This window comes from Enterobacter sp. WP_7_1, assembly GCF_003688535.1.
Classification (GTDB): domain Bacteria; phylum Pseudomonadota; class Gammaproteobacteria; order Enterobacterales; family Enterobacteriaceae; genus Enterobacter; species Enterobacter asburiae.
This window is the reverse complement of sequence record NZ_REFK01000001.1, coordinates 56,484-979,229: the sequence shown is the minus strand read 5'-3', so window position 1 is coordinate 979,229 and position 922,746 is coordinate 56,484. Positions and strand designations below refer to the sequence as shown.

General features: G+C 56.2%; 867 protein-coding genes, 17 tRNA genes, 1 other RNA gene, 7 pseudogenes, 2 riboswitches and 1 other annotated feature (2 of these 895 running past the window's edge). Of the genes and pseudogenes, 418 read left to right on the top strand and 474 right to left on the bottom strand.

The window, feature by feature from the left end:
- Positions 1–440, bottom strand: partial view of a threonine--tRNA ligase gene (gene thrS / locus BJ885_RS04870; protein ID WP_008500657.1) — the 5' portion only. Its footprint begins 1,489 nt before the window's first position; the window shows 440 of its 1,929 coding nt (coding positions 1–440); the start codon lies at positions 438–440; its stop codon lies beyond the left edge, outside the window.
- 321 nt (positions 441–761) lie between these two features.
- Here thrS and yncL point away from each other — a divergent pair, with 321 nt between their 5' ends.
- The gene (yncL, locus tag BJ885_RS04865) at positions 762–854 is read left to right on the top strand and encodes a stress response membrane protein YncL (RefSeq protein ID WP_071886547.1); all 93 of its coding nucleotides are present in this window, start codon (positions 762–764) and stop codon (positions 852–854) included.
- Positions 855–952: 98 nt separating this feature from the next.
- Positions 953–1,060, top strand: a complete 108-nt coding sequence (gene yniD / locus BJ885_RS04860; RefSeq protein ID WP_008500658.1) for a small membrane protein YniD — start codon at positions 953–955, stop codon at positions 1,058–1,060.
- Between the two features lie 80 nt (positions 1,061–1,140).
- Here yniD and BJ885_RS04855 read toward each other — a convergent pair whose 3' ends face one another.
- Positions 1,141–1,899: a YdiY family protein gene (locus tag BJ885_RS04855; RefSeq protein ID WP_029740435.1), complete on the bottom strand. Its 759-nt coding sequence runs from the start codon at positions 1,897–1,899 to the stop codon at positions 1,141–1,143.
- A gap of 295 nt (positions 1,900–2,194) precedes the next feature.
- Between BJ885_RS04855 and pfkB the strand changes: the two genes are divergently transcribed.
- The 3 genes from pfkB (at position 2,195) to BJ885_RS04840 (ending at position 4,490) form a co-directional block, all read left to right on the top strand.
- Entirely contained in the window at positions 2,195–3,127 is a 933-nt protein-coding gene (gene pfkB, locus BJ885_RS04850; RefSeq protein ID WP_047648043.1) for a 6-phosphofructokinase II, read from the top strand.
- Between the two features lie 106 nt (positions 3,128–3,233).
- Positions 3,234–3,524 carry a type V toxin-antitoxin system endoribonuclease antitoxin GhoS gene (ghoS, locus tag BJ885_RS04845; protein ID WP_033145271.1) on the top strand — a complete coding sequence of 97 codons (291 nt, stop codon included), beginning with the start codon at positions 3,234–3,236 and terminating at the stop codon, positions 3,522–3,524.
- Between the two features lie 105 nt (positions 3,525–3,629).
- Positions 3,630–4,490, top strand: a complete 861-nt coding sequence (locus BJ885_RS04840) for a fructosamine kinase family protein (protein ID WP_024909435.1) — start codon at positions 3,630–3,632, stop codon at positions 4,488–4,490.
- 35 nt (positions 4,491–4,525) lie between these two features.
- Here BJ885_RS04840 and BJ885_RS04835 read toward each other — a convergent pair whose 3' ends face one another.
- Complete coding sequence (locus BJ885_RS04835; RefSeq protein ID WP_121931303.1) at positions 4,526–5,062, bottom strand: YniB family protein; 537 nt, start codon at positions 5,060–5,062, stop codon at positions 4,526–4,528.
- Positions 5,063–5,210: 148 nt separating this feature from the next.
- Between BJ885_RS04835 and hxpB the strand changes: the two genes are divergently transcribed.
- The 3 genes from hxpB (at position 5,211) to BJ885_RS04820 (ending at position 8,093) form a co-directional block, all read left to right on the top strand.
- Complete coding sequence (gene hxpB / locus BJ885_RS04830; RefSeq protein WP_121931302.1) at positions 5,211–5,882, top strand: hexitol phosphatase HxpB; 672 nt, start codon at positions 5,211–5,213, stop codon at positions 5,880–5,882.
- A gap of 101 nt (positions 5,883–5,983) precedes the next feature.
- Positions 5,984–6,574: a metal-dependent hydrolase gene (locus tag BJ885_RS04825; RefSeq protein ID WP_014883483.1), complete on the top strand. Its 591-nt coding sequence runs from the start codon at positions 5,984–5,986 to the stop codon at positions 6,572–6,574.
- Positions 6,575–6,701: 127 nt separating this feature from the next.
- The gene (locus tag BJ885_RS04820; protein WP_029740442.1) at positions 6,702–8,093 is read left to right on the top strand and encodes an L-cystine transporter; all 1,392 of its coding nucleotides are present in this window, start codon (positions 6,702–6,704) and stop codon (positions 8,091–8,093) included.
- Between the two features lie 48 nt (positions 8,094–8,141).
- Here BJ885_RS04820 and cedA read toward each other — a convergent pair whose 3' ends face one another.
- The gene (cedA, locus tag BJ885_RS04815; RefSeq protein ID WP_074399117.1) at positions 8,142–8,498 is read right to left on the bottom strand and encodes a cell division activator CedA; all 357 of its coding nucleotides are present in this window, start codon (positions 8,496–8,498) and stop codon (positions 8,142–8,144) included.
- 86 nt (positions 8,499–8,584) lie between these two features.
- On the opposite strand from cedA, the gene katE reads away from it, so the two are divergent.
- Positions 8,585–10,834, top strand: a complete 2,250-nt coding sequence (gene katE, locus BJ885_RS04810) for a catalase HPII (protein WP_121931301.1) — start codon at positions 8,585–8,587, stop codon at positions 10,832–10,834.
- Between the two features lie 61 nt (positions 10,835–10,895).
- Here katE and chbG read toward each other — a convergent pair whose 3' ends face one another.
- From chbG to osmE, 7 genes are all read right to left on the bottom strand, one after another.
- Complete coding sequence (gene chbG, locus BJ885_RS04805; RefSeq protein ID WP_121931300.1) at positions 10,896–11,645, bottom strand: chitin disaccharide deacetylase; 750 nt, start codon at positions 11,643–11,645, stop codon at positions 10,896–10,898.
- A gap of 11 nt (positions 11,646–11,656) precedes the next feature.
- A complete protein-coding gene (locus BJ885_RS04800; protein ID WP_121931299.1) occupies positions 11,657–13,012 on the bottom strand; it encodes a 6-phospho-beta-glucosidase in 1,356 nt (451 codons plus the stop codon).
- 109 nt (positions 13,013–13,121) lie between these two features.
- Positions 13,122–13,940, bottom strand: a complete 819-nt coding sequence (gene chbR / locus BJ885_RS04795; RefSeq protein ID WP_047648049.1) for a transcriptional regulator ChbR — start codon at positions 13,938–13,940, stop codon at positions 13,122–13,124.
- Positions 13,941–13,969: 29 nt separating this feature from the next.
- A complete protein-coding gene (gene chbA / locus BJ885_RS04790) occupies positions 13,970–14,317 on the bottom strand; it encodes a PTS N,N'-diacetylchitobiose transporter subunit IIA (protein ID WP_121931298.1) in 348 nt (115 codons plus the stop codon).
- A gap of 47 nt (positions 14,318–14,364) precedes the next feature.
- Positions 14,365–15,723: a PTS N,N'-diacetylchitobiose transporter subunit IIC gene (chbC, locus tag BJ885_RS04785; protein ID WP_063142894.1), complete on the bottom strand. Its 1,359-nt coding sequence runs from the start codon at positions 15,721–15,723 to the stop codon at positions 14,365–14,367.
- 79 nt (positions 15,724–15,802) lie between these two features.
- Complete coding sequence (gene chbB, locus BJ885_RS04780; protein ID WP_008500676.1) at positions 15,803–16,120, bottom strand: PTS N,N'-diacetylchitobiose transporter subunit IIB; 318 nt, start codon at positions 16,118–16,120, stop codon at positions 15,803–15,805.
- Between the two features lie 281 nt (positions 16,121–16,401).
- Complete coding sequence (osmE, locus tag BJ885_RS04775) at positions 16,402–16,746, bottom strand: osmotically-inducible lipoprotein OsmE (RefSeq protein WP_010430142.1); 345 nt, start codon at positions 16,744–16,746, stop codon at positions 16,402–16,404.
- A 232-nt stretch (positions 16,747–16,978) separates the two neighbouring features.
- Between osmE and nadE the strand changes: the two genes are divergently transcribed.
- Positions 16,979–17,803 carry an ammonia-dependent NAD(+) synthetase gene (gene nadE, locus BJ885_RS04770; RefSeq protein WP_059346538.1) on the top strand — a complete coding sequence of 275 codons (825 nt, stop codon included), beginning with the start codon at positions 16,979–16,981 and terminating at the stop codon, positions 17,801–17,803.
- A gap of 117 nt (positions 17,804–17,920) precedes the next feature.
- Positions 17,921–18,799, top strand: a complete 879-nt coding sequence (gene cho / locus BJ885_RS04765) for an excinuclease Cho (RefSeq protein WP_121931787.1) — start codon at positions 17,921–17,923, stop codon at positions 18,797–18,799.
- On the opposite strand, the gene ves is transcribed toward cho, so the two are convergent.
- From ves to BJ885_RS04730, 7 genes are all read right to left on the bottom strand, one after another.
- Positions 18,777–19,334 (bottom strand): environmental stress-induced protein Ves, encoded by a 558-nt coding sequence (ves, locus tag BJ885_RS04760; protein WP_029740449.1) that lies wholly within the window; start codon positions 19,332–19,334, stop codon positions 18,777–18,779. The genes cho and ves overlap by 23 nt on opposite strands.
- 297 nt (positions 19,335–19,631) lie before the next feature.
- Complete coding sequence (gene spy / locus BJ885_RS04755) at positions 19,632–20,126, bottom strand: ATP-independent periplasmic protein-refolding chaperone Spy (protein ID WP_023311279.1); 495 nt, start codon at positions 20,124–20,126, stop codon at positions 19,632–19,634.
- A gap of 338 nt (positions 20,127–20,464) precedes the next feature.
- Positions 20,465–21,430 carry a succinylglutamate desuccinylase gene (gene astE / locus BJ885_RS04750; RefSeq protein WP_121931297.1) on the bottom strand — a complete coding sequence of 322 codons (966 nt, stop codon included), beginning with the start codon at positions 21,428–21,430 and terminating at the stop codon, positions 20,465–20,467.
- Positions 21,431–21,440: 10 nt separating this feature from the next.
- Positions 21,441–22,766 carry an N-succinylarginine dihydrolase gene (gene astB / locus BJ885_RS04745; protein WP_121931296.1) on the bottom strand — a complete coding sequence of 442 codons (1,326 nt, stop codon included), beginning with the start codon at positions 22,764–22,766 and terminating at the stop codon, positions 21,441–21,443.
- Complete coding sequence (gene astD / locus BJ885_RS04740) at positions 22,753–24,240, bottom strand: succinylglutamate-semialdehyde dehydrogenase (RefSeq protein WP_121931295.1); 1,488 nt, start codon at positions 24,238–24,240, stop codon at positions 22,753–22,755. The genes astB and astD overlap by 14 nt, the downstream gene beginning before the upstream one ends.
- On the bottom strand, positions 24,237–25,271 hold the full coding sequence (astA, locus tag BJ885_RS04735) for an arginine N-succinyltransferase (RefSeq protein ID WP_121931294.1): 1,035 nt from the start codon (positions 25,269–25,271) through the stop codon (positions 24,237–24,239). Before astA ends, astD begins: the two co-directional genes overlap by 4 nt.
- Positions 25,268–26,488, bottom strand: coding sequence for an aspartate aminotransferase family protein (locus BJ885_RS04730; protein WP_121931293.1), 1,221 nt, complete (start codon positions 26,486–26,488; stop codon positions 25,268–25,270). Before BJ885_RS04730 ends, astA begins: the two co-directional genes overlap by 4 nt.
- A 433-nt stretch (positions 26,489–26,921) precedes the next feature.
- Here BJ885_RS04730 and xthA point away from each other — a divergent pair, with 433 nt between their 5' ends.
- The 6 genes from xthA (at position 26,922) to BJ885_RS04700 (ending at position 33,097) form a co-directional block, all read left to right on the top strand.
- Positions 26,922–27,728 (top strand): exodeoxyribonuclease III, encoded by an 807-nt coding sequence (gene xthA / locus BJ885_RS04725; protein WP_023311273.1) that lies wholly within the window; start codon positions 26,922–26,924, stop codon positions 27,726–27,728.
- Positions 27,729–27,734: 6 nt separating this feature from the next.
- A complete protein-coding gene (locus tag BJ885_RS04720) occupies positions 27,735–28,418 on the top strand; it encodes a TVP38/TMEM64 family protein (protein ID WP_121931292.1) in 684 nt (227 codons plus the stop codon).
- A gap of 15 nt (positions 28,419–28,433) precedes the next feature.
- The gene (locus tag BJ885_RS04715) at positions 28,434–29,594 is read left to right on the top strand and encodes an ABC transporter substrate-binding protein (protein ID WP_375714062.1); all 1,161 of its coding nucleotides are present in this window, start codon (positions 28,434–28,436) and stop codon (positions 29,592–29,594) included.
- The gene (locus BJ885_RS04710; RefSeq protein WP_121931290.1) at positions 29,567–31,096 is read left to right on the top strand and encodes a thiamine ABC transporter permease; all 1,530 of its coding nucleotides are present in this window, start codon (positions 29,567–29,569) and stop codon (positions 31,094–31,096) included. The genes BJ885_RS04715 and BJ885_RS04710 overlap by 28 nt, the downstream gene beginning before the upstream one ends.
- Positions 31,096–31,716, top strand: coding sequence for an ATP-binding cassette domain-containing protein (locus tag BJ885_RS04705; protein WP_121931289.1), 621 nt, complete (start codon positions 31,096–31,098; stop codon positions 31,714–31,716). Before BJ885_RS04710 ends, BJ885_RS04705 begins: the two co-directional genes overlap by 1 nt.
- Before the next feature lie 73 nt (positions 31,717–31,789).
- Positions 31,790–33,097 carry a sulfurtransferase gene (locus tag BJ885_RS04700; protein ID WP_121931288.1) on the top strand — a complete coding sequence of 436 codons (1,308 nt, stop codon included), beginning with the start codon at positions 31,790–31,792 and terminating at the stop codon, positions 33,095–33,097.
- Here BJ885_RS04700 and BJ885_RS04695 read toward each other — a convergent pair.
- Positions 33,094–33,711, bottom strand: a complete 618-nt coding sequence (locus BJ885_RS04695; RefSeq protein WP_121931287.1) for a CDP-alcohol phosphatidyltransferase family protein — start codon at positions 33,709–33,711, stop codon at positions 33,094–33,096. The genes BJ885_RS04700 and BJ885_RS04695 overlap by 4 nt on opposite strands.
- On the bottom strand, positions 33,704–34,273 hold the full coding sequence (locus BJ885_RS04690; RefSeq protein ID WP_121931286.1) for a carboxymuconolactone decarboxylase family protein: 570 nt from the start codon (positions 34,271–34,273) through the stop codon (positions 33,704–33,706). Before BJ885_RS04690 ends, BJ885_RS04695 begins: the two co-directional genes overlap by 8 nt.
- Before the next feature lie 75 nt (positions 34,274–34,348).
- On the opposite strand from BJ885_RS04690, the gene BJ885_RS04685 reads away from it, so the two are divergent.
- Positions 34,349–34,765 (top strand): pyrimidine (deoxy)nucleoside triphosphate diphosphatase, encoded by a 417-nt coding sequence (locus tag BJ885_RS04685; protein WP_032657918.1) that lies wholly within the window; start codon positions 34,349–34,351, stop codon positions 34,763–34,765.
- On the opposite strand, the gene BJ885_RS04680 is transcribed toward BJ885_RS04685, so the two are convergent.
- The gene (locus tag BJ885_RS04680) at positions 34,725–35,003 is read right to left on the bottom strand and encodes a DUF1496 domain-containing protein (protein ID WP_029742006.1); all 279 of its coding nucleotides are present in this window, start codon (positions 35,001–35,003) and stop codon (positions 34,725–34,727) included. The genes BJ885_RS04685 and BJ885_RS04680 overlap by 41 nt on opposite strands.
- A 228-nt stretch (positions 35,004–35,231) precedes the next feature.
- Between BJ885_RS04680 and gdhA the strand changes: the two genes are divergently transcribed.
- Positions 35,232–36,575 (top strand): NADP-specific glutamate dehydrogenase, encoded by a 1,344-nt coding sequence (gene gdhA / locus BJ885_RS04675; protein ID WP_121931285.1) that lies wholly within the window; start codon positions 35,232–35,234, stop codon positions 36,573–36,575.
- A 71-nt stretch (positions 36,576–36,646) separates the two neighbouring features.
- Here the strand turns inward: gdhA and BJ885_RS04670 are convergent, their stop codons facing one another.
- The 3 genes from BJ885_RS04670 to BJ885_RS04660 form a co-directional block, all read right to left on the bottom strand.
- Positions 36,647–38,554: a DNA topoisomerase III gene (locus tag BJ885_RS04670; RefSeq protein WP_121931284.1), complete on the bottom strand. Its 1,908-nt coding sequence runs from the start codon at positions 38,552–38,554 to the stop codon at positions 36,647–36,649.
- Between the two features lie 4 nt (positions 38,555–38,558).
- Positions 38,559–39,602, bottom strand: a complete 1,044-nt coding sequence (selD, locus tag BJ885_RS04665) for a selenide, water dikinase SelD (RefSeq protein ID WP_121931283.1) — start codon at positions 39,600–39,602, stop codon at positions 38,559–38,561.
- 116 nt (positions 39,603–39,718) lie between these two features.
- Positions 39,719–40,270, bottom strand: a complete 552-nt coding sequence (locus BJ885_RS04660; RefSeq protein ID WP_047648067.1) for an NAD(P)H nitroreductase — start codon at positions 40,268–40,270, stop codon at positions 39,719–39,721.
- A 167-nt stretch (positions 40,271–40,437) separates the two neighbouring features.
- Here BJ885_RS04660 and sppA point away from each other — a divergent pair, with 167 nt between their 5' ends.
- The 3 genes from sppA to pncA all read left to right on the top strand — a co-directional run bounded on the left by sppA (position 40,438) and on the right by pncA (position 44,025).
- Positions 40,438–42,294 (top strand): signal peptide peptidase SppA, encoded by a 1,857-nt coding sequence (sppA, locus tag BJ885_RS04650; protein ID WP_121931282.1) that lies wholly within the window; start codon positions 40,438–40,440, stop codon positions 42,292–42,294.
- A gap of 63 nt (positions 42,295–42,357) precedes the next feature.
- On the top strand, positions 42,358–43,374 hold the full coding sequence (ansA, locus tag BJ885_RS04645) for an asparaginase (RefSeq protein ID WP_008500705.1): 1,017 nt from the start codon (positions 42,358–42,360) through the stop codon (positions 43,372–43,374).
- A gap of 9 nt (positions 43,375–43,383) precedes the next feature.
- Positions 43,384–44,025: a bifunctional nicotinamidase/pyrazinamidase gene (gene pncA / locus BJ885_RS04640; RefSeq protein ID WP_121931281.1), complete on the top strand. Its 642-nt coding sequence runs from the start codon at positions 43,384–43,386 to the stop codon at positions 44,023–44,025.
- A gap of 45 nt (positions 44,026–44,070) precedes the next feature.
- Here pncA and BJ885_RS04635 read toward each other — a convergent pair whose 3' ends face one another.
- Together BJ885_RS04635 and msrB are read right to left on the bottom strand one after the other, a co-directional pair.
- Complete coding sequence (locus BJ885_RS04635) at positions 44,071–44,334, bottom strand: YeaC family protein (protein ID WP_196239757.1); 264 nt, start codon at positions 44,332–44,334, stop codon at positions 44,071–44,073.
- A gap of 56 nt (positions 44,335–44,390) precedes the next feature.
- The gene (gene msrB, locus BJ885_RS04630) at positions 44,391–44,804 is read right to left on the bottom strand and encodes a peptide-methionine (R)-S-oxide reductase MsrB (RefSeq protein WP_029739831.1); all 414 of its coding nucleotides are present in this window, start codon (positions 44,802–44,804) and stop codon (positions 44,391–44,393) included.
- A 340-nt stretch (positions 44,805–45,144) separates the two neighbouring features.
- On the opposite strand from msrB, the gene gapA reads away from it, so the two are divergent.
- On the top strand, positions 45,145–46,140 hold the full coding sequence (gene gapA / locus BJ885_RS04625) for a glyceraldehyde-3-phosphate dehydrogenase (RefSeq protein ID WP_023311257.1): 996 nt from the start codon (positions 45,145–45,147) through the stop codon (positions 46,138–46,140).
- A 73-nt stretch (positions 46,141–46,213) separates the two neighbouring features.
- Positions 46,214–47,098 carry a D-hexose-6-phosphate mutarotase gene (locus BJ885_RS04620; protein ID WP_121931280.1) on the top strand — a complete coding sequence of 295 codons (885 nt, stop codon included), beginning with the start codon at positions 46,214–46,216 and terminating at the stop codon, positions 47,096–47,098.
- 78 nt (positions 47,099–47,176) lie between these two features.
- Here BJ885_RS04620 and BJ885_RS04615 read toward each other — a convergent pair whose 3' ends face one another.
- Positions 47,177–47,923, bottom strand: a complete 747-nt coding sequence (locus tag BJ885_RS04615) for a MipA/OmpV family protein (RefSeq protein WP_121931279.1) — start codon at positions 47,921–47,923, stop codon at positions 47,177–47,179.
- Between the two features lie 431 nt (positions 47,924–48,354).
- Between BJ885_RS04615 and yeaG the strand changes: the two genes are divergently transcribed.
- From yeaG to BJ885_RS04600, 3 genes are all read left to right on the top strand, one after another.
- Positions 48,355–50,289 (top strand): protein kinase YeaG, encoded by a 1,935-nt coding sequence (yeaG, locus tag BJ885_RS04610; protein ID WP_008500713.1) that lies wholly within the window; start codon positions 48,355–48,357, stop codon positions 50,287–50,289.
- Positions 50,290–50,364: 75 nt separating this feature from the next.
- Positions 50,365–51,648 carry a YeaH/YhbH family protein gene (locus BJ885_RS04605; protein ID WP_047648072.1) on the top strand — a complete coding sequence of 428 codons (1,284 nt, stop codon included), beginning with the start codon at positions 50,365–50,367 and terminating at the stop codon, positions 51,646–51,648.
- A 98-nt stretch (positions 51,649–51,746) separates the two neighbouring features.
- A complete protein-coding gene (locus tag BJ885_RS04600) occupies positions 51,747–52,247 on the top strand; it encodes a YbaK/prolyl-tRNA synthetase associated domain-containing protein (protein WP_029739834.1) in 501 nt (166 codons plus the stop codon).
- Between the two features lie 21 nt (positions 52,248–52,268).
- Here the strand turns inward: BJ885_RS04600 and yoaI are convergent, their stop codons facing one another.
- On the bottom strand, positions 52,269–52,373 hold the full coding sequence (yoaI, locus tag BJ885_RS04595; protein WP_010430055.1) for a small membrane protein YoaI: 105 nt from the start codon (positions 52,371–52,373) through the stop codon (positions 52,269–52,271).
- 145 nt (positions 52,374–52,518) lie between these two features.
- Here yoaI and BJ885_RS04590 point away from each other — a divergent pair, with 145 nt between their 5' ends.
- Positions 52,519–52,965: a DUF441 domain-containing protein gene (locus BJ885_RS04590; protein ID WP_059346515.1), complete on the top strand. Its 447-nt coding sequence runs from the start codon at positions 52,519–52,521 to the stop codon at positions 52,963–52,965.
- On the opposite strand, the gene BJ885_RS04585 is transcribed toward BJ885_RS04590, so the two are convergent.
- Positions 52,949–53,740: a helix-turn-helix domain-containing protein gene (locus BJ885_RS04585; RefSeq protein ID WP_121931278.1), complete on the bottom strand. Its 792-nt coding sequence runs from the start codon at positions 53,738–53,740 to the stop codon at positions 52,949–52,951. The genes BJ885_RS04590 and BJ885_RS04585 overlap by 17 nt on opposite strands.
- A gap of 99 nt (positions 53,741–53,839) precedes the next feature.
- On the opposite strand from BJ885_RS04585, the gene BJ885_RS04580 reads away from it, so the two are divergent.
- Positions 53,840–55,027, top strand: coding sequence for a CynX/NimT family MFS transporter (locus BJ885_RS04580; RefSeq protein WP_121931277.1), 1,188 nt, complete (start codon positions 53,840–53,842; stop codon positions 55,025–55,027).
- A gap of 32 nt (positions 55,028–55,059) precedes the next feature.
- On the opposite strand, the gene BJ885_RS04575 is transcribed toward BJ885_RS04580, so the two are convergent.
- Entirely contained in the window at positions 55,060–55,767 is a 708-nt protein-coding gene (locus BJ885_RS04575) for a CTP synthase (protein WP_121931276.1), read from the bottom strand.
- 101 nt (positions 55,768–55,868) lie between these two features.
- Here BJ885_RS04575 and BJ885_RS04570 point away from each other — a divergent pair, with 101 nt between their 5' ends.
- A complete protein-coding gene (locus tag BJ885_RS04570) occupies positions 55,869–56,213 on the top strand; it encodes a DUF488 domain-containing protein (protein WP_121931275.1) in 345 nt (114 codons plus the stop codon).
- On the opposite strand, the gene BJ885_RS04565 is transcribed toward BJ885_RS04570, so the two are convergent.
- Together BJ885_RS04565 and BJ885_RS04560 are read right to left on the bottom strand one after the other, a co-directional pair.
- Positions 56,214–56,519, bottom strand: coding sequence for a hypothetical protein (locus BJ885_RS04565; RefSeq protein WP_023311247.1), 306 nt, complete (start codon positions 56,517–56,519; stop codon positions 56,214–56,216).
- Positions 56,520–56,599: 80 nt separating this feature from the next.
- Entirely contained in the window at positions 56,600–56,854 is a 255-nt protein-coding gene (locus BJ885_RS04560; RefSeq protein WP_121931274.1) for a DUF333 domain-containing protein, read from the bottom strand.
- 310 nt (positions 56,855–57,164) lie between these two features.
- Here BJ885_RS04560 and BJ885_RS04555 point away from each other — a divergent pair, with 310 nt between their 5' ends.
- Together BJ885_RS04555 and BJ885_RS04550 are read left to right on the top strand one after the other, a co-directional pair.
- Positions 57,165–58,193, top strand: a complete 1,029-nt coding sequence (locus BJ885_RS04555; RefSeq protein WP_121931786.1) for a sensor domain-containing diguanylate cyclase — start codon at positions 57,165–57,167, stop codon at positions 58,191–58,193.
- A gap of 45 nt (positions 58,194–58,238) precedes the next feature.
- Complete coding sequence (locus BJ885_RS04550) at positions 58,239–58,337, top strand: YoaK family small membrane protein (protein WP_029739841.1); 99 nt, start codon at positions 58,239–58,241, stop codon at positions 58,335–58,337.
- A 130-nt stretch (positions 58,338–58,467) separates the two neighbouring features.
- Here the strand turns inward: BJ885_RS04550 and BJ885_RS04545 are convergent, their stop codons facing one another.
- The 3 genes from BJ885_RS04545 to BJ885_RS04535 all read right to left on the bottom strand — a co-directional run bounded on the left by BJ885_RS04545 (position 58,468) and on the right by BJ885_RS04535 (position 62,149).
- Positions 58,468–58,716: a GlsB/YeaQ/YmgE family stress response membrane protein gene (locus tag BJ885_RS04545; RefSeq protein ID WP_006174788.1), complete on the bottom strand. Its 249-nt coding sequence runs from the start codon at positions 58,714–58,716 to the stop codon at positions 58,468–58,470.
- 284 nt (positions 58,717–59,000) lie between these two features.
- Positions 59,001–60,485, bottom strand: coding sequence for a diguanylate cyclase (locus BJ885_RS04540; protein WP_375714059.1), 1,485 nt, complete (start codon positions 60,483–60,485; stop codon positions 59,001–59,003).
- 113 nt (positions 60,486–60,598) lie between these two features.
- Positions 60,599–62,149 carry a cyclic diguanylate phosphodiesterase gene (locus tag BJ885_RS04535; RefSeq protein WP_259467189.1) on the bottom strand — a complete coding sequence of 517 codons (1,551 nt, stop codon included), beginning with the start codon at positions 62,147–62,149 and terminating at the stop codon, positions 60,599–60,601.
- A 205-nt stretch (positions 62,150–62,354) separates the two neighbouring features.
- Between BJ885_RS04535 and BJ885_RS04530 the strand changes: the two genes are divergently transcribed.
- The gene (locus tag BJ885_RS04530) at positions 62,355–63,854 is read left to right on the top strand and encodes a cyclic diguanylate phosphodiesterase (RefSeq protein ID WP_121931273.1); all 1,500 of its coding nucleotides are present in this window, start codon (positions 62,355–62,357) and stop codon (positions 63,852–63,854) included.
- Between the two features lie 289 nt (positions 63,855–64,143).
- On the opposite strand, the gene BJ885_RS04525 is transcribed toward BJ885_RS04530, so the two are convergent.
- The 3 genes from BJ885_RS04525 to icd form a co-directional block, all read right to left on the bottom strand.
- Positions 64,144–64,389: a YmjA family protein gene (locus tag BJ885_RS04525; protein WP_121931272.1), complete on the bottom strand. Its 246-nt coding sequence runs from the start codon at positions 64,387–64,389 to the stop codon at positions 64,144–64,146.
- A gap of 74 nt (positions 64,390–64,463) precedes the next feature.
- Complete coding sequence (locus BJ885_RS04520) at positions 64,464–64,811, bottom strand: DUF1304 domain-containing protein (protein WP_121931271.1); 348 nt, start codon at positions 64,809–64,811, stop codon at positions 64,464–64,466.
- An 83-nt stretch (positions 64,812–64,894) separates the two neighbouring features.
- Positions 64,895–66,145, bottom strand: a complete 1,251-nt coding sequence (gene icd, locus BJ885_RS04515) for an NADP-dependent isocitrate dehydrogenase (protein WP_032657958.1) — start codon at positions 66,143–66,145, stop codon at positions 64,895–64,897.
- Positions 66,146–66,262: 117 nt separating this feature from the next.
- Here icd and rluE point away from each other — a divergent pair, with 117 nt between their 5' ends.
- From rluE to BJ885_RS04475, 8 genes are all read left to right on the top strand, one after another.
- Positions 66,263–66,916, top strand: a complete 654-nt coding sequence (gene rluE / locus BJ885_RS04510) for a 23S rRNA pseudouridine(2457) synthase RluE (RefSeq protein ID WP_121931270.1) — start codon at positions 66,263–66,265, stop codon at positions 66,914–66,916.
- A 9-nt stretch (positions 66,917–66,925) separates the two neighbouring features.
- Positions 66,926–67,399, top strand: coding sequence for an NUDIX hydrolase (locus tag BJ885_RS04505; protein WP_033145233.1), 474 nt, complete (start codon positions 66,926–66,928; stop codon positions 67,397–67,399).
- Positions 67,400–67,439: 40 nt separating this feature from the next.
- Positions 67,440–68,552 carry a tRNA 2-thiouridine(34) synthase MnmA gene (gene mnmA / locus BJ885_RS04500; protein ID WP_121931269.1) on the top strand — a complete coding sequence of 371 codons (1,113 nt, stop codon included), beginning with the start codon at positions 67,440–67,442 and terminating at the stop codon, positions 68,550–68,552.
- Between the two features lie 26 nt (positions 68,553–68,578).
- Positions 68,579–69,208 (top strand): high frequency lysogenization protein HflD, encoded by a 630-nt coding sequence (gene hflD / locus BJ885_RS04495; protein WP_023311236.1) that lies wholly within the window; start codon positions 68,579–68,581, stop codon positions 69,206–69,208.
- 19 nt (positions 69,209–69,227) lie between these two features.
- The gene (gene purB / locus BJ885_RS04490) at positions 69,228–70,598 is read left to right on the top strand and encodes an adenylosuccinate lyase (protein ID WP_008500757.1); all 1,371 of its coding nucleotides are present in this window, start codon (positions 69,228–69,230) and stop codon (positions 70,596–70,598) included.
- 123 nt (positions 70,599–70,721) lie between these two features.
- On the top strand, positions 70,722–71,393 hold the full coding sequence (gene phoP / locus BJ885_RS04485) for a two-component system response regulator PhoP (RefSeq protein WP_028019015.1): 672 nt from the start codon (positions 70,722–70,724) through the stop codon (positions 71,391–71,393).
- Positions 71,394–72,857 (top strand): two-component system sensor histidine kinase PhoQ, encoded by a 1,464-nt coding sequence (gene phoQ / locus BJ885_RS04480; protein WP_029739851.1) that lies wholly within the window; start codon positions 71,394–71,396, stop codon positions 72,855–72,857.
- Between the two features lie 92 nt (positions 72,858–72,949).
- On the top strand, positions 72,950–74,071 hold the full coding sequence (locus BJ885_RS04475) for a cupin domain-containing protein (RefSeq protein ID WP_023311180.1): 1,122 nt from the start codon (positions 72,950–72,952) through the stop codon (positions 74,069–74,071).
- Between the two features lie 42 nt (positions 74,072–74,113).
- On the opposite strand, the gene pepT is transcribed toward BJ885_RS04475, so the two are convergent.
- The gene (gene pepT / locus BJ885_RS04470) at positions 74,114–75,337 is read right to left on the bottom strand and encodes a peptidase T (protein WP_121931268.1); all 1,224 of its coding nucleotides are present in this window, start codon (positions 75,335–75,337) and stop codon (positions 74,114–74,116) included.
- A 237-nt stretch (positions 75,338–75,574) separates the two neighbouring features.
- On the opposite strand from pepT, the gene potA reads away from it, so the two are divergent.
- Genes potA through potD form a run of 4 tightly spaced genes read left to right on the top strand, consistent with a single transcriptional unit; the run spans position 75,575 to position 79,383 of the window.
- Complete coding sequence (gene potA, locus BJ885_RS04465; protein ID WP_176600594.1) at positions 75,575–76,723, top strand: spermidine/putrescine ABC transporter ATP-binding protein PotA; 1,149 nt, start codon at positions 75,575–75,577, stop codon at positions 76,721–76,723.
- Positions 76,707–77,564, top strand: coding sequence for a spermidine/putrescine ABC transporter permease PotB (gene potB / locus BJ885_RS04460; RefSeq protein ID WP_023311177.1), 858 nt, complete (start codon positions 76,707–76,709; stop codon positions 77,562–77,564). The genes potA and potB overlap by 17 nt, the downstream gene beginning before the upstream one ends.
- Entirely contained in the window at positions 77,561–78,352 is a 792-nt protein-coding gene (potC, locus tag BJ885_RS04455) for a spermidine/putrescine ABC transporter permease PotC (protein WP_121931267.1), read from the top strand. The genes potB and potC overlap by 4 nt, the downstream gene beginning before the upstream one ends.
- Positions 78,349–79,383, top strand: coding sequence for a spermidine/putrescine ABC transporter substrate-binding protein PotD (gene potD, locus BJ885_RS04450; RefSeq protein WP_121931266.1), 1,035 nt, complete (start codon positions 78,349–78,351; stop codon positions 79,381–79,383). Before potC ends, potD begins: the two co-directional genes overlap by 4 nt.
- A gap of 46 nt (positions 79,384–79,429) precedes the next feature.
- On the opposite strand, the gene BJ885_RS04445 is transcribed toward potD, so the two are convergent.
- Complete coding sequence (locus BJ885_RS04445; RefSeq protein WP_047648084.1) at positions 79,430–80,659, bottom strand: EAL and HDOD domain-containing protein; 1,230 nt, start codon at positions 80,657–80,659, stop codon at positions 79,430–79,432.
- Positions 80,660–80,895: 236 nt separating this feature from the next.
- Here BJ885_RS04445 and BJ885_RS04440 point away from each other — a divergent pair, with 236 nt between their 5' ends.
- On the top strand, positions 80,896–82,827 hold the full coding sequence (locus BJ885_RS04440) for a methyl-accepting chemotaxis protein (RefSeq protein WP_047648085.1): 1,932 nt from the start codon (positions 80,896–80,898) through the stop codon (positions 82,825–82,827).
- 45 nt (positions 82,828–82,872) lie between these two features.
- Here BJ885_RS04440 and cobB read toward each other — a convergent pair whose 3' ends face one another.
- Genes cobB through lolC form a run of 5 tightly spaced genes read right to left on the bottom strand, consistent with a single transcriptional unit; the run spans position 82,873 to position 87,811 of the window.
- A complete protein-coding gene (gene cobB / locus BJ885_RS04435) occupies positions 82,873–83,694 on the bottom strand; it encodes a Sir2 family NAD+-dependent deacetylase (RefSeq protein WP_047648086.1) in 822 nt (273 codons plus the stop codon).
- A gap of 14 nt (positions 83,695–83,708) precedes the next feature.
- Positions 83,709–84,620, bottom strand: coding sequence for an N-acetylglucosamine kinase (gene nagK / locus BJ885_RS04430; RefSeq protein WP_047648087.1), 912 nt, complete (start codon positions 84,618–84,620; stop codon positions 83,709–83,711).
- A gap of 53 nt (positions 84,621–84,673) precedes the next feature.
- Positions 84,674–85,918, bottom strand: coding sequence for a lipoprotein-releasing ABC transporter permease subunit LolE (gene lolE, locus BJ885_RS04425; protein WP_121931265.1), 1,245 nt, complete (start codon positions 85,916–85,918; stop codon positions 84,674–84,676).
- Positions 85,918–86,619, bottom strand: coding sequence for a lipoprotein-releasing ABC transporter ATP-binding protein LolD (lolD, locus tag BJ885_RS04420; RefSeq protein WP_010429765.1), 702 nt, complete (start codon positions 86,617–86,619; stop codon positions 85,918–85,920). The genes lolE and lolD overlap by 1 nt, the downstream gene beginning before the upstream one ends.
- The gene (lolC, locus tag BJ885_RS04415) at positions 86,612–87,811 is read right to left on the bottom strand and encodes a lipoprotein-releasing ABC transporter permease subunit LolC (protein ID WP_032657987.1); all 1,200 of its coding nucleotides are present in this window, start codon (positions 87,809–87,811) and stop codon (positions 86,612–86,614) included. The genes lolD and lolC overlap by 8 nt, the downstream gene beginning before the upstream one ends.
- Positions 87,812–88,067: 256 nt before the next feature.
- Here lolC and BJ885_RS04410 point away from each other — a divergent pair, with 256 nt between their 5' ends.
- The 3 genes from BJ885_RS04410 (at position 88,068) to BJ885_RS04400 (ending at position 93,851) form a co-directional block, all read left to right on the top strand.
- Positions 88,068–89,141: an acyltransferase family protein gene (locus BJ885_RS04410; protein ID WP_121931264.1), complete on the top strand. Its 1,074-nt coding sequence runs from the start codon at positions 88,068–88,070 to the stop codon at positions 89,139–89,141.
- A 149-nt stretch (positions 89,142–89,290) separates the two neighbouring features.
- Positions 89,291–92,737 (top strand): transcription-repair coupling factor, encoded by a 3,447-nt coding sequence (gene mfd / locus BJ885_RS04405; protein WP_121931263.1) that lies wholly within the window; start codon positions 89,291–89,293, stop codon positions 92,735–92,737.
- Positions 92,738–92,885: 148 nt separating this feature from the next.
- Positions 92,886–93,851, top strand: coding sequence for a L,D-transpeptidase family protein (locus tag BJ885_RS04400; protein WP_121931262.1), 966 nt, complete (start codon positions 92,886–92,888; stop codon positions 93,849–93,851).
- 75 nt (positions 93,852–93,926) lie between these two features.
- Here BJ885_RS04400 and bhsA read toward each other — a convergent pair whose 3' ends face one another.
- Positions 93,927–94,184 (bottom strand): multiple stress resistance protein BhsA, encoded by a 258-nt coding sequence (gene bhsA, locus BJ885_RS04395; protein WP_008500777.1) that lies wholly within the window; start codon positions 94,182–94,184, stop codon positions 93,927–93,929.
- A 244-nt stretch (positions 94,185–94,428) separates the two neighbouring features.
- On the opposite strand from bhsA, the gene BJ885_RS04390 reads away from it, so the two are divergent.
- A complete protein-coding gene (locus BJ885_RS04390) occupies positions 94,429–95,064 on the top strand; it encodes a TetR/AcrR family transcriptional regulator (RefSeq protein WP_029739866.1) in 636 nt (211 codons plus the stop codon).
- A gap of 59 nt (positions 95,065–95,123) precedes the next feature.
- On the opposite strand, the gene BJ885_RS04385 is transcribed toward BJ885_RS04390, so the two are convergent.
- The 22 genes from BJ885_RS04385 to yceD all read right to left on the bottom strand — a co-directional run bounded on the left by BJ885_RS04385 (position 95,124) and on the right by yceD (position 113,785).
- Positions 95,124–95,663: a glycine zipper 2TM domain-containing protein gene (locus BJ885_RS04385; protein ID WP_008500779.1), complete on the bottom strand. Its 540-nt coding sequence runs from the start codon at positions 95,661–95,663 to the stop codon at positions 95,124–95,126.
- 193 nt (positions 95,664–95,856) lie between these two features.
- Positions 95,857–97,161: an NAD(P)/FAD-dependent oxidoreductase gene (locus BJ885_RS04380; protein WP_024909038.1), complete on the bottom strand. Its 1,305-nt coding sequence runs from the start codon at positions 97,159–97,161 to the stop codon at positions 95,857–95,859.
- 238 nt (positions 97,162–97,399) lie between these two features.
- Positions 97,400–97,942, bottom strand: coding sequence for an alpha/beta hydrolase YcfP (ycfP, locus tag BJ885_RS04375; protein ID WP_008500781.1), 543 nt, complete (start codon positions 97,940–97,942; stop codon positions 97,400–97,402).
- Between the two features lie 34 nt (positions 97,943–97,976).
- A complete protein-coding gene (nagZ, locus tag BJ885_RS04370) occupies positions 97,977–99,002 on the bottom strand; it encodes a beta-N-acetylhexosaminidase (protein WP_054829825.1) in 1,026 nt (341 codons plus the stop codon).
- Positions 99,003–99,013: 11 nt separating this feature from the next.
- Positions 99,014–99,838, bottom strand: coding sequence for a thiamine kinase (thiK, locus tag BJ885_RS04365; protein ID WP_121931261.1), 825 nt, complete (start codon positions 99,836–99,838; stop codon positions 99,014–99,016).
- Complete coding sequence (lpoB, locus tag BJ885_RS04360) at positions 99,819–100,466, bottom strand: penicillin-binding protein activator LpoB (protein ID WP_023311160.1); 648 nt, start codon at positions 100,464–100,466, stop codon at positions 99,819–99,821. Before lpoB ends, thiK begins: the two co-directional genes overlap by 20 nt.
- Before the next feature lie 10 nt (positions 100,467–100,476).
- On the bottom strand, positions 100,477–100,851 hold the full coding sequence (locus BJ885_RS04355; RefSeq protein WP_023311159.1) for a YcfL family protein: 375 nt from the start codon (positions 100,849–100,851) through the stop codon (positions 100,477–100,479).
- Between the two features lies 1 nt (position 100,852).
- Positions 100,853–101,212 carry a purine nucleoside phosphoramidase gene (hinT, locus tag BJ885_RS04350; RefSeq protein ID WP_006809243.1) on the bottom strand — a complete coding sequence of 120 codons (360 nt, stop codon included), beginning with the start codon at positions 101,210–101,212 and terminating at the stop codon, positions 100,853–100,855.
- Positions 101,213–101,459: 247 nt separating this feature from the next.
- Complete coding sequence (gene ptsG, locus BJ885_RS04345; protein ID WP_023311158.1) at positions 101,460–102,893, bottom strand: PTS glucose transporter subunit IIBC; 1,434 nt, start codon at positions 102,891–102,893, stop codon at positions 101,460–101,462.
- A gap of 297 nt (positions 102,894–103,190) precedes the next feature.
- Complete coding sequence (locus BJ885_RS04340; RefSeq protein ID WP_121931260.1) at positions 103,191–103,985, bottom strand: metal-dependent hydrolase; 795 nt, start codon at positions 103,983–103,985, stop codon at positions 103,191–103,193.
- Positions 103,986–103,995: 10 nt separating this feature from the next.
- Positions 103,996–105,000, bottom strand: coding sequence for a DNA polymerase III subunit delta' (gene holB, locus BJ885_RS04335; RefSeq protein ID WP_121931259.1), 1,005 nt, complete (start codon positions 104,998–105,000; stop codon positions 103,996–103,998).
- The gene (gene tmk, locus BJ885_RS04330) at positions 104,997–105,638 is read right to left on the bottom strand and encodes a dTMP kinase (RefSeq protein ID WP_029739872.1); all 642 of its coding nucleotides are present in this window, start codon (positions 105,636–105,638) and stop codon (positions 104,997–104,999) included. The genes holB and tmk overlap by 4 nt, the downstream gene beginning before the upstream one ends.
- Positions 105,628–106,650, bottom strand: coding sequence for a cell division protein YceG (gene yceG / locus BJ885_RS04325; RefSeq protein ID WP_121931258.1), 1,023 nt, complete (start codon positions 106,648–106,650; stop codon positions 105,628–105,630). The genes tmk and yceG overlap by 11 nt, the downstream gene beginning before the upstream one ends.
- Positions 106,651–106,652: 2 nt before the next feature.
- A complete protein-coding gene (gene pabC, locus BJ885_RS04320) occupies positions 106,653–107,462 on the bottom strand; it encodes an aminodeoxychorismate lyase (protein WP_121931257.1) in 810 nt (269 codons plus the stop codon).
- Between the two features lie 120 nt (positions 107,463–107,582).
- A complete protein-coding gene (fabF, locus tag BJ885_RS04315) occupies positions 107,583–108,824 on the bottom strand; it encodes a beta-ketoacyl-ACP synthase II (RefSeq protein ID WP_023335279.1) in 1,242 nt (413 codons plus the stop codon).
- A 91-nt stretch (positions 108,825–108,915) separates the two neighbouring features.
- The gene (gene acpP, locus BJ885_RS04310; RefSeq protein ID WP_003857954.1) at positions 108,916–109,152 is read right to left on the bottom strand and encodes an acyl carrier protein; all 237 of its coding nucleotides are present in this window, start codon (positions 109,150–109,152) and stop codon (positions 108,916–108,918) included.
- A gap of 154 nt (positions 109,153–109,306) precedes the next feature.
- Positions 109,307–110,041: a 3-oxoacyl-ACP reductase FabG gene (gene fabG, locus BJ885_RS04305; RefSeq protein WP_008500795.1), complete on the bottom strand. Its 735-nt coding sequence runs from the start codon at positions 110,039–110,041 to the stop codon at positions 109,307–109,309.
- 12 nt (positions 110,042–110,053) lie between these two features.
- Positions 110,054–110,983: an ACP S-malonyltransferase gene (fabD, locus tag BJ885_RS04300; protein ID WP_047348993.1), complete on the bottom strand. Its 930-nt coding sequence runs from the start codon at positions 110,981–110,983 to the stop codon at positions 110,054–110,056.
- A 15-nt stretch (positions 110,984–110,998) separates the two neighbouring features.
- Entirely contained in the window at positions 110,999–111,952 is a 954-nt protein-coding gene (locus tag BJ885_RS04295) for a beta-ketoacyl-ACP synthase III (protein ID WP_008500797.1), read from the bottom strand.
- A 6-nt stretch (positions 111,953–111,958) separates the two neighbouring features.
- Positions 111,959–112,993 carry a phosphate acyltransferase PlsX gene (plsX, locus tag BJ885_RS04290; protein ID WP_059290957.1) on the bottom strand — a complete coding sequence of 345 codons (1,035 nt, stop codon included), beginning with the start codon at positions 112,991–112,993 and terminating at the stop codon, positions 111,959–111,961.
- Between the two features lie 80 nt (positions 112,994–113,073).
- Entirely contained in the window at positions 113,074–113,247 is a 174-nt protein-coding gene (gene rpmF / locus BJ885_RS04285) for a 50S ribosomal protein L32 (protein WP_003857964.1), read from the bottom strand.
- A 16-nt stretch (positions 113,248–113,263) separates the two neighbouring features.
- Positions 113,264–113,785, bottom strand: a complete 522-nt coding sequence (yceD, locus tag BJ885_RS04280; RefSeq protein WP_014883375.1) for a 23S rRNA accumulation protein YceD — start codon at positions 113,783–113,785, stop codon at positions 113,264–113,266.
- A gap of 140 nt (positions 113,786–113,925) precedes the next feature.
- Between yceD and BJ885_RS04275 the strand changes: the two genes are divergently transcribed.
- Entirely contained in the window at positions 113,926–114,510 is a 585-nt protein-coding gene (locus BJ885_RS04275; protein WP_121931256.1) for a nucleoside triphosphate pyrophosphatase, read from the top strand.
- A 66-nt stretch (positions 114,511–114,576) separates the two neighbouring features.
- On the opposite strand, the gene rluC is transcribed toward BJ885_RS04275, so the two are convergent.
- Positions 114,577–115,524 (bottom strand): 23S rRNA pseudouridine(955/2504/2580) synthase RluC, encoded by a 948-nt coding sequence (gene rluC, locus BJ885_RS04270; protein WP_024909023.1) that lies wholly within the window; start codon positions 115,522–115,524, stop codon positions 114,577–114,579.
- Positions 115,525–116,096: 572 nt separating this feature from the next.
- On the opposite strand from rluC, the gene rne reads away from it, so the two are divergent.
- Positions 116,097–119,225, top strand: coding sequence for a ribonuclease E (gene rne, locus BJ885_RS04260; RefSeq protein WP_121931255.1), 3,129 nt, complete (start codon positions 116,097–116,099; stop codon positions 119,223–119,225).
- A 41-nt stretch (positions 119,226–119,266) separates the two neighbouring features.
- Here the strand turns inward: rne and BJ885_RS04255 are convergent, their stop codons facing one another.
- Complete coding sequence (locus BJ885_RS04255) at positions 119,267–120,169, bottom strand: LysR family transcriptional regulator (protein WP_375714058.1); 903 nt, start codon at positions 120,167–120,169, stop codon at positions 119,267–119,269.
- A 145-nt stretch (positions 120,170–120,314) separates the two neighbouring features.
- Between BJ885_RS04255 and BJ885_RS04250 the strand changes: the two genes are divergently transcribed.
- Positions 120,315–121,529 carry an MFS transporter gene (locus BJ885_RS04250; RefSeq protein WP_121931253.1) on the top strand — a complete coding sequence of 405 codons (1,215 nt, stop codon included), beginning with the start codon at positions 120,315–120,317 and terminating at the stop codon, positions 121,527–121,529.
- Positions 121,530–121,604: 75 nt separating this feature from the next.
- Here BJ885_RS04250 and flgL read toward each other — a convergent pair whose 3' ends face one another.
- The 11 genes from flgL to flgB all read right to left on the bottom strand — a co-directional run bounded on the left by flgL (position 121,605) and on the right by flgB (position 131,501).
- The gene (flgL, locus tag BJ885_RS04245) at positions 121,605–122,558 is read right to left on the bottom strand and encodes a flagellar hook-associated protein FlgL (RefSeq protein WP_023311143.1); all 954 of its coding nucleotides are present in this window, start codon (positions 122,556–122,558) and stop codon (positions 121,605–121,607) included.
- A gap of 14 nt (positions 122,559–122,572) precedes the next feature.
- Entirely contained in the window at positions 122,573–124,213 is a 1,641-nt protein-coding gene (gene flgK, locus BJ885_RS04240; RefSeq protein ID WP_029740344.1) for a flagellar hook-associated protein FlgK, read from the bottom strand.
- 75 nt (positions 124,214–124,288) lie between these two features.
- The gene (gene flgJ / locus BJ885_RS04235) at positions 124,289–125,242 is read right to left on the bottom strand and encodes a flagellar assembly peptidoglycan hydrolase FlgJ (protein WP_121931252.1); all 954 of its coding nucleotides are present in this window, start codon (positions 125,240–125,242) and stop codon (positions 124,289–124,291) included.
- Positions 125,242–126,339 (bottom strand): flagellar basal body P-ring protein FlgI, encoded by a 1,098-nt coding sequence (locus BJ885_RS04230; protein WP_029740346.1) that lies wholly within the window; start codon positions 126,337–126,339, stop codon positions 125,242–125,244. Before BJ885_RS04230 ends, flgJ begins: the two co-directional genes overlap by 1 nt.
- 12 nt (positions 126,340–126,351) lie before the next feature.
- Entirely contained in the window at positions 126,352–127,050 is a 699-nt protein-coding gene (flgH, locus tag BJ885_RS04225) for a flagellar basal body L-ring protein FlgH (RefSeq protein ID WP_024909015.1), read from the bottom strand.
- Positions 127,051–127,107: 57 nt separating this feature from the next.
- Positions 127,108–127,890: a flagellar basal-body rod protein FlgG gene (flgG, locus tag BJ885_RS04220; protein ID WP_008500810.1), complete on the bottom strand. Its 783-nt coding sequence runs from the start codon at positions 127,888–127,890 to the stop codon at positions 127,108–127,110.
- 11 nt (positions 127,891–127,901) lie between these two features.
- Positions 127,902–128,657 carry a flagellar basal body rod protein FlgF gene (locus BJ885_RS04215; RefSeq protein WP_023311138.1) on the bottom strand — a complete coding sequence of 252 codons (756 nt, stop codon included), beginning with the start codon at positions 128,655–128,657 and terminating at the stop codon, positions 127,902–127,904.
- 20 nt (positions 128,658–128,677) lie between these two features.
- Positions 128,678–129,928, bottom strand: coding sequence for a flagellar hook protein FlgE (flgE, locus tag BJ885_RS04210; RefSeq protein WP_029740348.1), 1,251 nt, complete (start codon positions 129,926–129,928; stop codon positions 128,678–128,680).
- A gap of 26 nt (positions 129,929–129,954) precedes the next feature.
- Positions 129,955–130,665 carry a flagellar hook assembly protein FlgD gene (gene flgD, locus BJ885_RS04205; protein ID WP_029740349.1) on the bottom strand — a complete coding sequence of 237 codons (711 nt, stop codon included), beginning with the start codon at positions 130,663–130,665 and terminating at the stop codon, positions 129,955–129,957.
- Positions 130,666–130,676: 11 nt separating this feature from the next.
- On the bottom strand, positions 130,677–131,081 hold the full coding sequence (flgC, locus tag BJ885_RS04200; RefSeq protein WP_008500814.1) for a flagellar basal body rod protein FlgC: 405 nt from the start codon (positions 131,079–131,081) through the stop codon (positions 130,677–130,679).
- A gap of 3 nt (positions 131,082–131,084) precedes the next feature.
- Positions 131,085–131,501, bottom strand: a complete 417-nt coding sequence (flgB, locus tag BJ885_RS04195; protein ID WP_023311135.1) for a flagellar basal body rod protein FlgB — start codon at positions 131,499–131,501, stop codon at positions 131,085–131,087.
- 157 nt (positions 131,502–131,658) lie between these two features.
- Between flgB and flgA the strand changes: the two genes are divergently transcribed.
- The 3 genes from flgA to flgN all read left to right on the top strand — a co-directional run bounded on the left by flgA (position 131,659) and on the right by flgN (position 133,135).
- Positions 131,659–132,318, top strand: a complete 660-nt coding sequence (flgA, locus tag BJ885_RS04185) for a flagellar basal body P-ring formation chaperone FlgA (RefSeq protein WP_121931251.1) — start codon at positions 131,659–131,661, stop codon at positions 132,316–132,318.
- Positions 132,319–132,411: 93 nt separating this feature from the next.
- The gene (gene flgM, locus BJ885_RS04180; protein ID WP_023311133.1) at positions 132,412–132,705 is read left to right on the top strand and encodes a flagellar biosynthesis anti-sigma factor FlgM; all 294 of its coding nucleotides are present in this window, start codon (positions 132,412–132,414) and stop codon (positions 132,703–132,705) included.
- A 4-nt stretch (positions 132,706–132,709) separates the two neighbouring features.
- A complete protein-coding gene (gene flgN, locus BJ885_RS04175) occupies positions 132,710–133,135 on the top strand; it encodes a flagella biosynthesis chaperone FlgN (protein WP_025755834.1) in 426 nt (141 codons plus the stop codon).
- A 58-nt stretch (positions 133,136–133,193) separates the two neighbouring features.
- On the opposite strand, the gene murJ is transcribed toward flgN, so the two are convergent.
- From murJ to rimJ, 4 genes are all read right to left on the bottom strand, one after another.
- Complete coding sequence (gene murJ, locus BJ885_RS04170; protein WP_059346480.1) at positions 133,194–134,729, bottom strand: murein biosynthesis integral membrane protein MurJ; 1,536 nt, start codon at positions 134,727–134,729, stop codon at positions 133,194–133,196.
- Positions 134,730–134,858: 129 nt separating this feature from the next.
- Positions 134,859–135,782, bottom strand: coding sequence for a Gfo/Idh/MocA family protein (locus tag BJ885_RS04165; protein WP_121931250.1), 924 nt, complete (start codon positions 135,780–135,782; stop codon positions 134,859–134,861).
- Between the two features lie 2 nt (positions 135,783–135,784).
- Positions 135,785–136,441 carry a YceH family protein gene (locus BJ885_RS04160; RefSeq protein WP_059346478.1) on the bottom strand — a complete coding sequence of 219 codons (657 nt, stop codon included), beginning with the start codon at positions 136,439–136,441 and terminating at the stop codon, positions 135,785–135,787.
- A 9-nt stretch (positions 136,442–136,450) separates the two neighbouring features.
- Positions 136,451–137,035, bottom strand: a complete 585-nt coding sequence (rimJ, locus tag BJ885_RS04155; RefSeq protein WP_008500822.1) for a ribosomal protein S5-alanine N-acetyltransferase — start codon at positions 137,033–137,035, stop codon at positions 136,451–136,453.
- Between the two features lie 236 nt (positions 137,036–137,271).
- Between rimJ and mdtH the strand changes: the two genes are divergently transcribed.
- From mdtH to BJ885_RS04105, 9 genes are all read left to right on the top strand, one after another.
- A complete protein-coding gene (gene mdtH, locus BJ885_RS04150) occupies positions 137,272–138,480 on the top strand; it encodes a multidrug efflux MFS transporter MdtH (RefSeq protein ID WP_029740354.1) in 1,209 nt (402 codons plus the stop codon).
- 123 nt (positions 138,481–138,603) lie between these two features.
- Positions 138,604–139,164 (top strand): lipoprotein, encoded by a 561-nt coding sequence (locus BJ885_RS04145; RefSeq protein ID WP_121931249.1) that lies wholly within the window; start codon positions 138,604–138,606, stop codon positions 139,162–139,164.
- Positions 139,165–139,290: 126 nt separating this feature from the next.
- Positions 139,291–140,337, top strand: a complete 1,047-nt coding sequence (gene pyrC, locus BJ885_RS04135) for a dihydroorotase (RefSeq protein WP_121931247.1) — start codon at positions 139,291–139,293, stop codon at positions 140,335–140,337.
- Between the two features lie 74 nt (positions 140,338–140,411).
- Positions 140,412–140,657 (top strand): DNA damage-inducible protein I, encoded by a 246-nt coding sequence (gene dinI / locus BJ885_RS04130; protein ID WP_008500826.1) that lies wholly within the window; start codon positions 140,412–140,414, stop codon positions 140,655–140,657.
- A gap of 275 nt (positions 140,658–140,932) precedes the next feature.
- On the top strand, positions 140,933–141,187 hold the full coding sequence (bssS, locus tag BJ885_RS04125; protein WP_008500827.1) for a biofilm formation regulator BssS: 255 nt from the start codon (positions 140,933–140,935) through the stop codon (positions 141,185–141,187).
- 116 nt (positions 141,188–141,303) lie between these two features.
- On the top strand, positions 141,304–142,422 hold the full coding sequence (gene solA / locus BJ885_RS04120; RefSeq protein ID WP_121931246.1) for an N-methyl-L-tryptophan oxidase: 1,119 nt from the start codon (positions 141,304–141,306) through the stop codon (positions 142,420–142,422).
- A gap of 59 nt (positions 142,423–142,481) precedes the next feature.
- Positions 142,482–142,595 (top strand): YceO family protein, encoded by a 114-nt coding sequence (locus BJ885_RS04115; RefSeq protein ID WP_032638658.1) that lies wholly within the window; start codon positions 142,482–142,484, stop codon positions 142,593–142,595.
- 207 nt (positions 142,596–142,802) lie between these two features.
- The gene (locus tag BJ885_RS04110; RefSeq protein WP_121931783.1) at positions 142,803–143,369 is read left to right on the top strand and encodes a cytochrome b; all 567 of its coding nucleotides are present in this window, start codon (positions 142,803–142,805) and stop codon (positions 143,367–143,369) included.
- 1 nt (position 143,370) lies between these two features.
- Entirely contained in the window at positions 143,371–143,949 is a 579-nt protein-coding gene (locus BJ885_RS04105) for a YceI family protein (protein WP_033145193.1), read from the top strand.
- A gap of 41 nt (positions 143,950–143,990) precedes the next feature.
- Here BJ885_RS04105 and BJ885_RS04100 read toward each other — a convergent pair whose 3' ends face one another.
- Positions 143,991–145,040, bottom strand: a complete 1,050-nt coding sequence (locus tag BJ885_RS04100) for a rhodanese-related sulfurtransferase (protein ID WP_121931245.1) — start codon at positions 145,038–145,040, stop codon at positions 143,991–143,993.
- Between the two features lie 221 nt (positions 145,041–145,261).
- Between BJ885_RS04100 and BJ885_RS04095 the strand changes: the two genes are divergently transcribed.
- The 3 genes from BJ885_RS04095 to BJ885_RS04085 all read left to right on the top strand — a co-directional run bounded on the left by BJ885_RS04095 (position 145,262) and on the right by BJ885_RS04085 (position 148,018).
- Positions 145,262–146,188, top strand: a complete 927-nt coding sequence (locus BJ885_RS04095; protein ID WP_023311120.1) for a Kdo(2)-lipid IV(A) acyltransferase — start codon at positions 145,262–145,264, stop codon at positions 146,186–146,188.
- 140 nt (positions 146,189–146,328) lie between these two features.
- Positions 146,329–147,546: a multidrug efflux MFS transporter MdtG gene (mdtG, locus tag BJ885_RS04090; protein ID WP_121931244.1), complete on the top strand. Its 1,218-nt coding sequence runs from the start codon at positions 146,329–146,331 to the stop codon at positions 147,544–147,546.
- Positions 147,547–147,643: 97 nt separating this feature from the next.
- Complete coding sequence (locus BJ885_RS04085; RefSeq protein WP_023311118.1) at positions 147,644–148,018, top strand: MysB family protein; 375 nt, start codon at positions 147,644–147,646, stop codon at positions 148,016–148,018.
- 6 nt (positions 148,019–148,024) lie between these two features.
- Here BJ885_RS04085 and BJ885_RS04080 read toward each other — a convergent pair whose 3' ends face one another.
- From BJ885_RS04080 to mdoG, 3 genes are all read right to left on the bottom strand, one after another.
- Complete coding sequence (locus tag BJ885_RS04080) at positions 148,025–148,252, bottom strand: YceK/YidQ family lipoprotein (RefSeq protein WP_029740363.1); 228 nt, start codon at positions 148,250–148,252, stop codon at positions 148,025–148,027.
- An 85-nt stretch (positions 148,253–148,337) separates the two neighbouring features.
- Entirely contained in the window at positions 148,338–150,866 is a 2,529-nt protein-coding gene (gene mdoH / locus BJ885_RS04075) for a glucans biosynthesis glucosyltransferase MdoH (RefSeq protein ID WP_023311116.1), read from the bottom strand.
- Positions 150,859–152,412: a glucans biosynthesis protein MdoG gene (gene mdoG, locus BJ885_RS04070; protein WP_021240787.1), complete on the bottom strand. Its 1,554-nt coding sequence runs from the start codon at positions 152,410–152,412 to the stop codon at positions 150,859–150,861. The genes mdoH and mdoG overlap by 8 nt, the downstream gene beginning before the upstream one ends.
- A 254-nt stretch (positions 152,413–152,666) precedes the next feature.
- On the opposite strand from mdoG, the gene mdoC reads away from it, so the two are divergent.
- A complete protein-coding gene (gene mdoC / locus BJ885_RS04060) occupies positions 152,667–153,806 on the top strand; it encodes a glucans biosynthesis protein MdoC (protein ID WP_121931243.1) in 1,140 nt (379 codons plus the stop codon).
- A gap of 33 nt (positions 153,807–153,839) precedes the next feature.
- Here the strand turns inward: mdoC and ymdB are convergent, their stop codons facing one another.
- The 5 genes from ymdB to csgB form a co-directional block, all read right to left on the bottom strand.
- Complete coding sequence (gene ymdB / locus BJ885_RS04055; protein ID WP_023311113.1) at positions 153,840–154,382, bottom strand: O-acetyl-ADP-ribose deacetylase; 543 nt, start codon at positions 154,380–154,382, stop codon at positions 153,840–153,842.
- A gap of 106 nt (positions 154,383–154,488) precedes the next feature.
- Positions 154,489–154,809 carry a type 1 fimbrial protein gene (locus BJ885_RS04050; protein WP_047648111.1) on the bottom strand — a complete coding sequence of 107 codons (321 nt, stop codon included), beginning with the start codon at positions 154,807–154,809 and terminating at the stop codon, positions 154,489–154,491.
- A gap of 164 nt (positions 154,810–154,973) precedes the next feature.
- Positions 154,974–155,306 carry a curli assembly chaperone CsgC gene (csgC, locus tag BJ885_RS04045; protein ID WP_029739997.1) on the bottom strand — a complete coding sequence of 111 codons (333 nt, stop codon included), beginning with the start codon at positions 155,304–155,306 and terminating at the stop codon, positions 154,974–154,976.
- A 61-nt stretch (positions 155,307–155,367) separates the two neighbouring features.
- Complete coding sequence (csgA, locus tag BJ885_RS04040; RefSeq protein WP_029739998.1) at positions 155,368–155,820, bottom strand: curli major subunit CsgA; 453 nt, start codon at positions 155,818–155,820, stop codon at positions 155,368–155,370.
- A gap of 41 nt (positions 155,821–155,861) precedes the next feature.
- Positions 155,862–156,317 (bottom strand): curli minor subunit CsgB, encoded by a 456-nt coding sequence (csgB, locus tag BJ885_RS04035; RefSeq protein ID WP_029739999.1) that lies wholly within the window; start codon positions 156,315–156,317, stop codon positions 155,862–155,864.
- 762 nt (positions 156,318–157,079) lie between these two features.
- Here csgB and csgD point away from each other — a divergent pair.
- From csgD to csgG, 4 genes are read left to right on the top strand one after another with little or no spacing between them, the layout of a single operon-like run.
- Positions 157,080–157,730: a biofilm master transcriptional regulator CsgD gene (gene csgD, locus BJ885_RS04030; RefSeq protein WP_021240790.1), complete on the top strand. Its 651-nt coding sequence runs from the start codon at positions 157,080–157,082 to the stop codon at positions 157,728–157,730.
- 4 nt (positions 157,731–157,734) lie between these two features.
- Entirely contained in the window at positions 157,735–158,124 is a 390-nt protein-coding gene (gene csgE, locus BJ885_RS04025) for a curli production assembly/transport protein CsgE (protein WP_047648113.1), read from the top strand.
- Positions 158,125–158,147: 23 nt separating this feature from the next.
- A complete protein-coding gene (csgF, locus tag BJ885_RS04020; RefSeq protein ID WP_023311106.1) occupies positions 158,148–158,561 on the top strand; it encodes a curli production assembly/transport protein CsgF in 414 nt (137 codons plus the stop codon).
- A 26-nt stretch (positions 158,562–158,587) separates the two neighbouring features.
- The gene (gene csgG / locus BJ885_RS04015) at positions 158,588–159,421 is read left to right on the top strand and encodes a curli production assembly/transport protein CsgG (protein WP_024908984.1); all 834 of its coding nucleotides are present in this window, start codon (positions 158,588–158,590) and stop codon (positions 159,419–159,421) included.
- Positions 159,422–159,464: 43 nt separating this feature from the next.
- On the opposite strand, the gene BJ885_RS04010 is transcribed toward csgG, so the two are convergent.
- From BJ885_RS04010 to ghrA, 4 genes are all read right to left on the bottom strand, one after another.
- Positions 159,465–159,947: a DUF1097 domain-containing protein gene (locus BJ885_RS04010; protein ID WP_133550280.1), complete on the bottom strand. Its 483-nt coding sequence runs from the start codon at positions 159,945–159,947 to the stop codon at positions 159,465–159,467.
- 96 nt (positions 159,948–160,043) lie between these two features.
- The gene (locus tag BJ885_RS04005) at positions 160,044–160,598 is read right to left on the bottom strand and encodes a molecular chaperone (protein ID WP_059346472.1); all 555 of its coding nucleotides are present in this window, start codon (positions 160,596–160,598) and stop codon (positions 160,044–160,046) included.
- A 21-nt stretch (positions 160,599–160,619) separates the two neighbouring features.
- Positions 160,620–161,357 carry a phosphatase gene (locus BJ885_RS04000; RefSeq protein ID WP_054830150.1) on the bottom strand — a complete coding sequence of 246 codons (738 nt, stop codon included), beginning with the start codon at positions 161,355–161,357 and terminating at the stop codon, positions 160,620–160,622.
- Between the two features lie 84 nt (positions 161,358–161,441).
- Complete coding sequence (gene ghrA / locus BJ885_RS03995; RefSeq protein WP_121931242.1) at positions 161,442–162,380, bottom strand: glyoxylate/hydroxypyruvate reductase GhrA; 939 nt, start codon at positions 162,378–162,380, stop codon at positions 161,442–161,444.
- A 232-nt stretch (positions 162,381–162,612) separates the two neighbouring features.
- Here ghrA and BJ885_RS03990 point away from each other — a divergent pair.
- Positions 162,613–162,700: transfer RNA gene (locus BJ885_RS03990), tRNA-Ser, on the top strand.
- A gap of 231 nt (positions 162,701–162,931) precedes the next feature.
- Here the strand turns inward: BJ885_RS03990 and BJ885_RS03980 are convergent.
- Entirely contained in the window at positions 162,932–163,837 is a 906-nt protein-coding gene (locus BJ885_RS03980) for a LysR family transcriptional regulator (protein ID WP_121931241.1), read from the bottom strand.
- A gap of 109 nt (positions 163,838–163,946) precedes the next feature.
- On the opposite strand from BJ885_RS03980, the gene BJ885_RS03975 reads away from it, so the two are divergent.
- From BJ885_RS03975 to BJ885_RS03965, 3 genes are all read left to right on the top strand, one after another.
- Positions 163,947–164,807 (top strand): pirin family protein, encoded by an 861-nt coding sequence (locus BJ885_RS03975; RefSeq protein WP_121931240.1) that lies wholly within the window; start codon positions 163,947–163,949, stop codon positions 164,805–164,807.
- A 20-nt stretch (positions 164,808–164,827) separates the two neighbouring features.
- On the top strand, positions 164,828–165,505 hold the full coding sequence (locus BJ885_RS03970; protein WP_025755865.1) for an isochorismatase family protein: 678 nt from the start codon (positions 164,828–164,830) through the stop codon (positions 165,503–165,505).
- A 147-nt stretch (positions 165,506–165,652) separates the two neighbouring features.
- Positions 165,653–165,740, top strand: a tRNA-Ser gene (locus BJ885_RS03965).
- 244 nt (positions 165,741–165,984) lie between these two features.
- On the opposite strand, the gene BJ885_RS03960 is transcribed toward BJ885_RS03965, so the two are convergent.
- The 5 genes from BJ885_RS03960 to efeU all read right to left on the bottom strand — a co-directional run bounded on the left by BJ885_RS03960 (position 165,985) and on the right by efeU (position 172,468).
- A complete protein-coding gene (locus BJ885_RS03960; RefSeq protein ID WP_045354582.1) occupies positions 165,985–167,490 on the bottom strand; it encodes a sodium:alanine symporter family protein in 1,506 nt (501 codons plus the stop codon).
- A 395-nt stretch (positions 167,491–167,885) separates the two neighbouring features.
- Positions 167,886–168,677 (bottom strand): phosphate starvation-inducible protein PhoH, encoded by a 792-nt coding sequence (gene phoH, locus BJ885_RS03955; RefSeq protein WP_029740192.1) that lies wholly within the window; start codon positions 168,675–168,677, stop codon positions 167,886–167,888.
- A 500-nt stretch (positions 168,678–169,177) separates the two neighbouring features.
- Positions 169,178–170,461 (bottom strand): iron uptake transporter deferrochelatase/peroxidase subunit, encoded by a 1,284-nt coding sequence (gene efeB / locus BJ885_RS03950; protein ID WP_121931238.1) that lies wholly within the window; start codon positions 170,459–170,461, stop codon positions 169,178–169,180.
- 5 nt (positions 170,462–170,466) lie between these two features.
- A complete protein-coding gene (efeO, locus tag BJ885_RS03945) occupies positions 170,467–171,594 on the bottom strand; it encodes an iron uptake system protein EfeO (RefSeq protein WP_121931237.1) in 1,128 nt (375 codons plus the stop codon).
- Between the two features lie 40 nt (positions 171,595–171,634).
- Positions 171,635–172,468 carry an iron uptake transporter permease EfeU gene (gene efeU, locus BJ885_RS03940; protein WP_121931236.1) on the bottom strand — a complete coding sequence of 278 codons (834 nt, stop codon included), beginning with the start codon at positions 172,466–172,468 and terminating at the stop codon, positions 171,635–171,637.
- A 251-nt stretch (positions 172,469–172,719) separates the two neighbouring features.
- Between efeU and BJ885_RS03935 the strand changes: the two genes are divergently transcribed.
- Positions 172,720–173,904, top strand: a complete 1,185-nt coding sequence (locus BJ885_RS03935) for a NupC/NupG family nucleoside CNT transporter (RefSeq protein ID WP_032638697.1) — start codon at positions 172,720–172,722, stop codon at positions 173,902–173,904.
- An 81-nt stretch (positions 173,905–173,985) separates the two neighbouring features.
- On the opposite strand, the gene BJ885_RS03930 is transcribed toward BJ885_RS03935, so the two are convergent.
- Both BJ885_RS03930 and putP read right to left on the bottom strand, forming a co-directional pair.
- Complete coding sequence (locus BJ885_RS03930; protein WP_121931235.1) at positions 173,986–174,405, bottom strand: DUF3574 domain-containing protein; 420 nt, start codon at positions 174,403–174,405, stop codon at positions 173,986–173,988.
- A 116-nt stretch (positions 174,406–174,521) separates the two neighbouring features.
- The gene (putP, locus tag BJ885_RS03925) at positions 174,522–176,030 is read right to left on the bottom strand and encodes a sodium/proline symporter PutP (protein WP_029742086.1); all 1,509 of its coding nucleotides are present in this window, start codon (positions 176,028–176,030) and stop codon (positions 174,522–174,524) included.
- Between the two features lie 422 nt (positions 176,031–176,452).
- Here putP and putA point away from each other — a divergent pair, with 422 nt between their 5' ends.
- Both putA and BJ885_RS03915 read left to right on the top strand, forming a co-directional pair.
- Complete coding sequence (putA, locus tag BJ885_RS03920; protein ID WP_121931234.1) at positions 176,453–180,415, top strand: trifunctional transcriptional regulator/proline dehydrogenase/L-glutamate gamma-semialdehyde dehydrogenase; 3,963 nt, start codon at positions 176,453–176,455, stop codon at positions 180,413–180,415.
- 51 nt (positions 180,416–180,466) lie between these two features.
- Positions 180,467–180,862: a lysozyme inhibitor LprI family protein gene (locus tag BJ885_RS03915; protein ID WP_121931233.1), complete on the top strand. Its 396-nt coding sequence runs from the start codon at positions 180,467–180,469 to the stop codon at positions 180,860–180,862.
- On the opposite strand, the gene rutR is transcribed toward BJ885_RS03915, so the two are convergent.
- Positions 180,859–181,497: an HTH-type transcriptional regulator RutR gene (gene rutR / locus BJ885_RS03910; RefSeq protein WP_029742089.1), complete on the bottom strand. Its 639-nt coding sequence runs from the start codon at positions 181,495–181,497 to the stop codon at positions 180,859–180,861. The two genes, BJ885_RS03915 and rutR, sit on opposite strands and share 4 nt — an antisense overlap.
- Before the next feature lie 245 nt (positions 181,498–181,742).
- Here rutR and rutA point away from each other — a divergent pair, with 245 nt between their 5' ends.
- From rutA to rutG, 7 genes are read left to right on the top strand one after another with little or no spacing between them, the layout of a single operon-like run.
- A complete protein-coding gene (rutA, locus tag BJ885_RS03905; RefSeq protein WP_121931232.1) occupies positions 181,743–182,834 on the top strand; it encodes a pyrimidine utilization protein A in 1,092 nt (363 codons plus the stop codon).
- Complete coding sequence (rutB, locus tag BJ885_RS03900) at positions 182,834–183,523, top strand: pyrimidine utilization protein B (protein ID WP_028012657.1); 690 nt, start codon at positions 182,834–182,836, stop codon at positions 183,521–183,523. Before rutA ends, rutB begins: the two co-directional genes overlap by 1 nt.
- 11 nt (positions 183,524–183,534) lie before the next feature.
- Positions 183,535–183,921, top strand: a complete 387-nt coding sequence (rutC, locus tag BJ885_RS03895) for a pyrimidine utilization protein C (RefSeq protein WP_010429508.1) — start codon at positions 183,535–183,537, stop codon at positions 183,919–183,921.
- A 7-nt stretch (positions 183,922–183,928) separates the two neighbouring features.
- A complete protein-coding gene (rutD, locus tag BJ885_RS03890) occupies positions 183,929–184,729 on the top strand; it encodes a pyrimidine utilization protein D (RefSeq protein ID WP_121931231.1) in 801 nt (266 codons plus the stop codon).
- Between the two features lie 9 nt (positions 184,730–184,738).
- Positions 184,739–185,329, top strand: coding sequence for a malonic semialdehyde reductase (locus tag BJ885_RS03885; RefSeq protein WP_121931230.1), 591 nt, complete (start codon positions 184,739–184,741; stop codon positions 185,327–185,329).
- Between the two features lie 9 nt (positions 185,330–185,338).
- Complete coding sequence (rutF, locus tag BJ885_RS03880; protein WP_121931229.1) at positions 185,339–185,833, top strand: NADH-dependent FMN reductase RutF; 495 nt, start codon at positions 185,339–185,341, stop codon at positions 185,831–185,833.
- A 21-nt stretch (positions 185,834–185,854) separates the two neighbouring features.
- The gene (rutG, locus tag BJ885_RS03875) at positions 185,855–187,177 is read left to right on the top strand and encodes a pyrimidine utilization transport protein G (RefSeq protein ID WP_023311081.1); all 1,323 of its coding nucleotides are present in this window, start codon (positions 185,855–185,857) and stop codon (positions 187,175–187,177) included.
- On the opposite strand, the gene BJ885_RS03870 is transcribed toward rutG, so the two are convergent.
- Both BJ885_RS03870 and BJ885_RS03865 read right to left on the bottom strand, forming a co-directional pair.
- The gene (locus tag BJ885_RS03870) at positions 187,165–188,088 is read right to left on the bottom strand and encodes a DMT family transporter (protein WP_121931228.1); all 924 of its coding nucleotides are present in this window, start codon (positions 188,086–188,088) and stop codon (positions 187,165–187,167) included. The two genes, rutG and BJ885_RS03870, sit on opposite strands and share 13 nt — an antisense overlap.
- 117 nt (positions 188,089–188,205) lie before the next feature.
- Positions 188,206–188,376: a general stress protein gene (locus tag BJ885_RS03865; RefSeq protein WP_023311077.1), complete on the bottom strand. Its 171-nt coding sequence runs from the start codon at positions 188,374–188,376 to the stop codon at positions 188,206–188,208.
- Between the two features lie 390 nt (positions 188,377–188,766).
- Between BJ885_RS03865 and wrbA the strand changes: the two genes are divergently transcribed.
- Both wrbA and BJ885_RS03855 read left to right on the top strand, forming a co-directional pair.
- The gene (gene wrbA / locus BJ885_RS03860; RefSeq protein ID WP_023311076.1) at positions 188,767–189,363 is read left to right on the top strand and encodes an NAD(P)H:quinone oxidoreductase; all 597 of its coding nucleotides are present in this window, start codon (positions 188,767–188,769) and stop codon (positions 189,361–189,363) included.
- A gap of 20 nt (positions 189,364–189,383) precedes the next feature.
- Positions 189,384–189,611 (top strand): YccJ family protein, encoded by a 228-nt coding sequence (locus BJ885_RS03855; protein ID WP_008499832.1) that lies wholly within the window; start codon positions 189,384–189,386, stop codon positions 189,609–189,611.
- A 33-nt stretch (positions 189,612–189,644) separates the two neighbouring features.
- On the opposite strand, the gene agp is transcribed toward BJ885_RS03855, so the two are convergent.
- Positions 189,645–190,886 carry a bifunctional glucose-1-phosphatase/inositol phosphatase gene (agp, locus tag BJ885_RS03850; protein WP_063439636.1) on the bottom strand — a complete coding sequence of 414 codons (1,242 nt, stop codon included), beginning with the start codon at positions 190,884–190,886 and terminating at the stop codon, positions 189,645–189,647.
- 152 nt (positions 190,887–191,038) lie between these two features.
- Between agp and BJ885_RS03845 the strand changes: the two genes are divergently transcribed.
- Entirely contained in the window at positions 191,039–191,482 is a 444-nt protein-coding gene (locus tag BJ885_RS03845) for a helix-turn-helix domain-containing protein (protein ID WP_121931227.1), read from the top strand.
- A gap of 125 nt (positions 191,483–191,607) precedes the next feature.
- A complete protein-coding gene (locus tag BJ885_RS03840) occupies positions 191,608–192,402 on the top strand; it encodes an SDR family oxidoreductase (RefSeq protein ID WP_121931226.1) in 795 nt (264 codons plus the stop codon).
- A gap of 1 nt (position 192,403) precedes the next feature.
- Here the strand turns inward: BJ885_RS03840 and BJ885_RS03835 are convergent, their stop codons facing one another.
- Positions 192,404–192,763 (bottom strand): helix-turn-helix domain-containing protein, encoded by a 360-nt coding sequence (locus tag BJ885_RS03835; protein ID WP_121425836.1) that lies wholly within the window; start codon positions 192,761–192,763, stop codon positions 192,404–192,406.
- A gap of 100 nt (positions 192,764–192,863) precedes the next feature.
- On the opposite strand from BJ885_RS03835, the gene BJ885_RS03830 reads away from it, so the two are divergent.
- A complete protein-coding gene (locus BJ885_RS03830) occupies positions 192,864–193,613 on the top strand; it encodes an SDR family oxidoreductase (protein WP_121931225.1) in 750 nt (249 codons plus the stop codon).
- A gap of 1 nt (position 193,614) precedes the next feature.
- Here the strand turns inward: BJ885_RS03830 and BJ885_RS03825 are convergent, their stop codons facing one another.
- Positions 193,615–194,118, bottom strand: coding sequence for a DedA family protein (locus BJ885_RS03825; RefSeq protein ID WP_121931224.1), 504 nt, complete (start codon positions 194,116–194,118; stop codon positions 193,615–193,617).
- A gap of 159 nt (positions 194,119–194,277) precedes the next feature.
- Positions 194,278–194,447: riboswitch (M-box (ykoK) riboswitch) on the top strand.
- A 60-nt stretch (positions 194,448–194,507) separates the two neighbouring features.
- On the opposite strand from BJ885_RS03825, the gene BJ885_RS03820 reads away from it, so the two are divergent.
- The gene (locus BJ885_RS03820) at positions 194,508–195,509 is read left to right on the top strand and encodes a magnesium transporter (RefSeq protein WP_029741838.1); all 1,002 of its coding nucleotides are present in this window, start codon (positions 194,508–194,510) and stop codon (positions 195,507–195,509) included.
- 43 nt (positions 195,510–195,552) lie between these two features.
- Here the strand turns inward: BJ885_RS03820 and hpxK are convergent, their stop codons facing one another.
- The 7 genes from hpxK to hpxU form a co-directional block, all read right to left on the bottom strand.
- The gene (hpxK, locus tag BJ885_RS03815; RefSeq protein WP_121931223.1) at positions 195,553–196,791 is read right to left on the bottom strand and encodes an allantoate amidohydrolase; all 1,239 of its coding nucleotides are present in this window, start codon (positions 196,789–196,791) and stop codon (positions 195,553–195,555) included.
- Positions 196,788–198,029, bottom strand: coding sequence for an alanine--glyoxylate aminotransferase family protein (locus BJ885_RS03810; protein WP_121931222.1), 1,242 nt, complete (start codon positions 198,027–198,029; stop codon positions 196,788–196,790). The genes hpxK and BJ885_RS03810 overlap by 4 nt, the downstream gene beginning before the upstream one ends.
- A gap of 13 nt (positions 198,030–198,042) precedes the next feature.
- Entirely contained in the window at positions 198,043–198,780 is a 738-nt protein-coding gene (locus BJ885_RS03805) for an amino acid ABC transporter ATP-binding protein (RefSeq protein ID WP_121931221.1), read from the bottom strand.
- A complete protein-coding gene (locus BJ885_RS03800; RefSeq protein WP_072034229.1) occupies positions 198,761–199,417 on the bottom strand; it encodes an amino acid ABC transporter permease in 657 nt (218 codons plus the stop codon). The genes BJ885_RS03805 and BJ885_RS03800 overlap by 20 nt, the downstream gene beginning before the upstream one ends.
- Positions 199,417–200,082, bottom strand: a complete 666-nt coding sequence (locus BJ885_RS03795) for an amino acid ABC transporter permease (RefSeq protein WP_045401934.1) — start codon at positions 200,080–200,082, stop codon at positions 199,417–199,419. The genes BJ885_RS03800 and BJ885_RS03795 overlap by 1 nt, the downstream gene beginning before the upstream one ends.
- 4 nt (positions 200,083–200,086) lie before the next feature.
- A complete protein-coding gene (locus BJ885_RS03790) occupies positions 200,087–200,869 on the bottom strand; it encodes a transporter substrate-binding domain-containing protein (protein ID WP_023311064.1) in 783 nt (260 codons plus the stop codon).
- Positions 200,870–201,060: 191 nt separating this feature from the next.
- A complete protein-coding gene (gene hpxU / locus BJ885_RS03785; RefSeq protein WP_121931220.1) occupies positions 201,061–201,900 on the bottom strand; it encodes a MurR/RpiR family transcriptional regulator HpxU in 840 nt (279 codons plus the stop codon).
- A 142-nt stretch (positions 201,901–202,042) separates the two neighbouring features.
- Here hpxU and hpxW point away from each other — a divergent pair, with 142 nt between their 5' ends.
- From hpxW to hpxZ, 4 genes are read left to right on the top strand one after another with little or no spacing between them, the layout of a single operon-like run.
- Entirely contained in the window at positions 202,043–203,626 is a 1,584-nt protein-coding gene (gene hpxW / locus BJ885_RS03780) for an oxamate amidohydrolase (protein ID WP_121931219.1), read from the top strand.
- A 10-nt stretch (positions 203,627–203,636) separates the two neighbouring features.
- Complete coding sequence (gene hpxX / locus BJ885_RS03775; protein WP_121931218.1) at positions 203,637–203,825, top strand: oxalurate catabolism protein HpxX; 189 nt, start codon at positions 203,637–203,639, stop codon at positions 203,823–203,825.
- The gene (locus BJ885_RS03770) at positions 203,822–205,219 is read left to right on the top strand and encodes an AtzE family amidohydrolase (RefSeq protein ID WP_121931217.1); all 1,398 of its coding nucleotides are present in this window, start codon (positions 203,822–203,824) and stop codon (positions 205,217–205,219) included. Before hpxX ends, BJ885_RS03770 begins: the two co-directional genes overlap by 4 nt.
- Entirely contained in the window at positions 205,216–205,602 is a 387-nt protein-coding gene (gene hpxZ, locus BJ885_RS03765; protein WP_121931216.1) for an oxalurate catabolism protein HpxZ, read from the top strand. The genes BJ885_RS03770 and hpxZ overlap by 4 nt, the downstream gene beginning before the upstream one ends.
- Before the next feature lie 48 nt (positions 205,603–205,650).
- Here hpxZ and puuE read toward each other — a convergent pair whose 3' ends face one another.
- From puuE to BJ885_RS03750, 3 genes and pseudogenes are all read right to left on the bottom strand, one after another.
- Positions 205,651–206,550, bottom strand: coding sequence for an allantoinase PuuE (gene puuE, locus BJ885_RS03760; protein WP_259467204.1), 900 nt, complete (start codon positions 206,548–206,550; stop codon positions 205,651–205,653).
- Positions 206,468–207,342 (bottom strand): annotated as a pseudogene (gene hpxA / locus BJ885_RS03755) (allantoin racemase). The gene puuE and the pseudogene hpxA overlap by 83 nt, the downstream one beginning before the upstream one ends.
- Positions 207,342–208,058 carry a GntR family transcriptional regulator gene (locus BJ885_RS03750; protein ID WP_010429412.1) on the bottom strand — a complete coding sequence of 239 codons (717 nt, stop codon included), beginning with the start codon at positions 208,056–208,058 and terminating at the stop codon, positions 207,342–207,344. The pseudogene hpxA and the gene BJ885_RS03750 overlap by 1 nt, the downstream one beginning before the upstream one ends.
- A gap of 144 nt (positions 208,059–208,202) precedes the next feature.
- Between BJ885_RS03750 and BJ885_RS03745 the strand changes: the two genes are divergently transcribed.
- Together BJ885_RS03745 and guaD are read left to right on the top strand one after the other, a co-directional pair.
- Complete coding sequence (locus BJ885_RS03745; RefSeq protein ID WP_121931213.1) at positions 208,203–209,699, top strand: NCS1 family nucleobase:cation symporter-1; 1,497 nt, start codon at positions 208,203–208,205, stop codon at positions 209,697–209,699.
- Positions 209,700–209,798: 99 nt separating this feature from the next.
- Positions 209,799–211,118 (top strand): guanine deaminase, encoded by a 1,320-nt coding sequence (gene guaD / locus BJ885_RS03740; protein WP_121931212.1) that lies wholly within the window; start codon positions 209,799–209,801, stop codon positions 211,116–211,118.
- Here guaD and uraH read toward each other — a convergent pair.
- Entirely contained in the window at positions 211,098–211,421 is a 324-nt protein-coding gene (uraH, locus tag BJ885_RS03735) for a hydroxyisourate hydrolase (protein ID WP_121931211.1), read from the bottom strand. The genes guaD and uraH overlap by 21 nt on opposite strands.
- On the bottom strand, positions 211,418–211,918 hold the full coding sequence (gene uraD / locus BJ885_RS03730; protein ID WP_121931210.1) for a 2-oxo-4-hydroxy-4-carboxy-5-ureidoimidazoline decarboxylase: 501 nt from the start codon (positions 211,916–211,918) through the stop codon (positions 211,418–211,420). The genes uraH and uraD overlap by 4 nt, the downstream gene beginning before the upstream one ends.
- Before the next feature lie 239 nt (positions 211,919–212,157).
- Here uraD and hpxO point away from each other — a divergent pair, with 239 nt between their 5' ends.
- Genes hpxO through BJ885_RS03715 form a run of 3 tightly spaced genes read left to right on the top strand, consistent with a single transcriptional unit; the run spans position 212,158 to position 215,311 of the window.
- On the top strand, positions 212,158–213,312 hold the full coding sequence (gene hpxO, locus BJ885_RS03725; protein ID WP_121931209.1) for an FAD-dependent urate hydroxylase HpxO: 1,155 nt from the start codon (positions 212,158–212,160) through the stop codon (positions 213,310–213,312).
- A 17-nt stretch (positions 213,313–213,329) separates the two neighbouring features.
- Positions 213,330–214,364 (top strand): molybdenum cofactor-independent xanthine hydroxylase subunit HpxD, encoded by a 1,035-nt coding sequence (gene hpxD, locus BJ885_RS03720; protein WP_121931208.1) that lies wholly within the window; start codon positions 213,330–213,332, stop codon positions 214,362–214,364.
- Between the two features lie 11 nt (positions 214,365–214,375).
- Positions 214,376–215,311 carry a PDR/VanB family oxidoreductase gene (locus BJ885_RS03715; RefSeq protein WP_121931207.1) on the top strand — a complete coding sequence of 312 codons (936 nt, stop codon included), beginning with the start codon at positions 214,376–214,378 and terminating at the stop codon, positions 215,309–215,311.
- A 43-nt stretch (positions 215,312–215,354) separates the two neighbouring features.
- Here BJ885_RS03715 and BJ885_RS03710 read toward each other — a convergent pair.
- Positions 215,355–215,442 (bottom strand) — tRNA-Ser (locus tag BJ885_RS03710).
- 276 nt (positions 215,443–215,718) lie between these two features.
- On the opposite strand from BJ885_RS03710, the gene BJ885_RS03705 reads away from it, so the two are divergent.
- The 6 genes from BJ885_RS03705 (at position 215,719) to BJ885_RS03685 (ending at position 220,856) form a co-directional block, all read left to right on the top strand.
- Complete coding sequence (locus tag BJ885_RS03705) at positions 215,719–216,855, top strand: D-alanyl-lipoteichoic acid biosynthesis protein DltD (protein WP_121931206.1); 1,137 nt, start codon at positions 215,719–215,721, stop codon at positions 216,853–216,855.
- Entirely contained in the window at positions 216,852–216,974 is a 123-nt protein-coding gene (locus BJ885_RS23410) for a hypothetical protein (RefSeq protein WP_023335174.1), read from the top strand. The genes BJ885_RS03705 and BJ885_RS23410 overlap by 4 nt, the downstream gene beginning before the upstream one ends.
- Positions 216,975–216,983: 9 nt before the next feature.
- A complete protein-coding gene (locus BJ885_RS03700) occupies positions 216,984–218,102 on the top strand; it encodes an MBOAT family O-acyltransferase (RefSeq protein WP_029739922.1) in 1,119 nt (372 codons plus the stop codon).
- Entirely contained in the window at positions 218,099–219,532 is a 1,434-nt protein-coding gene (locus BJ885_RS03695) for an AMP-binding protein (RefSeq protein WP_047061520.1), read from the top strand. The genes BJ885_RS03700 and BJ885_RS03695 overlap by 4 nt, the downstream gene beginning before the upstream one ends.
- Positions 219,533–219,549: 17 nt before the next feature.
- Positions 219,550–219,768 carry an acyl carrier protein gene (locus tag BJ885_RS03690; RefSeq protein WP_008499867.1) on the top strand — a complete coding sequence of 73 codons (219 nt, stop codon included), beginning with the start codon at positions 219,550–219,552 and terminating at the stop codon, positions 219,766–219,768.
- A 251-nt stretch (positions 219,769–220,019) separates the two neighbouring features.
- Positions 220,020–220,856: an alpha/beta fold hydrolase gene (locus BJ885_RS03685; protein ID WP_054830320.1), complete on the top strand. Its 837-nt coding sequence runs from the start codon at positions 220,020–220,022 to the stop codon at positions 220,854–220,856.
- A gap of 125 nt (positions 220,857–220,981) precedes the next feature.
- On the opposite strand, the gene BJ885_RS03680 is transcribed toward BJ885_RS03685, so the two are convergent.
- The 3 genes from BJ885_RS03680 to BJ885_RS03670 form a co-directional block, all read right to left on the bottom strand.
- On the bottom strand, positions 220,982–221,239 hold the full coding sequence (locus tag BJ885_RS03680; RefSeq protein ID WP_021240841.1) for a YjhX family toxin: 258 nt from the start codon (positions 221,237–221,239) through the stop codon (positions 220,982–220,984).
- Positions 221,240–221,530: 291 nt separating this feature from the next.
- A tRNA-Ser gene (locus BJ885_RS03675) sits at positions 221,531–221,618 on the bottom strand.
- Positions 221,619–221,748: 130 nt separating this feature from the next.
- Entirely contained in the window at positions 221,749–223,377 is a 1,629-nt protein-coding gene (locus tag BJ885_RS03670; protein WP_029739918.1) for an ABC transporter substrate-binding protein, read from the bottom strand.
- A gap of 269 nt (positions 223,378–223,646) precedes the next feature.
- Between BJ885_RS03670 and yccA the strand changes: the two genes are divergently transcribed.
- Positions 223,647–224,306 (top strand): FtsH protease modulator YccA, encoded by a 660-nt coding sequence (gene yccA / locus BJ885_RS03660; protein WP_023335168.1) that lies wholly within the window; start codon positions 223,647–223,649, stop codon positions 224,304–224,306.
- Positions 224,307–224,360: 54 nt separating this feature from the next.
- On the opposite strand, the gene BJ885_RS03655 is transcribed toward yccA, so the two are convergent.
- Both BJ885_RS03655 and BJ885_RS03650 read right to left on the bottom strand, forming a co-directional pair.
- A complete protein-coding gene (locus BJ885_RS03655; RefSeq protein ID WP_029739917.1) occupies positions 224,361–224,837 on the bottom strand; it encodes a hypothetical protein in 477 nt (158 codons plus the stop codon).
- Positions 224,834–225,589 carry a winged helix-turn-helix domain-containing protein gene (locus BJ885_RS03650; RefSeq protein ID WP_029739916.1) on the bottom strand — a complete coding sequence of 252 codons (756 nt, stop codon included), beginning with the start codon at positions 225,587–225,589 and terminating at the stop codon, positions 224,834–224,836. Before BJ885_RS03650 ends, BJ885_RS03655 begins: the two co-directional genes overlap by 4 nt.
- A gap of 308 nt (positions 225,590–225,897) precedes the next feature.
- Here BJ885_RS03650 and BJ885_RS03645 point away from each other — a divergent pair, with 308 nt between their 5' ends.
- The 6 genes from BJ885_RS03645 (at position 225,898) to tusE (ending at position 232,134) form a co-directional block, all read left to right on the top strand.
- Entirely contained in the window at positions 225,898–226,641 is a 744-nt protein-coding gene (locus BJ885_RS03645) for a fimbrial protein (protein WP_166642355.1), read from the top strand.
- Positions 226,642–226,717: 76 nt separating this feature from the next.
- Positions 226,718–227,224 (top strand): CS1 type fimbrial major subunit, encoded by a 507-nt coding sequence (locus tag BJ885_RS03640; protein ID WP_021240847.1) that lies wholly within the window; start codon positions 226,718–226,720, stop codon positions 227,222–227,224.
- A 72-nt stretch (positions 227,225–227,296) separates the two neighbouring features.
- Positions 227,297–230,014: a TcfC E-set like domain-containing protein gene (locus BJ885_RS03635; RefSeq protein ID WP_121931203.1), complete on the top strand. Its 2,718-nt coding sequence runs from the start codon at positions 227,297–227,299 to the stop codon at positions 230,012–230,014.
- Between the two features lies 1 nt (position 230,015).
- A complete protein-coding gene (locus BJ885_RS03630) occupies positions 230,016–231,173 on the top strand; it encodes a CfaE/CblD family pilus tip adhesin (protein ID WP_121931202.1) in 1,158 nt (385 codons plus the stop codon).
- Positions 231,174–231,183: 10 nt separating this feature from the next.
- Entirely contained in the window at positions 231,184–231,735 is a 552-nt protein-coding gene (locus BJ885_RS03625; protein WP_029739911.1) for a LuxR C-terminal-related transcriptional regulator, read from the top strand.
- A 69-nt stretch (positions 231,736–231,804) separates the two neighbouring features.
- Positions 231,805–232,134, top strand: a complete 330-nt coding sequence (gene tusE / locus BJ885_RS03620; protein ID WP_045334759.1) for a sulfurtransferase TusE — start codon at positions 231,805–231,807, stop codon at positions 232,132–232,134.
- Here the strand turns inward: tusE and yccX are convergent.
- From yccX to BJ885_RS03605, 3 genes are read right to left on the bottom strand one after another with little or no spacing between them, the layout of a single operon-like run.
- On the bottom strand, positions 232,131–232,412 hold the full coding sequence (gene yccX, locus BJ885_RS03615; RefSeq protein ID WP_029739909.1) for an acylphosphatase: 282 nt from the start codon (positions 232,410–232,412) through the stop codon (positions 232,131–232,133). The two genes, tusE and yccX, sit on opposite strands and share 4 nt — an antisense overlap.
- Before the next feature lie 11 nt (positions 232,413–232,423).
- Positions 232,424–233,212 carry an AraC family transcriptional regulator gene (locus BJ885_RS03610; protein WP_121931201.1) on the bottom strand — a complete coding sequence of 263 codons (789 nt, stop codon included), beginning with the start codon at positions 233,210–233,212 and terminating at the stop codon, positions 232,424–232,426.
- A 10-nt stretch (positions 233,213–233,222) separates the two neighbouring features.
- Positions 233,223–233,780 carry a kinase inhibitor gene (locus tag BJ885_RS03605; RefSeq protein WP_121931200.1) on the bottom strand — a complete coding sequence of 186 codons (558 nt, stop codon included), beginning with the start codon at positions 233,778–233,780 and terminating at the stop codon, positions 233,223–233,225.
- 173 nt (positions 233,781–233,953) lie between these two features.
- On the opposite strand from BJ885_RS03605, the gene rlmI reads away from it, so the two are divergent.
- Together rlmI and hspQ are read left to right on the top strand one after the other, a co-directional pair.
- Positions 233,954–235,144 carry a 23S rRNA (cytosine(1962)-C(5))-methyltransferase RlmI gene (gene rlmI / locus BJ885_RS03600; protein ID WP_096150520.1) on the top strand — a complete coding sequence of 397 codons (1,191 nt, stop codon included), beginning with the start codon at positions 233,954–233,956 and terminating at the stop codon, positions 235,142–235,144.
- Positions 235,145–235,204: 60 nt separating this feature from the next.
- Complete coding sequence (gene hspQ, locus BJ885_RS03595) at positions 235,205–235,522, top strand: heat shock protein HspQ (protein ID WP_008499919.1); 318 nt, start codon at positions 235,205–235,207, stop codon at positions 235,520–235,522.
- 34 nt (positions 235,523–235,556) lie between these two features.
- Here the strand turns inward: hspQ and BJ885_RS03590 are convergent, their stop codons facing one another.
- Positions 235,557–235,970 carry a CoA-binding protein gene (locus BJ885_RS03590; RefSeq protein ID WP_028012609.1) on the bottom strand — a complete coding sequence of 138 codons (414 nt, stop codon included), beginning with the start codon at positions 235,968–235,970 and terminating at the stop codon, positions 235,557–235,559.
- Positions 235,971–236,143: 173 nt separating this feature from the next.
- On the opposite strand from BJ885_RS03590, the gene BJ885_RS03585 reads away from it, so the two are divergent.
- Positions 236,144–236,806, top strand: a complete 663-nt coding sequence (locus BJ885_RS03585) for a curli synthesis inhibitor (protein ID WP_023311035.1) — start codon at positions 236,144–236,146, stop codon at positions 236,804–236,806.
- Between the two features lie 80 nt (positions 236,807–236,886).
- Positions 236,887–237,345 carry a methylglyoxal synthase gene (gene mgsA / locus BJ885_RS03580; RefSeq protein ID WP_023311034.1) on the top strand — a complete coding sequence of 153 codons (459 nt, stop codon included), beginning with the start codon at positions 236,887–236,889 and terminating at the stop codon, positions 237,343–237,345.
- A 58-nt stretch (positions 237,346–237,403) separates the two neighbouring features.
- On the opposite strand, the gene helD is transcribed toward mgsA, so the two are convergent.
- Entirely contained in the window at positions 237,404–239,458 is a 2,055-nt protein-coding gene (gene helD / locus BJ885_RS03575; RefSeq protein WP_121931199.1) for a DNA helicase IV, read from the bottom strand.
- 123 nt (positions 239,459–239,581) lie between these two features.
- On the opposite strand from helD, the gene BJ885_RS03570 reads away from it, so the two are divergent.
- Both BJ885_RS03570 and yccS read left to right on the top strand, forming a co-directional pair.
- The gene (locus tag BJ885_RS03570; RefSeq protein ID WP_038417558.1) at positions 239,582–240,028 is read left to right on the top strand and encodes a YccF domain-containing protein; all 447 of its coding nucleotides are present in this window, start codon (positions 239,582–239,584) and stop codon (positions 240,026–240,028) included.
- A gap of 19 nt (positions 240,029–240,047) precedes the next feature.
- Entirely contained in the window at positions 240,048–242,210 is a 2,163-nt protein-coding gene (gene yccS, locus BJ885_RS03565; RefSeq protein WP_038417559.1) for a YccS family putative transporter, read from the top strand.
- On the opposite strand, the gene BJ885_RS03560 is transcribed toward yccS, so the two are convergent.
- Positions 242,167–242,793: a TfoX/Sxy family DNA transformation protein gene (locus BJ885_RS03560; RefSeq protein WP_023311030.1), complete on the bottom strand. Its 627-nt coding sequence runs from the start codon at positions 242,791–242,793 to the stop codon at positions 242,167–242,169. The genes yccS and BJ885_RS03560 overlap by 44 nt on opposite strands.
- Positions 242,794–243,010: 217 nt before the next feature.
- Between BJ885_RS03560 and sulA the strand changes: the two genes are divergently transcribed.
- Both sulA and ompA read left to right on the top strand, forming a co-directional pair.
- Positions 243,011–243,520, top strand: coding sequence for an SOS-induced cell division inhibitor SulA (gene sulA, locus BJ885_RS03555; protein ID WP_038417560.1), 510 nt, complete (start codon positions 243,011–243,013; stop codon positions 243,518–243,520).
- A 354-nt stretch (positions 243,521–243,874) separates the two neighbouring features.
- A complete protein-coding gene (ompA, locus tag BJ885_RS03550) occupies positions 243,875–244,930 on the top strand; it encodes a porin OmpA (protein WP_115504044.1) in 1,056 nt (351 codons plus the stop codon).
- Positions 244,931–244,992: 62 nt separating this feature from the next.
- Here the strand turns inward: ompA and matP are convergent, their stop codons facing one another.
- Complete coding sequence (gene matP / locus BJ885_RS03545; RefSeq protein ID WP_038417562.1) at positions 244,993–245,445, bottom strand: macrodomain Ter protein MatP; 453 nt, start codon at positions 245,443–245,445, stop codon at positions 244,993–244,995.
- Positions 245,446–245,631: 186 nt separating this feature from the next.
- Here matP and BJ885_RS03540 point away from each other — a divergent pair, with 186 nt between their 5' ends.
- Together BJ885_RS03540 and fabA are read left to right on the top strand one after the other, a co-directional pair.
- Entirely contained in the window at positions 245,632–247,392 is a 1,761-nt protein-coding gene (locus BJ885_RS03540) for a Lon protease family protein (protein WP_023311027.1), read from the top strand.
- 68 nt (positions 247,393–247,460) lie between these two features.
- On the top strand, positions 247,461–247,979 hold the full coding sequence (fabA, locus tag BJ885_RS03535) for a 3-hydroxyacyl-[acyl-carrier-protein] dehydratase FabA (RefSeq protein ID WP_008499931.1): 519 nt from the start codon (positions 247,461–247,463) through the stop codon (positions 247,977–247,979).
- Between the two features lie 72 nt (positions 247,980–248,051).
- On the opposite strand, the gene rmf is transcribed toward fabA, so the two are convergent.
- The 6 genes from rmf to rlmKL all read right to left on the bottom strand — a co-directional run bounded on the left by rmf (position 248,052) and on the right by rlmKL (position 255,978).
- Positions 248,052–248,219: a ribosome modulation factor gene (rmf, locus tag BJ885_RS03530; protein ID WP_013097261.1), complete on the bottom strand. Its 168-nt coding sequence runs from the start codon at positions 248,217–248,219 to the stop codon at positions 248,052–248,054.
- A gap of 255 nt (positions 248,220–248,474) precedes the next feature.
- Positions 248,475–249,041 (bottom strand): membrane integrity-associated transporter subunit PqiC, encoded by a 567-nt coding sequence (gene pqiC / locus BJ885_RS03525; protein WP_121931198.1) that lies wholly within the window; start codon positions 249,039–249,041, stop codon positions 248,475–248,477.
- Positions 249,038–250,678 carry an intermembrane transport protein PqiB gene (pqiB, locus tag BJ885_RS03520; protein ID WP_023311025.1) on the bottom strand — a complete coding sequence of 547 codons (1,641 nt, stop codon included), beginning with the start codon at positions 250,676–250,678 and terminating at the stop codon, positions 249,038–249,040. The genes pqiC and pqiB overlap by 4 nt, the downstream gene beginning before the upstream one ends.
- 4 nt (positions 250,679–250,682) lie before the next feature.
- A complete protein-coding gene (gene pqiA / locus BJ885_RS03515) occupies positions 250,683–251,936 on the bottom strand; it encodes a membrane integrity-associated transporter subunit PqiA (protein WP_121931197.1) in 1,254 nt (417 codons plus the stop codon).
- A gap of 13 nt (positions 251,937–251,949) precedes the next feature.
- A complete protein-coding gene (locus tag BJ885_RS03510) occupies positions 251,950–253,857 on the bottom strand; it encodes an ABC transporter ATP-binding protein (RefSeq protein WP_121931196.1) in 1,908 nt (635 codons plus the stop codon).
- Positions 253,858–253,869: 12 nt separating this feature from the next.
- Positions 253,870–255,978, bottom strand: coding sequence for a bifunctional 23S rRNA (guanine(2069)-N(7))-methyltransferase RlmK/23S rRNA (guanine(2445)-N(2))-methyltransferase RlmL (rlmKL, locus tag BJ885_RS03505; RefSeq protein ID WP_121931195.1), 2,109 nt, complete (start codon positions 255,976–255,978; stop codon positions 253,870–253,872).
- Positions 255,979–256,076: 98 nt separating this feature from the next.
- Here rlmKL and BJ885_RS03500 point away from each other — a divergent pair, with 98 nt between their 5' ends.
- On the top strand, positions 256,077–257,186 hold the full coding sequence (locus BJ885_RS03500) for a YcbX family protein (protein WP_047648160.1): 1,110 nt from the start codon (positions 256,077–256,079) through the stop codon (positions 257,184–257,186).
- Here the strand turns inward: BJ885_RS03500 and zapC are convergent.
- Positions 257,183–257,725 (bottom strand): cell division protein ZapC, encoded by a 543-nt coding sequence (zapC, locus tag BJ885_RS03495; protein WP_023311020.1) that lies wholly within the window; start codon positions 257,723–257,725, stop codon positions 257,183–257,185. The genes BJ885_RS03500 and zapC overlap by 4 nt on opposite strands.
- A 165-nt stretch (positions 257,726–257,890) precedes the next feature.
- The gene (gene pyrD, locus BJ885_RS03490) at positions 257,891–258,901 is read right to left on the bottom strand and encodes a quinone-dependent dihydroorotate dehydrogenase (protein ID WP_023311019.1); all 1,011 of its coding nucleotides are present in this window, start codon (positions 258,899–258,901) and stop codon (positions 257,891–257,893) included.
- Between the two features lie 248 nt (positions 258,902–259,149).
- Between pyrD and ssuE the strand changes: the two genes are divergently transcribed.
- Genes ssuE through ssuB form a run of 5 tightly spaced genes read left to right on the top strand, consistent with a single transcriptional unit; the run spans position 259,150 to position 263,390 of the window.
- A complete protein-coding gene (ssuE, locus tag BJ885_RS03480; protein WP_008499940.1) occupies positions 259,150–259,725 on the top strand; it encodes an NADPH-dependent FMN reductase in 576 nt (191 codons plus the stop codon).
- Positions 259,718–260,680: a sulfonate ABC transporter substrate-binding protein gene (locus BJ885_RS03475; RefSeq protein WP_121931194.1), complete on the top strand. Its 963-nt coding sequence runs from the start codon at positions 259,718–259,720 to the stop codon at positions 260,678–260,680. Before ssuE ends, BJ885_RS03475 begins: the two co-directional genes overlap by 8 nt.
- Positions 260,677–261,822 carry an FMNH2-dependent alkanesulfonate monooxygenase gene (gene ssuD, locus BJ885_RS03470; RefSeq protein WP_121931193.1) on the top strand — a complete coding sequence of 382 codons (1,146 nt, stop codon included), beginning with the start codon at positions 260,677–260,679 and terminating at the stop codon, positions 261,820–261,822. The genes BJ885_RS03475 and ssuD overlap by 4 nt, the downstream gene beginning before the upstream one ends.
- A gap of 9 nt (positions 261,823–261,831) precedes the next feature.
- Positions 261,832–262,623, top strand: a complete 792-nt coding sequence (gene ssuC, locus BJ885_RS03465) for an aliphatic sulfonate ABC transporter permease SsuC (protein ID WP_121931192.1) — start codon at positions 261,832–261,834, stop codon at positions 262,621–262,623.
- Entirely contained in the window at positions 262,620–263,390 is a 771-nt protein-coding gene (gene ssuB / locus BJ885_RS03460; protein WP_023311015.1) for an aliphatic sulfonates ABC transporter ATP-binding protein, read from the top strand. The genes ssuC and ssuB overlap by 4 nt, the downstream gene beginning before the upstream one ends.
- Before the next feature lie 51 nt (positions 263,391–263,441).
- On the opposite strand, the gene pepN is transcribed toward ssuB, so the two are convergent.
- Complete coding sequence (gene pepN, locus BJ885_RS03455) at positions 263,442–266,054, bottom strand: aminopeptidase N (RefSeq protein ID WP_121931191.1); 2,613 nt, start codon at positions 266,052–266,054, stop codon at positions 263,442–263,444.
- 254 nt (positions 266,055–266,308) lie between these two features.
- On the opposite strand from pepN, the gene pncB reads away from it, so the two are divergent.
- The 4 genes from pncB to BJ885_RS03430 all read left to right on the top strand — a co-directional run bounded on the left by pncB (position 266,309) and on the right by BJ885_RS03430 (position 272,166).
- On the top strand, positions 266,309–267,511 hold the full coding sequence (gene pncB / locus BJ885_RS03450; protein ID WP_121931190.1) for a nicotinate phosphoribosyltransferase: 1,203 nt from the start codon (positions 266,309–266,311) through the stop codon (positions 267,509–267,511).
- Between the two features lie 166 nt (positions 267,512–267,677).
- Positions 267,678–269,078, top strand: coding sequence for an asparagine--tRNA ligase (asnS, locus tag BJ885_RS03445; RefSeq protein ID WP_029739509.1), 1,401 nt, complete (start codon positions 267,678–267,680; stop codon positions 269,076–269,078).
- Between the two features lie 606 nt (positions 269,079–269,684).
- A complete protein-coding gene (locus BJ885_RS03435; RefSeq protein WP_029739508.1) occupies positions 269,685–270,791 on the top strand; it encodes a porin in 1,107 nt (368 codons plus the stop codon).
- Positions 270,792–270,975: 184 nt separating this feature from the next.
- Positions 270,976–272,166 (top strand): amino acid aminotransferase, encoded by a 1,191-nt coding sequence (locus BJ885_RS03430; RefSeq protein WP_029739507.1) that lies wholly within the window; start codon positions 270,976–270,978, stop codon positions 272,164–272,166.
- A 48-nt stretch (positions 272,167–272,214) separates the two neighbouring features.
- On the opposite strand, the gene BJ885_RS03425 is transcribed toward BJ885_RS03430, so the two are convergent.
- The 7 genes from BJ885_RS03425 to cmoM form a co-directional block, all read right to left on the bottom strand.
- Positions 272,215–272,862 (bottom strand): MBL fold metallo-hydrolase, encoded by a 648-nt coding sequence (locus tag BJ885_RS03425; RefSeq protein WP_023311009.1) that lies wholly within the window; start codon positions 272,860–272,862, stop codon positions 272,215–272,217.
- A 20-nt stretch (positions 272,863–272,882) separates the two neighbouring features.
- Positions 272,883–273,434 carry a YcbK family protein gene (locus BJ885_RS03420; protein ID WP_023335137.1) on the bottom strand — a complete coding sequence of 184 codons (552 nt, stop codon included), beginning with the start codon at positions 273,432–273,434 and terminating at the stop codon, positions 272,883–272,885.
- A gap of 174 nt (positions 273,435–273,608) precedes the next feature.
- Positions 273,609–275,432 (bottom strand): L,D-transpeptidase, encoded by a 1,824-nt coding sequence (gene ldtD / locus BJ885_RS03410; protein ID WP_121931189.1) that lies wholly within the window; start codon positions 275,430–275,432, stop codon positions 273,609–273,611.
- A 177-nt stretch (positions 275,433–275,609) separates the two neighbouring features.
- Positions 275,610–280,061 carry a chromosome partition protein MukB gene (mukB, locus tag BJ885_RS03405; RefSeq protein WP_121931188.1) on the bottom strand — a complete coding sequence of 1,484 codons (4,452 nt, stop codon included), beginning with the start codon at positions 280,059–280,061 and terminating at the stop codon, positions 275,610–275,612.
- The gene (mukE, locus tag BJ885_RS03400; RefSeq protein ID WP_121931187.1) at positions 280,061–280,765 is read right to left on the bottom strand and encodes a chromosome partition protein MukE; all 705 of its coding nucleotides are present in this window, start codon (positions 280,763–280,765) and stop codon (positions 280,061–280,063) included. The genes mukB and mukE overlap by 1 nt, the downstream gene beginning before the upstream one ends.
- Entirely contained in the window at positions 280,746–282,068 is a 1,323-nt protein-coding gene (mukF, locus tag BJ885_RS03395; RefSeq protein ID WP_023311005.1) for a chromosome partition protein MukF, read from the bottom strand. Before mukF ends, mukE begins: the two co-directional genes overlap by 20 nt.
- A 3-nt stretch (positions 282,069–282,071) precedes the next feature.
- A complete protein-coding gene (cmoM, locus tag BJ885_RS03390; protein ID WP_047648169.1) occupies positions 282,072–282,851 on the bottom strand; it encodes a tRNA uridine 5-oxyacetic acid(34) methyltransferase CmoM in 780 nt (259 codons plus the stop codon).
- Between the two features lie 124 nt (positions 282,852–282,975).
- Here cmoM and elyC point away from each other — a divergent pair, with 124 nt between their 5' ends.
- The gene (gene elyC / locus BJ885_RS03385) at positions 282,976–283,755 is read left to right on the top strand and encodes an envelope biogenesis factor ElyC (RefSeq protein WP_121931186.1); all 780 of its coding nucleotides are present in this window, start codon (positions 282,976–282,978) and stop codon (positions 283,753–283,755) included.
- On the opposite strand, the gene BJ885_RS03380 is transcribed toward elyC, so the two are convergent.
- From BJ885_RS03380 to BJ885_RS03320, 13 genes are all read right to left on the bottom strand, one after another.
- Complete coding sequence (locus tag BJ885_RS03380) at positions 283,732–284,625, bottom strand: YcbJ family phosphotransferase (RefSeq protein ID WP_029739503.1); 894 nt, start codon at positions 284,623–284,625, stop codon at positions 283,732–283,734. The genes elyC and BJ885_RS03380 overlap by 24 nt on opposite strands.
- 141 nt (positions 284,626–284,766) lie before the next feature.
- Positions 284,767–285,513, bottom strand: coding sequence for a 3-deoxy-manno-octulosonate cytidylyltransferase (gene kdsB, locus BJ885_RS03375; protein ID WP_121931185.1), 747 nt, complete (start codon positions 285,511–285,513; stop codon positions 284,767–284,769).
- The gene (gene ycaR, locus BJ885_RS03370; protein ID WP_006174474.1) at positions 285,510–285,692 is read right to left on the bottom strand and encodes a protein YcaR; all 183 of its coding nucleotides are present in this window, start codon (positions 285,690–285,692) and stop codon (positions 285,510–285,512) included. Before ycaR ends, kdsB begins: the two co-directional genes overlap by 4 nt.
- Positions 285,693–285,737: 45 nt before the next feature.
- On the bottom strand, positions 285,738–286,967 hold the full coding sequence (locus BJ885_RS03365; RefSeq protein ID WP_121931184.1) for a winged helix-turn-helix domain-containing protein: 1,230 nt from the start codon (positions 286,965–286,967) through the stop codon (positions 285,738–285,740).
- Positions 286,968–287,011: 44 nt separating this feature from the next.
- On the bottom strand, positions 287,012–287,989 hold the full coding sequence (lpxK, locus tag BJ885_RS03360; RefSeq protein WP_047648173.1) for a tetraacyldisaccharide 4'-kinase: 978 nt from the start codon (positions 287,987–287,989) through the stop codon (positions 287,012–287,014).
- Positions 287,986–289,737: a lipid A ABC transporter ATP-binding protein/permease MsbA gene (gene msbA / locus BJ885_RS03355; RefSeq protein ID WP_023335128.1), complete on the bottom strand. Its 1,752-nt coding sequence runs from the start codon at positions 289,735–289,737 to the stop codon at positions 287,986–287,988. Before msbA ends, lpxK begins: the two co-directional genes overlap by 4 nt.
- Positions 289,738–289,773: 36 nt before the next feature.
- Positions 289,774–292,038 carry a ComEC family protein gene (locus BJ885_RS03350; RefSeq protein ID WP_121931183.1) on the bottom strand — a complete coding sequence of 755 codons (2,265 nt, stop codon included), beginning with the start codon at positions 292,036–292,038 and terminating at the stop codon, positions 289,774–289,776.
- A 214-nt stretch (positions 292,039–292,252) separates the two neighbouring features.
- A complete protein-coding gene (ihfB, locus tag BJ885_RS03345; RefSeq protein WP_008499965.1) occupies positions 292,253–292,540 on the bottom strand; it encodes an integration host factor subunit beta in 288 nt (95 codons plus the stop codon).
- Positions 292,541–292,710: 170 nt separating this feature from the next.
- A complete protein-coding gene (rpsA, locus tag BJ885_RS03340; protein ID WP_014169387.1) occupies positions 292,711–294,384 on the bottom strand; it encodes a 30S ribosomal protein S1 in 1,674 nt (557 codons plus the stop codon).
- Between the two features lie 111 nt (positions 294,385–294,495).
- Positions 294,496–295,179, bottom strand: a complete 684-nt coding sequence (gene cmk, locus BJ885_RS03335; protein ID WP_013097305.1) for a (d)CMP kinase — start codon at positions 295,177–295,179, stop codon at positions 294,496–294,498.
- Positions 295,180–295,364: 185 nt separating this feature from the next.
- Complete coding sequence (gene aroA, locus BJ885_RS03330; RefSeq protein WP_121931182.1) at positions 295,365–296,648, bottom strand: 3-phosphoshikimate 1-carboxyvinyltransferase; 1,284 nt, start codon at positions 296,646–296,648, stop codon at positions 295,365–295,367.
- A gap of 69 nt (positions 296,649–296,717) precedes the next feature.
- Positions 296,718–297,806: a 3-phosphoserine/phosphohydroxythreonine transaminase gene (gene serC / locus BJ885_RS03325; RefSeq protein ID WP_029739497.1), complete on the bottom strand. Its 1,089-nt coding sequence runs from the start codon at positions 297,804–297,806 to the stop codon at positions 296,718–296,720.
- Between the two features lie 162 nt (positions 297,807–297,968).
- Positions 297,969–298,661 carry a DUF421 domain-containing protein gene (locus BJ885_RS03320; protein ID WP_047648177.1) on the bottom strand — a complete coding sequence of 231 codons (693 nt, stop codon included), beginning with the start codon at positions 298,659–298,661 and terminating at the stop codon, positions 297,969–297,971.
- A gap of 127 nt (positions 298,662–298,788) precedes the next feature.
- Between BJ885_RS03320 and ycaO the strand changes: the two genes are divergently transcribed.
- From ycaO to pflA, 4 genes are all read left to right on the top strand, one after another.
- Positions 298,789–300,549, top strand: a complete 1,761-nt coding sequence (ycaO, locus tag BJ885_RS03315) for a 30S ribosomal protein S12 methylthiotransferase accessory factor YcaO (protein WP_183128605.1) — start codon at positions 298,789–298,791, stop codon at positions 300,547–300,549.
- A 406-nt stretch (positions 300,550–300,955) separates the two neighbouring features.
- Positions 300,956–301,813 (top strand): formate transporter FocA, encoded by an 858-nt coding sequence (gene focA / locus BJ885_RS03310; RefSeq protein ID WP_008499974.1) that lies wholly within the window; start codon positions 300,956–300,958, stop codon positions 301,811–301,813.
- 51 nt (positions 301,814–301,864) lie between these two features.
- Positions 301,865–304,147, top strand: coding sequence for a formate C-acetyltransferase (gene pflB / locus BJ885_RS03305; RefSeq protein WP_029739495.1), 2,283 nt, complete (start codon positions 301,865–301,867; stop codon positions 304,145–304,147).
- Positions 304,148–304,351: 204 nt separating this feature from the next.
- The gene (pflA, locus tag BJ885_RS03300; RefSeq protein ID WP_023310991.1) at positions 304,352–305,092 is read left to right on the top strand and encodes a pyruvate formate lyase 1-activating protein; all 741 of its coding nucleotides are present in this window, start codon (positions 304,352–304,354) and stop codon (positions 305,090–305,092) included.
- A 36-nt stretch (positions 305,093–305,128) separates the two neighbouring features.
- Here pflA and BJ885_RS03295 read toward each other — a convergent pair whose 3' ends face one another.
- The 10 genes from BJ885_RS03295 to lrp all read right to left on the bottom strand — a co-directional run bounded on the left by BJ885_RS03295 (position 305,129) and on the right by lrp (position 319,159).
- Positions 305,129–305,650 (bottom strand): anti-virulence regulator CigR family protein, encoded by a 522-nt coding sequence (locus BJ885_RS03295; protein WP_054829900.1) that lies wholly within the window; start codon positions 305,648–305,650, stop codon positions 305,129–305,131.
- A gap of 123 nt (positions 305,651–305,773) precedes the next feature.
- The gene (locus tag BJ885_RS03290; RefSeq protein ID WP_023335120.1) at positions 305,774–306,922 is read right to left on the bottom strand and encodes an MFS transporter; all 1,149 of its coding nucleotides are present in this window, start codon (positions 306,920–306,922) and stop codon (positions 305,774–305,776) included.
- Positions 306,923–307,197: 275 nt separating this feature from the next.
- Positions 307,198–308,061 carry a dimethyl sulfoxide reductase anchor subunit family protein gene (locus BJ885_RS03280; RefSeq protein ID WP_121931179.1) on the bottom strand — a complete coding sequence of 288 codons (864 nt, stop codon included), beginning with the start codon at positions 308,059–308,061 and terminating at the stop codon, positions 307,198–307,200.
- A 1-nt stretch (position 308,062) separates the two neighbouring features.
- Entirely contained in the window at positions 308,063–308,680 is a 618-nt protein-coding gene (locus tag BJ885_RS03275; RefSeq protein WP_021240882.1) for a DMSO/selenate family reductase complex B subunit, read from the bottom strand.
- A gap of 10 nt (positions 308,681–308,690) precedes the next feature.
- On the bottom strand, positions 308,691–311,135 hold the full coding sequence (dmsA, locus tag BJ885_RS03270; protein WP_029739491.1) for a dimethylsulfoxide reductase subunit A: 2,445 nt from the start codon (positions 311,133–311,135) through the stop codon (positions 308,691–308,693).
- Between the two features lie 211 nt (positions 311,136–311,346).
- Positions 311,347–312,639, bottom strand: a complete 1,293-nt coding sequence (serS, locus tag BJ885_RS03265) for a serine--tRNA ligase (protein ID WP_008499983.1) — start codon at positions 312,637–312,639, stop codon at positions 311,347–311,349.
- 92 nt (positions 312,640–312,731) lie between these two features.
- On the bottom strand, positions 312,732–314,075 hold the full coding sequence (rarA, locus tag BJ885_RS03260) for a replication-associated recombination protein RarA (protein WP_029739490.1): 1,344 nt from the start codon (positions 314,073–314,075) through the stop codon (positions 312,732–312,734).
- 9 nt (positions 314,076–314,084) lie between these two features.
- Positions 314,085–314,699, bottom strand: a complete 615-nt coding sequence (gene lolA, locus BJ885_RS03255; RefSeq protein ID WP_023310983.1) for an outer membrane lipoprotein chaperone LolA — start codon at positions 314,697–314,699, stop codon at positions 314,085–314,087.
- A 128-nt stretch (positions 314,700–314,827) separates the two neighbouring features.
- Complete coding sequence (locus tag BJ885_RS03250; RefSeq protein WP_121931178.1) at positions 314,828–318,529, bottom strand: DNA translocase FtsK 4TM domain-containing protein; 3,702 nt, start codon at positions 318,527–318,529, stop codon at positions 314,828–314,830.
- Between the two features lie 135 nt (positions 318,530–318,664).
- Entirely contained in the window at positions 318,665–319,159 is a 495-nt protein-coding gene (gene lrp, locus BJ885_RS03245; protein WP_000228469.1) for a leucine-responsive transcriptional regulator Lrp, read from the bottom strand.
- A gap of 544 nt (positions 319,160–319,703) precedes the next feature.
- Here lrp and trxB point away from each other — a divergent pair.
- The 5 genes from trxB to infA all read left to right on the top strand — a co-directional run bounded on the left by trxB (position 319,704) and on the right by infA (position 325,527).
- Positions 319,704–320,672, top strand: a complete 969-nt coding sequence (gene trxB / locus BJ885_RS03235; protein WP_023616696.1) for a thioredoxin-disulfide reductase — start codon at positions 319,704–319,706, stop codon at positions 320,670–320,672.
- 114 nt (positions 320,673–320,786) lie between these two features.
- The gene (locus BJ885_RS03230) at positions 320,787–322,553 is read left to right on the top strand and encodes a heme ABC transporter permease/ATP-binding protein CydD (protein WP_032658216.1); all 1,767 of its coding nucleotides are present in this window, start codon (positions 320,787–320,789) and stop codon (positions 322,551–322,553) included.
- Positions 322,553–324,274, top strand: coding sequence for a heme ABC transporter ATP-binding protein/permease CydC (locus BJ885_RS03225; RefSeq protein WP_121931176.1), 1,722 nt, complete (start codon positions 322,553–322,555; stop codon positions 324,272–324,274). Before BJ885_RS03230 ends, BJ885_RS03225 begins: the two co-directional genes overlap by 1 nt.
- Before the next feature lie 45 nt (positions 324,275–324,319).
- Positions 324,320–325,024 carry a leucyl/phenylalanyl-tRNA--protein transferase gene (gene aat / locus BJ885_RS03220; RefSeq protein WP_029739486.1) on the top strand — a complete coding sequence of 235 codons (705 nt, stop codon included), beginning with the start codon at positions 324,320–324,322 and terminating at the stop codon, positions 325,022–325,024.
- Positions 325,025–325,308: 284 nt separating this feature from the next.
- A complete protein-coding gene (gene infA / locus BJ885_RS03215) occupies positions 325,309–325,527 on the top strand; it encodes a translation initiation factor IF-1 (protein WP_002211347.1) in 219 nt (72 codons plus the stop codon).
- Between the two features lie 208 nt (positions 325,528–325,735).
- On the opposite strand, the gene BJ885_RS03210 is transcribed toward infA, so the two are convergent.
- Both BJ885_RS03210 and BJ885_RS03205 read right to left on the bottom strand, forming a co-directional pair.
- Positions 325,736–327,262, bottom strand: coding sequence for an aryl-sulfate sulfotransferase (locus BJ885_RS03210; protein ID WP_121931175.1), 1,527 nt, complete (start codon positions 327,260–327,262; stop codon positions 325,736–325,738).
- A gap of 22 nt (positions 327,263–327,284) precedes the next feature.
- A complete protein-coding gene (locus tag BJ885_RS03205; protein ID WP_121931174.1) occupies positions 327,285–328,838 on the bottom strand; it encodes a bifunctional UDP-sugar hydrolase/5'-nucleotidase in 1,554 nt (517 codons plus the stop codon).
- A gap of 131 nt (positions 328,839–328,969) precedes the next feature.
- Here BJ885_RS03205 and BJ885_RS23155 point away from each other — a divergent pair, with 131 nt between their 5' ends.
- A complete protein-coding gene (locus tag BJ885_RS23155; protein WP_147449207.1) occupies positions 328,970–330,235 on the top strand; it encodes a hypothetical protein in 1,266 nt (421 codons plus the stop codon).
- 144 nt (positions 330,236–330,379) lie between these two features.
- On the opposite strand, the gene BJ885_RS03185 is transcribed toward BJ885_RS23155, so the two are convergent.
- The 3 genes from BJ885_RS03185 to clpS form a co-directional block, all read right to left on the bottom strand.
- Entirely contained in the window at positions 330,380–330,817 is a 438-nt protein-coding gene (locus BJ885_RS03185; RefSeq protein ID WP_121931171.1) for a hypothetical protein, read from the bottom strand.
- A 523-nt stretch (positions 330,818–331,340) separates the two neighbouring features.
- The gene (gene clpA / locus BJ885_RS03180; protein ID WP_023335109.1) at positions 331,341–333,620 is read right to left on the bottom strand and encodes an ATP-dependent Clp protease ATP-binding subunit ClpA; all 2,280 of its coding nucleotides are present in this window, start codon (positions 333,618–333,620) and stop codon (positions 331,341–331,343) included.
- Between the two features lie 27 nt (positions 333,621–333,647).
- Positions 333,648–333,968, bottom strand: a complete 321-nt coding sequence (gene clpS, locus BJ885_RS03175; RefSeq protein WP_006174393.1) for an ATP-dependent Clp protease adapter ClpS — start codon at positions 333,966–333,968, stop codon at positions 333,648–333,650.
- Positions 333,969–334,235: 267 nt separating this feature from the next.
- On the opposite strand from clpS, the gene cspD reads away from it, so the two are divergent.
- Positions 334,236–334,457 carry a cold shock-like protein CspD gene (cspD, locus tag BJ885_RS03170; RefSeq protein ID WP_006809408.1) on the top strand — a complete coding sequence of 74 codons (222 nt, stop codon included), beginning with the start codon at positions 334,236–334,238 and terminating at the stop codon, positions 334,455–334,457.
- A gap of 70 nt (positions 334,458–334,527) precedes the next feature.
- On the opposite strand, the gene macB is transcribed toward cspD, so the two are convergent.
- A complete protein-coding gene (gene macB, locus BJ885_RS03165) occupies positions 334,528–336,468 on the bottom strand; it encodes a macrolide ABC transporter ATP-binding protein/permease MacB (protein WP_109846005.1) in 1,941 nt (646 codons plus the stop codon).
- Positions 336,465–337,580, bottom strand: a complete 1,116-nt coding sequence (macA, locus tag BJ885_RS03160; protein ID WP_032658226.1) for a macrolide transporter subunit MacA — start codon at positions 337,578–337,580, stop codon at positions 336,465–336,467. Before macA ends, macB begins: the two co-directional genes overlap by 4 nt.
- 159 nt (positions 337,581–337,739) lie before the next feature.
- Here macA and BJ885_RS03155 point away from each other — a divergent pair, with 159 nt between their 5' ends.
- Entirely contained in the window at positions 337,740–338,696 is a 957-nt protein-coding gene (locus BJ885_RS03155) for a VirK/YbjX family protein (protein ID WP_121931170.1), read from the top strand.
- Here BJ885_RS03155 and BJ885_RS03150 read toward each other — a convergent pair.
- A complete protein-coding gene (locus BJ885_RS03150) occupies positions 338,693–340,351 on the bottom strand; it encodes an ATP-dependent endonuclease (protein WP_121931169.1) in 1,659 nt (552 codons plus the stop codon). The two genes, BJ885_RS03155 and BJ885_RS03150, sit on opposite strands and share 4 nt — an antisense overlap.
- 372 nt (positions 340,352–340,723) lie before the next feature.
- On the opposite strand from BJ885_RS03150, the gene aqpZ reads away from it, so the two are divergent.
- The 4 genes from aqpZ to hcr all read left to right on the top strand — a co-directional run bounded on the left by aqpZ (position 340,724) and on the right by hcr (position 345,276).
- A complete protein-coding gene (gene aqpZ / locus BJ885_RS03145) occupies positions 340,724–341,419 on the top strand; it encodes an aquaporin Z (RefSeq protein WP_014883193.1) in 696 nt (231 codons plus the stop codon).
- 181 nt (positions 341,420–341,600) lie between these two features.
- The gene (locus BJ885_RS03140; RefSeq protein WP_121931168.1) at positions 341,601–342,500 is read left to right on the top strand and encodes a lysine exporter LysO family protein; all 900 of its coding nucleotides are present in this window, start codon (positions 341,601–341,603) and stop codon (positions 342,498–342,500) included.
- 144 nt (positions 342,501–342,644) lie between these two features.
- Entirely contained in the window at positions 342,645–344,297 is a 1,653-nt protein-coding gene (gene hcp, locus BJ885_RS03135) for a hydroxylamine reductase (RefSeq protein WP_121931167.1), read from the top strand.
- A 10-nt stretch (positions 344,298–344,307) separates the two neighbouring features.
- A complete protein-coding gene (gene hcr, locus BJ885_RS03130) occupies positions 344,308–345,276 on the top strand; it encodes an NADH oxidoreductase (protein WP_121931166.1) in 969 nt (322 codons plus the stop codon).
- A gap of 90 nt (positions 345,277–345,366) precedes the next feature.
- Here the strand turns inward: hcr and BJ885_RS03125 are convergent, their stop codons facing one another.
- Positions 345,367–345,801, bottom strand: coding sequence for a DoxX family protein (locus tag BJ885_RS03125; protein ID WP_029739477.1), 435 nt, complete (start codon positions 345,799–345,801; stop codon positions 345,367–345,369).
- 150 nt (positions 345,802–345,951) lie between these two features.
- On the opposite strand from BJ885_RS03125, the gene poxB reads away from it, so the two are divergent.
- The 4 genes from poxB (at position 345,952) to BJ885_RS03105 (ending at position 351,263) form a co-directional block, all read left to right on the top strand.
- A complete protein-coding gene (gene poxB, locus BJ885_RS03120) occupies positions 345,952–347,670 on the top strand; it encodes a ubiquinone-dependent pyruvate dehydrogenase (RefSeq protein WP_121931165.1) in 1,719 nt (572 codons plus the stop codon).
- 38 nt (positions 347,671–347,708) lie between these two features.
- On the top strand, positions 347,709–348,710 hold the full coding sequence (gene ltaE, locus BJ885_RS03115; protein WP_047648197.1) for a low-specificity L-threonine aldolase: 1,002 nt from the start codon (positions 347,709–347,711) through the stop codon (positions 348,708–348,710).
- Between the two features lie 10 nt (positions 348,711–348,720).
- Positions 348,721–350,157 (top strand): SDR family oxidoreductase, encoded by a 1,437-nt coding sequence (locus BJ885_RS03110; protein WP_121931164.1) that lies wholly within the window; start codon positions 348,721–348,723, stop codon positions 350,155–350,157.
- Positions 350,158–350,249: 92 nt separating this feature from the next.
- On the top strand, positions 350,250–351,263 hold the full coding sequence (locus BJ885_RS03105; protein ID WP_121931781.1) for an NAD(P)-dependent oxidoreductase: 1,014 nt from the start codon (positions 350,250–350,252) through the stop codon (positions 351,261–351,263).
- A gap of 70 nt (positions 351,264–351,333) precedes the next feature.
- Here the strand turns inward: BJ885_RS03105 and BJ885_RS03100 are convergent, their stop codons facing one another.
- The 15 genes from BJ885_RS03100 to gspC form a co-directional block, all read right to left on the bottom strand.
- Positions 351,334–353,163, bottom strand: coding sequence for a chitinase (locus tag BJ885_RS03100; RefSeq protein WP_029739472.1), 1,830 nt, complete (start codon positions 353,161–353,163; stop codon positions 351,334–351,336).
- A gap of 142 nt (positions 353,164–353,305) precedes the next feature.
- Positions 353,306–353,758: a type III secretion system invasion protein IagB gene (gene iagB, locus BJ885_RS03095; protein ID WP_029739471.1), complete on the bottom strand. Its 453-nt coding sequence runs from the start codon at positions 353,756–353,758 to the stop codon at positions 353,306–353,308.
- A gap of 133 nt (positions 353,759–353,891) precedes the next feature.
- Positions 353,892–356,660 carry a glycosyl hydrolase family 18 protein gene (locus tag BJ885_RS03090; protein WP_121931163.1) on the bottom strand — a complete coding sequence of 923 codons (2,769 nt, stop codon included), beginning with the start codon at positions 356,658–356,660 and terminating at the stop codon, positions 353,892–353,894.
- A gap of 260 nt (positions 356,661–356,920) precedes the next feature.
- Positions 356,921–357,718, bottom strand: coding sequence for an A24 family peptidase (locus BJ885_RS03085; RefSeq protein ID WP_121931162.1), 798 nt, complete (start codon positions 357,716–357,718; stop codon positions 356,921–356,923).
- Complete coding sequence (gspM, locus tag BJ885_RS03080; protein WP_029739468.1) at positions 357,715–358,200, bottom strand: type II secretion system protein GspM; 486 nt, start codon at positions 358,198–358,200, stop codon at positions 357,715–357,717. The genes BJ885_RS03085 and gspM overlap by 4 nt, the downstream gene beginning before the upstream one ends.
- Positions 358,197–359,342 (bottom strand): type II secretion system protein GspL, encoded by a 1,146-nt coding sequence (gene gspL / locus BJ885_RS03075; RefSeq protein ID WP_121931780.1) that lies wholly within the window; start codon positions 359,340–359,342, stop codon positions 358,197–358,199. Before gspL ends, gspM begins: the two co-directional genes overlap by 4 nt.
- 10 nt (positions 359,343–359,352) lie before the next feature.
- A complete protein-coding gene (gspK, locus tag BJ885_RS03070; RefSeq protein WP_121931161.1) occupies positions 359,353–360,372 on the bottom strand; it encodes a type II secretion system minor pseudopilin GspK in 1,020 nt (339 codons plus the stop codon).
- Positions 360,369–361,049 carry a type II secretion system minor pseudopilin GspJ gene (gspJ, locus tag BJ885_RS03065; protein ID WP_121931160.1) on the bottom strand — a complete coding sequence of 227 codons (681 nt, stop codon included), beginning with the start codon at positions 361,047–361,049 and terminating at the stop codon, positions 360,369–360,371. The genes gspK and gspJ overlap by 4 nt, the downstream gene beginning before the upstream one ends.
- Positions 361,042–361,425: a type II secretion system minor pseudopilin GspI gene (gspI, locus tag BJ885_RS03060; RefSeq protein ID WP_121931159.1), complete on the bottom strand. Its 384-nt coding sequence runs from the start codon at positions 361,423–361,425 to the stop codon at positions 361,042–361,044. The genes gspJ and gspI overlap by 8 nt, the downstream gene beginning before the upstream one ends.
- Complete coding sequence (gene gspH, locus BJ885_RS03055) at positions 361,418–361,903, bottom strand: type II secretion system minor pseudopilin GspH (RefSeq protein WP_047648210.1); 486 nt, start codon at positions 361,901–361,903, stop codon at positions 361,418–361,420. Before gspH ends, gspI begins: the two co-directional genes overlap by 8 nt.
- Positions 361,903–362,352 (bottom strand): type II secretion system major pseudopilin GspG, encoded by a 450-nt coding sequence (gene gspG / locus BJ885_RS03050; protein ID WP_029739462.1) that lies wholly within the window; start codon positions 362,350–362,352, stop codon positions 361,903–361,905. The genes gspH and gspG overlap by 1 nt, the downstream gene beginning before the upstream one ends.
- A gap of 2 nt (positions 362,353–362,354) precedes the next feature.
- Complete coding sequence (gspF, locus tag BJ885_RS03045; RefSeq protein ID WP_121931158.1) at positions 362,355–363,563, bottom strand: type II secretion system inner membrane protein GspF; 1,209 nt, start codon at positions 363,561–363,563, stop codon at positions 362,355–362,357.
- A complete protein-coding gene (gene gspE, locus BJ885_RS03040; protein WP_121931157.1) occupies positions 363,563–365,041 on the bottom strand; it encodes a type II secretion system ATPase GspE in 1,479 nt (492 codons plus the stop codon). The genes gspF and gspE overlap by 1 nt, the downstream gene beginning before the upstream one ends.
- Positions 365,042–365,053: 12 nt before the next feature.
- On the bottom strand, positions 365,054–366,979 hold the full coding sequence (gspD, locus tag BJ885_RS03035; protein WP_121931156.1) for a type II secretion system secretin GspD: 1,926 nt from the start codon (positions 366,977–366,979) through the stop codon (positions 365,054–365,056).
- A gap of 13 nt (positions 366,980–366,992) precedes the next feature.
- Positions 366,993–367,724 (bottom strand): type II secretion system protein GspC, encoded by a 732-nt coding sequence (gspC, locus tag BJ885_RS03030; protein WP_121931779.1) that lies wholly within the window; start codon positions 367,722–367,724, stop codon positions 366,993–366,995.
- Between the two features lie 300 nt (positions 367,725–368,024).
- Between gspC and BJ885_RS03025 the strand changes: the two genes are divergently transcribed.
- Positions 368,025–369,599, top strand: a complete 1,575-nt coding sequence (locus BJ885_RS03025) for an ExeA family protein (protein ID WP_121931155.1) — start codon at positions 368,025–368,027, stop codon at positions 369,597–369,599.
- Positions 369,599–370,213 (top strand): hypothetical protein, encoded by a 615-nt coding sequence (locus BJ885_RS03020; RefSeq protein ID WP_047648213.1) that lies wholly within the window; start codon positions 369,599–369,601, stop codon positions 370,211–370,213. Before BJ885_RS03025 ends, BJ885_RS03020 begins: the two co-directional genes overlap by 1 nt.
- Before the next feature lie 17 nt (positions 370,214–370,230).
- Here the strand turns inward: BJ885_RS03020 and BJ885_RS03015 are convergent, their stop codons facing one another.
- The 3 genes from BJ885_RS03015 to BJ885_RS03005 form a co-directional block, all read right to left on the bottom strand.
- The gene (locus BJ885_RS03015) at positions 370,231–370,854 is read right to left on the bottom strand and encodes a helix-turn-helix domain-containing protein (RefSeq protein ID WP_029739455.1); all 624 of its coding nucleotides are present in this window, start codon (positions 370,852–370,854) and stop codon (positions 370,231–370,233) included.
- A 258-nt stretch (positions 370,855–371,112) separates the two neighbouring features.
- Complete coding sequence (locus BJ885_RS03010) at positions 371,113–371,943, bottom strand: N-acetylmuramoyl-L-alanine amidase (protein ID WP_121931154.1); 831 nt, start codon at positions 371,941–371,943, stop codon at positions 371,113–371,115.
- Entirely contained in the window at positions 371,940–372,263 is a 324-nt protein-coding gene (locus BJ885_RS03005; RefSeq protein WP_023310944.1) for a heavy metal-binding domain-containing protein, read from the bottom strand. Before BJ885_RS03005 ends, BJ885_RS03010 begins: the two co-directional genes overlap by 4 nt.
- Before the next feature lie 97 nt (positions 372,264–372,360).
- Here BJ885_RS03005 and BJ885_RS03000 point away from each other — a divergent pair, with 97 nt between their 5' ends.
- The 6 genes from BJ885_RS03000 (at position 372,361) to artJ (ending at position 376,881) form a co-directional block, all read left to right on the top strand.
- On the top strand, positions 372,361–372,879 hold the full coding sequence (locus BJ885_RS03000; protein ID WP_029739453.1) for a lipoprotein: 519 nt from the start codon (positions 372,361–372,363) through the stop codon (positions 372,877–372,879).
- 226 nt (positions 372,880–373,105) lie between these two features.
- Positions 373,106–373,834, top strand: a complete 729-nt coding sequence (artP, locus tag BJ885_RS02995) for an arginine ABC transporter ATP-binding protein ArtP (RefSeq protein ID WP_047648219.1) — start codon at positions 373,106–373,108, stop codon at positions 373,832–373,834.
- A 19-nt stretch (positions 373,835–373,853) separates the two neighbouring features.
- The gene (gene artI / locus BJ885_RS02990; protein ID WP_008500032.1) at positions 373,854–374,585 is read left to right on the top strand and encodes an arginine ABC transporter substrate-binding protein ArtI; all 732 of its coding nucleotides are present in this window, start codon (positions 373,854–373,856) and stop codon (positions 374,583–374,585) included.
- Between the two features lie 6 nt (positions 374,586–374,591).
- Positions 374,592–375,308: an arginine ABC transporter permease ArtQ gene (artQ, locus tag BJ885_RS02985; RefSeq protein ID WP_023310941.1), complete on the top strand. Its 717-nt coding sequence runs from the start codon at positions 374,592–374,594 to the stop codon at positions 375,306–375,308.
- A complete protein-coding gene (gene artM / locus BJ885_RS02980; protein WP_029739452.1) occupies positions 375,308–375,976 on the top strand; it encodes an arginine ABC transporter permease ArtM in 669 nt (222 codons plus the stop codon). The genes artQ and artM overlap by 1 nt, the downstream gene beginning before the upstream one ends.
- 173 nt (positions 375,977–376,149) lie before the next feature.
- Positions 376,150–376,881, top strand: a complete 732-nt coding sequence (artJ, locus tag BJ885_RS02970; RefSeq protein WP_021240923.1) for an arginine ABC transporter substrate-binding protein ArtJ — start codon at positions 376,150–376,152, stop codon at positions 376,879–376,881.
- 81 nt (positions 376,882–376,962) lie between these two features.
- Here the strand turns inward: artJ and BJ885_RS02965 are convergent, their stop codons facing one another.
- The 11 genes from BJ885_RS02965 to nfsA all read right to left on the bottom strand — a co-directional run bounded on the left by BJ885_RS02965 (position 376,963) and on the right by nfsA (position 387,726).
- A complete protein-coding gene (locus tag BJ885_RS02965) occupies positions 376,963–378,432 on the bottom strand; it encodes an ATP-binding protein (protein WP_121931152.1) in 1,470 nt (489 codons plus the stop codon).
- Positions 378,416–379,123 carry a response regulator transcription factor gene (locus BJ885_RS02960; RefSeq protein ID WP_121931151.1) on the bottom strand — a complete coding sequence of 236 codons (708 nt, stop codon included), beginning with the start codon at positions 379,121–379,123 and terminating at the stop codon, positions 378,416–378,418. Before BJ885_RS02960 ends, BJ885_RS02965 begins: the two co-directional genes overlap by 17 nt.
- Before the next feature lie 111 nt (positions 379,124–379,234).
- The gene (gene rlmC, locus BJ885_RS02955) at positions 379,235–380,365 is read right to left on the bottom strand and encodes a 23S rRNA (uracil(747)-C(5))-methyltransferase RlmC (RefSeq protein WP_121931150.1); all 1,131 of its coding nucleotides are present in this window, start codon (positions 380,363–380,365) and stop codon (positions 379,235–379,237) included.
- Positions 380,366–380,405: 40 nt separating this feature from the next.
- Positions 380,406–380,879 (bottom strand): YbjO family protein, encoded by a 474-nt coding sequence (locus BJ885_RS02950; protein WP_029739448.1) that lies wholly within the window; start codon positions 380,877–380,879, stop codon positions 380,406–380,408.
- Positions 380,880–380,944: 65 nt separating this feature from the next.
- Entirely contained in the window at positions 380,945–381,790 is an 846-nt protein-coding gene (potI, locus tag BJ885_RS02945) for a putrescine ABC transporter permease PotI (protein WP_029739447.1), read from the bottom strand.
- Complete coding sequence (potH, locus tag BJ885_RS02940; protein ID WP_029739446.1) at positions 381,787–382,740, bottom strand: putrescine ABC transporter permease PotH; 954 nt, start codon at positions 382,738–382,740, stop codon at positions 381,787–381,789. The genes potI and potH overlap by 4 nt, the downstream gene beginning before the upstream one ends.
- A 10-nt stretch (positions 382,741–382,750) precedes the next feature.
- Positions 382,751–383,884, bottom strand: a complete 1,134-nt coding sequence (potG, locus tag BJ885_RS02935) for a putrescine ABC transporter ATP-binding subunit PotG (RefSeq protein ID WP_183128604.1) — start codon at positions 383,882–383,884, stop codon at positions 382,751–382,753.
- Between the two features lie 143 nt (positions 383,885–384,027).
- Positions 384,028–385,140 (bottom strand): spermidine/putrescine ABC transporter substrate-binding protein PotF, encoded by a 1,113-nt coding sequence (gene potF, locus BJ885_RS02930; RefSeq protein ID WP_023335062.1) that lies wholly within the window; start codon positions 385,138–385,140, stop codon positions 384,028–384,030.
- Between the two features lie 351 nt (positions 385,141–385,491).
- Positions 385,492–385,968 (bottom strand): YbjN domain-containing protein, encoded by a 477-nt coding sequence (locus tag BJ885_RS02920; protein WP_121931147.1) that lies wholly within the window; start codon positions 385,966–385,968, stop codon positions 385,492–385,494.
- 63 nt (positions 385,969–386,031) lie between these two features.
- On the bottom strand, positions 386,032–386,934 hold the full coding sequence (rimK, locus tag BJ885_RS02915) for a 30S ribosomal protein S6--L-glutamate ligase (RefSeq protein ID WP_024907857.1): 903 nt from the start codon (positions 386,932–386,934) through the stop codon (positions 386,032–386,034).
- Positions 386,935–387,003: 69 nt separating this feature from the next.
- Positions 387,004–387,726, bottom strand: a complete 723-nt coding sequence (nfsA, locus tag BJ885_RS02910; protein WP_121931146.1) for a nitroreductase NfsA — start codon at positions 387,724–387,726, stop codon at positions 387,004–387,006.
- Between the two features lie 184 nt (positions 387,727–387,910).
- On the opposite strand from nfsA, the gene BJ885_RS02905 reads away from it, so the two are divergent.
- Positions 387,911–388,180 (top strand): GrxA family glutaredoxin, encoded by a 270-nt coding sequence (locus tag BJ885_RS02905; RefSeq protein WP_006809455.1) that lies wholly within the window; start codon positions 387,911–387,913, stop codon positions 388,178–388,180.
- 30 nt (positions 388,181–388,210) lie between these two features.
- Here BJ885_RS02905 and BJ885_RS02900 read toward each other — a convergent pair whose 3' ends face one another.
- Positions 388,211–388,585 carry an inner membrane protein YbjM gene (locus BJ885_RS02900; protein ID WP_121425695.1) on the bottom strand — a complete coding sequence of 125 codons (375 nt, stop codon included), beginning with the start codon at positions 388,583–388,585 and terminating at the stop codon, positions 388,211–388,213.
- Positions 388,586–388,858: 273 nt separating this feature from the next.
- On the opposite strand from BJ885_RS02900, the gene BJ885_RS02895 reads away from it, so the two are divergent.
- The 5 genes from BJ885_RS02895 to BJ885_RS02875 all read left to right on the top strand — a co-directional run bounded on the left by BJ885_RS02895 (position 388,859) and on the right by BJ885_RS02875 (position 393,782).
- On the top strand, positions 388,859–390,544 hold the full coding sequence (locus tag BJ885_RS02895) for an aspartate:alanine antiporter (RefSeq protein ID WP_121931145.1): 1,686 nt from the start codon (positions 388,859–388,861) through the stop codon (positions 390,542–390,544).
- Positions 390,545–390,798: 254 nt separating this feature from the next.
- Positions 390,799–391,119, top strand: coding sequence for a metalloregulator ArsR/SmtB family transcription factor (locus BJ885_RS02890; RefSeq protein WP_121931144.1), 321 nt, complete (start codon positions 390,799–390,801; stop codon positions 391,117–391,119).
- Between the two features lie 40 nt (positions 391,120–391,159).
- Complete coding sequence (locus BJ885_RS02885) at positions 391,160–392,449, top strand: arsenic transporter (RefSeq protein ID WP_059346400.1); 1,290 nt, start codon at positions 391,160–391,162, stop codon at positions 392,447–392,449.
- Positions 392,450–392,461: 12 nt separating this feature from the next.
- Positions 392,462–392,893, top strand: a complete 432-nt coding sequence (gene arsC, locus BJ885_RS02880) for a glutaredoxin-dependent arsenate reductase (protein WP_121931143.1) — start codon at positions 392,462–392,464, stop codon at positions 392,891–392,893.
- A 118-nt stretch (positions 392,894–393,011) separates the two neighbouring features.
- Positions 393,012–393,782 carry an SDR family NAD(P)-dependent oxidoreductase gene (locus BJ885_RS02875; protein ID WP_121931142.1) on the top strand — a complete coding sequence of 257 codons (771 nt, stop codon included), beginning with the start codon at positions 393,012–393,014 and terminating at the stop codon, positions 393,780–393,782.
- Here BJ885_RS02875 and BJ885_RS02870 read toward each other — a convergent pair.
- Entirely contained in the window at positions 393,779–394,330 is a 552-nt protein-coding gene (locus BJ885_RS02870; RefSeq protein WP_121931141.1) for a TetR/AcrR family transcriptional regulator, read from the bottom strand. The two genes, BJ885_RS02875 and BJ885_RS02870, sit on opposite strands and share 4 nt — an antisense overlap.
- 81 nt (positions 394,331–394,411) lie before the next feature.
- On the opposite strand from BJ885_RS02870, the gene BJ885_RS02865 reads away from it, so the two are divergent.
- Both BJ885_RS02865 and BJ885_RS02860 read left to right on the top strand, forming a co-directional pair.
- Positions 394,412–395,626, top strand: coding sequence for an MFS transporter (locus tag BJ885_RS02865; protein WP_121931140.1), 1,215 nt, complete (start codon positions 394,412–394,414; stop codon positions 395,624–395,626).
- Positions 395,616–396,428 (top strand): Cof-type HAD-IIB family hydrolase, encoded by an 813-nt coding sequence (locus BJ885_RS02860; protein ID WP_029739436.1) that lies wholly within the window; start codon positions 395,616–395,618, stop codon positions 396,426–396,428. The genes BJ885_RS02865 and BJ885_RS02860 overlap by 11 nt, the downstream gene beginning before the upstream one ends.
- Before the next feature lie 89 nt (positions 396,429–396,517).
- Here BJ885_RS02860 and BJ885_RS02855 read toward each other — a convergent pair whose 3' ends face one another.
- Positions 396,518–397,750: an MFS transporter gene (locus BJ885_RS02855; protein ID WP_029739435.1), complete on the bottom strand. Its 1,233-nt coding sequence runs from the start codon at positions 397,748–397,750 to the stop codon at positions 396,518–396,520.
- 168 nt (positions 397,751–397,918) lie between these two features.
- Between BJ885_RS02855 and BJ885_RS02850 the strand changes: the two genes are divergently transcribed.
- The 3 genes from BJ885_RS02850 (at position 397,919) to deoR (ending at position 400,089) form a co-directional block, all read left to right on the top strand.
- On the top strand, positions 397,919–398,647 hold the full coding sequence (locus tag BJ885_RS02850) for a phosphatase PAP2 family protein (protein WP_121931139.1): 729 nt from the start codon (positions 397,919–397,921) through the stop codon (positions 398,645–398,647).
- 7 nt (positions 398,648–398,654) lie between these two features.
- On the top strand, positions 398,655–399,263 hold the full coding sequence (gene ybjG, locus BJ885_RS02845) for an undecaprenyl-diphosphate phosphatase (protein WP_029739928.1): 609 nt from the start codon (positions 398,655–398,657) through the stop codon (positions 399,261–399,263).
- A gap of 67 nt (positions 399,264–399,330) precedes the next feature.
- Positions 399,331–400,089 (top strand): DNA-binding transcriptional repressor DeoR, encoded by a 759-nt coding sequence (gene deoR, locus BJ885_RS02840; RefSeq protein ID WP_029739929.1) that lies wholly within the window; start codon positions 399,331–399,333, stop codon positions 400,087–400,089.
- 67 nt (positions 400,090–400,156) lie between these two features.
- Here the strand turns inward: deoR and dacC are convergent, their stop codons facing one another.
- Complete coding sequence (dacC, locus tag BJ885_RS02835; protein WP_032661393.1) at positions 400,157–401,362, bottom strand: serine-type D-Ala-D-Ala carboxypeptidase; 1,206 nt, start codon at positions 401,360–401,362, stop codon at positions 400,157–400,159.
- A gap of 240 nt (positions 401,363–401,602) precedes the next feature.
- On the opposite strand from dacC, the gene BJ885_RS02830 reads away from it, so the two are divergent.
- Positions 401,603–402,229 carry a glutathione S-transferase family protein gene (locus BJ885_RS02830; protein WP_054830335.1) on the top strand — a complete coding sequence of 209 codons (627 nt, stop codon included), beginning with the start codon at positions 401,603–401,605 and terminating at the stop codon, positions 402,227–402,229.
- Here BJ885_RS02830 and BJ885_RS02825 read toward each other — a convergent pair whose 3' ends face one another.
- A complete protein-coding gene (locus BJ885_RS02825) occupies positions 402,230–403,348 on the bottom strand; it encodes a PQQ-dependent sugar dehydrogenase (RefSeq protein ID WP_121931138.1) in 1,119 nt (372 codons plus the stop codon). It abuts the gene before it with no gap.
- 107 nt (positions 403,349–403,455) lie between these two features.
- The gene (bssR, locus tag BJ885_RS02820) at positions 403,456–403,839 is read right to left on the bottom strand and encodes a biofilm formation regulator BssR (protein ID WP_023310914.1); all 384 of its coding nucleotides are present in this window, start codon (positions 403,837–403,839) and stop codon (positions 403,456–403,458) included.
- 216 nt (positions 403,840–404,055) lie between these two features.
- Here bssR and rimO point away from each other — a divergent pair, with 216 nt between their 5' ends.
- Positions 404,056–405,381 carry a 30S ribosomal protein S12 methylthiotransferase RimO gene (rimO, locus tag BJ885_RS02815; protein WP_023310913.1) on the top strand — a complete coding sequence of 442 codons (1,326 nt, stop codon included), beginning with the start codon at positions 404,056–404,058 and terminating at the stop codon, positions 405,379–405,381.
- 108 nt (positions 405,382–405,489) lie between these two features.
- Here the strand turns inward: rimO and gsiD are convergent, their stop codons facing one another.
- The 5 genes from gsiD to iaaA are packed head-to-tail and all read right to left on the bottom strand — an operon-like array spanning position 405,490 to position 411,712.
- Positions 405,490–406,401 (bottom strand): glutathione ABC transporter permease GsiD, encoded by a 912-nt coding sequence (gsiD, locus tag BJ885_RS02810; RefSeq protein WP_024908682.1) that lies wholly within the window; start codon positions 406,399–406,401, stop codon positions 405,490–405,492.
- A 1-nt stretch (position 406,402) separates the two neighbouring features.
- A complete protein-coding gene (gene gsiC / locus BJ885_RS02805) occupies positions 406,403–407,323 on the bottom strand; it encodes a glutathione ABC transporter permease GsiC (RefSeq protein WP_023310911.1) in 921 nt (306 codons plus the stop codon).
- Between the two features lie 5 nt (positions 407,324–407,328).
- Positions 407,329–408,867, bottom strand: a complete 1,539-nt coding sequence (gsiB, locus tag BJ885_RS02800) for a glutathione ABC transporter substrate-binding protein GsiB (RefSeq protein ID WP_121931137.1) — start codon at positions 408,865–408,867, stop codon at positions 407,329–407,331.
- A gap of 23 nt (positions 408,868–408,890) precedes the next feature.
- On the bottom strand, positions 408,891–410,762 hold the full coding sequence (gene gsiA / locus BJ885_RS02795; RefSeq protein WP_121931136.1) for a glutathione ABC transporter ATP-binding protein GsiA: 1,872 nt from the start codon (positions 410,760–410,762) through the stop codon (positions 408,891–408,893).
- An 11-nt stretch (positions 410,763–410,773) separates the two neighbouring features.
- Positions 410,774–411,712, bottom strand: coding sequence for a beta-aspartyl-peptidase (iaaA, locus tag BJ885_RS02790; protein WP_121931135.1), 939 nt, complete (start codon positions 411,710–411,712; stop codon positions 410,774–410,776).
- Between the two features lie 188 nt (positions 411,713–411,900).
- Between iaaA and moeA the strand changes: the two genes are divergently transcribed.
- Both moeA and moeB read left to right on the top strand, forming a co-directional pair.
- Positions 411,901–413,133, top strand: a complete 1,233-nt coding sequence (moeA, locus tag BJ885_RS02785; protein WP_121931134.1) for a molybdopterin molybdotransferase MoeA — start codon at positions 411,901–411,903, stop codon at positions 413,131–413,133.
- 1 nt (position 413,134) lies between these two features.
- Positions 413,135–413,887 (top strand): molybdopterin-synthase adenylyltransferase MoeB, encoded by a 753-nt coding sequence (gene moeB, locus BJ885_RS02780; RefSeq protein ID WP_121931133.1) that lies wholly within the window; start codon positions 413,135–413,137, stop codon positions 413,885–413,887.
- A gap of 89 nt (positions 413,888–413,976) precedes the next feature.
- Here the strand turns inward: moeB and fsa are convergent, their stop codons facing one another.
- Positions 413,977–414,639 carry a fructose-6-phosphate aldolase gene (gene fsa, locus BJ885_RS02775; protein WP_121931132.1) on the bottom strand — a complete coding sequence of 221 codons (663 nt, stop codon included), beginning with the start codon at positions 414,637–414,639 and terminating at the stop codon, positions 413,977–413,979.
- A 128-nt stretch (positions 414,640–414,767) separates the two neighbouring features.
- Between fsa and BJ885_RS02770 the strand changes: the two genes are divergently transcribed.
- From BJ885_RS02770 to BJ885_RS02755, 4 genes are all read left to right on the top strand, one after another.
- Positions 414,768–415,667, top strand: coding sequence for a glycyl-radical enzyme activating protein (locus BJ885_RS02770; protein WP_121931131.1), 900 nt, complete (start codon positions 414,768–414,770; stop codon positions 415,665–415,667).
- 4 nt (positions 415,668–415,671) lie between these two features.
- Positions 415,672–418,104 (top strand): formate C-acetyltransferase/glycerol dehydratase family glycyl radical enzyme, encoded by a 2,433-nt coding sequence (locus tag BJ885_RS02765; protein WP_121931130.1) that lies wholly within the window; start codon positions 415,672–415,674, stop codon positions 418,102–418,104.
- Positions 418,105–418,297: 193 nt separating this feature from the next.
- Positions 418,298–419,113 carry a Cof-type HAD-IIB family hydrolase gene (locus BJ885_RS02760; RefSeq protein WP_121931129.1) on the top strand — a complete coding sequence of 272 codons (816 nt, stop codon included), beginning with the start codon at positions 418,298–418,300 and terminating at the stop codon, positions 419,111–419,113.
- Between the two features lie 149 nt (positions 419,114–419,262).
- Positions 419,263–420,519 (top strand): DUF1479 domain-containing protein, encoded by a 1,257-nt coding sequence (locus BJ885_RS02755; RefSeq protein ID WP_121931128.1) that lies wholly within the window; start codon positions 419,263–419,265, stop codon positions 420,517–420,519.
- Here BJ885_RS02755 and BJ885_RS02750 read toward each other — a convergent pair.
- The gene (locus tag BJ885_RS02750) at positions 420,516–421,589 is read right to left on the bottom strand and encodes a LacI family DNA-binding transcriptional regulator (RefSeq protein WP_121931127.1); all 1,074 of its coding nucleotides are present in this window, start codon (positions 421,587–421,589) and stop codon (positions 420,516–420,518) included. The genes BJ885_RS02755 and BJ885_RS02750 overlap by 4 nt on opposite strands.
- Before the next feature lie 288 nt (positions 421,590–421,877).
- Between BJ885_RS02750 and BJ885_RS02745 the strand changes: the two genes are divergently transcribed.
- Both BJ885_RS02745 and BJ885_RS02740 read left to right on the top strand, forming a co-directional pair.
- Positions 421,878–423,179: an MFS transporter gene (locus tag BJ885_RS02745; protein ID WP_121931126.1), complete on the top strand. Its 1,302-nt coding sequence runs from the start codon at positions 421,878–421,880 to the stop codon at positions 423,177–423,179.
- 17 nt (positions 423,180–423,196) lie between these two features.
- Positions 423,197–425,560 (top strand): glycoside hydrolase family 31 protein, encoded by a 2,364-nt coding sequence (locus BJ885_RS02740; RefSeq protein ID WP_147449206.1) that lies wholly within the window; start codon positions 423,197–423,199, stop codon positions 425,558–425,560.
- Between the two features lie 90 nt (positions 425,561–425,650).
- Here the strand turns inward: BJ885_RS02740 and BJ885_RS02735 are convergent, their stop codons facing one another.
- The gene (locus BJ885_RS02735) at positions 425,651–427,246 is read right to left on the bottom strand and encodes an ABC-F family ATPase (RefSeq protein ID WP_029740603.1); all 1,596 of its coding nucleotides are present in this window, start codon (positions 427,244–427,246) and stop codon (positions 425,651–425,653) included.
- Positions 427,247–427,468: 222 nt separating this feature from the next.
- On the opposite strand from BJ885_RS02735, the gene ldtB reads away from it, so the two are divergent.
- Positions 427,469–428,389, top strand: a complete 921-nt coding sequence (gene ldtB, locus BJ885_RS02730) for a L,D-transpeptidase (RefSeq protein ID WP_029740604.1) — start codon at positions 427,469–427,471, stop codon at positions 428,387–428,389.
- Positions 428,390–428,431: 42 nt separating this feature from the next.
- Here the strand turns inward: ldtB and BJ885_RS02725 are convergent, their stop codons facing one another.
- From BJ885_RS02725 to BJ885_RS02665, 13 genes are all read right to left on the bottom strand, one after another.
- The gene (locus BJ885_RS02725) at positions 428,432–429,148 is read right to left on the bottom strand and encodes a GntR family transcriptional regulator (RefSeq protein ID WP_054830296.1); all 717 of its coding nucleotides are present in this window, start codon (positions 429,146–429,148) and stop codon (positions 428,432–428,434) included.
- A gap of 15 nt (positions 429,149–429,163) precedes the next feature.
- The gene (locus BJ885_RS02720; protein WP_029740606.1) at positions 429,164–430,486 is read right to left on the bottom strand and encodes a PTS sugar transporter subunit IIC; all 1,323 of its coding nucleotides are present in this window, start codon (positions 430,484–430,486) and stop codon (positions 429,164–429,166) included.
- 51 nt (positions 430,487–430,537) lie between these two features.
- Positions 430,538–431,914: a glycoside hydrolase family 1 protein gene (locus BJ885_RS02715; RefSeq protein WP_121931124.1), complete on the bottom strand. Its 1,377-nt coding sequence runs from the start codon at positions 431,912–431,914 to the stop codon at positions 430,538–430,540.
- Between the two features lie 226 nt (positions 431,915–432,140).
- A complete protein-coding gene (locus tag BJ885_RS02710) occupies positions 432,141–432,740 on the bottom strand; it encodes a helix-turn-helix transcriptional regulator (RefSeq protein ID WP_121931123.1) in 600 nt (199 codons plus the stop codon).
- 86 nt (positions 432,741–432,826) lie between these two features.
- Entirely contained in the window at positions 432,827–433,609 is a 783-nt protein-coding gene (locus BJ885_RS23150) for a hypothetical protein (protein WP_147449205.1), read from the bottom strand.
- Between the two features lie 12 nt (positions 433,610–433,621).
- Complete coding sequence (locus BJ885_RS02700; protein WP_121931121.1) at positions 433,622–434,149, bottom strand: fimbrial protein; 528 nt, start codon at positions 434,147–434,149, stop codon at positions 433,622–433,624.
- 9 nt (positions 434,150–434,158) lie between these two features.
- Complete coding sequence (locus BJ885_RS02695; protein WP_121931120.1) at positions 434,159–434,602, bottom strand: fimbrial protein; 444 nt, start codon at positions 434,600–434,602, stop codon at positions 434,159–434,161.
- 35 nt (positions 434,603–434,637) lie between these two features.
- Positions 434,638–435,129 (bottom strand): fimbrial protein, encoded by a 492-nt coding sequence (locus BJ885_RS02690; protein WP_121931119.1) that lies wholly within the window; start codon positions 435,127–435,129, stop codon positions 434,638–434,640.
- Positions 435,130–435,138: 9 nt separating this feature from the next.
- Positions 435,139–435,711 carry a fimbrial protein gene (locus tag BJ885_RS02685; RefSeq protein WP_375714057.1) on the bottom strand — a complete coding sequence of 191 codons (573 nt, stop codon included), beginning with the start codon at positions 435,709–435,711 and terminating at the stop codon, positions 435,139–435,141.
- Positions 435,712–435,743: 32 nt separating this feature from the next.
- Positions 435,744–436,499, bottom strand: coding sequence for a fimbria/pilus periplasmic chaperone (locus BJ885_RS02680; RefSeq protein ID WP_121931778.1), 756 nt, complete (start codon positions 436,497–436,499; stop codon positions 435,744–435,746).
- A 42-nt stretch (positions 436,500–436,541) separates the two neighbouring features.
- On the bottom strand, positions 436,542–439,049 hold the full coding sequence (locus BJ885_RS02675) for an outer membrane usher protein (RefSeq protein WP_310886294.1): 2,508 nt from the start codon (positions 439,047–439,049) through the stop codon (positions 436,542–436,544).
- A gap of 62 nt (positions 439,050–439,111) precedes the next feature.
- Positions 439,112–439,672: a fimbrial protein gene (locus tag BJ885_RS02670; RefSeq protein WP_121931116.1), complete on the bottom strand. Its 561-nt coding sequence runs from the start codon at positions 439,670–439,672 to the stop codon at positions 439,112–439,114.
- 67 nt (positions 439,673–439,739) lie between these two features.
- Complete coding sequence (locus tag BJ885_RS02665) at positions 439,740–440,261, bottom strand: fimbrial protein (RefSeq protein ID WP_121931115.1); 522 nt, start codon at positions 440,259–440,261, stop codon at positions 439,740–439,742.
- 728 nt (positions 440,262–440,989) lie between these two features.
- On the opposite strand from BJ885_RS02665, the gene BJ885_RS02655 reads away from it, so the two are divergent.
- Positions 440,990–441,571, top strand: coding sequence for a helix-turn-helix domain-containing protein (locus BJ885_RS02655; RefSeq protein ID WP_183128603.1), 582 nt, complete (start codon positions 440,990–440,992; stop codon positions 441,569–441,571).
- 210 nt (positions 441,572–441,781) lie between these two features.
- On the opposite strand, the gene BJ885_RS02650 is transcribed toward BJ885_RS02655, so the two are convergent.
- The 6 genes from BJ885_RS02650 to mntR form a co-directional block, all read right to left on the bottom strand.
- Complete coding sequence (locus BJ885_RS02650) at positions 441,782–442,822, bottom strand: aldo/keto reductase (RefSeq protein WP_121931112.1); 1,041 nt, start codon at positions 442,820–442,822, stop codon at positions 441,782–441,784.
- Positions 442,823–442,924: 102 nt separating this feature from the next.
- Entirely contained in the window at positions 442,925–444,448 is a 1,524-nt protein-coding gene (locus BJ885_RS02645) for an efflux transporter outer membrane subunit (RefSeq protein WP_048979640.1), read from the bottom strand.
- Complete coding sequence (locus BJ885_RS02640; protein ID WP_033145003.1) at positions 444,448–446,019, bottom strand: DHA2 family efflux MFS transporter permease subunit; 1,572 nt, start codon at positions 446,017–446,019, stop codon at positions 444,448–444,450. The genes BJ885_RS02645 and BJ885_RS02640 overlap by 1 nt, the downstream gene beginning before the upstream one ends.
- Entirely contained in the window at positions 446,016–447,110 is a 1,095-nt protein-coding gene (locus BJ885_RS02635; protein WP_032661279.1) for an HlyD family secretion protein, read from the bottom strand. Before BJ885_RS02635 ends, BJ885_RS02640 begins: the two co-directional genes overlap by 4 nt.
- 101 nt (positions 447,111–447,211) lie before the next feature.
- Positions 447,212–448,321, bottom strand: a complete 1,110-nt coding sequence (locus BJ885_RS02630) for an anion transporter (RefSeq protein ID WP_047648302.1) — start codon at positions 448,319–448,321, stop codon at positions 447,212–447,214.
- Positions 448,318–448,791 carry a manganese-binding transcriptional regulator MntR gene (gene mntR, locus BJ885_RS02625; RefSeq protein WP_029740613.1) on the bottom strand — a complete coding sequence of 158 codons (474 nt, stop codon included), beginning with the start codon at positions 448,789–448,791 and terminating at the stop codon, positions 448,318–448,320. The genes BJ885_RS02630 and mntR overlap by 4 nt, the downstream gene beginning before the upstream one ends.
- A gap of 183 nt (positions 448,792–448,974) precedes the next feature.
- On the opposite strand from mntR, the gene mntS reads away from it, so the two are divergent.
- Both mntS and BJ885_RS02615 read left to right on the top strand, forming a co-directional pair.
- Complete coding sequence (gene mntS / locus BJ885_RS02620) at positions 448,975–449,103, top strand: manganase accumulation protein MntS (protein WP_014831181.1); 129 nt, start codon at positions 448,975–448,977, stop codon at positions 449,101–449,103.
- A gap of 283 nt (positions 449,104–449,386) precedes the next feature.
- Entirely contained in the window at positions 449,387–450,970 is a 1,584-nt protein-coding gene (locus BJ885_RS02615; protein ID WP_047648303.1) for a phosphoethanolamine transferase, read from the top strand.
- A 100-nt stretch (positions 450,971–451,070) separates the two neighbouring features.
- Here the strand turns inward: BJ885_RS02615 and ompX are convergent, their stop codons facing one another.
- Complete coding sequence (ompX, locus tag BJ885_RS02610; protein ID WP_023310884.1) at positions 451,071–451,589, bottom strand: outer membrane protein OmpX; 519 nt, start codon at positions 451,587–451,589, stop codon at positions 451,071–451,073.
- Positions 451,590–451,943: 354 nt separating this feature from the next.
- On the opposite strand from ompX, the gene rhtA reads away from it, so the two are divergent.
- Positions 451,944–452,831: a threonine/homoserine exporter RhtA gene (rhtA, locus tag BJ885_RS02605; protein WP_023334998.1), complete on the top strand. Its 888-nt coding sequence runs from the start codon at positions 451,944–451,946 to the stop codon at positions 452,829–452,831.
- 299 nt (positions 452,832–453,130) lie between these two features.
- Positions 453,131–453,634 (top strand): DNA starvation/stationary phase protection protein Dps, encoded by a 504-nt coding sequence (dps, locus tag BJ885_RS02600; RefSeq protein ID WP_010428924.1) that lies wholly within the window; start codon positions 453,131–453,133, stop codon positions 453,632–453,634.
- A 45-nt stretch (positions 453,635–453,679) separates the two neighbouring features.
- On the opposite strand, the pseudogene BJ885_RS02595 reads toward dps, so the two are convergent.
- Positions 453,680–453,849: pseudogene (locus BJ885_RS02595) on the bottom strand (IS4 family transposase); the annotation flags it as partial.
- Between the two features lie 236 nt (positions 453,850–454,085).
- Entirely contained in the window at positions 454,086–454,817 is a 732-nt protein-coding gene (locus tag BJ885_RS02590; RefSeq protein ID WP_029740616.1) for a hypothetical protein, read from the bottom strand.
- Positions 454,818–455,143: 326 nt separating this feature from the next.
- Here BJ885_RS02590 and BJ885_RS02585 point away from each other — a divergent pair, with 326 nt between their 5' ends.
- From BJ885_RS02585 to ybiO, 5 genes are all read left to right on the top strand, one after another.
- The gene (locus BJ885_RS02585) at positions 455,144–455,644 is read left to right on the top strand and encodes an SHOCT domain-containing protein (RefSeq protein ID WP_029740617.1); all 501 of its coding nucleotides are present in this window, start codon (positions 455,144–455,146) and stop codon (positions 455,642–455,644) included.
- Positions 455,645–456,253: 609 nt separating this feature from the next.
- Positions 456,254–456,997, top strand: coding sequence for a glutamine ABC transporter substrate-binding protein GlnH (gene glnH / locus BJ885_RS02580; protein WP_023310880.1), 744 nt, complete (start codon positions 456,254–456,256; stop codon positions 456,995–456,997).
- 84 nt (positions 456,998–457,081) lie between these two features.
- Positions 457,082–457,741 carry a glutamine ABC transporter permease GlnP gene (gene glnP, locus BJ885_RS02575; RefSeq protein ID WP_121931111.1) on the top strand — a complete coding sequence of 220 codons (660 nt, stop codon included), beginning with the start codon at positions 457,082–457,084 and terminating at the stop codon, positions 457,739–457,741.
- Complete coding sequence (gene glnQ, locus BJ885_RS02570; RefSeq protein WP_121931110.1) at positions 457,738–458,460, top strand: glutamine ABC transporter ATP-binding protein GlnQ; 723 nt, start codon at positions 457,738–457,740, stop codon at positions 458,458–458,460. Before glnP ends, glnQ begins: the two co-directional genes overlap by 4 nt.
- A gap of 126 nt (positions 458,461–458,586) precedes the next feature.
- Positions 458,587–460,800 (top strand): mechanosensitive channel protein, encoded by a 2,214-nt coding sequence (gene ybiO, locus BJ885_RS02565; protein WP_121931109.1) that lies wholly within the window; start codon positions 458,587–458,589, stop codon positions 460,798–460,800.
- Between the two features lie 48 nt (positions 460,801–460,848).
- Here ybiO and rlmF read toward each other — a convergent pair whose 3' ends face one another.
- On the bottom strand, positions 460,849–461,760 hold the full coding sequence (gene rlmF / locus BJ885_RS02560) for a 23S rRNA (adenine(1618)-N(6))-methyltransferase RlmF (RefSeq protein WP_029739808.1): 912 nt from the start codon (positions 461,758–461,760) through the stop codon (positions 460,849–460,851).
- A 243-nt stretch (positions 461,761–462,003) separates the two neighbouring features.
- On the opposite strand from rlmF, the gene mcbA reads away from it, so the two are divergent.
- From mcbA to ybiJ, 3 genes are all read left to right on the top strand, one after another.
- The gene (gene mcbA / locus BJ885_RS02555; protein WP_029739809.1) at positions 462,004–462,270 is read left to right on the top strand and encodes a DUF1471 family periplasmic protein McbA; all 267 of its coding nucleotides are present in this window, start codon (positions 462,004–462,006) and stop codon (positions 462,268–462,270) included.
- Positions 462,271–462,392: 122 nt separating this feature from the next.
- A complete protein-coding gene (locus tag BJ885_RS02550) occupies positions 462,393–462,659 on the top strand; it encodes a DksA/TraR family C4-type zinc finger protein (RefSeq protein WP_121931108.1) in 267 nt (88 codons plus the stop codon).
- Positions 462,660–462,944: 285 nt separating this feature from the next.
- Positions 462,945–463,205, top strand: a complete 261-nt coding sequence (gene ybiJ / locus BJ885_RS02545; RefSeq protein WP_023310874.1) for a DUF1471 family protein YbiJ — start codon at positions 462,945–462,947, stop codon at positions 463,203–463,205.
- Positions 463,206–463,322: 117 nt separating this feature from the next.
- On the opposite strand, the gene ybiB is transcribed toward ybiJ, so the two are convergent.
- Positions 463,323–464,285, bottom strand: a complete 963-nt coding sequence (ybiB, locus tag BJ885_RS02540) for a DNA-binding protein YbiB (RefSeq protein WP_121931107.1) — start codon at positions 464,283–464,285, stop codon at positions 463,323–463,325.
- Positions 464,286–464,550: 265 nt separating this feature from the next.
- Here ybiB and BJ885_RS02535 point away from each other — a divergent pair, with 265 nt between their 5' ends.
- The 5 genes from BJ885_RS02535 to BJ885_RS02515 all read left to right on the top strand — a co-directional run bounded on the left by BJ885_RS02535 (position 464,551) and on the right by BJ885_RS02515 (position 469,912).
- Positions 464,551–465,087: a fimbrial protein gene (locus BJ885_RS02535; protein ID WP_121931106.1), complete on the top strand. Its 537-nt coding sequence runs from the start codon at positions 464,551–464,553 to the stop codon at positions 465,085–465,087.
- Positions 465,088–465,155: 68 nt separating this feature from the next.
- The gene (locus tag BJ885_RS02530; RefSeq protein ID WP_047648315.1) at positions 465,156–465,830 is read left to right on the top strand and encodes a molecular chaperone; all 675 of its coding nucleotides are present in this window, start codon (positions 465,156–465,158) and stop codon (positions 465,828–465,830) included.
- Between the two features lie 25 nt (positions 465,831–465,855).
- Positions 465,856–468,399: a fimbria/pilus outer membrane usher protein gene (locus BJ885_RS02525; protein ID WP_121931105.1), complete on the top strand. Its 2,544-nt coding sequence runs from the start codon at positions 465,856–465,858 to the stop codon at positions 468,397–468,399.
- A gap of 17 nt (positions 468,400–468,416) precedes the next feature.
- Entirely contained in the window at positions 468,417–469,412 is a 996-nt protein-coding gene (locus tag BJ885_RS02520; RefSeq protein WP_310886293.1) for a fimbrial protein, read from the top strand.
- Positions 469,409–469,912, top strand: a complete 504-nt coding sequence (locus BJ885_RS02515) for a fimbrial protein (protein WP_029739816.1) — start codon at positions 469,409–469,411, stop codon at positions 469,910–469,912. The genes BJ885_RS02520 and BJ885_RS02515 overlap by 4 nt, the downstream gene beginning before the upstream one ends.
- On the opposite strand, the gene dinG is transcribed toward BJ885_RS02515, so the two are convergent.
- Together dinG and rhlE are read right to left on the bottom strand one after the other, a co-directional pair.
- Positions 469,899–472,076: an ATP-dependent DNA helicase DinG gene (gene dinG, locus BJ885_RS02510; RefSeq protein ID WP_121931104.1), complete on the bottom strand. Its 2,178-nt coding sequence runs from the start codon at positions 472,074–472,076 to the stop codon at positions 469,899–469,901. The two genes, BJ885_RS02515 and dinG, sit on opposite strands and share 14 nt — an antisense overlap.
- A 97-nt stretch (positions 472,077–472,173) precedes the next feature.
- The gene (gene rhlE / locus BJ885_RS02505; protein WP_121931103.1) at positions 472,174–473,538 is read right to left on the bottom strand and encodes an ATP-dependent RNA helicase RhlE; all 1,365 of its coding nucleotides are present in this window, start codon (positions 473,536–473,538) and stop codon (positions 472,174–472,176) included.
- A gap of 207 nt (positions 473,539–473,745) precedes the next feature.
- Here rhlE and cecR point away from each other — a divergent pair, with 207 nt between their 5' ends.
- The 5 genes from cecR to BJ885_RS02480 are packed head-to-tail and all read left to right on the top strand — an operon-like array spanning position 473,746 to position 479,386.
- Positions 473,746–474,423: a transcriptional regulator CecR gene (cecR, locus tag BJ885_RS02500; RefSeq protein ID WP_029739819.1), complete on the top strand. Its 678-nt coding sequence runs from the start codon at positions 473,746–473,748 to the stop codon at positions 474,421–474,423.
- On the top strand, positions 474,420–475,415 hold the full coding sequence (gene hlyD / locus BJ885_RS02495; protein ID WP_121931102.1) for a secretion protein HlyD: 996 nt from the start codon (positions 474,420–474,422) through the stop codon (positions 475,413–475,415). Before cecR ends, hlyD begins: the two co-directional genes overlap by 4 nt.
- Positions 475,408–477,147, top strand: coding sequence for an ATP-binding cassette domain-containing protein (locus BJ885_RS02490; protein WP_121931101.1), 1,740 nt, complete (start codon positions 475,408–475,410; stop codon positions 477,145–477,147). The genes hlyD and BJ885_RS02490 overlap by 8 nt, the downstream gene beginning before the upstream one ends.
- Complete coding sequence (locus tag BJ885_RS02485; RefSeq protein WP_121931100.1) at positions 477,137–478,270, top strand: ABC transporter permease; 1,134 nt, start codon at positions 477,137–477,139, stop codon at positions 478,268–478,270. Before BJ885_RS02490 ends, BJ885_RS02485 begins: the two co-directional genes overlap by 11 nt.
- Positions 478,271–478,279: 9 nt before the next feature.
- On the top strand, positions 478,280–479,386 hold the full coding sequence (locus BJ885_RS02480) for an ABC transporter permease (RefSeq protein WP_023310860.1): 1,107 nt from the start codon (positions 478,280–478,282) through the stop codon (positions 479,384–479,386).
- Here the strand turns inward: BJ885_RS02480 and BJ885_RS02475 are convergent.
- Positions 479,348–479,758, bottom strand: a complete 411-nt coding sequence (locus BJ885_RS02475; protein WP_014883088.1) for a YbhQ family protein — start codon at positions 479,756–479,758, stop codon at positions 479,348–479,350. The two genes, BJ885_RS02480 and BJ885_RS02475, sit on opposite strands and share 39 nt — an antisense overlap.
- A 133-nt stretch (positions 479,759–479,891) precedes the next feature.
- On the opposite strand from BJ885_RS02475, the gene BJ885_RS02470 reads away from it, so the two are divergent.
- From BJ885_RS02470 to BJ885_RS02460, 3 genes are read left to right on the top strand one after another with little or no spacing between them, the layout of a single operon-like run.
- Complete coding sequence (locus tag BJ885_RS02470; RefSeq protein WP_121931099.1) at positions 479,892–480,653, top strand: endonuclease/exonuclease/phosphatase family protein; 762 nt, start codon at positions 479,892–479,894, stop codon at positions 480,651–480,653.
- Positions 480,650–481,888, top strand: a complete 1,239-nt coding sequence (gene clsB / locus BJ885_RS02465) for a cardiolipin synthase ClsB (RefSeq protein WP_121931098.1) — start codon at positions 480,650–480,652, stop codon at positions 481,886–481,888. Before BJ885_RS02470 ends, clsB begins: the two co-directional genes overlap by 4 nt.
- Complete coding sequence (locus BJ885_RS02460) at positions 481,888–482,850, top strand: YbhN family protein (protein ID WP_023310857.1); 963 nt, start codon at positions 481,888–481,890, stop codon at positions 482,848–482,850. Before clsB ends, BJ885_RS02460 begins: the two co-directional genes overlap by 1 nt.
- A gap of 105 nt (positions 482,851–482,955) precedes the next feature.
- On the opposite strand, the gene BJ885_RS02455 is transcribed toward BJ885_RS02460, so the two are convergent.
- The 6 genes from BJ885_RS02455 to moaA all read right to left on the bottom strand — a co-directional run bounded on the left by BJ885_RS02455 (position 482,956) and on the right by moaA (position 486,435).
- Positions 482,956–483,663, bottom strand: coding sequence for a Bax inhibitor-1/YccA family protein (locus tag BJ885_RS02455; RefSeq protein ID WP_029742164.1), 708 nt, complete (start codon positions 483,661–483,663; stop codon positions 482,956–482,958).
- 64 nt (positions 483,664–483,727) lie between these two features.
- Entirely contained in the window at positions 483,728–484,180 is a 453-nt protein-coding gene (gene moaE, locus BJ885_RS02450) for a molybdopterin synthase catalytic subunit MoaE (RefSeq protein WP_121931097.1), read from the bottom strand.
- Between the two features lies 1 nt (position 484,181).
- A complete protein-coding gene (gene moaD, locus BJ885_RS02445) occupies positions 484,182–484,427 on the bottom strand; it encodes a molybdopterin synthase sulfur carrier subunit (RefSeq protein WP_023334974.1) in 246 nt (81 codons plus the stop codon).
- Positions 484,420–484,905: a cyclic pyranopterin monophosphate synthase MoaC gene (gene moaC, locus BJ885_RS02440; protein WP_008501142.1), complete on the bottom strand. Its 486-nt coding sequence runs from the start codon at positions 484,903–484,905 to the stop codon at positions 484,420–484,422. Before moaC ends, moaD begins: the two co-directional genes overlap by 8 nt.
- A 3-nt stretch (positions 484,906–484,908) precedes the next feature.
- Complete coding sequence (moaB, locus tag BJ885_RS02435; RefSeq protein WP_024908761.1) at positions 484,909–485,421, bottom strand: molybdenum cofactor biosynthesis protein B; 513 nt, start codon at positions 485,419–485,421, stop codon at positions 484,909–484,911.
- Positions 485,422–485,445: 24 nt separating this feature from the next.
- A complete protein-coding gene (gene moaA, locus BJ885_RS02430) occupies positions 485,446–486,435 on the bottom strand; it encodes a GTP 3',8-cyclase MoaA (RefSeq protein WP_047648329.1) in 990 nt (329 codons plus the stop codon).
- Positions 486,423–486,556, bottom strand: a riboswitch (molybdenum cofactor riboswitch). It overlaps the preceding gene by 13 nt.
- A 225-nt stretch (positions 486,557–486,781) precedes the next feature.
- On the opposite strand from moaA, the gene yvcK reads away from it, so the two are divergent.
- Complete coding sequence (gene yvcK, locus BJ885_RS02425; protein WP_121931096.1) at positions 486,782–487,690, top strand: uridine diphosphate-N-acetylglucosamine-binding protein YvcK; 909 nt, start codon at positions 486,782–486,784, stop codon at positions 487,688–487,690.
- Between the two features lie 72 nt (positions 487,691–487,762).
- Here yvcK and uvrB read toward each other — a convergent pair whose 3' ends face one another.
- Entirely contained in the window at positions 487,763–489,778 is a 2,016-nt protein-coding gene (gene uvrB, locus BJ885_RS02420) for an excinuclease ABC subunit UvrB (protein ID WP_029742168.1), read from the bottom strand.
- 752 nt (positions 489,779–490,530) lie between these two features.
- On the opposite strand from uvrB, the gene BJ885_RS02415 reads away from it, so the two are divergent.
- Positions 490,531–491,253 carry an ABC transporter ATP-binding protein gene (locus tag BJ885_RS02415; RefSeq protein WP_029742169.1) on the top strand — a complete coding sequence of 241 codons (723 nt, stop codon included), beginning with the start codon at positions 490,531–490,533 and terminating at the stop codon, positions 491,251–491,253.
- On the opposite strand, the gene bioD is transcribed toward BJ885_RS02415, so the two are convergent.
- From bioD to bioB, 4 genes are read right to left on the bottom strand one after another with little or no spacing between them, the layout of a single operon-like run.
- Entirely contained in the window at positions 491,216–491,917 is a 702-nt protein-coding gene (gene bioD / locus BJ885_RS02410) for a dethiobiotin synthase (protein ID WP_183128602.1), read from the bottom strand. The two genes, BJ885_RS02415 and bioD, sit on opposite strands and share 38 nt — an antisense overlap.
- On the bottom strand, positions 491,910–492,665 hold the full coding sequence (gene bioC / locus BJ885_RS02405; protein ID WP_121931094.1) for a malonyl-ACP O-methyltransferase BioC: 756 nt from the start codon (positions 492,663–492,665) through the stop codon (positions 491,910–491,912). The genes bioD and bioC overlap by 8 nt, the downstream gene beginning before the upstream one ends.
- Complete coding sequence (bioF, locus tag BJ885_RS02400) at positions 492,649–493,806, bottom strand: 8-amino-7-oxononanoate synthase (RefSeq protein WP_121931093.1); 1,158 nt, start codon at positions 493,804–493,806, stop codon at positions 492,649–492,651. The genes bioC and bioF overlap by 17 nt, the downstream gene beginning before the upstream one ends.
- The gene (bioB, locus tag BJ885_RS02395) at positions 493,803–494,843 is read right to left on the bottom strand and encodes a biotin synthase BioB (protein WP_121425411.1); all 1,041 of its coding nucleotides are present in this window, start codon (positions 494,841–494,843) and stop codon (positions 493,803–493,805) included. Before bioB ends, bioF begins: the two co-directional genes overlap by 4 nt.
- Positions 494,844–494,929: 86 nt before the next feature.
- Between bioB and bioA the strand changes: the two genes are divergently transcribed.
- Both bioA and BJ885_RS02385 read left to right on the top strand, forming a co-directional pair.
- On the top strand, positions 494,930–496,219 hold the full coding sequence (gene bioA, locus BJ885_RS02390; RefSeq protein WP_375714056.1) for an adenosylmethionine--8-amino-7-oxononanoate transaminase: 1,290 nt from the start codon (positions 494,930–494,932) through the stop codon (positions 496,217–496,219).
- Positions 496,220–496,267: 48 nt separating this feature from the next.
- Positions 496,268–496,744, top strand: coding sequence for a kinase inhibitor (locus tag BJ885_RS02385; protein WP_029742175.1), 477 nt, complete (start codon positions 496,268–496,270; stop codon positions 496,742–496,744).
- A gap of 103 nt (positions 496,745–496,847) precedes the next feature.
- On the opposite strand, the gene hutH is transcribed toward BJ885_RS02385, so the two are convergent.
- The 5 genes from hutH to hutI form a co-directional block, all read right to left on the bottom strand.
- The gene (gene hutH / locus BJ885_RS02380) at positions 496,848–498,368 is read right to left on the bottom strand and encodes a histidine ammonia-lyase (protein ID WP_059346367.1); all 1,521 of its coding nucleotides are present in this window, start codon (positions 498,366–498,368) and stop codon (positions 496,848–496,850) included.
- On the bottom strand, positions 498,368–500,053 hold the full coding sequence (gene hutU / locus BJ885_RS02375) for a urocanate hydratase (protein ID WP_029741916.1): 1,686 nt from the start codon (positions 500,051–500,053) through the stop codon (positions 498,368–498,370). Before hutU ends, hutH begins: the two co-directional genes overlap by 1 nt.
- Positions 500,054–500,180: 127 nt before the next feature.
- Positions 500,181–500,915: a histidine utilization repressor gene (locus tag BJ885_RS02370; RefSeq protein ID WP_121931091.1), complete on the bottom strand. Its 735-nt coding sequence runs from the start codon at positions 500,913–500,915 to the stop codon at positions 500,181–500,183.
- A gap of 19 nt (positions 500,916–500,934) precedes the next feature.
- Positions 500,935–501,873 (bottom strand): formimidoylglutamase, encoded by a 939-nt coding sequence (gene hutG, locus BJ885_RS02365; RefSeq protein WP_121931090.1) that lies wholly within the window; start codon positions 501,871–501,873, stop codon positions 500,935–500,937.
- Positions 501,870–503,093 (bottom strand): imidazolonepropionase, encoded by a 1,224-nt coding sequence (gene hutI / locus BJ885_RS02360; protein WP_121931089.1) that lies wholly within the window; start codon positions 503,091–503,093, stop codon positions 501,870–501,872. Before hutI ends, hutG begins: the two co-directional genes overlap by 4 nt.
- Positions 503,094–503,319: 226 nt before the next feature.
- Here hutI and BJ885_RS02355 point away from each other — a divergent pair, with 226 nt between their 5' ends.
- Complete coding sequence (locus tag BJ885_RS02355) at positions 503,320–504,603, top strand: putative acyl-CoA thioester hydrolase (RefSeq protein ID WP_121931088.1); 1,284 nt, start codon at positions 503,320–503,322, stop codon at positions 504,601–504,603.
- A gap of 87 nt (positions 504,604–504,690) precedes the next feature.
- Here BJ885_RS02355 and pgl read toward each other — a convergent pair whose 3' ends face one another.
- Positions 504,691–505,686: a 6-phosphogluconolactonase gene (pgl, locus tag BJ885_RS02350; RefSeq protein WP_121931087.1), complete on the bottom strand. Its 996-nt coding sequence runs from the start codon at positions 505,684–505,686 to the stop codon at positions 504,691–504,693.
- Positions 505,687–505,826: 140 nt separating this feature from the next.
- Here pgl and BJ885_RS02345 point away from each other — a divergent pair, with 140 nt between their 5' ends.
- Together BJ885_RS02345 and BJ885_RS02340 are read left to right on the top strand one after the other, a co-directional pair.
- Positions 505,827–506,045, top strand: a complete 219-nt coding sequence (locus BJ885_RS02345; protein ID WP_404851358.1) for an HAD-IIB family hydrolase — start codon at positions 505,827–505,829, stop codon at positions 506,043–506,045.
- Positions 506,046–506,201: 156 nt separating this feature from the next.
- Positions 506,202–507,017: a pyridoxal phosphatase gene (locus BJ885_RS02340; RefSeq protein ID WP_121931086.1), complete on the top strand. Its 816-nt coding sequence runs from the start codon at positions 506,202–506,204 to the stop codon at positions 507,015–507,017.
- 1,224 nt (positions 507,018–508,241) lie between these two features.
- On the opposite strand, the gene BJ885_RS23240 is transcribed toward BJ885_RS02340, so the two are convergent.
- Positions 508,242–508,400, bottom strand: coding sequence for a hypothetical protein (locus BJ885_RS23240; protein ID WP_155279748.1), 159 nt, complete (start codon positions 508,398–508,400; stop codon positions 508,242–508,244).
- 105 nt (positions 508,401–508,505) lie between these two features.
- Here BJ885_RS23240 and BJ885_RS02330 point away from each other — a divergent pair.
- A pseudogene (locus BJ885_RS02330) lies at positions 508,506–508,856 on the top strand (HAD hydrolase family protein); the annotation flags it as partial.
- On the opposite strand, the gene modC reads toward BJ885_RS02330, so the two are convergent.
- The 4 genes from modC to BJ885_RS02310 all read right to left on the bottom strand — a co-directional run bounded on the left by modC (position 508,857) and on the right by BJ885_RS02310 (position 511,708).
- Complete coding sequence (gene modC, locus BJ885_RS02325) at positions 508,857–509,915, bottom strand: molybdenum ABC transporter ATP-binding protein ModC (protein ID WP_029742082.1); 1,059 nt, start codon at positions 509,913–509,915, stop codon at positions 508,857–508,859. It lies immediately after the preceding pseudogene.
- 2 nt (positions 509,916–509,917) lie between these two features.
- Entirely contained in the window at positions 509,918–510,607 is a 690-nt protein-coding gene (gene modB / locus BJ885_RS02320; RefSeq protein WP_033144966.1) for a molybdate ABC transporter permease subunit, read from the bottom strand.
- Complete coding sequence (gene modA, locus BJ885_RS02315; RefSeq protein ID WP_121931084.1) at positions 510,607–511,380, bottom strand: molybdate ABC transporter substrate-binding protein; 774 nt, start codon at positions 511,378–511,380, stop codon at positions 510,607–510,609. Before modA ends, modB begins: the two co-directional genes overlap by 1 nt.
- 178 nt (positions 511,381–511,558) lie before the next feature.
- On the bottom strand, positions 511,559–511,708 hold the full coding sequence (locus BJ885_RS02310) for an AcrZ family multidrug efflux pump-associated protein (protein WP_023310811.1): 150 nt from the start codon (positions 511,706–511,708) through the stop codon (positions 511,559–511,561).
- Between the two features lie 127 nt (positions 511,709–511,835).
- On the opposite strand from BJ885_RS02310, the gene modE reads away from it, so the two are divergent.
- The 7 genes from modE (at position 511,836) to gpmA (ending at position 519,583) form a co-directional block, all read left to right on the top strand.
- The gene (gene modE / locus BJ885_RS02305; RefSeq protein WP_121931083.1) at positions 511,836–512,624 is read left to right on the top strand and encodes a molybdenum-dependent transcriptional regulator; all 789 of its coding nucleotides are present in this window, start codon (positions 511,836–511,838) and stop codon (positions 512,622–512,624) included.
- Positions 512,625–512,691: 67 nt separating this feature from the next.
- Positions 512,692–514,164, top strand: a complete 1,473-nt coding sequence (gene modF, locus BJ885_RS02300; RefSeq protein WP_121931082.1) for a molybdate ABC transporter ATP-binding protein ModF — start codon at positions 512,692–512,694, stop codon at positions 514,162–514,164.
- A gap of 201 nt (positions 514,165–514,365) precedes the next feature.
- Positions 514,366–515,382: a UDP-glucose 4-epimerase GalE gene (gene galE, locus BJ885_RS02295; RefSeq protein WP_024908784.1), complete on the top strand. Its 1,017-nt coding sequence runs from the start codon at positions 514,366–514,368 to the stop codon at positions 515,380–515,382.
- 9 nt (positions 515,383–515,391) lie between these two features.
- A complete protein-coding gene (gene galT / locus BJ885_RS02290) occupies positions 515,392–516,438 on the top strand; it encodes a galactose-1-phosphate uridylyltransferase (protein ID WP_121931081.1) in 1,047 nt (348 codons plus the stop codon).
- 3 nt (positions 516,439–516,441) lie between these two features.
- Positions 516,442–517,590 (top strand): galactokinase, encoded by a 1,149-nt coding sequence (galK, locus tag BJ885_RS02285; RefSeq protein WP_121931080.1) that lies wholly within the window; start codon positions 516,442–516,444, stop codon positions 517,588–517,590.
- Positions 517,584–518,624 carry a galactose-1-epimerase gene (galM, locus tag BJ885_RS02280; protein WP_121931079.1) on the top strand — a complete coding sequence of 347 codons (1,041 nt, stop codon included), beginning with the start codon at positions 517,584–517,586 and terminating at the stop codon, positions 518,622–518,624. The genes galK and galM overlap by 7 nt, the downstream gene beginning before the upstream one ends.
- A 206-nt stretch (positions 518,625–518,830) precedes the next feature.
- Positions 518,831–519,583, top strand: a complete 753-nt coding sequence (gene gpmA, locus BJ885_RS02275) for a 2,3-diphosphoglycerate-dependent phosphoglycerate mutase (RefSeq protein ID WP_023310804.1) — start codon at positions 518,831–518,833, stop codon at positions 519,581–519,583.
- 61 nt (positions 519,584–519,644) lie between these two features.
- On the opposite strand, the gene aroG is transcribed toward gpmA, so the two are convergent.
- Complete coding sequence (aroG, locus tag BJ885_RS02270; protein WP_024908788.1) at positions 519,645–520,697, bottom strand: 3-deoxy-7-phosphoheptulonate synthase AroG; 1,053 nt, start codon at positions 520,695–520,697, stop codon at positions 519,645–519,647.
- 304 nt (positions 520,698–521,001) lie between these two features.
- Here aroG and BJ885_RS02265 point away from each other — a divergent pair, with 304 nt between their 5' ends.
- Both BJ885_RS02265 and zitB read left to right on the top strand, forming a co-directional pair.
- Complete coding sequence (locus tag BJ885_RS02265) at positions 521,002–521,382, top strand: protein YbgS (protein ID WP_024908789.1); 381 nt, start codon at positions 521,002–521,004, stop codon at positions 521,380–521,382.
- Positions 521,383–521,487: 105 nt separating this feature from the next.
- Positions 521,488–522,426, top strand: a complete 939-nt coding sequence (gene zitB, locus BJ885_RS02260) for a CDF family zinc transporter ZitB (RefSeq protein ID WP_121931078.1) — start codon at positions 521,488–521,490, stop codon at positions 522,424–522,426.
- Here the strand turns inward: zitB and pnuC are convergent.
- The 26 genes from pnuC to sdhC form a co-directional block, all read right to left on the bottom strand.
- Positions 522,423–523,142: a nicotinamide riboside transporter PnuC gene (gene pnuC / locus BJ885_RS02255; protein WP_121931077.1), complete on the bottom strand. Its 720-nt coding sequence runs from the start codon at positions 523,140–523,142 to the stop codon at positions 522,423–522,425. The two genes, zitB and pnuC, sit on opposite strands and share 4 nt — an antisense overlap.
- A gap of 22 nt (positions 523,143–523,164) precedes the next feature.
- Positions 523,165–524,208, bottom strand: a complete 1,044-nt coding sequence (gene nadA, locus BJ885_RS02250; protein ID WP_121931076.1) for a quinolinate synthase NadA — start codon at positions 524,206–524,208, stop codon at positions 523,165–523,167.
- Between the two features lie 222 nt (positions 524,209–524,430).
- Positions 524,431–524,506, bottom strand: a tRNA-Lys gene (locus BJ885_RS02245).
- A gap of 31 nt (positions 524,507–524,537) precedes the next feature.
- Positions 524,538–524,613 (bottom strand) — tRNA-Lys (locus tag BJ885_RS02240).
- A 41-nt stretch (positions 524,614–524,654) separates the two neighbouring features.
- Positions 524,655–524,730 (bottom strand) — tRNA-Lys (locus BJ885_RS02235).
- Positions 524,731–524,733: 3 nt separating this feature from the next.
- Positions 524,734–524,809 (bottom strand) — tRNA-Val (locus tag BJ885_RS02230).
- Between the two features lie 26 nt (positions 524,810–524,835).
- Positions 524,836–524,911 (bottom strand) — tRNA-Lys (locus tag BJ885_RS02225).
- A 161-nt stretch (positions 524,912–525,072) separates the two neighbouring features.
- A complete protein-coding gene (gene cpoB, locus BJ885_RS02220) occupies positions 525,073–525,867 on the bottom strand; it encodes a cell division protein CpoB (RefSeq protein WP_047648368.1) in 795 nt (264 codons plus the stop codon).
- A gap of 9 nt (positions 525,868–525,876) precedes the next feature.
- The gene (gene pal / locus BJ885_RS02215) at positions 525,877–526,398 is read right to left on the bottom strand and encodes a peptidoglycan-associated lipoprotein Pal (RefSeq protein ID WP_003858578.1); all 522 of its coding nucleotides are present in this window, start codon (positions 526,396–526,398) and stop codon (positions 525,877–525,879) included.
- Positions 526,399–526,433: 35 nt separating this feature from the next.
- Positions 526,434–527,726 carry a Tol-Pal system beta propeller repeat protein TolB gene (tolB, locus tag BJ885_RS02210; protein WP_008501103.1) on the bottom strand — a complete coding sequence of 431 codons (1,293 nt, stop codon included), beginning with the start codon at positions 527,724–527,726 and terminating at the stop codon, positions 526,434–526,436.
- Positions 527,727–527,860: 134 nt separating this feature from the next.
- Complete coding sequence (gene tolA / locus BJ885_RS02205; protein WP_045887703.1) at positions 527,861–529,099, bottom strand: cell envelope integrity protein TolA; 1,239 nt, start codon at positions 529,097–529,099, stop codon at positions 527,861–527,863.
- 28 nt (positions 529,100–529,127) lie between these two features.
- Positions 529,128–529,556 (bottom strand): colicin uptake protein TolR, encoded by a 429-nt coding sequence (gene tolR / locus BJ885_RS02200; protein WP_003858589.1) that lies wholly within the window; start codon positions 529,554–529,556, stop codon positions 529,128–529,130.
- A gap of 3 nt (positions 529,557–529,559) precedes the next feature.
- On the bottom strand, positions 529,560–530,252 hold the full coding sequence (gene tolQ, locus BJ885_RS02195) for a Tol-Pal system protein TolQ (RefSeq protein ID WP_008501101.1): 693 nt from the start codon (positions 530,250–530,252) through the stop codon (positions 529,560–529,562).
- The gene (gene ybgC / locus BJ885_RS02190) at positions 530,249–530,653 is read right to left on the bottom strand and encodes a tol-pal system-associated acyl-CoA thioesterase (RefSeq protein WP_003858593.1); all 405 of its coding nucleotides are present in this window, start codon (positions 530,651–530,653) and stop codon (positions 530,249–530,251) included. The genes tolQ and ybgC overlap by 4 nt, the downstream gene beginning before the upstream one ends.
- Positions 530,654–530,801: 148 nt before the next feature.
- Entirely contained in the window at positions 530,802–531,092 is a 291-nt protein-coding gene (ybgE, locus tag BJ885_RS02185; protein ID WP_010428735.1) for a cyd operon protein YbgE, read from the bottom strand.
- A complete protein-coding gene (gene cydX / locus BJ885_RS02180) occupies positions 531,092–531,205 on the bottom strand; it encodes a cytochrome bd-I oxidase subunit CydX (protein WP_003858598.1) in 114 nt (37 codons plus the stop codon). The genes ybgE and cydX overlap by 1 nt, the downstream gene beginning before the upstream one ends.
- A gap of 14 nt (positions 531,206–531,219) precedes the next feature.
- Positions 531,220–532,359 carry a cytochrome d ubiquinol oxidase subunit II gene (gene cydB / locus BJ885_RS02175; RefSeq protein WP_023334940.1) on the bottom strand — a complete coding sequence of 380 codons (1,140 nt, stop codon included), beginning with the start codon at positions 532,357–532,359 and terminating at the stop codon, positions 531,220–531,222.
- Between the two features lie 15 nt (positions 532,360–532,374).
- Positions 532,375–533,943 (bottom strand): cytochrome ubiquinol oxidase subunit I, encoded by a 1,569-nt coding sequence (gene cydA, locus BJ885_RS02170; RefSeq protein ID WP_029741599.1) that lies wholly within the window; start codon positions 533,941–533,943, stop codon positions 532,375–532,377.
- Positions 533,944–534,673: 730 nt separating this feature from the next.
- Positions 534,674–535,543, bottom strand: a complete 870-nt coding sequence (gene sucD, locus BJ885_RS02165; protein WP_008501094.1) for a succinate--CoA ligase subunit alpha — start codon at positions 535,541–535,543, stop codon at positions 534,674–534,676.
- Positions 535,543–536,709, bottom strand: a complete 1,167-nt coding sequence (gene sucC, locus BJ885_RS02160) for an ADP-forming succinate--CoA ligase subunit beta (RefSeq protein WP_023310791.1) — start codon at positions 536,707–536,709, stop codon at positions 535,543–535,545. The genes sucD and sucC overlap by 1 nt, the downstream gene beginning before the upstream one ends.
- Before the next feature lie 83 nt (positions 536,710–536,792).
- Positions 536,793–538,013 (bottom strand): 2-oxoglutarate dehydrogenase complex dihydrolipoyllysine-residue succinyltransferase, encoded by a 1,221-nt coding sequence (odhB, locus tag BJ885_RS02155; protein WP_008501093.1) that lies wholly within the window; start codon positions 538,011–538,013, stop codon positions 536,793–536,795.
- Positions 538,014–538,027: 14 nt separating this feature from the next.
- On the bottom strand, positions 538,028–540,835 hold the full coding sequence (gene sucA, locus BJ885_RS02150; RefSeq protein ID WP_029741595.1) for a 2-oxoglutarate dehydrogenase E1 component: 2,808 nt from the start codon (positions 540,833–540,835) through the stop codon (positions 538,028–538,030).
- Between the two features lie 219 nt (positions 540,836–541,054).
- On the bottom strand, positions 541,055–541,771 hold the full coding sequence (gene sdhB / locus BJ885_RS02145; RefSeq protein ID WP_008501090.1) for a succinate dehydrogenase iron-sulfur subunit SdhB: 717 nt from the start codon (positions 541,769–541,771) through the stop codon (positions 541,055–541,057).
- Positions 541,772–541,786: 15 nt separating this feature from the next.
- Positions 541,787–543,553, bottom strand: coding sequence for a succinate dehydrogenase flavoprotein subunit (sdhA, locus tag BJ885_RS02140; RefSeq protein ID WP_014883036.1), 1,767 nt, complete (start codon positions 543,551–543,553; stop codon positions 541,787–541,789).
- Positions 543,553–543,900 carry a succinate dehydrogenase membrane anchor subunit gene (sdhD, locus tag BJ885_RS02135; protein ID WP_008501088.1) on the bottom strand — a complete coding sequence of 116 codons (348 nt, stop codon included), beginning with the start codon at positions 543,898–543,900 and terminating at the stop codon, positions 543,553–543,555. Before sdhD ends, sdhA begins: the two co-directional genes overlap by 1 nt.
- Complete coding sequence (gene sdhC, locus BJ885_RS02130; protein WP_020684965.1) at positions 543,894–544,298, bottom strand: succinate dehydrogenase cytochrome b556 subunit; 405 nt, start codon at positions 544,296–544,298, stop codon at positions 543,894–543,896. The genes sdhD and sdhC overlap by 7 nt, the downstream gene beginning before the upstream one ends.
- A gap of 639 nt (positions 544,299–544,937) precedes the next feature.
- On the opposite strand from sdhC, the gene BJ885_RS02125 reads away from it, so the two are divergent.
- Positions 544,938–546,221 (top strand): citrate synthase, encoded by a 1,284-nt coding sequence (locus BJ885_RS02125; protein WP_023334930.1) that lies wholly within the window; start codon positions 544,938–544,940, stop codon positions 546,219–546,221.
- 97 nt (positions 546,222–546,318) lie between these two features.
- On the opposite strand, the gene nei is transcribed toward BJ885_RS02125, so the two are convergent.
- The 7 genes from nei to BJ885_RS02090 form a co-directional block, all read right to left on the bottom strand.
- Positions 546,319–547,110: an endonuclease VIII gene (gene nei, locus BJ885_RS02120; protein ID WP_029741594.1), complete on the bottom strand. Its 792-nt coding sequence runs from the start codon at positions 547,108–547,110 to the stop codon at positions 546,319–546,321.
- A gap of 19 nt (positions 547,111–547,129) precedes the next feature.
- Entirely contained in the window at positions 547,130–547,870 is a 741-nt protein-coding gene (gene pxpA, locus BJ885_RS02115) for a 5-oxoprolinase subunit PxpA (RefSeq protein WP_121931075.1), read from the bottom strand.
- The gene (gene pxpC, locus BJ885_RS02110; protein WP_047648380.1) at positions 547,857–548,789 is read right to left on the bottom strand and encodes a 5-oxoprolinase subunit PxpC; all 933 of its coding nucleotides are present in this window, start codon (positions 548,787–548,789) and stop codon (positions 547,857–547,859) included. Before pxpC ends, pxpA begins: the two co-directional genes overlap by 14 nt.
- Positions 548,783–549,439, bottom strand: a complete 657-nt coding sequence (gene pxpB, locus BJ885_RS02105; RefSeq protein ID WP_029741173.1) for a 5-oxoprolinase subunit PxpB — start codon at positions 549,437–549,439, stop codon at positions 548,783–548,785. The genes pxpC and pxpB overlap by 7 nt, the downstream gene beginning before the upstream one ends.
- Positions 549,440–549,453: 14 nt before the next feature.
- Positions 549,454–550,197, bottom strand: a complete 744-nt coding sequence (locus BJ885_RS02100; RefSeq protein ID WP_023310783.1) for a type 2 GTP cyclohydrolase I — start codon at positions 550,195–550,197, stop codon at positions 549,454–549,456.
- 10 nt (positions 550,198–550,207) lie between these two features.
- The gene (phrB, locus tag BJ885_RS02095) at positions 550,208–551,620 is read right to left on the bottom strand and encodes a deoxyribodipyrimidine photo-lyase (protein WP_059346355.1); all 1,413 of its coding nucleotides are present in this window, start codon (positions 551,618–551,620) and stop codon (positions 550,208–550,210) included.
- Between the two features lie 390 nt (positions 551,621–552,010).
- Positions 552,011–552,217, bottom strand: a complete 207-nt coding sequence (locus BJ885_RS02090; RefSeq protein WP_023310781.1) for a YbfA family protein — start codon at positions 552,215–552,217, stop codon at positions 552,011–552,013.
- Positions 552,218–552,526: 309 nt separating this feature from the next.
- On the opposite strand from BJ885_RS02090, the gene kdpF reads away from it, so the two are divergent.
- The 9 genes from kdpF (at position 552,527) to potE (ending at position 564,459) form a co-directional block, all read left to right on the top strand.
- Positions 552,527–552,616 carry a K(+)-transporting ATPase subunit F gene (kdpF, locus tag BJ885_RS02085; RefSeq protein ID WP_014069365.1) on the top strand — a complete coding sequence of 30 codons (90 nt, stop codon included), beginning with the start codon at positions 552,527–552,529 and terminating at the stop codon, positions 552,614–552,616.
- Positions 552,616–554,295 carry a potassium-transporting ATPase subunit KdpA gene (gene kdpA / locus BJ885_RS02080; protein WP_121931074.1) on the top strand — a complete coding sequence of 560 codons (1,680 nt, stop codon included), beginning with the start codon at positions 552,616–552,618 and terminating at the stop codon, positions 554,293–554,295. The genes kdpF and kdpA overlap by 1 nt, the downstream gene beginning before the upstream one ends.
- Positions 554,296–554,313: 18 nt before the next feature.
- The gene (gene kdpB / locus BJ885_RS02075; protein WP_029741177.1) at positions 554,314–556,362 is read left to right on the top strand and encodes a potassium-transporting ATPase subunit KdpB; all 2,049 of its coding nucleotides are present in this window, start codon (positions 554,314–554,316) and stop codon (positions 556,360–556,362) included.
- Between the two features lie 12 nt (positions 556,363–556,374).
- Positions 556,375–556,950 (top strand): potassium-transporting ATPase subunit KdpC, encoded by a 576-nt coding sequence (gene kdpC, locus BJ885_RS02070; protein ID WP_059346352.1) that lies wholly within the window; start codon positions 556,375–556,377, stop codon positions 556,948–556,950.
- The gene (gene kdpD, locus BJ885_RS02065; RefSeq protein WP_121931073.1) at positions 556,951–559,638 is read left to right on the top strand and encodes a two-component system sensor histidine kinase KdpD; all 2,688 of its coding nucleotides are present in this window, start codon (positions 556,951–556,953) and stop codon (positions 559,636–559,638) included. It begins immediately after the preceding gene.
- Complete coding sequence (kdpE, locus tag BJ885_RS02060; protein ID WP_121931072.1) at positions 559,635–560,312, top strand: two-component system response regulator KdpE; 678 nt, start codon at positions 559,635–559,637, stop codon at positions 560,310–560,312. The genes kdpD and kdpE overlap by 4 nt, the downstream gene beginning before the upstream one ends.
- 279 nt (positions 560,313–560,591) lie before the next feature.
- Positions 560,592–560,696: a leader peptide SpeFL gene (speFL, locus tag BJ885_RS02055; RefSeq protein WP_003858645.1), complete on the top strand. Its 105-nt coding sequence runs from the start codon at positions 560,592–560,594 to the stop codon at positions 560,694–560,696.
- Positions 560,697–560,950: 254 nt separating this feature from the next.
- Positions 560,951–563,149, top strand: a complete 2,199-nt coding sequence (gene speF / locus BJ885_RS02050) for an ornithine decarboxylase SpeF (RefSeq protein WP_121931071.1) — start codon at positions 560,951–560,953, stop codon at positions 563,147–563,149.
- Positions 563,146–564,459 (top strand): putrescine-ornithine antiporter, encoded by a 1,314-nt coding sequence (gene potE, locus BJ885_RS02045; RefSeq protein WP_014831099.1) that lies wholly within the window; start codon positions 563,146–563,148, stop codon positions 564,457–564,459. Before speF ends, potE begins: the two co-directional genes overlap by 4 nt.
- 103 nt (positions 564,460–564,562) lie before the next feature.
- Here potE and pgm read toward each other — a convergent pair whose 3' ends face one another.
- Together pgm and seqA are read right to left on the bottom strand one after the other, a co-directional pair.
- Positions 564,563–566,203 (bottom strand): phosphoglucomutase (alpha-D-glucose-1,6-bisphosphate-dependent), encoded by a 1,641-nt coding sequence (gene pgm, locus BJ885_RS02040; protein ID WP_032649535.1) that lies wholly within the window; start codon positions 566,201–566,203, stop codon positions 564,563–564,565.
- A 24-nt stretch (positions 566,204–566,227) separates the two neighbouring features.
- Positions 566,228–566,776 carry a replication initiation negative regulator SeqA gene (seqA, locus tag BJ885_RS02035; RefSeq protein WP_029741182.1) on the bottom strand — a complete coding sequence of 183 codons (549 nt, stop codon included), beginning with the start codon at positions 566,774–566,776 and terminating at the stop codon, positions 566,228–566,230.
- A gap of 183 nt (positions 566,777–566,959) precedes the next feature.
- On the opposite strand from seqA, the gene ybfF reads away from it, so the two are divergent.
- The 4 genes from ybfF to fur all read left to right on the top strand — a co-directional run bounded on the left by ybfF (position 566,960) and on the right by fur (position 569,573).
- Positions 566,960–567,733 (top strand): esterase, encoded by a 774-nt coding sequence (gene ybfF, locus BJ885_RS02030; protein ID WP_047648393.1) that lies wholly within the window; start codon positions 566,960–566,962, stop codon positions 567,731–567,733.
- Positions 567,734–567,861: 128 nt separating this feature from the next.
- Complete coding sequence (gene ybfE / locus BJ885_RS02025) at positions 567,862–568,149, top strand: LexA regulated protein (RefSeq protein ID WP_023334913.1); 288 nt, start codon at positions 567,862–567,864, stop codon at positions 568,147–568,149.
- Between the two features lie 155 nt (positions 568,150–568,304).
- The gene (gene fldA / locus BJ885_RS02020) at positions 568,305–568,835 is read left to right on the top strand and encodes a flavodoxin FldA (protein ID WP_029741184.1); all 531 of its coding nucleotides are present in this window, start codon (positions 568,305–568,307) and stop codon (positions 568,833–568,835) included.
- A gap of 291 nt (positions 568,836–569,126) precedes the next feature.
- On the top strand, positions 569,127–569,573 hold the full coding sequence (fur, locus tag BJ885_RS02010) for a ferric iron uptake transcriptional regulator (protein ID WP_023310771.1): 447 nt from the start codon (positions 569,127–569,129) through the stop codon (positions 569,571–569,573).
- A 90-nt stretch (positions 569,574–569,663) separates the two neighbouring features.
- Here fur and chiQ read toward each other — a convergent pair whose 3' ends face one another.
- The 4 genes from chiQ to nagE form a co-directional block, all read right to left on the bottom strand.
- Positions 569,664–569,990: a ChiQ/YbfN family lipoprotein gene (gene chiQ, locus BJ885_RS02005; protein WP_032661388.1), complete on the bottom strand. Its 327-nt coding sequence runs from the start codon at positions 569,988–569,990 to the stop codon at positions 569,664–569,666.
- Positions 569,991–570,037: 47 nt separating this feature from the next.
- Positions 570,038–571,435: a chitoporin ChiP gene (gene chiP / locus BJ885_RS02000; RefSeq protein WP_032661118.1), complete on the bottom strand. Its 1,398-nt coding sequence runs from the start codon at positions 571,433–571,435 to the stop codon at positions 570,038–570,040.
- A 446-nt stretch (positions 571,436–571,881) separates the two neighbouring features.
- Positions 571,882–573,549, bottom strand: a complete 1,668-nt coding sequence (glnS, locus tag BJ885_RS01995) for a glutamine--tRNA ligase (RefSeq protein WP_121931069.1) — start codon at positions 573,547–573,549, stop codon at positions 571,882–571,884.
- A 168-nt stretch (positions 573,550–573,717) separates the two neighbouring features.
- Positions 573,718–575,739: an N-acetylglucosamine-specific PTS transporter subunit IIBC gene (gene nagE / locus BJ885_RS01990; RefSeq protein ID WP_071886541.1), complete on the bottom strand. Its 2,022-nt coding sequence runs from the start codon at positions 575,737–575,739 to the stop codon at positions 573,718–573,720.
- Between the two features lie 328 nt (positions 575,740–576,067).
- On the opposite strand from nagE, the gene nagB reads away from it, so the two are divergent.
- From nagB to BJ885_RS01925, 12 genes are all read left to right on the top strand, one after another.
- Positions 576,068–576,868 carry a glucosamine-6-phosphate deaminase gene (gene nagB / locus BJ885_RS01985; RefSeq protein WP_023310765.1) on the top strand — a complete coding sequence of 267 codons (801 nt, stop codon included), beginning with the start codon at positions 576,068–576,070 and terminating at the stop codon, positions 576,866–576,868.
- Positions 576,869–576,923: 55 nt separating this feature from the next.
- Positions 576,924–578,072, top strand: a complete 1,149-nt coding sequence (nagA, locus tag BJ885_RS01980; RefSeq protein WP_121931068.1) for an N-acetylglucosamine-6-phosphate deacetylase — start codon at positions 576,924–576,926, stop codon at positions 578,070–578,072.
- A gap of 8 nt (positions 578,073–578,080) precedes the next feature.
- Entirely contained in the window at positions 578,081–579,301 is a 1,221-nt protein-coding gene (locus tag BJ885_RS01975; RefSeq protein ID WP_021242995.1) for an N-acetylglucosamine repressor, read from the top strand.
- Between the two features lie 45 nt (positions 579,302–579,346).
- Positions 579,347–580,099, top strand: a complete 753-nt coding sequence (nagD, locus tag BJ885_RS01970) for a ribonucleotide monophosphatase NagD (RefSeq protein WP_029740145.1) — start codon at positions 579,347–579,349, stop codon at positions 580,097–580,099.
- Positions 580,100–580,348: 249 nt separating this feature from the next.
- Positions 580,349–582,013: an asparagine synthase B gene (gene asnB / locus BJ885_RS01965; RefSeq protein ID WP_023310762.1), complete on the top strand. Its 1,665-nt coding sequence runs from the start codon at positions 580,349–580,351 to the stop codon at positions 582,011–582,013.
- Between the two features lie 226 nt (positions 582,014–582,239).
- Positions 582,240–582,316 (top strand) — tRNA-Met (locus BJ885_RS01955).
- 8 nt (positions 582,317–582,324) lie between these two features.
- A tRNA-Leu gene (locus tag BJ885_RS01950) sits at positions 582,325–582,409 on the top strand.
- 23 nt (positions 582,410–582,432) lie between these two features.
- Positions 582,433–582,507: transfer RNA gene (locus BJ885_RS01945), tRNA-Gln, on the top strand.
- A 32-nt stretch (positions 582,508–582,539) separates the two neighbouring features.
- A tRNA-Gln gene (locus tag BJ885_RS01940) sits at positions 582,540–582,614 on the top strand.
- Between the two features lie 17 nt (positions 582,615–582,631).
- Positions 582,632–582,708 (top strand) — tRNA-Met (locus tag BJ885_RS01935).
- Between the two features lie 40 nt (positions 582,709–582,748).
- Positions 582,749–582,823: transfer RNA gene (locus BJ885_RS01930), tRNA-Gln, on the top strand.
- Positions 582,824–582,859: 36 nt separating this feature from the next.
- Positions 582,860–582,934: transfer RNA gene (locus BJ885_RS01925), tRNA-Gln, on the top strand.
- Between the two features lie 109 nt (positions 582,935–583,043).
- Here BJ885_RS01925 and ubiF read toward each other — a convergent pair.
- Positions 583,044–584,219 carry a 3-demethoxyubiquinol 3-hydroxylase gene (gene ubiF / locus BJ885_RS01920; protein ID WP_121931067.1) on the bottom strand — a complete coding sequence of 392 codons (1,176 nt, stop codon included), beginning with the start codon at positions 584,217–584,219 and terminating at the stop codon, positions 583,044–583,046.
- A 135-nt stretch (positions 584,220–584,354) separates the two neighbouring features.
- On the opposite strand from ubiF, the gene miaB reads away from it, so the two are divergent.
- The 10 genes from miaB to rihA all read left to right on the top strand — a co-directional run bounded on the left by miaB (position 584,355) and on the right by rihA (position 594,630).
- A complete protein-coding gene (gene miaB / locus BJ885_RS01915) occupies positions 584,355–585,779 on the top strand; it encodes a tRNA (N6-isopentenyl adenosine(37)-C2)-methylthiotransferase MiaB (RefSeq protein WP_032641703.1) in 1,425 nt (474 codons plus the stop codon).
- A gap of 163 nt (positions 585,780–585,942) precedes the next feature.
- A complete protein-coding gene (locus BJ885_RS01910; RefSeq protein ID WP_008501053.1) occupies positions 585,943–586,989 on the top strand; it encodes a PhoH family protein in 1,047 nt (348 codons plus the stop codon).
- Positions 586,986–587,453, top strand: a complete 468-nt coding sequence (ybeY, locus tag BJ885_RS01905; protein ID WP_008501052.1) for an rRNA maturation RNase YbeY — start codon at positions 586,986–586,988, stop codon at positions 587,451–587,453. Before BJ885_RS01910 ends, ybeY begins: the two co-directional genes overlap by 4 nt.
- Before the next feature lie 89 nt (positions 587,454–587,542).
- Positions 587,543–588,421, top strand: coding sequence for a CNNM family magnesium/cobalt transport protein CorC (gene corC / locus BJ885_RS01900; protein ID WP_021242574.1), 879 nt, complete (start codon positions 587,543–587,545; stop codon positions 588,419–588,421).
- A gap of 5 nt (positions 588,422–588,426) precedes the next feature.
- Positions 588,427–589,965, top strand: a complete 1,539-nt coding sequence (gene lnt, locus BJ885_RS01895) for an apolipoprotein N-acyltransferase (protein WP_121931066.1) — start codon at positions 588,427–588,429, stop codon at positions 589,963–589,965.
- A gap of 402 nt (positions 589,966–590,367) precedes the next feature.
- Positions 590,368–591,273, top strand: a complete 906-nt coding sequence (locus BJ885_RS01885; protein ID WP_008501049.1) for an amino acid ABC transporter substrate-binding protein — start codon at positions 590,368–590,370, stop codon at positions 591,271–591,273.
- Positions 591,274–591,428: 155 nt separating this feature from the next.
- Entirely contained in the window at positions 591,429–592,169 is a 741-nt protein-coding gene (locus BJ885_RS01880; protein WP_023310756.1) for an amino acid ABC transporter permease, read from the top strand.
- Complete coding sequence (gene gltK, locus BJ885_RS01875; protein WP_023334900.1) at positions 592,169–592,843, top strand: glutamate/aspartate ABC transporter permease GltK; 675 nt, start codon at positions 592,169–592,171, stop codon at positions 592,841–592,843. The genes BJ885_RS01880 and gltK overlap by 1 nt, the downstream gene beginning before the upstream one ends.
- Entirely contained in the window at positions 592,843–593,568 is a 726-nt protein-coding gene (locus BJ885_RS01870) for an amino acid ABC transporter ATP-binding protein (protein ID WP_029740140.1), read from the top strand. The genes gltK and BJ885_RS01870 overlap by 1 nt, the downstream gene beginning before the upstream one ends.
- A 120-nt stretch (positions 593,569–593,688) precedes the next feature.
- Positions 593,689–594,630, top strand: a complete 942-nt coding sequence (gene rihA, locus BJ885_RS01865; protein ID WP_029740139.1) for a pyrimidine-specific ribonucleoside hydrolase RihA — start codon at positions 593,689–593,691, stop codon at positions 594,628–594,630.
- 54 nt (positions 594,631–594,684) lie between these two features.
- Here rihA and BJ885_RS01860 read toward each other — a convergent pair whose 3' ends face one another.
- Positions 594,685–595,167 carry a zinc ribbon-containing protein gene (locus tag BJ885_RS01860; protein ID WP_029740138.1) on the bottom strand — a complete coding sequence of 161 codons (483 nt, stop codon included), beginning with the start codon at positions 595,165–595,167 and terminating at the stop codon, positions 594,685–594,687.
- A 214-nt stretch (positions 595,168–595,381) separates the two neighbouring features.
- Between BJ885_RS01860 and leuS the strand changes: the two genes are divergently transcribed.
- The 14 genes from leuS (at position 595,382) to lipA (ending at position 610,344) form a co-directional block, all read left to right on the top strand.
- Positions 595,382–597,964: a leucine--tRNA ligase gene (gene leuS / locus BJ885_RS01855; RefSeq protein ID WP_147449203.1), complete on the top strand. Its 2,583-nt coding sequence runs from the start codon at positions 595,382–595,384 to the stop codon at positions 597,962–597,964.
- Positions 597,965–597,978: 14 nt separating this feature from the next.
- A complete protein-coding gene (gene lptE / locus BJ885_RS01850) occupies positions 597,979–598,548 on the top strand; it encodes an LPS assembly lipoprotein LptE (RefSeq protein ID WP_029740136.1) in 570 nt (189 codons plus the stop codon).
- Positions 598,548–599,579, top strand: a complete 1,032-nt coding sequence (holA, locus tag BJ885_RS01845) for a DNA polymerase III subunit delta (protein WP_121931063.1) — start codon at positions 598,548–598,550, stop codon at positions 599,577–599,579. Before lptE ends, holA begins: the two co-directional genes overlap by 1 nt.
- A complete protein-coding gene (nadD, locus tag BJ885_RS01840; RefSeq protein WP_029740134.1) occupies positions 599,572–600,237 on the top strand; it encodes a nicotinate-nucleotide adenylyltransferase in 666 nt (221 codons plus the stop codon). The genes holA and nadD overlap by 8 nt, the downstream gene beginning before the upstream one ends.
- Before the next feature lie 269 nt (positions 600,238–600,506).
- On the top strand, positions 600,507–600,824 hold the full coding sequence (rsfS, locus tag BJ885_RS01835) for a ribosome silencing factor (protein WP_023334893.1): 318 nt from the start codon (positions 600,507–600,509) through the stop codon (positions 600,822–600,824).
- Between the two features lie 3 nt (positions 600,825–600,827).
- The gene (rlmH, locus tag BJ885_RS01830) at positions 600,828–601,295 is read left to right on the top strand and encodes a 23S rRNA (pseudouridine(1915)-N(3))-methyltransferase RlmH (RefSeq protein WP_023310748.1); all 468 of its coding nucleotides are present in this window, start codon (positions 600,828–600,830) and stop codon (positions 601,293–601,295) included.
- Positions 601,296–601,323: 28 nt separating this feature from the next.
- On the top strand, positions 601,324–603,225 hold the full coding sequence (mrdA, locus tag BJ885_RS01825) for a peptidoglycan DD-transpeptidase MrdA (RefSeq protein WP_023310747.1): 1,902 nt from the start codon (positions 601,324–601,326) through the stop codon (positions 603,223–603,225).
- Positions 603,226–603,227: 2 nt separating this feature from the next.
- On the top strand, positions 603,228–604,340 hold the full coding sequence (mrdB, locus tag BJ885_RS01820) for a peptidoglycan glycosyltransferase MrdB (RefSeq protein WP_023310746.1): 1,113 nt from the start codon (positions 603,228–603,230) through the stop codon (positions 604,338–604,340).
- A gap of 16 nt (positions 604,341–604,356) precedes the next feature.
- The gene (rlpA, locus tag BJ885_RS01815) at positions 604,357–605,469 is read left to right on the top strand and encodes an endolytic peptidoglycan transglycosylase RlpA (RefSeq protein ID WP_023310745.1); all 1,113 of its coding nucleotides are present in this window, start codon (positions 604,357–604,359) and stop codon (positions 605,467–605,469) included.
- A 139-nt stretch (positions 605,470–605,608) separates the two neighbouring features.
- Complete coding sequence (gene dacA, locus BJ885_RS01810; RefSeq protein ID WP_014069323.1) at positions 605,609–606,820, top strand: D-alanyl-D-alanine carboxypeptidase DacA; 1,212 nt, start codon at positions 605,609–605,611, stop codon at positions 606,818–606,820.
- 106 nt (positions 606,821–606,926) lie between these two features.
- Positions 606,927–607,190 (top strand): DUF493 family protein YbeD, encoded by a 264-nt coding sequence (ybeD, locus tag BJ885_RS01805; RefSeq protein WP_006177135.1) that lies wholly within the window; start codon positions 606,927–606,929, stop codon positions 607,188–607,190.
- A 94-nt stretch (positions 607,191–607,284) separates the two neighbouring features.
- A complete protein-coding gene (gene lipB, locus BJ885_RS01800; RefSeq protein ID WP_059346342.1) occupies positions 607,285–607,926 on the top strand; it encodes a lipoyl(octanoyl) transferase LipB in 642 nt (213 codons plus the stop codon).
- 291 nt (positions 607,927–608,217) lie between these two features.
- Positions 608,218–609,171 carry a YbeF family transcriptional regulator gene (locus tag BJ885_RS01795; protein ID WP_032665064.1) on the top strand — a complete coding sequence of 318 codons (954 nt, stop codon included), beginning with the start codon at positions 608,218–608,220 and terminating at the stop codon, positions 609,169–609,171.
- A 207-nt stretch (positions 609,172–609,378) separates the two neighbouring features.
- The gene (gene lipA, locus BJ885_RS01790) at positions 609,379–610,344 is read left to right on the top strand and encodes a lipoyl synthase (RefSeq protein ID WP_013097595.1); all 966 of its coding nucleotides are present in this window, start codon (positions 609,379–609,381) and stop codon (positions 610,342–610,344) included.
- An 81-nt stretch (positions 610,345–610,425) separates the two neighbouring features.
- Here lipA and tatE read toward each other — a convergent pair whose 3' ends face one another.
- Positions 610,426–610,629 (bottom strand): twin-arginine translocase subunit TatE, encoded by a 204-nt coding sequence (gene tatE, locus BJ885_RS01785; protein ID WP_023310742.1) that lies wholly within the window; start codon positions 610,627–610,629, stop codon positions 610,426–610,428.
- A gap of 125 nt (positions 610,630–610,754) precedes the next feature.
- Complete coding sequence (locus BJ885_RS01780) at positions 610,755–611,543, bottom strand: deaminated glutathione amidase (RefSeq protein WP_121931061.1); 789 nt, start codon at positions 611,541–611,543, stop codon at positions 610,755–610,757.
- A gap of 67 nt (positions 611,544–611,610) precedes the next feature.
- Here BJ885_RS01780 and crcB point away from each other — a divergent pair, with 67 nt between their 5' ends.
- The gene (gene crcB / locus BJ885_RS01775; RefSeq protein ID WP_023310740.1) at positions 611,611–611,994 is read left to right on the top strand and encodes a fluoride efflux transporter CrcB; all 384 of its coding nucleotides are present in this window, start codon (positions 611,611–611,613) and stop codon (positions 611,992–611,994) included.
- A gap of 219 nt (positions 611,995–612,213) precedes the next feature.
- On the opposite strand, the gene cspE is transcribed toward crcB, so the two are convergent.
- Together cspE and pagP are read right to left on the bottom strand one after the other, a co-directional pair.
- Complete coding sequence (cspE, locus tag BJ885_RS01770) at positions 612,214–612,423, bottom strand: transcription antiterminator/RNA stability regulator CspE (RefSeq protein ID WP_002439184.1); 210 nt, start codon at positions 612,421–612,423, stop codon at positions 612,214–612,216.
- Between the two features lie 190 nt (positions 612,424–612,613).
- Complete coding sequence (gene pagP, locus BJ885_RS01765; protein WP_121931060.1) at positions 612,614–613,231, bottom strand: lipid IV(A) palmitoyltransferase PagP; 618 nt, start codon at positions 613,229–613,231, stop codon at positions 612,614–612,616.
- Positions 613,232–613,625: 394 nt separating this feature from the next.
- Here pagP and dcuC point away from each other — a divergent pair, with 394 nt between their 5' ends.
- Both dcuC and rna read left to right on the top strand, forming a co-directional pair.
- The gene (gene dcuC / locus BJ885_RS01760; RefSeq protein ID WP_023310737.1) at positions 613,626–614,993 is read left to right on the top strand and encodes an anaerobic C4-dicarboxylate transporter DcuC; all 1,368 of its coding nucleotides are present in this window, start codon (positions 613,626–613,628) and stop codon (positions 614,991–614,993) included.
- Positions 614,994–615,087: 94 nt separating this feature from the next.
- Entirely contained in the window at positions 615,088–615,897 is an 810-nt protein-coding gene (gene rna / locus BJ885_RS01755; RefSeq protein WP_121931059.1) for a ribonuclease I, read from the top strand.
- Here rna and BJ885_RS01750 read toward each other — a convergent pair.
- A complete protein-coding gene (locus BJ885_RS01750) occupies positions 615,891–616,508 on the bottom strand; it encodes a flavin reductase family protein (RefSeq protein WP_023310735.1) in 618 nt (205 codons plus the stop codon). The genes rna and BJ885_RS01750 overlap by 7 nt on opposite strands.
- 267 nt (positions 616,509–616,775) lie before the next feature.
- On the opposite strand from BJ885_RS01750, the gene rnk reads away from it, so the two are divergent.
- Positions 616,776–617,186, top strand: a complete 411-nt coding sequence (gene rnk / locus BJ885_RS01745; RefSeq protein ID WP_121931058.1) for a nucleoside diphosphate kinase regulator — start codon at positions 616,776–616,778, stop codon at positions 617,184–617,186.
- Positions 617,187–617,325: 139 nt separating this feature from the next.
- Positions 617,326–617,415 carry a small membrane protein YldA gene (yldA, locus tag BJ885_RS23535; protein WP_274518173.1) on the top strand — a complete coding sequence of 30 codons (90 nt, stop codon included), beginning with the start codon at positions 617,326–617,328 and terminating at the stop codon, positions 617,413–617,415.
- Positions 617,416–617,423: 8 nt separating this feature from the next.
- Here yldA and BJ885_RS01740 read toward each other — a convergent pair whose 3' ends face one another.
- Positions 617,424–618,662, bottom strand: a complete 1,239-nt coding sequence (locus tag BJ885_RS01740; RefSeq protein WP_121931057.1) for a zinc-dependent alcohol dehydrogenase — start codon at positions 618,660–618,662, stop codon at positions 617,424–617,426.
- A gap of 180 nt (positions 618,663–618,842) precedes the next feature.
- Between BJ885_RS01740 and uspG the strand changes: the two genes are divergently transcribed.
- A complete protein-coding gene (gene uspG, locus BJ885_RS01735; RefSeq protein WP_023310731.1) occupies positions 618,843–619,271 on the top strand; it encodes a universal stress protein UspG in 429 nt (142 codons plus the stop codon).
- Between the two features lie 60 nt (positions 619,272–619,331).
- Here uspG and ahpF read toward each other — a convergent pair whose 3' ends face one another.
- Together ahpF and ahpC are read right to left on the bottom strand one after the other, a co-directional pair.
- On the bottom strand, positions 619,332–620,897 hold the full coding sequence (ahpF, locus tag BJ885_RS01730) for an alkyl hydroperoxide reductase subunit F (RefSeq protein WP_058841803.1): 1,566 nt from the start codon (positions 620,895–620,897) through the stop codon (positions 619,332–619,334).
- A 128-nt stretch (positions 620,898–621,025) separates the two neighbouring features.
- A complete protein-coding gene (ahpC, locus tag BJ885_RS01725) occupies positions 621,026–621,589 on the bottom strand; it encodes an alkyl hydroperoxide reductase subunit C (protein WP_008501015.1) in 564 nt (187 codons plus the stop codon).
- A 623-nt stretch (positions 621,590–622,212) separates the two neighbouring features.
- On the opposite strand from ahpC, the gene BJ885_RS01720 reads away from it, so the two are divergent.
- Positions 622,213–623,112 (top strand): DNA-binding transcriptional repressor CitR, encoded by a 900-nt coding sequence (locus BJ885_RS01720; protein WP_029740124.1) that lies wholly within the window; start codon positions 622,213–622,215, stop codon positions 623,110–623,112.
- Positions 623,113–623,382: 270 nt separating this feature from the next.
- Here BJ885_RS01720 and BJ885_RS01715 read toward each other — a convergent pair whose 3' ends face one another.
- Positions 623,383–624,543, bottom strand: coding sequence for a pyridoxal phosphate-dependent aminotransferase (locus tag BJ885_RS01715; RefSeq protein ID WP_121931056.1), 1,161 nt, complete (start codon positions 624,541–624,543; stop codon positions 623,383–623,385).
- A 122-nt stretch (positions 624,544–624,665) separates the two neighbouring features.
- Here BJ885_RS01715 and BJ885_RS01710 point away from each other — a divergent pair, with 122 nt between their 5' ends.
- From BJ885_RS01710 to BJ885_RS01700, 3 genes are read left to right on the top strand one after another with little or no spacing between them, the layout of a single operon-like run.
- Positions 624,666–625,280, top strand: coding sequence for a methylthioribulose 1-phosphate dehydratase (locus BJ885_RS01710; RefSeq protein WP_121931055.1), 615 nt, complete (start codon positions 624,666–624,668; stop codon positions 625,278–625,280).
- Positions 625,277–625,966, top strand: a complete 690-nt coding sequence (mtnC, locus tag BJ885_RS01705; protein ID WP_121931054.1) for an acireductone synthase — start codon at positions 625,277–625,279, stop codon at positions 625,964–625,966. Before BJ885_RS01710 ends, mtnC begins: the two co-directional genes overlap by 4 nt.
- A complete protein-coding gene (locus BJ885_RS01700) occupies positions 625,963–626,505 on the top strand; it encodes an acireductone dioxygenase (RefSeq protein WP_023315605.1) in 543 nt (180 codons plus the stop codon). The genes mtnC and BJ885_RS01700 overlap by 4 nt, the downstream gene beginning before the upstream one ends.
- A 59-nt stretch (positions 626,506–626,564) precedes the next feature.
- On the opposite strand, the gene BJ885_RS01695 is transcribed toward BJ885_RS01700, so the two are convergent.
- Both BJ885_RS01695 and mtnA read right to left on the bottom strand, forming a co-directional pair.
- Positions 626,565–627,035, bottom strand: a complete 471-nt coding sequence (locus BJ885_RS01695; protein WP_029740120.1) for an SRPBCC family protein — start codon at positions 627,033–627,035, stop codon at positions 626,565–626,567.
- Positions 627,036–627,077: 42 nt separating this feature from the next.
- Positions 627,078–628,094 (bottom strand): S-methyl-5-thioribose-1-phosphate isomerase, encoded by a 1,017-nt coding sequence (gene mtnA / locus BJ885_RS01690; RefSeq protein ID WP_121931053.1) that lies wholly within the window; start codon positions 628,092–628,094, stop codon positions 627,078–627,080.
- A gap of 104 nt (positions 628,095–628,198) precedes the next feature.
- Here mtnA and mtnK point away from each other — a divergent pair, with 104 nt between their 5' ends.
- The gene (gene mtnK / locus BJ885_RS01685) at positions 628,199–629,398 is read left to right on the top strand and encodes an S-methyl-5-thioribose kinase (RefSeq protein WP_121931052.1); all 1,200 of its coding nucleotides are present in this window, start codon (positions 628,199–628,201) and stop codon (positions 629,396–629,398) included.
- A gap of 62 nt (positions 629,399–629,460) precedes the next feature.
- On the opposite strand, the gene BJ885_RS01680 is transcribed toward mtnK, so the two are convergent.
- The 4 genes from BJ885_RS01680 to BJ885_RS01665 all read right to left on the bottom strand — a co-directional run bounded on the left by BJ885_RS01680 (position 629,461) and on the right by BJ885_RS01665 (position 634,370).
- Positions 629,461–630,702 (bottom strand): LVIVD repeat-containing protein, encoded by a 1,242-nt coding sequence (locus BJ885_RS01680; protein WP_183128601.1) that lies wholly within the window; start codon positions 630,700–630,702, stop codon positions 629,461–629,463.
- 89 nt (positions 630,703–630,791) lie between these two features.
- Positions 630,792–631,856 carry a sugar ABC transporter substrate-binding protein gene (locus BJ885_RS01675; protein WP_121931050.1) on the bottom strand — a complete coding sequence of 355 codons (1,065 nt, stop codon included), beginning with the start codon at positions 631,854–631,856 and terminating at the stop codon, positions 630,792–630,794.
- Positions 631,857–631,875: 19 nt separating this feature from the next.
- Positions 631,876–632,871 (bottom strand): ABC transporter permease, encoded by a 996-nt coding sequence (locus BJ885_RS01670; protein WP_023334863.1) that lies wholly within the window; start codon positions 632,869–632,871, stop codon positions 631,876–631,878.
- Positions 632,868–634,370, bottom strand: coding sequence for a sugar ABC transporter ATP-binding protein (locus BJ885_RS01665; RefSeq protein ID WP_121931049.1), 1,503 nt, complete (start codon positions 634,368–634,370; stop codon positions 632,868–632,870). Before BJ885_RS01665 ends, BJ885_RS01670 begins: the two co-directional genes overlap by 4 nt.
- Before the next feature lie 159 nt (positions 634,371–634,529).
- On the opposite strand from BJ885_RS01665, the gene BJ885_RS01660 reads away from it, so the two are divergent.
- The 4 genes from BJ885_RS01660 to BJ885_RS01645 all read left to right on the top strand — a co-directional run bounded on the left by BJ885_RS01660 (position 634,530) and on the right by BJ885_RS01645 (position 637,284).
- Positions 634,530–635,618: an oxidoreductase gene (locus BJ885_RS01660; protein WP_121931048.1), complete on the top strand. Its 1,089-nt coding sequence runs from the start codon at positions 634,530–634,532 to the stop codon at positions 635,616–635,618.
- A 57-nt stretch (positions 635,619–635,675) separates the two neighbouring features.
- Positions 635,676–636,419: an SDR family NAD(P)-dependent oxidoreductase gene (locus BJ885_RS01655; RefSeq protein ID WP_121931047.1), complete on the top strand. Its 744-nt coding sequence runs from the start codon at positions 635,676–635,678 to the stop codon at positions 636,417–636,419.
- 183 nt (positions 636,420–636,602) lie between these two features.
- Positions 636,603–636,899 (top strand): type II toxin-antitoxin system RelE/ParE family toxin, encoded by a 297-nt coding sequence (locus BJ885_RS01650; protein ID WP_054830389.1) that lies wholly within the window; start codon positions 636,603–636,605, stop codon positions 636,897–636,899.
- Positions 636,880–637,284, top strand: a complete 405-nt coding sequence (locus BJ885_RS01645) for a helix-turn-helix domain-containing protein (RefSeq protein ID WP_121931046.1) — start codon at positions 636,880–636,882, stop codon at positions 637,282–637,284. The genes BJ885_RS01650 and BJ885_RS01645 overlap by 20 nt, the downstream gene beginning before the upstream one ends.
- Here BJ885_RS01645 and BJ885_RS01640 read toward each other — a convergent pair.
- The 7 genes from BJ885_RS01640 to entC all read right to left on the bottom strand — a co-directional run bounded on the left by BJ885_RS01640 (position 637,281) and on the right by entC (position 644,620).
- Positions 637,281–637,478, bottom strand: a complete 198-nt coding sequence (locus BJ885_RS01640; protein WP_006809671.1) for a YbdD/YjiX family protein — start codon at positions 637,476–637,478, stop codon at positions 637,281–637,283. The genes BJ885_RS01645 and BJ885_RS01640 overlap by 4 nt on opposite strands.
- A gap of 59 nt (positions 637,479–637,537) precedes the next feature.
- Entirely contained in the window at positions 637,538–639,643 is a 2,106-nt protein-coding gene (gene cstA, locus BJ885_RS01635; protein ID WP_029740112.1) for a pyruvate/proton symporter CstA, read from the bottom strand.
- 149 nt (positions 639,644–639,792) lie between these two features.
- The gene (gene entH, locus BJ885_RS01630) at positions 639,793–640,206 is read right to left on the bottom strand and encodes a proofreading thioesterase EntH (RefSeq protein WP_121931045.1); all 414 of its coding nucleotides are present in this window, start codon (positions 640,204–640,206) and stop codon (positions 639,793–639,795) included.
- 1 nt (position 640,207) lies between these two features.
- Complete coding sequence (gene entA / locus BJ885_RS01625; protein WP_121931044.1) at positions 640,208–640,963, bottom strand: 2,3-dihydro-2,3-dihydroxybenzoate dehydrogenase EntA; 756 nt, start codon at positions 640,961–640,963, stop codon at positions 640,208–640,210.
- The gene (locus tag BJ885_RS01620; protein WP_121931043.1) at positions 640,960–641,814 is read right to left on the bottom strand and encodes an isochorismatase; all 855 of its coding nucleotides are present in this window, start codon (positions 641,812–641,814) and stop codon (positions 640,960–640,962) included. The genes entA and BJ885_RS01620 overlap by 4 nt, the downstream gene beginning before the upstream one ends.
- 10 nt (positions 641,815–641,824) lie before the next feature.
- A complete protein-coding gene (gene entE / locus BJ885_RS01615; RefSeq protein WP_121931042.1) occupies positions 641,825–643,435 on the bottom strand; it encodes a (2,3-dihydroxybenzoyl)adenylate synthase EntE in 1,611 nt (536 codons plus the stop codon).
- A gap of 9 nt (positions 643,436–643,444) precedes the next feature.
- Entirely contained in the window at positions 643,445–644,620 is a 1,176-nt protein-coding gene (gene entC, locus BJ885_RS01610; protein WP_121931041.1) for an isochorismate synthase EntC, read from the bottom strand.
- A gap of 188 nt (positions 644,621–644,808) precedes the next feature.
- On the opposite strand from entC, the gene fepB reads away from it, so the two are divergent.
- Positions 644,809–645,768, top strand: coding sequence for a Fe2+-enterobactin ABC transporter substrate-binding protein (fepB, locus tag BJ885_RS01605; protein WP_121931040.1), 960 nt, complete (start codon positions 644,809–644,811; stop codon positions 645,766–645,768).
- A gap of 46 nt (positions 645,769–645,814) precedes the next feature.
- On the opposite strand, the gene entS is transcribed toward fepB, so the two are convergent.
- Complete coding sequence (entS, locus tag BJ885_RS01600) at positions 645,815–647,062, bottom strand: enterobactin transporter EntS (RefSeq protein ID WP_121931039.1); 1,248 nt, start codon at positions 647,060–647,062, stop codon at positions 645,815–645,817.
- A gap of 108 nt (positions 647,063–647,170) precedes the next feature.
- On the opposite strand from entS, the gene fepD reads away from it, so the two are divergent.
- From fepD to fepC, 3 genes are read left to right on the top strand one after another with little or no spacing between them, the layout of a single operon-like run.
- Positions 647,171–648,175 carry a Fe(3+)-siderophore ABC transporter permease gene (gene fepD / locus BJ885_RS01595; RefSeq protein WP_121931038.1) on the top strand — a complete coding sequence of 335 codons (1,005 nt, stop codon included), beginning with the start codon at positions 647,171–647,173 and terminating at the stop codon, positions 648,173–648,175.
- Positions 648,175–649,164 carry an iron-enterobactin ABC transporter permease gene (gene fepG / locus BJ885_RS01590; RefSeq protein ID WP_121931777.1) on the top strand — a complete coding sequence of 330 codons (990 nt, stop codon included), beginning with the start codon at positions 648,175–648,177 and terminating at the stop codon, positions 649,162–649,164. Before fepD ends, fepG begins: the two co-directional genes overlap by 1 nt.
- The gene (gene fepC, locus BJ885_RS01585) at positions 649,161–649,961 is read left to right on the top strand and encodes an iron-enterobactin ABC transporter ATP-binding protein (RefSeq protein WP_121931037.1); all 801 of its coding nucleotides are present in this window, start codon (positions 649,161–649,163) and stop codon (positions 649,959–649,961) included. Before fepG ends, fepC begins: the two co-directional genes overlap by 4 nt.
- Before the next feature lie 88 nt (positions 649,962–650,049).
- Here fepC and entF read toward each other — a convergent pair whose 3' ends face one another.
- Genes entF through fes form a run of 3 tightly spaced genes read right to left on the bottom strand, consistent with a single transcriptional unit; the run spans position 650,050 to position 655,323 of the window.
- On the bottom strand, positions 650,050–653,907 hold the full coding sequence (entF, locus tag BJ885_RS01580; RefSeq protein ID WP_121931036.1) for an enterobactin non-ribosomal peptide synthetase EntF: 3,858 nt from the start codon (positions 653,905–653,907) through the stop codon (positions 650,050–650,052).
- Positions 653,904–654,116: an MbtH family protein gene (locus BJ885_RS01575; protein ID WP_032662857.1), complete on the bottom strand. Its 213-nt coding sequence runs from the start codon at positions 654,114–654,116 to the stop codon at positions 653,904–653,906. Before BJ885_RS01575 ends, entF begins: the two co-directional genes overlap by 4 nt.
- A 10-nt stretch (positions 654,117–654,126) precedes the next feature.
- The gene (gene fes, locus BJ885_RS01570; RefSeq protein WP_121931035.1) at positions 654,127–655,323 is read right to left on the bottom strand and encodes an enterochelin esterase; all 1,197 of its coding nucleotides are present in this window, start codon (positions 655,321–655,323) and stop codon (positions 654,127–654,129) included.
- A gap of 146 nt (positions 655,324–655,469) precedes the next feature.
- On the opposite strand from fes, the gene BJ885_RS01565 reads away from it, so the two are divergent.
- A complete protein-coding gene (locus BJ885_RS01565) occupies positions 655,470–657,710 on the top strand; it encodes a TonB-dependent siderophore receptor (protein WP_121931034.1) in 2,241 nt (746 codons plus the stop codon).
- An 84-nt stretch (positions 657,711–657,794) separates the two neighbouring features.
- Positions 657,795–658,442: an enterobactin synthase subunit EntD gene (gene entD, locus BJ885_RS01560; protein ID WP_121931033.1), complete on the top strand. Its 648-nt coding sequence runs from the start codon at positions 657,795–657,797 to the stop codon at positions 658,440–658,442.
- A 114-nt stretch (positions 658,443–658,556) separates the two neighbouring features.
- Here entD and betT read toward each other — a convergent pair whose 3' ends face one another.
- Positions 658,557–660,590, bottom strand: a complete 2,034-nt coding sequence (gene betT / locus BJ885_RS01555; RefSeq protein ID WP_121931032.1) for a choline BCCT transporter BetT — start codon at positions 660,588–660,590, stop codon at positions 658,557–658,559.
- A gap of 128 nt (positions 660,591–660,718) precedes the next feature.
- Between betT and betI the strand changes: the two genes are divergently transcribed.
- The 8 genes from betI (at position 660,719) to BJ885_RS01515 (ending at position 669,659) form a co-directional block, all read left to right on the top strand.
- Entirely contained in the window at positions 660,719–661,306 is a 588-nt protein-coding gene (gene betI / locus BJ885_RS01550; RefSeq protein ID WP_059346312.1) for a transcriptional regulator BetI, read from the top strand.
- A gap of 13 nt (positions 661,307–661,319) precedes the next feature.
- On the top strand, positions 661,320–662,792 hold the full coding sequence (gene betB, locus BJ885_RS01545) for a betaine-aldehyde dehydrogenase (RefSeq protein ID WP_121931031.1): 1,473 nt from the start codon (positions 661,320–661,322) through the stop codon (positions 662,790–662,792).
- 13 nt (positions 662,793–662,805) lie between these two features.
- Positions 662,806–664,470, top strand: a complete 1,665-nt coding sequence (betA, locus tag BJ885_RS01540; protein WP_121931030.1) for a choline dehydrogenase — start codon at positions 662,806–662,808, stop codon at positions 664,468–664,470.
- Between the two features lie 585 nt (positions 664,471–665,055).
- Positions 665,056–665,619: a fasciclin domain-containing protein gene (locus BJ885_RS01535; protein ID WP_023334833.1), complete on the top strand. Its 564-nt coding sequence runs from the start codon at positions 665,056–665,058 to the stop codon at positions 665,617–665,619.
- A gap of 43 nt (positions 665,620–665,662) precedes the next feature.
- Positions 665,663–666,217 (top strand): RNA polymerase sigma factor, encoded by a 555-nt coding sequence (locus tag BJ885_RS01530; protein ID WP_121931029.1) that lies wholly within the window; start codon positions 665,663–665,665, stop codon positions 666,215–666,217.
- Positions 666,214–666,861: an anti-sigma factor domain-containing protein gene (locus BJ885_RS01525; protein WP_121931028.1), complete on the top strand. Its 648-nt coding sequence runs from the start codon at positions 666,214–666,216 to the stop codon at positions 666,859–666,861. Before BJ885_RS01530 ends, BJ885_RS01525 begins: the two co-directional genes overlap by 4 nt.
- Positions 666,862–667,190: 329 nt before the next feature.
- Positions 667,191–667,931, top strand: coding sequence for an SDR family oxidoreductase (locus tag BJ885_RS01520; RefSeq protein WP_047648462.1), 741 nt, complete (start codon positions 667,191–667,193; stop codon positions 667,929–667,931).
- Between the two features lie 33 nt (positions 667,932–667,964).
- A complete protein-coding gene (locus BJ885_RS01515; protein ID WP_121931027.1) occupies positions 667,965–669,659 on the top strand; it encodes a thiamine pyrophosphate-binding protein in 1,695 nt (564 codons plus the stop codon).
- A gap of 33 nt (positions 669,660–669,692) precedes the next feature.
- Here the strand turns inward: BJ885_RS01515 and BJ885_RS01510 are convergent, their stop codons facing one another.
- Entirely contained in the window at positions 669,693–670,391 is a 699-nt protein-coding gene (locus BJ885_RS01510; protein ID WP_047648788.1) for a GNAT family N-acetyltransferase, read from the bottom strand.
- A 201-nt stretch (positions 670,392–670,592) separates the two neighbouring features.
- On the opposite strand from BJ885_RS01510, the gene BJ885_RS01505 reads away from it, so the two are divergent.
- The 5 genes from BJ885_RS01505 to BJ885_RS01485 all read left to right on the top strand — a co-directional run bounded on the left by BJ885_RS01505 (position 670,593) and on the right by BJ885_RS01485 (position 675,598).
- Positions 670,593–672,161: an ABC transporter substrate-binding protein gene (locus BJ885_RS01505; RefSeq protein ID WP_029741642.1), complete on the top strand. Its 1,569-nt coding sequence runs from the start codon at positions 670,593–670,595 to the stop codon at positions 672,159–672,161.
- Positions 672,162–672,231: 70 nt separating this feature from the next.
- A complete protein-coding gene (locus tag BJ885_RS01500; RefSeq protein WP_121931026.1) occupies positions 672,232–673,245 on the top strand; it encodes an ABC transporter permease in 1,014 nt (337 codons plus the stop codon).
- Positions 673,245–674,078: an ABC transporter permease gene (locus tag BJ885_RS01495; protein ID WP_121931025.1), complete on the top strand. Its 834-nt coding sequence runs from the start codon at positions 673,245–673,247 to the stop codon at positions 674,076–674,078. Before BJ885_RS01500 ends, BJ885_RS01495 begins: the two co-directional genes overlap by 1 nt.
- A complete protein-coding gene (locus tag BJ885_RS01490; RefSeq protein ID WP_121931024.1) occupies positions 674,071–674,907 on the top strand; it encodes an ABC transporter ATP-binding protein in 837 nt (278 codons plus the stop codon). The genes BJ885_RS01495 and BJ885_RS01490 overlap by 8 nt, the downstream gene beginning before the upstream one ends.
- The gene (locus BJ885_RS01485; protein ID WP_121931023.1) at positions 674,894–675,598 is read left to right on the top strand and encodes an ABC transporter ATP-binding protein; all 705 of its coding nucleotides are present in this window, start codon (positions 674,894–674,896) and stop codon (positions 675,596–675,598) included. Before BJ885_RS01490 ends, BJ885_RS01485 begins: the two co-directional genes overlap by 14 nt.
- A gap of 68 nt (positions 675,599–675,666) precedes the next feature.
- Here BJ885_RS01485 and BJ885_RS01480 read toward each other — a convergent pair whose 3' ends face one another.
- The 4 genes from BJ885_RS01480 to budA all read right to left on the bottom strand — a co-directional run bounded on the left by BJ885_RS01480 (position 675,667) and on the right by budA (position 679,535).
- Entirely contained in the window at positions 675,667–676,140 is a 474-nt protein-coding gene (locus BJ885_RS01480; protein ID WP_029741637.1) for a cold-shock protein, read from the bottom strand.
- 131 nt (positions 676,141–676,271) lie between these two features.
- Complete coding sequence (locus tag BJ885_RS01475; RefSeq protein ID WP_024906954.1) at positions 676,272–677,042, bottom strand: (S)-acetoin forming diacetyl reductase; 771 nt, start codon at positions 677,040–677,042, stop codon at positions 676,272–676,274.
- 20 nt (positions 677,043–677,062) lie between these two features.
- Positions 677,063–678,784: an acetolactate synthase AlsS gene (gene alsS, locus BJ885_RS01470; RefSeq protein ID WP_265096575.1), complete on the bottom strand. Its 1,722-nt coding sequence runs from the start codon at positions 678,782–678,784 to the stop codon at positions 677,063–677,065.
- Entirely contained in the window at positions 678,756–679,535 is a 780-nt protein-coding gene (budA, locus tag BJ885_RS01465; protein WP_023310680.1) for an acetolactate decarboxylase, read from the bottom strand. Before budA ends, alsS begins: the two co-directional genes overlap by 29 nt.
- 105 nt (positions 679,536–679,640) lie before the next feature.
- On the opposite strand from budA, the gene BJ885_RS01460 reads away from it, so the two are divergent.
- Positions 679,641–680,522, top strand: coding sequence for a LysR family transcriptional regulator (locus BJ885_RS01460; protein ID WP_121931022.1), 882 nt, complete (start codon positions 679,641–679,643; stop codon positions 680,520–680,522).
- 74 nt (positions 680,523–680,596) lie between these two features.
- Here the strand turns inward: BJ885_RS01460 and BJ885_RS01455 are convergent, their stop codons facing one another.
- Both BJ885_RS01455 and BJ885_RS01450 read right to left on the bottom strand, forming a co-directional pair.
- Positions 680,597–680,959 carry a cupin domain-containing protein gene (locus tag BJ885_RS01455; RefSeq protein ID WP_047648474.1) on the bottom strand — a complete coding sequence of 121 codons (363 nt, stop codon included), beginning with the start codon at positions 680,957–680,959 and terminating at the stop codon, positions 680,597–680,599.
- 75 nt (positions 680,960–681,034) lie between these two features.
- Positions 681,035–681,853, bottom strand: coding sequence for an AraC family transcriptional regulator (locus BJ885_RS01450; protein ID WP_183128600.1), 819 nt, complete (start codon positions 681,851–681,853; stop codon positions 681,035–681,037).
- 205 nt (positions 681,854–682,058) lie between these two features.
- On the opposite strand from BJ885_RS01450, the gene BJ885_RS01445 reads away from it, so the two are divergent.
- Entirely contained in the window at positions 682,059–682,649 is a 591-nt protein-coding gene (locus BJ885_RS01445) for a hypothetical protein (RefSeq protein WP_121931020.1), read from the top strand.
- A 309-nt stretch (positions 682,650–682,958) separates the two neighbouring features.
- Here the strand turns inward: BJ885_RS01445 and cspA are convergent, their stop codons facing one another.
- Positions 682,959–683,171 carry an RNA chaperone/antiterminator CspA gene (gene cspA / locus BJ885_RS01440; RefSeq protein WP_022647355.1) on the bottom strand — a complete coding sequence of 71 codons (213 nt, stop codon included), beginning with the start codon at positions 683,169–683,171 and terminating at the stop codon, positions 682,959–682,961.
- A 641-nt stretch (positions 683,172–683,812) separates the two neighbouring features.
- Here cspA and BJ885_RS01435 point away from each other — a divergent pair.
- Entirely contained in the window at positions 683,813–684,268 is a 456-nt protein-coding gene (locus BJ885_RS01435; protein ID WP_047648477.1) for a hypothetical protein, read from the top strand.
- Between the two features lie 167 nt (positions 684,269–684,435).
- Here BJ885_RS01435 and BJ885_RS23235 read toward each other — a convergent pair whose 3' ends face one another.
- The 4 genes from BJ885_RS23235 to BJ885_RS01415 form a co-directional block, all read right to left on the bottom strand.
- On the bottom strand, positions 684,436–684,819 hold the full coding sequence (locus BJ885_RS23235; protein WP_166642351.1) for a SecDF P1 head subdomain-containing protein: 384 nt from the start codon (positions 684,817–684,819) through the stop codon (positions 684,436–684,438).
- Between the two features lie 112 nt (positions 684,820–684,931).
- Positions 684,932–685,795 carry an HlyD family secretion protein gene (locus BJ885_RS01425; protein ID WP_121931018.1) on the bottom strand — a complete coding sequence of 288 codons (864 nt, stop codon included), beginning with the start codon at positions 685,793–685,795 and terminating at the stop codon, positions 684,932–684,934.
- Positions 685,792–686,007, bottom strand: a complete 216-nt coding sequence (locus tag BJ885_RS01420) for a DUF1656 domain-containing protein (protein WP_048976666.1) — start codon at positions 686,005–686,007, stop codon at positions 685,792–685,794. Before BJ885_RS01420 ends, BJ885_RS01425 begins: the two co-directional genes overlap by 4 nt.
- Positions 686,000–687,982, bottom strand: coding sequence for an FUSC family protein (locus tag BJ885_RS01415; protein WP_121931017.1), 1,983 nt, complete (start codon positions 687,980–687,982; stop codon positions 686,000–686,002). The genes BJ885_RS01420 and BJ885_RS01415 overlap by 8 nt, the downstream gene beginning before the upstream one ends.
- A gap of 76 nt (positions 687,983–688,058) precedes the next feature.
- Between BJ885_RS01415 and BJ885_RS01410 the strand changes: the two genes are divergently transcribed.
- On the top strand, positions 688,059–688,853 hold the full coding sequence (locus BJ885_RS01410) for a helix-turn-helix domain-containing protein (RefSeq protein WP_121931016.1): 795 nt from the start codon (positions 688,059–688,061) through the stop codon (positions 688,851–688,853).
- Here the strand turns inward: BJ885_RS01410 and BJ885_RS01405 are convergent.
- The gene (locus BJ885_RS01405; RefSeq protein WP_121931015.1) at positions 688,850–689,740 is read right to left on the bottom strand and encodes an oxidoreductase; all 891 of its coding nucleotides are present in this window, start codon (positions 689,738–689,740) and stop codon (positions 688,850–688,852) included. The genes BJ885_RS01410 and BJ885_RS01405 overlap by 4 nt on opposite strands.
- 105 nt (positions 689,741–689,845) lie before the next feature.
- Here BJ885_RS01405 and BJ885_RS01400 point away from each other — a divergent pair, with 105 nt between their 5' ends.
- The gene (locus BJ885_RS01400) at positions 689,846–690,967 is read left to right on the top strand and encodes a YbdK family carboxylate-amine ligase (protein WP_029741715.1); all 1,122 of its coding nucleotides are present in this window, start codon (positions 689,846–689,848) and stop codon (positions 690,965–690,967) included.
- Here the strand turns inward: BJ885_RS01400 and BJ885_RS01395 are convergent.
- The 3 genes from BJ885_RS01395 to BJ885_RS01385 form a co-directional block, all read right to left on the bottom strand.
- The gene (locus tag BJ885_RS01395; RefSeq protein ID WP_121931014.1) at positions 690,897–694,052 is read right to left on the bottom strand and encodes an efflux RND transporter permease subunit; all 3,156 of its coding nucleotides are present in this window, start codon (positions 694,050–694,052) and stop codon (positions 690,897–690,899) included. The two genes, BJ885_RS01400 and BJ885_RS01395, sit on opposite strands and share 71 nt — an antisense overlap.
- 9 nt (positions 694,053–694,061) lie before the next feature.
- Complete coding sequence (locus BJ885_RS01390) at positions 694,062–695,126, bottom strand: efflux RND transporter periplasmic adaptor subunit (RefSeq protein WP_121931013.1); 1,065 nt, start codon at positions 695,124–695,126, stop codon at positions 694,062–694,064.
- 105 nt (positions 695,127–695,231) lie between these two features.
- Positions 695,232–697,940, bottom strand: a complete 2,709-nt coding sequence (locus BJ885_RS01385) for a cation-transporting P-type ATPase (protein WP_121931012.1) — start codon at positions 697,938–697,940, stop codon at positions 695,232–695,234.
- Positions 697,941–698,418: 478 nt separating this feature from the next.
- On the opposite strand from BJ885_RS01385, the gene BJ885_RS01380 reads away from it, so the two are divergent.
- Positions 698,419–698,667 (top strand): DUF1158 domain-containing protein, encoded by a 249-nt coding sequence (locus BJ885_RS01380; RefSeq protein WP_121931011.1) that lies wholly within the window; start codon positions 698,419–698,421, stop codon positions 698,665–698,667.
- An 82-nt stretch (positions 698,668–698,749) separates the two neighbouring features.
- Here BJ885_RS01380 and BJ885_RS01375 read toward each other — a convergent pair whose 3' ends face one another.
- Positions 698,750–699,091, bottom strand: coding sequence for a RamA family antibiotic efflux transcriptional regulator (locus tag BJ885_RS01375; protein WP_010428317.1), 342 nt, complete (start codon positions 699,089–699,091; stop codon positions 698,750–698,752).
- A 32-nt stretch (positions 699,092–699,123) separates the two neighbouring features.
- Positions 699,124–700,227 (bottom strand): MBL fold metallo-hydrolase, encoded by a 1,104-nt coding sequence (locus BJ885_RS01370; protein WP_121931010.1) that lies wholly within the window; start codon positions 700,225–700,227, stop codon positions 699,124–699,126.
- Between the two features lie 190 nt (positions 700,228–700,417).
- Here BJ885_RS01370 and BJ885_RS01365 point away from each other — a divergent pair, with 190 nt between their 5' ends.
- The 5 genes from BJ885_RS01365 to BJ885_RS01345 all read left to right on the top strand — a co-directional run bounded on the left by BJ885_RS01365 (position 700,418) and on the right by BJ885_RS01345 (position 706,934).
- Positions 700,418–701,008, top strand: coding sequence for a TetR/AcrR family transcriptional regulator (locus BJ885_RS01365; RefSeq protein ID WP_039264021.1), 591 nt, complete (start codon positions 700,418–700,420; stop codon positions 701,006–701,008).
- Complete coding sequence (locus tag BJ885_RS01360) at positions 700,998–701,366, top strand: MmcQ/YjbR family DNA-binding protein (RefSeq protein ID WP_032662927.1); 369 nt, start codon at positions 700,998–701,000, stop codon at positions 701,364–701,366. Before BJ885_RS01365 ends, BJ885_RS01360 begins: the two co-directional genes overlap by 11 nt.
- Positions 701,367–701,486: 120 nt before the next feature.
- Positions 701,487–702,140: an oxygen-insensitive NAD(P)H nitroreductase gene (gene nfsB / locus BJ885_RS01355; RefSeq protein WP_024906901.1), complete on the top strand. Its 654-nt coding sequence runs from the start codon at positions 701,487–701,489 to the stop codon at positions 702,138–702,140.
- Positions 702,141–702,543: 403 nt separating this feature from the next.
- Positions 702,544–705,177, top strand: a complete 2,634-nt coding sequence (locus BJ885_RS01350; protein ID WP_121931009.1) for a filamentous hemagglutinin N-terminal domain-containing protein — start codon at positions 702,544–702,546, stop codon at positions 705,175–705,177.
- Between the two features lie 143 nt (positions 705,178–705,320).
- Entirely contained in the window at positions 705,321–706,934 is a 1,614-nt protein-coding gene (locus BJ885_RS01345; protein ID WP_259467183.1) for a ShlB/FhaC/HecB family hemolysin secretion/activation protein, read from the top strand.
- A gap of 38 nt (positions 706,935–706,972) precedes the next feature.
- Here BJ885_RS01345 and BJ885_RS01340 read toward each other — a convergent pair whose 3' ends face one another.
- Entirely contained in the window at positions 706,973–707,845 is an 873-nt protein-coding gene (locus tag BJ885_RS01340) for a helix-turn-helix transcriptional regulator (RefSeq protein WP_063440701.1), read from the bottom strand.
- A 107-nt stretch (positions 707,846–707,952) separates the two neighbouring features.
- Between BJ885_RS01340 and BJ885_RS01335 the strand changes: the two genes are divergently transcribed.
- Both BJ885_RS01335 and BJ885_RS01330 read left to right on the top strand, forming a co-directional pair.
- A complete protein-coding gene (locus tag BJ885_RS01335; RefSeq protein WP_109844926.1) occupies positions 707,953–709,389 on the top strand; it encodes an MFS transporter in 1,437 nt (478 codons plus the stop codon).
- 65 nt (positions 709,390–709,454) lie between these two features.
- Positions 709,455–710,699: a mechanosensitive ion channel family protein gene (locus BJ885_RS01330; RefSeq protein WP_121931007.1), complete on the top strand. Its 1,245-nt coding sequence runs from the start codon at positions 709,455–709,457 to the stop codon at positions 710,697–710,699.
- Between the two features lie 108 nt (positions 710,700–710,807).
- Here BJ885_RS01330 and pheP read toward each other — a convergent pair whose 3' ends face one another.
- The 8 genes from pheP to BJ885_RS01290 all read right to left on the bottom strand — a co-directional run bounded on the left by pheP (position 710,808) and on the right by BJ885_RS01290 (position 720,106).
- On the bottom strand, positions 710,808–712,196 hold the full coding sequence (pheP, locus tag BJ885_RS01325; protein WP_121931006.1) for a phenylalanine transporter: 1,389 nt from the start codon (positions 712,194–712,196) through the stop codon (positions 710,808–710,810).
- A 103-nt stretch (positions 712,197–712,299) separates the two neighbouring features.
- Complete coding sequence (locus BJ885_RS01320; RefSeq protein ID WP_121931005.1) at positions 712,300–714,483, bottom strand: TonB-dependent siderophore receptor; 2,184 nt, start codon at positions 714,481–714,483, stop codon at positions 712,300–712,302.
- Between the two features lie 185 nt (positions 714,484–714,668).
- The gene (yahO, locus tag BJ885_RS01315) at positions 714,669–714,944 is read right to left on the bottom strand and encodes a DUF1471 family periplasmic protein YahO (RefSeq protein ID WP_023310654.1); all 276 of its coding nucleotides are present in this window, start codon (positions 714,942–714,944) and stop codon (positions 714,669–714,671) included.
- Positions 714,945–715,093: 149 nt separating this feature from the next.
- Positions 715,094–716,125: an ABC transporter ATP-binding protein gene (locus tag BJ885_RS01310; RefSeq protein ID WP_121931004.1), complete on the bottom strand. Its 1,032-nt coding sequence runs from the start codon at positions 716,123–716,125 to the stop codon at positions 715,094–715,096.
- Position 716,126: 1 nt separating this feature from the next.
- Positions 716,127–717,701, bottom strand: coding sequence for an iron ABC transporter permease (locus BJ885_RS01305; RefSeq protein WP_047648503.1), 1,575 nt, complete (start codon positions 717,699–717,701; stop codon positions 716,127–716,129).
- A 24-nt stretch (positions 717,702–717,725) separates the two neighbouring features.
- Positions 717,726–718,742, bottom strand: coding sequence for an iron ABC transporter substrate-binding protein (locus BJ885_RS01300; RefSeq protein WP_029741061.1), 1,017 nt, complete (start codon positions 718,740–718,742; stop codon positions 717,726–717,728).
- Between the two features lie 356 nt (positions 718,743–719,098).
- On the bottom strand, positions 719,099–719,929 hold the full coding sequence (locus BJ885_RS01295) for a CPBP family intramembrane glutamic endopeptidase (protein WP_121931002.1): 831 nt from the start codon (positions 719,927–719,929) through the stop codon (positions 719,099–719,101).
- A gap of 100 nt (positions 719,930–720,029) precedes the next feature.
- Positions 720,030–720,106, bottom strand: a tRNA-Arg gene (locus tag BJ885_RS01290).
- A 278-nt stretch (positions 720,107–720,384) separates the two neighbouring features.
- Here BJ885_RS01290 and BJ885_RS01285 point away from each other — a divergent pair.
- The 3 genes from BJ885_RS01285 to fimZ all read left to right on the top strand — a co-directional run bounded on the left by BJ885_RS01285 (position 720,385) and on the right by fimZ (position 723,269).
- A complete protein-coding gene (locus BJ885_RS01285) occupies positions 720,385–721,083 on the top strand; it encodes an EAL domain-containing protein (RefSeq protein ID WP_029741059.1) in 699 nt (232 codons plus the stop codon).
- A gap of 24 nt (positions 721,084–721,107) precedes the next feature.
- Positions 721,108–721,836: a response regulator transcription factor gene (locus BJ885_RS01280; RefSeq protein WP_047648506.1), complete on the top strand. Its 729-nt coding sequence runs from the start codon at positions 721,108–721,110 to the stop codon at positions 721,834–721,836.
- 800 nt (positions 721,837–722,636) lie between these two features.
- Positions 722,637–723,269, top strand: a complete 633-nt coding sequence (fimZ, locus tag BJ885_RS01270) for a fimbria biosynthesis transcriptional regulator FimZ (RefSeq protein WP_023310647.1) — start codon at positions 722,637–722,639, stop codon at positions 723,267–723,269.
- Between the two features lie 51 nt (positions 723,270–723,320).
- Here the strand turns inward: fimZ and sfmF are convergent, their stop codons facing one another.
- The 6 genes from sfmF to fimA all read right to left on the bottom strand — a co-directional run bounded on the left by sfmF (position 723,321) and on the right by fimA (position 729,332).
- A complete protein-coding gene (gene sfmF / locus BJ885_RS01265) occupies positions 723,321–723,842 on the bottom strand; it encodes a fimbria assembly protein (RefSeq protein ID WP_121931001.1) in 522 nt (173 codons plus the stop codon).
- A 9-nt stretch (positions 723,843–723,851) separates the two neighbouring features.
- Entirely contained in the window at positions 723,852–724,859 is a 1,008-nt protein-coding gene (gene fimH, locus BJ885_RS01260) for a type 1 fimbria D-mannose specific adhesin FimH (protein ID WP_121931000.1), read from the bottom strand.
- Positions 724,852–727,413 (bottom strand): fimbrial biogenesis usher protein, encoded by a 2,562-nt coding sequence (locus tag BJ885_RS01255; RefSeq protein ID WP_121930999.1) that lies wholly within the window; start codon positions 727,411–727,413, stop codon positions 724,852–724,854. Before BJ885_RS01255 ends, fimH begins: the two co-directional genes overlap by 8 nt.
- Positions 727,414–727,427: 14 nt before the next feature.
- Positions 727,428–728,120 (bottom strand): type 1 fimbria chaperone FimC, encoded by a 693-nt coding sequence (gene fimC, locus BJ885_RS01250; protein WP_121930998.1) that lies wholly within the window; start codon positions 728,118–728,120, stop codon positions 727,428–727,430.
- Between the two features lie 34 nt (positions 728,121–728,154).
- Positions 728,155–728,700, bottom strand: coding sequence for a type 1 fimbrial protein subunit FimI (fimI, locus tag BJ885_RS01245; protein WP_023310642.1), 546 nt, complete (start codon positions 728,698–728,700; stop codon positions 728,155–728,157).
- A gap of 68 nt (positions 728,701–728,768) precedes the next feature.
- Positions 728,769–729,332, bottom strand: a complete 564-nt coding sequence (gene fimA, locus BJ885_RS01240; protein ID WP_023310641.1) for a type 1 fimbrial major subunit FimA — start codon at positions 729,330–729,332, stop codon at positions 728,769–728,771.
- Positions 729,333–729,643: 311 nt separating this feature from the next.
- Between fimA and folD the strand changes: the two genes are divergently transcribed.
- From folD to BJ885_RS01215, 5 genes are all read left to right on the top strand, one after another.
- Positions 729,644–730,510 carry a bifunctional methylenetetrahydrofolate dehydrogenase/methenyltetrahydrofolate cyclohydrolase FolD gene (folD, locus tag BJ885_RS01235; RefSeq protein ID WP_121930997.1) on the top strand — a complete coding sequence of 289 codons (867 nt, stop codon included), beginning with the start codon at positions 729,644–729,646 and terminating at the stop codon, positions 730,508–730,510.
- A gap of 1 nt (position 730,511) precedes the next feature.
- Positions 730,512–730,724 (top strand): ribosome-associated protein YbcJ, encoded by a 213-nt coding sequence (gene ybcJ, locus BJ885_RS01230; protein ID WP_023334767.1) that lies wholly within the window; start codon positions 730,512–730,514, stop codon positions 730,722–730,724.
- 234 nt (positions 730,725–730,958) lie between these two features.
- Positions 730,959–732,458 (top strand): PTS transporter subunit EIIC, encoded by a 1,500-nt coding sequence (locus BJ885_RS01225; protein ID WP_029741054.1) that lies wholly within the window; start codon positions 730,959–730,961, stop codon positions 732,456–732,458.
- Positions 732,459–732,544: 86 nt separating this feature from the next.
- Positions 732,545–733,561: a Mal regulon transcriptional regulator MalI gene (gene malI / locus BJ885_RS01220; RefSeq protein ID WP_121930996.1), complete on the top strand. Its 1,017-nt coding sequence runs from the start codon at positions 732,545–732,547 to the stop codon at positions 733,559–733,561.
- Positions 733,562–733,635: 74 nt separating this feature from the next.
- Entirely contained in the window at positions 733,636–734,163 is a 528-nt protein-coding gene (locus BJ885_RS01215) for a metal-dependent hydrolase (RefSeq protein WP_121930995.1), read from the top strand.
- Between the two features lie 89 nt (positions 734,164–734,252).
- Here BJ885_RS01215 and cysS read toward each other — a convergent pair whose 3' ends face one another.
- Positions 734,253–735,638, bottom strand: coding sequence for a cysteine--tRNA ligase (gene cysS, locus BJ885_RS01210; protein WP_029741052.1), 1,386 nt, complete (start codon positions 735,636–735,638; stop codon positions 734,253–734,255).
- Positions 735,639–735,812: 174 nt separating this feature from the next.
- Here cysS and ppiB point away from each other — a divergent pair, with 174 nt between their 5' ends.
- The 7 genes from ppiB to mnmH all read left to right on the top strand — a co-directional run bounded on the left by ppiB (position 735,813) and on the right by mnmH (position 740,524).
- Positions 735,813–736,307: a peptidylprolyl isomerase B gene (gene ppiB / locus BJ885_RS01205; RefSeq protein WP_010428247.1), complete on the top strand. Its 495-nt coding sequence runs from the start codon at positions 735,813–735,815 to the stop codon at positions 736,305–736,307.
- Positions 736,308–736,310: 3 nt separating this feature from the next.
- Positions 736,311–737,033, top strand: a complete 723-nt coding sequence (gene lpxH, locus BJ885_RS01200; protein ID WP_121930994.1) for a UDP-2,3-diacylglucosamine diphosphatase — start codon at positions 736,311–736,313, stop codon at positions 737,031–737,033.
- Between the two features lie 137 nt (positions 737,034–737,170).
- Complete coding sequence (locus BJ885_RS01195; protein ID WP_023310633.1) at positions 737,171–737,380, top strand: YdgH/BhsA/McbA-like domain containing protein; 210 nt, start codon at positions 737,171–737,173, stop codon at positions 737,378–737,380.
- Between the two features lie 68 nt (positions 737,381–737,448).
- Positions 737,449–737,634 (top strand): hypothetical protein, encoded by a 186-nt coding sequence (locus BJ885_RS01190; protein ID WP_029741050.1) that lies wholly within the window; start codon positions 737,449–737,451, stop codon positions 737,632–737,634.
- Positions 737,635–737,795: 161 nt separating this feature from the next.
- Positions 737,796–738,305: a 5-(carboxyamino)imidazole ribonucleotide mutase gene (gene purE / locus BJ885_RS01185; protein WP_121930993.1), complete on the top strand. Its 510-nt coding sequence runs from the start codon at positions 737,796–737,798 to the stop codon at positions 738,303–738,305.
- Complete coding sequence (gene purK / locus BJ885_RS01180; protein WP_059346279.1) at positions 738,302–739,369, top strand: 5-(carboxyamino)imidazole ribonucleotide synthase; 1,068 nt, start codon at positions 738,302–738,304, stop codon at positions 739,367–739,369. The genes purE and purK overlap by 4 nt, the downstream gene beginning before the upstream one ends.
- Before the next feature lie 84 nt (positions 739,370–739,453).
- A complete protein-coding gene (gene mnmH / locus BJ885_RS01175) occupies positions 739,454–740,524 on the top strand; it encodes a tRNA 2-selenouridine(34) synthase MnmH (RefSeq protein ID WP_121930992.1) in 1,071 nt (356 codons plus the stop codon).
- Positions 740,525–740,649: 125 nt separating this feature from the next.
- Here the strand turns inward: mnmH and BJ885_RS01170 are convergent, their stop codons facing one another.
- From BJ885_RS01170 to ybbA, 3 genes are all read right to left on the bottom strand, one after another.
- Positions 740,650–741,795 (bottom strand): porin, encoded by a 1,146-nt coding sequence (locus tag BJ885_RS01170; RefSeq protein WP_023310628.1) that lies wholly within the window; start codon positions 741,793–741,795, stop codon positions 740,650–740,652.
- Positions 741,796–741,978: 183 nt separating this feature from the next.
- Entirely contained in the window at positions 741,979–744,393 is a 2,415-nt protein-coding gene (gene ybbP / locus BJ885_RS01165) for a putative ABC transporter permease subunit YbbP (protein WP_121930991.1), read from the bottom strand.
- Positions 744,390–745,076: a putative ABC transporter ATP-binding protein YbbA gene (gene ybbA, locus BJ885_RS01160; RefSeq protein ID WP_121930990.1), complete on the bottom strand. Its 687-nt coding sequence runs from the start codon at positions 745,074–745,076 to the stop codon at positions 744,390–744,392. The genes ybbP and ybbA overlap by 4 nt, the downstream gene beginning before the upstream one ends.
- Between ybbA and tesA the strand changes: the two genes are divergently transcribed.
- The 3 genes from tesA to BJ885_RS01145 are packed head-to-tail and all read left to right on the top strand — an operon-like array spanning position 745,047 to position 747,382.
- A complete protein-coding gene (gene tesA, locus BJ885_RS01155) occupies positions 745,047–745,670 on the top strand; it encodes a multifunctional acyl-CoA thioesterase I/protease I/lysophospholipase L1 (protein WP_047650472.1) in 624 nt (207 codons plus the stop codon). The genes ybbA and tesA overlap by 30 nt on opposite strands.
- A gap of 28 nt (positions 745,671–745,698) precedes the next feature.
- On the top strand, positions 745,699–746,469 hold the full coding sequence (locus BJ885_RS01150; protein WP_014882827.1) for an SDR family oxidoreductase: 771 nt from the start codon (positions 745,699–745,701) through the stop codon (positions 746,467–746,469).
- Between the two features lie 58 nt (positions 746,470–746,527).
- Positions 746,528–747,382: a co-chaperone YbbN gene (locus tag BJ885_RS01145; RefSeq protein WP_024906867.1), complete on the top strand. Its 855-nt coding sequence runs from the start codon at positions 746,528–746,530 to the stop codon at positions 747,380–747,382.
- 49 nt (positions 747,383–747,431) lie between these two features.
- Here BJ885_RS01145 and fetB read toward each other — a convergent pair whose 3' ends face one another.
- Together fetB and fetA are read right to left on the bottom strand one after the other, a co-directional pair.
- Positions 747,432–748,214 (bottom strand): iron efflux ABC transporter permease subunit FetB, encoded by a 783-nt coding sequence (gene fetB, locus BJ885_RS01140; protein WP_023310623.1) that lies wholly within the window; start codon positions 748,212–748,214, stop codon positions 747,432–747,434.
- A complete protein-coding gene (gene fetA / locus BJ885_RS01135) occupies positions 748,207–748,878 on the bottom strand; it encodes an iron efflux ABC transporter ATP-binding subunit FetA (protein ID WP_029741041.1) in 672 nt (223 codons plus the stop codon). The genes fetB and fetA overlap by 8 nt, the downstream gene beginning before the upstream one ends.
- A 143-nt stretch (positions 748,879–749,021) precedes the next feature.
- Between fetA and BJ885_RS01130 the strand changes: the two genes are divergently transcribed.
- From BJ885_RS01130 to BJ885_RS01120, 3 genes are read left to right on the top strand one after another with little or no spacing between them, the layout of a single operon-like run.
- Complete coding sequence (locus BJ885_RS01130) at positions 749,022–749,873, top strand: hypothetical protein (RefSeq protein ID WP_121930989.1); 852 nt, start codon at positions 749,022–749,024, stop codon at positions 749,871–749,873.
- Between the two features lie 44 nt (positions 749,874–749,917).
- Positions 749,918–750,832, top strand: a complete 915-nt coding sequence (locus tag BJ885_RS01125) for an SPFH domain-containing protein (RefSeq protein ID WP_023310620.1) — start codon at positions 749,918–749,920, stop codon at positions 750,830–750,832.
- Entirely contained in the window at positions 750,829–751,281 is a 453-nt protein-coding gene (locus tag BJ885_RS01120; protein ID WP_023310619.1) for an NfeD family protein, read from the top strand. Before BJ885_RS01125 ends, BJ885_RS01120 begins: the two co-directional genes overlap by 4 nt.
- On the opposite strand, the gene cueR is transcribed toward BJ885_RS01120, so the two are convergent.
- The gene (gene cueR, locus BJ885_RS01115; protein WP_029741038.1) at positions 751,278–751,688 is read right to left on the bottom strand and encodes a Cu(I)-responsive transcriptional regulator; all 411 of its coding nucleotides are present in this window, start codon (positions 751,686–751,688) and stop codon (positions 751,278–751,280) included. The two genes, BJ885_RS01120 and cueR, sit on opposite strands and share 4 nt — an antisense overlap.
- A gap of 108 nt (positions 751,689–751,796) precedes the next feature.
- Here cueR and copA point away from each other — a divergent pair, with 108 nt between their 5' ends.
- The 3 genes from copA (at position 751,797) to ybaK (ending at position 755,819) form a co-directional block, all read left to right on the top strand.
- Positions 751,797–754,295: a copper-exporting P-type ATPase CopA gene (copA, locus tag BJ885_RS01110; protein WP_121930988.1), complete on the top strand. Its 2,499-nt coding sequence runs from the start codon at positions 751,797–751,799 to the stop codon at positions 754,293–754,295.
- A 50-nt stretch (positions 754,296–754,345) separates the two neighbouring features.
- Positions 754,346–755,140 carry a TraB/GumN family protein gene (locus tag BJ885_RS01105; protein ID WP_029741036.1) on the top strand — a complete coding sequence of 265 codons (795 nt, stop codon included), beginning with the start codon at positions 754,346–754,348 and terminating at the stop codon, positions 755,138–755,140.
- 199 nt (positions 755,141–755,339) lie between these two features.
- Entirely contained in the window at positions 755,340–755,819 is a 480-nt protein-coding gene (ybaK, locus tag BJ885_RS01100; protein ID WP_023343509.1) for a Cys-tRNA(Pro)/Cys-tRNA(Cys) deacylase YbaK, read from the top strand.
- Between the two features lie 121 nt (positions 755,820–755,940).
- Here the strand turns inward: ybaK and ushA are convergent, their stop codons facing one another.
- Positions 755,941–757,593 (bottom strand): bifunctional UDP-sugar hydrolase/5'-nucleotidase UshA, encoded by a 1,653-nt coding sequence (gene ushA, locus BJ885_RS01095; protein ID WP_121930987.1) that lies wholly within the window; start codon positions 757,591–757,593, stop codon positions 755,941–755,943.
- Between the two features lie 169 nt (positions 757,594–757,762).
- Between ushA and BJ885_RS01090 the strand changes: the two genes are divergently transcribed.
- Positions 757,763–758,971 (top strand): MFS transporter, encoded by a 1,209-nt coding sequence (locus BJ885_RS01090; protein ID WP_121930986.1) that lies wholly within the window; start codon positions 757,763–757,765, stop codon positions 758,969–758,971.
- Positions 758,972–759,200: 229 nt separating this feature from the next.
- On the top strand, positions 759,201–760,877 hold the full coding sequence (gene ybaL, locus BJ885_RS01085) for a YbaL family putative K(+) efflux transporter (protein ID WP_121930985.1): 1,677 nt from the start codon (positions 759,201–759,203) through the stop codon (positions 760,875–760,877).
- 92 nt (positions 760,878–760,969) lie between these two features.
- On the opposite strand, the gene BJ885_RS01080 is transcribed toward ybaL, so the two are convergent.
- From BJ885_RS01080 to BJ885_RS01040, 9 genes are all read right to left on the bottom strand, one after another.
- Positions 760,970–762,274: an inosine/guanosine kinase gene (locus BJ885_RS01080; RefSeq protein WP_069303753.1), complete on the bottom strand. Its 1,305-nt coding sequence runs from the start codon at positions 762,272–762,274 to the stop codon at positions 760,970–760,972.
- Positions 762,275–762,336: 62 nt separating this feature from the next.
- Complete coding sequence (gene hemH / locus BJ885_RS01075; protein ID WP_121930984.1) at positions 762,337–763,299, bottom strand: ferrochelatase; 963 nt, start codon at positions 763,297–763,299, stop codon at positions 762,337–762,339.
- A gap of 124 nt (positions 763,300–763,423) precedes the next feature.
- The gene (gene adk, locus BJ885_RS01070; RefSeq protein WP_006809841.1) at positions 763,424–764,068 is read right to left on the bottom strand and encodes an adenylate kinase; all 645 of its coding nucleotides are present in this window, start codon (positions 764,066–764,068) and stop codon (positions 763,424–763,426) included.
- Positions 764,069–764,262: 194 nt separating this feature from the next.
- On the bottom strand, positions 764,263–766,137 hold the full coding sequence (htpG, locus tag BJ885_RS01065; protein ID WP_033144796.1) for a molecular chaperone HtpG: 1,875 nt from the start codon (positions 766,135–766,137) through the stop codon (positions 764,263–764,265).
- A gap of 110 nt (positions 766,138–766,247) precedes the next feature.
- Positions 766,248–766,853, bottom strand: a complete 606-nt coding sequence (recR, locus tag BJ885_RS01060; RefSeq protein ID WP_008499298.1) for a recombination mediator RecR — start codon at positions 766,851–766,853, stop codon at positions 766,248–766,250.
- Positions 766,853–767,185: a YbaB/EbfC family nucleoid-associated protein gene (locus BJ885_RS01055; protein ID WP_003858972.1), complete on the bottom strand. Its 333-nt coding sequence runs from the start codon at positions 767,183–767,185 to the stop codon at positions 766,853–766,855. The genes recR and BJ885_RS01055 overlap by 1 nt, the downstream gene beginning before the upstream one ends.
- A gap of 54 nt (positions 767,186–767,239) precedes the next feature.
- Positions 767,240–769,168, bottom strand: a complete 1,929-nt coding sequence (gene dnaX, locus BJ885_RS01050; RefSeq protein ID WP_121930983.1) for a DNA polymerase III subunit gamma/tau — start codon at positions 769,166–769,168, stop codon at positions 767,240–767,242.
- Positions 767,846–767,910 (bottom strand) — a sequence feature (DnaX frameshifting element). Its footprint overlaps the gene before it by 65 nt.
- 88 nt (positions 769,169–769,256) lie before the next feature.
- Positions 769,257–769,808, bottom strand: a complete 552-nt coding sequence (gene apt / locus BJ885_RS01045) for an adenine phosphoribosyltransferase (RefSeq protein WP_000127359.1) — start codon at positions 769,806–769,808, stop codon at positions 769,257–769,259.
- Positions 769,809–769,958: 150 nt separating this feature from the next.
- Complete coding sequence (locus BJ885_RS01040) at positions 769,959–770,336, bottom strand: DUF454 family protein (RefSeq protein WP_029741960.1); 378 nt, start codon at positions 770,334–770,336, stop codon at positions 769,959–769,961.
- Positions 770,337–770,386: 50 nt separating this feature from the next.
- On the opposite strand from BJ885_RS01040, the gene priC reads away from it, so the two are divergent.
- Together priC and rsmS are read left to right on the top strand one after the other, a co-directional pair.
- Positions 770,387–770,914, top strand: a complete 528-nt coding sequence (gene priC / locus BJ885_RS01035) for a primosomal replication protein N'' (protein WP_047648533.1) — start codon at positions 770,387–770,389, stop codon at positions 770,912–770,914.
- A gap of 14 nt (positions 770,915–770,928) precedes the next feature.
- Positions 770,929–771,097 (top strand): annotated as a pseudogene (gene rsmS, locus BJ885_RS01030) (pleiotropic regulatory protein RsmS); the annotation flags it as partial.
- Positions 771,098–771,141: 44 nt separating this feature from the next.
- Here the strand turns inward: rsmS and mscK are convergent.
- Positions 771,142–774,489: a mechanosensitive channel MscK gene (gene mscK, locus BJ885_RS01025; protein WP_121930982.1), complete on the bottom strand. Its 3,348-nt coding sequence runs from the start codon at positions 774,487–774,489 to the stop codon at positions 771,142–771,144.
- A 113-nt stretch (positions 774,490–774,602) separates the two neighbouring features.
- Entirely contained in the window at positions 774,603–775,256 is a 654-nt protein-coding gene (gene acrR / locus BJ885_RS01020) for a multidrug efflux transporter transcriptional repressor AcrR (RefSeq protein ID WP_023310602.1), read from the bottom strand.
- A 141-nt stretch (positions 775,257–775,397) separates the two neighbouring features.
- Here acrR and acrA point away from each other — a divergent pair, with 141 nt between their 5' ends.
- The 6 genes from acrA (at position 775,398) to BJ885_RS00990 (ending at position 782,233) form a co-directional block, all read left to right on the top strand.
- Complete coding sequence (gene acrA, locus BJ885_RS01015) at positions 775,398–776,591, top strand: multidrug efflux RND transporter periplasmic adaptor subunit AcrA (RefSeq protein WP_029741963.1); 1,194 nt, start codon at positions 775,398–775,400, stop codon at positions 776,589–776,591.
- Positions 776,592–776,613: 22 nt separating this feature from the next.
- Complete coding sequence (gene acrB / locus BJ885_RS01010) at positions 776,614–779,760, top strand: multidrug efflux RND transporter permease subunit AcrB (RefSeq protein WP_029741964.1); 3,147 nt, start codon at positions 776,614–776,616, stop codon at positions 779,758–779,760.
- 510 nt (positions 779,761–780,270) lie between these two features.
- Positions 780,271–780,645: an Hha toxicity modulator TomB gene (gene tomB / locus BJ885_RS01005; protein WP_008499288.1), complete on the top strand. Its 375-nt coding sequence runs from the start codon at positions 780,271–780,273 to the stop codon at positions 780,643–780,645.
- A 27-nt stretch (positions 780,646–780,672) separates the two neighbouring features.
- Positions 780,673–780,891, top strand: coding sequence for an HHA domain-containing protein (locus BJ885_RS01000; RefSeq protein WP_008499287.1), 219 nt, complete (start codon positions 780,673–780,675; stop codon positions 780,889–780,891).
- Between the two features lie 205 nt (positions 780,892–781,096).
- Entirely contained in the window at positions 781,097–781,648 is a 552-nt protein-coding gene (gene maa / locus BJ885_RS00995) for a maltose O-acetyltransferase (protein WP_023310599.1), read from the top strand.
- A 117-nt stretch (positions 781,649–781,765) separates the two neighbouring features.
- Positions 781,766–782,233: a YlaC family protein gene (locus tag BJ885_RS00990; protein ID WP_029741965.1), complete on the top strand. Its 468-nt coding sequence runs from the start codon at positions 781,766–781,768 to the stop codon at positions 782,231–782,233.
- On the opposite strand, the gene BJ885_RS00985 is transcribed toward BJ885_RS00990, so the two are convergent.
- Positions 782,205–783,665: a PLP-dependent aminotransferase family protein gene (locus BJ885_RS00985; RefSeq protein WP_047648537.1), complete on the bottom strand. Its 1,461-nt coding sequence runs from the start codon at positions 783,663–783,665 to the stop codon at positions 782,205–782,207. The genes BJ885_RS00990 and BJ885_RS00985 overlap by 29 nt on opposite strands.
- A 101-nt stretch (positions 783,666–783,766) precedes the next feature.
- On the opposite strand from BJ885_RS00985, the gene BJ885_RS00980 reads away from it, so the two are divergent.
- The gene (locus BJ885_RS00980) at positions 783,767–784,477 is read left to right on the top strand and encodes a GNAT family N-acetyltransferase (RefSeq protein ID WP_121930981.1); all 711 of its coding nucleotides are present in this window, start codon (positions 783,767–783,769) and stop codon (positions 784,475–784,477) included.
- Here the strand turns inward: BJ885_RS00980 and ykgO are convergent.
- Positions 784,474–784,614, bottom strand: coding sequence for a type B 50S ribosomal protein L36 (gene ykgO / locus BJ885_RS00975; protein ID WP_003859006.1), 141 nt, complete (start codon positions 784,612–784,614; stop codon positions 784,474–784,476). The two genes, BJ885_RS00980 and ykgO, sit on opposite strands and share 4 nt — an antisense overlap.
- A 2-nt stretch (positions 784,615–784,616) precedes the next feature.
- Positions 784,617–784,877 carry a type B 50S ribosomal protein L31 gene (locus BJ885_RS00970; protein WP_010428154.1) on the bottom strand — a complete coding sequence of 87 codons (261 nt, stop codon included), beginning with the start codon at positions 784,875–784,877 and terminating at the stop codon, positions 784,617–784,619.
- 218 nt (positions 784,878–785,095) lie between these two features.
- Between BJ885_RS00970 and BJ885_RS00965 the strand changes: the two genes are divergently transcribed.
- Positions 785,096–786,661: an EAL domain-containing protein gene (locus tag BJ885_RS00965; RefSeq protein WP_121930980.1), complete on the top strand. Its 1,566-nt coding sequence runs from the start codon at positions 785,096–785,098 to the stop codon at positions 786,659–786,661.
- On the opposite strand, the gene BJ885_RS00960 is transcribed toward BJ885_RS00965, so the two are convergent.
- On the bottom strand, positions 786,654–786,926 hold the full coding sequence (locus tag BJ885_RS00960) for a metal-sensing transcriptional repressor (RefSeq protein ID WP_029741968.1): 273 nt from the start codon (positions 786,924–786,926) through the stop codon (positions 786,654–786,656). The two genes, BJ885_RS00965 and BJ885_RS00960, sit on opposite strands and share 8 nt — an antisense overlap.
- A gap of 134 nt (positions 786,927–787,060) precedes the next feature.
- On the opposite strand from BJ885_RS00960, the gene BJ885_RS00955 reads away from it, so the two are divergent.
- The gene (locus BJ885_RS00955) at positions 787,061–787,888 is read left to right on the top strand and encodes a nickel/cobalt efflux protein RcnA (protein ID WP_121930979.1); all 828 of its coding nucleotides are present in this window, start codon (positions 787,061–787,063) and stop codon (positions 787,886–787,888) included.
- 39 nt (positions 787,889–787,927) lie between these two features.
- Here BJ885_RS00955 and BJ885_RS00950 read toward each other — a convergent pair whose 3' ends face one another.
- The 3 genes from BJ885_RS00950 to BJ885_RS00940 form a co-directional block, all read right to left on the bottom strand.
- A complete protein-coding gene (locus BJ885_RS00950) occupies positions 787,928–791,017 on the bottom strand; it encodes a beta-galactosidase (protein WP_121930978.1) in 3,090 nt (1,029 codons plus the stop codon).
- 102 nt (positions 791,018–791,119) lie between these two features.
- A complete protein-coding gene (locus BJ885_RS00945) occupies positions 791,120–792,190 on the bottom strand; it encodes a LacI family DNA-binding transcriptional regulator (RefSeq protein WP_121930977.1) in 1,071 nt (356 codons plus the stop codon).
- Between the two features lie 77 nt (positions 792,191–792,267).
- Complete coding sequence (locus tag BJ885_RS00940; RefSeq protein WP_121930976.1) at positions 792,268–792,879, bottom strand: YitT family protein; 612 nt, start codon at positions 792,877–792,879, stop codon at positions 792,268–792,270.
- Positions 792,880–792,965: 86 nt separating this feature from the next.
- Between BJ885_RS00940 and BJ885_RS00935 the strand changes: the two genes are divergently transcribed.
- Positions 792,966–794,387, top strand: a complete 1,422-nt coding sequence (locus BJ885_RS00935; RefSeq protein WP_059346259.1) for a PLP-dependent aminotransferase family protein — start codon at positions 792,966–792,968, stop codon at positions 794,385–794,387.
- A gap of 81 nt (positions 794,388–794,468) precedes the next feature.
- Here the strand turns inward: BJ885_RS00935 and BJ885_RS00930 are convergent, their stop codons facing one another.
- The 3 genes from BJ885_RS00930 to ffs all read right to left on the bottom strand — a co-directional run bounded on the left by BJ885_RS00930 (position 794,469) and on the right by ffs (position 795,290).
- A complete protein-coding gene (locus BJ885_RS00930) occupies positions 794,469–794,684 on the bottom strand; it encodes a hypothetical protein (protein WP_023310588.1) in 216 nt (71 codons plus the stop codon).
- Entirely contained in the window at positions 794,681–794,932 is a 252-nt protein-coding gene (locus tag BJ885_RS00925; RefSeq protein WP_029741630.1) for a hypothetical protein, read from the bottom strand. The genes BJ885_RS00930 and BJ885_RS00925 overlap by 4 nt, the downstream gene beginning before the upstream one ends.
- A gap of 261 nt (positions 794,933–795,193) precedes the next feature.
- Positions 795,194–795,290: signal recognition particle sRNA small type (gene ffs / locus BJ885_RS00920), an RNA gene on the bottom strand.
- Positions 795,291–795,460: 170 nt separating this feature from the next.
- On the opposite strand from ffs, the gene BJ885_RS00915 reads away from it, so the two are divergent.
- Positions 795,461–795,772: an MGMT family protein gene (locus BJ885_RS00915; RefSeq protein WP_029741631.1), complete on the top strand. Its 312-nt coding sequence runs from the start codon at positions 795,461–795,463 to the stop codon at positions 795,770–795,772.
- Between the two features lie 33 nt (positions 795,773–795,805).
- Here BJ885_RS00915 and BJ885_RS00910 read toward each other — a convergent pair whose 3' ends face one another.
- Positions 795,806–796,333 carry a YbaY family lipoprotein gene (locus BJ885_RS00910; protein ID WP_029741632.1) on the bottom strand — a complete coding sequence of 176 codons (528 nt, stop codon included), beginning with the start codon at positions 796,331–796,333 and terminating at the stop codon, positions 795,806–795,808.
- 200 nt (positions 796,334–796,533) lie between these two features.
- On the opposite strand from BJ885_RS00910, the gene tesB reads away from it, so the two are divergent.
- A complete protein-coding gene (gene tesB, locus BJ885_RS00905) occupies positions 796,534–797,394 on the top strand; it encodes an acyl-CoA thioesterase II (RefSeq protein ID WP_059346258.1) in 861 nt (286 codons plus the stop codon).
- Positions 797,395–797,489: 95 nt separating this feature from the next.
- On the opposite strand, the gene amtB is transcribed toward tesB, so the two are convergent.
- From amtB to BJ885_RS00880, 5 genes are all read right to left on the bottom strand, one after another.
- Positions 797,490–798,779, bottom strand: coding sequence for an ammonium transporter AmtB (gene amtB, locus BJ885_RS00900; protein ID WP_023310584.1), 1,290 nt, complete (start codon positions 798,777–798,779; stop codon positions 797,490–797,492).
- Positions 798,780–798,814: 35 nt separating this feature from the next.
- Entirely contained in the window at positions 798,815–799,153 is a 339-nt protein-coding gene (gene glnK, locus BJ885_RS00895; RefSeq protein ID WP_008503304.1) for a P-II family nitrogen regulator, read from the bottom strand.
- 220 nt (positions 799,154–799,373) lie between these two features.
- Positions 799,374–801,155, bottom strand: a complete 1,782-nt coding sequence (locus BJ885_RS00890; protein ID WP_038417620.1) for a SmdB family multidrug efflux ABC transporter permease/ATP-binding protein — start codon at positions 801,153–801,155, stop codon at positions 799,374–799,376.
- On the bottom strand, positions 801,148–802,920 hold the full coding sequence (locus BJ885_RS00885) for a SmdA family multidrug ABC transporter permease/ATP-binding protein (RefSeq protein ID WP_064673447.1): 1,773 nt from the start codon (positions 802,918–802,920) through the stop codon (positions 801,148–801,150). The genes BJ885_RS00890 and BJ885_RS00885 overlap by 8 nt, the downstream gene beginning before the upstream one ends.
- A 30-nt stretch (positions 802,921–802,950) precedes the next feature.
- Complete coding sequence (locus tag BJ885_RS00880; protein WP_023310581.1) at positions 802,951–803,409, bottom strand: Lrp/AsnC family transcriptional regulator; 459 nt, start codon at positions 803,407–803,409, stop codon at positions 802,951–802,953.
- Positions 803,410–803,521: 112 nt separating this feature from the next.
- Here BJ885_RS00880 and BJ885_RS00875 point away from each other — a divergent pair, with 112 nt between their 5' ends.
- Positions 803,522–804,571, top strand: coding sequence for a PLP-dependent cysteine synthase family protein (locus BJ885_RS00875; RefSeq protein WP_220683620.1), 1,050 nt, complete (start codon positions 803,522–803,524; stop codon positions 804,569–804,571).
- 40 nt (positions 804,572–804,611) lie between these two features.
- Here BJ885_RS00875 and cof read toward each other — a convergent pair whose 3' ends face one another.
- On the bottom strand, positions 804,612–805,430 hold the full coding sequence (gene cof / locus BJ885_RS00870; RefSeq protein ID WP_029739899.1) for an HMP-PP phosphatase: 819 nt from the start codon (positions 805,428–805,430) through the stop codon (positions 804,612–804,614).
- Between the two features lie 101 nt (positions 805,431–805,531).
- Between cof and BJ885_RS00865 the strand changes: the two genes are divergently transcribed.
- Together BJ885_RS00865 and queC are read left to right on the top strand one after the other, a co-directional pair.
- Complete coding sequence (locus BJ885_RS00865; protein ID WP_121930975.1) at positions 805,532–807,232, top strand: SgrR family transcriptional regulator; 1,701 nt, start codon at positions 805,532–805,534, stop codon at positions 807,230–807,232.
- Positions 807,233–807,298: 66 nt separating this feature from the next.
- Positions 807,299–807,994, top strand: a complete 696-nt coding sequence (gene queC, locus BJ885_RS00860; protein WP_029739901.1) for a 7-cyano-7-deazaguanine synthase QueC — start codon at positions 807,299–807,301, stop codon at positions 807,992–807,994.
- 60 nt (positions 807,995–808,054) lie between these two features.
- Here queC and BJ885_RS00855 read toward each other — a convergent pair whose 3' ends face one another.
- From BJ885_RS00855 to bolA, 9 genes are all read right to left on the bottom strand, one after another.
- A complete protein-coding gene (locus BJ885_RS00855; RefSeq protein WP_121930974.1) occupies positions 808,055–808,453 on the bottom strand; it encodes a YbgC/FadM family acyl-CoA thioesterase in 399 nt (132 codons plus the stop codon).
- A gap of 99 nt (positions 808,454–808,552) precedes the next feature.
- Positions 808,553–808,933 (bottom strand): helix-hairpin-helix domain-containing protein, encoded by a 381-nt coding sequence (locus tag BJ885_RS00850; RefSeq protein ID WP_121930973.1) that lies wholly within the window; start codon positions 808,931–808,933, stop codon positions 808,553–808,555.
- A 148-nt stretch (positions 808,934–809,081) separates the two neighbouring features.
- Positions 809,082–810,953 (bottom strand): peptidylprolyl isomerase, encoded by a 1,872-nt coding sequence (ppiD, locus tag BJ885_RS00845; RefSeq protein WP_121930972.1) that lies wholly within the window; start codon positions 810,951–810,953, stop codon positions 809,082–809,084.
- A 212-nt stretch (positions 810,954–811,165) separates the two neighbouring features.
- Positions 811,166–811,438 carry a nucleoid-associated protein HU-beta gene (gene hupB, locus BJ885_RS00840; protein WP_002444653.1) on the bottom strand — a complete coding sequence of 91 codons (273 nt, stop codon included), beginning with the start codon at positions 811,436–811,438 and terminating at the stop codon, positions 811,166–811,168.
- Positions 811,439–811,648: 210 nt separating this feature from the next.
- The gene (gene lon, locus BJ885_RS00835; protein WP_023334706.1) at positions 811,649–814,003 is read right to left on the bottom strand and encodes an endopeptidase La; all 2,355 of its coding nucleotides are present in this window, start codon (positions 814,001–814,003) and stop codon (positions 811,649–811,651) included.
- A gap of 182 nt (positions 814,004–814,185) precedes the next feature.
- Positions 814,186–815,460 (bottom strand): ATP-dependent protease ATP-binding subunit ClpX, encoded by a 1,275-nt coding sequence (clpX, locus tag BJ885_RS00830; protein WP_023310570.1) that lies wholly within the window; start codon positions 815,458–815,460, stop codon positions 814,186–814,188.
- 126 nt (positions 815,461–815,586) lie between these two features.
- Entirely contained in the window at positions 815,587–816,210 is a 624-nt protein-coding gene (gene clpP, locus BJ885_RS00825) for an ATP-dependent Clp endopeptidase proteolytic subunit ClpP (protein WP_010428105.1), read from the bottom strand.
- 260 nt (positions 816,211–816,470) lie between these two features.
- Complete coding sequence (gene tig, locus BJ885_RS00820) at positions 816,471–817,769, bottom strand: trigger factor (protein WP_023310569.1); 1,299 nt, start codon at positions 817,767–817,769, stop codon at positions 816,471–816,473.
- Positions 817,770–818,104: 335 nt separating this feature from the next.
- Positions 818,105–818,422, bottom strand: a complete 318-nt coding sequence (gene bolA / locus BJ885_RS00815) for a transcriptional regulator BolA (RefSeq protein WP_021241655.1) — start codon at positions 818,420–818,422, stop codon at positions 818,105–818,107.
- A gap of 305 nt (positions 818,423–818,727) precedes the next feature.
- On the opposite strand from bolA, the gene BJ885_RS00810 reads away from it, so the two are divergent.
- From BJ885_RS00810 to BJ885_RS00775, 8 genes are all read left to right on the top strand, one after another.
- Entirely contained in the window at positions 818,728–819,306 is a 579-nt protein-coding gene (locus tag BJ885_RS00810) for a lipoprotein (protein ID WP_023310568.1), read from the top strand.
- A gap of 46 nt (positions 819,307–819,352) precedes the next feature.
- Positions 819,353–820,828 carry a muropeptide MFS transporter AmpG gene (gene ampG / locus BJ885_RS00805; RefSeq protein WP_121930971.1) on the top strand — a complete coding sequence of 492 codons (1,476 nt, stop codon included), beginning with the start codon at positions 819,353–819,355 and terminating at the stop codon, positions 820,826–820,828.
- Positions 820,829–821,305: 477 nt separating this feature from the next.
- Positions 821,306–822,253 carry a cytochrome o ubiquinol oxidase subunit II gene (cyoA, locus tag BJ885_RS00800; RefSeq protein WP_014882770.1) on the top strand — a complete coding sequence of 316 codons (948 nt, stop codon included), beginning with the start codon at positions 821,306–821,308 and terminating at the stop codon, positions 822,251–822,253.
- A 16-nt stretch (positions 822,254–822,269) separates the two neighbouring features.
- Positions 822,270–824,261 carry a cytochrome o ubiquinol oxidase subunit I gene (gene cyoB / locus BJ885_RS00795; protein WP_014168864.1) on the top strand — a complete coding sequence of 664 codons (1,992 nt, stop codon included), beginning with the start codon at positions 822,270–822,272 and terminating at the stop codon, positions 824,259–824,261.
- Positions 824,251–824,865, top strand: a complete 615-nt coding sequence (locus tag BJ885_RS00790; RefSeq protein WP_023334703.1) for a cytochrome o ubiquinol oxidase subunit III — start codon at positions 824,251–824,253, stop codon at positions 824,863–824,865. Before cyoB ends, BJ885_RS00790 begins: the two co-directional genes overlap by 11 nt.
- Complete coding sequence (locus BJ885_RS00785; protein ID WP_006176899.1) at positions 824,865–825,191, top strand: cytochrome o ubiquinol oxidase subunit IV; 327 nt, start codon at positions 824,865–824,867, stop codon at positions 825,189–825,191. Before BJ885_RS00790 ends, BJ885_RS00785 begins: the two co-directional genes overlap by 1 nt.
- Before the next feature lie 11 nt (positions 825,192–825,202).
- Complete coding sequence (gene cyoE, locus BJ885_RS00780) at positions 825,203–826,090, top strand: heme o synthase (RefSeq protein WP_013095848.1); 888 nt, start codon at positions 825,203–825,205, stop codon at positions 826,088–826,090.
- A 149-nt stretch (positions 826,091–826,239) separates the two neighbouring features.
- The gene (locus BJ885_RS00775; protein WP_023310566.1) at positions 826,240–827,601 is read left to right on the top strand and encodes an MFS transporter; all 1,362 of its coding nucleotides are present in this window, start codon (positions 826,240–826,242) and stop codon (positions 827,599–827,601) included.
- Positions 827,602–827,633: 32 nt separating this feature from the next.
- Here BJ885_RS00775 and BJ885_RS00770 read toward each other — a convergent pair whose 3' ends face one another.
- Entirely contained in the window at positions 827,634–828,125 is a 492-nt protein-coding gene (locus tag BJ885_RS00770) for a YajQ family cyclic di-GMP-binding protein (RefSeq protein ID WP_023334701.1), read from the bottom strand.
- Between the two features lie 121 nt (positions 828,126–828,246).
- Between BJ885_RS00770 and panE the strand changes: the two genes are divergently transcribed.
- Positions 828,247–829,158, top strand: coding sequence for a 2-dehydropantoate 2-reductase (panE, locus tag BJ885_RS00765; protein WP_121930970.1), 912 nt, complete (start codon positions 828,247–828,249; stop codon positions 829,156–829,158).
- Positions 829,121–829,711, top strand: a complete 591-nt coding sequence (gene yajL, locus BJ885_RS00760; protein ID WP_023310563.1) for a protein deglycase YajL — start codon at positions 829,121–829,123, stop codon at positions 829,709–829,711. The genes panE and yajL overlap by 38 nt, the downstream gene beginning before the upstream one ends.
- 67 nt (positions 829,712–829,778) lie before the next feature.
- Here the strand turns inward: yajL and thiI are convergent, their stop codons facing one another.
- Positions 829,779–831,227 (bottom strand): tRNA uracil 4-sulfurtransferase ThiI, encoded by a 1,449-nt coding sequence (thiI, locus tag BJ885_RS00755; RefSeq protein WP_045887927.1) that lies wholly within the window; start codon positions 831,225–831,227, stop codon positions 829,779–829,781.
- A 191-nt stretch (positions 831,228–831,418) separates the two neighbouring features.
- On the opposite strand from thiI, the gene xseB reads away from it, so the two are divergent.
- From xseB to BJ885_RS00735, 4 genes are all read left to right on the top strand, one after another.
- A complete protein-coding gene (gene xseB, locus BJ885_RS00750) occupies positions 831,419–831,661 on the top strand; it encodes an exodeoxyribonuclease VII small subunit (RefSeq protein WP_045328337.1) in 243 nt (80 codons plus the stop codon).
- The gene (gene ispA, locus BJ885_RS00745) at positions 831,662–832,561 is read left to right on the top strand and encodes a (2E,6E)-farnesyl diphosphate synthase (RefSeq protein ID WP_029741669.1); all 900 of its coding nucleotides are present in this window, start codon (positions 831,662–831,664) and stop codon (positions 832,559–832,561) included.
- A gap of 24 nt (positions 832,562–832,585) precedes the next feature.
- Complete coding sequence (gene dxs, locus BJ885_RS00740; protein ID WP_029741670.1) at positions 832,586–834,448, top strand: 1-deoxy-D-xylulose-5-phosphate synthase; 1,863 nt, start codon at positions 832,586–832,588, stop codon at positions 834,446–834,448.
- Positions 834,449–834,511: 63 nt separating this feature from the next.
- Positions 834,512–835,486 carry an aldo/keto reductase gene (locus tag BJ885_RS00735; RefSeq protein ID WP_121930969.1) on the top strand — a complete coding sequence of 325 codons (975 nt, stop codon included), beginning with the start codon at positions 834,512–834,514 and terminating at the stop codon, positions 835,484–835,486.
- Positions 835,487–835,548: 62 nt separating this feature from the next.
- On the opposite strand, the gene thiL is transcribed toward BJ885_RS00735, so the two are convergent.
- The 5 genes from thiL to nrdR all read right to left on the bottom strand — a co-directional run bounded on the left by thiL (position 835,549) and on the right by nrdR (position 839,154).
- Positions 835,549–836,520, bottom strand: coding sequence for a thiamine-phosphate kinase (thiL, locus tag BJ885_RS00730; protein WP_121930968.1), 972 nt, complete (start codon positions 836,518–836,520; stop codon positions 835,549–835,551).
- 77 nt (positions 836,521–836,597) lie between these two features.
- Positions 836,598–837,017 (bottom strand): transcription antitermination factor NusB, encoded by a 420-nt coding sequence (gene nusB, locus BJ885_RS00725; RefSeq protein ID WP_006809908.1) that lies wholly within the window; start codon positions 837,015–837,017, stop codon positions 836,598–836,600.
- Positions 837,018–837,038: 21 nt separating this feature from the next.
- The gene (ribE, locus tag BJ885_RS00720; RefSeq protein WP_006176874.1) at positions 837,039–837,509 is read right to left on the bottom strand and encodes a 6,7-dimethyl-8-ribityllumazine synthase; all 471 of its coding nucleotides are present in this window, start codon (positions 837,507–837,509) and stop codon (positions 837,039–837,041) included.
- Positions 837,510–837,596: 87 nt separating this feature from the next.
- Entirely contained in the window at positions 837,597–838,700 is a 1,104-nt protein-coding gene (gene ribD / locus BJ885_RS00715) for a bifunctional diaminohydroxyphosphoribosylaminopyrimidine deaminase/5-amino-6-(5-phosphoribosylamino)uracil reductase RibD (protein ID WP_121930967.1), read from the bottom strand.
- A gap of 4 nt (positions 838,701–838,704) precedes the next feature.
- Positions 838,705–839,154, bottom strand: a complete 450-nt coding sequence (gene nrdR, locus BJ885_RS00710) for a transcriptional regulator NrdR (protein WP_008503337.1) — start codon at positions 839,152–839,154, stop codon at positions 838,705–838,707.
- A 152-nt stretch (positions 839,155–839,306) separates the two neighbouring features.
- On the opposite strand from nrdR, the gene BJ885_RS00705 reads away from it, so the two are divergent.
- Entirely contained in the window at positions 839,307–839,846 is a 540-nt protein-coding gene (locus tag BJ885_RS00705; RefSeq protein WP_032661748.1) for a DUF3251 domain-containing protein, read from the top strand.
- 268 nt (positions 839,847–840,114) lie between these two features.
- Entirely contained in the window at positions 840,115–840,999 is an 885-nt protein-coding gene (locus BJ885_RS00700; protein WP_025756198.1) for a nucleoside-specific channel-forming protein Tsx, read from the top strand.
- A gap of 120 nt (positions 841,000–841,119) precedes the next feature.
- Here the strand turns inward: BJ885_RS00700 and BJ885_RS00695 are convergent, their stop codons facing one another.
- From BJ885_RS00695 to queA, 7 genes are all read right to left on the bottom strand, one after another.
- Positions 841,120–841,800, bottom strand: a complete 681-nt coding sequence (locus BJ885_RS00695; protein ID WP_047648575.1) for a YafY family protein — start codon at positions 841,798–841,800, stop codon at positions 841,120–841,122.
- A gap of 14 nt (positions 841,801–841,814) precedes the next feature.
- Positions 841,815–842,180 carry a VOC family protein gene (locus BJ885_RS00690; RefSeq protein ID WP_111963427.1) on the bottom strand — a complete coding sequence of 122 codons (366 nt, stop codon included), beginning with the start codon at positions 842,178–842,180 and terminating at the stop codon, positions 841,815–841,817.
- Positions 842,181–842,322: 142 nt separating this feature from the next.
- Complete coding sequence (secF, locus tag BJ885_RS00685) at positions 842,323–843,294, bottom strand: protein translocase subunit SecF (protein WP_023334689.1); 972 nt, start codon at positions 843,292–843,294, stop codon at positions 842,323–842,325.
- Positions 843,295–843,304: 10 nt separating this feature from the next.
- Entirely contained in the window at positions 843,305–845,152 is a 1,848-nt protein-coding gene (gene secD, locus BJ885_RS00680; protein ID WP_071789390.1) for a protein translocase subunit SecD, read from the bottom strand.
- Positions 845,153–845,179: 27 nt separating this feature from the next.
- On the bottom strand, positions 845,180–845,512 hold the full coding sequence (gene yajC / locus BJ885_RS00675) for a preprotein translocase subunit YajC (protein WP_003859109.1): 333 nt from the start codon (positions 845,510–845,512) through the stop codon (positions 845,180–845,182).
- Positions 845,513–845,534: 22 nt separating this feature from the next.
- A complete protein-coding gene (gene tgt, locus BJ885_RS00670) occupies positions 845,535–846,662 on the bottom strand; it encodes a tRNA guanosine(34) transglycosylase Tgt (RefSeq protein WP_003859110.1) in 1,128 nt (375 codons plus the stop codon).
- Between the two features lie 53 nt (positions 846,663–846,715).
- Positions 846,716–847,786, bottom strand: a complete 1,071-nt coding sequence (gene queA, locus BJ885_RS00665) for a tRNA preQ1(34) S-adenosylmethionine ribosyltransferase-isomerase QueA (protein ID WP_121930966.1) — start codon at positions 847,784–847,786, stop codon at positions 846,716–846,718.
- Positions 847,787–847,878: 92 nt separating this feature from the next.
- On the opposite strand from queA, the gene acpH reads away from it, so the two are divergent.
- Together acpH and BJ885_RS00655 are read left to right on the top strand one after the other, a co-directional pair.
- Positions 847,879–848,460 (top strand): ACP phosphodiesterase, encoded by a 582-nt coding sequence (gene acpH, locus BJ885_RS00660; RefSeq protein ID WP_033144757.1) that lies wholly within the window; start codon positions 847,879–847,881, stop codon positions 848,458–848,460.
- Between the two features lie 127 nt (positions 848,461–848,587).
- Positions 848,588–849,190, top strand: coding sequence for a peroxiredoxin (locus tag BJ885_RS00655; protein ID WP_014168840.1), 603 nt, complete (start codon positions 848,588–848,590; stop codon positions 849,188–849,190).
- A gap of 43 nt (positions 849,191–849,233) precedes the next feature.
- Here the strand turns inward: BJ885_RS00655 and BJ885_RS00650 are convergent, their stop codons facing one another.
- From BJ885_RS00650 to phoB, 7 genes are all read right to left on the bottom strand, one after another.
- Positions 849,234–850,619, bottom strand: coding sequence for a DUF3999 domain-containing protein (locus BJ885_RS00650; RefSeq protein ID WP_121930965.1), 1,386 nt, complete (start codon positions 850,617–850,619; stop codon positions 849,234–849,236).
- Positions 850,616–853,231 carry a DUF2339 domain-containing protein gene (locus tag BJ885_RS00645; RefSeq protein WP_121930964.1) on the bottom strand — a complete coding sequence of 872 codons (2,616 nt, stop codon included), beginning with the start codon at positions 853,229–853,231 and terminating at the stop codon, positions 850,616–850,618. The genes BJ885_RS00650 and BJ885_RS00645 overlap by 4 nt, the downstream gene beginning before the upstream one ends.
- A gap of 88 nt (positions 853,232–853,319) precedes the next feature.
- Complete coding sequence (malZ, locus tag BJ885_RS00640) at positions 853,320–855,137, bottom strand: maltodextrin glucosidase (RefSeq protein WP_121930963.1); 1,818 nt, start codon at positions 855,135–855,137, stop codon at positions 853,320–853,322.
- Positions 855,138–855,276: 139 nt separating this feature from the next.
- Positions 855,277–856,650, bottom strand: coding sequence for a proline-specific permease ProY (gene proY, locus BJ885_RS00635; protein ID WP_063429228.1), 1,374 nt, complete (start codon positions 856,648–856,650; stop codon positions 855,277–855,279).
- 81 nt (positions 856,651–856,731) lie between these two features.
- Entirely contained in the window at positions 856,732–858,051 is a 1,320-nt protein-coding gene (brnQ, locus tag BJ885_RS00630; RefSeq protein WP_023310545.1) for a branched-chain amino acid transporter carrier protein BrnQ, read from the bottom strand.
- 409 nt (positions 858,052–858,460) lie between these two features.
- A complete protein-coding gene (gene phoR / locus BJ885_RS00625; RefSeq protein ID WP_029739757.1) occupies positions 858,461–859,756 on the bottom strand; it encodes a phosphate regulon sensor histidine kinase PhoR in 1,296 nt (431 codons plus the stop codon).
- 21 nt (positions 859,757–859,777) lie between these two features.
- Positions 859,778–860,467: a phosphate response regulator transcription factor PhoB gene (gene phoB / locus BJ885_RS00620; protein ID WP_008503265.1), complete on the bottom strand. Its 690-nt coding sequence runs from the start codon at positions 860,465–860,467 to the stop codon at positions 859,778–859,780.
- Positions 860,468–860,654: 187 nt separating this feature from the next.
- Between phoB and sbcD the strand changes: the two genes are divergently transcribed.
- Positions 860,655–861,860, top strand: coding sequence for an exonuclease subunit SbcD (gene sbcD / locus BJ885_RS00615; RefSeq protein WP_121930962.1), 1,206 nt, complete (start codon positions 860,655–860,657; stop codon positions 861,858–861,860).
- Complete coding sequence (sbcC, locus tag BJ885_RS00610; protein ID WP_121930961.1) at positions 861,857–864,988, top strand: exonuclease subunit SbcC; 3,132 nt, start codon at positions 861,857–861,859, stop codon at positions 864,986–864,988. The genes sbcD and sbcC overlap by 4 nt, the downstream gene beginning before the upstream one ends.
- A 75-nt stretch (positions 864,989–865,063) precedes the next feature.
- Here the strand turns inward: sbcC and mak are convergent, their stop codons facing one another.
- Complete coding sequence (gene mak, locus BJ885_RS00605) at positions 865,064–865,969, bottom strand: fructokinase (protein WP_029739754.1); 906 nt, start codon at positions 865,967–865,969, stop codon at positions 865,064–865,066.
- A 123-nt stretch (positions 865,970–866,092) separates the two neighbouring features.
- Between mak and rdgC the strand changes: the two genes are divergently transcribed.
- Entirely contained in the window at positions 866,093–867,007 is a 915-nt protein-coding gene (gene rdgC, locus BJ885_RS00600; RefSeq protein WP_023310540.1) for a recombination-associated protein RdgC, read from the top strand.
- A 48-nt stretch (positions 867,008–867,055) separates the two neighbouring features.
- Here rdgC and ppnP read toward each other — a convergent pair whose 3' ends face one another.
- The 5 genes from ppnP to BJ885_RS00575 form a co-directional block, all read right to left on the bottom strand.
- A complete protein-coding gene (gene ppnP / locus BJ885_RS00595) occupies positions 867,056–867,343 on the bottom strand; it encodes a pyrimidine/purine nucleoside phosphorylase (protein WP_008503270.1) in 288 nt (95 codons plus the stop codon).
- 71 nt (positions 867,344–867,414) lie between these two features.
- Complete coding sequence (locus tag BJ885_RS00590; RefSeq protein ID WP_047648590.1) at positions 867,415–868,092, bottom strand: AroM family protein; 678 nt, start codon at positions 868,090–868,092, stop codon at positions 867,415–867,417.
- Between the two features lie 237 nt (positions 868,093–868,329).
- Positions 868,330–868,521, bottom strand: a complete 192-nt coding sequence (gene yaiA / locus BJ885_RS00585) for a protein YaiA (RefSeq protein WP_029739753.1) — start codon at positions 868,519–868,521, stop codon at positions 868,330–868,332.
- A 44-nt stretch (positions 868,522–868,565) separates the two neighbouring features.
- Positions 868,566–869,090, bottom strand: a complete 525-nt coding sequence (gene aroL / locus BJ885_RS00580; protein ID WP_121930960.1) for a shikimate kinase AroL — start codon at positions 869,088–869,090, stop codon at positions 868,566–868,568.
- Between the two features lie 143 nt (positions 869,091–869,233).
- The gene (locus BJ885_RS00575) at positions 869,234–869,692 is read right to left on the bottom strand and encodes a YaiI/YqxD family protein (protein ID WP_010428006.1); all 459 of its coding nucleotides are present in this window, start codon (positions 869,690–869,692) and stop codon (positions 869,234–869,236) included.
- 97 nt (positions 869,693–869,789) lie between these two features.
- Here BJ885_RS00575 and proC point away from each other — a divergent pair, with 97 nt between their 5' ends.
- On the top strand, positions 869,790–870,599 hold the full coding sequence (proC, locus tag BJ885_RS00570) for a pyrroline-5-carboxylate reductase (RefSeq protein ID WP_024906789.1): 810 nt from the start codon (positions 869,790–869,792) through the stop codon (positions 870,597–870,599).
- A gap of 14 nt (positions 870,600–870,613) precedes the next feature.
- On the opposite strand, the gene adrA is transcribed toward proC, so the two are convergent.
- The 6 genes from adrA to BJ885_RS00540 all read right to left on the bottom strand — a co-directional run bounded on the left by adrA (position 870,614) and on the right by BJ885_RS00540 (position 876,282).
- Positions 870,614–871,717, bottom strand: a complete 1,104-nt coding sequence (adrA, locus tag BJ885_RS00565; RefSeq protein ID WP_045356394.1) for a diguanylate cyclase AdrA — start codon at positions 871,715–871,717, stop codon at positions 870,614–870,616.
- Positions 871,718–871,819: 102 nt separating this feature from the next.
- Positions 871,820–872,140 carry a phosphate starvation-inducible protein PsiF gene (gene psiF / locus BJ885_RS00560; protein ID WP_023310534.1) on the bottom strand — a complete coding sequence of 107 codons (321 nt, stop codon included), beginning with the start codon at positions 872,138–872,140 and terminating at the stop codon, positions 871,820–871,822.
- An 89-nt stretch (positions 872,141–872,229) separates the two neighbouring features.
- The gene (gene phoA, locus BJ885_RS00555) at positions 872,230–873,645 is read right to left on the bottom strand and encodes an alkaline phosphatase (protein ID WP_121930959.1); all 1,416 of its coding nucleotides are present in this window, start codon (positions 873,643–873,645) and stop codon (positions 872,230–872,232) included.
- Positions 873,646–873,744: 99 nt separating this feature from the next.
- Complete coding sequence (gene iraP, locus BJ885_RS00550; protein ID WP_023310532.1) at positions 873,745–874,005, bottom strand: anti-adapter protein IraP; 261 nt, start codon at positions 874,003–874,005, stop codon at positions 873,745–873,747.
- Positions 874,006–874,215: 210 nt separating this feature from the next.
- Positions 874,216–875,430 carry a multidrug efflux MFS transporter gene (locus BJ885_RS00545; protein ID WP_023310531.1) on the bottom strand — a complete coding sequence of 405 codons (1,215 nt, stop codon included), beginning with the start codon at positions 875,428–875,430 and terminating at the stop codon, positions 874,216–874,218.
- 168 nt (positions 875,431–875,598) lie between these two features.
- Positions 875,599–876,282: an extensin family protein gene (locus BJ885_RS00540; RefSeq protein WP_121930958.1), complete on the bottom strand. Its 684-nt coding sequence runs from the start codon at positions 876,280–876,282 to the stop codon at positions 875,599–875,601.
- Positions 876,283–876,385: 103 nt separating this feature from the next.
- On the opposite strand from BJ885_RS00540, the gene ddlA reads away from it, so the two are divergent.
- Positions 876,386–877,486 carry a D-alanine--D-alanine ligase gene (gene ddlA / locus BJ885_RS00535; protein ID WP_121930957.1) on the top strand — a complete coding sequence of 367 codons (1,101 nt, stop codon included), beginning with the start codon at positions 876,386–876,388 and terminating at the stop codon, positions 877,484–877,486.
- Here ddlA and BJ885_RS00530 read toward each other — a convergent pair.
- Positions 877,483–877,710 (bottom strand): DUF2754 domain-containing protein, encoded by a 228-nt coding sequence (locus tag BJ885_RS00530; protein ID WP_023310528.1) that lies wholly within the window; start codon positions 877,708–877,710, stop codon positions 877,483–877,485. The two genes, ddlA and BJ885_RS00530, sit on opposite strands and share 4 nt — an antisense overlap.
- Positions 877,711–877,959: 249 nt before the next feature.
- On the opposite strand from BJ885_RS00530, the gene BJ885_RS00525 reads away from it, so the two are divergent.
- On the top strand, positions 877,960–878,259 hold the full coding sequence (locus BJ885_RS00525; RefSeq protein ID WP_008503287.1) for a DUF2755 family protein: 300 nt from the start codon (positions 877,960–877,962) through the stop codon (positions 878,257–878,259).
- Here BJ885_RS00525 and BJ885_RS00520 read toward each other — a convergent pair.
- From BJ885_RS00520 to BJ885_RS00510, 3 genes are all read right to left on the bottom strand, one after another.
- Positions 878,256–879,353 (bottom strand): DUF1615 domain-containing protein, encoded by a 1,098-nt coding sequence (locus BJ885_RS00520; RefSeq protein WP_047648598.1) that lies wholly within the window; start codon positions 879,351–879,353, stop codon positions 878,256–878,258. The genes BJ885_RS00525 and BJ885_RS00520 overlap by 4 nt on opposite strands.
- 14 nt (positions 879,354–879,367) lie before the next feature.
- Positions 879,368–880,588, bottom strand: a complete 1,221-nt coding sequence (sbmA, locus tag BJ885_RS00515; protein ID WP_029739744.1) for a peptide antibiotic transporter SbmA — start codon at positions 880,586–880,588, stop codon at positions 879,368–879,370.
- 115 nt (positions 880,589–880,703) lie between these two features.
- Entirely contained in the window at positions 880,704–881,237 is a 534-nt protein-coding gene (locus BJ885_RS00510) for an isochorismatase family protein (RefSeq protein ID WP_023310525.1), read from the bottom strand.
- 204 nt (positions 881,238–881,441) lie between these two features.
- Between BJ885_RS00510 and ampH the strand changes: the two genes are divergently transcribed.
- The gene (ampH, locus tag BJ885_RS00505; RefSeq protein WP_121930956.1) at positions 881,442–882,602 is read left to right on the top strand and encodes a D-alanyl-D-alanine-carboxypeptidase/endopeptidase AmpH; all 1,161 of its coding nucleotides are present in this window, start codon (positions 881,442–881,444) and stop codon (positions 882,600–882,602) included.
- Positions 882,603–882,604: 2 nt separating this feature from the next.
- Here the strand turns inward: ampH and BJ885_RS00500 are convergent, their stop codons facing one another.
- Complete coding sequence (locus BJ885_RS00500) at positions 882,605–883,228, bottom strand: helix-turn-helix domain-containing protein (protein WP_054830101.1); 624 nt, start codon at positions 883,226–883,228, stop codon at positions 882,605–882,607.
- Between the two features lie 91 nt (positions 883,229–883,319).
- Positions 883,320–886,083: pseudogene (locus BJ885_RS00495) on the bottom strand (autotransporter outer membrane beta-barrel domain-containing protein).
- A gap of 451 nt (positions 886,084–886,534) precedes the next feature.
- On the opposite strand from BJ885_RS00495, the gene hemB reads away from it, so the two are divergent.
- Positions 886,535–887,509 (top strand): porphobilinogen synthase, encoded by a 975-nt coding sequence (gene hemB / locus BJ885_RS00490; RefSeq protein ID WP_121930955.1) that lies wholly within the window; start codon positions 886,535–886,537, stop codon positions 887,507–887,509.
- Positions 887,510–887,636: 127 nt separating this feature from the next.
- On the top strand, positions 887,637–889,361 hold the full coding sequence (locus BJ885_RS00485) for a lysophospholipid acyltransferase family protein (protein ID WP_121930954.1): 1,725 nt from the start codon (positions 887,637–887,639) through the stop codon (positions 889,359–889,361).
- A gap of 67 nt (positions 889,362–889,428) precedes the next feature.
- On the opposite strand, the gene tauD is transcribed toward BJ885_RS00485, so the two are convergent.
- The 6 genes from tauD to mmuP form a co-directional block, all read right to left on the bottom strand.
- Entirely contained in the window at positions 889,429–890,280 is an 852-nt protein-coding gene (gene tauD / locus BJ885_RS00480; RefSeq protein ID WP_121930953.1) for a taurine dioxygenase, read from the bottom strand.
- Positions 890,277–891,104 (bottom strand): taurine ABC transporter permease TauC, encoded by an 828-nt coding sequence (tauC, locus tag BJ885_RS00475; RefSeq protein ID WP_010427972.1) that lies wholly within the window; start codon positions 891,102–891,104, stop codon positions 890,277–890,279. The genes tauD and tauC overlap by 4 nt, the downstream gene beginning before the upstream one ends.
- Complete coding sequence (gene tauB, locus BJ885_RS00470) at positions 891,101–891,868, bottom strand: taurine ABC transporter ATP-binding subunit (RefSeq protein WP_121930952.1); 768 nt, start codon at positions 891,866–891,868, stop codon at positions 891,101–891,103. The genes tauC and tauB overlap by 4 nt, the downstream gene beginning before the upstream one ends.
- Before the next feature lie 10 nt (positions 891,869–891,878).
- Complete coding sequence (tauA, locus tag BJ885_RS00465; RefSeq protein ID WP_121930951.1) at positions 891,879–892,841, bottom strand: taurine ABC transporter substrate-binding protein; 963 nt, start codon at positions 892,839–892,841, stop codon at positions 891,879–891,881.
- Between the two features lie 239 nt (positions 892,842–893,080).
- The gene (gene mmuM / locus BJ885_RS00460; protein ID WP_121930950.1) at positions 893,081–894,013 is read right to left on the bottom strand and encodes a homocysteine S-methyltransferase; all 933 of its coding nucleotides are present in this window, start codon (positions 894,011–894,013) and stop codon (positions 893,081–893,083) included.
- Positions 894,000–895,400, bottom strand: a complete 1,401-nt coding sequence (mmuP, locus tag BJ885_RS00455) for an S-methylmethionine permease (RefSeq protein WP_023334652.1) — start codon at positions 895,398–895,400, stop codon at positions 894,000–894,002. The genes mmuM and mmuP overlap by 14 nt, the downstream gene beginning before the upstream one ends.
- 363 nt (positions 895,401–895,763) lie before the next feature.
- Here mmuP and BJ885_RS00450 point away from each other — a divergent pair, with 363 nt between their 5' ends.
- Positions 895,764–896,873 carry an AI-2E family transporter gene (locus BJ885_RS00450; RefSeq protein ID WP_029739734.1) on the top strand — a complete coding sequence of 370 codons (1,110 nt, stop codon included), beginning with the start codon at positions 895,764–895,766 and terminating at the stop codon, positions 896,871–896,873.
- Between the two features lie 120 nt (positions 896,874–896,993).
- Complete coding sequence (locus tag BJ885_RS00445; RefSeq protein ID WP_121930949.1) at positions 896,994–898,778, top strand: sensor domain-containing diguanylate cyclase; 1,785 nt, start codon at positions 896,994–896,996, stop codon at positions 898,776–898,778.
- A gap of 30 nt (positions 898,779–898,808) precedes the next feature.
- Here the strand turns inward: BJ885_RS00445 and BJ885_RS00440 are convergent, their stop codons facing one another.
- Complete coding sequence (locus BJ885_RS00440; RefSeq protein ID WP_121930948.1) at positions 898,809–899,318, bottom strand: hypothetical protein; 510 nt, start codon at positions 899,316–899,318, stop codon at positions 898,809–898,811.
- On the opposite strand from BJ885_RS00440, the gene BJ885_RS00435 reads away from it, so the two are divergent.
- A complete protein-coding gene (locus tag BJ885_RS00435; RefSeq protein ID WP_310886297.1) occupies positions 899,301–899,711 on the top strand; it encodes an L-dopachrome tautomerase-related protein in 411 nt (136 codons plus the stop codon). The two genes, BJ885_RS00440 and BJ885_RS00435, sit on opposite strands and share 18 nt — an antisense overlap.
- Here BJ885_RS00435 and BJ885_RS00430 read toward each other — a convergent pair.
- Together BJ885_RS00430 and BJ885_RS00425 are read right to left on the bottom strand one after the other, a co-directional pair.
- Entirely contained in the window at positions 899,708–900,112 is a 405-nt protein-coding gene (locus tag BJ885_RS00430) for a helix-turn-helix domain-containing protein (protein ID WP_121930947.1), read from the bottom strand. The two genes, BJ885_RS00435 and BJ885_RS00430, sit on opposite strands and share 4 nt — an antisense overlap.
- A 123-nt stretch (positions 900,113–900,235) precedes the next feature.
- Positions 900,236–900,880 carry a TetR/AcrR family transcriptional regulator gene (locus tag BJ885_RS00425; protein ID WP_048975098.1) on the bottom strand — a complete coding sequence of 215 codons (645 nt, stop codon included), beginning with the start codon at positions 900,878–900,880 and terminating at the stop codon, positions 900,236–900,238.
- 179 nt (positions 900,881–901,059) lie between these two features.
- Between BJ885_RS00425 and BJ885_RS00420 the strand changes: the two genes are divergently transcribed.
- From BJ885_RS00420 to catA, 8 genes are all read left to right on the top strand, one after another.
- Positions 901,060–902,556 carry an efflux transporter outer membrane subunit gene (locus BJ885_RS00420; RefSeq protein ID WP_121930946.1) on the top strand — a complete coding sequence of 499 codons (1,497 nt, stop codon included), beginning with the start codon at positions 901,060–901,062 and terminating at the stop codon, positions 902,554–902,556.
- Between the two features lie 49 nt (positions 902,557–902,605).
- Positions 902,606–903,748, top strand: a complete 1,143-nt coding sequence (locus tag BJ885_RS00415) for an HlyD family efflux transporter periplasmic adaptor subunit (protein ID WP_047648609.1) — start codon at positions 902,606–902,608, stop codon at positions 903,746–903,748.
- Positions 903,749–903,761: 13 nt separating this feature from the next.
- Positions 903,762–905,306, top strand: coding sequence for a DHA2 family efflux MFS transporter permease subunit (locus BJ885_RS00410; RefSeq protein ID WP_047742743.1), 1,545 nt, complete (start codon positions 903,762–903,764; stop codon positions 905,304–905,306).
- Between the two features lie 49 nt (positions 905,307–905,355).
- Positions 905,356–905,652: a hypothetical protein gene (locus BJ885_RS00405; protein ID WP_029739727.1), complete on the top strand. Its 297-nt coding sequence runs from the start codon at positions 905,356–905,358 to the stop codon at positions 905,650–905,652.
- A 99-nt stretch (positions 905,653–905,751) separates the two neighbouring features.
- A complete protein-coding gene (locus BJ885_RS00400; protein ID WP_029739726.1) occupies positions 905,752–906,447 on the top strand; it encodes a potassium channel family protein in 696 nt (231 codons plus the stop codon).
- A gap of 665 nt (positions 906,448–907,112) precedes the next feature.
- The gene (locus tag BJ885_RS00395; RefSeq protein WP_045356353.1) at positions 907,113–907,607 is read left to right on the top strand and encodes a molybdopterin-dependent oxidoreductase; all 495 of its coding nucleotides are present in this window, start codon (positions 907,113–907,115) and stop codon (positions 907,605–907,607) included.
- Positions 907,608–907,624: 17 nt separating this feature from the next.
- A complete protein-coding gene (locus BJ885_RS00390; protein WP_121930945.1) occupies positions 907,625–909,556 on the top strand; it encodes a bifunctional diguanylate cyclase/phosphodiesterase in 1,932 nt (643 codons plus the stop codon).
- 63 nt (positions 909,557–909,619) lie between these two features.
- Entirely contained in the window at positions 909,620–910,297 is a 678-nt protein-coding gene (gene catA, locus BJ885_RS00385) for a type A chloramphenicol O-acetyltransferase (RefSeq protein ID WP_121930944.1), read from the top strand.
- A gap of 428 nt (positions 910,298–910,725) precedes the next feature.
- On the opposite strand, the pseudogene BJ885_RS23550 reads toward catA, so the two are convergent.
- Positions 910,726–910,881, bottom strand: a pseudogene (locus BJ885_RS23550) (HNH endonuclease); the annotation flags it as partial.
- Between the two features lie 262 nt (positions 910,882–911,143).
- Between BJ885_RS23550 and BJ885_RS00375 the strand changes: the two are divergent.
- Positions 911,144–911,290: pseudogene (locus BJ885_RS00375) on the top strand (phage polarity suppression protein); the annotation flags it as partial.
- Positions 911,291–911,709: 419 nt separating this feature from the next.
- Positions 911,710–912,135 (top strand): zincin-like metallopeptidase domain-containing protein, encoded by a 426-nt coding sequence (locus tag BJ885_RS00370; protein WP_121930942.1) that lies wholly within the window; start codon positions 911,710–911,712, stop codon positions 912,133–912,135.
- Between the two features lie 121 nt (positions 912,136–912,256).
- On the opposite strand, the gene BJ885_RS00365 is transcribed toward BJ885_RS00370, so the two are convergent.
- Complete coding sequence (locus BJ885_RS00365) at positions 912,257–913,528, bottom strand: hypothetical protein (RefSeq protein ID WP_050583705.1); 1,272 nt, start codon at positions 913,526–913,528, stop codon at positions 912,257–912,259.
- Positions 913,529–913,925: 397 nt separating this feature from the next.
- Between BJ885_RS00365 and BJ885_RS00360 the strand changes: the two genes are divergently transcribed.
- The 9 genes in view from BJ885_RS00360 to BJ885_RS00320 are tightly spaced (at most 23 nt apart) and all read left to right on the top strand, a layout consistent with a single transcriptional unit that may run on beyond the window.
- Positions 913,926–914,981 carry a phosphotransferase family protein gene (locus BJ885_RS00360; protein WP_121930941.1) on the top strand — a complete coding sequence of 352 codons (1,056 nt, stop codon included), beginning with the start codon at positions 913,926–913,928 and terminating at the stop codon, positions 914,979–914,981.
- A 23-nt stretch (positions 914,982–915,004) separates the two neighbouring features.
- The gene (locus tag BJ885_RS00355; protein ID WP_196760027.1) at positions 915,005–915,943 is read left to right on the top strand and encodes a U32 family peptidase; all 939 of its coding nucleotides are present in this window, start codon (positions 915,005–915,007) and stop codon (positions 915,941–915,943) included.
- A gap of 13 nt (positions 915,944–915,956) precedes the next feature.
- The gene (locus BJ885_RS00350; protein WP_029739717.1) at positions 915,957–916,733 is read left to right on the top strand and encodes a hypothetical protein; all 777 of its coding nucleotides are present in this window, start codon (positions 915,957–915,959) and stop codon (positions 916,731–916,733) included.
- A gap of 17 nt (positions 916,734–916,750) precedes the next feature.
- Complete coding sequence (locus BJ885_RS00345) at positions 916,751–917,722, top strand: NAD(P)-dependent oxidoreductase (RefSeq protein WP_183128599.1); 972 nt, start codon at positions 916,751–916,753, stop codon at positions 917,720–917,722.
- Positions 917,719–918,870 (top strand): pyridoxal phosphate-dependent aminotransferase, encoded by a 1,152-nt coding sequence (locus tag BJ885_RS00340; protein WP_211138397.1) that lies wholly within the window; start codon positions 917,719–917,721, stop codon positions 918,868–918,870. Before BJ885_RS00345 ends, BJ885_RS00340 begins: the two co-directional genes overlap by 4 nt.
- Before the next feature lie 12 nt (positions 918,871–918,882).
- On the top strand, positions 918,883–919,935 hold the full coding sequence (locus tag BJ885_RS00335; RefSeq protein ID WP_166642369.1) for a nucleoside-diphosphate kinase: 1,053 nt from the start codon (positions 918,883–918,885) through the stop codon (positions 919,933–919,935).
- Complete coding sequence (locus BJ885_RS00330) at positions 919,928–920,638, top strand: iron-containing redox enzyme family protein (RefSeq protein WP_029739713.1); 711 nt, start codon at positions 919,928–919,930, stop codon at positions 920,636–920,638. Before BJ885_RS00335 ends, BJ885_RS00330 begins: the two co-directional genes overlap by 8 nt.
- 14 nt (positions 920,639–920,652) lie before the next feature.
- Positions 920,653–921,711 (top strand): M14 family metallopeptidase, encoded by a 1,059-nt coding sequence (locus tag BJ885_RS00325; protein WP_121930940.1) that lies wholly within the window; start codon positions 920,653–920,655, stop codon positions 921,709–921,711.
- Positions 921,708–922,746 carry the 5' portion of an MFS transporter gene (locus tag BJ885_RS00320; protein WP_183128598.1) on the top strand. Its footprint extends 143 nt past the window's final position, so the window shows 1,039 of its 1,182 coding nt (coding positions 1–1,039); its start codon is at positions 921,708–921,710; the stop codon falls past the right edge of the window. Before BJ885_RS00325 ends, BJ885_RS00320 begins: the two co-directional genes overlap by 4 nt.

Genomic DNA, 922,746 nt, shown 5'->3' with positions numbered 1-922,746 from the left:
GTTTCACGCGCTTCGTGCCAGCTGACTTTCTTCTTGATGACGTCATAGTTCGTTTCGGCGAGCTCGTGCATGCGTTTTTCGAGCGCGTCGATATCTTCCTGAGTCAGGGTGTGGTCAAGGTCAACGTCATAGTAGAAACCGTTGTCGATAACCGGACCGATCGCCATTTTGGTGTTTGGCCACAGCTGTTTGATGGCATGGCCTAACAGGTGCGCGCAGGAGTGACGAATGATCTCCAGACCTTCTTCGTCTTTAGCAGTGATGATTGCAAGCGTCGCATCGTTTTCGATCAGATCGGAAGCATCCACCAGCTCACCGTTAACGCGGCCAGCGATAGTCGCTTTCGCGAGACCAGGACCGATGTCCAGGGCAACATCCATTGGGCTAACAGCACGGTCGAAATGGCGTTGACTGCCATCAGGAAGAGTAATTACAGGCATTTTATATCCTTATTTGCAGTGATGCCCCACACATAAGAGCATATACAAAGAAAATAATCGTGATTTGACAATAGATTACGACACCATCTGACCAACAATCGTCAAATTGGTTCGTCATCATTCACCTGCCGAATTCAGATTAATGCGGATTTACGGCAAGCGACGTAATGTTAACACTAACGGAAAGGAGATTGCACCCTCTGCGGCCAGATTGATGGCTGGCACTTTTGTACGAATTTGCAGGTTGCTTCTCCCCTGCGCTCGCATTTCGAAGATGCTGGGCTACTCTTGAACAGGTCTTTAAACCCAAAGGTGCATACCATGAACGTATCCAGCAGAACGGTTGTGATATTGAATGTCCTTTCCGCCACAGGTTTATTGTTGATTCTCGCCGAACGATTCCACTGGTTCTGAGCCGAACCCTGCGCTGGCATAACCCAATCGAACCTGAGAAGGGGCATATTTCGGCCCTGTTTGGTAGACTGTGGGTATCAACCAACAAGGATTAGGTTATGCCAACTAAACGATTTGCCGTAAAACACTGGAAAATGGTGCTGGTGCTGATTGCCATCTGCGGCGCAATGCTGCTACTCCGTTGGGCGGCAATGATTTGGGGCTAGTGGGGAAGACAAGTCATCAGAAGGGACGTCAAAAGACCGCAAACAATAAACGGGCCGACCTTATCATCGGCCCGCTTTTATTACATTCTATAACCCAGTGAAACCGTGGTTCTGCGGTCGGTATGATCCGGCGCAGATTCTGGTGGTGAAGAGTTCCAGGTCACGTTGTAGGCGACTTTCAGGCCAAAGTGTTCGTTGATAGCCACGTTCAGCGCCGTCTCAGAGTTCAGCGTCGTGTCGTCGGCACCAAATACAGAAACACCCTGGGTAAATTTGGTGTTGTCAGTCATCTGCCAGGCATAGGTACCGGAAGCGTAACCGAGCGGTTGGGTTTTGGTATCGCCATTGGTGTACTCGTCATAACGCACACCAGGACCGAATTCAAAACGGAGGCTGTGTACCGGACCGTTCAGGAACTGGCGACCATAACCGGCGGTGAACACATCGCGCTGGCGATAACCGTTGTAACGGTCAGTTAACCAGCTTGCCTGTCCAAACAGGTAGTCATAGTCGGTCATGTTGTAACGGCTACGTCCGCCTACCGCATATTTCTCGGAAGAACGTTCGTCATTAGCGGAAGTGTTGCTGGCATTACCCCACAGAGACCAGGCGGTGGTGTTGCCGTACCAGGTGAGCGTACTGTCCGCCGTCAGAGAAGAGCTTTTCGTGTTACCGGATTGTGCCAGGTACCCGGCGTTCAGGTTACCTTCAAACGGTTTTTTCGCGGTGGAAGGATCGTCCATGACAGTAAAAACGGTATCATCAGCGGTCGCGTTCATAGCCGCAAACACGCCACCCGCCAGCATCAGTGCAGCGGGCACTGTCTTTAAAAGCTTCATTTTATTAAGGAGTCCGTACAACAAAAAAAGAGACCACACGGTCCCGGAATCTTTCTTGAGGATCAATGACAAGGCGTCCAGAGAAAGGTAACAAATTATAAAAAGCCGCAAATAACATAGCAATGTTTTCTTATTTCATTTTTTGAATAAGAACGCTCTCAAAAAGCGTTTTATTTTATATATCCCCCGCCTCACTTTTTGTCAGTATTCATATTTAAAATCATACTGTTATTTACATTGCCTTCCTGACAAATGGTGCCAGGCTAATAAGAACCCATGCTAAAAGGAGGTAATGATGGTTTCTATTTATACTCTGACGCTCTCCCCTTCCCTGGATTCCGCCACCCTGACGCCGCAGATTTACCCGGAAGGTAAATTGCGCTGTAGCGCCCCGGTCTTTGAGCCCGGCGGCGGCGGGATCAACGTGGCGCGCGCCATTACACATCTCGGCGGCAAAGCCACGGCAATTTTCCCCGCAGGCGGTGCCACCGGTGAACACCTGGTCTCTCTACTGGCCGATGAACAGGTGGCTGTTGAAACCGTTGAGGCCAAAGACTGGACGCGGCAAAACCTGCATGTCCACGTGGGATCCAGCGGCGAGCAGTACCGTTTTGTCATGCCGGGCGCGAAACTCAGCGATGACGAGTTTCGTCAGCTTGAAGAGAAAGTGCTAACGATAGAAAGCGGCGCGCTGCTGGTGATAAGCGGCAGCCTGCCGCCCGGCGTAAGCACGGAAAAATTAACAGCGCTGATTCAGGCTGCGCAACAGCGCGGCATCCGCTGCATTGTCGACAGCAGCGGCGAGGCCCTGCAGGCGGCCCTGGTGCCGGGCAATCTGGAGCTGGTCAAACCCAACCAGAAAGAGTTAAGCGCGCTGGTCAACCGCGAACTGACGCAGCCTGATGATGTGCGCACCGCCGCGCAGGAGCTGGTGCGCAGCGGAAAAGCGCGGCGCGTAGTTGTCTCCCTTGGCCCTCAGGGGGCGCTGGCAGTCGATGAGTCTTCGTCCGTTCAGGTTGTCCCACCGCCGATGAAGAGTCAGAGCACGGTTGGCGCGGGCGATAGCATGGTGGGTGCGATGACGCTAAAACTGGCGCAGGGCGCGTCTCTGCTCGAGATGACACGCTACGGCGTGGCGGCGGGTAGCGCCGCCACCATCAACCAGGGCACGCGTCTCTGTTCGCTTGCCGATACGCAAAAAATCGTCGATTACCTGTCCCGAAATTAACGCCTTTTCCCCTTCGTCTTTACGGAGGGGAATGTCCTCTCTGGGTCGCCAAACGCAAACTATCGACTATGCTAAGAAAACTTCCATGATAACAATGAGGTGAATTATGAGCAGTGGTGACATCACACGCTACGTCGTGACCATCAACCTTCATGAAGCATCGCTGACCGAGCTGAATGAGCTCAACAATGCTTTCACCCGGGCTAATTTTCTCCTCACCCTGACGGATGACGAGGGCAATATTCATGATTTAGGCACCCTGACATTTGGTCTGATCGGCGCCCTGAGCCAGGAAGAGGTTCATGCGCTGGCCGCCAGTCTGGTGGAGAGCGTGACCGACAAGCCTGCCGAAATTGACGTGGATACCTGGGAAAGCTGGCGGAAAAAAGAACAATAAGTGCGCTGTATGAATTTAAACCGCTCAGGTGTGCGTTAGTTCGTATTTTTTTACCGCAGTTATGCGCTAACTTTATGATCTGGCAGACAACATGGGAGAGACAACATGTGGCAGGCTATCAGTCATCTTTTACGTGAGCAGCTGGGTGAAGGTGAAATTGAACTGCGTAACGAACTGCCAGGCGGTGAGATCCACGCCGCGTGGCATTTACGCTACGCAGGACGCGATCTTTTCGTTAAGTGCGATGAGCGAGAGCTGCTTCCAATATTTACCGCCGAAGCCGACCAGCTGGAGCTGTTGTCGCGCAGTAAAACGGTCACGGTCCCGCAGGTTCTGGCCGTGGGGAGCGACCGCGACTACAGCTTCCTGGTAATGGAATATCTCCCCGCCCGGCCGCTGGATGCCCATAATGCGTTCATTCTCGGCCAACAGCTAGCGCGCCTGCATCAATGGAGCGACCAGCCGCAGTTTGGTCTCGATTTTGACAACGACCTCTCCACCACGCCACAGCCCAATGCCTGGCAGCGGCGCTGGTCGACATTTTTTGCCGAGCAGCGCATTGGCTGGCAGCTTGAGCTGGCCGCCGAGAAAGGGCTGGAATTTGGCAATATTGATGCCATCGTCGAGCACGTTCAACAGCGTCTGGCATCCCACCAGCCTCAGGCGTCGCTGCTTCACGGCGATTTGTGGTCCGATAACTGCGCGCTGGGTCCCAACGGCCCGTACATCTTTGACCCGGCCTGCTACTGGGGTGACAGAGAGTGCGATCTTGCCATGCTGCCGCTTCATCCGGAACAGCCGCCGCAGATATACGACGGATACCAGTCTGTTTCCCCCCTGCCGCCCGGTTTCCTCGACCGCCAGCCGGTGTATCAGCTTTATACGCTGATGAACCGAGCCATTCTTTTTGGCGGAGAACACCTTGTTAACGCGCAGCGGGCACTCGAGCGTATGCTTGCCGCCTGAGAAGAAAAGGGTGGCCTTGCCGCCACCCCTATCGCTTACAGAAAACCGAGCAGTGTGAAGAAGAAGTATCCCGCCACAATGATAATCACGGGAAGAATATAGAGCGGGAAAATTTGCAGGAATATGGTGTGACGCGGCACAACAATGCGGGATTCAATCTGCTCCCGACTCATTCCTTCCGGGCCTTTGGCCTGCTCCAGAATCAACTGATCCTCAACGCCTTCGCGTAAAAAGCGCGTCTGGCGACTCATTCTCGCGCCAGAGGCCTGCAGTGCCAGCGCGACAAAGATCAGGGCATATATCACCCAAAAGCCGATATTCAGCTGTTGATGAAAATCCGGGGTGGGTGAGTTAAACCAGAAGACATTCAAAAATGGCGTATTAAAACGCATCATCTCAATCATGACATGAGCGAAATCAAGCATTACCGCATTGATACCCGGCTGTTTTTCGCTGTGATCGTACATAAATTTGAGTACAGAAATCAGCGTAGAAATGACGGCAGGAATAAAAATCACCCAGCCAGCAATACGTTTTAAGACCGCAATGCGTCCAGCTTGTTGATACGTCATCAGTTCCTCTTCATAAAGACGCGTTATTTGTGCCTAAGTCTACCTGCTGGTCATCAATTTCGCCCGCTCTTTAAAAGCAATATGCTAAATTGCAGATTGTGCTTAGCACGTATCGTCTGTCGAACACCCTGGATAAGGAGACGTTGTGATGTCGACACCGCGCCAAATTCTTGCCGCAATTTTTGACATGGATGGATTGCTGATCGATTCCGAACCGCTGTGGGATCGCGCCGAACTGGACGTTATGGCCAGCCTGGGCGTGGATATCAGCCGCCGTAATGAACTTCCCGATACGCTGGGCCTGCGCATCGATATGGTGGTTGACCTGTGGTTTGCCCAACAGCCGTGGGTAGGTCCCAATCGCGATGAGGTGACCGCACGCATTATCAGCCGCGCCATTTCGCTGGTGGAAGATAACAGGCCGCTGCTGCCCGGCGTACGTGAGGCCGTTGCGCTGTGTAAAGCCCAGGGACTGAAGGTTGGCCTGGCTTCCGCTTCACCGCTGCATATGCTGGAAAAAGTGCTCACGATGTTTGAACTGCGCGACAGTTTCGACGCGCTGGCGTCCGCTGAAAAATTGCCTTACAGCAAGCCGCACCCGCAGGTCTATCTGGACTGCGCCGCAAAGCTGGGCCTGGATCCCCTCAACTGCGTTGCGCTGGAAGATTCCGTTAACGGTATGGTGGCGTCGAAGGCTGCGCGGATGCGCTCCATTGTGGTGCCCGCTGAAGAAGGCCGTCACGATCCCCGGTTTGCTCTTGCCGATGTGAAGCTTAATTCACTGGCAGAACTCACGGCGCATCATCTGCACGGAGGTTAACGCCCTCCTCCGGTTTGTGACAAACAGTTACACCGTCACCTCTTCCGCCTACTGTATAAAAACCCTATACTGTATGAATTGACAGTTTTGTGGGTTTTATCATGACGGCGGAAGGCCACCTGCTTTTTTCTATTGCGTGCGCAGTATTTGCCAAAAACGCTGAACTCACCCCCGTGCTGGCACAGGGGGACTGGTGGCATATTGTCCCTTCCGCCGTATTGACCTGTCTGCTGCCCGACATTGACCATCCTAAATCTTTCCTCGGACAACGCCTGAAGTGGGTGTCGAAACCCATCGCCCGCGCGTTCGGCCACCGGGGGTTTACGCACAGCCTGCTGGCCGTGTTTGGCCTGCTGACGCTTTTTTATTTAAAAGTGCCCGAAAGCTGGATAGTCCCCGCCGATGCCATCCAGGGGATGGTGCTGGGCTATTTAAGCCATATTCTCGCCGATATGCTGACGCCTGCGGGCGTGCCGCTGCTTTGGCCCTGCCGCTGGCGCTTCCGTTTTCCCATCCTCGCACCGCAGAAAGGCAACCAGCTTGAGCGCGTATTGTGCATGGCGCTGTTTGCTTACGCCGTCTGGATGCCGCAAACATTGCCCGAAAACAGTGCAGTCCGCTGGTCATCCCAGATGATTAATTCGCTGCAATTTCAGTTCAATCGCTTTATTCATCACCAGATTGAACAGTAAACCGACAAAATCATCCCATTTGTCATAACCCATTCCATTTGGATATAAGCGCTACATCACACTTCTGCTAACCTTCCGCCAACAGGATCGGTAAAAACCGACCCAATAATAAATCAGGAGAACGGGGATGAATTTTCCACTCATCGCGAACGTCGTTGTGTTCGTTGTATTGCTATTGCTTCTCGCGCAGGCGCGCCACAAACAGTGGAGCCTGGCGAAAAAAGTGCTGGTTGGTCTGGCCATGGGTGTCGTATTTGGTCTGGCATTACAGGCAATTTATGGCTCCGATAATCCAGTTCTGAAAGACTCTATTCAGTGGTTCAACATCGTCGGTAACGGCTATGTCCAGCTGCTGCAGATGATCGTTATGCCGCTGGTGTTCGCCTCTATTCTGAGCGCCGTGGCCCGCCTGCATAACGCCACGCAGCTGGGAAAAATCAGCTTCCTGACCATTGGTACGCTGCTGTTCACCACGCTGATTGCCGCGCTGGTGGGTGTGCTGGTCACCAACCTGTTTGGCCTGACCGCAGAAGGCCTGGTTCAGGGTACCGCTGAAACGGCGCGTCTAACCGCGATTCAAACCAACTACGTTGGTAAAGTGGCTGATCTGACCGTGCCGCAGATGGTGCTCTCCTTCATTCCGAAGAACCCGTTTGCTGACCTGACCGGTGCGAGCCCAACCTCGATCATCAGCGTGGTTATTTTCGCCGCGTTCCTGGGCGTAGCGGCGCTGAAGCTGCTGAAAGACGACGCGCCAAAAGGCGAACGCGTGCTGACCGCGATTGACACCCTGCAAAGCTGGGTGATGAAGCTGGTTCGTCTGGTCATGCAGCTCACCCCTTACGGCGTGCTGGCGCTGATGACCAAAGTGGTTGCCGGCTCTAACCTGCAGGACATCATTAAGCTGGGCAGCTTCGTTGTCGCCTCTTATCTGGGCCTGGGCATTATGTTCGTGGTGCACGGCATCCTGCTGGGCGTGAACGGCGTCAGCCCGCTGAAATACTTCCGTAAAGTCTGGCCGGTACTGACCTTTGCCTTCACCAGCCGTTCCAGCGCCGCGTCTATTCCGCTGAACGTTGAAGCGCAAACCCGTCGTCTGGGCGTGCCTGAATCCATCGCCAGCTTCTCTGCCTCCTTTGGTGCCACCATTGGTCAGAACGGCTGTGCGGGTCTGTACCCGGCGATGCTGGCCGTGATGGTCGCCCCGACGGTGGGCATCAACCCGCTGGATCCGGTTTGGATTGCCACGCTGGTCGGGATTGTTACCATCAGCTCCGCAGGCGTTGCGGGCGTTGGCGGTGGCGCAACCTTCGCCGCGCTGATTGTGCTGCCAGCGCTGGGCCTGCCCGTGACGCTGGTCGCGCTGCTGATCTCCGTTGAGCCGCTGATCGACATGGGCCGTACCGCGCTGAACGTGAGCGGCTCCATGACCGCCGGTACGCTGACCAGCCAGTGGCTGAAGCAGACCGACAAAGCGATTCTGGAAAGTGAAGACGACGCCGAGCTGGCGCACCGTTAATCACGGTAGAAATAAAAAAACCGCCTGATGGCGGTTTTTTTATGGCTGTTATTCTTCAACCTCTTCATCCTGGCGGATCTGCATCGCCCACCGCTGCGCCGATTCCGGCACCGTAAACGTGGGTGAACGACGGAAGTGTTCGCCGATCAGCACAAAGGCCACATATTTCCCCCGCAGCTGCCAGACATCGCGAAAACCCTCCACTTTCAGGGCATGGTCAGGCGGCGCGGGCTCAACGCGGGGCACATAGCTAATAACCTGGCGGTTTTGTTGACGAAGAGGTTTCATAAGCGACTGGTTCACTAAAGCAAATTCTTGAAGCAGGAAAATTCTATGATAGCCGATCCTGCTGCCTTCCGTCGCGCTCCGAGTGGGTGGGATGGCTCCTTTCGCTAATGACGGCATGTGAAAACTCTTAGTTCGCGAGCCATCTCGCGACATTGTTCTATCCTTAATAGGGTTTTTAGCAATGGATAAAGGAGAAGCGTGCAATGTCGAACAAAGATAAAACACATCAATCACCGATTCATGGCACTGAGGAATCTCAACCGGGTATGGACTCTCTTGCCCCTGCTGACGGCTCTCACCGCCCCTCCCCTGGCCCTTCCGCGCCGGGCGAACAGCCTACCGCGCCGGGAAGCGTGAAATCGCCGGACACGGGAAACGAGAAGCTGAAATCGCTTGAGCCACACCGTAAAGGCGGCGAAGGTTTTGCGCTCACCACCAATCAGGGCGTGCGCATTGCTGACGATCAGAACTCCCTTCGCGCAGGCGCGCGCGGGCCAACCCTGCTGGAAGACTTCATCCTGCGGGAAAAAATCACCCATTTCGACCATGAGCGCATTCCGGAACGCATCGTTCACGCGCGCGGTTCCGCTGCGCACGGCTACTTCCAGCCATACAAGAGCCTGAAAGCGATCACCAAAGCGGATTTCCTCTCCGACCCGGATAAAATCACTCCGGTATTTGTGCGCTTCTCCACCGTACAGGGCGGCGCAGGTTCGGCAGATACGGTTCGAGATATCCGCGGCTTTGCCACCAAGTTTTATACCGAAGAGGGTATTTTCGATCTGGTGGGCAATAACACCCCAGTGTTCTTCATTCAGGACGCGCATAAATTTCCTGACTTTGTCCATGCGGTAAAACCTGAGCCCCACTGGGCCATACCGCAGGGACAAAGTGCGCACGACACCTTCTGGGACTACGTCTCCCTGCAGCCTGAAACCTTACACAACGTGATGTGGGCGATGTCAGACCGCGGCATTCCGCGCAGCTATCGCACCATGGAAGGGTTTGGCATCCACACCTTCCGTCTGATCAACGCCGAGGGTAAAGCCACGTTTGTCCGCTTCCACTGGAAGCCGGTGGCGGGTAAAGCCTCGCTGGTATGGGACGAGGCGCAGAAGCTGACCGGGCGCGATCCGGACTTCCATCGCCGCGAGCTGTGGGAATCCATTGAAGCGGGCGACTTCCCGGAATACGAACTGGGCCTGCAGCTCATACCGGAAGAGGACGAATTTAAGTTTGATTTCGATCTTCTTGACCCGACGAAGCTGATCCCGGAAGAGCTGGTGCCGGTTCAGCTGGTGGGTAAAATGGTGCTCAACCGCAACCCTGATAACTTCTTCGCTGAAAACGAACAGGTCGCGTTCCACCCTGGGCATATCGTACCGGGGCTGGATTTCACCAACGATCCGCTCTTGCAGGGACGTTTGTTCTCGTACACCGATACGCAGATCAGCCGTCTCGGCGGGCCGAACTTCCACGAAATTCCGATTAACCGCCCAACCTGCCCGTACCACAACTTCCAGCGCGACGGGATGCACCGTCAGGATATTGATACCAACCCGGCTAACTATGAGCCGAACTCCATCAACGATAACTGGCCGCGGGAAACGCCGCCGGCGCCAAAACGCGGCGGATTCGAATCGTACCAGGAGCGTATCGACGGCAACAAAATTCGCGAGCGCAGCCCGTCGTTCGGCGAGTATTACGCCCACCCTCGCCTGTTCTGGAACAGCCAGACGCCGATTGAGCAACAGCACATTATCGGCGGCTTCAGCTTTGAGCTGAGTAAAGTGGTGCGTACCTACATTCGCGAGCGGGTGGTCGATCAGCTGGCGCGCATTGATATTCAGCTCGCCCAGAGCGTTGCGGATAACCTGGGTATTACGCTGACCGATGAGCAGCGCAACCTTGCGCCGCCGAAAGAGGTTAACGGCGTGAAGAAAGATCCGTCGCTGAGCCTGTATGCCGTGCCGGGTGGCTCGATTAAAGGCCGCGTGGTCGCCATCCTGCTGAACGACAAAACTCGCGCCAGCGACGTGCTGGGGATCATGCAGGCGCTGAAAACCCAGGGCGTGCATGCGAAACTGCTTTATTCCCGCATGGGGGAAGTGACCGCCGATGACGGCTCCGTGCTGCCGGTGGCGGCGACCTTTGCCGGGGCGCCATCGCTGACCGTTGACGCGGTGATTGTGCCGTGCGGGGATATAGACAGCCTGCTGACCAACGGTGACGCCGTGTATTATCTGCTGGAAGCCTACAAGCACCTGAAACCGATCGCGCTGTCCGGCGACGCGCGACGGTTTAAGGCGCAGTTGAAGGTGGCCGATCAGGGTGAGGACGGCATTGTCGAGGGCGACAACGTTGACGATGCGTTCATGACGAAGCTGTTTGATTTGCTCGCCGCGCACAGGGTGTGGTCGCGCAGCAGCAAGATTGATCAGATCCCGGCGTAAAAAATACTCTCACCCCGGTCCTCTCCCTGAAAGGGAGAGGGTTAGGGTGAGGGGGAATTTCTCACAAATCCCCGAACGTCCCCAACCGATACCCACGCTCGGCAATCGCATACTTCAGCGACGCCGACGTCAGCACGTCAAGTTCTGCCAGGCGCGGCCAGCAGTAGGCGCTTTTCCGCACGGTGTTATCGACAAAAGCAGGATGCGCCATGACCTCCAGCGACTTTTCCCCCCGCGCTGCGGAATCATCCAGCACCTTCAGGAACAGCGCTTCGTCGATCTCGTCGCCGTAAAATGCGCTGCTGAACCCCTCCGTGGTGGTCACGGCGCAGTCGGGCACGCCGCGCGCCTCCCTGTCCACGCGCATCGCCACGCCTTTGCGCTGCGCAAACTCCGCGACAATCGGGAAAATCGCCGGGATCATATGCACGTGGTGATGGCTGTCGATGTGCGTCGGCGCCTTACCAAACGCGTCAATAAAGCGGTTGAACTGACGCTCCAGCTCGCCGGCAATCTCTTCGAGCGGCAGAGCATCCTGCTCTGCCAGTTTCCAAATCCATTTGCCCAGCTGGCCGTCGCGCGTCAGGCCCGGCATTGGCGAAAGCGGCATCCCGAGCGTCAGCACAAAATGTATGCCGACGCCCAGCTCAGGTACCTCGCGGCTCAGCTGCGCCGCGTGTTCAACCGCCTCGCCATTCACCAGTGCCGTGGTAGAGGTCACAACTCCCCGGCGACAGGCTTCAATAATGCCGTAGTTCTGGCCTTTCGAGAGGCCAAAATCATCAGCATTAACGATCAGCAGGTTTTCCATTGTGCGTCCTCTTAGTGATGTTTGAACTTCAGCTTCTCGATCGTGGCGGCAAAGTTCGGCAACCATTTTTCATGCGCCAGGATCATCTCGCCGGCCAGCTGCTCCGCATCGCGGTCGGAATGCACCAGCGGGCTGAGGTTCAGCGCCAGAAGCACGTCATTGAGCTCGCCGCTCAGCGCCGCGTTGCTTGCCGCCACTTCAAAGCCTTTGATGGTGTGGATAAGGCCCATGACCTTATCATCGAAGTGGGTGATGCGTGGATGCGGTTTAGCGCCATCGCGTCCCAGGATGCAGGTCATCTCAACCGCCCAGTCCGCCGGGATATTGTCGATATGGCCGTGGTGCGGCACGTTAACATAGTGCTCCGCCTGCTTGTCGTTGTAGATGGCGTTGATCACTTCACACGCCGCATCGGAGTAGTAGGCCCCGCCGCGCTGCTCCAACTCTTTCGGTTTGACGTTCAGGTTCGGATCTTTATACAAATCGAACAGCTGCTTCTCGACCTTCTGAACGATCTGCGCGCGCGCGCCGCCCTTATAGTACTCGCCCATTTCGATGGCCAGCATCTCTTTCTGCTTGAAGTAGTAAAGCAGGTACGAGCACGGCAGCAGGTTCAGCGAGCGGATCAGCCCTTCGCTGAACGGCAGGTCAAAGATGTTTTTCACCGATGCCGCCGTCAGGCGACCGGAAGCCACGCCGTCGAGCAGTTCGGCAAAGCGCGATTTTCCGTTCACGATAACGTCTTTAATGAACACCATGTGGTTCAGGCCGAACAGGTCGATGGAGAGATCGTCACCGTCGGTCAGCGCCAGCACGTCGCGGATAAACATCTTCATACCAATAGGAATATTGCAGACGCCGATAAAGCGTTTGAAACCGGTATGACGATAGACCGCCTCGGTCACCATCCCGGCCGGGTTGGTAAAGTTAATCACCCACGCGTTCGGACAGATCTCCTGCACGTCTTTGACGATGTCGAAAATGACCGGGATGGTACGCAGGCCTTTAAACAGGCCGCCCGCGCCGTTAGTTTCCTGCCCGAGATAGCCGTGGCTCAGCGGAATACGCTCGTCCAGCTCGCGCGCCTTCAGCTGGCCGACGCGCAGCTGGGTGGTGACGAAATCCGCATCTTTCAGCGCCAGACGGCGGTCCAGGGTTTTATGCACGGTCAGAGGCACGCCCGCTTTCTCCACCATGCGCTTGCACAGGTCGAAAATAATATTCAGCTTCTCCTGACCTTCCTCCACGTCCACCAGCCATAATTCGCTGACCGGTAATTCATGGTAACGTTTCAGAAAACCTTCAAGTAATTCCGGGGTATAGCTGCTGCCGCCACCAATGGTTACGACTTTTAATTTCTTCTGCATAATATCTCCCTTAGCGTATCAGGTTAATCGCCTGCAAGTTATAGCGTACTCTTCCCGCTATTTGGGCAAGCCATTAAAGCAATATTTGTGGCGGGTAATCCGCCGAAAGTTAATTAATTACCGTTAAATTTTTCCGGTAACTGTTCGGTGTGAATGAAGTCAATTTTTTAAAGGTCTTAATAAACAGGCTGGGACTGCTGTATCCTGACTCGTACGCAATATCGGTAACAGAGTAGTTGGTAATTTCCAGCTGTTTCTTGGCAAAATTAATGCGGATTTCATTAATAATTTGCACGGGCGTTTTACGATAATAGCGCTGCGTCGCGCGGGTCAGATATTCCTGGGATTTCCCCGACAGGGACACCATATTTTCCAGCGCATTTTCGCTGAACTGGCCTTTATCGTGCATCAGCTCAACGGTGCCGCGCAGCCATTGAGGAATATCATCCGTCACCTGCTGCTCTTCACGATGGTGGCGCAGCCGGTTCATCACGTAGAAGGTCACCGTTTCAATAAACTCATCAAATTCATTGTCGCGGAAGTTAAGCGAGGCGATAACCGTTTCAATCCAGGTCATAAACTCGTTTTTGACACGATAGACCTGGGAGGCCACGAAGCAGAACGGCACCAGCGGCAGATAGTGCTTCTCAAAGAAGCGTCTGCTGACGCCCACATTCAGAATACGGGTGGCACCAAATTCGTAAAAGCTCTGGTGATAAGACCCCATCGGCAGGAAGACAAAATCCCCTCGCTCAAGCAGGACGCGCTTACCGTTGATCTCCTGGTAGTAGCGGCCGGTCAGAACAATCGTGAATTCGTAGTAGTCATGCTGGTGCAGACCACTGGCGCTCTCCGTTTTGTTGTAGATAACCACGTGAAAATTTTTGCCGTTAAACAGCTGCTGTTCAAGTGCGGTTTTAATTTCCATCGTGCTGACCTCCTGCTACTCAGTCTGACTTAGTGCATTTTCTCGTGAAGCTCAATGAGCTCCGCCACCAGCTCACGCGCCAGCATCGAGGTCATCAGGTGATCCTGCGCGTGGACCAGCACCAGGCTGACCTTCATCTTCCCTTCGCCCTGATCGCCTTCAATCAGCTTTGTCTGCACCAGGTGCGCTTCGTTCAGGGCCGTGCGGGACTGTTCCATCATGGTTTTCGCGGCGGCGAAATCCCCCTGCTTGGCCTGCTTCAGCGCGGCATAGGCCAGGCTGCGGGCCTGTCCGGAGTTGATGATAAGCCCCATCACCACTTCTTCGAGATCGTTCTCGACGGCTTCGTCCGCGACAATACTATCCAAATCTAACATTTTTAAGCTCCTTGTGGCTGGCGCGGGCTTCCCCGCGCCGGTCAATCTTAGAATTTCAGTGAGAGGGCGATATCCTCTTCGCTCTCTTCTTCATCAATAATGGTGGCTGCTTTGTTGGCAATCGCCACAAACGGCATGTACAGCAGGGTAGCAATCCCGAGGTTGAATATCGCCAGCAGGAAGGCCGCGACGCTGCCGTTGGTGTTGAAGAAGGCGCCCAGGCCCGCCGGCATGGTCCACGGCGCAATGTTGGTGACCGGTGGAATGATGCCCAGGTAATACGCCGTCAGGGTAATGGCGGCCAGCAGCGGCTGAATCAGGATGAACGGAATGAACATTACCGGGTTCATGATGATTGGCAGACCGAACAGAATCGGTTCGTTAATCTGGAAGATGCCTGATGGCAGCGCCAGCTTCGCGACCTGACGGTAGTCAGCACGACGAGAGACAATAAAGACCGCGATGATCAGACCCAAGGTCGCCCCGGTACCGCCCAGGAAGATATAGGAGTCAAGCATCGGCTTCGCCCACACATGGAAGGTTTTACCCGCTGCCAGCGCCGCGTCAACGGAGCCGTACTGCTGGTAAAGCGCAACGTTTTCCAGTGCCCAGGGGGTCATAATCCCGCTGTCCAGCGCGGCCAGTGCCAGTGAACCATGCACGCCAAAGAACCACAGCAGAGAGGTGAAAATCACATACGCCCAACCGACCACGCCACCCATCGACGCCAGCGGCGTAGAGATAGAGTCCATGATGATCTGGTGGAAGTTTGTGCCCCAGTGGGAGAGCGCCCAGGCGATAATCCCCATGATGGAGAGAATAATGAAGCCTGGAATCAACGCGGAAAATGAACGAGATACGGAAGCCGGTACGCTATCCGGCAGGCGGATAACCCAGTTGCGACGAATAATGAAGGTGAACATTTCTGCCACCACCAGGCCGATAACAATACCGGAGATGATGTTGGCCCCACCCAGCCAGTTGGCGCCAACGGCATAGGCTTCACCCACGCTGTATGGCGTCACGGTCATAAAAGCGGCGACGGATAATAACCCGGCAGCCAGCGGATCCACTTTACGCTCTTCTGCCAGCGCCATCCCAATAAAGAAAGGCGCCATCAGCGACATAATCCCCAACGTACCGTTATAGACGTTGCCGCCGATGGCTTTAAAACCATTAAGGGTTTCAATAGTGGAAGCGTCTAACCGAATTCCTAATGAATAAAAGAAGGAACCTTCACCAAAGCTCAGAAAAACGTTGTTAATTAAAACGAACATGGCCCCGGCCAGCGTCAACGGCATTAATTTAATAAAGCCGTTTTTGATGGCGTTAACGTGAGGCTGCTTTCCTATTTTAACAGCAAAAGGAAGGAGTACCTTTTCAAGTGAAGCGATGACTTTACTCATAGGAAAATACCCTTAAATGCCGTAACGCATGTTACGGCGTATTGTGTGTGAAATAACTCTTTGACGGGAAAAATAAAAATTAATTAGCAGCTTTTTTAATTGCTGCCACAGCAGCTTTAAGAACACCTAAACCATCAATCTTGCCGTACAGCCCCGAGTCGATCACTTCGACCGGTTTATTCGGTAACAGTCGTTGAATTTCGGGCAACATATAGGCAATTTGCGGCCCCAGTAAAACGACATCGGCTGTCTGGCCTTTTTCGCCCGCCAGCGTCTCTGGAAACGCTTCAATCACCACAGGGACTTCATACTTTTCAGCCTGCGCACGCATCTTAGACACCAGAAGCGACGTAGACATGCCCGCTGAGCAGAACAGGTAGATATGTTTCTTTTCCATCGTGATTTCCCTCTTGTATGACTACCTGCCATCGCGCTATCACTCGAGTTGCTGTCCCGGCAGACAGGTAGCTTGCGTACTGTTGTTTATCGTTGGAGTGAGTATACGCAATGGTACAGACAGGGGATAATTCTGGATAGGCTCAAATTGTCTCTCATTGACCTGGCTTGTTGACTCTCTTCACATTTCGGGCAAATAATTCGCGCAAAGAAATAAGATTTTCTGATGCATAAAAAAACCGGCCCATGGGCCGGTTTGTTAACATCCTCAGGAAAGCAGGGTTACTGCGCCTTAGGTGCCTGCGGATCGGTATCATATTCAGCACAGGTCTGATAGCCGGAGTTGATCACATGACCGGTATCATCCAGGGCGACGAAGTAGGTTTCTGCCTTACCATCACGTTGACCCAGGATATAGGTCTGGCAGGTCCCCTTCGCATGAATCATGGTTACTTCAGAAGAAGGTTTACCGGCAATCGCAGCCACCTGCGAACGGGTCATCCCTTTTTTAACGTCTTTTACAACGGGCTGCGTGAACTGATCCTTGGTGCGATCGTAAGCCGTACACCCTGCCAGCATAGTAAGTACCGCCGCTGCGCTAAGAATTCCTGCTACGTTCTTGTTCATATTCCGTCCTCTTGTTTATCAGCGTGTTATCTAAGCATGGGATAAAAAGTACTATTGTTCAACTTTGTGAATTACGCCAGACGAATTTCGGAAAATTCTAATAAAACAACGATAACCTGCTAAATCGGCGCAAATTAGCGCACTCGAAACTGTGATCCTTGTCGTTTCTCGCCCAAAGGGTTAGTTTTAACAGCTAACACATTCTGTTTATGTACTGCATATGGAGGGCGTGATGGCTCTGCAACAAGAGATTATTCAGGCACTGGGCGCGAAGCCTACGGTAGATGCACATGAAGAGATCCGCCGCAGCGTGGATTTTTTAAAATCGTACTTAAAAAAGAACGCGTTCCTGAAATCCCTGGTGCTGGGCATCAGCGGCGGCCAGGACTCTACCCTGACCGGTAAACTCTGCCAGATGGCGATTTCAGAGCTTCGCGAAGAGACGGGCGATGAGAAACTGCAGTTTATCGCGGTGCGTCTTCCTTATGGCGTACAGGCGGACGAGCAGGATTGCCAGGATGCGATTACCTTTATCCAGCCTGACCGCGTGCTGACCGTGAATATTAAGGGCTCGGTGCTGGCAAGCGAGCAGGCGCTTCGCGAAGCGGGCATTGAGCTGAGCGATTTTGTTCGCGGCAACGAGAAAGCCCGCGAGCGCATGAAAGCGCAGTACAGCATCGCCGGGATGACCAAAGGCGTTGTCGTCGGCACCGACCATGCGGCAGAAGCGATCACCGGTTTCTTCACCAAATACGGCGACGGCGGCACCGACATTAACCCTATCTTCCGTCTTAACAAGCGTCAGGGTAAGCAGCTGCTGGCCGCGCTGGGCTGTCCTGAGCATCTGTATAAGAAAGCGCCAACAGCGGACCTGGAAGACGATCGCCCTTCCCTGCCGGATGAAGCGGCCCTTGGCGTCACCTATGACAACATTGATGATTATCTGGAAGGCAAAAAGCTGGATGAAGGTACCGCGAAAATCATCGAAGGCTGGTATCTGAAAACCGAGCACAAGCGCCACACGCCCATTACGGTGTTTGACGATTTTTGGAAATAATAAAGCAAAACGGTAACCCGTTTTCGTAGGCCGGGTAAGGCGTAGCCGCCACCCGGCTCTTTTTTAACCACCACACTCCTGCTACACTGTATACCTGAACAGTATATGGAGCAGTATGTGAGCAGGCGTCAATCCGCCCCGCGTCTTGAGTTTGAAGCGGCGGCTATCTACGAATATCCCGAGCACCTTCGCCCCTGGCTTGAGGCGCTGCCTAAACAGCCGGGCGTGTACATCTTTCACGGTGAAAGCGACACCCTGCCGCTCTATATCGGCAAGAGCGTTAACATTCGCAGCCGGGTGTTATCCCATCTGCGCACGCCGGACGAGGCCGCCATGCTGCGCCAGTCGCGACGCATTACCTGGTTCCAGACGGCGGGAGAAATGGGCGCGCTGCTGCTGGAGGCGCGGTTGATAAAAGAACAACAGCCGCTGTTCAATAAGCGCCTGCGCCGCAACCGTCAGCTCTGCTCCCTGCAGATCAACGATGGCAAGCCGCAGGTCGTCTACGCGCGCGACGTCGATTTTTCTCATGCCCCGAATCTCTATGGGCTTTTCGCCAATAAGCGCGCCGCGCTCCAGGCGCTGCAGACGCTGGCGGACGATTTACAGCTTTGCTACAGCCTTTTAGGTCTGGAGGCAACCACCCGCGGACGCGCCTGTTTTCGATCCGCGCTGAAGCGCTGCGCCGGTGCGTGCTGCGGGAAAGAGAGCGTTGAGGCGCATCACGCCCGGCTTCTCACCGGTCTGGCGGCCATCAGCGTGAACTGCTGGCCCTGGGAAAGCGCCGTTGCGCTAAAAGAGGTGGGCGAAGCAATGACCCAGTATCACATCGTCAACAACTGGCTCTGGCTGGGCGCTGTCGACGACATCAACGACGCGGCAACCCTGCTGCGCACGCCCGCCGGATTTGACCACGATGGCTATAAAATTCTCTGTAAACCGGTCCTGGCCGGAAAGTTTGAGATCATTGTGCTCAATGACCCGGCAGCCACGTGATTTCGCTGAACAATAAGGTGCCCTGAGCCTCCAGCAGACGCAGCGTATGGGTACCCTCCTCCCAGCTGGCCCCCTGATCGGCCGTCAGCAATTTATCGCCCAGCTGCCACGCCCCGCTTAGCACGAACACCACCCCCCCGCGTGAGCCAAAGGTGGTAAAGGTTCGGTCAGCAACGCGCACCTTCGCCCGGCAGCAGTCGCGCCGGGTCATGATGTTAAAGTCCATCGCCATCCGCCCATCACAAAGCAGCGCTTTCACCGGCAAATCGCCGGCAAAACTGTAGGGCTGATGATGCTTGAGAGTATGGGAGAACGCCTGTCCCGCATCCAGCGTCACCTCTCCCCCTTCCAGCAAGGTAATCACCCGGTCAACACCGGGAAACGAGGAGAATTCGCCGTTGCTGGCAATCGTCGCGATACTGGCACGCCAGTGAAAATCGCGCGTCGCGGGAGGGAAGCAGCAAATCTCACGCGTTTCGCCAGCACCATTGCGCCAGAGGCTGACCGGCATCTTACGGATATCAAAGAACTCCATCACCACTCCTGAATGGCACAACCCGTGCCAGGGCAAGGATATCGCTATCGTTGCTGTCTTGTTTGTTATCGTTGGGTATTCACAGAAACAGTATCGGCAGCAGAGCGGGCAGGCCTTAGCGGAACGTTAATAAAAATTCTAACGCCATGACTCTGCAAACATTCTCTGAAGCGACTACAGGAGGATACCGCGCTGGCGGCGGCAGGCAAGAGGGCAGGAAAGAAAAACCGCCGGTCCTGTCCACAGCGGTTGCGCTTTTGTGGACAGGATCCCGGCGGTCTTAAGAGTGTGAACCGATTATTCGGTTGGTGCTGGCATTTTACCTTCCATCGCCGGACGTTCTGTCAGACGCTTCTCAAAATTCGCATTAAATTGTTTTTTCTGTTCCGGGGTCAGAATGTTGTAGATCTTGTTCTGGGTTTCCATGTGAGCCAGCATGCGGGCTTTGTGCTGCTCGGCCATTTTGTCGATCTGCGCTTCGGCTTTCGCCTTATCGAAGCTATCGCTGGCGATGATGTCATGCATCGCACGGCGCTCTTCAAGCGGAGGACGTTTCATCTGGTCGCGCTCACCTTTTCTGATGTCGCGGATCTGCTGCTTCTGCGCATCCGTCAGGTTGAGATCCTTAAACATCATCATCTCGTTGTGCATACCCGGACCTTTATGATGCATCATCATTTTGCCTTCAGCAGGCGCGGCAGTCGTAGTGGTCGCAGTATCTGCGGCGAACGCCATGCTGGTAGCGCCCAGAGCCAGGGTAGAAGCAACAAACAGTGCAGTAAACTTACGCATAATTTATTTCCTTTCTTTCAGTTATTCTTCGGCGCTATGCCGTGTTGACGAGATTAACTTTACGGGGTTTATCGTCAATTAGTCAGAGCAACGGTAAAACAATGAAAGTGTAAAAAACAAATTTTCGTCAAATGTGGAGGAAATAAGGATAAAGCGTGGAGAGTTGCAACAAGAAATATTCAATGCGATGATTTTAAAGAAATTTAGCAGAAGTATAGCGAAGTGCAGATCAATAATAAAGCAATTCACCAGGAATATTCTGCAAAACAAGCGCAAGCGCTTTAATCGTTAAGAAAAGTTTTTTGCTTCCCCCTCCCTGATGATGAGAGGGGAAAGGTTCAGGATATTTTTTCCAGCATCAGCCCGGCCCGCAGGCCAAACGCGACGGTGGGGTTAGGGAATAAAACATACTCGGTGTTTTTCTGCACCTCGTAACGTTCCTCGCCATCCTCAGCCAGCAGCGCCCCTTTGCGGAACGGCGTAAAGTTCAGGGTGTGCGCGGCCATATGGAGCAGGAAAGCATCGCTGCGGCGCGTGATCTGCTGTACGACACGATAGCGCTCAACGGGCTGATGCGCGTGCTCGGGAGCCTTTCCTCCCAGCAGCGCCCGAAGGGCGAGATGCGTAGGCGCAAAGCGGGTCAGATCGTTCTGGCCGAACGGCAGCGCTTTTCCGAGCTCCAGCGTGCAGGCCAGCGCAGCGAAACGTTCACAGGTGAAATGGGTAAACGTTCCGCCCGGCGACTGATGAAATACCAGCGCCTCCAGACCGGCATCACCCAGCCAGCTCAGGAACGCTTCATCCCACGGCTGACTGCGCTGAGGCAGAACGCCGAAGCGAACGTGGTAGGACGCGCGGATTGCCGTATGCAGATCCAGATGCCAGCGCGCCGGTCCCGCGGCGGCAAAAAACGCGGTCACGACGCTCTCCAGCCACTCTGCCCGCGCCGTTTCATCGCTCTGAGGAAACTGCGACCAGCGGCCGCCGAACATGCGGTTAATGTCGCTCACCAGATACCGTTTGTTTTGCGCCAGCGCAGGTGGATTGCCGAGCACCACCAGCACGCGGCACTTCAGGGCGATCTCATTGCGATACAGCGCACGCAGCAGCAGATCAACAATCTCAACGGGTGCGGTTTCATTCCCGTGGATACCCGTGGAAAGCAGCAGAGAGAGATCGCTTTTGACGGTCGGCGTCAGTTCAAGCACCCCGCGCCCCAGCCACCGCCAGCGAAACGAGGGGCCGTCCCCCTCTTTCTGTTCCGGCGTCTCATCGGCCAGGGTCAGCGCCAGTAAATTTTCCATATCCACTCCTTTAGCGCTGGAACGGGTAAACCGATCCCAGCTGCAGGATTGTCGATAACGCGTCCAGCGCCTCGCGCCCTTCACGCAGAAGCTGCGGGTCAACCAGATCCGCCTGCGTCAGACGATCGCGATAGTAGCGATCGACCCAGTCATTCAGGCGCGTAAAGAGCGTATCGTTCATCATGACCGCCGGGTTCACCGCCTGCATTTCGTCCTGGGTCAGGACCACGCGCAGACGTAAACAGGCTGGACCGCCGCCGTTGGCCATGCTTTCGCGCAGGTCAAACACGCGCAGTTCGTCAATCGGGTTATCGGCCTTGACCAGCTCCGTCAGGTAGCGCCACACGCCTTGATGATCCCGGGACTCCTGCGGCAGCACCAGCATCATGCTGCCATCGTCACGGCTCAGCAGCTGGCTATTGAACAGATACGTTTCTACCGCGTCCTGCACGCTCACCGCCTCCGTGGGCACCTGGACTGGCGTGAAGCCGCGCACGCGCTCATGCAGCGTGGCGAGCAGCTTCTCCTGATGAGCAAACGCCTGCTCGTGGCAGAACAGCACCTGGCGGTTAGAAACGGCAATCACGTCGTTATGGAACACGCCCTGGTCAATCACATGCGGGTTTTGCTGGGCAAAAACCACCTGGGAAGGATTGACCTGGTTCAGGCGAGCAACCGCCTGGCTGGCCGCCAGCGTCTGACGAGCAGGATAACGGGTTGGCGCGGCGTGGCCCCCCTCTTCTCGCCCGTAGATAAACAGCTGCAGGCCCGGATCGCCATAGTCGCCCCCCAGGCGATTATGGTTGGCCGCGCCTTCATCGCCAAACATCGCCACCTGCGGCAGAGCCTGATGCACCTCAAAATGGGCGTCATGGTTGAAAATGGCGCGCAGCACGCGCTCGGTGGTTTCCGCTTCGGTGGCGCGGTGGAATTTATTGTTCAGGTTGGCCACCGTCAGATGGACTTTGCCATCCAGCGTGTCGGCTGACGGCGCGACGGTCGCGGCGTTTGCCACCCACATAGAGGAGGCAGAGCTTGCCGCGGAGAGCAGGTGCGGGGTCTGCGTACCCGCTTTTTCAACCACCTGCTCATCGCTGCCGGTGAAACCGAGCTGACGTAATACCGCCACGTTCGGGCGTTCCTGCGGCGGGATCACCGCCTGCGGGAAACCGGCATCCGCCAGCGCTTTCATCTTCAGCAGCCCCTGCTTCGCCGCCAGCTTCGGGTTGGAGACCTGAAAACGGTGCTTCGTCGAGGCTTCATTACCAAAAGAGAGACCGGCATAGTGGTGCGTCAGCCCCACCAGCCCGTCAAAGTTAACCTCACGCGCTTTCATGACGATCCCCTCCGGTAAAATCCAGCCCCGGATTAAGCGTCTCCGGCAGCGTCAGCGCCGGAGTTTCCAGGCTTGCCATCGGCCACGCGCAGTAATCGGCGGCATACCACGCGCTGGCGCGATGGTTGCCCGACGCGCCTACGCCGCCGAACGGCGCTGTGCTCGCGGCCCCGGTCAGCGGTTTATTCCAGTTCACAATCCCGGCGCGCGCTTCCAGCAGCAGTTGGTCAAACTTCTCGCGATGCGGTGAAATCAGACCGCTCGACAGGCCGTAGCGGGTGTTATTCGCCATCGCAATGGCCGCATCGAAATCGTCGTAACGCCAGACGCACAGCAGCGGGCCAAAGACCTCTTCATCCGGCACGTTGCTCGCGCCGCTCATTTCCACGATGCCCGGCGTCAGCAGCGAGGTACCCGGCTGAACCTGCTTCGGCTCCAGCAGGGTTTTCGCGCCGCGCGCGACGTGGTCCTGCCAGGCCTTCAGCACGTTCAGCGCAGCCTGTTCGGAAATCAGCCCGCCGATGAACGGCTGCGGGTCAGCATCCCACGCGGCAGGCACCAGACGCGCGCTCACTTCAACCAGACGCTTCAGGAAGGCATCCCCCTGCGCGCCCCGCTTCACCAGCAGACGGCGGGAACAGGTGCAGCGCTGTCCGGCGGTAATAAAGGCGGACTGAATCGCCAGGTGCACCGCGGCGTCGATATCGTCAGGGTCTTCCACAATCAGCGGGTTGTTGCCGCCCATCTCCAGCGCCAGAATTTTCTCCGGCTGCCCTGCCAGCTGGCGGTGCAGCTGATAGCCCGTACCGGCGCTGCCGGTAAACAGCAGGCCGTCGATATCGCTCAGCGCGCTCAGCGCCTGACCGGTTTCCCGCCCGCCCTGCACCAGGTTCAGCACGCCCGGCGGCAGGCCGGCCTGTTCCCACAGCTTAACCACCGCCTCGCCGGTGAGTGGCGTGAGCTCGCTCGGTTTGAAAATAACGGTATTGCCCGCCAGCAGCGCAGGCACAATGTGGCCATTCGGCAGGTGTCCCGGGAAGTTATACGGGCCAAATACCGCCAGCACGCCGTGCGGACGATGGCGCAGCGTGGCCGCGCCGTCCGGCATGTCGGTGTGCTGTTCGCCGGTACGGGTGTGGTACGCCTTGACCGAAATGGCGATTTTGTTGATCATCGCCGTCACTTCGGTTGTCGCTTCCCAGCGCGGTTTACTGGTTTCAGACGCGATGATGCGCGTCAGTTCGGCCTTGTTTGCCTCCAGCAGCCCGGCAAACTTTTCAACAATTTCCTGACGCACGGCGAAAGGCTGTTTTGCCCACGCCGGAAACGCGCGGCGCGCGGCGCGGCAGGCTTGTTCTACCTGCCCGGCGCTGGCGTCATGCCCCTTCCAGAGCACCTCTTTTCCGACCGGATTGGTCTTTACGCGCTCTTCGCCTTCGCCCGTGACCCAGTCACCGTTAATCCATAATGTCATGCTGTTTTCTCCTCAGGGCAGAGACGCACCAGGCGAATCGTATCGCCGGCGTTACATTTCAGGGCATCCAGTTCTGCAGCCGTCAGCACCAGACGTTCACATTTCGGGTTGGTACGCACCAGCATGGCGCGGAAATTGGCGTAATTTTCGTTCGACACCAGACAGGCGGGCCAGTCACCCGGCGCGGGCTGACCTTCAGAGACCTCAACCAGACGGCTTTTACGGATCGCGCGCACGCGGTCGATATCGCACTCAAGCGTTGGGCCGCCGTCAAAGATGTCGACATAGTTCCGGTAGCGGAACCCCTCTTTCTCCAGCACCGCGCGGGCGGGCGCGGTCTGCGGATGGACTTCGCCAATCACCGCCTGCGCTTCCGGGCTGAGGAAATGGGTATAGATAGGATGCTTCGGCATCAGCTCGGCAATAAAGGCTTTCTGGCCGGTGCCGCAGAGATAGTCCGCCCTGCTGAACTCCATCGAGAAGAAGCGCTCGCCCAGGCTCTCCCAGAACGGCGAGTAGCCGGTGTCGTCGATCACGCCGCGCATCTCAGCGACCACTTTTTCGTTAAAGCGATCGCGGAAGGCGGCCATAAACATAAAGCGCGATTTGGAGAGCAGATAGCCATTGCCCTCTTTGCGCCACGCCGGGTCGAGGAACAGCGTGCACAGCTCGCTGGCGCCCGTGTGGTCATTGCAGAGAAACAGCGTGGGCAGCGCGTTATAGACGTTCAGCTCTTTCGAGGCGTGAACCATGGTGCCGACGCGGTAGTTGTACCACGGGTCGTTAAGCCCGACGGCCACTTCAATGGCGCAGATCCCGGCCACGGTCCCCGTGTCGGTGTCTTCCAGCACGAACACATACCCCTGTTCGCTTTTTGGCAACGTCCCCTGCCAGGTTTGCAGGGCGCGCTCAATGCGCGCCGACAGCGTTTTTTCATCGGCGGGAAGCGAGGTCAGCCCGCCCCCCGTCTTACCGGCAAGCTGCATGAGCCCGGCGAGATCGCCGCGCTCAACGGGACGGATGACCATCATGATGACACCCCGGATTTCACTTTTTCACACGCCAGCGCAAAACGGTCCAGACCGGTTTGCACCTCTTCCTCGCTGACGATCAGCGCGGGCGCAAAACGCACCACGTTGGCACCGGCAATCAGCACCATCACGCCCACTTTTGCCGCTTCCTGTGAAATAAGTTTAGCTTTCCCGGCAAACTCAGCGGTGAGTTCGCAGCCGATTAACAGCCCCAGACCGCGAATTTCTTTAAACAGCCCCGTTTTGCCGTTGATGGCATTCAGGCGCTCGACAAACCAGTCATGACGCTGCTTAACGCCTTTCAGCACCTCAGGCGTGTTGATGATGTCGAGAACCTGGCCGGCGACGGCTGTGGCCAGCGGGTTGCCGCCGTAGGTGGTGCCATGGGTACCCACGGTCATCACGCTGGCGAATTTATCGGTGGTCAGCGTCGCCCCAATCGGGAAGCCGCCGCCCAGCGCTTTGGCGGTCGACAGCACGTCCGGCGTCACGCCGTAGTGCATATAGGCATACAGCTCGCCGGTGCGGCCCACGCCGGTCTGCACTTCGTCGAAAATCAGGACCGCGTTGTGGCGATCGCACAGCTCGCGCAGCCCCTGCAGGAAGGCTTTTTGCGCCGGAAGCACGCCGCCCTCGCCCTGCATCGGCTCGACGATCACCGCGCAGGTGGTGTCGTTAATCAGCTCGCTGGCGGACTGCAGATCGTTATAAATGCCGTGACGGATATCCGGCGGCAGCGGGGCGAAATCCTGCGAGTAGGAAGGCTGGCCGCCCGCGCTGACGGTAAAGAGCGTGCGCCCGTGGAAGGCATTTTTAAACGCCACGATGCCGCTCTTGTGGGTACCAAATTTATCGTGCGCATATTTGCGCGCCAGCTTCAGCGCCGCTTCGTTGGCTTCCGCCCCCGAGTTACAGAAAAAGACTTTTTCGGCAAACGTCGCGTCGATCAGTTTTTTGGCCAGGCACAGCGCGGGCTCGTTGGTAAAGCCGTTGCCGGTATGCCAGAACTTCGCCGCCTGGTCATTCAGCGCCTGACGCAGCGCAGGGTGCGCATGACCCAGCGCGTTGACCGCAATCCCACCTGCAAAGTCGATATACTCTTTACCCTGCTGATCCCACAGGCGCGAGCCTTCCCCACGAACCGGAATAAAAGCCGCCGGAGCGTAAACCGGCATCATCCATTCATCGAAATTTTCACGCGTAATTGACAGAGACATAGCGACCTCATCCGGTAAATAAAAAGTTATTTGAATGTTAAATAATTGGGTGTTTGCACTGTGAATGTAGATTGCAGCCTTCGTGCCAGCCAGCGATAAAAATGCATAAACGGGTTGGGGTAACAGAATATCAACAAGTTACGACATGGAGTTATTCACTATTACTGCATAAAAAGTGAATATTTTTACGACAAGCGGCGCTTTGCCGCATGAAAATCAGAAAGAGTATGCACAGGCCAAATATAATTCTGGAATTGTGATCGCTCGCGAAATTTATCGGTCATTTACGCCCTGTTTGAGGGCGAGGCGCGTCAGAATGGTGCAAATATTGCACCACCGACATTATCTGTCGCAGTTATTGGTCGAACCCGGTAACAGTTGACGCAAATTCTGCTACCATCCATGCACTATTCACCTTGCACTGGCAGCGACTATGAAATTTGTCTCTTTTAATATCAACGGCCTGCGCGCCCGCCCCCATCAGCTTGAAGCTATCGTTGAACAACATCAGCCAGATGTGATCGGCCTGCAGGAGACCAAGGTTCACGACGATATGTTCCCCCTCGAAGAGGTGGCGAAACTCGGCTACAACGTCTTCTATCATGGGCAGAAAGGCCATTACGGCGTTGCGCTGTTGACCAAAGAGACGCCAGTTTCCGTTCGCCGCGGGTTTCCCGGCGATGACGAAGAAGCACAGCGCCGCATCATCATGGCGGAGCTGCCTTCCCCGCTGGGTAACATCACCGTGATTAATGGTTACTTTCCCCAGGGCGAAAGCCGCGACCATCCGACCAAATTCCCGGCCAAAGCCAAGTTTTATCAGGATCTGCAGAACTACCTGACAACCGAACTCAACAAAGACAATCCGGTGCTGATCATGGGTGATGTGAATATCAGCCCGACCGATCTGGATATTGGCATCGGTGAAGACAGCCGCAAACGCTGGCTGCGTACCGGCAAATGCTCCTTCCTGCCGGAAGAGCGCGAGTGGATGCAGCGCCTGCTGGACTGGGGGCTGGTGGATACCTTCCGTACCGCCAACCCGGACACGCAGGATCGCTTCTCGTGGTTTGACTACCGCTCAAAAGGCTTTGACGACAACCGCGGCCTGCGTATCGACCTGCTGCTCGCCAGTTCGCCGCTGGCGGAGCGCTGCATCGAAACCGGGATCGACTATGAGATCCGCAGCATGGAAAAACCGTCTGACCACGCGCCGGTGTGGGCTAAATTCAAGCTGTAATGACGCGTGAACATTCGAAAACTCGCTTTCCTGTGCGCCCTTCTGGGCGCATTTATTCTGACGTTTGTCATGCTTCCCCCAGGCACACTCTCCCTGGAAGGGATTAAAACCCACCAGCAGGCACTCCTCTCCCATGTTGACCACGCGCCGCTGCGATGCGCGCTGATCTTTTTTGCGCTCTATGTGGCGGTCTCCGCCCTGTCGATCCCCGGCGCGGCGATCCTCACCCTGCTGGGCGGGGCGTTATTTCCCGTGTGGGCAGGCACCGTGCTGGTCTCGTTTGCCTCCACGCTCGGGGCGACGCTTGCGATGCTAGCCAGCCGATATCTGCTGCGCGAATGGGTCCAGCGTCGGTTTGCTCAGCAGATGAAAACGGTGAACGCCGGCATGGCGCATGACGGCGCGGGCTATCTTTTTGCCCTGCGCCTAATGCCGCTGTTCCCGTTTTTCCTGGTGAATTTGCTGATGGGGCTGACCCGCATTGGCGTATATCGCTACTGGTGGGTCAGCCAGGTCGCCATGCTGCCCGCGACGATTGTCTTTCTGAATGCCGGGCGCGAGCTGGGGAAAGTGGCGTCGCTGCGCGATATTTTGTCGCCGGGCATGCTAATCGCCTTTACACTACTGGGGTTATTGCCGCTGGCCACGCGCCGGCTGTTTTCCCGTTATCTCCCGTCTGTTAAAAAGTGAGGCATTATGCGCCGTGTGCGTTTTTGCGCGTTACTGACCGGTCTGCTGCTGGCAGCCCCCCTGTGTGCCGCCGAAAGCTGGCACGCTATCCAACAGCAGGCCAAAGGCCAGACCGTCTGGTTTAACGCCTGGGGCGGCGATCCGGCGGTCAACCGCTACCTTGAGTGGGTCAGCGGTGAGATGCAAACGCACTACGCCATTACCCTAAAAATCGTCCCGCTGGCGGATGCCGCCGATGCGGTAAAACGGATCCAGACGGAAGCCGCCGCGGGGCGTAAGGCCAACGGCTCGGTTGACCTGCTGTGGGTCAACGGCGAAAACTTCCGCACGTTAAAAGAGGCGAACCTGCTGAAAACCGGATGGGCGCAGACGTTGCCAAACTGGTGCTATGTCGATACCCGTAAACCCGTCACGGAAGATTTTGCTATTCCCACCGACGGGGCGGAATCCCCATGGGGCGGCGCGCAGCTGACCTTTATCGCCCGCAAAGCCAGCATGCCGACGCCGCCGGAGGATCCTCAGGCGCTGTTGGCTTACGCGCAGCAGCACCCGGGCAAGGTCAGCTATCCCCGCCCGCCCGATTTTACCGGCACGGCATTTCTTGAGCAGCTGCTTCTGACGCTCACCGATCGCCCTGAGGCTTTACAAAAAGCGCCCGATGCAACGTTTGATCAGGTTACGGCGCCGCTGTGGACCTACCTCGATAAGCTGCATCCGCTGCTGTGGCGCGAAGGAAAAGATTTCCCTCCCTCGCCTGCGCGGATGGATGCCCTGCTTGCCAGCGGCAGTCTGAACCTGTCGCTGACCTTTAACCCGGCGCATGCGCAGCAGAAAGTGGCGAGCGGCGAACTGCCTGCCGACAGCTACAGCTTTGGTTTCCATAGCGGGATGCTCGGCAACGTCCATTTTGTGGCTATCCCGGCCAATGCCGGCGCGAGCGCGGGTGCAAAAGTGGTCGCCAATTTCCTGCTGACGCCGCAGGCGCAAATCCGCAAGGCCGACCCGGCCATCTGGGGAGATCCGAGCGTACTGGATGCGAAAACGCTGCCCGAAGGTGACGCGAAACAGCTGCTGGACCATACGCCTCAGAGGCTGCCGCAGGTGCTTGCAGAGCCGCAGTCCGCCTGGGTGAACGCGCTGGAGCAGGAATGGTTGCGTCGTTACGGCACCCGCTGAGCGGGCTTGTCTGGCTGGCGATGGCGGTGATTTATCTGCCGATCCTGCCCGCTGGCGTGATGCTGTTCGCACCGGCGCTTTCTGCGACAAACTGGCAGCGGCTGCTGAACGATCCGCAGCTGCCTCAGGCGACCGTCGCCACGCTGGTCTCAACGCTCATCGCCACGCTGGGGGCGTTGCTGATTGCCCTTTTCTTCGTCTGCCTTTTGTGGCCCGGTCAACGCTGGCGGCGCCTCACGACCCGACTGTCCTGGCTACTGGCGATCCCCCATGTGGCTTTCGCCACCAGCGCGTTGCTGCTGTTTGCCGAGGGCGGTCTGTTTTATCAGCTCTGTACCGTCTGTACGGCTCCGTTTGACCGCTACGGCGTCGGGCTGGGCCTGACGCTCGCGGTCAAAGAGAGCGCGTTCGTGCTGTGGGCCATTTACGCCGTACTGCCGGAACAACGGCTCGCGCAGCAGAAGATCGTCCTGCAAACCTTTGGCTACGGGCGTTATCAGACGCTCAGCTGGCTAATCCTCCCGGCGATCGCCCCTGTCCTCGGCGCGGTGATGCTGGCGGTGCTGGCATGGTCGCTCTCGGTCGTGGACGTGGCGATCGTTCTCGGGCCCGGCAACCCGCCCACCCTGGCCGTGCTGGCCTTTCAGTGGTTAAGCCAGGGCGACGTGCAGCAGCAGGCAAAAGGAACGCTGCTGTGCCTGCTTCTCCTACTACTGCTGGCCGCGCTTGCCGCCCTCGGGTACGGCCTCTGGAAAGCATGGCGTCGCACGATCCCGAACCTCGCGGGGACGCGCCCCCGTTCTCCACTCGTCCTGCCTGAGCGGGCATTCAGCGGGTTACTGCCCGCGTGCGGCATCCTGTGCGCCGCGGTACTGCTGATGCTGGCGCGAGGGGGCGACGTGGGTCTCGTGGGGACCAGCCTTTCCTTCGGCCTGCTGTCGAGCCTGATCGCCCTCATCGTCATTTTTCTCTGGCTGGAATGGGGACCGCAGCGCGGCGCAGCGTGGGTGTGGTCACCGCTCGCCCTTCCGGCGCTGCCGCTCGTCACCGGGCAATATTTTATTGCATTGCGTCTGGGGCTCGACGGGCACTATGCCGCCGTGCTCTGGAGCCATCTGCTGTGGGTGTTGCCGTGGATGCTGCTGGTTCTGCAGCCCGCCTGGCGGCGGATCGATCCCCGGCTTATCCTTACCGCCAGATCGCTCGGCTGGCGACGGGCGAAAATATTCTTACTGCTGAAATGTCCCCTGCTTGTGCGCCCTGCGCTGCTGGCCTTTGCCACCGGCTTTTCCGTCAGCATGGCGCAATACATGCCGACGCTCTGGCTTGGCGCTGGGCGTTTCGCCACGCTGACCACCGAAACCGTCGCGCTCAGCAGCGGGGGCAGCATCCCAATTCTCGCTAACCGGGCGCTGGGATTACTGCTGGTGACGGGCACGGTGTTCGGTCTTGCCGCCCTGATATCCCGGCTCGCGGGCCGCTACCGTCAAGGATTACGATAATGCTGAAGGTAAACCATCTCACCATCGAACCGCTTTTCCGCGAGGTCAATTTTTTCGTTCCCCGCGGGGAGATCGTTACCCTGATGGGGCCGTCCGGCAGCGGCAAATCGACCCTTTTTGCGTGGATGGTCGGCGCGCTGTCAGACGATTTCCAGGCGCGGGGCGAACTGTGGCTCGACGCGCGTCGCTGCGATAGCCTCCCCGTTGAATCCCGCGGGCTGGGCATACTTTTTCAGGATGCGCTGCTGTTTGAACCGTTCAGCGTCGGGCAAAATTTGCTGCTGGCCTTGCCTGAGCGGATCGTCGGGAGAGCGCGTCGGGAAGCGGTCGAGCAGGCGCTGGATTCAGCCGGGCTGAGCGGTCATTACGCCAGCGATCCGGCCACCCTCTCCGGCGGGGAGCGTGCCCGGGTCAGCCTGCTGCGCGCCCTGCTCGCAGAGCCGCAGGCGCTGCTGCTGGACGAACCGTTCAGCCGCCTCGATAAAACGCTGCGCAGAACGTTTCGGACATGGGTATTTGACGCCGTCCGCGCGCGCAATATCCCGGTGGTGCTGGTCACGCACGATGAGGACGATATTCCGCCCGGCGGCAAGTTGATTGAGATTTCTCGCTGGCAATAATGTGCTAACGCAATGTTTTCCGTTTCGGGAGAGACGACAATGCCCCCCTCTTTTACTGACGTCAGGTTATTCGATGAAACGTGTTTCTCAACTGACCGCGCTGGCCCTGCTTTGCGGCCTCGCTTCCTTTTCCTCTCTGGCGGCTGATATGCCCAACGTGATGACGCTGTCTCAGCTTCAGGCGCAGCACGGCACGCCTGTCGATACCCGTCCCAGCACGTTTTACAACGGCTGGCCGCAGACCCTCAGCGGCCCCTCCGGGCATGAACCCGCCGCACTCAACCTTGCTGCCGCCTGGCTGGGCGCAATGAGCGACGAGCAGATTGCGAGCTGGGCAAAACAGCATCAGCTTACGCCTGCAACCGCCATCGCCCTGTACGGCGACGAGAACGATAACCTGGCGGTGAAGTCCCGCCTGGAGAAAGCCGGATACCGCCAGGTCTCGCTGCTCAGCGACGCGCTGCAGACGCCCGACCGCCTTCAGCGCCTGCCCCACTTTGAACAGCTGGTTTACCCGCAGTGGATCCACCGCCTCCAGCAGGGTAAACCCGTGACCGCCGCGCCTGCTGGTGACTGGAAAGTGATTGAAGCCGCCTGGGGCGCACCGAAGTTTTACCTGCTGAACCACATTCCCGGCGCGGGCTACATCGACACCAACGAGGTGGAAAGCGAGCCGCTGTGGAATAAAGTCTCCGACGACAAGCTGAAAGCGATGCTGGCGAAGCACGGGATCCGTCACGACACCACCGTTATTTTGTATGGCCGTGACGTTTACGCCGCCGCGCGCGTGGCGCAGATAATCCTGTATGCGGGCGTGAAGGATGTGCGCATTCTCGACGGTGGCTGGAAGGCGTGGTCGGATGCAGGCCTCCCGGTTGAACGCGGCACGCCCGGCAAAGTGACGCCAGCACCCGATTTCGGCGCGCCGATCCCCGGCCAGCCGCAGCTGATGGTTGATATGGAACAGGCGCGCGGGATGCTGCACCGTCAGGATGCCTCCCTGGTCAGCATTCGTTCGTGGCCGGAGTTCATCGGCGAAACCAGCGGCTACAGCTACATCAAGCCAAAAGGTGAAATAGCCGGTGCCCGCTGGGGTCATGCGGGCAGCGACGCGACCCATATGGAAGACTTCCATAACCCGGATGGCACCATGCGCAGCGCGGACGATATCGCCGCCCAGTGGAAGCGCTGGAATATTCTGCCGGAGCAGCACGTCGCGTTTTACTGCGGCACCGGGTGGCGGGCGTCAGAAACCTTTATGTACGCCCGGGCGATGGGCTGGAAGAATGTCGCCGTCTATGACGGCGGCTGGTACGAATGGAGCAGTCACCCGCAGAACCCGGTCACCACCGGAGAGCGCGGGCCAGAAAGCGCTCTCTAAGGGTTGAGTGACTTCAGCGTCACATAGCCGCTCCAGACGCGCGTTGTGGTGGTCAGCCAGCACAGCGCGCCGAATACCCACGCGAATAGCGTAAAGTGCGCCGGAAACAGGCAGCACAGCACGAACAGCGCGATGGTCTCCGTCCCTTCCGTTAACCCACCGATGTAATAAAACGACTTGTGCGCATAGCCGGGGTTGTCGATATCGTGCTTCGCGGCCAGCGCCGCAAACGCCAGAAAGCTGCTGCCGGTACCGATAAACGCAAACAGCAGCCAGGCGGCCGCCAGCGCATTTTCTGCGGGAGCCGCGAGCGCAAAGCCAAACGGCACCAGGGCGTAGAACAGAAAATCGAGCGCGATGTCGAGAAATCCCCCCGCATCGGTCAGCCCTCTCCGGCGCGCCAGCGCGCCGTCCAGACCATCCAGCAGGCGGTTAAGCACGATGGCAGCCAGCGCAGCCGGATACCAGCCGAGGGCCAGAAACGGCAGCGCCAGCACGCCGATGGCAAACCCGGTCAGGGTCAATCCGTCGGGCGTGATGCCCGGCTTATCCATCACGGAAACCAGACGATTCAGAGCGGGCTTTACCCGCGGGTGCAGGTGACGGTCAAGCATGGGGAGTCTCGTTAAACGTGGCGCACAGCCCCTGCGCCGGAATATCCAGCGCGGCATTAAAGCGGGCGGAGAGATTCTGAAACGCAATCAGCGCCGTCATCTCGGTAATGGCATCATCCGTGAAGTGGCGTTTCAGCGCTATTCTGACTGCCTCATCCGCCCGGGGCGGCGTGGCGGTCATCGCCTCGGCGTAGGCCAGCGCCGCGCGCTCCTGCTCGGTGAACAAGACGGAATCCTGCCAGTCGCTCACGGCCTGAACCTTATCCAGCGCGCCGCAGCGCTCGGCCAGCCGCAGGCTGTTGGCATCAATACAGAAAGCGCAGTGACAGAGCTGGGATACCCGCGTCATGAGCAGCGAGCGCAGCGCGGGCGTCAGGCGCGCGTGACGACGCTCCAGAAAGCCGACAAACAGCGCCACCAGCCAGAACAGACGCGGCATTCGCCCCCACCAGCGGGTGGGATTCAGCACCGCGCCAAAATGCTTTTTTTGCATGGCGGCTATCGGTTTTAGGCTGGCGGGAAGGGATTCGAGGGGGGCAACCCAGGCGGTGGACTCTTTCACCTGATTCTCCTGTTTACTGGACTCTGAGAAAGGGCACGATAATATGTCTTTTTTCGCTATCAATTATTGACGACCATGCTGAAAACACTCGATGTCGTTGCCGCCATTATCGAAAAAGACGGCAATATTTTACTGGCGCAGCGCCCTGCCCATGCCGACCAGCCGGGAATGTGGGAATTTGCAGGCGGTAAAGTCGAGGCCGGAGAAACCCAGCCAGAAGCGCTTATCCGCGAGCTGCGTGAAGAGTTGGGCATTGACGCCCTGCCGGGGCAATACGTGGCAAGCCACCAGCGGGAAGTGTCGCAGCGGTTGATCAACCTGCATGCCTGGCACGTCCCTGCTTTTCGCGGCGAGCTTACGGCGCACTACCACAGCGCGCTCGCGTGGTGTACGCCGGAAGAGGCGTTTGGCTACGCCTTAGCCCCCGCGGATATTCCGCTGCTGGAAGCGTTTATTGTTTTACGCGACGCCAGACCAGCGGGTTCGTGCTGATGGCGCGCTCGTCGCGCTGGCACTGCAGCAGAATGCCGTCCGCTTTCACAACGGCCCCTTCCGAGTAGTTCTGATTCTGATAGATACAGCACTGGTTACAGGGCTGCACCGTTTGATTCTGGCCGCTGGAGCTAAACACTTCCGGCGGCACATTCACTTCCACGTCCGGGAGAATGGGGTTGGCCTGCACGCCTGCGGTAAAGATCAGACATAACGCGGTGAGTAGATAACGTTTCATAGACACATCTTCCAGTAGTTCCTTGATAATGACTATAACGGTAAACCAGAGCGGAACCTTTAATTTATCTCTTCATCGCTTTTCGTTATGACGCCCGCCCTCTCATTAATTTCCCTTTCGTCATAAATTTCTGCTTGCCTCACAAAGCGGTACGGGTGGTATAGTCAAAAAAACAACACAAATCGCATAAGTAATACACATAAAATACGATAAGAGGTTCTTATATCTATGGATCAGACACGCTCTCTGGAAAGTTTCCTTGCCCATGTTCAGCAGCGCGACCCGCACCAAAGCGAGTTCGCGCAGGCCGTGCGTGAAGTTATGACCACCCTGTGGCCCTTCCTTGAACAAAACCCGCGTTATCGCCAGATGTCGCTGCTTGAACGCCTTGTCGAGCCAGAGCGCGTGATCCAGTTCCGCGTGACGTGGGTTGACGATCGCAATCAGGTACAGGTTAACCGCGCGTGGCGCGTACAGTTTAACTCGGCGATTGGCCCGTTTAAGGGCGGCATGCGTTTTCATCCGTCCGTGAACCTGTCGATTCTGAAATTCCTCGGCTTCGAGCAGACCTTTAAAAACGCCCTCACCACGCTACCGATGGGCGGCGGGAAAGGCGGCAGCGATTTCGACCCGAAAGGCAAAAGCGAAGGCGAAGTCATGCGCTTCTGCCAGGCGCTGATGACCGAACTCTACCGCCACCTCGGCCCGGATACCGACGTGCCTGCAGGTGATATCGGCGTGGGCGGACGTGAAGTGGGCTTTATGGCCGGGATGATGAAAAAGCTCTCCAACAACAGCGCCTGCGTCTTTACCGGCAAGGGGCTATCGTTTGGCGGGAGTCTGATCCGCCCGGAAGCGACAGGATACGGCCTGGTTTACTTCACCGAGGCGATGCTCAAGCGTCACGGTTTAGGCTTTGAAGGCATGCGCGTCGCGGTGTCCGGCTCCGGTAACGTGGCGCAGTATGCGATTGAGAAAGCGATGCAGTTTGGCGCTCGCGTGGTGACCGCCTCTGACTCCAGCGGCACGGTGGTGGATGAAGCGGGCTTCACGGCAGAGAAGCTGGCGCGCCTGTGTGAGATCAAAGCCAGCCGCGACGGCCGCGTGGCGGATTATGCCCGGGAGTTTGGCCTGACCTACCTGGAAGGGAAACAGCCGTGGGGCGTGCCGGTGGATATCGCCCTGCCGTGCGCAACGCAGAACGAGCTGGATGCGGACGCCGCGCGTACCCTGATTAGCAACGGCGTAAAAGCGGTGGCCGAAGGGGCGAATATGCCGACCACCATCGACGCGACGAACCTGTTCCTGGAAGCGGGCGTGCTGTTTGCGCCGGGCAAGGCCGCTAACGCGGGCGGCGTGGCGACCTCCGGCCTCGAGATGGCGCAAAACGCCGCGCGTCTCGGCTGGAAGGCGGAGAAAGTGGATGCGCGCCTGCACCACATCATGCTCGATATTCACCATGCCTGCGTGGAGTACGGCGGCGAGGCGTCGCAAACCAACTACGTGCGCGGGGCGAATATCGCCGGGTTCGTGAAGGTGGCGGATGCGATGATTGGTCAAGGCGTGATTTAAGGTTTATCGCGTGCGGCCGGATGCCCTCACCCCGGCCCTCTCCCACAGGGAGAGGGAGAAAACCGGGCGTATCAGGCCGCGCTCTTTTTCTTCTTGAACGGTTTCTTCGCGCCGCTACCGGGGGCAACCATCCCTCTGAACGTTTTCACCGGCGTGCTGCGCGCCTGATCGATCAGCTGGTAAAGCGTCCCGACCAGCGGCTGCATAAAGTCCTGGTAGCGGCACTGCTTCTCGCTGATCTGCGTCAGCACCGATTCCCAGTGTGCGGTCATGTCCGGCCTGGCGGCCAGCTCCGGCAGAGAGTGGATTAGCGCCCGGCCCGGTTCCGTTGAGTGGATGTAGCGTCCCTTTTTCTCCAGGAAGCCGCGCTTAAAGAGCAGCTCGATGATCCCCGCGCGGGTTGCTTCCGTCCCCAGACCGTCGGTGGCGCGCAGGATCTTCTTCAGATCTTTATCCTGTACAAACCGGGCGATCCCGGTCATCGCCGACAGCAGCGTCGCATCGGTGAAATGGCGCGGAGGCTGGGTCTGACGTTCAACCACTTCGCCCTTCTCGCACAGCAGTTCGTCATCTTTAGCGACCACCGGCAGCGGCGTGCCGTCGTTCTCTTCGTCGCGCTCTTTGTTACCGAGCAGCGTGCGCCAGCCCGCTTCTGCGAGGAAACGCGCTTTGGCGATAAACTTACCTTTGGCAATCTCAAGCTCAATCACGCACTTACGGAATACCGCGTCCGGGCAGAACTGCATCAGGTACTGACGGGCGATCAGGTTATAGACCTTCGCTTCGTTGTCGGTAAGGTTGACGCTGCTGGCGCGGGCCGTCGGGATAATCGCGTGGTGGGCATCCACCTTTTTATCATCCCAGCAGCGGTTATGGGTGTCCGGGTTTACCGCCGGTTGCGGGAGCAGATCCGGCGCGTGCACGCCGATGGCGTTCATCACCGAGTGGCGTCCGGCAAAGTGCTCTTCCGGCAGATAGCGGCTGTCCGAACGCGGATAGGTGATGAGCTTATGGGTTTCGTAGAGCTTCTGGCAGATATCCAGAACGTTCTGCGCGCTCAGGCCAAACTTTTTTGCCGCCTCAATCTGAAGTGCAGAAAGCGAAAACGGCAGCGGCGCGGGTTCTGATTCCCGTTTATCGTTATAGCTGGTAACAATAGCCGGCTGGCCGGTAATGCGGTTAACCACATGATCCGCCAGCGGACGGTGCAGCAAGCGCCCCTCTTCATCCTGGTACGATTCGCAGGCATCGCTCGGCTGCCAGACGGCGGTAAAGCGCTCGTCTTTAGGCGTGACGATATGCGCTTTCACTTCGAAAAAATCTTTGGCGACGAAGTTCTCAATCTCTTCATCACGACGCACCACCAGCCCCAGCACAGGCGTCTGCACGCGCCCCACGGAAAGCACTCCCTGATAGCCCGCGTTGCGCCCAAGAATGGTGTAGGCGCGGGTCATGTTGATGCCGTACAGCCAGTCGGCACGCGCACGCGCCAGCGCGGAAACGCACAGCGGAATAAACTCGCTGTTGGCGCGCAGGCGCGAAATCGCCCGCTCGACGGCCTGCGGGTTGAGGTCGTTGATCAGGCAGCGTTGCACCTGCTGGCGCTTTTCCGGCGCCAGCTCCAGGTAGTCCAGCACCTCATCCACCAGCAGCTGTCCTTCCCTGTCCGGGTCACCCGCGTGAACGATTTCAGCGGCTTCATGCAGGAAGCGCTTGATCACGTTGAGCTGTTTGGTGACCGAAGGTCGGGGCTGCAGGCGCCATTTTTCCGGCACGATGGGCAGATCGTTTAAATTCCAGCGGGCGTAGCGGCTGTCGTAGACGTCCGGCTGCGCCTGCTCAAGCAGGTGACCAATACACCAGGTGACCACCTGCCCGTTACCGCATTCGATAAAGCCGTCACCTTTGCGATGCGGCTTAGGCAGCACGTCGGCAATGGCGCGGGCCAGGCTCGGCTTTTCGGCAATAAACAACCGCATCGAATTAACGGATCTCAATCATCGGTCGGCCACCGCGCGCGGTCACCAGCTCGCCGATCGCCGTCAGGGTGATGCCGAACTCGGCGGCAGTGGCCTGAACCTCGGCTTCGGATTCCGGCGTGACCGCCAGCAGCAGGCCGCCGGAAGTTTGCGGATCGCACAGCAGGTTGCGCCACTCCTCAGGCATTTCGCCCATCAGGTGACCGTAGCTGGCGAAGTTGCGCTGGGTACCGCCCGGGACCGCGCCCTGAGCAATATACTCCTCCACGCCCGGCAGCTTCGGCACGTCCTGATACCAGACCTGCGCCTGCACGCCCGCGCCCTGACACACTTCAGAGAGGTGTCCCAGCAGGCCAAAACCGGTGACGTCGGTCATCGCCTTCACGCCGTCGATATTGGCAAACGCCGCACCGGCGAGGTTCAACTGGCACATGACTTCCGTTGCCAGACCTTTGTGCTCCGGTTTCAGCAGGGATTTTTTCTCGGCGGTAGTCAGCACGCCAATGCCCAGCGGCTTGGTAAGGAAGAGTTTGCAGCCCGCCTGGGCGGTGCTGTTGCGCTTCACGCGTTCGGTCGGCACCACGCCGGTAACGGCCAGGCCGAAGATCGGTTCGGGCGCATCAATAGAGTGACCACCGGCCAGCGCAATCCCCGCCTGCTGGCAGGCAAAACGACCGCCATCAATCACTTCACGGGCCACTTCCGGCGGGATGGTGTTGATCGGCCAGCCCAGAATGGCAATCGCCATGATCGGCTTACCGCCCATCGCGAAGATATCGCTGATGGCGTTGGTGGCCGCAATGCGACCGAAGTCGAACGGGTTGTCGACAATCGGCATAAAGAAGTCGGTGGTGCTGATAATGCTGGTGCCGTTACCTAAGTCATAAACTGCAGCATCGTCACGCGTTTCGTTGCCGACAAGCAGGTTCGGGTCGACAAACTTCGCCTGTTCACTGTGCAGGATGGTCTCCAGCACTTTCGGGGAAATTTTACAACCGCAACCGGCTCCGTGGCTGTACTGCGTTAAACGAATGGTTTGCTCGCTCATGGACGTCTCCTGTCATCTCAATCGCGCTATGGTAGCGCTCATTCCATAAAGAGGTAAGTATGACTGTCTGAATTCTGCGGCAGATGCTCAGAATCCAGACAGTTTAGCGTGCGTGATCAGAAACGGCTGACGAAAGGCGTGGTGTCCGGCACGCTGATGGTGCTCGAGGCTTTAAGCTGCGGGGTGCCGAGATAGAGGAAACCGACAATTTTGTCATGCTCGCCGCAGCCAAAACCGTCACGGACCGCCGGGCTTTCGGTCAGCGCACCGGTACGCCAGATACCGTTAAAGCCCTGCGCGACGGCGGCCATTTGCATCGCCATGACCGCACAGCCTGCGGACATTTCCTGTTCCCAGACCGGCACCTTATGGTCAGCCTGGCATTTCGCCACGACGGCGATAATCATCGGGGCGCGGAACGGGGCATTGCGCGCCTTGTCGATACCTTTCTCATCCTGCCCGGCGGCAACCGCGCCCTGCTCCAGCAGCTGGCTGAAACGATCGCGGCCTTCGCCTTCAATAACAAAGAAGTGCCACGGCTGCAGCGTGCCGTGATCGGGGGCACGCATGCCGGCACGCAGAATGTTCTCCAGCTGCTCGCCTGCCGGGGCAGGTTCGGCCAGACGGGAAGCGCTACGGCGGTTAACAAGCAGTTCGAGTGCGTCCATTGGTTAACTCCTTTCTTGAAATTTACTCACAAAATTAACACGACGGCAGATTTTGTTACAGCCTGGCAGGCGATTCCTGCTGACAAGTGGCGGTTGGGTCATTACGATAACCCAACATTACCGTCCAGTAGCGACGGAAACAGTCATTTTCTGGTTAGGGAGAATACATGCGAACCCTTTGGCGAATCATTGCCGGTTTCTTTAAATGGACGTGGAGACTGCTCAACTTCGTCCGCAACCTGGTGATGAACATCTTCTTCATCTTCCTGGTTCTGGTTTGCGCGGGCATCTGGATGCATATCAGCAATGCGAATCAGGCGCAGCATTCAACGCGCGGCGCGCTATTACTCGATATCACCGGCGTCATCGTTGATAAGCCGTCCACCAGCAGTCGCCTGAGCGTGATTGGTCGCCAGCTGTTTGGCGCAACCTCAGATCGTCTGCAGGAAAACTCCCTGTTCGATATCGTCGATACCATCCGCCAGGCCAAAGACGACCGTAACATCACCGGGATCGTGCTGGATCTGAAAGATTTTGCCGGAGGCGATCAGCCTTCAATGCAGTACATCGGTAAAGCGCTGCGCGAATTCCGCGACAGCGGCAAGCCGGTGATTGCCGTGGGCGACAGCTACAGCCAGGGACAATATTATCTGGCGAGCTTCGCCAATAAAATCTGGCTCTCCCCGCAGGGGACGGTGGATCTGCACGGCTTTGCCACCAACGGCCTGTACTACAAATCCCTGCTCGACAAGCTGAAGGTCACCACCCACGTCTTCCGCGTCGGCACGTATAAATCAGCCGTCGAGCCGTTTATCCGCGACGATATGTCTCCTGCCGCCCGTGAAGCGGACAGCCGCTGGATTGGCGAGCTGTGGCAGAACTATCTGGGCACCGTTGCCGCTAACCGCCAGATTACGCCTGAGCAGGCGTTCCCCGGCGCGCAGGGCGTGCTGGATGGCCTGCGTAAGGTTGACGGTGATACCGCGAAATATGCGCTGGATAACAAACTGGTTGATGCCCTGGGCACCAGCGCCGAGATTGAAAAATCCCTGAGCAAGCAGTTTGGCTGGAGCAAAGAGGATAAAAATTACAGCGCCATCAGCATGTATGATTACTCGACGAAAAAACCGGATGACAGCGGTGACAGCGTCGCGGTGGTGTTTGCCAACGGCGCCATCATGGACGGCCAGGAGACTCCGGGGAACGTGGGCGGCGATACTACCGCGTCACAAATCCGCGATGCTCGCCTGGATCCAAAAGTGAAAGCGATCGTCCTGCGGGTGAACAGCCCTGGCGGCAGCGTCAGCGCCTCCGAGGTGATCCGCGCTGAACTGGCCGCGGCGCGTGCCGCCGGCAAGCCGGTCGTCGTATCCATGGGCGGAATGGCCGCCTCCGGGGGTTACTGGATCTCAACGCCAGCCAACTACATCGTAGCCAACCCAAGCACGCTGACCGGTTCGATTGGCATCTTCGGGGTGATCAACACCGTGGAGAACAGCCTTGATTCTCTGGGCGTGCATACCGATGGCGTGGCCACCTCTCCGCTGGCGGATGTGTCGGTGACCAAATCCCTGCCGCCGGAAGTCTCTGAGATGATGCAGCTCAGCATTGAGAACGGCTATAAACGCTTTATCACCCTGGTCGCAGACTCGCGTAAAAAGACGCCTGAGCAGATCGACCAGATCGCACAGGGCCACGTCTGGACCGGCCAGGATGCGAAGAGCAACGGTCTGGTGGACAGCCTGGGCGACTTCGATGACGCGGTGAAGAAAGCCGCCGAGCTGGCGAAGCTCAAGCAGTGGCATATCGAGTATTACCAGGACGAGCCGTCGTTCTTCGATATGGTCATGGACAGCATGTCCGGCTCGGTACGCGCCATGCTGCCGGAGGCAATGCAGGCTTACCTGCCTGCGCCGGTCGCCACGGCAGCGAAAGCGATGAAGGCGGAAAGCGACAAGCTCGCGGCCTTTAACGATCCACAGAGTCGTTACGCGTTTTGCCTGACCTGCGCTAACGTCCGTTAAAAACCGTCCCCTCTTCCCGCGAAGAGGGGATTTTTTTCTTTTGAAGAACAAGAACTCACTACCATGCAGAAGAAATCGATTTATGTAGCCTACACTGGCGGTACCATCGGTATGCAGCGCTCTGAAAACGGCTATATCCCTGTCTCCGGCCACCTTCAGCGTCAGCTTGCGCTGATGCCAGAATTCCACCGTCCGGAAATGCCTGACTTCACCATCCACGAATACGAGCCGCTGATGGACTCCTCCGACATGACGCCGGAAGACTGGCAGCACATCGCGGATGACATTAAAGCCCATTACGACCAGTACGACGGCTTCGTGATCCTGCACGGCACCGACACCATGGCGTTTACCGCCTCGGCGCTCTCCTTCATGCTGGAGAACCTGAGCAAGCCGGTTATCGTCACCGGGTCGCAAATCCCGCTGGCGGAGCTGCGCTCGGACGGGCAGATCAACCTGCTTAACTCCCTGTACGTGGCGGCGAATTACCCGATTAACGAAGTGTCGCTGTTCTTTAATAACCGTCTGTATCGCGGCAACCGCACCACCAAAGCCCATGCCGACGGTTTTGACGCCTTCGCCTCCCCTAACCTGCAGCCGCTGCTGGAGGCCGGGATTCATATTCGTCGTCTGGGCACGCCGCCTGCGCCGAACACCGCCGGCGAACTGATCGTGCATCCGATCACTCCGCAACCGATTGGCGTGGTCACTATCTACCCGGGTATCTCTGCCGACGTGGTGCGTAACTTCCTGCGTCAGCCGGTGAAAGCGCTGATTCTGCGCTCCTATGGCGTAGGTAATGCCCCGCAGAACGGCGAGTTCCTGAAAGAGCTCCAGGAAGCCAGCGAGCGCGGAATTGTGGTCGTGAACCTGACCCAGTGTATGTCCGGAAAGGTCAACATGGGCGGCTATGCCACCGGCAACGCGCTGGCGCATGCGGGAGTCATCAGCGGCTTCGATATGACCGTTGAGGCAACGCTGACTAAACTTCACTATTTACTGAGTCAGGATCTGGACATTCAGTCCATTCGCAGCGCGATGATGCAAAACCTGCGCGGCGAGCTGACCCCGGACGAATAAGGAGTACTCATGAAGCAACGCGCCCTGCTACTGGTCGATTTGCAAAATGATTTCTGCGCGGGCGGTGCGCTGGCCGTCGCCGAAGGTGACAGCACCGTTGACGTGGCAAACTCGCTGATTGACTGGTGCAAAGCCCGCGGCGAAGCGGTTGTCGCAAGCCAGGACTGGCACCCGACGAACCACGGCAGCTTTGCCAGCCAGCACAACGTTGAGCCGTTCACTCAGGGGGAACTCGACGGGCTGGCGCAAACCTTCTGGCCGGATCACTGCGTACAGCAGACTGAAGGCGCGGAGCTGCATCCGCTCCTGAACCAGAAAGCCATCGACGCGGTGTTCCATAAAGGTGAAAACCCGGCTATCGACAGCTATAGCGCGTTTTTTGATAACGGGCATCGCCAGAAAACGGCGCTGGACGCATGGTTACGTCACCATGAAATCACGGAGCTGATCGTGCTGGGCCTGGCGACGGACTACTGCGTTAAGTTTACCGTGCTGGACGCGCTCCAGTTAGGTTATACCGTCAGCGTCATCACCGACGGCTGCCGCGGGGTGAACATTAACCCGCAGGACAGCGCTCAGGCGTTTATGGATATGGCTGCGGAAGGCGCAACGCTGTATACGCTCGAAGACTGGCTGGAAACGCAGGCGTAGCCTTTTACGCCCTCTCCCTGTGGGAGAGGGTATCAACCCGCACCGTTATTGCATTTTCATCGTCGCAATCGGCTTCGGCGTGATGCCGAAGTCTTCTTTCAGCTCGCGCTTGCTTTTCATCACCATCTGGCCCTGGGTGTCGATAGTCATGTGCTGCGCGTCGGTGTTATTGCGCGCCTGCCACAGCATCACCAGCTGCAGGCTGTTCTCTTTTTGCTCCGGCGTCAGCGCGACGCCGTCGGGCCATTTTCCCAGTTCTACGGCGGTCACCAGACGCTGATAAATTTCCGGCGTCATGCCGCTAATCATGTCATCAATATTCACACTCGCGCCCTTTCAAAGGAATAATTTGCTGAATCGTTTTTTCAACCCTTCACCTGGTCGCCGTTTTCGTCGTCAGTGAAGCTCATTGAGGCTGAGTTTACGCAGAAACGCTCGCCCGTAGGCTGTGGGCCATCCGGGAAAACGTGCCCAAGGTGCGCATCGCAGTTGCCGCAGCGAATTTCCGTGCGCACCATGCCGTGCGACGAGTCGGTCAGGTAGCGGATAGCCTCATCGCTCACCGGCTCGTAGAAACTCGGCCAGCCGCAGCCAGAATCAAATTTCGTTTGTGAATTGAACAGCGGGGCATCACAGACCAGACAGTGGTAGACGCCGTCTCGCTTATTGTGCAGTAAACGCCCGGTGAACGGCGGTTCCGTCCCGTGATTCTGCGTCACGTAAAACTGCATTTCTGTGAGGTTTTTTTTCAAATCGTCAGGGTTACGTTGGTTCGACATATGCTTACATCTCGCTGTAGAAACAGACATCTTTCAACCCGGATTCTAACAAAACATTAACACCCTTGCGTGCACTTTTGATCTAAACTTATGTGTCGCGAATAAGCGGTCAGGCAATTGTGATCATGTTCACATTTTTATCCTGCGAGGACTTTAAAATCCCGGCTCAGCCCCCATATGGGTGCAAGCTCAAAGGGAAAGTGAGGCGAGTCAGTCGCACAAACGTTAGTCACAGGATTGATTTGTCGCAATGATTGACACGATTCCGCTTGACGCTGCGTAAGGTTTTTGTAATTTTACAGGCAACCTTTTATTCACTAACAAATAGCTGGTGGAATATATGACTATCAAAGTAGGTATCAACGGTTTTGGCCGTATCGGCCGTATTGTTTTCCGTGCTGCTCAGAAACGTTCTGACATCGAAATCGTTGGTATCAACGATCTCCTGGACGCTGAATACATGGCGTACATGCTGAAGTACGACTCAACTCACGGTCGTTTCGACGGCACCGTTGAAGTGAAAGACGGCCACCTGGTTGTTAATGGCAAAACCATCCGCGTTACTGCTGAAAAAGACCCAGCTAACCTGAAATGGAACGAAATCGGTGTTGACGTTGTTGCTGAAGCAACCGGTATCTTCCTGACCGACGAAACTGCACGTAAACACATCACTGCGGGTGCGAAGAAAGTTGTTCTGACTGGTCCTTCCAAAGACAACACCCCAATGTTTGTTCGTGGTGCAAACTTCGAAACTTACGCTGGCCAGGATATCGTGTCTAACGCATCCTGCACCACCAACTGCCTGGCACCGCTGGCTAAAGTTATCAACGACAACTTCGGCATCATCGAAGGTCTGATGACTACCGTTCACGCAACCACCGCTACTCAGAAAACCGTTGATGGCCCGTCTCACAAAGACTGGCGCGGCGGCCGTGGCGCGGCTCAGAACATCATCCCATCCTCTACCGGTGCTGCTAAAGCTGTAGGTAAAGTACTGCCAGAACTGAATGGCAAACTGACTGGTATGGCGTTCCGCGTTCCAACTCCTAACGTATCCGTTGTTGACCTGACCGTTCGTCTGGAAAAAGCTGCTTCTTATGAAGAAATTAAGAAAGCAATCAAAGCTGCTTCCGAAGGCGCAATGAAAGGCGTTCTGGGCTACACCGAAGACGACGTTGTATCTACCGATTTCAACGGCGAAATCTGCACTTCCGTGTTCGATGCTAAAGCAGGTATCGCACTGAACGACAACTTCGTGAAACTGGTTTCCTGGTACGACAACGAAACTGGCTACTCTAACAAAGTACTGGACCTGATCGCTCACATCTCTAAATAAGTTGAGATGAGTGCTTGATCCAAAAAGGCGACTTCGGTCGCCTTTTTTTATTTATAAGACAGAGGATTGCTTAATGATTAATAAAATTTTTGCACTTCCGGTAGTCGAACAACTTACCCCTGTGCTCTCACGCCGTCAGATTGACGGTGCCGACGTTATCGTCGTTGACCATCCGCGCGTCAAAGCGTCCGTGGCGCTGAACGGCGCGCACCTGCTCTCCTGGAAACCGGAAGGCGAAGCTGAAGGCTTATGGCTGAGCGATGCGACCTCCTTCAAAAAAGGGGCCGCAATCCGCGGTGGCGTACCGATCTGCTGGCCGTGGTTCGGCCCGTCCGCACAGCCGGGTTTGCCGTCTCACGGTTTTGCCCGCAACCAGCAGTGGACGCTGAAAGCGCATAACGAAGATGACAACGGCGCAGTGCTGACCTTTGAGCTGCAGGCTAATGATGAAACCCGCGCCCTCTGGCCGCACGATTTCACCCTGTATGCCCGCTTCAAGCTGGGTAAAACCTGTGAAATCGAACTGGAAGCTCACGGCGAGTTCGAAACCACCTCTGCCCTGCACACCTATTTCAACGTGGGTGATATCAGCGCAGTGAAGGTGAGCGGCCTGGGCGATACCTATATCGATAAAGTGGATAACGCGAAAGAAGGCAAACTGAGCGACGGCGTTCAGGCATTCCCTGACCGTACCGATCGCGTTTACCTGCACCCGGAAGCGTGCAGCGTGATCCACGACGGCGCCCTGAACCGCGGCATTGAAGTGGTCCATCATCATCACAGCGACGTGGTGGGCTGGAACCCGGGTCCTGCGCTGTCCGTCAGCATGGCCGACATGACGGATGATGGATATAAAACGTTTGTCTGCGTGGAGACGGCTCGCGTGACCAACCCGCAGAAAGCGAGTGAAGAAAAACCGTCTCGTTTAGGGCAGACGATTCGGATTGTTAAGCGATAAATTCACTGCACCACATTAAAGCAAACGGGGCGCAAGCGCCCCGTTTTGATGCATAGATTGCACTGAATTAATGCACAATCAGAACTTGTAGCTCACACCCACAGAGAAGATGCCTGCCCAGGACTTATCAACCATCGGGCTATCCTTCACTTCGTCGCTCAGACGCTCATAGCGGCCGGTACCGTACACGCTCCAGTCGCCAAGGAAGTTGTAGCTCGCGGTCAGCTCCAGGTAAGGATCCCAGCCGTCATCTGCACTGTAGCTTTTCAGACCACTGCGGCGGGACTCGTTTTTAGAGACGCCGTAGTAGTAGTCGTTGTAGTTCTCGCTGTTGTACTGCACACCGATACCCGGCGTCAGGGTGAGCCCGCCGTTGGTGTAGCGGTACAACCACGCCAGATCCCAGATAAAGCCGTTGCTGTTGTCCAGCGTGTCACCCGCCAGGGCCGTGCGCAGGAAGCCATACTCGGTGTTATGTACATACGAGAGCCCGGCCATCATGGTGCTTTTACGCTTGTCGAGCTGGCGAAGCGCATGGCTGTCGCTGTCACCCGGCTTGAAGTGCGTTGGATCGTAGTAGGCCATGATGGAGAGCTTATCGGCCTTATCGTTCCAGAAATAGTAGCCGCCGCCGAGCCCGCGGAACCAGACGTTGTCGCCTTCATAGGTGATAACGGGAACAGGATAAACATCACGGTCATACTGTTTATACGGGCTGTTAATGACGCCAACACCCGCGCCAACCGTCCACTGACTTTCCGCCTGTGCGGTGTTCACTGCGGTCGCGGCAAAGATGCCTAATGCCAGAAGTTTGAGTTTGGTCACAATCCATTCTTTCCTGTAGTCAAATAATCAGCGGATGAAGTGTAACCGCCATTCCCGTACATCCCAAAATTTTTTGCCTGCTAATCAGTCTGATTAACCCGTTATTTTTAACTTTTCAGATGACAACCCGCTTTCATTTATATGACCACTGAATGAAAAACGTGCATTTGTCTTATAACGACAGTGGAAATTTTTGGATGAGTTATTGATATGTCATTGAAAGTAGATTTTCTGGGCATGCAAGTTTTGCAAATGCCATCTACGCTTTAATTTAAGAAGAGTTTTCCTGAACACCCTGCGGTTCTTAGCGTCTGACCTGGCACACAGGTTGCTGCTCTGGCAGTGAGGTGCGAGAGATTCTCTTCCGGGAGCCTCCACTACTCATACGAACGGCTCTTATCCTGTGCTAAAAAACGAAAGGACGGCATGCCATGAATATATTCGATCACTATCGCCAGCGCTATGAAGCTGCCAAGGACGAAGAGTTCACACTGCAGGAGTTTCTTACCATCTGTCGGCAAGATCGCAGTGCCTATGCCAATGCGGCAGAACGGCTATTGATGGCTATTGGTGAGCCAAACATGGTTGACACTGCCCTGGAGCCTCGGCTTTCCCGTCTCTTTTCGAATCGGGTGGTCGCCCGATACCCGGCGTTTGAAGAGTTCTATGGTATGGAAGATGCCATTGAACAGATTGTCTCCTATCTGAAGCATGCCGCTCAGGGTCTGGAAGAGAAGAAACAGATCCTCTATTTACTCGGCCCGGTGGGTGGCGGTAAATCCTCGCTGGCTGAACGCCTGAAGTCGCTGATGCAGCGCGTCCCTATCTATGTGCTGAGCGCCAACGGTGAACGCAGCCCGGTGAACGACCATCCGCTGTGCCTGTTCAATCCGCAGGAAGATGCGCAGATTCTGGATAAAGAATATGGCATCCCGCGTCGCTACCTCGGCACCATCATGTCGCCATGGGCGGCAAAACGCCTGCACGAGTTTGGTGGCGACATCACCAAGTTCCGCGTGGTGAAGGTCTGGCCATCTATCCTTGAACAGATCGCCATCGCCAAAACAGAACCCGGTGATGAGAACAACCAGGATATCTCGGCTCTGGTGGGTAAAGTCGATATCCGTAAGCTGGAAAACTTCGCGCAAAACGATCCGGATGCCTATGGTTACTCAGGCGCGCTGTGCCGCGCGAACCAGGGGATTATGGAATTCGTCGAGATGTTTAAAGCACCGATTAAAGTGCTGCATCCTCTGCTGACGGCTACCCAGGAAGGCAACTACAACGGGACGGAAGGTATCTCCGCCCTGCCGTTTAACGGGATTATTCTCGCCCACTCGAACGAATCTGAATGGGTGACCTTCCGTAATAACAAAAACAATGAGGCCTTCCTTGACCGCGTGTACATCGTCAAGGTGCCTTATTGCCTGCGGATCTCCGAAGAGATCAAAATTTACGAGAAACTGCTTAACCACAGCGAGCTGGTGCACGCCCCTTGCGCGCCCGGCACGCTGGAAACGCTGTCACGCTTCTCCATCCTTTCGCGTCTGAAAGAGCCGGAAAACTCCAGCATCTATTCCAAAATGCGCGTCTATGACGGTGAAAGCCTGAAAGATACCGACCCGAAAGCGAAGTCGTATCAGGAATATCGCGACTATGCCGGGGTTGATGAAGGGATGAACGGTCTGTCCACGCGTTTCGCGTTTAAGATCCTCTCCCGCGTCTTTAACTTCGACCACGCGGAAGTGGCGGCCAACCCGGTTCATCTGTTCTACGTGCTGGAGCAGCAAATCGAACGCGAGCAGTTCCCGCAGGAGCAGGCTGAACGCTACCTTGAGTTCCTCAAAGGCTACCTGATCCCGAAATACGCCGAGTTCATTGGCAAAGAGATCCAGACGGCCTACCTGGAATCCTATTCAGAATACGGGCAGAACATTTTCGACCGTTATGTCACCTATGCTGACTTCTGGATCCAGGATCAGGAGTACCGCGACCCGGATACCGGCCAGCTGTTTGACCGTGAATCCCTGAACGCGGAGCTGGAAAAAATCGAGAAGCCTGCCGGGATCAGCAACCCGAAAGACTTCCGTAACGAGATTGTGAACTTCGTCCTGCGCGCCAGAGCGCATAACAACGGGCGCAATCCGAACTGGACCAGCTACGAGAAGCTGCGCACGGTCATTGAGAAGAAAATGTTCTCCAATACCGAAGAGCTGCTGCCGGTGATCTCGTTTAACGCCAAAACCTCAACCGATGAGCAGAAAAAGCACGACGATTTTGTCGACCGTATGATGGAAAAAGGCTACACCCGCAAGCAGGTCCGCCTGCTCTGCGAATGGTATCTGCGCGTGCGTAAATCGTCTTAAAAACAAGTGCCCGGTGGCGGTTAGCGCATACCGGGCCTACAAAATGCAAGTTGGCAAATGCAGTACGGGGGGTATATGACCTGGTTTATTGACCGGCGTCTTAACGGCAAAAACAAGAGCACGGTGAACCGCCAGCGCTTCTTGCGTCGTTATAAAGCGCAAATTAAACAGTCTATCTCCGAGGCCATCAATAAACGCTCGGTGACCGACGTCGACAGCGGCGAATCTGTCTCCATCCCCACCGATGACATCAGCGAACCGATGTTTCATCAGGGGCGAGGCGGCCTGCGCCATCGCGTACACCCAGGTAATGACCACTTCGTTCAGAACGACAGAATTGAGCGTCCTCAGGGCGGCGGCGGTGGTTCAGGAAGCGGTCAGGGACAGGCCAGCCAGGACGGTGAAGGTCAGGACGAATTTGTCTTCCAGATTTCGAAAGACGAATATCTCGACCTGCTGTTTGAAGATCTGGCGCTGCCGAATCTGAAAAAGAATCAGCATCGTCAGCTTAATGAATATAAAACCCATCGCGCGGGCTACACCGCCAACGGCGTGCCCGCCAATATCAGCGTCGTGCGTTCGTTGCAGAATTCACTGGCGCGACGAACGGCCATGACGGCGGGCAAACGGCGCGAACTGCGCGAGCTGGAGAGCAGCCTGAAGGTCGTGGAGAACACGGAACCGGCGCAACTGCTGGAAGAAGAGCGCCTGCGTAAAGAGATTGCGGAACTTAGAGCGAAGATTGAACGGGTACCGTTTATCGATACCTTCGACCTGCGCTACAAGAATTACGAAAAACGCCCTGAGCCCTCCAGCCAGGCGGTAATGTTCTGTCTGATGGACGTTTCCGGATCGATGGACCAGGCCACGAAGGATATGGCGAAGCGTTTTTATATTCTGCTCTACCTGTTCCTGAGCAGAACCTATAAGAACGTGGAGGTGGTTTATATTCGTCACCATACTCAGGCGAAAGAAGTAGATGAACATGAGTTCTTCTACTCGCAAGAGACCGGCGGGACCATCGTATCAAGCGCCCTGAAGCTGATGGATGAAGTGGTGAAAGAGCGTTACGACCCGTCGCAGTGGAACATTTATGCCGCGCAGGCGTCCGATGGCGACAACTGGGCCGACGACTCACCGCTGTGTCACGAGATTCTGGCGAAGAAAATTCTGCCGGTGGTGCGTTACTACAGCTATATCGAAATAACCCGTCGCGCGCACCAGACCCTGTGGCGGGAGTATGAACATCTGCAAGCAATGTTCGATAATTTTGCCATGCAGCATATCCGTGACCAGGATGATATTTATCCGGTGTTCAGGGAGCTGTTCCACAAGCAATCTGCTACCAGCAACGCATAATCCAACAGCCAGCGAACGCGCTGGCTGTTTTCTTTCGACCCCGCCCATCCCGTGCTAATGTAGAACCCTGCATACAGGATTATCACCGGGAAATCGTTATGACTGACGACGTTATTGGGGCAGGAACCCACCAGCAGCTGATTACCTTACTCACCGAGCAGGGCGCGCGGTTTCGCGTCATGGAGCACGAGGCGGTCGGGAAATGTGAAGCGGTAAGTGAAATTCGCGGGACCGATCTGCGGCAAGGCGCAAAGGCCCTGGTCTGCAAGGTGAAGGGAAACGGCGTAAAAAAACACGTTCTGGCGATCCTCGCCGCCGACCTGCAGGCCGACCTGAGCCAGCTTGCCAGCCATTTTGGCGGGCTGAAGGCCTCCCTCGCCAGCCCGGCCGAGGTCGATACCCTGACCGCCTGCGTTTTCGGCGCTATCCCGCCCTTTAGCTTCCATCCTGATTTGGCGCTGGTTGCCGACCCGCTGCTGTTCGAGCGTTTTGACGAAATCGCGTTTAATGCCGGCCTGCTGGAGAAATCCGTGATTATGGATACCCAGGATTACCTGCGCATCGCCCGTCCTGAGCTTGTGAATTTCCATAAAGCGTAACCGCTATGGCTGGCGACCCTGTCAGCCTTTTCTTTCCAGGAACAGCACGGAGGCGACGAGAATAACGGCAATAGCGAAAAACGATGAGGAGATAATCAGCGTTTCAACAAACATGTGATCGTTCATGATGGCGACCCCTTTTGCGATATCTGCCTCCGTTTTAATCCGCGTAAATGACAAGGTTATGACAACAATAAAATCTTTTTAAAACTGTCCTGCGTCGCGTTTGCGCGTACTGTAAGCAGGTTAATTATTTTGGCAAGGATTCCCTATGTTTGACCCTACTCTGCTCATTCTTCTGGCACTCGCCGCGCTCGGCTTTGTCAGCCATAACACCACCGTCGCCATCTCGATTCTGGTGCTGATTATTATTCGCGTGACCCCGTTAAATACCTTTTTCCCGTGGATAGAAAAACAAGGCCTCACCATTGGAATCATCATTTTAACCATCGGGGTAATGGCGCCCATCGCCAGCGGCACGCTTCCCGCCTCAACCCTGCTGCACTCGTTTGTAAACTGGAAATCACTGGTGGCGATCGCGGTGGGGATTTTTGTTTCGTGGCTGGGCGGGCGCGGCGTTACGCTGATGAGCAGCCAGCCCTCGCTGGTGGCGGGTCTGCTGGTGGGCACCGTGCTGGGGGTGGCGCTCTTTCGCGGCGTTCCGGTGGGGCCGCTGATTGCGGCGGGCCTTGTCTCTCTGTTTATTGGGAAGTCGTAGTCAGGCTGGCCATATAGCGCGCCGGCGTCTGGCCCAGACCCTTCCTGAACATGGTGATAAACGCGGTGGTAGAGTCATAGCCGAGTGACTGTGCCACCTGCTGTACCGATTTCCCACCGATCAAATGCTGTAACGCCACGATCAGCTGCAGCTGGTGGCGCCAGCGGCGAAAGCTTAAGCCGGTCTCTTTCACCACCAGCCGCGCCAGGCTGCGTTCGCTCATGGCAAAGTGGCTCGCCCACTGCGTCAGCGTCTGCCATGCGGCAGGCTCTTCCGCCATTTTCTCGCTCATCAGCCGAATTTTTGGATGGGGGGAGACGGGCAGCTGCAGATGCTCCTGACGCTGGAGCGGCAGCTCGTCAAACAGAACGTGCACCAGGCGCGATGTGGCCGTAAGAGAGAGCTGTTCACGCGATTTTTCCGCCAGGGATAAAATCAGCTCCCGCACCAGAGGGGAGATTTTTAGGGTGCAGCAGCGGTCGGGCAAGCTTGCCGCACCCGGTTCAATGAACAAAAAGCAGAGCTGCGCGCCCGGCGTGGCCCTGTTGCTGTGCGGCATTTGGCCAGGGATCCAGACGGCGTACTGGGGTGGAACCATCAGCATGGCATTTTCCACTTCGCAGGTGATCGCGCCGCCGAGGGCGAGAATGAGCTGCCCCTTACGGTGATGATGTCGGGGAATATACTGTTCCTCCGCCACCACGCGGATGCGAAACGCGACGGCCGCATCGTGCTGGCTATCGGGATCATAGCCGTCCAGTCCCAGACCAATCATCCGTTTGTCCGATTTTAGCGATAAACTGTCATTTTAGCCTGATTTAAACCGCCGGGAAAATCGGTATTGTGTGCGCTCGCTTGAACGTATGAGAACATAATGACTACTGTTATTCGCACCTCAGGAAAACACGGCGCGCTGTTGATTGCAGGCATCCTGATGATTGCCACTACGCTTCGCGTCACCTTTACCGGCGCAGCTCCGCTGCTCGACACTATTCGTCTTGATTATGGCTTAAGCACGGCGCAAACCGGTCTGCTGACCACCCTGCCCCTGCTGGCTTTCGCCCTTGTCTCACCCCTCGCCGCAGGCGTTGCCCGACGTATCGGCATGGAGCGCAGCCTGTTTGTCGCCCTGCTGCTGATTTGCGCCGGAATTGCGGTTCGCTCGCTGCCTTCCGCCGCGCTGCTGTTCATCGGAACCGCGGTTATCGGCTGCGGGATTGCGCTCGGGAATGTGCTGTTACCCGGATTAATCAAACGTGACTTCCCGGGCCAGGTGGCCCGACTCACCGGGGCCTATTCCCTGACCATGGGCGTCTCGGCGGCGTTTGGCTCAGCGATGATTGTTCCCCTGGCGCAGGGTAATGCGGGCTGGCATGGCGCACTGCTGATGCTGATGGCGTTTCCGCTGGTCGCGCTGCTGCTCTGGCTGCCCCAGTGGCGTCAGAAACACGTTGCAACGGTAACGGGCGCTGGCGCGCTGCATAATCGCGCCATCTGGCGCTCGGCCCTCGCCTGGCAGGTGACGCTCTTTTTGGGGATTAACTCGCTGATTTACTACGTCATCATCGGCTGGCTGCCGGCGATATTGCTTAGCCACGGCTACAGCGAAGCGCAGGCCGGCTCGGTGCACGGGCTGCTGCAGCTGGCCACGGCCGTGCCGGGGCTTGCCGTGCCGCTGGTCCTCCACCGTCTGAAAGATCAGCGGGCCATTGCAGGCGCAGTGGCGCTGCTGTGCGCGGTAAGCGCAGCGGGGCTATGGTTTATGCCTGACATGGCGGTGATGTGGACGCTGGTGTTTGGCTTTGGCTCCGGAGCAACGATGATCCTCGGCCTGACGTTCATCGGGCTACGTGCCAGCTCCGCGCACCAGGCCGCGGCGCTCTCCGGCATGGCGCAGTCGATTGGCTATCTGCTCGCCGCCTGCGGCCCTCCGCTGATGGGGAAAATACACGATAGCGCGGGAGACTGGCAAATTCCGCTTCTGGGCTGCGCCCTGGCCGCCGTGATAATGGCACTCTGCGGCGTGCTTGCCGGGCGAGACCGGGAGATCGCGCCCCGTTAAATGGTGTGGCAGACCATTGGGCCTGCCTTTTCTTACCCGCGCGCCGCGCGCAGCATCGCCTGCACCAGCACGACCGGGCGGCCTTCCAGCGCAGCACGCTCATGCTGGAATAAGGTGATCACGAAGAACGGATGCGTAACCAGCTCTGCGGCGCGAATTTCCCCCTGTTCGTCCCAGCCCGTAACGTGCATATCACCGCTTTCCAGCGCCTGGGAAAACGCCGGCGACACGCCATAGTTACAGTGATAACCCTCTTCAATTTCCGGCTTGCCGTACGCTTTCGCGATCAGCGTATTTTTGCGCAGCTCAATGGCATCGGTTTTTTCCACCAGCGAGCAGGCCAGCGGCGCAATCACCATGGTGCCTTCTGTATCCGTCTCGGCATGTGCCGCATCGGCCCAGCCCAACACATTGCGGGCATACTCAATCAGCGCGTGCTGGAATCCGCCGCAGGTGCCAAGGAATGGAATGCCGTTTTCACGGGCGTAGCGCGCGGCGATAAAGGCCGCCGCGGTGTTTTTATAGGGGCTGGCAGGCACCAGCCAGATGGCATCGTAGCCCACCAGATCTTCAGGGCTCGTCAGCTCAGTGGTGGCAAGCCAGTCGTAATCGGCGGTGAGGTCAAGGACTGCGGCGGCGTCATCAATGGCCAGCGGGATCGCCTGATGCGCAATAACGTTGGGATTGTAATCGCCAACCAGCGCAATGCGCAGCGTCGTTTTAACCGGGAGGTGTTCCATGAAAGGTTCCTTATGCCAGAGTATTATCAGATAACATAAGGAACCTCAGACTACCGATCTTCTGCAATTATCACAATACCTTAAATTGGGAGGGTGGAATTATGATTCAATGCAAACGCGTATACGAGCAGGCTGGCCTGGACGACGGCTATCGGGTGCTGGTGGACAAGCTGTGGCCGCGCGGGATTAAAAAAACGGACCTTGCCTATGATGAATGGTGTAAAGCACTCACGCCCTCGAATGAATTACGTAAGGCCTTTCATAGCGAAACCATTGATTTCGCCGCCTTCAGTAAGGCCTATAGGGAAGAGCTGGCGCAGCATGCTGACGAGGGAATGCGTCTGGCGACGCTGGCGAACAGGCAGACTGTCACCCTGCTCTTTGCTGCAAAAGACACAAAGCAGAATCACGCCCTGGTATTAGCCGACTGGCTGCGCCATCTCTGATCAGCCGATCGCCAGCTCGTCAAGCATTTGCGGCGCTTCATCGGGGGTGAGTGGCATCAGATGTTCGGCGCGGACAAAGGCAAAGCCGTGCTGATTGTCAAAGGCGTAAACATCGCCAGTCACCAGCCAAAGCGCGCGATCGGCGGTAGCGGGTAATTGCGTCATCACGCCGTTGACCGGGTTAACGAAACGCAGGCCGGGCTGACACAGGCCAAACAGCTCAACAGATTTACCAATATTGCGACGGCCTGACGCCGTGCGGGCACCGATGATCATTGCCATGCTGCCCGGTTTAAGCTGAAACATACTTCTCTCACGGTAACGGTAGCCAGGGGCTGGCTAAGAATAATCCTAAAGAGAAGTGTATCGCAGGCAATATACGTCTGTCACCTGGCGGGTTGCGGATGATCGCGACGGTAGAGCGTCCATTCATCAATCACTTCGCCCCCCGGTAGTTTGCACTCCGTGCGTACGCCCTGCGGGCTTTGAACCGGGATCTGTTCCCCGCCTTTCTCCAGGCAGTACACGGAGGCCGGGTTCGCCATACCGATAGCGTGCGGCGGTTTCGGCGCATCGGGTGGGGTTGTTTTCGCGGTGCAGGCAGCCAGGGGAAGCGCCAGCGCCAGAAGAAGAAATCTCATCTCATTGATCCTTGTGACATCATGACAGTCTAAGGGTAACGGGTCATCGCCGCTTTCTCCATGATTTCTCCATTTTAACTGCACTTTTCAACACTATAGTGTTGCATGTTCTCGATATGACCAGAGAACATCATTCCGTAATCAAGATGTCTTTGCCCCGGTCTCAACAACGGGGCTTTTTTTTCTCTGCTGCTGCCCCCTCCCTGCATATATTAAATTTTTTATATTCATGTTTTACTATGCCAGAAGTCTAAAAACTCAGCATAACATGCAGATGCAGACGTCTTCTGCCTGGGAGTCATTCTACGTCATGTCGGATATTATCCTTGCCCGTGTTTCAGAAACCCTCGCCACTGAACAATCCCTTGAAGGTCTCGTTCGTCAGCTGCTGGAGATGCTGGAGATTGTGACTGACATGGAGTCGACTTACCTCACCAAGGTAGATATCGAAGCCCGACTGCAGCATATCCTCTACGCCCGCAACAGCAAGCAGATGACAATCCCTGAGGGGCTGAGCGTCCCGTGGGATGAAACACTGTGTAAGCGCGCGCTGGATAGCGATACCGTATTCAGCAACGACGTTCCCGAACGCTGGCCGGAGTGCGAGGCGGCGAAAGCGCTCGGCATTACGACCTACATGAGTATTCCTGTCCATCTTGCGGATGGTTCACTCTACGGAACGCTCTGTGCCACCAGCACGGCCAGAAAGCCGCTTAGCGAGCGCGGTGAACAGGTTCTGAAGTTATTCGCCGGGCTGATTGCCCAGTCCATTCAGAAAGAGTCGCTGGTAACCCAGCTTCGCGAAGCCAATGCGGCCCTCATCGCCCACTCTTACACGGATGCCCTTACCGGTTTACCCAACCGTCGCGCCATTTTTGAAGATCTGACCACGCTGTTTTCCCTGGCGCGGCACCTTAAACGTAACACCGTCATCGCGTTCATCGATCTGGATGATTTCAAGCTGATTAACGATCGCTACGGACACGAGGCTGGCGACCAGTTCCTGATTGAAGTGGGCAAGCGTCTGACGGAAGAAAAACAGCAGGACGATATCATTGGCCGACTGGGCGGCGATGAGTTTCTGGTCGCGTCATTGAGCACATCCCACAGCGAAGGAGATAACGCGCAGGTCACTCTGGTCAAAACGCGCCTCAGCGCCTGTATTGCCGGTGAATACTGGCTGGGTAGCGTCAACCTCATTTACCCCGGGGCCAGCGTCGGCGTTATCGAAGTGGACCCTCGGGTAACCGATCCGGACAGCGCATTACGCGACGCGGATGTCGCGATGTATCAGGATAAGAAAGGAAAAAGCAAAACACGCTTTCTCACTATGGATTAACCCCGTACACTCTACGGCGTTACAAGAACCGAAACAGGTGATGATATGAGAATAGGGATCCTCTTCCCGGTCGTTATTTTTATAACGGCGGTGATTTTTTTAGCATGGTTTTTTGTCGGTGGTTACGCGGCGCCTGGGGCATAAATGAGAAAAACGACCCTCATTATGCTGATCGTTGCCATCGCGGCGTTTGCCGGCGCGCAGCTTGGCTGGTGGTAAACCTACCACGTAAAAAAGGCCGCCATCTGGCAGCCTTTTTTAACGCTTTTAAGCCTTAGCTTTTGATTTTTCTGTAGATAAACAGAACAACCAGCGCACCGATGACCGCGACGGCAAAGCTGCCGAAGTTAAAACCATCGACCTTGCCAAAACCGAACAGCGTACTGATCCAGCCGCCGACTACCGCGCCGATAATACCCAGTATTACGGTGACGATAAAACCACCGCCATCTTTGCCCGGCATAATCCACTTCGCCAGAATACCCGCAATAAGCCCAAAGATAATCCAGGATAAAATTCCCATAACTTTCCTCTCTGTATGGTTTTTGTCATTAAATCAACGACACAAAAAAGAATAGCACAGGATTTCAGAAAGGAAATTTGTGATAGGCATCACAATGAGAGAGTGCGCAATTATTCACCAACAAAAAGAGCCTGCCGCATAAACTGTGGGGTTGCATCTTTTGTTGAGAAAGATTATCTTTCTCAACACTGAATAGTTGAGCGTAACACTCAGGTATTCAGTACGACATTGCTCACATTGCTTCCAGTATTTTTTGCCCACTCCTGAGTGGGCTTTTTTTCTGTTCATACCCCAACAAACGCGTACCGGTTACGTCCTGCGCGTTTTGCCTGGTAGAGCGCCTGGTCAGCGGCAATAATGATATTCTGCTGGCTGCCCGCGATGTCGACCGCACGCGCGGTGGAAATCCCGACGCTTACCGTCACCCGTCCGAAGGGGCTAAAAGCATGCGCGATTTGCAGGGAAAACACGTTGCGAATAATCGTCTGCGCCAGTCGAAGCGCCTCCTGGATATCCGTATCAGGTAATATCAGCGCAAACTCCTCTCCGCCGTAGCGCGCCACAATCTGATTATCACGGATAAGGCTCTCCCGGAGACTGTTTCCCAGCAGCGCCAGACACCGGTCCCCTTCCGGATGGCCGTAGTTATCGTTGTATTTTTTGAAGTAGTCCACGTCCACAATCAGTATCGAAATCGCTGCGTCATGTGCGGCACACGTCGCGATTTCAGAGAGGATTCTTTCATCAAAAATGCGACGATTGTACAGCCCGGTCAACGCATCCTCGGAAGCGATAATCTTCAACGCCTTATTATCTCTGGTTTTTCTGGATAAGTCGGAATACAGGAAGTACGACGCGACGATAAGTATCGCAGTGAAAACGAAAATGAGTAGCGCCAGCTGAATAGCCTGCTTGCGCCACGGTGCGAGGGCTTCATCAATGCTGACGGCCACGGTGGTCACCAGCCCGTAGCGTCGGTTTTTTTCATAGGCGTAAATGCGTTCGATTTTATCAAACCGCGAAACGGAACTGGCTATCCCGGTATTTTGTACCTTTAGGTATTTCCTGAAGAGGGGTGAATCAGAAAAAATCGTGCCGACGTAGGTATTTTTAAAGGGGTGACGGACCAGCAGCACGCCGGATTGCGTCGTTAAGCCAATGACGCCCAGGTGACCAATATTAATCTGCCCGTAAAGCGCGAGGAAATTCTCGATACCCAGCGTCACCACCACGACACCGTTAAATGCCCCGGAGTGGGTTTCAAGGCGACGACTAATGGTAATGACCCATTTGCCATTGGTTCTGCTTACCACGGGCTCACCAATAAAAATCTGCTGATTTTTATTTTCCTTGTGATAGATAAAAAATGACCTGTCCGATCCTTTGCGTGGGCCTGTAAAAGTTTCGTGCAACGCGGTAAAGATATCGCCCTGAGCGTCGTAAACAACCACATTATTAATCTGGGTAAGAAGATTATCCTGATCATTTATCATCCGCTGAATATTGGTCGCCTGTTGCGGCGTCATGCCATAAATTTCGATTATGTCGGAAACGGTAGTAATTAACATTTCGCTTTGGCGCATGATCCCCTCGGTGTAGACATCAAGGGTATGGCTCAGGTTAGCAACGCTGGTATTAATTTGCTGAATTGACTGCTGTCTGGACGTGGCAATTTGGACGGCAAGCGACAGCGAGATGATCAATGAGACAATGATGACGGTAATGGTTGTTGTGTAAAAAGTATTTTTCACATGCACGAGCTTTTCCACCTTATCACGCCTGACATCCCTGGCTGACAACTCTTGTCACTGTAACAAAGCTCGGGATAAGAGGAAAATGAATTGCACTTAAGCATACAACTGAAGCTCGTCTTTATTTCGTTTTACAAACTAACAGTCTCCCTGGGTTTAGATAAAATGACTTTAATAAAATCGATATAGGAGACGGGCTTACCAAAATAATATCCCTGTAACAGTGTTATCTCATTACGGTTGAGATACTCCAGTTGCTCTTTTGTTTCTACGCCTTCAGCAACAATACGCAATGAGAGTTTTTTCGCCAGGTCAATGACGCAGTCCAGCAGGATCGTTGAGTCCTTTTCCTCTGAAACCCGATTCACAAAACTCTTATCAATTTTAATATAATCAATGGCCAGCGCATTAAGGCATGACAGCCCGGAATAACCCGTACCAAAATCATCCAGGGCAATAACAAAGCCGGCGTTATGCAGCATGTTGAGGTTTTCCACGAGGTGGGGATTATCGATCAGCGGTTCACGCTCGGTCACCTCGAGAACCAGTTTGACCTCTTTACCCTGAAACCCCTTCCCGAAGACGCGGCAGTCACCTATAAATGAAGGCGCATTAATATGTCTGGCGCTGATGTTCACCCCGATATGAAACCCGTCCGGTAGCTTATGCAAAAGCGGCTTAAGCTGGGTCACCACTTTTGCCATCAACCCTTTGGTCAGCGGTATAATCAACCCGCTACGTTCGGCAATCGGAATAAAGACATCCGGCGGGATAAAGCCTGACTTTGGATGCTTCCATCTTGCCAGGACCTCAACGCCGTATAACCCGCCGGTATCGCCGTTCACGATCGGCTGGTAATAAGGCACGATCTCCCCTTGCAAAATGGCCTTACGTAAGTCGTCTTCAAATGAGGTACTTTTCCCCTTGTATCGGCGGATCAAAATACCCACCGCCACCGATAGCGCAAGAATAAGCAATATCAGGCTCCATCCCTGTTGCAAAAGCCGCGTCAGGCTGAAAAAGGCAGGAGGTTGCCAGGCGAGGCTAAAGGGAAATTGCGTTGATGCCGTAAGCGCCCCCGTCCAGGAAGCCGCTTTCCAGCCCCTCACGGCACCGTTGCGAACAAGCATGCTTTCGCCGACAACCAGTCCCAGATCCATGCTGTTCGATGCGCTTGCAATGACGTCCTGCAAATGCGCGTCACTGATGCTGATGATGACGCGCCCTCCCGCGATGGGCATCTGAAAGACAAGCACCGGAATGCCGTTCACCAGTCGACTGCCCGGTAACAGCATCAATTTTTCGGCAGGTAACGTCTCAGGATGAATAATCAACACGCCATTCCCGGGAAGGGAAGTACAGATGATTTTACCCTGCTGCTCGATCATGATGGCGCGCAGATGCGGTTTTAGCGCTGCCTCTGTCCCCAGCGCCAGCTGTCCGCTACTGGTACACCCTTCGGCCGCAACGCGCTTTGCCGTGCTGGCCGCACTGACTGCTTCAGCCAGAATGTTTTCTATTTTTTGGGTGCTGGCCGTGGCGGTATGACTATTACTCAGCTTCGCCATCTGCCATAGCTGCCAGTTAATAATCAAAATGCCGCTCAGAAAAAGAAACAGAGCGCTAAGAATAGGGATCATCACGTTGCGCACGATGTTTTCCTTAATAGAAAAATCAAGCATGGATGTTCTGGTTGAAGAGCCTGTGCTAACCCGGTATTGCTTATAACAATGAAAATAGCTTAGCTGAGAATTGTCTTAAAAAACTGATACTTTCGTATGAGTTCATCTGCCGACATTTACTCACATGACGTGACTATCAGGCTTGTTCCTTGCCCTGGCTGTGTTAAGATTTGTGAAATCAGGGAGCGGACTGGATATCTGGAAAATGAAAAAGCTCATTGCCGTTGCTATTGTTTCAACGCTTCTGGTCTTCCTGTCTCTTTATGCGGTCAATGCTGTAATCATCGGTCAGCAGAAGAGCAAACAGCTTGAAATATCCCGTACCCTTTTACATTATTCAGAAGACGTGTCCCAAAGCGTGGCGCTGGGTCTCAAAAGCATCACGGCGCAGGGATGTGACAAAACCAGCCTCGATCGCTACAGACAAATTAAGCTTAATAATCTTTATTTTGCCGATATCGGCTTTATTGATAAGGGAAAAATTGTCTGTACCGCTTTTTGGGGAAAACTCGCGACGCCCGTTGCACTTCCTGCAGAACTGCATAAAACGCCGAGGGGCTTTCTCCTGGCCCAGTTCTCGAGAAAAGACTTTTTCACGGGCAATGCGGCAATTTATAATAATATTATTATCTTCACCTCCCGCTATGCTTACGATAAATTCACCCCGGTTACCGCAAGCTATTCGCTCAGTGCTACCACCAAAGATTTCGGCAGAGTCTTTTTTTCGGCCGCCACGGAGCTAAATCAGCAGAGCTGGCTGCATTCGACGTTGTTTACCCTGACTCTGACACAGTGCAGCACCTTCTGGGACCTGTGCGTCATCGTGAAGCATCACGATGCCGGGCTGGCCTCGCTACCTCCGTTTATCTTTGCGCTTCTCGCGGTCATTCTCTGTTTTATCTGGATTGCGATAACGTTATTCATCTTCCGTATCTATGAAGACCGTTTTTCTCTGGAACGTACGCTGATAAAAGCCGTCATCACGAATACCATCAGCGTTAACTATCAGCCCATTATTCGCATTCACGATCAAAAAATCGTGGGCGTCGAAGTTCTGTCGAGATGGCGCGATCAAAAGCATGGGGACGTCTCTCCGGAGCTGTTTATCCCATTAATTAAGAAGATCGGCCTGTATAAAAAATATTACAGTAATATTATCGAAAAATCCCTTTCCGAAATTGCCCCTCTGGCGATAAAACACCAGCTGATAGTCTCAATAAACGTTGGGCACAAGGAAATTGAAGATGGACAGTTCATTACTATTTTGCGTCGTGCGTGTTTTGCCAATCACCTTCCCCTTTCCCTGATGAAGGTCGAACTCTCTGAGAAAGCCGTTTCCACGGCAGATATTCTCGAGGGATTCTGTCAGGAGCTGAAATCGCTCGGCGTTAAAATATCAATAGATGATTTTGGCGTGCAAAACTCGAATCTCGCCCGCCTGTCGCTGCTTGAATATGATGAAATCAAAATCGATAAGTCGCTGGTGGACGGCATCAGCGAGCATTATAAGCAAAACATCTTTGTAATCTTCAGCGATGCCCTTGCAAGATTGAATAAAACGCTTGTTTTCGAGGGCGTGGAAAATGAAATTCAATATCGCTTTATTGCAAGCAGATATCCCGATGCGCTGATTCAGGGATGGTATTTTTCAAAAGCACTCACCCGAAGCGAGCTGGCGAAGCGACTCACCGGGGTTGCACCGTAACCCGAAGCCTTGCGCGTCCGTTTTTTCCAGTCAGGCATTTCTATTTTTTACGCAAAAACATATAGTCGTCACATTCAGACGGTAGATTACCCTGAAGCACACTCATATTTTGGTTAAAAACGTGAAATTATCCTTACTATTACCAGTGGTACTCTTTTGTCTGACCGTTATTTTCGCGCTGTTTATCGACGCCCCCGCTTCGCATATTCTGCGGAAAAAATGCATGTGGTCCGATAGCGTGATGCTGAGCTGTATTGCTAAGCATCAGCATAACGGTTTTTAAAGCAGACTATTCATTTCCCCACTGATTGAGGAAATTCGCAATATCATCAATGCGACCCGCACGGATCCCGGCCTCAGCGGCCATCTCCTGCTGAGCCTCCTCGCTGATTTCCTCATTATTCGATAAACGGGTGAGCAGCAGCTGGAAATAATGCGCCAGCGCGTCGCGCTCTGACTCAGCGACCGGCTCAGCGGCTTCCGTCGCGTACTCATCGGCAATGTCATAATATTTCAGTGGGATATCGTTGTTCATAACTGTCTCGTCGCTAATCTTTACGGGTAAAGCCATCAGTATATCGGACGCCTTATCTCAACCAAAGCATTGCTTCAGATGAGTAACGCAAGCAGCGCTGCGAGAGCGGGCGCGGCCTGTACATACAAAATTTTTCGGCTGGTGGTGGCTGCGCCAAAGAGCCCTGCGAGCAATACGCAGGTCAGGAAGAAGATGGCCACCTGAATCCCCTTTTCGCCAAGCCAGAGGCTCCAGAGCAGACCAGCCGCCAGAAAACCGTTATACAACCCCTGGTTTGCGGCCAGCACGCGGGTGTCGCGCGCAAAATCAGGACGCAGATTAAAGGCCTTGTGGCCTGTTTTCGTATCCCACAGGAACATTTCCAGCACAAGAATGTAGAGATGGATGAATGCAACGACAGCGATAAGGACAGTGGCTAACATCGTGTTGTCTCCCACAGGCAGAGGCAGAGGCAAAAAAAACGGGAACCATCAGGCCCCCGCTCTTGTTTAACCCAGAATCTGGATTACATGTTCGCGATAATCGCGTCGCCAAACTCTGAGCATTTCAGCAGTTTAGCGCCTTCCATCAGACGTTCGAAATCGTAAGTTACGGTTTTCGCGTTGATCGCGCCTTCCATACCTTTAACGATCAGGTCTGCGGCTTCGAACCATTCCATGTGGCGCAGCATCATCTCTGCGGACAGGATGATAGAGCCTGGGTTCACTTTGTCCTGACCCGCGTATTTTGGTGCAGTACCGTGGGTCGCTTCGAACAGGGCGCACTCGTCACCGATGTTCGCGCCAGGGGCGATACCGATACCGCCAACCTGTGCTGCCAGGGCGTCAGAGATGTAGTCACCGTTCAGGTTCATACAGGCAATCACGTCGTATTCTGCAGGACGCAGCAGGATCTGCTGCAGGAACGCATCGGCGATCACATCTTTAATGATGATCTCTTTGCCGGTGTTCGGGTTCTTGATCTTCTGCCATGGGCCACCGTCGATCAGCTCACCCCCAAACTCTTCTTTCGCCAACTGGTAGCCCCAGTCTTTGAACGCACCTTCGGTGAACTTCATGATGTTGCCTTTGTGAACCAGGGTCACAGAGTCACGGTCGTTGGTGATCGCGTATTCGATGGCCGCACGCACCAGACGTTTAGTACCGTCTTCAGAGCACGGCTTGATGCCGATACCGCAATGCTCAGGGAAGCGAATTTTCTTCACGCCCATCTCTTCGCGCAGGAATTTAATCACTTTTTCTGCGTCAGCAGAGTCCGCTTTCCATTCGATACCCGCGTAGATGTCTTCTGAGTTTTCGCGGAAGATAACCATATCGGTCAGTTCAGGATGCTTAACCGGGCTTGGGGTGCCCTGATAGTAACGAACCGGACGCAGACACACGTACAGGTCCAGCTCCTGACGCAGTGCCACGTTCAGGGAACGAATACCGCCGCCAACTGGCGTCGTCAGTGGGCCTTTAATAGCAACACGGTAGTCGCGGATCAGGTCCAGCGTTTCTGCTGGCAGCCAGACGTCCTGGCCATAAACTTGAGTAGATTTCTCACCGGTGTAAATTTCCATCCAGGAAATTTTACGCTCGCCTTTGTAGGCTTTCTCAACAGCGGCATCAACCACTTTCAGCATCGCCGGGGTAACGTCTACACCGATACCGTCACCTTCAATGAACGGGATAATCGGATTGTGAGGAACGTTAATCTTGCCGTTTTGCAGGGTGATCTTTTTACCTTCCGCCGGAACAACTACTTTGCTTTCCATTAACCTCTCCTTCGAGCGCTTCTGGTTGTTACTGATCTTATGTTAATAAATTGTAATGAGCCCTTCGATAGTACCTGATTGTCCTGCGCCATGAAAGGTCTTCGTTATTAGGCTATAATGCGGCAATTGATAACGCCTGAAAATACCATGAAGAAAACTTCTTTTACAAAACACCGGCTTGAGCGATTCAGCTCGCGACAAGCCGCCAGAAGACCGCAGGAACCCCAGCCGAAGCGGGTTATTTTGTTCAATAAACCCTACGATGTTTTGCCGCAGTTTACCGATGAAGCCGGGCGCAGCACGCTGAAGGACTACATCCCCGTGCAGGGCGTCTACGCAGCCGGGCGTCTGGACCGCGACAGCGAAGGCCTTCTGGTCTTAACCAACGACGGCGTGTTGCAGGCGAAGCTCACGCAGCCGGGCAAACGCACCGGGAAAATTTACTTCGTCCAGGTGGAAGGCGAGCCGGATGACGCGACGCTGGCAGCGTTACGCAGCGGCGTGACGTTGAACGACGGCCCAACCCTGCCCGCAGGTATTGAACGCGTGAATGAACCGGAGTGGCTGTGGCCGCGCAACCCGCCGATTCGCGAACGCAAATCCATTCCGACAAGCTGGCTCAAAATTACCCTTTATGAAGGCCGCAACCGCCAGGTTCGCCGCATGACCGCACACGTCGGCTTCCCTACCCTGCGTCTGATTCGCTACGCCATGGGCAGCTACACCCTGGAAACGCTGGCAAACGGTGAATGGCGCGACATCACCCCTTAAGGAGTCACTATGTTTAAACCTCATGTCACGGTTGCCTGCGTGGTCCACGCCAGGGGTAAATTCCTTGTTGTCGAAGAGAGCATTAACGGCAAAGCGCTGTGGAACCAGCCTGCCGGACACCTTGAAGCTAATGAGACCCTGCTGCAGGCAGCAAAACGCGAGCTCTGGGAAGAGACCGGGATTCACGCTGAGCCCCAGCACTTCATCCGCATGCATCAGTGGATCGCACCTGACCACACGCCCTTTCTGCGCTTTTTATTCGCCGTTGAGCTTAGCGAAACGTGCGCCACAGAGCCGCAGGATGACGATATCGACCGCTGTCTGTGGGTCACTGCCGACGAGATCCTGAACGCGCCAAACCTGCGCTCGCCGCTGGTTGCGGAAAGCATTCGCTGCTGGCAGTCTGCTGGCCGCTTACCGCTGGATGTTATCGGCGCATTTAACTGGCCGTTTACAGAGGGTGTCAACGGTGGGGGGGCGTGATAGAATACGCCGCCTTGAAGTTCAATGTCGTGAGTATTCCATGTCAGATAACAGCCAGAAAAAAGTGATCGTCGGCATGTCCGGCGGTGTCGATTCCTCCGTTTCCGCCTACCTGTTACAGCAACAGGGCTATAAGGTGGAGGGCCTGTTCATGAAGAACTGGGAGGAAGATGATGGCGAGGAATACTGCACCGCCGCAGCGGATCTCGCCGACGCGCAGGCCGTATGCGATAAGCTCGGCATTGAACTGCACACCGTTAACTTTGCCGCAGAATACTGGGACAACGTTTTTGAACTCTTCCTTGAAGAGTACAAAGCGGGCCGCACGCCGAACCCGGATATTTTGTGCAACAAAGAGATCAAATTTAAGGCCTTCCTGGAATTCGCCGCAGAAGATTTGGGCGCTGACTACATCGCGACCGGTCACTACGTGCGTCGCGCAGATTTGAATGGCAAAAGCCAGCTGCTGCGCGGTCTGGACGGCAACAAAGATCAAAGCTACTTCCTCTATACGCTGAGCCACGAGCAAATCGCCCAGAGCCTGTTCCCGGTCGGCGAGCTGGAAAAGCCGCAGGTGCGTAAAATCGCCGAAGAGCTGGACCTGATCACCGCGAAGAAAAAAGACTCTACCGGCATCTGCTTCATCGGCGAGCGCAAATTCCGCGATTTCCTGGGGCGTTACCTGCCTGCTCAGCCGGGTAAAATTGTCACCGTCGACGGGGAAGAGATTGGCCAGCATCAGGGGCTGATGTACCACACGCTCGGCCAGCGTAAAGGCCTGGGTATTGGCGGGACCAAAGAAGGTAGCGAAGATCCATGGTATGTTGTCGACAAAGACGTCGAAAACAATATTCTGGTTGTTGCCCAGGGTCACGATCATCCGCGTCTGATGTCCGTTGGCCTTATTGCACAGCAGCTGCACTGGGTCGATCGTGAGCCGCTGAAAGGCACGCTGCGCTGCACGGTAAAAACACGCTACCGTCAGACCGATATTCCTTGCACCATTACCGCGCTCGATGACGATCGCATTGACGTGCGTTTCGACGAGCCGGTCGCCGCCGTCACCCCGGGTCAGTCTGCTGTCTTCTACAGCGGCGAAATCTGTCTGGGCGGCGGGATCATTGAACAGCGCCTGCCGCTGCCTGCTGTTTAATACGATTCACACATAAAGGAGACCGTGTGGCGAAGAACTACTATGACATCACCCTGGCGCTGGCGGGAATTTGCCAGTCAGCCCGTCTGGTGCAACAGCTGGCGCATCAGGGTCACTGCGACGCAGATGCCCTGCACGTTTCACTGAACAGCGTTATCGATCTCAACCCCGGCTCGACACTGGGCGTGTTCGGCGGCAGTGAAACCAATCTTCGTCTCGGTCTTGAAACCCTGCTCGGCGTGCTTAACGCCAGCAGCCGTCAGGGATTAAACGCGGAGCTGACCCGCTACACGTTAAGCCTGATGGTGCTGGAACGTAAGCTGAACGCCGCAAAAGGCGCAATGAATACGCTGGGCGATCGCATTGCCGGGCTGCAGCGTCAGCTCGATCATTTTGACCTGCAGTCGGAAACGCTGCTGAGCGCAATGGCGGGGATTTATGTCGACGTCATCAGCCCGCTGGGCCCGCGTATTCAGGTCACCGGATCCCCTGCCGTGCTGCAAAGTCCGCAGGTACAGGCAAAAGTGCGCGCGTCCCTGCTGGCAGGGATCCGCGCCGCCGTGCTGTGGCACCAGGTTGGCGGTGGCCGCCTGCAGTTAATGTTTTCTCGTAATCGCCTGACCACTCAGGCAAAACAAATTCTTGCTCATTGTTAACCTCCCGGAGTTGCGAATTATGGAATTATCCTCACTGACCGCCGTATCCCCTGTCGATGGACGCTACGGCGATAAAGTCAGCGCGCTGCGCGGGATCTTCAGCGAATATGGTTTGCTGAAGTTCCGTGTTCAGGTTGAAGTACGCTGGCTGCAAAAGCTGGCCGCCCAGGCAGCAATCAAGGAAGTTCCTGCTTTTGACGAAAAGGCAAACGATTACCTTGATAAAATCGTTGCCGAGTTCAGCGAACAAGACGCCGCGCGCATTAAAACCATCGAACGCACCACCAACCACGACGTGAAAGCGGTTGAGTACTTCCTGAAAGAGAAAGTGGAAAGCGTTCCTGCCCTGCACGCCGTGTCTGAGTTCATTCACTTCGCCTGTACCTCTGAAGACATCAACAACCTGTCTCATGCGCTGATGCTCTCCACCGCGCGCAAAGAGGTCGTGCTTCCTTACTGGCGTAAAATCATCGACGCGGTAAAAGCGCTGTCCGTGGAATACCGCGACATTCCGCTGCTCTCCCGTACCCACGGTCAGCCAGCCACCCCATCCACGATGGGTAAAGAGATGGCGAACGTCGCGTACCGTATGGAGCGCCAGTACCGTCAGCTGGAGCAGGTTGAGATCCTCGGCAAAATCAACGGCGCGGTCGGTAACTATAACGCCCACATCGCCGCTTATCCGGAAGTTGACTGGCACCAGTTCAGCGAAGAGTTCGTGACCTCTCTGGGCATTCAGTGGAACCCGTACACCACCCAGATTGAGCCGCACGACTATATCGCCGAACTGTTTGACTGCATCGCGCGCTTCAACACCATCCTGATCGACTTCGATCGTGACGTGTGGGGCTACATCGCCCTGAACCACTTCAAGCAGAAAACCATCGCCGGTGAAATCGGCTCTTCCACCATGCCGCACAAAGTAAACCCAATCGACTTCGAAAACTCCGAAGGTAACCTGGGCCTTGCGAACGCCGTGCTGCAGCATATGGCGAGCAAACTGCCGGTATCCCGCTGGCAGCGCGACCTGACCGACTCCACCGTACTGCGTAACCTGGGCGTGGGCATTGGCTACGCGCTGATCGCGTATCAGTCCACCCTGAAAGGCGTGAGCAAACTGGAAGTGAACCGTGACCGTCTGCTGGACGAGCTGGACCACAACTGGGAAGTGCTGGCGGAGCCAATCCAGACCGTGATGCGCCGTTACGGTATCGAAAAACCGTACGAGAAGCTGAAAGAGCTGACCCGCGGCAAACGCGTTGACGCCGAAGGCATGAAGCAGTTTATCGACGGTCTGGCGCTGCCGGAAGAAGAGAAAACGCGCCTGAAGGCGATGACCCCGGCGAACTACATTGGTCGCGCCATCACCATGGTCGACGAGCTGAAGTAACGCCCCTCTCCCCCTTTTCGCCCGAAAAGGGGGATGCTTTTCCCCGGTTTACTCAATGTTTATCCCCACAACAACATAATCAGCGTTAAACTATTCATACCAATTATTTAGGGAGAAGAGATGATGCGCGTACTGGTTGTTGAGGATAACGCATTGCTACGCCATCACCTGAAGGTTCAGCTTCAGGAGATGGGACATCAGGTGGACGATGCTGAAGATGCAAAAGAAGCCGATTATTATCTCAATGAACACCTGCCGGATATCGCCATTGTCGATTTAGGGTTGCCTGACGAAGACGGTCTGTCGTTAATTCGCCGCTGGCGCAGCCACGATGTCTCCCTGCCGGTTCTGGTTCTGACCGCCCGTGAAGGCTGGCAGGATAAGGTCGAAGTGCTCAGCGCGGGTGCCGACGATTACGTCACCAAGCCGTTTCATATTGAAGAGGTGGCGGCGCGCATGCAGGCGCTGTTACGCCGCAACAGCGGGCTGGCGTCACAGGTTATTTCCATCCCGCCATTCCAGGTCGATCTCTCCCGCCGGGAATTAGCGATCAATGATGAAGTGATTAAGCTCACCGCCTTCGAATACACCATCATGGAAACGCTGATCCGTAACAATGGCAAAGTGGTGAGCAAAGATTCCTTAATGCTTCAGCTTTACCCTGATGCTGAACTGCGCGAGAGCCATACCATTGACGTGCTGATGGGACGCTTGCGTAAGAAAATTCAGGCGCAGTATCCGCAGGATGTGATTACCACCGTCCGTGGCCAGGGCTACCTGTTCGAATTACGCTAAATGAGACGGATTTTGCGCCACATTCTGCCCCTCTCGCTGCGGGTTCGTTTCTTACTGGCAACAGCCGCCGTCGTGCTGGTGCTGTCGCTCTCCTACGGCATGGTCGCCCTGGTGGGCTACAGCGTCAGCTTTGATAAAACCACCTTTCGACTGTTGCGCGGCGAAAGCAATCTGTTTTATACCCTGGCGAAGTGGGAAAACAACCGAATCACCGTCGAAATGCCGGAAAACCTCAACCAGCAGAGTCCAACGCTGGCACTGATTTATAATGAAAAAGGGAAATTACTGTGGGCGCAGCGTGATATCCCCTGGCTGGTTAAAAGCATTCGTCCGGACTGGCTCAAAACCAACGGGTTTCATGAAATTGAAGCCGATCTCAACACTACCAGCTCGCTGATCCGTGAAGATCGCTCCCTGCAGCAAAAGCTGAACGAGATCCGCGCCGACAACGCCGAAACGGAGATGACGCACTCCGTCGCGATTAACCTCTATCCGGCGACGCTGAATATGCCGCAGCTGACCATCGTGGTGATCGACACCATTCCGGTCGAGCTGAAGCGTTCTTATATGGTCTGGAGCTGGTTCATCTACGTTCTGGCTGCGAATCTCCTGCTGGTGATCCCGCTGCTGTGGGTAGCGGCGTGGTGGAGCTTGCGCCCCATTGAGTCACTGGCGAAAGAGGTTCGTGAGCTGGAAGAACATCATCGCGAGAAGCTGAACCCGGAAACCACCCGCGAGCTCACCAGCCTGGTGCGTAACCTTAACCGCCTGCTGAAAAGTGAACGCGAACGCTACGATAAATACCGTACCACCCTTACCGATCTGACCCACAGTCTGAAAACACCGCTGGCCGTCATGCAAAGTACCCTGCGTTCAATGCGCAGTTCGAAGCTGAGCGTCGATGATGCCGAGCCGGTGATGCTGGAACAGATCAGCCGTATTTCCCAGCAAATTGGCTATTACCTGCACCGCGCCAGCATGCGTTCGGGAAGCGCGCTTCTGAGCCGCGAGCTGCACCCGGTAGCCCCGCTTTTGGATAACCTCACGTCCGCCCTCAACAAGGTGTATCAGCGTAAAGGGGTGAACATCAGCCTCGACATCTCGCCAGAGATAAGCTTTGTGGGTGAAAAAAATGATTTCATGGAAGTGATGGGTAACCTGCTGGATAACGCCTGCAAATACTGTCTGGAGTTCGTGGAAGTGTCAGCGCGTCAGACGGAAACAGAACTGCATATTATCGTTGAGGATGATGGCCCGGGGATCCCGCGCAATAAGCGTGACGTGGTGTTCGATCGCGGTCAGCGCGCCGATACGCTACGTCCTGGCCAGGGCGTAGGATTGGCCGTCGCCCGTGAGATTGTTGACCAGTACGACGGGAAAATAGAAACCAGTGAAAGCCTGCTGGGCGGCGCCAGAATGGAGGTTATTTTTGGTCGCCAGCAGCCCACATTGAACGATAGTTAACCCGTTATGTGAAAAATGCGAGGATCTCGCAGCCGGGGGGCTGAGCTTCCGTTATAATCCGAGTCAGTAAGAGCCTGCGGAATAAAAAAATTATGGATTATCACTTAACGCTTAACTGGCCCGAGTTTATTGAACGCTACTGGCAAAAACGCCCGGTGGTTCTGAAGCGCGGATTCAGCAATTTTGTCGACCCTATCTCGCCTGACGAGCTGGCCGGTCTGGCCATGGAAAACGAAGTCGACAGCCGTCTGGTCAGCCACCAGGACGGGAAATGGCAGGTTAGCCACGGTCCTTTCGAAAGCTACGATCACCTCGGTGAAAACAACTGGTCGCTGCTGGTGCAGGCGGTCAACCACTGGCATGAGCCCACTGCCGCATTAATGCGCCCGTTCCGCGCCCTGCCCGACTGGCGCATGGACGATCTGATGATCTCCTTCTCCGTACCTGGCGGCGGCGTGGGTCCGCATCTGGACCAGTACGACGTGTTTATCATTCAGGGTACGGGCCGCCGCCGCTGGCGCGTGGGCGAAAAAGTGCCGATGAAGCAGCATTGCCCTCATCCGGATCTGCTCCAGGTTGACCCGTTTGAAGGGATTATCGACGAAGAGCTGGAGCCGGGTGATATTCTCTACATTCCGCCGGGATTCCCTCACGAAGGCTACTCCCTGGAAAATTCACTCAACTACTCCGTGGGATTCCGCGCGCCAAGCGGCCGCGAGATGATCAGCGGATTTGCCGACTACGTTCTGCAACGCGAGCTGGGCAGCTATCGTTACAGCGACCCTGATGTGCCTGCGCGCGAACATCCTGCGGATATTCTGCCAGAAGAACTCGATAAGCTGCGCGGCATGATGCTGGATCTGATTAACGAGCCGGAGCACTTTAAACAGTGGTTTGGTGAGTTTATCAGCCAGTCTCGTCACGAGCTGGACGTTGCGCCGCCGGAGCCGCCTTATCAGGCTGACGAGATTTACGATGCGCTTCAGCAGGGCGACAAGCTGACGCGTCTGGGCGGGTTGCGCGTGCTGCGCATTGGTGAGGAGGTGTTCGTCAACGGCGAGAAGCTGGACTCTCCGCACCGTCCGGCGCTCGAAGCCATTGCCAGCCATCTGGTGTTGACTGCCGACACCTTTGGCGATGCGCTGGAAGACCCGTCATTCCTCGCGATGCTTGCCGCGCTGGTCAACAGCGGGTACTGGTTCTTTGAGGACTGAGTCTCTGTAATGCCCGGTGGCGCTTCGCCACCGGGCATTTTCTTACCGCTTCGCGGTCAACTCAGCTATCCGCACAATCACCTTCACCGCTTTTTCCATCCCTTCCAGCGTCACAAACTCATGCTTGCCATGATAGTTGTAGCCGCCGGTAAACAGGTTCGGGCACGGCAGCCCCATAAACGACAGCTGAGAACCGTCGGTGCCGCCGCGAATCGGCTTCAGCTGCGGTTCAATGTCGCAGTCGCGCATCGCCTGCTGGGCGATATCGAGAATGTGCGGATGCGCCATCACCTTCTCGCGCATGTTGTAATAGCTGTCTTCAATGATCAGCTCAATATAGCAGTCAGGGTGTAACCCTTTACCCACCTTCTTGGCGATCTCCATCATCTTACGCTTGCGCGCCTCAAAGGCTTTGCGGTCGAAATCGCGAATGATGTAGTGCATCTGCGCGCTGTCCACGGTGCCTTTGATGCTGGTCAGGTGATAGAACCCTTCATACCCTTCGGTCTGTTCAGGGCTCTCTTCCGCCGGGACTTCCGCATGAATGCGTGACGCCAGCGACAGCGCGTTCACCATGACGCCTTTCGCCGAACCGGGGTGAACGTTGTTGCCGACAATTTTGATCGTGACGGACGCGGCGTTGAAGTTTTCATACTCCAGTTCACCGACGCCGCCGCCGTCGACGGTATAGGCCCACTGCGCGTTAAAGGCCTCCACGTCGAAGTGCTTCGCGCCCTTGCCAACCTCTTCGTCCGGCGTAAAGGCCACGCGGATATCCCCGTGCGGGATATTTTTCTCTTTCAGCACCGCCAGCGCGGTCATGATCTCCGCAATGCCCGCCTTGTCATCCGCGCCCAGCAGCGTTTTGCCGTCGGTGGTGATCAGCGTCTGGCCCAGCAGCTGGTGCAGCACCGGGAACATCACGGGCGAGAGCACTTCGTCGCCAATACCCAGCGCAATGTCGCCGCCGCGGTAGTTTTCCACAATCTGCGGGTTCACATGTTTACCGCTAAAATCCGGAGAGGTGTCGACATGGGAGATAAAGCCAATCGCCGGAATATCGCCCTGCACATTTGCCGGCAGCGTTCCCATCACAGTGCCTTTCTCGCTTAAGGTGACGTTGACCAGCCCCATGGCGTCAAGCTGCTCTTTAAGCAGGTTTAACAACTTCCACTGGCCTTCGGTGCTCGGCACCTGGCGAACACCCGGCTTAGATTGGGTATCCAGCGAAACGTACTGTAAAAAACGCTCAAGTAATTTATCCATGCAGTCACCCTCACTTTTTGTGACAACATTATCAATAAGCATCAAAACGCAAATATTGCGTCAGGTCACTTTTATCCCGCAAACGAGAATATTTTCCGTTTATATCGTTATGCGTTAATAAATGTAGCTTATGAATCAGTGACAAGGATTGGCGATCGCAGGGGATTGCCGTAGAATGTCCGCCCTCATTACGAGTCACCAAGGTGGTTACACACAAACCCCGCTTCAGTCTGCTGCCTGAGGCGTCTATATGGGACAGCGCAAAAATTGAATACACAATCCCGTTCACGTTCACCGCTGGTGCAACTGGAACGAATTCGTAAAAGCTTTGATGGCAAAGATGTCATTTCCGACCTCACGCTCACCATCAATGACGGTGAGTTTCTGACGCTGCTTGGCCCTTCTGGCTGCGGCAAAACAACCGTACTGCGCCTTATCGCCGGGCTGGAAAGCGTCGATAACGGCCATATCCATCTTGAGAACCAGGATATCACCCGGGTTCCCGCCGAAGATCGCCACGTCAATACCGTCTTTCAGAGCTATGCCCTATTCCCGCACATGACCGTGTTTGAAAACGTGGCGTTTGGTCTGCGGATGCAAAAAACGCCGGCGAACGAGATCGAACCGCGCGTCACCGACGCCCTGCGCATGGTGCAGCTTGAGACGTTTGCCCAGCGTAAACCCCATCAGCTTTCCGGCGGCCAGCAGCAGCGCGTGGCCATCGCCCGCGCCGTGGTCAACAAGCCGCGTCTGCTCCTGCTGGATGAATCCCTCTCCGCGCTGGATTACAAGCTGCGCAAGCAGATGCAGAACGAGCTTAAAGCCCTGCAGCGCAAGCTTGGCATTACCTTTGTCTTCGTCACCCACGATCAGGAAGAGGCCCTGACCATGTCCGACCGTATCGTGGTGATGCGCGACGGCAAAATCGAGCAGGACGGCACGCCGCGCGAAATCTACGAAGAGCCGAAGAATCTGTTTGTCGCCAGCTTCATTGGCGAGATCAATATCTTCGACGCCACGGTGATTGAGCGTCTGGACGACCAGCGCGTGCGCGCCAGCGTCGAAGGACGCGAGTGCAATATCACGGTGACTTTCCCCGTCGAAAAGGGACAAAAGCTCAACGTTCTGCTGCGCCCGGAAGATCTGCGCGTTGATGAAATTCACGGCAATACCGAGGCCGAAGGGTTAATTGGCTATATCCGCGAGCGCAACTACAAAGGGATGACGCTGGAGTCCGTTGTCGAGCTGGAGAACGGCAAGATGGTAATGGTCAGCGAATTCTTTAACGAAGACGACCCTGACTTCGACCACTCTCTCGACCAGAAAATGGTTATCAACTGGGTAGAAAGCTGGGAGGTTGTGCTGGCTGATGAAGAACACAAGTAAATTCCAGAATGTGGTGATTGCCACGATCGTCGGTTGGCTTGTGCTGTTTGTCTTTTTGCCCAACCTGATGATCGTTGCCACCAGCTTTCTGACCCGCGACGACGCTAGCTTCGTTTCGCTGGTCTTTACGCTGGACAACTACGCGCGCCTTCTCGATCCGCTCTATTTTGACGTGCTGCTGCACTCGCTCAATATGGCGCTAATTGCTACCCTCGCCTGTCTGGTGCTGGGTTATCCCTTCGCATGGTTCCTCGCGGGCCTGCCGCAAAAGGTGCGGCCCCTGCTGCTGTTTTTACTGATTGTTCCCTTCTGGACCAACTCGTTAATCCGCATCTACGGGCTGAAGATCTTCCTCAGCACTAAAGGCTATCTCAACGAGTTTCTGCTGTGGCTGGGAGTGATTGATACGCCGATCCGCATCATGTTTACCCCGAGCGCGGTGATTGTCGGCCTGGTCTATATCCTGCTGCCGTTTATGGTGATGCCGCTCTACTCCAGCATCGAGAAGCTGGATAAACCGCTGCTGGAGGCGGCGAAAGATCTGGGCGCTAACAAGCTGCAGACCTTCATCCGCATTATTATCCCGCTGACCATGCCCGGCATTATTGCGGGCTGTCTGCTGGTAATGCTCCCGGCGATGGGCTTGTTCTACGTGTCGGATCTGATGGGCGGCGCGAAAAACCTGCTGATCGGTAACGTCATCAAGAGCCAGTTCCTGAACATCCGCGACTGGCCGTTCGGATCCGCCACCAGCATTACGCTGACGGTGGTCATGGGCCTGATGCTGCTGGTCTACTGGCGCGCCTCACGCTTGCTGAATAAAAAGGTGGAACTCGAATGATCGGTCGACTGCTTCGCGGCGGTTTTATGACCGCCATTTATGCCTATCTCTATATCCCGATCGTTATTTTGATCGTGAACTCGTTTAACAGTTCACGCTTCGGGATTAACTGGCAGGGCTTTACCACCAGCTGGTACAGCCTGCTGATGAACAACGACAGCCTGCTGCAGGCCGCTCAGCACTCGCTGACGATGGCGATCTTCTCCGCCACCTTCGCGACGCTAATTGGCTCGCTCACCGCCGTGGCGCTGTACCGCTATCGCTTTCGCGGCAAACCGTTCGTCAGCGGCATGCTGTTTGTGGTGATGATGTCGCCGGACATCGTGATGGCCATTTCGCTGCTGGTGCTGTTTATGCTGCTGGGCGTACAGCTTGGCTTCTGGTCGCTGCTGTTCTCGCACATCACCTTCTGCCTGCCGTTTGTGGTGGTGACCGTCTTCGCGCGCCTGAAAGGGTTCGACGTGCGCATGCTGGAGGCGGCGAAAGATCTGGGTGCCAGCGAGATGATCATCCTGCGCAAAATCATCCTACCGCTGGCGATGCCCGCCGTGGCGGCCGGATGGCTGCTTAGCTTCACCCTGTCGATGGATGACGTGGTCGTGTCCTCCTTCGTCACCGGTCCGAGCTATGAAATTCTGCCGTTGAAGATCTATTCCATGGTGAAAGTCGGCGTCTCACCGGAGGTGAACGCGCTGGCGACCATTCTGCTGTTGTTTTCGCTGGTTCTGGTGATTGCCAGCCAGGTTATTGCTCGTGATAAAACAAAATCTCAGGGGACAATGAAATGAAAAAAATGCTCGCCGCTGCGGCGCTGGTGCTTGGCATGGGTGCCGCGCACGCTGATGACAGCAAAACGCTCTACTTCTACAACTGGACCGAATACGTGCCGCCGGGCCTGCTGGAACAGTTCACAAAGGAGACGGGCATCAAGGTTATCTACTCGACCTACGAGTCGAATGAAACCATGTACGCCAAGCTGAAAACCTACAAAGACGGCGCGTACGATCTGGTCGTTCCTTCCACCTACTTTGTCGACAAAATGCGCAAAGAGGGCATGATCCAGAAGATCGACAAAACGAAGCTAACCCATTTTTCAAACCTCGATCCTGAGATGCTCAACAAGCCGTTCGACCCAAATAACGACTACTCCATTCCGTACATCTGGGGAGCAACCGCGATTGGCGTGAACAGCGAGGCCGTCGATCCAAAAACGGTGACAAGCTGGGCCGATCTCTGGAAACCGGAATACAAAGGGAGCCTGCTGTTAACCGACGACGCGCGTGAAGTGTTCCAGGTCGCGCTGCGCAAGCTGGGCTACTCGGGCAACACGACGGATCCCAAAGAGATCGAAGCGGCATATGCCGAGCTGAAGAAGCTGATGCCTAACGTGGCGGCGTTCAACTCTGATAATCCGGCAAACCCGTATATGGAAGGCGAAGTGAATCTGGGGATGGTGTGGAACGGCTCCGCGTATGTCGCCCGCCAGGCCGGGACGCCGCTTGAGGTGGTCTGGCCGAAAGAAGGCGGGATCTTCTGGATGGACAGCCTTGCGATCCCCGCCAACGCGAAAAACGTTGAAGGGGCGCACAAGCTGATTAACTTCCTGCTGCGCCCGGACGTGGCGAAACAGGTTGCCGAGACGATTGGCTACCCGACGCCAAACCTTGCCGCACGCAAACTGCTGAAGCCGGAAGTGGCTAACGATAAATCGCTCTACCCGGATGCCGAAACCATCAGCAAGGGTGAATGGCAGAACGATGTCGGTGACGCCAGCCGTCTCTACGAAGAGTATTATCAGAAATTAAAAGCAGGCCGGTAACTGTATCGCATTCTTCCTCACGCCGCCCGTACGGCGTGAGGAAGGATTAACTGACCGCATTCTCCCCTGCCCAGATTGTCGCCTTTCTCATCGCCTCAACCACATCCTCATCCGACAGACACAGCGCCTCACGAACCCTAGTCGCCTCGTCCCACTGCTGCCGTTCATAGTAACGGCACAGGCTCACCATATCGGCTAACCGTCCCTCCTGATGGCACAGCGCATTGCTCACGCTCTGCGGGACCGCAATTTGCTTCATCAACTCGGCCATCGGCTGTTCGAGAAGGGTATCGAGCAGAGAAAACAGGCCGCACATGAAGGCATTTTCAGCCAGCGTCGGTTCGTTCATCGTCTCGGCTATCAGTTCGCAGAACTTGCCGCGCATCATGCTCAGCGGGTAAAGTTCGCTGACGGTGTCATTTCCCGCACTGGCGAGGACCACGACGGCAACAAACCGCCTCAGCTGGTTTTCCCCGAGGTATCTCAGCACTTCGCTCAGGGTTAACTTACTGAAATTACAGGCACCGATATGTTTAAATGCGGTGTGCTTCATGTAGCGCATAATCTTATAGGACAGGGTGAGATCGGTTTTAATCAACGACTCGACGATCCGAAAATCGGGTTTATTGCGTCCGACCTCCATTTGCAGCCGAAAAATCGCCAGCTGATTTTGCGATAGCCGTTTATATTTAATGACCTCCGGACGGCAGAAAAAATAGCCCTGAAACAGCGAGAATCCCTCTTCCCGGTATTGGCTGAATTCCTCTTTAGTCTCAATTTTTTCAGCGAGATATTTAATATGCCCGGTTAAATGTTTACGCTCTTTCAGATACTGTTTAATTTGCGCTAAGGTATAATTTCTGACGTCAAATTTCAGTATTGAAATATAGGGTAAAAAAACATCCCATTCTGGCGCAAGCGTGAAATCATCAAGCGCAAACTGATAACCATGCGCGTTCATCTCCCTGACGGCCTGCAGCAGCTCCGCTCCCGGCACAGCATCTTCCAGGATCTCAATGACCACGCTTTCTTTATCCAGCGCTTCTCCACTGCGGTCTATGACCATTCGCGACGGGAAATTAATAAACGACGTATGTGCCCCGGCGATGCGCTGGGACGGCACGCATAAAAACTGATCTGAGATCATCCTGGAGGTGGCATATTCCGCCGACACATCCGGAAAACGGTTTGTCATCCCATCTCTGAAGAGCAGCTCGTAGGCCACCGTCTTCATCTCAGGGTTAAAAATGGGTTGTCGCGCAATAAATCCGTACATATCCCATCCTCCTCTACAACTTTATATTTATTAGCATCCTCTTTCTACACGACGATAACGAGCTTTATCGAGCACTATTTTGATTGAATGCACAAAATAAAAGCATCCACACTAATTAACTGGATTTACAAATCAAAATTTAAATTAAATATCCCTGGCGCTCTACAGAAAGAGGAGAAAATATCCGATAAGGAATATGTGCCTGCCCGACATGCACGATATTACGGGAGATGAGAATGAAAGACGCCATGGTCCGAAGAAAAAAAATAAGCGTCAAGACGTTGATGCTGTTGTCCATTTTCCTCACCGTAACGGTGGGCTTTACGGCAACGATCGGTTTTATGATGTGGCAGTGGATGGCGCAGCAGGAGGTTCTGGCCAAAAAACATATCCGCCAGATTGCCGAGGTGCAATCGTTGCAGGTCAGTAAACAGCTGGATTCTGCCCTGACTGCCGCCCGGGATATGGGCAACAGCGCCCTGGCGCTGCGCGAGGCGGGCGTATCCGAACGCCAGAGCCTGAACCAGCTGCTCATCCACTACCTTTCGGCTCACCCGCAGTTTCTCTCCATGTCGATGGCCTTTGAGCCTAACGCGTTCGACGATAAAGATGCCGTCTGGGCCGGTCAAAGCGGTGAAGATCCTGCCGGGCGCTACGCCCGCTACGTCGACCGGGACGCCACCGGCAAACCGGCATTACACCTGCTGACGGACATCGAAACGCCCGGCAGCGGTGATTATTATCTGTTGCCGAAACAACGGCATAAAGATGTGATCATCGAGCCCTATATTTATCCCTACAACGGCGTGGACGTGATGCTCACCTCGATTGCCGCCCCCATCATGCGTGACGGTCAGTTTCTGGGCTCGGTCACCTCGGACTTCTCCCTCGCCACGCTGCAATCGACGATCGGCGCGATTAAACCCTGGAACGGCACAGGCTACGCCCTGCTCCTCTCCGCGGGTAATAACGTGGTGTCCAGCCCGGACAAGCGCGCGGCAGGCAAGCCTTACGCCGGTCAGATTACCGGTCATGACGTCACCCGGGTAAGCGATCCGCTGCTGAAGGAGGACGTGTTCATCACCTGGCAGGACATTGCCGTCGGTAATAGCCAGACGCCTTGGAAACTCGCCATTATCACGCCGGTCAGCGAAGTGATGGCCGAAGCGCGCGCATTTTTACTGAAAGCCATCATCATGATGGTGTTAAGCATCGTGGCGGTTAGCCTGGTCATGGCGCAGATCTTCACACGCAAAGTTGACCGTCCGGTTGGGGGCGAACCTTCGGAAGCCGCCGGGATCGCCCTGGCCGTTGCCCGGGGGGATCTGAACAACACCATCCCGGTGCGTTCCGGGGATACCCACAGCATTTTTTATGCACTGCACACCATGCAGATGCAGCTCAAGCGCATCGTCGACAATATCAGCGAAGCCAGCCACTCCGTGCACGGCGGCACCAGCGAAATTTCGGCGGGCAACCTTGACCTCGCCTCGCGAACCGAGGAACAGGCGGCTGCAATTGTTGAAACGGCAGCCAGCATGGAAGAGATTTCGGTCACGGTGAAAAATAATGCCGACAACGCCCACAAGGCGACCACGCTGACCGATCGCGCCGCGAGCCTCGCCGGGCATGGCGAAACGCTGGTGAACGACGTGGTCGTGGTGATTGGGGAGATTGACGAAAGCGCGCGTAAGATCGGCGAGATTAACAGCATTGTCGACGGCATCGCCTTCCAGACCAATATCCTGGCGCTGAATGCTGCCGTTGAAGCGGCACGGGCAGGCGAACAGGGGCGCGGCTTCGCGGTCGTCGCAGGGGAAGTGCGCAATCTTGCCCAGCGAAGCGCCAACGCGGCAAAAGAGATCTCTCAGCTGATTGCCGAGTCCTCGGGCCGCGTAAGCAAAGGCGTTGAGCTGGTCAATGAAACCGGGGTGATGATGAAACAGGTGATTGAAGCGGTGTCGCATGTGCATCTGGTCATCAACGATATCGTTCAGGCGCTGGACGAGCAGAATCGCGGGATTAGCCAGGTCAGCACCGCCGTTAACCAGATGGACAGTACAACCCAGCAGAACGCCTCGCTGGTTCAGCAGATCTCAGCGGCGGCGCTCTCGCTGGATGAGCAGGCTAAATCGCTCGAGAAGACGCTGGCGTTCTTCCATTCATAAATAAAAAGGCACCCGCTGGACGGGTGCCTTTTCAGGCGATTGCCGCTACAGCCCTTTCAGCAGCTTGTCGACAAACTCCGGTACGACCGTACTTGCCAGACCGTAGTGTTTCTCTTCAAACTCGCTGCCCACCTGGCTTGGCTCAAGGTTGAGTTCAACCGTATGCGCACCGTGCAGTCGCGCTTCGTGGACAAACCCCGCCGCCGGGTAAACATGACCGGATGTGCCGATGGCAATAAACACGTCGGCCATCGCCAGCGCGCTGTAGATCTCATCCATGCCCAGCGGCATTTCGCCGAACCAGACCACGTGCGGACGCAGGCGCGACGGGAACTGGCAGCAGTGGCACTTATCCTCAGGCAGTACGTCCTCTTGCCAGTCCAGCACCTGACCGCTCCAGGCGCAGCGAACCTTGAGCAGCTCGCCGTGCATGTGGATGATGTTCTTGTTACCGGCCCGCTCGTGCAGGTTGTCGATATTCTGCGTCACCAGCAGAAAACGATCGCCCAGCGCCTCTTCCAGCTTCGCCAGCGCCAGATGGGCCGCATTCGGCGCGACTTCAGGCTGCTGAAGCTGGCGGCGGCGGGCGTTGTAAAACGCCTGCACGAGATCCGGATCGCGGGCAAAGCCTTCCGGCGTGGCCACATCCTCCACGCGGTGCTCTTCCCACAGCCCGTCCGCCGCGCGGAAGGTTCGAATTCCTGACTCGGCGGAGATCCCCGCTCCGGTCAGCACCACCACTCTGGGTTTATCCATCGCTTCTGGCATCATTCTGTCTCTGAAAAAGATCCGCTGGCGCAAGCGCTCACGCAAGCGGCGTTTGTTTTTGCGAAAACGGCTGAGTCGACCCTGGCGACGCGACAGCATAGAAACCTCGTAAACTAATCGGTGAGATGAAGGAATGCGGCTCCGCGCATGCCTCCTGCGTCCCCGTGTCGCGCGCGTTCAATACGCGGCACGCGGGCAACCGGCAATAAATGTCGGGGCAAACGCCCGGACAACCGTTCCGTAATCGCGGTAAAGTTTGACAGCCCTCCCCCGATCACCAGCAGATCCGGGTCGACGATGGTGAGAATATTTCCCAGACACACCGCCAGCAGATCCAGATAACGCTCGACGTGCTCGCACGCCTGCGCATCCCCTTGCTCCCACAGGGTAATGATTTGAGGGGCCTCAAGTTTCTGATGATAGAAGTGTTCGTAAAGCCATGCAAACCCGCGGCCGGAGAGGTAGTTCTCAATACAGCCGTGCTGGCCGCAGCCGCAGCGGGTCAGCGGGAAATCGCGCCCCACGACTTCCAGGGCATCCACCGGCAGACGGATATGACCAAATTCGCCGGTGATGTAGCTTCGCCCGGTGATTGGCTTCCCGTTGATCACAATCCCCCCGCCGACGCCGGTCCCGAGGATCAGCCCCATCACCAGCGGATATTGGCGGAATTCATCATCCCAGGCTTCGGAGAGCGCAAAGCAGTTAGCATCATTGTCTAAACGCACGTCGCGTTCAAGAAGGGCAGAGAGATCGGCGCGGAGCGGTTTACCGCTGGCGGCAGGCACGTTGGCGGCATACAGCGTGCCGTCGTCGGTTTCGGGCATCCCCGGAATGCCGATGCCGACGCTGCCTTTCACGCCAAAGCGTTCATCAGCCTGCGCCACCAGCGCGGCAATCGCGGTTAAAAATTCGTCGTAGCTTTCTCGCGGCGTGGGTACGCGGGTTTCCCACTGTAGCCTGAGATCTTTATCAAACACGCCGAGCGCAATCTTGGTGCCGCCAATATCAAATCCGTAATACATAACGCATTCCTCTTTTAACCTGGCGGCCCGAAAGCCGCTAGATCATGACGTAATTACTGGCCACTTAATACCCTCGCCGGATCAATTCGGCTTGCGCGACGCGCCGGATACCAGCTTGCCAGCAGACTCAGTAAAAGTGCTGTAACCAGCACATAAAAAACGTCCAGCCAGTGCAGTTCAGACGGCAGGAAGTCAATAAAGTAGATATCACCCGACAGGAACTGGTGACCAATAAGCTTTTCGATCCCGTTGATAATTGGCGTCAGCTGCAGGGAAACCACCACGCCAATCACCACGCCGCACAGGCTGCCGAACAGCCCCGCCAGCAAACCGTACCAGACGAAGATGGCGCGAATAAGACCGTCTTTCGCCCCCAGCGTACGCAGCACGGCGATGTCGCCGCTCTTGTCCTTGACCGCCATCACCAGCGTGGAGACGATATTAAAGCACGCCACACCAATCACCAGCACCATCGCCAGATACATGATGGCGCGGATCATCTGGATATCACGGTACATATAGCCGTAAGTGCCGATCCAGCTCTTGATGTAGACATAGTTATTGGTCACGCTGCCCGCGTCGCGGACCAGCTTGTTGGCGTTAAAGACGTCGTTCACCTTAATAGCAATGCCCGTCACGCTGTCGCCCATATCGAGATACTGGCGCGCATCTTCCATCGGCACCATCGCAAAGCTGTGATCGAGCTGACCGCTCAGCTGAAGAATACCGGTGACGTGCAGGCGCACGCGCTTAGGCTGCTGCAGCTTGTGGTCGGCGCTGGCGTTCGGGATCATGATTGATACCCAGTCGCCCTGCTTCACCTTCAGGGCATCGGCCACGCCTTTACCCATGATGATCTGCTGCTCGCCGGCCTTAAAGTTGGCCCACGCGCCGTTCTGCACATAGTCTGGCAGCGCGCTGAGACGCGCTTCCTGGGCGGGATTGACCCCTTTCACCTGAATGGCGCGCAGGTTTACCCCGCTCTCCACCAGCCCGGTAAAGTTAATGTAGGGCGCGGCCGCGGCAATGCCCGGCACTTTTTCGACTTTGGTGAGCGCATCGCTCCAGTTAGTCCACGGCTGGTTAACCGGCTCGATCTCCCCGTGCGGCACTACCGCCAGAATGCGGTTATTCAGCTCGCGCTCAAAGCCGTTCATGGCGCTTAAGCCCACAATCAGCACCGCCACGCCCAGCGCAATACCGATGGTCGAGATGACGGAGATCAGCGACACCATGCCGCCGCGACGGCGGCCGCGGCTAAAACGTAAACCGATGAGTAAGGATAACGGTGACGCCATTACTCTGCTCCCATCAGGGTGAGTTCCGCGTTCAGATGGCCGTCGCGCATCTCAAGCTGACGCCCCATGCGTTTTGCCAGCTGCAGATCGTGGGTTACGACCAGAAACGCGGTGCCCTGCGAGGCGTTCAGCTCGCCCAGAAGCTGGAAAATACTGTCCGCATTGCGGGCATCCAGGTTACCGGTAGGCTCATCCGCCAGCACCAGACGCGGGTTGTTGACCAGCGCACGGGCAATCGCCACGCGCTGGCGCTCGCCGCCCGAAAGCTCAGAGGGACGATGGTTACCGCGATGGCCCAGCCCTACCGCTTTCAGCATGTCGCTGGCGCGAGCGTTAATTTCTGCCGGTTTCTTTTTACCAATCAGCAGCGGCATCGCCACGTTTTCCAGCGCCGTGAAATCCGGCAGCAGATGGTGGAACTGGTAGATAAAGCCCAGCTCGCGGTTGCGCAGCTCGGCCTTCGCCGCGGAGGACATTTTGCTCATCGGCTGGCCGGAGAAAATCACGTCGCCTTCGGTTGGCGTATCCAGCCCGCCCAGCAGATGCAGCAGCGTACTTTTGCCCGAGCCGGAGCTGCCGACAATCGCCATCATCTCGCCTTCACCCACGCTAAAGCTCACATTGTGCAGCACGTCGGTTTGCACAGTGCCTTCCTGATAGCGTTTGGACAGGTTGTCGCATTGCAACAGGATCTTATTCATAACGTAAAGCCTCAGCGGGTTGAGTGGCGGCAGCGCGCCAGGAAGGATAAAGCGTAGAAAGCAGCGCAATGGCCATTGCGGCCAGCGCAATACCGACCACCTGCAGCGGCTCGATAGCCACCGGCAGCGCCGCGCCGTCGAGCAGGGCGCCGATGATCGGCATTAAGTTATTAAGCTGGCTGGCAAGCAAGGCCCCCAGCACGGCGCCGAGCAGCGCGCCGATGATGCCTGCGCTGGCCCCCTGCACCATAAACACCGCCATGATCTGGCGCGGCGTGAGCCCCTGGGTTTGCAGAATGGCGACTTCGCCCTGCTTCTCCATCACCATCAGGCCAAGCGAGGTAATGATGTTAAATGCGGCCACGGCCACGATCAGGCTCAGCAGCAGCCCCATCATATTTTTTTCCATCCGCACGGCCTGGAACAGTTCGCCTTTACGCTCGCGCCAGTCCTGCCATTTGGTGCCGTCCGGCAGTTTTTGCTGGCTGAGGGTATCGACCTTCAGCGGCGCGTCGAGCCACAGGCGCCAGCCGGTGATGTTCCCTGCCGGGTAGCGCATCAGGCGTGAAGCGTCCTGGATGTTAACCAGCATCTGGTAGCCATCGACTTCGCTGTTGGCGGCAAAGGTACCAATCACGTTGAACAGACGCTGGCTTGGCAGGCGCCCCATCGGCGTAAACTGGCTGGCAGAAGGCACCATCACGCGCAGCTGATCGCCGCGGTTGACGCCAAGCTGGCCGGCAAGCTGTTCACCCAGAATCACGTTGTATTTTCCGGCTTCCAGATCGGACTGCTTCACGTTAACCAGATACGGCGTCAGCGGATCGTTTTGCGCCGGGTCGATACCCAGCATCACGCCGACCGCCACGCTGCGGGCGCTTTGCAGCACCACGTCGCCGGTCGTCAACGGCGCGACGCGCGTGACGCCCTGTAACTTCGCCGCGCTTTCCGGCAGCTGTTGCGGGTTAACCGAACCGTTGGATGATGAGAGAACGGCCTGCGGCATCAGCCCCAGGATATTGTTTTGCAGCTCGCGCTCAAAGCCATTCATGACGGAAAGCACCGTCACCAGTGCCATCACGCCAAGCGTAATGCCAATAGTCGAAAGCCAGGAGACAAAACGACCGAAGCGGTCCGCGGCGCGCCCACGCATGTAACGTAAGCCTATGAAGAGTGCGACAGGTTGATACATGAAATCCGTCTGTTTGCTGATAGCAGACCCACGAGTATATAAGCGAATCCGTTAAGCGTAAATGACTGAAACAGTAAGCTTTGGTAATCATTCTTCCGAAAAATTCAGATAAATCAGGGTGCTATTGTCTGATTGCTCGCCTCGCAACCTCCACCTTTTCCGAAAAACCACCGGATACAGACTGTTACCCATTACATCCCGGCTTCGTTTTACAACAATTGCTCGTTCGTTTATGGCAATAAGGTAGTGGCGAACAATGAAGCAAAAAGCATTATGGATTAACCAGATAAAAGGGCTGTGTATCTGCCTGGTGGTTATCTATCATTCGGTTATCACGTTTTATCCGCATCTGATCGGGCTACAACATCCGCTCTCCGGCCTTCTCGCCAAATGCTGGGTCTATTTTAACCTCTATCTCGCACCGTTCCGTATGCCGGTCTTCTTCTTTATCTCCGGCTATCTGATCCGTCGTTATATTGACGAGGTGGACTGGCGAACCAGTCTCGACAAGCGGATCTGGAGCATTGTCTGGGTCCTGGCGCTGTGGGGCGTCCTGCAATGGCAGGCGTTGACCCACCTGAACGCCTGGCTGGCGCCCGAGCGTGAGCTTGCCACCTCGTCGAACGCGGCCTACGCCGACTCGTTCTCAGGCTTTGTGCTGGGGATGATCACCGCCAGCACCAGCCTGTGGTATCTGTATGCTCTGGTGGTCTACTTCACGCTGTGTAAACTGCTGAGCCGCTGGAAGCTGCCGGTACTGGGACTGCTGGCGCTGGCAAGCATCGCGATTAACTTCCTGCCGCTGCCGTGGTGGGGAATGAACAGCGTGGTACGCAACATGATCTACTACAGCCTCGGGGCGTGGTATGGCGCAGAGCTGATGGCGTGGATGAAAAGCGTCAACCTGCGCCGCATCTGGCTGGCAACCGGGGCTTTCGCCGCCGTCTCCGTGGTGCTGTGGTTTGCTAACGTTCCGCTGCTGCTTTCATTGCTGTCGATTGTGCTGATCATGAAGCTGTTCTACAGCCTTGAGCAGCGCTATGCCGTTCATCCGAACAATCTGCTGAACGTGATTGGCTCAAACACCATTGCGATTTATACCACCCACCGCATCCTTATTGAGGCCTTTAGCCTGTTCCTGATTGGCGAAATGAATGCCGCCTCGTGGCCGGTCTGGGCAGAGCTCACCCTGGTGCTGGTCTACCCGTTTGCCAGCCTGCTTATCTGTACCCTTGCCGGGCTCGGAGTGCGTAAAATCTCCACCGCGCTGTTTGGGGACGTGTTCTTCTCTCCTCCGTCTACGCTGACCCTGTCACCTTCGACGCGTTAACGCCCTCTCCGCCCCCGTTTCGGGGGCGTTTAGCCCTGCCGTGCGGTTACGATTTGCTTATGTAAAACGATCGAGGATAATAAAGACATTGCGTATCAGTGATATGCCCCAATACTGTTGGTATATCCATAAGAGACTCTGACATAGCCATGCCTGAACACTATCGTTATTCCTTGCCTGTCAAAGCGGGCGACCAGCGCCAGCTGGGTGAACTCACGGGCGCGGCGTGCGCCACGCTGGTGGCGGAAATCGCCGAGCGTCATCCAGGCCCGGTGATTCTGGTTGCCCCGGATATGCAAAACGCCCTGCGCCTGCACGATGAAATTCGCCAGTTCACCGATAGCCTGGTGTTCAGCCTGGCCGACTGGGAGACGCTGCCGTATGACAGCTTCTCTCCGCATCAGGAGATTATCTCCTCGCGCCTGTCGACGCTCTATCAGCTGCCGACCATGCAGCGCGGCGTGCTGATTGTGCCGGTGAATACCCTGATGCAGCGCGTCTGTCCGCACAGCTATCTGCACGGTCACGCGCTGGTGATGAAAAAAGGCCAGCGCCTCTCCCGAGATGCCCTGCGCGCGCAGCTTGACGGTGCCGGCTATCGCCACGTCGACCAGGTGATGGAGCACGGGGAATACGCGACCCGCGGCGCGCTGCTTGACCTTTACCCGATGGGCAGCGACCAGCCGTATCGTCTGGACTTTTTTGATGATGAAATCGACAGCCTGCGCGTATTCGACGCCGACACGCAGCGCACGCTGGAGGAAGTAGAGTCCATCAATTTACTGCCCGCGCATGAGTTCCCCACGGACAAAACCGCTATCGAGCTGTTCCGCAGCCAGTGGCGCGATAAGTTCGAGGTGAAGCGCGACGCGGAACATATTTATCAGCAGGTCAGTAAAGGCACGCTTCCTGCCGGGATCGAATACTGGCAGCCGCTGTTCTTCAACGAGCCGCTGCCTGCCCTGTTCAGCTACTTCCCGGCGAATACGCTGATTGTCAACACCGGGGATATCGACGCCAGCGCCAGCCGCTTTGAAAGCGAAACCCGCGCCCGTTTTGAAAACCGTGGCGTTGACCCAATGCGTCCGCTGCTGCCGCCGGAAGCGCTGTGGCTGCGCACCGACGAGCTCAACGCCGAGCTGAAGCGCTGGCCGCGCATGCAGCTGAAAACCGATTCGCTTGCCGATAAGGCCGCCAACACCAACCTCGCCTTCCGGACGCTGCCGGACCTGGCCGTTCAGGCGCAGCAGAAATCCCCGCTGGAAAATCTGCGCAAGTTCCTGGAGTCCTTTACCGGCCCGGTGGTGTTCTCCGTTGAGAGTGAAGGCCGCCGAGAAGCTTTAGGTGAACTGCTGGGACGCATTAAGGTGGCGCCGAAGCGTATCCTGCGTCTGAGCGAAGCGACCGGAAACGGTCGTTACCTGATGATTGGTGCCGCCGAGCACGGGTTCATCGACACGCTCAACAACCTGGCGCTGATTTGCGAAAGCGACCTGTTGGGTGAGCGCGTCGCGCGTCGCCGTCAGGACAGCCGTCGGACCATCAACCCGGACACGCTGATCCGTAACCTGGCCGAGCTGCACCCGGGCCAGCCGATTGTTCACCTGGAACACGGCGTTGGGCGCTATCAGGGGATGACCACGCTGGAAGCGGGCGGCATCAAAGGTGAATACCTGATGCTGACCTACGCTAACGACGCCAAACTGTATGTCCCGGTCTCCTCCCTGCATCTGATCAGCCGCTACGCGGGCGGCGCCGAAGAGAATGCGCCGCTGCACAAGCTGGGCGGCGATGCCTGGGCGCGCGCGCGCCAGAAGGCGGCGGAAAAAGTACGCGACGTGGCCGCCGAGCTGCTGGATATCTACGCCCAGCGCGCGGCTAAACAGGGCTTCGCCTTTAAGCATGATAAAGAACAGTACCAGCTGTTCTGCGACAGCTTCCCGTTTGAAACCACGCCGGATCAGGCCCAGGCCATCAACGCCGTGCTGAGCGATATGTGTCAGCCGCTGGCTATGGACCGCTTAGTCTGTGGCGACGTCGGCTTCGGAAAAACCGAAGTGGCGATGCGCGCCGCCTTCCTTGCGGTGGAAAACAATAAGCAGGTGGCGGTGCTGGTACCGACCACCCTGCTCGCACAGCAGCACTTCGACAACTTCCGCGACCGTTTCGCCAACTGGCCGGTACGTATCGAGATGCTCTCGCGTTTTCGCAGCACCAAAGAACAGACGCAGATCCTCGAACAGGCAAGCGAAGGCAAAATCGATATTCTGATCGGCACCCACAAGCTGCTGCAAAGCGATGTGAAGTGGAAAGATCTGGGGCTGCTGATCGTCGACGAAGAGCACCGCTTCGGGGTGCGTCATAAAGAGCGCATCAAAGCGATGCGCGCCGACGTCGATATCCTGACCCTGACCGCAACGCCAATCCCGCGAACCCTCAACATGGCGATGAGCGGCATGCGCGATCTGTCGATTATCGCCACGCCGCCGGCGCGCCGTCTGGCGGTGAAAACCTTTGTCCGCGAGTACGATAATCTGGTGGTGCGGGAGGCTATTCTGCGTGAGGTGCTGCGCGGAGGTCAGGTCTACTATCTCTACAATGACGTGGAAAACATTCAGAAAGCGGCTGACAGGCTGGCGGAGCTGGTGCCGGAAGCGCGCATCGCTATCGGTCACGGGCAGATGCGCGAGCGCGAGCTGGAACGGGTAATGAACGACTTCCACCACCAGCGCTTTAACGTGCTGGTGTGCACCACCATCATTGAGACCGGGATCGACATTCCGACGGCGAACACCATCATCATTGAGCGTGCGGATCACTTTGGCCTGGCACAGCTTCACCAGCTGCGCGGCCGCGTCGGGCGTTCGCACCATCAGGCCTACGCCTGGCTGCTGACGCCGCATCCGAAAGCGATGACCACCGACGCGCAAAAGCGTCTGGAAGCCATCGCCTCGCTGGAAGACCTGGGCGCAGGCTTTGCGCTGGCGACGCACGATCTCGAGATCCGCGGTGCCGGCGAGCTGCTGGGTGAAGACCAGAGCGGCTCCATGGAGACCATCGGCTTCTCGCTCTATATGGAGCTGCTGGAAAACGCGGTTGATGCCCTGAAGGCCGGACGCGAGCCGTCGCTGGAAGATCTCACCAGCCAGCAGACCGAGGTCGAGCTGCGTATGCCTTCCCTGCTGCCGGACGATTTTATTCCGGACGTGAATACCCGACTGTCGTTCTACAAGCGCATCGCCAGCGCGAAGAAGGAGAACGAGCTGGAAGAGATCAAGGTTGAGCTGATTGACCGATTTGGTTTGCTGCCCGATCCGGCGAGAAATTTGCTGGATATCGCGAGACTGCGCCAGCAGGCGCAAAAGCTTGGGATCCGCAAGCTCGAAGGCAATGAAAAAGGCGGCGTGATTGAATTCGCCGAGAAGAATCACGTCAACCCGATGTGGCTGATCGGCCTGCTGCAAAAACAGCCGCAGCATTTCCGTCTGGATGGTCCAACCCGTCTGAAATTTACCCAGGAGCTGACGGAGCGCAAAACCCGTATGGACTGGGTGCGTAACTTCATGCGTCAGCTGGAAGAGAACGCGATCGCATAACCTTCCTTCCCCCTGTTAGCCCGGCGCTACGGGGGGACAATTTACAAACTCTTTGCACTTCACCCGATCTTCCCGACACACCCATTCGCCATAATTATGTTTAACGCCTTATAAAACAATAACCTTATCATTTATATGGATTATGGTGATGATGACCTCTTCGCGTTTTACTCGCTGGATGATCCTGTTTGCGCTGGCAGCCACCGTCGCGGTTGCGCTTCCCGCTCGGGCAAACACCTGGCCCCTTCCCCCTCCCGGCAGCAAGGTCGTGGGTGAAAACCGCTTTCATGTGGTTGAAAATAATGGTGGTTCACTGGAAGCGATTGCCAAAAAATATAACGTCGGTTTTCTGGCCCTGCTGCAGGCGAACCCCGGCGTCGACCCGTATGTCCCGCGCGCGGGCAGCGTACTGACCATCCCGTTACAGACCATCCTGCCGGACGCCCCGCGCGAGGGGATGGTGATAAACCTCGCCGAGCTGCGCCTGTACTATTACCCGCCGGGTAAAAATGAAGTCACCGTCTACCCTATCGGTATTGGCCAACTGGGCGGCGACACGCTGACGCCGACGATGGTCACCACCGTCTCGGATAAACGCGCGAATCCAACCTGGACCCCGACGGCCAACATTCGTGCCCGCTATAAGGCCCAGGGGATCGATCTTCCTGCCGTGGTGCCGGCTGGTCCGGATAACCCGATGGGGCACCACGCAATACGCCTCGCGGCATACGGCGGCGTCTACCTGCTGCACGGAACGAATGCGGACTTTGGCATCGGCATGCGCGTCAGCTCCGGCTGTATTCGTCTGCGCGATGACGATATCAAAACGCTGTTCAACGTCGTTACGCCGGGAACCAAAGTGAATATTATCAATACGCCGATTAAAGTTTCAGAGGAGCCCGGCGGCGTGCGGCTGGTTGAGATTCATCAGCCGTTATCGAAAAACATTGGCGACGATCCGCAGACGCTGCCCATTAACCTGAATGCCGCGATGGTAAGCTTCAAAACGAATGCGAATACCAACAGCGTGGTGATGGAGCGTGCGATGGAAGCCCGGTCAGGTATGCCGACCGATGTCACCCGGCATCACGATGTCGTCCAGCAGCCGATGTAAATCAGAAATAAAAAAACGCCCTGCTAAGCAGGGCGTTTTTTATTGCAGTGGCATAAATGAGGGTTTATGCCCGGCTTATTTGTAGATGACCGCAGTGCCGTGCAGGGTGTTAGGACCAGTCACGGAGGTGATGCGGTAAGATTTTGCACCCATCTCTTGCGCTTTCTGCGCCAGCTGATCTTCCAGGGAACCCAGGTTAGTACCGGCAGAGGCAGAGATTGTCCCGACTTTATGCTGATCAACAGGCGTAGATTGCACCTGTACAGCAGCAAAGCTTGCGAAAGAGAGTGAACTCAGGACAGCGGCAGCGATGAGAGTTTTTACGTTTTTCATGATGTTTACCTTTAGCAGATGAATTTGGAGGTCGTTAATCATTTAGTTAACGATCGATAGGTAAATCATAAATGTGATCCAGGTCACGCGTCAACATAATTTTATAACGAGCGTTAATTTAATTTTAAAATTGTTATTTTTCATACATATATGATTAATTTATTTTTAAGCATTCTGCACTGGTGGTGGGTTGCGTTTATTTTTATAATGGTCATTCACCAAACCAACAGAGGACCAACGGCAAATGACAACCGATGTCACGAGTTGTGCGAAGAAAAGCCGTGGCCGACCAAAAGTGTTTGACAGGGATGCAGCGCTTGATAAGGCCATGACTCTCTTCTGGCAACATGGGTATGAAGCAACCTCGCTTTCCGATCTGGTAGAAGCCACCGGAGCCAAAGCGCCGACGCTGTATGCCGAATTTACCAATAAAGAGGGGCTGTTCAGGGCGGTGCTGGACAGATACATTTCGCGCTTTGCGGCGAAACACGAAGCCCAGCTGTTCTGTGAAGAGAAAAGCGTTGAACAGGCGCTTCGCGACTATTTCACCGCCGTCGCGACCTGCTTCACCAGTAAAGAGACGCCTGCGGGCTGCTTTATGATTAACACCTCTGCCACTCTTGCGGCGTCATCCAAAGAGATTGCCAATACGGTGAAATCGCGGCATGCCATGCAGGAAGAGACGCTCAGCGCCTTTCTGGCTCAGCGCCAGCAGCGCGGTGAAATCCCCGCGCAATGCAACCCTCAGCTGCTGGCACAATACCTGAGCTGTATTTTGCAGGGGATGTCGATCAGCGCCCGCGAAGGGGCCACGCTGGAAAAACTGCAGCATATTAGCGAAACCACGCTGCGGCTGTGGCCTGAGCTACTGAAAATCTGAAGCAAAAAAAAGCTCCTCAGCCTGAGCGCATGAGGAGCTAAATTCAGAGAACATCTTTTTTACACTTTGTTATTCAGAACCAGCTGGCCGTTTCCATCCAGTGGAATTTGCGTGCCAGGGTCTTTGTCCATGCGGATTTTGCCCTGCTGATCGCCAATTTTGTACGTCACGTCATAGCCCAGCATTTTTTCCGACTTGTCATAGACGGTTTTGCAGCGTTGCTGAGTCGTGGTGTAGGTATCATTATCCTGCATCGCGCCCTGCACCTGGTTACCGGCATAGCCGCCACCCAGCGCGCCGACCACGGTCGCTACGTCTTTACCCCGGCCGCCGCCAAACTGGTGACCAATCACGCCACCCGCTACCGCACCCAGAACAGAACCGGCAATGCGGTTTTCATCCTGCACCGGACGACGGTGCGTCACGGAGACGTTACGGCACTCCTGACGAGGGGTTTTCACGGTTTCTTTAATCGGTGTAGCAGAAACCACCTGTGCATACTGCGGGCCGCGATCTAATACGTTGAGACTGGCAACGGCAGCCACACCTAACGCAGCCGCGACGCCAATCCCTATACCCGCCAACATTGATTTATTCACGGGACTTCCTCCTTTGTTGCTATTGGTAACAATTTTGCAATGGAGGCCGCGCTTCGCCAATCAGATAAAGGATCAAAAAAAGGGCGTTGAGAGGAGATATATTGTATTTAGGAGAACTCTTAAGCAGTCAAACTGTGATCTACAGCATGAAATGCTAAAAACTCCCTCCGGAGGGCCCGGAGGGAGTGAAAGATTAGTGCAGCTTCAGACGCGGACGGATCACGCGGTTGATTCTGCCCACCAGCATCATCAGCCCGGTTTTGAAGTAGCCGTGCAGCGCAATCTGGTGCATGCGGTACAGGGAGATATACACGAAGCGGGCAATGCGCCCTTCTACCATCATTGAGCCGCGCATCAGGTTGCCCATCAGGCTGCCGACGGTAGAGAAGTTTGACAGCGACACCAGTGAACCGTGGTCTTTGTAGACATAGGCTTTCATTGGCTTGCCCTTGTACTGCGCCAGAATGTTGTGCAGCACCAGGCTTGCCATCTGGTGAGCGGCCTGCGCGCGCGGCGGCACGAATCCACCTTCAGGACGCGCACAGGAGGCACAGTCACCGATGGCAAAGATTTCAGGATCGCGCGTGGTTTGCAGCGTTGGCTCGGTTACCAGCTGGTTAATGCGGTTCGTTTCCAGACCGCCGATCTCTTTCATAAAGTCAGGCGCTTTGATACCTGCCGCCCAGACCATCAGATCCGCTTTGATATATTCGCCGTCTTTGGTGTGCAGGCCGCCTTCGTCGGCGCTGGTCACCATGGTTTGCGTCAGCACCCGCACGCCCAGCTTGGTGAGCTCATTGTGCGCCGCACCGGAAATTCGCGGAGGCAGCGCGGGCAGGATGCGTTCACCGGCTTCAACCAGCGTGACGTTCAGCGCTTCGTTAGTTAACCCTTTGTAACCGTAGCTGTGCAGCTGTTTCACCGCATTGTGCAGCTCCGCAGACAGCTCAACGCCCGTCGCGCCGCCGCCGACAATAGCGATATTAACCTTACCGTTCGCACCCATATTACTGGTGTACTTCAGGAACAGGTTCAGCATTTCCTGATGGAAACGACGCGCCTGGTGCGGGTTATCGAGGAAGATACAGTGCTCTTTCACGCCCGGCGTGTTGAAATCGTTGGAGGTACTGCCCAGAGCCATGACCAGCGTGTCATACGGCAGTTTACGCTCGGGAACTAGCAGCTCCCCTTTTTCATCGCGCAGCTCTGCCAGGGTGATGGTTTTGCTTTCACGGTTGATGTCCACCACCGAGCCCAGCTGGAACTGGAAATGATGGTTGCGCGCGTGCGCCAGATAGCTGAGCGCGTCCACGCCCTCATCCAGAGAGCCTGTCGCTACTTCGTGCAGCAGCGGTTTCCACAGGTGGCTGTGGTTACGATCCACCAGCGTAATTTTGGCTTTTTTACCGCGACCCAGCTTCTTGCCCAGCTGTGTAGCCAGCTCCAGCCCGCCAGCACCACCGCCTACAATCACTATCTTTTTCAATGGCGTAGTCAACGTGACCCCCTCAAATTATTAACCAATTGTTAATTAAAAGTTATAAAAATAACCCTTAATTAACAACAGGTTACAGCACTGAAACCATTCAGGTGCATTGAGAATACCACGTCAGGCGCATTGGTCATACCAAAATTGATATGCATCAAGTTTTGATGGCTTAAAAGTAGACAATTCTGGTCAAAAAGAAAGCCCGGAACGCTTTCGCGGCCGGGCTTTGATGCCTGCGGGTATAGGGTTAACCCAGCGTTTTAAACGCTTTGATGCGCTGCAGATGCGGGGAGATGTTTTTGAACTTGTGGGTCTGTTCTTCGTCCCAGACGATCTCATAGTAATGATGCAGGAGCTCTGCTGCCCGATGGCTGTTGAGCGCTTCATCATTACGTGAAAGGATCACCAGGCAGCGGTCGCGGTTTTTCTCACGAAAATTGCTGACGCACTTGGTCGCAATATCGACATACTCTTCCGGACGGTCAATTTTGCCTTCCATGTTCTCGTTCGGGAACAGGTTGGGATTAAACACCACCTGGCGAATGTCGCACAGGAAGCCAATCCGCTCCGCCCAGTAGCCGCCCAGCCCCACGCCGCAAATCAACGGGCGATCGTCGACGTTGAGTTGCAACATCTTGTCCACCTCTTTGAGCAGATGCTGCATATCATGCTTCGGATGGCGCGTGCTGTAGCTGATCAACCGTACATCCGGATCGATAAACTGCAGCTGCAGCACCTTCTCATGATTACCAGGACTGTTTGAGTCAAAACCGTGTAAATAGATGATCATCGTCTTCTCACCACGCTACGCCTTCCGGGAGGGTTTACAGGCTGGCTTTATGTGCCTGCCAGCGCTCATTCAGGTCTTCAAGCCGGGCGTTGACCGTCTTCCAGCGCGCCGAATCCATTAGCTCCTGACGGCTAAATGAACCTTTATGATACAATTGTGTAACACGCTCTGCATTGATCGGCGACAGGTTATCCAGCACGCTAACGGCACCTTTACGATTATTGCAGACCAGGATCATATCGCAACCCGCATCCAGCGATGCCTGACCGCGTTCAGCGTAGCTGCCCATGATCGCGGCCCCTTCCATCGACAAATCGTCAGAGAAAATCACGCCGTTGAAACCGAGTTCCTGACGCAGAACGGTTTTCAGCCAATGCGGAGAACCGCTGGCAGGACGCGGGTCGACGTCGCTGTAAATCACGTGCGCGGGCATAATGGCATCCAGCTTTTTGTCGGTGATAAGCGACTGGAAAACCGACATATCTTTGGCGCGAATCTCCGCTTCCGGACGCGGATCGCGCGGGGTCTCTTTGTGAGAATCCGCCGTCACCGCCCCGTGCCCCGGGAAGTGTTTCCCGGTGGTTTTCATTCCGGCATCGTGCATGCCGTCGATGAACCGGGTCGCCATTGCCAGCGCAATACGCGGATCTTCATGGTATGAACGCTCTCCGATAGCAGCGCTGATATGCCCTACATCCAGCACCGGGGCAAAGCTGATGTCGATATCCATGGCAATCATTTCGCTGGCCATCAGCCAGCCGGCCTCCTGCGCCAGTTTTCCACCCTCTTCCGTGCCGAGCAGCGCGGCAAAAGACTGGGCGGCGGGCAGGCGGGTAAACCCGTCGCGAAAACGCTGCACGCGCCCGCCTTCCTGATCGACGGCCACCACCAGATGGTTACGCGACGCGGCGCGGATCTGACGCACCAGCTCACGCAGCTGCGCCGGATCGTGATAGTTGCGGGTAAACAGGATCAGGCCACCCACCAGCGGATGCGCCAGAATTTCACGCTCCTCCGCATCCAGCTCAAACCCTTCTACATCCAACATGACTGGACCCACATCCACCTCTCTTATCCTTTAGTTTGTAACTGACGCCAGGCATCGTCTGCCAGCGCAATAAATTGTTTGTCTCTGGACTGCCGATAGCGCATTTCAAACCAGCCAGCCATTAACATGATGACCCAGGGTCGCCAGCGTCTGACCTGACGCCTCAGCGCGTCGGGGTCAATATGCGCTACCCGGGCGTAGTCCCTGATGAGCATCTGCCGCGCGGCTTCACTCTCCGTCCAGACTGCCGCCAGCTCCAGTGCCACATCGCCATCTCCGGCATACTCCCAGTCGATAAGCCTGATGCCCGCTGGCGTATGAACAATATTCCCGGCATGAACATCCATATGCAGCGGCGCGAGCCGAATCGGCTGCGGCTCGCCCGTTTTACGCAGCCGCTTGAGATTTGCCAGCCATACTGTCGTACGCCTGTCAGGCAGGGCTTGCTGCCAGTAATGTTCCAGCAGAGGGAATAACGTCGTTCGCCATCCCAGACGTGGCTGCCGGTGCAGATGATACAGCATCGAGGCGAGCGCCGGCGTGTCCGGCAGCGCGCTTTTAACTTCACCGTCCAGATATTCCACGGCCATCCAGCCCTGTCTGAAAAAACGAGGGGCAGGCACGAGATCTGACGGAAGACGTCTCAGGGCACGAAACTGACGACGGAAATGGGAGGCAGGCGCGTCGGGGTCGTGATTTTGCCGCAAGACCAGACGTCGTTCGCCCTGCTCTATAATGCAACTCGCGCCGCCAAGCCCGGAATGGGCCTGCGGCGCGATAAGGCGGTACTGAGGAAAATAGCGCGTCAGAATCTCTTCACGCGTGCTGTCATTGTTGCGTAACCGCACCTTTACCTGACCAGATAATTTCGCCTGTCTGAACCAGCATCAGCTGCATCTGCAGGGCTGGGGTATTCACGTTACCGGTGGCGTTAGAGTACAGCACATACTGTGCGCCAACGTTACGGGCAATGCCGATCGCCTTGCTGCGGGTACCGAGGCTATCCTGCGGCGACAGGCCCAGTTGCTGTTTGGCGACCGCGAGCTGCTGAGCCGAAACCAGCGTAAACTTGCCGTTGTTAGCCAGAGCATTACGCAGGGTTTCCGTCGCTTCACCCGCGTTCAGCGAACCGTTGGTACGGTTGTTGACGCTGTCGACCAGCAACACGCTGCCCGCCGTCACGCCCTGCGCCTGCAGCATTTTGCCTACCATCGGCTGCATAGCCCCGTTCCAGTCGTAATGGCGCACGCGCGGCGTGGGCTGTGACGTCTGGTCCGGATGTTCAATCGGGCCTGGCTGCGCCGGAATAGACGGTACAGACGGCACGGTTGGCTGCTGCTGCGTTGGCGGCGTCGGCTGTTCAGTACCCGGTTTAGCCTCTTCCACAGGCGCAGGCTGTTCAGTTCGGGTCACACACCCTGCAAGAAACAGAGCGAAAGCTGTCACGAGCGCATAGCGGCTCAAATTTTTAATCAAGGTTCACCCCTCAGAGATAAAGATAAAGTCTCACCTTATGCGCACCCAGATAGTTGGCGCTGCCATAGAGCGTTACCGACGACCTGGCCGGAATGGTGACGCTGCGCGGCGCCTCCAGCGGATGCATTTCAAGACCTCTTACGTCATACCAGAAAAAACGGTAGTGGACCGTCACAGGTTCATGTCTTTCATTAAAGAGCGTAGAGGAGGCAGATGAGTTGATTTCACTGATAGTCAACGCGGGCTGTTGCGCCGTGATGCCCGCGGCAAGCACGGAAGATTCCATGACCAGCGTCTGTTCATCATTCACGGGGATCGCCGGACGCGAGCTGCACCCCACAATCATCATCGCCATTACCAGCGCTGCAATACGCCCTTTCAGCATGTCAAAGACCTTTATGTGCCAGCATCGGCCCCAGAGGACGTCCACCCAGCAGATGCATGTGAATATGATAAACTTCCTGGCCACCATGGCGGTTGCAGTTCATGATCAGACGGTAACCGTCTTCTGCAATCCCTTCCTGTTCAGCGATTTTGGCTGCCACCGTCAGCATACGACCTAACGCCACTTCATGCTCGGTTTTTACGTCGTTTACAGTCGGAATCAGAATATTGGGAATGATAAGGATGTGCGTCGGAGCCTGAGGGGAAATGTCCCGGAAAGCCGTCACCAGTTCATCCTGATAGACGATATCTGACGGAATTTCGCGGCGGATAATTTTACTGAAAATCGTTTCTTCAGCCATGACCTTTTCCTTTTTTGTTTAATCTGGCGCAATGCGTCCGCTGTAAACACACTCCCGGGATCGGTGTGTGACACAATCCAAGAGTATGAGCGAGTTTCTCCTGTCCTTTCAACCTCCTCCCTCGATTTCTTTCCTGAATGTTCATCAGCTGACTGAAGAGTGACCGCTCTCGCGTCTCAGTGGCGTTTTTTAAGACACAAATAAAAAAGGCAGCCATTCGGCTGCCTTAGTCTCCCCAGGTCACAACTTAGTTGCTGCGGATGTACTCATCCATTTCGGTTTTCAGGTTATCGGATTTGGTACCGAAGATTGCCTGTACACCAGAACCTGCAACAACTACGCCCGCTGCGCCCAGTTTTTTCAGACCCGGCTGGTCTACTTTCGCTACGTCGGCAACGCTCACACGCAGACGAGTGATGCACGCGTCCAGGTTAGTGATGTTCTCTTTACCGCCGAACGCTGCGACCAGTGCCGGAGCCATTTCGCTGGTAGCGCCAGCTTTGCTGTCTTCTGTCGCATCTTCACGACCCGGAGTTTTCAGGTCCAGTGCTTTAATCAGCACGCGGAAGATGGTGTAGTAAACAACGGCATAGCACGCACCCACGATTGGGAACAGCCACAGTTTGCTGCTGTTACCGGACAGAACGATGAAGTCGATCAGACCGTGAGAGAAGGATGTACCGTCACGCATACCCAGCAGGATACAGATTGGGAACGCCAGGCCCGCCAGAATCGCGTGGATAACGTACAGGATCGGCGCAACGAACATGAAGGAGAACTCGATCGGCTCGGTGATACCGGTCAGGAACGAGGTCAGCGCTGCGGAGATCATGATACCGCCCACTTTTGCACGGTTCTCTGGCTTAGCAGAGTGCCAGATAGCAATCGCCGCTGCCGGCAGACCGTACATTTTGAACAGGAAGCCACCAGACAGTTTACCTGCAGTTGGGTCGCCCGCCATATAACGTGGGATATCGCCGTGGAATACCTGGCCTGCTGCGTTGGTGAATTCACCAATCTGCATCTGGAATGGAACGTTCCAGATGTGGTGCAGACCGAATGGCACCAGGCAACGCTCGATGAAGCCGTAGATACCAAACGCCACAACCGGGTTCTGGTAAGCAGCCCACTGAGAGAAGGTCTGGATAGCAGAGCCGATTGGTGGCCAGATGAAGGACAGGATCACGCCAGTGAAAATCGCTGCCAGACCAGAGATGATCGGAACGAAACGCTTGCCCGCGAAGAAGCCCAGATACTCAGGCAGCTTGATGCGATAGAAGCGGTTAAACATATACGCTGCAATCGCACCGGAGATGATACCGCCCAGAACACCGGTGTCCGCCAGGTGTTTCGCGGCGATCTCTTCTGCCGGTAAATGCAGAACCAGCGGCGCAACCACAGCCATGGTTTTCACCATGATGCCGTAGGCAACCACTGCAGCCAGCGCAGAAACGCCGTCGTTATTGGTGAAGCCCAGAGCCACACCGATCGCGAAGATCAGTGGCATGTTAGCAAAGACAGAACCGCCTGCTTCGGCCATCACGTGGGACACTACGGCTGGCAGCCAGCTGAAGTTAGCAGAACCGACACCCAGCAGGATACCTGCGATAGGCAGTACGGATACTGGCAGCATCAGCGATTTACCGACCTTTTGCAGGTTAGCAAATGCATTCTTAAACATAATTGAGAGTGCTCCTGAGTATTTGTGCTTTTTTTACGCTTTCACGCATTGGCCCGGGGGGAGTACCGTGCCGTGGACAGGACATCTAAGCGCCCTTTATTTATTACACAGAGTAAAATAATTCCCTCTGAGTTTGTTTGACGGCTATCACGTTTCAGCTTAAGGCGGTCGAAAAACTTTCAGTTATTTACAAAAAGCATGTCCGGATGTGTCTAAATACACACTCACCGCCCCAAATGAGGCGGTGAACTTTACTCGCTTTACTTATTAATTACGAGCCTAAAAAAAACAGGTGTATCAGACAGATTGCAGGCGGGCGGGGTCGATATGGAACAGCGTGGAGAAGTTTTCCGTCGTCACACGGGCCAGCTCATCGATGCTGACGCCCTTCAGTACGGCCATGTACTCAGCCACGTCTCTCGTCATAGCGGGCTGGTTCTCTTTACCGCGATGCGGTACCGGTGCCAGATACGGAGAATCCGTTTCAACCAGAATGCGATCGAGCGGAACATAACGTGCAGCATCACGCAGCTGCTCAGCGTTACGGAACGTCACGATCCCCGAAAACGAGATATAAAACCCCAAATCAAGCAGCTTACCCGCCGTTTCTCTGTCTTCTGTGAAACAGTGTAGTACGCCACCGCAATCCGTCACGTTTTCTTCCCGGAGGATTGCCAGGGTATCCGCGCGCGCGTCGCGGGTGTGGACGATAACCGGCTTGTTCAGCTCCCGGCCAATGCGAATATGGTTGCGGAAGGACTCCTGTTGGCGCGATTTGGTTTCCGGCGTGTAAAAGTAGTCCAGCCCGGTCTCGCCCATCGCCACCACGCCCTCTTCTGCTGCCAGTCGGCGCAGATCCTCAACGTCGTACGCCTCGTCCTGATTCAACGGGTGCACGCCGCAGGAGAACACCACGTTATCGCGAACGCCCACCAGCTCACGCATGGAGCGGTAGCCCGGCAGCGTGGTTGCTACCGCAAGACAGAATTTCACATCGCGGGCAGCGGCTTTTGCCAGCACGTCATCCACGTTTTTATGCAGGGATTGATAATCCAGGCCATCAAGATGGCAGTGTGAGTCGACTAAAAACATAATGTCTCTCTCAGAGATGGGAAACAGGCGGTGTGACGCCGGGTTGCAGGTAATGTTCGATGCGCAATAACTGGTCGGTCAGTAAAAGCTCGCGATTAAGACCCGTCACGGTTAAAAGCTGTTCACGGCTCTGGCAAATTTCATGGAGCATCGCGTGAAGAATCTTTCCCGAGAGGCGGTTCGCCAGCGTATTCACCAGCGGCCACGCGTCCGGGTTGGTCAGCAGCGTTGCCCCTTGCTGGATTTTGAGCGCATCCAGCAGTAAGGAGGCCAGCCAGTGCAGACGCTCAACGGCCCGATCGCTGTTAAGCGCAGGCAGTAAACTTAGCCAGTCGTGACTGTTCAGCGACGTATCCACGGCCCGGCAGAGCGTTTCTCGCTCTGACCAGACGTCAGGCTGCAGTAATGCCAGCGCCGCAGCAGGCGCGCCGCTGCTCAGGCGCAAGGCGGTCAGCGCGCTCTCAGGTGACGTTGTCACCTCTCGTTCAAGCCAGCTCAGCGCCCACGATTCCTGAGGAACAGCAAGGTGATGAAGACGACAACGGCTGCGCAACGTCGCCAGCAATCGTCCCGGGTCACGGCATGAGAGGAAAAACCACGTTTTAACCGGCGGCTCTTCCATGGTTTTAAGCAGGGCGTTAGCCGCAGCCTCGGTAAGCAGCGTGGCGTCTTTAAGCCAGACCACTTTTGCACCGCCCAGTCGCGCATGTTCATACAGTTTTTCACTAACTTCACGCACGGCATCAATACCGAGCGCGCTTTTGCCCTTCTCAGGCTCAAGGGTGTAGTAGTCAGGATGCGTGCCCGCCTGCATCAGCTTGCAGCCACGGCATTTACCACAGCTCTTGTGCCCTTCCGGCTGCTGACACATCAGAAAACGGGTGATGGCATAAATCAACGCATCATCACCCATTCCTGGCAATGCCTGAATCAGTAACGCATGATGCCCCCGACCCGCCTGATAGCTGCCGATCAGCTGTTCAAAGTGTGGGCGCAACCATGGATACCATTTCATGCCTGCTGCTCCTGCACCCACTGCGTAATGGTGTGCTGAATGTCGCGCGTGACGTCGTCAAGGGACTGCGTCGCATCGATGGTACAAATTGAGCTGTCCTGTGCGGCCAGCTCAAGATAGCGCGCACGGGTGCGATTAAAGAAATCAAACGACTCTTGTTCAATGCGGTCCAGCTCGCCGCGCGCGCGGGCACGTTTGAGCCCCACTTCCGGCGTCACATCCAGATAGAGCGTCAGGTCGGGGCGAAAATCCCCCAGTACGGCATTACGCAGCGTTGCGAGCATTGTCTGGTCGATGCCGCGTCCTCCGCCCTGATACGCCTGAGTCGACAGATCGTGACGGTCGCCGATCACCCACTTACCCTCGGCCAGGGCAGGTTTGATAATCGTCTCAACCAGCTGAACGCGCGCCGCGTAGAACATCAGCACTTCGGCTTTGTCAGTGATAACTTCGTCGCCGACGGATTTGATATCCAGCACCAGACTGCGCAGCTTTTCAGCCAGCTGCGTGCCGCCCGGCTCGCGGGTAAATACCATGTCCGCCACGCCAAGCGCTTTGAGCGTATCCACCACCACGTTGCGGGCGGTGGTTTTACCCGCCCCTTCGAGTCCCTCAATGACAATGTATTTACTGCGCATTTTTTTCCTTAAGTGCCTTCAGATAGTCCTGAACAGAGCGATTGTGGCTGGCAAGGTTGGTGTTAAAGGTATGCCCCCCTTTTCCATCAGCCACAAAATAGAGATACGGTGTTTTAGCCGGATGCGCGGCGGCTTTGAGCGACGCTTCGCTCGGCGTGGCGATCGGGCCCGGCGGTAAACCGCTAATCACGTAGGTATTATACGCCGTCGGCGTCTCCAGATCTTTTCTTGAGATCTTGCCGGTATAGCTCTCACCCATGCCGTAGATTACGGTAGGGTCGGTTTGCAGACGCATGCCGATGCGCAGACGGTTGATGAATACTGACGCCACCCGATCGCGCTCGGCAGCGACGGCCGTCTCTTTCTCAACGATCGAGGCCATGGTCACGAACTGGTTCGGATCGCTGTAAGGCAATCCTTCCATCCGCCCTTCCCAGGCGGCATCTACGGCGGCAACCATTTTTTTGTGCGCCCGCTTCAGGATAGCCACATCGGTCGTGCCTGCCGTGTACATCCAGGTGTCTGGCCAGAACCAGCCTTCCACCCATTCCTGATGTTCAAGCTTCAGTGCGTCAGCCACCGTCTGATAGCTATCGTCTTTTAACGTATGTTTGATATACGGCGCGTCACGCAGCTGTTTGAGATAATCGCTCAGGCGCATCCCTTCCACAAACCGCAGGGGAAACAGGGCTTCTTTGCCGCTTTCCAGCAGCTGCAGCATCTCTCTGACGGTCATTCCCGGCGTAAAGCGATAGGTGCCGGCTTTGAAATGTGACAGCTCAGGCTCCACGCGCAACAGCCACTGGAATACCCTTGGACGATTAATAATCTTGTCGCCATAGAGCTGTTCCCCAAGCGCCTGACGGCCGGTTCCCGCTTTCAGGGTAAAGATCGTTTCGTCTTTAACCAGGATCTTGCTGTCCGCCAGCTGGCGAACTTTCCATACGCCAGCTCCGCCAGCGACGCCCAGCGCAACGATGAGGATAAGGACAAAGCGCAACATTTTTTTCATGACTATCTGGTTTGCTCACATATCGGGGCTAAAAACTGAAACAGTTCGCGCGAAGACCAGCGTTGTTGGCCATACGCACGGACGGGTACAACAGGCATCAGCGCATTGCAGATGATGACTTCATCGGCAGTCTGTAGCGCGGCTTCTCCTGCGCTAACTTCGACAACGCGAAAGCCAGAGCGTGCCAGCTGTTGCAGACAAAACTGGCGCATTAACCCATTTACGCCAGCGTGCTCCAGCGACGGAGTGAACACATCTTCCCCCTGCAGCCAAAGTAAATTAGCCGCACAGCATTCCGTAATGAACCCTTCGCTGTCAAGAACCAGCGCCTCTTCGGCGTCCGTCTGTTCAAGATGAGTACGAATGAGCACCTGCTCGAGGCGGTTGAGATGCTTAAGCCCGGCCAGCATCGGGTTTCGTCCCAGTCGTACCGGGCTCAGAGTCAGCGTGACGCCGTCTTCTCGCCAGCGAGAATAATGTGCGGGATAAGCAGAAACGGAGAGGATACGCGTTGGGTTGAGGCACGATGCAGCGCTGTAACCCCGGCCACCACTGCCGCGGCTGATGATGACTTTGAGTACGCCGCTGGCCTTCCCGGTTGCCAGCTGGCACATTTCCTGGCACAGCGTGTCCCAGTGCGTAAAGGGGATCATGAGCTTTTCACAGCCATGCTGCAGGCGTCGAATGTGCGCCTCCAGCAGGCAGACATCACCGTCCAGAATGCGCGCCGTCGTAAAGCAACCATCACCGAACTGTATCGCCCTGTCGCTGGCAGGCAGCGTGTCCTGCTCAAGGCCATTGATTAAAAACATGGTGGCTCCTTATGCGTGGGCAATTAGTCTGGCAGGATGTCATGCAACCGACAAGAAGATTAGGCTTAATAAAAAAGGCCCGGCAAGCGGACCTTTTTAAACGCTATCGGGACTTCAGGATCAGATCTTTTTGAAGATCAGAGAGCCGTTGGTACCGCCGAAGCCGAAGGAGTTACACAGGGTATACTCCATACCGCTAACCTGACGCGCTTCGTGAGGAACGAAGTCCAGATCGCAACCTTCATCCGGGTTATCCAGGTTGATGGTTGGCGGAACAGCCTGATCGCGCAGCGCAAGGATGGAGTAGATTGACTCTACCGCACCCGCCGCACCCAGCAGGTGACCGGTCATGGACTTGGTGGAGCTCACCATTACGCGGCTGGCAGATTCGCCGAAGATAGACTTAACCGCCTGAGCTTCAGCTTTATCGCCTGCAGGCGTAGAAGTGCCGTGCGCGTTCACGTAGCCAATTTGTGCTGGAGTAATACCCGCATCACGAATCGCGTTTTCCATCGCCAGCGCAGCACCCGCGCCGTTCTCAGGAGGAGACGTCATGTGGTAAGCATCGCTGCTCATGCCGAAACCAACGATTTCAGCATAAATTTTCGCGCCGCGCTTTTTCGCGTGCTCGTACTCTTCCAGTACGATCATGCCCGCCCCGTCGCCCAGCACGAAGCCGTCACGGTCTTTATCCCACGGACGGCTCGCCGCCTGCGGGTTATCATTACGGGTAGACAGCGCACGCGCCGCACCGAAACCGCCAACACCCAGTGGAGTACTGGCTTTTTCAGCACCGCCTGCAACCATAGCATCTGCATCGCCGTACGCAATAATGCGCGCGGCCTGGCCGATGTTATGTACGCCAGACGTACAGGCAGTCGCGATAGAAATGCTTGGCCCACGCAGGCCGAACATGATGGTCAGGTGACCCGCCACCATGTTAACAATCGTGGACGGAACGAAGAACGGGCTGATCTTACGCGGGCCGCCATTCATCAGAGATGTATGGTTTTCCTCGATCAGGCCAAGACCGCCAATCCCGGAGCCGATAGCGGCGCCGATACGGGTTGCGTTCTCTTCCGTAATCTCAAGGCCAGAATCCTGCATGGCCTGAACGCCAGCGACAATTCCATATTGAATGAAGGCATCCATCTTGCGCTGTTCTTTGCGCGAGATGATCTCTTCACAGTTAAAATCCTTTACTAAGCCAGCAAATTTCGTTGCATAGGCGCTAGTATCGAAATGGTCGATTAGGCTGATGCCGCTCTGACCGGCAAGGAGAGCTTTCCAGGTGGACTCTACGGTATTGCCGACAGGAGACAACATGCCAAGTCCGGTCACAACTACACGACGCTTAGACACGTTTGTCCTCCAGGGAGGGATAAAAAAAGAGATTCGTGGGAATAAAAAAGATAAAACTCAGGCGGTCGAATGACCGCCTGGAGATGTTCACTTACGCCTGGTGACCGTTGATGTAATCAATGGCAGCCTGAACGGTGGTGATCTTCTCAGCTTCTTCGTCCGGAATCTCAGTATCAAACTCTTCTTCCAGAGCCATTACCAGCTCAACGGTGTCAAGAGAATCTGCGCCCAGGTCTTCAACGAAGGAAGCGGAGTTCACAACTTCTTCCTGCTTAACGCCCAGCTGTTCGCCGATAATTTTCTTAACGCGTTCTTCGATAGTGCTCATACTCTTAAATTTCCTATCAAAACTCGCTTTCGCGATGGTTTTCGTAGTGTATAAAATGTTGAAAAATTTGCAACTAAATCCCGGCAGTTCTTACCACGATTTTACGTTATTTTGAGGCCATTCGCCCTAATAACGCAAATATTTTTCATCGTGGTTAAACCATATACATCCCGCCGTTGACGTGGAGGGTCTCACCAGTGATGTAACCCGCTTCGTCAGAGGCTAAAAATGCAACCGCACTGGCGATTTCTTTAGGGTCGCCAAGACGACCCGCCGGAACTGCCGCCAGCGTACCCGCACGCTGCTCATCAGTCAGCGCACGCGTCATGTCCGTTTCAATAAAGCCCGGAGCAACAACGTTTACCGTAATACCGCGGGACGCAACTTCACGCGCCAGCGACTTACTGAAACCAATCAGACCTGCTTTCGCCGCAGCGTAGTTAGCCTGACCAGCATTTCCCATGGTACCAACCACAGAACCGACAGTGATAATACGACCGTGACGCTTTTTCATCATAGCGCGCATTACCGCTTTTGACAGACGGAATACAGATGACAGGTTGGTTTCGATGATATCGTTCCACTCGTCGTCTTTCATTCGCATTAACAGGTTATCGCGAGTGATCCCGGCATTGTTTACCAGAATATCCACTTCACCAAACTCTGCGCGAATATTTTCCAGAACAGATTCGATAGATGCAGGTTCGGTCACATTCAGTACCAGACCTTTACCGTTTGCACCCAGATACTCGCTGATGGCCTGAGCGCCATTCTCGCTGGTTGCTGTACCAATCACCTTCGCGCCGCGCGCAACCAGTGTTTCAGCAATTGCACGCCCGATACCGCGGCTTGCGCCAGTGACCAGGGCGATTTTTCCTTCAAAACTCATGGTATTCCTCTTTTATTGCGAGAGTGCCGCTGACATCGCTTCCGGCTCGTTAATCGCCGAGGCTGTCAGGGTGTCAACAATACGTTTTGTCAGACCGGTGAGGACTTTACCTGGGCCGACTTCATACAAATGCTCAACGCCCTGAGCGGCCATAAACTCAACGGTTTTGGTCCACTGTACCGGGCTGTAGAGCTGGCGAACCAGTGCGTCACGGATAGCTTCCGGCGTGGTTTCGCATTTCACATCGACGTTGTTCACAACGGAAATCGTCGGTGCGTTAAACGTAATTTTTTCCAGCTCAACCGCCAGTTTCTCGGCAGCAGGCTTCATCAGTGCACAGTGAGACGGCACGCTGACCGGCAGCGGCAGCGCACGCTTAGCACCGGCTGCTTTACAGGCCGCACCCGCACGTTCAACCGCTTCTTTATGACCGGCAATAACCACCTGGCCCGGGGAGTTGAAGTTTACCGGAGAGACAACCTGGCCTTCAGCAGATTCTTCACACGCTTTTGCAATTGCAGCGTCATCCAGACCGATGATGGCAGACATGCCGCCCGTGCCTTCCGGCACCGCTTCCTGCATGAATTTACCGCGCAGTTCAACCAGACGTACCGCGTCAGCAAACGCGATCACGCCAGCACACACCAGCGCAGAGTATTCACCCAGGCTATGACCCGCGAGCAGCGCTGGCGCTTTACCGCCCTGCTGCTGCCAGACACGCCACAGCGCAACGGACGCAGTCAGCAGCGCTGGCTGGGTCTGCCAGGTTTTGTTCAGTTCTTCGGCCGGACCCTGCTGGGTCAGCGCCCATAAATCATAACCCAGTGCATCAGAAGCTTCACGGAAAGTCTCTTCAATTACCGGGTAGTTTGCTGCCATTTCAGACAACATCCCAACGGTTTGAGAGCCCTGGCCCGGGAACACAAAAGCAAATTGCGTCATTTTTTATTCCTTATACTAGAAACGAACCAGCGCGGAACCCCAGGTGAACCCGCCACCGAAGGCTTCAAGCAAGACCAGTTGGCCCCGTTTGATTCGTCCATCGCGTACCGCTTCATCAAATGCGCACGGTACCGACGCCGCAGAGGTGTTGCCGTGACGATCCAGCGTCACCACAACGTTATCCATCGACATGCCGAGCTTTTTAGCGGTCGCGCTGATGATACGCAGGTTCGCCTGATGCGGCACCAGCCAGTCGAGCGCGGAACGCTCAAGGTTATTCGCTTCCAGCGTTTCATCAACGATGTGCGCAAGCTCAGTCACCGCCACCTTGAACACCTCGTTCCCTGCCATGGTCAGGTAAATCGAGTTGTCCGGATTAACGCGATCGGCGTTAGGCAGAGTCAACAGTTCGCCGTAGCTGCCATCAGCATGCAGATGCGTCGAGATGATACCCGGCTCTTCGGACTGCCCCAGCAGCACCGCGCCCGCACCATCACCAAAAATAATGATCGTTCCACGATCGGTTGGATCGCAGGTGCGCGCCAGCACGTCAGCACCGATCACCAGCGCATATTTAACGGCACCGGATTTCACGTACTGGTCGGCAACGCTCAGCGCATAGGTGAAGCCAGCGCATGCGGCAGCGACGTCAAACGCCGGACAGCCTTTAATGCCGAGCATGTTTTGCACCTGGCACGCCGCGCTTGGGAAAGCATGCGTGGCAGACGTGGTGGCGACCACGATCAAACCAATCTGTTCTTTATCAATGCCGGCCATTTCGATTGCACGCTGTGCGGCTTCGTAACCCATGGTCGACACGGTTTCGTCTGGCGCGGCAATACGACGTTCACGGATACCTGTGCGCGTGACAATCCACTCGTCAGACGTATCTACCATTTTTTCCAGATCGGCGTTGGTACGCACTTGTTTTGGCAGGTAGCTGCCGGTACCTAAAATCTTCGTATACATGTACGCTCAGTCACTTTTAGCTAATACAGATTCCAGGCGAGCGGCAATCCGCTGAGGGACTTGTCGCTGCACCGCCTGCACTGCCTGTTCAATCGCGACAGCAAATGCTCGCTGATTGGCGGCGCCATGACTCTTAATCACGATGCCGCGCAATCCTAACAGACAGGCGCCATTATACTGGTCGGGGTTGAGGTGACTGAATCGCCGCGTCAGGCTCTTTTGTAACCAACGCTTCAATAAAATTAGCCACCAGGCGCTTTTTTTGCCTTCTCCCTGAGATTTCAGCAGAGAAAGAAACATGCGCACGACCCCTTCCATGGTCTTCAACGTGACGTTTCCGGTGAAGCCATCGCACACCAGAACATCCGTTTTACCCGTCAACAACTCATTGGCTTCGAGATAACCAATATAGTTGATGGAGGGAACCTGTTTGAGCAATTCAGCCGCTTCGCGAATGCTGTCCAGGCCTTTGGTCTCTTCTTCACCAATGTTCAGTAACGCAACACGGGGAGTGTTGATCCCGACGACTTCTTCTGCCAGCACCGATCCCATCACGGCAAACTGAGCCAGCATAGTACTATCACAGTCGACGTTAGCGCCCAAATCGAGCACCACCGTCTTGCCCTTCTGCTGATGCGGTAACACCGTTACCAGCGCCGGGCGCTCAATACCTTCAATAGGTTTGAGCAGCAATTTCGAAAGGCCCATCAGCGCGCCGGTATTTCCCGCGCTGACGCAAGCCTGAGCTCGCCCTTCTTTCACCAGCTCCAGCGCTATCCGCATAGAGCTGCCACGACTATTGCGAATCGCCTGCGAGGGTCGGGCATCACTGGCAATAACTGACTGCGCAGGAATAATCTGCAGACGCGAACGTTGTTCAAAGTCAGCTTTTGCGAGTAATGGCGTGATTGTGTCGGGATTGCCGACTAAAAGAAGTGTGAGTTGCGAATTAGAATTCAGTGCCTGCAATGCTGCAGGCACTGTCACGGAAGGGCCAAAATCTCCCCCCATGACATCTAACGCCAGGGTTAGACGTGTCAAGGTATCGTCGCAGCCTGGTTCGGTAAATTCCCCGTTTGCACGGGGAAATCCTCACTAAGCCTAATCACGCTTGCGCGTGATTACTTAGTGATAACCTTGCGGCCGCGGTAGAAACCGTCAGCGGTGATGTGGTGACGCAGGTGTTTCTCACCAGAAGTCTTGTCTACAGACAGGCTGGTAACTGCAGTCAGCGCGTCATGGGAACGACGCATGCCACGTTTGGAACGGGTTGGTTTATTCTGTTGTACGGCCATGGACCTTACTCCTCAATTACTTACGCTTTAAGCTGGCTAATACGGCAAATGGGTTTGGTTTTTGCGCTTCATCAGGCAGTTCCCCAAAGACCATGTCCGCCTCGGACACTTCACAGTGTTCAGAATCATGCACCGGAACCACTGGCAAGGTGAGGATGATTTCATCTTCAACCAGAGCCAGAAGATCGATTTCACCGAATTCGTTAACCTCAATCGGCTCATACGCTTCCGGGAGTGCTTCAGCCTGTTCGTCAGAACGAACCGGACTGAAACAATACGTTGTGTGAACATGCTGTACAAACGGTTTCCCGCAACGCTGACATTCGAGCGTTACCGTCACCTTTGCATCACCGGTTAAAACGGCGAGACGCTGGTTGTCGATAGCGAACGACATGGAGCATTCTACATCACTGTCCACACTGACTACGGATTCGGCAATACGCTCAGCCTGATCGGAAGTATAGATACCTTCGTAATCGAGGCGTTTTTGAGCCGTACGAACCGGATCAAGAGTCAGGGGTAATTTTACCTTTTGCATAGGGCGCGCATATTAACTTTGTAACGTCATAGAGTCAAAGAAAAAGGCAACCAGAGCTGCCTTTTGCCAATTATTCGCACACATTGCGGCCTGTAGTTTAAAATGGCTGGCATCGATACGCTATATCTGGTGATAAAAATATGCAAAATCTCGTCCTTGCTTCCACATCGCCCTACCGCCGAATGCTGCTGGAAAAGCTCGGGCTCCCGTTTGAATGCGCCGCGCCAGAGGTGGATGAGACGCCACAGCCGGGCGAATCACCGCGTCATCTGGTGATGCGTCTTGCTAAGGAGAAAGCGCAGTCGCTGGCCGCACGTTACCCCGCACATTTGATTATAGGCTCAGACCAGGTTTGCGTGCTGGACGGCGAAATCACCGGCAAGCCCCATACGGAGGAGAACGCCTGTCAGCAGCTTCTGCGTGCGCGAGGCACTATCGTGACCTTTTATACGGGCCTGGCGCTCTATAACTCCGCCACCGGCCATCTGCAAACGGAGTGTGAGCCGTTCGACGTACACTTCCGCCATCTCAGCGAGCAAGAGATCGTGGATTATGTGCGCCGGGAACGTCCGCTGAACTGTGCGGGGAGCTTTAAAAGTGAAGGATTGGGGATTGCGCTGTTCGACAAGCTGGACGGACGCGATCCCAACACGCTGGTGGGGTTACCGCTAATTGCTTTGTGTCAGATGTTAAGACGAGAAGAGTGTAATCCACTGACCATGTGACTGAAACGTTGCGGCCTGATGCCCTTACCCCGGCCCTCTCCCACAGGGAGAGGGAGGAAAGCAAACTCAGCCGCGCAGAACCTTAAGACAGCGTTTCAGCTGCTCATCTAGCGGCGCTTCAATACGGATGACTTCACCTGTATTAGGATGGGTAAACTTCAGCGCTGCCGCATGCAGGAACAGACGCGACAGTCCCGTCCCCGCCAGCTGCTTATCAAACTCGCGGTCGCCATAGCGGTCATCAAAGGCAATTGGGTGCCCTGCAAACTGCGTATGCACGCGGATCTGGTGGGTACGACCGGTCACCGGACTGCAGCGCACCAGCGTGGCAAACTCATAGCGCTCTTCAACCTTAAAGCGCGTCTCAGACGGTTTTCCTTCCTGGCTCACGCGGACAATACGTTCGCCGCTTTGCAGAATGTTCTTCAGCAGCGGCGCCTGCACCACTTTTACATGGGACTGCCACTGACCGCGCACCAGCGCCAGGTAGTCTTTCTGCATTCCTTTTTCACGCAGCTGTTCATGCAGAGAACGCAGCGCAGAACGCTTTTTCGCCACCAGCAGTACGCCAGAGGTATCACGGTCAAGACGGTGCACCAGTTCAAGGAAGCGCGCTTCCGGGCGCAGGGCTCGCAGTCCTTCAATCACGCCGAAGCTCAGACCGCTACCGCCATGGACAGCCGTTCCTGACGGTTTATTGAGCACCAGAATGTGGTCATCTTCGTAAAGGATCACATCGCTCAGGGCCGCCACTTTCTGTAGCTTCGGTGAAACGGTCTCTTCTTCACGTTCCGCAACGCGCACCGGCGGAATACGCACTTCATCGCCCGCCTCGAGTTTGTACTCGGGCTTCACGCGTTTTTTGTTAACCCGCACCTCGCCCTTACGCAGGATGCGGTAAATCATGCTCTTTGGCACACCTTTCAACTGGGTGCGCAAAAAGTTATCGATACGTTGCCCCGCGTCATCTTCGGCGATGGCAACCATTTTTACGGCTGGAGTCTCTGTTTTCATGGTTGGCGATTCTAAATATCGTCAGCCATTAGCGCCACTCATTTTTCTATGCTTATATTTACTTTTATCCGGCCAGCTCCCGGTTTCGCGCAACCGATTTGGTGGTTATTAAACCAATTGCCATTCTGAAGTGAAGAAACTGTGAGTAACCGGGTGATAATTGGTAAAAGTCATCTTGCTATAACCCGGCGAGCAGTGGAATAATGAGGCTGTTTTCCGTGTTAAATCCTGGTTAAGTAAGGATGTTGACGGAATGACCAATTTTGTCTGACCGATCATCCACGCAGCAATGGCGTAAGACGTATTGATCTTTCAGGCAGTTAGCGGGCTGCGGGTTGCAGTACTTCCCGGTATAAGGATTGTTCTCTGGAGAGTTCTACCCAGGCAATTCCCCTGATAATTGCGCTGTGTTTCCGTATGAAACACAGGCAACCGACACTCTGCGCCTCTTAAGCGAGCGACAACCGTGAGGTTGGCGACGTGAACAGACACGAGGCCATCGGTTCATACCCCGGAAAGCGTCACCTTGCCCGCAGCTTTGTCGTCAATGTAAGAATAACGAGTAAGTTACGATGAAAAGAATGTTAATCAACGCAACTCAGCAAGAAGAGTTGCGTGTCGCCCTTGTGGATGGGCAGCGCCTGTACGATCTGGATATCGAAAGTCCTGGACACGAACAGAAAAAAGCGAACATTTACAAAGGTAAAATCACCCGCATTGAACCAAGCCTTGAAGCTGCATTTGTCGATTACGGTGCTGAGCGTCATGGTTTCCTCCCTCTGAAAGAAATCGCCCGCGAATATTTCCCTGCAAACTACAACGCCCATGGCCGCCCAAACATCAAAGATGTTCTGCGTGAAGGTCAGGAAGTTATCGTTCAGATTGATAAAGAAGAGCGTGGCAACAAAGGTGCCGCACTGACCACCTTTATCAGCCTGGCAGGGAGCTATCTGGTTCTGATGCCTAACAACCCGCGTGCGGGTGGCATCTCTCGCCGTATCGAAGGTGATGACCGTACCGAGCTGAAAGAAGCGCTGGCAAGCCTCGAACTGCCTGATGGCATGGGGCTTATCGTGCGTACCGCAGGCGTTGGCAAATCAGCCGAAGCGCTGCAGTGGGACCTGAGCTTCCGTCTGAAGCACTGGGAAGCCATTCAGAAAGCAGCTGAAAGCCGCCCTGCTCCGTTCCTGATCCACCAGGAAAGCAACGTCATCGTGCGTGCCTTCCGTGATTACCTGCGTCAGGACATCGGTGAGATTCTGATCGATAACCCGAAAGTGCTTGAGCTGGCGCGCCAGCACATCGCCGCGCTGGGGCGTCCGGATTTCACCAGCAAAATTAAACTGTACACCGGTGAAATCCCGCTGTTCAGCCACTATCAGATCGAATCCCAGATTGAGTCCGCCTTCCAGCGTGAAGTGCGTCTGCCTTCCGGCGGTTCTATCGTTATCGATACCACTGAAGCGCTGACCGCTATCGACATCAACTCCGCGCGTGCTACACGCGGCGGTGATATCGAAGAGACCGCCTACAACACTAACCTCGAAGCCGCTGATGAAATTGCCCGCCAGCTCCGCCTGCGCGACCTGGGTGGTCTGATTGTTATCGACTTCATCGACATGACCCCTGTACGCCACCAGCGTGCGGTTGAAAACCGTCTGCGCGAAGCGGTGCGTCAGGACAGGGCGCGTATCCAGATTAGCCATATCTCACGCTTTGGCCTGCTGGAGATGTCCCGTCAGCGTCTGAGCCCGTCTCTCGGCGAGTCCAGCCATCACGTTTGTCCGCGCTGCTCAGGCACCGGTACCGTGCGTGATAACGAATCTCTGTCCCTCTCCATTCTGCGTCTGATTGAAGAAGAAGCGCTGAAAGAGAACACCAAAGAGGTTCACGCCATTGTGCCGGTGCCCGTTGCCTCTTACCTGCTTAACGAAAAACGTGCAGCGGTAAGTGCGATTGAAGCGCGTCAGGGTGGCGTTCGCTGCATCATCGTGCCAAACGATCAGATGCAGACCCCACACTATCACGTGCTGCGCGTGCGTAAGGGCGAAGAGACGACCACCCTCAGCTACCTGCTGCCGAAGCTGCATGAAGAAGAGATGGCTCTGCCATCCGATGAAGAGCCTGCCGAGCGCAAACTGCCAGAGCAGCCTGCGTTAGCGACCTTCATCATGCCAGAAGCGCCACCGGAAGCAGCTCTGGAAAAACCTGCTGCCAAACCTGAAGCGCAGAAACCAGAAGCAGCTGCAGCGAAGGCCCAGCCAGCACAGCCGGGTCTGCTGAGCCGCTTCTTTGGCGCGCTGAAGAAGATGTTTGCTGAAGAAGAAGTTCAGCCAGAACAGCCGAAAGAAGAGCCTAAAGCGGCCAAACCAGAGCGTCAGCAGGACCGCCGTAAGCGTCAGAACAACCGCCGCGATCGTAACGACCGCAGCGACCGTAATGACCGTAATGACCGCAGCGAGCGTCGTGACAACCGTGACAACCGCTCTGAGAATGGCGAAGGCCGTGAGCAACGCGAAGACAACCGCCGCAACCGTCGCGAGAAACAACAGCCGAACGTTGAAGATCGTGAAATTCGCCAGCAGGCGGGCGATGAGTCTGAGAAGAGCAAACAGCGTGACGACCAGCAGCCGCGCCGTGAACGCAGCCGTCGCCGTAACGACGAGAAGCGTCAGGCACAGCAGGAAGTCAAAAACCTGAACCGCGAAGAGCCTGTTGAACAGCAGGACGGCGAGCAGGAAGAACGCACTCAGGTAATGCCGCGTCGTAAGCAGCGCCAGCTTTCTCAGAAAGTTCGCTTCGCCTCTGAAGCAACCGAAGAGTCAGGCGCTATCGCGGTTGAAACCAGCGAGATCGCAACCGGTACGCAGCTGGCGAAAGTTGATCTGCCAGCGGTCGTTGAAAACAACGTTGAGCAGGATGATAACGGTGAAAACCGTGATAACGCCGGTATGCCGCGTCGTTCACGTCGTTCTCCACGTCATCTGCGCGTCAGCGGCCAGCGCCGTCGTCGCTATCGTGACGAGCGTTACCCAACTCAGTCGCCAATGCCGCTGACCATTGCCTGTGCTTCACCAGAAATGGCCTCCGGTAAAGTCTGGATCCGCTACCCGGTTGCTCGCCCGGAGCAGGTTGTTGAAGAACAGCCTGTAACCGAAGAGGTGATTGCACTCGCAGCCGCGGTAGAAGCTGTCGTGACTGAAGCGGCAACCGTGGTTGAACCTCAGGTTGTTGAAGCTGAAGCACCTCACGCAGTGGAAGTTGAAACCACCCATCCAGAAGTGATTGCCGCGCCGGTTGATGCCGCACCGCAGCTTATCGCCGAAGAAGATGCCGTGGTGGCTGAGGAAGTCGCTGAAGAGGCTGAACCTGTAGCCGCAGTGGAAGACACCGCAGAAACCCTCGTTGAAACCACCGCTGAAGAAGTCGTTCAGGACGTTGAGATTCAGGTTGAACCGGTTGTCGAAGAAGCGAAAGCGCCTGAGGTGAAACCTGAGCCGGTTGTTTCTGCACCAGCCGCAGCCCACGTGGCGACAGCACCAATGACGCGCGCCCCGGCGCCGGATTACGTGCCAGAAGCCCCGCGCCACAGCGACTGGGTACGCCCGGCGTTCAGCTTCGACGGTAAAGGCGCTGCAGGCGGCCACAGTGCAACGCATCAGGCGACTGCACCGGCGACGCGTCCGCAGTCTGTCGAATAACGACGCTGAAAGTAAAAAGCCGACCTTAGGGTCGGCTTTTTTTATGGCTGCTGCACGGGCTTTCTCATCCCGGTCACCTCTGGCATGACCTGCCGCATCAACTCCAGAAAACGCCGCAAGCGTGCCGGATAATAGCGGGACCAGGGATAAACCAGATGCACCGGTAACGCCGCTGGCTGCCAGTCTGGAAGCAAATGCACCAGCCGACCTTCCCGAATATCATCCTGTACCGTCCAGCTGGATACCACCGCCACGCCAAGGCCGGTGAGCGCCGTATTGCGTGCGACATACAGGCTGTCGGTGCTCAGCCGTGGCGTAATAGCAATCCGCGCGGTGGCAGGTGATGCATCGTGAAAAAGCTCCACGTGGCGCTGGTAGAATGAGCTAATCGCTATCCAGGGAAACTGCTGCAAATCCTCCGGCGTGTTGACCGTCGGAAAACGGGCCAGCAGTGCCGGTGAAGCCACTACCGAGCGCGGCACTTCGGCCAGCAGCACGGACACGGTCGCAGGATCGACTTCCACGCCCACCCGAATCGCACAGTCAAGGTTATCGCCGAGGAAGTCCGCCGACCGATCGTTAAGCATCCACTCAATGGAAAGCTGCGGATAGCGTTGCAAAAACTCGGTTACGGGTTTCAGAAGCTGGTCCTGACCAAACGCGTGCGGAGCGCGCACCCGCAGAACGCCTACAGGCTCATCTTCCGTCTGCCCCACCTCATCTTCCAGCGCCAGCCAGCTGTCAATCACCCGACGGGCGTGCTGATAGCAGCGCTCGCCGTCATCCGTCAGCCGCGTCGTGTGGGTGGTGCGCAATATCAGGCGCACGCCCAGCATGGTCTCAAGCGACTGCAACCGTCTGCTTACCGTGGCCTGGGTAGTGGCCAGCTGCCGTGCCGCCACTGAGAGGGAACCGGCCTCCACAATACGAACAAACGTCCGCATTAACTCCACCCTGTCTATACGCTCAGCTCTTTTCATCGCATTTTCATTTATACGTTCAACGTATAAGCGTTTTACCACCGGGCCCGCTACCGTCGCAAGGCGTACTGATAAAAAATAGCCTCACACGACGAATGAGGAACATCTTATGAACACAACAACCGCCGCCCATGCGGTGAGCCGCTGGGTAATCTTAATGCTGGCGATCGGTGCAGGTTTCAGCGTGGCATCTATCTATTATGCCCAGCCTCTGCTGCCGCTGATGGGCGCAGACCTTCACCTGAGTATCGAAGGAATGGGCCTGGTCCCGACGCTCACCCAGGCGGGATATGCCCTGGGGATCCTGTTCCTGCTGCCGCTCGGCGATCGCCACGACCGCAGGACGTTAATCCTGATAAAGAGTGCGGCGCTGGCGCTGTTTCTTCTCGGCTGTAGCCTGACCGGGCAGATCCATTCTCTGCTGCTGGCAAGCCTGCTCATCGGCATGGCCGCCACCATGGCACAGGATATCGTCCCTGCCGCGGCCATCCTTGCACCGGAAGGTAAACAGGGGAAAACCGTGGGCACGGTAATGACCGGGCTGCTGATGGGTATCTTATTATCCAGAACCGTGAGCGGCGTGGTGGGCGAAGCGTTTGGCTGGCGCGTCATGTACCAGCTGGCGGCGGCGAGCATTGCGTTCATCGGGGTGATGATGTGGTTTGTGCTTCCCCGTTTTGCCATTCACTCCACGCTGAGCTACCCCGCGCTGATGCGCTCAATGGAACATCTCTGGCGTCGCTATCCGGCGTTGCGCCGTGCGGCGCTGGCTCAGGGCTTTCTGTCGATTGCTTTTAGCGCCTTCTGGTCTACGCTTGCGGTCATGCTGCTGGAACGCTATCACCTCGGGAGTGCCGTAGCGGGTGGTTTTGGTATTGCAGGTGCCGCCGGTGCGTTAGCTGCCCCGCTGGCAGGGGGTCTGGCAGACAAACTGGGCGCAGGAAAAGTCACGCAGCTTGGTGCCGTTCTTGTGACCGTCTCATTCGCCCTGATGTTCCTGATGCCCGCGTTGGGCGTTCATGGACAGCTGATTCTGATCGCCATCTCCGCCGTCGGGTTCGACCTGGGCCTGCAGTCCAGCCTGGTCGCTCACCAGAACCTGGTTTACAGCCTTGAACCGCAGGCGCGGGGTCGTCTCAACGCCCTGCTCTTTACGGTGGTCTTTATCGGGATGGCGCTGGGTTCCGCGTTAGGCAGCAATATCTACTCGCTGGCCGGCTGGACGGGCGTGGTCGCGCTGGCGACAGTCTGTGGCGTCATTGCGCTGGCAATCCGTCTGATAGAAAGCGCACGTGTCGCCTCTGCACCGGCGGAAATTGCATAAAAAAAATGCCCAATCCAGACGGATTGGGCAGTAAAACATGCCCAGTTTCAAGACATGTTCCAAGAGGTCAAGATGTTATTTGTTCAGCTGGAACAGAGACATTCCCTGCATATCGCTAAACGCTTTATAAGACGCCTGCAAGGCCGCCTGCTGCATGGTGTAAGAGGAAATCGCTTCGTTCCAGTCAACATCAACCAGGTCACTCATCTGCTTGGTCTGACCCAGCGCGCGGTCATCGCCCAGCGTGTCGAGTTTTTCCAGCTCGTTCATCTTGGTTCCCACATCCGCAACGACCGTGAGGATATTGTTCTGGGAGTTTTTGATGCCGATTTGCGCATTGGCAATCACCTGGCTTTGCGCCGTTGCAGCAGCCGGATCGTTCTCAATCGGTGTCTTCAGCGAGGCAATAGCAGAGTCCAGGATTTTGAACATGTTGGTCTGGCCATATCCACCGCCCGGCAGCTGTTCCGCATTACTGGTAATGCTTTCGAAAATTTGCTGTCCGGTATGGCTAATGGTCATATTTCGCGCCGTATCAACCTGCTGCGTGATGGCCTCAGCGCCGCCGTTGTAATCTCCGGTCGCGGCATCAAACGGTGCGCTCTCGGTTTTGTATCCCGCAAAGATAAAGCGACCATTACCATCCGTCGTGTTGGCCAGGTTCATCAGCTGATCGCGGATCCCCTGAATATCGGTCGCCAGAGAAAGACGGTCGTCATCGCTTAATGTGCCGTTTGAGGCATAAACGAGCTTCTCGCGGACGCTTGAGATGGCGGTGTTAACCTGGGTTAACACGTTATCTTCCAGCGAAACCTTCTGCGTTGCAAAGGTACGCGCGAGCGCAAACTGGCTGTTTTGCGACTGAGACTGTGACAGAACGATGGCCTGCGACGCGGCGATAGGATCGTCCGAAGGACGATTGACGCGCTTGCCGGTGGACATCTGCTCACCGTAGCTCAGCCATCTGCTCTGGGAATCGGTGATCCCACGCATGTTCTGCTCGTACATCATCTGGGTGCTAATACGCATTGTTCACCTCAACCTTAACGAATGTTGATAATTGCATCGAAGAGCGTACTGGCAGTTTGTAAAACCTGGGCATTGGCCAGGTAATACTGCTGATAACGCTGCAAATTGCCATACTCTTCGTCGAGGTTTACCCCAGAGATGGTCTGCTGCTGCTTGATTAACTGCGTTTCCACATTGGCTTTCGTCTGGCTGCTCACCTTCAGTGACGCCGTTGAGCTACCGACGGTACTGACGAGAGAGGCATACGCATCGTTGAAGGTTTTGTTCCCACCCACCACTTTGCCGTTTTGCAGATCCAGCAGTTTCTGGCCGTTACGGTTGTCGCTTTCGCCGCCGTTTTGCACCGACGCCATCGCCAGTTTGGACTCGTCGCTGATCGCGAGATCCATGTTCATGATGACGTTGGAAACTGGCTTCACGGTAAAGCTGTCTTTGGTATTTGCCGTGCCGCTCACGTTGACGTTAAGGCCATCAAACGACAGATTACCGCTGGCATCCGGGCTCATCGTAAAGCTGGTTTTGTCTGACGTGCGGGTGACCGTCCAGTCAGTGCCGTTAAACTGCAGCTTATAGTCTGTCGCCTGGACCTGTTTGCTGTCCGTCACAGAAGCCGTAACAACGGCAGAGCCGCCGTTCTTGCTGTTGGACAGGACCGCCGGAGAACCGAAGTTGAACAGCTTACCGCCCGCATCACCGTTCGCATCAAAACCGGCTTCATGCTGCGTGTTCATCGCATCGGCAAAGGCCAGCGCCATCTGGTTCAGGCTGTTACGGGCTTTATCCAGATCTTCAGCACGGAATGTCAGTAAACCGCCTAAAGAACCGGTGGTGATAAGTTTCTCCGGGATCTCAATATTGCCCGCCACGTCATCGACATAGGCGATAGTGGTTCGAGCCGGATCGGCGCTGGACTTTACGGCCGCCAGCTGGCTGGCTTTGCTGCCCTGTACCAGGCTGTAACCGTTACCGAGAGAGATATTAAACGTGCCGCTATCCTGCACGGAGACTTCCACACCCACGATTTTGTTCAGTTCAGTCACGAGCTGATCGCGCTGGTCAAGAAGATCGTTAGGTGACGCGCCCGCGCCAACGCCGGTCAGACGGGAGATCTGATCGTTCAGGTTCGCAATCTGCGCCGCGTAGTTGTTGATCTGAGACACGCTGCTTGAGATGGCGGTATTCACCTGCGCATCCTGGTCACGGAGATACTGATCGTTGGTTTTAAACTGATTGACCAGACCACTCGCTTTACCCAGCACCGTCTGACGTGCAGCCGGGTCTTCCGCGTTGCTCACCAGGGTTTGCAGGCTTTTGAAGAAGTCCTGCAGGGTGGTGGAGAGCGAGTTGGTGGTATCGGAGAGCACATCATCGATTTTTGACATCTGCTGATAGCGCGTCGTCAGACCGCTGCTCTGCGTCTGCGCGGCGCGCAGCTGGTTGGTGATGAAGGCGTCATACTCACGCTGGACACCGGAGACATAAACCCCGTTACCCACCCAGCCACCGCCGGTCAGCGTGCTGTTAGATGCGCCCAGCACCGTGGTCTGGCGGGTGTAACCTGCCACGTTATAGCTTGAAATATTATTACTGACGGTATTGAGTGCCGACTGCGCGGCACTGAGGCCACTCATGGCGCTGTTAATCAAACTGGACATGGGGGTTCCTTTTATACGTTCAGACACGAGTCCTGATGAAGGTTATCGGCAACCTCCACCGGGACTTGAGAACTTTCAGAACAGATTTTCAATATCTGTGCTATAGGCTTTGCTGACCTTCTCGCCCATGGATTTCAGCTGCTGGATCATGCTGGTGAGCTTGCGTGCATAGTTCGGGTCAGTCGCGTAGCCCGCGTTTTGTAAGGCCTGAGCGCCCTGCTCCGCCGTCGCCGCCTGCGTAACGGCGGTATAACGCGGATTTCGGCTCAGCAGGCCAACGTAGTCGGACAATGCTTCCAGATAGGAGCTGTAGACGCGGAATTTTGCTTTGACCTTCACCGCCGCACCGTTCTCGTATTCGGTGGTCGTGATCTCCGTTGTTGGCCCCTTCCAACTGGAGGTGGCCTTCACGCCGAAGATGTTGAAGCTCGGCTCGCCGTTTTCCTTGCGGATCTGACGCTGGCCCCAGCCCGACTCCAGCGCGGCCTGCGCCAGAATCAGGTGATGCGGCACGCCGCTCTGTTCGCTGGCAAGACGCGCAGGCAGAGAAAGCTGCGCCAGGAAGTCTTTGCTGTCACCGGGCAGCGGCTCATCGCCGCTGCCCGTGGCTTTTGGCATCGCTTTACGCACCATTTGCGTCAGAGCCTGGTTCTGATAACTGGTCACCGTTTCCAGGTCGAACTTCATCGGTACCTGCTGCGTCTGATCCTGAGGCTGAACGCCCTGCGCGGCTTCGGTCTGTTTCACAATCATGTCAGCCAGACCGAGGCCTTTACCGGCGGTCATCTGCTGCGCAATCTGCTGGTCATACATGCTGGTGTAGAGACGCGTTGAATCACTGCTGAACATCCCGTCTTTCGGCAGGGTTTCGCGCATGCTTTTCAGCATCATCTGTACAAACATCCCTTCCACCTGGCGGGCAACCGGGCGGATGTTCGCCGCCGGGTCTTTGCCTGCTTTGGTTTTCAGTTCGTTGAGCGACTGGGCGTCCCAGGCTGCACTGGTCAACAGTTTGCTATCGGTCAGCATTAGATGATTTCCAGTTTGGCGCGCAGGCAGCCCGCGCTTTGCATGGATTGCAGGATGGACATCAGATCCATCGGCGTTGCGCCCAGGGCGTTCAGGGCACGCACCACGCTGTTCAGGTTAGCGCTGGAGCGAACGCTCTGCAGCGACCCGCCGCTCTGACGCATATCAATCTGCGTTTGCGGCGTCACCACCGTCTGACCGCCACCAAATGGCGTATTCGGCTGGCTCACGTTCGCGGAGCGGTTTACCGTCACGGAGAGGTTCCCCTGCGCCACGGCGCAGCTGTCCAGCGACACTTCCCGGTTCATCACCACCGAGCCGGTACGGGAGTTGATGATCACTTTCGCATCCTGGACCGGAACGTTCACTTCCATATTCTGGATATCCGCCAGCATGCGCACCTGGTTGCTGCTGCCGGTGGAGGTGCGGATCTGCACGGTGCGCGCATCGAGTGCCGTTGCATTACCGTAGCCGCGGCTGCGGTTGATGGTATCGGCAATTTGCTGCGCCATCGTGAAGTCTTCATTATTGAGCTGCAGGTTGATGGTGTTGCCCGCGCCAAACTGGGTCGGCAGTTCACGCTCAATGATCGCACCGTTGGTGATACGTCCACCGTTCAGCTGGTTCACCTGCACGCTGCTTCCGCCTGCGGATGCACCCGCACCGCCAACCAGAATGTTCCCCTGCGCCAGCGCATAGACCTGGCTATCAACGCCTTTCAGCGGGGTCATCAGCAGCGTACCGCCGCGCAGGCTTTTGGCATTACCCATTGAGGAGACCACCACATCAATGGTCTGTCCCTGACGCGCAAACGCCGGGTAGGACGCGGTGACCATTACCGCGGCCACGTTTTTCAGCTGCATGTTGGTTCCCGCCGGCACGGTAATGCCGAGCTGGGAAAGCATGTTGTTCAGGCTTTGGGTGGTGAACGGCGTCTGTGTCGTCTGGTCACCGGTACCATCCAGACCCACCACCAGGCCGTAGCCAATCAGGGAGTTTTCACGGACGCCCTGAACGCTGGTGAGGTCGCGAATACGGTCAGCCTGGGCAAACGTGGCCACCAGCGCAAGCGCCACGGCGAAGATCGATTTAAACATGGGTCACCTCGCTTACATCGGCGATAAATTAAGGAAGAAGCGCTGCAGCCAACCCATATTTTGCGCTTCATTGATATAGCCGTTACCGACGTACTCAATGCGCGCATCCGCCACCTGGGTGGACGGAACGGTGTTGGTGCCGCTGATGGTGCGAGGGTTAACCACGCCCGAGAAGCGAATGAATTCAGTGCCCTGGTTGATGGCGATCTGTTTTTCACCCACAACGTGTAAGTTGCCGTTAACCAGGACCTGGTCAACCGTGACCGTCAGCGTACCGCTGAAGGTGTTGCTGGCGTTCGCGCCGCCTTTGCCGTTAAAGGTGTTGCCGCCGGACGCGTTCACATCAGCACGCGCGTTGCCGAACAGCCCTTCGAGATAGCGTGGCACGGTATCGAAGCCAAAATTGGTTTTGCCATCGCGGCTGGCGTTCGCCGACGAGCTCTTGCTCGCGCTGACGTTTTCCTGCAGCACAATGGTCAATGTATCGCCGACGTTACGCGGGCGGCGATCTTCAAACAGCGGCTGATAGCCGTAATTAATCGGCTGCGCGGTCTGGAAAATGGAGCCGTTTACCACTGGCGCTGGGCCAGGAACGGGTTGGGCAGTCGTCGCACCCTGGACCAATGGTTTAGACGGGATCAAAGCACACCCGCTGAGGGTGACAGCCAGAACAGTCAGTATCGGATAACGAAACGCCGCGTTTTTTTGCATTGCCTTCATCTTCGAAAACAGGGAGCCGGTGCGGCGTTTACCGCACCGGGCTACACCTTAGAGTTGCGTCAGTTTCTGCAGCATCTGGTCGGTCGTCGACACTGCTTTACTGTTAATTTCATACGCGCGCTGGACCTGGATCATATTCACCAGCTCTTCCGCCACGTTCACGTTGGACGTTTCAACATAGCCCTGGTACAGCAGGCCCGCACCGTTCAGGCCCGGGGTGCTCTCATTCGGCGTACCGGAGGATTGCGTTTCGGTGTAGAGGTTCTCACCAATGCTTTCCAGACCGGTATCGTTCATGAAGGTGGTCAGGTTAAGCTGCCCGACCTGAACCGGCGCGGCCTGTCCCTGCTGGGTTACGCTGACCACACCGTCACGTCCGATGGTGATGCTCAGGGCGTTCGCCGGGATGGTGATCGCAGGCTGAACCTGGAAACCGCCCGCCGTCACCAGCTGGCCGTTCTGATCGACCTGGAACGAACCGTCGCGGGTATAGGCAGAGGTCCCGTCAGGCAGCTGCACCTGGAAGAAGCCCTGGCCTTTGATTGCCACGTCTTTACTGTTGTTGGTCTGTGACAGGTTGCCCTGGCTGTGCAGACGCTCGGTAGCCACCGGGCGAACGCCGGTACCAATCTGCAGGCCCGACGGCAGCGTCGTCTGTTCAGAAGACTGCGCGCCCGGCTGACGGATGGTTTGATAAAGCAAATCTTCGAAAACGGCACGCTGACGCTTGAAACCATTGGTGCTCACGTTTGCCAGGTTGTTGGCAATCACGTCCATATTGGTTTGCTGGGCGTCCAGGCCTGTTTTCGCGATCCATAAAGAACTGATCATAAGGAGTCCTGTTAACTCATAGCCAGAAGTTGGTTAGCTTTGCCCGCGTTTTCATCCACGCTGCTGATGATCTTCATCTGCATTTCAAAACGACGGGCGCTGGCAATCATGTCGCTCATGGCGGCTACCGGCTTGACGTTGCTGCCTTCCAGAACGCCGGACATCACGCGGATGCTCGGATCGGCCTGTAACGTGGCACCACGCGTCGCCTGCGCCGCCTGGGTCAGACGGAACATGCCGTCATCGCCGCGCTGCACCTCTTTGCCTTCCGCCTTAACCAGCTTCAGACGTCCGACGGGTGCAACGGTGTTGGCCGGGTCGCCCGGGTTCAGCGCCGAAATGGTGCCGTCCGCGGCGATAGTCAGCTCAGAGCCTTCCGGCACGGTCAGCGGACCCGCTTCCCCCATCACCGGATGACCCTGAATCGTCAGCTGGCCCGTCGCGCTCACCTGGATATTGCCGTTACGGGTATAGCCTTCGCTGCCGTCGGCAGTTTGCACCGCCAGCCAGCCGTCCTGCTGCAGGGCAACGTCCAGCGGGCGCGAGGTGTAGTCCATCTGCCCTGGCGTCATATCTGCGCCAGGGGTTGATGCCGTCACCAGCGTACGGGTCGGCAGGGAGAGCCCTTCAACCGGCACCGCGCGCAGCGCATTAAGCTGCGCACGAAAGCCCGGCGTAGAGGCGTTTGCCAGGTTGCTGGCGGTAACGGCCTGCTGATTGAGCGTCTGACTTGCCGCGCCCATCGCGGTATATATTGCGTGATCCATTGCGCTTTCCTGTTAGCCGCTTAACGCAGGTTAACCAGCGTGTTGAGGATCTGGTCCTGGGTTTTGATGGTCTGCGCGTTCGACTGATAGTTACGCTGCGCGACGATCATGTTCACCAGTTCTTTACTCATATCCACGTTGGAGGCTTCCAGCGCGCCGTTGGTCAGCTTGCCGAAGTTACCGGTGCCTGCGGTACCCAGCAGCGCCACGCCGGAGGACTGGGAGGCAGACCAGACGTTGTCACCTTCCGATTTCAGGCCTTCGTTGTTGGCGAAGTTTGCCAGCACGATCTGACCCAGAACCTGAGACTGTTCGTTAGAGTAGCTTCCCACCACGGTGCCATCGTCGTTGATCTGGTAGCTCACCAGGTCGCCAGGCTTGTAGCCGTTCTGATTGGTTGCCACAACGCTGTTTGCACCGGTGTTCTGCTGCATGGAGTTCTGGAAACTCAGGGAGAAGGTCGCCGCCGTCGCACCGCTGACAGAACCCGTGGTGATGTTAATGGCCGGCGTGGCGTTTGGCGTTGCGCTCAGTACACCCGCAGCGTCGTAGTTATAAACACCCGCCAGGTTACCGTTCGCATCAAAGTTCATCTGCGCCGCTTTTGCCGCTGTAGAACCGGCAACGCTGCCGTCCTGAGTGTAAAGATCCCATTTGTTGTCGGCCGTCTTCACGTAGTAGACGTACATGTTATGGGCGTTACCCTGGCTATCGAATACGGTCACGGTACCTTTTTTGTTATAGGTATCCGGGTTGGTCGCATCGAATGGGGCAGTTTGAACAGGGTCGGTTGAGTTCAGGTTGATCTGCTGCGTCGCGGTGGTGGTTGATTTCGCCGCCATCAGGGTATTCGGGATAGTAATCGCCTGAGGGTTCGCACCGGTCTGAACGGTTGGAGGCGTTCCAGCTACCGGGTAGCCCGTCAGCTGCATGCCCTGCATGTTAACCAGCGTACGGTTTTCGTCCAGCTTGAACTGACCGTTACGGCTGTAGAACACAGAGCCGTTGGAATCGACCATACGGAAGAAACCGTTCTGGCTGATGGCAACGTCCAGACCACGACCGGTGTTGGTAGTGGTGCCGTCGGTAAAGTCCTGAGTGATGCCCGCAACTTTCACGCCCAGGCCGACTTTGGAACCGGCAAACATGTCTGCAAATGAAGCAGAACCGGATTTAAAACCATAGGTCGCGGAGTTGGCGATGTTGTTGCCAATGACGTCCAGGTTGGTGGCCGCAGCATTCAGGCCGCTGACCGCTTGAGAAAAGGCCATGACTTACTCCTGATAAGTGTTAAGGCTTAGATAATCTGCCGAACTTCGTCGAGTGTGGTGGAACCAGAGGTTCCCAAATCCAGTTTGTTGCCGTCGCTTCCTTTAATCACGCCCTGGACCAGCGCGAACTGCAGCGGCTGCGCCACCAGCTGGGTCGTCCCGTTGCTGGCGCTGATCGCTACTTTGTAAGAACCGTTTGGTGCTTTAGTGCCGTCGGTCAGGCTGCCATCCCACGTAAAGGTGTGAACGCCCGCCTTCAGCTCACCGATATCAATAGTGCGAACCACCACGTTATTGGCATCCATGATTGTTGCAGTGACCTTCTCAGCCGCCTGCTGGAGCTCAACGCCAAACGGCGTGGTGGTCGTTGTGGTGTTGCCTTCGGTGGTGCTGGTGCCCGCCAGAATCGTGGTGCCCGGGATCATTACCCCGTGGCCAATCAGGCTTGCCGCCTGCAAAGACTGGGCACTGTTAATCTGCCCGGAGACGGAGCCGAGGGTGGTGTTAAGTTTCTCAATGCCGCTCACGGTGCTGATCTGCGCAAGCTGCGTGGTCAGTTCGTTGTTCTGCATTGGGTTGGTGGGATCCTGGTTCTTAAGCTGCGCCACCAGCAGCGTCAGAAAGCTGCCCTGAAGATCGGAGGCATTGCTCCCGGTGAGGGAGTTAGAACCCGTCGTACTCTTCGTGTTATTAACACCCGAGTTCGTAGGATCATTCACATTTACGGCGATGGACATGCATGTCTCCTTTACTGGCCGAGAGTGAGCGTTTTGAGCATCATGCTCTTCACGGTATTAAGCACTTCGACGTTGGCCTGGTAGCTACGGGAAGCCGACATGGAGTTCACCATCTCACCTACCACATCCACGTTTGGCATTTTTACGTATCCGCTGGCATCCGCGAGCGGGTTACCCGGCTCATACACCAGCCTGTCCGGCGCCTGGCTCTCTACCACATCAGACACCTTCACGCCGCCCGTCGCCGCGCCCGGCGCAGCATCGACCTGAAAGACAACCTGTTTGGCACGATAAGGCTGGCCGTCTGGTCCGGTTACGCTGTCGGCGTTCGCCAGGTTACTGGCAGCCACGTTCAGGCGTTTGGACTGCGCGGTTAACGCCGAACCGGCAATATCAAAAATATTCAACAAGGCCATCTATCAGTTCCCCCCCTGCAGGACGTTCATCATGCCTTTGATTTGTCCGCCGAGTACGGTCAGGCCCGTCTGGTATTTCAGGCTGTTATCGGCAAACTGGGTACGCTCCCGGTCCATATCCACGGTGTTACCGTCGAGTGAGGGCTGATCGGGAATGCGGTAAAGTAAATCGGTCGCTGGTGCGGTCATCGCCTGAGCAGGAATATGGCGAGAGGATGTCATGGCAAGTGCAACACCCGTTCCTTCGGCACGTCCACGCTCCATCACCTTTTTGAGTTCACTGGAAAAATCAATATCGCGCGCCTGAAACCCTGGGGTATCGGCGTTAGCGATGTTGGCGGCTAAAATCTCCTGCCGCTGGGCGCGTAAATTGAGCGCTTCCTGCTGAAAACGTAACGCGGCGTCGAGTTTATCGAGCATGTCTCCTCCGCTGATGGCAAAATTTCAGTTCACAGCTTAAATCTCACCCGGTCTCCCCTATCGACGGAATAAGCGCAAAATGCGTCGCTATTTATTGCGTTGATGCAAAACCACTGCAGGTAGAATTCATTCAACTCTGGAAACGGTGGAACTTGCGATGCAAACGTTAAAACGTGCCCTGACGGCAACTTTCTTGCTGTTTAGCCCACTGGTGCAGGCTGAAGGCTTACAGGATCAGCTGACGGCTTTTTTTGCTGAAAAGCTGGCGGGCTTTAGCGATGAGGTTAACGTTACCGTGCGCACTCCACCGAATCTGTACCCGACCTGTAACCAACCGTCATTCAGCGTGACGGGAACCACCCGGCTGTGGGGAAATGTGAACGTGCTGGCACGCTGCGCGAACGAAAAACGCTATTTACAGGTTGCAGTTCAGGCGACGGGCAATTATGTTGTCGCCGCCGTGCCCATTGCGCGCGGCAGCGTGCTGCAGACGAACAGCGTGACGTTAAAGCGCGGCCGTCTGGATCAGCTGCCTCCACGCACCATGCTGGAAATGAACCAGGCACAGGACGCCGTCAGCCTGCGCGATGTCGCCCCCGGCCAGCCGATACAGCTCTCAATGCTGCGTCAGTCATGGCGGGTCAAAGCGGGTCAACAGGTGATGGTGGTGGCCAACGGAGATGGCTTTAGCATCAACAGTGAAGGGAAAGCGTTAAACAATGCCGCGGTGGCGCAAAACGCCCGCGTCAGAATGTCCTCAGGCCAGGTGGTGAGCGGAACCGTCGATTCTGATGGGAATATTCTGATTAACCTATAATCTTTTTAAAGATTTCGCGGCGCGTGCCGATAAATATTCCACTAATGATGATGTCAGGCGCAAACGCCGCGAACCCTCGATGAGGACAACACTATGAGCATTGATCGTACATCAGCCCTGAAGCCGGTAAGCGCTGTACAACCTCGCGAAACGAATGACGCTCCTGCGCAGAAAACGCGTCTGGAAAAACCGTCAACGTCCAACAGCACCAGCGTAACCCTGAGCGACGCGCAGGCAAAACTGATGCAGCCAGGCAGCAACGATATCAATATGGAACGTGTTGAAGCGCTGAAAACGGCTATTCGTAACGGTGAGCTGAAAATGGACACCAGCAAGATTGCTGACGCCCTGATTCAGGAAGCACAGAGTTTCTTACAGAGTAACTAACCGTATGAGTCGACTGTCAGAAATACTGGATCAAATGACGGTTGTTCTTAACGACCTGAAAACGGTAATGGACGCTGAACAGCAGCATCTCTCTTCCGGTCATATCAACGGCAGCGCGCTGCAGCGTATTACTGAAGATAAAAGTTCGCTACTGGCGACGCTGGATTATCTGGAGCAGCAGCGCCGCGCTGAGCAGGATCCTAAGCGCAGCGCCAATGACGATATTGTTGAGCGCTGGCAAACCATTACCGAAAAAACCCAGCACCTGCGCGACCTTAACCAGCACAACGGCTGGCTACTGGAAGGTCAGATTGAGCGTAATCAGCAGGCGCTTGAGGTATTGAAACCGCATAAAGAAACCGGACTGTACGGTGCGGATGGTCAAACAGCGACTGCGCGTATTGCGGGAGTTAAAAAGATTTCGATTTGACGCCTGGCGACAAATCATGCAGCGGGGAGCACCATAAGGTGAACTCCCCTTTTGGCGTTTATGCCGTACGGCGGGCAAACTCTTTCACTTTGAAGCCCAGCACCGCGAGCGTGGCAAAGTAAGCCACCACCCCGACGCCTACCACGGCCATCAGCCGCATCAGACGATAAGGCATGGTGCCCAGGGACCACTCCGGCATCACGTACATCATGCCGAGCAGCGCGGCTGACATCACCAGTACCGCAATAATCAGACGCACCAGGAAACTTCCCCAGCCCGGCTGCGGCGTAAAGATATCCTGCTTGCGCAGCTGCCAGTACAGCAGCCCGGCATTCAGACAGGCCGCCAGACCAATAGACAGCGACAGGCCGGCATGCTTCAGCGGACCAATAAACGCCAGGTTCATCAGCTGGGTCATAATCAGCGTCACGATGGCAATTTTCACCGGCGTTTTGATATCCTGACGCGAGTAGAACCCGGGCGCCAGCACCTTGACGACAATCAGCCCCATCAAGCCGACCGAGTAGGCAATCAGCGCGCGCTGGGTCATCGCGGCATCAAAGGCGGTGAATTTCCCGTACTGGAAGAGCGACACCGTTAGCGGTTTAGCCAGAATACCCAGCGCCACCGCGCTCGGCAGGGCCAGCAGGAAGCAGAGACGTAAACCCCAGTCCATCAGGCGGCAATACTCATCATGGTTGCCGCTGGCAAAGCTTTTCGACAGCGACGGCAGCAGGATGGTCCCCAGCGCCACGCCCAGCACCCCGGACGGGAACTCCATCAGACGGTCGGCGTAGTACATCCAGGAAACCGAGCCGGACACGAGGAAAGAGGCAAAGATGGTGTTGATGATAAGCGAGATCTGGCTGACGGAGACGCCGAGAATGGCGGGCCCCATCTGCTTGATCACGCGCATCGCCCCGGCATCTTTGAGATTGATGCGCGGCAGCACCAGCATGCCGATTTTTTTCAGATGCGGCAGCTGGTACGCCAGCTGCAGCACGCCGCCGACGGTAACCGCCCAGGCCAGCGCCAGCACCGGCGGGTTAAAGTGCGGCGCGGCGAACAGGGCAAAACCGATCATGCTGACGTTGAGAAACGTCGGCGCAAACGCCGGGACAGAGAAGCGGTTCCAGGTGTTCAGGATCGCCCCCACCAGCGAGGCCAGCGAGATGAGCAGAATATAGGGGAAAGTGATGCGCAGCAGCTGCGAGGTCAGCGCAAATTTGTCAGCCGTATCGGCAAAACCGGGCGCGGTCACCATAATCACCCACGGCGCGGCCAGCATCCCGAGTACGGTCACCACCGCCAAAGCCAGCGTCAGCAGCCCGGAGACATAAGAAACAAAGACGCGCGTCGCGTCTTCACCCTGCTTGCTTTTATATTCCGCCAGAATGGGCACGAATGCCTGGGAAAACGCCCCTTCAGCAAAAATACGACGCAGCAGGTTCGGCAATTTGAACGCGACGAAAAAGGCGTCCGTGGCCATCCCTGCACCAAATACCCTTGCCACAATGGCGTCGCGCGCAAAACCCAGCACGCGGGAAAACATGGTCATCGAGCTGACGGCCGCCAGCGATTTTAATAAGTTCATTAACGTGAATTTCCAGAACCATACGGATTTGTAGACCGGATTAGCGTAAGCGCCACCCGGCAAAGCCAACAAGCGGCGCTTAGTCTAACCGGATTTCAACGAATTACTATCCGCAGATGTTACAGCGAGTTATTCGCTCATGGCATCGCGCCAGAGCCTTTCCACAATGCGCTGCGCCAGAATGGCCTGCTCGCCGGACGTTTCAGGAACCGTCTGATTTTGCACGCAGGTGATAAAGTGGCGGGCGCATCCTGCGAAACCGCGCTGCTCGAGGGTGCTCTGCCAGCCTGGCGCCGGGAGCGTCACCACGCCGTTGCCCTTCTCTTCCCGCCACTCGCGCATGTCCGTAATGTCGTACAGCGCGCCCTCGGTCACCGCCTGCACGGATTCACGCTGGCTTCCCGCCCGACGGTGCATGCTGGTGGTAATCTGAAGATGCTCAACGGCGAAGTGGTGCTCCGCGTAGACCATCTGCCCCTCGTCATTCGTTAACAGGGTACCGCTCTTCAGCTGCGCATTACCGTTGCTCAGCCACAGCGCCGTATCCACAACGTGCAGATAATCATCCAGAAGGGTGAAGCGCAGATCGTTTGGCCCAATGCTGTCGGTGCGGTGCTTATCCATCCGCAGCGAGGCGAGCGTGCCCGACTGCGCCTTCAGCTGCTGATAAAGCGGCGCAAAGCGGCGGTTGAAGCCCACCATCAGCGTCAGTTTTTTGCGCGCGGCCAGCTCAATCAGCCGTTCGGCATCCTGAACATTTTCCGCCAGCGGCTTATCCACGCAGACGTGAACCCCCGCATTGAGCAGCTCGCTCACCACCTGATAGTGGGTTGCCGTTGAGGTATGCACAAAAACCGCATCACACTCGCGGGCCAGATCCAGCAGAGAGGCAGCATACGGAATGCGCCAGGTTTCGCAGATACGTTCTGCCTTTTCTCGGGTGGGCGACCATGCCCCTTGCAGGGTCCAGTCCGTCGCCGCACCTAAAACAGGCAGCCAGGCTTTTTGCGCGATACCGCCCAGCCCCACCACGCCTACGCGTAATTTTTTCACCGTCAGTCTCCCAAATGTGCCAGCAACGCATCCAGACGCTGTTTCAGCCCGGCGACCTCTTCTTCCAGCGCCTCTACGCGCGCGGCAAGAGTGTCATTGCTTGCTGAGGATCCCGCGTCGCTCTCCGCGGTAGCGGTAGCGACATCGACGTCGCCGCTGAACAGGTGCATATAGCGGCTTTCACGTTTGCCCGGCTCGCGCGCCAGACGCACCACGTATGGGCCGTCTTCGCGAGAAGCCAGCCCTTCCAGGGTCTGCTCAACTTCCTGCATATCGCTGAACTCATGCATACGGGAAGCGCGCGTGCGCAGCTCTCCCGGCGTCTGCGCCCCGCGCAGCAACAGCGTGGTGATGACCGCCACTTCCGCACTGCTCAGCTTCAGGTCGCCAAATTCGGAGTTACAGAAGCGCTGTTCGTATTTGGTCACGCGGTTGCCGAAGCCGCTGACGGTGCGCAGATAGTGGCGTTTAACCAACGCATCCAGCACGTCCTGAACCTCATGCTCGCTGAGGTTCATCACCGGCTCGCGGTTGGTCTTCTGGTTGCAGGCCATGGTTACGGCGTTGACGGAGAGCGGATACTGCTCCGGCGTGGTGACCTGTTTTTCGAGTAAGCACCCAATCACGCGCGCTTCTGTACCGTTTAGCTGATACTTCATCTTTTCTCCTTAACGACCTGCAGTCCAGTCCCGGGTGGTTAACGCCGTCAGAACGTGGTCGCGCCACTCTCCGTCTATCAGCAGATAGTCTTTGGCGTAACCCTCTTTCTCGAACCCTAAACGCGCCAGCAAATTGCCGCTGCGCTGATTATGCGGCATATAGTTCGCCATGATGCGATGGATATGCTGCGTGCGTTGCATATAGCGGATCGCCACCGTTAACGCCTCGTACATCAGCCCCTGCCCCTGCCATTTCTGGCCGATGGAGTAGCCGAGGTAGCAGGCGTGAAACGACCCGCGCACCACGTTTGAAAAATTGGCGATCCCGATAATCTCTTTTTCTTCAGGATCCAGCAGCGCGAAATAGAACGCGCTGCCCTGCTTGTGAAATTCCGTAATCATGCTGAGGCGCGCCTGCCAGCCGGAAGGGTAACAATGGCTCTCATCCCGAACGGGTTCCCAGGGTTTTAAAAACTGGCGATTCTCGGCGTAATAATCCGCCAGACGCCAGGCATCACGCTCATGCACCAGACGAACGACCAGCCTGTCCGTTGTCAGACGCACTTTTGGCACATTACTGCGATAGCCAAACATCGATACCACTCCTTCCCGTCACTTCTGCTTACCCATTAGCTTTACTATACCTGCGCCTGCGCCGTCTGTGAAAACAGTGACATACCATTTTGCCCTCTTTTCATTATTTTCGATGAGAACTCTCTATCAAAGCACCCTTTTGATAAAAAAATATTGTCACGCCCAGGGGTGGGAAAAAACGCGGCGACACCGCAGAATGTTAGCGTGCTCACCTTCTTATTTTCCCTGGAGGGAAAATGTCCCGCGTATCACAGGCCAGGAGCCTGGGTAAATATTTCCTGCTCGTCGATAACATGCTGGTCGTGCTCGGCTTTTTTGTCGTTTTTCCATTGATATCGATCCGCTTTGTCGATCAGATGGGCTGGGCGGCATTAATGGTTGGCATTGCCCTGGGGTTACGCCAGTTTGTCCAGCAGGGTCTGGGGGTCTTTGGCGGGGCCATTGCCGACCGCTTTGGCGCTAAACCGATGATCGTTACCGGTATGCTGCTGCGCGCGGCAGGCTTTGCCACGATGGCGATCGCCCAGGAGCCCTGGCTGCTCTGGTTCTCCTGTTTCCTCTCCGGTATCGGCGGCACGCTGTTCGATCCGCCGCGCACCGCGCTGGTGGTGAAGCTTATTCGCCCTCAGCACCGCGGCCGTTTCTTCTCGATTCTGATGATGCAGGACAGTGCCGGGGCGGTTATCGGCGCCCTGCTGGGAAGCTGGCTGCTGCAGTATGACTTCCGTCTGGTCTGCGCGGCGGGCGCGGTGCTCTTTATTCTGTGCGCGCTGTTTAATGGCCTGTTCCTGCCCGCCTGGAAACTGTCGACGGTCAAAGCGCCGGTCCGGGAAGGGCTTGGCCGCGTCCTGCGCGACAGGCGTTTTGTCACCTATGTGCTGACCCTGACGGGATACTACATGCTGGCTGTGCAGGTCATGCTGATGCTGCCGATCATGGTTAACGACATTGCTGGCACGCCAGCTGCCGTTAAATGGATGTACGCCATTGAAGCCGCACTTTCCCTGACGCTGCTCTATCCGATAGCTCGCTGGAGCGAGCGGCGTTTTCGTCTGGAGCATCGCCTGATGGCCGGGCTGTTCCTGATGACGCTGAGCATGATGCCGATCGGCCTGGTGAACTCTCTCCAGCAGCTGTTTACGCTGATTTGCACGTTCTATATTGGCTCCATCATCGCCGAGCCTGCCCGTGAAACGCTGAGCGCCTCGCTTGCGGATGCGCGTGCGCGCGGCAGCTATATGGGTTTCAGCCGGCTGGGGCTGGCGCTTGGCGGTGCATTAGGTTACGCCGGTGGCGGCTGGTTGTTTGATGCCGGCAAAGCGTTTAACCAGCCCGAACTCCCGTGGATGATGCTCGGCGCGGTGGGCTTTATGACGCTCCTTGCCCTGTGGTGGCAGTTCAGCCAGAAACGCAGCGCGAGCGGCATGCTCGAGCCTGGCGCGTAGCCTTTCCCTCGGGCGGGAGCCACTCCCGCCCCACTTCTCAGTTTTTTCTGCTGGTTTCTGCCAATTCACACTGACATACTGGCGTAACAGGACAGAAGCGCCGATTTTTCGTTGAGGAACACTATGAAGAAAATTGTCTTTGCCGCGGCATTAGTTGTCAGCGGCCCGCTGGTTGGCTGTAACCAGCTCACGCAATATACCGTCAGTGAACAGGAAATTAATCAGGCGCTGGAAAAACATAACAATTTCTCTAAAGATATTGGCGTGCCGGGACTGGCGGACGCGCATATCGTGCTCACGAACCTGACCAGCCAGATCGGTCGTGAAGAGCCAAACAAAGTTACCCTGGCCGGTGACGCGGCTCTCGATATGTCATCCCTCTTTGGCAATCAGAAGGCCAACATCAAGCTCAAGCTGAAGGCCCTGCCCGTTTTCAACAAAGAGAAAGGGGCAATTTTCCTGCAGGAGATGGAAGTCGTCGATGCGCAGGTGTCGCCGGACAAGATGGCACCGGTTCTGCAAACCCTGATGCCCTATCTCAACCAGTCGCTGCGAAATTACTTTAACCAGCAGCCCGCGTACGTCTTAAGCGAAGACAAAAGCAAGGGTGAAGCTCTGGCGAAAAAATATGCAAAAGGGATAGAGGTGAAACCGGGAGAAATTATCATTCCTTTCACCGATTAACCTGAAGGGCGCTGCGGCGCCCTTTTTTTTACGGAAAAGTGTGCAAACGAAAACGTTTCCGCTTATGATTTGTGTCCGGCAAAAACAGCCATCCTTATGACTGATTCCTGACAAGCCGGAGCTTCCATGACTGCACAACCCCAGGTTCTTAAAATCCGCCGCCCTGACGACTGGCATATCCATCTGCGTGATGGCGATATGCTGAAAACCGTCGTGCCTTATACCAGCGAAATTTATGGCCGCGCGATTGTCATGCCTAACCTGGTTCCACCAGTCACCACCGTCGATGCCGCGATGGCCTATCGCCAGCGCATCCTGGATGCCGTCCCTGCGGGACACGATTTTACCCCGCTGATGACCTGCTATCTGACCGACTCGCTGGATCCGAACGAAGTGGAGCGCGGGTTTAACGAAGGCGTATTTACGGCGGCGAAACTCTACCCGGCAAATGCAACCACCAACTCCAGCCACGGCGTCACCAGCATTGATGCCATCATGCCGGTTCTGGAACGCATGCAGAAACTGGGCATGCCGCTGCTGGTCCATGGTGAAGTCACGCATGCCGAGATTGACATCTTCGACCGTGAAGCCCGCTTTATCGAGACCGTGATGGAGCCTCTGCGCCAGCGCCTGCCCGCGCTTAAAGTGGTCTTTGAGCATATCACCACCAAAGACGCGGCAGAGTATGTGCGTGACGGCAACGATCTTATCGCCGCGACCATTACGCCACAGCACCTGATGTTTAACCGTAACCACATGCTGGTGGGCGGGGTGCGTCCTCACCTGTACTGTCTGCCTATTCTCAAGCGCAACATCCACCAGCAGGCGCTGCGCGAGCTGGTCGCCAGCGGGTTCTCCCGCGCGTTCCTCGGCACCGATTCCGCACCTCACGCCCGCCACCGCAAAGAGGCGAGCTGCGGCTGTGCAGGCTGCTTCAACGCCCCAACGGCACTGGCCAGCTACGCGACCGTCTTTGAAGAGATGAACGCGCTCGAACATTTTGAAGCGTTCTGCTCCCTTAACGGCCCGCGCTTCTACGGCCTGCCGGTCAACGACACCTCCATCGAACTGGAGCGTAAAGCGATCCACGTTGAGGAGTCCATTGCGCTGACGGATGACACGCTGATTCCATTCCTGGCGGGCGAAACCGTTAACTGGACGGTAAAACGTTAAAAAATCAATGCCCCTTGTTGTCAAACCGATAATATACCTGTATAAATAAACAGTATATTACACAGGGGGCATTTATGCGTATTGAAGTCACCATAGCCAAAACTACTGTTCTGCCTGCCGGCGCGCTTGATGCACTGGCAGGCGAATTATCCCGCCGTATTAACAACACCTTTCCCGATAACGCGGGTGCCGTAACGGTGCGTTACGCCGCGGCGAACAACCTCTCCGTCATTGGTGCTGCGAAAGAAGATAAAGATCGCATCAGCGAAATCCTGCAGGAAACGTGGGAAAGCGCAGACGACTGGTTTATCACAGATTAACACTGCTCCCTCATTGTGTTTTTTTGCCGGGTCGCCCCGGCTTTTTTTTCGTCTAAAAATCCTGCAAGTTCAAATTAATTCGGCATCTTCTTTAAAAATCGTGAACGAGATGGTGTTTTATTGTTCGAACAATCCTAAAAAGCAGAAAAATGTGTTGCCACCTGTTTATTTTTCCCGTTGGAACCCTTATTACTTGGTATACTGAAGATGCTTTCAGAAAAACATGCATTGAACCTCAGAGCCGTTGTCTTCTAACACGCATTAAGGGGGTTATAATGGAAAAGAATAGTGAAGTGATCCAGACCCATCCACTTGTTGGCTGGGATATCAGTACCGTAGATAGCTACGATGCGCTGATGCTGCGTTTGCACTACCAGACCCCGAATCAACTCAACCGTGAAGAAGCGGAAGTTGGACAGACGCTGTGGCTAACAACAGACGTCGCCCGTCAGTTTATTTCTATTTTAGAGGCAGGTATTGCAAAAATAGAATCTGGCGACTATCAGGAAAATGAGTATAAACGGCACTAAGCTTATGCCCACTTTTCTCTCTACAGGCACCCTCGCGGTGCCTTATTTATTTCTCCCTTGTCTAACCCCGCGTTGTTAATTACTCTGCTAACAAAACATCAGTTTACGAGATGCATATGAGATACGACTTAATCATTATTGGTAGCGGCTCCGTGGGTTCCGCCGCCGGTTATTACGCAACACAGGCAGGTCTGAAGGTCCTGATGATCGATGCCCACCTTCCTCCTCATTCGGAGGGCAGCCATCACGGCGATACCCGCCTCATGCGCCATGCGTATGGAGAAGGCGAGCGCTATGTACCGCTGGTGCTTCGCGCCCAGACGCTGTGGGATGAACTGGCGACACAGACCGAAGAGCGTATTTTCGAGCGTACCGGCGTCATCAACCTTGGCCCCGCTCATTCTGATTTTCTCGCCAGCGTCGAACGCAGTGCAAAAGCCTTTAATCTTGATGTCGAGAAGCTGGACGCGACGGGCATTACCGCGCGCTGGCCTGAAATTACCGTCCCGGACGATTACATCGGCCTCTTTGAAGCCCACTCCGGCGTGCTGCATTGTGAAGCGGCGATCAAAACCTGGATCGATCTTGCCGCGAAAGCCGGCTGTGCGCAGCTGTTTAACTGTCCGGTGGAGGCCATCACCCATGACGAGAATGGCGTCACGGTAACGACTCTTGACGGCGACTATTCAGCGTCCCGCCTGCTCGTCAGCGCAGGAACCTGGGTCACTCGCCTGCTGCCGGAACTGCCGATCCAGCCGGTGCGCAAGGTCTTCTCCTGGTTCCAGTCGGATGGTCGCTACAGCGCACAGAATAAATTCCCGGCCTTCACCGGCGAATTGCCGAATGGCGATCAGTTCTACGGTTTCCCTTCCGAGAAAGACGCGCTGAAAATCGGTAAACACAACGGTGGCCAGGCGATCGCCTCCCCTGAAGAGCGTAAGCCTTTTGGCGCCTTCCCACAGGATGGTTCGGAAGCCTTCTCGTTCCTGCGTACGATTCTTCCGGGCGTCGGTGGCTTGCTGTATGGCGCGGCCTGTACCTACGACAACACGCCGGATGAAGACTTCATCATTGATACGCTGCCCGGGCATGACAACACTCTGCTTATCACCGGGCTGAGCGGCCACGGCTTTAAGTTCGCTTCCGTGCTGGGTGAAATCGCCGCGCAGTTTGCCCAGGGCATCACGCCGCAGTTTGATCTGACGCCCTTCTCGCTCTCGCGTTTTAACGGATAATCCGCACGGGCTCCGGACGTTCCGGGGCCCGTTTCATTCACACTGCATTACGGGGCGTTATGCGCAGGATCGTTAGCTTTCTGATGAATAATATTCGCGAGCACTTCATGCTCTATATCTTATTGTGGGCGCTGCTGGCTATTATTGATTTTGTTTACATTGTATTTTATTGAAAACCCTGACTGACAATAATTGACATTTATTTAGCTTTATTGAAACTCTCTATTTTACTTGCACGAAGACATTGAATTACTCTTATCGATCCTGTTCAAAAGCGCTGAAATAAATAAAATAAAAATCAATAGACAATTATTTCAGTTGCAATGTCACATCTTCCCGTTCATTTTTACCCTTCGGTTAATATGAAAATGGACATTCTGATGCAACTGCGTAACACCTCCCGGCGCTACGGAATAATATCCATAGGTTTGCACTGGATATTTGCTGTTGCCGTCTACGGTATGTTTGGACTTGGACTCTGGATGGTCACGCTCAGCTATTACGACGGCTGGTATCATCAGGCACCGGAGTTACATAAAAGCATTGGCGTCCTCCTGATGCTGGGGCTGGTTTTTCGCGTGGTCTGGCGACATATTTCCCCGCCGCCCGCCGCGCCGAAGACCCACGGCAAAATGACCCGCCTGGGTGCAGTTGCCGCGCACATCGCGCTCTATGCCCTGCTCTTCGCCATTCTGATTAGCGGCTACCTTATCTCAACGGCGGACGGTAAGCCGATTAGCGTCTTTGGCCTTTTTGACGTCCCGGCAACGCTCAGCGATGCGGGCGCTCAGGCTGACACCGCCGGGGTCGTTCACCTCTGGCTTGCGTGGAGCGTCGTGATCCTGTCCGTGCTGCACGGGCTTGCCGCCCTCAAACACCATTTTATTGATAAAGACGATACGCTAAAGCGCATGCTTGGCCGCTCGTCAGTTGACTCTGGAGCATAAAATGAAAAAACACCTGCTGGGTATCGCCCTGGGATCTCTGTTATTCACCGCCGGTTCCGCCGTGGCGGCTGATTATAAAATTGATAAAGAGGGCCAGCACGCTTTCGTCAATTTCCGTATTCAGCACCTGGGATACAGCTGGCTGTACGGTACCTTTAAGGATTTTGACGGGACATTCACCTTTGACGAGAAAAATCCTGCCGCCGACAAGGTCAACGTGACCATTAATACGAACAGCGTGGATACCAATCATGCTGAACGTGATAAACATCTGCGCAGCGGAGAATTCCTCAATGTCGGGAAATACCCACAGGCTACCTTCACCTCTACGGAAGTGAAAAAAGAGGGTGATAAGCTGAATATTACCGGCAACCTGACGCTTAACGGCGTAACAAAACCGGTCACGCTTGATGCTAAATTACTGGGTCAGGGTGACGATCCGTGGGGCGGTAAACGCGCAGGTTTTGAAGCGGCGGGTAAAATTCACCTGAAAGATTTTAATATCACAACGGATTTAGGCCCGGCGTCTCAGGACGTTGAGCTGATTATTTCCGTTGAAGGTGTACAGCAGAAATCATAATAGATTCGCCCGGCAGGCTTTCGCCGTGCCGGGCGTTATTATCATTCCGGGTCAGGGATACCCAGTTTGGTATTCAGACGGCCGCGTGATTTATTGAAAATCTTGTTGCCGTTTTCACGTCCTGCGCGACGGCGACGCTGCTCTTCTTCCGGCAGGATGCTCTCTTCGCTGCACAGTTCGCTACAGCAACCGTTAAACTTCTCGGCACAGGCCGGGCACTGAATGAACAGCAGATGACACCCGTCGTTTTTGCAGTTGGTGTGGGTATCGCACGGTGCGCCGCACTGGTGGCACTGGGCAATAACGTCTTCCGAGATACGCTCACCCATACGCTCGTCAAAGACAAAGTTTTTCCCGATAAAGCGCACCGGTAAACCCTGCTCGCGGGCACGGCGGGCGTACTCGATAATGCCGCCTTCAATATGCCAGACCTTATTAAAGCCGTTGTGTTTCATCCACGCGCTGGCTTTCTCACAGCGGATACCGCCGGTGCAGTACATAACGATCTTTTTATCTTTATGTTCCTGCATCATCTCAACCGCTTTGGGCAGCTGCTCGCGGAAGGTATCGGCCGGGATTTCCATCGCGTTCTCGAAATGCCCCACTTCGTATTCATAGTGGTTACGCATATCAATGAACACGGCATCCGGATCGTCCAGCATCGCATTCACTTCCGCAGCCTTCAGATATTCACCGACATCCGCCGCGTTAAACGCAGGATCGTCGATACCGTCCGCCACGATGCGTTCACGCACCTTCATGCGCAGCACCCAGAAGGATTTCCCGTCATCGTCCAGGGCAATGTTCAGGCGCAAGCCGTCGAGGGCCGGATCGAAGTGATAAAGAGCGTCGCGGAAGGCGCTGACTTTGCTTTCCGGTACGCTAATTTGCGCGTTGATACCTTCACGGGCAAGGTAGACGCGGCCGAAGACGTTCAGGGCCGTGAACGCCTGATAAAGCGCATCGCGGGTCGCCTGCGGATCGTCGATCGTGAAGTATTTATAGAAAGAGATAGTTGTGCGCGGTTCGGTTTCAGCCAACATGCGCGCTTTCAACATCTCATTCGACACGCGGTTGTGTAACACTGGCATGGTGTACAGTCCTGGAATCGTTAGAGAGAATTAAAAATCGGTCGGCATCATATAGCAAACAAAACCAATTTACATCCCCACAATTTACGCTACATTTCACACACCCTGATTAATCAGGCTTAACAATTGCTGTATTCGTGCACGCTTCGAAAGCAGATATTTTGGCTATGTCTCAAAAAATGAGACACTAGCAAAACAGGACGTTTGAAAACAGGAAAGACATGACCCAGTTACCAAAATTTACTGCCGCCCTTTTGCATCCCCGTTATTGGTTGACCTGGCTTGGCATCGGCTTTTTATGGCTTCTGGTACAGCTTCCCTACCCTGTTATTTTTCGGTTGGGTAAATTTCTGGGCCGTTTCGCGCAACTGTTTATGAAGCGTCGCGCCAGAATCGCGTACCGCAATCTTGAGCTGTGTTTTCCGCAAATGAGCGAGCCAGAGCGTCACGATATGGTCGCGAAGAATTTCGAATCCGTCGGGATGGGGCTTATGGAGACCGGCATGGCGTGGTTCTGGCCGGACAAACGCATGGCCCGCTGGAGCGAGGTGACGGGAACCGGCATGGAGCCGGTGCATACGCTTCAGGCCAACCAGACGGGCGTTTTGCTGATCGGCGTCCATTTCCTGACGCTGGAAATCGGGGCGCGCATGTTCGGCATGCAGGCGCCTGGCATTGGCGTTTATCGTCCTAACGATAATCCGGTCATCGATTTAATCCAGACCAACGGCCGCATGCGCTCCAACAAAAGCATGATCGACCGTAAGGATCTGAAGGGGATGATCCGCGCGCTGAAGTCCGGCGAAGTGGTCTGGTATGCCCCCGACCACGACTATGGCCCACAGGCCAGCGTATTTGTCCCCTTCTTCGCCGTTGAAGAGGCCGCAACAACGACCGGTACCTGGATGCTGGCGCGCATGTCCAAAGCCGCCATCGTGCCTTTTGTTCCCCGCCGTAAGCCGGATGGTTCAGGCTATGAACTGATGATGCTGGAGCCGGAACTCGCGCCGCCGCTCGACGATGCGGAAACCACCGCGCGCTGGATGAACAGCGTTGTGGAGAAGTGCATCATGCTGGCGCCCGAGCAGTATATGTGGCTGCACCGCCGTTTTAAAACGCGTCCACAAGGCACGCCGTCCCGCTATTAATCCTCATGCGGTCCTCAGGGCCGCATGCCGTTTTAGCTTTAAAAGCTCCTCCTCATTGCGGCAATCATAACCCAGGCGCATAATTAGCAGGCTTATTACTTTATGCTTCAGGTGCTCTGCACCTCATTATGCGGATAGTTATGTCACCCTCAGATGCCCCCATAAACTGGAAACGTAACCTCACGGTTGCGTGGCTTGGCTGTTTTCTTACCGGCGCGGCCTTTAGCCTGGTTATGCCCTTCCTGCCGCTCTACGTCGAACAGCTTGGCGTGACGGGCCACAGCGCGCTCAATATGTGGTCCGGTCTGGTATTCAGCATCACGTTTCTCTTTTCCGCGATGGCCTCACCGTTCTGGGGCGGCCTTGCCGACCGCAAGGGACGTAAAATCATGCTGCTTCGCTCGGCGCTGGGGATGGCCATTATCATGGCGCTGATGGGCGTGGCGCAGAACGTCTGGCAGTTTCTAGTCCTGCGCGCGCTGCTGGGCCTGCTGGGGGGATTTATTCCCAACGCGAATGCCCTGATTGCCACGCAAATTCCTCGCCATAAAAGCGGCTGGGCGCTGGGCACGCTCTCAACCGGCGGCGTGAGCGGTGCCCTGCTGGGACCGCTGGCCGGTGGACTCCTGGCCGATAACTATGGCCTGCGGCCAGTTTTCTTTATCACCGCCAGCGTGTTGTTCCTTTGCTTTATCGTCACCCTGCTCTGTATTCGTGAAAACTTCACGCCTGTCGCCAAAAAAGAGATGCTCCACGCCAGGGAAGTGCTGACCTCGCTTAAAAATCCCAGACTGGTGCTGAGCCTGTTCGTGACGACAATGATTATCCAGGTGGCTACCGGGTCGATTGCCCCTATTCTGACGCTGTACGTTCGCGACCTGGCGGGTAACGTCAGCAATATTGCGTTCATCAGCGGGCTGATTGCCTCCGTACCCGGCGTGGCGGCGCTGCTGAGCGCCCCGAGGCTCGGAAAACTGGGGGACCGGGTGGGTCCCGAGAAAATCCTGATCTGCGCGCTGGTGATTTCCGTCCTGCTGCTTATCCCGATGTCGATGGTGCAAACGCCATGGCAGCTGGGCGTCCTGCGCTTTTTGCTGGGAGCCGCCGACGGCGCATTGCTGCCCGCCGTACAGACCCTGCTGGTCTACAACTCCACGAACCAGATCGCCGGGCGTATTTTCAGCTACAACCAGTCATTCCGCGATATCGGTAACGTCACCGGACCGCTGCTCGGAGCCGGGATCTCAGCCAGCTTCGGTTTTCGCGCCGTCTTTATCGTGACGGCGGGCGTCGTATTGTTCAATGCCATTTATTCATGGTTCAGTTTATCCCGCGCGCTGCGGCCCGTGACGGAATAAGACGAACGCCTGATAGCTTATTTTCGCATTCATACTTGCAGAATCTTATATTCAGCTATTCTTTCCCTGAAACCTTCTGGAAAACAGGGAGACACCAATGACCATGTACGCCACGCTGGAAGAAGCTATTGATGCCGCTCGTGAAGAGTTCCTCGCCGACAATCCCGGCGTTGAAGAAGAAGATGCTGACGTGCAACAGCTTAATATCCAAAAATACGTTCTGCAGGATGGGGATATTATGTGGCAGGCCGAATTCTTTGCCGATGAAGGTGAAGAAGGAGAATGTTTACCGATATTAAGCGGTGAAGGTGCGCAGGCCGTCTTTGATGGCGACTATGACGAAATCGAACTTCGGCAGGAATGGCTGGAAGAGAACACCCTGCACGAGTGGGATGAGGGTGAGTTTCAGCTCGAGCCGCCGCTGGATACGGAAGAAGGTCAAACCGCTGCCGATGAGTGGGACGAGCGTTAATTTACGCTATTCGTAAGGGCCGTGGCTGGCATCGATCGGCAGCAACAGCGTGTCGAAAATCAGCGAGAACGGCAGATCGAGCACGGTCAGGTAGCGCCATGTGGAATCACGAAGATCCCATTTCACGCCCGGGTAATACTGATTTCCGTGGCCTTGCCCTGGAATGGTGCGACTGATGATACTGCCGCAGCCGCTGAGCAGGCATGCCATCATAACGACGATGATTATTCTCATCTTTAACCTCTAAAAAAATACCGGCGATTAAGCCGGTATTTTATCTGGCGGGTGGCGATTCGCTTACCCGCCTCTTCTTAACAACTTACTTCGCCTTCAGGGCGAGCGGGTTCAGCTTCACGTCCTTATAGTAGTTCACCCACGAAGAGTATTTCTCCGGAGCGGACCACACGCGGTAGTGAAGACGCGCCATTGTCACCGGGTCGCTCAACAGCACCAGACGACGGTCGCGGTTGAGTTTTTCCGGGGTCTCGTTAAGCGCCTGCTCAACGTGACGATCGCGGGCAATCTCCAGCACCTGGCTGGCGCGGTGACGCGCCGTCGCCATTGCCGTCGCCAGGGCGTTAAATGACGGGTTAAACACGGCGTGCATGAAGCCGTCATCCAGCGAGCGACTGCGGTTCTGTTCCAGGTAACGATCGGTATCCACCAGCACCTGCGGCGGGGAATACTCTTCCGGGATCAGGAACAGCTTCCAGCGTTTGGTTCGCAGCCCCACCGTTGAACGGCTGGAAATCACGGACACAAACGGCGACAGGATCAGCGAGAAGACAATCGGCGCCAGCCAGAACAGGAAGCGCAGATCCAGCCAGGCCATCCCGGCCGCCCACACCAGACCCAGCAGCAGCTGAGAACCGTGGCGCATAAAGGCTTCACCCCACGGCGTGGAGTCGTCGTCACGCTGCGGTGAGTTCCAGACCACTTCCCAGCCCAGGAACGCACTGACCACAAACACGGTGTGGAACAGCATACGTACCGGCGCCAGCAGGACGGAGAACAGCACTTCCAGCAGCAGCGAAAGGGTCACGCGGAAGAAACCGCCGTACTCTTTCGAGCCTTTGCACCAGATCAGGATGATGCTGAGCAGCTTAGGCAGGAACAGCAGCACCATGGTGGAGGCAAATAGCGCAATCGCCAGCTCCGGACGCCACTGCGGCCACACCGGGAACAGCTGCCGCGGTTGCAGGAAGTATTGCGGCTCCGTCAGGGCATGAACCACCTGTAAGGCAGTCGACAGCGCCAGGAACATAAACCACAGCGGTGCAGAGAGATAGGACATCACGCCGGTCAGGAATACCGCACGGTGAACCGGGTGCATCCCTTTTACCAGGAACAGGCGGAAGTTCATCAGGTTACCGTGACACCAGCGGCGGTCACGTTTGAGCTCGTCCAGCAGGTTTGGAGGCAGCTCTTCGTACGATCCCGGCAGGTCGTAGGCAATCCAGACGCCCCAGCCAGCACGACGCATCAGCGCCGCTTCTACGAAGTCGTGCGACAGAATAGAACCGGCAAACGAACCCTCGCCCGGCAGCGGCGCCAGCGCACAGTGCTCAATGAACGGCTTCACGCGGATAATGGCGTTGTGGCCCCAGTAGTGCGATTCACCCAGCTGCCAGAAGTGCAAACCGGCCGTAAACAGCGGCCCGTAAACACGGGTGGCGAACTGCTGGCAGCGCGCATACAGCGTGTCCATACCGGACGCTTTTGGCGAAGACTGAATGATACCCGCGTTAGGGTTGGCTTCCATCAGACGCACCAGACCGCTCAGGCAGTCTCCGCTCATGACGGAGTCAGCATCCAGCACCACCATGTAGCTGTACTGGTTACCCCAGCGACGGCAGAAGTCATCGATGTTACCGCTTTTACGCTTCACGCGGCGGCGGCGGCGGCGGTAGAAGATCTGGCCTTCACCCTGCACTTCTGCAATCAGCTCCATCCACGCCTTTTGTTCCGCAACGCAGATATCCGGGTTGTAGCTGTCGCTCAGGATGTAAACGTCGAAATGCTCCGCGTTGCCGGTCGCCTTCACGGACTCCCAGGTCGCACGCAGGCCCGCAAATACGCGGTCAACGTCTTCGTTACAGATAGGCATAATCAGCGCGGTACGGTGCTCGGGATTGAGGGGTTCATCCCCGACCGTTGACGCTGAAATGCTGTATTTGTCACGCCCCATGAGCAGCTGCAGGAAGCCCATCAGCGCGGTCCAGAAACCGGCCGAGACCCAGCAGAAGAGAACCGCGAACAGCAGGAGAATGCCGCTCTGCAGGATATACGGCAGCAGCTGCATGAAGGAGACCCAGAGATCCTGGCCCATCATGTCCGTCGGATTGATAAACGCCCAGCCCTGGTAAGGCAGGATGGTTTTCATATACCAGGTCGCGACGACGGTCTGCGCCAGCGTCAGAAGCAGCAGGATATAGCGACGGATTGTCCCGACGGTACGCCATTTCTGTTCGGAAGCCTGCTCTTCTTTCGTCAGGCGCGACAGATAGCGCGGCGTCACATCACGTCCGCGCAGGCGATCCCAAAAGCGACCCACCGGGTTGGTGCGCCATGGATCGGGGAACATTGAGGAACGCGTAGCCTTCGGCATCGCCTGAAGCTGATCGCGTCCTTCATCGTCTTTAATCAACTGCCCTTCCGCCAGCGAGTCCGGCCAGGCCTGCTCCAGACGCGCCTTGACTGACCCGAGCGGCGTATCATCATCACGGGAAAACGTATGATGTTCACCATCCAGCGCGGTGTGAACCGCGCGGATGTCGCTCTTTGGCAGTGCCGCTTTTTCGATATCCGTCAGCGGCATGGCATCAATATATTCAGATGTATTATTCATTGGCAGGTAGCTGATAGCTCCAGGTTTCACTCAGCGGCTGATCGTTACTGACCAGCGCAGCACGCATTTCAGTGGTCTGTTTCGGATCTTTCACTTTCACGCGCAGGGTCAGTCGCCAGCCTTTGGTTACCGGGTTGTAACGCACGGTATTCTCAACGATTTCACCGTTATCACCGATGCTGGCCTGAGCGGCAACGGCGGTGTCCGGTGACAGTTTCTTCATATCCTGGCCTGTGAAGTCCACGACAAACGCCACGGTACCGTCAGGCTGACGGATAAGATTAGACTGCTTCACATCACCCGTTGAGCGGCGAGTCTGCATTACATACGCGTTATCCGGCGCATGCAGCTTATCTTCGTCGCGGCTGAAGGTAATGGTGTACTTGAAGTTCATCTCTTTACCGGCTTCCGGCAGCTGATCCGGCGTCCAGTAAGCGACGATGTTATCGTTGGTTTCGTCGTTGGTTGGAATTTCTACCAGCTCGACCTTGCCTTTACCCCAGTCACCGTTTGGCGTGACCCAGGCGCTTGGACGCTGGTCATAGCGATCGTCCAAATCTTCAAAGCGGGAGAACTGACGACCACGCTGCAGCAGGCCAAAACCTTGCGGGTTTTCCATTGCGAAGCTGCTAACCGCCAGATGTTTGGGGTTATTCAGCGGACGCCAGATCCACTCACCGTTGCCGGCATGAATAGACAGACCGTTGGAGTCGTGCAGTTCCGGGCGGAAGTTGGTAGCCGGAGACGGCTGATTCGGCCCAAACAGGAACATACTGGTCAACGGCGCAACGCCCAGTTTGCCTACTTTATCACGCAGGTAAACCTTGGACTGCACGTCAACTACCGTGTCACGACCCGGCATAATCACAAAGCGATAGGCCCCGGTTGCACGCGGGGAATCCAGCAGCGCATAAATGGTCAGACGCTTATCCGTTGGTTTTGGACGTTCAATCCAGAACTCACGGAAACGTGGGAACTCTTCACCTGATGGCAGCGCGGTATCAATAGCCAGACCACGCGCAGAAAGCCCGTACACCTGCCCCGCGCCAATGACGCGGAAATAGCTGGCTCCAAGCATGCTGACGATTTCGTCGTTTTTATCTTTGCTGTTGATCGGGTAAAGCACCTTAAAGCCTGCGAAGCCCAAGTCTTTCACCGTATCTTTGTCGTGTTGCACATTGCCAAAATTGAAGTAATCCGGACTGTACTTGATCTTACGTACCGCGGTTGCCGTCACTTCATTGATGGCAACAGGCGTGTCGAAGTACATACCCTGATGATAAAATTCAAGCTTGAACGGGGTTTTAATATTGCTCCAGTACGCTTTGTCGTGATTGAACTGGATCTGCTGATAGTCCGCATACTTCATGTCGCGGAAAACGGAGGGCAAGTTACTTTTCGGCGCTTCGTAGCTCTTGCCTGCCATCGATTTTGCCTGTTTTGCGACATCGTCGATGTTAAAGGCCAGTGCCGATGAGGTATACAGTGATAACACCACTGCAGCACCCAACCAACGCATTTTCATCATCTGTGGTTTATGTTTCATAATAAGTAAGCACTTCCCCCTTTGTGTGCTTATATCGATCCGATCCATTTTAATGGAAACTCAGGCAATCCGACAACATTATCACTGCTTTGTTCAGCTGCTGGCTCATGGATTAAGCAAATGAAAGAACCCGCTATTCACTTTGCGTGCTTATCCTGGAGACAGGGTGTCGGTCTTGGTGTAGGGTTGGCTTCGAATGTAACCATTATGAGTCTTAGGGATAAGACGAAAAGTCTGAGAATGCACAACGTTATATGAGCACAACACCAACAGAACGTGAATATTTCCTCGACTCGATCAGGGCCTGGCTGATGCTATTGGGGATCCCCTTTCACATTTCACTGATTTACTCCAGCCACACCTGGCATGTGAATAGCCAGATGCCCTCCTGGTGGCTGACGCTGTTTAATGACTTTATTCACGCCTTCCGTATGCAGGTGTTCTTCGTCATATCCGGCTATTTTTCTTACATGCTGTTTCTGCGATACCCGCTCAAGCGCTGGTGGAAAGTGCGTGTAGAACGCGTGGGGATCCCCATGCTGACCGCAATTCCACTGCTGACGCTGCCTCAGTTCATTATGTTGCAATACGTCAAAGGCAAAGCGGAGAACTGGCCGAATCTGTCGCTGTATGAAAAGTACAATACGCTGGTCTGGGAGCTGGTGTCTCACCTGTGGTTCCTGCTGGTCCTGGTGGTGCTCACAACGGTGAGCCTGTTGATTTTCAGCCGCCTGCGCCGCCATCTGAGTACAAAAGCCGACACTTTCTTCGCCAACGTTACGATGGACAAACTGTCAGTGCTCTTCTTGCTGTTGGGTATTGCCTATGCCGCCGTGCGACGGACGCTGCTTATCGTCTACCCGCCGATTCTGAGCGACGGGTTATTTAATTTTGTGGTGATGCAGTCCCTGTTCTACATTCCGTTCTTTTTAATCGGCGCGCTGGCCTTTATTCATCCGAAGCTTAAATCGCTGTTTGTCACCCCGTCACCGTGGTGCGCGCTGGGGGCCACCCTCGCATTCGCGGCCTATCTGCTGAATCAGCGCTACGGCAGCGGCGATGCATGGATGTATGAAACGGAAAGCGTCATCACTATGCTGCTGGGGCTGTGGATGGTGAACGTGGTATTCGCGCTGGGCCATCGCTTGCTGAACTTTAAGTCCAGTCGCGTGACCTACTTCGTTAATGCGTCACTGTTTATCTATCTGGTGCATCACCCGTTAACGCTTTTCTTCGGGGCTTACATCACACCGCACATCGCCTCCAACACGCTGGGCTTCTTTACCGGGCTGGTGTTTGTTGTAGGGGTGGCGATCGTACTCTACGAAATCCATCTGCGGATCCCGCTCCTGCGCTTCCTCTTTTCAGGAAAACCGCAGGCAAAAGCCTCATAAACCACGCGGCGCACCCGATGCGCCGCGTTTGCTTCAGCTCTCCAGCTCTTGTCTGCGCTGAGTCAGAAGCCGCTGATAAAGATGCGTGGTGTCGTCGTCAAAACAGACAAAAATGACCTTCTCTGGCAGCGGTTTTAACGACAAATAGCGGTAAACCGTTTCTACGGCGATCGTTGCAGCAGCGGCCTTAGGATAACCATACACGCCGGTGCTGATGGCCGGAAACGCCATCGTTTTATAACCGTTGTCGGCGGCCAGCCGCAGACAGTTCCGGTACGCCTCTTCCAGAATACTCGCTTCGTGCTGATCCCCGCCATGCCAGACCGGCCCTACGGCATGAATTACCGCTCTCGCAGGCAGATTGCCCGCCAGCGTAATCACCGCGTGACCGGGAGGACATTCGCCCTGCTGTTGGCGCACGGTTTTACAGGCTTCCAGCAGCTGCGGTCCGGCAGCCCGGTGGATAGCCCCGTCCACGCCGCCCCCTCCCATCAGGGATGGATTGGCCGCATTGACGATGACGTCGACGTGTACTGTCGTAATATCGCCATGAATAATTTCAATTTGCGGTTTCATAAAGCCCCTCTGCAACCCGCCATTTTCTTAAGTGTATCGCAGAGGAGACCGGGAGAAAAAACTATCAGAAAAAATCCTCTTTCACCCCTGGGCGGGAGAGCGCGCATTAGCGATACTGGATTTCGACAACCGCGAGCGTTTTTTCAGGATTAAGATATTTCATATTGAGCGTTGCCACGTTTGAGTCGCTCACTTTCCCGTTAAGCGCCTCTTCATAGCTGACCATACGCGTTTGCATACGGTTATTATCTGGACATGACATGGCAAACTGTTGCTTCTGGGGAGTGACTTCACAGGGGTCGGCGACAATGGCACCGCGAAAATGAATGACACCGCCGTCAACAACCGTGGCCGAATAAGCCGGGATACTCAAAGCAGAAACGACCAGACCCAGACCTGCCACGAGTCGAGCAAAATAGTTGTTCATAATAGGTACTCCTCAATGAAAATCGTCCATGAGGGGTAAACGCGCTTCATTTATTAGGGCAAACGAAGTTTCACGTTACGGAACATAACGACCTGGTCCCTGATATCAGCATAGCTCAACGGCCCAGACCCGCCACATTCACAACCTATTGATTTAATGGGTTTTCATAGAGAACGTTCCGCTGGCGACCACTGTTGTGATAAATGTAGCGATTTACCGTCTGAAACGGTGACAACGATTTTTACCGTGTCTCCCGCATTAATATTTAAACTCAGACGCATTAAATCAATCGTCTGATTAGCGGGTATAAAAAGTGTGTTTTGCTGCCGGGAAGAACTTTGCCCCCCCTGCCCTTCTCGTAAAGAAATAATCTGAACCTGACAATCGCACGACTGCGCCAGAGTGACCTGAGGAATAATGGTGGTCATATTTTCCTGCTGTGACGTTTTGAAGGTGATCTGGCTGGAAAGCGCGGCAAGGAGAATTAAGGTATTCATGATGAACTCCCGAAAAAAAACAGGGCATCAGCCCTGTTTTTTTGTAGCACAGATTTCAGTATCAGTACTGATGAGCTGTCGCGTGGTTACCAAAGCCGATCTGGGTCACGTTAACAGTCGAGTTGGAAGCAGTCTGATCTACGAGTGCACCGTTAAAGCCGCCGGTCTGGCTAACATTCATAACGGATTTTTTACTGTTCCACTGATCAAGTGTCGCACTGTTGCCAAAACCTTTCTGGGACAGGTTGATTTTACTATCATCAGAACCCTGACCAACGTCAGCGCCGTTACCGCCACCTTTCTGGCTAATATTCAGGACAGAATTTCTGGCGTCTGTCTGCAGAGCTACCGCTGAGTTACCGCCACCGTCCTGATAAATATTCAGGGTGGAATTTGGGCCACTGTATCCGCCATGACCATGTCCATGACCCCAGCCGCCCTGATTAATAGAACCCGCCATAGCACTACCAGAAACTACGATTGCTGCAAGCGCTGCCACTTTGAGAAATTTCATGGTAAACCCCCATCGGATTGATTAAAGTCGTCGCCAACGCGCTAATGTTGAATAACGTTAATCGCCATTTGCGACTGTTTCTGCACTACAACTGCGGTTTTCTGCGTACCGTACTGCGTAATATTTGCTCTATTACCCGACCCTTTCTGGATAATTTTCGCGCTATTACCGTATCCATCTTGCGTAATACCTGCATCATTCGCGTTACCGCTCTGATCGATCCAGGCAATATTGTAACCCCCTGATTGATCAACTCTCGCTCTGTTACCTACCCCATCCTGGGATACAATGGATAAGAGTCTTGAACCGTCCTGGCTAACCTCAGCGTTATTGAAAACGCCCCGTTGACCAATAATGGCTGCCTGATTTAGTGATGAAAGACTTAATTCGTTAACCGCAAAGTTATATTCAGAATTTGCCAAATCTGAATTCGCTGCGGTTACAAATCCAGGCGCACCCAGTAATGTAAACATCATAATTAACGATGCGTTTTTCATGTTGTCACCCTGGACCTGGCTATTTAATCGTTCCATAACCCTTTAACAATGTTACTTGTTAAAACGACTCGTACTGTGTTAACGCGTCGTTACGGTGAAGAGTATGTCCGCTGAAACATTTTAAATATCTCACCCGCGCGGCTTATTTTTATTTATCGGCTCACCACAAAGTCGTAATTTACATCAAAAATCACTTTAATCAGGCCAGCTTATATTTTTTATTAAAGGCGTTTTGCGAAAGTGTTGTACATCGAGACGAAGGCTGTCCACGCTTCATCCCGCGTTGCTTAAACGTAACGGCTGGGGATCATTTTTTCATCGCGTGACACGAAGCCTGTTTTCTTAAGCCAGACAGCAGCTCATTCGCGGGCTTAGAAATAATCGGTAACTCATACTTAATTACATCGATACAAAAATAATAAATAATTATAAAAATCAAATAGATGAAAATATTTGTATGATTTTTAAAATCTGTGCACTTCTATTTACGTGTACAACTTTCTCATCAATTATCGCGATTCACGACAAGTGATTTTAACAAATTAATATTGATTTTTACATTATGTTACACGTTTAACACTTGCTTTAAACTTCGTAAAAGCTAGATTGAAATTAGATGTACGAAATTGGTTTTATATTTACCTCCCTGTGGAGGTTATGGTCTGATTCTACACACAGCAGTGCAACATCTGTCAGTACTTCTGGTGTCCTCTTTTAAACAGGAGGACAGCTGCCAGGTGCCAAAAAAAGTGGGGTTTCATCATGTATAATGAAGTCCATAGTTTACATGGTCATACATTACTGTTGATCACAAAACCTTCTTTGCAAGCGACAGCTTTATTACAACATTTAAAGCAATCTTTATCATTGAACGGGAAATTGCATAATATTCAACGTTCTTTTGATGATATTGCACCTGGCAGCATCATTCTTTTCGATATGATGGAAGCTGATAAAAAGCTTATCCATTACTGGCAGGATATTTTAAGCAGGAAAAACAATAATATCCGCGTGCTATTGTTGAATACGCCTGATGAATATCCTTTCAGGGATATTGAAAGCTGGCCGCATATCAATGGCGTGTTCTACGTCACGGAAGAAGAAGACCGGGTGGTAGAGGGGCTGCAAGGTATATTGCGCGGAGAATGTTATTTTTCGCAAAAGCTTGCCAGCTATCTCATCACGCACTCCGGAAATTATCGCTATAACAGCTCAGAGTCAGCCCTGCTCACGCACCGTGAGAAAGAGATCCTGAACAAGTTACGCATTGGTGCTTCAAATATTGAAATCGCCCGTTCGTTATTTATCAGCGAAAATACGGTAAAGACGCACCTTTATAATCTTTTCAAGAAGATAGCTGTGAAAAACCGAACTCAGGCTGTTTCGTGGGCAAACGATAACCTCAGGCGTTAATCACATGAAGCGCACGTTGAGTTGGATCGCCGCAGCGAGTTTCCTGCTCGCTGCCGGGAATCTGAAGGCCGTCGAGGTCGAAGTTCCCGGATTGTTAACAGACCACACTGTCTCATCGGTCGGGCACAGTTTTTACCGTGCCTTCAGTGACAAATGGGACAGTACCTATACGGGTAATATAACAATCAACGAGCGGCCCAGTGCACGATGGGGAAGTTGGATAACAATAACGGCTAATCAGAACGTTATTTATCAAACGTTTTTATTCCCGACCAAAATAGACTTCGATAAAAACGTCGTCTTAGCACTGGAACAATCAGAAGACGCTATTAATCGCCTGCAAATAGATAAAGCCCTATTAAGCACCAGCGATTTAGCAAAAGACGAGTTCTAGCGAACCGATATGCGGAGGCTGTCATGCGTATTGCATATGCAGTTGTTTCGATAATGCTGATAACACCCATCAGCTGGGCCGGAAACATGACGTTTCAGTTCCGTAACCCTAACTTTGGCGGTAACCCTAATAACGGCGCGTTCCTGCTGAACGAAGCCCAGGCGCAAAACTCCTATAAGGATCCGAGCTTAAAGGATTTTAGCATTGATACCCCGTCCGCACTGGACAACTTCACTCAGGCTATCCAGTCGCAGATTTTAGGCGGGTTACTGACCAACATTAATACCGGTAAACCAGGCCGGATGGTGACCAACGACTTTATCGTTGATATCGCCAACACGGACGGACAGCTTCAGTTGAACGTGACCGATCGTAAAACCGGAAGAATCTCCACCATTCAGGTTTCCGGTCTACAAAGTAATTCAACTGACTTTTAAACAATAGCTAAATAAGGACAACGATCATGCAGCGCTTCCTGATATTTGTTGCAGTGTGCTTATTGAGCGGTTGTTTAACTGCTCCACCTAAAGAAGCTGCAAAACCTACATTAATGCCTCGGGCCCAGAGTTATCGTGATTTAACGCATTTACCTGCTCCAACGGGGAAAATATTTGTCTCCGTATACAACATTCAGGATGAAACCGGGCAATTTAAACCTTACCCGGCAAGTAACTTCTCCACGGCCGTGCCGCAAAGCGCCACCGCGATGCTGGTTACCGCGCTCAAGGATTCGCACTGGTTTATTCCGCTGGAACGTCAGGGTCTCCAGAACCTGTTGAATGAACGGAAAATCATTCGCGCCGCACAGGAAAATGGTACCGTCGCGGCCAATAACCGAACGCCTCTGGAATCTCTGGCAGCAGCGAACGTGATGATTGAAGGATCGATTATTGGCTACGAAAGTAACGTTAAATCGGGTGGTGCGGGAGCACGTTACTTCGGTATCGGTGCGGATACCCAGTATCAGCTCGACCAAATCGCCGTTAACCTGCGTGTGGTTAACGTCAGTACAGGCGAAGTGCTCTCTTCGGTGAACACCAGCAAAACCATTCTGTCTTATGAAGTTCAGGCTGGGGTATTCCGCTTCATCGATTACCAGCGTTTGCTGGAAGGTGAAATCGGCTACACCTCTAACGAACCGGTGATGATGTGTCTGATGTCAGCCATTGAAACCGGCGTGATCTACTTAATTAACGACGGTATAGACCGCGGGCTGTGGGATCTGCAAAACAAAGCAGACGTGCAGAACCCGATCCTGGTGAAATACCGCGATATGTCAGTCCCTCCGGAATCCTGACAGGAAGCGCATAAAAAAGGCGAGATGATTATCTCGCCTTTTTTTATTCGCTCACTGCCGTGATGTTTTGCGCTTTTTCCCGCCGCGACGCCAGCCATAGTCCGCTGTTTTTCATGGCATAGCCAAACAGCAACCCCAGCGCCAGCGAAGGGACTACCTGCTTCCAGTCACCCTGCCCTGCAAAGGTCGCACATGCCCCCATAAAGGTTCCCGGCACAAATGAAAGCAGAAGATGCCTGGCCTGGATGCACATTAAAAAGGCGACGACACCCGTCATGACGTATCCCAGGATTTCCAGATGCGGCGCCAGCGCGCTGCCTTTCACGATCACCAGCGCCCAGATAACACCGCTCATCAGCGTGCAGCCAGAGATAAACAGCCCTTTGACGCCCCCCTGCGGACAGGCGAAATAGGCGGTACAGCCGAGGAACCCGGCCCAGCTGAGCAATCCGAGAGACACGGCCACCCATCCCCAGAGCCCGGAGAGAATACCTGTCGTTATTGCGATACAAAGTAATATGTTCATGGCGCGCATCATAGCAGAAGCGCACCATAGAAATGAGATCGACAGCACATTACGTGCAAGTTTGAATGTTGAGTTGCAGAATTTATGTGATTTGAATCACTCTTCGTTCTCTTCTTCCAGCTCATCCCACATCGCCGCGATAGCATCGCGGGTCAGCGGGGCAAGCGTTCTCCAGAATGGCGAGGTGGCATGCGCTTCGACTTTGCCCAGGAATGTCCCGACCCACGGCAGCAGGTACGTTTCGAACAGGATTTCGATGGCTTCGTTCTCATCATCACCGGCGTTGTCTTCGATCCAGGATGCCGCCAGCAGCAGCGTACCGATATGATCGGCTGGCGTATCGCTCAGCGGCATACCGCGCGTGGAGAGGAACGCGCGGACTTCCGCTTCCGTAGCCCCTTCCTGCCAGGCTGAACGGTATGGCGAAACGCGGCACTCATCGCCAACGAACAGCGCATTGTAGTCCGTCGCGATCTGCTGCATGTCGCAGCTTTTTTGCAGACGTTCCAGTAAATCATCCTGTTCCAGCGGCCAGTTCTGCGCCAGTTTGCCTTCGCGAATTAACGTAAAGAGCGGAACCAACAGCGGGTCTTGCGGCTGGCGATAATAGAGCGTACCCAGCACGCGGCAGAGGATGGAAAACTCGTTCATTTTTATGATTCCATTACACAGTTAAAGATCGGCAAATTCGGCAATCGGCTCCACTCCGCGCGACTCGAGGAAATCGAGCATGCGGCGTGGGGTCACGTTCAGGATTTGCGCTTCCGGGAAGTTAACATCATTCAGCACTTTCAGGCACTCGCTGAAATCACCCAGCGTAAACGCGGTATGAGAATCGGACCCCAGCGCCACCATCCCGCCCGCGTCACGCACGGCGGCCGCCACTTCGCGACAGTTGGCTTCGCTGCCCTTACGCGAGTGAACAAAGGAGGAGTTATTAATCTCCAGCGCCACGCGGTGCTTCGCTGCCGCCTGCGCGACAGCCTGAATATCAATCGGGTACCTCGGGTTGCCGGGGTGGCTGATAATGTGCACATTGCCGCTGGCAATGGTGGCAATCATCGCCGCGGTGTTGGTGTCTTTATCCTGAGGCGGGAAAACCGGCTCATGGAAACCGGCGAGAATAAGATCAAGTGAGGTCAGCATCGGGCCGGTGCAGTCGATCTCACCGTCGGTATTTTTGATGTTCGCCTCAATGCCGCGCAGTATCCCAATGCCGTCCACCAGGCGTGGCCAGATCCGCATATTCACAAAATGCCAGTAGTGCGGCGCATCCGCCATGTCCGGGCCATGATCGGTGATCGCGAACAGCTTGATGCCTTTAAGCTTCGCCTGGGCGATATAATCATGGAGGTTGCTATACGCGTGGGTGCTGGCGACGGTGTGCATATGCAGGTCAACGGGATACATCTCTCTCTCCTCTGCGGTTTTTCCAAAGGATAGCAGTTATCAGCGGCGAATATTAGCAAAAACCCGGCAAACGCCGGGTTTCTCTCAGTAGCCGCGCTGTCTGTCGACCTGTCCGGTGACCGCGTTACCCTTTTCCATTTCGCTGATGGTATGGGAGATATACGCCACCGCTTCTGCCGGACGCGTCACGGCAGCCACGTGCGGGGTCATCGCGACGCGCGGGTGCGCCCACAGCGGGCTTTCCACCGGCAGCGGCTCACGGCTATAGACATCCAGCATGGCGCCTTTGAGCTTTCCGCTATCCAGCGCCTTCAGCAGATCGCCTTCCACGACATGGACCCCGCGCGCGAGGTTCATCAGGTAGCTCTGGTCGAGGAGCTGGTTGAGCAGGGCTTCATTGATGATCCCTACCGTTTCCGCCGTGTTTGGCAGCAGGTTAATAAGCACGCGCGTGCCTTTCAGAAAGGTCGGAAGCTCATCCGTTCCGGCAAAGCTCTCTACGCCCGGATAATCCTTGCGGCTGCGGCTCCAGCAGCGCAGCGGGAAGCCCCACGGGGCGAGCGCTTCGGCCACTTTTGAGCCCAGCACGCCCGCACCGAGGATGCCGATCGTAAAGTCTTCGCGACGGTAATCCGGAAGCGGTTCCCAGTGGGCCCGCTGTTTAAATAGCTGATAATCATCGAAGCGGCGGAACCAGTGCAGTACCTGGCTCACGGCATACTCCTGCATCTGCTGGCCCATTCCGGTATCTTCCAGGCGGAAAAGGGGGACGTCTTCCGGCAGCATTTCAGGATGTGCCTTCAGTTTGCTCAGAATGGAATCCACGCCGGCTCCCAGGGCAAAAACGGCCTTCAGCGTGCGGCCCTGGAGCATTTCTACCGGAGGATGCCAGACCAGCGCATAGTCAGCATGTTCATTATCGCCACGCTTCCACTCGCGAACGCGTGCGCCGGGTAACGCCGCCGAAAGCGCCTTGATCCAGTATGCCGTATCAAACGTGGGGTGATAGAAAAGTATATCCATAGTCATTCCTGCCTTTTATTGCGCTGATTTATTTTGCTTTTTCACTGGATTGTCAGCATAACAAATTTATAGCGCGACTGTGCTGCTGATAAAAAAGACGCTTTCAGCACATTTAAGAATCATGTTGCCTGAAGTTTGTCTAAACGCGCTAAATTACTGAAAAAGTGAGTTGACGGCAGTTCGGCTTTTCCTTACATTAGCGCCCGTCCCGGCAACAACGGGATGACAATATGGTGAGGTGTCCGAGTGGCTGAAGGAGCACGCCTGGAAAGTGTGTATACGGCAACGTATCGGGGGTTCGAATCCCCCCCTCACCGCCATATTTAAAGAAGAGCTCGCATGAAAATGCGGGCTTTTTTTTTCGCATGTTGCACGCCTCTGGGGGGATGAGAATCCCCGACCGGGGTTCGACAACTGGCGACAGCCAGTTGGACAGACTGAGAGCGTAGCGAACAGGCTGCCCGTAGGGCGAGCGAAGCGAGTCAATCCCCCCCGGTGCTATATGCAACTCGGTGCGGCCTGAGCCCCTCTCCCCAGGGGAGAGGGAAGTGTTACTCTTCCACCATCCGCGCATACTCTTCGGTCAGAAAATCCACCAGCGTCCTGACCGACGGCAGCAGGCCGCGCCGCGAAGGATAAACCGCGTGAATCACTTCCCGTCGGGGTTCCCATGCGTCGAGCACCCGTACCAGTTTCCCTGACGCCAGCTGGTCCTTGACCATCAAAATCGGCAGCTGCACCACGCCGATGCCTGCCATGGCAGCTTCACGTAGCGCCAGCATGTCGGTGGTAATCAATCGAGGGTGGTAATGGATCTCCGCTTTGGCACCTCCGGGGCCGGACAGCTCCCATTTATGAATATGTTTCCCCTCGTTCATGCTTAACCCGGGCCAGGCACTGAGTTCAGATGGCACGACGGGTTCGCCCATGCGTTGAATTAAGGCCGGACCGGCGACCAGACAATGCCCCCTGTCAGCCAGCACCCTTAATACCAGGTCGCTGTCATCAAACGGACGCGGGCGTACGCGGATAGCGATATCAACCCCCTCACCCCCCAGGTCTACCCGCCGGTTGGTCGCCTCAAGCTGAAGATTGATCCCGGGGTAGCGCGCCATAAATCTGGCCAGCATCGGACCCACGTGGACATGCAACAGAGTTATCGGGCACGTAATTCTGACAACACCGCGCGGTTCAGCCTGCAGCGCCGCAACGGCTTCCTCCGCGGCCTCGGCCTCCACCATCATCGCTTTACAGTGCTGGTAGAAGGTCTGCCCGACCTCGGTCACCGTAAACTGTCGGGTTGTTCGGTGGATAAGCCGCACGCCAAGGCGTTCTTCCAGCTGCGCTATCCGGCGGCTTAGCCTGGACTTTGGCAGATCAAGCGCCCTTCCCGCCGCGGCAAAGCCACCGTAGTCCACCACCTTCACAAACCAGACGAAGTCATTGAGATCCTGCATAAATCCTCATCGTTCCATTTTCAGAACAGTGAATGCCATTTTCACTATCTACCGGGATATTAACTCTGAATATAAGCTAATTACATCAACAGAACATCAGGAGTTAATCATGAAAAACGTAACAGGCGTTTATACCGCTCCCCGCCAGCACTGGGTTGGCGATGGTTTCCCGGTCCGTTCAATGTTCTCTTATCAGACGCACGGCGAGCCGCTGAGCCCGTTCCTGCTGCTGGACTACGCGGGCCCGTACACCTTTCCGGCAGATGGGGCGAAACGCGGCGTAGGCCAACACCCTCACCGGGGTTTTGAAACGGTCACCATCGTCTATTCCGGTGAAGTGGAGCATCGCGATTCTACGGGCAAAGGTGGCGTCATTGGCCCCGGCGACGTGCAGTGGATGACGGCAGGTGCAGGCATTTTGCACGAGGAGTTCCACTCCAGCGCGTTCTCGCAGAAAGGCGGAGAACTGAAAATGATGCAGCTTTGGGTCAACCTGCCGGCCAAAGACAAGATGGCGGCACCGGGCTACCAGAGCATTACGAAGAATGCGATCCCGACCGTGACGCTACCGGACAACAGCGGTTCGCTGCGGGTCATTGCCGGTCGCTACGAGGCTGTAACCGGCCCGGCGCACACCTTCTCACCGCTCAACGTCTGGGATATTGCGCTGAACCAGGGAAGCCACCTGACGCTCAATCTGCCCGAAGGCTGGAGCACCGCGCTGGTCGTGCTTGAAGGCAATATCAAGGTGAACGGTACAACGCAGGCGGGTGAAGCTCAGCTGGTCGTATTGAGTCAGGAAGGCGACAAACTGCACATGGAGGCGAACAGCGATGCCAAAGTACTGCTGATGGCCGGCGAGCCGCTGAATGAACCCATCGTGGGCTATGGCCCGTTTGTGATGAACAGTAAAAGCGAAATCAACGAAGCCATTCGTGATTTTAACTCCGGCCGCTTCGGCCAGATCTGAACGTTATAAAGGAGAAGATAATGTCTACACCTGCGAATTTTAATGGCGCACGTCCGGTTATTGATGTGAACGATGCGGTGATGTTGCTTATCGATCACCAGAGCGGTCTGTTCCAGACCGTTGGGGATATGCCAATGCCGGAACTGCGCGCCCGTGCGGCTGCGCTGGCAAAAATCGCTACCCTGGCGAAGATCCCGGTGATCACCACCGCGTCCGTTCCACAGGGACCGAACGGACCGCTTATCCCGGAGATCCACGCCAACGCGCCGCATGCGCAGTATGTTGCCCGTAAAGGGGAGATCAACGCCTGGGATAACCCGGAGTTTGTTGCGGCGGTGAAAGCGACAGGGCGTAAGACGTTGATTATCGCGGGCACAATCACCAGCGTCTGCATGGCTTTCCCGTCAATCAGCGCGGTGGCGGACGGCTATAAAGTGTTTGCGGTGATTGATGCCTCCGGTACCTACAGCAAGATGGCGCAGGAGATCACCCTGGCGCGCGTGGTGCAGGCCGGCGTGGTTCCGATGGATACGGCGGCGGTGGCCTCCGAGATCCAGAGAACCTGGAACCGTGAGGACGCGGCTGAGTGGGCTGAGGTGTATACCCACATCTTCCCGGCTTACCAGCTGTTGATCGAAAGCTACGGCAAAGCGCAGGAAGTGGTTAAAAACAGCGAAGTGCTCGATTCACAGCGTTAATCCCCTGCTCCACGACCTAAAAACCGTGGAGCTGATTAATGCTTAACCGAACAGGCACTAAAGCTGAAAATCTGCTTGACCGTGTTAGCGCAACTCCCTATAGTAGCGCCCCGTTGCCCCCCAAGCGGTCAGGCAGCAAAACAATATGGTGAGGTGTCCGAGTGGCTGAAGGAGCACGCCTGGAAAGTGTGTATACGGCAACGTATCGGGGGTTCGAATCCCCCCCTCACCGCCATATTTAAGATGAGAGCTCGTACGAAAGTACGGGCTTTTTTCTTTTATATTCTCCGAAAAGGGGGGGATGAGAACCCCCGACCGGGGTTCGACAACTGGCGACAGCCAGTTGGACAGACTGAGAGCGCAGCGAACAGGCTGCCCGTAGGGCGAGCGAAGCGAGTCAATCCCCCCCGGTGCGGACTGAGCCGCCTCAGCTATATAAAAAAGCCCGAACTAATGCCCGGGCTTTTTTATTCGATTCCTCAGCTATTCAACTTTGCTGCCGGCTGCTTTCTTTCAAGCGATGAAACCTGCTCAGGCTGAACACCATCCTCATCCTTACGCCCATCAAGCCAGTAATCCGCGTTTTTAATCCCCAGCCGAACTGGGTCAAACTGTGGATCCAGCCCCTGCGCATTCTGGATTTCATAATCCTTAAGGCTGGCAAACGCTTTTTTATGCAACAGAACAATGGCAATAATATTGAGCCACGCCATCAGCCCTACCCCAATATCCCCCAGTCCCCATGCCAGGTCCGCGGTGCGAACCGTGCCATATACCGTGGAGGCCATCAGACATAGCTTGAGCAGGAATGTCAGCCACGGACGGTGAATTTTACGGTTAATGAAGGCGATATTAGTTTCGGCAATATAGTAGTAGGCAATAATCGTCGTGAAAGCAAAGAAGAACAGCGCAATGGCAACAAAGTAATTACCAAAGCCTGGCATCATACTTTCCATCGCCGTCTGCACATAGCCAGGACCCGCGGCCACGCCAGCAATGCCGGTATAAAGCGCTGCGCCGTCGACGCCCTGGACGTTATACAGCCCGGTGATCAGCAGCATAAACCCGGTCGCGGAGCAGACAAACAGCGTGTCGATGTAGACCGAGAATGCCTGAACCAGCCCCTGCTTCACCGGATGGCTTACTGCCGCCGCAGATGATGCATGCGGCCCGGTCCCCTGCGCGGCCTCGTTGGAATAGACGCCGCGCTTAACGCCCCACATGATGGCCTGACCCAGGATGGCACCGAAACCTGCTTCAAGGCCGAACGCACTTTTCCAGATCAGCAGAATAACCGAAGGGAGCTGGTTAATATTAATGGCGATAATCACGCAGGCGACAATAATATACCCCAGCGCCATAAATGGAACGACCATGCTGCTAAAGCTGGCGATCCTTTTCACACCACCGAAAATAATAAAACTTAACAGCACAGCAAGTAATGCCGCCGTAACGTTCGGACTCAGACCAAAAGCAATATCCAGGCTCGCCCCAATCGAGTTTGCCTGCACGCCCGGAAGTAATAATCCGCAGGAAAAAATAGTCACAATAGCAAATAACCATGCGTACCACTTAACGCCTAAACCTTTTTCAATATAAAAGGCAGGACCGCCGCGATATTCACCGTTAATTTTTTCTTTATAAACTTGTCCCAGGGTGGATTCGACAAATGCGGAGCTGGCACCTAAAAAAGCGACTATCCACATCCAGAAAAGCGCGCCCGGACCTCCGAAGGTAATTGCCGTGGCTACACCGGCGATATTCCCTGTCCCCACGCGGCCTGCCAGCGTCATCGTCAGCGCCTGAAAAGACGATACGCCTGCATCGGTAGGACGCCCCTGGAACATCAGGGTAATCATATGTTTGATATGCCGTAATTGCAGGAAGCGACTACGCAGCGAGAAATAGAGGCCGACCCCCAGACATAAAAATATTAACGCAGGGCTCCAGATTACACCATTAATAGCACCAACCAGTTCGTTCATGTATGACCCTCAGCGTGATGTTTCAGGGAAAAGGCTCCCCTGTTGTGTTTCTTCTTAGAATTTTGTTCGAACAAGTACGAAACATAGATAACTCACCTGAAGACACCAACTTAATTTTTACTTCGTAGTAATGTTCTGTGACAACATTCACGTTTAATTTTTAACTAACAATTAGCGCGCTCATTATATTCACAGGTATTTTGTGGGTATTATCACTTCATATAACACTTCTTCAAAAAAAGAATAAAAACATCCACCCATTTAATAATCGAAATTATTGATACAGCAATACGGTGGATAAATAAGGGGGATTTTCTGCGGAGTATATACGATGCTTCCCGGCATTACGCCGGGAAGACATTACAGGAAAGAGGTAAAACGATAATGCTTTACCTTTAGTCGGAATAGACTTGCAGCGTGCGCTGACAGAGCGCGGAACGCACACAGTCCTCTTTGGTGAAGCGTACCACCCCAATCATCTCATCTTCCTCAAAACGTGACATGGCGTCGCTCAGCCCGGATTTCACGCCGGATGGCAGGTCACACTGGGTAATATCGCCGTTAACGATAACCGTCACGTTCTCCCCGAGGCGCGTTAAAAACATCTTCATTTGCGCAGCGGTCACGTTCTGAGCCTCGTCAAGAATGACGACCGCATTTTCAAATGTACGTCCGCGCATATAGGCGAACGGCGCGATTTCCACCTTGCCAATCTCTGGTCGCAGGCAGTACTGCATAAAGGATGCGCCCAGTCGCTTCACCAGCACGTCATAGACGGGCCTGAAGTACGGAGCAAACTTCTCCGAAATATCTCCGGGCAGGAAGCCGAGATCTTCATCAGCCTGCAGTACAGGACGGGTAACAATAATACGCTCCACGTCCTTATGGATCAGCGCCTCCGCCGCTTTGGCTGCACTGATCCAGGTTTTCCCGCATCCGGCTTCACCGGTTGCAAAGATGAGCTGTTTACTCTCGATAGCATTCAGGTAGTGCGCCTGAGCCTCATTGCGCGCCACAATTGGAGAATTATCACGGCTGTCTCGGGCCATGCCAATTGCTTCTACGCCACTCATCTGCACAAGCGAGGTGACCGATTCTTCTTCACGCTGTTTATGGCTACGTGAATCCCGTCTCAGCACACGTTTTGCTTCGCGACGAGCTTTGATCACTGCTTTTTGTCTTCCCATGGATAGCACCTTGAGTTGTTGGTATTCATCACACGCGCCAGATTCGGCACGATTATGCGCACGAACATCAGAGGGTTGGCTTCCTTGTAAGCCATTGCTTGCTTTATCGGATAACGATACGGAACAGCTACGCGCACCGTTCTGCACGTCGGTCGAATCAGATTCTTGAGGAAGGGGGGAGAATTTAGTGGTGAGGAAATCGCTGCCGGAGTCTGAGCCTCCGCGCCGGGTGCTGCGGTTGTTATGTTTACCTTGTCCAGTACAGGACGCAACCATTCGCGATCTCCATAGTGATTCAGCATCACTGCCGGGAACTACCGCTGTCTTATCTTAAGTACATCAGGAGTTATCATAAATGCAACATTTATTTTACCTGAATGCAACTTTTAAGACTGTCCCTACAGGTGAAATCAGTCTCATATAGAAATATTACAGAAATATAACAGGAGGATAGTCATATGAAAAAATAATGTCCCCGCGAACGGTTGCGGGGAAAATTATCAGGCTTCAATAAGACCTTGAGCGAGGTACGCGTTCCGATCGCGCACGCCCGGCAGGGCAAAGAAATAGCCGCCGCCGATAGGCTTAATGTACTCTTCCAGCGCTTCGCCGTTGAGCCGCTTCTGCACGGTCAGGAAGCCTTTTTCCAGATCGTGCTGATAGCAGACGAACAGCAGGCCCATATCAAGCTGGCCGGCGTTGGTCACGCCAAGCGAATAGCTGTAGCCACGACGCATCATCAGGCTGGACTGCGTCTCTTTGGTGCGCGGATTGGCCAGACGAATGTGGCTGTCCAGCGCGATGGTATCGCCATTGGGATCGCTGGCGTAGTCGGGCACGTCGTGCTCGTTCTTCATGCCGAGCGGCGCGCCGCTTTGCTTATCGCGACCAAAGATCGTCTGCTGTTCTTTCAGCGGCGTGCGGTCCCAGAACTCCACGTGGAACTGAATAATCCGTACCGCCTGATAGCTGCCGCCCACCGCCCACGCCGGTTCGCCCTGATCCGCCGTCACCCATACCACGTCTTTCATCAACGCCGTATCGCTGCTGTCCGGGTTGGCCGTACCGTCCTTAAAGCCCAGCAGGTTCACCGGCGTCTCTTTCCCTTTACTGCGGGCGGCGTGGTCCGAGATAAACCCTTCCCGCTTCCAGCGCACGCTCAGCAGATCCGGCGTGTGCTTGATGATATCGCGCAGGGCGTGGATCACCGTGTCCTGAGTATTGGCACAAATCTGCAGGAGCAGGTCGCCATGACACAGCGCCGCGTCCAGGGAGTCGTTCGGGAAACGCGTCATTTTCTGCAGCGCTTTCGGCTTCTGTTTTGCCAGCCCATAGCGCGCATCAAACAGCGACTCACCGAGCGAAACGGTAATGGTCAGGTTATCCGGGGCGATAAACGGCCCCAGAATGCCGGAGTCCATAGGCGGCAGACGCGGGTTCGGCGTATCGGGCGCCGGTCCGCCCGCGGTGAGAAACGCGATGCGCGTCGTCAGCAGGCGGAACAGACGCTCCAGATCGGCTTTATCGCTGGCCAGCGAATCAAAGGCCACCAGCATCATGGACGCCTGCTGCGGCGTCAGGATGCCCGACTGATGCTCGCCATAAAATGGCTGCGTCTCCATGCGGGCATTGGGTGACAGCGTGCCGGGCGCGCTTTGCGGTTTCACCGCATGCGCTACCGGACAGCCACCGGCCAGAGCAAGAGCGCCCCCCAGCGCCCCCACCCCTTTTAACAATCGACGACGTGAAGGCTCAACCACATCGTTCTCGCTATGCTTATTCATCGTGCTTAGTCCAGACCCAGTACGCCGCGCAGCAGAGAGAGATCTTCCGCCAGAGCGGTAATCGGGCCTTTCAGCGCGTTACGGTCGGCATCGGTCAGCTTGTCGTAGGTTTCAAACCCGTCTTTAGTCCGGTACTTCGCCAGAATGGTGTCGACTTTTTTGAAGTTGGCATCCACTTTGGCCAGCAGTTCGCCGTTCTCTTTCTGCAGCTGAGGACGCAGGAGGTTAACAATTTTCTGCGCGCCGTCGACGTTGGCCTGGAAGTCCCACAGATCGGTATGGCTGTAGCGGTCTTCTTCGCCGCTGATTTTGCTCGCGGCCACTTCTTCAATCAGGCCGGCCGCGCCGCCCACCACTTTTGACGGCGGGAAGGCCAGCTCGCTGATGCGCTTTTGCAGCTCCAGCACGTCGCCGTTCAGCTGCTCGGCGTATTTCTCCATCCCTTTGGTAGAGTTGTCGCCAAACAGGGCTTTTTCCAGACGGTGGAAACCGGTGAATTTCGGATCGGCGGCTTTCTGCTCGAAATCATCTTCGCGGGCATCAATGCTGCCATCAAGGTCAGAGAACAGTTCGGCAATCGGCTCGATGCGCTCGTAGTGCTGACGGGTTGGCGCATACAGGGTTTTCGCTTTTTCGATGTCACCGGCCTTCACCGCATCGGTAAAGGCTTTGGTTGCCGCCGCCAGGTCCGCCGTCTCTTTCGTGACATAGGCTTTATACGCCGTAATCGCGTCACCCAGGCTCAGCACCGCAGCGCCTTTCGCCGCATCGGCCGTCGCTTCACCTTTGACAATAAGCTTCCCTTTAGGGTTGGTCAGCAGGCCGCAGGTCATCTCATACTCGCCCGGCTGCAGGTTGGCGGTCATCTTCTGGCTGAAGCCAGGGGCGATGTTTTCGCGCTCCTCCACCACCAGAACTCCTTTCAGGATCTCCCACTCCAGCGCCTTCTGGCTGTGGTTCTGAATAATGAACTGGGTTTTGCCGCTGTTCACCGTGAGGGTCATCGGCTCACACTGCTTGTCATTAACGGTGACTTTAACCTGAGGTACATCCGCGCCCCAGGCGGAGAATGCAGAAGCGAACAGCGCGGCAATGCCTGCGCATAACGCACTACGACGGAACTGAATTGCCATGACTCTTCCCTTTAAAAGTATGATGTAACTAAAACAAAAATTATGGCGTAACGCGTGACGCCTGCGTGCCGGTACGCGGCGGCATTGCGAACAGCACCAGCGCCGGAACCAGATAAATAAAGTACATCGCCACTTCGCTGACGCTCGGCGTTTCCTGATAGCCGAAGATACCTTCGAGCAGGGTGCCGGTCAGTGAATGGGTGGAGAGCACGTTGCTGAGGTCAAACGCCACGTCCTGGAAATGGTTCCACAGGCCCGCCTCGTGGAAGGCGCGTATTGCCCCCGCCGCCAGCCCTGCTGCCACCAGCAGAATAAACAGGCTGGTCCACTTGAAGAAGGCGCCCAGGTTCAGGCGAATTCCGCCCCAGTAGAGCAGGAACCCGAGCACCACGGCCGTAGCAAGACCCAGCACGGCCCCCAGAGGCGGCCAGATCCCCACGTCCTGCTGAAACGCCGCCAGCAGGAAGAAAACGGACTCCAGGCCTTCACGCGCGACGGCGAAAAAGACCATCATAATGAGCGCCCAGCCGTGGTTATTGCCCTTTTGCAGCGCGTTATCCACCGCCTGCTCCAGCTGCACCTTCACGTTACGGGAGACTTTACGCATCCAGAACACCATCCAGGTAAGGATCGCCACCGCAATTACGGCGACGATCCCCTCAAACAGTTCCTGCTCTTTCTGCGGGAACTCCCCGGTGGTTTCGTTGATGAGGATACCGAGGCCCAGACAGAGCGCCGCGGCAAGGAATACCCCGACCCACATGACGCCAATCCAGCGTCCGCGCTGGGTTCGCTTCAGATAACTGGCGATGAGGCTCACGATGAGGGCAGCTTCGAGCCCTTCACGTAACATAATGAGAAATGGAACAAACATGCCGACACCTTAAATGTTTATCGCGGTCAACTGATGCAAAGAAAGGTAAATTCTTGTGATAGTGATTATCATTACGGCGAAAAGAAACACAAGCGAAATGTGTGGTGTTTTGATGACGAGTTGTAAACGCAAAGCCTGTTAATAGTTGCCAGCGTTACCGTTAAGTTTATAAGTTATAATAAAATTGCCCATTTACGGTTAACCAGCGCTGTGGCTAAATATCCTCCTCAAAAACCAACTGAAAATAAACCATGTTTAAGATTGTCCATTTCCTGCTGGCGCTGGTGATTATTCTTGCGCTCGCCTGGCTGGTGAGTTTCGACCGCCGAAAAATTCGCATTCGTTTTGTTTTACAGCTGATTGTCATTGAAATAGCGCTGGCGTTCTTTTTCTTGCACGCCGAAAGCGGGTTATTCCTGATTAAATACGTCTCGGGATTTTTTGAGTCGCTGCTTAAATTTGCCGGCGAAGGCACTAATTTCGTCTTTGGCGGAATGGGGGAAAAAGGGCTGGCGTTCATTTTCCTCGGCGTGCTTTGCCCGATTATTTTTATTTCCGCGCTGATTGGTATTCTTCAGCACTGGCGGATCCTGCCGATTTTTATTCGGGTCATCGGAACGCTGCTGTCAAAACTGAACGGTATGGGCAAGCTGGAATCCTTTAACGCGGTGAGTTCACTGATCCTCGGCCAGTCGGAAAACTTCATTGCTTATAAGGGCGTGCTGGGCGATCTCTCCTCTCGTCGTCTCTTCACCATGGCGGCCACGGCGATGTCGACGGTCTCCCTGTCGATTGTCGGCGCCTATATGACCATGCTCGACGCCAAATTTGTCGTCGCGGCGCTGATTCTGAACATGTTCAGCACCTTTATTATTCTCTCCGTCATCAACCCGGCGCGCCCGGAAGCGGAGCCGGATATCAGGCTGGAAAAACTGCATGAATCGCAGAGCTTCTTCGAAATGCTCGGCGAGTATATTCTGGCCGGTTTTAAAGTGGCGATGATTATTCTGGCCATGCTGATTGGCTTTATCGCGCTTATTAGCGCCGTTAACGCCCTCTTCTCCAGCGTATTTGGCATGAGCTTCCAGCAGATCCTGGGCTATGTATTTTATCCGCTGGCGTGGCTGGTGGGTATTCCGCTGAGCGATGCCCTGAACGCGGGCAGTATTATGGCGACCAAGCTGGTGGCGAATGAATTTGTGGCGATGATTGAGCTGCAAAAAATCGCGCATCAGATGTCCCCTCGCGGGCTGGGTATTTTGTCCGTCTTCCTGGTGTCCTTCGCGAACTTCGCGTCCATCGGCATTGTGGCCGGGGCGATTAAGGGCCTGAACGAGCAGCAGGGGAACGTGGTATCGCGGTTTGGTCTGCGTCTGGTGTACGGCGCGACGCTGGTGAGCCTGCTGTCGGCGAGCTTTGCGGGGCTGGTGCTGTAAGTTTTGTGCGGTTAATGCCCGGCGGCGCTTCGCTTGCGCGGGCCTACGATACAACAACGGCGGGATTTCCCGCCGTTTTTATTAGAACTGTACGCACACCGGCTGGTCGACGCGCATCACCGACTCCTGCGCGAAGCGTGATTTATAAATCCCGCGTAACGCTTCGATGTTCTTCTCGCTCTGCGCATCTTTACCGTGGATCAGCATCAGCGCTTTGCTCGGCTCACGCGCCACTTTTCCGTCGTTCCCCAGCCACTGCCCGCGCGCATCAAATACCGTTAAGCCATCGCGAAAGCGCGGCGTCACGTCCTGGTCAACAAACTGCTGCCACTCGTTGCCGGCGATCTGCGCCCCGGCAGGACGATTTAAGCCGAAATAGAGCGTGGTTTGCTGCATCTGGTTATCCGCTTTGCAGGTCTCTACCGCCGCATGTTGCGACGGCGCCGTGCAGCCAGCGAGCATCAATAATGCCGCCGCCATTACCCCTGTTTTGATTGTCATGCTTCGCTATCCTCATTGTTATAAGCACATGGATATCACAGGAAATTACGGATTTTGGCAAGAAAAAAGCCGGGTGCGCTTGCGCTCACCCGGCCTGGATTGTGCAGCGAGAATAATTATTCTGCCTGGAGCTTAGACGGCGGCGCAGTATGGTAATGCGCGTCGGCTTCCGCAAAGCGTTTCTGCATGGAGGCAGACGGGGCTTTACCCAGCAGGCTGAACACCACGATGCCGATGCTGCCGAAGATAAAGCCCGGAATGATTTCGTACAGGCCCAGCCACGCGAACTGTTTCCAGACGATAACGGTCACTGCACCGATGATCATCCCCGCCAGCGCGCCGTTGCGGGTCATGCGTGACCACAGTACGGAGAACAGCACCACCGGACCAAACGCGGCACCGAAGCCCGCCCACGCGTAGCTCACCAGGCCCAGCACGCGGTTATTCGGGTTGGCCGCCAGCGCGATGGCAATCAGCGCCACCACCAGCACCATAAAGCGCCCTACCCACACCAGCTCTTTCTGGCTCGCGTTTTTACGCAGGAAGGCTTTGTAGAGGTCTTCGGTGATCGCACTGGAGCAAACCAGCAGCTGGCAGCTCAGGGTAGACATCACCGCCGCCAGGATTGCGGAGAGCAGGATACCGGCAATCCACGGGTTGAACAGAATTTGCGCCAGCTCGATGAAAACGCGCTCGGCGTTCTGGTTCACCGCGCCCGCCTGCGCCGGGTTGTTGTTGAAGTACGCGATGCCGAAGAAGCCGACCGCACAAGCGCCTGCCAGACACAGGATCATCCACGTCATACTGATGCGACGGGCATGAACGATGGTGTGGTGAGAATCCGCCGCCATAAAGCGCGCCAGGATATGCGGCTGACCGAAGTAGCCCAGGCCCCATCCCATCAGGGAGACGATGGCCACGAAGTTCAGCCCTTTCAGCATGTCGACGTTTTCAATGCTCTTCTGCTTGATCACTTCCAGCGATTCGCCAAAGCCGCCAACGGTGAAAATTACAATCACCGGGGTCAGGATCAGGGCGAAGATCATCAGGCTCGCCTGCACGGTGTCGGTCCAGCTCACCGCCAGGAAACCGCCCACGAAGGTATAGAGAATAGTCGCCGCCGCACCGGCCCACAGGGCGGTTTCATAGCTCATGCCGAAAGTGCTTTCGAACAGACGCGCGCCGGCCACGATGCCGGAGGCGCAGTAGATGGTGAAGAACAGCAGAATAACCACCGCGGAGATAATGCGCAGGATGCGGCTGTTATCTTCAAAACGTCCGGTGAAGTAATCCGGCAGCGTCAGGGCGTTGTTGTTGGCCTCGGTATGCACGCGCAGACGGCCTGCCACCAGCTTCCAGTTGATCCACGCGCCGAGAGTCAGGCCGATGGCGATCCAGCTTTCCGAGATACCGGAGATGAAAATCGCGCCCGGCAGCCCCATCAGCAGCCAGCCGCTCATGTCGGATGCGCCCGCAGAGAGTGCGGTCACCATTGGGCCTAAACTGCGTCCGCCCAGAATGTAGTCGTCAAAGTTCTTTGTAGAACGCCACGCCAAAAACCCTATCAGGATCATGCCAAAAATATAAACGAGAAATGTCACCAGCATCGGTGTGCTAATAGCCATTCAAATTCTCCAAAATGTCGAGCGACAACCATCCGGGCTGCCTTGTTATATGATCACCGGAACGAGGTGAATGTATCTTGTGTTTCGGTTGGGCGCGCTATCCTGCCGTATGCGCCTTCCGCTGACAAACGATTTAACACTGCATTTACATCAATTTCATCCCCGGTTTGATACCAGTTTCCTATAGGTTGCACTCGCTCACGCTTTTACGGGTTGCACCTTTGAAAAGTGTTAACTGCCGCATAAAACCAGGCTTCCCGCACAAAAGCCAGCGCGTTTTTCCAGCTAACCATTCGTTAACAATCCATTCATTTTCCGGGTTGCAAACCAGGTCACATTTAACACGGTTGCACAAAGTTGCAACATGGGGGATATTTCACGCTATCTACAGAACGCTATTACAGAACAACAGGAGCTTTGGCATGGGTATGACCACCATGGGGGTTAAGCTGGATGACGCAACCCGCGAACGGATTAAGACCGCAGCAACCCGCATTGACCGCACGCCGCACTGGTTAATTAAGCAGGCGATTTTTAACTATCTCGAAAGACTCGAGAGCGATGAGGGCCTGCCGGAGCTGCCTGCCCTGCTGGCCGGCGCGGCGAACGAAAGCGAGGAGGCTCCGGCCGCTGGCGACGAGAACCATCAGCCGTTCCTCGAATTCGCCGAGCAGATCCTGCCGCAGTCCGTCAGCCGTGCCGCCATTACCGGCGCCTACCGCCGTGCCGAAACCGACGCCGTGCCGATGCTGCTGGAGCAGGCTCGCCTGCCGGAAGCCATTGCCGCACAGGCGCACAGCCTGGCGTATCAGTTAGCCGACAAGCTGCGCAACCAGAAAACCGCCACCGGCCGCGCCGGGATGGTTCAGGGTCTGCTGCAGGAGTTTTCCCTTTCGTCTCAGGAAGGCGTGGCGCTGATGTGCCTCGCGGAAGCGCTGCTGCGTATTCCGGATAAAGCTACCCGCGACGCGCTGATCCGCGACAAGATCAGCAACGGCAACTGGCACTCCCACATTGGCCGCAGCCCGTCGCTGTTCGTCAACGCGGCAACCTGGGGCCTGCTGTTTACCGGCAAACTGGTTTCCACCCATAACGAAGCCAACCTCTCCCGCTCCCTTAACCGCATCATCGGTAAGAGCGGCGAGCCGCTGATCCGCAAGGGCGTGGACATGGCGATGCGCCTGATGGGCGAGCAGTTCGTCACCGGGGAAACCATTGCCGAAGCGCTGGCGAACGCCCGCAAGCTGGAAGATAAAGGTTTCCGCTACTCGTACGACATGTTGGGCGAAGCGGCCCTGACCGCCGCCGACGCGCAGGCCTACATGGTCTCATACCAGCAGGCGATCCACGCCATCGGTAAAGCGTCCAACGGTCGCGGTATTTATGAAGGCCCGGGCATCTCCATTAAGCTTTCCGCCCTGCACCCGCGCTACAGCCGCGCGCAGTATGACCGGGTGATGGAAGAGCTCTACCCGCGCCTGAAGTCCCTGACCCTGCTGGCCCGCCAGTATGACATCGGCATTAACATCGACGCCGAAGAGGCCGACCGTCTGGAGATCTCCCTCGATCTGCTGGAAAAACTGTGCTTCGAGCCGGAGCTGGCAGGCTGGAACGGCATCGGCTTCGTTATCCAGGCCTACCAGAAGCGCTGCCCGTTCGTCATTGATTACCTGATTGACCTGGCAAGCCGCAGCCGCCGTCGCCTGATGATCCGTCTGGTGAAAGGCGCCTACTGGGACAGCGAAATCAAACGCGCCCAGATGGAAGGGCTGGAAGGCTATCCGGTCTATACCCGCAAGGTTTACACCGACGTCTCTTACCTCGCCTGTGCGAAAAAACTGCTCGGCGTGCCGAACCTGATCTATCCGCAGTTCGCTACCCACAACGCCCACACCCTCGCGGCAATCTACAGCCTGGCCGGGCAGAACTACTATCCGGGCCAGTACGAGTTCCAGTGCCTGCACGGCATGGGTGAACCGCTGTACGAGCAGGTCACCGGTAAAGTGGCGGACGGCAAGCTGAACCGCCCGTGCCGAATCTATGCTCCGGTGGGAACGCACGAAACCCTGCTGGCGTACCTGGTGCGTCGTCTGCTGGAAAACGGCGCGAACACCTCCTTCGTTAACCGCATCGCCGACACCACTCTGCCGCTGGACGAGCTGGTGGCCGACCCGGTGGAGGCCGTTGAGAAGATGGCGGCACAGGAAGGCCAGGTTGGCCTGCCGCATCCGAAGATTGCCCTGCCGCGCGAGCTGTACGGCAAAGGCCGCGTCAACTCGGCGGGTCTGGATCTCGCCAACGAACACCGTCTGGCGTCCCTCTCCTCTGCCCTGCTCAACAGCGCGCTGCAGAAGTGGCAGGCCAAACCGATGCTGGAGCAGCCCGCTGCTGACGGCGAAATGCAGCCGGTGATCAACCCGGCCGAGCCGAAGGATATCGTCGGCTACGCGCGTGAAGCGACCGAAGCGGAAGTGGATCAGGCGCTGGACAGCGCGGTGAACAACGCCCCTATCTGGTTCGCCACGCCGCCGCAGGAGCGCGCCGCGATTCTGGAGCGTGCAGCGGTGCTGATGGAAGATCAGATGCAGTCGCTCATCGGCATTCTGGTGCGCGAGGCGGGTAAAACCTTCAGCAACGCGATTGCCGAAGTGCGCGAGGCCGTCGACTTCCTGCACTACTACGCCGGTCAGGTGCGCGATGATTTCGATAACGAAACCCACCGTCCGCTGGGTCCGGTCGTCTGTATCAGCCCGTGGAACTTCCCGCTGGCGATCTTCAGCGGCCAGATTGCCGCCGCGCTGGCCGCAGGCAACAGCGTGCTGGCAAAACCGGCAGAACAGACCCCGCTGATTGCCGCGCAGGGCATCAGCATTCTTCTGGAAGCCGGCGTGCCGGCGGGCGTGGTTCAGCTGCTGCCGGGCCGCGGTGAAACCGTCGGCGCCAAACTGACCTCCGACAACCGCGTGCGCGGCGTGATGTTTACCGGCTCGACCGAAGTGGCGTCGCTGCTGCAGCGCAACATTGCCACCCGTCTGGATGCGCAGGGTCGCCCTACGCCGCTCATCGCGGAAACCGGCGGGATGAACGCCATGATCGTTGACTCCTCTGCCCTTACTGAGCAGGTGGTGGTCGACGTGCTGGCCTCCGCCTTCGACAGCGCCGGTCAGCGCTGCTCCGCTCTGCGCGTGCTGTGCCTGCAGGACGACGTGGCGGACCACACGCTGAAGATGCTGCGCGGCGCGATGGCCGAATGCCGCATGGGCAACCCGGGCCGTCTCACCACCGACATCGGGCCGGTGATCGACGCGGAAGCCAAAGCCAACATCGAAAACCACATTCAGACCATGCGCGCGAAAGGCCGTCCGGTGTTTCAGGCGGTGCGTGAGAACAGCGAAGATACCCGCGAATGGCGGACCGGCACCTTTGTGCCGCCAACGCTGATTGAGCTGGCAAGCTTCGACGAGCTGAAAAAAGAGGTCTTCGGCCCGGTGCTGCACGTGGTGCGCTACAACCGTAACAACCTGAACGAGCTGGTTGAGCAGATCAACGCCTCCGGCTATGGCCTGACGCTCGGCGTGCATACCCGTATCGACGAGACTATCGCGCAGGTGACCGGCAGCGCCAAAGTGGGCAACCTGTACGTCAATCGCAACATGGTTGGCGCGGTCGTGGGCGTACAGCCGTTCGGTGGTGAAGGTCTCTCCGGCACCGGTCCGAAAGCGGGCGGTCCGCTTTACCTGTACCGTCTGCTGGCAAACCGTCCGGAGAACGCCCTGGGCGTCACCCTGGCACGCCAGGATGCGGACTATCCGGTGGATGCGCAGCTGAAAGCCGTTCTGACGCAGCCGCTGGAGGCGCTCATCTCATGGGCGGAAAAACGTCCTGAGCTGCGTGCCGTCGCCCAGCAGTACGGCGAGCTGGCGCAGGCGGGCACGCAGCGTCTGCTGCCGGGTCCAACCGGCGAGCGCAACACCTGGACGCTGATGCCGCGCGAGCGCGTGCTGTGCGTGGCCGATAACGAGCAGGACGCGCTGGTGCAGCTGGCCGCCGCGATGGCTACCGGCTGTGAAGTGCTGTGGCCGGAAGATGCCCTGCATCGCGATCTCGCCAAACAGCTGCCGAAGGCGGTCTCGGCCCGCATTCGCTTCGCGAAAGCCGACAACCTGCTGACCCAGCCGTTTGATGCGGTGATCTACCACGGTGATTCCGATCAGCTGCGCGAACTGTGCGAGCAGGTTGCTGCCCGCAGCGGTGCCATCGTTTCGGTACAGGGCTTCGCCCGCGGGGAAACCAACCTGCTGCTGGAGCGTCTGTACGTGGAGCGCTCGCTCAGCGTCAACACCGCGGCGGCAGGCGGTAACGCCAGCCTGATGACAATAGGCTAACGCTGTGCTAATAAGGCTCCGGAGACGGAGCCTTATTTTATTGGGGAGTATATGAAACGATATCTTATCGCCAGTGCAGCACTGCTAATAAGCGCCAGCGCGCTGGCCGACGAGCGCGACAAAGCGACCACCCAGCTTGAGCTGAATACCTGTAGCGCGCAGCAGTACCAGGCTGCCGATAAAAAACTCAACCAGACCTATCAGGCCGCCGTTAAGCGTGCAGCGGCACCCCAGCGCGACCTGCTGAAAAAAGCGCAGCAGGCGTGGATTACCCTGCGCGATGCGGACTGCGCGTTTATCGGTTCGGGGACGGAAGGCGGGAGCGTCCAGCCAATGATTGTTAACCAGTGCCTGGCGGAAAAAACCGTGGAGCGTGAAGCGTTTCTGGCCTCGCTGATGCAGTGTGAAGAGGGCGACTTAAGCTGCCCTCTCCCGCCGGGAAACTAGCGCAGGCGGATCCCTTCGATAATCATCCGCTGCACGTTTTCCAGCGTGCTGTGGAAAAACGCCTCGTCCTGCAGCGTTTTACCGGTCACCGCCTCAACCTGGGCCGCAAAGTCAGCGTAATGCTGGGTGGAGGCCCAAATCATAAAGATCAGATGATGCGGGTCGACCGGAGCCAGCTTTCCGCTGGCGACCCACCCGGCAATAATGGCCGACTTATCGTCCACCAGCTGTTTTAAATCTCCGGTGAGTTCCGCCTGCAACAGCGGCGCGCCCTGCAGCATCTCAAGACAAAACAGTCGCGACGCCTGCGGGTAATCGCGCGACACCTCCAGCTTCAGGCGAATGTACTCTTTGATCGCCACCAGCGGGGCCAGCTCTGCGCGGAAGGCCTTCAGCGGCGCCAGCCAGATATCGAGGATCTGCTGCATCACCGCGATATAGAGCGCCTCTTTCGACGGGTAGTAGTAGAGCAGATTGGTTTTGGATACGCCGGACTGCTCCGCCACCTGCTCCAGGCGCGTGCCGTGAATACCAAACTGCGAAAAAGTCTCCAGCGCCGCGCTGAGGATCGCCTGCTTCTTAGCGCTCACCGCCTGCGAACGTTTACCTGGTGTTTTCACTGCGCCTTGTGTCATTCCCGCTCTCCTTATTCTGCGTTGCCCTCAGCATAGCAAAACCCCCGTCTCGCCACGACATCCTGCACTCCGATCGCGCATGAATGCCTGTTTTCTGTGCAAAGTTTTTGACCAGTTAGTCCACATTTAGCCGCATCAATCCACCAACTTCTGATTAACACATTAATAACACAGCCATTTTCAAAACTGGCACTGCCTTTGCAAAAACACCGTTACACCTGCGACGTAATGAAGAGAGGTTCGTGATGAAAATTGGCGTATTTGTACCCATCGGCAACAACGGCTGGCTTATCTCGACCGCTGCACCGCAGTACATGCCGGCCTTTGAGCTCAATAAAGCCATCGTGCAGAAAGCGGAACACTACCATTTCGACTTTGCGCTTTCGATGATCAAGCTGCGCGGCTTTGGCGGCAAAACCGAATTCTGGGACCACAACCTGGAGTCCTTTACCCTGATGGCCGGGCTGGCCGCGGTCACCTCGCGGATCCAAATCTACGCTACCGCCGCCACGCTCACCCTGCCCCCGGCGATCGTCGCGCGCATGGCCTCCACCATCGACTCCATCTCCGGCGGGCGCTTTGGCGTCAACCTGGTCACCGGCTGGCAAAAACCCGAGTACGAGCAGATGGGGCTCTGGCCGGGTGACGACTACTTCTCGCGTCGCTACGACTACCTGACCGAATACGTCCAGGTGCTGCGCGACCTGTGGGGTACCGGCAAAAGCGACTTCAAGGGTGACTTCTTCACCATGAACGACTGCCGCGTCAGCCCGCAGCCGTCGGTGCCGATGAAGGTGATTTGCGCCGGACAGAGCGACGCGGGGATGGAATTTTCCGCCAAATACGCCGACTTTAACTTCTGCTTCGGTAAAGGCGTCAACACGCCTGCCGCCTTTGCCCCGACCGCCGCGCGGATGAAAGAGGCCGCCGACAGGACGGGACGCGACGTGGGCTCCTACGTGCTGTTCATGGTGATCGCCGATGAAACCGACGACGCCGCGCGCGCGAAATGGGAGCGCTATAAGGACGGCGCCGACGAGGAGGCCCTGAGCTGGCTCACCGAACAGAGCCAGAAGGATACCCGCTCCGGCGCGGATACCAACGTCCGCCAGATGGCCGACCCGACCTCTGCGGTCAATATCAACATGGGCACCCTGGTCGGCTCGTACGCCAGCGTCGCCAGAATGCTTGACGAAGTGGCGGCCGTCCCCGGCGCGGAAGGCGTCCTGCTGACCTTCGATGATTTCCTCACCGGCGTGGAAACCTTCGGCGAGCGCATCCAGCCGCTGATGCAGTGCCGCGCCCACATCCCTGCCGTCACGAAGGAGGTGGCGTAATGACGACCCTTAACGCACGCCCGGAAGCCATCACCTTCGCGCCACAGCAGAGCGCGCTGATCGTGGTGGACATGCAAAACGCCTACGCCAGCCAGGGCGGTTATCTGGATCTGGCGGGGTTCGACGTCTCCGCCACCCGGCCGGTGATTGAGAACATTAAAACCGCCGTCGCCGCCGCGCGCGCCGCGGGCATGCTCATCATCTGGTTCCAGAACGGCTGGGATGACCAGTACGTCGAGGCCGGCGGCCCCGGCTCGCCCAACTTCCACAAGTCGAACGCCCTTAAAACCATGCGTAAACGGCCCGAACTGCAGGGCAAGCTGCTGGCGAAAGGCGGCTGGGACTATCAGCTGGTGGATGAGCTGGTACCGCAGGCGGGCGATATTGTCCTGCCCAAACCGCGCTACAGCGGCTTTTTCAACACCCCGCTCGACAGCCTGCTGCGCAGCCGGGGCATTCGCCATCTGGTGTTCACCGGCATCGCCACCAACGTCTGCGTGGAGTCGACCCTGCGCGACGGCTTTTTCCTCGAATATTTTGGCGTGGTGCTGGAAGACGCGACCCATCAGGCCGGGCCGGAATTCGCCCAGAAGGCGGCCCTGTTCAATATTGAAACCTTTTTTGGCTGGGTCAGTAACGTTGCAGATTTCTGCGACGCCCTGAATCCCCCGCTCGCCCGTATCGCCTGAGGAGACACCTGATGCCGAAATCCGTAATCATCCCGCCGGGTACCAGCACGCCGATTGCCCCATTTGTTCCCGGCACCCTCGCCGACGGCGTGGTGTATGTCTCCGGCACGCTGCCGTTTGATAAAGACAACAACGTGGTGTTTATCAACGACCCAAAGGCGCAAACCCGCCACGTGCTCGAGACGATCAAAACCGTGATCGAAACGGCGGGTGGCACGATGGAGGATGTGACCTTCAACAGCATCTTTATCACCGACTGGAAAAACTACGCCGCGATTAACGAGATTTACGCCGAGTTCTTCCCCGGCGATAAACCGGCGCGATTCTGCATTCAGTGCGGGCTGGTGAAGCCAGAGGCGCTGGTTGAAATCGCCACCGTTGCTCACATCGCGAAGTGAGGCAGGTATGAAACTTTACGTCTCGCCGCCGCCGTATGAGGGCGCGCCCGTGGTGGTCTTTATTTCCGGTCTCGGCGGCAGCGGCAGTTACTGGCTGCCCCAGCTGGCCGCGCTGGAGCCGGAGTATCAGGTGGTGTGCTATGACCAGCGGGGAACGGGCAATAACCCTGACACCCTGCCGGAAGGGTACAGCCTTGCGCAGATGGCGGACGAGCTGGCCCAGGCGCTGGCGGATGCCGGGATTGCCCGCTACTGCGTCGTGGGTCACGCGCTGGGGGCGCTGGTCGGCCTGCAGCTGGCCCTCGACAGGCCAGACGCCCTCACCGCGCTGGTGTGCGTCAACGGCTGGCTGACCCTCAACGCCCACACCCGCCGCTGCTTTCAGATCCGCGAGCGCCTGCTGCATTACGGCGGCGCGCAGGCGTGGGTCGAGGCGCAGCCGCTGTTTCTCTACCCGGCGGACTGGATGGCCGCCCGCGCCCCTCGCCTGGAGGCAGAAGAGGCGCTGGCGCTGGCCCATTTCCAGGGCAAATCCAACCTGCTGCACAGGCTCAGCGCCCTGAAAAAGGCCGACTTCAGCCGCCATGCCGCGCGCATTCGCTGCCCGGTACAGATTATCTGTTCCGCCGACGACATGCTGGTGCCCTCCGTCTGCTCGTCGGAACTGCAGGCGGCGATCCCGCACAGCCGCAGCGCGGTGATGCGCCAGGGCGGGCATGCCTGCAACGTCACCGAGCCGGATACCTTTAACACCCTGTTGCTGAACGGGCTTGCCAGCCTGCTGCACAGCCCGGAACCCGCTTTATAAGGAGCTTTAATGAGCGAAGCCATTACCCCCGCCGCGCTGGAAACGCTGTTCACCGGCGCCCGCACCCACAACGGCTGGCTGGATATGCCCGTCAGCGACGAAACGCTGCGCGAAATCTACAACCTGATGAAATGGGGGCCAACGTCCGCCAACTGCTCCCCGGCGCGGATTGTGTTTGTGCGAAGCGCGGAGGGGAAAGAGAAGCTGCGCCCGGCGCTCTCCAGCGGCAACCTCGAGAAAACGCTCACCGCCCCGGTCACGGCGATTGTCGCCTGGGACAGTGAGTTCTACGAGCGCCTGCCCGAGCTGTTCCCGCACGGCGATGCAAAGAGCTGGTTTACCACCAGCCCCGCGCATGCGGAAGAGACCGCCTTTCGCAACAGCTCAATGCAGGCCGCCTACCTGATTTTCGCCTGTCGCGCCCTGGGGCTGGACACCGGCCCGATGTCGGGATTTGACCGCCAGAAGGTCGACGAGGCCTTTTTCACCGGCACGACGCTTAAAAGCAATCTGCTGATCAACATTGGCTATGGCGATACCCGCAAACTTTACGGGCGCCTGCCGCGTCTGGACTTCGACGATGCCTGCGGGCTGGCGTAAGGAGCGATTATGACGACACCGGATAAACAAACCTTTCGCGACGCCATGGCCTGCGTTGGCGCGGCGGTCAACATCATCACCACCGACGGCCCGGCGGGGATGGCAGGCTTCACCGCCAGCGCGGTGTGCAGCGTCACGGATTCACCGCCCACCCTGCTGGTGTGCCTGAACCGCGGCGCGTCCGTCTGGTCAACCTTTAGCGAAAACCGCACCCTTTGCGTGAATACCCTGAGCGCCGGACAGGAGCCTTTATCTAACCTGTTTGGCGGGAAAACGCCGATGGCAGAACGCTTTGCCGCCGCCCGCTGGCAGACGGGCGACACGGGCTGTCCGCGCCTGGAAGATGCGCTGGCCTCGTTTGACTGCCGCATCAGCCAGGTGGTAAGCGTCGGCACCCACGACATTCTGTTTTGCGACATTATTTCGATTATTCGCCACCCCGCGCCGCAAGGGCTGGTGTGGTTTGACCGCGGCTACCACGCGCTTATGCGCCCCGCCTGTTAACCCGCCTTAAGGAGACAGACCATGTTCGGATTTCCCCACTGGCAGTTGAAATCGACCTCCACAGAAGCAGGCGTGGTCGCGCCGGATGAACGCCTCCCGCTCGGGCAGACGATGGTGATGGGCGTTCAGCACGCGGTCGCCATGTTTGGCGCCACCGTGCTGATGCCGATGCTGATGGGACTGGATCCCAACCTCTCTATTTTGATGTCGGGTATCGGTACCCTGCTGTTCTTTTTCGTCACCGGCGGGCGCGTGCCCAGCTATCTCGGCTCCAGCGCCGCCTTTGTCGGGGTGGTCATCGCCACCACCGGATTTAACGGCCAGGGGATCAACCCCAACCTGAGCGTGGCCCTCGGCGGCATCATCGCCTGCGGTCTGGTGTACACACTGATTGGTCTGGTGGTGATGAAAATCGGCACGCGCTGGATCGAGCGAATGATGCCCCCGGTCGTGACGGGCGCCGTGGTGATGGCGATAGGCCTGAACCTCGCCCCGATTGCGGTCAGGAGCGTCTCCGCCTCGCCGTTTGAAAGCTGGATGGCGGTGATCACCGTGCTGTGCATCGGCCTGGTGGCGGTGTTCACGCGCGGCATGATCCAGCGGCTACTGATCCTGGTTGGGCTGATTGTCGCCTGTCTGGTCTACGCCCTGCTGGCCAACGTTTTCGGTCTGGGAAAGCCGGTTGATTTTACCCTACTGCATCAGGCCGCCTGGTTTGGCCTGCCGAAGGTGACCTCGCCCACCTTTAACACCCAGGCGATGATGCTTATCGCACCGGTGGCGGTGATCCTGGTGGCAGAGAACTTAGGCCACCTGAAGGCGGTTGCGGGAATGACCGGGCGCAGCATGGATCCGTACATGGGCCGCGCGTTCGTCGGTGACGGTCTGGCGACCATGCTCTCCGGTTCCGTAGGCGGCAGCGGCGTCACCACCTATGCTGAAAACATCGGCGTGATGGCGGTGACCAAGGTCTACTCGACGCTGGTCTTCGTGGCGGCGGCGGTGATGGCGATGCTGCTCGGCTTCTCGCCGAAGTTCGGCGCGCTGATCCACACCATTCCGTCACCGGTTATCGGCGGGGCATCGATTGTGGTGTTTGGGCTGATCGCCGTGGCCGGGGCGCGCATCTGGGTGCAGCATCGCGTCGATCTCAGCCAGAACGGCAACCTGATTATGGTAGCGGTCACGCTGGTGCTGGGCGCGGGCGATTTTGCCCTGACGCTGGGCGGGTTTACGATTGGCGGGATTGGTACGGCGACCTTCGGCGCGATCCTGCTTAACGCCCTGCTGAGCCGCCGGATGGCCGCCGCGCCGCAGGGCGCCGTCGTGCATCAGGATTCGTGATTTAACGCCGCGCTGTCATTTTCTGGCAGCGCGTTCTTCTTCCGTTTGAGTTTTAACTCGCTCACCAGCACCCCGGCGACAATAAATGCCGCGCCCACCAGCGCCAGAAGCGGCAAGCGCTCACCAGCAATGCGTCCGAAAATTCCCGCCCAGACCGGTTCGCCGGTATAAATCACCGTCGCGCGGGTTGGCGATACGCTGCGCTGCGCCCAGTTCATGGTGACCTGAATAATGGCGCTGAAGATACCCAGCCCCAGTGCGACCACCACCAGGCCGGTGGACATCGGCGGCACGGATTCACCTGCCGGAACCATCGTCGCAAACGCCACCAGCGACGCCGTGGCGAGCTGCACCACCGTCACCCGTTTGACGTCGACCTTGCCCGCCCAGGCGCTAATCAGAATAATTTCCGCAGCAATGGCAATCGCCCCAATCAGGGTGATGATTTCGCCCGGCCCCAGCGCAAGCAGGTTGTTTTCCGGGCCGGCCAGTAGGATCAGGCCGATAAACGCCAGCACGATGCCAATACATGACATCAGACCCGGAATTCTGCCGAGACAGAGCCACTGCAATAGCGGCACCAGCGGCACATACATCGCTGTGATAAACGCGGATTTGCTGCTGGAGATGGTCTGCAATCCCCACGTTTGCAGGCTGTAGCCCATCGCTATCGCCACCCCAATCGCCACGCCGGCCTTAAGCTCTGTAAGCGTCAGCCCCCGCAGCGTTTTAAGTGAAATCAGCCCTACGGCAAGCGCCGCCGTCGCAAAGCGCAGGCCAACAAAAAAGAACGGGTCGCTGAGGGTCACCGCGTACTGAACGGCCAGAAACGTCCCGCCCCAGAACATAGTGATGAGGATGAGGATGGCTTCCTGCGGTTTAACGGAGAATTTGAAGCGTGAGACAGACATGCGGCACTCGCGGTTAAGATCAATTCTCTAGTGTGCGTTGCCTTTGGTTACAGTTCAATGTTGCAGAAATAAAAAAACCGCCGGGAGATCCCGGCGGCAGGGGTTCAACCCGGCGTGTTACTTACTGCTGCCGTGGCTGTTTTTGCCCCCTTTCTTGCCAGCTTCAGATGCGCGCTGCGGGTCATTCTTGAAGTTGCCCCCGCTATGCTGGCCACCTTTACGGCCTGCTTCTGATGCTCTTTCACGGTCTTCTGCGAAATTACCTGAACCACCACGATGGTTTGCCATCTCTAACCTCCAGAATGTGAAACATTAGACATCATATTGCATTCAGTAAAAGAGGATTCTTTCACCTCGCAACACAAGGACAGTGCCTTTATCTGTGCCGCGTGAAACTAAGCTTAGTGGAATGCCGCTATCCGGCAAGCCGCAGGTAATATTCTGCAACATGAACTCAGCCTTTCGGGTGAGATGACGCGACGGTGATTCATAAACCTTTCTTATCATTTCAAAAATCCGCCGCCAAAAAGTTGTTTCATTTTGCTACAAAGCCTTTTTGTAACCATATTGTTATAAATCAAAGAAATGCCGTTCATTTTTGCAGTCTGGCTGTGATGGCATATCTTTAAAAGAACGCAGCGATCCGCTGTCAGAAAAACCAACGAGGAGTGATGCAAAATGGCAAAAGTTCTGGTGCTCTATTATTCCATGTATGGACACATTGAAACCATGGCTCACGCGGTAGCAGAAGGTGCGAACAGGGTTGATGGCGTTGAGGTTGTGGTGAAACGCGTACCGGAAACCATGCAGGCGGAAGCCTTCCTGAAAGCCGGGGGGAAAACGCAAAACGCTCCGGTCGCCACCCCGCAGGAGCTGGCGGACTATGATGCCATTATCTTCGGCACACCGACCCGCTTCGGCAATATGTCAGGCCAGATGCGCACCTTCCTCGATCAAACCGGCGGGCTTTGGGCATCCGGGGCGCTCTACGGCAAACTCGCCAGCGTATTCAGCTCAACCGGCACCGGCGGCGGTCAGGAGCAGACGATTACCTCAACCTGGACTACCCTTGCTCATCACGGGATGGTGATTGTGCCGATTGGCTACGGCGCCCAGGAGCTGTTTGATATTTCCCAGGTGCGTGGCGGTACGCCGTACGGCGCAACCACCATTGCCGGTGGGGATGGCTCACGTCAGCCAAGCAATGAAGAACTGTCTATCGCCCGCTATCAGGGTGAATACGTCGCGGGTCTGGCCAAAAAACTGAACGGCTAATACCCAACAGGAGGACAAGCATGCCAACTCAAGAATCCAAAGCTCACCACGTGGGCGAATGGGCAAGTTTACGCAACACCTCTCCGGAGATTGCCGAAGCTATCTTTGAAGTCGCGAAGTACGATGAAAAGCTGGCCGAGCAGATTTGGGAGGAAGGTAACGATGAGGTGCTGGTGCGCGCCTTCGAAAAAACGGATAAAGACTCGCTCTTCTGGGGCGAGCAAACCATCGAACGTAAAAACGTCTAAGCGTTTCCCCCCGCCGCAGCGGGGGGTTCTCCTTTACTTCGCCGCGTTATTCATTACCGCATTGAATTTATCGACAGGACAGAAGCCGTTCGCATCCACCGGGCAGCCTTTCAGCTCCAGCGTCACGCGCTGCGCGGGCGACTGAAGCGAAAGCACGCTGGCGTTACGCAGCTGCTCTGAACTCTGGTAGACATACTCAATTTTCATCAGCTCCTGATTGGCGTTTTTGTCATGCCAGCGCTGGAAGACAATCTTGCCGCCAATGGGGGTGCGCTCCTGCTGGTCGTGCAGCTGATACGGTTTGAAATCCAGGGCCGTCAGCAGGGAAGCAATGTTCGAGTCATGCCCCACCAGCAGGGTGATTTTCGGCGCTTTTGCCTGTTCGGTGACCAGCGTTTTATCAATGTACTTCACCAGCGGCTTCGCCACGTTTTGCGCCACCTCGGTAGAGGTAAACAGCGAGTCCTGATAGCCGTTCTTCAGCTTCGACAGCACGCGCCACTGCTGGTCGGTTTTGATTTCGCCCCAGGCTACCTGGTCGGCCGGGAAGCCTTCGTAATACTGCAGCGTGAACGCGTCCACCAGCGAGTTACCCACCTTCAGCGGCCCGGATACGCCAGGCTCTTTTTCATAGTCGGCGCTGAAGGTATCTTTCGCATCCGCCAGCGAGCAGACCTTTTTCTCTTTGCAGGACGGAGAATCGGCGTAGTTCGTCATCTGCTCCAGCAGCTTATAGCTTTCGGTAAGCTGCATTTTCTGCCGCTCGGACTCCATTGCCTTGAGCGCTTTTTCGCGGAATTCCGGCGAGTTATCGGTAATCACCGGATTGAAGGTCGGATCCATGGTGCCCATTTTTTCCTGATGGTGCACGGGAACGTCGCAGCCCGGGAACGCGCCGGTGATAAAGAACTGCGCGGTGGCGACGGTCCGCTGCAGGCTGTTAGCGTAAGCATAAACGCTATCCGCCGCTGGACATTCTCCCGTCTTGACCATGCCCTGCTGCGCCAGCCACTCGCGCATGTAATGGCCCATATAGACTTCCAGCACGCCGCCCTTGGTGGTGAGCTGACCGCCCGGCACCTCCCACTCCGGCCACTGCTTCGGCGTGGACTGCTCCAGCACGCTGCCGTTATTGGCGAGCGGTGCGCGCAGGTTATGGCGACTCATGATTAAAACTTGCTCCAGCTGATACCCTTCCGGCGTCTCTTGCGCCTGCACGCCAAACGTTGCTGAAATGGAACCGGCGACCGCCAGCGCGAGTAGTGCTTTTCTCATCCCAAATTCCTCACTCGTTTTAAAATGTCGCGTTCAGTGTGACAGATTCGTGACAATTTTCCGGGAAGCATTTCTCAAACTGATGATTAACGTGCTTACGGTGTGTACCAATAAGTTTTATAATAAAACTACACACCACCGGAGAATTGACCGTGAAACGTACCCGCCTCGAAGAGAGCACCTGCCCCGTCGCCCGTTCGCTGGATATCATCGGCGACTGGTGGTCGCTGCTGATTGTTCGCGACGCGCTGCGCGGGATTAAACGCTTCGGCGAGTTCCAGAAAAGTCTCGGCATTGCGAAAAACATGCTGACCACGCGGCTGAAACTGCTGGTCGACGAAGGCATCCTCCGGCTTCAGCCCGCGTCCGACGGCAGCGCCTGGCAGGAATACGTCCTGACAGACAAGGGGCGTGCCCTGCAAACGGTGCTGGTTGCCCTCTCCCAGTGGGGCAATGAATTTTTGTTTGCGGATAACGAATGCGGCACCGTGCTGGTCGATGCTGAACAGCGCAAACCCCTGCGCAAGCTGGCGCTTATCGCCGACGATGGGCGCGAACTGACGCCTGAAGAGATCGTGGCAAAACTTCCCTCATGATCGTAACCGACGGCAAAAGCACAAAATGCTCAGCAAAATGGTTGCATTATAAAACCAAATGACAGAGAGTTTATTCAGTTTCATCTTGAAACCAAATAACCCACTTTGCCTTGAGGTAACACACGATGACTACGCAAATCACCACCGCCCTGATTACGGGTGCCTCTTCCGGGATTGGTGCCGTTTATGCCGATCGCCTTGCCGCGCGCGGCGCTAACCTGGTGCTGGTCGCTCGTCGCGAAGATCGCCTGAAAACCCTCGCTGCCGACCTGCGCGCGCGCTATGGCGTGGCCGTCGATATTCTGGTCGCCGATCTTACCGACGAGACCGGGATCCGCGCCGTGGAAGAAGAACTGCGCAGCAATACCGCCATTGATACGCTGGTTAACAACGCGGGCACCGCGCAGATGGCACCTTTTCTCGCGGGCGAGGTGGCGCAGCATCAGGCTATTAACACCCTGAACACCACGGCGCTGATGCGTCTGACCTACGCCATCCTGCCCCGCCTGGAGCAGAACAATCGCGGCACGCTGATCAATATCGCGTCCGTGCTGGCCCTGCACGTGCGGGCGGGCAGCGCCCTCTACAGCGCCACTAAGGCGTGGGTGCTGAGCTTTACCCGTGGGTTACAGGAAGAGTTTGCCGACAGCAGCGTGCGCATTCAGGCCGTGCTGCCCGCCGCGACGGCGACCGAAATCTGGAGCCATTCGGGCGTCACGGTGAACGATCTGCCGGAAGGATCGGTGATGACCACCGACGATATGGTGGATGCGTCGCTGGCAGGCCTGGATCAGGGTGAACCGATCACCATCCCGCCGATGCACGACGCCGGCCTGTGGGATCGCTACGAAGCGGCGCGACTTGAGCTATTCAACAGCGCGCGCACCGGCATTCCGGCACCGCGCTACGTAAAACAGTAGCCTAACGCTCCAGCTGGTCACCGTACTCGCTCATCCAGGCGGCCAGCGGCGAGAGTGCGTCCTGCAGGGTTAGCCCCAGCCCGGTGATCTGATACTCCACGCGCGGCGGGATCTCCGGGTAGACCGTCCGCGTCACCAGCCCGCGCTGCTCAAACAGGCGCAGCTGCTTCGTCAGCTCTTTCTGGGTGATGGGGGCAGCGGCCCGCAGCAGATCGCCAAAGCGTACGGGCGTGTTGAACACAATCAGGCGGTAGAGAATGGGGATCGCCCACTTACCGGATATCAGGTTGACAAACTGCGTCATCGGGCAGGTATACGCCTCAGATTTTTTTTCGCAGCACACCTCCAGCATTTCTGCCATAGCACACCTCTTGCCTCTTTAGTATCCATTTGGTACCTGGTTTCCTTTCGATACTAACGTTTCTATAGTGCTTTCTCCAGTGACATTTCAGGAGAAGAACATGGGTCGTTTAACAGATAAATATACGCTGATTACCGGCGGCACCAGCGGCATCGGCCTCGCCACCGCGCAGGCGTTTATCGCCGAAGGCGCGCGCGTCGCCGTGACCGGACGCAATCCGGACACCCTCGCCGAAGCAGAACGTATTCTTGGCGATAAGGCCTGGGTGATCCCGACCGATGCGGGCGATATCACGTCGCAAAAAGCGCTGGCGGAAACCCTCGCCGCCCGCTGGCCACGCCTCGACGCGGTGTTTCTCAACGCCGGTGACGTGACGCACGCGCCGCTGGAAGCCTGGCAGGAGGATGCCTGGGACCGCCTGATGGGCATCAACCTGAAGGGACCGTTCTTTTTAATTCAGGCGCTGCTGCCGCTGCTGAATAACCCGTCGTCGGTGATCCTCTGCGGCTCCGTGAGCGCACGCATCGGCCTGCCCACCAGCAGCGTGTATGCCGCGAGCAAGGCCGCCCTGCTGTCGCTGGCGCGCACGCTGTCGGCGGAGCTGCTGCCGCGCGGGATCCGCGTCAACGGTCTGAGCCCCGGTCCGGTGGAAACCCCGGCGTTTACGAAGACGGGCTTAAGCGACGAGGCGCTTAACGCGATGATGGCAGAGGTCATCAAGCTGGTGCCGCTCGGCAGAATGGGCTCGACGACGGAGCTGGCAAAAGCCGCGCTCTATCTGGCCTCCGACGAGTCGAGCTACACGGTGGGAACGGAGCTGCTGGTGGACGGCGGAATGGGGAGTTTGTAACTCAAAAGGCGCTGATGCCGGTGACGATGCCGACATACAGCGCCGCCCATGCGCAGGCGGAAAGCAGGCTGACGGCGTAAACCTTGACTGCATTCAGCCTGAGCATCCCCGCCGCCAGCGGCACGATGTAGCGCAACACCGCCAGAAAGCGCGACGTAAACAGCACGATGACGCCGTTCTTTTGCAGCTGATGCTGTACCCGCAAAAACTTATCGGGATGCTTTGTGGTAAAACGCGTGACCAACCGGGTGTGCCCCATCAGCTGGCCGATATGGTAATTCAGCACCGAACCCGCCGCTGCCCCCAACACCACGGCCAGCCACGCCTGCGCAGGATGCATGCTCGCCTGGCTGACGGTAATGCCCGCCAGCAGCATCACCGAGGCGGGCGGCAGCACGGAGGAGACTAGCACCGTCGATTTACTCAGCGCCATCACAAATAACAGCGCAAAAAGATGTGCCGGATACAGCGCAAAATGATTCAGCAGATTATCAAACCACGCCATTATCCTCTCCTCCGTTGGTTATTTAATCCTCCATTAGAAATGAATTAACTTAAATAAATCCTCAACATTTTATTAATAAAAATCGGCTAAACCGTTCTTAAACATTATTTAATTTTCTGAGCGGTAAATTTAAATAAGCGTATTATTCCTCTCGTTTTACAACGATCTCGTTATGGCGAGGCTCCTGTACAAATACACGTTATCGCTCTGGTAGGTTCGAGAGAATCGACACAGGGTAAAACAGGCACTGTCGAATCAAGGCTTTGTCAGTATAACTTCCCTCGCGGGATACGGTGTACAGTGCTGAACCCAGGACGTGGGGATCTCCTCTTCGACATGCCCTGTCTTGCTCGCCCCTGAGAGATGTTATTATTCAAAGGGAATTCACTATGTCTTACGCTATTCACAACCAGAACCTGGCATTCAATGACAGCGCCATCGCGCAATATATGAATACCGATTTTATTGTCCTCGATATTTCATTATGCGTGGCGCTGGCGCGCGAGCAATTCTTCGAAAAATTAAAAGACGACGATATTCCGTCTCATATTTTTATTGAAGACAATGGCCGCCTGGCGGGCATGATTGCCGTACGTAAATTGCTGCAAACCGCCGATACGGTACAGCCGGTGAAATCGCTGATGATTTCGCAGTTTTTGCAGGTCAAACCGGAGGATGAACGTGCCGACGTTGCCGGACTGCTGGCGCACGGCGGCGCGGACGTGGTGCCAGTGGTCACCCACGGCAAGCTCGTCGGCTGCCTGACCGAGCGCGAAATCGCCCATCTGCTGGAAGATGACGTCACCGAAGACGCCCAGCTTCAGGGGGCAACGCTGCCGCTGGAGAAGCCCTATCTGGACACCAGCCCGTACAGCCTGTGGAAGAAACGCTCCGTCTGGCTGCTGCTGCTGTTTGTCGCGGAGGCCTATACCAGCTCGGTGATCCAGCATTTTGAAGAGGCGCTGGAGTCCGCTATCGCGCTGGCGTTCTTTATTCCGCTGCTGATCGGCACGGGCGGCAACAGCGGGACGCAGATCACCTCCACGCTGGTACGCGCCATGGCGCTGGGGGAAGTCCGTCTGCGCGACGTGGGCCGCGTGCTGCGTAAAGAGATGACCACCTCGCTGATGATTGCCGCCACGCTCGGTATCGCAGGGTGCATTCGCGCCTGGATGATGGGGATTGGGCTGGAAATCACGCTTATCGTCAGCCTGACGCTGGTGTGCATAACGCTCTGGAGCGCGATCGTGTCGTCCGTCATTCCGATGGTGCTCAAGCGCTGCGGCATTGACCCGGCGGTCGTCTCCGCGCCGTTTATCGCGACGCTTATCGACGGCACCGGGCTGATTATCTACTTTAAGATCGCGCAATATACGCTGGGGCTGGAGTAACGCTGACCTTGCCGGGTGGCGCTGCGCTTACCCGGCCTACAATTTAACACGGGCCACTGTCGGCCAGCGTTCTTACCGCCAGCCCAAACGCCTCAATCGCCAGGGCGACATCTTCAGCCATCACCGATTCCGCCGGATGATGGCTGACGCCTTCTTTGCAGCGCACAAACAGCATGCCGACCGGCCAGCGTTCCGCGATGGCAATCGCGTCGTGGCCCGCACCGCTGGGCAGCGATAGCGAGCGACCCTGTACCGATGTGACGGCCTCCCCCAGCACGTTTTGCAGGTGGATATCGCACGGCGTGGCGGCAATGCGGTAAAACTCCTCGGCGCTGAAGTCCAGACCGCGGCGCGAGGCGATCGCCTGCGCATGTTCCAGCAGGTCGTTAAGCAACCGATCCAGCGGCGCATCCTGCGGCCCGCGAATATCCAGCGAGAGCTGAACCTCTCCGGGGATCACGTTCACCGCCCCCGGCAGGCAGCGCAGCTCGCCAACCGTCGCCACCAGGTTGCCGCCCTGCTGTCGGGTAGCGTTTTCAATAATAACCATCCACTCGGCGGCGGCGGCCAGCGCGTCCCTGCGGTGGTGCATCGGCACGGTTCCCGCGTGACCGGCCTCGCCGGTGAAGCGGCAGTTCAGACGACGCGCGCCGTTAATGGCTTCCACCACGCCAAGGGCGAGCGCCTCCTGCTCAAGGCATGGCCCCTGCTCAATATGCAGCTCCAGATAGGCGCTGAAATCCTCCTGACGGCGCGCGGCATGCAGCACGCGGGCAGGATCGAGCCCCACCAGGGTCATCGCCTGCGCCACGCTGATTCCGCTGGCGTCGGCTTTTTCCAGCCAGCCCTGCGGCCAGGTGCCCGTCAGCCCCCGGCTGCCTAACAGCGTAATGCCGAAGCGGGTCCCCTCTTCGTCGCAAAAGCCGACAATCTCGATGGCCTGCGCCAGATGCACACCCTGCTGGTGCAGGCTGTCCACCACCTCAATGGCGGCAAGCACGCCGAGCATACCGTCGTAGCGCCCGGCGTTGCGCACGGTATCCAGATGCGAGCCGAGCAGCACCGCCTGCGCCCCTTCCTGCGCGCCCTCATAGCGTCCACAGATGTTGCCCACGCTGTCCTGCCAGACGGTCATTCCCGCCTGGCTCATCCACTGCCCCACCAGCTGGTTGGCCTGCAGATGCTGGGTTGAGAGATAAACCCTCGTCAGCGCATCCGGGGTTTCGCTGATGGCGGCCAGCGCGTCGGCGCGCGCCATCACCCGTTCAGCCGCCGGGCTCATTGCGGCGTCTCGCGGCGATAGTGGTCCCACGCGGCCTGCATGGCGGCCCCCTGCGTGGTGGTGAATTTCAGGTAGTTCAGCACCGACTCCAGCGCGCTCAGGGTGGTCATCACGCAGTCTTTGCGCGCATTGTAGCCCATGGTGCCAATGCGCCACACTTTGCCGTGCAGCGGACCAAACGAGGTGCCGATTTCAATCCCGAAATCCTCCAGCATCAGCTTGCGCACCTGGTCGCCGTTGACGCCCTGTGGGATAACCACGCCCAGCACGTTGTTCATCTTGTGCTTCAGGTCGCCGAAGGTCTCCAGCCCCATCGCCTGAATGCCCTTCAACAGCGCATCGCCGTGCAGCTTATGGCGCGCGATGCCGTTATCCAGCCCTTCCTGCAGGATCAGACGCGCGCATTCGCGGGCGCCAAACAGCGCGGTGGTGGCTTCGGTATGGTGGTTCAGCCGCTCCGGCCCCCAGTAGTCCATCACCATGCCGAGATCGAAATAGTTGGAGTAGATCATCTCCTCGTCGCCGTCGCGGTGGGCGTCGGTGCGTATGCCCTCCTCAACGCATTTGCGGCGGCGGATCGCCTCCTCCATGCGCGCGCTCAGGGTGATCGGCGAGGTGCCCGACGGGCCGCCGAGGCACTTCTGCATCCCGGCCGAGACGGCGTCCAGCCCCCAGGCATCGGTCTCCAGCGCGTTGCCGCCGAGCGACGCGGTGGCGTCGGTGTAAAACAGCACGTCGTAGCGGCGGCAGATGGCGCCGAGCTCGGCGAGGGGCTGCAGCATGGTGGTGGAGGTGTCGCCCTGCACGGTCAGCAGCAGGCGCGGGTGAATACGCTTAATCGCATCCTCTACCTGGTCCGGGGTGAACACCTCGCCCCACGGCACCTCGATGGTATGCACCTCGGCGCGGCAGCGGCGGGCAATTTCGCACAGCAGGTGACCAAAACGGCCAAAGACCGGCACCAGCACCTTATCTCCCGGGCGAATGGCGGAGACCAGAATGGCTTCAATTCCCGCGCGGGAGGTGCCGTCCACCAGCATCGTCCAGCGGTTCTCGGTGCGGAACACCCCGCGATAGAGCGCCATCACCTCGTTCATGTAGTGGGTCATGGCCGGGTCGTACTGGCCGATCAGCTGGCTCGACATGGCGCGCAGCACGCGCGGGTCGGCGTTGATCGGGCCCGGCCCCATCAGCAGGCGCTGGGGCGGGTTGATTTGCGGAAAGCGTGCGATATCCATTGTTAAGTCCTTATCAGTTGAGGCCGCGCACGGAGGAGATGAACTGCTTCAGTTCCGTGGTCTGCGGGTTGGCGAACAGCGTTTTGCTGTCGCCCTGCTCCCAGACTTTCCCCTGGTGCATAAACACCACGCGGTCGCCCACTTCGCGGGCAAAATTCATTTCATGGGTAACCAGTATGAGCGTCATCCCCTCGGCCGCCAGCTGCTCCAGCACCTTGAGCACTTCGCCCACCAGCTCCGGGTCCAGCGCGGAGGTGATCTCGTCACAGAGTAAAACTTTCGGCGACATCGCCAGCGCCCGGGCAATCGCCACGCGCTGCTGCTGGCCGCCGGAGAGGCTCGACGGGTAAAAATCCAGACGATCGCCTAGGCCCACTTTCTCCAGCATGCGCTGCGCCAGCGCCCGGCATTCGGCGGCGCTTTTCTTCAGCACCCGACGCGGGGCGAGCATCACATTTTCCAGCGCCGTCATGTGCGGGAACAGGTTAAAGCTCTGGAACACCATCCCGACCGAGCGGCTGATTTCCCGCGCCTGAGAATCCCGGTCGGTAATGGTCATGCCGCCCAGCTTGATGCTGCCGTCCTGATAGCCTTCCAGTCCGTTGATGCAGCGCAGCAGCGTGCTTTTGCCCGATCCGCTGCGTCCGATAATGGAGATCACCTGGCCCATGTCGATATCCAGATCGACGCCCTTGAGCACGTGGTTATCGCCGTAGTATTTCTGCACCTGATTAATGGTGATGAGAGGCATTGAATTTCGTCTCCAGATAGCGGCTGTAGCGCGACAGCGGATAACACAGAATAAAGTAGCCGAGCGCCACCAGCGCAAAGACCTTAAACGGCTGATAGGTCACGTTGGTCAGCATGGTCCCGGCCTTGGTCAGCTCGATAAAGCCGATGATCGACGCCAGCGCGGTGCCCTTGATCACCTGCACGGCAAATCCGACCGTCGGGGCGATGCCGATGCGCAGCGCCTGCGGGGCGACGACGCGAAACAGGGTCTGGCCAAAGGTCAGTCCCAGACAGCGCGAGGCTTCCCACTGCCCTTTCGGCAGCGCGCGAATGCTGCCGTTCCAGATATCGAGCAGAAACGCGCTGGTGTAGAAGGTTAACGCCAGCGAGGCGGCGGTCCACGGCGAGACGTCGATGCCGAACAGCGCCACGCCAAAGAAGGCCAGAAACAGCTGCATCAGCAGCGGCGTGCCCTGAAACAGCTCAATATAGCCGCGGATGATGCGCTTCACCGTGCGACCGCCCGTGAGGCGCAGCAGCAGGAGCGGCAGCGTCACCGCCGCCCCGCCGACAAACGCCACCAGCGACAGCAGCACCGTCCAGCGTCCGGCCAGCAGCAGGTTGCGAATAATGTCCCAGTCGGTAAAGGTGGTCATCATGCCTGCACCCCCAGCCATTTGCGTCCTGCCGCCATCATCAGCTGGCGCAGGGTAATCGACAGCGCTAAGTAAATGCCGGTTGTCACCAGATAGACCTCAAAGCTCAGAAACGTTCTGGACTGGATCAGGTTGGCGGCGAAGGTCAGCTCTTCATACGAGACCTGCGACACCACCGACGAGCCGAGCATCACGATAATGCACTGGCTCACCAGCGCCGGGTAAATGCGCTGCAGCGCGGGCGGCAGCACCACGCGAATAAAGGTCTGCAGGCGGGTCAGCCCCAGCACGCGTCCGGCTTCCCACTGCCCTTTCGGCGTGACCTGTATGCCCGCGCGGATAATTTCGGTGCTGTACGCCCCCAGGTTCACCACCATGGCCAGCAGCGCCGCTTCCCCCGCCGTCATCTTCAGCCCGAGATTCGGCAGGCCGAAGACGATGAAAAACAGCTGCACCACAAACGGCGTGTTGCGGATAATTTCCACGTACGCGCCCCAGATCCGGCTGAACCAGGTGGTGCGTCCGCTGCGGATCGCCGCCCCGAAAATACCTATCGCCAGCCCGCCGACGGTCGCCATCACCGTCAGCTGAACGGTGACCCACAGCCCCGCCAGCAGCTCCGGCCAGTGCGGCCAGAGCGCGGAGAAATGAAGTTGCTCCGTCATCGGCTCAGGCGCCAAGGTTTGCCGGCAGCGGAGCCTTCAGCCATTGCTCGGACAGGCCGTTCAGCGTGCCGTCCTTGATGCCCTGCTCAATCAGCGCATCCACTTTTGCCTTCAGGGCCGGTTCGTTTTTCTTCAGGCCAATAAAGCACGGCGAATCTTTCAGCATAAAGCTCGGCACCGGGGCTTTATCCGCGTTCTGGCGCGAAATAGCCGCCACCACGAGGTTGCCGGTTGCCACGTACTGCACCTGTCCGGAGAGGTAGGCGGAGAGCGTGGTGTTGTTGTCTTCGTAGCGCTTCACGTCCGCGTCTTTCGGCGCCAGGCCGGTCAGCACCATGTCCTCCACCGCCCCGCGCGTCACGCCGATGGTTTTTCCGCTCAGCGCGGCGGCGTCCTTCAGCTCGGCCCCTTTCGGACCAAACACGCCGAGGAAGAACGGCGCGTAGGCGCGGCTGAAGTCGATCACCTTCTCGCGCTCCGGGTTTTTACCGAGGCTGGAAATGACCAGATCCACCTTATCGGTTTGCAGGTACGGCACGCGGTTGGCGCTGGTCACCGGCACCAGCTGCAGCTTGAGCTTCATCTGTTTGGCCAGATAGCGCGCCATGTCGATGTCATAGCCCTGCGGCTGCAGGTCGGTCCCCACCGAGCCAAACGGCGGGAAGTCCTGCGGAACGGCAATGCGAATGGTGCCGCGCTTCTCGATATCCTGAAGCTGGTCAGCCTTTGCCGGCAGCTGTGTGAAGAGGCATGCGGCCCCGGCCAGTGCAATCAACAATTTTTTCATGGTGCTTCCCCGTAACGTTAACATGAAACAAAAGATTCTTTGAATGTGATTTTGCAACTAATGTGCCAGATAGGGCGAAGCGGGGAATATTCTTTCGAAGCCCGATAAAACGCGGACGGATCGAAAAAACGTATGTTTTCCCGACCCGTCAGACGCACCATTTTAATGCAAAGCACCAGCCTGATGCCCCATTATCGCTGTTCGAGTTCATCCAGCTGCTGGTAGAGGGAGGCAATCTCGTGAATGCGCGGACGGCCTTTATCGAGAATTTCATGCAGGAAGGCGTTAGCCAGCAGGTTAATCAGACTGTTGACCGAGGAATAGCTGTCATACGCGGAGACGCTGTCAAGCGGGGCGCAGAGCTGCCAGCTCGCCAGCGGAAACAGGCTGTGCGCCTGCGGCTCGCACATCAGCAGCACAGGAATACCGCTGCTCTGAAGCTGCTGCATCAGCGGGCGGATAATGCGCGGGCGGCGGCGAAAGGCCATCATGACCACCAGATCGTCCGACGTTAAATCCACCAGCTCTTCGCTCAGGCTCTGCCCCGGCTGCGGCAGGACCAGCACCTGACCGCGCGCCTGCAGCAGCTGCTGGCGCAGGTGCAGCGCCGCCGGATAGGCGTTACGCATGCCGATAATGACGATGCGCCGCGCCTTCACCATGCAGGCCATCGCGTCGGCAAACTGCTGCGCGTCGAGGGCATTAACCCACTGGGTCAGGTTCGCCATCTCCTGCTTATAGTGGCGCGCCAGCAGCGTATTGCCCTGCACCGCGTCGCGGTTATCGGTGAGCGGCATCCCGCTCTGGCGCAGGGTGCGCAGCTCGTCGCGCATGTCTTTATATTTCTCATAGCCCAGACGCTTAAACAGACGGCTGACCGTGGCTTTCGACACCCCACTCAGCTGCGCCAGCTCGGCGCTGTTGTAGCTAATCAGATCGTCAAAATGATCGAAAATAAAATCCGCCACCCGCTGCTCCTGCGGCGACAGCGACGGGTACTGTGCTTTCAGACGTTCATCCAGTTGTTCCATAGCGCCTCTGTAACTTTTGTTTCATCACATTTTGCCTTTCATTCTACCTTTCATTATACGTGCCAGTTTACTGAAACTTTTCTTTCAGAACTGGAACAGCTTTTGCAGCACCTTGTGACTTTCAGGGTTACGAGGACGCTTTATGCAAAGTAATGTCTCCACGCACGGCATGGCCGTTGCGCCCCACCATCTTGCCAGCCAGAGCGCGCTGGCGGTGCTGCGCGAAGGCGGCAGCGCGATAGAGGCAATGGTCGCCGCGGCGGCCACCATTGCCGTGGTTTATCCGCACATGAACGGCCTGGGCGGCGATGGCTTCTGGCTTATCGTGCCGCCGGAAGGCGAACCTGTCGCCATTGATGCCAGCGGCGCGGCGGGATCGCGCGCAACGCTCGCCGCCTACGACGGGCTGGCGCATATTCCCCACCGCGGCCCCCGCGCGGCGCTGACCGTCGCCGGCACGGTGAGCGGCTGGGACGAGGCGCTGAAGGTCTCGCGCGAGATGACCGGCAAGGCGCTGCCGCTGGCTCGTCTGCTGGCCGACGCCATTGAGTATGCGCAGAACGGCACGCCGGTCACGGCCTCTCAGGCCCACGCCACGGCCAGCAAATTCGACGAGCTGAAGGACGTCCCCGGCTTCGCGGAAACCTGGCTGGTGGACGGTAAGCCGCCGCAGGTCGGCAGCCGCTTTTACCAGCCCGCCATGGCCACGACCCTGACGCGCCTGGCGGAGGACGGTCTGGACAGCTTTTACCGCGGCCCGCTGGCGGACGTGCTGGCGCACGGCATGGAGACGCTGGGCCTGCCCGTGACGCTGGCCGATTTACACGCCCACGCTGCCCGGCGCACCGCGCCGCTGAGGCTGCAGCATCAGCAGGGGGAGATCTTTAACCACGCCCCGCCGACGCAGGGGCTGGTCTCGCTGGCGATACTCGGCATCACCGACCGCCTGAATATGGCGGAGGCCGACGACGCCGACACCCTTCACCGCATCGTTGAAGCCACCAAGCTGGCCTTTGGCCTGCGCGATGCCCACATCACCGACCCGCGCGAGCTGAAAACCGATATCCAGAGCCTGCTGGACCCCGCATCCCTTCAGGCGCTTGCCGACAGGGTTGACGACGGCCGCGCCGCGCCGTGGGGAATCGGAAAAGGCCCCGGCGATACGGTGTGGATGGGGGTAATGGATAACAGCGGGCTCGCCGTGTCGTTTATCCAGAGTATCTATCACGAGTTCGGCAGCGGCGTGGTGCTGCCCGACACCGGCATCGTCTGGCAGAACCGGGGCGCATCGTTCAGCCTCGATCCGAATCATCTTCTGGCCCTCGCGCCGGGCAAGCAGCCCTTCCATACCCTGAACCCGGCGGCGGCGCGTCTTAAGGACGGGCGCGTAATGGTCTACGGCTCCATGGGCGGCGACGGCCAGCCGCAAACCCAGGCCGCGCTCTTTACCCGCTACGCGATTCAGGGCGTGCCTTTACAGGAAAGCATTTCCCGCCCGCGCTGGCTGCTGGGCCGTACCTGGGGACAAACCTCGGACACGTTAAAGCTTGAAGGACGCTTTAGCGCTGAGACGGTCTCGCAGCTCCGCGCGCGGGGACATGAGGTGGAAATATTCCCTGACTTCAGCGAAGCAATGGGCCACGCGGGCGCGATTGTTCGCCACCCCAACGGGCTGTTCGAAGGGGCATTTGACCCGCGCAGCAACGGCGCGGCCGCCGGATTCTGAGGAGAAAACAATGACGACACCACAACCCGACTGGCAGGCGTATCTTGCGCAAATGGAGTCCGTTCTCGGCGTAGAGCTGGACGATGTCCGCCGCGCCGAGCTGCAATTGCAGTTCAGCCGCATTGCCACCCTGGCCGCCCCGCTGATGGCGCTGCCGCTCGACGACCGTCTGGAGATCGCAGGAGTGTATAAAGCATGAGGCTACACGAGATGAGTATCAGCGCGATCCAGCATGCGCTGAGCGCGGGCGAGCTGAGCGCTCGCGAGATTGCCCGCCAGACGCTGGAGGCGATTGCGCGCGTGAACCCGCAGATCGGCGCCTGGACCGCCGTGACGGAAGCGCGCATGCTCGCCGAGGCCGAGAGCATCGACACCCTGCGCCGCGAAAAGCGCCCCCTGCCCCCGCTGGCGGGCGTGCCCTACGCGGTAAAAAACCTGTTCGACGTTGCCGGCCACACCACTCTCGCAGGGGCAGAGCTGTTCAGCCAGCGCCCTGCCGCGGCCGCTGACAGCTTCGCGGTGCGCCAGCTGCGCAGCGCGGGCGGGCTGCTGACCGGGATGGTGAATATGGACGCCTACGCCTACGGCTTCACAACCGAAAACAGCCACTACGGCACCACGCGTAATCCGCACGATCTGGCGCGTATTGCGGGCGGGTCGTCCGGCGGCTCGGCCGCCGCCGTGGCCGCCGGGCTGGTGCACTTTTCGCTCGGCACCGACACCAACGGCTCGATTCGCGTTCCGGCCTCCCTGTGCGGCATCTATGGTCTGAAGCCCACATTTGGCCGCCTGTCGCGATCCGGCAGCCATCCGTTTGTCGCGAGCCTCGATCATATCGGCCCCTTTGCCCGCCGCGTGTGCGACCTGGCGTCCGTGTACGACGCGTTGCAGGGGCGGGACGGCAGCGACGGTTTTCAGGCGGAGAGCACGCGCGAGCAGACGCGTCCCCTGCTCGATCGCGGGCTTGACGGCCTGCGCTGCGCGGTGCTCGGCGGCTACTTCACCACCTGGTGCGATGCGGATGCCAGAGACGCCGTGGCGCGGGTGGCGAAGGCGCTCGACGTGCAGGATGAGCTGCAGTTCCCGGACGCCGAGCTGGCGCGCTCCGCGGCGTTTATCATCAGCGCCTCCGAAGGGGGAAATCAGTACCTGCCCGCGCTTCGCCGCGAGCCCGAGCGTTTTGAACCGCATTCCCGCGAACGCCTGCTTGCCGGGGCGATGATCCCCTCAGCCTGGTACATTCAGGCCCAGCGGTTTCGCGCGCACGCCCGGCAGGCGTTTAAAACCCTGTTCGCGCAGGCCGACGTGCTGATCGCCCCGGCAACGCCGCGCAGCGCGACGCTCGCGGGTGAGCAGACCATGGAGATTAACGGCCTGCCGCTCCCCATTCGCGCCAGCATGGGGATGCTGACCCAGCCGATTTCATTTCTGGGCCTGCCCGTGACCACCGTTCCGCTGCGCACCGCCCAGGGTGCGCCGATTGGCCTGCAGCTGATTGCCGCGCCGTTTAACGAGCAGGCCTGCCTTCGCGTCGCGCGCGTGCTGGAGGAGAGTGGCATCACCGATGCCCGTCCGGCGGAGGTGGCCGCATGATGAATCACGATGACATTAACCTGCCGTGGGTGGTTGCCGAGGTGACCGCCGCGTTTTACCGCTATGAAGACGCGCTGGTCAGCAACAACGTTGCGGTGCTGGACGAGCTGTTCTGGCACGACAAAAACACGGTGCGTCTGGGGGCGGGTGAAAACCTGTACGGGATTGATGAAATCCGCGCCTTTCGCGCGGCGCGCCCGTCAGCCGGGTTACAGCGGACGTTGCGCCACACCGTCATCACCACCTTCGGGGAGGATTATGCCGTGTGCAGCACCGAGTTTACCCGGGAGGGCACGGAACGCACTGGCCGCCAGCAGCAGACGTGGGTGCGGTTTGCCTACGGGTGGCGGATCGTGGCGGCACAGGTGAGTTTGATGTCGTAGTCGTAGGCCGGGTAAGGCGCAGCCGCCACCCGGCTAAATACGGCACACTTACTTCTGAAACGGATGCACCTCCCGCCAGTGGTCCGCAATCTGCTGGCGGGTACAGACCCACACCCGGTCGTGCTGCTGAATATAATCCAGGAACCGCTGCAGCGCGCGAAAACGCCCCGGCCGACCCAGCAGGCGGCAGTGCATGCCGATGGACATCATCTTCGGCGCGCTTTCCCCCTCTTCGTACAGCACGTCAAAACTGTCTTTCAGATAGGTATAAAACTGCTCGGCGGTGTTAAACCCCTGCGCGGTCGCGAAGCGCATGTCGTTCGCATCCAGCGTATACGGCACGATCAGGTGCGGTTTACGGGAGCCGTCGCCGCAGGCCACTTCCGTCCAGAAGGGCAGATCGTCGCCGTAGTAGTCGCTGTCGTAGTCGAAGCCGCCGTGCTCCACCACCAGCTGGCGGGTGTTGGGGCTGTCGCGCCCGGTGTACCAGCCCGTCGGCGGCTTGCCGAACAGGTCGGTCAGCACCTGCACCGCCTTGTGCAGGTGTTCGCGCTCCTGTTGGATATCCATGTGCTGATAGTGGATCCAGCGCCAGCCGTGGCTCACCACGTCGTAATCCGCCGCCCTGATTGCCTCGACGATCTCCGGGTGACGCGCCAGCGCCATCGCCACGCCAAAGACCGTCAGCGGCAGGCCGCGCTTTTGAAATTCACCGTGGATCCGCCAGAACCCGGCGCGGCTGCCGTATTCGTAGAGGGAGTCCATCGACATGTGTTTATCCGGATAGCTGGCCGCGCCGATGATGTCCGACAGGAACTGCTCGGATCCGGCATCGCCGTGCAGAACGTGGTTTTCCGCCCCTTCCTCATAGTTGAGCACAAACTGCACGGCGACGCGCGCCTGATTCGGCCACCGCGCGTGCGGCGGGTTGCCCGCGTAGCCGCGCAGATCCCGCGGGTAATTCTGTTCAAAAAGCCCCATTGCCACCCCCAAAAATTAAAATGGATTCAGTGCCTGAAAATGTCCGCTTAACGCTTTTTTCTCCGGGAAGGCCAGATCCCCGTGCTTGCTGGTCGATAGCCCCAGCGCCACCAGCGATTCCACCATCTTCACCGCCGCGCTGACGCCGTCGATGACCGGCACGCGCAGCTCGCGGGTCAGCTCCTGCGCCAGGGTCGCCATGCCGCCGCAGCCGAGCACGATGGCGCCGCAGCCATCCTCCTTCAGCGCCTGTATACAGCGCGCGCGCACCTTCTCCTGCGCCAGACCGCTGCCGTCTTCCAGCGCCAGCACCGGGAGATCGATAGCGTGCAGCGCCGCGCAGCGATCGTGAAAGCCATACTGGTGCAGCAGATGACGGGCAATAATCAACGTGCGCGGCAGCGTGGTCACCACCGAAAAGCGCGTCGCCACCAGCGTCGCCATATGCATGGCGGCTTCCGCAATGCCCACCACCGGCCCCTGCGCAAGCTCGCGCGCCGCCAGCAGGCCCGGATCGCCAAAGCAGGCGATGACGTGACCGTCCACGCCCTGCTCTCTGCCGAGCTTGACCTGTTCGAGAACCCCCACGGCGGCGATGGCTTCATCAAAGTGTCCCTCGATAGACGGCACGCCCGCGCTCGGGCAGACCGCGAGGATCTCCGTACCCGGCGCCGCCACCGCGCGGGCCGCCGCGCCGATGGTTTCCGTCATCGCGAGGCTGGTGTTGGGGTTAATCACTTGTATACAGACAGAGGACATTACGACTCCTTGTGGCCGGCAAACAGCCGGGCAAAATCAGGCAGGCACTCGCCCGCCCGCTCGAAGCAGAGGCTAGCGACGATATGTTCAAAATGGTGCATTAAGGCATCGCTGAGCGGCTGGAGCGCCTTCTGGCGCAGCAGATCCACCAGCTGTTCGTGATCGTTGCAGCGACACCCCTGACGCCACGGCGCGCCCCAGGTGGCAATCACCAGCGAGGAGCGCTGGCTCAGGCCGGTCACCATCTCCGTCAGCACCTGGTTGCCGGAGATGGCCTGGAGCTGGATGTGGAAATTGGCGGAGTGGCGAATTGCCGCCGGGCCGTCGTACGCCTCGTGCGCCTGCTGCTCCTGGCGAATGATGGCCTCCAGCGCGGCAAGGTGCGGCGGCTGGCAGCGGGCCAGCACGTCCGGCAGGTTGGCGACCTCCAGCAGGGCGCGGGTGCGGAAGATGTGCTGCGCCTCTTCCACCGTCGGGCTGGCAACGTGTGCACCACGCTTGGGCGTTAAGGTGACCATTTGCACAGCCGCGAGTCGTTGAAGCACCTTGCGGATACCCGTGCGGCTTACGCCAAACACCTCGGCCAGCGCCTCTTCCGGCAGTTTGCTGCCCGGCAGCAGCTGATGTTCGACAATCGCGGTCATCAGCGCCTGAAAGATCGATTCATCTTTGTCATGCAGGTCTGGCGCGGTCTGCAGGGCGTTTATGTTGTTCATTCACCACTCCGTCTTTTACTCTTCGTTATCGAATCGTATACATAAAAATAAAATATTGCATACAAGATTTATTATTTTGGCCTGGATCCTGCAACACCGTCTGTACTCCCACTCAACGGGTTTTCATTCACAGGAGCAGGTTTCATGCCAAACAGTCAAAACGCGCAGCAGGGTACGGCCGCTGATTCCGGTGCGGTTTACAGCCCACGTCTTTGCAATGAGGATCTGGCACCGACGCGTGACCAGAACTGGAGCTGGTACAACATCTTTTCGTTCTGGATGTCGGACGTTCACAGCATGGGGGGTTATGTTGTCGCCGCGAGCTTTTTTACGCTCGGGCTGGCAAGCTGGCAGGTGCTGCTCTGCCTGCTGGTGGGGATTTGTATCGTGCAATTGTGCGCCAACCTGGTGGCCAAACCGAGCCAGATGGCGGGCGTGCCCTACGCGGTGATCAGCCGTCAGGCGTTTGGCGTCTTCGGGGCCAATATTCCGGCGGTGATCCGCGGGCTGATTGCCTTCGCGTGGTACGGTATTCAGACCTACCTGGCCGCCAACGCCCTGATGCTGGTGGCGCTGAAGTTCTGGCCGTCGCTCTCTTCGCTTACAACAGGCGCGTTCCTGGGCCTGTCGCATCTCGGCTGGATCTGCTTTGCCATTATGTGGGTACTGCAGGCGATGGTTTTCTGGCACGGCATGAGCGCCATCAAGCGCTTTATTGATATCGCCGGTCCGGCGGTCTACGTGGTCATGCTGGCCCTCGCAGGCTGGATTGTATACAAGACCGGTTTTAACGGCATTTCCTTCACTCTCGCCAGCAAATCCCTGAGCGCGGGCGAGCAGACCTGGCAGATGATCACCGCGACCGCGCTGGTGGTGTCTTACTTCTCCGGCCCGCTGCTCAACTTCGGTGACTTCTCCCGCTACGGCAAAAGCATGGGCGAGATCCGCCGCGGCAACCGCTGGGGCCTGCCGTTTAACTTCCTGCTGTTCTCCATCGTCACCGTGGTGATTGTCTCCGGCACCCAGTCGCTGTTTGGCCGCATGATCACCGACCCGATCGAAACCGTCAGCCGCGTGGGCAACGATCTGGCCGTGGCGATTGGCCTGCTGACGATGATCACCGCCACCATCGGGATCAACATCGTCGCGAACTTTGTCTCCCCGGCGTTTGATTTCTCTAACTGCTCGCCGCAGAAAATCAGCTTCCGCACCGGGGGCATGATTGCCGCCGTCGGCTCGATCCTGCTCACCCCGTGGAACCTGTTCAACTCGCCGGAGCTTATCCACTACACCCTGGACGTGCTCGGGGCGTTCATCGGCCCGCTGTTCGGCATTCTGATTGCCGACTTCTACCTGATTAAGCGCGGCAAGGTGTCGGTCGACGATCTGTTCGACGACACGCCAAAGGGCAAATACTGGTACCGCAACGGCTTCAACCCGAAAGCCATTGGCGCGCTGATCCCGTCCGTTGCCGTAGGCCTGGTGATTAGCTTTATCCCGGCCCTGCATGAAGTGGCGAACTTCAGCTGGTTTATCGGCGTCTTCCTCGGCGGCGTGACCTACCGCTGGCTGGCGCGGGAAGACCGCGAGACGGCGGGCGCGACGTCGTTCAGCTCCCGCGTGGCGACGCAAAAAGAGTAACCCTCTCCTTCCGGCCGCAGCGCGTCTGCGGCCCGTTCATTCTGGCACCGTTCTTGCTGCGCCTTATCACCCCGCTACGCAAACACTAAGGCAGGAACCATGATGGATTACCAGACAGCGATCCGCGGCGCATTTTTTGATATTGCCCAGGTCTGCGACAGCGCAGACGCGATTGCCCAACACGCGCGCTACCTTGAGGACGGGCTGCTGTTTATACAGAGCGGGAAAATTCTGGCGCACATGCCGTGGCAGGAGGGCGAGCAGTATCTTGACCCCCACAAGGGCTACACCGACCTGCGCGGCAGGCTGCTGCTGCCCGGTTTTGTCGACACCCACGTCCATTATCCGCAAACGGAGATGATCGGCGCCTTTGGCGAACAGCTGCTGGAGTGGCTGACCACCTACACCTTCCCGGTGGAGAGCCAGTTTGCCGATGAAGCCTACGCGAAAGAGATCGCCGAATTTTTCATTCACCAGCTGGTGAGCAACGGCACCACCACCGCGCTGGTGTTTTGCACGCTGCATCCGGAATCGGTCGAGGCGCTGTTTACCGAAGCCCTGCGCCTGAACATGCGCCTTATCGCCGGAAAGGTGATGATGGACAGACACGCGCCGGACTACCTGAGCGAAGACGCGAAGCAGAGCTACCGGCAGACGCGGGCGCTGATCCAGCGCTGGCACCACCGGGGACGGCTGGGCTATGCCATTACCCCGCGCTTTGCCCCGACCTCATCCCCCGAGCTGCTTGCCGCGGTCAGCCTGCTCAGAGAGGAGTTCCCGGATACCTGGATGCAGACCCACCTGAGCGAAAACCCCAACGAAGTGGCCTGGGTGAGCGACCTCTGGCCGGAGCACGAGCGCTATCTGGACGTGTATCACCACTACGGCCTGACCGGCGAGCGCAGCGTGTTTGCCCACGCGATTCATCTTCACCACAGCGAGTGGCAGTGCCTGCACGACACCGGCTCGGCGGTGGCGTTTTGCCCCACCTCAAACCTGTTTCTCGGCAGCGGGCTGTTTCGCCTGCCCGCCTGCTGGCAGCACAGGGTGCGGATGGGCATCGGCACCGACGTCGGTGCGGGCACCACCTTCAGCATGCTGCGCACCCTGGGGGAAGCCTACAAGGTCGGCCAGCTTCAGAGCTACCGCCTGCGCGCCAGCGAGGCGTTTTACCACGCCACGCTGGGCGGCGCGCACACCCTCAGGCTCGACGATAAGATTGGCAACTTCGCGCCCGGCAAAGAGGCGGATTTCGTGGTGATCGACCCTGACGTGACGCCGCTGCAGCGCCTGCGCAATCGCCGCTGTCAGGATATCTACGAGCAGCTTTTCGTGCTGATGACCCTGGGCGACGAGCGCAACATCAGCGAGACCTGGGTCAACGGCGAGCGGGTATGGTCAACTGCCCCGGTAGGTTGACCACCCGCCGGGCGCAATCACAAACGGCAGGTGGAAGTGCTCGCCTGCTGCTTCTCCCGTCACAAAATCAATCTGCGCACAGGGGTAGAGCGTGTCGCGACCGGTTTCGCTAAACCACGCGCCGATCTCCGCCACCAGCCGATAGCGGCCTTTCGGCAGGAAAGGGACAAATTCGGTGATGCGACCATTTGCGTTGGTCACGCCCGTCGCCATGATTTCGCCCTCCCGTTCGAGATGAACCGTCACGCCCGCTGCGGGTTTGCCCGTCGAGATATCCAGAATATGGGTGCTGAGTGTGCTCATTCGCTAATGACTCCTTCCAGCCGTAGCAGCGTAATTTCCCGCAGCTGTTCCAGCGCGGCACGGACTTCCTGCGCGTCGCTGTTCTCCAGCCGCGCGTGCAGCGCCTGTAAAATCTCCTCGCCGCTGCGGCCCTTCGCGCGGATCAGAAACACGCGTCCGAAGCGGGCCTCGTAGCGGGCATTGCCCTCGCGCAGCGCCTGGGCAAGGGCAGCATCGCGATCGTTCACCGCGCCCTGCTCCTGGCGCGACAGCGCCGCCTCCGCCTGTGAACCTGCGGGTTTTTCCCCGATGCGCGGATGGGCGCTCAGGGCCTGCGCCAGCGCCGCTTCGTCCCAGTCTTGCGTCAGCGCGTTTGCCGTACTGAACAATTCGTCCCGGCTGGCGTAGGGCCGCCCCAGAGCCAGCGCATCGGCCCACTCAGGGAGCGCCACGCAGGGATGAATCAGCGCTAAGGCCTTTTCGTGGGGAAGATGATTGAAGTCGTGCAGTGCGATCATAGTGTCTCCTTTATTGTCTTCTTCCTGGTTGTTGCACAAACCACGCCACTCTGAGCGCGGGCGTGAAACAGTCGATTCCGTATAGCTCAACTGGAAATTTTTGATTCAAAAAAAGGCACGTTCACCGCGTTTGCGCACCTTAGCAGTGCAAACGTCACCCTCACAACGCCGTTTTCGCCACTCTGCAGCCTGGTACGCAAATTGCTGAATACCGTTACACCCTGCAAAAGGAGAGAAGCATGAGAGCAATCGTCATTGGCGCGGGTATTGGCGGCCTGAGCGCCGCCGTCGCGCTGAAGAAAGCGGGCATCGACTGTACCGTGTTTGAAGCCGTCAAAGAGATCCGGCCCGTCGGGGCGGCCATTTCCATCTGGCCTAACGGCGTGAAATGCATGCAGCACCTCGGCATGGGCGACATCATCGAGACCTACGGCGGGCCGATGCGTTTTATGGCCTACAAGGATTACCGGCGCGGCGAGACCCTGACCCGCTTCAGCCTTGCCCCGCTGGTTGAGCGTACCGGCGGGCGTCCCTGCCCCGTCTCGCGCGCTGAACTTCAGCGCGAAATGCTGGACTTCTGGGGGCGCGACAGGGTGCAGTTCGGCAAGCGCGTCGAACGCGTAAGCGAAGACGACGCGGGCGTGAGCGTGACCTTTACCGACGGCACCACGGCATCCGGCGATTTTCTGATTGCCGCCGACGGCAGCCACTCGGCAGTTCGCCCGTATGTGCTGGGATACACCCCGGAGCGCCGCTACGCCGGGTACGTGAACTGGAACGGGCTGGTGAAGATTGACGAAGAGATCGCCCCGGCGCACCAGTGGACCACCTTCGTTGGCGAAGGCAAACGCGTGTCGCTGATGCCCGTCTCCGGCGGTCGTTTCTACTTCTTTTTTGACGTGCCGCTGCCCGCAGGCCTGGCGGAGGATCGCACCACCCTGCGCGCCGATCTCTCGGGCTACTTCCGCGGCTGGGCGCCGCCGGTGCAGAAGCTTATCGCGGCGCTGGATCCTGAAACCACCAACCGCATTGAAATCCACGACATTGAGCCGTTCGACAGCCTGGTGCGCGGCAACGTCGCGCTGCTCGGCGACGCCGCGCACAGCACCACGCCGGATATCGGCCAGGGCGGCTGTGCGGCGATGGAAGACGCCGTCGTGCTGGGGGAGTGCCTGCGTGAAAACCACAGCATTACGCTGGCGCTGCGGCAGTACGAAGCGCTGCGCTGCGACCGGGTGCGCGACCTGGTGCTGAAGGCGCGTAAACGCTGCGACGTCACCCACGGGAAAGACATGGCGTTGACGCAGGCCTGGTACCAGGAGCTCAAAGAGGAAACCGGCGAGCGCATCATCAACGGTCTGTGCGAGACCATTCAGGGCGGCCCGTTAGGCTGAAGGCAAGAGGGACAACGATGAAAAGAGAACCGACTCCACCCGCCCACTGCACGTTTGAGCCAGAGGACTGGCTGCGCCTGGCGAAATGCTGGCACCCGGTCGCGCGCGCCTGCGACGTCGGCCCGGCACCGCTCAAGGCGACCCTGCTGGATGAACAGCTGGTGATTTACCGGATTAACGACCAGGTCGTGGTCGCCCGTGACGTCTGCCCGCACCGCGGCGTGCCGCTGACGCTCGGCTTTCACGACGAGCACGGGATTATCTGCCCCTACCACGGCCTCCGCTTCGGGGAGGACGGGCGCTGCAACCGTATTCCGTCCAGCCCCGACCAGCCCGTTCCGGCGAAGCTGAACCTGATTAACTACGCCGTGGAGGAGCGCTTCGGCCTGATCTGGACCTGCCTGGCGTTTGACCCGGAAAATCCCGCGCCGCTGCCCACCATGCCGCACTGGGACGACGACGGATTTCAGCAGATCAACTGCCCGGCGTTTGAGGTGAACGGTTTCGCCGGACGACAGGTGGAGGGGTTTCTGGACGTGGCGCACTTTGCGTGGATCCACACCGATACCTTTGCCGATCCCAATAATCAGCTTGTGCCCGCCTATCAGCCGCAGGAGACCGAATTTGGCTTTGTTGCCGATTACTGGAGCTCCGTGAGCAACTATTCCGCCGGTTCACCCGTGCAGGCGCCAGAAGGGTTCCAGTGGCTGCGCCATTTTGAAATGCATCTGCCGTTTACCGCCACCCTGACGATTCATTTTCCGGGAGAGTCGAGGCTGGTCATCATGAACGCCGCGTCGCCGGTGTCATCGCGCGTGACCCGCATGTTCGCCCCTATTGCGCGCAACCTTGACCTGCATATTCCGGTGGAGGACGTGCATGCCTTTAACCTGCGCATCTTCGAAGAAGATCGCCTGATGGTGGAAACCCAGCGCCCGGAAAGCCTGCCGCTGGATCTGACGCTGGAAGCCCATATTCCCGCCGATAAAAGCTCAATTGCCTACCGTCGGGGACTGAAAAAAATGGGCTTTGGCGAATTTTTCCTGGTATGACGGAGGCCGATATGCTGAGCGTAATTGTTGACGGGCTGTGGCGCGAGGGCGACAAAAGCCTCGCCGTCAGGCTGGTGGCTGAAGAGGGCGAAGCGCTGCCGCCGTGGCAGCCCGGCGCGCATATTGACGTCCACCTGCCCTGCGGCGTGGTGCGCCAGTATTCCCTGACCGGGGCATGTCAGGACGAGAGCTATCTTATCTGCGTGGGGCGGGAAACCGCCTCGCGCGGCGGATCGCGCTACGTTCACGAGACGCTGCGACCCGGGCAGAAATTAGCGATCTCTGCCCCGCGCAATCTGTTTCCGCTGCATCAGGCTGAGCGGGTGTTGCTGCTGGCGGCGGGCATTGGCATTACGCCGCTGTATGCGATGGCCCTGCAGCTGAAGGCGGCCGGAACGCCGTTTACGCTGCACTATTACGTCAAACGCCGCGAAAGCGCGGCGTTTGCGCGCGAACTCTCCCGGTTCGGTGAGTGCCACATTCATACCGCCAGACCGCGCACGGCGCTGGCAGAACATCTCCCGGCGGCTGAGGCGGGGCTTCACGCCTGGATCTGCGGCCCGGCAGGGTTTATGGAAAAAGTGCGAGACGTGGCGACGGCAAGGGGATGGGATGATGGCCATCTTCACAGCGAGGCGTTTCAGCCCGCGACCCCTGCCGCACGCGGTGACGCGGGCGAGATCTTTACGGTCAAACTCGCCTCGACCGGGGAGCGCTGGCCGGTGCCCGCGGATAAGACCATCGCTCAGGTATTACAGGAAAACGGCGTAGACGTGCCGCTGTCATGCGAAATGGGGATTTGCGGGGCGTGCCTGACGCCGGTGATTGACGGCGTGGTGGATCATCGGGATAGCGTGCAGTCGGAGGCGGAAAAAGGCGGGACGGACCAGCAGGTCGCGCTGTGCTGTTCGCGGAGCCATTCCGGGGAGCTGGTGATTGCCCTGTAAAACGAAAAAACCCTGCGATATTGCTATCGCAGGGTTTCGAATTTGGCGGAAGCGTAGAGATTCGAACTCTAGAACCCTTTCGGGTCGCCGGTTTTCAAGACCGGTGCCTTCAACCGCTCGGCCACGCTTCCAAAGTGAGGCGCACTATAAACATCTATTAGCACCTTGTAAAGCAGGAATTTTTCTATTTTTACCCACCGGCGTTTGACTGCGCAAAAATCACCCAGACGCTTGCCGCGCATCGGTCACAGCCCCCTTGTACATACCGTTACACAGCAACGCTCATCCTTTTAAATCGCTCTGGTATAGAATGCCACAAAAATAAACGGTCATTTGTTGTGTAATTGTTATAAATCTGCGTACCCACAGATTTAGAAATTACTGCCATGCAGTGTTACTGGTTGATGATGAAAATCAAAAATACGCTTTGCTTACATATCCTGATGGCGACCCTGGCCATTTTGTTCCTCTGTGTTCACCCGCTGGTGACGAGCTTCAATCCGCCCCTCACCTTCCAGCCGCTGATTAAATCAATGGCGGGCACGCCTAAAGAACAAGCGGAAAAAATTGCGACTATTTCCCATGCCTTAGAAGGGAATGCTATTTTCTTCATTGGCGCGTCTGAGGTTGCCACCTCAGAAGATGAACATTACGCTGTATATAATTACTTTAATAAGCAATTGCACAAACCCGTCGTGGCGTATGGCGATGCGTTCGTCGATGATGAAACGCAATTTTTACTGTTCTCACGTTTTAAAAATAGCCTTAACGCAAACAGTAAAGTTGTTTTGCTTCTGGCACCTGACAGCTTTTACTCAAAAGGGCTGCCACCGGCTATCTATGCCGATAATTTCCCCGGCTCTATTTTTAATCCGCTGATGAAGGATCCGCAGGCACGCCCGCTGCTGGTTAATTATTTAAAGCATATTGATAGCAAAGAAATAAGCCATTTAACCTTTGGCCAAATGCGCGTCTTTGGCTGGCAACCCGATCTGATGTGGGACGAGCTGAGCTTCCAGTTTGCCAACGTCTGCACCCTGATAAAAAACGACTGGCTGGCGCTGCTCAACATCACGCCCCAGACGGTACAGCCCTGGCCGCAGCAGCCAACAACCCACATTGCCCCCGACTGGGATAAAGAGCTGGCGAATGCGCGCGAGTTAAATAAAAAACGCCAGCAGAGCGCGGCTACGCTGTGGATGGACAAAACGATTTACGACGAGGACGGTAAGCCGCAGCAGTGGGACGACACGCCGGTTGTGCCTGCGCAAATCGCCGCTTTCAGTAAAACCGTTCAGCTGTTGAAAGAACGTCACGTGCAGGTGATTGCTATCGTCGACCCGGTTAACCCCTGGGCGCTTTACAATACCGATACCTTCCGTCCGGTTGATAAACAAATAAAAACCATTCTGGAAAAAAACCAGATCCCTTATTTAGATATGTACGCCATGCCTTATCAGAATGGCTGGAACTGGGATCGTTTACACCCTTCCGAACTGGCCTGGGTTCCTATGATTCGCTTTATTGCACAGAGTTTTAAATGATGAAAATCGCGATCCGTCTTTTTTTCCTTTATCTCCTGCTGGCGATCACCATCGTCGCGTGGACCTCTGTCGATGACAGCATGAGTATGCAGCTGCATTTTGAATATCAAAAGTTCTGAGGCCGAATGATGTACAGCTCAGGAATGTTTTTTGTTTATTTGTTTTCATCCGCGCTGGCGTTTGCGCTGGTTAATCGCGTATTACGCCATCGTCTGACCTGGTTATCTGCGCTATCGGTGCTGACGGCGCTGGGATGGGGATATATATTTCAGGGCGATTATATTGTCCCCGTCGCCGTTTTTTTCAGCTTTTATGTTTTTGCCACGCTAAAAGAGAAGGGATGGTTAAAAACGTGGCAGGCGGTCGTTCTGACATTATTGCCGCTGCTGCTGGTGAAATTACATTTAAATAACCACTGGGGCATGATCGGCCTCTCTTTTATGACGTTCCGCGCGCTGGACGTGCTGCTCTATCGCAGTAAAAAAGAAGGTCAGAATTTCCTGCACTATTTCTGTTATCTGTTTATGCCCTTTATTATCCTGGCCGGCCCAATGTACCGCTGGCGGACATGGATGAGTGACGTCAGCAAGCCCGTATTTGCCCTTAACCGCGAACAGTTTTTAGTCGCGTTAGAGCAAATCATTACCGGCATTGTCCAGAAGTTCCTGTTTGCCATGCTGATTGATTCGCTGGTCGTGCAGCCCTGGAGCCATAAGCCGTTTACGCTGACCGTGGGCGTGGTGATGTCGATTGCCTACAGCACCTACCTGTACTTTGATTTTGCGGGCTACAGCAATATGGCCATCGGCGCAGGCCGCCTGTTTGGACTCAATATTCCGGCAAACTTCAACATGCCGCTTCTGGCAAAGAACCCGCAGGATTTCTGGCGCCGCTTCCACATCAGCTTGTCTGAATGGCTGCGCGATGTGGTGTTTATGCCCGTTTATATGAACCTGATGAAATTCAATTTTTTCCGTCAGAACAAAACGCTGGCGCAAAATATCGGTATTTTTTGCACCTTATTCTGCATGGGGGCATGGAATGGCCTGGAACGCCATTACGTCATCAGCGGCGCGCTGTTTGGCGCGATTTCCGTCGCTCACAATATGCTGCTGTGGTCAGCCAAACGCAGCCCGGCATTGCACCGCGGCTTGCAGTATCCGGCCGTTGCGTTTTTAGGGCGAATTCTGACGCTGGGAAGCGCCGCGGGATCCCTTTACATCTTTAGTGGAATGTCACCTCTATGAAAAATCACTCCGATCTTCAGGAACTGCAGGATTTCTTACGTGCGGCATTATGCGATCCCGCCTCCCCGCAGCAGCTGGCCATCAGCGGCAGCGACGAAGCCTTAAGCTGGCTACAGCTTTCCGCTGCCGTGACGGACTGGGCGCAGCGCTATCAGCGCTGCCAGCCTGTTGCCGGTACGCCGGTCGTATTGTACGGACACCAGCAGGCCGAGTTCGCCGTGGCGATTTATAGCTGCCTGCTGCACAACATTCCGTACATCCCGGTGGACTGCATTTACCCGCAGGAGCGCCTTCGGGAGATCTGCCATCTGGCCAGCGCCCCTTACTATTACGACGTCGCGACCCGGCAGTTCATCGCCACCGGGGAACCGGGCAAGGTACTGGAGGAGCAGGATCTGGCCTACATCATGTTTACTTCAGGCAGCACCGGCAAACCTAAAGGCGTGCAGATTGGGCGTGAAAGCGTATGGCACTTCATGAAATGGGTCAGCCAGGACTTTTCACTGCCGGAAAAACCGGTCCTGATGAACCACGCGGTATTCAGCTTTGACCTCTCCCTGATCCCTTTGCTGGCGAATCTGGCGATGGGCGGACACATCGTGCTGAACGCCAAAGAAGACATTCAGAAAGAGAACTGGCTGGAGCGACTGAAAAGCAACGCGGTCTCCGCCTGGGTTTCAACCCCCTCTTTTGCTTACCAGCAGCTGCTTTCCCCGCAGTTCAACAGCGAGTATTTGCCTGCGCTCAACGTCTTTATCTTCATTGGTGAAGTGCTCAATAAGGCGCTGGTTAAACAGCTTCGCCGCCGCTTCCCGCAGGCCAAAATCATTAACTCCTATGGTCCAACGGAAGCGACGATTGCGACGACCGTGGTTGAAATCACGGATGCGATCCTGAACAGCGACAGCGCCGTGCTGCCGGTGGGGGTCATGATGCCTGAGAGCAAAATGGAAATTTCCGCCGACGGCGAGCTGATTATCTGGGGTAAAAACGTCATGCGCGGCTATCTCGGCCTGCCGCAGGAGAACGCGGCGAAATTACTCCGTCGGGAAGATGAAGCGTTTCGCGGCTACCGTACCGGCGATCTGGGCTATGAAGCGGGGCTGATCTACTGCCAGGGCCGCAACGACAGCCAGGTCAAACTGAACGGTTACCGTATTGAAATCAACGAGATCGAGAACCGCCTGCTGGCCATGTCCGGCATCAACGAAGCGGTGGTCCTGCCGCTGATGAAATCCTGCGGCAGCGTGCTGCGCATTGCCGCGTTCTGCGTGACGGATATGGCGCCGGACACCATCAAAACATCGCTTTCGAAGGTCGTTCCGCACTATATGGTGCCTTCACAAATTATCGTAAAAGACGCTTTGCCGCTGAATCCTAACGGCAAAATTGACCGCAAGCTGCTGGACGCTTACGCCCGCACAAATTAATGACTCCAGGAAAAATTATGGAACAAGAAATTCTCGCCCTGTTCGAAAAAGTGTTATCCCGTAAGGTGGGCTTTCACGATGAACTGATTGAATCCGACATTCTCGACTCCATCCTGGCGGTCGATATGGTGCTGGAAGTGCAGGACGTTTACGGCTGCATGATCCCGCCAACTGACGTGGCGACGGTGCTAAAAACCCCGGCGGACCTGGCCCGCTATATTGAAGAAAACCGCTAAACGCCCCTGCGGTTAATGCTGCCCTGAAGGCTCTGGAGGATCGCTCCAGAGCCTTCTTTCGTTCCCCCTCCCCCTGAACGCTGTCCTGCTCCCTTTCATAGGAATGAAACCGACTGCTTTTACTATTTCTCCTACACTTTAGGAGTACTGTCGGTACGGGAAACAGAAAAAAGCCAACTTAATTAAGGCATTAATGATTCGCTGTGCGCTCAGCCGGGGAACGTTTTGCCTTTAACAGAGGAGTCTGCGGTATGGCATTCGTAACAACGAAAGATGGCGTCAATATTTACTACAAAGACTGGGGCCCAAAAGAGGCTCAACCCATTGTTTTCCACCACGGCTGGCCGCTGAGTGCCGATGACTGGGATAACCAGATGCTCTTCTTCCTCGCTGAAGGCTATCGCGTTATCGCTATCGATCGTCGCGGTCACGGGCGTTCGGACCAGGTGAGTGAAGGACACGATATGGATCATTATGCGGCCGACGCGTCAGCCGTGGTGGAAAGCCTGGATCTGCGCAATGCCGTGCACGTCGGTCACTCCACCGGCGGCGGACAGGTCGCCCGCTATGTTGCGCAGTATGGGCAACCGCAGGGGCGCGTCGCCAAAGCGGTGCTCGTCAGCGCCGTGCCGCCGCTGATGGTCAAAACGGACGGTAACCCCGGCGGAACGCCCATCGAGGTTTTCGACGGCTTCCGCAAAGCGCTGGCGGCTAACCGCGCCCAGTTTTACCTCGACGTCGCCAGCGGTCCGTTCTACGGCTTTAATCGGGATGGCGCGGACGTTTCACAGGGGACGATCCAGAACTGGTGGCGTCAGGGAATGATCGGCAGCGCAAAGGCCCACTACGAGGGGATTAAGGCGTTTTCAGAGACCGACCAGACGGAAGATTTAAAAACCATCACGGTTCCCGTTCTGGTGTTGCAGGGCGACGACGATCAGGTCGTGCCGTATAAGAATGCTGCCCTGCTGCAGGACAAGCTGCTGGCGAACAGCGTACTGAAAATTTACCCGGGCTTCCCGCACGGGATGCATACCACGCACGCGGATACCATCAACGCGGACATTCTGGCCTTTATCCGCTCTTAAACATCGCCTTTATTGCCGGGTAGCGCTGCGCTTACCCGGCCTACATTCCTGCATCCGCAACGATATCCCTGCATTGCACCGTTTAATGCATGAACGCCACCCGCGGGTGGCGTTGTTTATTCCGCTTAGCGATTATCCAGCTGGGCGCGAACGTTGTTCAGCCCGGTGGTGTTGATGCGGTAAGGCTGCCCGTTCACGGATCGGATCAGCTTTTTGGTGCGGAGTTTTTTAAAGACGCTAAGCGTGCAGTCGCTCAGCACCAGCCCTTCACGGGTATAGCACTCAACGGAAGTGACGCGGCCAGAGCTGTCGCGGACGTGCACAATACGTCCACCTTTGGCGAGAACGTGTAAGGTACGTTGTTCCTGACGGGATAAATTCATACTGGAAAACCTGTGTAATCATCATGCGTAAAAACGAGCCCACACCCGCAGGTGCGCGCGTAAGGTTTAAGCGCAGCGATAACCAGTCCGTCCTGAAAAGGGCGGGAGACTGATTATCTGATGAAAACATTCTCCAGCATCAAAGCCTCGGTAAGAGATAGCAATATATTTACGGGATGAATGATAACGCCTGTTTTTTGCAGGGAAATGGCAGGGACTTAAAAGTGTGAGGCGGATCGGCAAATCCAAAAAGAAAAACCCCAGGTTAACGAGTAACCTGGGGCTTATATCTGGCGGAAGCGTAGAGATTCGAACTCTAGAACCCTTTCGGGTCGCCGGTTTTCAAGACCGGTGCCTTCAACCGCTCGGCCACGCTTCCTAAGTGAGGCGAACTATAAACACCTCACCGCGTGCTGTAAAGAGTGGCTGCACTCGTTCGCTGTAAAAATAGTCAAAACGTGTTTAATCGGTTGAACTGACGACACATCGACGATTTTATCAGCACAGGCTTAGTGTTTTTTGATGTACATGTCTTTCGTGAAATAGTACCCCAGCTTATCCGGCGTAAATCCGCCTACCCACGGTTTCACCAGGTGCGTACGGACGTAGTGATAAACCGGAATGGCCGGTACATCACGCCCCAGCAGATCTTCCGCCTGCTGGTAGAACTTACCCCGCTCTTCCGCTGATTTGGCTTTTGCGGCGTTGAGCAGCGCGCGATCGTAGTCCGGATTGCTGTACTGGCTGGTGTTTTCGCTGTCGCCCGTGCGGAAGTTGTTCAGGAAGGTCGCCGCATCGTCGTAATCGGCAATCCACGCGTACCGCACCGCGTCAAAGTTGTGGGTGTGCATGGTATCCAGCATGGTTTTCCACTCCTGGTTTTGCAGCTTTGCCTCCACGCCAAGGTTTTTCTTCCACATGGAGCTGGCCGCAATCGCGATACGCTGGTGCGATTCAGAGGTGTTATAGAGCAGGTTGAAGCTCAGAGGGTGGCTGGCGTTATATCCGGCCTCGTTCAGCAGCTTTTTCGCCTCGGCGATGCGCTTGTCCAGCGGCCAACTGGCGTAATCCGGGTTCTGTAGCTTCACGCCGCCGATATCCGGCTGGCTGATGAGCCACGCCGGGCGCTGCCCCTGCCCTAATACTTTCCCGGCAATGATGTCTTTATCCAGCGCCATGTTCAGCGCCTTGCGCACGCGCGCGTCGTTGAACGGCGGCCGGGTGGTATTGAATTCGTAGTAATAGGTCGCCAGCTGAGGTGAAACGTCCAGCTCGCTGCCCAGGGTTTTCTTGAGCTGGGCAAACTGGTTAATCGGCACCGTGTACACGATGTCAATTTCGCCCGCCTTATAGCGGTTCACATCCGAGGCCTCGGACGTGATGGGCAGGTAGGTGACTTTGTTAATCACGGTATGCGCGTTATCCCAGTAGCGCGGGTTGCGCTCCGCCACGATGCGTTCGTTGACCACCCACTGCGACAGCTTATACGCCCCGCTGCTGACGAAATGCTCCGGTTTGGTCCACTTATCGCCGAAGCGGCCAATCAGCACTTTATCCACCGGCACCAGCGACGGGTGCGCCAGCATCGCGAGGAAGGCCGCGTTTGGCTGCGTGAGGGTCACTTCCAGCGTGGTGTCGTTAATCGCTTTTACGCCCAGCGTATCGGGCGCTTTTTTCCCCTGAGCAATATCGGCCGCGTTGACGATATGCATGTTGCCCGGATAGCTCGCATAAGGCGAAGCCGTTTTCGGATCGATCAGGCGCTGCCAGCTCCAGACCACATCCTCAGCGGTAATCGCCGTGCCGTCGCTCCAGGTGATGCCCGGACGCAAATGGAACGTCCAGACGGTGTTGTCCTTGTTCTCCCATTTTTCCGCCAGTCGGGGTTGGACTTCGCCTGTCGGGGAGACGCTTACCAGTCCTTCGAATAAATCGCTGATAATATTGAATTCGACATCGCTTTCGACTTTATGCGGGTCGAGCGAAGCCGGTTCACTGCCGTTGTTTCTGACCAGTTCCTGTTTGTCGGCCAGCGCGGTTCCTGCCGGCACGTTAGCCGCCCAGGCTGCCGTGCTGGCGCACAGGATCCCTGCGGTTAACAAAGAGAGCGTAAAGTGAGTGCGTGTTTGTGGTTTCATTTCCTTCGCCTTATAGTCTGTTTTATGACGATCCGGAAATAACTCTTAGCGTTCGAATGGTAATAACGCAATATTTTTCAGTGACCTATAAGAGCTTGATCTGGTAAATTGTCGCAAACCGCTGTTCATACTGGCGAAACGGATTTCTGCAGAAGAAATCACCACCTCCAGCGCTAACGTGCTGAGTAAAGATGGGTAAAACCACTTTGAGACTGGCGTGTCGTTTCCTATTCTTTCCGCTAATTACATCTGTCATAAGAGAGTGACTCATGGATCGTATAATTACTTCTTCACGCGACCGCACATCGCTACTCAGCACCCACAAGGTGCTGCGCAATACCTATTTCATGCTCAGCCTGACGCTGGCATTCTCAGCGATCACCGCAACCGCCAGCACCGTGCTGATGCTGCCATCTCCGGGGCTGATCCTGACGCTGGTGGGTATGTATGGTCTGATGTTCCTGACCTACAAAACCGCTGACAAGCCCGTCGGTATTCTGTCCGCGTTTGCCTTCACTGGCTTCCTGGGCTACATCCTGGGGCCGATGCTGAATGCGTATCTGTCTGCCGGTATGGGTGACCTTATCGGCATGGCGCTGGGCGGCACCGCGCTGGTATTCTTCTGCTGCTCGGCCTACGTGCTGACCACCCGTAAGGACATGTCCTTCCTCGGCGGTATGCTGATGGCGGGTGTTGTGGTAGTGCTGGTGGGCATGGTGGCAAACATCTTCCTGCAGCTGCCTGCCCTGCATCTGGCAATCAGCGCAGTGTTTATTCTGATCTCTTCAGGCGCGATCCTGTTTGAAACCAGCAACATCATTCGCGGCGGTGAGACGAACTATATCCGCGCAACCGTGAGCCTGTATGTGTCGCTGTACAACATCTTCGTCAGCCTGTTGAGCATCCTGGGCTTCGCCAGCCGCGATTAAGCACAACGGATTCGAAAAAGGAGAATGCCTCTGGCATTCTCCTTTTTTTATGCCCTACTCACCCCGGCAAATATAGGTGGGGTAACGCCGGTCCTGAATCAGCCACACGGAAGGCGCGAGTTCAGAGATCGTCAGATAGTAGCGTGCGGTTGGGTTGGCGAAACTCCCCCACTGAGCATCAGGCGTATTGTCATTGTGCCGACGCCAGGTTTTGGTGTAGCTCAACACAATCACGTTATCATCGTCCCGCTGCTGCCAGGTAAAGTCCACATCCCTGTCAACGATCAAATTTTGCCCGCCAGCCCTTGCCGCGCCTTTATAGGTGGTCAACCCGGTTCCGTCCCGATGAAAATAGAACTGGGCAACGGCATTGACCTTCACTTCACTGGCTTTTCCTTCATTGCGCGTAAAGTTAAATTCAGTGCTGCAGGCCAGCACATCCTTTTTAACCGCACAGCCGGAATAGTAAAACAGCGCCAGGGCGCTGCCGACCACTGCACCACCCAGCCCAAAAAGAAGTTTTATTTTCATTTTTGAGCCCCGCTTTTATAACGTATGGTTTTGCACAGGCTGGTTTTGCTGGCCGGGCAGGCACCAATGAACACCTCATCTGCATCGGAAATAGAAAAACGGGCGCTGAAATAATAAATGTCATACTCCTCGCGTTCGCACGCCACGCTATTGGCCTCCAGCCGTTCCGCTAATTTCGATAGCACCAGCGGCCTTCCGTGATCGTTGATAATCCAGAGGCTGCAACGCGCGATTTTTTCCTTAAGCGGCTTGAGCTTCGCCGGAACGATGATCCCCTGCGGTCGGCTGAAGTAGAAGCTCGTCACCAGCGCAGCGACGATCAATACGGCCACAATTACCCATTTTTTCCCGGATGCGCGCTGAGGCTTCACCTCTTGAGTTGCGGAAGAAGGCTGCGGATCGGCGGATGGAATATTCTCTCCGGGCTGAAAAATCACATCAGCCTCAAAACGAAACCCGTAACGGGGCACGGTCACGATAAACTCGTGCCCCTCTCCCAGAGACTGGAAGCTTTTACGTAATTCGCTAACCGCTTTATTGAGATTATTTCCCGATGGCGTAAAGCCAAATTCCTCCCACACGCGAGTGATTAATTCCTCCCGACTCAGGTCGCATCCTTTGTGTTTAATAAATTCCTGCAAAAGCCGCACGGCTGGCGCCGAAAGCGTTAATACAGATTCTGGTTGTCCAACAAGACTTATTGCATGTGCTTCAGGATCGAATAACAACGAATTATTGCATATAAAAAACATCTTTTATTCTCGGCTGTTACCGCATGCTTTTTTATCCCTGGTACATCGACATGAAAACCGCCTCCTGACCTGCTTATTTTTTCATCAGAAGGAATTTTCTTCCTATCCCTGGTCGCGGTATTTTCGCTTAACTATACAACCTTAAAGCCAGAAAAGCAGGATAAAAACCTATATTTAGCGAGTTAATTAATACAAATTTTCACAAACCGCTGTTCTGGTTAAAGTTTCCCTGCCCTGAAGCAATACGAAAGCAGACGGTGTCCTGGTGTTAACGCGCCGCCGATGAACTCAGAGCAGGCAGACTGAATGTGAAACAGAAAAATAGAGTGAACATGACAACCGCCTTTTATGTCGCCGCGCTGTCATTGCCATTTTTCTCAGAAATGGCAATGGCCAATATGAGCGTGTACCCGATGGAATTGAATATGGACAAGTCCGGTGCGGCACAAATTAAGGTAGCGTCGAAAACGGATGATATTCAGTTCATTCGAGTGAGGCAAAAGAAAATTCTTAATCCCGGCACGGCCCAGGAAAAAGAAATTGATGTGGCCTCGTGGAAAGAAGGCGGCGTTGTTGTCACGCCCGAAAAATTTGCCCTCGCGGCAGGCGCAATGCGCGTGGTTCGTCTGGTATCGCTTACGCCACCGGAAAAAGAGACCACCTGGCGCGTCTATTTTGAAGGGGTAAAGCAGCCTGACAGCATTATTCCCGGCAAGGCAGAAAGCCCTGCTGCGACGGCGACATTGGGCGTCAATGTGATCTGGGGCGCCCTGATCCACCTCGCCCCGGAAAAAAGTGTGGTTTCACTCTCGATTGACCCTCGCAGGGGCACGTTAAAAAACAACGGTACGCTGCGCGTGCCGCTGAGAGAGATCGGTATTTGTGACGCAGATTCGTCGTGTAAATGGATTAAAGAAGACGCGACGATTTATCCGGACACTGAACGGAAATTAAAAACGCTCACAAAGACGCAAGGCCAGAAATATAAATTCCGCTACTTCAACTGGGTGAATAAAACCGCTGAAGAAGCTGATTTACCCGTCGTGCAATAACACGACGTTACCGTAAAGCCCCCTAAAGGGTTTGTTTAAAGAGCCAGGGTGCTCATTTATAAATATGGAGATATCAATGCGTAAGTACTTTAAACCTCTGATGATTGTTGCCGCGATGACCACGTCCGTTAGCGCGCTGGCGATCCAAAAAGATATTACCGTCAATGCCAGCGTTGATTCACAGCTGGACATGACCCAGGCCGATAACACGCCACTGCCAGCAAGCATCGATATGCAGTACCTGCCTGGCCGCGGTCTGGAAAGCTACCGCCTGAATACCAAGGTATGGTCTAACTCCGCCACCAGCAATGTGAAAGTGCGTCTGGTGAGCGCCGCGAAGCTGGCAAATGCCGACGGTGCTGAGACCATCCCAATGACGGTGAAGCTGGGCGATAAAACCCTCTCTACCGCCGATGTTGAATATACCGGTACTGAACTGTTCCCGGGGAGCATCGAAAACGGTTCAGCGGTACTGCCGCTGACCATTTCTCAGACTACTAAAGGCATTCTGAAAACCGGTCAGTACAGCGGCGTTGTCAGCCTGATGCTGACGCAGGCGACTACCACGGAAGGCGGTGCGTAACACCACAGCACCTAAGGAATAACGTCAGAGGGTGCCCGCCCTCTGACGTCAGGATGATGTCGAGGCTCGTTCATGGCGTTTCACAGAAATACTCTCCTCTTTGTTGCTTTGTTACCCGCATCCATCCAACTCGCCTGCGCCGGGATGGCCGTCCCGGCAGGTTTTGAAGATCTGGCGAAAACGCAGCGCCTGTGGACAGAGGTCAACCTCTACGGCGAGTCACTTGGACTTTTTGAAACGGATATCACGCTTGAAACGGTCAGTTTTGTCGCACCTGAAACCGTTGTAGCGGCCATCAAACGACGGTTTAACGACGACCCTGCTCTCGTTGGCACCGTGTCTGCCGCGCTGGCCGTTCCGCTTGCCCGTAACGGCAACCTGGCCTGCAGCAGCAACGGCTCCGCAACGGGCTGCGATTACATTAATACCGACCGCGCGGCCATTATCTTTGACGAGAATAACGCCCGTATTAGCCTGTTTTTGGACAAGAAATTTCTGCCTAAAGCCACCGCGGAAAATCAGTGGTATCAGCCCACGCAGGACACCGAAAATGCGCTGATCCATCAGCAGAATATTAATTTTGTTGCCGACAGGGATTATCAGTCAGCCACCGTGCAGGGCAATGGCGCGCTGGCGCTCACGCAGGACGGCTATGTTAACCTCGACTGGACCTGGCTGGGACAACGTTCACGGCGTCAGCAGCAGCAGGAGATAACCGTCAACAACGCCTGGTTCCGCCAGGATATCTTGCGTCAGTACTATGTCCAGCTGGGCGAGATGGATACCCGCGATCTGTTCAGTAATGCCGGCGGAAATATCAACCTCAGCCAGCTGCCGCTGGGCAAAATTCGCGGTCTGCGCACGGGTTCAACACGGGCATGGATGAATCCGGTTCAGCGGTCAAAGGGAACCCCTGTCACCGTGCTGCTTTCCCATGACGCGCGTATCGACGCCCGCCGTGGCAATCAGCTGCTGGCCAGCTTTTACCTGAATGCCGGGGCGCAAACCCTGGACACGCGATCGTTTCCGGACGGGAGCTACACCGTCACGCTGTCGGTCTATGAAAATAACCGGCTGACGCGTACCGAGCAGGTGCCGTTTACCCGAACCGGCATTACGCCATTTGACCGCGTCGAGTGGTTCCTGCAGGCGGGTGAAACCGACAATAGCGATCAAAACGAAGAACGCAGCGCGGTTGCGCAGGCGGGCGTACGCCTGCCCGTCACCCCGACCTTAGCGCTTACCAGCGGAGCAACGATAAAGAAAAACCAGCGCTTCCTGGAAAATGCGCTCGACTGGAGCCGGGGCTTCAACGCGGGCCCGATCGACGGCGTGCTGAGTACCCGGTTTAGCTACCTTTATGGCAGCGAAGGCCAGCGCGGCAATATTCAGCAAATCAGCTACAACGACGGTTTTTCACTGAGCCTCTATCGCAACGCGCTATCAGCGGAAAACTGCAACACCCGAAGCGCGGGGTTTGACGCCGTGAACGGCTGTTATCGCACCCTCTCGGTGATGTTTTCCGTCCCTGTCGGCGCCTGGTATGCGAGCCTCGGGTATTCGGATAACCGTAACGAAGGACGGTACGTTTCACGTCGGGAGCTGCCGGATAGCGACGATCGCCACGATGCGGGTTTGCCGTGGGAATCGGTTTATATGACCCGCTCGCGCTCGCGGGCCTGGCAGGGAGGCCTGAGCAATGCCTTTAGCACCCGAGGCCTCAACATTAACAGCAGCATTAACCTGTTCATGCGTAACGATGACGCCCGCGACGGCAGGGACAAAGGCGGCTACCTGAGCGTGAGCCTGTCCATGGCGCATAACCGTCAGGGTGATGCGTCGAGCTATACCTCTATGGGCGCGACCTGGCAGCATCAGCAGCGTGAAAAAAATCAGCTGAGCTACAACGTGGCGCATAACTGGTACGCCGATGCACGCGGTGAAAACGAGTACGGTCTGAGCGCGTCGGGCATTAACAGCGACTCGCTGAATACCTCAGCCTATACGCGCCAGGGCGGGCGATACGGCAACGGCAGTCTGACCGTCAGCGACGCCTGGGATCGTCAGGACAGGCGCCATACGCTGAGCAGCAGCGGCAACTACAGCTCGACCCTTGCGCTGTCGCGTTCTGGCCTGTGGCTCGGCCGCTGGAGCGACGGTCGTCCTGCTTCCGCCGTCGCGGTTAACGTTGCCACACCGGAAGATACCCAGGCTCCGAGCGTTGCCGTGTCGCTGGATAACAGCGGGAGTGCAGACATTCCGGGCAATAGCCGCGCCCTCTTCGCAGTGCCGGGCTACCAGCAGACAACGTTGACGATTAACGAATCGCTGGACGTATCCCGGGGGGCCAGCAGTGAGATCACGCAAGGTTCAGGCAGCAGAACGCTGTTTATGGTGCCGGGCAAACTGCTGCGTCGGGATGTGCAAACCACCGCAAGCTACACCTGGCTCGGCCAGTTGACCGACGAGCGTCATTCGCCGTTTATCGGTGGCGTGCCGCTGAACGTTAACGGCTGGAGCGATCTCGGCAACGGCGGATTCAGCGCCCAGAGCGATGCCCTGCTGCATAACCTCTACCTGGTGCGACAGCAGCAGTTTTATCAGTGCGAACTCAACGTGAAAAGTATGCGCGACGTGGTGCGCTATGTCGGCTCAATTCCTTGCCGGGAATTAACCTTCTCCGCCCTGCCGGATGCCGTCCAGCAGCAGGCACAGCTGATGCTGGCCGGACGAACGACCCCAGTCAGCCCGACCACCATGAACGCCGACAACCTCACTAAAGGGAAATGATGTGATTAAGTGCTTCTTTATTTTACTGTTCTTAAGCCTGTGGACAGGCCAGACGCTGGCGGGCGCCCCTGCGGGACGCAACACCAGCGTTGGGATCAGCTTCGATCGCACGGCACCGCCTGCACGTTTCGATATCTGGTTTCATGAATCGGGCGGCTTTGACGTCGCCGACCCGCAAAAGTGGGGACGTAATACCCTGACCTGTCAGTCCCGGACTGACGCAACGTACGGGGCCTGCATGAACTCTCCGGTCTGGTTCTCGGGTAACCCGGCCGCGCCCTATGCCATCAATTTACGTTTCACGCATGCCCTCACCAGCAAGACGGTGGATATCAAGGTGTATGGCGATCACTACATGTTTATCAACAATAAAGTGTTTATCTTTGCCAGCTTTGTGACAGGGGGAACGGCCACAATTGCTGACTGGAACAGAGAGCCCTACTTCGATTTCTATATTGTGAAAAGCGAACTGGATAAGCTCGCCCTGCCGGGGATCTGGACCGCAACGCTTAAGCAGAACCTGCGTCAATGGGGGAGCGCCGACTGTGGCGGGAACTTCAATGACGTAAACGTCGGATGCCCTGGCTATCTCACTATCGCCAGGTGGCAGGCCAACATTCGCATTGAGGTGGTCGATCCGGGTAATCAGCAAATTTATCTGCCGGCATTTCCGCACTCAACGCCCATCGTTAACCTCAACCTGACCAACTTCCCGGGGCGGCCGGGTGGCAGTGAGATCCAGGGTGAAAACTCGCTGGATATGTGCCTGTATGACGGTAATAACAGCACCAGCACCCGCGCCTACCTTCGGTTTGAAGACGACGGAGTCACGTCTGCGGACCGTGCCGAAGGCGCGTTTTCTATCAGGCGACGCGGCGGTAGCCAGACCGATACGCGGGATCGTCTCGATTATCGGGTCTCCGTCACCAATCCAATAACAGGCGCAACCGAAACCGTCTCGAACGGTAAAACCCTGGTCTGGCAAGGTACAAACGATCCGCAGTATCTGCGTCAGGTCGTGCTGCCCGGCGGACGCGAGAGCGTACTGTGCATCCCTGCCCCTATTATCCTTAAAACCCCCGCGTTTGCCGCCAGCAGCAAAAACGCGGGCGACTATACCGGCACGCTGCGCGTTATCTATACGCCCAGCACGTTATAACGAGGTCACCGTGAGTTACGCCATTCTCGATAATAATCGATTTTACGCCGAAGGGTTGCGCTACGCGCTGCTGCGTCGGGGCGTTCAGCCAGAGGTCCAAAGCGACACCGTGCAATGGCAGCCAGCGCTGCTTAGCCGCCGCGTGCTTGTTGTGCGCTGCCGTTTTTCCGTGGCCGCCACGCATCAGGCGCTGATAAACATTTTGCTCAGACTGGAAGCAGCCCGCTGGCAAGGCAGCCTGTATCTGGTTTGCAATGAAAAGGGGTGGGCGCTGGCGACGCATTTACGCAAGCGTTTCAGTACGTTAACCCTTTATATCATCGATGACCGGATCGCCGTCGCAGATGCGGCATATCTGCTGGCAAAAGAGCCTCGCCGCGTCCGAAGCCTTGACTGCTGTCTTACCGGTCTTGAATTCAACGTGCTCGATCTGATGCTTACCGGGTTGCCGGTACGCCACATTGCCATCGTGACGCGTATGTCTGAGAAACAGGTTTCGACCCATAAATGCAACGCGCTGAAAAAGCTCAACGCCAACAATCTGCTGCAGCTGCTCCTGTAGGTCACGGTTTATCCTGCGGCGGCTTTTTTGCTACACTGTCGCCGTTTTTTTCACAGACGACAGAAGATTATGTTCATTTTTGCAGGCCAGGAAATTGAGACCGATAGCGAAGGCTATCTGAAAGATACGACGCTCTGGAGCGAACCGCTGGCGGAGAAAATTGCGGAAAACGAAGGGATTACCCTCTCCACCGAACACTGGGAAGTGGTGCGTTTTGTTCGCGAGTTCTATCTTGAATTCAACACCTCTCCGGCGATCCGCATGCTGGTCAAAGCCATGGCCAATAAGTTCGGCGAAGAGAAAGGCAACAGCCGCTATCTGTATCGTCTGTTCCCGAAAGGCCCGGCAAAACAGGCCACCAAAATTGCCGGCCTGCCTAAGCCGGTAAAGTGTATTTAATACCGAATCCCGAAGTTTACGTATTCGCGCCCGGGTTGATGCGGTTCCGTTAACACCTTATCAACCCGTGCGCTGCGCGGCCCGCCCGCTTTCAGCCACGCCACCAGCTTGTCGACCTGCTCCGCTTCGCCGCAGGCGACCACCTCAACGCTGCCGTCGTCCATATTTCGCGCGTATCCCGTTAGCCCAAGCTCAACCGCTTCGCGCTGGGTGCTGTAGCGGAACCCCACGCCCTGAACAACGCCGTGAACCCAGGCAATGGTGCAGACTTTTGACATTTTTTTTCTCCTTAACGTAGCGTTTTCGGCAAACAGCCATAGTGCTGCCGGAAACGGGCGGTGAAACGAGAGCTGGAAAGATACCCACATTGTAATGCGATTTCGCCAATTGGTAATCGGGTTGACTGGAGCTGTGACAAAGCAACGGCCATCCTCACATCCTCCACGATCTGGCGAAAACTCTGCGACTCTTCACGTAAGCGTCTGCGCAGCGTCGGCACGCTTAAGGCCAGACGGCTGGCGACGTCCTGCGCGGTCCAGGCTCTGGCAGGCGACAGCATAATGAACTGCCGCACCTGCTCCGTCAGGTTACTGTTTCGCTCAATAAGCAGCGGACCCGCCACACCATCATGCAGCAGGGCCAGCAAAAGGCCGAAGGCCTGATGCTTTTGTAGCGCCTCCGGTAAATCCTGACGGACGGCGTGCAGCAGGTTGTCCCACATAAACGCCAGCCCCTCACTCAGCGGGGCGCAGAGCGAATGCAGCGTCGTGCGCGGCCAGGATTTCAGGTAATGCGCCTTAAACTCGGCGACGATCTCCGGGGATAACATCAGCAAATCCGAGTGAAACAGACCGTTTACAGGCTGATTGATAATCTCCATCGCCGTATTGGCCGGGATAATAATGAGCTCATCCCGTGTCGCCTCCAGGCGGTTATCATCCTGAACTATCACCTTAGTGCCGTGAGTGATATGACAAATAGCAGGAAAAAACAGTTTAACCTGGTGCAGGCGATGCATTTTGCTGGCAGTCACTTCACCCGCCGTAAGATGGTTATGTCGAAAATGGAACTCCTGCACCCTGTCATCCTTATCTGCTGTAGGTTGCCGTTAACTGAGCCTTTGCCAGAACGTGACTATTGAGCATAAAACCGACCAGCGCGCCGCTGGCATTGTTGTCGACGGGCAGTTTATCCACGTCCAGAGCCCAGACGGTAATCTGATAGCGATGAGGCTTGTCCCCTTCGGGTGGACATGCGCCGCCGAATCCAGAATAGCCGAAATCATTACGCCCCTGCACAACGCCGGCAGGTAATTTCTCGCCGTTCGGATTACCGGCATCAGCGGGCAGCGTCATTGTCTTCGCCGGGATATTGGCTACGGTCCAGTGCCACCAGCCGCTGCCGGTGGGCGCATCCGGGTCATATACCGTGACGGCAAAACTTTTCGTACCGGCGGGCGGATTTTTCCATGCCAGCTGTGGAGAAATATTCCCACCGTGGCAGCCAAACCCCTCAAATACCTGCTGTTGCGCCAGCCGCTTTTCGCCGGAAATATCCCGGCTGGTGACGCCGAAAGGCGTTGTTGCTAAAGCCTGAAAACTCATCGCCGCCAGAGCGGCTATGGCTATTACACTGCGCTTTTTCATGGGTGCTCCCTTTGCTGTACCGGAAGCCCCACTCTACAGCCAGCTGCAATATCGTAATGTGCCTAAGCGATTTGATTTTGTGCCGAAACGCTCAACGGCATCCGCAGATGATTGCGCCTTGCTGAATGTGGTAATCTACGCGCCATTTCCTGAAATCGACAGAACAGCAAATTATGAGTGTACGTTTAGTGTTAGCCAAAGGGCGCGAGAAATCATTACTGCGCCGTCATCCCTGGGTCTTTTCCGGCGCGGTTGCCCGTATGGAAGGCAAAGCCAGCCTCGGTGAAACCATTGATATCGTTGACCATCAGGGGAAATGGTTAGCGCGAGGCGCCTACTCGCCAGCGTCCCAGATCCGTGCTCGCGTCTGGACGTTTGATAAAGATGAAACCATCGACATCGACTTCTTCGTTCGCCGTCTGCAGCAGGCGCAGCAGTGGCGCGACTGGCTGGCAAAACGTGACGGGCTGGACAGCTACCGCCTGATCGCCGGTGAGTCCGATGGCCTGCCGGGCGTGACCATCGATCGCTTCGGTGACTTCCTGGTGCTGCAGCTCCTGAGCGCCGGAGCGGAATACCAGCGTGCCGCGCTGATCAGCGCGCTGCAAACGCTGTTCCCGGAATGCGCCATTTACGACCGCAGCGATGTGGCGGTGCGCAAAAAAGAAGGCATGGAGCTGACTCAGGGGCCCGTAACGGGCGAACTGCCACCGGCCCTGCTGCCGATTGAAGAGCACGGCATGAAGCTGCTGGTGGATATTCAGGGCGGGCACAAAACCGGTTACTACCTCGACCAGCGTGACAGCCGTCTGGCTACGCGTCAGTACGTTGCCGACAAACGCGTGCTGAACTGCTTCTCCTATACCGGCGGTTTTGCCGTTTCGGCGCTGATGGGCGGCTGTGCCCAGGTAGTGAGCGTGGACACCTCCCAGGAAGCGCTGGACGTGGCAAAACAGAACGTCGAGCTCAACAAGCTGGACTTGAGCAAAGCGGAGTTTGTACGCGATGACGTCTTCAAGCTGCTGCGTAAATATCGCGACCAGGGCGAGAAGTTCGACGTCATCGTGATGGATCCACCAAAGTTTGTGGAAAACAAAAGCCAGCTGATGGGCGCGTGCCGTGGGTATAAAGATATCAACATGCTGGCTATCCAGCTTCTGAACCCGGGCGGGGTTCTGCTCACCTTCTCCTGCTCCGGCCTGATGACCACAGATTTATTTCAGAAAATCATCGCCGATGCCGCAATAGATGCTGGCCGTGATGTACAATTTATAGAGCAGTTCCGTCAGGCAGCCGATCACCCCGTGATTGCTACCTACCCGGAAGGACTGTATCTGAAAGGGTTTGCCTGTCGCGTCATGTAACTTGAAAAGAGAAATATTGCCCGCACATAACGTGTAAGTAGTGTTTCCCGGGAGGTGACTATGATTGCCAGCAAATTCGGTATCGGCCAGCAGGTCCGCCACACTTTGCTAGGGTATTTGGGTGTGGTCGTGGATATCGACCCGGAGTATTCCCTTGATGAACCGTCAGCAGACGAGCTGGCGGTGAACGCAGAGCTTCGCGCCGCGCCCTGGTACCACGTGGTTATGGAAGGTGATGATGGACAACCCGTTCACACCTATCTGGCCGAAGCGCAGCTGAGTAGCGAGCTGCAGGAAGAACATCCGGAGCAACCCACAATGGATGAACTTGCTCAGACTATCCGCAAACAGTTACAGGCTCCACGCCTGCGGAACTAAGCGTGTAAAAAAAGCCCGATGAACGGGCTTTTTTTTACTTCGCCAGCCCCAGACGGGGGATGTCGATCGCCGGGCAGCGGTCCATGACAACCTTCAACCCCGCATCCCGCGCCAGCACGGCGGCCTGCTCGTTAATCACGCCCAGCTGCATCCACAGCGTTTTTGCGCCTACGGCGATAGCGTCCTGCGCCACTTCCCACGCCGCCTCGGAATTACGGAAGACATCGACCATATCAATTTTTTCCGGCACGTCAGCGAGCGTGGCGTAACCCTGCTGGCCCAGCAATGTTTTCCCCGCCACTTTTGGCGAGACCGGGATAACGTGATAGCCCTGATCGAGAAGGTATTTCATCACCCGATAGCTTGGACGATCGGGTTTATCGCTCGCGCCCACCAGCGCAATGGTACGCGTGGATGTCAGAATCTCGGCAATATCGTTCTCTTTCATGGTTTTTCTCCTGGCTTTTTTGAAAGTGTACGCCAAACCGCACATCTCAACCATCCATCCCATACAGATGCATGAGGGCAAAACGGCGAAATATGTCTATATGTTAGTAAACGTGATTCTCGAAAAATTTAGATACATTAATGCGGCGACAGGATTTCTGACGGGAGCCTTCTATGAAAACCGGTATTGCCACTGCTCTGATTGCGTTAGTGATGCCGGTCTGCGTTTTTGCTACCACGCTCCGGCTCTCTACCGACATTGATCTCCTTGTACTGGACGGAAAAAAGGTCTCCAGCTCGTTATTGCGCGGTGCAGACAGCATCGAGTTAGATAACGGGCCGCATCAACTGGTCTTCCGGGTAGAAAAGCCGATCGGTCTGGCTAATCACGAGCAACGGATGTACATCTCCCCGCCGCTGATCGTCAGCTTTAATACCCGACAAATCAGTCAGGTGAATATCACCCTGCCTCGCCTTGAAACGGAGAAGGAATCTGCGGCCTTCGACGCGTCACCCCGCGTTGAACTGCTGGACGGGGATGCGATGCCGATTCCGGTGAAGCTGGATATTCTGGCGTTAACCACCTCACCGAAAGGCCCGGATTACGAGGCTGCGACCCAGACCTATAATAAAGCGGGAAAACGCGCCTCGCTTCCGCAGTTTGCCACCATGATGGCGGACGACAGTACGCTTTTATCCGGCGTCTCTGAACTGGACGTTATTCCTCCCCAGTCCCAGACCCTGACGGAACAGCGCCTTAAATTCTGGTTCCAACAGGCCGATCCTGACACGCGGGCCCGATTTTTACAGTGGGCAAAACAACAACCTTCATCATAAGCCACATTTTTTACGCCTTTCTCTTGCAGCGTCAGACGGTTCCCGTCATCGTGTAGTCAGTTAACCTGATGGATATGATTATGGAATTGACAACACGCACGCTGCCTGAGCGCAAACACATTGCTCTTGTGGCGCACGATCACTGTAAACAAATGCTGCTTAACTGGGTTCGCCGCCATCAGTCTTCGCTGGAAAAGCACGCCCTGTCGGCGACAGGCACCACCGGTAACCTGATCCAGCGCGAAACGGGTCTGCAGGTGAATGCCATGCTGAGCGGTCCGATGGGCGGCGATCAGCAGGTCGGCGCGCAGATTTCCGAAGGGAAAATTGATGTGCTGATCTTCTTCTGGGACCCGCTGAACGCGGTTCCGCACGATCCGGATGTCAAAGCGCTGCTGCGCCTGGCGACGGTGTGGAATATTCCGGTGGCGACGAACCTGTCGACGGCGGATTTCATCATCGAATCGCCGCAGTTTAACTCGCCGGTTGATATCCTTATTCCGGACTATCAGCGTTATCTTTCCGACAGACTGAAGTAGCTTTTTTGCCGGGTGGCGGCTACGCCTTACCCGGCCTTGAAAATCTTGCCTGACATCTTTATGGTTTACGCGCTACCGGCACATCAATACTCTTCAGGATATCGACAAACACGGATGGCTCCTCTTTATTAAACAGCAGCCACACGCGATGCCGCGCGCGGGTGAGGGCCACATACAGCAAACGCCGCTCTTCAGCATCCGGGAAGTCTTCCGGCACCGGAAGCAGGGCCTCTTCCATCACCGACTCGCGGGCCGGGGCCGGGAAACCGTCGCTCCCCTCTTTCAGCCCCACCACAATCACATAATCGGCCTGCTGCCCTTTGCTCGCGTGAATGGTCATAAATTCAAGCTGCAGTTTCGGCCAGCGGGTGGCGGCTTTTTCCAGCGCCGCGGGCTTAAGGTGATGGTAGCGGGCCAGCACCAGAATACGTTCATCATGCTTTGCATAGCCGCTGAGCTTGTCCAGCAGCGGCTCCAGCTGGTCATCCGCCAGCAGGGTGACGGCTTTTTTATCCCCTGGGCGCAGGCTGTTGAGCGGCTTGGCCAGCTGATGCGGGTTCTGCTGGATAAAGCGGTTGGCGATCTCACCAATGCGTGAATTGAAGCGGTAGGTGGTGTCCAGATCGCTGCGATCCCCTTCGCCAAAATAGTGGTGGAACGCGGTCGTCAGGGAGAGCTGCGCCCCGCTGAAGCGATAGATGGCCTGCCAGTCGTCCCCCACCGCAAACAGCGACGTATGTTTATTTTGCGCCCGAAGCGCCGAGAGCAGTGCAGCACGCTGCGGCGAGATGTCCTGGAACTCATCCACCAGAATATGTTTCCACGGGCTGACAAAACGACCCTTCTCAAGAATGATGATGGCCTGATGGATCAGACCGGAGAAATCGACGGCATTTTCCTCTTTCAGCGCGGTTTTCCAGGCTTTCAGCAGCGGAGCCATCAACTTGACCCGCTTCGAAAACAGATCGCGGATCGCCTCAGGCGCGCTTTCAATCATCTCTGCCTGCGTTCCACCGTGCATTCGCATCAGGCTGACCCAGCGGTCAAGTCGCGAACCCAGACGACGCGCCAGCTTATCGTCCTGCCAGAAGCTGCCCTCTGGCACCTCCCAGCTGAGCTCCTCCTCCAGCCACTGACGCCACCCTTTCGCCTGCGCCTTTTTCTCTCTGCACTGCTGGCGCCACGTTTTGATGAACAGCGCCTGACGCGCCTGCGCGTCGTTTTCCAGCTTACTGATGGAAGGCACTTTTTTACTGCCCTGCTGAATAATATGCAGCGCAAGGGCATGGAAGGTTCTGGCCGTGATGTCCCGGGTATGCAGGCGCTCCTGGATACGTTCGTCCATCTCCTGGGCAGCCCTGCGGCCAAAGGCCAGAAGCAGAATTTGATCGGCGACCGCTTCTCCGGTCGTCAGCAGCCAGCCAGCACGCGCCACCAGCACCGACGTTTTACCGCTACCGGCCCCCGCCAGCACCAGCAGCGACTGCTCGCCGTTGACCACCGCGCGCGCCTGGGCCGGATTGAGCGGTGAAGATTCCACCGTACTAAAAAAGTCGGCGTATTGGGTGAGCATGGCGTCCGTCCAGGCCTGGTTATGGGCGAGACGGCTTTTATCCTTATCATTCAGCCAGGCCTGACACTGGTGCCAGGCGTCGCGACAGTTGTCAAACTCGTCGAGACGCGTCACGGAGAGCGGCAGCGCCGAGAGTGCCTGTCGGATCTTTTGCTGCAGCCCGGCGGTCTGCTGACGGGTCAGCCACGCGTGTTGCGCGTTGCTCTGAGCGATATCGTCCAGCACCTGCTGGAGCACCTGGGCAGCAATCACGCTCATATCCTGGCTCCACTGCTGCCAGAGCGCGTTCAGGTGATGATGGAAACGCTGGGTTTCAGCCCACTCGGTGCCGTGAAGACGCACGACTTTATCGTCAGGCAGTACGAACTCCAGCTCGCCCCACACCAGCCCGCGTTTGCAGTGGATAGCCAGAAGCTGATTAAACGGAATAAGGTATTCGTGGCGTTCCCCGGAGACTTTCACCCCGGCATTAAGGAGAACCACCCTGTCGTAAGGGTGTTGCGCCAGGCGTTTGCCTAACGAGGTTGCTTTCAGTTCCATGTTCCGCCAAATCCACGAAGAGATAATTTACCTGACAGTTTAACTGCCAGTTTTAAGGTGCTCCAGCCTAAAAAAACGTTACAATCATTGGGCGTTAATTTTATCGAAAGGAAGTGAGGGTTTATGCGTACCGTTCTGAATGTGTTGAATTTTGTGCTGGGCGGTTTTGCCACCACCCTTTCCTGGCTTTTTGCCACGCTGGTGAGCATTGTCCTGATTTTCACGCTTCCCCTGACCCGTTCCTGCTGGGAAATCACAAAGCTCTCCTTAATTCCCTATGGGAATGAAGCCATCCACGTTAACGAGCTGAATCCGGAGAGCAAAAACGCCCTGATGAATACGGGCGGAACCCTGCTGAACATTCTGTGGCTGATTTTCTTCGGCTGGTGGCTGTGCATCATGCATATTTTTGCCGGTATTGCACAGTGCATCACGATTATTGGTATTCCGGTGGGGATAGCGAACTTTAAGATCGCCGCCATCGCCCTTTGGCCCGTCGGTCGCAGGGTTGTTCCGGTAGAAGTGGCCCAGGCGGCGCGTGAAGCAAACGCTCGTCGTCGTTTTCAGTAAATAAGGACCGGCCGCGTTTATGCTAAGCCCACTGCTTCGCCGTTATACCTGGAACAGCACCTGGCTATACAACGTCAGGATATTTATCGCGCTTTGCGGCACGGTTGCCCTGCCCTGGTGGCTGAATGATGTCAAGCTCACCATTCCGCTCACGCTGGGGGTGGTGGCCGGGGCGCTGGCGGACCTGGACGATCGTCTGGCCGGGCGTTTACGTAACCTGGTCATTACGCTTGTCTGCTTTTTCATTGCGTCAGCGTCCGTTGAGCTGCTTTTCCCGTGGCCCTGGCTGTTTGCCCTGGGCCTTACGCTCTCAACCAGCGGGTTTATTTTGCTGGGCGGCCTTGGACAGCGCTATGCCACCATCGCTTTTGGTGCATTGCTGATCGCCATCTACACCATGCTGGGCGTTTCCCTGTACGACCAGTGGTACCAGCAGCCGGTTCTCCTTCTGCTGGGCGCCATCTGGTATAACCTGCTGACGCTAACCGGTCATCTGATCTTCCCGGTTCGCCCTTTGCAGGATAACCTTGCCCGCAGCTTTGAGCAGCTAGCCCACTATCTGGAACTGAAATCCCGGCTGTTCGACCCGGATATCGAGGAAGAAAGCCAGGCTCCGCTCTACGATCTGGCGCTGGCAAACGGCCAGCTGGTCGCCACCCTTAACCAGACAAAAGCCTCTCTGCTTACCCGTCTGCGCGGCGATCGCGGTCAGCGCGGAACGCGAAGGACCTTACACTACTATTTTGCCGCTCAGGACATCCATGAACGCGCCAGTTCCTCGCACGTTCAGTATGCTGCCCTGCGCGAGAAGTTCCGCTACAGCGACGTGATGTTCCGCTTCCAGCGCCTGCTGTCCATGCAGTCCCAGGCCTGCCAGCAGCTCTCGCGCTCCATTCTGCTGCGTACGCCCTATCAGCATGACCCCCGCTTTGAACGCGTATTCAGCCATCTTGATGCGGCGCTCGACCGCGTTCAGGCCAGCGGAACGTCACCGGAGCACATCAAAGCGCTGGGCTTTCTGCTGAACAACCTGCGGGCAATTGATGCTCAGCTGGCAACAATTGAGTCCGAACAGGCGATGGCGCTGCCGGGCAGTGAGGTGGAAAATCAGCTTGCTGATGACAGCGTGCACAGCGTTAGCGATATGTGGCTACGGCTGAGCCGTAACTTTACGCCAGAGTCGGCTCTCTTTCGTCACGCGGTGAGAATGTCGCTGGTGCTGTGCGTGGGGTATGCCTTTATCCAGATAACCGGGCTGCACCACGGCTACTGGATCCTGCTGACCAGCCTGTTCGTCTGCCAGCCGAACTATAACGCCACCCGACACCGTCTTGCGCTGCGTATTATCGGCACGCTGGTCGGCGTCGCGATCGGCCTTCCGGTGCTCTATTTCGTGCCCTCCGTTGAAGGTCAATTGATTCTGATCGTGATCACCGGCGTGTTGTTCTTCGCATTTCGCAACGTGCAGTATGCCCACGCCACCATGTTCATTACGCTGCTGGTGCTGCTCTGCTTTAACTTGCTGGGTGAAGGGTTTGAAGTTGCACTGCCCCGCGTGATCGATACCCTGATTGGCTGTGCGATTGCCTGGGCCGCGGTCAGCTTTATCTGGCCGGACTGGCGTTTCCGCAATTTGCCGCGCGTGGTGGACAGGGCGATGAACGCCAACTGCAGATACCTTGACGCAATACTGGAGCAGTACCACCAGGGGCGTGATAACCGCCTGGCTTACCGGATAGCCCGTCGCGACGCGCATAACAGTGACGCTGAACTGGCCTCCGTTGTCTCAAACATGTCAACGGAGCCTCGCGCCACGGCGGAGATTCGTGAGACTGCGTTCCGCCTGCTCTGCCTCAACCATACGTTCACCAGCTATATTTCGACGCTCGGTGCCCACCGTGAGAAACTCACCAACCCGGGCATTCTCAACCTGCTTGATGACGCCGTCTGTTATGTCGATGACGCGCTTCATCACCGACCAGCCGATGAGCCGCGCGTTCAACAGGCGCTGAATGAACTGGCTCAACGCATTGCGCATCTTGATCCTGGAAACGACAGCAAAGCGCCGCTGGTACTTCAGCAGATAGGCCTGCTTATCGCTCTGCTGCCTGAAATTTGCCGGCTGCAACAGCAAATCGCTACCTGGAGGAGTGATTCTCCTGTGGCTCAGGCAGCGCATTAAACCACTCCGTTAGCTCCCGGCGAATGCCTGCCGGGAGTGCCGCCTCATGCAGCCCCTCGATAGCCCCTTCCAGCGCGAAGAGAACTTTAATACTGAGCGCTTTGTTTTTTGCCCGCATCTTTAGCCAGCTCGCTCTTGCACCCAGCGCCCGCAGCGTTTCCTCATTGGTAATGCCAGCTTCAAACAGCAAAACCTCAAGCTGAAAGGTCAGGTTTGGCAGATCCTTAAGTCGGTTTCGTTGATGGCGCTGATAGCGTTCTTTTCTTGCCGCACTGAGCGCAAACGAGGAGAGCTGAAGCAACCGCTCCCTGTCCTGCCATAATCCGTCATCCACACGATAATAGTTGAGCAGCACCGGGCGGCCTCGCTTCATCAACGTCAAAAAAGATGAGGCATTTTTTACACAGTATTTCGCACTCTCCTCACAGGCGCGGAGATAAAGCTCGCCGTCTGACACCATGGCAAAAACCGCATCATCCACCGCCAGGGTATAGCCTCCAAACAGCGCGCGGTGATGAATCTCGCCCAACGGGGAGAGGTATTCCTGAGATTTATAAATCCGTTCATAAGATATCTTTTTCATGATATTTCCCTTCAAAATCATAAAGTAACAGCGAAAATTCTTACTAGCGGATCCGTTAGCAGGAAAATAGGCAACTTATCGCCGATGAGCAAGATGATTTTTCGAGGGACATCAACATTGAATGAATTTTGCGAGTCGCTTTCCGAAAATGAGGTTGATCTTTATGCATACAGGGGTTACTGTATATCCATACAGTAACTACAGGGCTGGAATGAATATGCACACTTCAGGCTATGCAAATCGCTCAACCTCTCTCTCTTCTACCGCAGGCAATGTCGCGCAGAATTCCGTCGAGCGTGTTTCCACGGGGCTAATCAGTGAAGTGGTTTATCGTGAAGACCAGCCCCTGTTGACGCAACTTCTGTTGTTGCCGTTATTACAACAGCTTGGTCAGCAATCGCGCTGGCAGCTTTGGCTCACGCCTCAGCAAAAACTGAGCCGTGAGTGGGTTCAGTCCGCAGGCCTTCCGCTTACCAAGGTCATGCAAATTAATCAGCTCCCGCCGTGCGATACCGTTGAGTCGATGATCCGCGCGTTACGCACCGGAAATTACAGCGTGGTGATTGGATGGTTACCAGAAGAATTGACGGAAGAGGAACATTTCCGTCTGACTGAAGCAGCCGAAGAAGGAAGTGCGATCGGGTTCATTATGCGTCCGGTTCGATCGGATTCTTACCGCAGAGGACAACTTTCTGGGCTAAAAATTCACTCAAATTTATATCATTGAGTGAAATTAAGATTTTTCCTGGAATTTTTTTTGACCACAAGATGGCATTAAAGTTCCTGGCCTGAAAATCGCGGCAAGGCTTGTCTGGTGCGGTTCTCCTTAATTTTATTGCACAAAATTCGTTCGAAAAATGTTAAATAATCGGTATACGGAACTTTTTTTTTCATATGCCTGACGGACTTCACACTTGTAAGTTTTCAGCTACGTTGTAGACTTTACATCGCCAGGGGTGCTCGGCCTAAGCCGAAGATATCGGTAGATTTATATTTGACCACGCCCCCCGGTGAAGGATTTAACCGTGATTCTCTCCTGAGACTTTCATGGCGAATTTTGGATGATAACGAGGCGCAAAAAATGAAAAAGACAGCTATCGCGATTGCAGTGGCACTGGCTGGCTTCGCTACCGTAGCGCAGGCCGCTCCGAAAGATAATACCTGGTATGCAGGTGGTAAACTGGGCTGGTCTCAGTTCCATGACACCGGCTGGTACAACAGCAGCCTGAACAATGATGGCCCAACTCACGAGAGCCAGCTTGGTGCAGGTGCGTTCGGTGGCTATCAGGTTAACCCGTATGTTGGTTTTGAAATGGGTTACGACTGGTTAGGTCGTATGCCATACAAAGGCGACACCATCAACGGCGCTTTCAAAGCACAGGGCGTTCAGCTGACCGCTAAACTGGGCTACCCAATCACTGACGATCTGGACGTGTACACCCGTCTGGGCGGCATGGTATGGCGCGCAGATTCCAGCAATAACATCTCTGGTGACAACCATGACACCGGTGTTTCCCCAGTATTCGCTGGTGGCGTTGAGTGGGCTATGACCCGTGACATCGCTACCCGTCTGGAATACCAGTGGGTTAACAACATCGGCGACGGCAACACCGTTGGTGTTCGTCCAGACAACGGCATGCTGAGCGTAGGTGTTTCCTACCGTTTCGGCCAGCAGGAAGAAGCAGCTCCAGTTGTTGCTCCAGCGCCGGCTCCAGCTCCAGAAGTACAGACCAAGCACTTCACTCTGAAGTCTGACGTTCTGTTCAACTTCAACAAAGCGACTCTGAAACCAGAAGGCCAGCAGGCACTGGATCAGCTGTACTCTCAGCTGAGCAACCTGGATCCTAAAGACGGTTCCGTAGTGGTTCTGGGCTTCACCGACCGTATCGGTTCTGACGCTTACAACCAGAAACTGTCTGAGAAACGTGCTCAGTCTGTTGTTGATTACCTGATCTCTAAAGGTATCCCAGCTAACAAGATCTCCCCACGTGGTATGGGCGAATCTAACCCAGTTACTGGCAACACCTGTGACAACGTGAAAGCTCGCGCTGCACTGATCGACTGCCTGGCTCCAGATCGTCGCGTAGAGATCGAAGTTAAAGGCATCAAAGACGTTGTAACTCAGCCAGCGGCATAAGTTATCGTCTTATAAAAAAACCCCGCCATGCGGGGTTTTTTATTGTCTGAAGAAAAAAAAATCTATTTTTTACCCAACAGAGCCTGAAGGTCGTTCTTCAGCGTCGACATCTGGTTGGCGTACTTCTCTTTATGTTCGGCATCCTCAATCAGCTGCACGATGGTTTCCGAAAGCGTTTTGCCCCGTCGTTGTGCCAGACCAGCCAGGCGTTGCCAGACAACGAACTCCAGGTCGATTGATTTTTTGCGAGTGTGCTGATGCTCAGCATTAAAATGCCGTTTGCGTCGCGCGCGGATAGTTTGCTTCATCCGGTTTAACAACGCGGGATTGATGTGTTTCTCAATCCAGCTGTTAACCTGTACCGGTTCATTTTCGAGGGTCAGCAAAATATCCACGGCTTCTTGCGCAGCGCTGGCTTCGACGTAGCAGGTGATCAGCTCCCCTTCACGGTGCTTTTTGACCAGGTACTTCCATTTCCAGCCGCTTTCGAGATTTTCCAGTTGTTGATATTTCATTGCGATCTCAGTGTTACCACGTAACTCTGTTCAGAATATCAGTTTTTTAGCAATCTGCTGAAAAGAAATCATATCCTGCGAGTGAATGCATCCAATCGCCCTGTCGAAATCCCCAATCCTGCTTGGGTACAGCCCCCCGCTTACGGTATACTCCACGCTTTTACATCTGACTAAAAAACATCAACTTTGACCATTACGAAACTTGCATGGCGTGACCTTGTTCCGGATACCGAAAGTTACCAGGAACTGTTTGCACAGCCCGAACTCGCAAAAGAACACGAATTCATCCTTAGCGATACGCAGCCTCGTTTGCATTATGCGCTGGAGCAGGTGTTAAGCCCATGGGCAACAGCGCCCTTCATGCTGCTCAAGGCCCCGGAAGAAGCGGAATACCTGACGCTGCTCGGTGATGCCGTGCGCCAGCTGAAGCCGGAAGCGAACGCAGTTTTTGGCGGCCAGTATCGTATTGCGGGACATGATGTCACTTTCGAACCGGCGGCGCAGGCCGATGGCCGTTTTGCCGCTAAGGGCGAAGTGATTACCGCTAACTGGGTCGAGGCGGAACAACTCTTTGGTTGTCTGCGCCAGTTTAATGGCGAACTTTCGCTGCAGCCGGGGCTGGTACATCGCGCAAATGGCGGTGTTCTCATCATCTCACTGCGTACCCTGCTCTCGCAGCCGCTGCTGTGGATGCGTCTGAAAACCATCGTCCACCAGCAGCGTTTCGACTGGGTCGGCTACGATGAGTCTCGTCCTCTGCCTGTCTCTGTTCCGTCTATGCCGCTGTCGCTGACCGTCGTGCTGACGGGCGACCGTGAATCGCTGGCGGACTTCCAGGAAATGGAGCCAGAACTCGCTGAGCAGGCGGTGTATAGCGAATACGAAGACAACACCCAGATTGCTGACGCCGACGATATGGCGCAGTGGTGCCAGTGGGTTATGGCCGTTGCTGAACGTTTTGCGCTGCCAACCCCTGCGGCTGACGCGTGGCCGGGCTTAATCCGTGAAGCGGTACGTTACACCGGTGACCAGGAAACGCTGCCGCTTTGCCCGCTCTGGATCGGCAAACAGCTGCGTGAAGTGGGTGTGATCAGCGGTAACGGGGCGTTCACCGGCGAACAGCTCACTCAGATGCTGGCTCAGCGTGAGTGGCGAGAAGGCTATCTTGCCGACCGTATGCAGGATGAAATTCTGCTGGAACAAATTCTGGTGGAAACCGAAGGCGAACGCGTCGGGCAGATCAACGCCCTGTCGGTGATTGAATTTCCTGGCCATCCGCGCGCATTCGGGGAACCGTCCCGTATCAGCTGCGTTGTGCACATTGGCGATGGCGAGTTCACCGATATTGAACGAAAAGCAGAGCTGGGCGGCAACATTCACGCGAAAGGCATGATGATCATGCAGGCGTTTTTGATGTCAGAGTTGCAGCTTGAGCAACAGATCCCCTTCTCCGCCTCGCTGACGTTTGAGCAGTCCTACAGCGAAGTAGATGGCGATAGCGCCTCTATGGCCGAGCTGTGCGCCTTAATCAGCGCCCTGGCGGAAGTGCCCATCAATCAGAACATCGCGATCACCGGTTCGGTGGATCAGTTCGGTCGTGCACAGCCAGTGGGAGGCCTCAACGAAAAAATTGAAGGCTTCTTCTCTATCTGTCAGCAGCGCGGTTTAAACGGCAAACAGGGTGTGATTATTCCTGCTCCCAACGCGCGCCATTTGAGCCTCAGTCAGGATATTCTGGATGCGGTTGAGCAAGAGCAATTCGCCATCTGGGCCATCGAAGGGATTGAGGATGCGCTACCCTTACTGACAAATCTGGTTTGGGATGGCGAAGGGCAAACTACCCTGATGCAGACTATCCAGGAGCGCATAGCTCAGGCGACACAGCAGGATGCTCGCCATCGTTATCCATGGCCGTTACGCTGGCTGGGCTGGTTTAGTTCGAACTGATCGGACTTGTTCAGCGTACACGTGTTAGCTATCCTGCGTCCTTCACTAAAATAAGGCTTACTGAGAACATGGTAGATAAACGCGAATCCTATACAAAAGAAGATCTTCTTGCCTCTGGTCGCGGTGAACTGTTTGGCGCTAAAGGCCCACAGTTACCGGCCCCGAACATGCTGATGATGGACCGTGTCGTGAAAATGACCGAAACCGGCGGCAACTTTGATAAGGGTTACGTAGAAGCAGAACTCGATATCAACCCGGACCTGTGGTTCTTCGGTTGCCACTTTATTGGCGATCCGGTAATGCCTGGCTGTCTGGGCCTGGATGCCATGTGGCAGCTGGTTGGCTTCTATCTGGGCTGGCTGGGCGGCGAAGGTAAAGGCCGCGCGCTGGGCGTGGGCGAAGTAAAATTTACTGGCCAGGTACTGCCTACGGCGAAGAAAGTGACCTATCGTATTCACTTCAAGCGCATCGTTAACCGCCGCCTGATTATGGGCCTGGCAGATGGCGAAGTGCTGGTCGACGGTCGTCTGATCTATAGCGCAAGCGACCTGAAAGTTGGCCTGTTCCAGGATACTTCAGCTTTCTGATCGTGCTTTTGGCACCCCCCAGAAAGGCGAAACCTCCGCATTGCGGAGGTTTCTTTTTTGAAAGAGACGTTATCAGGCTATGAGTGCCCTGTCGCCGATGGCTTCTCGCCAGCCTCCAAGCCATTGTGACCTTTGATTTATCGTCTGATAAGGACACATTTCTTTAGAACGTCCAGCGATGCCGGCCTGATAACCACGTTGATGAGCCCGTTCCAGGCGATCTCGTTTCTGTCTCTTCATGCCTCGTTTCCCTCATTCTTTTGTCTGGTGGAAAGAAAACAGTGTCTGAACTAAATGCACAGGCACAGATAACGAATACCCCGAATTAGTCGCATCGTCAATGTTCAAAATTCATACGGGTGTCATATTTGTGAGCTAGCTGGAAGTTCATTTGTACAAAAATTGTGACGTGGCACAAGTAACAAACTGAACTGAAAACGAAAAAAAACCGCAATCAGCAACAGGCCAACTGCGGTTTTTGATGATGAATTTTACTTATGGCAGCCGGGAAATTTCTCTCGCGATGCTGGCCGACTCCTGTGCCCAACCCTGAGCCAGAACTTTCACCATTTCGTCATAGCCATCTTTCTGCTGCTTCAGCTCCAGATGGAAAGGACGCTTAATCAGCTGCCCCTGATGGTTCAGCAACCACTCCCCGCTAATCACCACCGCACCGTCATAACGGCCGTGGAAGCCCGTTACCGTGACGTTAAGCGTATCCTGGTCGTTACCCAGCGGCTGCGACGCAACAACCCAGCCCGGAAGCTGACTGCCCAGATTGGCCACCAGCGTGTTGCGCAGCTGCTGATCCAGCGGGCTGGCCCACAGGTTGTTCGTCGCAATCACATATTTAACGTCGCTGGTCTGATAGACCACGCCGTTTCCTGCCAGATAATCCGGCACGGCAATCTGCTCAACCCACAGCTGGCGGCTTCCCTGGCTGGTCGTGCTTTGCCCACCGCTGTGGGTAGCCACAGGCAGCTGATAGTAGCTTTTATTATCTACCCCTGAACTGCACGCCGTTAACAGCAGAGCGCCAACCATCAATAGCCACTTTTTCATTCTTTTGCCCTCTTCGGCTCAGGATCCTTTTTATCTTTCGCTTCGAACACCAGCGCGTTGCTCTTCTCGTTGAGCGTTTTCAGCACCGGCTGCAGTTCACGCAAGACCTGATCAAGACGCTGCATATCTGCCACCATCTTGTTGTAGGCCGCTGAACCCGGCTGGAAGCCCTGCATACTGCGGTTCAGCTCACGCAGCGTTTTCTGCATATCCTGCGGCAGCTGCTGCATGCTCTGGCTCGCCGTGATCTTGTTGATGTTATCCAGCGTGGTTTGCAGACGACGCATCGTTGCCTGGCTTTCGCTCAGAGAGTTCGTCGCCGCTTCAATCATCGGATTCAGTGGCAGATTGTTGATCTTATCCAGCGTCTCCATCAGGCGCTGCTGGATCTGAGCCAGCCCGCTGCTCACCGTTGGGATGATCTTGTAGCCACCGAATTCACGAATACCGGTAATCGGCGGTGCTTTCGGGTAGAAGTCCATATCCACATACAGCGCCCCCGTCACCAGGTTACCCGTTTTCAGCGACCCGCGCAGACCACGGTTCATCAGTTCGTTAATATGCGCCGCGATATCCTGGTTTTCGCCAATCTGGTTCAGCAGACGCTCCGGCTCGATGCGGATCAGTACCGGAATACGATAATCATCGTCCAGCATCTGGCTCAGGCCCGGGACAAAGAACGGAACTTGTCCAACCGTACCAAGACGAATACCGCGGAACTCAACGGGCGCGCCCGGCTGCAGGCCGCGAACGGAGTCTTTAAAGAACATCAGGAAGTCAATGTGATCGGTATAGAGCGCGTCCTGAATGCTTCGCTGATCGTCAAAGAGTCTGAACGCCGTTTTCTCCGCAACCGGCTGCCCGAGATCCTGCCCTTCCGGTACATCAAAGCTCACCCCGCCGCCAAACAGCGTGGTTAATGATCCCATCTCTACGCGCATCCCCGCCGACGTAAGATCGACCGCGATCCCGCTGTCCTTCCAGAAGCGAACGTTGCTGGTCACCAGTCGATCGTTTGGCGCATTGATGAAAAGCTGATAGCTAATGGTACGCTTTTGCGCATCGAAGGTGCTGGTTTCAACGGAACCGACGCGGTAGCCGCGGAACAGTACCGGATCGCCCGCCGTGAGCTGGCCCGCTTTTTTGCTGTCGAGGATCACGCGGATACCCTTGGCATCAGGCGGCGCAAGCGGCGGTGAATCCAGAAGCTGGTATTTTCCCGGCTGGCTACCCTTCGTGCCGGGCTGCAGTTCAATATAGGCCCCGGAGAGCAGCGTCCCTAATCCGCTGATCCCTTCACGTCCCACCTGCGGTTTAACGACCCAGAAAACGGAATCGCCATGCAGCAGTTTTTCCATGCCGGCATTAAGGCGCGCCTTAATTTCCACATGGGTTAAATCGTCGGTCAGGGTTGCGCTTTCGACCACGCCCACGTCCACGCTACGGCTTTTGATGGTCGTTTTACCGCCCTCAATCCCCTCGGCATTGGTGGTTATCAGCGTGACTTCCGGTCCCTGATGGCTGTAATGATAAAACAGGATCCATGCACCGATCAGCGCGGTCACGATGGGGAAAATCCACACCGGCGACCAGTTTTTGACCTTCTGCACTTTCGCCTCTCCACTCTTATTTTCCATGCTCTTACTCTTCCTCATGGCTTGATTCAGGCTCACGATCCCACGATAAACGAGGGTCGAAGGTCATGGCCGCAAACATGGTCATAATCACGACCAGTGCAAACATTAAAGCCCCCATCGCGGGATAAATACTCATCAAACCGCCCATCCGCACCAGTGCAGAGAGAACGGCGATGACAAACACGTCAATCATTGACCAGCGTCCGACAAACTCGACCACTTCATAAATCAGGTGCATGCGTTCGCTGTCGCGTTTTCCATGCCCCTTCGCATCCCAACAGAGCCAGGCGATGGCGATCATTTTTAAGGTTGGCACCATAATACTGGCGATAAAGATCACGCCGGCGACAGGATAGGAACCTTCGCCCCACAGCAGTATCACCCCGGCCAGGATCGTCGAGGGCATTTTGTCGCCGAGCAAATCGGTGATCATGATCGGTAGAATATTGGCAGGCAGATACAGCATGATGGAGGTGACCAGCAGCGCCATCGTCCACTGCAGGCTATTTTTACGGCGTACGTGACCTTTCGTTTCGCAGCGCGGACAAACGTCGAGATCGGCGGGCAGCACGGCGGTACAGCATGGGCAGGAACGCAGCCCCTGACGAATACCGGGCACGCCGACTTTTACCGTCTGCGCAAGCGTCGGTGCCGGGGCGATATCATCCCACGCCCAGCGCCTGTCCACGCACTGGAACGCGCGCAGCTGCAGGACGCAGTACAGGCACCACGGAATAAAGCTGCTGCCGATCCCCACGTCGCCGTACGCCATGAGCTTCACGAAACTGACCAGAATGCCCGCCAGAAAGATCTCGGCCATGCCCCAGCTTTTGAGCTGAAAAAGGATACGCGCAAGCCGGATTTTCAGTGATGAGGGCATCCTGACGCGGTTGACCAGCAAAAGGATAACGACCAGGCAAAAAGCCGGGACTATCTGGACAAACAGGAGAAAAAAGGTGCCGAGGCTGGCGTAATCTTCCGAGAACATCACGCCCGGGATTTCAAGCAAATCCACCTGGCTGGTTATCCCCCCCACCTTCATATAGATGAAGGGGAAGAGGTTGGAGAGCAGCAGCATGAACAGCGCTGCAAGAGCGTAAGCAGTGGGACGCTGCCGCGGCGCGTCCCACTCTGTTGTCAACGTTGCGCCGCAACGTGGACACAGGGTTTTATGTCCGTGACCAAGCTCTGGCAACGCCACGAGCATATCGCATTGCGAGCATAAAATATGCCTGTCGGCATGGTGCTGGTCACACATATGTTATCCCTGTTTATGCGCCGTTTTTCAGAGACTCAAGGTACTCCCAGCGCTCAAATGCTTCTTCCAGGGCTTTTTCAGCCGCGGACAGTTCAGCCAGTACTTTCTGAGTATAGTCATGCGATTGGCTAAAGAATGACGCATCAGCAACCTGTTTTTGCAGATCCTCAAGCGCGGCCTCCAGCTCTTCAAGACGCTGCGGTAGCCCCTCCAGTTCGCGCTGCAGGTTATAGCTTAGTTTAGCCGAGGTTTTCTTGACAGTTTCTGCTTTTGTTACAGCAGGTTCTGAACTTATTTTGGACTTTGACTGTTTCTGCGCCAGAGACTGCGATTGCTGTCCTTTTGCATCGTGATAACCGCCTACGTATTGTCCAATTCGCCCTTCACCTTCGAAGATCCAGCACTCGGTTACGGTGTTATCCACAAACTGACGATCGTGGCTAACCAGCATCACGGTCCCCTGATAACCGTCAATCAGTTCTTCGAGTAATTCCAGCGTTTCGACATCCAGGTCGTTCGTTGGTTCATCGAGAATCAACAGGTTACTTGGTTTCAGGAACAGACGCGCCAGCAGCAGACGATTACGCTCTCCGCCAGATAACGCACGCACAGGTGTCATCGCGCGTTTCGGATGGAACAGGAAGTCCTGCAGATAGCCCAGCACGTGGCGCGGCTTGCCGTTTACCATCACCTCTTGCTTGCCTTCGGCGAGGTTGTCCATCACCGTGCGGTCCGGATCCAACTCCGCACGGTGCTGGTCAAAATAGGCCACTTCCAGCTTAGTCCCGCAGTGAACACGGCCGCTATCAGCCTGCAGCTGACCGAGCATCAGCTTGAGCAGCGTGGTTTTACCACAGCCGTTCGGGCCAATGAGGGCAATTTTATCGCCACGCTGCACCTGAGCGGAGAAGTCTTTCACCAGAACTTTTCCATCGACCTGGTAATCGACATTTTCCATTTCAAAGACAATCTTACCGGAGCGGGATGCCTCTTCGACCTGCATCTTTGCACTTCCCATCACTTCACGGCGAGCGCTGCGCTCGTTACGCATCGCCTTCAGTGCACGCACGCGGCCTTCGTTACGGGTACGGCGGGCTTTAATACCCTGACGGATCCAGACCTCTTCCTGTGCCAGCTTGCGGTCAAACTCCGCATTTTGCAGCTCTTCCACGCGCAGGTTTTCTTCTTTTTCCAGCAGATAGGTATCGTAATCGCCAGGATAGGTGACCAGCTTGCCGCGATCGAGATCGACAATACGCGTCGCCATGTTGCGGATAAACGAACGGTCGTGTGAGATGAAAATAATGGTACCGTTAAAGGTCTTCAGGAACCCTTCCAGCCAGTCAATCGCTTCGATATCCAGGTGGTTGGTCGGTTCATCCAGCAACAGCACCTTCGGGCCGCTGACCAGCGCGCGGCCAAGCGCCGCTTTACGCAGCCAGCCGCCGGAGAGCGCCGACAGCTCCATATCCGCATCCAGACCTAACTGATCCAGCACTTCGGTGATACGGCTTTCAAGCTGCCACAGACCGTGATGATCCAGAAGCTCCTGCAGGCGTGCCATCTCATTGAGATTTTTTTCACTTGGGTCGGTCATCACCAGATGTGAAATTTCGTGATAGCCCTTCAGGTATTCAGCCTGCTCAGAAATCCCTTCTGCAACGAAATCATAAACGGTACCCGCCACGTTACGAGGAGGGTCCTGCTGCAGACGGGAAACAATCAGATCCTGTTCGTAAACAATGCGCCCGTCATCCAGGCCCTGTTCACGGTTGAGGATTTTCATCAGCGTGGATTTACCCGCGCCGTTACGGCCTACAAGACAGACGCGTTCGTTGTCTTCAATATGCAGTTCAGTATCATCGAGAAGTGGCGCATCGCTAAAAGAGAGCCACGCGCCGTGCATGCTAATTAATGACATTTATTTTTCCTTTCAGACCGCGGTAATCAACCAGCAGTTATGAATTTGACGGTTACGGGCAAAGTCCTGAGACAGCGTTTTTTGGCTGATTTCTTGTGCTTTCAGTCCCAGGGCTGCTAAGCCGTCATGATCCATACGGAAGCCGCGTTTGTTGTTCGAGAACATAATGGTGCCGCCCTTGCGCAGCAGGCGCTTCAGGTCGGTCATCAGGCGCAGATGATCGCGCTGTACGTCAAAGCTGTCTTCCATACGCTTGGAGTTGGAGAAGGTCGGCGGATCGATAAAGATCAGGTCGAACTGCTCGTCGGTATCACGCAGCCAGCCCAGCACGTCGGCCTGCATCAGTCGGTGCTGACGTCCGGTCAGCCCGTTAAGACGCAGGTTGCGCTCCGCCCACTCCAGATAGGTGCGGGACATATCCACCGTGGTGGTGCTCCGCGCGCCGCCCAGACCCGCATGCACGCTCGCGCTGCCGGTATAGGAGAACAGGTTGAGGAAATCTTTGCCCTTGCTCATCTGTCCCAGCATGCGACGGGCGATACGGTGGTCAAGGAACAGGCCGGTATCCAGATAGTCGGTCAGGTTTACCCACAGGCGGGCGTTGTACTCGCCCACTTCGATAAAATCGCCCTTCTCATTCATCTTCTGGTACTGGTTTTTCCCTTTTTGGCGCTCGCGGGTTTTCAGCACCAGCTTGTTCGGCGTGATGCCGAGCACGGCGATGGTCGCCGCAATGACGTCCAGCATGCGCTGACGCGCTTTTTGCGCATCGATGGTTTTCGGTGGCGCATATTCCTGAATCACCACCCAGTCCGCGTAGCGGTCAACGGCCACGTTGTACTCCGGCAGGTCGGCGTCGTAAAGGCGGTAGCATTCAATCCCTTCCTGCTTCGCCCACTTCTCATATTTTTTCAGGTTCTTGCGCAGGCGGTTGGCGTAATCTTCCGCCACGCCGGATGGCTTACTGTCCGCCGCTTTCTCCGCCAGATGGTAGTTTTTCTGCACGCAGTCCAGCGGGCCGTTTTTCGCCTTAAACTGGCGATCGGCACGCAGCTGCAGGCAGCTCAGCAGCTCCGGCGAGGTGCTAAACAGAGACAGGTTCCAGCCGCCGAAGTAGTCCTTCATATTGCGGCCCAGCAAGCTGTGCAGGGCAATCAGTGCCGGTTCGCTGTCCAGACGCTCGCCGTATGGCGGGTTGCTGATCACGGTTCCGTACGGGCCTTTTGGCAGCGGGTTAGTCAGGTTCGCCACGTCTTTAACCTCGAAGGTGACCAGCTCGCCGATACCGGCGCGACGGGCGTTGCTGCGCGCGCGTTCAATGACGCGCGGGTCGCTGTCCGAACCGTAGAAGTGGGAGGTGTACTCCGCCAGACCTTTACGCGCGCGGGTCTGCGCGTCGTCTTTGACCTCTTTCCAGATCGCTTCGTCGTGCTGCGCCCAGCCTTTAAAGCCCCAGTGGCCGCGATGCAGCCCCGGCGCGCGGTCGGTTGCCAGCATGGCCGCTTCAATCAGCAACGTACCGGAACCACACATCGGATCGAGCAGCGGCGTGCCCGGCTGCCAGCCGGAGCGCATGACGATGGCGGCAGCCAGCGTTTCTTTAATTGGCGCCATACCGGTACGATCGCGGTAGCCGCGCAGGTGCAGGCCTGCGCCGCTCAGATCGAGAGAAATACTCGCCGTGTCGCCGTTCAGCCAGACGTTAATACGCAGATCCGGATTTTCGCGATCGACGTTCGGACGTTCCTTATTTTTACGCGTGAAGCAGTCCACAATGGCGTCTTTTACACGAAGGGCACCGTACTGGCTGTTGCGGATCTCGTCGTTCACGCCGTTGAAATGCACCGCAAAGGTGGCGTTTGGCGTGAAGATCTCTGTCCAGTCGATCATCTGTACGCCGGTATAGAGGTCCAGGTCGCTATAGACCTTGCACTCCTTCATCGGCAGCATGATGCGCGACGCCAGACGGCTCCACATCAGGCTCTGGTAAATAAGCCGCGTGTCGCCCTCAAAATGGACACCACCCTGAACCACCTGGCACTCTTGCGCGCCCAGGCTTTCCAGTTCAGTTTTTAACAGCTCTTCCAGCCCACGGGCCGTACTGGCAAACAGAGAATTCATATCGTCACTTTTACTCTTAGAAAATTGTCGCGCATTATAGCTAATATGGCGTGTATGTCATAAAGTTGAAGGCTTATTTTCATTTGTGGGAGTGTGCAGTGGCGACGTTATCCAGGCTTTTTATCCATCCGGTGAAATCCATGCGCGGCATCGGCGTCTCTCACGCGCTGGCCGACATGAGCGGATTCGCCTTCGATCGTATTTTTATGGTCACCGAGCCTGACGGCACGTTCATTACCGCACGCCAGTTCCCGCAGATGGTTCGCTTTACCCCTTCCCCGCTTCATGACGGTTTGCACCTTACCGCGCCGGACGGTTCCAGTGCGGTCATTCGCTTTGCTGATTTTGCGCCTGTCGATGCGCCAACGGAAGTGTGGGGCAATCATTTTACCGCGCGCATCGCCCCGGATGAGATTAACCGCTGGCTGAGCGGTTTCTTCTCTCGCGACGTGCAGCTGCGCTGGGTAGGTCCTGAACTGACGCGTCGCGTGAAGCGCCATGACGCCGTTCCTCTCTCCTTCGCCGATGGTTTCCCGTTCCTGCTGACTAACGAAGCCTCGCTGCGTGATTTACAAGGCCGCTGCAAGGCCAGCGTTCAGATGGAACAGTTCCGTCCGAACCTGGTGGTCACGGGCGCCGACGCCTGGGAAGAAGACACCTGGAAAGTGATCCGCATCGGTAGCGTCATCTTTGATGTCGTAAAACCCTGCAGCCGCTGCATTTTCACCACGGTGAGCCCTGAGAAAGGCCAGAAGCACCCTTCCGGCGAACCGCTTAAGACGCTGCAGTCGTTCCGCACCGCGCAGGACAACGGCGATGTGGATTTCGGCCAGAACCTGATCCCGCGCTCCAGCGGCGCAATCCGCGTCGGTGATGAGGTAGAAATTCTTGCCCGAGGGCCTGCAAAAGCGTACGGCTCAGGTCAGGAAGAAGAAATGGTCGACGTTGTGACGAATGTCGCCTCTGCGGTAGATATTCACTGGCAGGGCAACGTCATCCGTGGCAACAACCAGCAGGTATTACTGGAGCAACTGGAGCAGGCAGGTATTCGCGTACCCTACTCCTGTCGCGCAGGCATTTGCGGATGCTGCCGCATCAAGCTGGTGGATGGAGAGGTCAGTGCGCTGAAAAAATCGGCAATTGGAAATGACGGCACAATTCTGTGCTGTAGCTGCATACCGAAAACGTCCGTACAGCTGGAAGCTTAAACCGCCTGTTCAAGGCTGAAGGAATCTACGCGCAGCTGCGGCTTCAGCCTGTCGTTCATCACTTTAATGGCATCGCCAAGCTGCATCGTCCGCCCGGCAATGGTTACGCCGGGCTGTGCCAGCAGGCAGAGTGCAGCATTTTCGCCTGGCTCAACCACCAGCAGGCTCACCTCTTCTGCGGTATCGCTCAGATTGACGCTGGCCGCGTCACCCGTTGCCGGGGTCCAGCTCATACCATGCGCAAGAAAATGCCAGCTTTTTGGCATTTGTGGTTTCAGGAAGCGGATAGCCACCAGCGCATTTAATACCAGCTCGGCACGCTGCTCTTTAGATAGCACCAGATCGCGGCATTTTTCTTCAAAGGAGAAATAAAGGGCCGCATCGTCAACGCAAAAGCCCGACGGGGAAAATGCATCCGGGGTTAACATTCGGCGGGCAAAACGAGAACGAAACAACATGCCATTGGCTAAATCGAGCATCATTCGGTCATGCTCGTCGCAAAAATACCAGCGCCAGTTATCGTCAGGTTTAATTCGCATGTGTCTCTCCCGTCCCCAAACGTCCTGTACTAAAAATGTCCTGTTTGCCGCCTCGTTTATAACACCATTAATAAAAGACTATAATGACTAAATAAGCAACAGTGACGGAATATAAAACAACCAGGGCTGGAAATAAAGCCCTGGTTGTCTGATTAAGAGAAAAGATTAGATATGAGTAACGATTTCTTTAATCAGCGGCGGTCCTTTAAAAATAAAGCCGGAATAGATTTGCACCAGTGATGCACCCGCCGCCATCTTCTCGCGCGCAGCAATCACTGAGTCAATGCCGCCGACGCCAATAATTGGCAGACGTCCTTTTAATTCCGCAGACAGGGCGCGAATAATTTCGGTGCTTTTTAATTGCACCGGACGTCCACTTAACCCACCCGCTTCGTCACAGTTTTTCATTCCCTGCACGAGGGAACGATCGAGGGTGGTATTGGTCGCAATAACACCATCAATATTATGGCGAACCAAACTGTCGGCAACCTGGATCAATTCTTCAGGAGAAAGATCCGGGGCGATCTTAACCGCGACCGGAACATATTTATGGTGGATCGTCTGGAGTTCATTTTGTTTATTTTTAATGGCACTCAGAAGATCGTCCAGCGCTTCGCCATATTGTAAGGAACGCAGACCCGGGGTATTGGGTGAAGAAATATTCACCGCGATATAACCGGCATAGGCGTAGACTTTTTCCATACAAATCAGATAGTCATCTTTACCCTGCTCAACCGGCGTGTCTTTATTTTTGCCGATATTGATGCCTAATATCCCGTCAAAATGGGCTTTTTTTACGTTCTCAACAAGGTGATCAACACCGAGGTTATTAAAGCCCATGCGGTTGATCAGCCCTTCGGCTTCAACCAGGCGGAACAGGCGCGGCTTGTCATTTCCCGGCTGCGGGCGCGGCGTGACGGTACCGATTTCAATGGAGCCAAAGCCCATCGCGCCCAGGGCATCAATGCACTCGCCATTTTTGTCCAGACCCGCCGCCAGACCCAGCGGATTTTTAAAGGTCAGACCCATGCACTGCACAGGTTTTTCCGGCACATTCTGACGCACCAGAGCGGCCAGAGGCGTTCCGGTAATACGACGTAATTGCTGGAATGTAAATTCATGAGCGCGCTCAGGGTCGAGCTGGAAAAGGGCTTTACGAACGAAGGGGTAGTACATGAACTCTCCTGGATTCCCGGTGTGCAAACCGGGAGGGGATTATGGGCGATCCACGCGCGAAAGGGAATTGACCTGCGGCAAAAAATCAGCGCAAAACGCAATCGTTTACCTTCCCGTCTATTTCTTATGCACTTTTTCGCATTTTAATTGCAGATAAATCATTTAGTGGAATAACCGCGCGGTGTCACACTCCTGAAAATTGTTATGAATGTTAGATAAAAGCAAACAATTGGTTATAAGGAGGAAGTATGCGCGTCATTACCCTGGCCGGAAGTCCACGATTCCCTTCGCGCTCCAGCGCCCTGCTGGAATATGCCCGCGAAAAACTCAATGCCCTGGATGTGGAAGTGTGCCACTGGAACCTGCATAACTTCGAACCTGAAGATCTGCTCTATGCCCGTTTCGACAGCCCTGCGCTTAAAACGCTCATCGAGCAGCTTAACGGCGCTGACGGCTTAATTGTGGCTACGCCCATTTATAAAGCCTCTTTTTCCGGGGCGCTGAAAACCCTGCTCGATCTGCTTCCGGAACGCGCGCTGGACGGCAAAGTCGTGCTGCCGCTGGCAACGGGCGGTACGGTGGCCCATTTACTGGCCGTGGATTATGCCCTGAAGCCGGTGCTGAACGCGTTGAAAGCGCAGGAGATCCTCCACGGCGTTTTCGCAGATGACTCCCAGGTTATCGATTATCAACATAAACCTCATTTTACGCCGAACCTGCAAACCCGCCTCGATAACGCCCTGGAAACCTTCTGGCATGCCCTGCACCGCCGGGATATCCAGGCCCCGGCGTTTGGTCAGCCTCAAGGAGTCGCACATGTTTAAAACGTTAACCCGCATCGGCCTGGCAGGTCTGATGGCGCTTACCTCGCTGGCCCATGCCGCAGAAACGGCCCCGGAAAGTTTGCGCATTGGCTATCAGAAAGGCAGCGTCAGCATGGTGCTGGCGAAAAGCCACCAGCTTCTGGAAAAACGCTTCCCGGACACCAAATTCTCGTGGGTGGAGTTCCCGGCTGGCCCGCAGATGCTGGAGGCCCTGAACGTCGGCAGTATCGATCTCGGCAGCACGGGTGATATTCCGCCGATATTCGCCCAGGCGGCGGGAGCGGACCTCGTCTATGTTGGCGTTGAGCCGCCCAAACCGAAGGCCGAAGTGATTCTGGTGCCTGAAAACAGCGACATTAAAAGCGTCGCCGACCTTAAAGGGCATAAAGTGGCTTTCCAGAAAGGTTCCAGCTCGCACAACCTGCTGCTGCGCGCCCTGCAGGAAGACGGGCTCAAGTTCACTGACATTCAGCCTGTTTACCTGACGCCTGCCGACGCCCGCGCCGCGTTCCAGCAGAAGAACGTTGATGCCTGGGCCATCTGGGATCCGTACTACTCCGCCGCATTGCTGCAGGGCGGCGTTCGCGTGCTGAAAGACGGTACCACGCTGAAGCAGACCGGCTCGTTCTACCTGGCCGCCCGTCCTTATGCGGAAAAGAACGGCGCATTTATTCAGGGCGTACTGGATACCTTTACCCAGGCCGACGCGCTGACCCAGACCCAGCGTCAGGAGAGCATTGCCCTGCTGGCGAAAACCATGGGCTTACCTGAGCCGGTGATCGCGAGCTATCTCAACCACCGTCCGCCGACCACCATTACGCCCGTGGACGCCCACGTCGCCGCGCTTCAGCAACAAACGGCTGACCTTTTCTATCAAAACCACCTGGTGCCAAAACAGGTCACTATACGCGAACGCATCTGGCAGCCCGCAGGCAAAGAAGGAGCTAAATCATGAGTCTGAATCTTTTCTGGTTTTTACCCACCCACGGTGATGGACACTATCTTGGTACAGAAGAGGGCTCGCGCCCGGTTGACCACGGCTACCTGCAGCAGATTGCGCAGGCGGCGGACCGAATCGGTTTCACCGGGGTGCTGATCCCGACCGGACGTTCGTGCGAGGATGCGTGGCTGGTGGCCGCGTCGATGATCCCGGTCACCCAGCGTCTGAAGTTCCTGGTGGCGTTACGCCCGAGCGTTGTCTCCCCCACCGTGGCGGCGCGTCAGGCGGCAACGCTGGACAGGCTGTCCAACGGCCGCGCCCTGTTTAACCTGGTAACGGGCAGCGACCCGCAGGAGCTGGCGGGCGACGGGGTGTTCCTCGACCATACCGAGCGCTATGAAGCCTCCGCCGAGTTCACCCGCGTCTGGCGACGCCTGCTGGAAGGGGAAACCGTCACCTTCGAAGGCAAGCATATTCACGTACGTGACGCGAAACTCTACTTCCCGCCGGTGCAGCAGCCGCGCCCGCCGCTCTATTTTGGCGGATCGTCGGATGTGGCCCAGGATCTGGCGGCAGAGCAGGTCGATCTCTACCTGACCTGGGGCGAACCGCCTGAGCTGGTGAAAGAAAAAATTGCCCAGGTCCGCGCTAAGGCGGCCGCCCACGGCCGCAAGGTGCGCTTCGGCATTCGCCTGCACGTGATTGTGCGCGAAACCAATGAAGAAGCCTGGCAGGCCGCCGACCGCCTGATTTCCCACCTGGACGATGAGACCATCGCGAAGGCGCAGGCCGCGTTTACCAAAACCGACTCCGTCGGACAGCACCGAATGGCGTCCCTGCACAACGGCAAGCGCGAGAACCTGGAGATCAGCCCGAACCTGTGGGCGGGCGTTGGCCTGGTGCGCGGCGGTGCGGGCACGGCGCTGGTCGGCGACGGACCGACCGTAGCCGCCCGGATTAATGAATACGCTGACCTGGGTATCGACAGCTTTATTCTCTCCGGTTATCCGCATCTGGAAGAGGCGTACAAGGTGGGCGAGCTGTTATTCCCGCATCTGGATGTCGCCATTCCGGAAATTCCGCAGCCGCAGCGGCTTCAGCTTCAGGGCGAAGCCGTGGCGAACGAGTTTATTCCACGCAAAGCCGCCCAAAGCTAAGGAGTGACCATGTCTGCCCCCTCACAAAAATGGCTGCTGCGCGCCGCGCCGTGGTTTTTACCCGTCGGCATTGTGGCTCTCTGGCAGCTCGCGTCGTCCACCGGCTGGCTGTCGAGCCGCATTCTGCCCTCTCCGGAGGGCGTCGTAAAAGCGTTCTGGTCGCTGAGCGTGAGCGGCGAGCTGTGGCAGCATCTGGCGATCAGCTCCTGGCGCGCCGTGATTGGGTTTTCCATCGGCGGCAGCATCGGTCTGGTTCTGGGCTTGATCAGCGGCCTTTCCCGCTGGGGCGAGCGGCTGCTGGATACCTCCATTCAGATGCTGCGCAACGTGCCGCATCTGGCGCTGATCCCGCTGGTTATCCTGTGGTTTGGTATTGATGAGAGCGCCAAGATCTTCCTCGTGGCGCTGGGCACACTGTTCCCGATCTACATCAACACCTGGCACGGCATCCGCAATATCGATCGCGGTCTGGTCGAGATGGCGCGCAGCTACGGCTTATCAGGTTTTTCTCTCTTTATACACGTGATCCTGCCGGGCGCCCTGCCCTCCATTATGGTCGGGGTGCGTTTTGCGCTCGGCCTGATGTGGCTGACGCTGATTGTGGCGGAGACCATCTCGGCCAACTCAGGCATAGGCTACCTGGCAATGAACGCCCGCGAGTTCCTGCAAACGGACGTGGTGGTGGTTGCCATCATTCTGTATGCCCTGCTCGGTAAACTCGCAGACGTCAGCGCCCAGTGGCTGGAGCGCAGCTGGCTGCGCTGGAACCCGGCCTACACCCTTCAGGAGGCGAAAGCATGAATACTGCACGACTGAACCAGGGAACACCGTTACTGCTGAACGGCGTGACCAAACGCTACGGCGAAAACACCATTCTTAACGGGCTGGATCTGCATATTCCCGCCGGACAATTTGTGGCCGTTGTTGGTCGCAGCGGCGGCGGCAAGAGTACCCTGCTACGCCTTCTGGCCGGGCTGGAAGCCCCCAACGGCGGTGACATTCTGGCAGGAACGACGCCGCTTTCGAATATTCAGGACGATACCCGCATGATGTTTCAGGATGCACGCCTGCTGCCGTGGAAAACGGTTATTGACAATGTCGGGCTCGGTCTTAAGGGCAGCTGGCGGGATGAAGCCCGCCAGGCGCTGGCCGCCGTTGGGCTGGAAAATCGTGCGGGTGAATGGCCGGCAGCCCTCTCGGGTGGTCAGAAGCAGCGCGTGGCGCTGGCGCGCGCGCTGATTCACCGTCCGGGCCTGCTGTTGCTTGATGAACCGCTCGGCGCGCTTGACGCCCTGACGCGGATCGAAATGCAGGATTTGATTGGATCCCTGTGGCAGGCGCACGGCTTTACGGTACTCCTGGTGACGCATGACGTGAGCGAGGCCGTCGCGATGGCTGACCGGGTGCTGTTAATAGAGGACGGGAAAATAGGTCTGGATCTGACGGTGGATCTTCCGCGCCCTCGCCGCGTGGGCTCGGCAAGGCTGGCGGAGCTGGAAGCTGAGGTATTGGATCGGGTGATGAAGCGCGGGGGTACGGAGTTAGAACGAGCTAAGGCTAATGCCTGATGCCCTCACCCCGGCCCTCTCCCACAGGGAGAGGGAGGGTTAAGCTTTCTATCAGGCCAGTGCCTTAGCAATCTTCTCGTACAAGTCACCAGAAAGATTTTCCAGCCCTTTCAGCTGCTCAAGCGCGGCACGCATCTTCGCCTGACGCTTCGCGTCGTAACGTTTCAGACGGATCAGCGGCTCTATCAGGCGAGACGCCACCTGCGGGTTACGGCTGTTCAGCTCGGTCAGCATTTCCACCATGAACTGATAACCGCTGCCGTCTTCGGCGTGGAACGCCGCCGGGTTGCTGCTGGCAAACGCGCCAATCAGAGAACGCACGCGGTTTGGGTTGCTCAGGGTAAAGGAGCGATGCTTCAGCAGGCTGCGCACGTTGCTGAGCGCATCGGCCGCCGGGCTGGTCGCCTGCAGGATGAACCACTTGTCCATCACCAGGCCATCCTGATGCCACTTGTCGTCGTACTCCTGCATCAGCGCATCGCGGCACGGCAGTTCGGCGGCAACGCTTGCGCCCAGCGCGGCCAGCGCGTCGGTCATGTTATCCGCTTCGTGATACTGCTTGCTCACCAGGGTGTTCGCCAGCTCGGTTTCACCAAACGCCAGATAGCGCAGGCAGGTATTGCGCAGAGAACGTTTACCAATGTCCGCGTGCTCAACGCGATAAGCATCAAGCTTGTTGGTGTTATAAATGGCGAGGAACTCATCGGCCAGTTCTGCAGCCAGCGTACGGGTCAACGCTTCGCGCACCGCCACGATGGCAATCGGGTCGATGATGTCAAACAGCTCGGCGATTTCAGTCGCTGACGGCAGGGTCAGAATTTCAGCGGCCAGGGCCGGGTCAATCTTCTCATCCAGAAGGATCGCGCGGAACGCGTCAGCCACATGGACAGGCAGCGACAGCGGCTGGCCCTGCTGATGGCGGTTTACGTTGAGCTTGATGTAGGTCGCCAGAAGGCTTTGCGCCGCATCCCAGCGGGAGAAGTCGTTACGCGCGTGACGCATCAGGAACGTCAGCTGCTGATCGCTCCACTTGTATTCCAGCTTCACCGGTGCGGAGAATTCACACAGCAGCGCAGGCACCGGCTGGAAGTAGACGTTATCGAAGATAAAGGTCTGCTCGGCCTGAGTCACGTTCAGCACGTGGTGTACCGGGTGACCGCCCTTCTGGAGCGGGATGACTTTGCCTTCGTTATCGTACAGCTCAATGCTGAACGGAATATGCAGCGGATATTTCTCTTCCTGCTCCGCCGTCGGCGGCGTGCGCTGGCTGATGGTCAGGGTATACTGCTCGGTTTCCGGATTGTAATCGTCTTTGACGGTGACAACCGGCGTCCCGGCCTGGCTGTACCAGCGGCGGAAGTGAGAAAGATCGACATTAGAGGCATCCTCCATCGCCTGCACAAAATCGTCACAGGTGGCCGCGCTGCCGTCATGACGCTCGAAGTACAGCTGCATCCCTTTCTGGAAGTTCTCCTCGCCCAGCAGGGTGTGGATCATGCGGATAATTTCAGCGCCCTTCTCGTACACCGTCAGAGTGTAGAAGTTGTTCATCTCGATGACTTTATCCGGGCGGATCGGGTGCGCCATTGGGCTGGCATCTTCCGCAAACTGCAGGCCACGCATGGTGCGCACGTTGTTGATGCGGTTCACCGCGCGTGACCCCAGATCGGAGCTGAACTCCTGATCTCGGAAGACGGTCAGGCCCTCTTTCAGGCTCAGCTGGAACCAGTCGCGGCAGGTGACGCGGTTACCGGTCCAGTTGTGGAAATATTCGTGGCCGATGACGCGTTCGATATCGAGGTAGTCTTTATCCGTTGCGGTATCGGTACGCGCCAGCACGTATTTGGAGTTAAAGACGTTAAGGCCTTTATTCTCCATTGCGCCCATGTTGAAGAAATCGACGGCGACGATCATATAGATGTCGAGGTCATATTCGAGGCCAAAGCGCTCCTCGTCCCACTTCATGGAGTTGATGAGGGAGGTCATCGCCCACGGCGCGCGGTCAAGGTTGCCGCGGTCAACAAACAGCTCCAGCGCCACCTCGCGGCCTGAGCGCGTTTTGAAGGTGTCGCGCAGCACGTCGAAGTCCCCCGCCACCAGCGCAAACAGGTAGCACGGTTTCGGGAAGGGATCCTGCCACTGCACCCAGTGACGGCCATTCTCCAGCTCGCCTTCGCCTACGCGGTTACCGTTGGAGAGCAGGAAGGGATACAGGGTTTTATCGGCGATGATTTTGGTGGTGAAGCGCGCCAGGACGTCCGGACGGTCGAGATACCAGGTTATATGGCGGAACCCTTCCGCTTCACACTGGGTACACAGCGCCACGCCCGACTGGTAAAGCCCTTCCAGCGCGGTGTTGGCGGCCGGGCTGATTTCATTCACGATGCGCAGCGTAAACTGTTCCGGCAGGTTGTCGATGACCAGCTGGTTGTTTTCTTCTTTATAGTCCGACCAGGCTTCATCATTAATATGCAGGGAGACCAGCGTCAGGTCTTCACCATCCAGACGCAGCGGCACCGCAGTTGCGCTATGGCGCGTCACCTGGCTTACCGCCGTGACAACGGTTTTAGTGGCATCCAGGTCAAAAGTCAGATCGATTTCGCTAATCAGGTAATCCGGCGCACGGTAGTCGTGGCGGTATTTGGCTTGTGGCTGTTGTGTCATAGAAAACCTTATGCATCGTTTGTCGAGTAACGTTTCAATATATTCCTGTTGCGCAAATCGCGCTATGCAGAATGTTCATCTTTTCAGGGTCAAAACCTTTTTTTGCTACATTTGTATAACACGGGGCACAAAATGCCCTCGACCATAAAACGCGCTTATGTTGTGATCGGGGTTCAATAAATCACTAAACAAGGTATACTCCGGAGTTGTTTATTGTACTAAACGCTCCTGTGAGAGGATGCTACTGCGCACCTATGACTCAATTCCCTTCTCCAGTTCTGCATACGTTGCTGGATACCGACGCGTATAAACTGCATATGCAGCAAGCCGTTTTCCACCATTACTATGACGTTCACGTCGCGGCGGAATTCCGCTGTCGTGGCGACGACTTGCTCGGTATCTACGCAGACGCCATTCGTGAACAGGTCGATGCTATGCAGCATCTGACGCTGCAGGACGAGGAATATCAGTGGCTTTCTGGCCTGCCTTTCTTCAAAGCCGACTACCTGAACTGGCTGCGCGATTTCCGCTATAAGCCGGAGCAGGTCACCGTGCTTAACGATAACGGCAAGCTGGATATTCGCCTTGAAGGTCCGTGGCGGGAAGTGATCATGTGGGAAGTGCCGCTTCTGGCGGTGATCAGTGAACTGGCTCACCGCTACCGTTCGCCTGAAACAGGCGTCGAGCAGGCGGTCGCCGCGCTGGAAAATAAACTCACAGCCTTCTCTACGCTGACCGAAGGGCTGGACATGTCCCGCTTCCGCCTGATGGACTTTGGCACCCGCCGCCGTTTCTCGCGTGACGTTCAGGAGGCCATCGTTAAACGTCTGCAGCAGGAGCCGTGGTTCGTTGGCACAAGTAACTACGATCTGGCGCGTCGCCTCAGCCTGACGCCAATGGGCACCCAGGCGCACGAGTGGTTCCAGGCGCATCAGCAGATCAGCCCCGATCTGGCTAACAGCCAGCGCGCGGCACTGGCCGCATGGCTTGAGGAGTACCCGAATCAGCTCGGGATCGCCCTCACCGACTGTATTACGATGGATGCCTTCCTGCGCGACTTTGGTCCCGAGTTCGCTGAACGTTACCAGGGGTTACGCCATGACTCCGGGGATCCGGTTGAATGGGGCGAGAAGGCCATTGCCCATTACGAGAAGCTCGGAATTGATCCGATGAGCAAGGTGCTGGTCTTCTCGGATAATCTCGACCTGGCGAAAGCGGTCGACCTCTATCGTCATTTCAGCACCCGGGTGAACCTGAGCTTCGGGATCGGTACCCGTTTGACCTGCGATATTCCTCAGGTAAAACCTCTGAATATCGTCATCAAACTGGTGGAATGTAACGGCAAGCCGGTGGCGAAACTCTCCGACAGCCCGGGTAAAACCATCTGCCATGACAAAGCGTTTGTCCGCGCATTGCGTAAAGCGTTCGACCTCCCCTTGATCAAAAAAGCCAGTTAAGCGCTTACGGGAGCCTTTATGGCTCCCTTCTCCTTATTTATTTCTCAATTCTTCTCTTTTAACTGCGAAATTTACTTGTCTGATAACGGATGGCAGGTAACATAGATATCCCCCCATAAGGGTGGACAAGTGTTTATTTTTTCCGACTATTAACAGAGAGAATATTATGAGCGTTGTGCCTGTAGCCGACGTACTCCAGGGCCGTGTCGCCGTTGACCAGGAAGTCACCGTGCGCGGATGGGTGCGTACCCGCCGAGATTCTAAAGCTGGCATCTCCTTCCTTGCCGTCTATGACGGTTCCTGCTTTGATCCTGTACAGGCCGTCATTAATAATTCTCTGCCCAATTACAATGATGACGTTCTGCGCCTGACAACCGGTTGCTCCGTCATTGTTACCGGCGTGGTTGTGGCTTCACCAGGTCAGGGCCAGAGCTTCGAAATTCAGGCCTCTGCCATTGAAGTCACCGGCTGGGTTGAAGATCCGGACACCTATCCGATGGCGGCAAAACGCCACAGCATCGAATATCTGCGTGAAGTCGCCCACCTGCGTCCGCGTACCAACCTGATTGGTGCGGTGGCGCGCGTGCGTCATACGCTGGCGCAGGCGCTGCATCGTTTCTTCGACGAGCAGGGTTATTTCTGGGTATCTACCCCGCTGATCACCGCGTCCGATACGGAAGGCGCGGGTGAGATGTTCCGCGTCTCGACGCTGGACATGGAAAACCTGCCGCGCACGCCTGAAGGTAAAGTGGACTATGACAAAGACTTCTTTGGTAAAGAAGCCTTCCTGACGGTATCCGGTCAGCTCAACGGCGAAACGTACGCCTGTGCGCTGTCTAAGATCTACACCTTTGGCCCAACCTTCCGCGCCGAAAACTCCAACACCAGCCGTCACCTGGCGGAATTCTGGATGCTGGAGCCTGAAGTGGCCTTCGCCGACCTGGACGATGTTGCTGGCCTGGCGGAAGCGATGCTGAAGTATGTGTTCAAAGCGGTGCTGGAAGAGCGTCCTGACGACATGAAATTCTTCGCAGAGCGTGTAGACAGCGATGCTGTGGCGCGTCTGGAGCGTTTCGTGTCTGCCGACTTTGCGCAGGTGGACTATACCGACGCGGTGGCGATCCTCGAGAAATGCGGTGAGACGTTCGAGAACCCGGTTTACTGGGGCGTTGACCTGGCGTCTGAGCACGAACGCTATCTGGCCGAGAAGCATTTCAAAGCGCCGGTTGTCGTTAAAAACTACCCGAAAGACATTAAGGCCTTCTATATGCGCCTTAACGAAGACGGTAAAACGGTGGCAGCAATGGACGTTCTGGCGCCGGGCATTGGTGAAATCATCGGTGGCTCTCAGCGTGAAGAGCGTCTTGACGTGCTGGACGCGCGTATGGAAGAGATGGGGCTCAACCCAGCGGATTACAGCTGGTACCGCGATCTGCGTCGTTACGGTACCGTACCGCACGCCGGTTTTGGTCTGGGCTTCGAGCGTCTGATTGCCTACGTTACCGGTGTTCAGAACGTACGCGACGTGATTCCTTTCCCACGCACTCCACGTAACGCCAGCTTCTAATCGGTACAAAACTAAAATGGCCAGCTTATGCTGGCCATTATTTTATTCTGTATTGTCAGTTTTCGTCAGCGCAAAGTCAGCGTCTTTAAACCTTCACCCCGTCACAACCACTACCTGTTACGTTTTGTTTCCGCGAAATATCCAGCCACAAAAAATAAACCCCATTCTTATTGCGATTATTACATCCTCAAGCGATAGCACAAATTTCAACCACTTTTACAGCCGTCCAGAAGTCTTTTTGGGGTCATAAGAAAAACAGAGTCGTTTAACATCTGTTTATACGAATCACCTTTATCTCAATTAATCATAAGCAATTCATATATATAGGATAGGTTTTGCCGTTTAATTCGCCAGACTGGTCTGAAGTTTGAGGTGGTTCACAAAGTTCCCAAAAATACACATTTAGTTACACATAATTTCTTTTGGTTACTTAATCTTGAGAATTGTAGCACTTTCAGGCTAGCGAAACGCTTCGCCGAATGGAAAGATGCCTGTCAGATACATAAAGACACCAAACTCTCATCAATAGTTCCGGAAATATTTATTGACAGAATTTATTGACGGCAGTGGCGAGTGTCATAAAAAAACCAATGAGGGTAATAAATAATGATGAAGCGCAATATTCTGGCAGTGGTAATCCCTGCCCTGCTGGTAGCCGGTGCAGCTAACGCTGCAGAAATCTATAACAAGAACGGCAACAAACTGGACTTCTACGGTAAAGTTAACGCCGAGCACGATTTCGTGACTTCTGGTGATAACACCAACAATAACGACGCTACCTACGCGCAGATCGGTTTCAAAGGCGAAACTCAGATCAACGACCAGCTGACCGGTTATGGCCAGTGGGAATACCGTTTCCTGGCCAACCAGGCTGAAAATGGTGCTCAGACTAACAAAAACCGTCTGGCATTTGCTGGCCTGAAAGCGGGCGACGCTGGCAGCATCGACTACGGTCGTAACTACGGTATCGTTTACGACGTAGAATCTTACACCGATATGGCACCGTCCTTCTCTGGTATGACCTGGGGCGGTAACTATGTTGATAACTTTATGACCAGCCGCAGCACCGGTCTGCTGACCTACCGTAACAGCAACTTCTTCGGTCTGGTTGACGGTCTGAGCCTGGGCGTTCAGTACCAGGGCAAAAACGACCGTACTGACGTTAAAACCTCTAACGGTGACGGCGTAGGCTACTCCCTGGGCTACGATTTCGGCGAAGGCTTCGGTGCAATCGCATCTTACAGCAACGCTAACCGTACTCTGAACCAGAAAGCTGATGGGGAAGGTGATAAAGCTGAAGCATGGGGTGTTGGTCTGAAATACGACGCTAACAACATCTACCTGGCAACCACCTATGCAGAAACCCGTAACACCACTCGTACCGGTTCTAACGGTGACGCTGGCTTCGCTAACAAAACGCAGAACTTCGAAGTGGTTGCTCAGTACCAGTTCGATTTCGGCCTGCGTCCAGCCATCTCCTACGTGCAGACCAAAGGTAAAGACCTGGCTGCCGTCAATGGCTTCAGCGGTGGCGATGCAGACCTGGCTAAATTCATCCAGGTTGGTACCACTTACTACTTCAACAAGAACTTCAACGTGTGGGCTGACTACTACATCAACCTGCTGGACAAAGACTCCGACTACGCGAAAGCTGTTGGCGGTCTGAACGGCAACGACGATATGGCTGCTGTGGGCGTAACCTACCAGTTCTAATCAGTACACCACTTTGTTATATGCTTAATGAACAGGGCTTCGGCCCTGTTTTTTTATGCGTGACAGAAAATAATGGCGACTTTTGAAAAGCCGCACGCTTTTCGTCGCAAACGGTTGGCATTTTGTAAATCTACCGTTAACCTGATAGCGGATTTCACTTCTGTAATCACAATGGAACTTCGTCATGTTTGAGAACATTACCGCCGCTCCTGCCGACCCTATTCTGGGCCTGGCCGATCTGTTTCGTGCCGACGACCGCCCTGGCAAAATCAACCTGGGTATTGGTGTATATAAAGATGAAACCGGCAAAACTCCGGTACTGACCAGCGTTAAGAAAGCTGAGCAGTATCTGCTGGAAAACGAAACCACCAAAAACTACCTCGGTATTGATGGTATCCCTGAATTTGGTCGCTGCACTCAGGAACTGCTGTTCGGTAAAGGCAGCGAAATTGTGAGCAGCAAACGCGCTCGCACAGCACAAACCCCTGGCGGTACCGGCGCGCTGCGCGTTGCGGCGGATTTCCTGGCGAAAAACACCTCTGTTAAGCGCGTATGGGTAAGCAACCCAAGCTGGCCGAACCACAAGAGCGTGTTTAACTCTGCGGGTCTGGAAGTGCGTGAATACGCCTACTACGACGCGGCAAACCACTCTCTCGACTTTGACGGCCTGCTGGCGAGCCTGAGCGAAGCGCAGGCAGGTGACGTGGTACTGTTCCACGGCTGCTGCCACAACCCAACCGGTATCGATCCGACGCTTGAGCAGTGGCAACACCTGGCGAAGCTGTCCGTTGAAAAAGGCTGGCTGCCGCTGTTTGACTTTGCCTACCAGGGCTTCGCCCGCGGTCTGGAAGAAGATGCCGAAGGCCTGCGCGCGTTCGCAGCCGTGCATCAGGAGCTGATTGTCGCAAGCTCTTACTCCAAGAACTTCGGTCTGTACAATGAGCGCGTAGGTGCCTGTACGCTGGTTGCCGCTAACGAAGAGACTGTCGATCGTGCGTTCAGCCAGATGAAATCGGTTATCCGCGCTAACTACTCTAACCCACCGGCACACGGTGCGTCTGTTGTTGCCACTATCCTGAGCAACGATGCGCTGCGCGCTATCTGGGAACAAGAGCTGAACGATATGCGTCAGCGTATTCAGCGCATGCGCCTGCTGTTTGTGAATACCCTGGCTGAGAAAGGCGCGGACCGCGACTTCAGCTTTATCATCAAACAGAACGGCATGTTCTCGTTCAGCGGCCTGACCAAAGAGCAGGTTCTGCGTCTGCGTGAAGAGTTTGGCGTGTACGCAGTGGCCTCTGGCCGCGTGAACGTTGCTGGCATGACGCCTGACAACATGGCGCCACTGTGCGAAGCGATTGTCGCCGTACTGTAATTTGCGTCCATAAAAAAGCCTGCGTTATGCAGGCTTTTTTTATTCTGGTTACCAGACAGGCATCTCATCCTGAAGGAACGGATTATGGAGCCGTTCATAGCCCAACGTCGACATCGGACCGTGTCCAGGGATAAACGTAACGTCATCACCCAGCGGCAATAACTTTTGTTTAATCGACTGAATCAGCTGGCCGTGATCGCCGCGCGGAAAATCGCTGCGTCCTACGCCACCTTTGAAGATCACATCGCCGGAAATCAGCAGACGGGACTGGTCATCAAAGAAGACGATATGGCCTGGCGTATGCCCAGGACAATGCAACACCTGTAAAGTCACATTCCCTACGTTAACGCGCTCTCCTTCGTTCAGCCAGCGATCGGGCGTCAGGGGCTGACACTCATCAAGGCCAAACATGCGGCTTTGGGCGGGTAACCCCTGCAGCCAGAACTCATCTTCTTTTTCCGGGCCGATCACCGGCACACCGTAGTGTTCAGCCAGTTCAGCGGCAGCACCTACATGGTCAAGATGACCATGAGTGAGCAAAATCTGCATCAGCGTGACGCCGCTTGCTGCGACTTCCTGCTTGATTTTCTCAGCGTCACCGCCGGGATCGACAAGCGCGGCCAGTTTAGTCTGTTCGCACCAGATCAATGAACAATTCTGGGAGAACGCGGTAACCGGAATAATACGATAGTTCATACTGCTCCTGTGTTTCGTTATTACCAGTGCCGAACCGGACCGGTATCAATATGCACAAAGTTGCTGCTGGGGTAATATCCTACACCACCTGCGCGCATAGATAACGCGGCTTTGCGAATATTGGCTAACGAAACGCCTTCAATATGGAAATCCATTGCCTGGCCCTTCGTGTGATAGCTTTTTTTCGCTACCCCGCGGCTGTGGGCGCGCAGTTCATTGTTGGTATCAATCGAGCGATAGCCAGAGATGAGCTGCACCGGCTTGCTGGTGCCCAGCAGGCCCTGAAGGCGGAAAATCTGATCAAACAGTCCTGGATCGATGGCTTTTATTTTATTCGCGCGGAAATCACGGAAAAAATGGTTAAGTCTTGCTAATTCATCCTGAATATAGCCTCTGCCATCAAAAAACTCCGCTTTTAGCGACTCACCGGTATGAAGATTGTTGAGCGTTAAAACTCGCGGACGAGGTGTCGAGAGGGTGGCAAATGCTGGCGTCGGCAGGATGGCCGCTGCGCCAAGCGCAACGCCACCTAACGCCAGCAGTTTGCGGCGATTAGCGTCAAATTTGTCCATGATAATCAGGTCTACAGGTAAAAGAAATCGTAATATGCTTAGCGCACGAAGGGCACCTTAACTGGCAAAACCAGGTACGTCAAGGCGCCCAACCCCAGTGAATACGCGGCTTGCAGCGATATAGCCCCTTATTCACCATAACTTACGACAATCATTTTTCCCGAACTACTTCATTTACCTGATTAATTGTTCCGCTTTTGGCAAAATTTGTGCGCCGGATCGCGCGGTGAGATCATAATTGTAAATATCTGTACGATACTGGGTACGCCCGTCTTCGCCCACAAACGCCGTCAGATAGTAAAGATTGACCGGAATATTGTGGCGAATATTAACGTAACGCGTGTCCCCCTGTTTCAGGGCATCCGAGATGCGAGTATCGTTCCAGCCCGCATCCTGCAGCAGCATATTGGCCAGCTCCGAGGCTTTGTTCACGCGCACGCAGCCAGAACTCAGCGCGCGAGTATCTTTCTGGAACAGGTTGTGGTTCGGCGTATCGTGCAGGTAGATAGCTTCCGAACTCGGCATATTGAATTTGTAGCGCCCTAAAGAGTTGTGCGCCCCTGGAGCCTGCTGGAAACGGAATGGCAGATTCGACGCGGTGATCGTCGACCAGTCGACCATATAAGGATCGATGGCCTCTTTGCTGTTCCAGCCACGCATCACCGTATAGCCATGGCGTTGCAGATAACCCGGATCGTTCCAGACCTTCGGCAAAATATCTTTTCGCGCCAGGGTCGGCGGTACGTTCCACGGCGGGTTAACCACCACGTTATTCAGCGCGCTGCTCATCATTGGTGTTTTACGATCCGGACGCCCGACAATCACGCGCGACGCCAGTTTTTCGCTACCATCCTGATAATAGACCAGGGAATACGCTGGGATGTTTACCATAATCCCGGTAGAGAGCGTTCCCGGCAGCAAGCGCAAACGCTGGATATTGAGCGCCAGCACCCCAGCCCGCTGCGCAGGCGATACGTTCAGCCAGTCGCGCGTCGTCTGGCCAATGACGCCATCGGCCCCCAGTCCCTGAGCGGCCTGGAACTGTTTAACGGCCGCAACCAGCTCGCGATCGTAAGCCGCGGGTTTGTCGCTCAGGACAACGGCTTTCTTCTCTTTTACTGGCGCTGATGGGCTGACGGCGACGTTTTGTTGATCATCCCCCGGAAGAGCAATCTTTGGCCCACCGTCAAGAAGGCCGGAACGCGTAAGGATCTCGCGCAGGGCGGGAACATCGCTGCTCCACTGCCCCGGACGCAGCGTCGAGGTACCGCGCATTTGCGGCCATGGACGCGTGTCCCCCACCAGAGCGAGGAGCGACTGGTGCAGAGTGGCATATTGTGGGTGCGCCGGTGCGAGGCTGGCGATAAAGCGCGGCAGTTCGCCGTTATCCAGCGCTAGCTGCCACTGGTTAATCACCGACAGCGCCGGCGTCGCCAGCTTGTACGGCTTATCGCTGTACAGCCAACGGTTGCCATTGACCGGAATACCCGCCACGAACTGCAGGTAGCCCATCATGGCATCGGAAAGCACCACGTCACGCGCCTGCCCGGTGACGGCAGGATCGGTTAACAGCTCAACCCACTTTGTAAACTGCGGCTGAAACCCTGCAATCGCGACTTCCGCCAGCTGCTGCTGGAAGGCGCGCACGGCATCGCGGTTTTCCCACATCGGTTTCATATCGCGGGCGGCATAGAGGAGCGTGAGCTGATTGATATAGACAGGCGTGTAGCCTGACGGTAGCCCCGACTGCAGCTGCTGGCTGAGCGATTCCGCGTCGATGCCTTCCGGCAGCGGTTTAATTCCGGCCATGATAGCCGTCGCCGGAGACTGGTCCAGCGGCTGGGACAACGAGGTTGGCTGCGCGCCTGTCGTTGCCGAGCTGTCAGTCGGCACAATTTCAGGCTCGTCGGCCTGGGCGGTTAACAGTGGAGCAAACATCACTGCCAGGCATAAACTCAGCGCAGACAGCTGACGACCACATTCTTTCTTTAGCAACATCCCTTGCCCCCTGTTTTCACGACATGCCCATCACGTTGGGGCTTTCTTTCATTATAGGTAGACGGCTAAGCTGTTGCCTTACCTTATGTAAAGAAGTTTAAAGATAACGCAGCCCCAAGCACAAGTTAAGTTTAAAAAAAAGCGGCGCCAATGCGCCGCTTCGGGTCAGAACATGCTTCAGGAAGCGTCCGCCGTGGTTTCCGGCAATGACTCCGGCGGCTGCGGCGCAAAGCCACGCAGACCGACAACGTGAACGTGTTCGCTGTTCTGGAACACTTTACGCACCAGTTTGTAGGTGGTGCCCTTCTCGGGGCTGATGTTCTCCGGCGCCGCAATAATGAGCTGCATATCGAGACGTTCGCAAAGCTCGAACAGCGTGGCAATCGAGCGGGCATCAAGACGCGCCGCCTCATCCAGGAACAGCAGTCGGCACGGCGAGATGTCTTTGCCGCGCAGGCGGCGCGCTTCATCTTCCCAGCTCTGTACGACCATCACCAGAATTGACATCCCGGTACCGATCGCCTCACCGGTAGAGAGCGCCCCGGATTCCGCACGCAGCCAGCCGTCTGAGCCACGGTTTACCTCAACTTCCATTTCCAGGTAGTTACGGTAGTCCAGCAGCTCTTCACCGATGGTTTGCGGCGTACGTTGCCCCATATCAATCTGCGGGTTCAGGCGCTGATACAGCTTCGCCAGCGCTTCGGAGAAGGTCAGACGGTTGCTGTTGAACAGATCCTGATGCTGCTCGTGCTGCTCTGAGAGCACTTCCAGCAGCGTCGCGTGGGCTTCACGCACGTTGACGTTGAGGCGCACGCTGTTCACCTGACCAAACGACACGCTCTGCAGACCCTGGTTCAGCTGGCGGATACGGTTCTGCTCGCGCTGAATGGTTTTACGAATGATGTTCGCCACGCTGCGGGAGCTGATAGCCAGCTTCTGCTCGCGGGAGGTCAGCTCCTCCGTCAGGCGACCCAGCTCGATTTCCATCTGTTCGATGGCTTCAACCGGATCGTCGGTACGGATGATGTCCTGACGAATACGCTCGCGCAGGTGCTGGTAAACCGCCACGAAGAACTGGATTTTACGTTCCGGACGTTTCGGATCCTCCGACATGCGCAGCACGTCGCGCAGGTGTTCGTTATCCGCCACCGCCAGACGCAGCGCACCCAACGCCTTATCCGACATGGAGCGCAGCTCATCGGCAGAGAGATACGCCAGCTCGCGGCGGTGCAGACGACGCTCAACGTTATTGTCTTTCACCATGCGCATCACCGCGCACCAGCCCGCCTTGGCGGTCACGACCTGCTCGCGCATTTCGTGATAGTCGCGTTCCAGCTTGCGCAGGCGACGGGTCAGGTTATCCATTTCGGCTTCGCAGAAGGTAAGCGCTTTTTCCAGCTGATTACGACGCGCGCGGTTATTGCTGAGCTGCGAATGCAGCTCGTCACGACGAATACGCGCGCGCTCTTCTGCCCCGCTGTCGGCGCGAACGCCGATGTCCTGAAGCTCTTTCTGCAGATCGTTTAACAGCTCTTTCTTGGTATCGAAGGAGCTTTTCAGCGAGGCCAGCACCTGGTTGTACTGGTTGAGCTGAGCGGAATGGCTGCGCATTGCTTCGCGGGCGCGAGTACGTTCCGCTTCCGCCTGCTCAAGGCGCTGACGCAATTTTTCGTTCAGGTCGCTGTTACCGCTCAGCATTTCAGCCGAATCGGAGTAGCCAAAGTGCGCGCGACGCTGCACCACTTCCGTCAGGGCAAACGCCTGCTGACGCGCTTCGCGCTGCACTTGCTGCGACCAGGCATAATCTTCTTTTAACTGCTCGAACTGTTCCGGGTCGCTCTGCAGGACAGACACGACGGGCTCCAGCTTCGCAAGCTGATTGCCATGCTGCTGAACGAAACGCGCGGCTTCCTGCGCTTCATCCAGACGCTCCTGGATCTCATCCACGCGGTCAGCCAGCGTGTCATCCGCCAGCAGATTCAGGCGCGGCAGAATGCGGTTAAGGGCAGAGACGCCCTCTTTCGCCTGTTCAAACTGAACGCGACTTTGCTGGTTATCACTTTCATGACTTGCAATCGCACGTTCCAGCTCGCCACGGCGGGTATTTAGCTTGCGGATTTCGGCTTCCGGATCCGCGTCAAACGCAACGGCGAGATGGCTGCCGATAAAGCGGCTGAACGACTGATGCAGACGCTGGGTTTTCTGCACGTCAAACGACAGCGTCGCAAAACGTTCAGACAGCGTTTCACGCTCGGCGTGCAGGCTCTCGATGCGGCTTTCGCGCGCGGCGCGGCCAAACAGCGGCAGCTCAGGGAAGCGGGAGTAACGCCACTGACGGTCGGCAATTTTCACCACCACCGCTTTTTCCAGCTCGTCGACGCTGAATACGCTGTCATCGAACGACTGCGGATCCCCTTCGATCAGATAGAGATCTTCCGGGCAATCTTCCAGGCCGGCAAGCTGATCAGAAATCAGCGACAGATCCGGGACCACAATCGCGTTGCGGGATGGACCGTACAGCGCGGAGAAGTACGGGGCATCGTCAAGGCCAACATCGTCATAAATCTCGGACAGCAGCACGCCGCCAAAACGCTCGGCTAGCGCATTCAGGCGCAGATCTTCTGACCCGCCCGGCTGGCTTAAACGCTCAATTTCTTCATCGACGTCGCGCTTGCGGGCGCCCACTTCGTCACGCTCAACGATGGCTTCGCGCTCGCGCTCCAGCAGCTGCTGCAGGTATTCGGTCACTTCCTGGCCGGATTCGAACTGCTCGCCGCATTGCTCACTGAGCTGGTTCAGGCTGCTTTGAGCCGCCAGCCAGACCGGCGCTCGCTCCAGGAGCGTCTTCGAACGGGACTGAATCTGCTCCAGCTCCTGACGCAGGGTCATACGCTGTTCGCTGGCGTTTGATACGGTATCGGACAGGGCCGCAATACGCGCTTCCAGCTCCTGATGCAGGGCCTCAAGCTCGTCGAAATCGTAATTTTTTCCCTGACGCTTGCAGAATTCCGCCAGCAGACGCTCGGCTTCCTGCTGCTCGCGCAGGCGCTGCTCCAGCTCGTTCAGACGCATACGCAGCGGCTGAACCTGCTCGGCCAGATGGCGCTGGTTCACACCGTCGCGCAGCAGTTCACGGGCAACGTCCCAGGCTTCGTTACGCGCCAGCGGGCCGTTAATTGCGACCACCAGCTGATAAGCCTGTTCAAACTGGCTGTGCGCCGTTTGCGCGACGCTCATTTTCTGTTCAAGGGAGAGCAGTTTCTCGGTGGCTTCCTGCTCTTTGGCCTGGAAGGTATCCAGCCACTCGTCGGCGCTGTCCGGCGTCAGGTCAGGCAGATGGCACAGCTCTTTCGCACGCTGTAATGCCTGCAGTGCCTGAGTGTACTGAATCGCACGCGTCTGCTGCACGTCAAGTGCCTGCTGGTAATCGGCAAGCTGGCTTTTCAGCTCATCCACTTCCAGCTCGGCCGCTTCGGCGCGGGCTTCGTTCTCTTCCTGCATGTCGGCGGCTTCAGCCACCACTTCATTTTGCTCTTCGAGACGAATCTGCAGCTCATCAAGGTCCGCTTCATAGCGCTCGATTTTTTCCTGCTGACGCAGCGCGGTCTGCACCAGGTTCAGGTGATCGCTGGCGGCCTGGTAATCGGCTTCCAGGTCGCCTTCAGCACCGTTGTGCTCGCCCAGCTCGCGCGCCATTTCGACGTGCTTGTACTGCTCGGCCACCAGCTGTTTACGGGAGGTAAACAGCTCGCGGCGGTATTCTAATGCCTGATCGAGATGCACCCGGCGCTCGTTGGCGTGGCGCATGTAGTCCGCCGCCACGTAGTTGGTGGCTTCGCTGATCAGGTGTTTAAACAGGTCGCGGTCAGACTGGGTAACGCGAATCGCTTCCAGCGTCATGCGGTTTTCGCGCAGCGCCGCTTCCATATCCTGGAAGGCCTTACGCACGCCGCTGTTTTCCGGCAGCAGGTAGTCGCGCAGGGAGCGGGTAATCGCGCTGGAGATACCGCCGTACAGAGACGCTTCGATCAGGCGGTAGTATTTGCTACGGTCTGATGCGGTGCGCAGACGACGCGCCACCACGCCCAGATCGAACATCAGCGAGTGGTAGTCGGTAATCGAGTTGAACTGCTTGAACTGTACGCCTTCGATAGCTTCGAGCTTGTCCTTCAGCTCCTGCAGCGTCAGCACGCGCGCCTGACGTTCGTTCAGGGTTTCCGTCAGCAGCGCCGTCGGCTGCACGGAGGTTGGCAGCCCCTGGATCGCAAACGGTTTGATATCCACTTTACGGTCGCGACCGGCGACCTGCTGCAGCCGCACGCCCACCACCACACGCTGATGACGGGAGTTAATGACGTCCAGAACCGAATAACAGACGCCGGCCTTCAGCTTACCGTGCAAGCCTTTATCACGGGAGCCGCTTGTTGCCCCCGCTTCGGTGGTGTTACGGAAGTGAAGCAGCGTCAGATCGGGGATCAGCGCCGTAACAAAGGCCGCCATGGTGGTGGATTTACCCGCACCGTTACCGCCGGAGAGCGTCGTGACCAGCTCATCCAGATCGAACGTTCGGGCAAAGAAGCCGTTCCAGTTAATCAGCGTCAGTGAGCGAAATTTACCGCGTTCAATCATTACTCTTCCTCCCCGCTATCCGGCAGATTCTCTTCATGCTCATCATTGAGCTGCAAATGGTTTTCCACCGGCATCGCTTCACCGTCGCGGATCATGCGAAGCTGCGCTTCACGCGCGTCATCGCCCGCGCGCACGTCGGCGCCGAAGCGGAAGACAGATTCCGTGATGCGGAATTTGGTGCTGTCGTGGCCCATAAACCAGACCATCCCCAGACGACGCAGACGGTTCAGAGAAGAGCGAACCTTTTCCTGTAATTTCTGACGGTCAAGATCCGACCCCGTGGAGCGGTTGTTCACCAGCTTGAGCAGCTTGCCTTCATCTGCCAGCGTCAACAGCTCGTCGTAAAGTTCCTGCTGGGTGAAGATCCCTTCATTCGCCAGACGTTCCGGGCTGAGGTAGAGGTAGCAGAGAATTTTGCCGACCATCATATCCAGCTCGGAGAGCACGGAACGCGGGATCAGCGTCGTGGAACGCGGGCGCAGGTAGAAAAACCCTTCCGGCGCGCGGATAAGCTCCACGTTGTAGCGTGCGTAAAACTCTTCCAGGTACTCCTGAAAGTCCATCAAAAAGGCGTGATTATCCAGCTCGTCTAAGCCAATGTGACGACCGGCACGCAGCTGGCTGTCCAGCGCCGGAAATAACGGATTCGCCAGCGCCTGTGCCAGCTTAACGGGCATCACTTGTTCAATATTTGTCAATGACATGCGCCTGTACCTTGGCTCCGTAATCGTTAATTGGCTGCCACTTCGGCGGCAGTCCGGTGAAATCTGCTTGCGCGACGCCCAGGCGCACCGCCTGGTCTACCACAATGCGGGCAATGTCGAAGTGGCGCGCGCGTGGATATTGCGCCAGATAGTCGCGCACCACGAGACCAAGATCCAGCGGCACTTGTCTGGTTTTGTAGACAGCGAGCTGTTCTTCGATCATCGCCGCAAGCTGCTCGCGAATTTCGTTAAATTCTTCGTATTCCAGATCCGGCGGCAGTTCACCGGTCACCTCTTCATCGCGCAGCGCCATCTCTTCGTCGCGCATATCCAGCAGACGATCGGCATTGGCGTAGGTCAGAGCCCACGGCGCATCGAAATAGGTCTGCACCGACTGACGCAGACGCTGAGCAAAGACGCGGTTTTTATCCATATCAATCGCGGTACGGATAAATTTATGCACGTGTCGGTCGTAGCCGATCCACAGGTCGATCGACTGCTGGCCCCAGCTGATAATGCGGTCAAGCTTGCTTTGCAGGTCGAAGACCAGGCGGTCGATAAAATGCAGATCGTCATGCGCCAGCGTCGCATCCTGGATGCGCAGCAGGTTAGCCTGCAGCTTGTCCCCTGCGGCTTCCAGCGTATCCTGGAGTTCGCGCAGCGTGCCGGAGGTTTCTGACAGCAGAAGTTCACAGCTGGAGATGGCCGCTCGCCAGTCTTTATTAAGCAGCTGCGCGATATCGTCTTTCACCTGCTGCTGCTGTTCGTCCATCAGGCGCTGGGTGAGATCGATACTGTCGAAAATCTCGGCCACCGAATATTTCAGCGGCGCGTAGACGTTGCGGTGCCAGTGGAATTCGTCACCGTTTTCATCCGCCGCGTCGGCGGCGCGCTTAAGCTCACCCGCCACGATCGAGAGCTGCATGGAAAGACGCAGCGTGGAAAATTCACGCTGGCGGATGTAGTAATCGGTGATGCCGATGCCCAGCGGCGTCAGGCGATAGATGGCGTTTCCTTCCGCCTGCTCGCTGGTAAAGCGGTTCAGCAGACGTTGACGCACCATATCGTTGATCGCGTTGTTGGCACGCACGCTAATGGTTTCGCTGGTTTGCTCAAACGCATCACTGACATGGCGGAACGCATCCACCAGTTCACCCTCGCTCATTTCACCGTCCAGCCGTTCGCCGTTCAGCGTGGCAACCGCCAGCAGGAAAGAGAGTCTGTCTACCGGCAGCGAGATGGAGAAATCGTTTTTCCTGGCCCAGGCAACCAGTTCGGGGACTGTCTGGGAAAATTCACTCATAGGTTATCCTTGCATCTGCGGCTTGTGCGCGGTGACGTGAATATAGCGGCCAAGGCTGATAAAAGGCTCCTGACGGCAATACCGCGTTTCTAATTCTGTTAAGGTGTCAAAACAGTCACGCTGTTTGTGTTTTTCACGCAGATAATCATGAAACACCCTGACGCCCGTCTTCCCGACGATCTGCCAGCCAATCGCTTCCAGCCAGCCATAAACCTGCTGTGGATCGCGCGGATAGTCCGGGGAAAGCGTGCGCTTTTTCTTTTTGGGCATCCCGACCTGCACATAGTCGAAGTTTCCTGCAACCATGTTGTGCATCAGGAAGCCGTTAGCATTGTAGAACATCAGCGACAGCGTGCCGCCCGGGCGCAACATCGACCACAGGGTTTGTAACACGCTTTGCGGATCGGCAACCCACTCCAGCACCGCATGAAACAATATCAGATCAACCTGGGTTTCCAAATGCTGCGCGATGTCCTGAGCGGCGCATTGTATAAAATGCATGTTGTCGCTCACACCTTTCTCTTCTGCAGCACGCGTCGCGCGGGAGACCATTTCAGCAGAAAGATCGCAAAGCGTGACGTGATGACCGCGCTCGGCCATTTTTATCGCCGTCTGCCCTTCACCGCCACCGGCGTCCAGCACGCGCAACGTTTGCCCGCCAAAGGTAGCCAGGATGGTGTCCAGATCCTGCCAGAGGATCGTCTGACGGAGCTGCCCTTTCGTGGTGCCATAAATGTTGCGCGAAAACTTTTCCGCGATGTCATCAAAATTGCGATCCCGCATTGGGAGAGTTCCACTCGCTAACTGCAAAACCGCTATTTTGTCACACCCGCGCGGAGAATGAACCTCTCTGGTGTAATATCACGGGTAATCACCTGCTATATGGTCAAAAAAGGAACCAAAAAGGATGCTTTTTACCCTTAAGAAATACATTGGAGGGATGATGCTTCCCCTTCCGCTGCTGCTCATCATCATCGCGCTGGGGCTGGCGCTGGTGTGGTTCAGTCGCTTTCAGAAGAGTGGCAAAACGCTTATCACGCTCGGCTGGTTTGTCCTGCTGCTGTTGAGCCTGCAGCCGGTCGCGGATGGTCTGCTACGACCCATCGAAAACAAGTACCCAACATGGCAGGGAAATCAGAAAGTGGCGTACATCGTGGTGCTGGGCGGTGGATATACCTGGGATCCTGACTGGGCGCCCAGTTCAAACCTGATCAACAACAGCCTGCCACGGCTAAACGAAGGTATTCGCCTCTGGCTGGCAAATCCGGGATCAAAAATGATCTTCACCGGCGCGGCAGCCAAAACGAACCCGGTGAGTACGGCTGAAGCGGGCGCCAGGGTCGCAGAATCACTCGGCGTGCCGCGCTCCTCAATTATCACTCTGGACAGCCCAAAAGATACCGAAGAAGAGGCTGCCGCAGTGAAGCAGGCAATTGGCGATGTCCCGTTCTTACTGGTGACCTCCGCCTCACACCTGCCACGCGCAATGATTTTCTTCCAGAAGCAAGGCCTGCACCCGCTTCCCGCACCGGCAAACCAGATGGCCATCGACGCGCCGCTCACCCCTTGGGAACGGGCGATCCCCTCCCCGGCCTGGCTGATGCATAGCGATCGCGTCGGTTATGAGACGCTCGGACGCCTCTGGCAGTGGCTGAAAGGATCGTCAGGCGAGCCAGGGCAGGAGTGATTTTGTTGCCAGATCGAAGTTTGCGCGATTAAAACGTCCGGTATTCACCAGCTGCGCGACTTCGTCCCAGAGCAGGTATAGCCAGCGCCGCCAGAGAAACGCTTCTGCAACGGGCGCGCGTTGAAGGTAGTGCCACAGTAAACCTTCCGCCGCCCCGCTGTCGCTGAGCCTGAACAGCTCATATTCGCGCGGAGCCCAGAGCATGATCCCCGGCCCCAACATCGCCAGAAGCTGATCGCTACGGGAGTCTTTGAGCATGCTTCGCAGGGTGAAATTACCGTGGATCAGCACGCAGTTGTCATTAAAACCGTCGAACAGCGCCGGTAAGCACTCGCGGGTGCGAAACAGAATACGTTTGTCCTGCATGGTTAAACCGGTATTGTTGAACTGGTTAAGCGTTCCCCACAGCACTTCCACCCGCTGGCGATACCACAGCGGCCACAGGTTTTCCTGAGTGCTGTCGACCGGACCGACAAGCCCGCGGCTATCCTGACGATGCCAGGCCAGCAGCGCCTCGACAATCTGGTCTTTTAACTGCTCCCAGCGTTCCGGCGTGCGCGCGGGCGCTTCAACGGGCACGCCGCGTAAACGCTCAATCAGCAGCACGTCCGGGCCGGGATGTTCCTCGTGGGTCATCACGCCGTACACCGTCGGCATCCGGACGGTTCCCTCCCGCGCCAGCATCGACATTTTCCATGCAAGCTGCCTGGCAACGCCCGGCGAGGTGAAACTTCTGGCCATCAGCGGCATTGGGTTGCCCTGACCGTCATACAACGACCAAAGCGCGGTATCGGCCTTTTCACTCACGCATTCGATCCGACTTAATTTCTCACCCAGCAGATGGCTAAGTTCGGCACGCAGCTGTTCCATATGAGATTACCCCCATTAAGACTACTGCTTTTATAATGAGCGTCCTTAAGGGAGATGTCACCCGGAAGAGATCAATTAGGGAAAAGAAACGGGAATTAATGGGGAGAGGACATCCCCCCGTCAGGAGGGATGCAGGCGATATTAGCGCAGCTCGGCGCGGACGCGCTCAAGATCTTCCGGCGTATCAACGCCCGTTCCAGGCACTTCGCTGGCAACGGCAACGTGAATTTTTTCGCCGTACCAGAGCACGCGAAGCTGCTCCAGCATTTCGATATGCTCCAGCGGACTCGGCGCCCAGGTAACATATCGACGGATAAAACCGGCCCGATAGCCGTAGATCCCAATATGACGCAGGAAGGTATCGCCGATGGTCTCTTTAGAGAGCGCAAAGCGATCGCGATCCCACGGGATGGTGGCGCGTGAGAAATAGAGCGCATAGCCTTCGGCATCCATGACCACCTTCACCGCATTCGGATTGAATGCCTCTTCAGCGTGGTGAATAGGCACCGCGAGCGTCGCCATACCAACCTGACGCTGAGCCAGGTTTTCTGCCACCTGACGGATAATCGCCGCCGGGATCATCGGCTCGTCACCCTGCACGTTAACGATGACCGTATCATCACTGAAGCCACATTTCTCAACCACTTCCGCCAGACGCTCGGTGCCGGACTGGTGATCGGCGCGGGTCATGCATACCTCACCGCCTGCTGCCTCAACCGCACGGGCGACGTCAGGATGATCGGTAGCAACAATCACGCGATCGGCACCGGATTCACGCGCACGCTCAAGGACATGCACAATCATCGGCTTGCCGTTGATATCCACCAGCGGTTTACCCGGCAGACGCGTTGAGGCATAACGCGCAGGAATAATGACAACAAAACTCATGGTTTGCTCTCTTCTGCCACCAGGGAACGAGCTTCATTTTCCAGAAGTACCGGAATGCCGTCACGCAGCGGGAAAGCCAGGCTGTCCAGCTTGCAGATCAGCTCCTGTTTGTCCTGGCTGTAGTAGAGTTTGCCGTTGCATACCGGGCAGGCAATAATTTCAAGTAAACGGTGATCCATAGTTCCTCCGTATGGGTAATCGCTAAAGCTTAACACATTCCCTTTTCAGGGAGTGCCTGTTTCCCAGCCACTTCGACAGGATGTAAACATCCCGTCGGGTACCCGGCCCAGCGTCACGTCGCGGGCACCCTGCCAGCACGCGAATTCGCTAATGGCGGACGTTAACCCTTTTTCCAGGCTCGCCGTCACCCTGATGCCCTCTTCCAGATAAAGCGCAATGATTTCAAGCGTGCCGGTCTTGCGGTGCATTTTGGCGTCCATGCGCCCGACCAGTTGCCCCTTATGCAGCAGCGGGAGAACAAAGTAACCATACTGGCGCTTTGGGGCTGGGGTATAACATTCCAGCCGGTAGCTAAAATCGAACAGCTGCTCGGCGCGTTTTCTGTCCCAGACGACCGGGTCGAAAGGCGACAGCACCGCACTATGGGTTGCCTGAAGTTTCCCCTCCAGGGCCTGAGGCAGTAGCGGGAGGAGATCCGCATGCAGCCACATTTCGCCCAGCGTTTCCACCGTGACGGGGATGACGCGCTGTTCGCATTGCCAGATGTCCAGCAGCGGTTTCAGCGCGGGCTGGCGAAGGCGATAATAATCTGCCAGCCATTGGGTGCGGAAAATCCCCAGGCTGCGGGCGCTATTCTCCAGCATGATGGCCTCGGCCGCCTCCTGGGTAAGCAGGTCACGCTCGTCGTCCCAGTGCGGCATCACGCGATGCGTCAGGTCGTAGACGCGCTGAAAATTACGCCGCTCAATCACCATGACTTTGCCAGAGGTAAACAGCCCTTCGAGATGACGCTTATGCGGCTTCCACTCCCACCAGCCGCTGGTGCCTTTGCGCGGGTGTTCAAAATCGGCGGAGCGTACGGGACCGTTATCCTGAATATGCGCGATTAGCTGCTCAATTTCGGCCGCATGTTCCAGCATCCACGCCTGTCGGTATTTCCAGCCCATCTTTTCCGGGGCAAGCATACGGTGGCGAACCAGGGCAAAATCGCTGCGGGGCAGGAAGCAGGCTTCGTGCGCCCAGTACTCCATTAACTCCCCCTTGCTGAGCGCCTCATCCAGCCACTGCGAAGGATAATTTCCCAGGCGGCTAAACAGGACCAAGTAAGGGCTACGGGCCACAATGTTAATGGTGTCGATTTGAAGCAGCGACATGCGCTGGACGGTAGAGAGAATATCGGCAGGCTGCGCGAGGCGGCGAGGCTTTTTGAGCAGCCCCTGCGCGGCAAGATGTAAATGACGTGCGGCTGAAAGCGAGAGTTGCGGTAAAGACATGCGTTTTCCTGTCAGTCAAAGCGCCACCAGAACCGCGTAAGCCTTTACTGCACCAACGCAATCAGTTCCTGGAGCAAGTGTTCCGGCTGCTCGCCGCTGAGTTCAGCGTCAACCGGCAGATACCACCAGTTATCTTTCGCGAAGGCACGGCATTTCACCGCATCTTTTTCAGTCATGATCAGCGACTGCCCAGGTACGGTCAGGGCGTCTACCTGCCCTTCCACCAGCGCCTGGTGGTCGGCCAGCGGAACGCGTTTTTCCAGCCGGGCACCACACTGTTCCAGCGTCGCAAAGAAGCGCGGCGGATGGCCAATCCCCGCCATCGCCACCGGTGAAGGCAGCTCAGCAACCGACCGGCGTTCCCCCGTCACCAGGTTGATCGCCAGGCCCGGCTGCAGGTACATCGGGATTTCACCCGCGTTTGCCTCACCGCCGTTAACAATCACCGCATCAACGGACTTAAGACGCGAAGCGCGTTCGCGCATGGGGCCAGCCGGCAGCCACCAGCCGTTACCGAAACGGCGAACACCGTCGATGACAACAATCTCTTTATCACGCGCCAGGGCGTAATGCTGCAGGCCATCGTCAGTGATAATGATTTGTACCGCGTGTTCGGCAAGCAGTGCCTGAACCGCGTCGCTGCGCACCGGGGAGACCGCAACCGGCGCGCCGGTACGCTGGAAAATCAATACCGGTTCATCACCCGCTTCGGCGGTCGTGGTTTCCGCCGTCAGCAGCAGCGGATAACGCGCTGCTTTACCACCATATCCGCGCGATACCACCCCCGGGCGGATACCGCGTTTTTGCAATTGCTCCACCAGCCAGATCACCACCGGCGTTTTACCGTTGCCGCCCGCCGTAAGATTACCGACAACCACAACCGGAACCGGCGCGCGCCAGGCACGCTTCAGTCCCAGACGGTATAGCAGACGGATAGCGCCGCTCACCAGGCCATATAGCCAGGAGAGCGGCAAAAGCAGCAGCCACAGCGGAGATTCACCGGACCAGATGCGTGCAATCATTGTTGGCCAAACTGCATCTTATGAAGCTGAGCGTAAACGCCGCGGTGTTCCAGCAAATCGGCATGGCTTCCGCGTTCAACAATGACGCCATCCTCAACCACGACGATTTCGTCAGCCTGCTCGATAGTCGACAGACGGTGCGCAATCACCAGCGAGGTACGGTTCTTTTGCAGCTCATCCAGCGCGGACTGGATAGCGCGTTCAGATTCCGTATCCAGCGCAGAGGTCGCTTCGTCCAGGATCAGAATCGGGCTATCGCGCAGCAGCGCACGCGCAATGGCGATACGCTGTCGCTGACCGCCGGAGAGCAGTACCCCGTTCTCACCGATTATCGTATCCAGACCGTTATCCATCTTGTTGATAAAGTCCATTGCGTAGGCCATACGCGCGGCGTTCTCAATCTGTTCGCGGCTGTACTCATCAGTGCGTGCATAAGCGATGTTGTTGGCGACCGTATCGTTAAACAGATGCACGTTCTGAGAGACCAGCGCAACCTGGTTACGCAGCGACTGCAGGGTATACTCCCGTAGGTCATGACCGTCTAACAGGATCTCACCTTCGTTAATATCGTAGAAACGGGTCATCAGGCTGGCAATAGTCGATTTACCCGAGCCGGAGCGGCCCACCAGCGCAACGGTTTTACCCGCCGGAATGGACAGGTTGATATTACGCAGGGCAGGCACTTCACGGCCTGGATAGGTAAAGGTCACGTTGCGGAATTCGACGTCTCCGTTTGCACGCTCGATCACGCGCTTACCTTCATCCTTTTCCTGTTCGGAATCCAGAATGCTGAACAGTGTCTGACAGGCGGCCATCCCGCGCTGGAACTGGGCGTTCACGTTCGTCAGGGATTTTAGCGGACGCATCAGGGCGATCATAGAGGAGAAGACCACGGTGATGGTACCCGCCGTCAGCGTCTCCATGACGCTCGGGAAGCTTGCCGCATAGAGGACGAATGCCAGCGCCAGGGAGGCAATCAGCTGAATAATCGGATCAGAGATAGAAGAGGCCGAGACCATTTTCATCCCCTGAAGACGCATTTTGTTGCTGACTTTATCAAAGCGTTTGGTTTCGACGTCCTGACCGCCAAAAATCAGAACTTCTTTATGCCCTTTCAGCATCTGTTCCGCGCTGGTCGTCACCTGCCCCATCGTGTTCTGCATATTCTTACTGATATTGCGGAAGCGCTTTGAGACGACGCGGATGGCAATAGAAACTATCGGCGCCAGAACGATAAGGATGATCGACAGCTGCCAGCTGTAATAGAACATCATCGCGAACAGGCCGATGATTGACGCACCCTCACGCACAACGGTGATCAGCGCGCTTGAGGACGAGGAGGCAACCTGCTCTGAGTCGTAGGTAATACGGGACAGCAGCGTCCCGGTAGACTGCTTGTCAAAGAACGAAACCGGCATGCCCATCATGTGGCTGAACAGGCGACGGCGCATGGTCATCACCACTTTCCCTGATACCCAGGAAATACAGTAGCTGGAGATATAGCTGGTGATGCCGCGTAAGATCATCAGTCCGATAACCACCAGAGGCATCCATAGCAACACTGAGCGATCCGTTTTACCAAAACCGTCGTCCAGTAACGGTTTGAGAAGCGATAGCATAAAAGTATCGCTGGCTGCGTTGAGGATTAACGCTACTCCCGCCACGATCAGGCCTGTTTTAAAGGGCGCAATCATCGGCCAGAGTCGGCGGAAGGTTTGCCACGTGGAGAGATCTTTGTCGTTATGCATTCAAAAAACCAGCATTCGTTGAAATAGCCGCATATTCTACCCGTTATCGACGGGCGCGCCAAACCACTGATGATACCAAACGGGTAAAAATTGCTCTCGCAAGCGCCGGATTTGCCAGTGATGTTGCGAGAATGTCACCGATATTTGTCCAGAATGAGGGGTATCGTGCCAGATGTACCCCTCTTTTCGATAACGTCGAACAACTTTTGCCGACGGGAATCGCCATGCGTTATAGCGGGCCGCTGAATCCAGGGCGATCTGACCTTCCACCCGCTGCACCAGCGGCAATGAAGAAGAAGTATTGCTGCCATGATGGGGCACCTGTATGAGCGTGGACGTGAGATAACGCCAGTAATGGCTAAGCATAGCCTGTTCCGCTTGCGCTTCAATGTCCCCCGTTAGCAGAACGCTCTGCTCACCGTCATCCACCTTTACCACACAGGAATGGTTGTTCCCCTGAGCCGGGTAATTTTCAGGGGGCCAGTGGGCGGTGAAGGTAAGTCCCTGCCATCGCCATCTCTGCCCGCGAAAACAGGGGCGATGTCCCGCCTGGTGCAGGGGGCTTCTTACCCACACGTCCGGCCACGCTTTTTGCAACGATGCGAGTCCTCCCACATGGTCGAGGTGTTCATGACTGAGAATAACGCCTTCAGGCCGCAGGTGATGCCAGCGAAGCCACGGGATAATTAACCGCTGAGCGCTATCCCCGCCCGGCCAGGCAAGCCCGGTATCATAGAGAATGGCTTTCCCCTGCCGTTCAACGACCATCGCCAGCCCCTGCCCTACATCCAGCATATGCAGCGTCCAGCTCTCGTTTTTTTCCGTTCTCCAGAGAGGAAATGTGAGTAAAACACTTCCTGCAAGGCAAACGGCAGGAAGGATTTTCCAGGCACGAAAGCGCCAGCCGATGATGATAAGCCAGGGCAGTAATGTCATGTACTGCCAGCGTTGGTCGACATTTTGCCAGCCGTCAGGCAAGCGCATGAGGAGCCAGAACAGCCCCGCAAGTGACTTATTGGCTGCGAACCAGACCACGCTTTCCGGTGCCGCCAGCGGTAGGAGATGAAGCAGCATGCCGAGCAGGATCAGCGGCACGGAGACAAACGTCACCAGGGGAACGGCAAAGAGATTCGCGACCAGGGAGGAGATGCTGAAGCCATGGAAAATCAGAACCTGTAGCGGCATCAGCAGCATCAGCATACCGACCTGCAGATAGATCAGGTTCAGCAGCGGCCGTATACGTCGTGCCCGGTGCCAGCCAGGAAGAGGCAGCCACTGAAACCAGAAAATCAGCGCGGCGACAGCAAATGCAGACAAAAGCAGACTCTGCGAGAGTATGGCTAAGGGATCGCTTATCAGGATCGCTGCGATACAGCACCCCCATACCTGCCATGGAGACCATTGCCGGGCAGCGATCCGCAACATTGCAAGCACAGCAAGCGCGATGACCGTTCGTAGCGCAGGTGGTTGCAAACCGGTAAGCCAGGCGTAGAAAGCGGCAAAGCATAACCCGGCCAGAAGAGGCATTTGCCAGTGGACCCGGTGGCTGGGTAATAGAAACTGAAGCCCACGCGCGAGTAACCAGGCGAGGGATGCCGCCAGCGCGATATGCAGACCCGAAATCGCCATCAAATGTAGCGTCCCGGTTTCACGCATCAGGTCTTTTATTTCCTGGGGTACATCCAGACGTTCACCCATTCCCAGTCCGAGGATAACCGCCCCCCAGCGGTAAGCAGAAAGGCGGTTTTGCAGTGACGTCAGGTATTGCGCTCGCAGGCTGCAGCGCCCATCGACGAGTTCAGCATGGGTGAAGTGACCGCTCAGCGTTTGATGACGGGCAAAGGCGCTGCGCTGAGAATCATATCCGCCGTCGTTCAGTTCGCCATGGACAGGCCTGAGCCTGAGCGTCATGCTCCAGCGCTGACCGGCACACGCTTTCTGTGGCAGATAATTGCCATACAGCGTTACGCCGGTGGAGGCCCACCAGCGCTTGCCCTCTACGCTGAGAATGTTTCCCTGATGCAGCGTTGCGCCATCTGTGGCGGTGATCGCTACCTCAGCCTGCACAGCCCCCGTGGTTAAATGCTGCATCGGCCAGACGCTCTCCTTCGCAGCCAGAATACCCCAAACGCAACATAACAGCGTGATACCCGCATACTTCAGTCGTACGTTTCGCCGTGCGGCCAGCACGATCCCGCCAACAATCATTATCCACACGGTATGACGTGATGGCAGTTCCGGTAACCAGAGTAACGGGGCTATCGCCAGAATGGCGCAGATGCTAAGCGCGGGAATTCCCATTGCTACCTCCCTGTTTCAGAGGGGCAGTATGTAATCAGGCAGAGCGATTTGTCAGATGGGAAAAGTACATTTTACAGCGCGCGCTGTGCTGTTTTTATCGGTTTGCAGAAAACAAAACGGAAAATGCGGGGTATCTTCAGAATGAAAGCGACAGAGACAAAAAAAGCACCCGCAGGTGCTTTCTTTCGAACCCAGTTTAACCTGCTGGCTAAACTCAGTTGCCGTAAATATTGGCGCGATCGCGCAGTTCTTTACCCGGCTTAAAGTGTGGAACGTACTTGCCTTCCAGCTCGACTTTATCGCCAGTTTTCGGGTTACGCCCGGTACGTGGAGCACGATAGTGCAGAGAAAAACTACCGAAACCGCGGATTTCAATGCGCTCGCCCTGGGCAAGAGTGGAGGCCATATGCTCCAGCATCTCTTTTACGGCATCTTCCACTGCCTTGGCAGGGATATGCGGTTGCTGACTGGCAAGTCTTTCAATCAATTCTGACTTGGTCATGATTCCTCCGGTTCCTTTCAAACCAATTAGCTGAACAGCTCATTAAACAAGGGCGGCCGTAGCCGCCCTTTGTTATTGATTACAGGACGAATCCTGCAATCTGTCAAGTTTGCTCCTCATCCTTCACGCTGTAAATGCGTTACAGCGCAAATGATGCTGAGAACCTGATATTACTCGCCTTTAGCTGCTTTGAAAGCTTCAGCCATTGCGTTGTTAGAGAAGTTTGCATCTTCCTGTTTGTTAACAGTTGCGATTGCATCTTTCTCATCAGCTTCGTCTTTAGCACGAACAGACAGGCTGATTGCACGGTTCTTACGGTCAACACCGGTGAACTTAGCTTCAACGTCGTCGCCTACGTTCAGAACCAGAGTGGCATCTTCAACGCGGTCACGTGAAGCTTCAGAAGCGCGCAGGTAACCTTCAACGCCGTCAGCCAGTTCTACGGTTGCGCCTTTAGCGTCAACTGCAGTCACTTTACCGTTTACGATTGCGCCTTTCTTGTTCAGTGCAACCCAGTTGTTGAACGGATCTTCTGCGAGCTGTTTAACGCCCAGGGAGATACGCTCACGCTCTGCGTCAACCTGCAGAACAACTGCAGCGATTTCGTCGCCTTTTTTGTATTCACGAACTGCTTCTTCGCCTGCAACGTTCCAGGAGATGTCAGACAGGTGAACCAGGCCATCGATGCCGCCGTCCAGGCCGATGAAGATACCGAAGTCAGTGATAGACTTGATTTTACCTTCAACACGGTCGCCCTTGTTGTGGGTTTCCGCGAACTGCTGCCATGGGTTGTTTTTGCACTGTTTCAGGCCCAGGGAGATACGACGACGTTCTTCGTCGATATCCAGAACCATCACTTCCACTACATCACCAACGTTAACAACTTTGGATGGGTGGATGTTTTTGTTGGTCCAGTCCATTTCGGAAACGTGCACCAGACCTTCAACGCCTTCTTCGATTTCAACGAAGCAGCCGTAGTCAGTCAGGTTGGTTACGCGACCAGTCAGTTTAGTACCTTCTGGGTAACGCTTAGCGATAGCTACCCATGGATCTTCGCCCAGCTGTTTCAGGCCGAGGGATACACGAGTACGCTCGCGGTCGAACTTCAGCACTTTAACAGTGATTTCGTCGCCCACGTTCACGATTTCGCTTGGGTGCTTAACGCGTTTCCACGCCATGTCGGTGATGTGCAGCAGGCCATCAACGCCGCCCAGGTCAACGAATGCGCCGTAGTCAGTGAGGTTCTTAACGATACCTTTGACTTCCATGCCTTCCTGCAGGTTTTCCAGCAGCTGATCGCGTTCTGCGCTGTTTTCGGATTCGATAACGGCACGACGGGAAACAACAACGTTGTTACGCTTCTGGTCCAGCTTGATTACTTTGAACTCAAGCTCTTTGCCTTCCAGGTGCAGAGTGTCACGAACTGGACGAACGTCTACCAGAGAACCTGGCAGGAACGCACGAATACCATTCAGCTCAACAGTGAAGCCACCTTTAACTTTGCCGTTGATAACACCGACCACAGTTTCAGCTTCTTCGTAAGCTTTTTCCAGCGTGATCCATGCTTCGTGACGTTTAGCTTTCTCACGAGAAAGCAGGGTTTCACCGAAGCCGTCTTCTACTGCGTCCAGAGCAACGTCAACTTCGTCACCTACCTGGATTTCCAGCTCGCCCTGGGCGTTTTTGAACTGCTCTGCCGGAATGGCGGACTCAGATTTCAGACCGGCGTCAACCAGTACTACGTCTTTGTCGATAGCAACAACAACACCGCGAACGATGGAACCCGGGCGGGTTTCGATTGTTTTTAAGGATTCTTCAAACAGTTGAGCAAAAGATTCAGTCATGTTTAATCTTCAGGTTAATATTAACGTCCACCTGGCTCCGTGCCGGATGGGGTTGTTTCACATACCCGCCGTCAATCCATTGCAGCGGGGGTACTACTAAATCGGTCGCGATTACGCGAGTGCCAGTTTTTGGCGCGCATATTGTAGCGCTTTTTCAATCACTTGCTCAATAGTTAAACTGGTTGAATCCAGAACTAATGCATCTTCTGCAGGAACAAGTGGGGCGACGGCGCGGTTACGATCGCGGTCATCGCGCTCTTTTATCTCGGATAAAAGGCGATCAAAGTTAACACTAAACCCCTTTTCCTGCAACTGAAGCATGCGGCGTTGAGCACGTTCTTCCGAAGAGGCGTCGAGGAAAATTTTCACAGGCGCATCAGGGAATACCACGGTTCCCATATCGCGTCCGTCAGCGATCAGACCCGGGGCTTCACGGAACGCGCGCTGACGGCGCAGCAGCGCCTCACGAACGCGCGGGAAGGCCGCAACCTGGGAGGCTGCATTCGCCACTTCCTGAGTACGGATTTCGCCGCTCACGTCTTCCCCTTCAAGGATGACTTCCAGGTTGCCATCGGTCGACACGAAACGCACATCCAGATGCGCAGCCAGCGGAACCAGCGCCTCTTCAGACGCGACATCCACGTGATGATGCAGCGCGGCCAGCGCCAGCACGCGATAGATTGCTCCCGAATCTAAAAGATGCCATTGCAATGCTTCCGCCATCGCTTTGCACAGAGTACCTTTCCCTGCGCCACTCGGCCCATCAATGGTGATTACCGGGGCAACTGCAGTCATCTTTTTCTCCTTAAATAAGGCATACCGTTTACATGAACGCCGCGCATTATACGCGCCAACGTGCGCAACTGTTACCTTTGCGTGCAAATTACGGAATGATTGAAGCAGAGTGTAGAAGAAATGAGCGGAGGTGTTCGTAATGAAGCGTAAGCAAATGCCGCATCGGGTGATGCGGCAATACGTTATCAGGCCAGCGTACTAATGCGTGCCAGCTGTTCGAAGTAGTCCGGGAAGGTTTTCGCGGTACATTTCGGATCAAGAATGGTGACAGGCGTGTCTGACAGCGCCACCAGCGAGAAGCACATCGCCATGCGGTGATCGTTGTAGGTGCCGATTTCCGCAAACTGCAGTTTTGCCGGAGGGGTCACGCGAATGTAGTCTTCGCCCTCTTCCACCTCGGCACCGACTTTTCGCAGCTCGGTCGCCATCGCGAACAGGCGGTCCGTCTCTTTTACGCGCCAGTTGTAGATGTTACGCAGCGTGGTGGTGCCTTTGGCAAACAGCGCCGCCGTGGCAATGGTCATCGCCGCATCCGGGATATGGTTCATGTCCATGTCGATGGCGTTCAGCTCACCGTGGGTACAGGAGATGAAGTCATCGCCCCACGTGACAATGGCACCCATCTTTTCCAGCACGTCCGCAAAACGGATGTCGCCCTGCACGCTGTTACGGCCAATACCGGTCACTTTTACCGTACCGCCTTTAATCGCACCCGCGGCCAGGAAGTAGGACGCGGATGACGCATCCCCCTCAACAAGGTAGTTGCCCTGAGACTGGTACTGCTGCGCGCCGCGCACCACGAAGCGCTGATAAGACTGGTTTTCCACCTCAACGCCGAAGGTTTTCATCAGGTGCAGCGTGATATCAATGTACGGTTTGGAGACCAGTTCACCTTTAATGGTGATAACCGTATCCTGCGGTGCCAGCGGCGCGGTCATCAGCAGTGCCGTCAGGAACTGGCTGGAAACGCTGCCGTCAACCTCGACGTGACCGCCGGTAAAACCTCCGCGCAGACGCAGTGGCGGATAGTTTTCCTGCTCCAGATACTCAACCTGCGCGCCGCCCTGACGCAGGGCATCCACCAGGTGACCAATCGGACGCTCTTTCATGCGCGGCTCGCCGGTCAGCACGATGTTGTTGCTCCCCAGGCACAGGGCCGCCGCCAGCGGGCGCATCGCGGTACCCGCGTTGCCCAGAAACAGCTCAAGCTCTTCGCCCGAGCGCAGCGCGCCGCCGTTGCCGGTCACTTCGCAGCGGGTACGATCGTCAGAGAGAGTGTAATGAACGCCCAACGCTTTCAGCGCATTGAGCATATGGCGCACGTCATCGCTGTCCAGCAGGTTTGTGAGGACGGTGGTGCCGTTTGCCAGAGCTGCCAGCAGCAGAGCGCGGTTCGAGACACTTTTTGAACCAGGCAGATTAATGGTGCCATCTACCCGCGCGATAGGTTGTAACGTCAGGGATTCCATGAAAACTAAACTCTCAACTCAACATAATAAAAACCCCGCAGGGACGCTGCGGGGGTGAAAAACAGCAAATTAACCGTGACGACGTTCGAAGTCGATCATGAAATCCGTCAGGGCTTTAACGCCTTCCAGCGGCATCGCGTTATAGATGGAGGCACGCATGCCGCCAACGACACGGTGGCCTTTGAGCGCATGCAGACCTGCCGCGAAGGACTCTTCCAGGAACACTTTGTCCAGGCTGCTGTCCGCCAGCTGGAACGGCACGTTCATGCGGGAACGGTTAGCTTTCGCCACATCGTTGCGGTAGAAATCGCTCTTGTCGATCACGCCATACAGCAGTTCAGCTTTCTGCTGATTGACCTTGTCCATCTGCGCCACGCCGCCGTTTTGCTTCAGCCATTTGAAGACCAGGCCGGAGAGATACCAGGCAAACGTTGGTGGGGTGTTGAACATAGAGTCGTTATCGTTCAGCACGGTGTAATCGAGAATCGACGGGCAGGATTTATGCGCTTTACCCAGCAGGTCTTCACGCACGACGACGATAGTCAAACCAGCCGGACCGATATTTTTCTGCGCGCCCGCATAGATAACGCCGTAGCGGCTGACATCAATTGGCGCAGACAGAATGGTGGAGGAGAAGTCGGCGGCAACCACGACATCGCTGCCGAAGTTTGGCGTCTCGTCGATGGCAATCCCGTCAATGGTTTCGTTCGGGCAGTAGTGCAGATACGCTGCGTTATCAGAAAGCTGCCACTCGCTCATTGGCTTCACGGCGCGCAGACCGTCAACGGTCACTTTGGCGTCGATAACATTCGGCGTGCAGTATTTATGCGCTTCTTTAACGGCGCTTGCTGCCCAGTAACCCGCGTCAACGTAGTCAGCCGTCGTTTTGTCACCGAGAATATTCAGCGGAACGCCTGCAAACTGGCCGCGTCCACCGCCGTGGCAGAACAATACTTTGTAGTTCGAGGGAATATTCAGCAGATCGCGAAAATCCTTTTCTGCCTCTTCCGCCACCTGAATAAACTCTTTACCACGGTGGCTGATTTCCATCACCGACGTACCGAGACCGTTCCAGTCACAAAGTTCCTGTTGAGCCTGTTTAAGCACGTCTGCCGGTAACATTGCCGGACCTGAACTGAAATTAAAGACTTGAGCCATTTCCCCTCACCACGCTAAAAGCCATAAGTTATAACTGTGGATATCGGTTTTATCATTCAGTGACACGCGCCGCAATGTCTAAAACTTATGACCCGTGAAATGTGGCCCGCGTCACACAAAACAATCTGCCGCCTCGCTAAGACAAAACCGACAAAATGGCTGTCAGGTGATGCGTTTGGCCCGGCTAACCTTCGTCCATTCCGGATTTGCACAGCGGGGGCATAATTGACGATCCCCCGGCTGCATCGCGACAACATGGCTACATCTTACGCAAGCATACGCGCCTGATTCCGGTACCGTTCTGAAACGCTCAATGAGCATATCCGGCAGGATACACAGTCCCGGCTTCACCTCGTCGTCAGAATAGTAATAGACGCTGATCTGCCCGTTAGTTTCCATGATCGCCAGACGCACCTGCCCGAGCTGTTCAACGCTGTTCAGGCGTAGCTCCATAAAGAACTCAAACTCGGTCATATTGGCGCTTTGTACATTTTCCCAGGCCAGCTGTCCGTCCTCGACGATAACGACCGGCTTCCCTTCAAGCAGATCTTCCAGCTTTTCGCTTTTCGACATCAGCCACATGACAAGACGGTAAAGTAGCGCCAGTGAGACAAAAACGATAAACACCGGCACCATCGGCACGTCGTCATAAAAGGCGACGTCCCCCGCCGCAGACCCCAGCGTCAGGATGATCAACACCTCAAAGAGCGACATCTGCCGCACGCCGCGGCGGCCGGTGATTTTTAGAAACAGGAAGACGAGTACGAAGGTATACAGGCTGCGCAGCGCCACTTCGCCCAGAAATTCAGGAGGAACTTTATCAAACGCCATCCGCTGGAGATCAAATGCTTTCATTTTTCTATGCCTTAACAGTCAGTTACTGCCACTAAGCATAGCCCAGCCTTTTATTTTCGCCGAAGATAGCACCCGTCACGCAAAACCCGTATCATTGCGCGCTTTACGTACGATAAAAGTGAACGCCATGACTCAAACGTTTATCCCCGGCAAAGACGCCGCTCTGGAAGATTCCATCGCTCGCTTCCAGCAGAAACTGACCGACCTGGGTTTTAACATCGAAGAAGCCTCCTGGCTCAATCCGGTACCTCATGTCTGGTCCGTGCATATTCGCGATAAAGACTGTGCCCTGTGCTTTACCAACGGTAAAGGCGCGACAAAAAAAGCGGCACTGGCCTCTGCGCTGGGTGAGTATTTTGAGCGTCTGTCCACCAACTATTTCTTCGCTGACTTCTGGCTGGGCGAAACTATCGCTAACGGCCCGTTCGTTCACTATCCAAATGAAAAATGGTTCCCGCTGACTGAAGATGACGAGCTGCCGGAAGGTATTCTCGACGCGCGCCTGCGCGCCTTCTACGATCCAGACAGCGAACTGACCGCCAGCATGCTGATCGATCTCCAGTCCGGTAACGAGGATCGCGGTATCTGCGCCCTGCCGTTCACCCGTCAGTCTGACGAGCAGACCGTGTATATCCCGATGAACATCGTCGGCAACCTGTATGTGTCCAACGGTATGTCCGCCGGTAACACCCGCAATGAAGCGCGCGTGCAGGGTCTGTCTGAAGTCTTTGAACGCCACATTAAAAACCGCATCATCGCTGAATCCATCAGCCTGCCAGAAATTCCGGCAGACGTGCTGGCGCGCTACCCGGGCGTAGTGGAGTCCATCGCTAAGCTGGAAGCAGAAGGTTTCCCAATCTTTGCCTATGACGGCTCGCTGGGCGGCAAGTATCCGGTTATCTGCGTGGTGCTGTTTAACCCGGCCAACGGCACCTGCTTCGCCTCATTCGGTGCGCACCCTGACTTCGGCGTGGCGCTGGAGCGTACCGTTACCGAGCTGCTGCAGGGCCGTAGCCTGAAAGACCTCGACGTCTTCACTCCGCCAACGTTTGACGATGAAGAAGTGGCCGAGCATACCAACCTTGAAACCCACTTCATTGACTCCAGCGGTTTAATTTCCTGGGATATGTTCAAGCAGGACGCCGACTATCCGTTCGTGGACTGGAGCTTTGCCGGTACCACGGAAGAAGAGTTCGCCACGCTGATGGCTATCTTCAACGCGGAAGATCAGGAAGTTTATATTGCCGACTACGAACACCTTGGCGTCTACGCATGCCGCATTATTGTTCCGGGCATGTCCGACATCTACCCGGCTGAAGATCTGTGGCTGGCGAATAACAGCATGGGCGCGCACCTGCGCGAAACGCTGCTGGCTCTGCCGGGCAGCGAGTGGGAGAAAGAAGATTATCTGAACCTGATCGCCCAACTGGACGAAGAAGGCCACGATGACTTCACCCGCGTACGCGAACTGCTGGGCCTGGCGACCGGTAAAGACAACGGCTGGTATACCCTGCGCATCGGTGAGCTGAAAGCGATGCTGGCCCTGGCGGGTGGCAATTTGGATCAGGCGCTGGCCTGGACCGAGTGGACCATGGAATTCAACCAGTCTGTCTTCTCTGCCGAACGCACCAATTATTACCGCTGCCTGCAAACCCTGTTGCTGCTGGCCCAGGAAGACGATCGCGAGCCGCTGCAATACCTGAACGCTTTCGTGCGTATGTACGGAGCTGAAGCCGTTGAAGCAGCCAGCGCGGCCCTGAGCGGCGAAGCGCCGTTCTATGGCCTGCAGGCTGTTGATAGCGATCTGAAAGCCTTCCCGGCGCATCAGTCGCTGCTGAAGGCCTACGAAAAGCTGCAGAAAGCAAAAGCCGCTTACTGGTCAAAATAAGCGCAGATAACATTACCAGCAGTAGGCGTATTCAATCGTCTGGGCTATATTACGGGGCAATTTCATTGCCCCGTTTTTTATTTTCTTCGGCAATGACTGTTGATTGTAATAATAAAGTTAAACATGGGTAAATATAATAATATTTACCTGGGCTTTACTGTTACTTTTTATGGTAAATACTCCATATTAATTAACTGCGTCAGGGGTGGCCGAACGAAAAAATTCAACTCTTTTCATAACTTTTAAAATTTATTTTTATACGGATAATCAATTACTTACTCCGCATTTGTTGTAAAACCATACACACTGCGGGCCTATAAGCCAGGCGAGATATGATCTATATCAATTTCTCTTCTATAATGCTTTGTTAGTATCTCGTCGCCGACTTAATAAAGAGAGAGTTAGTGTGAAAGCTGACAACCCTTTTGATCTTTTACTCCCTGCTGCGATGGCCAAAGTTGCCGAAGAAGCGGGTGTCTATAAAGCAACGAAACACCCGATGAAGACGTTCTATCTGGCGATCACGGCTGGTGTGTTCATCTCTATCGCTTTCGTCTTCTACATCACTGCCACCACCGGTACTGCCGGAATGCCTTTTGGCATGGCCAAACTGATTGGCGGCATTTGCTTCTCACTGGGTCTGATTCTCTGCGTCATCTGCGGCGCCGACCTCTTCACCTCAACGGTGCTGATTGTCGTGGCAAAGGCCAGCGGAAGAATTACCTGGGGTCAGCTGGCACGTAACTGGCTTAACGTCTACGTGGGTAACCTGGTTGGCTGTCTGCTCTTTGTTTTGTTGATGTGGCTTTCTGGCGAGTACATGACCGCCAACGGTGGCTGGGGCCTTAACGTCCTGCAAACCGCCGACCACAAAATGCACCACACATTTATCGAAGCCGTTGCTCTCGGCATCCTCGCTAACCTGATGGTCTGCCTGGCTGTATGGATGAGCTACTCGGGTCGTAGCCTGATGGACAAAGCCTTAATTATGGTTCTGCCGGTTGCGATGTTTGTTGCCAGCGGCTTTGAGCACAGTATCGCGAATATGTTCATGATCCCAATGGGCATTGTTATCCGCGACTTTGCGAGCCCGGAGTTCTGGACCGCAGTTGGTTCATCCCCGGAAAGTTTCTCTCACCTGACTATTATGAATTTCATTACTGATAACCTGATCCCTGTGACTATCGGGAACATTATCGGTGGGGGTCTGTTAGTTGGGTTGACATACTGGGTCATTTACCTGCGTGGCGACGATCATCATTGATGGTTTTCTCAGGCAGTAAATAAAAAATCCACTTAAGAAGGTAGGTGTTACATGTCCGAGCTTAATGAAAAGTTAGCCACAGCCTGGGAAGGTTTTGCGAAAGGTGACTGGCAGAATGAAGTAAACGTACGTGACTTCATTCAGAAAAACTATACCCCGTATGAAGGTGACGAATCCTTCCTGGCTGGCGCAACTGACGCGACCACCAAGCTGTGGGACAGCGTAATGGAAGGCGTTAAACTGGAAAACCGCACTCACGCGCCAGTTGATTTTGACACCTCCGTTGCTTCCACCATCACTTCTCACGATGCTGGCTACATCAACAAAGCCCTTGAGAAAATCGTTGGTCTGCAGACTGAAGCACCACTGAAACGCGCAATCATCCCGTTCGGTGGTATCAAAATGGTTGAAGGTTCCTGCAAAGCGTATAACCGCGAGCTGGATCCAATGCTGAAAAAAATCTTCACCGAATACCGCAAAACCCACAACCAGGGCGTATTCGATGTTTACACCAAAGACATTCTGAACTGCCGTAAATCTGGCGTTCTGACTGGTCTGCCAGATGCATATGGCCGTGGCCGTATCATCGGTGACTACCGTCGCGTTGCGCTGTACGGTATCGATTTCCTGATGAAAGACAAGTACGCGCAGTTTGTTTCCCTGCAGTCCGATCTGGAAAACGGCGTAAACCTGGAAGCGACTATCCGTCTGCGTGAAGAAATCGCTGAACAGCACCGCGCGCTGGGTCAGATCAAAGAGATGGCGGCGAAATATGGCTGCGATATCTCTGGTCCTGCTACCAACGCTCAGGAAGCTATCCAGTGGACCTACTTCGGCTACCTGGCCGCGGTTAAGTCTCAGAACGGTGCAGCCATGTCCTTCGGTCGCGTATCCACCTTCCTGGATGCGTACATCGAACGCGACATCAAAGCAGGCAAAATCACCGAGCAAGACGCTCAGGAAATGATTGACCACCTGGTCATGAAACTGCGTATGGTTCGCTTCCTGCGCACCCCTGAATACGATGAGCTGTTCTCTGGTGACCCAATCTGGGCAACAGAATCAATCGGTGGTATGGGCGTTGACGGCCGTACTCTGGTAACCAAAAACAGCTTCCGCTTCCTGAACACCCTGTACACCATGGGTCCTTCTCCGGAGCCGAACATCACCGTTCTGTGGTCTGAAAAACTGCCTCTGAACTTCAAGAAATTCGCCGCTAAAGTGTCCATCGATACCTCTTCTCTGCAGTACGAGAACGATGACCTGATGCGTCCGGACTTCAACAACGACGATTACGCTATCGCTTGCTGCGTAAGCCCAATGGTTGTTGGTAAACAAATGCAGTTCTTCGGTGCGCGTGCAAACCTGGCGAAAACCATGCTGTACGCAATCAACGGCGGCGTTGATGAAAAACTGAAAATGCAGGTTGGTCCTAAGTCTGAGCCGATCAAAGGCGACGTTCTGAACTTCGACGAAGTGATGGAGCGTATGGATCACTTCATGGACTGGCTGGCTAAACAGTACGTCACTGCACTGAACGTTATCCACTACATGCACGACAAGTACAGCTACGAAGCCTCTCTGATGGCGCTGCACGACCGTGACGTTGTCCGCACCATGGCGTGTGGTATCGCTGGTCTGTCCGTTGCTGCTGACTCCCTGTCTGCAATCAAATATGCGAAAGTTAAACCAATTCGTGACGAAGACGGCCTGGCTGTAGACTTCGAAATCGAAGGTGAATATCCGCAGTTTGGTAACAACGACTCTCGCGTTGATGACATGGCGGTTGACCTGGTAGAACGTTTCATGAAGAAAATTCAGAAACTGACTACTTACCGTAACGCTATCCCGACTCAGTCTGTTCTGACCATCACCTCAAACGTTGTGTATGGTAAGAAAACCGGTAACACCCCAGACGGTCGTCGTGCTGGCGCGCCATTCGGCCCAGGTGCTAACCCAATGCACGGTCGTGACCAGAAAGGTGCGGTTGCCTCTCTGACCTCCGTTGCTAAACTGCCGTTTGCTTACGCGAAAGATGGTATCTCTTACACCTTCTCTATCGTGCCAAACGCGCTGGGTAAAGACGACGAAGTGCGTAAAACTAACCTCGCGGGTCTGATGGATGGTTACTTCCACCACGAAGCGTCCATCGAAGGTGGTCAGCACCTGAACGTGAACGTCATGAACCGTGAAATGCTGCTCGACGCGATGGAACACCCTGAGAAATATCCTCAGCTGACCATCCGCGTATCTGGCTACGCAGTACGTTTTAACTCCCTGACTAAAGAACAGCAGCAGGACGTTATCACCCGTACTTTCACTCAGTCCATGTAAGTGGAATTGACTGAAATCACGCGTTAAAAAGCGTACAATAAAGGCTCCACGTCAGTGGGGCCTTTTTAGCACCCTCTCCACCTCAGTCTCTTTTGTCCGCTATCTATACTCTATGGATATCAGCCAAAACAGACTTCAACACAGCCGGCTTTGAGCTGTGCATACTCAGGCCCCGGACGGGCCGATGCTGGAGATATCACCGCAATGTCAATTATTGGTCGCATTCACTCCTTTGAATCCTGTGGCACCGTCGATGGCCCGGGCATCCGCTTCATCACTTTTTTCCAGGGCTGCCTGATGCGCTGCCTGTACTGCCATAACCGTGACACCTGGGATACGCACGGCGGTAAAGAAGTGACAGTTGAAGACTTGATGAAAGAGGTGGTGACCTACCGCCACTTTATGAACGCATCCGGCGGCGGCGTCACCGCATCCGGGGGTGAAGCCATTCTGCAGGCTGAATTTGTCCGCGACTGGTTCCGTGCCTGCCACAAAGAAGGCATTCATACCTGCCTGGACACCAACGGCTTCGTACGCCGCTACGATCCAGTTATCGACGAGCTGCTTGAAGTGACCGATCTGGTGATGCTCGATCTCAAACAGATGAACGATGAGATCCACCAGAACCTCGTTGGCGTCTCAAACCACCGCACGCTGGAATTTGCCAAATACATTGCCGATAAAGGCATCAAAACTTGGATCCGCTACGTAGTTGTTCCCGGCTGGTCAGATGACGACGACTCCGCGCACCGCCTCGGGGAATTTACCCGCGACATGGGCAACGTCGAGAAAATCGAGCTTCTGCCCTATCACGAGCTGGGTAAACATAAATGGGTGGCGATGGGCGAAGAGTACAAACTTGATGGCGTGAAGCCGCCGAAAAAAGAGACGATGGAACGCGTCAAAGGTATTCTAGAACAGTACGGCCACAAGGTGATGTATTAAAGAAAAGGCCCGGTGAGAACCGGGCCTTTTTATATTCTATTTAAAGACGCCGTTAATAACGGACGTCACAATCGCAGTGCTCAGCGCAATTAAGACCAGGTCGTCTCCGACCACGCGCCATTCATAGCCTGGATAGGAAGGAAGCTGACCCAGCATTGAGGCCGGTACGGTTTTCTTCGCAATGCCCGGAGGCAACGGTTTACCGCGCGCCAGGTTTTTCGCGATACCCGGAGGCAGAGAGTCATAGCCCGTTAAGCCATAATTCAGCGCCAGATGGCGGGCATGATCGAAGCTCACGCGCGCGTCGACATCGTTACCGACATCTTTACTGTTTTTAAAGCTCTTGTCCGATTTTCCAGGGTTATCCTGACCGTTATTTTGCTTATTGCCATGGTTACCAGAATTCCCGTTACCATGATTGCCGCCATTACCTTGCCCGCCACCGTTTCCGTGACCACCGCCATTCCCGTTTCCAGGATTAGCCATGACCGGAGCCGTTGCAAACGTTAAAGACAACACTACGGCAAGTGCGGTAGTGGAAAAACGACGAATAGACATGATTGCTGCCTTATAGTGGTAGGACTCACATGAATTATCGCCTGGCGCAATAAACAAACAATAAGTAAAACTCTTAGTTGTGACAGGGACAAAAAAGCCTGTCATCGACAGGCTTTTAATTAATCAGGCATGAGCCACAGGCGTTGGGTGTTCGCCCACTTTGCGCAGCAGCATTAAGAGATAAATAAACGATACGCTGGCGATCATGATAAACAATAAATTATCAGAGTAATTCTGCATCAGCATCGCGGTAAACGTCGGCCCTAATAAACTGCCGATGGTATAGCTCAGTAACAGCGCCTGGTTCATTGCCACCAGCTGGTGGTGTTCAACTTTCTCACAGGCCCACGCCATCGCGACCGGATAGAGCGTAAAGCCGGCGGCCCCGAGGATAAACAGCGCAGGTGCCATCGCGGCGTTGCTGAGCATGGCAAGGCATCCCATGATGACCACGAAGACCTGAACGCGCAGCACCAGCAGACGGCCGAAACGATCCGCCAGACGGCCAATCGGCCACTGCCCGACGATGCCCGCACTCACCATGACAGCCATCCAGAAGCCAATTCCGGAATCGCTGACGCCCTGATGATTCAGATAGAGCGGCATCAGGCCGTAGAGCGAGCCTAGTACAATCCCCGAGATAATGCAGCCGTTAACGCCCAGACGCGCCTGGCGCAGTCTGAGCATTGGCCAGACGTGGGTCGCTTCCTGATGCTCGCTGTTCTGGTTCACAATGCGCGTGAAGAGCAGCGGCAGGATTGCGGCCAGCACCATGCCCGTGACCCACGGCAGAACGCTCATCAGGTCGGTTGGCAGCTTGCTGACCATCAGTTGCCCCAGCACGGTGCCGACGTAGTAAACCATCATATAGGCCGCCAGCAGGCGTCCGCGGTTGCGGGAGGTGCCGCTGCACATCAGCGCACTTTCAACCACCACCCAAATCATCGCGCAGCCTACGCCAGCGATAAAGCGCCACGCCATCCAGCTCCAGAAGCCGACCATCAGGCCCAGCCCGGCACACCCGGCGGCGAAAATCAGCGAAGCCAGATAATAGCTGCGATTAAAGCCAAAGCGCTTAATCAGGCTCCCGGTCACCAGCGTACCCAGCAGGTTGCCGGTAAAAAAGGACGAGCTGACCATACCCACCTGCCAGGTTGGTAAGTTTTCATGGGCGAGCCACAGCGGGACGAGCGTATTTAACACTGCGATCGCCAGGGTCAACAGAAGCAGGCCACAGAGCAACAGAAGCACTGGCCGGGTATAGGTGGTCATGGATTAAAAACCGTGAGGAAGTTCAGATTTCGTGCGCATCATGCCACTGGCAAAAACAAAGTCAATCCACTGACTTAGCCGCCTCGCACAATATGTTCCCTGTCGATTTAAAAAACTTATCCTGCTAATGCCACGCCTGCTATAGATATTAATTATGTATCTGTTTTTATTTATTAATGGGAAAAATTAAAACAAAACGACAGTCGAAAAATTTCATGATCGAAAAAAGAAAAAGCCGGGCACTCAGGCCCGGCTTGATATAACGAAATGCAACGTTAGCTGGCGATAGCCATACCTACGGTCATATGCAACCCGTAGAACACGCCGCGGCCAATCAGTTCACCCGCCAGGACCAGCACAAAGGCCAGTGACAGCAGCGGCAGCGCGGGCTGATAGCCTTTGAGCTGAGGAGCAATCCAGAATACCAACGCCGCGACCAGCAAAACGATGCGCCAGGCCATCAGAGAACCGTAGTCCGGCACCAGGGCAGAAGCCTGCTGAATAGAGCTGTGAATGGTTGCCAGTTCAGCCCCCTGCATCAGGGCGACCATCGCACTCACCACCAGCGCCAGCAGCGAAACAGCGGGCAGCAAACGCATTGCCCACCCGTCTACGCCCGCCACGCGCAGCAGCAGGTAGCCCAGCAGCGGTCCGCCGATAAACATCGTCAGGAAGAAGCTCATCGGCGTCCAGACGCTGTACCAGGTTGGAACGGTATCGATAGTGTTATAGACGCGCACCATCATCCACACGAACACCACGCCCAGAACCATCGTCACGATCAGCCACAGGCTGCGCAGACCCGCAGGCAATTTCTTCAAAGCGGCCAGCAGCCAGCCCAGCCCACCGACGGCAAAGAAAATTGCCCCGCTGGCAATCTCGTTACTGAGGGACGATGCCCCTACGCGGTTCAGAGAGTTAAACGCGCGCATCGGCGAACCCAGGTGCAGAGTAGAGGCGATAAAGCCAATCCCCATCAGCACCCACAGGCCAAACATGCTCAACACCAGACGCTGCTGCTGTTCGGCATTGAGTTTCCCTTTTAACAGCGCCAGCGCGAGCACAATGAAACCGCCCGCCACGCACTGACCAAAGACCGTGAAGATCATCAGCGGCCATTCATGCCATCCACTTCCCATCTCACACCTCCTTCGGATTTGCCAGGTAGCCGGTGGTGTCACCAGTAGGACGGCTGTTGGCGTTAGGTTTAATCACAATGCTCGGCTTCGTGAAGTGCGCAGACGGCAGCGGCGCCACTGCGGCAAGCTGACCGTGTTTTTGACGCAGCTCTTCAATCGGGCCGAAGTCCAGCGCGCGCAGCGGGCAGGACTCGACGCAAATCGGCTTTTTGCCATCCGCCACGCGGGTGTGGCAACCGTCGCATTTTGTCATATGACCTTTGGCGGCGTTGTACTGCGGCGCGCCGTACGGGCACGCCATGTGGCAGTACCGACAGCCGATGCAGACATCTTCATCCACCACCACAAAGCCGTCTTCACGCTTGTGCATCGCCCCGCTCGGGCAGACCTTGGTGCAGGCCGGATCTTCACAGTGGTTGCAGGCAATCGACAGGTAATAGGCAAAGACGTTCTGATGCCAGACGCCGTTATCTTCCTGCCAGTCGCCACCGGCGTATTCGTAGATGCGGCGGAAGCTGACGTCAGGAGTCAGGTCTTTGTAATCTTTACAGGCCAGCTCGCAGGTTTTGCACCCGGTGCAACGGCTGGAATCAATAAAAAATCCATACTGGGTTGTCATCGGCTACTCCTTAAACCTTTTCAACCTGGACAAGGTTTGTGTGGGATGGGTTGCCCTTCGCCAGCGGCGACGGACGCTGCGTGGTCAGCACGTTAATACTCCCCGCCTGGTCGATGCGGTTGGCATCAGGGCTGTACCAGGCCCCTTCCCCCAGCGCCACCACGCCTGGCATCATGCGCGGCGTCACTTTGGCTTCAATGTGCACCTCGCCGCGCCCGTTGAAGATACGCACGCGATCGCCATTGCTGATGCCGCGTGCTTTGGCATCCATCGGGTTGATCCACATCTCCTGACGGCAGGCGGCCTTAAGTACGTCGACGTTGCCGTAGGTGGAGTGCACGCGCGCTTTGTAGTGGAAACCGGTCAGCTGCAGCGGGAATTTCGCCGTCAGCGGATCGTTGTAGTTCTCAAAACCCGGCGTGTAGATTGGCAGCGGATCGATAACGTCCCCTTCCGGCAGCTCCCAGGTCGACGCGATTTTTGCCAGCTCTTCGGAGTAGATTTCGATTTTGCCCGACGGCGTGGTCAGCGGGTTCGCCTGCGGATCTTCACGGAACGCTTTGTACGCCACGTGATGCCCTTCCGGATCGCGCTGTTTGTACATACCCTGCTTGCGGAAGGTATCGAAATCAGGCAGGTCAGGGACTGCCTTACGGGAGAGTTCATGCAGATGGCGCATCCACCCTTCCTGTGTACGCCCCTCGGTAAACTGTTGCTCAACGCCAAGACGTTTCGCCAGTTCAGACGTCATCTCATAGATGGTTTTGCACTCGAAGCGCGGCTTGATGGCCTGATCCGTAAAAATCACGTAGGACATGTTGCCGCAGGAGGCGTCCAGCGCGAAATCCATCTGCTCAGAGGCGGTGCAGTCCGGCAGCAGGATATCGGCGTATTTCGCCGAGGAGGTCATGTGGCAGTCGATCACCACAATCATCTCGCACTTCTTATCATCCTGCAGGATTTCATGGGTGCGGTTTATTTCGGAGTGCTGGTTGATGAGACAGTTACCGGCATAGTTCCAGATCATCTTGATTGGCACGTCCAGCTTGTCCTTGCCGCGCACGCCGTCGCGCAGGGCGGTCATTTCCGGGCCGCGTTCGATCGCATCGGTCCACATAAACATGGAGATGCTGGTCTGAACAGGGTTATCCAGCGTCGGCATACGTTCAAACGGCACTTCATACGAGCCTTCACGCGCGCCGGTGTTACCGCCGTGAATACCGACGTTGCCGGTTAGAATGGAGAGCATGGAGATGGCACGGGTCGCGATTTCGCCGTTCGCATGGCGCTGCGGTCCCCAGCCCTGGCTGATGTAGGCCGGTTTGGCCGAGCCAATCTCGCGCGCCAGCTGAACGATACGCTCCACCGGAATACCGGTGATGGTGGACGCCCACTCGGGCGTTTTCGCCACGCCGTCGCTGCCCTGCCCGAGAATATAGGCCTTGTAATGGCCATTTGCAGGCGCGCTGGCTGGCAGGGTTTTCTCGTCATAGCCGACGCAGTATTTATCCAGGAAAGCCTGATCGACGAGGTTTTCTGTGATCATCACCCATGCCAGCGCTGACACTAATGCCGCATCGGTACCCGGACGGATTGGGATCCACTCGTCTTCACGTCCGGCGCCGGTGTCGGTATAGCGCGGATCGATGATGATCATGCGGGCATTGGATTTTGCGCGAGCCTGTTCCAGGTAGTAGGTTACCCCGCCGCCGCTCATGCGGGTTTCGCCCGGGTTGTTACCAAACAGCACGACCAGCTTACTGTTTTCGATATCGGACGGGCTGTTGCCGTCCGCCCAGCCGCCGTATGTGTAGTTCAGGCCAGCAGCAATCTGCGCCGATGAGTAGTCGCCGTAGTGATTAAGATAACCGCCGCAGCAGTTCATCAGGCGCGCCACCAGCGTTTTTCCCGGCGGCCAGGAGCGGGTCAGCGTGCCGCCGAGCGTCCCGGTGCCGTAGTTCAGGTAGATGGATTCGTTGCCGTACTCTTTGATAAGGCGCTGCATATTGGTGGCGATGATGTCGTAGGCTTCGTCCCAGCTAATGCGCTCGAACTTCCCTTCCCCACGCTTACCGACGCGCTTCATCGGATATTTCAGGCGGTCCGGATTATACACGCGACGACGCATGGAGCGGCCGCGCAGACAGGCGCGAACCTGATGTAACCCTTCATAGTTATCGTCCCCGGTATTGTCGGTTTCGACATATTTAATTTCGCCATCCACCACGTGCATACGCAGCGGACAACGGCTACCGCAGTTAACGGTACAGGCACTCCACACCACTTTTTCCGGAGCTGAAGCTGGGGATAATGCATCCGCCGCTGAAGCCAGTCGGGTAAAAGGGAGCGTGAAAGCGCTGCTGGCTACGGCCAGGCCGCCTATTGCCGTGGTTTTCATCAACCCACGGCGAGTGACCTCGGCAGCCATTAATGCTTCAGGCGCGTTGATTTTCATAGAGACTCACTTTGGTTGCTCACAAAGAAAAGAGTGGCGGCGCAAACCGCTATGTAGTTTTATATACAACGAATTTTTACGTAATCAGCTTTTTATGCTGACTTTCATTCGGAGGAGTATTACTACTTTAGAGGGAGGGGGTATTGCGTCGTGTCAATTCAGCGGCATAAAAAAAGCGCCTAAAGGCGCTTTTTTGTTGTGAGGCAAAGAATTAGCCGATGTACTGCTGGCCTTTCATGTACGGACGCAGCACTTCAGGGATCTCAATACGACCGTCCGCCTGCTGGTAGTTTTCCAGCACGGCAACCAGCGTACGGCCCACAGCCAGACCAGAACCGTTCAGGGTATGCACCAGACGGGTTTTCTTGTCAGATTTGCTGCGGCAGCGTGCCTGCATACGACGCGCCTGGAAATCCCAGACGTTAGAGCAGGAGGAGATTTCACGGTAGGTGTTCTGCGCAGGCACCCACACTTCCAGATCGAAGGTTTTGCAGGCGCCAAAGCCCATATCACCGGTGCACAGGGCCATACGACGGTACGGCAGGCCCAGCAGCTCCAGCACTTTCTCAGCGTGGCCGGTCATCTCTTCCAGCGCGTCCATGGACTCTTCGGGACGGACAATCTGCACCATCTCAACTTTGTCGAACTGGTGCATACGGATCAGACCGCGCGTGTCGCGACCGTAAGATCCAGCTTCAGAACGGAAGCACGGAGAGTGTGCCGTCAGCTTAATTGGCAGGTCGTCTTCATCGATGATCTCATCACGCACGAGGTTAGTCAGCGGCACTTCCGCGGTTGGGATCAGCGCGTAGTTGCTGCTGTCGGCTTCCTCGTCCAGCGGACGGGTATGGAACAGATCGCCGGCAAATTTCGGCAGCTGACCCGTACCGTACAGCGTATCGTGGTTAACCAGATACGGCACGTAGGTTTCGCTGTAGCCATGCTGCTCGGTATGCAGATCCAGCATGAACTGCGCCAGCGCGCGGTGCAGATGGGCAATCTGGCCTTTCATCACCACGAAGCGAGAACCGGTCAGCTTAACCGCTGCCGCAAAGTCCAGGCCCGCGTGCATTTCGCCCAGCGTTACGTGATCGCGCACTTCGAAGTCAAACTCACGAGGCGTACCCCAGCGTTTCACTTCAACGTTGTCGTTTTCGTCTTTGCCGACAGGCACGCTGTCGTCAGGAATATTCGGGATAGCCAGGGCAATATCACGAATCTCGGCCTGAAGAACGTCCAGCTCAGCTTTCGCCTGATCCAGTTCTTCACCCAGTTTGTTCACTTCCAGGCGTAATGGCTCAATATCTTCCCCGCGCGCTTTCGCCTGGCCGATGGATTTCGATCGAGAGTTACGCTCTGCCTGCAGATTTTCAGTTTGTACCTGCAGTACTTTACGACGCTCTTCAAGAGCGCGCAGCTTATCTACATCCAGCTTAAAGCCCCGGCGTGCCAGTTTTTCAGCGACTGCGTCTGGCTCATTACGCAGCAGATTGGGATCGAGCATGCTTATCCTGTGCTTATCGAATTAAAATAGGAAAATGTGACCACAGCCTGCGGCCACAAGGATACTATGCCAACATTACCGCAACGATTGAACTAACGGTAGCGTTTTATAGGGCTATTTTGATCCTGTCCGGCGAGCCAGGTGAGCTTTTCACCAATCTTGCCTTCAAGACCTCTGTTTGTGGGGTGATAATAGCGCGTTTGTGCCATCTCCTGCGGGAAATATTCCTCTCCGGCAGCGTAGGCGTTGGGTTCATCATGAGCGTAACGATACTCCTGCCCATACCCCATCTCTTTCATCAGTTTGGTCGGCGCGTTACGCAGATGAACCGGCACATCGTAGTCCGGGCGTTCGCGCGCGTCTGACATCGCCGCTTTGAAAGCGGTATAAACCGCATTACTTTTCGGCGCGCAGGCCAGATAGACAATCGCCTGCGCAATGGCACGTTCGCCTTCCGCCGGCCCAACGCGGGTGAAGCAGTCCCAGGCCGACAGCGCGACCTGCATGGCGCGAGGATCGGCATTGCCGACATCTTCTGACGCAATCGCCAGACAGCGACGCGCGACATATAACGGATCGCCGCCCGCAGTGATAATGCGCGCGTACCAGTAAAGCGCCGCATCCGGCGCGCTGCCGCGCACGGACTTATGCAGCGCCGAGATCAGGTCGTAAAAACGGTCGCCTTTGTTATCGAAACGCGCGCTGCGTTCACCCGCAATTTCGGTGAGCAGTTCCTGCTTCAGCACCCGCTTCCCGGCATCGTCGACTTCGGCCATATCGGCCATCATTTCCAGCGTATTCAGCGCACGACGCGCATCGCCGTTGACCAGCTCGGCAATCGCACGACGCGTGTCGTCAGGCAGAACGATATCCTGTCCGCCGTAGCCGCGCGCTTTGTCGTCCATCGCCTGGGTGAGAACCTTTTCGATATCTTCGGTGGTCAGCGATTTGAGCAGGTAAACGCGCGCGCGGGAAAGCAGCGCCGAGTTCAGTTCAAACGATGGGTTTTCGGTGGTCGCGCCGATGAAGAAGATCGTGCCGTCTTCAATATGCGGCAGGAAGGCATCCTGCTGGCTCTTGTTGAAGCGGTGGACTTCGTCCACGAAGAGGATGGTGCGACGTCCGGCATTGCGGTTCTGCCGCGCACGCTCGATCGCCTCACGGATCTCTTTCACGCCGGAGGTGACCGCCGAGATGCGTTCAACGTCCGCGTTGGCATAGCGGGCGATCACTTCTGCAAGCGTGGTCTTGCCGGTGCCAGGGGGGCCCCAGAGGATCATGGAGTGAAGATGCCCGGCCTCAATGGCGCGCGGCAATGGCTTACCGGCAGCCAGCAGGTGCTGCTGGCCGATGTACTGCGCTAAATTTTCTGGCCGCATACGAGCGGCCAGAGGTTGAAACGCGTTATCTGAAAAATCGAGCGACAGATTGCCCACTCACGCCTCTTACTTATTGCGTTGGTCGTCCACCGTTACGCCCTGCGGCGGGGTAAAGGTGAATTTCGATGCATCAACGGCGCCGTTCTGCTGAGATTTAAGCTGGTAGCTGCTGCGCTGATCGTCCTGCTCAACCGCGCCGAACTGATTAATGGTACCGTTGGTGCTTACGTTAATGGTGAACTGCTTCAGGTTGCCGTTGCTGCCTTTCGGCGTCAGGACAAACTCGTCACCCGTCTGTTTAATATTGTACTGCTGCCAGTCGCTGGACTGGTTACGGGCAATCAGCATAAACGGTGTATTGCTGGTGGCATCTTTCAGCCAGGTCGCCGTTGCCTGCTCAACGAACGGGTTGAAGAACCATAAGGTTTTACCGTCAGAGACCAGGATGCTTTCATCCGGCTGGGTCATGTGCCAGTTGAACAGATTCGGGCGTTTTACCCACAAATCTCCCTGACCTTCCTGCACCGCGTTGCCGCTGCCGTCCGTCACTTTTTGCGTGAAGCTGGCGTGGAAGCTGCTTACTTTATCCAGTCGGCTTTTAAGGTCGCTGGCTGCATCAGCCCAGACGCTGCTGGCGACAAAACTGGTGAGTAATGCACAGGCGATGGCGATTTTTTTCATTGTTATTCCTTAAAATACGTCTTCCCGATATGGGGTTTCCGTCTTCTATTCTGGACCTGCCCGAAGGCAGGCGACAGAAGAAAATGCTTAATTTTGGCTGATTTACCCTTCTTTGCAATCGCTGAAGGTTAATCAAACGGCGGCGGTGCCAGCACCTCGCGGTTACCGTTATGCCCCTGCTCGCTCACAATGCCCTGCGCTTCCATCTGCTCGATGATGCGCGCCGCGCGGTTATAGCCGATGCGGAACTGACGCTGCACGCCTGAGATGGACGCTTTGCGTTTTTCGGTAACGAAGTTAACCGCCTGATCGAATAACGGATCCAGCTCTTCGCCGCCGTCGAAGCCACCGCCGCCGCCTTCGCTTTCCGTGTCGCTGGTAATACCGTCAACGTATTGCGGACGACCGCGCGCCTTCCAGTCCTGCACAACGGCGTGTACTTCCTCATCGCGGACGAACGCACCGTGGACACGCACCGGAGAGGTGGAGTTCGGGCCGGAATAGAGCATATCCCCCATACCCAGCAGCGACTCTGCGCCGCCCTGGTCAAGAATGGTACGGGAGTCAATTTTACTGGATACGGTAAAGGCGATACGCGTCGGGATGTTCGCTTTGATAAGACCGGTGATCACGTCCACGGAAGGACGCTGGGTCGCGAGCACAAGGTGAATACCGGCCGCACGCGCTTTCTGCGCCAGACGGGCAATCAGCTCTTCCACTTTCTTACCGACGGTCATCATCAGGTCAGCAAATTCATCGACCAGCACGACGATATAAGGCAGTTTTTCCAGCACCGGATGCTGGGCATCCATACTGTCACCCGGCTTCCAGTAAGGATCCGGGATTGGACGTCCCATGCGCACAGCCTGGGCAATTTTCTCGTTATAGCCGGCCAGGTTACGCACGCCCAACGCAGACATCAGCTTGTAGCGGCGTTCCATCTCGTTGACGCTCCAGCGCAGGGCGTTGGCGGCGTCCTTCATGTCGGTGACCACTTCGGTCAGTAGATGCGGGATGCCTTCGTAGACCGACAGTTCGAGCATTTTCGGGTCGATCATGATGAAACGCACATCTTCCGGCTGCGCTTTATAAAGCATGCTGAGGATCATGGCGTTCACCCCGACAGACTTACCGGAGCCGGTGGTACCCGCAACCAGCAGGTGAGGCATTTTGGCGAGATCTGCCACCACCGGATCGCCTGCGATATCTTTACCCAGCACCACGGTCAGCGGGGACGGGTTATCGCGGAACTTGGTGTTATCCAGCACTTCACGCAGGTAGACGGTCTGACGTTTCTTGTTCGGCAGCTCAAGGCCAACGTAAGGCTTGCCCGGAATCACTTCCACCACACGTACCGCCACGGTCGACAGAGAACGCGCCAGGTCGCGTGACAGGTTGGAAATACGCGCGGCTTTAACGCCGGGCGCCAGGTTCAGTTCAAATCGTGTGATCACAGGACCCGGCGAGTAGTTCACCACGTCCGCTTTGATGCGGAAGTCAGCCAGACGCGCTTCCACCAGACGCGCCATCTGCTCCAGCGCGAAGGTATCAACCGGCTCCACTTCTGACGGCGGCGGCGTTAACAGATCCAGAGACGGCAGCGGCGTGCTTGGACGCTGCAGCGGACGGCTGTCACCGTTACGCATCAGCAGCGGGTGAATCAGACTTTCCTGCGGCTGAGGCGCAGGCTGCTGGAACTGTGGTGGCTGCTGCGGTTGCTGAACAGGTTGATGCGGCTGCGCATACGGCTGCTGAACAGGCTGCTGCGGCTGCACGTAGGCTTGTGGTGCTGGCTGCTGACGCACAGGCTCCGCTTCCGGCATCACGCTCGGGGTAAATAAAGGCTCGCTCGGGCCATCATCCACCAGATCCTTCATCGGCGAGAATTCAAAATCAGACAGCGAGAACGGATTTGCGCCAGCCGGTTGCTCACCGGAATAGCGCTGCTGCTGGGTGGCGGCAAACTGGCGCGCCAGTTCTGCTTCAGCCGCGTCCTCTTCGTCTTCCAGCACCGGTTCATCGTGCTGGTATTCTTCACCGTAGCGCTGATTCTGCTGCGCAGCGAACTGACGGGCCAGCTCGTCCTGCTGCATTTCATCGGCGTCATCTTCGTACTCAGGCTCGCGCGCTTTCTCTTCGGCCATACGCTGGGAAGGCAGCTTGATGCCATAAGAGGCAAGCTCACGGCGGGTTGGAACGCGAACGCGGTTAGGGCGAGGCAGTTGCGGACCAATCCCCTCCTTCACCTGAGGACGTGGCGTGCCCCCTGTTGCCAGGCTAAAGACAGGTGCAGCTACGGCAGCGGCAGCGGTAGCCTGCTTCACGCTTTCCGCTACGGGTGCGACTGCAGGCGTCGGGTCGATCGGTGGAACGGAAACAGAAGGCGCTTTCGTCACCGGCTCCTGCACCGGTTCAGGCACAGGCTGGTACCAGGCCGCCAGCTGCTCGCGTTCACGCGCACGACGCTCTTCAACTTCTTCAAAATAGTACATCGGTGGACGAGAGGGTTTTACCTCTTCCACGATTTCAGGTTCAGGCTCCGGCTCTACATAAGGCTGCACAGGTTCAACCGGCTCAGGCACATACCCCTGATAAGGTTGGGCCACAGGCTGTTCATAGTGCGGGTAATCTTGCGGTTCATACGCAGGCTGCGGCGGCTGATACGGCTGCTGCCACTGCTCCTGCTGTACAGGGATGTAGCTTTCAGGTTCAGGCGCGATAACGGGCTCCGGCGTGTGAACGCCCGGCGCAGTCTGCCAGTCAACCTGAGGCTGCTGAATAACGGATTCCGGTGGCGAAACCGGCGCGGATGGCGTCACGGCGTCGACAGGCGCGGCATACGCCTGCGCAGCGGTCGTCGCGGCTGCGGCGGCCGCAACCGGCTCGGTAACCGAATGGCCATTTAACAGCGGATCGTATTCGTCGAAGTCACCCGGAGTGGCCCGGCTGCCGGAGAAGAGCACATCGTCAGGATCGACGGCGACACCCGCCGCGCGATACGCTACCTGCTCGTCTTCATCCATGCGTTTACCGGAGAAGAGCGCCGCATCGGTTTTACGACCCAGCGGGTTGGCAAATTTCTCAGCAACACGCTGACGACGGGCCAGCGCGCCGCGCAGAATACGCGCACGACGAGACTCGCGACGCTGCACAGGCGCGTCATCTTCCTCTTCATCTTCGTATTCTTCTTCATCAACCCACGTATCGTCACGGCGAGTACGGTTGCTGGCGAAAGTCAGAATGGTGAGGATAAAACTTCCGATCTTCTCGGCAATGCTCACCCAGGACCAGCCGGTAAACAGCGTCAGCCCGGCCGCCCAGATACACAGCAGCGCCAGCGTGCCGCCGCTGCTGTGCAGCATCGGCTGCAGTGCAGAACTGAGTAAACTGCCGATCACCCCGCCAGAGGCGAAGTACCAGATATCATCTGCATTGATTGCCGCCAGCCCGCACGAGGTGAGGATCAGCGCCAGCGCGCCAATCAGGCGCAGCGACACGGCAAAATAGTCGATGTAATCATCGTTCTGACGATGACGCCACGCAAACCAGCATCCGCCAATGATAATGACGGGAAGGGTGTAGGCCATCACACCGAAAATGAAGAACAGCGTGTCCGCAAGCCAGGCACCGGGGACACCGCCTAAATTATGGATAGGCTCATGCCATGCAGTTTGTGACCAGCTGGGATCTGAGGGGTTGAAACTGAGTAAGGCTGCCATCAGCCAGACGGCAAAAAGGGCAATAACAATCAGCAAAGCCTCGAGGAGACGACGTCCGCTGCTTAGCTTCGATAGTGTGACTTCTTTGTCTTCAGTGTATTCCTGGCTCAAAAAAGGCTCTCCAGGTATCAGGCATATCCTGCCTTTTTGCTAAAACGGACAACAGCGCCGGGACTCCCCGGCACTGTTGCTGTATGGATTAACAGGAGTGTAATCAAACTACGCTGATTTTGCACCTGTTCCGTGTTAGCGCGTCTTAATAACCAGACGATTGCTCTGTTTGACCTCTTCCATCACCACATACGTACGGGTGTCATTCACGCCTGGCAGACGCAGCAGGGTTTCCCCCAGCAGCTTACGGTAGGCGGACATATCAGGCACACGGGTTTTCAACAGGTAGTCGAAATCACCGGATACCAGATGACACTCTTGAATTTCTTCAAGTTTTTGTACAGCGGCGTTAAATTGCTCAAACACATCCGGCGCACCACGATTCAGAGTAATCTCAACAAATACCAGAAGTGAGGCATCCAGATAATGCGGGTTCAGCAGAGCAGTATAGCCCTGAATGAAACCCTGTCTTTCCAGTCGGCGCACACGCTCAAGGCACGGCGTCGGGGAAAGTCCCACACGTTTTGAAAGCTCGACGTTGGAAATACGCCCATCCTTTTGCAATTCATTAAGAATGTTACGATCGATACGGTCGAGATCTTTGCCAGGGCGCTTCTTGCTATCTACCATTATTATTGTCTCTCTGTATTCCTTCCCTACTCCTGCCTGGACCCTGTGCACATCACTGTTCAGAGCCTGTACCCGTTAGTCATCACATCGCCTGGTTTTGTATTAGACGCGATGCGGATTCGGGTTCTGTTGGTAAGAAGACCGTTGCCCGAAGGCAGTCACCGACATCACGTATGGCGTCTGTCCACGCCATGCGTAGATTTCACTGACCCGGTAAAAATGGCATTTACGTGCATGCCTATGCGGCATACGGTTAACGCGGTTTTTTTTCTTCCTTGAATGTTTTCGCAAAAGCGCAGGGGATTGTCAAAGCAAAACATCGTTTTTTAGTACAACATGCCGGATATTCATTACGGCAGGGTATTAATCCTCATTTTATTGCCTTACAAACGACCGGTTTTCAGGCGAAAGCGTGATGTTATAGCGCGCCACTCATCGTCCGTGGCTATTACACAGATTGATATCAAAATTGCTGCGCTCTTTTTTTACGACAACAAATTCCCTACAATCCAGCCAAATGTCTGCCAACAACAATGGGGATCTCATGGGCACGGCCAAACACAGTAAGCTGCTAATCCTTGGTTCTGGACCTGCGGGATATACCGCAGCGGTCTATGCTGCACGCGCTAACCTGCACCCGGTACTCATCACCGGTATGGAAAAAGGCGGTCAGCTGACCACCACCACCGAAGTGGAAAACTGGCCAGGGGACCCGAACGACCTGACCGGGCCGCTGCTGATGGAACGTATGCACGAGCATGCCGCTAAATTCGAAACTGAAATTCTGTTCGACCACATCAATAAGGTCGATCTGCAGAACCGTCCGTTCCGCCTGACGGGCGACAGCGGCGAATACACCTGTGATGCGCTGATCGTCGCCACCGGCGCTTCTGCCCGTTACCTCGGTCTGCCATCCGAAGAAGCGTTCAAAGGCCGCGGCGTCTCTGCCTGCGCAACCTGTGACGGTTTCTTCTATCGCAACCAGAAAGTCGCGGTCATCGGCGGCGGCAACACCGCAGTGGAAGAAGCGCTCTACCTGGCGAACATTGCCTCTGAAGTGCACCTGATCCACCGTCGCGAAACCTTCCGCGCGGAGAAGATCCTGATCAAACGTCTGATGGATAAAGTGGCAAGCGGCAACATCGTGCTGCATACCAACCGTACCCTGGAAGAGGTGACGGGCGACCAGATGGGCGTTGCCGGTCTGCGTATCCGTGATACCCAGAACACCGATAACGTCGAAACGCTTGAAGTGGCGGGTCTGTTTGTGGCGATCGGCCACAGCCCGAACACCGCAATCTTCGATGGTCAGCTGGAGCTGGAAAACGGCTACATAAAAGTGCAGTCCGGCATTCACGGTAATGCGACCCAGACCAGCATCCCGGGCGTGTTCGCGGCTGGCGACGTGATGGACCACATTTATCGTCAGGCGATTACCTCTGCGGGCACCGGCTGTATGGCCGCTCTGGACGCTGAACGCTACCTCGATGGACTGGCTGAACAAGGTAAATAATCTTTACAAGTCAGTAACAAACGTAAATAAAGGCGGCGATAAGTCGCCTTTATTGTCTCCCCGTTGTAACATTGCGCTGCCCAATTTCTAATAACGTCACCTGCAAAGTACGCAATGGAAAAAACCCGTCAACAAGAGTTAACACGCTGGCTGAAACAGCAAAGCGTTATTTCCCGCCGCTGGCTTACGATTTCCCGTCTCCTGGGATTCGTTAGCGGTCTGTTGATTGTTGCCCAGGCATGGCTGCTGGCCCGCATTCTTAATCACATGATCATGGAGAACATCCCGCGCGAAGCGCTGTTGCTGCCCTTTATTGTCCTGATCCTGATTTTTATCCTGCGCGCCTGGGTGGTGTGGCTGCGTGAGCGCGTCGGTTTTCACGCCGGACAGCACATCCGCTACGAGATCCGCCGTCAGGTGCTGGATCGCCTTCAGGAAGCCGGACCCGCGTGGATCCAGGGTAAACCGGCCGGTAGCTGGGCGACGCTGATCCTTGAGCAGATTGACGATATGCACGACTACTATGCGCGCTATCTGCCGCAAATGGCCCTTGCCGTCTTCGTTCCGCTGCTGATCGTGATCGCCATCTTCCCGGTGAACTGGATGGCTGCGCTGATTCTGATGGGCACCGCCCCGCTGATCCCGCTGTTTATGGCGCTGGTCGGCATGGGGGCAGCGGATGCCAACCGCCGTAACTTCCTGGCACTGGGTCGCCTGAGCGGCCATTTCCTCGATCGTCTGCGCGGCATGGAGACGTTACGCATTTTTGGCCGCGGTGAAGCGGAAACCGAAAATATTCGCCAGGCATCGCAGGACTTCCGTCAGCGCACCATGGAAGTGCTACGCCTCGCCTTCCTGTCTTCCGGCGTACTGGAATTCTTTACCTCACTGTCGATTGCCCTCGTGGCGGTCTACTTTGGCTTCTCCTACCTTGGCGCGCTGGATTTCGGCCATTACGGCACGGCGGTGACCCTTTCTGCCGGTTTCCTGGCGCTGATCCTGGCCCCGGAGTTTTTCCAGCCGCTTCGCGATCTGGGAACCTTCTATCACGCCAAAGCGCAGGCGGTTGGCGCAGCCGATAGCCTGAAAACGTTCCTTGAAACGCCGCTGGCTCACCCGGAGCGGGGTGACGTGACGCTGAATGCTAAAGACCCCGTGACCATTGAAGCGCAGGACTTTTCTATTCTGTCACCGGAAGGCAAAGTGCTCGCGGGTCCGCTGAACTTTACCTTACCTGCCGGACAACGGGTGGTGCTCGTTGGCACCAGCGGTTCCGGTAAAAGTTCTTTGCTGAATGCGCTATCCGGCTTTATGGCCTACACGGGTTCACTGCGGATCAACAAAACCGAACTGCGCAATCTCGATCCAGACGCCTGGCGTAAACAGCTCAGCTGGGTGGGCCAAAACCCACAGCTTCCAGCCTCTACGCTGCGTGAAAACGTTCTGCTGGCGCGCCCGGACGCGCGTGAAGATGAACTGCAATCGGTGCTCGACCGCGCCTGGGTCAGCGAGTTTCTGCCGCTGCTTCCGCAGGGGGTAGATACCGTGGTCGGCGATCAATCCGCCGGGCTGTCGGTTGGACAGGCGCAGCGCGTAGCCGTTGCCCGCGCGTTGTTGAATCCTTGTCAGCTGATGCTGCTGGATGAGCCCGCCGCCAGCCTGGACGCCCACAGCGAGCAGCGCGTAATGGAGGCCCTGAACGCCGCCTCCCGGCAGCAAACCACCCTGATGGTTACCCATCAGCTGGAGGGGATTGCCGACTGGGACCAGATCTGGGTCATGGAGAACGGCCGTATTGTTGAGCAAGGCGATTACGCCTCTCTCGTTGCCGCGCAGGGACCGTTTGCCGCCCTGCTGGCGAACCGTCAGGAGGACATCTGATGCGTGCTCTGCTGCCTTATCTTGCGCTCTATAAACGCCACAAATGGATGCTGACGCTGGGGATTGTGCTGGCGATTGTCACGCTGCTCGCCAGCATTGGCCTGCTCACGCTTTCCGGCTGGTTCCTGTCGGCCTCGGCCGTCGCGGGCTTTGCCGGTTTATACAGCTTCAACTATATGCTCCCGGCTGCCGGCGTTCGCGGTACCGCCATCACGCGGACTGCCGGACGCTATTTCGAACGGCTGGTCAGCCACGACGCCACTTTCCGCGTGCTGCAGCACCTGCGCATCTACACCTTCAGCAAACTGCTGCCCCTCTCCCCTGCCGGGCTGACGCGTTTTCGTCAGGGTGAATTACTTAACCGTGTTGTTGCGGATGTCGACACGCTGGATCACCTTTACCTGCGCGTGATTTCCCCGATCGTGGGCGCGTTTGTGGTGATTGTGGTGGTCACGCTGGGGCTGTCTGTTCTGGATGTTTCCGTTGCGCTGACGCTGGGCGGGATCATGCTGCTGACGCTCATCATTCTGCCGCCGCTGTTTTACCGCGCCGGGAAATCCACCGGGGAAAACCTGACGCGCCTGCGCGGGGACTACCGCCAGCAGCTTACCTCCTGGCTTCAGGGGCAGGCAGAGCTGACGATTTTTGGCGCCAGCAAGCGCTACCGTGCGCGGATGGAAAGTACGGAGCTTAACTGGCATGAGGCCCAGCGCCGCCAGTCGGAACTGACGGCCTTCTCTCAGGCGCTGATGATGTTAATCGGCGGCGTGGCGGTGATTGCCATGCTGTGGCTGGCTTCCGGCGATGTCGGGGGAAATTCACAGCCGGGTCCTCTTATTGCCCTTTTCGTCTTCTGCGCGCTGGCGGCGTTTGAGGCGCTGGCCCCGGTGACGGGCGCCTTCCAGCATCTGGGTCAGGTGATCGCCTCTGCCCTGCGCATCACCCAGATTGCGGAGCAGGAGCCCGAAGTTACGTTCAGTGCCGGGCAAACCGCTGTACCAGAGCAGGTTGCGCTGACGCTTGAAGATGTCACCTTCGCCTACGACAAACAGGCGCAGAACGCGCTGGACGGTATCAACCTTTCAGTTAAGGCAGGACAGCGGATGGCGATCCTCGGCCGTACCGGCTGCGGTAAATCGACGCTGCTGCAGTTGCTGACCCGCGCCTGGGATCCGCAGCGCGGTCAGATTCGTTTTAATAACACGTTGCTGACCGATTTCAGCGAGCAGGCCCTGCGCGAGACGGTGAGCGTCGTTCCGCAGCGCGTGCATCTGTTTAGCGCCACCCTGCGTGATAACCTGCTGCTGGCCGCGCCAGAGGCCTCTGATGATGCGCTTCGCGCCGTGCTGGAGCAGGTCGGACTGCAAAAACTGCTTGAGGACGACGGGCTGAACAGCTGGCTGGGCGAAGGCGGCCGTCAGCTCTCCGGCGGCGAGCTGCGCCGTCTGGCCATTGCGCGCGCGCTGCTGCACAATGCGCCGCTGATGCTGCTCGACGAACCCACCGAAGGGCTGGATGCCACAACCGAAAGCCAAATCCTTGATTTACTGGCGAATGTCATGGCCGGCAAAACCGTGCTGATGGTCACACACCGCCTGCGCGGACTGGCGAGTTTTGATCAGATAATTGTGATGGACAACGGGCACATTATTGAGCAAGGTAGTCACGCAGAGCTGTTGGCGAAACAGGGTCGCTACTACCAGTTTAAACAGCGTCTGTAGACTATATTTGTAGCGTCCTTACTCGCGTACTGGAGTTTTGCTGTCATGCGCCTGGTCCAGCTTTCTCGTCATAACATCGCGTTCCCTTCTCCGGAAGGGGCGCTGCGTGAGCCCAACGGGCTGCTGGCCCTTGGTGGTGACCTCAGTCCCGCGCGGCTATTAATGGCGTACCAGCGCGGTATCTTCCCCTGGTTTTCCCCCGGCGATCCGATTTTATGGTGGTCCCCCGATCCGCGCGCCGTGCTGTGGCCAGCGCAGTTTCACGTGAGCCGCAGCATGAAGCGTTTCCATGCGAAATCACCCTATCGCGTCACCCTCAACCACGCTTTTGGTCAGGTCATTGAAGGCTGTGCAGAAGACCGCTATGAAGGAACATGGATAACCCGCGATATCATTACCGCCTACCACCAGCTCCATGAGCTTGGCTACGCCCACTCCATCGAGGTGTGGGAAGGCGGAGCACTCGTCGGCGGCATGTACGGCGTGGCGCAGGGGACGCTGTTTTGCGGCGAGTCGATGTTCTCTCGTGCGGTTAACGCCTCGAAAACCGCGCTGCTGGTCTTCTGCGAGGCGTTTGCTCAGCGCGGCGGACGCCTGATCGATTGTCAGGTGCTCAACGAGCATACGGCCTCCCTGGGTGCGGTTGAAATTCCGCGACGCCAGTATATCGAACAGCTGGATGCCAGCCGTCAGGAGAAGCTCCCGCGCGACTTCTGGATACCGGGAACGCTCTTTATGCCCAATGCCTAAATGTTTTCCGCATATTTTTTGTGAGGGTGTTATAATTATGCCGCAGAGTAGCTTCTGCCTGTTGCCCCGCCGCCGTTTGGGACCCTCGCTTCAGATAACGTCCTGACGTTTATCCTGTCGTCTCCCCTTTACGAATGCGCTTCCTGTTCGGTTGTACCGTGACGCTTGGGCAATGCGCCGAAACTGTTTTGCTGCGTTTTAATCGCGCAATTCTTTACTTAATTGATGAATTTCGGCATTATCTTGCCGGTTCAAAACTTGGTAGTGATACCCCAGAGGATTAGATGGCCAAAGAAGACAATATTGAAATGCAGGGTACCGTACTTGATACGTTGCCTAATACCATGTTTCGCGTAGAGCTGGAAAACGGTCACGTGGTAACTGCGCACATCTCCGGTAAAATGCGCAAAAACTACATCCGCATTTTAACGGGCGACAAAGTGACTGTTGAACTGACCCCGTACGACCTGAGCAAAGGCCGCATTGTCTTCCGTAGTCGCTAATTGTTTTCGCCTGTAATGGCAGATGAATATTAAATAAGGCCGGGATTTTCCCGGCCTTACTTTTTTGTGCTGCAGGCGATTATTTGAACAATTATTTAGCCGTTCGTTTCAGCGTCAGGGCTGTCTGGTCGACAGCAAGGCCAGCCACTGTAAGTGACCGACATTAGCAGCCGCAATGCCCTTTTAATGGCTGTGTCTGGCTATGCTATCAGCCGTTTGCCACCTGATAACCTTTATTTATCAAAGCATCAAGCTCGTCTTTTGCAAACAACCTTGCCCGGTAGCATTCACCAGGGAACTCTGGATAGCCATCCATCGAGCAAATCAGATCGTAGATTGTGGCAATAATATGGCCTGTTGCATCGCTGATAAAGAAAGAGCGTGCGTGGTTGGTGTAGATGCCATAGTAGTCACCATAATCTATTGCTGCTCCCATAAAATCAGTGACTTGAGGAACACGATCGGAGGGTAACTGGATAATACTACCTGCCTGGGTTGCTGTATTGGCGACGAGATCAACAGCATAGAACATGACTCTCGCAGGATCGGTTTTGTAAGAATCAGCCGTTGAATCACGTGTAATATCTCGAGTAACCGCATTGCCTACATTATCGACGCAGGAGCGATTATCAAAGAGCGAAAGAACAAATTTTCCCTCAGTCTCATTGCTTAACCCAGCAAAAGCACTATTTTTAGTGACGAACACGGTATGAGCGCCATTTTCAAAATTCTCAATACCGGAAGTATCTATCTGCGTAACGCCCTGTCCTGCTGCAAAATTACTGTTAAACCCCCCGGTATTAATACTCCATAATATCTCACCATCGGCAGGAGAAATACCAAACGTCAGGCCTGCAGAGCGAGTATGGACAACAATCGCTTCAGCATTTGCCTCGCCTGCGGGGATCCAGGAAAGCGAGTTAAGATGAGCATCGTTTGTGGGGCTATTATTCAGGATCTGAGTATTATCAAATGCACGAGTATAATTTTTTGCCCACAACATCACGCCTGTCTTTTCATCAAATTTTAAAATTGATGCGTCCTGTCTCATCGTGTTGGTCGAACGGTCCGGGTTATCATTACCAATCATGAAAAGATTATCGGCTGAATCCCAGATAAGATCGTGGGTGTTAGCGTAGCGGTTACCATCGCGGTCACGTAAATCAAACTCCAGAATCTCGTTGCCTAAAATATCGATTTTGAAAAAGCGTCGCCCATACCAGTGTTCATCTTCATCACTGCCGATATAGAAATAACCATTATGCGTTTTTAGCATCTGATTACGGTAGGGCTGAGCATAATAGCAGCGAAGGTCGCCGTTCCGGTCGTAGCCATCACAATTGGTAGTCATTACCCAACTGTTTCCCCATACGGTCGTGAAGTTAGAGGGATCCGTTTGCTCAATATCGATATGGAAAATTGTCCCATCGCGGTAGAGTTGTTCCTGTGTGCTTACCTGGATGGTTTGATTAAAAACTTCCACTCCGCTAAGGTTTTTAAAGACAACCTGCACCTGGTTAAGGTAGTTTGCATACAGTCCAATAACCGGAATTTTTATCTCTGGTAAAGAGACAATGTCATTTGAAGAATACGTAAAGTCTAAACTTGTCGTGCTAGTCGATCTTCCCAGTACCGTATAGGAATATGTTATCGCCTCATCAATTATAAACTTCAGATAGACCGCAAGCTGGTTGTTAGCAGGAGCGAGATCCATTCCAAGATAGGTAATTGCCATATTATTCACCTGTTGTTAATTATTACTGTGTAACTTCTTTTACTCGCATCTCATTCACCTGTTGGGGAATGATCTTATTTCCTTTCACCAGATAATCAATAACCGCATCGGAAAGGTTATATCCACCTTTTACCTGTTTGTTCTGGCCATCAATGAATGCAGTAAAACCATCGCCACCAGGAGCAAGGAAACTATTTGTCGCTACGCGATAGGTATCTGAGTCTACAATTGGCTTGCCATTAAGCGTAAGTAGCACAACGCGTTGCCCAACAGGTTTATGTTGGTCGTAGCGCATTTCCAGTCCTTTCGACATCTGCAAAACACCGTTAGTGAGTGATGCACTATGCTCCATAAGATTTCGTAAGGATTTCCCTTTCAAATCCATTACGGTTAGCTCATTTGGAAACGGGAACGCGCTAATAACATCGCCGAGAGTTATCGGACCGGCATTCAAATCAGCCCGCAGACCACCTGAATTAGTGAGCGCCAGTTGCGCATCGGGCGCAGCAGCAAGCATTGCATCGGTAAATAAATTGCCCAGCGAAGATGATTCCCCATAGGCGCGCGTAAGCGTAACAGGCGTCTCTCCAACTTTGTGGCGAACCGTTTCGGAGAGCTTTTTATTCCAGCTATCAATAACACTCTGAGTTGCCGGATCGGGTTTCCATTCATCAGCGTAAAGGGTTTTAAGTTCGAAGCTTTTTATTTTGTTGTGATGTTTTTTTAGATCCACATCCAGGACCAGCTTACCAATATCAATCCCACCGCTGTCAGTCGAAAGCACCAACGTGTTACCTACTCTAAGCGGCTCCGGCGTTCCAACATGCGCATGTCCGGTAATCAGAATATCCAGTCCTTTCACCTGCTTCGCCGTCTGGATATCCTTATCAAGGGCGCGTTTGACATCAGTATTACCGATACTGGACTGGCGTGCGGGGAAACCTTCATGCATGAGTGCAACGGTAATATCCACTTTTCCACGTAGGTCGTCCAGATAACGCTGGAGATATTTCACCTCGTCACGCGCTTCAATGCCCTGACGCATTGACGATGAAACGGTATCATCGAAAGCGAACACGCCATGCAACCCAATGACCCCAATTTTAACGCCATCCTTTTCGATGATGGTATACGGCTTATTCCAGAAGGGGACATTACTATTTTTATAAAACACGTTTCCTAACAGGATCGGGAATTTAGCCTGACTGAGCTGGATCAGCGTATTATCCCAACCATGGTCAAACTCATGATTGCCGACAGACGCAGCATCAAACGACATTGTATTCATGATATCTATGATTGCCCGCCCTTTTGTCAGGCTGCTAATGTACGGACCGGTAAAGTAATCTCCAGCATCGAAATAAAAAGTAGCCTTATTCTTTTGCTTTTCTTGCTTAACGTAAGTCGCAATATTTGCGAAGCCACCGACAGCTCTTTTACCTTCTGCAACATAAGGGAGTTTATAGGGCTCAACATGTGCATGCAGGTCATTGGTATAAATGACGGTAACGTCCTGCGCTGGACTTAGCGAAGCATATCCCGATAGTAATAAAAACGCGATTACTGTTTTTTTCATTTTTTAACTCTCGAATTAAAGAAAGAATTTCATTATCGATTAGCAAAAAACAGATTTTGTGAACCTTCTCACGACATATGGAAAAGGGAGACGCGAAAATTTACGACTAACAGAATCAGTTGGTGAAGCACATGGAATCCGCTCCAAAAATAGATCTCAATGTTTGTAAAAGCTGGTCATGTCCAAATCTCGGAATACCAGATGCGAGTGATTATGTTTTTCCTGTTTATCGTCTGGGCTACGCTGCTCTTGAATGTCAAAAATGTGGCAGCCTTCCTCCACTGTTTAATAAAAAAGAATGTGACGAGTGGTTCAGACAATTCATGCAGCGAAAATTAGGAAATACAGGACAAGGTTGCCCCCGCTGTTTTACCGCTCAGGTCATTCGCTATGGATACACAAAAGCCAGAAACCCACGCCTTCAGTGTTGTACCTGCCGCCATGTGTTTACTCCACACTATGACAATGCTGTATGCCTGAATAAAAATATCACCCTTCTCTCCCAGCTCGAACAAGGGGTGCACTCTGGTGAAACGACAAACCAAAGGGTCCTTGCGCAAGCGGTTAACGGGTTCGAACACGATCTGCATGTTTCACTCCCTGCGCTAACAAGGGTGTCAACGACCACAATGGTTATACCGTTTCAGGGTCATTCTGCGAGGCAGAAACTGTATGTTGTGATCAGTGCCGATGCTGACTCCGGCAAAATTATTCAAATAACAACCAACTATTGCGACTGGAAGGCAGGTGATTCGTTGCTCTATCAGGGTTCTAAGTCTTTCCCTTCTTCGATACTACCGTCGAGCAATACCGATCTTATTCGGGAGCAAGAAATGCAATTTCTTAAACGGAGTCAATTTGATGAAATTCAGTACGGTAGTGCCGAGCTTAAGCGAAACGACCGGGGAAGCATGGTCCGTCCTGTCATTACCATACACGGTCATTTCCAGCGATTAAAACGACGCTTCCCGGGTGTAACCGATCATTATCTCGCCCATGAGTGCGTTTTGCGCGGCGGGGCTATAACTGCCTGGTCAACAGAAGTCCGACTTGGAAAAACCGATCTTTGGTTTGTGTCTGAAAATACTGAAAACGCCAACCTCTCTGACAAAGCATTTTGCCTTACTGGTAGCTGGAAAATGGGATGGTGGAAAAATGTGTGGCAGCGTTGGGATAATGGCGAAATATGCAAGATGATTGGCCTACTGACCGGACAGCAAGGTACAGCGGAGCCCGCGTTAATTTCACTTGCATCCTGCACTGCATTTGCTGTCTGGCTGAAATCCCATCCATGGTCATTACAGTGCCATAACTATGGGGCACGGGTAGTGAGCCAGCATTTAGTGGGTCTTGGCTGTATTTATAACCAACATATGAAGGAAAATTCAGGTAGTTAAGGGCTTCATAACGCGAGCTGTACGGCAGCGAACTGCACTGTTTTATTGTCATCAAAAGTTATTAACGTCTTCCTGTAACACCCACTTTTCCGAAGATTTATCCATTTGGCGTCAGAGGAACTCCCCCGACGCCTCGGATCGACGTCAGGAAATAATGTGAATTACCGTTTTTGCACTTTGAGGTGCAACGACATCTGCGGCCATCGAATGCGTAATGTCATGCAGCAGTCCCGTCAGGTGCGGCAACATATCGCGGTCAAAATGCGATACCAGCAGTATATGGTTTAACGCGCGGCAGTAATCGCACTGTGTTGCGGTATCTTCCAGCAACCACTCTTTTTGTCGCGGCTGTTCCGCTTCGTCCTCAAATTCCATCACCTGAAAATCACGCATTGATTCTGTGAGGCCGGATTTCACCTCTTCCAGGTAGGCTCCGAGACAGCGGCAAACGGGCTGCGTTTGCGGGAGTGATTTGCAGTCGAGGAGGATTTCGGTGAGCAGTTTACAGCGCTCGGCCAGGGTTGGGAGATCGGGGTTGAGGGAGAGTTCGCTATAAAGCAGAGAAAGATTGTTATGTTCCATTTGATTATGACTCCGTGTGAAATGATGAGATCTCCACCCGAACGCCAACTCAGGTGGCAGACTGAACCGGTTTGGCGTACCGACCCACACGGGAAAATCGGCGCTTCAAAAGAAGCCCCGGTTCAGCCCACCATAATTGAGTCTGCGGATTATATCGCTAGCTTTCAAAAGTGTGAACGAACCTGATGATAGTTGACGTATCAATATCATTTCTCGTGTGTAATCAGGACGCCAATCCCGGCACTTGATTTTGCAGGTGCGCCGCCATTTTATTACTGTGGATTTATCCAGAAACTGACTTCGAAAGAAACTGGAAAGCGCCTCGCAAAATTCCTCTGCGGCCTGATGCCCTCACCCCAACCCTCTCCCACAGGGAGAGGGAGAAAACACTAAACACGACAACCCTGTTGCCGTTTTGCTTTTACCTTGGCCTGATGCCCTCACCCCGGCCCTCTCCCACGGGGAGAGGGAGAAAACAAAAAAAACGGCAACCGAAGTTGCCGTTTTGCTTTTATCTTACAACTCAGTGAGCCGCTTCCGGCTTGTGCTTCGCCGCACTCTGGAAATCGTACGTCAGTTCGTTCTTCGCCTGATCCAGCGCCACGGTCACCTGGCCGCCGTCCACCAGCGAGCCAAACAGCAGCTCGTTCGCCAGCGGTTTCTTCAGGTTGTCCTGAATCACGCGCGCCATCGGACGGGCACCCATCGCACGGTCGTAGCCTTTCTCGGCCAGCCAGTTGCGGGCCTCCTGGCTCACTTCCAGCGACACGCCTTTCTGATCCAGCTGAACCTGCAGTTCGACGATGAACTTGTCCACCACCTGATGGATCACGTCGGTAGACAGGTGATCGAACCAGATAATGTTGTCCAGACGGTTACGGAACTCAGGCGTGAAGATCTTCTTGATCTCCTCCATCGCATCGGTGCTGTTATCCTGGTGGATCAGGCCGATGGATTTACGCTCGGTTTCACGCACCCCGGCGTTGGTGGTCATCACCAGCACCACGTTGCGGAAGTCCGCCTTGCGCCCGTTGTTGTCGGTCAGCGTCCCGTTGTCCATCACCTGCAACAGGATGTTGAACACGTCCGGGTGCGCCTTCTCGATTTCATCGAGCAGCAGGACCGCATGCGGATGCTTGATCACCGCGTCGGTGAGCAGGCCGCCCTGGTCAAAGCCCACGTAGCCCGGAGGCGCACCAATCAAACGGCTGACGGTGTGACGCTCCATATACTCGGACATATCAAAGCGCAGCAGCTCAATGCCCAGCGCTTTGGAGAGCTGAACCGTCACCTCGGTTTTCCCTACACCGGTCGGGCCAGCAAACAGGAAGGAACCGACAGGCTTGTGGTCATGCCCAAGCCCGGCGCGGGCCATCTTGATCGCTTCGGTTAAGGCCTCAATGGCTTTATCCTGACCAAAGACCAGCATTTTCAGGCGATTGCCGAGGGTGCGCAGCGTGTCGCGGTCGCTCTGAGAAACGCTCTTCTCAGGGATACGCGCGATGCGGGCCACCACGGACTCAATATCCGCCACGTTAACGGTTTTCTTACGCTTGCTGGCCGGCATCAGACGCGCACGCGCCCCTGCCTCATCAATCACGTCAATCGCCTTATCCGGCAGATGACGGTCGTTGATGTATTTCACCGCCAGCTCCACCGCCGCACGGACCGCTTTCGCGGTGTAACGCACGTCGTGGTGCGCTTCGTACTTCGGCTTCAGGCCGTTGATGATCTGCACCGTTTCCTCGACGGACGGTTCGGTCACGTCGATTTTCTGGAAGCGGCGCGCCAGCGCACGGTCTTTCTCAAAGATGTTGCTGAACTCCTGGTAGGTCGTGGAGCCAATCACGCGGATCTTGCCGCTGGAGAGCAGCGGTTTGATCAGGTTCGCGGCATCCACCTGGCCACCGGAGGCCGCACCTGCGCCGATGATGGTGTGGATCTCATCGATAAACAGGATGCTGTTGGTGTCCTGCTCCAGCTGTTTTAACAGCGCCTTGAAGCGTTTTTCAAAATCACCGCGGTATTTGGTGCCCGCCAGCAGCGAGCCGATATCCAGCGAGTAGATGGTGCAGTCGGCAATCACTTCCGGCACGTCGCCCTGCACGATGCGCCAGGCAAGCCCTTCGGCAATCGCGGTTTTACCCACGCCTGACTCACCCACCAGCAGCGGGTTGTTCTTGCGGCGACGGCACAGCACCTGGATCGCGCGCTCCAGCTCTTTATCGCGACCAATCAGCGGGTCGATACCGCCAACGCGAGCAAGCTGGTTAAGATTGGTGGTGAAGTTTTCCATACGATCCTCCCCGCCTGCTTGCTCTTCATTGTTATTGACCTGATTGCTGGAATCCGATGCCTGGTTAGGCTCGTCTTTGCGCGTTCCGTGAGAAATAAAGTTAACCACGTCGAGGCGGCTGACTTCGTGTTTGCGCAGCAGGTAGGCAGCCTGTGACTCCTGCTCGCTGAAGATGGCGACTAAGACGTTTGCGCCAGTCACTTCGCTACGTCCGGAAGACTGGACGTGGAATACCGCGCGCTGCAGCACGCGCTGGAAGCTGAGCGTCGGCTGCGTGTCGCGCTCTTCTTCACTGGCTGGCAGCACCGGTGTGGTTTGTTCGATGAAGGCTTCGAGTTCCTGACGTAGCGCCACCAGATCCACGGAGCAGGCTTCCAGCGCTTCGCGGGCAGATGGGTTACTAAGCAGTGCGAGCAGTAAATGCTCGACGGTCATAAACTCATGTCGGTGCTCACGCGCTCTGGCGAAAGCCATGTTTAAACTGAGTTCCAGTTCTTGATTGAGCATAGGCACCTCCCCCAATTTTATGCCTTATCAGGCCTTTTCCAGCGTACACAGCAACGGATGCTCGTTCTCCCTCGCATAGTCGTTCACCATCGCTACTTTGGTTTCCGCCACTTCGGCTGTGAAGATGCCGCAGATAGCTTTGCCACGATAATGAACGGTAAGCATCAGTTGCGTTGCACGTTCTACATCATAAGAAAAGAACTTTTGTAGCACGTCAATAACAAATTCCATCGGCGTGTAATCATCGTTCATTAACATAACTTTATACATAGATGGCGGTTTTAGCGCATCGCGCACTTTATCTTCCGCCAGCTGGTCAAAATCCAGCCAATCGTTGGTCTTACCCATTATGCATAACCACTTTGAATCTACCTCAGATGTTAGATAACAATCATCTATTACTGTCATCCGCGATGTCTGTCACAAACTGTTGCAATAGCGTTAACTGCTTCAAACTTTGGTTGATTATTGTCCCATCTCCAGCGCCAAACGCTTGACGACTTCTTTCGTTTCTCTAAATTGTACAAGCGTGAGATGGCGAGGTTTTGAACAGCCCCCACTCCACCACCGGTTCATTCCATCTTAACTTATAAGATTTACGAAGGATGTCGAAGCATGGAAATGGGTACTGTTAAGTGGTTCAACAACGCCAAAGGGTTTGGCTTCATCTGCCCCGAAGGCGGCGGCGAGGATATCTTCGCTCACTATTCCACCATTCAGATGGATGGTTACAGAACGCTCAAAGCCGGGCAGTCCGTCCGGTTCGATGTACATCAGGGACCAAAAGGCAATCATGCCAGCCTAATCGTACCCGTTGAAGCAGAGACGGTTGCATAGCTCTCTGTTTTATTGTGTACATCCCGCAGTCAAAATGCCAGCCCGATCGGCTGGCATTTTTATTTTCGGGTTATTCCCGAGCCAGCGCGTCCACCGGATCCAGCCGCGCCGCGTTGCGGGCGGGCAACCAGCCAAACAAAATGCCGGTAAAGGTCGAACACAAAAACGCGGTGATAATGGCGACCGGCGAGAAACCAATCTCCCAGCCGGGTAAAAAGAGCTGGAGTGCAAACGCGATCATCATCGAGAGCGCAATGCCCATCGCCCCGCCGACCAGACACACCAGAACCGCTTCAATCAAAAACTGCTGCAGCACGTCGCTGGCCCGGGCGCCGACCGCCATGCGGATGCCGATCTCCCGGGTGCGCTCGGTTACCGACACCAGCATGATATTCATCACCCCGATGCCGCCGACGACCAGCGAGATCACCGCCACCAGCGTGAGGAACAGCTGAAGAGTACGTGTGGTCTTTTCCGCCGTTTTCAAGAGGCCGTCCATATTCCAGGTGAAGAAATCTTTCTTCCCGTGGCGCAGGGTTAACAGCCGTTCAAGCTGCTGTTCGGCCAGCGCACTGTCGTAGCCCTCCTTCACGCGCACGGTGATGGAGTTGAGCCAGGACTGCCCCATAATCCGCCCTGAGATGGTGGTGTAGGGCAGCCAGACGCGCAGGATCTTGCTGCTGCCGAACATCGACTGCTTCTCTTCCGCCACGCCGATGACCGTGGCAGGCATGTTACCGACCAGGATCACTTCGCCAACCACGCTGGCTTTATTGGGGAAGAGCTGCCTGCGCGAGTTCGCGTCCAGCACCACCACCTGCGCCCTGCCCGCCAGCTGCTCGGCGTTGAAGGTGGCGCCTTCGCTGAAGGTCATGCCGTAGACGTTGAAATAGTCTCCGCTGACGCCGTTAGCGCTGGCGGCCACGTCAACGTTGCCCACGCGCAGACGCAGGTTCTGCGAAACCGCAGGCGTGGCGGAGTTCACCCACGGCTGCTTCTGAATCGCCGCCAGATCGTCGTACTTCAGCGCCTGCTGATACTGCGGCTCGTCGTCGCCAAAGTCTTTGCCGGGATAGACGTCAATGGTATTGGTGCCGATGGCGCGGATATCGGCCAGCACCAGCTGCTTGGCCGCGTCGCCCACCACCACGATCGACACCACAGAGGCGATACCGATGATGATGCCGAGCATCGTCAGCAGGGTGCGCATTTTGTTGGCCGCCATCGCCAGCCAGGCCATGGTCAGCGCCTCGCGAAAGCCGCTGGAGAACTGTCCCCAGCCGGTTGATGCCGGTAGCGCTTCTTTCGGCGCCGCAGCCCTGGACTCACGCGGCGGCGGGTTGCTGACCAGCTCGCCGTCGTGGATCTCAATAATGCGTTCCGCCTGCGCCGCCACCTGCGGATCGTGGGTAACGATAATCACCGTGTGCCCCTGATCGCGAAGCTGATGGAGGATCGCCATCACCTCTTCGCCGGAATGGCTGTCGAGCGCGCCGGTCGGTTCATCCGCGAGGATCACCTGCCCGCCGTTCATCAGGGCGCGGGCAATACTCACGCGCTGCTGCTGGCCGCCGGACAGCTGCGAGGGCTGGTACTCCACCCGCTCCGCCAGTCCCAGACGCGTCAGCAGCATCTGCGCGCGCTCAAGGCGCTTTTTACGCTCGACGCCCGCATACACCGCAGGCACTTCCACGTTCTGGGCCGCGTTAAGGTGAGAAAGCAGGTGATAACGCTGGAAGATAAAGCCGAAGTGTTCCCGGCGCAGCTTCGCCAGCGCGTCGCCGTCCAGCGTGGAGACATCCGTCCCGGCCACGCGATAGGTCCCGCTGGTCGGTTTATCCAGGCAGCCGAGAATGTTCATCAGCGTCGATTTACCGGAACCCGACGCGCCGACAATGGCCACCATCTCGCCCGCTTCCACGCGCAGGGAGATGCCCTTCAGCACCTCCACCGGACCGTCGCCAGAAGGATAGCTGCGACGAATGTTATTTAGCTCAAGCAGCGCCGTCATTTAGCGGCTCCGGGCAGGCTTTCGCTGACAACAACCTCCTCGCCCTCTTCCAGCCCTTTCACCACAACCACGTCGGTGTCGTTGCGCGCGCCAATCACCACCTCGCGCTCGCGCGTTTCGCCGTTGCGCAGCACTTTCACTTTATAACGGCTCTCCCCGGCGGATTCACCGAGCGCAGAGAGCGGAATGGTCAGCACGTTCTTCACGCCGGTCAGCTGGATATGCACCTGTGCGGTCATGTCCAGACGCAACACGCCCTGCGGGTTGGGTACTTCGAAGCGGGCATAGTAGAAGATAGCGTCGTTCACTTTTTCCGGCGTCGGCAGAATGTCTTTCAGCACGCCTTCGTAGCGCGTCTGCGGGTCGCCAAGCACCGTAAACCAGGCGTTCTGTCCCGGCTTAAGATGGATCACATCCGCCTCTGAGACCTGGGCTTTGACCAGCATGGTGCTCATGTCAGCCAACGTCAGAATATTTGGCGCCTGCTGCGCGGCAATCACCGTCTGGCCCTGCAGCGTGGTGATCTGGGTGACTTCGCCCGCCATCGGCGCGACGATTTTGGTGTAATCGAGGTTGGTTTTTGCCGTATCCAGCGAGGCCTGATTGCGTTTGATCTGCGCGTCAATCGTGCCAATCTGCGCCTGTTTCACCGCCAGTTCAGTGGTGGCAGTATCTAAATCCTGTTTCGAAATAGCCTGGGTTTTGGCCAGCGCCTGCTGACGAGTCAGCGTCACCTGGGCCAGGTTACGTTCTGCCAGCGCCTGCGCACGCTGCGCGCGCAGCTCCATCAGCGTGGCTTCCACCTCGCGAATCTGGTTCTCAGCCTGCTCAGGATCGATAACGCCGAGCAGCTGGCCTTTTTTCACCTTGTCGCCAATCTCAACCGACAGCGTTTTCAGCTGGCCGCTGACCTGAGCGCCGACGTCAACCTTGCGCAGCGCGTCAAGCTTGCCCGTCGCGAGGACGTTTTGCTGCAGTTCGCCCGGGCGAACAATCAGCGTCTGATACTGCGGCACCGGCGCATTCAGCACCTGCCATAGCCAGTATCCACCGGCTAAAACCACGACCGCCAGCAGCAGAAACAGCGTTCTGCGTTTTCCCTTGAGGTTCATAAATATTCCAAATAAATGTTCTGGCAATGATAAGCGTTGATTCTAACTAAACGACTCTTCAACGAAAGCCCTGTTCTCCGAAATCGTCCTAATTTGTTTACGAGATGTTGACATTTCTCCTGCTGAAATAGCGATATTCCAAAAGGATCAGGATCTACCATGTCTTCTATCGTCGATACATCACTTTCAAACCTGCCGCAGCCAAAATCCGGCTGGCAGCTGTTCAAAAACCTGGCTTTCGGTGAGATCGCACCCGGGCTGGCATGGGAAAAAACCGCCTATCGACGCAAGTTCATGCTGCGTTCACTGGCGACACCGCTCAGCACTGCTCGCCTGCTGTCTGATCTTGCGAAACATCCGCACCTGATGCAAATGCTCCAGGTTCAGCCAGGGCTGCCCTGCCGCCTTCATCGCCCGTGGCTGACAGTCAATATGGATCGGCAGCGTGCGCTGGAATCGCTGTCCTGGCACTATCAGACGATGTGTCGTCAGCTCCCGGCGACGCTGACTCATGGTTACCTTTCAAAACAGGGCGTGACTCTGCTGACCTTAACCGGAAAAGATGAACAGCAATTTAGCGTCCGCCTGTGTGCCGACGCGTTTATGGATAAAGAGGGAGAAGCTACCCTCGTTTTCTGTGACGGTCAAAATACGGCGCTGGCGGAGATGACCTTTACGCTGTGCCAGTTTGAGGGAAAATCGACGCTGTTCATTGGCGGTTTGCAGGGCGCAAAAGCGCATGTTCCCCATGAGCTGATCCAGGGAGCGACGAAAGCCTGCCACGGTCTGTTCCCGAAACGTCTGCTGGTCGAGGCCGCAATGACGCTCGGCGCCGCGTTCCCGGTAGAGCAGATTGTCGCCGTCAGTAACGATACCCATATTTATCGCAGCTGGCGCTACCGCAAGAAAAAAGAGGGCAAACTGTTGGCCGATTACGACAGTTTCTGGCTCTCCATCGGCGGTGAAAAACAGGACAACGGTAATTTTATGCTGCCGCTCGTCATGCCGCGTAAACCGATGGAAGAGATCGCCAGCAAAAAACGCGCCGAATATCGCCGCCGCTACGCGCTGCTGGATAGCCTGATTCAGCAGATGAAACAGGCGACCCAACGCTAATCCGCTTTCCCGCGTGCCAGCCACAGCACGCGGGAGAACATCTTCCGCAGCAGGGTCGGTACCGCCTCCACGCCCCGCCTACCCGCTTCCGTCGCCACTTCAATGGCTAAATCCGGTTTTGACGAACGGTGAATGGCTTTGGCGATCACCCGCCGCATGTTCATCGGGACATCGACCGGCACCATGGCAATGCGGTGGAAGACGTCGTCGAACCCCTGACGATACATAAAGTGTTCCATGTCCATCGCGGGGAGCATGGTTAAATGATCGCGCTCTTCCTCGCGCTCGTTATTCAGCAGGCTCCGCACGGTCGAGGCATATTTTTTACCCGCCTCATCACCGTCTACCAGCACGTGCCACTCGATCCCCATCCGGCGGGCAAATTTTATTAGCGGCTTTAATCCCGACTGGGCGAATTCAATCACCTTAATGCCTTCCGCATCAAAATGGTGGCCGCACTGGCGCGCCAGCTCGTTGATGACCCAGGTTTCCGTTTCCCCCTCCACCAGCAGCCAGCAGCGGGCAAAGAGCGACGACGCCCGATTAAAGCGAATATGAAACGCGATGCGCCGCCCGTCTTCCGCATTCAAACCGCCCGGCCCAAGCCGGAAAGCGGAGACGCGGGAGGATTCACGCACCAGGCGACAGACGTGTTCTACCGGCGTCAGCGATAATAACTCTCCGGAATTGGTGGTCGTAATGCGCTGGAGCGGCAGCAGATTCAGCAGATGCCAGGCCACGGAGAGCATGATGGGATGCAGGCGCGTTTCCGGGTCTTCCACCAGCAGCAGCGGCCGGGCGTCCCGGTCAAGACGAACGGTGCCTTTGGCCTGCAGAAGCGTAGAAAACAGCCCCAGCAGAATCACCCGATGGGTACGACCGCCGGGCCGGTCGATCATCCGGTTAATGATGTCGAGGTAACGCCAGCTTCGCTGCTCATCATGAGAGCGGCGGCGCATCAGACGGTGGCGCGACTCCGAGGTTCCCTGCTCGGAAAAATAGTGCTCCAGGAGTTGCACCATTGCGGACAACCCCTGTCGGATTTGACCATCGGTCAGATTCTGCGGACGCGACACCAGCTCTCTGGCCAGAAAATCCAGCTCGCGGGCGGTGACCTCCACTTCCGGCATATTGGGTACGGTTCCGTTACGAATACGCCGCATAAAACGCGCATCGCGCAGGCGTAACACCGGCGTCAGGCGGATCAGGTGACGGGCAAGATCGTCGATATTGTCCAGCGGGATCGGGTTGGCTTTCTCATCGAGAAAATCACGCAGGGTGAGTACCCCCTCGTTCTCCGCCATCTCCCCTTCCAGCCGATAGAAAATCCGGTGGAAACCGTCGTCGCACGGCACCCAACAGGGTGACAGCGGGCGGAAGCGACGCACGCGGTGACGTCCGGGCTCGGATTCGCGGAACGTCAGGATGATATGCAGGTGCTTCTCGCGCTCCGTCACGTCGCCGGGCGGGAACCAGAAATCGTCGCGGACGAAGTGATACAGATCGTCTTCGGGCGAAAGCAGTAGCGTCAACGCATCCAGCAGGCTGGACTTACCCCACGCGTTCTCGCCGATCAGGACGTTGTTCTGCTCCAGCTGCAGCGACAGACGGTTAATACCGCGAAACCCGACAATTTCCACACGTTCGAGAAGCATAAATCCCCCGACAAATGATCACTTTTTCCTTCAAGTAATCAGCAGTATAGCGGGATGCATACAGGCTTGACACTGCAATCCGCCTCCATAACCTGGCGGAAGTACGAAAAATTCAGAATTTATCCATCAGGTTTCATTTGAAATAACCCTCATCTCGCAAGATACTACCGCCCGCAAATTGGACTATGCTCTATTTACCTCCAGTTTGAACAAGGATTGACATCACATTGCCTTAAATCAAATTAATCGAATTTATTTAAGTGGCGAAGGGGTGTTGTTGGTTTTTAAAATACGGGCTCTTTGAGTCGTCATCCCTTTATGGCGATATATCCCGCACGCGGGAATGCGTGCGGATAATTATTTGAGGTGGTTATGTTTAGAAAATTGGCAGCAGAATGCTTTGGTACATTCTGGCTGGTATTTGGTGGCTGCGGTAGCGCCGTTCTGGCAGCAGCATTCCCGGAATTAGGTATCGGTTTTGTCGGCGTCGCACTGGCGTTTGGTTTAACCGTATTAACCATGGCGTTTGCCGTGGGACATATTTCCGGCGGTCATTTTAACCCGGCAGTGACGTTAGGTTTATGGGCGGGCGGCCGTTTCCCGGCGAAAGACGTAATTGGCTACATTGTGGCGCAGGTAGTTGGCGGTATTATTGCGGCAGGCGTTCTGTACGTGATTGCCAGCGGTAAAGCCGGCTTCGACGCGGCGGCCAGCGGCTTTGCCTCTAACGGCTTCGGCGAACACTCTCCGGGCGGCTACTCCATGCTGTCTGCCATCGTGATTGAAATTGTGCTGACCGCTGGCTTCCTGCTGGTGATCCACGGCGCAACGGACAAACACGCACCGGCCGGTTTTGCCCCGATTGCGATTGGTCTGGCGCTGACGCTGATCCACCTGATTTCTATTCCGGTCACCAATACCTCCGTTAACCCGGCACGCAGCACCGCCGTCGCCATCTTCCAGGGCGGCTGGGCGCTTGAGCAGCTGTGGCTGTTCTGGGTAATGCCAATTATCGGCGGTATCCTGGGCGGCGTGCTGTATCGCACCCTGCTGGAAAAACGCGATTAATCTTTCCCTCCCTCTCCCCGTGGGAGAGGGCCGGGGTGAGGGCCACAGGCCGCACACCCCACATTGACACAAGCCGGGTAAGGCGCAGCCGCCACCCGGCTTTATTTTGCCGCTTTACTGAACAGCCTTTATTGGGTAGTGTCACTGGCGCTTAACCGATACTAAAAAGGACCGGCTGTTCATGTTTTCAGGACTCCTCATCATTTTGCTGCCCTTGATCGTGGGCTATCTTATTCCGCTGCATCGTGAATCCGCATTAAGGCTCATTAATCGATTCCTGAGCTGGATTGTCTACGTTATTCTTTTCTTTATGGGGATTAGCCTGGCATTTTTGGACAACCTGTCGGCGAATTTACTCTCCATCCTCCATTATTCTGTCGTCACCGTGGTGGTTATTTTGCTGTGCAATATTGCCGCGCTGCTGTGGCTGGAACGCACTATTCCATGGAAAAATCACCATCATCAGGAAAAGCTCCCTTCTCGAATTGCAATGGCGCTTGAATCATTAAAATTATGCGGCGTCGTGGTGCTCGGTTTTCTTCTTGGGCTGACCGGTTGGGCATTTTTACAGCACGCGACAGAGGCCAGTGAATATACGCTGATCTTCCTGCTGTTCCTGATTGGTATTCAGCTGCGAAATAATGGCATGACGCTGAAACAAATTGTCCTGAACCGTCGGGGAATGATGGTTGCGGTGATTGTTGTCGCCAGTTCAATGGTGGCGGGCGTCATTAATGCCTTTATTCTCGATCTGCCGCTGAAAACCGGCCTGGCGATGGCGTCAGGTTTTGGCTGGTATTCGCTCTCCGGTATTCTGCTGACTGAATCATTCGGCCCGGTGATCGGCAGCGCCGCCTTCTTTAACGATCTGGCGCGCGAGCTGATTGCCATCATGCTGATCCCAGGCCTGGTTCGCCGCAGTCGTTCTACCGCGCTGGGCCTGTGCGGCGCAACGTCGATGGACTTTACCCTGCCGGTACTCCAGCGCTCCGGGGGGCTGGAGATGGTGCCCGCGGCTATCGTGCACGGCTTTATTTTAAGTCTGCTGGTTCCGATCATGATGGCCTTCTTCTCTGCCTGATACTTCTTTGGCGGTAGGTTTCCTGCCGCCAAAATTGCGCTAAATCAATCTCCCTCTATTTTGTAGCAGAAAGCCCTTTTCTCCGTTCTGGCACAGGCATAACCTTAAACATGTATATCAAATATAACTTTAACAGGTGTGATTATGTTTTGTGTGCAATGTGAACAAACCATCCGTACCCCGGCAGGCAATGGCTGCTCTTACGCACAGGGTATGTGCGGCAAAACCGCAGAAACATCTGACCTGCAGGACCTGCTGATTGCCGCCCTGCAAGGCCTTTCCGCATGGGCGTTCAAAGCGCGCGAATACGGTATTGTCGACCACTACGTCGACAGCTTCGCCCCGCGCGCCTTTTTCTCCACGCTGACCAACGTTAACTTCGATTCCCCGCGCATTGTCGGCTATGCCCGCGAAGCTATTGCCCTGCGTGAAGCGCTGAAAGCCCAGTGCCTGAAGGCGGATGCCGGCGCGCGCGTGGAAAACCCGATGTCTGAACTGCAGCTGGTCAGCGACGATCTCGGCGAGCTTCAGCGTCAGGCGGCAGAGTTCACCCCGAATAAAGACAAAGCGGCGATTGGCGAGAACATTCTCGGCCTGCGCCTGCTGTGCCTGTACGGACTGAAAGGCGCTGCGGCCTATATGGAACACGCGCACGTTCTGGGTCAGTACGACAATGAGATTTATGCGCAGTACCACAAAATCATGGCGTGGCTGGGCACCTGGCCTGCCGATATGAACGCGCTGCTGGAATGCTCAATGGAAATCGGTCAGATGAACTTCCGCGTGATGAGCATTCTGGATGCCGGTGAAACCAGCACCTACGGCCACCCGACGCCGACTCAGGTCAACGTCAAGGCGACCGAAGGCAAGTGCATCCTGATTTCCGGTCACGACCTGAAAGATCTCTACAACCTGCTGAAGCAAACCGAAGGCACCGGCGTTAACGTCTATACCCACGGCGAAATGCTCCCGGCGCACGGCTACCCGGAGCTGCGTAAATTTAAGCATCTGATCGGTAACTACGGCAGCGGCTGGCAGAACCAGCAGGTGGAGTTTGCCCGCTTCCCTGGCCCTATCGTGATGACCTCTAACTGCATCATCGACCCTACCGTCGGCGCGTATGATGACCGCATCTGGACCCGCAGCATCGTCGGCTGGCCTGGCGTGAGCCATCTTGAAGGTGACGATTTCGGTCCGGTTATCGCCCAGGCGCAGCAGATGGCAGGCTTCCCGTACAGCGAGATCCCGCACCTCATTACCGTCGGCTTTGGTCGTGAAACCCTGCTCGGCGCCGCTGATTCGCTGATCGATCTCGTCAGCCGTGAAAAGCTGCGCCACATTTTCCTCGTCGGCGGCTGCGACGGCGCGCGCGGCGAGCGTAACTACTTCACCGATTTCGCCACCAGCGTGCCGGAAGACTGCCTGATCCTGACCCTGGCGTGCGGCAAATACCGTTTCAACAAGCTGGACTTCGGCGAGATCGAAGGTCTGCCGCGCCTGATCGATGCGGGCCAGTGTAACGATGCTTACTCGGCCATCATTCTGGCGGTCACCCTGGCGGAGAAACTGGGCTGCGGCGTGAACGACCTGCCGCTGTCGCTGGTGCTGTCATGGTTCGAGCAGAAAGCGATTGTCATCCTGCTGACCCTGCTCTCTCTCGGCGTCACTAACATCGTGACCGGCCCGACCGCGCCAGGCTTCCTGACGCCGGACCTGCTGGCGGTGCTGAACGAGAAATTCGGCCTGCGTTCCGTGACCAACGTTGAAGATGATATGAAACAGCTGCTGAGCGCGTAAGGAGTTATTCATGACCATCCCAACCTCACAATGTCCGTGGCGGATGCAGGTTCATCACATCCATCAGGAGACGCCGGATGTGTGGACGCTGTCGCTGCTGTGCCATGACTACTATCCGTACCGTGCAGGCCAGTACGCGCTGGTCAGCGTTCGCAACTCGGCGGACACCCTGCGCGCCTACACGATCTCCTCAACGCCGGGGGTGAGCGAGTACATTACGCTCACCGTCCGCCGCATTGAGGACGGCGCGGGCTCGCAGTGGCTGACGCAGGACGTGAAGCGCGGGGATTATATCTGGCTGTCTGACGCGCAGGGTGATTTCACCTGTGACGACAAAGCAGACGATAAATTCCTGCTGCTGGCGGCGGGCTGTGGCGTAACGCCGATTATGTCGATGCGCCGCTGGCTGGCGAAGAACCGCCCGCTGGCCGACGTGCAGGTTATTTTCAGCGTACGTTCCCCGGAAGACGTGATTTTTGCCGAGGAGTGGCGTGATTATCCAGTGACGCTGGTGGCGGAGCACAACGCGACCCACGGCTTTGTGCCCGGTCGCCTGAGCCGCGAGCTGCTGCAAAGCGTGCCGGATATGGCGAACCGCACCGTGATGACCTGTGGCCCGGCGCCTTACATGGATATCGTCGAGAAAGAGGTGAAAGCGCTTGGCGTGACCCGCTTCTTCAAAGAGCAGTTCTTCACGCCGGTGGCGGAAGCCGCAACCAGCGGCGTGAAGTTCACCAAGCTGCAGCCTGCGCAGACCTTCTTTGGCCGCGTAGGGACCACGCTGCTGGAGGCGCTGGAAAGCAACAAGGTGCCGGTAGCGGCGGCCTGCCGCGCGGGCGTGTGCGGCTGCTGTAAGACGAAGGTGGTTTCGGGAGAGTATACCGTCACCAGCACCATGACGCTGTCCGACGCGGAAATTGCCGAGGGTTACGTGCTGGCGTGCTCGTGCCACCCGCAGGGCGATCTGGTCCTCGCATAAGGGTTAAACGTTCGATCGTAGGCCCGGTAAGCGCTAGCGCCACCGGGCTTTTTGTCGGGTGGCGCTACGTTTACCCGACCTACAACAACCCTACCGCCATGCGGGCGCTTTACCCAGCGCAAACCGCCCTGCGCCTAAAAACGCGACCGCCAGCGAGCCGATAAAGAAGTACACCAGGCTTTCAATCGCCCATGCGCCTACCTTATCGAGGGCGAGCGTTTCACCCATTCCCACCATCAGCCACGCCACAATCATCGTAAAGGCCAGCACCAGCGCGGCCGGACGCGTAAAGAGCCCGACAATAATCAGAACCGGTGCCACCACCTCGCCAACCAACACGCCGTAGGCGATAAATCCCGGCAGCCCTTTTTCCACCAGCATGCCGCTAATAAAGCCCACGCCGCCAAAAAGCTTGTGCAAACCGTGAAAAAGCATCAGCCCGCCGACGGCAAGTCGTAACAAGAGTTTGCCAAGATCGTCGCACGATAGCTTTTCATTAACAGCAATTAACAATGATTTAACCATTTGAAATTACTCCTGTTTTCACCGAGACACCACCAGATTATGCCGAATAATTGCGCGTGAAAAGCACCTTTTAATTGGGGGGATGCGACGGGCAATACGGAGACTTTCTTCTAAGCTTGTAAGCGAAATCACAAAAGGAGACGGACAACCATGAAACAAACCGTGGCTGCATATATAGCGAAAACGCTCGAACAGGCTGGCGTGAAACGTATCTGGGGCGTAACCGGCGATTCCCTGAACGGACTTAGCGACAGCCTCAACAAGATGAAGACTATCGAATGGATGCCCACCCGCCATGAAGAGGTTGCCGCCTTCGCCGCAGGCGCTGAAGCACAGCTAACGGGGGAACTGGCCGTGTGTGCGGGCTCGTGCGGTCCCGGCAACCTGCATCTGATCAACGGGCTGTTCGACTGTCACCGCAATCACGTGCCGGTGCTGGCGATTGCCGCCCATATCCCCTCTTCCGAAATCGGCAGCGGCTATTTTCAGGAGACGCATCCGCAGGAGCTGTTCCGTGAATGCAGCCACTATTGCGAGCTGGTTTCATCCCCGGAGCAGATCCCGCAGGTGCTGGCGATCGCCATGCGCAAGGCCGTGCTGAACCGCGGCGTTTCTGTGGTCGTTATCCCGGGCGATGTGGCCCTCAAGGCCGCGCCGGAAGGGGCCAGCACCCACTGGTATCACGCCCCACAGCCCGTGGTAACGCCTGCCGAAGAGGAGCTGAAAAAGCTGGCGCAGCTGCTGCGTTACTCCAGCAATATCGCCCTGATGTGCGGCAGCGGCTGCGCGGGCGCCCACAAGGAGCTGCTTGAATTTGCCGGTAAGTTGAAATCGCCGATTGTCCACGCCCTGCGCGGTAAAGAGCACGTCGAGTACGACAACCCTTACGACGTGGGGATGACCGGGCTGATCGGTTTCTCCAGCGGCTTCCACACCATGATGAACACCGACACGCTGATCCTGCTCGGCACCCAGTTCCCGTATCGTCCGTTCTATCCGGCGGATGCCAAAATCATTCAGATTGATATCAACCCGGCCAGCATCGGCGCGCACAGCAAGGTCGATATGGCGCTGGTGGGCGACATCAAATCTACCCTTTCCGCCCTGCTGCCGCTGCTGGAAGAAAAAACGGACCGCAAGTTCCTTGATAAGGCCCTGAGCGACTATCGCGACGCCCGCAAGGGGCTGGACGACCTCGCCAAACCGAGCGACAAAGCCATTCACCCGCAGTATCTGGCGCAGCAGATCAGCCATTTCGCGGACGACGACGCCATCTTTACCTGCGACGTGGGCACGCCAACCGTCTGGGCGGCACGCTATCTGAAGATGAACGGCAAGCGCCGCCTGCTCGGCTCGTTTAACCACGGCTCGATGGCCAACGCCATGCCGCAGGCGCTGGGCGCAAAAGCGACGGCCCCGGAGCGTCAGGTGGTGGCGATGTGCGGCGACGGCGGGTTCAGCATGCTGATGGGGGATTTCCTGTCGGTGGTGCAGATGAAGCTCCCGCTGAAAATTGTGGTCTTCAACAACAGCGTGCTGGGCTTCGTGGCGATGGAGATGAAGGCCGGAGGCTACCTGACGGACGGCACCGAGCTGCACGACACCAACTTCGCGCGCATCGCCGAGGCCTGCGGCATCACCGGTATTCGCGTGGAGAAAGCCTCAGAGATGGATGAAGCCCTGCAGCGCGCGTTTTCCATCGACGGTCCGGTGCTGGTGGATGTCGTCGTCGCCAAAGAAGAGCTGGCGATCCCGCCGCAGATCAAGCTGGAACAGGCCAAAGGCTTTAGCCTGTATATGCTGCGCGCTATCATCAGCGGACGCGGCGATGAGGTGATCGAACTGGCAAAAACCAACTGGCTCAGGTAAAACATCTGGCATCGCCTTTTTAATAATAAGAACATGCCATGATCGATTTACGCAGTGATACCGTAACCCGCCCGAGCCGCGCCATGCTCGAAGAGATGATGGCCGCCCCGGTCGGGGACGACGTCTACGGCGATGACCCGACGGTCAACGAACTGCAGCGCTACGCGGCTGAACTGAGCGGCAAGGAGGCCGCCCTGTTCCTGCCAACCGGTACGCAGGCTAACCTGGTGGCGCTCCTCAGCCACTGCGAGCGCGGGGAAGAGTATATCGTCGGCCAGGGCGCGCATAACTATCTGTATGAAGCAGGCGGTGCCGCGGTGCTCGGCAGCATTCAGCCGCAGCCGATTGACGCCGCGCCGGACGGCTCCCTGCCGCTCGATAAGGTCGCGGCGAAAATCAAAGCCGACGATATTCACTTCGCCCGCACCCGGCTGCTCAGCCTCGAAAACACCCACAACGGCAAAGTGCTGCCGCGCGAATACCTGAAAGCAGCGTGGGAATTCACCCGCGAGCGCGGGCTCGGCCTGCACGTTGACGGCGCGCGTATCTTTAACGCCATCGTGGAGTATGGCTGCGAGCTGAAAGAGATTGCGCAATACTGCGACTCGTTCACCATCTGCCTCTCTAAAGGTCTGGGCACGCCGGTGGGCTCTCTGCTGGTGGGCAACGCGGACTACATCAAGCGCGCCAACCGCTGGCGCAAAATGACCGGCGGCGGCATGCGTCAGGCGGGTATTCTGGCGGCGGCCGGGCTGTATGCCCTGAAAAACAACGTGGCGCGCCTGAAGGACGATCACGACAACGCCGCGTGGATGGCTACGCAGCTGCGCGAAATTGGCGCCGACGTGATGCGCCACGACACCAACATGCTGTTTGTTCGCGTGGGCGACGATCGCGCCGCCGCGCTGGGCGAATTTATGAAATCACGTGGCGTGCTGATCAACGCCTCACCTGTCGTGCGCCTGGTTATGCATCTCGACGTGAGCCGCGAACAGCTGGCGGACGTGGTGAAACACTGGCAGGCGTTTTTACAGCGATAAGGAGCATCACGTGCCGCAACGCATTCTGGTGCTCGGCGCCAGCGGGTATATCGGTCAGCATCTCACCGCTGCGTTAAGCCAGCAGGGACACCGGGTGCTGGCAGCGGCACGCAACACCGAACGCCTGCAAAAACTCAGCTTGCCCGGCGTCACCTGCCACAGCGTTGACCTCAACTGGCCGAAGGAACTTCCCGCGCTGCTGGAAGGGGTCGACACGCTTTACTACCTGGTGCACAGCATGGGCGAAGGCGGGGATTTTATCGCCCACGAGCGTCAGGTGGCGATGAACGTCCGCGATGCCCTGCTGCAAACCCCGGTGAAGCAGGTCATTTTTTTAAGCTCGCTCCAGGCGCCTGAACACGAGCAGTCCGATCACCTGCGCGCCCGCCAGCTGACGGCTGAAACCCTGCGCGGGGCGAATATCCCCGTCACCGAACTGCGCGCCGGGATCATCGTCGGTGCAGGCTCCGCCGCCTTCGAAGTGATGCGCGATATGGTCTACAACCTGCCGGTACTCACGCCGCCGCGCTGGGTGCGCTCGCGCACCACGCCGATTGCGCTGGAGAATTTACTGCATTATCTGGTGGCCCTGCTGGATCACCCGGCGGAGCAGCACCGCGTGCTGGAGGCGGCAGGCCCTGAAGTGCTGAGCTATCAGGAGCAGTTCGAACATTTCATGCGCGTCAGCGGCCGCCGCCGCTGGCTGATCCCCATCCCCTTTCCAACCCGCTGGATTTCGGTGTGGTTTTTGAATGTGATCACCTCGGTGCCGCCGACGACCGCCAAAGCGCTGATCCAGGGGCTCAAACACGATTTACTGGCGGACGATCGCGCGCTGAGGGCACTCATTCCCCAGGACCTGATCCGCTTTGACGATGCCGTGCGCAATACGCTGAAAGAGGAAGAGCAGCTGGTGAACTCCAGCGACTGGGGCTACGACGCCCAGGCCTTTGCCCGCTGGCGCCCGGAGTACGGCTATTACCCGAAACAGGCGGGCTGCACGGTGAAAACCCACGCCAGCCTGGCCGCGCTGTGGGAAGTGGTGAACCAGATTGGCGGCAAAGACGGTTATTTCTTCGGCAATATCCTCTGGCAAACGCGCGGGGCAATGGATCTGCTGGTGGGGCACAGGCTGGCAAAAGGCCGCCCGGCACGCCCGTATCTTGAGGTGGGCGATGCGGTCGACAGCTGGAAGGTCATCATCGTCGAGCCGGAAAAGCAGCTGGCGATGCTGTTCGGCATGAAAGCCCCGGGGCTGGGCCGGCTCTGCTTTACCCTGAAAGACAAAGGCGATTGTCGTGAACTGGACGTCCGCGCCTGGTGGCATCCCCACGGAATGCCGGGTCTGTTCTACTGGCTGTTGATGATCCCCGCACACCTGTTTATCTTCCGCGGGATGGCAAAGCGGATTGCGCAACGGGCAGAACAAAAGACGGAAAAGATCTAAATAAAACTCTCTTTCTTTCACCTTTCCCATTGCATAGCGCCGTAATTCACGAAAGAATGCGCACGAAATTCTTTTCAACACAGTGGATTGATATGAAGGTACTGGTTACCGGGGCGACCAGCGGCTTAGGCCGAAATGCGGTCGAATTTCTGCGCAGCAAGGGCATCAGCGTCAGGGCTACCGGTCGCAACGAAGCGATGGGAAAACTGCTGCAAAAAATGGGCGCGGAGTTCGTCCATGCTGACCTGACGGAGCTGGTTTCCTCTCAGGCGAAAGTGATGCTCGCCGGTATCGACACGCTGTGGCACTGCTCCAGTTTCACCTCCCCGTGGGGTACCCAGGAAGCCTTCGATCTCGCCAACGTGCGGGCAACCCGCCGTCTGGGCGAATGGGCCGTCGCCTGGGGCGTGCGCAACTTTATTCATATCTCGTCACCGTCGCTCTATTTTGACTATCACCACCATCGTGACGTGCAGGAAGATTTCCGCCCGGCTCGCTTTGCCTGCGAGTTTGCCCGCAGCAAGGCGGCCAGCGAAGAGGTGATTGACCTGCTGGCACAGTCGAACCCGCATACCCGTTTTACGGTCTTACGTCCGCAGAGCCTGTTCGGGCCGCACGACAAAGTGTTTATTCCGCGCCTGGCGCAGATGATGCACCACTACGGCAGCGTGCTGCTGCCGCGCGGCGGCGATGCGCTGGTGGATATGACCTATTACGAAAACGCCGTCCACGCCATGTGGCTGGCAAGCCAGCCGGACTGCGATAAGCTGATCTCCGGTCGGGCCTACAACATCACGAACGGCGAACCCTGCACGCTGCGCAGCATTGTGCAGCGCTTAATTGACGAGCTGCAGATCGACTGCCGCATCCGTTCAGTTCCTTACCCGATGCTGGATATGATTGCCCGCAGCATGGAGCGTTTTGGCAGTAAATCGGCCAAAGAGCCTGCGCTGACGCATTACGGCGTATCAAAGCTTAACTTTGATTTCACGCTGGATATTTCGCGGGCGGAGAACGAGCTTGGGTATAAACCGGTTGTGACGCTGGATGAAGGGATTACGCGTACGGCGGCGTGGCTGCGGGATCACGGGAAGCTTCATCGGTAGATCGGGTCCTGCCTTTTTGCGATGAGAAAAAAAACGGCAACCCGAAGGTTGCCGTTTGTCATTTTGCCGATTACAGCGCAGTCCACGCGTCCTGCCATGCAATCCCTTTACCTGGCTCGTAGTAGGATGGCGCGTTATTGCACCAGCCGCTGTACGGATAAGGTTTGCACTGGAACAGCTGGCCGCGGTTGTTAACGATATCGCCTGCTTTCCATTTAGTTTTGGAAGTCCAGGTCGGGTAAGTCCCGGTCTGGCCGCCGTTGGTCTGCTTAGCCTGTACGTTCAGCGTATAGGTTGTGGTGCTGCTCAGCTCGCCGTCACTAACGGTAAGGTTGATCGGGTACTGCGTCGCCGCCGCCACTTCCGGTGCATTGAACGTAATAATCGCTTTATCATCGCCGCTTACGGTCTGGCCGTTCGGAGCCGTCCATGTATAAGTCAGGTGGTTACCGTCTTCGTCAGTCGAGCCAGACGCGTTCAGAGAAACAGATTTACCCGCTTCAACCGCCCCCACCGGACCGGCGATTTTTGCTACCGGCGCATGGTTTACCGGCGCTGGCGTATTATCCTCCGGAGCCGGGGTGTTATCGTCCGGCACCGGCGTGGTATTGCCTTCGTCCGTTGGGTCGACAGGGGTTGGCGTCGGGGCTGGCGTGACGCTACCGCCGTCGGAAGTGCCGTCTTCACCCACCACGTTGACGTTGAAGTAATGCTTCACGCATTTGGTGTAGTCACCCTCTTTAAAGGCGCTGAATGGCGTCTGGTAACCCACCAGCTGGCAAGAGTAGGTCTGGCCTGACGGGGTATCCGCGCTCCATCCCCAGTCCTGTTCCCAGTAGATCTTCAGCGCGCCGGCACCGCCTTCGTCGAACTGCTTCATGTTGGCGCAGCCCAGCACTTCGTTAGACGGAACAGGCACCTTCAGGTAGTTGGCGAACTCTTTGTAGTATTTGATACGGTTTTGAGACTGGGCGATCTCTGTCGGACCACCGCACTCCACGCCGCCGTTGATGATCTGCGTGGTTACGCCGAAGCCCGGAACCAGACCATTCGCCTTATCGTGATCGTTCGGCTGCCAGGTGCCGTCGATAACCTGCAGCATGCTCGGTTTTGGCGGCTGCGGGTAGGCGAAGAAGAAGATCGCGGAAGCAAGGTTCAGCCAGGTATCCGCCACCAGCTCAGGTTTGTCCAGCAGCACACGGACGTCGCCGTACATCGCTTCAGAGAACGGGCCGTAGTTGTAGTTATAGGAGAGCTGTTTCGCACCGCGACCAAAGTAGCTAACGAAATCACCATCTTTGTCTTTACCGCACGGCCAGGTCTGCCCCTGCCAGACATCCGGGTTACATTCGCCGTTATAGCCGCCCTTCTGACCTTCGCTCCAGCCCATCTCACGCACGTAAACTAGCGCCTGACGCCACTCGGCTTCCGGACGCCAGGACTCGTGGCCGCCGGTTTCCTGCGCGAAGTGCGCGAACATGGTTGCCAGAGACTTACGGCAGATGGCATCGCTGTTACGACCATCGGTATAGGTCTGGCACAGCGCCGGGAATTTACCGACCGCTTTCAGGAAGTTGCTGTAGGTATATTCCGGCGCACGCAGTGGGAAGAGGTATTCCCAGTCGCTGGCCTTGATAATCCCTTCCACGCGCTTGACGTTTTCCGGGTTTGTCGATTTACCCGGCTCAATTTGTTCCACCAGGCTGTTGTCCAGCGTGCGGATGGTTGACTTCACTGAAGCCATCAGCGGGAAGTTGGTCAACTCCTGCTCTTTCTTCTGCAGATCGCTGGCCTTAACGGTGTAAGGTTCGCTGCTGGCCTGCAGCTGGGTTGCCTGAGCCATAAACGGTGCAACACATGCGCCCGCAATAAGAACACTGAGTAATGTTCTTTTGTTCATGTCAATGGTCCTCTTAATTATATTAAGGGTATATAAAAGTTAATTTGTTTCGCGGTTTATTTATTAATCATTTAATAAATAAACCAGGGAGCAGTTTTCGTTTTATGAAGAACACCAGCCGGTACTCTTCAAAAAACAAAAATCAATAATAATAACGGTTACGGGTGCTACGTTTTAACTTCTGATATTTATTCCAGACCTTACGGGCATAGACCATACGCTGCGGGTAATTCTCTTTTTTCAGACCCGCGTTATAGGCGCCGACCGCCTCCCAGTTATAGCCATAAACTTTAATCATTCCGGATAATATCGATGCGCCAACCATAATCGAGGTGCAGGGCTCGGTAATTAACCGGTACTCATTAATGCCTTTTCGCTCCAGCTCGGAAAAATGTGAACTGTTAATCTGCATCAGGCCGACATCACGCGTGCCATCATTATTCTGTCCAATCGCATTGGGATTCATTCCCGATTCAACATTAGCAATGGCATACAGCAGATAAGGATCCACATGGTAATAACTGGCGGCTTTATCCCAGCAGTTGGCAAAGACGCTATGACTTATTATCAGCAACAATAAAAATAACGTTTTCATTTTCAGTCCGGCTCTTTTTCATTGTCTCCTTACGCGCTTATTGCTCTGTTTCCTGATTTACGGTCCACGTCCGTCACGGGACGTGGACCGTGATGGCGGGCAAGTTCCTTACCCGCATCGTTATGGCAGTGACTTACTGGCAGTCAGCCGCAGGGCCTTTTTTCACCCAGACATCGCTGCTACCGGGTTTATCACCCTTCGTCCACCATTTCGCGGTGTAGGTGTAACCGTTGTAGGTAGTGGTGTCGCCGCCGTTATAGACCACGTCGGAGCGCCAGTTGAATTTCACCTGACTTACCAGCTCCCATGCATCCACACCGAAGCCCGGCTGGTTGCCCTGAGTCCAGTATTTTGCTTTCCAGACCAGGTTGTCGAAGCTGACGGTATTGCCCGCGTTGTAAACCTTGCTTGCGCTCCAGGCAGCGTATTTACTGGCGTTGGCGTCAACAGGCTTATCGCAGCTATTGGTGGCAGAACCTTCGTCAGACGGCGTATTGCCTTCATCAGATGGGGTGTTACCTTCGTCAGACGGCGTGTTGCCTTCATCGGAAGGGGTGTTGCCTTCGTCAGACGGCGTGTTGCCTTCATCGGAAGGGGTATTGCCTTCGTCAGACGGCGTTTCAGCCGCTTTAGGCGTTACCGTCACCTGTACGTTGGTCTGTACGCTGGACTTGCCATCGCTTACCACCACGGTCAGCGTGTAAGTAGATTCCGCGTCCACGTCCGGCGCGGTGATGTTCAGGTTCGCGGTGTCTGCGCCTGTCGCCTGCATATTCGCAGGAACGCTCCAGGAGTAGGTCAGCGCATCGCCATCAGGATCGTTAGCCTGAGCGTGCAGAGAGTAGCTCTGGCCCGCTTCCAGCGTCACGGCTTCCATCTGGTTCACGACCGGCGCCTGGTTTGCTTTCGGTGCTTTGTTCACGACCTGGACGTCAGCGGTGCTGCTCAACCCTTTCGCGTCAGTGACCGTCAGGCGGAACGCCAGAGTCTGGTTACTGGTGACAGCGGCAACGTTGAAGGTCGCTTTCGCTTTGGTGCTGTTGGTGAGGGTCACCGACGGGCCAGAGATCTGCGTCCACTTGTAGGTGATGGCATCGCCATCCGGATCGGTGGAAGCCGAGCCGTCCAGGGTCACCGTCGCCGGACCGGTTACGCTCTGGTCAGCGGCAGTCGCCACCGGCGCATGGTTGGTCACTACCGGATCAACCGGCGCAGCGCCGCCGCCTGTCAGGCTTTCATTCATCGCGTTCAGAATGTCTCCGGTATCGGAGTCGATAGACCAGGCAAACAGACCGCCCAGGTTTTTCGCCAGCACATACTGACCTTTCGCCGTTGCGGAACGCGCATCTTCATAAGTGATCAGATCGCCGGTGGTTTTGTTAAACAGATACGGTGCTTCAGCGGTAGCGTCATAGTTGTATTCCCAACCCGCTTTGCCTTTGTACTCGTTAACGATCTGACGATAGTCAACCACGCCCGGTTCCCAGGTCCCTTTCACCATGCCCGTTGCCGTGCCGGTGAACGGGTTGTTATTGCTGTAACCGTGAACGCCGGTCCAGCCGCGACCATACATAGCCGTCCCCACGACAATTTTGCCGGGCTGTACACCCTGCGCCAGCAGCGCATTCACGCCGTTTTCGGTGGTGTAATTGGTATCCGGTTTGTTCGCCGGCGCACGCAGTGCCGCCTGGTGACCCAGATCGGTATTGCTCCAGCCGCCGTAGAAGTCGTAGCTCATCAGGAAGATGTGATCCATGTACTGCTGGGCGGTGGTGTAATCAACGTCTTCAATTTTGTCGCTGCCTGAACCGATTGCTGAGGTCAGCTCAAAGGTACGGCCGGTTTCGGCTGACAGTTCATTCATCATGGCGCGCAGTTCGCGCATCAGTGCGGTATAAGTCTCTTTATCCTGCTGCGGGTTGCCCAGCGTTTCGTTCTGACCGCCGCCGCCCGGGAATTCCCAGTCGATGTCCACACCGTCGAAGAATTTCCAGGTTTTCAGGAAATCTTTCACGGAAGCCACGAAGCGATCGCGGATCGCTTTGTCATGCATTTTGAAGAACGGATCGGAGAGGGTCCAACCGCCGATAGACGGCAGCACTTTCAGGCCTGGATTGGCTTTCTTCATTGCCATCAGCTGGCCGAAGTTGCCTTTGTAGGGATCGTCCCAGCCGCTTACGCCAGCCTGAGGCTTCTGCAGTGCGGCCCACGGGTCGTGAATCGCCACCTGGAAGTCCTGACGGCCCGCACAGGCCCGCTTCAGTGCTTCGAAGCTGTTACCGCCTTCGATAGTTTTCAGGCTGTCGTTGATGCCATCGCCGCCGCAGATTGGAATGAAGCCATACAGAATGTGGTTAAGGTTAGCCGCCGGGATTTTATCCACCGGGAAATTACGGTCATAAACGCCCCACTCAGGGAAATAGGCACCGACCACTTTATCGGTGTGCTTAGAGAGGGTTTTATTATTTTCCTGCATGGTGGTGTTGAGCGGCAGCAGATGGCTACCGTCGGTATCCGCGACGATAATCAGTTTGCTGGCGCTGGTGCTGCACCCGCTGGCGTTGCAGAGTTCAACCGTTTCCTGATAGCGACCGCCTTTGGTCACTTTAAATGTTGCCGTGCCGGACATGCTGCCTGCACCGGTCCAGACGGTTTTGCCGTCGAGCAGCACTTTCGCAGAAGTCGGCGCCGCGCCGCTCCAGACATCCCACTGCACTTTAACATCGGCGCCATCATGGACTTTGACGAGGCTGTTGTACGCAGAAGCAGACTGATCGACTTCGACAATGGCAAATTTATCATTACCGCTGGCGATAGTTGCTTTACCTGGCACGGCTGCGAACACCGGGCTCGCAGCCGCTGCAACGAAGAGTGCCAGATATTTAGGCTTCAGAAATTTCATTATTTTGATCCTGATAATACGATTTTTGAAATTAAATACCCATGCTTTTCCATTAAACATGGACGAACGTTATTTACTGATAAATTAATCGTGAACGCTTCGGGTTCGCGAAAGACCTTCTTATTATTGCGCTGTACCTTCCTCCACTCATAAAACCTTCGACAAATGTTTTATTGCGTAGAGAAGAATACAGTGGAGAATTTATTTTATCCTTTCATTCCCCCGATGAAAAAACTTCAAAAAAAACTTGACTGCATTATTTAAAAGATGAGGTGTAAAATTTGCGAGATAAATACAACCAGCCCGGAAAACGCAATATATGGACCAAAGGAAATAAGGTTATTTTTATTCTCAAAGGGCTTTAACAGGCAATGCATGATAATGCCTCCCAGCGCTGCGATCAGCACAATAGAGGGTAACGCCTGCCAGCCGCACCAGGCGCCCAGCGCCGCCAGCAGCTTAAAATCACCAAAGCCTAATCCTTCCCGCCCGGTCAGCAGGCGGAATGCCCAGTAAACCAGCCAGAGCGACAGATATCCCGCCACCGCGCCATAGATAGCGTCGGTCAGCGGTAGCGTACGGAACAGGGCATGGAACATCAGCCCCGTCCACAGCAGCGGCTGGGTCAGGCAGTCCGGCAGCAGCATATGGCGCGCGTCGATCACCACCAGCGGCAGCAGCAGACTCCACATCACCCACAGCGCGATCAGCGCCAAAAACGACGGCGCCAGCGCGGCGCTGGCGGCAAAGAAGAGAGCGCTACAGACTTCCACCAGCAGCAGTCGCAGCGGAATCGCGCTATGGCAGTGGCGGCAGCGGCCGCGCAGCGCACACCAGCTAATGATGGGAATGTTTTCCCACGCGCTCAGGGCGTGGTGGCAATCCGGGCAGTGAGAGGCGGGAAAAAGCAGATTGCCTGCCCCCTCTTCTTCCATTACCAGCGGCGGAATACGCTCCGCCACTACGCCCAGGAAACTGCCGAGGATCGCGCCCAGCGCTCCGCTCATCACGCACAGACCCGGCAGATTCGCCTGCTGCAACAGCATTAGCGGGTTCATGCGCTTTTCGCCCAGCTCAGCGTAATGTGCGCTTTCACGTCACTCTGACGATCCACCGGCGTTAACGCGAGTTTCTCCAGATGGATACCGGAAGAGACGTTCATCTCACGCAGCCAGTTTTGCAGGGCAGAAACGTTGACGCGCTCGACATCAAAGGTCAGCGACTGCTCTTGCTGACGCACGTCTGTCAACGCGACGTGCACGACTTTGGCACTTTCCTCCACCACGCTGCGCGGGTTCGGGGTATTGACGATTCTGGACTGGAGATGGTTTTTATCAATTTCCTGGCGCATCCAGTTCAGCGTCTGCTTTTGCTTAAATAACACGGCCTCGTTATTTTTTATTAAAGTATCGAGCGGCATCATCGCGCCGTAATAAACCATCGCACAGCAGAGTGCCCCGCCGCAGAGTTTAAATAAATTACGCTCGCGTGGACTGTAATTTTGCCAGCGGTTTTTTAACTGGGCTATTTGCGTTTTCATTTATAGCTCCCGGTAATAATGGCGGTATAAGGCGCCTCGCCGGAAATCGGCTGCATCGTAAATTCAAAGGTTTCGGCGCTGCGGGCGACAAAATCCTGCAGGGTCTGTTTATCCATGGATTTCACATTCAGCGTCAGCTGATTTTGCGTTTCGTCATATTCCACGTTGTTAATCTCCAGAGACGGCAATGACTGCCTGATTTGATTCAGCGCTTCGAGCTGCAGGAAGACCCCTTTCTTCGCCTTGCTGATATTTTGCCCGACGTAGTACTTCAGGTTGCTGGTCTGGCGCAGGGTCGGGAAATAGTGCTGCGCTACGGTGGTCATCTCCTGGTGGATCTCGTTTTGCTGATGAGTGAGCATCCACGCCATACCAACGCGGGGGCCGATCAGCAGGCCGACGCAAAGCAGCGCCGCCGCCGCGAGGGCCTTTTTCGCGTGGCGAAAACGCGGGCCGCTGGCGTTGCGCCCGGAAAACTCCCCGTGCAGCATGTTGATACGACAGCCCTGCCACTGGGGCTGGATCAGCACCAGCGGATGCTGCCACGCCAGCCGTTCATCCACCTGTACCTCCTGCGGCACATCGCCGTAGCAGCACACCTCACCCGCCGGGCATTTACTCAACAGCAGCGGCAGCAGAACCGTATCGGCTTCGCCAGCGCTGCCGGGGGAAAAACGCAGCCAGTAGCTCTCCTCCAGGCTCACCAGCGTAGTGCCCCCTTCGCTCACCGGCAGCAGCCAGGCATCCGGCAGCGCCTGGACCACCGTGAGCCCCGCCTGAGCGAACAGCTCAAGCCAGTGGCGCAGACGATCAGCGTCGATGGCCACGGCATCCACCTCCGGCCCCTTTTTGTTCAGCACCGTCCAGTGCAGCGTCTCCACCTCGCCGAGCAGCGTCTCTTCCGCCATCCACGAGAACTGCGCCGTCTGGGCGGAGAGCCCTTTTTTCGGCAGGGTAAAATGACGAAAGATCGTCTCGCTCGCCGGCAGCAGCAGGCACACCTGCTGAGAAAGCGGATGGCAGGAAAGTTCGCTCAGTGCGCTCCAGCCCGTCAGATATTCCACCCGATCGTTACCGGATTCACACCACCAGATTTTGCCGTCCTCACGGGTGTCGGGACGAATAAAAAGCACCTTTTTCATTATCTTCATCTTATTCAACCATTCGGTAGCGGCGTAGCCAGGTCACGACCTTGCCAGCCTCACTGTCAACGTGAAGCTGGCTGACGACGCGCAGCGTTAAATCATCGGTATTGCCGGTGGTATCCACCCGAAAATAGCGACTGTTGACCGCAACCCTGTCCTGAATCTGCGCCAGGATATCTTTGGTCTGCGGATAGTTGCTCTCCAGCACTTTGCTGAATGCCTCCAGCGACGCCCACCCCTCCTCCGGGCGTGAATCGATCAGGCGGGCAGCGTCGTCCGTGTTTAGCACGCCGGTAAAAACCGCCGCCAGCAGCGGCGCCTGTTCGCGTGTTAAGGTATTCACATTTATGGTGCCATCCGTATCCGGCAAGGCGCACAGCAGCTTGCTGACCTTCGGCCACGCAGCCTGCGGAAAGGCGGGCAGCAGTCTGATTTCGTTGATGGTGCGCATCATTTGATTCGCCGGACCGCGGGCGGGCGTCACGCTCGCCCAGGCATCGGCCTCCTGGCCCTGTTTCGCCGTCACGTCGTCGGCGTCAAGATAATCCACCAGCTGCTGGTAAATCTCTTCTGCCGCCAGCGTACCGACGCCACTTTCTGTCAGCAGTTGTTCGATAATCTGCTCTTTGACCGGTTTTTCCGGCAGCGCAGTTGGGTCGGCCGGGGCCGCTGGCGCCGCGTCACCGGCCAGCAGACTATTGACGTTAAAGCAGGTCCGGGCATCCTCCACCTGACTCATCACGGTGTAATTATCCCCCTGGGTTTTCAGCGGCTGCGCCCAGTCCCCCTGCGGCGACAGCCCCGCCCCTTCTGAACTGGCCGCTTTCTGCAATACGTTTTCCAGTACCTTCTGTTGACGTGCAATGGCCCAGCGCAGCGTCTGCTGGCTGACCTGATAATGCGTTTTTTGCAGGTGGCGGCAGAACTGCTGACTGATTTTCGCCGCCAGGGCGGACATCATCACCAGCAGGATCAGCACCACCAGCAGCGCCACGCCACGCTCTTTTCGCGCTGTTTTGCCGCTCATGAACTCACTCCTGGCTCTACTGCCGTATCGGGCTGTGGGGTTGTTACGGGCTGGGCCGCATTCTCCGCAGCCGGCTGCGCCGGGTCCGCATTCGTGTCTTTTGGCGCGGTCTGGATCTCAGGCATATCGCCGGGAGTGATAAAAACCCAGCGCCAGGTTTCCCCGTTTTCCATGGTCAGATTCAGCTCAACGCCATCAGGCTGATGGCCGATGTCGGTCCATTTTTCCTGCCAGCCTTCGTGCCAGAAGCGCCATTTCATCTCTTTCACATCGCTCAAAATCGGCACTTCTTCCGGCTGCGCGCTGGCGGGACCGTCGATAGCAGCCCAGACGTTGCGCCACAGGCGCTTGTCCTTTAACGTCCAGCGCACCCGCTCCAGCTGCACCTGGCCGCTGATGCCGTTCAGGGTTGTCATTTCCACACCATTCTGCTGCTGGACGAACACCTCGCCGCTGTTGCGCGGCGCGCGCGCCTGCTGCTGATAAAAGTCTCGCGAGAGGAGGTTGTACGTGCGCTGAAGCGCCGTCACTTTTGTCGCCGCCTCGTCGCTGGCCGTCGAGGTGCGCATCGCGCCGTCGAGAGTTTGCCAGGCGAGAATGCTGATCACCGCGAAGATGGCCAGCGCAATCATAATTTCCAGCAGGGTAAAGCCCTGCTGACGCTGCACCTTACTCACGATCCACCTCCGGTTCGGCGAGCTGAAGCACCACCACCGGTTGCGCATCGCTTGCTTCGCTGTAAACCCGTACCTCATCGGCAAAGGTATTGTCGGCGGTTTTCACCCGCTGGATATGCCAGGTCCAGGTTTGTCCGCCCATGGTTTCGGTGCCCACCTGCTCGGCGTCCGGGAAATCGGTCTGAGCCAGCTGCGCTTGCGCCAGCTGATTTTCCGCCACCCAGCCCGCCTGCAGCGTTTCCGACAGGCTGTGGGTAAAGCGCACGTTCAGGGTGACGGAGTTCATCAGTGCCAGCGCCGCGGTGGAGAAAATCACCAGCGCCACCATCACTTCCAGCAGGGTCATCCCCTGCTCTTTGGTCTTGCGTTTAGTCATCGTTTTCCACCATCACGGGAACAGAGCCCTGTGACGTCACGTGAAAGCGCTGCTTTTTATCCAGGCTTTCGAGGCTGAGCGTGAAGCGGCTAAGCTCGCCGTCAGGCAAAAAAATGATTTGCGGTTCATCGTCCAGCGTGGCCGCCAGCGTTCGCGATGAGAGGGAGACATGCATCTCCTCAGGAAACTCACCGCGGGTGGCGATCCGCCCCGACTTTAACGGTGCCCAGTGACGTTCCCCGTTATTTCCAACCTGCGTCACCAGTTCAAATTCTGACGAGGTCATCACCAGCCCGACAATATTTCCGTCCATTACCGCACGGTCAGAACCATATTCAACGAGGGATTTTAGCTGCTGACCAAATGTATCTGCGCCGCTGCGTGATGGAATGGTGGTGACCACCATCATGGCGCTCAGGGCGAATATCACCAGCGCCACGATAATTTCCAGCAGGGTAAATCCACGTTGCTTATTCATTACTTATCTTTTTTATCAAAAGACCAGTTGCTGATATCGTCGGCAGTATTAGCTTCTGCATCCGGACCGGCTGAGAAAATATCGACAGCGCCATGCTCACCCGGGCTAACCAGAATATAGTCATTGCCCCATGGATCCTGCGGCAGGCGGCGAATATAGCCATCGTCACGGTAGCCTTTCGGAATGGGCGCAATTTCAGGTTTGGTCACCAGCGCCTGCAACCCCTGCTCGGTGGTCGGATAGCGATGGTTGTCGAGTTTGTACATATCCAGCGAACCTTCCAGCGCCACAATATCGCTGGTCGCTTTCTGAATATCGGCTTTTTCTTTATTGCCCATTAAATTAGGCACGACCATACTGGCCAGCACGCCGAGAATAACGATAACTACCATTAATTCGAGCAGCGTGAACCCCGCCTGACGCTTCAGGCTATTTTTTTTCAATGACATGATTAACCCACCATATTATTAAGTTGAAGAAGCGGTTGTAATATTGAAAGAACGATAAATAAAACAACGGTCGCCATAGTTACTACCAGTGCCGGTTCAAATACCGACAGCGTTAACGTAATTCGATGCTGTAATGCAGATTCCTGGTTTTCCGCCGCACGATCCATCAACGAGCCCAGCTCGCCGCTCTCCTCCCCGGAGGCCACCATGTAGAGCATGGTGGGTGGAAAAATTCTCGCCTGTTCCAGCGCGTTGTAGAGGGATGCCCCCTGGCGCACGGTGTCCGCCGCCTGCTCAAGCACCTGCCGGGCATAGAGGTTTTCAATCCCGTCCATCGCGATGTACATCCCCTCCAGCAGCGGAACGCTGCTCGCCTGCAAAATACTCAGCGTACGGATGTAGCGCGCGCTGTTGATGGCGCAGACCAATTTTTTCAGCGGTGACTTTAGCAACAGCCACCGATGATAAACAAATCGGTTCTTTTCTACTTTTATCCAAAATTTAAAGCTCGCCGACGCCCCGAACAGGCCGCCGGCGATAACGATGCCCCAGGCCTGTAAAAAGTCGCTCACCGCAATCAGCGTGCGGGTGGTCACCGGCAGCTCTTGTTTCATGTGGGTGAACTGGTCGATGACCTGCGGTACCACGGCGACCAGCAGAATAGAGATCACCGCGATCGCCACCACCGTCAGGGTAATGGGGTAGACCATCGCCTGAGTGAGCTTGCTTTTCATCTTCTGGCGCTGCTCGTTGTACTCGGCGAGCTTTTCCAGCACGCCACCGAGATGACCGGTCTTTTCACCGGCCATCACCAGGGTGCAGTAGAGCTTGTCGAAGCTGCGCGGAAACTGGCTGAAGGCGTCGAACAGCGTGTGACCTTCCACAATCTTGTCGCGGATCTCGCTCACCATCGCCGCCAGTGTTTTATCTTCCGTCTGCTTCGCAATCGCCTTCAGCGCACTCTCCAGCGGCAGCGCGGCATTGACCAGCGTTGCGAGCTGTCGGGTAAACATCGACAGCACCGGAATCGACAGTTTTGCCCCTTTACGGGCGTTTTTTCCCGCCGACGGCTCGCTGGTCGGCGCAATGTTCACTGGCATCAGCTTCTGTTCGCGCAGCATCTGGCGCACCTGCTTGGGCCCTTCGGCCTGCAGGGTGCCGCGCTGGGTTTTCCCCGCGGCGTCCGTCGCGGACCACGCATACCAGGCCATTACGCATCCCCCCCACGCTCGGCGGTGACACGCATGACCTCTTCCAGCGAGGTCACGCCGGAGATCACCTTCAGCAGACCGTTTTCACGCAGGCTGTAGGCCTCTTTGAAAAGCTGCGTTTCGATGGACATCTCATCTTTGTCTTCATGGATCGCACGCCGCATGGCGCCGTCGACCACCAGAAATTCATGGATGCCTGCGCGTCCCTGGTAGCCGCTCTGGCGACACTGTTCACAGCCCACGGCGCGATAAATCGCTTTCGGCGGCGTTTCCATAAAGGTGAACAGCGCTTTCTCATTGTCATCCAGCGGACTGGTCGTGCGACAGTGCGGACACAGCCGACGCACCAGACGCTGGGCAATGACGCCAAGCAGCGACGAACCGATTAAAAATGACTCCAGCCCCATATCACGCAGACGGGTAATGGCGCCCGCGGCACTGTTGGTGTGCAGCGTGGACATCACCAGGTGACCGGTGAGCGAGGCCTGTACCGCGATTTGCGCGGTTTCACCGTCACGAATTTCCCCGATCATCACCACGTCCGGGTCCTGGCGCAGAATGGCGCGCAGTCCGCGCGCAAAGGTCATGTCCACGCGCGGGTTGACCTGGGTCTGCCCGACCCCTTCAAGTTCATACTCGATCGGATCTTCCACGGTCAGAATGTTGCGTTCATGGCCGTTAAGCGCCGACAGCAGCGCGTACAGGGTGGTACTTTTCCCCGAACCGGTCGGGCCGGTCACCAGGATGATGCCGTGCGGACGTTCAATCAGTCCCTTTAACTTCACCAGCTCTTCGTCAATCAGACCGAGCTTGTTGATGTCCGGCTTAAGGTTGCTTTTGTCCAGCAGACGCATCACCACGCGTTCGCCGTACTGAGACGGGATAGTGGAGACACGCACGTCAATGGCCTTACGACCAATGCGCAGCGAGATACGACCGTCCTGGGGGAGACGTTTTTCGGCGATGTCCAGTTTGGACATCACTTTGATACGCGACACCAGCAGCGGTGCGAGCTTGCGCGCCGGCTGCAGCACCGGACGCAGCACGCCGTCAACGCGAAAACGAATGCTCAGGGTGCGCTCGAAGGTCTCAATGTGAATATCGGAGGCCCCCTCTTTCACCGCTTCGCCCATAATGGCGTTGATCAGGCGGATCACCGGCGAGTTCTCGTCGTTATCCAGCAGATCTTCGTTGTCAGGGATCTCCTCGGTTAACGCCATCAGGTCAATATCGGCGTCCATGTCGTCCACCAGCTGCTGCGAGACGCCGCTGTTCTGCTGCCAGATGTTGGTCAGCAGTTCGTCAAACGCTTCCGCCGTCAAGATCGTCGGGGCATAGGAGCGCCCCAGCACGCGGCGCATCTCCAGCAGGGCATACGCCTGCGCATCCTCGCGGATATACACCTCGTCGTTATAGAACAGGACCCCGTTCTCTTTCGCCCAAGTGCTGGTACAGAGCGCATTACTCATCTCGGTCATGTCGCTTGCGCCTTATTCTTTAAACGGATTGCGGGACGACACCGGCGCACTGGCGCTCACCGGCGCGGCGCGGCTCTGGGCCGGATAGGCTGGCAGCATCGGCGAATCAGCATTCTCTACGATGCCCAGCTTGTGCTCTTCCATACGCTGCTGCTGACGCGCCTGGATCTGCTCATATTTCTCTTTCGAGGCCGCGCCGTAGTTGTCGTCGTCGCGCAGTACGGTGGTGTGGATAAACACCATCAGGTTACGCTTGGCGCTGTCCTGGGAGGTATAGCGGAACAACTGCCCCACCACCGGAATATCGCCCAACAACGGCACTTTCGAGACCGACTGTTTGGTGACGTTTTCCATCAACCCCCCCAGCACCACCGTCTGCCCGCTGTGGACCATCACTTCGTTGTTGATGGTGCGGGTGTTGAACGTTGGGCCCAGGCTGGCATCGGCCGTCGAGGTGTTATCCACGCTGGAAACTTCCTGCTCGATCTTCAGATGGATCATGTCGCCATCGTTGATCTGCGGTACGATTTTCAGCTTCGTACCGACGGTTTTACGTTCCACAGAGTTAAAGACGTTATCGCCGCTGGTGGTCTGTGAACCGGAGAGGACCGGAACATCCTGACCGACGTTGAACGACGCCTCTTTGTTATCCAGCGTGACCACGCTCGGTGTCGACAGAATGTCGTTTTTGCCGTTAGTGGACAGCGCCGTCATCAGCGCGCCAAAGTCGCCGTTAAAGAAACCGGTCGCCAGGCCCGTATAGCTGCCAATGACTTTTGACTTCTTGATTTGGCTGATCGGCAGGCCGGTCGAACCAAACTGAACCCCGCCGTGTTTACTGGTCCACTGCACGCCAAGATCCAGACCGTTACCGTCCTGAACTTCGGCGATGATCGCCTCCACCAGTACCTGCGGACGGCGGATATCCAGCTTGTCGATCACTTTTTCCAGTGAATTCATGACGTTTGGCTGGGCGGTGATCACCAGCGAATTGGTAGACTCGTCGGCGGAAATATTCAGATCGCCTGCCATCGGCGCGGCTTTGCTCTTGCCTCCGCCCGCTTTATCCTTCAATTGCTCGCCGATCCCCGTCAGCACCGGCACCACTTTGCTGGCGTTGGCGTATTTCAGGTAGAAGACGCGGGTGTTGCCCTCGTTGTTCTGCTCGCGATCGAGCTGGGAGATCAGCGTCCGGGTGCGCTGACGCGCGTCCGGGCTGCCGCTGATCACCAGGCTGTTGGTTTCATCGTCGGCGACCACTTTGGTCGCCAGCTGCGGGGCATTTTGCCCTTTCTGCTCTTCGTTGTTGAGGTTGTTCAACATGTCAGAAAGCTCTTTGGCCGAGGCAAAACGCAGTGGCACGATTTCACGGCGCTGGACGCCGCTTTGATCCACACGCTGCACCAGATCCACCAGGCGGTTAACCACCGAGGCTTTGCCGGTTAACAGCAGCACGTTTGACGGTTCAAAATGAACCACGTTGCCGATGCCGGAGGCGTCGTTCAGCTGACGCAACAGGGGGGCCAGCTCGCGTACCGGGACGTTCTCCATCCGCACCACGCGGGTGATGACTTCGTCGCCTTTGCCGGGGTTTTTGCTGTCGGCAATCGGTGCGCCCGACATGCGGGCCACCGAAGAGCGCACGACTTTCACCATCCCGTTATCCATCGGAATCACCGACAGACCATAGAGATCCAGCACGCTCAGGAAGAACTGGTAATATTCATCTTCCGTCAGTACGTTGTAGGTGCGAACCGACACCGTTCCCTGAACGGAAGGATCGACCAGAATGGTTTTATTAAGGTTACGCCCGACGGTATCGATAAATTCGCGGACATCGGTATTTTTAAAACTGGCGCTAAAGTTCGCCGCGAACAGCGAACCTGAATATAACGACAATGCGGTCAGCGCTACGCACGCCCATGGAAATTTCTTCATGTCTGTACACTTATTAATTGTTTAGAACATTGACCCGAATATTTTCAAGGTGAGCGTGACGCCGAATAACGACATCCGCCTCTTTCATTTTTGACCAGCGGGCAACGAGCTCTTTTGCCTGCGCCTCTTTAGTCATGTCCACATCGTCAACTTTTACCACTACATCACTTTTTTCCAGGCCAGCATGGCTGTAGAAAGGCGACGCATTGCGTGGATTAATGTTGTAGCCTTCCAGCTGGCCTTTTTCGATTATTGGTTTTAACACCAGATAATCATCCAGATGCAGATTATCTAACCCTGCATCTTTCTTCGATTTGGTTACCGGGGCGCTGTCAACGCCGCCTTTAAAATAGTCTGGTTTTTTAAGTGAAATAACCTGCGGCGCGCCTTCATAATTCACCACAACATTATCAGGATGAATTTCGGCAATATAGGCATTGTCAAAACCGGCGAGCATTTCGCCCTCGCGATAGCTCTTTTGTCCGGCGGGGGTTTTTATCACCGCAAAGGACAGCCAGGCTTCATCGCTGCTGAGAATACCTTCTATTTCCGCACTGAGCGGCTTTTTCACCGCCGCTGGCTGTTTCGCTGGCATCACCGCCGGCGAAAAAAGTACAAACTGGTTTTCATCGTGACTTTTTTTTTGCATATTCTTTTTTGAATCAGATAACCTGTTCGTCACTTTTTTATAATCTTTATAAACCATATACCCTTGCTGGCTGCAGAATATAAGCAGCACAAACATGACGCAGGGCATAATCAATTGAGTAACAAATGACATACGCATTTTTTAACGAGCCTTTCTGCCAGTCAGTAATTCACAGCACTGGGCTGTATGAGTGAGTGGCGTAAATACTAATGTGTTTCCTCGCCTCCGCCCATTCACACTTCCGCTAACAATAATTTAGAAAAAGGTTGATCGTTAAATAAACTCATGATAGAGGCGCAGACAGAATATTTTTATCCTGCATTCAAATTGCCCCTTCCACCTATATCCTTTACTTTTCTGGCTCCTTGTTATGAATGTAAGAGACGGTAATACGCTATGTATATGCGCCATTTTAATTTCACTACCCAGCCTTTCCGGACTATCACCCGGATGCCAGGTGATTTTTTTGTTCCGTATCATCAGGATGTGTTCGGTTTGCTGAAAGAGAAGTGCCAGACAACAGGCGTCACTGCGCTCTTAAGCGACGACAGCTATCTCGCCTCGCAGTTTTGCGAGGCGCTGAAAAAGCATGACGGCACACTGCTTGCCATTAACGCCTTCCCGAAACTCAGCGCCAGCGGCCTGCTCTATAAACTCAACACCACCACTAAAGAGAGCAAAACCCGGATCCAGGCGATTGATGCTGTGCTGCGTCAGTGGAAGGACGAGATGTTGTCCTGCAAAACCACGCGTAAAGTGCTGGTCATTTCGCATATTCAGTCAATGAAAGCGAATTGCCACGACGCTCTGTCCATGCTGTTAACCCGCGCGCAAGAGCTGGATGTGCCTCTGTCGGTTGTGCTGATGGGATCGGCCGACCAGGAAGCCGCCCTCCAGCAGTCCGGGTTGCGTGAATTTCTTCATACGCATCACACGCTCCGGCCTCTTACCTGCCGCGAGTCCCTGAGCTATGTTCAGACCCAGTGTGAAGAACATGGCAGCGACGCGACGCCGTTTACCCGGGCCCGCGTGCGCAAGATGCATGTTCTGACCAAAGGACAGACAGGCAAACTCAACGAGCTGGCGCACCTTGCAATGCTTGCCGCCTGGACCGAGCGTTCAGCGCAGGTATCGCCGCGCCATCTGCGCCTCGCCGCAGGAGAAGTTCTGCCGGCGAAACCGAAGGGCAAACGCCTTGCCGTTATGGGCCTTTTTGCCTCCGTACTGTTTGCCGCCTGCGGCTGGACATTGATGCCCACCATTACCGCCAGACTGCCGGTACAGCTGCCCGTGATGGCCAGCTGGAAACCGCAGGCACCAAAAACCGACGCCCCAGCGGTGCCGGTTATTGATAATGAAGTGGTGAATAAGCCCGATGCGATGCATCAGCTCTATACCATGTGGGGTTATGACGCCACGATGGAAGAGGCGCTCTGCCAGAACGCCGGGCAGGTCAATCTGATGTGTAAGGAGGGTAGCGCTCCGGTCGAAGAGCTGGCAAAAGAGGGTTACCCGTGGATTGGCGAGATCAAAACAGGCGATCACCTGAACTATGCCGTGGTGGCCAGAGTAGACGATAACTCGCTGGATCTGCTGATGAATAATCGCACCTGGCAGGTGAGCCGCAGTTGGTTTAACCAGCATGCAACGGGCAATTACACCCAGTTGCACCGCCTTACGCCGCAGGGGAAAGATGCCGTGAGCGCCGAAAGCAGCGCCAAAGATCTGGGCTGGATGGATCAGCAGCTTAGCCTGGCGCTGAATCTACCCGAAACCCACACAAAGGTGTGGACGGCCGAACTGATGCAACGTACCCGCGAGTTTCAGCAGAAAATGCATCTGCATGTGGACGGGATTGCGGGTGAAGATACATTGATGCAGTTAATGCGTGAAACCCGGACTACGCCAAGCGTACTTATTCAGTCCGCAAATATATCTGCGACCCCCAACGCGCAGGAGAAGCATTCATAATGTCGACGATTACTCTGGCTGCCCAGCGCAGCGCTACCCTGAATGCGCCGGTCTGGTTTTCTTACCGGCGCCCCTCGCTGAAAAAAGTGGTCTGTACCACCCTGATCTGGGTGGTGGGAATAGTGATGACGATCGCTGCGGGACTCTACGCTCATCTCTACTGGGATCTGCGTCATCCGGTACCTGAGCCAGTAAAAGCAAGCGCCGTTAAGCCAGAAACGACGCTATCGGATATGCATTATGTCTATGTCAGTAAACCGTTCCCGCAGCCTGAAGCAAAGCAAGAACCGGTGACAAAAGAGATGCCGCCGCTGCATGAGATGCCCATTGATAGCGGCGATGCCGACTGGCAGCAGGCTCCCGACGGTGAAATGCCGCATGATATTTCCCGGGATATATTGCCAGGAACAGAAGTGAAGAATTCTGCTATCCCCGAACAGGATAATTCCGGTCAGACAGTTGATGACGGGGCGATCAAGGCATTATTGATGAAGGCGTTAAAAGAACAGGAAAAAGATTATTCGCAAGGGAAAATGCCCGCGCCTCCCGTGGATGAAACCACGTCAGGAACGCAGGCAAATAATTTACTGAAACATAGCCCTCCTTTCAGTTAAAAAGGAGATAAAAGCGATTAATACTTCTCCGGCAATGCTGACAAATACATAAGACGACCTTTCTCAACCTGAATATAATTACCTTTTTTCAGGTCAGCGAGGATTTTAATAATGGTACTGCGGGCCAGGCTGGTATATTCCTGAATATAGTCATAAATATTGATATCGCGCTGATGGTGCACCATCAGTTCGTTAATTTCCAGCAAGAACTCGCGAACAATCGAGTAGGCGCTGCGGGCCACCAGCACTTCGTCACGCTTGCTGAGCAGGCAAACATACCAGGAGAGGACTTTACTCAAGGCTTCCCAAAGATTTTTTTCGCTTATCAGACGGACAAAATCATCTTTTTTAATGGTGCGCACCACGGTATTGGCACGAACCAGGCCATACATATGCGTTGAGTTGTAATAAATAGAGGAGAGACCAAAAATACATTTATTCTGTAAGGTGAACATACACAGTTCATCCGACTCGCGGCGGAATTCAACTTCACCGCTAACGATAAAATGAATATCTTCGTTGTTCTCGGTACTGATACGCTGCCATTTGCGTAAGGTTCTTTCTTCAAAACCTTCAGTTGCCGCGATAAGGGCGTCAAGTTCTGCTTGTGGACGGCTATTTTTACTGTAGATACTTAACATTGTTATACCTATTAATATTAAATTGAAAAAGGTGAACGTGTGCAATCACAGCGCATAAATGCGTAGTCCATTTAACAAATGTAAAGTAAAGCTAAGACGTTAGAACATCCGTATTTCTTATTTGTCGTGCTGATATATTGTCAACCACGTTTGCGAGTAATTTCGACTGAGGAAACTATAAAACATTTACACCGTGAATGTGATTAAAAATCAGTCCAAAAGGAGATCGTGTAAAGTGGCGTCGGGTAACCCGAAGGATTACCCCTGCCCGTAGCGCTCTAACAGCGCCTCCGCGATAGCCAGCGTTTCGCGATCGGCCACGCCGTCCCAGCGCGACGGGCGAAAATGCATCTGAAACGCGACGATCACGCGCTTCTGCTGCGCGTTCGTCATGTTATCGGTCACCTCATAGCCGTAGCGCGCCAGCAGATCGAGCAGCACCTTCGGCTCCACGAGCTCGTCGCGCGGCTTGCCGTTCAGGTAAAACGCCACCCGCGCCGGGTCGGGCCACGCGCCGATGCCCTGCATGGCGAGCGCCTGCCACGGGAACAGCGGGCCGGGATCGTCTTTACGCTGCGGAGCGATGTCCGAGTGGGCCACCACATTTTCAGGCCTGATGTTGTAGCGGGTAATAATGTCTTTGGCGAGCGGAACCAGCGCCGCAATTTGCTCAGGCTCAAACGGCGTAAAATGCTTAACGCCCGACGTTTTTTGCCAGCCGCGGTTCTCCAGCTCAATGCCGACCGAGGTATCATTAATCCGGTTGGTGCCGCGCCAGAAGCTGATGCCCGCATGCCAGGCCAGTTCGCTTTCGGGTACCAGCTGCCAGATGCGCGGCTTACCGTCCGCTGCCGGAGGTTTAGCCGGGATCAAATAGTGAGAGCTGACGTTCTTATCCGTCAGCGTGGCCAGCGAGCTGTCAAAGTCATCTGCGGTGTAGTGGATCACCAGCACCTTTATACGCGGGTAAGCCGCCTGCGCCTGATGGCGCGTGTCCAGCTCGTAGGCGCCTTTATCGATGATCCCTTTTTCAGTGGCACACCCTGCCAGCAGCAGCGCCAGCAGGAGCGTGGCAAGCGAACGCTTCATCGGAGGGTTTTCACCGCCGTACCGCTTACGCTCACCATCAGCATGCTGGCATCTTTTCCGACCGTTTCGTAGTCGATATCAATCCCCACGACCGCATCAGCGCCGAGGGCTTCCGCCTGCTCGCCAAGCTCTTTAAAGGCGATTTCACGCGCTTTGCGCAGCTCTTTTTCGTATGCGCCCGAGCGGCCGCCAACGATATCGCGGATACCGGCAAAAAAGTCGCGGAAGATATTGGCGCCGAGAATCGCTTCGCCGGTAACCACACCGCAATACTCGGTTATTGTCTGCCCTTCCAGGGTTGGCGTTGTTGAAAACTGCATGGTTTCTCTCCTTCTTTAGCGTTCAATGCCTTAGGCACAGCATTATCGGTTCGTTACGCTATGATTGAAAGGATAGTTAATAAATAAGGAAATCAACATGCGCTATTCTGCTTTAACACTTTTGGTGCCCTGCGCGCTGGTGCTCAGCGCCTGTACCACCACGGTCACGCCAGCCTTTAAGGATATTGGTACCCGCAGCGGCCCCTGCATTGAGGGCGGCCCGGACACCGTGGCGCAGCAGTTCTATGATTATCGCATTCAGCACCGCAGCAACGATCTCACCGGCCTGCGCCCGTATCTGAGCGACGGTCTGGCAAAACTGCTTAACGACGCCACCCGCGATCCTCAGCACAACACATTGCTGAAATCCGATCCGTTCTCCAGCCGTACCACGCTGCCGGACAGCGCCGAAGTGGCCAGCGCGTCAACCATCCCGAACACCGATGCCCGCAATATTCCGCTGCGCGTGAAGCTGACGCAGGGAACCCAAACCTGGCAGGATGAAGTGCTGATGATCCGTGAAGGACAGTGCTGGGCGGTAGACGACGTGCGCTACGTTGGCGGCAGCGTTCATGCCCCGGCAGGCACGCTTCGCCAGTCGATTGAGAATCGCTAAACCCGCCGATACAACCTGGTAACCCCCGTAAAATGTGCGGCATTTCATGCGGAATGCCGACATTTATACTCGCCGACCTTACCGTTCGCTATTTTGTGCTATGTTTAAGAGGAAACACGGGTTATATTTAACTTTTAACGCATAAATATTGCATAACTATTCTGTCAACGGTACTATCTGCGGCCTCAATTGCTATAGATTGCCTGGATGAGTAAAGACTGCCCCGATGAGTATTAAACTAAACGGCATTAACTGCTTCTACGGCGCACACCAGGCGCTGTTTGACATCACGCTGAACTGCCCGGAAGGCGAAACGCTGGTTTTGCTTGGCCCAAGCGGTGCAGGCAAAAGCTCCCTTCTGCGCGTCCTTAATCTGCTTGAAATGCCCCGTTCAGGTACGCTGGCAATTGCCGGTAACCATTTTGACTTCGCGAAAACGCCGTCTGATAAAGCGATTCGCGAACTGCGTCAAAACGTCGGCATGGTCTTCCAGCAATACAATCTCTGGCCGCATCTGACCGTCCTGCAAAACCTGATTGAAGCGCCGTGCCGCGTGCTGGGGTTAAGCAAGGATCAGGCGATCGCGCGTGCCGAAAAGCTGCTGGATCGTCTGCGTCTTAAGCCTTACAGCGACCGCTTTCCGCTGCACCTCTCCGGTGGTCAGCAGCAGCGCGTGGCCATTGCCCGTGCGCTGATGATGGAGCCCGCGGTACTGCTGTTTGATGAGCCAACCGCGGCGCTGGACCCGGAAATTACCGCCCAGATCGTCAGCATTATTCGCGAGCTGGCGGAAACCAATATTACGCAGGTTATCGTCACCCACGAAGTGGAAGTGGCGCGTAAAACCGCCAGCCGTGTGGTCTATATGGAAAACGGTTATATCGTTGAGCAAGGTGACGCGGGCTGCTTCGCGAACCCGCAAACCGATGCCTTCAAAAACTATTTATCTCATTGATTGTGTCAGGGGAAATATAATGAAAAAAGTATTACTTGCCGTGCTGCTTGCTGGCGTTACCCTTTCCGCTACCGCAGCCCAGACCATTCGTTTCGCCACGGAAGCCTCTTACCCTCCGTTTGAGTCGATTGATGCGAACAACAAAATTGTTGGCTTCGACGTGGACCTGGCTAACGCCCTGTGTAAAGAGATCGACGCGACCTGTACCTTCAGCAACCAGGCATTCGACAGCCTGATCCCAAGCCTGAAGTTCCGCCGTATCGACGCCGTGATGGCCGGTATGGACATCACCCCGGAGCGTGAAAAGCAGGTGCTGTTCACCACCCCTTACTACGACAACTCCGCCCTGTTCATTGGTCAGAAAGGGAAATTCACCTCTGTCGATCAGCTGAAAGGCAAAAAAGTTGGCGTGCAGAACGGCACCACGCACCAGAAATTCATCATGGATAAACATCCGGAAATCACCACCGTTCCGTATGACAGCTACCAGAACGCGAAGCTGGATCTGCAAAATGGCCGTATCGACGGCGTATTTGGTGATACCGCGGTCGTGACCGAGTGGCTGAAAGCCAACGACAAGCTGGCGCCAGTGGGCGACAAAGTGACCGATAAGGATTACTTCGGTACCGGTCTGGGGATTGCCGTTCGTCAGGGCAACACTGAGCTGCAGCAGAAATTCAACGCTGCGCTGGAAAAAGTGAAGAAAGACGGCACCTACGAAACCATCTACAAAAAATGGTTCCAGAAGTAATTCCTGATGAATGAAATTTTTCCTTTAGCAAGCGCCGCCGGGATGACCGTCGGCCTTGCCGTTTGCGCACTGATTATCGGCCTCGTGCTGGCGATGTTCTTTGCGGTGTGGGAATCCGCGAAATGGTTCCCCGTCGCCTGGACAGGCTCCGCGCTGGTCACCGTGCTGCGTGGGCTACCGGAAATTCTGGTGGTTCTGTTTATCTATTTCGGCTCCTCACAGCTGCTGCTGACGCTGTCGGACGGCTTCACGATCAATCTTGGCTTTGCGCAGATCCCGGTGCAGATGCAGATTGAAAACTTCGACGTCAGCCCGTTCCTGTGCGGCGTGATTGCCCTCTCCCTGCTCTACTCCGCGTACGCGTCGCAAACCCTGCGCGGTGCGCTGAAAGCCGTGCCGCAGGGTCAGTGGGAGTCGGGTCAGGCGTTAGGCCTGTCGAAATCAGCGATCTTCTTCCGTCTGGTCATGCCGCAGATGTGGCGCCATGCCCTGCCGGGCCTCGGCAACCAGTGGCTGGTGCTGCTGAAAGATACCGCGCTGGTGAGCCTGATAAGCGTTAACGATCTGATGCTGCAAACCAAAAGCATCGCCACCCGTACCCAGGAGCCCTTTACCTGGTACATTGTGGCGGCGGCTATCTACCTGGTAATCACGTTGCTCAGTCAGTACATCCTCAAGCGTATTGACCTGCGTGCGACGCGCTTTGAACGGAGACCAGGCTGATGCTTGAATATTTCCCCGAGCTGATGAAAGGGCTGCACACCAGCCTGACGCTGACCGTGGCGTCCATAATCGTGGCGCTGATCCTGGCCCTTATCTTCACCATCATCCTGACGCTGAAAACGCCGGTGCTGGTGTGGATTGTGCGCGGCTACATCACCCTGTTTACCGGTACGCCGCTGCTGGTGCAGATCTTCCTGATTTACTATGGCCCGGGCCAGTTCCCGTCGCTGCAGGAGTATCCGGTTATCTGGCATCTGCTCTCTGAACCGTGGCTGTGCGCCCTGATTGCCCTTTCGCTGAACAGTGCGGCCTATACCACCCAGCTGTTCTACGGGGCGATCCGCGCCATTCCTGAAGGTCAGTGGCAGTCCTGCGGGGCGCTGGGCATGAGCAAGAAAGACACGCTGGCGATCCTGCTGCCGTACGCCTTTAAGCGCGCGCTCTCCTCTTACTCCAACGAAGTGGTGCTGGTGTTCAAGAGTACCTCTCTGGCCTACACCATCACCCTGATGGAGGTGATGGGTCACGGACAGCTGCTGTACGGACGTACCTATGACGTGATGGTGTTCGGTGCGGCAGGCGTGGTTTACCTGGTGGTTAACGGTCTGTTGACGCTGATGATGCGCCTGATCGAGCGTAGAGCGCTGGCGTTTGAGCGCAGAAATTAACTACGCGAGTGCATAAAACGGTATTTATGGAGCGGGTAACCTGATGGGTTATCCGCTTTTTTTTATGATGAACATAATATTTAATCATTTTTATTGCATACAAATTCATTAACTGGCATTGTACATCCATGCCGCAGACACGGCGCATAAATAAGACAGACGGGAGCATTACAATGAAAAAGTTAGTTCTGGCCGCATTACTCGCCACCTTCGCCGCTGGCGCATCCGCAGCAGATAAAATCAATTTTGGCGTGTCCGCCACCTATCCGCCGTTTGAATCGCTGGATGCCAGCAACCAGATCGTGGGTTTCGATATCGACCTGGCGAAAGCGCTGTGCAAACAAATGCAGGCCGACTGCACCTTTACCAACCATGCCTTCGACAGCCTGATCCCGTCGCTGAAATTTAAAAAATACGACGCGGTTATCTCCGGGATGGACATCACGCCTGAGCGCAGCAAGCAGGTCGCGTTTACCGACCCGTACTACGCCAACTCTGCGGTCGTGATTGCGAAGAAAGGCGCTTATACCTCTTTCGATCAGCTGAAAGGCAAACGCATCGGGATGGAAAACGGCACCACGCACCAGAAATACCTTCAGGACAAGCATCCTGAAGTGAAAACCGTCGCCTATGACAGCTATCAGAACGCGATTATCGACCTGAAAAATGGCCGCATCGACGGCGTGTTCGGCGATACCGCCGTGGTGAACGAATGGCTGAAAACCAATCCGCAGCTGGGCACCGCAACCGAGAAAGTGACCGATCCGCAGTACTTCGGTACGGGCCTCGGCATCGCGGTACGTCCGGATAACAAGGCCCTGCTGGAAAAACTGAACGGCGCGCTGAAAGCGATTAAAGCTGACGGCACGTACCAGAAAATCAGCGAGCAGTGGTTCCCGCAGTAAGATTTTTTTGCCGGGTGGCCCGGCCTACGGGGGTGGTAGTCTGTAGGCCGGGTAAGGCGAAAGCCGCCACCCGGCAATTTCTTAAAGCGGCACAAAGAACCTGAACCGTGCCCCGCTCGCCGACTCCATCAGCCTAATCCCGCCCCCGTGCAGCTCCAGCATGCGTTTCACGATTAACAGCCCCAGCCCGCCGCGATTCTCCCGCGATGCCTGGGTATTCAACGCCGATGGACGCTGGAACAGATCGTCGCGCAGCGAGGCATCCACGCCCGTTCCGCTGTCTGCCACTTCTACCTGAAGCCGTTCATTCTCCTGCCAGACCGCCAGACGAATTTCCCCGCCAGATGGCGTATGGCGCATCGCGTTATCGAGCAGGTTGGTCACCACGCGTTCGATCATCGACACATCGGCGTTAATCAGCGGCAGCGGTCCCGGCACGTCAATATGCAGATTCACCTCGCGCGTGCGGGCGGTGAGCTCAAACTTCTGCGCCACGTCGGAAATCAGCTCCCCCATCGCGAAGCGCTCGCGCTGCGGCTTAATGCCGCCGTGCTCAAGGCGCGCCAGCTCAAACAGCTGCTGCGACAGATGACGGACCTTTTGCCCCTGACGCAGCGCGGTGGCGAGATACTGCTGGTGCTCCTGCGGCGTCAGCGTGGCGGATTTTAGCGACAGGGTTTCCAGATAGCCCAGCAGCGAGGTCAGCGGCGTACGGAGATCGTGCGAAATGTTGGCGATAAACTCCCGGCGCTGGCGATCGCTGTCGGCCAGCTGGTCCCACTGGCGGGTGATTTTGCGCGCCAGCTCGATAAAGCTGTTGCGCAGGATCGCCACTTCATCCTTTGCCGCCGCGTCCGACGGCTGTGCCGCCAGCTGCCTGATAGCGCTTATGCTGTCCTGCTCCAGCCCGGCGACTTCGACCGTCAGCTGTTTTACCGGGCGCGTAACCCAGTACCAGACCAGTAAACCTGCCAGCAGGCCAAACAGCGCAACCCACAGCAGTGACCACAGCACCGTGCTCCACAGCGCCTTGTGCCAGGCCATCTCCGCCAGCGCGTTGGACTCCTCGCCCTGCAAAATAATGTAGAGGTAGCCTTTTAGCTCGCCGTCCTGCCGCAGCGGCGTGGCGCTAAAGACCTTTTTATTTTGGCTGCGCGGATCGTCGCCCAGGATCGGTATAGCGGTACCGCTCAGGAAGGTCTGCACCGGCGCCAGGTCGATTTTTTGCCGCTGAATGTGGCCCGGCGGTGCGGCATCGGCCAGGATATCGCCGTCCGGGGAGACGACATACAGCTCAACGCTCGGATTAAAGGTCATCAGCCGGTCAAACAGCGGCTTGAGTGCCGTCCGGTCGACCCTGCCCTGCGCGTCCAGAATCGCTTCACGCTGAACGATCTGCTGCGCCAGCCCGCCCGACAGCCGCTGCACCATCGCGTTACCGTACTGCGTACTGCTGTAGAGCTGTACCGCGCAGGCGACGGTGGCGCAGAGCATCATCAGCAGGATGAACAGCAGCGTCAGGCGCTGGCTCAGGCTAAAGCGCCGCATCATGATTTGGCTCCGCAAATTTATAGCCCTTGCCCCAGACGGTGCGAATAATCTCCGGCTCGGCGGCGTCCTTCTCAATCTTGATGCGCAAGCGGTTAATATGGGTGTTAACGGTGTGCTCATAGCCTTCGTGCTGATAGCCCCAGACCTGCTCCAGCAGCGCCAGACGGGAAAACACCTCGCCGGGATGACGGGCAAAGAAGTAGAGCAGCTCGAACTCGCGCGGGGTGAGATCCACCACCTGGCCGTGAAGCAGCACGCTGCGCGCCAGCGGATCGATGGTCAGACCGTGGGCCTGAATTTGGCCGTCGGTTTGCGCCTGCCCCATCGCCTGCTGGCGGCGGAATAGCGCTTTGATGCGCGCAATTAATTCCTGCACCGAGAACGGCTTAGCCAGATAATCATCGGCGCCGGTTTCCAGCCCGGTAATGCGGTCGGTTTCGCTGCTGCGAGCGCTGATGATGATCACCGGCAGGTAGCGCGTCATCTGACGGATGCGGCGGCAAATCTCCAGACCGTCAACGTTGGGCAGCATCAGGTCGAGGATCACCGCATCCCACGGCTGCTTTTCAAGGCGCACTAAGGCGTTGCCCCCGTCGGGCTCGTGGGTGATGGCGTAGCCTTCGTCTTCTAAATTGAGTCGCAGAAGCGCCGCGATATCGTGGTCGTCTTCCACCAGCAGGATCTGCTTCATGGGTAAGCCTTCAATCATTTCTTATGACGTAAGCTTACCTGATTTCGAGCGGGGGAAGAGTTCACATTTTGTTGAACATTGTGCGGGGTTCATGCCGGGCGATGTTAAGGATTAGCGCGTTTTCACCAACAACGTCAACACTTCATAATGCGCGGTATGCGGGAACATATCGAAAAGCTGCACGCGTTCAATGCGGTAGCCCGGCAGGCTGCCGATATCCTTTGCCATGGTCTGTGCGTTACAGCTGGAATAGACGATGTACTCCGGTGCCATCTGGCTCAGGTAGTCGCACAGCGCGTTCCCGATGCCGCGACGCGGCGGGTTCACCAGCACCAGCTCCGGCACGTTGCCCTGGCCGGTCGCAAACTGCGTGGAGTCCAGCGCCTGGAAGTGCAGATTCGTTAACCCCAGCTCGGCGGCGGACTGTTTCGCGCAGGCAATCGCTTCGGCAGAGATCTCAATTCCGGTGAGCTGCATTTCTGGCGTGGCGCAGTGCAGGCCAAAGCCGCCCACGCCGCAGAAGAGATCCCACATATGCTGGATGTTTAATGCACGAACCCAGTCGCGGGCGGTGGCGTACAGGCTGCTTGCCACGGTCGGGTTAGTCTGGAAGAAGCTTTGCGGGCGGATCCACAGCGGCACGCCGTTGAAGCTTTCGGCCAGCGCGTGCTGTTCGGTGAAGAAAACCTCTTTCTCCCCTTCCATGATCGCCATATGCACCGGCTGAATATTCGCCGTAATCACCTTAAGCTGCGGAAGCTGTTCCTGCAGCCACGGCAGCGCCGCGCGCAGCTGCTCCAGTTTGGCTTCGGAGCGCAGCACAAAGCGTAGCATCATGCCGCCATCTTTCTGGCTTTCCGTCAGCAGAAGGTATTTCAGCTCGCCGCGCCTGCGGGCGACGTTGTAAGGCGTTAACCCTGCACGCGCAATAAAGGGTTTCAGTGCGGCAAAGACGGGCTCAAACGAGGCGGGATACAGCGGGCAGTCGGTTAAGTCTTCCGGCGTGCCGTCGCGGTGCAGCATCCCCAGCAGCGGTTTTTCAACGCTGCCGCTGACCACCATTTTGGCTTTATTACGAAAGCCCTGCTCCGGGCCGCTGACGGATGCGCACCACTCGCCCACCGCGTGCGCTGCGAGCAGCTGTTGCAGGTCGGCCATTTTGGCGGTGAGTTGTTGAGAGACCGGCTGTTCTATCCACTGACAGGAGCGGCAGCGTCCGGCGTCATAGAGTGCGCACTGCATATGAAAACCTTAAGAATCACGAGGGCTGCGATTATACACATTATTGCAGGCGGAAGAACCGCCGACTGGAGGCGGGGATAAAAAGCAGGAACAGAACCAGCATGTCCGGGAGTTTTTGCATAAACAGCGCGCGCAGGATCTCGCGTTTGGATTCACCGGCAATGCTGAACAGCTCCGGGTAGCCGTATCCCAGCGAGGCGGCCCACAGATAGCTGGCGGCGGTAATTTGCGTCAGCAGATAGACCCAGCGCGCCCAGTTGCGTCCTTTGACCAGCGAAAACGCGCAGTAGATCTCGATAAACACCAGCACCAGGCTGCTCAAAAAGACCAGCGTCAGATTCCACGTCTGCACGCTGCGGTGAATGAATTCACCGATGCCGCGCACGCCCAGGGTGTTCAGAATCATCAGCACGTCCAGGCAGCGGATCATAATAATGGCGAGCGCCGCCACCTGAACCAGTGCAGGTACGTTAGGACGCGCGTGCGTAGTACGTGATTTCTTTAATAATCCCAATGTTTTACTTCCCTGAAAAACAGTGCCGCGTCATGCGCGGCACATCACTGGAAATTTTAAATCCTTCAGCCGCGTCTTGCACGCTGGATATCGCGCACGCGCTGTTTTTCCGCGCGCGCCATCAAATACCAGGCGATAAATCCGACAATTCCGACCACGCCGAGGATGATGGAAGCCAGAGCGTTAATCTCCGGGTTAACCCCCATGCGCACGCTGGAGAAGACCAGCATCGGCAGCGTCGTCGCGCCCGGTCCGGAGACAAAGCTGGCGATAACCAGATCGTCCAGCGACAGCGTAAACGCCAGCAGCCAGCCGGAGATCACCGCCGGCATAATCATCGGCAGGGTAATGATGAAAAAGACCTTCAGCGGCGTCGCGCCAAGATCCATCGCCGCCTCTTCAATGGAGCGATCCAGCTCGCGCATGCGCGAGGAGATCACTACCGCCACGTAGGCCGTACAGAAGGTAACGTGCGCCAGCCAGATGGTGAGCATGCCGCGATCCGCCGGCCAGCCGATGGCGTGCGCCAGGGCCACGAACAGCAGCAGCAGCGCGAGGCCGGTGATCACGTCCGGCATAACCAGCGGCGCGGTGATCATAAAGGCGAACCCGTTTGAGCCGCGAAAACGCCCGAAGCGCACCATCACCAGCGCGGCGATCGTACCCAGAACGGACGCCATTGTCGCCGCCAGGGCGGCAATAGTCAGGCTCAGCCCCACCGCGCTCATCATCGCATCATCGTGGAACAGCTCGCTGTACCAGCGCGTCGACCAGCCTGCCCAGACCGTCACCAGCTTGGAGCTGTTGAAGGAGTAGATCACCAGCATCAGCATCGGCGCATACAGGAAGGTAAAGCCGATCACCAGGATCGCTATTCGCCACGGGGAGCGCACTACCGGTAAGTTGTTCATCCGTGATCTCCCATCTGTTTCTGCTGATGCTTGTGGAACCACATGATCGGCACGATCAGCAGCAGGAGCATAACAATCGCCACCGCAGAGGCCACCGGCCAGTCGCGGTTATTGAAGAACTCCTGCCACAGCACGCGGCCAATCATGATGCTGTCCGGGCCGCCGAGCAGTTCCGGGATCACAAACTCCCCTACCGCCGGGATAAAGACCAGCATTGATCCGGCGATAATGCCGCCTTTGGTCAGCGGGACAATGACGCTGAAGAAGGTTTTTAACGGGCGGGCGCCGAGATCGAGCGACGCTTCCACCAGCGAGTAATCAATGCGCGTCAGCGCCGTATAGATCGGCAGCACCATAAACGGCAGATAGGCGTACACAATGCCGATATAGACCGCGAGGTTGGTGTGCAGGATCGTCAGCGGCTGATCGATAACCCCGAGCCACATCAGGAAGTTATTCAGCACACCGTTGTTTTTCAGGATCCCCATCCAGGCGTAAACGCGGATCAGGAACGAGGTCCACGACGGCAGGATCACCAGCAGCAGCAGGATATTACGCGTCGACGGCTTGCTGTGCGCCACCGCCCACGCCAGCGGGTAACCCATCACCAGACAGCAGAGCGTCGAGATCGCCGCCACCTGCAGCGACTGCAGATACGCTTCGAAATAGAGCGGATCGTCGGTGAGCTGCAGGAAGTTGCCGAGATTAAGCGTCAGCGTCAGCTGCCCGTCGGCCCAGTCCAACAGGTTGGTATAGGGCGGGATCGCCCGCGCCATTTCCGCCAGGCTTATCTTGAAAACAATCAGAAACGGCAGCAGGAACAGCAGGATCAGCCACACGTACGGCATGGCGATCACCAGCTTGCGGCCGTGGTTCATCTGCATGCGCGTCAGCCACTGGGCAAAGCCGCCCGGCTTTTCTGCGCGGGCTGGAGGTTCAAGTGCACTCATTTGCCGCTCCTTATACCGTCAGCACGACGCAACTGTCAGCATCCCAGCACAGGCGCACTTCGTCACCCCATGTTGGCTGCCCCTTGCGGTAGCGATGTTCGTTCTGCAGCTGTGCGCTGAGCATCTGCCCGCTTTTCAGCCGCACGTGGTAGATAGACAGGTCGCCCAGATAGGCAATGTGCACCACTTCGCCCACGGCAAAGTTATAGCCATCCGCAGGCGGATCCTCACAGAGCATGATTTTCTCCGGACGCAGCGCGACGTAGACCGGCACGTTGTCCACCACGGAGTTATCAGAATCGACCTTAAGCGGATGCTGCAGCCCCGGCGATTCGATGACCAGCCCATCCTCCTGACGATCTTTCAGCAGCCCTTCGAAGACGTTGACCGAGCCGATAAACTCCGCGCTGTAGCGGGTGGTCGGGTGCTCATAAATCTCTTCCGGCTCGCCGATCTGCACGAACTTCCCGCGGTTCATGATCGCGATACGCCCGGCCATGGTCATCGCTTCTTCCTGGTCGTGGGTCACCATCACGCAGGTCACCCCCACGCGCTCGAGGATATCCACCACTTCGAGCTGCATACGGTCGCGCAGTTTTTTATCCAGGGCCCCCATCGGCTCATCGAGCAGCAATAATTTCGGACGTTTTGCCAGACTGCGCGCCAGGGCCACGCGCTGGCGCTGGCCGCCGGAGAGCTGGTGCGGCTTACGCTTCGCGAACTCCTGCATGTGTACCAGGCTCAGCATTTCGGCCACGCGCGCGGTTATTTCGGCCTTCGGCAGCTTGTCCTGCTTCAGGCCAAAGGCGATGTTCTGCTCCACCGTCATGTGCGGGAACAGCGCGTAAGACTGGAACATCATGTTAATCGGGCGCTGATACGGCGGCACGCTGGAGAGATCCACGCCATCGAGCATGATTTGCCCGGCGGTGGGCTGTTCAAAACCGGCCAGCATACGCAGCAGGGTCGATTTTCCGCAGCCAGAAGCCCCCAGAAGGGCAAAAATTTCGCCTTTATAGATAGTCAGGCTGACGTCGTCCACGGCATGCTGGCCATCGAAAGATTTGGTGAGGTTACGAATTTCAAGAAGCGGGGTCAGCGCTTTACGGACTTTCGCCTGCGGGCGGGGGATCGCGTCATTCACGGGGTGTTCTCCGGCATAGATCAGTACTGGTGCAAACGCACCGTCAGGGTGCGCATCGCCGGGCGGCGCTAATGCTTGCCCGGCCTACGGGTTGTACAGGCCCGGTAGGCGACAGCGCCACCGGGCAACAATACCCAACGCCGTTATTTACCGCTTTTCACCTTGGTCCACGCGCGGGTACGCACGCGGTCAATTTTTGGATCCTGAACTTTCAGGGTGAAGAGCTTGGCGAACACATCCGCCGGCGGATAGATAGCCGGGTTGTTACGGATTTCTTCGCTTACCAGCGGCACGGAGGCCTTGTTACCGTTCGCGTAGTAAACGTGGTCGCTGATGTGGGCGATCACCTCAGGACGCATCAGGTAGTTGAGGAACTGATAGGCTTCGTCTTTGTTTTTCGCATCAGCCGGCATCGCGAAGACGTCAAAGAAGGCCAGCGCCCCCTCTTTCGGAATGAAGTAAGAGACGTTCACGCCGTTCTTCGCCTCTTTCGCGCGGTTAGCCGCCTGCCACACGTCCCCTGCCCAGCCGATCGCGACGCAGATGTCGCCGTTCGCCAGGTCGTTGATGTACTGAGACGAGTGGAAGTAACGAATGTTTGGACGCAGCTTCAGCAGCAGATCGGTCGCCGGGCCGGTGTAATCATCGGCTTTACTGCTGTTCGGGTCTTTGCCCAGGTAGTTCAGCACGGTGGCGAAAATCTCTTCCGGCGCATCGAGGAAGGAGACGCCGCAGCTTTTCAGCTTCTCAAGGTTTTCCGGCTTCAGCACTACGTCCCAGCTGTCCAGCTTGACGTCCGGGCCCAGCACCGCTTTGACTTTATCAACGTTGTAGCCGATGCCGGTGGTCGCCCACAGGTAAGGCATGGCGTATTTGTTGTCCGGGTCATGCTTCGCCACCAGCTTCAGCACTTCCGGATCGAGGTTTTTCCAGTTCGGTAACTTGCTCTTGTCCAGAGGCTGGAAGACGCCTGCCGTCAGCTGGCGCTCGAGGAAGCTTGCAGAAGGCACCACGAGATCAAACCCGGTGCTGCCCGCCATCAGTTTTCCTTCCAGCACTTCGTTGGAATCGAAAACGTCGTAGACCACTTTAATGCCGGTTTCTTTTTCAAAATTCGCCACCGTGTCCGGCGCGATATAGTCAGACCAGTTGTAAACGTGCAGCGTTTTTTGTTCCGCAGCGAGCGTGCCGGCAGAGACGGCCATCAGAGCACCCGCAACCAGACCCGATAACCATTTTTTATTCAAGGCGATCATATCTTTATTCCTTCTGAAAGCTCGTTAACAAACGAACTAAAACTGTGCAATCTGAAGATATGCAATAATCATGCATAGTTTGTCGCTCTGCCCAAAATAAAAAGAAACCTCTTTACCCGGCAGTTTCCGCTCGCTTTTTTAAGCACCGCAAGAATAACTGTAGCCCGTGTCTCCGGCTATAGCCCAGACGAAAAAACGCCTTTTATCAATTTTTTATGCAGGTTATGTCTACGTGATAAGCCGAAACGGCCTTCGGGGAGGTGAAAAATTCTTTAAAGAAAGGTTAAAAGCAGCAGAAAAAATGGCCTTCTGCAGCCGCTATGGCAGCGACTGCGCAAAAGTCAGACAGGGTTAGTGAAGAAAATTGGGAGATGCATCATTATTCTCTGCATCATCTTCCGCGCTATACAGCAGATGGTGTGCATTGGCTTCCATCATGACCATGGAAATTTGCTCTTCACTCAAGCGCATAAACGCGGAGAACTGCTTGAACGACAGCCCGGCACCGGAGAATAAAGACTGGCAAACGACCAGTTTTGGCAGATTATCATCCTGTATGTCGAGAAATGCTTTCACCGTCAAAGAACTGGCGTTGATCGCCGACAGGTCGGAGGCCAGCGCCAGCAGCGCAGACGGCTTCACTTCGGCCAGCGCGGAGAAAAGGATCACGTCGTTAATGAGATCGACTTTGGCATCGAAAATGCCGTCAAAATTCTGCATATGAGGCAGATGCAGCGCCTGGCAGGAATCGCATTCGAAGAACGTAATTCCGGCATCATCAAGCCATTGACGTAACGTATCCAGTGTAGGTACGACCTGTAAATCCATCGCTGTGCAGCCTCTTCAATAAAAACTTCGCATAGATTACGCAAAAAGTGCGTTCAATACCATTTAACCGCCCGTTTTCAGACAGTAACCCGGCGTGGCATGACGCTCGATCCATGAGATCATTTTACCCGCAATATCGACACCTGTGGTTTTTTCCACGCCTTCCAGCCCCGGCGAGGCATTCACCTCCATGACCAGCGGCCCGCGCGTCGCCCGCAGAAGATCTACGCCCGCCACGTCCAGCCCCAGGGTTTGCGCCGCTTTGACGGCAATTTCCCGCTCCCGGTCGCTGATATCAGCGATTCTTGCAATGCCGCCCCGGTGAAGGTTAGAGCGGAAATCGCCCTCTTTCGCCTGGCGCTCAATGGCCGCCACCACTTCATTGCCGACCACGAAGCAGCGGATGTCGCGCCCTTTCGCCTCTTCGATGTACTCCTGCACCAGAATGTGGGCATTCAGTCCCCGAAAGGCGTCAATCACGCTCTCCGCCGCCTGGCGCGTCTCCGCCAGCACCACGCCAATGCCCTGCGTACCTTCCACCAGCTTGATGACCAGCGGCGCACCGCCCACCATGTCGATAAGATCGCTGGTGTCGTCAGGTGAATGGGCAATACCCGTGACGGGGAGATCGATCCCCTGACGGGCGAGCAGCTGCAGCGAGCGCAGCTTGTCGCGGGCGCGGGATATGGCGACAGATTCGTTGAGCGGATAGCTGCCCAGCATCTCGAACTGGCGCAGCGCGGCGGTGCCGTAATAGGTGATCTGGGAGCCGATGCGCGGGATCACCGCATCAAAGTGCGGCAGCTTGCGGCCTTTGTAGTGAATCGACGAGGCGGCCGGGTCGATGTTCATATAGCAGGACATCGGGTCGAGGATCTCAACCTGATGCCCGCGTTTCGCCGCCGCCTCACGCAGGCGTTTACATGAATAGAGCGTTCCATCCCGGGACAATATGGCAATTTTCACCCTGCACCTCTCTGAAGACATGGAAAAAGCCTGCGTATCATATACGCAGGCAAGCGCAGGAGGAATGGACTATCGCGTCGCCCATCCCTGTTTGTGGAGGTAATCAAGAATAAACGGGCGATTTTCTTTAATGATGGTGCGACGAATATGGTCAGTCCAGGTATCACGGCGGTTATTGCTGCCGCGCGTCATGTAGTAGTTCGCCAGCTCTTCATCATATTGATTCAGGACGTCCTGATCGACCGGCTGGTAGTGGTTTTCGTGCACCAGCATCGCCGCAGGAATGCGCGGCTTCAGGTCCGGGTTATCCGCAGGCCAGCCGAGGCACAGGCCGAACAGCGGCAGCACGTGTTTTGGCAGCTTCAGCAGCTCGGTCACGCTTTCGATGTTGTTACGCAGGCCGCCGATGTAGACACCGCCTAACCCCAGCGACTCCGCCGCCGTGAAGGCGTTTTGCGCCATCAGCGCGGTATCCACCACGCCCAGCAGCAGCTGCTCGGCCAGCCCCAGCTCGGCCTCCGGGCAGATCTGCAGGTGGCGGTTAAAGTCGGCGCAGAACACCCAGAACTCCGCCGCCTGAGCCACATGCTTCTGCCCGCCGGTCAGCGTGACCAGCTGCTCGCGCATGGACGGGTCGGTGATGCGGATAATGGAACTGCACTGCAGGAAGCTGGAGCTGGAGGTCGCCCTGGCGCTGTCGATAATCGCGGCACGCTGCGCCTCGGTAATCGGCTCATCGGTGAAGTGGCGAATGGAACGGTGGGAACGGAGCAGGTCAATCGTTGGTGTCATCTTGTCTCTCTTTGTCTTGCTTAAACCTTATGCCAGCCAGTATAGGCAATGATTTGCGCGGTGTAATTGGCGAAACATAGCCTGACTGTATCAAAGCGACAGGCGAAACCTTCTTTAATGGCGGCAGGTTATCGGGCACTATATGTCCTATTCGCCGTCAGGCTTGTTTTTTGAGGAGAGAGAAATGTTTGCAGTAATTTTTGGTCGTCCAGGGTGCCCTTACTGTGTGCGCGCGAAAGAGCTGGCTGAGAAACTGACCGAAGAGCGCGATGACTTCAACTTCCGCTACGTGGATATCCACGCGGAAGGCATCACCAAAGCGGATCTCGAAAAAACCGTCGGCAAGCCGGTTGAAACCGTACCGCAGATCTTCCTCGATCAGAAACACATCGGCGGCTGCACTGACTTCGAAGCTTACGCCAAAGAACATCTGGGCCTGTTTGCCGCTCAGTAATGCTAAGACGCCCTCACCCTGAGGGCGTTTTTAATTGTGGTGCCGTCGATGCTTAATCAGACTGCACACAAACAAATAGCACAGCGCGCCAAGGGCGCACCAGAAGACGCCGCTCAGCAACCACGCCAGCTCCTGCCAGAAACTTCTCGTCGACACATACAGCAAGCGCATCAGCAGCAGACACAGTGGTGCGGCCAGTATGGCGCCCAGCAGCGGTTTCGCCACCTCCCCTTTACGGGAGAGAAAACTGGCCGCGGCACCCGGCAGCGTAAAAAAGAGCAGCCCCAGCTCCGGGTGGCCCGACGCCCTGAATGCCCCTTTCACATTAAAAGCGAGCGACATGCACACGACGGTGAACAGCAAAAAGCAGCTGATCACCCCCGCCCAGTTTCGTTTAATGTTCAAACTATCCTCCTGACTTATCTCTATCAAATATACCTTCGTCGGGTAGACGCCCAGTCAGATAAAGCAGTGCGGCAATCCTTGCCAAAGTACGCACAGGGTGATGCGATAATCAGTAGCTGTCAGTAGCTAATGCGATTAAACTACACGCCAGCTAATGTTTTAGGGAATAAAGCAGGAAACAGGGAGCGTTAACGCCTTTCCCTGACCCAGAAAACAGTAGCCCAAAAAGTCCTTTCATTCAACAACTTACTGGTAAACAAGAAGTTAGCCTCCGTGAATATAAACGTCGCAGACTTGTTAAATGGGAATTACATCCTGTTATTATTTGTGGTACTGGCGCTGGGCCTTTGCCTGGGTAAATTGCGCCTGGGTTCAGTTCAACTTGGTAATTCCATTGGCGTTTTAGTCGTCTCCTTATTATTAGGCCAGCAGCACTTCAGCATTAACACGGACGCGCTCAACTTAGGCTTTATGCTGTTTATTTTTTGTGTTGGCGTGGAAGCAGGACCGAACTTTTTTTCAATTTTCTTCCGCGACGGCAAAAATTATCTGATGCTGGCGCTGGTGATGGTCGGCAGCGCGCTGCTGATCGCCTTAGGGCTGGGTAAACTGTTTGGCTGGGATATCGGGTTAACGGCCGGTATGCTGGCAGGCTCCATGACCTCTACCCCCGTGCTGGTGGGTGCCGGTGATACCCTTCGCCATTCCGGCATGGCCGGCGCGCAGCTCTCTAACGCGCTCGACCACCTGAGCCTGGGCTATGCCCTGACCTATCTGATTGGTCTGGTGAGCCTGATCGTTGGTGCACGTTACCTGCCAAAACTGCAGCACCAGGATCTGCAGACCAGCGCCCAGCAAATCGCCCGCGAGCGCGGTCTCGATACCGATTCCAAACGTAAAGTCTATCTCCCGGTGATCCGCGCCTATCGCGTCGGGCCAGAGCTGGTGGCATGGGCTGACGGCAAAAACCTGCGCGAGCTGGGGATTTACCGCCAGACGGGCTGCTATATCGAACGTATCCGCCGTAACGGCATTCTGGCGAACCCGGACGGCGACGCGGTGCTGCAGATGGGCGACGACATCGCGCTGGTGGGTTACCCGGATGCCCACGCCCGTCTCGACCCGAGCTTCCGTAACGGCAAAGAGGTGTTCGACCGCGACCTGCTCGACATGCGCATCGTCACCGAAGAGATCGTGGTGAAAAACCATAACGCCGTGGGTCGCCGTCTGGCGCAGCTGAAGCTGACCGACCACGGCTGCTTCCTCAACCGCGTGATCCGCAGCCAGATTGAGATGCCTATCGACGATAACGTCGTGCTCAACAAAGGCGACGTTCTGCAGGTCAGCGGCGACGCGCGACGCGTGAAAACCGTTGCCGACCGCATCGGCTTTATCTCCATTCACAGCCAGGTCACCGATCTGCTGGCCTTCTGCGCCTTCTTTATTGTTGGCCTGATGATCGGGATGATCACCTTCCAGTTCAGCAACTTTAGCTTCGGCATCGGTAACGCCGCCGGGCTGCTGTTTGCCGGGATCATGCTGGGCTTCCTGCGAGCGAACCACCCTACCTTCGGCTACATTCCGCAGGGCGCGCTGAACATGGTGAAAGAGTTCGGTCTGATGGTCTTTATGGCGGGCGTAGGCTTAAGCGCGGGCAGCGGTATCGGCCACAGCCTGGGCGCCGTCGGCTGGCAGATGCTGGTTTCCGGACTTATCGTTAGCCTGGTGCCGGTGGTGATCTGCTTCCTGTTCGGCGCCTACGTGCTGCGCATGAACCGCGCCCTGCTCTTCGGGGCAATGATGGGCGCGCGTACCTGTGCGCCTGCGATGGAAATCATCAGCGATACCGCACGCAGCAACATCCCGGCGCTGGGGTATGCGGGCACGTACGCTATCGCTAACGTACTGCTTACGCTGGCGGGTACGCTGATCGTTATCATCTGGCCGGGACTCGGATAACTCCTAAGTTTGCGCGCGGGGAAAATTATTTTCGTTACGCGCAGAACTTTTTTATCAGGGGGCAGTCATAACTAGTGCCACTGCTTTTCTTTGATGTCCCCAATTTGTGGAGCCCATCAACCCCGCCGTTTTGGTTCAAGGTTGATGGGTTTTTTGTTGCCTGAAGTTCCCTTACCTCTCATCTCCGCTTCTATCCTGCAATCAAAACATATATGATTAAACGCATATAAAAAACCACACCCACAGGAACTCCCATGCTCCACCCGCTCCAGCTCTTCAAAACCCTCTCCGACGAAACGCGGCTCGCCATCGTCATGCTGCTCCGTGAAGCGGGGGAGCTGTGCGTTTGCGATCTCTGTTCCGCGACCACCGAGTCGCAGCCGAAGGTCTCCCGCCACATGGCACTGCTGCGCGAGTCCGGGCTGGTTATCGATCGCCGCGAAGGGAAATGGGTCCATTACCGTCTCTCTCCCAACATGCCTGCCTGGGCGGCAACCGTTATCGACACCAGCTGGAACTGTCTGCGGGAAGAGACGCGCATGAAGCTAAAAAACCGGGTTCCGGGCTCATGCTGATTAAAACACATTCACAAAAACAGATATAACGGAGTAAAGGATGTTTCTGGCAGGGGCAATTTTTCTGTTTACGCTGGTACTGGTCATCTGGCAGCCCAAAGGGCTCAGTATCGGCTGGAGCGCCAGCATTGGCGCCGTACTGGCGCTGGCCAGCGGCGTGATTCACATTAACGATATACCGGTCGTGTGGAATATCGTCTGGAACGCCACGGCAACGTTCATCGCCGTCATCATCATCAGCCTGCTGCTGGATGAGTCCGGCTTTTTCGAGTGGGCGGCGCTGCACGTTGCCCGCTGGGGGAACGGTCGCGGGCGATTGCTGTTTACGTATATCGTGCTGCTGGGCGCAGCCGTGGCGGCGCTGTTTGCCAATGACGGTGCGGCGCTAATCCTGACGCCTATCGTCATCGCCATGCTGCTGGCGCTGGGGTTCAGCAAGCAGGCCACGCTGGCGTTTGTGATGGCGGCGGGTTTTATCGCCGATACCGCCAGCCTGCCGCTGATTGTGTCCAACCTGGTCAACATCGTGTCGGCAGACTTCTTTAAGCTGGGGTTCAGCGAATACGCCTCGGTGATGATCCCGGTAGATATCGCCGCCATTGCCGCAACGCTGATGATGCTGCATCTCTTCTTCCGCAAGGAAATTCCCCCGGAATATGACCTTGCAAAACTCCGCGAGCCCGCGCGGGCCATTCACGATCTCCCGACGTTCAGAACGGGCTGGCTCGTCCTGCTCCTTCTGCTCGTCGGTTTCTTTGTGCTTGAACCTCTCGGCATTCCGGTCAGCGCCATCGCGACCGTCGGCGCGCTGATTTTATTCGCTGTCGCAAAACGCGGACATGCGATAAACACCGGAAAAGTGCTGCGCGGCGCGCCGTGGCAGATCGTCATCTTCTCGCTGGGGATGTATCTGGTGGTGTATGGCCTGCGCAATGCCGGGCTGACGGAATATCTCTCCGGCGTACTGGATAGCCTGGCCGGACACGGGCTGTGGGCCACCACGCTGGGGACCGGATTCATCACCGCGTTCCTGTCATCCATAATGAACAATATGCCCACGGTGCTGATTGGCGCGCTCTCCATTGAAGGCAGTACGGCGACGGGACTGATCAAGGAAGCGATGATTTACGCTAACGTGATTGGCTGCGATCTGGGGCCGAAAATCACGCCTATCGGCAGCCTCGCCACCCTGCTCTGGCTCCACGTGCTGGCGCAGAAAAACATGACGATCACCTGGGGCTACTATTTTCGGACGGGCATCATCATGACGCTGCCGGTCCTGTTTGTGACGCTCGCCGCGCTGGCGCTACGTCTCTCCTTCACACTGTAATGAGCCATTGATATGAGCCACATCACCATTTACCACAACCCCGCCTGCGGCACGTCGCGCAACACGCTGGAGATGATCCGCAACAGCGGCACGGAGCCAGAGATTATCCTCTATCTGGAAACCCCGCCGTCGCGCGATGAGCTGACCACCCTGATTGCCGATATGGGCATTTCGGTGCGGGACCTGCTGCGTAAAAACGTGGAGCCCTATGAACAGCTCGGCCTTGCCGACGACAGCTTCACCGACGACCAGCTTATCGATTTTATGCTGCAGCACCCGATTCTGATTAACCGTCCGATCGTGGTGACGGCGCTGGGTACCCGCCTGTGCCGCCCGTCTGAAGTCGTCCTCGATATCCTGCCCGATGTGCAGAAAGGGGCATTTACGAAAGAAGATGGCGAAGCCGTGGTGGAAGCCAGCGGGAAAAAAATCTCGCCAAAGTAACCCGTTGATAATGGCGTAGTAAGGCCTGCCAGCCGCATACCTCACCCACCGGCCGGGTTGCATCAGCCGAAACCCGGCACATACTTCTGAGGATTAATCCTGGTGAGGGTATGCAGGTATGGGCTTGAAAAACAAAACCGCCGTCATCTTCGGGGGCAGCGGCGCCATCGGCAGCTCAGCGGCGCACGCACTGGCGCGTGAAGGGGCGGATGTGTACCTCGCCGCGCGTGACCACGTCAGGCTGGAGCAGGTCGCCAGCCGTATTCGCGCCGCCGGAGGGTCTGCCAGCACCTTTATGTTCGATGCGCTCGATGATTCCTCGCAGCTCCCGGACCTTGCCCGCATTGATGTCGTCGTCAATGCCACGGGCTTTATGCACGATCAGGGTAAACGCCTTGAGGCGTTAACGCTCGGCGAGTTCAGGCAGGGTTTCGACCCCTTCCTGGCCGCGTACTTTAACATTGCAAAAGCCGCGTCGCCCCGCATGGGCGGCGAGCATGGCGGGACCATAATTACCGTCGTCGCCCCCGCCGCCACTATGACAATGGCGGGCCATCTCGGGCATATCGTCGGCTGCGCGGGAACGGAGGCCTTGACCCGAGCCCTTGCGGCTGAGCTGGGGACACACAATATTCGCGTGCTGTGCGTGCGTTCACACGCGATAGCCGACGCGGTGCAGGCGGGTTCGTATGTGGGGACCATTTTCGCCGCGAAGGCGCAGGCGATGGGGATTACGGTTGAGCAGTTTCTCGGCGGTGCCGCGCAAAGTACCCTGACGCATAGCCTACCTACGCTGGCACAGGTGGCAGACACGATTACGTTTCTGGCCTCAGATGCGGCAGGCGCTATGACGGGAACCACCGTCAATATGACCGCGGGCGCAACCTAGCGGCCGCCCTCGCCCGCAATCCTGCCCACCATCGCCCGGATCTCTTCGCGGGTTAACGGCGCCCGGTCGGTGACATAGTGAAGCGTCATCCCTTCGATAAACGCGTCCAGCGCGCGGGTGGTGACCGGGTCGAACCACTGCTCCAGCGTGGTCTGGCTCATCTTCATCCAGTCCTGCATAACCGTTTTGAGCGCCGCGCTGCGGTGCATAAAGGCGTAGAGCTGATACATCAGCGCCATGTTGTGCGGCGTGGTCACCTGCGAGCTGTGGATCAGCGTGGTGATAGATTCGCACGCCATTTCCGGCCCGGTAACGCCGGCGAAGAAATCCCGGTACTGCTGCGACATCTGCCGGGTAAACCACGTGAAGGCCTCCTCCAGCAGCGTCTCCATGCCGTCGAAATAGTAGGTCATCGACCCAAGCGGCACGCCCGCGCAGGTGGCGATTTTACGGTGCGTGACGGCGTGAATACCGTGCTCGGCGATAGTATCGAGCGTTGCCTGCAGGATCTTTTCCCTGCGATGCGGATCGTTCGGTGGTCTGCTCATAAATTCCTCACGTGGTTTGTGTACAAATGTACACAAACTTGCTAGTGTTGTCGCTATTGTTGTACTTCTGGTGCTACCCCAATGACGCTGACCTCCCCCCGTAAAGCCCTGCAGCGACGCCTGTGGGCGCTGTTTATGTTCTTCTTTATTCCCGGACTGCTGATGGCCTCCTGGGCCACGCGCACCCCCGCTATTCGCGATATTTTGTCCGTTTCTACCGCCGAGATGGGCATCGTGCTGTTCGGCCTGTCGATAGGCTCCATGAGCGGCATCCTCTGCTCCGCGTGGCTGGTAAAGCGCTTTGGTACGCGAGCGGTGATCCGCACCACCATGTGCTTTGCCGTGTTCGGGATGGGGATACTGAGCGTGGCGCTGTGGTTTGCCTCGCCGCTGCTGTTCGCCCTTGGCCTGACGGTATTCGGCGGCAGCTTCGGTTCGGCTGAAGTTGCCATCAACGTAGAAGGGGCGGCGGTCGAACGTGAGATGAATAAAACCGTACTGCCGATGATGCACGGTTTTTACAGCCTCGGCACGCTGGCCGGAGCGGGCGTGGGGATGGCGCTGACGGCCACCGGCGTGAGCGCGAATCTGCATATCCTGCTTGCGGCGCTGGTGTGCATCATTCCTATCCTGACCGGCATCCGGGCCATCCCGGACGGCACCGGTAAGAACTCCGCTGACGAACAGCACTCGGCTGAAAAAGGGCTGCCCTTCTACCGCGATTTTCAACTGATGCTGATCGGCGTGGTGGTGCTGGCGATGGCGTTCGCCGAAGGTTCCGCCAACGACTGGCTGCCGCTGCTGATGGTCGACGGTCACGGCTTTAGCCCGACCTCCGGCTCGCTGATTTACGCCGGGTTTACGCTGGGGATGACCGTCGGGCGCTTCACCGGCGGCTGGTTTATCGACCGCTACAGCCGCGTGGCGGTGGTGCGCGCCAGCGCCCTGCTGGGCGGCCTGGGTATCGCGATGATCATCTTTGTGGATGTGGACTGGATTGCCGGCGTCTCGGTGATCCTCTGGGGACTGGGCGCGTCGCTCGGCTTCCCGCTGACCATTTCTGCCGCCAGCGATACCGGCCCGGATGCCCCGACGCGCGTCAGCGTGGTGGCGACCACGGGCTATCTCGCCTTCCTGGTCGGGCCGCCGCTGCTCGGCTTCCTCGGCGAGCACTACGGGCTGCGCAGCGCCATGCTGGTGGTGTTAGGGTTGGTCATCATCGCGGCGCTGGTGGCGCGCGCGGTGGCAAAGCCGGAAACGAATCAAACGACACTGGAGAAGGGATATGAGCGTTAAACTGATCGCCGTCGACATGGATGGTACTTTTCTGAGCGATGCCAAGACCTATAATCGCCCGCGCTTTCTGGCGCAGTATGCCCGCATGAAGGCGCAAGGCATACGCTTCGTGGTCGCCAGCGGCAACCAGTATTACCAGCTGATCTCCTTTTTCCCGGAGATTGCGCATGAGATTGCCTTCGTCGCGGAGAACGGCGGCTGGGTCGTAAGCGAAGGTGAAGATGTCTTTAACGGCGAACTGTCGAAAGCCCATTTCGAGACCGTCGCGAACGTGTTAAACGAGGTTCCAGGCATTGAGATTATCGCCTGCGGGAAAAGCAGCGCGTACACGCTGAAATGCTATGACGAGGGCTTTAAGGATATCGCGGCGAAGTATTACCACCGCCTCGAAATGGTCAGCGATTTCGACAATCTGAACGATATTTTCTTTAAGTTCGGGCTTAACGTGTCTGACGATGAAATTCCGCGTATTCAGGCGCTGCTGCATGAAAAGCTGAGTGACATCATGGTCCCCGTCACCACCGGCCACGGCAGTATCGACCTGATTATCCCCGGCGTGCATAAAGCCAACGGTCTGCGGATCCTGCAAAAGCGCTGGGGCATTGACGATAGCGAAGTGGTGGCCTTCGGCGACAGCGGCAACGACGTGGAGATGCTGCGCCAGTCCGGGTTCAGCTTTGCGATGGCGAATGCCAGACCGCATATTAAAGCGGCCGCGCGTTTTGAAGCGCCGCATAATAACGATGAAGGCGTTTTAGACGTGATTGAGAAGGTGCTGAAAGGGGAAGCGCCGTTTAATTGATACCGTGCGGTTTGATGCCCTCACCCTAGCCCTCTCCCACAGGGAGAGGGGACTGTTCCGTGCTCGCCAACAGGGAGAGGGAATAAGAATTAAGGTTGCAGGGCGTTTCCGACGCGCTTGTCTTTCAGGAACACCACCATTAAGCCAACCCACAGCACGCCGTTGGCGAGGTTAAACAGGCTGAACAGCCCGTTGCCGCCCATCGCGTAGGCATGTTTGCTCACCTCAATACCGACGGTAAAAATCAGCATCTGCAGCATCCCCATCGCTGCTGACACCGTGCCTTTACTCATCTCGCTGGCAAACAGCGTCAGGCGCACCAGCCCGGCGTTGGCCACGCCAATTCCGAAGGCATAGAGGCTGAGACCCGCCGTCATCCACAGATAGGCGTGGGATGACGCGACGGTCGCCACCGCAGCCAGAATCAGCCCTGCCGCAATCGGCCAGCCGCCCATGATAATCAGGGAACGCACGGTCCGGCGTGACGTCAAACGTGCCAGCACCAGGTTACCGATAATCAGCGCGCCAAAGATCGGCACCTGCAGCAGGCCATACTCGTAGCTGCTGAGCTTTTCACCGCTGATGATAATGACCGGCGACTGCGCGATCCACGCCAGCAGCGGCAGGCTAACGAACCCGGTCGCCAGCGCGCCCGCCACAAAGCGGCCATTCTTCAGCACCTCTTTGTAATCCCGACCCAGCTCTTTCAGCGAGAGTTTCTCGCCGATGCGGGTGGCCGTTTCCGGCATCGCCCGGTGCAGGCCAAAGAACGCGAAGGCGGCGAGAAGCGCAAAGAGCACAAACATCCCTTCCCACGGCGCAACGTGCACCCACGCGGCACCCACCAGCGGCCCGAGTAAGGGGGCGATCAGCGCCACGTTCGCCATCAGCGCGGTAATCTTGATACACACCGCCTCCTCAAACGACTCCTGAATGGCGGCATACCCCACGGCGCCGATAAAACATAGACTCACCCCCTGCAGGAAGCGCAGCAGGGTAAATTGTTCAATGTTTTGCGCCAGCAGCGTGGCGAGACAGGTGACGATAAACCACACCACGCCCGTGAGCATCACCGGACGACGGCCAATACGATCCGACAGCGGGCCTAACAGCCACTGTAAAAACATGCCGCCGGCCAGATAGGCGGTCATGGAGGTCGGTACCCACTCAATTCCCGCGTTGTACTGCGCCACAACGGCCAGCATACCGGGCTGGATCATATCGTTGCCGATATAGGTAGAGAATTCGTAGAGCACCAGACACAGAGGGAAAAGCAACGCCTGACGACCCAGACGTGAACCAGAAGAAGAACGGTTTAACATGCAATCTCTTTATAATGACAAAATCGCGACGAGTTTAATGAAATGCCGCAGCCCGAGATAGTGATTTATCGAGGATAAACAGAAATAAAGCACATATCGTCTTCGTTTAAGGTTTCCTTAAGTTGACAGTTTTATGATAGCCCGATTACTCGTCAACGATCCCAAATTATGGCACTCACCTCCAGCCGTTCAGAATTGTCTAACTTACAGACAAATAAGACAAAACGACTTTACCGCTTGCCGACCCGCTTTTATGGTTATCAGCTTTTCGTACTGATCGCCCTTGCCGTGGTGTTTACATGGCTATCGCGCAATGAAGCGCTCGACAGGTGGATCACTGGCTTTTGGTATGACGCGGCAACGCAGAGCTTCCCGCTGCAGAAGGACCACCTGCTGGATCTGCTGAACCACCGTCTGGCGAAGTACATTGCCATCGCCTTAGGCGCCGTGGCGCTGTTTTACGGCGCCTACAAGCGTAACGCAAGGCTGGTCACGGCGGCGCTGCTGATGGGCGTTGGCGCGCTGGTGGTAGGCGTGCTGAAAAGCGTGAGCCATCACAGCTGCCCGTGGGATCTGGTGGAATATGGCGGTAAGGCTATGTCTTATCCCCTGTTCAGCGCCGTCCCTGCTGACAGCGGTCCGGGGCGCTGTTTCCCCGGCGGTCATGCCTCCAGCGGCTTTATGGTGATGGGGCTGTTTTTTGCCTTCTGGCGCGAGCGTCCGCGTCTCGCCTGGTGCTTCGTCGCGCTGGGCGTGGTGTTAGGTCTGGCGATGGGCTATGGCCAGGTCATGCGCGGGGCGCATTTTTTCTCTCACAACCTGTGGGCCGGGTGGTGGGTCTGGTTTTCCCAGGTGGTTGTCTACGGACTCATTTCCACCCGGTTTGCTAAAGAGTGATAACGCTATGTTAGAGAATCTGAATTATCAGCTGTTTTATCTGATCAACGCCACGCCAGCCTCGCCTGAGTGGACGATCGATTTTGCCACCTTTCTGGCAAAAGATCTGATCAGCATCGTGCCTGCACTGGCTGCGATTCTCTGGCTGTGGGGGCCCCGCAGCCAGGTGAAGGCGCAGCGTCAGCTGGTGATTAAAGTGGCGATGGCGCTCGGGGTAAGCGTACTGCTGAGCTACATTCTGGGTCACGCCTTCCCGCACGATCGTCCTTTTGTCGATCATGTCGGCTATACCTTCCTGCACCACGCGCCGGATGACTCGTTCCCGAGCGATCACGGTACGGTAATCTTCACCTTCGCGCTGGCTTTCCTGTTCTGGCATCGCCTGTGGTCCGGTGCGGTCCTGATGGTGGCGGCCCTGGCAATCGCCTGGTCTCGCGTTTACCTGGGCGTTCACTGGCCGCTGGATATGGTGGGCGGTTTCCTGGTCGGGCTGATTGGCTGCGTGAGCGCGGCTATCCTGTGGAGCCTCTTCGGTGAAGCGCTCTACCGCACGCTGTCTTCGCTCTATCGCGCCATTTTCGCTATCCCGATCCGCAAAGGCTGGATACGTGACTAACCCCAACCTGACAGGTTACACTTGAACCCCCGCCCTGCGGGGGTTCACTTTTTTATCCCGAGGAACTATGGAAACACGTCGCGATGACCGCATTGCTCAGCTGCTACAGGCGCTGAAGCGCAGCGATAAGCTGCATCTTAAGGAAGCCGCCAACCTCCTCGGCGTCTCAGAGATGACCATTCGTCGGGATCTGAACAGCGAAAGCGCGCCCGTCGTGCTGTTGGGCGGGTATATTGTGCTTGAGCCGCGTAGCGCCAGCCATTACCTGATCAGCGACCAGAAGACGCGCCTGGTGGAAGAGAAACGCAAAGCCGCCCGGCTTGCGGCCTCACTGGTACAGCCGCACCAGACGTTGTTTTTTGACTGCGGAACCACCACGCCGTGGATTATCGAAGCCATCGACAGCAGCATCCCTTTTACCGCCGTGTGCTACTCCCTGAACACCTTTCTGGCGCTTCAGGAGAAACCCGAGTGCCGGGTTATTCTCTGCGGCGGCGAGTTTCACGCCAGCAACGCCATCTTTAAGCCGCTTAACCTGCACGACACGCTCAGCAATCTCTGCCCGGATATCGCGTTTTATTCCGCCGCAGGCGTCAACGTGCGTCAGGGTGCGACCTGCTTTAACCTGGAAGAGCTGCCGGTGAAACACTGGGCGTTAAGCGCGGCGCAGTATCATGTGCTGGTGGTCGATCACAGCAAGTTTGGCAAGGTACGTTCGGCAAGAATGGGCGAGCTGGCGCAGTTTGACGCCATCGTCAGCGACTGCCGCCCGGACGACGAGATTGTGGCCCACGCGAAGGCGCAGCAGGTGAAGTTGATGTATTAAGAGGGGTGTGGCCTGATGCCCTCACCCCGGCCCTCTCCCACAGGGAGAGGGAGAAAACCCATAAGGTTTAGCTAAACCAGCTGCCAAACCATCCGTGGAATTTCATCATCACGAAATCCCACATCCGGCTGAAGAAGCCGCCCTCTTCCACCGCTTCCATTACAATCAGCGGACGCTGTTCAATCGACTTACCGTTTAGCTGGAAATCAATCGTCCCGACCACCTGGCCTTTTTTCAGCGGCGCCGTGAGCTGCGGGTCGGTCAGAGTATAGCTGGCCTTCAGGTTTTTCAGCTGACCGCGCGGAATGGTCACCGAGCCGCCTTCACCCGCCCCGAGATTGACTTCACTCTTGTCGCCAAACCAGACGCGCTGGCTGACGAACGTGGCATCCGGTTTAATCGGCGTCACGGTTTCATAGAAGCGGAAGCCCCAGGTCAGCAGTTTTTCTGACTCATTAAAGCGAATACGGTCGGTTTTGGTGCCCAGCACCACCGAAATCAGGCGCATGTCGCCCTGGGTCGCGGAGGCCACCAGGTTATAGCCCGCGCCCGCCGTAGTGCCGGTTTTCATCCCGTCCACGTTAACGTTGCTGCTCCACAGCAGGCGGTTGCGGTTCGGCTGGCGGATTTTATTGAAGGTAAACTCTTTCTCTTTATGGATGGCGTATTCATCCGGCACGTCGTGGATCAGCGCTTTCCCAAGCAGCGCCATGTCGCGCGCGGTACTGAACTGTCCCGGCGAATCCAGACCGTGAACCGTTTTGAACGTGGTGTTGGTTAAGCCCAGTTTCTGCGCGTAGCCATTCATCAAGCCAATGAAAGAATCTTGACTGCCGGCAACGTAATCGGCCAGCGCGATGCAAGCATCATTTCCCGACTGAATAATTACCCCTTTGTTCAGATCGGAAACGGAGACCTGATCCCCCGGCTTCAGGAACATCACGGAAGAGCCCCGCAGCGCCGGGTTGCCGGTGGCCCAGGCATCCTTCCCGATGGTGACCATATCGTCCAGCTTGATCTTGCCCGCTTTCAGCGCCTGGCCGACCACGTAGCTGGTCATGATTTTGGTCAGGCTTGCCGGATCGAGTTTCTCATCCGCATTCCCTTCCGCCAGCACTTTACCGCTGGAATAATCCATCAGGATCCAGGCGCGCGCATCCACAGGCGGCGCTTCGGGTGCAGCCTGTTCAGCTGCATAGAGAGTTGGTGCAAACAGGAAAAGGAGCGCAGAGCCTGTCGCAAGGCTGCGCAGAGAAGTCATTTTACGCGTCATAAATGCCACCCGAGTGTCCATTCAAAAATTACGTCACATCACCGTGTCGCAAGAAGCGATGAGTAATAGCGCACTAAAACGGTTAAAGAAACCCAACGAGGGTAAAGTTATTAAAGTTTATGCAATAACATTCAGATACGCTTTGATTCAGACGATTTTTTTGTCTTCTGTTGCGTAATTGTTAGGTTTATCTCACCATGGCGAAAGCTGACCCGGATTCACATCTCATCAGGAGTAAATATGATTACGCTTTGGGGCAGGAACAACTCGACCAACGTTAAGAAAGTGCTCTGGACGCTCGAGGAGCTGGATTTACCGTTCAATCAAATCATGGCCGGCATGTCGTTCGGCGTGAACAAAGAGGCCGACTATCTGGCCATGAACCCGAACGGCCTGGTGCCGCTGCTGCGCGATGATGAAACCGACGCGACGCTTTGGGAGTCCAACACCATTGTCCGCTACCTCGCCGCCCAGTACGGTCAGGGCCGCCTGTGGGTAGAAAGCCCGGCCCGTCGCGCTCAGGGCGAAAAGTGGATGGACTGGGCGAACCAGACGCTTTCCCCCACCCACCGCGTGATCCTGATGGGGCTTATCCGTACGCCGGAAGCCGAACGCGACTATCCCGCCATTCATGCCGCCCAGGACGCCTGCGAAAACCTGTTTGCGATGATGGATGAAGAACTGGCGAAGCACGCCTGGTTCTCCGGTGAGGCGTTCGGCGTGGGCGATATCGCCGTGGCGCCGTTCGTCTGGAACCTGACCAATATGGGCCTGAAGTGGACGCCGCGCCCTCATCTTGAGCGCTGGCTAAAACAGCTGAGCGATCGCCCGGCGTACCGCAACGTGGTGATGATCCCGGTCACCTGATTACGCACCGGACGGGCTGACTTTTAACAGCTGCCCGTCCGTCTCGTCGGTCAGCACATATAAATAGCCGTCCGGCCCCACCCGCACATCGCGAATACGTTTATCCCGATCGCCCAGAATTCGCCCGTCCTCCGTCACCTTATTGCCGTCCACGCTCAGCACGATAACGTCCTTTTCCTTCAGCGCGCCGATAAACAGCTTGTTTTTCCACTGCGGGAAAACGTCGCTGTTGTAGAACGCCATGCCGCTCACGGCAGGTGACACTTTCCAGACGAACAGCGGTTTTTCGGTTCCCTCAACGTGCTCGCCTTTGGCTTCCGGGATTTTCAGACCGCTGTAGTTAATGCCGTGCGTCGCCAGCGGCCAGCCGTAGTTCTTTCCTTTCTCCGGGATGTTGATCTCATCCCCGCCGCGCGGGCCGTGCTCGTTCAGCCACAGCGCGTCGCTCCATGGATTCATCGCCATCCCCTGCGGATTGCGAATACCGTAGGACCAGATTTCGGGTCGCGCGCCGGGGGTATTCACAAAGGGGTTATCCGGCGGCACTTTCCCGTCTTCGGTGAGGCGCACCACTTTACCCTGCAATTTATCCAGATCCTGCGCCGTCGGACGCTGGTTGTTCTCGCCGAGTCCAATAAAGAGCGCGCCTTTGCCGTCGAACACCAGTCGCCCACCAAAATGGTTTCCGGTGGAGAGTTTCGGCATCTGGCGGAACACCACCTGGAAGGCTTCAATGCGCGTCAGATCGTCGCTCAATCGGCCATAGCCCACCGCCGTTCCGGCTTTGCCGTCACTCCCTGCTTCGGCGAAGCTCAGCCAGATGCGGCGCGATTTTTCAAAATCCGGGGCCAGGACCGCGTCCAGCAATCCTCCCTGACCGTTTGCCCAGACCTTCGGCACGCCGACAATCGGATCGGATAGCCCTTTTCCGGCCTGCCAGCGTTTGAGCTGGCCGTCCTTCAGGGTCACCAATAGGCCTTTATTGTCCGGCAGAAACGCCAGGGACCAGGGGTGATCGAGTTTATTTTGCAGCACCTCAACCTTGACCGTCTCTGGCGCGGCAAGAAGCGAAAACGGAATGAACAACGCAGGCAGGAAAATTAGCGAGGATCGAGGCATAACGCGCTCCTTTATCGGCATATGGCTTAAAGGTTAGCCACTGCATCCGGGCGCGTTACCACTTTTACAAAAGCTTAATCAGAAGGGGGAGTTGCCTCCCCCTGGGCTCAGTGCTGTTCAAGCTTCTCGTGCTCGTTCAGGCACATGATGCATAGAGAGAGCGTGGTCAGGCAGTTTTCAAGCTTCTCCGCGTTAACAGCGATAAAATTCGGGCAGTCGTGGCGTCCATTCATCAAACATACCCCAGCGATGGAGAGCACCTCAGCGGCGCGGCGCAGGGCGATCAGCTCACTTTCGCCGTATTTCGCCTTCAGGGTCGGTGCTTTTTCACGCATGAAATTGCAAAGTTCAAACAGGTTATCACGCAGATGTTCGCTTTCGCTGACTGACATATACCCTTTCGCCTTCCTCAACTGCAGGTACGCGGCGAGGTCGATTCGGGCGTTGATCAGCTTGTTAAGCAGATCGCGTTTTAGTCTGTCAACGGTCATGCTCTTTCCTCCTCTGTCAGCCATTGTGCATAGTCAGGATAAGTTCATTTTTTGTACAGTTTAATGCCTGGGATCAATTTTTATTAACTGATTAACATTATTTACAATGTTACAACGTCTGCCCGAGTCATCCGCCTTGCAAAGAGTGTATAAATCCCCCGCGATACGCTGTAAAATCCCGCCCTGATAACTCCATAATTGATGAATTTTTAACCTATGAGCAATGTTACGCACCAGCCGAAAATCGGCTTCGTTTCCCTGGGCTGCCCGAAAAACCTCGTGGATTCCGAACGCATCCTGACCGAACTGCGCACCGAGGGCTATGACGTGGTGCCAAGCTACGACAACGCCGATATGGTGATCGTGAACACCTGCGGATTTATCGACAGCGCGGTTCAGGAGTCACTGGAAGCCATCGGTGAAGCCCTGACGGAAAACGGCAAAGTGATTGTTACCGGCTGTCTGGGCGCGAAAGAAGACCAGATCCGCGAAGTGCACCCGAAGGTGCTGGAGATCACCGGCCCGCACAGCTACGAGCAGGTGCTGGAACATGTTCATCACTACGTGCCAAAACCAAAGCACAACCCGTTCCTGAGCCTGGTGCCAGAGCAGGGCGTGAAGCTGACGCCGCGCCACTATGCTTACTTAAAAATTTCCGAAGGCTGCAACCATCGCTGCACCTTCTGCATCATCCCGTCCATGCGTGGCGATCTGGTGAGCCGTCCGATTGGCGAAGTGCTGGCGGAAGCTAAACGTCTGGCCGACGCGGGCGTGAAGGAGCTCCTGGTCATCTCCCAGGACACCTCAGCTTACGGCGTGGACGTTAAGCACCGCTCCGGTTTCCACAACGGCGAGCCGGTGAAAACCAGCATGGTCGGCCTGTGCGAGCAGCTGTCCAAGCTCGGTATCTGGACGCGTCTGCACTACGTCTATCCGTACCCGCACGTTGACGATGTGATCCCGCTGATGGCGGAAGGCAAAATTCTGCCGTACCTGGATATCCCGCTGCAGCACGCCAGCCCGCGTATCCTGAAGCTGATGAAGCGTCCTGGCTCCGTTGATCGCCAGCTGGCGCGCATCAAGCAGTGGCGCGAGATCTGTCCGGATCTGACCCTGCGCTCCACCTTCATCGTCGGCTTCCCGGGTGAAACCGAAGAAGACTTCCAGATGCTGCTCGACTTCCTGAAAGAAGCGCGACTGGACCGCGTAGGCTGCTTCAAGTACAGCCCGGTAGAAGGCGCAACCGCCAACGAGCTGGCGGACCAGGTGCCGGAAGAGGTGAAAGAAGAGCGCTGGAACCGCTTCATGCAGCTGCAGCAGCAGATCTCTGCCGAGCGTCTGCAGGAAAAAGTAGGCCGCGAGATCATGGTCATCGTTGACGAAGTGGACGAAGAAGGCGCGATTGGCCGCAGCATGGCGGACGCCCCTGAGATCGACGGCGCGGTGTACCTGAACGGCGAAACCAACGTTAAGCCGGGTGATATTATTCGCGTGAAGGTTGAAAACGCGGACGAGTATGACCTGTGGGGTAGCCGGGTTTAATTACATTCCCCTCACCCCGGCCCTCATCCCAAAGGGGCGAGGGGGAAAACCGCACCGAGCAGTCCCCTCTCCCCTCCGGGGAGAGGGTTAGGGTGAGGGGCAATAAACCTACCCCTTAATCCTCGGATCCAGCGCGTCGCGCAGCCCGTCACCCAGCAGGTTAAACGCCAGCACGGTCAGAAAAATCGCCAGACTCGGGAAGATCGCCACGTGCGGCGCAATCACCATATCCGCCCTCGCCTCGTTCAGCATCGCGCCCCACTCCGGCGTTGGAGGCTGCGCCCCTAACCCCAGAAACGACAGGCTGGCCGCCGAGATAATCGACACGCCGATACGCATGGTGAAATAGACCACGATGGACGACACCGTACCCGGCAGAATATGGCTGAACAGGATGGTGGCATCGCTGGCCCCCATGCTGCGGGCGGATTCGATAAAGGTCTGCTGTTTCAGCACCAGCGTGTTGCCGCGCACCAGACGGGCAAAGGCCGGAATCGAAAAGACCGCGACCGCAATGATGACGTTCGCCATGCCGCTGCCCATGATCGCTACCACGGCAATCGCCAGCAAAATGCCGGGGAAAGCAAACAGCACGTCGCAGATGCGCATGATGATGCGATCCCACCAGCCTTCGTAATATCCGGCAACGAGGCCCAGCACGGTGCCGATGGCCGCACCAATCAGCACCGCGAACACCCCGGCGGCAAGCGAGATTTGCGCCCCGACAAGCACGCGGCTAAAGATATCGCGCCCGAGGGAGTCCACGCCGAACCAGTGCAGCATCGACGGTCCGTCGTTCAGGCGGTCGTAGTCAAAATAGTTTTCCGCATCAAACGGCGCCACCCACGGCGCAATCACCGCCACCGCAATAAGCAGCAGCACAAACAGCCCCGCGGTCATCGCGACCGGCTGGCGGCGAAAACGCCGCCAAAATTCAGACCACGGGGTGCGGACGTGGTCCGGTTTTAGCCCCGGCATCGCGTTTAAAACGGCCTGACGTCGCCAGTTTAACAATCGCATCTTACTTGTACCTGATAGCCGGGTTAATGGCGGCGTAGAGCACGTCCACCACTAAGTTGATAAGAATAAACTCCAGCGAGAAAAGCAGGACTTCCGCCTGAATCACCGGGTAGTCGCGCATCTCGACGGAATCAACAAGCAGGCGTCCCAGCCCCGGCCAGTTGAAGACCTTTTCCACGACGATCGAGCCGCCGAGCAGAAAGCCAAACTGCAGCCCCATCATCGTCACCACCGGGATCATCGCATTACGAAAGCCGTGCTTGAGAATGACCCACTTCTCGCTGACCCCTTTCGCCCGCGCGGTGCGAATATAATCTTCGCTCAGCACGTCAACGAACGAGGCGCGGGTAAAGCGGGCCATTACCGCCGAAACGGCAGCGCCCAGCGTCATGGAAGGCAGGATGTAATGCTTCCAGGTATCGGCCCCGACGGTCGGCAGCCAGCCCAGTTCGACGGAGAAGATCTGCATCAGCAGCATCCCCAGCGCGAACGCTGGGAAGGAGATGCCGGTCACCGCCAGCGCCATGCCGAGCTTGTCGGGCCAGCGGTTGCGCCAGACGGCCGCGATAATCCCGGCGCCAAGCCCAAACACGACCGCCCAGCTCATGCTGGCTATCGTTAACCAGAACGTCGGCATAAAGCGGCTGGCAATCTCCTCCGACACCGGACGGCGCGACACCATCGAGATACCAAAATCGCCTTGCAGAACGTTGCAGATATAATGGATGAACTGCATATACAGCGGCTGGTCGAGACCAAGCTGCTTACGCACCAGGTCAATGACGGTGGCATCCGCTTCAGGCCCGGCAACCAGACGCGCCGGATCGCCCGGCAGCATATGGACAAACAGAAACACCAGGACCGCCACAATCAGCAGCGTCGGAATAAGCCCCAGCAGGCGTTTACAAACATAATTCAGCATGAGGTTTATTTTAAATCCGCATCGTCAAAGCTAAAGCCGGTGTCCGGCATGATGTAGAAGCCGGTCAACGCTTTGTTATGGGCTGACACCAGTTTCTCCACCACCAGCGGCACCCACGGTGACTCTTTCCAGATAATATCCTGCGCGTCTTTGTAGAGGCGGGCCTTCTCTTCCGGTTTGGTGGTTTTCAGGGCATCGGCCAGGTCTTTGTCCACCTGCGGGTTGCTGTAAAACGCGGTGTTGAACAGGGTTGGCGGCCAGTTCTGCGAGGCAAACAGCGGCGACAGCGCCCAGTCGGCTTCACCGGTCGAAGCCGTCCAACCGGTATAGAACATCCGCACCCCGCTCTCTTTCTGCCCTTTCCCCTCCACTTCTGCCGCACGCTGTCCGGCATCCATCGCGGTCACCTGCGCCTTAATGCCGACCTGCGCCAGCTGCTGCTGGGTAAACTGCAGCACCTTCTGGGCGGTACTGTGATTATGCGAGGACCACAGAGTGGTGCTGAAACCGTTCGGGAAGCCCGCCTCTTTCAGCAGCTCGCGCGCTTTGGCCGGATCGTACGGCCACGGCTGATAGCTTTGCGCGTAGGCGATCGCCGGCGGCAGCACGCCGGTGGCCGGAGTGGCATAGCCGGCAAAGGCGACCTTCACAAGCGCCTGACGGTTAATGGCGTAGTTGATGGCTTCACGCACCTTCGGGTTATCGAACGGCTTTTGCGTGACGTTCATGCTGATGTAGCGCTGCATGATCGACGGGCTGGCGACCAGCTCCAGCTTGCTGTTTTTCTGCAAAATGGCGGCCTGCTCGTACGGGATCGGGAAGGCAAACTGCGCCTCGCCGGTTTGCAGCATCGCCGCGCGGGTGTTGTTGTCCACCACCGGGCGCCAGGTGATGGTGTCGAGCTTCGGCAGCCCCTGCTGCCAGTATCCGGCGAATTTCTTCACCTTCACAAAATCGGTCTGGTTCCAGGAGAGCAGTTCGTAAGGGCCGGTGCCAACAGGGTGGAAGCCGATCTCCTTACCGTATTTCTTCAGCGCGGCAGGGGAAATCATCGCCGTTGCCGGATGCGCCAGAATATTGATAAACGCGGAGAACGGCTCTTTCAGGGTGATTTTGACCGTCGCCGGGTCGACCACCTCGGTGCTGGCGATATTTTTATACAGGTTATAGCGCTTGAGGCTATTTTCCGGATTGCTGGCGCGGTCCAGGTTAACCTTCACCGCCTCCGCATTGAAGTCTGTCCCGTCCTGGAACTTCACGCCGGTCCTGAGCTTGATGGTATACACCAGCCCGTCCTCGGATACGGTGTACCCCTCCGCCAGCACGTTTTTGAGCTTCATCTCTTTATCGAGGCCAAACAGGCCCTGATAGAACGATTTCGCCACCGCCTGAGAGAGCGTGTCGTTGGCGTCATACGGATCGAGCGTGGTGAAATTAGAGCCGACGGCAACCACCACATCTTTGGCAGCGAACGCGGGGGCAGCGGCCAGGGCTGCCGTCACGCTCGCGGCTAACAACCATCTACGCGCTACAAATGTAACCATTGTGTTCTCCTGCCTGTTGTAAGTTATAACCGCGAAAAAGCGTTGTCCTGACGCGGGGGAGCGACGAAATGACCCGGCCCGACCTCGCGCAGCGTCACGCGCTCCACGGCCTCGCCGCGTTTATGAATATTGCTCGGCATTTCATCCTGCAGCAGCACGCGCTGGCCGTGACGATGCGCGGGATCGGCAACCGGTACCGCCGCGATAAGCTTGCGGGTGTACGGGTGCTGCGGGTTTTCAAACACCGCCCTTCGCGGCCCAATCTCCACGATCTGCCCCATAAACATCACTGCCACGCGATGGCTGATGCGCTCGACCACGGCCATATCGTGCGAGATAAACAGGAAGGCAATGCCCATATCCCGCTGTAAATCCAGCAGTAAGTTGATGATTTGCGCCCGAATAGAGACATCCAGCGCCGAAACGGACTCATCGGCAATCACCACTTTCGGGTTTAGCGCCAGCGCGCGGGCGATGCAGATACGCTGCCGCTGTCCACCGGAAAACTCGTGCGGATAACGCCAGGCGTGCTCCGGCTTCAGGCCGACGCGCTCCAGCAGCCAGGCCACGCGACGCTGTGCCGCTTCGCCGTCGAGCAGGTTATGCACCCGCAGCGGCTCCATGATCGAATACCCCACCGTATGGCGCGGATCGAGGGAGGCATACGGATCCTGGAAAATAAACTGAATATCCCGCCGCACCGCCTGCAGCCTGCTGTCCGGAAGGGTATCAATGCGCTCACCGTTAAAGGTAATGCTGCCTTCCTGTGACTCCACCAGACGGAGCAACGCGCGCCCGGTGGTGGATTTACCGCAGCCGGACTCCCCCACCAGCGCCAGCGTTTCGCCCGGCCAGAGATCGAAACTGACGTTTTCCACCGCGTGCACTTCGCGCTTAACGCGGTTCAACACTCCGCTGCGCAGCGGAAAACGGGTGACCAGATCGCGCACTTCCAGAATGGGCTTACCCGGCACCACGGTGTCCTGCTCGCGCTCATCCTCCTGCTGCTCAGACGCCTCGAGAGAAATCAGGGGGAAACGGCGCGGCAAATCGCTGCCGTTCATCGCCCCCAGGCGCGGAACCGCCGCCAGCAGCGCTTTGGTGTAAGGATGCACGGGCGCGTGAAAAATCTGCTCAACCGGGCCGGTTTCCACCGCGCTGCCCTTGTGCATCACCAGCACCCGATCGGCGATATCGGCGACCACGCCCATATCGTGGGTGATAAAAATCACCCCCATCTCCATCTCCTGCTGCAGCACTTTGATGAGCTGCAGGATCTGCGCCTGAATCGTCACGTCCAGCGCCGTCGTCGGCTCGTCGGCAATCAGCACCGCCGGACGGCAGGAGAGCGCCATGGCAATCATCACGCGCTGGCGCATGCCGCCGGAAAGCTGATGCGGGTAGCGACCCAGAATGGCCTGCGCCTCCGGAATGCGCACCAGCTCCAGCATCCGCCGGGCCTCTTTGAGCGCTTCATCGCCGCTCAGCCCCTGATGCAGGCGGATGGACTCGGCGATTTGTTCCCCGACCGGGAAAACCGGGTTCAGGGAGGTCATCGGCTCCTGGAAGATCATCGCAATGTCCGCCCCGCGCACGCCCTGCATCTGCGAACCGCTCAGCTCATTTAAATCGATGACCTGACGGTTGCGGCGGCGCAGAAGCATTTTCTCACTGCTGATTTGCCCGCCCGTCTGTTCCAGCAGGCGCATCAGCGCCAGCGCGCTGACCGATTTACCGGAGCCGGACTCGCCAACAATCGCCAGCGTCTCGCCGCGCCTGAGCGTGAACGATAAATTCTGTACTGCGGGGATGAACTGCCGCTCTTCCTGAAACGCAATATTGAGCTGATGGACAGCCAGCACTTCGCGGTTGTCCAGTTCTTCACTGTGCGGCACGCGCTGCCCCCTTATTCACGATAGATGCCCGTGCTCGGTTCATCACCGGCATAGCCCCAGGCGCGATACATGCCTTCGCTGTTGAACGGCAACGCCACGTTGCCCTCACGATCCACCGCAATGAGCCCGCCGACGCCGCCCAGGGCGGGCAGTTTCTCCATCACCACGCGCTCGCAGGCTTCGCTGAGGCTTAAGCCGCCGTAATCCATCAGCGCGGTGATGTCGTAGGCCGCGAGGGCGCGGATAAACACTTCTCCGGTTCCGGTACACGACACCGCCGCCGTCGCGTTATTGGCATAACAGCCGGCGCCCGGCAGCGGGCTATCGCCGACGCGCCCGGGCAGCTTGTTGGTCATCCCGCCCGTGGAGGTCGCCGCCGCGAGGTTCCCGGCCTTATCCAGCGCCACCGCGCCGACCGTGCCCATTTTGGTGGTTTCATCCAGCGGCGCACTGTGGTCAAGCTGCATCATGCCCGCCGAACGGGCTTCCAGCAGCTGCTGATAGCGCGATTCTGTGGAAAACAGATCCGGTGATACCGGCTCCATCCCGTGCTCGAAAGCAAACGCCTCCGCCCCGGCCCCCGTCAGCAGCACGTGCGGACTCGCTTCCATCACCAGACGCGCGGCCAGCACCGGATTGCGCAGATGACTCACGCCCGCCACGGCGCCCGCTTTCAGGGTGACGCCGTCCATCACGCAGGCATCCAGCTCGTGCGTTTCATCCCGGGTAAAGACCGAACCGATCCCCGCATTAAATAACGGGCACTCTTCCAGCAGGCGCACCGCCTCGGTGACCACGTCCAGCGCGCTTTCGCCCGCCTCCAGCATTTTCTGGCCCGTTTCCACAATGGCGTACAGCGCGTCGATATAGCGCTTTTCCTGCTCGGGACTGAGCTGTGCTCGGGTGATTGCCCCGGCGCCACCATGAATTGCGATTACCGCATTAACCATTCGCATCACCCGTTAGCCTGATTTGCGGCTTTTTCTATAAATATCATTATCGTCGATGAAACTTCAGATGATTTTTGAATATAGAAAGACGTAACTGTGATGTAAAGCGTACACCCATCGGGTCATACAGTTAGCCGCACTTTTCTGCCATAATGAGCGCTTTCGTTGTTACTCCGCAGGAGCCCACCATGGATTTTACCGCCGGACTGATGCCGCTTGAGACGGCACTCACGCAGATGCTTGACCGAGTTTCCCCGCTGCATGACGTTGAGACGCTGCCCCTCGTGCGCTGTTTTGGCCGTATTGCCGCGCGCGATATCGTCTCTCCGCTTAACGTGCCTGGGTTTGATAATTCCGCGATGGACGGTTACGCGGTACGCCTGGCGGATCTCCAGACGGGTAACGCCCTGCCGGTGGCGGGTAAAGCCTTTGCGGGCCAGCCGTTTAGCGGTGAATGGCCTGCGGGCACCTGCGTGCGCATCATGACCGGCGCGCCGGTTCCGGCCGGCTGCGACGCCGTGGTGATGCAGGAAGAGACAGAACAGACCGACGACGGCGTGCGTTTTACCGCGAACGTTAAAGCGGGCCAGAACATCCGCCGCACGGGTGAAGATATCACCCTTGGCGCAACGGTCTTTGCCGCCGGACAGAAGCTGACGGCAGGTGAACTGCCGGTGCTGGCCTCGCTCGGCGTTGCTGAAATCGACGTTATCCGTAAAGTGCGCGTCGCCGTTTTCTCCACCGGCGACGAGCTGCAGCTTCCGGGCCAGCCGCTGCAGGACGGCCAGATTTACGACACCAACCGCCTGGCGGTACACCTGATGCTGGAGCAGCTGGGCTGCGAGGTGATTAACCTCGGCATTATTCCTGACGATCCGGAAAAACTGCGCGCCGCGTTTATCGAGGCGGATAACGCCGCCGACGTGGTCATCAGCTCCGGCGGCGTCTCCGTGGGCGAAGCGGATTACACCAAAACCATCCTTGAAGAACTGGGCGAGATCGCCTTCTGGAAGCTGGCTATCAAGCCGGGCAAACCGTTCGCGTTTGGCAAGCTGCAACACAGCTGGTTCTGTGGCCTGCCGGGTAATCCGGTCTCGGCGGCACTCACCTTCTACCAGCTGGCGATCCCGCTGCTGGCGAAGCTTTCCGGCAACAGCGCCAGCCCGCTGCCTGAACGCCAGCGCGTGCGCGCCGCCACGCGCCTGAAAAAATCACCGGGCCGCCTCGATTTCCAGCGCGGCATTCTGGCGCGCAACGCGGACGGCGAGCTCGAAGTGAGCACCACCGGCCATCAGGGCTCGCACATTTTCAGCTCCTTTAGCCAGGGCAACTGCTTTATCGTCCTGGAGCGCGAGCGCGGCAATGTGGAAGCAGGCGAGTGGGTTGAGGTAGAGCGCTTTAACCACCTGTTCGGAGGCTGACATGACGGTGGAGCTGAGCGACCCGGAGATGATGCGCTACAACCGCCAGATTGTGCTGCGCGGGTTTGACTTCGAGGGCCAAGAAGCGCTTAAAGCAGCAAGCATCCTGGTTGTCGGCCTGGGCGGTCTGGGCTGCGCCGCCGCACAGTATCTTGCGGCGGCGGGCGTGGGCAGGATGACACTGCTGGATTTCGATACCGTATCGGTGTCTAACCTGCAGCGCCAGACGCTGCACAGCGACGCGACGGTTGGACAGCCTAAAGTGGACTCCGCCCGCTCGGCGCTGGCGCGCATCAACCCCAACGTTCAGTTCACCCTGATTGACGCGATGCTGGATGACGACGCGCTGTCGGCGCAGATTGCGCAGCACGACCTGGTGCTCGACTGCACCGATAACGTCGCCGTCCGTAACCAGCTTAACGCGGGCTGTTTCGCCCACAAAATCCCGCTGGTCTCCGGCGCGGCGATCCGCATGGAGGGGCAAATCAGCGTCTTCACGTACGCGGAAGGTGAACCCTGCTACCGCTGCCTGAGCCGTCTGTTCGGCGAGAACGCCCTGACCTGCGTTGAGGCGGGCGTGATGGCGCCGCTTGTCGGCGTGATTGGTTCCCTGCAGGCGATGGAAGCGATCAAAGTCCTGGCGCACTACGGCACGCCTGCCGCGGGGAAAATCGTGATGTATGACGCGATGACCTGCCAGTTCCGCGAGATGAAGCTGATGCGTAACCCGGGGTGTGAGGTTTGCGGAGGTTAAAGCAAACGGCAACCTTCAGGTTGCCGTTTTAGTGTTTGCTCCCTCTCCCTGTGGGAGAGGGTTGGGGTGAGGGCATCAGGCCGCACCCGTCAAATCGACGTCCGTCCAAACGCCCCCTGCCAGTCCTGCTCAAACTTCACGATCGCCGCATCCACGGCCGGAGAGGTAATAAATTGCTGCGCCACGTCCAGCGGCAGCGTGATGGACTCGCAGCCTGCCAGCAGGCAGTCCAGCGCCTGACGCGGCGTTTTAAAGCTCGCGGCCAGCACCTTTGACTGCGGGGCGTGCAATGCCAGCAGCTGTTGCAGTTCAACCACGGTCTGGATCCCGTCCCCGCCCTGCGCGTCCACGCGGTTAACATAAGGGGCCACATACTCCGCCCCCGCCAGCGCGGAGAGCATCCCCTGCGCGGCGCCGTACACCGCCGTGCCCAGCGTCGGGATCCCTTCCGCTTTCAGCATCTTGATTGCCGCCAGCCCTTCTGCGGTCACCGGCACTTTTACCACCAGGTCGTTAATGATGGCGCGCAGCTTACGCGCGTCCTCCACCATCCCTTCGGCGGTGGTCGCCATCACCTGAGCGAAAAGACGGCCTTTGCCGCCCAGCGCGTCGTGCAGCTCCGGCAGCAGCTCGTCCAGCGGCGTTTTACCTGCCGCCACAATGCTTGGGTTGGTGGTCACGCCCGCCAGCGGGAAGATACGCGCCAGCTTTTTGACTGCCGCAACGTCAGATGTGTCGAGATAAAGTTCCATGATGTCACCCTCAAATTTAGCCTGTACTTACCCTATCACGACAAAACCTGCTCAGTAGTTGACCTGCATCAAGATAACTTTCATTCGAAAGTAATTTAATCTTCATATGCAATATGAGAGGCGAGATCATGATCTTCAATATTCAGCGTTACTCTACCCACGATGGCCCCGGTATTCGAACCGTGGTGTTCCTGAAAGGCTGCTCGCTGGGCTGTCGCTGGTGCCAGAACCCGGAAAGCCGCTCCCGCAGCCGGGACGTGCTGTTTGATGCGCGCCTGTGCCTGGACGGCTGCGACCTGTGCCAGCAGGCGGCGCCGGGCTGCATCGAACGCGCGCTGAACGGGCTGGTCATCCATCGTGAGAAGCTTGACGAAGCCACGCTCGCTGCCCTTACCGACTGCTGCCCGACGCAGGCGCTGACCGTCTGCGGTGAAGAACAGCAGGTCGAGGAGATCATGGCGACCGTACTGCGCGACAAACCCTTCTACGACCGCAGCGGCGGCGGGATCACCCTCTCCGGCGGCGAGCCGTTTATGAACCCTGAGCTGGCGCACGCCCTGTTTAAAGCCAGCCACGAACAGGGGATCCACACCGCCGTCGAAACCTGCCTTCACGTGCCGTGGCACTACATCGAGCCGTCATTACCCTACGTCGATCTGTTCCTCGCCGACCTGAAGCACGTCGACGGTGACGTGTTCAAACAGTGGACGGACGGTTCGGCCAAGCGGATCCTGAATAACCTGAAACGCCTTGCCGCGGCCGGGAAAAAAATCACCATCCGCGTGCCGCTGATCCAGGGCTTTAACGCCGATGAAGCGTCCATAACCGCCATTACCAACTTCGCCGCCGACGAACTCGGCGTCGAGGATATTCATTTTCTGCCGTATCACACGCTGGGCATGAACAAATACACCCTGCTCGGCCAACCCTACTCTGCCCCTGACAAACCGCTGGATAACCCTGCCCTGCTGGACTTCGCGCAGCAGTACGCCTGCCAGAAAGGGTTAACCGCGACCTTACGAGGATAAACCTATGACAACCCTGAATCTCAACACCCTCAGCGAGCGCATTAAGGCGCACAAAACGGCGCTGGTGCATATTGTCAAGCCGCCGGTCTGTACCGAGCGCGCACAGCATTACACCGAAATGTACCAGCAGCACATGGACAAGCCGATCCCGGTACGCCGCGCTCTGGCGCTGGCGCATCACCTGGCGGAACGCACCATCTGGATCAAACACGACGAGCTGATTATCGGTAACCAGGCAAGCGAAGTGCGCGCCGCGCCGATTTTCCCGGAATATACCGTCTCCTGGATTGAGAAAGAGATCGACGATCTGGCGGACCGCCCGGGCGCGGGCTTTGCGGTGAGCGAAGAGAACAAGCGCGTGCTGCATGAGATCTGCCCGTGGTGGCGCGGCCAGACGGTGCAGGATCGCTGTTACGGCATGTTCACCGACGAGCAGAAAGGCCTGCTGGAAACCGGCATTATCAAAGCCGAAGGCAACATGACCTCCGGCGACGCGCACCTGGCGGTGAACTTCCCGCTGGTGCTGGAGAAAGGCCTCGACGGCCTGCGCGCCAAAGTGGCCGAGCGCCGCTCGCGCATCAACCTGACGGTGCTGGAAGACCTGCACGGCGACCAGTTCCTGAAAGCGATCGATATCGTGCTGGAAGCGGTGAGCCTGCACATCAAACGCTTTGCCGATCTGGCGCGTGAAATGGCGTCCACCGAAACCCGCGAAAGCCGCCGCGACGAGCTGCTGGCGATGGCGGAAAATTGCGACGTGATTGCCCACGAGCCGCCAAAAACCTTCTGGCAGGCGCTGCAGCTGTGCTACTTCATTCAGCTGATCCTGCAGATTGAGTCCAACGGCCACTCCGTCTCCTTCGCGCGTATGGACCAGTATCTCTATCCGTACTACCGCCGCGACGTGGAGCTGAACCAGAGCCTGGATCGCGAACACGCCATCGAGCTGCTGCACAGCTGCTGGCTGAAGCTGCTCGAAGTGAACAAGATCCGCTCCGGCTCGCACTCCAAGGCTTCCGCCGGTAGCCCGCTGTACCAGAACGTCACCATCGGCGGCCAGAAGCTGGTCAACGGTGAGCCGATGGACGCGGTGAACCCGCTCTCCTACGCGATTCTGGAATCCTGCGGTCGCCTGCGTTCCACCCAGCCGAACCTGAGCGTGCGCTACCACGCGGGCATGAGCAACGACTTCCTCGACGCCTGCGTGCAGGTGATCCGCTGCGGCTTCGGCATGCCCGCGTTCAACAACGATGAAATCGTCATTCCGGAATTCATCAAGCTCGGCGTTGAACGAGACGACGCCTACGACTACGCGGCCATCGGCTGTATCGAAACCGCGGTGGGCGGCAAGTGGGGCTACCGCTGCACAGGCATGAGCTTTATCAACTTCGCCCGCGTGATGCTGGCGGCGCTGGAAGGCGGGCGCGACGCCACCAGCGGCAATGTATTCCTGCCGCAGGAAAAAGCGCTCTCCGCCGGTAACTTCGACAACTTCGACGAAGTAATGGCGGCGTGGGACAGCCAGATCCGCTACTACACCCGCAAATCCATCGAGATTGAGTACGTGGTGGACACCATGCTGGAAGAGAACGTCCACGATATTCTCTGCTCGGCGCTGGTGGACGACTGCATCGAGCGCGCGAAAAGCATCAAGCAGGGCGGCGCGAAGTACGACTGGGTCTCCGGCCTGCAGGTGGGCATCGCCAACCTCGGCAACAGCCTGGCGGCGGTGAAGAAGCTGGTGTTCGAACAGGGCACTATTGGTCAACAGCAGCTGGCGGCGGCGCTGGCGGATGACTTCGACGGGCTGACCCACGAGCAGCTGCGCCAGCGTCTGATCAACGGCGCGCCGAAGTACGGCAACGACGACGACAGCGTGGACATGCTGCTGACGCGCGCCTATCAGACCTACATCGAAGAGCTGAAGCAGTACCACAACCCGCGCTACGGCCGCGGCCCGATTGGCGGTAACTACTACGCGGGCACCTCTTCCATCTCTGCAAACGTGCCGTTTGGTGCGGCAACGATGGCCACCCCGGACGGACGTAAGGCGCACACCCCGCTGGCGGAAGGGGCAAGCCCGGCCTCCGGTACGGACCACCTCGGCCCGACGGCGGTAATTGGCTCGGTGGGTAAACTGCCGACGGAAGCGATTCTCGGCGGCGTGCTGCTTAACCAGAAGCTGAACCCGTCGACGCTGGAAAACGACAGCGATCGCCAGAAGCTGATGGTGCTGCTGCGCACCTTCTTCGAGGTGCATAAGGGCTGGCATATTCAGTACAACATCGTCTCGCGCGAAACGCTGCTGGAAGCGAAGAAACATCCTGACCAGTATCGCGATCTCGTGGTGCGCGTGGCGGGCTACTCGGCGTTCTTCACCGCCCTGTCGCCTGATGCGCAGGACGATATTATCGCCCGTACTGAGCATACGCTGTAACGGTGTATCCCTTAAGGGGAAATGCGCACGCTGATGCCCTCACCCCGACCCTCTCCCACGGGGAGAGGGAGAAAACACTAAAAACGGCAACCCAGGTTGCCGTTTTGCTTTTACTTTCGAATGAAATTAAATTTGTGCTCCCCGTCACCTTGTTATTAGAATGTTTCAAAACGCAGTGACCCAGGAGCACAGTATGACCGTTAAAGTTATCGTCACCGATATGGACGGAACTTTCCTTGATGATGCCAAGCAGTACGATCGTGACCGTTTCCAGGCACAGTTTGATCAGCTTAAAGCCCGCGACATTGAATTCGTTGTCGCCAGCGGCAACCAGTATTACCAGCTCATCTCCTTCTTTCCGGAGCTGAAAGACCGGATCTCCTTCGTGGCGGAAAACGGCGCGCTGGTGTTCGATCGCGGCGAACAGATTTTCCACGGCGAGCTGACGCGTCATGAATCGCAGATCGTGATTGGCGAACTGCTGAAGGACAAAGGGCTGAACTTCGTGGCCTGCGGGCTGGAGAGCGCCTGGGTCAGCGACCAGGCTCCTGAAGAATTCGTGGCGCTGATGTCAAAGCACTATCACCGCTTAAAGCGCATCAGCGATTACCGCGAAATTGACGACGTGCTGTTTAAGTTCTCCCTGAACCTGCCGGACAGCGATATCCCTAATCTGGTGGATAAACTGCACGTCTCCCTGGACGGCATTATGAAGCCGGTCACCAGCGGCTTTGGTTTTGTCGATTTGATTATCCCCGGCCTGCACAAGGCCAACGCCATCAGTCGTCTGCTGAAACGCTGGAAAATCTCCCCGCAGGAGTGCGTGGCCATTGGCGACAGCGGCAACGATGCCGAGATGCTGAAGCTGGTGAAATATTCCTTTGCGATGGGCAACGCGGCAGAGAGCATCAAAGAAATCAGCCGCTACGGCACCGACGACAACAACCATCAGGGCGCGCTGAACGTCATTCAGGCCGTGCTCGACAACCATTCCCCGTTCGACCTCTGATCCTTTCCTCGCCGGAGCGTCGCTCCGGCCTCTCACTCTTTTTCCGTCCTGTGGCTTGCGTCAAGTTTTTAAACTTGCATTAACTTATTTTTAACTTAAAGTATCACTTGTAGATATTTTTACTTTCGAATGAAAGATGCGAGGCAGTTATGACCTTTACCAGTGAAACTTTGCCAGCGGATCACAAAGCGGCAATCCGTCAGTTAAAACGTGAGCTGCGCGCGCAGATCGGCGACGTGCAGGCGGTGTTTAATAATCTCAGCGACAAAATTGCCACCCGCGTGGCGGAAATCAACGCTCTTAAGAACAAAGGCGAATCCGTCTGGCCGGTGATCCCGTTTGCGGATGTGAAAAACGGCACGATTACCGACGCACAGCGCGAAGCCGTTAAACGCCGCGGCTGCGCGGTCATTAAAGGTCATTTCCCGCGCGAGCAGGCGCTGGCGTGGGATCGGTCGATGCTCGACTACCTCGATCTGAATAAGTTTGACGAGGTCTACAAAGGTCCGGGCGATAACTTCTTCGGCACCCTGACGGCCTCCCGTCCGGAGATTTACCCGATTTACTGGTCGCAGGCGCAGATGCAGGCGCGCCAGAGCGAAGAGATGGCGCAGGTGCAGTCGTTCCTGAACCGTTTATGGACATTCGAGAGCAACGGCAAGCAGTGGTTCAACCCGGACGTGAGCGTGATTTACCCGGACCGTATCCGCCGCCGTCCGCCGGGAACCACCTCGAAAGGGCTGGGTGCGCATACCGACTCCGGCGCGCTGGAGCGCTGGCTGCTTCCGGCCTATCAGCAGGTGTTTGCCCGCGTGTTCGACGGCAACGTCGATAAGTACGATCCGTGGAACGCCGCGCACCGTACCGAAGTGGAAGAGTACACCGTCGATAACACCACCAAATGCTCCGTTTTCCGGACCTTCCAGGGCTGGACGGCCCTGTCGGATATGATCCCCGGACAGGGCTTGCTGCACGTGGTGCCCATCCCGGAAGCGATGGCCTATATACTGCTGCGGCCGCTGCTGGACGACGTGCCGGAAGACGAGCTGTGCGGCGTGTCGCCGGGGCGCGTGCTGCCGGTTTCCGAGAAGTGGCACCCGCTGCTGATCGAGGCGCTGACCAGCATTCCGGCACTCGAGGCGGGCGATTCCGTGTGGTGGCACTGCGATGTGATCCACTCCGTCGCGCCGGTGGAAAATCAGCAGGGCTGGGGCAACGTGATGTACATTCCTGCCGCGCCGATGTGCGAGAAAAACCTCGCCTACGCGAAGAAGGTCAAGGAAGCGCTCGAAACCGGCGCGTCGCCGGGAGACTTCCCGCGCGAGGATTATGAAAAGCGCTGGCAGGACCGCTTTACCGTGAACGATCTCAACATCCACGGCAAGCGCGCGCTGGGTATGGTCTAACTGTCGTACAGCCCTTCCCGCTCCACGGCGGTGCGTCGTTTCCCCTGACGTATCCGCCGTACCGATTCCCGCACGGCCAGCGTGCCGTTAAGCAGTAACGTCCCCACCGGCGCGTCCGGGCGCATGAGCCGCTGCTGGAGCATATAAACCGCTTCTGTTCCCAGTTCATCGCGGGGAACATGCACGGCCGTCAGAGGCACATCCTGGATTGCCGCCAGGTTAAAGCCGTCAATGCTCATCACCGACACGTCCTGCGGCACGCGCAGGCCGTGGTTTTGTAAGGCGCTAATGGTGCCCGCCGCCATGAAGTCGCCGCCAACCAGGAACGCGGTAGGTAAATCCTTCCCCCGCACTTCACTGAGCCAGCTGCTGACCATCTGTTCCGTTTCGCGCGCGCTGAAGCTGGGCACCACCAGCAGATCGCGTTTATCGTTGAATTTCAGGTTGTGAGACTGCCACGCGTCGCGGATCCCCGCCAGGCGCAGCTCCATGGTGTAGCGGCGCAGGCACAGCACGTTCATCACCTCACGATGTCCCATTTCGAACAGATATTCCGCCGCCCGCTCGCCAATCGCGCGATGATCCGGCGCGACGGCAGGCAGACGCATGTGCCGGTCGCGGCAGTTAATCAGCATGCAGGGTTTACCGACGTCCACTGCCAGATCGTGGATATGGGGATCGTCGATGCCAAGAAGGATTGCCGCCTGGGTATCCGCTTCGTTCATGCGTGCCAGAAACAGCTGTGCGTCGCTGTCGTTCTCCTCCAGCGCGCAGTAGCGAAGGCGCACATCGTGGGACGCCAGGCCTTTACTCACGCTTTGGATCACGCGGTAGTAAAAGATGTCGGACCGCTCGTCAAACGCCCGCTGCGGGGCAAAAACCACCAGGCTGTTAAGCAGCAGGCGCCCTGCCGCCATACCATCCATCACCCCCAGCTCCCGCGCGCACGCCAGCACCTTCGCGCGTGCTTTTTCACTGGTATTCGCTTTTCCCGCCAGCACCCGCGACACGGTGCTGATCGAGAGCTGCGTCCGGGCCGCGATTTCGGTGATTTTTAGCCTTTTGTCCATTTTGTGATCTGGCTCCATTTGCGAAATGAAAAAATTTTCATAGCGTATTGGTCAGGTAATAGCTGACATAAAAGCCATCATGCCAGAGGGTTTACGTCAGTTATGAGAAATTTTGCACAAAATCCACTTTTGCCCACTCATTTTCTTCCTTAAGGTGAACTTGTCACACAACTTCCATACTAGTTGTATAGCAACTTAAGCAGTTTAAACGGATAGAAATCAAAGGCATAAAAAACCGTGTGACACCTGAACCTCCGTTCCCTTACCGTCCGTCTTGTGGAGAGTAAAATGAGTCAGGACATCAATAACACCGTAGCGACAAGCAAAACCCGTCGCGTCATCAAGAACCTGCGCTGGTACGTGCTGGTGCTGTTCTTACTTGGCGTCACCGTTAACTACATCACCCGAAACTCACTCGGGATCCTCGCCCCGGAACTGAAAGAGAGCCTCGGGATCACCACCGAGCAATACTCCTGGATCGTCGGCGCGTTCCAGATCGCCTATACCATTTTCCAGCCCCTGTGCGGCTGGCTGATTGACGTCATCGGCCTGAAGATCGGCTTTATGGTCTGCGCCGGGATCTGGGCGCTGATGTGTATCTTCCATGCGGGCGCCGGAAGCTGGCTGCACCTCGCTATTCTGCGCTTCTTTATGGGTGCCTCTGAGGCCGCTGCTACCCCGGCGAACGCCAAAACCATCGGCGAATGGTTCCCGAAATCAGAGCGACCCGTTGCCGCCGGCTGGGCGGGCGTGGGCTTCTCCATCGGCGCGATGCTGGCTCCGCCTATCATCTACTTTGCTCACGCCTCGTTCGGCTGGCAGGGCGCGTTTATGTTTACCGGCGTGCTGGCGCTGCTGTGGGTGATCCTGTGGTGGGCGTTCTACCATAACCCGGAGCAGCACCCGAACCTGAGCAAGGACGAGCTGGCGTTCATCAAGCAAGATAACGAACCGCCTGCGGTGAAACTGCCCTTCCTGACCGCGCTGAAAACCGTCTCGAAAAACAAACGCTTCTACGGTATCGCCATCCCGGCCTTTATGGCGGAACCGGCCTGGGCGGTGCTGAGCTTCTGGGTGCCGCTGTACCTCGCCAAAGAGCACGGCATGGACCTGAAGCAGATTGCGATGTTTGCCTGGCTGCCGTTCCTCGCCGCCGACCTCGGCAGCGTGGCGAGTGGCTACCTGACGCGTCTGTATACCCATCTGTTCGGCTGCTCGCGCATTAACTCGGTCGTTGCCAGCTCCGTGACGGGCGCGTTCCTGATGATCTCGCTGGGCATCGTGGCCATTACCCGCGACCCGTATATCACCATCGTGCTGATCTCCATCGGCGGCTTCGGGCACCAGATTATCTCCTGCATGCTGAGCGCCCTGGTCGTTGAGTCGTTCGACAAAGGCCAGATGGCGACCGTAAACGGCATGCGAGGCTCTGCGGCGTGGATCGCCAGCTTCCTGTTCTCGCTGTTAATCGGGGTGACCGCCGACAAAATCGGCTTTAACCCGCTCTTTATTGCCATGGGCTTCTTTGACCTGATTGGCGCTGTCTTCCTGGTAGCATTTATTGCTGAACGTCGCGCCAAGCGCGCCTGATAGTGGATGTATTGCATATGAAAACCCTGAAAAACTGGACCCTTGATACGCAGTCGGCAAACCATCTGGAACTGCTGGTCGATAACCAGCACCGCCTGTGCCTGTATGTGCTGGAAGAGAACCTGTTCCGCGTGCTGATCAAACGCAAAGGCGGGCTGGCGCTGGACCGCACCTGGAGCATCGCGCCGGAAAAAGACGTGCCGTGGGAAGGCCGCCGTCGTGACGATATAAGCGGTTTCTCCTGCCCGGCCTGGACCCTGACGCAGCAGGATGAGACGCTCACCGTGGCAACCGAACAGCTGCGCGTGACGGTCCACCAGCCGCTGTGGCTGGAGTGGCACTACCGCAATGAGGCGGGCGAGTGGCAGCCGCTGGTCAACGACCGTCCAACCAGCGCCTACCTGCTGAACGCCCACGGCGACGGCGTGGCGCACTACCTCAGCCGCCGCAAGGACGAGCGTTTCTATGGCCTTGGCGAAAAAGCGGGCGATCTGCAACGCAACGGTAAGCGCTATGAAATGCGCAACCTCGACGCCATGGGGTACAACGCGGCCAGCACCGACCCGCTCTACAAGCATATTCCGTTCACTATCGCCCGCCGCGACGATATCAGCTACGGCCTGTTCTACGACAACCTGAGCAGCTGCTGGCTGGATCTGGGCAACGAGATCGACAACTACCACACCGCCTACCGTCGCTGGCAGGCGGAAGCGGGCGACATCGATTACTACATCTTTACCGGCACGCGCGTGCTGGACGTCACCAAAGCCTTCGTGCGCCTGACCGGGAAAACGCTGTTCGGACCGAAGTGGAGCCTGGGCTACAGCGGCTCGACCATGCACTACACCGACGCGCCGGACGCGCAAAACCAGCTGATGAACTTCATCCGCCTGTGCGAAGAGCACGCCATTCCGTGCGACTCGTTCCAGCTCTCCTCCGGCTATACCTCCATCAACGGCAAGCGCTACGTATTTAACTGGAACTATGACAAGGTGCCGCAGCCGAAAGTGATGAGCCAGGCCTTCCACGACGCCGGGCTGAAGCTGGCGGCAAACATCAAGCCATGCCTGCTGCAGGACCATCCGCGCTATAACGAAGTGGCGGAGAGCGGCCTGTTCATTCGCGATTCAGAAACCGATGCACCGGAACGTTCCAGCTTCTGGGATGACGAAGGCTCGCACCTCGACTTTACCAACCCGCAGACGGTGCAGTGGTGGCAGAACGGCGTGACCACGCAGCTGCTGGAGATGGGCATCGACTCCACCTGGAACGACAACAACGAATATGAAGTGTGGGACGGAGAAGCGCGCTGCTTTGGCTTCGGCAAGGAGATCGCCATCAAGCACATTCGCCCGGTGATGCCGCTGCTGATGATGCGCGCCTCGCTGGAAGCGCAGCAGCGTTTCGCGCCGGAAAAACGTCCGTATCTCATCTCCCGCTCCGGCTGCGCCGGGATGCAGCGCTACGTTCAGACCTGGAGCGGCGACAACCGCACCAACTGGGACACCCTGCGCTATAACATCCGCATGGGGCTGGGCATGAGCCTGTCCGGCCTGTTCAACGTCGGCCATGACGTCGGCGGTTTCTCCGGCGACAAGCCTGACGCCGAGCTGTTCGTGCGCTGGGTGCAGAACGGCGTGATGCACCCGCGCTTTACCATTCACTCGTGGAACGATGACCACACCGTGAACGAGCCGTGGATGTACCCGGGCGTCACGCCAGCCATTCGCGGTGCGGTTGAGCTGCGCTACCGCCTGCTGCCGTACCTCTACACCCTGCTCTGGCAGGCGCATGCCGACGACGAGCCGATGCTGCGCCCGACCTTCCTCGACCACGAGCATGATGCGCAGACGTTTGAAGAGTGCGATGACTTCCTGCTGGGCCGCGACCTGCTGGTCGCCAGCGTCGTCGAAGCCGGGCAGCGCGAGCGCCGCGTCTGGCTGCCGGAGAACGACACCGGCTGGTACGATTTTTACACCCACGCGTGGTATGCGGGCGGCCAGTCGATCGTCCTCGACGCGCCGCTGGAAAAACTGCCGCTGCTGGTGCGCGCCGGTGCCGGTCTGCCGCTGAGCGAACGCATTACCCACGTGTCCGCTGAAAAAGACAACACCCGCGAGCTGAAGCTGTTCCCGGTGAAGGGCGTCGGGACAACCTCAGGCATGCTGTTTGAAGACGACGGCGAAAGCTGGGGCTACCAGAACGGCAATGCGCTGTGGGTGGAGTGGGAAATGGTGTGTGACGGCGCAACCATCAACCTGAAGGTCAACGCGCGCGGGGATTATCGTCCGGCGTGGAAAGCGCTTAAGGTGTCGCTACCTGTAGGGGAAAAACGTACGCTGCTGGTGAACGGAGTTGAAGGGGGCGAGTGGGTGGTCTAGTGCGGCCTAATGCCCTCACCCTAACCCTCTCCCGCAGGGAGAGGGAATAGAACGCAGGCCGGGTAAGGCGAAGCCGCCACCCGGCTTTTTTTAGTTCTCGATACCTTTACTACGCAGGTAATCTTCATAGTTACCGGTGAAGTCCACCACGCGCTCTGGCGTAATTTCGATCACGCGGGTCGCCAGCGAGCTGACGAACTCACGGTCGTGAGAGACGAAGATCAGGGTACCCTGATACATCTCCAGCGCCATGTTCAGGGATTCGATAGATTCCATGTCCAGGTGGTTAGTCGGTTCGTCCATCACCAGGATGTTTGGTTTTTCCATCATCAGCTTGCCGAACAGCATGCGGCCCTTCTCGCCACCGGAGAGCACCTTAGCCGGCTTTTTGATGTCGTCCTGGCTGAACAGCAGACGACCCAGAATGCTGCGCACCGCCTGCTCGTCGTCGCCTTCCTGCTTCCACTGGCTCATCCAGTCGAAGACGGTGAGGTCGTTTTCGAACTCGTACTCATGGTCCTGCGCGTAGTAGCCAATCTGCGCGTTTTCAGACCACTTCACGGTGCCGTTGTCCGGCTGCAGTTCGCCAACCAGGGTTTTCAGCATGGTGGATTTACCCACGCCGTTGGCACCGAGGATGGCAATCTTCTCGCCCACTTCCAGCAGCAGGTTGAATTTTTTAAACAGCGGGCCGTTCTCAAAGCCTTTTTCAAGGGCTTCCACTTCCAGCGCGTTACGGAACAGTTTCTTGTCCTGCTCGAAGCGGATGAACGGGTTCTGACGGCTGGAGGCTTTGACTTCGTCCAGCTTGATTTTGTCGATCTGACGCGCACGCGAGGTCGCCTGACGCGACTTAGAGGCGTTGGCGCTAAAGCGGCTGACGAAGGACTGCAGGTCAGCAATCTGCGCTTTCTTCTTGGCGTTATCCGCCAGCAGACGTTCACGCGCCTGGGTGGCCGCCGTCATGTACTCGTCATAGTTGCCCGGGTAAACGCGCAGCTCGCCGTAGTCCAGATCCGCCATGTGCGTACAGACCATGTTCAGGAAGTGACGGTCGTGCGAGATGATGATCATGGTGCTGTCGCGATCGTTCAGCGTCTGCTCCAGCCAGCGGATGGTGTCGATGTCCAGGTTGTTCGTCGGTTCGTCGAGCAGCAGGATGTCCGGGTTAGAGAACAGCGCCTGTGCCAGCAGCACGCGCAGCTTCCAGCCTGGTGCAACTTCGCTCATCGGGCCGTAATGCTGTTCAACCGGAATGCCCACGCCCAGCAGCAGCTCGCCCGCGCGCGCTTCCGCAGAGTAGCCGTCCATCTCGCCGTACTGCGTTTCCAGCTCGGCCACTTTATAGCCGTCTTCTTCGCTCATTTCGGCCAGCGCGTAGATGCGATCGCGCTCCTGCTTCACTTCCCACAGTTCCCCATGCCCCATGATCACGGTGTCAAGCACGGTGAACTCTTCGAAGGCGAACTGATCCTGACGCAGCTTACCGATACGCTCGTTAGGGTCGAGCGATACGTTGCCGAGCGTCGGCTCCAGGTCACCGCCGAGGATCTTCATAAAGGTGGATTTTCCGCTACCGTTGGCACCAATCAGGCCGTAACGGTTGCCGCCGCCAAATTTGACGGAAATGTTTTCGAACAGCGGCTTACTGCCAAACTGCATAGTGACGTTGCTGGTAACTAACACGGGGAGATTCCTGCGAAAAGTGTGATAAACACGGCATTATGCCACAATTCCGAATTGAGATCCCGTGTTGCGGCAATCCACTAAACTTTAACAAAATCGAAAAAAATGTGATTTCGTACACATCTGAATTCCCTGTAAGCGGGAATGCACATATAATGCGCTCCCATCACAGATTCAGACTTATCAACTCATCGCCAGAATGGCTTAGATACCTCGCACAACATGAACATGAAATTAACAACGCTTTTTGCGGCGGCGTTAGCCGTAGTAGGTTTTTGTAAGACCGCGTCTGCGGTGACGTATCCCCTGCCAACAGACGGTAGCCGTCTGGTGGGCCAGAACCAGGTTGTGACGGTACCAGAAGGTAACTCTCAGCCACTGGAGTATTTCGCTGCGCAGTACCAGCTGGGCCTGTCTAACATGCTGGAGGCGAACCCGGGCGTTGACCCGTATCTGCCGAAAGCGGGTACCGTGCTGAATATCCCTCAGCAGCTGATCCTGCCGGATACCGTTCATGAAGGTATCGTGATTAACAGCGCCGAAATGCGTCTGTATTACTACCCGAAAGGCACCAACACCGTTATCGTGCTGCCAATCGGTATCGGCCAGCTGGGTAAAGACACCCCAATGAACTGGACCACCAAAGTTGAGCGTAAGAAAGCGGGCCCAACCTGGACGCCGACTGCCAAAATGCACGCGGAATACATCGCTGCGGGCGAACCGCTGCCAGCCGTTGTGCCGGCGGGTCCGGATAACCCAATGGGTCTGTACGCGCTGTACATTGGCCGCCTGTACGCTATCCACGGTACCAACGCCAACTTCGGTATCGGCCTGCGCGTAAGCCACGGCTGCGTGCGCCTGCGTAACGACGACATCAAGTTCCTGTTCGAAAACGTGCCGGTCGGTACGCGCGTGCAGTTCATCAACGAACCGGTGAAAGCGACCTCTGAGCCAGACGGCAGCCGCTACATCGAAGTGCACAACCCGCTGTCCACCAGCGAAGACCAGATCAACAACAACGAAATCGTCCCTGTTACGCTGAACAGCGCGGTGCAGGCGGTGACTTCTCAGCCAGACGTAGAAACGGCGATTGTTGACCAGGCCGTGCAGAACCGCTCCGGTATGCCGGTGCGTTTGAACTGATAGCGAAGCATTAAAAAAGCGGGCCTCGTTGCCCGCTTTTTTTTATCCGTTATTCACGATCACGATCCCGCCGTGGTCGTACCGATAGTGGCAGTGGGCATACTCCAGCGGCGTGCCATCCTCCAGATAAATCACCTGCTCCACTTCCAGTACGGGATCGGTCTGCTCGCAGACCAGATGCTCCCTGTCCAGCGCGTTGGGCTTAAGCGCCCGCACCACCCGATACGACCCCATAATTTTCAACGCCAGCGTCTCCTGCACGTACTGGAACACTGAACCTTCAAGATGGTTTTTCGTCAGGCCGGGCACCAGATTCATCGGCATCACCGTGGAATCCAGCGACATCGGTTCGCCGTTCAGCAAACGGAGTCGAATGAAGTCATAGATCGGCGCATCGGCGTTAATCATCAGCGACGCCTGCTCTTTGTCGTTCGGGAAGCGCAGCTCGAAATGCACCACCCTGCTGGTCACCGTGCCCAGATGTTCCCAGGTTTTGGTCGCGCCGAAGTAGTCGCTGCCGGAGAGATCCCACTGCGAGAGCTGAAGAAAGTTTTTGCGGATGAACGTGCCCTGCCCCTGGCGGGTATAGACCAGACCTTCGACGATCAGCTGGCGCATCGCCTGCTGAATGGTCATCCGGCTGGAGCTGAACTCCGCCGCCAGCGCAAACTGGTCCGGCAGGGGTTCGTTGGCGGCGTACTGCTGGCTGATAATGCGTTTCTTAATTTCCCGCGCTATGGTGATGTACTTCGCCGCCATCGTCCTTCCTTTCAGTTAGTTTTCTATCCCGCTGTTTTTCAACGCCACTCTCTCGGCAATCTTGAGGAAAGGCAGGTAGAAGAATACACCAAATACGATGATTGCCAACTGCACCACCACCGCCCGCCAGTCTCCCGCCGTGGCCAGCCAGGCGCTGAGAATTGGCGGCGTGGTCCACGGGATCATCACCACGCAGCGCGACATTAACCCCAGCGTGGTACAGAGCCAGGCGAAGTAAATGCCGACGGCGGGCAGCAGCACAAACGGGATCATCAGCGGCAGGTTAAACACGATCGGCAGGCCGAAAATCACCGGCTCGTTGATGTTGAATAAACCGGGCGCCAGCGACAGACGCGCCACCTGCTTCGCCGATTTTTGTCTGGAGAAGATAAAGATGGCAATCAGCAGCGAGATCGTGCTGCCCGTGCCGCCCACCATGCCAAACGTCGGCACGAAGATGTTGTTGATGATATGCGGGATGGGCTGGCCGTTGGCGAAGGCCAGCATGTTCTCGTTGGTATTAATCAGCAGGAACGGCTCCAGCACCACGCTGTTCACCACCGACTGATGAATACCGAGCGTGAACAGGAAGTTACCGAAGCTGTAGATGAAAATCGTCCCCGGCAGGCTGGTGTTGATCAGCCGCAGCGGCTGCTGGATAAAGGTCGTAATAAGATGGATCAGGTCCGTGTGCAGTACGTTTGCCAGCACGGCAGCCAGCACCGCGAACAGGGAGAGCGTGAGGATGGTCGGGATCAGCGCGGTAAAAGATTTGCTCACCGCCGGAGGCACGTTTTCCCCGAGGGAAATGTGCAGCGCCTTCAGCCGCGAAATGGCGATAAACAGTTCCGTTGAGAGCAGCCCGATCAGCACCCCGGCGAAAATCCCGGTTGAGCCGATATTGGCGAACGTCAGCACCTGGGTGACGTTCACCGCGGCATCGCTGCCGACGGGCGTAATCTGCAGGCGCATCGGCATCATGATGATGAAGCTGCTGACGGCGATCACCACTGCCGAGACCGGATTGTCGAAATCTTTGTTGCGCGCCAGCGACCAGGCAATCATCGGGGCCAGCAGCAGCGCGGCAATGTTCAGCGTGCCGTTGATAATCGCCTCGCCCCACACCTTAAACTGCGCGAGCGTGTCGCCGTGGAAAATCCACGGAAAAACCACGTTGTTCACCAGTACCGCCAGACCGGCGAGGATGAAAATGGGCATCACCGTGGCGAAGGCGTCGCGCAGGGAGCGAAGGTGCACCTGATTAGCCAGGCGCGCCGAGAACTCAACAAATTTATCGACAAAAGACTGCATGTGCGGTGTTATTTTTGTTTCAGACATAGCGGATAGTTCCCATCAATCAGTCACAAAAACGGCCCGGCAGCGTACGGCTTACATCTCGCGTCCGTTGGTATGGATAACCTGTTTTAACCACGCGTAGCTCTTCTTCGGCACGCGCTTCAGGTCTTTCAGGTCGTGGTTTTCCCGGTTGACATAGACCACGCCGTAGCGCTTACGCATGTCGCCCTGGGAGCTGAGAATGTCGATTAATCCCCAGCCGAGGTAGCCGATCACCTCCGCCCCGTCCTCGAACATCGCCTCCTTCATGGCCTCGATATGCGCCCGGTGGTAGTCGATGCGGTAGGTGTCCTCAATAGGGTTTACGCCGTCCCAGGATTCAATCACCCCGATGCCGTTTTCGATCGGGAAGACCGGCATCCGCCAGTCGTTGGCGTAGCGGGTGATGATGGTGCGAAAGCCCAGCGGATCGATCTGCCAGTTCCACTCGGTGGCATTCAGGTACGGGTTGTTTTTCTCGCCGTGCAGCAGGTAATAGTTCACCGGCGTGCCTTCCGGGATCGCATCGCTGTCCAGCGTTTTGCTGGCGTAGTAGCTGAAGGCCATATAGTCGTTTTTAGTCCGCGCCAGCAGCGCTAAATCCTCGGCGCGGTAGATATCGCCAAAGCCCTCCTGCTCCACCACCGCCATCACCGCCGGGCTGTAGCCCTGCCCTGCGAAGACGCGCAGCAGGTTCTGGTTGAGGAACTCGTCGTACTGCTGGGCGCAGAAGATATCGCGCGGTTTGCAGGTGGCCGGGTAGATCAGCTGGTGCGCCAGCATGCCGCCCATCAGCTGGCCCGGTCTGGTCTGGTGCAGATACTCGGTCAGCGCCATGTGCGCCACCATCGTATGGTGCTGCAACTCGTAGAGTTCGCGCAGGGTTTTCTCGCCGTGCATATAGCCGGAAATGCGGAACGCTTCCGGCATATGGAAGATGTTCTGCTCGTTGAAGGTCAGCCAGTACTTCACGCGGTCGCCATAGCAGTCGATCATTTTTTTGCCGTAGCGGATAAAGGCGTCCATCACGCGGCGGTCGTTGAAGCCGTTGTACTCCTGCGCCAGCGCCAGCGGCATATCGAAATGGTACAGGCAGACCATCGGCTCGATGCCGCGGGCGATGAGATCGTCAATAAAGCGGTCGTAAAAGGCGATGCCTTCGTCGTTGAACGCGCCGTCGCCCTCCGGGCAGACGCGGCTCCAGGAGATCTGGAAGCGGTAGCAGTTCATGCCCAGATCCTGCATCAGGTCGAAATCTTCCCGGTAGCGGTGGTAGGAGTCGGTCGCGACTTTCCAGTCGGAGATGTTCTCCCCGGCTTCGCGAATGTCGTACACCGACATGCCTTTCCCGCCCTCGTTCCAGGCCCCTTCCGTCTGCATGCTGGACACCGAGTTGCCCCATAAAAAATTGGCCGGCAGCGAATTGTTCATGCTCTCTCCCTATATGACTAGTCATTTAAAATTTCATGACTAGTCATATAGGGTAAGATTGAGACGCGATCAAACGGAAGGTTCATTTTTTGTGAGCCTTGCCGGAAAAAGAGGGATACAGACGCATTCACATCGCCGTTACGCGGACCTGTTTACTATCGCGGCGGGCAATTTATCTTATGAGCAAAGACAGAGTATGGATATACATCAGAAGGAAAGAGGATAATCAGAGAAGTTTTATTTTTCGCATTAAACTTATAATATCAGTTAAGCTTTTCAAACCATACTTCCTATAAATAATATACTTATGAGAATATAAAGTCTTAATGTTAACATCCATTAGCTTTGAAATTTCCCTCATTGTTTTTCCTGCTGTGACGTATTTTAATATGTTAGTTTGCTGAACAGTAAGCTTAACGTGCTTACATTTATAACACCCAACATTAGCAAAATGCATATTTGTGAATTTCGCGTGTAGTTTCGGTAAAACAATACGCTTTAATATATTATCCAGCCCCTGCAAGCTTAAATTATAATCAACGGGAATAATATTTTTTAGACAATTCGGCAAGTCGTTCACAACAAACTCTTGTTCAATTATACCGATAGTAATATGGGCATGATTGCAATTCATTACGCCTGGGCAAGTAAATATTTCTCCACGTGCAAAGTGATGAATGCTTAGATCAGGTGAAAAATTTAACGATCCTCCCTCACCAAATTCAAATAAAACGTCCATTCCGGCATTGTGAAAAAAAATCCTTAATCTTTCTTTTAGTCCATAGGCAAAAAAAACATCAGGAATGTTGATGAGTATTTTAATCATAATCCATGATTATAGTTTGTACGATAAAAAACGAGCGCTAGACTCACCCGTTCGGGAAGGTAATCCCTTCCCGACGCGGAATCATATTAGTAAGGCATCATCACAATAACGCTGGACCCCGTATGGAAACCCTCTTTGGTCACGCCTGTCAGAAGATCTTTAACAGGGATCTGCGAATCGCCCTCTGGCAGATCGACTTTTGAGTTCAGCGGTTTACCATCAATGGTTATTTCGGATTTACCCTCATCAAGATACACATATTTATCTTTCGTAATCAGGTTGAACGTAATCGAAGAAGGTACTGTGCACATAACGTTAAGAGAGGTTGTGGCCACATTGCCTTCCGACTGCTTTAACGTCACTGTACCATGTTCAAGAACAATTTCTGGAGAGGTGATTTTACACCATTGATCAGCTGGTGGGACCGCTAAACATCCGCCCGGTACAAATACTGAGCTCCATGGTGCCGTTGTATATCTTCCATCTTGAGGATCGACAATGTAAGCCACACACTCGTGTATTGATGGAGTCTGACCACTGTGAGTTACATAAGCCTGATTTTTACCTGAACCATTATATAACTCCATTGCAAGCTGGCTAATAGTTTTATCTGATGTACCGGTATAAGACTGTATCTGAGGGGTACCAGGCACATCCATGGTCTCCGGATTATGTCGGTGATTTAATTCAATATATTGATTTTTCATCACAACATCAACAGAGGGACCAACTTCCACCGGCTTTTGCGTTATATAATAGTAATACTTACTACTGACCTGTTGAATTCTAACACTCGTTATAATAGGCCATAACCCCGCTTGCGCCGATAACGAAAAAAGCAGTGTCATAAAGAATATAAACCGTTTCATGTTTTTCTCTAGTTATTCATATGTTAAAACAAAGGTGCTAATCGCGCTAAAGCTGCCTACTGCAAGTGTTTTTGCCGTAATCGCACTGGGCCGAGCCTGAACGTAAGCGTAGAAATCAAGGTTGTTTTTGCCCTGACTCAGCTGCTTGACAGGACTGATTTTATTCACGGCCAGAGACGAACCATCCGGCATTGAAAACCCTATCGCCACGCCTTTTGCACTGCTCGCTGGGTCAAGTGCCAGCATATCCGTGAGTTCGCTGTCTGCTTGCCCTTCAAACGTGACGCCCACTGTCTTCATAAGCGACGGATCGCAGTCTTCCAGATGGAGAGTAAACGACTGGCCCTTAGTACGCTGATACTGATAAAGATACTTAACAACAACCGTACCGAAATCGACATGAATATCCGTGTCGGCATCAGGCAGCGTACAGGGCTCAGCTACTAACGCTCCCGAGAAGTGGACGTTTTCCGCAGCGCGCGACGCATTCACCGTCAGCATGCCGGCCAGCAAAGCCGGAAGGAATAGTACAAATTTCATGTTGGCTCCTCAGAGGTAATCCGCACGCAGCGTCATAGTGGCTTCAAACGCCCCTTCGGTGAGCGTAACCGCCGAGTCCTGCACCGGAACCGCCTCTATCTTCGGCGGCGACGCCGGGTCTGCTACAGCAACACGCTTAGCGAAGGTGGCCGCCACACCGTCCACGAGAATGCGAATGCCCAGGCCGGTTTTATTCGTAATTACCGCAGAACCATCAAAGGCTGCGGGCGTTGCAGTATCGATAACAATCGCCAGATTGTTACCGCTGTAGCCCGCATCGCAGTTCACGCTGTAATTCACCGGTTGCTTATAGTTGATTCCATCGATTTTATTCACCCCCAGATTAGTGCCGAAAAGCACATCAATACTCTGGCCACTGCTGATGGTGCATGGTGGCGCCACCAGCGTGCCATGGAACGACATATTTTCAGTTGCCTCAGCGGCTAGTGACATCAATCCTGCCAGGGTTAACGTTATGATTCTCTTTTTCACTGGTAGTCCACCGTCATTGTTGCCCCGGCGGTAAAAATGCCGGTCGGCAGATGCTTACCCGACTGCTGTACCAGCACCGCCTTCAGATTCGGTTTGCTGGGGGAATTAGCCAGGGCCAGTTCCGTGTTCAGCGGATAGTCGATACCGTCCGCTTTCAAGTTGATACCTAACTCTGGGATACTCGTTTTCAGAACGTCCGCGTTAAAATCAGCCCCGGTACCTTTGATACTCATTGCTAGCGCTTCATTCTGGTCTGCGTTCGTGCAGTCCAGTGTGTAGGCGATATCTTTTTCTACAACACCTTTCGCTACGTCGGTGGTGATAACGCTATCGCCAAAATCGACATCAATATTTTGATTGTTGTTAATCTTGCAGGGCGTGGCGTTGATGGTGACATTTACGGTAATTGTCGCCGTATTCTGATCGGCCCATGCTCCCAGACTCATGCTCAGCACGAACAAGGTACCCAGCCATTTCACTTTGTTCATGACCCCCTCCTACTGGTAAATCATGCTGAAGTTAATCAACGCGTGATACGGCCCGGCGACAAACGGTGCGGAAGTACGCTCCGGTTGCAGCGTAAACGTCACCTGGTTCTGCCCCGGGTTCAGCAAAATACTGTCGCTATTACGCGAGAGCATCACCGTTTCGCCTCGACTGTCGCGCAGGCGCAGGCCGATACCCGATGCGCCCATCACTTTAATCAGCGCCGGGTTGCTCTCGTCCTGTACCGCCGTAAATCTTGCCTTATAAGGCGGCTGCTGCGTGCTGAAGGTCGTCGTCATTGGCGTGATGTTGGTGCTCCAGTTAGCCAGTTCCGGGCAGTCCTGCAGATAGATATTGACCTTCACCGGGGCTGCCGCTTTACCGACCTGGTTCACGTCGGCCCGACTGGTGCTGCCGAGATCCACATCCTGCCAGGCTGAGTCCATGGTCATCCGGCAGGTGTTTTCCAGCAGATCGCCATGGACAAATAACGTGCCGGTATCTACCAGCGGCTTCTCCCCTTCTGCACGGGCTGCCCCGGATACCGCGAGCAGCAGGCTAACGGCCATAACCGTCTTCGTCATTCCGTTCATTGTTGTTATCCCTTACGTCCTGATTATTGGTTTTTCAGTAGTTTTGCCGTGCAGTTCGCGCCGCTACAGGTGAACTGAATTTGTGGACGTCCGCCATAATCATTCACGTAGGTCAGTACCGGTGAGGTGCCCAGGGTTGCGGCAGAGGCCTCAATGGTCACCTTATCTTTAGGGGCCACCATCACTGGCTGCAAGTTTACCGGGCTCCCCTTTTCTGACGTACGTCCTTCCACGATAGTCAGGAAGTACGGCGTGGGGTTGTTCAGCACGTATTTATCCCCGTTACGCGTAAGCGTCACTTTCTCCACCCAGTCCCCGGTTGCTGCCTGAGTCTTGTCCAGCGCAATGGCTGCGGGTCGGTAAAAAAGTTTGATACGCGTCTGCAGGGCAATTTGCAGCGTGTTCGGCTTGTTGCTGCGCGGCGGAATTTCGCGCAGGTTGAAGTAGAACAGCGATTCACGATCCTGCGGCAGTGCGCTCATGGCCGGTGACGTCTGCACCTTCACCTGGCTTTTAGCCCCGGCTTCCACGCGCTGCACCGGCGGCAGCACCGTCATTGGCGAGGAAACCTTGTTGCCCTGCGCATCTTCAATCCAACCCTGTGCCAGATACGGCAGATTTTTGTTCTCATTACTGATGTTCAGGCTGACGGATTTCTCGCCGCCGTTCACGATCACACGGGTGCGATCCAGCGAAATTGCAGCGTTCGCCTGCTGCGCGGCCATCAGACCACCCAGCACTACAGCCAGAACGGAAAGGGTATTTTTACGGTTTAACATCTTCATCTATTTCACTCGTTTAAAGGTTTTCTGAACCGTGGCTTACTGGCACGGCAGTAACAGATTTCCGTTCTGGTTGAGTCCTGATAATTTTTCCGGCACGGTGACGGCACACTGCACCTCACCATCCCAGCTCACATTCAGTTTCGCGCCCGGCTTGAGGCCGGAGAGATACGTCTGACCTTCATCGTTAACAATGCCGATTTCTTGTTTCTCGGCGTTCTGCACGCTGGCACCAAACGGTGGATAGCTGCTGTCAGCCAGGCGAATAACACCCATCGCTTTCTCGCCGGAAATTACATTAAATTTCCGGTAGCCAATGGCGCCTTCGGTCAACGTAGCCTGTACAACGGAGGAAGAAGCTTCAGCGTTATCAGGAAGATCGTTAATATCGATGCTCAGGTTGTTCTTGTTGTAATCGCTGACCTCGGTAATAACCGCTTTGCCAAACCGGTTGGTACGCGTGCTATCGCTGTAGCCCTGCACCGGTATATCCGCTGCATCCCCGGTATCCACCATCACTCGGGTACCTCCCAGGTTGTTCGACCGATGCAGCGCCGCACCGTGGGTGGTGGCCGTCATCCCGCCGCGAAGGGAGAGCCCGGCGGAGGTGTACTGGTTCTGCTGGTAATCGACGTTAGCCGTAATGTCGGCCACATCTGCTGTATGGTCGTAGTAACCGCTCAGGGTGCCGCCGTCGTCGCTGCCGCCCGCCGCAATGCGGTAGTTATCGCCATTTTTCAGATGGTCAAAGTACGCCAGGTTATGGCTGTTATTGTTACCGTTAACCGAGCCGTTATAGCTGAGCGACCCGGATTCACCCCATGGCACCGAAAACGACAGGTACATGCCATCATCGTTTTCACCGTTGAATTTGTTGCGATAGGCCGTCAGCGAGCCATTAATGTTTTTCCATTTGCCAATGTCGAAAAAGCGCGACAATGACAGGTTGTAACGATCCTCAGTAGGGGTATTCCAGTAGGTCTGGTGTGCATAGTTCAGGTACGCGGAAAGTCCGAGCGATTTAAACTGCTGGCTGAACGTCGCGGTGTACATCTCCTTACTCTGCATAAAGTCATCATTGTTCGTCTTGTAGTTCAGGTAGTCGTTGAAACTCATGTAATTTTTTTCAGAGAAACGGTAGCCAGCAAATGTCACCTGGCTGTCGGTTTCATCGAAACGTTTTGAGTAACTGACGCGGTATGACTGCCCGTGACGGTCCTCGTCGTCGAGCTTTGCATCTGAACGGGTGACGTCGAACGACAGGGCGCCCAGCACCATCAAATCGCGACCAATACCGGCAGCCAGAGAGAGATAGTCATTGCTGCTCACCGCCCCGCCGTAAAGCGACCAGCCATTGCTGATGCCCCAGGAAAACTCACCAGAGCCAAAAGTATCGCCTTCGGTACTGTGGTCGTAGCTTGTCGGTTTACCGGCAAACACCTTATAGCGAACACTGCCCGGACGGGTCAGATAAGGGATACTCGCGGTGCTGACCTTAAAGGTCTGTACCGAGCCATCCTGTTCTTGTACCCGAACATCCAGCATCCCGGCGACGGCATTGTTAAGGTCCTGAATCGCGAATGGGCCTGCCGCCACCTGAGTTTCATAGATCACTCGCCCCTGCTGGGAGATGGTCACTTTGGCGTTGGTTTTCGCCACACCGGTTACTTCCGGCGCATAGCCGCGCAGGTTCGGTGGCAGCATATTGTCATCGGAAACCACGCTCGCCCCGGCAAAACGGAAACTGTCGAATAAATCTGAATTCAGATAGTCCTCGCCCAGCGTCAGCTTCGCTTTGAGAGCCGTCAGCGCACGATAGAGATAGACCCGGCTCCAGCTCCACGTTTTTTGACCGGAGCCATTTTCCCCGTCAGTGCTATCGTCATAGTTTGTTTGCCAGTCTGCGCGAGCGCGCCATGCACCGAGGTTGGCGCCGAAGGTGCCGTTACCCGAGACGCTATCGTCATCGCTGCCGTGCTGGTTCTGCCGTGCCTGAGCGTTGAGGTTGTAGTCCGCCAGCAGGCCCGGCACGCCTTCATCCCACATGCTGCTCGGCACCCAATTGTCATCGGAATATTCGACGTAGGCCTGAGGGACATTGATGGTTAATACCCCGGCGCTCAAATCAGGATTCACCAGCACACCTTTCAGGGTCGTAATGTCGACGCACTGGTTGTTGTGCCAGAAAGTAAACGCCTTCTCACTGTCGGCTTTGAATCCCATCTTGCTCACGACATCGGGGGTAAAACAGACTTTTGAATCCGTGTTATCACCCTCAGCGGCATAGACGGCTATAGGTTGCTCATCCAGCTCATTCTGATTAATTTTAATTTTGAAGGTATAATCACCCGGCATAATATAGCCACGTTTTGAAAAGTGGCTTAAATCGATATTAACCTTGTCCTTAACGTCAAGCACATCGGTATTAAACTGGATATCATCAGCAGCCTTTACAGTACCGTGACAATAAATGAAAACACAGGCGGCGAGCACGGACCATTTAGCCATCCTTGCGCCGAGTTCATTTTTAATTTTCAAATTAGCCATATTCGCCATTCATCGCCTGCCAGACATATAAAGAAAGAATAAATAGTGATTCGAATTTGAGTTCAAAAATACTCAATGCGGTAGCGGATAATTGCGCTGTAATCACCCACAACTAAGTTGCGCACGGTATTTTTGAGTGTAAACCGGTAATCCAGACGATTATTTGTTACCGTTGACTGTTGCCACGGCGTGGGTTTTCCCGGGTGAATAATATTGCCCTGACTGTCCTTTAATTCCAGCGCGATGCCAGAAGCATTGCCGCTTACCCGAAACAGGCCGTCTTCATTCTGGCCGTCAAAAATAATATTGATATACTGCCAGGATGCAGGCTCTGCGGAAGAATCAAGAGCACAATGAGTGAGCTGAATGGAAAAATCTTGCGGCTCACCTTCGCCAGTACGCTTAATATGTCCGCGCGTTTCACCTGGCATGGAGATTTCCTGATAGCCATCTCCGGTATCAATATCGCAGGCACTGGAAATTATCGAGCCATCCATACTGATACGCCCGGTCAGCGCTGGATCAAATTCAGATGACGGATTTGCAGTTCCCTGAGATGCCTGTGCCGCGAAAGCCATTGCGGTAAATAAAAACGTCTGTACGGCGCGCGTTAATTTACTCATAGTTTCCGGTTCTGATAATTAAAAAATACGCCTGCTTATGCAGGCGTTTTCAGCTCAGCAGTGGGGATTACTGGTAAGCGAGAGTGAAGTCAGCAATAGCGGTGAAATCACCTGGAACTGCGTCAGCACCGTCATCGCCCTGCAGATAAGCAGAGAACAGCAGCGTGTTGTTACCGTCCTGCAGAATGTGAGCGTCGGAAGCTTTGCCTAATTCAATCTGCTTACCGTTGCCATTGGTCAGGATGATGCTGGCACCTTTTGCGGTACCCGTGATACCCAGTGAACCAGTGGTTGCACCTTTAGCACCGGTGAAAGTGGTGGTGACGGTTTTAGCGGTCACGTCGGTGCAGTTTTCCAGCTTGATTTCAAAGTCACGTGGAATGGACGTTCCGCTGTCAGCCAGGGCTGCGTTTGAAATCTGGCCGAGAGAAACGGTCTGGTCGATACTCTCCGGGCTGATAGAGCAAGGCGCATCAATAATAGAACCGGTAAAGGTAATTTTACCGTGGCCCTGATCGGCTGCATTTGCATTACCCACTAAAGCCGCAGCAACCATGGCTGCAACAAAAGCAATTTTTTTCGCGTTCATAAAAGATCTCAAAAAGTATTAAATCCATTTTGTTGATGGTTTTAAAAAAACACATCCCTATCGATAACGCTCATTAAGGGACGTTATCTACGGAAACAATTTTGCAGAAACATAAAGCTGCTTACAATTCGAATCCGATCCCAAATTAGACTACTGTTAATGTTAAGAATTTGTATATCCAAAAGCCGAAGATACCTTCAGTACAATCCAGTCCTGGATCGAATAAAGCTTGTTTACGCTAATATCAGATGGTATTCCTCAACTTTATTGTCGTTCAGATGAAGAACACGGAGGGGAAAAATGAATAAATTATCAAGCAAGAACATGCACTTAGTGACTAAAGATAATAAGCTGGTTATCTTCTATTGCTTTGAGGATTTCAGGGAATGGTATTTACAACTTCACGACTTTAGCATGTTTTCTGAAGCAGATATTCAGACTATGATCAACGAGGAAAAACCGGAATATTATCCTTGCTCACCCTTAATTATCGACGCGTATCATGGTATATATTATTTAAACACAAAGAACATCAGGATTAAATTATTATAAGTTAATTAACATAGCGTCCAATAAACAATTAATGTTTTAGCACAGACAATAATTAAATTTGACAAAAGAGAGGCTTGCGTCTACTTTTAAATATTCACTCAGATATTCATCTTAAACTCATGGCTAATATTAATATCAGGTCAACGCGAACCGAGCCAGCCCCTTTGTTGGCGTTGATGAAACAGCTTGATCCTTTTTTGCATTATCACCCTGTCGCGGTTAACACCCGCTATGTCATCTCAGCACAGCAACAATCACAATGTTATTTCGTCCGCTCGGGTGCGCTCTCAATGTACCGTCAGCCGGATGATATTCTCATTGATCTGTTTGATGCCCCTACCCTTCGCGGCGTGATTTCGCTTCCGGCAGATACACTTTCAACCTATATCATTAAAACCATCGTCCCGTCAGAAATTGCCATCCTTGAGCGGGAAAAACTGTTCGCCCTTTTGACTGAGCATAATTTGTGGGAACTCTTTTCCCGCCACCAGCTTGCTATTGGCAGCATGGTAATCGAGAAGATGTTTAAGCTGATTACCCCAACAACCTATAATGTTGTTCGTCACCAACTGTATGAGCTGATCAATATCCCGACGGAAATTCGTGAAACCATCCTGGCAGAGACCTATATCCGCAGTAAAACCCGACTCTCCCGCAGCGGCATTATGCGCATCCTTTCAGATCTGAAAGACGGAGGATATATCGTCATCGTCAAAGGTGTACTTAAAGAGGTGAAGCACCTGCCGGAAAACTATTGAGAGGCCGCGCCGCGCCGTCACTGCTGCAACGCCTTAAAGGATACGTTGTCACCCGTATTAATCACGCTCTTAAATTGATGTCCCTATCCTGAAAAGTTGAACTCCTGTTCACTCATCGACAGAAATAATGTCTAAGGGAAGCATGTTGATTCCTTTCAACACACCTCTGTCACTCCCCCGGTGAACGATGCGCCACCGGGGAAAAGTGCATTACTGTTGCGCGAGCTGATTGCGGCGATATTCACCCTGCCGCTCCAGCATCCAGCCCGGGTATTCGCGCGGCAGCGCGCTCACCGCACCAAGCTGCTTAAGCTCATCTTCGCTTAAGCGTATCCCGGTCGCGGCGATATTGTCGTCCAGCTGTTCAACGCGTTTCGCGCCAATGATGACGCTGGTCACCGCTTTCTGATGCAGCAGCCAGGCCAGCGCGATTTGCGCGACGGAGACGCCCTTGCTTTCGGCGATAGTGCGCATCACGTCTACGCAGTCGAAGGCGCGATCTTTGTTCACCGGCGGGAAGTCAAAATCCAGACGACGACCACCGGCTTCGCTCTGCCCGTCGCGGCCATATTTTCCGCTCAGCAGGCCGCCCGCCAGCGGGCTCCAGACCATCAGCCCAACGCCTTCGCTCTGCATCATCGGCACCAGCTCGCGCTCCAGGTCGCGCCCGGCAATGGTGTAATACGCCTGCAGCGACGCGAAACGCGCCAGCCCAAGACGTTCAGAAATACCGAGCGCTTTGGCAATCTGCCACGCCGCCCAGTTCGAGACGCCGATGTAGCGCACGTGGCCGTGCTGCACCAGGTTATCCAGCGCGTAGAGCATTTCTTCAATCGGCGTTGCGGGATCGAAGCCGTGAAGCTGGTAGAGATCGATATGATCGAGCTGCAGGCGGCGCAGGCTCTCCTTCACGCTGCTGACGATGTGATAGCGCGAGCTGCCGCGCGAGTTCACCCCTGCCGTTCCCGTTTCGCCGAACACTTTCGTGGCGACCACCACGTTCTCGCGCGGGATTTTCAGGTTTTTCAGCGCCTGACCGGTGATCTCCTCCGAGCGCCCTTCAGAGTAAACGTCCGCGGTGTCGATAAAGTTGATCCCGGCATCCAGCGCGCGGCCAACCAGCTGCTCGGCTTCACTTTGCTGGAGCTGGCCAATCTTGCCCCACATGCCGCCCTCACCGCCGAAGGTCATGGTGCCGAGGCACAGTTCAGAAACAAACAGACCGGTGTTGCCCAGTTTTTGATAACGCATAAGTTATTCCTCGCATGTCGATTGGGTACCCGATAGTTATACCCGCCCCTCAGCCATCGCGAATGTGGTGTTCCTGTCCGTTTCTTGCCCAATCCTCTTAATTTATCCGCGCGGGGCGTCGCCAAAGACGCTGTAGTCCGGTAATTGCACCTGCTGATACGGCTCCCAGCCTCCGCCGAGGGCCTTGTAGAGCGCCACCAGATCGAGCGCGCTCTGCACCTGCGCCTGTGCGCGCTGCTGCTGGGCCTGCGCCAGCTGACGCTGGGCGTCCAGCACGTCAATAAAGCTGGCGATCCCCTGCCGGTAGCTGTCGCTCGCTAAATCAAAGGCGTTTTGCAGGGCGTCGATTGTTTTTGCGAGACCCGCTTCACGCTGCTGGTCGGTGCGATAGCTCACCAGCGCGTTTTCCACATCGCCGAGCGCGGTCAGCACCGTCTGGCGATAGTCCAGCACCGCCGCCCCCTGCTGCGCGCGCGCCACCTTCACGCTGGAGACCAGTCGACCGCCCTGGAAGATGGGAATAGAGACCTGCGGGCCGAAGCTGTAGAAGTGGCTGCTCCAGTCGGTCAGCCAGTTGGTTTCGCTGTTGCGCAGGCCAAACTGCCCGGAGAGCGTAAAGCTCGGGAACAGCTCCGCCACCGAGACGCCGATTTGCGCCGTCGCGGCGTGGAGGTTCGCCTCCGCTTCGCGCACGTCCGGACGGCGTCGCGCCAGCGTGGACGGAATGCCCGTTTGCACAATATCCGGCAGGGCCGGCATCGGCTGCACGCTTTGCAATTCCGCATCCAGCGCCCCAGGTGGCTTGCCGAGCAGGATCGCCAGGCCGTTCATCGCCTGCCGCTCCTGCGCCTGATATTGCGGAAGCTGGGCCTCAAGGTTGCCTAACTGCGCCCGGGCGTTTTCCACATCCATCTGCGGTGACAGCCCGCCGCGCTGGCGGCTTTCGGTGAGATCCAGCGTCTGCTGCGCGCTTTTAATCTGGGTGTTCAGCGTGGCGATAATGCTCTGCGCCCCGCGCAGCTGGAGCCACGCGCGCGCCACTTCAGCCTCCAGCGACACCAGCGCGTCGTTACGCTGCTCGATGGCGGCTTTCTGCTGCGCTTCGGCGGCTTCCACCTGACGACGCACCTTGCCCCACAGGTCGATTTCCCACTGGGCGTCGAAGCTGCCCTGGTAGAGGTTAATCGGCTGCGTCAGCGGCCCCAGCGCGCCCTTCAGGTTTGGATCGATACTATCCACCTGGTCATACACGCCGTGGGATTTCAGCTCTCCTTCCAGGCCAAGCTGCTGGCGCGTCGCCTGCAGATTGCCGTTCACCGACGGATAAAACGCCCCGCCCGCCTGGTTAATCTGCTCTCGCGCCCCGGCGATGCGCAGCACCGTCTGCTGCAGCGTCAGGTTTCCGGCGATGGCGCGCTCAACCAGGCTGTCGAGCTGCGGCGAGCCGAAGGTCTTCCACCAGCGCGGGTTAGTCGCGGCGGAAGTGGTTTGCGATTTCACCGCGCTGTCGCCCTTATCGTTCCAGTGCGTAACGGCGGGCGGCGCAGGCTGCTGGTAGTCCGGCCCGACGGCGCATCCCGCCAGCAGCATCATTATCATCAGGGGGTGTAAACGTCTGTGTATCATCAATGTGCTCCTGCACTCCCCTCGCTCTTAACCGGCGAGAGCAACAAACAAAACGGAATCAGTAACAAAGCCACCGCGCTCAGAATGGTGAATACGTCGATGTAGGCCAGGAAGCGCGACTGCTCGATCATCGTCTGGTACATGCGTCCGGTGGCGATGCCGGTGGGGTCGCCCACCTGGGTAGTGAAGTTCTGGATCGCCTGGGCGCTTTCGCGTATCGCCTGCTGGAACTGCTCGTTAAGCGGCGAGGCGTGGTACGCCAGATGCGCGCTGTGCGCCTGCGCGCGTTCGGTGATGGCCGCCGTCGAAAGGGATATGCCAATCGAGCCCGCTACGTTACGGAACATGGTAAACAGCGCCGCCGCATCGGCATTCAGCCGCCTCGGTATCGAGATAAACGCAATAGTCGTGAGCGGCACAAACAGGAACCCCAGCCCAATTGACTGGGCGCTGCGGAACAGCACCAGCGTTTCGAAGTCGATATCCGGCGTCAGCGTGCGCGACCAGAAGAACGACACCGCCAGACAGGTAAAGCCAAAGGCAATAATCCAGCGCGTCTGCACCACCGGCATCAGCTTCAGCACCAGCGGAATGGTTAACACAATCAGCACCGCGCCGGGCGACAGCACCAGCCCCGACCAGGTAGCGGTGTAGCCCAGGTCCTGCTGCGCCAGCTGCGGGATCACCACCGAGCTGCCGTACAGGATCATCGCCATCCCCGCCATCAGCAGGCTGGAGATGGCAAAGTTGCGGTCCTTCATGCAGTGCAGATCCACCACCGGCTTTCTGGCATAAACCAGCCAGTAGATGGCGCCGATAATGCCGACAAGCGTCAACACGCCGAAGGTGCGGATAAAGTTCGAGTAGAACCAGTCCTCATCTTCTCCCCGGTCGAGCATCACCTGCAGACAGCCCAGCCCCAGCGCGATCAGGCCGATCCCCGTCCAGTCGATAGTCAGCTTCTCTTTTGATTTGCTCTCCCACGGCGGATCTTCCAGCAGCTGGTAGATCGCCAGCACCGTCACAATCCCCACCGGAATGTTAATAAAGAACACCCAGCGCCAGGAATAGTTGTCGGTGATCCAGCCGCCCAGCGTCGGGCCGAGCACCGGCGCAACGATAATCGCAATGGAGGACAGACCAAACGCTTTGCCCCTGTCTTCGGGTTTGAAGTAGTCGAGCAGCACCGACTGCTGCGTGGGCTGCAGCCCGCCGCCAAAGAAACCCTGCATCACGCGGAACAGGATTATCTGCCACAGCTCGGTGGCAATACCGCACAGGAACGAGCAAACGGTAAACATCACGATGCAAATCAGGAAGAACTGCTTGCGGCCAAACACCCGGCTCAGAAACGCCGAGATAGGCAGCACGATGCCGTTTGCGACCAGATAGCTGGTTAAGACCCAGGTCGATTCGTCATAGCTGGACGAGAGCGAGCCTGCCACGTGGGGGAGCGCCACGTTAACGATGGTGGTGTCCAGAATTTCCATGAATACCGCCAGGGTGACGACAATCGCCACCGCCCACGGATTGCTGGCGGGCTTCCAGCTGTCGTGGCTGTGATCCGTCATTCCACCGTCACCTTCGGTGCAACCGACAGCCCCAGCGGCAGCGGTTTGTTTGGATCCAGGCCCTTATCAATCACGATTTTGACCGGCACGCGCTGCACAATTTTGACAAAGTTACCGGTGGCATTTTCTGCCGGGAAGGCGGAGAAGCGCGAGCCGCTGCCCTGCTGGATACTGTCTACGTGCCCCTCAAGCTCCATATCCGGCCACGCGTCGACGGACACGGTGACCTTGTCGCCCGGCTTCATGCGCTCGAGCTGCGACTCTTTAAAGTTCGCGACCACCCACACGTTCGGGGAAACCAGCGAGAACAGCGCCGTTCCCGCCTGCACCAGCGTACCGGGCTGCACGTTGCGCTTGGTGACAACGCCGTCGAACGGGGCGCGGACTTCGGTGTAAGAGAGGTTAAGGTTGGCGGTTTCCAGCTGCGCTTTAGCCTGATCGACCTGACGCTCGCGCGCTTCAACGTTGGTTTCCTGCTGGCGGATTTGCAGCTGTACCTGCTCTGCCACTTCCAGCTGCGCCTGAGCGCTGGCCAGCCCTGCCTGTGCGCTACGCAGTTGAGCGTTCGCGGAATCGATGCTTTGCTGGGTGGTCGCGCGCGGGTCGACGCCGCGCTGGCGACGGTACTCTGCCTGCGCGTTCGCCAGATCGGCCTGCGCTTTCAGCACCTGCGCTTTGGCTTCGTCACGCTGGGCGGGATACTGGACTTTTGAAAGCGCCAGCTGCGCCTGGGCCTGATGCAGCTGCGCGATAGCCAGCCCAAGCTGGGCCTGAGCCTGATCGCGCTGCGCGGTGGTGTCCCGCGGATCGATAACCACCAGCAGATCGCCCTTTTTCACGCGCTGGTTATCGCGCACGCGCAGCTCGGTAACGTAGCCCGCCGTTTTGGGGGCAATCGTCACCACGTCGCCGTCGGTAAAGGCGTCGTCGGTCGTCTCTTCGTTACGGGTTAAAAACCACCAGACCAGCGCCACGACCACCATTACCACCACGACAATGCCGAGGATAATTAACGGTTTCTTGCCCGGGCGCTTACGCTCATTATTGTTTTTGTCCTGCTCGTCAGCAGGCGGGTTTTGATCTTCAGCCATAGTTCAGCAACGGTCCTGTCAGTGAGCGGCATCACACTATGCCGTTCACTAAAGCTAGGACGTTGCTATACGTTTGCCAGGAAAAACTGACAAATTGCGCACTATATGAGAAGGAATATTCCGAAACCGATCGCCGCGGCCCAAACCAGCATCGGAATCGACCAGACGTGGAAACGCCACCAGATACGACGGTCGTTGGCCATACGCAGGGCAATCAGGTTTGCCAGCGAGCCGGGCAGCAGCCCAAACCCGCCGATGTTGACCGCCCAGGCCAGAAGCGTATCGGGCGGAACATAGTTGAGCAGGAGAATGGTGGACGGTACGTTGCTGATAAACTGCGACAGGCCAATCGCCGTCAGCCACAGTCCCGGCTGAGACAGCGTGCTGACGCTGTGCAGAACGTTTTGCAGCACCGGAAGCTGGATAAGAAGATGCACATCAATAAACATCGCCATAAAGACCAGCAGCAGCGTCCAGTCCACGCTCACCAGCACGCGACGCGCCAGGACGACAAACCCCGCGGCAACGAGCAGGACGCCCGCCAGCTCATACTTCAGCTCCAGCGCGAACAGAAAGACGATGTATAACCCAAGACAGCTCCACACCAGGCGCGGCTGCCACTGCGGGCCCGTTGCGCCGCTGTGGTACTGCAGCTTTTTATCCGGAAACGCGAACCAGCACACCGCCAGCAGCGACAGCATCATCACCAGCGCCAGAGGGGCCATCTGCCAGGTAAAGGCAGCGAACGACAGCCCGGACCGTCCCCACAGAAGGATATTTTGCGGGTTGCCAATTGGCGTCAGAAGCGAGCCTGCATTGACGGCCAGCGCTTCAAAGATGATCAGCCGGCTGACCGGGATTTCGCAAAGCTTACGCAGCGTGAGCGTGAGGGGCACGATGATAAACAGCGCCACATCGTTGGTCAGAAACGTCGACAGCACCGCGGCGGAGAACACCATAAACAGGGACAGCCTGCGCTCGGTGGCAAAGCGGCGCACCATTTTGCGGCCAAGAACGTCAAAGTAGCCGCTCAGTTCGACCCCTTTGGTGAGCATCATCAGGCCGCTCAGGGTAATAATGGTGCGCCAGTCAATTGCGGCGGGCCAGGCATGTGGCGCAAACGGCACAAAGAGGCTTAACGCTGCGCCAATGATTAATAAGAGATGGAAGAAACGATCGCGTGCCAGGGCCTGTAGTCCGGGGATTTTCATTCAGCGGAGGAACCATATTTAAGGGTAAATTCGCGAAACTTCACCAGCGTCTCTTCGCTCACGTGGTGTTCCATTCCTTCCGCATCCCGGCGGGCAATCTCCGGGCTGACGCCCAGCACCAGTAAAAAATTCTCGACAAGCTGATGGCGCTCGCGGCTCTCCTGCGCGAGTTTCTCCCCTTCAGGCGTCAGAAAAACACCGCGCCAGGGGATCATTTCAATTAAGCCCACGGAGGCCAGGCGTTTTAACATTTTAGCGACAGTTGGCTGTGAAACCCCCAGCCTGGCGGCCATATCGACCTGGCGCGCTTCACCAACCTCACGGATCAGATCGGAAATGAGTTCAACATAATCATCAATCAGTTCACGCCGGTGCGCTTCACGGACCTGGCGAAAACCTTCGACATGTTCTTCAACATTCACCAGTTGCGTCGTTTTCCTTATTGTCGGATGACCTGCGCGACGGTTCATTGTACTTCCTCAGTGGGGTGACGCTTCCAGCGCCCGGTTTGGAGAGTGCACATTGTAAACCATAGCTCCGCAAGCACAAAAAATTAACGAAATAGCCGTAGCTATACAATATAGCCTGTGCTATATCTGTATGTAATGCAGTCACCCTTCACGGATCGAAGGGATCAAAACTCAGGAGGTCTTATGAATGAATTCAAGAGGTGCATGACCGTATTTACCCACTCTCCCTTTAAAGTGCGCTTAATGCTGTTGAACATGCTGTGCGATATGTTTAACAACAAACCGCATCAGGACGACAAACCTTCCCACTAAGCGGCGTTGCGGTACGCCGCTTCATTTTCCCGTCACAATCTCGCTGTAAACTGGCTTCCAGCCGCCTTATTCCCGATCTTTTTTACGGATTTGCAATCCCCTTCGCAAAACATCTGCTTAGCAACTGTTGATATTATTTAGCGCTCGCACTATCTTCTTGCAGCCCTGCACAATTTGCGGCTCGCTGAAGCGGACCCTCATTCCCTCTCCACGCACTGTCAGGCAGGTTATGACCCTTGACGCCAGGGTGAGCACATGGCGTTTTCATCCATGATAGTGACCTATGAATGTAACCCTGATAGATACCGTTGTGACCCGCAGCCGGGCCTTAAGCCCGTGGACGGGTTTTTACTTTTTGCAGTCATTACTGATTAACTTTGCGCTGGGTTATCCCTTTAGTCTGCTCTACGCGGTGGCGTTCACCTGCGTTCTGCATGTGCTGTGGCGATCCGCACCGCGCGTGCAAAAAGCGTTAATCGGGATCTGCTCGCTGGTCGCTGCACTCTATTTCCCGTTTGGCCAGGCTTACGGCGCGCCAAACTTTAATACCCTGCTGGCGCTGCACTCGACCAATATGGAAGAGTCAACGGAGATCCTGACGATCTTCCCGTGGTACAGCTACGTGGTCGGGATCTTTATCTTCGCGTTGGGCGTTATCGCCATCCGCCGTCAGCCGGGCGAGAAAAAATCCTGGGGTAAGATCGAAATACTCTGTCTGGTGTTCAGCGTTGCCGTGGCGTTTGTCGCCCCCATCCAGAATATTCCCTGGGACGGTAAGCTAAGGCTCACCAATATCGGCTATCCGGTTTTCCGCTTCGTTAAAGACGTCGTTGTTAATAATAAAGAGGTTCTCGACGAACAGGCGCGCATGGCGGAGCTTTCCAATATGAAAGACACCTGGAACGTGCTGGCCGTTAAGCCGAAGTATCACACCTATGTGGTGGTGATTGGGGAAAGTGCACGTCGCGATGCAATGGGAGCCTTCGGCGGACACTGGGATAACACACCGTTTGCCAGTTCGGTCAAAGGCACGCTGTTTACCGATTATGTCGCGGCCAGCGGCTCGACGCAGAAATCGCTCGGCCTGACGCTTAACCGGGTCGTCGACGGCAAACCTCAGTATCAGGATAATTTTGTCACCCTGGCAAACCGCGCGGGTTATCAGACCTGGTGGTTCTCCAATCAGGGGCAAATTGGCGAATATGATACGGCCATCGCCAGTATCGCCAAACGTGCCGACGAAGTGCAGTTCCTGAAGAACGGCGACTTTGAAGCCGACAAAAATACCAAAGACGAAGCGCTGTTGAAAATGACGGCACAGGTGTTCGCCACGCCGCGCACCCAGCCTCAGCTGATCGTCCTGCACCTGATGGGGTCGCACCCGCAGGCCTGCGATCGGACCGGTGGAAAGTACGCGGAGTTCGTGCAGTCCAAAGAGACGTCTTGCTATCTCTACACTATGACGCAAACCGACGACCTGCTGAGCAAGCTGTACGATCAGCTACGCAATACGGGCGACAGCTTCTCCATGGTCTATTTCTCGGATCACGGGCTGGCGTTTAAAGAGCGCGGTAAAGAGGTGCAGTACCTGGCGCACGATGACAAGTTCCAGCAGAACTTCCAGGTGCCGTTTATGGTGCTGTCGAGTGATGATAAAACGCATCGCGTGATTAAAGCGCGCCGTTCGGCAAATGATTTCCTGCAGTTCTTCTCGCAGTGGACGGGGATTAAGGCCGAGCAGATAAAAACGGCTTACCCGTTTGTCTCTAACAAGAAAGCTCCCCCAGTGTACGTTACCAACTTCAAGTTACAGAAAGTTGACTACAACCATCTGGGTACGGATATTTTCGATATTAAGAGTAAGTAGCGGTCTGATGCCCTCACCCTGACCCTCTCCCACGGGGAGAGGGAAAAGCCAAAAAAAATCCGCCACAATGGGCGGATTTTTTATTTAATCACCGGAGTGATTAGAAGCGGTAACCTACGCCCGCGATCCAGGTGCCAACATCAACGTTGCGGATACGGCTCTGCTCATAGGAGAAGTCCAGAGCAACGTCCTGGATTGGGTTGAACTGCAGGCCTGCGCCATAGGAGAAACCGTAGTCGCTGTTGCTTGCAGTGCGGCTTTCGCTCTGGTTTTCAGTCTGCTGGAATTTACCGTAGCCAACACCTACAACACCGTAGATGCTCGCCCAGTCATTCAGACGGTAAGCTGGACCAGCGGTGATGCCGTAGTACTGGCCTTTGTTGTATGCGCCGTTTTCAGAACGATCTTTCTCGGTGTAGGTGAAAGAACCGATCACGCCCAGTGGGTTGTTGTCCTGCTCGTAGCGATACTTCAGGTTGAAACCGTTAGCTTTGTTCATCACGCCCTGATAGTCGCTCTGAGCGTAACCACCAGTAACAGTAGAAGTAGCAGCTACAGCGGTACCTGCGGAAACAGCCAGTACAGCGGCCAGTGCTGAAAGACATGCAATTTTTTTCATAACCACCTCAAATGTGCTTCAAGTAAGTCCGTAAGTTTTAAATATATCAAAAAAATTTGCGAAACTCTTTGTGATTCGTGATGTCTAATGAAACCTTTCCTGTAACAGAACGTTTCCAGCATCAGCTATCTCTTTCAAATCACATGCAATTTTCACTACTAAATGCGAATATTGCGCGCAAGCGCCGTTACATTCATCCAGATTATTCCTAATCTATCAGGCGATAAATCCACCAGCGCTTAATCATTTTACGGATTTAACGCAGTTTTTTTTCAACAGCGCCTCAACCGTTGCCGCTTATTTCCTTTACACTGCAACCTTTACCTCATTTGACATAAGCTGACAGGAGAAAGGATGCCTGGGTTATCCCGCACGTCGTCGGTCTGGTTGCCGGTAGCAGTCATACTCATTGCCATGTTGTCCATTCAAAGCGGTGCTTCGCTTGCAAAATCCCTTTTTCCGCTGGTCGGTGCGCCTGGGGTGACTGCCCTGCGTATCGTGCTGGGCACGGCGATACTGGTGGTCATTTTCAAACCCTGGCGTCTGCGCTTCAAAAAGGAGCAGCGTTTACCCCTGCTGTTTTATGGACTCTCCCTTGGGGCAATGAACTATCTGTTCTATCTCTCTATTCAGACGATACCGCTGGGGATTGCCGTCGCGCTGGAGTTTACCGGCCCGCTGGCGGTGGCGCTTTTCTCCTCGCGACGTCCGGTCGATTTTATCTGGGTCGTGTTAGCCGTTCTGGGCTTATGGTTCCTGCTGCCGCTGGGCCAGAGCGTCGCTGAGATTGATCTGACGGGCGCAGCCCTGGCGCTGGGTGCTGGTGCCTGCTGGGCGGTCTATATTCTCACGGGACAGCGTGCAGGAGAAGAGCACGGTCCGGCGACCGTCGCGTTGGGGTCACTGATCGCTGCTATCGTCTTTGTGCCCATCGGCATGGCGCAGGCAACCGAATCTATCTGGCAATGGTCGGTCATGCCCATAGGACTGGCGGTCGCGATTCTCTCTACCGCACTCCCCTACTCTCTGGAGATGATTGCCCTTACGCGTCTGCCGACGCGCATATTTGGCACCCTGATGAGCATGGAACCTGCGCTAGCCGCCATTTCCGGAATGGTGTTTCTCGGCGAAACCCTCACGTTGACCCAGACGCTGGCGCTCTGCTCGATTATCGCGGCATCAATGGGCTCGACGCTCACCATGCGCCCGGAACCTAAAGTTGAGAAAGTGGATATCAGCTAAGGCCATATATTCTGCATGGCTTCCACGCCATGCAGAATAAAGGCCAGAAAGACAGACGTTATAATTTCTTACACACTTTGCGCTATTTTCGAAATATCCCTCTGCGTTTACATCCCCATCCAGCAATTAAGATTGATCTGTATCAATTTAAAAATTATCTATTAATTTCAATAATTTAAAACCTCAACCTCCTTCTCGCTATTAAACCGATAGGCACAGCCAAACCGCAGGCAAAAAATCCGGTGCTATACTTAGTTCCGTAATTACCTGGGACATAAACATCAAGAGGATATGAGATTATGAGTACCGCTAAACTGGTGAAAACGAAAGCGTCTAATCTGCTTTATACCCGTAACGATGTATCGGATAGCGACAAAAAGGCGACCATTGAGTTGCTGAATCGCCAGGTGATCCAGTTCATCGATCTTTCGCTGATCACCAAACAGGCCCACTGGAATATGCGCGGTGCAAACTTTATTGCCGTTCATGAAATGCTGGATGGCTTCCGCACAGCACTGGTTACCCACCTCGATACGATGGCTGAACGTGCCGTTCAGCTGGGCGGCGTGGCGCTGGGTACCACACAGGTGATCAACAGCAAAACGCCACTGAAGAGTTATCCGCTGGATATCCATACCGTTCAGGATCACCTGAAAGAGCTGGCGGACCGCTACGCGATTGTGGCCAATGACGTGCGCAAAGCGATTGGCGAAGCCAAAGACGAAGATACCGCAGACATTTTCACCGCCGCGTCCCGCGACCTGGATCAGTTCCTGTGGTTTATCGAATCTAACATCGAGTAATTCATATAATTGCTCTATTAAACCCTCGCCATGACGCGATGCCGTTCACATAAGCGGAGCCGCACTGTGTTTCACTGAATAAAGGGTTTTTGATATCTTAACCGCCCGCGGCCTTCATGGTCGGGGGCGTTTTATTATGAACAACGCTTCCAGATTTCCACGCAGATGTTCCTGCTTTTTCGAGATGGTTCCTGGTGACGCTCTATTTCCAGCACTAGCCTGTCCCTCGCTATAAGCAAGTACGCGATCTTGTGCAAGGTGTTAACGTCGGGTCGAGGATAAAAAAACGGCAGAGCGCATAATCGCTCTGCCGCCAAACGCTAATGCTTAATTTTTCGGCGAAAAAAGAGAGCAAGACATATGATAAAAATCATATTTTCAATGAATGTTAAAAAAGCAGCCTCGCTGTTGGCCCTTCACGCGCCCGAACAGACGAGGAAGCTTGCTGCCCTTACTGTTCAACGATCGAAATAACATTCCCGGTTCGCAGATCTACCCGCGCAGAGACAGTCTCTTTGACTATGCCACCAAAGGCGTTGGTGCCACGGAATGTGGTATCTATCGTGGCATACGGATCGTCGGTCAGAACCAGATGATACCGTGTGGAGAGGTGTTTGTAGGAAGAATCATCATGCATGTCGGCTTTGATCATGGCCTCTAACGGACGATAAGCCCCGTTCCAACCGCTAAAATTATCCTGGAATGTATCGAAGTTGATGCGTTTTGCCAGCATCTCAGGACTGGAACGGTATTCAGTGACACACCAGTTCGCTATCACGCCAAACGGTGTATCACCCTGCGTGGTGTAGCTGTTCTGGCTCACGCAGGCATAAAACCCCTCTTCTGACGCGACGGGCACCTGACGATATGCCATATAAGCAGCCACAATCTTGTGTCGCGTATCCTTACGCTCCCTACGATACTCGGTAAGGGTTTTATCGGCATATTTGAAAGGCGGCGGGGAGACATCCGCATTTTGCGGCTGATCCTGTTTTTTCACGACGGCCGGACTGCGGTCGGCCGGTAGCAGGATGGCATTGATTACGCAGAGGCCCAGAAAACCGCCCAGATAAACGGCACTGGATTGCTTACGACCGGGCATTTTGACAAGCGAGGGTTTAATCAGGCCAATAATAAAGGCCACAAACAAAATAAATGCGATTAAAGAAAGAAAAGTGCTCATCGTTATCCTTTTGACTGTATATATCCATTAAAAAACAATGCCATATTATCAGAAAATAAGATCTAATTAGGGAGTAATTCACTCTTATGCGCCAGCACCGGAAGAGACGTGGCGGTCGTCTTCATTCTGCCGGCAGGATTCTTTCTTCGCATCCGCTCGCTGACCTCTCCGCGTCTGAAGCAGATCATCCTGTAAATACCGTGTACACAATCGCCTTTCAAGAAGTGCAGTTATCCCGGGTATGCAATATGATAGATGATTCATTTTGCAGTGACTTCAATCCGATGCAGGCCAAATGCATCGGTCTTCTTAAAGGGAGTTTTTTGATGAAAGAAAATAAACACGTCAGCAAATTCGAAGCAAACCATCTCAATCCTGGTGAAGCCGTTCTGCAGTGGGGAGAAGGCTATATCGGCAAAGTGATGGGACAGGGTAAGGACAAACAGCACAACGGTGTACTGATCGTTACGGGCCAGCGAGTGGCATTCTACCGTAAAGGTTTTCTCGGCGAGGTGATTGAGACTATCCCGTTAAAATCCATTACGTCGATTGAACGCAAGTCCACGCTGGGTCACCGGGTCATTCGGATCCATACTTCCCACGACGATCTGGAATTTAAGATGTTCAGCAAGGATGCAGAACTCGCCCTGATTGAGGCGATTGAAGCTGGCCGCGGAGTGAAGACGGAAACACCAATAGCCGAACCGGCTATGACCCACCAGGATCCCTATGAGCAGCTCAAAAAGCTTTCCGAACTCAAAGAGAGCGGGATCATTTCGGAAGAAGAATTCCAGGCCAAAAAAAGCAAATTAATGGAGCTGATTTAACGTTCCTTCCTCCGGGTTAACAGGGGAAATTATTGGATTCCGCAGCCAATTCACCGGAGAACGGTTTTTGCTATCTTAATCGCCCTCGGCCTTGCTGGTCGGGGGCGTTTGTTGCCTCACGCCGTAATAGCGGTCCGCGGGAGCGATGTCAGCACCATTTTCTCCACGCCGTGCACCTCACAAGATATCCCTCGGACATATCAGTACTCTGGCAGTGAAGGTTTCTCTTTCAGTGCCTGTTTTGACACTTTCAATTTCAGCTGCCTGTCACCTGTGCCATTGGTGAGGGTTTTGCACATCTATGGTGCACAGTTTTTGCCTGCACACCTGCAAAAGTGAACAAAATGTAATAATCACCTCACACAACCGTTAACGGAAGATTGTTTTTTCGTCAGAATTTACGCTAAATATCTCCCCGTCTGTTGCGCCAAACGAAGCGCACCAAAACGGTGCTCCAGTTTGGTGCAACAAAGCCTCATTGCCCCATTAATTGTGCAATGCATGACATCATCCCCTTTGCAAAACAAGAGCTTGTAAAGTTGGCACGATTTTTTCATTGTGCCACCTGTTCTCGCAGGGGATCGCCCCGTGGATATAAAAGGAAATGCTATGAAGTCTGTATTAAAAGTTTCACTGGCTGCACTTACCCTGGCTTTTGCAGTGTCTTCTCAGGCTGCCGACAAACTGGTTGTGGCGACCGACACGGCGTTCGTTCCGTTTGAATTCAAACAGGGTGATAAATACGTTGGTTTTGATGTGGATCTGTGGGCCGCTGTCGCAAAAGAACTCAAGCTGGATTACACCCTGAAGCCTATGGACTTCAGCGGCATCATCCCGGCCCTGCAAACCAAAAACGTTGATCTGGCACTGGCAGGCATCACCATTACCGATGAACGTAAAAAAGCGATCGACTTCTCTGACGGCTACTACAAAAGCGGCCTGCTGGTCATGGTCAAAGCCGATAATAACGACGTAAAAAGCGTGAAAGATCTCGACGGCAAAGTGGTGGCAGTGAAGAGCGGCACCGGTTCTGTTGATTACGCGAAAGCAAATATCAAAACCAAAGACCTGCGTCAGTTCCCTAACATCGACAACGCGTACATGGAACTCGGCACCAACCGTGCTGACGCTGTTCTGCACGACACGCCTAACATCCTGTACTTCATCAAGACAGCCGGTAATGGCAAGTTCAAAGCCGTTGGCGAGTCTCTGGAAGCACAGCAGTACGGTATCGCCTTCCCGAAAGGCAGCGACGACCTGCGCACGAAAGTTAACGGCGCGCTGAAAACGCTGAAAGAGAACGGCACCTATAACGAAATCTACAAAAAATGGTTCGGTACCGAGCCTAAATAATAAGACGTAAAAATGACGTTCACTCGGGGGCGACCTTTCGCCCCTGCTATTTTTGAAACACGGTAACAGTAACAGGAAATTATCATGCAGTTTGACTGGAGCGCCATCTGGCCTGCCATTCCTATCTTGCTTGAAGGCGCTAAAATGACCCTGTGGATTTCGGTCCTGGGTCTGGTTGGTGGGTTGATTATCGGTCTTGTCGCCGGTTTCGCCCGCACCTACGGCGGCTGGATCGCAAACCACATCGCACTGGTTTTCATCGAAGTGATCCGCGGCACCCCTATTGTCGTGCAGGTCATGTTCATCTACTTCGCCCTGCCAATGGCGTTCAACGATCTGCGCATCGACCCGTTCAGCGCCGCCGTCGTGACCATTATGATCAACTCAGGCGCTTACATCGCGGAAATCACCCGCGGTGCGGTGCTGTCGATTCATAAAGGTTTCAGTGAAGCCGGTCTGGCGCTAGGTCTTTCTCGTCGCGAAACGATCCGCCACGTTATTCTGCCGCTGGCGCTGCGTCGCATGCTGCCGCCGCTCGGTAACCAGTGGATCATCAGCATTAAAGATACGTCGCTGTTCATTGTTATCGGCGTGGCAGAGCTGACCCGTCAGGGGCAGGAGATCATTGCTGGCAACTTCCGCGCGCTGGAAATCTGGAGTGCGGTAGCCGTTGTCTACCTGATCATTACTCTGGTTCTGAGCTTCGTTCTGCGTCGTCTTGAAAGAAGGATGAAAATCCTGTGATTGAATTTAAAAACGTTACCAAGCACTTTGGCCCAACCCAGGTGCTGCACAATATCGATCTGAATATCAAACAGGGTGAAGTTGTGGTGATTATTGGGCCATCCGGCTCCGGTAAATCCACCCTGCTGCGCTGCATCAACAAGCTGGAAGAGATCACCAGCGGCGATCTGATCGTCGACGGCCTGAAGGTAAACGACCCAAAAGTGGACGACCGTCTGATTCGTCAGGAAGCGGGCATGGTGTTCCAGCAGTTCTACCTGTTCCCGCACCTGACGGCGCTGGAAAACGTGATGTTTGGCCCACTGCGCGTGCGCGGTGCCAGCAAAGCGGCGGCGGAAGCGCTGGCAAAAGATCTGCTGGCGAAAGTTGGCCTGGCAGAACGTGCGCACCACTACCCTTCCGAGCTGTCCGGTGGTCAACAGCAGCGTGTGGCGATTGCCCGCGCCCTGGCGGTCAAACCGAAAATGATGCTGTTTGATGAGCCTACGTCCGCACTCGACCCGGAGCTGCGCCACGAGGTGCTGAAAGTCATGCAGGATCTGGCGGAAGAAGGGATGACGATGGTGATCGTGACCCACGAAATCGGCTTTGCTGAAAAAGTGGCGTCCCGCCTGATCTTTATTGATAAAGGCCGCATCGCGGAAGACGGTAACCCGCAGGAGCTGATTGCGAACCCGCCGAGCCAGCGTTTGCAGGAGTTCCTGCAGCACGTATCCTGATCGTTCGCTTCAAACGTAAGCCGGGCATGCCCGGCTTTTTTTACGCCAGATTGTTCCCAAAAATCCCCCGCCGCGCCCCGACTTCTATACTTATCATTTTGTTCGACATTTTCACCGGAGGACGCCGTGCCGTGGATCCTGCTACTGTTGATAAGCCTGTTTAGTGCGCCATCGTTCGCCGTCGCGATCCCCGGAGTGACCACCGGAAACACCGCTACCCAGCAAAGTACGCCGCCTCCGGAACCCGATGTTGAACAGAAAAAAGCCGCCTACGGTGCGCTTGCCGACGTCCTTGAAAACGACACTTCCCGACAGGAGCTCATTGGTCAGCTGCGCAAAGCCGCCGCCACGCCGCCGCAGGAGTCGGTGCCAACCCTCACCCCTCCGCAGGTTGAGGAGCAAAAGACGGTGCTGGAAAACGTCACCGACGTGAGCCGCCACTATGGGGAAGCGCTCTCCTCACGCTTCGCTCAGCTTTACCGCAACCTGATTGGCTCACCGCATAAGGCATTTAACCCGCAAACGTTCACCGCCGCCGCCACGCAGTTCCTGATGCTGGCGGGTGCAGTATTCTTTTTTTACTGGCTGGTGCGCCTGTGCGCGTGGCCGCTGTACCGCAAAATGGGGCAATGGGGACGCAGGAAGAATCAGCAGAAAAGCAGCTGGCTGCACCTGCCGTTGATGATAGCCTCAGCGTTTATCATCGATTTACTGCTGCTGGCGTTGACGCTGTTTTTAGGCCAGATGCTGGCCGACAGGCTGAATGCAGGCAACAAAACCATCGCCTTCCAGCAGTCGCTTTTCCTGAATGCCTTTGCCCTGATTGAGTTCTTCAAGGCGCTGCTGAGGTTACTCTTTTGTCCGCACGTGCCGGAGCTGCGGCCTTTCTCCATTCGGGATGCGAGCGCGAAGTACTGGGCGCTGCGTCTGAGCGTGCTCAGCGGGCTGATTGGCTACGGCCTGCTGGTTGCCGTGCCGATCATCTCCAACCAGGTGAACGTCCAGTTCGGGGCGCTGGCAAACGTGCTGATCATGATCTGCATTACCGTCTGGTCGCTGTACCTTATCTTCCACAATAAAAAAACCATTACCCAAAGCCTGCTCAATCTGGCCGATCGCTCCCTGTCGTTCTTTAGCCTCTTTATTCGCGCGTTCGCCCTGGTGTGGCACTGGCTGGCAAGCGCTTACTTCATCGTACTGTGCTTCTTTTCGCTGTTTGACCCGGGCAATAGCCTGAAATTTATGATGGGGGCGACGTTCAAAAGCCTGGCCATTATTGGCATTGCGGCCTTTGTGTCGGGGCTGCTGTCGCGCTGGATCTCGAAAACCATCACCCTGTCGCCGCAGGTGCAGCGTAATTACCCGGAACTGCAAAAGCGGGTAAACGGCTGGATGTCGGTATCGCTCAAAGTGGCGCGCATTCTCACCGTCTGCGTGGCGATTATGCTGCTTCTGAATGCGTGGAGCCTGTTTGATTTCTGGAACTGGCTGCACAACGGTGCGGGTGAAAAAACGGTCGATATCCTGATTCGCATCGCGCTGATTTTGTTCTTCTCCGCCGTCGGCTGGACGCTGCTGGCGAGCCTTATTGAGAACCGCCTGGTCTCAGATATTCACGGCAGGCCCCTGCCCAGCGCGCGGGCAAGAACGCTGTTAACCCTGTTCCGCAACGCGCTGGCGGTGATTATCAGCACCATCACCATCATGATCGTGCTGTCGGAAATCGGCGTGAATATCGCCCCGCTGCTGGCGGGTGCCGGTGCCCTGGGGCTGGCCATCTCCTTCGGTTCGCAAACGCTGGTGAAGGATATTATTACCGGCATCTTCATTCAGTTTGAAAACGGGATGAACACGGGCGATCTGGTGACCATCGGGCCTTTAACCGGCACCGTGGAGAGGATGTCCATCCGTTCGGTTGGCGTGCGTCAGGACACCGGGGCGTACCACATCATTCCCTGGTCTTCGATTACCACCTTCGCCAACTTTGTGCGCGGGATTGGTTCCGTTGTGGCGAACTACGATGTGGATCGCCACGAGGATGCAGATAAAGCGAAGCAGGCGCTGCGCGATGCGGTAGAAGAACTGATGGAGATGGAGGATATTCGCGGGCTGGTGATCGGAGAGCCGTCATTTGCCGGCATCGTCGGGCTGACGAACACGGCGTTTACCCTGCGCGTGTCGTTCACCACCCAGCCGCTGAAGCAGTGGACGGTGCGCTTTGCCCTCGACAGCATGGTGAAGAAACACTTTGATCTGGCGAACGTGCGGATGCCCGTGCAGACCTATCAGGTATTGCCGCCGCCCGCATCGCCGCTCCCTCCGCAGGAGCCGACGCTGTAACCTGGTTGCCGGGTGGCGGCTTCACCTTACCCGGCCTACGACGGAGTGCTATTTGCGACGTTTGTTGTTGTCCATAAACGTCCAGGCGATAAAGCGGCTCTGTTTCTGGCCCTGCGCCATCTCTTTTTTCACCACTTTTACGGCGCCCGCTTCGGTCAGCGCGCGGTAGAGCGGCGGCAGGTTATCCCCGCGGGAAACCAGCGTCGTGAACCACTTCACCTGACGGCCAAACTGTTTGCTTTCCGCAATCATGCGAAGGATAAACGCCACTTCGCCCCCTTCACACCAGAGCTCCTGCTGCTGACCGCCGAAGTTCAGCGCGGCGTCTTCAGCCTGGCCCAGGTTACGGCGCTTGCGCTCGCTGCCCGCACGGGCCGATGCCGCCGAATCATGGAACGGCGGATTGCACATCGTGGCGTCATAGCTTTCGTTTTTGTGAATAATGCCGTTGAAGATCGACGCCGCGTCTTTCTGACGACGCAGGCGAATGGCGCGACTTAATCCTGGGTTAGCGCTGATAATCGCCTGGGCGCTGGCAAAGGCCTCGTCACCGATTTCGCTTCCGGTAAAGCGCCACTGATATTCATGCGCGCCGATCAGCGGGTAAATCAGGTTCGCCCCGGTGCCAATATCCAGGATGGTGGCCTGCTGTGGAACGACACCCTCATTGCCTTCGGCAAGAAGGTCGGCAAGGTGATGAACGTAGTCAGCGCGGCCCGGCACAGGTGGACAGAGAAAGCCTTCCGGAATATCCCAGTGAGCCACACCGTAAAAATGCGCCAGCAGGGCTTTGTTCAGCATTTTAACCGCCTGCGGGTCAGCAAAGTTGACCGAGGGTTCACCCGCTGGGGTCTGAACAAGATAGTCCTGCAGCGGCGGGCAGCTCAGGCATAACGCGTTCATGTCGTAGCGGCTGCGGTGGCGATTTCGCGGGTGCAATCCCGGCTTTTGGGCGGTCATGGCATTCTCCTTTAAACAGCGGCGTAAGATACCCTTTGCAGGCCCAACGGTAAATCTTTCTCTGCGACGCTCAAAAACTCGCCATAAATCAAATACCTTTATGTCTATGATCCGTCAGCGAATTGCCAATCTGCATTGTTCAAAAAATAAACAGATCATCATCAAATATTTGCGCTAAGTCACACTCGTCAGGCTTCTAAACTTAAAGGGAATCACCTGTTGTTTCCTCATGAGGATGTGATTATGAAAAAGTACCTGACCCTTGCTGTTATCGCAGCCGCCCTGGCGACCGCGTCCTTCTCTGCCATGGCCGTTCAGTCACTCACCCAGAGTACCGATACGAGCCAGCTACGTCCTGCAGGCACCGTTTCGGTAAGCCGTGCCAGTAACCTTGACGATCTGCAGGCTAAGCTCGCCGAAAAAGCCCGTCAGGAAGGTGCAAAAGGATTCGTAGTGAACTCCGCTGGCGGAGATGACCATATGTACGGCACTGCGACCATCTATAAATAAGCTGTCTCTTCCGCAAGACTGCATCTGCCCAACGGGTGCAGTTCTCTTCTCCCTTCGCCTTGATTGTTCATTTTTTAACCCCATAGTAAACGTATGGCCTAAACCAATTTCAGGAGGACGCTATGGCTTCCGGCTGGGCAAATGAAGACGCTGTTAACGAACAGATCAACAGTACAATTGAAGATGCGGTTGCGCGTGCCCGCGGTGAAATTCCGCGCGGCGAAAGCTTAACGGAATGCGAAGAATGCGGAGAACCCATTCCGGAGGCGCGCCGAAAAGCCATTCCCGGCGTACGGCTTTGCATTACCTGCCAGCAGCATAAAGATTCAAAAAATTCATTACACTCGGGATATAATCGCAGAGGTTCGAAAGACAGCCAGTTACGTTGACTTTGCTTTACCAAAGCTAACCGAGCGCGCGCATTCCTTTACGCTCACGGTTTTTAGCCAGACGCGTAGCAAAACGTGCCCTTCGTATCGCTTCTGTAAAGCGCATCCGCAAGAAGTGTAAAGGGGTGCTTTGAATTTATTAATATTCAATAAGTTATTTGTCATTCAATTTTTTTGAGCAACCACGTCAATTCTCTTCGATTTTATCACTCGCAAAAAACCGTGATACTTATCACATCGACGGAACATCGTCCCCTTAACAGAAACACCTGCGAGAGATTAATTATGAAAACCATCAAATATGCTGTAGCTGCTGTTGCCCTGTCCGCTCTGTCTTTCGGCGCTTTCGCTGTCGAGCCTGTCTCTTCTACTCAGGCACAGAACATGAACAAAGTCGGTGTGGTAAGTGCTGATGGCGCAACCACTCTGGACGGCCTGGAAGCCAAACTGGCTGAGAAAGCCGCTGCAGCCGGTGCAAGCGGATACACCATTACCTCCGCTAACGGCAATAACAAGCTGAGCGGTACCGCGGTTATCTACAAATAATCGACTGAACGAATGCTGTACCCTCGCCATACCCTCTGGTGAGCTGCTCCACCCTCATTGACCCTGTTGTTGTTACCCTTGCTTGCCCGTCCGCCACTGGACGGGCTTTTTTTTTGTCTAAAACGCCTGCGCCACGCGTTCAAGCCCGGCCTGGACGGATTCCACTTCTCCGGTTGCCAGCAAACAGCAGGCCATCTGTAGCTTGATCGAATGCGGAACAGGAACATTTCCGGCAAGGCACTGCTCAATCCAGTGGGCTGTAGTATGGGGATCTTTTGCCTCAGGCAGTATCACGCCGGTATTCTCTTCCCCGCGTTCCAGAACGGCGCGCGAACCGGCAGAATCGATCAGCATCACCTGCGGGCAGCGCTGCGGGTTCGCATAAACCTCGCCCTCCGTGCCGTGCATCAGCAATGCCCTTCCGCCAATAGCCTCAAAGAATTGGCCCACTCGCGCCACGTATTCCGGGTGCGACACGCTGGAGAGACGCAGGGCGGCATCTTCGCCAAACGGCGTGGCCAGTTTCGCCAGCGTGTGCGCGCTGTTGCGCACCCCCATGCGCCAGCGCATATCGAGCTGCTTTTCCAGCGGCGGGCAGAGCGTGCCGACCGGGATATAAACAGGCTGATGGCCATCCAGCTTCGCCTGCGCCTGGCCGGCATGACGCGTAGGCTCGATGCCCAGCATCCCGAAAATGGTCTCCGTCAGAACGCGAGTGGGATCTTCGCTGACGCCGTGCACCACCACCGGGAACCCCAGCTTGTGTAACAGGATAGCGAGCAGCGGGGTTAAGTTTGCCTGCTTGCGCGCGCCGTTGTAGCTCGGGATCACGATCGGCATCGGTTTTGCCACCGGCGGCGTTAAGCGCAGCGTTTGCGTCTGCATAGCTTCATAGAAGCCGCGCATCTCCGCTTCACCTTCGCCTTTGATACGCAGCGCGATCAGAATGCCCCCCATCTCCAGGTCGGGGACGTCGCCCTCCAGCATGCGGGTATAAAGCGCACGCGCGGTTTCATGGTCCAGATCGCGGGCATGATTTTTCCCGCGCCCTACCTCTTTGATAATTTTACGATAATCCACGACATTTCTCCTTACAGCAGGTTATCAACAATATAGCCCTGATGATAACGCCGCTGTTAGTTTTTTTGCCCACCCTGCGTTTTTTATAATCAATTGTTTTGGTAAGAAAAAGTATTTTGCAAGAATTAATTGAATTATTTGTAAGCCGCGCGGGACCTTTCCCTGCCTGAGTTTTCTGATTAAATAGCCAGCGGTGAGTAGTTGAGACATAACTTCGAATAATGCGGGATGCAAAGGTCGAAAGGAGAAACATACAGGTTTAAATATGAAAAAAGTCACTTTAGGTTTATTCATTACTGCCGCTTTGGGATGCTCTGCATCTTCTTTCGCGGCATCCACCGGTGAGGGGCAAATTAACTTCACAGGTGAAATTATCGATTCCGCCTGTCAGGTGGTTAACGGCATAAGCAGTCCGCTGAATGTTGCGCTGGGCAAAGTCTCCAAAACAACATTTACTGGCGCAGGCTCTACCAGCACCTTAACGAAATTTGATATTCAGTTAAAAGACTGCCCGGAAACGGTCACGTCTGCAGCCATCAATTTCGGTGGTACGCCAGATGCGGATAATAACACCACGCTGGCCTTGACCCCGGGTGCTGCGACTGCAACTGGCGTGGCGATTCAGCTGGTTGATTCTTCCGACCAGCCAGTCAGTTTATATACGCCTTCAAAGCAGTATCCTTTAGCTGCTGGCACGACGGTAAATCATCTGGAGTTTGGCGCACGTTATATTCAGACTCAGGAATCGATCACTGCCGGCCAGGCTAACTCAGCGTCTACTTTTACAGTTATTTATAACTGATACGATCAATACGGAGATATTAACCTTCACGTGAAGGTTAATATCTCCCCTTTCTTTGAGACAGATTTATGCGACACAGTTATTTATTAAGCGCACTTTTACTGACCGCAGTAACAGCCCATGCAGGTGTGATTATTAATGGCACCCGACTGGTTTATCAGGGAGAGAAAAAAGAGTCTTCGATTGGGATTTCCAACCCGGATGAAATTAACTATCTGGTACAGTCCTGGGTGGATACCGGTTTAAAAAAAGATGATAAAGCGCCATTTCTGATTACCCCACCCCTGTTCCGTCTGAACGCTAAAGAAGATAACGTATTACGTGTGGTGCGCACCGGCGGAAATATGCCAGAAGATCGCGAGTCGTTGTACTGGTTAAATATTAAAGCCATTCCTTCTTCAAGTCATGAAGAGGGCGTTAATACATTACAGATAGCCATCAATACCCGTATTAAATTGCTGTATCGCCCTGCATCGATTAAAGGCAAACCCGAAGAAGTGGCAGATAAACTGGAATGGCACCGCGAAGGTAATGATCTGGTGGTCAACAACCCCACGCCTTTCTATATGAATTTCCAGAGCGTAACGCTGAACGGCCAAAAAGTGGCAAAAGCTACCTGGGCTGTGCCAGATACCTCTACCCGCTTTGCCCTTCCGGCAAATATGAGCGGTAACACCGTGAGCTGGTCGGTCATTAACGATTACGGAAGCATCAGTAAAACCTGGTCTGCATCCGTTCGTTAATACTCTATTCGACGCCTGGATAATCATGTACACCACAACTAAGCCGCTATTACGTCGACTGCATGAAATGCTGCCCACTTTTTGTGGGGTAGCGGTGACATGCTGCGCGCTGCAGGCCCACGCTGATGATTATTTTAACCCTGCCCTGCTGGATATTGATAATCCAGAGCAGGCAAAGACCGATCTCTCTGTTTATGAAAACGGTCCCGGTCAGGCGCCAGGCAAATATCAGGTCACGATGTTCGTCAATAACAATAAAATCGACACCCGTGACGTCCTTTTTACATTACAAAAAGATGCGCAGGGAGATGATTCTCTGCAGCCTTGCCTGAGTCTGGATGAATTAACGCATCTGGGCATCAAAACCAAAGATTATCCAAAGCTGGCGGCAAAAGGGGAATGCGCGGATCTCAGCGCGATCCCTTCGGCCTCGGCGACTTTCCGCATCAAAAACCAGCAACTACTGCTGAGTATTCCCCAGTCGGCGCTGGGCCAGGTGCCTCGCGGCTACATCGATCCGAAAGAGTATGACGAAGGGATCACCGCGGGCATCCTGAACTATAGCGTTAACGCCAGCCAAAGCCACGCCCGCCAGCATGGGAAAGCGGACAACAGCAGCCAGTTTATTAACCTGCGACCCGGTTTTAACACCGGTGCCTGGCGCGTGCGTAATTACAGCACCTGGAACCATAATTCGGATGGCGGTCAGGACGACGGCAAGCTGACCCCGGTCTATACCTATGCCCAGCGCGATATCGTGGGGCTGAAGAGCGAGCTGACCGTGGGACAGAGCAGCACCCAGGCCGACGTTTTCGACAGTGTCTCTTACACTGGCGCACAGATGGCTACCGAAAGCGACATGCTGCCCGACAGCGAGCGCGGGTATGCCCCGGTGGTACGCGGTACGGCGCACAGTAACGCCCAGGTGGTGGTTCGCCAGAATGGCTACGTTATCTATCAAAACACCGTCGCCCCCGGCGCGTTTGAGATTAACGATCTCTACCCCACCGGCAGCAGCGGCGATCTGAACGTCACGGTAAAAGAGACCGACGGCAGCGAGAGTCATTTCGTGGTGCCGTTTGCCTCCGTGCCGGTGCTGCAACGTGAAAAACACCTTAAGTACAGCATCGCTGCAGGGCGCTACCGTTCATACGATAAAGAGATTGAGAAGACCCCTTTCGCCCAGGGCAGCGCCATCTATGGTCTGTCACACGGCGTCACCGTTTACGGCGGTACGCAGCAGAGTTCGCATTACCACTCCGCCGCGCTCGGCGCAGGGAAAAATTTTGGTGACCTCGGCGCGTTCTCCTTAGACGTTACCCGCGCCAAAGCGTTACTGAAAAAGCGCAAAACCAGCAAAGGGCAATCTCTTCGTCTGCGCTACAGCAAAAATATTACCGCGACCGGCACTAACTTTTCGCTGGCGGGTTATCGCTACAACAGCAAAGGCTTTTACACCCTGCAGGACACCATGGAGTCCTGGACCAGTGCAAACGACTGGTCCGCTCCACAGCAGCGCCGCGCACGGGCGGAGGCCACCATCGACCAGACGCTTGGCGACAAGTGGGGTTCGGTGACGCTAAGCCTGGTGAAAGAGAGTTACTGGAGCCAGAGTCAGGATATGACCTCCCTGAGCGTTAACTACAACAATAGCTGGCACGGCGTGAGCTATAGCCTGAGCTACAGCGTCAATAAAAACAGCGACGACATGGACGAGGACGGTAAATCCATCAGCTATGACCGACAAATCGGCCTCAACGTGTCGGTTCCGCTCGACCGCTGGCTGCCTAACACCTGGGCAAACTACAGCCTGAACAACAGTAAAGACGGCACCACCCACAACCTGGGCCTGAATGGTACCGCGCTGGAGGGAGACAAGCTGAGCTGGAACGTTCAGCAGGGACTGGACAGCGCCAATAACAACACCTCTACCAGTATGAATGCGGATTACAAAGGCACCTACGGTGAAGTGCAAGGCGGCGTAAGCCATGACAGCCATCAGCATACCGTTAACGCCGGGATCCAGGGCGGCATCGTCGCCCACTCTGACGGCGTCACCTTTGGTCAGACCCTGGGCGAAACCGTGGTGCTGATTAAAGCGCCGGGAACACATGGCACGCACATTGCCAACCAGACGGGCGTGGAAACGGACTATCGCGGCTATACGCTGGTGCCCTTTGTCACTCCGTGGCGCCACAACCCAATTTCGCTGGATACCGAGACGCTGCCAGAAGATGCCGACGTGACACGCGCCTCGCAGACGGTAACACCAACACGCGGCGCGATAGTTCGCGCCAGCTTCGATACTCGCGTGGGCAACCGCGTCTTAATGACGCTGGCCTGGAAAGACAAACCGCTGCCCTTCGGCGCAACGGTCACCACGGAAGACAAGAGCAGTGAATTTATCGTCGGTAACGACGGCCTGGTGTATCTCACCGGACTGCCGCAGCACGGACGCCTTTTCGTTTCCTGGGGCAAGGGGGCGAGCGAACATTGCGTCGCCGATTACGCCCTGATGCAAGACAAGGATGACACCAACATTATTAACGCTGCCGCGCAGTGTCACTGATTAACACCGGACCGATCATGATGCAGATAGCAAAATCGTTTTTCTTACTTGTAGTTCTGGCGACGGCAGCACTCTTTATGCCGCATGCAAAGGCCAACTGTGTCTCACCAAATTTACCAGCGCTGCTATCGTTAGCGTCTATTTCAGTACCTACCAGCCTTCCCGTGGGAGAGACCATCCCGGGAACGGAACGTTCGGCTCACATTGCGGGGGGCTGCTATACAGCCGAAGACGCAGGTCGTCAGATCATTGCCTGTTACCACGGCCTGGGTAGAGAGACTCCCAATATCCCAGGTGTTTATGAGTCGGGTGTTGCCGGGATCGGCGTGTCGCTCCGAAATAGTAAAGGGGAACGTGTGATGGGAGCAGCAGACCAAATCTGCACAACGAAGTCTTCCGTGGGTCAAGTGTCTGATTCGACGGGTAGCGATGGTTCATTTGCGTTTAGCTTCGACGTCTCGCTGGAACTGGTGAAAACCAGCGAGGTGGTAACCGCCGGTACGCTCACTTCCAGTAATACCCAATTTGGCTTTGGTGTTGAGCAAATAGAAAGCTTGAGTTATCCAAACACCCTCTCCTACTCAGGTAACGTGGTGGTTAAAGCAGTAACCTGCACCGTATCACCCAAATCTCTGACCGTCACGCTGGGGGATTTTCCGGTGAGCCGTTTTACCGGTCCGGGAACCCTGGTCTCCCAGTCGGTATTCAATATCGACATGCTCTGCGATCAGGATGTACAGCCGGAAATGATGATCGCCAGCGCCAATGGCTATGAAACGAATTTTCCTGGCGTAATCAAATTAACGCCGGAAAACGGCGTGGCGACCGGCGTGGGGGTGAGAATGCTCTTTAACGGTCAGATACCTGTTTTCGGGCAATATATGAATACCTTTACCGCCTATGCCAATATCCGCTCGCAATATCCCTTCAGCGTCTCTTACGAACAAACCAGCTCGGAGGTGACGCCCGGAACGGCGAATGCCGTCGCAACCATTACGGTGGCCTACAAATGAAAACCTTATTAGCCCTTTTACTCCTTGGAGTGGCCAGCCAGAGCCTGGCGGAAGAGATTCAGCTCGATATTCGCGGAAACATTTACGCCAACGCCTGCCAGGTAGACAGCGCCAGCCAGAACCTGACGGTCAATCTGGGCAAAGCGAATACCGGCGATTTTAAGAATGTGGGCGATACCGGACAATGGAATTCATTCGACTTAACCCTGTCGAAATGCCCAACCACTTCCGTGCTGGCCACGGCAACCTTTCACGGTCAGCCAGACAGTATTCATCCGACGAAATTCGCCAGCACCGGAACCGCGAAAGGACTGGCGCTGGAGCTTGCCGACCCGCAGGATCAGATCTCGCTTGCCCCGGACGCCAGCTTCAGCGTGTTGATCAACCAGGACAATCACACGGCGGATTTCCCGCTGGCCGCCCGCTATTACGCCACCTCATTGCCGGTCACGGCAGGAACGTTTAGCAGCGTGGTGCAGGTGACCTTCATTTACCAGTAGGACCGCGCCCCTTAGCACGGATGCTTTTCTTACGCCCGGAAGTCAGTGTTGCCGGGCGTTTTTTTACCTCAGGCACCTCTGGCTGTTCAATCGGAAAGATCGGCAGCGCGTTCAGGAGGCGTTGGCCGTAATTTTTGGTGAGCAGACGTTTGTCATAAATCACCACCTCGCCCCAGCAGCCGTGGCTACGAATCAAGCGCCCGACCTGCTGAATCAGGTTAAACGACGCCGCAGGCAAACTCTGCACTTCAAACGGATAGCGGTTGAGGCTTTTCAGCCACTCCCCCTCGGTGATCACCACCGGGCTGTCGATAGGCGGGAAGGCGATTTTATGGATGTGCACCTGCGTCAGGTAGTCGCCTTTCAAATCCAGACCTTCAGCAAACGACTGCAACCCCACCAGCACGCTGCGCTCGCCGTTATCAATGCGCTTGCGGTGGGTTTCCACCAGCCGGTAGCGCGGCTGATCCCCCTGCACCAGCAGGAGTAAACGCAGATCGGTGACGTGTTCGAGGAAGCGCTGCATCGCCCGCCCGCTGGCAAACAGCACCAGCATACCGGGGTACTTTTTACTCTCGACCTGCTCGCGGAAGTAGGCCGCCATTTCCGCGATGTGCTGCTCCTCGTTGTCGATGAGCGGCTCAAATTTCATGCGCGGAATGACCAGCTTGCCCTGCTCGCAGTGGTTAAACGGCGAGTCCAGCGCCACGAAACGGTCGCCCGCTTTCTCTTTGAGCCCGCTCATCTCCTGCAAACGAGAAAAACTGTTCAGGGAGCGCAGCGTGGCAGAGGTGACAACCACGTGCGGCACGCTGCGCCAGATCAGCTTTTCCAGCTGATCGGCCACGCGGATGCCCACGCAGTGGAAAAAGAGGTGCACCTGCCCGTCCCGCACGTCGCGGGTCGCCCATTTGGTGACCGGCGCACCGGACGCCTGCGCCATCGAGGCCAGCCGCCAGAGCTTGCTTTGCGCTTCGAACATCCCCAGCGCGCGGTTCATCTGCAGCAGAACGCGGTGCAGACGCACCACGTCATGCGAGCCGGTTTTCTCGCTGAGATCGTTTAAAAACATCTCCGCCAGCCCGCGCAGCTTTTCCAGATGCTTCGCCAGCTGCTGGCAGATCTCCATCACCTCTTCCGGTAGCTCTCCCATCGCAAAGCGGTGTTCAGCTTCCTGGGTTGCCGGAAGATAAAGATTCAGGATGTTGTTCAGGGATGAAATGAGGCTATAGACCTCTTCACAGTGGTCGCTCAGCCGCTCCGGCACCGCCAGCGGCGGCGTGGTTTTCGGGCGGAACTGCTCCATGCAGGTCGCCACCAGCTTACAGAAGAGATCCAGCTGCAGGCGGAACCACGGAGCGGTGATTTCGGCGCTCATCTCCAGCGCGTCACGCGCCACGTCCGGCAGATGATGGCCTTCATCAAGCACCAGCAGCAGGTTTTTAGGCTCTGGCAGCACCGCTTCGCTCTCGAGCGCCGCCATCACCAGCGCGTGGTTTGCCACAACCACCTCCGCCTCCTGAATTTCGCGCCGGGCGACAAAGAACGGGCACTCGCGGTAATAGTGACAGTTGCGGTTCAGGCAGCTGGCTTTGTCGGTGCTGAGCCTGCGCCACAGGTCGTCGCTGATGGCCTGGCTGGTGTGATCCCGCAGGCCGTCCCACTTATAGCCGTCGAGCTCGGCTTTGAGTTTTGCACACTGCTCCTGCTCGGCCTTATTGTTTGGCGTTAGCTCGTCATCCAGAAACGCGAGCAGATCCTGTTGATTCGGCTCGCTGCTGGCCAGCGCCGCCAGGTTACGCGGACACACGTAACGCCCGCGCCCAAAGGCTGCCGTAAACCGCAGGTCGGGGATGATTTTGCGTAGCAGAGGTAAATCCTTGCTGAAGATCTGGTCCTGCAAGGCCACGTTGGCGGTGCTGACCACCAGCGTTTTGTCCTCTTCCCGCGCAATCGCGATGCCGGGAATGAGATACGACAGGGTTTTCCCGACGCCGGTCGGGGCTTCAATCGCCAGATGTCGCCCGTCGTCCCCGGCGAGCGTTTTTGCCACGTCAGCAATCATCTGCCGCTGCGGCGCTCGGGGGATAAAGTCGGGGATCTGCTGCTGTAGCGCCTTATACCATGCGCCAATTTGCGCCTTGAGCGCAGCGGTTAAAGCCATCGGAAAACCTGAAATACTGTATAAACAGCCACTATTGTGGCACTTTCTCTTCGCTGCCGCAAAAAGAAAAGCCCGGCTTTACGACCGGGCTTCCAGATTACTGCGGGTTAGCAGGCTTGCGCGGGCGGCGTCGACGCTGCCCTTCCCCTGCCGGTTTCCCTTCGCCGCTGCGCCACGGGTTTTCACCCGCCGGTTTGCTGTCGTTGTTACGACGCGGCGGTTTGCCGGATGATTTCGGCGCGCCGCCTTCGGCACGACGCGGCTGCTGACCGCGACCGCCGCCGCCCTGACGACCGTTCTGAATCGGCTCGGCTTTGATCGACGGATCCACTTCATAACCCGGGGTTTCGATGCGCGGGATCTCTTTCTTCAGGAGGCGCTCGATGTCGCGCAGCAGCTTGTGCTCGTCCACGCAGACCAGAGAGAGCGCTTCACCGGTTGCCTCCGCGCGGCCGGTACGGCCGATACGGTGAACGTAATCTTCCGGCACGTTTGGCAGCTCGTAGTTCACCACGTGCGGCAGCTCTTCAATGTCGAGGCCACGGGCAGCGATGTCGGTCGCCACCAGCACGCGGATGTCGCCGGATTTGAAGTCAGCCAGCGCACGGGTACGCGCGCCCTGGCTCTTGTTACCGTGAATGGCGGCGCTGCGGATGCCGTCTTTATTCAGCTGTTCCGCCAGGTGGTTGGCGCCGTGCTTGGTGCGGGTAAAGACCAGCACCTGCTGCCAGTTGCCCTGGCCGATCATCTGGGAGAGCAGTTCCCGCTTGCGCTTTTTATCCACAAAGTGAACGTGCTGCGTCACCTGCTCGGAGGCGGTGTTGCGGCGCGCTACTTCCACTTCCAGCGGGTTATGCAGCAGCTTTTCCGCCAGCGCCTTGATCTCGTCGGAGAAGGTCGCGGAGAAGAGCAGGTTCTGACGACGCGCGGGCAGCTTGGCCAGCACGCGACGAATATCGTGGATGAAGCCCATGTCGAGCATGCGGTCGGCTTCGTCCAGCACCAGAATTTCGATGCCATCGAGCTTCACCGCGTTCTGGTGTTCGAGATCCAGCAGACGGCCCGGCGTTGCTATCAGCACGTCCACGCCGCCGCGCAGCTTCATCATCTGCGGGTTGATGCTGACGCCACCGAAAACCACCAGCGAGCGAATGTTGAGATAGCGGCTATAGTCACGCACGTTCTCACCAATCTGCGCCGCCAGCTCGCGGGTTGGGGTCAGGATCAGGGCACGCACCGGACGACGGCCTTTGGCGTGCGGCTGGTTTTTTACCAGCAGCTCTAACAGCGGCAGGGTAAAGCCCGCGGTTTTGCCGGTACCGGTCTGGGCGCTCGCCATCAGGTCACGGCCCTGCAGGACGGCAGGAATAGCCTGCTGCTGGATTGGGGTTGGCTCAACGTAGCCCTGTTCTGCGATCGCGCGCAGAATTTCCGGGTTCAGGCCAAGGGAATCAAAAGACATAAAAACTCCGAACCGCCCCGACCATCACAGGTGTAGTTTTCAGGGAGATATAACGAATAGGGGAGGACAAAAACCACAATGTCGCGAAGGAGCGGAGTGTAGCAGCTTTTGTGACGTGGCGCATAAAATATCCCTCAGCGTTTCCTCGACGAAAGCAGGAATCAGGCATAATCTTAATCAATCGATTGATTAATTCTTAATGCCGCCATGAATACGACCCCCACAACAACCAAAGGTGAACAGGCCAAAAATCAGCTTATCGCCGCCGCGCTGGCGCAGTTTGGTGAGTACGGGCTGCATGCAACCACGCGCGATATTGCCGCGCTGGCCGGGCAGAACATTGCGGCGATTACCTACTATTTTGGCTCAAAAGAGGATTTATACCTCGCCTGCGCCGAGTGGATCGCCGATTTTATCGGCACGCAGTTTCACCCGCACGTTGAGGAAGCCACCGCGCTGCTCGGCCAGCCGTCGCCCGATCGCGCCGCCGTTCGCCAGCTTATTCTCAATGCCTGCCACGATATGATCCGCCTGCTGACGCACGACGATACGCTCAACCTGAGCAAGTTTATCTCCCGGGAGCAGCTCTCCCCGACCGTCGCCTACCAGCGTGTACACGATCGGGTGATTGAGCCAATGCACTCGCATCTGACCCGGCTGATCGCCGCCTATACCGGTCGGGATGCCGGTGATACCGAGACAATTTTGCATACCCACGCCCTGCTGGGTGAAATCCTTGCCTTCCGTCTGGGCAGGGAAACCATCCTGTTACGCACCGGCTGGACACAATTTGATGAGGATAAAGCCGCGCAGATTGGCCAGGTCATCGCCTGTCACGTCGATCTGATCCTGCAAGGCTTAACGCAAAGGAGCCTGAAGTCATGAAAAAACCTGTCGCCATCATTCTGGTGGTTGTTGTTTTGCTTGCTGCCGGAGTCGGTGGATGGCTGTGGTATCAGAGCCATCAGGATAAAGGCCTGACGCTGTACGGTAACGTGGATATTCGCACGGTGAACATGAGCTTCCGCGTGGGCGGACGCCTCGCCTCGCTGAGCGTTGACGAAGGCGATGCCATCAAAAGCGGGCAGACGCTGGGGATGCTGGATAAAGCGCCCTATGAGAATGCGCTGCTGCAGGCCAAAGCGGGCGTGTCCGTCGCCCAGGCGCAGTATGATCTGATGCTGGCAGGCTATCGCGACGAAGAGATCGCTCAGGCCGCCGCCGCAGTTAAGCAGGCGCAAGCCGCCTATGACTACGCGCAGAACTTCTACGCGCGCCAGCAGGGATTGTGGAAAAGCCGCACCATTTCCGCCAACGATCTGGAAAATGCGCGCTCGTCCCGCGACCAGGCGCAGGCCACGCTGAAGTCCGCGCAGGATAAATTAAGCCAGTACCACACCGGTAACCGCCCGCAGGATATCGCCCAGGCGAAGGCCAGCCTTGAACAGGCGCAGGCGCAGCTGGCCCAGGCAGAGCTTGATCTGCGCGACACCACCTTAATCGCGCCGTCTGACGGCATGCTGATGACCCGCGCCGTGGAGCCGGGCAGCATGCTCAGCGCGGGCAGCACCGTCTTAACGCTCTCCCTGACCCGCCCGGTCTGGGTACGCGCCTACGTTGATGAGCCGAATCTCGGACAGATGCAGCCGGGCCGCGAGCTGCTGCTTTATACCGACGGTCGCCCGGACAAGCCGTATCACGGCAAAGTGGGCTTTGTCTCCCCTACCGCCGAATTCACGCCGAAAACCGTTGAAACACCGGACCTGCGTACCGACCTCGTGTATCGCCTGCGCATTATCGTGACCGATGCGGACGACGCGCTGCGTCAGGGCATGCCTGTCACCGTAAAAGTAGACAGCGGGGAACGACATGAATGACGCGGTTATTCAGCTCAACAATCTTGTTAAACGCTTCGCGGGAATGGACAAACCGGCCGTCGCGCCGCTGAACTGCACTATCCAGAAAGGCTACGTGACCGGGCTGGTCGGTCCGGACGGTGCGGGGAAAACCACGCTGATGCGGATGCTGGCGGGGTTGCTCAAACCGGACGAAGGCACGGCCAGCGTGCTCGGTCTTGACCCGATCGAGGATGACGGCGCGCTCCACGCCATGCTCGGCTATATGCCGCAGAAGTTTGGCCTGTATGAAGACCTGACGGTGATGGAAAACCTGAACCTGTACGCCGACCTGCGCAGCGTCACCGGCGAAACCCGACAGAAAACCTTCGCGCGTCTGCTGGAGTTTACCTCCCTCGGCCCGTTCACCGACAGGCTGGCGGGCAAGCTCTCCGGCGGGATGAAGCAGAAGCTGGGGCTGGCCTGCACGCTGGTCGGCGAGCCGAAAGTGCTGCTGCTGGACGAGCCCGGCGTCGGCGTAGACCCCATTTCGCGCCGCGAACTGTGGCAGATGGTGCACGAGCTGGCGGGCGACGGGATGCTGATCCTCTGGAGCACCTCCTACCTCGACGAAGCGGAACAGTGCCGGGACGTGCTGCTGATGAACGAAGGCGAACTGCTTTATCAGGGCGAGCCGACGACGCTGACGCAGAGCATGGCCGGACGCAGCTTCCTGCTGCACAGCCCGCAGGAGTCCAACCGCAGGCTGCTGCAGCGGGTGCTCAGGCTGCCGCAGGTCAGCGACGGGATGATCCAGGGCCGCTCGGTACGGGTGATCCTCAAAAAAGAGGCCACCGTCGACGATATTCGCCAGGCGCAAGGCATGCCTGAGATCGAGATAGAAGAGACCGCGCCGCGCTTTGAGGACGCGTTTATCGACCTGCTGGGCGGCGCGGGTACGTCAGAGTCGCCGCTTGCCGCCATTCTGCATACGGTGGAAGGCACGCCGGGCGAAACGGTGATTGAAGCCAAATCCCTCACCAAAAAGTTCGGGGATTTCGCCGCCACCGACAACGTCAATTTCGCGGTTAAACGCGGCGAGATTTTTGGCCTGCTCGGGCCGAACGGCGCGGGAAAATCGACCACCTTCAAGATGATGTGCGGCCTGCTGGTGCCGACGTCCGGCAAGGCGCTGGTGCTGGATATGGACCTGAAGGTCAGCTCCGGCAAGGCGCGCCAGCATCTGGGGTATATGGCGCAGAAGTTTTCCCTGTACGGCAACCTGACGGTCGAGCAGAATCTGCGCTTTTTCTCCGGCGTGTACGGCCTGCGCGGGCGGGCGCAGAACGAGAAAATTCGCCGCATGAGCGACGCCTTCGCCTTAACCAACATCGCCTCCCACGCCACCGACGAGCTGCCGCTCGGCTTTAAACAGCGGCTGGCGCTGGCCTGCTCGCTGATGCACGAGCCGGATATTCTGTTTCTGGATGAACCGACTTCAGGCGTTGATCCCATTACCCGCCGCGAGTTCTGGCTGCACATCAACAGCATGGTGGAAAAAGGGGTGACCGTGATGGTTACCACCCACTTCATGGACGAGGCGGAGTACTGCGACCGCATCGGGCTGGTATATCGCGGCAAGCTGATTGCCCACGGTACCCCGGACGACCTGAAAAACCAGGCCGCCGACGCTGAGGTCCCGGACCCGACCATGGAGCAGGCGTTTATCACCCTCATCCACGACTGGGATAAGGAGAATGCCCATGCGCAGTAATGCCATTTCCTGGCGCAGGGTGCGCGCGCTGTGCGTTAAAGAGACGCGGCAGATCGTGCGTGACCCCAGCAGCTGGCTGATTGCGGTAGTGATCCCCCTGCTGCTGCTGTTTATCTTTGGCTACGGCATTAACCTGGACTCCAGCAGGCTGCGGGTCGGGATTTTGCTGGAGCAGCAGAGTGAAGATGCGCTGGACTTTACTCACGCCATGACCGGTTCACCCTACATTGACGCCACCATCAGCGATAACAGGCAGGAGTTGATCCAGAAAATGCAGGCCGGGAAAATTCGCGGTCTGATCGTCATTCCGGTGGATTTTGCCGCCAATATGGCGCGGGCGAATGCCGATGCGCCGATCCAGGTGATTACCGACGGCAGCGAGCCGAACACCGCCAACTTCGTACAGGGCTACGCGGAGGGGATCTGGCAGCTCTGGCAGATGCAGCGCGCGGAAGACCGGGGCGAGACGTTTGAACCGCTGATCGACGTGCAGACGCGCTACTGGTTTAACCCCGCCGCCATCAGCCAGCACTTTATTATCCCAGGCGCGGTGACGATTATCATGACGGTGATTGGCGCGATCCTGACCTCGCTGGTGATCGCCCGCGAGTGGGAGCGCGGGACCATGGAGGCGCTGCTCTCTACCGAAGTGACGCGCGTCGAGCTGCTGCTGTGCAAGCTCATCCCCTACTACTTCCTCGGCATGCTGGCGATGTTGCTCTGCATGCTGGTGTCAGTCTTTATCCTCGGCGTGCCGTATCGCGGCTCGCTGGTGGTGCTGTTTTTTATCACCAGCCTGTTTTTACTCAGCACGCTGGGCATGGGGCTGCTCATCTCCACCATCACCCGCAACCAGTTTAACGCCGCGCAGGTGGCCCTCAACGCCGCCTTTTTACCGTCGATTATGCTGTCCGGGTTTATCTTCCAGATAGACAGTATGCCTGCGGTGATCCGCGCCGTGACCTATGTTATTCCGGCTCGCTACTTTGTGAGCACGCTGCAAAGCCTCTTCCTGGCGGGGAATATTCCGGTGGTGCTGATCGTCAACACGCTGTTTTTAATGGCGTCAGCGGCGATGTTTATCGGGTTGACGTGGATGAAAACCAAACGGCGACTGGATTAAGGAGCGAACATGTTTCACCGATTATGGACGTTGATACGCAAAGAGCTGCAATCCCTGCTGCGCGAGCCGCAAACCCGCGCCATTCTGGTCTTGCCGGTGCTGATCCAGGTTTTACTGTTCCCGTTTGCCGCCACACTTGAGGTGACCAACGCCACCATTGCCATTTACAACGAAGACAACGGCAAGCATTCCGTCGAGCTAACGCAGCGTTTTGCCCGCGCGAAGGCCTTTACCCACATCCTGCTGCTGAAAAGCCCGCAGGAGATCCAGCCCACCATCGACACGCAAAAAGCGCTGCTGCTGGTGCGGTTCCCGGCGGATTTCTCCCGCAATCTGGATACCTTCCAGACCGCGCCGATGCAGCTGATTCTCGACGGACGTAACTCCAACAGCGCCCAGATAGCGGCCAACTATCTGCAGCAGGTGGTGAAGGATTATCAGCAGGAGCTGATGGAGGGCAAACCGAAGCCCAACAACAGCGAGCTGGTGGTGCGCAACTGGTACAACCCGAACCTGGACTACAAGTGGTTCGTGGTGCCGTCGCTGATCGCCATGATCACCACTATCGGGGTGATGATCGTGACTTCCCTTTCCGTCGCCCGCGAGCGCGAACAGGGCACGCTGGACCAGCTGCTGGTCTCCCCGCTCGCCACCTGGCAAATTTTCGTCGGCAAAGCGGTGCCGGCGCTGATTGTCGCGACGTTCCAGGCCACCATCGTGCTGGGGGTAGGCATTTGGGCCTACCAGATCCCGTTCGCCGGTTCGCTGGCGCTGTTTTACTTCACGATGGTCATTTACGGGCTGTCGCTGGTGGGGTTTGGACTGCTGATCTCGGCGCTCTGCTCGACGCAGCAGCAGGCGTTTATCGGGGTGTTCGTCTTTATGATGCCCGCGATTTTGCTCTCGGGCTATGTTTCACCCGTCGAGAACATGCCGGTGTGGCTACAGGATCTGACGTGGGTAAACCCGATTCGGCACTTTACGGACATCACCAAGCAAATCTATCTGAAGGATGCGAGTCTGGATATTGTCTGGGGAAGTTTGTGGCCGCTACTGGTGATTGCGGCCACGACGGGCTCAGTGGCGTACGCGATGTTTAGACGCAACATTGCGTAGCTTTTTCTCTTTGGTCAGCAGCGAGACGACCGCAGGCCCTGCGAGGATAGCCAGACCCGCCAGGGCCAGCAGCAGGTTGTTTTGCAGCACGCGCGACAGCAGCCAAAGCACAATCATCGCCGCACCAAAATACCATGTGGTGGTGAGCTCTTCGAGCACATCACCCACCTCGCGCCAGCGCGCTTCGTGGTGGCGCTGTAAGAACAGCATCGACAGCACGGTGACGCCATAAAGGACGCATAGCCCCAGGCCAACACGCACCAGCGTGCCGCTCATCCAGCCCATCACCAGTACGGCCACGACCAGTAAATGCAACATTATCTGCCAGCAACTCAGGCCAGTTGCGACACGAACACGTTGTTGCCACTTCATGGCTTCTCTCCTGAAGGATTTTTCTCTGCTTAATCAGACTACCGCACTTTACGGAAAATTCCGTAACGCCGCATCTTTTTGTGACGCCGACTACACTTTATTTTCATTGGGATAGTCACTCAGGAAGGAGCTTATGACTCAAAAAATGCAGCATTTCTCGCTTAAGGTGCTGACGATAAACATTCATAAGGGCTTCACAGCATTTAATCGCCGCTTCATTTTACCGGAGCTGCGCGACGCGGTTCGCACCGTCAGCGCGGATATTGTCTGCCTGCAGGAGGTGATGGGCGCACACGAAGTGCATCCGCTCCACTTTGAGAACTGGCCCGACACGCCGCACTATGAATTTCTGGCCGACACCATGTGGAGTGATTACGCCTACGGCCGCAACGCGGTCTACCCGGAAGGGCATCACGGAAACGCGGTGCTGTCCCGTTACCCCATTGAACATTACGAAAACCGCGATGTTTCCGTTGGGGAAAGCGAAAAACGCGGCCTGCTTTACTGCCGCATTACGCCGCCCGACCTCGAGCGACCTGTCCATGTCGGCTGTGTTCATCTGGGCCTTCGCGAAGCCCATCGTCAGGCGCAGCTGAAAATGCTGGCCGAATGGGCCAACGCGCTTCCCGAAGGTGAACCGGTGGTGGTGGCGGGCGATTTCAACGACTGGCGACAGCGGGCAAACCATCCGTTGAAGGTAGGTGCCGGGCTGGAGGAGATTTTTACTCGCGCCAACGGCAGGCCTGCGCGCACCTTCCCGGTCCGTTTCCCGCTGCTTCGGCTTGACCGCATCTACGTGAAAAATGCCCACGCCAGCAGCCCGACCGCCCTGGCGCTCCTTAACTGGCGACATCTTTCCGACCACGCGCCGCTCAGCGCGGAGATCCACCTATGAAATGTTCCTGGCAGGAAGGCAACCGGATCACGCTGCTGGTCAACGGGGACGAGTACTACCCGGCCGTGTTTAAGGCGATTGATAACGCGCAGCAGAAGGTGATCCTCGAGACCTTTATCTGGTTCGAAGACAATGTGGGTAAGCAGTTGCACAGCGTGCTGCTGCGCGCCGCCCGGCGCGGCGTCACAATTGAAGTGCTGCTTGATGGCTATGGCTCGCCGGATCTCAGCGATGCGTTTGTGAATGAGTTGACCTCCGCGGGCGTGGTGTTCCGCTACTACGATCCCGGCCCTCGCCTGTTCGGCATGCGTACCAATCTTTTCCGCCGGATGCACCGCAAAATTGTGGTGGTGGACGAGACGGTGGCGTTTGTCGGCGGCATTAACTATTCCGCTGAGCATATGTCCGACTACGGCCCGGAAGCGAAGCAGGACTACGCGATTCGCATTGAAGGCCCGGTGGTGCAGGACATTTTGCTGTTTGAGCTGGAGAACCTGCCGGGGAAAGAGGCCGTTCGCCGCTGGTGGAGACGCCGCCATCGCCCGGAAGAGAACCGGAAGCCCGGCGAAGCGCAGGCCCTTTTCGTCTGGCGGGATAACGGCGAGCACCGGGACGACATTGAACGTCATTATCTCAAGATGCTCGCCAACGCGAAGCGCGAGGTCATCATCGCCAACGCCTACTTTTTCCCGGGCTACCGTCTGCTGCACGCCATGCGCAATGCGGCCCGACGCGGGGTACGCGTGAAGCTGATTGTGCAGGGCGAGCCGGATATGCCGATAGTCAAAGTCGGCGCGCGGCTGCTGTATAACTATCTGGTGAAGGGCGGCGTACAGATCTACGAATATCGACGCCGACCGCTGCACGGCAAAGTGGCGCTGATGGACGATCACTGGGCAACCGTGGGTTCCAGTAATCTCGATCCGCTGAGCTTATCGCTCAATCTCGAGGCTAACCTGATCATTCACGATCGCCAGTTTAACCAGACCCTGCGGGATAACCTGCAGGCGCTAATCGTTAACGACAGCGTGCGCGTGGACGAATCCATGGTCCCTAAACGCACCTGGTGGAACCTGGGCATCAGCGTGGTGGTGTTCCACTTTCTACGCCATTTCCCGGCCATGGTCGGCTGGCTGCCAGCGCATACGCCTAAGCTTGCGCAAGTGGATCCGCCGGTACAACCGGAAATGGAAACCCAGGACCGTATTGAAGCGGAAGACGGAGGCAAACCCTGATGTCGAAATCGCATCCGCGCTGGCGGCTGGCAAAAAAGATCCTGACCTGGCTGTTTTTTATTGCGGTCGCGGTTCTGCTGGTGGTCTACGCGCAGAAAGTTGACTGGGAAGAGGTGTGGAAAGTCATCCGCAACTATAACCGGATGGTGCTGCTGGGCGCTGTGGGGCTGGTTATCGTGAGCTACCTGATGTACGGCTGCTATGATCTGCTGGGCCGCGCTTACTGCGGCCACAAGCTGGCCAAACGTCAGGTTATGCTGGTGTCGTTTATCTGCTACGCCTTTAACCTGACGCTGAGCACCTGGGTCGGCGGCATCGGCATGCGATATCGCCTTTATTCGCGGCTCGGCCTGCCGGGCGGGACTATCACGCGCATTTTCTCGTTAAGCATTACCACCAACTGGCTGGGCTATATTTTGCTCGGCGGGGTGATCTTCACCATCGGCGTAGTGCAGCTGCCCGCGCACTGGTATATCGATGAGGCCACGCTGCGCATTCTGGGCATCGTACTGCTGCTGATTATCGCCGTGTATCTGTGGGCCTGCGCCTTTGCTAAACGCCGCCATATGACCATCAAAGGGCAAAAGCTGGTATTGCCCTCATGGAAGTTTGCGGTGCTGCAGATGGCCGTCTCCAGCGCCAACTGGATGGCGATGGGGGCCATTATCTGGCTGCTGATTGGCGAGGACGTGAACTACTTCTTCGTGCTGGGCGTGCTGCTGGTGAGCAGCATTGCGGGCGTGATTGTGCATATTCCGGCGGGGATCGGCGTGCTGGAAGCGGTATTTATCGCCCTGCTGGCCGGGGAGCATGTCTCTCAGGGAACGATTATCGCGGCCCTGCTGGCATACCGGATGCTGTATTACTTCCTGCCACTGGCGCTAGCAACGGTCTGTTATCTGGTGCTGGAGAGTCGGGCGAAAAAGCTGAGAGCGAAGAACGAGAAGGCGTTAGCGAAATAAAAGCAAAACGGCAACAAGGTTGCCGTTTTTAGTGTTTGTTCCCTCTCCCGTGGGAGAGGGTCAGGGTGAGGGCACCAGACCGCACCGCCACCCGGCAAAACAACCTTAACGACGGTTGCCGAAAATCCGCAGCAGCATCAGGAACAGGTTGATGAAGTCCAGATACAGCGTCAGCGCGCCCAGAATCGCGTATTTGCGCAGGTTTGAACTGTCGCGTACGTCGATCTGCTCGCCGATGTTTTTCAGCTTCTGGGTGTCATACGCCGTCAACCCAACGAAGATCACCACCCCGATGTAGGTCACAGCCCACATCAGCGCGTCGCTCTTCAGCCACAGGTTCACCAGCGACGCCAGCACGATCCCAATCAGCCCCATAAACAGCATGCTGCCTAAACCGCTCAGATCGCGCTTCGTGGTGTAACCGTAGAGGCTCATCACGCCGAACATCCCGCCGGTCACCACAAAGGTGCTGGCGATGGAGGAGTAGGTGTAGACGATGAAAATACTGGAAAGCGTCAGCCCCGTTAGCGCCGAATAGAGCATAAACAGCGTGGTCGCCATTCCGGCGCTGAGCTTTTGCACCAGACCCGAAAGCACAAACACCAGCGCCAGCTGCGCGATAATCAGCCCAAAGAAGGTGATTTTGCTGGAGAAGATAAACATCATCAGTTCAGGCGTGTTCGCCGCATACCACGCGATAAACGCGGTAAGCAGCAGGCCAACCGTCATCCAGCCGTACACCTGAGCCATATACGTCTGCAGGCCGCTACGGGTCTGCTGTACTATTGAATCGGAACGCGGAAATCGGTCCATGATTCACTCCTGATTAAGATTAAGTAGACACACACGTTAAGATTAACACATCCACGTAAACCGACTACCAACGGCTGGCAGCTTGTTTATCGCTGTCGCGCGATTCTACCCAGCGGTCACCTTCCGGCGTGGCTTCGCGCTTCCAGAACGGCGCTTTGGTTTTGAGGTAATCCATAATGAACTCCCCTGCCGCAAACGCGCTGCCGCGGTGTGCGCTGGTCACCCCGACGAAGACAATCTCCTCGCCGGGCCACATCTCGCCGATGCGGTGAATCACCGTGACGCGTCCGAGCGGCCAGCGGCCTCGCGCCTCGACCACAATCTCCGTCAGCGATTTCTCGGTCATCCCCGGATAGTGCTCCAGCGTCAGGGCCTTCACGCTGTCGCCGAGGTTGTGGTTGCGCACTTTGCCGGTGAAGGTGACAACCGCGCCGTCTTCATCGCGTTCCGCCAGCCAGCTGTATTCTGTCCCTACGTTAAAACGCTCGGGGCTCACCAGAATTCGGGTTTCAGCCATCTTAGCCCCCCGTTACCGGCGGGAAGAAGGCCACTTCATCGCCTTCCTTCAGCGGATGAGTGAACTCCACCAGCGTCTGGTTAACGGCGGCCAGCAGCTTGCCTTCGTCCAGCGCCAGCGCCCAGCGGTCGCTTTGTGCCGCCAGATGCGCGCGCAGGGCAGCGACGTTTTCGAAGGACGCATCCAGCGTCAGGCTATCGGTATTCACCAGCTCGCGCACCTGGGCAAAAAAGAGCACCTTAATCATGGCTATCCACCTTAAAATCACCGGATTTGCCGCCGCTTTTTGCCAGCAGGCGCACCGGGCCAATCACCATATCTTTCTGCACCGCTTTGCACATGTCGTAGATAGTCAGCGCGGCAACTGAGGCCGCCGTCAGCGCCTCCATCTCCACGCCGGTTTTGCCGGTTAAGCGGCAGAGTGACTCAATGCGCACGCGATTATGCTCCGGCTGCGCCTGCAGGTTCACTTCCACCTTGCTCAGCATCAGCGGATGGCACAGCGGAATTAAGTCCCAGGTGCGCTTGGCGGCCTGAATACCCGCGATGCGCGCGGTGGCAAAGACGTCGCCCTTATGGTGGCTGCCGTCGATAATCATCGCCAGCGTTTCCGGCAGCATAGTGACAAACGCTTCCGCGCGCGCCTCGCGCACCGTTTCGGCTTTGGCGGAGACGTCCACCATATGCGCTTCACCGGCGGCGTTAATGTGGGTCAGTTGTGACATAGCTTATTTCTTTAAATGGGGATGGAAATTACACGGACGGGTACGGGCGTCCAGCTGCGGGGCGATGATGTTTTCCCACGCGGTGCGGCAGGCTTTGGTCGAGCCCGGCATGGCGAAAATCAGGGTTTTGTTAGCCACCCCGGCAACGGCGCGCGACTGCAGCGTGGAGGTACCAATCTCTTCAAAGGAGAGCATGCGGAACACTTCGCCGAAGCCTTCTACCTCGCGGTCGAACAGCGGGATCAGCGCTTCGGGGGCCTGATCGCCTGCGGTAAAGCCGGTGCCGCCGGTGATTAGCACCACCTGCACCTCATCGCTGGCGATCCACTGCGAAACCTGCGCGCGAATGGCGTAGCGGTTCTCCTTCACTATCGCTTTATCGACGATGTGATGCCCCGCGTCATGGGCAGCCTCGCGCAGCCAGTGGCCGGAGGTATCATCCTCTTCGCCACGGCGGTCGGAAACGGTAAGGATAGCAATGCGTGTCGGGATAAATTCTGCGCTTACCTGACTCATCTTCTGATTCCTTCTTAAGCCTGATTACCCGCCGATGTAGGACAGGTTCTGAGTAATACCGGTATTGCCCTGATGCAGGAAGTGGGTCTGTTTTTTATGCGTCAGCGCTTCAGAAATACGTGCTTCAAGCGCGTCCTGCTGCGCATCGTCTTCCAGCAGATCGCGTAGGTCTACGCCGCCGTCGCCGAACAGGCAAAGATGGAGCTTGCCAACGGAGGAGACGCGCAGGCGGTTGCAGCTGGCGCAGAAGTCTTTCTCATAGGGCATGATAAGCCCGATCTCACCTTCGTAATCCGGGTGGCAGAAGACCTGCGCCGGGCCGTCGCTGCGCTGGCGGATCTGGTGGATCCAGCCGCGTTTCAGCAGCTCGTCGCGCAGCACCATGCCGGAGATGTGATGGCGACGGAACAGCTCGCTGCCCTCGCCGGTTTCCATCAGCTCGATAAAACGCAGCTGAATGGGGCGGGATTTGATCCACGCCAGAAAGGTATCGAGCTGGTGATGGTTCACATCGCGCATCAGCACCGTGTTGACTTTGACCTTCTCGAAGCCCGCCGTGAACGCGGCGTCGATGCCGTCCATGACCTGCTGAAATTTATCCTGGCCGGTGATGGCGTGGAACTGGCGGGCGTCCAGGCTATCGACGCTGACGTTGATCGCCGTCAGCCCCGCATCGCGCCAGTTCGCCACGTCACGCGCCATGCGGTAACCGTTGGTGGTCACGGCAATCTGGCGGATACGTTCGTTTTCACGCACGGCGGCAATGATGTCGGGAAAATCACGGCGCAGAGAGGGTTCGCCGCCGGTCAGACGCACTTTTTCGGTGCCGAGCTCTGAGAAGGCGCGCGTAACGCGGCGCACTTCATCCACGGAGAGAAAGCCGTTATTGGTGACGCTGCCCGGTTTGTAGCCATCGGGCAGGCAGTAGGTGCAGCGGAAGTTGCACACATCGGTAATCGACAGACGTAAGTAATAAAACTTACGCGCGAAAGCATCAGTAAGTTGTGAAGCCATGTACACCTTTCCAGATCGGGAGGCACAGTCATTTCTTTCTGTACCCTGGTGGCAAATTCGCCACGGCCAGAGCGCCATATCTTTCGACACAGGCACAAGGGCTAGAGTGTATGTTTTCAATTTTGAAAACGTGGTTAGGGCGATAGTAGCGCGGAAATTCTGACGACGCCATTATCGCTTCACGCTATATAATTATCTATATAGCGAATCGATCCTGCATTTTCGCTACAGAATACCTAAAAACCGCATTTTCACATTGATATACGTCATTTTGCATCGGGTGAGGCATCGTCTTTTAGGGGTAGTTAGGTTACTGTTACGCGATCGAACGTGATAAGGAATACGTATGCGCAATCGCACTTTTGCGGATCTTGACCGAGTGGTCGCTCTTGGCGGAGGACACGGCTTAGGCCGGGTTATGTCCTCTTTGTCGTCACTCGGCTCAAGGCTGACAGGGATAGTGACCACCACCGACAACGGCGGCTCAACCGGGCGCATTCGTCGTGCCGAAGGCGGCATTGCCTGGGGAGACATGCGCAACTGCCTGAACCAGTTAATTACCGAGCCGAGCGTCGCGTCGGCGATGTTTGAGTACCGTTTTGGCGGTAATGGCGAACTTTCCGGACATAACCTCGGAAATCTGATGTTAAAGGCGCTCGATCACCTGAGCGTAAGGCCTCTGGAAGCCATCAACTTAATCCGTAATCTGCTCAAAGTGGACGCATTCCTGATCCCCATGTCCGAACAACCGGTTGACTTGATGGCAATCGATGCCGAAGGGCATGAAGTTTACGGCGAAGTGAATATTGACCAGCTCATCCTGCCGCCCACGGAGTTAATGACCTATCCAAGCGTACCCGCCACGCGAGAAGCGGTGGAGGCCATCGGGGAAGCGGATCTTATCCTGATCGGCCCGGGCAGTTTTTACACCAGCCTGATGCCCATTCTGCTGGTGAAAGAGCTGGCGCAGGCGCTGCGCCGCACCCCTGCCCCGATGGTTTACATCGGTAACCTGGGACGTGAACTGAGCCCGGCGGCGGCGAGCCTGTCGCTGGCAGACAAGCTTGAATTAATGGAGCATTACGTCGGCAAGAAAATCATCGACGGCGTCGTGGTGGGGCCGAAGGTGGATGTGTCGGGTATTGGCGACCGCGTGGTGGTGCAGGAGCCGCTGGAAGCGAGTGATATTAAATATCGCCATGACCGTCACCTGCTGCGCGAGGCGCTGGAGAAGGCGATTCAGGCGCTGGGTTAGGTTCATTTTGTGCGGCCTGTTGCTCTCACCCCGGCCCTCTCCCACAGGGAGAGGGAGAAAACATTGCTTTACTCACGATGCCGCGATGAAAAGATCCCGCAGCTGATGTAGCTGGTCGCGGATTTGCGCCGCCTCTTCGAACTCCAGATTCTGCGCGTGCTGCATCATCTGCCCTTCCAGCTCGTGGATTTTCTGCTGCAGCGCTTTCGGCGTCAGCACGACGGTATCTTCTTCCACCACTGAACGCGCCTTGCCGCGGCCTTTCGCTTTGGTTTTGGCAATGTTCTGACCCAGCGCCAGAATATCCACCACCTTCTTGTTCAGCCCCTGCGGCGTGATGCCGTGCTCTTCGTTGTAGCGCTGCTGTTTCTCGCGGCGGCGCTCCGTTTCGCCAATCGCTTTCGCCATCGACGGGGTGATTTTGTCCCCGTACAGAATCGCTTTACCGTTGACGTTACGCGCCGCACGGCCGATGGTCTGGATCAGGGAGCGTTCAGAACGCAGGAAACCCTCTTTGTCCGCATCCAGAATCGCCACCAGCGAGACTTCCGGCATATCCAGACCTTCTCGCAGCAGGTTGATCCCCACCAGCACGTCAAACTCGCCCAGACGCAGATCGCGGATAATCTCCATGCGCTCCACGGTGTCGATATCCGAATGCAGATAGCGCACCTTCTCGCCGTGCTCTTCGAGATACTCGGTGAGGTCTTCCGCCATACGCTTGGTGAGCGTGGTCACCAGCACGCGCTCGTTGATAGCGGAACGAGCGCGGATCTCTGAGAGCAGATCGTCCACCTGCGTGGCCACCGGACGAACTTCAATAATCGGGTCGAGCAACCCGGTCGGACGCACAACCTGATCGACAACGTCTTCACCGGATTTCTCCAGCTCGTAGTTGCCCGGCGTGGCCGAGACGTAGATGGTTTGCGGCGCGAGCGCCTCAAACTCTTCAAACTTCATCGGACGGTTATCCAGCGCCGACGGCAGGCGGAACCCGTACTCTACCAGCGTCTCTTTACGCGCCCGGTCGCCGCGGTACATCCCGCCGATCTGCGGGATCGTGACGTGGGATTCGTCGATTACCAGCAAACCGTCTGCCGGCAGGTAATCAAACAGCGTCGGCGGCGGCTCGCCCGGCCCGCGTCCGGAGAGGAAGCGCGAGTAGTTTTCAATGCCGGAGCAGTAGCCCAGCTCGTTCATCATCTCAAGGTCGAACTGGGTGCGCTGGCTGAGGCGCTGCTCTTCCAGCAGCTTATTGTTCGCCAGCAGCACCTTACGGCGCTCGGCCAGCTCCACTTTGATCTCTTCCATCGCCTGCACGATACGCTCGCGCGGCGTCACGTAGTGCGTTTTCGGGTAGATGGTAAAGCGCTGGATCACCGACTCAACGTGTCCGGTCAGCGGGTCGAAGAGCGACAGGCGTTCAACCTCTTCGTCAAACAGCTCGACGCGCAGCGCCATATCGTCCGATTCCGCCGGGAAGATGTCGATCACCTCACCGCGTACGCGGAAGGTGCCGCGCTGAAACGCCTGATCGTTACGGGCATACTGCAGCTCCGCCAGACGACGAACGATGGCGCGCTGGTCGATGATCATCCCCTGCGTCAGGTGCAGCATCATCTTGAGATAGAGATCCGGATCGCCCAGACCGTAGATCGCGGAAACCGACGCAACGACGACCACGTCGCGACGCTCCAGAAGCGCCTTAGTGGCTGAGAGACGCATCTGCTCGATGTGTTCGTTCACCGAGGCATCCTTCTCGATGAAGGTGTCAGAGCTCGGTACGTAGGCTTCAGGCTGGTAGTAATCGTAATAGGAGACGAAATACTCCACCGCATTTTCCGGGAAGAACTCTTTCATCTCGCCGTAAAGCTGTGCGGCCAGGGTTTTATTGGGCGCCAGCACCATCGTTGGGCGCTGGAGATCCGCAATCACGTTGGCGATGGTGAACGTTTTACCCGAGCCGGTTACCCCCAGCAGCGTCTGGTGCGCCAGCCCATCTTCCAGCCCCTCTTCCAGACGACGGATCGCCTCAGGCTGATCGCCAGATGGACGGAAAGCAGAATTCAATTTGAACGGTTTACTCATGGGCGACAACCTGATGACGTTATAAGCGGCAGGTGAGTAATTTTACTCGTTGTTGCCAGGAATGCCAGTAAAAAACACTGGATGAAAAACCAGTAGCATGTCAGGATATTTAGCATAGCACCTGAATGATTAGTGGGATAACGGCCAAAATTTGGACTGTGACAATATAAAACACCAGTCAGGTCAGGTTATCCCCAGAACTTTTTCTTTTTTAACATTTGTCAAGCCAGGTAATGATAGTTTTGTGGCAACCGGTGACACTTTCATGACGGGAATTGCTTTTATCTAAGCAATTAAATAATAAACGATATTTTCTAAAGCCGCGTTTCGCGCCAATTTGGGCGTAAGCCGCGTCTTCTCTCGCTTATCGCGTGTTTTCTAACTCTAATGCACATGGTTATCCACAGGAATAGTGGATAACTGCTTCCAGCCCATGCAGACTGGCGCTCGGCAAATTCCCGGTTTTTCCCACGAGACGGCAGTAAAAAAATTTTATAGCTATTTTTTGATGATTAACAGTTGCGTCATTCATAACCAACCGATGGGATCTTGCTCACATTTTCATCATTTTGGGTTCTGCACCACAACTCACCACCTCCAGCACCGTCGATGTGCAATCCGGTTTTTTATAAACCGCTTTCCGGTGATTTATTCCTAAAAAAGCCGTTTATTTGAACACTTTTCCGTTTCTGGCAGGGGTTTTGCAGATTCAAACACGAGCCTCACCTACACACATTTTTAAGGAGAAAAAGATGTTGAGTCTGCGTGCTGTGAATCAGTTTTACGGAAGCCAACATACGCTATGGAACGTGAATTTGGATTTTCCGCAAGGGATGTGTACTGGCGTCGTTGGCCTGCCGGGGATGGGGAAAACCACCCTCATGAATTGCATCGCCGGGAGAGTGCCCGTTGAAAGCGGCAGCATCATCTGGCACGAGGCGGGCGCGCCGCCGCGCGACTTGCTTAACCTGCCGCCAGAACAGCGCTCAGGACCGGGGATAGGCTATGTCCCACAGGACAGGCGGATCTTCTCCCAGCTAACGATTGAGGAGAATCTGCATATCGCCATGCGGGCGATGGGGAAACCCAACCCGGAGGCAAAAAGTGACGTTTACGACCTGTTTCCGGCGCTCTACGCGTTGCGGCAGGCCCGCGCCAACACGCTCTCTCCGGACGACCAGTACCAGCTGGCGCTGGCTAATGCGCTGGTGAACCGTCCGCACCTGCTGATCCTCGATGAGCCCCTGCACGGCGCAGGACACAGCTTCGCCCAGAGGCTGGGGCAGCTGCTGGTGCGCTTAAACCGGGAGTTAGGTATGACGGTGCTGCTAGCGGAACAGCAGCTGTCGTTTATCCGCCGCGTTGCGGACCGTTTCTGTATGCTCTATCGCGGGCGTAACGTGGCGCAGGGCCACGTTAACGAACTGGATGACGAGCTTATCGCGCACTGGATGTCGCGGGAAGCAAGACGCTGAGATCGAGATAACGTCCGGTGTCGGCATTTTCCGCGCCGTCTGCAAGCCAGGGAATTTCCCCGAGGCACGGGGCGGGAAGTACGCGCCTGAGCGTCGCCAGATACTCCTGGTGTCGTTTCCCCGGCGCAACCACGTCGTTGGCTATCCAGCCCGCCAGACGCAGCCCGGCCTGCTGCACGGCCTGCGCGGTCAGCATGGCGTGATTGATACAGCCCAGCCTGACGCCGACGACCAGAATGACCGGAAGCTGCTCGGCCTGCACCCAGTCGGCAAACGTCTGCGTGTCCGAAAGCGGCGTAAACCAGCCGCCTGCGCCTTCCACCAGCACCCAGTCGGCCTGGCTTTCCAGCGTCCGTAACCCGGCTGACAGCAGGGTGAAATCAATCGGACGACCTTCGTCAGCGCTGATGATGTGCGGCGAGGTCGGCTCGGCAAAGGTGTACGGATTCACCGCTGAATAGGCAAGCTCACACGTGCTGTTACGCTGGAGCGCCAGCGCGTCGGTGTTGCGTAACCCTTCCACCGTCATCTCGCTGCCGGAAGCAACCGGCTTATACCCGGCGGTGTTTTTTCCGATCAGTCGTGCCGCCTGCAGCAGCGCCGAGCTGGCCACCGTTTTGCCCACTTCCGTATCCGTTCCGGTGACAAAATAACGTTCACTCACGTTCGATAATCCCATGAAAAAGTTGATAAGAAAGCGGGAAATGTCCCCGCTGCTGCGGCCAGGCCAGCTCCAGACGCTGCAGTTGGCCCCGGGTCAGCGGTTTTTTCTCCCGTCCGGCATGCAGGTGCGTGGCCCCGATGCCCTTCAGCGAGCGCATCGCGCTGAACGCATCGCTAAAATTGAGGGTGATGGTCTGCACCGCGCTGCGGTAGCGCCAGCCTGCCAGCGCCTGCGTCACCTGGTCATGCGATAAAAAGCGGTTAGCGTGCGGCTGCTCATCCACCGCTTTCCACGCCTGATTCAGCTCCGGCAGCGAACTTTCCAGCAGGGTGGTAAAGGCCACCTTCCCGCCCGGTCGCGCCATGCGATAAAGCTCGCGTAAGGCCTGCGGCAGGCTGCTGCACCACTGGACCGCCAGATGACTCCAGACCAGATCGAACTGCGCATCCGCCAGCGGGATCGCCTCGATATCGGCCAGCAGATAATGGTCCGCGGCCTGTCGCTGACGCGCCTCGTCGAGCATCTGCTCTGAGAGGTCGATAGCCGTGACCTGGCTTCCCGCCCCGCGCCAGTAGCGGCTGTTGCTGCCGGGACCACAGCCGGCGTCCAGCACCTGCGGAAAACGGTTCTCGCCAAGCGCGGCCAGAAGCCCCTCCGCGCTCTGACGCTGCAGCTCATCGTGCTGCGAATAGCTCTGCGCGGCCCGGCCAAATGCCGCTGCAACGGCCTGTTTATTTACCGGCAACATGGAGCACCTCCAGCAGCGTCTGGATATCCCGTGCCTCATGCGCCGCCGTCAGGGTTAAGCGCAGCCGCGCTGTACCCGGCGGGACCGTTGGCGGGCGAATGGCGGTCACCCACATGCCGCGCTCGCGCAGCGCCTGTGCCAGCGCCAGCGCGCGGCCGTTTTCGCCGACAATCACCGGCTGGATGGCGCTTTGCGAATCGGGGCTGTGGAAGGGCAGCGCCGCTAGCCCCTTGCGGAAGCGGGAGATATGCTCTGCCAGCCGCTGACGACGTTCATCCCCTTCTGCGCTGCGGATCACCGCCAGCGACGCAGACAGCGCCACGGCCTGCGCCGGGGGCATGCTGGTGCTGTAAATCAGGTGTCGGGCAAACTGCAGCAGATAGTCGGCGACCGAATCGCTGCACAGCACGGCGGCGCCGCTGACGCCAAAGCCTTTGCCGAAGGTGACAATCAGCAGCTCCGGCTTCACGTTTTGCTGGTGTGCGCTGCCGCGACCTTCGTCGCCCATCACGCCAATGCCGTGGGCATCGTCAACCAGCAGCCAGGCGTTTTGCCGCTTTGCGGCCTCGTGCAGCGCGGCAAGCGGCGCGCTGTCGCCGTCCATGCTGAACACGCCTTCAGTGACCGCCAGCTGCTGTCCGTCGCAGGGTTTATCCAGCAGCGCGGCGAGCTGCCCCGCATCGTTATGGGCAAAGCGGCGCAGCTGCGCCGGGCTTAAATTTGCCGCCTCCAGCAGCGAGGCGTGGCTCAGGCGGTCAGCGACAATGCGGTCCTCTTTTCCCATCAGCGCGGTAATGACCGCCTGGTTGGCGGCAAAGCCGGAGATGAACAGCAGCGCGCGCGGGTAGCCCAGCCAGTCGGCAAGCGCTTCTTCCAGCGCCTGATGCGCCGTAGTGTATCCGCTGACGTGTCCCGAGCCGCCGCTGCCCACGCCAAACCGCTCCGCACCCTGCTGCCAGGCGCGGATGATGGCCGGATGCTGGCTCAGCCCGAGATAGTCGTTGCTGGAGAAATTACAAAACTGCCGCCCCTCGCGGGTAAGAAAACGGCCCGCGCCGTTTTCCACCACTCTGCGAACGCGAAACGCCTCTGCCGCCCGGCGTTCGTCCAGCGCGGTATTAATGCGTGCCTGCCAGGTCATACGGCTGCCGCGTTGTAGAACTGGTCGGTGTCGGCGTTGAAAATCTGCTGCTCCAGCTGCTGCTGTTGCTCGTTATCGCCCGTCAGCACCTCGGTCTGATGCGGGTTAAGCCCCAGCTTGCGGAACAGCTGAACGTCTTTGTCCTCTTCCGGGTTCGGCGTGGTCAGCAGCTTGCAGCCGTAGAAGATGGAGTTGGCTCCGGCCATAAAGCACATCGCCTGGGTCTGCTCGTTCATCTGCTCGCGACCGGCGGAGAGGCGCACGAAAGAGGTCGGCATCATGATGCGCGCCACCGCGATGGTGCGGATAAAATCAAACGCATCCACGTCGTCGTTGTCCGCCATCGGCGTGCCCTTAACCTTCACCAGCATGTTGATCGGCACGCTTTCCGGCGGGGTCGGCAGGTTCGCCAGCTGCAGCAGCAGGCCCGCGCGGTCTTTCACCGTTTCGCCTAAGCCGACAATACCGCCCGAGCAGACCTTGATCCCGGCATCGCGCACTTTATCCAGGGTATCCAGACGCTCCTGATAGGTACGGGTGGTGATGACGTTGCCGTAAAACTCCGGCGAGGTGTCGAGGTTATGGTTGTAGTAGTCCAGCCCTGCGGCGGAGAGGCGCTGCGCCTGCTCGTCGTTCAGCGTGCCGAGCGTCATACAGGCTTCGAGGCCCATCTCCTTCACGCCCTTCACCATCTGTTCCAGATACGGCATGTCGCGATCGTGCGGGTTCTTCCACGCCGCGCCCATGCAGAAGCGGGTCGAGCCGGCGTTTTTCGCCTTCCGCGCCGAGTCGAGCACCTGCTCCACCTCCATCAGCCGTTCAGATTCCAGGCCGGTTTTGTAGCGCGCGCTCTGCGGGCAATATTTGCAGTCTTCCGGACAGGCGCCGGTTTTGATCGACAGCAGCGTGCTGACCTGAACATGGCGAGGATCGAAGTGCTGACGATGCACCTGTTGGGCTTCGAACATCAGCTCAAGGAAAGGTTTGTTGAATAATTCAGTGACTTGCGACATCGTCCAGCGTGCGTGGTGAGCCATCGGGCTTCTCCAAAGGGTTTTGTTAATTTTCGGTTCGGTTTATACTCGTAAACCTAAAACTTTTCAAAATGGTTTACAAGTCGATTATGACCCAGGACGATCTCACCTTCGACAAGCAGCATATCTGGCACCCTTACACCTCCACTACCCGCCCTCTTCCCGTTTATCCGGTGGCCTCGGCCCACGGCTGCGAGCTGCACCTCGCCAGCGGCGAACAGCTCGTTGACGGGATGTCTTCGTGGTGGGCGGCCATTCACGGGTACAACCACCCGCGCCTGAATGCGGCGATGAAGGCCCAGATTGACCAGATGTCGCACGTGATGTTTGGCGGAATCACCCATCAGCCCGCGGTGGATTTATGCCGTCGTCTGGTGGCGATGACGCCTGAATCGCTGGAGTGCGTGTTCCTGGCCGATTCCGGCTCCGTGGCGGTGGAAGTGGCGATGAAAATGGCGCTGCAGTACTGGCACGCGAAGGGTGAAACGCGCCAGCGGTTCCTCACCTTCCGCAACGGCTATCACGGAGATACCTTCGGGGCGATGTCGGTGTGCGATCCGGACAACTCGATGCACAGCCTGTGGAAAGGCTATCTGCCGGAAAACCTGTTTGCCCCTGCCCCGCAGAGCCGTTTCGACGGCGAGTGGAACGAGATGGACATGGTCGGTTTCGCCCGGCTGATGGCGGCGCACCGCCATGAAATCGCCGCCGTGATCCTCGAGCCGATTGTGCAGGGCGCAGGCGGAATGCGGATGTACCATCCGGAATGGCTGAGACGTATTCGCAGGATGTGCGACCGCGAGGGCATTCTGCTGATTGCCGATGAGATCGCCACCGGCTTTGGCCGCACCGGCAGGCTGTTTGCCTGCGAGCATGCAGGCATTGCGCCGGATATTCTGTGTCTGGGCAAGGCGCTGACCGGCGGCACCATGACGCTCTCCGCCACGCTCACGACCCGTCAGGTTGCCGACACCATCAGCGACGGCGAGGCGGGCTGCTTTATGCACGGCCCGACGTTTATGGGTAATCCTCTCGCCTGCGCCGTCGCAAGCGAAAGCCTGGCCATTCTGGAGAGCGGCGAGTGGCAGACGCAGGTGGCGGCGATTGAGGCGCAGCTGAAAGAGGCGCTGAGCGCCGCCTCGGGTGCGAATTTTGTGGCGGACGTTCGCGTGCTGGGCGCCATCGGGGTGATTGAAACCACCCATCCGGTGAATATGGCGGCGCTGCAGCGCTTCTTCGTTGAGCAGGGCGTCTGGGTGCGGCCTTTCGGCAAGCTTATCTACCTGATGCCGCCGTACAGCATTACGCCGGAGCAGCTGCGTAAATTAACCGACGCGGTTGTAACAGCCGTTAACATTCCCGCGCATTTCACGATGTAACCCTATGCATTACACTTGCTGAACGAGCGATCAACGAGGGTAAACCGTATGAAAATCATCAGTAAAGATCTGCGCGACGGTGAAAAACTGCCGGAACGCCACGTATTCAACGGCATGGGGTATCAGGGAGACAATATCTCCCCACACCTGGCGTGGGACGAGGTTCCGGCCGGAACCAAAAGCTTTGTCGTGACCTGCTACGACCCGGATGCGCCTACCGGCTCCGGCTGGTGGCACTGGATTGTGGCGAACCTGCCTGCCGACACGCGCGTCCTGCCGCAGGGTTCCGGTTCAGACCTGGTTGCCCTGCCTGAAGGCGCCCTTCAGACGCGCACCGATTTTGGTAAAGCGGGCTACGGCGGCGCGGCGCCGCCAAAAGGGGAAACCCACCGCTATATCTTCACGGTGCACGCGCTGGATGTGGAGAAGATTGAGGTCGATGAAGGGGCGAGCGGCGCGATGGTCGGGTTTAACGTGCATTTCCATTCGCTGGGCAGCGCGTCGATTACGGCGATGTATTCATAATAGTGCGGGCTGATGCCCTCACCCCGGCCCTCTCCCACAGGGAGAGGGAGAAAACCGGGCAATTCCCTCTCCCTGTGGGAGAGGGTTAGGGTGAGGGTAAAAATCACAGCACCGAAGGTAACAGTCCTACAAGGCTTCCCTCTTCCAGAAGCTGCATCGCCTTATCAATATCCGGCGCAAAGAAGCGGTCGTCATCGTAGTGCGATACATGCTCGCGCAGCGCATGACGCGCCTGCTCCAGCAGCGGGCTGGATTTTAGCCCTTCACGCAGATCGACACCCTGACATGCCGCCAGCCATTCCACCGCCAGCACGCCGCGGGTGTTGGAGGCCATTTCCCACAGACGACGTCCGGCAGCCGGTGCCATCGAAACGTGATCTTCCTGGTTCGCTGACGTTGGCAGGCTGTCCACGCTGTGCGGGTGCGACAGGGCTTTGTTCTCGCTCGCCAGCGCCGCCGCGGTCACCTGGGCAATCATAAAGCCCGAGTTGACCCCGCCGTTACGCACCAGGAACGGCGGCAGCTGGGACATATGTTTATCCATCATCAGCGCAATACGGCGCTCGGACAACGCACCGACTTCGGCGATCGCCAGAGCGATATTATCCGCCGCCATTGCCACCGGCTCGGCGTGGAAGTTGCCGCCGGAGACCACCTCGTTTTCCTGGGCGAACACCAGCGGGTTGTCGGACACCGCGTTGGCCTCCACCAGCAGCACTTCTGCCGCCTGGCGCAGCTGCGTCAGGCACGCGCCCATGACCTGCGGCTGGCAGCGCAGGGAATACGGATCCTGCACCTTTTCACAGTTGTGGTGTGAATCCGCGATCTCGCTGGTGTCGGTAAGCACGTGACGGTACATCGCGGCGGCATCAATCTGCCCGCGCTGACCGCGCACCTCGTGGATGCGGGCATCGAACGGGCGACGCGAGCCCAGCACGGCTTCGGTGGTCAGCGCACCGCACACCACCGCCGAGGCAAACAGATCTTCCGCTTCAAACAGGCCGCGCAGCGCGAAAGCTGTCGATGCCTGCGTGCCGTTCAGCAGCGCCAGCCCCTCTTTCGCCGCCAGGGTGATCGGGTTTAACCCGGCTTTTTTCAGCGCCTCTTTCGCAGGAAGCCACTCGCCCTGCCAGCGCGCTTTGCCTTCGCCCAGCAGCAGCAGCGACATGTGCGCCAGCGGCGCGAGATCGCCGGATGCGCCGACGGAACCTTTCGCCGGGATCCACGGATAGACTTCCGCATTGACCAGCGCCATCAGCGCCTGAATCACGCTCAGGCGAATGCCAGAGAAGCCGCGGGCCAGGCTGTTGATTTTGAGCACCATCATCAGACGGACAATCTCATCATCCAGCGGCTGACCCACGCCCGCCGCATGTGACAGCACCAGCGAACGCTGTAAGTTTTCCAGATCGTGCGTAGCGATGCGGGTCTGCGCCAGCAGGCCAAAGCCGGTGTTAATCCCGTAGGCGGTGCGCCCTTCGGCAACGATGGCTTCGACGCAGGCGACGCTGTCGTTAATGGCGGCGTGGGCGCTTTCATCCAGCGAAAGGGTGACCGGTTTACGCCAGACGTTACGCAGCTGCTTGAGCGTCAGCGAGCCGGGAGTGAGTGTTAATGCGTTCATTAATGCTTTCCTTGTGTGGCAGGGATCATCGGCAGGTTAAGGCCCTGCTCTTTGGCACAGTCAATGGCAATTTCGTAACCCGCATCCGCGTGACGCATCACGCCGGTAGCCGGGTCGTTGTGCAGCACGCGAGCGATACGCGCGGCGGCTTCATCGGTTCCGTCGCAGACGATAACCATCCCGGAATGCTGGGAGAAGCCCATCCCCACGCCGCCGCCGTGGTGCAGCGACACCCAGGTCGCGCCGCTGGCGGTATTCAGCAGAGCGTTCAGCAATGGCCAGTCGGAGACTGCATCCGAACCGTCGCGCATGGCTTCGGTTTCGCGGTTCGGGCTGGCGACGGAGCCGGAGTCCAGGTGGTCGCGGCCAATGACGATCGGCGCGGAGACTTCACCGCTGCGCACCATTTCGTTGAAGGCGAGGCCCAGTTTTTGACGCCACTCCAGCCCTACCCAGCAGATACGCGCCGGCAGGCCCTGGAAGTTAATGCGCTCGCGGGCCATGTCCAGCCAGTGATGCAGGTGTTCGTCATCGGCGACGATCTCCTTCACTTTGGCGTCGGTTTTGTAGATATCCTCCGGGTCACCGGACAGGGCAACCCAGCGGAACGGACCGATACCGCGGCAGAACAGCGGGCGAATATAGGCAGGAACGAAGCCCGGGAAGTCGAACGCGTTATTCACGCCCATCTCTTTCGCCATCTGGCGGATGTTGTTGCCGTAGTCAAAGGTCGGAATGCCCATCTGGCTAAAGGCCAGCATGGCGGAGACGTGTTCTGCCATGGCGCGTTTCGCAGCAAGTACCGTGCCTTCCGGGTCGGTTTCCGCTTTTTGCTGATATTCTTCCCACGTCCAGCCTTTTGGCAGGTAACCGTGCAGCGGGTCATGGGCGCTGGTCTGGTCGGTGACCAGATCCGGACGCACGCCGCGGGCGACGAGCTGCGGGAGAATGTCCGCCGCGTTGCCGCACAGGGCAATCGACACCGCTTTGCCTTCGGAGGTGTATTTTTTGATGCGCGCCAGCGCATCGTCCAGATCGGTTGCCTGCTCATCGACGTAGCGAGTGCGCAGACGGAAATCAATGCGGCTCTGCTGGCACTCAATGTTCAGCGAGCACGCGCCGGCAAGCGTGGCGGCCAGCGGCTGCGCGCCGCCCATGCCGCCAAGACCCGCGGTCAATACCCAGCGGCCTTTCAGCGAGCCGTTATAGTGCTGGCGACCGGCTTCCACGAAGGTTTCATAGGTGCCCTGCACGATCCCCTGGCTGCCGATGTAGATCCAGCTACCCGCGGTCATCTGGCCATACATCGCCAGCCCTTTTGCGTCCAGTTCGTTGAAGTGTTCCCAGGTGGCCCAGTGCGGCACGAGGTTAGAGTTGGCGATCAGCACGCGCGGCGCGTTTTTGTGCGTTTTGAACACGCCCACCGGCTTGCCGGACTGCACCAGCAGGGTTTCGTCGTGTTCGAGTTCGGTCAGGGATTTTACAATTGCGTCATAGCATTCCCAGTTGCGCGCGGCGCGGCCTATGCCGCCGTAGACCACCAGCTCGTGGGGGTTTTCCGCCACCTCAGGGTCGAGGTTGTTCATCAACATGCGCAGCGGGGCTTCGGTGAGCCAGCTTTTGGCGGTAAGCGTGGTGCCGCGCGCGGCGCGGACGTCCTGCTGGCGGTATTTACCTGACGACATTGTGTGCTCCTCATAGGGGACAGATGATGCATTTAGATATACTTGTATAGACAAGCACACACAAGGTCAGATTTAACAAAAAAGATACAATTTTGTTATATTGCGTTAGCGATCACGCTTATAAAACTTATGACATGAAGTGGCCCTGCAGCCGGTAGCGATTCCCCGGGAAAAGCAGCCGGGCATGCGACACAATGTACGACGAGGACCAGGTTCGACGGCGGATCAGCAGGCACGGATCGTGCTCTTTAATGCGTAACCTTTCGCACTCCTGCGGCGTGGCGCGCACGGCCTCCACAATGTGCTCCCCTTCCGTCAGCGGTGCGACGAGCGAGAGATAAGCATGCGGCGTGGTCTGGGTGTAATCCTGGTTCAGATAGTCCGGTATCCGCTCAGCGTTAACGCAGCGATCTTCAATCTGCACCGGAATGTCGTTTTCGAAATGCACCATCACGGAGTGGAAAATGCGGCTTCCCTCCTTGACGTTAAGCTCTGTGGCCTGCTCGGCGCTGGCCTGAGTCTCTTCGAGCATCAACACCTCACAGCGGTGCTGATGATTACGCGCGGCTATCTCGTCCGCAATGCTGCGGATTTCAAACAGGGCCGACTGTCCTTTCGGTTCCGCTACAAACGTCCCCACGCCCTGCAGGCGCACCAGAAGCCCTTCGTCAGTCAGCTCGCGCAGCGCCCGGTTGACGGTCATCCGGCTAAAACCAAACTGCGCCACCAGCTCGGCCTCCGAGGGAATGCGATCGTGCGGGCGCCAGATGCCGGTGGCGATTTTTTCGCTAATTGCCTGCTTCACCTTTTCATAGAAAGGCGCGGGAGGGCTCGACTGCGACAGAGGTGAGCGTGAAAACATCGTGACTCCTTGAATAGTGTTATGCCCACCAGTGAGCAATTTGCCAGGCCAGGCGGGCGGCGAGCTTAGCGCCCTGCCCGTCCCGATCGTACTGCGGGTTAAACTCTACCAGATCGGCGGCCTGTAGCTTACCGCTACGGCAGATTTGTTCGATAACCGGGAGAAGATCCAGCGCCGGTATGCCTAACGCAGCCGGTGCGGACACGGCAGGCATTTCGCTGGCGGGCAGGACATCCAGATCGATCGTCAGATAGATACGATCGGCCTGCGCCAGCACCCTTTCCAGGGCGGATAGCGCATCGCGCCTGAAATGGAGATCTTCCACCAGCGTGACGTTCAGGCGTTCGGCCTCATCCCACAGCGCCAGCGTGTTCGCCGCCCGGCTCACGCCAAAGCAGGCATAGTGAAATTCTCGCCCGCGCTCATCGCAGTAGCGCGCCAGCTGGCGAAACGGGGTGCCGGATGTGGCCTGGTCGGCCTTGCGCAGATCGAGATGGGCATCAAGGTTGATAATGACAACCCGCTCGTTCGGGAAGGCGTCCAGCACGCCGCGACCATGCGCCCAGGCGGTTTCGTGCCCGCCGCCAAAGACCAGCGTGCGCATCCCGGACTGCTGACAGGCCGTGACGGCATCGCTTAACGCCTGCTGCGCCGCTTCCAGCTCGCCGCCTTCAACGTACACCGAGCCCATATCCGCCAGCCGGTCATGTCCCTGATGGCTTGCCATATTTGCCAGCGCTTTTCGCAGCATATCCGGTGCCTGCACGGCGCCGGGCCTGCCCTGATTGCGTTTTACCCCTTCATCACATTCAAAGCCTATCAGCGCGATGCCGGATGAAAGCGGCGTGAACTGGCCCTGCTGCTTTATCGTCTGGAAAATGCGCTTTGCACTGCTGGCCTCGGCGCTGTCATCGCGCCCCTGCCAGACGGTTTCGGCTACGGGCCGCCATAACCTCATACTGCCTCCCCACGGAAAATACGTTGATAAAGCGGGTTGCGTCCCGGCTCGTAAACCATCTCAACCGGATGGTGAGCATCCCAGACGATAAAATCGGCGACAAACCCTGCCCGCAGCTGCCCGTGGGTTGCGCCACGACCCAGCGCCTGCGCGGCATGCCGCGTGACGCCAGCCCAGGCTTCTTCCGGGGTCAGGCCAAACTGGACGCAGGCCATGTTCATCGCCAGGTGCAGGCTCGCAAACGGGCTGGTGCCGGGGTTATAGTCGGTGGCGACCGCCATCGGCACGCCCTGTTTTCTGAGCCGTTCAACCGGCGGGCGCTGGCGCTCCTGAAGAAAATAGAACGCACCCGGCAACAGGACGGCAACCGTGCCGCTTTCCGCCATCGCCTGAACGCCTGCGTCGTCGAGATATTCAATATGATCGGCGGAAAGGCCCTTGTACTGGCTGACCAGCGCCGCGCCGCCCTGATTCGACAGCTGTTCGACATGCCCTTTCACCGGGATACCCAGCGCGGCGGCGGCCTTGAAGAGGCGCTCGGTTTGCGACGGGGTAAAGCCGACGTTTTCACAAAACACGTCGACTGCTTCATATAACTCTTTTTGCCACAGCGTGGGCAGTATCTGCTCACAGACCAGCGTGAGGTAGGCATCCGGATCCTGCCGGTATTCCGGCGGAACCGCATGGGCCGCCAGCAGCGTTGGGCTGATATCGATCGGATTATTGAGGCCCAGCTGGCGGGCAACCTGCAGCATCTTCTCTTCGGCCTCGGCGTTGAGCCCGTAACCCGACTTGATTTCAACGGTCGTCACGCCTTCATTCATGAGACGCTGGAGCCGCTGCTGCGCCAGTTTCAGCAAGGTTTCGGCTGAGCTGCTGCGCGTCGCCGTCACGGTAGCGTTAATCCCGCCCCCCTGGGCGCTGATGGTTTGATAAGAGACGCCGTTCAGACGCTGCTCCCACTCCGCCGCGCGGTCGCCGCCAAATACCAGGTGGGTATGGCAGTCAATCAGGCCAGGCGTGACCAGACGTCCCTGAAGATCGACACAGTGTCGGTGTCCGGAAGGAATGTCAGATTCAGGGATCACGGCCAGAACAGTGTGGCCGCGCACGACCAGGGCGTGTTGCTCTTTCAGTCCATAAGGCGCAGGTACGTCCGGCGCCATCGTAGCCAGTCGCGCATTTCGCCATATTACATCGTCGGGATGAATCTGCTGCATAGGGCATTCCACTTGTCTTAGGTTGTATAGACATTTATTTGCATCCACCGTCTACTGTCAACCGCCTTGACTGAAAATGTTATTTATTTGTGATCACTTACCTGCCGCTGCGAGGCTAAAAATGCAAGTTTTACCCTTTTTATCTTCCCGTTTCGCTCAACTTAGTATAAAAAAGCAGGCTATTTCGTCTATCCCGTTTAAGACTTGCATACCCAGGAGCTCTACCTTGAACATTTCCAGGATTTCCCGTCTGGCGTTAGCACTCGCCTTTGGCGTGACCTTATCCGCATGCAGTTCAACACCACCGGATCAGCGTCCTTCTGAGCAGGTTGCGCCCGGTACCGCCTCCCGCCCGATTTTGTCCGCTGATGAAGCGAAGAACTTCGATCGTGCGCACTACTTCTCGGCGATGGATCCTAACGCTGCGCCGTGGACACCGTCTTCTATTAACCTGCCTAAACAGCCTGACTTCGTGGTTGGCCCGGCGGGTGCGCAGGGCGTAACGCATACCTCTATTCAGGCTGCGGTTGATGCTGCCATCACTAAACACAGCGCGTCTCGCCAGTACATCGCGATCCTGCCGGGTGAATATGAAGGCACCGTGTACGTTCCGGCGGCCCCTGGCAGCATTACGCTTTACGGTCTGGGCGAAAAAGCGATCGACGTAAAAATTGGCCTGGCGATTGATTCCGAAATCGACAGCAACACCTGGCGTCACCTGGTGAACCCGGCCGGTAAATATATGCCGGGTAAACCGGCGTGGTACATGTTCGATAACTGCCAGAGCAAGCGTTCGGCCACCATTGGCGTGATGTGCTCGGCGGTGTTCTGGTCTCAGAATAACGGTCTGCAGCTGCAGAACCTGACCATTCAGAATACCCTGGGCGACAGCGTTGATGCAGGTAACCACCAGGCCGTTGCGCTGCGTAGCGATGGCGATCAGGTGCAGGTTAACAACGTCAACATTCTGGGTCGTCAGAACACCTTCTTCGTGACCAACAGCGGTGTGCAGAATACCCTGCAGAATAACCGCCTGACCCGTACCCTGGTGACCAACAGCTACGTTGAAGGTGACGTGGATCTGGTGTCCGGTCGCGGCGCGGTGGTGTTTGATAATACCGATTTCCGCGTGGTGAACTCACGCACTCAGCAGGAAGGTTACGTGTTTGCTCCGGCAACCCAGTCTAACCTCTTCTACGGCTTCCTGGCCGTGAACAGCCGCTTTAATGCTGCCGGTGACGGCGTAGCGCAGCTGGGACGCTCCCTGGACGTGGACTCTGCGACCAACGGCCAGGTCGTGATTCGCGACAGCGTGATCAACGAAGGCTTCAACATGGCGAAGCCGTGGGCTGATGCCGCGATCTCCAAACGTCCATTCTCCGGCAATACCGGTGCGGTGGATGATAAAGGGAACGTGCAGCGCAACCTGAACGACGCTAACTTCAACCGCATGTGGGAATACAACAACCGCGGTCTGGGTAGCAAAGTGGTTGCTGAGCCGAAGCAGTAAGCTGTTTTGCCGGGTGGCGGCTTCGCCTTACCCGGCTTACAGAGATAAAAAAACCTCGCATTCGCGAGGTTTTTTATTTTTAGCCGCTTAGTGAGCGTTTACCACGACCCACATTGGCCCCTGGCCTACGGCATAACGCCCTTTCTCTTCCAGCAGCCCCTGCTCGCCTTTAATTTCATACAGCGCGATATGGTGGGATTTCTGCCCCGCCGCAATCAGGTATTTACCGCTGTGATCGATATTAAAGCCGCGCGGCTGGGTTTCCGTTGGCTGGAACCCTTCAATCGCCAGCACGCTGCCGTCTTCAGAGACGCTAAAGACGGTAATCAGGCTGGAGGTACGGTCGCAGGCGTACAGATGGCGACCATTTGGCGTTATGTGGATATCCGCCGCCCAGCGGGTATCGGAGAAGTCGGACGGCATCATGTCCAGCGTCTGCACGCACTCAATCTGACCGTTTGGATCTTTCAGCTCCCATACGTCCACAGAGCTGTTCAGCTCATTGACCACGTAGGCGTACTGCTGGTTCGGATGGAAGACCATATGGCGCGGGCCCGCGCCTTCAACGGTGGTCACTTCGGCAGGATTCTGCGCCACCAGGTGACCATCGTCGCTCAGGGTGAACAGGCAGATACGATCCTGCTTCAGCGCAGGCACCCACAGCGTGCGGTTATCCGGCGTGATATTCGCCGAGTGGCAGCCTTCAAGCCCTTCCACCACATCCACGGTTTCGACCGGAATGCCATCTTCCAGACGCGTTACGCTGACGCAGCCCGCGTTATAAGAGCCGCTGAAGACAAAGTTGCCTTTACGATCGGTCGAGATATGGGTTGGGCTGCCCGGCAGTGGTGCTTCGGCAGTGTATGTCAGCGCGCCATCGTCCGGAGAAATGCGATAGGCCAGCACGCGGAACTCCGGGCGCACACCCACGTACAAGAAACGTTTATCCGGGCTGATGACCATCGGTTGCACCTGGCCTGGCACGTCAACAACCTGAACCAGCGTGAGTGTCCCTTCGGTATTTAAACGCCAGACGTGGATCTGCTGGCTTTCAGGACTGGCGGTATAAACGGTTTGTTTCATGAATATTCACTCCTCACTGCGCATGAAAGTAGTTAACTTTTGACGGTGAATGCTGAATTGTCGACAGGAGTTTTGAAGCGTTCGCCTCTCGGTGTACCATCCCATCAAAACGTAAATTCAATATTAACCCTGGAAAACAGATGACCTCGCGTGTGATTGCTCTGGATTTAGACGGTACCTTACTGACGCCGCAAAAAACCCTTCTCCCCTCCTCCCTTGAGGCGCTTAAACGCGCGCAGGAAGTGGGATATCAACTCCTTATCGTAACGGGTCGACATCACGTTGCCATTCACCCTTTTTATCAGGCACTGGCTTTAGATACACCTGCAATTTGTTGTAATGGCACTTATTTGAAATAGTCACACCATTTACTAAAAAAAGCAAAATTCACAGCTATTTCATTAACCTATATGTCTTAACGACTTCTCCAACATCTCCATGTTACTAATTTTGAGGTACACCGCAAACGTAGTACCATCGGTATAACTCCTAACTTAAACACAGCGAAGCATGGCATGAACTATCAGGTAATCGCCCTTGATCTGGACGGCACTTTATTGACGCCAGAAAAAACTATTTTACCAGCCTCACTATCTGCCCTACAGAATGCCCGTAAATCAGGGGCAAAGGTTGCCATAGTTACCGGACGGCACTTTGTAGCCATCCATCCTTTTTATCAGGCATTAGAACTTAATACACCAGCTATATGCTGTAATGGTGCTTTATTGTACGATCACATAGAAAAAAGAGTTATTGCCTCAGACCCATTACGACCAGAACAAGCTACACAATTAGTAAACTTACTTGATAGTTACAATGTTCATAGCCTGATGTATGCCGATAATGCCATGTTCTACCAAGAACCAACGGGGCATATTATCCGTACAGAAAATTGGGCTAAATCTCTTCCAGAGTCACAACGTCCAATCTTCAAACAAGTACCCTCTCTTAGTGAAGCATCGCAAAATGTTGATGCTATCTGGAAATTCGCCCTTACTGATTCTGATACTGAAAAACTACATAGATTTGGTCAAATCGTAGAGCGTGAGCTTGGCCTTGCCTGTGAATGGTCTTGGCACGATCAAGTAGACATAGCACAAGCCGGAAACAGTAAGGGTAAACGCCTGGCACAATGGGTAGAATCACAAGGTTTATCTATGAGCCAGGTAATAGCTTTTGGAGATAATTTCAACGATCTAAGTATGTTGAAAAATGCTGGCTTGGGTGTTGCTATGGGTAACGCCGTCGCCGAGGTTAAAGAATGTGCCGATTTAGTAATAGGTAATAATACAGAATCAGGGATTGCCAAGATAGTTAACACATATTTCTAAGATACATGGCGGCATACGATCAAATGTTCGTGCCGTCATAATCCTTTACGGTATCACCCGATTTAGCGTTATATGTAGTACCAGCCATTACAATACTTTTATCTTGTTTAATAGGACCTGGAAAACCACCTTAATCTTGAGCCGTGATAATACTAATAAGTGAATGTGCTTACGTTCACTATGATATCGATGTGGGTTCTTAACTTCCTTACCACTTACGACAATTCGACCTGATACGGGATAATACTGTGTGTATTTGTATTTTATCACTACTATATATTTATCAATGAATATACGTACATTATGAATACCATCGGGAAATGTAATTTAGGCATTGATTAGTTCGTCTAGTCTATCGCTATCCTATCCGTGAGTATTCTCCATCTTCTTTAATAATTGTTGTTCCCTGGGAGTAATCTAGATAGGTAATCATTTGGCTTCCTCGCATGAAATAGTTTATGTACGGCATAGATGACATGATCAATATGTTTATAGATTAATGACTATTGAAAGTATGCGGCTTTATCCATATCAATGAATGTATCAATATTCAATTCGGTACTGAATTCGTCATAGGAATTGATCCAGAATTCAAATGAGGTTGGATTGGTATACTTCACGCCATATATCTTAATGCCTTAAGGTTCATACCAGTATTCAATGCAATTGTTTGGATAATAGAATCGTTCGTTTTCGATATGTTTAGCCTCCCCTATAGGTGTATTTAGGGGTAAGCAATAGGGTTGTGTAGGTAGAAGGGAGATAACGCCGTACAGAGCGAAACAGAGCGTTTTAGATGGAAATGGGTAGGGGTATGGACGGACGATAAAAAGCCCCGACTAGCAGGGCAATATGGTTATATTTCTTCCATGCAGGAAGACAGCTATTGGAGAACTTCCTTACACCAGCCGTACTGATCATTGGATTCATATGCCCCTTTCGCGTCGGGCCAGTGCTTATACAGTACAGTCGTATCAGAGAATATTAAACTTACTAGCTCCTTACCATTTATAAAGTAAGCGTAGCTTTCATCCCTATCTTTCAGGTCTGAGTTGCGGTACTTGTAGGGCTTCCCGTTCCATGTGAGATAGTCGAGGTTCTTTTTACCGAACGAGGCATGGTTAACCTCCCCCTTTGTACTCGTGCATTCCATCTTAACCAGCTTGACACTTTTCCCGTTCTGGCAACCAGTAAGAGCCAATGCTAACGCTACTAACACATACTTCATTTTATAACCTCCATGATTTGTTTTTCTTCAAGTGATTTCCTACCAGCACTATAAAAATTTATAACATAACTTCCATCGAAATACCCCATGTTCATACCAATCATCATAGTCCCATAGAAATTTACTTTTACTCTCTTACCCACGTTGTATTTCATGCACTTTCCCTACAGGCAAACACACCATGAGATTTACCTTTTGAATTCAACTTAACAATCCTCAATGTTTCATTGATCCATTTCAGAGTGATTGAATCATTCTGAAAATTTGCCCTGACGGATGAAGACACCGCCAAACTGAATACCTTCACAAAACACGTGGAACAAACGCTGGGTCTGGAGTGCGAATGGTCCTGGCATGACCAGGTGGACATTGCCCGCAAAGGCAACAGCAAAGGCAAGCGCCTGACGCAGTATGTGGAATCACAGGGCGGGTCGATGCGTGACGTGATCGCCTTCGGCGACAACTACAACGACATCAGCATGCTGGAAGCCGCCGGTACCGGCGTGGCGATGGGCAATGCCGACGACGCGGTCAAAGCCCGCGCCAACGTGGTGATTGGCGACAACACCACCGACAGTATCGCGCAGTACATTTATACCCACCTGCTGTAATCAGGCGGTAATCGAGACGCTCTTAATTTGCGCGTAAAGCCACAGACCGGGTTTGATCCCTAACTCATCCCTGGCCCACGGGCTGATGCGCGCCCAGAGCGTCCTGCTGCCGACTTCAAGCTTCACTTCCACCTGGCCGTTATCATCAAAACACTCCGCGACCTTGGCGCGCAGAATATTTCGAATACTGGTTTGCAGCGGCGGCTGCAGCACCAGCGAGACGTCCGACGCCTGGATGCGAATTCTCAGCGCGGACTGCAACGGTTTGTCGATCTTATTGACCCAAAGATGCTGGTCACCCAGCGCCAGGGCGGTCATCGCGTAGTGTGGATGGTGTTCCAGAACGCTCACTTTCAGGATGCTGCTCTGCTGTTCCCGGGGTAACCACGGGTGCATTACGCTACTGCCCCACACCTCTTCCAGGTTGCCGAAGGCCTTCACGCTGCCCTCTTCCAGTACCAGCACCTTGTCGGCCAGATGGAGGATCTCATCCAGCGAATGGCTGACGTAGAGCATCGGAATATTAATTTCGCGCGTCAGGCGCTGTAGATAAGGCAGAAGTTCGCGTTTACGCGGAATATCGAGCGAGGCCAGCGGTTCGTCGAGCAGCAGCAGCTCGGGGGCGGTGAGCAACGCGCGGCCAATGGCCACACGCTGTTTTTCTCCGCCGGAGAGCGACGATGGCAGCCTGTCGAGCAGAGGCTCAATGCCTAACAGAGTCACCAGCTTGTCAAACTGCCCGGCCATGCTTTTCGCCATGCCGTAACGCAGGTTGCCGCGCACGCTGTAGTGCGGGAACAGGCGCGCGTCCTGGAAAACATAGCCGATGCGACGCTTATCCGGCGAGAGGTAAATTTTGTTCTCCACGTCATTCAGGACGCGGTCATTCAGGACAATACGGCCAGACTGCGGGCGGGTCAGGCCGCTGATGGCATTAATCAGCGACGTTTTTCCCGCCCCCGACACGCCAAAGATGGCGGTGATACCGCTTGCCGGCAGCGTCTCGTTAAGCGTCAGGGTATGGTTTCCCAGCGTCTGGGTGAAATGGAGTTCCAGCATGCTTATTTCCCCATCCGCTCGCGGCTGAGCCGCGCCAGCCATTCAGACACCATCAGCGATACCAGCGCCAGCACAATTGAAATAATACACAGCCGCGCCGCCGCGCCTTCACCGCCCGGCGTTTGAATCAGGGTATACATTGCCGACGGGATGGTTCGCGTCTCGCCGGGGATGTTCGACACAAACGTGATCGTCGCGCCAAACTCGCCCAGCGAGCGGGCAAAGGCCAGCACCGTCCCGACAATAATGCCCGGTAGCGTAAGCGGGAGCGTGATGGTGAAAAAGACGCGCCAGCGCCCTGCGCCCAGCGTGCGGGCCGCCTGTTCGAGCTTCATGTCCACGCCTTCCAGCGCGAGGCGTATCGCCCTCACCATCAGCGGGAATGACATCACCGCCGCCGCCAGCACCGCACCGCGCCAGCTAAACGCAAACGTCAGCCCAAACCAGTCGTAGAGCTTCTCGCCGATAAAACCGCGTCGCCCCATCGAAATCAGCAGCAGGTAACCGACTACCACGGGCGGCAAAACGAGCGGAAGATGCAGCACGCTGTCGAGCAGCGTTTTGCCGGGAAACTGACAGCGAACCAGTAGCCAGGCAAAAAAGATCCCAAAGGGCAAACTCAGCGCAACCGCCAGGGAAGAGACTTTTAGGCTCAGCAGAACAGCCTGCCATTCAGGATCGGTCAATATCATCAGTGAGTCGTAAATCCATAACGTTTAAAGATTGCGGACGCCTCCGGCCCTTTCAGGTAATCGCGGAAGGCCGTCACGGCCGCATTTTTATGTCCATCAACAATCGCAACAGGATATTCCACTTTCTTGTGGGAGTCTTCCGGGAACGTTGCGACCACTTTTACACCCTTACTGGCAACGGCATCAGAGCCATACACAATGCCCAGCGGGGCTTCGTTGCGCTCAACCAGCGCCAGCGCGCCGCGAACGTCTTCCGCCGGGGCCAGCTTCGGTGACAATGTCTCCCATGCACCCAGCTTTTGCAGCGCTTCTTTGGCGTAAATCCCGGCCGGAACGTGCTCCGGGTCGCCCACCGCCAGACGGCCACCGTTCAGCAGGCTCGTCCAGTGGGTCTGTTTGTTGATGGTGATGTCCGCCTGCGCGCTGGCTTTTGGCGCCACGACAACCAGGCTATTCCCCAGTAGCGTTTCGCGGGTTGTCGCATCAATCGATTTCTTCTCCGCCGCGTAGTCCATCCACTTCTGGTCAGCCGAGATGAACAGATCCGCCGGTGCGCCCGCTTCTATCTGGCGCGCCAGCGTCGAGGAAGAGGCAAAAGAGGAGACCACCTCGACGTTTTTCTCTTTTTTATACGCCGCCGCGATGTCCTGCAGCGCGTTGGTCAGCGACGCCGCGGCGAAGACCGTGATTTTACCTTCGTCCGCCAGCGCGTGTCCGGTAAGTGAAAGCGTCAGCGTTGCCCCTGCGAAAAGGCGTACCCATGAACGTGCCATCTGTAACTCCTGTGAGTAGCGTTATATACATATTAATATAACGGTAACGTCAGGGAGATCCCAGCGTTTAATCGTACCGCTCAAGGGGTAAACCGGCGTGATGCGTTAAATAATATCGGCGTAAACGGGAAAATCTTGAGAGCAAAACGCCCGGACTCGCCGGGCGTTTTGTGGGGAATCAATGCTGCTTTTTAGCCTGGTCTTTGTGACCAATGTTCGAAAAGACGTTGAACACTTCACCCAGGCCGTAGATGGCACCGAGGATGATGGCCATCACTACTGGTACCATGATCACGGCGAATACCAGACTTTTCAACAACTCTAACATGGTTTTCTCCAGATATTGTGAATGGCTCATTCTACCTTTTCAAGTGAGAAAAGCATCCCCTTTTGTGCGGTACCCTTTGCGCCCTGCACCATTTGGGTCACAATACTCTTTTTGCCAGGACACTGTTATGCAGGCCGAAATTCTCCTCACTCTACGACTTCAGCAAAAGCTTTTCGCCGATCCGCGACGTATCGCCCTGCTTAAACAAATAGAACAAACGGGCTCGATTAGCCAGGGGGCGAAAAACGCGGGCATCAGCTACAAAAGTGCCTGGGACGCCATCAACGAAATGAACACCCTGAGCGAACAACCGCTGGTGGACAGAGCCACAGGCGGCAAAGGCGGCGGCGGTGCGATCGTGACGCGCTATGGCCAGCGCCTTATTCAGCTTTACGATCTGCTGGCCCAGATCCAGCAAAAGGCGTTCGATGTGCTGAGCGACGACGATAACGTTCCGCTGGACAGCTTGCTGGCCGCCATTTCCCGCTTCTCGTTACAAACCAGCGCCCGCAACCAGTGGTTTGGTACGGTGACGGCGCGCGACAATCTCCAGGTACAGCAGCATATTGAGATCCTGCTTGCCGATGGCACCACCCGTCTGAAAGCCGCAATAACGGCGCAGAGCGCAGAGCGCCTTGAGCTCGATGAAGGTAAAGAGGTGCTGGTGCTGCTGAAAGCGCCGTGGGTCAATATCACGCGCGATCCCGACGCCGCAAAGGCGGCCGATAACCAGCTACAGGGCGCAATTAGCCATATCGAACGCGGCCAGGCGCAGTGCGAAGTGCTGATGACCCTGGCTGACGGGCAACCGCTTTGCGCGACGATACCGCTTAGCGAAGCGGAAGGTTTAGAAGAAGGTTCTGTCGTTACCGCCTGGTTCAACGCAGACCGGGTGATTATCGCGACATTGTGCTGAGCGCATTGACAATCGCGCCGACAGTGCGTATCCCTGATATCTATTGCTGCAAAAACAGGGATAAATCATGTCATCATTGCATATTTCGCAAGGCACGTTTCGTCTTAGCGATACCCGAACGCTGACGATTGCTGATTTGACGATACGCGCGGGCGAAAGCTGGGCGTTTGTCGGCACTAACGGCAGCGGTAAATCCGCGCTGGCCCGCGCGCTGGCCGGCGAGCTCCCACTCCTCAAGGGCGAATACCAGAGCGACTTTACGCGCCTGACGCGCCTGTCATTTGAACAACTGCAAAAGCTGGTAAGCGACGAGTGGCAGCGCAATAACACTGATTTACTCAGCCCAGGCGAAGAAGATACCGGCCGTACGACGGCGGAAATTATTCAGGATGAGGTGAAAGATCCCGCCCGCTGTCAGCGCCTGGCAGAACGGTTCGGCATCACCGCCCTGCTGAACCGGCGCTTTAAATACCTTTCTACCGGCGAGACGCGAAAAACGCTGCTTTGTCAGGCGCTGATGAGCGAGCCCGAGCTGCTTATCCTCGACGAACCGTTTGACGGCCTTGACGTGCAGTCCCGTGCGCAGCTGGTGGCCCTGCTGGAATCGCTTAATCAGCAGGGATATACCCTGGTTTTGGTGCTTAACCGCTTCGATGAAATTCCGGACTTTATTCAGCACGCAGGCGTACTGGCTGACTGTAACCTGACCGAGACCGGTGAAAAAACAGCGCTGCTCAAGCAGGCGCTCATTGCCCAGCTCGCGCACAGTGAACAACTCGACGGAATTACCCTTCCGGAACCTGACGCCCCTTCGGCCCGCCATGCGCTCGATCCCCACCAGCCGCGCATCGTGCTGCGGGATGGGATTGTCTCTTATGACGATCGCCCGATCCTCAACCGTCTTAGCTGGACGGTCAATCCCGGCGAACACTGGCAGATTGTCGGCCCTAACGGCGCGGGAAAATCCACGCTGCTGAGCCTTATCACCGGCGATCACCCGCAGGGCTATAGCAACGATCTGACGCTGTTTGGCCGACGTCGCGGCAGCGGCGAAACCATCTGGGATATTAAAAAACATATCGGCTACGTCAGCAGCAGCCTGCATCTGGATTACCGGGTCAGTACCACGGTACGCAACGTGATCCTTTCCGGGTATTTTGATTCCATCGGTATTTATCAGGCGGTGTCGGACAAACAGCACAAGCTGGCCCAGCAGTGGCTGGATATCCTGGGCATGGACAACCGGGTCGCTGACGCGCCGTTTCATAGTCTGTCGTGGGGGCAGCAGCGCCTGGCCCTGATCGTTCGCGCGCTGGTGAAACACCCTACGCTTCTGATCCTCGACGAACCGCTGCAGGGACTCGATCCGCTGAATCGCCAGCTTATCCGCCGCTTTGTGGACGTGCTTATTAGCGAAGGTGAAACGCAGCTGCTGTTCGTTTCACACCATGCCGAAGATGCCCCCGCCTGCATCACGCATCGCCTGGAGTTTGTTCCCGACGGTGAGGGTTATCGCTACCTTCTCAGCAACGTCGATTAACCGTGGAGGGCTCTGCCCTCCTCTTTTTCAGATAACTTGCATCAATACATCGCTATCTCTTTGATCTAGAATGCTCGGAGTCATTGTAAAAGCGAGTGTGAAAACGAGTGTAAACGATTCCACTATTTTATCCCATGTCACACTTTTCGCGTCTCTGTTATGCTATGGTTATTACATACCATAAGCCCAATGGAGCGAAATATGCGAGTTCTGGTAACAGGTGGTAGCGGTTACATAGGTAGTCATACCTGCGTGCAACTGCTGCAAAACGGTCACGACGTCATCATCCTCGACAACCTGTGCAACAGTAAGCGCAGCGTGCTGCCGGTGATTGAACGCCTTGGCGGTAAACAACCGACTTTCGTGGAAGGCGACATCCGCAACGAAGCGCTGATGACCGAGATCCTTCACGACCATGCCATCGAAGCGGTGATCCACTTCGCGGGTCTGAAAGCGGTCGGTGAATCCGTTGCGAAGCCTCTTGAGTATTACGACAACAACGTCAATGGTACCCTGCGTCTCATCTCCGCCATGCGTGCGGCCAACGTCAAAAACTTTATCTTTAGCTCCTCCGCCACCGTCTACGGCGATCAGCCCAAAATCCCTTACGTTGAAAGCTTCCCGACCGGTACACCGCAAAGCCCGTACGGCAAAAGCAAGCTGATGGTGGAGCAGATCCTGACCGACCTGCAAAAAGCGCAGCCGGAGTGGAGCATCGCGCTGCTGCGCTACTTCAACCCGGTCGGCGCGCATCCTTCTGGAGACATGGGTGAAGATCCGCAGGGCATCCCGAACAACCTGATGCCGTATATCGCGCAGGTTGCAGTGGGTCGCCGCGACTCGCTGGCAATTTTTGGCAATGACTACCCTACCGAAGACGGCACCGGCGTGCGCGACTACATCCACGTGATGGATTTGGCCGACGGTCACGTTGCGGCCATGCAGCAGCTGGCCAACAAACCGGGCGTGCATATTTACAACCTCGGCGCCGGGGTCGGCAGCAGCGTGCTGGACGTGGTTAACGCCTTCAGCAAAGCCTGCGGTAAGCCGGTGAGCTACCACTTCGCGCCGCGTCGTGATGGCGATCTGCCGGCTTACTGGGCCGATGCCACCAAAGCCGACAAAGAGCTCAACTGGCGTGTGACGCGCACGCTTGATGAAATGGCACAGGATACCTGGCACTGGCAGTCACGCCACCCGCAAGGCTATCCGGACTAAGGATCCGTCATGACGCAATTTAATCCCGTCGATCATCCGCATCGTCGTTTTAACCCGTTAAGCGGGCAATGGATTTTGGTTTCTCCGCATCGCGCCAAGCGCCCCTGGCAGGGGGCGCAGGAGACGCCTGCAAAACAGACGCTGCCACAGCACGACCCGGACTGCTTCCTCTGTCCGGGCAACACGCGCGTCACCGGGGACAAAAACCCTGACTACAAAGGCACCTTCGTCTTCACCAACGATTTTGCCGCCCTGATGACCGACACGCCGGACGCGCCGGAAAGCCACGATCCGCTGATGCGCTGCGAAAGCGCGCGCGGAACCAGCCGCGTGATCTGCTTCTCGCCCGATCACAGCAAAACGCTGCCGGAGCTGAGCGTAGACGCGCTGAAAGAGGTGGTGAGCACCTGGCAGGCGCAAACCGCCGAGCTGGGGCAGAGCTATCCGTGGGTGCAGGTGTTCGAAAACAAAGGCGCGGCCATGGGCTGTTCTAACCCGCACCCGCACGGTCAGGTCTGGGCGAACAGCTTCCTGCCTAACGAAGCCGAGCGTGAAGACCGTCTGCAGAAAGCGTATTACGCGGAAAACGGTTCGCCGATGCTGGTAGATTACACCCAGCGCGAGCTGGCCGACGGCAGCCGCACCGTGGTGGAAACTGAACACTGGCTGGCCGTCGTCCCCTACTGGGCCGCCTGGCCGTTTGAAACGCTGCTGCTGCCGAAAGCGCACGTGCAGCGCATCACCGATCTTAGCGACGCGCCGCGCGACGACCTTGCCCTGGCGCTGAAAAAGCTCACCAGCCGTTACGACAACCTGTTCCAGTGCTCCTTCCCGTACTCCATGGGCTGGCACGGCGCCCCGTTTAACGGCGAAGAGAATCAACACTGGCAGCTGCACGCCCATTTCTATCCGCCGCTGCTGCGCTCTGCGACGGTACGTAAATTTATGGTGGGCTATGAAATGCTGGCGGAAACCCAGCGTGACCTGACGGCGGAACAGGCGGCAGAACGTCTGCGTGCCGTTAGCGACGTCCACTATCGCGAATCAGGAGTCTAAAAAATGAGTCTGAAAGATAAAACCCAATCCCTGTTTGCTGAGAAATTTGGCTACCCTGCCACCCACGTTATCCAGGCGCCAGGCCGCGTTAACCTGATCGGTGAACACACCGACTATAACGACGGTTTCGTGCTGCCGTGCGCCATCGATTACCAGACCGTCATCAGCTGCGCGAAGCGCGACGACCGTAAGGTCCGCGTGATTGCGGCGGATTACGGTAATGAGATGGACGAGTTTTCCCTCGATGCCCCGATTGTGAATCACGACAGCCAGCAGTGGTCTAACTACGTGCGCGGCGTGGTGAAACACCTTCAGAAGCGCAACAAGAACTTTGGCGGTGCGGATTTAGTTATCAGCGGCAACGTGCCGCAGGGTGCGGGCTTAAGCTCCTCTGCGTCTCTGGAAGTCGCCGTAGGTACCGTGTTCCAGCAGCTTTATCATCTGCCGCTGGACGGCGCGCAAATCGCCCTGAACGGTCAGGAAGCAGAAAACCAGTTCGTGGGCTGTAACTGCGGCATTATGGACCAGCTGATCTCCGCGCTGGGCAAAAAAGAGCATGCCCTGTTAATTGACTGCCGCTCGCTGGGAACCAAAGCCGTTCCCCTGCCAAAAGGCGCGGCTGTGGTGATCGTCAACAGCAACTTTAAGCGCACGCTGGTGGGCAGCGAATACAACACCCGCCGCCAGCAGTGCGAAACCGGCGCCCGCTTCTTCCAGCAGCCTGCCCTGCGCGACGTAACGCTCAATGAATTTAACAAAGTGGCGCACGAGTTGGATCCAGTCGTCGCCAAACGCGTTCGCCACGTGCTGACGGAAAATGCCCGTACCGTTGAAGCCGCGTCCGCGCTGGCGAAAGGTGACCTGAAACGCATGGGTGAGCTGATGGCGGAATCTCACGCCTCCATGCGCGATGATTTTGAAATCACCGTTCCGCAGATCGACACCCTGGTGGACATCGTTAAAGCGACCATCGGCGACAAAGGCGGCGTGCGCATGACGGGCGGCGGTTTTGGCGGCTGCATCGTTGCGCTGGTGCCAGAAGAGCTGGTCCCTGCCGTACAGGATGCCGTGGCGAAGCAGTACGAAGCAAAAACGGGCATCAAAGAAACCTTCTATGTTTGTAAAGCATCACAAGGAGCCGGACAGTGCTAAACGAAACACCTACCCTTGCACCGGATGGTCTGCCGTATCGCCTGTTAACCCTGCGCAACAGCGCGGGGATGGTCGTTACGGTGATGGACTGGGGGGCAACCCTTCTTTCTGCCCGCGTACCGATGCCGGACGGCAGCGTGCGCGAGACTCTGCTCGGCTGCGCCTCGCCTGAGCAGTACATCAATCAGTCCGCCTATCTGGGCGCGTCCGTTGGTCGCTATGCTAACCGCATCGCGAAGAGTCGTTTTGAACTCGACGGCGTGCAGTACACCCTGCTTCCAAGCCAGGGTGAGAACCAGCTGCACGGCGGTCCGGACGGATTCGATAAACGCCGCTGGAAGATTGTACGTCAAAACGATGGCGAAGTGCTGTTCTCGCTGGATTCGCCTGATGGCGATCAGGGCTTCCCGGGGAACCTTGTCGCGTCCGCGCGCTTTACGCTGACCGACGACAACCGTATCGCCATCGAATACCGTGCGACGGTCGATAAGCCGTGTCCGGTCAACCTGACCAATCACGCATATTTCAACCTGGACGGTAGCCAGTGCGACGTTCGCAACCACAAGCTTCAGATCCTGGCGGATGCGTATCTGCCGGTTGACGAGATGGGCATTCCGCATCAGGGCCTCAAAGACGTGAGCGGCACCAGCTTTGACTTCCGCAGCGCGAAGACCATCGCCCAGGATTTCATGAGTGATGACGATCAGCGCAAGGTGAAAGGCTACGATCACGCTTTCCTGCTGCAGGCCAAAGGCGATGTGAAACAGCCTGCCGCGCAGGTCTGGTCTGCGGATGAGAAACTGCAGATGACGGTTTATACCACCGCCCCTGCCCTGCAGTTTTACTCAGGCAACTACCTCGGAGGCACGACGGCGCGCGAACACGATGAGTACAGCGACTGGCAAGGCCTGGCTTTGGAGAGCGAGTTCCTGCCGGACAGCCCGAACCATCCTGAATGGCCACAGCCGGACTGCGTGCTGCGCCCGGGTGAAGAGTACGTGAGCGTGACGGAATATCATTTTATTCCGCATTAATATCCAGCCCTCCCTCCGGAGGGCTTTTTTCTGCGCGCCTTGCTGAAAATAGCGCCGATCGCAGACAAAATCATAACCATGGATTCACAAGCATCTTACACTCAGAGACTATTTTCGCTATGGTTAGGGTTAAGCGTTGCTGGTGGCACGGCCACGGCAATATAATGAGAATTGTTATCATTCTAAAAATGCTTGAGGAGTAAGAGATGGCTATTACTAAGCTGGTTCTGGTGCGTCACGGCGAAAGCCAGTGGAACAACGAAAACCGCTTTACCGGTTGGTACGACGTTGATCTGTCTGAGAAAGGCGTAAGCGAAGCAAAAGCAGCAGGTAAACTGCTGAAGGAAGAAGGCTTCAGCTTTGATTTTGCTTACACCTCTGTGCTGAAACGTGCCATCCACACCCTGTGGAACGTGCTGGACGAACTGGATCAGGCCTGGCTGCCGGTTGAGAAGTCCTGGAAACTGAACGAACGTCACTACGGTGCGCTGCAGGGCCTGAACAAAGCGGAAACCGCTGAGAAATATGGCGACGAGCAGGTTAAACAGTGGCGTCGCGGCTTCGCAATCACCCCACCAGAGCTGACCAAAGATGACGAGCGCTACCCGGGCCACGACCCGCGTTACGCGAAGCTGACCGACGCTGAGCTGCCAACCACCGAAAGCCTGGCGCTGACCATCGACCGCGTTGTGCCTTACTGGAACGAAACCATTCTGCCACGCCTGAAAAGCGGCGAGCGCGTGATCATCGCGGCTCACGGTAACTCCCTGCGCGCGCTGGTGAAATACCTGGACAACATGGGTGAAGACGAAATCCTCGAACTGAACATCCCAACTGGCGTACCGCTGGTGTATGAGTTCGACGAAAACTTCAAGCCAATCAAACACTACTATCTGGGTAACGCAGAAGAGATCGCGGCGAAAGCAGCGGCTGTAGCGAACCAGGGTAAAGCGAAGTAATTTTCGCAAGGCATAAAAAAAGCGCGGAGCCTTCCGCGCTTTTTTATTTGTGCCAGATATTTTAGCCGCGACGCGCTTTTACCGCATTCGCCAGCTGACGCAGGATGGTGTCGGTATCGTCCCAGCCAATGCAGGCATCGGTGACGCTTTTGCCATACACCAGCGGTTCGCTGCCTTCCAGGTTCTGGTTCCCTTCAACCAGATGGCTTTCGATCATCACCCCAATCACCGCCTTCTCACCGCCAGCAATCTGCTGGCAGACGTCTGCCCCAACTTCCATCTGCTTTTTAAACTGCTTGCTGGAGTTGGCATGGCTGAAATCGATCATCACCTGCGGCGGTAGCCCGGCTTTTTCCAGCCCGACCTTCACTTCTGCCACGTGTTTCGCACTGTAGTTTGGCTCTTTGCCGCCGCGCAGAATGATATGGCAATCACCGTTACCGCTGGTGTTAACGATGGCGGAATGGCCCCATTTGGTTACGGACAGGAAGCAGTGCGGCGCACCCGCTGCGTTGATGGCGTCGATAGCCACCTTAATGGTGCCGTCAGTGCCGTTTTTGAAACCCACCGGGCAAGAGAGACCGGACGCCAGCTCGCGGTGCACCTGAGATTCGGTTGTGCGGGCACCAATTGCGCCCCAGCTCATCAGGTCTGCCAGGTATTGCGGCGTAATCATGTCGAGGAATTCACCGGCCGCTGGCAGGCCGCTGTCGTTGATCTCCAGCAGCAGCTTGCGCGCAATGCGCAGACCGTCGTTAATCTGGAAGCTGTTATCCATATGCGGATCGTTAATCAGCCCTTTCCAGCCCACGGTGGTGCGCGGTTTTTCAAAATAGACGCGCATCACGATTTCCAGCTCGTCCTTCAGCTCTTCACGGAGGGTAAGCAGACGGGCTGCGTACTCTTTCGCGGCTGCAGGATCGTGAATGGAGCACGGGCCAATCACCACCAGAAGACGATCGTCATTACCTTTCAGGATCTTATGGATCGCTTTACGAGCATGAGAAACCGTATTTGCGGCATTTTCAGTGGCGGGGAATTTCTCAAGGAGCGCTACAGGAGGTAATAACTCATTGATCTCTTTAATGCGTAAATCGTCGTTCTGATAATTCATTTTCTTTCCAGCTCTGCCATATCTTTAGTAATGAAAGCAATCCTTTCAATCTATCTTGTCGACCAGGAAGTGTAAACACGGTTTTACACTTCACGCAGATAATTCCTGGAATTCGCCTAAAAATCGCCACAAAATAGCGAAATATGAGATCTAACCTAAGCTTTTTAACTGTAACAACCAATTTTATACGTTTAAACGCGATTCCCTACTGACGTAAGTCCGTAAGGCGGAATCTTTCGCCTCAGAAAAAGATGCACTGTTGGAGAATGTTATCCAGCGTAACGACAAGAACAGGAGCACCATGATGAAAATGACAAAACTGGCAACCCTCTTCCTGACCGCCACACTCACTCTGGCCAGCGGCAGCGTCCTGGCCGCGGAAACGGGCACATCAGACAGCAACGGTGATGCGAATGCCGCTGCGGCAGCAGGCCAGCCCGCACCTGATGCGAAACAGAATATCGCCCCGAATAATGTCGACAACAACCAGATCAATACCGGTAATACCAACACCGGCGGCACCATGCTGCATCCCAACGGCAGCGGTTCCGGCACCATGAATCATGACAATATGAGTTCGGACGAGGTTCATAAGAACTCAATGTGCAAGGACGGCAAATGCCCTGACCCTAATGACAAAGTAGGAAACGACGCGAATACTAAAACCGATGGCACCACCCAGTAACGGGGGTGCTCGGAAAGAAAAAGGAGAGCTCTGGCTCTCCTTTCTTTTTGGAGTAACCTATTAAAAACGCTACACTAAAAACAATAACACATCAGGAAAGCAGAAATGGCGCACTCCCATTCCCACTCACACTCTCCCGGCAACGACAACGCTAAACGACTGATGCTGGCCTTTGGCGTTACGGCAACGTTTATGGTTATCGAGGTCATTGGCGGCCTGATTTCCGGCTCTCTGGCGCTTCTGGCTGATGCCGGACACATGCTGACCGATGCCGCAGCGCTGCTCTTCGCCCTGCTGGCGGTGCAGTTTGCGCGTCGTCCTCCCAATGCGCGCCATACCTTCGGCTGGCTGAGGCTGACAACTCTCGCCGCGTTTGTTAACGCCATTGCGCTGGTGGTCATTACCGTTCTTATCGTCTGGGAGGCCGTGCAGCGCTTCAGACACCCGCAGCCTATCGCAGGGGCGACAATGATGGTGATTGCCGTGGCGGGGCTGCTGGCAAATATCCTGGCCTTCTGGATTTTGCACCGCGGCAGCGGGGAAAAGAACCTCAATGTGCGCGCTGCGGCTCTGCATGTTCTGGGTGATTTGCTCGGCTCAGTCGGGGCGATTGTCGCCGCGCTGGTGATCCTCTACACCGGCTGGACGCCTGTCGATCCGATTCTGTCCGTGCTGGTGTCGTGTCTGGTCTTGCGCAGCGGCTGGCGGCTGCTGAAGGAGAGCGTGAATGAACTGCTTGAAGGGGCACCGGCATCGATGGATATTGACGAGCTGAAGCGCAACCTGCGCCGTTCAGTCCCGGAAGTCCGCAATGTTCATCACGTGCACGTCTGGCTGGTGGGGGAAAAACCGGTCATGACGCTGCACGTCCAGGTGATCCCGCCTCACGACCACGATGCGCTGCTTGAACGCATCCAGCATTTTCTTGAACATCACTACGAAATTGGCCACGCCACCATCCAGATGGAGTATCAGCCCTGTAACGGGCCGGACTGCCACCTTAACGAGGCGCAGTCCGAACATTCAGGTCATCATCACCACTAGCTGGAAAGCGCGCGAGAACCTCGCTCACGCGCGCTCTTAATCCACATCCGGCTGCCGTTGAGCGCGATGAAGGTCAGCAGCAGATATTCCAGCGACATCGCATAGACGCCCTGCAGGGCGAAGATCGCCACGCTGATCACGTTGATGATGACCCACAGCAGCCAGTTTTCAACGTATTTACGGGTCATCAGGATCATCGCTGCAATCGACAGCACCATCATGCAGGAATCCCAGAACGGGAAGGCATCCGGCTGAAGCTCGGGCATCGTCACGTTCAGTCCGAAACCGGACATGACCGAAACGGCAACGCGGGTCAGGAACGCAAACACCGGGTTGATATAGACGGTCATTAAACCAATGGCGACCAGACAGGCGACAAGCCAGGCGATGGCTTTCGGCAAGGGCAGCCAGCGGATCTGCAGCTCTGCCTCCTGCTGGCTGTTCTGACGCGACCACGCGTACCAGCCGTAAATATTGGCGGCGAAGAAGAACAGCTGCAAAAGCAGACTGGCGTACAGCTGGATCTGGAAGAAGATAATCGCAAACAGCGTAACGTTAATCAGCCCGAACGCATAGTTGCTGATTTTCTCCAGGCTTGCCAGCCAGATACAGAGTAACCCCGCCAGCGTGCCGACGGCCTCAATCCATGACAGGTCATAGCCACCTGCGCCAATCGGTATATGAACCAGAATGTTCTGCGTGCTAAAAAAATCCATCTTTTCCCCGGGGCGTTTTGAATTAAGTACGTAGTGTAGCCGCAAAATCCAGCATGCGGTTAAGCGGAATTAACGCACCTTCACGCAGGGCGGCATCCACATGGATTTCATGTGCTGCACCGCCCGTCTCGAGCCCTTCGGCAATGGCCTTCAGGCCGTTCATCGCCATCCACGGGCAATGCGCACAGCTGCGGCACGTTGCGCCCTCGCCTGCCGTTGGCGCTTCCAGGAGCTCTTTCTCCGGCACGGCCTGCTGCATCTTGTAGAAGATACCGCGATCGGTTGCCACGATGAGCTGCCTGTTAGGCAGCGTTCTGGCCGCGTTGATAAGCTGGCTGGTTGAGCCCACGGCATCCGCCATGTCGACTATCGACTGCGGTGATTCAGGGTGAACAAGAATCGCGGCGTCAGGATAAAGTGCCTTCATGCGCGCCAGCGCCTGGGTTTTGAATTCGTCGTGCACAATGCAGGCACCCTGCCAGCAGAGAACGTCAGCCCCCGTCTGCTTCTGGACATAATTTCCAAGATGGCGGTCAGGCGCCCAGATAATTTTCTCGCCCAGGCTATCCAGATGTTCAATCAGCTCAACGGCGATGCTGGAGGTTACAACCCAGTCTGCCCGCGCTTTTACCGCCGCAGAGGTGTTGGCGTAAACCACCACGGTCCGGTCAGGGTGGGCGTCACAGAAGGCCGTGAATTCGTCAATCGGGCAGCCGAGATCCAGAGAACACTCTGCATTAAGCGTCGGCATCAGAATGGTTTTTTCAGGGCTCAGGATCTTTGCCGTTTCGCCCATAAAACGCACTCCAGCAACCAGCAGCGTGGAAGCAGGATGTTTTGCACCGAAGCGTGCCATCTCCAGTGAGTCAGAAATACAGCCCCCGGTCTCTTCCGCCAGCTGCTGAATTTCCGGGTCAGTGTAATAATGGGCCACCATCACCGCATCTCGTTCTTTAAGAAGACGTTTGATCTTCTCACGATAGAATTGCTTTTCGTCCGGGCTCAGCGGGACAGGCTTTGGCGGAAACGGATAGATTGCGGCTTCAGGATCAAACATCACACTCATTATGGCTTCTCGTTTTACTGGCTTAACAATATTGCCTTTCTTTTGCATGACATAGCAAAACGCGTGGCAATTGTGTTTTGTATACTAAACAAGATAGCGAATATGAGAGGAAAAGTCACCGGAAATAGGTGCGGATAGCATTTGTCGGCCGGCGGCTTCGTCTTGCCCGACCTGCACAGACGGCAGATAGCAAAAAGGCGCCTTTAGGGCGCCTTTCTACACTGGTGGGTCGTGCAGGATTCGAACCTGCGACCAATTGATTAAAAGTCAACTGCTCTACCAACTGAGCTAACGACCCCTTGCGGGATGTACTTCAAATTTATTCAGGCTGGTGGGTCGTGCAGGATTCGAACCTGCGACCAATTGATTAAAAGTCAACTGCTCTACCAACTGAGCTAACGACCCTTTTGGGTGTTGCCTGAATTATCACTCGGAACCAATAAAATTGGTGGGTCGTGCAGGATTCGAACCTGCGACCAATTGATTAAAAGTCAACTGCTCTACCAACTGAGCTAACGACCCGAGTGGTGGGTGATGACGGGCTCGAACCGCCGACCCCCTCCGTGTAAAGGAGATGCTCTACCAACTGAGCTAATCACCCACTCTGTACTGCTGGTGTGCGTTAAGTGGTGGGTCGTGCAGGATTCGAACCTGCGACCAATTGATTAAAAGTCAACTGCTCTACCAACTGAGCTAACGACCCACTTTTACGCTGTTTTCACGTTGTTTGATATCCCGTGGCAACGGCGGCATATATTACTGATTTAAGAATTCAGCGCAACAAAAATTTCGATGAAGATCACTTAACTGCTTACGAATCATGCTGCACGACCAGAAATAACGCGATTTCTGGTCATGCGATAATCATCCCATCGAATTCAGACGTTTTTGCGCCTGCTTGGCACCTTCGGTACCTGGGAATTTGGAGACTACCTGCTGGTAAACCGCTTTGGCTTTCGCAGTGTCGCCTTTGTCCTGCATGATGACGCCCACTTTGTACATCGCATCAGGCGCTTTTGGCGATTTCGGGTAGTTTTTTACCACGGAGGCAAAATAAAACGCCGCATCGTCCTTTTTACCCTTGTTGTAATTCAGCTGACCGAGCCAGTAATTCGCATTTGGCTGATAAGTGGAATCAGGGTATTTCTTAACAAAGTTCTGAAACGCAGCAAGCGCGTCATCCTGACGAGATTGATCCTGCACCAGGGCAATGGCCGCGTTGTAGTCCGTATTCGCGTCACCGCTCTGTACAGGCGCCCCTGTTGAAGCAGAAGCATCCGCAGCCGGAGCTGATGTCGCGGCCCCGCTCTGATCGCCCGCGGCTGGCTGTGCTTGTGCTGCTGCACCACCGCTACTCAGGCTATCTATCTGCAGCAAAATCTGCTTCTGACGTTCCACAACCTGGTTCAACTGATACTGGCTTTCCTGAATCTGGCCGCGGAGAGAGTCAATATCGTTTTGGTTATCGGAAAGTTGTTGCTGGAGTTGGGTTAAAAGCTGGCTGTGAGCGTTAGAAATACGCTCGAGTTGAGTGACCCGGTCTTCTACCGAGCCTGAGCCGACACTACTGATTGGTGCCTGAGCAAAAGCGGCCCAGGGGGCCGCTATTCCAACCAGTAACGACAGACTCAACAGATGATGTCTGAAGTTACTGCTCATGCAATTCTCTTAGTAAACCAGTACGGCACGACGGTTTTTGGAGTAAGCCGCTTCGTCGTGACCCAGTACTGCAGGTTTTTCTTTACCGTAAGAAACGATGGAGATCTGGTCAGCAGAAACGCCTTTACCCTGCAGGTACATTTTAACAGCGTTAGCACGACGTTCACCCAGGGAGATGTTGTACTCTGGAGTACCACGTTCGTCCGCGTGACCTTCTACGGTGACTTTGTAAGATGGGTTGCTACGCAGGAAGTTAGCGTGAGCATCCAGCATCGCAGCGAAGTCAGAACGGATATCGTATTTATCCAGATCGAAGTAAACGATGTTGTTCTGCTGCAGCTGCTGCATCTGAAGACGCGCTTGCTCTTCAGAAGACATGTTGCCATTGCCGTTCGCGTCCATACCGGTGCCGGCACCCATCATGCCTTCGCCGCTCTGGTCATTGCTGGCGTTCTTGTTAGAAGAACACGCTGCGATTGCCATTACAGGCAGAGCGATCATCAGCCCCTTCAGCACTTTGTTCAGTTGCATTTCTATGATTCCTTTAGTAATCAATTAATTATTATTTACAGATACGGCGACCAGGCAGGTGATTTTACCTGTCCATCAGTTGCCGGAATACGCGCTTTGAAACGCCCATCTGTAGAAACCAGATTCAGCACAGATCCCATCCCCTGAGAAGAGCTGTAGATTACCATCGTGCCGTTAGGTGCCAGACTCGGCGTTTCATCCAGGAACGTTGACGACAGAACTTGAACGCCACCCGCTACCAGATCTTGTTTGGCAATGTGCTGCTGCCCACCGTTGGAGCTCACCATTACCATAAATTTACCGTCGCTGCTCACGTCTGAGTTCTGGTTCTGAGAACCTTCCCAGGTAATACGCTGCGGAGCACCGCCGTTGATGTTGACTTTGTAGATTTGTGGACGGCCAGCCTGGTCAGAGGTAAACGCCAGGTTTTGACTGTCCGGGAACCATGAAGGTTCGGTGTTGTTGCTGCGACCGTCGGTCACCTGACGAATCTGGCCAGAGCCAATGTCCATCACGTACAGGTTCAGGCTACCGGTTTTTGACAGCGCAAACGCCAGTTTAGACCCGTCCGGAGAGAAGGAAGGCGCACCGTTGTGACGTGGGAAAGAGGCCACCTGACGAACAGCACCGTTTGCCAGCGTCTGGATAACCAGCGCTGAACGACCGCTTTCGAAGGTTACATAGGCCAGTTTAGAACCGTCTGGAGACCAGGCTGGAGACATCAGCGGCTGAGAAGAACGTTTCACCAGGAACTGGTTGTAGCCGTCGTAGTCAGATACGCGCAGCTCATACGGGAACTGACCACCGTTGGTCTGTACCACATAAGCAATACGGGTACGGAACGCTCCTTTAATGCCGGTCAGTTTTTCAAATACCGCATCGCTGGCAGCGTGTGCCGCGTAGCGCAGGTACTGCTTAGTGACCTTGTAAGAGTTCTGTGCCAGAACGGTACCCGGTGCACCGCCGGTATCCACCAGCTGCCAGGCCACGTTGTAAGAGCCGTCCGGGTTAGGCGTAACCTGACCCACAACCACGGCATCAATACCCAGTGCAGACCATGCTGCAGGCTGTACTTCCTGCGCGCTACCCGGCTGCTGAGGCAGACGAGAACGATCTAACGGATTGAATTTACCGCTGTTACGCAGGTCAGCCGCCACGATGCCGCCGGCATCTTCAGGTGCAGCGCCAGGACCGGCCCACTGGAACGGAACAACACCGATTGGGCGTGCCGAGTCCACCCCCTGGGTGATCTCGATACGTACTTCTGCGTGCAGTACTGCTGCCCACAGCATTAAAAAACTAAATGCTACACGTAATGCCTGCTTCATCATATCTCCCTTATCCGGGTAACCTTACCCACGATAATTTAGCAGAATGTTAACAAACTCAAATAGACAAAACTACCAGAACCCTGTGACTAAACCTGGTCTATTTTTCCCCGTTTGCACGGGGAAAATGTAACTTAAGGTTTGAAGTCCAGCGGCGCATTTTTGAAGACTTCATAAACTGCCTGAGACGGCGGTTTAGGCATCTTCGCCTGACGCGCTGCAGCCAGGGCCGCAGTACATAAAGCCGGGTCGCCACCTTCAGACTTAATATCCAGCAGCATGCCGTCCGGAGCCAGTTTTATACGCAACGTACACGTTTTACCGGTATAGGAAGACGCATCATAGAATCGGCTTTCAATAGCGGATTTAATCTGCGCGGCATAACCGTTGATTTCAGCCCCTGTCGCACCGTTACTCTTAGTGTTACCACTTCCCGTCGGCGCTGCGTTGTTTCCTTTCGCCCCACCGCCCGTTTTCGGTGCATTCTTACCTGAGCTCAAATCGCCCAGCAGATCGTCAACCCCTGCGGCGGCAGCTGCTTTTTCAGCGGCAGCGGCCTTTTTGGCAGCCGCTTTATCAGCTGCAGCTTTCTTATCGGCAGCGGCCTTCTCAGCTGCAGCTTTCTTATCGGCGGCAGCCTTCTCAGCAGCAGCTTTTTTATCGGCAGCGGCTTTTTCAGCAGCGGCAGCTTTTTCTGCAGCCGCTTTCTCAGCAGCAGCCGCTTTCTTCGCGGCCTCGGCAGCAGCTTTCTTCTCTGCTTCCTGAGCGGCTTTTTTCGCGGCTTCCGCTTCGGCTTTCTTCTGAGCATCAGCAGCGGCTTTCTTCGCGGCTTCCGCTTCAGCTTTCTTCTGAGCATCAGCAGCGGCTTTCTTCGCCGCTTCTGCCGCTAATTTTGCCTGGGCATCAGCCTGTGCTTTCGCGTCCGCTGCGGCTTTTGCTGCCGCCTCTTCCGCCTGCTTTTGCTGTTCCTGTGCTTTCTTCGCGGCCTCTTCGGCTTGCTTCTGCTGTTCCGCCTGCTCTTTCGCAGCTTCCTGCGCCTGCAAACGCTCTTTCTCAAGCTGCTTCAGACGCTCCTGCTCTGCGGCCTGCTTTTCACGCAGTTCTTCCGCCTGCTGTTGCGACTGTTTTTCACGCTGCTCTTCAGCCCGTTTGGCACTCGCCTTCTGCTGCTGTTCGCGATTATAGTTCTGTACTACCGCACCGGGATCCACCATCACGGCGTCAATGGAAGATCCTCCACCGCCGCCGGCTGATGCATCAATATGCTCGTCGAACGAACTCCAGATCAGCGCTGCAAAGAGAATCACGTGCAGCACTGCGGAGACGATTATCGCTCGCTTAAGCTTGTCGTTCTGTTCGGTTGCCTTTGACACTATCGGTTCCCAAAAACTACGCGGATGATCAAATAGGTTGGGTCATTAAGCCAACTGACTTAACACCCGCACTATGTAGCAAGTTCAGCGCTTTAATAATTTCATCGTAGGGTACGTCTTTCGCGCCACCGATTAAGAAGACCGTTTTCGGATTTGACTCCAGGCGACGCTGCGCTTCAGCAATCACCTGCTCAGGCGGCAGCTGATCCATACGATCTTTCTCTACCACGACGCTGTATTGCCCTACGCCGGAAACCTCAATGATTACCGGAGGATCGTCATTGGTGCTCACCGCCTGTGATTCTGTCGCATCCGGCAGATCCACTTCCACGCTCTGGGTAATGATTGGCGCTGTCGCCATGAAGATCAGCAGCAGTACCAGCAGGACGTCCAGCAGTGGAACGATATTGATTTCGGACTTGAGCTCGCGACGACCTCGTCCACGCGATCTGGCCATGGTTTACCCCTTGTTGCTCTCGGTGCTGGTAAACGCCTGACGGTGCAGAATCGCAGTGAACTCTTCCATAAAGTTGTCGTAGTTCAGTTCCAGTTTGTTCACGCGCTGGTTCAGACGGTTGTAAGCCATAACCGCAGGAATTGCCGCAAACAGACCGATAGCGGTCGCAATCAGTGCTTCAGCGATACCCGGTGCAACCATCTGCAACGTCGCCTGCTTCACCGCGCCCAGCGCGATAAAGGCGTGCATAATCCCCCACACGGTACCAAACAGGCCGATATACGGGCTGATGGAACCGACAGTGCCGAGGAATGGAATATGGGTTTCGAGATTTTCCAGCTCGCGGTTCATAGAAATGCGCATCGCACGCGAGGCACCTTCTACAACCGCTTCCGGCGCATGATTGTTTGCACGATGCAGACGGGCAAACTCTTTGAAACCGCTATAAAAAATTTGCTCGGAGCCTGTAAGGTTTTCACGGCGTCCCTGGCTTTCCTGATACAGACGAGAAAGCTCAATACCCGACCAGAACTTATCTTCAAACGCTTCGGCTTCACGGCCAGCGGCATTGAGGATACGCGTTCTCTGGATGATGATGGCCCAGGATGCGATTGAAAAACCAATCAAAATCAACATGATAAGTTTAACCAGAAGGCTTGCCTTCAGGAACAAATCAAGGATATTCATGTCAGTCACTGCTTAAACTCCGCGACAATAGACTTAGGAAGCGCACGAGGCTTCATTATGGTTGGATCAACACAAACAATCAGCACTTCAGCTGAGTTCAGTACGGTATTCTCTGCGTTGACTATCCGCTGCGTGAAAACCAGTGAGGTCCCGCGCATTGATGTAATTTCAGTTTGGACTTCGAGCATATCGTCGAGTCTGGCAGGCGCAAAATACTCAAGCGTCATCTTGCGTACCACGAAGGCAACTCGCTCAGCCAACAGCACCTGTTGACTAAAGTGATGATGGCGCAGCATCTCTGTGCGTGCCCGTTCATAAAAAGCAACGTAGCTGGCGTGGTAAACCACACCACCGGCATCGGTATCTTCGTAATAGACACGAACCGGCCATCGAAACAGCGTTGTATTCACTTTACATCCCGGTAATGCAACAAAAGTTAATGCTTTTAAACTTCGCTACTATACGCGCGGGAAAGAGGGTTGGGAATGGGAGAAAGTAAACGGAGAGTAAATTTTTATGGGCTCGGGTAAGCCCATAACGTTAACGGACATTTCTTATTCAGAAGAAGAAGAAAATCAAACCGGCGAGAAGCACCAGATCGGCAATCAGCGGGCAAAAAATTCCCTGCCAGTGAACGGCTTTCGGACGAAAGCCTACGCCGTGGATCACACCTGCACACACCGCCCACATAATGAGGAAGCCGTGCCAGATTTCAAGCTCGCTGGTTTTCGCTGCAAAGCGCGAAGGGTCCCAGAAGATACAACCTGCCAGCAGTAATGCCATCACTAAAGAAAGCGCCCGTAACGGGCGCTTGTCCATTACCGCATATAACGTTGCGATAATATTCATCAGTGTTTTTCTTCACCCGCTTTGGTCGCTTCGACGTGCTCAAGCGCCAGGGCAGTGATGACACCAAATGCACAGGCAAGAAGCGTCCCTAAAATCCATGCGAAATACCACATATTCAGCTCCTTACTTAGTACATAGAGTGGGTGTTGCTTTCGATATGTTCTTTAGTGATACGACCGAACATTTTCCAGTAACACCAGATGGTGTAGGCCAGAACAATCGGGACGAACACGCAAGCAACATACGTCATCAGGTTCAGCGTCATATGACTGGACGTTGCGTCCCACATGGTCAGGCTAGCATTCAGCATGGTGCTGGATGGCATGACGAATGGGAACATCGCGATACCCGATGTCAGGATGATGCACGCCAGGGTCAGTGATGAGAACACGAACGCCAGAGCGCCTTTCTCCAGACGAGACGTCAACACGGTCAGCAGCGGCAGCAATACGCCCAGAGCCGGGATAGCCCACAGCGCAGGGGTATTGTTAAAGTTCACCAGCCATGCACCTGCCTGACGCGCCACTTCTTTGGTCAGCGGGTTAGACGGCGCAGTATGGTTGATTGCAGACGTCACCACGTAGCCATCGATGCCGTACACCACCCATACGCCGGCCAGTGCAAAGCAGACCAGCGTGACCAGCGCAGCGACCTGAGCCGTCGCGCGAGAACGCAGGTGCAGTTCACCAACCGTACGCATCTGCAGATAGGTTGCGCCCTGAGTGATGATCATCGCCACGCTCACCACGCCTGCCAGCAGACCAAACGGATTCAGCAGCTGGAAGAAGTTACCGGTGTAGTAAAGACGCATGTATTCGTCCAGGTGGAACGGTACGCCCTGCAGCAGGTTACCGAACGCCACGCCGATCACCAGCGGTGGAACGAAGCTACCGATGAAGATGCCCCAGTCCCACATGTTGCGCCAGCGGGTGTCTTCAATCTTGGAACGGTAGTCGAAACCGACCGGACGGAAGAATAAAGAGGCCAGCACCAGAATCATCGCCACGTAGAAGCCGGAGAACGCAGCCGCGTAGACCATCGGCCAGGCAGCGAACAGCGCGCCGCCTGCGGTGATCAGCCACACCTGGTTACCGTCCCAGTGAGGGGCGATGGAGTTGATCATGATTCGACGCTCGGTGTCATTACGACCGAGGAAACGGGTGAGCATCCCCACCCCCATGTCGAAACCATCCGTGACGGCAAAACCGATCAGCAGAACGCCGATCAACAGCCACCAGATAAAACGCAATACTTCATAATCGATCATTTGATGACTCCTGTCTTAGCGTGCCGGCTGAGTAGTCGCGGTGGACTGCTCGTAGTGATAGCGACCGGTTTTCAGGCTGCTTGGGCCAAGGCGCGCGAACTTGAACATCAGGAACAGTTCAGCCACCAGGAACAGGGTGTACAGACCACAAATCAGCAGCATGGAGAAGATCAGATCGCCCGCTGTCAGGGACGAGTTCGCTACCGCCGTTGGCAGTACCTCACCAATCGCCCATGGCTGACGGCCGTACTCCGCAACAAACCAGCCGGATTCGATAGCGATCCACGGCAGTGGAATACCGTACAGCGCGGTGCGCAGCAGCCATTTTTTCTCGCCGATGCGGTTGCGAATCACGGACCAGAAGGACGCCGCAATGATCAGCAGCATGATGATGCCGCAGCCCACCATGATACGGAATGCGAAGTACAGAGGCGCAACGCGTGGAATCGAGTCTTTGGTGGCCATCTGGATCTGTGCTTCTGTCGCATCAGAAACGTTCGGGGTATAACGCTTCAGCAGCAGACCGTAACCCAGATCTTTCTTCACGTCGTTGAACTGGTCGCGAACGGCCTGGTCGGTAGAACCGGCACGCAGCTGTTCCAGCAGCGAGTAGGCTTTCATACCGTTACGGATACGCTCTTCGTGCTGAACCATCAGCTCTTTAAGACCGGTCACCTGCTTATCAACAGAACGGGTGGCGATGATACCCAGCGCGTAAGGGATCTGAATAGCGAAGCGGTTTTCCTGCGCGTCCTGATCGGGAATACCGAACAGCGTAAAGGCAGCAGGCGCCGGTTGGGTTTCCCATTCGGCTTCGATGGCGGCCAGTTTGGTTTTCTGCACGTCACCCATTTCGTAACCGGATTCATCACCCAGAACGATAACAGAGAGGATTGCAGCCATACCGAAGCTTGCAGCGATAGCAAAGGAGCGCTTAGCAAACGCGAAGTCACGACCGCGCAGCATGTAGTAAGAGCTGATACCCAGGATAAACATCGCGCCGCACACGTAGCCAGAAGCAACGGTGTGAACGAATTTAACCTGCGCAACCGGGTTCAGGACCAGCTCGGCAAAGCTGACCATCTCCATACGCATGGTTTCGAAGTTGAAATCAGACGCGATAGGGTTCTGCATCCAGCCGTTCGCCACCAGGATCCACAGCGCGGACAGGTTCGAACCTAATGCCACCAGCCAGGTCACCGCCATATGCTGGACTTTACCCAGACGGTCCCAACCGAAGAAGAACAGACCTACAAAGGTGGATTCGAGGAAGAATGCCATCAGACCTTCAATGGCCAGCGGCGCACCGAAGATATCCCCGACATAGTGGGAATAGTAAGACCAGTTAGTCCCGAACTGGAACTCCATGGTCAAACCGGTTGCCACGCCCAGCGCGAAGTTGATACCAAACAACTTGCCCCAGAACTTGGTCATATCTTTATAAATCTGTTTGCCGGAGAGAACGTATACCGTTTCCATAATGGCCAGCAGGAACGCCATACCGAGCGTCAGTGGCACAAACAGGAAGTGGTACATCGCGGTCAAGGCAAACTGTAAGCGCGACAGTTCGACTATATCTAACATCATGACTCCTTGCTCATCGCATGAAGACTCCGAGAGTGAACCCCGCCAGAGAGATCCACACGCATGCCCCAATACAAATTATTCGCATCCTTGTCGTCGTTATTACCCTGAAGGAGGATAAAAACGATGACGTGAGGTTACAAATACGTTAATAAAAAACTCAAATTGATCCCGCAAATATAATACGCTGCAAAACCCTTACAATAAACAGGTTTTTATTGAATCACATTTACGTTTTTCGACGGCGATCAATTTATAGCAAAATTACCACTTTTCGGCCATTTTGATCGGGGACAATTTACCGCCTTTTGACGGGTTTTTCCAAGGATTAAACATTGATTTAAATCAAAAACAATCCGTTGTGTTAAATGTGTTTTGATGCGGTGAACATAGTAAAAACCATGTTAAAGATATGTATATAAAATACAATTAAGGTTATCAAGTCGATTGATGAATATAAACAGAAGTGATTTTTATTAACTCAGAAGCCCGAATGCCTAATTTATTCAGGACATAAATTTTAGTGCGTTTTTCGTTTTTTTCCATCCGCTCTCTTTAAGGTAAATAAATAACAATTATTTTACTTTTATCCCCCTCTCTAATTAACACCATTCAGTGACTATTGCATGACGCCCGGCAGGCAATAAAAAAGGCCGCTTTACAGCGGCCAACCATGTCGAAACGGACATTTTTATACTTCAACGCCCCCCTTTCGGGGAGCAGAGAGGACTTACTTAATGATGGATTTCAGTGCTTCGCCGATATCCGCCAGGCTGCGAACAGTTTTCACGCCTGCGGCTTCCAGCGCTGCGAATTTCTCATCAGCCGTACCTTTACCACCGGCGATGATCGCGCCTGCGTGACCCATACGCTTGCCTTTCGGTGCGGTCACACCCGCGATGTAACCGACAACTGGCTTGGTCACGTGTTCTTTGATGTAAGCAGCGGCTTCTTCTTCCGCGCTACCACCGATCTCACCGATCATCACGATCGCTTCGGTCTGTGGATCTTCCTGGAACAGCTTCAGGATATCGATAAAGTTAGAGCCCGGGATCGGGTCACCGCCGATGCCCACGCAGGTGGACTGGCCGAAGCCGTAGTCGGTGGTCTGCTTAACGGCTTCATAGGTCAGCGTACCGGAACGGGACACGATGCCCACTTTACCCGGCTTGTGAATGTGGCCCGGCATGATGCCGATTTTGCATTCGCCCGGGGTGATAACGCCAGGGCAGTTCGGGCCGATCATGCGCACGCCTGCTTCATCCAGCTTCACCTTCACGGTCAGCATATCCAGTGTCGGGATGCCTTCAGTGATGGTAATGATCAGCTTGATGCCTGCGTCGATCGCTTCCAGAATGGAGTCTTTGCAGAACGGAGCCGGAACGTAGATTACGGTCGCGGTTGCGCCCGTCGCTTCTACGGCTTCACGCACGGTGTTGAACACCGGCAGGCCCAGGTGCGTGGTGCCGCCTTTACCTGGCGTTACGCCGCCAACCATCTGCGTGCCGTAGGCAATCGCCTGTTCGGAGTGGAAAGTCCCCTGGCTACCGGTGAAGCCCTGGCAGATAACCTTGGTATCTTTATTAATTAAAACTGACATTATTTCCCCTCCACTGCGGCAACAACCTGCTGAGCTGCATCCGTCAGACTTTTCGCTGCAATAATATTCAGGCCGCTGTCAGCCAGTTTTTTCGCGCCGAGTTCAGCGTTGTTACCTTCCAGACGCACAACAACCGGAACGTTAACACCCACTTCTTCTACCGCACCGATGATACCGTCGGCGATCAGGTCGCAACGAACGATGCCGCCGAAGATGTTAACCAGAACGGCCTTCACGTTGTCGTCAGAGAGGATGATTTTGAACGCTTCGGTTACGCGCTCTTTGGTTGCGCCACCGCCTACGTCGAGGAAGTTTGCTGGCTCACCGCCGTGCAGCTTAACGATGTCCATGGTGCCCATTGCCAGGCCCGCACCGTTAACCATACAGCCGATGTTACCGTCCAGCGCAACGTAGTTCAGCTCCCACTGTGCAGCCTGCGCTTCACGCGGGTCTTCTTGAGATTGATCGCGCATTTCGCGCAGATCGGACTGGCGGAACAGCGCGTTGCCGTCAGCGCCCAGCTTGCCGTCGAGGCAGATCAGGTCGCCCTGGGTGGTGATCACCAGCGGGTTGATCTCGATCAGCGCCAGGTCGCGCTCCAGGAAGATGTTCGCCAGACCCATGAAGATCTTAGTGAACTGCTGAACCAGCTTGCCTTCCAGTCCCAGTTTGAACGCCAGCTCGCGCCCCTGGTAAGGCATCGGGCCCGCCAGCGGATCGATTGCTACTTTGTGGATCAGGTGCGGGGTCTCTTCCGCCACTTTTTCGATTTCCACGCCGCCTTCGGTAGACGCCATGAACACCACGCGACGGGAGCTACGGTCAACAACCGCGCCCAGGTACAGTTCTTTCGCGATGTCGGTCGCCGCTTCAACCAGGATCTGGTTAACCGGCTGGCCGTTCGCATCTGTCTGGTACGTTACCAGACGCTTGCCGAGCCAATGTTCAGCAAACGCACGAATCTCTTCTTTGCTCTTAACAACCTTCACACCGCCCGCTTTACCACGGCCACCAGCGTGAACCTGACACTTAACTACCCAAGGGCCGGAACCGATTTTAGATGCGGCTTCTTCTGCTTCACGCGGGGTAGTACAGGCATAACCCACCGGAGCCGGTAAGCCATACCGGGCAAACAGCTGTTTGGCCTGATATTCATGTAAGTTCATGTGTTCTATCCATCCTTCAGGTAATCGTTAGGTCGTGCTTTTATTGGCCCGGCAGCCATACGCCGCCGGGCAAGACTGCAAAACTAGACGTCCAGCAGCAGACGGGTTGGATCTTCCAGCAGCTCTTTAATCGCGACCAGGAAGCCCACGGACTCGCGGCCATCGATCAGGCGGTGATCGTAAGAGAGCGCCAGGTACATCATTGGCAGGATCTCAACTTTACCGTCTACCGCCATAGGGCGATCTTTAATGGCATGCATACCCAGGATCGCGCTCTGCGGCGGGTTGATGATCGGGGTAGACATCAGCGAGCCGAATACGCCGCCGTTGGTAATGGTGAAGTTACCGCCGGTCAGGTCGTCTACGGTCAGCTTGCCGTCGCGGCCTTTAACAGCCAGCTCTTTAATGTTTTTCTCGATATCAGCCATACCCAGGGTATCCACATCGCGCAGAACCGGCGTTACCAGGCCGCGTGGAGTAGAAACCGCCATGCTGACGTCGAAATAGTTGTGGTAAACCACATCATCACCGTCAATAGACGCATTCACTTCCGGGTAGCGTTTCAGCGCTTCAACTACCGCTTTCACGTAGAAGGACATAAAGCCCAGACGGATACCGTGACGTTTTTCAAACGCGTCACCGTACTGCTTACGCAGGTCCATGATTGGCTTCATGTTCACTTCGTTGAAGGTGGTCAGCATCGCGGTGGAGTTTTTCGCTTCCAGCAGACGCTCGGCCACGCGCTTGCGCAGACGAGTCATTGGCACGCGTTTTTCGCTGCGGGCGCCCAGTGCAGGCTGTGCTGCCGGTGCCGCCGCAGGGGCTTTCGCTTCTGCCTGAGCAGGCGCTTTCGCCAGGTGCTTGTCGATGTCTTCACGGGTCAGACGACCGCCCACACCGGTGCCTTTGATGGCTGCCGGGTCAAGGCTGTGCTCAGCCAGCAGGCGACGGATCGCCGGGCTGAGGGCATCGTTAGACTGTTCTTCCAGAGAAGCCTGCTGGCGCTGAGCCGGGGTAGAGGCTTTCTCTTCAGATTTCGCGCTGGACTCTTTGCCCGCGCTGTTGCCTTCACGCAGGCGACCCAGGATCTGACGAGAGGTTACGGTGGTACCTTCATCTTCCAGCACCGCGTCCAGAACGCCATCCGCCGAAGCCGGTACTTCCAGTACCACTTTGTCAGTTTCGATTTCTACCAGCACTTCATCGCGCTTAACGGCATCGCCTGGTTTTTTGTGCCAGGTAGCGACGGTCGCATCTGCTACGGATTCAGGCAGGTCGGGAACAAGAATATCTACGCTACTCATTTTGTATCCTTTAATTAATCGACGTTCAGCGCGTCATTGACCAGATCTTGTTGCTGCTTCTGGTGAACGGACATATACCCTACCGCCGGAGAGGCGGAGGCCGGGCGACCTGCATAGCGCAGGGCTGACCCAAATGGAATCACTTCACGGAAATGATGCTGGCTGCAGTACCATGCGCCCTGGTTAAGCGGCTCTTCCTGGCACCAGACAAAATCATGTACGTGAGCATATTGTTTCAGCACTTCCTGCATCGCCTGATGCGGGAACGGATAAAGCTGTTCGATACGCACGATGGCGACATCTTTCTGATCGTTCTTGCGGCGCTGTTCCAGCAGGTCGTAATAAACCTTACCAGAACACATCACCACACGCTTCACGCCCTGCGGATCCAGCTCGTCAATTTCACCGATGGCTGGCAGGAAGGTTCCGTTCGCCAGTTCTTCCAGGCTCGACACCGCCAGCGGGTGACGCAGCAGGGATTTCGGCGACATCACCACCAGCGGACGGCGCATACCGCGCAGCGCCTGACGACGCAGCATGTGGTAGACCTGAGCCGGGGTGGACGGTACGCAGACCTGCATGTTCTGCTCGGCGCAAAGCTGCAGATAACGTTCCAGACGCGCGGAGGAGTGCTCCGGACCCTGACCTTCATAACCGTGCGGCAGCAGCATTACCAGGCCACACATACGGCCCCACTTCTGCTCGCCGGAGGAGATGAACTGGTCGATCACCACCTGCGCACCATTGGCGAAGTCACCGAACTGCGCTTCCCAGATGGTCAGGGTGCGCGGTTCAGCGGTGGCATAACCGTATTCGAAGGCCAGAACCGCTTCTTCAGACAGCACGGAGTCCCAGACCTTGAACTGGCCTTGACCGTTGTGCACGTGCTGCAGCGGGGTGTAGGTTGAACCGTTGGACTGGTTGTGAACAACCGCGTGACGGTGGAAGAAGGTCCCACGACCCGCATCTTCACCGGACAGACGAACAGGAATACCTTCGTCAACCAGCGTTGCGTAGGCCAGCGTTTCCGCGCCGCCCCAGTCGAACAGCTTCTCGCCTGCCGCCATGGACTGACGGTCAGCGTAGATTTTCTGCACGCGAGACTGCATCTCGATAGCGTCCGGTACGGTGCTGATGCGTTTAGCCAGCTCCTGCAGGCGCTTCATCTCAACCTTGTTCGGGTAGCTCTCATCCCACTCGTGGTTGAGGTACGGCGACCAGGTAAAGGAGTGCATGTTCATCGGGCGCAGCTCTTTGACCACGCATTCACCCGCATCCAGCGCGTCGCGGTAGAGGTTGACCATTTCGGTCGCATCTTCCAGCGTCGTCACTTTGTCGCTCTCCAGCTTGTCAGCATAGATTTTGCGCGGGGTCGGGTGTTTTTTGATTTTCTGGTACATCAACGGCTGGGTTGCACTTGGCTCGTCCGCTTCGTTGTGGCCGTGACGGCGGTAGCAGAAGAGGTCAATGAACACATCGCGTTTAAAGGTATTACGGAAATCCAGCGCCAGACGGGTAACGAAAGCAACGGCTTCCGGGTCATCCGCGTTAACGTGGAAGATTGGCGCCTGCACCATCTTACCGATGTCGGTGCAGTACGGGGTAGAACGCGCGTCAAGCGGGTTAGAGGTGGTAAAGCCCACCTGGTTGTTGATCACGATGCGAACGGTACCGCCCACTTCGTAACCACGCGCTTTCGACATGTTCAGGGTTTCCTGAACCACGCCCTGCCCTGTTACCGCCGCATCGCCGTGGATGGTAATTGGCAGAACTTTATTGCTGCTCGGCTCGTCCAGACGATCCAGACGCGCACGCACGGAACCGATAACCACCGGGCTAACGATTTCCAGGTGTGACGGGTTAAACGCCAGCGCCAGGTGAACCAGACCGCCTTCGGTTTCGATATCCGACGAGAAGCCCATGTGGTACTTCACGTCGCCGGTGCCGAGGTGTTCTTTATGTTTGCCCGCGAATTCGTCGAACAGGTCCTGAGGTTTTTTACCCAGCACGTTGACCAGCACGTTCAGACGACCACGGTGCGCCATGCCCAGTACCACTTCTCGGGTGCCGCTCTTGCCTGCGTGACGAATCAGCTCTTTCAGCATCGGCACCAGCGCGTCGCCGCCTTCCAGCGAGAAGCGTTTTGCGCCCGGGAATTTCGCGCCCAGATAGCGCTCAAGCCCTTCCGCTGCGGTCAGTTCGTTCAGGAAGCGTTTTTTCTCGTCAGCCGAGAAGGTCGCGTGGCCCGCTACGGATTCGATGCGCTGCTGGATCCAGCGTTTCTCTTCGGTAGAGGTAATGTGCATGTATTCCGCGCCGATGGAGCCGCAGTAGGTTTGCTTGAGCGCGTCAATCAGATCGCCCAGCTTCATCGTGTCTTTGCCGATGGCAAAGGAACCTACGTTAAAGCTTTCCTGGAAATCGGCCTCGGTCAGATCGTGATATGCCGGATCGAGATCGGCCACACGGTCTTGTTTCCACAGTCCCAGCGGATCGAGATTCGCATGCTGGTGACCGCGGAAGCGATAAGCGTTGATAAGCTGCAGGACTTTAACCTGCTTCGCATTGGTGTCAGGGTCGGAAATCGCAGAAGAGTAACGTGAGGCATCCTTCGCCAGACGACGGAAATAATCACGTGTTTTGGAATGGAATTGATCCGGTTTGACCCCTGTGCCAGGCAACTGCTGGAACATGGAACGCCAGTTTGCGTCCACTGAGTCAGGATCGGTTAAGAAGTCTTCATAGAGCTGTTCAATCCAGCTCTGGTTCGCACCAGAAAGGAAAGAAGAGTCCAGCCAGGCTTTCATTGCGCCGTTCTGCATCGTGATCCCTTAAGCATTTTTATGCTTACTTTCGCCGTAGAAACTACCACGCACACCACGTGTACGTGCCGGGGTTCACCTGCGAGCTCTTTGTGGCCCGCGAAGGAACCTTTAGAAACTGTCTAGACTTCAGGGCAGTTTTTAAAGGTTTCTGCACTCTGTTCCCTCTCCCTTAGGGAGAGGGTTAGGGTGAGGGGAACAGCGCTCCCCTCTCACTACTTACGCACTGCGCTGCAGCAGCATCGACTTAATATGGCCGATGGCGCGCGTCGGGTTCAGCCCCTTCGGACACACACTGACGCAGTTCATGATGCTATGGCAGCGGAATACGCTGAAAGCGTCACTCAGTCCTTCCAGACGGCTGTCGGTTTCGGTGTCGCGGCTATCGATCAGGAAGCGATAGGCAGCCAGCAGACCGGCCGGGCCGATAAACTTGTCCGGGTTCCACCAGAACGACGGGCAGGACGTTGAACAGCATGCGCAGAGAATACACTCGTACAACCCATCGAGTTTTTCACGCTGCTCAGGAGACTGTAAGTGCTCGCGAGCGGGTGGATTTTGCCCATTATTCAATAAGTAAGGCTTAATCTTCTCATATTGTGCATAGAATTGCCCCATGTCTACCACCAAATCACGCACGACCGGCAGGCCTGGCAGAGGACGGATAACAATTTTCTGACCAGGACGCTGCAGCGCTGAAATTGGCGTGATGCAGGCCAGGCCATTTTTGCCGTTCATGTTCACACCGTCAGAGCCACAAACCCCTTCACGACAGGAGCGGCGGAACGACAGCGTAGGATCTTTTTCTTTCAGCTGGATTAAGGCATCCAGCAGCATCATGTCGCGACCTTCTTCCGCTTCCAGGGTGTAGTCCTGCATACGCGGAGCGTCATCAACATCCGGGTTATAACGATAAACTGAGAATTCGAGTTTCATTATCCTGTCTCCGCATTAGTAAGTACGAATCTTCGGCGGGAACGCCGGACGCAGTTTCGGTTCCATATTGACGCTACGACGCGTCATGGATTCCGACTCTGGCAGATACAGGGAATGGCACAGCCAGTTTTCGTCATCACGATCCGGGAAGTCGAAGCGGCTATGCGCCCCACGGCTTTCGGTACGGAAGTTTGCCGACATCGCCGTCGCGAACGCGGTTTCCATCAGGTTATCCAGCTCCAGGCACTCGACGCGCTGGGTGTTGAACTCGCTGGAGGTGTCGTCCAGACGGGCATTTTTCAGACGCTCGCGGATCGCTTTCAGCTGCTCAAGACCTTTGGCCATCGCGTCGCCTTCGCGGAATACCGAGAAGTTGTGCTGCATACATTCCTGCAGCGCTTTACGGATTTCCACCGGATCTTCGCCATTGCGGTTACCGTTCCAGCGGTTGAGGCGCTCAAGAGAGGCATCAATTTCGTCGTCAGTCGCGTCACGCAGCGCGCCCTGCTCGGCAATGGACTCCTGCAGATGCAGACCCACTGCACGACCAAACACCACCAGGTCCAGCAGAGAGTTGCCGCCCAGACGGTTTGCACCGTGTACGGATACGCAGGCAATTTCGCCTACCGCGAACAGGCCAGGAATAACTACGTCTTCGCCCTGCTCGTTTACGGTCAGCGCCTGACCGGTCACTTTGGTCGGAATACCGCCCATCATGTAGTGGCAGGTTGGGATAACCGGAATCGGCTCTTTCACCGGGTCGACGTGTGCGAAGGTGCGGGACAGTTCCAGGATGCCCGGCAGACGGGATTCCAGAACTTCTTTACCCAGGTGGTCGAGCTTCAGCTTCGCGTGTGGACCCCATGGGCCGTCACAGCCGCGGCCTTCACGGATTTCGATCATGATGGAACGCGCCACCACGTCACGACCCGCCAGGTCTTTCGCATTCGGGGCATAACGCTCCATGAAGCGCTCGCCGTGTTTGTTCAGCAGGTAGCCACCTTCACCGCGGCAGCCTTCTGTTACCAGAACGCCCGCGCCGGCGATACCGGTTGGGTGGAACTGCCACATCTCCATATCCTGCACCGGCACGCCCGCGCGGATAGCCATACCGACACCGTCACCGGTGTTGATGTGGGCGTTGGTGGTGGACTGATAGATACGGCCTGCGCCGCCGGTAGCCAGCACGGTAGCGCGAGCTTTGAAGTAAACCACTTCACCTGTTTCGATACACAGTGCGGTACAGCCGACGACTGCGCCATCGGCGTTTTTCACCAGATCCAGCGCGTACCACTCGGAGAAGATGGTGGTATGGTTTTTCAGGTTCTGCTGATAGAGGGTGTGCAGCAGTGCGTGACCGGTACGGTCAGCCGCCGCTGCGGTGCGTGCCGCCTGCTCGCCGCCGAAGTTTTTCGACTGGCCGCCAAACGGACGCTGATAGATGGTGCCATTTTCCAGACGGGAGAACGGCAGACCCATATGGTCCAGCTCCAGAATCGCTTCCGGGCCGGTTTTACACATATATTCGATGGCATCCTGGTCGCCGATGTAGTCGGAACCTTTTACCGTGTCGTACATGTGCCATTCCCAGTTATCTTCATGGGAGTTACCCAGCGCAACGGTGATACCGCCCTGCGCAGACACAGTGTGGGAACGGGTCGGGAAAACTTTAGAGAGCAGCGCACAGGTCTGGCCGCTCTGGGAAATTTGCAGTGCGGCACGCATACCTGCGCCACCGGCACCAATTACAACAGCATCAAATTCTCTGACTGGCAGTTTCATTACACACCCCACACCACAACGAATCCATAAATAACGTAAACCACCAGTGCAACAACAATGGCCAGCTGCAGTGGGAGGCGAATCGCCAGCGGTTTAACGTAATCGGTCAACACCTGCCACATGCCAATCCACGCATGAATAAGGATGGAGAACAGAGCCAGCAGGGTGAACACTTTGGTGAAGGCGGATCCGAAGAACCCACTCCAGATTTCCCACGTCAGCGTGCCGCTGGTCGCGAAGAAACCGATCATATAGATGATGTAAAGAGTGAGAACGATGGCGGTAGCACGGACCAGAATGAAGTCATGTACGCCGTTGCGTCCTAATGCGGAGGCGTTGCTTACCATACGAGAACTCCTGCGAGAAGTGAGAGCACGACTGTAATCACAAATGAAATGTTAGCGGAGCGTTTCCCGGCTTCGAAAGTCTCTTCCAGGTAGCCAAAGTCCATCAGCATATGGCGAACACCCACGACGACGTGGTACGCCAGCGCGGTCAGAATGCCCCACATGATGAATTTCACGAAGAAGCTGTTCATGATGGCAGAGGCCTGGAGGAATCCTTCAGGGGAAGAGAGGCTGGTGCCCAGTAACCACAGTAAAATACCGACCGCCACAAACGTAATCACACCAGAAACACGGTGCAGAATGGACGCTATTGCTGTTACAGGGAACCGGATCGTTTTGAGATCCAGATTGACAGGTCTTTGTTTTTTCACATTTCTTATCATGAATAACGCCCACATGCTGTTCTTATTGTTTCCTTCCTCCGGACTGCGATGCGGGTCAAGCAGCGTTCCTTTTCTATAACTGCGCGTCATGCAAAACACTGCTTCCAGATGCTTAAACGACACGTTACAACGCTGGGTGGCTCGGGATTGCAGGGTGTTCCGGAGACCTGGCGGCAGTATAGGCCGTTCACAAAATCATTACAATTAACCTACATACAGTTTGTCGGGTTTTCTCTGGAACAGTGATCAGGGTCACGATAACAACATCTTTTTAATTTTTAATCATCTGATTTGACAAATGTTAAACAATATTGTTACAAACGTCATCAGAAAAGGCATATAATGCGCAAAAGTTATGAGGTCTCTCTTTCACCTGACAAATAGTTATGTAACAGTGTGATGGTATTGACCGAAGTTATCAGGACAGTTATTAGTGATATACAGGTTTGAATAATTCGGACTGCAAAAACGCTGATTTGCTGTTGTTTCACTGATATTTCATTCGTTTACCTGCAAGGCGCCATAGCTCTGTACCCTGGTTTGTCCTCGTGAGCTGAGCGGTAAGCCAAATAACAATCTGGTAACGGTGATTAACAGCTGAAAGCAAATCCGGTAAAGCGCAGTCTTAAGCATAAGGCGCTAAGGAGACCGTAAATGGCTGATACAAAGGCAACGCTCACCCTAAATGGTGACACTGCTATTGAACTGGATGTGCTAAAAGGCACGCTCGGTCAGGATGTTATTGATATCCGTACGCTGGGTTCTAAAGGTGTGTTCACCTTTGACCCTGGATTTACCTCTACCGCATCTTGCGAATCCAAAATCACCTACATTGACGGTGACGAAGGTATCCTGCTCCATCGCGGCTTCCCCATCGATCAGTTAGCCACCGAATCCAACTATCTGGAAGTGTGCTACATCCTGCTGAACGGCGAAAAACCGACGCAGGCGCAGTACGATGAATTCAAAACCACCGTGACCCGTCACACCATGATCCATGAGCAGATTACCCGTCTGTTCCATGCGTTCCGTCGTGACTCTCACCCAATGGCGGTGATGTGCGGGATTACCGGTGCGCTGGCGGCGTTCTACCACGACTCCCTTGACGTGAATAATCCTCGTCACCGTGATATCGCGGCGTTCCGCCTGCTGTCCAAAATGCCTACCATGGCGGCGATGTGCTACAAATACTCTATCGGCCAGCCGTTTGTGTATCCGCGCAACGACCTCTCCTACGCGGGTAACTTCCTTCGCATGATGTTCTCCACGCCGTGCGAAGAGTACGAAGTGAACCCGGTGCTGGAACGCGCAATGGACCGTATTCTGATCCTGCACGCTGACCACGAACAGAACGCCTCTACCTCTACTGTCCGTACCGCGGGCTCCTCAGGCGCGAACCCGTTCGCCTGTATCGCTGCGGGCATCGCCTCCCTGTGGGGACCGGCGCACGGCGGCGCGAACGAAGCGGCACTGAAGATGCTGGAAGAGATCAGCACCGTTGAGCACATTCCTGAGTTCGTGCGTCGCGCGAAAGACAAGAATGACTCCTTCCGCCTGATGGGCTTCGGTCACCGTGTTTACAAAAACTACGACCCGCGCGCTACCGTCATGCGTGAGACCTGCCACGAAGTGCTGAAAGAGCTGGGTACCAAAGATGATCTGCTGGAAGTGGCGATGGAGCTGGAACACATCGCGCTGAACGACCCGTACTTCATCGAGAAGAAACTCTACCCGAACGTCGATTTCTACTCTGGCATTATTCTGAAAGCGATGGGCATTCCGTCTTCCATGTTCACCGTGATCTTCGCTATGGCCCGTACCGTAGGCTGGATTGCGCACTGGAACGAAATGCACAGCGAAGGCATGAAAATCGCCCGTCCTCGTCAGCTGTATACCGGCTACGAGCAGCGTGATTTTAAGTCTGATATTAAGCGCTAACAGGATGGGTGCGGCCTGAAGCCCTCACCCCGCCCCTCTCCCACAGGGAGAGGGAGAAAACCTTAAAAACGGTAACCCATGGGTTACCGTTTTACTTTTATTGCTGGCAGTGTGGACACCAGTAAAAAGGTCTGGAAGAGAGCATAATCCTGTCGATAATCCCGCCGCACCGCTCGCACTTTTTCCCCGCCCGATGAAACACCTTAAACCGGAACAGCGCCCCGTGATGCGTGTTCTCATCCACCACGCCGCGCGTGTTGTACGACAGCCGCGGAATATCCAGCAGCGCGTGGGATAGCGCCTCCAGCTGTTCATCATTCAGCTGAGACGCTTTATGCTGCGCCGCCAGCCCGACTTCCCAGAGGATCTCTACCCGCAGGTAGTTACCCAGCCCGGCCAGAAAGGCCTGGTCGAGGAACAGACCGGAAAACTGTCGGTTACGAAATTTTGGGGATAGCAATCGGGCCTTAACGTCGCTCGCCGTCAGGCGCATGTCCAGCACGTCCGGCCCGACCCGCTGTAGAAACGGGTGCGTCAGCAGCTGCTCCGGCGTTAACATTTCGATATCCGACGCGCTGTAGAGCAGGATCGCCTTATCCGCCGTTTGCAGCCTGACGCGCAGCACGCGGGTGGTTTGCGGCTGCTCGTCCGCCTCCACCACCCGCCAGACGCCGTAAAGCTGGTTATGGCTATATAACGTCAGGTTATGGGAAAAGTGCGTGAGCAAGGCCTTGCCGCGCGTTTCTATATGGGTCACCGTCTGGCCCACCAGCTGTGATTCAAACGGTTTTAGCTGAGGAAAAGCAAACCAGACATCCGTCAGGGGTTTGCCCTTTATCGCCGCCTCCAGGCTATCCGCCGCGCGGCGGATCTCCGGACCTTCAGGCATTTTTGTGTCCTTATCGTCATTATTCGGCGCTGACGAGGATACCCTCTTCAGAAAACGCTGCCCGCAAGCGGCGCGCGAACTGGAGCGCATGCTCGCCGTCGCCGTGTAAACACACCGTATCGGCCTGCACGTTCGCCAATGTTCCGTCCACGGCGGTCACCCGCCCGGTGCGCACCATCTCAAGCGTCTGCGCCAGCGCTTTAGCTTCATCGGTAATCAGCGCCCCGGCCTGCGAGCGCGGTACAAGACTACCATCGGGCTGATAGCCGCGGTCGGCAAACACTTCCTGGCGGGTGGTCAGGCCCAGCCGTTCTCCGGCACGAATAAGCTCGCTGTCCGCAAGGCCTACCAGAATCAGCTGTGGATTACAGTCCCGCACCGCGCGGGCAATCGCCTCTGCCAGCGCCGGATCTTTCGCTGCCTGGTTATAGAGCATGCCGTGCGGCTTCACGTGGCGCATCACGCCGTTCTGGGCGCGCACCATCGCCTCCAGCGCGCCGATCTGGTAGAGCACCTGCGCGTAGACCGTCTCAGGCGGCAGATCCATCGCCGTGCGGCCAAAGTTTTCCCGGTCGGGGAAGCTCGGATGAGCGCCTATCGCGACGCCGTTTTTAATGGCATTACGTACGCTCTCCAGCATGGTTTGCGCATCGCCCGCGTGAAAGCCGCAGGCGATGTTGACCGAGGTGACCAGGGTCATCAGTTCCGCATCAGCGCGGCTTCCCTCCCCCAGATCGGCGTTCAAATCAATCTTTACCATCAAGCCTCCACGCCAGCTGCTCCAGATAACGCTGCTGATCCTGCCGCGCCTTAAGCGCCTCCTCCAGCGAACACTGCACGAAGTGAATCGGCTGGCCGAGGGGAATTTGCGCCAGATGGTAGCGATCCGCTTCAATGATGCAGGCAATGCGCGGATAGCCGCCGGTAGTTTGCGCATCGTTCATTAATACGATGGGCTGACCGTTTCCCGGCACCTGAATAACCCCCGGCAATAAACCGTGGGAGAGCAGTTCCCGGTCCGTCGTGCGGGTCAGCGGCTGCCCCTGAAGGCGGTAGCCCATGCGGTTACTCTGCGGGCTGATCTTCCACGGCGCACGCCAGAAGGACTCTTTAGACGCCTCGTCAAACTCATGATATTCCGGCCCCGGTAAGGCGCGGATCTGGTTTCCCCACAGCAGCTGTTTTACGCCCTGCGTGGTCGAGAAATGGCGCGCGGAGGGTTTGATTGCCAGCCGATCGCCGTCGCGCAACAAACGCCCTTCATGCCCGCCGATGCCCGCCTTCTGATCGGTACTGGATGAGCCCAGCACCTCCGGCACGTCAATGCCGCCCGCCACCGCGAGATAGCTACGCACGCCGTGCAGCGGACGTTTGAGCGTCAGGCGCTGCCCGGCTTTCGCCCGCAGCCGCCAGCCGGTCCACACCGCTTTGCCATCCAGCGTCGCCTCACACCCTGCGCCGGTTAAGGCAAACCAGGTTTCCTGACCAAACTCAATCACACACTGACCCAGCGTAATTTCTAGCGCCGCCGTGCTGCCTGGGTTGCCCACAAGCAGGTTGGCAATTTCCAGCGAAGGACGGTCAAGCGCACCGCAGTAGCTCACGCCCGACTGGCGCAGACCAAAGCGGCCGGCATCCTGTACGGAGGTGTAAAGCCCGGCGCGAATAAGCGTTAACATACCCCCTCCTTCTGCGGGATAAAGCGAAGGGTATCCCCGGGACGCAGGAGTATTGGCGTCTCCAGCCCGGGTTCAAATAACGGTGTCGCGGTATGCCCAATAAGCTGCCAGCCGCCAGGCGATGTCAGCGGATAAACGCCGGTCTGCTCGCCGCCGATAGCCACCGTACCCGCCGGCACGCTCACGCGCGGCTCGGCACGGCGTGGCGTATGCAGCCGGGGAGATAATCCGCCCAGATACGGGAATCCGGGCTGAAACCCCAGGAACCAGACCACGTAGTCAATCGAGCTGTGCAGCTCAACAACCTGCTTTTCTGTTAATCCGCAGTGATCTGCCACCACGCCAAGATCCGGCCCACCCGTACCGCCATAAACAACCGGGATCTGAATGGCGCGCGACTCCGGTTCCAGCGCCTCGCTCTCTTCCCACCAGCGCTGCAAACGTTCAATGGCATCCAGCGCCAGGGTATGCGGGCTACGCAGCACGACGGTTATGTTATTCATACCCGGAATGGTCTCAACCACTTCAGGCATGTCGGCCAGACGCTGGGTCAGCCGCCAGATACGCTTTTGCGTGGCAAGCGTCACCGGTGGTTCAAGCTCCAGAACCACTGCGGTTTCACCCAGAAGATAACAACGCGCTCGCTGCACTTAACTACCTCTCGTCAGGCTGGGTTAGGGATATCAATAAAGGTCACATCCAGATCGGTATTTTCCGTCAGCCACTCGCTGAGGGCGCGAATGCCGCCGCGCTCGGTGGCGTGATGGCCAGCCGCGTAAAAATGCAGCCCCTGTTCACGCGCCGAATGAATGGTTTGCTCGGAAACCTCGCCGGTGATAAAAGCATCGACGCCGAAACGCGCGGCGCTGTCGATAAAGCCCTGACCGCCACCGGTACACCATGCGACACGCTTCACCGTATCCGGACCGGTATCACCGCTCCACAGCGGACGACGGCCCAGGCGCGCTTCAATCCACGATGCCAGCTCCAGTCCTGGTACCGGCATCGCCAGCTCGCCCCACGGCACCAGAGGCTCAATTTCGCCCATCACGGTAATGCCCAGTAGCTGCGCCAGCTGGACGTTGTTGCCGAGCTCCGGGTGCGCATCCAGCGGCAGATGGTAGCCGTACAGGTTGATGTCATTTGCCAGCAGCGTTTTCAGGCGATTGCGCTTCATCCCGCGAATAATCGGCGATTCGTTTTTCCAGAAGTAACCGTGATGGACAATCACCGCGTCGGCATTCTGACGAACAGCCTCGTCCAGCAGCGCCTGGCTTGCCGTCACGCCGGTGATAATTTTTTGCACCGTCTCACGACCTTCGACCTGGAGCCCGTTCGGGCCGTAATCGCTGAAAGAGGTACTGTTCAGTTTTTCGTTAATCAGGCTTTCCAGTTCGCTGTTTTTCATCATCACTCTCTTATGCTTTGCGGGCAGCTTCGTACGCCGCCAGCGTGGCGACACGCGCCTGTTTATGGTCGACAATCGGACGAGGGTAATCCAGCTTTACACGCTGTTTATCCGCCCATGCCCACGGTTCGTGGATCGCTTTAGCAGGTATAGCGTTAAGTTCAGGAACCCAGCGGCGGATAAACTCGCCGTCCGCATCAAATTTTTGTCCCTGCGTGGTCGGATTGAAAATCCGGAAATAAGGCGCGGCATCGGTGCCGGTAGAGGCCGCCCACTGCCAGCCGCCGTTATTCGCCGCGAGATCGCCATCGATCAGCTGAGAGATAAAATAGCGCTCTCCGATACGCCAGTCGATAAGCAGATCCTTCACCAGAAAGCTGGCGGTAATCATCCGCAGGCGGTTGTGCATCCACCCCGTCTCATTAAGCTGACGCATGGCGGCATCGACTATCGGGTAGCCCGTCTGCCCGCTTTGCCAGGCCTTCAGCTGCTTATCATTCGATTGCCACTTTACATTATCGGTCCAGCCAATGAAGGGCCGATGCTTACACAAACCAGGATGAAAGGTCATCAGATGGCGGTAGAACTCGCGCCAGATAAGTTCATTCAGCCAGACAGACCCTGCGCCGCCCTCCAGCGCCTGCGGCTGCTCCGCCAGCAGACGATGCAAACACTGGCGCGGTGAGATCGCGCCCAGCGCCAGACAGGCCGACAGGCGGCTGGTGCCCTCGATGGCGGGAAAATCCCGACGCGCGTCGTAACTGGCTGCGTCCTGCTTGCAGAACTGGCGCAGTTGGGCGATAGCCGCTTTCTCGTCGGCGGGGAACAGCGTTTCATCAAACGGCTGCTGAGGGTAATCAAACGTCAGCTCAGGCAGCTCTTTTATGGTTTCGCCTCGCACGGCAGGCGCGGCAACGCACTCCGGCAGCGCCTCTTTCAGACGTTTGATAAAGGCATTTTTGAACGGCGTAAAAACTTTATACATTTCGTGGTTGCCGGTCATCACGCTGCCCGGTGCCAGCATCACGCTGTCATCAAACCCTTCGCAGACCACCCCTTCCAGCATCTTCTCCAGCTGACGGTCGCGCTGCTGCTCGTTGAATTCGTACTGATAGTTGTAAAAAAGATGCGTGACCTTGTGCTGCTTACAGATCTCCTGCACCGTCTGCAGCTGTGCGGCAAAATCACCCACCTCTTTATAGAGAAGCGGTATGCCTTTTCCGGCGAGCGAGTGCTGCAGGTCGGTCAGATACGCACGCAGCAAGGCCGCCTGGCGGGGAGCCATATCGTGCTGCCGCCACTGCTCGGGCGTGGCCATAAACAGAGCCAGTACGTTAGCGTCTTTGTCGCGACAGGCCGCCGCGAGTGCGATGTTGTCATGTACGCGCAGGTCCGCGCGAAACCAAACCAGATGGGTGGGCATAAAACTCCAGGCTATTGTCCATTATGTCCATAAGGGCATGCCGTAAAAGGAAAAAGCATGCATTGAACTACTTTGCCATGAAGTGTAGACGGGATGAAATAAAAAAGGCCGCCAGGGCGGCCTTACAGAGTGCTAACAAAGTGCTTGATGTGCGTTTCGCCCGGCGGCGCTACGCTTGCACGGGCCAACAATGAAACATGCAAAACTTGATATCTTTGCACTGTGTAGGCCGGGTAAGCACAGCGTCACCCGGCAAGAAAGAGGGCTAAATATATGCCTGTAACCTCTGACGAGGGCCTGAAGCCACCCAACGGACCGCGAATCCCGAGGGACAAAAAAACCGCCACATTGCTGTTGGCGGTTTTTTTATTGCTATGTGTAGTCTTCGTATCAGTAGAAATCGCAGGTCGCTTTCTCGGCCTGATCCATCCACACCGGCTTCTCGCTGGTTTTCGCCCAGACGCGGTGCAGATAGCTGTAAAAACGTGCACGATCTTTCCAGAACAGCATCACCGGCAGAGCCAGCACGCCAGCCACTACGGCGAAAGCGCGGCGCAAGAACACGATATGAGCCGGATACTCTTTATAAAGATCCATATTTTTCTCCCCTATAGTTGGCCGGAAACGTCATCCGGAAAATTCAAAATCTGTGACCTGGCTAAAATAATATCGCTTTGTTTGTAATTTTACTACTCATCCGACCACTTATTTTTGCCCATTTAGTGAATATTTACATTCTCTCCGTAATTAAGTTACAAAAAAGTTAACGATTTACTTATCAATAGTTAAATTGTGGGCTTTGGCATTTTTATACTTTTTTTACACCCGCCCTCCCCATTTTTGCGAAATCTTTGCGCCGGAAATCCTACCGTTAGTACAACAACGAAAGTCACCCGGAGGTGGATTGTGAGTGCAGGTCTTATTGCCGGCATCGTGCTGGTGTTCCTGTTATTGGGTTATCTGGTCTATGCCCTGATAAATGCGGAGGCCTTCTGATGGCTGCTCAGGCGTTTCTGCTTATTGCCAGCTTCTTAGTGGTACTGTTCATTCTGGCAAGGCCACTGGGATCGGGACTGGCACGATTAATCAACAACGTCCCCCTGCCCGGCACGGGAAGCGTTGAAAAAAGGATCTGGCGCGTACTGGGAATAGACGATCGGGAGATGAGCTGGCGTCAGTATCTGATCGCCATTTTGCTGCTGAATATCGTTGGGCTCATTGCGCTTTTTGCGATGCTGATGTTGCAGGGCATCCTGCCGCTGAATCCGCAACAGTTACCGGGCCTGTCCTGGCATCTTGCGCTGAACACGGCGGTGAGCTTTGTCACTAACACCAACTGGCAGTCCTACGCCGGTGAAACCACGCTGAGCTATTTCAGCCAGATGGTCGGGTTAACCGTGCAAAACTTCCTCTCGGCCGCCAGCGGTATCGCGGTGATCTTCGCGCTGACGCGTGCGTTTGCGCGTCAGAAAATCAATACCCTGGGTAACGCGTGGGTGGATCTGACACGCATTACGCTGTGGATCCTTCTGCCAATTGCGCTGCTGATCGCGCTGTTCTTTATCCAGCAGGGCACCCTGCAAAACCTGATGCCTTACGCGCCCTATACCTCGCTGGAAGGTGCAAAACAGCTCCTGCCAATGGGGCCAGTAGCGTCACAGGAAGCCATCAAAATGCTCGGGACGAACGGGGGTGGCTTCTTCAACGCCAACTCGTCGCATCCGTTTGAAAACCCTACCGCACTGACCAATTTTGTGCAGATGCTGGCGATTTTCCTGATCCCCGCCGCGCTCTGCTTTGCCTTTGGTGATGTGGTTAACGATCGCCGTCAGGGCCGCACCCTGCTCTGGACCATGTCGCTGATCTTTGTGGTCTGCGTGGCGCTGGTGATGTGGGCTGAATGGAACGGCAACAGCCATTTCATGCAGCTGGGGGCCAACAGCAATATCAACATGGAAGGTAAAGAGAGCCGCTTTGGCATTCTCGCCAGCAGCCTGTATGCGGTGGTCACCACGGCGGCCTCGTGCGGGGCAGTTAATGCCATGCACGATTCCTTTACGGCGCTGGGTGGCATGATCCCGATGTGGCTGATGCAGATTGGCGAAGTCGTCTTTGGCGGCGTGGGTTCGGGTCTTTACGGCATGCTGCTGTTCGTGCTGCTGGCGGTGTTTATTGCAGGTTTGATGATTGGCCGCACCCCGGAATACCTCGGTAAAAAAATCGACGTTCGCGAGATGAAATTAACCGCGCTGGCAATTCTGGTCACCCCTGCGCTTGTGCTGCTCGGCACTGCGCTGGCGCTGATGACCGAGGCCGGACGCAGCGGCATCTTTAACCCCGGCATTCACGGTTTTAGTGAAGTGCTGTATGCCGTCTCTTCTGCCGCCAACAACAACGGCAGCGCCTTTGCGGGCCTAAGCGCCAACTCACCGTTCTGGAACTGCCTGCTGGCGTTCTGCATGTTTGTGGGTCGCTTTGGGATCATTGTGCCGGTGTTAGCGATTGCCGGATCGCTGGTGAATAAAAAAATCCAACCGACCACCACCGGGACATTACCGACCCACGGCGCGCTGTTTATCGGCCTGCTGACGGGCACCGTGTTACTGGTCGGCGCCCTGACCTTTATCCCCGCCCTCGCGTTAGGCCCGGTCGCGGAATACCTCTCTTTACGCTGATTTTGCGGAGAAATTGTCATGAGTCGTAAACAACTGGCCCTGTTCGAACCGTCATTAGTTCGCCAGGCGCTCATGGATGCGGTGAAAAAGCTGAGCCCGCGCGTGCAGTGGCACAACCCGGTGATGTTTATTGTCTGGGCGGGAAGCGTGCTGACCACCGCCCTGGCGATTGCCATGGGAACGGGCCACATGCCGGGGAATGCGATGTTTACCGGCGCCATCAGCCTGTGGCTGTGGTTCACCGTGCTGTTCGCCAACTTTGCGGAAGCGCTGGCGGAAGGCCGGAGTAAAGCCCAGGCCAACAGCCTGAAAGGGGTGAAAAAAACCGCCTTCGCGCGCAAGCTACGTGAGCCGAAATACGGCGCGCAGATGGATCACGTTCCGGCGGATGAACTGCGTAAAGGCGATGTGGTGCTGGTAGAGGCCGGGGACATTATCCCTTGCGACGGTGAAGTTATCGAAGGGGGCGCCTCGGTGGATGAAAGCGCCATTACCGGGGAGTCCGCGCCGGTTATCCGTGAATCCGGCGGCGATTTCGCCTCCGTGACGGGCGGGACGCGCATTCTCTCCGACTGGCTGGTGATCCAGTGTAGCGTTAACCCGGGGGAAACCTTCCTCGACCGGATGATCGCCATGGTGGAAGGCGCCCAGCGTCGTAAAACGCCGAACGAGATTGCCCTGACCATCCTGCTGGTGGCCCTGACCATCGTCTTCCTGCTGGCAACCGCGACGCTGTGGCCGTTCTCCGCCTATGGCGGCACCGCGGTCACCATCACGGTGCTGGTGGCGCTGCTGGTCTGCCTGATCCCAACCACCATTGGTGGCCTGCTGTCAGCCATCGGCGTGGCCGGCATGAGCCGTATGCTCGGTGCCAACGTCATCGCCACCAGCGGGCGCGCGGTGGAAGCCGCCGGTGACGTGGATGTCTTACTGCTGGATAAAACCGGGACTATTACCCTCGGTAACCGCCAGGCGTCAGATTTCTTACCCGCCCCGGGCGTGGATGAAAAAACGCTGGCAGATGCCGCGCAGCTCTCTTCGCTTGCCGATGAAACCCCGGAAGGCCGCAGTATCGTGATCCTCGCCAAGCAGCGCTTTAACCTGCGCCAGCGCGACGTTCAGAGCCTGCACGCCACTTTCGTGCCCTTCACGGCGCAAACCCGCATGAGCGGCATTAACATTCAGGATCGCATGATCCGCAAAGGCTCTGTTGACGCCATCCGTCGCCACATTGAGGCCAACAACGGCCACTTCCCACCGGAAGTGGACAGCCTGGTCGAAAGCGTGGCCCGTCAGGGGGCGACGCCGCTGGTGGTGGCCGAAGGGGCACACGTGCTGGGGGTGATTGCCCTGAAGGATATCGTCAAAGGCGGCATCAAGGAGCGCTTTGCCCAGCTGCGGAAAATGGGGATCAAAACGGTGATGATCACCGGGGATAACCGTCTTACCGCCGCGGCGATTGCCGCCGAAGCGGGCGTGGATGATTTTCTTTCTGAAGCCACACCGGAAGCGAAACTGGCGCTGATTCGTCAGTATCAGGCGGAAGGCCGCCTGGTGGCGATGACGGGTGACGGTACCAACGATGCCCCTGCCCTGGCGCAGGCCGACGTGGCTGTGGCAATGAACTCCGGTACCCAGGCGGCAAAAGAGGCGGGCAACATGGTCGATCTCGACTCTAACCCGACCAAGCTGATTGAAGTGGTGCACATTGGCAAGCAGATGCTGATGACGCGCGGGTCGCTGACCACGTTCAGTATCGCCAACGACGTGGCGAAGTATTTCGCCATCATCCCGGCCGCGTTTGCTGCGACCTATCCGCAATTAAACGCCCTGAACGTGATGCACCTGCACTCCCCGTCCTCGGCCATTCTCAGCGCGGTGATCTTTAACGCCCTGATTATTGTCTTCCTGATCCCGCTGGCGCTGAAAGGCGTGAGCTATAAGCCGCTCACGGCCGCCGCCATGCTGCGCCGCAACCTGTGGATTTACGGCCTGGGCGGGCTGGTGGTGCCTTTCATCGGTATCAAGGTTATCGACCTGCTGTTGACGCTGTTCGGCCTGGTTTAAAAGGTGAATCAAATGACGATGTTACGCCCCGCTATACTTCTGTTTATTCTGCTGTCTCTCATTACCGGCGGGCTGTACCCGCTGGTGACCACCGCGCTGGGCCAGTGGTGGTTTAAGGATCGGGCCAACGGCTCGCTGATTATGCAAAACGGTGAAAACCGCGGTTCACGCCTGATTGGTCAGAACTTTACGGATGCCCGTTACTTCCAGGGACGCCCTTCCGCCACTGCCGAAAGCCCGTATAATCCGATGGCATCCGGCGGCAGCAACCTGGCGGGCAGCAACCCCGAGCTGGACAAAGCCGTTGCTGAGCGCGTGGCAGCCCTGCGCGCCGCTAATCCGCAGGCCAGCCGTGAGGTGCCCGTAGAGCTGGTGACCGCCTCGGCCAGCGGGCTGGACTACAGCCTGACGCCGGCAGCAGCGGCATGGCAAATCCCGCGCGTCGCCGCGGCCCGTCAGCTGACCATCGAACAGGTTAGCCAGCTGGTTGCAGAGCACACGCAAAAGCCGCTGGTCAGCTTTATCGGCATGCCCGTGGTGAATATTGTTGAGCTGAATCTGGCGCTGGACGCGCTAAGGAAAAACTAAATGACCGACGAGCCCATGCGCCCGGATCCGGACAGGCTGCTTGAACAGACGGCCGAAGCCCATCGCGGCAAACTGAAAATTTTCTTTGGCGCCTGCGCAGGCGTCGGGAAAACCTTCGCCATGCTGACGGAAGCCCAGCGGCTTCGGGCGCAGGGGCTCGATATATTGATAGGCGTGGTAGAAACCCACGGACGCAAAGAGACCGCATCTCTGCTGAAGGGGCTGGCCACCCAGCCGCCCCGCCGCATCAGCCACCGCGGTCGGTTAGTCACCGAATTCGATCTCGATGCCGCCCTCGCCCGCCGTCCCGCCCTTATCCTGATGGACGAACTGGCGCACAGCAATGCGCCAGGCTCACGCCATCCAAAACGCTGGCAGGATGTAGAAGAACTACTCGAAGCCGGCATCGATGTTTTCACGACGGTTAACGTTCAGCATCTTGAAAGCCTGAACGACGTGGTGAGCGGCGTCACGGGCATTCAGGTGCGCGAGACGGTGCCCGATCCCTTCTTTGATTCCGCCGATGAAGTGGTGCTGGTTGACCTGCCCCCCGATGATTTGCGCCAGCGCCTGCACGAAGGCAAAGTCTATATTGCCGGCCAGGCCGAGCGCGCCATCGAACATTTCTTCCGTAAAGGTAACCTGATTGCCCTGCGCGAGCTGGCCCTGCGTCGTACTGCCGATCGCGTCGACGATCAGATGCGCGCCTGGCGCGACCTGCAGGGCCAGGAGCGCGTCTGGCATACGCGAGATGCCATCCTGCTGTGCGTAGGGCACGGCAGCGGCAATGAAAAGCTTGTCCGCACCGCCGCGCGCCTGGCGGCTAAATTTGGCAGCGTCTGGCATGCGGTGTATGTCGAAACGCCGCAGCTGCACGCTCTGCCCGAAAACCAGCGTCGCGCGATATTGAGTTCGCTTCGCCTGGCGCAGGAGCTGGGTGCCGAAACCGCCACCCTCTCCGACCCACAGGAAGATAAAGCCATTTTGCGCTACGCCCGTGAGCACAATCTGGGGAAAATCGTGATTGGCCGTCGCCAGCATCGCCGCTGGTTTAGCCGCGAATCGTTTGCCGACAAGCTGGCCCACCGCGCACCGGATCTTGATCTGGTGATCGTGGCGCTGGATGATAAGCCCACGCAGCTACCCAGCCGCGCGCCGGACAGCCGTGCCTTCAGCGATAAATGGCGCATTCAGCTGCGCGGCTGTCTTGTCGCCGTCGTGCTCTGCGCCCTGATTACCGTGATTGCCAGCCAGTGGCTGATCGCGTTTGATGCCGCCAACCTGGTGATGATCTACCTGCTTGGCGTAGTGGTGGTGGCGCTCTTTTACGGGCGCTGGCCCTCGGTACTGGCGACGGTCATCAACGTCATCAGCTTCGATCTGTTCTTTATTGCCCCCCGCGGGACGCTCGCCGTGTCGGATGTGCAGTACATCCTCACCTTTGCGGTGATGCTCACCGTCGGGCTGGTGATCGGGAATCTGACGGCGGGCGTGCGCTACCAGGCGCGTATTGCCCGCTATCGCGAGCAGCGCACGCGCCATCTCTATGAGATGTCGAAATCGCTGGCGGTGGGACGCACGCCGCTGGATATCGTGCAGACCAGCGAGCAGTTTATTCGCTCGACGTTTCATGCCAGCAACCTGATTTTGCTCCCGGACGAACACGGCAAGCTGCGACCGCTGACGTCGGCCTCAGGCATGACTCCCTGGGACGAAGCCATCGCGCGCTGGAGCTTTGATAAAGGGTTACCTGCGGGCGCAGGGACCGACACCCTGCCCGGCGTGCCCTATCAAATTCTACCGCTGCGCAGCGCCGATAAAAATCAGGGGCTGGTGATTGTTGAGCCCTCAAACCTGCGCCAGCTGATGATCCCCGAACAGCAGCGGCTGCTGGAGACCTTTACGCTGCTGGTTGCCAGCGCCCTGGAGCGGCTGGCCCTCACCGCCAGCGAAGAGCAGGCCCGGCTGGCGAGCGAGCGGGAAAGCATTCGTAACTCGCTGCTGGCGGCGCTCTCTCACGATCTGCGAACCCCGCTCACCGTCCTGTTTGGTCAGTCAGAAATCCTGACGCTGGACCTGGCGGCGGAAGGCTCTAAACACGCTCTACAGGCCAGCGAGATCCGCCAGCATGTGCTGAATACCACGCGCCTGGTGAATAACCTGCTCGATATGGCGCGTATCCAGTCAGGCGGTTTTAACCTCAAAAAAGAGTGGCTCACGCTTGAAGAGGTAGTGGGCAGCGCCCTGAAAATGCTCGAACCCGGCCTGGGTGGGCGCCATATTGCGCTGAATATGCCCGAGCCCCTGACCTTAATTCACGTTGATGGCCCGCTGTTTGAACGGGTGCTGATCAACCTGCTGGAAAATGCCGGCAAATATGCGGGCGCCAGCGCGCAAATTGGCGTGGATGCGACGGTGGACGATGGCACGCTTCACCTTGACGTCTGGGATACAGGACCCGGCATTCCAAGCGGGCAGGAGCTGGCTATTTTCGAAAAATTCGCGCGCGGCAATAAGGAGTCGGCCATTCCGGGCGTGGGGCTGGGGCTGGCGATTTGCCAGGCGATCATTGACGTCCACGGTGGGTCCATCTCCGCAGAGAATCGTCCCGAAGGCGGCGCGCGGTTTTGTGTTACACTTCCTCTGGAAACCCCGCCAGAACTTAATGAATTACCAGAGGATTTGTGATCAACGTTCTGATTGTTGAAGATGAGATCGCCATTAGCCGTTTTCTGCGCGCTGCGCTGGAAGGGGACGGTCTGCGCGTTCATGATGCGGGTACGCTTCAGCGGGGTTTAATAGAAGCCGCCACCCGCAAGCCGGACCTGGTGATCCTCGATCTTGGCCTGCCGGACGGCGACGGTATCGATTTTATCCGGGAAGTGCGTCAGTGGAGCCAGATGCCGATCCTCGTGCTCTCCGCGCGTACGGAAGAGACGGATAAAATCGCGGCGCTGGATGCCGGGGCGGATGACTATCTGATTAAACCTTTTGGTATCGGCGAGCTACAGGCTCGCCTTCGCGTGGCGCTGCGCCGCCACAGCGCAACCACGCCCGCTGACCCAACCTACACGTTTGGAGATATCCGGGTTGACCTGGCCGCGCGACGCATTGTGCGCGGTGAAGATGAAATCCATCTCACGCCAATAGAATTTCGCCTGCTCGCCGTGCTGCTCAACAATCACGGCAAGGTACTCACCCAACGCCAGCTGTTAAGTCAGGTGTGGGGACCCAACGCTGTAGAACATAGTCATTATTTACGCATATATATGGGACATCTTCGTCAGAAACTCGAAGTTGACCCCGCTCGCCCTCGCCATTTATTAACTGAAACCGGTATCGGTTATCGGTTTATGCTTTGAATAACTATTCATTTTATTTTTAAATAAAATCTAAATACCTCAGACAATATTTCATAAATAACCCATACATTATTTTTACGGGCTATTTTTGTTCATTTAAAACATTGATAACACAATCTGTTAACGCAACGCCAACAAATCAGAATTTTGATCTGCAATATTCATCCAAAACGAATATTTATTTCTGATTTGATCGGTTAACGGTGATCTACCTCACGGTTAATCGCCTTTCTCTGGATAAAATGACCATGCTTTCAATTACTGAAAGAAAAATGAAACATGGAAAACAACAATCGCTTAATGCCCCATATAAGGCGGACAACACATATCATGATGTTTGCCCACCGAAACTGCTTTGACTTTCATCTCTTTAATGCCCGGTAGTCCTTCGACTTCTGGCGCACCCGCTTACAGGTTATCCTGAAACACCTTATTTTACAGGCTACTGCCTGTGAACTCGTGCGCTCATTCATTTTAATTCAGACTCATCCGCACCGGGCGGACTGAATTTCAATCATCAAAAAAGCAATTCACTGATTTTAATCAGCGGCCACCCTTTGCTTTTTTTCCGGTAAATTATCGATTTCTTTCTTGCAGGAAATCGAGGGACGCTTATTACCTAAAATAAAGAGAGAAAGATGAAAAGTTTAAAAATCGCAGCCAGCCGTGCATGTCCGGATTGCTTTACTACCCAGCGTGAACTGGTGGATGTCCGAGCCTCTGATTATATTGATGTTGCCGCCATTGTTCTGGCGGTCACGGATATTGCCAGCGGTATCCTGGACGAAATAGAAGCCACCGGTTTTGGCATTCCTGTTTTTGTCGCGACGCACAAAGAAGAGTTCATCCCGGCAGACTATTTATCGCGCATTCATGGCGTATTTGAGTATTCAGACACCAGCAACGACTTTTATGGACGCCAGCTGGAAGCTGCAGCCCAGAAGTATGAAACCCAGCTGCGCCCGCCGTTTTTCCGCGCGCTGGTCGACTATGTGAAGCAGGGCAACAGCGCGTTTGACTGCCCGGGGCATCAGGGTGGCCAGTTCTTCCGCCGTCATCCTGCCGGTAATCAGTTTGTCGATTTCTTTGGTGAGACGCTTTTCCGCTCCGATCTGTGCAACGCCGACGTGGCGATGGGGGATCTGCTGATCCACGAAGGCGCGCCGTGCATCGCCCAGCAGCATGCGGCAAAAGTCTTTAACGCCGATAAGACCTACTTCGTGCTGAATGGCACCTCGTCATCCAACAAAGTGGTGCTTAACGCCCTGCTCACCCCGGGTGACCTGGTGCTGTTCGACCGTAACAACCACAAATCTAACCATCACGGTGCCCTCCTCCAGGCTGGCGCAACGCCGGTCTATCTGGAGACCGCGCGCAACCCGTACGGCTTTATTGGCGGCATTGACGCCCACTGCTTTGAAGAAAGTTATCTGCGCGAGCTGGTGGCAGAGGTGGCGCCGGGCCGTGCACGCGATGCGCGTCCGTTCCGTCTGGCGGTGATCCAGCTGGGCACCTACGATGGCACCATCTATAACGCCCGTCAGGTGGTTGATAAGATTGGACACCTGTGTGATTACATCCTGTTTGACTCGGCCTGGGTGGGTTATGAGCAGTTTATTCCGATGATGGCCGACTGCTCTCCGCTGCTGCTGGAGCTGAACGAAAACGATCCGGGGATCCTGGTCACCCAGTCCGTGCATAAACAGCAGGCCGGCTTCTCGCAGACCTCGCAAATCCATAAGAAAGACAGCCATATCAAAGGGCAACAGCGCTATGTCCCGCATAAGCGGCTGAATAATGCCTTTATGATGCACGCCTCCACCAGCCCGTTTTATCCGCTGTTCGCTGCGCTGGACATTAACGCCCGTATGCATGAGGGCCAGAGCGGCCGCAACATGTGGATGGACTGCGTGGTGAACGGTATCGAAGCACGCAAGCTGATCCTGGAGAACTGCCGGAATCTGCGCCCCTTCGTGCCGGAAACGGTAGATGGCCGCCCGTGGGAAAGCTGGGACACCGCGGAAATTGCGACCGATCTGCGCTTCTTCCACTTCGTACCGGGTGAAAACTGGCACGCTTTTGAAGGCTACGCTGAGCATCAGTATTTTATCGACCCGTGCAAGCTCCTGCTGACCACGCCGGGCATCAACGCCCGCACCGGGGAGTATGACGACTTCGGCGTGCCCGCCACTATCCTTGCCAACTTCCTGCGTGAAAACGGCATCGTGCCGGAGAAATGCGATCTCAACTCGATCCTGTTCCTGCTCACGCCTGCGGAAGATATGGGCAAACTGCAGCAGCTGGTGGCGCAGCTGGTGCGCTTCGAAAAACTGCTCGAGAGCGATGTTCCGCTGAAAGACGTCCTGCCTTCTCTCTATAAACAGCATCCGGAGCGTTACGCGGATTACACCCTGCGCCAGATCTGCCAGGAAATGCACGACCTGTACGCCCGCCACAACGTGAAGCAGCTGCAGAAAGAGATGTTCCGCAAGTCTCACTTCCCGCGCGTGATGATGAACCCGCAGGACGCCAACTACGCCTATCTGCGCGGTGAGGTTGAACTGGTCTCACTGCGCGACGCGGAAGGCCGTATCGCCGCCGAAGGCGCGCTCCCTTATCCACCGGGAGTGCTGTGCGTGGTTCCAGGGGAAGTCTGGGGCGGTTCGGTGCTGCGCTACTTTGCCGCGCTGGAAGAAGGCATCAACCTGCTGCCGGGCTTCGCGCCGGAGCTGCAGGGTGTGTACGTCGAGGAGTGTGAGGGTCGCAAACAGGTTCGCTGTAACGTCATCAAACAACCCGCCGCTCAGCCCGCGCTGCTGAAAGGAGAGAAATTATGAGTAAGTCCAATAAGATGGGCGTGGTGCAGCTGACCATCCTCACCATGGTGAACATGATGGGATCCGGGATTATCATGCTGCCCACCAAACTGGCAGAGGTGGGTACCATCTCTATCATCTCCTGGCTGGTGACGGCAGTCGGTTCAATGGCGCTGGCGTGGGCGTTCGCCAAGTGCGGGATGTTCAGCCGTAAGTCAGGGGGCATGGGGGGCTATGCCGAATACGCCTTTGGCAAGTCGGGCAACTTTATGGCCAACTATACCTACGGCGTGTCGCTGCTGATCGCCAACGTGGCGATTGCCATCTCCGCGGTGGGTTACGGAACGGAGCTGTTTGGCGCGACGCTCAGCCCGGTACAAATTGGGCTGGCGACCATCGGGGTGCTGTGGATCTGCACCGTCGCTAACTTTGGCGGCGCGCGTATCACCGGACAGCTCTCCAGCATCACCGTCTGGGGCGTGATTATACCGGTTGTCGGCCTGTGCATCATCGGCTGGTTCTGGTTTAGCCCGACGCTCTACGCCAACTCCTGGAACCCGCACCATGTGCCGTTCTTTACCGCTGTTGGGTCATCCATCGCCATGACGCTGTGGGCCTTCCTGGGTCTGGAATCCGCCTGCGCGAACGCGGAAGTGGTAGAGAATCCGGAAAAGAACGTGCCGATTGCGGTCCTCGGCGGCACGCTGGGCGCGGCGGTGATCTATATCGTCTCGACTAACGTGATTGCGGGCATCGTACCGAATATGGATCTGGCTAACTCCACGGCGCCGTTCGGGCTGGCCTTCGCGCAGATGTTCACGCCTGAGGTCGGGAAAGTGATCATGGGTCTGATGGTCATGTCCTGCTGCGGTTCACTCCTCGGCTGGCAGTTCACCATCGCACAGGTGTTTAAATCCTCGGCTGATGAAGGTTACTTCCCAAAAATCTTCTCCCGCGTGACCAAAGCGGATGCGCCGGTGCAGGGGATGCTGGCAATTGTCATCTTCCAGAGCGGATTGTCGCTGATGACCATTAGCCCGTCGCTGAACAGCCAGTTCAACGTGCTGGTCAACCTGGCGGTGGTGACGAACATCATTCCGTATATTCTGTCGATGGCAGCGCTGGTGATCATCCAGAAGGTGGCGAAGGTGGATCCACGCAAAGCGCGTGCGGCCAATATCGTGGCGCTGATCGGGGCAATCTACAGCTTCTATGCGCTCTACTCATCCGGCCAGGAAGCGATGCTGTATGGCGCGATGGTGACCTTTATGGGCTGGACGCTGTACGGTCTGGTGTCACCGCGGTTTGAATTGAAGAACAAGCACAGTTAAGTAAAAGCAAAACGGCAACCCATGGGTTGCCGTTTTTAGTGTTTTCCCCCTCTCCTGTGGGAGAGGGGCGGGGTGAGGGCATCAGCCCGCCACCATACCGCACTTACGCGTTTTTCAGCACTTCGCTGACAATCTCTACCGCTTCTTTCTCAATCTGCTGACGGTGCTCAGCGCCGAGGAAGCTTTCGCAATAGATTTTGTACGCATCTTCCGTACCGGACGGACGCGCGGCGAACCAGCCGTTCTCGGTCATCACTTTCAGACCACCAATGGATGCGCCGTTGCCCGGTGCAGCCGTCAGACGAGCAGTGATCGGATCGCCCGCCAGGGTGCTTGCGCTGACCATCTCCGGAGAGAGCTTGGACAGGGCCGCTTTCTGGGCTGACGTCGCGCTAGCCTGAATACGGTTATAGCTTGGCGCACCAAAGCGTGCCGCCAGGTCGTTGTAGTGTTCCTGCGGGTTCTTACCGGTGACCGCGGTGATCTCCGCCGCCAGCAGGCACATGATGATGCCGTCTTTATCGGTTGACCATGGCGTGCCGTCGAAACGCAGGAAAGATGCGCCCGCGCTCTCTTCACCGCCGAAGCCGAAGCTGCCGTCGTGCAGACCGTCAACGAACCATTTGAAGCCCACCGGCACTTCCACCAGCTTGCGGCCCAGCGCCTCGACCACGCGGTCGATCATCGCGGAGGACACCAGTGTTTTACCGACGGCCACCTCTTTACCCCACTGCGGGCGGTGCTGGAACAGGTAGTTAATCGCGACGGCCAGATAGTGGTTCGGGTTCATCAGCCCGGCAGGGGTGACGATACCGTGACGGTCATAATCCGGGTCGTTAGCAAACGCCAGATCGAATTTATCACGCAGCGCCAGCAGACCCGCCATCGCGCACTCGGAGGAGCAGTCCATACGGATCGCGCCGTCTTTGTCCAGGTGCATAAAGCGGAAGGTCTGATCGACGTGATCGTTCACGATGGTCAGATCCAGCTTGTAATGCTCGGCGATACGTTTCCAGTATTCGATACCGGAGCCGCCCAGCGGATCCACGCCCAGCTTCAGGCCGGCTTTCTGGATAGCCGCCATATCGACGATATCCGCCAGCCCTTCCACGAAAGGCTGAACCAGATCCTGCTCTTTCACGTGACCGGACGCCATGGCAGCATCCAGAGAAATGCGCTTCACGCCTTTCAGACCATCAGCCAGCAGCGCGTTCGCACGATCTTCCACTACTTTGGTGACGTTGGTGTCGGCCGGGCCACCGTTAGGCGGGTTGTATTTGATACCACCGTCTTCCGGCGGGTTGTGGGATGGCGTGATAACGATACCGTCAGCCAGCGCGCCACCTTTTTTGTTGTGCACCAGGATGGCGTTAGAGACCGCAGGCGTTGGGGTGAAGCCGTTGTTCTCCTGAACAATCACGTCGACGCCGTTTGCCGCCAGCACTTCCACCACAGAGATGAACGCCGGTTCAGACAGGGCATGGGTATCTTTCCCCACGTAGCACGGACCGGTAACGCCGTTTTTAGCGCGCTCTTCCGCAATGGCCTGAGCAATGGCCAGAATGTGCGGTTCGTTAAAGCTGTGGCGCGCCGCGCTGCCGCGGTGACCGGATGTACCAAACTTCACTGCGTGTTCTGCGTTGCCCACGACCGGTTTCAGCACATAATACTGCGCGGTCAGCTGAGCGACGTTAATCAAATCGCTTTGTTGTGCAGGTTGGCCTGCACGGCTGTGATTTGCCATTACCGGGTCCTTCTGATGCAAGGGTTAAATTGTACCGCAAACCTTTTCAATCAATTCCGCCGGGAACTGCATGGACTGCATGATGTGTTCAATCATGCTGCACTTGCGGCCCGTATTGGTATTGGTGATCACCCAGTACGGGGTGCCAGGAACATGTTTGGGTTTGGTTTGATTGCCATTTTGCAGCAGCGTCTGCTCGTCTCCCGCGAAATAGACGCGAGTACGGCCGTGAAGCGACTCGGTCGCTTCAGCAAACGCTTTGTTATCCAGTGAGTAAAGTGTAGACAGCACCAGCATAAAGCGGTTTACCGCCTTTTTCTGCTCCGCGTATTCATCGGAGAGCAGCAGCTCGCGCATCGCGCGCACTTTATCTTTTGCCGGCGTCACGGCAGGTTTTGCTTGTGCAACAACGCTCGGCTGAGACACGACATCTTTGGTGGCTGGGGTAGCAGGCTGTGAAGCGGCGGAAATTTTAAGCATGCGCCGTAAAATGTCGGACGCGCTCTCCCCGATATGCCGCGTCTGGCTGGCAATATACTGATAGAGTTCGTCATCAACTTCGATTGTTTTCATCTTAATCCAGTGCGATATCTTATCTGAATACAAGTCATTGGGATTATAAGGTCAAATCCCAACAGCGGATAGCGTCAAACCAGGTTGGCAGCAAAAGTCAGATTAAACTGGAACCTTGCAGCCGGGCGGCAGAATGGTCAACATGATACCCTAACCTGACATACGTAAAAAAAGAACTTTGCCATGAAATTGAATACCCGAGCGCAAACTGCACAATCGCCGAACAATAATTCTCCCATCGTACTGGTTCACGGGCTTTTTGGCAGCCTGGATAACCTGGGCGTGCTGGCGCGCGATCTGGTTACCGACCACGATATTTTACAGGTCGATATGCGCAATCACGGTCTTTCCGGGCGTTCCGACGAGATGACCTACGCGGCGATGGCGCAGGATCTGCTGGATACGCTGGATGCCCACGATCTGCAAAAGGTGACCCTCATCGGGCATTCAATGGGTGGAAAAGCGGTAATGGCCCTGACGGCACTGGCCCCGGACCGTATTAGCGGCCTGGTGGTGATTGACGTCGCGCCCGTGGATTACGACGTCCGTCGTCACGACGAGATTTTTGCCGCCATTAATGCGGTCACAGAAGCGGGTGTCGCGACGCGCCAACAGGCGGCTGCCGTCATGCGTGAGCATCTTAATGAAGAAGGCGTCGTCCAGTTCCTGCTGAAGTCGTTTGTTGACGGGCAATGGCGTTTTAACGTGCCGGTGCTCTGGGAGCAGTACAACAACATCGTCGGCTGGGAAACCGTCCCCGCCTGGCCACACCCTACTCTCTTTATTCGCGGCGGCAACTCGCCTTACGTTACCGACGCGTACCGCGACACGCTGCTGACCCAATTCCCGCAGGCTCGCGCCCACGTGATTGCCGGTGCCGGGCACTGGGTGCATGCGGAAAAACCGGACGCCGTGCTGCGCGCCATTCGCCGCTATCTCGCTGATACTGCAAATTGATTAAAAAGAAAGCGACTGGAAGACTGCGGGCTTCCAGTCGTTGGCGTGCCGTTTTTGGTGATGTATGATGGCGCGCTTATCGCCCGGGCATTAGCAGGGCGGCGTGTTTCCCCCGAAGTCTCAGAATCATGGCCAAAGAACAAACGGACCGTACGACACTAGATCTGTTCGCGAATGAGCGTCGCCCGGGACGACCCAAGACGAATCCGCTTTCGCGCGATGAACAGCTGCGTATCAATAAACGCAACCAGCTTAAACGCGATAAAAATCGTGGGCTTAAGCGTGTCGAACTGAAGCTTAACGCCGACGCCGTCGATGCGCTGAACGAGCTGGCTGACGCGCGAAATATCAGCCGCAGCGAGCTCATTGAAGAGATGTTGATCGCCCAGCTTGAGACGTTACGCAGCCAGGCATAAGTCTGAAAATCCCCTTTATCACCCTTTTCATGTAGCACAGAGTGCAGTCCTGCGTGATAGCTGTTTCCGCAGGGTTGCCAGTTCTGCTATTATTGCCCTTATCCGTGGCCGAATTGCGCCACCATACTATTAAGTTTCAAGAGGTTATTTTACTCATGGCAATCATCGGCATTTTCTTTGGCAGTGATACCGGCAATACCGAAAATATCGCAAAAAACATTCAAAAACAGCTCGGTAAAGACGTTGCTGATGTGCATGACATCGCCAAGAGCAGCAAAGAAGATCTGGAAGGCTATGACATTCTGCTGCTGGGTATCCCAACCTGGTACTACGGTGAAGCCCAGTGCGACTGGGATGATTTCTTCCCGACGCTGGAAGAAGTGGACTTCAACGGTAAGCTGGTCGCCCTGTTTGGCTGTGGCGATCAGGAAGACTACGCTGAATACTTCTGTGACGCGCTGGGCACCATCCGCGATATCATTGAGCCGAATGGCGCGGTTATCGTAGGCCACTGGCCGACCGCCGGTTACCACTTTGAAGCGTCTAAAGGCCTGGCCGATGACAATCATTTCGTGGGTCTGGCCATCGACGAAGACCGTCAGCCAGAGCTGACTGCAGAGCGCGTAGAGAAATGGGTTAAGCAGATCCGTGAGGAACTGCACCTGGACGATATTCTGAACGCCTGATTTTTATCGCGGCGCAGCGGCGGCTGCGCCCGTGCTCCAGGTCAAACCGATTAAATTAATCGCTACAATCTTTTAACTTTTTCGCCCAGACCTGTACAATGTCTCCCTGATAAAATGTGGTTTTCCATTGAGCAAGTTTGTTGGTGATACCCCATTTTTATAAGCATATTTTGCCTGAGACTTGCAGTTTTCATTTAGCCATGGCAGTTCTATAATGAGACGCATTATCCCGGGTGCATTTTCTGTCACTTCCTACAGAAGTGAATCGTTTAGCAACAGGACAGATTCCGCATGACTGACAACAATACCGCATTAAAGAAGGCTGGCCTGAAAGTAACGCTTCCTCGGTTAAAAATCCTTGAAGTGCTTCAGGGTCCAGACAATCACCATGTCAGTGCGGAAGACCTTTATAAACGTCTTATTGACATGGGTGAAGAGATTGGGCTGGCTACCGTCTATCGCGTGCTGAACCAGTTTGATGACGCGGGCATTGTTACCCGTCATAATTTCGAAGGCGGTAAATCTGTTTTCGAACTGACCCAGCAGCAGCACCACGATCACCTGATCTGCCTCGATTGCGGCAAGGTCATTGAATTCAGCGATGATTCCATTGAATCACGCCAGCGTGAAATCGCGGCGCGTCATGGCATCCGCCTGACCAACCACAGCCTGTACCTTTACGGTCACTGCGCTGAAGGCGACTGCCGCGAAGACGACCACGCGCACGACGCGAAATAATCAGTATTCATACTCTGAGCCAGCCGCAAGGTTGGCTTTTTTTTGCCTAAAAAAGCCCGGTAAGCGCAGCGCTTACCGGGCGTAAAGCACTTATTTATTGTTATTGCGTATCTCGTTCCAGATCTTATCGCAACGCTTCGCCACTTCCTGATCGTTACCGGTTTTACGCGCCTGGATACAGGCCTGGTAATCCATCACGCGAACGTTCTCCTGGGTCGCGAACTGCTCGTGCGCTTTCTCTTTCTTCAGCACGTTCAGCACGCTCTGACAGGCTTCAATCTTCTCCGGCGATCCTTCCGCAGTGTTAATGCAGGCGCTATACGCCTCCTTCAGACGGGTGTCCTCTTTCGGCGCCTGCGTCTGAGCGCACGCCACCAGCCCTGATGCCAGCAGCGCGACGATTACGATTTTTTTCATCATGTGCAGTCTCCATAGCGGCGGGACTCAGCCCGCCGGTGCGTTCATCAGAAGATGGTGAATGGGGCGATAACCATGAATTTCACGTCACGTTCATCCTGGAAGATGTTGCCGTAACCGCCTGCATAGCTCGGGATATCAGAGTGGTTGTCATACTGGGTGAAGTGCAGTTTGAACATCGTGCCTTTCGCGCGGCCATCCTGCAGGGTATAGATAGCATCGAGGCTGTAGGAAGACTCTTTCAGGCGATAGTTGGGATCGTAGTATGCATCCGGCGTGGCCATATCGGCAGGTTTTGCGTCCCAGGCGTAAGCGTAAGAAGCGCCCACCGCCCAGCCAGGCAGGTTCCAGTTTTTCAGGTCATACATTGCGCCGAAGAAGACCGCTTTCTCGCCGTCGGCGTTGAAGTCTGAGCGGTTATCCCACCAGATATCAAGACGACCGTTGGAGGAGGCGTAGGTCGGGGTCATACGCTGCAGGAAGTAGCCCTGCTGCCCTTCCGCCTTCACCCATGTGCCTTCCAGACGCAAATCAACCTGACCGACCTTGTAGCCGAAGGTTAACGCCTGCAGCCACGCGGTGCCGTCATAAATGTCGTTGACGCCACCGTTGCTGACCTTGTCGCGCGTACCGTAGAACTGGTAGCTGGTGCTCAGCGGGCTACCCGCGACATCGAATTTATAGCTGGCCTTGGCAAAATACTGATCGATATAGCCCTGTGCCTGACCGAATGCCGCTTCAAGCACCAGATCGTTTTTGAAGTCGTACTTCGCGCCCAGCGAGTGCAGGTAATCGACTTTGGTTTTTTTATCGTTCTGGTAGAACTTGTCCATCTCGATGTGCCACGGCGCTTTGTACTCGTTGGTCCACATATAGGAGAAGCTCAACGCACCCGCATCACCGTAGTCAAAGTTCGCCCCGGCTTCTGCACCCTGATAGGTACCCGGCATAAAGCTCCAGTGCGGTGCTAACAGGGTCTGGCCAGTTGGCTGAATATAACCGCCGCGCGCCCAAACCGGACCGTATTTAAATTTTGCTGCGGCTTTGTAAAGGCTGATACCGCTCTTATCCCCGGACCAGTCTTCTTTATAGGCTTTATTACTGGAGGAGAAGGCAATTTCGTTCGGGTGCGCGCTGTCGCCGTTTTCCGCCATTTCAATCGCGGTAAACGCAGCAATATCCAGACCGAACATATCCGCGGCATAGCCTGACTGGAAGTCCAGGTTGGCGTTCCAGGTGGAGTGAGAAAGGTTGGTTTTGTATTTGTCTTCGGTGACGTCTTTACGGTCACGTTCACGCTGCCAGTAATAAATACCGCCCGTGAGGGTAGAATCGTCGATGAAGCCTGCCGCTTTCGCCTCTGGTGTCACCACCAGGCCCGACATTGCTGTTACACCGGCAATAGCCAGCGCCAGAGCACTACGTTTGCCACTGAACGTACGCATAGATTATTCCTCTTTGACGAATTAAAACGCCTGAAACGGCGTAAATAAAAAAGACCAAATGGTCAGGGGTAGTTTTAAATACCCTCGAATTAACTACCGTCTTTAGGTTATTTTTCGCGACGCGAATTATCAATGCTTTTTAGCGGGCAAAAGTCAGGATTATGACGAAGTGCACATAATTGGTAGTGATTTGTAACATTCGCAGAGAGACGAGCAACGGCGGGGAATTATCAGGTATTTCAGTAGCTAGACGTGGGATCTCTTTCCTTTTTTATCACCTTTTTAATTTTCGTAATGACACAAACTTTTTTTAAAAAAATAAGTAGCACCTCATTGACCTGATATTTTTATCACACCTTTTTAAGCCCTGGCTTAATACCCTGATCGTTAAATAAAAAAACGCCGCATAATGCGGCGTTTGTCTCTCATTGACCAGAGCAGCAATATTATTCGCCGATCTTCGTCCAGGTATCACGCAGGCCTACGGTACGGTTAAATACCGGTTTTTCCGCCGTGCTGTAACGGCTGTCCAGGCAGAAGTAACCTTCACGTTCAAACTGAAACGCTTTGCCCGCTTCAGCGGCTTTCAGAGAAGGCTCCGCATAACCCTGCTTGATTACCAGAGATTCCGGGTTGATGGTCGCCAGGAAGTCTTCCGCTGCACCTGGGTTAGGCACGCTAAACAGACGATCGTACAGACGAATTTCTACCGGCAGCGCGTGGGAAGCGCTCACCCAGTGAATAACGCCCTTCACTTTACGGCCGTCAGCAGGATCTTTGCTCAGAGTCTCTGCATCGTAAGAACAGAAAATGGTGGTGATATTCCCTTCCACATCTTTCTCTACGCGTTCGGCTTTGATGACGTAGGCATTACGCAGACGCACTTCTTTACCCAGCACCAGACGCTTGTACTGCTTGTTGGCTTCTTCGCGGAAGTCAGCGCGGTCAATCCAGATGTCACCGCTGAACGGCACGTCACGGCTACCCATTTCCGGTTTGTTCGGATGGTTAGGCATGGAGACCAGCTCGCTTTCACCCTGCGGATAGTTTTCGATAACCAGCTTCACCGGGTCGATAACGGCCATCGCGCGCGGAGCGTTTTCGTTGAGATCTTCGCGAATGCAGGATTCCAGGGAGGCCATCTCGATGGTGTTGTCCTGCTTGGTCACGCCGATGCGCTTGCAGAACTCACGGATAGAGGCGGCTGTGTAGCCACGACGACGCAGACCGGAGATGGTTGGCATACGCGGGTCATCCCAGCCCTCAACGTGCTTGTCGGTCACCAGCAGGTTCAGCTTACGCTTGGACATCACGGTGTATTCCAGATTCAGACGAGAGAACTCGTACTGGCGCGGATGCACAGGAATGGTGATGTTATCCAGAACCCAGTCGTACAGACGACGGTTGTCCTGGAACTCCAGCGTACACAGGGAGTGCGTAATGCCTTCCAGCGCATCGCTGATGCAGTGGGTAAAGTCGTACATCGGGTAGATGCACCACTTGTTGCCGGTCTGGTGGTGTTCTGCGAACTTGATGCGGTACAGCACCGGATCGCGCATCACGATGAAAGGAGACGCCATGTCGATTTTGGCACGCAGGCACGCTTTGCCTTCTTCGAAGCCGCCGGCACGCATTTTTTCAAACAGCGCCAGGTTCTCTTCCACGCTGCGATCGCGGAACGGGCTGTTTTTGCCCGGCGCGGTCAGCGTACCGCGATATTCACGGATTTCATCAGCAGACAGTTCGTCAACATACGCCAGACCCTTCTTGATCAGTTCAACCGCGTAGGCGTACAGCTGATCAAAATAGTCAGAGGAGTAGCAGATATCGCCAGACCAGTTGAAGCCCAGCCATTGCACGTCATTCTTGATGGACTCAACGTATTCGATGTCTTCTTTTACTGGGTTGGTGTCATCGAAACGCAGGTTGCACTGTCCCTGGTAGTCTTGCGCAATGCCAAAGTTCAGGCAGATGGACTTCGCATGCCCGATATGCAGGTAGCCGTTCGGCTCCGGCGGGAAACGGGTATGAATTGTGGTGTGCTTACCACTGGCCAGATCTTCATCGATGATCTGACGAATAAAGTTACTCGGGCGGGCTTCTGCCTCACTCATCGTGGATTCCTCAAAGCGTAAACAACGTATAACGGCATATGATCTTATAAGCCGGACGTAGTGACAACCCTTAAAACGTCTCTGAAGAAAATAATGGGGGCTTTTGCTGCAAAAAAAGCGGCGGAGGATATCCCCCGCCGCTTAAGGCATGACTCTACTCAGGAGCGATTACTTGCCTTTAATCTCATACAGCGGCGTTTGACCCGCAACAACCTGACCTTTCGCCTGAATGACCAGGCCACTGAAGTCGTCGATGTTGCTGCAAACGACCGGACTTATCATGGAGCGCGCGTTAGCGTTGAGGAAGTCCAGATCCATTTCCAGAATCGGCTGCCCGGCCACCACTTCAGCACCCTCTTCCACCAGGCGAGTAAAGCCCTGACCGTTCAGCGCAACGGTATCGATACCCATGTGGACAACGATCTCCGCGCCATTTTCGGTTTCGAGGCAGAACGCGTGGTTGGTGTTGAAGATTTTCACGATGGTACCGGCCGCCGGAGACACAACGGTTTTTTCCGTTGGTTTCACCGCCACACCGTCACCCACCGCTTTGCTGGCGAAGGCTTCGTCAGGCACCTGCTCAATCGCAATCACTTCACCGGTTACCGGTGAAACCAGCGCGGCTACCGTTTTGGCGTTCGGTACCGCCTGCGGTTTTGCAGCCGCTGGCGCGGCGGCAGGTGCGGCAGAAGCTTCTGCTGCGGCTACCGGACCGGTAGTTTTCATGGCGTTAGCAATTTTCTCTGCCACAAAGCCAACGATAATCTGTACGCTGGTTTTGTTCAGGCGAATAACACCGGAAGCACCCAGACGTTTGGCCAGCGCTTCGTTCACCAGGGAAGAGTCTTTGACGTTCAGACGCAGACGAGTGATACAGGCGTCGATACCGGTCAGGTTGTCAGAACCGCCGACAGCGGCGATGTACTGACGCGCCAGGCCTGAAACGTCCTGATCCTGAGCACCGCTTACGTTCACATCCTGACCATCCGCTTCGCTACCGGCCACGGCCAGTTCACGACCCGGGGTCATCAGGTTGAATTTGGTAATAGTGAAACGGAACACCATGTAGTAGATCGCGAAGAACACCAGACCTTGCGGGATCAGCATCCACCAGTGGGTCGCCAGCGGGTTACGGGACGACAGCACCATATCCACCAGACCGGCGCTGAAGCCGAAACCGGCAATCCAGTGCATGCTGGCAGCGATGAACACGGAGATACCGGTCAGCACGGCGTGGATAACGTACAGAACCGGCGCCACGAACATGAAGGAGAACTCCAGCGGCTCGGTGATACCGGTGAAGAAGGCCGCGAACGCCCCCGCCATCATGATACCCAGCACTTTCGCTTTATTCTCTGGACGCGCGCAGTGGTAGATAGCCAGCGCAGCACCCGGCAGACCAAACATCATGATCGGGAAGAAGCCCGCCTGGTAACGACCGGTGATACCGACAACCGCTTTACCTGCTTCGATGGACTGTGCGCCACCCAGGAAGTTAGGGATATCGTTAATACCGGCAACGTCGAACCAGAATACGGAGTTCAGCGCGTGGTGCAGACCGACCGGGATCAGCAGACGGTTGAAGAACGCGTACACGCCCGCACCGACAGAACCCAGCTTCTGGATGTGCTCACCGAAGTTCACCAGACCGTCGAAGATCATCGGCCAGACGTACATCATGATGAACGCAACAACGATCATCACAAACGAGGTCAGGATGGGGACCAGACGGCGTCCGCTAAAGAAGGAGAGCGCTTTCGGCAGCTCTACGCTGCTGAAGCGGTTATACAGTTCGGCGGAGATGATACCCACAAGGATACCGACGAACTGGTTGCTGATCTTACCGAACGCCGCCGGAACCTGGTCCGCCGGAATTTTTTGGATCATGGCCACCGCTGCAGGCGAGCAGAGGGTGGTTAACACGAGGAAACCGACAAAACCGGTCAGCGCAGCGGCGCCGTCTTTGTCTTTGGACATACCGTAAGCCACACCAATCGCGAACAACACGGACATGTTGTCGATAATGGCGGAACCTGACTTGATAAAGAACGCCGCCAGCGCGCTGGTATTACCCCAGCCGTTGGGGTCGATCCAGTAGCCGACACCCATCAGGATGGCTGCGGCAGGCAGCGTGGCGACCGGCACCATCAGTGCGCGACCAACCTTTTGTAAATAACCTAGAATACTCACTTTCTTCCCCCTATGAGACCCCGTTTAAGGCATGTTCTCAGCTCTGTTTTTTATTGTGTCACGAACGATAGATACCGTTGATGCTTCACTGGCATTGTGAGTGTGTGAAAAATTAATTCGTATCGCAAATTAAACGCGTACTTTTTGTGATTTTTGTCACCAAATATCGTTATTTACCCTCCCTCACACTGGCTAACAGCGAAAACTTATTTTATCATTCAAAAAATCAAGACGGATTGATCCGGCCTGAAAGTTTCCAGGTTACGCTTAAGTATCAGGTTCCGATAGCCATCCGCCCACTCTTCTACTTTAACTCTTGAGGTGAACAATGAGACTGATTCCCCTGGCAACTGCTGAACAAGTCGGTAAATGGGCCGCTCGCCATATCGTTAATCGTATTAACGCGTTTAAACCGACCGCCGATCGTCCTTTCGTTCTTGGTCTTCCAACCGGCGGTACCCCGCTGACCGCCTATAAGGCGCTGGTTGAGATGCATAAAGCAGGCCAGGTTAGCTTCAAACATGTTGTGACCTTCAATATGGATGAATACGTTGGCTTACCGAAAGACCACCCGGAAAGCTACCATAGCTTTATGCACCGCAATTTCTTTGATCACGTTGATATTCCATCTGAAAATATTAACCTGCTGAATGGAAACGCGCCTGATATTGACGCAGAATGCCGTCAGTATGAAGAAAAAATCCGTTCTTACGGTAAGATCCACCTGTTCATGGGTGGTGTAGGCAATGATGGTCATATCGCGTTTAACGAACCGGCGTCATCTCTGGCTTCCCGCACCCGTATTAAAACGCTGACCCATGACACGCGCGTGGCAAACTCCCGCTTCTTTGACGGCGACGTGAACCAGGTTCCAAAATACGCCCTGACCGTAGGCGTAGGCACCCTGCTGGATGCCGAAGAAGTGATGATTCTGGTGCTGGGCGGCGTGAAAGCGCAGGCGCTCCAGGCTGCCGTCGAAGGCAACGTTAACCATATGTGGACCATCAGCTGCCTGCAGCTGCATCCGAAATCAGTCATCGTCTGCGACGAACCGTCAACGATGGAGCTGAAGGTAAAAACGCTGAAATACTTCAACGAGTTAGAAGCTGAGAACATCAAAGGTCTGTAATTGAATAACCGCCTCTTCATCAAGAGGCGGCCGCTTTTTTTAACCGGGGGTCGTTATGTACGCTTTAACCCACGGTCGGATTTATACCGGCCATGAAATTCTGGATGACCATGCGATTGTTATCGCTGATGGCCTGATTGAACGTGTTTGCCCGCTGGCAGAACTGCCGCCGGAGATTGAACACCGCTCACTCAATGGAGCAGTAATCTCCCCCGGTTTCATCGACGTACAGCTCAACGGCTGCGGCGGTGTGCAATTCAATGACACCGCGGATGCGGTGACGGTCGAAACGCTGGAGATCATGCAGAAAGCCAACGAGAAATCGGGCTGCACCAGCTATTTGCCAACGCTCATCACCAGCAGTGATGATCTCATGAAGCAGGGTATCCGCGTGATGCGCGAATACCTGGCCAAACACCCTAATCAGGCGCTGGGTCTGCACCTTGAAGGGCCATGGCTGAATATGGTCAAGAAAGGAACGCATAACCCGAATTACGTGCGTAAACCTGATGCGGAGCTGGTTGACTACATGTGTGCGAACGCCGATGTGATCACCAAAGTGACGCTGGCGCCTGAAATAGCGGGAACGGATGTCATCAGCAAACTGGCTGGTGCCGGGATTATCGTTTCAGCAGGTCACTCAAACGCGACGCTGAAAGAAGCGAAAGCCGGTTTCCGCGCGGGCATTACCTTCGCAACGCACCTTTACAACGCCATGCCGTATATCACAGGCCGTGAACCGGGTCTGGTCGGGGCGATTCTGGATGAGCCAGACGTCTACTGCGGCATTATTGCTGACGGCTTACACGTCGATTACACCAACATCCGCAACGCTAAGCGGCTGAAAGGTGACAAGCTTTGTCTGGTGACGGATGCCACCGCGCCGGCAGGTGCAAATATTGAGCAGTTCATTTTTGCCGGTAAAACAATATACTACCGCAATGGACTGTGTGTGGATGAAAACGGTACGCTGAGCGGTTCCTCTTTGACCATGATTGAAGGGGTGCGTAACCTGGTTGAACATTGCGGGATTGCGCTTGATGAAGTCCTGCGTATGGCAACCCTTTATCCGGCTCGCGCAATGGGCGTAGATAAGCAGCTCGGCGGAATTGCACCAGGTATGGTTGCAAACCTGACGGCATTCACACACGATTATAAAATTATTAAGACCATCGTTAATGGTAACGAGGTCGTCACTGAGTAAGTAAAAGTATGACACCTGGCGGACAAGCTCAAATCGGTAATGTCGATCTCGTTAAACAACTTAACAGTGCGGCGGTATACCGCCTGATTGACCAGCACGGACCAATCTCGCGAATTCAGATAGCCGAACAAAGCCAGCTTGCTCCCGCCAGCGTGACAAAAATTACCCGTCAGCTCATTGAGCGCGGTCTGATCAAAGAAGTCGATCAGCAGGCCTCCACCGGGGGCCGCCGCGCCATCTCCATTATTACCGAAACCCGCAATTTTCAGGCCATTGGCGTCCGTCTGGGCCGTCATGACACCACGCTCACGCTGTACGATCTGAGCAGTAAAGCCATTGCGGAAGAGCACTACCCTCTTCCGGAGCGCACCCAGGAGACGCTGGAGCATGCGCTGCTCAATACCATCGCGCAGTTTATTGAAAGCTGTCAGCGCAAGATCCGCGAACTCATCGCCATCTCCGTGATTCTGCCCGGCCTGGTCGACCCGGAAAGCGGCGTGATCCGCTATATGCCGCACATTCAGGTTGAAAACTGGGGGCTGGTCGACGCGCTGGAAAAGCGTTTTAAAGTGACCTGCTTTGTGGGCCACGACATTCGCTCGCTGGCGCTGGCAGAGCACTACTTTGGTGCGAGCCAGGACTGCGAAGACTCTATTCTGGTGCGCGTTCACCGCGGAACGGGCGCGGGTATTATCTCTAACGGCCGTATTTTTATTGGTCGCAACGGTAACGTCGGCGAGATTGGCCACATTCAGGTTGAACCCCTCGGGGAGCGCTGCCACTGCGGCAACTTCGGTTGTCTTGAAACCATTGCCGCCAACACGGCCATCGAGCAGCGGGTTCGCCATCTCCTTGAACAGGGCTACCAAAGCCGCGTCACGCTGGACGATTGCAAAATTGGCACCATCTGCAAAGCCGCCAATAAGGGCGACGCGCTGGCCTGCGAAGTGATCGAGCAGGTAGGACGCCACCTGGGGAAAACCATCGCCATCGCCATTAACCTGTTTAACCCTCAAAAAGTGGTGATTGCCGGTGAAATTGTGGAGGCGGAAAAGGTGCTGCTCCCCGCCATTGAAGGCTGTATTAACACCCAGGCGCTGAAAGCATTCCGCCAGAACCTCCCGGTGGTTCGTTCAAAGCTTGACCATCGCTCGGCGATCGGCGCGTTCGCGCTGGTCAAACGCGCCATGCTCAACGGAATTCTGCTGCAGCATTTGCTGGAAAGTTGATCGGACCTTATAGTAACGCCTTCTTTTTTTGATGTCGGACTGTCCATGACCATTAAGAATGTAATTTGTGATATCGACGGCGTGCTGATGCACGACAACGTTGCCGTGCCGGGTGCTGCGGAGTTTCTACACCGCATCATTGACAAAGGAATGCCTCTGGTTCTGCTCACGAACTACCCTTCCCAAACCGGTCAGGATCTGGCTAACCGCTTTGCCACGGCGGGTGTCAACGTCCCGGACAGCGTGTTTTATACCTCGGCAATGGCCACGGCGGATTTTCTTAAGCGTCAGGAAGGGAAAAAAGCCTACGTGGTGGGTGAAGGTGCGCTGATACACGAGCTGTACAAAGCTGGCTTTACCATCACTGACGTGAACCCGGACTTTGTGATTGTCGGCGAGACGCGCTCCTTTAACTGGGAGATGATGCATAAGGCTGCATACTTTGTCGCCAGCGGCGCGCGCTTTATCGCCACCAACCCGGATACGCACGGCCGTGGTTTTTATCCGGCCTGCGGCGCGCTGTGCGCCGGTATCGAGAAAATCTCTGGCCGTCAGCCGTTTGTGGTCGGGAAACCAAGCCCGTGGATCATCCGTGCCGCGCTGAACAAAATGCAGGCCCACTCTGAAGAAACCGTTATTGTCGGCGACAACCTGCGCACCGATATTCTGGCTGGTTTCCAGGCGGGTCTTGAGACCATCCTGGTTCTCTCCGGCGTCTCTCAACTTGATGACATTGATTCGATGCCGTTCCGGCCAAGCTGGATTTACCCCTCCGTCGATGAAATCGACATCATCTGATACCGAACCACGCCTCAGGGCGTGGTTTTTCATTTATGGCCTACAAAAATAAAGCCTCATCTAACAAAAAGCACATTTCATTGCATAATCATCAATAAAAGAATTTATGGCGTACTCTTTTTTCACTATTCCGCAATCACTATTGCACTATTTGCGTTTTCACCCGTAAAACGCTTGCGCGCCCTGTCCCTTTGCGGCATTTTCATAAGCAAGCAACATTACAAAGCAACAGGGTTAACGGAGAAGGTTATGTGTTCAATTTTTGGCGTACTGGATATTAAAACTGACGCGGGCGAACTGCGTAAAAAAGCACTCGAACTGTCCCGCCTGATGCGCCATCGCGGCCCGGACTGGTCAGGCGTTTACGCCAGTGACAAAGCGATTCTGGCTCACGAACGTCTGTCTATTGTTGACGTCAACGCCGGTGCACAGCCGCTGTATAACGAGAAAAAAACGCACGCGCTGGCTGTCAACGGTGAAATCTACAACCACCAGGCGCTGCGCGCCGAATATGGCGACCGCTACGCGTTCCAGACCGGTTCTGACTGTGAAGTGATCCTGGCGCTGTATCAGGAGAAAGGGCCCGAGTTCCTGGACGACCTGCAGGGCATGTTTGCCTTCGCCCTGTACGACAGCGAAAAAGACGCTTACCTGATTGGCCGTGACCATATCGGCATTATCCCGCTGTACATGGGCCACGATGAGCACGGCAACTTCTACGTCGCCTCTGAAATGAAAGCCCTGGTGCCGGTATGCCGCACCATTAAAGAGTTCCCGGCGGGCAGCTATCTGTGGAGCAAAGACGGCGAGATCCGCTCCTATTACCAGCGCGACTGGTTCGACTATGATGCAGTAAAAGACAACGTCACGGACAAAGCCGAACTGCGTCAGGCACTGGAAGATTCCGTGAAAAGCCACCTGATGTCCGACGTGCCCTATGGCGTGCTGCTCTCCGGCGGTCTGGACTCCTCCGTGATCTCCGCGATCACCAAGAAATTCGCGGCCCGTCGCGTGGAAGATCAGGAGCGCTCAGAAGCCTGGTGGCCACAGCTGCACTCTTTTGCCGTTGGCCTGGAAGGCGCACCTGACCTGAAAGCCGCGCAGGAAGTGGCAAACCACCTCGGCACCGTGCACCATGAGATTCATTTCACCGTGCAGGAAGGTCTGGATGCGATCCGCGATGTGATCTATCACATTGAAACCTATGACGTGACCACCATCCGCGCCTCGACCCCGATGTACCTGATGTCGCGTAAGATCAAAGCGATGGGCATCAAAATGGTGCTCTCCGGCGAAGGTTCTGACGAAGTGTTTGGCGGCTACCTGTACTTCCATAAGGCGCCGAACGCCAAAGAGCTGCACGAAGAGACCGTGCGCAAGCTGCAGGCCCTGCATATGTTTGACTGTGCGCGTGCCAACAAAGCGATGTCCGCATGGGGCGTGGAAGCGCGCGTGCCGTTCCTGGATAAGAAATTCCTCGACGTGGCGATGCGCATCAACCCGCAGGACAAGATGTGCGGCAACGGCAAAATGGAAAAACATATCCTGCGTGAATGTTTTGAATCCTACCTGCCGGCGAGCGTAGCATGGCGTCAGAAAGAGCAGTTCTCTGATGGCGTAGGCTATAGCTGGATCGACACCCTGAAAGAGGTCGCGGCAAAACAGGTTTCTGACCAACAGCTGGAAACCGCAAGCTTCCGCTTCCCGTACAACACGCCGGGTTCGAAAGAGGCCTATCTGTACCGTGAAATTTTTGAAGAGCTGTTCCCGGTACCGAGCGCCGCGGAGTGCGTACCGGGTGGCCCGTCCGTTGCCTGCTCTTCTGCCAAAGCGATTGAATGGGATGAATCTTTCAAATCCATGAACGATCCATCAGGACGCGCGGTAGGCGTTCACCAGTCAGCCTACAAATAATCACTCAGATCGCAATCAGGCCCCTCAGGGGCCTGATTTTTTTGCCTCGTATTTCACCGCCTAAATCTGATTAATAACCAATAATTGCCGAATATTCGGTCACGCTGTTCGCAACCTAACCAAACAGTCACATTCCGGCTATTTTCGTTGAAAAAGGTGTTGACGCTGCAAGGGTCTATACGCATAATGCGCCCCGCAACGCCGATAAGGTAACGCGAAAAAAGATGGCTACGTAGCTCAGTTGGTTAGAGCACATCACTCATAATGATGGGGTCACAGGTTCGAATCCCGTCGTAGCCACCATCTTTTTTGCGGGAGTGGCGAAATTGGTAGACGCACCAGATTTAGGTTCTGGCGCCGCAAGGTGTGCGAGTTCAAGTCTCGCCTCCCGCACCATTCCCAGGTAAGCGTTGCACGGATGGGGTATCGCCAAGCGGTAAGGCACCGGTTTTTGATACCGGCATTCCCTGGTTCGAATCCAGGTACCCCAGCCATATTTCTTCGATTTTGCGGTTCTCCGCGGTATTGGGGTATCGCCAAGCGGTAAGGCACCGGTTTTTGATACCGGCATTCCCTGGTTCGAATCCAGGTACCCCAGCCATCGAAGATTGCAGTACTGGCTACGTAGCTCAGTTGGTTAGAGCACATCACTCATAATGATGGGGTCACAGGTTCGAATCCCGTCGTAGCCACCAAATTAAGATTGTCGATTTTTCGGTAATCAAGACAAATTGTTGGGGTATCGCCAAGCGGTAAGGCACCGGATTCTGATTCCGGCATTCCGAGGTTCGAATCCTCGTACCCCAGCCAATTTAAAAAGTCGTTAAGCAGCTTGTTTAACGCAATTGGGGTGTCGCCAAGCGGTAAGGCTCTGGTTTCTGATACCAGCATTCCGGGGTTCGAATCCCTGCACCCCAGCCACTTAAGTAACAAAAAAGCCCGCTCTGCGGGCTTTTTTGTTTTTGTCGTTAGTATTGTGCGGCCTGATGCCCTCACCCTGGCCCTCTCCCACTGGGAGAGGGAATAATGATTAGAGTCCTAAGGCGTATTTCAGCGCCTGACGCTTCAGACCACCGGCACGCTCCGCTGCCATCAATCCAATATTACGCAGAATACGCACCGGGGCCAGGTCATTGCTGAATCCGGCATAGAACAGATCCATCCCCGACTGCATAATAAAGTTATCCGCCATGCGTCGCGTCTGATAACGCTTCAGCACCTGATGGCTGGCCCAGTTTTCCGCGTGCCCGCGGGCGCTGCCCAGCACATCCAGTAACGCATCGACATCACGGTACCCCAGGTTCACGCCCTGCCCGGCCAGCGGATGAATGGTATGTGCCGCATCGCCCACCAGCGCCAGCCCTTCACGGGCATACTGCAAAGCATGGCGTCGCGTGAGGGGAAACGCCCCGGCAGCCACCGGCGTAACGTTGCCCAGACGGCTCGGGAAGTGCAGGCGGATTTCCCGCTGCAATTGTTCCATTGAAAGCCCCTGCAGCTGGCGAATGCGCGCCGGTTTGTCGTACCAGACCAGCGATGCCCAGTTATCAAACAGCGGTAAAAATGCATGCGGGCCATTCGGCGTAAAGTGCTGCCACGTGCTTTCTCCCGGCGCATTCTCGCACTCGACGGTAATCAGCATGCAGGACTGCTCATACTGCCAGGCATGAACGCCAATTCCCGCCATCTGTCTGACCTGCGAGTTAGCGCCGTCCGCTCCGACGACGAGCTTCACGGCCAGTTCATCGCCGCTGTCGAGCGTCAGCAAATACCCGCTCTCGTGAGGATGCAGAGCCTTAATCGACGCCGGAACGCGCAGCGTCACCTTCGGGTGCGCCTCCAGCGCCTGCCAGAGCGTCTGCTGAAGCACGTTGTTTTCCACCATATAACCCAGGCGCGGCAGCTTCAGCTCAGCGGCATCAAACGCGACGTGGGCGTTTTCCCACTCCCAGGTTTCAAGACGACTGTAAGGATGGGCGCGCATCGCCAGCACCGCCTCCCAGACGCCCAGCCCGCGCAGCAGATCGACGGATGCCGCGCTGATCGCGGAAATGCGCACATCCGGTTTGCTGGCGGGATCGAAGGCCGGCGGAGCAGCCTGTTCAATTACCGTTACCTCAAATCCCTGCTGCGCCAGCCCCAGCGCCAGCGCGCCGCCGACCATACCGCCGCCGACAACGGCAACTTCGGTGTGTAGGAGTGTCATGGTCAATTTTCCTTATTGGAGAATCCCTTAAGTTTACCGGATTTTTGCGGTCCTGAGACACATAACCTTCATACTGGTCACAACCCCACCAAAGCATTACAATACGCGGCTTGCAATCCTGAGCTGAGCAAGTCGATGACTAAAAAACTCCATATAAAAACCTGGGGCTGTCAGATGAACGAATACGATTCATCCAAGATGGCCGATCTGCTGGATTCAACCCACGGATACCAGCTGACAGAAAATGTGAAAGAAGCGGACGTACTGCTGCTGAACACCTGTTCGATTCGTGAAAAAGCGCAGGAAAAAGTCTTTCACGTGTTAGGCCGCTGGAAGCTTCTCAAACGAAAAAATCCGGACCTGATCATCGGGGTGGGTGGCTGCGTCGCGTCGCAGGAAGGTAAGCTGATCCGCCAGAGAGCCCCGTATGTGGATATTGTCTTTGGCCCTCAGACCCTTCACCGCCTGCCGGAGATGATCAATCAGGTTCGCGGCAACCGTAGTCCGGTCGTTGACGTCAGCTTCCCGGAAATCGAAAAGTTTGACCGTCTGCCGGAGCCGCGCGCAGATGGCCCGACCGCCTTCGTCTCCATCATGGAAGGCTGCAACAAATACTGCACTTACTGCGTGGTGCCTTACACCCGCGGTGAAGAAGTCAGCCGTCCGGCAGATGATATTCTGTTTGAAATTGCGCAGCTTGCCGCACAGGGCGTTCGCGAAGTGAACCTGCTGGGCCAGAACGTAAACGCCTGGCGCGGGGAAAACTACGACGGCACCACCGGCAGCTTTGCCGAGCTGCTGCGTCTGGTGGCCGCGATTGACGGTATAGACCGCATTCGCTTTACCACCAGCCATCCGATGGAGTTTACCGACGACATCATTGACGTGTATCGCGATACGCCAGAGCTGGTGAGCTTCCTGCACCTGCCGATTCAGTGTGGCTCTGACCGCGTGCTGAACCTGATGGGCCGCCCGCATACGGTGCTGGAGTACAAGTCCACCATTCGTAAGCTGCGTGAAGCGCGTCCGGATATCCAGATCAGCTCCGACTTTATCGTCGGCTTCCCTGGCGAAACCGCTGATGACTTCGAGCGCACCATGAAGCTCATCGGTGAAGTGAATTTTGACGTCAGCTACAGCTTCATCTTCTCTGCGCGTCCTGGAACACCTGCGGCCGATATGGTTGACGATGTGCCGGAAGAAGAGAAAAAGCAGCGTCTGTATATTCTGCAGGAGCGTATTAACCAGCAGGCCAACGCGTGGAGCCGCCGTATGCTCGGCACCGTTCAGCGCATTCTGGTGGAAGGCACCTCCCGCAAGAGCATTATGGAACTCTCCGGTCGTACCGAAAACAACCGCGTGGTGAACTTTGAAGGCACCCCGGATATGATCGGTAAATTCGTGGACGTCGAGATTGTCGAAGTGCTGACCAACTCGCTGCGCGCTAAGCTGGTACGCACCGAGGACGAAATGGGCCTGCGTATTGCCGAGTCACCGGAATCCGTGATCTCTCGTACCCGCAAAGAAAACGATTCTGGCGTGGGGATTTACCAGCCTTAATCCTCCTGGCCTGCCTTTCCGGCAGGCCTTGTATTTCCTCTCATCGTCCCCAATATCTTCCGCAACGCTTGCGCCTTTATTCTGTGGCGTGAATAATTTCGGTAATGACCGTTTTATTACGCCCTATCGCAATGGGTCAGTTAACCAATTAAAGAGGAACAGTTTGAATATAGATACGCGTGAAATTAGCCTTGAGCCAGCAGACAACGCTCGCCTGCTGAGCCTGTGCGGGCCGTTTGATGACAACATCAAACAACTGGAGCGACGTCTGGGTATCGAAATCAATCGTCGCGATAATCATTTCAAACTTACCGGACGCCCTATCTGCGTCAACGCCGCTGCGGACATTCTGCGTAGCCTGTATGTCGATACATCCCCCATGCGCGGCGAAATTCAGGATATCGAACCGGAACAAATTCACCTCGCCATTAAAGAGGCGCGCGTGCTTGAGCAAAGCGCGGAAAGCGTGCCGGACTACGGTAAGGCAATCAATATCAAGACCAAACGTGGCGTCATTAAGCCGCGTACGCCAAATCAGGCGCAGTACATCGCCAATATCCTCGACCACGACATCACCTTCGGGGTGGGGCCGGCGGGGACGGGTAAAACCTATCTTGCCGTTGCCGCTGCGGTAGATGCGCTGGAACGCCAGGAGATCCGTCGCATCCTGCTGACCCGCCCTGCCGTCGAAGCGGGTGAAAAACTCGGCTTCCTGCCGGGCGATCTGAGCCAGAAGGTCGACCCGTATCTGCGTCCCTTATACGATGCGCTGTTCGAAATGCTGGGCTTTGAGAAGGTCGAGAAGCTCATTGAGCGTAACGTTATTGAAGTTGCCCCGCTCGCCTACATGCGCGGTCGTACGCTGAACGATGCGTTCATCATTCTTGATGAGAGCCAGAACACCACCATCGAACAGATGAAGATGTTCCTGACGCGTATCGGCTTTAACTCGAAAGCGGTCATCACCGGTGACGTTACCCAGATCGACCTGCCGCGCAGCACCAAATCAGGCCTGCGCCACGCCATTGAGGTGCTGGCCGAGGTCGACGAAATCAGCTTTAACTTCTTCCACAGTGAAGACGTGGTACGCCACCCGGTGGTCGCGCGTATCGTCAACGCCTATGAAGCCTGGGAAGAGGCGGATCAGAAGCGTAAGGCCGAACTGGCCGCAGAACGTAAGCGCGAAGCGCAGGAGCAAGAACAGAAATGAGTCAGGTGATCCTCGATTTACAGCTGGCCTGTGAAGACAATTCCGGCATGCCAGATGAGGCACAGTTTCAGAAATGGCTGGATGCCGTTATTCCTCAGTTTCAGGAAGAATCAGAAGTGACGATTCGCCTGGTGGATGAAGCAGAAAGCCATGAGCTTAACCTGACCTATCGCGGGAAAGATAAGCCGACCAACGTGCTCTCTTTCCCATTCGAAGCGCCGCCGGGCATTGAGATGCCGCTGCTGGGCGATCTGATCATCTGCCGTCAGGTGGTTGAGCAGGAAGCTAAAGAACAGCAAAAGCCGCTTGAGGCCCACTGGGCGCATATGGTGGTACACGGCAGCCTGCATCTGCTCGGCTACGATCACATTGAAGATGACGAAGCGGAAGAGATGGAGTCCCTCGAGACAGAGATAATGCTTGCTCTGGGCTATGAGGATCCGTACATTGCCGAGAAAGAATAGTCCGTCACCTGACTGACTCACATGCCGCCACGAAAGGACATCGCGTGGCGGTAAACGTTGAACTAACAAGAGAACCCTTAACAAACGCCATGAGCGACGACAATTCACACAGTAGCGACACGACAACCAGTAAAAAGGGATTTTTCTCCCTCATTCTGAACCAGCTTTTCCACGGCGAACCCAAAAACCGTGATGAACTGCTGGAGCTGATTCGTGATTCCGGGCAGAACGACCTTATCGACGAAGATACGCGCGAAATGCTCGAAGGGGTTATGGACATCGCCGACCAGCGCGTTCGCGATATCATGATCCCCCGCTCGCAGATGATCACCCTGAAACGTAACCAGACGCTGGACGAGTGCCTCGATGTGATCATCGAATCCGCCCACTCGCGTTTCCCGGTCATCAGCGAAGACAAAGATCACATCGAAGGGATTTTGATGGCCAAAGATCTGCTGCCGTTTATGCGCAGCGATGCCGAAGCCTTCAGCATGGAAAAAGTGTTACGCCAGGCCGTGGTTGTGCCGGAGAGTAAACGTGTGGATCGGATGCTGAAAGAGTTTCGCTCTCAGCGTTACCACATGGCGATTGTTATTGATGAGTTTGGTGGCGTTTCCGGTCTGGTCACGATCGAGGATATTCTTGAGCTGATCGTGGGCGAAATCGAAGACGAGTACGACGAAGAAGAAGATATCGACTTCCGTCAGCTTAGCCGCCACACCTGGACCGTGCGTGCGCTGGCCTCGATTGAGGACTTCAACGACGCCTTCGGTACCCACTTCAGCGATGAAGAGGTCGATACCATTGGCGGGCTGGTGATGCAGGCCTTTGGTCACCTCCCGGCGCGCGGTGAGACCGTTGACATCGACGGTTACCAGTTCAAAGTGGCAATGGCCGACAGCCGACGTATCATACAGGTTCACGTCAGAACGCCGGACGACTCACCGGTGCCAAAACTGGAAGATTAATGTAAATGGCATTTGCCCCACTGCTTGAACGCCAGCGCGTCCGTTTGCTTCTGGCGCTGTTACTTGGAGCCAGCGGTACGCTGGCTTTCTCTCCTTACGATATCTGGCCCGCGGCCATTCTCTCCCTGATGGGGCTTCAGGGCCTGACCCTGAATCGTCGTCCGGTACAGGCTGCTGCCATCGGTTACTTCTGGGGGCTGGGGCTGTTTGGCTCAGGCATCAACTGGGTTTATGTCAGCATCGCCCAGTTTGGCGGTATGCCTGGCCCGGTAAACGTCTTCCTGGTGGTATTGCTCGCCGCGTATCTCTCGCTCTATACCGGCCTGTTCGCCGGCATCCTTTCTCGCCTGTGGCCAAAAACCACCTGGCTGCGCCTCGCTATTGCCGCACCGGTGGTCTGGCAAATAACCGAGTTCCTGCGAGGCTGGGTGCTGACGGGCTTCCCGTGGCTGCAGTTTGGCTACAGCCAGATTGATGGCCCCCTGAAAGGGCTGGCACCGGTAATGGGCGTTGAGGCCATCAACTTCCTGCTGATGGTGGTGAGCGGCCTGCTGGTATTAGCGCTGGTCACACGCTGCTGGAAGCCGCTGGCTGTAGCGCTGGTGCTGTTTGCCCTGCCTTTCCCGCTGCGCTATATCCAGTGGTTCACGCCTGAGCCAGAGCGCGCCATGCAGGTTTCCATGGTGCAGGGGAATATCCCGCAGTCTATGAAATGGGATGAGAAAGAGCTGCTGAATACGCTGAAGATCTACGCCAACGCCACCGAAGAGGTGATGGGTAAATCCCAGCTGATTATCTGGCCGGAATCTGCAATCCCCGATCTGGAAATTAATCAGCAGCCGTTCCTCAACATGATGAACGACCTGCTGCTGGCGCGCGGCAGCACGCTGATCACCGGGATTGTCGATGCACGTCTGAATCAGCAGAACCGCTACGACACCTACAACAGCATCATTACGCTCGGGAAAGATAGCGAGTACAGCTATCACTCCACTGACCGGTACAACAAGAATCATCTGGTGCCGTTTGGTGAATTTGTCCCGCTGGAGTCGATTCTGCGCCCGCTGGCCCCGTTCTTTGACCTGCCGATGTCCTCTTTCAGCCGCGGCCCGTACGTACAGCCTCAGCTGCACGCGCACGGCCTGGCCCTGACGGCGGCCATCTGCTACGAAATCATTCTCGGCGAGCAGGTACGCGATAACTTCCGCCCGGATACTGACTACCTGCTGACCATCTCCAACGATGCGTGGTTTGGTAAGTCAATCGGCCCGTGGCAGCACTTCCAGATGGCACGTATGCGCTCCCTGGAGCTGGCGCGTCCGCTGCTGCGCAGCACCAACAACGGCATCACCGCCGTGATTGGTCCGCAGGGCGAGATTCAGGCGATGATCCCGCAGTTTACCCGTGAGGTACTGACCACTAAAGTCACGCCAACCACGGGGCTGACGCCATACGCGCGCACCGGCAACTGGCCGCTGTGGATACTGACCGTGCTGTTCGGCTTTGGCGCAGTGCTGATGAGCCTGCGTCAGCGTCGTAAATAAAACCTTCCCTTCTGTTGCCGGGTGGCGCTGACGCTTACCCGGCCTGGTTTCCCATGCTGTAGGTCGGGTAAGGCGTTGCCGCCACCCGACAATTTTCTCCAGACTCCCATTCTGGCACGGCTATTGCTTTGTTTATTCAGGTAAACGCAGTTTGGCTTAACGTGCAACTTTGTCGCACCAGCGTAGATCATCGGTAGCACCGAAACGGTGCAACGGGAGATATTTGCCTCTGATTGGTGCGGCGCGCTTCGCAAAAATAAACAATAACGCAGCAAAATCTTTACATTAAGCCAGACTAAATGTTAACAAGCTTGCATAACACTGCACTCGCACTGCGCGAGATATAACAACATCACAATGGGTATCAAAGCGTCTCTGGCGCTGATAAAAAAGGAGTTGGGTATGCAATTACGTAAACTGGCCACAGCAATGCTGGTTATGGGAATGTCTGCAGGCGTGGTTCACGCTGAAGATGCGCCTGCAGCAGGCAGCACTCTCGACAAGATTGCCAAAAACGGCGTGATCGTGGTCGGCCACCGTGAATCTTCAGTCCCGTTCTCTTACTACGACAACACGCAAAAAGTCGTGGGCTATTCACAGGATTACTCCAACGCCATCGTTGAAGCTGTGAAGAAAAAGCTGAACAAACCTGACCTGCAGGTGAAGCTGATCCCAATCACTTCACAGAACCGTATTCCACTGCTGCAAAACGGCACCTTTGACTTCGAGTGTGGCTCCACCACCAATAACCTCGAGCGCCAGAAACAGGCTGCCTTCTCTGACACTATCTTTGTCGTGGGCACCCGTCTGCTGACGAAGAAAGGCGGTGAGATCAAAGACTTCGCTGACCTGAAAGGCAAAGCGGTTGTTGTGACCTCCGGTACCACGTCAGAAGTGCTGCTGCACAAGCTGAACGACGAGAAGAAAATGGATATGCGCATCATCAGCGCGAAAGACCATGGCGACTCCTTCCGTACCCTGGAAAGCGGTCGTGCCGTCGCGTTTATGATGGATGACGCCCTGCTGGCGGGCGAACGTGCGAAAGCGAAAAAACCAGACAACTGGGATATCGTCGGTACCGCGCAGTCCAAAGAAGCCTACGGCTGTATGCTGCGTAAAGACGATCCGCAGTTCAAAAAGCTGATCGATGACACCATCGCTCAGGTGCAGACCTCCGGCGAAGCCGAAAAATGGTTCGACAAGTGGTTCAAGAACCCGATTCCACCAAAAAACCTGAACATGAATTTTGAACTGTCTGACGACATGAAAGCGCTGTTCAAATCTCCAAATGACAAGGCTCTTAACTAATTAGAACAACAGGGGTGGGATCTCCTGCCCTCTCGATTGTCGGGAAGCATGGACAGACTATACGTTGAGTGGTCGTTCCCCACTCAGCGCGAAAAATGAGCTTCTCACCAATCTTCGAGGGTAGCGCTGCTACCCTTTTTTTTCTGGAGTTTATTATGTCAATAGACTGGAACTGGGGCATATTCCTGCAACAAGCCCCGTTCGGCAACACCACCTATCTTGGCTGGCTATGGAGCGGCTTTCAGGTCACCGTGGCATTATCGATAACGGCGTGGATCATCGCGTTTCTTGTCGGTTCTTTGTTCGGTATTCTGCGCACCGTCCCTAACCGTTTTCTTTCAACGCTTGGCACCCTGTATGTGGAACTGTTCCGTAACGTTCCGCTGATCGTGCAATTCTTTACCTGGTATCTGGTCATCCCTGAACTGCTGCCCGAAAATATTGGCATGTGGTTCAAGTCGGAACTGGATCCGAACGTGCAGTTCTTTGTCTCCTCCATGATGTGTCTGGGGCTGTTTACCGCTGCGCGCGTTTGCGAGCAGGTGCGTGCCGCCATTCAGTCATTGCCGCGTGGACAAAAAAACGCGGGCCTGGCAATGGGCCTGACGCTGCCCCAAACCTACCGCTACGTGCTGCTGCCTAACGCCTACCGCGTTATCGTTCCACCAATGACCTCTGAGATGATGAACCTGGTGAAAAACTCGGCCATCGCCTCAACCATCGGCCTGGTCGATATGGCCGCGCAGGCGGGCAAGCTGCTGGATTACTCCGCTCACGCGTGGGAATCCTTCACCGCGATCACGCTCGCGTATGTTCTGATTAACGCTTTCATCATGCTGGTGATGAACCTGGTTGAACGCAAAATCCGCCTGCCGGGTAATCTGGGGGGCAAATAATGTACGAATTTGACTGGAGTTCTATCGTTCCATCCATGCCTTACCTGCTTGATGGCCTGGTGATTACCTTAAAAATCACCGTTATCGCCATCATCATTGGTATCGTCTGGGGTACCCTGCTGGCCGTCATGCGCCTGTCGAGCTTTAAGCCGTTCGCCTGGTTTGCGACCGCCTACGTTAACGTGTTCCGCTCCATCCCGCTGGTGATGGTGCTGCTGTGGTTTTACCTGATTGTGCCCGGCTTCCTGCAGAACGTGCTGGGGCTGTCGCCGAAAACCGATATCCGTCTGATCTCCGCCATGGTGGCGTTCTCAATGTTCGAGGCCGCTTACTACTCGGAGATTATCCGAGCGGGCATTCAGAGTATTTCCCGCGGGCAATCCAGCGCTGCGCTGGCGCTGGGGATGACGCACTGGCAGTCCATGCAGCTCATTATTCTGCCGCAGGCGTTTCGCGCCATGGTTCCGCTCCTGCTGACCCAGGGCATCGTGCTGTTCCAGGATACCTCCCTGGTCTACGTTCTGAGTCTGGCAGACTTCTTCCGTACCGCGTCAACCATCGGTGAACGTGATGGTACGCAGGTCGAGATGGTGCTCTTCGCGGGTGCGGTCTATTTTGTGATTAGTTTAAGCGCGTCGCTGTTGGTCAGCTGGCTGAAGAAAAGGACGGTATAATGATTTCCCTGAAAAATGTTTCTAAATGGTATGGGCACTTTCAGGTGCTGACCGACTGCTCCACCGAAGTGAAAAAAGGTGACGTGGTGGTGGTGTGCGGGCCGTCCGGCTCCGGTAAATCGACGCTGATCAAAACCGTCAACGGACTGGAGCCGGTGCAGCAGGGTGAGATTGTCGTCAACGGCACCAGGGTCAACGACAAGAAAACCAACCTCGCTCAGCTTCGCTCTCATGTTGGCATGGTGTTCCAGCACTTTGAGCTGTTCCCTCACCTCTCCATTATTGAGAACCTGACGCTGGCGCAGGTAAAAGTGCTTAAGCGTGATAAAAAAGCGTCGCGCGAGAAAGGTCTGAAACTCCTGGAACGCGTTGGGCTTTCGGCGCATGCCGATAAGTTCCCGGCACAGCTTTCTGGCGGCCAACAGCAGCGTGTGGCGATCGCCCGCGCGCTGTGTATGGATCCGGTGGCAATGCTGTTTGATGAGCCAACGTCGGCGCTCGATCCAGAGATGATCAACGAAGTGCTGGACGTGATGGTCGAGCTGGCTCACGAAGGGATGACCATGATGGTGGTGACCCACGAAATGGGCTTCGCCCGTAAAGTGGCCAACCGCGTGATCTTTATGGACGAAGGGAAAATTGTCGAAGACTCACCGAAAGAAGAGTTCTTCGCTAACCCGAAATCCGAGCGTGCGAAAGACTTCCTCGCCAAAATCCTGCACTAATCTTCCCGGTGCGCAATCTGCGGATTGCGCACTGCTTCACGCTTTCACTCACTTCCTCTCGTCGGCGTCACATTGCAGCGTTAACCTTGTCACAAAATAACGCTACGTATGGAGAACGCTATGGGACAGCCTATTATTCTCGATTGCGATCCGGGTCATGACGACGCGATCGCGCTCGTCCTTGCACTTGCCTCCCCTGAACTCGACGTGAAAGCCGTCACCTCATCCGCCGGAAACCAGACGCCAGACAAAACCCTGCGCAACGTGCTGCGCATGCTCACGCTGCTCAAACGCACCGATATTCCTGTCGCCGGCGGGGCCGTGAAGCCGCTGATGCGCGAGCTGATTATTGCCGACAGCGTTCATGGTGAAAGCGGGCTGGACGGTCCGGCACTGCCGGAGCCGGGTTTCACGCCGCAAAACTGTACCGCCGTGGAGCTGATGGCGAAGGTGCTGCGCGAAAGCGCGGAACCGGTAACGCTGGTGGCAACCGGACCGCAAACCAACGTTGCGCTGCTGCTGAACAGCCATCCTGAGCTGCATAATAAAATTGCCCGTATTGTGATTATGGGCGGGGCCATGGGGCTGGGGAACTGGACGCCTGCGGCGGAGTTCAACATCTTTGTCGACCCGGAAGCGGCGGAAATCGTCTTCCAGTCCGGCTTGCCTATTGTGATGGCCGGACTGGACGTTACCCACCGCGCGCAGATTATGGCGGACGATATTGAGCGTTTCCGCTCGGTGGGCAACCCGGTTGCGACAACCGTGGCCGAGCTGCTCGACTTCTTTATGGAGTATCACAAAGCCGAGAAGTGGGGCTTCCACGGCGCGCCGCTGCACGACCCGTGCACCATTGCCTGGCTATTGAAGCCGGAGATGTTCACCACGGTGGACAGATGGGTTGGCGTTGAGACGCAGGGAAAATACACCCAGGGAATGACGGTGGTGGATTACTACTCGCTGACGGGGAATAAAGCGAACACCACGGTGATGGTGGACATTGATCGCGAGGCGTTTGTGGATTTGCTGGCGGAGAGACTTGCTTACTATAGTGCGGCCTGATGCCCTCACCCCAACCCTCTCCCACGGGGAGAGGGTGCAAACAGTTTTGCTTTTCTAGGGCTCAAACGGCCGGCGCTGGAACTGATCGTGGCCGCATTTCGGGCACATCGGTAGAACATCCGGTGTATACACCGCAATATGATGGTGGCAATTCTCGCACACAAGATTTCCCAAGCCGACCACCTCACCACTGTGATAAACACCGTGATGGTTCAAATCCTGAAAGACCTCGCGCCATTCCAGCTGCGTTTTATCCGTGATGTCGGCCAGCTCTTGCCACAGGCTCTCTTTAATCACTCGCATAAAAACGCTGTCCGTGACCTCCTCCTGGCTCTCCTGGTAGCTGCGCGCGAACTCTTCCAGATCGCGACGCACGGCGCGCGTCACCTCTTCCACCTCGGTTCGCGTTAACTCACCCGTTTGCGTCACGCGGGCACGCGCCTGCTCCACCAGCGCGTCGATATCTCGCTCGCCGTTACGCAGCCGTTCCGTCAGTGTCGCCACCAGTTCGCGGTAAAATTGAGCAACCTTGTTCATCATTTTGCCTCCCGGGTAAGTAACTATTTCTAATAATAGACCTTATTTCATCGCCGCTTTGTCAGGTGAAGCACAGACCCGGTAAATTCCTGCAAAGCGCATTTGTGCGAAAGGCTGTTTTGACGCGGGCGTTTGGGCTATGCTATGCGGATCTGAATTACCACATCCATTGGCTACATTTGTAGCTGTATTGAAAACAGGACCACTGGCTGCCATGCAAGAGCAATACCGCCCGGAAGAGATAGAATCAAAAGTCCAGCAACACTGGGACGAGAAGCGCACCTTTGAAGTAACCGAAGACGAGAGCAAAGAGAAGTATTACTGCCTGTCGATGCTTCCCTATCCTTCTGGTCGACTACACATGGGCCATGTGCGTAACTACACCATCGGCGATGTGATTGCACGCTACCAGCGCATGCTGGGCAAAAACGTTCTGCAGCCTATCGGCTGGGATGCGTTCGGTCTACCTGCGGAAGGCGCGGCGGTCAAAAACAACACCGCACCGGCACCTTGGACGTACGACAACATCGCGTACATGAAAAACCAGCTCAAAATGCTGGGCTTTGGCTATGACTGGAGCCGCGAGCTGGCAACCTGTACCCCGGAATACTATCGCTGGGAGCAGAAGTTCTTCACCGAGCTGTACAAAAAAGGCCTGGTATATAAGAAGACCTCTGCCGTTAACTGGTGTCCGAACGACCAGACCGTTCTCGCGAACGAACAGGTTATCGACGGCTGCTGCTGGCGCTGTGACACCAAAGTTGAGCGTAAAGAGATCCCACAGTGGTTTATCAAAATCACCGCTTACGCTGATGAGCTGCTGAACGATCTGGATAACCTGGATCACTGGCCAGATACCGTTAAGACCATGCAGCGCAACTGGATCGGCCGTTCTGAAGGCGTGGAGATTACCTTCACCGTTGAGAACTACGACCAGCCCCTGACTGTCTACACCACCCGTCCGGACACCTTCATGGGCGCGACCTACCTGGCCGTAGCCGCAGGTCACCCGCTGGCGCAGAAAGCAGCGGAAAACAATCCGGAGCTGGCCACCTTCATCGACGAGTGCCGCAACACCAAAGTGGCCGAAGCCGACATGGCGACGATGGAGAAAAAAGGGGTTGATACCGGCTTTAAAGCCATTCACCCACTGACTGGCGAAGCAATCCCTGTCTGGGCCGCCAACTTCGTTCTGATGGAATACGGCACAGGCGCCGTGATGGCTGTTCCGGGTCACGACCAGCGCGACTACGAATTTGCAACCAAATATGGCCTGTCCATCAAGCCTGTTATCCTGGCGGCTGACGGTTCAGAACCAGACCTGTCTGAACACGCGCTGACTGAAAAAGGCACCCTGTTCAACTCCGGTGAATTTAGCGGTCTCAGCTTCGAAGAGGGCTTCAACGCCATCGCCGATAAGCTGGCCTCTCTGGGCGTGGGCGAGCGTAAAGTTAACTTCCGTCTGCGCGACTGGGGCGTGTCCCGTCAGCGTTACTGGGGTGCGCCAATCCCGATGGTGACGCTGGAAGATGGCACCGTGATGCCAACCCCGGAAGATCAGCTGCCGGTGATCCTGCCGGAAGACGTGGTCATGGACGGTATCACCAGCCCGATCAAAGCCGATCCGGAGTGGGCAAAAACCACCGTCAACGGACAGCCTGCGCTGCGTGAAACCGACACCTTTGACACCTTTATGGAATCATCCTGGTACTACGCGCGCTACACCTGCCCGCAGTATCAGGACGGTATGCTCGATTCCGATGCGGCAAACTACTGGCTGCCGGTAGATATCTACATCGGTGGCATCGAACACGCCATCATGCACCTGCTCTACTTCCGCTTCTTCCACAAACTGATGCGCGATGCAGGCATGGTGAACTCTGACGAACCAGCAAAACAGCTGCTGTGTCAGGGCATGGTACTGGCAGATGCGTTCTATTACGTTGGTGCCAACGGCGAGCGTAACTGGGTTTCACCGGTTGATGCGATCGTCGAGCGTGACGAGAAGGGCCGTATCGTTAAGGCGAAAGACGCCGAAGGTCATGAACTGGTCTACACCGGCATGAGCAAGATGTCCAAGTCGAAAAACAACGGTATCGATCCGCAGGTGATGGTTGAGCGTTACGGTGCGGATACCGTGCGTCTGTTCATGATGTTTGCCTCTCCGGCGGACATGACCCTGGAATGGCAGGAGTCCGGCGTGGAAGGGGCGAACCGCTTCCTGAAACGCGTCTGGAAACTGGTTTACGAACACACTGCACTGGGCGATGCCCCGGCGCTTAACGCCGCCGCACTGACTGAAGATCAGCAGGCACTGCGTCGTGATGTTCATAAAACGATTGCGAAAGTGACCGATGATATTGGTCGTCGTCAGACCTTCAATACCGCAATTGCGGCTATTATGGAACTGATGAACAAGCTGGCGAAGGCTCCGCAGGACGGCGAGCAGGATCGTGCCTTAATGCGTGAAGCGCTGCTTGCTGTTGTTCGCATGCTGAATCCGTTCACTCCGCACGTTAGCTTTACCCTGTGGCAGGAGCTGAAAGGCGAAGGCGATATCGACAACGCGCCGTGGCCAGTGGCAGACGAATCAGCGATGGTGGAAAACACGACGCTGGTTGTGGTCCAGGTAAACGGCAAAGTCCGCGGTAAAATTACCGTGGCGGTCGATGCAACCGAAGAACAGGTTCGCGAGCGCGCGGGCCAGGAACCTCTGGTCGCAAAATATCTTGAGGGCGTTACCGTACGTAAAGTGATCTACGTACCGGGTAAACTGCTCAATCTGGTCGTTGGCTAAGCGCGGGAGGAAACGTGCGACAACTGGCAACAATACTCTTATCACTGGCGGTGCTTGTCACCGCCGGCTGTGGCTGGCACCTGCGCAATACCACGGCGGTGCCTGCTGAGATGAAAACGATGATTTTCGACTCATCAGATCCGAATGGTCCACTCAGCCGGGCAATTCGTAATCAGCTGCGTCTGAACGGCGTTGAGCTTGTTGAGAAACAAACGCTGCGCCAGGACATTCCCTCTCTGCGTGTCCTGGGGATGACTCTCGGCAAAGATACGGCATCTATCTTCCAGGATGGTCGTACCGCTGAATACCAGATGGTTATGACGGTCAATGCAGCCGTTCTGATCCCAGGCAAAGACATCTACCCAATCAGCGCTAAAGTGTACCGTTCGTTCTTCGATAACCCGCAGACGGCGCTGGCAAAAGATGCCGAACAGCAGATTATCATCAACGAAATGTACGACAAGGTGGCAGAACAGCTGATCCGCAAACTGCCAGCTATTGCAGCGTCTACCAGACAAGGCTCTGACATTGTTGAAAAACCGGTTGCCGGCACGCTTCCTGCTGCTAACTCTCTGGGTAAATGATGATCAGGCTGTATCCTGAACAACTCCGCGCGCAGCTCAAAGAAGGGCTGCGCGCGGCGTATCTGCTTCTTGGAAACGATCCGTTATTACTTCAGGAAAGCCTGGATGCCGTGCGGCATGAGGCCGCCTCTCAGGGCTTCGATGAACACCACACCGTCCAGCTGGATAACAACACCGACTGGAATGCCCTCTTCTCACTCTGTCAGGCGATGAGCCTTTTTGCGTCGCGCCAGACTATTCAGATCCTGCTGCCGGAGAACGGCCCTAACGCGGCCATCAATGAACAGCTGGCGACGCTGGTCAGCCTGCTTCACAGCGATCTGCTGCTGATTGTGCGCGGCAACAAGCTCACCAAAGCGCAGGAAAATGCGGCGTGGTTCACCCAACTCGCAGCCCACGCGGTGCAGGTCACCTGTCAGACGCCTGAACAGGCGCATCTGCCCAAATGGGTGGCAGCGAGAGCGAAGCAGAACAACCTTCAGCTGGATGATGCTGCGAATCAGCTGCTCTGCTACTGCTATGAAGGTAACCTGCTGGCCCTGGCGCAGGCGCTGGACAGACTCTCCCTGCTCTGGCCGGATGGCAAGCTGACCTTGCCGCGCGTCGAGCAGGCCGTTAACGACGCGGCGCACTTCACGCCGTTCCACTGGGTGGACGCGCTGCTGTCGGCGAAGAGCAAACGCGCCCTGCATATTCTGCAACAGCTGCGTCTCGAAGGGAGCGAACCGGTTATTCTGCTGCGTACGCTGCAGCGCGAATTGCTGCTGCTGATTACGCTCAAGCGTCAGTCTGCCCATACGCCGCTGCGTTCGCTGTTTGATAAACACCGCGTGTGGCAAAATCGCCGCGCTTTGACCACCGAGGCCGTCAACCGCCTGAGTCATGAACAGCTTCGTCAGGCTGTGCAGCTTCTGATGCGCGCTGAGCTCACGTTAAAACAATATTACGGCCAATCGGTCTGGGCGGAGCTGGAAAGCCTTTCTCTGCTGCTCTGCCACAAGGCGCTGGCAGACGTTTTTATTGATGGATAGTATGCATTCTTTACAGGCCTTATATGGCGGCACCTTCGACCCGGTACATTACGGCCATCTGAAGCCGGTTGAAATTCTGGCGAATCTGATCGGACTTCAGCGCGTCACCATCATGCCCAACAATGTCCCGCCCCATCGTCCACAGCCCGAGGCGACCAGCGAGCAGCGAAAAGAGATGCTTGCACTTGCCATCGCAGATAAACCGCTATTCCGCCTTGACGAGCGTGAGCTGCGTCGCGACACGCCCTCCTGGACGTCTCAGACGCTTCAGGAGTGGCGCGCCGAACAAGGACCAGACCAGCCGCTGGCTTTTATCATCGGCCAGGATTCCCTGCTGAATTTCCCTACGTGGCATCAGTATGAAACCATTCTGGAGAACAGCCACCTGCTCGTCTGCCGCCGTCCTGGCTATCCGCTGACCATGCGCGAAGAGCAGTACCAGCAGTGGCTGGAAGACCATCTCACCGATAATGTTGAAGATCTTCACAACCAGCCTGCCGGGAAGATCTATCTGGCGGAAACGCCGTGGTTCGATATCTCTGCAACCCTCATTCGCGAGCGTTTACAGCAGGGTTTAGCGTGTGACGATCTGCTGCCAACCCCGGTGCTGGCCTATATCCATGCGCACGGTTTGTACCAGAAAAGCGCAGATGAATAGCCGGAGAGCATAAAAAGCGGCTTATTGTTTATCCTGCCTTGACAGGGTAAGCCATACTGTTATTCTCCGCTGCCAGACTTTCCCGCCGATCGTTGCTTTACAGAAATTGTTTTACAAAAATGGCAATGCAATCTCAGGCGGAGGGTGGGATGATACCCGCCTTCAAAAGCCCGGCCGGAGACATTTGTCCCGACGCAGGCGTGAGTTCAGGTATACTGTCTGGCTACGAATTCAAAGTTTTACAATCTCATTCACCCCAGGGGGAAAACTTGCAGGGTAAAGCACTCCAGGATTTTGTTATTGACAAAATTGATGACCTGAAAGGTCAGGACATCATCGCTATCGACGTTAAGGGTAAATCCAGTATTACCGACTGCATGATCATCTGCACCGGTACATCGACGCGTCATGTTGTTTCAATTGCCGATCACGTGGTTCAGGAATCGCGTGCAGCAGGGCTGTTACCGCTGGGTGTTGAAGGTGAAGCGACGGCTGACTGGGTAGTAGTCGACCTCGGCGATGTGATTGTCCACGTCATGCAGGACGAGAGCCGTCGCCTGTATGAGCTGGAAAAACTCTGGGGTTAATGCGTGAAGTTGCAGCTGGTCGCCGTCGGCACCAAAATGCCGGACTGGGTACAAACCGGTTTTACTGAATATTTGCGTCGTTTTCCAAAAGACATGCCGTTCGAGCTGGTGGAAATTCCCGCCGGTAAGCGCGGCAAGAACGCCGATATCAAACGTATTCTCGATAAAGAGGGCGAACTGATGCTGGCTGCCGCAGGCAAAAACCGCATCGTCACCCTCGATATTCCAGGTAAACCCTGGGATACGCCGCAGCTGGCGCAAGAACTGGAGCGCTGGAAGCAGGATGGTCGTGACGTCAGTCTGTTGATTGGCGGACCAGAAGGGTTATCCCCTGCCTGCAAAGCGGCGGCTGAACAAAGTTGGTCTCTCTCCGCGCTGACGCTTCCCCACCCGCTCGTTCGGGTACTGGTGGCAGAAAGCCTGTATCGCGCGTGGAGCATTACTACCAACCACCCCTATCACCGCGAGTAATGACTGACCAGGGTAGATTAAGCAGCGGATGAAACTACAGAATTCTTTTCGCGACTATACGGCTGAGTCCGCGCTGTTTGTGCGCCGGGCGCTGGTCGCCTTTACCGGGATTTTGCTGCTTACCGGCGTGCTGATTGCCAACCTCTATAATCTGCAAATTGTCCGCTTTACCGACTACCAGACGCGTTCAAACGAAAACCGCATCAAGCTGGTGCCTATCGCACCCAGCCGCGGCATTATTTACGATCGTAACGGCACTCCGCTGGCGTTGAACCGCACCATCTATCAAATCGAGATGATGCCGGAAAAAGTCGATAATGTGCAGGATACGCTGGAAGCGCTGAAAAGCGTTGTCGACCTTAACGATGACGATATCGCGGCCTTCAAAAAAGAGCGCGCCCGCTCTCACCGCTTCACCTCGATTCCGGTTAAAACCAATCTTACGGAAGTCCAGGTAGCCCGCTTTGCGGTGAATCAGTACCGTTTCCCCGGCGTGGAAGTGAAAGGATATAAGCGTCGCTACTATCCCTACGGCTCCGCGCTAACGCATGTGATTGGCTACGTTTCCAAGATTAACGACAAAGACGTCGACCGCCTTGATAAAGACGGCAAGCTGGCCAACTACGCTGCTACGCACGATATCGGTAAGCTGGGGATCGAACGTTACTACGAAGACGTTCTGCACGGGCAAACCGGCTATGAAGAGGTTGAAGTTAACAACCGCGGCCGCGTGATCCGCCAGCTGAAAGAAGTGCCTCCTCAGGCGGGGCATGACGTCTATCTGACGCTCGATCTTAAACTTCAGCAGTATATCGAAACCCTGCTGGCGGGCAGCCGTGCAGCCGTTGTGGTCACCGATCCTCGTACCGGCGGCATCCTGGCTATGGTCTCCATGCCTAGCTATGACCCGAACCTCTTTGTTGACGGAATTTCCAGTAAAGACTATTCCGGTCTGCTGAATGACCCGAACACGCCGCTGGTGAACCGCGCGACGCAAGGGGTTTACCCGCCGGCATCAACGGTTAAACCGTACGTGGCGGTCTCTGCGCTGAGTGCCGGCGTTATCAACCGTAATACCAGCCTGTTTGACCCGGGCTGGTGGCAACTGCCGGGTTCAGACAAGCGCTATCGTGACTGGAAAAAATGGGGCCACGGTCATCTGAACGTCACCAAATCGCTGGAGGAATCTGCGGATACCTTCTTCTATCAGGTGGCGTATGACATGGGTATCGACCGCCTGTCAGAGTGGATGAGTAAATTCGGCTACGGGCATTACACCGGCGTGGACCTTTCAGAAGAACGTTCTGGCAACATGCCAACGCGTGAATGGAAGCTGAAGCGCTTTAAAAAACCGTGGTATCAGGGTGACACCATTCCGGTAGGTATCGGCCAGGGTTACTGGACGGCGACGCCGATTCAGATGAACAAAGCCATGATGATCCTCATCAATGACGGCGTGGTAAAAGTGCCTCATCTGCTGCAGAGCACGGTTGAAGACGGCAAAAAAGTGCCGTGGAACCAGCCGCACGAGGCCCCGGTGGGTGACATTCATTCCGGCTTCTGGGAAATTGCGAAAGACGGTATGTACGGCGTGGCAAACCGCCCGAACGGGACCGCGCACAAGTACTTCGCCGGTACGCCGTACAAAGTGGCCGCAAAGTCCGGTACTGCCCAGGTATTTGGTCTGAAAGCCAATGAAACCTATAACGCGCACCGCATTGCTGAACGTCTGCGTGACCATAAGCTGATGACGGCGTTTGCCCCTTATGATAACCCGCAGGTCGCGGTGGCGATGATTCTGGAGAACGGCGGTGCCGGGCCAGCAGTAGGGACCATCATGCGCCAGATCCTTGACCACATTATGCTGGGTGATAACAACACCGAACTGCCGGCTGAAAACCCGGCCGCCGCTGCGGCGGAGGACCAATAATCATGACGGATAATCCAAATAAAAAATCGCTGTGGGATAAAATCCACATCGACCCAGCCATGCTGCTGATCCTGCTGGCTCTGCTGGTGTACAGCGCCCTGGTTATCTGGAGCGCCAGCGGCCAGGACATCGGCATGATGGAGCGTAAAATCGGCCAGATCGCCATGGGTCTGATCATTATGGTGGTGATGGCGCAAATCCCGCCGCGCGTCTACGAAGGCTGGGCCCCCTACCTCTACATCTTCTGTATTATTTTGCTGGTTGCGGTAGATGCGTTTGGCGCCATTTCAAAAGGGGCGCAGCGCTGGCTGGATCTGGGCGTTGTCCGCTTCCAGCCTTCGGAAATTGCCAAAATCGCCGTTCCATTGATGGTGGCACGCTTTATCAACCGCGACGTCTGTCCGCCGTCTCTGAAAAATACCGCCATCGCGCTGGTGCTGATTTTCCTGCCGACGCTGCTGGTTGCGGCGCAGCCTGACCTCGGTACCTCAATCCTTATCGCCCTCTCCGGCCTGTTTGTCCTTTTCCTGTCGGGTCTGAGCTGGCGTCTGATTGGTATCGCGGTGGTGCTGATTGCGGCGTTCATTCCTATCCTCTGGTTCTTCCTGATGCATGATTACCAGCGTCAGCGCGTCATGATGCTGCTCGATCCGGAAACCGATCCGCTGGGCGCGGGCTATCATATTATTCAGTCCAAGATTGCGATTGGCTCCGGCGGGCTGCGCGGTAAAGGCTGGCTGCACGGCACGCAGTCGCAGCTGGAATTCTTACCGGAACGCCACACCGACTTTATCTTCGCCGTACTGGCGGAAGAGCTTGGGCTGGTGGGCATCCTGATACTCCTGGCGCTGTATGTCCTGCTGATTATGCGAGGATTGTGGATTGCAGCACGCGCACAAACCACCTTTGGTCGCGTCATGGCTGGCGGGTTGATGCTGATTTTATTCGTTTATGTCTTCGTAAATATTGGTATGGTGAGTGGTATTCTGCCGGTGGTAGGCGTACCGCTGCCGCTGGTGAGTTACGGAGGCTCGGCACTGATCGTGTTGATGGCCGGGTTTGGTATCGTGATGTCGATCCATACCCACAGAAAAATGTTGTCAAAAAGCGTATAAAAATAAGGGGATCGGAATGCGTAAGCAGTGGCTGGGGATCTGCATCGCGGCAAGTTTACTTGCGGCCTGCACAAGTGATGATGGTCAGCAACAGGCAACCGTCGCGCCGCCGCAGCCTGCGGTGTGTAATGGCCCGATCGTTGAAATCAGCGGTGCCGATCCCGTTTATGAACCGCTGAATGCCAGTGCCAATCAGGATTACGAGCGCGACGGCAAAAGCTATAAAATTGTTCAGGATCCTTCCCGTTTCAGTCAGGCGGGCTTTGCCGCCATTTATGATGCCGAGCCAGGCAGTAACCTGACGGCTTCCGGGGAAGCGTTCGACCCAATGCAGCTGACGGCAGCACACCCGACGCTGCCGATCCCGAGCTACGCCCGTATCACCAACCTGGCGAATGGCCGTATGATCGTCGTGCGGATCAACGACCGTGGTCCTTACGGAAATGACCGGGTGATTTCCCTGTCGCGCGCGTCTGCCGATCGCCTGAACACCTCGAACAACACCAAAGTCCGTATTGATCCGATTATCGTCGCACAGGATGGTTCGCTCTCCGGGCCGGGTACCGCGTGTACGACGGTGGCAAAACAGACCTATGCCCTTCCTGACCGCCCAAATCTTGACGGCGGAATGGGAAGCGTCTCGTCTCCGGCAGAGCCTGCTCAGCCGGGGGGAGAAATTCGTCCGATCAGCAATGACACGCTGCAAAGCGAGGATTCTACCGGCGCGCCGGTAAAGAGTAGCGGTTTTCTTGGCGCACCGACGACCTTAGCCTCGGGCGTTCTTGAAGGCAGTGAGCCGACTCCGGCCCCTGCTCCCGTTGCTGCGCCAGCGACCCAGCCGGCTCCCGTAACGGCGCCAGCGGCCACGCAAAGTGCGGCGGTGGCGGCTCCAGCAGCGGCCAGCGGCAGCTATGTGGTTCAGGTAGGCGCAGTGAGCGATCAGGCCCGGGCCAAACAGTATCAACAGCGTCTGAGCCAGCAGTTTGGCGTACCAGGACGCGTTGAGCAAAACGGCGCGGTCTGGCGCATTCAGATGGGGCCGTTTGCCAGCAAATCGCAGGCCGCGTCCCTGCAGCAGCGTCTGCAGAATGAAGCTCAACTTCAGTCATTTATCGCTGTTGCGAAATAATTAACCGGCGGTATCCGAATTGTCAGTTAGTGTAAAACACATTCACAAACTCATGCTTAAAGTCGGATGCCTGCCTGAATAGCATTTGCTATAGTAAGGCACTTTTTTTAATTCCATCACGGATGTCGTAGTTCTGACCATGAAGACCACTTTTTCTGCTCGTTTTGTGCAGCGCATGGCGCTGACCACGGCCCTTTGCGCTGCTGCTCTCTCTGCAGCTCACGCCGATGACCTGAATATCAAGACCATGATCCCTGGCGTTCCGCAAATCGACGCGGAATCCTACATCCTGATCGATTACAACTCTGGCAAAGTGCTGGCAGAACAGAATGCTGATGCCCGCCGTGACCCGGCCAGCCTGACCAAAATGATGACCAGCTACGTTATCGGCCAGGCGATGAAGGCAGGTAAATTCAAAGAATCAGATCTGGTCACCATCGGTAACGATGCGTGGGCAACCGGAAACCCTGTGTTCAAAGGTTCCTCTCTGATGTTCCTGAAGCCGGGTATGCAGGTTCCTGTTTCCCAGCTGATTCGTGGTATCAACCTGCAGTCTGGTAACGATGCCTGCGTGGCGATGGCCGATTTCGCCGCCGGTAGCCAGGATGCCTTTGTGGGTCTGATGAACAGCTACGTTACCGCGCTGGGTCTGAAAAACAGCCATTTCCAGACCGTACACGGCCTGGACGCAGACGGTCAGTACAGCTCCGCACGTGATATGGCCCTGATTGGTCAGGCGCTGATCCGCGATGTCCCTAATGAATACTCTATCTATAAAGAGAAAGAGTTCACCTTCAACGGCATTCGTCAGACCAACCGTAACGGCCTGCTGTGGGATAACAGCCTGAACGTTGACGGCATCAAAACTGGCCACACCGACAAAGCGGGCTACAACCTGGTGGCCTCTGCCACTGAAGGTCAGATGCGTCTGATCTCTGCCGTGATGGGCGGCCGCACCTTTAAAGGTCGTGAAACAGAAAGCAAGAAACTGCTGACCTGGGGCTTCCGCTTCTTCGAAACCGTGAACCCACTGAAAGCAGGCAAAGAATTTGCGTCTGAACCCGTCTGGTTCGGTGACAACGACCGTGCTTCACTCGGCGTTGATAAAGATCTCTACCTGACCATTCCACGCGGTCGCATGAAGGATCTGAAAGCCAGCTACGTGCTGAACAGCACCGAGCTGCATGCCCCGCTGCAGAAAAACCAGGTTGTGGGCACGATCAACTTCCAGCTGGATGGAAAAACGATCGATCAGCGTCCGCTGGTTGTCCTGCAAGAAATTCCTGAAGGCAATTTCTTCGGCAAAATCATTGATTACATTAAATTGATGTTCCACCACTGGTTTGGTTAAAAATTGAACACTTGAAAGTGTGATTTTGATCCCCATATACTAAGTATCCTGATAACTCCCACCTGACGTGGGAGTTATTATTTTTTGACGTTACGCCGGAGCTGACATGAAAACCAAACTTAACGAACTGCTTGAATTCCCTACCTCATTTACCTACAAAGTAATGGGTCTGGCGAAACCTGAGCTGGTTGATCAGGTGGTTGAAGTGGTACAGCGCCATGCGCCGGGTGACTACTCTCCGTCAGTAAAACCAAGCAGCAAGGGCAACTACCACTCTGTCTCTATTACCATCACTGCGACACACATTGAGCAGGTTGAAACGTTGTACGAAGAGCTCGGCAATATCGAAATTGTTCGTATGGTGCTGTAGTCCCTTTGCGGTTACCCGGTTTGCCGGGTAACCCCTCTCCCCGCTGTGATATACTCCCCCACACCTTTTGTCCCTCGTCTTCGGAGACGCAGTTTTGTATCAGGATAAAATTCTGGTCCGTCACCTCGGCCTGCAACCTTATGAGCCTGTCTCCCAGGCTATGCATGACTTCACCGATTCACGCGATGACAGCACCCCGGATGAAATCTGGCTGGTCGAACACCTCCCGGTATTTACGCAGGGCCAGGCGGGTAAAGCAGAACATTTGCTAATGACGGGAGATATCCCGGTTATCCAGAGCGATCGCGGCGGTCAGGTCACTTACCATGGGCCCGGACAGCAGGTGATGTACGTCATGCTCAATCTGAAACGCAGAAAGCTTGGCGTACGTGAACTGGTTACCTTACTGGAACAAACTGTCGTCAACACGCTGGCGGAATATGGTATTGACGCGCATCCACGCGCCGATGCGCCGGGCGTTTACGTTGGGGAAATGAAGATCTGCTCCCTGGGGCTGCGTATTCGTAAAGGCTGCTCATTCCATGGCCTGGCCTTGAATATTAATATGGACCTCGCGCCTTTCCAGCGCATTAACCCCTGCGGCTATGCCGGCATGGAAATGACGCAGGTACGCCATTGGGTTGAAACCGCTACGCCAGAAACTATTCGTCCAGTGCTTTTGAAGAACGTTTTAGCACTACTTAACAATCCACCACACGAATATATCTCTGCTTAATACATCATACAACAGGGCTCGATAATTTGGCGGGCCACTGTTTATTTACCGCTTTTGCACTTTACAATAATCCACAGATTCTATATTTTCGAAGCGCCCGAATATTACCGCTACATATTATTTAGCCTCCAGCAAGCACGGCAAACACGGCATAAGTAACGTGAGCAATAATCACTCAACTGTTTGCTTTTGATAAACAAGTGAAACAAAACCAACACTTTACGAATCTCTACAAGCATAATAAATAAATTCAACTATCATTCATATTGTGAATGTATACGGAGTGAAAGCGTGGAGTATAATAATTTACCAGCCAAACGACTGAATGAACCCGGTGGCGAAGACAAGCCGCAAATTTTTCGGACTTTACGTAATATTGATCTCAATTTACTGACTATTTTTGAGGCGGTATATGTCCATAAGGGTATCGTTAACGCTGCGAAAATTCTTAATCTCACGCCATCAGCAATAAGCCAGTCAATCCAAAAGCTTCGCGCTATATTTCCTGACCCATTATTTATCCGCAAGGGCCAGGGGGTAACGCCGACGGCTTATGCCACGCATCTCCATGAGTACATCAGCCAGGGGCTGGAGTCGATTCTGGGCGCACTGGATTTAACCGGGAGCTATGATAAGCAGCGAACCATCACCATCGGTTGTTCCCCTTCTGTGGGGGTGCTGGTGATGCCGGCGATCTTCCAGGCCGTGAAAGAACATGCTCCGCAGCTCCTGCTTCGCAATGTGCCTCTCAATGAACCTGACATTCAGCTTGCCCAGTTCCAGACGGACCTGATTATTGAAAGCGGCAGCTTCAGTGCCAGAGCGCTGGGGCAAAATGTGCTTTATGCGGATAATCTGGTACTGGTTTGCCGCCAGCAGCATCCTGCTCTTAGCGAGCCGTTAACCATCGAAAACCTGCGCAACTACGATCACTCATCTTTCATGACCGAAGGGCAATCTAATCATGCACTTCGTCAGCGTATTGATGAAATTTTCCCGGAACGTCAGATCAGCTTCAGCAGTTACAATATGTTTACCACCGCATCCCTGATCGGCAGCAGCGACATGCTGTGCGTTATGCCATCACGCCTGTACAGCCTGCTACAAAAATGCTGGCCGCTGGAAAGCATCCCGCTCAGTCAGCTTAATGCGGAATCTATCGAGATTTCACTGCATTACAACAAGCTGAGTTTGCGCGATCCGGTCCTGGAAAACGTCATCCGCATTATCCGTCAGGCCTTCTGACAGGTTTAGCCAGCACAAGTCCCTGCAACCCGCAGGGCAAAAGGCACAAAACAACAACTATTTTACAAATTGGCGATCTGGCAGGCTGCTTTAACGACCGTTTCAATGATATACTGCCTGTCGTTCGTTCAAAAATAGTTGATAAATACAACATTCCCTTGAATTGAAACGCTTTCCTTCGATATTCGCAACTGGAACACGCACGCTATGAGTAAACCCATTGTGATGGAACGCGGTGTTAAATACCGCGATGCCGATAAAATGGCCCTTATCCCGGTTAAAAACGTGGCTACAGAGCGCGAGGCGCTGTTAAGAAAACCGGAATGGATGAAAATCAAACTTCCGGCTGACTCTTCGCGTATCCAGGGGATCAAAGCGGCGATGCGCAAGAATGGCCTTCACTCCGTATGCGAAGAAGCCTCTTGTCCGAACCTTGCTGAATGTTTCAATCACGGTACCGCGACGTTTATGATTCTGGGTGCTATCTGCACCCGCCGCTGCCCGTTCTGCGATGTTGCGCATGGCCGTCCAGTCGCGCCTGATGCTAACGAACCCCAGAAACTGGCGCAGACCATCGCCGACATGGCGCTGCGATATGTGGTTATCACGTCAGTTGACCGTGACGATCTGCGTGACGGCGGTGCTCAGCACTTCGCCGACTGCATTACGGCTATTCGCGAGAAAAGCCCTAACATTAAAATCGAGACGCTGGTCCCTGACTTCCGCGGCCGTATGGACCGCGCGCTGGATATCCTGACCGCAACGCCGCCAGATGTGTTTAACCACAACCTGGAGAACGTGCCGCGTCTTTACCGTCAGGTCCGTCCTGGCGCTGACTATAACTGGTCCCTGAAACTGCTGGAGCGTTTCAAAGAAGCGCATCCGCATATTCCGACCAAGTCTGGTCTGATGGTGGGCCTGGGTGAAACCAATGATGAAATCATCGAGGTGATGCGCGATCTTCGCCGCCACGGTGTGACCATGTTGACCCTGGGACAATATCTGCAGCCAAGCCGCCACCACCTGCCGGTACAGCGCTACGTAAGCCCGGACGAATTCGATGAAATGAAAGCCGAAGCGATGGCGATGGGCTTCACCCATGCTGCCTGCGGCCCATTCGTTCGCTCCTCATACCATGCCGATATGCAGGCTAAAGGCGAAGAAGTTAAATAATGCTGTAATATTCATTTACAGTAATACAAAAAAACCGGCCTCTTGAGCCGGTTTTTTTTCGCAAGCCCTCAGGCGTTGCTGTCACTCTTTGTGAGAAAGCTTGTCTGCCGGGACGTCATCCTCGGCGCTTTTCTTCGCCGCTGCATCATCATCGTTCATCGCTTTCTTAAAGCCTTTGATGGCAGCCCCCAGGTCACCACCCAGCGTGCGTAACTTCTTGGTACCAAACAGCAGGACGACCAGTGCGGCAACCACCAGCAGTTTGGTAATACTAATCTCACCCATAGATACCTTCTTTACTTAAAACAGGCTGCATTCAGCGCCAAAACCTGACTGTATTAACGGTCATTTAGCGCGTGCACACAATAGCAATCTGTAACAAGGTGAATCAAGCATTGTTGAAAAAAACATCACAATAATTGCGGTGGCGCAAACCGACGATTGCGAAGAACAGGTAATTGCTGACGCGCAAGCGCAATTCTCTCTAAGTTTATCTCCGCCACCATCAAATGCGGGGCTTCAGCGGCGGCGGCGATCGTAACCCCCAACGGATCAACCACCCTGCTTTGCCCGATGTTTTTCGTGCCACATTCCCCTGCGGCAACGACATAGCAGGTTGTATCCAGCGCGCGCGCCGCAAGCAGCGTTGCCCAGTGGTGCTCTTTCAACGGCCCTCTGACCCACGCGGCAGGCAGCACCAGTACGTCCGCCCCCTGCAGCGCCAGACGGAGCGCCAGCTCGGGGAAACGCAGGTCATAGCACGTCATCAGCCCGATCTTAAATCCGTCAATCTCCAGCAGCGGGGGGATACTGTTTCCGGAGTCAACGCGACGCGACTCCTGAATGCTGAACGCATCATAGAGATGAAGCTTGGCGTAGCGTGCGACGATGGTCCCGTTACGAATCGCCACCAGCGTATTGACTGCCCGACCCGGCGTTGAGGGTATATGGATCGTTAAAATCGTCGTCATCGTATTGCCCGCGCTCTGGGCAAGCAGCAGCTGCAAAAATTCGCCGTCCAGCGGCTGCGCGGACTTCACGGATAAATCCGGGTCATTATCATCCCTGGCCAGCAGCGCCTCGGGGAGAACCAGCAGCGACGCGCCTTTCTGCCGGGCCTGCATCATCAGTTCGACGCACGTGAGCGCATTTTCACGCCAGTCAGGCGTGACCACAAATTGCCCTACCGCTACATACATATTTGTCCCCTCATCATAAACGGCGTTAAACTCGCTACTCTTACACATCAAATAGCAGGTATTTAGCGTGTTACAACTACTTTTAGCCGTTTTTATTGGTGGGGGAACGGGTAGCGTTGCGCGATGGTTTCTGAGTATGCGGTTTAACCCCCTGCATCAGGCGATTCCTATGGGGACGCTTGCCGCAAACCTGATTGGCGCCTTTATCATTGGCATGGGGCTGGCCTGGTTTAACCGAATGACGCACATCGACCCAATGTGGAAGGTATTGATTACCACCGGATTCTGCGGTGGATTAACCACCTTCTCAACCTTTTCTGCGGAAACGGTTTTTCTCTTTCAGGAAGGCCGTATCGGCTGGGCGCTGATGAATATGGCGATCAATATGTTCGGCTCGTTTGCGATGACGGGGATCGCATTTTGGCTATTTTCTTCCGCAAGCGCGCATTAACAGCCGAACCGTTAATGTTGGCTTAATTTTTCTCTGTCACTCTGGATGCAGTACTGAACGAGGGTGACAGAATGAAACAGAGTCTGATGAGCGCAGGAATGGTGTTGTTGAGCGTGCTGATCGTAGCCAGCTTCCTGAAAATGTATCTGCTTGGCTGATTCAAGACGAAAAAAACCCGCTCAGTGAGCGGGTTTTGAAATTCTTGCTGACGCGTCTGAATTACAGAGCGATTACGTTAGCAGCAGAAGGGCCTTTGGCACCGTTAGTGATTTCGAACTCTACACGCTGACCTTCAGCCAGAGTTTTGAAACCATTAGACTGGATTGCAGAGAAGTGTACGAACACGTCTTTGCTGCCATCTTCAGGAGTAATGAAACCGAATCCTTTGGACTCATTAAACCACTTAACGTTACCTTTAATCTTAGACATCAAAATTACCTTTACATTAAAAAACGACACAAATGCTGTGTCGGTTATCAGTACATCAATTGTGGGACCTTTTGTCCAGCGGATCTTTGATAAAAAGTGACTAAAGTCGCGTTAATTTTCACTGACAGATTTTTATCGCTTATGAATCAACACCTGCGCGTTTTATCACCAGCATGTAACGTTTTGTCAGTTAAAACTGAAAACGCATCCAGGCGAAGTAAACGTTACCGTTGTTGTACGTACCCGGGATGTAGGTCATCTGGAACGTTGCGGGACCATAGCCAACAGAGGCCAAAGGCAGCAGGACCGGTATCGGAATGTAGTTCCAGTTGTCACGTGCAGTGACCCCGGCGGTATAGCCCAAACCGACGTGGAAGTTCTCGTCCGCTAGCGGGCGCCAGGTTTTCTCCCAACCATACCCCCCAATCGGCTCCCATTTATTAAACGAGTCTTTGAAGGCCATCAGATAAATGCCATGCCAGTTTCCCTTTTCATCCCAGCGCGACTGGCCAAAACCCGCGCCCCACGGACGCTCGTTGTATTTATCGGTTTTCTCTTTGTCATAAGCAAAACGCGCATGCCACGTTATTGCCGGAACATAGAGATCGTAATGTTCAGGTGCCGTCCATGTCTGGGAAACATTATCCGTAAAGGTTGAGAACCAGCCTTTATCCGCCGCGTTGCCTTCTGCCTGTGCAACAGAAGAAAACGTTAACTGCCCAAAAATAAACAACAAAATAGAGAAAAATGTATTACGTACGATCACAATGCAATTACCATTCTTAGTATTCGAGGCAAAGTTTACCATAAAATAGTTGAATCAAGGCTTAACGGCATCGGCGTTATTCCTAATTATTCGGGCTTTTTCCGGGAATATTCTTAAAGAAAGCGAGAGATACGTGCAATTAAGCCCACAAGGGGTGTGACTTTTTCCATTAAGCCTTGTTAATCAGCGACATGCAAAACCACACAAAACATTAACAATTTGTTATCATTAAAGGGAAGTGTTGCGCTATTTCTGACGGTCAAGGGCCGCATGACATAAATGTATGGGCCATGGCAAAAACACGGTTGTTCAGTTCTCTAGTCGTCTGTTTATTGATTTTAATCAGCAAGAACAGGCCAATTATTCGGCACATTTTCATCCTTCTTTTTTTTATTGATTTTTTGTGCTCCATAGCAGCAGAGATACAGGGGAAATCATGCTTACATTATTCGAACTCCTTATTGGAGTCGTCGTCATTGTCGGCGTCGCACGCTACATCATTAAAGGCTACTCGGCCACGGGCGTATTATTTGTCGGCGGTTTAACGCTGCTGATTATCAGCGCAATAATGGGGCACCAGGTGTTACCTGCCAGCGCAACCAGCACCGGTTACACTGCTACAGATATCGTTGAATACATTAAAATATTGCTCATGAGCCGCGGCGGTGACCTGGGTATGATGATCATGATGCTGTGCGGTTTTGCAGCCTACATGACCCACATCGGCGCCAACGACATGGTCGTTAAGCTTGCCTCCAAACCCCTGCAATACATCAACTCGCCGTATCTGCTGATGGTCGCGGCCTATTTCCTCGCCTGCCTCATGTCGCTGGCCGTTTCGTCAGCTACCGGACTTGGCGTACTGCTCATGGCGACGCTGTTCCCGGTCATGGTGAACGTCGGTATCAGCCGTGGCGCGGCCGCGGCAATTTGCGCGTCTCCGGCAGCGATTATTCTCTCCCCAACCTCCGGCGACGTTGTGCTGGCGGCAAAGGCGGCGGAGATGTCTCTAATCGACTTCGCCTTTAAAACCACGTTACCGATCTCGATTGTTGCCATCGTGGGCATGGGGATCGCGCATTTCTTCTGGCAGCGCTATCTCGATAAGAAAGAAAACATCAGCCATGAAATGATGGACGTGAGTGAAATCACCACGACCGCTCCCGCGTTCTATGCCATTCTGCCGTTCACCCCGATCGTCGGAGTGCTGATTTTTGACGGCAAATGGGGTCCACAGCTGCACATCATCACCATTCTGGTCATCTGTATGCTGCTGGCAGCCGTGCTGGAGTTTGTGCGCGGTTTTAACACGCAAAAAGTCTTCTCGGGTCTGGAAGTTGCGTATCGCGGTATGGCGGATGCCTTCGCTGGCGTGGTGATCCTGCTGGTTGCCGCGGGCGTTTTTGCCCAGGGTCTGAGCACGATCGGCTTTATCCAGAGCCTGATTTCTATCGCCACCTCATTCGGCTCGGCCAGCATTATCCTGATGCTGGTTCTGGTGGTGCTCACCATGCTTGCGGCGATGACCACCGGTTCCGGTAATGCGCCTTTCTACGCTTTCGTTGAGATGATCCCGAAACTGGCCCACTCATCCGGTATTAACCCGGCCTACCTTTCCATTCCCATGCTGCAGGCGTCAAACCTCGGCCGTACCATTTCGCCAGTATCGGGTGTGGTCGTCGCCGTTGCCGGGATGGCGAAAATCTCGCCATTCGAAGTCGTCAAACGCACTTCAGTGCCCGTTATAGTTGGCCTGATTATCGTGATTATCGCCACGGAAGTGCTGGTACCCGGCGCGGCCTAAGCTAAATTATGGATATCCAAAAAGCGCCTCCGGGCGCTTTTTGTGCTTTAATAACTTCCAGAAATAAATCGTGCTCATTCGATCAGGAAATCATATGTTCAGGAAGGATATCGTCATCCCGTCTGGCGCAATGGCGCTTTCTCTCTGTCTCTTCTCCGCACAGGCGGAACCGCTGAAGGCAACACAGTATGGCGATTTCGATCGCTATGTGCTGGCTCTGTCCTGGCAAACCGGGTTTTGCCAGAGCATGCTCGAGCGCAACCGCAATGAACCTGACGAATGTCGCCTGCAAAAAGAGCGCGATAATAAAGCCGATTTTCTGACCGTCCACGGTCTATGGCCTGGCCTGCCAAAATCTATTGCCGCACGCGGCGTGGATGAACGTCGATGGATGCGCTTCGGCTGTGCCACGCGCCCCATTCCGAACATGCCGGAAGTGAAGGCCAGCCGCAAATGCGATGCTGCCGAAACCGGACTGTCGCTTTCCGCTGCCGCTAAGCTCAACGACGTCATGCCGGGTGCGGGCGGTAATTCCTGCCTGGAACGTTACGAATATGCCAAACATGGCGTCTGCTTTGGTTTCGATCCAGATGCCTATTTCGGCACGATGGTGCGGATGAATCAGGAAGTTAAAAGCAGCGCGGTCGGTAAATTCCTCGCCGATAACTACGGGAAACCCGTCAATCGCAGCGACTTTGACAGTGCCGTTGCCAAAAGCTGGGGCAAGGAGAACATCAAAGCGTTCAAGCTGACCTGCAACGGCAATCCGGCGTATCTGACCGAGATGCAGATTTCGCTTAAGGCGGACACCATTAACAACCCGCTTTCATCGGCGTCATTTGCACCGCAGCCACATCCGGGTAACTGCGGAAAACAGTTCGTAATTGATAAAGCCGGTTACTGATCCGCGCCCGGGCGCACCATATCAAACCGGTTTTCATCACTGATGCCATAATACGCCGTCGGCCCACCCGCACGCAGGATGGGCTGCGCTTTAGCCGTCTGGTATATCCCCTCTTCCAGCAGCGTTTCGGCAATATGGATACCGACCACCTCCCCCAGCACCAGCCACGTATCGACCGGCGTGCCGTCGGCACCGGTAAGCTGAATGCACTGCGACAGGCGGCACTCAAAGTTCACCGGGCTTTCGGCGACGCGGGGCGCATTGACCAGCTGGCTCGCCGCTGGCGTTAGCCCGGCAAAGCTAAATTCATCCCGGTCGTGGGGAAGCATTGCTGAGGTTTGGTTCATCGCCTGCGCGAGATCGCGCGTCGCCAGGTTCCAGACAAATTCCTTTGTTTCGGTAATATTACGCACGCTGTCCTTCCAGCCGTTGCTGGAAAAGCCGATGATCGGCGGGCGATAGTTAAAGCAGTTAAAGAAGCTATACGGTGCGAGGTTGAGCTGACCGGCCTTATCGCATGAGGAGATCCAGCCGATCGGACGTGGACCAATAATGGCGTTCAGCGGATCGTGCGGCAGGCCGTGACCCTGAGACGGTTGGTAGAAATACATAATTCTCTCTCGTTGGTGGGCTGGCGCGAATTGCGCTTCGCGCAACGCCCGGGTTCAGGACACTCAGCGTAACGTATTCCGCCCGGAATGAAGATTGAATAAATTTCAGCGAAAATTCATATGGACCATGAATGTGACCTTCATCACTTCAAACTTGCGCGCTCAGCCAGTATCATCGGGAGAGTTAAACCCTCGCTGCCAGACGGCGAGGGTTTTCTTTTGGATTGGTTTCTGCGTTACGCGCAGCATTAACGACATGGAGTAAAAATGTCCAGACCTAAAATTATCATCAACGAGCTCGACGCAGAACGTATCGACAGGCTGCTGGAAAAAGCAGAATTTGCCTCACTTCCCGTGGCCGACGCCCTGAATGAGGAGCTCGACCGGGCGCAGATGTGCACGCCTGAGACGATGCCGCATGACGTGGTCACCATGAACAGCCAGGTAAAATTCCGCAACCTGACCACCGGTGAAGAGCTGACCCGCACGCTGGTTTACCCGGCTCAGATGACCGACAGCAGCGCCCAGCTTTCTGTTCTTGCGCCTGTGGGTGCCGCACTGCTGGGCCTGCGCACGGGTGATACCATCCACTGGGAATTGCCGGGCGGTACCTCTGCCCATCTTGAAGTGCTGGCGTTGCTCTACCAGCCAGAAGCCGCGGGCGATTACCTGCGTTAACCACTTCTGAACAAGCGCCCACCCGCTTTGCACAGAGGATGCAGCCGCATCCTCTTTCCGTAAATTCACCCCATTTTCTTATATCGCGCAAAAAGCCCTTAATCCACGCTTAATCTGTTTTGGTGCCGTGGGGACGGTCATGAGTGAGATACTGGCTATCACACTTATTTTTCTGATTATTGCGGCGATTATCGTCATGGCCGTGCTTTATCTTGAACGCCACAGCTAGGCGAGTATTTATGCAACCCCACCGGGGAAAGCATTCACCAGGCCCTTAACTTTCTGCTCTGCGGCCTCGGGCGTTTCTGCACCAGGGACCAGAATCACCTTCCGGCACTCCTCCTCCCGTTTTTCGAATACCTTATAGGCGTGTTCCGCATCAGCAAGGGGAAGATAATGAGTCACGATCTCTTCCGGCGTAAGCAGCCCCTTTTCGATCAGCGGCAGCAGCTCGCCCAGCCAGGCATGGACGTGCGTCTGGCCCATCTTAAACGTCAGCCCCTTATCAAAGGCATCGCCAAACTGGAAGCCATGAATAAACCCGGCGTACACGCCGGGTACGCTAACCACGCCACCGCGTCGAACGGCAGCAATGCACTGCCGCAGCGCTTTGCCGCTGCTACCTTCAATTTTAAGATTGCTGAGGATCGTTTCGGTGGTGCTGCCTTTCGCTTCAAACCCTACCGCATCAATCACGGCGTCAACGCCGCGCTGGCCAGCGGTTTGCTCGATGATTTTTTCCGCTGCGTCGTTATCATCATCAAAATTGATGGGGATTGCGCCGTAACGCGCCTCGGCAAATCGCAAACGGTACGGGTGGTGATCGATAACAAAGATCTGCTCAGCCCCTAACAGCCGTGCGCAGGCAATAGTCAGTAGCCCCACCGGCCCGGCGCCGAAAACCGCTACGCTTGAGCCTTTTTCAATCTGCGCATTTTTTGCCGCCTGCCAGGCCGTGGGCAAAATATCGGACAGGAACAGCGCCTTATCATCAGAAAGGAGTTGCGGGACCTTAAACGGCCCGACGTTGCCTTTTGGCACACGGACATATTCCGCCTGTCCCCCCGGCACGCCGCCGTAGAGATGGCTGTAGCCAAACAGCGCGGCCGGCGCGGGAATTTGCTTTTTGTTCAGCGCGGCGCCCTGCCCGGCATTGGTATTCTCGCAGGCCGCGTATTGCTGCAGACGGCAGAAGAAACAGTCTCCGCAGGCAATGACAAAGGGGATCACTACGCGATCGCCTTTTTGCAAATTCTTCACCTCTGCGCCGCACTCGACGATTTCCCCCATAAACTCATGGCCAAAAATGTCGCCGTGCTGCACCTTCGGGATCTTTCCGCGATAGAGATGCAAATCGGAGCCGCAGATCGCCGTGGCCGTGACGCGCAAAATGATATCGTCGGGCTGCTCGATAATGGGATCGGGGACATTCTCGACGCGAACATGGTGCGGACCGTGATACGTAAGTGCTTTCATGCGACCTCCGAAAGGTTCCAGGTAAGTGTATAAGGGTAGCTACCCCTAAAGGTCTGCCCCGGAATATGGGCCTTTTGAGATTTATCCTGGCGAGATAAGAAAACTGACGGGGCGCTTACAGAAACCACTTTTATTTTATGGTTGAATGAGTTCAGCGTTTATAAACAAGGAGAAACGGGTATGTATCAGAGAATCATTATGCCGGTTGATGTTTTTGAGATGGAGCTGAGCGACAAGGCCGTTCGCCATGCGGAGTTCCTGGCGCAGCAGGACGGTGTTATCCATCTTTTGCACGTACTGCCGGGCTCCGCCAGCCTGAGCCTGCACCGCTTTGCCGCCGACGTGCGTCGCTTCGAGGAGCATTTGCAGCATGAAGCGGAAACTCGCCTGCAAACCATGGTCAGCCACTTCAGCATCGACCCTTCTCGCATCAAAACGCACGTCAGATTCGGCAGCGTACGCGATGCGGTAAACGAACTGGCGAACGAACTGAAAGCAGACGTGGTGGTCATCGGTTCGCGCAACCCTTCCATTACCACGCATCTGCTGGGCTCTAACGCCTCCAGCGTGATCCGCCACACCCATATACCGGTGATGGTCGTAAGATAAAAAAAGAGGCCACCTTTCGGTGGCCTCTCGCTATTGCAGGTGTAGCCTTACTTTCTTCTGTTATGCGGTTTTGGTGCGAATCAGATAGTCAAACGAACTCAGAGACGCCTTCGCCCCTTCGCCCGTGGCGATGATGATCTGTTTGTACGGCACGGTGGTGCAGTCGCCCGCCGCAAACACGCCTTTCACGCTGGTTTCACATTTCGCATCGATGATGATTTCGCCCATGCGGTTACGCTCAATCGCGCCTTCCAGCCAGGTGGTATTTGGCAGCAGACCAATCTGCACGAAGATCCCTGACAGCTGAACGCTGTGCACGTCGCCGCTCACGCGGTCGCGGTATTCCAGGCCGGTCACTTTGCTGCCGTCGCCCTTCACTTCCGTGGTCTGCGCGTTCAGTACGATGTCGACGTTTTTCAGGCTGCGAACTTTATCCTGCAGAACCTGGTCGGCCTTCATCTCTGGAGCGAACTCCAGAAGGGTAACGTGCTCAACAATCCCCGCCAGGTCGATAGCCGCTTCCACGCCGGAGTTACCGCCGCCGATCACCGCCACGCGTTTACCTTTAAACAGCGGGCCGTCGCAGTGCGGACAGTAGGTCACGCCTTTGGTACGGTACTGATCTTCACCCGGAACGTTCATGTTGCGCCATTTCGCACCGGTGGCAATGATAATGCTGCGCGCTTTCAGCACCGCACCGGACGCGGTTTCAATCTGGTGTAAACCACCCTCAACCGCTGCCGGAACCAGCTTGCTGGCGCTCTGGCTGTCGATCACGTCTACGTCATAGTCGCTGACGTGCGCCTTCAGCGCCCCCGCCAGCTTCTGGCCTTCGGTCTTCGGCACGGAAATGTAGTTTTCGATGTCCACGGTATCGAGCACCTGGCCGCCAAAGCGTTCGCCCATCAGGCCGGTACGAATACCTTTACGCGCGGAGTACACCGCTGCCGCCGCGCCGGCAGGGCCGGAACCGACGATCAGCACGTCGTAGGCATCCCGTTTGTTCAGCTCTTCCGCCGCACGTTTTTCAGCACCGGTATCCACTTTGGCAACGATTTCGGTCAGCGTCATACGGCCCTGGCCGAACTCTTTGCCGTTCATGTAGACCGCTGGAACGCCCATCACGTTGCGATCGGTGATTTCATTCTGGAAGGTACCGCCGTCAATCGCCGTGTGCTTGATGCGCGGGTTCAGGACCGACATCAGGTTCAGCGCCTGCACCACGTCCGGGCAGTTGTGGCAGGAGAGCGAGTAATAGGTTTCAAATTCGAAATCACCGTCGATATCGCGGATCTGCTCCAGCAGCGCCTGCGCCTCTTTCGACGGATGACCACCGGTCCACAGCAGCGCCAGCACCAGTGAGGTAAATTCGTGACCCAGCGGCGAGCCGGCAAAGCGCGGTCCCTGGTCGGAGCCTGGGTTGGTAATCAGGAAAGAGGGCTTACGGACCGGCAGCGCGTTATCTTCTTTGAAGGTCACTTTCGGCGACAGCTCGGCGATTTCCGCCAGCAGTTCCTTGATCTCTGCCGATTTGGCGCTGTCGTCAAGCGTAGCAATCAGCTCAACGGGTTTGGTCAGTTTCTCAAGGTAGGCCTTGAGCTGGGTTTTCATGTTAGTGTCGAGCATTGTTCTTCCCTCTCTTAAGACGTCATCATGCAAGCTGCCTTATACGGGCGGCCTGAATGCAACTTGCATCATGGTGCTGGAATGAAATGGGCGCGGGGGGCGCCCATTGATTGCCGGATGGGCAAAACTTAGATTTTACCAACCAGATCTAAGGATGGAGCCAGCGTCGCTTCGCCTTCTTTCCATTTCGCCGGGCATACTTCGCCTGGGTGAGAAGCCACGTACTGAGCAGCTTTCACTTTACGCAGCAGGTCAGAAGCATCACGGCCGATACCTTCAGCGGTAACTTCGATAGCCTGGATAATGCCCTGCGGGTCAACAACGAAGGTGGCGCGGTCTGCCAGGCCTTCATCTTCACGCATGTTGTCGAAGTTACGGGTCAGGGCGCCAGTCGGGTCGCCGATCATCGCGTATTTGATTTTCGCGATGGTTTCAGAGCTGCTGTGCCATGCTTTGTGGGTGAAGTGGGTATCGGTAGAGACAGAATAAACGTCTACGCCCAGCTTCTGCAGTTCGTCGTAATGGTCTGCAACGTCACCCAGTTCAGTCGGGCAAACGAAGGTAAAGTCAGCCGGATAGAAGAAGAAGACGCTCCAGCGGCCTTCAGTATCTTTCTCGGTAACTTCGATGAACTCACCGTTTTTGAACGCCTGGTTTTTGAAAGGTTTAATTTTGGTATTAATCAAAGACATCTGTACTTCCTCCGTGTTTTCGTTGAGATGTAAGGTAACCAACTTTATTCATCGGGGCTAATGCGTATGCTTTATCAAATCAATCAGCCAAACCTTACAACGTCGACAAGACAACAAGGTGAACCTTTTACAGGAAAGCCTGAAAGTAAAAAGGCCGCCTCAACGGGCGGCCCTGATACCTGAATTCCCCGCAGGTACATTCAGTGCCAGCCGAAACTGGCGTTGCGTTGCGCTCTACAACCCTTTATATCAAGGCGGTAACAGCCTTTTGATTACACCACCCGCGCAGGGATTGAGCAATCCATAAGAGAGGCATTCCTGCCTATGGCTGTGATAGGTTGTGTCGAACACCATTCCGTAGCGTTATAAATTTATTTTTATTATAAAACTATCACAATATATAAATGACAATTGTCATTTAATACGATCACTCCCTCTTTTAAGATAAAATTATCCTCCTCACCTTTGAAGCGCTATTTCAATAATCTGCCACCGTGATATATTAAGGTGGTTTTAATTTAAAACTAAGAGAATTAACCGAAAGAATTATAAATGGTTAGCCTCAAACTATTGTTATCAGTTATATGATAACCACAGCAAACGCAGCACCCTCAGGACGAAACATGGCAAACCTGTATGACCTTAAAAAATTCGATCTTAATCTGTTAGTCATTTTCGAGTGCATTTACCAGCACCTTAGTATCAGTAAAGCCGCCGAGACGCTGTATATCACACCCTCTGCCGTGAGCCAGTCACTGCAGCGTCTGAGAGGGCAACTCAACGATCCTCTGTTTATCCGTTCCGGTAAAGGGATCACGCCCACGACCGTCGGCGTCAATTTGCATCATCATCTGGAACAGAACCTGAACCAGCTGGAGCAGACTATCAATATCATGCACAGCAGCGGGTTAAAGAAGAATTTTGTCATTTACTGCCCGCATTTTATGAGTACGAAAGCAACGCTTGACCCTATAAAACTGCTCATGGACAACCATAACTATTCAATTGAATTACATGATGTTTTTCTTTCATCTGATTCAGCGGAAGATCTCTTAGCCTACAGAAGAGCCGACCTGATATTTTCGTTTTCGTCCTCTAACAGTCATTCCGTCGCCTGTAGCCTCTACCATAAGCTTCCTTTCGTTCTCGTTTGTCGGGAGGGCCATCCCCGCCTCAGCGAAAATCCCACGCGTGAAGAGATTCTGAATGAAAACTTTACCGCCTACCTGAACGACGAGAACAGCTTCAAAGACTATCAGGAAAAGGCCGAAAGCCTGTTAACCAAAAGAAATATTGTCTATCGTAGCGACTCTTTTATATCCCTTCTGTCGATGATCGGTTCATCCGACCTCATAGGATTAGTGCCTATGCCGGCCTTCGAAAAATATGGACCAGCCCTCAACCTGCGCAAAGTGGAAACAGATATTCAATTCCCCAGTATTGATATTTACATGATGTACAACCGTTCCGCGCTCAATAGCTCGGCATTCGCGAGTTTTATTGAAGAGATATCCTTACCGTAAGATATTGCTGTGGTTCTCGCACAAAATGAGAACCACGTCTTTAAAAAGGCATCACCGTTATAGAATTAAGCGGCATATATCCACTTAATTATTGCCTGATATCATCCTCTCTTTAATATTGGCGCTACAGTCTGGTATTTATTCCGCAGGATGAGAATAAGCAAGGCGCTGAGAATGGACGGCGATGAAGTCTTGCGCCTCAGGCAAATCAACGGTCTGCTGGAGCTGTTTGCAGACCGCCGTGACTCAGAAGCCTGGACGGTGAAATAATCAGAGCGTGTTCAGACGCTCTGCCGCCGCCAGCAGCGTCGATTCCTGCTTCGCAAAGCAAAGACGGATCAGCTTATGCGGGAAAGGATCGGCGCAGAACACCGACAGCGGAATGGCGGCCACGCCCACCTCTTTCGTCAGCCACTGGCAGAAACTCACGTCGTCCAGATCCGATATCGCGCTGTAGTCGGCGAGCAGAAAATAGGTCCCTTCTGAGGGCAAAATTTCCAGACGGCTTTTGCTTAGCGCCGCCACAAACAGATCCCGACGTTCACGATAGAAGTGCGGCAGCTCGCGATAGTGCTCCGGCTCGGCACGCAGCATATCCGCCAGCGCCAGCTGAGCCGGCGTGTTCACGGCAAAGGTCAGGTACTGATGCACCTTGCGCAGCTCAGCGCTGATAGCCGCAGGTGCAACGCAGTAGCCCACTTTCCAGCCGGTCATGTGGTAAGTCTTACCGAATGACGAGACGGCGATAGCGCGCTCGCGAAGCTGTGGATGGGCCAGCACGCTGGCGTGTCCTTCTTCTGCAAAGCAGATGTGCTCGTAGACCTCATCGCTCAGCACGTAAATTTCACGTTCCGCAATCGCCTGCCAGAGCGCGGCGAAATCGGCCTTTTGCCACACCGTCGCCGACGGGTTGTGCGGGGTATTCAGGATCACCAGCCGGGTTTTGTCGCTCAGCAGCGCGGAAAACGCCTGCCAGTCAGGGCGAAAATGCGGCGGCTGGAGCGCCACGCGCTTCACCACGCCGCCTGAGAGCTCAACCGCAGGCGCATAGCTGTCGTAGCTCGGATCAAAGCAGATGACTTCATCGCCCGCACGCACCAGCGCGGTGATGGCCGCATAGAGCGCTTCGGTCGCCCCTGCCGTCACCGTAATGTCGGTGTTCGCATCGGGCTTATGGCCGTACAGCTCCGCCGTTTTATCCGCAATGGCTTCCCGCAGCGCCTGCACGCCCGTCATCGGCGCATACTGATTCGCCCCCTGCGCCACGTGGTACGCCAGACGCTCCTGTAGGTACGCCGGGCCATCGAAATCCGGAAAGCCCTGAGAAAGGTTAATGGCGTTGTGCTGCTGCGCCAGAGCGCTCATCTGCGTAAAGATGGTAGTACCGAGATTGGGAAGTTTACTCTGCGGAATCAATGCGTTATTGCTCATTGTGTCGTGCCTGCTTGTAATACTTATGTTGCTGCCACTATAACACGATGTTAGTCTTTGGCAATCAAGACGCTTAGACGTCTAAACCATATGAATATTCCTGGCCGCGAGGGTAAAAGGAAATGACAGACAACCTGCAACTCACACATCTTGTCGACGCCTGCCGCTGGATTGGCGCCAAAGGCTGGGCCCCCGCCACCGGCGGCAATATGTCGGTGCGCCAGGACGAACGCCTCTGCTGGCTCAGCGAATCTGGCAAAGACAAGGGCAGCCTGACAACGGCGGATTTTCTGCAGGTTGAAATCGCCACCAACCGGGCGCCGTCTGGCCGTAAGCCATCAGCCGAAACGGGGCTACACACCCTTATTTATCGCCTGTTCCCGGAAGCCAACGCCGTCCTGCACGTTCATACCGTCAACGCCACGGTGCTGTCGCGTCTGGTCAAAGAAGCCGAGCTCAACATCTGCGGCTTTGAGATGCAAAAGTCCCTCTCCGGGCAGACCACGCATCTGGATACGGTGGCTATCCCGGTCTTTGATAATGACCAGGATATTGACGCCCTCGCCTCCCGAATCGCCCATTACGCACAGGAACGCCCGCTTAATTATGGTTTTCTTCTGCGCGGTCATGGCTTAACCTGCTGGGGACGCGACGTGGCCGAGGCCCGCCGTCATCTGGAAGGACTAGAATTCTTATTTGAATGCGAAATGCGTTTACGACAACTGGAGAGAGTATGATTCGCGCGATTGTGACGGATATTGAAGGGACCACCAGCGATATCCGTTTTGTCCATGACGTTTTGTTCCCCTACGCGCGTGAGCGGCTGGCGGCCTTCGTGACCGCGCAGCAGTACGCCGAGCCGGTCAAATCCATTCTGGACAACCTGCGTGATGAAATCGGTAACCCGCACGCCAGCGTCAGCGAGCTTATCGAGGCCCTTTTTGCCTTTATGGATGAGGACCGCAAATCCACGGCGCTTAAAGCCCTTCAGGGAATTATCTGGCATGACGGCTACGTGAACGGCGACTTTACCGGCCACCTCTATCCGGACGTACTGCCTGCGCTGGAAAAGTGGAAAGCGCAAGGGATTGATCTCTATGTTTATTCCTCTGGCTCCGTCGCCGCGCAGAAACTGTTATTTGGCTACAGCGACGAAGGTGATATTACTCATCTGTTCAGCGGCTATTTTGATACCCACATCGGCGCCAAGCGCGAAATGCAGTCTTATCAGAACATTGCGGCACAAACGGGCATCGCCCCGTCGCAGATCCTGTTCCTGTCCGATATTCACCAGGAGCTGGACGCGGCTGAACAGGCAGGTTTTCGCACCCTGCAGCTGATTCGCGGCGATGATGACGGCGCAAGCCATCACCATCAGGTCCACCAGTTTGACGAGATTAATCCGGAGCAGATCCCTTCATGAGCGCATTGACCATTTATTCCGATAAAGATGCCAGTCAACACCAGTGGCACAGCACCGACGCCGCCGAGATCGCCCAGCAGCTCAACGCCAAAGGCGTGCGGTTTGAACGCTGGGCTGCGGATCGCGATTTAGGCCACGATCCCGCGCCCGAAGCCGTGATCGCGGCGTATCAGCATGCGATCGACAAGCTGGTGGCAGAGAAAGGCTATCAGAGCTGGGACGTGATCAGCCTGCGCGCCGACAACCCGCAGAAAGAGGCGCTGCGCGCGAAGTTCCTGAACGAACATACCCACGGCGAAGACGAAGTGCGCTTTTTCGTGGAAGGCGCAGGGCTGTTCTGCCTGCACATTGGGGATGAGGTGTATCAGGTGCTGTGTGAGAAAAACGATCTGATTTCCGTTCCCGCGGGCACGCCGCACTGGTTTGATATGGGCTCCGAGCCGAACTTTACCGCCATTCGTATTTTCGACAATCCGGAAGGCTGGGTGGCCCAGTTTACGGGCGATGCCATCGCGGATGCGTATCCACGGTTAGCATAATCTTTTCTCCCTCTCCCTGTGGGAGAGGGCCGGGGTGAGGGCATCAGGCCGCTCGAGCTTCAACGCTTCAGTCCTTTCACATACCCCACCAGCTGATCCAGCACAATCCCCCACCCTTCGTGGAAGCCCATTTGTTCATGCTGTTCGCGGATTTCCTTCGTTGGATGACGCGCAATCGCCGTGTAGCGGGTCTTGCCCTCACCCACATCTTCCAGCAGCAGGATCGCCGTCATAAACGGCTTCTCGGCCGGTTTCCAGCCTTCGGTATAGCCGTCGGTAAAGACCAGCTTTTTACCCGGGTCGATTTCAAGAAATACGCCCCGGTTATCCATCCGCTGCCCGTCCACATCAAACACGGTGTTGAACCGCCCGCCCACGCGCAGGTCGAGGTCGCATTCGGTCACCTTATGGGGAGCAGGAATGAAGAAGTTTTTGATGTGTTCCGGCGTGGTCCAGCACAGCCACAGCAGGTCGCGCGGTGCATCCACCACGCGCTCCAGTTTTAAGTCAGTTTCAGGATCGAGCGTCACGATATTGTCCTCTTAAGGGAACCCCTTAAAGGATAGCCGGACTCAGGCGAATTTCCCGTTTGCCACCGCTTCCGGCGTGACCACGCCCGTGTCCAGCACCCAGCCGCTAATCAGCGAGGCAGGCGTAACGTCAAACGCCGGGTTATAGACCTGCGCGTTTTCCGGCGCCCACTGCACCGCGCCAAAGCTTCCCGCCACGCCCGTCACCTCGCTGGCGGCGCGCTGCTCAATCGGGATCGCGTCACCGTTCGGGCAGTCCGGATCGAGGGTCGTTTGCGGGGCGGCAACGTAGAACGGAATGCCGTGGAATTTCGCCAGCACCGCCAGAGAATAGGTGCCGATCTTGTTCGCCACGTCGCCGTTGGCGGCAATACGGTCTGCGCCCACCCACACGGCGTCTACCTGCCCTTTTGCCATCAGGCTGGCGGCCATGGAATCGGTAATCAGCTGATACGGCACGCCCAGCTCGCCTAGCTCCCATGCGGTCAGTCTGCCGCCCTGCAGCAGCGGACGGGTTTCATCCACCCAGACGCTGCTGACGTTGCCGTCATGATGCGCGCGGGCAATCACGCCCAGCGCGGTGCCGACGCCCGCCGTTGCCAGCCCGCCGGTGTTGCAGTGGGTCAGCAGACGGCTGCCGGGCTTGACCAGCGCGCTGCCGGCTTTGGCAATCGCGTCGCAAAGACGTTTGTCTTCGTCAATCAGGCGCAGCGCTTCCGCCACCAGCGCCGGAACATACTCTTCCTGCCACAGCGCAATCTTCATGCGGTCGAGATTGTTCATCAGGTTCACCGCCGTCGGGCGGGAGGCGCGCAGGGTTTCCAGCGCCGCCGCCAGCTCGTCGCGGCTTTTGCCGTTTTCCGCCAGCAGCGCCAGCAGCAGGCTTGCAGAGAGACCAATCAGCGGCGCGCCGCGTACGCGCAGGGCGTGGATATGCCCGACCAGCGCCTCGACCGTCGAGGCATCCAGCCAGCGTTTCTCCTGCGGAAGCGCCTGCTGATCGAGAATAAAGAGCTGATTATCCGCCACCCGCAGGCTGGTCGTCTGTAATGTCTGCATGTCGTTAATTCCCTGTTGCGTTGTTGTAGCACATTGTGTCAGGATGAAATCCAGATGTATAGACGTCTACATGTCTTAATTAGAAAACTCGTGAGGAGCAGGCCATGTCGCAATACCGTACCTTTACCGCTCAGGACGCCGTGGAGTATGCCAGGCAGTTTGGCGGACTTGACGATCCTTCATCGCTGGTAGAGGCGCAGGAAGTAGGCGACGGCAACCTCAATCTGGTATTCAAAATTTTCGACGGCGCGGGCGTGAGCCGCATCGTCGTTAAGCAGGCGCTGCCCTACGTGCGCTGCGTCGGCGAGTCCTGGCCGCTGACGCTGGACCGAGCCCGTCTTGAAGCGCAAACCCTGGTCGAGCACTACCAGCACAGCCCGCAGCACACCGTGAAAATCCACCACTTTGACCCGGAGCTGGCGGTGATGGTGATGGAAGATCTCTCCAGCCATCGCATCTGGCGCGGCGAGCTGATCAACAACATTTACTACCCGCAGGCGGCGCAGCAGCTGGGCGAATACCTCGCGCACGCGCTGTTCCACACCAGCGATTTCTACCTGCACCCGCACGCGAAAAAAGCGCAGGTGGCGAAATTCATCAACCCGGAGATGTGCGAGATCACCGAAGATCTGTTCTTCAACGATCCGTACCAGATCCACGAGCGCAACAGCTACCCGGCCGAGCTGGAAAATGACGTCGCGGCCCTGCGCGACGATGCTCAGCTTAAAATTGCCGTGGCCTCCCTGAAGCACCGCTTCTTCTCGCACGCCGAAGCGCTCCTGCACGGCGATATTCACAGCGGCTCGATTTTTGTGGCCGACGGCAGCCTGAAGGCCATCGACGCCGAGTTCGGCTACTTTGGCCCGATTGGCTTTGACGTCGGCACCGCCATCGGCAACCTGCTGCTAAACTTCTGCGGCCTGCCGGGGCACCTGGGCATTCGCGATGCCGCCGCTGCGCGCGAGCAGCGCCTGACCGATATTCAGGAGCTGTGGAACACCTTCGCGGAACGCTTCCAGGCGCTGGCAAACGAGAAAACGCGCGACGCCGCGCTCGGCGCACCGGGCTATGCCTCCGCGTTCCTGAAAAAGGTCTGGCATGACGCCATCGGCTTCTGCGGCACCGAGCTCATTCGCCGCAGCGTCGGGCTTTCCCACGTCGCGGATATCGACACCATTCAGGACGAGGCGATGCGCCACGAGTGCCTGCGCCACGCCATAACGCTTGGTAAAGCGCTGATTGTCATTGCCGATCGCATCGACAGCGCGGAAGATCTGGTGGCACGGGTGCGGCAGTACAGCTGATTACATTTGGTTTTCTCCCTCTCCCTGTGGGAGAGGGCCGGGGTGAGGGCATAAAACCGCACTTACCCCAAATACTCAATCACCGACAGCCCGCCGTTATAGTCCGTACTGTAAATAATCCCCTGCGCATCCACAAACACGTCGCACGACTGGATCACCTGCGGGCGATTCGGCCGCGTGTCCATCATTCTCTCCGGCGCGGCCGGCACCAGCGCACCGGTTTCCACCGGTCGATACGGATTGGAAATGTCATACGCCCGTACGCCCGCGTTCTGATAGGTCGCAAAAATCAGCGTCGAGCTGACGAAGCTCCCCGGCCGGTTCTCGTGCAGGTTATGCGGGCCAAAATGCGCCCCTTTCGCCACGTAGTCGGTTTCATCCGGCTGCGGGAAGGTCGAGATGCTGACCGGGTTCGACGGCTCGCGGATATCAAACAGCCAGATCAGCTTTTCGCCGTCCTCCTGGTTATCCAGCACCGCTTCGTCCAGCACCACCAGCAGATCGCGGTCCGGCAGCGGCAGCGCGGTGTGCGTCCCGCCGCCAAACGGCGGGCTCCAGTTGCGGTGGCTAATCAGCTTCGGCCGGGTGCGGTCCTTCACGTCCAGCAGAGTCAGGCCGCCGTCGCGCCAGCTGCCGTAGGCGGTATCGCCCGCAATAATCGCGTGGTGCAGCGCGTAGCGTTTCCCTTCCGGCCAGTTCGGCGTCTCCCCTTCCGCCTGGTTCATCCCCGGCAGCCACCAGCGCCCCGCCACTTCAGGCTTACGTGGGTCCGCCAGGTCGATGGTCAGGAAAATGTAGTCGGTAAAGCCGTCGATAAGCGCCGACACGTAGGCCCAGCGGCCGCCGACGTACCAGATGCGGTGGATGCCGATGCCGCTCAGCGACAGAAAGCCGATTTCGCGCGGCCTGTCCGGCGCGGAGATATCAAACACCCGCAGCCCGGCGCTCCAGACTTTGTCCTGCACGTCGCTGACGGTCTCCCCCACCTGGCGGGTGTAGTAGACCTTCTCGTCGGCAAAGCGGGCATCGGCAAACAGATCCCGGGCGTTAATCACCAGCAGCAGGTCATCATGCGCCTGCAGGTGCACGTTCCAGGTGCCGGGCGGCGCGGGCACGTAGCCCGCCGCTTTCGGGTTCTTCGGGTCGCGCACGTCGACAATCGAAAAGCCCTGCGACACCATATGGCCGATATAGGCGAAACCGCGATGCACCATCAGCTGCACGCCGTCCGGGCGACCGCCCTGGTCGCTATGGCCAATCAGCCGCATATTGCGGCTGTATTCTGGAAGGGGTACTTGTGTCACCGTTAGCTCCTTTGGGTTTTCCCCCTCTCCCTGTGGGAGAGGGCCGGGGTGAGGGCATCAGGCCACACCTGACGCCACCCGGCCTGGTTTTAATTGTTTTTCGCTTCCAGCGTCGCAAACCACGGCGCGATAAAATCTTCCGTCTGGCCCCAGCCCGGAATGATTTTCCCCAGAGACGCGACGTTCACCGGGCCCGGCTGGGCGGTCAGCTGCGCCTGTGGAATGGCCGCCGCTTTGAAATCGTAGGTTGCAGGCGTTGCTTCCCCGGCAATCTTGTTCGCCACCAGGCGCACGTTCGTCGCGCCAATCAGCTTCGGATCCACCGCCACGCTCACCTTCCACGCGCTGCCCGGCTCGCGCATCAGCTGCAGATCCTGGTTGGAGATGTCGATGCTGTAGAGCTTGATCTCGGTGCGGCCGTTCTCTTTCAGCGCCTTATACGCGCCCTGGCTGAAGGCGTCCCAGGTGCCCCAGATGGCGTCGATTTTGCCTTTCGGGTATTTCGCGAGGATCGCCCCCACCTTGTTGGCGGTATCACCCTGTACGTCAGAGGAGACGGCGCCGATTGACTCCAGCTCTTTGATGTCCGGATACTGCTTTTGCAGCACTTTATAGGCCGCCTGACGACGCTCCATCGGCGGGAAGCCCGCCACCCACAGCTTGACGATATTGGCCTTGCCGTTGAAATCTTTCGCCAGCTGGCCGAAGGAGAGGTTCGTCAGGGAGGCATCGTCCTGCTGGGTAACGGTCACGCCAGGGATCTCGCCGTTAACCGCCGTATCAAAGACGGAGACTTTGATCCCGGCATCCACCGCTTTCTTCACCAGCGCGGTGGAGTACGGATCGCGCCCCTGAGAGAGAATAATCCCGTCATATTTCTGGCTGATCGCCTGGTTAACGAAGTCCTGGAATTTGGCGTCGTCCCCGTTGCTTAAAAAGGTGCTGACCTTAAAGCCGAGCTTTTTTCCTTCCTGAATTGCCCCGGCAATAAACTGCGTGGTGTTGTCGTCTGAGCCAAGGTTACGGATCACCGCGATGCGGATCGGGCCGTCATGGTTCGCAATGGCAGCCGGAAGCGGCGCGGGCGTAGCCGCGAAGCCTGGCAGAGCAGTGAGCAACCCAAGTGCCACCAAAGAGAGTGCAATCTTTTTCATTTTTTATCCCGTTGTGTTGTCAGCGTTTTTGTATGTAGGTAATCGCCAGCGCTACCGCGAGCACCAGCCCTTTTATAATGTCCATGGCGTAGTACGGCACGGAGAGCATCACCAGCCCGTTCGACAGCACGCCGAGAATGACCGCTCCGACCAGGGTTCCCAGCGCGTTCGGCTTGCCTGAGCCTGCCAGCGAGAAGCCAATCCACGCCGCCGCCACCGCATCCATCAGGTAGCCGCCGCCCGCATTCACCTGCGACGAACCGATGCGCGACGCCAGCAAAATCCCGCCCAGTCCCGCCAGCAAAGAGGCAATCACGTAGGCCGCTACCTTGTAGCGCGTGGTGCGAATGCCGGAGAGACGCGCCGCTTCCGGGTTGCCGCCAATGGCGTACATCCGGCGTCCGTGAGTGGTCAACGAGAGGCCCAGCTGCGCCAGCACGGTCACCACCAGCATGACGATCACGATGGTCGGCACCTGCCCCAGCAGGCTGAACGCCGCCGGAATAGTGCCTTCCGCCATGTCGCCGCTCGGCAGCACCATGTTCTCGGTAATCGACCCGCCGTAGCTGTAGGTCATCGCCACGCCCTGAATGACAAACAGGCTGGCAAGCGTTGCGAGCATGTCCGGAATACGCAGGATGACGATCAGAAAGGCGTTAAACAGACCCACCAGCGTGCAGAGCGCGAGGGTGATCAGAATCGACTCGGTGGTACCAAAGCCGTGCCAGACGAAAAGGGAAATCACCAGCGCGTTCGCCAGCGAGGCGGTGGATCCGACAGAGAGATCGAACCCGCCGATGGTCAATGATATCGACACGCCAATGGCAATCACCGTCACGATGGCAATCGAGCGCAGAATGTTGATGATGTTGTTCGGATCGAGGAAGCTGTCCGACGCCAGGCCAAAGACGGCCACCAGCGCGACGACGGTTAACAGCATGCCCCACCTGTAGAGAAAATCGAAAATCTGCTGGCGGCCAGACGCCGCCGCGTTCACTGAAAGGGCCTTGCTCACGACGCCGTTCCTCCGGTTGAATAATAAAGTAGTGTCTCTTCGCGGGCCTCGGCCCCGGCGATTTCCGCCACGATGCGCCCGTCCCACAGGACGCAGATGCGGTCGCACAGCCCGACCAACTCGGCAAATTCGCCCGAGGCGTAAATCACCCCTTTGCCCTCGCGCGCCAGGCCGTCAATCAGCTGGAACAGATCGGTTTTGGCCTTCACGTCCACGCCTTTGGTCGGCTCGTCGAATATCAGCACGCGGGCGTCATTGCGCAGCCATTTACCGATGGCAACCTTCTGCTGGTTGCCGCCGGATAAGCGGCGCAGCACCTGCCCCGGCCCGCGCGCACGCACGCCGACGCGGGCAATCACCTCTTCCGCCCAGCGCCACGCCTGACGATGGCCAAACAGGCTCCAGCGCGAAAAGCTGTTATCGGCGCTCACTGCAAGGTTCATGCTCACCGGCTCGTCGATAAAAATGCCCTCTTTGCGGCGCTCCTCCGGCACCAGCGCCAGACCGCGCAGCACGGAGTCGGCCGGATCGCGCGGCTGCCAGGATTGATGATTCAGCTCGCCGCGCGCCACGCGGCTTTTGGTGGCGCCAAACAGCGCCTTGCAGAGTTCGGTTTTCCCCGCCCCCGCCAGCCCGGCAATCCCGAGAATTTCGCCTTTGCGCAGGTGCAGGGAGATATCTTTCAGCAGCGCGTCATCGTGAAGCCCCTCAACGCGCAGCAGCGTTTCGTCGCCGTGCGGCGGTCGCGCGGGCGGATAGATATCGCTCAGCACGTGGCCGAGCATCTTCTCGACGATCGCTTCGCCGCTAAGATCGGCCATCGGGCCGGACTCGATCAGCTTGCCGTCGCGCAGCACCGTTAGGGTGTCGCAGATGGCCTTCAGCTCGTGAATGCGGTGAGAGATAAACACCACGCCGATGCCCTGCTGCTTTAAGCGTCTCACTACCGCAAACAGGCGCTCGCTCTCATGCGCGTCCAGCGGCGCGGTGGGCTCATCAAGAATCAAAAAACGGCAGTGGTGGGACAGCGCCCGCGCCAGCAAAATCTGCTGCTTTTCGGCCAGCGAACAGCCGTCGATGGAACGGCGAACGTCCAGCGTCACGTCGAGCTGCGCCAGCGCCTGTCTCGCCTGCTGGCGGATCGCGCGCCAGCTGAAGCGATGCCCCGGCTGCGCCAGCTGGTCGAGCATGATGTTTTCGGCGATGCTTAACCCCGGGATCAGCGCCACGTCCACCTCCTGCTGCACAAGGTGGATCCCCAGCCGTTTGGCGTCAAGCGGTTCACGGATGCTCACCGGCTGGTTGTTAATGCTGATCTCGCCCTCATAGTGGTCATGCGTCCCGCACAGCACCGCCATCAGCGTCGATTTCCCCGCGCCGTTGGCGCCGGTCAGCGCGTGTACGGATCCGCCGGTTAAGGTAAAGTCCACGCGCGACAGCGCCTGAAAGCCGGAAAAGGCCAGGCTGATACCGCGCATCTCAAGGCGACTGGAAACCATCCGCGTAAATCCTTCATTACTCTTCTGATTTATCGAATTTTTCACAGCTCTGGTTGACTGACAACGACGGAAAAGGCATAACTTAAAGCGAAATATTATTAGCCATCCGGATGTCCAGACATAACATCGGGTTAGCGCTTGCTAAAAAAGGACACCATCATGAGCAACACCGATATCCGCGTCGTGCCTGGCCCGGCGAACTACTTCTCTCATCCAGGGAGCCTTGCGCATCTGGATAACTTCTTTACCCCGGAACAGCTTTCCCGCGCGGTGTGGATCTACGGCGAGCGCGCTATCGAAGGCGCGCGCCCTTTCCTGCCGGCGAGCTTTAACGCGCCGGGGGCGAAACGCCTGCTGTTTAAAGGCCACTGCAGCGAGCGCGACGTCACCCATCTGGTGAATGAATCCGGCAGCGACGCCAGCGTGGTGATTGGCGTCGGCGGCGGCGCGGTGATGGATACCGTCAAGGCCGTGGCGCGCCGCTTAGGGGTGCCGTTTGTGGGCATCCCCACCATTGCCGCCACCTGTGCGGCGTGGACCCCGCTCTCCGTCTGGTACAACGATGCCGGTCAGGCGCTGCATTTTGAGATCTTCGACGACGCCAACTTCCTGGTGCTGGTGGAGCCGCAGATCGTCCTTAACGCTCCGGCGGAATATCTGCTGGCGGGCATCGGCGATACGCTGGCGAAGTGGTACGAAGCGGTGGTATTGGCACCTGAGCCGGAGAACCTGCCGCTGACCGTGCGGCTGGGCATCAACGGCGCGCTGGCGATCCGCGACGTGCTGCTGTCGCGCAGCGAAGAGGCGCTGGCCGACCAGCAGCGCGGCGAACAGACGCAGGCCTTCCGGGACGTGGTGGATGCGATTATCGCCGGTGGCGGGATGGTCGGCGGCCTGGGCGAGCGCTATACCCGCGTGGCGGCGGCGCATGCGGTACACAACGGCTTAACCGTGCTGCCGCAGACGGAAAAATACCTGCACGGCACCAAGGTGGCCTTCGGCATTCTGGTGCAAAGCGCCCTGCTCGGCCAGGACGACGTGCTGGCGCAGCTGGTGACGGCTTACCAGCGTTTTAACCTGCCGACCACGCTTCGCGAGCTGGACGTCGACATCAATAACCGCGACGAGCTGGATAAGGTCATTGCCCACACCCTTCGCCCGGTGGAGTCGATTCACTATTTACCGGTTGCGTTAACGCCTGACGTTCTGCGCGCCGCGTTTGAGAAAGTGGAATCCTTCAGCCGTTAATCGCCCCGACAGGCTATACCTAATGATGATTCTTACCACTCTCGTAACGAGGTCATCATGCAGATCGATTTAACAGGTAAAAAGGCGCTGGTTACCGGTGCCAGCCGCGGGTTGGGTCGTGCGATTGCCCTGTCGCTGGCGCGCGCCGGTGCGGATGTGATTATTACGTATGAAAAATCTGCCGATAAAGCCCAGGCGGTCGCCGATGAGATTAAGGCGCTGGGACGACACAGCGAAGCCGTTCAGGCCGACAGCGCCAGCTCGCAGGCGATTCAGGATGCTGTCACCCATGCGGCGCGTTCTCTTGGCGGGCTGGACATTCTGGTCAACAACGCCGGGATAGCGCGCGGCGGCCCGCTGGAGTCCATGACGCTGGCGGACATTGACGCCCTAATCAACGTCAACATTCGCGGCGTGGTGATCGCCATTCAGGAAGCGCTGGTGCACATGTCCGACGGCGGGCGCATTATCAACATCGGCAGCTGTCTGGCAAACCGCGTGGCTATGCCGGGCATTGCCGTTTACTCGATGACCAAATCGGCGCTGAACTCCCTCACCCGCGGGCTGGCCCGTGATTTAGGGCCGCGCGGCATTACCGTTAATCTGGTGCACCCCGGCCCTACCAACAGCGATATGAACCCGGAAGACGGCGAACAGGCGGAAGCCCAGCGCCAGATGATTGCGCTCGGTCACTACGGTCAGCCGGAAGACATCGCGGCGGCGGTCACGTTTCTTGCCAGCCCGGCGGCCGGGCAGATCTCCGGTACCGGCCTGGACGTGGACGGCGGTTTGAACGCCTGATCGCAATCTCACTGCAAGCCTCTGTCGTCCGGCAGAGGCGTTTCCGAGCGCCCTCGACGGTTCGCGTTTTGCCGCTTTCTCCGGTTTTCGCTCCGCTCTACAGTACCCCATTAGAAATTCGGAATTTATCTAATAGCCTTATTATTTCCTTATACTTTGTGTGGGCGTACAGTGGAGGTACGGATGAAGATTGTCTGGTCAAAGAATGCAAAGAAAGAGTTTTTCAAAATCGATGGCCGATATCAGCGAAGAATCAAAGCAAAACTTGCTGAGCTGGACGATCGATCAGCTCCCCGGCCCGATATCAAAAAAATATCGGCGATAGAAAATCAATTCCGGCTACGCGTTGGCGATTACCGCATTCTGATTACACTTCGGGACGATCCCGATAACCATTGTTATGTTTTGGCCGTCAAGCGCAGAACATCAACGACCTACCTTCACGAGGAGAAAGCCCCCTATGGCTGTTCAGCTAATTAAGGACGATGACGGAAAAGCGCAGTACGTCGTTATTCCCTATGATGAATACTTTCGTATGTGCTTACAGATGGCAGAAATCGACGACGAAACCGATGATGATCTAGAGGATATTGAAGTCGAACACGATTGTTATGATGACGTAGGATTACCTGGTGAAGTATGCGACGTCATGCATAACGAGAACGTCAGCCTGCAGGCCGCGTGGCGTATCCTGCGCGGCCTGTCCCAGCAGGAGGTAGCTGAGAAACTCGGCATCACCCAGTCCGCCGTGTCACAACTGGAAGCGCTGGACTCCCGTCCGCAAAAGCGCACCCGTGAAAAGCTGGCTGCTATCTACGGCTGCAAGCAGGAACAGATCAGCCTCTATTTACCGAAAGAGGGTTAACAGCACTTCGCCCCACCCTTGCCGCCGTAGCGGGCGTCCTGGCGGTCGCGGAAAAATTCTTCGTAGGTCATGGGCGTCTGGTCCGGATGGTTGACGCGCATATGCTCGACGTAATTGTCGTAGTCCGGCACGCCAATCATCATTTTGGCGGCCTGGCCCAGGTACTTACCTGCTTTGGAAAGGGTGTCGAACATAATTCTGGTCTCACAGGAAATGTAGGCCGGGTAAGCACTAGCGCCACCCGGCACACAGGTTAATGCGCCCCTTTGGCCTGGGTGACAATCTCTTCCAGGTTTTCAGGCATCGGCTCGTACGGCGTCTCTTTCGCCGTTGGCTTATCGTTTTTCAACGCAGCCAGCGCGGTCTTGAGAGAATACAACGCCAGCACCACGACCACCACCATAAAGAAGATAGTCAGCCCGGCGTCCAGACGGTTGTTAAACACCAGCTGAGACAACTGGGACTCCGTGTACTGCGCCGGGATCTTACCGCTGTCGATCATCGCCTGGAACTTGTTGGCGATCGCCAGGAAGCCCACCTTGTTGTCCGGGCTGAAGGCCTTCTGCCAGCCCGCCGTCAGGGTACAGATCAGCAGCCACGCGGTTGGCACCAGTGCCACCCACGCGTAACGCTGGCGCTTCATCTTGAACAGCACCACCGCGCAGAGCATCAGCGCCATACCTGCCAGCATCTGGTTGGCGATACCAAACAGCGGCCACAGGGTGTTAATCCCGCCCAGCGGATCGACCACGCCCTGGTGCAGGAAGTAGCCCCACGCCAGCACGCACAGCGCCGTTGCCAGCAGGTTCGCCGGGAGCGAATCGGTACGCTTCAGGTTCGGAGAGATCACGCCAAGCAAATCCTGGAGCATAAAGCGCGCCGCACGGGTTCCCGCATCCACCGCCGTCAGGATAAACAGCGCCTCGAACAGGATGGCGAAGTGATACCAGAACGACACGTCCATCAGCCCGCCCAGCGCGCCGTGAAGAATATACGCCATGCCGACCGCCAGCGTCGGCGCCCCGCCCGCACGGGAGATAATCGACTGCTCGCCCACTTCACTGGCGATGCTCGTCAACGTATCAGGGGTAATTGCAAAGCCCCAGCCGCTCACCACCTGCGCGGCGGACGCCACCACGTCAACGGTGCCAGCCGGTGCCAGTACCGCCATAGGGCTGTTCATCGCGAAATACACGCCCGGGTCGATGATACAGGCCGAGACCAGCGCCATGATGGCCACGAAAGACTCCATCAGCATGCCGCCGTAGCCGATCAGGCAGGCCTGATTTTCATTCGCCAGCATCTTCGGCGTGGTCCCGGAAGCGATCAGCGCGTGGAAGCCCGACACCGCGCCGCAGGCAATGGTGATAAACAGGAACGGGAACAGATTGCCGGTCCAGACCGGGCCGGTACCGTCGATGAATTTGGTTAACGCAGGCATGGTCAGGGTCGGACGCATAATCAGAATACCGATCGCCAGCCCGACGATGGTGCCGATTTTCAGAAACGTAGAGAGATAGTCACGCGGAGCCAGCAGCAGCCATACCGGCAGCACCGCCGCCACAAAGCCGTAGCCCACCAGCATCCAGGTCAGCTGCACGCCGGTAAAGTCGAAGAACGGCGCCCAGGTTGGGCTTTCCGCCACCCAGCCGCCGGAGATAATGGCGAACACCAGGAATACCAGGCCAATTACCGACACCTCACCAATGCGGCCGGGGCGCAGGTAGCGAATATAAATCCCCATAAACAGCGCCAGCGGAATGGTGAAGGCAACGGTATAGGTCCCCCACGGGCTGTGGGTCAGCGCTTTCACCACGATCATCGCCAGCACCGCGAGGATGATTACCATGATCATGAAGGTCGCCACCAGCGCAATCACCCCGGCGGTTGCCCCCATCTCCTCTTTCACCAGCTCCCCCAGCGAACGTCCGTCGCGGCGGGTGGAGACGAACAACACCATAAAGTCCTGCACCGCGCCCGCCAGCACCACGCCCGCAAGGATCCAGATCATCCCCGGCAGGTAGCCCATCTGCGCCGCCAGCACCGGCCCCACCAGCGGGCCCGCCCCGGCAATCGCCGCAAAGTGGTGGCCAAACAGCACTTTTTTGTCGGTCGGCACGTAGTCCAGCCCGTCGTTATGGCGGACGGCAGGCGTCATGCGCGTCGCGTCAACGCCTAAGACGTTCTTCGCGATATAGCGGCCATAAAAACGGTACGCGATCAGATAAATGCAGACGGAGGCGACAACGATCCAGAGCGCATTGATCTGTTCCCCCCGGTTGAGGGCGATATAGCCCAGGGCAAAGGCTCCCACAACGGAGAGCCCTGCCCATATAAGGTATTTCCCTGAGTTGTTCATAGTTGTTGTCCGTTGTTGTGAAACAGTGAGATGTTACATTTTGTTTCTAGAACAACCGGAAAAATTTAACAACTTTGAAACGCAATAATGCGTGGTCAAACCAGAGATTTACACCACAGTGTTAAGCCGATCACTTTGATCTGCCTGGCTTAGCCCAACACCATCGTACTCAACCGACAGGTACAGCACCGCCGCCCCTGCTCGTCGAATACCACAATCTCCCAGCTCTGGCTCGAACGCCCCAGATGCAGCGGCTGACATACCCCGCGCACTTTGCCGTGAGAGACCGCACGATGGTGCGTGGCGTTAAGCTCCGTCCCCACCACGCTCTGCCCGTCGCGGGTCATCAGAAAACCGGCCATCGATCCCAGCGTTTCCGCCAGCGCCGCCGAAGCGCCGCCGTGCAGCAGGCCAAACGGCTGATGGGTACGCGCATCCACCGGCATCTCCGCTTCCAGCGTGTCGTCGCCGAGGCGGGTATAGACGATACCGAGATGCGCTACCAGCGTATTCAGGCTGATCGCGTTCAGCTCCTCGAGCGGTAAATGACGTTTCCAGATCATCTTACGCCCCCAGCGTGGAGCCGCCGTCCACCACGATATCCTGCAGGGTGATATGGCTGGCGGCATCGGATGCAAGGAACAGCACCGTGCTGGCTATCTCCTGCGGACGAGCGATTTTGCCCAGTGGAATGCCGAGCTTGAACTGTTCACCAAAGCCGCGAATACGCTGCTGCTCCGCGTCGTCGCTTTTCCACAGGATGCGCTGCATATCGGTATCCGTTGAGCCCGGCGACACCAGGTTACAGCGCACGCCGCTGCCCGCCAGCTCCAGCCCGACGGTCAGGGCTAGGCTTTTCAGCGCCGCCTTCGACGCACCGTAGGCGCTCATGCCGATGCGCGGCGTGTGCGCCGCGTCGGACGCCACGGTGACTATCGCCCCGCCCTGCTGACGGCGGAACTGGCCCATCGTCTGCTGGAACAGGTTGAACGCGCCGCCGACGTTGACCGCGAAGGTCTGCTGCCAGTCCTCCTGCGAAAGCTGGTCCGTCGCCCCCATGCGCAGAATGCCCGCCGCGTTGACCAGCACGTCCAGCCGTTCAAGCGACGCCAGCGCGCACCCGCACACTTCATGCACCTGCGCGGCATCCGACACATCCAGGGTTTCAGTGGCGAACGGATAATCACCCAGCGGAAACGCCAGATCGAAGCCGGTCACCTGCGCGCCCGCCTCCACAAACGCCAGCGCCGTCGCGTAGCCAATCCCCTTACCCGCGCCCGTTACCCAGACGGTTTTACCGGTGAAATCCAGAGCCATCACTTCACCTCGCGGGAAAGCAGCGCCCACCAGGCGTCGATTGTGGGATTTTTTGCCAGCATCACGAAGTCGATATCGCCGTGGACTTTGCGCCAGCGGGCGGCCAGCGCCATCATGCGCACCGAGTCCAGGCCGTAGTCGATCAGTTTTTCGTCATCCATCGGCTCGTCGGACTCGTCCAGCAGTGGCAGGATCAGCTCACGCAGCGCGGCTTTGGTCGCCGGAACGGACGGCAGCAGCTCGTCGGTCATTACCACGCGGCCCGAGCGTCCGGCCACGTAGTTCAGCGACATCAGGTGCTCGTCGCGGGTGAAATCCGCCAGCGCGTCGGCAATAAAGAACGGCTTGATGTCGCGCATAAAGGCATCGGTGGCGGTGGTCATACAGCCGATGTGGGCGTACACGCCGGTAATCAGCAGCTGGTTGCGGCCGGTTTCTTTCAGCATCTGCTCCAGCGGCGAGCGGTGAAACGCGCTGTAGCGCCACTTCACCAGCACCGTGTCCGCTTCGTCCGGCGTCAGTTCAGCGACGATACGCTGCTGCTCCGGCGAGCGGGTCAGGCCCGGCCCCCACATGTCGTTCAGCAGGGCGCGGTCTTCGTCGCTCTGCTCTTTCGGCTGGGCGGTGTAGTAGACGGGAATATTGTGCGCTTTGCAGTAAGCGCGCAGTCTGGCGATATTCGCCACCACCTGCTGCATCATCGCGCTGTTTTCGCCCCAGAAGTTCAGGAAATACTCCTGCATATCGTGGATCAACAGCGCGGCGCGCTCCGGCTCAAACGCCCAGTTCACTTTACTGGTCGGCAGCTCTGCGGCGGTCGGCAGCGCGTAAGCGGTTAATTTTGGAATGGCCATACTCTGTTCCTCAGCCCCGGGCGCGTTCAGCAAGCCACAGGCGCAACTGTTTCTTATCGACTTTACCGACCGGCGTTAACGGAAGCGCATCCACGCTCTCCACGCGGTCCGGCAGCTTGAATTCGGCAACGCCCTGCTCGCGCAGGAAGCGGCGCACTTCAACCGCGCGCAGAGGCTGTTTCACCACCAGATACGCGCAGCTTTTTTCGCCCAGCAGGCTGTCCTCCATGCTCACCAGCGCGGCGTGGATCACCGCCTCGTGGCGCAGCAGCAGGTTTTCAATCTCTTCGGCGGCAATCTTCTCGCCGCCGCGGTTGATCTGATCTTTCTCTCGCCCCTGCACGGTGATGTAGCCCTGCTCGTCGATGGCGATCAGATCGCCGGAACAGTAAAAGCCGTCGGCGTCAAAAGCGCTGGCGTTGTGTTCCGGGCTGTTGAAATAGCCGCGGAAGGTATACGGCCCGCGCGTCATCAGACGCCCGACCTCACCGCGCGGCAGCGGGTTTCCGTGCTCGTCCGCCACCCACACTTCGTCGTCCGGGCACATCGGGCGGCCCTGAGTGTTGATGATGCGCTCCGGCAAGTCGTCGAGCGCGGTGTAGTTCACCAGCCCTTCCGCCATGCCGAACACCTGCTGAAGCTGGCAGCCGATTTCCGCCGGAATGCGCGCCGCGAGCGTGGCGGAGAGGCGTGCGCCCCCCACCTGCAGCAGCCTGAGGGATTTAAGCTGCGCGTTCCCCGCGCCGTCGGCAATCGCCTGCAGCCAGAGGCTCACCGCCGGAGGAACCAGCGAGGTGACGTTAATCTGATGCCGTTCAATCAGCGGGAAGCAGAGCGTGGCGCTTGGATCGTTCGCCAGCACCACGCACCCGCCCGCGGTGAAGACGCCTAACGATCCCGGCGAGCTCATGGCGTAGTTATGCGCCGCGGGCAGCGCGTTCAGGTAGCGCGTTTCGGCGGTGATGCCGCAAATCTCGTTGCTGCGGCGAATGCTGTAGTCATAATCGTTGTGCGTGCGCGGGATCAGCTTCGGCGTGCCGGTGCTGCCGCCGGAAAGCTGGAAAAACGCCACTTCGTCGGCGGGCGTCGGGTTCGGGATGAAGTTGTCCGCCGGACGCGCAATCGCCGCTTCCAGGGCGTGTTCGTCCCTATCGCCGCGCAGCAGCACGACGCGAACCGAGCGGTGCGCATCCACAAAGGTGTTAAGAAAATCATCGCCCGCAAACAGCGCGTGGTCGCGATCGGCAATCAGCGCGGCGGGTTTGATTTGCAGGGCGTAGGCGTTCAGCTCGCTGCGCTGATGGCTAAAGAGCGCGTTCACCGGCGCGACGCCGATTTGCAGCAGCGCGAAGAAGGTGATGTAGAACTCGGCCACGTTGCCGAGCTGCACCAGCGCCGTCTCGCCGCGGTGCAGCCCCTGCGCCTGAAGGGCAGACGCCAGGTTGTTCACCGCCTGGTTAAACGCGCGGTAGGTGATGTGCCGCTCGCCGTCGATAATCGCCACGGCATCGCTGTCCGCGCGATCCGTCAGGATGTGGGTCAGCGGCAGATCCTGCCAGTAGCCTTTTTCGCGGTAGCGGCGGGCGAATTCCTCAGGCCAGCGGGTAAAAGGGATGGTCATGAGTCTTCCTTAGTGCAAACCAAACACGTTGAGCATGGTGGAGAGCTTCACGCCCGTTTCGCGCCACTCGCCCACCGGCGAAGAGGCAGGCACAATGCCCGCGCCGGCAAACAGGCGAACGGTATTTTTTTGCAGACGTGCGCAGCGGATGGTCACCACCCACTCGCCGTTGCCCTCGCTGTCGCACCAGCCGACGATGCCGCCGAACAGCTCGCGGTCGAACTGCTCCAGCTCGGCAATCAGCTCTTTCGCCGCCTCATGTGGGAAGCCGCTCAGCGCCGGGGTCGGGTGCAGCAGGCAGGCCAGCGTCAGGGCGTTTTCATTTTCACGCGCGTCACCTTCAACCGGCGTCGCCAGATGCCACAGCGTCGGCGTGGTGATGAGCTGCGGAGAAGACGGCATGCTCAGGTGGTGGCTGCGCGGTGCCAGAATGGCCTTCATTGCCTGAGTCACCAGGTCGTGCTCGTGACGGTCCTTTTCGGAGGCCAGCAGCTTATTGCCCGCTTCGCGATCCAATACGTCGTCCGGCTGACGGCGCGCCGAGCCTGCCAGCGGCAGCGAGCTAAAGTGCGCGCCCTCTTTGCGCAGCAGCAGTTCGGGGCTAGCGCCGAGCAGCACGCCGCCGTCTTCCAGCGGCACGTGGAAATTAAAGCTCGCCGGGTTCTGGGCGATCAGCCGCTCCATCAGCGCGCCGCTGTCCATGTTTTTGTCGGTCGCGATATCAATCAGGCGCGACAGCACGACCTTGTTCACCTGCGGCGTGGCGGTAAGCGACGCGGCGCGAGCGACCATCTCTTCGAACACGGGCTGCGGCGGGATCTCGGTGCGTTGTTCCACCTTCAGCGCCTGCGAACCGGAAAAATAGCGTGCGGACTGCTGACGTGCCGGGCGGGAAAAGGTCTGCCAGCGCTGCGGAATAAACAGAGAAGATGGCTTGCGGGTATCGAACGGAATAGCCCCTACCATCACCGGATGAGCGATACCGTTAGCTTTCGCATTCCGGAAAGCCTGGGCTAATTTTTGCTGGAAGTGCCCCGCCGGATCGTCGCCGCCAACGGCGGACTCAGAGAAACGGGCAAAACAGCCGGACGTGGTAAAACTGCGGTAAGGCGACATAAAGAAAAAGCTGTCTGATTGCAGCGTGGTCGCGTTGTGCTGAACTTCCTCAGCCATGGACGTGTCCATATCATCCTCCTCAAAATGATAAAAGAAGCAATAATGATTATCATTTATATTTTCGTCGGCTAACCTAATCCCACATCGCTTCGCTGTCAACCGTCGGGCAAATAACTTGTGCGACAAAAGCTTGCATCCCTTCGCGGCAGCCATGAAAATGAGAAGCATTATCTTCAAAAAAAACAGGATGTCGCGCTGTGAAATTCCCTGCCCTATTCCGTAATACCCTGCTTGTACCTGGACTTTTTGTTTTAGGACTTGCCTCAGCCGCTGCCGCCGACTGGCCGCGTCAGGTGACCGACAGCCGCGGCGTTCACACGCTTGAGAACAAACCGACGCGCATTGTCTCCACCAGCGTGACCTTAACCGGCTCCCTGTTGGCGATTGACGCACCGGTCGTCGCCAGCGGCGCGACCACGCCGAATAACCGCGTGGCGGATGGTCAGGGTTTCCTGCGCCAGTGGGGTGATATCGCGAAACAGCGTAAGGTTGCGCGGCTGTACATCGGCGAGCCGAGCGCCGAAGCAGTTGCCGCCCAGATGCCGGACCTGATTTTGATCAGCGCCACCGGTGGGGATTCCGCGCTGGCGCTGTACGATCAGCTCTCCGCCATCGCCCCAACGCTTATCATCAACTACGACGACAGGAGCTGGCAGGAACTGCTGACGCAGCTGGGCACAATAACCGGGCAGGAAAAACAGGCCGCAGAGCGCATTGCCGAGTTTGATAAACAGCTCGCGCAGGTGAAAGAGCAGATGAAGCTGCCGCCGCAGCCGGTGAACGCCATCGTCTACACCGCCGCCGCGCACAGCGCCAACCTGTGGACCGCGGAATCCGCGCAGGGCAAGCTGCTGCACCAGCTGGGCTTTACGCTGGCGGAGCTGCCCGCCGGGCTGCAGACCTCTAAAAGCCAGGGCAAACGCCACGACATTATTCAGCTGGGCGGTGAAAACCTGGCGACGGGGCTAAACGGCGAAGGGCTGTTTGTGTTTGCCGGCGACCAGAAAGACGTGGATGCGATTTACGCCAACCCGCTGCTGGCGCATTTACCGTCGGTGAAAAACAAACGGGTTTGGGCATTGGGAACCGAGACGTTCCGCCTGGATTATTACAGCGCAATGTTAGTATTAAACAGATTGAATGCGTTGTTTAAGTAGGCATTTTCCCTCCCTCTCCCTGTGGGAGAGGGCCGGGGTGAGGGCATCAGGCCGCACCGTCGTTCAACACACTCTCCTGCCTGAACCGCCGCAACTCCGCCAACGCCACTAACAAAATCCCGCCAACCATCGCTAACGCAAACCCGCCGCAGCTCGCCGAGGCCGCCGGGGTCATTATCGCCCCCAGCCCGCCGAGGATCGCCGCGCCAATCGCATCCCCCGTGACGTTCTGCGCCGTCCACAGACCGTTAATGCGCCCGAGCATGCCTTCCGGCGTCTGGGTCTGAATCAGGGTGTACTGCAAAAGCGAACTGATGGCGCTAAGCCAGCCGAAAATCACCAGACACAGCACCCCGAGCGCCCACACCGGCATCAGGCTGAAGAAGCCGATGGCGATAAACGAGGCCAGCGTGGCAAGCAGCATAATCAGCCCCGGACGCGCGCCCTGCGCCAGGTTGCTGCTGGTCAGCGCCCCGCATGCCGCGCCGAGCGGAATGGCGGCGTAGAGAATGCCAATCTCCGAGGCGCTCATCTGCCACTCTCCCGCTAATGCCGGGTAGAGCACGCGCACGGCGCTCGCCATCGTCAGCAGGCCGCCGAGCAGCGCAATGCCGCCAATCAGCGGGTTGCTGAACAGGAAACGAATCGCGGCCATCAGCGATTTCAGCGGATGCTCGCGCGGCTGCGGCGGAGGTGGCAACAGCGGCAGGCGCAGCAGCGTCAGCGTGGTGATGAAGGTCCCCGCCGCCGCCAGCCCGTAGTTCCATGCCACGTTACCGGTCGCCAGCAGCAGGCCGCCCACCATCGGCGAAATCACCGAGCCCAGACGCACGGTGAGCATGGTGATCGCTCCCGCCTGCATCAGGTTCTCGCGCCCGACCAGCGTGGGCGTCGCCGCCAGCAGCGCCGTCACGCCCAGCGAGGCGAAGAAACCGTCCCACAGCCCCAGGGCATAAATCGCGATCAGCGACGGCTCCGGCAGCATCGCGTTCAGACACAGCCCGATAAAGCCCACGCCGCAGGTGCCGCGCGCCAGCAGGATCAGCTTCTTACGCTCGTAGCGGTCCGCCAGCACGCCGCCGACCATCAGGCCGATAAACATCGCCCCGCCGGTTAAGGTGACGGATAACCCCACCAGCCAGCTGGAGTGCGTCAGGGTCTGGATCTGTACCGGCACGGCCACGCCGAGCAGCCCGAGGGACAAAATGGAGATAAAGCGAGCGATAAAAACGGCGCGATACGCCGGGTGCGTTTTCAGCAGGCTGAGGTTGAGCAGCCAGGATTTTTGATTCATGACAAAGCCTTGAGTCTATTTCTACCCATTCCATGGGCGCACATGCTAACATAGCCAAATAAGATAGATAACGATAATCACTATCATTATCAAATCATGGATGTTGCTATGTCGTTTTCCTCTTCTGCGGTGCGCGCCGTTGCCGTGCCCGTTTTACTGCTGCTCCTGATCCTTGCGGCTGCACTCAGCCTGCTGATCGGCGCGAAGCCGCTGCCCGCGTCCGTTATCGTTGATGCGCTCTCCGGCACCTGCCAGAGCGCCGACTGCGTCATCGTGCTCGACGCACGACTGCCCCGCACGCTTGCCGGACTGCTGGCCGGTGGCGCGCTCGGCCTTGCTGGTGCCCTGATGCAAACCCTCACCCGTAACCCGCTGGCGGACCCCGGCATTCTCGGCGTTAACTCCGGCGCCAGCTTTGCCATCGTGCTCGGCGCGGCGCTGTTCGGGTTGACCTCACCCTCTGAACAGCTGGTGATGGCCTTCTGCGGCGCGCTGGCCGCCTCGCTGGTCGTCGCGTTTACCGGCAGCCAGGGCGGCGGCCAGCTAAGTCCGGTCCGCCTGACGCTTGCGGGCGTAGCGCTCGCGGCGGTGCTGGAGGGCTTGTCCAACGGCATCGCCCTGCTCAACCCGGACGTTTACGACCAGCTGCGCTTCTGGCAGGCCGGCTCGCTGGATATCCGCACCCTTGAAACCCTAAAAGTGGTGGCGATCCCGGTCATCCTCGCCGCCGCCGTGGCGCTGTTTTTAAGCCGGTCGCTCAACAGCCTGACCCTCGGCAGCGACACCGCGACCGCCCTCGGCAACCGCGTGGCGCGCACGCAGCTGATTGGTCTGCTCGCCATCACCGTACTGTGCGGCAGCGCGACCGCCGTGGTCGGCCCGATTGCCTTTATTGGCCTGATGATGCCGCACATGGCGCGCTGGCTGGTGGGAGCGGATCACCGCTGGTCGCTGCCGGTGACGCTGCTGGCGACCCCTGCCCTGCTGCTGTTTGCCGACGTGCTGGGCCGCCTGCTGGTGCCCGGCGAGCTGCGCGTCTCGGTGGTCAGCGCCTTTATCGGCGCGCCGGTGCTGATTTTCCTGGTACGCCGTAAACGCGGAGGTGGCGCATGATGGCCCCGTCCCGTCGTTTAGTCACCAGCGTCTCCCTGTTGACTATCGTCATTCTTCTGCTGGCGGTCTGGAGCCTGCGCAGCGGCGCGGTGACGCTCGATTTTTCTCAGGTGTTTAACGCCCTGCTCGGCAGCGCGCCGCGCAACGTCACCATGGTAGTGACGGAGTGGCGACTACCGCGCGTGGCGATGGCAATTCTGGTCGGCGCGGCGCTCGGCGTGAGCGGTGCGATATTCCAGTCGCTGATGCGCAACCCGCTCGGCAGCCCGGACGTGATGGGCCTCAACACCGGGGCCTGGAGCGGCGTGCTGGTGGCGATGGTGCTGTTTGGTCAGCACCTGACGGCGATTACCTTTACGGCGATGGCGGGCGGCATTCTGACGTCCTTACTGATCTGGGCGCTGGCCTGGCGCAACGGCATCGACACCTTCCGCCTGATCATCATCGGGATCGGCATCCGCGCCATGCTGATGGCCTTTAACACCTGGCTTTTACTGCAGGCCTCGCTGGAAACCGCGCTCTCCGCCGGGCTGTGGTACGCCGGTTCGCTCAATGGCCTGACGTGGGGCAAAACCTGGCCCGCCGCGCCGCTGATTTTGCTGATGTTTATCGGTGCGCTGCTGCTGGTACGTCGTATGCGTCTGCTGGAGATGGGCGACGATAGCGCCTGCGCGCTGGGCGTGGGCGTCGAACGCTCGCGCCTGATGCTGATGCTGGTCGCCGTACTGCTGACCGCCGCCTCTACCGCAATCGCCGGGCCAATCTCGTTTATCGCCCTCGTGGCCCCGCACATCGCCCGCCGTCTTAGCGGCACGGCGCGCTGGGGATTAACTCAGGCGGCGCTGTGCGGCGCGCTGCTGCTGCTGGCCGCCGATCTCTGCGCCCAGCGGCTGTTTATGCCTTATCAACTGCCGGTGGGCGTGGTGACCGTCAGCCTTGGCGGGATTTACCTCATCGTCTTGCTCGTTCAGGAGTCACGCAAGAAATGACAGACACAACCACCCGCTTGCGCGGCGAAAACCTCACCCTCGGCTACGGCAAAAAAATCATTGCCCGTGGCTTATCCGTTGCCATTCCGGACGGCCACTTCACGGCAATTATCGGGCCGAACGGCTGCGGCAAATCGACCCTGCTGCGCACGCTGAGCCGCCTGATGACGCCGTCTGAAGGCAGCGTGTTCCTTGACGGAGAGCAGATCCAGCGCTTCGCCAGCAAGGAGGTGGCCAGGCGCATCGGTCTGCTGGCGCAAAACGCCACCACGCCGGGGGACATCACGGTGCAGGAGCTGGTCTCGCGCGGGCGCTATCCGCACCAGCCGCTGTTTACCCGCTGGCGCAAAGAGGACGACGAGGCGGTGAACCGCGCGATGCGGGCGACGGGGATTACCGATCTGGCCCAGCAGAGCGTGGACACCCTTTCCGGCGGGCAGCGTCAGCGGGTGTGGATCGCGATGGTGCTGGCACAGGAAACGTCGATCATGCTGCTGGACGAGCCGACGACCTGGCTTGATATCAGCCATCAGATTGACCTGCTGGAGCTGCTGAGCGAGCTGAACCGCACGCAGGGATACACCCTGGCGGCGGTGCTGCACGACTTAAACCAGGCGTGCCGCTACGCCACGCACCTGATTGCCTTGCGAGACGGTGAGATTGTGGCGCAGGGCGCGCCGAAAGAGATTGTGACGCCGGAGCTGATCGAGCGGATCTACGGCATGCGCTGCATGATTATTGACGATCCGGTGGCGGGTACGCCGCTGGTTGTGCCGCTGGGCAAGCGTGCGGTCTGATGCCCTCACCCCGGCCCTCTCCCACAGGGAGAGGGAGCAAACCATCCCCTCGCCCCGTTGGGGAGAGGGTTAGGGTGAGGGGAAATCACTACCCCAATATCTCCCTCAACACCGGTCCGATCTTCTCAAACGCCTGCGGTGAAATGATATCCACGTGGGCGCAGTCCTGGCTGTACACCTCAAGCTCCGCGACCCACGGCGCCCACGCAACCTGCGGATCCATCGTTCGCGTGCGCTCGGCGACAAACAGCGTCGCTTTGCCGTCAAAGCGCGCGCTGTGCGCCGTGGTGAGCAGCCGCACCGCGTCGGCGTAGTTGCCCTCGATAGCGTTAAACAGCTCGCTGGAGCCCTGCCCCTGCTGGGCGGCGATAAATGCCTGACGCTCGCGTTCGATTTCCGCCAGCACCTCCGGGTCGAGGCCGTTGGCCTCTTTCTCCGCCCAGCTCTGGGTTTCCGGCGGCCAGGTGTCCAGCAGGCCGAGGAACGCCACCGCTTCACCCTGCTCGCGCAGACGGGCGGCAATACCCTGCGCCAGCGTACCGCCGAGGGAATAGCCGAACAGATAGTACGGCCCCTGCGGCTGCTGCTGACGCAGCGTAGCCAGATGATGCTCAATGACCCCATCCAGATCCGCACGCTGCTGCATCGGCCCGTCCGGGCGGGGAGACTGAATGCCGACGATGGACCAGCGCGGGCTGAGGTAGCGCGCCAGCACGCTAAACTGCCAGGCAAAGCCGGACGCCGGATGGAAGCAGAACAGCGTCGGGCCGTCGCTTTCGCGCAGCGGGAGGATAGTTTCATACCCCAGCCTCTGCGCCTGCTCATCGCTCATCTGCGAGTCCAGCAGCGCGCTGAGCATACTCACCGTGGAGGCGACCATAATCTGCCCCGGCGTAACCCTGCGCTCGAGCGCGCGGCTAAGCTGTGCCGCCAGGCGCATCGCCAGCAGCGAGTGTCCGCCGAGGGCAAAGAAGTCGGCCTCAATGTCGTTGACCTCGCAGCCCAGCAGCGCGGCAAACGCCTGCGCGACGGCGGCTTCGGTTTCCGTCTCCGGCGCGCGACCGGAGGTTTTGCTGGTCAGCTCCGGCAGCGGCAGCGCCTTGCGGTCGAGCTTGCCGTTCGCACTGAGCGGCAGCGCGCTAATTTGCAGCAGCACCACCGGCACCATGTGCGGCGGCAGCTGGGCTTTGAGCGATTCCAGCAGCGCGTCGCGGTCCAGCGGTAAGCCGGATTCGGAAACCACATACCCCACCAGCTGGCGGGCATCGCCGCCGGTTGCCACCGCCTGGTTGAATACGCAGGCGTGCGCCACGGCCTGGGCCACGTCCGGCAGCGACAGCATCGCCCGGTCGATCTCGCCAAGCTCGATGCGCTGGCCGCGAATTTTTAGCTGATCGTCGCTGCGACCGAGATATTCCACCGCGCCGTTGTCCAGCCAGCGGGCAACGTCACCGGTGCGGTACATCCGCTCGCCGGGGGCAAAAGGGTCGGCAATAAAGCGGCTGGCGGTGAGGTCCGGACGGCCCAGATACCCCTGCGCCAGCTGAATGCCGGTGAGATATAGATCGCCCGCCACGCCGAACGGCACCGGGCGCATCATCGCGTCCAGAATGCGCAGCCCCGTGTTCCACACCGGGAAGCCGATCGGCACGCTGTTGCCCTCCACCGCCGCCAGCTCGGGGCCAAACGCCGGATACCAGCTCACGTCCACCGCCGCTTCGGTTGGGCCATAGAGATTGTGCAGCGGCGCATGGGTCAACTGCTCCCACTCGCGGCACAGCTCGGTCGGCAGCGCTTCGCCGCTGCAGAACACCTGCTTAAGGGTCCTGCAGCAGTCGACGTTTTCCGGCGTCAGCGACGCGACAAACGCCGCCAGCATCGACGGCACGAAGTGGGTAGTAGTCACGCCGTACCGGGCGAAGAAGCTCTGCATCGCCTGCGGATCGCGGTGCGCGTCCGGCTCGGCCATCACCAGCTTCGCCCCGGCGATAAACGGCCACCAGAACTCCCACACCGACACGTCAAAGCTGCACGGCGTTTTCTGCGCCACCACGTCCGTCGCGTCCAGCGGGTAATGATCCTGCATCCACTTCAGGCGGTTAACGATGGCGGTATGGCCGACCATCACCCCTTTTGGACGCCCCGTCGAACCGGAGGTAAAGATGATGTACGCCGTCTGCTCCGGCGTCGCCAGGCGCAGCGGTTTTGCATCCGCAGCCGGTAAAAGGGTGTTGTAACTAAACGCCGTAATCGACAGATCGCTAAAGCGCGGGAGCTGCTCGTCGGTGGTAATGAGCAGGGACGGCTTCGCGTCTTCGAGCATCATCCGCAGGCGGTCGTCCGGGTAGCCGGTATCCAGCGGCAGCCACGCGGCACCGGCCTCGACGATGCCGTGCAGCGCCAGCGTCAGGAACACCGAGCGCGGGAGTGCCACCGCCACGCTGTCGCCCGGCTCCACGCCGCGCTCGCGCAGCAGGTTTGCCAGCGCGACCACCTGCTCGCGCATCTGCCGATAGTTCAATTCGACGTTTGCATCTGCCAGCGCGGGGGCGTCCGGCGTTTTGCTCGCCTGCTCCGCCACCAGATCCGCCAGCGTGGTGGACCGCAGCGCCAGCCCGGTATCGTTGATGCGCGCCAGCTGCTGATATTCCTGCTCTGAAACGGTTTCCACTTCGCCACAGCGCAGGTCCGGGTTAGCCGCAAACTGCATCAACATCGCGTTCAGACGCGCGACGTGACGGGAAAGCGTCGCTTCGTCGTAACGCTGTTTATTGGCGAGGATCTCAATGCTCAGCCCGCCCTGCTCGTCCGGGAACAGCGCCAGCTCAAGGTCGTTCACCGGGCCGGTTGCCAGCGTGTGGGTGATGGCCTCCACGCCGTCGATATCCAGCTGATAGTCGAACACCTTGACGTTCAGCACCGGGCCAAACTGGGCTTCATCGCCTGCGGCACGCCCGCTGTCGCGCACGATCTGCTCGGCGTCGTAGCGCTGATGGCGGCGCATTTTTTTCAGCTGATTGGCCAGGCGCAGCGCCAGCGCCGGCAGGCTCTCCTGCGGGTTGATATTCACCCCCAGCGGCAGGACGTTGAGCACCGGCCCGGTCGCGGTGAGCGCGGCGGAGCCCATGCGGCGCATAAAGATAAACCCGGCGGCGTAGTCCAGCCGTCCGGTAAGGCGGCCCAGCCACAGCGCCACCAGCGCAAGCGCCAGATCGGTGCGCTGCGCCTGCCCTGCCGCCTGTGCAAGCTGGCTGAAGGCGCGACCGTCGGCGGCAATTTTCAGACGAAGGATATCGGTAGTAGCGGCGCGTCCCGGCAGCGGCGCGGAAGAGAGCGAGACCGGAGAAGGAAGCTGCCTGCGCTGCTCTGCCCAGAACGCACCGTCGCGTGCGTACGCCTCGCTGTCGCGATAGCGCTGATACTCGTCCACCACCTCGGCAAACGGCGTAAACGGGGATGCGGGCGTCGGTTCACCCTTTTTCCACGCGGCATAAATCGCGGCGATCTGGCGGGTTATTGCCGGGAAGCTGAAGCCATCCACCACCAGATGGTGATAGCGCTGATACCAGTACCAGCGGCTTTCTCCCACCTGAATCAGCTGGTGAAACGCCAGCGGCTGAGCGCTGTCGACGCGCAGGTTTTGGTTGAGATCGGCCTCCATCAGCGCCACAGCATCTTCATGAGAGGTAACGCGAACGATGGACGGTTCCGGCAGAACGTAGGTGTCATCCACCCACTGCCACACCTCGCCGTTCTCCTCGGCAAAACGCATCCGCAGGGTATCGGCCTGCGTCATGCCCTCAGCGATGGCTTTTGCCAGCAGCGGCGCGTCGATATCGCCTTTCAGTTCGGTGTAGTGCGCCACGCTCCAGGCGTTTGGCAGGGAAGAAAGCTGTTCCGCCATCCAGATACCCGGCTGGGCGGCGACGAGAGGAAGACGGTTCATGCGCTCCCCTCCGCAAAATGGGACGGTTCAAGCGTGCGCCAGTGCCCGGCCAGCCACTGCTGGCACGCCTCCTGAGACTGCGCTTCGCACACTACGCGCCACCCCGCCGGCAGTTCGCACTGCTGCGGCCACAGGCTGTACTGCCCCTGGTCGTTTTGCAAAATGGCGAACTGTCCCTGCGGATTATCGAAAGGATTGCTGAATTCCATACAGACTCCGTTATTGAATGAACGGCTGCCAGAGGGTCATCAGCCCCTGCGTCAGCCCACCGCGCCAGCAAAGCGCATCGTGTCCGCCGTCAACCTGACGCCAGGTAACCTGCTGCGCGTGTAGTTCGGCATAAATCGCCTGATTGGCATTGAAAATCAGCGGCTCGTTGCGCCCGGCCTCAAGGACGATACGCAGCCCGCTCGCGGCCAGCTCACCGGCTCTGAGCTGTTCGATGAGGCACCCTTCCTGCTGCCCACCGCGGTGCGGCCACCAGTACGAGCCGGACTGGCTCAGCACGCAGCCAAACCGCTGCGGCCAGTTGAGGCCAGCATAAAGCGAAGAGAGGCCGCCAAAGCTCTGGCCCGCCACCACGGTACGATCGGCGCGGTCGCTGAAGGGCGCGAGATGTTTTACAAGAGGGAGAAGTTCTTCCTGTACCGCCAGCCAGAAATCGGGATTACAGGGCAATTCGCGGCTGCGATGTTCCATGTCGATCGCATCGATCAATACATAGACCGCAGAGGGCAGTTTGCGCTCGGTAGTGAGCGACGCCAGAGCAGGCCAGACGGGCATGCTTTCGGCCCAGAACTGCCCGTCGAGCAGCACCGCCAGCGGGCGCTCGGGGCCGTCATCCCCGGGGGTAAAAATCCACACGCGCCGACGGTTGTTCAGACGCTCGCTGTTCCACTCAATGCAGACCGGCGGCTGATACGGCGTATTGGGACGATCCCAGCCGGGCTGAACGGGTGCGTCCGGCATCTCAAGCGCCGAGACGGCATGACCACGCCCGCCGCGCCAGCTCTGCGGATTCAGCGGGTCGGAAACCGCGTGCGGCAGCAGCTTGCGCCAGCCTTCGCGCAGCGCCAGACGGTCCGGCAGCTCGCCTTCAAACACGGTATCGGCAAAATCGTTTTCATTTACAGAAGGGATAAAACAGTAGCTCCCGCGCCACTCGGGGCTGAATTCGCCCTGCCACTGCCAGACATCGGTATCCGGGATGCGTTCGAGGGACTGCGGGCGGGCATTTTGATGGTGATCGGTCACGCCGGTAACGTAGAGCCAGACGCGTTTGACCGCTGACGTTTTCTGCGTTCCTGCCGGATCACGCCACCAGAAGGTGACGCGACAGTTCTCCTTCAGACGTTCCCATTCAGGTCCGTTTTTCGACTGCCACCACGCTTCACTTCCGGTTGTTAACGTCGTCACCCTTATAACCCCATGTTTAACAGACTTTTTTGTTCCAGGACAAATTTTATTGATAATATTATTGATAACTATTTGCATTTGCAATAGCGTAATGCCCGCGCTGTGGGAAGCGCGCTCATTAAATAACCATAAAAGCGGGACGTACAATGAATAAGAAGATTCACTCTCTGGCCTTGCTGGTCAATTTAGGGATTTATGGCGTCGCGCTGCCCGCCGTGGCAGACGACAAAACCGCCTCTGCGCAGCACGAAGATACGATGGTGATCACCGCCGCCGAGCAGAATTTACAGGCGCCGGGCGTGTCAACCATCACCGCCGATGAGATCCGCAAAAACCCGCCCGCGCGCGACGTGGCGGAAATCATCCGTACCATGCCGGGCGTTAACCTCACCGGAAACTCCACCAGCGGCCAGCGTGGCAACAACCGTCAGATTGATATCCGCGGCATGGGCCCGGAAAACACGCTGATCCTGATCGACGGCAAGCCGGTGACCAGCCGCAACTCCATCCGTCTGGGCTGGCGCGGCGAGCGCGACACCCGCGGCGATACCGGCTGGGTACCGCCAGAGATGATCGAACGCATCGAAGTGATCCGCGGCCCGGCCGCCGCGCGCTACGGCAACGGCGCGGCAGGCGGCGTGGTGAACATCATCACCAAAAAATTCGACGACCAGTGGCACGGCTCCTGGAACACCTACCTGAACGCGCCTGAACATAAAGATGAAGGCTCCACCAAGCGCACCAACTTCAGCCTGAGCGGCCCGCTGGGCGGCGACTTCAGCTTCCGCATGTTCGGTAATCTCGATAAAACCCAGGCCGACGCGTGGGACATTAACCAGGGCCACCAGTCCGATCGTACCGGTGCCTACGCCAACACCCTGCCCGCAGGCCGTGAGGGCGTGGAAAACAAGGACATCAACGGCGTGGTGCGCTGGGACTTCGCGCCCATGCAGTCCCTGGAGTTTGAGGCAGGCTATAGCCGCCAGAACAACCTCTACGCGGGCGACACGCAGAACACCAACAACGACAACGCGCTGGTGAAGAAAAACTACGGCAAAGAAACTAACCGTATTTATCGTCAGAACTTCGCGGTCACCTGGAACGGCGGCTGGGACAACGGCATCACCACCAGCAGCTGGGCGCAGTACGAACACACCCGCAACTCCCGCCTGGGCGAAGGGCTGGCGGGCGGGCTGGAAGGCCTGTTCAACAGCAATAAATTCACCGACACCGACCTGGCCGACGTGATGCTGCACAGTGAAATCAACCTGCCGATTGATTTCCTCGTCAACCAGAACCTGACGCTGGGCACCGAGTGGAACCAGCAGCGCATGAAGGACTCTACCTCCTTTACGCAAACCCAGCAGGGCGGCACCATTCCGGGCATGAGCGACGACCGCAGCCCGTACACCTCGGCGGAGATTTTCTCCCTGTTCGCGGAAAACAACATGGAGCTGACCGACAGCACCATGCTGACCCCTGCCCTGCGCTTCGATCATCACACCATCGTCGGCAACAACTGGAGCCCGTCGCTCAACCTGTCGCAGGGTCTGGGCGATGACTTTACACTGAAGATGGGGATCGCGCGCGCCTACAAAGCGCCGAGCCTGTACCAGACCAACCCGAACTACCTGCTGTACAGCAAAGGCCAGGGCTGCTACGCCAGCGGTGACGGCGTGGGCTGCTATATGATGGGCAACGACGACCTGAAAGCGGAAACCAGCATCAACAAAGAGATTGGTCTGGAGTGGAAACGCGACGGCTGGCTGGCGGGCGTGACCTGGTTCCGCAACGACTATCGCAACAAGATCGAAGCGGGCTACGCGCCGATTGGCCAGACGTCCACCGGTAAAGTCACTACCGATATTTACCAGTGGGAAAACGTGCCGAAGGCGGTGGTCGAAGGGCTGGAAGGCTCCCTGAACGTGCCGGTCAGCGACACGATTAACTGGACCAACAACATCACCTACATGTTGCAGAGCAAGAACAAGGAGACCGGCGACCGTCTGTCGATCATTCCGGAGTACACGCTGAACTCAACCCTGAGCTGGCAGGTGCATCAGGACGTGTCGCTCCAGTCGACCTTTACCTGGTACGGCAAGCAGCAGCCGAAGAAGTACAACTACAAAGGTCAGCCTGTGACCGGGTCTGAGAAAGACGAAGTCAGCCCGTACAGCATCGTTGGCCTGAGCGCGACGTGGGACATGACCAAAAACGTCAGCCTGACCGGCGGCGTGGACAACGTCTTCGACAAGCGCCAGTGGCGCGCGGGTAATGCCCAGACAACCGGAAATGCAACCACAGGTGCGTATATGTACGGTGCGGGTGCGTATACGTATAATGAACCGGGTCGCACCTGGTACATGAGCGTGAATACGCGTTTCTGATACAGGCAGTAACTCCCCCTCTCCCTGTGGGAGAGGGCCGGGGTGAGGGCATCAGGCCGCACTATTTGCTGATAGAGGAAAACCATGCACACCATCCACAGCACATTTTCTCTTGCCGGCCACACTGTCCACCACGTCACCTTCGATCCCACCACCTTCACCGACGCCGATCTCCTCTGGCTCCCTCACCACGCTGAGCTTTCAAACGCCGGACGCAAACGTAAGGCCGAGCATCTTGCCGGACGCATCGCCACCGCGCATGCCTTACCCGATCGCATCGTTCCAGGCATCGGCCCCAGCGGCGAACCGCTCTGGTCGGAAGGGGTTTCGGGCAGCATTACCCACAGCGGCACGCAGGCGATGGCGGTTGTCGTCCGTCATCAAGATGCGCTCGTAGGTATTGATTGCGAAGCCATTCTTCCAGACCACGAAGCCCGCGAAATCCAGGACGGCATCGTTGATGCGCAGGAAGCGATGTGCCTGACGCACTCGGGCTACCCTTTTGCGCTGGCATTGACGCTCGCTTTTAGCGCCAAAGAGAGTTTGTTTAAAGCCCTCTTTCCGCAGGTGAAGATTTTCATGGGTTTTGAGTGGGCGAGAGTCACAGAGGTAACGGAAAAAACAATCACGCTGGCGCTTTCGCGCCCGGCTGGACAATATCCTGAAGGTAAACGCTTCACCCTCGTCTGGCAACATGATAACGGGAACGTGTGGACGCTGCTAAATGCCTGATGGCGCTGCGCTTATCAGGCCTACAGTAAACCGGTTTTGTAGGCCGGGTAAGGCATCGCCGCCACCCGGCTTGAGGGCGACGGCGATGCCTTTATAGGTTATTCAGCTCAACTCTCAAACATCCGGGAACATCACGCTATTCCCCGGCGCTTCCCTGTGCAGATGGATAAAGTTCAGGTGCCGTTCATACTGGTCCAGAATGTCCGTAATCACCTGCTCCTTGCTGTAGTCCATCAAATCATTCCCCTGGCTCCCTTCCAGCAGGAAGGTCTCAAGCCGGTAGTAGGTCGACTTCCCGCTGCGCGCCCGGTAGGTAAAACCGGGCACCGAATACTGCTGCGGCCAGATCTGATAAACAAAGTTCTGCTCGTCGCCCATGTGCACCAGCAGGTCCAGGTGCCCCAGGGTCTCGCCATCCTCCGGCGGCAGGTTTTTCAGCTCCACGTACGCACCGCGCAGCTTCAGCTCCTGCGCCACCTCTTCCATTGCCGGGAAGCAGACCGTCTCCATCATCTGTTTGGTGTAGCGCGTGCCCGGGTAGTTCATCAGGCGCGAGAGGCGTTTCTTCCAGCTCAGCCTGTCCTGCGCACCCATCGGACGCGGCGCGGTGTCGCGGCTGGCGCTGACGCGGCGGTAGTCTTCCACCTTAAGCGATTTATACAGCCCGGCCATCACGAAGAAGATGACGAAGCTGAACGGCAGGCCCATGATCACCGTGGTGTTCTGCAGCGCCGAGATGCCGTTGGTCATCAGCATGCCGAGCGTCAGCAGGCCGATGGCGACGGACCAGAAGATGCGCAGCCAGTTCGGCGCGTCGCTGTTGATGTCCTTCAGCTTCGAGGTGAAGTTGCCCAGCACCAGCGCGCCGGAATCCGCCGAGGTGACGTAAAACAGCAGGCCGGTGATGGTCGCCACGGAGGCGCTAAAGGTGAACGCCGGGTACTGCGCCAGCAGGCTGTAGAAGCCGCGCTCCGGGTGCGCCATCGCTTCCTGCGCGAAGGTTGCATTGCCGTGGATGATCTCATGCAGCGCGCTGTTGCCGAAAATCGACAGCCACAGCAGGGTAAAGGTGAAGGGGATAATCAGCGTGCCCATCACAAACTGGCGGATGGTGCGGCCACGTGAAATACGCGCCAGGAACAGGCCGACAAACGGCGACCACGCCACCCACCACGCCCAGAAGAACAGCGTCCAGTTGTTCATCCACTCTACAGGGCGGTCGAAGGCAAAACTGTTCAGCGTCATGCCCATAAAGCGGTTGACGTAGTCGCCTACGTTGAGCACTAAGGCATTGAGCAGGAACGAGGTGTCGCCCATAAACAGCACGAACAGGATCAGGCCCAGCGCCAGCGCCACGTTCAGCTCGGACAGCACGCGGATGCCTTTATCCACGCCCGACGTCACCGAGATGGTGGCGATAATGACGGAGAGCGCAATCAGCGCCGCTTTGGCCGCCATCGAATCCGGGATATCAAACAGCACGCTCAGCCCGTAGTTGAGCTGCACCACGCCAATCCCTAGCGTCGTCGCGATACCAAAAATGGTGCCGATCACCGCCGCGATATCGACGCTATGGCCAATCGGGCCGTTAATTTTTTTACCGAAAATCGGATACAGCGCGGAGCGGATGGTGAGGGGCAAATTATAACGATAGCTAAAGTATCCGAGCGCCATGCCCATCAGGGCGTACATCGACCAGCCCGTCAGGCCGTAGTGGAACAGCGTCCAGACCATCGCCTGGCGCGCGGCCTCCATCGTCTGCCCCGCCCCTTCCGGCGGCTGCATATACTGCGTGACCGGTTCCGCCACGGAGAAGAACATCAGGTCGATGCCGATGCCCGCGGCAAACAGCATCGCGGCCCAGCTCAGCAGGCTGAACTCGGGCTTGGACTGCTCAGGCCCGAGCTTCACCGAGCCGAAGCGCGAGCAGGCGATGCAGACCACGAAGACGATATAGAGCGTCGCGGCCAGCAGATAGTACCAGCCGAAGGTCTTCGACACCCAGTTCAGGGTGCGCCCAATCCACTCGGCAGAAAAATCACGAAAGAAGATGGTCGTCAGGGAAAACAACAAAATCAGCCCGGCGGACGTATAAAAAACGACCGGGTTGATTTTGTCTTTTTCTCTGTCTTGTGAAAGGTCTGTCATCCAGTATCCCCACTGTTTTTGTAACTATTGAAATCCAAATCCGCAACAATTAAGACACATTTTATATTGAACGTCCAATCAAAAACCGCTTTAATGTATTACCAACGCTGATGAATGGAGTGGCAAAAATGCCCAAAGTGGGGATGCAGCCGATCCGGCGCAGGCAGCTTATCGACGCCACGCTGGAAGCAATAAATGAAGTGGGAATGCACGACGCGACGATCGCGCAGATCGCCCGTCGGGCGGGCGTTTCCACGGGGATCATCAGTCACTACTTCAAAGACAAAAACGGTCTGCTGGAAGCGACCATGCGCGACATCACCGGCCAGCTGCGCGACGCGGTTTTGAGCCGCTTACGCGCCCTGCCGAACGCCAGCGCGGAGCAGCGCCTGCAGGCAATTGTCGGCGGCAATTTTGATGAAACCCAGACCAGCAGTGCGGCGATGAAGGCCTGGCTGGCCTTCTGGGCGAGCAGCATGCATCAGCCGATGCTCTACCGCTTGCAGCAGGTGAGCAGCCGTCGTCTGCTGTCGAACCTGGTGTACGAGTTCCGCCGCGAGCTGCCGCGCGAACAGGCCGAAGAGGCGGGCTACGGCCTGGCGGCGCTGATCGACGGGCTGTGGCTGCGCGCCGCGCTGAGCGGCAAGCCGCTGGATAAAACCCTGGCGCAGTCGCTCACCAGCCACTTCATCAGCCAGCATTTACCGACCGAATAACCGAGGAGAAATTATGTCCCGAATGGCAGAACAGCAGCTTTATATCAATGGTGGTTATACCTCCGCCACCAGCGGTCGCACCTTCGAGACCATCAACCCGGCCAACGGTGAAGTCCTGGCGAGCGTACAGGCCGCCGGACGCGAAGACGTGGACCGCGCCGTCGAAAGCGCAAAACGCGGACAAAAAATCTGGGCGGCGATGACCGCCATGGAGCGCTCGCGCGTTCTGCGTCGCGCCGTTGATATCCTGCGCGAGCGCAACGATGAGCTGGCGAAGCTGGAAACCCTCGACACCGGTAAAGCGTATTCCGAAACCTCCACCGTCGATATCGTCACCGGCGCGGACGTGCTGGAGTACTACGCGGGGCTGATCCCGGCGCTGGAAGGCAGCCAGATCCCGCTGCGTGAGACCTCGTTCGTCTACACCCGCCGCGAGCCGCTGGGCGTGGTGGCGGGCATCGGGGCGTGGAACTACCCGATCCAGATCGCCCTGTGGAAATCCGCCCCGGCGCTGGCGGCGGGCAACGCAATGATCTTCAAGCCAAGCGAGGTCACCCCGCTCACCGCCCTGAAGCTTGCCGAGATCTACACCGAAGCGGGCCTGCCGGACGGCGTATTTAACGTCCTGCCGGGCGTGGGCGCGGAGACCGGCCAGTACCTGACCGAGCATCCGGGCATTGCCAAAGTCTCCTTCACCGGCGGCGTCGCCAGCGGCAAAAAGGTGATGGCCAACTCGGCGGCCTCGTCCCTGAAAGAGGTGACGATGGAGCTGGGCGGTAAATCCCCGCTGATTATTTTCGACGACGCCGATCTGGATCTCGCGGCAGACATCGCCATGATGGCGAACTTCTTCAGCTCCGGCCAGGTGTGCACCAACGGCACCCGCGTGTTCGTGCCCGCGAAATTCAAGGCCGCGTTTGAGCAGAAAATCGTCGAGCGCGTGGGCCGCATCCGCGCGGGCGATCTGTTCGATGAACGCACCAACTTCGGCCCGATGGTCAGCTTCCCGCACCGCGACAGCGTGCTGCGCTACATCGCCAAAGGCAAAGAGGAAGGCGCGCGCGTACTGTGCGGCGGCGACGCGCTGAGAGGCGAAGGCTTCGATAACGGCGCGTGGGTCGCCCCGACCGTGTTCACCGACTGCACCGACGAGATGACCATCGTGCGCGAAGAGATTTTCGGCCCGGTGATGTCCATCCTCACCTATGAAAGCGAAGAAGAAGCCATTCGCCGCGCCAACGACACCGACTACGGTCTGGCGGCGGGCATCGTCACTGCCGACCTGAACCGCGCGCACGGCGCCATTCATCAGCTCGAAGCGGGCATCTGCTGGATCAACACCTGGGGTGAATCCGCCGCAGAGATGCCGGTCGGCGGCTACAAACACTCCGGCATTGGCCGCGAGAACGGCGTGATGACGCTGCAGAGCTACACCCAGGTGAAGTCCATCCAGGTTGAGATGGGTAAATTCCAGTCCATATTTTAACCGGGAGGTTTATTTGCAATTTGACTACATCATTATCGGGGCCGGCTCTGCCGGCAACGTGCTGGCAACGCGACTGACTGAAGATCCGAATACGACCGTCCTGCTGCTTGAGGCGGGCGGGCCGGACTACCGCTTTGACTTCCGCACCCAGATGCCCGCCGCGCTGGCGTTTCCGCTGCAGGGCAAGCGCTACAACTGGGCGTATGAAACCGAGCCAGAGCCTTACATGAACAACCGCCGCATGGAGTGCGGACGCGGCAAAGGGCTGGGCGGCTCGTCGCTGATCAACGGCATGTGCTACATCCGCGGTAACGCGATGGACCTCGACAACTGGGCCAAAGAAACGGGCCTTGAGCACTGGAGCTACCTCAACTGCCTGCCCTACTACCGCAAGGCGGAGACGCGCGACGTGGGGCCGAACGACTACCACGGCGGCGACGGTCCGGTGAGCGTCACCACCTCGAAACCGGGCGTGAACCCGCTGTTTGAGGCGATGGTGGAGGCGGGCGTGCAGGCGGGCTACCCGCGCACCGAGGATCTCAACGGCTATCAGCAGGAAGGCTTCGGCCCGATGGACCGCACGGTCACGCCGCAGGGCCGACGCGCCAGCACCGCGCGCGGCTATCTGGACCAGGCTAAAAAGCGCCCGAACCTGACCATCCGCACTCACGCCATGACCGATCATATTATTTTTGACGGCAAGCGCGCGGTGGGCGTCGAGTGGCTGGAGGGCGAAAGCACTATCCCGTCCAGAGCGACGGCCAATAAAGAGGTGCTGTTGTGTGCGGGCGCGATTGCCTCCCCGCAGATCCTCCAGCGCTCCGGCGTGGGCAACGCGGAGCTGCTGAAGCAGTTCGATATCCCGCTGGTGCACGACCTGCCCGGCGTGGGCGAAAACCTGCAGGATCACCTGGAGATGTACCTCCAGTACGAATGCAAAGAGCCGGTCTCCCTCTACCCTGCCCTGCAGTGGTGGAACCAGCCGAAGATTGGCGCCGAGTGGCTGTTTGGCGGCACCGGCGTGGGCGCGAGCAACCACTTCGAAGCGGGCGGTTTTATCCGCAGCCGCGAAGAGTTCGAATGGCCGAACATTCAGTACCACTTCCTGCCGGTAGCGATTAACTATAACGGTTCGAACGCGGTAAAAGAGCACGGCTTCCAGTGCCACGTTGGCTCCATGCGCTCCCCGAGCCGCGGCCACGTGCGCATCAAGTCCCGCGATCCGCACCAGCATCCGGCGATCCTGTTCAACTATATGTCACACGAGCAGGACTGGCAGGAGTTCCGCGACGCTATCCGCATCACCCGCGAGATCATGCACCAGCCCGCGCTGGACAAATATCGCGGTCGCGAAATCAGCCCGGGCGTCGAGTGCCAGACCGACGAGCAGCTGGACGAATTCGTGCGTAACCACGCCGAAACGGCCTTCCACCCGTGCGGCACCTGCAAGATGGGTTACGACGAGATGGCGGTGGTCGACGGCGAAGGCCGCGTTCACGGGCTGGAAGGGCTGCGCGTGGTGGATGCGTCGATCATGCCGCAGATCATCACCGGCAACCTGAACGCCACCACCATTATGATTGGCGAGAAGATTGCCGACGCGATCCGCGGGCGCGAGCCGCTGGCGAAGAGCACGGCGGCGTATTATGTGGCGAACGGGGCGCCGGTTCGACGCTGAAAATATTTCTCTTTACACTGGCCCTCTCCCCATAGGCTGAGGGATCCCCAGTAATTTTTAGCAGCAGTAATAATGTTGTTTAAGAACGACTGAAGCCTTTCAGCGATGCCCTGGTCCGGCTGTAAATCGCTGAGGCGTTTGCCTTCCGGCCGGGGCGAGGCGCATGGATGCGCCGAGAGGGCGGGCTTTACAGGGACGTTACCTCCGCCCGTCCCCGATAAGCCGGAAGGAATACGCCGAGGGCACCGCGAAGCGGCGATTTACCGCCGGGAGCCCGGGTCGCCAGGGTGGTGGCGACTGAGCCACCCTGGCACGTTCACCGGTTACGGTGTTACAGAGTAGCAAGGAACATAAAGTGAACGGAATGACCACCACAGCTGTATGTTCCCCTCACCCTAACCCTCTCCCCGGAGGGGCGAGGGGACTGTTCCGTGCTGGCATTACTTTGTGGGGCCCCCTCAGCCCCATAGGGGATTAACCTACCCCGCCAAAAATTTATTTTCATTTGCCTGCATCCAGTTTCCCCTCTGTCCTCGTATGTGAGTATGTGAGCAACGCCTTTGCTCCTTAATCCGAGGATAAATGATGAAAAAGCTACTCAGTGTTGCATTCGTATCCAGCGCTTTACTCTTCTGTGCAGGCGCATCAGCGGCCATGACGTCAGGCTCCGTGATGGTGGGCGGAGCGGAAATGTTCCCGAGCAAAAACATTGTTGAAAACGCTGTGAACTCAAAAGATCACACCACTCTGGTGGCGGCGGTTAAAGCGGCCGGGCTGGTGGATACGCTGCAGAGCAAAGGGCCATTCACCGTCTTTGCGCCCACCGATGCGGCATTTGCAAAATTGCCTGCGGGTACGGTGGACAATCTGGTGAAGCCGGAAAATAAAGCACTGCTCACCAGTATCCTGACCTATCACGTGGTTGCGGGTAATTACGATATGAAAGCGCTGGAGCAGAAAATTAAACAGGGCGGCGGCCACGCGGAGCTGAAAACCGTTAACGGTCAACCGCTGTGGATCATGAGTAACGGCCCGCACAATATTCAGCTCAAGGATGGCAAAGGTAACGTGGCGAACATCAGCACCTATGACGTCCATCAGAAAAATGGCGTGATCGATGTGATTGATACCGTCCTGATGCCTAAGTAGTTGTCTATACTTCGGAAGTGTGACGTTGCCTTCCGGGAAAAACATGGATAACGCGCTGGCTCAACAGCAGTTGAAATTAATGCAGGCGATCGCTAACGGCGATCGCCGCGCATTTGAACAACTTTACCGACTCACATCGCCTCACCTGTTTGCCGTCGCGCTGCGCATGCTTCATCATCGCGCCTGGGCAGAAGAGATCCTTCACGACTGTTTTGTCACCGTCTGGAGTAAAGCCGAAACCTATAACGCCGCCCTGAGCTCTCCGATGACCTGGCTTACGCATATTGTTCGCAACCGCTGTATTGACTGGCTACGCAGCGGGCAAACCCGGGCTGCCGCCCGCGAGGAGTCGTATTCCGAAGAGAGTCTGCTTAGCGAAAACGATGAGCAAAACAACTGGCACGACGACGCGCAGGCAGCACGGCTCAGGCACTGTCTGGATCATCTGAGTCATGAACAGCGCCAGAGCATTGCGCTCGCCTACTATCAGGGCATGTCCCACAGCGACATTGCCGATTGGCTCCAGCAGCCCGTGGGCTCGGTAAAAAGCTGGATCCGCCGCGCGATGGATCATCTTCGGGAGTGCGTGGGCCTATGAATGACAGCGAAAAACGCGATGACATGCTGGCTGCGGAGTATGCCCTCGGTACCCTGCGCGGAGGGGCGCGGCTTCAGTTCCAGAAAAGACTTGCCGCTGAGCCCGGTCTGGCCGCCCGCGTGGCGTACTGGCAGGAGACGTTCTGCACGCTCGACAGCCATCTCGCGCCCGTTACCCCACCCGAAAGAGTATGGAAGCGGATCGCCCTCGAACTGCCGCCGAAAAAGCCTTTGCGCCAAAGCCGGCCTTATCTCGGCTGGATGGTCGCGGCCGGCATCGCCGCCGTTAGCGCGGTAGCCTGGTATACCACCCGCCCGCCGGAACTCGCACCGCTGATGGTGCTCAACGATGCCCAACAGCACGGACAGTGGGTCGTCAGTACAGACGCCCGCCGCCAGTATCTGAGCATCACCCCTCTCAGACCGAACGCTGTCGCGGCGCAAAACAGCCTGCAGCTTTGGCTTATTCCTGCCGGGAAGGCCCCGATATCCCTTGGGCTGCTGCAAAGTGATATACCGACTCATGTTGCCCTCAGGAACAACACCCTTACCCCTGACGCGATGATAGCCATAAGCCTTGAACCTGAGGGGGGATCACCCACCGGTCAACCCACCGGCCCCGTGCTGTACAGCGGCAAGATTTAATCCTCCGGCCTTGTTCGCAGGGCCGCGCGCCTCTTAATCTGCCTTCCCCGGATTTACGCCCGCGTGATAAGAAAAGAGAGATTTTTCAATACTCAATCCTGTACATAATATTGACTGTTACATATAAGAATTAAATATTAGCACCGCAATGAATTTTATTATTTGAAACTTTATTGACACTCTCCCTGCAACTCCATTAAGTTTAAATCGAATGCTATTTAATTTGATATATACAATATATTTTTAAAAAGGGTTAAAGAATTCGTCATCATTCTTTAATCCTGCTCTGCATTTTATTTTTTTGAATCACACAACAGTGAGATAAGATCATGAATAATAGTGCAAACAAAGTTGTTGTTATCACCGGTGCCAGCAGCGGTATTGGTGAGGCCATTGCCCTTCATCTGGCAAATAAACCTTTCTCTCTGGTGCTGGTTGCCCGTCGTCTGGAGAGAATTAACGCCCTGGTGGATCGCATTATTCAGCAGGGCGGCCGGGCGATTGCCGTGAAGGCGGACGTGACCCGACAGGAGGAGGTTCAGCGCGCGATTGACGCAGCCGTCGCCGCATACCAGCGCGTCGACGTGCTGATCAACAACGCGGGCTTTATGGCGATTGCCCCCCTCAGCGAGCTGAAAACCGATGAGTGGGACCGGATGATCGATACCAATATCAAAGGCGTGCTGTACGGTATCGCAGCGGCATTCCCGGTATTCCAGCGTCAGGGGAGCGGACACTTTATTAACGTGGCCTCCGTGGCGGGTATCAAGGTCCTTGCCCCCGGCGGCGTGGTGTACAGCGCCACGAAATTCGCCGTCCGCGCCCTGAGTGAAGGCTTACGTCAGGAAGCGGGGAAAACCGTTCGGACGACCCTTATTTCCCCCGGCGCCGTTGAAAGCGAGCTGCAGTTTGGCAGCTCTGATGCCCCGAGCAAACAGTTCCTGCATGAATTTTATAAGCAGGCTATTCCGGCAGAGTCGATTGCCAGAGCCGTCTTATTTGCTATCGAACAGCCTGGCGACGTTGATGTAAATGAAATAATTGTCCGTCCTACGCAGGAAGAATTTTAGCATGAGTTAAATAACGCTGAATAAGGTGTCATTATGATTAAATCATTAACGTCCACATCAGATTTAAATATGCGATCGGGTGCTGATATTCTCCTTGAAGTGCTGGAGAGTGAAGGTGTGGAATATATTTTTGGCAACCCCGGCACCACCGAACTTCCGCTCATTGATGCACTTCTTCGCCATGAAAATATTCATTATATTCTGGCACTCCAGGAGAGCAGCGTGGTCGCCATTGCCGACGGCTACGCGAAAGCCTCCGGCAAGACCGGTTTTATCAATTTGCATACCGCCAGCGGTCTTGGGCACGGCATGGGGAATCTCATTAATTCGCGGATCATGAAAACGCCGCTGGTTGTCACCGTCGGGCAACAGGACACGCGGCACTACGTGCGCGACCCGCTCCTGTACGATGACATTGTCTCCATTGGATCGCCGGTGGTGAAATGGGCGCAGGAGGTCACCAGCGCCGATCAGCTCCCGGTTCTTGTGCGCCGCGCCTTTCACGCCGCCAGCTACCCTCCCGCGGGTCCGGTGCTGCTATCCCTGCCAATGAACGTGATGGAAGAACTGAGCGACGCCGGGATACAAACGGCCTCTAAAGTGAACTACCACACCGTGGCGGGCTCGCTGGACGAACTGGCCGAAGAGTTGAGCCAGGTTACGCCCGGCAGGATCATGATTGTGGCGGGGGATGAAGTTCACTCCAGCGGCTCGACGCAGGAGATTGTCCAGCTTGCTGAAGCGCTCGGCGCCCACGTCTACGGCTCCTCCTGGCCGTTGAACCTTCCCTTTCCCACGCAGCACGCGCTCTGGCGCGGCAATATGCCCACCACCGCAAATGAAATCGCCAGCGTCGTTAATGCCTACGATGCGGTGTTTATCATCGGCGGCAGAAGCCTGATTACCATTTTGTATAGCGAGGGCGAGGCCATTCCGGAAACCTGCGCGGTGTATCAGCTCTCGGCGGATATGAACGAGCTGGGACGCACCTACGCCACCCGTCTCTCGGTGATGGGGGATATAAAACTCTCCCTGAAGGAACTGTTGCCGAAGCTTGAGCAACGCCGGGTGGCAAGCAAATTGACGCATCAGCGGCTGCTCAAAGCGGCACGCGCTGAACGTGAAAAAGAGTGGCAACTGCAGGAAGAACGCCTGGCAGCCGAGCGGCTGCGCCCGGCGATTTCGCCGATGGTCGCGGCCTACGAGGTGATAAAGTCCGTTCCGCCTGGCATAACGATTGTCGACGAGGCGATTGCAACGGCCAGACACGTTCGCCGGTTTATCTCCGACCAGCAGCACCCGCGCTATTACTTTATGCGCGGCGGCGGTCTGGGCTGGGGAATGCCTGCAGCAGTCGGTCACTCGCTGGGGCTGGGGCGCGAGCCGGTTGTGTGTCTGGTTGGCGACGGCGCCTCCCTGTACTCGCCGCAGGCGCTCTGGACGGCGGCGCACGAAAATCTGCCCGTCACCTTTATCGTGATGAATAACCTGGAATACAACATCCTGAAAAACTTCATGAAAGGACAGCCGGGCTACAGTTCGACAAAGCTGGGTCGTTTTATCGGGATGGATCTGATTAACCCGCGAATTGATTTCCAGTCGCTGGGCGCCGCGATGGGTATCCGCTGCTGCCGGGTGACCCAGGCCGCGGATATCGCCACGGCGGTGACGCAGGGGCTACAGTCCGGAAAAACCAATTTGATTGAAATTGCCATTTCCGCAGATTGATCGACCGTTTCAGATGTACCCTACATAAAACACTTATAACCGAAACGCCTCAAGCCGCTTAATCTGCCGCCCTTCCCCGTCAAAATTCTCTGCCGCCAGCCAGGCGCGCAGCTCGGCGTCTCTTTGCGGCCACTCGCGGTCAATAATAGAAAGCATATCGCTGTCGCGGTTGCGCCCTTTGCGCACCAGCTTCTGGCGCAGGCGTCCTTCCCAGACAAATCCCAGCCGCTCCGCCGCATTGCGTGACGCAATGTTCATGGAATCGCACTTCCACTCGACGCGCCGGTAGCCGTGCTCAAACGCATTTTTCAGCAGTAGCCACACCGTTTCGGTACCCATCCGGGTTCCTTTCATCTTGCGCGACCAGGTCACGTGACCAATTTCCACCGACCCCAGCAGCCGCTCGTTAGCCATATAGCTCACCAGCCCCACCGCGCGTTCAGTGCGTAAATCAATGACGGCAAACGGCACCAGCTCATCGTCCATAACCTTAGCCACGATCCAGTGCGCAGTGGCTTCCACGCTCGCTGGCTGCGTGCTGGCAAGCCACGTCCAGTCGCTGTCGTCGCCCAGCGCGTAGGCCTCATAGAGATCGGCCGCGTGGCGATCGGCATCCAGCGGCTCCAGGCGGCAATACTGGCCGAACAGCGGCGTGCGGGTTAATACGCGCGCGCCTCTCCAGTCTGGAACGATATCGTTAACGGTTTGACCATGTTGATTGATTTCGGGCACGGCGGTGACTCCCTGAAAGGTAAGGAGTTTGTTATAGCAGGTTAAAAAGCGGGCGAAAAGCAGCGTATTTTAATAGCCCAAGCGCATGCGATATTCCCGCAAGATATAAGCAAAGCTGAATTTCGACTTTGCGGAATTTAAGAGTCGACCTAACGTAGCGGAGCATAAAACAATCACAATATATTCTTCTCAGGGATCGCTATGACGAAAAAACTGTTGCCGTTACTGGTGCTGGCTGCGCTCTCAGGCGCTGTCCACGCCGCTACTCCGCCCAACACGCTGGTTGTTGCTCAGGGACTTGATGACATCGTGAGCCTCGACCCGGCCGAAGCCAACGAGCTTTCCAGCATCCAGACCGTGCCGAGCCTGTATCAGCGCCTGGTACAGCCGGACCGCGATAACCCGGAAAAAATCACCCCGATTCTGGCAGAAAGCTGGGAAGCGGACGCGGCAGCAAAAACGCTGACGATTAAACTTAAGCCCGATGCCAGATTCGCCTCCGGCAACCCGCTGCGCCCGGAAGACGTGATTTTCTCTTACACCCGCGCCGTGACGCTGAACAAATCCCCGGCATTCATCCTGAACGTGCTGGGCTGGGACGCGAGCAACATTGCCAGCCAGCTGAAAAAAGTGGACGACCATACCCTCCAGCTTCACTGGACGGCGGACGTTAGCCCGTCGGTGGCGCTGAATATTCTCTCCACGCCGATTGCCTCCATCGTCGATGAAAAGCAGGTCGCGGCAAACGTGAAGGATAATGACTTCGGTAACGCCTGGCTGAAAATGCACTCGGCGGGCAGCGGAGCGTTCAAAATGCGCGTCTATCAGCCGCATCAGGCTATCGTGCTGGAAGCCAACGACTCCGCCCCCGGCGGTGCGCCGAAGCTCAAAAGCATCATCATTAAAAACGTCCCCGACCCGGCTTCGCGCCGCCTGCTGATCCAGCAGGGTGATGCGGACGTGGCGCGCGATCTGGGTGCAGATCAGATAAGCGCCCTGGACGGCAAGCCGGGCGTTAAGGTGCTGAGCATTCCGTCCGCCGAGCAAAATTACCTGGTGTTTAACACCGGCAACAGCGCCAACCCGCTGCTGAACAACCCGGCGTTCTGGGAAGCCTCGCGCTGGCTGGTGGACTATGAGGGCATCACCAAAAATCTGCTGAAAGGCCAGTACTTTGTTCATCAGAGCTTCCTGCCGGTCGGCCTGCCGGGCGCGCTGGAAGACAACCCGTTTAAGTTTGACCCGGCAAAAGCGAAAGCCATTCTCGCCAAAGCGGGCATTAAAGACGCGCACTTCACGCTGGACGTGGAGAACAAGCCGCCGTTTATCACCATCGCCCAGTCGATGCAGGCGAGCTTTGCTCAGGGCGGCGTGAAGGTCGATCTGCTGCCTGCCGCCGGGAGCCAGGTCTATGCCCGCGTGCGCGCGAAGCAGCATCAGGCGGCGATCCGTCTGTGGATCCCGGACTACTTCGACGCGCACTCTAACGCCAGCGCCTTTGCGTGGAACGACGGCAAATCCAGCACCGTGGCCGGGCTGAACGGCTGGAAAATCCCGGAGCTGAACAAAGCCACGCTGGCGGCGGTAGCCGAGCCGGATCCGGCGAAGCGTCTGGATCTGTACAAGAAGATGCAGGAGCAGCTGCAGCAGAGTTCGCCGTATGTGTTCGTCGATCAGGGTAAAACCCAGATCGTGGTGCGCGATAACGTGAAGGGGTATCAGCAGGGGCTGAACGCGGATATGGTCTGGTACGATCGCGTAACGAAGTAGCCCTTCTCCTTCTCCCTCTTCCAGAGGGAGAGGGGGTCGTCCGTGCATATTTTCAGGATAATGTTTTCCCATGCCACATCTTTCCACCCGCGTGTTCCAGGGTCTGCTGACCCTGCTGCTCACGCTCCTCGGGCTGCTGCTCGTCACGTTTGCGCTGTCGGCGTTTTCACCTGTCGATCGCGTGCTGCAGATCGTGGGCGATCACGCCAGCCAGTCAACCTACGATCAGGTTCGCCACCAGCTTGGGCTGGATCGCCCCCTGCCCGTGCAGTTCTGGCACTACCTGCAAAACCTTGCCCACGGTGATTTAGGTACGGCCAGCGCCACCGGTCAGCCGGTGCTGCAGGACCTGCTGCACGCGTTCCCCGCCACGCTGGAGCTGGCGACGCTGGCCTTAATCATCGGTGCCGTGCTCGGCGTGATTGCCGGAGTGCTGTGCGCCCGCTACGCCGGTTCGCAGCTCGATCTCGCCATCAGAACCCTCACCCTGCTCGGCAACTCGGTGCCCATTTTCTGGCTCGGCCTGCTGATGCTGGCCCTGTTCTACGCGAAGCTGCAGTGGAGCGCGGGTCCCGGCAGGCTGGACGATATCTGGCAGTTCACCGTCGAGCCGCGCACCGGCTTTGCGCTGGTGGATACCTGGCTTTCCGGCGATCGCGAGGCGTTCCGCAACGCCCTCAGCCACCTGGTGCTGCCGGTGCTGCTGCTGGCCTATTACTCGCTGGCGAGCATCACCCGCCTGACGCGATCCGCCTGCCTGAGCGAAATGAACAAAGAGTACATCCTGCTTGCCCGCGCCAAGGGCGCCGGGGAGATGGCCATCCTGCTGCGCCACGTGCTGCCGAACATTCGCGGCACCCTGCTGACGGTGATTGCGCTCGCCTACACCAGCATGCTGGAAGGCGCGGTACTGACCGAAACCGTCTTCTCCTGGCCGGGGATCGGGCGCTATCTCACCACCGCCCTGTTCGCCGGAGACACCACCGCCGTTATGGGCGGCACGCTGCTGATTGGCGTCTGCTTTGTGCTGATCAATAACCTTACCGACCTGCTCGTGCGGGCGACCGATCCCAGGGTGCGCTGATGCCGTTTTATCTTTTCTTACGCCGCCTGCGCCGCTCCCCCGCCGCGTTTTGCGGGCTGATTGCCATCGCGCTGCTGGTGCTTATCGCCCTGTTCGCGCCGTGGCTTGCGCCGCTTGACCCGAACTGGCAGGACGCCGCCGCGCGCCTGCAGGCACCGAACAGCCAGCACTGGCTGGGCACCGACAGCTACGGGCGCGACCTGCTTTCACGCCTGATTTACGGCACCCGTCCGGCGCTCGGGCTGGTGGCGTTAGTCACCGTAATCACCCTGCCCGCCGGGCTGCTGGTGGGGATTTTGTCCGGCTACTACGGCGGCTGGATGGAGCGCATCCTGATGCGCTTTACCGACGTGGTGATGTCGATGCCGCGCCTGATCCTCGCCTTCGCGTTTGTGGCGATGCTTGGCCCGGGGCTGGTCAACGGCGCGCTGGCGCTGGCCTTAACCACCTGGCCCGCCTACGCGCGGCAGGCGCGGAGTGAGATCCAGCGTCTGCGCCACAGCGACTATCTCGCCGCCGCCGAAATGATGGGCATTCGCGGGCTGCGCCTGCTGGTCGGGCATATTCTGCCCCTGTGCCTGCCGTCCGCGATTGTACGGCTGGCGCTGGATCTGGCGGGCATTATTCTGGCGGCTGCCGGGCTGGGCTTCCTCGGCCTTGGCGCACGCCCTCCAATGGCCGAATGGGGCGCGATGATTGCCGACGGTATGCAGGTCATTTTCGACCAGTGGTGGATTGCCGCCGTTCCGGGCGGCGCGATTCTGTTTGCCAGCCTGGCCTTTAACCTGCTGGGCGATGGCCTGCGCGACGTACTGGAGCCACAGCATGACTGAACAACGCGTCATCGTCGATGCGCTGAATATCGACTACCCCGCCGCGCGCGTGGTCAACAGCCTGAGCTTCACGCTGGGCAACGAGCGGCTGGCGCTGGTGGGGGAATCCGGCTCGGGCAAATCGATGTCCGCCCGCGCCCTGATGGGGCTGGTGCGTAAGCCCGGCATCGTGAGCGCGAACCGGCTTAACGTGCTCGACAACGACCTGCTGACCCTGAGCACCCGCCGCTGGCAGGCGCTGCGCGGTAACGGGATTGCGATGGTCCTGCAGGACCCGCGCTACGCCCTTAATCCGGCGCAAAACGTCGCCGCTCAGCTTGATGAGGCGCTGACCCTGCATCAGCGCCTGCCCCGCGCTGAGCGCCTGGCGCGCATTCACGACATTATCCGCGCCGTCGGGCTCAACGAACATGTCCTCACGCGCTACTCCGGCGAACTCTCCGGCGGCATGGGCCAGCGGGTGATGATTGCCATTGCGCTGATCAACAACCCGCAGGTGCTGATTGCCGACGAACCCACCTCCGCGCTGGACGCCCGCCTGCGCAACCAGATCCTCGAACTGCTGGTGCAGCAGAGCGAAGAGCGCCAGATGGCGATGCTGTTAATCAGCCACGATCTGCCGCTGGTGGCGGAACACTGTGACCGCGTGCTGGTGATGTACCAGGGCGAGAAGGTCGATGAGATGGCGGCGAACCGGCTGCCCCAGGCGACGCACCCGTACACCCGCACCCTGTGGACCTGCCGTCCAAACGCCAACACCTTCGGCCAGATGCTGCCGACGCTGGACCGCACGCAGCCGTGGAAGGAGACCGATAATGACGCTCGTTGAGGTTAAGGATCTCCAGGTGAGCTTCGGGGAGAAAACGGCGGTGTCCGCCGCCAGCTTTGCCATCGAGAAAGGCGAAACCTTCAGCCTGATCGGCGAATCCGGCTGCGGGAAATCGACTATTCTGCGCGTGCTGGCGGGATTGCAGCGCGAGTGGAACGGCCGCATTTCGATCCTGGGAGACGCGCTACGGCCTGGGCGGCGTTTTGAAGGCGAGCTTCGCCGCAACGTGCAGATGGTGTTTCAGGATCCGTGGGCGTCGCTGCACCCGAATCACACCGTTGCGCGCACCCTGTCGGAGCCGTTACACATCCACGGCGAAACGCAGATTGCCGAAAAGGTGGCGGATGCGCTGCAGCAGGTGGGGCTTTCCGCTGAGGCGGGCAAGCGTTATCCGCATCAGCTTTCCGGCGGCCAGCGCCAGCGCGTGGCGATTGCCCGCGCGCTGCTGCTGCGCCCGCAGCTTCTGCTGCTGGACGAGCCGACCTCGGCGCTGGATATGTCGGTGCAGGCGGAGATCCTGAACCTGCTCAATCGCCTGAAGGCCGAGCACGGCATGACCTACCTGCTGGTGAGCCACGACGCGGACGTGATTGCGCATATGTCCGACCGGGCGGCGTTTATGGCGCACGGGGAGATCCAGAGGGTGTTTGACCGCGAGGCGATGTTGCGGGGCGAGCACCGGATGGGATAACCGCGTGGCGGCGAGCGCCGCGCGGGTTTCGTAGGCCGGGTAAGGCGTAGCCGCCACCCGGCAAAACGTTACTTAAGCAGCTTCACCGTGGCATCAATGTCGATCTCATCTTCGGTGAAGATCAGCGTCGTATTCTGGAAGGTGGTGATCGCCAGCTTCTTCACCGTGCGCATTTCGCCCGGCTTTTTCTCGGATTTCGGCTTGATGCTGTTCATCAGCAGTCCAACCGACAGCACCGCGTTCTCTTTGTCGATTTTGGTATCAGCCGGCTCTTCTTCGTTAAACACCACGAAGGATTTGATGGAGGTGAGCTTCACGCGCTCGCCCGCAATAAAGAGATGTTTGCTTTCGGGGATCACCTTCACCGCATAGGCGGAAAGGCCTTTGTTGTTGGTGGTTGGCTCAAAGGTCACCGCGGCATCTTTCTTAATCAGATCGGGGTTCGCGACCTTAATCACATGAAAATAGCGGTTGTCGCCGTTTTCATCTTTGATAAATCCAAAGCCTTTATCTTTAAACCACGTTGTGATTGTACCGTTCATCGCTGTTACCGCCTGTCAGATCGTAATGACTAAAGTTTTGCAGCGCGCAGTGTAATGCACAATGACGGAGGAGACAAAAAAAAGCCCCTGCACGGGTGCAGGGGAAAACTCATGTCAGAGCTTATTAGAATTTAATTAAACACCATTCCACCATCAATTAAGAGCGACTGGCCGGTCATGTAGTCGGAATCCGGGCCTGCCAGGTATGAGACGCAGGCGGCCACATCTTCCGGCTCGGACAGACGGCCAAGCGTAATGCGTTTGGCAAAGGTTTCAGTCCCGTAGCCGAGCGGTTTACCCGCCGCCTCGGAGACCTGACGGTCGATTTCCGCCCACATCGGCGTTTTGACGATACCAGGGCAGTAGGCGTTAACGGTGATCCCCAGCGGCGCGAGATCCCGTGCCGCGGTCTGGGTTAAGCCGCGCACCGCGAACTTGCTGGAACTGTAGACCGCCAGTTCAGGGTTGCCGGTGTGGCCCGCCTGGGAGCAGGCGTTGATGATCTTGCCGCCATGCCCCTCTTTGCGGAAGGCGTCAATCGCGGCCTGGATCCCCCAGATCACCCCTTTCACATTGATGTTGTAAACCTTGTCGACAATGTCCGGCGTGATGGATTCGATGGGGGTAGACGGCGCAATCCCGGCGTTATTCACGATAACGTTAAAGCCGCCCAGCGCGGTGCGCGCTTTCTCCACCGCAGCAAATACCTGTTCGCGGTCAGAGACATCGACCTTCACGGCGACGGCGTTACCGCCGTTACGGATGATTTCATCGGCGACGGCTCTTGCCGTCTCAACGTTATAGTCGGCGATGGCGACGGCAAAACCGTCTTTCACCAGGCGAAGCGCGATCGCTTTACCAATCCCCTGGCCTGAGCCTGTTACGAGAGCAACTTTTTGCATTTCTCTGTCCTTATCGTGAGTCACAAAATCTGGCTGAGATGGAGCTGGCCCATCAGCAGCGGGTTATCGCTGTAGTCGACGGGAATGGCCACCACGGCCGGGCCATCCACATCCATCGCCGCACGCAGCGTCGGCTCAAGCGCCTCGGCGCTCTCTACGGCAAAGCCTTTCGCACCGAAGGCGTCGGCATACGCTTTGAAATCGACCGGGCCGAACTCGACGCCGGAGAGGCGCTGGTATTTTTTCTCTTCCTGAATCGCCACCATGTTGTAGGCGTTATCCACCCAGATGATGTGCAGCACGTTGGCGTTGAGGCGCACCGCGGTTTCCAGCTCCATGCTCGACTGCAGGAAGCCGCCGTCGCCGGAGACCGATACCACCTTGCGGCCCGGATTCACCAGCCACGCGCCAATCGCCCACGGCAGCGCGACGCCCATGGTCTGCTGACCGTTGGAGATCATCACCTGACGCGCCCGGAAGCTGTAGAGGTAGCGGGCGATCCAGATGTGGAAGCTGCCCATGTCGACGGTGAGCGTCACGTCGTTATTCACAATGTCCTGCATGGCGCGCACGATGCGCAGCGGGTGCAGGGCAAACTGGTTGAGCGAGGCGCCGCGGCGATCGAGCAGATCGCGCTGATGCTGGCGATCGACCAGAATTTCGGAGGCCCGCTGGCTCAGCTCGAGCTTACGGTCGATACGGTTAGCGAGCAGGTTCAGCGTTTCGGCGATGTCCCCCACCAGCTCCAGATCCGGCACGTAGTTACGCTCTTCATAGGCGGGCAGCACATCGATGTGCACCAGCGTCGCGTCGCCGCTGTTCCACATGGACGGCTCGTACTCCACCGGGCTGTAGCCGATGCAGATAATCAGATCCGCCAGATGCAGCAGCCGGTCGCCCGCCTGGTTATTGAACAGACCGACGCGTCCGGCGAAGCGGGTGAAGTGCTCCTGGTTTACCGCCCCGGCGGCCTGATAGGTGCTGGTCACCGGAATGCGGCTTTTCTCCAGCAGCTTGCGCAGCGCGGCGCTGTTCGCGGGCTGGCTGGCCATCAGGCCGAGTAAGATGACCGGATTTTTGGCCTTTTCGATAAGCTTCGCCACGTCGTTGATGGCGGATTCCGGTGCCGGGCCCATCAGCGCGGGGCCGCTGGCGGGTAAAATCGCGCCCGTCGCGGGCTGGTCGACGATATCCTGCGGCAGGCTGACGAACGCGCCCCCCGGCCTGCCGTGCTCGGCAGCGCGAAACGCGTTCGATACCACCTCGGCAATCGCGTCCGGCGAACTGACCTCCACGGCGTATTTGGTAACAGGGCTGAACATGGCAACGGTGTCCATGCTCTGGTGCACCAGCTTCGCTTTATCCGCCCGCTTCACCGCCCCGCCCAGCGCCACTACCGGGTCGCCCTCGCTGTTGGCGGTAGCGATGCCGGTGATCAGGTTGGAACAGCCCGGCCCGGAAGTGACCAGCGCCACCCCGGCCTTGCCGGTCAGCCGCCCTACCGCCGCCGCCATAAACGCCGCGTTGGCCTCGTGGCGCACCGGGATAATCTCAATGGAGGAGTCCAGCAGGGAGTCAAAGACCTTGTCGATTTTCGCACCCGGGATCCCGAACACCTGCTTCACGCCCTGCGCTTCCAGCTGGCCGACAACCATATCGGCGCCGTGCGCCCACTGACGTGACTGTTTCTCACTGTTCACGGTAGTTCTCCTGTTAGTTTTCGACGGAACGGATCGCTGCATCAAGATTGCTGGGGTGAAGGTTGGCCTGTAAGAACGCGCTGTCGGCGGGCAGGTCAATCATCAGCTTGTGAATTTCACCGAAGGTGAGCACGCCGCTCTCCAGCTGGTAGTCGAGCAGATGGCCCCCGCCCTGACGGTCGTCGGTGATGAAATGCTCGTGATAGCCGGCCACGTTAATGCCCTGCATATGCTGCGGCGTGCGGAACCCGACCAGCACCCCTTCGCGCTGGTTAAAGCGGAACACCGGCTGGTCGTCCAGCACGTCGGTCATCGCGCGGTACGGCGGCTTCTGGCGCGGTACCGTGCGGGTGTGGGCGTGGCGGAAGTTGCCGTCGATGCGCAGCGCGCAGAACAGGTTGTCGGAGGGGATCTGCTGGTCGATGACGTCGTGGATCTGCTGACGGCTGACCGGTGCATCGAAGGTTTTGCGGTACTGCGGCTGGAACCAGGTCATCACCGCGAACGGCGTTTTCTGCTCCGGCTTCGCGGCCCGGGCGCTGCCGTCGGCGCGCAGCTGGTACACCTGGCTGCTGAAGGCAATCATTTCACCGTCCAGCTCGTTGAAGGTACCCAGACCAAAATCACCGTGTGCCAGCAGATCGGCGATGGTGGTCTCTCCTTCGTACACGCCGCTTAGCAGGGCGCTCATTAGCGATGTCTGATAGATCACGCTGTCAGGATGCTGGGCGGAGAATCCCCGCAGGGTCTCGCACAGGCTGGCCTCACAGTCGCAGGCAGATGAATGCATCATCGTGCTCGTCCTCTTCAACTTTATTTAGAAAGGTTAAATAAATGTTGACCCGATTCAGCAGAGAGTTCCAATATAGAAACCATGCTGGTTTGAGACGTTTTAGATATGGAACTTCGTTATCTGCGGTATTTTGTCGCGGTTGCACGCGAGCGACACTTCACCAGGGCGGCCGAAGCGCTGGGTATTTCACAGCCTCCTCTGAGTCAGCAGATCAAACGGCTCGAAGAGGAAGTGGGCACGCCGCTGTTCAGACGCCTGACGCGGGGCGTGGAGCTGACCGAAGCGGGAGAAGCCTTCTACGAAGACGCCTGCAAGATCCTGGCGCTGAGCGACGCCGCGCTGGAGAAGGCCCGCGGCATCGCGCGCGGGCTGAACGGCAATCTGTCGATTGGCATCACCAGCTCCGACGCTTTTCATCCCAAAATTTTCGCGCTGATCCGCCAGTTTCAGGTCCAGAACATGGCGGTGCAGGTTCACCAGGTGGAAGCCAATATGTCGTCGCTGACGACGATGCTGGCGGAGGGTGAACTGGATATTGCCTTCGTGCGCCTGCCGTGCGAGAGCAGCAAGGCGTTCGAGTTAAAAATCCTCGACCGGGAGCCGATGGTGGTGGCGCTGCATCGCGATCATCCGCTGGCGGCGTGCGAATCACTGGCGTTAGAGCAGCTTCGGGATACGCCGGTGGTGTTGTTTCCGCAGGAGGTCGCGCCGGGGCTGTACGAACGGGTTCACGGCTGCTGCGAGCGGGCCGGGATTGACGTACAGCACGCGCTGCAGTCGTCGCAGCTTTCCTCCTCCCTGAGCATGGTCTCCGCGGGCGGCGGGTTCGCGCTGGTACCCAAATCCATGGCGGCCATTTCACCGCCGAATGTCACCTATCACGCGCTGAGCTCGCCGGAGCTTTATACCGATATCGCGCTCTGCTGGCGGCGCTTTGAACGCTCGCGGACGGTGAAGCGGTTTTTGATGATGATGAGCGAGGGGTAGCGGCAATACAGGGGGGATGGTTTTTTGTAGGCCGGGTAAGGCGCAGACGCCACCCGGCAACATAGCCCCCGTCGTCAAATCCAGACGTCGTTCTCTGCGGTGCGCTCCCCGCCTTCGTGTCCGGTATTCAGGACCCCACAAGGTTCTATCATCATCATTTTTACCGTTGATTCAGCAGACGTTTTATGTTCAACGCCTTTCGGCACAACGTACATTTCTCCTGGATTGACGAGCACATGTCCGTCACGAAAATCAATACGTAACACGCCCTCGACCACGATGAATGCCTCATCGGTTTCAGGGTGCGCGTGCCATATAAAATCACCCGATATTTTGACGATTTTAAACTGATAGTCATTCATCTGGGCGATGACTTTCGGCTGCCAGTGCGCGTCGAAGAGAGAGAATTTATTGTCTAAATTAACAGGACTATACATTGTGACACTTCCTATGGTTGAGAAGCGTCCAGGATAGAATAAGGCCGAAGTGCCGGTCTTGAACGATCGTGCAAATCAGGCAGGATGACCTTTGATGAATTTTTGCCAGCGCCCCGGCGACATACCCAACGTTTTGATGAACTGACGAGTCATGTGACTTTGATCTGAAAACCCCGCAGTAGCGGCAGCCTCAGCAAGCGACAGGCCCGCCTGAATCAGGCGTCGACAGTATTCAAGTCGACGCATGGTCACGTAGCGATAAGGACTCGTTCCATAAAGCGCACGGAAATCCCGGCTCAGGCTCCAGCGATCTCTGCCACTGACGGCGGATAAGGTATCCAGCTTAATGTTGTGAATGAATTCAGTGTGTATATATTCGCGCGCGCGTTCTGCTGATTGATAATCCACCAGGTTTCGGCGAAAACGTTGTCCTCCGACGACGGCCAGCGTGTGGGCGAGATCGTAGAGCGCATCGTCTTCTTCCAGCGTATCGAAAGATTCTTCCGGTGCTTTTAACAGCGGTTCGGTCGCTGCAAAAAGCCGGGGATCGGATGAAATCCCGCCAGGAATAAACGGCAAAGGCTTTCCGCCCAGGATTTTTTGAATGAGCGCCGGATCGATATACAGCATCCGATACTGGAATCCGTCGTTCGTTCCCGCCTCTCCGTCATGTATTTCGTCAGGGTGCAGGACCATTGTCCCGCCCGGCAGGCTATGTTGTTTACTTCCCCGATAGTGAAAACTCTGCACCCCGGATAAGGTCCGGCCTATGGCGTAAGTGTCGTGACGATGCGGTTCATAGCCATGCCCGCTGAAATACGCCTCTATGCGCTCTATTTTCCCGGGTTGTTGCGCCAGTCTGACCCAGTCTTTGTTGGCTTTTGCCTTCGACATATATGACACCTGATGCCCTGCAAGGGTGAAACAACACCATAAACGCATCGGGTGCGGTTTGGAAAGTCGTTGCAGGCAACGCGGGGTCGGATCCAGGACTTTGCTGTTTTATTGATGCACGCTTCAGTACTACGTTTTCCTGGTAATTGTCTGCAGCATGCCATCTGTTACTCTGACAGAGTGCAAAGGATGACAAGGAAGTGAAATGCTAAACCCCGGATTCGTTACCCGCAAAGCACTTGCTCTCTGGCGGGATGTTCCTGCTTTTTTACCCCAGTTTCAGTTCCATGAGAAACATCGAGCGGTCATTCACACTTCCAGGCCTGAAAATATTCTGCCGTTGATTGCAAGCTTTGACGTCCAGCAAGACCCCGTAATTCGGCGGCTGATGTCTTTGCGGAAATTACCGCAGAAATTTCTGCTCAATCAGCAGGCTAACTCGACGGGCAACTTTGGGCTGCACAGTTTTACTCTGTTGAAAAGCTCAGCATCCGAGCTCTGCTATGGCTTAAGAGGGCAATTCTGGCGGATAGATTTCGGTCTGGAAAACGCGCCCGACGCGATTGCTTTTCAGGCACCCTCCGCACCGGGCAGCGCAAAACTGTTGCTGCGCTACCAGGTAGCGGAACTGGCGCCAGGTCAACATGAACTCTGTACTGAGACCTTCGTCTATTGTCCGGACAAACGTACTCAACTCAAAATGGCGGCCTACTGGCTGGCAATACGGGCAGGGAGCGGCTGGATCCGTAAAAGGACGCTGGAGGCTGTCAGGTCGCATGTTGAAAATCAGAAGTGAGGGATTCCTGTGAAATGCCCTGAACACTGGAGGTTTTGATGACTATACGAGTTTTCACACTTTTGCTCATACTCGGCGCATTTGCTGTAAATGCTGCTGACGGCGTTTTGAACACTCGCGAACGGTGAAGCGGATTTTGAGGCTTAATTTGAAGGGAATATGGGCAGGCTGCCATATAAAACTCAGGCACCATTACCCTTTAAAAATAAAAAACCCGCACAGGTGCGGGTTAATTTTTATCAGTACAGCTTAACTGCTCGGACTATCGTCTTCATCGCTATCGTACGCCACACTGATATTTAGCGCGGGTTACAGTGGAGAAACATTTCCAGCTGCAGGACCTTTTGCGCCATTCTCAATGGTAAAGGAAACTTTCTGACCTTCATCAAGCGTTTTGAAATTGTCGCTCTGAATAGCTGAGAAGTGTACGAATACATCTTTGCTGCCGTCGTCAGGGGTGATAAAGCCAAAACCTTTATCTGCGTTGAACCATTTTACTAAACCAGTCATTTTATTAGACATAGATAAATCCTTAATTTATGAGCCACTTAAACGCGGCGATGATGGCCTGTATTTCGAGAGTTACTTATTTGGCACTTAGGAGGAGGCTCACGAAGAAGGAGTATCTATGGATAACACCTGAACTGAGGACTGCTTTACTAAAACTGCTTTCATAAGGTCTGTATTCCAAACCGATGACGCTATTAAGACACAGCGAAATTTATTGCGCAATGATTATTATTATTTATTTTAACCATTTAAACGCCCGGATGGCTGCTCGCGGTGCCAGACATCGGTTCGGCGGGGGGACATTTTCCCTGGCGACGCAGACGTGAGTACAAAAGGTTACTCAAAATGAAAAGGTCTGCATAAGGAGTAACAGCGGTGCAAGCTGTGCCCGGCGGCGCTGCGCTTGCGCGGGCCTACGGTTCGTGTCGCGGGTAGGTTGACGGTTTTGCAGGCCGGGTAAGGCGTAGCCGCCACCCGGCAATGCCCTTCTGGAAGCCGCCTCGCAAACTTTCAAGCAACCTTATGTAACTCAGGGTTATCCCTTTCCTTCCCTTTTTCGCCGCCGTAAAGTGCCTGCGTTGCGGCACATCCGTAACCGGGCGTAGGAACCCGTTAGCATAACATGACGTTTTTTTAGACAAAGAGGATGCTAAATGGCGACTACCCCTGGATTTTCTTACGCGCTCTCTGAGGAAAGCGCAGTTCATCACCTCATCAGCACTTCAATTTCCGATTCCGCGGATCTTTTCGAGCTGGCCGACGCCTGCACTGCGTATGTAAGCGTGCTGGTGGAGACTGACGACGCAGTGACGTTTGCCACGCTCTGTACGCGATTGCTGGTTGCGCTGAAGCGGCTGCGGGAGTGCTGCGATGCCGAGCTGCCTTCGCATCTGGTTGAACAACTGATTGCGGGGGAAAAGATTGCTTCCTGCGTGCCCGACTGCTGGCAAGAGACGACGCTGCAGGTGGACTATGCCGTGGCGTTAACGCTGGCGGTGATGGGCGGGACATTGCCTGCGAGCGTGGCGAAAGAACTCACCGGGCTTGTGCATGATATAGTCTGGCTGTTGGCTGAGTTTGTGAAGGAGCCTTATATCCAGGCGCACTGAGGCGGGTGACTGAAGGCCGGAATTCTTCGAGGTTAGAAGCAGGATTTCGGCCTTACTCAAAGTACAGAGTTGTTTGTTGAATGTCCGTTAAGAGCGAAGAGCGGAAATTGTATTTATGAATGACTTTTACATTGCCAAATAAATTATTATTTGCCGCTTTTTTCTGGTTAATCACGAACACCATCATAATCATTAAGTATTTGCATTAACATTATTCTTGGTATGTCTTTTGTGGATATTCTGAAACTGGTACTCAGGCGCGAGGCAATCATAGCGGAAGTAATTTTATTATCATCGTAGGCGATGGTCATATGCTTTCCGATATTCTGTCGGGTCATGTCCGACAACCTTTTGCCACATTCATCGGAAAATCTAAATACTAAATTCTCTGCACCTGTCTCATCCTTCTCTACATAATCAATTGACTTTACACATCCAGAGTCAAACGAAGTTTTCTCATTACCGACCGAAAAAACAAAACTCCCTTTTGCTGCAGTTGATGTCAATGGAACAAGCACCACGAGTAACAACACCCCAAACTTGATTTGCATCTTCTTCTCCTTTTATTTGTTGACCTGCTCCGCATAAATTAACATATCTCAACGTTATCAACGTTCGCTTCTGGCACAACACAGACATTCATATTCACTTTTATCCCCCTCCCTATCCCCCCACCGCCACGCTCGCCGACAGCCCCGCCACCAGCTCAACGCCCTCCGGTAACCTGTCGATATGAATGCGCACCGGCACGCGCTGCGCCAGCCGCACCCAGCTAAAGGTGGGCTCGACGTCGGGCAGACCCAGCCCGCCCGCCTCATCGTTGCTGTCCCCGATCCCATGCCCGATGCTCTCCACGTGGCCCGTGATGACCGGCTCGTAGCCCATCAGCATCACCTGTGCGGCATCCCCGACGCGAATATGGCGCAGCTTGGTCTCCTCAAAGTACCCCACCACCCAGAAGCTGTGGGCATCGACGATGGCGACCTTTGTCTCCCCCGCCGTCGCGTAGTCTCCGGGGCGAAGCCGCAGGTGCGTGACGTACCCCGAGACCGGCGCGCGCACGGTGGCGTGCGCCAGATTCAGCTCTGCCAGATCCAGCGCGGCCAGCGCGCCGTGATAATTGGCCGCCGCGACGTTCGCCGCGCTGCCGGTTTGCTGCAAATCCTCGCTCGAGATGGCGTTTTTAATCAGGGTGCGGCGATGGGCCGCGTCCTGGCGCATCAGCATCTCATGGCGTTTCGACTCGACGTCCGCCTGCGCGCTGACCACCGCCAGCTTAAGCCAGCGCGGATCGATGGTGTAAAGCACATCGCCCCGGTTCACCCACTGATTGTCACGCACGGCCACGCTGATGACCGGCCCGGAGACGTCCGGCGCAATCTGCACCACGTCCGCCCGCACGCGGCCGTCGCGAGTCCACGGCGTTTGTGCGTAGTGTTTCCACATCATAAAGGCCAGAAGCGTGGCCGCCACGGCCGCGCTTAAGGTCAGCGCATAGCGAGCCAGTAAAGAGAGCAGTGATTTCATGACAATAACCCCAACGCGATCAGGCCCTGCATCAGCAGGAAAAAGGTGACGATCCAGGTTGAAACATCCATCAGCGGGCGAAACGGCAAGCGCCGGTAGAGCCTGCTGAGCGAGAACAGCGCGACGAGGCCCAGCGTGCAGACCAGCGCCGCGAGGGCGACCATCAGCAGCCCCGGAATAAAAACCCCGCCGATATTGAGATCGTTAACCATGGTCTGGCCCCCGTAATGCGCAGTGCAGATCCACCAGCCTGAAGACAAACTGGCGAGCGTGTTCATCTGCCGCAGGCAGATGGCGCTCGATAAGGGCAGCGATGCGTTCGCGCAAGGCGTGGCGGTCTGCGGTGTTTATCTGTTCAAAAAGCGCGTCAACCTCCCTGCCGGGCGGCGCGTCACTGCGGCGTAAATGCATGACCGCCAGCCCCAGACGCAGCGCGTGTAATAGCCGATCGAGCGCCTGCTCTGGCGCACGCTCGCTGCGCTGCAGGCGCGGCAGCAACAGGGCGGTTCGGTCCATCATCAGGTTGATCCAGTACGTTTCATCAACCCGCATCGTGCCCTTCACGCTGCGGCGAATGTCGCGCTGGCAGAGTTTCAGCAGACGCGTGATGGCGCCATCCGCCTGCACGGTTTGCAGCAGGCTCATGCTGATGACGGCAAAGCCGGTCGCGGCAAAGAGCGCGATGGCGGTGTTGACCGCAACGGCGAAGTCTCCGCTGTAGTGCGCCCCCAGCTCGCACAGAATGGGCAGCGTCAGGGTGATGCCCATCGCCATAAACGTGGTGGGCGGACGCGCCTGAAGCGACCCGGCCAACAGATACGCCGGGGCAAGCACCGCCGCCAGCACCGGGAAATCGCTCACCAGCGGCAGCAGCGCAAAGCTGTAGAACAGGCTAATGACCACGCCCCAGAATGAGCCAATGATGTATTTCACGATGTGCGGTGCCGGCGTGTCGAAGCTGCCAAACAGCGTGCAGCAGACGCCGAGTATCGAAACCGCCGTCCCGCCGTCCGGCCACGCTGAGAAGATCCAGACCAGGCATCCACTCAGGATGATGGCGAAAGCCCCCAGCGCCGTGCGGGCGGCGGTAAGAGGATCGCGGTGGAAAACGTAGCCTTTCGCCGCGCGGGTTTGCATCTCCCCAAAGACGGGTTTGGCGTGGAGTATGGCCCCGGAAAGACGCTCGCACTGCTGCAGAAGCGCGATAGCCTCCGAGAGGTAGCGGATAAAACTGACCTGCAGCGCGTCGTCAAACGACTGCGCCTGCGCGGCAAACCGATCGATGAGAAGCGCACAGCGGAGCCGCAGCGCCTCTGCCGTGCTGCTGGCACCAGCGCCTTCAGCGGCAAGCCAGGCCTGAACGTCCTCCAGCAACGCCTGCGCGTCGGCGGGCAGGTTTCCGATCGCTGGCAAGCGATCGTGTAGTTCACAGTTGACGATAACCAGCCGCGCCAGCCGGTCGTGAATCGCTTTTCTGGCCTGCCGCACCGGGGCTGAAAGGGCAAAATCATACGGAATATGGTGGCTGATGCCCTGCAGGAACTGCAGCGCCAGGGCCAGATGCAGCGGGCCGGAAGCCGCGTCGGGTTTACCTGCTAAGGTATCCGCCACCCGCCCGCGAGCGGCCTGTAACGTCTGAGATAATTTAGCGTTGAACAGCTCTGATACGCGTGCGGGCAGCACGTAGCGGTGAATCAGCGCCGCGCAGAAAATCCCAATCGCGATCTCCTGCACGCGAACGATGGCGACGTTAAAGATCCCGCCGGGATCGGACACCGCGGGAAAACCAATCAGGCTCGCGGTGTAGCCTGCCAGCACAAAGGCGTAAGCCCGGGGCGTTCGTTCCAGCAGGGAGAGCCACAGACAGAATACGATCCAGCCCGTCAGCACCGCGCTGCACAGGACTGGCGTATTCGCGAAGGCAGGCACAATCACAACGGTCGCGCTGGCACCCGCCACGGTACCGGCCAGCCGGTAGAGGCTTCTGCTCAGCGATGCCCCGACCGACGTCTGCGACACGATGTAAACCGTAATAATGGCCCACGAGGGACGCTCAAGACCGATCGACAGCGCGAGGTAATAAGCCAGCATCGCCGCGGCAAAACTCTTTGCAGAGTAGATCAGCGCGCCCGCATCGTTTCGCAGCACGGCGGGGATACGCACGGGATGAGAGAAGATGTTTTTCATGCCGGGATTATTACCGGCTTGCAGACCCGCTTAAATACTCTATTCTGTCAAAAAATACCTAAATATTGCCAGAATCGTGAAGCCTCAACCTGCTACTACGCTGTATGACCCCGACTCTACCGCCAGCCCGGCGGTGGCGCGTCATCTGGACTTCGTGGACTACGCCGCGGAAGTGCCGGTGCATACCCACCGCAAGGGGCAGCTGATTATTGCCCGATACGGTGCGGTCAGCTGTTACGCGGAGAATGATATCTGGATCGTGCCGCCGGACTGCGCCGTCTGGATCCCCGGCGGGATCCCGCACAGCGCCAAAGCGACCTGGAACGCGCATCTTAACTATCTGTTTATTGAGCCCGGCGCGGCGGCGCTGCCGGAGAGATGCTGCACCCTGGCGATCTCGCCGTTGATTAAGGAGCTGGTCGATCGTCTGACGCGCGAAGGCGTGGATTATCCCCCCGACAGCCACGTCGCGAGGCTGACCCGTGTCACGCTGGACGAGCTCGCCAGCATGCCGCAGCAGAAGCTGAGCCTGCCGGTCTCGACCGATCCGAAAATTCGCGCCATGGCCGACGCGCTGGTTATCCGCCCTGAGGACAGAAGCACCCTTAAGGACTGGGCAAAACGGCTCGCCCTCAGCGAGCGCTCCTTTGCCCGGCTGATGCAGCGCGAGACCGGGCTGAGCTTCGGGCGATGGCGCCAGCAGCTGCATTTGATTATTGCCCTGCGGGAGCTGGCAAGCGGCGTACCGGTCCAGAACGTGGCGGCAACGCTCGGGTACGAATCGGTGAATGCATTTATCACCATGTTCCGAAAAGCGATGGGCAGCACGCCCGCCCACTACTTTGCCGAACGGAAAAACAGCGGCCGTTAGCCCGGCCCCTCGCTCCCCGCCGCCAGCAGCGGCACCACCACGTCGCTGATGGGCACCGCAATACCGTGTTTGTGGCCGTAGCGCTGGATAACCCCGTTGCGAATATCCCACTCCATCGGGCGATCGGCCTGACGGTCGGCAAGGATCGAGGTGCCCAGGTCCTCAGGTGCACGCTGGAAGTTCGCCAGGATCTCCTGCGCCACGCCATCGTCCAGCTTCGCCCCTTCGGCGCGGGCGACGGCAAGCCCCTCGCGCAGGTAGGCCAGCGAAAGCTCGCTGATATCCTCCCGCCTGAACATCCCGGCGCGGCGGTTGGCCAGCACCATCAGCCCGGCGACCGCGTTTTGCAGCAGCTTGCGCCAGGCGACGGTGGCGAAATCTGTTGAGAGCTCAACCGCGCAGCGCGTATCGCGAAGCGCCTCCACCACCCGCTGCGCCTGCGGCACGTCCGGCAGCGTCAGGCGCGGCTTCGCCCGCAGCCAGACGGAAGCATCCGGCTCGCGCTGGGCCGGGAACCACACCACCGACGGCAGCACCGCTGCGCCGTTAACCCACGGCTCAAGCTGGGCTTTTTGCTCCACGCCGTTTTGCAGCGCGCAGACCACGGTGTTTTCATCGCACAGGGCCCGCAGCCATCCGGCGCTGTCGGCATTTTGCGTCGTTTTTACCGCCACAAAAACGAGATCGACGGGGCGCGTGATGACGGCCGGATCGGTCAATACCGGGCCGGGCACAACCGTTTCACCCTCGTCGTGGCGCAGGCGCAATTCCGGGTGCGCGGTGCGTCCGCACAGCAGCGGCGTGCGGCCAACGTCATGCAGCACCGCGGCAATGGTGGTCCCAATCGCACCCGGTCCAATCAGCGCAATGGTTGGATAGTCAGACATGAATCACTCCCCTTTTGCTAAGCCTGCTATCAGTTATACCACCCTGAGACGAGCGCGCCACACCCGTTGTCTATACTCAACACACAACAGACAACGGAGTGCGCCATGCCTTTACCTGATTTTAAGTCCTCTGAACCTTTCACCCTCGGCATCGAACTCGAACTGCAGGTGGTTAACCCGCCGGGCTACGATCTGAGCCAGGACTCCTCCGCGCTCATCGCCGCCGTCAAAGACGACATCAAAGGCGGCGAGGTCAAACACGACATCACCGAAAGCATGCTCGAAATCGCCACCGGCGTGTGCCAGAACATCGACCAGGCGGCGGCGCAGTTTTCGGTGATGCAGCAGAGCATCCTGCGCGCGGCGGCGGAGCAGCATATCCAGATCTGCGGCGGCGGGACGCACCCGTTCCAGAAGTGGCAGCGGCAGGAGGTGTGCGACGACGAGCGCTATAACGTCACGCTGGAGCGCTTTGGCTACCTGATTTTGCAGGCGACGGTATTCGGCCAGCACGTGCACGTCGGCTGCCGGACCGGGGACGACGCGATTTACCTGCTGCACGGCCTGTCGCGCTTCGTGCCGCACTTTATCGCCCTGGCGGCCGCCTCGCCGTATATGCAGGGCACGGACACGAAGTTCTCCTCGTCGCGGCTCAACATCTTCTCGGGATTTCCGGATAACGGCCAGATGCCGTGGGTCAACAGCTGGCAGGAGTTCGAGGGGCTGTTCCGCCGCCTGAGTTCCACCAGCATGATCGACAGCATTAAGGATCTGCACTGGGACATCCGCCCCAGCCCGCACTTCGGCACCGTCGAGGTGCGGGTGATGGATACGCCGCTGACGCTCGGCCACGCGATTAACATCGCCGGGCTTATTCAGGCGACGTCGCACTGGCTGCTGACCGCGCGGCCCTATAAGCATCAGGAAAAAGATTTTCTGCTGTACCGCTTTAACCGCTTTCAGGCCTGTCGCTACGGGCTGGAGGGGATCCTGACGGACGTGCACACCGGCGAGCACAAAACCGTGGCGGAAGATATCGCCTGGCTGCTGGAGCAGGTTGCGCCGTCGGCCGAGAAGCTCGGCGCGACGAGCGCAATCAATGAAATTGCCCTGCTGTTAAAGCAGGGCAAGAGCGAGGCGCAGCGCATGCGGGAGTTTATCGCCGACGGCGGCTCGCTGATTTCTCTGGTTCAGAAGCACTGCGAGCTGTGGGCGACGAGTCCGTAAGCCGATGGCCCCACTCGCGCAGACGCTGGAACAGCACGAACAGCGCCGGGATAAACAAGATCCCTACGACGGTCGCCACCAGCATGCCGCTGAACACCGTGGTGCCGATAATGCGGCGGCTCTGGGCACCCGCCCCGGTCGCCAGCATCATAGGCAGGACGCCGATGATGAACGACACGGCGGTCATCATCACCGCGCGGAAGCGGCGCGAGGCCCCTTCCCGCGCGGCATCGACAATCGCCATTCCGTCCATGCGCCGCGCGCGGGCGAACTCCACGATCAGGATCGCGTTCTTGGCGGCAAGGGCTATCAATAGCACCAGACCAATCTGCACGTACACGTCGTTGGCGTAGCCCGCCATCCACAGCCAGACCAGCGCCCCGCCGATGGCGAACAGCACCGAGAACATCACGCTCGCCGGGAGCGTCCAGCTCTCGTACTGGGCGACGAGGAACAGCCACGCCATCACCACCGCCGCCAGCACGATCCATATCGCCTGATTGCCGGTCTGCTGCTCCTGATACGACATGCCGCTCCAGGCATAGTCGTACCCGGCTGGCAGGTTTTCCGCCAGAATCTCGTCCATCGCAGCCATCGCGGTGCTGCTGCTCACCCCAGCCGCCGCCGAGCCGCTCACCGACACCGACGGAAACTGGTTGTACTGCTGCAGGAACGGCGCGCCGACGCTCGGCGTAATGGTGACCAGGTTGCTCAGGCGCACCCGCTCGCCGCTGTTGCTGCGCACGAACAGTTCGCTAATCTGCTCGGCGCGCTCGCGCCACTGCATCTCGTTCTGCATCACTACGTGGTAGACGCGGTTGTTGACGCTGAAATCCCCGGCGCGCGTGCCGCCAAAGGCGGTTTGCAGGCTGCTGAAGATGCGCGACACCGGCACGTCGAGTCGGGCCGCGCGCTCGCGGTCAACGGTCAGCGTCAGCTGCGGCACGTTGCTGCTCCAGGTGGTGAACACGCGGCTCAGCTGCGGATGCTGGTTGGCTTTCGCCAGCACCTCACGCGTCACGCGCTCCAGCTCCGCCGGGCTCTGCCCCGCCTGCGCCTGGATGCGCAGGTCGAAGCCGGAGGCGTTGCCCAGCCCCGGCAGCGTCGGCGGCGCGAAGGTCATGATGGTCGCTTCCGGCAGGGCCAGCAGCTGGCGCTGCAGGCTCCCCATCACCTCGTCCAGCGGCGGACGCGCGCTCCAGTCTTTGAGCATGATGGAGATAAACCCGCCGTTGGAGGCGCTGGTGCCGTTGAGGATGTTAAACCCGGACACCTGAATCACGTCCTCCACCGCCGGATTTTTGGCGATGAGTTCGCGCGCCGTGGTCATCACCGCCTCGGTACGCTCCAGCGAGGCCGCTTCCGGCAGCTGGACGCTGGCGAAGAAGTAGCCCTGATCCTCCTGCGGCAGGAAGCCTTTTGGCATCGACGTAAAGCTGAACGCCACCACGGCCGCCGCGCCCGCGGTGGCCAGCAGCGCCAGCCACGGACGCAGGTTTAAGACGTTCACGATGCGGGTGTAGAAACCGCGCGTGGCGTCCAGCCCGCGGTTAAAGGCGCGATAGACTGCCGCAGGTTTCTCCGGGCGCGGACGCAGCAGCATCGCGCACAGGGCGGGCGTCAGGGTCAGCGCCACGAGGCTTGAGAGCGTGACGGCGGTGGAGAGCGTCACCGCGAACTGGCGGTACAGCTCGCCGACAATCCCCGGCAGGAGCGCCACCGGCACAAACACCGCCAGCAGCACCAGCGTCGTCGCGATGACCGGCCCGGCAATCTGGCGCAGCGCGAGCGCGGTCGCCGCCGTGCGGCTCTGCCCTTCCGCCATCAGCGTTTCGACGCTCTCCACCACCACGATGGCGTCATCCACCACCATGGTCAGCGCCAGAATAATGGCGAACAGGCTGAGGGTGTTGGCGGAGTAGCCGAGCGCGTAGAGCACCGCGAAGGTGCCCACCAGCGACACCGGAATGGCGAGCGCGACAATCAGCGTCGCGCGCCAGCTTTGCAGGAACAGGGAAACGACCACCACAACCGCCAGCATGGTGAGCGCCAGCGAGACGCCGATCTCCTTAATGGTGGCGGCAACAAAGGAGGTTGTGTCGAATTTCACCTCGTAGACCAGGTCGTCCGGGAAGCGCGTAGAGAGGCGCTCCAGCTCCGCGCGCACCGCGTCGGCCACGCGCAGGGCGTTGGCGGACGGCGTCGGGTAGATGCCGAGGTAGGCGGAGTCGTGCCCGTTCAGCCGCGCGCCGGAGCTGTAGCTGCGCGAGCCGAGTTCAATGGTGGCGACGTCCTTCAGGTGCACCAGCTGGCCCATCTCGCCCGCGCGGATGATGATGTCGGCAAAGTCTTCGGCCTGGCTTAAGCGCCCCAGGCCGTTGATGGTCAGGGTCTGCTGCTGGCCGTTAAACACCGGCGGCGTGCCGACCTGGCCTGCCGCCCCCTGCACGTTCTGCTCGCGCAGCGCCTGCGCCACGTCGTCGGTGGTGACGTTCAGAGCGTTCATGCGGTCCGGACGCAGCCAGATGCGCATGCTGTAGTCGCGCGCGCCGAACATCTGTACCTGTCCGACGCCCGGCAGGCGAGACAGCGCCTCGCGCACCTGGGTGCTGGCGTAGTTGCTGACGAACAGCGGCGTATGGGAGTTGTTCGGTGAGTAAAGACTTACCCCCATCATCAGGTTGGTGGCGCGCTTGCGCACCTGCACGCCGTTTTGCTGCGCCTCGGTCGGGAGCTGCGCCACGGCCTGCGCCACGCGGTTCTGCACGTCGATGGCGGCGAGGTCCGGATCGGTGCCCGCCGCAAAGGTAATGTTCAGGCTGTAGGTGCCTTCGTCCGAGCTGGTGGACTCCATATAGAGCATGTGATCCACGCCGTTCAGCTGGGTCTCCAGCGGCGTGGCGATGGCCTCCGCCACGTCAGCCGAGCTGGCGCCCGGCCAGCTGGCAGACACGTTCACCACCGGCGGCGCGATCTGCGGGTACTGCTCCACCGGGATAATCCTCAGCGCGATGGCCCCCACCAGGGTGATGACAAGCGCAATCACCATCGCGAAGCGCGGGCGTTTGATGAAAAACGTCAGCATGATGGCTCCTTAATTCAGTATCTGGACGGCCGCGCCGGGCTGCACGCGCTGCGCGCCGTCAGTAATCGCTCGCTCACCGGGCTTCACGCCGGAGGTAATCCGGAACTGCTGACCGATCTGTCCGGCGACCTTCAGCGGCCGCATTTCGGTTTTGCCGTCGGCGTTAACCACCCAGGCAAAGAACCCGTCGCTGTTCTGCTGGACCGCCGCGGCGGGCAGGGTAAGAACCGGCTGCTCGCTGGCCGGGCGTAGCGTCACGTTCACGCTGCCGCCGGGCAGCAGCTGATGGCGCGGGTTAGCAAACTCGGCGCGCAGCATCACGCTGGCGGTGCGCGGATCGATGCGGTTGTCCACGGACGTCAGCTCGCCGCTGACGCGCTGGCCGTTGCTGTCAATGAACGCCTGCCAGGCCTGCTTCATGGCGCTGATATCCGCATGCTGTCCGGCTTTGGTGGCAAATGCGCCCTCTTCCAGCGCAAAGGCGATGCGAATGGGATCGAGCTGCACCACCTCCACCAGCACGCCGCTGGCAGGGTTGACCAGGCTGCCGACGTGGAACCGGCTGTGCCCTACGCGGCCGTCAATCGGTGAGGTGATGCGGGTGTAGTTCAGGGTGACATTACGGGTTTCGAGCCGGGCTTTGGCCTGCTCCAGCGCCGCGCTGGCGACGTCGCGCTGCATGCGGGCGTTGTCCACGTCGTGACGGCTGATGGCGTTGCTGCTGCCCAGGCTTTCAAAGCGGGACAGCTGCTGCTGCGCCTGGCGCAGCGTGGCTTCGGCGCTTCTCACCTCGGCCTGCGCCAGACGCAGGGCGGCACGCGGCTCGGCGTCGTCCAGCTCGAACAGCAGGTCACCTTTTTTCACGTACTGCCCGTCGCGGAAGTGGATTTTGGCGATCGCGCCTTCGGTACGCGCGCGCAGCTCAACGGTGTGGATAGCCTCGATGCGGCCCGGGATCTGGCGCTCGGCGGCGTGGGCGGTCTGCTCCACGGTGGCGACGCGAACGGGGATGGCGGCAGCGAATACGGGTTGCAGGGTGCAGGCGAGGAGCGCGAACAGGAGTGGGAGTTTCATGGGAGTACCTCAGATGTGTTCTCCTCACCCCGGCCCTCTCCCACAGGGAGAGGGAGGTCAGAGTCCCCTCTCCCTGTGGGAGAGGGTTAGGGTGAGGGCAAAAGGTTATGCAGCCTTACGGAACCTGCGGGTCAGTCGCTTCTCGATTTCGACGACGAAGAACATCACGCCCGCCACCGCCAGGGTCACAAACCAGTAGCGCAGCGGCAGGGCTTCGGTGCCGAACAGCATCTGCATCAACGGCAGGTAGATAATCGCCGCCTGGAGCAGGAACAGCACGCCCGTCACCAGCCAGATCCCTTTGTTCGCCAGCAGGCCGCGGTTCAGGGAGAACCCTTCGGTGTTGCGGCAGTTAATCATGTACACCCACTGAGCGCAGACCAGCATCTGCAGCAGCACGGTGCGGATGAACTCCGCGCTGTGGCCGCGCGGGGCCAGCCAGGCTTCCAGCGCAAAGGCGGCGATGGCAATCATGGTGCCGACGAAGGCCACGCGCCACACGGCGTAGGCGTCCATCACGTGCTGCCCGGTCTGACGCGGCGGACGGCGCATGATGTTGCGCTCGGCGGCCTCAAAGGCCAGGCCGAAGGAGAGCGTGGCGGAGGTGGCCATGTTCATCCACAGGATCAGCACCGGCGTCAGCGGAATGATGTTTCCCGCCAGCAGCGCAATCACAATCAGCAGCCCCTGCGCGAGGTTGGTCGGCATGATGAACAGGATGGTCTTCTTCAGGTTGTCGTAAACGCGACGCCCCTCTTTCACCGCGCTGGCGATGGTGGCGAAGTTATCGTCCGTCAGGACCATGTCCGCCGCCTCTTTAGTCACTTCCGTGCCCTTGATGCCCATCGCGATGCCGACGTCAGCCTGACGCAGCGCCGGGGCATCGTTCACGCCGTCACCGGTCATGCCGACGATTTCGCCTTTGTCCTGCAGCGCTTTCACCAGGCGCAGCTTATGCTCCGGGCTGGTACGGGCGAAGATGTCATACTTCACCGCGGCTTCCGCCAGCGCGGCGTCGTCCATTTTCTCCAGCTCGTAGCCGGTGACCGCCTGCTCGCTGTTGGTGATCCCCAGCATCTGGCCGATGCTCATCGCCGTCTGCGGGTGATCCCCGGTGATCATCTTCACGCGGATCCCCGCCTGCTGGCAGGCGTTAATCGCATCAATGGCTTCCGGACGCGGTGGATCCATCATCCCGGCGATGCCGAGGAAGATCAGGCCGTTGCTCAGGTCGTCGTGGGTCAGCGCCTGCTCGCCGTTCGCTGGTTTGAACGCCGCGGCCACCATGCGCAGCCCCTGACGCGCATAGCGCTCCATCTCGCTTTCCCAGTACGCGCGGTTGAAGGCTTCCGCACCGTTGCGGGTCTGCTGCTCGGCGCACAGGGCGAAAATCACGTCCGGCGCGCCGGTGATCAGGATCTGCTCCTCACCGCCAATCTGGTAGTGGGTGCTCATGTACTTGTACTGCGAGTCGAACGGGATCTTGTTAACCAGCGTGGTCATGACCGGCTCAAGGCTGGCCTTCGCCGCCAGCACCTTCAGCGCGCCCTCGGTTGGGCCACCGGTGATTCCCCACAGGCCGCGCTCGTCCTGAATCAGCTGGCTGTCGTTACACAGGTCGATGGTGCGCAGGTACTGCTCCAGCACGGTGCCCGGCTGGATGTGGACCGGCTCATCGCTGCCTTCCAGGTAGATGTTGCCGACCGGCTCGTAGCTGTTGCCGTCCACGCGGTAGCAGGCGTCAGCGGTGATAATGGCTTTGACCGTCATCTCGTTCATGGTCAGGGTGCCGGTTTTATCCGAGCAGACCACGGTCATCGCGCCCAGGGTTTCAACCGTCGGCAGCTTGCGGATAATTGCCCGCTTGCGCGCCATCGCCTGTACGCCCAGCGAGAGGATGATGGAGATAATCGCCGGCAGGCCTTCCGGCACGGAGGCCACCGCCAGGCTAATCAGGGAGAGCAGCAGCTCACCCATCGGGATCTCGCGGAACACCAGGCTGAAGACGAACAGCGCGGCCATCATCGCCAGGATAATGGCGAAGATCGCTTTACCCAGCTTGTCCATCTGCACCAGCAACGGCGTGCGGTGCTTTTCGATGCCCGCCATCATCTGGTTGATGTGGCCAAGCTCCGTATCCTTACCGGTCGCGGTGACCACGCCTACGCCGCCGCCCGCGCTTACGGTCGTCCCGGAAAAGACCATATTGGTGCGATCGCCCAGCGGCAGTTCGCCGTTCAGCGGATTAATGTGTTTATCCACCACGGTAGATTCACCGGTCAGAATCGCCTCTTCCACGCGTAAATTATGCGCTTCGATTAAACGCATATCCGCCGGAATACGATCTCCCGCGCGTAATACAATAATATCGCCCGGGACTATTTCAGTTGTGGGTATAGTTTCGTGAGTGCCGTTACGAATAACGCGCGCCTCGCTGGAGAGCATATTGCGAATACTCTTCAGGGATTTTTCCGCGTTGCTTTCCTGAATATGGCCAATTAAGGCATTGATTACCGCCACGCCCAGAATAACCAGCGTATCAACCCAGTGGCCCATTATTGCCGTTAATACGGCGGCGGCCAGCAGGACATAAATCAGCACATCATTAAAATGGGCCAGAAAACGCAGCCAGGCGGGTTTACCTTTTTTCTCCGGCAGCGCGTTCGGACCTGATTTTTGCAGACGCGCCTGCGCCTCTGCACGCTCCAGACCGCTAGCCTGGCTCTGCGTGTGGGTAAGCACCTGCTCTACGGTCTGCTGGTATGCCAGCCCGCCGGAAGGCGGCACGTTTGGGGACAATTTTTTTTCGGTCATCGTATTTTTCCTTCAATATCCGGTGAACAGAAGCCTGAATTCCTTTCTGGCTTAAATAAATTCATTTTTAAGTCTTGCGGGTAAAATTGATCTAACGCAATATAATGACTTCTCGGTTATTCAAAACTGATTAAAACTATTTCGATGACCTGATTTTTACAAAATATTTCTAAACCAACATTAAACGAGGGGGAACCATGTTTGGTATTTATCGCGGACGACGCCTGGCGTTATACATTGTCGTAGCCATTGTTATTGCCACGTTAATTGGTTATAGCACCTATACATTTGTAAAATTATTTTCCTGATAAAGACGTTTATTTACATAACGCGATATTAATATAAATGCCGGGTCGTATTTTGTTATTTATCCGCTAAATAATATCCTCGTTTTATTCAATAACGTCTGAATCGCTGATATTGCTTTACGTTACAGGATGCCGGACAATGACATTTTTAACTGACGATTAACATTACGATGAAACACCCGTTAGAATCGCTGCTTACGGCAGGCGGCATTTTATTGCTGGCCCTGCTCTCCTGCCTGCTGTTACCCGCGCCGTCGCTGGGTCTGGTGCTGGCGCAGAAGCTGGTTCAGACCTTTCACATGGTCGATCTGAACCAGCTTTACACCATTCTGTTCTGCGTGTGGTTTTTACTGCTGGGTGCCATCGAATTCTTCGTCCTGCGTTTCGTCTGGCGCCGCTGGTTTTCAATGGCCTCGTAAGCCAATAAAAAAGCCGGGTGGCGACTTCGCCTTACCCGGCCTGTGATGGCAATTTTCCAGACCCGCCAGGGCGGAAAACAGCTCAGTGCGTCTGACTGTGGTTCTCCTTGCGGTACGCACCAGGCGGCTGGTTGAACGTCCGGGTGAAGATACGGGTAAACGTCTGCTGCGAGTCAAACCCGTAACGCAGGCAGATGTCGTAGACCCGAGCGTCGGACTCACGCAGATCACGCGCCGCCAGCAGCAGCTTGCGCTCACGGATATAACGCCCCAGGCTCTCCCCTTTGTACTGCATAAACAACCGCTGCAGGTGCCACTTCGAGTAACCCGCGTGGCGGGCAATCTCTTCTATACGTAATGGCTGGTGCAGATTGTCGTCGATCCATTCGACGATAGTGTCGATGACTTGAGCGGAAATGGTCATGCTGCTGTCCCCCTCTGCTTCTCGCTTAAACATTATTCCCACCACGCGCGAAAGGTTTGCGTGGCGTCATTCACCCGGACGGGCTCGCCCAGCGCCGGTGTCAATAGCCGATAGTTTTTATCCTTGCTGGCTTTAGCCAGCTGGATCAGCGGATCGTTCCACGTATGTTTCGCCAGCACGAAGCGTCCGTTATGCCCGGGCACTACGGCTTTCGCGTTCAGATCCACCGAGGCCTGCGCCGTTTCCTCCGGCAGCATGTGGATGTACTTCCAGTCCTGGTCGTACTGGCCGTTTTCCATGATGGCGACATCCACGCCATCAAACTGCTCGCCGATGGCCTTAAAGTGCGGGCCGTAGCCGGAGTCCCCGCTGTAATAAACCTTCTGCTCTGGCGTGACGAACATAAAGCTGCCCCACAGGGTTCGATCGCGCTTGATGCCGCGCCCGGAGAAGTGGCGCGCCGGCAGAACATGCACCGTCAGTTCATCGCTGATGCGTACCGACTGGTTCCAGTCGCGCTCGTCAATAATCTCAGGCTTCATACCCCAGTAGCGCAGATGGGATCCCACGCCCAGCGGCGTCACCACGCGCTTCACCTTCGGCAGTAGCGCCCTGATGGTGGCGTAATCCAGATGATCGTAGTGATCGTGCGAGATTATCAGCAGGTCGATTTCCGGCATGCTTTCAGCGCGCCACGGGTACTCCCCGGCAAAGGCTTTATTCAGAAACGAGAACGGCGCGGCATAGTTGCTGAGCACCGGGTCAATCAGGATGCGTTTGCCCGCGAGCTGCAGGTACCACGAGGAGTGACCGAGCCACACCAGGGCGTCCTGCTCCAGCGGCAGGCTCGCAAGATCGGTTTTCACCAGCGGCAGCGGCTGGGCCGGGCGCGCGTTTTCGGTTTTTTTGGTCAGAAAATCCCACGTCGCGACCAGCATGTTTTTGTCGCCGTTATAACCCGGCGTCGGCAGCGTATTGTGGAATTTCCCCTCGCGATACTGGGGGGAGGCCTCCACTTCGGTGAGCTGCTCACCCTGCGGTGGCTGACCAAATCCGGCATTCAGTACAAACGGTAAACTCGCAGCTGAAGCAATAATCATGATTAACACCACGCAGATGAAGAGAGGTTTTTTCATATCCAGACCCGAAAACGCGCCCCATCCGATAGTTTGCGCGGGGTAAACTTGATTATGAGTGAGTAAGCACTCATTATAGATATGATGATAAAGTCGTCAAGACGTTTTCGATCTTTGACATTCCGCGTTGCAGCGTGTCAAAGCACGTGTTTCAATCAGGGTTTTTATAATTGACAGGGGGAAAAATTTAGTGGCACGTCCGAAGAGTGAAGATAAAAAACAGGCCTTACTGGAAGCCGCAACGGTGGCGTTTGCACAGTCAGGTATTGCCGCCTCAACGTCGTTAATCGCCCGTAACGCGGGCGTCGCCGAAGGGACCCTGTTTCGCTACTTTCCCACTAAAGACGATCTGCTGAATGCCCTCTATCTGCACCTGAAGCAGGATCTCTGCCAGGCCATGCTGGCAAACCTCGATCGCACCATCACGCTGCCCAAAGAACATACCCGCAATATCTGGAACAGCTACGTAGACTGGGGTATTCGTAACCCCGTTTCTCATGCGGCTATCCGCCAGATCGGCGTCAGTGAAAAGCTGAGCGCCGAAACGGAACAGGCGGTGAAAGAGATGTTCCCGGAACTCCATGAACTGTGCCGCCGCTCGGTGCGTCAGGTGTTTATGTCAGATGAATTTAAAACGTTTGGCGATGCGCTTTTCTTATCGCTGGCCGAATCCACGATGGAATTTGCCACTCGCGACCCTTCCCGCGCCGTTGATTTTAAAGCGCTCGGTTTTGAAGTGATGTGGCGCGGGCTGGCCCAGGAAGAGAGCGATGGACAGTAAATCCTTGCAGGAGCACGCAATGCGCGTGGCCCTTGAGTTGCCCTTCACCGAACACTGCTGGCCGTTTGGGCCGGAGTTTGATGTGTTTAAAGTGGGCGGAAAGATTTTCATGATCGTCGCGGTCGCGCACGGGCGACCGCACGTCAGCCTGAAGTCAGACCCGGAGAAATCACTGTTAAATCAGCAGATCTATCGCGGGATAGAGCCGGGTTACCATCTGAGTAAAAAGCACTGGATTTCCCTTTACGGCACTGACGACGTGACGCCGGAACTGGTTACCGACCTCATTAATGATTCGTGGAATCTGGTGGTGGATAAGCTGCCGAAAAAAGACCAGAAGTGGATCCGGCCGGTCTGATTGTTCGTCTGAGACGAACAGATTAAGCGCTCGAATTGCACTTATCTTTTTCCGCGTCCCGCTGTAATCTGCATTCCTTTCGCGCCCGCGAGCGGGCGAATTTCATCACCAGGAGTTGTTATGGATATCATTTCTGTCGCCCTGAAACGCCACTCTACCAAGGCGTTCGACGCAAGCAAAAAACTGACCGCGGAAGAAGCGGAAAAAATCAAAACCCTGCTGCAGTACAGCCCGTCCAGCACCAACTCCCAGCCGTGGCACTTCATTGTAGCCAGCACCGAGGAAGGAAAAGCGCGCGTGGCGAAATCCGCCGCGGGCACCTATGTGTTCAACGAACGCAAAATGCTGGATGCGTCCCACGTGGTGGTGTTCTGCGCGAAAACCGCGATGGATGACGCCTGGCTGGAGCGCGTCGTGGATCAGGAAGAGGCCGATGGCCGTTTCAACACGCCGGAAGCCAAAGCCGCAAACCATAAGGGCCGCACCTATTTCGCCGACATGCACCGCGTAGATCTGAAAGATGACGACCAGTGGATGGCGAAGCAGGTTTACCTGAACGTCGGTAACTTCCTGCTGGGCGTGGGCGCGATGGGCCTGGACGCGGTACCGATTGAAGGTTTCGACGCCGCCATTCTCGACGAAGAATTTGGCCTGAAAGAGAAAGGCTTTACCAGCCTGGTGGTGGTACCGGTTGGGCACCACAGCGTGGAAGATTTCAACGCCACGCTGCCGAAGTCTCGCCTGCCGCTGAGCACGATTGTGACTGAGTGCTGATCCTTTGTGGCACGCTGGGTTCCGGCGTGCCTGTTTTCACTACCGTATACTCCCGTTGTGTATAGATGCATTCGTTAGCAGGCAAATTATTTGTAACAGCACAGAAATACTTATATCGGAAATTTCGCATACGATTTTATAATTAATAATTACGTTCTTCTATGTGATATCAACCAGTTATAGCCTCGCACCATCCAAATCAATAACCTTCAAAAATATATCCCCTTATTTTCCCCGCGCCCAAATTAATTATTCCACTCTGGTACATCATTTATTAACGCGAACTTTGTATGAATTGTTACATGTCTATTTTTGTAATCGAGATTATGCATGTTTTTATATGCCTCCATTTCGCATAAAAAGAAATGGGAACACTTTTTCAAGGAATTACAAGGATAGATATATGAAAAATAAAAGTGCAGTGAGCACTCGGTCTAATACAAAAGTATTACACGCTAAACTGGCGCCGACCTGTTTTGCGACCATGCTTGCACTGGGCATGATCATGCCTGCTCAGGCCGCCATCGTGGCAGGTAATACCGATAAACCGGCCATTCATACGGATGCAAGTGGCGCAACCATCGTTGATATCAACAAGGCGAGCGCAGGTGGAGTTTCCCATAACGTTTATTCCGAATTTAACGTCGACAGCAACGGCGTGATCCTGAATAACAGCGGCACAGCAACCAACACCCAATTAGCAGGCCAGATCGATGGCAACGCTAATATGGCTGGCGGCAGCGCTAAGGTGATCCTGAACGAAGTACGTTCATCCGATCCGAGCCAGCTGAACGGCATGGTCGAAGTGGCAGGCCAGTCCGCACAGGTGATTATCGCCAACCCATCAGGCATCACCTGTGACGGTTGCGGCTTTATCAATACCAACCACGCTACGCTGACCACCGGTACAGCCACATACGATAACAAGGGTAATGTTACCGGTCTGGATGTGAGCAAAGGCCAGGTGACCATCACCGGTAAAGGGATGGATACCCGCTCTACGCAGTACACCGACATTATTGCCCGCTCAGTGAAGGTCAATGCGAAAGTTCAGGCTAACGAACTGAATATCGTAACGGGTAACAACCACATCGATAAATATGGTCATGTGCAGAAGAAGTATGACAGCAGCAATGCCCCGGACGTAGCGCTGGATGTGTCTGCGCTGGGTTCCATGTACGCGAATAAAATCTATATGGAAGGCACTGACGCCGGCGTTGGCGTGCATATCGATCGTGCAGACCTGACGGCATCCGACACGTTGTCAATCAATGTTGATGGTGTGGTCGAAAACAACGGGGGACATATCAGCGGTAAAAATGCAGCTACCGTAATGGGAAGTGATGTCCTGAACCATAACGGTCAGATTACCTCTGAGGGTATGGTCTCCGTTGCCGCAGACAACACGCTGGACAACACTAACGGCGTCATTAAAGCTGCGATGGTTAATCTTTCCGGCAAAAATACCGTTAACAGCCACGGTTCCATCCAGGGCAGCCAGAATACCTTTATTACCGCTGACTCGCTGAACAACAGCGACGGTGAAATTCTCAGCAATGGCGATTTGACGATCGGCCGCGCCTCCTGGAATTACAACGCGCAGGGCGTGAATAATACCCATGGCCGCATTGATGCTAAGGGTGCCCTCAACGTTGACGCTGCCAGCCTGAACAACTCCGCTGGCCGCGTAGAAACCAACGGAGCGATGGCCGTCAATGTCGACACGCTGACGAACGACAACGGTCTTATTTCCGCCGGGAACGGCTGGAACATGATCAACGCCTCCATGTTGAATAACGATAACGGGGTGATTCAGTCTCTGGGGTCTGACAGCCAGCTTCAGGTGAGCGGCAACAACATGCTCTCTAACCGCAATGGTTCAATCCACAGCGACGGCTCTGTTTCAATCAATGGCGCGCTGGATAATATGTCCGGCACCATTGCAGCCGGCAAAGACCTCTTTATGTACGGCACGTCCTACTATTCTGACCTTGCCAGTAAGATGGAAGCAGGCGGCAACATCGACATGACCGTGACCGGTACGTTCCAGAACGCCGGAACCCTTAAGGCGGGTCAGGATATGATGTTAAACATCGGTTCTAATGGCTGGAATAGCTATGGCGGCCCGGCGCATAACAGCGGTTCCATCGCGGCTGGCGGTCGCCTGGCGCTGCAGATGAACAGCAGTCAGTTCGACAACAGCGGCGACATTACCGCTAATCAGCTGGATCTTCAGCTGGCAGACCTGTCCAACAGCGGCTCGATCGTCAGCAAGAATGATTTCAACCTGAACACCACTAACCTGGAGAACCGGGGACACGGCACGATTAGCGCCGACCATAACATCAACGTCACCACCTCTTATCTGATGACGGATGCGGGTAGCAAGATCAACGCCGGTTCTGATGCCACGCTGTTTGTGATGAATAACCTCGACAACAGCGGTGATATCCGTGCGGCACATGACATTAATCTCACCGTAATGGGCAGCTACGGCTGGTCTCAGAGTACCGCGTATAACTACGGCACGATGACTGCGGGTAATAAACTGAACGCACAGATGGACCGCGTAACCCTCATCAACGGCGGCACGCTGTCCGCTGATAACGGTATTACCCTGGTCAGCAATTACCTGACCAACAGCGGTAACATCACCAGTGCAGGCGATATTACGCTGAACACGGCTAGCGGTATTAACAACGAAGCCAGCGGTAAAATTACCGGCGATAGCGTGTACACCACAGGCTACGTTAATAATATGGGTATTATTAACGAGACCGGTGCTGCGACCACAGATAACGGTGCAACGACCCCGGATAACGGTGCAACGACGCCTGACGACAGCAATACCAACACAGACTCGGATGCCACGGCGGATAACAGTGGAAATACCACAGTTAAGCCAAACGGCACACCTGAAGGTAATGGCGTTTGGGAAAACGGCGTCGTTTACCACCCGGGTGATATCTATTACGGCTATGTTGTTCAGGACATTATTTATTACCCTGGCGGCTATGTCATCGCTACCGCAGCGTAATTCTTTTTAAATAAAAAGCCTCACACCTTCGTGAGGCTTTATTCCCTAACTATGTTTCTGCGATGAGTATCTCCAGGACGTTGTAAATTATAATGAACAATTATCAAGCGGGCCTCAGTTTCCTTTTTTTGTCCTTATGCTTAATGCAATCCTCTCTTCTTCATGCCGAACCAGCAACGATACAGCAGCAGGATCAAGCCCGACACGAACAGCTCGCGCCTCAGGGTAAGCCGCTGCTTACGGCTGAAAGCACGTCGAAAGGCGACGCGCTTGTTCTTCCGAAAGAGTCTGTTTGCTATGACATTCGCCATGTGAGAATCGACAATACGCAGTCGCTTCCACACTGGCTCACCTTTCGCGATGTCATTCGTCAGGCTGAGAATAACTGTATCGGCGTGAAGGGAATTAAAGCCATACATACGGCCGTGCAGGATCGATTAATATCCCACGGATTTATTACCACCCGCGTATTAATACCGGAGCAAAATTTGCACAAGGGAACGCTAACCCTGCAAATCCTGCCTGGACGCGTCAGTGATGTCATTATTCAGGATCAAAGCGGGCTCCCCGTTCATCGCTGGAATAACGTCCCGCAAGCACCGGGCGATCTCCTCGATTTACGCGGTCTGGAACAGGGGCTGGAAAACCTGCAGCGTATTCCTGGTTCGCAGGCGAGTATTCGTCTGATGCCGGGGGAAAATCCTGGCGATACCCGCGTAGAGATCAAGCGCGACCAGCGTAAAGCCTGGCGACTGGGCAGCTGGTTTGATGATTCCGGAAGTAAATACACCGGACGATATCAGGGGGGCCTGGCGCTATATCTGGATAACCCCACCTCGCTCAACGATATGTTTTATGCAGCGTATGGCGGTGGTTTCAAAAATGAAAACGGCAAGCGTAACGATAATAGCTCGGCGTTTTACTCCGTTCCCTGGGGATACTGGGCGCTGGAACTTTATGCCAGCCAGTACAGAACGACGCAGACTATCCATAGCGGTGATTTTCACTACCGGTACAGTAGCGATGAAAAGTTAATGACCGCCGCGCTTAACCGTGTGGTTTACCGCAGCGCGAGCCAGAAAACCACGCTGGGCTTTAAAGGGATTAAGCGTGATTCCCGCTACGATCTTAACGACGTGGAAGTGGAGGTTCAGCACCGGGACACCAGCAGCTGGCAGCTTAGCCTGGAGCATTTAGCCTATCTTCCATTCGGCCAGCTTACGGCAAGCCTCGGTTATCAACATGCCGCACCCTGGTTTGGTGAAGAAGCCGATGCCGAAGAGATGGTGGGCAGCGCCGACGCGCAGGCGCGCATCATTACGCTGAGTGCAGACGGTACTTTCCCGTTCAAACTGGGCAAGTTCGCCCTTAGCTATGAGCCGCATTTCAAGCAACAGACCACTCCGGACAGGCTGACCCAGCCCGATAAGTTCACCATCGGCAACCGCTGGACGGTGCGCGGCTTTGACGGAGAGTCCTCATTGTATGCCGACAAAGGCTGGTATCTGCGTAATGATATCAATCTGAATCTGCCGGTATGGGGAATGCAGCCGTATATTGGAGCAGACTATGGCGAAGTCAGCGGCTCAGAAAATGATTACTGGAGCGGGGAGCACATTGCCGGTGCGGTCGCAGGCGTACGTGGGGTAAAAGGCCATCTGGGTTATGACCTTTTTGCGGGTGTGCCTCTGGCAAAACCGGATGAGATGCATACCAGTCCCGTCACGCTTGGATTTTCGGTGCAATGGCAGTACTGAGGGCAGAGTGAAAAATTAGCACTTTCGGGCGATGAGTATTACGTTCGGCTTTTTTCTGCCAGCCATTCCATCGCTCGCTCCCCCGCCTCATCCACCGGCAGATACACCAGAAGCCGCGACCCGTTTCGCGGCGCGGAGTACCAGTACATCTGCTGCAGCGTAAAATCCCCCAGCTCGGGATGGGTAAACAGCTTGAGCTGGTTCTCCACGCCGCGCACGTCGTTGCGCTGGTGCCACAGGGTTTTGAACTCTTCGGACACCGCAAAGAAGCGCGCCAACTTGGCCTCCCACAGCGGGTCACCCCGGTGTTCGGCCATCGCCGCGCGGAAATAGGAGACAAATATGGGCAGCACATCGTCACGTCTGCCGAGACGCGCGCGCCACGCCGGGTGGGTGAGGAACAGGTAAATACAGTTGCGGTCTTCCGGCGGGATTTCATTGAAATCGACGCCCATCAGGTGCCCGAAGCTGTCGTTCCACGCCACGATGTCGAAATTCGGTTTCTGAATGCTGGCGGGTTTAGGCATAAGCGTATCCAGCAGGCGCCGCGTGCCCTCGCTGATGCCCTCGCAGCAGACCGCCTGCGGCGCTTCACCCGGCGGCAACCCGGCTAACACAAACAGGTGTCGTGCCTCGGTCGGGGTGCACTGTAGCGCTTTTGCAACAGCGGCCATCACCGCGCTGGATGGATTGACGTCCCTGCCCTGCTCCAGCCACGTGTACCAGGTCACCCCCACATCAGCGAGCATCGCCACCTCTTCCCGGCGCAGGCCCGGCGTGCGGCGGCGACCGCTGCGCGGCAGGCCGAGACGCTGCGGATCGAGGCTTTCACGTCGTGCGCGTAAAAATGCCCCCAGCTGTTTTCGGGTGTCATCCTGAAGTGAGACGACGGGTTCAGACATCAAGGCCATAAATCCCCCTGCATGGTAGTGCCAGTACCAGTATAAGCAAGAACTGGTACCCGTTTATCAGATAGTTGATGCTACGACCATCTGATGAATGACGCAATGGAGTTACCATGAATACGTCAGTTGTTTCACCGGGCCGCGCTGGCCTGATATTGCTGCTAACCGGCCAGATGCTGCCGATGATTGATACCTCAATCACCAACGTGGCGCTGGACGCCATCACCCACTCGCTGAACGCCACCGCCACCGAGCTGGAGCTGATAGTCGCCCTCTACGGCGTGGCCTTCGCCGTCTGCCTCGCGCTCGGCAGCAAGCTGGGGGATAACTTTGGCCGTCGGCGTCTGTTCATGTGGGGCGTCGCGAGCTTTGGCCTGGCCTCGCTGCTCTGCGGGATGGCGGGGAACATTGAACAGCTGCTGGCCGCGCGCATCGTTCAGGGGGCGGGAGCCGCACTGATCGTGCCGCAAATTCTTGCCACCCTGCACGTGACGCTGAAAGGTACGGCGCACGCTAAGGCCATCAGCCTGTTTGGCGGCATCGGTGGGATTGCGTTTATCGTCGGCCAGATGGGCGGCGGCTGGCTGGTGTCGGCGGATATCGCCGGGCTGGGCTGGCGAAACGCCTTCTTCATCAACGTGCCGATCTGTCTGGTGGTGCTGGCGCTGAGTCGCCATTTCGTACCCGAAACCCGTCGCGAGACGCCGTCACGCATCGACTGGACCGGAACCGTGCTGCTGGCGATCATTCTTTGCTGCCTGCTGTTCCCGATGGCGCTCGGCCCCCAGTGGCACTGGTCGTGGCCGCTGAAGGTTATGCTTCTCGCGATTATTCCGCTGGGCTGGCTGACGGCGCTGAATGCGCGCAAAAAGGAGCGTGAGAACGCCCACCCGCTGATCCCGCCGCGCCTGCTGCAGCTTCGCAGCGTTCGCTTTGGCATACTGATTGCGATGCTCTTTTTCAGCGTCTGGTCCGGGTTTATGTTCTGTATGGCGCTGACCATGCAAACCGGTCTGGGGATGGCACCGTGGCAGTCCGGAAACAGTTTTATCGCGCTGGGCGTAACTTACTTTATTTCGGCGTGGTTCGCGCCGCGGCTGATTGCTCGCTACAGCACCAGTACCATTCTGCTGACCGGTCTGGCGATCCAGATTGCCGGCCTGCTGGCGCTGATCGCCACGTTCCGCGTCTGGGGAATGGAGAATACCGCCCTGACGCTGGCGCCCGCGACCGGGCTGGTCGGCTACGGGCAGGCGCTGATCGTGAACAGCTTCTACCGCATCGGGATGCGCGATATTCAGCCTGACGACGCGGGGGCCGCGAGCGCCATTCTCAGCACGCTGCAGCAGGCCGCGCTGGGGCTTGGCCCGGCCATTTTTGGCGCGATTTTGCTCCACGCGCTGCAGAACCATCACGGGGATTACACCCAGGCGGTGAACGTCTTCCTGATGGTGGAAACGGCGATGATGGTGGTGCTTGCCCTGGCGACGCTGCGCATCCGCCATCGCCTGTGCCTGCCGATGGTAAAGGTCTGCCAGGCCACCAAATAAGCCCGTGAATTTGCATAATAGATCCGCAGCCGCCATTATGGGGCTGCATCAATACAGGAGACGTTATGCAGGAATTAATTGCTCAGGTTGAAGAGTTAGGCATTGAAATTAATCACACCACCTCTTTAGTGATTATCTTTGGTATTATTTTTCTTACCGCCATCATCGTTCATTTTATTCTGCACAAAGTGGTGCTTCGCGCTTTCGAAAAACGCGCGCAGGCCAGCAGCCATTTGTGGCTGCAGATCATCACCCAGAATAAATTATTTCACCGTCTGGCCTTCACCCTTCAGGGGATAATCGTCAACGTCCAGGCGGTACTGTGGCTGCAAAAAGGCAGCGAAGCGGCGGAAATTCTCACGACATGCGCAAAGCTGTGGGTCATGGTGTATGCCCTGCTCTCCTTCTTCTCGCTGCTGGACGTGATTTTTAATCTGTCGCAGAAAATGGCCACCGCATCACAGCTGCCGCTGAAGGGGATCTTCCAGGGCATCAAGCTGGTGAGCGCCATCCTGGTGGGAATATTGATTATCTCCCTGCTGATCGGCCAGTCCCCGGCGATTCTGATAAGCGGTCTCGGCGCCATGGCCGCCGTGCTGATGCTGGTGTTTAAAGACCCGATACTCGGACTGGTGGCGGGGATTCAGCTCTCCGCCAACGACATGCTCAAGCTCGGCGACTGGCTGGAGATGCCGAAATACGGTGCCAACGGCACGGTGACCGACATCGGCCTGACCACCGTGAAAGTACGCAACTTCGATAATACGATTACGACCATTCCGACGTGGGCCCTGGTCTCTGACGCCTTTATCAACTGGAGCGGCATGTCTGCCTCCGGCGGGCGACGCATTAAGCGCAGCCTGAATATTGATACCACCAGCATTCATTTCCTGGACGAGCAGGAGCAGCAAAAACTCATTCAGGCGAAGCTGCTGAAGCCCTATCTGGCCGCGCGACATGAGGAAATTAACCTGTGGAATCAGAAGAACGGTGAAGGGGAGTCGGTATTAAACCTGCGTAAGATGACCAATATTGGTACCTTCCGCGCCTACCTGAATGAATATCTGCGCAACCATCCGCGTATTCGCAAAGATATGACGCTGATGGTGCGCCAGCTAGCGCCTGATGCGAATGGTTTGCCGATTGAAATATATGCCTTCACCAATACGGTGGTCTGGGCAGAATATGAAGAGATTCAGGCCGACATCTTCGACCATATTTTCGCGGTGGTGGATGAATTTGGGCTGCGTATTCACCAGTCCCCGACCGGGAACGATATTCGATCCCTGGCGGACGTTATCGCCAGATAATTCGTTTGTAGGCCCGGTAAGCGAAGCGCCACCGGGCGTGAAGGCAGGTGCGGTTTGGTGTGGTGCCCTCACCCCGGCCCTCTCCCGCAGGGAGAGGGAAAAACCGCGCTACTTTTTGCGGGAAAGCTTAAACGCTACAAACAGGAACACCACCCACACCGGCAGCAGCATCGCCGAAAGGCGCATCTCATCCATGGTGCACATCAGCACCAGAATCAGCCCCAGGAAAGCGATACAGATATAATTCCCCGCCGGATAAAGCAGCGCTTTGAACTGCGTCTCGCGTCCCTTGCGGCGCATCGCGGCGCGAAAGCGCAGGTGCGCCAGGCAGATCATGATCCAGTTCAGCAGCAGCGTAGCGACAACCAGCGCCATCAGCAGGCCAAAGGCCTCTTTCGGCAGCAGATAGTTAATCAGCACCACCAGCGAGGTGATAGCGCCGGAAAGGAACAAGGAATTCACCGGCACGCCGCGACGGCTGACGCGGGTGAGGAACTTCGGTGCGTTGCCCTGCACGGAGAGGCCAAACAGCATGCGGCTGTTGGAGTAAACGCCGCTGTTATAGACCGACAGAGACGCCACCAGAATGACGAAGTTCAGCGCCGAGGCCACCAGGTTGCTGTTCATATCGTGGAAAATCATCACGAACGGACTGCTGTCGGACTTCACTTCCACCCACGGATAGAGCGCCAACAGCACCACCAGCGAGCCGATGTAGAACAGCAGAATCCGGTACACCACCTGGTTGACCGCTTTGGGAATGCTTTTATGCGGTTCGCGCGCTTCCGCAGCGGTAATGCCAATCAGCTCGAGTCCACCGAAGGAGAACATGATCACTGCAAGGGAGAGAATCAGCCCTTTCCAGCCGGTCGCCAGGAAACCGCCGTGCTGCCACAGGTTGTCGATAGTGGCCCGCTCGCCGCCGTGGCCGGAGAACAGCAGCCACAGGCCAAAGCCGATCATCCCGATAATCGCCAGCACCTTGATCAGCGCAAACCAGAACTCGGTTTCGCCATACAGGCGCACGTTGACGAGGTTAACAGCGTTAATAATGATGAAGAAGGCCGCCGCCCAGATCCACGTCGGCACGTCCGGCAGCCAGTACTGCATGTAAATGCCTGCGGCGGTCAGCTCCGCCATTCCCACCAGCACGAACATGACCCAGTAGTTCCAGCCGGACAGGAAGCCTGCAAACGGGCCCCAGTATTTATAAGCAAAGTGCGCGAAGGAGCCTGAAACCGGCTCTTCAACGACCATCTCGCCAAGCTGGCGCATGATCAGGAAGGCAATAATCCCGGCGATACCGTAACCCAGCAGAACCGCCGGGCCAGCCATCTGAATAGCGGGGCCGATGCCGAGAAACAGCCCGGTACCGATCGCGCCGCCAAGGGCAATTAACTGAATATGTCGATTTTGCAAACCACGTTGCAGCGTCGGATTCTGATCCGACGAGGCTTCAGCGCTACCATGGCCTGAAGCGGATGACGCGTCTTTCACGTCCTACCCCTGTCTCTTTTTTAGAAGGGGCACGTTTTAACACTTCATGCTGGAGGTAGCAAGGGATTGGGGCATCCCTGCCCCGGATAACGAGATGGAACGCTTAAAACGCGTAGCCAACCGAGACCTTAAAGGTGCGCGGTTCGCCCTGCGTAATATAGGTACCGGAATCGTCGACGCTGGCCCAGTAGTTTTCATTGGTCACGTTGTCGATGCCCGCGCGAACCGTCATCTGGTTTTCATTGTGGTTAACCGCGAAGCGATAGCGCATTCCCAGATCCAGCGTGGTGTAGCTGTCCAGCTTTTTGGTGTTTGCCAGGTCAGCGTACTGCGCGCCGGAATGGTTCACGCGGGCGGTCGCGGTCAGGCCGTCAACCGGCTTGATGTCGTACTCTGCGCCCACTACCGCGTAAAAGTTTGGAATACCGATCGCATCGTTGCCCTGATTCACACCATTTTTGGTTTTGGTCAGCTCGGCCTGCAGCCAGGTGGCGCTGGCGTTCAGGCGCATCCCCAGCGCGGGCTCGCCGAAGACGTTCAGTTCAACGCCTCGGTTACGCTGCTCGGCGTCCAGGCCGTAGTGGCCGCTGTCGTCGAGGATCGCCGACGGCATTTTGATCTCAAACAGCGCAAGCGATCCGCCCACGCGGCCGAAGTCGGCCTTCACGCCCACTTCGTTCTGCTTAGAGTGAACGATACCGGTGCTCTGGCCGTAGTTGGTGGCGGTGTTAGGCGCGGTTTTGCCCGGCTGCAGCGCTTCGGTGTGGTTTGCATAGAGGGAGATCGCCTCCCACGGCTTGTAGACCACGCCGTAGGTGGGCATCCAGCGGCTGCCGTCGAAACCGTCCGCCGCGTTTTCCGCACCGGTGACTTTGTTATACCCGCGAATGACCACCTTCTGATGGCGCGCGCCCGCGGTGAACAGCAGCTTGTCGTCCAGCACGCCCAGCGTATCGCTCAGCAGCCAGCCCTGGGTACGGGTGCGCCCGCTGGTCAGCGGATCGCTGTACTTTCCGCCGGAGCCGCTGAAGTTGGTGCTGTCCGGCATATCGACGCCGGTGTTGTGGTAGATGTTAGTGGTCGGGTTATCCTTCGCCGCCGACATTTTCCACGCGATTTTTTCGTTCTTTGTCATCGCCGAATAGCCAACGTTGACCTTGTGCGAGACGAAGCCCGTAGTGAAGTTCCCGCGAACGCCCGCCATGCCGCTGACGGAATCGCTGATCCGGTTGGTATCAAGACGGCTGACCGTTGCCTTGCCGCTTTTATCCACCAGCTTCGGCGCGCTGTAGATGCCTTCCTCGTGCGCGTGCTGCGCGCCAAGACCGGTATAGGCCGTCCAGCCGTCGGTGATGTCGTACTCGCTGCGCCACATCCCAAATTCGTTTTCGATATTGCTGTAGGCCCACTTCTGCGAGAAGTTTCGATCGTTTTTCGGCGGCTCGGGCACGAAGTCCACCGCGGAAATATTGACGCTGGTCGGGCTGCCGTGAAAGGTTTTCTTCTGATAGCCGAGATCCAGCGAGGTGCGGAAGCGGTCGCCCGCGTAATCCAGGCCGGTAGAGAGCAGCGTGGTGCGGCGGCGGTCATTCGGTATGCCGGTTTCCCCTTCGCGATGGACCAGGTTCACCCGCGCGCCGAACTGGTCGCTGTCGCCGTAGCGACGGCCCGCATCCAGCGTGGTACCAAACTGGGAATCCGAGGTGTAGTCCACGCCGACCTTCGCCTGCGGGAGTTCGCCCGCGTGTTTTGGCTCAAGGTTGATCATCCCGCCCACGCCGGAGCTTGCCGCGCCGTTCATCAGCGAGTTGGCCCCTTTGAAGATCTCGATGCGGTCAACCATCTGGGTATCCACCACCTGGCGCGGCAGCACGCCGGACAGGCCGCCAAAGGTCATGTCGTCGCCGTCGAACTTCAGGCCACGGATGCGGTAGGTCTCCGCGCTGTTGCCGTACCCCTGAACGAACTGCACGCCCGCGTCGTTCGCGACGACATCGGCAATGGTTTTAGCCTGCTGATCTTCCACCAGCTTCGAGGTGTAGCTGATGATGTTGAACGGCACGTCCATGGCGTTCTGCTGGCCCAGCATCCCCATGCGCCCGCCGTTCGCCACCTGTCCGTCAAGAAAGGCCGGTACCAGCTGGTCGCCGCCGGGTTTGAAATCGCTGGCTGGTGCAGCCTGGACAACAAGGGTGTCCTCTTTTTGATCGTCCGCCGCGAAGGCGGAATGTGTCGCCGCGCCAACGGCGAGCGCCAGCAGCGTCTTGTGCATGATGGTGTTGTTCATCGTTAACTCATTTTAAAGTGCGCGCAAAAATGACCCGTTGTCGGGCCTTAGAATGTATTGGGTGCAATGCAAATGAGAACTATACGCATTATCTATGCGTTAGCAAGTGTAACCGCGTTCATGAGGAGATTTGGCGAGAAAAGAGGGGGAACGGCCACCCCGCTTCGGGGGTGGCTGCAATGACGTTATTTTTTCTTGTAGATATTGGCCGTACCGTGAATTTTATTGTTGGTGTTCCCTGAGGTGAGCACCAGGACATCCGCGCCTTTCTTATCGGCTTTCTCAATCAGTTCTTTTTTCGCATCATCCACCGATACTTCATTCGAGGTGTTTACCGTACCGATTTTTTTATATTGAGATGCAACTTTTTTGAACTCGCTTTTAGTGAGTAGCTGTGCAGCAAAAGCATTGGTCGTAAACAGTAACGCCGTTCCCAACAAAATAGCAGTCGTCTTTTTCATAACCTTTTTCCTTGAGATTAATCAGCAACTACGAAAAACCTCACGCAGTGTGGTGAGGTTTTATGAGCATGGTAGAGAATCTCAGGAATTGCCATACGTTCGGGAATAATCTTTTATAACAACCCGTTGCATGAAATTACTAACGAATATTAAGAATATTCGAATACCCGCGCGGTGCCAGCAATATCAACGCGTACCGTCGTGCCCGGGTTCCATCCTGGCTGGCTTACGGTCTTCAGAATCACCGGCTGCTGCTGTCCGGCTAATCCCAGGGTGAGCGTCGACAGCTGGCCGGTGAAGTCCACGTCGAGAATCGAGATCGGACTTTCATGCGCTGCACATGCCGTCACGCGTAATTGTTCAGGGCGCATCATTACCCTGCCCTGTCCTGTCGCATGCGCGTTGTCCGTCGGCACTTCACCCAGCGCGCACACGGCATACCCGGCTGCGAGCTGAGCAGGCAGGATCACGGCATCGCCAAGAAACAGCGCCGTCTCTTCGTCAACGGGACGGGTGTAGACGTCATAAGGCGTGCCGACCTGCGTGAAGCGTCCGGAGCGCATGACGGCAACCTGCGTGGCAAAGGACAACGCTTCGTTCTGATCGTGGGTGACCAGAATCGAGGCCACGCCCGCTTCGGCCAGCAGATCGGCCGTTGCCTTACGCGTCATGGCGCGCAGGCCGGTATCCAGCGCCGAGAACGGTTCATCCAGCAGCATCAGTGAAGGTCGCTGGGCCAGCGCACGGGCAAGCGCCACGCGCTGCTGCTGTCCGCCGGAAATCTCGTGGGGCCAGTGCGTTGCGAGCTGCCTGTCCAGAGAAACCATCTCCATCAGTGCCTCAACGCGCTGGCGCTTTTCGTGGCGGGTGCCGTCCAGCCCCCAGGCAATGTTGTCTGCCACGTTGAGGTGCGGGAACAGCGCGCCCTCCTGAGGCACAAAACCGATCCGGCGCAGGTGGGCGGGAACAAAACTGTTTTCATCGAACAGCGTTCTCCCCTGCATGACAATGCGCCCGGTGTCAGGCGTTTCGAACCCGGCAAGAATACGCAGCAGCGTGGTTTTCCCCGACCCGGACGGCCCGACAATCGCCGTCCTGCTCCCCGGCGCCACGCTCAGGTTTAAGCTGTCGAGCACCTGCACATCAGAAAACGATTTAGAAATGGCGGTTAATTCAAGCATGTCATAGCCCTGCAATTTTTTTCGACTGCATATAGAGAATGGCGGTCAGCGGGAGTGAAATCAGGATCATCAGCATCGCGTAAGGCGCGGCGGCAACATAGTCAATTTCACTGGTCAGCGCCCAGAATCCGGTGGACAGCGTGCGCGTGCCCAGCGGAGAGAGCAACAGCGTGGCGGTTAACTCGTTGCTGACGCCGAGGAAAACCAGCGCGGCCCCTGCCGCCGCGCCCGGCGCGGCCAGCCGCATCGTGACGCTCCAGAGCGCCTTCGCGGGCGTGCTGCCCAGGCTGCGCGCCACGTTTTCCAGCTCAACCGGCGCCTGCGCAATCCCCGCCCGCAGGTTGATGAGCGCGCGGGGCATAAACATCAGCAGGTAGGCCAGGAACAGGGTAATTTCCGTCTGGTAAATGGGACGGGCGTAATGAATGGTGACGGTGACCAGCGCCAGCGCCGTGACGATGCCCGGCAGCGAACTAGTGATATAGATGCACCCTTCCAGCATCCGGAAGATGCGGTGCGGATAGCGAATTCCCAGCCACGCGATGGGGATCACGCACGCGGTCGTCAGAAGCGCACCGCCCACGCCGAGCATCAGCGTCTGGCGCAGCGAATGCCAGAGATCGGCGCTCATCCAGTTTTGCACGCCGCCGAGCCAAATCCAGCGACACAGAACAATTAACGGCACGCCCAGCGCCAGCACGATCAGCACGATGAAAAACAGCTGGCCCAGCGCGGCGGCCGCAGGCTTCAGCGGCCAGCGTTTCTGCTCGCGCGCGGCCCCGGCGCCAATGCGCGCGTAGCGTGCTTTTCCGCGCGTCACGCCTTCCAGTATTAATATAGCCAGACAGCACAAGGCCAGCACGCCCGCCAGCATGTTCGCCGCCGGGCCGCTGAAGGTAGACTGGAACTGGTCATAAATTGCCGTGGTGAAGGTATCAAAGCGGATCATCACGTACAGGCCATATTCCGCCAGCAGGTGCAGCGCCACCAGCAGCGCGCCGCCGCAGATAGCCAGCTTGAGCTGGGGCAGCACCACGCGGAAAAAGACCCGCCACGGCGGCGTACCCAGCGAAGCGGCGACATCTTCAAGCGTCGGGTCAAGGCGACGCAGCACCGCCGCAACCGGCATATAGATAAACGGATAGTAGGCAAGAACCGAGAGAAACACGCCCGCGGAGAGCCCGTGCATGGACGGGACAACGCTCACCCAGGCATAGCTTTGCACAAACGCGGGGATCGCCAGCGGGGCGACCGCCAGTGCAGACCAGATCCCTCGCCCGGCAAGCTGCGTGCGCTCCGTGAGCCAGGCGATTGCCACGCCCGTCACGATACACAGAGGAACCGCTAAAGCCGTCAGCCACAGCGTGTTGCTGAGCAGCTCAGCAACACGCGGGCGAAACACCAGCGCCTTAATGGTTTCCCAGCCGGTCTCAATGCCAATGGCAATGATAAAACCCAAAGGCAGAAGCGCCATTAATGAAAACAACACAGCTAACGCAACCATCGGCAGTGCAGGACGCCTGCGGGCAGGCTCCTGCACTCTGTTTTTTCCGATGTCGAGACTCAGACCAGACATAAGACGTTCACTTTACTCTCAGGATCACAGCAGGCCGGCTTGCGTCATCAGCTCGATAACTTTTTTACTGTTAAGCGTTGAAGGTTCAACTTTCGGTGCATCAAGATCTTTCAGCGGGACCAGTTTCGGGTTTGAGGCCGCGTTCACGCCCACTGCATATTCAAAGGCGTTATTGGTACGCAGGCTTTCCTGGCCTTCTTTACCGGTAATGTATTTGATGAAGGCCTGCGCCTGCGCTTTGTGCTTGCTGGATGCCAGCACGCCGCCGCCAGAGAGGCTCACAAACGCGCCCGGATCCTGATGTTTGAAGTAGTAGAGCTGGGTGTTTTTGCTGTTTTCACCGGTTTTGGACTGATCGACAAAACGGTAGTAGTGATAAATCACGCCGCCATCAATCTGACCGGCATTGACCGCTTTCATCACGGTGCTGTTGCCTTTATAGGCAACGAAATTGGCTTTCATCGCCTTGAGCCATTCCAGCGTGGCCTTCTCGCCTTTCAGCGCCAGCATCGCGCTCACGATGGCCTGGAAATCCGCACCTGACGGTGATGCCGCCCAGCGGCCTTTCCACTCGGGCTTAGCCAGATCCATCAGCGATTTAGGCAGCTGCTGTTCGTTCAGTTTTTCCGGGTTATACACAAATACCGTGCTGCGGGCCGCGATGCCGATCCAGCGACCGTGCGCCGGACGATATTCTGCCGGTACCTGCTTCAGGGTGTCTGCATCCAGCGGCGCAAACAGGTTGGCGTTATCCACCAGCACCATTGACGGCGAGTTCTCCGTCAGGAACACGTCTGCCGGTGACGCGCTGCCTTCCTGAACCAGCTGGTTACCCAGCTCGCTGTCATCGCCATTACGCAGAGTGACCTTAATGCCGGTTTCTTTAGTAAAACCGTCAACCCACGACTTCACCAGGTTTTCGTGCTGCGCGTTATAAACAACGATGCCTTCGTTGTTATCGGCCGCAACCGATTGTGTAGAAAGGAAAAGTGATGAAGACAACAAGGCAAGCGAGAAGCAGGACAGCAGGCGAGAATTCATGAACATATCCTTAATAGACCAACGGGATTAACGACTCATAGCTTTGTGGGACAGGATTAAAGCATACAACAACGCTAATGATAATTAGTATCAATCCAGTTTAGGAGTAAAAGTGTAAAATTTCTTTATTGCGGAGTTTGTTAAGATAAAAATTCAAATTTTAATCCGAGATAATATTTAGATTAAGAAAACCTTAAGCCTGCCAGCAATGAAATTCATTAGCCTTCTATTCATTCTCCCGCGAAGTGAAATTTGTTATTTACGCGCCCGGCATATATAAAAAAGCCCCGATATTTCGGGGCTTTTTATGTTTATTCAGAGGTAGCCAAATTATTAGGCGACTATTTAAAAACGCATCACATCGCAGCGTGGGGGGCATACATCGGATAGGTGAAGAGCAATAAATGCACGCAGTTCAGGCCAAAATGGAATAACGTTGCAACCCAGAGCTTACCGCTCCACATCCACGCCAGGCCGTAAATAATGCCGGAGAGGCTGGCAAAAATGATCAGTAGTAAACCGCCGCTATAATGCATCAGCCCAAAGATGACTGAGGCAATCAACAGCGCGACAACAGGATGAATAACCCGGGACAAGCGTTGCTGTAGGTAGCCTCTGAACAAGGCTTCCTCGGCCAAAGAGACGAAGAAAATATTCGCAAGGGCAAATTGAGCGAACCATTCTGGCGCATGCGGCTCAATTCTAAGTCCGCCCAACGCAACAGCCAGAAGTAACAGCGCGGGTATCGCAAGAACCAATATTCCCCAACCGACCTTGCCAGCTTGATAGAGGGGCTTTGCTACGAATAACGTTGGCATGCACGTAATTAAAAAGAAAGGCACCACTGCCTTGTCCATATTAAAGTACATACTGAACGGTATGCTTTGCGGACCAACGACGACAGCATCCAGCACTTTGGGGTTATGGAAGCCCGGGATCACATGCAAAACCAGGGCAACGGCGATGACCACACACAGGCCTTCGACCAGATATGTATATTTATTATTTCTATTACGTAGCCATTCAACAGCAGACCAGCCAACAACGATTGATGCAATAACCAGCAGCGCCGGGGCGTCAAGAATGCCCTGTTTCCAGCCGAGAAATGCCGTTAATCCCAGCATTAGATAAGCCAGGCTTTTATTAAGGGAAAGTGCGGCAAGCGAAGTTGCGAGTAGATACCACATAAATGTCCTTCTTGACCGGTAAATGTTAGGGGCGATGTCCCAAATATGTCCCACAACGGAAATCAGAGGATGTGAAGGAGGCGTACTCTATGAGATGAAATGGCACGCCCTGTAGGATTCGAACCTACGACCTACGGCTTAGAAGGCCGTTGCTCTATCCAACTGAGCTAAGGGCGCACTGATATGTGTGTACTTCGCGGTGGTGAAACGCGAAGAATTATACGGTCAATGGCAGGTGAGTCAATGCCTTTTCCGTTTTCCACGGCAATTACAGCTAGCCGATTGTAAATACGGCTATTTTCTCAACATTTCGCCCTGTTTCACCGTAAAATTTGGCGCTGCGAAAAGGCTTAGTTGCATTTAAGTAACGCCTGCTGTTTTCCTGAACGTCAGCTCGTCACACTAGAGTCAGGTATCCCGGCCGCCTGGAGGCTGGCAGACAACAGGACAATGGAGTGACAGCGCAAAACCTGATCGATACGCCCCCCCGGTTACAGTACATTTCTCAGGACATCGTCGGCATTAAGCTTGAGCCCATCGTCGCCCTTTCCTCCTTGCGCCAGGTTGGCGTGGAGGTACTAAGCGTTCTGTCCGACACGCGGCACAGCGAGGACTTTTTTTGCGAACGGTCCGCAGACTGGTCGATAGCGCTGCTTGAAGCGCAGCTTGCCGCGTTAAAAAATGCGCCGCACGGTCATAATCTTTTTATTAATCTGCCGATAACCGTCCTGACAGAGACAGCCTCTTTTCAGCGACTTATCCGGTTGCCAGACGTGTCGCTTAATATTGAGATTGTCGATCTCGCGTCCTTTTTAGCGCTGACCCTCGTCGAGAAGCAGCATGTCGTTCAAAATTTGCGGCAACTTAGCAGACAGGGACATGCAATCTGGCTTGATGACGTGGATGACGTCACAGTGCAGTCGTTTTTATCCTGCCGACTCCCGTTAAGCGGCATCAAAATAGATAAGGAAGCATTCTGGCGTTTACGCGACACCCCTGCGCTGAGGCAACTGGTTTCCCTTTGCTTTCAGCTTGCCGGGAAAGTGCTTATTGAAGGTATTGAGACTGAACGCGATCGTACCTGGGCACTGCAGGCAGGCGCAGACCTCGGCCAGGGATATTACTGGCCGTCCTGGACATGGCCGGAGGATTAAAAAGCCATTTCCAGGAGGGAGACCATGCGAATGACAGTGCGCCGTTACCGGCGGCGGCGTACAGGAAGTGATGCACTGGGATTTACGCGCTCACCTTTTGCTCCCCCCTTTTTCGACCGGCTCGAATTTTTGAGCCAGTCTATCAGCCAGCCCCGCAAAACCGACGCCCCGTTTATCCTTCTGGTGACGGAGGATCACTACCTGCGCACCGGTTTTCTCAACGGGCAGTTTCCCCTGAGCAGCTGCTGCGACTACGCCACGCTGGACGACGCCCTTATCGCTCAGACCCAGTGGCCTTCAGCCCGTCTGGTCGTGGATATTGAAAGCCGATCCACGGGCCTTCTGGAGAAACTGGATCAGTTGAGACGGCATAGCCTGTTTCCTCCGTTCCTGACGCCCTGGCTGTTGGTCCGGGCCGATAATTACGACACCCGCCTCTTCTGCAAAGCGGCGGGTCCCTTTCATGTGCTCGAACGTCAGCTGAACGCCGCTGCGCTCCAGCACAGCCTGTTGGATACCCTACCTCCGCTGGGTACCGAGAAAGACTGGTTCTCGCGAAACGAATGGCCCATCCTGCAGGAGCTTTCCCGGGGCAAGACATTGCGTCAGATTGCCCTTATGCAGAATCGCCCCTATAGCCGCATTATCTATCGTCTCAGCTGCATTCTCCTAAAGCTGGGTCTAAGCCATCGCCAGGAATTGCTCCATCTTCTTAATAACCTCTCAGACTGCACGTTTTCACTCACCTCCTAACCCCTTATTTCCTAAAGCGGTTTAGGAAATTACTTACCACTTGCGTTGCAAAAATGTTAATTTTTAACAATAAACTCGAAATTATAACTATTCCTAATTTATGGGCGTGAACCTTGTGAAATGCCACAGATTAACGGAACGGCAGCACTTTCCTCCATCCGTTAAGTGAATGCAGAAGGCGTTAACAAGATGATAATGATGTAAAAACAAGCAGCTTAGCGACAACAGCCAGGAGTAAAAAGCGAAGCGGGTAGCATGTTCTCCTGTGCATCAGACGCCGTTGTCCTGGTCAACGTAAGCACTTTCGGATGAAGGTCTGACGGCCTGCGAGGGCAATTTTTAACCTCATCTTTGCGGGTTCGCAACTTAAAAACAGGCGTATTTTTGTTAACAATTAATCAACATACAGCGATATCTGTTATTTTTTGTTATTACATAAAGATGAAAATATGCAGTAAATGGGATAACAGGATATTTCCGCTATTTTTAAAAAAATAGCGATTCATATCCAGAAGATAATACAAACCAATACCCTCATATTAATTTACAGGGTTTTCGGAAAAAACTTACCCTGTATAATAAGATGCGTATCAAATCTGAATAAGAAAAACCTTTTTGCCAACACCAGCCTAATGAGATGACCGCGCTGAGGCATAGTTCTTTTCATTACGTAAACAAGGATGCTTTCGCTCTTCCCAGGGAAATACTACGGTACAGGGATCTGCACATTATATCCTTCCGGCATTTCGAGAGTTTTACCAAACTCTGTATAACGCTTTTAACAATCTGAGGCATTAAAAATGAAACCGGCATCCGTTATCATTATGGACGAACATCCTATCGTCAGAATGTCGATAGAAGTCCTGCTACAGAAAAATAAGAATATCGCAGTCAAGCTCAAGTCTGGCGATAGCCATGAAGTCCTTGACTGTATCCGCAATCACCCTATCGATCTGGTGATCCTTGACATTGAACTCACGGGCACGGATGCCTTCTCTTTACTAAAGAGAATCAGGAACTTAAACAAAAACATTAAGGTTCTGTTCCTCTCGTCTAAATCAGAGTTGTTTTACGCAGGTCGCGCCATTCGCGCCGGGGCAAATGGCTTCGTCAGTAAACGAAAAGATTTGGGTGAGATCTACAACGCCGTAGAAATGATTCTGATGGGCTATTCCTTTTTCCCGTCGGAGACGTTGAACTTTATAAACCATTTGGGTTCCGGGAAAGGGATGGCAGTAGATATGCCATTATCGAATCGCGAGGTCACGGTATTACGGTATCTGGCGAATGGATTATCCAACAAGGAAATAGCTGAACAGCTACTATTAAGCAACAAGACCATTAGCGCGCATAAATCCAATATTTATTCCAAGCTGGGTGTGCAAAGCATCGTGGAATTAATTGATTACGCCAAAGCTCACGAGCTGCTATAACCTGAATTCACTCCCTGCAGCTTATCTGAGCTGCAGGGAGTGCGGTCAGTGCTAATTATAATTAATCATGAATGTGGCATCCGCATCAGCCCGTCCGGGCTGAGGGTTATCGGCAGTGGCAATATAATTGGCATAAAACGACAGCGTCGCATTTCCCTGTGCGTCAACCGAGACCGGCTGGCTGGCCTGCTGAAGCGCCAGGCGCGTTTTATCCGCATCCCTGATCTCAACGGCGACATGGCTTGCAGTACTGGCGTCATTCAGCGCCAGCAAGCCGCTATTGCTCCCATCAGCTTTACCCGAAAACGTAATGGACGCCGCGCCCGGCGGGCAGCCGGTCAGCTTCAGCGTAAACTGCATAGGCTGCGTGCGGCTCCCGGTGGTGCTGAGCTGTTTCGTGGGCCAGGTGCCCAGCGGGACGGCCTTGTCGCTGTCGCTGCCCTCGGCAACGCAGGTAAAATCGACGATATTGCCGTAGAGCCGAATGTTAATCTCGCCCAACGCGGTGTCCGCCTGAGCCTGGGTGCAAAGCGCAAAGAGCGCTAAGGTGATAAAACGGATCCCGTTTCGCATATCGGCTCCTTAGTCGTAATCCACGCGCAAATACCCGCGCGAGGTGAAGCGCCCTTCCGCTGGCTTATTGCCCGTCACGCTCACCGGCCAGACCCGGATCCCCACCTGCGCCTGCGCGCTGTCGTCGAGACGGAACGGAATTTTGCTCGTCAGGTTGTTGGGCGTCAGCGGCGCCCCGCTCTCGTTGGCGATGATGAACCCCACATCCGGATTATCCGACACCAGCACATTATCAGAGACTTTTTCCGCCTCGACGCGCATCGTCAGCATGGCGTTCGCCTCCACGTTGGTGCATTTGATGGCGATGGTTTTGCTTTGCGATGAGACCCCCTCCGGCTTGTTACCCACGCCCGCCTTGCTGAACAAGGAGGCGCCAATGTCGCCGAAATCAAACTCCACCACGTTACCGGCATTGATGGCGCAGCTTTGCGGCACCTGAATGGTTCCGCTGTAGCTGATGGTATAGACCGGTGTGGTGAGCGGATCGGAGGAGGTGGTGGTGACGTAAACGCGGAACATGGTGGCACGCGGGATCACCACCATGTTGATAAAACGCCGGGTCACCTTAAGACGGAAGACCAGGCTGGAGTCCTGAACGCCAAACGGTTTGTTTTTGGAGACGTTAGGATGGCTCCCCATCTGGATATAGCTTTTTGGCGGATAAAATACGCCAGCAAAGCTGTCCGTAATTTTCATCGCCCCGTCCAGATAGTCATTAAGCTTCAGATACTGGTAGCCATCGCTGGTCCCCGTTACCGGATAATCGGTCACATAGCTGCGCTTGGTGGTATTCCCGGTCGTGCCCTTCGGGCAGACGGCATTCACCCCTACCCACTGCGATTTCTCGCTGAGCGTCACGACCTGCCCAATCTGGTTATTCGAGCTGTTGAATTTATCCGTCAGATCGTAATGCACTTCCGTCGGCACGCCTTTTTCATTGACGCACACGGTCGCTAATGCGTTTGTCGCGGGCAGGAACGCCAGCAGCGACAAGGCAAAGAGTCGAGTTTTAATCACAGCCGATCCCCTTAAGTGTGATTGCCTGTTGCAGGCTCTGTTCAGACAAGCTGTAAGGTGCGCGACACTGGGACTGCGCCCCGTCGCCCCACTGGATCAGCAGTTCGCCTTCCAGCGGCAGCCCACTCAGGTATATTTGTCCGTCATCCCCCACCATGCTGGTGACGCCGCTTTTGGTCTCACGCACCACCGCGCCGAACGGCACCGGCTGGTTGCCGCGCATCACCGTCAGCAGGGCGCGCACGCCAATGCGGGTATCAAAGCTGGCGCGTACCAGCGCGCCTTTGGTCGGCACCACGCTGCTCACGTTGTTTTCGATATCGGTGTTGTTGCTCATGGTGTTGGTATCCAGCGCCACGCGGTTGTAGCGATAGACGGTGGCATACGGCATGACCGCGTAGCCTCGCCAGTCGGTTTTCACCCCGGTCTGGTTTTCAATACTGACGCCCGATGCCCCCGGCGCTTTGATCAGCACGTTGGTGTCGCCCAACGGCTGGCTGAAGGTCACGCCGTCGGCGTGGCCGACCACCCCGCCTGAGAGCTGCCAGTTGAGATCGTGCTGGTCGCGGGAATAGTTGTAGCCCACGCCCAGCGTGCCGTAGGTCGCCTGCCAGTTGGCGCTGGCGCTTCCGCTTGAGCCGTTGGTGCTGGCGTGTCCCTGGGTCACGCTGTAGTTCAGGTTGCGGTCCTCCAGCAGCGTTCCGCTGACGCCGGTTTGCCAGCTTGTGTCGCCATCGCTGTTTCGACTGGCGGATGCCGTAGCGTAGGCGCGGTCAATCGCGCTGTCCCGGCGATAGCCCTGACGGGTAAAGAGGCTGAACGGCACGGAGACGTTAAACGACGCGATCCGATCGGTGCCGTCTATCCCCACGGATTTGTTCCACGACCACGAGACGGAGTAGTTGATCCCCTTCACGCCCCCCGCGTAGCCCAGCTGGTACCAGAGGTTCGTCTCGTCTGTTCCCCAGTAGGTCTGCTCGCTGCCGGAGATATAGACCGAGCCGTAGTCCCCCAGCGACTGAGAGACGTTGAGCTGGAAGCGGCCTTTTTTATTCCACGTCAGGTTGTGATAGCTCTGCACGTCCGGCACATCGTTATCGTTCTGGCTATCGGCATACTGATAGCCTTCCATTGAGCGCCAGGCCACATCGTCGAGGGTGTAAAACCCTTTTGTGGAGTAGCGGTAGCCCAGCAGCTGGAAGTTGGTGCCGAAGCCGTTAAGAGATTTCGCGTAGAGGAAGCGCAGAGACTGCCCTTCATGCTTGCTGTCGTCCGCAAGCTGGCTGCGGGCGTGGGTGATATCAAGCGAGACCGCGCCCCAGTCGCCCAGGTTTTTCCCGGCCCCGACGGCCACCGCGGTATAGCGTGACGCCAGCTGCGTACCGCCGTAGAGCGTGTAACCGTTGGCAAGGCCGGTAACCAGGGTGCCCTGGGTGAAGAACGGTGTGTCCTGATCGCTGTTCCCGCTGCGGTAATCCCCCGCGACGAGGTCGTACTTCCAGCGACCTTCGCGCTGCAGGAGCGGGACGGTGGAGTACGGCACGGTATAGCGCTGCTGGGTGCCGTCTTTCTCTTCGACCGTGACTTCCAGGTCGCCGCTTGAGGAGGTCGGGTTAAGATCGGTAATGGCAAATGCGCCCGGCTGGACGTAGCTTTGATAGATAACGTAGCCGTTCTGGCGAACCACCACTTTGGCGGGCGTACGGGCGATCCCGCGCACGGTCGGCGCGTAGCCCTGCAGGCTGTCCGGGTACATGCTGTCAGACGAGAAAAGCCGTCCGCCGCGAAAACCCATGCTGTCGAAGACGTCATTCCCGGTATTGCTGTCGCCCAGCACCAGTTCGCTTTTAAGCGGGATGACGGTGCGCTGCGCCCAGGTGCCAATATTCTGCCACTCGCTGTGCCGCTGCCCGTTATTCTGTGTGTACCGCCATGCGCCGTTGTTACGTAAACGCCAGGCGCCATAGTTCAACCCGCTTTGCAGGTTGAGGTAATAGCTGTCGTCTTCGCTTCCCCGGTTACCGGTGAAGCTGTAGTTCACCAGCGCGGCGGGAATGCCTTCATCCCACTGTTCGGGCGGAATGTAGCCCCGGGCGCTGTTTTGCAACGCCACCTGAGGCAGGCTGACGTCCAGACGCTGTGAGGCAAAGTTGAAAGCCGTTTCGCTGCCGGGTATGGCCGTGGTCAACGGAACGCAGGTGTCGCCCTGCACCTTAGCCAGCTCGGGAAACGCCGCGACGTTGACGCCAAAGCGATCGAGCATCGCGCGCGTAATACAGGCCGATAAACCGCCCGCTACCGGCGGCGTGTTCTCGGCCTGCTCGAAACGCACGTCCTGGGTACCGATAAACTCATCGTTACGCCAGATATCCACGCGATAAACGCCGGGTGCCTGCTGGTGTCCTTGTTCAAAACGCGACAAATCCGCCACGCTGGCGGCGTCGTCGGACAAGAAGGCCGGGTTGAAATAACTTTCGCTCCAGCCAGCCTGCGGCCAGAGCGCAGCCATCAGCGCCAGTGCAACCGGGCAGTAACGTCTCTGGTGGTTTTTCATCGCCCTGACTCTGCTCACAGGTTAACGCTACGCGCCGGGGTGATGGCACCGTAGTCATTCACGCTCTGCCAGGAAAGTGTGCCGCTGGCACCGGCTGGCAGCACCTGCTGTGCCGAGCTTTTCGGCGCAACCATCAGGTTTTCCAGCGTCTGCCCGCCCATCTTCAGATTGACGAGGGTGATGTAATACGGGGAAGCGTTGCTGACTTTGAGATGGTTGCCCGCGCGCTCAAACCGCAGCTGGGAAAGCGCCTCTTCCGGCTGCATCGCCAGGTTGTTCGGGCGCACAAACAGCTTGATGCGTGAGAGGATCGCCAGCTGCAGCACGTTATTGTTTTCCGTTTTCGCTTTGTTCACCGATGGGATCGCCTTCACGTTCATGTAAAAGAGCGATTCGCGATCGGCTGGCAGCGCCGGCCCGGCGTAAATAATACGCAGCGTGTTTTCACTGTTCGGCTCGCTGACAAACAGGGGCGGAGTGACGGCAAAGGTTTTTTCTTTTTGCCCGCTCGCATTTTCGATCCACGCGTTAATTAAATAGCGTTCCTGTTTGTTGCTGTTGGTGATCGCCAGCGACGTTTGCTTTGCCTCTGCGGGATAAATAACGCGCGTGGCCCCCAGCGCAATACCGCCGGAAGCATTTGCGCAGGCAGAAACCATCATCAAAATAAACGATAAAAAAAGTCCTGGTTTAATTAGGGTATTCATCACAACCGTACCTTTAATAATGAGTTCGCAGGTGTTATGGATAAATCAACGTAAACCAGACATCCGACTGAATTTTGCCTGGCTCGAGGTGTTCGGAAATAGCCCGATAGCGGGCGCTAAAATGGAACGCGAGCTCGCGGGTATCGATCGGCAGCCAGCTGACGGCCGTGGCGTTTGGGATAATCTGACGCTGCTGTTCGTCAAAGAGCGCCAGCCCCACGCCGCTGCTGACAGGTGTTTCACCCGGCCGCGATGTCGCCAGAAAGACCTGCGGATCTTCTGCGGGCGTCACGCCCTGAAACTGGATCCCCACGGTGCGCGAAACATCAACGCTGCAGTCCAGCAGCCGCACGGTAAAAGGCACGTTAACCGTGGAAAAACTGCCCACACCGGAAAATGAATTGGTTCGGTACTGCCCCATGTCGATGCGCATATTCTGGCTGTCGGGCGCCACGGCGCAGCCGCCGTTCACCAGTTCACCCCGGAGATGAACCTTGCCACCTTCGATCACCACGGTATGCGCCGATGCCGGACAAGCCATCGCAAGGGTTAACAGCAGTAGTGTTCCAGTCCTTGTCATCCTTCGTTCCTGGCATTTGCGTATGACGGGCCTCGTCCGTGAGGCCTGAACATCCCTGTGCGGAGGAATTACTCGTATTTCATTACGAAGGTGGCGTCAGCGTTCGCCTGGCCTGGCTCAGTGGTGGCAGCCGTTGATTTGTAACGTGCGGTGAACTTCAGGGTGTTGGTCCCTTCGATCAGCGTCTGCGCAGCAGAGAAGGTCGCACCGTCTGGGGTCAGAACGCTGGATTTGCTGTCGAGGATCTCAATACCCACGCCTTTCGCGGTGTTGTCGTTGTTACCGGAGGTCACGGCCAGCAGGGTTTTGTCGGTTGGGTCGATCTGACCGGTGAACGCAACAGCAGCAGTTTTCGCAACCAGCGGATCGCAATCATTCAGTTCGATATTGAATGGAATATTAGAGGTGGTATCGCCCACTTTGGTAAATTTCGCGGTACGATACTGGCCCAGATTAACGGTCTGCTCGGAAGAATCAGTATTTACTGAACAAGCCGCATTAACCAGCTCACCTTTAAAATGTACGGTACCGCCATTAACGGAAACCGGCGCAGCAGGATCTGCTGCATTTGCGGCACCTGCAACCAGGGCCAAAGTAGCAATAACAGTAGAAGCAATGTTGCTGAGTTTCATGTCTATTCCTTTAAAATGTAAATAACCCTTCCCGCGAATAATCGGGAATAAGAAATACGTTCAATTGAGTAATTGAAAGCTTATTTCGGAGGAGACAAAGTAGCTCAGGACGCGTTTTTTAAATATGTCAAAACGCTGCCATTTCGCCAGGTCACATCCTAATACCGCCTAAGAAATTGACCATCCCCTAAGAAGGGTTTTTGCGTCTCACTGATAAAAACGCGTAAAGGGTGACTGACAGCGACGCTCGCTTCTGACAAAATACACGCCATCCCCCCCTTTCAAACGTTACAGACGGAATCTTCTCTCTGATGGCAGCAAAGATTATTGACGGTAAAACGATTGCGCAGCAGGTGCGCTCTGAGGTCGCGGAAAAAGTGAAGGCGCGTAAAGCTGCCGGAAAACGCGCCCCCGGGCTGGCCGTTGTGCTGGTTGGCAGCAACCCGGCATCGCAGATTTATGTCGGCAGCAAGCGCAAAGCGTGTGAAGAGGTGGGCTTCGTCTCCCGCTCTTACGATTTGCCGGAAACCACCAGCGAAGCAGAGCTGCTGGAACTTATTGACACCCTGAATGCCGATACAGAGATCGACGGTATTCTGGTTCAGCTGCCGCTGCCGGCGGGTATCGACAACGTGAAGGTGCTGGAGCGTATTGCACCGGATAAAGACGTGGACGGTTTCCATCCGTACAACGTTGGCCGCCTGTGCCAGCGCGCGCCGCGTCTGCGCCCGTGTACGCCGCGCGGCATTGTAACGCTGCTGGAGCGCTATAACATCGACACCTACGGTCTGAACGCCGTGGTTATCGGTGCGTCCAACATCGTGGGCCGCCCGATGAGCATGGAGCTGCTGCTGGCCGGCTGCACCACCACCGTGACCCACCGCTTCACCAAAAACCTGCGTCACCACGTCGAGAACGCCGATCTGCTGATCGTCGCGGTCGGCAAGCCGGGCTTTATTCCGGGCGAGTGGATCAAAGAGGGCGCGATTGTCGTGGACGTCGGGATTAACCGTCTGGAAAACGGCAAAGTGGTCGGCGACGTGGTGTATGAAGATGCCGCCGCGCGCGCGTCTTACATTACCCCCGTACCGGGCGGCGTAGGCCCGATGACCGTAGCAACGCTGATTCAGAATACGCTGCAGGCGTGCGAAGAATATCACGACGTAGAGGACGCGTAAGATGGCGACTTTTTCATTAGGTAAACACCCGCACGTTGAGCTGTGCGATCTGCTGAAGCTGGAAGGCTGGAGCGAAAGCGGCGCGCAGGCGAAAATCGTTATCGCCGACGGGCTGGTAAAAGTCGACGGCGTGGTAGAAACGCGCAAGCGCTGCAAGATTGTCGCGGGTCAGACCGTGAGCTTTGAAGGACAGAGCGTAACCGTTACGGCCTGAGCCGTCTGATGCCCTCACCCTAACCCTCTCCCACAGGGAGAGGGGATAAAAAATCCCCTCACACCCATCACGGTTATTTATCGATCAACTTCAAATAATCACTATTTCATCTGTCGAAACATGAAAATTCTGTTGCGCGTTTTTCACTCTTTGCCCACGATAAGTAGAACGTTCTACTAAAACGTTCTACTTACAATAACAGCGCCAAAAAAGCGCTACTCGGGGGAAATCAGCATGAGTCTGATATCAGGGTTTGTTAAATCGCTGTCTAAGTTATCGATGATTGGTCGCGCCTTAATGCTGCCAATTTCACTGCTTCCCGCTGCGGGCCTGCTGCTGGCCTTTGGCGATAAGTTCCATCTGCCGCTGATGATGAACGCGGGCGGGGTTATTTTTGATAACCTGCCGATGCTGTTTGCCATTGGCTCCGCCGTGGGTCTGGCGTCAGAATCCGGCATCGCGGCGCTGTCTGCGGCGGTGTCGGTGTTTGTCACGAATATCACCATCAGCACCGTGCTGAGCATCACGCCGGAAATGGCCTCCCAGGGCGGGAAATACGCCATGGTGGTCGGCATCCCGACGCTGCAGATGGGCGTCTTCGGCGGCCTGATCTGCGGTATTCTCGCGGCCTGGTGCTATAACCGCTTCCACACCATGCAGCTGCCGGAGTTCCTGGGCTTCTTCTCCGGCAAGCGCTTCGTGGCCATTGCAACGGCGTTCCTCTCGTTCCTGATGGGGCTGCTGCTGCCGTACGTGTGGCAGCATATCCAGGCCGGTATCGACGCGCTCTCCGTGGTGGTTAACGGCGATAATCAGGCGGCGTCGACCTTTATCTTCGGTCTGGTAGAGCGCGCACTGATCCCGCTCGGTCTGCACCACATCTGGTATCCGTCCTTCTGGTATTCGTTCGGGGATTACACCACCCAGGCAGGACAGGTGATCCACGGCGACCAGACCATCTGGTTCAAGATGCTGGAAGAAGGTGTGAAGTCCTTCAGCAGCGACACCTACCAGAATGCCGGTAAATTCATGCAGGGCGAATTCCCGCTGATGCTGTTCGCGCTGCCCGCCGCGTGCCTGGCGATGTATCACGAAGCCCATACGAAGAATAAAAAAATCGCGGCCGGTATTCTGTTCTCTGCGGCGCTGACCTGCTTCCTTACGGGGATCACCGAACCGGTCGAGTTTACCTTTATCTTCGTGGCGCCAATTCTGTACGTATTTAACGCCATCATGGCGGGCCTGGCCTACATGACCATGTATCTGCTGCATGCGCATATCGCCAAGTCGTTCTCCGCGGGCTTTATCGACTATCTGTCATTCGGGATCCTGCCGTCCTTTAACGGCTACAAGACCAACTTCCTGAATGCGATTATCATCGGCATTCCAATGGGCCTAATTTATTACTTCACGTTCCGCTTTGTGATCCGTCGTTTCGACGTGAAAACGCCGGGCCGCACTGAAGTGACCGCCAACGCGGATGATAAGTCTGATTCAGAACTCGCGACCGAGATCATCACCCTGCTGGGCGGGGCGCACAACATCGACTCCGTCGGCGCCTGTATCACCCGCCTTCGCCTGGAAGTGGCAAAAAGCGAGGTGGTCGATAAGGACGGCCTGAACGGACTGGGTGCGCGCGGCGTGGTCTTCGTCGGCGACAACGGTATTCAGGTGATTTTCGGTGCCAGAGCACAGTTTATCGCCCAGACCATGTCCACCATGATCGGCAAATAATAAGATGCCTGAACGACGCGTCTCCTGTAGTCTGGGAGACGCATTGTCGTATCTGACTGATAATCGGTGAATTTCAGGGAGCGGTTTTGAAGAAAGTCAGCATTATTGATGTCGCAAAGCACGCGGGCGTATCGGTCTCAACCGTCTCGCTGGTTTTGCGCCAGAAAGGGAAAATCTCAGAGGCAACGATCGAGAAGGTCAACGCTGCCATCAATACGCTGGGCTATGTTCATAACGTTGCCGCTGCCAACCTCCGCGCCAATACGTCCAATCTGATTGGCCTGATCCTCCGTGACTTTAGCGACAGTTTCTCCATCAAGGTGATGGCGAGTATCGTCCAGGATCTTGAAAAACAGGGGTATATGGTTTTTCTCGGCCAACCCCAGAACGACCATGACCATCTTGAGCGCTGCCTGCTGTCGTTTAAGCAGCAGGGCGTCGCCGGGGTTATCTATCTGGCCTCGGATACCCGCACGTCTACCTTGCCGGAGCAGATTCGACGCTGCCTGCTGCCGCTGGTGGTGGTCTCTCAGTCGCTGCTGGATGAAAAATGCAATCTGGTGATGCGCGATAACCGTCAGGCGGCAAATCTGGCGGTGCGTTATCTTATCGAGCGCGGCCATCGCAATATCGCCTACATTGGCGGACGTGAAGGCTGCCTTATCCGCGAGCAGCGCCTGCTCGGTTTTCGCAGCGCGATGACGCAAAACGGGCTGGTCTGGCGGGACGAATACTCTCCGGCCTGCAGCGATGACACCCTGGCCGCGGGTTTCGCCACCCGCCAGCTGCTGGAAAAAAACAACACTATCACCGCCCTGCTCTGCCACTCGCCGGATGCCATGATCGGCTCCATCTCCGGTATTCATCAGGTCGGACGAACGGTGGGCAAAGATGTGTTTTTAACACAGCAGGTCGCGCTGGTCGGTTTCGAAGATATGCTCCACGTTAACCTCACCTCGCCGTCATTCACCTACGTGTCGTCCGCCAGCGAAGAGACCGGACGTCAGGCTGCCGGGCTGATTATTCGCACGCTGAAGGAGCCGACGCTGCAAACCCAGCGCATTACGCTTTCCGGGCAGCTTATCGCACGCGAGTCGGCGTAAAAATAAGAATTTGACGCGGGTCTGCCGGCGCGGGATTGCTGCTATATTTCCATGATTTGCCATGGATAATCGCAATGCCTACCGTTATTACGCACGCCGCTGTTCCGCTTTGTCTGGGCTTAGGCCTCGGAACCAAAGTGATTCCTCCCCGCCTGCTGTTTGCCGGGATTGTCCTCGCCATGCTGCCGGATGCCGACGTGCTGGCGTTCAAGTTCGGCGTCGCGTACGGCAATGTTTTCGGCCATCGCGGCTTTACCCACTCCCTGCTGTTCGCGTTTGTAGTGCCGATACTCTGCGTGCTGAGCGGCCGACGATGGTTCCGGGCCAGTCTGACGCGGTGCTGGCTGTTTTTAACCGTGTCATTGCTGTCGCACAGCCTGCTGGATTCGATTACCACGGGCGGGAAAGGCGTCGGCTGGCTGTGGCCGTGGTCAGATGAACGCTTCTTTGCGCCATGGCAGGTCATTAAGGTCGCGCCGTTTGCGCTGTCGCGCTACACCACGCCGTACGGGCATCAGGTGATCGTTTCAGAACTGCTGTGGGTGTGGCTGCCGGGAGTCGTGCTGATGGGGTTGCTGTGGTGGAGGAAACGTGCGCGCTGATGCCCTCACCCCGGCCCTCTCCCACGGGGAGAGGGAGAAAACGTAACAATTCCCTCTCCCTGCGGGAGAGGGTTAGGGTGAGGGGAAAATTACTTACGGCGCCAGGTCGTTCCCTGCGGGCCATCTTCCAGAATGATACCCATCTCGGTCAGACGATTGCGCGCCGCATCTGCCGCCGCCCAGTCTTTTGCCTGACGGGCTTCCAGACGTGCTTTGATCAACGCTTCAATTTCCGCCACTTCACCGTCGTCCGCCTGCGCACCGCTCTGCAGGAACGCGTCCGGATCCTGCTCCAGCAGGCCGAGCACGGAGGAAAGCTTACGCAGATGGGACGCCAGCGCATTCGCCGCGGCCATATCTTCTGACTTCAGGCGATTCACTTCGCGTGCCATGTCGAACAGCACGGAGTACGCTTCAGGGGTGTTGAAGTCGTCGTTCATCACCTCAACAAAGCGGGCTTCAAACGCTTCGCCGCCCGCAGCAGGAACAGACCTGTCGGTACCGCGCAGCGCGGTATACAGGCGCTCCAGCGCCGAGCGCGCCTGTTTCAGGTTCTCTTCGCTGTAGTTCAGCTGGCTGCGATAGTGGCCGGACATCAGGAAGTAGCGCACGGTTTCCGCGTCGTAATACTTCAGCACGTCGCGCACGGTGAAGAAGTTACCCAGCGATTTAGACATCTTCTCGCGGTCAACCATTACCATGCCGGAGTGCATCCAGTAGTTCACGTACTCGCCGCCGTGGGCGCAGGTGGACTGCGCGATTTCATTTTCATGGTGCGGGAACATCAGGTCCGAACCGCCGCCGTGAATGTCGAAATGCTTGCCCAGCTGCTTGCAGTTCATCGCGGAACACTCAATGTGCCAGCCCGGGCGGCCTTCGCCCCACGGGGATGGCCAGCTTGGCTCGCCCTCTTTAGACATTTTCCACAGCACGAAGTCCATCGGGTTACGCTTCACGTCAACCACGTCAACGCGCGCGCCGGCCTGGAGCTGGTCCAGATCCTGACGGGAAAGCGAACCGTAGGTTGGGTCCGTCGGCACCGAGAACATCACGTCACCGTTGTCCGCAACGTAGGCATGGCCGCGTGCGATCAGCTTTTCGGTGATCTCAATGATTTCGTGAATATGGTGGGTCGCGCGCGGCTCGCTGTCCGGGCGCTGAATATTCAGGGCGTCGAAATCTTTGTGCATCTCGACGATCATGCGATCGACCAGCGCAACGAAGCTTTCGCCGTTCTCATTAGCACGCTTGATGATTTTGTCGTCGATGTCGGTGATATTACGCACGTATTTCAGGGTGTAGCCCAGAAAACGCAGGTAGCGTGACACCACGTCGAAGGCGACAAAAGTACGGCCATGGCCAATGTGACAGAGATCGTAAACCGTAATACCACACACGTACATGCCGACTTCCCCGGCATGGATAGGTTTAAATTCCTCTTTCTGGCGCGTCATTGTATTAAAGATTTTTAACATCGAAGATTCCATGTAAACACGTGTGTGGTTGAAAACCGGCTATTCTACCCGTAATTCAAACCCGAAGCAGCACACAATGCAAGGTGATCGCATCCTGTGGTTATGCTATAACAAGCCCCTATAGATGACCCGAACGCGGGTCGACGTACCACAATAACGGAACAGGATGCAAAAATGGTTACTTTCCACACTAATCATGGCGATATCGTAATCAAAACCTTTGATGACAAAGCGCCTGAAACAGTTAAAAACTTCCTGGACTACTGCCGCGAAGGTTTCTACAACAACACCATTTTCCACCGCGTGATCAACGGCTTTATGATCCAGGGCGGCGGTTTCGAACCTGGCATGAACCAGAAAGAGACCAAAGAAGCGATCAAAAACGAAGCAAACAACGGTCTGAAAAACACCCGCGGTACGCTGGCAATGGCCCGTACTCAGGCTCCGCACTCTGCCACCGCGCAGTTCTTCATCAACGTGGCTGACAACGACTTCCTGAACTTCTCCGGCGAGAGCCTGCAGGGTTGGGGCTACTGCGTATTCGCAGAAGTGGTTGAAGGCATGGACGTGGTTGACAAGATCAAAGCCGTCTCTACTGGCCGCAGCGGTATGCACCAGGACGTTCCTAAAGAAGACGTTGTGATTACAAGCGTGACCGTCAGCGAGTAATTCGTGGCGACACTCTTTATTGCGGATCTGCATCTGCAAACAGAAGAACCGGCGATAACCGCCGGTTTTCTGCGTTTTTTACGCGGTGAAGCGAAAAGCGCCGATGCGCTGTACATCCTGGGCGACCTGTTTGAAGCCTGGATTGGCGACGATGACCCTAACCCGCTGCACCGTGAAATGGCCGCCGCCATTCACGCCCTCGTGGATTTCGGCGTTCCCTGCTACTTCATTCACGGCAACCGTGATTTCCTGATCGGCAAGCGCTACGCCCGAGAAAGCGGCATGACGCTGCTGCCGGAAGAGCAGGTGCTCGATCTCTATGGCCGCAGGGTCCTGATCATGCACGGCGACACGCTCTGCACCGACGATACCGGCTACCTGGCGTTTCGCGCCAAAGTCCACACCCCGTGGATCCAAAAGGCATTTCTTGCTCTGCCGCTGTTTATCCGCAACCGCATCGCCGCCAGAATGCGCGCGGGCAGTAAAGCCGCCAACAGCAGCAAATCCATGACCATCATGGACGTGAACCCGCAGGCCGTGGCGAGCGTGATGGAAAAGCATGACGTTCAGTGGTTGATCCACGGTCATACGCACCGTCCTGACGTCCATTCCCTTATCGCCAACGGCGAACCGGCCCATCGCGTGGTGTTGGGTGCCTGGCACACCGAAGGCTCCATGGTCAAAGTCTCGCCAGAGGGCGTGGAGCTGATCGCGTTTCCGTTCTAACCCCTCACACTATCATTCTATTTTTTTGAACAATATCGGCAAATTGTTTCGATTTTAATCAGCCCGTGGTCGGCCTATTATTTATCACATCAGGGCAACACGCCCTTTCCCAGATAAAATACTTAAGGAATACGACCATGAAATCTATCAAAACTTTCGTTGCAGTTGCCGCTCTTTCCCTGGTTTCTTTCGGTTCTTTCGCTCAAAGCGTGAGCGCAACCGCCTCTACCCTTGACCGCGCAGAAGCGAAAATTGCCGCGCAGGCCGCCGAGCAGAATGCCTCTTATAAAATCACGAGCGCGAAGGTCAACAACCGCGTGTACATGACCGCAGAACTGACTAAATAAAAACCCTGATTGCCGTGCCGCCAGCTAAGACGTGCGACAGCGACAATACGATGAGGAAGGAACAGAGAATGAAAAACATCAGCATCGTAAGTACCCTGCTGCTGGCAGTCGTGGTGTCCACTGGCGCACAGGCCGCGGAGAATCGTTTCTCCGTGCCAAAATCAGGCTCGAATGCCGACACCAGCATGGTGAACCATATCGATGTCAGCCGCGCGTTTGACAACGAGAACCTGTCCGCAGGGGATCTTCAGTAACATCACATAAAAGACCGCCATCGTGCGGTCTTTTTTGTTATCTCTTTCTCGCCATAACTGCTCGCCTTTTAACCGCGCAACCGTTTTCCTTGCCCGTATAACATGCTATTCTCTGTGCCCTCGAAAGCAGTGTGTTTCGCACCACAGGAGTTTTAAGACGCATGTCTTCCCGCAATAATCCGGCGCGTGTCGCCATCGTGATGGGGTCCAAAAGCGACTGGGCTACCATGCAGTTCGCCGCCGAAATCTTTGAAATCCTGAATGTTCCGCACCACGTTGAAGTGGTCTCCGCGCACCGTACACCGGACAAACTGTTCAGCTTCGCCGAAAGCGCCGAAGAGAACGGTTATGAGGTGATCATTGCCGGTGCGGGCGGCGCAGCACATCTGCCAGGCATGATTGCCGCTAAAACCCTGGTGCCGGTAATGGGCGTTCCGGTCCAAAGCGCCGCGTTAAGCGGTGTGGATAGCCTCTACTCCATCGTCCAGATGCCGCGCGGTATTCCTGTCGGCACGCTGGCGATTGGTAAAGCGGGAGCTGCGAATGCCGCCCTGCTGGCGGCGCAAATTCTTGCGACGCACGATAAAGCATTACACCAGCGTCTGGCGGAGTGGCGTAAAGCCCAGACCGACGAGGTGCTGGACAATCCGGACCCGCGGGGTGCGGCATGAAGCAGGTTTGCGTCCTCGGTAACGGCCAGCTAGGCCGCATGCTGCGTCAGGCCGGTGAGCCGCTGGGTATTACCGTCTGGCCCGTCGGGCTGGACGCCGAACCGGAAGCCGTACCGTTCCACCAGAGCGTGATCACCGCCGAGATCGAACGCTGGCCGGAAACGGCTCTGACCCGCGAGCTGGCGCGTCATAACGCCTTCGTTAACCGCGACGTGTTCCCGATCATCGCCGACCGTCTGACGCAAAAGCAGCTGTTCGACAAGCTCGGTCTGCCGACCGCGCCGTGGCAGCTCCTGTCCGATAAAAGCGAGTGGAATGACGTTTTCGCGATGCTGGGCGAGCTGGCAATCGTGAAGCGCCGCGTGGGCGGTTACGACGGCCGCGGCCAGTGGCGCCTGCGTGCAGATGAAACGGCAGAACTGCCGGACGACTGCTACGGCGAGTGCATCGTTGAGCAAGGCATCAACTTCAGCGGCGAAGTGTCGCTGGTTGGCGCGCGCGGGCACGACGGGCATACCGTCTTTTATCCGCTGACGCATAACCTGCATCAGGACGGTATTCTGCGCACCAGCGTCGCCTTCCCGCACGCCAATGCTGACCAGCAGGCGCAGGCGGAAGATATGCTCTCTGCCATCATGCACGAACTCGGGTATGTGGGCGTCATGGCGATGGAGTGCTTTATCACCCCGTCCGGTCTGCTGATCAACGAACTTGCGCCGCGCGTGCACAACAGCGGTCACTGGACGCAAAACGGCGCGTCCATCAGCCAGTTCGAGCTGCACCTGCGCGCGATCGCCGACCTGCCGCTGCCGCAGCCGGTGGTGAACAGCCCGTCGGTGATGATCAACCTGATCGGCACCGATCTGAACTACGACTGGCTGAAGCTGCCGCTCGTGCATCTGCACTGGTATGACAAAGAGGTTCGCGCGGGTCGTAAGGTCGGTCACCTGAACCTGAACGACAGCGACACGGGCCGCCTGAGCGCCACCCTGGAAGCAATGATCCCTCTCCTGCCGCCGGAATATGCGAGCGGCATTGTCTGGGCACAGTCAAAGCTCAAGTAAGACATCTGCGCCGGGGAGTTGACCTTCCCCTTCCCCGGCGTACAATCCCCGCCCATTGCTGCTGAGTTTTCTTCTGGAATAACCATGAACGATGGAACGGACTATCGCGCGATCCTCGCGTCTGATACCCCTTTAATCGACGTTCGCGCGCCGATCGAATTTGCCCAGGGCGCGATGCCTGCGGCGGTCAACCTGCCCTTAATGAACGACGACGAGCGCGCCGCCGTCGGTACCTGCTATAAACGCCAGGGGCCCGACGCCGCGCTGGCGCTCGGCCACAGCCTGGTGAGCGGCGAGACGCGTGAAGCACGCATCAACGCCTGGCGGGAAGCCAGCCTTACCCATCCTGAGGGCTTTCTCTGCTGCGCGCGAGGCGGCCAGCGCTCGCATATCTCGCAGGCCTGGCTGAAAGAGGCGGGCATCGACTACCCGCTGATCCGCGGCGGCTATAAGGCCCTGCGTCAGACGGCGATTCAGGTGACCATCGAGCAGTCACAAAAGCCGATGGTGCTCATCGGCGGCTGTACCGGAAACGGCAAAACCCTGCTGGTGAAGCAGCATGCGCAGGGTATCGATCTGGAAGGGCTGGCGCACCATCGCGGTTCGTCGTTTGGCCGCACGCTCACGCCGCAGCTTTCCCAGGCCAGCTTTGAAAACCACCTTGCGGCTGAGCTCCTGAAAAAAGACGCCGCGCGCTGGGTGCTGGAAGACGAGGGCCGGATGATTGGCTCCAACCACCTGCCGGAGTGCCTGCGCGACCGCATGGTTGAAGCCCCTATCGTTGTCGTCGAAGACCCGTTTGACGTCCGCCTTGAGCGCCTACGCGAAGAGTATTTCGACCACATGTGGGCGGACTTTTCTGCTGCCTACGGCGAGGAAACGGGCTGGAAAGAGTACAGCGAGTATCTGCATCACGGCCTGTTCGCCATTCGCCGCCGTCTGGGGCTGCAGCGGTATGCAGAATTCACCGCGCTGTTAGATTCCGCGCTGCTGGAACAGCAACGCTCTGGCAACACTGACGTGCACTTCAGCTGGCTTACGCCGCTGCTGAAGGACTATTACGACCCGATGTACGGCTATCAGCTGGAGAAAAAGGCGGAGAAGATTGTGTATCGCGGGACGTACGAAGAGATTGCTGAGTGGCTTGATCGCTAAAAAATAAAGCCGGGTGGCGAGGTAAAAGCAAAACGGCAACCAGGGTTGCCGTTTATAATGTTTGTTCCCTCTCCCCGTGGGAGAGGGTCAGGGTGAGGGCATCAGGCCGCCCCCTACAAGACGACTTAGAAGTCGTAACGCAGACGCACCAGGTTCATGTCGCCCAGGTTGTCGGTGCTGGACGTGAACACGTGTTCGTAATCCACGCGGAAACCGTAATCCAGCTGGAAGCTGATACCCACGCCGTTGTCGATGCGCTGGTAGTTACGGCCGTTCACGTACTCAATACGGTCACCCATGAAGTAAGGCTGGATGGATTTAACCGCGTACTGGCCGATTGGGAACTTGTAGCCCGCAAAGTATTCAATACCCCATGCATCACCGGCGAAGTAGTCGTTAACAGACACTTTTTTGGTGGTCAGGAAGTTCTGGTACCAGCCGCCGCCTGCGGAGAAGGTCCAGTTGTCCGGGGTCCAGCTCAGCGCGGTACCGAGAATGTTCTGGTCGTAGGTTTTGCTGTCGCCGTTGTCCGGGTTACGCATGTCCGCGCGGGTGTAGTTCCACGCGGCGCCCCAGGTCAGATCGGTAGTCAGGTGGTAATCCAGACCCAGTGAACCGCCGCCTTTACGCTTGTAGCGCAGGCCGTTGCCCGGCAGGTATTCGCTGTCTTCAAACAGGTAAGATGCGTAGATGTCGGCATCGCCCACGGTTTTCTTATATTTCAGCATCTGGCGTGAACGGTAAGAACCGTCGTAATCGCCGTTGATCCCGTTACCCGGAGCCTGACCGATCATGTCGTAGTCCCAGATATCGGTTTTCGCGCCCACCACATCATAGTAAACGCTGTTCTGTTGACCGAAGGTCAGCGTACCCCAGGTATCGCTCTTCAGACCGGTGTAGAGCATACGACGCGTGGTGTCGTGTGCGCCGTCGGCGTAGTGGTGATCCCAGTTAAACTGCGCAGGAATATTGACACCCAGCTCGTAGTAGCTGATCCAGCTGATGTCATCAAACAGGTAGTAATCAGCCGCGAAACGGAAACGGGTGCCGCCGTCAAAGCCGTTACGCTTGTAGCTGTTTTTACCGTCGTCGCCGGTCATGTTCTGGAACTGAGGACGAATACTGCCGCCAACGGTAAAGTTCAGGCGGCTCAGCGGGTTACCCGCCTGAGGATCCTGCTTAAGAACGGTGATTTCCGCCTGAGAAGCGAAGGTAGTCAATGCCACTGCCGCGCCGATCGTTGCCGCCAGCGCTGATTTTTTTATAGTCATTATTTTTCCTTAATAGACACGCTGCTAAATATTTAGCGGGTGAATATTAACTGGAAATAATCGGGCTGTGTGGTCGGGTTTTTAATGTTTTGTGCTACTAAATGAGTGGGTATTATCACTTTGTGCTATTTAAACACTGCGCACCGGCATTAAAACCCGGCGCGCAAATATCACCGTGCTAAATCAACTTGCAAACTGACGGAACAGGGCTTTCCCCTTTAACAGCCGGGTGCCGAGCCAGCCTCCGCAAAGAGAAAGCAGCACCGCGCCGCTGAGAGGCAGGATCAACCAGAGGCGCCAGTCAGGCTCCCACGGGAAGTCGAAGACCTTTGTCTGCAGCACCGCCAGCGCCGTCTCTGCGCCAATGGCCGCCACCAGACCCGCCACCAGCCCCAGCAGCGCAAACTCGCTCCAGAGCGTCATCCGCAGCAGCCGCTTTCCGGCACCCAGCGTGCGGTAGACCACCAGCTCCTGATGGCGCTGGCGCATGCCCACCTGCACCTGGGCAAGCAGCAACAGCACGCCGCAGATCGTCACCAGCACCACCATGACCTCCAGCGCGCGGCTCACCTGCTCCAGCACCTGCCCCACCTGCTTCAGGATCGCGCCAATATCCAGCAGGCTGACCGTCGGAAATTCCCGGTTGAGCTGGGTCAGCATGCCGTTGCCGTTTTCCCAGCGGAAGCTGGTCAGCCAGCTCTGCGGCTGACCGTCCAGCGCGCCCGGCGGGAAGATAAAGAAGAAGTTTGGCCGCAGGCTTTCCCAGTCCACTTTACGCAGGCTGGTGACTTTCGCGCTGAAATCCTGGGTATCGCCGGTAAAGGTCACGCTGTCCCCGAGCTTCACGTTCAGCCGCGTCGCCAGCCCCTCCTCCATCGACACTTCCCCCGCTTTTGGCGGCCAGGTGCCGGCGGTTATCGGGTTGTGGTCAGGGCGTTTCTCCTGCCAGGTCAGGTTCAGCTCGCGGTTCAGCGACTCGTCCTTGTTTCCGTCCGTTGGCTGCCCGTTGATCTGCGTCAGACGCGCGCGAACGATGGGATAGAACGACTCAGGAATAATGTGATGCTCCGACAGGAAGCCCTTCAGCGGTGTGACCTGCTCAGGGGCAATGTTGATCAAGAAATAGTTCGGGCTTTCCGGGGGAAGCTGCTGCTGCCAGCGATCGAGCAGATCGCCGCGCAGCACTAAAAGCAGCGCCAGCAGCATAAATGACAGCGAAAACGCCGACAGCTGGCTGAGCGTTGACCACGGCTGATGCAGCAGGCGGTTGACCGCCAGGCGCACGGGCAGGGATTTTACCGTCAGCCTCTTCAGGACGTTGAGCAGTATCCAGCCCAGCACGCCGCACAGCAGCGCCAGCACAACCGCCCCGGCCAGTACCGCCCACAGCAGCGTGCTGCCCCCCATCAGCCACGCCAGCAGCCCCACCGCCACGGCTATTATCACCGGAAGGTAGAACTTCAGCGGCCAGACGTTCGCCACTACATCGTTGCGGAGCACGCGCAGGGGCTGCGTCGCGAGCAGCAGGCGGTAGGGGCGTAGCCCCACCAGCAGCGAAATCACCGTCATTGCGCCCATCGCCCACAGCCACGGCCAGAGGCTGGCGGGCGGCAATGCGGCCGGGAGCACCGGTTTCAGCATCACCATCAGCAGTTTTTCAAACAGCAGCCCCATTACTCCGCCGGTCAGCGCGGAGAGGACCAGCAGCATCAGCCACTGGCCGACAATCAGCTTGCGCAGCTGCGCCCTGCCCGCCCCCAGGGTTTTGAGGATCGCCACCAGGTCGTAGCGGCTGCGGCAGTAGTGCCCCATCGCCACGGCAACCGCCGCAATGGCCAGCAGCAGGGTTAACAGCGCCGAAAGCAGCAGGAACTGCTGAGAACGCTCGAGAGATTTGCCGAGCGCCCCTTCGTCCTGCTCCAGCCCGTACCAGCGGTGCTCCGGCTTGAGCTGCGGCAGAAGCCATTTTTCATACGCGTCAAGCTGCGCAGGCGTGCCGCCAAACTTGTAGCGCCAGGTGACGCGGCTGCCCGGCTGAACGGCATGGGTTGCCGCGACATCCGCAGTATTCATCAGCAGGCGCGGCGCGAGCTGGAAGGGGTTAAAGCCGGAGTCGGGTTCCTGGACCACTTCCCCGGCGATTTTCAGCGTGGCGTCGCCGACGTCGATACTGTCGCCGGGTTTCAGGTTCAGAAGCGCCATCAGACGTGATGCCAGCAGCACCGTGCCGGGCTTCGGCTTCAGCCCGGGCGGGCTGGTCTGCAATTCGCCGTACATCGGGTAGATATCATCGACGGCCTTCACGCTGGCGAGCTGCGGCGTGTCGCCCGCAAAGGTCATGGTCTGGAAGGTTATCTGCTCCCCCACCTTCAGCCCTTCTTTGTGCGCTTCGTCAATCCAGCCCGACGGCACCGGGCGGGAGCTTTGCAGCGTCCTGTCCCCCGCCATAAACTCCCGGCTCTGCTGGCTGAGCCCTTTTTCCATGCGGTCGCTGACGCTGCCGAGCGCCAGCACGCAGGCCACCGCCAGGCTGAGCGCCAGCCAGACGATCAGCAGCGAGGGGGAACGCCACTCGCGCCAGAACCAGCGGGTAATCATGCCTCCTCCTGAAGAATACCGTTGACCAGCCGCAGGCGACGGTCGCAGCGGGCGGCGAGCTGAGGATCGTGGGTCACGAGGATCAGCGTGGTGCCGTACTCGCGGTTGAGCGAAAACAGCAGGTCGGCAATTTTGTCGCCGGTTTTACGGTCAAGGTTACCGGTGGGCTCATCGGCAAACAGGACTTCGGGACGGCCGTTAAACGCCCGCGCCAGGGCCACGCGCTGCTGCTCGCCGCCGGAAAGCTGCGCGGGAAGATGGTAGAGACGTTTCCCCAGACCGAGCTGTTCCAGCAGCGCCTTCGCATGCGTGCGGCTTTCACGGCTGTTTTCACCGCGCAACAGCGCCGGGAGTTCGACGTTTTCCAGCGCGTTCAGGGTGGGAATCAGCATAAAGGACTGAAAAACAAAACCAACGTGACGCGCGCGCAGCGCGGCCCGCGCCTCTTCATCAAGCTGGTGCAGCGGGTGCCCGACAAGGTGGACCTCGCCGCTGCTGCCGTCGTCCAGACCGGCCAAAATCGCCAGCAGCGTGGACTTGCCGGAGCCGGATTCGCCAATCAGCGCGATGGTTTCAGCGCGTTTGACAACGAGTTCAACTCCAGTAAGGATGGAAAGCTCGTGTTCCCCCTGACCGACGGACTTCTTAAGATGATGAACTTCAACACTGTTTTCCGCTGGCATTTGCCCTTCCTGTTTTTGATTCTGATGACCTTCCGCGCGGCGGCAGCGGACACGTTACTGGTTCTCGGCGACAGCCTGAGCGCAGGCTATCGCATGGCGGCCAGCGCGGCCTGGCCCGCCCTGCTCAATGACAAATGGCAGAGCAAAACCGCTGTAATCAACGCCAGCATCAGCGGTGATACCTCGCAGCAGGGCCTGTCGCGCCTGCCTGCGCTGCTCAAACAGCACCAGCCGCGCTGGGTGCTGGTGGAGCTTGGCGGTAACGATGGATTGCGCGGTTTTCAGCCTCAGCAAACCGAGCAAACGCTGCGCACCATTTTGCAGGATATCAAAGCGGCAAACGCCCAGCCGCTGCTGATGCAAATTCGCCTGCCCGCCAACTACGGTCGTCGGTATAATGAGGCCTTTAGCGCGATCTACCCTAAGCTTGCCAAAGAGTTTGATATTCCGCTGCTGCCATTTTTCATGGAAGAGGTCTATCTCAAACCCCAGTGGATGCAAGACGACGGGATCCACCCCAATCGCGATGCGCAGCCGTTTATTGCCGACTGGATGGCAACGCGGCTGGCTCCTTTAGTTAAACATGACTCCTGATTAAGCGGAGATCCTGACAGGTAAAGTTATGCAAAAATCGGTCTTAATTACAGGATGTTCCAGTGGAATCGGCCTGGAAAGCGCGCTCGAACTGAAGCGCCAGGGGTTTCGGGTGCTGGCGGCCTGTCGCAAACCCGACGATGTCGAACGCATGAACGGGCTGGGCTTTACCGGCGTGCTGCTGGATATGGACTCGCCGGAGAGCGTTGAACGCGCCGCCGATGAAGTGATCGCGCTGACCGACAATCGTCTCTACGGGCTCTTTAACAATGCCGGCTACGGCGTGTATGGCCCGCTGGATACGCTCTCCCGCGAAACGCTGGAGAAACAGTTTTCGACCAACTTCTTCGGCGTGCATCAGCTCACCATGCGTCTGCTCCCCGCGATGCTGCCGCACGGTGAAGGGCGCATCGTGATGACATCGTCAGTGATGGGGCTGATTTCCACCCCGGGCCGCGGCGCCTACGCCGCCAGCAAATATGCGCTGGAGGCCTGGTCCGACGCCCTGCGCATGGAGCTGCGCCACAGCGGCATTAAGGTCAGCCTGATTGAGCCCGGCCCGATCCGCACCCGCTTTACCGAAAACGTGAACCAGACGCAGGCGGATAAACCGGTCGAGAACCCCGGCATTGCCGCACGTTTTACCCTCGGGCCAGAGGCGGTTGTGGCCAAAGTGCGCCATGCTTTTGAGAGCGAACATCCCAAAATGCGCTATCCGGTGACGCTGGTCACCCACGCCGTAGGCTGGTTAAAACGCCTGCTGCCGGGCCGGATGATGGACAAAATTTTGCACGGTTGAGTTGAAGCGACGACGCTCATCCCCATGTAAAGAACAAACCGACAAAAGAGAAAGCCGCATGTCCGTACAGAATATCGTCAATATTACAGAAGCTAACCTGCAACAGACCCTTGAACAGTCGATGACCAAACCGGTCCTGTTCTACTTCTGGTCTGAACGCAGCCAACACTGCCTGCAGCTGACGCCGGTGCTGGAAAGCCTTGCTGCCCAGTACAACGGTCAGTTCATTCTCGCTAAGCTGGACTGCGACGCCGAGCCGATGGTGGCGTCGCAGTTTGGTCTGCGCGCCATTCCTACGGTCTATCTGTTCCAGAACGGCCAGCCCGTTGATGGCTTCCAGGGGCCGCAGCCGGAAGAGGCGATTCGCGCCCTGCTGGATAAAGTGCTGCCGCGCGAAGAAGAGCTGAAAGCGCAGGAAGGCATGGCGCTGATGCAGGAAGGTAAATACGACGAGGCGCTGCCGCTGCTCAAAGACGCGTGGCAGCTGTCGAATCAGAACAGCCAGATTGGCCTGCTGCTGGCGGAAACGCAGATCGCCCTGCACCGTTCAGAAGACGCGGAAGCCGTACTCAAAACGGTTCCGCTGCAGGATCAGGACACCCGCTATCAGGGTCTGGTCGCGCAGATTGAGCTGCTGAAACAGGCGGCGGACACCCCAGAAATTCAGCAGCTGCAGCAGCAGGTCGCCGATAACCCGGCCGACGCCGCGCTGGCAAGCCAGCTGGCGCTGCAGCTGCACCAGGTGGGGCGTAACGAAGAGGCGCTGGAGCTGCTGTTCAGCCACCTGCAAAAAGATCTGGCCGCCGCAGACGGTCAGGCGCGCAAGATGTTCCAGGAAATTCTGGCCGCGCTGGGCACCGGAGACGCGCTGGCTTCGAAGTATCGTCGTCAGCTGTACGCGTTGCTCTACTAACAAAAAAATGCCCGGTGGCGCTAACGCTTACCGGGCCTACAAAACAGGCTTAACCCGTTTTCTTTAACTGCGTCACCACCAGCTGGTGGCGCGCGTTGTAGAACTTCCGATAGGTCAGGTAGCAGGCAATGATGGTTGACAGGCTTGCCGTGGAAAGCAGCATAAACGTCACCATGATCTGATACTTAATCGCTTTTACCGGATCGATACCGGCAAAAATCAGCCCCGACATCATGCCCGGCAGGCTCACCAGCCCCACCGTTTTGGCTGAATCTACCGTCGGGATCAGCGATGAGCGAATGCTCTCACGAATCAGTCGCGCCGAGGCCACCTTAGGCGTCGCTCCCAGGCTTAATTTCTCCTGCAGCTGCTGCTGTTCACTGCTGAAGCGCTGGCCGAGATTGTTATAACACAGCCCAACGGCCACCATGGCGTTCCCCGCAATCATGCCGGAGATGGGAATAACCTGCATCGGCGTAAAGGCAATCGAGCCGGAGAGCACCAGTACAGCCAGCGTGAGCGCCGTCCCGGTGGTAATGGCGATAAACGACGAGATAAACGCCTTATCAATGTATTTACTGCGTTTTTTCGCATTCCACGCCGCGTTGAAACAGATAAAGAGCACCATCAGCAGCGTCAGCACCGCGTGGTTGACGTTGAAAATATACTTCAGCACATAGCCGACGATGATGAGCTGAACCACCGCGCGGCAGATACTCCACACAATATCTTTTTCCAGCCCCAGCTTTTCCCGGTAGCTGACCACAATCGCAATCAGCACCAGCACCATCGAAAACGCCAGTGATTCATTGGTAATGTTATGCTCACCCACGGTTAGCCTCCTGCATTTTCCCGCCGTGCGGCTGAAGCGTAATCACGTCATCCGCATGGGTTATTTCATTAGCATCGTGCGTCACCCACAGCACGGCAATATTCTGCTCCCGGGCGTAGCGATGAATAATCTCGTTAACGTTGCGCTTGTTGACGTCATCGAGCGCGCTGGTAATTTCGTCCAGCAACAGCACCTTCGGTAAAAACTGCAGGTTGCGGATCAGCGAGACGCGCTGCTTTTCTCCGCCCGACAGCGCGGTGATAGATTTGGTTAACGTCTCCTGCGCCAGGCCAAAGCGGGCGAGATCGCTGATAAACTTTTCCGGTTCCGGCGTTTTATTGCGGATTTGCCAAGGGAAAATCAGGTTGTCATAAACCGTATCGCCAAACAGCGCGGGGGTTTGCACGCAGTAGGAGACCTGCTGGCGATAGCTTTCCGGGGAAAGCGACGCGATATCCTGTCCTTCAAACAGAAGGGTGCCCTCCGTCGGGCTGAGGAGTGAGGCCACAATTTTCAGCAGCGTGCTTTTACCGCAGCCTGAGGGGCCCGTGATTAATTTAAACTCGCCCGGCGACAGGCTAAACCCGACGTGCTGAAGAATAATGTTTTCTCCAACACGAAATCCAATATCCCTGAGATGTAATAGTTCTTTTTTATCGTTCATTACGCTTCCGTTAACCGCTTCGTGTAATAACCGCCTGTAGCATAATCCTTTCGTGCGCACAGAGCGAATAGCCTCACGCTAAAGCAAGTGTTAAACTTTTTGTTTGTCATTTGTCTCCACCATCACTACAGGAAGTAAGCAGCATGGCACATATCTTTTATGAGTTTCCTTCCCTGAAGCCTGGTGTTCCTGATGTCGAAACATTAATGGAAGTCATCAAATCTTCGGAACTCACGCGTTTTGTCATCGGTGCAGAGGTGGTGGATTTTGTTAAGAAGGCGCTCATCGTGAACACCACGATCGGCAGTTTCAAAAATTGCTATTTCGCCTTCGACAACGGGACACACTTCCTGGAATTTGACGGCAAGGGAAAATCAAAACGTTTCAATGAAGTACCCGACTGGTTCGTCTCTCCGGCTGAATTTTCTCGTACCCAGTGGCTTATCAACCACGATCTTGCGGATGTAAAGGCCACCCAATTCATTGACGTGCTAATGTCCTACCCGCTGAAAGAGCGCCGCGCGCACTGTAATTTGTTATTCGGGCTGGAGCTGGAAAAGGTGAATGCGGTTCCGGCCGCAGCGTCGAAAGCGGGTAAAATCGGCAATAAGAACGGTAAAACCACCAAACCGCGCGTGACCGATCTGGGATCGTTTGAATTGTTCAGCCAGTTCTTTGCGCGCATGAAAACCGCCGTGCTGGCCGATGAGTTCCCTACCCTGCAGGTTCTGACGGGCATGGATAACCTGACAAAAGCGCCGCATAATTTAAAGCAGGGTATCAGAACGTGGTTCAAGGCCATCGCGGGCGACCTTCCCCCTAATAACAAGCGCGTTGAAGCGGGGAATGCCGTTCTGTTCTGCGCCCCTATCCGCGAACAGATCCAGCGTATCGAAGCGCTGGGGCTGGAGAAGTACTACCAGGGATTATCCAAAGCCATTGCCGAAGCGTGTGATGGATTCATCTCTGACTTTACCTATACTTACGAGCAATAAACACACACTTTCACTCATCACAGCATGCAAAACAGGAGGTTTTTATGCTTATCGTTGTTCCTGTCCTTATTTTCGTTGCGCTGGTTATTGTGGGCGCAGGCGTCAAAATTGTCCCTCAGGGTTATCAGTGGACCGTCGAGCGTTTCGGTCGCTACACCAACACCCTCCAGCCGGGCTTAAGCCTGATCGTCCCGTTCATGGACAGAATCGGTCGCAAGATCAACATGATGGAACAGGTGCTGGACATTCCGTCTCAGGAGATCATCTCCAAGGATAACGCCAACGTCACCATCGACGCCGTCTGCTTTATTCAGGTGATTGACGCGCCGAAAGCGGCGTATGAGGTCAGCAACCTGGAGCTGGCGATCGTCAACCTGACGATGACCAACATCCGTACTGTGCTCGGCTCGATGGAGCTGGACGAAATGCTTTCCCAGCGCGACAGCATCAATACCCGCCTGCTGCATATTGTCGATGAGGCAACCAACCCGTGGGGGATCAAGGTCACCCGTATCGAGATCCGCGACGTGCGTCCGCCGGCGGAGCTGATCGCCTCCATGAACGCCCAGATGAAGGCCGAGCGAACCAAGCGCGCCTACATTCTGGAAGCCGAAGGGGTGCGTCAGGCGGAGATCCTCAAAGCGGAAGGGGAAAAACAGTCGCAGATCCTGAAAGCGGAAGGCGATCGTCAGTCCGCATTCTTACAGGCGGAAGCGCGTGAACGTTCGGCCGAGGCGGAAGCCCGCGCCACTCAGATGGTGTCCGAGGCGATTGCCGCCGGTGATATCCAGGCCGTGAACTACTTTGTCGCGCAAAAATATACCGACGCGCTAAAACAGATCGGATCGGCGAACAACAGCAAAGTGGTGATGATGCCGCTGGAGGCCAGCAGCCTGATGGGCTCTATCGCCGGTATTGCCGAACTGATTAAAGACAGCGGAAACGAGCGTAAAAAATGATTGAGCTGATCGCTGCACATCCTCATGCCTTCTGGCTAAGCCTCGGCGGCTTATTGCTGGCGGCGGAGATGCTGGGCGGCAACGGCTACCTGCTATGGAGCGGTGTTGCCGCCGTCATTACGGGCCTTCTGGTCTGGATCCTTCCTCTGGACTGGGCGTGGCAGGGTGCACTGTTTGCCGTGCTCACGCTGGTGGCCGCCTGGCTGTGGTGGCGCTGGCTAAACCGGCGGGTTAACGAGCAGAAGCCGCTGGACGCGCACCTCAACCAGCGCGGACAGCAGATTGTCGGCAAGCGTTTTACGCTCGACACCGCGCTGGTAAACGGGCGCGGGCACATGCGCGTGGGCGACAGCTCGTGGCCGGTGGTCGCCGACGACGATCTCAGCGCCGGCACGCGGGTTGAGGTCATTGCGGTGGAAGGCATTACCCTGCGGGTGAAGGCCTGTTAGGCAGAGGCCTTACGATGACAGCAGCCGGCAAGGTTATCGATAATCGGGCAGTCGGCGCCGTCATCCCCCGGACAGGATTCCGCGAGCTGCAGCAGCTGTTCGCGCATCGCCTGCAGCTCGATGATGTGGCGTTCGATCTCGGCCACTTTTTCCAGCGTGCGTTTTTTCACGTCGGCGCTGTGACGCTTCGGATCGTTGAACAGGTTTACCAGCTCGCCGCACTCTTCCAGATTAAACCCGACCTGCCTTGCCTGGCGCAGCAGCGTCAGCTCATCAATATGCAGTTTCGTATAGCTGCGGTAGCCGTTTTCGCTGCGCAGCGGTGGCGTCACCAGCCCCTTCTCTTCATAAAAGCGGATTGCCTTGCTGGTTAAGCCGGTTTTTTTTGCCACGTCACTGATATTCACATTTCCCCCTTGACCTTCCCCTTGATGGAAGGTTTAACCTTCATAACAGTTAGCGAAAAGCGTTACTCCGGTCAACTACTGACCAGTTCATTATACGGGAGTTTTGTTATGTCTCACACTATCGACCTGACGCTGGACGGCCTCTCATGCGGCCACTGCGTCAAACGCGTTAAAGAAAGCCTGGAACAGCGCCCTGACGTTGAAAGCGCTGACGTGACTATCGATCATGCCGCCGTCACCGGCAGCGCCAGCGCGGATGCGCTGATCGATACCATTAAGCAGGCCGGTTACGGGGCGGAGTTAAGCCACCCAAAGGCTAAACCGCTGGCAGAGTCATCATCCCCGTCGGAAGCGCTGACAGCGGCCACTCCTGAGCTTCCGGCAGCTGATGATATTGATGACAGCCAACAGCTGCTGATCAACGGCATGAGCTGCGCCAGCTGCGTCTCCCGGGTACAAAACGCCTTGCAGGCCGTACCGGGCGTCGCGCAGGCACGGGTCAATCTTGCTGAGCGTACTGCGCTGGTGATGGGCAGTGCCTCCGCCGCAGATTTAGTGCAGGCCGTTGAGAAAGCGGGCTACGGGGCGGAGGCTATCGAAGATGATGCCGAGCGCCGCGAGCGCCAGCAGGAAACGGCTATCGCTACCATGAAACGCTTCCGCTGGCAGGCAATTGTCGCCCTGCTGGTGGGTATTCCGGTGATGGTGTGGGGGATGATGGGTGACAACATGATGGTCACCGACGACAACCGCACGCTGTGGCTGGTGATTGGCCTGATTACCCTTGCGGTGATGGTGTTTGCAGGCGGGCATTTTTACACTAGCGCCTGGAAGAGCCTGAAAAACCGCACCGCGACGATGGATACGCTGGTGGCGCTCGGTACCGGCGCGGCGTGGCTCTATTCGATGAGCGTGAACGTCTGGCCCCAGTGGTTCCCGATGGAGGCGCGCCATCTCTACTATGAAGCGAGCGCGATGATTATCGGCCTGATTAACCTGGGCCACATGCTGGAAGCCCGCGCCCGCCAGCGCTCCTCGAAAGCGCTGGAAAGATTGCTTGATTTAACCCCGCCGACGGCCCGCGTGGTCACGGACGAGGGGGAGAAAAGCGTCCCGCTGGCGGAAGTTCAGCCCGGCATGACGCTGCGCCTGACGACGGGCGATCGCGTTCCCGTTGACGGTAAGATAACCCAGGGCGAAGCCTGGCTGGATGAAGCGATGCTGACCGGCGAGCCTATCCCTCAGCAGAAATCAGACGGCGACGCCGTTCATGCCGGTACGGTGGTGCAGGACGGCAGCGTGCTGTTTACCGCCAGCGCCGTCGGCAGCCACACGACGCTGTCGCGTATCATCCGCATGGTGCGCCAGGCCCAGAGCAGCAAGCCGGAAATTGGCCAGCTTGCCGACAGAATCTCGGCCATTTTTGTGCCGGTGGTGGTCGGCATTGCCCTTCTGAGCGCGGCTATCTGGTATTTCTTCGGCCCGGCACCGCAGATTGTTTACACCCTGGTGATCGCCACCACGGTGCTGATCATCGCCTGTCCTTGCGCCCTTGGCCTGGCGACCCCAATGTCGATTATCTCCGGCGTAGGCCGCGCGGCCGAATTTGGCGTACTGGTGCGGGATGCGGACGCGCTGCAGCGGGCCAGCACTCTCGACACGCTGGTGTTTGATAAAACCGGCACGCTGACCGAAGGCAAACCGCAGGTGGTGGCCGTCACTACCGCAGGCATTGCACAAGAGGAGGCGCTGCGCCTCGCCGCCGCGCTGGAGCAAGGCTCCAGCCATCCGCTGGCGCGCGCCATTCTCGATAAAGCGAATGCTTCTGCCCTGCCGCAGGTCAGCAATTTCCGCACCCTGCGCGGGCTCGGCGTCAGCGGTGAAGCAGAAGGCCACGCGCTGCTGCTGGGCAACCAGGCATTGCTCAATGAAAACGGTATTGATACCGCCGCGCTGGAAAGCGAGCTGAAGGCGCAGGCGTCTCAGGGCGCCACGCCGGTTCTGCTGGCGGTGGATGGCAAAGCCGCCGCGCTGCTGGCCGTGCGCGATCCGCTTCGCCAGGACAGCGTGGACGCCCTGCAGCGTCTGCACCGTGCGGGCTATCGTCTGGTGATGCTGACCGGGGACAATCCGACCACCGCCAACGCCATCGCGAAAGAAGCCGGAATTGATGAGGTCATTGCAGGCGTACTGCCGGACGGTAAAGCGGACGCCATCAAGAAACTGCAAAGTCAGGGTCGTCAGGTGGCGATGGTCGGCGACGGCATCAACGATGCCCCGGCGCTGGCCCAGGCGGACGTGGGGATTGCCATGGGCGGCGGGAGCGATGTCGCCATCGAAACCGCCGCCATTACGCTGATGCGCCATAGCCTGATGGGCGTTGCCGACGCGCTGGCCATTTCAAAAGCCACGCTGCGCAACATGAAGCAGAACCTGCTGGGGGCATTTATCTATAACTCTCTCGGTATCCCAATCGCGGCCGGTATTCTGTGGCCGCTGACCGGCACGCTGCTTAACCCGGTGGTCGCGGGCGCGGCGATGGCGCTCTCCTCCATTACCGTGGTGAGCAACGCCAACCGGCTGCTGCGCTTTAAACCGAAGGATTGAACCTTGTACCCGTACGCGCTAGCATGAACCTTTCCGTTCATGGAGCGCGTATGGGTCTGTTTAATCGTATAAAAGCATCGTTTCGCGCCCTCTTTCCTCGCCGTTATGCCTGGCCCGGTCTGGATATTTCTCTCCCCGGCGGACAGCACCTGCACCTGGTCGGCAGCATTCATATGGGTACGCAGGATATGTCTCCCCTGCCACCCGGCCTGATAAAACTGCTGAAACGCGCTGACGCGCTGGTCGTTGAGGCGGACATTTCAGGTCAGGAGTCACCGTTTGCCGGGCTCGAGAGCGATCTCAGCCTGGCGGAACGTCTGGATGATGTCCGGCTTGCCGAACTGACGCGCGTCGCGGATGAAACCGGCGTGTCGCTCTCCATGATTGACACCCTGCCGCTCTGGCAAATTGCGATGGTGCTGCAGGCCACGCAGGCGCAGCGTCTGGGACTGCGCGGTGACTACGGCATTGATTACCAGCTGCTGAACGCGGCAAGGGCGCGCAGCCTGCCCGTCATCGAGCTGGAAGGGACGGACAGCCAGATTGCGCTTCTGCGCCAGCTTCCCGACGACGGCCTGATGCTGCTGGATGATACGTTGACCCATTGGCACACCAACGCGCGCCTGCTGCAGACCATGATTGGCTGGTGGCTGGACGCGCCGCCTGAGGACGGTAAGCTGGCGTTACCGTCGACGTTCAGCGAATCGCTGTATGATGTGCTGATGAATGCGCGCAACAAAGCCTGGCGACAGACGCTGCATGCTTTGCCCGCGGGGCATTACGTGGTGGCGGTTGGGGCGTTACATTTGTACGGAGAAGGGAATTTGCCGTCACTGTTAAAATAAAAAAATGGCCAATATTTCTATTGGCCCGTCAAAGAGGAATTTCATCGTTTTTATTATGCCGAAGGAGACCTTCGGTTGAGCCGATTGTCGCTCAAAGTGACCATCACTGCCAATACTATTGCGCAAGATGGTGCTATTTTTTAGACAAACGTCAGGCGTATGCTGATGGCATGATTTGTCTGTCGTAAGAAGGATAGCTATGACTCCCGCCGTTAAATTACTCGAAAAAAACAACATTTCTTTCCGGATCCACACTTACGATCACGATCCGAATGAGACTAACTTTGGTGATGAAGTGGTGCGCAAGCTGGGCCTGAACGCGGACCAGGTTTACAAAACGCTGCTGGTGGCGGTGAATGGCGATATGAAACACCTCGCCGTCGCGGTTACCCCGGTGGCGGGACAGCTGGATCTGAAGAAAGTCGCCAAAGCCCTGGGGGCGAAGAAGGTGGATATGGCGGATCCGATGGTAGCGCAACGCACCACGGGCTATCTGGTGGGCGGCATCAGTCCGCTCGGGCAGAAAAAACGCCTGCCGACGCTGATCGATGCGCCTTCACAGGAGTTTGACACCATATTTATATCCGGCGGTAAACGCGGGCTGGATATCGAGCTGGCGGCGGGCGACCTGGCGAAAATGCTGGACGCGAAGTTTGCGGATATTGCGCGCCGGGATTGAGAAAATTGCCCGGTGGCGGCTGCGAGGTAAAAACAAAACGGTAACAGGCGTTACCGTTTTTTGTGTTCGCGCCCTCTCCCGGTGGGAGAGGGTTGGGGTGAGGGCATCAGGCCGCACACCACTACTGCCAGCTCACCTCACCTTTCGGCTCGTAGGCATTCACGTCAATCGGCGAATTCTGCTCGATAAACTGCTTCAGCACTTCCGCATCGATAAAGCCGGTATTCACGTATCCCGGTTTGTTATCAATATGCGGATAGCCGTCGCCGCCGGTGGCGTTAAAGCTTAACGTTGCCAGACGGTACGTTTTCGCCGGGTCAACCGGTTCGCCTTTGATCTTCAGGTCGTTAAGCTTGCCGTCTTTCGCCACAAAGCTGACGTTGGCAAACTGCGGATAGGCCCCGGAATCCGGCTTCATCTGCGCCACGGCGGTCAGGTACTCAATCACCTCTTTCCCGCTCATGTCCGCATAGACCACCAGGTTGCCGAACGGCTGCACCTTCAGGACGTCTTTATAGGTAATGTTTCCACCTTCGATGGAATCACGAATGCCGCCGCCGCTCATTACGCCAAAATCAGCGCCGGTGCGCGCCATTTGCGCCGCCAGCACCAGGTGGCCCATGTTGGTCTGCACGAAGCGAACTTTACTGCGGTCCCCCTCCAGACGACCGTTCAGCGTGCCGATTTTCACGTCCAGCTGCGCCTTGCCTTTGTTCTGGAAAGGCGTCAGCAGGGAGAGCATCTGCTGGTTTTCTGGAATCTCTGGCGTGTAAAGTACGCGCTCACTTTTCCCGTCCGGGTAGGTAACTTTCTTCTTCAGGTTGACCGGGATGAGCTGATAATGGACCAGCTTCATCTCGCCGTTACGGAACTCGAAATCCGCCCGGCCGACGTATTTGCCCCACTCGTGCGCCTGAACAATCCAGATACCGTTCTGACGGTCCGGCGCGCACGGCGTGCCCGGCACGTAGTCCACCTGCTTTTTGTTCTCCGAGGCCATGCACACCGGATCCTGTGAGTGACCGCCCACAATCATTGCCAGCGAGCCCGCGGGCAGGCTGCGCGCCATTTCCACGTCGCCGGGCGCGTTAGAGCCGTGCTCGCCGTTGTCGTAGTGCCCCATATGCGTGGTGGCGATAATCACGTCCGGCTTTTCGTTTTGCTGCAGCTCCTGAATCACCAGCTTCGCTTCGTCTGCCGGTTTGCGGAATTCGATATCGGTAAAGAACTCGGGATTACCAATTTTCGCCGTGTCGTCGGTGGTTAAGCCGATGACCGCAATCTTCAGATCCTGACGCTTAAACAGCGCCCAGGGCTTAAACAGGCGTTCGCCGGTGCTTTTCTGGTAAATATTGGCGGAGAGGAAGGGAAATTTGGCCCATTTTTCCTGCTGACGCAGCACGGTCAGCGGATTGTCGAACTCGTGGTTACCCACGGCCATCGCGTCGTAGCCAATCAGGTTCATGCCGCGAAAATCAGGTTCCGCGTCCTGTAAATCGGATTCCGGCACGCCGGTATTGATATCGCCTCCCGACAGCAGCAGCACGCTGCCCCCCTGGGCCGCTACCTCTTTGCGAATGCCGTCCACCAGCGTTTTTTGTGCCGACAGGCCATATTCGCCGTATTCGCTGCGCCAGAAATGACCGTGGTGATCGTTGGTATGCAGAATGGTGATTTTATAGGTTTTGTCTTTTTCATACGCCTGCGCGGGCAGGCTTACCAGGCCCCATGCGGCGATGAGCGCCAGCGCGACGCCCCGCTTCATTAACTTCATCTTCTCTCTCCCTGACCAATAGACAAAGGCAAAAATTACAGTGACTAACAAGAATAGACAAATAAGTTTTCAGAATTGCGACTTTCTTCAAATGTCCCGGGCGGGTATGTTAGTCGGATAATAATTACACCCTGCATAACTAATAACTAAAGACGTGGTACTTCTCTCTATGGCAATCAGTGAATCAACACAGCCCGTTCCGGGCGCGCCGACGTCGCGCACCTCCTTTAAAGTCTTAGGCGCAATCAGTCTCTCGCACCTGCTCAACGATATGATCCAGTCGTTGATTCTGGCCATTTATCCGCTGCTGCAGTCCGAGTTTTCGTTAACTTTCGTGCAGATCGGGATGATCACCCTGACCTTCCAGCTGGCTTCCTCACTGCTGCAGCCGGTGGTGGGCTACTGGACGGATAAATACCCGATGCCGTGGTCGCTGCCGATAGGCATGTGCTTCACCCTAAGCGGGCTGGTGCTGCTGGCCATGGCGGGGAGCTTTGAAGCCGTGCTGATTGCCGCCGCGCTGGTGGGCACCGGCTCGTCCGTTTTCCATCCGGAGTCTTCTCGCGTGGCGCGCATGGCCTCCGGGGGACGTCACGGTCTGGCACAGTCGCTGTTCCAGGTAGGCGGTAACTTTGGTAGCTCTCTGGGCCCGCTGCTGGCCGCGGTGATTATTGCCCCTTACGGCAAAGGCAACGTGGCCTGGTTTGTGCTGGCCGCGCTGCTGGCGATCATCGTGCTGGCGCAGATCAGCCGATGGTATGCCGCTCAGCATCGCGTGAATAAAGGGAAACCTAAAGCGAAGATTATCAATCCCCTGCCGCCCAATAAGGTTATTCTGGCCGTCTCTGTGCTGCTGGTACTGATTTTCTCGAAATACTTCTATATGGCGAGCATCAGCAGCTATTACACCTTTTATCTGATGCAAAAATTTGGATTATCGGTACAGAATGCGCAAATCCACCTGTTTGCCTTCCTGTTTGCCGTTGCGGCCGGTACGGTTATTGGCGGGCCTGTGGGTGATAAGATTGGGCGTAAATATGTCATTTGGGGCTCTATCCTCGGCGTGGCGCCGTTTACCCTTATTTTGCCGTACGCCAGCCTTGAATGGACGGGGATTTTAACCGTGATCATTGGTTTTATCCTCGCATCCGCCTTTTCCGCCATTCTGGTCTATGCCCAGGAGCTGCTGCCTGGCCGTATCGGTATGGTTTCCGGGCTCTTTTTCGGTTTCGCCTTCGGCATGGGAGGGCTTGGCGCAGCGGTGTTAGGGATGGTTGCGGATCACTCCAGCATCTTCCTGGTTTATAAAATCTGCGCTTTCCTGCCGCTTCTTGGGATGTTAACCATATTCCTGCCTGATAACCGTCATAAAGCCTGAATTACGGGTAGCCAAAGTTTTACTTTGGCTACCTGATACCCTGATGCCATAAGGGTTTCTTCTTCATCCCCTCACTGAATTTATCAATTTGCGCTTTTTTACGGGCATATTGCTGTTTTATTCAAACTTCAACAATTATTCATAAACATAAGGGTAAAAATTGTCATAAACTATTACTCGGTTTTTTGGTTTTCGCCAAAAAGGAACACCCACAACGAAAGGAGACGGAATGCACCACGCCACACCGCTTATCACCACCATTGTTGGTGGACTTGTGCTCGCTTTTATCCTCGGCATGATTGCCAATAAACTGCGTATTTCTCCTCTTGTCGGCTATCTGTTAGCGGGTGTACTGGCGGGACCGTTTACGCCAGGCTTCGTGGCGGATACCAAACTGGCCCCTGAGCTGGCGGAATTGGGCGTGATTCTGCTGATGTTTGGCGTCGGCCTGCACTTCTCCCTGAAGGATTTGATGGCGGTAAAGTCGATTGCCATACCGGGAGCGATCGCCCAGATAGGGGTGGCGACGCTGCTGGGGATGGCGCTTTCGGCGGTGCTGGGCTGGTCGTTAATGACCGGTATCGTTTTTGGGCTGTGTCTCTCAACCGCCAGTACCGTGGTGCTGCTGCGCGCGCTTGAAGAGAGACAGCTGATAGACAGCCAGCGCGGGCAAATCGCGATAGGCTGGCTGATCGTTGAAGATCTGGTGATGGTCCTGACGCTGGTGCTGCTGCCTGCCGTCGCCGGGATGATGGAAAAAGACAACGTCGGCTTTGCCTCGCTGGCGCTGGATATGAGTATTACCATCGGTAAGGTGGTGGCGTTTATCGCCATCATGATGCTGGTGGGCCGCCGTCTGGTACCGTGGATCATGTCCCGCAGCGCGGCAACCGGCTCACGCGAGCTGTTTACCCTCTCCGTGCTGGCGCTGGCGCTGGGTATCGCTTTTGGTGCCGTTGAGCTGTTTGATGTCTCCTTTGCTCTGGGCGCGTTCTTCGCCGGGATGGTGCTGAACGAATCCGAGCTGAGCCACCGCGCGGCGCACGACACTCTGCCGCTGCGCGATGCCTTCGCCGTGCTGTTCTTCGTCTCCGTCGGAATGCTGTTTGACCCGATGGTCCTGATTCATCAACCGCTGGCCGTGCTGGGCACGCTGGCGATCATCATCTTTGGCAAGTCGCTTGCCGCCTTCTTCCTGGTGCGGATGTTCGGCCACTCCCCGCGGACGGCGTTGACCATCGCCGCCAGCCTGGCGCAGATCGGTGAGTTCGCCTTTATTCTGGCCGGTCTGGGCATGGCCCTGAACCTGCTGCCGCAGGCGGGGCAAAACCTGGTGCTGGCGGGGGCGATTCTGTCGATTATGCTGAACCCGGTGCTGTTTGCCCTGCTGGAAAAATACCTCGATAAAACCGAAACGCTGGAAGAACAGACGCTCGAAGAGGCCATCGAAGAAGAGAAGCAGATCCCGGTGGATATTTGCAATCACGCCCTGCTGGTCGGCTTTGGCCGCGTGGGTAGCCTGCTCGGTGAGAAGCTGATGGCGCAGGGGATTCCGCTGGTGGTGATTGAGACCTCACGCACCCGCGTCGACGAGCTGCGCGAGCGCGGTATTCGTGCGGTGCTGGGCAATGCGGCAAACGAAGAGATCATGAATCTGGCGCATCTGGACTGCGCGCGCTGGCTGCTGCTGACCATACCTAACGGCTATGAAGCGGGCGAGATTGTGGCTTCCGCGCGCGAGAAGTGCCCAGCGATTGAGATTATCGCCCGGGCGCACTATGACGACGAGGTGGAGTACATTACCGAGCGCGGTGCGAATAAGGTGGTGATGGGCGAGCGCGAGATTGCGAATACGATGCTGACGCTGCTGGAGAATCCGCCGCTTGAAGAGGCTGTGACGAGTTAAGTTTTGAGCGGTCTGGTGCCCTCACCCTTGCCCTCTCCCACGGGGAGAGGGAACAAACACTAAAAACGGCAACCAGGGTTGCCGTTTTGCTTTTACCTGTCCCAGTACGCCTCTTCGAGGCTGTCTTCCCGTTCCGGCAGACCGCGCGTTAAGCGCGGAGAATGCTGGTTCAGTACCTGATAGCTCACACGGTTGGCATATTTACACACCTGCGCCAGCGAGGAATAGGTCAGCCAGCTGAACTTATGCTTGCTGGAGTTCGGCACGTTGGTTTTATGGTAGGCGTTAGCGGTGATGTCGTGCAGCAGTGCGGCCAGCGCGCCATCGCCCGCACCGTTGGTGTTCATGATCTTCTCCGGCCCGCCCATGTATGGCGCGATATGAGAGTAGATTCGCAGCGGATTCACGCAGTCTTTGTAGCGCATGCCGCGGCTGAACTCGTACTGGTTGAACTCGGCAATCGCACCGGGCAGCAGCGGGTGCTGGGTTTTGCGCTTGCTCTCTTCTTCTGTGAAGCCCGCCATGTACAGCCCAACCGGGCCGGCGGTGCAGAGCACCAGATCTACCCAGTCCAGCGCTTTGTCAGACGCCAGCAGCGGATCGCTTTCACCGGTCAGCGCCTCGGCCTCTTCTTCGTTCATTGCCAGAATCGAGACGTGCTCTTTCAGGAAGGCCTGCCACCACTCCGGGTTATCGGCGATAACAAATTTTGTTCCCAGCGTCAGAACGACCGGCACGTTGTATTTCTTCGCGTACTCGATCGCTTTCATGGTCGCTTCCGGCATCGGCTCGCCCGGCTTACAGCGCACCAGATAGGAAGTCAGCACCAGCGCCGAGGCGCCCGCAATCACCTCTTCCGGAATACTCTCGGCGCGCAGCTTGTTCATATGACCCGGGCTGATGGCAAAAGTACGCTCGCCGGAATCGCTAATCAGCGTAAAGCAGCGGCCAATAGGCCCGTCGACGCCCTGAAGGTAGTTCAGATCGGTACGGCTGGAGGTGTTGCAGAGATAGCGGTAGGCATAGCCACCGATTTCGATATTGCTGCACATCACGCCGAGCAGCACCGAGCGGTCGTCGGCCAGCACGGAGTAGTTATGCATGGTATTGCCGATGGTGCCACCGGCGAACTGATGGGTAATCAGGCTTTCGCGCACCAGCTCCTGGTACAGCGCTTCGGCAACGTCGTCCTCAATCACCAGCGAGTGACCGGCGCTCAGACCGTAACGGGCGACAAACGCATCATCCACTTTCGCTTCAATGTCCACCAGCGTCTGATCGATACCGACGACCCATGCCGCGCTGGTTTCGTTTTCTGGCTGGATTTGCTGCAGGAGCGGATCGCGGGCATCGACGGGGAAGTAGTGTTTGGATTTGCGTTTACCGGGAAATTTCATGGTCTGAACTGTACGAAGAATATGGGCCGGGAATGGTAGCACAAACCCGGCCCGGAGTGCGATCAGCGGCTGTTCGTTACCAGCGAGACCATCATGTCGATATGCTCAGGCGAGTCGTTAAGCGCCGGAATGTACTCGTACTTTTCGCCGCCAGCCTCAAGGAAAAATTCCCGGTTTTGCACCGCGATCTCCTCCAGCGTTTCCAGACAGTCGGCCGAGAAGCCCGGCGACATCACCTGAATGTGCTTTACGCCCTTCTCACCCAGCATTTTGAGGGTTTCATCGGTATACGGCGTCAGCCACGGCTCGCGGCCGAAGCGCGACTGGAAGGTCATCATCACCTTCTCCGGCGGCAGGCCAAGGGCGGAAACCAGCTCGCGCGTGGTATCGCGGCAGCGCTGCGGATAATCATCCCCTTCATTGGCGAAACGCTGCGGGATCCCGTGATAGGAAAGCAGCAGCAGATCCGGCTCGCCGTGCTTTTCAAACGACGCGCGCGCGCTGTTGGCAAGCGCCTGGATGTAGAGATCGTTATCCGCGTAGTCGCGAATAAAGGTCACGCCCGGAATGCGGCGGCGGGTCGCCAGAATGCGGGCCAGCTCGTCCCAGACGGCGGCCACCGTCGAGCAGGAATATTGCGGATAGAGCGCCAGCACGACGATATGTTCCACGCCCTGCGCCAGCAGTGATTCCACCGCGCTTTTCAGGGACGGTTTTCCGTAGCTCATGCCGAGCGCGACGGGCATATCCGGCAGGCGGGCGGCCAGCGCTTTTTCCTGGCGACGGCTGTAAACCATCAGCGGCGAGCCCTCTTCCATCCAGACGGACTGATAGAGTTTGGCGACGCGCGGAGAACGAATCGGCAGAATGACGCCACGCAGCAGCGGCCACCACAGCAGTCTCGGGAAATCCACGACGCGCGTGTCGCTTAAAAATTGTCGCAGGTAGCGTTTTACCGCGTCTGATGTAGGTGCTTCTGGAGTGCCCAGATTGGCAAGCAGGATGCCGGTTTTCGCCTGACTCATTCACGCCTCTTAACCATTTGATAGGTTGTCAATTGTAGCGGAAATGCGTTTAAACGAAACCCATTGCTGTAATAGGTAAGATGAGAATATTTCTCACCCGGGAACCCGGGTGAGAGGCGCGCGATTAGCCGAGGATTTTTTCCAGCTCTGCACGTACGTCAGCCACGGCTTTGGTGCCGTCAACTTTCGCGTATTTGGTGTTACCCGCCTGCGCTTCTTTGGTGTAGTAGCCGATCAGCGGTGCGGTCATCTGATGGTATTCCACCAGGCGTTTACGCACGGTCTCTTCCTGATCGTCTTTACGGGTGGTCAGCTCTTCGCCGGTCACGTCGTCTTTGCCTTCAACCTTAGGTGGGTTGAATTTGATGTGGTAAACGCGGCCAGAAGCAGCGTGTACGCGACGGCCAACGATACGGTCAACGATCAGCTCGTCCGGCACGTCGAACTCCAGAACGTAGTCCACGTTGATGCCCGCTTCTTTCATGGCGTCAGCCTGAGGAATGGTGCGTGGGAAGCCGTCCAGCAGGAAACCGTTACGGCAGTCTTCCTGAGCAATGCGCTCTTTGACCAGAGCAATAACCAGCTCGTCGGTTACCAGCTTGCCTGCGTCCATGATGTCTTTCGCTTGTTTACCCAGCTCGGAGCCAGATTTTACAGCGGCGCGCAGCATGTCACCGGTGGAGATTTGCGGAATACCGTATTTCTCCATGATGAACTGAGCCTGAGTTCCTTTACCCGCGCCCGGAGCGCCAAGCAGAATAATACGCATTGCGAAAATCCCCTCAAAAGTCGTTTCAATTTTTCAAAAGCGCTAAACAATACCACCAGAACGGGCATCGCTCAAGGAAGGCGGGAAGGCTGAAACGGTTAACGGGGGGAGATTATTTGGGAGGGTGCGGTCTGGTGCCCTCACCCCGGCCCTCTCCCACGGGAGAGGGAGAAGACCAGGGGAGGCGCGGTCAATTACGCCAGCAGCAGCGCATTCACACGTTTAATGAACAGGTTAGGATCTTCCAGCGTGCCGCGCTCGGCCAGCAGGGACTGATCCAGCAGCAGTTCAACCCACTCGGCAAAGCGGGCGTCGTCCTGGGTATCCGCCGCGCGTTTCACCAGAGGATGATCCGGATTAAGCTCAAAGATATATTTCACTTCCGGCATCGCCTGGCCCGCCGCAGCGAACAGCTTCGCCATCTGGGTGCTCATTTCGTCCGCATCGGTGGTGACAATCGCCGGGGTGTCGGTCAGACGGTGCGTGAAGCGCACCTCTTTCACGCGCTCGCCCAGCAGGGTTTTCACGCGCTCAACGAACGGCTCCAGCGCCTTCTCGGCTTCTTTCGCGCTTTCGTCCACTTCATCCGCCAGCTTGTCGATGGATTCGTCCGCTTTGGCTACGGACTGGAACGCCTTACCGTCGAACTCGGTCAGGTAGTTCATCATCCACTCGTCGATGCGGTCAGAAAGCAGCAGCACTTCGATGCCTTTCTTGCGCAGAAGCTCCAGGTGCGGGCTGCTCTTCGCCGCCGCGTAGCTGTCGGCGGTGATGTAGTAGATCTTCTCCTGCCCTTCTTTCATGCGGGAGACGTACTCTTCCAGCGACACGGTCTGCGCGGAGGAGTCGGTATGCGTAGAGGCGAAGCGCAGCAGTTTGGCGATGGTTTCAACGTTCGCGGTGTCTTCTGCCGGGCCTTCTTTCAGCACCAGGCCGAACTGTTTCCAGAAGGTCTGATATTTTTCCGCATCGTCTTTCGCCAGTTTTTCCAGCATCTGCAGCGCACGTTTGGTCAGGGCGTTGCGCAGGTTACGGGTGACGGTGCTGTCCTGCAGAATTTCACGCGAGACGTTCAGCGGCAGATCGTTAGAATCTATCAGACCGCGCACAAAGCGCAGGTAGTTCGGCATGAACTGCTCGGCGTCGTCCATGATGAACACGCGCTGCACGTACAGCTTCAGGCCGTGCTTGTGATCGCGGTTCCACATGTCCCACGGCGCCTGTGCCGGAATGTACAGCAGGCTGGTGTACTCCTGCTTACCTTCCACGCGGTTGTGGCTCCAGGTCAGCGGGTCGGTAAAGTCGTGGGCGATGTGCTTGTAGAACTCGTTGTATTCGTCGTCTTTAATTTCAGACTTGTTGCGCGTCCACAGCGCCTGCGCCTTGTTTATCTTCTCCCAGGAAACCACGGTTTCACCGTCTTTCTCTTCCTGTTTTTCAATCTCTACCGGCAGGGCGATGTGATCGGAATATTTGCTGATGATGGAGCGCACGCGCCAGTCGTTCAGGAAATCATCTTCCCCTTCGCGCAGGTGCAGGGTGATTTCGGTGCCGCGATCCGCCTTGGTGATGTCATCAACGGTGTATTCGCCTTCCCCTTTGGATTCCCACAGCACGCCGTTCTCGGCGCTGTCGCCTGCCGCACGGGTACGGACGGTAACTTTGTCGGCCACGATAAACGCCGAGTAGAAGCCCACGCCGAACTGGCCGATGAGCTGGCTGTCTTTCGCCTGGTCAGAGCCCATGGACTCAAGGAACGCTTTGGTGCCGGATTTGGCGATGGTGCCGAGGTGGTCGATCACCTCATCGCGGTTCATCCCGATGCCGTTATCGGCGATGGTCAGGGTGCGGTTCTCTTTATTGAACGAGACGCGCACGCGCAGCTCGCCGTCGCCTTCGTACAGGTCCGGGTTGGACAGCGCGCGGAAGCGCAGCTTGTCCGCCGCGTCCGAGGCGTTGGAAATCAGCTCACGCAGGAAAATTTCTTTGTTGGAATACAGGGAATGGATCATCAGGTGCAGAAGCTGTTTTACTTCTGACTGGAAACCACGGGTTTCTTGTCCTTTCATCTAAGTCGACCTCAACAATGCCATTTAATGGGGTTTTAAAACGTTGAGTGAGAGATGGGGATAAGGGGGGGGATTTTCAAGCGGAGGCCGCGCGTGCAGCCTCCGTTTGGTCAGAAAATAATCTTGTGACGCCCGGCCAGAGAGTGCGACAGCGTGGTGCCGTCGACCATTTCCAGCTCGCCGCCCACCGGCACGCCGTGGGCGATGCGGCTGGCGTCAACGCCGTACTGCGAGCACAGTTCGGCGATATAGTTGGCGGTTGCCTCCCCTTCCACCGTTGGGTTGGTGGCGAGGATCACCTCTTTGATGGTTTCGGACTCAAGACGCTGTTCAAGGCGGTCAAGACCGATATCATCCGGGCCAATGCCGTCGAGCGGGGAGAGATGCCCCATCAGCACGAAGTAGCGGCCGGAAAACTGCCCGGTTTGTTCGATGGCGTAGATGTCCGCAGGACTCTCCACCACGCAAATCTGACCGTTTTCCTGACGACGCGGGTTCGTACAGATGTTACACACGTCCTGCTCGGTAAAGGTGCGGCAATCCGCACAGTGACCAATTTCTGACATGGCGCGGGTTAAAGCCTGCGCCAGGCGCATCCCGCCGCTGCGGTCGCGCTGCAATAGCGTAAACGCCATGCGCTGCGCCGACTTCGGGCCAACGCCCGGCAGGCAGCGCAGTGCTTCCATTAACTGCGTGAGCAGCGGACTGGTTTGCATCAGAATGGCATCTTGAAGCCAGGCGGCAGCTGCATACCGCTGGAGACAGAGGCCATTTTCTCTTTCTGAGTTTCGTCGATACGGCGAGCGGCATCGTTAAACGCGGCTGCAACCAGATCTTCCAGCATCTCTTTGTCGTCTTCGAGCAGGCTCGGGTCGATTTCCACGCGACGGCAGTTGTGCGCACCGTTGATGGTCACTTTGACCAGACCGGCACCGGACTCACCCGTGACTTCCAGCTGAGCGATCTCTTCCTGCATCTTCTGCATTTTTTCCTGCATCTGCTGAGCCTGCTTCATCAGGCCACCCAGACCGCCTTTTCCACCAAACATAGGCTTCTCTCTTCTTTCACGTTTAAGGATTACAACCGTAAGTCAGACTCACGATCAAATGGGGCGAATACTCTCTTCATCCAGATCGGCGTCGAAGAACCGGCGCAGGGTCTGAATGTTGTTATCCGCAATAATCGCCTCGCGCGCCTGCGCGAGCTTTTCTTCATAAATGGCCTGGCGCCACTCGAGCGGCGTTTTCACTGCCGGATTATCATCTTCAATGATAGTCAATTCAACCGGCGCGCCCTGTAATGCGGTGAGCGCCTCGGCCAGCGCCTTTTGCGCGCCAGGGGAATTGAGGTGCCGCTGACCCGGACGCAGGTGCAAACGCACCTGATTGCCGTCCTGCTCTTTCCAGGCATTCAGCGCGACCTGCTCCACCAGCTTAGGCAGCTGAAGTTTGCTGACCTCGGCGGCCCAGGCGTCGCGCACTATGGACTCTTCGGCAAGCTTCGCGGAAAGCTCCGGCGTTTTCTCATGCTCCAGCGCCTTTTTCAGCGCTTTCGGCGTGGCGACCTCTTCCTTCACCTCTTCGGTGATGGTGGTTGCCTTCCAGCGGTAAGCCTCTTCTTTCACCGGGGCTTTCTGCTCGAGCGCGGACGGTGCAGGACGCGACTGTACGCGCTCCGTTACCGAGGCCAGTCGTTCAAGCGCGGCGTTGTTCACCGGCCGCGCTCTTCCTGGCGCTGCCGGTTCACTCTTTTTTGGTTTGGTTACTCCCTGCGCACGCTGCAGCTGGCTGCGTGCGGCAAGCACCGAACTGGTGGCATCCGACAGCGGCACGTTCTGCTGTGGCGGCGGTGTCGGCTGCGGTCGCACCTGCTGCGGCGACATCACCGCCGTAGGGGCGACCGGCGCGAAAGACTGCCGCGGCGCTTCCGGCTCCGGCAATGGCATGCGCGGGTGGAACGCCAGCGCGCGCAGCAGCGTCATTTCAACGCCCATTCTGGGGTCCGGCGCGAACGGTAACTCTTTGCGGCCAATCAGCAGCGTCTGGTAATACAGCTGCACGTCGGCAGGCGGCACGGTGCGGGCAAGTTCACGCATCCGCTGTTCGATAGCGGCCATATCCGCACCGATGGCGGACGGAGAAAGCTGCAGCATCGCCACGCGGTGCAGCAGGCTGAGCATCTCAACCAGCAGTCCTTCCCATTCGATACCCCGGGCAGCGGCGGCATTCACCTGCGACATCACGCGTTCGCCGTTGGCGGCAATCATCGCTTCGATAAGCGACAGCGCCTGATCGTCATCCAGCGTGCCGAGCATGGTGCTGACCGCCTCGGCGGAGAGCTTGCCGTCACCGCTGGCAATCGCCTGGTCGGTCAGGCTGAGCGCATCACGCAGGCTGCCGTCCGCCGCGCGGGCCAGCAGCTGCAGGGCGCGCGGCTCGTGAACGATCTTCTCTTCATCAAGAATGTGCTCAAGCTGAGCGCGGATCTGCTCAACGTCCAGCGCCTTCAGGTGGAACTGCAGGCAGCGCGACAGGATCGTGACCGGCAGCTTTTGCGGATCGGTGGTCGCCAGCAGGAACTTCACGTGCGCGGGCGGCTCTTCCAGCGTTTTCAGCAGGGCGTTAAAGCTGTGGCGCGACAGCATGTGCACTTCATCGATCAGGTAGACCTTGAAGCGGCCGCGCGCCGGGGCGTACTGCACGTTATCGAGCAGATCGCGGGTATCTTCCACTTTGGTGCGCGAGGCGGCGTCGATCTCGATCAGATCGACAAAACGCCCCTGCTCGATCTCCCGGCAGTTATCACACACGCCGCACGGCGTGGCGGTGATCCCGGTTTCGCAGTTAAGACCTTTTGCCAGCAAGCGGGCAATAGAAGTCTTACCGACGCCGCGGGTGCCGGAGAAAAGATAGGCGTGATGGATGCGACCTAGCGACAAGCCGTTCGCCAGGGCCGTCAGCACATGTTCCTGACCGACAACGTCAGCAAAGGTTTGTGGTCGCCATTTACGGGCTAACACCTGATAACTCATGGGCAGGCTCTGCAACGCTGGAAGGTGAATTTATGGAGGGGAATGCTATCACAACCTCACCCATTGAGCGAGGTTGTGAAAACCGGGATTAATGACCCGGGAAAGGCACCAGGCTGTAGCTGGTAATGCCCTGTTTTTCCAGGCGCTGTTCACCGCCGAGATCGAACAGGTTGATGATGAATGCCGCGTCGGTCACTTCACCACCCAGACGACGGATCAGCTTCACGGTCGCTTCAATGGTACCGCCGGTTGCCAGCAGGTCGTCGACCACCAGCACCTTGTCGCCAGGTTTGATCGCATCAACGTGGATCTCCAGCTGATCGGTGCCGTACTCCAGTTCGTAGCTCTCAGCAATGGTTTCACGCGGCAGTTTGCGCGGCTTACGCACCGGCACAAAACCCACGCCCATTGCCAGCGCAACCGGTGCGCCAAACAGGAAGCCACGGGCTTCGGTACCTACTACTTTGGTGATCCCGGCGTTTTTATAACGCTCGACCAGCAGTTCAATGCTGAGCGCGTACGCTTTCGGGTCTTCCAGCAAGCTGGTGACATCACGGAAAAGAATGCCAGGCTTTGGATAGTCCTGGATGCTTTTGATGCTGTTTTTCAGATATTCAAGCTGCTGTGCAGTTGCGGTCATCGGTTTTGCCTAAATGAAACAGTGTTACTCACAGCGCGCAACGAGTCGGCCAAGGCAACAATTGTTTAACCTTTGACCAGGCGCACCTGTGCTCGAAAACGGTCGAATTTACTGGCTGCGCGTGATAATTGCAACAGCCATGATGAGGCTTCAGTGCTTTTGTTGCTTTTCATCAACCACGGGGATCCGCCACATGAAGATAAGCAGGCAGGAGAGGATCGCCAGCAGCAGAATGCGTACCCACATCATTTTCACCAGCCATAATGAAATAGCGAAGGTGATGAGGATCACCGCTATCGCGCGCGGCTTCGCGCCGGGCGGCATGGCCCGGTGTTTTTGCCAGTGCCGCAGATAGCCGCCAAACCATGAACGATAGAGCAGCCAGTGGTGAAAACGCGGCGACGAGCGGGCGAAGCACCAGGCCGCCAGCAGGATAAACGGGGTGGTCGGCAGCAAGGGTAAAAACACGCCCAGCGTGCCAAGCACTACCGCGAGCCAGCCAATGATGATTAAAATAGTACGCTTCATAATGCGAATCGTTATCAAACTGAACGGCTACTTTACCACTGGAGAGCGCCTTGAAAACAGCACTGCTTCTTGAGAGGCTGCAAAATCAGCTGATTGCTCTGCGGGAGCAGGCTACACCGCTGATGGGGCACGCCACGCTGAAACCGCGCTTTGACCGGCAGCTTTTTCGTACCCGCAGCACCGTCATTCAGGATTACCTGGCGGAAGCGCAGACGAACCTCGACGAGCTTCGCCATGCGGTTGAGAGTGAACAGCAGGAACAGGTGGCGTGGCTTGCGGAGCATCTCACTGAACAGATCACCGCTCTGCATCGCGAAATCGCCGCCTGGCCGCTGCGCGCCTGGGACAGCGCCTCGCCGGGGCTCGGTAAATGGCAGCGCAAGCGGCTGGAGAACCAGGAGTTTGAGCGCCGGCTGTTTGAGATGAAGCGCGAACGCGAAGTGCGGCTGAACAACAGCGAAACGCTGGAGGAACAGCAGCTATTGATGCGCGAGATTAGCGCGCTGGAAGGACGCATCGTCCGCTGCCGTCAGGCGCGGGATGAGATTGAGCGCGTCATTGAACGTTTGACCCGTTAACAGGAGCCACACCCATGTCACTGGAAAATGCACCCGATGAGGTCAAGCTGGCCGTCGATTTGATTATGCTGCTGGAGAATCATGAGATCCCCGCCGAAACGGTGCTTAAGGCACTGGAGATTGTGCGGCGGGATTTTGAAGGTAAATTACCCTCACCCCGGCCCTCTCCCTGAGGGAGAGGGGGGAAATCGTTCCCTCGCCCCTGAGGGCAGAGGGAAAATAATAGATTACGCCGGAGTCGGATCGTCACCCTTGATGTCGCGCTTCACTTCCGTATGCTCATCACCCTTCTCGTTGCGCAGGTGAACCTCAAGCTGGTTGAAGGCGATATTAATATCGTTTTCACGGCACAGACGATCGATAGAGCGGTTAAGCTCATCCACCGTGTAGCTGCGGTCACGCAGCTCGCGCACGTATAAACGCAGCTCGTGATCCAGCGTGCTTGGCCCAAAGGTGGTGAAGAAGACCGCCGGAGCCGGATCGTGCATCACTTTCGGATGTTCTGACGCCGCCTTGAGCAGCACCTCTTTCACCTTCTCCAGATCCGATCCATAGGCTACGCCCAGGCGGATCACCACGCGCGTCACCGTATCCGAGAGCGACCAGTTGATCAGGCGCTCGGTCACGAACGCTTTGTTCGGGATGATCACCTCTTTGCGATCGAAGTCGGTGATGGTGGTGGCACGAATACGGATCTTGCTGACCGTACCGGAGAAGGTGCCGATGGTGACGGTATCGCCGATTCGTACCGGGCGTTCGAACAGGATAATCAGGCCGGACACAAAGTTACCGAAGATCTCCTGCAGGCCAAAACCAAGACCGACCGAGAGGGCGGCCGCCAGCCACTGCAGTTTATCCCACGAAACGCCAAGCGAGCCAAAGACCGTCATCGCCCCAACAATAATGATCACGTAGTTGAGGATCGTAGTAATGGCGTAGGAAGCCCCCTGGCGAAGATTCAGACGTGACAGGAGCAGCACTTCGAGCAGGCCTGGCAGGTTGCGAATCAACGCCCAGGCCACCACCGACGACACCAGCGCAAACAGCAGGCTGCCCATGGTCACGCTTTTCATGACCGCCGCGCCCGCTTCGGTACCGTTGTATTGCCAGAGGGTAATACTGTCGAGATAGGCGAAAACGGTAATAAGATCGGACCAGATAGCCCAGAACATCACCGCAAACAGGGCGATCATCACCAGCATGGTGATGCGCAGCGTCTGCTGGTTAACCTGCTCCAGGGCGATGGTCGGCTCTTCCTGCGGTTCCGCACCCTCGGCTCCTTCTTTCACCTGATGCTGACGACGCGCGATAGCACGGCGATAGGCGATGCGGCGGGCCGCCACGCTCAGGCCGCGCAGCACGGTCTGATAGAGCAGGTTCCAGACGATCACCAGATAGACCGTTTCAATCCAGCGCCCGGACAGGCGCAGCGTGGTGTAGAAGTAGCCCGTTGCCGTCAGCACCATCAGCGCCAGCGGAATGATCGCCAGCACCGTCACGGTGGCCAGGCGAATATTGTGGGACTCTTTATCACGCCAGCTGTCGCGGCACATCGGCCACATCAGGATCGCAATCAGCAGCAGGTTCAGCAGGATGACCAGCTGGCCCAGCACGTCATCCATCAGATGCAGCGGGGAAAGCTCAGAGACAACCGACCAGAAGTGCAGCGGCAGGAGCGCCAGGCTGATGCGCACAATCTGACGACGCCAGTGGCTGGTCAGCTGCGCAGGCATGTTGAAATGACGCACCGCCACGCCGTCTTTTTCCAGCACCTTCCAGCACACGCCAAATACCAGCCAGAACAGCGCCAGTTTTTTACTGAACGCCCACAGCAGATCGCTGACGTTGAGCTGCATGGTGAGCAGAATCAGGCCCACGGCCAGAATAATCAGGCACACCGGCAGGGCGCGGATGAGATCGATCAGAATCGCTTTTGGCGTATGAAGCTGGCTGTCGTTGCGCAGCTGCCCCACTTCGGACGCCAGCTTCGCCTGATATTTTTTTAGCCATCCCAGACGCCAGCGGATCAGGCCGGCAATCAGCAGCAGCGGTAATCCCGCCAGCAAGGCAATCGTCACCGCAGGCCAGGCTTTCTCCCAGTTTACGGTGATTTTCATGCTCTTGATCTGCGTTTTCAGCGTCTCCGGGAAGGATTTAATCCAGTCCCAGTCCATCGGCTTGTTGCTGTTCACCCAGAAAATCTGCTGGGTCAGGATCTCCTGCAGGCTTTTCGAGACGCTCACCAGCTGCTGCTGGTTGATTTGCAGGTTAATGGCCATCATCAGCTGGTTACCCAGCTGTTTGTTGAGCTGGTCCAGCAGCTCGCGACGCATATCGACGACCTGGAGCAGCGCGTCGTGCACTTCCGGGTTCACGTCGCTGGAATGCCCCTCTTCAATTTTGGCGACAAAGGTGTCGCTCTGGAAAAGGGCATCGCGCTGCTGGTTGACGTCAAACTGTTCCAGACGTAAATCCGCAATGCGGTTGGTCATGTCCTCCAGCTCATCGGCGGACGGGAGCGTCTGCTGCTGCTGGTAGAGAATACGCGACAGCAGGAGGCTGCCCTTCAGGACCGCAATCTGCTCTTTGATGTTGCGCTCGGCCTGCAGCGCGCGATCCAGCCAGTTCTTCACTTTGATATTTTGCTGAACCAGCGAGTTACCGTTTTCCGTCGCCAGTATCAGGCGCTGGCTAAGCTGGTGGTTGGCCTCGAGCTCCTGTTTCACCAACGGATTCGCCTGAATGCGGGCGGTTTCGTCAGGGGATACGGCCTCCTGGGCGGTTTTTTCCGTCAGGGTCAGGCGCTTGCTGTTTACCGCCTCCTGCAACAGCTGAAGCTGGTGTTCCAGGCGATTAATATTCGCGGTGACGTAATCACGCTGTTTCTGAAGCGTGTCCTGCAGCACCGTATTCCCTTCAAGGCTTTTACGCTGCTGTTCGATTTGCGCATTGAGCAAGGTCTGCTGAACCAGCAGCAGGGTTTGCTGCGTCGGGCGCAGCGTGCCTTCGCCGACCGTCGTGCCGTTCAGACGGTTGCGGATCTGCTGCAGCTGCTGAGACGCGGCGTACATCGCGTTTTGCACGCGCTCGGGCTGGGTCTGCAGCGAGACAAGCTGGCTGTTATAGGTCGCGAGGTCGGACTGCGCGGTTTGCAGGTCGTCGAGCAGTTGCGCGACGCGAGACTCCAGCTGGCGTAAGGAGAGCGTCGAGAGCGTCTTGCGCGTCTCGTCGTCGTTATCCACATCGCTGAGGGCATTCAGCGCGTCGGTGGCCTTACGCATGTTTTCAGGCGCCTGCGCCACCTTCTGACGAAGCTGGACGGTTTCCGCTTTGATGCGTTCAATTTTATCCAGCGTTTCCAGCGTTTCCGTCAGGTCCTGCTGGACGAGTTTATCCTGAGGGGAGAGATCTTTTTGTTTGTTCAGCGTGTCGAGCTGCGACTGAACATCGCCGCGCGAGGGAATATCATTGCTGTTATCGGCGCGGGCCCAGGTCAGCGGCGCCGTGGCGAAGAAAAACAGCATCGCAAAGAGCAATGCAAAAACAGGATGTTGCGAGCGATTGATGGGCAGCATAGTTGTGAATGATGTCAGAAGATGACCGAAAATAGTCCGGCGTGAAGAATATCACGCTCGCTGAAAGCAGAATAGCGCGAACGTTATCCTCTGAGATAAATCCTGGAAAGGGATCAGGCCGTTAGCGAAGGCGCGTCGCTGCGCAGCGTGGGGCAGAGCTGTAGCATTTCCAGTAAAATCGCCACGTAGCTGCGGGCTTCCTCTTTGAGGTCAAAGGATTGCGGCGCGAAAAGCCAGTTTTCCATCAGACCGGAAATGTAGCTGCGCATCAGGATTGCCGCCCGTCGGGTCAAGAGATTGGCCGGTAATAGTTTTGCCTGCATACACAGGTTCAGGTTCTGCTCAATACGATCATAGCTCTCCAGGCTAAGGCTGCGTTGCGCCTGCTGCACCACCGCCATCTCGCCCACGAACTCGCATTTATGAAAAATAATCTCCATCATTAATCTGCGACGTTCTTCAACTACCGTTGCTTCAAGGATATATACTAATATTTCTCTCAATACTGAGAGTGGATCGTCAGGGAATTTTGCCCGATACTCACTCTCGAGATCGCTAATGCTGGACTCTGAAAGCTCCCAGATTTCACTGAACAGATCTGACTTATCTTTAAAATGCCAGTAAATCGCTCCTCGCGTCACACCGGCAGCCTGAGCAATCTGCGCCAGCGAGGTGGATGAAACACCCTGCTGCGAGAACAAACGTATTGCCACATCCAGAATGTGTTGTCGGGTTTCCAGCGCTTGTTGTTTAGTTTTTCGTGCCATAGGTGGGTGAATTTACAGGAGTCAGATTTACATACATTTGTGAATGTATGTACCATAGCATGACGATAATATAAACGCAGCAATGGGTTTTTAGACTCAGGACCCTTGATCAATTTGAAATCGGACACTCGAGGTTTACATATGAACAAAAACAGAGGGTTAACGCCTCTGGCGGTCGTTCTGATGCTCTCAGGCAGCTTAGCGCTAACAGGATGTGACGACAAACCAGCTCAACAAGGAGCTCAGCAGGCGCCAGAAGTAGGCGTCGTGACGCTCAAATCTGAACCTCTACAAATCACCACCGAATTACCAGGCCGTACCAATGCTTACCGCATTGCGGAAGTGCGTCCTCAGGTTAGCGGCATTATCCTGAAGCGTAACTTCACCGAAGGTGGTGATGTGAAAGCCGGTGAGTCTCTGTATCAGATTGATCCAGCAACCTATCAGGCCTCTTATGAAAGTGCGAAAGGTGACCTGGCGAAAGCACAAGCCGCGGCCAAAATTGCTCAGCTGACGTTGAACCGCTACCAAAAGCTGCTTGGCACTAAGTACATCAGCCAACAGGATTACGATACCGCTCTGGCCGATGCACAGCAGGCTAACGCGGCCGTGGTGGCAGCCAAAGCGGCTGTCGAAACCGCGCGCATTAACCTGGCCTATACCAAAGTGACCTCCCCTATCAGCGGTCGTATTGGTAAGTCTTCCGTCACGGAAGGGGCGCTGGTGCAGAACGGTCAGACCAATGCGCTGGCGACCGTGCAGCAGCTCGATCCGATCTACGTTGACGTGACGCAGTCCAGCAACGATTTCCTGCGCCTGAAACAGGAGCTGGCTAACGGCACCCTGAAACAGGAAAACGGTAAAGCCAAGGTGGAGCTGATTACCAACGACGGTATTAAGTTCCCGCAGGAAGGTACCCTGGAATTCTCTGACGTGACGGTCGACCAGACTACCGGTTCCATCACCTTACGTGCGATTTTCCCGAACCCTGACAAAAATCTGCTGCCAGGTATGTTCGTTCGCGCGCGTCTGGAAGAAGGAACGAATCCAACCGCACTTCTGGTTCCACAGCAGGGTGTGACCCGTACGCCACGCGGCGATGCGAGCGCGCTGGTTGTTGGGGCTGATGACAAAGTCGAAACGCGCAATATCACCGCCACCCAGGCGATTGGCGATAAATGGCTGGTGACGGAAGGTCTGAAAGATGGCGATCGCGTGATTGTTACTGGTTTGCAAAAAGTTCGTCCTGGCGCGCAGGTTAAAGCACAGGAAGTGAAATCTGACGATAAACAACAAGCTTCGGCCGCTGGCCAGTCAGAACAAACCAAGTCTTAACTTAAACAGGAGCCGTTAAGACATGCCTAATTTCTTTATCGATCGCCCCATATTTGCGTGGGTGATCGCCATTATCATCATGCTGGCCGGGGGACTTGCGATCCTGAAGCTGCCTGTCGCGCAATATCCAACGATTGCGCCACCGGCGGTGACAATTTCCGCAACCTACCCGGGGGCTGATGCGAAAACGGTGCAGGACACCGTTACCCAGGTTATCGAACAGAACATGAACGGTATCGATAACCTGATGTACATGTCCTCAAACAGTGACTCCACCGGTACAGTGCAGATCACCCTGACCTTCCAGTCAGGTACGGATGCGGACATTGCGCAGGTTCAGGTGCAGAACAAACTGCAGCTGGCAATGCCTTTGCTGCCGCAGGAAGTACAACAGCAGGGTGTGAGCGTCGAGAAATCGTCCAGCAGCTTCCTGATGGTTGTCGGCGTTATCAACACCAACGGCACCATGACGCAGGAGGATATTTCCGACTACGTGGGCGCCAACATGAAGGACGCCATCAGCCGTACTTCCGGTGTGGGTGACGTGCAGCTGTTCGGTTCTCAGTACGCGATGCGTATCTGGATGGATCCGAACAAGCTGAACAACTTCCAGCTGACCCCGGTTGACGTGATCAGCGCAATTAAAGCGCAGAACGCCCAGGTAGCGGCCGGTCAGTTAGGCGGTACACCGCCGGTGAAAGGCCAGCAGCTTAACGCCTCGATCATCGCGCAGACCCGTCTGACCTCTGCCGATGAGTTCAGCAAAATTCTGCTGAAAGTGAATCAGGACGGTTCGCAGGTTCGCCTGCGCGACGTGGCGAAAGTTGAGCTGGGCGGTGAGAACTACGACATCATCGCGAAGTTTAACGGTAAACCGGCTTCCGGTCTGGGTATCAAACTGGCGACAGGCGCTAACGCCCTGGACACCGCCACGGCGATCCGCGCAGAGCTGAAGAAGATGGAACCGTTCTTCCCGTCAGGTCTGAAAATCGTTTACCCGTACGACACCACGCCGTTCGTCAAAATCTCGATTCACGAAGTGGTTAAGACGCTGGTTGAGGCGATCATCCTGGTCTTCCTGGTGATGTACCTGTTCCTGCAAAACTTCCGCGCGACGCTTATCCCAACGATTGCCGTGCCGGTGGTATTGCTCGGGACCTTTGCGATCCTGTCGATATTTGGCTACTCGATAAACACCCTGACGATGTTCGGGATGGTGCTCGCCATCGGCCTGCTGGTGGATGACGCCATCGTCGTGGTCGAGAACGTCGAGCGTGTGATGGCGGAGGAAGGTCTGCCGCCGAAGGAAGCGACCCGTAAATCAATGGGTCAAATCCAGGGCGCGCTGGTCGGTATCGCGATGGTGCTGTCTGCGGTATTTATCCCGATGGCCTTCTTCGGGGGCTCAACCGGTGCGATTTACCGTCAGTTCTCCATTACCATCGTTTCCGCGATGGCGCTGTCGGTGCTGGTAGCGTTGATCCTGACCCCTGCCCTGTGTGCCACCATGCTGAAGCCGATTCAGAAAGGCGGTCACGGCGAGCATAAAGGGTTCTTCGGCTGGTTTAACCGCATGTTCGATAAGAGCACGCACCACTACACCGACAGCGTGGGCAACATCCTCCGCAGCACCGGTCGTTACCTGCTGCTCTATATCATCATCGTGGTGGGCATGGCCTTCCTGTTCGTTCGTCTGCCAAGCTCGTTCCTGCCAGATGAAGACCAGGGCGTGTTCCTGACGATGGCACAGCTTCCGGCGGGTGCCTCGCAAGAGCGTACCCAGAAAGTGCTGGATGAAGTGACGGACTACTATCTCACCAAAGAGAAAGACAACGTTGAATCCGTGTTTGCGGTTAACGGCTTTGGCTTTGCGGGTCGTGGTCAGAACACCGGTATTGCCTTCGTTTCTCTGAAAGACTGGTCTGAACGTCCGGGCGAAAAGAACAAGGTTGAAGCCATCACCGGCCGTGCAATGGGCACCTTCTCGCAGATTAAAGATGCGATGGTCTTCGCCTTTAACCTGCCAGCGATTGTTGAACTGGGTACCGCAACCGGCTTCGACTTCCAGCTGATTGACCAGGGCGGTCTGGGTCACGAAAAACTGACGCAGGCGCGTAACCAGCTGTTTGGTGAAGTCGCTAAACACCCTGACCTGCTGGTTGGCGTGCGTCCAAACGGCCTGGAAGATACGCCGCAGTACAAGATCGATATCGACCAGGAGAAAGCCCAGGCGCTGGGCGTATCCATCAGTGACATCAACACCACGCTGGGCGCTGCCTGGGGCGGTAGCTACGTTAACGACTTCATCGACCGCGGTCGTGTGAAGAAAGTGTACGTGATGTCCGAGGCGCAGTACCGTATGTTGCCAAACGATATCAACAGCTGGTTCGTGCGCGGCAGCAATGGTCAGATGGTACCGTTCTCGGCGTTCTCAACCTCACGCTGGGAATACGGTTCACCGCGTCTGGAACGCTATAACGGTCTGCCATCGATGGAGATCCTGGGTCAGGCTGCTCCGGGCCGAAGCACCGGTGAAGCCATGAACCTGATGGAAGAACTGGCAAGCAAACTGCCTGCGGGTATCGGCTACGACTGGACCGGTATGTCCTATCAGGAACGTCTGTCCGGTAACCAGGCCCCTGCTCTGTACGCCATTTCACTGATTGTGGTCTTCCTGTGTCTGGCTGCACTGTACGAGAGCTGGTCGATTCCGTTCTCCGTTATGCTGGTGGTTCCACTCGGGGTTATCGGTGCGCTGCTTGCGGCAACGTTCCGTGGACTGACCAACGACGTTTACTTCCAGGTAGGCCTGCTGACAACCATTGGCTTGTCGGCGAAGAACGCGATACTTATCGTTGAATTCGCCAAAGATCTGATGGAGAAAGAAGGCAAAGGCCTTATTGAGGCGACGCTTGAGGCGGTTCGTATGCGTCTGCGCCCAATCCTGATGACGTCACTGGCGTTTATCCTCGGCGTACTGCCGCTGGTTATCAGCTCCGGTGCAGGTTCCGGCGCGCAGAACGCAGTAGGTACAGGCGTGATGGGCGGTATGGTTACCGCGACCGTACTGGCTATCTTCTTCGTACCGGTGTTCTTCGTGGTGGTTCGCCGCCGCTTTAGCCGAAAGAATGAAGATGTTGAACACAGTCATTCGGTAGAACCTCACTGATACCGGTTTCACATGATAAAAAGGCCGCATTAGCGGCCTTTTTCATTTTCAGAAAAAATCATAAATTACGCTTATTGTGGTTCTATTTATTTTCTGCCATCTTAAATAGACATATCATAATTAACTGATAACTTAATCGGTGAATTCAGGATTTTTTTAATTTCATTTCCCCGCTTAAGGTATTAGGAATATTCCTAATAAGAAGTTCTTACAAAGATAAGTCTGAATCTGAACTTTTCTCATCATTTTTGCTAAGCCGATGAAACGTAAGGAAGCGATAAAACCCCGTCGTTAATTTGGATAAAAACGTTGAGTCCAGGGTGACCATTTGCTTGCACGCTCCCAGCCTGCGGTTTTATTTGTAATTTTTCGTAATAGCGCGGTGAAATCCAGGAAGGAGTGGCTTATAGTTAGGTTATCAGGAACACAGCACTCATGTAGCTAAGTCAGTTGTATCCATCCCGACAATGATGTTCGGTGAGTAAGAAATCACTCAGAAGGGGATGCGCTATGGACGAGTACTCGCCAAAAAGGCATGATATCGCGCAGTTGAAATTTCTCTGCGAATCCTTGTACCATGACTGCCTTGCCAATCTTGATGAAAGTAACCATGGCTGGGTAAACGACCCAACGTCTGCCATCAATTTACAGTTGAATGAGCTGATAGAGCATATCGCAACCTTCGCACTTAATTATAAAATTAAGTACAATGAAGATAATAAGCTCATTGAGCAAATTGATGAATACCTGGACGACACCTTTATGTTGTTCAGCAGTTACGGCATTAACGCTCAGGATTTGCAAAAATGGCGTAAATCGGGAAATCGGCTATTCCGCTGTTTCGTCAACGTGAGCAGAGCTAACCCGGTGAGTCTTTCCTGTTAAAATTATTACAATTACTAAGGTGAATTTATGTCTGATAAACCACTCACAAAAATCGATTATTTGATGCGCTTACGACGTTGTCAGTCAATTGACACGCTTGAGCGCGTCATTGAAAAGAATAAATACGAGCTTTCTGATAATGAACTGGCGGTATTTTATTCAGCCGCTGACCATCGTCTTGCTGAACTGACAATGAATAAACTGTATGACAAAATCCCTACTTCTGTGTGGAAATTTGTCCGTTAATCTTTGAAGGGTGTCTGTAGAGTTCTACGCCTCGTTCTGAGTATTTACCTATCCCGTTATGCTCCCTGTGCGTAAGCCAGGTCTCCGTGTAAAACGTGTTCATCAGCAGCAATGTTGTGACGCCAGTCACATCGGCTTTTCGGGAACGTTCCCCTTCCGGCCTGTTCCGATTACCCTTCGGTAATCATATCCAGAGAGGTTTCCAATGAGCTTAGAAAAACAGAAAATGATTGCCGGTGAACATTACCGCCCCGGCGATGAGACGTTACGGGCTGACCGACTGCGGGCCCGCCATCTGGTTTACCGCTATAACCACACCGCGCCTGATGAAAAAACAGAACGACAGAACATTCTGGCTGAACTTCTTGGACAAAGCGCAGGCGCTTATATAGAGCCGAGCTTCCGCTGCGACTATGGATATAACATTTATCTGGGCAAAAACTTTTACGCTAACTTCGACTGCGTGATGCTGGATGTATGCCCTGTTCATATTGGCGATAACTGCATGCTCGCGCCGGGTGTTCATATTTATACGGCCACCCATCCCCTGGATGCGGAGGAACGAAACAGCGGCGTGGAGTTTGGAAAACCCGTCAATATTGGCAATAACGTCTGGATTGGTGGCCGGGCGGTCATTAACCCCGGCGTCACCATTGGTGATAATGTGGTGGTGGCCTCCGGCGCCGTCGTGACGAAAGACGTCCCGGCTAACGTCGTCGTTGGCGGCAATCCGGCAAAAATCATCAAAACCCTGTGAGATTGCGGGGAGTCAACTGTTATAGTCTTTTAGCGCCAGACTGTTACTTTTTTCAGCCTGATGGCTCCCCTAAAATTGGCAGACACCCTGTATTGTCAACTCTCATGAAGGCAAATAATGACCGAGATACAGCGCCTGCTTACCGCCACCATCGACGATCTCAACCTCCGCGAAAAGCGCGACAATCGCCCGCGCTTTAGCATTAGCTTTATTCGCAAACATCCTGGACTGTTTGTCGCCATGTATGCCGCCTGGCTGGCGACGCTTGTTGTGATGCTGACATCCGAAACGCTGGTGGACTCCGTCTGGCTGCTGGTTGTACTGTTTGTCGTCTTTAACGCCTTTTTCTTTTTCGACGTGAATCCGCGCTACCGCTACGAAGATATCGACGTGCTCGATTTTCGGGTCTGCTACAACGGCGAATGGTACAACACGCGTTACGTGCCAGAAGAGCTGATCGAAAACATTATGCACTCTCCGGCGGTTGAAGCCGGGCAAAAAGAGAAGCTGCAGAAAATGGTCTCCACCAAAGGTCAGCTCTCTTTCTATGATGTCTTTACCCTTTCCCGCCCTGCTGCTGCGTAATTAACGTCTGCAGACGTCGGATCCCCGGCGCAAACTGAGAAGCAGAGGTATTGCCGTAACCTAAAACCAGACCGGTTTGCCCCTGCTTCGCCTCCAGGTAGTACCCGCTCAGCGCAGCGGGTGCCAGCTGAAACGCCCTCGCCTGCTCCACCAGCCTCTGGTCGTCAATACCGTCTATCGCCAGCGCCAGATGCATTCCCCCTTCGCCTGCCAGAATGCGGTGCGGAGAATGCAGCTCTGCGCCCAGCACCTCCCGCAGCTGGCGGTAGCGCTTACGGTAGAGCCGACGCATGGCGGCAAGATGACGGGCGTAATGACCTTCTTCAATAAACAGCGCCAGGGTACGCTGCTCCGCACGATGCCCTCCGCGCAACAGCGAGCCGATGGCCGGGCGAGCCGCTTTCGCCAGAGCTGGCGGTAACACCATGAACCCCATTCTGAGCGATGGAAACAGCGTTTTACTGAACGTCCCCAGATACACAACAGGGGCATTGTTGACCATTCCCAGCATCGCCGGTACGGGCTCACCGGCATAGCGGAACTCGCTGTCGTAATCGTCTTCAATGATCCACGCGTTGTGCTGCCGGGCCAGCTCCAGCAGCGCCAGCCGCCGCCGCGCGCTGAGCACGCTCCCGTAAGGGAACTGATGCGAAGGTGAGGTAAAAATCAGTGAAGGAGCGGGCGCATCCAGCCCTTCCCAGCACATTCCCTCGTCATCTACCGGTATTCCCGTCATTGCCAGGCCGGTTTTAACAAACGCACTCTTTGCCCCGCTATAGCCGGGGTTTTCTACCCAGACGACATCGCCAGGCTCGCTTAACAGCATCGTGCAGAGATTGACGCCCTCAAGCGCTCCTTCGGTTATCACTATCTGGCTGGCGTCGCAGTCGATACCGCGGGACAGGGCGAGATGCCGGGCAATCGCGGCCCGCAGCGACTGCTCGCCGGCCGGGTCGCCATAGCCTAACAGGGCACTCCCCTCATCGCGCAGGACGCGATCGTACAATCGCCGCCACAGCGGCAAGGGGAAATAGTTAATGGCAGGCGTTCCCGGCGTAAACGCCATCACCGGGGTGTCGCGCTGCACAGGCGCGGGCAGCAGGGCGACCCGTTTTGTCAGCCTGACGTCAGGATCCGGCAATGCCCGGGTAATCGTACGATGAGCGAATTGCCCCACCCGCGTACCCTGACGGTTACGCAGCAAATAGCCTTCGAGCGTGAGCTGGTCCAGCGCCGCATTGACGGTGTTTCGGGAAACCGAGATCTGCTGCGCCAGCGTTCGTGAACCGGGTAGCTGGCTGCCGGAGCGAAGCCTTCCGCCCAGAATGGCCTCCCGCAAAGCGAGATAGAGCGCGCGCTGGAGCGTCTCTTGCCCACGCTTTTTCAGCGCAGCATGGAGCAAAGCGTAAAGCTCATCACCTGGTATATTCATCTTCCCTCCTTGTGGTACCAGAAAAACATAGCCTGGTGGTTCTTTTTAAGGAACCAGCAATTCACTAATCTGGAGATCTTTTCAACGTCATGGAAATAAAGATGAATACATTCAATGCGTTTGGACAGCCAGTCGGCGAAGCCCTTATCGACTGGCAGCCTCGTCAGCACCCGTCCCGGGTGGTTCTTCAGGGCCACTATTGTCGGCTTGAGCCGCTGCGCGTGGAGCATGCCCACGCGTTGTTCTCCGCCTATTCCCTGGCCGAAGATACCCGCAGCTGGACGTGGCTGCTGCGTGAACCCGATGCCACCGCAGAGGAGTTTGCCGACTGGGTGGCGAGCGTGAGTGAGTTATCCGATCCCATCCACTTTACCGTTATGGATAACCGGACCCAGTCCCCCGTCGGGACGCTGTCCCTGATGCGGATCGATCCTAAAAACGGCGTCGTGGAAGTGGGGCACGTTCACTTCTCTCCTCTGTTAAGCCGTACGCCAGGGTCGACAGAAGCGCAGTATCTGCTGATGCGGTACGTGTTCGATACCCTGGGGTACCGGCGCTATGAGTGGAAGTGCAATAGCCTGAACGAGCCTTCCCGCAAAGCGGCGCTGCGTCTGGGCTTTCAGTTTGAGGGGCGCTTTCGTCAGGCGCTGGTCATAAAAGGCCGTAACCGGGATACCGACTGGTTTTCGATTCTCGACAAAGAGTGGCCGGCGCTGGCTAACGCCTTTGAAAGCTGGCTTGCCACCGACAATTTTACTGCCGATGGCAAACAGAAAAGATCCCTGGAAAGCTGGCGAGAAACGCGCGTTTAGCGTCTTTTTTTACGTCCCTGAACCGCCTTAAAACGCGGATTAGATTTGCAAATCACGTATAAGCGTCCCTTGCGTTTGACTATCTGGCAATCCGGGTGGCGCTGCTTTGCACTGCGTAATGAGTTAAGTACCTGCATGGTTAGCCCCGCTTCGCATTGAGAAAACCGCCAAAACGCTTGCGGAAGCGTGCTGCGCTGCCATCCGTAGAGAACGTTTTTTGCTTACCGGTATAAAACGGGTGCGATTTTGAAGAAACCTCGATGGTGATGTAAGGATATGTCTCACCGTCGAGTTCAATTTCGCGGTCGGTTTTAATGGTTGAGCCGACTTTAAAGTATTCATTAGCGCTGGTGTCGTGGAATACCACGGTACGATAGGCTGGGTGGATATCGGGTTTCATCGTAAATCCTTTATGTTTTGTTATAACATAACAAAATAATATCCAGGCGAGGTTGAAAAAACAACCCCTCTCTTCTGACGATATTTTCTGGTCGCCTGAGATAAAATGAAAACCATGCCAACCACGTGCTATAACTATATCATTTCGCGGTAAAATCTTTCTCTTCAGGCAGGGAACTCAATGCCCAGGAACGGGTATACGAGGAAGGACACGACAGCATGAAAACCCGACATCTGGTCAGTCTGGTGACTGGCGTACTTATCTTTTCTGTGCTGGTCCCCATTTGCCTGAGCATCTGGCTGGCCCACCGCCAGGCGGAAGATAAATTTGCCGATGCGCTGGATAACTATGCCTCCCGCGTGCTGGTACGCACCGACAGGGTTGTGGATCAGGCAAAAGAAGCGCTCGATCACCTGCAGGCCTTTGAGGGAGTGCCGTGTAGCCCGTTGCAATTGAGGGAAATGCGCCGGGTCGCTTTCTCGTGGCGATATGTCCAGGAAGTGATTTATATCGACAACCTTCGACCGCTCTGCTCCTCCCTGGAGCAAACCAGTCATTCGGCCCCTTTCCCCCCTCCGATGCGTATTACCGAAGATGGTTACAGCGCGTGGCTGACCACGCAAAACGATCTTGGGTTTAACCGCTACATGACGGTGCTGGGAAAAGGCCACTACCTTGTCATGATCGATCCTGCCTCGCTGGTGGACGTGATCCCTTTCGGCGAGATAGCGATTGATGCCGCCCTGGTAGGAAGCGCAACGCACCGCATATTCGCCAGCAGCAGCAAGCTCGACTCTCACATCCGCGACATGGTTCAGGAGCGGGGTGTGAAAAGCGTGCAGTACAACGGTTCAATGTACGTCATGAAGTCTGTACCTGAGCTTGGATTTACCGTCGTCGCGTGGGCAACGCTCAAACCGCTCGCTGAAACCTGGCACCGGCAGCTTCTTTTCTGGTTACCGTTCGGCATGTTGATAAGCCTGCTCGCCGCACTGTTTGTCCTGCGGATCCTGCGGCGTATCCAGTCGCCGCGCAATCGCCTGCTTGACGCCATTAACAGCCGCGATTTTGTGGTTCACTATCAGCCCATCGTGGCGCTCTGTAGCGGAAAAATTGTGGGCGCTGAGGCGCTGACGCGCTGGCCGCAGCCAGACGGAAGCTGCCTCTCGCCGGATATTTTTGTCCCCCTTGCCGAGCAAACGGGGCTCATCTCGCAGCTGACTCAGCTCGTCATCGAAAAGGTGTTTGAAGATATGGGCCACTGGCTGCAACGCTATCCGGATCAGCATATCTCCATCAACCTCGCGCCTGCCGATTTAACCTCCGGCATCCTGCCGCCTCTGCTGAGTCAGCTCCTGAATAAGTGGCAAATCCATCCCCGACAAATCGCCCTTGAGCTCACCGAGCGGGGCTTTGCCGATCCCAAAATTAGCGCAACGGCTATCGCCGCATTCCGTAGTTCGGGCCACCCTGTCTATATTGATGATTTTGGCACGGGCTATTCCAGCCTGAGCTATCTGCAGGATCTGGACGTCGACACGCTAAAAATCGATAAGTCGTTCGTGGATGCGCTGGAGTATAAAAACGTGACGCCGCACATCATTGAAATAGCGAAGTCGCTGAAGCTGGCGATGGTAGCGGAGGGCGTCGAAACCGCAGGGCAACTCGCCTGGCTGCACCGCCACGGCGTGCAGTATGGGCAGGGATGGTTTTACAGTAAAGCGCTGCCAAAGACGGAATTTATTCTTTGGGCAGAAAATAACCTCGGCACGCACGCTACTTAAGATAGGATTTCATCACCCGCAACACCACGTCAAGATCGGCTTCACGCTGCGCTTCTTCAGGCTCTTTCACCACATGATCGGTTAAATGTCCTTCGATCACCTGCATCATCATGCCATTGACCGCCCCACGGATCGCCGCCAGCTGCTGTAACACTTCGGCGCATTCGTGATCGCTGTTGAGCATTTTTTCCAGAGCGGTGCTCTGCCCCTGAATTTTCTTCAGGCGAGTCAGTAACATCTTCTTGTCTCGAACGGTATGCGACATCTCTGTATCCCTTATTTTTTGGCTTTTAAAGCATATCACGCTCTACTCCCCCTGAGTATTTTTCTACTGGGGGGTAGTATTGAACTACTGGGGGGGAGTAGTATCTCCGCACGCTTTCCATTCCGGATTTTCCCATGACCGATTTTGCTTCACTCCTTCAGCAGGGCAATGCCTGGCTGTTTGTTCCCAGCGCTATCCTGCTCGGTGCGCTACATGGCCTGGAGCCGGGCCATTCAAAAACAATGATGGCCGCCTTTATTGTTGCCATCCGCGGCACGCTGAAACAGGCGGTGCTGCTCGGCCTGGCGGCCACGCTCTCCCATACGGCGGTGGTCTGGCTCGTTGCGATGGCGGGATTATGGTTTGGTCGGGGCTGGGATGCACACACGTCCGAACCCTGGTTCCAGCTGATCTCCGGGGTGCTGATCGTTGCGATCGCCCTGTGGATGGCGTGGCGAACCTGGAAAGAGAGCCAGCCGCACGATCATCATCATCACGACCATGATCACCACCACGACCACCATGACCATGACCACCATCATGATCATCATCACCACAAACACTCGCTGGTTGAAGAAGAGTGGCAGGACGCCCACCAGCGCGCTCACGCGCAGGATATTAACCGGCGCTTCAGCGGTCAAAATGTCACCACCGGACAGATCGTAATGTTTGGCCTGACCGGCGGGCTTATCCCCTGTCCGGCGTCCATCACCGTGCTGCTGATCTGCCTGCAGCTGAAGCATTTCGCCCTCGGCGCGACGCTGGTGTTCAGCTTCAGTATTGGTCTGGCGTTAACGCTGGTCGCTTCCGGCGCGATTGCCGCCTTAAGCCTCAGGCACGCGACCAAACGCTGGCCCGGGTTTAGCGAATTATCCCGTAAAGCGCCGTGGATCTCCGCAGCGCTGATTACCGTAGTAGGGATTTACATGAGCCTGCATGGCCTGAGCGGCATTCTGGCGTAAGACTGCGGCCACGCTCTGTGGCCGCATCTTCATGATCAGTTAAGGGTTCTGCTGCCAGCTGAAGGTATAGCGAAGCTGGCGTGTCTGCAGGATGAACTCCGGCGAGACGCTGGGGCTCCAGGAGTCGTCGCCGCCCACGCCCATATGGAATGCATCGAGGCTGAGCCAGCATCCCGGCTCTTCCCGCAGCAGGTGATGATGGGTGGTCTCACGCAGCTGCTGCTGGCTATAGCGGCTCACCGAGAAATGGAACCGGCCGTTCAGCTGATGCGTTCCCACCACAAGTTCCCGGGTTTCGCAGCGCAAACCATTTTCCGTCGGGAAGATATACGGCGTGTGCATGGCCTCGAGAGGTAACGTCCAGCGCCCCTGCTTCGCCGCCAGCTTTCTGTCCGGGTAGTTTTCATGCGGCCCCAGACCCAGCCAGTGAACGTTTTCCGGCGTTTCGGCGAGATGAACGCTCAGGCCAACGCGCGCGGGTTCAGGGATATCAGACGCAACATCAATCTGAATGTCACCATGCAGAACGCCCCTATCGTCCACCCGCCAGACTTTACGGCTCATGAACAGGGCCTTGCCGCGATACTCAAGCACGTGCTGGGTTGTGACCACCACGTCGCCTGCGTGCTGCTGTGCCTCACAGTGCAGCACGCGCGAGATGAGATCGTACATGCCCGCCGCTTTCCAGCGTTCAACCCAGGCGTTCGGATCGATCTGCGTCGCTTCACTCACGCCAATGTCGTTATCCAGCGGCGCGCGGCTGACGTTATCCGTCAGAGGTGAAAGGAGCGTTTCAACGCCGTTTCGCCACCATTGGGACAGGTTTCCGGTTGCGCGATCGAACTGCCAGCGCTGTTGACGATGGACGATCTCCAGGATGCGATCGCTTTGCGTTAACACCGGCGGCTCGCCCGCCGGGGCTGGCGGAGAAATAAAGAGGGGAGCCGGAAGCGGCCACTGCTCCCACGCGCAGCGATGGTCAGCCGGAGACCACAGCGTTGCCCGCGGCTGGCGTACTTCAACGTTCAGCCAGACCTCACCCGGCCCGGCTTTCAGCGCCGGCAGGTCAATCTCCAGACGCTGGTTGCCTTCAGGCGCCATCGCCAGCGTCACCTCGCCCGCAGCGAGCACGTCCCCATCCCGGGCAACCGTCCAGTTCAGCACTTCGTTATCGGTGTGGTGGAACAGGTAGCCGCTTTGCACCTCAATCACCAGCGGAGAGGTGCTGACCCGCGTAAAGGTAAAGAACTGCTGGGCGCGCTGCGCCTCGTACAGCGCCGGGTGCGGCGTGCGATCGGGGAACACCAGCCCGTTAAGACAAAACTGCCGATCGTTCGGCTTATCGCCGAAGTCTCCGCCGTAGGCCCAGAACGTATTGCCATCGTCGTCCCGTTTCGTCAGGGCCTGATCGACCCAGTCCCAGACAAAACCACCCTGCAGGCGAGGATGGCTGCGAAATGCTTCCCAGTATTTCGCAAACCCGCCGAAGCTATTTCCCATCGCGTGAGCGTATTCGCAGAGGATCAGCGGGCGCGTTTCGTCCGGCATGCCGATCCATTTCTTGATTGACCATTTAGGCACTGCCGGGAAGGGCTGATCCCGATCGACCCGGGCGTACATCGGACAGACAATATCGGTCGCCGCCGTGTTCGCACCGCCGCCTTCATACTGCACCGGACGCGTAGGATCGGTGGTTTTCAGCCAGCGGTACAGCGCATCGTGATTCGCACCGTGGCCCGACTCATTGCCCAGGGACCAGATGATAACCGAGGGATGATTACGATCGCGCTGCACCATGCGGGTCACCCGCTCGCTCATCGCGGGCAGCCAGCGCGGATCGTCAGCAAGGCGGCTCATCGGCACCATGCCGTGCGTTTCGATATTGGCTTCGTCAACGACGTACAGCCCGTATCGGTCGCAAAGCCGGTACCACAGCGGATGGTTAGGGTAGTGCGAGCAGCGCACGGCGTTGAAGTTGTGCTGCTTCATGATTTCGATATCGCGGCGCATGATCGCTTCGTCCATCACCTGACCGTTTTCCGGGTGATGCTCGTGCCGGTTAACCCCGCGGATCAGCAGCGGTTTACCGTTAAGCTTCAGCTGGCCATTGCTGATGTCAACGCGGCGAAAGCCAACGTCGCACGCCTCAACTTCCAGCACCTCACCCTGCGGGTTAAGAAGCGCAATCGTCAGGCGATACAGCTCCGGCGTTTCAGCGCTCCAGAGCGCGGGTTGGTCAACGGGGATCGCCGCCGTTAAGCGCTCTGCCCAGCTGCCGCGCTCGTCGACGATGGCAGACCCTGGACGCCGGGAGACGCTGGCGCATTTTTCCCCATTGCGCCACAGGGTAAAGGCCACCTCGCAGTCCGCAAAGCCATCGCCTGCCAGCACGACATCCACCTTCAGCACCGCGCGGTCCAGCTCCGCATTCAGATCCGTCACGACGTGATAATCGGAAATCTGCGTCTCGGGTTTATGCAGCAAGGTCACATCGCGGAAGATGCCGCTCATGCGCCACATGTCCTGATCTTCCAGATAGCTGCCGTCGCACCAGCGCAATACCATGACCGCAAGGCGGTTCTGCCCGGGGCGTAATGCCCCTGAGAGGTCAAATTCGGCGGGCAACCGGCTGTCCTGGGAATAGCCCATCCACTGACCGTTGCACCAGAGATGGAACGCCGAGTTCACGCCGTCAAAGATGATGCGGGTCTGGCCGCTCTGAAGCCAGGCGTCATCCACCTCAAATGTGAGCGAGTAACAACCGGTCGGGTTTTCCTGCGGCACGAAAGGCGGGTTAACGGGGATAGGATAGGTGACATTGGTATAGATCGGCGTGTCGAAACCCTGCATCTGCCAGTTAGACGGCACGGGCATCGCAACGGCATCCGCGCAATCTTCGGTTACCCATGACTGAGGAACCCGCTCCGGCGCGGTAAAGTAGCTAAACCGCCATAGCCCGTTGAGAACGTTCCTGCTGGCGGATCCGGCGTCCTCTCTTGCCGAGGACTCATTGCGCCAGCTGTGCAACGGCGCGTGTGCGGCCAGGCGGTTCCACTGGGTGACGCCCGGATTTTCCCAGTCCCGACGGGCCAGAATGGCGCTGAGGGTCAGCGGTGAAGTGGTGGACATAGCAACCTCTTTGCGAAGCGCTCACAATTTTGGTTAACATGCCCTGGCACCCGGCAACGGTAAAGCGTTCAATCGCGGGGTAGCGAGTCCGATCACAAAGTTTTATTTGCGGGCAATCTGCTCGGCAAGGAGTGCCAGACTTCTGAGCTGCTGCGCCAGCTCCTCGCGTTCGGCCTGCTTAGGGTTGCGCCGCGCGCTGGAATGACGAGTAACCAGCGTCACCGGCAGCTGAACCTGCCGGCACGCTTCGCCCCCGGAAGACGCCAGCAGCCACTCCACGCTGCGTTCGCCCGCCTCGCGAAACGCCTGACGAATGGTCGTCAGCGGCGGGGAAAACCAGGCGCTGTCGGCCGTATCGTCAAACCCGACTACCGAAAGCTGACCAGGGATCGCAATCCCTTTTTCCGCGCAGGCGCGCATCACCCCGAGCGCCATCTGATCGTTCGCCACCAGAATCGCGTCCGGTAATACCGCACCCGACAGCAGCACGTGTCCCTTCTCGTAACCGCTGGCCGCGCTCCAGTCACCGTAGGCCACAGCCGCCGCGTTAAGACCCGCCTGCGCCAGCGTCGCTTTCCAGCCTGCCAGGCGCGCCCGTGCAGAGACCGAGCTCTCCGGCCCGCTCAACAGGGCAATATTCCGATGCTCCAGTGAAAGCAGATGCTCAACGCCCAGACGCGCCCCCTGCTCCGCGTTAAACACGAGGCTGTTTACCCGCGCTGAGGGCGCCACATCGAGGAACAGCACCGGGACGGGTGACGCCAGCGCCCCGAGCTCTTCGGCGAGCGGATCGTCAAGCGGCACATTCACCAGCAGCGCGTCCACCCGCTGTGCCAGCAGCGTCTGAAGCGCGGCCTGACACTGCTGGGGTTGCTCCACCATGGAAATCAGGACGCTCGCCCCCTGTTCCGCCGCACGCGATTTGACCGCCGACACAATTTGCGAAGGCGCGTGCAGGGCCAGGTCGGTGGTGATGAGGCCCAGCGTACGGGTGCGTTTTCCCGCCAGCTGCTGCGCCCGAAGGTTAGGAACGTAGTGCAGCTCCGCCATCGCCTGCTGCACCTTTTCTCGCGTGCGGGCAGACACATGTTCCGCGTCGTTAATGACGCGGGAAACGGTCTGATAAGAAACCCCCGCAAGGAGGGCGACATCATAGAGAGTGATTGCTTTCATGCTTTCTGGCATCGCGATTTTCGAAGCGTCTATTCTGGCACAGCGACGCCGTTAAAACATGTGAGCGCTTCGCAAAATTAAACAACCCGCTCCGGCTGCGGTATTTCGGCAATGCGTGGCTTCTGGCGAAACCAGGGCAGACAGAGCTGGATAAGCGGGCCAATGGTCAGAGCATAGAGTACGGTTCCCACCCCAAACGTGCCGCCAAGCACGCACCCAATCAGCAGAACGGACACCTCAATTGAGGTACGCACGCTGCGAATGGACCACCCCAGCCGGGCGTGAATGCCGGTCATCAGACCGTCGCGCGGGCCTGGCCCGAAACCGGCCCCGATGTACATGCTTGTCGCAATCGCGTTCATCACGATGCCCGACACCAGGAAAGCAATTCGAACGGCTAGCGAATCCAGTTCCGGGATAAGCGCCATGCTGGCGTCCGCCGCCAGACCGATACAAATCACGTTGCTGATCGTGCCAAGGCCCGGCATCTGGCGCAGCGGGATCCACAGCAGCAGTACCGCAGCGCCGACTAAAATGATCACCGTCCCGATAGTCATCCCCAGCAGCATCCCCACCCCAAGGTGAAATACATCCCAGGGATCGACACCCAAATCGGAACGAATAAACATCGCGGTGGAAAGGCCATAAAGTCCTAAACCGACATAGAGTTGTATCAGACGACGTACCATTTTTATCTTCTCCAGTGAACCAGACTTTCATCCTGACCTAAAATGGCACTATGATTAATGTCCAGTTTTCAAATAGTGGACTGCATATGTCATCACGTCGCTTCGGAAGCCAGTCTCTGGTACGCCTTTTAGGCCACTGGCAGCAAGCCTCATCCCGCACCCCGCTCTGGCGACAGCTGGCCGACGCGCTGCGTCTGTTAATCCTTGATGGACGTCTGGCACTGAATACCCGGCTGCCGGGCGAGCGTGAGCTGGCCACGGCGCTGGACGTGAGCCGAACCACCGTCAGCAGCGCCCTCGCCCACCTGCGTGAAGAAGGGTACCTTGAAAGCCGCCACGGCAGCGGGTCACGGGTCATTCTCCCTGACACGCGCGCCGTTCCGACCCTTTCCGCGGCGAGCGCCGCACTGGATCTCTCCACTGCCGCCCTGAATGCCGGGCCGGAGATCCATCAGGCTTATGCCCATGCGCTCACGGCCATTACTCCGCATCTCTCGCTGACGGGCTACGATCAGCTTGGGCTGCCGACGCTGCGGGAGGCCATCGCTGCGCGCTATACCGCGCGGGGTCTTCCCACCCGCGCAGACGAAGTGATGGTGGTCAATGGCGCCGTCAGCGGCTTAGCGCTGGTGCTGCGGATGATGACCGGGCCGGGGGACCGCGTCGTGGTCGATCACCCCACCTATCCGCTGGCGATTGCCGCCATTCAGGGGGCGCAGTGTCGGCCAGTCGGGGTGTCGCTGCCGGAAACCGGCTGGGATACGGATGGCTTCGCGGCAACGCTTGCCCAGACGGCGCCGCGCCTGGCCTACCTGATGCCAGATTTTCATAATCCGACCGGGCGCTGTATGGATATCGCCACCCGTCAGGCCATCACGGATATCGCAGCCCAAACCCGCACGGCGCTGGTGGTAGATGAAACAATGGTGGATCTCTGGTTTGATGCGCCTCCCCCGCCGCCGCTGGCCGCCTTTAACCCGCAGGCCACGGTCATCACCTTAGGCTCAGCCGGAAAAAGCTTCTGGGGCGGGCTGCGTCTCGGCTGGATCCGCGCCTCATCGCGCATCATCGCCACGCTTGCCCAGACGCGGGATACCCTGGATTTAGGCTCGCCGCTGCTCGAACAGCTGGCAATGCAGTGGCTCATTAACAACAGCGAGACGTTTCTGCCCGCACGCCGGAAGATGCTGGCGGAACGGCGCGATCGATGCGGTGACCTGCTGCGCGAACATTTCCCGGAGTGGAAATTCCACGAGGCGGAAGGCGGGCTCTCTTACTGGATAGAGCTTCCGGGCATGCTGGCGACACAGCTTGCCGCGCGGGCAGAAATAATCGGGATTAACCTGGGAACCGGGACGCGATTTGGTTTATCGGGGGCGTTTGACCGCTATTTACGTATGCCCTTCTCGCTGGAATCGACAGAGCTTGAGCAGGCGTTGCTGAGGATCAAACCGTTATGGCTCGCCCTGAATAAAAACGTGCCATCGTTAAAACGCAGCGTGATCTAATATTAAAATATTTGAAGCAGATCATAAAATAAAAACTGCTGACTGTAACATATGCAGTCAGCAGTTTTCACTGGTCAGGGTTTAATGCTGAGGAGGAATAGGAAAGCCTTTTAGTGAAATAACGAAGTTATCACCGTCTTTCTTAATTTTTGCACCGGTATCACACCAGTCAGACGCAATTCGAAAGAACTCATCGCTTCCAACATTCCAGCCAAGACGTACATGCTTCACGTAGCCTGAACGCAACAGATCGCAGGCCTCGTTGTAGTCACTGGCGGTTGACAGTTGTTGTTTCATTTTCTCTTCTTCAGAATTTTACGTAGAGCCTTGATTTCTTTAGGAGTAAATGGAGAAACACTCTCTTCTTCCGTATGCTGATTATCAATATCCTCTTCCGATACTCCCGCCTCTTCTACTGCTTCGAATGCCAGCAGCAGCAGTTTCTCTGTCGTCACGCTTAAATTCTCGTTATTGACTTCCGCATAATGGCGAAGCCTTTCTTTTAGCGCGTCATCAATCTTAACGTTTAATACCGCTGTAGCCATGTTTGTCACTTCCCTTCGGAACAAGTACTTTATTTAATACACGAAGTTAACAATGTTATCCAGATATATATTTTTTCGAGTTATGGAATAAAATAACCGTCCAATTATAAAATGACAGTCTATTATTACAGGTTTATGACAATAATATTTCAATGCAATGAAATATATATTACACGATATAGGCGTAATTTTATTGTGGGATAGCGGTTTAAGTGGAGAGGTGAAGCAGGAAGATTTTATGAGGGCAGAAATGGGTGGGGGCCCTGCCAGCTACATCCCGGCACACACGTCGTCTGCCCTGGCTGCTTCCTTCCGGACCTGACCTGGTGAACAGAGTAGCGTTGCGGGAGAACCAACAGAGCCCCCATTGAGAGCGTTGATAACCAACGCGCTGGCGCATTATCCCTGTGCTAAAGCCCAATTGCAAGCGACCAGCAACCGGATGCTGGTTTCTTGCGCAATGAGGCGCAGCAATCAAGAAGATCTTCGTTTACCATAGCTTTCCAGACACTCTCCACAGGTAAAGGTATGGACGAACACGACTCCTTTCCACAGCGCGTATGGCAAATCGTGGCCTCAATCCCGGAAGGCTACGTCACCACCTATGGTGATGTCGCGCGTCTGGCCGGTTCCCCGCGCGCGGCGCGGCAGGTTGGAGGCGTCCTGAAACGTCTGCCGGAAGGCAGTACGCTGCCCTGGCATCGGGTGGTGAATCGTCATGGCGCCATTTCGCTCACCGGGCCGGATCTCCAGCGTCAGCGTCAGGCGTTACTTTCAGAGGGTGTGCAGGTGTCAGGGTCGGGTCAGATCGATTTGCAGAAATTTCGCTGGGTATATTGACCCCTCTCCCGGAGGAGAGGGGAAATGCAGACATTACATCTGAGTCGGTGGGGTTGGCAGGGACGGCTGATTGGTTTGCGGTGCGACCGGCACTTCGGTCTGCTGTACCGGCACCAGGTTCAGGTCGACTTTGGTCCCGCCGTTGTTGATCGCTTCCTGGACCGTATCGGTGATAAAGACCAGCTTGCCGTTGATGGTTACCGCTGCGCTCAGCAGGATACGGGCGTTAGGCTGCACGTCTGACGGGTTATACGGCAACACGAAGCTAAACGGCGCCTGCTTGCCTTCTGTACGAACGGCGCGCTGGGCCACGACTTTCGACGGTGCGTCGGCCAGAGAAGCATCAGACAGCGTTACTGTTAATACCGCATCCGGCGGCAGCGCAACTTTCTGTTTAATCCAGATGGTACCGGAAACATTAGGCTGCTGAATGGATTGCTGCGAAAGGGTATTAATCCCGTTCGGGTCTGCTGCTGGTACCGGCACCTGGGCACTCTTACCGGCACAGGCGGACAACGCCACCGCAATAGCTACACCACTTAGCATGGGCACGAGTTTCATTGAAGTCTCCTTATCAATGCACCAGCGGGATCGATCCCATCCGATGTCGTTTCAATCACATAACGTATCCAAGTGTGGCACAGATCACCGATTTATGCCTGAAAACGTGCCGATATTCAGATTATTCTACCCATCGGACCACTTTCATTTCTGCGTTATACTCTGCCTATCTTTCGCTACGGCGTTTATTGAGGACAACTATGAGTCAGGCACTGAACAATCTGCTGACGTTACTAAATCTGGAAAAAATTGAGGAAGGACTCTTTCGCGGACAGAGCGAAGATCTCGGCTTACGTCAGGTTTTCGGGGGGCAAGTCGTCGGACAGGCACTGTACGCAGCAAAGGAGACTGTCCCGGCAGACCGTCTGGTGCATTCATTCCACAGCTATTTCTTACGCCCTGGCGATAGCGCAAAACCGATTGTGTATGACGTGGAAGTCCTGAGAGACGGCAACAGCTTCAGCGCTCGCCGCGTTGCGGCCATTCAGAGCGGCAAGCCGATCTTTTACATGACCGCCTCTTTCCAGGCGCCGGAACCGGGCTACGAGCATCAAAAAGTGATGCCGTCAGCACCCGCGCCAGACGATCTAAAATCAGAGACCGATATCGCTCGCGCGCTGGCGCATCTGCTTCCGCCGCAGGTCAAAGAGAAGTTTCTCTGCGATAAGCCGCTGGAGATCCGCCCGGTTGAGTTCCACAACCCGATGAAAGGCCACCCCGCCGAACCGAAGCGCCAGGTCTGGATCCGGGCTAACGGGACCGTGCCGGAAGATTTCCGCGTGCATCAGTACCTGCTGGGGTATGCGTCAGATTTCAACTTCCTGCCGGTGGCGCTGCAGCCGCACGGCGTCGGGTTCCTTGAAAAAGGGATGCAGGTCGCGACGATCGATCACTCCATGTGGTTCCATCGTCCGTTCAACATGAATGAGTGGCTGCTCTACAGCGTGGAGAGTACGTCAGCGTCAAGCGCTCGCGGGTTTGTGCGCGGGGAGTTTTATACGCAGGACGGCGTGCTGGTCGCTTCTACGGTGCAGGAAGGGGTAATGCGTAATCGCGGGTGATTGTGTACGGCCTGATGCCCTCACCCTGCCCCTCTCCCACCGGGAGAGGGAATACACACTAAAAACGGCAACCGAAGTTGCCGTTTTGCTGTTTATCAGGCGTTATACGCATTCTCGCCGTGGCTGTTGACGTCCAGACCTTCGCGCTCCTGCTCTTCCGGTACGCGCAGACCAACCGTCATATCCGCCAGCTTATAGCCAATGAAAGCGACAACGGCAGACCAGACAACGGTGATAGCAATACTTTCCAGCTGCACCAGCACCTGATGAACCATGGTCACGCCTTCTGCGTAGCCCACGCCACCAAGCGATTTGGCAGCAAAGATACCGGTCATGATACAGCCGACGATGCCGCACACGCCGTGCACGCCAAACACATCGCATGGGTCGTCAACGCGCAGCACACGTTTCAGTGCGGTCACGCCCCACAGACCCGCCAGACCGGACACCAGGCCGACCAGCAGCGCGCCACCCACGCCGACATAACCACACGCTGGCGTAATGCCAACCAGACCGGCAATGGCACCCGAACAGGCACCCAGCAGAGAAGGTTTACCGCGTACCGCCCACTCGCCAAACACCCAGGAGAGGATTGCACCCGCCGTGGCCACAACGGTGTTCACGAAGGCCAGCGCGGCAATTTCGTTTGCTGCACTCGCTGAGCCTGCGTTGAAGCCAAACCAGCCAAAGTAGAGGATAGCCGTACCGGTAAACACCATCGGCAGGTTGTGCGGTTTGAACGCTTCTTTACCGAAGCCCACGCGTTTGCCAATCAGGTAGGCACCCACCAGGCCCGCTACCGCGGCGTTGATGTGTACAACGGTACCGCCCGCGAAGTCCAGCGCGCCGTGCGTTGCCAGCAGACCGCCCCCCCAGACCATGTGCGCAATCGGCACATAGGAGAGCGTCATCCAGACCACCACGAAGATCAGCACGGCAGAGAAACGAATACGCTCGGCGAGCGCGCCCACAATCAGCCCGACGGTAATACAGGCGAAGGAGCCCTGGAACGCAACGTGGATATACTGATAGAAACTGCCCATCAGCGCGGTCAGCTCAATATTTTTCAGCATCACCCAGTCGAAGTTACCAAAGAACGCATTGCCCGTGCCGAACGCCAGCGAGTAACCGTAAACCACCCACAGCACGCAGACCAGTGCGAACGTCACGGCAACCTGCGTCAGCATGGAGAGAACATTTTTGCCACGGATCAGGCCGCCGTAGAACAGCGCAATGCCCGGAATTGACATGAACAGCACCAGCGCGGTGCTGATCATCATAAAGGCGTTATCGGCTTTGTCGACCACCGCAGGGGTAGCAGCCAGCGCCAGGCCCGGCAGCAGTGCCAGCGAACCCAGACCCGTTTTGAGTGTTGCTATCTTCATTTTCTCGATCCCTATCACTGTGTGCCAGGAGTTACTTACAGAGCCGCTTCGTCAGATTCGCCGGTACGGATGCGAATGACGCGCTGCAGTTCGGCAACGAAAATTTTGCCGTCGCCAATTTTGCCGGTATAGGCCGCTTTGCTAATCACATCAATGACTTCATCAAGCTGATCGTCAGCAATCGCGACATCAATTTTTACTTTTGGCAGAAAGTTAACGCTGTATTCCGCCCCGCGATAGAGCTCGGCATGACCCTTCTGACGACCAAAGCCTTTCACTTCGGTGACAGTCAGTCCCTGAATACCCATTGAAGACAACGCTTCACGCACGTCTTCGAGTTTGAATGGTTTGATTACAACCGTAACCAGCTTCATAGATCCCCTCCAGTCAGAATTCGGTAATGGCCGTAGCTTACGCAGAAGGTATTGCAAGGGGTGTGCCAGAAATGAAAACGAGGGGGAACAACGGTGCGATGAGCGTTACACGGTTCTGTTAAACGCGCAGGTGAAAAAAAACGCACCATGCCGGTGCAGGGTGCGTTTCAGTTTTGCACCAACAGGAATGACTGTTAGCGCGTCGCCTCATTTTGGTGCATCAGGCGCTAAGCGACTCTTCATCGCGCACGCTGGCCGCCAGCTCTTCGCCCGCCAGCTGCAGCTGGTACATCTGCCAGTAGCGCCCTTTTGCTTCCAGCAGTTCACGGTGCGTACCGCGTTCAACGGCCTGTCCGCGATGTAGCACCAGAATGGTATCGGCCTCGACGATAGTGGAAAGACGGTGGGCAATCACCACCAGCGTCGTATGGTCGCGTACTGCGGCCAGCGCCTGCTGGATGGCCTGCTCGGTACCGGAGTCAATACTGGCCGTGGCTTCATCCAGAATCAGAATCTGCGGCGTTTCAATCAGCACCCGCGCCAGCGCCAGGAGCTGCTTTTGCCCGACGGAGAGATTGTTCCCCTGCTCGCCCAGTTTGGTATTGATCCCATCGCTAAACCCGCGCGCCAGCTCTGCCAGCTGCACTTTCTCCAGCACGTCCCACACCTGCTCCTGGGAGTAGTCTCGCCCCAGAGTCACGTTGGCGTAGAAGGTATCGGCCAGCACGACCGGATCCTGCTGCACCATCGCGACGCCTTTACGCAACACGGTGTGGCTGAGAGACGCGAGCGGGCGCCCGTCGAGGCGGATTTCGCCGTGCGTGACCGGGTAATAGCCCATCAACAGGCTGGCAAGCGTGCTCTTACCGCTGCCGGTATGCCCCACCAGCGCCACGAAACCGCGCGACGGAACGTCAAGCGTGATGTCCTGCAGCACCAGCCGGTCTTCGCGATAGGCAAACGAGACGTTATCAAAGGCGATAGTCCCGCTTTGCAGAGGTCGCTCGTCATTGCCGTAGGCCTGGCGCGGCCTGTCCATCAGCTCAAACACGCGTTCACCGGCAACTACCGCCTGTTGCAGCATCGATTGCTGGGTGGTGAGCTCGATCAGCGGCTCGTTAAGGCGTCCCAGATAGCTAATAAAGGCGTACAGCACGCCCACTTCGATCGTACCGTTTGAGCTCAGGCCAAAGAGCATCAGCAGCCCGCAAAGCACCAGCGCAGAGAAAAGGCTGAGCAGCGGACGCAGCAGGAAACCGTCGAGCCGCAGCGTCTGCATACGCGCCATGTAGTGCGAACGGCTGGCTTCACCCATGCGTTCGCCAAAGCGCGCCTGCTGGCGGAACTGCTGGATGACGCTCATGCCGTTGATCACTTCGTTGAAGCCATCGTTGATGTCGGCCAGATACGCGCGCACCCGACGCACAATCGGCGTGCTGTAGCGCTGATAGATGACCATGACAATCAGCACCGCCGGGAAGATGGCGATCGCCACCAGCGCCATGCGCCAGTCGAGGCTGAACATCGCGACCAGCATCGCGCCAATCAGCGCCGCGCTGCGCAGTACGGTTGCCACCACGGTGACGTACAGATCGCGGATCACTTCGGTATCGTTGGTCACGCGCGAAATCACCTGCCCGACCGGCTGGATATCAAATTCGCTGAGCGGCTGGCGAAGCGCCGCGTCCATCACATCCGTACGGAGCTGCTGAACAACGCCCACGGCTGCACGGTTAAACAGCAGCGACTGCGCATAGTGCAACCCTGCTGCCGTCAGCTGTAAGCCAACGTAGGCCACGCCTAAGCCCGCCACCAGCCCCAGCGGCAGATAGCTTTTGGCGACCATGTTGTCGATAAAATAGCTGATGAGCAGCGGACCGCTCACTTCAGCAATCGCCGCAATCCAGAGTAAAAGCACGGCCACGGAGAGCGGTTTACGCCACGGCGAGCCGTAGGCCAGCAGACGTTTTAGCGTCGGCCACATCGTTCCAATCTTACGCATTGGCGGCCTCCTCATTCTGCTCCGGTGCATCGTCCAGCGCCGCCTCAAGCTGTTGATAGCGGTACATATCGCGATACCAGCCCGGCTGCTCGGCAAGCGTTTCATGCTGCCCGCGCTGAGCAATGTGCCCGTGCTGTAAGACCACAATTTCGCTGGCTTCGGTGAGCGCCGACAAACGGTGGGCGCTGATTATCACCGTGCGTCCGTCGCCCCACTGGCGCAGGTTATGCAGGATCTGATGCTCGGTACGGCCGTCCACGGCGGAAAGCGCATCATCCAGGATCAGAATTTCAGCATTCAGCAGCAGCGCGCGGGCAATCGAGATACGCTGCTTTTGCCCGCCGGACAGCATGACGCCGCGTTCCCCGACTTCCGTTTCGTACCCCTGCGGCAGACGCAAAATATCATCATGTACGCTGGCCAGACGCGCCACATGTTCAATTTCTTCCTGCGTTGCCGCAGGACGTCCGAGGGCAATGTTGTTTGCCACCGTGTCCGAAAATAAAAACGGCGTCTGGCTGACGACCGCCAGGCGACCGCGCCACTCGTCAAGCAGCAGTCTGGTCAGGGGAATATCGTGGAAGCGGATATCGCCCTCGGTGACGTCAAAGTGGCGCTGAAGCAGAGAGAGCACGGTACTTTTGCCGGATCCCGTCGGGCCGCAGATGCCCAGCATTTGCCCTGGCTGCAGGGTAAAGCTGACGTTCTCCAGCACCGGATGCTCCGTATGCGGATAGACAAACTTGCGGACGTCGACGGTCATGACGCCGCGCCCTTCCGGTACGGCTTCGCTACCGTCGATGACCACCGGCGCTTCGGCCAGCATGGCGCGAATGCGGCTGTAGGCGGCGCTCCCGCGCTCCACGATGTTAAACATCCAGGCCAGCGCCAGCATCGGCCAGATCATGAGACCCAGATACATCGCAAAGCTGGTCAATTGCCCCAGGGTAAGCGTGCCCTGCACCACCATCCAGCTTCCGCCGCCAATGGCCAGCATATTTGCCATGCCGATTGCGATATAAATCGTCGGGTCAAAACGGGCGTCGATACGCGCGACGCGCATGTTTTTCGCCCCCGTGTCTGCCGCATCGGCGGCAAACAGCGCAGACTGCCGGTCTTCCAGACCAAACGCTTTGATCATGCGGATGCTGGTCATGCTCTCCTGGGTGCGATCGTTCAGAGATGAAAACGCCGCCTGCGCCAGCTTAAAGCGCTCGTGCAGCTGTTCGCCATAGCGATTGATCGCCAGCGCCATGATCGGCATCGGCAGCAGAGCGAGCAGGGTCAGCTGCCAGCTGATCTGCGTGGACATCACGATCAGCACCGCACAGCCCATCACCAGCGAGTCCACCAGCGTCAGCACCCCTTCCCCGGCGGCAAAGACCACGCGATCGACGTCGTTTGTCGCGCGGGCGATGAGATCCCCGGTGCGATGACGCAGATAAAATTCGGGATGCTGTCGGCTCAGCTGGCGGTAAAAATCTTCACGCAGCTCAACGGCCAGCTGATAGGACGCACCAAACAGCAGCACGCGCCAGACGTAGCGCAGCAGATAAACAATGACGGCCGTCAGCACCAGCGTGCCGACCCACATCAACACCCGTGCGGTGGTGTAATGCTGTTCGGTGACGCCATCCACGACGTACCCTACCACTTTCGGCGGGATCAGCTGCAGGATGGCAATGATAATAAGCAGGAATACTGCGCCGAGGTAGCGTTGCCACTCCCGACGAAAGTACCAGCTTAGTTGGGCAAATAATCGCACGCGGTTTGTTCCTGAAGGTATTTTACGAAGTTATTCAATAGGTAATGCTGTGGTGTATTTAATCTGTTCCATGGCGAAGCTTGAGGTGACGTCCGACAAACCCGGGACGCTGTTCACCAGCCGCTTGTAGAAATCATCATAGCGCTTCATGTCGGCCACCTGGACGCGCATCAGGTAATCATACTCTCCGGCCATACGCCAGAAACCGAGCACCTCGGGCATCTCCGACACCTGGGTGACGAAGCGGCAATACCACTCGCTGCTGTGATGCTGGGTTTTTATCAGCACAAACGCCGTCAGCCCAAGCCCCAGCTTTTCGGGATCTAACAGCGCGACGCGCCCCAGAAGAATACCGTCATCTTCCAGCTTCTTTAGGCGCTTCCAGCACGGGGTGGTGGTCAGATTAACGGCATCTGCCAGCGCCTGCAAAGAGAGGGTACAGTCATTTTGCAGCAATGAAAGGAGCTTGCGGTCAATTTTATCTAGCATACCCACCTCACAGAGAAAATTTTTCTCTCTTCATTCTATTTTAAAGGCCAGATAGCAACAATTTTTTCTGTGCTTTTCGCTATCCTAGGCACAAAATGACAAACGGATAACGATGATGAATAGCACTTGGGTTAAACATGCGATCAGCGAAATCAATGCCGACTATCAGCGCTCGGCGGATACGCACCTGATTCGCCTTTCTCTGCCGGGATTTGACGGCATTCAGCTCTATCTGAAAGACGAAAGCACCCATCCTACCGGCAGCCTGAAGCATCGCCTGGCGCGCTCGCTGTTTTTATACGGTTTATGTAACGGCTGGATTAAAGAAGGCACCACTATTATTGAATCTTCGTCCGGCTCAACGGCGGTGTCCGAAGCCTATTTCGCCCGCCTGCTGGGCCTGCCGTTTATCGCGGTGATGCCGTCCTGCACCGCAAAACGCAAAATCGAGCAGATCGAATTTTACGGCGGTCGCTGCCACTTTGTGGAAAGCGCCTGCGAAATCTACGCCGCCTCTGAAATGCTGGCCCGTGAGCTGAACGGCCACTATATGGACCAGTTCACCTTCGCCGAGCGCGCGACGGACTGGCGCGGCAATAACAACATTGCCGACAGTATTTTCCGCCAGATGACCCACGAACCGCATCCGGTTCCGTCCTATATCGTCATGAGCGCCGGTACCGGCGGCACGTCAGCCACGATTGGACGCTATATCCGCTGTCAGGGCTACGATACCCAACTGATGGTGGTTGACCCGCAGAACTCCGTGTTTCTCGACTACTGGCAAAACCGCGATGCCGGTCTGCGCAGCCCGGTGGGCAGTAAAATTGAAGGGATTGGCCGCCCGCGCGTGGAGCCCTCTTTCATCCCCGACGTTGTGGATGAGATGATGCGCGTGCCGGATGCCGCCAGCGTGGCAACGGCGCACTGGCTGGAGACGCAGCTGGGGCGCAAAGTGGGTGCATCGACGGGCACCAATATGTGGGGCGCACTGCAGCTTGCCGCCCGTATGCGCGAAGAGGGCCGCACCGGCTCCATCGTCACGCTGCTGTGCGACAGCGGCGAGCGTTATCTCGATACCTACTACAACGCGGAGTGGGTGCAGGCCAACATCGGCGATATCGCCCCGTGGAAAGCGCAGATTGCACAGCTTGTGAAATAAAAAAAGCCAGACCTAAGTCTGGCTTGCTGGAAGGGTCTCACTATTCGGGGGAATACGGGAGGTTGTTGTTGTCCAGCCAATGTGTCAAAAAATGGGACACTGCTTCATTGCGGCAGTGGCCAATAACCGGCAGATGGGGAAGTTCTGCTTTCAGCTGCGCCATCGCATTCCCCATGATCAGACCGCGACCTACGCTACCCAGCATTTCGCGGTCGTTCATGGCGTCACCAAACGCCATACACTCCTGCAGCGTTAAGCCCAGGTGGTCGCTCAGCACCGCCAGAGCGGAGCCTTTGTTACAGCCCACCGGCAGCACTTCCAGACAATCCACCGCCGAGAAGGTCAGGTGCGCCCGGTCGCCCAGCGCCTCATTCAGTTGAATCCTTAAGCGGCACAGATCGTCGTGATCGCCGCAGAAGCAGATCTTAGTTACCGCATGGGCGGGGATCCGACGCAGATCAATAAGCTGGTATTTAAAGCCGCTGTAAACATGCGCGTGCAATAATTCCGGGATTTCGCTTCCGGTAAACCAGCCCCGATCGTTAAAGACGTGGATACTGGCCTGCGTGTCCCAGGTGCTGTGCAGCACGATATCCGCCACTTCCGGGTTGAGATCCTGTCGGTGCAGCACATCGCCTTCTACGGAGTGAATTCGCGTCCCGTTGCCGGTGATCAGAAAGGCGTCGAGGGAAAACGCCCCCAGCAAATGGCGCATCTCCAGCACATGACGCCCGGTCGCAAACGTCAGGGTGACATGACGCTCGTGCAGGCGCTTCAGCGTGTTCAGGGTTTTTTCCCCTAAACGGTGATCCGGCATTAACAGCGTACCGTCCATATCAAATGCAGCGAGCCGAGCCATGATTACTCCCGAAATGTGATGCGGTTAACTTGTGCATCAGTATCGTGTGAGATATACGGAAGTAATAGTGAATAGATGATAATTATTGTTCCGGGTTTCTTATGCGCCAGCTCAATCGACTCAACCAGTATCACCGCCTCTGGCAGCCTTCCCTGGGTGCAACGCAACAGGTCACCATCAGCGAGCTTGCCGCCCGCTGTTTTTGCAGCGAGCGGCATGTCCGAACCCTGCTGCGCCAGGCTCAGGAAGCGGGCTGGCTCAGCTGGCGAGCGCAGTCTGGCCGCGGTAAGCGCGGCGAGCTAACGTTCCATGTCGCCCCGGAGTCACTGCGTAATGCGATGATGGAAGAGGCGCTGAAAAGCGGGCAGCAGCATAACGCGCTGGAACTGGCCCAGCTTGCCCCTGAAGCGCTGCGGTCATTACTGCATCCTTTTTTGGGCGGGCAGTGGCAAAACGACACGCCGACGCTGCGCATTCCCTACTATCGCTCGCTGGAGCCGCTTCAGCCGGGGTATTTACCGGGCCGGGCAGAGCAGCATCTGGCGGGACAGGTCTTCTCAGGCCTGACGCGTTTTAACGGTAACAGCAGTGAACCCGCGGGCGATCTGGCGCATCACTGGGATGTCTCTGATGACGGCCTGCGCTGGCATTTCTACATTCGCTCCACCCTGCACTGGCATAACGGCGATAAAATAGAAACGGCGCAACTCCAGCGAAGTCTGACAGCGCTGTTGACGCTTCCTGCCCTGCGCACTCTGTTTCAGAGCGTCTTATGCATTGAAACAACGCATCCACAGTGTCTGACGTTTACGCTGCATCAACCGGACTACTGGCTGCCGCACAGGCTGGCAACCTACTGTAGCCGTCTGGCGCATCCCGACCATCCTGCGGTTGGCAGTGGCCCGTTTCGGCTGGCCGGCTTTGAGCCCGACCTGGTTCGTCTGGAAAGCCATGAGCAGTATCACCTGAGCCATCCGCTGCTCAAAGCCATCGAATACTGGATCACTCCCCAGCTTTTTGATTACAGCCTGGGCACCAGCTGTCGCCACCCGGTGCAAATCGCGATCGGCGAGGCCGACGAGCTGGAAAGTCTGCGGCTGGTAAGCAGCAGCACCAGCCTGGGGTTCTGTTACCTCACGCTAAAACAGAGCGCGCGCCTGAGTGAGATCCAGGCAAAACGGCTTATCAATATCATTCATCTCTCCAGGCTTCTCCATACACTTCCGCTAAACGAAGGGCTCATCACGCCCACCCAGGAACTGCTTCCCGACTGGACAATCCCCGAATGGCCTGATTTATCGGACGTAACCCTCCCTGAAGCGTTGACGCTGGTTTACCATCTCCCTGTTGAGCTTCACACCATGGCCAGCCAGTTGAAGGCATACCTGGCGCTACAGGGGTGTGAACTGATCGTCATCTTTCACGACGCCAAGACGTGGGACGGATGCCTGGAGCTTGCCGATGCAGACATCATGATGGGGGACAGGCTAATTGGCGAAGCGCCGGAATATACGCTTGAACAGTGGCTGCGCTGCGATGCCCTCTGGCCGCACGTTCTTAGCGCTCCGGCTTACGCTCATCTGCAAGCCACGCTGGATGCGGTACAGACTCAGGCCGAGGCTCGGGATAGACACGCGGGGCTGCAAGCCATCTTCAACCGGCTAATGGAGAGTGCGGTGCTGACGCCACTCTTTAATTATCAATACCAAATCAGTGCTCCGCCTGGCGTGAATGGTATACGCCTCAACACCCGCGGCTGGTTTGACTTTACCGAAGCCTGGCTGCCCGCGCCCAAATCGTGAAGAAGCTGGTCGCCGTCGTGGTCAGACGGTAACATAACGTTTTTACCGTAACAGTCGAGATGATTTATGAAACGTGCCGTCGTCGTGTTCAGCGGAGGACAAGACTCTACTACCTGCCTGGTTCAGGCCCTTCATCAGTACGATGAAGTTCACTGTGTCACTTTCGATTATGGTCAGCGTCATCGCGCTGAAATCGACGTTGCCCGTGAACTTGCCCTGAAACTGGGCGCACGCGCGCACAAGGTGCTGGACGTTACGCTGTTAAATGAACTGGCCGTGAGCAGCCTCACCCGCGACAGTATTCCCGTCCCGGACTACGAACCCGATGCCAGCGGCATTCCGAATACCTTCGTGCCGGGCCGTAATATCCTCTTCCTGACCCTTACGGCGATCTACGCCTACCAGGTAAAAGCGGAAGCGGTGATCACGGGCGTGTGCGAGACCGACTTCTCCGGCTACCCGGACTGTCGTGATGAGTTCGTGAAGGCGTTAAACCACGCCGTTAATCTGGGGATGGCGAAAGAGACGCGCTTTGAAACCCCGCTCATGTGGCTGGATAAAGCCGAAACCTGGGCGCTGGCGGACTACTGGGGCAAGCTGGACCTTGTGCGCAGCGAAACGCTCACCTGCTATAACGGCATCAAAGGCGACGGTTGCGGCCAGTGCGCGGCCTGTAATCTGCGCGCTAACGGGCTGAACCATTATCTCGCCGATAAAATTGGCGTGATGGCCGCGATGCAGAAAAAAACCGGACTTAAATAGGGCTACTTGACCGTGCTGTCGCAAACAGGTATCGACAGCACGAGTACGCCTTGACATGTCTTACGCGATCATCAACTCCAGCTTTTCCCGCAATTCCCCTTCCAGCGGTAGCGCTTTCTGCGTTTTCAGATCGATACAGACAAACGTGATCAACGCATCTGCCACCACCTGCCCTTCTGGATCGAGCGTCACCACCTGGCTTAAGACCCCACTTTTGCCATTGATCTGTTGCACCTGGCTGGTGACCGTGAGCGCATCACCCAGCACGGCCGGACGGCGGTAGTTGATGTTGATATTGACGACCACGAACGCGATGTTGTGCGCGGTCAGCCACTGAAAGCTTTCGCTGTTTTCCAGCCCGTCCCAGCGAGCTTCTTCAAGAAACTCAAGATAGCGAGCATTGTTAACATGCTGATAAACGTCGAGATGAAAACCGCGTACTTTGATTTTTGTCTGCATAGCGCAATAGCCTTTACTGTTATTGTAGGAAGAGAGGTCATAACTGGTATGACCTCTTTATCCTGGCAAAATTTTGCCGCAGTGCAAGAAATTGCGTAATTACAACGTCAGGTGTGAGAGGTTGCGCTCAACCAGCGCGCTGCCCATGCCCGGCACCTGCTTGAGATCGTCGACCGTTTTGAAAGGACCATACTCTTCGCGGTAGCTGACGATGGCCTGCGCTTTTTTCAGGCCCACGCCATTCATCGCGCGGGCGAGATCTTCCGCTGAGGCCGAATTGATACTGACCCGCGTACCGTCATCATCCGCACTTTTACCGGCGTCTGTCGCTTTGGTTTGCCCTAGCACCGGCGCTGCCGCGTCGGACTTGCTCTGGGTAGCTTGTGTTTTGGCGGCGGGGGCCGACGCCATCGCACCCGCACTCATCCCGGTGGTGGCAATAGCCAGCGTAATTAACAGTGCTTTGATTCCACATTTCATGCTGTTATCTCCTTGTTTGTTGACAGCCACGTCACGATATCCGCCAGTTAAAACCGGTACAAACAGCAGATTGCAGAAATGGAAAAGGCCGCGAAAGCGGCCTTTAGTTTTTGCAGAGCGTTACGAAAATCTGCGAGCAGACACGTAATTACTGCTGCTGAGTCATCACATCACCCAGCTTGATTTTGGCTTCTTTACGCAGGTTGCTCATCATGGCTTCGAAGGCAATCTGAGCATTGTTCTGGGTAATTCCCTGAACCATTGCTTTCTTCTGCGCTTCTGGCAGGGTGCCGGCTTTCACTTCATCCAGCGCCAGCAGAACGACGTTGCCCTGCGTATCGGTGGTGGTACCGAAGTTTGGCTTGTCCTTCGCAGGCAGAGTCAAACCAAACGCGGCCTGGCTGACTGGGTCCTGGCCGGTACGGCTCAGCGTTTTCGCTTCACCGAAGCTCAGGCCAGCCGCTTTCAGCGCATCTTCTTTACCCGCTTTCAGATCGGACAGAATCTTCTCAGCATCCAGTTTCGCCTGCTGTTCCGCTTTGTTGTGCTTAACCTGAGCGACAACCTGATCCTTCACTTCCGCCAGCGGTTTGACCGCTTCTGGCTTGTGTTCGCTGACGCGCAACACAAACGCACGATCGCCGTCGATGGTAATGATGTCAGAGTTACTGCCCGGCGTGCCGTTCTCACCCACCAGACCACCGTTGAAGATGGCATCAGAAACCGGTTTGAAGTTCAGCTCTTCCGGAAGGTTGTCACGACCAAACCAACCCGTCTCAACCGCCTTCACGCCCGCCGCCTGCTCTGCACCTGCCAGAGATTCGTTATCGTTGCTGGCAGCATCGCTCACCTTCTGCTGCAGCGCGTAGTAGGAATCCAGCGCTTTTTCCTGTTTCACTTTCGCCGCGATATCATCGCGAACGTCAGCCAGCGGCTTGGTTTTCGCCGCGGTGATGTCGTCCAGACGCACGACCAGGAAACCAACGGAAGACTTAATGACGCCTGACAGCTGACCTTTCTCTTTCAGACCGGCATTTTTCAGCTCGTCAGGAGTGGTCGCGTCTTCCAGCCAGCCCATATCACCGCCGTTTTTCGCAGAGATAATGTCGGTGGATTTCGCTTTCGCAACGGTCGCGAAATCAGCGCCTTTGTTCAGCTCATCCAGCGCCGCTTTAGCATCGGCCTCGGTTTTCGTCTGAATCACGCTGTAGCGGTTACGCTGCGGCTGAGTGAACTGATCCTGATGCTGATCGTAGTAAGACTGGATTTCAGCATCAGACGCGGTTTCCTGCAGCGCGGCCGCATCCAGCTTGATATAGCTCACGCGGAACTGCTCTGGAGAAACAAAGGAATTCTTGTTCTGCTCGTAGTAAGCGTTAACGTCAGCATCACTAACCTGCTGTTTCGCCGCCAGGGCGTTCACATCAATGGTCGCTTCGCGTACAACACGCTGCTGCGCCACCAGCGCGGCCAGTTCGTCCGTTTCACCTTTGAGCATGAAATCGGTGCCCACAACGGCATTGATGAGCTGCTGGGTGGTCAGCTGGTTACGCAGCGCCTGAGCGTACTGATCGGCCGTCATCCCCATCTGATTGACGATGCTGTTGTAACGCGCGTTGTCGAATTTACCGTTAGACTGGAAGGCTTGCGTGGAGAAGATGGCTTTTTTCACCTGCTCATCGCTGATGCCAAGGCCCAGTTTTTTGGCATACTGATCAAGCAGCGCTTCGTCGATAAGACGGTTCAGTGTCTGTTGGCGCAGGGTCTTCATGTACCCTTCGTTCGCCGCCAGTTCAGAGAATTGGTCGCCCAGCTGTTGCTGCATACGGTTACGTTCACCGGCAAAAGCATTCTCGAACTGACCACGGCTGATTTCCTGGCCATTCACTTTTGCGGCGTAGTTTGCGCCACCGCCAATAAGGTAACTGCTCACGCCGGTCAATATGAACGACACGATAATGATACCGAAAATAATCTTGAGCACGAGACTGTTAGCAGCCGTGCGTAAGCTGTCCATCATGGTGTAACAACACTCCGCTGTAGGTGACTGGTTACCTGACGCTGACGGAAAATCCTGCCCGTCGCGCGTGAAGGCGTATTGTGACAAGAAAACGGGGCGATTGTCAGCCCACAACTCGCATAAACTCGCACAAATCAGGTCTGGACAAACAAAAAAGGCACATCAAATGATGCGCCCTTGTACTTTCCGGCTTCCCTGAAACGGGAAAGCAATCAGTTTACTGCGTCTTTCAGCGCTTTACCTGCACGGAAACCCGGCACTTTAGCAGCAGCAATGGTGATCTCTTTACCGGTCTGAGGGTTGCGGCCAGTACGGGCAGCACGCTCTTTAACAGCAAAAGTACCGAAGCCTACCAGTGCAACGTCGTCCCCAGCCTGCAGAGATTCAGTAACAGAAGCAATTAAGGCATCTAACGCACGTCCAGCTGCAGCTTTAGAAATATCAGCACCAGCAGCAATTTTGTCAATCAGTTGAGATTTATTCACTGTTCTCTTCCTCTCTTTATAATTTATATCGCGCCTGAATCCTTCACAACGCGACCGCGCAGCAGTTATATCAGGCCTGCCATGACCTTACAACACCCGTTGTTGATGGCTGACCTAATCAGCAATCTAAATTAGCTATACAAAAAAAGGCTGGCAAGTGCGAAATGACTTACCAGCCTTGTTTTTATTGACGCTCTTTGCGCGAGGTCACTATTTTGCGGTTACAACCTGCATTCCGGAGGGTTCATTCTGCAATGCGAGACTGAGAACTTCCTCAATTCGCTTCACAGGATGGATCTGCAGATCGGCAATCACGTTATCCGGAATCTCTTCCAGATCGCGTTTATTTTCGTAAGGGATCAATACGGTTTTGATCCCACCGCGGTGTGCCGCCAGCAGTTTTTCTTTTAAACCACCAATCGGCAGAACCTGACCACGCAGCGTGATTTCACCGGTCATTGCCACATCGGCACGCACCGGGTTACCTGTCAGGCAGGAAACCAGAGCGGTACACATGGCAATACCCGCGCTTGGGCCATCTTTCGGCGTCGCCCCTTCAGGAACGTGCACGTGGATGTCGCGTTTTTCGTAGAAATCAGGGTTGATACCCAGTTTCTCCGCGCGCGCGCGCACCACGGTCAGCGCCGCCTGGATGGATTCCTGCATTACTTCACCCAGCGAGCCGGTGTAGGTCAGCTTGCCTTTGCCCGGCACACAGGCGGTTTCGATGGTCAGCAGATCGCCGCCCACTTCCGTCCATGCGAGGCCAGTCACCTGGCCAACGCGGTTTTCGTTATCCGCGCGACCGTAGTCGAAGCGCTGAACGCCCAGATAGGCATGCAGATTGTCGCCGTTAATCACAATGTGTTTCAGGCTCTTATCCAGCAGCAGCTGTTTCACCGCTTTGCGACACAGTTTGGAGATTTCACGCTCAAGGCTACGCACGCCCGCTTCACGGGTGTAGTAGCGAATGATGCCGATAATCGCGCTGTCCTCGACGGTCAGCTCGTTAGCTTTCAGCGCGTTACGCTCAATCTGTTTCGGCAGCAGGTGCTGCTTAGCGATGTTCAGCTTCTCATCTTCGGTATAACCGGAGAGACGGATCACTTCCATACGGTCCAGCAGCGGGGCCGGAATGTTCATGGAGTTGGAGGTCGCCACGAACATCACATCGCTCAGGTCGTAGTCCACTTCCAGGTAGTGATCGCTGAACGCTACGTTCTGTTCTGGATCAAGCACTTCCAGCAGTGCAGACGCAGGGTCACCGCGCATGTCCGACGACATCTTGTCGATCTCATCGAGCAGGAACAGCGGGTTTTTAACCCCCACTTTCGCCATCTTCTGGATCAGTTTACCCGGCATAGAACCAATGTAGGTACGGCGGTGACCGCGGATTTCCGCTTCATCGCGTACGCCACCCAGCGCCATACGGATATACTTACGTCCGGTCGCTTTGGCGATGGACTGACCCAGAGAGGTTTTACCCACCCCCGGCGGTCCAACCAGGCACAGAATTGGGCCTTTAATTTTGTTTACACGGCTTTGTACCGCGAGGTACTCAAGAATGCGGTCTTTCACGCGTTCCAGGCCGTAGTGATCGGTATCCAGGATTTCCTGCGCCTGACGCAGGTCTTTTTTGACCTTGCTGCGGGCGTTCCACGGAACCTGCACCATCCACTCAATGTAGCCGCGTACAACGGTCGCTTCAGCCGACATTGGAGACATCATTTTCAGCTTCTGCAGTTCTGCTTCAGCCTTCTCTTTCGCCTCTTTCGGCATCTTCGCCGCGTCGATCTTACGCTTCAGCGCTTCGTTTTCGTCCGGAGCGTCATCCATCTCGCCCAGCTCTTTCTGAATGGCCTTCATTTGCTCATTCAGATAGTACTCACGCTGAGATTTCTCCATCTGCTTTTTGACGCGGTTGCGAATGCGCTTCTCAACCTGCAGCAGATCGATTTCAGACTCCATCATCGCCATCAGGTATTCCAGACGTTCGTTAACGTCGGACATTTCCAGCACGGACTGTTTGTCAGCCAGCTTCAGCGGCATATGTGCAGCGATGGTGTCCGCCAGACGCGCAGGATCGTCGATGCTGTTCAGCGACGTCAGCACTTCTGGTGGAATTTTCTTGTTCAGCTTGATATAGCCTTCAAACTGGCTAATCGCGGTGCGAACCAGCACTTCCTGTTCACGCTCATCAAGCTCAGGCGAATCAAGGTACTCTGCCTTTGCAGAGAAGTGCTCGCCATCATCTGACAGAGTGGTAATACGCGCACGCTGCAGGCCTTCTACCAGCACCTTTACGGTGCCGTCAGGCAGCTTCAGCATCTGCAAAATAGAGGCCACGGTCCCGACGGTGAAAAGATCGTTTACACCCGGCTCATCCGTTGATGCTTCTTTCTGCGCCACCAGCATGATTTTTTTATCATGATCCATGGCGGCTTCGAGGCAACGGATAGATTTTTCCCGCCCTACAAATAAGGGTATGACCATGTGCGGATAAACCACCACATCGCGCAACGGCAATACGGGGATTTCAATGCGTTCAGAACGCTCAGGATTCATAGAGCTCTCTCTTAGTTAGTGTCCGCCAGGTAAGCTGGTCATGTCACTGTGCTTCACATAACCATTAACATGTATCCAGTATATGGGGATGTTTCCCACACATTCAACGCTATGAATACGGAAAAAGTAAAGGGGAGATAAAATCCCCCCTTTTTGATTAACTGCTTGTATGATTTGGTTAATTATTCGCCAGATGCCTGCTGCGCTTCCGGTTTGCCGTAAATCAGCAGCGGCTTGGTTTGGCCGCTAATCACGGACTCGTCAATCACCACTTTCTCAACGTCTTCCATCGACGGCAGATCGTACATAGTATCGAGCAGTGCCGCTTCAACAATTGAACGCAGACCACGCGCACCGGTTTTACGGACCATCGCTTTCTTGGCAATAGCATCCAGCGCTTCGTCACGGAATTCCAGATCAACGCCTTCCAGATTGAACAGCGCCTGATACTGCTTGGTCAGCGCATTTTTCGGCTCTTTCAGGATCTGGATCAGCGCGTCTTCGCTCAGCTCATTCAGCGTTGCCACTACCGGCAGACGGCCGATGAATTCAGGGATCAGACCGAATTTGATCAGATCTTCCGGTTCAACCTGAGACAACAGTTCGCCTTCGTTTGGTTTTTCGGACGTCGATTTCACCGTTGCGCCAAAACCAATGCCGGAGCCGGTTTCAACACGGTGGGAGATGACTTTGTCCAGACCAGCAAACGCGCCGCCACAGATGAACAGGATCTTGGAGGTATCAACCTGCAGGAACTCCTGCTGCGGGTGTTTACGACCACCCTGCGGCGGAACGGCGGCAACCGTACCTTCGATCAGCTTCAGCAGTGCCTGCTGTACGCCTTCACCCGATACGTCACGGGTAATGGACGGGTTGTCAGATTTACGGGAGATCTTGTCGATCTCATCGATGTAAACAATCCCGCGCTGGGCTTTCTGTACGTCGTAATCGCACTTCTGCAGCAGTTTCTGGATGATGTTTTCGACGTCCTCACCCACATAACCGGCCTCGGTCAGGGTGGTGGCATCCGCCATCGTGAACGGAACATCAAGCAGGCGCGCCAGGGTTTCAGCCAGCAGCGTTTTACCGGAACCGGTTGGGCCGATCAGCAGAATGTTACTTTTACCCAGTTCTACGCCATTGCTGGTGTCGCCGTTACGCAGACGTTTGTAGTGGTTATAGACCGCTACCGCCAGCACTTTCTTGGCCTGCTCCTGTCCGATGACGTAGTCGTCAAGGTGATGACGAATTTCATGCGGCGTTGGCAGCGCGCTGCGCTCACGGTGCGGTGCGACTTCTTTAATCTCTTCGCGAATGATGTCGTTACATAAATCGACACATTCGTCGCAGATATACACGGACGGCCCGGCAATCAGTTTACGCACTTCATGCTGGCTTTTGCCGCAAAAAGAGCAGTACAGCAGTTTGCCCGAACCATCTTTGCGTTTATCTGTCATGAGTCCAAACCTCTTTTTAAGTTCTTTGTGCCGCACATGACGACGCAAATGCCATTCTAAGACGCAAGCTGCAATCAGCAGCGTGCCGCCCTACCTTAGTATAGCGGCACACTCGCGTCGCGGGCATCAATTACGATGGGTCAACACGGAGTCGACTAAGCCGTACTCAACTGCCTCTGGAGCAGAGAGGAAGCGATCGCGCTCGGTATCGCGCTCAATCTGCTCGAGTGGTTGACCCGTATGCTGCGCCATAAGTTCATTCATGCGCGCTTTTACTTTCAGAATTTCGCGGGCGTGGATTTCGATATCCGTCGCCTGCCCCTGGTAACCGCCCAGCGGCTGGTGAATCATCACGCGGGAATTTGGCAAGCAGAAACGCTTACCTTTCGCCCCTGCTGTTAGCAGGAATGCGCCCATAGATGCAGCCTGACCCATACAGATAGTGCTTACATCAGGCTTGATGAATTGCATGGTGTCATAAATGGACATACCTGCTGTAATCACGCCACCCGGGGAGTTAATGTACAGGTAAATGTCTTTTTCCGGGTTTTCCGCTTCCAGAAACAGCATCTGCGCCACGATCAGGTTAGCCATATGGTCTTCCACCTGGCCAGTCAGAAAGATAACGCGTTCCTTGAGCAGACGGGAATAGATATCAAAAGAACGCTCACCACGTGAGGTCTGTTCAATAACCATTGGCACCAGAGCCATATGGGGTGCAAAGTTATCTCGTTCGCCACTGTATGACATTTCCGTCTCCTGGATCAAAATTGAAAACACCTGCTGTACTGATTGTAACCTTACGGACGGATTATCAGCCAGTCTCATTCATCATGATTACGTACTTATGGGGTTCACAGTGCCCTATTTCAAGCATAACAACCTTTTGTTGTTACGCTAACACCGAAAGGGCGTTTTAGCACTCTTCCTGGGCTATCGCTGCGATAAAAAAAACCCGCTGCCGCAAGGCAACGGGTTTTCTGTTCAAACTTTAAACCGTTGGGGCGAAATTACGCCTGCTGGTTCATCAGTTCGTTGAAAGAGGTCGCTTTTTCGGTCACTTTCGCTTTCGCCAGTACCGCTTCAACAGCCTGCTCTTCCAGGGCAACGTTGCGCATGTTGTCCATCAGTTCTTTGTTCTTACCGTAGAACTCGATCACTTCTGATGGATCTTCGTATGCAGAAGCCATCTCTTCGATCAGGCCTTTCACACGCTCTTCGTCAGCTTTCAGCTCGTGGGTACGAATCACTTCGCCCAGCAGCAGGCCAACAACAACGCGGCGTTTCGCTTGCTCTTCGAACAGCTCGCGTGGCAGTTCCATCGCTTGCTGCTGGTTGCCACCGAAACGCTGTGCAGCCTGACGGCGCAGAACGTCGATTTCGCTGTCGATCAGGGCAGCAGGAACGTCGATTTCGTTGGCTTTCACCAGACCTTCAATCGCCTGAGATTTCACACGGTTACGCACCGCGCCGTTCAGTTCGCGTTCCATGTTCTTACGCACTTCGGTACGCAGACCCGCTACGGAACCATCTTCCACGCCGAAACGCTTGATGAATTCCTCAGTCAGTTCTGGCAGTTCGCGCTCTTCAACTTTCTTCAGGTTGATAGCGAACTTCGCTGCTTTCCCTTTCAGGTTTTCAGCGTGGTATTCTTCCGGGAAGGTCACGTCGATGGTGAACTCTTCGCCAGCTTTGTGGCCTTTGATACCGTCTTCGAAGCCTGGGATCATACGACCCTGGCCCATAGCCAGTACGAAGTCAGATGCTTTACCGCCTTCGAACTCTTCGCCGTCTACGGAACCGGTGAAGTCGATGGTGACACGGTCTTCAGCGTCAACAGCGCCTTCTTTCTCTTTCCAGTTCGCCTGCTGCTTACGCAGGGTATCCAGCATGCCGTCAACGTCTTCGTCAGTCACGGAAACAACTGGTTTTTCAACTTCGATTGATTCCAGACCTTTCAGCTCAACTTCCGGGTACACTTCGAACTCTACGGAGTAGGTGAAGTCTTCGCCCAGTTTGTATTCGCCTGGAACGTAGTTCGGCGCGCCGGCCGGATTGATTTTTTCTTTGATGATCGCATCAATAAAGTTGCGGCTCATCAGTTCACCCAGCACATCCTGACGCACGGAAGCGCCATAACGCTGAGCAACAACATTCATTGGTACTTTGCCCTTGCGGAAGCCGTCAATACGTACTTTTTTTGCTACGTTGACCAGCTCGCTTTTCACAGCAGTTTCGATGCTGTCAGCAGCGATAGTAATCGTTACACGGCGGCCAAGGCCTTGAGTGGTTTCAACTGAAACTTGCATCTTGTTACCTCAAAAAAATCACAGTGCTCGGTCAACTCTGAATCTGTCTGTTATACCGGGATGCTCTCTTAGTGCAGATTCACATTCCCTGTCGCCAGAATCATCCCGAAGACATTCAATAAGACGCGGCATTATAGCGGCATCACTTAGGTGAGTCGAGAACGGTTGGGGCATGTTGCTGCGGCTTTTTTCACATTTTAAGGCTATTTTTTGCCTTAAAATCGCACCATCTGCTCAAAACTCAAACAAAACAAAACAAAACGGCCCGGAGGCCGTTTTGAGGAAATCTGTAAGCAACATACTGGAAAAGCTCCAGCCGTTGCAAATCCGATTTATCAGGCGATAGTGCCTGCACCGCGACAGGGCGGCGATGCGAAAACCGTATCCTGCAAGCCTTCCCATTCCTTAATGGTATAGGTATGCAGTGCAAGCGCATGCACGGTCGTGGAGAGTTCTTCCGTCAAGGTGCTGTAGATCAAGCGGTGTCGATTCAGGAAACGTTCTCCCGTGAAGCGATCGCTAACCAGAACCACTTTAAAGTGGCTTTCAGAACCTGCCGGCACGTTATGACGATAGCTTTCGTCGACGACTTCGAGGAACACAGGGTTGAACGCTGCCCTTAATTTATCTTCTATATGCTCACGTATCATCATGAAATTACTCCTCCGACAACGCCAGGATGTCACCCATCCCTTTAAATGTTAGCCGCTTTTACCGTTTCCATTACACCTTGACAACAAATATTTAGCTTTCGTCTGATTTTCTCATTCATACGAATGAAGTTCACTGTGAGACTCATACGTTTTGTCATACACGGATTGGGAAAAAGGGTGATCTGGTCAGTTTTCGGACAAGGCGATGAATTTACATGCGTTGACCACTTCCCCTCGCCGTTGGCGATGTTATGATGGCGGCAATTTTTCTCTTTATATGCTTACGATTCGTTGAGAACCCGAAAATGTTAAAAAAACTCTTCTTTCCGTTGGTAGCCCTTTTCATGCTGGCAGGCTGCGCTACCCCGCCTACCACTATTGATGTCTCACCAAAAATCACCCTGCCTCAGCAGGACCCAAGCCTGATGGGCGTCACCGTGAGCATTAACGGTGCCGATCAGCGTCAGGATCAGGCGCTGGCTAAAGTGACCCGCGATAACCAGCAGGTTACCCTCACCGCGTCCCGCGACCTGCGCTTCCTGCTCCAGGAAGTGCTGGAGAAACAGATGACCGCTCGCGGCTACATGATTGGCCCAAGCGGCGCGGTCGATCTGCAGATCATCGTCAACAACCTGTACGCTGACGTGTCTCAGGGCAACGTGCGCTACAACATTGCGACCAAAGCGGATATCGCCATCATTGCCACCGCGAAGAATGGCAACAAGATGACCAAAAACTACCGCGCCAGCTACTCTGTTGAAGGTGCCTTCCAGGCTTCTAACCAGAACATTGCTAACGCCGTGAACAGCGTGCTGACCGACACCATCGCCGATATGGCGCAGGACACCAGCATTCACGACTTCATCAAGCAAAACGCGCGTTAATCCCGCTCTCTGACCCGGTGTATCACCGGGTCAGTTTTATAAAAACATGTCCAGCCATTACTTACGCATTTTCCAGCAACCGAAATCAGCTATCCTGCTGATCCTCGGCTTCGCCTCGGGTTTACCCCTCGCACTCACTTCCGGCACGCTACAGGCATGGATGACGGTCGAGAACATCGATCTTAAAACCATCGGTTTCTTCTCGCTTGTCGGCCAGGCCTATGTCTTTAAGTTCCTGTGGTCTCCGGTCATGGATCGCTATACGCCGCCTTTCCTCGGGCGTCGACGCGGCTGGTTAGTGATGACGCAGATCCTGCTGCTGCTGGCCATTGCGGCGATGGGATTTCTTGAACCCACCACCCAGCTTCGCTGGATGGCCGCGCTTGCGGTGGTGATTACCTTCTGTTCCGCCTCTCAGGATATCGTATTCGACGCCTGGAAGACGGACGTGTTACCAGCGGAAGAGCGCGGCGCCGGTGCGGCAATCAGCGTGCTGGGCTATCGCCTCGGGATGCTGGTCTCCGGCGGGCTGGCGCTGTGGCTCGCCGACCGTTACCTCGGCTGGCAGGGCATGTACTGGCTGATGGCCGCCCTGCTGATCCCCTGCATTATCGCGACGCTGTTCGCGCCCGAACCGAGTGACGTCATCCCGGTTCCCCGCTCGCTGGAGCAGGCCGTCGCCGAACCGCTCCGTGACTTCTTTGGCCGCAACAACGCCTGGCTGATCCTGCTGCTCATCGTCCTTTATAAGCTGGGCGATGCCTTTGCCATGAGTTTGACCACCACCTTCCTGATCCGGGGTGTCGGTTTTGACGCCGGTGAAGTGGGTGTGGTGAATAAAACGCTGGGGCTGTTTGCGACCATCGTCGGCGCGCTTTATGGCGGCGTATTGATGCAGCGCCTGACGCTGTTTCGCGCGCTGCTGATTTTCGGCATCCTTCAGGGCGCCTCTAACGCAGGCTACTGGCTGCTGTCGATTACCGACAAACATACGATCAGCATGGCCGCGGCGGTGTTCTTCGAAAACCTCTGCGGCGGCATGGGCACAGCGGCGTTTGTTGCCCTGCTGATGACTCTGTGCAACAAGTCGTTTTCCGCCACCCAGTTCGCTCTGCTCTCGGCGCTCTCCGCCGTTGGCCGCGTGTACGTTGGCCCGATTGCCGGCTGGTTCGTGGAAGCCCACGGCTGGCCAACATTTTATCTCTTCTCGGTCGTGGCTGCCGTACCGGGAATTTTATTGCTGCTGGTCTGCCGTCAGACGCTGGAATATACCCAGCGGACGGAACACTTTATGCCGCGCACCGAATATCACCGCGCCTACCGTTTTGCGCTACGTCTGTTAATGGCGGGCTGCATTGCTCTGGTGCTCTGGCTTGTGGTGCTTATTATCAATGCCAGCACCTCTCTGGTACTCCCTTTCGAAGCCCTTCTGCTGGACGCAGGCGCCCTGCTGGCTATCGCCGGGATCCTGATCGGAGGTCTGCTCGATTTCATGGCGTTGCGTAAAACGCAGATGACCTGAAGAAAAATGCGAAAGGTTATTTCCCGTTGTAATCACTAAGCGAAATTATAACGGTGAAATAGCCGCCAACCGCAAAAAAAATATTTGTTGTTTTGTGCGGGATAGGATTTGGAAATTATTGACTCCCATTCCAAAACGCTATTTTTCATTAAACGATTCAGCATGCGAGAGTTTGATTTTTCGTTTTTTATATGTCTTTTTATTGATAATTAATTGTTAATTTTTTGTTTATTTTCAACAATGGTTATACCAATTGTCCCTTTTAGGGTATGCTTGGGGGCCCTTTCGTTATAAAGCCCACGCCATGCGGCTTCGGTCATAAAAACCGACATAATTTGCAACACTTGTGACATGTGCGGCAGAACCCGGTAACACCTTCCTGACACAGGCCTAATGATGTTTACAGTAATGTAACCTTCCCGTAAAATGCCCGCACACTTTAAACGCCACCAGACTCCGTGGAATTGAGGTCGTTAAATGAGACTCGGGAAATACAATAAAAGTTTGGGATGGTTGTCATTATTCGCGGGCACTGTATTACTCAGTGGCTGCGATTCTGCACTACTAGACCCCAAAGGACAGATTGGACTGGAACAACGTTCACTGATATTGACGGCTTTTGGCCTGATGTTGATTGTGGTTATTCCTGCCATTTTGATGGCTGTTGGTTTCGCCTGGAAGTATCGTGCGAGCAATAAAGATGCGAAGTATAGCCCTAACTGGTCACACTCCAATAAAGTGGAAGCTGTGGTCTGGACGGTTCCTATTCTGATCATCCTGTTCCTTGCCGTACTGACCTGGAAAACCACTCACGCACTTGAGCCAAGCAAACCGCTGGTTCACGATGAGAAACCTATTACCATTGAAGTGGTCTCCATGGACTGGAAATGGTTCTTCATCTATCCAGAGCAGGGTATTGCTACCGTGAATGAAATCGCCTTCCCGGCGAACACTCCGGTTCAGTTCAAAGTGACCTCCAACTCCGTAATGAACTCCTTCTTCATCCCACGTCTGGGTAGCCAGATTTACGCGATGGCCGGTATGCAGACCAATCTGCACCTGATCGCGAATGAAGCAGGCACCTATGATGGTATCTCCGCCAGCTATAGCGGCCCGGGCTTCTCAGGTATGAAGTTCAAAGCTATTGCGACGCCAGACCGTGCCGCTTTCGACCAGTGGGTTGAAAAAGCGAAGCAGTCTCCAAACACCATGTCTGACATGGCGGCGTTCGAAAAAGTGGCTGCACCAAGCGAATACAACAAGGTGGAGTACTTCTCTAATGTGAAACCAGATTTGTTCAAAGACGTTATTGGCAAATTTATGGATCACGGCAAGAGCATGGACATGACCCAGCCTGAAGGCGAGCACAGCGCGCACGAAGGTATGGAAGGCATGGACATGAGCCACGCGGAAACCGCTCACTAAGGGGCCGAGGAAGAAAATGTTCGGAAAATTGACACTGGATGCAGTGCCCTACCATGAACCGATTATCGTGGTTACGGTGGCTGCAATTATCATTGGTGGCGCGGCCTTACTGGCCCTGATCACTTACTTCGGTAAGTGGAGCTACCTGTGGAACGAGTGGCTGACTTCGGTTGACCACAAAAAACTCGGTATCATGTACTGCATCGTCGGTATCGTCATGTTAATTCGTGGCTTTGCGGATGCGATCATGATGCGTAGCCAGCAGGCACTCGCTTCTGCGGGTGAAGCCGGCTTCCTGCCACCGCACCACTACGATCAGATCTTTACCGCCCACGGCGTTATCATGATCTTCTTCGTGGCGATGCCGCTGGTTATCGGTCTGATGAACGTTGTCGTTCCGCTGCAAATCGGCGCGCGCGACGTGGCGTTCCCGTTCCTGAACAACCTGAGTTTCTGGTTCACGGTTGTCGGCGTTATCCTGGTTAACCTGTCACTGGGTGTGGGCGAATTCGCGCAGACCGGCTGGCTGGCTTACCCGCCGCTGTCAGGAATTGAGTACAGTCCGGGCGTTGGCGTCGACTACTGGATTTGGGCGCTTCAGCTCTCCGGTGTCGGTACTACCCTGACCGGTATCAACTTCTTCGTGACCATTATCAAGATGCGTGCCCCAGGCATGACCATGTTCAAGATGCCGGTATTTACCTGGGCATCTCTGTGCGCCAACATCCTGATTATTGCCTCCTTCCCAATTCTGACCGTCACCATTGCGCTGCTGACCCTGGACCGCTACCTGGGCACCCATTTCTTCACGAATGATATGGGTGGCAACATGATGATGTACATCAACCTGATTTGGGCCTGGGGTCACCCGGAAGTGTACATTCTGGTTCTGCCTGTGTTCGGTGTGTTCTCCGAAATCGCGGCAACCTTCTCGCGTAAACGTCTGTTTGGTTACACCTCTCTGGTGTGGGCAACCGTGTGTATTACCGTTCTGTCGTTCATCGTTTGGCTGCACCACTTCTTCACCATGGGTGCGGGCGCGAACGTAAACGCCTTCTTCGGTATTACCACCATGATTATCGCCATCCCTACCGGGGTGAAGATCTTCAACTGGCTGTTCACCATGTATCAGGGCCGTATCGTGTTCCACTCAGCGATGCTGTGGACTATCGGCTTCATCGTTACCTTCTCCGTAGGTGGGATGACCGGCGTACTGCTGGCGGTACCAGGTGCTGACTTCGTTCTGCACAACAGCCTGTTCCTGATTGCGCACTTCCATAACGTTATCATCGGTGGCGTGGTCTTCGGCTGCTTCGCTGGCGTAACCTACTGGTGGCCAAAAGCGTTCGGCTTCACGCTGAACGAAAAATGGGGTAAACGCGCGTTCTGGTTCTGGATCATCGGCTTCTTCGTCGCATTTATGCCGCTGTACGTGCTGGGCTTCATGGGTATGACCCGTCGTCTGAGCCAGCAGATCGATCCGCAGTTCCACCCAATGCTGATGGTTGCAGCGGGCGGTGCGGTGCTAATTGCCTGTGGTATCGCGTCTCAGCTGATTCAGTTCTACGTGTCTATTCGTGACCGCGACCAGAACCGTGACCTGACCGGTGACCCATGGGGTGGCCGTACGCTGGAGTGGGCGACCTCTTCTCCACCTCCTTTCTATAACTTTGCCATCGTGCCGCAGGTTCATGAACGCGACGCATTCTGGGAAATGAAAGAAAAAGGTGAAGCGTACAAGCAACCTGCTCATTACGAAGAGATCCACATGCCGAAAAACAGCGGTGCGGGCATTGTGATTGCCGCCTTCGCAACGGTATTTGGTTTCGCAATGATCTGGCACATCTGGTGGATGGCGATTGTTGGCTTCGCCGGCATCGTAATCAGCTGGATTGTGAAGAGCTTTGACGAGGACGTGGACTACTACGTACCAGTCCGTGAAGTTGAGAAGCTGGAAAACCAGCATTTCGACGAGATTTCTAAAGCGGGGCTGAAAAATGGCAACTGATACTCTGGCGCACTCAACTGCCCACGCGCATGAGCATGCGCACCACGATACAGGACCGACCAAAGTCTTCGGTTTCTGGATCTACCTGATGAGCGACTGCATTCTGTTCTGCTGTCTGTTCGCGACCTATGCCGTTCTGGTGAACGGCACGGCGGGCGGCCCGGCTGGCAAGGACATCTTTGAACTGCCGTTCGTTCTGGTTGAAACCGCACTGCTGTTATTCAGCTCCATCACCTACGGCATGGCGGCTATCGCCATGTACAAAAACAACAAGAGCCAGGTTGTGTCCTGGCTGGCGTTGACCTGGCTGTTTGGTGCTGGATTTATCGGGATGGAAATCTATGAATTCCATCACCTGATTCTGGAAGGTTTCGGTCCGGATCGCAGTGGCTTCCTGTCAGCGTTCTTCGCGCTGGTCGGTACCCACGGTCTGCACGTGACCTCTGGTCTGATCTGGATGGCGGTACTGATGTTCCAGGTATCCCGTCGCGGCCTGACCAGCACTAACCGTACCCGTATCATGTGCCTGAGCCTGTTCTGGCACTTCCTGGACGTGGTGTGGATCTGTGTGTTCTCTGTTGTATATCTGATGGGGGCGATGTAATGAGTCATTCAAACGATCATGGCGCTTCCCACGGTAGCGTAAAAACCTACATGACAGGTTTCATCCTGTCGATCATCCTGACGGTGATCCCGTTCTGGATGGTGATGAGCGGTTCTGCGTCTAAGCCGGTTATTCTGGGTGCAATCCTGGTGACCGCGGTGATTCAGATTCTGGTGCATCTGGTTTGCTTCCTGCACATGAACACCAAGTCCGATGAAGGCTGGAATATGACCGCCTTTATCTTTACCGTGATTATCATCGCTATCCTGGTAGTCGGTTCCATCTGGATTATGTGGAACCTCAACTACAACATGATGGTTCACTAAGAGCGGCGAGTATGTTTAAGCAATACCTGCAAGTAACGAAACCAGGCATCATCTTTGGCAACCTGATCTCCGTGATCGGAGGGTTCCTGCTGGCCTCTAAGGGCAGCATTGATTACACCCTCTTTATCTACACGCTGGTCGGTGTGTCACTGGTTGTTGCGTCCGGTTGTGTATTTAACAACTACATCGACATGGATATCGACAAGAAGATGGAAAGGACCAAAAATCGGGTGCTGGTGAAAGGCCTGATCGCCCCTTCCGTCTCGCTGGTGTACGCCACCTTGCTGGGTATTGCTGGCTTTATGCTGCTGTGGTTTGGTGCTAACCCGCTGGCCTGCTGGCTGGGGGTGATGGGGTTCGTGGTGTATGTGGGCGTCTACAGCCTGTATATGAAACGCCATTCCGTCTACGGCACGCTGATTGGTTCTCTCTCCGGCGCTGCGCCGCCGGTGATTGGCTACTGCGCGGTCACGAACGAGTTCGACAGCGGTGCGCTGATCCTGCTGGCTATCTTTAGCCTGTGGCAGATGCCGCACTCCTATGCCATCGCGATTTTCCGCTTTAAGGATTATCAGGCAGCGAACATCCCGGTTCTGCCGGTCGTGAAGGGCATTTCAGTTGCCAAGAACCACATCACGCTGTACATCATCGCCTTTGCCGTGGCAACGCTGATGCTCTCTCTGGGCGGTTACGCTGGATACAAATATCTGGCGGTAGCGGCCGCGGTGAGCGTCTGGTGGCTCGGTATGGCGCTGCGCGGTTACAAAGTGGAAGATGACAAAGTCTGGGCGCGCAAACTGTTTGTGTTCTCGATTGTGGCCATCACCTCGCTGTCCGTGATGATGTCCGTGGACTTCATGGTGCCAGATTCACACAACCTGCTGACTTACGTCTGGTAAGCCAAAACAGGTGAATAAAGGGGTGCTTCGGCACCCTTTTTTATTCACTGAATCGACTAATAACGCATGTAATATTTGTTAAATAACCCTTTATTTACCCCGCCCCTTCCCCGCACTACACTATGGCCTGCTTTTGAACTGAGGTGGTAATGAACGATTATAAAATGACGCCAGGCGAGCTACGCGCGACCTGGGGCTTAGGGACTGTCTTCTCGCTACGGATGCTTGGCATGTTTATGGTCCTGCCTGTTCTGACCACGTACGGTATGGCGCTGCAGGGGGCCAGCGAGGCGCTGATTGGGCTCGCGATCGGCATCTACGGCCTGGCGCAGGCGGTATTCCAGATCCCGTTTGGCCTGCTCTCTGACCGGGTGGGTCGAAAGCCGCTGATCGTCGGCGGGCTGCTGGTCTTTGTGCTCGGAAGCGTGATTGCCGCCCTCTCCCACTCCATCTGGGGGATTATTCTCGGTCGCGCTCTGCAGGGTTCCGGCGCGATTGCCGCCGCGGTGATGGCGCTGCTGTCAGACTTAACCCGCGAGCAGAACCGCACCAAAGCGATGGCGTTCATCGGCGTGAGCTTTGGCGTGACGTTTGCGATTGCCATGGTGCTGGGCCCCATCATTACGCACACGTTGGGTCTGCACGCCCTGTTCTGGATGATTGCCGTGCTGGCAACCATCGGTATTGCCTTAACCCTTTGGGTCGTGCCGGACAGCAAGAACCACGTTCTGAACCGTGAATCGGGGATGGTAAAAGGCTGCTTCAGCAAAGTGATTGTCGAGCCACGCCTGCTGAAGCTGAACTTTGGCATTATGTGTCTGCACATCCTGCTGATGTCGACCTTTGTCGCCCTGCCCGGCCAGCTTGCCGCTGCGGGTTTCCCGGCGGCTGAGCACTGGAAAATCTATCTGGTCACGATGCTGATTTCGTTTGTCTCCGTCGTGCCGTTCATCATCTACGCCGAAGTGAAGCGCAAAATGAAGCGCGTCTTCGTGGGCTGCGTGGCGGTCCTGCTGATTGCCGAAATTGTGCTCTGGGGTGCCGGTCCGCACTTCTGGGAACTGATTGCCGGCGTACAGCTGTTCTTCCTGGCCTTTAACCTGATGGAAGCGCTGCTGCCGTCGCTGATCAGCAAAGAATCCCCCGCCGGGTATAAAGGTACCGCGATGGGCATCTACTCCACCAGCCAGTTTCTCGGCGTGGCGATCGGCGGCTCGCTCGGCGGCTGGGTGGACGGCCTGTTTGATTCACAAACCGTGTTTCTCGCCGGTGCGCTATTGGCAACAGTCTGGCTGCTGGTCGCCAGCACCATGAAAGAGCCGCGCTACGTGAGTAGCCTGCGCGTGGAAATCCCGGATGATGTGGAAATCAGCGATATGCTTAAGCAGCGTCTGGAAGCCAAAGAGGGTGTGACAGAAGTGCTCATCGTCCCGGAAGAGCGCAGCGCTTACGTCAAAATAGACAGTAAAATGACCAACCGCTTCGAAGTCGAGCAGGCGCTCAAAGCGTGAAAAAAAGCCCGGTTAAACCGGGCTTTTTTATATTAATCGCGGAAGTTTTTAAACTGGAACGGTTGCCCCAGATCGCCGCCGCGCACCAGCGCCATTACGGACTGGAGATCGTCGCGGGACTTACCGGTCACGCGAATTTCTTCGCCCTGGATCTGCGCCTGCACCTTCAGCTTGCTGTCTTTAATGAGCTTAACGATCTTCTTCTGCACCGCGCTCTCGATGCCCTGCTTCAGCTTGGCTTCAACAAACCAGTTTTTACCGCTGTGCACAAACTCTTCAGGCACGTCCAGAGACGTCCCTTCGATGCCGCGCTTTAACAGCTTGGCACGCAGAATGTCGAGCAGCTGATTCACCTGGAAATCAGACTCGCTCAGCACCTTAATGGTCTTATTTGCGTCGTTCAGCTCAAACGACGCCTCAACGCCGCGAAAATCGAAACGTGACTCAACTTCGCGGGTTGCGTTCTCAACGCCGTTGCGAACTTCCTGGATATCAACTTCGGAAACAATATCGAAAGATGGCATCTTTTCTTCTCCCTTCACTTTTGTTGCGTTGCATAATACCCGCTACGAGGCATAACTCAACAGAAGCTTAGCTGTATAATTAAGCTGTAACACCTGGCGCAGTTGCAGGTGAGGAGGAACAATGAAAATTACGGTGCTCGGATGCGGAGCGCTTGGTCAGCTGTGGCTGACCGCGCTGTGCAAGCACGGACATGAGGTTCAGGGCTGGCTGCGCGTGCCCCAGCCCTACTGCAGTGTAAACCTGATTGGTGAAGACGGAAGCATCTTTAACGAATCCCTCACCGCGAACGATCCTGACTTCCTGGCGCAAAGCGACCTTTTACTGGTGACGCTCAAAGCGTGGCAGGTCTCAGACGCGGTAAAAACGCTGGCCGCGCAGCTCCCCCACACTTCGCCCATACTGCTGCTGCATAACGGCATGGGGACGCTTGATGAGCTGAAAAACGTCCCGCAGCCCCTGCTGATGGCGACGACCACGCACGCTGCACGTCGCGACGGCAACATCATCGTGCATGTCGCCAGCGGCGTGACGCACATCGGCCCCGCCAGAACGCAGGATGGAGATTACAGCTATCTTGCCGATGTACTGCAGAAGGTGCTGCCGGACGTCGCCTGGCACAACAACATCCGCCCTCAGCTGTGGCGCAAGCTGGCGGTAAACTGCGTGATCAATCCGCTGACGGCACTGTGGGACTGCCCGAACGGTGAACTGAAAAATCATCCGCAGGACGTTGCGGTTTTGTGTGCGGAAGTCGCGGCGGTCGTTGAGCGGGAAGGCCTGCATACCTCGGCCGACGATTTACGCTGCTATGTCGAGCAGGTCATTGAGAGTACAGCAGAAAATATCTCCTCAATGCTGCAGGACGTTCGGGCATTACGCCACACGGAGATCGACTACATCACCGGCTATCTGCTAAAACGCGCCCGCGCGCACGGTATCGCCGTGCCGGAAAACGCCCGTCTGTATGACCTGGTTAAACGTAAGGAGAGTGAATATGAGCGCGTCAGCACTGATCTGTCTCGCCCCTGGTAGCGAAGAGATGGAAGCGGTCACCACCATTGATTTGATGGTGCGCGGCGGCATTAAGGTCACCACCGCCAGCGTCGCCAGCGACGGCAATCTGGCAATCACCTGTTCACGCGGGGTGAAAATCCTCGCGGATGCCCCCCTTGTTCAGGTGGCTGACGGCGATTACGACATCATCGTGCTGCCCGGCGGCTTAAAAGGCGCGGAATGTTTTCGCGACAGCCCGCTGCTGGTCGAGACCGTGCGTCAGTTTCATTTATCCGGCCGCATCGTCGCGGCAATCTGTGCCGCCGCCGGAACGGTTCTGATTCCGCACGATATCTTCCCCATCGGCAACATGACCGGCTTCCCGGGGCTTAAGGATACAATCCCGGAAGAGCACTGGGTGGATAAACGCGTCGTCTGGGATCCGCGCGTCAACCTGCTGACCAGCCAGGGGCCAGGCACCGCGATTGATTTTGGTTTAAAGATTATTGACCTGCTGGTCGGGCGCGAGAAAGCGTACGAAGTAGCGTCATCGCTGGTGATGCCGGCGGGAATTTATAATTACTATGAATAGGTGTTCTCCCTCTCCCTGTGGGAGAGGGCCGGGGTGAGGGCATCAGGCCGCACTCCCCGGCTAGAAACTACGGGCGATACACCTTCACATTCGCAAAGCCCTGCTCGCGCAGATACAGCGCCTGCAGGCGGCTCATCACCCCGCGCTCGCACCACAGCAGATAGGTTTTGCTCTTGTCGAGATCGCCAAACTTCGTGCTCAGCTTGTAGAACGGCAGAGAAACCACCTCCACGCCTTCGACGTTCAGCGGGCTGGCGTCCTGTTCATCAATAGAACGAATATCCACAATCACATCGCTGGCACCAAAACCGCTCACGGTTTCAACTTCAACGACTTCCTGCTCGGTCTGCTGGGCAATCTCGCGGATGTCGATGTTGGAGGCTTCCTCCACCACTTTTTCCAGAATGCTGAAATCGAAGTTCTCTTCTTCCGCTTCGATCTTCGCCTTCACCGCCTTCACCGTTGGGCTTTTTGAGATCACGCCGCAGTATTCCGGCATGGTGCGGGCAAAATCTTCGGTGCCGATTTCGCGCGCCAGGTCGATGATGTGCTCTTTGTCGTGGGAGATCAGCGGGCGCAGGATCAGCGTATCAGACACGTTGTCGATCAGACGCAGGTTGGTCAGCGTCTGGCTGGAGACCTGGCCCAGCGCTTCGCCTGTGACCAGCGCCTGCACGCCGTAGCGTTCAGCCACTTTGGACGCCGCACGCACCATCATGCGCTTCAGCACCACGCCCATCTGGCCGTCGTCCACTTTTTCGAGGATTTCGCCGACCACGGGTTCGAAGTTGATCGCCACGAAACGCACGCGGTGGGAGCTGCCGAAGCGGTTCCACAGGTAATGCGCGACCTGACGAACGCCGATTTCGTGCGCCGCGCCGCCCAGGTTGAAGAAACAGTAGTGCACGCGGCAGCCGCGACGCATCAGCATATAGCTGGAGACGCCGGAGTCGAAGCCGCCGGAGATCAGGGACAATACGTCTTCCTGGGTGCCAATCGGGAAGCCGCCGATACCTTCATAGCGCCCTTTCACCAGCAGCAGGCGATCGTTTTCGATCTCCAGGTTCACGGTCACGTCCGGGTTGGTCAGACGAACGCGAGCCGTTTCAACGTGCTGGTTCAAACCGCCGCCGACGTAACGCTCCACTTCAATGGAGCTGAATTCGTGCTTGCCGCGACGCTTCACGCGCACGCAGAAGGTTTTGCCTTCGATCTGATCGCGGTACTGGACCAGCGCTTTCTCGAAGATGTCGTGCATATCGCTGAACGGAACATCTTCCACTTCCAGGATATGGTGGATCCCCGGAATACGGGTCAGCGCGTCGCGAATATCCTGACGTTTGTTTTCGTCTTTGGCGCGCACTTCAACGTGGTCCCAGTGGCGCACCACGGCGAGGGTTTCGTCGTAGTGCTTTAATACGTTACGAATGTTCCCGGTGAGAATTTTAATAAAGCGCAAACGCACAGATTGGCTTTTGATGGTGATTTCAGGGAACAATTTAATGATAAACTTCATGGCGGCAATGTTTCTTAGGCAAGCGTGTTAAGGCTTGTAATGGAAAAGAGTACAGCAGCCCACACCCGTGGCTGCATCCAGGCGCGCAAGTATACCACCATCGCGCCGCTCCTGTGCACATTGCGCGTTATTTGATAATTGCCCTGAGTCCGTTACCATGTCGGGGCTGAGAATATAAGAGTCAATTCACTATGCCGAAGAAGAACGACGCACCGGCCAGTTTCGAAACTGCGCTGAATGAACTGGAGCAAATCGTTACCCGTCTTGAGAGCGGCGATCTCCCGCTGGAAGAGGCGCTCAACGAATTCGAGCGTGGCGTGCAGCTGGCGCGCCAGGGGCAGGTCAAACTACAGCAGGCCGAGCAGCGCGTGCAGATCCTGCTTTCCGACAGCGAAGACGCGAAAACCACGCCTTTCACACCGGACGCCGAGTAAATGGATTTTGCCAACGAGCTTCAGGCGCGTGTCGTACGTGCCAACGACGCCCTGCGCCGTTTTATTGCGCCACAGCCTTTTCAGAACACTCCACTGGTTGAAGCCATGCACTATGGCGCACTCTTGGGTGGAAAGCGCCTGCGCCCGTTCCTGGTGTACGCCACGGGCAATATGTTTGGCATCAGCGATAACACGCTGGACGCCCCGGCAGCCGCCGTTGAGTGCATCCACGCCTACTCGCTGATCCACGACGATCTCCCGGCCATGGACGACGACGATTTGCGTCGGGGTCAACCCACCTGCCATATCAAGTTTGGCGAGGCGAATGCCATTCTGGCGGGTGATGCCCTGCAAACGCTGGCGTTCTCGATTCTGAGCGACGCGCCGATGGCGGAAGTGGCCGACCGCGACCGCCTGGCGATGATCTCCGAGCTGGCCATGGCCAGCGGCGTGGCCGGCATGTGCGGCGGACAGGCGCTGGATCTTGAAGCGGAAGGACGTCAGGTTAATCTGGAACAGCTGGAGCGTATTCACCGCCATAAAACCGGGGCGTTGATTCGTTCAGCCGTTCGCCTGGGCGCGCTGAGCGCGGGTGAACAAGGGCGCAAAGCCCTGCCGATTCTGGACAGATACGCAGAAAGTATCGGTCTGGCATTCCAGGTTCAGGATGACATTCTGGATGTGGTGGGCGATACTGCAACATTGGGTAAACGTCAGGGTGCGGACCAGCAACTTGGCAAAAGTACCTACCCCGCCCTGCTGGGTCTTGAGCAAGCCCAACGTAAAGCCCGGGATCTGATTGATGATGCCCGCCAGTCGCTAAATGAACTGGCCGCGCAATCGCTGGATACCTCGGCACTGGAAGCGCTAGCGGACTATATAATCCAGCGTAATAAATAAACTATATATCTCGATGAGCCTTTGATGAGTTTTGATATTGCCAAATACCCGACACTGGCGTTAGTTGACTCCACCCAGGAGTTACGTCTGTTGCCGAAAGAGAGCCTGCCGAAGCTGTGCGACGAGCTGCGTCGCTACCTGCTCGACAGCGTTAGCCGCTCCAGCGGCCATTTCGCCTCCGGGCTTGGCACGGTTGAGCTGACCGTGGCGCTGCACTACGTCTATAACACGCCGTTCGATCAGCTCATCTGGGACGTGGGCCACCAGGCCTATCCGCACAAAATTCTGACCGGACGTCGCGATAAGATTGGCACCATTCGCCAGAAAGGCGGCCTGCACCCGTTCCCGTGGCGCGGTGAGAGCGAGTATGACGTGCTGAGCGTCGGCCACTCCTCCACCTCCATTTCGGCGGGCATCGGTATTGCCGTTGCCGCCGAGAAAGAGAACAAGCAGCGCCGCACCGTCTGCGTAATTGGCGACGGCGCCATTACCGCCGGTATGGCCTTCGAAGCCATGAACCATGCGGGCGATATCAAGCCGGACATGCTGGTTATCCTTAACGATAACGAAATGTCGATCTCCGAGAACGTCGGCGCGCTGAACAACCATCTGGCCCAGCTGCTCTCCGGCAAGCTTTACTCCTCGCTGCGTGAAGGCGGCAAGAAGGTTTTCTCCGGCGTACCGCCGATTAAAGAGCTGCTCAAGCGTACCGAAGAACACATCAAAGGCATGGTCGTGCCGGGCACCCTGTTTGAAGAGCTGGGCTTTAACTATATTGGCCCGGTTGACGGCCATGACGTGCTGGGTCTGGTGACCACGCTCAAGAACATGCGCGACCTGAAAGGCCCGCAGTTCCTGCACATCATGACCAAAAAAGGGCGTGGCTACGAACCGGCGGAAAAAGATCCGATCACCTTCCACGCGGTACCGAAATTTGACCCGTCGAGCGGCTGTCTGCCAAAAAGCAGCGGCGGCATGCCGAGCTATTCAAAAATCTTCGGCGACTGGCTGTGCGAAACCGCAGCCAAAGACAACAAGCTGATGGCGGTGACGCCTGCCATGCGTGAAGGCTCCGGCATGGTGGAGTTCTCCAGAAAATACCCTGACCAGTATTTCGACGTTGCCATTGCCGAGCAGCATGCGGTGACGTTTGCAGCGGGCCTGGCCATTGGCGGCTACAAGCCGGTTGTCGCTATCTACTCCACCTTCCTGCAGCGTGCCTACGATCAGGTGATCCACGACGTGGCGATTCAGAAGCTGCCGGTACTGTTTGCTATCGATCGTGCGGGCATCGTCGGTGCCGACGGCCAGACGCACCAGGGCGCGTTTGATCTGTCGTTCCTGCGCTGTATTCCGGATATGGTTGTCATGACGCCAAGCGACGAGAACGAATGTCGTCAGATGCTGTTTACCGGCTACCACTATCAGGATGGCCCAAGCGCCGTTCGCTACCCGCGCGGCAATGCGGTAGGCGTTGAGCTTCAGCCGCTGGAAAAACTGCCGATCGGTAAAGGTCTGGTGAAGCGTCGCGGTGAAAAAGTGGCGATCCTGAACTTCGGCACGCTGATGCCAGAGGCGGCTAAAGCGGCTGAAGCGCTGAATGCCACCCTGGTGGACATGCGCTTTGTGAAGCCGCTCGACGAATCTCTGATCCTGAGTATGGCTGAGACGCATGACGTGCTGGTCACGCTGGAAGAAAACGCCATCATGGGCGGCGCGGGCAGCGGCGTGAACGAGGTGCTGATGGCGAACCGTAAAGCCGTGCCGGTGCTGAACCTCGGCCTGCCGGATCATTTCATTCCTCAGGGTACCCAGGATGAAGCCCGTGCGGCTATTGGCCTGGACGCCGCCGGTATCGAAGCCAAAATCCGCGCCTGGCTGGACTAACCCCTTCCCCTTTTCCGCTCCTGCTATGCTTAAACCTGGTGTTTAAACAGCAGGAGCGGAACCGTGCAATACACAACATTAGGAAAAACGGACCTTAAGGTTTCCCGACTTTGTCTGGGATGCATGACCTTTGGCGAGCCCGATCGGGGAAACCACGCCTGGACGCTGCCGGAAGAGAGCAGCCGTCCGATTATCAAACGCGCCATCGAGGGCGGCATTAACTTCTTTGACACCGCCAACAGCTACTCAGACGGCAGCAGCGAGGAGATTGTCGGCCGCGCCCTGCGCGATTTTGCCCGTCGTGATGACATTGTCGTCGCCACCAAGGTCTACTACCCGGTAGGCGATCTGGCTGAGGGCCTTTCTCGCGCGCAGATCCTGCGCTCCATTGATGACAGCCTCAGACGCCTGAACATGGATTACGTCGATCTGCTGCAGATCCACCGCTGGGATTACAACACACCAGTCGAGGAGACGCTTGAAGCACTGAACGACGTGGTCAAAGCCGGGAAAGCTCGCTACATCGGCGCGTCGTCTATGCACGCGTCGCAGTTTGCCCAGGCGCTGGATCTCCAGGCGCAGCACGGCTGGGCGCGCTTTGTCACCATGCAGGATCACTACAATCTGATCTATCGTGAAGAAGAGCGCGAGATGCTGCCGCTGTGCCATCAGGAGGGCGTGGCGGTGATCCCGTGGAGCCCGCTGGCGCGCGGCCGCCTGACCCGCCCGTGGGGGGAAACCACGGCTCGCCTGGTATCGGATGAAGTGGGAAAAAATCTTTATTCCGGTACAGAAGCCAGCGATGCGCTGATTGCCGAACGATTAGCCGGAATTGCCGACGATACCGGTGCCACTCGCGCGCAGGTAGCGCTGGCGTGGCTGCTGGGCAAGCGCGGGGTCGCGTCGCCGATTATTGGAACGTCGCGGGAAGAACAGCTGGACGAGCTGCTGAATGCGGTGGATATCACGCTGACGCCGGAGCAGATTGCCGAGCTGGAGACGCCGTATCAGCAGCATCCGGTGGTGGGGTTTAAGTAAGCTCCATCTTTGGTAGGCCGGGTAAGGCGAAGCCGCCACCCGGCAATACAGAGCGCACAACATCACGCGAAGTGATCGTACCCTTTCCAGTCCAGCGTAACGGGCGCACCGTCTTTTACAAACTTCAGCCCTTCGCTCTCCGGCATAATCTGACCGATGCAGGTAAACTTCGCGCCGAGATGCGCTAACGCCACGTCCAGCGTTCCACGGTTGAGCTCAGGCACCGTGAAGCACAGCTCATAGTCTTCTCCACCGGAGAGCGCCCAGCGCAGGGCCTGCTCAGGCTCCACATGGCGAAGCAGCTGCTCAGACAGCGGGAAGATATCCAGGTCAACGCGCGCACCTACGCCGCTGGCCTTCAGTATATGCCCGAGGTCCGAGATCAGCCCGTCAGAGAGATCGATAGCCGAGCTTGCCCGTTCGCGCAGCGCCTGGCCGTGCAGAATACGCGGTGTTGGCCGCAGGTGGCGCTTCACCAGATACGCCGCATCGTCAGCGTCTTTAACCGTTAAACGGTTCTGCAGGATCGCCAGCCCAGCCGCGCTATCGCCCGGCGTACCGGTCACGTAGATCCAGTCGCCGGGTTTTGCACCCGAGCGCTTCAGCGCGCGGCCGAGCGGCACGTAGCCGTGGATCGCCAGCGTCATCGACAGCGGCCCGGCAGTGGTATCACCGCCAATCAGCTGCATATCGTAATAATTCAGCTGTTCAAACAGCGCGTCGCTAAAGGCTTCCAGCCAGGCTTCATCCACCTCTGGCAGGGTCAAAGCCAGCGTCAGCCACGCGGGATCGGCGCCCATCGCCGCCAGATCGCTGACGTTAACCGCCAGCGCTTTATACGCCAGATCGGCAGGATCGATATCGGGTAAGAAATGACGGCCGCACACCAGGGTGTCGGTGCTGATTGCCAGCGTCTGTTTTTCGGGAATATTGAGAAGTGCACAGTCATCGCCAATGCCGGTTTCAACATCAAGACGAGAGGTTCTGACACGGTCGAAATAACGGGCAATCAGGGAGAATTCGCCGCATGCCATACGTTATGCCTCAGCAAATAAAAGAAAAAACCGGAGCCGCACTGCCCGTCAGGCAATGCAGGACTCCGGTTTGCGGATCACTTTTTGTGGGGACGGATCGCAGGTGCTGCTTTATCAAGTACGCCGTTTACAAACTTGTGGCTGTCTTCAGCGCCGAAGGTTTTCGCCAGCTCGATCGCTTCGTTGATGGCCACTTTATACGGCACATCATCACGTTTAGACAGCTCAAACAGCGCGATACGCAACACTGCTTTTTCCACCTGACCCAGCTCTTCGAGCAGGCGGGACAGGTATGGCTTCATGAGGCCATCGAGATACGCGCTATTAGTCGCCACTCCCGACAGCAGTTCGCGGAAGTACAGAACGTCAACGTCTTTTACGTCCTGTTCTGACAGGAACTGGTATTCAACATCAGCGATGTCGTTCTGGGACAACTGCCAGGAGTAAAGTGCCTGGACGGCACATTCACGGGCGCGGCGACGAGCAGCAGGTTTCACGGAATTCCCCTTACAAAAAAATCAGGCCTTGATGGCTTTCAATACATTGATCATTTCAAGCGCGGTCAGTGCAGCTTCTGCACCTTTGTTACCGGCTTTGGTGCCAGCACGTTCGATGGCTTGTTCAATACTTTCGGTGGTCAGCACGCCGAACGCGACAGGAATTTCAGCATCCTGCGCAACGTGTGCCAGACCGTTGCTTGCACCGCCCGCAACGTATTCGAAGTGCGCAGTGCCGCCACGAATAACGGTACCCAGCGCAATCACCGCGTCGTATTTACCGGTTTTCGCCAGCGCGCCCGCCGCCAGTGGCAGTTCGTAAGCGCCTGGAACCCAAACAACGGTAATGTTGTCATCTTTAACCTGGCCGATACGTTTCAGGGCGTCAATCGCACCTTCCAGCAGGCTGTCGTTGATGAAGTTGTTGAAACGCGCAATGGTGATGGCGACGCGAGCGTCCGGGGTAGCTACAGCAGCTTCAATAATGTTCATACTCTTCCTTTACGGGTTCATTTGGCCCCGCAGGGGGGCGGATTTTATCATAATACTTTGCGCACTGCTTCCCTATTTCAGGAGCAATTACGCTGTCGTTAAGTGGAGGCAGACATCCGGGCCTACCGGACGAATCTCGCTAAATTTGAGTTGCGGTGCGTCGGCCAGTTTTTCAAGGCCGGGCAGCACAAACAGGCCGCGCGCGTCGTGACCTAACAGTTTAGGCGCAACGTAAACAATCAGCTCATCCACCAGCCCGGCCTGTAAAAGCGCACCGGCGAGCGTTGGCCCCGCTTCAACCCAGATGCTGTTCACCTGCTGCTTGCCGAGCAGCATCATCAGCACCACCAGATCCAGATGACCGTTATGCTCCGGCACCATAATACTGCGCACGCCTTCCGGCCATTCACGCGTATCTTCTTTGGTGCGGGCAATCCAGGTTTCACCCGGCTGCTGGACGATGCGGTGCGCCGGCGTCACGCGGTTGTGGCTATCAATAATAATACGCAGCGGCTGACGCAGGTTCTCCTGCGGGTACAGCGCCTGGGTATCGGCATTCAGCTCGTCCCAGCGCACGGTCATGGCCGGATCGTCAGCCAGAACGGTTTCACTGCTGGTGAGAATAGCATGGCTTTGCGCGCGAAGACGTTGCACATCGCGCCTTGCCTGTGGCGACGTGATCCACTGGCTTTCGCCGTTTGCCATCGCCGTACGACCGTCCAGCGAGACGCCCAGCTTGAGCTGAATATACGGGAACCCCGTGCGCATGCGCTTCAGAAAGCCTTTGTTGATCGCTTCCGCGTCCTGCATCATCAGACCATGGCTGACGTCAATGCCTTCCTGCTGCAGGCGATACAGACCGCGTCCGGCAACCTGCGGATTCGGGTCCTGCATTGAGGCGACCACGCGTGAAACACCCGCCGCGATCAGCGCTTCGCAGCACGGCGGCGTACGCCCGTGATGGCTGCAGGGCTCCAGCGTGACGTAGGCTGTGGCACCGCGCGCCTTCTCACCGGCCATGCGCAACGCATGAACCTCGGCATGCGGCTCGCCAGCACGATAGTGAAACCCCTCCCCTACGATCTCGCCATCTTTAACGATAACGCACCCGACGTTCGGGTTGGGATGGGTAGTAAAACGACCGCGCTGCGCCAGCTTCATGGCTCTCGCCATGTAAATCTCATCCTGCATGAGCTTAATCCTGTAAGCGGGCGATCTCTTCGCCAAACTCTTTGATGTCTTCGAAGCTGCGGTAGACCGAGGCGAAGCGGATATAGGCGACCTTATCGAGCTTTTTCAGCTGCTCCATCACCAGGTTGCCGATCATTTTGCTCGGTACTTCACGCTCGCCCAAACCACGAAGGTAAGATTTTATGTGGTTTAACGCCATCTCAACGTCGTCCGCGCTGACGGGACGTTTTTCCAGGGCCTTCAGCATCCCGCTGCGCAATTTCTCTTCATTAAACGGCTCGCGCACGTCGTTGCTTTTTACCACGCGCGGCATTACCAGCTCTGCAACCTCAAAGGTCGTGAAACGCTCGTTGCACACCAGACACTGCCGACGACGGCGTACGGAAGACCCTTCGCCCACAAGACGAGAGTCGATGACTTTGGTATCCACAGCGGAGCAGAATGGGCAATGCATACGGTATCCCTGTTATCTGGTTAACTACTTTTCATTTTACCCTGATCTGGCCTGACAACAAAGGAAGAGCTTTTTGAGACAAAGGATCTATGTCTTAGACGGTGATGCTGGCTACCATTAAGGCGATCCGTTATTTCAAGGAAATAAACGCAATGACAAGACGTTACCTTAAAATTTTGCTGGTGGGGAGCCTCTTCACCCTTAGCGCCTGTGCACAGCAAACCGAAGTCCGTCAGATGAAACAGAGCGTGAATACGCTCAATACGGCGATGGACAAACTGAATAAAGAAACGGTGAAAATCACCCAGCAAAACGCGCTGAACGCCAAATCCAGCAGCGGGGTTTATCTCCTGCCGGGAGCGAATACGCCTGCGCGTCTCAATAGCCAGATTGGCACGCTGAAAATGTCTCTGGTGAATGTGGCGGCGAATGCAAATGGTACTCGCGCAACATTACGCATCCAGGGCGAGTCCAACGATCCGCTGCCAGCCTTCAGCGGCACCGTCGAATGGGGACAGATCCAGGGCACCACTGAGAGCTACCAGGAGGTGAATGTTAACAGTCAGCTGTTCACCGCACCGGCCAGCGTGCTGGCTCCAAGCGATGTTGACATTCCGCTACAGCTTAACGGACTCACTCCGGAGCAGTTAGGTTTCATCCGCATTCACGATATCCAGCCCGCCGCGCAGTAACCCCCTCTTTTAGCGGAGTGCAATGTCACTCCGCTAACATTTACATTTCGTATGGATTGGCAACATAAATGATTGCCGCTACAATCCCGGCCGTTTAAAGTACGCAAACGTGAACGCAATCGATTACGCATGTGAGAGATATGTGAAACAACACATATTTTTGTGAGCAAGGATTCCTATAATAGGCTCCGCAGAAACACGAAATATTTTGATACGCAAATCGCGCATTTTTCACTCCCGGAAGGGAATTTCAATCAGTGGCATGATTATGAAAAAAACATTACTCGCAGCTGGCGCTGTACTGGCACTCTCCTCTTCTTTCACTGTTAACGCAGCGGAAAACGATAAACCACAATATCTCTCCGACTGGTGGCACCAGAGCGTTAACGTGGTTGGCAGCTACCACACCCGTTTCGGACCTCAGATCCGCAACGATACCTACCTGGAGTACGAAGCATTCGCCAAGAAAGACTGGTTTGATTTCTACGGCTATATGGATGCCCCGGTCTTCTTCGGCGGTAACACCGACGCGAAAGGTATCTGGAACCACGGTTCCCCACTGTTCATGGAAATTGAACCACGCTTCTCTATTGATAAACTGACCGGTACCAGCCTGGCGTTTGGTCCGTTCAAAGAGTGGTACTTCGCGAACAACTACATCTACGACATGGGCCGCAACAAGTCCGGTCGCCAGAGCACCTGGTACATGGGTCTGGGTACGGACATCGATACCGGCCTGCCAATGAGCCTGTCTCTGAACGTGTATGCTAAGTACCAGTGGCAGAACTACGGTGCCGCGAACGAAAACGAGTGGGATGGCTACCGTTTCAAAGTGAAATACTTTGTGCCAATTACCCAGCTGTGGGGCGGCAACCTGAGCTATATCGGCTTCACCAACTTTGACTGGGGTTCAGATCTGGGCGACAACGACTTCCGCGACCTGAACGGTAAGAAAGCGCGCACCAACGACTCCATCGCCTCCAGCCACATCCTGGCGCTGAACTACGATCACTGGCACTACTCTGTTGTTGCGCGTTACTGGCACAACGGTGGTCAGTGGAACGACGACGCGAGCCTGAACTTCGGCAACGGCGACTTCAGCGTCCGCTCTACCGGCTGGGGTGGTTACCTGGTTGTGGGTTATAACTTCTAACCTGTTCGGGACTGTGCGGGCTGATGCCCTCACCCTGCCCCTCTCCCACAGGGAGAGGGAACAAATACTAAAAACGGCAACATACGTTGCCGTTTTGCTTTTACCTCGCCGCCAGGCTTTTTACTGCTTAACCTTTCGCAAAAAATCTGCCAGAGATCTGTCCGCACTCTCGCTAAACCGCCTCTCCGTCTGCACGATATTGAGGCACCGGTCGAGCCGGAAACAGCGATAGTCATCGCGCCGTTCGCACCACGCTGCCAGCAACCAACGCTCTCCCCAGAAGAACAAGCCCAGCGGCTGAACCTCACGTTTAGAGAGTTGCCCGGCCTCATCACGGTAATGCAGCGCCAGCACGCGCTGGGCGGAAATCGCCTGATGGATCCTGTCAAAATCGCTGCGGGAGTGGCTTTGCATGCAAAAATCCGGGGCGTAGATCCGCGTCTGCTCCGCCTTTCGACGACTCTCCTCGGGCAGGATAGCCAGCACCTTCTCCTGAGCCGACTCCAGCTCGCGCGACAGCGATTCCCCTCCCCAGGTTTTGAGCAGGCGAATCGCGACGATCAGCGCCTCTGATTCCCTATTAGTCAGCATCAGCGGCGGCAGGTCAAAACCCGACATCAGCCGATATCCGCTCCCCGCCTCACCTTCCACCGGCACGCCGGAAAGCGACAGATCACGGATATCGCGGTAGACCGTGCGCTCGGACACGCCAAGCCGATCCGCCAGATGCGCTGCCGTTGTCAGACGCCTGCCCCGCAGGATCTGCACAATCTGAAACAAACGGTCAGCGCGTCGGGTCATATCTTATTCCGCTCTCAGGCAGGTTGATGGAGGCCGACGCGGTTACCCTCGCTGTCGGTAAACAATGCGATAGTGCCAATGCCATGCGGCAGTTCCAGCGGGCCAAACACGCACTCGCCGCCCGCGGAGGCGATGCGATCGAGCGTGGCCGCCAGATTGTCAGTATGCAGGTAAATAATAGCGCCCTGCAAAGACGGTGTAACGCCGTCAAATTTTGCCAGCGCCCCGCCGGTACCCGGATCCTCATGCGGGAAAACGGCCAGCTCCGCGCAGTCCATTTTCTCGCGACGTAGCGCGAGCTGCATCACCGGCTCATAAAATTTGATGGCGCGATCCATATCCGAGACCGGAATTTCAAACCAGTTAATTACGCTTTTCATATATTCTCCTGCCTGTTGTTTGGGTTCAGGAGAAGTCTACGACAGGGCTCCTGACAGCATACTGTCAGGAGTGTTTGTCAGGATCAGATAAAAAAAATCCCGGTCAACAGACCGGGATTTCGATAACGCGCTAAACGTCGCCTTACGGCAGAATGGACGGCTGATCCGCCCCTTCTTTCTCGACTTTCTGCTGGAGCAGGTGCTCGCGCTTCATGCCGAGTTTCAGTGCCAGTGCGGATGCTACGTAGATAGACGACGCCGTACCGATGGTGACACCGATCAGCATGGTCAGCGAGAAGCCTTCCAGTACCGGACCACCGAAGAGGAACAGCATCAGGATCACCATCAGGGTGGTGCCGGATGTGATCAAGGTACGGTGCAGCGTCTGGGTCAACGACACGTTAAAGATTTCGTACGGCGTACCGCGACGGATCTTACGGAAGTTTTCACGGATACGGTCAGATACCACGATACTGTCGTTCAGTGAGTAACCGATAACGGACATCAGGGATGCCACAATCGTCAGGTCAATCTCAATGTGGAACAGCGACAGTATGCCCATGGTGATCACCACGTCGTGCGCCAGAGCGATAACCACACCGGCCGCCAGTCGCCACTCAAAGCGGAAACCGACGTATACCAGGATGGAGATCAGCGCCACCAGCAGCGCCATCGCACCGGTCTGCGCCAGATCAGCACCCACGCTTGGGCCGACGAACTCAATACGCTTGACCGCCGCGTTCTGGCTGGTTGTTTCGTTAATCACGCTAACAACCTTGCTGCCCAGCTCCTGGCTGCCGTTGGCATCGTGCACCGGCGGCATACGCACCATGATGTCGCGGCTGCTGCCGAAGTTCTGCAGCAGCGGCTCTTCAAAGCCCGCTTTCTGCAGAGACAGACGCATCTGGTCCATATCGACCGGTTTTTCCAGGGAGATCTCGATGACCGTACCGCCGGTGAAATCCAGACCCCAGTTAAAGCCTTTCACGCTCATAATGCCGATGGACAGAATCAGCAGTAAACCTGAAATGCCGAAGGCCCAGTAGTCCCAGCGCATAAAGTCCCAGACTTTACGGCCGTGGTTCAATTGTTCAACAGTATATTCCTGTGCCACAACGCACTCCTCAGATAGACAGCTTTTTGACGCGCTTGCCGCCGTACAGCAGGTTCACGATGGCACGGGTGCCGACAATAGCGGTAAACATTGACGTTGCGACACCGATACCGGTTGTAATCGCAAAGCCTTTGATCGCGCCAGTACCCACTGCATACAGGATAAGAACCTTAATCAGTGTTGTTACGTTCGCATCGAAGATGGAGCTGAACGCACCTTTATAGCCTTCGTCAATCGCCTGCTGAATAGAGCGACCGTTGCTCAACTCTTCTTTGATACGTTCGTTAATCAGTACGTTGGCGTCGACCGCCACCGCAAGGGTAAGAACGATACCCGCAATCCCCGGCATGGTCAGCGTCGCCCCCGGCAGCAGGGACATAATGCCGATGATCAGCACCAGGTTGGCGATCAGCGCGGACGTCGCAATCAGACCAAACTTCTTATAGAAGAAGATCATGAAGAGGATAGAGACCACCAGACCGGCCAGACACGCTTCCAGACCCTGCTGGATATTTTGCATACCCAGAGTTGGACCAATGGTACGTTCTTCAACAATCTGAATTGGCGCAATCAGCGCACCGGCACGCAGCAGCAGAGAGAGCTGACGCGCTTCGTTCGGGTTGTTAATACCGGTGATACGGAAGCTGTTACCCAGACGAGACTGGATATTGGCGATGTTAATCACCTCTTCCTCTTTCACCAGCACCGCACGACCGTTTGCATCTTTCTTACCGCTGTCTTTGTACTCCACGAACAGGGTCGCCATCGGTTTACCGATGTTGTCCTTGGTGAAGTTAGACATGATGTTACCACCCGCGCTATCAAGCGAAATGTTAACCTGCGGCTGGTTGTATTCGTCCTGGCTCGACGTGGAATCGGTGATGTGGTCACCGGTCAGAATCACGCGTTTGTACAGCACAACTGGCTGACCTTCGCGGGTCTGTTTCACTTCGGAGTCACCCGGAATACGCCCTGCGGCAGCAGCGGACTGATCGACGTTGGAGTTCACCAGACGGAATTCCAGGGTTGCGGTCGCACCCAGAATCTCTTTCGCACGCGCGGTATCCTGGATACCCGGCAGTTCAACCACGATACGGTCAGCACCCTGACGCTGTACCAGCGGCTCAGCCACGCCCAGCTGGTTTACACGGTTACGCAGAATGTTGATGTTCTGCTGAACGGCATATTCACGCGCTTCTTTCAGACGCGCATCGGTCATCACCGCGCGCAGCTGGTTGCTGCCCTGAGAGGTGATTACCAGGTCACGGTGACGTTGGGTCAGGTAATCTACAGCCTGATCGCGCGCCGCACTGTCGCGGAACGTGATGCTCATACCGTAGTTATCTTCTTTACGCACGGTGGTGTAAGCGATGCCTTTATCACGCAGATCGCTGCGCAGGCTGTCGATATTCTGTTCCTGCAGCTTGCCAAGCGCGGTATCCATATCCACTTCCATCAGGAAGTGAACGCCGCCACGCAGGTCAAGACCGAGTTTCATTGGCTCTGCTTTCATCGCAGCCAGCCAACGCGGGGTTGCAGGGGCAAGGTTAAGCGCCACGACGTATTTGTCACCCAGCACGCCCATCAGCGCTTCGCGAGCGCGGAGCTGCGTGTCGGTGGTGTCGAAGCGAGCAAGAATTGCACCCTCTTCCAGAGCCACAGACTTAGCGGTAATTTTTTCTTCTTGTAACGTTTTCTGGACCTGGATCAGCGTTTGCTCACTGGCGGCGACACCGCGCGCGCCAGTGATTTGAACAGCCGGATCCTCACCATACAGGTTGGGAAGCGCGTACAGCAGGCCGACGAGAATCACGACGACCAGCATGATGTACTTCCACAAAGGATAACGGTTTAACACGGCAGTTCCCTTTGGGAAAAGTTGGGATTACAGCGCCTTCATGGTGCCTTTCGGCAGAACGGCAGCTACGAAGTCACGTTTGATGACCACTTCAGTGGTGTCGTTCAGGGCGATAGCAATGTAGCCGTTTTCAGCCACTTTGGTTACGCGACCTACCAGACCACCGTTAGTCAGTACTTCATCGCCTTTCGCAATGGAGTTCATCAGGTTTTTGTGCTCTTTGGTGCGCTTCTGCTGTGGACGCAGGATCATGAAGTAGAAGATCAGACCGAACACAACCAGCATCAGAATCAGAGACATCGGGCTGCCCTGCGCTGGAGCACCTGTTGCCGCTACCGCATCAGAAATAAAAAAGCTCATTCAAATTCCCTCATTATTAAAATTAATCAACGTTCAACGGTGGAACATCCCGCCCCTGACGTTGGTAGAAATCGGTCACGAAGCTCTCTAATTTACCCTCTTCGATAGCCTTACGTAAACCAGCCATTAAGCGCTGATAATAACGAAGATTATGAATGGTATTGAGACGCGCGCCCAAAATCTCGTTGCAACGATCGAGATGATGCAGATACGCGCGAGAATAATTGCGACAGGTATAGCAATCGCACTCGGAATCGAGCGGGCTGGTGTCACTCTTATGCTTCGCGTTACGGATTTTCACCACGCCATCGGTAACGAACAAATGGCCGTTACGCGCGTTGCGGGTTGGCATGACGCAGTCGAACATATCAATGCCGCGGCGTACGCCTTCAACCAGATCTTCTGGTTTACCCACGCCCATCAGGTATCGTGGTTTATCCGCCGGGATTTGCGGGCAGACATGCTCCAGAATGCGGTGCATGTCTTCCTTCGGCTCACCCACAGCCAAACCGCCGACAGCGTAGCCATCAAAACCTATCTCTACCAGACCTTTAACAGAGATATCGCGTAAATCTTCGTAAACGCTGCCCTGGATAATGCCGAACAGCGCATTTTTGTTCTGCAGGGAATCAAAACGGTCACGGCTACGCTTCGCCCAGCGCAGAGACATCTCCATGGAGCGTTTTGCGTAATCCCAGTCGGCCGGATACGGCGTACATTCGTCGAAGATCATCACGATGTCAGAGCCGAGATCGTACTGAATCTCCATCGATTTTTCGGGATCGAGGAAAATCGGATCGCCGTTGATCGGGTTACGGAAGTGTACGCCCTGCTCGGTGATCTTGCGGATATCGCCCAGGCTGAAGACCTGGAAGCCGCCGGAGTCGGTCAGGATTGGGCCTTTCCACTGCATAAAATCGTGCAGGTCGCCGTGGAGCTTCATGATCTCCTGACCCGGACGCAGCCACAGGTGGAAGGTGTTGCCGAGAATAATCTGCGCGCCAGTGGCTTCTACTTCTTCCGGCGTCATCCCTTTTACGGTGCCGTACGTGCCCACAGGCATAAACGCGGGGGTTTCCACCACGCCGCGATCAAACACCAGGCGACCGCGACGCGCGCGGCCATCGGTGGTATCGAGTTCAAATTTCATTTTTTCTCCGACGTCAGAAAAACAGTCCAACGTTGTAAAACGGTGCCGCGGACTTATTCCCCGACACGCTCATTCAAAGCCAGCGGATTGTACGTGATAAACATCGCGTCCCCGTAGCTAAAAAAGCGATATTTTTGTTCTACCGCAGACTTGTAGGCTGCCATCGTATGCTGATAACCGGCAAATGCCGACACCAGCATAATCAGCGTTGATTCAGGCAGATGGAAGTTGGTCACCAGCGCATCAATCACTTTGTACTGATAGCCCGGGTAGATAAAGATCTGCGTATCGCCAAAGAACGGCTCGATAAGATTGCTCTTCGCGGCCTGCGCGGCGCTCTCGAGTGAGCGCACGGACGTTGTACCGACCGCCACGACGCGGCTACCGCGCCCTTTCGCCGCCAGCACCGCGTCCACCACATCCTGAGGCACTTCGGCATACTCAGAGTGCATGGTGTGATCTTCAATGCTGTCCACGCGCACCGGCTGGAAGGTTCCCGCGCCGACGTGCAGCGTCACGAACGCCATCTCCACGCCCTTCGCGCGCAGTTTCTCCAGCAGCGGCTCATCAAAATGCAGGCCCGCGGTCGGCGCAGCGACGGCGCCTGGCTTCTGGCTGTAGACGGTCTGGTACAGCTCGCGGTCGGCCTCTTCGTCCGGACGCTCAATATACGGCGGCAGCGGCATGTGGCCGATGCCGTTCAGGATATCGAGCACCGTGCGTTCGTCATCGAACGCCACCTCGAACAGCGCATCGTGGCGCGCGGTCATGGTCGCTTTGATGCTCTCATCATCGCCCAGCAGCAGCTCAGCGCCCGGCTTCGGCGCTTTGGAGGCGCGAATATGTGCCAGAATACGTTTATCATCGAGCATACGTTCGACCAGCACTTCAATCTTGCCGCCGCTGGCTTTACGGCCAAACAGGCGCGCCGGGATCACGCGGGTATTGTTAAAGACCAGCAGATCGCCAGGGTTGAGCTTGTCGAGCAAATCGGTGAAAGTACCGTGCGTCAGCTCGCCCGTTGGCCCATCCAGTGACAGTAAGCGACAGCTGCTGCGCTCAGGCATGGGATAGTGAGCAATCAGGGATTCAGGTAGTTCAAAGGAGAAATCGGCGACGCGCATGACGTATACTCGTGACTTAAAAACAGGCGGCATAGTCTAGTGCTCACACCCTTTTGCTGCAACAACTAGCCGCCCCCGGACAAATAAAACGCATGAATTTTCTCGCTCACCTGCATCTCGCTCACCTCGCTGACAGCTCCCTGTCCGGCAATTTGCTGGCCGATTTCGTACGCGGCAACCCCGCTGAGGACTATTCCCCTGAGGTTGTCGACGGGATTTTTATGCACCGCCGCATCGACGTGCTGACGGATAAGCTGCCGGAAGTGACGGAAGCCAAAGCGTGGTTTCGCCCTGAAACGCGCCGCGTTGCGCCGATCACGCTCGACGTGATGTGGGATCACTTTCTGTCGCGCCACTGGGAACAGCTGTCGCCGGAGATGCCCTTGCCGGCGTTTGTGCACTATGCCCACCAGCAGGTGTCGATCATTCTGCCCGACTCGCCGCCGCGCTTTGTGAATCTGAATAACTATCTGTGGTCGGAACGCTGGCTGGAGCGCTATCGCGAGATGGATTTCATCCAGAATGTGCTGAACGGGATGGCAAGCCGCCGACCGCGACTGGATGCGCTGCGCGACTCCTGGTATGACCTGGATGAACATTACGATGCGCTGGAAGCGCGTTTTTGGCAGTTTTACCCGCGGATGATGGTGCAGGCGAAAAACAAACAGCTCTGACAGAATTCACATTGATAGGTAAAAGCTGGCGGAACGATTGTCACCACCTCTTTGTCTTATCCATGAACACTCTCTATACTGGCTCGCGTTGCGTTCCAAATAACCTTAGTATCTACAGGAGAATCATATGGTTCTGGTAACTCGTCCGGCTCCGGATTTTACAGCTGCAGCAGTTCTGGGCAACGGTGAAATCGTTGAAAACTTCAACTTCAAACAGCACACCAACGGTAAAGCGACCGTTCTGTTCTTCTGGCCAATGGACTTCACTTTCGTTTGCCCGTCTGAGCTGATCGCATTCGACAAACGTTATGAAGAATTCCAGAAGCGTGGCGTGGAAGTTGTTGGCGTCTCCTTCGACTCTGAATTTGTACACAACGCATGGCGTAACACCCCTGTCGACAAAGGCGGCATCGGTGCGGTGAAATACGCAATGGTTGCGGACATCAAACGCGAAATCCAGCAGGCTTACGGTATCGAACATCCGGACGCTGGCGTTGCGCTGCGTGGTTCCTTCCTGATCGACGCTAACGGCATCGTTCGTCACCAGGTTGTGAACGATCTGCCGCTGGGTCGTAACATCGACGAAATGCTGCGCATGGTTGACGCGCTGCAGTTCCACGAAGAGCACGGCGAAGTGTGCCCGGCTCAGTGGGAAAAAGGTAAAGAAGGCATGAACGCGTCTCCAGACGGCGTGGCTAAATACCTGTCTGAGAACGTATCCAGCCTGTAATCGGCACGGTTTACGAAAAAGGCCCGCTTATGCGGGCCTTTTTTTATGCCTTACGCTGCGTCTCTCGCCAGATGCGCCAGGCCATGCCCGCCAGCAGAATCACCCCCGCAATCAGCACGCCCCATACCAGAAGCGTGTTCATCCTGCTCTCCCGCTCGGCCGCAGAGGTGGCGGTCAGACGCCCCTCGCCGCCTAACGCGACATCAGCCTGAATATCGGCCTGCGGCAGGTTCGCCATATCATAGGTCTTGCGCAGGTCGGCCGGGATCAGCATGCCGGGCTCTACGCTGGCAGGCTTTGCGGCGCCGTTGCCCCAGGCGAGCACGTACGGCGCCTTCCCCTGCGCGTTGAACACCAGATCGTAGCGGTCGCGATGTCCCGTGACGCTCGGCAGGTATTCTGGCAGACGCGCATTCAGCGTCGTGATTTTCACGGCCTGCACCAGCCCCCCGTGAAGCGAAACCGGTGGCGACGCTTTTCCCTCAAGACGGTAAAGGACCTCTTTCTTCAGAGGATGCCATGCGTCTTTTTCCGAACTCCGCCACGCGATCTCCACGGGAAGGACGCCATCGCCATTCAGTGAGATGCTGACAGCACTCAGCGGCTGCGGGCGCGCCCAGTGCCACTGTGCTTCGCTTGTCGATAGCTGCTCCCCTTCCCCCTCAAGGTCGATAGCTTCCGGGGCCGCCTGGGCAGGTGCGCTGATTGCGTTTACGCCTGTCAAGGTTATCCCCTGGCTCTGCGCGTTCAGCACCACCATGAGATAGCGATTCGCATCGGGAGATAAAACGGTATCGGTATCGATCCGATCGAGCTTAAGACGATCCTGGCCGCTGACGACGTCCAGCAAGGGCATATCCTCACGCAGGGTATACCAGCGCTTAAGATCCTCGCTGTAATAGACCGACGCCGTTCCCTGCCACGGCGTCTGAGGGGTATTCCAGAGCAGCTGCAGCTGGGATATAGCGATCTCGCCCGTCGCCTGTTCCGGCAGGGTCAGCAGATAATGTTGCCCGGCTGCGGCGGCTTTTTGCCCCTCCAGCACAATCTCAACGCCGTTTCCGGAACGAAGCAGGATCTTATCGCTATCACCGGATCCTTGCGAAGCCGCAAGCGGCGAGGCGTCCAGCGGGAAGAGGCGCAGCGCGGTGGATTGCGCTGGCGTCTGCGGACGCGTCGCGCTGACAAGGCTGAAGGGAACCGGCTCGCCCGACTGGTTAAAGACGCGGACATCATGCAGATCCGATGACGTGCTTTGCTCATAGACGGCGAGCGGCAGCATCACCCGATACCACTGGGAGGGAACAGACGTATCGAGTGAAAGACCAAAAGCATAGTCCCGGGGCGATTCCGTTTGTTCCTCGTCGCAAAACGCCGGGCCGGAAAGCGCCAGAAGCGCGGTACAGGCTACCGCTTTCATCCATTTCATTTTTCATCTCCTGTTTTGGGCGGTAGCGGTGAGAAATACCCCACGATCAGAACCAGTATCGCCACGCCGATAAACGCCACCGCGCGCGACAAACCGCCTCCGCCCGCGCTGTCCACCAGCATCAGTTTAACCATCACCACGCCCAGCAGCGCGGCACCGCAGAGCCACTCCTGCCGGGAAGCCCGACGGGTGGCATGGATCATGACCACCAGCGCGCTCAGCATCCAGAACAGGGCAAAACTGGTCTGGATAAGCCGCGAATCCCACAGCGATGCCATATTCCAGGCCACGTCGCCGTACCAGGCCAGGGCGCGCATCAGCGCACCGTTAAGCCACCAGAAGCCAAACGCCATCATCGCGACGGCAGGCCACGGTCGGGCCTGCGAGAGCCACGCCGGGTAGTAGCGATCCACCGCCCGATAAAAGACGACCAGCCCCAGCAGCGCGAACGCCGCGCCTTCCTCAAGCGGGTTTACCAGCGGCAGCCAGGTCTGACGATAGACCACGCCGTCCTGGAAATTGGTCACCACCAGCAATACCAGCAGCGCCACGACCGCGGGGATCGGTGCCAGGCAGGCGTAGAGCGCAGGCCACTCCTGGAACGGCCACCCGCGACGCCGTACGGCTGCAGAGAGCGCTATAATCACCCCGCCGCCTGCTGCCATCGCTACTCCGCTGCCCCAGGCCGCCATGCCCCACGGCAACGACCGGGCAAACCAGTAAAGCTCAGCGGCCAGCGCCAGCAAAATCATCCAGAACAGCGACAAATGCAGCCCCATCGCGATGCGCGGCAGGAGTCTTTCACCGTCGCGCCGCAACAGCATCAGCGCGGCAGGAAGCGCAACGCACCAGGCGAGATTTGACCAGCCGGCGGCAACGATCTGCTGGTGCCAAAGCTGATAACCCACCATCAGCAGCATAACCGGCCACAGCAGCCATTTGCTGGCATCCAGCTCCTGCCACGCCAGACGCGCAGCCACCTGCCGCCAGCCCCAGACCGATGCCGCCGTCAGCGCCAGCACGCCCGCCAGAATCGGTAATTCCTGCGTCAGCACCAGCCGCGACGCGCCCAATAGCGCCACGAGCCAGAACAGCAGCCCGCCAGCCAGCAGCGCCCGGCTGACCGGCAGGAAGAGAGTACGCCACAGCCAGGCCGCAGCCAGCCAGCAAAGGCTGAGGATGGTGAAGATCAGCAGCAGGCTCAGCGACGTAACGCCGTTTGTCTGCGCCCACAGCGCGCTGCCGAGCGCCAGCACCAGCAGCGCCGTCCCGCTATAGCTCATGCGACGCTGGTGCTGCTGCACGCCCAGCCAGAGGATACCCAACCCTTCCAGCGCCCAGGCCATCGCCGTCCAGCGTGCCGACAGCGCCAGCGGAATGGCGAGCGTGGCAAATCCGCCGCCGATTGCCAGCGCCGCCATGACCAGAGGTCGCCCGATAGAGGGATAGCGCCGCAGCGCAAGGAACGCGAGGGCCAGATAAAATGCGCCGTAGCCCAGCGCGCTCATCGCCGGGCCATATTCCCAGTGCCGGGTCATGCCGTACTGCATCCCGAAACCGATCAGCGGCGGGGCAAACAGCAGCACACCGTCGATAATCTGCTTCCCTTTCTCCTGCACCCGCAGCGACAGCGCCACGCTCAGGACGCCGAATATCAACGTATTGGCAATCAGGAACAGCTGGCAGACCCAATAGTCTTCTGGCTGGTAGTCGTTCAGCCCCCACAGGCCGCCCACGCCGAACGTAAACAGCAGACCGAGCAGGTTCAGCTCGCGCCAGTGCTGCCAGATGCTGATAGCGAGAATGCCGATGGAAAGCAGGAGATAGAAAGAGAACAGCGCCACAAAGCTACCGCCCCCGGTAGACAAGAGCAGCGGCGCAAGATACCCGCCGAGGCTCGCCAGCATGGCCAGGCTCAGCGCCTTCTGCAGCACCGCCAGCCCGACGCTAGCCGCGCAAATCACCACCAGCAGCGCAAAGGCCAGCGTCATCGGCAGCATTTGCCAGAGCCGGAATGCGCCAAACACCGTCAGGTAGAGCACGCCGGTCGCCCCGCCCTGGAGGATCAGCGCATAGACACGCTGCTTTTGCCGCAGCCGCCACCCGACCGCCAGCAGGACGATGGCAAACAGCGCCGTTGCCACGAGGCGCAGCTCAAGCGGGAACAGGGAATGTTCCACGGTATAGCGCAGCAGGAATGAAAGACCGAGGAAGAGAAGCAGGATCCCAAGCTTCGCCAGCGGGTTACCCTGCATAAACCAGCGCACCAGCGACGTCAGTATGCCGCCAAAGGCAGAAGGCTGTTTTGCAGCAGGCGCCACGGCCGGGGCGGGATCTGCCACGGCAGCGGGAGTATCGGGGCGCCAGGGGTCGACAGGCGCGGGAGCGTCCTTAACCGCAGGCGCGGTCACAGCCACCGGCGCGGTGGCCTGCACCGGCTCCGGCGCGCTTTCAGGTACGCCGCGCTGCTCAAGCGCCTCAATGCGCTGGCGTAGCCGGGCGATCTCCTGTCGAGCCGCCGTACTTCGGTTAAAGCCGATAACCGCAAGCACGGGTGCCACCACCAGCGCAAATACCAGGAACAAACAGCCAAGGATGTAAAGCTCGTCCATGTTTCCACCTTCACCGTAAACGATCCGTTAAGATTGACACAAATAGTTGCATTTGCGCCATCTTAAAAGGTGGAAACATTAGCAGGTCTTAGCTGCCGAACCAGATCGTCGCGGATACCGCAGGCAGCGCCAGCACGCCGTCCTGTATCGTTGCCTTACCCTCTTTATTCTTCCACGTAGCCACCTTCAGCAGCGGTGAATCATCCAGCACCACTTCGCAGGCTTCGCCCCGGTTAATCGCCACCAGCACGCGCTGCTGGTTATAGACGCGAGCAAATACCACCACGTTATCGTGGGCATACACCACCTGACAGCCGCCGTAGCGCAGGGCGAGACTCTGCTTGCGCAGCTTTGCCAGCCGCTGATACAGGCTGAACAGCACCTTGTCCTGCTCCTCTGGCTCCCACGGGAAGGTTTTGCGGCAGAACGGATCGTTGTTGCCGTCCAGCCCCACTTCGTCGCCATAATAGATGCACGGCACGCCCGGCCAGGTGAAAAGCCAGGTCACCGCCAGCGGCAGACGCGCCGCATCCTTGCCGAGCAGGGATTTAAAGCGGGCGGTATCGTGGCTATCGAGCTGGTTGAACATCCGCAGCTGCTGCTGATGGGACAGACCGGCGCGATAGTTCTCCATCCACGCCATGCAGGTTTCAGCGTCGATATGATTCGGATCGTAGGAGATGTCGGTGTTAGCGAGGAATCCCCACAGCGGGAAGGTAAAGCCGCGATAGTTCATCGCCGCATCTTCCGCATCGTTCTGCAGCCACTGGCGCGCGTCGCCAAAGTGCTCGCCAAAGACGAACGCCTCCGGCTGGGCCGCTTTCGCCGAGCGCGTAATCCCGGCGACGTGCTGAAGGTTATTCCGCGCCCCGCCCACTTCACCCAGCATATGCACCACGTCCAGCCGCCAGCCGTCCATGTTCCACGGCGCCTTCAGCCAGTGACGGACGATGCTGTCTTCGCCGCCGTAGATTTCATTCACGAGCGTTGGCGACTGGAAATCCAGCTTCGGCAGGCTCGGGTAGCCCAGCCAGTCCAGCGCGCGGCCCTCCTCGTTAAAGCTGTACCAGTCGCGCTGCGGCGAGTCCGGGTTATGACATGCCCCGCCCATCGACTGGTTATGGCGGTCAAACCAGGCGTGCGAATCTCCGCTGTGGTTGAACACGCCGTCCAGAATCAGGCGTATGCCTTCGTTTTGGGTGTTCTTGCGCAGGCGCAGCAGCGCCTCGTCACCGCCAAACTGCGCGTCAACGTGGCGATAATCTTCGGTATCGTATTTGTGCACGCTCGGGGCTTTAAATACCGGGTTGAGATACAGCGCCGTCACGCCGAGCTTTTTCAGGTACGGCAGCTTTTCGCTGATGCCGTCGAGATCGCCGCCGTAAAACGTCGAGCCGCCAGCCTGCGCGGTTAAGGGCTCGTCCCACGCTTTCAGAATAATGTCGTGGCCCGCCGCATGGTGGTGATAGATCTTATCCTGGTCGGCGGTGCGTTTTTCGCTGCGCGCAAAACGGTCCGGGAAAATCTGGTAAAACACCTGCTCGTTAACCCACTGCGGGCCGTTATCCGGGTAATCGACCGCGAACTGCTCCAGCCGTGCGGGCGGGAAACGGCTAAACCCCTGAGGGGTAAACCACAGCTGGCGGTTATTCCACAAAAGCTTAAAGCTGTAGCGACGGCGCGGCTGCCCGCTGCTCAGGTCGATATTCGCCCGCCACGCCGTGATCCCCGGCTGCGGCTGGCTGCGCAGCTTGTGCATTTTCAGCCCGGTCTCTTCGTTATCTATTTCGGCGCGGAGCGTCACGCGTTCAGGCTGATTTTCCCCCGCCAGCCAGAGCGTAATCACAAGGTTGTCTTTGTTTTGCTTAACAAATGGGGCAACCGGAAGGTGCCAGGCGTTTAACATCACGAATCCCCTTTGATGAAATTGACGTCACCTTGCCACAGGGTGGTTAAGGATAGCTCATCACGTTCGGGATTATTGGGGGAGGAGAAAGGAGGAGGAGGCAAAATTCCCTCTCCCACAGGGAGAGGGAATAAAAATGTTACTGCGCTTCCGCCAGCTGACGGTCGCGGCGGCATTTGAACATCCATCCCACCAGCAGCAGGACGATCCACGCGCAGCCCACGTACAGGGAAATGCGGGTATCAGGATGGTAGCCAATCAGGCCAATGATAAACACCAGGAAGATCAGCCCGACGACGGTCGTCGCAACGCCGCCCGGAACTTTGAACTTCAGCGCTTTTGCCTCATCCGGCGACAGACGACGACGGAACGCAATCTGCGACAGCAGGATCATGATCCACACCCACACCGTCGCGAAGGTCGCCAGCGATGCGATCACCAGGAAGACGTTCTCCGGCATGATGTAGTTCAGGTAAACCGAGAACAGCAGCGCTACGGTCATGACCACTACCGTCACCCACGGCGTGCCGCGGCGTGAGGTTTTGGCGAACACCTTCGGCGCGCTGCCCTGCTCCGCCATGCCATGGAGCATACGGCCCACGCCAAAGACGTCACTGTTAATCGCGGAGAGCGACGCGGTGAGCACCACAAAGTTCAGAATGCTGGCCGCAAACGCAATGCCCATATGCTGGAAGGTCAGAACAAACGGGCTACCGTTGGTGCCGACCTGATTCCACGGGTAGATGGACATAATCACGAACAGCGTACCCACGTAGAACACCAGAATACGCATCGGCACCGAGTTGATGGCGCGCGGAATGGACTTCTCAGGATCTTTCGCTTCCCCGGCGGTGATACCGATAATCTCGATACCGCCGTAGGCGAACATCACCATCTGCAGCGACATGACCATTCCGAGCCAGCCGTTGCTGAAGAAGCCGCCGTTGCTCCAGAGGTTGTGAATACCGGTCGGCTGCCCGCCGTTGCCGATTCCCCAGATGATGATGCCGAAACCGGCCACGATCATGATGATAATGGTGGCGACCTTGAAGAAGGAGAACCAGAACTCCAGCTCGCCGAACACCTTCACGCTCATCAGGTTGACGGCGCAAATGATCAGCACCACGCTCAGCACCCATATCCAGTGCGGCACCGCTGGGAACCAGACGCCCATATAGATGCCAAACGCGGTCACGTCGGCAATCGCCACAATCAGGATTTCAAAGCAGTAGGTCCAGCCGGTGATAAACCCGGCCAGCGGGCCGAGGTTTTCCTGCGCGTAGCGGGAGAAGGAGCTGGCGGACGGGTTGTGAACCGACATTTCGCCGAGGGCGCGCATGATGATATACGCCGCCACGCCGCCGATGATGTACGCCAGCAGAACGCTGGGACCGGCCATTTTGATGGCATCTGCCGAGCCATAAAAAAGACCGGTGCCGATAGCAGAGCCCAGCGCCATAAAGCGGATGTGGCGCGTGCTCAATCCACGTTTAAGTTTGTTAGTGCTTTCCATTTAAATCTTGCCATTCAACACGAAAAAAACAAAAAACCACGGGGCCTTAAGCCCCGTGGTTAAACAGTTTGTTGCCGTTGATTAATGAGCGTTCGATGCGACCTGACGCCCTGCAGCACGGTCCCAGATAATCGCCAGAACCAGTGCAACAACGGTAGGCATCAGCCAGGCCAGCCCCTGCTCGGACAGCGGCAGACGCTGTGTCCATGCCGGCAGTATGTGCGCGAAAGCTGATGCTTTAATCCCGTCAAGGATACCAAAAATCAGGCTGATAAACATGGCTGGCGCAATAATTCGTGAAGAGTTGTTCCACCACGGGCGAGTAAAGCTCAGCACCACCAGCACAATACACGGCGGATAAATCGCCGTCAGCACCGGAATCGAGACCTGAATCAGGTGGCTCAGACCGAGGTTTGACACCGCCATAGAGAAGATACCGAGGATAAACACCAGGGTGCGGTAAGAGAGCGGCAGATACTGCGCAAAGAACTCTGCGCAGGCGCAGGTCAGGCCAACCGCCGTCACCAGACACGCCAGGAAAATCAGCGCTGCCAGCAGCATACTGCCCGCACCGCCGAAGGTGTGCTGAACGTAGGCGTGCAGGATAGCCGCACCGTTGGCATTCTGCTCAACCAGCATGGCGCTATCGGAACCCAGACGGAACAGCGCCAGATACAACAGCGTCAGCCCCACGCCGGCCATCAGGCCAGCCCAGATGGTATAGCGGGTCAGCAGACGCGCTTCGGTCACACCGCGGGAACGCGCGGCGTTAACGATAACGATACCAAACACCATCGCGCCCAGCGTATCCATCGTCAGATAGCCGTTCACAAAGCCGTTAGAGAACGCGGCGTTTTTATAGGCGTCCATCGCGTCGCTAATCGGGCCCGCTGGCCAGACGATGGCCGCAACCGCCAGAACAATCAGCGCCACAATTTTCAGCGGAGCCAGGAAGTTACCCACGGTATCCAGCAGTTTGCCCGGATAGAGGGAAACCAGAATCACGATCGCAAAGTAGATCAGGCTGTAGATAAACAGCGGCATCGCACCGTCACCGGTCAGGGGAGCAATACCCACTTCGAAGGACACGGTTGCCGTACGCGGGGTCGCAAACAGCGGGCCAACGGCGAGATAGCAGACGGTTGCCAGCAGAACGCCCGCCACTTTGCCAATCGGGGTGCTGAGGCTATCCACGCCGCCGCCGACTTTCGCCAGCGCGACAACGGTCAGAACCGGCAGACCCACGGCAGTAATCAGGAAACCAAACGCGGCGGTCCAGACGTGTTCACCCGCCTGAAGGCCAACCATTGGAGGGAAAATGATGTTGCCTGCGCCAACGAACAGCGCAAATGTCATAAAGCCCAGCGCGATGATGTCACGCGATTTTAAGTGATGGGTCATAAAACCTTACTGCCTGTGGATGTGGTGTTGAAAATATTGAGATTTTCGATATCCCAGACGGGACGATACAGCCGAAAATTTGCTCAATTTCAGCGGGAAATGCTCCCGTCCTGGCGTGGAGAAGAATAGTTTTTCGATTTACCACGCAAATACAGTCGGTCTGACAGTATCTGGGGCGCAATTTAAACGCTTATAACGTTTAAAGGCAAGGTGGGATCGTAAAACCAGAACAATATGCCAGCATGAAAATGCACGTTAGAATAATACGCTATTTATAAGAAAAACCCATGGCTAATCATGCGAACAAAAAACAGTCAGCCGTATAAAATTCATCCGCGTTTCGCTTGACTGCAAAGCAAACTGGCCAGCAGACGCTGACCCGTGGAAAGGTAAAATGACACGCCTGCCGTCAGGCTATTTTTTTGGCAATTAATCGTTCCGGAATAACGAAACTGAAGCGGGTTCCTTTACCCAGCGTGCTCTGAATATCGAGACGGCTTTCATGGTGATTCACCGCGTGTTTAACAATCGCCAGCCCCAGACCGCTTCCGCCTGTCTGCCGGGATCGCGCTTTATCCACACGGTAAAAGCGCTCGGTCAGGCGCGGAATATGCTCAGGCGCGATCCCCGGCCCGTCGTCTTCCACGCTAAACTCCGCCCCCGTTGGGGCATGGTGCCAGCGCACCACGATATTCGTCCCCTCCGGCGTATGATTCACCGCGTTATACACCAGGTTGGAAATGGCGCTACGCAGTTCATCTTCGCTGCCCAGCACCTTCAGCGTATTGTCGACCTCAAAGGTCAGGTGATGCTTTTTGTGGCTTAACGTCTGCGCTTCACGCTCAACGACCCGCAGCATCATCGGGACATCAATGGTGTCATTTAGCGCGAGCGTCGGCGCCGCTTCAATCTTCGAGAGCGTCAGCAGCTGCTTGACCAGCCCTTCCATCCGGTGCGTTTGCTCGCGCATGGTGTGCAGCGCTTTTTCACGCGGCGCGCCTTCAAGCGTTTGCTCCTGCATCATCTCCAGGTAGCCCTGAAGCACGGTCAGCGGGGTACGCAGTTCGTGACTGACGTTGGCGAAGAAGTTACGACGCGCCCCTTCCAGCTGGTGCATCTGGGTGACATCGCGCGCCACCATCAGCCACTGCTTATCGCTGTAGGGCATCACGCGGATTTCCAGATGGCGACCATTATTGAGCTTCAGATTATGCGGGCGGGTAAAATCACGCTTTTTCAGATACAGCGTGAACTCGGGATAGCGCAGAAGGTTGAGGATATTCTGACCATTATCATCGGGCCAGCGCAGGCCCAGCAGCTGTTGCGCGAGGCCGTTACACCAGAAGATTGTCCCTTCTTCGGTTGTCAGAATAACGGCATCCGGCAGCGACTCTGCACCGCTGCGAAAACGCTTAATCAGGCTTCCCAGCTCGCGGCGACGCTTTTTATTACGCATCTGCATCTGATGCAGACCGTACAGCAGCGGCTCCCAGCTGCCGCTTCCCGGCGGCGGCGTCATACTTCGGTCAACCCACAGCCACCAGGAGAGGCGCAGCAGGTTCCAGAAATGCCAGATCAGCAGCCCGGTGACCGACGCCAGCAGAAACCACGGCAGGTGTCCAAGAAAGGCCCCCAGCAGGAAGGCCGGAATACAGCATAAGATCAGTTCAAAGACGAGCCTTTTCCATGACAGACGTTCCAGCACGCGTCACACTCCTGTCATTGTTCAGAAACGGGTAGAAAAACGATAACCCGTGCCGCGGACCGTCTGCACCATGCGATCGTGGCCGCTCAGTTCCAGTGCTTTTCGCAGGCGGCGAATATGTACGTCAACCGTCCGGTCTTCGACATACACGTTAGTTCCCCAGACGTTATTCAGCAACTGCTCGCGGCTGTACACGCGTTCCGGGTGGGTCATAAAGAAGTGCAGAAGTTTAAATTCGGTAGGCCCCATGTCGAGGGGATTTTCACCGGTCATCACGCGGTGTGAGGTGGGGTCAAGGCTCAGCCCCTGCATCTCAATCACCTCTTCCACCGCCATCGGCGAAATACGGCGCATCACGGCTTTAATGCGGGCAACCAGCTCTTTTGGGGAAAACGGTTTAGTAATGTAATCGTCCGCGCCGGTCTCCAGACCGCGCACGCGATCCTCTTCTTCTCCGCGCGCCGTGAGCATCACAACCGGGATGTCGCGAGTTAGCGCTTCACGCTTCAGGTGTTTGATAAACTGCAGTCCGGAGCCGCCGGGCAACATCCAGTCCAGCAGAATCAGATCGGGCCAGGGTTCATTCAGCTGGTTCACTGCGCTGTCATAATCTTCCGCTTCAACCGGCTGGAAGCCGTTTTGCTCGAGCACGAAGCACACCATTTCACGAATTGGAGCTTCATCTTCTACGACCAGAATACGTCTCGCCATACTTTGCCCTGTCTTATCTTATTTAAGTTACAAGTTTGTAATTCGGCGCCATTATGCGTCAGATTTATGACAGATTTATGAAAAACAGTACCACGATAACGGGCAAACTGTTGTTTTATTACAGCGGTTATTTTCCCGTCTCTGAACGTTTATAATCCTGCTTTCTCTTTTTTGCCACGGATCAGCTATGCGCATACTTCACACCTCGGACTGGCATCTGGGTCAAAATTTTTACAGCAAAAGCCGTGCGGCTGAACATGAAGCCTTCCTGAACTGGCTGCTGGAAACGGCCCGGACGCACGAGGTGGACGCGATTATTGTGGCGGGTGACATCTTTGATACCGGCTCGCCCCCCAGCTATGCGCGTGAACTGTACAACCGCTTCGTGGTGAATTTGCAGCAAACCGGCTGTCATCTGGTGATTGTCGCCGGCAACCATGATTCCGTCGCGACGCTCAATGAATCCCGCGACATCCTGGCATTTCTCAATACCACCGTCGTCGCCAGCGCCGGGCACGCCCCGCAGATCCTGAAAAAACGCGACGGCACGCCGGGGGCGGTGCTGTGCCCCATTCCGTTTTTGCGCCCGCGCGACATCATGCAAAGCCAGGCGGGGCTGTCGGGTGCGGAAAAGCAGCAGCATTTATTACAGGCCATCACCGACTATTATCACCAGCAGCACGCCGATGCCTGCGCCCTGCGCGGCGACCAGCCGATTCCAGTGATTGCGACCGGCCATCTCACCACCGTCGGGGCCAGTAAAAGTGACGCCGTACGTGAGATCTATATCGGCACGCTGGACGCCTTTCCGGCGCAAAACTTCCCGCCAGCCGACTACATTGCGCTCGGACACATTCACCGGGCGCAGATCGTCGGCGGCAGCGAGCACATCCGCTACTGCGGCTCGCCAATTTCGCTCAGCTTTGACGAAACGGGCAAGGCCAAGTCCGTCCATCTGGTGAGCTTCTCCGAAGGGAAACTTCACGCCGTCGAGACGCTGGCGGTGCCCGTCACCCAGCCGCTGGCGGTGCTGAAGGGCGATCTCGACGCCATTACCGCCCAGCTTGAGCAGTGGCGCGGCGCGACGCTTAACCCGCCCGTCTGGCTGGATATCGAAATCACCACCGATGACTACCTGCACGATATGCAGCGTAAAATTCAGGCGCTGACGGAAGATTTGCCCGTCGAAGTCTTACTGGTACGCCGCAGCCGCGAGCAGCGCGAGAAAATTCTGTTAAGCGCGCAACGCGAAACGCTCAGTGAACTGCGGGTTGAAGAGGTGTTTGAACGCAGGCTCTCGCAGGAGGAAATTGACGACGCGAAGCGCGCAAGACTCAACGAACTGTTCAGCCATACCCTGCATGCGCTCAATGATGAGGAAGAAAACGCATGAAAATTTTGAGCCTGCGCCTGAAAAACCTCAACTCCCTCAAGGGCGAGTGGAAAATTGACTTTACCGCGGAGCCGTTTGCCAGCAACGGTCTGTTTGCCATCACCGGCGCAACCGGGGCAGGCAAAACCACCCTGCTCGACGCCATCTGTCTGGCGCTTTATCACGAAACGCCGCGACTGCAGAAGGTTTCTCAGGCGCAAAACGACCTGATGACGCGCGACACCGCCGAGTGCCTGGCGGAAGTGGAGTTCGAGGTAAAAGGCACCGCCTATCGCGCCTTCTGGAGCCAGAACCGGGCGCGCAACCAGCCGGACGGAAACCTGCAGGCGCCGCGCGTGGAGCTGGCGCGCTGTGAAGATGGCAAAATCCTGGCCGATAAAGTGACGGATAAACTGGAGCAAACCGCTGCGCTCACCGGGCTGGACTATGGCCGCTTTACCCGCTCCATGCTGCTCTCACAGGGGCAGTTTGCCGCCTTCCTTAATGCCAAGCCGAGCGATCGCGCCGAGCTGCTGGAGGAGCTGACCGGCACAGAGATCTACGGCCAGATTTCCGCCATGGTGTTTGAGAAACACAAAGCCGCCCGCAGCGTGCTTGAAAAATGCGAGGCGCAGGCGGCGGGCGTCGTGCTGTTGAGCGAAGAGCAACAGCAGCAGTTGCAGCAAAGTTTGCAGGCACTTACTGACGAAGAGAAAACTCTGCTGGTTCAGCAGCAAAGACAGCACAAAGATTTTCAGTGGCTTACGCGCCATGATGAGCTCGTGCTTGAGCGACAGCGCGTCACCGCGATGCAGCAGCAGGCGCAGCAGGCGCTGACGAACGCTGCGCCAGAGCTGGCAAAGCTCCAGCTTGCTCTGCCTGCCGCCCAGCTTCGACCGCTTTGGGAGCATCAGCAGGAGCAAACCGCTCGCCTGACGCAAACCCAGCAGCGAATTATCGAAGTAAATACTCGCTTACAAGCCAAAACCGCGCTGCGCGCGCGGATCCGTCATACCGCCCAGCGGAATCATGAGCAGCTTCAGACCGAATTGACGGAGCTGGCGCAGTGGCTGGCGGATCACGAGCGCTATCGCCTGCTGGGGCAGGAGATTGCCGGCTGGCGTGCCCAGTTCTCACAGCTTAACCGCGATAAAACGCAGTTAGCCTCGCTTGCTGCGAAGATGAGTGAATTACGCAACAGGCTGGCCGAGATGCCGGAAAATGCGCTGACGCTGACGGCGGATGAGGTCAGCGCGGCCATGGAGCAGCAGTCCCGGTCACGCACGCTGCGCCAGCGGCTAACGTCGCTGCATGCCCGCTATCAGCCGCTGCAAAAGCGACTGCGCCAGAGCGGTGAAAGCGTGCAGAAGGCCCAGGCCGATCAATATAAACTCAATGAAACGCTGACGCTGCGCCGCCAGCAGTACAAAGAGAAACACCAGCACTATCTGGACCTGAAGGCCCTGTGCGAACGCGAAGCGACGATTAAAGACCTGGAAAGCTATCGTTCCCGGCTTGAGGCAGGCAAACCCTGTCCGCTGTGCGGCTCCAGCGAGCATCCCGCCGTTGAGCAATACCAGTCTCTTGAGCTGACGGATAACCAGCGCCGCCGTGATGCTCTGGAAAAAGAGGTCGCCGCGCTTAAAGAGGAAGGCCTGCTGGTGCTGGGACAGGTTAAGGCCCTGACGCAGCAGATCCAGCGCGAGAGTGACGACGCGCAGATGCTCTCTCAGGAAGAGCAAGCGCTCACTAAAGAGTGGATGGAAGCATGCACTTCCCTGAACATCGCGTTGAATATTCAGGAAGATATCACGCCATGGATGAACGAGCAGGAACAGTACGAGCGCCATCTCTATCAGCTTAGCCAGCGTCTGACCCTGCAAAACCAGCTAAACGATCAGGAAGTGCAGGAGCGACAGCATCAGCAGCAGCTGACGGCCGCGCGCCAGGCGCTGGAAAGCACCCTGCTTTCGCTATCGCTTAACGTACCTGAAGACGGCAATGAAGCCGCCTGGCTGCACGCCCGCGAAGCGGAATTCGCGCAGTGGCAGGAGAAACAAACGCATCACGGCGTGCTTCTGGAACGCATAAACGCATTGAAGCCGCTGCTCGACACGCTTCCGGAAACGAACGGCGAAGAGGCCGAACCGGCCATTCCTGACGGCTGGCGCGACGTGCACGACGAATGCGTGTCGCTACAGAGCCAGCTCACCGCGCAGCAGCAGCAGGAAAAGCTGGAGCAAGAGCGCCTGCTTCAGTCGCAGACGCAGTTCACCGCGGCGCTCTCAGCGAGCTGTTTTGCCGATCGGGACGCGTTCCTTGCCGCTCTGCTGGATGACGACGCTATTCGTCGCCTCGAACAGCTGAAACAGTCGCTGGAAAGCCAGATACAGCAGGCCGCGGCCCTTTCCGGCCAGGCTAACCAGCAGCTACAGGCTCATCTGGCGCTGCGGCCGGAAGGTCTCGATGCAGATGCTCCTGCGCTGCAAAGCCAGCTGCAGCAGCTGGCGCAACGGCTTCGCGAGAACACGACGCATCAGGGCGAGATCCGCCAGCAGCTTAAGCAGGACAGCGATAACCGTCAGCACCAGCTGGCGCTGATGCAGCAAATTGAAGAGGCCGCGCGCCAGGCTGACGACTGGGGTTATCTGAACGCGCTGATCGGCTCCAGCACCGGCGACAAGTTCCGTAAATTCGCGCAGGGGCTGACGCTGGATAATCTCGTCTGGCTTGCTAACCAGCAGCTTAACCGTCTGCACGGGCGTTATCTGCTGCAGCGCAAGGCCAGCGACGCGCTGGAGCTGGAAGTAGTCGATACCTGGCAGGCGGACGCGGTGCGCGATACCCGTACGCTCTCGGGCGGCGAGAGCTTCCTGGTCAGCCTGGCGCTGGCGCTGGCCCTTTCCGACCTGGTGAGTCATAAAACGCGGATCGATTCCCTGTTCCTGGATGAAGGGTTCGGCACGCTCGACAGTGAAACGCTGGATACCGCGCTGGATGCGCTCGACGCGCTGAACGCCACCGGGAAAACCATCGGCGTGATCAGCCACGTTGAGGCAATGAAAGAGCGCATTCCGGTGCAGATCAAGGTGAAGAAAATCAACGGGCTGGGGTACAGCAGGCTGGATAAGGTGTTTGCGGTGGAATAAATGGGGGGATGGTGCGGTCTGGTGCCCTCACCCTGGCCCTCTCCCACAGGGAGAGGGAATAAACATTATTTGCTTTTATTCTGGCCACAGCCACGCCGCGCCGCGAACGCCGCTGGAGTCACCATGGACAGCTTTGCGGATCGGAGTTTCACACTCGCCGCCGAACACCCACTGTTTTACCAGGTTCGGTACCGTGGCGTACAGCCGGTCAACGTTGCTCATGCCGCCGCCGAGCACAATCACGTCCGGGTCGAGAATATTCACCACGTGCGCCAGGGATTTCGCCAGCCGCATTTCGTAGCGGCTAAGGGCCAGCTCGGCGACCGGATCCTGTTCTTCGACCAGACGCATAATTTCGTTGCCCTTGAGCGGCTGGCCGCTCAGACGGTGGTAGTCGGTCGCAAACCCGGTGCCGGAGATAAACGTCTCAATACAGCCCTGCTTTCCGCAGTAGCACGGCACTTCAGCGCGGTATTTAAGCTCGTCTTCATCCATCCACGGCAGCGGGTTGTGGCCCCACTCGCCTGCCGTGCCGTTGCCGCCGATATGGGCGCGCCCGCCGAACGCCACGCCCGCGCCGCAGCCGGTACCGACGATCACGGCAAACACGGTCTGAGCACCGGCCGCCGCGCCGTCGATGGCCTCAGACACTGCCAGACAGTTGGCGTCGTTGGCCAGACGCACTTCCCGGTTCAGACGCTGGCTCAAATCTTTATCAAACGGTTGACCGTTGAGCCAGGTGGAGTTGGCATTTTTAACCACCCCGGTATACGGCGAGATCGACCCCGGGATCCCCATCCCGACGCTGCCGGTTTGCCCTGTCGCCTGCTCTGCCATCTCAACCAGGCTGGCAATCGTCTCGATAGTCTGGCGATAATCATCGCGCGGCGTCGGCAGACGGTGGCGGAACAGCTGCTCCCCCTGCTCGCTCAGTGCGATGACTTCTGTTTTGGTGCCGCCCAAATCGATCCCAATACGCACAAGACTCTCCTCATTATTTTGATTATCAACAGAGTAGAAGCACGCTTCCCGATTAGCAATGCAAGCGATGCGACAATTCGTTATCATGCCCGCTGATTTAACGACAAGGCCGTGGAAATTATCATGCTGTGGTTCAAAAATTTGATGGTTTACCGTCTCAGCCGCGACGTTTCGCTGCGTGCAGAAGAGATGGAAAAACAGTTAGCCGCTTATACCTTTTCCCCTTGCGGTAGCCAGGATATGGCGAAAACCGGCTGGGTGCCGCCAATGGGTTCACAAAGCGATGCACTGACCCACGCCAGCAGCACGGGTCAAATCATCGTCTGCGCCCGTAAAGAAGAGAAAATCCTGCCGACGCCGGTGGTTAAGCAGGCGCTCGAAGCGAAAATTTTCAAGCTGGAAGCCGAACAGGGCCGCAAGCTGAAAAAGACCGAAAAAGATTCGCTGAAAGACGAAGTGCTGCACTCCCTGCTGCCGCGCGCCTTTAGCCGCTTCAGCCAGACCATGATGTGGATCGACACCGTCAACGGGCTGATCATGGTGGACTGCGCCAGCGCCAAGAAAGCAGAAGATACGCTGGCCCTGCTGCGTAAAAGCATCGGATCTTTACCGGTCGTTCCGCTGGCGCTGGAAACGCCGATCGAGCTAACGCTGACCGAATGGGTACGCAGCGGCGCTGCGGCTCAGGGTTTCCAGATCCTTGATGAAGCCGAGCTGAAAGCCCTGCTGGAAGATGGCGGCGTGATCCGCGCGAAGAAGCAGGATCTGGTGAGCGACGAGATCGCCGTACACATCGAAGCGGGCAAAGTGGTCACTAAACTGGCGCTCGACTGGCAGCAGCGCATTCAGTTCGTGATGTGCGACGACGGCTCCGTGAAGCGTCTGAAGTTCTGCGACGAGCTGCGCGATCAGAACGAAGATATCGACAGGGAAGATTACGCCCAGCGCTTTGACGCGGACTTCATCCTCATGACCGGCGAACTGGCCGCGTTGATTCAGAATCTGGTGGAAGGTCTCGGCGGCGAAGCGCAGAGATAACAGGCAAAACGCAGGCCGGGTAAGCGTTAGCGCCACCCGGCTTATTTTTTATTTCAGGTAGCGGCACAGATAAGAGGTAGGTTCAGCGACCTGCAAATGGAACTCGCTGTGGCCAGGGACGTTGAAAACTTGCCCGGCAGCGTAAACTTTCCATTCCGTTTCACCCGGCAGTAAGACGTTCAGCGCCCCGCTGACGACCGTCATTTCTTCAGCTTCCGCCGTGCCAAAGGTGTATTCCCCTTCCGCCATAACGCCGACACTGGCGCGGCCAGTGCTGCTGCTGGTAAAACCAATGGATTTCACTTTACCGGAAAAGTATTCGTTACTTTGAAGCATGAACTGGCCCTTATATTTTTAGATAAAAATTCACTATAGGGGCCATGCTCATCACCTGTCACGCAAAATCATTACATGAGGAGTTCCGAGGCCAGGCGAGCCATCAGAACGTTAGATAACAGCACGGGGACATCCAACGCTTTTTGCAGCAGATCACGATGATGCTGATGGAAACCGAGGCAGTCCAGAATCAAGACATCTGCCCCTCTCTCAAGCAGCTCCTTCCCGGCAGCAATGAGCTTGGCCTCACTGTCCCAGAACGGATTTGCCAGCGCATACAAGGGCACTTTTTCCAGCACGTGCCACTTTGCCTCCTGGTTATCCATGAGCTCCTCAATAGGTACGATCACCCCCACCTGATGACCATCCACGATGGAGGCCACCAGCGGTGGAATGATCCGCATCGGCTCCAGCAAAATTGCATTACGCGCCGTGAGGCCCTTAATGGGCGCGGTACTCATCAGCAAAATAACGTCATAACCTTGATTATCGAGCACTTCTATTACGCCCTGCAGCGAGCGCTCGATTTTCTGACGTGAAACATGCGCCAGTTTACCGTCGCTTAATAACGTCGCCAGGGGATCCTCCCCCACCTCGACAGCGTAGTCTTCCATGACCTCTTCCCGACTCATCTTCCCCAGCAGGCTAAGATGCGTTATCTGTTGTTCAGATACATGCTCGGTTAAGAGCGGTAACACTTCGCTTACAGGGACCACACCAATGGTGAGGATCGCCAACGTTGCCTTCATCTTGATCGCCTTCCATTACTCCAACATCGTGCACACAGGTACAGGCTCACTACGCTGCACAGTTCATTTTTTCAACAAAACAGCACCAAGCGTAGCAGGTGATCCCGACATCGAAATGTAAAGATCGCCTGCCGATACCGGAGTTACTTGTAATAACTAAATATTAACTCCTGCTTAACTTTCCCGATGAGTAAAAAGTGTGATTCAGGCACGATATTGGAGCGTTTAGGAAAACATTCAGGTTTTATCGGGATCTTCGTAGCGTCGTTTCGCATCCAGCGCTTCCTGTTCAGTCTCGTGTTCACTGATCAGCGAGTCCGGCTTGGGGTGATCGGCACGCAGTTGATACCAGGTCACGGTATGACCCGTATGGCCTTTTTCAACGGTAACAACGCGCGCTTCACGCGGATAGGGAGGTCTGGTTGGCATAGCTCATCCTTTTTTTATGTCTGAGCTATAAGTATAGACGCCGGTTAGCTGGCACAAGCCAAACGCAGGGCGGTAATAATCTGAATCACAACCTCTTCGGGAGAGACTGACGCATCCACCACGTGGTGAGCCGCTTCGCGGTATAGCGCATCGCGTTCGGCCAGCACTTCGCTCACCTCTTCGCTGAGCGGCCTGGAGGTCAGCGCGGGGCGTTGCCCCTCTTCCGGAAAGGCTTCCAGCCGCCCTACCAGAGCCGACACCGGCGCGCTGAGATAAATCACAATCCCCTTTTCGCGCATAAAGTGACGATTGCACTCCGCCAGAACGATGCCACCGCCGGTCGCGATCACGGCAGACGGGGTAGTGACCGCTTTCAGCGCGGCCGTTTCGCGCGCGCGAAAGCTCTCCCATCCCTCTTGCTCAACAATCTCAGCGATGGTTTTTCCGGCCTCGGTTTGCAGCCAGTGGTCGGTATCAACAAACTGGCGATGACACACGCGTGCCAGCTCCAGGCCAACGGTGGTTTTCCCACAGCCGCGGGGGCCAACTAAAAAGATGGGTTGGGTCATGCCAGGTGTTCCCCTTGATGCCGAATGGCTGAAGAGTGTAAAGAAATAATTGCAGAAGATGTTGCGATTACTTTACTGCAAAGCGGTACGGGATGACAACCCTGTGGAGGTCACACTGTACCACAAATTGACAATAATTATCATTACGCTGTGCGGCGCTTCACTTCCAGCAGCCATTTATCCAGCTCGGCAGCGAACTGCTGACGGTCGCGCTGGGACAGGCTGTCCGGTCCACCGGTCTGCACGCCGCTGGCCCGCATTGTATCCATAAAATCGCGCATGGTGAGCTTTTCCCGAATGGTCGAAGGCGAGTAACGCTCCCCGCGCGGATTGAGCGCCGCCGCCCCTTTTTCCAGCACTTCGGCAGCCAGCGGAATATCCGCCGTGATCACCAGATCCTCCGCGCTGCACAGGCGAACAATTTCGTTATCCGCCACGTCGAACCCGGCCGGCACGCGCAAGGAGCGGATGAACCGCGAAGGCGGTACGCGAATATTCTGGTTCGCCACCAGCGTCAGCGGCATCTGAACGCGCTCGGCGGCGCGAAATAAAATCTCTTTAATCACGTTCGGACACGCGTCCGCATCAACCCAAATCGCCATATTGTCTCCCCATAATGACTCTGCCGACTATTGTCGCCTGCATTTCGTTGTTAAGCTATCAATCAGAGAAAACAACGCATAATGACGGAGAATCGTGATGGACAAGAAAATCGGGTTTATCGGCTGCGGTAACATGGGCAAAGCCATCCTGGGCGGTCTGATCGCCAGCGGGCAGGTGCTGCCGGGTCAGATTTGGGTCTATACCCCGTCACCGGACAAGGTCGCCGCACTGCGCGATCAATACGGGATCAACGCCGCCGAAAGCGCGCAGGAAGTCGCCCAGGTCGCCGATATCGTCTTTGGTGCCGTCAAGCCGAACATCATGATCAAAGTGCTGAGCGATATCACCTCCAGCCTAAATAAAGAGACGCTGGTCGTGTCGATTGCCGCAGGCGTCACGCTCGATCAGCTGGCGCGCGCGCTGGGTCACGATCGTAAAATCGTCCGCGCGATGCCCAATACCCCCTCGCTGGTCAATGCCGGCATGACCTCCGTCACGCCTAACGCGCTGGTGACCACGGAAGAAGTGGCCGACGTGCTGAATATTTTCCGCTGCTTCGGTGAAGCAGAAGTGATTGCCGAATCGATGATCCATCCGGTGGTCGGCGTGAGTGGCTCAGCCCCTGCCTATGTGTTCATGTTTTTAGAAGCGATGGCCGACGCCGCCGTGCTTGGCGGAATGCCGCGCGCGCAGGCGTATAAGTTCGCCGCGCAGGCCGTCATGGGCTCTGCCAAAATGGTGCTGGAAACCGGCAAACATCCGGGTGAACTGAAAGATATGGTCTGCTCTCCGGGCGGTACCACCATCGAAGCGGTGCGGGTGCTGGAAGAGCGCGGGTTCCGCTCGGCCGTCATTGAAGCGATGGCAAAATGCATGGAAAAATCAGAGAAGCTGAGTAAATCCTGATTTCTGACCGGGCGTCAGGCGGCCACTTCGGTGCGGCCGCGCCCGGCATTTTTCGCCTTGTACAGCGCCACGTCAGCCGCCTTTAGCCATTCCCGATAGTGTCCAAACTGCGGCCCCCAGGGGGCAACACCTACGCTGATGCGCAGCGCTTCTTTTGGCGCGCACGGTAACGTCAGCTTTTCCAGCCGCTCATGCAGTCGCGACATCACGGCGATGGCGCTTTCCGCCGCGGTCTGCGACATAATCACCGCAAACTCATCCCCGCCAAACCGGCCGATCGCATCGCCTGACCGCACCGACCGCTGGAGCTGACGCGTAATGGCAACGATCGCCTCGTCGCCCACGTCGTGCCCCCAGGTGTCGTTGATGTTTTTAAAGTGGTCGATATCAATCAGCAGTATCGTGGCGGTGCTGTGGTCGCGCCGACAATGCTCAAATTCATTTCGCAGCAGCATTTCCCAATGTCGGCGGTTGAAGACCCCGGTCATCCCGTCTCGTGTGCTCATCATTTCCAGCCGCTGCTTATGTTCCGCAAGCCTGACGGCGGTTCGGTGGCTGAGCCAGGCAAACAGCATGGGATAAAGCACGAGTACGGGTAACGTTAAGCCCCACTCCACGAGGTCGGGGTTGAAGACGGCCACCTTCCCGACGAGTGGCAGCGTCACCAGCGCGGAGAGCAGGGTCAACGCGATCCCCGGGATAAAGAGGCGACAGCCCCCGGAGCCCATCATATTCATCCCCACCATCATCACCAGCGCTGCCGTGGGTAACGCATTCATCCCCATCACGCCGATCCAGAGCCCGGCAATAATGGCATCGATTTTAAGATTGAAAATTTCCTGCTGATGGGGCGAAGCGGCACGGCAGGACAGTTGCCAGGCAAAATGGGGCCAGACGAACGACCACCCGACCAGTAAAAGCCACCAGCCGCCGGGTAAAAAATGGGTGACCAGCATCCCCGCAACGGGGAAAAACATTGCCGCCAGCCCGACGGCGCGCGCCAGCCGCACTCGCCGGGCAAACTGAATGCCGGCGCGGTGAGGGTCATCCTGAGAAAGGGTTAAATTCCACTCTTCCCGAATGCGCTTTTTGTTGTAATACGTTTCATCATTCATCATTTTTGGGAATATTCTGAAACATTTTCCCAAATTATAGAGAGGGGGTCTGCGGGGAAAGTATGAAATTTCGGGTGAGCCGCCGGAGCCGCTCACCCGTTTGGACTACACTTTTTTCTTCAGGCACGCGCTCATGAACTTGCTGCGGTCATCCCCTTTAAGGGACTGTTCGGTTGCTTTCGCATTACACTCGCGCATTTTTTGCTGCTGCGGCGTCAGGCTTTTTTCAGCCGGCTTCGCGGCGCCGTTTTTAAGGCAGTCGCTCATGTATGTCTTGCGAGCATCTCCCTTCAGACTCTGAGACGTCGCCTGTTGATTACAGGTGGTCATACGCTGTTGTTGCGGCGTTAGCGTCTTCTCTTCCGCGTTCGCCGATGCGATCAGGAACAGGCCAGAGAGCAGAGTAACCAGTAATGTTGTTTTCATTGCACCATCCTTTTGTGAACATTCCCTGTAAGTCTGGTTCTTGACAGGAAAAAAACCAGCCGACAGATGTGATTTCCGCCGGGATTTTATCATTTAAGACCCAGCGCCGCCTTCATGGTGTAGAACAGATCCGTTTGATCGGTCAGGCCTACCACGTTTGCCGCGTGCGGCCCATAGGCTGCAATGCGCAGCTGGGTGCCGGTGTGCTCCATGGACTCTTCTTCAGAGTTACCGTAGCTCAACACCATAACGGCGCCATCTTTGGTATTCAGCGCCTGCGTCAGGCCCGGAGCTTTGGTATCTGGCGGAATAATCTGGCTGGCGTGCGCATGGTCCGCGGTGACCACCACCAGGGTGTTACCGTCTTTTTTCGCGAACTCAAGCGCTTTCTGCACCGCTTCGTCCAGATCGACGGTTTCGCCAATCTGGCCGCACGGATTCGCCGCATGATCCTGCTTATCGATCGACGCGCCTTCCACCTGCAGGAAGAACCCTTTTTCGCTCTTGCTCAGCAGAGAGATGGCTTTATCAGTCATCGCCGCCAGCGTCGGTACGCTGTCCGTGCGTTTCGGGTTAGGCGTACAGGTTACGGCAGGTTTATCAATATTGCCGTGATAAGAGGCTTTTGGTCCTTCCCAGCGCACGGGCATGTTGCCGTCAGAGAATAGCCCCAGCAGCGGCTTGTCCTGGTTCGCCTCGGTGATGGCTGCCAGCGAACTGGTGTCACTCACCAGCTGATAGCCGCGGGCCTGCGCCTGCTCGCGCAGCGTTTTGCCCTGCCACTCGCCCGCCGTCGCGGTTTCTGCGAAGGTTTTCGCGCCGCCGCCCAGGGTCACGTCAGGACGCGCGTTCAGCAGCTGTTCCGTAATCGAGCCTTTGCCGCCTTTTTCCAGCGCGTTCGTCGGGCATTTTTCGCTGGTCACTGACGGGCCGTAGCATTTACGCGAGGTCACGTGCGCCACCAGCGCCGCAGGCGTTGCATCCTGAAGTTCAGCGGTGGAGACGTTGCCGGTCGCAAGGCCCGCCGCTTTTGCCATCTCCAGAAGGGTTTGGTGATCTTTTTCGTGAATATCCACACCCAGCGCGCCATTATAGGTTTTCACGCCGGTGGACCACGCCGTAGCAGAGGCCGCGGAGTCCGTGACGTAATCCGGTTTACCGGTTTTTTTATCCAGCGCGTAATGGGTATATTGTCCGGTCAGCGGTAATGCGTCGATACCTTTAAAAAAGCCGCCCGCACCCTCGGCATAATTTCGCGCCGCCGTGATTTCGGAATCCCCCATTCCATCGCCAATAAGAAGAATAATATTTTTCGCCGGCTTATCATTCAGCGAAGCGCGAATAGCGGCAGTTTGATCTTCTGATAAACGGCGTGCGCCGCCAGGCTGGGTGATATCCCCTTTTGCCGCGCGATTATCCAGCACGCTGGTTTGGGCAGTATCGGCATAAACGGCAGGGGTAATTAACAGGGGAAGTAATGCGATGAAAAGTGCGCTCTGTTTCAATTTATTTTCTCCATGTACAAATACATAAAAATAAAAACAGAGCGACTATAGGCATCCTGCATGACAATTCTATGACACGTCGTTACGTCCTGTGACGGTTTAGGTGCGCGGATGCCTTAACAGCTTCTTTACGTACTGGTGGAGCATCTCGGCATCCTCAACCGGAACCTGCGATTCAGGCCTGACGCTGTCCAGCGCGCCTTCCACGCTCTCAATCAACGCCTGTTGATCGGTTTTCGCCATTTGTCGCAGCAGCGCGGTGACCACAATTTCCAGCGCTTCGACCTGAGCAACCAGCTCTTTTGACTCCTCTTCCTTTTGTGCCAGCTTGACCAGCAATTCAGCAATGAGATTTTTCATCGTGCCAGTTCCTTTTTCAGTTTTGTCTGAAGTTAGCATTCTGAATCCATAATGCAAAGAGAAGAAATTTATTATGGTATGCAAAAGTGATGCAGGAATAAAAATAAAGAACCGCCGCGGTGAGCGAAACGTTTTTCTATAAAAAAACGCCGCATTTTGTTATATAAAAATGCGGCTACTATAAGAATATATAATACATCAACGAAACGATTATCTCGACGATTTCGCTTCCGCCATTTGTCTGCGGCGACGCAGCGCAATAGCCAGCTGGATAATATTGATTAAAACGACAATCGCCGTGGCCGCAAATACCCAACGAAAACCGGCCATCGCGGAAACGGATGCGCCTATAAGCGGACCGGCAACATTCCCCAGATACATAAATGACTGGTTATATCCAAAGATACGCCCCGTCACCTGATCGCTGGAATATTTAACCAGCAGGGTCTGTACCGCAGGCAACATTGCGCCATCAGCAAACCCGAGCAGAAATCGCAATACGCCAAGCTGAAGCGGAGAGGTGACAAACGACATCGCGAAGAAGAGCACGACCGCAAAGATCAGCGTCGCCATCAGGATGCGCGCCGTGCCGATCCTGTCACCCAGTTTTCCCAGACGCGGCGCGGAAATCAGGGCGGATACGCCCGGCACGGCGGCAATCATGCCGCTCAGAAAAGCGATATTTGTGCTGTCCGGCTCCATAGACTTGATAAACAGCGCCAGAATCGGACCGACCGAACCGTTACAAAGCTGGATAACCATAGTGGTCACAAACAGGCTGATCATCAGTCCCGGATAGGGCAGCGAGGCGAAGACGGCCTTGCCGCTCAGGCGTTCAGATTTACTGATAACCGGGCGGCCCCCCTCTTTGATAAGAAAGAGCGTGACCAGAAAACTGACCACCAGCAGGATCGCGGTGATGATAAATACGGCGCGCAGCCCGACGTGGTCCGCCAGAAAGCCGCCCAGCAGCGGACCGCCGATGACGCCGCTTATCTGTGCCGTGGAGAGCGTACTCAGCGCCCAGCCGCTACGCTCTCGCGGCACCTGAGAGGCGACCAGCGCCATGGCATTCGGAATGTACCCGGACGTCAGCCCCATCACCGCACGCAGAAAAAACAGCTGCCAGACGTTGGTGGCGAAGGCCTGGAGCAGAATGGCAATCGCCATCCCGAGCGAGGCGCGCAGCAGCATCAGTTTTCGGCCTTTTCGATCCGCCAGGCTCCCCCACATCGGTGACACAATGGCGGAGACCAGAAACGTGACGCTGAACGTCAGGCCGGACCACATGGAGAGCGCTTCATGCGAGGTCACCCCCAGCTGCGAGACGTACAGCGGCAGGAACGGCAGGATCTGGCTAATGGCCAGCCCGGTGAAGAAGCAGCCGAACCAGACCGAGATGAGATTAACTTTCCAGGATTCCATAAAGAAATAGTCTTCATTTTTAGGCGAATTCGCCTACAGATTAGCAAGTTACGCGTTTTGACGTCGCACCAGAGATGCGGCCTGACTGACTTTGGTGTTTTATCTTCCCAGTCATCATATTTGTGAAATAAGTCACAATTCATCCATTTTCTGGCGGAATATTATGCTTCACCGACAGAGTCCGAAACCGCGCATTCCCAGATGAAAATGGTTGGCATGCGCCGCGTTATACTCCGGCCCCAGGCCGTTTCCGTAGTAGCCGCAGCTTGCCGCCAGCATTGCCTTCAGCCATGGCTGCGTTGTTGTCGCCTTCCAGCCGTTCAGTACCGTGACGCGTTCCCCGTTCGCCAGCCGAAAAGCGGCGATATCCAGCGCTTCCGCCGTGGCATGTTCACTGCGTCGCGCGTCAGGGCGGTGGTAAATATTGCGGCAGGCAAAGCTGCCGAGATGATCGATGCGCGCCAGGTCGCTGCCCGTATAGCGTTTTGTCAGCGGCCGGGCCTGCTGGCTGACAAATAGCGCAGAGCTGAGCGCCAGCGGACAGCTGGCAAGAAAGCTGCTGTTCAGGCTGACCGGGCCAAAATCACGCACGCGCACGACGTTGTTGAGCGGACACGCGCCGCCGCTGTCGGCCACCGGCTGGGTGCGGATGAGATCTCTTTGGTTAGCCTGCGAAAGCAGGCTTGCGCACGCCTCGGGGGTTAGGCGCCGAAGCTTATACTGGGCGATACGGCCCGGCGGGTCGTCAAGCGTCAGCGGCATAAAAGGGTTGTAGTAAGGCGGCAACCAGCGGTAACCCACCGTTGCAACGGCCACAATGATGAAAACGGTCAGCAGCGTTTTTCCTTTCACTCTCCCCCCTCAACATTCCCCAAAACATTATGGCAGAAGGCCGCGAAACCCGCCGGGCATCGTGGTATGTTATTGGCTTTTCGTCAGACTGGAAGAGAGTGAGATGGCTAAGCAGCGCGTAGGTATTGTCTTTGGGGGAAAATCAGCTGAGCACGAAGTGTCATTGCAATCGGCCAAAAATATCGTTGATGCGATCGATAAAAGCCGTTTCGACGTGGTGCTGCTGGGCATTGATAAACAGGGCCAGTGGCACGTCAACGATGCCAGCCAGTATCTGCTGAATGCTCACGATCCGGCGCATATCGCCCTTAATCCTTCGGAAGTGAGCGTCGCCACCGTACCCGGCGTCGTGAAGGGGCAGCTCATCGACGCCGGCAACGCGCAGGCTCTCGCCCAGATCGACGTTGTCTTCCCTATCGTTCACGGCACCCTGGGCGAAGATGGTTCCCTGCAGGGAATGCTGCGCATGGCCAACCTGCCGTTCGTCGGCTCGGACGTACTCGGATCTGCTGCGTGCATGGACAAAGACGTCACCAAACGCCTGCTGCGCGATGCCGGGCTGAACATTGCGCCATTCGTGACCCTTACCCGCGCCAACCGCGACAGGCACAGCTTCGCGCAAATTAGCGGAGAGCTGGGTCTGCCGCTGTTTGTGAAGCCTGCAAACCAGGGCTCCTCCGTGGGCGTCAGCAAAGTCACCAGCGAAGCAGAGTTCACGCAGGCCGTCCGTCTGGCGTTTGAGTTCGACCATAAAGTGGTGGTTGAGCAGGGTATTAAAGGCCGTGAAATTGAGTGCGCCGTGCTGGGCAACGATTTCCCACAGGCGAGCACCTGCGGCGAAGTGGTCTTAAACAGCGACTTCTACTCGTACGACACCAAATACATTGATGATAAAGGCGCGCAGGTTGTCGTTCCTGCGGATATCGATCCGGCGATTAACGATAAGATCCGGGCGATCGCCATTCGCGCTTATCAGACGCTCGGCTGCTGCGGCATGGCGCGCGTGGATGTGTTCCTGACGCCGGAAAACGAAGTGGTGATCAATGAAATCAACACGCTGCCAGGGTTCACTAACATCAGCATGTATCCAAAACTGTGGCAGGCCAGCGGCCTGAGCTACCCGGATCTGATCACCCGCCTGATCGAACTGGCGCTGGAGCGTCACGCCGCCGACAGCGCGCTTAAAAGTTCCGTAAACGGTTAATCGGCGCTCTTCGCCTCATCCGCTGTCGTCTCTTCAGGACGACGGCGGATAATCAGCCCCGCCAGCCAGAAACTTATCACCCAGGTCACCAGCCCGACGGCATAGGTTTGCCATCCTTTTGCTTCAAACCCCAACAGGCCCACGACACCGTTTAGAATAAAGATCAGCCCGATAGCAAAGGCGTAGTAGTGCCAGTCACGGCGTAGTTTGGACGTGAGCTTCATAACAACTCCGGCAGGAAAAAAAGACATCCTCTCACAGTTTTACTGCCAGGTCTGTGGCAGATACGGAAATTCTGAAACGCGACGCAATTTCACTTAAGTGATGAAATTGTGATGTGCTGCAGAAATCGACAATCCAGGAGAATTCCTGAGCGCAAATTACCACGATTCTGATATTGACAAATGCGATGACCTGTCAAACTCACCCCGTAAGACGCGTATTAAAACAGAGTGATACCACGGGAGGTCAACATGGCTGACTTTACATTGTCGAAACCGATTTTTGGCGGCAAACCAAAAACCTCCACGGCGGGTAATATCGCTTATGCCCTGTTTGTCCTGTTCTGCTTCTGGGCCGGCTCACAGCTGCTCAATATGCTGGTCCATGCGCCAGGCGTTTATGAACACCTGATGCAGGTACAGGATAACGGACGCCCGCGAGTTGAGATTGGCTTTGGTGTCAGCACCCTGTTCGGCCTGATCCCCTTCCTCGCGGGATGTATGATTCTGGGCGTTGTGGCGTTAGTCTTGCGCTTTCGCCGTCGCCGTTAAAGCCCCATACAGCGAGCCCGGCGATCGTCCACGCGTTTTGCGAACCATGCGGTGGTCAGGTTACGCGTGATCTTCGGGCTTTCCAGCTGGATCCCCGGCAGGATCGCCCTCGGTAACGCTTTCCCACTCTTCTTCTCTGCAAGCGCAAACACCTTCTTGTACAGATCCGTTTTCTCAAATGCCAGGCTGTCGCCTTTCTCAAGCTGACGACGAATGTCGCTATTGCTCAAGCCAAGCGTGGTGGATAATTTCCGTACTGCCAGCTCGGTGCTTCCCGCCTCGCTGCTGCCGTAAGCGATGAGATCGCCGTCCAGCGCCAGCTTGACGCCGCTTGCGCGGCTGACCGCACTCTGGAATGCTGCGTTACGGCTGGCATACCAGCCCGCGTTAAAGTCGGCAAAGCGGTACAGCGGCTCATCATAGTTCGCCGGATAGTTCAGCAGATGATACGTGCCGAACCACAGTCCACCGCGCAGGGAGAAGACCTCCTGACGCACCGTACCGTCGATTTTCCACGGGTAGCCGTCGGTATGCTTCTCCGCGAACGCAATGCTCACCTGCATCGGGCCACCGGTGTGTACCGGGTTCAGCGAGCCAAACAGCTTCTGCCCCATCGGGACCATACTGATGAAATCATCAAAGATGGCGCTAAGCTGTTTTTCGGTTTTCACCGCATCCAGCCGCTCGCTGTAGCTTTTGCCGTTCGGCGAGGTGATTTTAAGCGCGGTATGCACAAGGAAAACCGGGATATGCATGGACTCCGCGCGGCGGTCGATCTCTTTCCAGGCAATTTTGTTCAGGCCCGGCACCACCGGGTCTGACTGGTACATTGACTCCTGCTGCGCCACCGCCAGCACCGAGCAGATATTCTCCTCGGTCGGCGCAATCTTTTGGCTTTCAAAAGTTTTTGCCAGCGCATCTGCCCACGCATTGCGATCCTTCACGCTGGCGGGCATTTTCTGCCGCACAACGCTCGCCACATCGACGGGCTTCTCCCCCTTTTTGAGCGGAGCGGCCCCTTTTTCGGCACAGCCTGCCAGCACAAGAGCGGCCAGCAAGGACAACGGTAACGCGCGCGGTACTGCAAAAGACATAGCAACTTCCTGTATTAGCTAAATGTGTTGGTGACTTCCTGCAGGTCACGATCGTCCAGCTCACGTTCAAAACTGCGCAGACGTTTGTAGATGGACATCAGTTCTACCAGGGTGGTCCAGGAGCTGATTAGGTACTGGAACGAGCCGCGAACCTGACCGAAAACGTTGGTGATCTGCGTCATCAGACCGAGCGTAATCGTACCCGCAACAATCGACGGGAACAGCAGGAACAAACCGAAAACGTTATCGACCTGCAGATACAAAATACGCGCGATGTTGAAATACATATAGTGGAAGTAGAGTCGGAAGTAGTTACGACGCACGGCGCCAAACAGCTCGCGGACGGTCGGCGGCGAGGCGCGGTTGGCATCATCTTCACCGTAAACCAGCTCTTTACGGTAAGCGGCTTCCACGCGTTGATTTTTAAACTCCAGGCCCGGCAGTTTGATCCCCACCACCGCCAGCAGGCCCGTACCCATCAGCGACCAGACGATCGCGGCAATCACCAGACCATACGGAAGATGGCCAACAATCGGCAGATCCGGCACGTGCGCCGAGAGCGTTACCAGCACGGGCAGGAAGGCAATCAGCGTCATGATGGCGTTGATAAAGCTTACGCCCATGTCTTCAAGGGTGGAGGCAAAACGCATGGTGTCTTCCTGCACACGCTGCGCGGCGCCTTCGATATGGCGCAGGTGCTGCCAGTGCGCCATGTAATGTTCGTTCATCGCGGTACGCCAGCGGAAAACGTAGTGGCTGACGAAGAAGTTGTTCATCACGCCGATGATCACCGCAATAAGGGCGATACCAAGGAAGACGCCAACCTCATGGTAGAACTGGTTGATAGTCACCTTATGCGGCGAGCTCAGCGCGGTCTGGATCAGATCGTAGAACGGCGCATACCAGGCGTTGACCGCCACGCCCACCTCCACGAGGAACCAGGTGACAAAGATAATTAGCGATGTGCCGAGGATAGACCAGTACTGCCAGCGATGCGGAGAATAAACAAACCAGAACAGCGCAAACAGCCCTACGCAGACCATGTAGTAGGCGTAAAACAGCAGGTAGCTCAGCGACCAGAAGCGCGCCGCGCTAATCGGCACCTCACCCGTTGCTCCCGTGATGCGCGTCAGCCATGCGCCGCCGCCCGCCTGCCAGAAAATGACAGCGATGAGTGCCCAAATAAATGCCGACAGGAAAAAAGGCCCCGGCTTTGGGAAAAAAGACTTAAACATAATGCTTCCTTCTTGTTGTTATGGCTGTTGCTGTGCACAACACGTTACCACACGAAAAACGTGCCCAAGCCAGCCTCCCGGCCCGGGCAAAAAGGTCAGACCCGAGGGTTGATTATTAGTTCGCTTTCCAGTTTTCGAGAATTGTTTCGGTGCGTTTCACTGCGAGAGGATTCGCCGGCGCGATGAAGTTACGCCAGACGTCGTTGTGGTGGTTTATCAGGATCTGCGCATCTGCCGCCGGGCGATTGGCGGTAGTATGGGCATCTTCCGCCACGGTAATGTGATAACCCCGGCTAACGCCGTTCTTAATCGTCGCATCGACGCAGTAGTCGGTGGCGCAGCCGCAGATGACAAACTCGCGAATGCCCTGCTCACGCAGCAGCGCCTCAAGCGCGGTGTTATAGAAGGCATCACAGGCGGTTTTGGTCACGTAAAGCGCGTCAGCAGGCTGATGGAGTTCAGGCAGTAGCGCAAACCCTTCGCTTCCCTCTTCCAGCCCACCGGCCTCGGTATGCTGAATAAAAATCACCTTGTCGGCTGCCTGCGTAAGCTGGTTGATCAGAGAGACACATTTTTCGCGCTGATGACGAGGGGTTTCAAATACCCCGTTCTGCATATCGACAACCATAACCACACGCTTCTCAGACATACCGTTCTCCGTAAGATTGAGTGACACTGGTGCCTATCATAAGCCCGATGTCACAAAATGGGAGATGGCTCGTAAGTAAATTGTTCATATTTACCCATGGTTACGTTTTTCTCGCTATCGTTATGCAATTCGGGGCATTGCGCGGTTCCGATTAGTAGTATAAATACCCATTACTTTCCTCATTCACTTCATGGATGCTTTTCGTTGAAACGTTGTCTGCTCTCTTTTGCCGCGCTGTGTGCGGTGAGCTTTTCTACCGCCCAGGCAGCCCAACCGCTGACGGCGTCCGTTTTAGCTTCAGATATTGCCGATCGCTACGCGAACCTTATCTATTACGGCAGCGGCGCGACCGGGATGGCGATGGTCGTCATCGACGGCAACCAGCGTGTGTTCCGCAGCTTTGGCGAAACGCGCCCAGGAAATAACGTTCACCCGCAGCTGGATTCTGTTATCCGCATCGCGTCCTTAACCAAGCTGATGACCAGCGAAATGCTGGTGAAGCTGCTCGACCAGGGCGTGGTGAAACTCGACGACCCGCTCAGCAAATACGCGCCTCCAGGCGCCCGGGTTCCGACCTATCAGGGTACGCCGATCCGGCTAGTGAACCTCGCCACACACACCAGCGCCCTGCCGCGCGAGCAGCCGGGCGGGGCGGCGCACCGTGACGTATTTGTCTGGCCAACGCGCGACCAGCGCTGGAACTACCTGAGTACCGCCACGCTGAAGGCGGCTCCGGGTTCGCAGGCCTCTTATTCAAACCTGGCCTTTGACCTGCTGGCGGACGCCCTTTCAACGGCGGCTGGTAAACCCTACACGCAGCTTTTTGAAGAGCAGATAACCCGTCCGCTGGGTATGAAAGACACTACCTTTACCCCATCCCCGGATCAGTGCCGTCGCCTGATGGTGGCGGAGAAAGGCGCTAGCCCCTGTAATAACACGCTCGCGGCCGTGGGCAGCGGCGGGGTCTATTCCACGCCTGGCGACATGATGCGCTGGATGCAGCAGTTCCTTTCCTCAGATTTCTACGCCCGCAGCAGCCAGGCCGATCGCATGCAGACCCTGATTTATCAGCGCACTCAGCTTCACCGCGTCATCGGGATGGATGTGCCGGGTAAAGCCGATGCGCTAGGCATGGGCTGGGTCTATATGGCACCGAAAAATGGCCGTCCGGGTATTATTCAGAAAACCGGCGGCGGCGGTGGATTCATCACCTACATGGCCATGATCCCGCAGTCAAACGTCGGCGCGTTTGTGGTGGTCACCCGCTCCCCGCATACGCGTTTCGTCAATATGAGTGACGGGATTAATAACCTGGTGGCTGAACTGAGCGCCAATAAAGCACAGGTTCTCACCGCGTCTAACTAATCTTAATATTCCGTGGGCAAGCGGTTGATACTGACCAGCTTGCCCCGGCTCATATTGATATAGTTTCCCTGCCTCAGGGCGGCAAGCACCTCGGCAACAACGGAGCGTGAAATTCGTGTGCTCTGTTGAATATGATTCATCACACCGATTTTTGAACGCAGCGTTTCATCCCATTCCGCCATATTCAGCAGCATCGAGCGGATCTGGTGATAGGAGTTATTTCCCACCAGCTGCTTATCGCGTTTCTCGAGAATGTAAGTTATCCAGGATAACCAGCAGAAGGCCTCTTTCCAGAGTGAATACTGCTGGATGAGTTGACGGGTGGTTTCCGTGGGCAAATAAAAACCGGTACAGGCTGTTTTAGCAATCACCCTGTATTCGTGAGAGTGATTAATCACCACCGTAGACAGCCCGAATATAAAAGGGGCAGTTGCAATCCCCACCAGCAGTTCATCAGAAGTTCGATAAACCTCAATAACACCGGTTTGTAATACGATCGTACAAGGCTCATTCCATTCGTCTGACGTAATTAATTGCTGGGGCGCACATGTAAAAGGGGTACTGGCCGCTGTTAAATGCTGTTCGAGCCGGCGTAATTCAGAAAGCGGTTTCGCATTAACGTTCATGCAGACCTCAAGTCATCCGTATTTGTCGGTTCAATATTATTTTTATTACTTGTGTATAAAGCGGGGGAGATAACCACTCCCCCGCTTTTATTCATTTCCAGGTATATTTCACGCCCAGATTTGCGCCCCAGTTCTGATCAACGTCGCCGCCGCCCAGATATGTGGCATCGGTGTACGCACTGAAGTTCTTCGTGAAGCTGAACTGGGTGCCCAGCCCTACCCGCACAGCGGAGCCTTTCACGCCGTTATCAATGCTATCGCCGTTAATATCGGCATTGTTATCGGCGTCGTCATAGACGTAGGCCAGTTTGAAGTAAGGCGTCAGAGCCTGTTCGCCGCCGTAGTTGAAGGTGTAACCCGTATCAACGCCGAGTTCATAACGCAGGCTATCGTAAGATTGTCCATCAACGCGCATGTCATTACTCAGACGATAATCATCACCAGACTGGAACAGGCCAGATACGGCTGCATATGGCGTAACGTAGCCAGAGAGGTTTGGTTTCCAGTCATAGCCCAGCTTCAGCCCAAAACCAACAGCATCATTAGTGGTATTGCCGTCAACATACTGACCGTTGCTCATGTTAGCGGAGAGATCGCTGTTGAAGCGGGTGTAGCTCAGGGAGCTGTCGAGGAACAGATCGTTCATGAACTTCGCTGACGCGTAGATCATCGCAGTCTGGCTATCCTGATCGACCTGACCGGTACGATCGCTGGTATCACCCTTCGCGAAACCTGCCGCACCACCGACGATCCATTTCGCGTTATTACCGTCAATCAGGGTGTCCACACCCACCATAATGCCGCTCACGTCCTGATCGTAGCTGATAACGCCATTGTCACCGTCGAAGTTGCCACCGAAGTAGCTCACCCACGCCCCGCCGTTATCCGCCAGGCCGTGACGGCTGTTGGTCAGACGTGTGCCGACGGTATCCTGCTGCAGATTCCAGATATTGGTATTGGCAGATGGGATGCTCAGCGCCATGTTGGCAGAGTCGGTCAACTCTTTCTGCTGGAGGACAACGGAATCACCCTGCTGCTGCGCCTGGTAGGTGTAAGCGCCTAAATCGGCTTTGTTTGCGGCAGTAAAGCTGGCTGCAGTATCCGCGTTATTGTCATAGACGCGAATAATCTCTTTGTTTTTGTAATCAGCAACGGAACCGGCACCGGTCGCATCGTCGATGCGCACCTGGTAGTTACCCGCAACGTTACCGTTCACTGACAGATGGCCGTCTGAGTTAATCGCCACAACACCGTAGTCGTAATCGGCATTGTACTTATCGTTAGTTGTTCAGATCGCTGTTCAGGACGTAATCACGGCTGGCAACGTTCAGCACCCCGCCATCGGTCAGTTCCATATTGTGCGTATCAACCTGACCCAGCCCCAGCGCCAGCTCAGCACCGTTATCCACGGTGATGGTGTTGGCATACAGTTGGGCCGTTTCTTCCGTCAGTGCCGCACGGCTATAGCTGTCCAGATACAGATGGTCGGTCGCCACAGCACCGCTGTCTCCAATATTCATTGATGAAGCATTGGTCAGGGTGATGGAGTCCGCCAGCAGACCAGAGTCTTCAACGTTAACCTGAGACTGATTGTTTACCGTCAGCGTGTCGATATTAGAAAGCTTGCGGGTATCCCACTCAGAGCCGTTATCCAGCGCGATGTTAAACAGCCCGCTCTGATACACCGCTTCACCCGCAACGTGTCCGTTACTGTCATAAACGGAATCCGGCCAAATGCTGTTAGGGGATAAGCTACTCCAGTCTACGTTGCTGTAGCCCAGACCATACATCTGCGCAGTGCCGATAGCCTCGACGCTGGACTGTGCTGCACCGACCCATTTGCTGCCGTTGGTCAGGGTGACATCCAGCTTATCGGTACCATCCCAGCCGTTGGTGGTTGGGTTATAGACACCGTCTGCACTGGTATCCGTTGCCGGATCGCCGTTCGGATAGAAGTTGTTGTCGAAGGTGCTGGAGAACAGAATATCGCCAGTAACGGTGGAATGATCGAACGTAGCAGTGGTCTGCATCGCGTTATCAGACGCACTAGCGGCAACGATCAGCGCCGCATCATCCGCCGCCGTGGCATTCGTTTCACCGTAGTCGCTCGGCTTCGCGGTTTGACCGTAGAACCCGCTGGTTCCCAGATCGCTGTATGCCCCTGAGGTCAGAACGGAGTCTTTCACCACCAGCGTGTCGGTAAATACTTTGCCGCTGTTGGCGACGCCTTCCACACCGTCGTAAGGGGTATTATCCGGCTCCTGATAACCCTGCGTCAGGGTAATACCGGCAATGTGGGAGTTATTCTGGATAACAATATCGGACTCCACATCCAGGGTAATCGCATTACCCAGATTATACGTGTCCAGATAGTGTCTTTCCGTATTTTCCCCATTCACGACCTCATACGCATAATGCTCATAGGTATCGTTAATGGTGGAATTATCTACGGTCAGGCTAAAACGATCGTATTGAGAATGGTTGGTGCCATCGGTATCCAGGCCTTCAGCACACGAGGAGGTCATACACGTAGAGGTAATCATGCCATTAATGGTGCTGTTGGAAATGCTTAACGCATTCGCCCGCCCATTGATGCCATCATCCAGATAATATGTTGAAATAACACCATTCACGGTGCTTTTATTAATCACCGGATAAATATCGCCGTCGTGGGTCGCGTCTGAGTAATCCCAGTCGGCATAGCCATAATACCAGGGAGTGGAAGCGGTATTATCGTATCCGAATGTATTATATGTCGTACCGGAAATATCCTTCGCATTGGCCTGAGAAGCGATAGCCAGGGTGCAGGCTAATGCAAGTTGAGATACAACGAGTTTCTTTTTCCATGTTTGCATTGGGTCATCCCTCCTCAGGGACGTAAGCAAGTTTGTCCATCAATGATTTTGCAATGTTTAATTGCGGAGGGAATTATGCATTTTCATTTCGAAAAGGTTCAATGAATGTTTCCATTAAGTCCGTATCCAGACTAATAACACATCAAAACCGAGAAAGCATCTGCCACTACAGATAAACACCATAAAAAACAAAGCATTAAAATAAACATGAAAAAACGATATACATATAAAAATAAACAATGAATCATTTTAGATGATGTATTCTATTTATTATAAAAACAACATGAATATCTCATCTCCCTTTCAGCGTCATACTGACCTATATTATATATTGATGCCAGAAAACCAGGCCCATCACATTTTACAAAATAAAATGCCCACTTTTACCAAAACACCTGTCTTCACTTTGAGGTACACTAGCCTTCTTTGTTCCACAAACATCAGGCATACCATGACCGATTTAATTGCACGTCCCCGCCGCCTGCGCAAGTCACCTGCACTGCGCGCTATGTTTGAAGAGACAACCCTGACCTTAAACGATCTGGTGTTGCCGATTTTTGTCGAAGAAGAGATCGATGACTACAAAGACATCGAAGCCATGCCGGGCGTAATGCGCATTCCGGAGAAATATCTGGCGCGTGAGATTGAACGCATCGCCAACGCGGGGATCCGCTCGGTGATGACCTTCGGCATCTCTCACCATACCGACGCCACCGGCAGCGACGCGTGGAAAGAAGATGGCCTCGTCGCCCGCATGTCCCGCATCTGCAAAGAGACCGTGCCGGAAATGGTAGTAATGTCAGACACCTGCTTCTGCGAATATACTTCTCACGGCCACTGCGGCGTGCTGTGCGATCACGGCGTGGATAACGATGCCACCCTGCTGAACCTTGGCAAGCAGGCTGTAGTCGCTGCCGCTGCCGGTGCGGACTTCATCGCGCCATCTGCGGCGATGGATGGACAGGTTCAGGCGATTCGTCAAGCGCTGGACGCGGCGGGCTTTACCGACACCGCCATCATGTCTTACTCCACCAAATTTGCCTCCTCCTTCTACGGCCCGTTCCGTGAAGCTGCGGGCACGGCGCTGAAGGGCGATCGTAAAACCTATCAGATGAACCCGCTTAACCGTCGGGAAGCGATTCGTGAATCCCTGCTTGATGAAGCCCAGGGCGCAGATTGCCTGATGGTGAAACCAGCGGGCGCGTACCTTGATATCCTGCGCGACATCCGCGAGCGCACCGAGCTGCCGCTGGGCGCTTACCAGGTCAGCGGCGAGTACGCGATGATCAAATTCGCCGCGCTGGCCGGTGCGATTGACGAAGAGAAAGTGGTCCTCGAAAGCCTCGGCGCCATCAAACGCGCAGGCGCGGATCTGATCTTCAGCTACTTCGCGCTGGATCTGGCCGAGAAGAAAATTCTGCGTTAATCCGCTTTAGCGCCGGGTGGCGGTTTCGCCTTGCCCGGCCTGCTCTCTGCGCTAATCTTCACCAAACTGCAATACAACCGACATCTGCGCCTTCTACTGTCTTCGCAAGACGGCAGGAGGAGTAATCATGTTTAGCCTCGATAGCGTTCTCGACGATCTTTGGCCTCAGGCGAGGCCTGCACCCTGGCAAAAAAGTCTGTTAAAAAGACTGTTTTACGAAGACGAATTTCAGCAATTTGCAGCAGCACACCGCCACCTGAAAGGACTGGATATGGTGGAGCAAGTTCTGGAACACCTTGATATTCTCTGCACCGTTTCCGCCCGCGATCTTGAACAAATCCCTGAACATGGCCCGCTGGTCATTATTGCCAACCACCCGACGGGTACGCTGGACGGTCTGGCGCTGATGTACGCCGTTTCCCGCGTGCGACGCGATGTTAAAGTCGTCACCAACAGGATGCTGACCCACCTTGAGCCCCTCAGCTCGCTGTTTATTCCGGTGGATAATATGGGCGGCAGGACGGCGAAATCGTCGCTGCTGCAGATGGAACAGCATCTGCAAAACGCGGGCGTGCTGATCTTCTTCCCGGCCGGAGAAGTTTCCCGCCCCACGCGCAAAGGCATTCGCGACAAAAAGTGGCACTCTGGCTTTATCAAACTCGCCAGCAAGCTGCGCGCCCCGCTGCTGCCGGTGCATATTCAGGCGCATAACAGCCTGCTCTTCTATGCCAGCACGCTGGTCTCCCCGACGCTGTCAATGCTGCTGCTTATGCAGCAGATGTTCCGCCGTCGCCATAGCCAGCTGCCGATTAAGATCGGCCAGCAGATTGCGTGGCATCACTGGCATAGCGCCACCCTTTCATCGCGTGAGATGGCCGAACAGTGCCGTCAGCACGTGATGCGTCTTGGCAAGGGAGTGCCTGGCGTCTTTAAAACCCAGTGCGCCATTGCCCGTCCGGAAGACCGGGCCACCCTGAAACGCGCGCTGGCGCAGGCCGAATGTCTGGGCAATACCAGCGACGGTAAAACCATCTATCTTTGGCAGCGCAACGGGCAGGAAGACGCCCCGCTGCTGCGCGAGCTGGGCCGCCTGCGCGAGATTGCCTTTCGCGCGGTGGAGGAAGGGAGCGGCAAGCGCCGGGACACTGACTGCTACGATGATGATTATCTGCACCTGATCCTCTGGGATGATGAAGATCTGGAGATCGTCGGCGCGTACCGCTTTATGCCGACCGCCAGACAGGTTGAACGTCGCGGTCTGGAGGGGTTGTACAGCTATAGCCTTTTCCACTACGACGACAAAATGCAGGACGTGCTGGAGCACGGCATTGAGCTGGGTCGCAGCTTTATTCAGCCGCGCTACTGGGGACGCCGCGGCCTGGATTATTTATGGTCCGGCATTGGGGCCTACCTGGCGCGTTATCCGCACTATCGCTACCTGTTTGGCCCGGTCTCGATTTCAGGCGGCTTACCGCCTGCCGCGCGGGATCTGCTGGTGACCTTTTACCGCCTGTGGTTCCCGGCGACGCATCCGCTGGCCGCGTCTCGTCAGCCGTATCCCGCATCGCTGCCGGACGTGCTCGCGCAGTTTGGCGGCGTGGATTACGTGGACGACCTGACAAAGCTGAAATCCCTGCTCGGCAATCTGGGCTGCGGCATTCCGCCGCTCTACAAGCAGTATTCCGAACTTTGTGAACCCGGCGGCGTGCAGTTTATTGATTTTGGCAGCGACCCGGCGTTTAACGACTGCGTCGACGGGCTGGTGCTGGTGGATTTGTGTTACCTGAAGGCGAACCGCTATCAGCGGTATATTGAGGCGCATTTAATGCCCTCACCCCAGCCCTCTCCCTAAAAGGGAGAGGGTGAAAACCGCACCGGCAGTCCCCTCGCCCCTTTGGGGAGAGGGTTAGGGTGAGGGATCAAGGCGCACGATAAAACGGCTTATCCCCCAAAATCGTCGCCCGCTGCATAATCCGGCGCTGCGGCAGATAGTCCGCATTGGCATAATGCTGCGTTACGCGGTTATCCCAGATCGCCAGGTCATTCTCCTGCCAGCGCCAGCGCACCTGAAACTCCGGCTTGGTAATATGCGCGAACAGGAATCCCAGCAGCGCCTCGCTCTCTTTCTCGGATACGTCCACAATGCGCGTCGTGAACCCTTCGTTCACGAACAGCGCCTGCTTGCCCGTGACAGGATGGGTCCGCACCACCGGGTGCAGCAGCGGAGGATGCTTCGCAACCGCCTCCTGCCAGCGCTGATGCTCCTCTTCCGTTTTAAGGTACTTGTACTCCTGGAACGATTTTTTGAAGTCGTGCTCCGCCCGCAGCCCGCTCAGCAGCGTCCGGAACGGCGCGGAGAGCGCCTCATACGCCGCAATCCCGCTGGTCCACAGCGTATCGCCGCCGGTTTCCGGCAGCAGCTTCGCCGCCAGAATCGCCCCGGCGGGCGGCGTCTCGATAAAGGTTACGTCGGTGTGCCAGTTGTCGTTATCCGGCGGGTTATCGTTGTGGGTGTCCAGAACGATAATCTCCTCCACGCCTTCCGCATGCGGATAGACGGGGTGGATATGCAGATCGCCAAAGCGCAGAGCCAGCGCGCGCTGCTGCTGCGGGGTGATCGCCTGTTCGCGCAGGAAAACGACCTGATGGCGCAGCACCGCGTGGTACAGCTGCTCGAACTGGTTATCGCTCAGCGGACGGGTCACATCCAGGCCCGACACCTGCGCGCCAATGTACGGCCCCAGCGGGGTAATGGTCAGACGTTCACTCATTGTATTTCTCCATGCCAGGGCGTCAGGCGGCGCTGTAACGCGCGCAGCCCCAGTTCTAATCCGAAGGCGATCGCGGCGATCACCGCGATCCCTGCCAGCACCACGTCAGTCGCCAGGAACTCTCCCGCCGACTGCACCATAAACCCAAGGCCGCGCGTGGCCGCAATCAGCTCTGCCGCCACCAGCGTGGACCAGCCTACGCCTAGGCCGATGCGCAGCCCGGTTAAAATTTCCGGCAGCGCGCCCGGTAAAATCACGAACAGCAGCACCTGCGTCCGGCTGGCGCCCAGCGACTGCGCCGCGCGGATCCGCACCTGCTGGGCGCTCTTCACACCCGCCAGCGCCGACATGGCAACCGGGGCGAAAATCGCCAGATAAATCAGCAGGATTTTTGACGTTTCACCGATGCCGAACCAGATCACCATCAGCGGCAGATAGGCCAGCGGCGGCACGGGACGGTAAAGCTCAATCAGCGGGTCGAGGATGCCGCGTACCGTCGGGCTCAGCCCCATCGCAATGCCCACAGGAATGCCGATGATGACGGCAGCCAGCAGCGCCACCAGAATACGCGCCAGACTTGCCCCAAGGTGCTGCCAGAGCGTGGCATCCATAAAGCCCTGCGGCCCGGCGATGGTAATGAGTTTGGCCAGCACCTGGCCCGGCGGCGGCAGAAACAGCGGGCTGACCCACTGCTGGGCAGCAACCGCCCACCACACCGCCAGCAGCACCAGCAGCGTACCGACGCTCAGCGTGATTTGGCGCGAGAAAGGCCAGCGCAGCGCCAGACGCGTGCGGCGCGTTTTTTCACTGAAGACGATGCTCATGAGAAGGCCTCCCGTTGTTCAAACACGCGGCTTAAGACATATTCACGCTGTTCGATAAACAGCGGATCGGATTTGATGCTGCGCACGGGTTCTCCCGCGACGTAGCGGCGGGCGAAATCCAGCGGCAAACGCTCCAGCACGCGGCCCGGCCCCGGCGAGAGCAGCACCAGCTCCGTCGCCATAAACACCGCCTCTTCGATATCGTGGGTAATCAACAGCACCTGCTTGCCCGTCTCGTGCCACAGGCGCAGCAGCAGAGTTTGCATCTGCTCGCGGGTGAAGGCATCCAGCGCCCCGAATGGCTCGTCCAGCAGCAACAGCTGCGGATTCGCGGCCAGCGCGCGGGCAATACCTACGCGCTGCCGCTGGCCGCCGGAAAGCTGCCAGATAAAGCGTTTTTCCGCCCCTTCCAGCCCCACTTTTTTCAGCATCGCCCGCGCCGTTTCCAGCCGCTGTTCGCGATTGATGCCCGCAAGCTGTAGCCCAAACGCCACGTTTTCCTGCACGTTGCGCCAGGGGAGCAATCCTTCGTTCTGGAAGACCACGCCGCGCTCGGCCCCCGGGCCTTCCACTTTTTTGCCTTCCAGTTGAATGGTGCCATGCTGATATGGGACAAACCCGGCGATCAGATTCAGCAGCGTGGTTTTTCCGCACCCGGACGGGCCCAGCACCACCAGCAGCTCACCGCTGTCCAGCGTCAGGTTGATGTCCTCCAGCGCGGGCTTACCACCGTAATCGGCGTACAGGTTCATAATATTCAGCATGGCGGACTCCTTATTTCACAAAACGATCGGTCACGTACTGGCTGTAATCCGCCGCCACCGCAGGCACTTTGCCCTGCTCTTTCAGGAAGGTGGCGGTATCCACAATCGCTTTGTTCACCGGCCCGGTCAGCTGCTGCACCTGCTGCGCGGGCGTCAGATAGGTATTGCCTTTCACCAGTCCCGGCACGTCCGCTTCCGGCACGCCGCTCAGGCGGGAGAGTTTTTCCAGGTTGGCGGGCTGCTTCAGCCATTCATCCGGGTTAGAGATGTACGGCTGCTGGGCGTCAATCGCGCTTTTGGCGAAGGCTTTGACTACCTCTGGATGTTTCTCAGCGAAGTCTTTGCGCACGACCCACACGTCGAGGGTTGGCGCGCCCCACTGGCCCACTTTTTCAGAGTCGGTCAGCACGGTGCCGTCTTTTTCCAGTTCGTTCACTGCCGGTGCCCACACATAGGCCCCGTCAATATCCCCGCGCTGCCAGGCGGCGATAATCGCCGGCGGCTGCAGGTTGATAATTTGTACCTGACCCGGCTTGATGCCCCAGTGTTTCAGCGCCGCCAGCAGGCTGTAGTGGGTGGTGGAGATGAACGGCACGGCGATGCGTTTGCCGATCAGATCTTCCGGTTTGGTGATGCTCTTCTTCACCACCAGCGCTTCTGAGTTACCGAGCTGCGAGGCGAGCAGGAAAACCTCGATCGGCACCTGCTGGCTGGCCGCAACCGCCAGCGGGCTGGATCCGATATTGCCGATCTGCACGTCGCCGGAGGCTAACGCACGCACGACGGACGCCCCGCTGTCGAACTTGCGCCAGTCGACTTTCGCGCCGCTCTCTTTGGCAAAGGTGTTGTCCGCCTGCGCGACTTTCGCCGGTTCCGCAGAGGTTTGATATGCGACGGTGACGTCCACCGCCTGCGCCTGAAAAGCCCACAGCGCCAGTGCGCCGAGAAGTGTGATTCGCGATGAAATTGCCATAGTGCCTGCTCCCCTTGTTGTTATGAGGGCAGTATTTCCGGCGCAGGAATTTTGATAAAGGAATAAAAATGAATCGCTCATAACGATTCGTTTTTAGATAAAAAGCGGGAAAGGATAGTTGGTTTTGTGCAGTTGTTTTTTTCCCCTCTCCCCGTGGGAGAGGGTCAGGGTGAGGGCATCAGGCGCACGAAACCTTAGATGTAGGCCGGGTAAGGCGTAGCCGCCACCCGGCAAAGCACTCAGCGCTGCGCGTTAAGCTCAGCAATATCCTTCGGCGTGGTGCGACAGCATCCACCGATTAATTTGGCCCCGACTTCCAACCACTGCGGCAGATACCCCGCCAGCGTTTCGCACGCTTCACCGTGGTGATGCCAGGTTTTGGTGACCGCATCATAATGCTCGCCCGAGTTCGGATAGACCACCAGCGGCAGCAACGTCAGGCTTTGCAGATGCTTCAGCGCCGCCGTAGTGTTTTCCAGTGCGATGCAGTTAATGCCCAGCGCGACAATCTGCGGAGAGTTTGCCAGCGCGCTGACCACCTCACGCAGCGACGTACCGTCGCTCAGGTGTTCGCTGTCCCGCAGGGTAAAGGAGAACCACGCCCGGGCGCGGGGGTACTCGGCCAGAAGCGCCGCCAGCGCCTTAATCTCCACAAACGAAGGCAGCGTTTCGCAGGCCAGCAGGTCAGCGCCCGCATCCAGCAGCGCTTCCACGCGCGGGCGGTGGAAGGTGGTGAATTCTTCCGCACTGCGCACATAGTCGCCGCGATACTCTGAGCCATCCGCCAGATACGCGCCGTACGGCCCCACGGAGCCCGCCACCAGCAGCGTGCCCGCGTGCGGGTTTTCAGCCAGATACGCTTCGCGCGCCTTACGCGCCAGCTCCACGCTTTTACCGATCAGCCCGCGGGACTGCGCCTCGTCCAGCCCTCGCGCCGCAAAGCCCGCGGGCGTGGCCTGATAGCTGGCGGTGATCGCCACCTGCGCCCCCGCGCGATAGTAATCAAGATGCACTTCACGGATGAGTTCCGGGTTTTCCACCAGCACTTTGGCTGACCAGAGGCTGTCTGCCAGGTTACAGCCGCGCGCTTCCAGCTCCGTCGCCATCGCGCCATCCAGCACCACAAACGGCTGCTTTTCAAGGATGGCGGTAAGCGGATTATTCTGCGACATGTTCAGGCTCCTGCGATGTCATATTTCGGGTCAGGTAGTACGCACCATAACACAGGGCGACAAACGGAAGCCCGCAATAAAGGGCAATGCGCTGGCTCGGATCAAACCACAGGCCGACACAGGCCACCACGCAGAGGATAAAACCGAGCACCGGCACCAGCGGATACCACGGCGCGCGGTACTGCAGCGCAGACAGCGGCTGGCCGGACTGCAAATGGCGACGACGGAAAACAAAGTGCGACGCGCAGATGCTGATCCACACCGCCACCACCGCAAAGCCGGAAATCGCCGAGAGCGCGACAAACACCGTATCCGGGGCCACGACGCTTGAGAACAGCGCCAATACGCCGCCGAGCATAGAGACCGACAGCGCCGTCAGCGGCACGCCGTTTTTGTTTACGCGGGCAAAGCAGCGCGGCAGCGTTTTCTCATTCGACAGCGACCACAGCATGCGCCCGGAAGCGTACAGGCCCGAGTTCGCCGCCGAGAGGATCGCCGTCAGGATCACGAAGTTAACGATGTCTGCCGCGTAAGGAATACCGACCTTTTCAAACACCAGCACGAACGGGCTCTTTTCCACGCCCGCCTGCTGCATCGGGATCAGCGCCGCCAGCACAAATACGGTGCCGATAAAGAAGATAATCAGGCGCGCGATGGTGGTGCGGATCGCAACCGGAATCACCTTGTGCGGATTTTCCGTTTCGCCCGCCGCGATGCCGATAAGCTCGGTACCGGAGAAGGCAAAGTTCACTGCCACCATGGTCATCAGGATCGGCAGGCCGCCGTGCGGGAACCAGCCTTCGGCAGTGATGTTGCTTAACCCCGGCGCGGGGGAACCGTCCTGCATCGGGATAAAGCCAAAGACCGCCGCCCCGCCAAGGATAATAAAGGCGATGATGGTGATGACTTTGACCAGAGAGAACCAGAATTCGCCTTCAGCAAAGAAGCGCGTCGAGATGACGTTCAGGCCAAAAATCACCACGCAGAAGACCACGCACCAGGCCCAGACGGGCACCTGCGGGAACCAGTACTGCATACAGAAGCCCGCGGCGGTGAAGCTGGAGCCAAGCGCCACCGTCCAGGTGAGCCAGTAGAGCCACGCCACGGTGTAGCCCGTCGCCGGGCCAAGATAGCGGGCGGCATAGACGTGGAACGCGCCGGTTTCCGGCATCGCCACGGAAAGCTCACCCAGACACTGCATCACCAGCCAGACCACCAGCGCGCCTATCAGGTACGCCAGCAGCGTGCCCGCCGCCCCGGTCGTGGAAATGATGTATCCGGTATTGAAGAATAACCCTGTCCCAATCACGCCACCCAGCGAGAGCATAATCAGGTGGCGTGTTTTCATGGTGCGCTTAAGCTGCCCATTTTCTTGTTGTGTTTGCATATTACCTTCTATACGTATGGACATCTAAACATCCAAAGAAGGTGTGTTATACCGCGATTGTTAATAAAAAGCTAGATGACCAGACGCAAACGGGCACGCCTCGCGCTGAGTCTGGGGTGGGTGGTGAGGATCACATAGAGAATCGGACGCCAGGCCATAAGCACCTCCGCAAGCAGATACTTACAGCATGGTGCGGGAAAAGGCGATCTTCGGTCAGTCGAAAGTGGTATCCGTGAAGAGCAGATTCATACCGCAACACTGCCCGCAGGACGGTTAAGGCGCAGCCGCTAACCGGCGCAAGGTTGGTAATTCTCACAATCAGTTCTATAGTCGACACAGTTTCTTAGTAACCAGGACTGACTGATGCGCTTTAACGGACTGACCAAAGGTTTCTTTATCTTCATTCTCGCCCTTGTGACCTGGGCCTTCTTCGACGTGCTGTCGCCCTACTTCTCCGCGATACTCTGGGCCGCCATTCTGACCGTCATCTTCAACCCGGTAAAAAACAGGCTGCGCGCCGCGCTGGGGGATCGCAACGGGCTTGCCTCGCTGTTGACCATTGGCATTATCTGCCTGATCGTCTTTATCCCGTTGATGGTGATCCTCTCCTCGCTCGCCATTGAGCTGAACATGGTGTACACGAAGCTCCAGGAGAACAACACCCAGTTTCCGGAAGTGGTGGCGAGCATCTTCAACCATCTGCCTGACTGGGCCAGCGGCTTCCTGGCGGATCACAACCTGACCAACGCGGCGCAGATCCAGAAAAAACTCTCCGACGTCGCCCTGCAGGGCGGGCAATATCTCGCCGGCAGCGCGTTTCTGATTGGCAAGGGCACGTTTGGCTTTGCGATTAGCTTCGGCATCATGCTTTATCTGCTGTTCTTCCTGCTGAAAGACGGCCCGTATCTGGTACGCCAAATCCTCGACTCCCTGCCGCTGTCTGATTTCGCCAAGCAGCACCTGTTCGCCAAATTCGTCGGCGTGTCGCGTGCCACGGTAAAAGGTACGGCGGCGGTGGCGGTGGTTCAGGGCATCCTCGGGGGGATTGCGTTTGCAATTGCCGGTATTGACGGCAGCGTGCTCTGGGGCGCGCTGATGGCCTTCCTCTCACTGGTGCCCGCCATCGGCTCGGCGATAGTCTGGGTGCCCGCCGCCATCTTCCTGTTTGCCACCCACCAGCTGTGGCAAGGGCTGTTTATTGTCGGCTTCTTCGTGATTATCGTCGGGCTGGTGGACAACATTTTGCGCCCGCTGCTGGTGGGGAAAGACACCAAAATGCCGGACTACCTGATTCTGATCTCCACCCTCGGCGGCATGGAGCTGTACGGCATTAACGGCTTTGTGATTGGGCCGCTCATTGCCGCGCTGTTTATCGCCTGCTGGAACCTCTTCTCAGGGCGCGATCACGAAGGTAACGCCGAAGAGCTGGACCCCGACTTCATCGAAGAAGGAAAAAATCCTCCAGAATTGTGAGGATGTGACGATATAGACCACACCAGGCGGCGCTGTGCCGCCTTTTTTTTCGCCTTAAATCAAACGTTTTCTATAATTTGAAAGAACGCCATCCTACTCATGTCGTAAAAGGATCATCAGGTGCGAATCGCAACGATTACAAACTGGGCCTATGGTGCCACGGTCTGCCTGACCATCGCCTCCGGCATTATCATGCTGATGGCGTCCAGTGCTGACACTGCTGAACGTCAGGCCGTTGAACAACGCCAGCGTTTTGATGAGCTTACGGAAGATATCGAAACCGATGCCTGGGCGCAGTCGGATTTAGCACGCCTTTACGTCATCAAAAAAGATCCGCAAACGTTAAAGGAATATAGCCAGTCAGAAAACAACCTGAAGAGCGTTGAACTCCGGCTTGAAAAGCTGCGGGACAACGGCGCATCGGATGATGAGCTGTCCCTGCTGCGCGAAGGCATAAAAATTATCGATGAGCTGCAGGACGAACAGCAAACCGCCCTCTCGAGCCTTGAACGAGGAGAAGACGCACAAGCCGTTGCGCTGCTCTACGGTGCGCCCTATGAGCAGGAGCTGGAGCGCGCGCAGAACCAGATCGATCACTTCCGCCAGATACTCGACAAACGCGTCATCGCCTCCGTTCAGGACGCGACAAAAAAATCGAAAGCGCTGCGTACGGCCTCTGAGCTGATGGTCGGCCTGACCGCCCTGCTGTTCTTGTTTGTTCTCGGCTTTATATTGAAGCGCCGCGTGCTGCGTCCCGTGGTGCGCCTGAGCGACGTGGTGCACCGTCTGGCATCCCAGGATTACGCGGTTGAAACGCCCAATTTCAACCAGATTGATGAGATTGGCGATATGGCCCAGGCCATCCGCATCTTCCGCGAAAACGGCCTGGCGCGACAGCGTCTGGAAAGAGAACGCGATGCCGACTGGGCCATCCGCGAGCTGCTGGCGCGCATGACCCAGCGGCTGCAGGGGTGTGAGAACTTTAACGATGTGATTAACGTGGCGGAGCTGTTTGCGCCTAATATCGCGCCGGGGATCGCGGGCCGACTTTACGTCCTTGACCGGGAGCCGTGGCAGATGCGCTGCGTCGCGCAATGGCTTTCACCGGTTGGTGAAGAGACGAGCTTCCACCCTGACGAGTGCTGGGCCGTACGCCGCGGGCAGAGCCACCCGCCGGTAAACGGTGAGCCGGATATCGCCTGCTATCATCTTCCGCCCCCCCAGGCGGATAGCTCGCTGTGCGTGCCGCTTATCGCCCAGGGCGAGGCCATTGGCCTGCTCTCCTTCCAGAATATTACGGCAGACAACGCCCCTTCCCGAGCGTATCTGGAACTGATGGCCGAAGCGCTCGGGCTGGCGCTGGCCAACCAGCGTCTGCGCGACGCGCTGCTGGAAAAAGCCTTGTTCGACCCGCTCACCGGCCTGCGTAATCGTCATCATCTGGAAGATACCCTGCAAACCCAAACGGCACAGGCGATGCGTACCGGCGAGCCGTTAAGCTGCATGATGATCGACATCGATCACTTCAAGAGCATCAATGACCGCTTCGGCCATGAAGCGGGCGATCAGGTGATTAAAAGCGTGGCGTCAATTGTTCAGCGGGCCGCACATGATAACGGGCTCGCATTCCGCTACGGGGGAGAGGAGTTTCTGGTGCTGCTTCCCGGTGCCGATGAACCAGAGGCGCACGCCTGCGCACAGAAGATTTACAATAGCGTGCATGAGCTGTCGCTTCGCTACGGGCTGACCGAGATTGGGCCGGTGGATGTGTCGATTGGCATTGCCAGCTACCCGCAACATGCCCAGACTGACAACCTGCTGCGCGCCTCGGATGTGGCCTTGTACCGGGCGAAAGAGCTGGGCCGCGCGCGGATTGTGAGCTTTGGGATGCTGGAGGCGGGTTAGCGGATTATCGCGCCAATCCCCTCCCTTGGTTCAGGAGCGCGTGATAGCCCAAAGCACCACGATCCCCAGTGCGTTACTCCGCTTTTCCACGTACAGGGTGGTATCGGCATAAAAATCACCCTGCGGGTTACAGATGCGGATCTCTTTTTTTAATTCCGGCTCGTAGACTGCCGCACCCGAGCAGCTGTGGCGGGTACTGGATTCATACCGGTAAGGTTTGCTCCAGGCCGAATAGTCCCCATCCAGTAGCCAGGCCGTTGTAAAGACCACAAACGTGGCAACCGGCAGGCTGCAAATGAAGAAGCCGAGGTAGATTTTTACCGCGTCAGCAAGGCGTTTTCTTTTCAGTCTCCCCTTTCTGATGAAATTAACCATCAGAACAAGGGCCAGCAGCAACGCTCCACAGGCAAGGACATGCTCCCCGCGGATAGTAAGAAATGTCACGCGGTAAACGTTGACAGACCAGACCACAAAACCCGATATCAGTACTATCCCGCCCGCGATGAGTGGGATCCAAAAGGAATAACGCTCTTTTTTCATGGTGGGCACGTCCTTGTCATTCTTGCAGGGTCTGCGGTACCAACCGCGATACTGAGGCAGCCAGCTTCAACCGATGCGCAAATCACCGAACAGATCCGCGATTTGGGTACAGTGGGTGGCAATACCGACGGTATTGTGACAGATGAAAAAGGTAACCTCTACATTACCGATGTCACACGCAATGGTATCGTCAGATACGATCCTAATACCCTTTCCATGTCGCTGATTGCAGCAAGCGAAGACGTCCACTGGCCAGACACGCCGGCAATCCGTCCGAATGGGGATCTAATATTTACCTCGAGTAGCCTCAATGACCACTTCGCGGGAGCCATTAAATCCGGAGAGGAATGCTATGATTTATGGCGTTTGCCTCTCAGTGCTTCAAAGGATTAGTCGCGCGTTACCTCAGTAATCAACATCGACAATCCATTCATGTAATGACTTTTTTTAGCCTGCTCGCGGTATTTGGTTGGGGAGAGCCCATATTGATTCGAGAACGCTCTGCTGAATGTTGACGGCTCCTCGTATCCTAACATCGTGAATATATCTGAAACAGAGAGCTGCGTATGTCTGAGCATATGCGCGGCCTTTTCAAGTTTCCGGCTTCGGATATAGAGACCTATACTTATGCCACACTCCTGGCGAAAGTTCCGTTGAATGTAAGCCAGTGAATAACCGGATTTCCGCGCCACATCTAAAACGGTAATGGGCCGGTATAAATTCGAGTCAATCCAGTGAGTAAGAGACTTAATTACAGCTTCACGATCTTTTAAGAGAGTAAACTTTATACACATAAGTATCCACGAAATTTTATTTACAAGAAGGCCGCTGGCAAAGTCATCCAATGACAATTGAAAATAAATATTCCCAAAAGAAAAATCACCCTAATAATAGGGTGAAAGAACACTTACTGTATTTTATAAAGATGTCTTTGCTACATCTTCAATTTTTTCAGGACCATACAGTTTCATAAATGCATTAACGGAGGCTTGCGCCTTCATGACGATTTCACTTTCGTCAGGCTGATCCTTTCTTGCTTTTAAAAGCAAGGGTTCCAGTATGTCGGCCTGGAGAAGAGAACGAAAATACTCAGCCGCCAGCACAGGATCATCTTTTCTTAAAATATTTTGATTCATTAAATCGGTAAAAAGCGCCGAAACATTTGAACGCAATTTTTGCATTCGCGCATAATATAATTCTCCGATACCCGATCTTCCGGCCTCGGAAATCATTAATCTTTGCAAATCCACAATATCCGGAGAGCAAATATAGCGTAAAAAGGCAACGGCAAATTGCTCGATGACCAGCTGTGGTGATTTTCTGAAAAGGCGCACCTGCCCCGCAGTTTCAATAGTCATGCTCTTTATATACTGTTCAGTTTCTGAAGACATGCATTCTACAAATAGCTCTTCTTTCGAAGAAAAGTGACTGTAAATTGTCGATTTTGAGCCACCAACAATCGCGTTAATCTCTGAGATAGATGTGGCATCAAATCCTTTTTGTCGAAACAGTCCGGATGCGACTTCCAGAATCTGTTGCCGTTTAAGCGCTCTTTTATCCATATGTTTCCTCGTTAGTTTAGGTGCCTGGCCGGGGCCAACACTTTTTGTTCTCTGATTTCGGAATCACGTCAGATAGTAGGGTTCGTAATCGTACTGACGAGTACATTTTCATTTGACGGCGCTCAGAAGTCAAGATATAAAGTGTACCGTACTGTACGGTACTGTATTTGGACTACTCTATGAACAGCATGATGAGCGTACTGATGAAAGGTTTTCAGGAGACACTTCCGAGGTGTCGCATTTCCGGTTTAACCCGGTCCAGGATAGTGATGGGCTGTGTTGTCATTTCCGCCATCAGTATGAGCGGATGCGCCATAATCCCCGATCTTGGCACCCCACCGTCTATGAAGACGGTCTCACAACTTAAAAGCGATCAAAGTTTCCCACACCAGAACGGCCAGTGGCCGAAAGATTACTGGTGGAAGAAATACGGTGACGAGCAGCTCAACGGGCTGATTGATGACGCGCTTAAAAATTCCCCTACGCTTAACATCGCCGAAGCTCGCGTGAAGCAGGCGCAGGCGATGACGCAAAGCGCGAGCGGTTCGCTTTTCCCTGAGGTCACCGCAAACGCCAGCTTTATGCGGGACAAAATGAGTTACAACTATGTGACGCCTGAAAGCGCAACGCCTCAAAACTGGAACAGCTACGGGCGCACCACGCTTGATATGAGCTGGGAAATTGATTTTTGGGGTAAAAACCGCGCAGCGCTCGCGGCTGCGACGTCTGGTGAAATGGCGGCTGTAGCGGAAGAAGCACAAACAAGACTGGTGCTCTCTTCTTCTATTGTTACCGTTTACGCGGAGCTGGCGCATTTATACACCGTTCGCGAAACGCTTAACGACACCCTCACTATACGAACCAGTACGCTCGCGTTGTTCCAGCAACGACATGACGCGGGGCTTGAAGATTTATCCAGCCTTCAACAGGTCGAGACGCGTCAACTCAACGCAAAAGCAAACCTGGTGGCAATAGATGAAGCTATTGCGATCAAAAAACATGAGCTCGCGGCACTGATCGGCGATGGGCCTGACAGATCGCTGGCAATCACCGCGCCTAAGGCAACGCTTTTAGCGCATGAGGAACTTCCTCCGAATATTGCGTTGGATCTGATTGGTCGCCGTCCTGATATTGTCGCGGCGCGTTTACGCGCCGAGGCGGCAGCAGAGCAAATCAAACAGAAAAAAGCCGGTTTTTACCCAAGCGTTAATCTGGTTGCCTTTGCCGGGTTCCAGTCACTGGGTATTAACAACCTTACCCGGAGTGGCTCAGCAATTGGCAGCTTTGGCCCAGCCATATCGTTGCCAATATTTAATACGCAGAAGCTCCAGGGTGATTTGAAATACGCCAGCGGTGAATATGACATTGCGGTGCAGGTTTATAACGACACGTTAACGAATGCACTTCGGGAAGTGAGCGATGCGCTCACCAGCAGAGCCTCTCTTAAAGACGAGATGCTTTATTCCCAGGGAGCAGTCACGTCGGCAGAAAAAGCGTATTCCCTCACCAAACAAAGATATGAAGGAAAGGTCGCTGATTATCTGGACGTGTTGTCCTCGGAAGATGAGCTGGTCGCGGCCCGCCGAAAATTAGCCGATGTAAATTCTCGCGCCTTTACGATTGACGTCGCATTAGCGCGCGCATTAGGCGGCGGATATACCTCGAGCAAACAGTGATTTTTTAACACCAGGTTAATTACTAAATAGTGGAAAGAAAGGAAATAAAATGAGTCATTCTGCAGCTATTGAAAATCAAAATATTGAATCATCCGATATCAAAAAGAAAAAAAGAAAACGTTTATTCTCTTATCTCGCATTAAGCATAGCGCTGGCTGGCGCAGGCTCGTTCGCATACTGGGAATTAGTGGGTTCCCGATATGTTGAAACCGATAACGCCTATACCGATGTTGAGTCCGCTCAGCTCTCTTCCGCGATCACCGGTACGGTCAGTGCCATCCTGGTCACGGATTCTCAGGTGGTAAAAAAAGGCGATGTTCTGATCCAGCTGGATCCTACTGACGCAGAGTTAGCGCTTAATCAGGCGGAAGCAAACCTGAACCTGGCCATTCGGCGGGTAAATGGATATAAGGCCACCGACACAAAACTCGGCGCAGAAGTTGTGGCGAATGAAAAAGAGCAAAAACGCCTGCTGGCCCAGGTTGATGCCGCAAACGCTGACTTCCAGCGCGCGACGGTTGACCTCAAGCGACGCGAAGCGTTAATGCAGACGGGCGCGATTTCAGGCGACGAACTGACGCGTATTCAAAACGTTTATGCTTCCGCACTGGCAAACCTGAATGCCGCTAAAGCCGCCGTGGCGCAAGCAGATGCGGCAAGACAGGCGGCGGTGGGTGCAAGACAAGCGAATGCCGTGATGATTGAGGATGCAAATACCGAAACCAACCCGGAAGTTGCTCTCGCCAGAGCCAAGCGCGATCAGGCCAGACTGGATCTGGAAAGAACCGTGATCCGTTCGCCTGTCGATGGCGTGGTTGCTCGTCGCCAGGTCGAGCTTGGACAACGCGTCCAGCCTTCCACACCGTTACTGTCCGTGGTGCCGGTGCAGCAAATTCACGTCAATGCCAACTTCAAGGAAGTTCAGCTCCAGCATGTAAAAGTGGGACAGAAGGTAGAACTGGTAAGCGATCTGTATGGCGATAGCGTGCCTTTCCATGGAACGGTAGAAGGCTTTGATGGCGGCACCGGCGCAGCGTTTTCAATTATTCCTGCGCAGAACGCAACGGGTAACTGGATTAAGGTTGTTCAGCGTTTGCCGGTGCGCATCAAACTCAATGCTGATGAGCTTGCAGCGCATCCGTTGCGGGTTGGTCTGTCCATGAAAGCGACAGTTAACTTAAAAAGTGAATAACGGAAACCAGGCCATGTCTACATTAGTTATCGATAATCAGCCGCCTTCGCTGAAAGGCGGTATGTTATGGATTGGTGCCCTGGTACTTGCAATGGCTAACTTTTTAGCCGTGCTCAACATGACCATTGCAAACGTCACTCAACCCAACATGGCTGGTGCCCTGGGCGCAGGAACCAGCCAGGGCACATGGATCATAACGGCCTATGCCGTGGCTGAAGCCATCACGGTGCCGCTATCAGGATGGTTAACCACACGGTTCGGCGGCGTGCGCGTTTTCTCCGTTTCCGTGTTCATGTTCGGTATTTTCTCTTTGCTTTGCGGCCTTTCCACTTCGCTGGGAATGCTGCTGCTGATGAGGGTTTTTCAGGGCATGGCGGGAGGCCCCCTGATGGCCTTATCACAAACGTTACTGCTGCGTATTTTCCCGAAAGAAAAATCCATGCAGGCGACGGGACTATGGGCGATGACAACATTGCTCGCGCCCGTAATAGGCCCGGTGCTGGGTGGCTGGATTTGCGATCATTACAGCTGGTCGTGGGTGTTTATCATCAACGTTCCGATGGCAATCGCTTTTTCAGTCGTGGCGTGGTCAGTACTGAAAATCTTCGAAGATACGCTGGTTAATAACTCTATTGATATCGTTGGGTTTATTTTATTGGTGATCTGGGTTGGTGCCCTGCAGATCATGCTCGATGAAGGGAAAGACCTTGACTGGTTTGCCTCAGAGGAAATTTGCGTTCTGGCGATTATTGCCTGTATTGGCTTTTTAAGTTTCTGCATCTGGGAGCTGACCGCTGAGCATCCGATCGTCGATATCAGAGTGTTTCGCCATCGCGGTTTTTCGGCCAGCATGTTTGTGCTCGCACTCGCGTTTGGATGTTTTTTTGGTCTGAATGTCCTCACGCCTTTGTGGCTACAATATAACTTAGGGTATACAACAACATGGGCAGGGATTGTGGTGGCCTGGGGCGGACTTCTGCAGGTGGTATTTTCTCCGGTTGCCGCTAACCTTTCTAACAAAATCGATCCGCGCATTCTTATCTTCTTTGGCTGCGCCTGGCTGGGTCTCGACACCTTCTGGCGATCCTATGCGACGACCGATATGGACTACTGGTCCATCTGCGTACCTTTGTTATTCATGGGCGTTGGCATGCCGCTGTACTATGTCCCTATTACGGGGCTTGCAATGGGCTCTGTAGATGAAACGGAAATGGCTTCAGCCGCGGGGCTAATGAACTTTGTTCGAACGTTATCGGGTGCGTTTGCCACATCGCTCGTAACGACGTCATGGCAGGACCAGCGCTATATAGCACATGACAAACTGGCGTCCGTCGTCGACCCTACTGGCGATCTTTCGCACTACATTAGTTCGGCCCCTCAGCAAGGTGGACAATTTGTGCGCGAGCTTTTTGACAAGATGGTAAACAGCCAGAGCATGATGCTGTCGACTAATAATCTGATGATGTCGATCGGCGTGATATTTTTTATCGCTGCATTTGCAATTGCATTAGCACCTAAACCTTCGCGCGTGGTGGATGCCGCGTCTGTAGGACACTGATATTTATTCAGCACAAGGACGTGAGTATCAAAAAAACAGAGAAAATCTGATGGACAGTAAATCATATACGCCGGGCAGCCGGGATATTCTGTACAAGAAAATATTCCTTTCAATTTCCGAAATGAAATACCTTGAAAGGGAAATAAAAAAGTTCAACTGGCTAGAACGTACTTTTTTAAGAAAAAAAGAGTTCTATAAAATGCAATATCACAAAAGCAAATGTGACAGCAATTTCTTTAGATTTATCAACAGCGGACAGGACAACCAGAATACGTTAATTCATATCCTTGAACAATTACCTGAAAATCATCCTGACAGAACATGGCTGACGGGCTTCCTGATTTGAAACCATCAGGCAAATAACGAAATAAGCCACAAGCCGTATCCCGGCTGATTAACATTCCGGATGTGACATATATAAAAACTCTAAATTCAGGTTAACATCATGAAAATGAGTGACTTTCAATGTCTTATTGAAAAGAATAGCGATTATAAGGATGTTTGTCTTACCATTCTTCTAATACTGCAGGTTTTAACCATTTTTATCATTTCACCCGTTACGGAGAGCGAACATAAAAACTATCACTGGCTTAACAATGCGCTGTTCTCAGCAATGGCCTTGATTTCGGTATTCATTGTTTCGAAGGATATAAAAAGGTATCTGGCTATCCTCAGTTTTTCTTTTTGTCTGGTCGGGTTGGCCGTCGGGTCAACAACGACCACGCACAAAACCACAGGAGTACTGGTTCTCCTGTCAGGGATTTTTTTCTGTCTCAACGTTAGCTGGATTGTGGCGAAACAGGTTTTCGATGAGGGTGTTGTGACGCTGCATCGCATTCGCGGCGCCATGGTTATCTATCTGAATATCTCACTTTTGTTTGCGCTGCTGGACTGTTTACTGGTGGGATTCATTCCAGATGCATATACAGGAATATCGGACGATAACTCAATTGAAACGATGCTTTACTTCAGCCTCACCACGCTAACCACCCTTGGCTATGGAGATATTCTGGCAATACATCCTTTTGCACGTAATCTGGCGATGCTTGAAGCGGTGATGGGTCAATTCTATATGGGAACAATGATCGCTATTTTAGTAGGTTTACATATAGCACAGAGGACTCCTGCGTCAAAAAAGTGAATAAACGCTATTTTTAACATGCCGGACATATATCATTTTGCTGGCAGAAAAAAGTGGACGCTTCCCAGCGGAAGAAGCGTCCAAAAATCAGGCAATTATTCAGACACAGATTGAAACCGTAAACTGACGATCTCATCGATAATATCTCACACCCCCTTCTCTTCATTATTTACATTTTCTGCCATGGCATAAGAAAAAACTCATTCTGCAGGCGTTAACGTTTTTAGCAGGCGTGTTGCCCGCGCAAACCGGCAGGATAGTATTCATCCCGTCGGGAGCTGCGTAACCAGTGGCTTTTCACGTGAGGTGGACGAATTGTGCACAGCGCCGGCCGCACCGCTTGTAGGAGGGCGATACCCATGCTGAGCGGTTGCACGCTCGCCGTTTCATCACGGGTAAAATCAGTGGTGTAAGATGATTACAATCAATTAAAGCGATCATTTTTTAAACACATGAGAGCTTATGCAAGCAACTTTAGCTTTTCTCAAAAAGTTAAGCGTCGTCAGAGTGTCCTACACCCTCTCAACACCAATCACTAAGCGATTGATTTAATTGAAATTAAATCAGTAAAAATTCTAAAAACCATTAGTACTCAACAAAATATATAAACTAGTGTGATATCTAAATTATAATTCTTATACTTCTGTTAAAAAGTGGAGGCCAAAATGCGATTAACCCTACTGCTGTTATGCTGTCTCGTACAAAGTGTAACCTGGGCTGGCGAACTGCCAAAACCAGTTGGTAAACCCATTTTAACGATTTACGGTAATATAGAAAATACCAATGAAAATGGAAAAGCAGTGTTTGATCTCGCCAGCCTTGAAAAACTGGGTGTGGTGAGTTTCGAGACGACATCTCCCTGGTATAACGGTCGTACGAAGTTTGAGGGTGTTCCCATGAATAAACTCATGGATTATGTGGGTGCGAAGGGAACTAACGTTAATGTTATTGCGCTCAATGATTACTCTACCGTGATCCCTCTAAGCGACTTTAAAAAATACAACGCCATACTTGCCCTAAAGATCAATGGCGAATATATGCGCATCCGCGATAAAGGCCCATCATTCATTGTATACCCCTATGACAGTCTTCCTGAGTTGAATAATCAGATTTATTACTCGCGTTCAGCATGGCAGGTTAGCAAAATGAAGATTGAGTAGTCGTTCAGGAGAACATAATGAACAGGATACTGGTTGGTATCATTTTTTCTCTTTTTATCACGACAGGATATATTGCATTTCTTGTTTACGATCGACAGCAGGAATTGCAAAAACTGACTCAATACACCGAGTCCTGGTCCGTGGCACAACTGGTATCAGAGTATTACCGTTTTGAATCATGGCTTGGTCTATACGCAACCGATACCGATGACGTTACGATAGACCAGGTCCGCATGCGTCTAGAAATTATGCTCAGCCAGAGCGATTTAATGAAAGGGGGAGATTTAGGTCGCTATATTGACAGCGATAAAGCGCATCAGGAGCTTGCTTTGCGCTTAGAGAAAATACTGACCTATCTGGATAGCCATCTTGAAAAAATGAGCCATCCAGAGTTACAGGCATACCTGACAAATATGCATGCTCTCGACGCGCCGCTGAGCCAGCTTTCTGCAACGGCACTGACGAAAGATATTAACACGGTTAATGAATCCAACCATAAAATACAGATCCTTTACTATATTTACTCCGCACTTTCATTACTCCTGGTGATATTAAGCTTTATTCTTGGTTTCTTAATGATCTACCAGAATAAAAACATTCTCAAAGCACACATGCAGGTTAAAAGCCTTGCTGACGAACTGCAGATATCAAAAGAAACGCTGCAAATTCAGAACTCGAAGCTTGAATATGATGTTTATCATGACTCCCTCACCGGCATGAAAAACCGCCTCTTCTTCTGGGACGATCTCAACAAAATTAATCTTCAGGCAGATAAAAATCATATCCCCGTCACGGTGATGTTATTTGATTTAGACCGCTTCAAAGAGGTCAACGATACCTATGGCCATGATGCCGGAGATTTGCTGTTGAATCAGGTATCCAGACGCCTCACCTCAATGAGCAGCGCCACGGATACATTTTACCGTTTGGGCGGAGATGAGTTCGCCCTTCTGTCCAGTGGCCTCACCGAAACAGCAGCCGTTTCGCGCGCCAAAGAAATCAGCGAACACATCAGCCAGCCCTATACGATTAATAACCAGCTGATAAAAATCGCCACCTGCGTGGGTATCGTATTATCTGATAATGAGCGGCGCTCTGACTATCTTTATAAATTTGCCGATCTGGCGCTCTACGAAGCCAAAAAAGAGGGTTCACAGCAGATAAAAGTCTTCCGTCAGTGGATGCTGCAAAAGTTGCAGGAAAGCAGAACTCTTGAACATGATATGGCACTGGCGATCGATAACCATGAATTTGTTGTTTATTACCAGCCTATTGTCGATTCATTCAGCAATGAAATTTACGGCTATGAAGCGCTTATTCGCTGGATACACCCGGTGAAGGGGATACTGTCACCTGATTACTTTATTTCTGTCGCGGAAAAAACGGGGATGATCAATCAGATCGGCAAAAATGTGCTTGAGCTGGCCTGCCGGGAAGCGGTTTCCTGGGCGGTTCCAGCAAGGATCTCTGTGAACGTCTCACCCGTTCAGCTGGGCACGAAATCATTTACGGCGATGGTACAGTCCATCCTGAAGGAGACTGGACTTCCGGCAAACCGTCTTGAATTAGAGGTTACGGAGTCATCGCTCTTCAGCGACAGCAACACGCCGCTCACTATTCTCAAAAAGCTGAGAACGCTGGGTGTAAGAATTTCAATCGATGATTTCGGAACGGGTTATTCGTCGCTCTCACGTCTGAGTGAACTGAATTTTGATAAAATTAAAATCGATAAATCCTTTGTGAACCCGATATCCACGCAGGATGATGCCCTTAATATCGTTAAATTGATAACCGGCATGGCGAAGAGCCTCAATATGAGGGTAATTGCAGAAGGTGTTGAAACCGAAGCGCAGCTTGAACGTCTTCAGGCGCTTGGCTGCGATCTCGTGCAGGGATATCTGTTCGGAAAACCACAGGCTGAGATTGACAGGAAGATTAGATACGGTTGAAATGGTTGCGCGGCTTTTTCTGGCCCAAAACCCTTTAGGCGATTGATAATCAAAGGTTAAACAATGAAAAAAACAGCCCCGGAATATACGCCTGTTGATTTATCTCGTTGGGCCAGGAAGGAGCATTTTGAAGTATTCCAGTCATTTGCCGAGTGTACAATTAACCAAACGGTTCTGATCGACATCACCGCGCTGCGAAAGCATATCAAAAAGGTCGGCTGGAAGTTTTATCCGACGATTATTTTCCTCCTCTCTAAAATCATGAACCGGCATCCGGAATTCCGTATGGCCATTAAGGACAATGAGCTTGTCATATGGAATGAAATTCATCCCAGCTATACCATTTTCCACCCTGAAACAGAGACCTTTTCATCATTGTGGAGCCATTTCGACGGCAATATTCAGCACTTCCAGAACACGTATGCAGAAGATGTTGCGCGCTATGGCAATAACCTTTCTTACTGGCCTAAGGAAGAGTCCCGGGAAAATGTCTTTTTCGTATCGTCTATTCCCTGGGTAACGTTTACGAACTTTACTATGAACATTGCGCACATGAAGAACTTCTTTTCTCCTATGTTCACGTTTGGGAAATACTACGAACAGGATGGGAAAGTGTTGTTGCCTATGGCGGTGCAGGTACATCACTCGGTATGCGATGGTTTCCATGTGGCAAGGATGTTTAATGAGTTGCAGGAGTTGTGTGATGAGTTACCAAACCAATCTGGGGAAGTTAATGGTTGACTCACCAAATGTCTCTTTGAAAAGGAAATTTGAGGAACGTTTTATAAAATGATGCAATAACAGGGGTCGAACCAAGTCGGTATAATCCAATACTTTGTAGGTGTTTGATTACTCGGCCGTCTCCTCTGGACCAATTTTATTCAGCACCAGACCGTTGTCGAGCGTGATCACGTCCCGTTTATTCACGCTGGTAGCCATCTGTTGCCGATTGCTGCATGACGTCGAGACATTCGGAGTTAGAGATATTACTGCACCCGACACTTTCGATGATATCAGGAAAGGTGTCGACACCGACGCGCTGATTTTAAATGATTAAGTATCAGGTCGGCACCGGAAACTAACGCTATGGTAAATCACCGCCTTTTAACAAGACGATTGCATGGTCAAGGTGCTTGTAGAGTTTATACATGAAGATTGTTAAGCTCACTCGCCGCTGCATTACCACCGAGCTGCTGCGCGGTCTGATGGAATCCCTCGATATTGCCGTGATAGATCCCGCCCGTGGCCAGCAGTCGACCTGCAGTTTTGCTGTTGATGGTTTTTGCGGGCTGGGCATGTTGGGCCGGTGCCGCCTGGCGGACCTGATATCGCGGGAGTTTCAACTGCCGGGACAGAATGTATCGGAGTCGGGTTTGAAGGGACAGAGGCAGGTCATTGCGAAGGTCACCGGATGTCGTCAGCACGCCCGAAATGGCATGGCCGGCTGTGTGGCTGTAAGCAACGGGTTCTGCACGCTGAGAAGAAAGCACACTGCTTGCGGAAGATGACAGACAGCCCACATTAGCGCCCCATCCGAACGCAATGGATGGCGAAAATCTGTCGGTTGTCGAACCACGGACCGGGCAGGCCGAACAGACATACCGCAAACAACCTGCAGGTAGCGGCCGGAGTCTGCAAACGCTGCGTAAAATTATCGACGTGAAAAAGTGGGAAATAAATCAGGCTGCCGGGCGAGATATTCGCTCGCATGAGGGGATGCAGCGCATCGGCATAGTGTTTAAAAGCAGGTTGAAACAGTGCGATAGCATGAACATAACAAACAACATAAAACCATTGATAAACATGCATTTTTCTTGTTTCATCTTTATAAGCCCCCCCCTTTTGTGCCCCCATCTTGTTTTTTATGCGTTCACAGACCGTACAAATCTTCTCGGCTCTTAAATTCCACCTCACTGCCGCGATCGGCTAAGAACAATATGACTTACTTCCCGATACGAATGCTCTCCTGGCATGAAGGATATCTGTAACGGTCAAATATGGCACTTGTACGGTATCTCGATAGTCATTGCCAGAGGTCTGGCGAATCAGTAAGCATTATAGGACGTCCTGCTTCTCGATGCGCTTCCGCAGACGCACATCACATTTGACCCGCTATCGCAGGTGGTGGCCCTGATAAAGCGTACCGGTGCGAAATGATGGAAAGAGTACGCTCGGCGTTTTACCGGCCTGCGGCGGATGAGACCGTCTTATCGGCTCGGTTTCGCTTCAAAAAGGCAGATAATTTCTACGCCACCACACTACATGAGCTGGTTCACTGGGCGGGAGCGGCGCACAGATTAAATCTTATTCATCCTATCCGCTTCGAATCAGAGGAATATGCTTTTAAGGAACTGATTGTCGAGCTGGACTGTGCATTTTTAATAGCCGACTTAGGCGTGACGGGGGAAATGCAGCATGAGCGCTATCATGCGCCATGGCTGATTTCCTGTATCCTTTTTGTAATAAATGTAGAGTTCCACCTGAACAACAGACCGGCTGCGCGGTGTATTGATCCCCTGCGCGCTGAAGGAAAACTGATCCTGCAGCACCCAACGTTCAGCTCCATTAACTGCGTATAGACAAAATTTAACGCAAGTGTAATAGGTGGAAAGTATGCGCCTCTCCTGAGTTTGACAATGTAAATATGCTGCCTGGGTAGCTGCGACAGGTCATTTACAAACAAGCAATTCACTACATGCCTTATGGCAACTCTTTTGCCCCAGCAAATACAAGGTCGCGTGATGCTTCTGCGATGCGGATCCCCTCATTGAATTTTGCACTCCGCTCAGCGCGTGCCAGCGAACCGATTTTGAACTGACCAACCCCCAAGCCTACCGCAAGGTGCATTACAGCTGTATCCTCGCTGTCAATAGAGCGCCCTGCCATGATGGCTCCCCAGCCTTTGCTTCGCGCATGACTTAACGCCGAAATCGTCTTTGTTAAGGTGCCAGACTTTGCCGGCTTGATCATGATGGCATTGCACAGTAAAGCTGCATCCTCGGACTGCACCAGTCGCGGATCGGAATCCAACAGATCGTCGCTGATAATTTGTACTTGCTTGCCTGACAGCTGCATCAACTTACGATATCCCGCCCTGTCTTCTACCGCCAGCGGGTCTTCAAGTGACATGATCGGAAATTCTTTGATCAACGAAGTCAATGTTGCAATGTAGTCATCTGAAGTCTGACCGCTACCTTCATTTCCGTTCAGCCAGTAATGGCCTGTCTCGTAAAAACCATCTGCTGCGAAATCGATTGCTATGCCAATATCTTTACCAGCCGTAAGACCCGAATGCGCAATGGCTTCGCTTACCATCTCTAAAGCATGGCGAAAATGGTCGTAGCTTGGCCAAAGTCCCCCTTTTTCACAGAGCCCTGTGGGTTTTCCTGCCTTCACCAGCTGATTTTTAATACGCTGAAATATTTCTGCCCCGATGCAGAGTGCATGCTGATAGTTTTCTGCGCCGGGGGCAATCACCATTACATCCTGTACTGTTGAAGCATAAGATGCATGAGCACCACCGCCGAATATTTCAATTTCTGGCAACGGCATAACGGGTTCAATATATTCTTGTTGAATGTATTTCCATAACGGAATGGCATAATACCTGGCAGCAAGGTCCGCAACCGCAATAGAAATTGCTGCAGTGTCAGCATGCGAGAGTTTATTATTTTGTGTACTTAAGCTCAAAATAGAGTCAATGATAAGTTGGTCGTCGATACGCTGTCCCAGCAACTGCGGGGTGAGTATTTTGTCAATGTATTGGATTTTAGAATCCAGCATTTTATGTAAGTTGGTGCATATGTTTTCGCTATTTAATATTGGGTCAACATAACCACCTGACAGACCCGACTGCGTTATAGCTCTGGCTGAGATCCGTTTATCAATAAAAACCTCAATCTCAAGCGCGGGCAAGCCTGAAGAACTCCAGACCTTACGTGCTATTAATGCAGTGATAGCTGTTTTCACCATGGCTATTGGTCTCGTTGTAACTTGCGGTTAGATAAGTAAGTTCATATGGGAAATGTTTGCCAAAAGAATGCTAAAAGAAAAAGGCTATTAGTCAAAAGATTAATACCTATGAAAATTAGGAGGGTCCCATTAACACCAGAGTTAAAGTGATTATGTTCACATTTAATTTCATAATTAAAAATTATGACCAAAATATATCTTTTAAAAAAATCATAAAAAACAGCAGGCTGCATTTGCCCCCTACTATTTTTGGCATAAGACAATTCTTAAGTTTTTTTTGCACTTTAAAGAAATGTAAATAAAATGCTTTACATGTTAAATATCACCTTGTAGATTCAAATTCGCTCACTGATACAGCTTGTAAATAACAAACGCCAAAATCCAACCGGACAACGTTATGGCTCTAATGGATACCGATATGCCATTTCCCCAGGCTGGGGGAATTGTAGAAATTGATTCTGATGAAGTTGATTACGTGCTTGAGTTAATGAATGGCACTGGCATTGAATTGTTTTCCAGCCAAAATGTAAGACGACTTCAGGGAGGAGTTTCCTCCGATGTATGGCTTATGGATTGCCTGCAAGGGAATAATCTTAAGCGTTATGTTATTAAACAGCCTTTAGCAACATTACGGGTTCAGAAGAACTGGTCAGCCCCGCTAAAACGAGCATTTTATGAGAATTTATGGCTGGAAATGGCCAGCCGTGTGTCAGCGGAAAGTGTTCCTCACGTTTATTATTTTGATGAAAAAAAACCGCTGTTAGTGACGCAGTACATAGACGTTACTGAAGCTGAAGTCTGGCAAAGGCAGCTGTTCTCTGGGCGGTTCGACTTGCTATTTGTTCAACAATTAGGTGAGCAAATTGCCATTTTTCACGAGATGACGGCAGGTAGCCAGAATTATGCCAGAGAGTTTAATAGTGCTGACATTTTACGTGCGACGCGCATTGAGCCATATATCTTTGCACTGATCGACACATTTCCAGACATGAGTGAACGCCTCGTTGAGATTGGCGAGTCGGTTCTGGCGAATCGTATCTCGGTGATACATGGGGATTTGAGTCCAAAAAATATTCTTAATCGTAATTCGAAACCCGTTTTTTTAGATGCAGAATGTGCCTGTTATGCTGATCCGGCTTTTGATATCGCATTTTGTATTAATCATTTGCTATTAAAATTTTATCGGTTAGGGGATGCCCGTTTTATCTTGATGTCCAGACTGCTTGCTACGTCATATCTGCAAAAAGTGAACTGGGAAGATCGTACGGGACTTGAGAAACGGATAGCGGCACTCATTCCAGTACTGATGCTGGCAAGAATTGACGGGAAGTCAACGCTGCACTATCTGAATGAGTGCCATAAAAAAACAATTAGAAAGAAAGCCCTTAACCTTTTAACTAAGAATCTGTTTTCTCTTGATTTCATTTTTAACGAAGTAGCATTCACACATTAGTTTTCATACAGGAAGGATTAAATATGAGCTTAAAACGTAGTGCTGATAAAGCGCGGACTATTCTCCGTGATAATGGTTTTCCTTTTTCTGATGATGTGACCTTAGAGCCTTCGGGGCGTTCATTTCCGAAGGGGGGGCAATATGGTGTAGAAATACCTGCAGTCAATAATCTGATGATGCTGGAAACAATAGTCTCGGCACTGCGCGAAAGCGAAATCTATTGTACCCGGTTTAATGAAACGCATGGCTCTTTTTTGCGTTCCGACCGTGAAATTAAAGAAATGCTACAACTGTGTCATGAAAATAACTATGGCATGCTCTTCGGTCTGGGACCGCGCCCGGAATATGATGTTAAGTCCTCTTTTTACCGTACCGAGTTCGGAATGGAACAGGGTCGCCAGCTCAATAACAATGATGCCATTTCGCACTCCATTGAAGAAGCGCTGCGCTTGAGTGAGCTGGGCTGCCGTGGCCTCATCGTTTACGATCCGGGTGTGCTGTTTATTCTTAATGAGCTTCGTAAAAAAGAGATCCTGCCTGCAAATATGAAGTTTAAAACGTCCTCACATTGCATGGTAACCAACGCTATTATTGCTCGTCTGATGGCTGATGCGGGGGCTGACAGTATTACTACAGCCCATGATCTTTCTCTCGCTACGATGTACGAAATCCGACGTTTCAACCCGGACCTGGTGATTGATATTCCGATTGATGTCTATGCATCAAAAGGTGGGTATCTGCGTTTCTATGAAGTGGGTGAGCTGGCTCAGATTGCTGCCCCGATGTATCTGAAAGTCGGCGCGAGCGCTCAATCCCATCCTTATGACAGCGTTGGTGCGCCGGTTGCCAAAGAACGTGTGCGTCGCCTGGGCCTGGTACTGGATCATCTTCAGCAGGTTGCACCTGAACTACAAAAAATTGATCACGCAGATCCTACGGTTTGCTTACCACAGCAGATGTAATGGTTGCATCGTAATGAAAGTATCTCATGCCCGCGAGAGCTCCAGCAGTGCTGGGCTCTACGAAATGATGCAAAGAGGATCGGTGTACGTCGACATATTTGGGCCTGAAAAGCCAGGAGCAGACTACATTGAGAAGGCGGTAAGAGAGCTGGCGTTGGCAATGCCACAGCATAAGGTTAACAGTTACTTTATGGCCAAGCCTGAAACCATTGCCAGGACTGATCTGTGCTTATTTTGCTATACAAAAGAGACAAATGAATGTTGTGGTTTTTTAAGCTGCAACGTCGCTGAGATCGCCGGTAAAACATGTATCATGCTTTACACATTGCTGATATCGGAAAAACAACATGGAACCCGCGTCACTTATTCCATATTGCAAAGTCTCTTTTCGACATTGTCTCAAAAAATAGGCCTGGATTATGAGTATATTATTTTGAAAACCGTTAACCCTCGTTCTTTCAAAATACTTGCTTCTTTTTCAGACATTCAAAATTCTGCTTTCTTTCCGCAGATACTACTGAGCAATGATAACGAACTGGCTGACTTCTCTATACAACTGGCTAACTATCTGCATCCTGGATTTAGATATAATAAAAAAAATGGTGTGATATATAACGCAAGTGGTGAAGTGCCTGATGATTTCTATCAACAAATGCCACAATGCCGTGATGCTGTTGTTAATGAGTTTTTCTCCGCCAACCTGACACTGTCAGACCGGATGATCTGTATATTGCATCTTTCTGATGCTAATGCGAGAGCACAGCTATACAGCCGATTCAAAGTCATATAATGATTTTTGGAGAGCGAGTGAAAATTTTTTTCTTTGGAAATATGGCCTGCTACTTGAGCCGCCAGATGCATTTGTGTGCAGAAAAGCACGTTATGACCTTTTTGGATGAGTCTGCGACAGACGCGGAGATTGCCTCTCATTGCCAGAATACAGATATTTTAGTATCCATGGTATTTGATCAGCGTTTTGTAACCAGTAGTCTTAAAAAGGTTCTTGTTCCTGGAATTGGCGTTGATAAAATTAATTTTTCACAATTACCTGAGAATGTTGAGGTTTTAACTTGTGCAGCACACGAGATGGCCGTATCGGAATATATTCTCAGTTACGTCATCTCATATTTCCGAGAACTGGATAGTATTGGGGAAAGGTTTAAATCCAGCTATGACTGGCGGGATTGTTCACGGCTGGGAGGCATTGCGCGAAAACAACTCAATGAACTCACTGTTGGTGTTATCGGTGGTGGGAGAATTGGTCGCAAGGTGATTGAGGTTTTTTCGTTCTTTGGCTCATCCTGTCGCTGCCTGACTCGTTATCCATACGAAACCTCAGGTTCAGTTTTGTTTTTCCCACGAACTGAACGGGATGACTTTATCCGGGGATGTGATGTCGTAATTGTCGCTTGTGGTGTTGATAAAGATACCCAAAATATTATTGACCAGCACGCCATCACTATGATGGAGCCGGATACATTACTCATTAATATCGCCCGGGCTGAATGTGTAAATTATGAGGCCCTGGCCGCTGCCTGCCACGACAGAAAAATCGGTCGAGCTGTCATCGATGTATGGCAGTTTTATCCTCAAAAAGGAGACCAGGCATTAAGACCATCAGCGGCAGATTTTAGGCAACTCGATAATGTCGACATGACTCCACATATTTCGGCCTGGACCAGAAAGGTCATCGCCGATCGGGCCGCGATCCTTGCGCGTTATATCAATGAGGAGTCGTGCAATAGTGCTGAAGACGTATTACAGGAGAACCAGGCGTGAAATCTTTATCCCAACGTTCAGATATCTCACCTTTTGTTGTTATGGACGTTATGCAGGCAGCTGCCGAACGTGAGGCCCACGGCAAGATCGTATGGCACCTCGAGGTGGGGCAGCCTGGTACCTCCGCCCCGGCCTCCGTCATTGAGGCATTAAAAACCGCATTACCGCAACAGACGCTGGGTTATACGGTCGCTGCAGGGCTGAGTGCACTGCGTGAAAATATTTCTCAGCATTATGCTGATTTTTACGGGATCTCAGTCCCAGCTGAAAACATTATTGTCACCCCGGGCTCATCGGCTGCGTTTATCCTGGCATTTTTGTCAGGCTTTGACAAAGGGGATCGGGTTGCTGTACCGGTTCCGGGCTACCCCTGTTATCGCAACATTTTATTAGCACTAGATTTAATCCCGGTTGATATTCACGTCACCGCGGAGACTGATTATTTGATTACTGCGCGTCATCTCAGGGACCTGACGGAGCCGGTAGACGGAATCATTGTTTCATCACCGAATAATCCTACCGGTACCATGTATGACGCTGCTGTGCTGGATGAACTGGCGGTGTATTGTGACAGTAACGCTATTACTCTGATTTCAGACGAAATTTATCATGGTATTACTTTCGGTACTAAAGCAACCAGCGTACGTCAATATTCCGAGAAAGCGATTGTGGTCAATAGTTTTTCAAAATACTTCTCGATGACAGGCTGGCGCATTGGCTGGATGATTGTACCGGATAACTGGCTGCGAACCGTTGAACGACTGATCCAGAATCTGTTTATCGCTACCTCAACGCTGAGCCAAGTGGGCGCCATTCACGCTTTTAAAGCGTATCAGCTTATGGACGAATATGTATCCGGATATCAACAAAGAAGAGATATTCTGTATGCAGCATTGAAAGAGTGTGGATTACAAAACATTACCTACCCTCAGGGGGCTTTTTATATCTACGCTGATGTATCACATTTAACCCATGACAGTGTGGCTTTCTGTAAACAGTTACTTGAGGAAACGGGAGTTGCCATCACTCCGGGTGTTGATTTCGACCCTTATAATGGACACAAATTCATTCGTTTTTCCTTTGCTGCAGATTTAGCGACGATAACCTCAGCATCTGAGATTCTTATTTCCTGGTTCAGTCGGAGGTAAGTGATGTCCTTAATGTATAATACCGGTGAAGATATTATTGATGAGGTTGGTCATGATAGTTGGGAAGGTTTAACTGTCATGCCCGAGAAAAAAACATTTTATTCTCGAGATGTATACTTCAGGGAAGCCTGGAGTGACGCGCGGAAGGTTTTTGGTGAAAATACCGTCTCTTTTTTGCAAAATATTGCTGTTCTGGTATTCAAACCCGATGCATTCATGGCAAGGAAATGTCAGGCTGCGCTTGATTATTTGCAGCGCCAAAACTTTACGCCGATTACATGGCGAGAGTTTCGCTATAATCACTGGACAATGCGAGAAGATTGGCGCTATCAGCTGAATCAGTTTTCACTGGACCGAATTTTTCTTAATGAAAAGCTGCTTACCAGTGACGACTGCACTATGGTTGTATTTCGTGATAATAGCCAGAAGCGTGAGTTGCCGGGCACGGTACGCCTTCAGTCCCTGAAGGGAAGTTCTTTACCAGAATTACATAAGCCAGAGCAGTTACGAGCGATTTTGAAGAGTCATAATCGTTTATTTAAATTTGTCCATACCACAGATGAGCCTGCTGATATTATCAGGGAATCTGGAATACTGTTTAGTTCAGAGGAACGCCACAATTTTTTTCAGGAGATTGTTGATAACTTTCATGAAAATAAATCGGCACAACTTGCTGATTATTTGGATGGAAAAACATCACGCTTTTCTGAAAATGATTTCAACTGGCCCACTGCGCTGGAAGAACTACGATCTTCAGTCAGCACTTGCCCGTTTCCGAAAGAGGCTAACCTATTGCTTGCTGACATTGAACAGTGGCTTTTGCATGGCATGCCCGCGGGTAAAGCGTTATCCGTGAGGGAACTGGAGAACAAGCTTCACAAGCTTGATATCCACCTCAGCAATGTTGCATTCATGATTATTTGTACCAACTTGATTCATCACAGTTACTCGCTGGAGTTTGCATTAATGCGGGGTGATGGACTTGATGACTGGCTTGCAGGTAAAGGTAAACACGTTCCATTCAACAGTTCAATGCGTAACACGACTGAGGGGTTTTATGAGTAATAATCATAGTGAATTCAGACAGCGGGTCGATAAATTTATTGCAGATCGTGTAAATAAATTTCTTACTACTGTGCCTGGCGCATCACACCAGAAAGACGCCAAAAATATTAATCTCGAATATTACAAACGTAATTTAATTGAAATAATTCTGCGTTTACGGATGAAGCGCACGATTGATGGTTTAACTATTCATTATTTTACAAAAACCGATCCGCGACTTGCCAAACGCTGGTGCGAGTATACGGGGGATGAAATGCTACATGACTCCATGTTTGCTGCTGATTTGAAGAAAGTTGGTGTGTCACCAGATGAGATTTATTCAACCGAGCCACTTTTATCCACAAAGTTGCTTCAGGGATATTTCTATTACGGTCTTGAACATGAAGGTCGCCCGTTAGCATCACTCTGCAGTTCGTATTTTATTGAATCAGCATCTGAAAAAACGCAACCCGATATTATTGACAATATTGAGCAGGTTATGGGCAAAGAGTATGTCAGAGGTCAGCGCGCACATGTTGATCATGACGATGATGATGATCATGTCGACTTTGTCTGGGATGTGTTGGTCAAAACAGCGAATCTTCCTGAAGATGAAGAGAAGATCCTTTCGCATATTGATAATGTCTACAAGCTTTTCGTTATGTATTACGAAGAGCTCTATCATCTGACCTTTGATAAATCTGATATCGATAATGTGGCCTGATGGAGTGATGTAACATGAGCATGTATACCGAAAGCAGAGCGCAATTTAGTCGTCTTGCGCAGCAACGTGGAGTAGAAGTAACACAGATCCCCGTGACACTGGGGCAAGAAGGTAGTGCTCTTCATTTAACGTATACGGTGCTCGGTGATCTTCAGGCGAAAACCTGCATTGTTGTTTTTTCTGGTGTGCATGGCGTTGAGGGACTACCTGGTGCACTTATACAGGAAACCCTTCTCAGGGATTTCCCAACGCCAAAACATATTGCGATTTGCCTGGTGCATGCCGTCAATCCCTGGGGTATGCATGAGCTTCGGCGAGTGAATGAGACAAATATCGATCTCAACAGAAATTTTATTGGTGGGTCTGTTCCCCAGCGCAACAGGGATTATGATCGCGCGCGTGAAATAATTTGTCCTGCTGGCTCTGAGCTACCCGACCAGTCGCAGCTTCGATCAAAGTTGCTTGAATGGATTACACACGACGGGCTTCAACGTGTACAGTCGGTGATCACCAGCGGGCAGTATCATCACCCTGAAGGACTCTTTTATGGCGGGGATAAGATCACGCCGAGCCAGATCGCTGTACGCGAAGTATGCCTGACATTATCCCGCCAGTTCCGTCATTTTCTGGTGCTCGATATTCATACGGGGCTGGGTGAAAAGGGACAACTAAGTATCATCCGTGAAGGTGGACGGGGTATCGGCAAAGAGCCTGTTCTCGCTCAGGCCATTAATTACGCCAGCCATAATGCGGTTTCCTCTCTACTCCAGGGCACGCTGACCGGCTATGTCGATAGCCTTTTTCCTGGCGGGCGGGCAGAAGGTTATGTTCTGGAGTTAGGTACCAGTCCAGCGCTGGAAGTCATGATCGCGATGCAGCGTGAGAACTGGTTATGGCAACGGCAGATCAGTTCCGGACCACAATACGACAAGGTTCGAGAGGAATTTCGCGAGGTATTTTTCCCGTCGGATCCTCAATGGCTGGCACTGGCCAGAGAAGCTATTTACCAGACGGTAGAGGGAGCCATCAAAGTTCTGAATGCTTCTTGCCCGGTGCAGGAGGTATCTTCATGACCCGGCTACTCTTGCAATTTACCTATTCCAAAATTATCGCTGTCGGCCTCTCGGTGCTGATTCCCATTTTTCTTGCTCAGCAGATTGCCGATGCTGATGTCTTTGCCACTTACCGTGCGATGGAATACTTTCCTTATATTGTGGTTGGTATTATTGTTGGGGCATCAATTGATTCCTGGGGGGCGGGGATCATTATGCGCTGGAGTCTTTATCTCCATATACTCCCGCTGGGGTTGATGGTCCTGGTCTATAACAAATGGTTACCTATACAGGCGCTTTATGTCGCGCTATTTATTATGTCGGCTGTTGCCTACAGCGTCTCTGCAGGGACTAGCCGTACTGCTTATGATGTGCTGCCAAAAGAAAAATGGGGCGATTTTAATACGAGAACATCACTGTTTGAACAAATTGTTACCGTCGTTATTCCCCTTGCAATGGGGTGGGCGCTAACCTGGTCTTTGCAGTGGACGCTGTTTCTGCTAATTGGTTTCTCTTTTGGGGTGTCGCTGATTACCCCACGTTATGAAAAAAGGGAAAGCGTGCACCAGCCCTGGTATTCGCTGTTTTTCGTACGTGTTAAGGAAGGAATTAAGGCATTCAGAGCGAATCGTGCTTTGATGCATCTCTCATTTATTATTTTGCTCGTGAATGCTGTCGAAACTGTGCCAGCAACATTGATGGTTTTTTACGCTACCCATGAGTTAAAGCTGAGTGCTCTTGATACCGGGAGTATCATTACAGCAGCAGGGGTGGGGGGCATTGTCGGGGCATGGCTGTTAGGTTTTATCAGTAAAAGGCCCTCAATGCTGCTGGGGCTTCTGGTTGCGTCAATGCTCATCAACGCACTGCTCTATTTTCTTGTTTATGAACTAAACAGCTACCCTGTACTGGTGATTTCAATGTTCATCGAATCACTATCGATAGTGATTTCAGCGGTCTCATTTCGAACATTACGCCAGCTCTGTTCTGATCCTGCCAGCTATGGGACCACGCTAGGTATCTCAGGGGCTCTTGTTAAAAGTGGGATCCCTGTCG

Bases quoted from the DNA above. Each gene is read 5' to 3' on its own strand.
- yncL (WP_071886547.1), top strand. From the start codon at position 762: ATGAACGTATCCAGCAGAACGGTTGTGATATTGAATGTCCTTTCCGCC.
- yniD (WP_008500658.1), top strand. From the start codon at position 953: ATGCCAACTAAACGATTTGCCGTAAAACACTGGAAAATGGTGCTGGTG.
- BJ885_RS04855 (WP_029740435.1), bottom strand. From the start codon at position 1,899: ATGAAGCTTTTAAAGACAGTGCCCGCTGCACTGATGCTGGCGGGTGGC.
- pfkB (WP_047648043.1), top strand. From the start codon at position 2,195: ATGGTTTCTATTTATACTCTGACGCTCTCCCCTTCCCTGGATTCCGCC.
- ghoS (WP_033145271.1), top strand. From the start codon at position 3,234: ATGAGCAGTGGTGACATCACACGCTACGTCGTGACCATCAACCTTCAT.
- BJ885_RS04840 (WP_024909435.1), top strand. From the start codon at position 3,630: ATGTGGCAGGCTATCAGTCATCTTTTACGTGAGCAGCTGGGTGAAGGT.
- BJ885_RS04835 (WP_121931303.1), bottom strand. From the start codon at position 5,062: ATGACGTATCAACAAGCTGGACGCATTGCGGTCTTAAAACGTATTGCT.
- hxpB (WP_121931302.1), top strand. From the start codon at position 5,211: ATGTCGACACCGCGCCAAATTCTTGCCGCAATTTTTGACATGGATGGA.
- BJ885_RS04825 (WP_014883483.1), top strand. From the start codon at position 5,984: ATGACGGCGGAAGGCCACCTGCTTTTTTCTATTGCGTGCGCAGTATTT.
- BJ885_RS04820 (WP_029740442.1), top strand. From the start codon at position 6,702: ATGAATTTTCCACTCATCGCGAACGTCGTTGTGTTCGTTGTATTGCTA.
- cedA (WP_074399117.1), bottom strand. From the start codon at position 8,498: ATGCCGTCATTAGCGAAAGGAGCCATCCCACCCACTCGGAGCGCGACG.
- katE (WP_121931301.1), top strand. From the start codon at position 8,585: ATGTCGAACAAAGATAAAACACATCAATCACCGATTCATGGCACTGAG.
- chbG (WP_121931300.1), bottom strand. From the start codon at position 11,645: ATGGAAAACCTGCTGATCGTTAATGCTGATGATTTTGGCCTCTCGAAA.
- BJ885_RS04800 (WP_121931299.1), bottom strand. From the start codon at position 13,012: ATGCAGAAGAAATTAAAAGTCGTAACCATTGGTGGCGGCAGCAGCTAT.
- chbR (WP_047648049.1), bottom strand. From the start codon at position 13,940: ATGGAAATTAAAACCGCACTTGAACAGCAGCTGTTTAACGGCAAAAAT.
- chbA (WP_121931298.1), bottom strand. From the start codon at position 14,317: ATGTTAGATTTGGATAGTATTGTCGCGGACGAAGCCGTCGAGAACGAT.
- chbC (WP_063142894.1), bottom strand. From the start codon at position 15,723: ATGAGTAAAGTCATCGCTTCACTTGAAAAGGTACTCCTTCCTTTTGCT.
- chbB (WP_008500676.1), bottom strand. From the start codon at position 16,120: ATGGAAAAGAAACATATCTACCTGTTCTGCTCAGCGGGCATGTCTACG.
- osmE (WP_010430142.1), bottom strand. From the start codon at position 16,746: ATGAACAAGAACGTAGCAGGAATTCTTAGCGCAGCGGCGGTACTTACT.
- nadE (WP_059346538.1), top strand. From the start codon at position 16,979: ATGGCTCTGCAACAAGAGATTATTCAGGCACTGGGCGCGAAGCCTACG.
- ves (WP_029740449.1), bottom strand. From the start codon at position 19,334: ATGGAGTTCTTTGATATCCGTAAGATGCCGGTCAGCCTCTGGCGCAAT.
- spy (WP_023311279.1), bottom strand. From the start codon at position 20,126: ATGCGTAAGTTTACTGCACTGTTTGTTGCTTCTACCCTGGCTCTGGGC.
- astE (WP_121931297.1), bottom strand. From the start codon at position 21,430: ATGGAAAATTTACTGGCGCTGACCCTGGCCGATGAGACGCCGGAACAG.
- astB (WP_121931296.1), bottom strand. From the start codon at position 22,766: ATGAAAGCGCGTGAGGTTAACTTTGACGGGCTGGTGGGGCTGACGCAC.
- astD (WP_121931295.1), bottom strand. From the start codon at position 24,240: ATGACATTATGGATTAACGGTGACTGGGTCACGGGCGAAGGCGAAGAG.
- astA (WP_121931294.1), bottom strand. From the start codon at position 25,271: ATGATGGTCATCCGTCCCGTTGAGCGCGGCGATCTCGCCGGGCTCATG.
- BJ885_RS04730 (WP_121931293.1), bottom strand. From the start codon at position 26,488: ATGTCTCTGTCAATTACGCGTGAAAATTTCGATGAATGGATGATGCCG.
- xthA (WP_023311273.1), top strand. From the start codon at position 26,922: ATGAAATTTGTCTCTTTTAATATCAACGGCCTGCGCGCCCGCCCCCAT.
- BJ885_RS04710 (WP_121931290.1), top strand. From the start codon at position 29,567: ATGGTTGCGTCGTTACGGCACCCGCTGAGCGGGCTTGTCTGGCTGGCG.
- BJ885_RS04705 (WP_121931289.1), top strand. From the start codon at position 31,096: ATGCTGAAGGTAAACCATCTCACCATCGAACCGCTTTTCCGCGAGGTC.
- BJ885_RS04700 (WP_121931288.1), top strand. From the start codon at position 31,790: ATGAAACGTGTTTCTCAACTGACCGCGCTGGCCCTGCTTTGCGGCCTC.
- BJ885_RS04695 (WP_121931287.1), bottom strand. From the start codon at position 33,711: ATGCTTGACCGTCACCTGCACCCGCGGGTAAAGCCCGCTCTGAATCGT.
- BJ885_RS04685 (WP_032657918.1), top strand. From the start codon at position 34,349: ATGCTGAAAACACTCGATGTCGTTGCCGCCATTATCGAAAAAGACGGC.
- BJ885_RS04680 (WP_029742006.1), bottom strand. From the start codon at position 35,003: ATGAAACGTTATCTACTCACCGCGTTATGTCTGATCTTTACCGCAGGC.
- gdhA (WP_121931285.1), top strand. From the start codon at position 35,232: ATGGATCAGACACGCTCTCTGGAAAGTTTCCTTGCCCATGTTCAGCAG.
- BJ885_RS04670 (WP_121931284.1), bottom strand. From the start codon at position 38,554: ATGCGGTTGTTTATTGCCGAAAAGCCGAGCCTGGCCCGCGCCATTGCC.
- selD (WP_121931283.1), bottom strand. From the start codon at position 39,602: ATGAGCGAGCAAACCATTCGTTTAACGCAGTACAGCCACGGAGCCGGT.
- BJ885_RS04660 (WP_047648067.1), bottom strand. From the start codon at position 40,270: ATGGACGCACTCGAACTGCTTGTTAACCGCCGTAGCGCTTCCCGTCTG.
- sppA (WP_121931282.1), top strand. From the start codon at position 40,438: ATGCGAACCCTTTGGCGAATCATTGCCGGTTTCTTTAAATGGACGTGG.
- ansA (WP_008500705.1), top strand. From the start codon at position 42,358: ATGCAGAAGAAATCGATTTATGTAGCCTACACTGGCGGTACCATCGGT.
- pncA (WP_121931281.1), top strand. From the start codon at position 43,384: ATGAAGCAACGCGCCCTGCTACTGGTCGATTTGCAAAATGATTTCTGC.
- BJ885_RS04635 (WP_196239757.1), bottom strand. From the start codon at position 44,334: ATGATTAGCGGCATGACGCCGGAAATTTATCAGCGTCTGGTGACCGCC.
- msrB (WP_029739831.1), bottom strand. From the start codon at position 44,804: ATGTCGAACCAACGTAACCCTGACGATTTGAAAAAAAACCTCACAGAA.
- gapA (WP_023311257.1), top strand. From the start codon at position 45,145: ATGACTATCAAAGTAGGTATCAACGGTTTTGGCCGTATCGGCCGTATT.
- BJ885_RS04620 (WP_121931280.1), top strand. From the start codon at position 46,214: ATGATTAATAAAATTTTTGCACTTCCGGTAGTCGAACAACTTACCCCT.
- yeaG (WP_008500713.1), top strand. From the start codon at position 48,355: ATGAATATATTCGATCACTATCGCCAGCGCTATGAAGCTGCCAAGGAC.
- BJ885_RS04605 (WP_047648072.1), top strand. From the start codon at position 50,365: ATGACCTGGTTTATTGACCGGCGTCTTAACGGCAAAAACAAGAGCACG.
- BJ885_RS04600 (WP_029739834.1), top strand. From the start codon at position 51,747: ATGACTGACGACGTTATTGGGGCAGGAACCCACCAGCAGCTGATTACC.
- yoaI (WP_010430055.1), bottom strand. From the start codon at position 52,373: ATGAACGATCACATGTTTGTTGAAACGCTGATTATCTCCTCATCGTTT.
- BJ885_RS04590 (WP_059346515.1), top strand. From the start codon at position 52,519: ATGTTTGACCCTACTCTGCTCATTCTTCTGGCACTCGCCGCGCTCGGC.
- BJ885_RS04585 (WP_121931278.1), bottom strand. From the start codon at position 53,740: ATGATTGGTCTGGGACTGGACGGCTATGATCCCGATAGCCAGCACGAT.
- BJ885_RS04580 (WP_121931277.1), top strand. From the start codon at position 53,840: ATGACTACTGTTATTCGCACCTCAGGAAAACACGGCGCGCTGTTGATT.
- BJ885_RS04575 (WP_121931276.1), bottom strand. From the start codon at position 55,767: ATGGAACACCTCCCGGTTAAAACGACGCTGCGCATTGCGCTGGTTGGC.
- BJ885_RS04570 (WP_121931275.1), top strand. From the start codon at position 55,869: ATGATTCAATGCAAACGCGTATACGAGCAGGCTGGCCTGGACGACGGC.
- BJ885_RS04565 (WP_023311247.1), bottom strand. From the start codon at position 56,519: ATGTTTCAGCTTAAACCGGGCAGCATGGCAATGATCATCGGTGCCCGC.
- BJ885_RS04560 (WP_121931274.1), bottom strand. From the start codon at position 56,854: ATGAGATTTCTTCTTCTGGCGCTGGCGCTTCCCCTGGCTGCCTGCACC.
- BJ885_RS04555 (WP_121931786.1), top strand. From the start codon at position 57,165: ATGTCGGATATTATCCTTGCCCGTGTTTCAGAAACCCTCGCCACTGAA.
- BJ885_RS04550 (WP_029739841.1), top strand. From the start codon at position 58,239: ATGAGAATAGGGATCCTCTTCCCGGTCGTTATTTTTATAACGGCGGTG.
- BJ885_RS04545 (WP_006174788.1), bottom strand. From the start codon at position 58,716: ATGGGAATTTTATCCTGGATTATCTTTGGGCTTATTGCGGGTATTCTG.
- BJ885_RS04535 (WP_259467189.1), bottom strand. From the start codon at position 62,149: ATGCTTGATTTTTCTATTAAGGAAAACATCGTGCGCAACGTGATGATC.
- BJ885_RS04530 (WP_121931273.1), top strand. From the start codon at position 62,355: ATGAAAAAGCTCATTGCCGTTGCTATTGTTTCAACGCTTCTGGTCTTC.
- BJ885_RS04525 (WP_121931272.1), bottom strand. From the start codon at position 64,389: ATGAACAACGATATCCCACTGAAATATTATGACATTGCCGATGAGTAC.
- BJ885_RS04520 (WP_121931271.1), bottom strand. From the start codon at position 64,811: ATGTTAGCCACTGTCCTTATCGCTGTCGTTGCATTCATCCATCTCTAC.
- icd (WP_032657958.1), bottom strand. From the start codon at position 66,145: ATGGAAAGCAAAGTAGTTGTTCCGGCGGAAGGTAAAAAGATCACCCTG.
- rluE (WP_121931270.1), top strand. From the start codon at position 66,263: ATGCGGCAATTGATAACGCCTGAAAATACCATGAAGAAAACTTCTTTT.
- BJ885_RS04505 (WP_033145233.1), top strand. From the start codon at position 66,926: ATGTTTAAACCTCATGTCACGGTTGCCTGCGTGGTCCACGCCAGGGGT.
- mnmA (WP_121931269.1), top strand. From the start codon at position 67,440: ATGTCAGATAACAGCCAGAAAAAAGTGATCGTCGGCATGTCCGGCGGT.
- purB (WP_008500757.1), top strand. From the start codon at position 69,228: ATGGAATTATCCTCACTGACCGCCGTATCCCCTGTCGATGGACGCTAC.
- phoP (WP_028019015.1), top strand. From the start codon at position 70,722: ATGCGCGTACTGGTTGTTGAGGATAACGCATTGCTACGCCATCACCTG.
- phoQ (WP_029739851.1), top strand. From the start codon at position 71,394: ATGAGACGGATTTTGCGCCACATTCTGCCCCTCTCGCTGCGGGTTCGT.
- BJ885_RS04475 (WP_023311180.1), top strand. From the start codon at position 72,950: ATGGATTATCACTTAACGCTTAACTGGCCCGAGTTTATTGAACGCTAC.
- pepT (WP_121931268.1), bottom strand. From the start codon at position 75,337: ATGGATAAATTACTTGAGCGTTTTTTACAGTACGTTTCGCTGGATACC.
- potB (WP_023311177.1), top strand. From the start codon at position 76,707: ATGAAGAACACAAGTAAATTCCAGAATGTGGTGATTGCCACGATCGTC.
- potC (WP_121931267.1), top strand. From the start codon at position 77,561: ATGATCGGTCGACTGCTTCGCGGCGGTTTTATGACCGCCATTTATGCC.
- potD (WP_121931266.1), top strand. From the start codon at position 78,349: ATGAAAAAAATGCTCGCCGCTGCGGCGCTGGTGCTTGGCATGGGTGCC.
- BJ885_RS04445 (WP_047648084.1), bottom strand. From the start codon at position 80,659: ATGTACGGATTTATTGCGCGACAACCCATTTTTAACCCTGAGATGAAG.
- BJ885_RS04440 (WP_047648085.1), top strand. From the start codon at position 80,896: ATGAAAGACGCCATGGTCCGAAGAAAAAAAATAAGCGTCAAGACGTTG.
- cobB (WP_047648086.1), bottom strand. From the start codon at position 83,694: ATGCTGTCGCGTCGCCAGGGTCGACTCAGCCGTTTTCGCAAAAACAAA.
- nagK (WP_047648087.1), bottom strand. From the start codon at position 84,620: ATGTATTACGGATTTGATATTGGCGGCACCAAGATTGCGCTCGGCGTG.
- lolE (WP_121931265.1), bottom strand. From the start codon at position 85,918: ATGGCGTCACCGTTATCCTTACTCATCGGTTTACGTTTTAGCCGCGGC.
- lolD (WP_010429765.1), bottom strand. From the start codon at position 86,619: ATGAATAAGATCCTGTTGCAATGCGACAACCTGTCCAAACGCTATCAG.
- lolC (WP_032657987.1), bottom strand. From the start codon at position 87,811: ATGTATCAACCTGTCGCACTCTTCATAGGCTTACGTTACATGCGTGGG.
- BJ885_RS04410 (WP_121931264.1), top strand. From the start codon at position 88,068: ATGAAGCAAAAAGCATTATGGATTAACCAGATAAAAGGGCTGTGTATC.
- mfd (WP_121931263.1), top strand. From the start codon at position 89,291: ATGCCTGAACACTATCGTTATTCCTTGCCTGTCAAAGCGGGCGACCAG.
- BJ885_RS04400 (WP_121931262.1), top strand. From the start codon at position 92,886: ATGATGACCTCTTCGCGTTTTACTCGCTGGATGATCCTGTTTGCGCTG.
- bhsA (WP_008500777.1), bottom strand. From the start codon at position 94,184: ATGAAAAACGTAAAAACTCTCATCGCTGCCGCTGTCCTGAGTTCACTC.
- BJ885_RS04390 (WP_029739866.1), top strand. From the start codon at position 94,429: ATGACAACCGATGTCACGAGTTGTGCGAAGAAAAGCCGTGGCCGACCA.
- ycfP (WP_008500781.1), bottom strand. From the start codon at position 97,942: ATGATCATCTATTTACACGGTTTTGACTCAAACAGTCCTGGTAATCAT.
- BJ885_RS04355 (WP_023311159.1), bottom strand. From the start codon at position 100,851: ATGCTGAAAGGGCGTATTGCAGCGCTGGTAATGGCGATGATGATTGTG.
- hinT (WP_006809243.1), bottom strand. From the start codon at position 101,212: ATGGCTGAAGAAACGATTTTCAGTAAAATTATCCGCCGCGAAATTCCG.
- ptsG (WP_023311158.1), bottom strand. From the start codon at position 102,893: ATGTTTAAGAATGCATTTGCTAACCTGCAAAAGGTCGGTAAATCGCTG.
- BJ885_RS04340 (WP_121931260.1), bottom strand. From the start codon at position 103,985: ATGTTTTTAGTCGACTCACACTGCCATCTTGATGGCCTGGATTATCAA.
- holB (WP_121931259.1), bottom strand. From the start codon at position 105,000: ATGAAATGGTATCCATGGTTGCGCCCACACTTTGAACAGCTGATCGGC.
- tmk (WP_029739872.1), bottom strand. From the start codon at position 105,638: ATGCGCAGTAAATACATTGTCATTGAGGGACTCGAAGGGGCGGGTAAA.
- yceG (WP_121931258.1), bottom strand. From the start codon at position 106,650: ATGAAAAAAATGTTGCGCTTTGTCCTTATCCTCATCGTTGCGCTGGGC.
- pabC (WP_121931257.1), bottom strand. From the start codon at position 107,462: ATGTTTTTAATCAATGGCCTTGAGCAGGACACGCTGCCTGCCAGCGAC.
- acpP (WP_003857954.1), bottom strand. From the start codon at position 109,152: ATGAGCACTATCGAAGAACGCGTTAAGAAAATTATCGGCGAACAGCTG.
- fabG (WP_008500795.1), bottom strand. From the start codon at position 110,041: ATGAGTTTTGAAGGAAAAATCGCCCTGGTCACTGGCGCAAGCCGCGGT.
- fabD (WP_047348993.1), bottom strand. From the start codon at position 110,983: ATGACGCAATTTGCTTTTGTGTTCCCGGGCCAGGGCTCTCAAACCGTT.
- BJ885_RS04295 (WP_008500797.1), bottom strand. From the start codon at position 111,952: ATGTATACGAAGATTTTAGGTACCGGCAGCTACCTGCCAAAACAAGTG.
- rpmF (WP_003857964.1), bottom strand. From the start codon at position 113,247: ATGGCCGTACAACAGAATAAACCAACCCGTTCCAAACGTGGCATGCGT.
- yceD (WP_014883375.1), bottom strand. From the start codon at position 113,785: ATGCAAAAGGTAAAATTACCCCTGACTCTTGATCCGGTTCGTACGGCT.
- BJ885_RS04275 (WP_121931256.1), top strand. From the start codon at position 113,926: ATGCAAAATCTCGTCCTTGCTTCCACATCGCCCTACCGCCGAATGCTG.
- rluC (WP_024909023.1), bottom strand. From the start codon at position 115,524: ATGAAAACAGAGACTCCAGCCGTAAAAATGGTTGCCATCGCCGAAGAT.
- rne (WP_121931255.1), top strand. From the start codon at position 116,097: ATGAAAAGAATGTTAATCAACGCAACTCAGCAAGAAGAGTTGCGTGTC.
- BJ885_RS04255 (WP_375714058.1), bottom strand. From the start codon at position 120,169: ATGCGGACGTTTGTTCGTATTGTGGAGGCCGGTTCCCTCTCAGTGGCG.
- BJ885_RS04250 (WP_121931253.1), top strand. From the start codon at position 120,315: ATGAACACAACAACCGCCGCCCATGCGGTGAGCCGCTGGGTAATCTTA.
- flgL (WP_023311143.1), bottom strand. From the start codon at position 122,558: ATGCGTATTAGCACCCAGATGATGTACGAGCAGAACATGCGTGGGATC.
- flgK (WP_029740344.1), bottom strand. From the start codon at position 124,213: ATGTCCAGTTTGATTAACAGCGCCATGAGTGGCCTCAGTGCCGCGCAG.
- flgJ (WP_121931252.1), bottom strand. From the start codon at position 125,242: ATGCTGACCGATAGCAAACTGTTGACCAGTGCAGCCTGGGACGCCCAG.
- BJ885_RS04230 (WP_029740346.1), bottom strand. From the start codon at position 126,339: ATGTTTAAATCGATCTTCGCCGTGGCGCTTGCGCTGGTGGCCACGTTT.
- flgH (WP_024909015.1), bottom strand. From the start codon at position 127,050: ATGCAAAAAAACGCGGCGTTTCGTTATCCGATACTGACTGTTCTGGCT.
- flgG (WP_008500810.1), bottom strand. From the start codon at position 127,890: ATGATCAGTTCTTTATGGATCGCGAAAACAGGCCTGGACGCCCAGCAA.
- BJ885_RS04215 (WP_023311138.1), bottom strand. From the start codon at position 128,657: ATGGATCACGCAATATATACCGCGATGGGCGCGGCAAGTCAGACGCTC.
- flgE (WP_029740348.1), bottom strand. From the start codon at position 129,928: ATGGCCTTTTCTCAAGCGGTCAGCGGCCTGAATGCTGCGGCCACCAAC.
- flgD (WP_029740349.1), bottom strand. From the start codon at position 130,665: ATGTCCATCGCCGTAAATGTGAATGATCCTACGAACTCGGGTGTTAAT.
- flgC (WP_008500814.1), bottom strand. From the start codon at position 131,081: ATGGCCTTGTTGAATATTTTTGATATTGCCGGTTCGGCGTTAACCGCG.
- flgB (WP_023311135.1), bottom strand. From the start codon at position 131,501: ATGCTCGATAAACTCGACGCCGCGTTACGTTTTCAGCAGGAAGCGCTC.
- flgA (WP_121931251.1), top strand. From the start codon at position 131,659: ATGCAAACGTTAAAACGTGCCCTGACGGCAACTTTCTTGCTGTTTAGC.
- flgM (WP_023311133.1), top strand. From the start codon at position 132,412: ATGAGCATTGATCGTACATCAGCCCTGAAGCCGGTAAGCGCTGTACAA.
- flgN (WP_025755834.1), top strand. From the start codon at position 132,710: ATGAGTCGACTGTCAGAAATACTGGATCAAATGACGGTTGTTCTTAAC.
- murJ (WP_059346480.1), bottom strand. From the start codon at position 134,729: ATGAACTTATTAAAATCGCTGGCGGCCGTCAGCTCGATGACCATGTTT.
- BJ885_RS04160 (WP_059346478.1), bottom strand. From the start codon at position 136,441: ATGAAGTATCAGCTAAACGGTACAGAAGCGCGCGTGATTGGGTGCTTA.
- rimJ (WP_008500822.1), bottom strand. From the start codon at position 137,035: ATGTTTGGCTATCGCAGTAATGTGCCAAAAGTGCGTCTGACAACGGAC.
- mdtH (WP_029740354.1), top strand. From the start codon at position 137,272: ATGTCCCGCGTATCACAGGCCAGGAGCCTGGGTAAATATTTCCTGCTC.
- BJ885_RS04145 (WP_121931249.1), top strand. From the start codon at position 138,604: ATGAAGAAAATTGTCTTTGCCGCGGCATTAGTTGTCAGCGGCCCGCTG.
- pyrC (WP_121931247.1), top strand. From the start codon at position 139,291: ATGACTGCACAACCCCAGGTTCTTAAAATCCGCCGCCCTGACGACTGG.
- dinI (WP_008500826.1), top strand. From the start codon at position 140,412: ATGCGTATTGAAGTCACCATAGCCAAAACTACTGTTCTGCCTGCCGGC.
- bssS (WP_008500827.1), top strand. From the start codon at position 140,933: ATGGAAAAGAATAGTGAAGTGATCCAGACCCATCCACTTGTTGGCTGG.
- solA (WP_121931246.1), top strand. From the start codon at position 141,304: ATGAGATACGACTTAATCATTATTGGTAGCGGCTCCGTGGGTTCCGCC.
- BJ885_RS04115 (WP_032638658.1), top strand. From the start codon at position 142,482: ATGCGCAGGATCGTTAGCTTTCTGATGAATAATATTCGCGAGCACTTC.
- BJ885_RS04110 (WP_121931783.1), top strand. From the start codon at position 142,803: ATGCAACTGCGTAACACCTCCCGGCGCTACGGAATAATATCCATAGGT.
- BJ885_RS04105 (WP_033145193.1), top strand. From the start codon at position 143,371: ATGAAAAAACACCTGCTGGGTATCGCCCTGGGATCTCTGTTATTCACC.
- BJ885_RS04100 (WP_121931245.1), bottom strand. From the start codon at position 145,040: ATGCCAGTGTTACACAACCGCGTGTCGAATGAGATGTTGAAAGCGCGC.
- BJ885_RS04095 (WP_023311120.1), top strand. From the start codon at position 145,262: ATGACCCAGTTACCAAAATTTACTGCCGCCCTTTTGCATCCCCGTTAT.
- mdtG (WP_121931244.1), top strand. From the start codon at position 146,329: ATGTCACCCTCAGATGCCCCCATAAACTGGAAACGTAACCTCACGGTT.
- BJ885_RS04085 (WP_023311118.1), top strand. From the start codon at position 147,644: ATGACCATGTACGCCACGCTGGAAGAAGCTATTGATGCCGCTCGTGAA.
- BJ885_RS04080 (WP_029740363.1), bottom strand. From the start codon at position 148,252: ATGAGAATAATCATCGTCGTTATGATGGCATGCCTGCTCAGCGGCTGC.
- mdoH (WP_023311116.1), bottom strand. From the start codon at position 150,866: ATGAATAATACATCTGAATATATTGATGCCATGCCGCTGACGGATATC.
- mdoG (WP_021240787.1), bottom strand. From the start codon at position 152,412: ATGAAACATAAACCACAGATGATGAAAATGCGTTGGTTGGGTGCTGCA.
- mdoC (WP_121931243.1), top strand. From the start codon at position 152,667: ATGAGCACAACACCAACAGAACGTGAATATTTCCTCGACTCGATCAGG.
- ymdB (WP_023311113.1), bottom strand. From the start codon at position 154,382: ATGAAACCGCAAATTGAAATTATTCATGGCGATATTACGACAGTACAC.
- BJ885_RS04050 (WP_047648111.1), bottom strand. From the start codon at position 154,809: ATGAACAACTATTTTGCTCGACTCGTGGCAGGTCTGGGTCTGGTCGTT.
- csgC (WP_029739997.1), bottom strand. From the start codon at position 155,306: ATGAATACCTTAATTCTCCTTGCCGCGCTTTCCAGCCAGATCACCTTC.
- csgA (WP_029739998.1), bottom strand. From the start codon at position 155,820: ATGAAATTTCTCAAAGTGGCAGCGCTTGCAGCAATCGTAGTTTCTGGT.
- csgB (WP_029739999.1), bottom strand. From the start codon at position 156,317: ATGAAAAACGCATCGTTAATTATGATGTTTACATTACTGGGTGCGCCT.
- csgD (WP_021240790.1), top strand. From the start codon at position 157,080: ATGTATAATGAAGTCCATAGTTTACATGGTCATACATTACTGTTGATC.
- csgE (WP_047648113.1), top strand. From the start codon at position 157,735: ATGAAGCGCACGTTGAGTTGGATCGCCGCAGCGAGTTTCCTGCTCGCT.
- csgF (WP_023311106.1), top strand. From the start codon at position 158,148: ATGCGTATTGCATATGCAGTTGTTTCGATAATGCTGATAACACCCATC.
- csgG (WP_024908984.1), top strand. From the start codon at position 158,588: ATGCAGCGCTTCCTGATATTTGTTGCAGTGTGCTTATTGAGCGGTTGT.
- BJ885_RS04010 (WP_133550280.1), bottom strand. From the start codon at position 159,947: ATGAACATATTACTTTGTATCGCAATAACGACAGGTATTCTCTCCGGG.
- BJ885_RS04005 (WP_059346472.1), bottom strand. From the start codon at position 160,598: ATGAACGAGTTTTCCATCCTCTGCCGCGTGCTGGGTACGCTCTATTAT.
- BJ885_RS04000 (WP_054830150.1), bottom strand. From the start codon at position 161,357: ATGTATCCCGTTGACCTGCATATGCACACCGTCGCCAGCACCCACGCG.
- ghrA (WP_121931242.1), bottom strand. From the start codon at position 162,380: ATGGATATACTTTTCTATCACCCCACGTTTGATACGGCATACTGGATC.
- BJ885_RS03980 (WP_121931241.1), bottom strand. From the start codon at position 163,837: ATGCAGGATCTCAATGACTTCGTCTGGTTTGTGAAGGTGGTGGACTAC.
- BJ885_RS03975 (WP_121931240.1), top strand. From the start codon at position 163,947: ATGAAAAACGTAACAGGCGTTTATACCGCTCCCCGCCAGCACTGGGTT.
- BJ885_RS03970 (WP_025755865.1), top strand. From the start codon at position 164,828: ATGTCTACACCTGCGAATTTTAATGGCGCACGTCCGGTTATTGATGTG.
- BJ885_RS03960 (WP_045354582.1), bottom strand. From the start codon at position 167,490: ATGAACGAACTGGTTGGTGCTATTAATGGTGTAATCTGGAGCCCTGCG.
- phoH (WP_029740192.1), bottom strand. From the start codon at position 168,677: ATGGGAAGACAAAAAGCAGTGATCAAAGCTCGTCGCGAAGCAAAACGT.
- efeB (WP_121931238.1), bottom strand. From the start codon at position 170,461: ATGAATAAGCATAGCGAGAACGATGTGGTTGAGCCTTCACGTCGTCGA.
- efeO (WP_121931237.1), bottom strand. From the start codon at position 171,594: ATGGCAATTCAGTTCCGTCGTAGTGCGTTATGCGCAGGCATTGCCGCG.
- efeU (WP_121931236.1), bottom strand. From the start codon at position 172,468: ATGTTTGTTCCATTTCTCATTATGTTACGTGAAGGGCTCGAAGCTGCC.
- BJ885_RS03935 (WP_032638697.1), top strand. From the start codon at position 172,720: ATGTTTAAGATTGTCCATTTCCTGCTGGCGCTGGTGATTATTCTTGCG.
- BJ885_RS03930 (WP_121931235.1), bottom strand. From the start codon at position 174,405: ATGACAATCAAAACAGGGGTAATGGCGGCGGCATTATTGATGCTCGCT.
- putP (WP_029742086.1), bottom strand. From the start codon at position 176,030: ATGGCTATTAGCACACCGATGCTGGTGACATTTCTCGTTTATATTTTT.
- putA (WP_121931234.1), top strand. From the start codon at position 176,453: ATGGGTATGACCACCATGGGGGTTAAGCTGGATGACGCAACCCGCGAA.
- BJ885_RS03915 (WP_121931233.1), top strand. From the start codon at position 180,467: ATGAAACGATATCTTATCGCCAGTGCAGCACTGCTAATAAGCGCCAGC.
- rutR (WP_029742089.1), bottom strand. From the start codon at position 181,497: ATGACACAAGGCGCAGTGAAAACACCAGGTAAACGTTCGCAGGCGGTG.
- rutA (WP_121931232.1), top strand. From the start codon at position 181,743: ATGAAAATTGGCGTATTTGTACCCATCGGCAACAACGGCTGGCTTATC.
- rutB (WP_028012657.1), top strand. From the start codon at position 182,834: ATGACGACCCTTAACGCACGCCCGGAAGCCATCACCTTCGCGCCACAG.
- rutC (WP_010429508.1), top strand. From the start codon at position 183,535: ATGCCGAAATCCGTAATCATCCCGCCGGGTACCAGCACGCCGATTGCC.
- rutD (WP_121931231.1), top strand. From the start codon at position 183,929: ATGAAACTTTACGTCTCGCCGCCGCCGTATGAGGGCGCGCCCGTGGTG.
- BJ885_RS03885 (WP_121931230.1), top strand. From the start codon at position 184,739: ATGAGCGAAGCCATTACCCCCGCCGCGCTGGAAACGCTGTTCACCGGC.
- rutF (WP_121931229.1), top strand. From the start codon at position 185,339: ATGACGACACCGGATAAACAAACCTTTCGCGACGCCATGGCCTGCGTT.
- rutG (WP_023311081.1), top strand. From the start codon at position 185,855: ATGTTCGGATTTCCCCACTGGCAGTTGAAATCGACCTCCACAGAAGCA.
- BJ885_RS03870 (WP_121931228.1), bottom strand. From the start codon at position 188,088: ATGTCTGTCTCACGCTTCAAATTCTCCGTTAAACCGCAGGAAGCCATC.
- BJ885_RS03865 (WP_023311077.1), bottom strand. From the start codon at position 188,376: ATGGCAAACCATCGTGGTGGTTCAGGTAATTTCGCAGAAGACCGTGAA.
- wrbA (WP_023311076.1), top strand. From the start codon at position 188,767: ATGGCAAAAGTTCTGGTGCTCTATTATTCCATGTATGGACACATTGAA.
- BJ885_RS03855 (WP_008499832.1), top strand. From the start codon at position 189,384: ATGCCAACTCAAGAATCCAAAGCTCACCACGTGGGCGAATGGGCAAGT.
- agp (WP_063439636.1), bottom strand. From the start codon at position 190,886: ATGAGAAAAGCACTACTCGCGCTGGCGGTCGCCGGTTCCATTTCAGCA.
- BJ885_RS03840 (WP_121931226.1), top strand. From the start codon at position 191,608: ATGACTACGCAAATCACCACCGCCCTGATTACGGGTGCCTCTTCCGGG.
- BJ885_RS03835 (WP_121425836.1), bottom strand. From the start codon at position 192,763: ATGGCAGAAATGCTGGAGGTGTGCTGCGAAAAAAAATCTGAGGCGTAT.
- BJ885_RS03830 (WP_121931225.1), top strand. From the start codon at position 192,864: ATGGGTCGTTTAACAGATAAATATACGCTGATTACCGGCGGCACCAGC.
- BJ885_RS03825 (WP_121931224.1), bottom strand. From the start codon at position 194,118: ATGGCGTGGTTTGATAATCTGCTGAATCATTTTGCGCTGTATCCGGCA.
- BJ885_RS03820 (WP_029741838.1), top strand. From the start codon at position 194,508: ATGTCTTACGCTATTCACAACCAGAACCTGGCATTCAATGACAGCGCC.
- hpxK (WP_121931223.1), bottom strand. From the start codon at position 196,791: ATGAGCCCGGCGGCTGAACGGGTGATGGCGCGCGCCGACGCGCTGGCC.
- BJ885_RS03810 (WP_121931222.1), bottom strand. From the start codon at position 198,029: ATGGATATCGCACGCTTTCCGCAAATCAACCCGCCCCAGCGCCTGCTG.
- BJ885_RS03805 (WP_121931221.1), bottom strand. From the start codon at position 198,780: ATGCCTCTCATCACCATTAATCAGGTGCAGAAATACTACGGCGATAAC.
- BJ885_RS03800 (WP_072034229.1), bottom strand. From the start codon at position 199,417: ATGACCACCTTTACCGACTGGGACATTATTCGCAACCTGCTGCTGGCC.
- BJ885_RS03795 (WP_045401934.1), bottom strand. From the start codon at position 200,082: ATGACGGAGCAACTTCATTTCTCCGCGCTCTGGCCGCACTGGCCGGAG.
- BJ885_RS03790 (WP_023311064.1), bottom strand. From the start codon at position 200,869: ATGAAAAAATTGTTGATTGCACTGGCCGGGGCCGCATGCCTCTTCACA.
- hpxU (WP_121931220.1), bottom strand. From the start codon at position 201,900: ATGGAACAACTGGATGAACGTCTGAAAGCACAGTACCCGTCGCTGTCG.
- hpxW (WP_121931219.1), top strand. From the start codon at position 202,043: ATGCAAAGTAATGTCTCCACGCACGGCATGGCCGTTGCGCCCCACCAT.
- hpxX (WP_121931218.1), top strand. From the start codon at position 203,637: ATGACGACACCACAACCCGACTGGCAGGCGTATCTTGCGCAAATGGAG.
- BJ885_RS03770 (WP_121931217.1), top strand. From the start codon at position 203,822: ATGAGGCTACACGAGATGAGTATCAGCGCGATCCAGCATGCGCTGAGC.
- hpxZ (WP_121931216.1), top strand. From the start codon at position 205,216: ATGATGAATCACGATGACATTAACCTGCCGTGGGTGGTTGCCGAGGTG.
- BJ885_RS03750 (WP_010429412.1), bottom strand. From the start codon at position 208,058: ATGAACAACATAAACGCCCTGCAGACCGCGCCAGACCTGCATGACAAA.
- BJ885_RS03745 (WP_121931213.1), top strand. From the start codon at position 208,203: ATGCCAAACAGTCAAAACGCGCAGCAGGGTACGGCCGCTGATTCCGGT.
- guaD (WP_121931212.1), top strand. From the start codon at position 209,799: ATGATGGATTACCAGACAGCGATCCGCGGCGCATTTTTTGATATTGCC.
- uraH (WP_121931211.1), bottom strand. From the start codon at position 211,421: ATGAGCACACTCAGCACCCATATTCTGGATATCTCGACGGGCAAACCC.
- uraD (WP_121931210.1), bottom strand. From the start codon at position 211,918: ATGATCGCACTGCACGACTTCAATCATCTTCCCCACGAAAAGGCCTTA.
- hpxO (WP_121931209.1), top strand. From the start codon at position 212,158: ATGAGAGCAATCGTCATTGGCGCGGGTATTGGCGGCCTGAGCGCCGCC.
- hpxD (WP_121931208.1), top strand. From the start codon at position 213,330: ATGAAAAGAGAACCGACTCCACCCGCCCACTGCACGTTTGAGCCAGAG.
- BJ885_RS03715 (WP_121931207.1), top strand. From the start codon at position 214,376: ATGCTGAGCGTAATTGTTGACGGGCTGTGGCGCGAGGGCGACAAAAGC.
- BJ885_RS03705 (WP_121931206.1), top strand. From the start codon at position 215,719: ATGAAAATCAAAAATACGCTTTGCTTACATATCCTGATGGCGACCCTG.
- BJ885_RS23410 (WP_023335174.1), top strand. From the start codon at position 216,852: ATGATGAAAATCGCGATCCGTCTTTTTTTCCTTTATCTCCTGCTGGCG.
- BJ885_RS03700 (WP_029739922.1), top strand. From the start codon at position 216,984: ATGTACAGCTCAGGAATGTTTTTTGTTTATTTGTTTTCATCCGCGCTG.
- BJ885_RS03695 (WP_047061520.1), top strand. From the start codon at position 218,099: ATGAAAAATCACTCCGATCTTCAGGAACTGCAGGATTTCTTACGTGCG.
- BJ885_RS03690 (WP_008499867.1), top strand. From the start codon at position 219,550: ATGGAACAAGAAATTCTCGCCCTGTTCGAAAAAGTGTTATCCCGTAAG.
- BJ885_RS03685 (WP_054830320.1), top strand. From the start codon at position 220,020: ATGGCATTCGTAACAACGAAAGATGGCGTCAATATTTACTACAAAGAC.
- BJ885_RS03680 (WP_021240841.1), bottom strand. From the start codon at position 221,239: ATGAATTTATCCCGTCAGGAACAACGTACCTTACACGTTCTCGCCAAA.
- BJ885_RS03670 (WP_029739918.1), bottom strand. From the start codon at position 223,377: ATGAAACCACAAACACGCACTCACTTTACGCTCTCTTTGTTAACCGCA.
- yccA (WP_023335168.1), top strand. From the start codon at position 223,647: ATGGATCGTATAATTACTTCTTCACGCGACCGCACATCGCTACTCAGC.
- BJ885_RS03655 (WP_029739917.1), bottom strand. From the start codon at position 224,837: ATGAAAATAAAACTTCTTTTTGGGCTGGGTGGTGCAGTGGTCGGCAGC.
- BJ885_RS03650 (WP_029739916.1), bottom strand. From the start codon at position 225,589: ATGTTTTTTATATGCAATAATTCGTTGTTATTCGATCCTGAAGCACAT.
- BJ885_RS03640 (WP_021240847.1), top strand. From the start codon at position 226,718: ATGCGTAAGTACTTTAAACCTCTGATGATTGTTGCCGCGATGACCACG.
- BJ885_RS03635 (WP_121931203.1), top strand. From the start codon at position 227,297: ATGGCGTTTCACAGAAATACTCTCCTCTTTGTTGCTTTGTTACCCGCA.
- tusE (WP_045334759.1), top strand. From the start codon at position 231,805: ATGTTCATTTTTGCAGGCCAGGAAATTGAGACCGATAGCGAAGGCTAT.
- yccX (WP_029739909.1), bottom strand. From the start codon at position 232,412: ATGTCAAAAGTCTGCACCATTGCCTGGGTTCACGGCGTTGTTCAGGGC.
- BJ885_RS03605 (WP_121931200.1), bottom strand. From the start codon at position 233,780: ATGAAAAAGCGCAGTGTAATAGCCATAGCCGCTCTGGCGGCGATGAGT.
- rlmI (WP_096150520.1), top strand. From the start codon at position 233,954: ATGAGTGTACGTTTAGTGTTAGCCAAAGGGCGCGAGAAATCATTACTG.
- hspQ (WP_008499919.1), top strand. From the start codon at position 235,205: ATGATTGCCAGCAAATTCGGTATCGGCCAGCAGGTCCGCCACACTTTG.
- BJ885_RS03590 (WP_028012609.1), bottom strand. From the start codon at position 235,970: ATGAAAGAGAACGATATTGCCGAGATTCTGACATCCACGCGTACCATT.
- BJ885_RS03585 (WP_023311035.1), top strand. From the start codon at position 236,144: ATGAAAACCGGTATTGCCACTGCTCTGATTGCGTTAGTGATGCCGGTC.
- mgsA (WP_023311034.1), top strand. From the start codon at position 236,887: ATGGAATTGACAACACGCACGCTGCCTGAGCGCAAACACATTGCTCTT.
- helD (WP_121931199.1), bottom strand. From the start codon at position 239,458: ATGGAACTGAAAGCAACCTCGTTAGGCAAACGCCTGGCGCAACACCCT.
- BJ885_RS03570 (WP_038417558.1), top strand. From the start codon at position 239,582: ATGCGTACCGTTCTGAATGTGTTGAATTTTGTGCTGGGCGGTTTTGCC.
- yccS (WP_038417559.1), top strand. From the start codon at position 240,048: ATGCTAAGCCCACTGCTTCGCCGTTATACCTGGAACAGCACCTGGCTA.
- BJ885_RS03560 (WP_023311030.1), bottom strand. From the start codon at position 242,793: ATGAAAAAGATATCTTATGAACGGATTTATAAATCTCAGGAATACCTC.
- sulA (WP_038417560.1), top strand. From the start codon at position 243,011: ATGCACACTTCAGGCTATGCAAATCGCTCAACCTCTCTCTCTTCTACC.
- ompA (WP_115504044.1), top strand. From the start codon at position 243,875: ATGAAAAAGACAGCTATCGCGATTGCAGTGGCACTGGCTGGCTTCGCT.
- matP (WP_038417562.1), bottom strand. From the start codon at position 245,445: ATGAAATATCAACAACTGGAAAATCTCGAAAGCGGCTGGAAATGGAAG.
- fabA (WP_008499931.1), top strand. From the start codon at position 247,461: ATGGTAGATAAACGCGAATCCTATACAAAAGAAGATCTTCTTGCCTCT.
- rmf (WP_013097261.1), bottom strand. From the start codon at position 248,219: ATGAAGAGACAGAAACGAGATCGCCTGGAACGGGCTCATCAACGTGGT.
- pqiC (WP_121931198.1), bottom strand. From the start codon at position 249,041: ATGAAAAAGTGGCTATTGATGGTTGGCGCTCTGCTGTTAACGGCGTGC.
- pqiB (WP_023311025.1), bottom strand. From the start codon at position 250,678: ATGGAAAATAAGAGTGGAGAGGCGAAAGTGCAGAAGGTCAAAAACTGG.
- pqiA (WP_121931197.1), bottom strand. From the start codon at position 251,936: ATGTGTGACCAGCACCATGCCGACAGGCATATTTTATGCTCGCAATGC.
- BJ885_RS03510 (WP_121931196.1), bottom strand. From the start codon at position 253,857: ATGTCATTAATTAGCATGCACGGCGCGTGGCTCTCTTTTAGCGATGCG.
- rlmKL (WP_121931195.1), bottom strand. From the start codon at position 255,978: ATGAATTCTCTGTTTGCCAGTACGGCCCGTGGGCTGGAAGAGCTGTTA.
- zapC (WP_023311020.1), bottom strand. From the start codon at position 257,725: ATGCGAATTAAACCTGACGATAACTGGCGCTGGTATTTTTGCGACGAG.
- pyrD (WP_023311019.1), bottom strand. From the start codon at position 258,901: ATGTACTACCCCTTCGTTCGTAAAGCCCTTTTCCAGCTCGACCCTGAG.
- ssuE (WP_008499940.1), top strand. From the start codon at position 259,150: ATGCGCGTCATTACCCTGGCCGGAAGTCCACGATTCCCTTCGCGCTCC.
- BJ885_RS03475 (WP_121931194.1), top strand. From the start codon at position 259,718: ATGTTTAAAACGTTAACCCGCATCGGCCTGGCAGGTCTGATGGCGCTT.
- ssuD (WP_121931193.1), top strand. From the start codon at position 260,677: ATGAGTCTGAATCTTTTCTGGTTTTTACCCACCCACGGTGATGGACAC.
- ssuC (WP_121931192.1), top strand. From the start codon at position 261,832: ATGTCTGCCCCCTCACAAAAATGGCTGCTGCGCGCCGCGCCGTGGTTT.
- ssuB (WP_023311015.1), top strand. From the start codon at position 262,620: ATGAATACTGCACGACTGAACCAGGGAACACCGTTACTGCTGAACGGC.
- pepN (WP_121931191.1), bottom strand. From the start codon at position 266,054: ATGACACAACAGCCACAAGCCAAATACCGCCACGACTACCGTGCGCCG.
- pncB (WP_121931190.1), top strand. From the start codon at position 266,309: ATGACTCAATTCCCTTCTCCAGTTCTGCATACGTTGCTGGATACCGAC.
- asnS (WP_029739509.1), top strand. From the start codon at position 267,678: ATGAGCGTTGTGCCTGTAGCCGACGTACTCCAGGGCCGTGTCGCCGTT.
- BJ885_RS03435 (WP_029739508.1), top strand. From the start codon at position 269,685: ATGATGAAGCGCAATATTCTGGCAGTGGTAATCCCTGCCCTGCTGGTA.
- BJ885_RS03430 (WP_029739507.1), top strand. From the start codon at position 270,976: ATGTTTGAGAACATTACCGCCGCTCCTGCCGACCCTATTCTGGGCCTG.
- BJ885_RS03425 (WP_023311009.1), bottom strand. From the start codon at position 272,862: ATGAACTATCGTATTATTCCGGTTACCGCGTTCTCCCAGAATTGTTCA.
- BJ885_RS03420 (WP_023335137.1), bottom strand. From the start codon at position 273,434: ATGGACAAATTTGACGCTAATCGCCGCAAACTGCTGGCGTTAGGTGGC.
- ldtD (WP_121931189.1), bottom strand. From the start codon at position 275,432: ATGTTGCTAAAGAAAGAATGTGGTCGTCAGCTGTCTGCGCTGAGTTTA.
- mukB (WP_121931188.1), bottom strand. From the start codon at position 280,061: ATGATTGAACGCGGTAAATTTCGCTCACTGACGCTGATTAACTGGAAC.
- mukE (WP_121931187.1), bottom strand. From the start codon at position 280,765: ATGTCATTGACAAATATTGAACAAGTGATGCCCGTTAAGCTGGCACAG.
- mukF (WP_023311005.1), bottom strand. From the start codon at position 282,068: ATGAGTGAATTTTCCCAGACAGTCCCCGAACTGGTTGCCTGGGCCAGG.
- cmoM (WP_047648169.1), bottom strand. From the start codon at position 282,851: ATGCGGGATCGCAATTTTGATGACATCGCGGAAAAGTTTTCGCGCAAC.
- elyC (WP_121931186.1), top strand. From the start codon at position 282,976: ATGCTTTTTACCCTTAAGAAATACATTGGAGGGATGATGCTTCCCCTT.
- BJ885_RS03380 (WP_029739503.1), bottom strand. From the start codon at position 284,625: ATGGAACAGCTGCGTGCCGAACTTAGCCATCTGCTGGGTGAGAAATTA.
- kdsB (WP_121931185.1), bottom strand. From the start codon at position 285,513: ATGAGTTTTGTTGTCATTATTCCTGCGCGTTATGCCTCAACGCGTCTG.
- ycaR (WP_006174474.1), bottom strand. From the start codon at position 285,692: ATGGATCACCGTTTACTTGAAATTATTGCCTGCCCGGTATGCAACGGC.
- BJ885_RS03365 (WP_121931184.1), bottom strand. From the start codon at position 286,967: ATGTCTTTACCGCAACTCTCGCTTTCAGCCGCACGTCATTTACATCTT.
- lpxK (WP_047648173.1), bottom strand. From the start codon at position 287,989: ATGATTGCACGCATCTGGTCCGGTGAATCTCCGCTGTGGCTGCTGCTT.
- msbA (WP_023335128.1), bottom strand. From the start codon at position 289,737: ATGCATAACGACAAAGATCTCTCCACGTGGCAAACCTTCCGCCGACTC.
- BJ885_RS03350 (WP_121931183.1), bottom strand. From the start codon at position 292,038: ATGGGAATTCCCGCGCTTAGCATCTGCGCCATTCTGGCGATAGCCCCG.
- ihfB (WP_008499965.1), bottom strand. From the start codon at position 292,540: ATGACCAAGTCAGAATTGATTGAAAGACTTGCCAGTCAGCAACCGCAT.
- rpsA (WP_014169387.1), bottom strand. From the start codon at position 294,384: ATGACTGAATCTTTTGCTCAACTGTTTGAAGAATCCTTAAAAACAATC.
- cmk (WP_013097305.1), bottom strand. From the start codon at position 295,179: ATGACTGCAGTTGCCCCGGTAATCACCATTGATGGGCCGAGTGGCGCA.
- aroA (WP_121931182.1), bottom strand. From the start codon at position 296,648: ATGGAATCCCTGACGTTACAACCTATCGCGCGGGTAGATGGCACCATT.
- serC (WP_029739497.1), bottom strand. From the start codon at position 297,806: ATGGCTCAAGTCTTTAATTTCAGTTCAGGTCCGGCAATGTTACCGGCA.
- BJ885_RS03320 (WP_047648177.1), bottom strand. From the start codon at position 298,661: ATGAAAGCATTTGATCTCCAGCGGATGGCGTTTGATAAAGTTCCTCCT.
- ycaO (WP_183128605.1), top strand. From the start codon at position 298,789: ATGACTCAAACGTTTATCCCCGGCAAAGACGCCGCTCTGGAAGATTCC.
- pflB (WP_029739495.1), top strand. From the start codon at position 301,865: ATGTCCGAGCTTAATGAAAAGTTAGCCACAGCCTGGGAAGGTTTTGCG.
- pflA (WP_023310991.1), top strand. From the start codon at position 304,352: ATGTCAATTATTGGTCGCATTCACTCCTTTGAATCCTGTGGCACCGTC.
- BJ885_RS03295 (WP_054829900.1), bottom strand. From the start codon at position 305,650: ATGTCTATTCGTCGTTTTTCCACTACCGCACTTGCCGTAGTGTTGTCT.
- BJ885_RS03290 (WP_023335120.1), bottom strand. From the start codon at position 306,922: ATGACCACCTATACCCGGCCAGTGCTTCTGTTGCTCTGTGGCCTGCTT.
- BJ885_RS03280 (WP_121931179.1), bottom strand. From the start codon at position 308,061: ATGGGAAGTGGATGGCATGAATGGCCGCTGATGATCTTCACGGTCTTT.
- BJ885_RS03275 (WP_021240882.1), bottom strand. From the start codon at position 308,680: ATGACAACCCAGTATGGATTTTTTATTGATTCCAGCCGTTGCACCGGG.
- dmsA (WP_029739491.1), bottom strand. From the start codon at position 311,135: ATGAAAATCAACGCGCCTGAAGCATTAATGGCTGCCGAGGTCACTCGC.
- serS (WP_008499983.1), bottom strand. From the start codon at position 312,639: ATGCTCGATCCCAATCTGCTGCGTAATGAGCCAGACGCAGTCGCTGAA.
- lolA (WP_023310983.1), bottom strand. From the start codon at position 314,699: ATGAAAAAAATCGCCATCGCCTGTGCATTACTCACCAGTTTTGTCGCC.
- lrp (WP_000228469.1), bottom strand. From the start codon at position 319,159: ATGGTAGATAGCAAGAAGCGCCCTGGCAAAGATCTCGACCGTATCGAT.
- trxB (WP_023616696.1), top strand. From the start codon at position 319,704: ATGGGCACGGCCAAACACAGTAAGCTGCTAATCCTTGGTTCTGGACCT.
- BJ885_RS03230 (WP_032658216.1), top strand. From the start codon at position 320,787: ATGGAAAAAACCCGTCAACAAGAGTTAACACGCTGGCTGAAACAGCAA.
- BJ885_RS03225 (WP_121931176.1), top strand. From the start codon at position 322,553: ATGCGTGCTCTGCTGCCTTATCTTGCGCTCTATAAACGCCACAAATGG.
- aat (WP_029739486.1), top strand. From the start codon at position 324,320: ATGCGCCTGGTCCAGCTTTCTCGTCATAACATCGCGTTCCCTTCTCCG.
- infA (WP_002211347.1), top strand. From the start codon at position 325,309: ATGGCCAAAGAAGACAATATTGAAATGCAGGGTACCGTACTTGATACG.
- BJ885_RS03210 (WP_121931175.1), bottom strand. From the start codon at position 327,262: ATGGCAATTACCTATCTTGGAATGGATCTCGCTCCTGCTAACAACCAG.
- BJ885_RS03205 (WP_121931174.1), bottom strand. From the start codon at position 328,838: ATGAAAAAAACAGTAATCGCGTTTTTATTACTATCGGGATATGCTTCG.
- BJ885_RS23155 (WP_147449207.1), top strand. From the start codon at position 328,970: ATGGAATCCGCTCCAAAAATAGATCTCAATGTTTGTAAAAGCTGGTCA.
- BJ885_RS03185 (WP_121931171.1), bottom strand. From the start codon at position 330,817: ATGGAACATAACAATCTTTCTCTGCTTTATAGCGAACTCTCCCTCAAC.
- clpA (WP_023335109.1), bottom strand. From the start codon at position 333,620: ATGCTCAATCAAGAACTGGAACTCAGTTTAAACATGGCTTTCGCCAGA.
- clpS (WP_006174393.1), bottom strand. From the start codon at position 333,968: ATGGGTAAGACCAACGATTGGCTGGATTTTGACCAGCTGGCGGAAGAT.
- cspD (WP_006809408.1), top strand. From the start codon at position 334,236: ATGGAAATGGGTACTGTTAAGTGGTTCAACAACGCCAAAGGGTTTGGC.
- macB (WP_109846005.1), bottom strand. From the start codon at position 336,468: ATGACGGCGCTGCTTGAGCTAAATAACATTCGTCGCAGCTATCCTTCT.
- macA (WP_032658226.1), bottom strand. From the start codon at position 337,580: ATGAACCTCAAGGGAAAACGCAGAACGCTGTTTCTGCTGCTGGCGGTC.
- BJ885_RS03155 (WP_121931170.1), top strand. From the start codon at position 337,740: ATGTCTTCTATCGTCGATACATCACTTTCAAACCTGCCGCAGCCAAAA.
- BJ885_RS03150 (WP_121931169.1), bottom strand. From the start codon at position 340,351: ATGCTTCTCGAACGTGTGGAAATTGTCGGGTTTCGCGGTATTAACCGT.
- aqpZ (WP_014883193.1), top strand. From the start codon at position 340,724: ATGTTTAGAAAATTGGCAGCAGAATGCTTTGGTACATTCTGGCTGGTA.
- BJ885_RS03140 (WP_121931168.1), top strand. From the start codon at position 341,601: ATGTTTTCAGGACTCCTCATCATTTTGCTGCCCTTGATCGTGGGCTAT.
- hcp (WP_121931167.1), top strand. From the start codon at position 342,645: ATGTTTTGTGTGCAATGTGAACAAACCATCCGTACCCCGGCAGGCAAT.
- hcr (WP_121931166.1), top strand. From the start codon at position 344,308: ATGACCATCCCAACCTCACAATGTCCGTGGCGGATGCAGGTTCATCAC.
- BJ885_RS03125 (WP_029739477.1), bottom strand. From the start codon at position 345,801: ATGGTTAAATCATTGTTAATTGCTGTTAATGAAAAGCTATCGTGCGAC.
- poxB (WP_121931165.1), top strand. From the start codon at position 345,952: ATGAAACAAACCGTGGCTGCATATATAGCGAAAACGCTCGAACAGGCT.
- ltaE (WP_047648197.1), top strand. From the start codon at position 347,709: ATGATCGATTTACGCAGTGATACCGTAACCCGCCCGAGCCGCGCCATG.
- BJ885_RS03105 (WP_121931781.1), top strand. From the start codon at position 350,250: ATGAAGGTACTGGTTACCGGGGCGACCAGCGGCTTAGGCCGAAATGCG.
- BJ885_RS03100 (WP_029739472.1), bottom strand. From the start codon at position 353,163: ATGAACAAAAGAACATTACTCAGTGTTCTTATTGCGGGCGCATGTGTT.
- iagB (WP_029739471.1), bottom strand. From the start codon at position 353,758: ATGAAAACGTTATTTTTATTGTTGCTGATAATAAGTCATAGCGTCTTT.
- BJ885_RS03090 (WP_121931163.1), bottom strand. From the start codon at position 356,660: ATGAAATTTCTGAAGCCTAAATATCTGGCACTCTTCGTTGCAGCGGCT.
- BJ885_RS03085 (WP_121931162.1), bottom strand. From the start codon at position 357,718: ATGAACCCGCTAATGCTGTTGCAGCAGGCGAATCTGCCGGGTCTGTGC.
- gspM (WP_029739468.1), bottom strand. From the start codon at position 358,200: ATGAAAACGCAAATAGCCCAGTTAAAAAACCGCTGGCAAAATTACAGT.
- gspL (WP_121931780.1), bottom strand. From the start codon at position 359,342: ATGAAAAAGGTGCTTTTTATTCGTCCCGACACCCGTGAGGACGGCAAA.
- gspK (WP_121931161.1), bottom strand. From the start codon at position 360,372: ATGAGCGGCAAAACAGCGCGAAAAGAGCGTGGCGTGGCGCTGCTGGTG.
- gspI (WP_121931159.1), bottom strand. From the start codon at position 361,425: ATGACTAAACGCAAGACCAAAGAGCAGGGGATGACCCTGCTGGAAGTG.
- gspH (WP_047648210.1), bottom strand. From the start codon at position 361,903: ATGAATAAGCAACGTGGATTTACCCTGCTGGAAATTATCGTGGCGCTG.
- gspG (WP_029739462.1), bottom strand. From the start codon at position 362,352: ATGTCATTGAAAAAAAATAGCCTGAAGCGTCAGGCGGGGTTCACGCTG.
- gspF (WP_121931158.1), bottom strand. From the start codon at position 363,563: ATGGCCTGGTATGCGTGGTCCGCGACGGACGCCGCGGGGAAAACCCAG.
- gspE (WP_121931157.1), bottom strand. From the start codon at position 365,041: ATGACCGAGATGAGTAATGCGCTCTGTACCAGCACTTGGGCGAAAGAG.
- gspD (WP_121931156.1), bottom strand. From the start codon at position 366,979: ATGAAGAAATTTCCATGGGCGTGCGTAGCGCTGACCGCATTGTCGTTA.
- gspC (WP_121931779.1), bottom strand. From the start codon at position 367,724: ATGTTTGTGCTGCTTATATTCTGCAGCCAGCAAGGGTATATGGTTTAT.
- BJ885_RS03025 (WP_121931155.1), top strand. From the start codon at position 368,025: ATGTATATGCGCCATTTTAATTTCACTACCCAGCCTTTCCGGACTATC.
- BJ885_RS03020 (WP_047648213.1), top strand. From the start codon at position 369,599: ATGTCGACGATTACTCTGGCTGCCCAGCGCAGCGCTACCCTGAATGCG.
- BJ885_RS03015 (WP_029739455.1), bottom strand. From the start codon at position 370,854: ATGTTAAGTATCTACAGTAAAAATAGCCGTCCACAAGCAGAACTTGAC.
- BJ885_RS03010 (WP_121931154.1), bottom strand. From the start codon at position 371,943: ATGAAGCGTTCGCTTGCCACGCTCCTGCTGGCGCTGCTGCTGGCAGGG.
- BJ885_RS03005 (WP_023310944.1), bottom strand. From the start codon at position 372,263: ATGCAGTTTTCAACAACGCCAACCCTGGAAGGGCAGACAATAACCGAG.
- BJ885_RS03000 (WP_029739453.1), top strand. From the start codon at position 372,361: ATGCGCTATTCTGCTTTAACACTTTTGGTGCCCTGCGCGCTGGTGCTC.
- artP (WP_047648219.1), top strand. From the start codon at position 373,106: ATGAGTATTAAACTAAACGGCATTAACTGCTTCTACGGCGCACACCAG.
- artI (WP_008500032.1), top strand. From the start codon at position 373,854: ATGAAAAAAGTATTACTTGCCGTGCTGCTTGCTGGCGTTACCCTTTCC.
- artQ (WP_023310941.1), top strand. From the start codon at position 374,592: ATGAATGAAATTTTTCCTTTAGCAAGCGCCGCCGGGATGACCGTCGGC.
- artM (WP_029739452.1), top strand. From the start codon at position 375,308: ATGCTTGAATATTTCCCCGAGCTGATGAAAGGGCTGCACACCAGCCTG.
- artJ (WP_021240923.1), top strand. From the start codon at position 376,150: ATGAAAAAGTTAGTTCTGGCCGCATTACTCGCCACCTTCGCCGCTGGC.
- BJ885_RS02965 (WP_121931152.1), bottom strand. From the start codon at position 378,432: ATGATGCGGCGCTTTAGCCTGAGCCAGCGCCTGACGCTGCTGTTCATC.
- BJ885_RS02960 (WP_121931151.1), bottom strand. From the start codon at position 379,123: ATGAAGCAGATCCTGCTGGTGGAAGACGACCACGATATCGCGGCGCTT.
- rlmC (WP_121931150.1), bottom strand. From the start codon at position 380,365: ATGCAGTGCGCACTCTATGACGCCGGACGCTGCCGCTCCTGTCAGTGG.
- potI (WP_029739447.1), bottom strand. From the start codon at position 381,790: ATGAACAACTTACCGGTAGTGCGCTCCCCGTGGCGAATAGCGATCCTG.
- potH (WP_029739446.1), bottom strand. From the start codon at position 382,740: ATGAGTGCACTTGAACCTCCAGCCCGCGCAGAAAAGCCGGGCGGCTTT.
- potF (WP_023335062.1), bottom strand. From the start codon at position 385,140: ATGATCGCCTTGAATAAAAAATGGTTATCGGGTCTGGTTGCGGGTGCT.
- BJ885_RS02920 (WP_121931147.1), bottom strand. From the start codon at position 385,968: ATGGATTTACAGGTCGTACCTACACTGGATACGTTACGTCAATGGCTT.
- nfsA (WP_121931146.1), bottom strand. From the start codon at position 387,726: ATGACACCAACGATTGACCTGCTCCGTTCCCACCGTTCCATTCGCCAC.
- BJ885_RS02905 (WP_006809455.1), top strand. From the start codon at position 387,911: ATGTTTGCAGTAATTTTTGGTCGTCCAGGGTGCCCTTACTGTGTGCGC.
- BJ885_RS02890 (WP_121931144.1), top strand. From the start codon at position 390,799: ATGCTCCACCCGCTCCAGCTCTTCAAAACCCTCTCCGACGAAACGCGG.
- BJ885_RS02885 (WP_059346400.1), top strand. From the start codon at position 391,160: ATGTTTCTGGCAGGGGCAATTTTTCTGTTTACGCTGGTACTGGTCATC.
- arsC (WP_121931143.1), top strand. From the start codon at position 392,462: ATGAGCCACATCACCATTTACCACAACCCCGCCTGCGGCACGTCGCGC.
- BJ885_RS02875 (WP_121931142.1), top strand. From the start codon at position 393,012: ATGGGCTTGAAAAACAAAACCGCCGTCATCTTCGGGGGCAGCGGCGCC.
- BJ885_RS02870 (WP_121931141.1), bottom strand. From the start codon at position 394,330: ATGAGCAGACCACCGAACGATCCGCATCGCAGGGAAAAGATCCTGCAG.
- BJ885_RS02865 (WP_121931140.1), top strand. From the start codon at position 394,412: ATGACGCTGACCTCCCCCCGTAAAGCCCTGCAGCGACGCCTGTGGGCG.
- BJ885_RS02860 (WP_029739436.1), top strand. From the start codon at position 395,616: ATGAGCGTTAAACTGATCGCCGTCGACATGGATGGTACTTTTCTGAGC.
- BJ885_RS02855 (WP_029739435.1), bottom strand. From the start codon at position 397,750: ATGTTAAACCGTTCTTCTTCTGGTTCACGTCTGGGTCGTCAGGCGTTG.
- BJ885_RS02850 (WP_121931139.1), top strand. From the start codon at position 397,919: ATGGCACTCACCTCCAGCCGTTCAGAATTGTCTAACTTACAGACAAAT.
- ybjG (WP_029739928.1), top strand. From the start codon at position 398,655: ATGTTAGAGAATCTGAATTATCAGCTGTTTTATCTGATCAACGCCACG.
- deoR (WP_029739929.1), top strand. From the start codon at position 399,331: ATGGAAACACGTCGCGATGACCGCATTGCTCAGCTGCTACAGGCGCTG.
- dacC (WP_032661393.1), bottom strand. From the start codon at position 401,362: ATGACGCGTAAAATGACTTCTCTGCGCAGCCTTGCGACAGGCTCTGCG.
- BJ885_RS02830 (WP_054830335.1), top strand. From the start codon at position 401,603: ATGATTACGCTTTGGGGCAGGAACAACTCGACCAACGTTAAGAAAGTG.
- BJ885_RS02825 (WP_121931138.1), bottom strand. From the start codon at position 403,348: ATGCCTCGATCCTCGCTAATTTTCCTGCCTGCGTTGTTCATTCCGTTT.
- bssR (WP_023310914.1), bottom strand. From the start codon at position 403,839: ATGACCGTTGACAGACTAAAACGCGATCTGCTTAACAAGCTGATCAAC.
- rimO (WP_023310913.1), top strand. From the start codon at position 404,056: ATGAGCAATGTTACGCACCAGCCGAAAATCGGCTTCGTTTCCCTGGGC.
- gsiD (WP_024908682.1), bottom strand. From the start codon at position 406,401: ATGCGATTGTTAAACTGGCGACGTCAGGCCGTTTTAAACGCGATGCCG.
- gsiC (WP_023310911.1), bottom strand. From the start codon at position 407,323: ATGCTGAATTATGTTTGTAAACGCCTGCTGGGGCTTATTCCGACGCTG.
- gsiB (WP_121931137.1), bottom strand. From the start codon at position 408,867: ATGGTTACATTTGTAGCGCGTAGATGGTTGTTAGCCGCGAGCGTGACG.
- iaaA (WP_121931135.1), bottom strand. From the start codon at position 411,712: ATGGTTAATGCGGTAATCGCAATTCATGGTGGCGCCGGGGCAATCACC.
- moeA (WP_121931134.1), top strand. From the start codon at position 411,901: ATGGATTTTACCGCCGGACTGATGCCGCTTGAGACGGCACTCACGCAG.
- moeB (WP_121931133.1), top strand. From the start codon at position 413,135: ATGACGGTGGAGCTGAGCGACCCGGAGATGATGCGCTACAACCGCCAG.
- fsa (WP_121931132.1), bottom strand. From the start codon at position 414,639: ATGGAACTTTATCTCGACACATCTGACGTTGCGGCAGTCAAAAAGCTG.
- BJ885_RS02770 (WP_121931131.1), top strand. From the start codon at position 414,768: ATGATCTTCAATATTCAGCGTTACTCTACCCACGATGGCCCCGGTATT.
- BJ885_RS02765 (WP_121931130.1), top strand. From the start codon at position 415,672: ATGACAACCCTGAATCTCAACACCCTCAGCGAGCGCATTAAGGCGCAC.
- BJ885_RS02760 (WP_121931129.1), top strand. From the start codon at position 418,298: ATGACCGTTAAAGTTATCGTCACCGATATGGACGGAACTTTCCTTGAT.
- BJ885_RS02755 (WP_121931128.1), top strand. From the start codon at position 419,263: ATGACCTTTACCAGTGAAACTTTGCCAGCGGATCACAAAGCGGCAATC.
- BJ885_RS02750 (WP_121931127.1), bottom strand. From the start codon at position 421,589: ATGGACAAAAGGCTAAAAATCACCGAAATCGCGGCCCGGACGCAGCTC.
- BJ885_RS02745 (WP_121931126.1), top strand. From the start codon at position 421,878: ATGAGTCAGGACATCAATAACACCGTAGCGACAAGCAAAACCCGTCGC.
- BJ885_RS02740 (WP_147449206.1), top strand. From the start codon at position 423,197: ATGAAAACCCTGAAAAACTGGACCCTTGATACGCAGTCGGCAAACCAT.
- ldtB (WP_029740604.1), top strand. From the start codon at position 427,469: ATGAACATGAAATTAACAACGCTTTTTGCGGCGGCGTTAGCCGTAGTA.
- BJ885_RS02725 (WP_054830296.1), bottom strand. From the start codon at position 429,148: ATGGCGGCGAAGTACATCACCATAGCGCGGGAAATTAAGAAACGCATT.
- BJ885_RS02720 (WP_029740606.1), bottom strand. From the start codon at position 430,486: ATGTCTGAAACAAAAATAACACCGCACATGCAGTCTTTTGTCGATAAA.
- BJ885_RS02715 (WP_121931124.1), bottom strand. From the start codon at position 431,914: ATGAACAATTCGCTGCCGGCCAATTTTTTATGGGGCAACTCGGTGTCC.
- BJ885_RS02710 (WP_121931123.1), bottom strand. From the start codon at position 432,740: ATGATTAAAATACTCATCAACATTCCTGATGTTTTTTTTGCCTATGGA.
- BJ885_RS23150 (WP_147449205.1), bottom strand. From the start codon at position 433,609: ATGAAACGGTTTATATTCTTTATGACACTGCTTTTTTCGTTATCGGCG.
- BJ885_RS02700 (WP_121931121.1), bottom strand. From the start codon at position 434,149: ATGAAATTTGTACTATTCCTTCCGGCTTTGCTGGCCGGCATGCTGACG.
- BJ885_RS02695 (WP_121931120.1), bottom strand. From the start codon at position 434,602: ATGTCACTAGCCGCTGAGGCAACTGAAAATATGTCGTTCCATGGCACG.
- BJ885_RS02690 (WP_121931119.1), bottom strand. From the start codon at position 435,129: ATGAACAAAGTGAAATGGCTGGGTACCTTGTTCGTGCTGAGCATGAGT.
- BJ885_RS02685 (WP_375714057.1), bottom strand. From the start codon at position 435,711: ATGACGAAGACGGTTATGGCCGTTAGCCTGCTGCTCGCGGTATCCGGG.
- BJ885_RS02680 (WP_121931778.1), bottom strand. From the start codon at position 436,499: ATGTTAAACCGTAAAAATACCCTTTCCGTTCTGGCTGTAGTGCTGGGT.
- BJ885_RS02675 (WP_310886294.1), bottom strand. From the start codon at position 439,049: ATGGCTAATTTGAAAATTAAAAATGAACTCGGCGCAAGGATGGCTAAA.
- BJ885_RS02670 (WP_121931116.1), bottom strand. From the start codon at position 439,672: ATGAGTAAATTAACGCGCGCCGTACAGACGTTTTTATTTACCGCAATG.
- BJ885_RS02665 (WP_121931115.1), bottom strand. From the start codon at position 440,261: ATGAACGCGAAAAAAATTGCTTTTGTTGCAGCCATGGTTGCTGCGGCT.
- BJ885_RS02655 (WP_183128603.1), top strand. From the start codon at position 440,990: ATGAAACAGCTTGATCCTTTTTTGCATTATCACCCTGTCGCGGTTAAC.
- BJ885_RS02650 (WP_121931112.1), bottom strand. From the start codon at position 442,822: ATGCGTTATCAAAAACTGGGCAACACCGGTCTGTTTGTTTCTGAACTG.
- BJ885_RS02645 (WP_048979640.1), bottom strand. From the start codon at position 444,448: ATGATACACAGACGTTTACACCCCCTGATGATAATGATGCTGCTGGCG.
- BJ885_RS02640 (WP_033145003.1), bottom strand. From the start codon at position 446,019: ATGACGGATCACAGCCACGACAGCTGGAAGCCCGCCAGCAATCCGTGG.
- BJ885_RS02635 (WP_032661279.1), bottom strand. From the start codon at position 447,110: ATGGCTGAAGATCAAAACCCGCCTGCTGACGAGCAGGACAAAAACAAT.
- BJ885_RS02630 (WP_047648302.1), bottom strand. From the start codon at position 448,321: ATGAAAATCCCCGGACTACAGGCCCTGGCACGCGATCGTTTCTTCCAT.
- mntR (WP_029740613.1), bottom strand. From the start codon at position 448,791: ATGAACCGTCGCGCAGGTCATCCGACAATAAGGAAAACGACGCAACTG.
- mntS (WP_014831181.1), top strand. From the start codon at position 448,975: ATGAATGAATTCAAGAGGTGCATGACCGTATTTACCCACTCTCCCTTT.
- BJ885_RS02615 (WP_047648303.1), top strand. From the start codon at position 449,387: ATGAATGTAACCCTGATAGATACCGTTGTGACCCGCAGCCGGGCCTTA.
- ompX (WP_023310884.1), bottom strand. From the start codon at position 451,589: ATGAAAAAAATTGCATGTCTTTCAGCACTGGCCGCTGTACTGGCTGTT.
- rhtA (WP_023334998.1), top strand. From the start codon at position 451,944: ATGCCTGGGTTATCCCGCACGTCGTCGGTCTGGTTGCCGGTAGCAGTC.
- dps (WP_010428924.1), top strand. From the start codon at position 453,131: ATGAGTACCGCTAAACTGGTGAAAACGAAAGCGTCTAATCTGCTTTAT.
- BJ885_RS02590 (WP_029740616.1), bottom strand. From the start codon at position 454,817: ATGAGCACTTTTCTTTCTTTAATCGCATTTATTTTGTTTGTGGCCTTT.
- BJ885_RS02585 (WP_029740617.1), top strand. From the start codon at position 455,144: ATGAAAGAAAATAAACACGTCAGCAAATTCGAAGCAAACCATCTCAAT.
- glnH (WP_023310880.1), top strand. From the start codon at position 456,254: ATGAAGTCTGTATTAAAAGTTTCACTGGCTGCACTTACCCTGGCTTTT.
- glnP (WP_121931111.1), top strand. From the start codon at position 457,082: ATGCAGTTTGACTGGAGCGCCATCTGGCCTGCCATTCCTATCTTGCTT.
- rlmF (WP_029739808.1), bottom strand. From the start codon at position 461,760: ATGACCGCCCAAAAGCCGGGATTGCACCCGCGAAATCGCCACCGCAGC.
- mcbA (WP_029739809.1), top strand. From the start codon at position 462,004: ATGAAAAAGTACCTGACCCTTGCTGTTATCGCAGCCGCCCTGGCGACC.
- BJ885_RS02550 (WP_121931108.1), top strand. From the start codon at position 462,393: ATGGCTTCCGGCTGGGCAAATGAAGACGCTGTTAACGAACAGATCAAC.
- ybiJ (WP_023310874.1), top strand. From the start codon at position 462,945: ATGAAAACCATCAAATATGCTGTAGCTGCTGTTGCCCTGTCCGCTCTG.
- BJ885_RS02535 (WP_121931106.1), top strand. From the start codon at position 464,551: ATGAAAAAAGTCACTTTAGGTTTATTCATTACTGCCGCTTTGGGATGC.
- BJ885_RS02530 (WP_047648315.1), top strand. From the start codon at position 465,156: ATGCGACACAGTTATTTATTAAGCGCACTTTTACTGACCGCAGTAACA.
- BJ885_RS02525 (WP_121931105.1), top strand. From the start codon at position 465,856: ATGTACACCACAACTAAGCCGCTATTACGTCGACTGCATGAAATGCTG.
- BJ885_RS02520 (WP_310886293.1), top strand. From the start codon at position 468,417: ATGATGCAGATAGCAAAATCGTTTTTCTTACTTGTAGTTCTGGCGACG.
- BJ885_RS02515 (WP_029739816.1), top strand. From the start codon at position 469,409: ATGAAAACCTTATTAGCCCTTTTACTCCTTGGAGTGGCCAGCCAGAGC.
- dinG (WP_121931104.1), bottom strand. From the start codon at position 472,076: ATGGCTTTAACCGCTGCGCTCAAGGCGCAAATTGGCGCATGGTATAAG.
- rhlE (WP_121931103.1), bottom strand. From the start codon at position 473,538: ATGTCTTTTGATTCCCTTGGCCTGAACCCGGAAATTCTGCGCGCGATC.
- cecR (WP_029739819.1), top strand. From the start codon at position 473,746: ATGAATACGACCCCCACAACAACCAAAGGTGAACAGGCCAAAAATCAG.
- hlyD (WP_121931102.1), top strand. From the start codon at position 474,420: ATGAAAAAACCTGTCGCCATCATTCTGGTGGTTGTTGTTTTGCTTGCT.
- BJ885_RS02490 (WP_121931101.1), top strand. From the start codon at position 475,408: ATGAATGACGCGGTTATTCAGCTCAACAATCTTGTTAAACGCTTCGCG.
- BJ885_RS02485 (WP_121931100.1), top strand. From the start codon at position 477,137: ATGCGCAGTAATGCCATTTCCTGGCGCAGGGTGCGCGCGCTGTGCGTT.
- BJ885_RS02480 (WP_023310860.1), top strand. From the start codon at position 478,280: ATGTTTCACCGATTATGGACGTTGATACGCAAAGAGCTGCAATCCCTG.
- BJ885_RS02475 (WP_014883088.1), bottom strand. From the start codon at position 479,758: ATGAAGTGGCAACAACGTGTTCGTGTCGCAACTGGCCTGAGTTGCTGG.
- BJ885_RS02470 (WP_121931099.1), top strand. From the start codon at position 479,892: ATGACTCAAAAAATGCAGCATTTCTCGCTTAAGGTGCTGACGATAAAC.
- clsB (WP_121931098.1), top strand. From the start codon at position 480,650: ATGAAATGTTCCTGGCAGGAAGGCAACCGGATCACGCTGCTGGTCAAC.
- BJ885_RS02460 (WP_023310857.1), top strand. From the start codon at position 481,888: ATGTCGAAATCGCATCCGCGCTGGCGGCTGGCAAAAAAGATCCTGACC.
- BJ885_RS02455 (WP_029742164.1), bottom strand. From the start codon at position 483,663: ATGGACCGATTTCCGCGTTCCGATTCAATAGTACAGCAGACCCGTAGC.
- moaE (WP_121931097.1), bottom strand. From the start codon at position 484,180: ATGGCTGAAACCCGAATTCTGGTGAGCCCCGAGCGTTTTAACGTAGGG.
- moaD (WP_023334974.1), bottom strand. From the start codon at position 484,427: ATGATTAAGGTGCTCTTTTTTGCCCAGGTGCGCGAGCTGGTGAATACC.
- moaC (WP_008501142.1), bottom strand. From the start codon at position 484,905: ATGTCACAACTGACCCACATTAACGCCGCCGGTGAAGCGCATATGGTG.
- moaB (WP_024908761.1), bottom strand. From the start codon at position 485,421: ATGAGTCAGGTAAGCGCAGAATTTATCCCGACACGCATTGCTATCCTT.
- moaA (WP_047648329.1), bottom strand. From the start codon at position 486,435: ATGGCTTCACAACTTACTGATGCTTTCGCGCGTAAGTTTTATTACTTA.
- yvcK (WP_121931096.1), top strand. From the start codon at position 486,782: ATGCGCAATCGCACTTTTGCGGATCTTGACCGAGTGGTCGCTCTTGGC.
- uvrB (WP_029742168.1), bottom strand. From the start codon at position 489,778: ATGAGTAAACCGTTCAAATTGAATTCTGCTTTCCGTCCATCTGGCGAT.
- BJ885_RS02415 (WP_029742169.1), top strand. From the start codon at position 490,531: ATGTTGAGTCTGCGTGCTGTGAATCAGTTTTACGGAAGCCAACATACG.
- bioC (WP_121931094.1), bottom strand. From the start codon at position 492,665: ATGTTGCCGGTAAATAAACAGGCCGTTGCAGCGGCATTTGGCCGGGCC.
- bioF (WP_121931093.1), bottom strand. From the start codon at position 493,806: ATGACCTGGCAGGCACGCATTAATACCGCGCTGGACGAACGCCGGGCG.
- bioB (WP_121425411.1), bottom strand. From the start codon at position 494,843: ATGGCTCACCACGCACGCTGGACGATGTCGCAAGTCACTGAATTATTC.
- bioA (WP_375714056.1), top strand. From the start codon at position 494,930: ATGACCCAGGACGATCTCACCTTCGACAAGCAGCATATCTGGCACCCT.
- BJ885_RS02385 (WP_029742175.1), top strand. From the start codon at position 496,268: ATGAAAATCATCAGTAAAGATCTGCGCGACGGTGAAAAACTGCCGGAA.
- hutH (WP_059346367.1), bottom strand. From the start codon at position 498,368: ATGAACGCATTAACACTCACTCCCGGCTCGCTGACGCTCAAGCAGCTG.
- hutU (WP_029741916.1), bottom strand. From the start codon at position 500,053: ATGTCGTCAGGTAAATACCGCCAGCAGGACGTCCGCGCCGCGCGCGGC.
- BJ885_RS02370 (WP_121931091.1), bottom strand. From the start codon at position 500,915: ATGTTTTCACGCTCACCTCTGTCGCAGTCGAGCCCTCCCGCGCCTTTC.
- hutG (WP_121931090.1), bottom strand. From the start codon at position 501,873: ATGAGGTTATGGCGGCCCGTAGCCGAAACCGTCTGGCAGGGGCGCGAT.
- hutI (WP_121931089.1), bottom strand. From the start codon at position 503,093: ATGCAGCAGATTCATCCCGACGATGTAATATGGCGAAATGCGCGACTG.
- pgl (WP_121931087.1), bottom strand. From the start codon at position 505,686: ATGAAACAAACCGTTTATACCGCCAGTCCTGAAAGCCAGCAGATCCAC.
- BJ885_RS02345 (WP_404851358.1), top strand. From the start codon at position 505,827: ATGACCTCGCGTGTGATTGCTCTGGATTTAGACGGTACCTTACTGACG.
- BJ885_RS02340 (WP_121931086.1), top strand. From the start codon at position 506,202: ATGAACTATCAGGTAATCGCCCTTGATCTGGACGGCACTTTATTGACG.
- BJ885_RS23240 (WP_155279748.1), bottom strand. From the start codon at position 508,400: ATGAAATACAACGTGGGTAAGAGAGTAAAAGTAAATTTCTATGGGACT.
- modC (WP_029742082.1), bottom strand. From the start codon at position 509,915: ATGCTGGAACTCCATTTCACCCAGACGCTGGGAAACCATACCCTGACG.
- modB (WP_033144966.1), bottom strand. From the start codon at position 510,607: ATGATATTGACCGATCCTGAATGGCAGGCTGTTCTGCTGAGCCTAAAA.
- modA (WP_121931084.1), bottom strand. From the start codon at position 511,380: ATGGCACGTTCATGGGTACGCCTTTTCGCAGGGGCAACGCTGACGCTT.
- BJ885_RS02310 (WP_023310811.1), bottom strand. From the start codon at position 511,708: ATGTTAGAGTTGTTGAAAAGTCTGGTATTCGCCGTGATCATGGTACCA.
- modE (WP_121931083.1), top strand. From the start codon at position 511,836: ATGCAGGCCGAAATTCTCCTCACTCTACGACTTCAGCAAAAGCTTTTC.
- modF (WP_121931082.1), top strand. From the start codon at position 512,692: ATGTCATCATTGCATATTTCGCAAGGCACGTTTCGTCTTAGCGATACC.
- galE (WP_024908784.1), top strand. From the start codon at position 514,366: ATGCGAGTTCTGGTAACAGGTGGTAGCGGTTACATAGGTAGTCATACC.
- galT (WP_121931081.1), top strand. From the start codon at position 515,392: ATGACGCAATTTAATCCCGTCGATCATCCGCATCGTCGTTTTAACCCG.
- galK (WP_121931080.1), top strand. From the start codon at position 516,442: ATGAGTCTGAAAGATAAAACCCAATCCCTGTTTGCTGAGAAATTTGGC.
- gpmA (WP_023310804.1), top strand. From the start codon at position 518,831: ATGGCTATTACTAAGCTGGTTCTGGTGCGTCACGGCGAAAGCCAGTGG.
- aroG (WP_024908788.1), bottom strand. From the start codon at position 520,697: ATGAATTATCAGAACGACGATTTACGCATTAAAGAGATCAATGAGTTA.
- BJ885_RS02265 (WP_024908789.1), top strand. From the start codon at position 521,002: ATGAAAATGACAAAACTGGCAACCCTCTTCCTGACCGCCACACTCACT.
- zitB (WP_121931078.1), top strand. From the start codon at position 521,488: ATGGCGCACTCCCATTCCCACTCACACTCTCCCGGCAACGACAACGCT.
- pnuC (WP_121931077.1), bottom strand. From the start codon at position 523,142: ATGGATTTTTTTAGCACGCAGAACATTCTGGTTCATATACCGATTGGC.
- nadA (WP_121931076.1), bottom strand. From the start codon at position 524,208: ATGAGTGTGATGTTTGATCCTGAAGCCGCAATCTATCCGTTTCCGCCA.
- cpoB (WP_047648368.1), bottom strand. From the start codon at position 525,867: ATGAGCAGTAACTTCAGACATCATCTGTTGAGTCTGTCGTTACTGGTT.
- pal (WP_003858578.1), bottom strand. From the start codon at position 526,398: ATGCAACTGAACAAAGTGCTGAAGGGGCTGATGATCGCTCTGCCTGTA.
- tolB (WP_008501103.1), bottom strand. From the start codon at position 527,726: ATGAAGCAGGCATTACGTGTAGCATTTAGTTTTTTAATGCTGTGGGCA.
- tolR (WP_003858589.1), bottom strand. From the start codon at position 529,556: ATGGCCAGATCGCGTGGACGAGGTCGTCGCGAGCTCAAGTCCGAAATC.
- ybgE (WP_010428735.1), bottom strand. From the start codon at position 531,092: ATGAATATTATCGCAACGTTATATGCGGTAATGGACAAGCGCCCGTTA.
- cydX (WP_003858598.1), bottom strand. From the start codon at position 531,205: ATGTGGTATTTCGCATGGATTTTAGGGACGCTTCTTGCCTGTGCATTT.
- cydB (WP_023334940.1), bottom strand. From the start codon at position 532,359: ATGATCGATTATGAAGTATTGCGTTTTATCTGGTGGCTGTTGATCGGC.
- cydA (WP_029741599.1), bottom strand. From the start codon at position 533,943: ATGTTAGATATAGTCGAACTGTCGCGCTTACAGTTTGCCTTGACCGCG.
- sucD (WP_008501094.1), bottom strand. From the start codon at position 535,543: ATGTCAGTTTTAATTAATAAAGATACCAAGGTTATCTGCCAGGGCTTC.
- sucC (WP_023310791.1), bottom strand. From the start codon at position 536,709: ATGAACTTACATGAATATCAGGCCAAACAGCTGTTTGCCCGGTATGGC.
- odhB (WP_008501093.1), bottom strand. From the start codon at position 538,013: ATGAGTAGCGTAGATATTCTTGTTCCCGACCTGCCTGAATCCGTAGCA.
- sucA (WP_029741595.1), bottom strand. From the start codon at position 540,835: ATGCAGAACGGCGCAATGAAAGCCTGGCTGGACTCTTCTTTCCTTTCT.
- sdhB (WP_008501090.1), bottom strand. From the start codon at position 541,771: ATGAAACTCGAATTCTCAGTTTATCGTTATAACCCGGATGTTGATGAC.
- sdhA (WP_014883036.1), bottom strand. From the start codon at position 543,553: ATGAAACTGCCAGTCAGAGAATTTGATGCTGTTGTAATTGGTGCCGGT.
- sdhD (WP_008501088.1), bottom strand. From the start codon at position 543,900: ATGGTAAGCAACGCCTCCGCATTAGGACGCAACGGCGTACATGACTTC.
- sdhC (WP_020684965.1), bottom strand. From the start codon at position 544,298: ATGTGGGCGTTATTCATGATAAGAAATGTGAAAAAACAAAGACCTGTC.
- BJ885_RS02125 (WP_023334930.1), top strand. From the start codon at position 544,938: ATGGCTGATACAAAGGCAACGCTCACCCTAAATGGTGACACTGCTATT.
- nei (WP_029741594.1), bottom strand. From the start codon at position 547,110: ATGCCTGAAGGTCCGGAGATCCGCCGCGCGGCGGATAGCCTGGAGGCG.
- pxpA (WP_121931075.1), bottom strand. From the start codon at position 547,870: ATGGTAAAGATTGATTTGAACGCCGATCTGGGGGAGGGAAGCCGCGCT.
- pxpC (WP_047648380.1), bottom strand. From the start codon at position 548,789: ATGTTAACGCTTATTCGCGCCGGGCTTTACACCTCCGTACAGGATGCC.
- BJ885_RS02100 (WP_023310783.1), bottom strand. From the start codon at position 550,197: ATGAAAAACAGCGAACTGGAAAGCCTGATTAACGAAAAACTGAACAGT.
- phrB (WP_059346355.1), bottom strand. From the start codon at position 551,620: ATGCCCACCCATCTGGTTTGGTTTCGCGCGGACCTGCGCGTACATGAC.
- BJ885_RS02090 (WP_023310781.1), bottom strand. From the start codon at position 552,217: ATGGATCTTTATAAAGAGTATCCGGCTCATATCGTGTTCTTGCGCCGC.
- kdpA (WP_121931074.1), top strand. From the start codon at position 552,616: ATGGCTGCTCAGGCGTTTCTGCTTATTGCCAGCTTCTTAGTGGTACTG.
- kdpB (WP_029741177.1), top strand. From the start codon at position 554,314: ATGAGTCGTAAACAACTGGCCCTGTTCGAACCGTCATTAGTTCGCCAG.
- kdpC (WP_059346352.1), top strand. From the start codon at position 556,375: ATGACGATGTTACGCCCCGCTATACTTCTGTTTATTCTGCTGTCTCTC.
- kdpD (WP_121931073.1), top strand. From the start codon at position 556,951: ATGACCGACGAGCCCATGCGCCCGGATCCGGACAGGCTGCTTGAACAG.
- speFL (WP_003858645.1), top strand. From the start codon at position 560,592: ATGGAAAACAACAATCGCTTAATGCCCCATATAAGGCGGACAACACAT.
- speF (WP_121931071.1), top strand. From the start codon at position 560,951: ATGAAAAGTTTAAAAATCGCAGCCAGCCGTGCATGTCCGGATTGCTTT.
- potE (WP_014831099.1), top strand. From the start codon at position 563,146: ATGAGTAAGTCCAATAAGATGGGCGTGGTGCAGCTGACCATCCTCACC.
- pgm (WP_032649535.1), bottom strand. From the start codon at position 566,203: ATGGCAAATCACAGCCGTGCAGGCCAACCTGCACAACAAAGCGATTTG.
- seqA (WP_029741182.1), bottom strand. From the start codon at position 566,776: ATGAAAACAATCGAAGTTGATGACGAACTCTATCAGTATATTGCCAGC.
- ybfF (WP_047648393.1), top strand. From the start codon at position 566,960: ATGAAATTGAATACCCGAGCGCAAACTGCACAATCGCCGAACAATAAT.
- ybfE (WP_023334913.1), top strand. From the start codon at position 567,862: ATGGCCAAAGAACAAACGGACCGTACGACACTAGATCTGTTCGCGAAT.
- fldA (WP_029741184.1), top strand. From the start codon at position 568,305: ATGGCAATCATCGGCATTTTCTTTGGCAGTGATACCGGCAATACCGAA.
- fur (WP_023310771.1), top strand. From the start codon at position 569,127: ATGACTGACAACAATACCGCATTAAAGAAGGCTGGCCTGAAAGTAACG.
- chiQ (WP_032661388.1), bottom strand. From the start codon at position 569,990: ATGAAAAAAATCGTAATCGTCGCGCTGCTGGCATCAGGGCTGGTGGCG.
- chiP (WP_032661118.1), bottom strand. From the start codon at position 571,435: ATGCGTACGTTCAGTGGCAAACGTAGTGCTCTGGCGCTGGCTATTGCC.
- glnS (WP_121931069.1), bottom strand. From the start codon at position 573,549: ATGAGTGAGGCAGAAGCCCGCCCGAGTAACTTTATTCGTCAGATCATC.
- nagB (WP_023310765.1), top strand. From the start codon at position 576,068: ATGAGACTGATTCCCCTGGCAACTGCTGAACAAGTCGGTAAATGGGCC.
- nagA (WP_121931068.1), top strand. From the start codon at position 576,924: ATGTACGCTTTAACCCACGGTCGGATTTATACCGGCCATGAAATTCTG.
- BJ885_RS01975 (WP_021242995.1), top strand. From the start codon at position 578,081: ATGACACCTGGCGGACAAGCTCAAATCGGTAATGTCGATCTCGTTAAA.
- nagD (WP_029740145.1), top strand. From the start codon at position 579,347: ATGACCATTAAGAATGTAATTTGTGATATCGACGGCGTGCTGATGCAC.
- asnB (WP_023310762.1), top strand. From the start codon at position 580,349: ATGTGTTCAATTTTTGGCGTACTGGATATTAAAACTGACGCGGGCGAA.
- ubiF (WP_121931067.1), bottom strand. From the start codon at position 584,219: ATGACACTCCTACACACCGAAGTTGCCGTTGTCGGCGGCGGTATGGTC.
- miaB (WP_032641703.1), top strand. From the start codon at position 584,355: ATGACTAAAAAACTCCATATAAAAACCTGGGGCTGTCAGATGAACGAA.
- ybeY (WP_008501052.1), top strand. From the start codon at position 586,986: ATGAGTCAGGTGATCCTCGATTTACAGCTGGCCTGTGAAGACAATTCC.
- corC (WP_021242574.1), top strand. From the start codon at position 587,543: ATGAGCGACGACAATTCACACAGTAGCGACACGACAACCAGTAAAAAG.
- lnt (WP_121931066.1), top strand. From the start codon at position 588,427: ATGGCATTTGCCCCACTGCTTGAACGCCAGCGCGTCCGTTTGCTTCTG.
- BJ885_RS01885 (WP_008501049.1), top strand. From the start codon at position 590,368: ATGCAATTACGTAAACTGGCCACAGCAATGCTGGTTATGGGAATGTCT.
- BJ885_RS01880 (WP_023310756.1), top strand. From the start codon at position 591,429: ATGTCAATAGACTGGAACTGGGGCATATTCCTGCAACAAGCCCCGTTC.
- gltK (WP_023334900.1), top strand. From the start codon at position 592,169: ATGTACGAATTTGACTGGAGTTCTATCGTTCCATCCATGCCTTACCTG.
- BJ885_RS01870 (WP_029740140.1), top strand. From the start codon at position 592,843: ATGATTTCCCTGAAAAATGTTTCTAAATGGTATGGGCACTTTCAGGTG.
- rihA (WP_029740139.1), top strand. From the start codon at position 593,689: ATGGGACAGCCTATTATTCTCGATTGCGATCCGGGTCATGACGACGCG.
- BJ885_RS01860 (WP_029740138.1), bottom strand. From the start codon at position 595,167: ATGAACAAGGTTGCTCAATTTTACCGCGAACTGGTGGCGACACTGACG.
- leuS (WP_147449203.1), top strand. From the start codon at position 595,382: ATGCAAGAGCAATACCGCCCGGAAGAGATAGAATCAAAAGTCCAGCAA.
- holA (WP_121931063.1), top strand. From the start codon at position 598,548: ATGATCAGGCTGTATCCTGAACAACTCCGCGCGCAGCTCAAAGAAGGG.
- nadD (WP_029740134.1), top strand. From the start codon at position 599,572: ATGGATAGTATGCATTCTTTACAGGCCTTATATGGCGGCACCTTCGAC.
- mrdA (WP_023310747.1), top strand. From the start codon at position 601,324: ATGAAACTACAGAATTCTTTTCGCGACTATACGGCTGAGTCCGCGCTG.
- mrdB (WP_023310746.1), top strand. From the start codon at position 603,228: ATGACGGATAATCCAAATAAAAAATCGCTGTGGGATAAAATCCACATC.
- rlpA (WP_023310745.1), top strand. From the start codon at position 604,357: ATGCGTAAGCAGTGGCTGGGGATCTGCATCGCGGCAAGTTTACTTGCG.
- dacA (WP_014069323.1), top strand. From the start codon at position 605,609: ATGAAGACCACTTTTTCTGCTCGTTTTGTGCAGCGCATGGCGCTGACC.
- ybeD (WP_006177135.1), top strand. From the start codon at position 606,927: ATGAAAACCAAACTTAACGAACTGCTTGAATTCCCTACCTCATTTACC.
- lipA (WP_013097595.1), top strand. From the start codon at position 609,379: ATGAGTAAACCCATTGTGATGGAACGCGGTGTTAAATACCGCGATGCC.
- tatE (WP_023310742.1), bottom strand. From the start codon at position 610,629: ATGGGTGAGATTAGTATTACCAAACTGCTGGTGGTTGCCGCACTGGTC.
- BJ885_RS01780 (WP_121931061.1), bottom strand. From the start codon at position 611,543: ATGTATGTAGCGGTAGGGCAATTTGTGGTCACGCCTGACTGGCGTGAA.
- cspE (WP_002439184.1), bottom strand. From the start codon at position 612,423: ATGTCTAAGATTAAAGGTAACGTTAAGTGGTTTAATGAGTCCAAAGGA.
- pagP (WP_121931060.1), bottom strand. From the start codon at position 613,231: ATGGTAAACTTTGCCTCGAATACTAAGAATGGTAATTGCATTGTGATC.
- dcuC (WP_023310737.1), top strand. From the start codon at position 613,626: ATGCTTACATTATTCGAACTCCTTATTGGAGTCGTCGTCATTGTCGGC.
- rna (WP_121931059.1), top strand. From the start codon at position 615,088: ATGTTCAGGAAGGATATCGTCATCCCGTCTGGCGCAATGGCGCTTTCT.
- BJ885_RS01750 (WP_023310735.1), bottom strand. From the start codon at position 616,508: ATGTATTTCTACCAACCGTCTCAGGGTCACGGCCTGCCGCACGATCCG.
- rnk (WP_121931058.1), top strand. From the start codon at position 616,776: ATGTCCAGACCTAAAATTATCATCAACGAGCTCGACGCAGAACGTATC.
- yldA (WP_274518173.1), top strand. From the start codon at position 617,326: ATGAGTGAGATACTGGCTATCACACTTATTTTTCTGATTATTGCGGCG.
- BJ885_RS01740 (WP_121931057.1), bottom strand. From the start codon at position 618,662: ATGAAAGCACTTACGTATCACGGTCCGCACCATGTTCGCGTCGAGAAT.
- uspG (WP_023310731.1), top strand. From the start codon at position 618,843: ATGTATCAGAGAATCATTATGCCGGTTGATGTTTTTGAGATGGAGCTG.
- ahpF (WP_058841803.1), bottom strand. From the start codon at position 620,897: ATGCTCGACACTAACATGAAAACCCAGCTCAAGGCCTACCTTGAGAAA.
- ahpC (WP_008501015.1), bottom strand. From the start codon at position 621,589: ATGTCTTTGATTAATACCAAAATTAAACCTTTCAAAAACCAGGCGTTC.
- BJ885_RS01720 (WP_029740124.1), top strand. From the start codon at position 622,213: ATGGCAAACCTGTATGACCTTAAAAAATTCGATCTTAATCTGTTAGTC.
- BJ885_RS01715 (WP_121931056.1), bottom strand. From the start codon at position 624,543: ATGAGCAATAACGCATTGATTCCGCAGAGTAAACTTCCCAATCTCGGT.
- BJ885_RS01710 (WP_121931055.1), top strand. From the start codon at position 624,666: ATGACAGACAACCTGCAACTCACACATCTTGTCGACGCCTGCCGCTGG.
- mtnC (WP_121931054.1), top strand. From the start codon at position 625,277: ATGATTCGCGCGATTGTGACGGATATTGAAGGGACCACCAGCGATATC.
- BJ885_RS01700 (WP_023315605.1), top strand. From the start codon at position 625,963: ATGAGCGCATTGACCATTTATTCCGATAAAGATGCCAGTCAACACCAG.
- mtnA (WP_121931053.1), bottom strand. From the start codon at position 628,094: ATGCAGACATTACAGACGACCAGCCTGCGGGTGGCGGATAATCAGCTC.
- mtnK (WP_121931052.1), top strand. From the start codon at position 628,199: ATGTCGCAATACCGTACCTTTACCGCTCAGGACGCCGTGGAGTATGCC.
- BJ885_RS01675 (WP_121931050.1), bottom strand. From the start codon at position 631,856: ATGAAAAAGATTGCACTCTCTTTGGTGGCACTTGGGTTGCTCACTGCT.
- BJ885_RS01665 (WP_121931049.1), bottom strand. From the start codon at position 634,370: ATGGTTTCCAGTCGCCTTGAGATGCGCGGTATCAGCCTGGCCTTTTCC.
- BJ885_RS01660 (WP_121931048.1), top strand. From the start codon at position 634,530: ATGAGCAACACCGATATCCGCGTCGTGCCTGGCCCGGCGAACTACTTC.
- BJ885_RS01655 (WP_121931047.1), top strand. From the start codon at position 635,676: ATGCAGATCGATTTAACAGGTAAAAAGGCGCTGGTTACCGGTGCCAGC.
- BJ885_RS01650 (WP_054830389.1), top strand. From the start codon at position 636,603: ATGAAGATTGTCTGGTCAAAGAATGCAAAGAAAGAGTTTTTCAAAATC.
- BJ885_RS01645 (WP_121931046.1), top strand. From the start codon at position 636,880: ATGGCTGTTCAGCTAATTAAGGACGATGACGGAAAAGCGCAGTACGTC.
- BJ885_RS01640 (WP_006809671.1), bottom strand. From the start codon at position 637,478: ATGTTCGACACCCTTTCCAAAGCAGGTAAGTACCTGGGCCAGGCCGCC.
- cstA (WP_029740112.1), bottom strand. From the start codon at position 639,643: ATGAACAACTCAGGGAAATACCTTATATGGGCAGGGCTCTCCGTTGTG.
- entH (WP_121931045.1), bottom strand. From the start codon at position 640,206: ATGATCTGGAAACGTCATTTACCGCTCGAGGAGCTGAACGCGATCAGC.
- BJ885_RS01620 (WP_121931043.1), bottom strand. From the start codon at position 641,814: ATGGCCATTCCAAAATTAACCGCTTACGCGCTGCCGACCGCCGCAGAG.
- entE (WP_121931042.1), bottom strand. From the start codon at position 643,435: ATGACCATCCCTTTTACCCGCTGGCCTGAGGAATTCGCCCGCCGCTAC.
- entC (WP_121931041.1), bottom strand. From the start codon at position 644,620: ATGGACACGTCCATGGCTGAGGAAGTTCAGCACAACGCGACCACGCTG.
- entS (WP_121931039.1), bottom strand. From the start codon at position 647,062: ATGAATCAAAAATCCTGGCTGCTCAACCTCAGCCTGCTGAAAACGCAC.
- fepD (WP_121931038.1), top strand. From the start codon at position 647,171: ATGTCGTTTTCCTCTTCTGCGGTGCGCGCCGTTGCCGTGCCCGTTTTA.
- fepG (WP_121931777.1), top strand. From the start codon at position 648,175: ATGGCCCCGTCCCGTCGTTTAGTCACCAGCGTCTCCCTGTTGACTATC.
- fepC (WP_121931037.1), top strand. From the start codon at position 649,161: ATGACAGACACAACCACCCGCTTGCGCGGCGAAAACCTCACCCTCGGC.
- entF (WP_121931036.1), bottom strand. From the start codon at position 653,907: ATGAACCGTCTTCCTCTCGTCGCCGCCCAGCCGGGTATCTGGATGGCG.
- BJ885_RS01575 (WP_032662857.1), bottom strand. From the start codon at position 654,116: ATGGAATTCAGCAATCCTTTCGATAATCCGCAGGGACAGTTCGCCATT.
- BJ885_RS01565 (WP_121931034.1), top strand. From the start codon at position 655,470: ATGAATAAGAAGATTCACTCTCTGGCCTTGCTGGTCAATTTAGGGATT.
- entD (WP_121931033.1), top strand. From the start codon at position 657,795: ATGCACACCATCCACAGCACATTTTCTCTTGCCGGCCACACTGTCCAC.
- betT (WP_121931032.1), bottom strand. From the start codon at position 660,590: ATGACAGACCTTTCACAAGACAGAGAAAAAGACAAAATCAACCCGGTC.
- betI (WP_059346312.1), top strand. From the start codon at position 660,719: ATGCCCAAAGTGGGGATGCAGCCGATCCGGCGCAGGCAGCTTATCGAC.
- betB (WP_121931031.1), top strand. From the start codon at position 661,320: ATGTCCCGAATGGCAGAACAGCAGCTTTATATCAATGGTGGTTATACC.
- BJ885_RS01535 (WP_023334833.1), top strand. From the start codon at position 665,056: ATGAAAAAGCTACTCAGTGTTGCATTCGTATCCAGCGCTTTACTCTTC.
- BJ885_RS01530 (WP_121931029.1), top strand. From the start codon at position 665,663: ATGGATAACGCGCTGGCTCAACAGCAGTTGAAATTAATGCAGGCGATC.
- BJ885_RS01525 (WP_121931028.1), top strand. From the start codon at position 666,214: ATGAATGACAGCGAAAAACGCGATGACATGCTGGCTGCGGAGTATGCC.
- BJ885_RS01520 (WP_047648462.1), top strand. From the start codon at position 667,191: ATGAATAATAGTGCAAACAAAGTTGTTGTTATCACCGGTGCCAGCAGC.
- BJ885_RS01515 (WP_121931027.1), top strand. From the start codon at position 667,965: ATGATTAAATCATTAACGTCCACATCAGATTTAAATATGCGATCGGGT.
- BJ885_RS01505 (WP_029741642.1), top strand. From the start codon at position 670,593: ATGACGAAAAAACTGTTGCCGTTACTGGTGCTGGCTGCGCTCTCAGGC.
- BJ885_RS01500 (WP_121931026.1), top strand. From the start codon at position 672,232: ATGCCACATCTTTCCACCCGCGTGTTCCAGGGTCTGCTGACCCTGCTG.
- BJ885_RS01495 (WP_121931025.1), top strand. From the start codon at position 673,245: ATGCCGTTTTATCTTTTCTTACGCCGCCTGCGCCGCTCCCCCGCCGCG.
- BJ885_RS01490 (WP_121931024.1), top strand. From the start codon at position 674,071: ATGACTGAACAACGCGTCATCGTCGATGCGCTGAATATCGACTACCCC.
- BJ885_RS01485 (WP_121931023.1), top strand. From the start codon at position 674,894: ATGACGCTCGTTGAGGTTAAGGATCTCCAGGTGAGCTTCGGGGAGAAA.
- BJ885_RS01480 (WP_029741637.1), bottom strand. From the start codon at position 676,140: ATGAACGGTACAATCACAACGTGGTTTAAAGATAAAGGCTTTGGATTT.
- BJ885_RS01475 (WP_024906954.1), bottom strand. From the start codon at position 677,042: ATGCAAAAAGTTGCTCTCGTAACAGGCTCAGGCCAGGGGATTGGTAAA.
- alsS (WP_265096575.1), bottom strand. From the start codon at position 678,784: ATGCAGCGATCCGTTCCGTCGAAAACTAACAGGAGAACTACCGTGAAC.
- budA (WP_023310680.1), bottom strand. From the start codon at position 679,535: ATGATGCATTCATCTGCCTGCGACTGTGAGGCCAGCCTGTGCGAGACC.
- BJ885_RS01460 (WP_121931022.1), top strand. From the start codon at position 679,641: ATGGAACTTCGTTATCTGCGGTATTTTGTCGCGGTTGCACGCGAGCGA.
- BJ885_RS01455 (WP_047648474.1), bottom strand. From the start codon at position 680,959: ATGTATAGTCCTGTTAATTTAGACAATAAATTCTCTCTCTTCGACGCG.
- BJ885_RS01450 (WP_183128600.1), bottom strand. From the start codon at position 681,853: ATGTCGAAGGCAAAAGCCAACAAAGACTGGGTCAGACTGGCGCAACAA.
- BJ885_RS01445 (WP_121931020.1), top strand. From the start codon at position 682,059: ATGCTAAACCCCGGATTCGTTACCCGCAAAGCACTTGCTCTCTGGCGG.
- cspA (WP_022647355.1), bottom strand. From the start codon at position 683,171: ATGTCTAATAAAATGACTGGTTTAGTAAAATGGTTCAACGCAGATAAA.
- BJ885_RS01435 (WP_047648477.1), top strand. From the start codon at position 683,813: ATGGCGACTACCCCTGGATTTTCTTACGCGCTCTCTGAGGAAAGCGCA.
- BJ885_RS23235 (WP_166642351.1), bottom strand. From the start codon at position 684,819: ATGCAAATCAAGTTTGGGGTGTTGTTACTCGTGGTGCTTGTTCCATTG.
- BJ885_RS01425 (WP_121931018.1), bottom strand. From the start codon at position 685,795: ATGAAATCACTGCTCTCTTTACTGGCTCGCTATGCGCTGACCTTAAGC.
- BJ885_RS01420 (WP_048976666.1), bottom strand. From the start codon at position 686,007: ATGGTTAACGATCTCAATATCGGCGGGGTTTTTATTCCGGGGCTGCTG.
- BJ885_RS01415 (WP_121931017.1), bottom strand. From the start codon at position 687,982: ATGAAAAACATCTTCTCTCATCCCGTGCGTATCCCCGCCGTGCTGCGA.
- BJ885_RS01405 (WP_121931015.1), bottom strand. From the start codon at position 689,740: ATGTCTGACTATCCAACCATTGCGCTGATTGGACCGGGTGCGATTGGG.
- BJ885_RS01400 (WP_029741715.1), top strand. From the start codon at position 689,846: ATGCCTTTACCTGATTTTAAGTCCTCTGAACCTTTCACCCTCGGCATC.
- BJ885_RS01395 (WP_121931014.1), bottom strand. From the start codon at position 694,052: ATGCTGACGTTTTTCATCAAACGCCCGCGCTTCGCGATGGTGATTGCG.
- BJ885_RS01390 (WP_121931013.1), bottom strand. From the start codon at position 695,126: ATGAAACTCCCACTCCTGTTCGCGCTCCTCGCCTGCACCCTGCAACCC.
- BJ885_RS01385 (WP_121931012.1), bottom strand. From the start codon at position 697,940: ATGACCGAAAAAAAATTGTCCCCAAACGTGCCGCCTTCCGGCGGGCTG.
- BJ885_RS01380 (WP_121931011.1), top strand. From the start codon at position 698,419: ATGAAACACCCGTTAGAATCGCTGCTTACGGCAGGCGGCATTTTATTG.
- BJ885_RS01375 (WP_010428317.1), bottom strand. From the start codon at position 699,091: ATGACCATTTCCGCTCAAGTCATCGACACTATCGTCGAATGGATCGAC.
- BJ885_RS01370 (WP_121931010.1), bottom strand. From the start codon at position 700,227: ATGAAAAAACCTCTCTTCATCTGCGTGGTGTTAATCATGATTATTGCT.
- BJ885_RS01360 (WP_032662927.1), top strand. From the start codon at position 700,998: ATGGACAGTAAATCCTTGCAGGAGCACGCAATGCGCGTGGCCCTTGAG.
- nfsB (WP_024906901.1), top strand. From the start codon at position 701,487: ATGGATATCATTTCTGTCGCCCTGAAACGCCACTCTACCAAGGCGTTC.
- BJ885_RS01350 (WP_121931009.1), top strand. From the start codon at position 702,544: ATGAAAAATAAAAGTGCAGTGAGCACTCGGTCTAATACAAAAGTATTA.
- BJ885_RS01345 (WP_259467183.1), top strand. From the start codon at position 705,321: ATGCAATCCTCTCTTCTTCATGCCGAACCAGCAACGATACAGCAGCAG.
- BJ885_RS01340 (WP_063440701.1), bottom strand. From the start codon at position 707,845: ATGGCCTTGATGTCTGAACCCGTCGTCTCACTTCAGGATGACACCCGA.
- BJ885_RS01335 (WP_109844926.1), top strand. From the start codon at position 707,953: ATGAATACGTCAGTTGTTTCACCGGGCCGCGCTGGCCTGATATTGCTG.
- BJ885_RS01330 (WP_121931007.1), top strand. From the start codon at position 709,455: ATGCAGGAATTAATTGCTCAGGTTGAAGAGTTAGGCATTGAAATTAAT.
- BJ885_RS01320 (WP_121931005.1), bottom strand. From the start codon at position 714,483: ATGAACAACACCATCATGCACAAGACGCTGCTGGCGCTCGCCGTTGGC.
- yahO (WP_023310654.1), bottom strand. From the start codon at position 714,944: ATGAAAAAGACGACTGCTATTTTGTTGGGAACGGCGTTACTGTTTACG.
- BJ885_RS01310 (WP_121931004.1), bottom strand. From the start codon at position 716,125: ATGCTTGAATTAACCGCCATTTCTAAATCGTTTTCTGATGTGCAGGTG.
- BJ885_RS01305 (WP_047648503.1), bottom strand. From the start codon at position 717,701: ATGTCTGGTCTGAGTCTCGACATCGGAAAAAACAGAGTGCAGGAGCCT.
- BJ885_RS01300 (WP_029741061.1), bottom strand. From the start codon at position 718,742: ATGAATTCTCGCCTGCTGTCCTGCTTCTCGCTTGCCTTGTTGTCTTCA.
- BJ885_RS01295 (WP_121931002.1), bottom strand. From the start codon at position 719,929: ATGTGGTATCTACTCGCAACTTCGCTTGCCGCACTTTCCCTTAATAAA.
- BJ885_RS01280 (WP_047648506.1), top strand. From the start codon at position 721,108: ATGCGAATGACAGTGCGCCGTTACCGGCGGCGGCGTACAGGAAGTGAT.
- fimZ (WP_023310647.1), top strand. From the start codon at position 722,637: ATGAAACCGGCATCCGTTATCATTATGGACGAACATCCTATCGTCAGA.
- sfmF (WP_121931001.1), bottom strand. From the start codon at position 723,842: ATGCGAAACGGGATCCGTTTTATCACCTTAGCGCTCTTTGCGCTTTGC.
- BJ885_RS01255 (WP_121930999.1), bottom strand. From the start codon at position 727,413: ATGAAAAACCACCAGAGACGTTACTGCCCGGTTGCACTGGCGCTGATG.
- fimC (WP_121930998.1), bottom strand. From the start codon at position 728,120: ATGAATACCCTAATTAAACCAGGACTTTTTTTATCGTTTATTTTGATG.
- fimI (WP_023310642.1), bottom strand. From the start codon at position 728,700: ATGACAAGGACTGGAACACTACTGCTGTTAACCCTTGCGATGGCTTGT.
- fimA (WP_023310641.1), bottom strand. From the start codon at position 729,332: ATGAAACTCAGCAACATTGCTTCTACTGTTATTGCTACTTTGGCCCTG.
- folD (WP_121930997.1), top strand. From the start codon at position 729,644: ATGGCAGCAAAGATTATTGACGGTAAAACGATTGCGCAGCAGGTGCGC.
- ybcJ (WP_023334767.1), top strand. From the start codon at position 730,512: ATGGCGACTTTTTCATTAGGTAAACACCCGCACGTTGAGCTGTGCGAT.
- BJ885_RS01225 (WP_029741054.1), top strand. From the start codon at position 730,959: ATGAGTCTGATATCAGGGTTTGTTAAATCGCTGTCTAAGTTATCGATG.
- BJ885_RS01215 (WP_121930995.1), top strand. From the start codon at position 733,636: ATGCCTACCGTTATTACGCACGCCGCTGTTCCGCTTTGTCTGGGCTTA.
- cysS (WP_029741052.1), bottom strand. From the start codon at position 735,638: ATGTTAAAAATCTTTAATACAATGACGCGCCAGAAAGAGGAATTTAAA.
- ppiB (WP_010428247.1), top strand. From the start codon at position 735,813: ATGGTTACTTTCCACACTAATCATGGCGATATCGTAATCAAAACCTTT.
- BJ885_RS01195 (WP_023310633.1), top strand. From the start codon at position 737,171: ATGAAATCTATCAAAACTTTCGTTGCAGTTGCCGCTCTTTCCCTGGTT.
- BJ885_RS01190 (WP_029741050.1), top strand. From the start codon at position 737,449: ATGAAAAACATCAGCATCGTAAGTACCCTGCTGCTGGCAGTCGTGGTG.
- purE (WP_121930993.1), top strand. From the start codon at position 737,796: ATGTCTTCCCGCAATAATCCGGCGCGTGTCGCCATCGTGATGGGGTCC.
- purK (WP_059346279.1), top strand. From the start codon at position 738,302: ATGAAGCAGGTTTGCGTCCTCGGTAACGGCCAGCTAGGCCGCATGCTG.
- mnmH (WP_121930992.1), top strand. From the start codon at position 739,454: ATGAACGATGGAACGGACTATCGCGCGATCCTCGCGTCTGATACCCCT.
- BJ885_RS01170 (WP_023310628.1), bottom strand. From the start codon at position 741,795: ATGACTATAAAAAAATCAGCGCTGGCGGCAACGATCGGCGCGGCAGTG.
- ybbP (WP_121930991.1), bottom strand. From the start codon at position 744,393: ATGATTACCCGCTGGTTCTGGCGCGAGTGGCGTTCCCCCTCGCTGCTG.
- tesA (WP_047650472.1), top strand. From the start codon at position 745,047: ATGAACTTCAACACTGTTTTCCGCTGGCATTTGCCCTTCCTGTTTTTG.
- ybbA (WP_121930990.1), bottom strand. From the start codon at position 745,076: ATGCCAGCGGAAAACAGTGTTGAAGTTCATCATCTTAAGAAGTCCGTC.
- BJ885_RS01150 (WP_014882827.1), top strand. From the start codon at position 745,699: ATGCAAAAATCGGTCTTAATTACAGGATGTTCCAGTGGAATCGGCCTG.
- BJ885_RS01145 (WP_024906867.1), top strand. From the start codon at position 746,528: ATGTCCGTACAGAATATCGTCAATATTACAGAAGCTAACCTGCAACAG.
- fetA (WP_029741041.1), bottom strand. From the start codon at position 748,878: ATGAACGATAAAAAAGAACTATTACATCTCAGGGATATTGGATTTCGT.
- BJ885_RS01130 (WP_121930989.1), top strand. From the start codon at position 749,022: ATGGCACATATCTTTTATGAGTTTCCTTCCCTGAAGCCTGGTGTTCCT.
- BJ885_RS01125 (WP_023310620.1), top strand. From the start codon at position 749,918: ATGCTTATCGTTGTTCCTGTCCTTATTTTCGTTGCGCTGGTTATTGTG.
- BJ885_RS01120 (WP_023310619.1), top strand. From the start codon at position 750,829: ATGATTGAGCTGATCGCTGCACATCCTCATGCCTTCTGGCTAAGCCTC.
- copA (WP_121930988.1), top strand. From the start codon at position 751,797: ATGTCTCACACTATCGACCTGACGCTGGACGGCCTCTCATGCGGCCAC.
- BJ885_RS01105 (WP_029741036.1), top strand. From the start codon at position 754,346: ATGGGTCTGTTTAATCGTATAAAAGCATCGTTTCGCGCCCTCTTTCCT.
- ybaK (WP_023343509.1), top strand. From the start codon at position 755,340: ATGACTCCCGCCGTTAAATTACTCGAAAAAAACAACATTTCTTTCCGG.
- ushA (WP_121930987.1), bottom strand. From the start codon at position 757,593: ATGAAGTTAATGAAGCGGGGCGTCGCGCTGGCGCTCATCGCCGCATGG.
- BJ885_RS01090 (WP_121930986.1), top strand. From the start codon at position 757,763: ATGGCAATCAGTGAATCAACACAGCCCGTTCCGGGCGCGCCGACGTCG.
- ybaL (WP_121930985.1), top strand. From the start codon at position 759,201: ATGCACCACGCCACACCGCTTATCACCACCATTGTTGGTGGACTTGTG.
- BJ885_RS01080 (WP_069303753.1), bottom strand. From the start codon at position 762,274: ATGAAATTTCCCGGTAAACGCAAATCCAAACACTACTTCCCCGTCGAT.
- hemH (WP_121930984.1), bottom strand. From the start codon at position 763,299: ATGAGTCAGGCGAAAACCGGCATCCTGCTTGCCAATCTGGGCACTCCA.
- adk (WP_006809841.1), bottom strand. From the start codon at position 764,068: ATGCGTATTATTCTGCTTGGCGCTCCGGGCGCGGGTAAAGGAACTCAG.
- htpG (WP_033144796.1), bottom strand. From the start codon at position 766,137: ATGAAAGGACAAGAAACCCGTGGTTTCCAGTCAGAAGTAAAACAGCTT.
- recR (WP_008499298.1), bottom strand. From the start codon at position 766,853: ATGCAAACCAGTCCGCTGCTCACGCAGTTAATGGAAGCACTGCGCTGC.
- BJ885_RS01055 (WP_003858972.1), bottom strand. From the start codon at position 767,185: ATGTTTGGTGGAAAAGGCGGTCTGGGTGGCCTGATGAAGCAGGCTCAG.
- dnaX (WP_121930983.1), bottom strand. From the start codon at position 769,168: ATGAGTTATCAGGTGTTAGCCCGTAAATGGCGACCACAAACCTTTGCT.
- apt (WP_000127359.1), bottom strand. From the start codon at position 769,808: ATGACCGCAACTGCACAGCAGCTTGAATATCTGAAAAACAGCATCAAA.
- BJ885_RS01040 (WP_029741960.1), bottom strand. From the start codon at position 770,336: ATGAAGCGTACTATTTTAATCATCATTGGCTGGCTCGCGGTAGTGCTT.
- mscK (WP_121930982.1), bottom strand. From the start codon at position 774,489: ATGCTGCCCATCAATCGCTCGCAACATCCTGTTTTTGCATTGCTCTTT.
- acrR (WP_023310602.1), bottom strand. From the start codon at position 775,256: ATGGCACGAAAAACTAAACAACAAGCGCTGGAAACCCGACAACACATT.
- acrA (WP_029741963.1), top strand. From the start codon at position 775,398: ATGAACAAAAACAGAGGGTTAACGCCTCTGGCGGTCGTTCTGATGCTC.
- acrB (WP_029741964.1), top strand. From the start codon at position 776,614: ATGCCTAATTTCTTTATCGATCGCCCCATATTTGCGTGGGTGATCGCC.
- tomB (WP_008499288.1), top strand. From the start codon at position 780,271: ATGGACGAGTACTCGCCAAAAAGGCATGATATCGCGCAGTTGAAATTT.
- BJ885_RS01000 (WP_008499287.1), top strand. From the start codon at position 780,673: ATGTCTGATAAACCACTCACAAAAATCGATTATTTGATGCGCTTACGA.
- maa (WP_023310599.1), top strand. From the start codon at position 781,097: ATGAGCTTAGAAAAACAGAAAATGATTGCCGGTGAACATTACCGCCCC.
- BJ885_RS00990 (WP_029741965.1), top strand. From the start codon at position 781,766: ATGACCGAGATACAGCGCCTGCTTACCGCCACCATCGACGATCTCAAC.
- BJ885_RS00985 (WP_047648537.1), bottom strand. From the start codon at position 783,665: ATGAATATACCAGGTGATGAGCTTTACGCTTTGCTCCATGCTGCGCTG.
- BJ885_RS00980 (WP_121930981.1), top strand. From the start codon at position 783,767: ATGAATACATTCAATGCGTTTGGACAGCCAGTCGGCGAAGCCCTTATC.
- ykgO (WP_003859006.1), bottom strand. From the start codon at position 784,614: ATGCAGGTACTTAACTCATTACGCAGTGCAAAGCAGCGCCACCCGGAT.
- BJ885_RS00970 (WP_010428154.1), bottom strand. From the start codon at position 784,877: ATGAAACCCGATATCCACCCAGCCTATCGTACCGTGGTATTCCACGAC.
- BJ885_RS00965 (WP_121930980.1), top strand. From the start codon at position 785,096: ATGAAAACCCGACATCTGGTCAGTCTGGTGACTGGCGTACTTATCTTT.
- BJ885_RS00960 (WP_029741968.1), bottom strand. From the start codon at position 786,926: ATGTCGCATACCGTTCGAGACAAGAAGATGTTACTGACTCGCCTGAAG.
- BJ885_RS00955 (WP_121930979.1), top strand. From the start codon at position 787,061: ATGACCGATTTTGCTTCACTCCTTCAGCAGGGCAATGCCTGGCTGTTT.
- BJ885_RS00950 (WP_121930978.1), bottom strand. From the start codon at position 791,017: ATGTCCACCACTTCACCGCTGACCCTCAGCGCCATTCTGGCCCGTCGG.
- BJ885_RS00945 (WP_121930977.1), bottom strand. From the start codon at position 792,190: ATGAAAGCAATCACTCTCTATGATGTCGCCCTCCTTGCGGGGGTTTCT.
- BJ885_RS00940 (WP_121930976.1), bottom strand. From the start codon at position 792,879: ATGGTACGTCGTCTGATACAACTCTATGTCGGTTTAGGACTTTATGGC.
- BJ885_RS00935 (WP_059346259.1), top strand. From the start codon at position 792,966: ATGTCATCACGTCGCTTCGGAAGCCAGTCTCTGGTACGCCTTTTAGGC.
- BJ885_RS00930 (WP_023310588.1), bottom strand. From the start codon at position 794,684: ATGAAACAACAACTGTCAACCGCCAGTGACTACAACGAGGCCTGCGAT.
- BJ885_RS00925 (WP_029741630.1), bottom strand. From the start codon at position 794,932: ATGGCTACAGCGGTATTAAACGTTAAGATTGATGACGCGCTAAAAGAA.
- BJ885_RS00915 (WP_029741631.1), top strand. From the start codon at position 795,461: ATGGACGAACACGACTCCTTTCCACAGCGCGTATGGCAAATCGTGGCC.
- BJ885_RS00910 (WP_029741632.1), bottom strand. From the start codon at position 796,333: ATGAAACTCGTGCCCATGCTAAGTGGTGTAGCTATTGCGGTGGCGTTG.
- tesB (WP_059346258.1), top strand. From the start codon at position 796,534: ATGAGTCAGGCACTGAACAATCTGCTGACGTTACTAAATCTGGAAAAA.
- amtB (WP_023310584.1), bottom strand. From the start codon at position 798,779: ATGAAGATAGCAACACTCAAAACGGGTCTGGGTTCGCTGGCACTGCTG.
- glnK (WP_008503304.1), bottom strand. From the start codon at position 799,153: ATGAAGCTGGTTACGGTTGTAATCAAACCATTCAAACTCGAAGACGTG.
- BJ885_RS00890 (WP_038417620.1), bottom strand. From the start codon at position 801,155: ATGCGTAAGATTGGAACGATGTGGCCGACGCTAAAACGTCTGCTGGCC.
- BJ885_RS00880 (WP_023310581.1), bottom strand. From the start codon at position 803,409: ATGCTAGATAAAATTGACCGCAAGCTCCTTTCATTGCTGCAAAATGAC.
- BJ885_RS00875 (WP_220683620.1), top strand. From the start codon at position 803,522: ATGATGAATAGCACTTGGGTTAAACATGCGATCAGCGAAATCAATGCC.
- cof (WP_029739899.1), bottom strand. From the start codon at position 805,430: ATGGCTCGGCTCGCTGCATTTGATATGGACGGTACGCTGTTAATGCCG.
- BJ885_RS00865 (WP_121930975.1), top strand. From the start codon at position 805,532: ATGCGCCAGCTCAATCGACTCAACCAGTATCACCGCCTCTGGCAGCCT.
- queC (WP_029739901.1), top strand. From the start codon at position 807,299: ATGAAACGTGCCGTCGTCGTGTTCAGCGGAGGACAAGACTCTACTACC.
- BJ885_RS00855 (WP_121930974.1), bottom strand. From the start codon at position 808,453: ATGCAGACAAAAATCAAAGTACGCGGTTTTCATCTCGACGTTTATCAG.
- BJ885_RS00850 (WP_121930973.1), bottom strand. From the start codon at position 808,933: ATGAAATGTGGAATCAAAGCACTGTTAATTACGCTGGCTATTGCCACC.
- ppiD (WP_121930972.1), bottom strand. From the start codon at position 810,953: ATGATGGACAGCTTACGCACGGCTGCTAACAGTCTCGTGCTCAAGATT.
- lon (WP_023334706.1), bottom strand. From the start codon at position 814,003: ATGAATCCTGAGCGTTCTGAACGCATTGAAATCCCCGTATTGCCGTTG.
- clpX (WP_023310570.1), bottom strand. From the start codon at position 815,460: ATGACAGATAAACGCAAAGATGGTTCGGGCAAACTGCTGTACTGCTCT.
- clpP (WP_010428105.1), bottom strand. From the start codon at position 816,210: ATGTCATACAGTGGCGAACGAGATAACTTTGCACCCCATATGGCTCTG.
- tig (WP_023310569.1), bottom strand. From the start codon at position 817,769: ATGCAAGTTTCAGTTGAAACCACTCAAGGCCTTGGCCGCCGTGTAACG.
- bolA (WP_021241655.1), bottom strand. From the start codon at position 818,422: ATGATGATACGTGAGCATATAGAAGATAAATTAAGGGCAGCGTTCAAC.
- BJ885_RS00810 (WP_023310568.1), top strand. From the start codon at position 818,728: ATGTTAAAAAAACTCTTCTTTCCGTTGGTAGCCCTTTTCATGCTGGCA.
- ampG (WP_121930971.1), top strand. From the start codon at position 819,353: ATGTCCAGCCATTACTTACGCATTTTCCAGCAACCGAAATCAGCTATC.
- cyoA (WP_014882770.1), top strand. From the start codon at position 821,306: ATGAGACTCGGGAAATACAATAAAAGTTTGGGATGGTTGTCATTATTC.
- cyoB (WP_014168864.1), top strand. From the start codon at position 822,270: ATGTTCGGAAAATTGACACTGGATGCAGTGCCCTACCATGAACCGATT.
- BJ885_RS00790 (WP_023334703.1), top strand. From the start codon at position 824,251: ATGGCAACTGATACTCTGGCGCACTCAACTGCCCACGCGCATGAGCAT.
- BJ885_RS00785 (WP_006176899.1), top strand. From the start codon at position 824,865: ATGAGTCATTCAAACGATCATGGCGCTTCCCACGGTAGCGTAAAAACC.
- cyoE (WP_013095848.1), top strand. From the start codon at position 825,203: ATGTTTAAGCAATACCTGCAAGTAACGAAACCAGGCATCATCTTTGGC.
- BJ885_RS00775 (WP_023310566.1), top strand. From the start codon at position 826,240: ATGAACGATTATAAAATGACGCCAGGCGAGCTACGCGCGACCTGGGGC.
- BJ885_RS00770 (WP_023334701.1), bottom strand. From the start codon at position 828,125: ATGCCATCTTTCGATATTGTTTCCGAAGTTGATATCCAGGAAGTTCGC.
- panE (WP_121930970.1), top strand. From the start codon at position 828,247: ATGAAAATTACGGTGCTCGGATGCGGAGCGCTTGGTCAGCTGTGGCTG.
- yajL (WP_023310563.1), top strand. From the start codon at position 829,121: ATGAGCGCGTCAGCACTGATCTGTCTCGCCCCTGGTAGCGAAGAGATG.
- thiI (WP_045887927.1), bottom strand. From the start codon at position 831,227: ATGAAGTTTATCATTAAATTGTTCCCTGAAATCACCATCAAAAGCCAA.
- xseB (WP_045328337.1), top strand. From the start codon at position 831,419: ATGCCGAAGAAGAACGACGCACCGGCCAGTTTCGAAACTGCGCTGAAT.
- ispA (WP_029741669.1), top strand. From the start codon at position 831,662: ATGGATTTTGCCAACGAGCTTCAGGCGCGTGTCGTACGTGCCAACGAC.
- dxs (WP_029741670.1), top strand. From the start codon at position 832,586: ATGAGTTTTGATATTGCCAAATACCCGACACTGGCGTTAGTTGACTCC.
- thiL (WP_121930968.1), bottom strand. From the start codon at position 836,520: ATGGCATGCGGCGAATTCTCCCTGATTGCCCGTTATTTCGACCGTGTC.
- ribE (WP_006176874.1), bottom strand. From the start codon at position 837,509: ATGAACATTATTGAAGCTGCTGTAGCTACCCCGGACGCTCGCGTCGCC.
- ribD (WP_121930967.1), bottom strand. From the start codon at position 838,700: ATGCAGGATGAGATTTACATGGCGAGAGCCATGAAGCTGGCGCAGCGC.
- nrdR (WP_008503337.1), bottom strand. From the start codon at position 839,154: ATGCATTGCCCATTCTGCTCCGCTGTGGATACCAAAGTCATCGACTCT.
- BJ885_RS00705 (WP_032661748.1), top strand. From the start codon at position 839,307: ATGACAAGACGTTACCTTAAAATTTTGCTGGTGGGGAGCCTCTTCACC.
- BJ885_RS00700 (WP_025756198.1), top strand. From the start codon at position 840,115: ATGAAAAAAACATTACTCGCAGCTGGCGCTGTACTGGCACTCTCCTCT.
- BJ885_RS00695 (WP_047648575.1), bottom strand. From the start codon at position 841,800: ATGACCCGACGCGCTGACCGTTTGTTTCAGATTGTGCAGATCCTGCGG.
- BJ885_RS00690 (WP_111963427.1), bottom strand. From the start codon at position 842,180: ATGAAAAGCGTAATTAACTGGTTTGAAATTCCGGTCTCGGATATGGAT.
- yajC (WP_003859109.1), bottom strand. From the start codon at position 845,512: ATGAGCTTTTTTATTTCTGATGCGGTAGCGGCAACAGGTGCTCCAGCG.
- tgt (WP_003859110.1), bottom strand. From the start codon at position 846,662: ATGAAATTTGAACTCGATACCACCGATGGCCGCGCGCGTCGCGGTCGC.
- queA (WP_121930966.1), bottom strand. From the start codon at position 847,786: ATGCGCGTCGCCGATTTCTCCTTTGAACTACCTGAATCCCTGATTGCT.
- acpH (WP_033144757.1), top strand. From the start codon at position 847,879: ATGAATTTTCTCGCTCACCTGCATCTCGCTCACCTCGCTGACAGCTCC.
- BJ885_RS00655 (WP_014168840.1), top strand. From the start codon at position 848,588: ATGGTTCTGGTAACTCGTCCGGCTCCGGATTTTACAGCTGCAGCAGTT.
- BJ885_RS00650 (WP_121930965.1), bottom strand. From the start codon at position 850,619: ATGAAATGGATGAAAGCGGTAGCCTGTACCGCGCTTCTGGCGCTTTCC.
- BJ885_RS00645 (WP_121930964.1), bottom strand. From the start codon at position 853,231: ATGGACGAGCTTTACATCCTTGGCTGTTTGTTCCTGGTATTTGCGCTG.
- malZ (WP_121930963.1), bottom strand. From the start codon at position 855,137: ATGTTAAACGCCTGGCACCTTCCGGTTGCCCCATTTGTTAAGCAAAAC.
- proY (WP_063429228.1), bottom strand. From the start codon at position 856,650: ATGGAAAGCACTAACAAACTTAAACGTGGATTGAGCACGCGCCACATC.
- brnQ (WP_023310545.1), bottom strand. From the start codon at position 858,051: ATGACCCATCACTTAAAATCGCGTGACATCATCGCGCTGGGCTTTATG.
- phoB (WP_008503265.1), bottom strand. From the start codon at position 860,467: ATGGCGAGACGTATTCTGGTCGTAGAAGATGAAGCTCCAATTCGTGAA.
- sbcD (WP_121930962.1), top strand. From the start codon at position 860,655: ATGCGCATACTTCACACCTCGGACTGGCATCTGGGTCAAAATTTTTAC.
- sbcC (WP_121930961.1), top strand. From the start codon at position 861,857: ATGAAAATTTTGAGCCTGCGCCTGAAAAACCTCAACTCCCTCAAGGGC.
- rdgC (WP_023310540.1), top strand. From the start codon at position 866,093: ATGCTGTGGTTCAAAAATTTGATGGTTTACCGTCTCAGCCGCGACGTT.
- ppnP (WP_008503270.1), bottom strand. From the start codon at position 867,343: ATGCTTCAAAGTAACGAATACTTTTCCGGTAAAGTGAAATCCATTGGT.
- BJ885_RS00590 (WP_047648590.1), bottom strand. From the start codon at position 868,092: ATGAAGGCAACGTTGGCGATCCTCACCATTGGTGTGGTCCCTGTAAGC.
- yaiA (WP_029739753.1), bottom strand. From the start codon at position 868,521: ATGCCAACCAGACCTCCCTATCCGCGTGAAGCGCGCGTTGTTACCGTT.
- aroL (WP_121930960.1), bottom strand. From the start codon at position 869,090: ATGACCCAACCCATCTTTTTAGTTGGCCCCCGCGGCTGTGGGAAAACC.
- BJ885_RS00575 (WP_010428006.1), bottom strand. From the start codon at position 869,692: ATGGCGATTTGGGTTGATGCGGACGCGTGTCCGAACGTGATTAAAGAG.
- proC (WP_024906789.1), top strand. From the start codon at position 869,790: ATGGACAAGAAAATCGGGTTTATCGGCTGCGGTAACATGGGCAAAGCC.
- adrA (WP_045356394.1), bottom strand. From the start codon at position 871,717: ATGATGAATGATGAAACGTATTACAACAAAAAGCGCATTCGGGAAGAG.
- psiF (WP_023310534.1), bottom strand. From the start codon at position 872,140: ATGAAAACAACATTACTGGTTACTCTGCTCTCTGGCCTGTTCCTGATC.
- iraP (WP_023310532.1), bottom strand. From the start codon at position 874,005: ATGAAAAATCTCATTGCTGAATTGCTGGTCAAGCTGGCACAAAAGGAA.
- BJ885_RS00545 (WP_023310531.1), bottom strand. From the start codon at position 875,430: ATGGAATCCTGGAAAGTTAATCTCATCTCGGTCTGGTTCGGCTGCTTC.
- ddlA (WP_121930957.1), top strand. From the start codon at position 876,386: ATGGCTAAGCAGCGCGTAGGTATTGTCTTTGGGGGAAAATCAGCTGAG.
- BJ885_RS00530 (WP_023310528.1), bottom strand. From the start codon at position 877,710: ATGAAGCTCACGTCCAAACTACGCCGTGACTGGCACTACTACGCCTTT.
- BJ885_RS00525 (WP_008503287.1), top strand. From the start codon at position 877,960: ATGGCTGACTTTACATTGTCGAAACCGATTTTTGGCGGCAAACCAAAA.
- BJ885_RS00520 (WP_047648598.1), bottom strand. From the start codon at position 879,353: ATGTCTTTTGCAGTACCGCGCGCGTTACCGTTGTCCTTGCTGGCCGCT.
- sbmA (WP_029739744.1), bottom strand. From the start codon at position 880,588: ATGTTTAAGTCTTTTTTCCCAAAGCCGGGGCCTTTTTTCCTGTCGGCA.
- BJ885_RS00510 (WP_023310525.1), bottom strand. From the start codon at position 881,237: ATGTCTGAGAAGCGTGTGGTTATGGTTGTCGATATGCAGAACGGGGTA.
- BJ885_RS00500 (WP_054830101.1), bottom strand. From the start codon at position 883,228: ATGAACGTTAATGCGAAACCGCTTTCTGAATTACGCCGGCTCGAACAG.
- hemB (WP_121930955.1), top strand. From the start codon at position 886,535: ATGACCGATTTAATTGCACGTCCCCGCCGCCTGCGCAAGTCACCTGCA.
- BJ885_RS00485 (WP_121930954.1), top strand. From the start codon at position 887,637: ATGTTTAGCCTCGATAGCGTTCTCGACGATCTTTGGCCTCAGGCGAGG.
- tauD (WP_121930953.1), bottom strand. From the start codon at position 890,280: ATGAGTGAACGTCTGACCATTACCCCGCTGGGGCCGTACATTGGCGCG.
- tauC (WP_010427972.1), bottom strand. From the start codon at position 891,104: ATGAGCATCGTCTTCAGTGAAAAAACGCGCCGCACGCGTCTGGCGCTG.
- tauB (WP_121930952.1), bottom strand. From the start codon at position 891,868: ATGCTGAATATTATGAACCTGTACGCCGATTACGGTGGTAAGCCCGCG.
- tauA (WP_121930951.1), bottom strand. From the start codon at position 892,841: ATGGCAATTTCATCGCGAATCACACTTCTCGGCGCACTGGCGCTGTGG.
- mmuM (WP_121930950.1), bottom strand. From the start codon at position 894,013: ATGTCGCAGAATAATCCGCTTACCGCCATCCTTGAAAAGCAGCCGTTT.
- mmuP (WP_023334652.1), bottom strand. From the start codon at position 895,400: ATGCAAACACAACAAGAAAATGGGCAGCTTAAGCGCACCATGAAAACA.
- BJ885_RS00450 (WP_029739734.1), top strand. From the start codon at position 895,764: ATGCGCTTTAACGGACTGACCAAAGGTTTCTTTATCTTCATTCTCGCC.
- BJ885_RS00440 (WP_121930948.1), bottom strand. From the start codon at position 899,318: ATGAAAAAAGAGCGTTATTCCTTTTGGATCCCACTCATCGCGGGCGGG.
- BJ885_RS00430 (WP_121930947.1), bottom strand. From the start codon at position 900,112: ATGTGTATAAAGTTTACTCTCTTAAAAGATCGTGAAGCTGTAATTAAG.
- BJ885_RS00425 (WP_048975098.1), bottom strand. From the start codon at position 900,880: ATGGATAAAAGAGCGCTTAAACGGCAACAGATTCTGGAAGTCGCATCC.
- BJ885_RS00420 (WP_121930946.1), top strand. From the start codon at position 901,060: ATGAACAGCATGATGAGCGTACTGATGAAAGGTTTTCAGGAGACACTT.
- BJ885_RS00415 (WP_047648609.1), top strand. From the start codon at position 902,606: ATGAGTCATTCTGCAGCTATTGAAAATCAAAATATTGAATCATCCGAT.
- BJ885_RS00410 (WP_047742743.1), top strand. From the start codon at position 903,762: ATGTCTACATTAGTTATCGATAATCAGCCGCCTTCGCTGAAAGGCGGT.
- BJ885_RS00405 (WP_029739727.1), top strand. From the start codon at position 905,356: ATGGACAGTAAATCATATACGCCGGGCAGCCGGGATATTCTGTACAAG.
- BJ885_RS00400 (WP_029739726.1), top strand. From the start codon at position 905,752: ATGAAAATGAGTGACTTTCAATGTCTTATTGAAAAGAATAGCGATTAT.
- BJ885_RS00395 (WP_045356353.1), top strand. From the start codon at position 907,113: ATGCGATTAACCCTACTGCTGTTATGCTGTCTCGTACAAAGTGTAACC.
- BJ885_RS00390 (WP_121930945.1), top strand. From the start codon at position 907,625: ATGAACAGGATACTGGTTGGTATCATTTTTTCTCTTTTTATCACGACA.
- catA (WP_121930944.1), top strand. From the start codon at position 909,620: ATGAAAAAAACAGCCCCGGAATATACGCCTGTTGATTTATCTCGTTGG.
- BJ885_RS00370 (WP_121930942.1), top strand. From the start codon at position 911,710: ATGATGGAAAGAGTACGCTCGGCGTTTTACCGGCCTGCGGCGGATGAG.
- BJ885_RS00365 (WP_050583705.1), bottom strand. From the start codon at position 913,528: ATGGTGAAAACAGCTATCACTGCATTAATAGCACGTAAGGTCTGGAGT.
- BJ885_RS00360 (WP_121930941.1), top strand. From the start codon at position 913,926: ATGGCTCTAATGGATACCGATATGCCATTTCCCCAGGCTGGGGGAATT.
- BJ885_RS00355 (WP_196760027.1), top strand. From the start codon at position 915,005: ATGAGCTTAAAACGTAGTGCTGATAAAGCGCGGACTATTCTCCGTGAT.
- BJ885_RS00350 (WP_029739717.1), top strand. From the start codon at position 915,957: ATGAAAGTATCTCATGCCCGCGAGAGCTCCAGCAGTGCTGGGCTCTAC.
- BJ885_RS00335 (WP_166642369.1), top strand. From the start codon at position 918,883: ATGTATAATACCGGTGAAGATATTATTGATGAGGTTGGTCATGATAGT.
- BJ885_RS00330 (WP_029739713.1), top strand. From the start codon at position 919,928: ATGAGTAATAATCATAGTGAATTCAGACAGCGGGTCGATAAATTTATT.
- BJ885_RS00325 (WP_121930940.1), top strand. From the start codon at position 920,653: ATGAGCATGTATACCGAAAGCAGAGCGCAATTTAGTCGTCTTGCGCAG.